This is a genomic window from Nocardia rhizosphaerae, from assembly GCF_042650365.1.
GTDB lineage: Bacteria > Actinomycetota > Actinomycetes > Mycobacteriales > Mycobacteriaceae > Nocardia > Nocardia rhizosphaerae.
Window position 1 is genome coordinate 173015 of sequence record NZ_JBHSBA010000003.1, and the last position, 912706, is coordinate 1085720.

General features: G+C 68.7%; 848 protein-coding genes, 17 tRNA genes, 1 other RNA gene, 10 pseudogenes and 1 riboswitch (2 of these 877 cut by a window edge). Of the genes and pseudogenes, 458 read left to right on the top strand and 418 right to left on the bottom strand.

The window, feature by feature from the left end:
• A protein-coding gene (locus ACFOW8_RS02325; RefSeq protein WP_378544687.1) for an AI-2E family transporter crosses the window boundary here: on the bottom strand, positions 1-1208 show its 5' portion. 37 nt of this gene lie to the left of the window's left edge; only the first 1208 of its 1245 coding nucleotides appear in the window; the start codon lies at positions 1206-1208; the stop codon falls past the left edge of the window.
• A 139-nt stretch (positions 1209-1347) separates the two neighbouring features.
• Here ACFOW8_RS02325 and ACFOW8_RS02330 point away from each other — a divergent pair, with 139 nt between their 5' ends.
• Together ACFOW8_RS02330 and ACFOW8_RS02335 are read left to right on the top strand one after the other, a co-directional pair.
• Positions 1348-2886: an adenylate/guanylate cyclase domain-containing protein gene (locus ACFOW8_RS02330; protein ID WP_378548395.1), complete on the top strand. Its 1539-nt coding sequence runs from the start codon at positions 1348-1350 to the stop codon at positions 2884-2886.
• A gap of 4 nt (positions 2887-2890) precedes the next feature.
• A complete protein-coding gene (locus tag ACFOW8_RS02335) occupies positions 2891-4111 on the top strand; it encodes a lysylphosphatidylglycerol synthase transmembrane domain-containing protein (RefSeq protein ID WP_378544690.1) in 1221 nt (406 codons plus the stop codon).
• On the opposite strand, the gene ACFOW8_RS02340 is transcribed toward ACFOW8_RS02335, so the two are convergent.
• Complete coding sequence (locus ACFOW8_RS02340; RefSeq protein ID WP_378544693.1) at positions 4041-4397, bottom strand: DUF3054 domain-containing protein; 357 nt, start codon at positions 4395-4397, stop codon at positions 4041-4043. The two genes, ACFOW8_RS02335 and ACFOW8_RS02340, sit on opposite strands and share 71 nt — an antisense overlap.
• Before the next feature lie 85 nt (positions 4398-4482).
• Positions 4483-6162: an NTF2-like N-terminal transpeptidase domain-containing protein gene (locus tag ACFOW8_RS02345; protein ID WP_378544696.1), complete on the bottom strand. Its 1680-nt coding sequence runs from the start codon at positions 6160-6162 to the stop codon at positions 4483-4485.
• Between the two features lie 398 nt (positions 6163-6560).
• On the opposite strand from ACFOW8_RS02345, the gene ACFOW8_RS02350 reads away from it, so the two are divergent.
• Together ACFOW8_RS02350 and aroQ are read left to right on the top strand one after the other, a co-directional pair.
• Positions 6561-7130 carry a hypothetical protein gene (locus tag ACFOW8_RS02350; protein ID WP_378544699.1) on the top strand — a complete coding sequence of 190 codons (570 nt, stop codon included), beginning with the start codon at positions 6561-6563 and terminating at the stop codon, positions 7128-7130.
• A 15-nt stretch (positions 7131-7145) separates the two neighbouring features.
• Complete coding sequence (aroQ, locus tag ACFOW8_RS02355) at positions 7146-7592, top strand: type II 3-dehydroquinate dehydratase (RefSeq protein ID WP_378544702.1); 447 nt, start codon at positions 7146-7148, stop codon at positions 7590-7592.
• 135 nt (positions 7593-7727) lie between these two features.
• Here aroQ and ACFOW8_RS02360 read toward each other — a convergent pair whose 3' ends face one another.
• On the bottom strand, positions 7728-8174 hold the full coding sequence (locus ACFOW8_RS02360; RefSeq protein ID WP_378544705.1) for a nitroreductase family deazaflavin-dependent oxidoreductase: 447 nt from the start codon (positions 8172-8174) through the stop codon (positions 7728-7730).
• 182 nt (positions 8175-8356) lie between these two features.
• Between ACFOW8_RS02360 and ACFOW8_RS02365 the strand changes: the two genes are divergently transcribed.
• From ACFOW8_RS02365 to ACFOW8_RS02375, 3 genes are read left to right on the top strand one after another with little or no spacing between them, the layout of a single operon-like run.
• Positions 8357-9277: an ABC transporter ATP-binding protein gene (locus ACFOW8_RS02365; RefSeq protein WP_378544708.1), complete on the top strand. Its 921-nt coding sequence runs from the start codon at positions 8357-8359 to the stop codon at positions 9275-9277.
• Positions 9274-10116, top strand: a complete 843-nt coding sequence (locus tag ACFOW8_RS02370; RefSeq protein ID WP_378544711.1) for an ABC transporter permease — start codon at positions 9274-9276, stop codon at positions 10114-10116. Before ACFOW8_RS02365 ends, ACFOW8_RS02370 begins: the two co-directional genes overlap by 4 nt.
• The gene (locus ACFOW8_RS02375; RefSeq protein ID WP_378544714.1) at positions 10106-10342 is read left to right on the top strand and encodes a helix-turn-helix transcriptional regulator; all 237 of its coding nucleotides are present in this window, start codon (positions 10106-10108) and stop codon (positions 10340-10342) included. The genes ACFOW8_RS02370 and ACFOW8_RS02375 overlap by 11 nt, the downstream gene beginning before the upstream one ends.
• A 57-nt stretch (positions 10343-10399) precedes the next feature.
• On the opposite strand, the gene ACFOW8_RS02380 is transcribed toward ACFOW8_RS02375, so the two are convergent.
• Complete coding sequence (locus ACFOW8_RS02380) at positions 10400-11278, bottom strand: NAD(P)-dependent oxidoreductase (protein WP_378544717.1); 879 nt, start codon at positions 11276-11278, stop codon at positions 10400-10402.
• Positions 11279-11420: 142 nt separating this feature from the next.
• Here ACFOW8_RS02380 and ACFOW8_RS02385 point away from each other — a divergent pair, with 142 nt between their 5' ends.
• The gene (locus ACFOW8_RS02385) at positions 11421-11801 is read left to right on the top strand and encodes a winged helix-turn-helix transcriptional regulator (RefSeq protein ID WP_378544720.1); all 381 of its coding nucleotides are present in this window, start codon (positions 11421-11423) and stop codon (positions 11799-11801) included.
• Positions 11802-11807: 6 nt separating this feature from the next.
• Here the strand turns inward: ACFOW8_RS02385 and ACFOW8_RS02390 are convergent, their stop codons facing one another.
• Entirely contained in the window at positions 11808-12935 is a 1128-nt protein-coding gene (locus ACFOW8_RS02390; protein ID WP_378544723.1) for a glycerate kinase, read from the bottom strand.
• Positions 12936-12968: 33 nt separating this feature from the next.
• Between ACFOW8_RS02390 and ACFOW8_RS02395 the strand changes: the two genes are divergently transcribed.
• Positions 12969-13280, top strand: coding sequence for a GNAT family N-acetyltransferase (locus tag ACFOW8_RS02395; protein ID WP_378544726.1), 312 nt, complete (start codon positions 12969-12971; stop codon positions 13278-13280).
• Here ACFOW8_RS02395 and ACFOW8_RS02400 read toward each other — a convergent pair.
• Positions 13274-14035, bottom strand: a complete 762-nt coding sequence (locus ACFOW8_RS02400; protein WP_378544729.1) for a lysophospholipid acyltransferase family protein — start codon at positions 14033-14035, stop codon at positions 13274-13276. The genes ACFOW8_RS02395 and ACFOW8_RS02400 overlap by 7 nt on opposite strands.
• 105 nt (positions 14036-14140) lie before the next feature.
• Between ACFOW8_RS02400 and ACFOW8_RS02405 the strand changes: the two genes are divergently transcribed.
• From ACFOW8_RS02405 to ACFOW8_RS02415, 3 genes are all read left to right on the top strand, one after another.
• On the top strand, positions 14141-14779 hold the full coding sequence (locus ACFOW8_RS02405; RefSeq protein ID WP_378544731.1) for a YqgE/AlgH family protein: 639 nt from the start codon (positions 14141-14143) through the stop codon (positions 14777-14779).
• A gap of 64 nt (positions 14780-14843) precedes the next feature.
• Complete coding sequence (locus tag ACFOW8_RS02410) at positions 14844-15353, top strand: sigma-70 family RNA polymerase sigma factor (RefSeq protein ID WP_378544734.1); 510 nt, start codon at positions 14844-14846, stop codon at positions 15351-15353.
• On the top strand, positions 15350-16048 hold the full coding sequence (locus tag ACFOW8_RS02415) for a zf-HC2 domain-containing protein (protein WP_378544736.1): 699 nt from the start codon (positions 15350-15352) through the stop codon (positions 16046-16048). Before ACFOW8_RS02410 ends, ACFOW8_RS02415 begins: the two co-directional genes overlap by 4 nt.
• Before the next feature lie 49 nt (positions 16049-16097).
• Here the strand turns inward: ACFOW8_RS02415 and ACFOW8_RS02420 are convergent, their stop codons facing one another.
• The 3 genes from ACFOW8_RS02420 to ACFOW8_RS02430 form a co-directional block, all read right to left on the bottom strand.
• Entirely contained in the window at positions 16098-16880 is a 783-nt protein-coding gene (locus ACFOW8_RS02420) for an ABC transporter permease (RefSeq protein ID WP_378544739.1), read from the bottom strand.
• Positions 16877-17839, bottom strand: a complete 963-nt coding sequence (locus ACFOW8_RS02425) for an ATP-binding cassette domain-containing protein (RefSeq protein WP_378544742.1) — start codon at positions 17837-17839, stop codon at positions 16877-16879. Before ACFOW8_RS02425 ends, ACFOW8_RS02420 begins: the two co-directional genes overlap by 4 nt.
• Before the next feature lie 116 nt (positions 17840-17955).
• A complete protein-coding gene (locus ACFOW8_RS02430; RefSeq protein ID WP_378544745.1) occupies positions 17956-18483 on the bottom strand; it encodes an EXLDI protein in 528 nt (175 codons plus the stop codon).
• Between the two features lie 150 nt (positions 18484-18633).
• Here ACFOW8_RS02430 and ACFOW8_RS02435 point away from each other — a divergent pair, with 150 nt between their 5' ends.
• Genes ACFOW8_RS02435 through ACFOW8_RS02450 form a run of 4 tightly spaced genes read left to right on the top strand, consistent with a single transcriptional unit; the run spans position 18634 to position 23124 of the window.
• Positions 18634-20409, top strand: a complete 1776-nt coding sequence (locus tag ACFOW8_RS02435) for a thiamine pyrophosphate-binding protein (RefSeq protein ID WP_378544748.1) — start codon at positions 18634-18636, stop codon at positions 20407-20409.
• Complete coding sequence (locus tag ACFOW8_RS02440) at positions 20406-21062, top strand: SRPBCC family protein (RefSeq protein WP_378544751.1); 657 nt, start codon at positions 20406-20408, stop codon at positions 21060-21062. The genes ACFOW8_RS02435 and ACFOW8_RS02440 overlap by 4 nt, the downstream gene beginning before the upstream one ends.
• 2 nt (positions 21063-21064) lie before the next feature.
• Complete coding sequence (locus ACFOW8_RS02445) at positions 21065-22078, top strand: 3-oxoacyl-ACP synthase III family protein (protein WP_378544754.1); 1014 nt, start codon at positions 21065-21067, stop codon at positions 22076-22078.
• Positions 22075-23124 carry a pyridoxal phosphate-dependent aminotransferase gene (locus ACFOW8_RS02450; protein ID WP_378544756.1) on the top strand — a complete coding sequence of 350 codons (1050 nt, stop codon included), beginning with the start codon at positions 22075-22077 and terminating at the stop codon, positions 23122-23124. Before ACFOW8_RS02445 ends, ACFOW8_RS02450 begins: the two co-directional genes overlap by 4 nt.
• A gap of 34 nt (positions 23125-23158) precedes the next feature.
• Here ACFOW8_RS02450 and ACFOW8_RS02455 read toward each other — a convergent pair whose 3' ends face one another.
• The 4 genes from ACFOW8_RS02455 to ACFOW8_RS02470 form a co-directional block, all read right to left on the bottom strand.
• Entirely contained in the window at positions 23159-23500 is a 342-nt protein-coding gene (locus tag ACFOW8_RS02455) for a hypothetical protein (protein WP_378544759.1), read from the bottom strand.
• 86 nt (positions 23501-23586) lie between these two features.
• Positions 23587-23742 (bottom strand): hypothetical protein, encoded by a 156-nt coding sequence (locus tag ACFOW8_RS02460; RefSeq protein WP_378544762.1) that lies wholly within the window; start codon positions 23740-23742, stop codon positions 23587-23589.
• 66 nt (positions 23743-23808) lie between these two features.
• On the bottom strand, positions 23809-24108 hold the full coding sequence (locus tag ACFOW8_RS02465; RefSeq protein ID WP_378544765.1) for a hypothetical protein: 300 nt from the start codon (positions 24106-24108) through the stop codon (positions 23809-23811).
• A gap of 100 nt (positions 24109-24208) precedes the next feature.
• Positions 24209-24616, bottom strand: coding sequence for an SdpI family protein (locus ACFOW8_RS02470; RefSeq protein ID WP_378544768.1), 408 nt, complete (start codon positions 24614-24616; stop codon positions 24209-24211).
• Between the two features lie 170 nt (positions 24617-24786).
• On the opposite strand from ACFOW8_RS02470, the gene leuS reads away from it, so the two are divergent.
• Together leuS and ACFOW8_RS02480 are read left to right on the top strand one after the other, a co-directional pair.
• Complete coding sequence (gene leuS / locus ACFOW8_RS02475; RefSeq protein WP_378544771.1) at positions 24787-27630, top strand: leucine--tRNA ligase; 2844 nt, start codon at positions 24787-24789, stop codon at positions 27628-27630.
• A 35-nt stretch (positions 27631-27665) separates the two neighbouring features.
• A complete protein-coding gene (locus ACFOW8_RS02480; RefSeq protein ID WP_378544774.1) occupies positions 27666-27863 on the top strand; it encodes a DUF5808 domain-containing protein in 198 nt (65 codons plus the stop codon).
• Positions 27864-27892: 29 nt separating this feature from the next.
• Here the strand turns inward: ACFOW8_RS02480 and ACFOW8_RS02485 are convergent, their stop codons facing one another.
• Positions 27893-28678, bottom strand: coding sequence for a polysaccharide deacetylase family protein (locus ACFOW8_RS02485; RefSeq protein WP_378548398.1), 786 nt, complete (start codon positions 28676-28678; stop codon positions 27893-27895).
• A gap of 280 nt (positions 28679-28958) precedes the next feature.
• On the bottom strand, positions 28959-29648 hold the full coding sequence (locus tag ACFOW8_RS02490; protein WP_378544777.1) for an SDR family oxidoreductase: 690 nt from the start codon (positions 29646-29648) through the stop codon (positions 28959-28961).
• A gap of 192 nt (positions 29649-29840) precedes the next feature.
• On the opposite strand from ACFOW8_RS02490, the gene ACFOW8_RS02495 reads away from it, so the two are divergent.
• The 3 genes and pseudogenes from ACFOW8_RS02495 to ACFOW8_RS02505 form a co-directional block, all read left to right on the top strand.
• Entirely contained in the window at positions 29841-30344 is a 504-nt protein-coding gene (locus ACFOW8_RS02495) for a DUF6069 family protein (protein ID WP_378544780.1), read from the top strand.
• Positions 30345-30398: 54 nt separating this feature from the next.
• Complete coding sequence (ggh, locus tag ACFOW8_RS02500; RefSeq protein ID WP_378544783.1) at positions 30399-31739, top strand: glucosylglycerate hydrolase; 1341 nt, start codon at positions 30399-30401, stop codon at positions 31737-31739.
• Positions 31740-31804: 65 nt separating this feature from the next.
• A pseudogene (locus ACFOW8_RS02505) lies at positions 31805-32002 on the top strand (type II toxin-antitoxin system Phd/YefM family antitoxin); the annotation flags it as partial.
• Positions 32003-32215: 213 nt separating this feature from the next.
• Here the strand turns inward: ACFOW8_RS02505 and ACFOW8_RS02510 are convergent.
• The 5 genes from ACFOW8_RS02510 to ACFOW8_RS02530 form a co-directional block, all read right to left on the bottom strand.
• Entirely contained in the window at positions 32216-34273 is a 2058-nt protein-coding gene (locus ACFOW8_RS02510) for a PhoX family protein (RefSeq protein ID WP_378544786.1), read from the bottom strand.
• Between the two features lie 439 nt (positions 34274-34712).
• Positions 34713-35009 (bottom strand): hypothetical protein, encoded by a 297-nt coding sequence (locus tag ACFOW8_RS02515; protein ID WP_378544789.1) that lies wholly within the window; start codon positions 35007-35009, stop codon positions 34713-34715.
• A gap of 103 nt (positions 35010-35112) precedes the next feature.
• The gene (locus tag ACFOW8_RS02520; protein ID WP_378544792.1) at positions 35113-35838 is read right to left on the bottom strand and encodes an amino acid ABC transporter ATP-binding protein; all 726 of its coding nucleotides are present in this window, start codon (positions 35836-35838) and stop codon (positions 35113-35115) included.
• On the bottom strand, positions 35835-37625 hold the full coding sequence (locus tag ACFOW8_RS02525; RefSeq protein WP_378544795.1) for an ABC transporter substrate-binding protein/permease: 1791 nt from the start codon (positions 37623-37625) through the stop codon (positions 35835-35837). The genes ACFOW8_RS02520 and ACFOW8_RS02525 overlap by 4 nt, the downstream gene beginning before the upstream one ends.
• 71 nt (positions 37626-37696) lie before the next feature.
• On the bottom strand, positions 37697-38491 hold the full coding sequence (locus tag ACFOW8_RS02530; RefSeq protein WP_378544798.1) for an LLM class F420-dependent oxidoreductase: 795 nt from the start codon (positions 38489-38491) through the stop codon (positions 37697-37699).
• Positions 38492-38636: 145 nt separating this feature from the next.
• On the opposite strand from ACFOW8_RS02530, the gene ACFOW8_RS02535 reads away from it, so the two are divergent.
• Complete coding sequence (locus ACFOW8_RS02535) at positions 38637-39719, top strand: ABC transporter ATP-binding protein (RefSeq protein ID WP_378544801.1); 1083 nt, start codon at positions 38637-38639, stop codon at positions 39717-39719.
• A gap of 40 nt (positions 39720-39759) precedes the next feature.
• Positions 39760-40407: an NADPH-dependent F420 reductase gene (locus ACFOW8_RS02540; protein WP_378544804.1), complete on the top strand. Its 648-nt coding sequence runs from the start codon at positions 39760-39762 to the stop codon at positions 40405-40407.
• Between the two features lie 4 nt (positions 40408-40411).
• Here ACFOW8_RS02540 and ACFOW8_RS02545 read toward each other — a convergent pair whose 3' ends face one another.
• Positions 40412-40924: a winged helix-turn-helix transcriptional regulator gene (locus ACFOW8_RS02545; RefSeq protein WP_378544807.1), complete on the bottom strand. Its 513-nt coding sequence runs from the start codon at positions 40922-40924 to the stop codon at positions 40412-40414.
• 95 nt (positions 40925-41019) lie between these two features.
• Between ACFOW8_RS02545 and ACFOW8_RS02550 the strand changes: the two genes are divergently transcribed.
• The 4 genes from ACFOW8_RS02550 to ACFOW8_RS02565 all read left to right on the top strand — a co-directional run bounded on the left by ACFOW8_RS02550 (position 41020) and on the right by ACFOW8_RS02565 (position 44198).
• The gene (locus tag ACFOW8_RS02550; RefSeq protein ID WP_378544810.1) at positions 41020-42189 is read left to right on the top strand and encodes a thiolase family protein; all 1170 of its coding nucleotides are present in this window, start codon (positions 41020-41022) and stop codon (positions 42187-42189) included.
• Positions 42190-42297: 108 nt separating this feature from the next.
• Positions 42298-43260 carry an o-succinylbenzoate synthase gene (locus tag ACFOW8_RS02555; protein ID WP_378544813.1) on the top strand — a complete coding sequence of 321 codons (963 nt, stop codon included), beginning with the start codon at positions 42298-42300 and terminating at the stop codon, positions 43258-43260.
• Between the two features lie 75 nt (positions 43261-43335).
• Positions 43336-43767, top strand: a complete 432-nt coding sequence (locus ACFOW8_RS02560; RefSeq protein ID WP_378544816.1) for a MarR family winged helix-turn-helix transcriptional regulator — start codon at positions 43336-43338, stop codon at positions 43765-43767.
• A gap of 8 nt (positions 43768-43775) precedes the next feature.
• Positions 43776-44198: an organic hydroperoxide resistance protein gene (locus tag ACFOW8_RS02565; RefSeq protein WP_378544819.1), complete on the top strand. Its 423-nt coding sequence runs from the start codon at positions 43776-43778 to the stop codon at positions 44196-44198.
• A gap of 71 nt (positions 44199-44269) precedes the next feature.
• Here ACFOW8_RS02565 and ACFOW8_RS02570 read toward each other — a convergent pair whose 3' ends face one another.
• Positions 44270-44806: a TIGR04338 family metallohydrolase gene (locus tag ACFOW8_RS02570; protein ID WP_378544822.1), complete on the bottom strand. Its 537-nt coding sequence runs from the start codon at positions 44804-44806 to the stop codon at positions 44270-44272.
• Between the two features lie 264 nt (positions 44807-45070).
• On the bottom strand, positions 45071-45871 hold the full coding sequence (locus ACFOW8_RS02575; protein ID WP_378548401.1) for a DUF2786 domain-containing protein: 801 nt from the start codon (positions 45869-45871) through the stop codon (positions 45071-45073).
• 227 nt (positions 45872-46098) lie between these two features.
• Between ACFOW8_RS02575 and ACFOW8_RS02580 the strand changes: the two genes are divergently transcribed.
• From ACFOW8_RS02580 to ACFOW8_RS02605, 6 genes are all read left to right on the top strand, one after another.
• Positions 46099-47346 (top strand): ABC transporter substrate-binding protein, encoded by a 1248-nt coding sequence (locus ACFOW8_RS02580; protein WP_378544825.1) that lies wholly within the window; start codon positions 46099-46101, stop codon positions 47344-47346.
• A gap of 45 nt (positions 47347-47391) precedes the next feature.
• On the top strand, positions 47392-48369 hold the full coding sequence (locus ACFOW8_RS02585; RefSeq protein WP_378544828.1) for a carbohydrate ABC transporter permease: 978 nt from the start codon (positions 47392-47394) through the stop codon (positions 48367-48369).
• Positions 48370-48380: 11 nt separating this feature from the next.
• Positions 48381-49268 carry a carbohydrate ABC transporter permease gene (locus ACFOW8_RS02590; RefSeq protein ID WP_378548404.1) on the top strand — a complete coding sequence of 296 codons (888 nt, stop codon included), beginning with the start codon at positions 48381-48383 and terminating at the stop codon, positions 49266-49268.
• Between the two features lie 84 nt (positions 49269-49352).
• Entirely contained in the window at positions 49353-51659 is a 2307-nt protein-coding gene (locus tag ACFOW8_RS02595; protein WP_378544831.1) for a transglycosylase domain-containing protein, read from the top strand.
• Between the two features lie 203 nt (positions 51660-51862).
• Positions 51863-52324, top strand: a complete 462-nt coding sequence (locus ACFOW8_RS02600; RefSeq protein WP_378544834.1) for a GyrI-like domain-containing protein — start codon at positions 51863-51865, stop codon at positions 52322-52324.
• 2 nt (positions 52325-52326) lie between these two features.
• A complete protein-coding gene (locus ACFOW8_RS02605) occupies positions 52327-52758 on the top strand; it encodes a GyrI-like domain-containing protein (protein WP_378544837.1) in 432 nt (143 codons plus the stop codon).
• Positions 52759-52816: 58 nt separating this feature from the next.
• Here ACFOW8_RS02605 and ACFOW8_RS02610 read toward each other — a convergent pair whose 3' ends face one another.
• Positions 52817-53926 (bottom strand): inositol-3-phosphate synthase, encoded by a 1110-nt coding sequence (locus ACFOW8_RS02610; RefSeq protein WP_378544840.1) that lies wholly within the window; start codon positions 53924-53926, stop codon positions 52817-52819.
• Positions 53919-54476, bottom strand: coding sequence for a PadR family transcriptional regulator (locus ACFOW8_RS02615; protein ID WP_110037815.1), 558 nt, complete (start codon positions 54474-54476; stop codon positions 53919-53921). The genes ACFOW8_RS02610 and ACFOW8_RS02615 overlap by 8 nt, the downstream gene beginning before the upstream one ends.
• Positions 54477-54900: 424 nt before the next feature.
• Between ACFOW8_RS02615 and ACFOW8_RS02620 the strand changes: the two genes are divergently transcribed.
• The 3 genes from ACFOW8_RS02620 to ACFOW8_RS02630 all read left to right on the top strand — a co-directional run bounded on the left by ACFOW8_RS02620 (position 54901) and on the right by ACFOW8_RS02630 (position 60088).
• Positions 54901-55320: a DUF5318 domain-containing protein gene (locus ACFOW8_RS02620; protein WP_378544844.1), complete on the top strand. Its 420-nt coding sequence runs from the start codon at positions 54901-54903 to the stop codon at positions 55318-55320.
• A gap of 400 nt (positions 55321-55720) precedes the next feature.
• A complete protein-coding gene (locus tag ACFOW8_RS02625; protein ID WP_378548407.1) occupies positions 55721-58327 on the top strand; it encodes a transglycosylase domain-containing protein in 2607 nt (868 codons plus the stop codon).
• An 81-nt stretch (positions 58328-58408) separates the two neighbouring features.
• Positions 58409-60088, top strand: coding sequence for a glycosyltransferase family 87 protein (locus ACFOW8_RS02630; RefSeq protein ID WP_378548410.1), 1680 nt, complete (start codon positions 58409-58411; stop codon positions 60086-60088).
• Here the strand turns inward: ACFOW8_RS02630 and ACFOW8_RS02635 are convergent, their stop codons facing one another.
• Positions 60089-61741, bottom strand: a complete 1653-nt coding sequence (locus ACFOW8_RS02635; protein WP_378544847.1) for a TerD family protein — start codon at positions 61739-61741, stop codon at positions 60089-60091. It lies immediately after the preceding gene.
• Between the two features lie 27 nt (positions 61742-61768).
• The gene (locus ACFOW8_RS02640; RefSeq protein WP_378544850.1) at positions 61769-63181 is read right to left on the bottom strand and encodes a TerD family protein; all 1413 of its coding nucleotides are present in this window, start codon (positions 63179-63181) and stop codon (positions 61769-61771) included.
• 167 nt (positions 63182-63348) lie between these two features.
• On the opposite strand from ACFOW8_RS02640, the gene ACFOW8_RS02645 reads away from it, so the two are divergent.
• The 4 genes from ACFOW8_RS02645 (at position 63349) to ACFOW8_RS02660 (ending at position 66617) form a co-directional block, all read left to right on the top strand.
• Positions 63349-63972: an AIM24 family protein gene (locus tag ACFOW8_RS02645; protein ID WP_378544853.1), complete on the top strand. Its 624-nt coding sequence runs from the start codon at positions 63349-63351 to the stop codon at positions 63970-63972.
• Between the two features lie 9 nt (positions 63973-63981).
• Positions 63982-64674 (top strand): AIM24 family protein, encoded by a 693-nt coding sequence (locus ACFOW8_RS02650; RefSeq protein ID WP_378544856.1) that lies wholly within the window; start codon positions 63982-63984, stop codon positions 64672-64674.
• A 4-nt stretch (positions 64675-64678) separates the two neighbouring features.
• Positions 64679-65443 carry an AIM24 family protein gene (locus ACFOW8_RS02655; protein WP_378544859.1) on the top strand — a complete coding sequence of 255 codons (765 nt, stop codon included), beginning with the start codon at positions 64679-64681 and terminating at the stop codon, positions 65441-65443.
• Between the two features lie 127 nt (positions 65444-65570).
• A complete protein-coding gene (locus tag ACFOW8_RS02660) occupies positions 65571-66617 on the top strand; it encodes an alpha/beta hydrolase (protein WP_378544862.1) in 1047 nt (348 codons plus the stop codon).
• A gap of 115 nt (positions 66618-66732) precedes the next feature.
• Here the strand turns inward: ACFOW8_RS02660 and ACFOW8_RS02665 are convergent, their stop codons facing one another.
• From ACFOW8_RS02665 to ACFOW8_RS02680, 4 genes are read right to left on the bottom strand one after another with little or no spacing between them, the layout of a single operon-like run.
• Positions 66733-67542 carry an HAD family hydrolase gene (locus ACFOW8_RS02665; protein WP_378548412.1) on the bottom strand — a complete coding sequence of 270 codons (810 nt, stop codon included), beginning with the start codon at positions 67540-67542 and terminating at the stop codon, positions 66733-66735.
• Positions 67543-67580: 38 nt separating this feature from the next.
• Positions 67581-70511 (bottom strand): phosphoribosyltransferase, encoded by a 2931-nt coding sequence (locus tag ACFOW8_RS02670; protein WP_378544865.1) that lies wholly within the window; start codon positions 70509-70511, stop codon positions 67581-67583.
• The gene (locus ACFOW8_RS02675) at positions 70508-71713 is read right to left on the bottom strand and encodes an HpcH/HpaI aldolase/citrate lyase family protein (RefSeq protein ID WP_378544868.1); all 1206 of its coding nucleotides are present in this window, start codon (positions 71711-71713) and stop codon (positions 70508-70510) included. Before ACFOW8_RS02675 ends, ACFOW8_RS02670 begins: the two co-directional genes overlap by 4 nt.
• A gap of 27 nt (positions 71714-71740) precedes the next feature.
• Positions 71741-72856, bottom strand: a complete 1116-nt coding sequence (locus ACFOW8_RS02680) for a hypothetical protein (RefSeq protein WP_378544870.1) — start codon at positions 72854-72856, stop codon at positions 71741-71743.
• A 288-nt stretch (positions 72857-73144) separates the two neighbouring features.
• On the opposite strand from ACFOW8_RS02680, the gene ACFOW8_RS02685 reads away from it, so the two are divergent.
• Both ACFOW8_RS02685 and ACFOW8_RS02690 read left to right on the top strand, forming a co-directional pair.
• A complete protein-coding gene (locus ACFOW8_RS02685) occupies positions 73145-73720 on the top strand; it encodes a TerD family protein (RefSeq protein WP_378544873.1) in 576 nt (191 codons plus the stop codon).
• Positions 73721-73788: 68 nt separating this feature from the next.
• Entirely contained in the window at positions 73789-74895 is a 1107-nt protein-coding gene (locus ACFOW8_RS02690) for a DUF475 domain-containing protein (RefSeq protein ID WP_378544876.1), read from the top strand.
• A 58-nt stretch (positions 74896-74953) separates the two neighbouring features.
• Here the strand turns inward: ACFOW8_RS02690 and ACFOW8_RS02695 are convergent, their stop codons facing one another.
• Positions 74954-76333: a glycosyltransferase family 87 protein gene (locus ACFOW8_RS02695; RefSeq protein WP_378544879.1), complete on the bottom strand. Its 1380-nt coding sequence runs from the start codon at positions 76331-76333 to the stop codon at positions 74954-74956.
• A 133-nt stretch (positions 76334-76466) separates the two neighbouring features.
• Here ACFOW8_RS02695 and rpsF point away from each other — a divergent pair, with 133 nt between their 5' ends.
• The 8 genes from rpsF (at position 76467) to ACFOW8_RS02735 (ending at position 83874) form a co-directional block, all read left to right on the top strand.
• Positions 76467-76754: a 30S ribosomal protein S6 gene (gene rpsF / locus ACFOW8_RS02700; RefSeq protein WP_378544882.1), complete on the top strand. Its 288-nt coding sequence runs from the start codon at positions 76467-76469 to the stop codon at positions 76752-76754.
• Between the two features lie 95 nt (positions 76755-76849).
• Entirely contained in the window at positions 76850-77407 is a 558-nt protein-coding gene (locus ACFOW8_RS02705) for a single-stranded DNA-binding protein (RefSeq protein ID WP_378544885.1), read from the top strand.
• A gap of 32 nt (positions 77408-77439) precedes the next feature.
• Complete coding sequence (rpsR, locus tag ACFOW8_RS02710; protein ID WP_019050001.1) at positions 77440-77691, top strand: 30S ribosomal protein S18; 252 nt, start codon at positions 77440-77442, stop codon at positions 77689-77691.
• 17 nt (positions 77692-77708) lie between these two features.
• Positions 77709-78161: a 50S ribosomal protein L9 gene (rplI, locus tag ACFOW8_RS02715; protein ID WP_378544889.1), complete on the top strand. Its 453-nt coding sequence runs from the start codon at positions 77709-77711 to the stop codon at positions 78159-78161.
• A gap of 641 nt (positions 78162-78802) precedes the next feature.
• Positions 78803-80185: a replicative DNA helicase gene (gene dnaB / locus ACFOW8_RS02720; protein WP_378544892.1), complete on the top strand. Its 1383-nt coding sequence runs from the start codon at positions 78803-78805 to the stop codon at positions 80183-80185.
• Between the two features lie 127 nt (positions 80186-80312).
• Positions 80313-80936 carry a hypothetical protein gene (locus tag ACFOW8_RS02725; RefSeq protein WP_378544895.1) on the top strand — a complete coding sequence of 208 codons (624 nt, stop codon included), beginning with the start codon at positions 80313-80315 and terminating at the stop codon, positions 80934-80936.
• 175 nt (positions 80937-81111) lie between these two features.
• Positions 81112-81927, top strand: coding sequence for an alpha/beta fold hydrolase (locus ACFOW8_RS02730; protein ID WP_378544898.1), 816 nt, complete (start codon positions 81112-81114; stop codon positions 81925-81927).
• A gap of 210 nt (positions 81928-82137) precedes the next feature.
• On the top strand, positions 82138-83874 hold the full coding sequence (locus ACFOW8_RS02735) for a cutinase family protein (RefSeq protein ID WP_378544901.1): 1737 nt from the start codon (positions 82138-82140) through the stop codon (positions 83872-83874).
• A gap of 59 nt (positions 83875-83933) precedes the next feature.
• On the opposite strand, the gene ACFOW8_RS02740 is transcribed toward ACFOW8_RS02735, so the two are convergent.
• Positions 83934-84086, bottom strand: coding sequence for a hypothetical protein (locus ACFOW8_RS02740; protein WP_378544904.1), 153 nt, complete (start codon positions 84084-84086; stop codon positions 83934-83936).
• 110 nt (positions 84087-84196) lie between these two features.
• On the opposite strand from ACFOW8_RS02740, the gene ACFOW8_RS02745 reads away from it, so the two are divergent.
• From ACFOW8_RS02745 to ACFOW8_RS02755, 3 genes are all read left to right on the top strand, one after another.
• Positions 84197-85033 (top strand): hypothetical protein, encoded by an 837-nt coding sequence (locus ACFOW8_RS02745; RefSeq protein WP_378544907.1) that lies wholly within the window; start codon positions 84197-84199, stop codon positions 85031-85033.
• A gap of 136 nt (positions 85034-85169) precedes the next feature.
• Entirely contained in the window at positions 85170-86519 is a 1350-nt protein-coding gene (locus ACFOW8_RS02750) for a WS/DGAT/MGAT family O-acyltransferase (RefSeq protein WP_378544910.1), read from the top strand.
• Positions 86520-86562: 43 nt separating this feature from the next.
• A complete protein-coding gene (locus ACFOW8_RS02755) occupies positions 86563-87681 on the top strand; it encodes an NAD(P)H-dependent flavin oxidoreductase (protein ID WP_378544913.1) in 1119 nt (372 codons plus the stop codon).
• A gap of 191 nt (positions 87682-87872) precedes the next feature.
• Here the strand turns inward: ACFOW8_RS02755 and ACFOW8_RS02760 are convergent, their stop codons facing one another.
• Positions 87873-88640, bottom strand: a complete 768-nt coding sequence (locus ACFOW8_RS02760) for a GntR family transcriptional regulator (RefSeq protein WP_378544916.1) — start codon at positions 88638-88640, stop codon at positions 87873-87875.
• 289 nt (positions 88641-88929) lie between these two features.
• On the opposite strand from ACFOW8_RS02760, the gene ACFOW8_RS02765 reads away from it, so the two are divergent.
• Complete coding sequence (locus ACFOW8_RS02765) at positions 88930-89760, top strand: hypothetical protein (protein ID WP_378544919.1); 831 nt, start codon at positions 88930-88932, stop codon at positions 89758-89760.
• 9 nt (positions 89761-89769) lie between these two features.
• Here the strand turns inward: ACFOW8_RS02765 and ACFOW8_RS02770 are convergent, their stop codons facing one another.
• Together ACFOW8_RS02770 and ACFOW8_RS02775 are read right to left on the bottom strand one after the other, a co-directional pair.
• The gene (locus tag ACFOW8_RS02770) at positions 89770-92142 is read right to left on the bottom strand and encodes a lysylphosphatidylglycerol synthase transmembrane domain-containing protein (protein WP_378544922.1); all 2373 of its coding nucleotides are present in this window, start codon (positions 92140-92142) and stop codon (positions 89770-89772) included.
• Positions 92143-92413: 271 nt separating this feature from the next.
• Complete coding sequence (locus ACFOW8_RS02775) at positions 92414-93355, bottom strand: MBL fold metallo-hydrolase (protein ID WP_378544925.1); 942 nt, start codon at positions 93353-93355, stop codon at positions 92414-92416.
• Positions 93356-93485: 130 nt separating this feature from the next.
• Here ACFOW8_RS02775 and ACFOW8_RS02780 point away from each other — a divergent pair, with 130 nt between their 5' ends.
• Positions 93486-93875, top strand: coding sequence for a hypothetical protein (locus ACFOW8_RS02780; RefSeq protein ID WP_378544928.1), 390 nt, complete (start codon positions 93486-93488; stop codon positions 93873-93875).
• Positions 93872-95011, top strand: a complete 1140-nt coding sequence (locus ACFOW8_RS02785) for a cation:proton antiporter (RefSeq protein ID WP_378544931.1) — start codon at positions 93872-93874, stop codon at positions 95009-95011. The genes ACFOW8_RS02780 and ACFOW8_RS02785 overlap by 4 nt, the downstream gene beginning before the upstream one ends.
• Here the strand turns inward: ACFOW8_RS02785 and ACFOW8_RS02790 are convergent.
• The 3 genes from ACFOW8_RS02790 to ACFOW8_RS02800 form a co-directional block, all read right to left on the bottom strand.
• Positions 95008-95400, bottom strand: coding sequence for an RNA-binding S4 domain-containing protein (locus ACFOW8_RS02790; protein WP_378544934.1), 393 nt, complete (start codon positions 95398-95400; stop codon positions 95008-95010). The two genes, ACFOW8_RS02785 and ACFOW8_RS02790, sit on opposite strands and share 4 nt — an antisense overlap.
• 3 nt (positions 95401-95403) lie before the next feature.
• Positions 95404-95934 carry a C40 family peptidase gene (locus ACFOW8_RS02795; RefSeq protein ID WP_378544937.1) on the bottom strand — a complete coding sequence of 177 codons (531 nt, stop codon included), beginning with the start codon at positions 95932-95934 and terminating at the stop codon, positions 95404-95406.
• Between the two features lie 360 nt (positions 95935-96294).
• The gene (locus ACFOW8_RS02800) at positions 96295-96576 is read right to left on the bottom strand and encodes a hypothetical protein (RefSeq protein WP_378544940.1); all 282 of its coding nucleotides are present in this window, start codon (positions 96574-96576) and stop codon (positions 96295-96297) included.
• A 106-nt stretch (positions 96577-96682) separates the two neighbouring features.
• Here ACFOW8_RS02800 and ACFOW8_RS02805 point away from each other — a divergent pair, with 106 nt between their 5' ends.
• From ACFOW8_RS02805 to ACFOW8_RS02815, 3 genes are all read left to right on the top strand, one after another.
• Entirely contained in the window at positions 96683-97864 is a 1182-nt protein-coding gene (locus ACFOW8_RS02805; RefSeq protein ID WP_378544942.1) for an AAA family ATPase, read from the top strand.
• A 238-nt stretch (positions 97865-98102) separates the two neighbouring features.
• The gene (locus tag ACFOW8_RS02810) at positions 98103-99035 is read left to right on the top strand and encodes an alpha/beta fold hydrolase (protein ID WP_378544945.1); all 933 of its coding nucleotides are present in this window, start codon (positions 98103-98105) and stop codon (positions 99033-99035) included.
• A 192-nt stretch (positions 99036-99227) separates the two neighbouring features.
• Positions 99228-99518: a hypothetical protein gene (locus ACFOW8_RS02815; protein ID WP_378544948.1), complete on the top strand. Its 291-nt coding sequence runs from the start codon at positions 99228-99230 to the stop codon at positions 99516-99518.
• Between the two features lie 55 nt (positions 99519-99573).
• Here ACFOW8_RS02815 and ACFOW8_RS02820 read toward each other — a convergent pair whose 3' ends face one another.
• Entirely contained in the window at positions 99574-100758 is a 1185-nt protein-coding gene (locus ACFOW8_RS02820) for a thiolase family protein (RefSeq protein ID WP_378544951.1), read from the bottom strand.
• A gap of 246 nt (positions 100759-101004) precedes the next feature.
• On the opposite strand from ACFOW8_RS02820, the gene ACFOW8_RS02825 reads away from it, so the two are divergent.
• Genes ACFOW8_RS02825 through ACFOW8_RS02835 form a run of 3 tightly spaced genes read left to right on the top strand, consistent with a single transcriptional unit; the run spans position 101005 to position 104549 of the window.
• Entirely contained in the window at positions 101005-101835 is an 831-nt protein-coding gene (locus ACFOW8_RS02825; protein ID WP_378544954.1) for a hypothetical protein, read from the top strand.
• 30 nt (positions 101836-101865) lie between these two features.
• On the top strand, positions 101866-103800 hold the full coding sequence (locus ACFOW8_RS02830; protein WP_378544957.1) for a fumarate reductase/succinate dehydrogenase flavoprotein subunit: 1935 nt from the start codon (positions 101866-101868) through the stop codon (positions 103798-103800).
• Positions 103801-103802: 2 nt separating this feature from the next.
• A complete protein-coding gene (locus ACFOW8_RS02835; RefSeq protein ID WP_378544959.1) occupies positions 103803-104549 on the top strand; it encodes a succinate dehydrogenase/fumarate reductase iron-sulfur subunit in 747 nt (248 codons plus the stop codon).
• Between the two features lie 50 nt (positions 104550-104599).
• Here ACFOW8_RS02835 and ACFOW8_RS02840 read toward each other — a convergent pair whose 3' ends face one another.
• From ACFOW8_RS02840 to ACFOW8_RS02855, 4 genes are read right to left on the bottom strand one after another with little or no spacing between them, the layout of a single operon-like run.
• Positions 104600-104797, bottom strand: a complete 198-nt coding sequence (locus tag ACFOW8_RS02840) for a hypothetical protein (RefSeq protein ID WP_378544962.1) — start codon at positions 104795-104797, stop codon at positions 104600-104602.
• A 39-nt stretch (positions 104798-104836) separates the two neighbouring features.
• Entirely contained in the window at positions 104837-105052 is a 216-nt protein-coding gene (locus ACFOW8_RS02845) for a DUF397 domain-containing protein (protein WP_378544965.1), read from the bottom strand.
• Positions 105049-105267 carry a DUF397 domain-containing protein gene (locus ACFOW8_RS02850; RefSeq protein WP_378544968.1) on the bottom strand — a complete coding sequence of 73 codons (219 nt, stop codon included), beginning with the start codon at positions 105265-105267 and terminating at the stop codon, positions 105049-105051. Before ACFOW8_RS02850 ends, ACFOW8_RS02845 begins: the two co-directional genes overlap by 4 nt.
• On the bottom strand, positions 105264-106178 hold the full coding sequence (locus ACFOW8_RS02855; RefSeq protein WP_378544971.1) for a helix-turn-helix domain-containing protein: 915 nt from the start codon (positions 106176-106178) through the stop codon (positions 105264-105266). The genes ACFOW8_RS02850 and ACFOW8_RS02855 overlap by 4 nt, the downstream gene beginning before the upstream one ends.
• A gap of 184 nt (positions 106179-106362) precedes the next feature.
• On the opposite strand from ACFOW8_RS02855, the gene ACFOW8_RS02860 reads away from it, so the two are divergent.
• Positions 106363-106569: a hypothetical protein gene (locus ACFOW8_RS02860; RefSeq protein ID WP_378544974.1), complete on the top strand. Its 207-nt coding sequence runs from the start codon at positions 106363-106365 to the stop codon at positions 106567-106569.
• 3 nt (positions 106570-106572) lie between these two features.
• Here ACFOW8_RS02860 and ACFOW8_RS02865 read toward each other — a convergent pair whose 3' ends face one another.
• Both ACFOW8_RS02865 and ACFOW8_RS02870 read right to left on the bottom strand, forming a co-directional pair.
• The gene (locus ACFOW8_RS02865) at positions 106573-107520 is read right to left on the bottom strand and encodes a DNA-3-methyladenine glycosylase family protein (RefSeq protein ID WP_378544977.1); all 948 of its coding nucleotides are present in this window, start codon (positions 107518-107520) and stop codon (positions 106573-106575) included.
• A gap of 576 nt (positions 107521-108096) precedes the next feature.
• Positions 108097-111126, bottom strand: coding sequence for an FAD-binding and (Fe-S)-binding domain-containing protein (locus ACFOW8_RS02870; protein WP_378544980.1), 3030 nt, complete (start codon positions 111124-111126; stop codon positions 108097-108099).
• A 120-nt stretch (positions 111127-111246) separates the two neighbouring features.
• On the opposite strand from ACFOW8_RS02870, the gene ACFOW8_RS02875 reads away from it, so the two are divergent.
• Complete coding sequence (locus tag ACFOW8_RS02875; RefSeq protein WP_378544983.1) at positions 111247-113127, top strand: ABC transporter ATP-binding protein; 1881 nt, start codon at positions 111247-111249, stop codon at positions 113125-113127.
• A 7-nt stretch (positions 113128-113134) separates the two neighbouring features.
• Here the strand turns inward: ACFOW8_RS02875 and ACFOW8_RS02880 are convergent, their stop codons facing one another.
• A complete protein-coding gene (locus ACFOW8_RS02880) occupies positions 113135-114130 on the bottom strand; it encodes an oxidoreductase (RefSeq protein ID WP_378544986.1) in 996 nt (331 codons plus the stop codon).
• 108 nt (positions 114131-114238) lie between these two features.
• Positions 114239-115321 (bottom strand): DNA polymerase IV, encoded by a 1083-nt coding sequence (locus ACFOW8_RS02885; protein ID WP_378544989.1) that lies wholly within the window; start codon positions 115319-115321, stop codon positions 114239-114241.
• A gap of 150 nt (positions 115322-115471) precedes the next feature.
• Between ACFOW8_RS02885 and ACFOW8_RS02890 the strand changes: the two are divergent.
• A pseudogene (locus ACFOW8_RS02890) lies at positions 115472-115879 on the top strand (PaaI family thioesterase); the annotation flags it as partial.
• Between the two features lie 321 nt (positions 115880-116200).
• Here the strand turns inward: ACFOW8_RS02890 and lon are convergent.
• The 4 genes from lon to ACFOW8_RS02910 all read right to left on the bottom strand — a co-directional run bounded on the left by lon (position 116201) and on the right by ACFOW8_RS02910 (position 120919).
• The gene (lon, locus tag ACFOW8_RS02895) at positions 116201-118726 is read right to left on the bottom strand and encodes an endopeptidase La (protein WP_378544992.1); all 2526 of its coding nucleotides are present in this window, start codon (positions 118724-118726) and stop codon (positions 116201-116203) included.
• Between the two features lie 155 nt (positions 118727-118881).
• Positions 118882-119949: a DUF3068 domain-containing protein gene (locus tag ACFOW8_RS02900; RefSeq protein WP_378544995.1), complete on the bottom strand. Its 1068-nt coding sequence runs from the start codon at positions 119947-119949 to the stop codon at positions 118882-118884.
• Positions 119946-120116: a DUF2613 family protein gene (locus ACFOW8_RS02905; protein ID WP_378544998.1), complete on the bottom strand. Its 171-nt coding sequence runs from the start codon at positions 120114-120116 to the stop codon at positions 119946-119948. The genes ACFOW8_RS02900 and ACFOW8_RS02905 overlap by 4 nt, the downstream gene beginning before the upstream one ends.
• Positions 120117-120145: 29 nt before the next feature.
• Positions 120146-120919 (bottom strand): Rv1157c family protein, encoded by a 774-nt coding sequence (locus tag ACFOW8_RS02910; RefSeq protein WP_378545001.1) that lies wholly within the window; start codon positions 120917-120919, stop codon positions 120146-120148.
• Positions 120920-121003: 84 nt separating this feature from the next.
• Here ACFOW8_RS02910 and ACFOW8_RS02915 point away from each other — a divergent pair, with 84 nt between their 5' ends.
• Entirely contained in the window at positions 121004-121615 is a 612-nt protein-coding gene (locus ACFOW8_RS02915; protein ID WP_378545004.1) for a TetR/AcrR family transcriptional regulator, read from the top strand.
• A gap of 292 nt (positions 121616-121907) precedes the next feature.
• Here ACFOW8_RS02915 and ACFOW8_RS02920 read toward each other — a convergent pair whose 3' ends face one another.
• Complete coding sequence (locus ACFOW8_RS02920) at positions 121908-123566, bottom strand: serine/threonine-protein kinase (RefSeq protein WP_378545007.1); 1659 nt, start codon at positions 123564-123566, stop codon at positions 121908-121910.
• A gap of 271 nt (positions 123567-123837) precedes the next feature.
• Between ACFOW8_RS02920 and ACFOW8_RS02925 the strand changes: the two genes are divergently transcribed.
• The 6 genes from ACFOW8_RS02925 to ACFOW8_RS02950 all read left to right on the top strand — a co-directional run bounded on the left by ACFOW8_RS02925 (position 123838) and on the right by ACFOW8_RS02950 (position 129578).
• Entirely contained in the window at positions 123838-125193 is a 1356-nt protein-coding gene (locus ACFOW8_RS02925; RefSeq protein ID WP_378545010.1) for a hypothetical protein, read from the top strand.
• 107 nt (positions 125194-125300) lie between these two features.
• Positions 125301-126092: a TIGR03084 family metal-binding protein gene (locus ACFOW8_RS02930; RefSeq protein WP_378545013.1), complete on the top strand. Its 792-nt coding sequence runs from the start codon at positions 125301-125303 to the stop codon at positions 126090-126092.
• Between the two features lie 557 nt (positions 126093-126649).
• Positions 126650-127303: a hypothetical protein gene (locus ACFOW8_RS02935; protein WP_378545016.1), complete on the top strand. Its 654-nt coding sequence runs from the start codon at positions 126650-126652 to the stop codon at positions 127301-127303.
• Positions 127300-128505: an L-2-hydroxyglutarate oxidase gene (lhgO, locus tag ACFOW8_RS02940; protein WP_378545019.1), complete on the top strand. Its 1206-nt coding sequence runs from the start codon at positions 127300-127302 to the stop codon at positions 128503-128505. The genes ACFOW8_RS02935 and lhgO overlap by 4 nt, the downstream gene beginning before the upstream one ends.
• 67 nt (positions 128506-128572) lie before the next feature.
• Positions 128573-129046 (top strand): SRPBCC family protein, encoded by a 474-nt coding sequence (locus tag ACFOW8_RS02945; protein ID WP_378545022.1) that lies wholly within the window; start codon positions 128573-128575, stop codon positions 129044-129046.
• A gap of 10 nt (positions 129047-129056) precedes the next feature.
• Positions 129057-129578: a ribonuclease H family protein gene (locus tag ACFOW8_RS02950; protein ID WP_378545025.1), complete on the top strand. Its 522-nt coding sequence runs from the start codon at positions 129057-129059 to the stop codon at positions 129576-129578.
• Between the two features lie 81 nt (positions 129579-129659).
• Here the strand turns inward: ACFOW8_RS02950 and ACFOW8_RS02955 are convergent, their stop codons facing one another.
• The 9 genes from ACFOW8_RS02955 to ACFOW8_RS02995 all read right to left on the bottom strand — a co-directional run bounded on the left by ACFOW8_RS02955 (position 129660) and on the right by ACFOW8_RS02995 (position 139191).
• Positions 129660-130427 carry a hypothetical protein gene (locus tag ACFOW8_RS02955; RefSeq protein ID WP_378545028.1) on the bottom strand — a complete coding sequence of 256 codons (768 nt, stop codon included), beginning with the start codon at positions 130425-130427 and terminating at the stop codon, positions 129660-129662.
• A 132-nt stretch (positions 130428-130559) separates the two neighbouring features.
• Positions 130560-131738, bottom strand: a complete 1179-nt coding sequence (locus tag ACFOW8_RS02960) for an MlaD family protein (RefSeq protein WP_378545031.1) — start codon at positions 131736-131738, stop codon at positions 130560-130562.
• Entirely contained in the window at positions 131735-132823 is a 1089-nt protein-coding gene (locus ACFOW8_RS02965) for an MCE family protein (protein WP_378545034.1), read from the bottom strand. Before ACFOW8_RS02965 ends, ACFOW8_RS02960 begins: the two co-directional genes overlap by 4 nt.
• Positions 132824-132831: 8 nt before the next feature.
• Positions 132832-133944 (bottom strand): MlaD family protein, encoded by a 1113-nt coding sequence (locus ACFOW8_RS02970; protein WP_378545037.1) that lies wholly within the window; start codon positions 133942-133944, stop codon positions 132832-132834.
• A complete protein-coding gene (locus ACFOW8_RS02975; RefSeq protein ID WP_378545040.1) occupies positions 133941-134936 on the bottom strand; it encodes an MCE family protein in 996 nt (331 codons plus the stop codon). Before ACFOW8_RS02975 ends, ACFOW8_RS02970 begins: the two co-directional genes overlap by 4 nt.
• On the bottom strand, positions 134933-135958 hold the full coding sequence (locus ACFOW8_RS02980) for an MCE family protein (protein ID WP_378545043.1): 1026 nt from the start codon (positions 135956-135958) through the stop codon (positions 134933-134935). The genes ACFOW8_RS02975 and ACFOW8_RS02980 overlap by 4 nt, the downstream gene beginning before the upstream one ends.
• A complete protein-coding gene (locus ACFOW8_RS02985; RefSeq protein ID WP_378545046.1) occupies positions 135955-137463 on the bottom strand; it encodes an MlaD family protein in 1509 nt (502 codons plus the stop codon). Before ACFOW8_RS02985 ends, ACFOW8_RS02980 begins: the two co-directional genes overlap by 4 nt.
• Positions 137464-137469: 6 nt before the next feature.
• Positions 137470-138333 carry an MlaE family ABC transporter permease gene (locus tag ACFOW8_RS02990; protein WP_378545049.1) on the bottom strand — a complete coding sequence of 288 codons (864 nt, stop codon included), beginning with the start codon at positions 138331-138333 and terminating at the stop codon, positions 137470-137472.
• Between the two features lie 3 nt (positions 138334-138336).
• Positions 138337-139191 (bottom strand): MlaE family ABC transporter permease, encoded by an 855-nt coding sequence (locus tag ACFOW8_RS02995; protein ID WP_378545052.1) that lies wholly within the window; start codon positions 139189-139191, stop codon positions 138337-138339.
• Positions 139192-139652: 461 nt separating this feature from the next.
• Between ACFOW8_RS02995 and ACFOW8_RS03000 the strand changes: the two genes are divergently transcribed.
• Positions 139653-140327 (top strand): serine protease, encoded by a 675-nt coding sequence (locus ACFOW8_RS03000; protein ID WP_378545055.1) that lies wholly within the window; start codon positions 139653-139655, stop codon positions 140325-140327.
• Between the two features lie 51 nt (positions 140328-140378).
• On the opposite strand, the gene ACFOW8_RS03005 is transcribed toward ACFOW8_RS03000, so the two are convergent.
• Both ACFOW8_RS03005 and lppU read right to left on the bottom strand, forming a co-directional pair.
• Complete coding sequence (locus ACFOW8_RS03005) at positions 140379-141830, bottom strand: MFS transporter (RefSeq protein WP_378545057.1); 1452 nt, start codon at positions 141828-141830, stop codon at positions 140379-140381.
• 25 nt (positions 141831-141855) lie between these two features.
• Positions 141856-142506, bottom strand: coding sequence for an LppU family putative lipoprotein (gene lppU / locus ACFOW8_RS03010; RefSeq protein ID WP_378545060.1), 651 nt, complete (start codon positions 142504-142506; stop codon positions 141856-141858).
• A gap of 74 nt (positions 142507-142580) precedes the next feature.
• Here lppU and ACFOW8_RS03015 point away from each other — a divergent pair, with 74 nt between their 5' ends.
• Positions 142581-143837 (top strand): serine hydrolase domain-containing protein, encoded by a 1257-nt coding sequence (locus ACFOW8_RS03015; protein ID WP_378545063.1) that lies wholly within the window; start codon positions 142581-142583, stop codon positions 143835-143837.
• 37 nt (positions 143838-143874) lie between these two features.
• Complete coding sequence (locus tag ACFOW8_RS03020; protein WP_378545066.1) at positions 143875-145245, top strand: cytochrome P450; 1371 nt, start codon at positions 143875-143877, stop codon at positions 145243-145245.
• A 135-nt stretch (positions 145246-145380) separates the two neighbouring features.
• Here the strand turns inward: ACFOW8_RS03020 and ACFOW8_RS03025 are convergent, their stop codons facing one another.
• On the bottom strand, positions 145381-146085 hold the full coding sequence (locus ACFOW8_RS03025) for a TetR family transcriptional regulator (RefSeq protein WP_378545069.1): 705 nt from the start codon (positions 146083-146085) through the stop codon (positions 145381-145383).
• Positions 146086-146162: 77 nt separating this feature from the next.
• Between ACFOW8_RS03025 and ACFOW8_RS03030 the strand changes: the two genes are divergently transcribed.
• The 5 genes from ACFOW8_RS03030 to ACFOW8_RS03050 all read left to right on the top strand — a co-directional run bounded on the left by ACFOW8_RS03030 (position 146163) and on the right by ACFOW8_RS03050 (position 150740).
• Positions 146163-147065 carry an alpha/beta hydrolase gene (locus tag ACFOW8_RS03030; RefSeq protein ID WP_378545072.1) on the top strand — a complete coding sequence of 301 codons (903 nt, stop codon included), beginning with the start codon at positions 146163-146165 and terminating at the stop codon, positions 147063-147065.
• Positions 147062-148207 (top strand): FAD-dependent oxidoreductase, encoded by a 1146-nt coding sequence (locus ACFOW8_RS03035; protein ID WP_378545075.1) that lies wholly within the window; start codon positions 147062-147064, stop codon positions 148205-148207. The genes ACFOW8_RS03030 and ACFOW8_RS03035 overlap by 4 nt, the downstream gene beginning before the upstream one ends.
• A gap of 380 nt (positions 148208-148587) precedes the next feature.
• Entirely contained in the window at positions 148588-149439 is an 852-nt protein-coding gene (locus tag ACFOW8_RS03040) for a L,D-transpeptidase (RefSeq protein WP_378545078.1), read from the top strand.
• Positions 149440-149562: 123 nt separating this feature from the next.
• Entirely contained in the window at positions 149563-150513 is a 951-nt protein-coding gene (locus ACFOW8_RS03045; protein ID WP_378545081.1) for a carbohydrate ABC transporter permease, read from the top strand.
• Complete coding sequence (locus ACFOW8_RS03050) at positions 150510-150740, top strand: hypothetical protein (protein ID WP_378545084.1); 231 nt, start codon at positions 150510-150512, stop codon at positions 150738-150740. Before ACFOW8_RS03045 ends, ACFOW8_RS03050 begins: the two co-directional genes overlap by 4 nt.
• A 177-nt stretch (positions 150741-150917) precedes the next feature.
• Here ACFOW8_RS03050 and ACFOW8_RS03055 read toward each other — a convergent pair whose 3' ends face one another.
• On the bottom strand, positions 150918-152402 hold the full coding sequence (locus tag ACFOW8_RS03055; protein ID WP_378545087.1) for an ATP-binding protein: 1485 nt from the start codon (positions 152400-152402) through the stop codon (positions 150918-150920).
• A gap of 87 nt (positions 152403-152489) precedes the next feature.
• On the opposite strand from ACFOW8_RS03055, the gene ACFOW8_RS03060 reads away from it, so the two are divergent.
• Positions 152490-152885: a HipA N-terminal domain-containing protein gene (locus ACFOW8_RS03060; RefSeq protein ID WP_378545090.1), complete on the top strand. Its 396-nt coding sequence runs from the start codon at positions 152490-152492 to the stop codon at positions 152883-152885.
• Here ACFOW8_RS03060 and ACFOW8_RS03065 read toward each other — a convergent pair.
• The 7 genes from ACFOW8_RS03065 to ACFOW8_RS03095 form a co-directional block, all read right to left on the bottom strand.
• A complete protein-coding gene (locus ACFOW8_RS03065; RefSeq protein WP_378545093.1) occupies positions 152848-153429 on the bottom strand; it encodes a Uma2 family endonuclease in 582 nt (193 codons plus the stop codon). The two genes, ACFOW8_RS03060 and ACFOW8_RS03065, sit on opposite strands and share 38 nt — an antisense overlap.
• Positions 153430-153567: 138 nt before the next feature.
• Positions 153568-154320, bottom strand: a complete 753-nt coding sequence (locus ACFOW8_RS03070) for an MBL fold metallo-hydrolase (protein WP_378545095.1) — start codon at positions 154318-154320, stop codon at positions 153568-153570.
• Between the two features lie 42 nt (positions 154321-154362).
• Positions 154363-154914, bottom strand: a complete 552-nt coding sequence (locus ACFOW8_RS03075) for a Uma2 family endonuclease (protein ID WP_378548415.1) — start codon at positions 154912-154914, stop codon at positions 154363-154365.
• A gap of 57 nt (positions 154915-154971) precedes the next feature.
• A complete protein-coding gene (locus ACFOW8_RS03080; RefSeq protein ID WP_378545098.1) occupies positions 154972-157017 on the bottom strand; it encodes a M13 family metallopeptidase in 2046 nt (681 codons plus the stop codon).
• A 19-nt stretch (positions 157018-157036) separates the two neighbouring features.
• Positions 157037-157237 carry a hypothetical protein gene (locus ACFOW8_RS03085; protein WP_378545101.1) on the bottom strand — a complete coding sequence of 67 codons (201 nt, stop codon included), beginning with the start codon at positions 157235-157237 and terminating at the stop codon, positions 157037-157039.
• A 256-nt stretch (positions 157238-157493) separates the two neighbouring features.
• Complete coding sequence (locus ACFOW8_RS03090) at positions 157494-157859, bottom strand: DUF397 domain-containing protein (protein ID WP_378545104.1); 366 nt, start codon at positions 157857-157859, stop codon at positions 157494-157496.
• A 10-nt stretch (positions 157860-157869) separates the two neighbouring features.
• Positions 157870-158721 carry a helix-turn-helix domain-containing protein gene (locus tag ACFOW8_RS03095; RefSeq protein ID WP_378545107.1) on the bottom strand — a complete coding sequence of 284 codons (852 nt, stop codon included), beginning with the start codon at positions 158719-158721 and terminating at the stop codon, positions 157870-157872.
• Positions 158722-158931: 210 nt separating this feature from the next.
• Between ACFOW8_RS03095 and ACFOW8_RS03100 the strand changes: the two genes are divergently transcribed.
• On the top strand, positions 158932-159459 hold the full coding sequence (locus ACFOW8_RS03100; RefSeq protein WP_378545110.1) for a hypothetical protein: 528 nt from the start codon (positions 158932-158934) through the stop codon (positions 159457-159459).
• A 16-nt stretch (positions 159460-159475) separates the two neighbouring features.
• On the opposite strand, the gene ACFOW8_RS03105 is transcribed toward ACFOW8_RS03100, so the two are convergent.
• Positions 159476-160237, bottom strand: a complete 762-nt coding sequence (locus ACFOW8_RS03105) for a pirin family protein (protein ID WP_378545113.1) — start codon at positions 160235-160237, stop codon at positions 159476-159478.
• Positions 160238-160352: 115 nt separating this feature from the next.
• Between ACFOW8_RS03105 and ACFOW8_RS03110 the strand changes: the two genes are divergently transcribed.
• The gene (locus ACFOW8_RS03110; protein WP_378548418.1) at positions 160353-161657 is read left to right on the top strand and encodes an MFS transporter; all 1305 of its coding nucleotides are present in this window, start codon (positions 160353-160355) and stop codon (positions 161655-161657) included.
• A 49-nt stretch (positions 161658-161706) separates the two neighbouring features.
• A complete protein-coding gene (locus ACFOW8_RS03115; RefSeq protein WP_378545115.1) occupies positions 161707-163224 on the top strand; it encodes a DUF4185 domain-containing protein in 1518 nt (505 codons plus the stop codon).
• Here the strand turns inward: ACFOW8_RS03115 and ACFOW8_RS03120 are convergent, their stop codons facing one another.
• The 7 genes and pseudogenes from ACFOW8_RS03120 to ACFOW8_RS03150 all read right to left on the bottom strand — a co-directional run bounded on the left by ACFOW8_RS03120 (position 163225) and on the right by ACFOW8_RS03150 (position 169383).
• Positions 163225-164082 (bottom strand): 5-oxoprolinase subunit C family protein, encoded by an 858-nt coding sequence (locus tag ACFOW8_RS03120; protein ID WP_378545118.1) that lies wholly within the window; start codon positions 164080-164082, stop codon positions 163225-163227.
• Positions 164083-164137: 55 nt separating this feature from the next.
• Positions 164138-164824 carry a 5-oxoprolinase subunit B family protein gene (locus tag ACFOW8_RS03125; RefSeq protein ID WP_378545121.1) on the bottom strand — a complete coding sequence of 229 codons (687 nt, stop codon included), beginning with the start codon at positions 164822-164824 and terminating at the stop codon, positions 164138-164140.
• Positions 164825-164838: 14 nt separating this feature from the next.
• Positions 164839-165594, bottom strand: a complete 756-nt coding sequence (locus ACFOW8_RS03130; RefSeq protein ID WP_378545124.1) for a LamB/YcsF family protein — start codon at positions 165592-165594, stop codon at positions 164839-164841.
• A gap of 94 nt (positions 165595-165688) precedes the next feature.
• Entirely contained in the window at positions 165689-166966 is a 1278-nt protein-coding gene (locus ACFOW8_RS03135; protein WP_378545127.1) for a sulfate/molybdate ABC transporter ATP-binding protein, read from the bottom strand.
• A 227-nt stretch (positions 166967-167193) separates the two neighbouring features.
• Positions 167194-167940, bottom strand: a pseudogene (locus ACFOW8_RS03140) (ABC transporter permease); the annotation flags it as partial.
• 253 nt (positions 167941-168193) lie between these two features.
• On the bottom strand, positions 168194-168934 hold the full coding sequence (gene modA, locus ACFOW8_RS03145; RefSeq protein ID WP_378545130.1) for a molybdate ABC transporter substrate-binding protein: 741 nt from the start codon (positions 168932-168934) through the stop codon (positions 168194-168196).
• Positions 168931-169383: a TOBE domain-containing protein gene (locus ACFOW8_RS03150; protein WP_378545133.1), complete on the bottom strand. Its 453-nt coding sequence runs from the start codon at positions 169381-169383 to the stop codon at positions 168931-168933. The genes modA and ACFOW8_RS03150 overlap by 4 nt, the downstream gene beginning before the upstream one ends.
• A gap of 44 nt (positions 169384-169427) precedes the next feature.
• Here ACFOW8_RS03150 and ACFOW8_RS03155 point away from each other — a divergent pair, with 44 nt between their 5' ends.
• Positions 169428-170282, top strand: coding sequence for a hypothetical protein (locus ACFOW8_RS03155; RefSeq protein ID WP_378545136.1), 855 nt, complete (start codon positions 169428-169430; stop codon positions 170280-170282).
• Here ACFOW8_RS03155 and ACFOW8_RS03160 read toward each other — a convergent pair.
• Entirely contained in the window at positions 170279-171712 is a 1434-nt protein-coding gene (locus ACFOW8_RS03160; RefSeq protein ID WP_378545139.1) for a CCA tRNA nucleotidyltransferase, read from the bottom strand. The two genes, ACFOW8_RS03155 and ACFOW8_RS03160, sit on opposite strands and share 4 nt — an antisense overlap.
• A 196-nt stretch (positions 171713-171908) precedes the next feature.
• Here ACFOW8_RS03160 and ACFOW8_RS03165 point away from each other — a divergent pair, with 196 nt between their 5' ends.
• Together ACFOW8_RS03165 and ACFOW8_RS03170 are read left to right on the top strand one after the other, a co-directional pair.
• The gene (locus tag ACFOW8_RS03165; protein WP_378548421.1) at positions 171909-172364 is read left to right on the top strand and encodes an NUDIX hydrolase; all 456 of its coding nucleotides are present in this window, start codon (positions 171909-171911) and stop codon (positions 172362-172364) included.
• Positions 172361-174778, top strand: a complete 2418-nt coding sequence (locus ACFOW8_RS03170; RefSeq protein ID WP_378545142.1) for a DUF6049 family protein — start codon at positions 172361-172363, stop codon at positions 174776-174778. Before ACFOW8_RS03165 ends, ACFOW8_RS03170 begins: the two co-directional genes overlap by 4 nt.
• Positions 174779-174850: 72 nt before the next feature.
• On the opposite strand, the gene ACFOW8_RS03175 is transcribed toward ACFOW8_RS03170, so the two are convergent.
• Together ACFOW8_RS03175 and ACFOW8_RS03180 are read right to left on the bottom strand one after the other, a co-directional pair.
• Positions 174851-175438, bottom strand: a complete 588-nt coding sequence (locus ACFOW8_RS03175) for a hypothetical protein (RefSeq protein ID WP_378545145.1) — start codon at positions 175436-175438, stop codon at positions 174851-174853.
• A gap of 213 nt (positions 175439-175651) precedes the next feature.
• The gene (locus ACFOW8_RS03180; protein ID WP_378545147.1) at positions 175652-176863 is read right to left on the bottom strand and encodes a hypothetical protein; all 1212 of its coding nucleotides are present in this window, start codon (positions 176861-176863) and stop codon (positions 175652-175654) included.
• 135 nt (positions 176864-176998) lie between these two features.
• On the opposite strand from ACFOW8_RS03180, the gene ACFOW8_RS03185 reads away from it, so the two are divergent.
• The 6 genes from ACFOW8_RS03185 (at position 176999) to ACFOW8_RS03210 (ending at position 185242) form a co-directional block, all read left to right on the top strand.
• Complete coding sequence (locus tag ACFOW8_RS03185; RefSeq protein WP_378548424.1) at positions 176999-180718, top strand: murein biosynthesis integral membrane protein MurJ; 3720 nt, start codon at positions 176999-177001, stop codon at positions 180716-180718.
• Between the two features lie 347 nt (positions 180719-181065).
• Positions 181066-181599: an RNA polymerase sigma factor SigM gene (gene sigM / locus ACFOW8_RS03190; RefSeq protein ID WP_449289760.1), complete on the top strand. Its 534-nt coding sequence runs from the start codon at positions 181066-181068 to the stop codon at positions 181597-181599.
• A 96-nt stretch (positions 181600-181695) separates the two neighbouring features.
• A complete protein-coding gene (locus ACFOW8_RS03195; RefSeq protein WP_378545153.1) occupies positions 181696-182463 on the top strand; it encodes a hypothetical protein in 768 nt (255 codons plus the stop codon).
• Between the two features lie 96 nt (positions 182464-182559).
• Positions 182560-183546: a thioredoxin-disulfide reductase gene (trxB, locus tag ACFOW8_RS03200; protein WP_378545156.1), complete on the top strand. Its 987-nt coding sequence runs from the start codon at positions 182560-182562 to the stop codon at positions 183544-183546.
• Positions 183547-183580: 34 nt separating this feature from the next.
• Entirely contained in the window at positions 183581-183913 is a 333-nt protein-coding gene (trxA, locus tag ACFOW8_RS03205) for a thioredoxin (RefSeq protein ID WP_378545159.1), read from the top strand.
• 135 nt (positions 183914-184048) lie between these two features.
• A complete protein-coding gene (locus ACFOW8_RS03210; protein ID WP_378545162.1) occupies positions 184049-185242 on the top strand; it encodes an N-acetylmuramoyl-L-alanine amidase in 1194 nt (397 codons plus the stop codon).
• 143 nt (positions 185243-185385) lie between these two features.
• Here ACFOW8_RS03210 and ACFOW8_RS03215 read toward each other — a convergent pair whose 3' ends face one another.
• From ACFOW8_RS03215 to rpmH, 9 genes are all read right to left on the bottom strand, one after another.
• Entirely contained in the window at positions 185386-186111 is a 726-nt protein-coding gene (locus ACFOW8_RS03215; RefSeq protein WP_378548427.1) for a GNAT family N-acetyltransferase, read from the bottom strand.
• A 186-nt stretch (positions 186112-186297) separates the two neighbouring features.
• Positions 186298-187338, bottom strand: a complete 1041-nt coding sequence (locus ACFOW8_RS03220; RefSeq protein WP_378545165.1) for a ParB/RepB/Spo0J family partition protein — start codon at positions 187336-187338, stop codon at positions 186298-186300.
• Between the two features lie 34 nt (positions 187339-187372).
• Positions 187373-188314: a ParA family protein gene (locus ACFOW8_RS03225; RefSeq protein ID WP_378545168.1), complete on the bottom strand. Its 942-nt coding sequence runs from the start codon at positions 188312-188314 to the stop codon at positions 187373-187375.
• Between the two features lie 496 nt (positions 188315-188810).
• Entirely contained in the window at positions 188811-189548 is a 738-nt protein-coding gene (rsmG, locus tag ACFOW8_RS03230) for a 16S rRNA (guanine(527)-N(7))-methyltransferase RsmG (protein WP_378545171.1), read from the bottom strand.
• 88 nt (positions 189549-189636) lie between these two features.
• On the bottom strand, positions 189637-190170 hold the full coding sequence (locus ACFOW8_RS03235; protein ID WP_378545174.1) for a Jag family protein: 534 nt from the start codon (positions 190168-190170) through the stop codon (positions 189637-189639).
• 24 nt (positions 190171-190194) lie between these two features.
• Positions 190195-191274: a membrane protein insertase YidC gene (yidC, locus tag ACFOW8_RS03240; RefSeq protein WP_378545177.1), complete on the bottom strand. Its 1080-nt coding sequence runs from the start codon at positions 191272-191274 to the stop codon at positions 190195-190197.
• Positions 191275-191278: 4 nt separating this feature from the next.
• Complete coding sequence (gene yidD / locus ACFOW8_RS03245; RefSeq protein ID WP_378545180.1) at positions 191279-191578, bottom strand: membrane protein insertion efficiency factor YidD; 300 nt, start codon at positions 191576-191578, stop codon at positions 191279-191281.
• Positions 191575-191994, bottom strand: coding sequence for a ribonuclease P protein component (rnpA, locus tag ACFOW8_RS03250; RefSeq protein ID WP_378545183.1), 420 nt, complete (start codon positions 191992-191994; stop codon positions 191575-191577). Before rnpA ends, yidD begins: the two co-directional genes overlap by 4 nt.
• 22 nt (positions 191995-192016) lie before the next feature.
• The gene (gene rpmH / locus ACFOW8_RS03255) at positions 192017-192160 is read right to left on the bottom strand and encodes a 50S ribosomal protein L34 (protein WP_005516618.1); all 144 of its coding nucleotides are present in this window, start codon (positions 192158-192160) and stop codon (positions 192017-192019) included.
• A 647-nt stretch (positions 192161-192807) separates the two neighbouring features.
• Here rpmH and dnaA point away from each other — a divergent pair.
• The 10 genes from dnaA to ACFOW8_RS03305 all read left to right on the top strand — a co-directional run bounded on the left by dnaA (position 192808) and on the right by ACFOW8_RS03305 (position 205363).
• Positions 192808-195042, top strand: a complete 2235-nt coding sequence (gene dnaA, locus ACFOW8_RS03260; protein WP_378545190.1) for a chromosomal replication initiator protein DnaA — start codon at positions 192808-192810, stop codon at positions 195040-195042.
• Positions 195043-195798: 756 nt separating this feature from the next.
• Positions 195799-196974 carry a DNA polymerase III subunit beta gene (gene dnaN / locus ACFOW8_RS03265; RefSeq protein WP_378545193.1) on the top strand — a complete coding sequence of 392 codons (1176 nt, stop codon included), beginning with the start codon at positions 195799-195801 and terminating at the stop codon, positions 196972-196974.
• A gap of 21 nt (positions 196975-196995) precedes the next feature.
• Complete coding sequence (gene recF / locus ACFOW8_RS03270; RefSeq protein ID WP_378545196.1) at positions 196996-198192, top strand: DNA replication/repair protein RecF; 1197 nt, start codon at positions 196996-196998, stop codon at positions 198190-198192.
• Positions 198193-198329: 137 nt separating this feature from the next.
• Positions 198330-198866 carry a DUF721 family protein gene (locus ACFOW8_RS03275; RefSeq protein WP_378545199.1) on the top strand — a complete coding sequence of 179 codons (537 nt, stop codon included), beginning with the start codon at positions 198330-198332 and terminating at the stop codon, positions 198864-198866.
• A gap of 374 nt (positions 198867-199240) precedes the next feature.
• Positions 199241-201268: a DNA topoisomerase (ATP-hydrolyzing) subunit B gene (gene gyrB, locus ACFOW8_RS03280; RefSeq protein ID WP_378545202.1), complete on the top strand. Its 2028-nt coding sequence runs from the start codon at positions 199241-199243 to the stop codon at positions 201266-201268.
• Positions 201269-201328: 60 nt separating this feature from the next.
• Positions 201329-203839, top strand: a complete 2511-nt coding sequence (gene gyrA, locus ACFOW8_RS03285) for a DNA gyrase subunit A (RefSeq protein WP_378545205.1) — start codon at positions 201329-201331, stop codon at positions 203837-203839.
• Between the two features lie 39 nt (positions 203840-203878).
• On the top strand, positions 203879-204913 hold the full coding sequence (locus tag ACFOW8_RS03290; protein WP_378545208.1) for a DUF3566 domain-containing protein: 1035 nt from the start codon (positions 203879-203881) through the stop codon (positions 204911-204913).
• Positions 204914-205046: 133 nt separating this feature from the next.
• Positions 205047-205120: transfer RNA gene (locus ACFOW8_RS03295), tRNA-Ile, on the top strand.
• 29 nt (positions 205121-205149) lie between these two features.
• Complete coding sequence (locus ACFOW8_RS03300) at positions 205150-205257, top strand: DLW-39 family protein (protein ID WP_378545211.1); 108 nt, start codon at positions 205150-205152, stop codon at positions 205255-205257.
• A gap of 33 nt (positions 205258-205290) precedes the next feature.
• A tRNA-Ala gene (locus ACFOW8_RS03305) sits at positions 205291-205363 on the top strand.
• A 77-nt stretch (positions 205364-205440) separates the two neighbouring features.
• Here ACFOW8_RS03305 and ACFOW8_RS03310 read toward each other — a convergent pair.
• On the bottom strand, positions 205441-206010 hold the full coding sequence (locus tag ACFOW8_RS03310) for an MmpS family transport accessory protein (RefSeq protein ID WP_378545214.1): 570 nt from the start codon (positions 206008-206010) through the stop codon (positions 205441-205443).
• 116 nt (positions 206011-206126) lie between these two features.
• Here ACFOW8_RS03310 and ACFOW8_RS03315 point away from each other — a divergent pair, with 116 nt between their 5' ends.
• Positions 206127-207023 carry an acyl-CoA dehydrogenase gene (locus ACFOW8_RS03315; RefSeq protein ID WP_378545217.1) on the top strand — a complete coding sequence of 299 codons (897 nt, stop codon included), beginning with the start codon at positions 206127-206129 and terminating at the stop codon, positions 207021-207023.
• Here ACFOW8_RS03315 and ACFOW8_RS03320 read toward each other — a convergent pair.
• Complete coding sequence (locus ACFOW8_RS03320) at positions 207013-208593, bottom strand: serine hydrolase (RefSeq protein ID WP_378545220.1); 1581 nt, start codon at positions 208591-208593, stop codon at positions 207013-207015. The two genes, ACFOW8_RS03315 and ACFOW8_RS03320, sit on opposite strands and share 11 nt — an antisense overlap.
• Before the next feature lie 574 nt (positions 208594-209167).
• Here ACFOW8_RS03320 and ACFOW8_RS03325 point away from each other — a divergent pair.
• Both ACFOW8_RS03325 and ACFOW8_RS03330 read left to right on the top strand, forming a co-directional pair.
• On the top strand, positions 209168-210160 hold the full coding sequence (locus ACFOW8_RS03325; protein WP_378545223.1) for an ATP-binding cassette domain-containing protein: 993 nt from the start codon (positions 209168-209170) through the stop codon (positions 210158-210160).
• Positions 210161-210216: 56 nt separating this feature from the next.
• Positions 210217-211011 carry an ABC transporter permease gene (locus tag ACFOW8_RS03330; RefSeq protein ID WP_378548430.1) on the top strand — a complete coding sequence of 265 codons (795 nt, stop codon included), beginning with the start codon at positions 210217-210219 and terminating at the stop codon, positions 211009-211011.
• A gap of 8 nt (positions 211012-211019) precedes the next feature.
• Here ACFOW8_RS03330 and ACFOW8_RS03335 read toward each other — a convergent pair whose 3' ends face one another.
• The gene (locus ACFOW8_RS03335) at positions 211020-211196 is read right to left on the bottom strand and encodes a hypothetical protein (RefSeq protein ID WP_378545226.1); all 177 of its coding nucleotides are present in this window, start codon (positions 211194-211196) and stop codon (positions 211020-211022) included.
• A gap of 26 nt (positions 211197-211222) precedes the next feature.
• On the opposite strand from ACFOW8_RS03335, the gene ACFOW8_RS03340 reads away from it, so the two are divergent.
• Positions 211223-211753, top strand: a complete 531-nt coding sequence (locus ACFOW8_RS03340) for a peptidylprolyl isomerase (protein ID WP_378545228.1) — start codon at positions 211223-211225, stop codon at positions 211751-211753.
• A gap of 73 nt (positions 211754-211826) precedes the next feature.
• Here ACFOW8_RS03340 and ACFOW8_RS03345 read toward each other — a convergent pair whose 3' ends face one another.
• Positions 211827-212273, bottom strand: coding sequence for a PH domain-containing protein (locus tag ACFOW8_RS03345; protein WP_378548433.1), 447 nt, complete (start codon positions 212271-212273; stop codon positions 211827-211829).
• A gap of 103 nt (positions 212274-212376) precedes the next feature.
• Complete coding sequence (gene crgA / locus ACFOW8_RS03350) at positions 212377-212640, bottom strand: cell division protein CrgA (protein ID WP_378545231.1); 264 nt, start codon at positions 212638-212640, stop codon at positions 212377-212379.
• Positions 212641-212734: 94 nt separating this feature from the next.
• On the opposite strand from crgA, the gene ACFOW8_RS03355 reads away from it, so the two are divergent.
• From ACFOW8_RS03355 to ACFOW8_RS03365, 3 genes are all read left to right on the top strand, one after another.
• On the top strand, positions 212735-213397 hold the full coding sequence (locus ACFOW8_RS03355; RefSeq protein WP_378545234.1) for an aminodeoxychorismate/anthranilate synthase component II: 663 nt from the start codon (positions 212735-212737) through the stop codon (positions 213395-213397).
• Between the two features lie 22 nt (positions 213398-213419).
• Positions 213420-214160: a RibD family protein gene (locus tag ACFOW8_RS03360; RefSeq protein ID WP_378545237.1), complete on the top strand. Its 741-nt coding sequence runs from the start codon at positions 213420-213422 to the stop codon at positions 214158-214160.
• 144 nt (positions 214161-214304) lie between these two features.
• Positions 214305-214772 carry a deaminase gene (locus tag ACFOW8_RS03365; protein WP_378545240.1) on the top strand — a complete coding sequence of 156 codons (468 nt, stop codon included), beginning with the start codon at positions 214305-214307 and terminating at the stop codon, positions 214770-214772.
• Between the two features lie 3 nt (positions 214773-214775).
• Here ACFOW8_RS03365 and ACFOW8_RS03370 read toward each other — a convergent pair whose 3' ends face one another.
• The 8 genes from ACFOW8_RS03370 to ACFOW8_RS03405 all read right to left on the bottom strand — a co-directional run bounded on the left by ACFOW8_RS03370 (position 214776) and on the right by ACFOW8_RS03405 (position 225226).
• Positions 214776-215195, bottom strand: a complete 420-nt coding sequence (locus tag ACFOW8_RS03370) for a CBS domain-containing protein (protein WP_378545243.1) — start codon at positions 215193-215195, stop codon at positions 214776-214778.
• 167 nt (positions 215196-215362) lie between these two features.
• Positions 215363-217264 (bottom strand): Stk1 family PASTA domain-containing Ser/Thr kinase, encoded by a 1902-nt coding sequence (gene pknB, locus ACFOW8_RS03375; RefSeq protein ID WP_378545246.1) that lies wholly within the window; start codon positions 217262-217264, stop codon positions 215363-215365.
• Positions 217261-218775, bottom strand: coding sequence for a serine/threonine-protein kinase (locus tag ACFOW8_RS03380; RefSeq protein ID WP_378545249.1), 1515 nt, complete (start codon positions 218773-218775; stop codon positions 217261-217263). The genes pknB and ACFOW8_RS03380 overlap by 4 nt, the downstream gene beginning before the upstream one ends.
• Before the next feature lie 37 nt (positions 218776-218812).
• On the bottom strand, positions 218813-220279 hold the full coding sequence (locus ACFOW8_RS03385; RefSeq protein WP_378545252.1) for a peptidoglycan D,D-transpeptidase FtsI family protein: 1467 nt from the start codon (positions 220277-220279) through the stop codon (positions 218813-218815).
• On the bottom strand, positions 220276-221748 hold the full coding sequence (locus ACFOW8_RS03390) for an FtsW/RodA/SpoVE family cell cycle protein (protein WP_378545255.1): 1473 nt from the start codon (positions 221746-221748) through the stop codon (positions 220276-220278). The genes ACFOW8_RS03385 and ACFOW8_RS03390 overlap by 4 nt, the downstream gene beginning before the upstream one ends.
• On the bottom strand, positions 221748-223196 hold the full coding sequence (locus ACFOW8_RS03395) for a PP2C family protein-serine/threonine phosphatase (RefSeq protein WP_378545258.1): 1449 nt from the start codon (positions 223194-223196) through the stop codon (positions 221748-221750). The genes ACFOW8_RS03390 and ACFOW8_RS03395 overlap by 1 nt, the downstream gene beginning before the upstream one ends.
• Entirely contained in the window at positions 223193-223669 is a 477-nt protein-coding gene (locus ACFOW8_RS03400) for an FHA domain-containing protein FhaB/FipA (RefSeq protein WP_378545261.1), read from the bottom strand. The genes ACFOW8_RS03395 and ACFOW8_RS03400 overlap by 4 nt, the downstream gene beginning before the upstream one ends.
• A 168-nt stretch (positions 223670-223837) precedes the next feature.
• On the bottom strand, positions 223838-225226 hold the full coding sequence (locus tag ACFOW8_RS03405; protein ID WP_378545264.1) for a DUF3662 and FHA domain-containing protein: 1389 nt from the start codon (positions 225224-225226) through the stop codon (positions 223838-223840).
• Positions 225227-225444: 218 nt separating this feature from the next.
• On the opposite strand from ACFOW8_RS03405, the gene ACFOW8_RS03410 reads away from it, so the two are divergent.
• Positions 225445-225527 (top strand) — tRNA-Leu (locus ACFOW8_RS03410).
• Positions 225528-225602: 75 nt separating this feature from the next.
• Here ACFOW8_RS03410 and ACFOW8_RS03415 read toward each other — a convergent pair.
• From ACFOW8_RS03415 to ACFOW8_RS03430, 4 genes are all read right to left on the bottom strand, one after another.
• Complete coding sequence (locus ACFOW8_RS03415; protein WP_378545267.1) at positions 225603-226163, bottom strand: TetR/AcrR family transcriptional regulator; 561 nt, start codon at positions 226161-226163, stop codon at positions 225603-225605.
• Entirely contained in the window at positions 226160-226999 is an 840-nt protein-coding gene (locus ACFOW8_RS03420; RefSeq protein WP_378545270.1) for an alpha/beta fold hydrolase, read from the bottom strand. Before ACFOW8_RS03420 ends, ACFOW8_RS03415 begins: the two co-directional genes overlap by 4 nt.
• A gap of 54 nt (positions 227000-227053) precedes the next feature.
• Positions 227054-227692: a methyltransferase domain-containing protein gene (locus ACFOW8_RS03425; RefSeq protein WP_378545273.1), complete on the bottom strand. Its 639-nt coding sequence runs from the start codon at positions 227690-227692 to the stop codon at positions 227054-227056.
• 797 nt (positions 227693-228489) lie between these two features.
• Entirely contained in the window at positions 228490-229524 is a 1035-nt protein-coding gene (locus tag ACFOW8_RS03430) for a stage II sporulation protein M (protein WP_378545276.1), read from the bottom strand.
• 18 nt (positions 229525-229542) lie between these two features.
• On the opposite strand from ACFOW8_RS03430, the gene ACFOW8_RS03435 reads away from it, so the two are divergent.
• The gene (locus ACFOW8_RS03435) at positions 229543-230289 is read left to right on the top strand and encodes an RDD family protein (RefSeq protein WP_378545279.1); all 747 of its coding nucleotides are present in this window, start codon (positions 229543-229545) and stop codon (positions 230287-230289) included.
• A gap of 77 nt (positions 230290-230366) precedes the next feature.
• On the opposite strand, the gene ACFOW8_RS03440 is transcribed toward ACFOW8_RS03435, so the two are convergent.
• The 6 genes from ACFOW8_RS03440 to ACFOW8_RS03465 all read right to left on the bottom strand — a co-directional run bounded on the left by ACFOW8_RS03440 (position 230367) and on the right by ACFOW8_RS03465 (position 237541).
• Positions 230367-231662, bottom strand: coding sequence for a DUF58 domain-containing protein (locus tag ACFOW8_RS03440; protein ID WP_378545282.1), 1296 nt, complete (start codon positions 231660-231662; stop codon positions 230367-230369).
• Positions 231663-231664: 2 nt separating this feature from the next.
• On the bottom strand, positions 231665-232651 hold the full coding sequence (locus tag ACFOW8_RS03445; protein WP_378545285.1) for an AAA family ATPase: 987 nt from the start codon (positions 232649-232651) through the stop codon (positions 231665-231667).
• Entirely contained in the window at positions 232648-233781 is a 1134-nt protein-coding gene (locus ACFOW8_RS03450) for a DUF4129 domain-containing protein (protein ID WP_378545288.1), read from the bottom strand. Before ACFOW8_RS03450 ends, ACFOW8_RS03445 begins: the two co-directional genes overlap by 4 nt.
• On the bottom strand, positions 233778-234659 hold the full coding sequence (locus ACFOW8_RS03455; protein WP_378545291.1) for a hypothetical protein: 882 nt from the start codon (positions 234657-234659) through the stop codon (positions 233778-233780). Before ACFOW8_RS03455 ends, ACFOW8_RS03450 begins: the two co-directional genes overlap by 4 nt.
• Positions 234660-235219: 560 nt before the next feature.
• On the bottom strand, positions 235220-236833 hold the full coding sequence (locus ACFOW8_RS03460) for an adenylate/guanylate cyclase domain-containing protein (protein WP_378545294.1): 1614 nt from the start codon (positions 236831-236833) through the stop codon (positions 235220-235222).
• A gap of 171 nt (positions 236834-237004) precedes the next feature.
• Positions 237005-237541, bottom strand: coding sequence for a TetR/AcrR family transcriptional regulator (locus ACFOW8_RS03465; RefSeq protein ID WP_378545296.1), 537 nt, complete (start codon positions 237539-237541; stop codon positions 237005-237007).
• Between the two features lie 87 nt (positions 237542-237628).
• Between ACFOW8_RS03465 and ACFOW8_RS03470 the strand changes: the two genes are divergently transcribed.
• Positions 237629-239146, top strand: coding sequence for an MFS transporter (locus tag ACFOW8_RS03470; RefSeq protein WP_378545298.1), 1518 nt, complete (start codon positions 237629-237631; stop codon positions 239144-239146).
• Between the two features lie 152 nt (positions 239147-239298).
• Here the strand turns inward: ACFOW8_RS03470 and ACFOW8_RS03475 are convergent, their stop codons facing one another.
• Positions 239299-241098: a DUF4407 domain-containing protein gene (locus ACFOW8_RS03475; RefSeq protein ID WP_378545300.1), complete on the bottom strand. Its 1800-nt coding sequence runs from the start codon at positions 241096-241098 to the stop codon at positions 239299-239301.
• Positions 241099-242053: 955 nt separating this feature from the next.
• Between ACFOW8_RS03475 and gltB the strand changes: the two genes are divergently transcribed.
• From gltB to ACFOW8_RS03490, 3 genes are all read left to right on the top strand, one after another.
• On the top strand, positions 242054-246706 hold the full coding sequence (gene gltB / locus ACFOW8_RS03480; RefSeq protein ID WP_378545302.1) for a glutamate synthase large subunit: 4653 nt from the start codon (positions 242054-242056) through the stop codon (positions 246704-246706).
• On the top strand, positions 246699-248168 hold the full coding sequence (locus ACFOW8_RS03485) for a glutamate synthase subunit beta (protein ID WP_378545304.1): 1470 nt from the start codon (positions 246699-246701) through the stop codon (positions 248166-248168). The genes gltB and ACFOW8_RS03485 overlap by 8 nt, the downstream gene beginning before the upstream one ends.
• Positions 248169-248300: 132 nt before the next feature.
• Positions 248301-250073, top strand: coding sequence for an ATP-binding protein (locus ACFOW8_RS03490; protein WP_378545306.1), 1773 nt, complete (start codon positions 248301-248303; stop codon positions 250071-250073).
• 45 nt (positions 250074-250118) lie between these two features.
• On the opposite strand, the gene ACFOW8_RS03495 is transcribed toward ACFOW8_RS03490, so the two are convergent.
• The 4 genes from ACFOW8_RS03495 to ACFOW8_RS03510 all read right to left on the bottom strand — a co-directional run bounded on the left by ACFOW8_RS03495 (position 250119) and on the right by ACFOW8_RS03510 (position 251805).
• Positions 250119-250478, bottom strand: a complete 360-nt coding sequence (locus ACFOW8_RS03495; RefSeq protein ID WP_378545308.1) for a hypothetical protein — start codon at positions 250476-250478, stop codon at positions 250119-250121.
• On the bottom strand, positions 250424-250816 hold the full coding sequence (locus tag ACFOW8_RS03500) for an ArsR/SmtB family transcription factor (protein WP_378545310.1): 393 nt from the start codon (positions 250814-250816) through the stop codon (positions 250424-250426). Before ACFOW8_RS03500 ends, ACFOW8_RS03495 begins: the two co-directional genes overlap by 55 nt.
• 70 nt (positions 250817-250886) lie before the next feature.
• Positions 250887-251318 carry a hypothetical protein gene (locus tag ACFOW8_RS03505; RefSeq protein WP_378545312.1) on the bottom strand — a complete coding sequence of 144 codons (432 nt, stop codon included), beginning with the start codon at positions 251316-251318 and terminating at the stop codon, positions 250887-250889.
• A gap of 262 nt (positions 251319-251580) precedes the next feature.
• Positions 251581-251805 carry a hypothetical protein gene (locus tag ACFOW8_RS03510; RefSeq protein WP_378545314.1) on the bottom strand — a complete coding sequence of 75 codons (225 nt, stop codon included), beginning with the start codon at positions 251803-251805 and terminating at the stop codon, positions 251581-251583.
• A gap of 358 nt (positions 251806-252163) precedes the next feature.
• Here ACFOW8_RS03510 and ACFOW8_RS03515 point away from each other — a divergent pair, with 358 nt between their 5' ends.
• The 6 genes from ACFOW8_RS03515 (at position 252164) to ACFOW8_RS03540 (ending at position 256252) form a co-directional block, all read left to right on the top strand.
• Positions 252164-252769, top strand: a complete 606-nt coding sequence (locus ACFOW8_RS03515) for a tetratricopeptide repeat protein (protein ID WP_378545317.1) — start codon at positions 252164-252166, stop codon at positions 252767-252769.
• A 262-nt stretch (positions 252770-253031) separates the two neighbouring features.
• Positions 253032-253415, top strand: a complete 384-nt coding sequence (locus ACFOW8_RS03520) for a hypothetical protein (protein WP_378545320.1) — start codon at positions 253032-253034, stop codon at positions 253413-253415.
• A complete protein-coding gene (locus tag ACFOW8_RS03525; RefSeq protein WP_378545323.1) occupies positions 253412-254341 on the top strand; it encodes a hypothetical protein in 930 nt (309 codons plus the stop codon). The genes ACFOW8_RS03520 and ACFOW8_RS03525 overlap by 4 nt, the downstream gene beginning before the upstream one ends.
• Positions 254338-254796, top strand: coding sequence for a roadblock/LC7 domain-containing protein (locus ACFOW8_RS03530; protein ID WP_378545326.1), 459 nt, complete (start codon positions 254338-254340; stop codon positions 254794-254796). The genes ACFOW8_RS03525 and ACFOW8_RS03530 overlap by 4 nt, the downstream gene beginning before the upstream one ends.
• 10 nt (positions 254797-254806) lie before the next feature.
• Positions 254807-255178, top strand: a complete 372-nt coding sequence (locus ACFOW8_RS03535; protein ID WP_378545329.1) for a hypothetical protein — start codon at positions 254807-254809, stop codon at positions 255176-255178.
• A gap of 174 nt (positions 255179-255352) precedes the next feature.
• Complete coding sequence (locus ACFOW8_RS03540) at positions 255353-256252, top strand: cutinase family protein (RefSeq protein ID WP_378545332.1); 900 nt, start codon at positions 255353-255355, stop codon at positions 256250-256252.
• A gap of 47 nt (positions 256253-256299) precedes the next feature.
• Here the strand turns inward: ACFOW8_RS03540 and ACFOW8_RS03545 are convergent, their stop codons facing one another.
• The 4 genes from ACFOW8_RS03545 to lysX all read right to left on the bottom strand — a co-directional run bounded on the left by ACFOW8_RS03545 (position 256300) and on the right by lysX (position 261509).
• Positions 256300-256920: a histidine phosphatase family protein gene (locus ACFOW8_RS03545; RefSeq protein WP_378545335.1), complete on the bottom strand. Its 621-nt coding sequence runs from the start codon at positions 256918-256920 to the stop codon at positions 256300-256302.
• Positions 256921-256993: 73 nt separating this feature from the next.
• Positions 256994-257686, bottom strand: coding sequence for a hypothetical protein (locus tag ACFOW8_RS03550; RefSeq protein ID WP_378545338.1), 693 nt, complete (start codon positions 257684-257686; stop codon positions 256994-256996).
• A gap of 55 nt (positions 257687-257741) precedes the next feature.
• Positions 257742-258125 carry a hypothetical protein gene (locus ACFOW8_RS03555; RefSeq protein WP_378545341.1) on the bottom strand — a complete coding sequence of 128 codons (384 nt, stop codon included), beginning with the start codon at positions 258123-258125 and terminating at the stop codon, positions 257742-257744.
• A gap of 66 nt (positions 258126-258191) precedes the next feature.
• On the bottom strand, positions 258192-261509 hold the full coding sequence (gene lysX, locus ACFOW8_RS03560) for a bifunctional lysylphosphatidylglycerol synthetase/lysine--tRNA ligase LysX (RefSeq protein WP_378545344.1): 3318 nt from the start codon (positions 261507-261509) through the stop codon (positions 258192-258194).
• A gap of 50 nt (positions 261510-261559) precedes the next feature.
• Here lysX and ACFOW8_RS03565 point away from each other — a divergent pair, with 50 nt between their 5' ends.
• Positions 261560-261781, top strand: a complete 222-nt coding sequence (locus ACFOW8_RS03565) for an RNA-binding S4 domain-containing protein (RefSeq protein ID WP_378545346.1) — start codon at positions 261560-261562, stop codon at positions 261779-261781.
• A gap of 23 nt (positions 261782-261804) precedes the next feature.
• Here ACFOW8_RS03565 and rraA read toward each other — a convergent pair whose 3' ends face one another.
• The 7 genes from rraA to ACFOW8_RS03600 are packed head-to-tail and all read right to left on the bottom strand — an operon-like array spanning position 261805 to position 266237.
• Positions 261805-262293, bottom strand: a complete 489-nt coding sequence (rraA, locus tag ACFOW8_RS03570) for a ribonuclease E activity regulator RraA (RefSeq protein ID WP_378545349.1) — start codon at positions 262291-262293, stop codon at positions 261805-261807.
• A 12-nt stretch (positions 262294-262305) separates the two neighbouring features.
• Positions 262306-262761, bottom strand: a complete 456-nt coding sequence (locus ACFOW8_RS03575; protein WP_378545351.1) for an SRPBCC family protein — start codon at positions 262759-262761, stop codon at positions 262306-262308.
• Between the two features lie 25 nt (positions 262762-262786).
• Positions 262787-263731, bottom strand: coding sequence for a CopD family protein (locus tag ACFOW8_RS03580; protein ID WP_378545354.1), 945 nt, complete (start codon positions 263729-263731; stop codon positions 262787-262789).
• Positions 263732-263737: 6 nt separating this feature from the next.
• Entirely contained in the window at positions 263738-264286 is a 549-nt protein-coding gene (locus ACFOW8_RS03585; RefSeq protein WP_378545356.1) for a copper resistance CopC family protein, read from the bottom strand.
• Entirely contained in the window at positions 264286-264936 is a 651-nt protein-coding gene (locus ACFOW8_RS03590) for a YcnI family copper-binding membrane protein (protein ID WP_378545359.1), read from the bottom strand. Before ACFOW8_RS03590 ends, ACFOW8_RS03585 begins: the two co-directional genes overlap by 1 nt.
• Before the next feature lie 36 nt (positions 264937-264972).
• Entirely contained in the window at positions 264973-265554 is a 582-nt protein-coding gene (locus ACFOW8_RS03595) for a hypothetical protein (protein ID WP_378545362.1), read from the bottom strand.
• 8 nt (positions 265555-265562) lie between these two features.
• Positions 265563-266237, bottom strand: coding sequence for a DUF6474 family protein (locus tag ACFOW8_RS03600; protein ID WP_378545365.1), 675 nt, complete (start codon positions 266235-266237; stop codon positions 265563-265565).
• A gap of 253 nt (positions 266238-266490) precedes the next feature.
• Between ACFOW8_RS03600 and ACFOW8_RS03605 the strand changes: the two genes are divergently transcribed.
• From ACFOW8_RS03605 to ACFOW8_RS03615, 3 genes are all read left to right on the top strand, one after another.
• Complete coding sequence (locus ACFOW8_RS03605) at positions 266491-268065, top strand: TM0106 family RecB-like putative nuclease (protein ID WP_378548436.1); 1575 nt, start codon at positions 266491-266493, stop codon at positions 268063-268065.
• Between the two features lie 10 nt (positions 268066-268075).
• Positions 268076-270034, top strand: coding sequence for a molecular chaperone HtpG (gene htpG / locus ACFOW8_RS03610; RefSeq protein WP_378545368.1), 1959 nt, complete (start codon positions 268076-268078; stop codon positions 270032-270034).
• 93 nt (positions 270035-270127) lie between these two features.
• Complete coding sequence (locus ACFOW8_RS03615; RefSeq protein ID WP_378545370.1) at positions 270128-270625, top strand: GNAT family N-acetyltransferase; 498 nt, start codon at positions 270128-270130, stop codon at positions 270623-270625.
• Here ACFOW8_RS03615 and ACFOW8_RS03620 read toward each other — a convergent pair.
• From ACFOW8_RS03620 to ACFOW8_RS03635, 4 genes are all read right to left on the bottom strand, one after another.
• Positions 270613-271641, bottom strand: coding sequence for an ABC transporter ATP-binding protein (locus tag ACFOW8_RS03620; RefSeq protein ID WP_378545372.1), 1029 nt, complete (start codon positions 271639-271641; stop codon positions 270613-270615). The genes ACFOW8_RS03615 and ACFOW8_RS03620 overlap by 13 nt on opposite strands.
• A complete protein-coding gene (locus tag ACFOW8_RS03625; RefSeq protein ID WP_378545374.1) occupies positions 271634-273310 on the bottom strand; it encodes an ABC transporter permease in 1677 nt (558 codons plus the stop codon). The genes ACFOW8_RS03620 and ACFOW8_RS03625 overlap by 8 nt, the downstream gene beginning before the upstream one ends.
• A gap of 4 nt (positions 273311-273314) precedes the next feature.
• The gene (locus ACFOW8_RS03630; RefSeq protein WP_378545376.1) at positions 273315-274391 is read right to left on the bottom strand and encodes an extracellular solute-binding protein; all 1077 of its coding nucleotides are present in this window, start codon (positions 274389-274391) and stop codon (positions 273315-273317) included.
• Positions 274392-274532: 141 nt separating this feature from the next.
• Positions 274533-275300: an SDR family NAD(P)-dependent oxidoreductase gene (locus ACFOW8_RS03635; protein ID WP_378545378.1), complete on the bottom strand. Its 768-nt coding sequence runs from the start codon at positions 275298-275300 to the stop codon at positions 274533-274535.
• Between the two features lie 174 nt (positions 275301-275474).
• On the opposite strand from ACFOW8_RS03635, the gene ACFOW8_RS03640 reads away from it, so the two are divergent.
• Complete coding sequence (locus ACFOW8_RS03640) at positions 275475-276155, top strand: TetR/AcrR family transcriptional regulator (RefSeq protein WP_378545380.1); 681 nt, start codon at positions 275475-275477, stop codon at positions 276153-276155.
• Here ACFOW8_RS03640 and ACFOW8_RS03645 read toward each other — a convergent pair.
• The 4 genes from ACFOW8_RS03645 to ACFOW8_RS03660 form a co-directional block, all read right to left on the bottom strand.
• Positions 276095-276928, bottom strand: a complete 834-nt coding sequence (locus tag ACFOW8_RS03645; protein WP_378545383.1) for a TMEM165/GDT1 family protein — start codon at positions 276926-276928, stop codon at positions 276095-276097. The genes ACFOW8_RS03640 and ACFOW8_RS03645 overlap by 61 nt on opposite strands.
• Positions 276929-277286: 358 nt before the next feature.
• Complete coding sequence (locus ACFOW8_RS03650) at positions 277287-277814, bottom strand: peptidase (protein ID WP_378545386.1); 528 nt, start codon at positions 277812-277814, stop codon at positions 277287-277289.
• Between the two features lie 155 nt (positions 277815-277969).
• A complete protein-coding gene (locus tag ACFOW8_RS03655; protein ID WP_378548439.1) occupies positions 277970-278593 on the bottom strand; it encodes a superoxide dismutase in 624 nt (207 codons plus the stop codon).
• Positions 278594-278731: 138 nt separating this feature from the next.
• Positions 278732-279343, bottom strand: a complete 612-nt coding sequence (locus ACFOW8_RS03660) for a hypothetical protein (RefSeq protein ID WP_378545389.1) — start codon at positions 279341-279343, stop codon at positions 278732-278734.
• 370 nt (positions 279344-279713) lie between these two features.
• Between ACFOW8_RS03660 and ACFOW8_RS03665 the strand changes: the two genes are divergently transcribed.
• The 4 genes from ACFOW8_RS03665 to ACFOW8_RS03680 all read left to right on the top strand — a co-directional run bounded on the left by ACFOW8_RS03665 (position 279714) and on the right by ACFOW8_RS03680 (position 282834).
• Positions 279714-280073 carry a rhodanese-like domain-containing protein gene (locus tag ACFOW8_RS03665; protein WP_378545392.1) on the top strand — a complete coding sequence of 120 codons (360 nt, stop codon included), beginning with the start codon at positions 279714-279716 and terminating at the stop codon, positions 280071-280073.
• An 82-nt stretch (positions 280074-280155) separates the two neighbouring features.
• Positions 280156-281094 (top strand): DUF4328 domain-containing protein, encoded by a 939-nt coding sequence (locus ACFOW8_RS03670; RefSeq protein ID WP_378545395.1) that lies wholly within the window; start codon positions 280156-280158, stop codon positions 281092-281094.
• The gene (locus ACFOW8_RS03675) at positions 281091-281858 is read left to right on the top strand and encodes a glycerophosphodiester phosphodiesterase (protein ID WP_378545398.1); all 768 of its coding nucleotides are present in this window, start codon (positions 281091-281093) and stop codon (positions 281856-281858) included. The genes ACFOW8_RS03670 and ACFOW8_RS03675 overlap by 4 nt, the downstream gene beginning before the upstream one ends.
• A 55-nt stretch (positions 281859-281913) precedes the next feature.
• Positions 281914-282834, top strand: a complete 921-nt coding sequence (locus ACFOW8_RS03680) for a DUF5926 family protein (RefSeq protein WP_378545401.1) — start codon at positions 281914-281916, stop codon at positions 282832-282834.
• Between the two features lie 83 nt (positions 282835-282917).
• Here ACFOW8_RS03680 and ACFOW8_RS03685 read toward each other — a convergent pair whose 3' ends face one another.
• The 5 genes from ACFOW8_RS03685 to ACFOW8_RS03705 all read right to left on the bottom strand — a co-directional run bounded on the left by ACFOW8_RS03685 (position 282918) and on the right by ACFOW8_RS03705 (position 287165).
• Entirely contained in the window at positions 282918-283469 is a 552-nt protein-coding gene (locus ACFOW8_RS03685; protein ID WP_378545404.1) for a ferritin, read from the bottom strand.
• Positions 283470-283552: 83 nt separating this feature from the next.
• Positions 283553-284092, bottom strand: a complete 540-nt coding sequence (locus ACFOW8_RS03690; protein ID WP_378545407.1) for a ferritin — start codon at positions 284090-284092, stop codon at positions 283553-283555.
• A gap of 10 nt (positions 284093-284102) precedes the next feature.
• The gene (locus tag ACFOW8_RS03695; protein ID WP_378548442.1) at positions 284103-285485 is read right to left on the bottom strand and encodes an LCP family protein; all 1383 of its coding nucleotides are present in this window, start codon (positions 285483-285485) and stop codon (positions 284103-284105) included.
• Positions 285486-285598: 113 nt separating this feature from the next.
• Entirely contained in the window at positions 285599-286375 is a 777-nt protein-coding gene (locus ACFOW8_RS03700; RefSeq protein WP_378545410.1) for a CPBP family intramembrane glutamic endopeptidase, read from the bottom strand.
• A 28-nt stretch (positions 286376-286403) separates the two neighbouring features.
• On the bottom strand, positions 286404-287165 hold the full coding sequence (locus ACFOW8_RS03705) for a DUF2470 domain-containing protein (RefSeq protein WP_378545413.1): 762 nt from the start codon (positions 287163-287165) through the stop codon (positions 286404-286406).
• A gap of 115 nt (positions 287166-287280) precedes the next feature.
• Between ACFOW8_RS03705 and ACFOW8_RS03710 the strand changes: the two genes are divergently transcribed.
• Genes ACFOW8_RS03710 through ACFOW8_RS03720 form a run of 3 tightly spaced genes read left to right on the top strand, consistent with a single transcriptional unit; the run spans position 287281 to position 289313 of the window.
• A complete protein-coding gene (locus ACFOW8_RS03710; protein WP_378545415.1) occupies positions 287281-287691 on the top strand; it encodes a hypothetical protein in 411 nt (136 codons plus the stop codon).
• Positions 287692-287733: 42 nt separating this feature from the next.
• On the top strand, positions 287734-288648 hold the full coding sequence (pheA, locus tag ACFOW8_RS03715) for a prephenate dehydratase (protein ID WP_378545417.1): 915 nt from the start codon (positions 287734-287736) through the stop codon (positions 288646-288648).
• Positions 288645-289313: a histidine phosphatase family protein gene (locus ACFOW8_RS03720; RefSeq protein WP_378545420.1), complete on the top strand. Its 669-nt coding sequence runs from the start codon at positions 288645-288647 to the stop codon at positions 289311-289313. Before pheA ends, ACFOW8_RS03720 begins: the two co-directional genes overlap by 4 nt.
• 21 nt (positions 289314-289334) lie before the next feature.
• On the opposite strand, the gene ACFOW8_RS03725 is transcribed toward ACFOW8_RS03720, so the two are convergent.
• The 6 genes from ACFOW8_RS03725 to ACFOW8_RS03750 form a co-directional block, all read right to left on the bottom strand.
• Positions 289335-290138 carry an ESX secretion-associated protein EspG gene (locus ACFOW8_RS03725; protein ID WP_378545423.1) on the bottom strand — a complete coding sequence of 268 codons (804 nt, stop codon included), beginning with the start codon at positions 290136-290138 and terminating at the stop codon, positions 289335-289337.
• 32 nt (positions 290139-290170) lie between these two features.
• Positions 290171-291292 carry a PPE family protein gene (locus ACFOW8_RS03730; RefSeq protein WP_378545426.1) on the bottom strand — a complete coding sequence of 374 codons (1122 nt, stop codon included), beginning with the start codon at positions 291290-291292 and terminating at the stop codon, positions 290171-290173.
• Between the two features lie 48 nt (positions 291293-291340).
• The gene (locus ACFOW8_RS03735) at positions 291341-291652 is read right to left on the bottom strand and encodes a PE family protein (RefSeq protein WP_378545429.1); all 312 of its coding nucleotides are present in this window, start codon (positions 291650-291652) and stop codon (positions 291341-291343) included.
• Between the two features lie 109 nt (positions 291653-291761).
• Positions 291762-292118: a metallopeptidase family protein gene (locus ACFOW8_RS03740; RefSeq protein WP_378545432.1), complete on the bottom strand. Its 357-nt coding sequence runs from the start codon at positions 292116-292118 to the stop codon at positions 291762-291764.
• Positions 292115-293272, bottom strand: a complete 1158-nt coding sequence (locus ACFOW8_RS03745) for a septum formation family protein (RefSeq protein WP_378545435.1) — start codon at positions 293270-293272, stop codon at positions 292115-292117. Before ACFOW8_RS03745 ends, ACFOW8_RS03740 begins: the two co-directional genes overlap by 4 nt.
• Positions 293273-293505: 233 nt before the next feature.
• On the bottom strand, positions 293506-295203 hold the full coding sequence (locus tag ACFOW8_RS03750; RefSeq protein WP_378545438.1) for an aldehyde dehydrogenase family protein: 1698 nt from the start codon (positions 295201-295203) through the stop codon (positions 293506-293508).
• A gap of 57 nt (positions 295204-295260) precedes the next feature.
• Between ACFOW8_RS03750 and serS the strand changes: the two genes are divergently transcribed.
• From serS to ACFOW8_RS03765, 3 genes are all read left to right on the top strand, one after another.
• A complete protein-coding gene (gene serS / locus ACFOW8_RS03755) occupies positions 295261-296517 on the top strand; it encodes a serine--tRNA ligase (RefSeq protein ID WP_378545441.1) in 1257 nt (418 codons plus the stop codon).
• A 77-nt stretch (positions 296518-296594) separates the two neighbouring features.
• Positions 296595-298418 (top strand): putative bifunctional diguanylate cyclase/phosphodiesterase, encoded by a 1824-nt coding sequence (locus tag ACFOW8_RS03760; protein ID WP_378545444.1) that lies wholly within the window; start codon positions 296595-296597, stop codon positions 298416-298418.
• Positions 298419-298510: 92 nt separating this feature from the next.
• Positions 298511-299875 carry an MFS transporter gene (locus ACFOW8_RS03765; RefSeq protein ID WP_378545447.1) on the top strand — a complete coding sequence of 455 codons (1365 nt, stop codon included), beginning with the start codon at positions 298511-298513 and terminating at the stop codon, positions 299873-299875.
• Positions 299876-299884: 9 nt separating this feature from the next.
• Here the strand turns inward: ACFOW8_RS03765 and ACFOW8_RS03770 are convergent, their stop codons facing one another.
• Positions 299885-300406 carry a hypothetical protein gene (locus tag ACFOW8_RS03770; protein WP_378548445.1) on the bottom strand — a complete coding sequence of 174 codons (522 nt, stop codon included), beginning with the start codon at positions 300404-300406 and terminating at the stop codon, positions 299885-299887.
• A gap of 173 nt (positions 300407-300579) precedes the next feature.
• Here ACFOW8_RS03770 and ACFOW8_RS03775 point away from each other — a divergent pair, with 173 nt between their 5' ends.
• From ACFOW8_RS03775 to ACFOW8_RS03820, 10 genes are all read left to right on the top strand, one after another.
• Entirely contained in the window at positions 300580-300918 is a 339-nt protein-coding gene (locus ACFOW8_RS03775) for a WXG100 family type VII secretion target (protein ID WP_378545450.1), read from the top strand.
• Positions 300918-301220, top strand: a complete 303-nt coding sequence (locus ACFOW8_RS03780) for a WXG100 family type VII secretion target (protein ID WP_378545453.1) — start codon at positions 300918-300920, stop codon at positions 301218-301220. Before ACFOW8_RS03775 ends, ACFOW8_RS03780 begins: the two co-directional genes overlap by 1 nt.
• Before the next feature lie 5 nt (positions 301221-301225).
• Positions 301226-301483 (top strand): hypothetical protein, encoded by a 258-nt coding sequence (locus ACFOW8_RS03785; RefSeq protein ID WP_378548613.1) that lies wholly within the window; start codon positions 301226-301228, stop codon positions 301481-301483.
• The gene (locus ACFOW8_RS03790; protein ID WP_378545456.1) at positions 301398-301772 is read left to right on the top strand and encodes a polymorphic toxin type 24 domain-containing protein; all 375 of its coding nucleotides are present in this window, start codon (positions 301398-301400) and stop codon (positions 301770-301772) included. Before ACFOW8_RS03785 ends, ACFOW8_RS03790 begins: the two co-directional genes overlap by 86 nt.
• A gap of 8 nt (positions 301773-301780) precedes the next feature.
• A complete protein-coding gene (locus ACFOW8_RS03795) occupies positions 301781-302194 on the top strand; it encodes a HEAT repeat domain-containing protein (RefSeq protein WP_378545458.1) in 414 nt (137 codons plus the stop codon).
• Between the two features lie 51 nt (positions 302195-302245).
• Positions 302246-303196 (top strand): DMT family transporter, encoded by a 951-nt coding sequence (locus tag ACFOW8_RS03800; protein WP_378545461.1) that lies wholly within the window; start codon positions 302246-302248, stop codon positions 303194-303196.
• 317 nt (positions 303197-303513) lie between these two features.
• Complete coding sequence (locus tag ACFOW8_RS03805; protein WP_378545464.1) at positions 303514-305391, top strand: serine/threonine-protein kinase; 1878 nt, start codon at positions 303514-303516, stop codon at positions 305389-305391.
• 79 nt (positions 305392-305470) lie between these two features.
• Positions 305471-306634, top strand: coding sequence for a DUF7373 family lipoprotein (locus ACFOW8_RS03810; RefSeq protein WP_378545467.1), 1164 nt, complete (start codon positions 305471-305473; stop codon positions 306632-306634).
• The gene (locus ACFOW8_RS03815; protein ID WP_378545470.1) at positions 306631-308505 is read left to right on the top strand and encodes a serine/threonine-protein kinase; all 1875 of its coding nucleotides are present in this window, start codon (positions 306631-306633) and stop codon (positions 308503-308505) included. Before ACFOW8_RS03810 ends, ACFOW8_RS03815 begins: the two co-directional genes overlap by 4 nt.
• The gene (locus ACFOW8_RS03820; RefSeq protein WP_378545473.1) at positions 308502-310421 is read left to right on the top strand and encodes a serine/threonine-protein kinase; all 1920 of its coding nucleotides are present in this window, start codon (positions 308502-308504) and stop codon (positions 310419-310421) included. The genes ACFOW8_RS03815 and ACFOW8_RS03820 overlap by 4 nt, the downstream gene beginning before the upstream one ends.
• Before the next feature lie 10 nt (positions 310422-310431).
• Here ACFOW8_RS03820 and ACFOW8_RS03825 read toward each other — a convergent pair whose 3' ends face one another.
• Positions 310432-311967, bottom strand: coding sequence for a Rieske 2Fe-2S domain-containing protein (locus ACFOW8_RS03825; protein ID WP_378545475.1), 1536 nt, complete (start codon positions 311965-311967; stop codon positions 310432-310434).
• 107 nt (positions 311968-312074) lie between these two features.
• The gene (locus tag ACFOW8_RS03830) at positions 312075-312983 is read right to left on the bottom strand and encodes a hypothetical protein (RefSeq protein WP_378545478.1); all 909 of its coding nucleotides are present in this window, start codon (positions 312981-312983) and stop codon (positions 312075-312077) included.
• 187 nt (positions 312984-313170) lie between these two features.
• Here ACFOW8_RS03830 and ACFOW8_RS03835 point away from each other — a divergent pair, with 187 nt between their 5' ends.
• A complete protein-coding gene (locus ACFOW8_RS03835; RefSeq protein ID WP_378545481.1) occupies positions 313171-313926 on the top strand; it encodes a lysophospholipid acyltransferase family protein in 756 nt (251 codons plus the stop codon).
• 93 nt (positions 313927-314019) lie between these two features.
• Here the strand turns inward: ACFOW8_RS03835 and ACFOW8_RS03840 are convergent, their stop codons facing one another.
• Entirely contained in the window at positions 314020-314442 is a 423-nt protein-coding gene (locus ACFOW8_RS03840) for a hypothetical protein (RefSeq protein ID WP_378545484.1), read from the bottom strand.
• Positions 314443-314636: 194 nt separating this feature from the next.
• On the opposite strand from ACFOW8_RS03840, the gene ACFOW8_RS03845 reads away from it, so the two are divergent.
• Positions 314637-314712: transfer RNA gene (locus ACFOW8_RS03845), tRNA-Gly, on the top strand.
• A gap of 36 nt (positions 314713-314748) precedes the next feature.
• Here the strand turns inward: ACFOW8_RS03845 and ACFOW8_RS03850 are convergent.
• Complete coding sequence (locus ACFOW8_RS03850; protein WP_378545487.1) at positions 314749-316179, bottom strand: lipase maturation factor family protein; 1431 nt, start codon at positions 316177-316179, stop codon at positions 314749-314751.
• 58 nt (positions 316180-316237) lie between these two features.
• Positions 316238-316891: a histone deacetylase gene (locus ACFOW8_RS03855; protein WP_378545490.1), complete on the bottom strand. Its 654-nt coding sequence runs from the start codon at positions 316889-316891 to the stop codon at positions 316238-316240.
• A gap of 154 nt (positions 316892-317045) precedes the next feature.
• Here ACFOW8_RS03855 and ACFOW8_RS03860 point away from each other — a divergent pair, with 154 nt between their 5' ends.
• Positions 317046-317750, top strand: a complete 705-nt coding sequence (locus ACFOW8_RS03860) for a DUF6636 domain-containing protein (protein WP_378545493.1) — start codon at positions 317046-317048, stop codon at positions 317748-317750.
• A gap of 56 nt (positions 317751-317806) precedes the next feature.
• On the opposite strand, the gene ACFOW8_RS03865 is transcribed toward ACFOW8_RS03860, so the two are convergent.
• From ACFOW8_RS03865 to ACFOW8_RS03890, 6 genes and pseudogenes are all read right to left on the bottom strand, one after another.
• Positions 317807-320059 (bottom strand): heavy metal translocating P-type ATPase, encoded by a 2253-nt coding sequence (locus ACFOW8_RS03865; protein WP_378545496.1) that lies wholly within the window; start codon positions 320057-320059, stop codon positions 317807-317809.
• 136 nt (positions 320060-320195) lie between these two features.
• On the bottom strand, positions 320196-321122 hold the full coding sequence (locus ACFOW8_RS03870) for a hypothetical protein (protein ID WP_378545499.1): 927 nt from the start codon (positions 321120-321122) through the stop codon (positions 320196-320198).
• Positions 321123-321141: 19 nt separating this feature from the next.
• Positions 321142-321345 carry a heavy-metal-associated domain-containing protein gene (locus tag ACFOW8_RS03875; protein ID WP_378545502.1) on the bottom strand — a complete coding sequence of 68 codons (204 nt, stop codon included), beginning with the start codon at positions 321343-321345 and terminating at the stop codon, positions 321142-321144.
• Positions 321346-321400: 55 nt separating this feature from the next.
• Positions 321401-321664: pseudogene (locus tag ACFOW8_RS03880) on the bottom strand (MFS transporter); the annotation flags it as partial.
• A 72-nt stretch (positions 321665-321736) separates the two neighbouring features.
• Positions 321737-322348 carry a sterol desaturase family protein gene (locus ACFOW8_RS03885; RefSeq protein ID WP_378545505.1) on the bottom strand — a complete coding sequence of 204 codons (612 nt, stop codon included), beginning with the start codon at positions 322346-322348 and terminating at the stop codon, positions 321737-321739.
• A 165-nt stretch (positions 322349-322513) separates the two neighbouring features.
• Complete coding sequence (locus tag ACFOW8_RS03890; RefSeq protein WP_378545508.1) at positions 322514-323296, bottom strand: FadR/GntR family transcriptional regulator; 783 nt, start codon at positions 323294-323296, stop codon at positions 322514-322516.
• 121 nt (positions 323297-323417) lie between these two features.
• On the opposite strand from ACFOW8_RS03890, the gene ACFOW8_RS03895 reads away from it, so the two are divergent.
• Both ACFOW8_RS03895 and ACFOW8_RS03900 read left to right on the top strand, forming a co-directional pair.
• Entirely contained in the window at positions 323418-323654 is a 237-nt protein-coding gene (locus ACFOW8_RS03895; RefSeq protein ID WP_378545511.1) for a type II toxin-antitoxin system VapB family antitoxin, read from the top strand.
• On the top strand, positions 323651-324061 hold the full coding sequence (locus tag ACFOW8_RS03900) for a PIN domain-containing protein (RefSeq protein ID WP_378545514.1): 411 nt from the start codon (positions 323651-323653) through the stop codon (positions 324059-324061). The genes ACFOW8_RS03895 and ACFOW8_RS03900 overlap by 4 nt, the downstream gene beginning before the upstream one ends.
• A 14-nt stretch (positions 324062-324075) precedes the next feature.
• On the opposite strand, the gene ACFOW8_RS03905 is transcribed toward ACFOW8_RS03900, so the two are convergent.
• From ACFOW8_RS03905 to ACFOW8_RS03930, 6 genes and pseudogenes are all read right to left on the bottom strand, one after another.
• A complete protein-coding gene (locus ACFOW8_RS03905) occupies positions 324076-324708 on the bottom strand; it encodes a hypothetical protein (protein ID WP_378545517.1) in 633 nt (210 codons plus the stop codon).
• A 2-nt stretch (positions 324709-324710) separates the two neighbouring features.
• Entirely contained in the window at positions 324711-326387 is a 1677-nt protein-coding gene (locus tag ACFOW8_RS03910) for an ABC transporter family substrate-binding protein (RefSeq protein WP_378545520.1), read from the bottom strand.
• Positions 326388-326430: 43 nt separating this feature from the next.
• Positions 326431-328120: pseudogene (locus tag ACFOW8_RS03915) on the bottom strand (ABC transporter family substrate-binding protein).
• A 13-nt stretch (positions 328121-328133) separates the two neighbouring features.
• Positions 328134-329978, bottom strand: coding sequence for an ABC transporter ATP-binding protein (locus tag ACFOW8_RS03920; protein WP_378545523.1), 1845 nt, complete (start codon positions 329976-329978; stop codon positions 328134-328136).
• On the bottom strand, positions 329975-330943 hold the full coding sequence (locus ACFOW8_RS03925) for an ABC transporter permease (RefSeq protein WP_378545526.1): 969 nt from the start codon (positions 330941-330943) through the stop codon (positions 329975-329977). Before ACFOW8_RS03925 ends, ACFOW8_RS03920 begins: the two co-directional genes overlap by 4 nt.
• Positions 330940-331917, bottom strand: a complete 978-nt coding sequence (locus ACFOW8_RS03930) for an ABC transporter permease (protein ID WP_378545529.1) — start codon at positions 331915-331917, stop codon at positions 330940-330942. Before ACFOW8_RS03930 ends, ACFOW8_RS03925 begins: the two co-directional genes overlap by 4 nt.
• A 77-nt stretch (positions 331918-331994) precedes the next feature.
• On the opposite strand from ACFOW8_RS03930, the gene ACFOW8_RS03935 reads away from it, so the two are divergent.
• Positions 331995-332831, top strand: a complete 837-nt coding sequence (locus ACFOW8_RS03935) for an HAD family hydrolase (protein ID WP_378545532.1) — start codon at positions 331995-331997, stop codon at positions 332829-332831.
• 64 nt (positions 332832-332895) lie between these two features.
• Here ACFOW8_RS03935 and ACFOW8_RS03940 read toward each other — a convergent pair whose 3' ends face one another.
• Positions 332896-335382, bottom strand: a complete 2487-nt coding sequence (locus ACFOW8_RS03940) for an N-acetylmuramoyl-L-alanine amidase (protein ID WP_378545535.1) — start codon at positions 335380-335382, stop codon at positions 332896-332898.
• Positions 335383-335619: 237 nt separating this feature from the next.
• On the opposite strand from ACFOW8_RS03940, the gene ACFOW8_RS03945 reads away from it, so the two are divergent.
• From ACFOW8_RS03945 to ACFOW8_RS04050, 22 genes are all read left to right on the top strand, one after another.
• Entirely contained in the window at positions 335620-337140 is a 1521-nt protein-coding gene (locus ACFOW8_RS03945) for a SpoIID/LytB domain-containing protein (RefSeq protein WP_378545538.1), read from the top strand.
• A gap of 380 nt (positions 337141-337520) precedes the next feature.
• Positions 337521-338279, top strand: a complete 759-nt coding sequence (locus ACFOW8_RS03950) for a MerR family transcriptional regulator (protein WP_378545541.1) — start codon at positions 337521-337523, stop codon at positions 338277-338279.
• Positions 338280-338422: 143 nt separating this feature from the next.
• Positions 338423-338935 (top strand): hypothetical protein, encoded by a 513-nt coding sequence (locus ACFOW8_RS03955; protein WP_378545544.1) that lies wholly within the window; start codon positions 338423-338425, stop codon positions 338933-338935.
• Positions 338936-338958: 23 nt separating this feature from the next.
• On the top strand, positions 338959-339372 hold the full coding sequence (locus tag ACFOW8_RS03960) for a hypothetical protein (protein WP_378545547.1): 414 nt from the start codon (positions 338959-338961) through the stop codon (positions 339370-339372).
• A 10-nt stretch (positions 339373-339382) separates the two neighbouring features.
• The gene (locus tag ACFOW8_RS03965; protein ID WP_378545550.1) at positions 339383-339916 is read left to right on the top strand and encodes a hypothetical protein; all 534 of its coding nucleotides are present in this window, start codon (positions 339383-339385) and stop codon (positions 339914-339916) included.
• Positions 339917-339967: 51 nt separating this feature from the next.
• Positions 339968-340600, top strand: coding sequence for a hypothetical protein (locus ACFOW8_RS03970; RefSeq protein ID WP_378545553.1), 633 nt, complete (start codon positions 339968-339970; stop codon positions 340598-340600).
• A 377-nt stretch (positions 340601-340977) separates the two neighbouring features.
• Positions 340978-341475, top strand: a complete 498-nt coding sequence (locus ACFOW8_RS03975; protein ID WP_378545556.1) for a hypothetical protein — start codon at positions 340978-340980, stop codon at positions 341473-341475.
• Positions 341476-341565: 90 nt separating this feature from the next.
• Positions 341566-342783: a UDP-galactopyranose mutase gene (gene glf / locus ACFOW8_RS03980; protein WP_378545559.1), complete on the top strand. Its 1218-nt coding sequence runs from the start codon at positions 341566-341568 to the stop codon at positions 342781-342783.
• Complete coding sequence (locus tag ACFOW8_RS03985) at positions 342780-344714, top strand: glycosyltransferase (RefSeq protein ID WP_378545562.1); 1935 nt, start codon at positions 342780-342782, stop codon at positions 344712-344714. The genes glf and ACFOW8_RS03985 overlap by 4 nt, the downstream gene beginning before the upstream one ends.
• A gap of 101 nt (positions 344715-344815) precedes the next feature.
• On the top strand, positions 344816-345316 hold the full coding sequence (locus tag ACFOW8_RS03990) for a phosphatase PAP2 family protein (protein WP_378548448.1): 501 nt from the start codon (positions 344816-344818) through the stop codon (positions 345314-345316).
• 26 nt (positions 345317-345342) lie between these two features.
• The gene (locus tag ACFOW8_RS03995; RefSeq protein WP_378545565.1) at positions 345343-346275 is read left to right on the top strand and encodes a decaprenyl-phosphate phosphoribosyltransferase; all 933 of its coding nucleotides are present in this window, start codon (positions 345343-345345) and stop codon (positions 346273-346275) included.
• Complete coding sequence (gene zomB, locus ACFOW8_RS04000; RefSeq protein ID WP_378545568.1) at positions 346253-348178, top strand: flagellar motor control protein ZomB; 1926 nt, start codon at positions 346253-346255, stop codon at positions 348176-348178. Before ACFOW8_RS03995 ends, zomB begins: the two co-directional genes overlap by 23 nt.
• Positions 348179-348419: 241 nt before the next feature.
• Complete coding sequence (locus ACFOW8_RS04005; protein WP_378545571.1) at positions 348420-349490, top strand: alpha/beta hydrolase; 1071 nt, start codon at positions 348420-348422, stop codon at positions 349488-349490.
• Positions 349491-349945: 455 nt separating this feature from the next.
• Complete coding sequence (locus ACFOW8_RS04010) at positions 349946-351001, top strand: alpha/beta hydrolase (RefSeq protein ID WP_378545574.1); 1056 nt, start codon at positions 349946-349948, stop codon at positions 350999-351001.
• Positions 351002-351227: 226 nt separating this feature from the next.
• Positions 351228-352262 (top strand): alpha/beta hydrolase, encoded by a 1035-nt coding sequence (locus ACFOW8_RS04015; RefSeq protein WP_378545577.1) that lies wholly within the window; start codon positions 351228-351230, stop codon positions 352260-352262.
• A gap of 185 nt (positions 352263-352447) precedes the next feature.
• Complete coding sequence (locus ACFOW8_RS04020; protein WP_378548451.1) at positions 352448-354247, top strand: alpha/beta hydrolase-fold protein; 1800 nt, start codon at positions 352448-352450, stop codon at positions 354245-354247.
• Positions 354248-354356: 109 nt separating this feature from the next.
• Complete coding sequence (locus ACFOW8_RS04025) at positions 354357-354854, top strand: DUF732 domain-containing protein (protein WP_378545580.1); 498 nt, start codon at positions 354357-354359, stop codon at positions 354852-354854.
• A gap of 1 nt (position 354855) precedes the next feature.
• Positions 354856-355845 (top strand): cutinase family protein, encoded by a 990-nt coding sequence (locus ACFOW8_RS04030; protein WP_378545583.1) that lies wholly within the window; start codon positions 354856-354858, stop codon positions 355843-355845.
• Between the two features lie 207 nt (positions 355846-356052).
• Positions 356053-357072, top strand: coding sequence for an LLM class F420-dependent oxidoreductase (locus tag ACFOW8_RS04035; protein WP_378545586.1), 1020 nt, complete (start codon positions 356053-356055; stop codon positions 357070-357072).
• Positions 357073-357281: 209 nt separating this feature from the next.
• Complete coding sequence (fadD32, locus tag ACFOW8_RS04040; RefSeq protein ID WP_378545589.1) at positions 357282-359195, top strand: long-chain-fatty-acid--AMP ligase FadD32; 1914 nt, start codon at positions 357282-357284, stop codon at positions 359193-359195.
• 97 nt (positions 359196-359292) lie between these two features.
• The gene (gene pks13, locus ACFOW8_RS04045; RefSeq protein ID WP_378545592.1) at positions 359293-364485 is read left to right on the top strand and encodes a polyketide synthase Pks13; all 5193 of its coding nucleotides are present in this window, start codon (positions 359293-359295) and stop codon (positions 364483-364485) included.
• Positions 364482-366026, top strand: a complete 1545-nt coding sequence (locus ACFOW8_RS04050) for an acyl-CoA carboxylase subunit beta (protein ID WP_378545595.1) — start codon at positions 364482-364484, stop codon at positions 366024-366026. The genes pks13 and ACFOW8_RS04050 overlap by 4 nt, the downstream gene beginning before the upstream one ends.
• 96 nt (positions 366027-366122) lie before the next feature.
• Here the strand turns inward: ACFOW8_RS04050 and ACFOW8_RS04055 are convergent, their stop codons facing one another.
• Positions 366123-366545, bottom strand: coding sequence for a winged helix-turn-helix transcriptional regulator (locus tag ACFOW8_RS04055; RefSeq protein WP_378545598.1), 423 nt, complete (start codon positions 366543-366545; stop codon positions 366123-366125).
• A 117-nt stretch (positions 366546-366662) separates the two neighbouring features.
• Between ACFOW8_RS04055 and ACFOW8_RS04060 the strand changes: the two genes are divergently transcribed.
• On the top strand, positions 366663-367055 hold the full coding sequence (locus ACFOW8_RS04060; protein WP_378545601.1) for a YybH family protein: 393 nt from the start codon (positions 366663-366665) through the stop codon (positions 367053-367055).
• A gap of 285 nt (positions 367056-367340) precedes the next feature.
• On the opposite strand, the gene ACFOW8_RS04065 is transcribed toward ACFOW8_RS04060, so the two are convergent.
• From ACFOW8_RS04065 to ACFOW8_RS04080, 4 genes are read right to left on the bottom strand one after another with little or no spacing between them, the layout of a single operon-like run.
• Positions 367341-368108 carry an ESX secretion-associated protein EspG gene (locus tag ACFOW8_RS04065; RefSeq protein WP_378545604.1) on the bottom strand — a complete coding sequence of 256 codons (768 nt, stop codon included), beginning with the start codon at positions 368106-368108 and terminating at the stop codon, positions 367341-367343.
• Positions 368105-369487 (bottom strand): hypothetical protein, encoded by a 1383-nt coding sequence (locus ACFOW8_RS04070; RefSeq protein ID WP_378545607.1) that lies wholly within the window; start codon positions 369485-369487, stop codon positions 368105-368107. Before ACFOW8_RS04070 ends, ACFOW8_RS04065 begins: the two co-directional genes overlap by 4 nt.
• On the bottom strand, positions 369487-369876 hold the full coding sequence (locus ACFOW8_RS04075; RefSeq protein ID WP_378545610.1) for a hypothetical protein: 390 nt from the start codon (positions 369874-369876) through the stop codon (positions 369487-369489). The genes ACFOW8_RS04070 and ACFOW8_RS04075 overlap by 1 nt, the downstream gene beginning before the upstream one ends.
• Positions 369877-369885: 9 nt before the next feature.
• On the bottom strand, positions 369886-370452 hold the full coding sequence (locus ACFOW8_RS04080) for a DUF3558 domain-containing protein (RefSeq protein WP_378545613.1): 567 nt from the start codon (positions 370450-370452) through the stop codon (positions 369886-369888).
• A gap of 234 nt (positions 370453-370686) precedes the next feature.
• Here ACFOW8_RS04080 and ACFOW8_RS04085 point away from each other — a divergent pair, with 234 nt between their 5' ends.
• The 5 genes from ACFOW8_RS04085 to ACFOW8_RS04105 all read left to right on the top strand — a co-directional run bounded on the left by ACFOW8_RS04085 (position 370687) and on the right by ACFOW8_RS04105 (position 373521).
• Positions 370687-371010 (top strand): type VII secretion target, encoded by a 324-nt coding sequence (locus ACFOW8_RS04085; RefSeq protein ID WP_378545616.1) that lies wholly within the window; start codon positions 370687-370689, stop codon positions 371008-371010.
• Positions 371007-371744, top strand: a complete 738-nt coding sequence (locus ACFOW8_RS04090; protein ID WP_378545619.1) for a WXG100 family type VII secretion target — start codon at positions 371007-371009, stop codon at positions 371742-371744. The genes ACFOW8_RS04085 and ACFOW8_RS04090 overlap by 4 nt, the downstream gene beginning before the upstream one ends.
• Positions 371741-372220: a hypothetical protein gene (locus ACFOW8_RS04095; protein ID WP_378545621.1), complete on the top strand. Its 480-nt coding sequence runs from the start codon at positions 371741-371743 to the stop codon at positions 372218-372220. The genes ACFOW8_RS04090 and ACFOW8_RS04095 overlap by 4 nt, the downstream gene beginning before the upstream one ends.
• Positions 372220-372831, top strand: coding sequence for a hypothetical protein (locus ACFOW8_RS04100; protein WP_378545624.1), 612 nt, complete (start codon positions 372220-372222; stop codon positions 372829-372831). The genes ACFOW8_RS04095 and ACFOW8_RS04100 overlap by 1 nt, the downstream gene beginning before the upstream one ends.
• A 108-nt stretch (positions 372832-372939) precedes the next feature.
• Positions 372940-373521 carry a Uma2 family endonuclease gene (locus ACFOW8_RS04105; protein ID WP_378545627.1) on the top strand — a complete coding sequence of 194 codons (582 nt, stop codon included), beginning with the start codon at positions 372940-372942 and terminating at the stop codon, positions 373519-373521.
• Positions 373522-373585: 64 nt separating this feature from the next.
• On the opposite strand, the gene ACFOW8_RS04110 is transcribed toward ACFOW8_RS04105, so the two are convergent.
• Together ACFOW8_RS04110 and ACFOW8_RS04115 are read right to left on the bottom strand one after the other, a co-directional pair.
• Positions 373586-374083, bottom strand: coding sequence for a peptidylprolyl isomerase (locus tag ACFOW8_RS04110; RefSeq protein ID WP_378545630.1), 498 nt, complete (start codon positions 374081-374083; stop codon positions 373586-373588).
• A 227-nt stretch (positions 374084-374310) separates the two neighbouring features.
• The gene (locus ACFOW8_RS04115) at positions 374311-374958 is read right to left on the bottom strand and encodes a hypothetical protein (protein WP_378545633.1); all 648 of its coding nucleotides are present in this window, start codon (positions 374956-374958) and stop codon (positions 374311-374313) included.
• Positions 374959-375412: 454 nt separating this feature from the next.
• Between ACFOW8_RS04115 and ACFOW8_RS04120 the strand changes: the two genes are divergently transcribed.
• Positions 375413-378745 (top strand): arabinosyltransferase domain-containing protein, encoded by a 3333-nt coding sequence (locus ACFOW8_RS04120; RefSeq protein ID WP_378545636.1) that lies wholly within the window; start codon positions 375413-375415, stop codon positions 378743-378745.
• Positions 378746-378818: 73 nt separating this feature from the next.
• On the opposite strand, the gene ACFOW8_RS04125 is transcribed toward ACFOW8_RS04120, so the two are convergent.
• The 9 genes from ACFOW8_RS04125 to ACFOW8_RS04165 form a co-directional block, all read right to left on the bottom strand.
• Positions 378819-378980: a hypothetical protein gene (locus ACFOW8_RS04125; RefSeq protein ID WP_189032574.1), complete on the bottom strand. Its 162-nt coding sequence runs from the start codon at positions 378978-378980 to the stop codon at positions 378819-378821.
• A gap of 197 nt (positions 378981-379177) precedes the next feature.
• Positions 379178-382498 (bottom strand): arabinosyltransferase domain-containing protein, encoded by a 3321-nt coding sequence (locus ACFOW8_RS04130; protein ID WP_378545640.1) that lies wholly within the window; start codon positions 382496-382498, stop codon positions 379178-379180.
• Positions 382499-382539: 41 nt separating this feature from the next.
• Positions 382540-383052 (bottom strand): hypothetical protein, encoded by a 513-nt coding sequence (locus tag ACFOW8_RS04135; protein WP_378545643.1) that lies wholly within the window; start codon positions 383050-383052, stop codon positions 382540-382542.
• Between the two features lie 203 nt (positions 383053-383255).
• Positions 383256-383798 carry a hypothetical protein gene (locus ACFOW8_RS04140; protein WP_378545646.1) on the bottom strand — a complete coding sequence of 181 codons (543 nt, stop codon included), beginning with the start codon at positions 383796-383798 and terminating at the stop codon, positions 383256-383258.
• A gap of 227 nt (positions 383799-384025) precedes the next feature.
• Positions 384026-385999 (bottom strand): galactan 5-O-arabinofuranosyltransferase, encoded by a 1974-nt coding sequence (locus ACFOW8_RS04145; protein WP_378545649.1) that lies wholly within the window; start codon positions 385997-385999, stop codon positions 384026-384028.
• A gap of 186 nt (positions 386000-386185) precedes the next feature.
• Positions 386186-386614: a VapC toxin family PIN domain ribonuclease gene (locus ACFOW8_RS04150; protein ID WP_378545652.1), complete on the bottom strand. Its 429-nt coding sequence runs from the start codon at positions 386612-386614 to the stop codon at positions 386186-386188.
• Complete coding sequence (locus ACFOW8_RS04155; protein ID WP_378545655.1) at positions 386611-386835, bottom strand: type II toxin-antitoxin system VapB family antitoxin; 225 nt, start codon at positions 386833-386835, stop codon at positions 386611-386613. Before ACFOW8_RS04155 ends, ACFOW8_RS04150 begins: the two co-directional genes overlap by 4 nt.
• A 128-nt stretch (positions 386836-386963) precedes the next feature.
• Positions 386964-387743 carry a decaprenylphospho-beta-D-erythro-pentofuranosid-2-ulose 2-reductase gene (locus tag ACFOW8_RS04160; protein WP_378545658.1) on the bottom strand — a complete coding sequence of 260 codons (780 nt, stop codon included), beginning with the start codon at positions 387741-387743 and terminating at the stop codon, positions 386964-386966.
• Positions 387740-389167, bottom strand: a complete 1428-nt coding sequence (locus tag ACFOW8_RS04165; protein ID WP_378545661.1) for an FAD-binding oxidoreductase — start codon at positions 389165-389167, stop codon at positions 387740-387742. Before ACFOW8_RS04165 ends, ACFOW8_RS04160 begins: the two co-directional genes overlap by 4 nt.
• Before the next feature lie 15 nt (positions 389168-389182).
• On the opposite strand from ACFOW8_RS04165, the gene ACFOW8_RS04170 reads away from it, so the two are divergent.
• A complete protein-coding gene (locus ACFOW8_RS04170; RefSeq protein WP_378545664.1) occupies positions 389183-389680 on the top strand; it encodes a GtrA family protein in 498 nt (165 codons plus the stop codon).
• Here ACFOW8_RS04170 and ACFOW8_RS04175 read toward each other — a convergent pair whose 3' ends face one another.
• Positions 389681-390307 carry a pyridoxamine 5'-phosphate oxidase family protein gene (locus ACFOW8_RS04175; protein ID WP_378545667.1) on the bottom strand — a complete coding sequence of 209 codons (627 nt, stop codon included), beginning with the start codon at positions 390305-390307 and terminating at the stop codon, positions 389681-389683.
• Between the two features lie 171 nt (positions 390308-390478).
• Positions 390479-392650 (bottom strand): molybdopterin-dependent oxidoreductase, encoded by a 2172-nt coding sequence (locus ACFOW8_RS04180; protein WP_378545670.1) that lies wholly within the window; start codon positions 392648-392650, stop codon positions 390479-390481.
• 126 nt (positions 392651-392776) lie between these two features.
• Between ACFOW8_RS04180 and ACFOW8_RS04185 the strand changes: the two genes are divergently transcribed.
• Complete coding sequence (locus tag ACFOW8_RS04185; RefSeq protein ID WP_378545673.1) at positions 392777-393187, top strand: hypothetical protein; 411 nt, start codon at positions 392777-392779, stop codon at positions 393185-393187.
• A gap of 129 nt (positions 393188-393316) precedes the next feature.
• On the opposite strand, the gene ACFOW8_RS04190 is transcribed toward ACFOW8_RS04185, so the two are convergent.
• Complete coding sequence (locus ACFOW8_RS04190; RefSeq protein ID WP_378545676.1) at positions 393317-393799, bottom strand: hypothetical protein; 483 nt, start codon at positions 393797-393799, stop codon at positions 393317-393319.
• A gap of 194 nt (positions 393800-393993) precedes the next feature.
• Between ACFOW8_RS04190 and ACFOW8_RS04195 the strand changes: the two genes are divergently transcribed.
• Positions 393994-394572 carry a DUF4282 domain-containing protein gene (locus tag ACFOW8_RS04195; protein WP_378545679.1) on the top strand — a complete coding sequence of 193 codons (579 nt, stop codon included), beginning with the start codon at positions 393994-393996 and terminating at the stop codon, positions 394570-394572.
• 156 nt (positions 394573-394728) lie between these two features.
• Complete coding sequence (locus ACFOW8_RS04200; protein ID WP_378545682.1) at positions 394729-395574, top strand: helix-turn-helix domain-containing protein; 846 nt, start codon at positions 394729-394731, stop codon at positions 395572-395574.
• Here ACFOW8_RS04200 and ACFOW8_RS04205 read toward each other — a convergent pair whose 3' ends face one another.
• On the bottom strand, positions 395575-395973 hold the full coding sequence (locus ACFOW8_RS04205; protein ID WP_378545685.1) for a MarR family winged helix-turn-helix transcriptional regulator: 399 nt from the start codon (positions 395971-395973) through the stop codon (positions 395575-395577).
• Between the two features lie 85 nt (positions 395974-396058).
• Between ACFOW8_RS04205 and ACFOW8_RS04210 the strand changes: the two genes are divergently transcribed.
• Positions 396059-397537: an MFS transporter gene (locus ACFOW8_RS04210; RefSeq protein ID WP_378545688.1), complete on the top strand. Its 1479-nt coding sequence runs from the start codon at positions 396059-396061 to the stop codon at positions 397535-397537.
• Positions 397538-397598: 61 nt separating this feature from the next.
• On the opposite strand, the gene ACFOW8_RS04215 is transcribed toward ACFOW8_RS04210, so the two are convergent.
• Positions 397599-398147, bottom strand: a complete 549-nt coding sequence (locus ACFOW8_RS04215) for a dTDP-4-dehydrorhamnose 3,5-epimerase family protein (RefSeq protein ID WP_378545691.1) — start codon at positions 398145-398147, stop codon at positions 397599-397601.
• Positions 398148-398149: 2 nt separating this feature from the next.
• Positions 398150-399022, bottom strand: a complete 873-nt coding sequence (rfbA, locus tag ACFOW8_RS04220; protein ID WP_378545694.1) for a glucose-1-phosphate thymidylyltransferase RfbA — start codon at positions 399020-399022, stop codon at positions 398150-398152.
• Between the two features lie 241 nt (positions 399023-399263).
• On the opposite strand from rfbA, the gene ACFOW8_RS04225 reads away from it, so the two are divergent.
• Positions 399264-400313 (top strand): alpha/beta hydrolase, encoded by a 1050-nt coding sequence (locus tag ACFOW8_RS04225; protein ID WP_378545696.1) that lies wholly within the window; start codon positions 399264-399266, stop codon positions 400311-400313.
• 65 nt (positions 400314-400378) lie between these two features.
• Here ACFOW8_RS04225 and ACFOW8_RS04230 read toward each other — a convergent pair whose 3' ends face one another.
• Positions 400379-401077, bottom strand: a complete 699-nt coding sequence (locus ACFOW8_RS04230) for a hypothetical protein (RefSeq protein ID WP_378545699.1) — start codon at positions 401075-401077, stop codon at positions 400379-400381.
• 279 nt (positions 401078-401356) lie between these two features.
• Here ACFOW8_RS04230 and rfbB point away from each other — a divergent pair, with 279 nt between their 5' ends.
• Positions 401357-402358, top strand: a complete 1002-nt coding sequence (gene rfbB / locus ACFOW8_RS04235) for a dTDP-glucose 4,6-dehydratase (protein ID WP_378545702.1) — start codon at positions 401357-401359, stop codon at positions 402356-402358.
• Here the strand turns inward: rfbB and ACFOW8_RS04240 are convergent, their stop codons facing one another.
• Positions 402359-403894 (bottom strand): DUF2142 domain-containing protein, encoded by a 1536-nt coding sequence (locus ACFOW8_RS04240; RefSeq protein WP_378545705.1) that lies wholly within the window; start codon positions 403892-403894, stop codon positions 402359-402361.
• A complete protein-coding gene (locus ACFOW8_RS04245) occupies positions 403891-404856 on the bottom strand; it encodes a glycosyltransferase (RefSeq protein ID WP_378545707.1) in 966 nt (321 codons plus the stop codon). The genes ACFOW8_RS04240 and ACFOW8_RS04245 overlap by 4 nt, the downstream gene beginning before the upstream one ends.
• Positions 404857-405010: 154 nt before the next feature.
• Here ACFOW8_RS04245 and ACFOW8_RS04250 point away from each other — a divergent pair, with 154 nt between their 5' ends.
• The gene (locus tag ACFOW8_RS04250) at positions 405011-405535 is read left to right on the top strand and encodes a GtrA family protein (protein ID WP_378545710.1); all 525 of its coding nucleotides are present in this window, start codon (positions 405011-405013) and stop codon (positions 405533-405535) included.
• Positions 405536-405613: 78 nt separating this feature from the next.
• Positions 405614-407512: a glycosyltransferase gene (locus tag ACFOW8_RS04255; protein WP_378545712.1), complete on the top strand. Its 1899-nt coding sequence runs from the start codon at positions 405614-405616 to the stop codon at positions 407510-407512.
• 47 nt (positions 407513-407559) lie between these two features.
• Here ACFOW8_RS04255 and ACFOW8_RS04260 read toward each other — a convergent pair whose 3' ends face one another.
• Positions 407560-407931 (bottom strand): hypothetical protein, encoded by a 372-nt coding sequence (locus ACFOW8_RS04260; RefSeq protein ID WP_378545714.1) that lies wholly within the window; start codon positions 407929-407931, stop codon positions 407560-407562.
• Between the two features lie 137 nt (positions 407932-408068).
• Positions 408069-408455, bottom strand: coding sequence for a hypothetical protein (locus ACFOW8_RS04265; protein WP_378545716.1), 387 nt, complete (start codon positions 408453-408455; stop codon positions 408069-408071).
• Positions 408456-409488: 1033 nt separating this feature from the next.
• Between ACFOW8_RS04265 and ACFOW8_RS04270 the strand changes: the two genes are divergently transcribed.
• Entirely contained in the window at positions 409489-409767 is a 279-nt protein-coding gene (locus ACFOW8_RS04270; RefSeq protein WP_378545719.1) for a hypothetical protein, read from the top strand.
• A gap of 129 nt (positions 409768-409896) precedes the next feature.
• Here ACFOW8_RS04270 and rsgA read toward each other — a convergent pair whose 3' ends face one another.
• The 5 genes from rsgA to ACFOW8_RS04295 all read right to left on the bottom strand — a co-directional run bounded on the left by rsgA (position 409897) and on the right by ACFOW8_RS04295 (position 414754).
• A complete protein-coding gene (gene rsgA / locus ACFOW8_RS04275; RefSeq protein ID WP_378545722.1) occupies positions 409897-410931 on the bottom strand; it encodes a ribosome small subunit-dependent GTPase A in 1035 nt (344 codons plus the stop codon).
• A gap of 238 nt (positions 410932-411169) precedes the next feature.
• The gene (gene glfT1, locus ACFOW8_RS04280; protein ID WP_378545725.1) at positions 411170-412201 is read right to left on the bottom strand and encodes a galactofuranosyltransferase GlfT1; all 1032 of its coding nucleotides are present in this window, start codon (positions 412199-412201) and stop codon (positions 411170-411172) included.
• Between the two features lie 71 nt (positions 412202-412272).
• Positions 412273-413115, bottom strand: coding sequence for a galactan export ABC transporter ATP-binding subunit Wzt/RfbE (gene wzt / locus ACFOW8_RS04285; RefSeq protein ID WP_378545728.1), 843 nt, complete (start codon positions 413113-413115; stop codon positions 412273-412275).
• 13 nt (positions 413116-413128) lie between these two features.
• A complete protein-coding gene (gene wzm / locus ACFOW8_RS04290; RefSeq protein WP_378548454.1) occupies positions 413129-413956 on the bottom strand; it encodes a galactan export ABC transporter permease subunit Wzm/RfbD in 828 nt (275 codons plus the stop codon).
• 210 nt (positions 413957-414166) lie between these two features.
• Positions 414167-414754, bottom strand: a complete 588-nt coding sequence (locus ACFOW8_RS04295) for a bacterial proteasome activator family protein (protein ID WP_378545731.1) — start codon at positions 414752-414754, stop codon at positions 414167-414169.
• A gap of 87 nt (positions 414755-414841) precedes the next feature.
• Here ACFOW8_RS04295 and ACFOW8_RS04300 point away from each other — a divergent pair, with 87 nt between their 5' ends.
• Complete coding sequence (locus ACFOW8_RS04300; RefSeq protein WP_378545734.1) at positions 414842-416044, top strand: cysteine desulfurase-like protein; 1203 nt, start codon at positions 414842-414844, stop codon at positions 416042-416044.
• A 68-nt stretch (positions 416045-416112) separates the two neighbouring features.
• Here ACFOW8_RS04300 and ACFOW8_RS04305 read toward each other — a convergent pair whose 3' ends face one another.
• Entirely contained in the window at positions 416113-417099 is a 987-nt protein-coding gene (locus ACFOW8_RS04305; RefSeq protein WP_378545736.1) for an NAD(P)H-quinone oxidoreductase, read from the bottom strand.
• 93 nt (positions 417100-417192) lie between these two features.
• Here ACFOW8_RS04305 and ACFOW8_RS04310 point away from each other — a divergent pair.
• Positions 417193-417280: transfer RNA gene (locus ACFOW8_RS04310), tRNA-Ser, on the top strand.
• 42 nt (positions 417281-417322) lie between these two features.
• Here the strand turns inward: ACFOW8_RS04310 and ACFOW8_RS04315 are convergent.
• The 3 genes from ACFOW8_RS04315 to hisC all read right to left on the bottom strand — a co-directional run bounded on the left by ACFOW8_RS04315 (position 417323) and on the right by hisC (position 420283).
• Positions 417323-417691, bottom strand: a complete 369-nt coding sequence (locus tag ACFOW8_RS04315) for a nuclear transport factor 2 family protein (protein ID WP_378545739.1) — start codon at positions 417689-417691, stop codon at positions 417323-417325.
• 98 nt (positions 417692-417789) lie between these two features.
• Positions 417790-418878: a nitric oxide synthase oxygenase gene (locus tag ACFOW8_RS04320; protein ID WP_378545742.1), complete on the bottom strand. Its 1089-nt coding sequence runs from the start codon at positions 418876-418878 to the stop codon at positions 417790-417792.
• A 328-nt stretch (positions 418879-419206) separates the two neighbouring features.
• Complete coding sequence (gene hisC, locus ACFOW8_RS04325; protein ID WP_378545745.1) at positions 419207-420283, bottom strand: histidinol-phosphate transaminase; 1077 nt, start codon at positions 420281-420283, stop codon at positions 419207-419209.
• A gap of 77 nt (positions 420284-420360) precedes the next feature.
• Between hisC and ACFOW8_RS04330 the strand changes: the two genes are divergently transcribed.
• The 3 genes from ACFOW8_RS04330 (at position 420361) to ACFOW8_RS04340 (ending at position 421385) form a co-directional block, all read left to right on the top strand.
• Positions 420361-421098 carry a dienelactone hydrolase family protein gene (locus ACFOW8_RS04330; RefSeq protein ID WP_378545748.1) on the top strand — a complete coding sequence of 246 codons (738 nt, stop codon included), beginning with the start codon at positions 420361-420363 and terminating at the stop codon, positions 421096-421098.
• A gap of 92 nt (positions 421099-421190) precedes the next feature.
• Positions 421191-421280 (top strand) — tRNA-Ser (locus tag ACFOW8_RS04335).
• Positions 421281-421312: 32 nt separating this feature from the next.
• Positions 421313-421385: transfer RNA gene (locus tag ACFOW8_RS04340), tRNA-Arg, on the top strand.
• A gap of 57 nt (positions 421386-421442) precedes the next feature.
• On the opposite strand, the gene ACFOW8_RS04345 is transcribed toward ACFOW8_RS04340, so the two are convergent.
• From ACFOW8_RS04345 to ACFOW8_RS04355, 3 genes are all read right to left on the bottom strand, one after another.
• Entirely contained in the window at positions 421443-422168 is a 726-nt protein-coding gene (locus ACFOW8_RS04345) for a maleylpyruvate isomerase family mycothiol-dependent enzyme (protein WP_378545751.1), read from the bottom strand.
• 145 nt (positions 422169-422313) lie between these two features.
• Positions 422314-422709: a RidA family protein gene (locus tag ACFOW8_RS04350; protein ID WP_378545754.1), complete on the bottom strand. Its 396-nt coding sequence runs from the start codon at positions 422707-422709 to the stop codon at positions 422314-422316.
• Positions 422710-422776: 67 nt separating this feature from the next.
• Entirely contained in the window at positions 422777-423451 is a 675-nt protein-coding gene (locus ACFOW8_RS04355; RefSeq protein WP_378545757.1) for a DUF998 domain-containing protein, read from the bottom strand.
• A gap of 151 nt (positions 423452-423602) precedes the next feature.
• On the opposite strand from ACFOW8_RS04355, the gene ACFOW8_RS04360 reads away from it, so the two are divergent.
• Positions 423603-423731 carry a hypothetical protein gene (locus ACFOW8_RS04360; protein WP_378545760.1) on the top strand — a complete coding sequence of 43 codons (129 nt, stop codon included), beginning with the start codon at positions 423603-423605 and terminating at the stop codon, positions 423729-423731.
• A gap of 24 nt (positions 423732-423755) precedes the next feature.
• Here the strand turns inward: ACFOW8_RS04360 and ACFOW8_RS04365 are convergent, their stop codons facing one another.
• Together ACFOW8_RS04365 and ACFOW8_RS04370 are read right to left on the bottom strand one after the other, a co-directional pair.
• Complete coding sequence (locus ACFOW8_RS04365) at positions 423756-424232, bottom strand: very short patch repair endonuclease (protein WP_378545763.1); 477 nt, start codon at positions 424230-424232, stop codon at positions 423756-423758.
• Positions 424229-425362: a DNA cytosine methyltransferase gene (locus tag ACFOW8_RS04370; RefSeq protein ID WP_378548457.1), complete on the bottom strand. Its 1134-nt coding sequence runs from the start codon at positions 425360-425362 to the stop codon at positions 424229-424231. The genes ACFOW8_RS04365 and ACFOW8_RS04370 overlap by 4 nt, the downstream gene beginning before the upstream one ends.
• Positions 425363-425593: 231 nt before the next feature.
• Here ACFOW8_RS04370 and ACFOW8_RS04375 point away from each other — a divergent pair, with 231 nt between their 5' ends.
• Genes ACFOW8_RS04375 through ACFOW8_RS04385 form a run of 3 tightly spaced genes read left to right on the top strand, consistent with a single transcriptional unit; the run spans position 425594 to position 429934 of the window.
• Positions 425594-427426, top strand: a complete 1833-nt coding sequence (locus ACFOW8_RS04375) for an ABC transporter ATP-binding protein (RefSeq protein WP_378545767.1) — start codon at positions 425594-425596, stop codon at positions 427424-427426.
• Positions 427423-429267 carry an ABC transporter ATP-binding protein gene (locus ACFOW8_RS04380; RefSeq protein WP_378545770.1) on the top strand — a complete coding sequence of 615 codons (1845 nt, stop codon included), beginning with the start codon at positions 427423-427425 and terminating at the stop codon, positions 429265-429267. The genes ACFOW8_RS04375 and ACFOW8_RS04380 overlap by 4 nt, the downstream gene beginning before the upstream one ends.
• Positions 429268-429316: 49 nt before the next feature.
• Positions 429317-429934, top strand: coding sequence for a putative glycolipid-binding domain-containing protein (locus tag ACFOW8_RS04385; RefSeq protein WP_378545773.1), 618 nt, complete (start codon positions 429317-429319; stop codon positions 429932-429934).
• Between the two features lie 96 nt (positions 429935-430030).
• Here the strand turns inward: ACFOW8_RS04385 and ACFOW8_RS04390 are convergent, their stop codons facing one another.
• Positions 430031-430978 (bottom strand): prephenate dehydrogenase, encoded by a 948-nt coding sequence (locus tag ACFOW8_RS04390; RefSeq protein WP_378545776.1) that lies wholly within the window; start codon positions 430976-430978, stop codon positions 430031-430033.
• A 58-nt stretch (positions 430979-431036) separates the two neighbouring features.
• On the opposite strand from ACFOW8_RS04390, the gene ACFOW8_RS04395 reads away from it, so the two are divergent.
• From ACFOW8_RS04395 to ACFOW8_RS04410, 4 genes are all read left to right on the top strand, one after another.
• Entirely contained in the window at positions 431037-431576 is a 540-nt protein-coding gene (locus ACFOW8_RS04395; RefSeq protein WP_378545779.1) for a tRNA adenosine deaminase-associated protein, read from the top strand.
• Positions 431577-431602: 26 nt separating this feature from the next.
• On the top strand, positions 431603-432037 hold the full coding sequence (locus ACFOW8_RS04400) for a nucleoside deaminase (protein WP_378548460.1): 435 nt from the start codon (positions 431603-431605) through the stop codon (positions 432035-432037).
• Positions 432038-432083: 46 nt separating this feature from the next.
• A tRNA-Ser gene (locus ACFOW8_RS04405) sits at positions 432084-432174 on the top strand.
• 129 nt (positions 432175-432303) lie between these two features.
• Positions 432304-432552 (top strand): hypothetical protein, encoded by a 249-nt coding sequence (locus ACFOW8_RS04410; RefSeq protein ID WP_378545782.1) that lies wholly within the window; start codon positions 432304-432306, stop codon positions 432550-432552.
• Here the strand turns inward: ACFOW8_RS04410 and ACFOW8_RS04415 are convergent, their stop codons facing one another.
• Positions 432553-434841, bottom strand: a complete 2289-nt coding sequence (locus tag ACFOW8_RS04415) for an MMPL family transporter (RefSeq protein ID WP_378545785.1) — start codon at positions 434839-434841, stop codon at positions 432553-432555.
• A 171-nt stretch (positions 434842-435012) separates the two neighbouring features.
• On the bottom strand, positions 435013-437310 hold the full coding sequence (locus ACFOW8_RS04420; protein WP_378545788.1) for an MMPL family transporter: 2298 nt from the start codon (positions 437308-437310) through the stop codon (positions 435013-435015).
• Between the two features lie 199 nt (positions 437311-437509).
• Here ACFOW8_RS04420 and ACFOW8_RS04425 point away from each other — a divergent pair, with 199 nt between their 5' ends.
• The 5 genes from ACFOW8_RS04425 to tgt all read left to right on the top strand — a co-directional run bounded on the left by ACFOW8_RS04425 (position 437510) and on the right by tgt (position 443729).
• Positions 437510-438106 (top strand): TetR/AcrR family transcriptional regulator, encoded by a 597-nt coding sequence (locus ACFOW8_RS04425; RefSeq protein ID WP_378545791.1) that lies wholly within the window; start codon positions 437510-437512, stop codon positions 438104-438106.
• Positions 438107-438155: 49 nt separating this feature from the next.
• Positions 438156-438632 (top strand): RrF2 family transcriptional regulator, encoded by a 477-nt coding sequence (locus ACFOW8_RS04430; protein WP_378545794.1) that lies wholly within the window; start codon positions 438156-438158, stop codon positions 438630-438632.
• A gap of 82 nt (positions 438633-438714) precedes the next feature.
• Positions 438715-440448 (top strand): ABC transporter ATP-binding protein, encoded by a 1734-nt coding sequence (locus tag ACFOW8_RS04435; RefSeq protein WP_378545797.1) that lies wholly within the window; start codon positions 438715-438717, stop codon positions 440446-440448.
• A complete protein-coding gene (locus ACFOW8_RS04440) occupies positions 440445-442352 on the top strand; it encodes an ABC transporter ATP-binding protein (RefSeq protein WP_378545800.1) in 1908 nt (635 codons plus the stop codon). The genes ACFOW8_RS04435 and ACFOW8_RS04440 overlap by 4 nt, the downstream gene beginning before the upstream one ends.
• Before the next feature lie 102 nt (positions 442353-442454).
• Positions 442455-443729, top strand: coding sequence for a tRNA guanosine(34) transglycosylase Tgt (gene tgt / locus ACFOW8_RS04445; RefSeq protein ID WP_378545803.1), 1275 nt, complete (start codon positions 442455-442457; stop codon positions 443727-443729).
• 93 nt (positions 443730-443822) lie between these two features.
• Here tgt and ACFOW8_RS04450 read toward each other — a convergent pair whose 3' ends face one another.
• Entirely contained in the window at positions 443823-444596 is a 774-nt protein-coding gene (locus ACFOW8_RS04450) for a queuosine precursor transporter (protein ID WP_378545806.1), read from the bottom strand.
• A 62-nt stretch (positions 444597-444658) separates the two neighbouring features.
• On the opposite strand from ACFOW8_RS04450, the gene ACFOW8_RS04455 reads away from it, so the two are divergent.
• Positions 444659-445201, top strand: a complete 543-nt coding sequence (locus ACFOW8_RS04455; protein ID WP_378545809.1) for a DUF4190 domain-containing protein — start codon at positions 444659-444661, stop codon at positions 445199-445201.
• A 66-nt stretch (positions 445202-445267) separates the two neighbouring features.
• Here the strand turns inward: ACFOW8_RS04455 and ACFOW8_RS04460 are convergent, their stop codons facing one another.
• The 3 genes from ACFOW8_RS04460 to ACFOW8_RS04470 are packed head-to-tail and all read right to left on the bottom strand — an operon-like array spanning position 445268 to position 447413.
• Entirely contained in the window at positions 445268-445948 is a 681-nt protein-coding gene (locus ACFOW8_RS04460; protein WP_378545812.1) for an RDD family protein, read from the bottom strand.
• Between the two features lie 42 nt (positions 445949-445990).
• Positions 445991-446926, bottom strand: a complete 936-nt coding sequence (gene gluQRS / locus ACFOW8_RS04465) for a tRNA glutamyl-Q(34) synthetase GluQRS (RefSeq protein ID WP_378545815.1) — start codon at positions 446924-446926, stop codon at positions 445991-445993.
• Position 446927: 1 nt separating this feature from the next.
• The gene (locus ACFOW8_RS04470) at positions 446928-447413 is read right to left on the bottom strand and encodes a DUF309 domain-containing protein (RefSeq protein ID WP_378545818.1); all 486 of its coding nucleotides are present in this window, start codon (positions 447411-447413) and stop codon (positions 446928-446930) included.
• Between the two features lie 420 nt (positions 447414-447833).
• Here ACFOW8_RS04470 and ACFOW8_RS04475 point away from each other — a divergent pair, with 420 nt between their 5' ends.
• Both ACFOW8_RS04475 and ACFOW8_RS04480 read left to right on the top strand, forming a co-directional pair.
• Positions 447834-448043 carry a DUF397 domain-containing protein gene (locus ACFOW8_RS04475; protein ID WP_378545821.1) on the top strand — a complete coding sequence of 70 codons (210 nt, stop codon included), beginning with the start codon at positions 447834-447836 and terminating at the stop codon, positions 448041-448043.
• An 86-nt stretch (positions 448044-448129) separates the two neighbouring features.
• The gene (locus tag ACFOW8_RS04480) at positions 448130-449548 is read left to right on the top strand and encodes a wax ester/triacylglycerol synthase domain-containing protein (protein ID WP_378545824.1); all 1419 of its coding nucleotides are present in this window, start codon (positions 448130-448132) and stop codon (positions 449546-449548) included.
• Here ACFOW8_RS04480 and ACFOW8_RS04485 read toward each other — a convergent pair.
• The gene (locus tag ACFOW8_RS04485) at positions 449545-450006 is read right to left on the bottom strand and encodes a helix-turn-helix domain-containing protein (RefSeq protein WP_378545827.1); all 462 of its coding nucleotides are present in this window, start codon (positions 450004-450006) and stop codon (positions 449545-449547) included. The genes ACFOW8_RS04480 and ACFOW8_RS04485 overlap by 4 nt on opposite strands.
• A 265-nt stretch (positions 450007-450271) precedes the next feature.
• Positions 450272-450916, bottom strand: coding sequence for a helix-turn-helix transcriptional regulator (locus ACFOW8_RS04490; RefSeq protein ID WP_378545830.1), 645 nt, complete (start codon positions 450914-450916; stop codon positions 450272-450274).
• Between the two features lie 336 nt (positions 450917-451252).
• Between ACFOW8_RS04490 and ACFOW8_RS04495 the strand changes: the two genes are divergently transcribed.
• Positions 451253-452686, top strand: coding sequence for a threonine/serine exporter family protein (locus ACFOW8_RS04495; RefSeq protein ID WP_378545833.1), 1434 nt, complete (start codon positions 451253-451255; stop codon positions 452684-452686).
• 177 nt (positions 452687-452863) lie between these two features.
• Here ACFOW8_RS04495 and ACFOW8_RS04500 read toward each other — a convergent pair whose 3' ends face one another.
• The 3 genes from ACFOW8_RS04500 to ACFOW8_RS04510 form a co-directional block, all read right to left on the bottom strand.
• Positions 452864-453283 (bottom strand): DUF5994 family protein, encoded by a 420-nt coding sequence (locus tag ACFOW8_RS04500; RefSeq protein ID WP_378545836.1) that lies wholly within the window; start codon positions 453281-453283, stop codon positions 452864-452866.
• A 253-nt stretch (positions 453284-453536) separates the two neighbouring features.
• Positions 453537-453624, bottom strand: a tRNA-Ser gene (locus tag ACFOW8_RS04505).
• Positions 453625-453690: 66 nt separating this feature from the next.
• Positions 453691-454671, bottom strand: a complete 981-nt coding sequence (locus ACFOW8_RS04510) for a hypothetical protein (RefSeq protein ID WP_378545839.1) — start codon at positions 454669-454671, stop codon at positions 453691-453693.
• A gap of 153 nt (positions 454672-454824) precedes the next feature.
• Between ACFOW8_RS04510 and ACFOW8_RS04515 the strand changes: the two genes are divergently transcribed.
• The 3 genes from ACFOW8_RS04515 to ACFOW8_RS04525 all read left to right on the top strand — a co-directional run bounded on the left by ACFOW8_RS04515 (position 454825) and on the right by ACFOW8_RS04525 (position 456942).
• Entirely contained in the window at positions 454825-455385 is a 561-nt protein-coding gene (locus tag ACFOW8_RS04515) for a TetR/AcrR family transcriptional regulator (RefSeq protein ID WP_378545842.1), read from the top strand.
• A 26-nt stretch (positions 455386-455411) separates the two neighbouring features.
• Positions 455412-455506, top strand: an RNA gene (gene ffs / locus ACFOW8_RS04520) — signal recognition particle sRNA small type.
• A 140-nt stretch (positions 455507-455646) separates the two neighbouring features.
• The gene (locus ACFOW8_RS04525) at positions 455647-456942 is read left to right on the top strand and encodes an aminotransferase class I/II-fold pyridoxal phosphate-dependent enzyme (protein ID WP_378545845.1); all 1296 of its coding nucleotides are present in this window, start codon (positions 455647-455649) and stop codon (positions 456940-456942) included.
• 216 nt (positions 456943-457158) lie between these two features.
• Here the strand turns inward: ACFOW8_RS04525 and ACFOW8_RS04530 are convergent, their stop codons facing one another.
• Entirely contained in the window at positions 457159-457962 is an 804-nt protein-coding gene (locus tag ACFOW8_RS04530) for a methyltransferase domain-containing protein (protein ID WP_378545847.1), read from the bottom strand.
• A gap of 76 nt (positions 457963-458038) precedes the next feature.
• On the opposite strand from ACFOW8_RS04530, the gene ACFOW8_RS04535 reads away from it, so the two are divergent.
• Positions 458039-458614, top strand: coding sequence for an HhH-GPD-type base excision DNA repair protein (locus ACFOW8_RS04535; RefSeq protein WP_378545850.1), 576 nt, complete (start codon positions 458039-458041; stop codon positions 458612-458614).
• Positions 458615-458844: 230 nt separating this feature from the next.
• Positions 458845-460113: an ROK family transcriptional regulator gene (locus ACFOW8_RS04540; protein ID WP_378545853.1), complete on the top strand. Its 1269-nt coding sequence runs from the start codon at positions 458845-458847 to the stop codon at positions 460111-460113.
• A 22-nt stretch (positions 460114-460135) separates the two neighbouring features.
• On the opposite strand, the gene ACFOW8_RS04545 is transcribed toward ACFOW8_RS04540, so the two are convergent.
• Positions 460136-461758: a DUF2207 family protein gene (locus tag ACFOW8_RS04545; RefSeq protein WP_378545856.1), complete on the bottom strand. Its 1623-nt coding sequence runs from the start codon at positions 461756-461758 to the stop codon at positions 460136-460138.
• A gap of 275 nt (positions 461759-462033) precedes the next feature.
• Here ACFOW8_RS04545 and ACFOW8_RS04550 point away from each other — a divergent pair, with 275 nt between their 5' ends.
• The gene (locus ACFOW8_RS04550; protein WP_378545859.1) at positions 462034-462942 is read left to right on the top strand and encodes a neutral zinc metallopeptidase; all 909 of its coding nucleotides are present in this window, start codon (positions 462034-462036) and stop codon (positions 462940-462942) included.
• A 60-nt stretch (positions 462943-463002) separates the two neighbouring features.
• A complete protein-coding gene (locus ACFOW8_RS04555; protein ID WP_378545862.1) occupies positions 463003-464097 on the top strand; it encodes a neutral zinc metallopeptidase in 1095 nt (364 codons plus the stop codon).
• Here ACFOW8_RS04555 and ACFOW8_RS04560 read toward each other — a convergent pair.
• Both ACFOW8_RS04560 and ACFOW8_RS04565 read right to left on the bottom strand, forming a co-directional pair.
• Entirely contained in the window at positions 464094-465308 is a 1215-nt protein-coding gene (locus tag ACFOW8_RS04560; protein WP_378548463.1) for an ammonium transporter, read from the bottom strand. The genes ACFOW8_RS04555 and ACFOW8_RS04560 overlap by 4 nt on opposite strands.
• A gap of 132 nt (positions 465309-465440) precedes the next feature.
• A complete protein-coding gene (locus ACFOW8_RS04565) occupies positions 465441-466262 on the bottom strand; it encodes a hypothetical protein (RefSeq protein WP_378545865.1) in 822 nt (273 codons plus the stop codon).
• A gap of 430 nt (positions 466263-466692) precedes the next feature.
• On the opposite strand from ACFOW8_RS04565, the pseudogene ACFOW8_RS04570 reads away from it, so the two are divergent.
• The 3 genes and pseudogenes from ACFOW8_RS04570 to ACFOW8_RS04580 all read left to right on the top strand — a co-directional run.
• Positions 466693-468354: pseudogene (locus ACFOW8_RS04570) on the top strand (DNA polymerase III subunit gamma and tau); the annotation flags it as partial.
• A 1683-nt stretch (positions 468355-470037) separates the two neighbouring features.
• Positions 470038-471252: an acetyl-CoA C-acetyltransferase gene (locus ACFOW8_RS04575; RefSeq protein ID WP_378545868.1), complete on the top strand. Its 1215-nt coding sequence runs from the start codon at positions 470038-470040 to the stop codon at positions 471250-471252.
• A 37-nt stretch (positions 471253-471289) separates the two neighbouring features.
• Positions 471290-473440, top strand: a complete 2151-nt coding sequence (locus ACFOW8_RS04580; RefSeq protein ID WP_378545871.1) for a 3-hydroxyacyl-CoA dehydrogenase NAD-binding domain-containing protein — start codon at positions 471290-471292, stop codon at positions 473438-473440.
• A 103-nt stretch (positions 473441-473543) separates the two neighbouring features.
• Here the strand turns inward: ACFOW8_RS04580 and ACFOW8_RS04585 are convergent, their stop codons facing one another.
• Entirely contained in the window at positions 473544-474284 is a 741-nt protein-coding gene (locus ACFOW8_RS04585) for a hypothetical protein (protein WP_378545874.1), read from the bottom strand.
• Positions 474285-474429: 145 nt separating this feature from the next.
• Between ACFOW8_RS04585 and ACFOW8_RS04590 the strand changes: the two genes are divergently transcribed.
• Together ACFOW8_RS04590 and ACFOW8_RS04595 are read left to right on the top strand one after the other, a co-directional pair.
• Positions 474430-474594, top strand: coding sequence for a hypothetical protein (locus tag ACFOW8_RS04590; protein WP_378545877.1), 165 nt, complete (start codon positions 474430-474432; stop codon positions 474592-474594).
• 152 nt (positions 474595-474746) lie between these two features.
• Entirely contained in the window at positions 474747-478286 is a 3540-nt protein-coding gene (locus ACFOW8_RS04595; protein ID WP_378545880.1) for a protein kinase domain-containing protein, read from the top strand.
• On the opposite strand, the gene ACFOW8_RS04600 is transcribed toward ACFOW8_RS04595, so the two are convergent.
• Together ACFOW8_RS04600 and ACFOW8_RS04605 are read right to left on the bottom strand one after the other, a co-directional pair.
• Positions 478283-479599, bottom strand: coding sequence for a class I SAM-dependent methyltransferase (locus ACFOW8_RS04600; RefSeq protein WP_378545883.1), 1317 nt, complete (start codon positions 479597-479599; stop codon positions 478283-478285). The genes ACFOW8_RS04595 and ACFOW8_RS04600 overlap by 4 nt on opposite strands.
• The gene (locus tag ACFOW8_RS04605; RefSeq protein WP_378548466.1) at positions 479596-481026 is read right to left on the bottom strand and encodes an FAD-binding oxidoreductase; all 1431 of its coding nucleotides are present in this window, start codon (positions 481024-481026) and stop codon (positions 479596-479598) included. Before ACFOW8_RS04605 ends, ACFOW8_RS04600 begins: the two co-directional genes overlap by 4 nt.
• 139 nt (positions 481027-481165) lie before the next feature.
• Here ACFOW8_RS04605 and ACFOW8_RS04610 point away from each other — a divergent pair, with 139 nt between their 5' ends.
• Positions 481166-481600: an SRPBCC family protein gene (locus tag ACFOW8_RS04610; protein ID WP_378545886.1), complete on the top strand. Its 435-nt coding sequence runs from the start codon at positions 481166-481168 to the stop codon at positions 481598-481600.
• A gap of 1 nt (position 481601) precedes the next feature.
• Here the strand turns inward: ACFOW8_RS04610 and ACFOW8_RS04615 are convergent, their stop codons facing one another.
• The 3 genes from ACFOW8_RS04615 to ACFOW8_RS04625 are packed head-to-tail and all read right to left on the bottom strand — an operon-like array spanning position 481602 to position 483378.
• Complete coding sequence (locus tag ACFOW8_RS04615) at positions 481602-481952, bottom strand: VOC family protein (RefSeq protein ID WP_378545889.1); 351 nt, start codon at positions 481950-481952, stop codon at positions 481602-481604.
• Complete coding sequence (locus ACFOW8_RS04620; RefSeq protein WP_378545892.1) at positions 481949-482779, bottom strand: MerR family transcriptional regulator; 831 nt, start codon at positions 482777-482779, stop codon at positions 481949-481951. Before ACFOW8_RS04620 ends, ACFOW8_RS04615 begins: the two co-directional genes overlap by 4 nt.
• Before the next feature lie 44 nt (positions 482780-482823).
• The gene (locus tag ACFOW8_RS04625; RefSeq protein ID WP_378545895.1) at positions 482824-483378 is read right to left on the bottom strand and encodes a hypothetical protein; all 555 of its coding nucleotides are present in this window, start codon (positions 483376-483378) and stop codon (positions 482824-482826) included.
• 251 nt (positions 483379-483629) lie between these two features.
• On the opposite strand from ACFOW8_RS04625, the gene ACFOW8_RS04630 reads away from it, so the two are divergent.
• Together ACFOW8_RS04630 and recR are read left to right on the top strand one after the other, a co-directional pair.
• On the top strand, positions 483630-483947 hold the full coding sequence (locus ACFOW8_RS04630; RefSeq protein ID WP_378548469.1) for a YbaB/EbfC family nucleoid-associated protein: 318 nt from the start codon (positions 483630-483632) through the stop codon (positions 483945-483947).
• Positions 483947-484555 carry a recombination mediator RecR gene (gene recR / locus ACFOW8_RS04635; RefSeq protein WP_378545898.1) on the top strand — a complete coding sequence of 203 codons (609 nt, stop codon included), beginning with the start codon at positions 483947-483949 and terminating at the stop codon, positions 484553-484555. Before ACFOW8_RS04630 ends, recR begins: the two co-directional genes overlap by 1 nt.
• On the opposite strand, the gene ACFOW8_RS04640 is transcribed toward recR, so the two are convergent.
• Positions 484552-485193 carry a hypothetical protein gene (locus ACFOW8_RS04640; protein ID WP_378545901.1) on the bottom strand — a complete coding sequence of 214 codons (642 nt, stop codon included), beginning with the start codon at positions 485191-485193 and terminating at the stop codon, positions 484552-484554. The two genes, recR and ACFOW8_RS04640, sit on opposite strands and share 4 nt — an antisense overlap.
• Positions 485194-485300: 107 nt before the next feature.
• On the opposite strand from ACFOW8_RS04640, the gene ACFOW8_RS04645 reads away from it, so the two are divergent.
• The 5 genes from ACFOW8_RS04645 (at position 485301) to ACFOW8_RS04665 (ending at position 494953) form a co-directional block, all read left to right on the top strand.
• Complete coding sequence (locus ACFOW8_RS04645; RefSeq protein ID WP_378545903.1) at positions 485301-488945, top strand: transglutaminase family protein; 3645 nt, start codon at positions 485301-485303, stop codon at positions 488943-488945.
• Between the two features lie 129 nt (positions 488946-489074).
• Positions 489075-492035, top strand: a complete 2961-nt coding sequence (locus tag ACFOW8_RS04650; protein ID WP_378545906.1) for a circularly permuted type 2 ATP-grasp protein — start codon at positions 489075-489077, stop codon at positions 492033-492035.
• On the top strand, positions 492032-492928 hold the full coding sequence (locus ACFOW8_RS04655; protein WP_378545909.1) for a transglutaminase family protein: 897 nt from the start codon (positions 492032-492034) through the stop codon (positions 492926-492928). Before ACFOW8_RS04650 ends, ACFOW8_RS04655 begins: the two co-directional genes overlap by 4 nt.
• Positions 492929-492932: 4 nt before the next feature.
• A complete protein-coding gene (locus ACFOW8_RS04660; RefSeq protein ID WP_378545912.1) occupies positions 492933-493982 on the top strand; it encodes a zinc-binding metallopeptidase family protein in 1050 nt (349 codons plus the stop codon).
• Positions 493983-494071: 89 nt separating this feature from the next.
• Positions 494072-494953 (top strand): bile acid:sodium symporter family protein, encoded by an 882-nt coding sequence (locus ACFOW8_RS04665; RefSeq protein ID WP_378545915.1) that lies wholly within the window; start codon positions 494072-494074, stop codon positions 494951-494953.
• Positions 494954-495079: 126 nt separating this feature from the next.
• Here the strand turns inward: ACFOW8_RS04665 and ACFOW8_RS04670 are convergent, their stop codons facing one another.
• The 4 genes from ACFOW8_RS04670 to ACFOW8_RS04685 all read right to left on the bottom strand — a co-directional run bounded on the left by ACFOW8_RS04670 (position 495080) and on the right by ACFOW8_RS04685 (position 499954).
• On the bottom strand, positions 495080-495781 hold the full coding sequence (locus ACFOW8_RS04670; protein ID WP_378548472.1) for a type 1 glutamine amidotransferase: 702 nt from the start codon (positions 495779-495781) through the stop codon (positions 495080-495082).
• Positions 495781-497016, bottom strand: a complete 1236-nt coding sequence (locus ACFOW8_RS04675) for a Mur ligase family protein (protein WP_378545922.1) — start codon at positions 497014-497016, stop codon at positions 495781-495783. Before ACFOW8_RS04675 ends, ACFOW8_RS04670 begins: the two co-directional genes overlap by 1 nt.
• A 67-nt stretch (positions 497017-497083) precedes the next feature.
• Complete coding sequence (locus ACFOW8_RS04680) at positions 497084-498835, bottom strand: hydroxysqualene dehydroxylase (protein WP_378545925.1); 1752 nt, start codon at positions 498833-498835, stop codon at positions 497084-497086.
• 189 nt (positions 498836-499024) lie between these two features.
• Positions 499025-499954, bottom strand: a complete 930-nt coding sequence (locus tag ACFOW8_RS04685) for an EamA family transporter (protein ID WP_378545928.1) — start codon at positions 499952-499954, stop codon at positions 499025-499027.
• A gap of 72 nt (positions 499955-500026) precedes the next feature.
• Here ACFOW8_RS04685 and ACFOW8_RS04690 point away from each other — a divergent pair, with 72 nt between their 5' ends.
• The gene (locus ACFOW8_RS04690) at positions 500027-500926 is read left to right on the top strand and encodes a LysR family transcriptional regulator (protein WP_378545931.1); all 900 of its coding nucleotides are present in this window, start codon (positions 500027-500029) and stop codon (positions 500924-500926) included.
• A 6-nt stretch (positions 500927-500932) separates the two neighbouring features.
• On the opposite strand, the gene ACFOW8_RS04695 is transcribed toward ACFOW8_RS04690, so the two are convergent.
• Positions 500933-502546 (bottom strand): nucleotide-binding protein, encoded by a 1614-nt coding sequence (locus ACFOW8_RS04695; RefSeq protein WP_378545934.1) that lies wholly within the window; start codon positions 502544-502546, stop codon positions 500933-500935.
• 438 nt (positions 502547-502984) lie between these two features.
• Entirely contained in the window at positions 502985-504787 is a 1803-nt protein-coding gene (gene leuA, locus ACFOW8_RS04700) for a 2-isopropylmalate synthase (RefSeq protein WP_378545937.1), read from the bottom strand.
• A gap of 272 nt (positions 504788-505059) precedes the next feature.
• Between leuA and ACFOW8_RS04705 the strand changes: the two genes are divergently transcribed.
• The 3 genes from ACFOW8_RS04705 (at position 505060) to ACFOW8_RS04715 (ending at position 508488) form a co-directional block, all read left to right on the top strand.
• Positions 505060-505830: a sulfite exporter TauE/SafE family protein gene (locus ACFOW8_RS04705; RefSeq protein WP_378545940.1), complete on the top strand. Its 771-nt coding sequence runs from the start codon at positions 505060-505062 to the stop codon at positions 505828-505830.
• A 116-nt stretch (positions 505831-505946) separates the two neighbouring features.
• A complete protein-coding gene (locus ACFOW8_RS04710; protein ID WP_449289753.1) occupies positions 505947-507563 on the top strand; it encodes a GMC oxidoreductase in 1617 nt (538 codons plus the stop codon).
• 91 nt (positions 507564-507654) lie between these two features.
• Complete coding sequence (locus ACFOW8_RS04715; protein WP_378545946.1) at positions 507655-508488, top strand: ion transporter; 834 nt, start codon at positions 507655-507657, stop codon at positions 508486-508488.
• Here the strand turns inward: ACFOW8_RS04715 and ACFOW8_RS04720 are convergent.
• The 3 genes from ACFOW8_RS04720 to ACFOW8_RS04730 all read right to left on the bottom strand — a co-directional run bounded on the left by ACFOW8_RS04720 (position 508475) and on the right by ACFOW8_RS04730 (position 510852).
• Positions 508475-509677: a low temperature requirement protein A gene (locus ACFOW8_RS04720; RefSeq protein ID WP_378545949.1), complete on the bottom strand. Its 1203-nt coding sequence runs from the start codon at positions 509675-509677 to the stop codon at positions 508475-508477. The genes ACFOW8_RS04715 and ACFOW8_RS04720 overlap by 14 nt on opposite strands.
• Positions 509678-509721: 44 nt before the next feature.
• Entirely contained in the window at positions 509722-510180 is a 459-nt protein-coding gene (locus tag ACFOW8_RS04725) for an SRPBCC family protein (RefSeq protein ID WP_378545952.1), read from the bottom strand.
• A gap of 99 nt (positions 510181-510279) precedes the next feature.
• On the bottom strand, positions 510280-510852 hold the full coding sequence (locus ACFOW8_RS04730) for a TetR/AcrR family transcriptional regulator (RefSeq protein ID WP_378545955.1): 573 nt from the start codon (positions 510850-510852) through the stop codon (positions 510280-510282).
• 71 nt (positions 510853-510923) lie between these two features.
• Here ACFOW8_RS04730 and ACFOW8_RS04735 point away from each other — a divergent pair, with 71 nt between their 5' ends.
• From ACFOW8_RS04735 to ACFOW8_RS04745, 3 genes are all read left to right on the top strand, one after another.
• Positions 510924-511496 carry a dihydrofolate reductase family protein gene (locus tag ACFOW8_RS04735; RefSeq protein WP_378545958.1) on the top strand — a complete coding sequence of 191 codons (573 nt, stop codon included), beginning with the start codon at positions 510924-510926 and terminating at the stop codon, positions 511494-511496.
• Between the two features lie 136 nt (positions 511497-511632).
• On the top strand, positions 511633-512898 hold the full coding sequence (locus ACFOW8_RS04740) for an aspartate kinase (protein WP_378545961.1): 1266 nt from the start codon (positions 511633-511635) through the stop codon (positions 512896-512898).
• Positions 512899-512901: 3 nt separating this feature from the next.
• Positions 512902-513936 carry an aspartate-semialdehyde dehydrogenase gene (locus ACFOW8_RS04745; RefSeq protein ID WP_378545964.1) on the top strand — a complete coding sequence of 345 codons (1035 nt, stop codon included), beginning with the start codon at positions 512902-512904 and terminating at the stop codon, positions 513934-513936.
• A 124-nt stretch (positions 513937-514060) separates the two neighbouring features.
• On the opposite strand, the gene ACFOW8_RS04750 is transcribed toward ACFOW8_RS04745, so the two are convergent.
• On the bottom strand, positions 514061-515299 hold the full coding sequence (locus ACFOW8_RS04750; RefSeq protein WP_449289754.1) for a serine hydrolase domain-containing protein: 1239 nt from the start codon (positions 515297-515299) through the stop codon (positions 514061-514063).
• 186 nt (positions 515300-515485) lie between these two features.
• Positions 515486-516724: an APC family permease gene (locus ACFOW8_RS04755; RefSeq protein WP_378545969.1), complete on the bottom strand. Its 1239-nt coding sequence runs from the start codon at positions 516722-516724 to the stop codon at positions 515486-515488.
• 339 nt (positions 516725-517063) lie between these two features.
• On the opposite strand from ACFOW8_RS04755, the gene ACFOW8_RS04760 reads away from it, so the two are divergent.
• From ACFOW8_RS04760 to ACFOW8_RS04770, 3 genes are all read left to right on the top strand, one after another.
• Positions 517064-517486: a Fur family transcriptional regulator gene (locus ACFOW8_RS04760; RefSeq protein WP_378548475.1), complete on the top strand. Its 423-nt coding sequence runs from the start codon at positions 517064-517066 to the stop codon at positions 517484-517486.
• On the top strand, positions 517483-518934 hold the full coding sequence (locus ACFOW8_RS04765; RefSeq protein WP_378545972.1) for a catalase: 1452 nt from the start codon (positions 517483-517485) through the stop codon (positions 518932-518934). The genes ACFOW8_RS04760 and ACFOW8_RS04765 overlap by 4 nt, the downstream gene beginning before the upstream one ends.
• Positions 518935-519394: 460 nt before the next feature.
• Positions 519395-520063, top strand: coding sequence for an arsenate reductase ArsC (locus tag ACFOW8_RS04770; protein ID WP_378545974.1), 669 nt, complete (start codon positions 519395-519397; stop codon positions 520061-520063).
• On the opposite strand, the gene atzF is transcribed toward ACFOW8_RS04770, so the two are convergent.
• The 5 genes from atzF to ACFOW8_RS04795 form a co-directional block, all read right to left on the bottom strand.
• Positions 519999-521714 (bottom strand): allophanate hydrolase, encoded by a 1716-nt coding sequence (gene atzF / locus ACFOW8_RS04775; RefSeq protein WP_378545977.1) that lies wholly within the window; start codon positions 521712-521714, stop codon positions 519999-520001. The two genes, ACFOW8_RS04770 and atzF, sit on opposite strands and share 65 nt — an antisense overlap.
• Positions 521715-521724: 10 nt before the next feature.
• The gene (locus ACFOW8_RS04780) at positions 521725-522429 is read right to left on the bottom strand and encodes a GntR family transcriptional regulator (protein ID WP_378545980.1); all 705 of its coding nucleotides are present in this window, start codon (positions 522427-522429) and stop codon (positions 521725-521727) included.
• A 390-nt stretch (positions 522430-522819) separates the two neighbouring features.
• A tRNA-Pro gene (locus ACFOW8_RS04785) sits at positions 522820-522893 on the bottom strand.
• 66 nt (positions 522894-522959) lie between these two features.
• Entirely contained in the window at positions 522960-523880 is a 921-nt protein-coding gene (locus ACFOW8_RS04790) for a hypothetical protein (RefSeq protein ID WP_378545983.1), read from the bottom strand.
• Positions 523881-524413: 533 nt separating this feature from the next.
• On the bottom strand, positions 524414-525376 hold the full coding sequence (locus tag ACFOW8_RS04795) for a metallophosphoesterase (RefSeq protein WP_378545986.1): 963 nt from the start codon (positions 525374-525376) through the stop codon (positions 524414-524416).
• Positions 525377-525497: 121 nt separating this feature from the next.
• On the opposite strand from ACFOW8_RS04795, the gene ACFOW8_RS04800 reads away from it, so the two are divergent.
• Entirely contained in the window at positions 525498-525962 is a 465-nt protein-coding gene (locus ACFOW8_RS04800) for a GatB/YqeY domain-containing protein (protein WP_378545988.1), read from the top strand.
• A 52-nt stretch (positions 525963-526014) separates the two neighbouring features.
• Here ACFOW8_RS04800 and ACFOW8_RS04805 read toward each other — a convergent pair whose 3' ends face one another.
• Positions 526015-528399 carry a penicillin-binding protein gene (locus tag ACFOW8_RS04805; protein WP_378545990.1) on the bottom strand — a complete coding sequence of 795 codons (2385 nt, stop codon included), beginning with the start codon at positions 528397-528399 and terminating at the stop codon, positions 526015-526017.
• Between the two features lie 372 nt (positions 528400-528771).
• Here ACFOW8_RS04805 and ACFOW8_RS04810 point away from each other — a divergent pair, with 372 nt between their 5' ends.
• Entirely contained in the window at positions 528772-529095 is a 324-nt protein-coding gene (locus ACFOW8_RS04810; RefSeq protein ID WP_019044565.1) for a WhiB family transcriptional regulator, read from the top strand.
• Between the two features lie 107 nt (positions 529096-529202).
• On the opposite strand, the gene ACFOW8_RS04815 is transcribed toward ACFOW8_RS04810, so the two are convergent.
• Positions 529203-530336 carry an ArsA family ATPase gene (locus tag ACFOW8_RS04815; protein WP_378545992.1) on the bottom strand — a complete coding sequence of 378 codons (1134 nt, stop codon included), beginning with the start codon at positions 530334-530336 and terminating at the stop codon, positions 529203-529205.
• The gene (locus tag ACFOW8_RS04820) at positions 530333-531370 is read right to left on the bottom strand and encodes an ArsA family ATPase (RefSeq protein WP_378545994.1); all 1038 of its coding nucleotides are present in this window, start codon (positions 531368-531370) and stop codon (positions 530333-530335) included. Before ACFOW8_RS04820 ends, ACFOW8_RS04815 begins: the two co-directional genes overlap by 4 nt.
• Positions 531371-531429: 59 nt before the next feature.
• Here ACFOW8_RS04820 and ACFOW8_RS04825 point away from each other — a divergent pair, with 59 nt between their 5' ends.
• From ACFOW8_RS04825 to ACFOW8_RS04835, 3 genes are read left to right on the top strand one after another with little or no spacing between them, the layout of a single operon-like run.
• Entirely contained in the window at positions 531430-531591 is a 162-nt protein-coding gene (locus tag ACFOW8_RS04825) for a DUF4177 domain-containing protein (protein ID WP_019044568.1), read from the top strand.
• Between the two features lie 2 nt (positions 531592-531593).
• The gene (locus ACFOW8_RS04830; RefSeq protein ID WP_378545996.1) at positions 531594-532055 is read left to right on the top strand and encodes a RidA family protein; all 462 of its coding nucleotides are present in this window, start codon (positions 531594-531596) and stop codon (positions 532053-532055) included.
• Between the two features lie 9 nt (positions 532056-532064).
• The gene (locus tag ACFOW8_RS04835; protein ID WP_378545999.1) at positions 532065-532862 is read left to right on the top strand and encodes an MBL fold metallo-hydrolase; all 798 of its coding nucleotides are present in this window, start codon (positions 532065-532067) and stop codon (positions 532860-532862) included.
• 153 nt (positions 532863-533015) lie between these two features.
• Here the strand turns inward: ACFOW8_RS04835 and ACFOW8_RS04840 are convergent, their stop codons facing one another.
• Positions 533016-533690 (bottom strand): Crp/Fnr family transcriptional regulator, encoded by a 675-nt coding sequence (locus ACFOW8_RS04840; RefSeq protein ID WP_378546002.1) that lies wholly within the window; start codon positions 533688-533690, stop codon positions 533016-533018.
• 145 nt (positions 533691-533835) lie between these two features.
• A complete protein-coding gene (locus tag ACFOW8_RS04845) occupies positions 533836-534063 on the bottom strand; it encodes a hypothetical protein (RefSeq protein WP_378546005.1) in 228 nt (75 codons plus the stop codon).
• 248 nt (positions 534064-534311) lie between these two features.
• On the opposite strand from ACFOW8_RS04845, the gene nth reads away from it, so the two are divergent.
• The 4 genes from nth (at position 534312) to ACFOW8_RS04865 (ending at position 537738) form a co-directional block, all read left to right on the top strand.
• The gene (gene nth / locus ACFOW8_RS04850; RefSeq protein ID WP_378548478.1) at positions 534312-534992 is read left to right on the top strand and encodes an endonuclease III; all 681 of its coding nucleotides are present in this window, start codon (positions 534312-534314) and stop codon (positions 534990-534992) included.
• A gap of 145 nt (positions 534993-535137) precedes the next feature.
• Positions 535138-535752 (top strand): TlpA family protein disulfide reductase, encoded by a 615-nt coding sequence (locus tag ACFOW8_RS04855; protein ID WP_378548481.1) that lies wholly within the window; start codon positions 535138-535140, stop codon positions 535750-535752.
• Positions 535749-536495: an NUDIX hydrolase gene (locus tag ACFOW8_RS04860; protein WP_378546008.1), complete on the top strand. Its 747-nt coding sequence runs from the start codon at positions 535749-535751 to the stop codon at positions 536493-536495. Before ACFOW8_RS04855 ends, ACFOW8_RS04860 begins: the two co-directional genes overlap by 4 nt.
• A gap of 49 nt (positions 536496-536544) precedes the next feature.
• Entirely contained in the window at positions 536545-537738 is a 1194-nt protein-coding gene (locus ACFOW8_RS04865; RefSeq protein ID WP_378546011.1) for a MarP family serine protease, read from the top strand.
• Between the two features lie 157 nt (positions 537739-537895).
• Here ACFOW8_RS04865 and ACFOW8_RS04870 read toward each other — a convergent pair whose 3' ends face one another.
• The 4 genes from ACFOW8_RS04870 to acs form a co-directional block, all read right to left on the bottom strand.
• On the bottom strand, positions 537896-538882 hold the full coding sequence (locus tag ACFOW8_RS04870) for an alpha/beta fold hydrolase (RefSeq protein ID WP_378546014.1): 987 nt from the start codon (positions 538880-538882) through the stop codon (positions 537896-537898).
• 55 nt (positions 538883-538937) lie between these two features.
• Complete coding sequence (locus ACFOW8_RS04875; protein WP_378546017.1) at positions 538938-539426, bottom strand: phage holin family protein; 489 nt, start codon at positions 539424-539426, stop codon at positions 538938-538940.
• 31 nt (positions 539427-539457) lie between these two features.
• Positions 539458-540726, bottom strand: coding sequence for a Na+/H+ antiporter NhaA (gene nhaA, locus ACFOW8_RS04880; RefSeq protein ID WP_378546020.1), 1269 nt, complete (start codon positions 540724-540726; stop codon positions 539458-539460).
• Between the two features lie 125 nt (positions 540727-540851).
• The gene (acs, locus tag ACFOW8_RS04885; protein ID WP_378546023.1) at positions 540852-542810 is read right to left on the bottom strand and encodes an acetate--CoA ligase; all 1959 of its coding nucleotides are present in this window, start codon (positions 542808-542810) and stop codon (positions 540852-540854) included.
• Positions 542811-543218: 408 nt separating this feature from the next.
• Here acs and ACFOW8_RS04890 point away from each other — a divergent pair, with 408 nt between their 5' ends.
• The 6 genes from ACFOW8_RS04890 (at position 543219) to ACFOW8_RS04915 (ending at position 549364) form a co-directional block, all read left to right on the top strand.
• Positions 543219-544775 (top strand): peptide ABC transporter substrate-binding protein, encoded by a 1557-nt coding sequence (locus ACFOW8_RS04890; RefSeq protein WP_378546026.1) that lies wholly within the window; start codon positions 543219-543221, stop codon positions 544773-544775.
• 59 nt (positions 544776-544834) lie between these two features.
• On the top strand, positions 544835-545761 hold the full coding sequence (locus ACFOW8_RS04895) for an ABC transporter permease (RefSeq protein ID WP_378546029.1): 927 nt from the start codon (positions 544835-544837) through the stop codon (positions 545759-545761).
• Entirely contained in the window at positions 545727-546683 is a 957-nt protein-coding gene (locus tag ACFOW8_RS04900; protein ID WP_378546032.1) for an ABC transporter permease, read from the top strand. Before ACFOW8_RS04895 ends, ACFOW8_RS04900 begins: the two co-directional genes overlap by 35 nt.
• Positions 546680-548338 (top strand): ABC transporter ATP-binding protein, encoded by a 1659-nt coding sequence (locus ACFOW8_RS04905; RefSeq protein WP_378546035.1) that lies wholly within the window; start codon positions 546680-546682, stop codon positions 548336-548338. Before ACFOW8_RS04900 ends, ACFOW8_RS04905 begins: the two co-directional genes overlap by 4 nt.
• Positions 548339-548438: 100 nt before the next feature.
• Positions 548439-548603, top strand: coding sequence for a hypothetical protein (locus ACFOW8_RS04910; RefSeq protein WP_378546038.1), 165 nt, complete (start codon positions 548439-548441; stop codon positions 548601-548603).
• Positions 548604-548614: 11 nt separating this feature from the next.
• Positions 548615-549364: an oxidoreductase gene (locus ACFOW8_RS04915; RefSeq protein ID WP_378546041.1), complete on the top strand. Its 750-nt coding sequence runs from the start codon at positions 548615-548617 to the stop codon at positions 549362-549364.
• 422 nt (positions 549365-549786) lie between these two features.
• On the opposite strand, the gene ACFOW8_RS04920 is transcribed toward ACFOW8_RS04915, so the two are convergent.
• A complete protein-coding gene (locus tag ACFOW8_RS04920; protein WP_378546044.1) occupies positions 549787-550647 on the bottom strand; it encodes an HAD family hydrolase in 861 nt (286 codons plus the stop codon).
• A gap of 347 nt (positions 550648-550994) precedes the next feature.
• On the opposite strand from ACFOW8_RS04920, the gene ssd reads away from it, so the two are divergent.
• The 7 genes from ssd to ACFOW8_RS04955 all read left to right on the top strand — a co-directional run bounded on the left by ssd (position 550995) and on the right by ACFOW8_RS04955 (position 556973).
• Positions 550995-552098, top strand: coding sequence for a septum site-determining protein Ssd (gene ssd, locus ACFOW8_RS04925; RefSeq protein WP_378546047.1), 1104 nt, complete (start codon positions 550995-550997; stop codon positions 552096-552098).
• Positions 552095-553276 (top strand): TadA family conjugal transfer-associated ATPase, encoded by a 1182-nt coding sequence (locus ACFOW8_RS04930; protein WP_378546050.1) that lies wholly within the window; start codon positions 552095-552097, stop codon positions 553274-553276. Before ssd ends, ACFOW8_RS04930 begins: the two co-directional genes overlap by 4 nt.
• Before the next feature lie 854 nt (positions 553277-554130).
• Complete coding sequence (locus ACFOW8_RS04935; RefSeq protein ID WP_378546053.1) at positions 554131-554703, top strand: type II secretion system F family protein; 573 nt, start codon at positions 554131-554133, stop codon at positions 554701-554703.
• 67 nt (positions 554704-554770) lie between these two features.
• Entirely contained in the window at positions 554771-555400 is a 630-nt protein-coding gene (locus ACFOW8_RS04940) for a type II secretion system F family protein (protein WP_378546056.1), read from the top strand.
• A gap of 72 nt (positions 555401-555472) precedes the next feature.
• Positions 555473-555682 (top strand): DUF4244 domain-containing protein, encoded by a 210-nt coding sequence (locus ACFOW8_RS04945; protein WP_378546059.1) that lies wholly within the window; start codon positions 555473-555475, stop codon positions 555680-555682.
• 41 nt (positions 555683-555723) lie between these two features.
• Complete coding sequence (locus tag ACFOW8_RS04950; RefSeq protein ID WP_378546062.1) at positions 555724-556038, top strand: TadE family type IV pilus minor pilin; 315 nt, start codon at positions 555724-555726, stop codon at positions 556036-556038.
• A gap of 563 nt (positions 556039-556601) precedes the next feature.
• A complete protein-coding gene (locus ACFOW8_RS04955; protein ID WP_378546065.1) occupies positions 556602-556973 on the top strand; it encodes an Rv3654c family TadE-like protein in 372 nt (123 codons plus the stop codon).
• A 313-nt stretch (positions 556974-557286) separates the two neighbouring features.
• Here the strand turns inward: ACFOW8_RS04955 and ACFOW8_RS04960 are convergent, their stop codons facing one another.
• On the bottom strand, positions 557287-559668 hold the full coding sequence (locus ACFOW8_RS04960) for a DEAD/DEAH box helicase (protein ID WP_378548484.1): 2382 nt from the start codon (positions 559666-559668) through the stop codon (positions 557287-557289).
• A 433-nt stretch (positions 559669-560101) separates the two neighbouring features.
• Here ACFOW8_RS04960 and ACFOW8_RS04965 point away from each other — a divergent pair, with 433 nt between their 5' ends.
• The 4 genes from ACFOW8_RS04965 (at position 560102) to ACFOW8_RS04980 (ending at position 565086) form a co-directional block, all read left to right on the top strand.
• The gene (locus ACFOW8_RS04965; RefSeq protein WP_019044597.1) at positions 560102-560308 is read left to right on the top strand and encodes a cold-shock protein; all 207 of its coding nucleotides are present in this window, start codon (positions 560102-560104) and stop codon (positions 560306-560308) included.
• Positions 560309-560618: 310 nt separating this feature from the next.
• The gene (topA, locus tag ACFOW8_RS04970) at positions 560619-563504 is read left to right on the top strand and encodes a type I DNA topoisomerase (RefSeq protein WP_378548487.1); all 2886 of its coding nucleotides are present in this window, start codon (positions 560619-560621) and stop codon (positions 563502-563504) included.
• A 249-nt stretch (positions 563505-563753) separates the two neighbouring features.
• Positions 563754-564953: a DNA polymerase III subunit delta' gene (locus ACFOW8_RS04975; protein WP_378546070.1), complete on the top strand. Its 1200-nt coding sequence runs from the start codon at positions 563754-563756 to the stop codon at positions 564951-564953.
• Between the two features lie 57 nt (positions 564954-565010).
• Positions 565011-565086 (top strand) — tRNA-Thr (locus ACFOW8_RS04980).
• Between the two features lie 91 nt (positions 565087-565177).
• Here the strand turns inward: ACFOW8_RS04980 and ACFOW8_RS04985 are convergent.
• The 4 genes from ACFOW8_RS04985 to ACFOW8_RS05000 form a co-directional block, all read right to left on the bottom strand.
• Complete coding sequence (locus ACFOW8_RS04985) at positions 565178-565408, bottom strand: hypothetical protein (protein WP_378546073.1); 231 nt, start codon at positions 565406-565408, stop codon at positions 565178-565180.
• Between the two features lie 126 nt (positions 565409-565534).
• Complete coding sequence (locus ACFOW8_RS04990) at positions 565535-566899, bottom strand: tyrosine-type recombinase/integrase (protein ID WP_378546076.1); 1365 nt, start codon at positions 566897-566899, stop codon at positions 565535-565537.
• A 74-nt stretch (positions 566900-566973) separates the two neighbouring features.
• Positions 566974-567402 (bottom strand): hypothetical protein, encoded by a 429-nt coding sequence (locus tag ACFOW8_RS04995; protein WP_378546079.1) that lies wholly within the window; start codon positions 567400-567402, stop codon positions 566974-566976.
• Between the two features lie 85 nt (positions 567403-567487).
• Positions 567488-567955, bottom strand: coding sequence for a helix-turn-helix transcriptional regulator (locus ACFOW8_RS05000; protein WP_378546082.1), 468 nt, complete (start codon positions 567953-567955; stop codon positions 567488-567490).
• Positions 567956-568110: 155 nt separating this feature from the next.
• Between ACFOW8_RS05000 and ACFOW8_RS05005 the strand changes: the two genes are divergently transcribed.
• The 3 genes from ACFOW8_RS05005 to ACFOW8_RS05015 all read left to right on the top strand — a co-directional run bounded on the left by ACFOW8_RS05005 (position 568111) and on the right by ACFOW8_RS05015 (position 571284).
• The gene (locus tag ACFOW8_RS05005) at positions 568111-568698 is read left to right on the top strand and encodes a hypothetical protein (protein ID WP_378546085.1); all 588 of its coding nucleotides are present in this window, start codon (positions 568111-568113) and stop codon (positions 568696-568698) included.
• 259 nt (positions 568699-568957) lie between these two features.
• A complete protein-coding gene (locus tag ACFOW8_RS05010) occupies positions 568958-569293 on the top strand; it encodes a hypothetical protein (RefSeq protein ID WP_378546088.1) in 336 nt (111 codons plus the stop codon).
• On the top strand, positions 569290-571284 hold the full coding sequence (locus tag ACFOW8_RS05015; RefSeq protein WP_378546091.1) for an AAA family ATPase: 1995 nt from the start codon (positions 569290-569292) through the stop codon (positions 571282-571284). The genes ACFOW8_RS05010 and ACFOW8_RS05015 overlap by 4 nt, the downstream gene beginning before the upstream one ends.
• A 591-nt stretch (positions 571285-571875) precedes the next feature.
• Here the strand turns inward: ACFOW8_RS05015 and ACFOW8_RS05020 are convergent.
• Positions 571876-572835, bottom strand: a complete 960-nt coding sequence (locus ACFOW8_RS05020) for a hypothetical protein (RefSeq protein WP_378546094.1) — start codon at positions 572833-572835, stop codon at positions 571876-571878.
• Between the two features lie 519 nt (positions 572836-573354).
• On the opposite strand from ACFOW8_RS05020, the gene ACFOW8_RS05025 reads away from it, so the two are divergent.
• From ACFOW8_RS05025 to ACFOW8_RS05040, 4 genes are all read left to right on the top strand, one after another.
• Positions 573355-573663 (top strand): hypothetical protein, encoded by a 309-nt coding sequence (locus ACFOW8_RS05025; protein ID WP_378546097.1) that lies wholly within the window; start codon positions 573355-573357, stop codon positions 573661-573663.
• A gap of 68 nt (positions 573664-573731) precedes the next feature.
• Positions 573732-573863, top strand: a complete 132-nt coding sequence (locus ACFOW8_RS05030; RefSeq protein WP_378546100.1) for a hypothetical protein — start codon at positions 573732-573734, stop codon at positions 573861-573863.
• Between the two features lie 162 nt (positions 573864-574025).
• Entirely contained in the window at positions 574026-574640 is a 615-nt protein-coding gene (locus tag ACFOW8_RS05035) for a hypothetical protein (RefSeq protein WP_378546103.1), read from the top strand.
• Positions 574641-574697: 57 nt separating this feature from the next.
• Complete coding sequence (locus ACFOW8_RS05040) at positions 574698-575201, top strand: hypothetical protein (protein ID WP_378546106.1); 504 nt, start codon at positions 574698-574700, stop codon at positions 575199-575201.
• Positions 575202-575287: 86 nt separating this feature from the next.
• Here ACFOW8_RS05040 and ACFOW8_RS05045 read toward each other — a convergent pair whose 3' ends face one another.
• The 5 genes from ACFOW8_RS05045 to ACFOW8_RS05065 form a co-directional block, all read right to left on the bottom strand.
• Positions 575288-575536, bottom strand: coding sequence for a hypothetical protein (locus tag ACFOW8_RS05045; protein ID WP_378546109.1), 249 nt, complete (start codon positions 575534-575536; stop codon positions 575288-575290).
• Between the two features lie 144 nt (positions 575537-575680).
• Positions 575681-576184, bottom strand: coding sequence for a hypothetical protein (locus ACFOW8_RS05050; protein ID WP_378546112.1), 504 nt, complete (start codon positions 576182-576184; stop codon positions 575681-575683).
• Positions 576185-576270: 86 nt separating this feature from the next.
• Positions 576271-577107 carry a helix-turn-helix domain-containing protein gene (locus ACFOW8_RS05055; RefSeq protein WP_378546115.1) on the bottom strand — a complete coding sequence of 279 codons (837 nt, stop codon included), beginning with the start codon at positions 577105-577107 and terminating at the stop codon, positions 576271-576273.
• On the bottom strand, positions 577104-577622 hold the full coding sequence (locus tag ACFOW8_RS05060) for a DUF6879 family protein (protein WP_378546118.1): 519 nt from the start codon (positions 577620-577622) through the stop codon (positions 577104-577106). Before ACFOW8_RS05060 ends, ACFOW8_RS05055 begins: the two co-directional genes overlap by 4 nt.
• Positions 577603-577974: a hypothetical protein gene (locus tag ACFOW8_RS05065; protein ID WP_378546121.1), complete on the bottom strand. Its 372-nt coding sequence runs from the start codon at positions 577972-577974 to the stop codon at positions 577603-577605. The genes ACFOW8_RS05060 and ACFOW8_RS05065 overlap by 20 nt, the downstream gene beginning before the upstream one ends.
• Positions 577975-578159: 185 nt before the next feature.
• On the opposite strand from ACFOW8_RS05065, the gene ACFOW8_RS05070 reads away from it, so the two are divergent.
• Positions 578160-578360: a hypothetical protein gene (locus tag ACFOW8_RS05070; protein WP_378546124.1), complete on the top strand. Its 201-nt coding sequence runs from the start codon at positions 578160-578162 to the stop codon at positions 578358-578360.
• Positions 578361-578731: 371 nt separating this feature from the next.
• Complete coding sequence (locus tag ACFOW8_RS05075; protein WP_378546127.1) at positions 578732-579040, top strand: hypothetical protein; 309 nt, start codon at positions 578732-578734, stop codon at positions 579038-579040.
• 69 nt (positions 579041-579109) lie between these two features.
• Here ACFOW8_RS05075 and ACFOW8_RS05080 read toward each other — a convergent pair whose 3' ends face one another.
• Positions 579110-579388 carry a hypothetical protein gene (locus ACFOW8_RS05080; RefSeq protein ID WP_378546130.1) on the bottom strand — a complete coding sequence of 93 codons (279 nt, stop codon included), beginning with the start codon at positions 579386-579388 and terminating at the stop codon, positions 579110-579112.
• 647 nt (positions 579389-580035) lie between these two features.
• On the opposite strand from ACFOW8_RS05080, the gene ACFOW8_RS05085 reads away from it, so the two are divergent.
• Positions 580036-580446 carry a DUF6463 family protein gene (locus ACFOW8_RS05085; protein WP_378546133.1) on the top strand — a complete coding sequence of 137 codons (411 nt, stop codon included), beginning with the start codon at positions 580036-580038 and terminating at the stop codon, positions 580444-580446.
• Between the two features lie 70 nt (positions 580447-580516).
• Here the strand turns inward: ACFOW8_RS05085 and putP are convergent, their stop codons facing one another.
• Positions 580517-582028, bottom strand: coding sequence for a sodium/proline symporter PutP (gene putP / locus ACFOW8_RS05090; RefSeq protein ID WP_378546136.1), 1512 nt, complete (start codon positions 582026-582028; stop codon positions 580517-580519).
• Between the two features lie 8 nt (positions 582029-582036).
• The gene (locus ACFOW8_RS05095) at positions 582037-585615 is read right to left on the bottom strand and encodes a proline dehydrogenase family protein (protein ID WP_378546139.1); all 3579 of its coding nucleotides are present in this window, start codon (positions 585613-585615) and stop codon (positions 582037-582039) included.
• A gap of 125 nt (positions 585616-585740) precedes the next feature.
• On the opposite strand from ACFOW8_RS05095, the gene ACFOW8_RS05100 reads away from it, so the two are divergent.
• Positions 585741-586634, top strand: coding sequence for a LysR family transcriptional regulator (locus ACFOW8_RS05100; RefSeq protein WP_378546142.1), 894 nt, complete (start codon positions 585741-585743; stop codon positions 586632-586634).
• 42 nt (positions 586635-586676) lie between these two features.
• On the opposite strand, the gene ACFOW8_RS05105 is transcribed toward ACFOW8_RS05100, so the two are convergent.
• Both ACFOW8_RS05105 and ACFOW8_RS05110 read right to left on the bottom strand, forming a co-directional pair.
• Positions 586677-587372 carry an LmeA family phospholipid-binding protein gene (locus ACFOW8_RS05105; RefSeq protein WP_378546145.1) on the bottom strand — a complete coding sequence of 232 codons (696 nt, stop codon included), beginning with the start codon at positions 587370-587372 and terminating at the stop codon, positions 586677-586679.
• Positions 587373-587558: 186 nt separating this feature from the next.
• The gene (locus ACFOW8_RS05110) at positions 587559-588611 is read right to left on the bottom strand and encodes an alpha/beta fold hydrolase (protein WP_378546148.1); all 1053 of its coding nucleotides are present in this window, start codon (positions 588609-588611) and stop codon (positions 587559-587561) included.
• A 194-nt stretch (positions 588612-588805) separates the two neighbouring features.
• On the opposite strand from ACFOW8_RS05110, the gene ACFOW8_RS05115 reads away from it, so the two are divergent.
• Both ACFOW8_RS05115 and ACFOW8_RS05120 read left to right on the top strand, forming a co-directional pair.
• Positions 588806-589258 (top strand): DUF2752 domain-containing protein, encoded by a 453-nt coding sequence (locus tag ACFOW8_RS05115; protein ID WP_378546151.1) that lies wholly within the window; start codon positions 588806-588808, stop codon positions 589256-589258.
• Positions 589259-589296: 38 nt separating this feature from the next.
• Complete coding sequence (locus tag ACFOW8_RS05120; RefSeq protein WP_378546154.1) at positions 589297-589482, top strand: hypothetical protein; 186 nt, start codon at positions 589297-589299, stop codon at positions 589480-589482.
• A gap of 4 nt (positions 589483-589486) precedes the next feature.
• On the opposite strand, the gene ACFOW8_RS05125 is transcribed toward ACFOW8_RS05120, so the two are convergent.
• From ACFOW8_RS05125 to ACFOW8_RS05135, 3 genes are all read right to left on the bottom strand, one after another.
• Complete coding sequence (locus ACFOW8_RS05125) at positions 589487-590821, bottom strand: M1 family metallopeptidase (RefSeq protein WP_378546157.1); 1335 nt, start codon at positions 590819-590821, stop codon at positions 589487-589489.
• Positions 590821-594744 carry a Pls/PosA family non-ribosomal peptide synthetase gene (locus ACFOW8_RS05130; RefSeq protein ID WP_378548490.1) on the bottom strand — a complete coding sequence of 1308 codons (3924 nt, stop codon included), beginning with the start codon at positions 594742-594744 and terminating at the stop codon, positions 590821-590823. The genes ACFOW8_RS05125 and ACFOW8_RS05130 overlap by 1 nt, the downstream gene beginning before the upstream one ends.
• Before the next feature lie 156 nt (positions 594745-594900).
• Positions 594901-595326 (bottom strand): MarR family winged helix-turn-helix transcriptional regulator, encoded by a 426-nt coding sequence (locus ACFOW8_RS05135; RefSeq protein WP_378546160.1) that lies wholly within the window; start codon positions 595324-595326, stop codon positions 594901-594903.
• Between the two features lie 253 nt (positions 595327-595579).
• Positions 595580-595694, top strand: a riboswitch (SAM riboswitch).
• Positions 595695-595738: 44 nt separating this feature from the next.
• Here ACFOW8_RS05135 and ACFOW8_RS05140 point away from each other — a divergent pair.
• Complete coding sequence (locus ACFOW8_RS05140; protein WP_378546163.1) at positions 595739-597055, top strand: aminotransferase class V-fold PLP-dependent enzyme; 1317 nt, start codon at positions 595739-595741, stop codon at positions 597053-597055.
• A gap of 113 nt (positions 597056-597168) precedes the next feature.
• Complete coding sequence (locus ACFOW8_RS05145; RefSeq protein ID WP_378546166.1) at positions 597169-597702, top strand: excalibur calcium-binding domain-containing protein; 534 nt, start codon at positions 597169-597171, stop codon at positions 597700-597702.
• A 197-nt stretch (positions 597703-597899) separates the two neighbouring features.
• Here the strand turns inward: ACFOW8_RS05145 and ACFOW8_RS05150 are convergent, their stop codons facing one another.
• Both ACFOW8_RS05150 and ACFOW8_RS05155 read right to left on the bottom strand, forming a co-directional pair.
• Positions 597900-598367, bottom strand: coding sequence for a flavin reductase family protein (locus ACFOW8_RS05150; protein ID WP_378548493.1), 468 nt, complete (start codon positions 598365-598367; stop codon positions 597900-597902).
• Positions 598368-598666: 299 nt separating this feature from the next.
• On the bottom strand, positions 598667-599143 hold the full coding sequence (locus tag ACFOW8_RS05155; RefSeq protein WP_378546169.1) for a YbaK/EbsC family protein: 477 nt from the start codon (positions 599141-599143) through the stop codon (positions 598667-598669).
• Between the two features lie 107 nt (positions 599144-599250).
• Between ACFOW8_RS05155 and ACFOW8_RS05160 the strand changes: the two genes are divergently transcribed.
• The 5 genes from ACFOW8_RS05160 to ACFOW8_RS05180 all read left to right on the top strand — a co-directional run bounded on the left by ACFOW8_RS05160 (position 599251) and on the right by ACFOW8_RS05180 (position 605917).
• On the top strand, positions 599251-600072 hold the full coding sequence (locus ACFOW8_RS05160) for a crotonase/enoyl-CoA hydratase family protein (protein WP_378546172.1): 822 nt from the start codon (positions 599251-599253) through the stop codon (positions 600070-600072).
• Positions 600073-600161: 89 nt separating this feature from the next.
• Positions 600162-600659, top strand: a complete 498-nt coding sequence (locus ACFOW8_RS05165; RefSeq protein ID WP_378546174.1) for a MarR family winged helix-turn-helix transcriptional regulator — start codon at positions 600162-600164, stop codon at positions 600657-600659.
• On the top strand, positions 600656-602422 hold the full coding sequence (locus tag ACFOW8_RS05170) for an MDR family MFS transporter (RefSeq protein ID WP_378546177.1): 1767 nt from the start codon (positions 600656-600658) through the stop codon (positions 602420-602422). The genes ACFOW8_RS05165 and ACFOW8_RS05170 overlap by 4 nt, the downstream gene beginning before the upstream one ends.
• 171 nt (positions 602423-602593) lie before the next feature.
• Entirely contained in the window at positions 602594-602821 is a 228-nt protein-coding gene (locus ACFOW8_RS05175) for a hypothetical protein (protein WP_378546180.1), read from the top strand.
• 123 nt (positions 602822-602944) lie between these two features.
• Entirely contained in the window at positions 602945-605917 is a 2973-nt protein-coding gene (locus ACFOW8_RS05180; protein ID WP_378546183.1) for an AfsR/SARP family transcriptional regulator, read from the top strand.
• Between the two features lie 205 nt (positions 605918-606122).
• Here the strand turns inward: ACFOW8_RS05180 and ACFOW8_RS05185 are convergent, their stop codons facing one another.
• Complete coding sequence (locus ACFOW8_RS05185) at positions 606123-606611, bottom strand: inorganic diphosphatase (protein WP_189029611.1); 489 nt, start codon at positions 606609-606611, stop codon at positions 606123-606125.
• Between the two features lie 163 nt (positions 606612-606774).
• Between ACFOW8_RS05185 and dacB the strand changes: the two genes are divergently transcribed.
• From dacB to hpt, 4 genes are all read left to right on the top strand, one after another.
• On the top strand, positions 606775-608223 hold the full coding sequence (dacB, locus tag ACFOW8_RS05190; protein ID WP_378546186.1) for a D-alanyl-D-alanine carboxypeptidase/D-alanyl-D-alanine endopeptidase: 1449 nt from the start codon (positions 606775-606777) through the stop codon (positions 608221-608223).
• Between the two features lie 12 nt (positions 608224-608235).
• The gene (locus tag ACFOW8_RS05195) at positions 608236-609294 is read left to right on the top strand and encodes a zinc-dependent metalloprotease (protein WP_378546189.1); all 1059 of its coding nucleotides are present in this window, start codon (positions 608236-608238) and stop codon (positions 609292-609294) included.
• 199 nt (positions 609295-609493) lie between these two features.
• Positions 609494-610606, top strand: a complete 1113-nt coding sequence (tilS, locus tag ACFOW8_RS05200; protein WP_378546192.1) for a tRNA lysidine(34) synthetase TilS — start codon at positions 609494-609496, stop codon at positions 610604-610606.
• A 49-nt stretch (positions 610607-610655) separates the two neighbouring features.
• Positions 610656-611207, top strand: a complete 552-nt coding sequence (gene hpt / locus ACFOW8_RS05205; protein ID WP_110041409.1) for a hypoxanthine phosphoribosyltransferase — start codon at positions 610656-610658, stop codon at positions 611205-611207.
• Between the two features lie 290 nt (positions 611208-611497).
• On the opposite strand, the gene ACFOW8_RS05210 is transcribed toward hpt, so the two are convergent.
• The gene (locus ACFOW8_RS05210; protein WP_378546197.1) at positions 611498-612088 is read right to left on the bottom strand and encodes a TetR/AcrR family transcriptional regulator; all 591 of its coding nucleotides are present in this window, start codon (positions 612086-612088) and stop codon (positions 611498-611500) included.
• A gap of 120 nt (positions 612089-612208) precedes the next feature.
• On the opposite strand from ACFOW8_RS05210, the gene ACFOW8_RS05215 reads away from it, so the two are divergent.
• Positions 612209-613039 (top strand): SDR family NAD(P)-dependent oxidoreductase, encoded by an 831-nt coding sequence (locus ACFOW8_RS05215; RefSeq protein WP_378546200.1) that lies wholly within the window; start codon positions 612209-612211, stop codon positions 613037-613039.
• Here the strand turns inward: ACFOW8_RS05215 and ACFOW8_RS05220 are convergent.
• Positions 613020-614924, bottom strand: coding sequence for a serine/threonine-protein kinase (locus ACFOW8_RS05220; protein WP_378546203.1), 1905 nt, complete (start codon positions 614922-614924; stop codon positions 613020-613022). The genes ACFOW8_RS05215 and ACFOW8_RS05220 overlap by 20 nt on opposite strands.
• Positions 614925-614966: 42 nt before the next feature.
• On the bottom strand, positions 614967-617345 hold the full coding sequence (locus tag ACFOW8_RS05225) for a serine/threonine-protein kinase (RefSeq protein ID WP_378546206.1): 2379 nt from the start codon (positions 617343-617345) through the stop codon (positions 614967-614969).
• Between the two features lie 231 nt (positions 617346-617576).
• Between ACFOW8_RS05225 and ACFOW8_RS05230 the strand changes: the two genes are divergently transcribed.
• Positions 617577-618911 carry an amidase gene (locus ACFOW8_RS05230; protein ID WP_378548496.1) on the top strand — a complete coding sequence of 445 codons (1335 nt, stop codon included), beginning with the start codon at positions 617577-617579 and terminating at the stop codon, positions 618909-618911.
• On the opposite strand, the gene ACFOW8_RS05235 is transcribed toward ACFOW8_RS05230, so the two are convergent.
• The 3 genes from ACFOW8_RS05235 to ACFOW8_RS05245 form a co-directional block, all read right to left on the bottom strand.
• Positions 618908-619807, bottom strand: a complete 900-nt coding sequence (locus tag ACFOW8_RS05235) for a LysR family transcriptional regulator (RefSeq protein WP_378546209.1) — start codon at positions 619805-619807, stop codon at positions 618908-618910. The genes ACFOW8_RS05230 and ACFOW8_RS05235 overlap by 4 nt on opposite strands.
• Positions 619808-620176: 369 nt before the next feature.
• Positions 620177-621727, bottom strand: a complete 1551-nt coding sequence (locus tag ACFOW8_RS05240; RefSeq protein ID WP_378546212.1) for an aldehyde dehydrogenase family protein — start codon at positions 621725-621727, stop codon at positions 620177-620179.
• Positions 621728-621820: 93 nt separating this feature from the next.
• On the bottom strand, positions 621821-622093 hold the full coding sequence (locus ACFOW8_RS05245) for a DUF2277 domain-containing protein (protein ID WP_378546215.1): 273 nt from the start codon (positions 622091-622093) through the stop codon (positions 621821-621823).
• A 62-nt stretch (positions 622094-622155) separates the two neighbouring features.
• Between ACFOW8_RS05245 and ACFOW8_RS05250 the strand changes: the two genes are divergently transcribed.
• Entirely contained in the window at positions 622156-623013 is an 858-nt protein-coding gene (locus ACFOW8_RS05250) for a DUF1266 domain-containing protein (protein WP_378546218.1), read from the top strand.
• 72 nt (positions 623014-623085) lie between these two features.
• Here ACFOW8_RS05250 and ACFOW8_RS05255 read toward each other — a convergent pair whose 3' ends face one another.
• Positions 623086-623916 (bottom strand): hypothetical protein, encoded by an 831-nt coding sequence (locus ACFOW8_RS05255; RefSeq protein WP_378546221.1) that lies wholly within the window; start codon positions 623914-623916, stop codon positions 623086-623088.
• Positions 623917-624294: 378 nt separating this feature from the next.
• On the opposite strand from ACFOW8_RS05255, the gene ftsH reads away from it, so the two are divergent.
• The 19 genes from ftsH (at position 624295) to ACFOW8_RS05350 (ending at position 643018) form a co-directional block, all read left to right on the top strand.
• Positions 624295-626667 carry an ATP-dependent zinc metalloprotease FtsH gene (gene ftsH, locus ACFOW8_RS05260; protein WP_378546224.1) on the top strand — a complete coding sequence of 791 codons (2373 nt, stop codon included), beginning with the start codon at positions 624295-624297 and terminating at the stop codon, positions 626665-626667.
• A gap of 172 nt (positions 626668-626839) precedes the next feature.
• Positions 626840-627436: a GTP cyclohydrolase I FolE gene (gene folE, locus ACFOW8_RS05265; RefSeq protein WP_378548499.1), complete on the top strand. Its 597-nt coding sequence runs from the start codon at positions 626840-626842 to the stop codon at positions 627434-627436.
• A complete protein-coding gene (gene folP, locus ACFOW8_RS05270) occupies positions 627433-628302 on the top strand; it encodes a dihydropteroate synthase (RefSeq protein WP_378546227.1) in 870 nt (289 codons plus the stop codon). The genes folE and folP overlap by 4 nt, the downstream gene beginning before the upstream one ends.
• Positions 628299-628721: a dihydroneopterin aldolase gene (gene folB, locus ACFOW8_RS05275; RefSeq protein WP_378546230.1), complete on the top strand. Its 423-nt coding sequence runs from the start codon at positions 628299-628301 to the stop codon at positions 628719-628721. Before folP ends, folB begins: the two co-directional genes overlap by 4 nt.
• Positions 628718-629260: a 2-amino-4-hydroxy-6-hydroxymethyldihydropteridine diphosphokinase gene (gene folK / locus ACFOW8_RS05280; RefSeq protein ID WP_378546233.1), complete on the top strand. Its 543-nt coding sequence runs from the start codon at positions 628718-628720 to the stop codon at positions 629258-629260. The genes folB and folK overlap by 4 nt, the downstream gene beginning before the upstream one ends.
• Positions 629254-629727, top strand: a complete 474-nt coding sequence (locus ACFOW8_RS05285; protein WP_378546236.1) for a DUF3180 domain-containing protein — start codon at positions 629254-629256, stop codon at positions 629725-629727. The genes folK and ACFOW8_RS05285 overlap by 7 nt, the downstream gene beginning before the upstream one ends.
• A 68-nt stretch (positions 629728-629795) precedes the next feature.
• Positions 629796-630836, top strand: coding sequence for a DUF6779 domain-containing protein (locus tag ACFOW8_RS05290; protein WP_378546239.1), 1041 nt, complete (start codon positions 629796-629798; stop codon positions 630834-630836).
• Positions 630837-630993: 157 nt separating this feature from the next.
• Entirely contained in the window at positions 630994-631908 is a 915-nt protein-coding gene (locus ACFOW8_RS05295) for a Rossmann-like and DUF2520 domain-containing protein (protein ID WP_378546242.1), read from the top strand.
• Complete coding sequence (gene panC / locus ACFOW8_RS05300) at positions 631908-632864, top strand: pantoate--beta-alanine ligase (protein ID WP_378546245.1); 957 nt, start codon at positions 631908-631910, stop codon at positions 632862-632864. The genes ACFOW8_RS05295 and panC overlap by 1 nt, the downstream gene beginning before the upstream one ends.
• A 14-nt stretch (positions 632865-632878) precedes the next feature.
• Positions 632879-633298 (top strand): aspartate 1-decarboxylase, encoded by a 420-nt coding sequence (panD, locus tag ACFOW8_RS05305; RefSeq protein WP_378546249.1) that lies wholly within the window; start codon positions 632879-632881, stop codon positions 633296-633298.
• A gap of 19 nt (positions 633299-633317) precedes the next feature.
• On the top strand, positions 633318-634100 hold the full coding sequence (locus ACFOW8_RS05310; protein WP_378546252.1) for a type III pantothenate kinase: 783 nt from the start codon (positions 633318-633320) through the stop codon (positions 634098-634100).
• A gap of 160 nt (positions 634101-634260) precedes the next feature.
• Complete coding sequence (locus ACFOW8_RS05315) at positions 634261-634857, top strand: cysteine dioxygenase (RefSeq protein WP_378546255.1); 597 nt, start codon at positions 634261-634263, stop codon at positions 634855-634857.
• A complete protein-coding gene (locus tag ACFOW8_RS05320) occupies positions 634857-635288 on the top strand; it encodes a rhodanese-like domain-containing protein (protein WP_378546258.1) in 432 nt (143 codons plus the stop codon). Before ACFOW8_RS05315 ends, ACFOW8_RS05320 begins: the two co-directional genes overlap by 1 nt.
• Positions 635289-635558: 270 nt before the next feature.
• A complete protein-coding gene (lysS, locus tag ACFOW8_RS05325) occupies positions 635559-637025 on the top strand; it encodes a lysine--tRNA ligase (protein WP_378548502.1) in 1467 nt (488 codons plus the stop codon).
• 115 nt (positions 637026-637140) lie between these two features.
• Positions 637141-637503 (top strand): histone-like nucleoid-structuring protein Lsr2, encoded by a 363-nt coding sequence (locus ACFOW8_RS05330; protein WP_019044650.1) that lies wholly within the window; start codon positions 637141-637143, stop codon positions 637501-637503.
• A 298-nt stretch (positions 637504-637801) separates the two neighbouring features.
• Positions 637802-638425 carry an FHA domain-containing protein gene (locus ACFOW8_RS05335; protein ID WP_378546262.1) on the top strand — a complete coding sequence of 208 codons (624 nt, stop codon included), beginning with the start codon at positions 637802-637804 and terminating at the stop codon, positions 638423-638425.
• A 125-nt stretch (positions 638426-638550) separates the two neighbouring features.
• Positions 638551-639153 (top strand): anthrone oxygenase family protein, encoded by a 603-nt coding sequence (locus ACFOW8_RS05340; protein WP_378546265.1) that lies wholly within the window; start codon positions 638551-638553, stop codon positions 639151-639153.
• Between the two features lie 80 nt (positions 639154-639233).
• The gene (locus ACFOW8_RS05345; protein ID WP_378546268.1) at positions 639234-640172 is read left to right on the top strand and encodes an esterase/lipase family protein; all 939 of its coding nucleotides are present in this window, start codon (positions 639234-639236) and stop codon (positions 640170-640172) included.
• Positions 640173-640450: 278 nt separating this feature from the next.
• Positions 640451-643018 (top strand): ATP-dependent Clp protease ATP-binding subunit, encoded by a 2568-nt coding sequence (locus ACFOW8_RS05350; protein ID WP_378546271.1) that lies wholly within the window; start codon positions 640451-640453, stop codon positions 643016-643018.
• A gap of 55 nt (positions 643019-643073) precedes the next feature.
• On the opposite strand, the gene ACFOW8_RS05355 is transcribed toward ACFOW8_RS05350, so the two are convergent.
• Positions 643074-643538, bottom strand: coding sequence for a YfbM family protein (locus ACFOW8_RS05355; protein WP_378546275.1), 465 nt, complete (start codon positions 643536-643538; stop codon positions 643074-643076).
• A 147-nt stretch (positions 643539-643685) separates the two neighbouring features.
• Between ACFOW8_RS05355 and ACFOW8_RS05360 the strand changes: the two genes are divergently transcribed.
• Positions 643686-644330, top strand: a complete 645-nt coding sequence (locus ACFOW8_RS05360) for a vWA domain-containing protein (protein WP_378546278.1) — start codon at positions 643686-643688, stop codon at positions 644328-644330.
• 32 nt (positions 644331-644362) lie between these two features.
• Here ACFOW8_RS05360 and ACFOW8_RS05365 read toward each other — a convergent pair whose 3' ends face one another.
• The 3 genes from ACFOW8_RS05365 to ACFOW8_RS05375 form a co-directional block, all read right to left on the bottom strand.
• Entirely contained in the window at positions 644363-644674 is a 312-nt protein-coding gene (locus ACFOW8_RS05365) for a helix-turn-helix domain-containing protein (protein ID WP_378546281.1), read from the bottom strand.
• 6 nt (positions 644675-644680) lie between these two features.
• Positions 644681-645073, bottom strand: coding sequence for a type II toxin-antitoxin system RelE/ParE family toxin (locus ACFOW8_RS05370; protein WP_378546284.1), 393 nt, complete (start codon positions 645071-645073; stop codon positions 644681-644683).
• Positions 645074-645158: 85 nt separating this feature from the next.
• Entirely contained in the window at positions 645159-646442 is a 1284-nt protein-coding gene (locus tag ACFOW8_RS05375; protein ID WP_378546287.1) for a sensor histidine kinase, read from the bottom strand.
• 135 nt (positions 646443-646577) lie between these two features.
• Here ACFOW8_RS05375 and ACFOW8_RS05380 point away from each other — a divergent pair, with 135 nt between their 5' ends.
• Positions 646578-647027: an SRPBCC family protein gene (locus ACFOW8_RS05380; RefSeq protein ID WP_378546290.1), complete on the top strand. Its 450-nt coding sequence runs from the start codon at positions 646578-646580 to the stop codon at positions 647025-647027.
• Between the two features lie 97 nt (positions 647028-647124).
• The gene (locus tag ACFOW8_RS05385; RefSeq protein WP_378546293.1) at positions 647125-647562 is read left to right on the top strand and encodes an OsmC family peroxiredoxin; all 438 of its coding nucleotides are present in this window, start codon (positions 647125-647127) and stop codon (positions 647560-647562) included.
• Positions 647563-647605: 43 nt separating this feature from the next.
• On the opposite strand, the gene ACFOW8_RS05390 is transcribed toward ACFOW8_RS05385, so the two are convergent.
• The 4 genes from ACFOW8_RS05390 to ACFOW8_RS05405 all read right to left on the bottom strand — a co-directional run bounded on the left by ACFOW8_RS05390 (position 647606) and on the right by ACFOW8_RS05405 (position 649641).
• Positions 647606-648076 carry a hypothetical protein gene (locus tag ACFOW8_RS05390; RefSeq protein ID WP_378546296.1) on the bottom strand — a complete coding sequence of 157 codons (471 nt, stop codon included), beginning with the start codon at positions 648074-648076 and terminating at the stop codon, positions 647606-647608.
• A gap of 36 nt (positions 648077-648112) precedes the next feature.
• On the bottom strand, positions 648113-648901 hold the full coding sequence (locus tag ACFOW8_RS05395) for a CbtA family protein (protein ID WP_378546299.1): 789 nt from the start codon (positions 648899-648901) through the stop codon (positions 648113-648115).
• Positions 648892-649092 (bottom strand): CbtB domain-containing protein, encoded by a 201-nt coding sequence (locus ACFOW8_RS05400; RefSeq protein ID WP_378546302.1) that lies wholly within the window; start codon positions 649090-649092, stop codon positions 648892-648894. Before ACFOW8_RS05400 ends, ACFOW8_RS05395 begins: the two co-directional genes overlap by 10 nt.
• A gap of 225 nt (positions 649093-649317) precedes the next feature.
• Entirely contained in the window at positions 649318-649641 is a 324-nt protein-coding gene (locus tag ACFOW8_RS05405) for an antibiotic biosynthesis monooxygenase family protein (protein ID WP_378546305.1), read from the bottom strand.
• A 94-nt stretch (positions 649642-649735) separates the two neighbouring features.
• Here ACFOW8_RS05405 and ACFOW8_RS05410 point away from each other — a divergent pair, with 94 nt between their 5' ends.
• The gene (locus ACFOW8_RS05410; RefSeq protein ID WP_378546308.1) at positions 649736-650479 is read left to right on the top strand and encodes an alpha/beta fold hydrolase; all 744 of its coding nucleotides are present in this window, start codon (positions 649736-649738) and stop codon (positions 650477-650479) included.
• Between the two features lie 110 nt (positions 650480-650589).
• Here ACFOW8_RS05410 and ACFOW8_RS05415 read toward each other — a convergent pair whose 3' ends face one another.
• Positions 650590-651468, bottom strand: a complete 879-nt coding sequence (locus ACFOW8_RS05415) for an A/G-specific adenine glycosylase (RefSeq protein WP_378546311.1) — start codon at positions 651466-651468, stop codon at positions 650590-650592.
• Positions 651469-651558: 90 nt separating this feature from the next.
• Here ACFOW8_RS05415 and ACFOW8_RS05420 point away from each other — a divergent pair, with 90 nt between their 5' ends.
• Both ACFOW8_RS05420 and ACFOW8_RS05425 read left to right on the top strand, forming a co-directional pair.
• Positions 651559-652182, top strand: a complete 624-nt coding sequence (locus ACFOW8_RS05420) for a carbonic anhydrase (protein WP_378546314.1) — start codon at positions 651559-651561, stop codon at positions 652180-652182.
• Positions 652183-652242: 60 nt separating this feature from the next.
• The gene (locus ACFOW8_RS05425) at positions 652243-652917 is read left to right on the top strand and encodes a hypothetical protein (protein WP_378546317.1); all 675 of its coding nucleotides are present in this window, start codon (positions 652243-652245) and stop codon (positions 652915-652917) included.
• A gap of 176 nt (positions 652918-653093) precedes the next feature.
• On the opposite strand, the gene radA is transcribed toward ACFOW8_RS05425, so the two are convergent.
• Entirely contained in the window at positions 653094-654494 is a 1401-nt protein-coding gene (gene radA / locus ACFOW8_RS05430; RefSeq protein ID WP_378546320.1) for a DNA repair protein RadA, read from the bottom strand.
• Between the two features lie 78 nt (positions 654495-654572).
• Positions 654573-655238 carry a hypothetical protein gene (locus ACFOW8_RS05435; protein WP_378546323.1) on the bottom strand — a complete coding sequence of 222 codons (666 nt, stop codon included), beginning with the start codon at positions 655236-655238 and terminating at the stop codon, positions 654573-654575.
• 353 nt (positions 655239-655591) lie between these two features.
• Here ACFOW8_RS05435 and carD point away from each other — a divergent pair, with 353 nt between their 5' ends.
• The 6 genes and pseudogenes from carD (at position 655592) to ACFOW8_RS05465 (ending at position 660501) form a co-directional block, all read left to right on the top strand.
• Entirely contained in the window at positions 655592-656080 is a 489-nt protein-coding gene (carD, locus tag ACFOW8_RS05440) for an RNA polymerase-binding transcription factor CarD (RefSeq protein WP_019044685.1), read from the top strand.
• 1 nt (position 656081) lies between these two features.
• Positions 656082-656759, top strand: a pseudogene (gene ispD / locus ACFOW8_RS05445) (2-C-methyl-D-erythritol 4-phosphate cytidylyltransferase); the annotation flags it as partial.
• Between the two features lie 329 nt (positions 656760-657088).
• Positions 657089-657562: a 2-C-methyl-D-erythritol 2,4-cyclodiphosphate synthase gene (gene ispF, locus ACFOW8_RS05450; RefSeq protein WP_378546328.1), complete on the top strand. Its 474-nt coding sequence runs from the start codon at positions 657089-657091 to the stop codon at positions 657560-657562.
• Between the two features lie 124 nt (positions 657563-657686).
• The gene (gene cysS / locus ACFOW8_RS05455; RefSeq protein WP_378546331.1) at positions 657687-659090 is read left to right on the top strand and encodes a cysteine--tRNA ligase; all 1404 of its coding nucleotides are present in this window, start codon (positions 657687-657689) and stop codon (positions 659088-659090) included.
• Positions 659090-660076 carry a 23S rRNA (guanosine(2251)-2'-O)-methyltransferase RlmB gene (gene rlmB, locus ACFOW8_RS05460; RefSeq protein ID WP_378546334.1) on the top strand — a complete coding sequence of 329 codons (987 nt, stop codon included), beginning with the start codon at positions 659090-659092 and terminating at the stop codon, positions 660074-660076. The genes cysS and rlmB overlap by 1 nt, the downstream gene beginning before the upstream one ends.
• Positions 660077-660222: 146 nt before the next feature.
• Positions 660223-660501: a DUF4190 domain-containing protein gene (locus ACFOW8_RS05465; RefSeq protein WP_378546337.1), complete on the top strand. Its 279-nt coding sequence runs from the start codon at positions 660223-660225 to the stop codon at positions 660499-660501.
• Positions 660502-660504: 3 nt separating this feature from the next.
• On the opposite strand, the gene ACFOW8_RS05470 is transcribed toward ACFOW8_RS05465, so the two are convergent.
• The 8 genes from ACFOW8_RS05470 to kstR all read right to left on the bottom strand — a co-directional run bounded on the left by ACFOW8_RS05470 (position 660505) and on the right by kstR (position 669541).
• A complete protein-coding gene (locus tag ACFOW8_RS05470) occupies positions 660505-661311 on the bottom strand; it encodes an enoyl-CoA hydratase/isomerase family protein (RefSeq protein ID WP_378546340.1) in 807 nt (268 codons plus the stop codon).
• A gap of 54 nt (positions 661312-661365) precedes the next feature.
• Complete coding sequence (locus ACFOW8_RS05475) at positions 661366-662538, bottom strand: acyl-CoA dehydrogenase family protein (protein WP_378546343.1); 1173 nt, start codon at positions 662536-662538, stop codon at positions 661366-661368.
• A 73-nt stretch (positions 662539-662611) separates the two neighbouring features.
• Positions 662612-663244, bottom strand: coding sequence for a Uma2 family endonuclease (locus ACFOW8_RS05480; protein WP_378546346.1), 633 nt, complete (start codon positions 663242-663244; stop codon positions 662612-662614).
• A 53-nt stretch (positions 663245-663297) separates the two neighbouring features.
• Positions 663298-664164: a metal ABC transporter permease gene (locus ACFOW8_RS05485; protein ID WP_378546349.1), complete on the bottom strand. Its 867-nt coding sequence runs from the start codon at positions 664162-664164 to the stop codon at positions 663298-663300.
• Positions 664164-665009, bottom strand: a complete 846-nt coding sequence (locus ACFOW8_RS05490) for a metal ABC transporter ATP-binding protein (RefSeq protein WP_378546352.1) — start codon at positions 665007-665009, stop codon at positions 664164-664166. Before ACFOW8_RS05490 ends, ACFOW8_RS05485 begins: the two co-directional genes overlap by 1 nt.
• Before the next feature lie 8 nt (positions 665010-665017).
• A complete protein-coding gene (locus tag ACFOW8_RS05495; RefSeq protein WP_378548505.1) occupies positions 665018-665881 on the bottom strand; it encodes a metal ABC transporter solute-binding protein, Zn/Mn family in 864 nt (287 codons plus the stop codon).
• A gap of 175 nt (positions 665882-666056) precedes the next feature.
• Positions 666057-668627, bottom strand: a complete 2571-nt coding sequence (otsB, locus tag ACFOW8_RS05500) for a trehalose-phosphatase (protein ID WP_378546355.1) — start codon at positions 668625-668627, stop codon at positions 666057-666059.
• Positions 668628-668926: 299 nt separating this feature from the next.
• Positions 668927-669541: a cholesterol catabolism transcriptional regulator KstR gene (kstR, locus tag ACFOW8_RS05505; RefSeq protein ID WP_019044699.1), complete on the bottom strand. Its 615-nt coding sequence runs from the start codon at positions 669539-669541 to the stop codon at positions 668927-668929.
• A gap of 122 nt (positions 669542-669663) precedes the next feature.
• On the opposite strand from kstR, the gene ACFOW8_RS05510 reads away from it, so the two are divergent.
• The 13 genes from ACFOW8_RS05510 to ACFOW8_RS05570 all read left to right on the top strand — a co-directional run bounded on the left by ACFOW8_RS05510 (position 669664) and on the right by ACFOW8_RS05570 (position 682514).
• The gene (locus ACFOW8_RS05510; protein ID WP_378546360.1) at positions 669664-671787 is read left to right on the top strand and encodes an acyl-CoA dehydrogenase family protein; all 2124 of its coding nucleotides are present in this window, start codon (positions 669664-669666) and stop codon (positions 671785-671787) included.
• Positions 671788-671806: 19 nt separating this feature from the next.
• Complete coding sequence (locus tag ACFOW8_RS05515; protein ID WP_378548508.1) at positions 671807-672874, top strand: acyl-CoA dehydrogenase family protein; 1068 nt, start codon at positions 671807-671809, stop codon at positions 672872-672874.
• Entirely contained in the window at positions 672859-674022 is a 1164-nt protein-coding gene (locus ACFOW8_RS05520) for an acyl-CoA dehydrogenase family protein (protein ID WP_378546363.1), read from the top strand. The genes ACFOW8_RS05515 and ACFOW8_RS05520 overlap by 16 nt, the downstream gene beginning before the upstream one ends.
• 14 nt (positions 674023-674036) lie before the next feature.
• On the top strand, positions 674037-674990 hold the full coding sequence (locus tag ACFOW8_RS05525) for a bifunctional MaoC family dehydratase N-terminal/OB-fold nucleic acid binding domain-containing protein (RefSeq protein WP_378546366.1): 954 nt from the start codon (positions 674037-674039) through the stop codon (positions 674988-674990).
• 94 nt (positions 674991-675084) lie between these two features.
• Positions 675085-675507, top strand: a complete 423-nt coding sequence (locus ACFOW8_RS05530; protein ID WP_378546369.1) for a MaoC family dehydratase — start codon at positions 675085-675087, stop codon at positions 675505-675507.
• Positions 675504-676673 carry a lipid-transfer protein gene (locus tag ACFOW8_RS05535; protein ID WP_378546372.1) on the top strand — a complete coding sequence of 390 codons (1170 nt, stop codon included), beginning with the start codon at positions 675504-675506 and terminating at the stop codon, positions 676671-676673. The genes ACFOW8_RS05530 and ACFOW8_RS05535 overlap by 4 nt, the downstream gene beginning before the upstream one ends.
• 9 nt (positions 676674-676682) lie before the next feature.
• Positions 676683-677123, top strand: a complete 441-nt coding sequence (locus ACFOW8_RS05540) for an NUDIX domain-containing protein (RefSeq protein WP_378546375.1) — start codon at positions 676683-676685, stop codon at positions 677121-677123.
• A gap of 66 nt (positions 677124-677189) precedes the next feature.
• Positions 677190-678158, top strand: coding sequence for a cell division protein ZapE (gene zapE / locus ACFOW8_RS05545; RefSeq protein WP_378546378.1), 969 nt, complete (start codon positions 677190-677192; stop codon positions 678156-678158).
• A gap of 131 nt (positions 678159-678289) precedes the next feature.
• On the top strand, positions 678290-679228 hold the full coding sequence (locus ACFOW8_RS05550; protein ID WP_378546381.1) for a DUF4129 domain-containing protein: 939 nt from the start codon (positions 678290-678292) through the stop codon (positions 679226-679228).
• Positions 679229-679301: 73 nt separating this feature from the next.
• A complete protein-coding gene (locus ACFOW8_RS05555; RefSeq protein ID WP_378546384.1) occupies positions 679302-679796 on the top strand; it encodes a hypothetical protein in 495 nt (164 codons plus the stop codon).
• A gap of 17 nt (positions 679797-679813) precedes the next feature.
• Positions 679814-680776, top strand: coding sequence for an AAA family ATPase (locus tag ACFOW8_RS05560; protein ID WP_378546386.1), 963 nt, complete (start codon positions 679814-679816; stop codon positions 680774-680776).
• A complete protein-coding gene (locus ACFOW8_RS05565; protein ID WP_378546389.1) occupies positions 680773-682047 on the top strand; it encodes a DUF58 domain-containing protein in 1275 nt (424 codons plus the stop codon). Before ACFOW8_RS05560 ends, ACFOW8_RS05565 begins: the two co-directional genes overlap by 4 nt.
• On the top strand, positions 682044-682514 hold the full coding sequence (locus tag ACFOW8_RS05570; protein ID WP_378546392.1) for a hypothetical protein: 471 nt from the start codon (positions 682044-682046) through the stop codon (positions 682512-682514). The genes ACFOW8_RS05565 and ACFOW8_RS05570 overlap by 4 nt, the downstream gene beginning before the upstream one ends.
• Positions 682515-682702: 188 nt before the next feature.
• On the opposite strand, the gene ACFOW8_RS05575 is transcribed toward ACFOW8_RS05570, so the two are convergent.
• Both ACFOW8_RS05575 and kstD read right to left on the bottom strand, forming a co-directional pair.
• Positions 682703-683563 carry a MaoC/PaaZ C-terminal domain-containing protein gene (locus ACFOW8_RS05575; protein ID WP_378546395.1) on the bottom strand — a complete coding sequence of 287 codons (861 nt, stop codon included), beginning with the start codon at positions 683561-683563 and terminating at the stop codon, positions 682703-682705.
• Between the two features lie 84 nt (positions 683564-683647).
• On the bottom strand, positions 683648-685342 hold the full coding sequence (gene kstD / locus ACFOW8_RS05580; protein WP_378546398.1) for a 3-oxosteroid 1-dehydrogenase: 1695 nt from the start codon (positions 685340-685342) through the stop codon (positions 683648-683650).
• 453 nt (positions 685343-685795) lie between these two features.
• Here kstD and ACFOW8_RS05585 point away from each other — a divergent pair, with 453 nt between their 5' ends.
• From ACFOW8_RS05585 to ACFOW8_RS05600, 4 genes are all read left to right on the top strand, one after another.
• Positions 685796-686581: a 2-keto-4-pentenoate hydratase gene (locus ACFOW8_RS05585; RefSeq protein WP_378548511.1), complete on the top strand. Its 786-nt coding sequence runs from the start codon at positions 685796-685798 to the stop codon at positions 686579-686581.
• Between the two features lie 24 nt (positions 686582-686605).
• Complete coding sequence (locus tag ACFOW8_RS05590; protein ID WP_378546401.1) at positions 686606-687511, top strand: acetaldehyde dehydrogenase (acetylating); 906 nt, start codon at positions 686606-686608, stop codon at positions 687509-687511.
• A 12-nt stretch (positions 687512-687523) separates the two neighbouring features.
• Positions 687524-688561 carry a 4-hydroxy-2-oxovalerate aldolase gene (gene dmpG, locus ACFOW8_RS05595; protein ID WP_378546404.1) on the top strand — a complete coding sequence of 346 codons (1038 nt, stop codon included), beginning with the start codon at positions 687524-687526 and terminating at the stop codon, positions 688559-688561.
• A 163-nt stretch (positions 688562-688724) separates the two neighbouring features.
• A complete protein-coding gene (locus tag ACFOW8_RS05600) occupies positions 688725-689546 on the top strand; it encodes a GNAT family N-acetyltransferase (RefSeq protein WP_378548514.1) in 822 nt (273 codons plus the stop codon).
• 524 nt (positions 689547-690070) lie between these two features.
• Here the strand turns inward: ACFOW8_RS05600 and hsaB are convergent.
• Genes hsaB through hsaA form a run of 4 tightly spaced genes read right to left on the bottom strand, consistent with a single transcriptional unit; the run spans position 690071 to position 693605 of the window.
• Positions 690071-690646 carry a 3-hydroxy-9,10-secoandrosta-1,3,5(10)-triene-9,17-dione monooxygenase reductase subunit gene (gene hsaB, locus ACFOW8_RS05605; RefSeq protein ID WP_378546407.1) on the bottom strand — a complete coding sequence of 192 codons (576 nt, stop codon included), beginning with the start codon at positions 690644-690646 and terminating at the stop codon, positions 690071-690073.
• Positions 690647-690663: 17 nt separating this feature from the next.
• Entirely contained in the window at positions 690664-691569 is a 906-nt protein-coding gene (hsaC, locus tag ACFOW8_RS05610; protein ID WP_378546410.1) for an iron-dependent extradiol dioxygenase HsaC, read from the bottom strand.
• Positions 691566-692438, bottom strand: coding sequence for a 4,5:9,10-diseco-3-hydroxy-5,9,17-trioxoandrosta-1(10),2-diene-4-oate hydrolase (hsaD, locus tag ACFOW8_RS05615; RefSeq protein WP_378546413.1), 873 nt, complete (start codon positions 692436-692438; stop codon positions 691566-691568). The genes hsaC and hsaD overlap by 4 nt, the downstream gene beginning before the upstream one ends.
• A 3-nt stretch (positions 692439-692441) precedes the next feature.
• Positions 692442-693605, bottom strand: coding sequence for a 3-hydroxy-9,10-secoandrosta-1,3,5(10)-triene-9,17-dione monooxygenase oxygenase subunit (hsaA, locus tag ACFOW8_RS05620; protein ID WP_378546417.1), 1164 nt, complete (start codon positions 693603-693605; stop codon positions 692442-692444).
• Between the two features lie 197 nt (positions 693606-693802).
• Here hsaA and ACFOW8_RS05625 point away from each other — a divergent pair, with 197 nt between their 5' ends.
• The 4 genes and pseudogenes from ACFOW8_RS05625 (at position 693803) to ACFOW8_RS05640 (ending at position 696187) form a co-directional block, all read left to right on the top strand.
• Entirely contained in the window at positions 693803-694978 is a 1176-nt protein-coding gene (locus ACFOW8_RS05625; RefSeq protein ID WP_378546420.1) for a Rieske 2Fe-2S domain-containing protein, read from the top strand.
• 32 nt (positions 694979-695010) lie between these two features.
• Positions 695011-695370 carry a hypothetical protein gene (locus ACFOW8_RS05630; RefSeq protein ID WP_378546423.1) on the top strand — a complete coding sequence of 120 codons (360 nt, stop codon included), beginning with the start codon at positions 695011-695013 and terminating at the stop codon, positions 695368-695370.
• A pseudogene (locus ACFOW8_RS05635) lies at positions 695331-695606 on the top strand (MBL fold metallo-hydrolase); the annotation flags it as partial. The gene ACFOW8_RS05630 and the pseudogene ACFOW8_RS05635, both read left to right, overlap by 40 nt.
• 56 nt (positions 695607-695662) lie before the next feature.
• On the top strand, positions 695663-696187 hold the full coding sequence (locus ACFOW8_RS05640; protein ID WP_378548615.1) for a hypothetical protein: 525 nt from the start codon (positions 695663-695665) through the stop codon (positions 696185-696187).
• Here the strand turns inward: ACFOW8_RS05640 and ACFOW8_RS05645 are convergent.
• The 8 genes from ACFOW8_RS05645 to ACFOW8_RS05680 form a co-directional block, all read right to left on the bottom strand.
• Positions 696180-696929, bottom strand: a complete 750-nt coding sequence (locus tag ACFOW8_RS05645) for a DUF427 domain-containing protein (protein WP_378546426.1) — start codon at positions 696927-696929, stop codon at positions 696180-696182. The genes ACFOW8_RS05640 and ACFOW8_RS05645 overlap by 8 nt on opposite strands.
• A gap of 178 nt (positions 696930-697107) precedes the next feature.
• A complete protein-coding gene (locus ACFOW8_RS05650; protein WP_378546429.1) occupies positions 697108-698346 on the bottom strand; it encodes an MFS transporter in 1239 nt (412 codons plus the stop codon).
• A gap of 75 nt (positions 698347-698421) precedes the next feature.
• Positions 698422-698874 carry a MarR family winged helix-turn-helix transcriptional regulator gene (locus tag ACFOW8_RS05655; RefSeq protein ID WP_378546432.1) on the bottom strand — a complete coding sequence of 151 codons (453 nt, stop codon included), beginning with the start codon at positions 698872-698874 and terminating at the stop codon, positions 698422-698424.
• A 179-nt stretch (positions 698875-699053) separates the two neighbouring features.
• Positions 699054-700103, bottom strand: a complete 1050-nt coding sequence (locus ACFOW8_RS05660) for an acyl-CoA dehydrogenase family protein (RefSeq protein WP_378546435.1) — start codon at positions 700101-700103, stop codon at positions 699054-699056.
• Between the two features lie 126 nt (positions 700104-700229).
• On the bottom strand, positions 700230-701255 hold the full coding sequence (locus tag ACFOW8_RS05665; protein ID WP_378546438.1) for an acyl-CoA dehydrogenase family protein: 1026 nt from the start codon (positions 701253-701255) through the stop codon (positions 700230-700232).
• Positions 701256-701361: 106 nt separating this feature from the next.
• The gene (locus ACFOW8_RS05670; RefSeq protein WP_378546441.1) at positions 701362-702504 is read right to left on the bottom strand and encodes an acyl-CoA dehydrogenase family protein; all 1143 of its coding nucleotides are present in this window, start codon (positions 702502-702504) and stop codon (positions 701362-701364) included.
• Complete coding sequence (locus tag ACFOW8_RS05675; protein ID WP_378546443.1) at positions 702501-703346, bottom strand: enoyl-CoA hydratase; 846 nt, start codon at positions 703344-703346, stop codon at positions 702501-702503. The genes ACFOW8_RS05670 and ACFOW8_RS05675 overlap by 4 nt, the downstream gene beginning before the upstream one ends.
• Entirely contained in the window at positions 703343-704920 is a 1578-nt protein-coding gene (locus ACFOW8_RS05680; RefSeq protein ID WP_378546446.1) for a FadD3 family acyl-CoA ligase, read from the bottom strand. The genes ACFOW8_RS05675 and ACFOW8_RS05680 overlap by 4 nt, the downstream gene beginning before the upstream one ends.
• Before the next feature lie 55 nt (positions 704921-704975).
• Here ACFOW8_RS05680 and ACFOW8_RS05685 point away from each other — a divergent pair, with 55 nt between their 5' ends.
• The 5 genes from ACFOW8_RS05685 (at position 704976) to ACFOW8_RS05705 (ending at position 709735) form a co-directional block, all read left to right on the top strand.
• The gene (locus ACFOW8_RS05685; protein WP_378546448.1) at positions 704976-706163 is read left to right on the top strand and encodes an acyl-CoA dehydrogenase family protein; all 1188 of its coding nucleotides are present in this window, start codon (positions 704976-704978) and stop codon (positions 706161-706163) included.
• On the top strand, positions 706160-706957 hold the full coding sequence (locus ACFOW8_RS05690) for an SDR family oxidoreductase (RefSeq protein ID WP_378546451.1): 798 nt from the start codon (positions 706160-706162) through the stop codon (positions 706955-706957). Before ACFOW8_RS05685 ends, ACFOW8_RS05690 begins: the two co-directional genes overlap by 4 nt.
• Before the next feature lie 37 nt (positions 706958-706994).
• Positions 706995-707612, top strand: a complete 618-nt coding sequence (locus ACFOW8_RS05695; protein ID WP_378546454.1) for a TetR/AcrR family transcriptional regulator — start codon at positions 706995-706997, stop codon at positions 707610-707612.
• 11 nt (positions 707613-707623) lie between these two features.
• On the top strand, positions 707624-708811 hold the full coding sequence (locus ACFOW8_RS05700) for an acetyl-CoA C-acetyltransferase (protein ID WP_378546457.1): 1188 nt from the start codon (positions 707624-707626) through the stop codon (positions 708809-708811).
• Between the two features lie 216 nt (positions 708812-709027).
• Positions 709028-709735, top strand: coding sequence for an Rv0361 family membrane protein (locus ACFOW8_RS05705; protein ID WP_378546460.1), 708 nt, complete (start codon positions 709028-709030; stop codon positions 709733-709735).
• Positions 709736-709818: 83 nt separating this feature from the next.
• Here ACFOW8_RS05705 and ACFOW8_RS05710 read toward each other — a convergent pair whose 3' ends face one another.
• Positions 709819-710154, bottom strand: a complete 336-nt coding sequence (locus ACFOW8_RS05710; RefSeq protein WP_378546463.1) for a hypothetical protein — start codon at positions 710152-710154, stop codon at positions 709819-709821.
• A 182-nt stretch (positions 710155-710336) separates the two neighbouring features.
• On the opposite strand from ACFOW8_RS05710, the gene ACFOW8_RS05715 reads away from it, so the two are divergent.
• Together ACFOW8_RS05715 and ACFOW8_RS05720 are read left to right on the top strand one after the other, a co-directional pair.
• A complete protein-coding gene (locus ACFOW8_RS05715) occupies positions 710337-712307 on the top strand; it encodes a molybdopterin-containing oxidoreductase family protein (protein WP_378548517.1) in 1971 nt (656 codons plus the stop codon).
• Between the two features lie 107 nt (positions 712308-712414).
• Complete coding sequence (locus ACFOW8_RS05720) at positions 712415-712879, top strand: hypothetical protein (RefSeq protein WP_378546466.1); 465 nt, start codon at positions 712415-712417, stop codon at positions 712877-712879.
• A 128-nt stretch (positions 712880-713007) separates the two neighbouring features.
• Here ACFOW8_RS05720 and ACFOW8_RS05725 read toward each other — a convergent pair whose 3' ends face one another.
• Genes ACFOW8_RS05725 through ACFOW8_RS05740 form a run of 4 tightly spaced genes read right to left on the bottom strand, consistent with a single transcriptional unit; the run spans position 713008 to position 716530 of the window.
• Positions 713008-714090: an NAD(P)H-dependent flavin oxidoreductase gene (locus tag ACFOW8_RS05725; protein ID WP_378546469.1), complete on the bottom strand. Its 1083-nt coding sequence runs from the start codon at positions 714088-714090 to the stop codon at positions 713008-713010.
• Positions 714087-714887, bottom strand: a complete 801-nt coding sequence (locus ACFOW8_RS05730) for a CoA-transferase subunit beta (protein WP_378546472.1) — start codon at positions 714885-714887, stop codon at positions 714087-714089. Before ACFOW8_RS05730 ends, ACFOW8_RS05725 begins: the two co-directional genes overlap by 4 nt.
• Positions 714884-715759 carry a CoA transferase subunit A gene (locus ACFOW8_RS05735; RefSeq protein WP_378546475.1) on the bottom strand — a complete coding sequence of 292 codons (876 nt, stop codon included), beginning with the start codon at positions 715757-715759 and terminating at the stop codon, positions 714884-714886. Before ACFOW8_RS05735 ends, ACFOW8_RS05730 begins: the two co-directional genes overlap by 4 nt.
• 6 nt (positions 715760-715765) lie before the next feature.
• Positions 715766-716530, bottom strand: coding sequence for an enoyl-CoA hydratase family protein (locus ACFOW8_RS05740; RefSeq protein ID WP_378546478.1), 765 nt, complete (start codon positions 716528-716530; stop codon positions 715766-715768).
• A 69-nt stretch (positions 716531-716599) separates the two neighbouring features.
• Between ACFOW8_RS05740 and ACFOW8_RS05745 the strand changes: the two genes are divergently transcribed.
• The 5 genes from ACFOW8_RS05745 (at position 716600) to ACFOW8_RS05765 (ending at position 721300) form a co-directional block, all read left to right on the top strand.
• Entirely contained in the window at positions 716600-717376 is a 777-nt protein-coding gene (locus tag ACFOW8_RS05745; protein WP_378546481.1) for an SDR family oxidoreductase, read from the top strand.
• Between the two features lie 25 nt (positions 717377-717401).
• The gene (locus ACFOW8_RS05750) at positions 717402-718313 is read left to right on the top strand and encodes an SDR family oxidoreductase (RefSeq protein WP_378546484.1); all 912 of its coding nucleotides are present in this window, start codon (positions 717402-717404) and stop codon (positions 718311-718313) included.
• A gap of 202 nt (positions 718314-718515) precedes the next feature.
• Entirely contained in the window at positions 718516-719751 is a 1236-nt protein-coding gene (locus tag ACFOW8_RS05755; RefSeq protein WP_378546487.1) for a hypothetical protein, read from the top strand.
• 11 nt (positions 719752-719762) lie between these two features.
• Complete coding sequence (locus ACFOW8_RS05760; RefSeq protein ID WP_019044757.1) at positions 719763-720278, top strand: ImmA/IrrE family metallo-endopeptidase; 516 nt, start codon at positions 719763-719765, stop codon at positions 720276-720278.
• Positions 720275-721300, top strand: coding sequence for a hypothetical protein (locus ACFOW8_RS05765; protein ID WP_378546491.1), 1026 nt, complete (start codon positions 720275-720277; stop codon positions 721298-721300). Before ACFOW8_RS05760 ends, ACFOW8_RS05765 begins: the two co-directional genes overlap by 4 nt.
• Positions 721301-721467: 167 nt before the next feature.
• On the opposite strand, the gene ACFOW8_RS05770 is transcribed toward ACFOW8_RS05765, so the two are convergent.
• Together ACFOW8_RS05770 and ACFOW8_RS05775 are read right to left on the bottom strand one after the other, a co-directional pair.
• Positions 721468-721884, bottom strand: coding sequence for a helix-turn-helix domain-containing protein (locus ACFOW8_RS05770; RefSeq protein WP_019044759.1), 417 nt, complete (start codon positions 721882-721884; stop codon positions 721468-721470).
• Between the two features lie 365 nt (positions 721885-722249).
• Positions 722250-723413: a steroid 3-ketoacyl-CoA thiolase gene (locus ACFOW8_RS05775; protein WP_378546495.1), complete on the bottom strand. Its 1164-nt coding sequence runs from the start codon at positions 723411-723413 to the stop codon at positions 722250-722252.
• 132 nt (positions 723414-723545) lie between these two features.
• Between ACFOW8_RS05775 and ACFOW8_RS05780 the strand changes: the two genes are divergently transcribed.
• Positions 723546-724844 (top strand): cytochrome P450, encoded by a 1299-nt coding sequence (locus ACFOW8_RS05780; protein ID WP_378546498.1) that lies wholly within the window; start codon positions 723546-723548, stop codon positions 724842-724844.
• 323 nt (positions 724845-725167) lie between these two features.
• Here the strand turns inward: ACFOW8_RS05780 and ACFOW8_RS05785 are convergent, their stop codons facing one another.
• From ACFOW8_RS05785 to ACFOW8_RS05805, 5 genes are read right to left on the bottom strand one after another with little or no spacing between them, the layout of a single operon-like run.
• A complete protein-coding gene (locus tag ACFOW8_RS05785; RefSeq protein WP_378546501.1) occupies positions 725168-725590 on the bottom strand; it encodes a nuclear transport factor 2 family protein in 423 nt (140 codons plus the stop codon).
• Entirely contained in the window at positions 725587-726477 is an 891-nt protein-coding gene (locus ACFOW8_RS05790; RefSeq protein ID WP_378546504.1) for a TIGR03619 family F420-dependent LLM class oxidoreductase, read from the bottom strand. The genes ACFOW8_RS05785 and ACFOW8_RS05790 overlap by 4 nt, the downstream gene beginning before the upstream one ends.
• Positions 726474-727643, bottom strand: coding sequence for a thiolase domain-containing protein (locus tag ACFOW8_RS05795; RefSeq protein WP_378546507.1), 1170 nt, complete (start codon positions 727641-727643; stop codon positions 726474-726476). Before ACFOW8_RS05795 ends, ACFOW8_RS05790 begins: the two co-directional genes overlap by 4 nt.
• Complete coding sequence (locus ACFOW8_RS05800) at positions 727640-728653, bottom strand: thiolase domain-containing protein (RefSeq protein ID WP_378548520.1); 1014 nt, start codon at positions 728651-728653, stop codon at positions 727640-727642. The genes ACFOW8_RS05795 and ACFOW8_RS05800 overlap by 4 nt, the downstream gene beginning before the upstream one ends.
• A 14-nt stretch (positions 728654-728667) precedes the next feature.
• Positions 728668-729639 carry a Zn-ribbon domain-containing OB-fold protein gene (locus tag ACFOW8_RS05805; RefSeq protein ID WP_378546510.1) on the bottom strand — a complete coding sequence of 324 codons (972 nt, stop codon included), beginning with the start codon at positions 729637-729639 and terminating at the stop codon, positions 728668-728670.
• A gap of 61 nt (positions 729640-729700) precedes the next feature.
• On the opposite strand from ACFOW8_RS05805, the gene ACFOW8_RS05810 reads away from it, so the two are divergent.
• Positions 729701-730738 carry an LLM class F420-dependent oxidoreductase gene (locus ACFOW8_RS05810; protein WP_378546513.1) on the top strand — a complete coding sequence of 346 codons (1038 nt, stop codon included), beginning with the start codon at positions 729701-729703 and terminating at the stop codon, positions 730736-730738.
• A gap of 22 nt (positions 730739-730760) precedes the next feature.
• Complete coding sequence (locus ACFOW8_RS05815) at positions 730761-732296, top strand: acyl-CoA synthetase (RefSeq protein WP_378546516.1); 1536 nt, start codon at positions 730761-730763, stop codon at positions 732294-732296.
• 13 nt (positions 732297-732309) lie between these two features.
• Here the strand turns inward: ACFOW8_RS05815 and ACFOW8_RS05820 are convergent, their stop codons facing one another.
• Positions 732310-733308 (bottom strand): sigma-70 family RNA polymerase sigma factor, encoded by a 999-nt coding sequence (locus tag ACFOW8_RS05820; protein WP_378546519.1) that lies wholly within the window; start codon positions 733306-733308, stop codon positions 732310-732312.
• 154 nt (positions 733309-733462) lie between these two features.
• Here ACFOW8_RS05820 and ACFOW8_RS05825 point away from each other — a divergent pair, with 154 nt between their 5' ends.
• On the top strand, positions 733463-733876 hold the full coding sequence (locus tag ACFOW8_RS05825) for a VOC family protein (protein ID WP_378546522.1): 414 nt from the start codon (positions 733463-733465) through the stop codon (positions 733874-733876).
• Positions 733877-734048: 172 nt separating this feature from the next.
• Here ACFOW8_RS05825 and ACFOW8_RS05830 read toward each other — a convergent pair whose 3' ends face one another.
• Positions 734049-734831 carry a crotonase/enoyl-CoA hydratase family protein gene (locus ACFOW8_RS05830; protein WP_378546525.1) on the bottom strand — a complete coding sequence of 261 codons (783 nt, stop codon included), beginning with the start codon at positions 734829-734831 and terminating at the stop codon, positions 734049-734051.
• Positions 734832-734923: 92 nt separating this feature from the next.
• Between ACFOW8_RS05830 and ACFOW8_RS05835 the strand changes: the two genes are divergently transcribed.
• Positions 734924-736567: an acyl-CoA synthetase gene (locus ACFOW8_RS05835; protein WP_378546528.1), complete on the top strand. Its 1644-nt coding sequence runs from the start codon at positions 734924-734926 to the stop codon at positions 736565-736567.
• Between the two features lie 108 nt (positions 736568-736675).
• On the opposite strand, the gene ACFOW8_RS05840 is transcribed toward ACFOW8_RS05835, so the two are convergent.
• From ACFOW8_RS05840 to ACFOW8_RS05855, 4 genes are all read right to left on the bottom strand, one after another.
• Positions 736676-737065, bottom strand: a complete 390-nt coding sequence (locus ACFOW8_RS05840; RefSeq protein ID WP_378546531.1) for a type II toxin-antitoxin system death-on-curing family toxin — start codon at positions 737063-737065, stop codon at positions 736676-736678.
• The gene (locus ACFOW8_RS05845; RefSeq protein ID WP_378546534.1) at positions 737062-737301 is read right to left on the bottom strand and encodes a type II toxin-antitoxin system Phd/YefM family antitoxin; all 240 of its coding nucleotides are present in this window, start codon (positions 737299-737301) and stop codon (positions 737062-737064) included. The genes ACFOW8_RS05840 and ACFOW8_RS05845 overlap by 4 nt, the downstream gene beginning before the upstream one ends.
• A gap of 94 nt (positions 737302-737395) precedes the next feature.
• A complete protein-coding gene (locus tag ACFOW8_RS05850) occupies positions 737396-738493 on the bottom strand; it encodes an acyl-CoA dehydrogenase family protein (RefSeq protein ID WP_378546537.1) in 1098 nt (365 codons plus the stop codon).
• 23 nt (positions 738494-738516) lie between these two features.
• A complete protein-coding gene (locus ACFOW8_RS05855) occupies positions 738517-739710 on the bottom strand; it encodes an acyl-CoA dehydrogenase family protein (protein WP_378546540.1) in 1194 nt (397 codons plus the stop codon).
• Positions 739711-739898: 188 nt separating this feature from the next.
• Between ACFOW8_RS05855 and ACFOW8_RS05860 the strand changes: the two genes are divergently transcribed.
• The 12 genes from ACFOW8_RS05860 to ACFOW8_RS05915 all read left to right on the top strand — a co-directional run bounded on the left by ACFOW8_RS05860 (position 739899) and on the right by ACFOW8_RS05915 (position 751547).
• Positions 739899-740087, top strand: coding sequence for a ferredoxin (locus ACFOW8_RS05860; RefSeq protein ID WP_378546543.1), 189 nt, complete (start codon positions 739899-739901; stop codon positions 740085-740087).
• A 43-nt stretch (positions 740088-740130) separates the two neighbouring features.
• Positions 740131-741033: a 3-oxoacyl-ACP reductase gene (locus ACFOW8_RS05865; RefSeq protein ID WP_378546546.1), complete on the top strand. Its 903-nt coding sequence runs from the start codon at positions 740131-740133 to the stop codon at positions 741031-741033.
• 326 nt (positions 741034-741359) lie between these two features.
• Entirely contained in the window at positions 741360-742124 is a 765-nt protein-coding gene (locus ACFOW8_RS05870; RefSeq protein WP_378546549.1) for an MlaE family ABC transporter permease, read from the top strand.
• A gap of 4 nt (positions 742125-742128) precedes the next feature.
• Positions 742129-742980 carry an MlaE family ABC transporter permease gene (locus tag ACFOW8_RS05875; RefSeq protein WP_378546552.1) on the top strand — a complete coding sequence of 284 codons (852 nt, stop codon included), beginning with the start codon at positions 742129-742131 and terminating at the stop codon, positions 742978-742980.
• A gap of 4 nt (positions 742981-742984) precedes the next feature.
• Entirely contained in the window at positions 742985-744187 is a 1203-nt protein-coding gene (locus ACFOW8_RS05880; RefSeq protein ID WP_378546554.1) for an MCE family protein, read from the top strand.
• A complete protein-coding gene (locus tag ACFOW8_RS05885; protein ID WP_378546557.1) occupies positions 744184-745212 on the top strand; it encodes an MCE family protein in 1029 nt (342 codons plus the stop codon). Before ACFOW8_RS05880 ends, ACFOW8_RS05885 begins: the two co-directional genes overlap by 4 nt.
• Entirely contained in the window at positions 745205-746272 is a 1068-nt protein-coding gene (locus ACFOW8_RS05890) for an MCE family protein (RefSeq protein WP_378546560.1), read from the top strand. Before ACFOW8_RS05885 ends, ACFOW8_RS05890 begins: the two co-directional genes overlap by 8 nt.
• Positions 746269-747528: an MCE family protein gene (locus ACFOW8_RS05895; RefSeq protein ID WP_378546563.1), complete on the top strand. Its 1260-nt coding sequence runs from the start codon at positions 746269-746271 to the stop codon at positions 747526-747528. Before ACFOW8_RS05890 ends, ACFOW8_RS05895 begins: the two co-directional genes overlap by 4 nt.
• A gap of 53 nt (positions 747529-747581) precedes the next feature.
• Positions 747582-748811 carry an MCE family protein gene (locus tag ACFOW8_RS05900; protein WP_378546566.1) on the top strand — a complete coding sequence of 410 codons (1230 nt, stop codon included), beginning with the start codon at positions 747582-747584 and terminating at the stop codon, positions 748809-748811.
• Entirely contained in the window at positions 748808-750211 is a 1404-nt protein-coding gene (locus ACFOW8_RS05905; RefSeq protein WP_378546568.1) for an MCE family protein, read from the top strand. Before ACFOW8_RS05900 ends, ACFOW8_RS05905 begins: the two co-directional genes overlap by 4 nt.
• On the top strand, positions 750208-751065 hold the full coding sequence (locus ACFOW8_RS05910) for a hypothetical protein (protein WP_378546571.1): 858 nt from the start codon (positions 750208-750210) through the stop codon (positions 751063-751065). Before ACFOW8_RS05905 ends, ACFOW8_RS05910 begins: the two co-directional genes overlap by 4 nt.
• On the top strand, positions 751062-751547 hold the full coding sequence (locus ACFOW8_RS05915) for a h domain protein (RefSeq protein ID WP_378546574.1): 486 nt from the start codon (positions 751062-751064) through the stop codon (positions 751545-751547). Before ACFOW8_RS05910 ends, ACFOW8_RS05915 begins: the two co-directional genes overlap by 4 nt.
• Before the next feature lie 115 nt (positions 751548-751662).
• Here ACFOW8_RS05915 and ACFOW8_RS05920 read toward each other — a convergent pair whose 3' ends face one another.
• The 4 genes from ACFOW8_RS05920 to ACFOW8_RS05935 all read right to left on the bottom strand — a co-directional run bounded on the left by ACFOW8_RS05920 (position 751663) and on the right by ACFOW8_RS05935 (position 755628).
• Positions 751663-753087, bottom strand: coding sequence for a sensor histidine kinase (locus tag ACFOW8_RS05920; protein ID WP_378546577.1), 1425 nt, complete (start codon positions 753085-753087; stop codon positions 751663-751665).
• Positions 753084-753800, bottom strand: coding sequence for a response regulator transcription factor (locus ACFOW8_RS05925; protein WP_378546580.1), 717 nt, complete (start codon positions 753798-753800; stop codon positions 753084-753086). The genes ACFOW8_RS05920 and ACFOW8_RS05925 overlap by 4 nt, the downstream gene beginning before the upstream one ends.
• A gap of 66 nt (positions 753801-753866) precedes the next feature.
• Positions 753867-755402: an alpha,alpha-trehalose-phosphate synthase (UDP-forming) gene (locus tag ACFOW8_RS05930; RefSeq protein ID WP_378548523.1), complete on the bottom strand. Its 1536-nt coding sequence runs from the start codon at positions 755400-755402 to the stop codon at positions 753867-753869.
• A 67-nt stretch (positions 755403-755469) separates the two neighbouring features.
• Positions 755470-755628 carry a hypothetical protein gene (locus ACFOW8_RS05935; RefSeq protein ID WP_019044795.1) on the bottom strand — a complete coding sequence of 53 codons (159 nt, stop codon included), beginning with the start codon at positions 755626-755628 and terminating at the stop codon, positions 755470-755472.
• Positions 755629-755802: 174 nt separating this feature from the next.
• Between ACFOW8_RS05935 and ACFOW8_RS05940 the strand changes: the two genes are divergently transcribed.
• From ACFOW8_RS05940 to ACFOW8_RS05955, 4 genes are all read left to right on the top strand, one after another.
• A complete protein-coding gene (locus ACFOW8_RS05940; protein ID WP_378546585.1) occupies positions 755803-756636 on the top strand; it encodes an alpha/beta fold hydrolase in 834 nt (277 codons plus the stop codon).
• Between the two features lie 117 nt (positions 756637-756753).
• Positions 756754-756990, top strand: coding sequence for an MbtH family protein (locus tag ACFOW8_RS05945; RefSeq protein WP_022565839.1), 237 nt, complete (start codon positions 756754-756756; stop codon positions 756988-756990).
• A 121-nt stretch (positions 756991-757111) separates the two neighbouring features.
• Positions 757112-757183: transfer RNA gene (locus ACFOW8_RS05950), tRNA-Thr, on the top strand.
• Between the two features lie 224 nt (positions 757184-757407).
• Entirely contained in the window at positions 757408-757809 is a 402-nt protein-coding gene (locus ACFOW8_RS05955; protein ID WP_378546588.1) for a contact-dependent growth inhibition system immunity protein, read from the top strand.
• 86 nt (positions 757810-757895) lie between these two features.
• On the opposite strand, the gene ACFOW8_RS05960 is transcribed toward ACFOW8_RS05955, so the two are convergent.
• From ACFOW8_RS05960 to ACFOW8_RS05985, 6 genes are all read right to left on the bottom strand, one after another.
• On the bottom strand, positions 757896-758645 hold the full coding sequence (locus ACFOW8_RS05960; protein ID WP_378546591.1) for an ESX secretion-associated protein EspG: 750 nt from the start codon (positions 758643-758645) through the stop codon (positions 757896-757898).
• A complete protein-coding gene (locus ACFOW8_RS05965) occupies positions 758642-760003 on the bottom strand; it encodes a hypothetical protein (RefSeq protein ID WP_378546594.1) in 1362 nt (453 codons plus the stop codon). Before ACFOW8_RS05965 ends, ACFOW8_RS05960 begins: the two co-directional genes overlap by 4 nt.
• Before the next feature lie 15 nt (positions 760004-760018).
• Positions 760019-760411 carry a hypothetical protein gene (locus tag ACFOW8_RS05970; protein WP_378546597.1) on the bottom strand — a complete coding sequence of 131 codons (393 nt, stop codon included), beginning with the start codon at positions 760409-760411 and terminating at the stop codon, positions 760019-760021.
• A gap of 28 nt (positions 760412-760439) precedes the next feature.
• Positions 760440-760961 carry a DUF3558 domain-containing protein gene (locus tag ACFOW8_RS05975; protein WP_378546600.1) on the bottom strand — a complete coding sequence of 174 codons (522 nt, stop codon included), beginning with the start codon at positions 760959-760961 and terminating at the stop codon, positions 760440-760442.
• Positions 760962-761036: 75 nt separating this feature from the next.
• Positions 761037-761462 (bottom strand): HIT family protein, encoded by a 426-nt coding sequence (locus ACFOW8_RS05980; RefSeq protein WP_378546603.1) that lies wholly within the window; start codon positions 761460-761462, stop codon positions 761037-761039.
• 14 nt (positions 761463-761476) lie between these two features.
• Complete coding sequence (locus ACFOW8_RS05985) at positions 761477-761854, bottom strand: PH domain-containing protein (protein WP_378546606.1); 378 nt, start codon at positions 761852-761854, stop codon at positions 761477-761479.
• 210 nt (positions 761855-762064) lie between these two features.
• On the opposite strand from ACFOW8_RS05985, the gene purD reads away from it, so the two are divergent.
• The gene (gene purD / locus ACFOW8_RS05990; RefSeq protein ID WP_378546609.1) at positions 762065-763333 is read left to right on the top strand and encodes a phosphoribosylamine--glycine ligase; all 1269 of its coding nucleotides are present in this window, start codon (positions 762065-762067) and stop codon (positions 763331-763333) included.
• A gap of 179 nt (positions 763334-763512) precedes the next feature.
• On the opposite strand, the gene ACFOW8_RS05995 is transcribed toward purD, so the two are convergent.
• Positions 763513-765021 carry a M23 family metallopeptidase gene (locus ACFOW8_RS05995; RefSeq protein WP_378546611.1) on the bottom strand — a complete coding sequence of 503 codons (1509 nt, stop codon included), beginning with the start codon at positions 765019-765021 and terminating at the stop codon, positions 763513-763515.
• A 181-nt stretch (positions 765022-765202) separates the two neighbouring features.
• On the opposite strand from ACFOW8_RS05995, the gene ACFOW8_RS06000 reads away from it, so the two are divergent.
• The 3 genes from ACFOW8_RS06000 to purB all read left to right on the top strand — a co-directional run bounded on the left by ACFOW8_RS06000 (position 765203) and on the right by purB (position 768555).
• Positions 765203-766318: a pyridoxal phosphate-dependent aminotransferase gene (locus ACFOW8_RS06000; RefSeq protein WP_378548526.1), complete on the top strand. Its 1116-nt coding sequence runs from the start codon at positions 765203-765205 to the stop codon at positions 766316-766318.
• Between the two features lie 155 nt (positions 766319-766473).
• A complete protein-coding gene (locus ACFOW8_RS06005; RefSeq protein WP_378546614.1) occupies positions 766474-767127 on the top strand; it encodes a TetR/AcrR family transcriptional regulator in 654 nt (217 codons plus the stop codon).
• 6 nt (positions 767128-767133) lie between these two features.
• A complete protein-coding gene (gene purB / locus ACFOW8_RS06010; RefSeq protein ID WP_378546617.1) occupies positions 767134-768555 on the top strand; it encodes an adenylosuccinate lyase in 1422 nt (473 codons plus the stop codon).
• Positions 768556-768579: 24 nt separating this feature from the next.
• On the opposite strand, the gene ACFOW8_RS06015 is transcribed toward purB, so the two are convergent.
• Positions 768580-769098: a cupin domain-containing protein gene (locus ACFOW8_RS06015; RefSeq protein ID WP_378546620.1), complete on the bottom strand. Its 519-nt coding sequence runs from the start codon at positions 769096-769098 to the stop codon at positions 768580-768582.
• A gap of 164 nt (positions 769099-769262) precedes the next feature.
• Between ACFOW8_RS06015 and ACFOW8_RS06020 the strand changes: the two genes are divergently transcribed.
• Positions 769263-769685, top strand: a complete 423-nt coding sequence (locus tag ACFOW8_RS06020) for an HIT family protein (protein ID WP_378546623.1) — start codon at positions 769263-769265, stop codon at positions 769683-769685.
• A 164-nt stretch (positions 769686-769849) separates the two neighbouring features.
• Complete coding sequence (locus ACFOW8_RS06025; RefSeq protein ID WP_378546626.1) at positions 769850-770782, top strand: alpha/beta hydrolase; 933 nt, start codon at positions 769850-769852, stop codon at positions 770780-770782.
• Between the two features lie 60 nt (positions 770783-770842).
• On the opposite strand, the gene ACFOW8_RS06030 is transcribed toward ACFOW8_RS06025, so the two are convergent.
• Complete coding sequence (locus tag ACFOW8_RS06030) at positions 770843-771862, bottom strand: DUF2330 domain-containing protein (protein ID WP_378546629.1); 1020 nt, start codon at positions 771860-771862, stop codon at positions 770843-770845.
• A gap of 88 nt (positions 771863-771950) precedes the next feature.
• Between ACFOW8_RS06030 and ACFOW8_RS06035 the strand changes: the two genes are divergently transcribed.
• A complete protein-coding gene (locus ACFOW8_RS06035) occupies positions 771951-774098 on the top strand; it encodes a S9 family peptidase (protein WP_378546632.1) in 2148 nt (715 codons plus the stop codon).
• Positions 774099-774211: 113 nt separating this feature from the next.
• The gene (locus ACFOW8_RS06040) at positions 774212-774913 is read left to right on the top strand and encodes a DUF2334 domain-containing protein (RefSeq protein WP_378546635.1); all 702 of its coding nucleotides are present in this window, start codon (positions 774212-774214) and stop codon (positions 774911-774913) included.
• A 50-nt stretch (positions 774914-774963) separates the two neighbouring features.
• Here ACFOW8_RS06040 and ACFOW8_RS06045 read toward each other — a convergent pair whose 3' ends face one another.
• Entirely contained in the window at positions 774964-776340 is a 1377-nt protein-coding gene (locus ACFOW8_RS06045) for a glutamate decarboxylase (protein ID WP_378546638.1), read from the bottom strand.
• Positions 776341-776521: 181 nt separating this feature from the next.
• On the opposite strand from ACFOW8_RS06045, the gene ACFOW8_RS06050 reads away from it, so the two are divergent.
• Genes ACFOW8_RS06050 through ACFOW8_RS06060 form a run of 3 tightly spaced genes read left to right on the top strand, consistent with a single transcriptional unit; the run spans position 776522 to position 779743 of the window.
• Complete coding sequence (locus ACFOW8_RS06050) at positions 776522-777946, top strand: APC family permease (RefSeq protein WP_378546640.1); 1425 nt, start codon at positions 776522-776524, stop codon at positions 777944-777946.
• Positions 777943-778380, top strand: coding sequence for a hypothetical protein (locus ACFOW8_RS06055; RefSeq protein ID WP_378546643.1), 438 nt, complete (start codon positions 777943-777945; stop codon positions 778378-778380). The genes ACFOW8_RS06050 and ACFOW8_RS06055 overlap by 4 nt, the downstream gene beginning before the upstream one ends.
• 10 nt (positions 778381-778390) lie before the next feature.
• A complete protein-coding gene (locus ACFOW8_RS06060) occupies positions 778391-779743 on the top strand; it encodes a dipeptidase (RefSeq protein WP_378546646.1) in 1353 nt (450 codons plus the stop codon).
• Here ACFOW8_RS06060 and ACFOW8_RS06065 read toward each other — a convergent pair whose 3' ends face one another.
• Positions 779744-780388, bottom strand: coding sequence for an MBL fold metallo-hydrolase (locus tag ACFOW8_RS06065; RefSeq protein ID WP_378546649.1), 645 nt, complete (start codon positions 780386-780388; stop codon positions 779744-779746).
• A gap of 97 nt (positions 780389-780485) precedes the next feature.
• Between ACFOW8_RS06065 and purS the strand changes: the two genes are divergently transcribed.
• Both purS and purQ read left to right on the top strand, forming a co-directional pair.
• Positions 780486-780722 carry a phosphoribosylformylglycinamidine synthase subunit PurS gene (purS, locus tag ACFOW8_RS06070; RefSeq protein WP_378546652.1) on the top strand — a complete coding sequence of 79 codons (237 nt, stop codon included), beginning with the start codon at positions 780486-780488 and terminating at the stop codon, positions 780720-780722.
• The gene (purQ, locus tag ACFOW8_RS06075) at positions 780719-781396 is read left to right on the top strand and encodes a phosphoribosylformylglycinamidine synthase subunit PurQ (RefSeq protein WP_378546655.1); all 678 of its coding nucleotides are present in this window, start codon (positions 780719-780721) and stop codon (positions 781394-781396) included. Before purS ends, purQ begins: the two co-directional genes overlap by 4 nt.
• Before the next feature lie 259 nt (positions 781397-781655).
• Here the strand turns inward: purQ and ACFOW8_RS06080 are convergent, their stop codons facing one another.
• On the bottom strand, positions 781656-782732 hold the full coding sequence (locus ACFOW8_RS06080; protein ID WP_378546657.1) for a substrate-binding domain-containing protein: 1077 nt from the start codon (positions 782730-782732) through the stop codon (positions 781656-781658).
• A 48-nt stretch (positions 782733-782780) separates the two neighbouring features.
• Here ACFOW8_RS06080 and ACFOW8_RS06085 point away from each other — a divergent pair, with 48 nt between their 5' ends.
• Both ACFOW8_RS06085 and ACFOW8_RS06090 read left to right on the top strand, forming a co-directional pair.
• Positions 782781-783206 (top strand): MarR family winged helix-turn-helix transcriptional regulator, encoded by a 426-nt coding sequence (locus ACFOW8_RS06085; protein ID WP_378546660.1) that lies wholly within the window; start codon positions 782781-782783, stop codon positions 783204-783206.
• Between the two features lie 47 nt (positions 783207-783253).
• Positions 783254-784546, top strand: a complete 1293-nt coding sequence (locus ACFOW8_RS06090; protein ID WP_378546663.1) for a M18 family aminopeptidase — start codon at positions 783254-783256, stop codon at positions 784544-784546.
• Between the two features lie 67 nt (positions 784547-784613).
• Here the strand turns inward: ACFOW8_RS06090 and ACFOW8_RS06095 are convergent, their stop codons facing one another.
• A complete protein-coding gene (locus ACFOW8_RS06095; RefSeq protein ID WP_378546666.1) occupies positions 784614-785909 on the bottom strand; it encodes a glycosyltransferase 87 family protein in 1296 nt (431 codons plus the stop codon).
• Positions 785910-786075: 166 nt separating this feature from the next.
• On the opposite strand from ACFOW8_RS06095, the gene purL reads away from it, so the two are divergent.
• Positions 786076-788370 carry a phosphoribosylformylglycinamidine synthase subunit PurL gene (gene purL, locus ACFOW8_RS06100; protein WP_378546669.1) on the top strand — a complete coding sequence of 765 codons (2295 nt, stop codon included), beginning with the start codon at positions 786076-786078 and terminating at the stop codon, positions 788368-788370.
• A gap of 82 nt (positions 788371-788452) precedes the next feature.
• Positions 788453-790228, top strand: a complete 1776-nt coding sequence (locus ACFOW8_RS06105; RefSeq protein WP_378546672.1) for an alpha/beta hydrolase — start codon at positions 788453-788455, stop codon at positions 790226-790228.
• 48 nt (positions 790229-790276) lie between these two features.
• Here the strand turns inward: ACFOW8_RS06105 and ACFOW8_RS06110 are convergent, their stop codons facing one another.
• Entirely contained in the window at positions 790277-790567 is a 291-nt protein-coding gene (locus ACFOW8_RS06110) for a YiaA/YiaB family inner membrane protein (RefSeq protein ID WP_378548529.1), read from the bottom strand.
• 139 nt (positions 790568-790706) lie between these two features.
• Here ACFOW8_RS06110 and ACFOW8_RS06115 point away from each other — a divergent pair, with 139 nt between their 5' ends.
• The gene (locus ACFOW8_RS06115) at positions 790707-792437 is read left to right on the top strand and encodes an alpha/beta hydrolase (RefSeq protein WP_378546675.1); all 1731 of its coding nucleotides are present in this window, start codon (positions 790707-790709) and stop codon (positions 792435-792437) included.
• Positions 792438-792633: 196 nt separating this feature from the next.
• Positions 792634-793296 carry a CPBP family intramembrane glutamic endopeptidase gene (locus ACFOW8_RS06120; RefSeq protein ID WP_378546678.1) on the top strand — a complete coding sequence of 221 codons (663 nt, stop codon included), beginning with the start codon at positions 792634-792636 and terminating at the stop codon, positions 793294-793296.
• On the opposite strand, the gene ACFOW8_RS06125 is transcribed toward ACFOW8_RS06120, so the two are convergent.
• Genes ACFOW8_RS06125 through ACFOW8_RS06135 form a run of 3 tightly spaced genes read right to left on the bottom strand, consistent with a single transcriptional unit; the run spans position 793293 to position 794798 of the window.
• A complete protein-coding gene (locus ACFOW8_RS06125) occupies positions 793293-793583 on the bottom strand; it encodes a HigA family addiction module antitoxin (protein ID WP_378546681.1) in 291 nt (96 codons plus the stop codon). The two genes, ACFOW8_RS06120 and ACFOW8_RS06125, sit on opposite strands and share 4 nt — an antisense overlap.
• A gap of 16 nt (positions 793584-793599) precedes the next feature.
• Entirely contained in the window at positions 793600-793875 is a 276-nt protein-coding gene (locus tag ACFOW8_RS06130; RefSeq protein WP_378548532.1) for a type II toxin-antitoxin system RelE/ParE family toxin, read from the bottom strand.
• Between the two features lie 53 nt (positions 793876-793928).
• Entirely contained in the window at positions 793929-794798 is an 870-nt protein-coding gene (locus tag ACFOW8_RS06135) for an alpha/beta fold hydrolase (protein WP_378546684.1), read from the bottom strand.
• Between the two features lie 82 nt (positions 794799-794880).
• On the opposite strand from ACFOW8_RS06135, the gene ACFOW8_RS06140 reads away from it, so the two are divergent.
• The gene (locus tag ACFOW8_RS06140) at positions 794881-795513 is read left to right on the top strand and encodes a TetR/AcrR family transcriptional regulator (protein ID WP_378546687.1); all 633 of its coding nucleotides are present in this window, start codon (positions 794881-794883) and stop codon (positions 795511-795513) included.
• A 241-nt stretch (positions 795514-795754) separates the two neighbouring features.
• Positions 795755-796159: a sterol carrier family protein gene (locus ACFOW8_RS06145; RefSeq protein ID WP_378546690.1), complete on the top strand. Its 405-nt coding sequence runs from the start codon at positions 795755-795757 to the stop codon at positions 796157-796159.
• A gap of 152 nt (positions 796160-796311) precedes the next feature.
• Here the strand turns inward: ACFOW8_RS06145 and ACFOW8_RS06150 are convergent, their stop codons facing one another.
• The gene (locus ACFOW8_RS06150; RefSeq protein ID WP_378546693.1) at positions 796312-797553 is read right to left on the bottom strand and encodes a YhgE/Pip domain-containing protein; all 1242 of its coding nucleotides are present in this window, start codon (positions 797551-797553) and stop codon (positions 796312-796314) included.
• A gap of 320 nt (positions 797554-797873) precedes the next feature.
• On the opposite strand from ACFOW8_RS06150, the gene purF reads away from it, so the two are divergent.
• The 3 genes and pseudogenes from purF to purM all read left to right on the top strand — a co-directional run bounded on the left by purF (position 797874) and on the right by purM (position 801057).
• Positions 797874-799436, top strand: a complete 1563-nt coding sequence (gene purF, locus ACFOW8_RS06155; RefSeq protein ID WP_378548535.1) for an amidophosphoribosyltransferase — start codon at positions 797874-797876, stop codon at positions 799434-799436.
• A gap of 277 nt (positions 799437-799713) precedes the next feature.
• A pseudogene (locus ACFOW8_RS29130) lies at positions 799714-799893 on the top strand (ATP-binding cassette domain-containing protein); the annotation flags it as partial.
• An 84-nt stretch (positions 799894-799977) separates the two neighbouring features.
• Positions 799978-801057, top strand: coding sequence for a phosphoribosylformylglycinamidine cyclo-ligase (gene purM / locus ACFOW8_RS06165; RefSeq protein WP_378546696.1), 1080 nt, complete (start codon positions 799978-799980; stop codon positions 801055-801057).
• 286 nt (positions 801058-801343) lie between these two features.
• Here the strand turns inward: purM and ACFOW8_RS06170 are convergent, their stop codons facing one another.
• The 4 genes from ACFOW8_RS06170 to ygfZ all read right to left on the bottom strand — a co-directional run bounded on the left by ACFOW8_RS06170 (position 801344) and on the right by ygfZ (position 804465).
• Positions 801344-801550 (bottom strand): DUF3073 domain-containing protein, encoded by a 207-nt coding sequence (locus ACFOW8_RS06170; protein ID WP_378546699.1) that lies wholly within the window; start codon positions 801548-801550, stop codon positions 801344-801346.
• A 175-nt stretch (positions 801551-801725) separates the two neighbouring features.
• Positions 801726-802676, bottom strand: coding sequence for an asparaginase (locus ACFOW8_RS06175; RefSeq protein ID WP_378546702.1), 951 nt, complete (start codon positions 802674-802676; stop codon positions 801726-801728).
• Complete coding sequence (locus tag ACFOW8_RS06180; RefSeq protein WP_378546705.1) at positions 802673-803356, bottom strand: MOSC domain-containing protein; 684 nt, start codon at positions 803354-803356, stop codon at positions 802673-802675. Before ACFOW8_RS06180 ends, ACFOW8_RS06175 begins: the two co-directional genes overlap by 4 nt.
• Entirely contained in the window at positions 803353-804465 is a 1113-nt protein-coding gene (gene ygfZ / locus ACFOW8_RS06185; protein WP_378546708.1) for a CAF17-like 4Fe-4S cluster assembly/insertion protein YgfZ, read from the bottom strand. Before ygfZ ends, ACFOW8_RS06180 begins: the two co-directional genes overlap by 4 nt.
• 158 nt (positions 804466-804623) lie before the next feature.
• On the opposite strand from ygfZ, the gene ACFOW8_RS06190 reads away from it, so the two are divergent.
• The 6 genes from ACFOW8_RS06190 to ACFOW8_RS06215 all read left to right on the top strand — a co-directional run bounded on the left by ACFOW8_RS06190 (position 804624) and on the right by ACFOW8_RS06215 (position 812881).
• Positions 804624-805523, top strand: a complete 900-nt coding sequence (locus ACFOW8_RS06190; protein WP_378546710.1) for an aminodeoxychorismate lyase — start codon at positions 804624-804626, stop codon at positions 805521-805523.
• A gap of 155 nt (positions 805524-805678) precedes the next feature.
• Entirely contained in the window at positions 805679-807175 is a 1497-nt protein-coding gene (locus tag ACFOW8_RS06195; RefSeq protein WP_378546712.1) for a cytochrome ubiquinol oxidase subunit I, read from the top strand.
• A gap of 9 nt (positions 807176-807184) precedes the next feature.
• A complete protein-coding gene (gene cydB / locus ACFOW8_RS06200; protein WP_378546714.1) occupies positions 807185-808213 on the top strand; it encodes a cytochrome d ubiquinol oxidase subunit II in 1029 nt (342 codons plus the stop codon).
• A gap of 188 nt (positions 808214-808401) precedes the next feature.
• Positions 808402-810279 carry a thiol reductant ABC exporter subunit CydD gene (gene cydD / locus ACFOW8_RS06205; RefSeq protein WP_378546716.1) on the top strand — a complete coding sequence of 626 codons (1878 nt, stop codon included), beginning with the start codon at positions 808402-808404 and terminating at the stop codon, positions 810277-810279.
• A 41-nt stretch (positions 810280-810320) separates the two neighbouring features.
• Positions 810321-812153, top strand: coding sequence for a thiol reductant ABC exporter subunit CydC (gene cydC, locus ACFOW8_RS06210; RefSeq protein ID WP_449289761.1), 1833 nt, complete (start codon positions 810321-810323; stop codon positions 812151-812153).
• Positions 812154-812749: 596 nt separating this feature from the next.
• Positions 812750-812881: a hypothetical protein gene (locus tag ACFOW8_RS06215; protein WP_378546721.1), complete on the top strand. Its 132-nt coding sequence runs from the start codon at positions 812750-812752 to the stop codon at positions 812879-812881.
• A gap of 45 nt (positions 812882-812926) precedes the next feature.
• Here the strand turns inward: ACFOW8_RS06215 and ACFOW8_RS06220 are convergent, their stop codons facing one another.
• The 6 genes from ACFOW8_RS06220 to ACFOW8_RS06245 all read right to left on the bottom strand — a co-directional run bounded on the left by ACFOW8_RS06220 (position 812927) and on the right by ACFOW8_RS06245 (position 817067).
• Positions 812927-813619, bottom strand: a complete 693-nt coding sequence (locus tag ACFOW8_RS06220; RefSeq protein WP_378546724.1) for an FABP family protein — start codon at positions 813617-813619, stop codon at positions 812927-812929.
• 254 nt (positions 813620-813873) lie between these two features.
• Entirely contained in the window at positions 813874-814179 is a 306-nt protein-coding gene (locus tag ACFOW8_RS06225) for a DUF1416 domain-containing protein (RefSeq protein WP_067492341.1), read from the bottom strand.
• 5 nt (positions 814180-814184) lie between these two features.
• The gene (locus ACFOW8_RS06230; RefSeq protein ID WP_378546728.1) at positions 814185-815018 is read right to left on the bottom strand and encodes a sulfurtransferase; all 834 of its coding nucleotides are present in this window, start codon (positions 815016-815018) and stop codon (positions 814185-814187) included.
• A gap of 29 nt (positions 815019-815047) precedes the next feature.
• Positions 815048-815515, bottom strand: a complete 468-nt coding sequence (locus ACFOW8_RS06235) for a DUF4395 domain-containing protein (RefSeq protein WP_378546731.1) — start codon at positions 815513-815515, stop codon at positions 815048-815050.
• A 275-nt stretch (positions 815516-815790) separates the two neighbouring features.
• Positions 815791-816225, bottom strand: coding sequence for a thioredoxin family protein (locus ACFOW8_RS06240; RefSeq protein WP_378546734.1), 435 nt, complete (start codon positions 816223-816225; stop codon positions 815791-815793).
• Entirely contained in the window at positions 816222-817067 is an 846-nt protein-coding gene (locus tag ACFOW8_RS06245) for an LmeA family phospholipid-binding protein (RefSeq protein WP_378546737.1), read from the bottom strand. The genes ACFOW8_RS06240 and ACFOW8_RS06245 overlap by 4 nt, the downstream gene beginning before the upstream one ends.
• A gap of 189 nt (positions 817068-817256) precedes the next feature.
• Here ACFOW8_RS06245 and ACFOW8_RS06250 point away from each other — a divergent pair, with 189 nt between their 5' ends.
• The 6 genes from ACFOW8_RS06250 (at position 817257) to pstB (ending at position 823100) form a co-directional block, all read left to right on the top strand.
• Positions 817257-818018, top strand: coding sequence for a winged helix-turn-helix transcriptional regulator (locus tag ACFOW8_RS06250; RefSeq protein WP_378546740.1), 762 nt, complete (start codon positions 817257-817259; stop codon positions 818016-818018).
• A gap of 9 nt (positions 818019-818027) precedes the next feature.
• Entirely contained in the window at positions 818028-818939 is a 912-nt protein-coding gene (mshD, locus tag ACFOW8_RS06255) for a mycothiol synthase (RefSeq protein WP_378546743.1), read from the top strand.
• 287 nt (positions 818940-819226) lie between these two features.
• Positions 819227-820336, top strand: coding sequence for a phosphate ABC transporter substrate-binding protein PstS (gene pstS / locus ACFOW8_RS06260; RefSeq protein ID WP_378546746.1), 1110 nt, complete (start codon positions 819227-819229; stop codon positions 820334-820336).
• A gap of 91 nt (positions 820337-820427) precedes the next feature.
• Positions 820428-821399, top strand: a complete 972-nt coding sequence (gene pstC / locus ACFOW8_RS06265; protein WP_378546748.1) for a phosphate ABC transporter permease subunit PstC — start codon at positions 820428-820430, stop codon at positions 821397-821399.
• Entirely contained in the window at positions 821399-822304 is a 906-nt protein-coding gene (gene pstA / locus ACFOW8_RS06270; protein WP_378546751.1) for a phosphate ABC transporter permease PstA, read from the top strand. Before pstC ends, pstA begins: the two co-directional genes overlap by 1 nt.
• Before the next feature lie 19 nt (positions 822305-822323).
• Positions 822324-823100, top strand: coding sequence for a phosphate ABC transporter ATP-binding protein PstB (pstB, locus tag ACFOW8_RS06275; protein WP_378546754.1), 777 nt, complete (start codon positions 822324-822326; stop codon positions 823098-823100).
• Between the two features lie 147 nt (positions 823101-823247).
• Here pstB and phoU read toward each other — a convergent pair whose 3' ends face one another.
• From phoU to dusB, 4 genes are all read right to left on the bottom strand, one after another.
• Positions 823248-823910, bottom strand: coding sequence for a phosphate signaling complex protein PhoU (gene phoU / locus ACFOW8_RS06280; protein WP_378546757.1), 663 nt, complete (start codon positions 823908-823910; stop codon positions 823248-823250).
• A 103-nt stretch (positions 823911-824013) separates the two neighbouring features.
• Positions 824014-824241 (bottom strand): hypothetical protein, encoded by a 228-nt coding sequence (locus ACFOW8_RS06285; protein WP_378546760.1) that lies wholly within the window; start codon positions 824239-824241, stop codon positions 824014-824016.
• 141 nt (positions 824242-824382) lie between these two features.
• The gene (locus tag ACFOW8_RS06290) at positions 824383-826293 is read right to left on the bottom strand and encodes an LCP family protein (protein WP_378546763.1); all 1911 of its coding nucleotides are present in this window, start codon (positions 826291-826293) and stop codon (positions 824383-824385) included.
• Positions 826294-826631: 338 nt separating this feature from the next.
• On the bottom strand, positions 826632-827795 hold the full coding sequence (gene dusB / locus ACFOW8_RS06295) for a tRNA dihydrouridine synthase DusB (protein WP_378546766.1): 1164 nt from the start codon (positions 827793-827795) through the stop codon (positions 826632-826634).
• Between the two features lie 274 nt (positions 827796-828069).
• On the opposite strand from dusB, the gene ACFOW8_RS06300 reads away from it, so the two are divergent.
• Positions 828070-828654: a hypothetical protein gene (locus ACFOW8_RS06300; RefSeq protein ID WP_378546769.1), complete on the top strand. Its 585-nt coding sequence runs from the start codon at positions 828070-828072 to the stop codon at positions 828652-828654.
• Between the two features lie 63 nt (positions 828655-828717).
• On the opposite strand, the gene ACFOW8_RS06305 is transcribed toward ACFOW8_RS06300, so the two are convergent.
• The 3 genes from ACFOW8_RS06305 to ACFOW8_RS06315 all read right to left on the bottom strand — a co-directional run bounded on the left by ACFOW8_RS06305 (position 828718) and on the right by ACFOW8_RS06315 (position 830705).
• The gene (locus ACFOW8_RS06305) at positions 828718-829674 is read right to left on the bottom strand and encodes an acyl-ACP desaturase (protein WP_378546772.1); all 957 of its coding nucleotides are present in this window, start codon (positions 829672-829674) and stop codon (positions 828718-828720) included.
• Positions 829675-829902: 228 nt separating this feature from the next.
• Positions 829903-830493 carry a DUF937 domain-containing protein gene (locus ACFOW8_RS06310; protein WP_378546775.1) on the bottom strand — a complete coding sequence of 197 codons (591 nt, stop codon included), beginning with the start codon at positions 830491-830493 and terminating at the stop codon, positions 829903-829905.
• A gap of 136 nt (positions 830494-830629) precedes the next feature.
• Positions 830630-830705: transfer RNA gene (locus ACFOW8_RS06315), tRNA-Lys, on the bottom strand.
• A 776-nt stretch (positions 830706-831481) separates the two neighbouring features.
• Here ACFOW8_RS06315 and ACFOW8_RS06320 point away from each other — a divergent pair.
• The 4 genes from ACFOW8_RS06320 (at position 831482) to ACFOW8_RS06335 (ending at position 832557) form a co-directional block, all read left to right on the top strand.
• Complete coding sequence (locus tag ACFOW8_RS06320) at positions 831482-832153, top strand: TetR family transcriptional regulator (protein WP_378546778.1); 672 nt, start codon at positions 831482-831484, stop codon at positions 832151-832153.
• Positions 832154-832245: 92 nt separating this feature from the next.
• Positions 832246-832318: transfer RNA gene (locus ACFOW8_RS06325), tRNA-Glu, on the top strand.
• A gap of 30 nt (positions 832319-832348) precedes the next feature.
• Positions 832349-832422 (top strand) — tRNA-Asp (locus ACFOW8_RS06330).
• 58 nt (positions 832423-832480) lie between these two features.
• Positions 832481-832557, top strand: a tRNA-Phe gene (locus tag ACFOW8_RS06335).
• 339 nt (positions 832558-832896) lie between these two features.
• On the opposite strand, the gene ACFOW8_RS06340 is transcribed toward ACFOW8_RS06335, so the two are convergent.
• Genes ACFOW8_RS06340 through ACFOW8_RS06350 form a run of 3 tightly spaced genes read right to left on the bottom strand, consistent with a single transcriptional unit; the run spans position 832897 to position 835669 of the window.
• Positions 832897-833583, bottom strand: coding sequence for a TetR/AcrR family transcriptional regulator (locus ACFOW8_RS06340; RefSeq protein ID WP_378546781.1), 687 nt, complete (start codon positions 833581-833583; stop codon positions 832897-832899).
• A gap of 49 nt (positions 833584-833632) precedes the next feature.
• Positions 833633-834838 (bottom strand): acyl-CoA dehydrogenase family protein, encoded by a 1206-nt coding sequence (locus ACFOW8_RS06345; protein ID WP_378546784.1) that lies wholly within the window; start codon positions 834836-834838, stop codon positions 833633-833635.
• 9 nt (positions 834839-834847) lie between these two features.
• Positions 834848-835669, bottom strand: coding sequence for an SDR family oxidoreductase (locus ACFOW8_RS06350; protein ID WP_378546787.1), 822 nt, complete (start codon positions 835667-835669; stop codon positions 834848-834850).
• A 388-nt stretch (positions 835670-836057) separates the two neighbouring features.
• On the opposite strand from ACFOW8_RS06350, the gene ACFOW8_RS06355 reads away from it, so the two are divergent.
• Positions 836058-836131: transfer RNA gene (locus ACFOW8_RS06355), tRNA-Asp, on the top strand.
• 42 nt (positions 836132-836173) lie between these two features.
• On the opposite strand, the gene ACFOW8_RS06360 is transcribed toward ACFOW8_RS06355, so the two are convergent.
• The 3 genes from ACFOW8_RS06360 to ACFOW8_RS06370 are packed head-to-tail and all read right to left on the bottom strand — an operon-like array spanning position 836174 to position 838777.
• Positions 836174-837193, bottom strand: a complete 1020-nt coding sequence (locus ACFOW8_RS06360; protein WP_378546790.1) for a hypothetical protein — start codon at positions 837191-837193, stop codon at positions 836174-836176.
• A 10-nt stretch (positions 837194-837203) separates the two neighbouring features.
• Positions 837204-838469 carry a hypothetical protein gene (locus ACFOW8_RS06365; protein ID WP_378546793.1) on the bottom strand — a complete coding sequence of 422 codons (1266 nt, stop codon included), beginning with the start codon at positions 838467-838469 and terminating at the stop codon, positions 837204-837206.
• Positions 838469-838777 (bottom strand): hypothetical protein, encoded by a 309-nt coding sequence (locus ACFOW8_RS06370; protein ID WP_378546795.1) that lies wholly within the window; start codon positions 838775-838777, stop codon positions 838469-838471. The genes ACFOW8_RS06365 and ACFOW8_RS06370 overlap by 1 nt, the downstream gene beginning before the upstream one ends.
• A gap of 141 nt (positions 838778-838918) precedes the next feature.
• On the opposite strand from ACFOW8_RS06370, the gene ACFOW8_RS06375 reads away from it, so the two are divergent.
• Both ACFOW8_RS06375 and ACFOW8_RS06380 read left to right on the top strand, forming a co-directional pair.
• Complete coding sequence (locus ACFOW8_RS06375) at positions 838919-839602, top strand: GAP family protein (RefSeq protein WP_378546798.1); 684 nt, start codon at positions 838919-838921, stop codon at positions 839600-839602.
• 224 nt (positions 839603-839826) lie between these two features.
• Positions 839827-840546: a polyprenol monophosphomannose synthase gene (locus ACFOW8_RS06380; protein ID WP_378546800.1), complete on the top strand. Its 720-nt coding sequence runs from the start codon at positions 839827-839829 to the stop codon at positions 840544-840546.
• A 56-nt stretch (positions 840547-840602) separates the two neighbouring features.
• Here ACFOW8_RS06380 and ACFOW8_RS06385 read toward each other — a convergent pair whose 3' ends face one another.
• Positions 840603-841043 carry a DUF6069 family protein gene (locus ACFOW8_RS06385; RefSeq protein ID WP_378546803.1) on the bottom strand — a complete coding sequence of 147 codons (441 nt, stop codon included), beginning with the start codon at positions 841041-841043 and terminating at the stop codon, positions 840603-840605.
• Positions 841044-841195: 152 nt separating this feature from the next.
• On the opposite strand from ACFOW8_RS06385, the gene ACFOW8_RS06390 reads away from it, so the two are divergent.
• The 3 genes from ACFOW8_RS06390 to ACFOW8_RS06400 all read left to right on the top strand — a co-directional run bounded on the left by ACFOW8_RS06390 (position 841196) and on the right by ACFOW8_RS06400 (position 843693).
• The gene (locus ACFOW8_RS06390) at positions 841196-841747 is read left to right on the top strand and encodes a hypothetical protein (protein WP_378546806.1); all 552 of its coding nucleotides are present in this window, start codon (positions 841196-841198) and stop codon (positions 841745-841747) included.
• Between the two features lie 202 nt (positions 841748-841949).
• The gene (locus tag ACFOW8_RS06395; protein WP_378546808.1) at positions 841950-842495 is read left to right on the top strand and encodes a copper chaperone PCu(A)C; all 546 of its coding nucleotides are present in this window, start codon (positions 841950-841952) and stop codon (positions 842493-842495) included.
• Positions 842488-843693, top strand: a complete 1206-nt coding sequence (locus tag ACFOW8_RS06400; protein ID WP_378546811.1) for a Dyp-type peroxidase — start codon at positions 842488-842490, stop codon at positions 843691-843693. Before ACFOW8_RS06395 ends, ACFOW8_RS06400 begins: the two co-directional genes overlap by 8 nt.
• Positions 843694-843725: 32 nt before the next feature.
• Here the strand turns inward: ACFOW8_RS06400 and ACFOW8_RS06405 are convergent, their stop codons facing one another.
• The gene (locus tag ACFOW8_RS06405; protein WP_378546814.1) at positions 843726-845141 is read right to left on the bottom strand and encodes an HAD-IB family hydrolase; all 1416 of its coding nucleotides are present in this window, start codon (positions 845139-845141) and stop codon (positions 843726-843728) included.
• A complete protein-coding gene (locus ACFOW8_RS06410; protein WP_378546817.1) occupies positions 845141-847570 on the bottom strand; it encodes a glycerol-3-phosphate 1-O-acyltransferase in 2430 nt (809 codons plus the stop codon). The genes ACFOW8_RS06405 and ACFOW8_RS06410 overlap by 1 nt, the downstream gene beginning before the upstream one ends.
• A gap of 192 nt (positions 847571-847762) precedes the next feature.
• On the opposite strand from ACFOW8_RS06410, the gene ACFOW8_RS06415 reads away from it, so the two are divergent.
• Positions 847763-849049: a salicylate synthase gene (locus ACFOW8_RS06415; RefSeq protein ID WP_378546820.1), complete on the top strand. Its 1287-nt coding sequence runs from the start codon at positions 847763-847765 to the stop codon at positions 849047-849049.
• 145 nt (positions 849050-849194) lie between these two features.
• Here the strand turns inward: ACFOW8_RS06415 and ACFOW8_RS06420 are convergent, their stop codons facing one another.
• Positions 849195-850808 (bottom strand): (2,3-dihydroxybenzoyl)adenylate synthase, encoded by a 1614-nt coding sequence (locus tag ACFOW8_RS06420; protein WP_378546823.1) that lies wholly within the window; start codon positions 850806-850808, stop codon positions 849195-849197.
• Between the two features lie 209 nt (positions 850809-851017).
• Between ACFOW8_RS06420 and ACFOW8_RS06425 the strand changes: the two genes are divergently transcribed.
• The 3 genes from ACFOW8_RS06425 (at position 851018) to ACFOW8_RS06435 (ending at position 856244) form a co-directional block, all read left to right on the top strand.
• The gene (locus ACFOW8_RS06425) at positions 851018-854776 is read left to right on the top strand and encodes a non-ribosomal peptide synthetase (protein WP_378546826.1); all 3759 of its coding nucleotides are present in this window, start codon (positions 851018-851020) and stop codon (positions 854774-854776) included.
• A 43-nt stretch (positions 854777-854819) separates the two neighbouring features.
• Positions 854820-855683 (top strand): oxidoreductase, encoded by an 864-nt coding sequence (locus tag ACFOW8_RS06430; protein WP_378546829.1) that lies wholly within the window; start codon positions 854820-854822, stop codon positions 855681-855683.
• A 90-nt stretch (positions 855684-855773) separates the two neighbouring features.
• Positions 855774-856244 (top strand): carboxymuconolactone decarboxylase family protein, encoded by a 471-nt coding sequence (locus ACFOW8_RS06435; RefSeq protein WP_378546832.1) that lies wholly within the window; start codon positions 855774-855776, stop codon positions 856242-856244.
• 84 nt (positions 856245-856328) lie between these two features.
• On the opposite strand, the gene ACFOW8_RS06440 is transcribed toward ACFOW8_RS06435, so the two are convergent.
• Entirely contained in the window at positions 856329-856952 is a 624-nt protein-coding gene (locus ACFOW8_RS06440; RefSeq protein ID WP_378546835.1) for an NAD(P)H-binding protein, read from the bottom strand.
• 305 nt (positions 856953-857257) lie between these two features.
• On the opposite strand from ACFOW8_RS06440, the gene ACFOW8_RS06445 reads away from it, so the two are divergent.
• Positions 857258-858346, top strand: coding sequence for a 3-deoxy-7-phosphoheptulonate synthase (locus tag ACFOW8_RS06445; RefSeq protein ID WP_378546838.1), 1089 nt, complete (start codon positions 857258-857260; stop codon positions 858344-858346).
• Between the two features lie 395 nt (positions 858347-858741).
• Entirely contained in the window at positions 858742-861531 is a 2790-nt protein-coding gene (locus ACFOW8_RS06450; protein ID WP_378546841.1) for an ATP-dependent RNA helicase, read from the top strand.
• Between the two features lie 299 nt (positions 861532-861830).
• Here ACFOW8_RS06450 and ACFOW8_RS06455 read toward each other — a convergent pair whose 3' ends face one another.
• Entirely contained in the window at positions 861831-862421 is a 591-nt protein-coding gene (locus tag ACFOW8_RS06455; RefSeq protein ID WP_378546844.1) for a GNAT family N-acetyltransferase, read from the bottom strand.
• A gap of 67 nt (positions 862422-862488) precedes the next feature.
• Here ACFOW8_RS06455 and sigJ point away from each other — a divergent pair, with 67 nt between their 5' ends.
• Positions 862489-863382 carry an RNA polymerase sigma factor SigJ gene (sigJ, locus tag ACFOW8_RS06460; RefSeq protein ID WP_378546847.1) on the top strand — a complete coding sequence of 298 codons (894 nt, stop codon included), beginning with the start codon at positions 862489-862491 and terminating at the stop codon, positions 863380-863382.
• Between the two features lie 51 nt (positions 863383-863433).
• Here the strand turns inward: sigJ and ACFOW8_RS06465 are convergent, their stop codons facing one another.
• On the bottom strand, positions 863434-863649 hold the full coding sequence (locus tag ACFOW8_RS06465) for a hypothetical protein (protein WP_378546850.1): 216 nt from the start codon (positions 863647-863649) through the stop codon (positions 863434-863436).
• A 174-nt stretch (positions 863650-863823) separates the two neighbouring features.
• On the opposite strand from ACFOW8_RS06465, the gene ACFOW8_RS06470 reads away from it, so the two are divergent.
• The gene (locus tag ACFOW8_RS06470; RefSeq protein WP_378546853.1) at positions 863824-865005 is read left to right on the top strand and encodes a pyridoxal phosphate-dependent aminotransferase; all 1182 of its coding nucleotides are present in this window, start codon (positions 863824-863826) and stop codon (positions 865003-865005) included.
• A 206-nt stretch (positions 865006-865211) separates the two neighbouring features.
• Here ACFOW8_RS06470 and ACFOW8_RS06475 read toward each other — a convergent pair whose 3' ends face one another.
• The 3 genes from ACFOW8_RS06475 to ACFOW8_RS06485 all read right to left on the bottom strand — a co-directional run bounded on the left by ACFOW8_RS06475 (position 865212) and on the right by ACFOW8_RS06485 (position 866845).
• Positions 865212-865889, bottom strand: coding sequence for a trimeric intracellular cation channel family protein (locus ACFOW8_RS06475; protein WP_378548538.1), 678 nt, complete (start codon positions 865887-865889; stop codon positions 865212-865214).
• Between the two features lie 78 nt (positions 865890-865967).
• Positions 865968-866150: a DUF1737 domain-containing protein gene (locus ACFOW8_RS06480; protein WP_378546856.1), complete on the bottom strand. Its 183-nt coding sequence runs from the start codon at positions 866148-866150 to the stop codon at positions 865968-865970.
• Between the two features lie 50 nt (positions 866151-866200).
• Positions 866201-866845, bottom strand: a complete 645-nt coding sequence (locus ACFOW8_RS06485) for a LysE family translocator (protein WP_378546858.1) — start codon at positions 866843-866845, stop codon at positions 866201-866203.
• 445 nt (positions 866846-867290) lie between these two features.
• Here ACFOW8_RS06485 and ACFOW8_RS06490 point away from each other — a divergent pair, with 445 nt between their 5' ends.
• From ACFOW8_RS06490 to ACFOW8_RS06500, 3 genes are all read left to right on the top strand, one after another.
• Positions 867291-868952 carry a DNA repair helicase XPB gene (locus tag ACFOW8_RS06490; protein WP_378546861.1) on the top strand — a complete coding sequence of 554 codons (1662 nt, stop codon included), beginning with the start codon at positions 867291-867293 and terminating at the stop codon, positions 868950-868952.
• 123 nt (positions 868953-869075) lie between these two features.
• Positions 869076-869741, top strand: coding sequence for a DUF3239 domain-containing protein (locus ACFOW8_RS06495; protein WP_378546864.1), 666 nt, complete (start codon positions 869076-869078; stop codon positions 869739-869741).
• A gap of 105 nt (positions 869742-869846) precedes the next feature.
• Positions 869847-871277, top strand: coding sequence for a M1 family metallopeptidase (locus ACFOW8_RS06500; protein ID WP_378546867.1), 1431 nt, complete (start codon positions 869847-869849; stop codon positions 871275-871277).
• A gap of 3 nt (positions 871278-871280) precedes the next feature.
• On the opposite strand, the gene ACFOW8_RS06505 is transcribed toward ACFOW8_RS06500, so the two are convergent.
• Positions 871281-872138, bottom strand: a complete 858-nt coding sequence (locus tag ACFOW8_RS06505; protein WP_378546870.1) for a hypothetical protein — start codon at positions 872136-872138, stop codon at positions 871281-871283.
• 97 nt (positions 872139-872235) lie between these two features.
• Here ACFOW8_RS06505 and ACFOW8_RS06510 point away from each other — a divergent pair, with 97 nt between their 5' ends.
• Positions 872236-872757, top strand: a complete 522-nt coding sequence (locus tag ACFOW8_RS06510; RefSeq protein ID WP_378546873.1) for an LppU/SCO3897 family protein — start codon at positions 872236-872238, stop codon at positions 872755-872757.
• A gap of 346 nt (positions 872758-873103) precedes the next feature.
• On the opposite strand, the gene ACFOW8_RS06515 is transcribed toward ACFOW8_RS06510, so the two are convergent.
• The gene (locus ACFOW8_RS06515; RefSeq protein WP_378546876.1) at positions 873104-875404 is read right to left on the bottom strand and encodes a helicase-associated domain-containing protein; all 2301 of its coding nucleotides are present in this window, start codon (positions 875402-875404) and stop codon (positions 873104-873106) included.
• Positions 875405-875468: 64 nt separating this feature from the next.
• Between ACFOW8_RS06515 and ACFOW8_RS06520 the strand changes: the two genes are divergently transcribed.
• Complete coding sequence (locus ACFOW8_RS06520) at positions 875469-875660, top strand: hypothetical protein (protein ID WP_378546879.1); 192 nt, start codon at positions 875469-875471, stop codon at positions 875658-875660.
• A 69-nt stretch (positions 875661-875729) separates the two neighbouring features.
• On the opposite strand, the gene ACFOW8_RS06525 is transcribed toward ACFOW8_RS06520, so the two are convergent.
• On the bottom strand, positions 875730-876338 hold the full coding sequence (locus ACFOW8_RS06525; protein WP_378546882.1) for a transglycosylase family protein: 609 nt from the start codon (positions 876336-876338) through the stop codon (positions 875730-875732).
• Positions 876339-876710: 372 nt separating this feature from the next.
• Positions 876711-876938, bottom strand: a complete 228-nt coding sequence (locus ACFOW8_RS06530) for a hypothetical protein (RefSeq protein ID WP_378546885.1) — start codon at positions 876936-876938, stop codon at positions 876711-876713.
• A 159-nt stretch (positions 876939-877097) separates the two neighbouring features.
• Here ACFOW8_RS06530 and ACFOW8_RS06535 point away from each other — a divergent pair, with 159 nt between their 5' ends.
• Positions 877098-877517, top strand: a complete 420-nt coding sequence (locus ACFOW8_RS06535) for a cold-shock protein (RefSeq protein ID WP_378548541.1) — start codon at positions 877098-877100, stop codon at positions 877515-877517.
• A gap of 212 nt (positions 877518-877729) precedes the next feature.
• On the opposite strand, the gene ACFOW8_RS06540 is transcribed toward ACFOW8_RS06535, so the two are convergent.
• The 3 genes from ACFOW8_RS06540 to ACFOW8_RS06550 form a co-directional block, all read right to left on the bottom strand.
• Positions 877730-878248 (bottom strand): DUF2771 family protein, encoded by a 519-nt coding sequence (locus tag ACFOW8_RS06540; RefSeq protein ID WP_378546888.1) that lies wholly within the window; start codon positions 878246-878248, stop codon positions 877730-877732.
• On the bottom strand, positions 878245-880059 hold the full coding sequence (locus ACFOW8_RS06545; protein WP_378546891.1) for an MFS transporter: 1815 nt from the start codon (positions 880057-880059) through the stop codon (positions 878245-878247). The genes ACFOW8_RS06540 and ACFOW8_RS06545 overlap by 4 nt, the downstream gene beginning before the upstream one ends.
• 69 nt (positions 880060-880128) lie before the next feature.
• A complete protein-coding gene (locus ACFOW8_RS06550; RefSeq protein ID WP_378546894.1) occupies positions 880129-880905 on the bottom strand; it encodes a glutaminyl-peptide cyclotransferase in 777 nt (258 codons plus the stop codon).
• 8 nt (positions 880906-880913) lie between these two features.
• Between ACFOW8_RS06550 and ACFOW8_RS06555 the strand changes: the two are divergent.
• Both ACFOW8_RS06555 and ACFOW8_RS06560 read left to right on the top strand, forming a co-directional pair.
• Positions 880914-881741 (top strand): annotated as a pseudogene (locus ACFOW8_RS06555) (DUF3027 domain-containing protein); the annotation flags it as partial.
• A gap of 467 nt (positions 881742-882208) precedes the next feature.
• Positions 882209-885187 carry a sacsin N-terminal ATP-binding-like domain-containing protein gene (locus tag ACFOW8_RS06560; protein WP_378546897.1) on the top strand — a complete coding sequence of 993 codons (2979 nt, stop codon included), beginning with the start codon at positions 882209-882211 and terminating at the stop codon, positions 885185-885187.
• Here the strand turns inward: ACFOW8_RS06560 and ACFOW8_RS06565 are convergent.
• Complete coding sequence (locus ACFOW8_RS06565) at positions 885184-885810, bottom strand: TetR/AcrR family transcriptional regulator (protein WP_378546900.1); 627 nt, start codon at positions 885808-885810, stop codon at positions 885184-885186. The genes ACFOW8_RS06560 and ACFOW8_RS06565 overlap by 4 nt on opposite strands.
• A 119-nt stretch (positions 885811-885929) precedes the next feature.
• Between ACFOW8_RS06565 and ACFOW8_RS06570 the strand changes: the two genes are divergently transcribed.
• Entirely contained in the window at positions 885930-887969 is a 2040-nt protein-coding gene (locus ACFOW8_RS06570) for a neutral/alkaline non-lysosomal ceramidase N-terminal domain-containing protein (protein ID WP_378546903.1), read from the top strand.
• Here the strand turns inward: ACFOW8_RS06570 and ACFOW8_RS06575 are convergent.
• Complete coding sequence (locus ACFOW8_RS06575; RefSeq protein ID WP_378546906.1) at positions 887966-888214, bottom strand: DUF2530 domain-containing protein; 249 nt, start codon at positions 888212-888214, stop codon at positions 887966-887968. The genes ACFOW8_RS06570 and ACFOW8_RS06575 overlap by 4 nt on opposite strands.
• 62 nt (positions 888215-888276) lie before the next feature.
• Between ACFOW8_RS06575 and ACFOW8_RS06580 the strand changes: the two genes are divergently transcribed.
• Positions 888277-888714 carry a MarR family winged helix-turn-helix transcriptional regulator gene (locus ACFOW8_RS06580; RefSeq protein WP_378546909.1) on the top strand — a complete coding sequence of 146 codons (438 nt, stop codon included), beginning with the start codon at positions 888277-888279 and terminating at the stop codon, positions 888712-888714.
• On the opposite strand, the gene ACFOW8_RS06585 is transcribed toward ACFOW8_RS06580, so the two are convergent.
• Complete coding sequence (locus ACFOW8_RS06585) at positions 888715-889110, bottom strand: YccF domain-containing protein (protein WP_378546912.1); 396 nt, start codon at positions 889108-889110, stop codon at positions 888715-888717.
• Between the two features lie 25 nt (positions 889111-889135).
• On the opposite strand from ACFOW8_RS06585, the gene ACFOW8_RS06590 reads away from it, so the two are divergent.
• Both ACFOW8_RS06590 and ACFOW8_RS06595 read left to right on the top strand, forming a co-directional pair.
• A complete protein-coding gene (locus ACFOW8_RS06590; RefSeq protein WP_378546915.1) occupies positions 889136-889939 on the top strand; it encodes a TrmH family RNA methyltransferase in 804 nt (267 codons plus the stop codon).
• A complete protein-coding gene (locus tag ACFOW8_RS06595) occupies positions 889936-890241 on the top strand; it encodes a DUF2537 domain-containing protein (RefSeq protein WP_378546918.1) in 306 nt (101 codons plus the stop codon). Before ACFOW8_RS06590 ends, ACFOW8_RS06595 begins: the two co-directional genes overlap by 4 nt.
• Before the next feature lie 3 nt (positions 890242-890244).
• Here the strand turns inward: ACFOW8_RS06595 and ACFOW8_RS06600 are convergent, their stop codons facing one another.
• The 3 genes from ACFOW8_RS06600 to serC form a co-directional block, all read right to left on the bottom strand.
• Positions 890245-890976: a DUF6928 family protein gene (locus ACFOW8_RS06600; RefSeq protein WP_378546921.1), complete on the bottom strand. Its 732-nt coding sequence runs from the start codon at positions 890974-890976 to the stop codon at positions 890245-890247.
• Between the two features lie 128 nt (positions 890977-891104).
• A complete protein-coding gene (gene sepH, locus ACFOW8_RS06605) occupies positions 891105-892085 on the bottom strand; it encodes a septation protein SepH (RefSeq protein ID WP_378546924.1) in 981 nt (326 codons plus the stop codon).
• 310 nt (positions 892086-892395) lie between these two features.
• Positions 892396-893517 (bottom strand): phosphoserine transaminase, encoded by a 1122-nt coding sequence (gene serC, locus ACFOW8_RS06610; RefSeq protein ID WP_378546927.1) that lies wholly within the window; start codon positions 893515-893517, stop codon positions 892396-892398.
• Between the two features lie 182 nt (positions 893518-893699).
• On the opposite strand from serC, the gene ACFOW8_RS06615 reads away from it, so the two are divergent.
• On the top strand, positions 893700-894335 hold the full coding sequence (locus ACFOW8_RS06615) for a hypothetical protein (RefSeq protein WP_378546930.1): 636 nt from the start codon (positions 893700-893702) through the stop codon (positions 894333-894335).
• A 183-nt stretch (positions 894336-894518) separates the two neighbouring features.
• Here the strand turns inward: ACFOW8_RS06615 and ACFOW8_RS06620 are convergent, their stop codons facing one another.
• The 3 genes from ACFOW8_RS06620 to ACFOW8_RS06630 form a co-directional block, all read right to left on the bottom strand.
• The gene (locus ACFOW8_RS06620) at positions 894519-894941 is read right to left on the bottom strand and encodes a type II toxin-antitoxin system VapC family toxin (protein WP_378546933.1); all 423 of its coding nucleotides are present in this window, start codon (positions 894939-894941) and stop codon (positions 894519-894521) included.
• Positions 894938-895258: a type II toxin-antitoxin system Phd/YefM family antitoxin gene (locus ACFOW8_RS06625; protein ID WP_378546936.1), complete on the bottom strand. Its 321-nt coding sequence runs from the start codon at positions 895256-895258 to the stop codon at positions 894938-894940. Before ACFOW8_RS06625 ends, ACFOW8_RS06620 begins: the two co-directional genes overlap by 4 nt.
• A 125-nt stretch (positions 895259-895383) precedes the next feature.
• Entirely contained in the window at positions 895384-896508 is a 1125-nt protein-coding gene (locus tag ACFOW8_RS06630; RefSeq protein WP_378546939.1) for a citrate synthase 2, read from the bottom strand.
• A gap of 125 nt (positions 896509-896633) precedes the next feature.
• Here ACFOW8_RS06630 and pdxH point away from each other — a divergent pair, with 125 nt between their 5' ends.
• The 4 genes from pdxH to ACFOW8_RS06650 all read left to right on the top strand — a co-directional run bounded on the left by pdxH (position 896634) and on the right by ACFOW8_RS06650 (position 900703).
• Positions 896634-897332, top strand: a complete 699-nt coding sequence (pdxH, locus tag ACFOW8_RS06635) for a pyridoxamine 5'-phosphate oxidase (RefSeq protein ID WP_378546942.1) — start codon at positions 896634-896636, stop codon at positions 897330-897332.
• 67 nt (positions 897333-897399) lie between these two features.
• Positions 897400-898683, top strand: coding sequence for an MFS transporter (locus ACFOW8_RS06640; RefSeq protein WP_378546945.1), 1284 nt, complete (start codon positions 897400-897402; stop codon positions 898681-898683).
• Positions 898684-898977: 294 nt separating this feature from the next.
• A complete protein-coding gene (locus ACFOW8_RS06645; protein WP_378546948.1) occupies positions 898978-900291 on the top strand; it encodes a citrate synthase in 1314 nt (437 codons plus the stop codon).
• Positions 900292-900343: 52 nt separating this feature from the next.
• Positions 900344-900703, top strand: a complete 360-nt coding sequence (locus ACFOW8_RS06650; protein WP_378546951.1) for an FKBP-type peptidyl-prolyl cis-trans isomerase — start codon at positions 900344-900346, stop codon at positions 900701-900703.
• Between the two features lie 64 nt (positions 900704-900767).
• On the opposite strand, the gene ACFOW8_RS06655 is transcribed toward ACFOW8_RS06650, so the two are convergent.
• The 3 genes from ACFOW8_RS06655 to ACFOW8_RS06665 are packed head-to-tail and all read right to left on the bottom strand — an operon-like array spanning position 900768 to position 902649.
• A complete protein-coding gene (locus ACFOW8_RS06655; protein ID WP_378546954.1) occupies positions 900768-901160 on the bottom strand; it encodes a type II toxin-antitoxin system VapC family toxin in 393 nt (130 codons plus the stop codon).
• Complete coding sequence (locus ACFOW8_RS06660) at positions 901157-901429, bottom strand: type II toxin-antitoxin system VapB family antitoxin (RefSeq protein ID WP_378546957.1); 273 nt, start codon at positions 901427-901429, stop codon at positions 901157-901159. Before ACFOW8_RS06660 ends, ACFOW8_RS06655 begins: the two co-directional genes overlap by 4 nt.
• A 59-nt stretch (positions 901430-901488) precedes the next feature.
• The gene (locus ACFOW8_RS06665) at positions 901489-902649 is read right to left on the bottom strand and encodes a hypothetical protein (protein ID WP_378546960.1); all 1161 of its coding nucleotides are present in this window, start codon (positions 902647-902649) and stop codon (positions 901489-901491) included.
• 274 nt (positions 902650-902923) lie between these two features.
• Between ACFOW8_RS06665 and ACFOW8_RS06670 the strand changes: the two genes are divergently transcribed.
• Positions 902924-903580: a hypothetical protein gene (locus ACFOW8_RS06670; RefSeq protein ID WP_378546963.1), complete on the top strand. Its 657-nt coding sequence runs from the start codon at positions 902924-902926 to the stop codon at positions 903578-903580.
• Between the two features lie 109 nt (positions 903581-903689).
• Here the strand turns inward: ACFOW8_RS06670 and ACFOW8_RS06675 are convergent, their stop codons facing one another.
• Genes ACFOW8_RS06675 through ACFOW8_RS06685 form a run of 3 tightly spaced genes read right to left on the bottom strand, consistent with a single transcriptional unit; the run spans position 903690 to position 907848 of the window.
• Positions 903690-905057 carry a sensor histidine kinase gene (locus ACFOW8_RS06675; protein WP_378546966.1) on the bottom strand — a complete coding sequence of 456 codons (1368 nt, stop codon included), beginning with the start codon at positions 905055-905057 and terminating at the stop codon, positions 903690-903692.
• The gene (locus ACFOW8_RS06680) at positions 905054-905758 is read right to left on the bottom strand and encodes a response regulator transcription factor (RefSeq protein ID WP_378546969.1); all 705 of its coding nucleotides are present in this window, start codon (positions 905756-905758) and stop codon (positions 905054-905056) included. The genes ACFOW8_RS06675 and ACFOW8_RS06680 overlap by 4 nt, the downstream gene beginning before the upstream one ends.
• 38 nt (positions 905759-905796) lie before the next feature.
• Positions 905797-907848: an AMP-binding protein gene (locus tag ACFOW8_RS06685; RefSeq protein WP_378546972.1), complete on the bottom strand. Its 2052-nt coding sequence runs from the start codon at positions 907846-907848 to the stop codon at positions 905797-905799.
• A gap of 319 nt (positions 907849-908167) precedes the next feature.
• On the opposite strand from ACFOW8_RS06685, the gene ACFOW8_RS06690 reads away from it, so the two are divergent.
• The 3 genes in view from ACFOW8_RS06690 to ACFOW8_RS06700 are tightly spaced (at most 7 nt apart) and all read left to right on the top strand, a layout consistent with a single transcriptional unit that may run on beyond the window.
• Positions 908168-912055, top strand: coding sequence for a HAMP domain-containing sensor histidine kinase (locus ACFOW8_RS06690; RefSeq protein WP_378546975.1), 3888 nt, complete (start codon positions 908168-908170; stop codon positions 912053-912055).
• Positions 912052-912465 (top strand): roadblock/LC7 domain-containing protein, encoded by a 414-nt coding sequence (locus tag ACFOW8_RS06695; protein ID WP_011207200.1) that lies wholly within the window; start codon positions 912052-912054, stop codon positions 912463-912465. The genes ACFOW8_RS06690 and ACFOW8_RS06695 overlap by 4 nt, the downstream gene beginning before the upstream one ends.
• 7 nt (positions 912466-912472) lie before the next feature.
• Positions 912473-912706: the 5' portion of a DUF742 domain-containing protein gene (locus ACFOW8_RS06700; RefSeq protein ID WP_019044950.1), read on the top strand. The gene runs 141 nt beyond the window's last position; only the first 234 of its 375 coding nucleotides appear in the window; the start codon lies at positions 912473-912475; the stop codon falls past the right edge of the window.

The following is a 912706-nucleotide window of genomic DNA, read 5'->3' on the forward strand; positions in this document are numbered from 1 at the left end:
CGTTCCTCCTTGCGCAGGGCACGGGTGAGATCGAAGCGCCCCGGCTCCGGCTGGTCGGGTTCGGCGGAGAAGAGTCTGCGGTCCTCGCCGCCGACCAGTTCCCCGTAGACCTCCTCCGGGCTGTCCGCGAGCAGATAGCGGATGGCGGTATTGCCCACCGCGATCAGCGGCACCGCGAGCAGCGCGCCCGCGATCCCGCCGACGACGAGACCCGCGGCGATCGCGAGCACCACGGCGAGTGGATGGATACTCACCGCGCGCCCGAGCAGCAGCGGCTGCAGCACATGCCCCTCCAGCTGCATCACCGCGATGATGATGCCGAGCACGATCAGCGCCGTCACGAAACCCTTGGTGACCAGCGCGATGAACACCGCGACGAACCCGGCGAAGAACGCGCCGATGATCGGGATGAACGCACTGATGAACACCAGTGAGGCCAGCGGAAGCGCCAGCGGCACGTGCAGGATCGCCAGGCCTGCCCCGATGCCGATCGCGTCGACGGCGGCCACGACGACGGTGGCGCGCACGAACCCGACCAGCGTGCCGAAGCCGAGTTCACCGGCGGTGCGGACCTTCTCCCGATGCGCGCTGGGGATGATCCTGGTGACGAAGTTCCAGATCTGGTCGCCGCCGTAGAGGAAGAAGATCAGGATGAACAGCACCAGGAAGGTGCCGGTGAGGATGTGCCCGATCGCGGTGGCGGTGGTGAGGGCACCGCTGGTCAGGCTCTCGCGGTTGTCCTGGATGGTGCGCACGATGGTGTCGCCCGCGTTTCGGATCTGCTGATCGCTCAGGTGAGCGGGCCCGTTGATCAGCCAGTCCTGCACCTTGTGCACGCTGTTGGTGACCTCGTTGGACAGACCGGGCACACCGTCGACGAACTGCTCGATAACGAAGGTCATGATCCCGGCGAGCAGCCCGATCGAGCCGATCAGGGCAACGAACACCCCGAGCGAACGCGGAATCCCCACCCGCTGCATCCAGTCGACCAGCGGTGCGAGCAGGGCGGCCGCGAGCAGTGCGATCGCCAGCGGGATCACCACGGTGGCGAACTTCTGCACCAGCATCCCCACCGCGAGCAGCGCGGCGAAGATGATGAGCAGCCGCCAGGACCACGCGGCTGCCTTGCGGACCAGCGGGTGCACCGCTTCCGCGTCCGAACGCCACGGCGCGGACGTCGGCGCGGCATCTACCTTCTGGTCGGTCACCCGAGAAAGCCTAACCGGCCGGATGCCGGGTAGAGCAGGGTCAGCCGGCCGACTCGCGTTCGCACCGGCGCGCCCCGGTCCGACTGGCGATGTCGTGACCCCACGCGGGGAAGCTAGATTGGTGGTCGTGTCGGCGCCCATGGAAGCGGTCAAACAGACCATGCGAACGCGCTGGCCGCTGTATCTGACGTCGATGCTGCTGGCCAACGCCTTCGGCGCGGTCCTCGTGTGGGCGTTCATCCAGTACGGGCTGCCGGTGCCGGAAGGCGAGGGCGGCGCCAGGCAGACCGGACTGCTCGCGCCCGCGGTGGTCTTCGGGTGCGCCGGGGTGCTCAGCATCGTCGCCTCAGCACTGATGTTGCGGCCGGTGATGCGCTGGCAGATGCGCGGTGGGCCGCCGAGCAGGCGTGAGCAGATGGCCGCGCTGCACGTGCCGCTGCGGCAGTCGATCGTGCACCTGGTGCTGTGGATCGTCGGCGGCGGGATCCTGGCAGCGCTGATCATCGTGGACTCGCCCGAGCTGGCGGGCGCGGTGATCGTCACCGAGTGCATGGCCGCCACTATCGTGTTCGGCTTCACCTACATGCTCGGCGAACGCATTCTGCGCCCGGTCGCCGCCGAAGCGCTGACCGAGGGCACCTTCGACCACACCCTTACCCCCGGCGTCGGCACCAGAATGGCCATGACGTGGGGCATGGGCACCTTCGCGCCGACCATTGCGATCGTGCTGCTGTGCGTCACCCAGATCTCCGCCGAGGTGAAGTTCTCGGCGCAGTCGCTCGCGGTCTCGATCCTGCTGCTGTGCGGCGTGGTGATCATGCAGGCGCTGGCGCTGTCGATGCTGACCGGCTCCTCCATCTCCGACCCGGTGCGCCAGCTGTCCCAGGCCATCGACCGGGTGCAGGCAGGCGCGCGCGATGTGCAGGTCGAGGTCTACGACGGCAGCGAGATCGGGCTGCTGCAGGTGGGCTTCAACCGGATGATGGAGGAGGCCGCCAAGCGGCGCAAGCTGCAGGAACTGTTCGGCCAGCACGTCGGCGAGGACGTGGCCCAGCGCGCACTCGACTACGGCACCGAGCTCGGCGGCGAGACCAGGTTCGTCGCGGTGCTGTTCGTCGACATGGTCGGTTCCACCGCCGCCGCGGCCGAACGCCCACCCACCGAGGTGGTGAGCCTGCTCAACGAGTTCTTCCGGGTGGTGGTCGACGTGATCGATCGGCACAACGGCTTCGTCAACAAATTCGTCGGTGACGCCGCCCTCGCCATCTTCGGCGCACCACTGGACCGCCCCGACGCGCCGAGTGCCGCGCTGGCCGCCGCCCGCGACCTGCGCGAGGCACTGCGCGAGGTGAGCAGCCTCGACGTCGGCATCGGCGTGTCGGCGGGCCTCGCGGTCGCCGGAAACATCGGCGCCGCAAATCGTTTCGAATACACGGTGATCGGTGACCCGGTGAACGAGGCGTCGCGACTCACCGAACTGGCCAAAGATCAACCCGGCCGCGTTCTCGCTTCGGGCAGCGCGCTGTACTTCGCCGACGAAAGCGAGCAAGACCATTGGGAGACCGGCGACGAGGTACAGCTGCGTGGCAGACGCAGGAAGACCCGACTGGCCTGGCCCAAGTCCGCGACCGCCGAAACCGGCGACGAGCAGTGGAAAGAGCTTCGTTCGTTAGGCTGAGACCGTGACGGCCGACGGCGACCTAGCAGGCGATCCCACTTCGCCCCCGGCCGGGCGCCGCCGCCGGTTCCGGTGGGTGAAATGGGTGCTCGGTGTGCTGCTGCTCGCCCTGCTCATCGGGGAGGGCGTCTATCTGTGGCCGCGGCTGCACGAGTCGTGGCGCACTCTCACCGAGATCCACTGGGGCTGGCTGGTGCTGTGCATCGTGCTGCAGGCGATGTCGATGAGCGGGTTCGGGCGGGTGCAGAAGCAGCTGCTGCACGCGGGCGGGGTGGACGTCAGCCAGCGCAAGTCGGTGTCGGTGGTGTACGGCGCGACCGCCATGTCGGTGACCCTGCCCGCCGGTCAGGTGTTCTCCACCGCCTTCACCTACCGGCAGACCCGGCGCTGGGGCGCGAGCCCGATCGTGGCGTCGTGGCAGCTGGTGTTCTCCGGCGTCGTCGCCGCGGCCGGGCTGGCCCTGCTCGGCATCGCGGGGGCGCTGCTTGTCGGCAATCAGATCGGCGGCAAGCTCATCGCGTCGCTGGTGGTGCTCGCGGTCGTGCTGTTCGCAGGCAACTATCTGGCTCGCCATCCCGGCACGCTGGAGGCGATCCTGCGCAAGGTGCTCGCGCTGGTGAACCGGATCCGGCGCAAGCCCGCCGATACCGGCATCGGCAAGCTCGCCGAGATCAGGAATCAGCTCGAGTCGGTCGACCTCGGCAAGAAGGACGGGGCACTGGTCGGCGTGTGGGCGCTGGTGCACCGGTTCGCCGACGTGGCGTGTCTCGGCGCGGCCTGCTACGCGATCGGTGCCGATCCGAAGCTGTCGGGGCTGCTCATCGCGTTCACCGCGGGCAAGGCCGTCGGTTCCATCCCGTTCGCGCCCGGCGGCATCGTCTACGTCGACGCGACCCTGATCTACGGTCTGACCGTCGGCGCGGGCCTGCCCGCGGCGCAGGCGGTGGCCGCGGCGTTCGTGTACCGGCTGGTGAGTTTCATCCTGGTCGCGATCGTCGGCTGGATCGTCTTCGCGTTCCTGTACCGCACCCCGCAGGCCGACGAAGCGGCCTACGAACAGGAGTACTTCTCCGCCTCGCCGCTGCAGGCCAGAATGCGGCGCGGCGAGACCGAAGCACCAGCAGGCGGATCGGCGGAACCGGACTGGCCCGATGTCACCGCAACGCGCGGATCGCGCCACGCCAGCCGAGCAGGAACAGCGCGAGCACGGTGGCGGCGACGATGACGAAGCTCACCGCCACGCCCTGATCGCTGACGGCCCGCAGCGTCATCCCGCCGACCAGCGTGCCAGCCCAGATGACGACTCCTGTCGGCCACAATGCGGTCGCGTCGAACCTCGTGCCGCGGGCGAGCACGGCCGCGATCGCCCAGCCGACGAGCAAGCCGATGCCGAAGGGCCACACGGTCTTCAGCAGACCGGCGAGCACGGCCTCGTCGTGACTGCGCCTGCCGATCGCACAGAAGATGATCACCAAGACGACATCGACGAACAGCGGCGCGAATCTCCTCACGTGAGCAGCCTAACGGCCGGCATCTGGCACCGAGAGCGGCGCCACCGCCCCTGCGCAGTGCCCGCTCTCCTACGAACACCCGCACTTACGGCTCGGGCGTCGCCAGCGACTTCAGCAGGACCGCGGCCAGCCGGGAGGTGGCGTTGCCCGCATCGATATCGGTGATGTGCACCGCGAAGACCAGGTCGCCCATGGCGGCCAGCAGCCAGCCGTCGGCGCCGCTGTCCGCGGTGAAGGCGGTGACATCGCGGAAGCCACGCAGCGCCGCGGTTTCCGGCTTGCCGATGCCCTCGTGCATCATGGCGCGCAACCGGTCGACCGCGGGCTGGGGCAGTGCCGGAATCGGGGTCTCGGTGGTGCTCGGGGTGCCGTTCTCGATCATCGGCGGGACCACCGAACCGCGGACGATGGCGGCCGCGGCGATCGCCATCCCGAACGGGCTGGCCAGCACCGCGTCGGCGCCGGGGCCCTGGCGCACCTGCTCGGTGCTGCGGCCAGGGGTGCTGATCCGGCCGGTCACCTCGTCGAGACCCGGCACCTTGAAGTCGACGCCGACGCCGAGCGCGGTGGCCGCCTCGGCGGCCTCCTGGTCCGAAACATCCTGCGGCGCCTTGTTCTTGGCGGCGGCGGCCACCGTGCGGAACAGCTCCATCGCGCCACCGGCCGGGTACAGCCCGGTGAAGGCGATCGGCCCCTTCTCCGAGGCGTAGCTGTTCTGCGCGACGGCGACGACCGCGCCGGTCGACGGCTGGATGGCCACCACCGAGGCCGGCGTACCCACGCTGACGACCGCGTCCTCGGCCGCGCGCTGGAGTCGCTGGTCCATCGTCGCGGAGATATCGGGCCCGGCCGGACCCTGATACCCGGCGACCTGGTCGACGAACCGGCCGTCGGGCTCGAAGATCTGCACGCCCCACCCCGAGGTTTCCTCCTGGCTGTCCACCCACACCTCGCGCAGCGCGTCGAGCATGGGCGACCAGGTGCGCCGGTCGGCCGAGATCAGCTTGGGCTGCTTCTCCATCACCACGCCGGGCACGGCCGCCATCCGCGGCTCCAGGATGGCGAAGTCGCCCTCGCGCAGGTTCACCGCCACGATCGGCTGTCCCTGCGATGCGGCGATTTCCTGCATCAGTGACGGCCCGGTGATCAGCGGCGCGACCGGCTCGATGGCAGCGGCCAGCGCGTTGGTGGTCCCGACGAGGTCGCCGGTGCGGCTCGGATCGATCTTGATGACATTGATGATCTGCTCGATCATCAGCGGATCACCGGCCAGATCGATCACCCGCGGCGGCGGTTTCGCGGTGGTGCGCACCAGTTTCACGGTGCGGTTGTTCGTCAGATGCGGCATGACCACCGAGGAGTCCCAGGTGATCCGCCAGCCGATGGCGAGCTTACGGACGGTGCCCTGCAGGGTGTAGGTCCAGTCCTTGCGCTCCCCGAAATTCCAGGCGACGTCCATGCTGAAGATCGCCGACTGCGCGTCGAGGTCGATGACCTGGGTCTTCTCGTAGTCGACCGTTCCAGTCGCCAGGCCCTCGAACATTTGCTTCAGGGTTGCCGAGGCGGCAGCGGGATAGGAGGTCAGCTCGGCGGCTTCGGCGTAGTCCTGTTCGTCGAGCAGGTCGGTGAACCGCTGGACAACTGTTTCGGACTCACTCGGTGTTTCCCCCACCCCACACGAGCACAGCGCCATGGCGAGGGTCGCAACCCCCGCGATCGCCACTGCGCCCCGGACGCGAAAGCGGCGGGATCCCCACACATCCATATCGCCCACTCTTCACTCTTGCCACTCCAGTAACAAATCCACCGTACCGGAAGTTGACCCGTCTCCGATGCCACGGCAACACGGGTAGCTACCCCGACCTCAGCACCTCGATTGTGCCCGATATCTCCCCCCGCTGAGGGGCCGATTCCGAACCTCGCCCAGCCAGTGGCAACAACTGGCGCGCCAACCGTACCGGCAGACCCGCCCGCTGGTGCGGATCTCGCATTGTCCGGCGATTCAACGCGAGGATACCCAGACCCGCCGACGCTCAACCCAGTGCGGACGAGGGGGCCGAACCGGAAAGAACGGCGTTCACGCAGAGCATAAACAGCAATACCAATAAGGGCGTAATCTTGTAATCATCGCAACGGAGACAACACGGACAGCAGGTGATTTCCATGCGGAACGCCCATCGCGAACGCGGATTCGGCCGCCCCGGCGGCTGGCAGCAAGCCGACCTCCCCGATCCCGCCGACGCCCCCGACTGGTTCGCCGGCCGATTGCCCGCCGACTGGTTCACCGGCCCGCCCCAGATCGAGATCGACCGCGACGAGATCGTGGTCGTCGGTGAGCTACCGACACCCGAATCCACCGACGACGCACCGGTTTCGTCAGCGACGAAAGAAGGCGCGCTCGCCCGCTTCCGCGAGTCCACCCGGCCCGCCAGGATGCAGATCGCCGACGAGGCACAGCGACGTTATCGCCGCAGCGTGGCCTGGGGCGTCGAGGTCGACGGTGAGCGAATCCTGTTCACCCACCTGGCCGTTCCGGTGATGACCCGGCTGCGCCAGCCCGAACGCCAGGTGCTCGACACCCTGATCGACGCGGGCGTGGCCCGGTCCCGCGCCGACGCACTGGCCTGGACCGTGAAGCTGGCGGGCAAGCACGCCGAGAGCTGGCTGGCCGAACTCCGCGAGGCCATGCGCAAGGTCGACGACCTGCGGTCGGAAGGGCCACAGGGGTTGTGAATTAAGGTGGCCTGCATGGAGAACGTGCAGGCCACCGGTCCGATTCTGGTACTCAACGGGCCGAACCTGAACATGCTCGGCACGCGGCAGCCGGAGATCTACGGTGCCGACACCCTCGACGACGTGGTAGCGCTGTGCGAACGCACCGCCGCCCGATTCGGCCGCGAGGTGGTGGCATTCCAGTCGAATCACGAGGGCGCCCTGATCGATCGGATCCAGCAGGCGCGCGGCGAGGTGTCGGCCATCGTGATCAATCCGGGCGGGCTCACCCACACCTCGGTGGCGCTACGCGATGCGCTGGTGATCCCCGAGGTGCCGATCGTCGAGGTGCACATCAGCAATGTGCACGCCCGCGAGGAGTTCCGCCATCACTCCTACGTCTCTCCGATCGCGACCGCGGTGATCGCGGGCCTGGGGATCCAGGGGTACGCGGCGGCCATCGAGTTTCTCGGCGCACGATAGGGCAACGACAGCGCTGGGCGCACACTCATCGCTGCACAGGTCCCGTGCGCGACGGATCGGCGGGAAAGTGGACGCTGAGCCCGGTCCCAACCAACCAATAGAACTCCCTAAGCGACATATACCCCAAGCAACCCCCTAAACCAGCCGAAACACCGGAAACCCAGACGCAATAGCCACGAGCTCGTCATCGGTAGCGTTCTTGTCGAGGCCTTCGAAGAACTTGCCGACCTCCCACCCCCACTTCTCCAGATACCGGCGCAGCACCGGGATCTTCGCATGGTCGGGAACCTCGGTGGCGGTGAAGGATTCGACCTTGCGCCCGAGGCGCAGTTCGCCACTGCCCGCGACACGCAGGTTACGAACCCACTGGGTGTGCCCGCGCGGAGCGACCAGGTAGCGGACACCGTCGTCGCCGGTGAGCACGTTGACCATGGCGGTGCGCCATTCGCCGCTCTTGCGGCCGCGCACCGCCAGCTGCCGCGACCCCATGATGCTGATCCCCAGCCTCGGCAGCAGGTTCGCGATCTTGTTGACGATCGGGTCGATGCCGGTGGGTCCGATGTAGCGGGCGGTGTCGCTCATTGCCTTACCTCCGAAACGTGAGCACTGCTCTCTGTTGATGAGGCAAGTGTGCGGCCCCGCATGTCGCATTGTCAAGAGCAGTGCTCTCTATTTGCTCGAACTCGCGCTCCGCCGAAGCATTGACGCGATGATATGTAGTACTTATGCTACATATCATCGAAGGTCGATGACTGGGAGGACTCATGACTTCGAGTAACGGCGTCGTTCTCGACGTCCAGCGATTGCGGATGCGGTACGACGAGTCGGACGTACTGCACGACGTGACGTTTCAAGCGAAGCGCGGGGAGGTGCTCGTCATGCTCGGGCCCAACGGCACGGGCAAAACCACCACGATCGAGATCCTCGAGGGGTTTCGCAGGAGGTCGGCCGGGCAGGTCGGCGTGCTGGGTACCGATCCCGAACACGGTGATGAACAGTGGCGCGCGCGGATCGGCGTCGTCTTGCAATCCTGGCGCGACCACGCGAAATGGCGGGTGCGCGAACTGCTCGCCCACCTCGGCGGATACTACCGGCCCTATGCCACCGCCGGTGTCCAACGGCCTTGGGACACCGATCAACTCATCGAGCTGGTCGGTCTCACCGACCACGCCGACGCAAAGATCGCCACGCTGTCCGGCGGGCAGCGACGCAGGCTCGATGTGGCCATCGGCGTCGTCGGCCGACCGGAACTGCTGTTCATGGACGAGCCGACCGCGGGCTTCGACCCGGCCGCCCGGCGCGATTTCCACGACCTCGTGCACCGGCTCGCCGATCTCGAGGACACCACGGTCCTGCTCACCACGCACGATCTGGACGAGGCCGAGAAGCTGGCCGACCGCATCCTGATCCTGGCGGGTGGCCGCGTGATCGCCGACGGCTCGCCCGACGAACTGGCCCGCTCGGTCGCAGGCGAATCACAGGTGAGCTGGACCGTCGACGGGCAGCGCTTCGTCCACACCACCACCGAGGCGACCAAATATGTACACGAGCTGTTCAAACAGCACGGCGAGGGCATCGGCGATCTGGACGTGCGCCGCGCCTCGCTGGAGGACACCTACATGACCCTGGTCCGGCGGGCCGACGCAGGCGAAGCCGTCCACACGCTCGCGGAGGTCACCCGATGAACACCTCGGCCATTCGCGCCGGTCTCGCCCGCGGCGGCATCGAGCTGCGCCAGCTCTACACCAACGCGCCGGATCTGATCGGCCAGTTCCTCACCCCCGCCATCACGCTCGGCGTGCTGTTCCTGCTGCGCGGCAAGATGTACGGCGAGAGCGGACTGTCGGTCGCCGAACTCGCCGTGCCAGGGCTGCTCGGCGGGATCATCGCGTTCAACGGCATGTACGCCCTGCTCAATGTGCTGGTCCTCGACCGGGAGGACGGCACCCTGCTGCGCGCGAAGGCGGTGCCGCGCGGCATGACCGGCTACTTCACCGGCAAGATCGTGGCCACCGCGAGTTCGGCGATCGGGCAGGTCGTTATCGTGCTCGGGGTGGGCATGGTGATCATCGGTGGATCCTCGCTGACCAGCGTCGGCGCGATCACGACCTTCGCGTGGGTCGTGGTCATCGGCCTGCTCGCGGTGCTGCCATGGGGCGCGATCCTCGGCAGCGTCCTCGACACCAGAACGGCCTTCCTGCTCACCATGCCGCTGATGGGTCTCATGGCCATTTCCGGCATCTTCTATCCGATCACCGCGCTGCCCGGCTGGCTGCAGGCGGTCGGCCAGGTGTTCCCGATGTACTGGCTCGGCCTAGGGATGCGCTCGGCGCTGCTGCCCGCCGATGCGGTCGCGATCGAACTCGGCCAGTCCTGGCGGCACCTGGAAACCGTTGCGGTACTCGGTGTCTGGGCGGTGATCGGACTGCTGATCGCACCGGTGGTGCTGCGGCGGATGGCCGGGCGCGAGTCCGGCGCGACCATGGCGACACGAAGGGAAAAGGCGATGCAGCGTGCCTTCTGAGGTCATCTACAACCGCATCGCGATGCTGCGGGCCGAACGCGGCATCTCCCGGCGGGACCTGGCCGAGGCGCTGGGCGTGCATTACCAGACCGTCGGCTACCTCGAACGCGGCGAGTACAGCCCCAGCCTGCACCTCGCGCTGCGCATCGCCGCCTACTTCGAGGTGGCGGTGGAGGTGGTGTTCTCGACCGAGCCGTTCCCACGCCTCGGCACCGAGACCGCATGAAACGAACCGCCCGGCTTCGAATGCCGGGCGGTTCGTCGGTGGTTCAGGCCGTGCCGATCAGAGGTCGAGCTCGCTGATCAGCTCGAAGGTGGAGACCGGCTTGCCCGCGGCCTCGCTGGCGGCGACGGCCTTGCGCCAGTAGGACTGAGCCAGGTGCGAGATCTTCGCGTCGACGCCCACCTCCTCGCTGGCGTCGATGATGTGCTGCGCACCGGCGTCCATCATCTTCAGGCTCGCCAGGTCGGCCCAGCCACCGGCCGCGTTGGCCTGCGAGAACTCCGTCATGAAGTAGGGGAAGGCCTCGCTGGAACGGATCGCGAACGGGAGGAAGGCGGCGATGTCGTGACCGGACTTCGCGATCATCGCGGTGGCCTGGTCGAAGGCGAGCAGCCAGGGGTGGAAGATGGTCAGCAAGGCCTGGTAGTAGATCTGTGCCAGACCGTCGTCCTCGCCGAGGTACTCCTGTGGGCTGAGCGGGCGCAGCAGCTCGGCGTGCGCGTCGAACACCGCCTTCGGGCCGCTGTAGAAGATGTAGGACGCGGGGTGGGAGATATTGTCGCCCGCCGACATCACGCCACCGGAGACGAACTCCGCACCGCGTTCACGGACCCAGGCCGCACCGGCCCGTGCCTTCTCCGGCGAGTCCGACGACAGGTTGGCGATCACCTTGCCCGCCAGCGCTTCCGGCGCCTGGCCGAGCACGTCGTACATGGCGGCGTAGTGGGTCAGGCTCAACACCGCCACCTCGTTCGCGGCGAGCGCCTCGGCCACCGATTCGGCCCGCTTGGCACCCAGCTCCACCATGGCGTCCACCTTGGCCGTACTGCGGTTCCACACGGTGACCTCGACGCCTGCCGCCAGGAAGGCCCGCACCATCGACTGCCCCATCGGGCCGAGGCCGAGCACGGAGACGGAGCGGTTGTTCTGCTCGGACATGTGTTCTCCTTCGATTCTCGTTGCTTGCTGGTTCGGCGCCGAGATCCATGGTGGCCGGGTCGGTATCGTCGGGGAAGACCGAACGTCGACGTGCGGTTGCTTACCCAGAGGTTCGAATTACGGTCAGAGAGGCAACCCGGAGATGAACAGTGACGCAGATCACGATGTGTGCGGCATGAGCCTGGCCATCGACGTCGTCGGCGGTAAGTGGCGCCTGCACCTGATGTGGGTGCTCGGCGAAGGGCCGCAGCGGTTCGGGCACATCCGGCGGCTGCTCGACGGGGTGAGCGAGAAGGTGCTCGCCGAGAACTTGCGTCACCTCGAGCAGTCCGGGGTGGTGCATCGGGAGGTCTATCCCGAGATTCCGCCGCGCGTCGAGTACTCGCTCACCCCGCTCGGTGAGACCCTGCGGCAGGCGCTGGAACCACTCGAACACTGGGGCAACGATCATCGCGCCGTCCTGTCACCCCCGGCGGGTGCCCGGCCGCTCGACCCGGCGCCGGCGACCGTCGCCGCCAGCTGACCGGTTTCACCAGCGCCGCGCCGCGATCCGCTCTCCGACCTGTTCGAGCAGTTCGGCCGCGTGCGCGATCGACAATGCCGGATCGGGTTCCAGGTCGCTGAGCGCGTAGCACCCGACGAATCCCGCGGCGCGAATCTCCCCCGGCGACAACAGGGTCCGCCCGACCGCGGCGACCACCGGCACCCCGGCGGCCTTGGCAACCGCCGCCACCCCGACCGGCGCCTTGCCGCGCATGCTCTGGTGATCCAGCGAGCCCTCCCCGGTCACCACCAGCGTGGCATCGGCCACCAGGCTGGGGAATTCCAGCAGCTCCATCAGCACCTCGATACCGCTGCGGACCTGCGCTCCGAGCACGGCGAGCACGCCGAAACCGGTGCCGCCCGCCGCACCGGCACCGCCGATCTCGGCATACCCGGTGCCGAGCACCGCGGCCCAGTTGGTGAGCGCGGCCTCCAGCTCGGTCATCTGGTCCGGGTCGGCGCCCTTCTGCGGTGCGAAGACAGCGACCGCGCCCGCCGGCCCGAGCAGCGGATTGTCCACATCGCAGGCCAGGGTGAAGCCGGTGCGCGCGATCGCCGGGTGCAGCCCGGCCCGGTCGACCGAGGACACCCGGCCGAGCAGGGTGGCGACATCGCTGTCGGCGCCGTCGAGCTCGCGATCGTCGGCGTCGAGCAGGCGCAGGCCGAGCGCGCGCAGCAGCCCCGACCCGCCGTCGGTCGACGCGCTGCCGCCGAGCCCGAGCACGATCTCCTCGGCGCCGTTGTCGAGCGCGTGCGCGACGACGACCCCGAGACCGTAGGTGTTGGACCCGAGCGGATCGAGTCTGCCGCCCGGCAGTTTGGCCACGCCGACGGCGGCGGCGAGCTCGACCACCGCGGTCGCGCCGTGCACCGCGTACACCGCGGTCGACGGCTCGCCGGTGGGTCCTGGCGCGGCCACCTCGACCCGTTTCCACCCCGCCGCGACGAAGGCGTCGACCATCCCGTCACCGCCGTCGGCCACCGGCACACAGCGCACGTCGGCGGTCGGGTCGGCCCGCCGGATCCCGGCCGCCAGCGCCGCGGCCACCTCGGGCGCGCTGAGCGAGCCCTTGAACTTGTCGGGGGCGAGCACCACACGGGGTCCGTTGGTCATCTCGACATTGTCCCCTTCCAGTAGTTTCGACGCATGGCGACCGAGGTCCGCAAAAACAGCGCGCTCGAGCGGTTCGAGCTGACGGCCGACGGGGTTCCCGCAGGCTATATCGAGTATCAGGACACCGGGGCCGAACGCGCCCTCGTGCACACCGAGGTCTTCCCAGGGTTCGAGGGCCGCGGACTGGCGAACGTGCTGGTCGCGGCGGCACTGGACGACAGCAGGGCCGAGGGATTCGAGGTGCTGCCGCTGTGCCCGGTGGTGCTGCACTTCGTCACGACCCACCCCGGCTACATCGCGCTGGTGCCGCAGCGCTCACGCGCGCTGTTCGGGCTGCCTCAGTAGTTCGCGACGGCACCGTCGACCGCGTGCTGCAGTTCGTCCTTGACGAAACGAGCGATATCGGCGGGCCGCTGCGGCAACTCGAGCACAGGTGCGCGGAAATAGAAGCTCGCCGAACGCACCTGCTCGACGGTCGGTTCCACCGCCGGATCGGGTTGCGGACCGTAGCTCATCGCGATCGCGACCAGGGCGGGTGGCGCGTCGAGTTTGGCGGCGCGGAACGCGATGTGCCCGATCCCGCTGCCGACCGCCTGCACCTGAGCCGGGTCGACGTCGTTGCAGGTGCCCTCGGGGAAGATCGCCAGGTGATCGCCTGCGGCCAGCCGCTGCGCGCACACGTCCATCATGCGCTGACCAGCCGCGTTGACAGCCCTGATGCCGTGGTCCTTGCCGCGGAAGACCGGAATCCCACCCATCATGTCGACCTTGCGCCGCTGCTCGGGTTCGAGGAACAGCTCGTCCTTGGCCAGCACTCTGACCCGGCCGATCTTGGACCGCAACGGAGACCGCCACGCCGTCGCCGCCACCGTGTACGGATCGCTGGTGGAGAGGTGGTTGATGGCGTAGATCACCGGCCGCCCACTCCGCACGAGGGCCCGCACCCGCGCCTTCGCGCCGGCGGCGAAGACGACGCGTGGCCGGAACCGGCGGGCGAGCACGGCATAGGAGGCCAGCGCTTTCCAGCGGTTCTGCTGATGCCGCAGGTAGTAGTCGTACACGGCGTCGCTGTCTTCGAGAAGGACCTCGGGCGAGTGCATGCCGCGACCCTACCGGTCGCGTCGGCGGCCCGACGGACGAGAAAATTTCCGGTGCGGATCGTCGCCGGGGAGCGCGCGACGCCGTACCAGTGCGATGATGGCCGGGTGGCACGCGGAGACGACCCGGACGAGCGCCGGACTCGCGACGAGCACGGTGATGACCGGCGGCGCGGGCATCCTCTCGCGGGCGTGCGCGCGGGCAACCTGCTGGTGTCGGCGATCGACCTGGTCGAGCCGACATTCCGGCGGACAGTGGTGTACGTCATCGAGCACAACGACGCGGGCAGTCTCGGTGTGGTGCTGAACCGGCCGAGCGAGACGCCGGTGGGTGAGGTGCTCCCCGCGTGGAGCGCGCTGGCCGCCGCGCCGGGCGATCTGTACATCGGTGGCCCGGTCAAACGCGACGCGGCGCTGTGTCTCGGCATGCTGCGGGCCGGCGCGGATATCACCGGGGTGCGTGGGTTGCGCCGGGTGGACGGCCGGGTGGTGCTGGTCGACCTGGACGCCGATCCGGCCGAGATCGGCCCGCTCATCGAGGGCATCCGGGTCTTCGCGGGCTACGCGGGCTGGTCGATGGGACAGCTCGACGGTGAGCTCGACAACGACGACTGGATCGTGGTCTCGGCGCTGCCGTCGGACCCACTCGCCACCGATCAGCACGACCTGTGGGCGGCCGTGCTGCGCCGCCAGCCGCTGCCACTCGCCCTGCTCGCCACCCATCCGATTGAACTCGAACGCAACTGACCCCGTTACTCCTTCGACGAGGGAGTAACTCATGCAATCCGACGAACAGTGATCAGGGCCGCCGATGGACGGAAGTCGCGACGAACTGATGCGCGCGCTGTACGCCGAGCACGCACCAGCGCTCTGGCGTTACACCCTCGGCTTGGTCCGCGACGCGGGCCGGGCCGAGGACATCGTGCAGGAAACGCTGCTGCGCGCCTGGCAGCGCCCCGCGGTGCTGGAACAGACCGACACCTCACCGCGCGCGTGGTTGTTCACCGTGGCTCGTAACCTCGCCGTCGACGAACACCGCAGCGCGCGCAGCCGCCGCGAATTCGGCACCGACGTGCCGCCGGAACAGGTGAGCCCCGACCAGTCCGACCGCGCTCTCGACGGCTGGCTGGTCGCCGACGCGCTCAGCAAACTGAGCCCGGATCACCGCGAGGTGATCGTGCGGGCCTACTATCGCGGACTCGGGATGCAGCAGATCGCCGACGAGCTCGGTATCCCGCCCGGCACCGTGAAGTCGCGCCTGCATTATGGAATGCGCGCGATGCGCCTGGCCTTACAGGAGATGGGGGTGACCAACAGATGACCGATCTCGCCGACGAGTACAGCACCTGGGACGCCGCCTACGTCCTCGGCTCGCTCGGTGCCGCCGAGCGTCGCGAATACGAAGCGCATCTGCGCGACTGCCCGCACTGTCAGGAGGCGATCGCCGAGTTGGCAGGCATGCCGGGCATGCTCGGGCTCGTCGATCGGGACACCGCGCTGTCGATGGTGGCCTCGCCGGAGCCGGAACCACCGCGGGTCCCCGATCTCCTGCCGAGCCTGGCCGCGGCGGCGCAGCGACGCCGCACCCGCAGGCGCATGTTCGGTATCGGTGGTGCCGTCTCGGCGGCCGCCGCCGCGGTGGTGATCGCCGTTCCGGTGGCGGTGAGCGTCGCCGGGTCGGGCACGCCGACCGAGCAGATCGTCGCGCAGCAGCAGATGCAGGCACTGGAGCAGACGCCGATCTCGGCCCAGGTGAAGCTGGTCCGCGACGGCGAACGCACCCGCCTGGTGATGACGTGCAGTTACGGCGGCACGAGCAACGGTTACGGCCCGAGCTGGAACTACAGGTTGGTGGTGACCATGGGTGACCAGCGGATTCCGCTCGACCAGTGGCCTGCCGGGCCTGGCACCGAACTGACGGTGGACCGCACGATCGATGCCCCACCCGAGGCCATCGATGCCGTCGAGATCACCTCGATGGAATCCGGCCGGACAGTTCTGGTCGCCGAGGTCTGACGCCGAACGGCCCCGGAGGGGATCCGGGGCTGTTCGCTGGACCCGATGTTCAGTTGGTCTGCTTGCGGAAGATCGACCGCGACCACAAGTACCCGCCACCGGCGATCACCGCGCACCAGGCCAGCGAGACCCAGCCGTTGGCGCCGATCTCGGTGCCCATCAGCAGCCCGCGCAGCGTCTCGGTGATCGGGGTGAAGGGCTGGTACTCGGCGAACTGGCGCAGGCCGACCGGCATGGTGTCGGTGGCGACCAGACCGCTGCCGAGGAACGGCAGCATCACGATCGGAAACGGTGCGTTGCTCGCGCTTTCCGGATTGGGCGAGAGCAGGCCGAGCGCGATGGCAAGCCAGGAGAAGGCGAAGGTCACCAGGACCAGCAGCCCGAAGGCGGCCAGCCATTCGGCGACGTTCGCGTTCGGCCGGAAGCCGATCAACAGGGCGACACCTGCCATCAGGGTCATCCCACCGATCGCCTGGATCAGGGTGCCCAGCACATGCCCGGTGAGCATCGACGACTGCGAGATCGCCATCACCCGGAAGCGATTCACGATGCCCTTGCTCTTGTCGGTGGCGATCGAGACGGCCACCGAAACGGTCAGGTACGCGGGGAGCAACAGCAGCATGCCCGGTGCGAGATAGTCGATGTACTCGCCGCCGGAGGACTTCTCCAGCGCGCCACCGAAGACGAAGTTGAACACGAGCAGCAGCACGGTCGGCATGATCAGGATGCCGAAGACCATGCTCGGATAGCGCTTGGCGTGGGTGATGTTGCGCCGCAGCATGGTCATGGTGTCGGCGAACGCGTGGCTCTTGGTGGCGGTCATGGTGGTCATACCAGTTGCTCCTGCTGCTCGGTGGTGGCCCGGCCGGTAAGGGTGAGGAAGACGTCGTCGAGGTTCGGGGTGTGCACGGAGATGCCGCCCGCTTCGACGTTCTCGGCGTCGAGGAGGTCGAGCACGGCGCGTACCGAACGCACGCCGCCGTCGCTCGGCACGGCGAGGGTGAGCCCATCGCCGCCGTCGAGCACCTTGGCGGCCGGTCCGAGCGCGTACTGCGCCGCCGAAAGTGCCTGCTGGTCGGCGAAATCGACGCGGATGTAGCCGCCGGGGACCAGCCGCTTCAGTTCCGCCGCCGTGCCCTCGGCGACGATGCGGCCGTGGTCGAGGACGGCGATCCGGTCGGCCAGCTGATCGGCTTCCTCGAGGTATTGGGTGGTGAGGAAGACGGTGACACCGCGATCGTCGACCAGACCGCGGATGATGTCCCAGATGGCGCGACGGCTGCGCGGGTCGAGCCCGGTGGTCGGCTCGTCGAGGAAGATCACCCGCGGGTCGCCGACCAGCGTCATCGCCAGGTCGAGCCTGCGGGTCATGCCGCCGGAGTAGGTGCTCGCCGGCTTGTCGGCGGCCTCGATCAGGTCGAAGCGATCCAGCAGTTCGGCGGCCAGCCCGCTGGTCTCGCGCCGGGAGAGGTGGTTCAGATCGCCCATCATGTGCAGGTTCTCGCGGCCGGTGAGAAGTTCGTCGACGGCGGCGAACTGCCCGGTGACGCCGATCAGTTCGCGCACGGCGTCCCGATCGGCGAGCACGTCGTTGCCGCCGACGGTGATCTCGCCGCCGTCGGCGCCGATCAGGGTGGTGAGGATCTGCACGGTGGTGGTCTTGCCCGCGCCGTTCGGCCCGAGCAGGGAGAAGATCGTGCCCGCCGCGACGGTGAGGTCGATGCCGTCGAGCACCGTGTGTTCGCCGTAGACCTTGCGCAGGCCGCGCGCGGTGATGGCCGAGTTGACCATGGTCGTCCCTTTCCAGTGGATTACATTCATTGCTGCGAATAAGCGCATGAGTGATCGACACGGCCCCCAGGGGCCGCGGTTGTCGGTGTGGGTATGTGGTTGTGGTGTGCGTGGAGCTAGATGTCGAGCTCCTCGATTCGCGGATGCGAGTAGACGTCGGAGACCTTGCGGTAGAGCTTGTCCGGGATCCGGCCCTTCAGCGCGGCGACGTCGTCGAAGATCTCGTATTCGTAGTCGCCCCAATCCCAGGGCCGGTCACCGATGCCGAACATCCGGCGCCAGTACTTCCAGTCCTTCATATCGCCTGCGGCGTCGCCGGTCGGGTAGTCCTGCCACAGCGCCGTGTGCGTGTGCAGCACGAGCTTGCCCTTGCGACTGCGGTACACCTGCTGATGCAAGACCCGATCGTCGCCGATGTCGCGCCAGTCGCCGAGTAGCGATCCCTGGAAGCGCACCTGCCGCACGCCGTCGCGACCGACCTGCAGGACGATCTCGTCGAACCCGGCCTGGCGCCCTTCCTCCAGGTCGATGAAGCGGCGCAACGCGGCGACGACCGCGCCGGACAGATTGCCGCCGACGATCTCCTGCGCCCGCTGGAACAGGGGCAGATCGTCATCGGCAACGTAGATCGTCTTGTTGGGCATGAACCAACTATATGTAGAAGTATACGTACACACAAGAGGGAATCCGCTCACTCGGTGAACCGGCCGGGCCGCGCCGCCGTATCACTCATGTACGCGACGATCCGTCCGTCGATGCCCGCTGGTCAACGCGGGTGCGCAAGAGGAGGGCCGATGCCGGGCCGAGTGGTCGACTATCTACTGAACGAGATCTCCGCACTGGGGGTCACTCATCTATTCGGCGTCGACGGCGCCAATATCGAGGACGTCTACGACGCGATCTTCGAGGCGGACGGGCACCCGGTCGGCGTGATCGCCAAGCACGAGTTCTCCGCGGCCACCATGGCCGACGGGTACGCGCGCAGCACCGGCGGGCTCGGCGTCGTCGCCGCCACCTCCGGCGGCGGCGCGATGAACCTCGTGGCCGGGCTCGCCGAGTCCTACGCCTCACGGGTGCCGGTGCTCGCGCTGATCGGCCAGCCCCCGACGGCACTGGAAGGCCATGGGGCATTTCAGGATTCGAGCGGGCGGGCCGAGTCGATCGACGCGGTGGCGTTGTTCACGACCATCAGCCGGTATTGCGCGCGGGTCGAGGATCCGGCGGAGTTGCCAGGGCAGTTCGCGGCAGCGGTCGCGGCGGCGCGGGCGGGTGGCCCCGCGGTACTACTGTTGCCCAAAGACGTTCAGCAGCAGGTGATGCCGGTCGAGGACTTGTCCCCCGCCGATGCCATCGCGCCGCCCGGTCTGGGCGACAGGATCTCCGGCAGCCCGCCGCGCCGAGATATCGCACCGTTCGCCGTCGAACCGACGGCTACCTACGGTGACGGCAGCATCGTCGACGCGCAGGCATACGCCGAACTCGCCGACACGCTGACGACCGCCCGCGGCACCGGCAAGGTCGTGATCATCGCCGGTGATCAGGTCGCCAGGAACGATGCCCGTACCGAACTCGCCGACCTGGTCGACGCGCTCGATGCCGCCATCGGCCTCGCCCCCGACGCCAAGGACGTCTACCGTAATTCCGGCCCCGGCTACTGCGGAGTGGCGGGCAGCATGGGCCATCCCGAACTGGCCGAGGCGCTCACCGCGGCGAGCGCCTGCCTGCTGGTCGGCACCAGGATGCCGGTGACCGCACTGGCAGGCCTCGACACCGCGCTCGCCGCCGTCCCGGTGCTCAGTATCGGTGCGCTGCCGCCCTTTCCAGCCGCGCGCCACGTCACCGCGACCGATCTGGCCGCGGCCATCGCCGAGCTGCTGTCCCGGATCGGCACCGCCCCGAGCCGGCCCGCGCAGGAACAGACCCACCTCACCCCGATGACGGTGCCCGCGGCCGACGGGCCGGGCCTGCGCTACCGCACCATCGTCGAATCGATCGAACGCCGGCTCCCCGCCGGTGCGGACATTTTCGCCGATGCCGGTAACACCGGCGCCTCCGTGGTGCATTACCTACGGGTGCCCGCGGGCGGACGTTTCGTGGTCGCCCTCGGGATGGGTGGCATGGGCTATGCCTTCGGGGCCGGCATCGGCTCCGCCTTCGCCCGGCACGACGCCGCCGACGGTCCGCATCGCACGATCGTGATCGCCGGCGACGGTTCGTTCTTCATGCACGGCATGGAGTTGCACACAGCCGTCGAATACCACCTGCCGATGACCTTCATCGTCCTGAACAACAACGCACACGCCATGTGCGTCACCCGAGAACAGCTCTACTACCGAGACCGCTACAGCTTCAACCGTTTCCGACCCACCGAACTCGGCGCGGGCGTCGCGGCCATGTTCCCCGGTCTGCCGGTGCGCACCGTCACCGAGCCCGGCGAACTGACCGGCGCTCTGGATGCCGCCTTCGCGGCCACCGGACCCGCACTGGTCGAAATCCTCTGCGACCCCGACGAAATACCGCCCTTCCAGCCCTTCCTGTCGACCATCGACGCTTCGAGGAGTACTCCGTGACCACCAGCCTCCCCGCACTCAGCGACATTCCCGACGAGGTGATCCCCGGCGTCCTGCGGATCGAGAACTCCGACAAGGAGGCCACCACACCGATCATCATGGACATGCTGCGTTCGGTGTATCCGCACGACCAGATCTACGGCGAATACTGCCCCGTGCAAACCTATATCGCGGCCCCACCGCGCGAGGTCTTCGAGTATCTGGCCGACACCCGTTCGCTGGAGGAGTGGACCTACAGCCTGCGCGGCTTCACCGAGACCGACGAACCGGGACTGTGGCTGTCGTACGACCGCCTCGGCGACACCACCAAATGTTTTACCAGGACCATCGCCCATCCCGACGCGATGACGGTGGACTATCACTGCGCCTGGGACCAATCCGCCCACCTGTGGATGATCTATCTGATGCGGGTGGTGGACGCGCAGGTGGTGTTCGACAAGCCGGGATCGGTGGTGCTGTGGGTCAACTGCAAGCACCCGTTCTACGACGAGAACGGCTACCCCGAGACCGCGCCGCCCAAGCGCCCGGTGTGGGTCGGTGATTTCTGGGAGATGTTCTCCGCCGGACACCAGCTCGAGCTGGACAACCTCAAAGCCATTTGTGAGTACCGTGCCGCCAACGGGCTGCCGATCAAGCCGGAGTGGATGCAGTGAACATGCCGACAGTGAGTCTGATCGACGTCGCGAGCTACCTGCCCGGCGACCCGGTCCCGACCGAATACTTCACCCAGTTCTCCCGGTCCGACCGGATGGCGAAGAACGTGATGTTCCGTTCGCCTTCGGGGCGGCATCACATCGACCGCGACGAGACGGCCGTCGACATGGCCGAACGTGCCTTCGCGCCGCTGCGGGAACGCCACGGCGAGAATCTCGCGGCGGAAATCGACATCATCATCACCCACACCCAGCTACCCGACAATCCGGTCATGGGCGCCGGCCCGGAACTGGCGCGGCGGCTCGGGGCGAAACCGGCGCATGTGCTCGACGTGCACAACGGCGGCTGCGCGGCCTTCGTGCACATGATGTCGCTGGCCCGGATGCTGATGGCAACCAGCGACGCGCGCACCGCCCTGATCGTGGCCACCCAGAATTGCGCGGGCCCGGTGTTCACCCAGCCCGATATCCGCAAACTGGCCCAGGCGCCGGTCCCTGGCGACGGCTGCGGTGTCGGTCTGTTGCGCAAGGACGATTCGGCCCCGATCCTCGACATCGTATGCCGCACGTACCCCGAATTCGCCGGTGATATGGAGTTCTCCACCAACGGCCAGCGCAAGTACTGGGAACCCGGCGAGGGACAGGGGTGTGTGAGTTTCACCGAATCGAAGATCACCAAGGTGTTCGCGCGCGGTAATCGGCTCGTGCCCGAGGTGGCGCTGACGGTGTGCGATCACATCGGGGTGAAGGGCCGCGATATCGACACCTTCGTCACCAATCAGCCGAATCGGCTTTTCCTGCGCAACTGGCACGACGCGCTGGAACTGCCCGCCGAACGTCATCCCGATACTTTCGATCGGTGCGGCAACCTGTTCGCGGCGGGCATTCCGGTGACCCTGGATGCGGAGAACCGGGCCGGACGGTTGCGCAACGGGTCGGTGGTGCTCATGTCGGCCTTCGCGCACGCGGGTGATTTCGCCGGCGCGGCGGCGGTGCGCTGGGGCGCGGCGCGATGAGCGTGGGGCTGGCCGAACCGTCGCTGCCCGCGCGGCTGGTGCGGGCACGAGATTCGCGGTTCGATTTGTCGCTCAGCGAGAATCCGTTCCCGCCACTGCCCTCGGTACTGGCGGCCGTGTCCGACACGCTCGCGTCGGCACACCGCTATCCAGAGTTCGTGCCGGAACTGCTGCCCCGCATCATCGGCACGCACTGCGGCGTTCCGGCCGAGAACGTGGTGGCCGGAGCCGGCGCCACCGGTGTCGCCATGCAGATCCTCCGCGCCCTCGGCTCCGGTGAAATCGTCAGCGCGACACCTACTTTCGATGGGTATCCGATCCTGGCGGAGATGGTGGGAATGCCGCTGGTTCCGGTCCCGCTCGATAGCGAAGGCCACCAGGACCTCACCGCCCTCCGGCGCGCGATGACCCGGCGCACCGCGCTGGTCGTGCTGTGCAGACCGCACAATCCGACCGGCACCGCCGTCGACGGCGCGGCCGTGCGCTCGTTCCTCACCGCGATCCCGCGCCGGGTCGTGGTCCTGCTCGACGAGGCATACGCCGAATTCCTCGACCCCATCGACCGCCTCGACCCCTGCGCGCTGCTGCACCGGCATCCGAATCTGCTGATCCTGCGGACGTTCTCGAAGGCGTACGGGCTGGCCGGGCTACGGATCGGCTACTGCATCGGCCGGGGCGAGCTGATCGCGCGCGTCCGCGCTCAGCAGGTGCCGTTCGCGGTTCCGGCCGCCGCGGTCGCCGCCGTCCGGGCCAGCTACGCCGCGCGCGCCGAACTCGACGCGCGCGTCGCAGGCATCGGCCGCGAACGGGAGGAACTGCGACTGTCGTTGCGCGCCATGGGAATCAACGCGCCACGAAGCCGTGCCAACTTCCTCTACCTACCCGGCCCCGGGGTGGCGACCGCCCTGCGCCGGGCCGGCATCAAGGCGAAGCCCTACCCCGACGGCAGCGCCCGCATCACCGTCGGCGACCCCGCCGCAGGCCACGCCGTCCGCACCGCCCTCGCAGGCCTGCGCCGCGATATCCGGCCGGTGCGGCGCCGCTGATCATCGCGCCGGCCGGGGCGCAGACGTGGGAAGTTCAGCAGCTGCTGCCGCCGCCACCGCAGCTGCTGGAACTTCCCCCACCGCAGCTGCTCGTCCAACCGGTGTCACAGCTGGTCGAACCGCCGCCGTCGCCCCCGCTGGACCAGCTACCCGATCCCGCACTCCAGCCGTTGTCGCCGGACGTCGACCAGCCCGAGCCGGATCCGCCGGGCGGGCGCCGACGCGCGGCCGGTCGTGGCCGCACCGGGGCGGGTGATGAGTCGATGGCCTTGGCGATCGCGGCGATGATCACGGTCGGCACCGCCACCAGCAGCACCACCCCGACGATCGTGACGACAACGGCAAGGACGAGGCCGACGAATTCGGTGAACGCCATGGATCCTCCTCGGCTGAACCGGCTTTCGTCGGTGACGGTAGAAGCCGCCGCTTACGAACCGCTTGTCACCCGCCGGGAGCGGTCGGTCACCGCCAGGGCAGCCGGTTTTCGCGGGCGAGGTCCCGGAAGGCGTCAGCGGTGACCAGGGCGGCGATGGTCAGCAAGGGTGCTGCCGCCATGACCGATCTATTGATGACGCTCGCGCCGATCACGGCGAGGAGTACGGCCGCGGCGAACGCCATGACCAGGTCTCCAGATCTCATGAACCAATTCATGTCGACCCCTGTCCGGGTGCTACCTCATGCCTGTCAGCTTCCCCCACCGCAGCCACCGCCACCGCCACCGCAGCCACTGCCGCCGCCGTCACTGTGCGAGTGCCCACCGCCGCCACCGTTGTCGAAATAGGTGTACCCGCCCGCGGCCGCACCACCGGAGGCCCACTTCCCGCGCCCGAGCTTGCGGGGGTCGCTCTCGGACCTGAGCCGGACGATCCCGGCCACTACCAGCACGAGCGCGACAACGATCAACACCAGCCCGGGAATCAGCCAGAAATCGGCAGCCACGATTCCCGCGAGCGCGACCAGAGCCGCCGAACCGAAATACCCCACGAAGCTCCCCCAATCAGGTTCTGCTTCCGTTGTACCCGCTCAGCGCGTGGTCATGCCACCAACACGAGATGACCGTTCGGTATCGGTGTGCGCTGTCGCGTCAGTTGGCCGGAGCGCAGGTGTCGCGCAGCGAGCAGCCGCCGCAGGAGGAACCGCAGCCACCGACCGGGGCGGGCGGCAGCAGCGGCTCGACGGCACGCGCCGCGGCATTCGCACCGGCACCGAGGGTGAAGATCGCGATCACCGCGGCGACGAGGGCGACACCGAAGCCCGCGAGACCACCGGCCATCAAGCCGACCAGACCACCGGCGAACAGCAGCGCGCCGGCGCCGACCGAGGTGGGCGCGGCGATGCGGTTGGCGATACGGAAGTTGTCGTCGCTGTGCATGGCGGCCTCGGTGGTGACACCGAGGAAGCGATTGCGGGGCAGTTTGCCGAGCAAGCCGAGCACGCCGGTCACGATGGCGACCGCGGCCAGCGCGAACAGCAGAGGAGCGACGACGACCATTCCTGCAGGCTAGCGCACCGGGGCGGTGGCCCAACCGCGCGCTCCCCGCGAAGGTGACCGCTCGCACAACGGCGGCATCGCAGGGCACGGCCCGTCAGAAATCGGCTGGCACCGACGTTCTACCCTGTTAGACGATGTTTACCGGGGATCGGCGACAAGAAGGCAGGACCGTGCAGGACACTCGTACCACCGAGAGTGACGTACCTCAGCACCGGTACAACGCCGAGCTGGCTGGGCGGATCGAGCGACGCTGGCAGCAGAACTGGCGCGCGCGCGGCACCTTCAACGCGCCCAACCCGGTCGGCCCGCTCGCCGGGGACACCCCCGCCGACAAGCTGTTCATCCAGGACATGTTCCCGTTCCCCTCCGGCGCGGGTCTGCACGTCGGCCATCCGCTCGGCTACATCGCCACCGACGTCTTCGGCCGCTACCACCGCATGCGCGGACGCAACGTGCTGCACGCGCTCGGCTACGACGCCTTCGGCCTGCCCGCCGAGCAGTACGCGGTGCAGACCGGCGCGCACCCGCGGGTGACCACCGAATCCAATATCGCCACCATGCAGCGGCAGCTGGACCGGCTCGGCCTCGGCCACGACCCGCGGCGGTCGTTCGCCACCACCGACCCCGAGTACTACCGCTGGACCCAGTGGATCTTCCTGCGCATCTACAACGCCTGGTACGACCAGGAGGCCGGGAAGGCCCGCCCGATCGCTGAGCTGGCGGAGCAGTTCGCCACCGGTGCGCGCCCGGTGCCCGACGGCGACTGGAACAGCATGAGCGCGGCCGAGCGCGGCGCGCTGATCGACTCGTATCGCCTGGTGTACCAGTCGGATTCGATCGTGAACTGGTGCCCCGGACTCGGCACGGTGCTGTCCAACGAAGAGGTGACCGCCGACGGGCGCAGCGAGCGCGGGAACTTCCCGGTGTTCCGTAAGCGCATGTGGCAGTGGATGATGCGGATCACCGCCTACGCCGACCGGTTGGTCGACGACCTGGACGAGCTGGACTGGCCGGACAATGTGAAGTCCATGCAGCGCAACTGGATCGGCCGCTCGCGCGGGGCGCAAGTCCGGTTCGCCGCCGATGGCGAGATGCTCGAGGTGTTCACCACCCGGCCCGACACGCTGTTCGGCGCCACCTATGTGGTGCTGGCCCCCGAGCACGAGCTGGTCGACAAGCTGACCGCGTCCGCCTGGCCCGACGGCACCGACCAGGGCTGGACCAACGGCGGCGCCGCGACTCCGGCTGAAGCCGTCGCGGCCTACCGCAAGTCGATCGCGGCCAAGTCGGATCTGGAGCGGCAGGAGAACAAGGAGAAGACCGGCGTCTTCCTCGGCTCCTACGCCACCAACCCGGCCAACGGCAAGCAGGTGCCGATCTTCATCGCCGACTACGTGCTCAGCGGTTATGGCACCGGCGCGATCATGGCGGTGCCCGGCCACGACGGCCGCGACTGGGACTTCGCCACCGCACTGAACCTGCCGATCGTCGAGGTGATCTCCGGCGGCGACGTCACCACCGGCGCCCATACCGGCGACGGCGAACTGGTGAACTCCGACTACCTGAACGGCCTGCCCGTCGACGAGGCCAAGGCCGTGATGATCGGCAGGCTGGAGGCCGACGGCCACGGCACCGGCAAGGTCCAGTACAAGCTGCGCGACTGGCTGTTCGCGCGCCAGCGCTACTGGGGCGAGCCGTTCCCGATCGTCTACGACGAGCAGGGTGTGGCGCACGCGCTGCCGGAATCCATGCTGCCGGTGGAACTTCCGGAGATGGAAGACTTCGCGCCGGTCACCTTCGATCCCGACGACGCGAACTCCGAGCCGTCCCCGCCGCTGGCCAAGGCCACCGACTGGGTGCACGTGGAACTCGACCTGGGCGACGGGCCGAAGAAGTACCGCCGCGACACCAATGTCATGCCCAACTGGGCAGGCAGCTCCTGGTATCAGCTGCGCTACGCCGACCCGACCAACACCGAGACGTTCTGCGCCGCCGAGAACGAGAAGTACTGGCTGGGCCCGCGCACGGCCGAGCACGGCGCGAACGATCCCGGCGGTGTCGACCTGTACGTCGGCGGTGTCGAGCACGCGGTGCTGCACCTGCTGTACGCGCGGTTCTGGCAGAAGGTCCTGTTCGACCTGGGTGACGTGTCCGGCAGCGAGCCCTACCGGCGGCTGTTCAACCAGGGCTACGTGCAGGGCTACGCCTACACCGACGCCCGTGGCACGTATGTGCCCGCCGCCGAGGTGGTCGAGCGCGACGCGAAGTTCTTCTGGACCGGGCCCGACGGCGTGGAGATCGAGGTCGCCCAGGAGTACGGCAAGATCGGCAAGTCGCTGAAGAACGCCATCTCACCCGACGAGATCTGCGATCTGTACGGCGCCGACACCTTCCGCTTCTACGAGATGTCGATGGGTCCGCTCGATACCTCGCGCCCGTGGGCGACCAAGGACGTCGTCGGCGCGCACCGCTTCCTGCAGCGGGTGTGGCGCCTGGCGATCGACGAGGAGACCGGTGCGGTGAAGGCCACCGACGCGGCACCGTCGGACGAGACGCTGCGCCTGGTGCATCGCACCATCGCAGGCGTCGACGAGGATCTGGCCGCGCTGCGCGACAACACCGCGGGCGCCAAGCTGATCGAGCTGACCAACCACCTCACCAAGAACTACCCCGACGGCGCGCCCCGCGCCGCCGTGGAACCGCTGGTACTCATGCTGGCGCCGCTGGCCCCACATATCGCCGAGGAACTGTGGGAGCGGCTCGGCCACACCACGGCGCTGGCGCACGGCCCCTTCCCGATCGCCGACCCGGCCCTGCTCGTCGCGGATTCGGTGGAGTACCCGATCCAGGTGAAAGGCAAGGTCCGCAGCCGCATCCAGGTGCCCGCCGACGCCGACCCGGCCGCGATCGAGGCCGCCGCGCTGGCCGACGAGAAGGTGCTCGCCCTGCTCGACGGCGCGGCTCCGCGCAAGGTGATCGTCGTTCCGGGCAAGATGGTGAATATCGTCCCCTGAGCGCAGGCCACCCGTTCGCCGAAGGAGAAGCAGCGATGACCGACACCGACGACGAACGGGTTCCCGCCCCCCAGGGCACCTTCGCGGGCATGCCCTACGACTGGCGCCGACCGACAGTCGCCAGGCTGAAGGCCCGCTACTGGAACCCCGACGATCCGCGCGTCTTCACCCCGAAGGCCTTCGGCTGGGGCTACGACCTGAACGTCTACCGCCTGCTCCACTGGCGAGAGTGATCAGGCGCGCAAGGCCGCCCGCCGCCTTATCAACCGACCCGCACCACGTCGTTCAAGGTGACCAGGGCCAAATTGCGTTCCCGGATGATGTCGACGAGCTGTCCGTAGCAGTGGGTGACCGGCGGGAAGTTGGCGTGGCCGATGATGATCTTCTGGGCGGCGAAATACCTTCGCGCGCACTCGATCAGGTATTCCTCGGTGATCAGGCCGGAGTCCGAGAGCGAGCCGTCCCACATCGTAGGGACGGTGTAGCCGAGGTCGGCGGCGACGCGATCGACGGCGGCATTGTGGTAGCCGAAGGGTGGGCGGTAGAAGGGGGTGCCGTCGACGCCGAATGTGTTGCGCAGGAAGGCTTTCGTGCGGCCGAGCTGGTCGGCGATGCCACTCGCGGCTAGCCCGGTGAGCGCCGGGTGATCCCAGGTGTGGTTGCCCAGCTGGATCTGGCCCGCGTCGACCAGTGGGCGCAGCGCGTCGCGATGGATCGTCCACGACTCGTAGTACCCGGTGACGAAGAAGGTGAAGCGGGCGCCGGTGTCCTTCGCCCACCGCACGTAGGCGCCGACAACCTCGGGGCTGGCGCCGTCGTCGACGGTCAGGGCCATGCTCGTTCCGGGGCCGGGGAGCTCGGTGATGGTCGCGGCCGGGATGGTCGACTTCGGCCCGCCCGGTGGTGGCGGGAGCAGCGGACGGGGCGGAGCCGGAGGCTGCGGTGGCGCGGGCAGCTCGCCGCCCGAGCCCGCCTCGACGGTCTCTCCGCCCGCGGTCGCGCAGCCGGTCAGCGCGACCGCGGCACCCGCGGTCAGCAGCGCGAGCATGCGACGTCGATCCACCGGCGTACCCTCCTCGAACACTCGCCCGGCCTAGCGACCGGAGCGCGGATCAGAACAGCGGGACCACACCCACCACCCGCGGGGGCAGCCGCATCGGCGGGCAGCGGGCGAACCTCACGGCGCGCCCGCCCGGAAAGCGAGGCTACCGAACCCGCCACGACGCCGGCGGACGCCATGCGGTGGCGTCCGGAGCCGGTTCAAGCGCCTCACCGCCCGGTTCACCAGCGTTCGCGACCGGCGCACGCATCCACCAGCGACGGCGTTCTCAGCGCGGGCGCAGGATGATCTCGGTCGGATGGCCGTCTCGCGGCGTGTCGACGGCGGCGCGCACGGCCCCGGCCACGGTTTCCGCGGTGAGGAACTCCTCGGGCCGGTATTCGCGCCCCTCCCCCGCGACGATCTCGCGCTGCATGTCGGTGTCGATGCGGCCGGGGAAGATCGAGGTGACCCGCAGGGTCGGTTCTTCGAGGCGCAGCGCGTCGGCGAGGGCGCGCAAGCCGAACTTGCTCGCCGCGTACGAGCTCCAGCCCGCGTTGGCGCGCAGCCCGGCACCCGAATTGATCAGCACCACATGGCCGTTCGCGGCACGCAAGGCTGGCAGCAGGATTCTGGTCAGCTCGGCAACGGCGATCAGGTTGACCTCGATGGTGGTTCGCCACTGGTCCACCGAGGACCCGGCGACCGTGCCGAGATCGGCCACCCCGGCGTTGTGGACCAGGACATCGAGCCGCTCGATCGACTGCGCCGCGGCGGCGACGGCCGGGTAGTCGGTGAGCGCGACGGGCCACCCGGTCGCGGCGGGCAGTTCGGCCAGGATCGGAGCGAGCGCGTCGGCGGAGCGCGCGCCGAGCAGCAGGTGGTGGGTCGGCGCGAGCTCGCGGGCGATCGCCGCGCCGAGTCCGCGGCTGGCACCGGTGATCAAGGCGGTCGGGTTGGGAGGACTGGTCACCGTCATGCGCCCACGCTAACGGCAGACACTGGTCGACCTGCACGCGTGGCCGCAGTGGGCTGCCGAAGCGACGAGGCGCGCCCCCGCCCCGCGACAAACCCGCCCCTAATTCCGGCAAATCCGGCGCATGGCCGGACCGGTTCCGACACCGCGCCCATTTCCACGCAGATCAGCGGCCCTCGCTTGTACCGTCGAGGAATGACCGATCCCCGGTACAACTACGATCCAGCGAACCCGCAGTATCCACCGAACCAGGGACAGCCACCGCAGCCCAAGATCAATGTGGGCAAGTTGTGGGCGGGCGGTGTCGGCACCGCGGTCGTCGCGGCCCTGCTCGTGGTGGTGGCGATCATGCTGATCCGCGGCGTACTCGGCATCGCGATCCTGGCCCCGGAAGGTGCGGGCGCCTACGGCTCGGTGTCGACAACGTCCTACGCGGTGGCCGCCGCAGGCGCCGCCCTGCTGGCGACGGCGCTGCTGATGGTGCTGCTGCTTGCCATGCCGAGCCCGATGACCTTCTTCACCTGGATCTGCCTGCTGTGCACTGCCGTCGCGGTGATCCTGCCGTTCACACTCATCGCCGACCTCGACGCCAAGATCGCCACCGCATCGCTCAACCTGGTGGTCGGCCTTGCCATCACCACCATGTTGAACTCGGTCGGTAGCGCCGCGCAGAACGACGTGCGTCAAGGCGGGTACTGATAGTCGTAGCCGTGCCGAGATGCCGTCGGGCCGGGGCAGCCGCAGAATAGACAGATGACCGACCCCGGGTTCACCCCAACGCAGCTCGCGGCCCGCGCCGCCTACCTGCTGCGCGGCAACGACCTGGGCACGATGACCAGCGCCGCGCCCCGCCTCTACCCCCACATGTGGAGCTGGGACGCGGCGTTCGTCGCGGTCGGGCTCGCCCCGTTGAGCGTGGAGCGCGCGGTAGTCGAACTCGACACGCTGCTGTCGGCGCAGTGGAAGAACGGGATGATCCCGCACATCGTGTTCGCCAACGGCGTCGACGGATACTTCCCGGGACCGGCCCGCTGGGAGTGCCGCAGGCTGGCGGCCAACGCCCCCGACGGGCCCGACACCTCCGGCATCACCCAGCCGCCGGTGCACGCCATCGCCGTGCAGCGCATCCTCGACCACTCCCGCAGGCACGGCCGCTCGACCAGGGCCGTCGCCGAGGAGTTCCTGAATCGCCGCTGGCCCGACCTGGTGCGCTGGCACCGCTGGCTCGCGCACGCCCGCGACCCCAAGGAGGCCGGGCGGGTCACGCTCTATCACGGCTGGGAATCCGGCATGGACAACTCGCCGCGCTGGGATCGCGCCTACGCCAATGTGGTGCCGGGCGCCGACCTGCCGCCCTACCGGCGCGCCGACACCGCGGTCATCTCCGACCCCACCCAGCGGCCGAGTGATCGCGAGTACGACCGCTACCTGTGGCTGGTCGAGCAGATGCGACGCGCGTCCTATGACGACTTCCAGCTCACCTCGGTGATGAGCTTCGCGGTGGAGGACGTGTTCGTCTCGGCGATCTTCGCGCTCGCCTGCGAGGTCCTCGCCGATATCGGCGAGGAGTACAAGCAGCCGCACGCTGATGTGCGCGAACTGCTCGGCTGGGCCGACCGCTTCCGCGCCGGGGTTGTCGCCACCACCGACGAACGCACCGGTGCCGCCCGAGATTTCGACGTGCGGCTGCAACGCTGGATCAGCACCGAGACACTGGCCATGTTCGCGCCGCTGCTGTCCGGCGGCCTGTCGCGCCAGGCCGAACGCGCCCTGCTCAACACCTTCGAAGGCCCGCGCTTCTGCGGCCACCCGGACCTGCGCTACGCCCTGCCGCCGTCGACCTCACCGGTGGCCAAGGATTTCCGCCCCCGCGAGTACTGGCGCGGCCCGGTCTGGCCGGTGATGAGCTGGCTGTTCTCCTGGGCCTTCGCCCGCCGCGGCTGGGCCGAACGCGCCAACATGCTGCGCACCGAGGGCCTCCGCCAGGCCGCCGACGGCAGCTTCGCCGAATACTACGAACCGTTCACCGGCGCGCCGTTGGGCAGCATGCAGCAGTCCTGGACCGCCGCCTCGGTCCTCGACTGGCTCGGCTGAGCCGACACCGCCTCAGTCGTACGCGGCACATCTTGCGCCGCGCCAATTTGGTCATACTTATGACTATGAAATCGGCGGAAGTGAAGGCGACCCACTCCGAGCTGGTCACCCGCGTGCGAAGCACGCATGAGCGAGTAACGATCACCGTGCACGGCGAGCCCGCAGCCGTGCTGGTGGCGGTCGACGATCTCGAATCCATGGAGGAGACGATCGCGATCCTGTCGGATCCGGAGACAGTCGGCCGTTTGATCGCCTCCGACGCCGAACTCGCCAGAGGAGAAGCCTTCACCACAGACGAGCTCGCGCAGGCGGTTCTCCGCACGTCGCGGCACCTACCGGGTGATCTACCGAATCGATGACAAACGCATGGTCGTCACCGTGGTCGATGTCAACCATCGCCGGGACGTCCACCGGACCTGCCCCGACACGACGGAACCGGTACTCGCCAAGTCGAGCACCGGTTCCGTCAGCGGGGATCACATGCCGATGCGGCCGCTTTCCTTCTTCCACACGACCGCCACCGAGGGACGCGGCTGGGCCGTGCCGCCGTCGGGCCAGTGCGAGCTCGCGTTCTCGGGCGTGGCGTCGTCGGCCTCGCCCGGGTGCTGCACGCAGACGAGCACGCGCTGCTCGGTGATGATCGGGCCGCAGGTCTCCCCGCCCTTGGGGACAGTGAGGAACTGCTTGGTCTCACCGCGGTTGTCGCCGTCGAGCACCACCGAGAACAGGCCGTCGTTGGACTTCAGCGCATTGCCGTCGGTGGAGATCCACAGGTTGCCGTACGGGTCGAAGGCCAGGTTGTCCGGGCAGGAGATCGGGCTGACCTTCGACTTGTCGAAACCGCTGAAGTAGGTGTCGGCGGCGGCCGGGTCACCACACACCAGCAGCAGCGACCACGTGAACTCGGTGCCGGTGTGGTCGTCGTCGATCTCGAGGACCTGGCCGTTCTTGTTCAGCTTGCGCGGGTTGGCCTCGTCGACGCCAGGGTTGTCGTCCTTGGCGCGGTTGGAGTTGTTGGTGAGCGCCACGTAGACCTTGCCCGACTTCGGGTTGGCCTCGAAGTCCTCGGGGCGGTCCATCTTGGTGGCGCCGACCTTGTCGCCCGCGAGACGGGTGAAGACCGCGACGTCCTCGGCCGACATACCGTCGACCAGCGACTTACCCTTGCCGTCGGCACCGGTCTCCAGCAGCGGAATCCACTGGCCCTTACCGGTGAAACCGCCTGCGGGGACCTTGCCTGACCCGTCGATCTCGTCGGCGTGGTCACCGGTGAGCTTGGCGACGTAGAGGGTGCCCTCGTCGAGAATGGTCATGTTGTGGCGCATGGCGGACGCGCCGGTGCCCGACTGCACCTTCTTGGCGGAGACGAACTTGTACATGTAGTCGAAGCGCTCGTCGTCACCGGAGTAGGCGATCACGCTCCCGTCACCGGCCACGTGGATGGTCGCGGCCTCGTGCTTGAAGCGGCCGAGCGCGGTGTGCTTGACCGGCGCCGACGACGCGTCCCACGGGTTGACCTCGACCACGTAGCCGAAGCGGTTGACCTCGTTGGGTTCCTGCGCGAGGTCGAAGCGCGGGTCGAAGGTCTCCCACTTGCGGTCGGACGCCGCGCCCTTGATGCCGTAGCGCTTCAGTTTCTTCGCGGCATCGGCGTCGGTGACGGTTTCGGCGTTGCCGAAGTACTGGTTGAAGTTCTCCTCGCCGGAGAGCACGGTGCCCCACGGCGTCACGCCGCCGGAACAGTTGTTCAGCGTGCCGAGGACCTTGGTGCCGGTGGGGTCGGCCTTGGTCTTGAGCAGGTCGCTGCCCGCGGCCGGACCGCGCACCTCGAACTCGGTGGTGGCGGTGATGCGGCGGTTGTACTTGCCGAAGGCCGGGGTGAGCTTGCCGGTGCCGGACTCGCCGTGCACCTCGACCACGCTGAGGCCGTGCGAGGCCAGGGCGATGTCGAACTGCTCACGGGTCGGCGCGTCGGCGTTGTAGCCACGGAACATCATCGGCTCGGTGCTGTACTCGTGGCTCACGACGAGCAGGAATTTGTCGGGCGAGCCCTCGATCGGCAGCAGGCCGGCGAAGTCGCAGTTGTATCCGAACTGCTGGGCCGCGGCGGCCGCGGTCTGGGCCTCGAAGTCGAACTGCGGCGCGCCCTCGATGACCGGGTCACCCCAGCGGATGATCACGCCCTGCTCGTAGCCCTCCGGCACGACAACGGCGTCCTCGGTGTTCGGCGCGACCGGGGTGAACCCGGTGCCGGTGCCGGGCGAACCGGACGGCGACGCGTCGGTGCCATCGGTGGTGTCGTCGCCGCAGGCTGCCAGCGCGCTCGCCGCGCCGACCGCGAGGACCGCCGCCGCACCGCCCTTGAGCAGGCCGCGCCGGTTGAGCCGGGCGACGATGTCACCGAAGTACTCGCCCGCCGAGGCGTTGGGAACCTCGTGGAAGCAGGCGTTACCGCACTTGTAGGTGCAGGTGGTGGCGGATCGGGACGATTGGCCGTCGTGGTTGACGAACAGGGCGAGCGGTTTGAGACTCACGATTGGCTCCCGGGTAGGTCGGATTCGCAGAACCGTAGGCAGCACAGACGAGCCGTCGGGAACGGGTAGGTGAACACACGACCAAAACTCGGCGAGTGGTGTACTCGCCGAGTACTCCGGCGAGAGCGAGAACGCCGAACTGGTCATCCCCCACCCGGTGGCCGCTCCCCACCGACCACGCCCCCACCCACTCACCCCGTCCACCGCGCATCCGCTCCGGGAAGCGATCTGCGCGGTGGACGCGGCGCACGAATCCCCCGATCCGATCCCCCGTGCTCCTCGACTGGCAGCGCGCCCGGCGCGCCGACCCGACCCCCGCGAACTCCCCGCAGCTCGGGCGGCGTTCGCCACTGTCTTCGGCTGACGACGCTCCCCAGGGATCAGTCAGCCGACCATGACAGTGCCGCCGCCGACGTCGGTCCGAGACGGCCGCCGCGGCTCAGTGTTCGTCGTAATGCCCGTCGTGGGCGGCGTGCCGGTGACCGTCGTGGATGTAGTCGACGTGGTCGCCGTGCGGCACCGCGACATGCCCACAGCCGGGGCCGTGCGCGTGCTCGTGGGTGGTGTGCTCGACGTGTGCCGCGGGCTCGCACTCGTCGAAATGGCCTTCGTGTTCGCGGTGCAGGTGGCCGTCGTGCACGTAGTCGACGTGGTCGCCGTGCGGCACCGCGACATGCCCGCAGGTGGGGCCGTGCACGTGGGTGTGTCCCTGATGCTCTACATGTGCTGTCGTCATGCCTATCTCCCTGTATCAGTACCGGTCGATTGCAGGTGGAACGCCCTCACATTAACAGTTGCGCATGCGTTGCTGAAACCCGTGGTCGCCGGAAAGTACCTGGTCAGAGGACCTGATCGAGGAACCGCCGGAGACGCGGGGTCTTCGCGTCGTCGAACACCGCATCGGGAGTGCCGGTCTCGACCACCACGCCCTGATCCATGAACACCACGCTGTCGGACACACTGCGCGCGAAGCTCATCTCGTGGGTCACCACGACCATCGACATGCCGCCCGCGGCGAGGTCGGCCATCAGCGCGAGCACCCCCTTGACCAGCTCCGGGTCCAGCGCCGATGTCGCCTCGTCGAAGAACATCAGCTCCGGTTTCATGGCCAGCGCGCGGGCGATGGCGACCCGCTGCTGCTGCCCACCCGACAGCGACGCCGGCCTGGCATCGGCCTTGTCCGCGAGGCCGACGATCTCGAGCTGTTCCAGCGCCAGCGTCCGCGCCCGCTCGGCCGAGAGCCCGCGTAGCTTGCGCGGGCCGAGCGCGATATTGTCCGCGACGCTCTTGTGCGGGAACAGGTTGAAGTGCTGGAACACCATGCCGATGCGCTGGCGCAGCTCGTCCGGGTCGTCGCGCAGCACCGACTTGCCGTCGAGCAGCACATCACCGGCATCGGGCTCGTGCAAGCGGTTGAGTACCCGAAGCAGGGTCGACTTGCCAGAGCCCGACGGGCCGATCACGGTGGTCGCGTGCCCGGCCTCGACGTGGATGTCGACTCCGCGCAGGATGTGATTGTTGCCCAGCGTGAGATGAAGACCGGTACCGGTGAGTGAAGCACTCATACCCCACGCCCTTCCGTGATCACAGCCTGCTCGATCGGGTCGGCGGGCGTCGGTTTGCCGGTGCGCATCCGGCCGTCGATGTAGTTCACCAGGTGGGTGAGCGGGATGGTCAGCACCAGATACATCAGGCCCGCCGCCACCAGCGGCGACAGGTTCCCGGTCTGGGCGTTGAGGTCGCGGCCGACCGCGAACAATTCACGCTGGGAGGCGAGCAGACCGAGGAAGTAGATCAGCGAGGAATCCTTGATCAGCGCGATGAACTGGTTCATCAGCGCGGGCAGCACCCGCCGCACACCCTGCGGGATCACTACCAGCGTCATCGCCTGGCGGTAGCCGAAACCGATGGCGCGCGCGGCCTCGAGCTGACCCGGTTCCACCGACTGGATCCCGGAACGGAAGATCTCGCCGATATAGGCGGCCGCGAGCAGCGCCAGCGCCACCGCGCCGAGCCAGTACGGATTACCGCCGGTGATGCCCCTGGTCACCGGGCCGATGCCGAGGCCGATCAGCAAAATGATCACCACCGCGGGCAGGCCGCGGAAGATGTCGGTGTACACCCGGGCGGGCCAGCGCAGCCAGCGCGTGCGGGAGATACCCATGACCGCGAGGAGCATGCCGAGCACGGTGCCGAGCACACCGGAGACCACGGCCAGGATCAGCGTATTCGGCAGACCGGTCGTGAGCAGGTCAGGAAAGGCTTGGCGGTACAGCGACCAGTCGAAGAAGGTGGCGCTGAGCTGTTCCAGCGTCGGCTTCTGCGCGACCTGCTCGGTCTCGCCGGGTGCCCGTTCGGCGGCGATCGCCGCGAAGTCCGGAAGTTGCGGTGCCGGTGCGGCTTTGGAGCCGGGCTTCCAGCCGGGCGGCAGTTCGCGCGGCACCCAGTCGGCGTACAGCCGGGCATAGGTACCGTCGGCGATCACCGCGTCGAGCCCGGCGTTGAGCGCGTCGACGAGCGGCTGATTGTCCTTGGCCACGGCGTAGCCGATGAAGTTGTCGAGACTGAAGGTGTTCTCCGACACCATGATTCCGTCACCCGGCGAGATCGCGCCCTCGGCCTGCGCCGACGGCGCCACCCAGGCGTCGACCTGGCCGGACTTCAGGTTCGCGTAGGCGGTGTTGTAGTCGGGGAACTTCACCGGGTCCAGCTTCAGCTGGTTCACCACGAATTCGTCCTGCACCGTGCCCTGCACGACCGCGATGCGCGTCCCGGAGTTCAGGTCGGCGAAGGTATCGATGCCGCTGCCCTGCGGCACGACCAGCGAGAAGTAGCCGAAGTCGTAGCCGTTGGTGAAGCCGACTAGTTCGCGCCGCGCGTCGGTGGTGGTGATGTTGGACGAGCCGACATCGAACCGCCGACCCGAGACCTGGGCCAGCAGCCCGGCGAACTCGGTGCCGGAGAACTCGACCCGCAGGCCGAGTTTCGCGCCGATCGCGCGCAGTAGCTCGTTGTCGAAGCCGGTGAACGAGCCCTGCCCGTTCACACAGATGCTCGGTGGGGCGTCCGACAGGGTGCCGACACTGAGCGTGCCCGGATCGAGCAGGCCGAGCCTGCTGGTGTCGATGGATTCCACCGGCACGGTGGACGCGGTGGTGTAGCGGTCGACCCCCGCGGTCTCGGCGGCGGCGAGATTCGACGGTGCCGCCGCGGCCGCGCCTTGCCCCGGCGGCGAACACAAATCACGCGCCTGCTCACCCTCGGACCCGCCGCACCCCGTCGCGGCGACACCGACGAGCAACAGCAGCGCGGCGATCCACGCGCGGGTTCGCACAGCACGCACTCCAGCCATGGCGATAGACCCTAGCCGCAACCTTGCACAGCGAGGGCTACGCGCGGCCAGCGCACACCGGGCTCACCCGCTCAGGCGAGACCCTCCAGCAGCTCCGGGTTCACCTCGTCACGCCAGTCGATCGCCTGTTTCAGGGTGGACAGGTCGTATTCGGGACCGGAGACGCCCACCGTGAACAGACTCACGCCCGCCGCGCGCAGCGCGTCGGCCCGCGCCAGCCCCTGCCACTGCACCGAGCGCTCGATCCGGCCCGCGTCGGTACCGACGGCCGCCGCGTGCTCGGCGAGGATCTCGTTCTTGCGGGCCAGGGTGTCCAGGTCGGCGAAGGAATGCCAGATGTCGGCGTATTCGGCGACCAACCGCAACGTCTTGCGCTCGCCGCCGCCACCGATCAGGATCGGGATCTGCCTGGTCGGCTGCGGATTCAGCCGCGCCAGCCTGGCTTTGATCCTGGCCATATTGTCTTTGAGCAGGTTCAGCCTGGTGCCCGGCGTGCCGAATTCGTAGCCGTACTCGTCGTAGTCGCGCTGGAACCAACCGCCGCCGATGCCGAGGATCAACCTGCCGCCGCTGATCTGGTCGACCGTACGGGCCATATCGGCGAGCAGGTCGGGATTACGGTAGCCGCCGCCGGTGACCAGGGCACCGATCTCGACCCGCTCGGTCTGCTCGGCCCACGCGCCGAGCATGGTCCAGCATTCGAAATGCGCGCCGGCCGGGTCACCGGTGAGCGGATAGAAGTGATCCCAGTTGAAGACGATGTCGACACCCGCCTCCTCGGCGCGTAGCACCGCATCACGGATGAGCGTGTACTCGGGCGCGTGCTGTGGCTGAAGCTGGACTCCGATACGAACTGGACGACTCACACCGTGCTCCTCTGCGCTCACCGGGCTCCGCCAGCGAGGCTACCCGGAATCCGGCGGCCCTTCCCCGCGGCCGCTACGATCTGGCCCGACCCTGTTCTCGGATCGTCCGGCACGTTCCTGCCGGGATGGGAAGAATGAGCTACGCATGGCTACCGTGACCTTCGATCGCGCCACCCGCCTGTACCCCGGTGCGACCAAACCCGCCGTCGACGCCCTCGACCTCGACATCGCCGACGGCGAATTCCTGGTCCTGGTCGGCCCGTCGGGCTGTGGCAAATCCACCTCGCTGCGGATGCTGGCGGGCCTGGAGGAGGTCGACGGTGGGCGCATCCTGATCGGCGCCGACGACATCACTCACGCCGAACCCAAGGATCGCGATATCGCGATGGTGTTCCAGAACTACGCGCTGTACCCGCACATGTCGGTGGCCGAGAACATGGGCTTCGCGCTGAAGCTGGCCAAGGTGTCCAAGGCCGAGCGCGACCAGCGGGTGCGCGAGGCGGCCAAGCTGCTCGATCTGGAGCAGTACCTCGACCGCAAGCCCAAGGCGCTTTCCGGCGGCCAGCGCCAGCGCGTGGCGATGGGCCGCGCGATCGTGCGGCAGCCGCAGGTGTTCCTGATGGACGAGCCGCTGTCGAACCTCGACGCCAAGCTGCGTGTGCAGACCCGCACCCAGATCGCCCAGCTGCAGCGCAGGCTCGGTACCACCACCGTCTACGTCACCCACGACCAGGTCGAGGCGATGACGATGGGCGACCGGGTGGCCGTGCTCAAGGACGGGCTGCTGCAGCAGTGCGCCTCCCCGCGCGACCTCTACCGCGATCCGGCCAACATGTTCGTCGCCGGGTTCATGGGTTCGCCTGCGATGAACCTGTTCACGCTGCCGGTCCTCGACGGTGCCGTCACCATCGGTGGCCACCCGATCCGGGTGCCGCGCTCGGTGGTCGAGGCAGGTGCGGGCTCGGTGGTCCTCGGCATCCGCCCCGAACATCTCGAGGTGGGCAACGGCGGCGTCAGGATGGAGGTCGATGTGGTCGAGGAGCTCGGCTCCGACGCCTATGTCTACGGTCGCGCGCTCTCCGACGGCGCCGGCGGACAGGCCGGGGAAAGCATGGTGGCGCGAGTGGATTGGCGCAGGCCGCCGGCCAAGGGCGAACGCCTCGAGCTCACCGCCGACCCCGAGCACGTCTACTTCTTCAGCGCGCAGGACGGAAGCCGCCTACGCTGAGTCGGGATCCGGCGGACAACTCGGCTACGGGGGTAATGACGTGCGTATCGCGGTACTCGGCACCGGACAGGTCGGCAGGCGGCTCGCCACGAAACTGGTCGAGCTCGGACATGCGGTGACCATGGGGTCACGTACCGCCGACAATGCCGATGCCACCGCGTGGGCCGCCGAAACCGGCGGCACGCACGGCACTTTCGCCGATGCGGCGGCCGGGGCCGAGCTGGTCGTCAACGCGACTTCGGGCACGGTCTCGCTGGCGGCGCTCACCGCGGCAGGCGCGGACAATCTGCGCGGCAAGGTGATCGTCGACGTGTCGAATCCGCTCGACTTCTCCCAGGGTTTTCCGCCGAAACTGGTTGTGCCCGAAGAGGGGAGCGTCGCGGAGTCGCTGCAGGCCGCGTTCCCCGACGCCAGGGTGGTGAAGACGCTCAACACCACGAACAATCAGGTGATGGTCGACCCTGGTCGCATCCCGGGTAAGCACAACATCTTCCTCAGCGGCGACGACGCCGACGCGAAGAAGCAGGTGACCGAACTGCTGACCGGCTTCGGCTGGGCCCAGGATCAGCTCATCGACCTCGGACCGCTGCACACCGCCCGCAGCACCGAGCCGGTGGTACTGCTCTGGGTGAGCCTGTTCCAGGCGCTGGGCACCGAGGATGTGAACATCGGCGTATTCACGCCGTGAGCGCTCAGTCGTGCTTCGCGCGCTCGGCGTCGCGATAGCGCACGTAGTCCTGATTCACCCGGACGGCGAGCTGCTCCAGCGGCACCTCGGCGCCGTCGGCGCTGCGTAGTTCGACGCGCACCGGTGCGCCGGTCTCGGCGTCGACGCGCAGCAGCGGCGGCGGGCCGGGCTGCAGGTAGGTGTCGCCCCACTGCCACAGGGCGACGACCGCGGGGAGCAGGTCGCTGCCCATCCGGGTGAGCACGTACTCGTGCCGGGTCCGCTTGCCTTCCTCCTGGTATGGGCGCTTTTCGAGCAGACCCGCCGCGGTCAGTTTGCGAAGCTGGCCCGCCACGGCCGCGTCGGTGATGCCGACGCGGCGGGCGAAGCCGTCGAACCTGGTGGTGCCGTAGTAGGCCTCGCGCAGGATGAGGATCGCCGAGCGGGTGCCGACCAGATCCATCGCCCTGGCGATCGAACACCCCGCGGTATCCCATTTGCTCAGATCGGCCAGGGTTCCTTCCATCACGGCTGCCATGACCGACATCATACCCATAGCTGACTTGAGTCAGTAATAGTTAGCACCTAGTCTGGCTATTGCCAAGTGTAGTCAGAGAGCAGAAGAGGACTCCCATGCGAGACGCGGTCATCGTCGAAGCGGTACGCACCCCCATCGGCAGGGGCAAGCCCAACGGCGCACTTCACGACGTCCATCCGGTCGATCTGCTCGCGCACAGCCTGCGCGCGGTGATCGAGCGCAGCGGCATCGATCCGGCCCTGGTCGACGATGTGATCGGCGGCATCGTCACCCAGGTCGGCGAGCAGGGCTCGAATATGACGCGACGGGCCGCGCTCGCGGCCGGATATCCCGAGTCGGTGCCCGCGACCACGGTCGACCGGCAGTGCGGCAGCAGCCAGCAGGCCATCCACTTCGCCGCGCAGGGCGTGATCGCGGGCGCCTACGACATCGTCGTCGCGGCAGGCGTGGAGTCCATGGGGCGAGTTCGGATGGGCGCCAACCTGATCGGTGCCACCGACCTGTCCGGTGCCGCCTTCGCCGAGCGCTACCCGGACGAACTCGTCCCCCAGGGCATCAGCGCCGAACTCATCGCCGCCAAGTGGGGACTCGGCCGCACCCAGCTCGACGAGTTCGCGCTCGCCAGCCACGAGAAGGCGGCCCGCGCGACCAAGGACGGCCTGTTCGCCGCCGAACTCGCGCCGCTGCACGGATTGGGCACCGACGAGGGCATCCGGGTCGGCTCCACCTTGGAAACCCTCGCCGCGCTGCGGCCCGCCTACTATGACCCGGCCATGGCCGCGCGGTTCCCGCAGATCGGCTGGGAGATCACCGCCGCCTCGGCCAGCCAGGTCAGCGACGGCAGCGCGGCCGTGCTGATCATGTCCGGCGAACGAGCCGCCGAGCTCGGCCTGCGCCCACTGGCCCGGCTGCACAGCTTCGCCGTGGCCGGGGACGACCCGCTGCTCATGCTCACCGCCGTGATCCCGGCGACCGAGAAGGTGCTGCAGCGAGCCGGTCTCGAACTGTCCGATATCGATCTGATCGAGATCAACGAGGCCTTCTCCCCCGTGGTCCTGGCCTGGGCGCAGGAGACCGGCGCGGACCTGAGCAAGGTGAACGTCAACGGCGGCGCCATCGCCCTCGGACACCCGCTCGGCGCCTCCGGCGCCCGCCTCACCACCACCCTCGTCCACGCCATGCGGCAGCGCGGCGCCCGCTACGGGCTGCAGACGATGTGCGAGGCGGGTGGGCTGGCCAACGCCACCATCATCGAACGACTGTGAGCCTGCCGGTGGCGTCCGCACCGGACGCCACCGCGGGCAGGTTGCGGCAGATCCGGGAACGATGGTCGAGGCGGGAACGGTCCGGGCCGAGCCGCCTACGATCGTGGCGTGGACTTCGACACCTTCGTCTATGCGATTCCGCTGCGTACGCGGTTCCGGGGGATCACCGTGCGCGAGGGGATGCTGATCCGGGGAGCGGTGGGGTGGGGAGAGTTCTGCCCGTTTCCCGAGTACGACGATCGGGAGGCGGCGGGGTGGCTTGCCACGGCGGTGGAGCAAGCCGAGGTGGGGTGGCCCGCCCCGGTGCGTGATCGAGTTCCGGTGAATTGCACGGTGCCCGCGGTGGATGCCTGGCGCGCGGAGCAGATCGTTCGTGAATCCGGTTGCGCTACGGCGAAAGTGAAGGTCGCCGATCATCCAGGGTCGCTGGCCGATGATCTGGCGCGGGTGGCCGCGGTGCGCGCGGCCATCGGAGACGGCGCCATTCGGGTGGATGCCAATGCGGTGTGGGATGTCGAGACCGCGGTGCGGCATATCGGTGAGATCGACCGGGCCGCAGGGGGATTGCAGTACGTGGAGCAGCCGTGCCGGACGGTCGAGGAGCTGGCGGAAGTGCGGCGGAGGGTCGGCGTCCCGATCGCGGCCGACGAGTCGATTCGGCGGGCGGAGGACCCCCTGCGGGTCGCGGTATCCGGGGCGGCGGACGTGGCGGTGCTCAAGTGCACACCCCTGGGTGGGGTACGCCGGGCTTTGTCGGTGGCCGCGGCGGCCGGGCTGCCGACGGTGGTGTCGTCCGCCCTGGAGACCAGCATCGGACTTGCGGCGCAGATCAGATTGGCGGCCACCCTGCCGGACCTCGAATTCGCCTGCGGACTCGGGACTCTCGCACTGTTCGAGGGCGACCTCGTCACCGATTCGCTGCTGCCTGTCGGTGGGTATCTTCCGGTCCCAACAGCACCGCCCGAACCGGATCCCGCGCGGCTCGCCGAATTCCGCCACCCCGATCCGGAACGGACGAAGTGGTGGTTGCGGCGGTACGAGCGGGTCAGCGCATTGCTCCCGTCCGGCTGACCGATCGGTCCGGGATCGACACCTCCGACCCACAATTAAGTTGTGTACAACTTAATTGTGGGCTACGGTTTAGTTATGACCGACGGGCTCACCCTCGACGAGCAGCTGTGTTTCCCGCTCTACGCGGCTTCGCGGGCGATGACGGCGGTCTATCGCCCGAAGCTGGAGCGGCTCGGGCTCACCTATCCGCAGTACCTGGTGATGCTGGCACTGTGGGAACACGACGAACGCACCGTCGGCGAACTCGGCAAGGCGCTCGAGCTGGATTCCGGCACGCTGTCACCGCTGCTCAAGCGACTGGAAGCGACCGGATATCTCGAGCGCCGACGGGCCGCCGACGACGAGCGCCGGGTCCACATCGCGCTCACCGAACGCGGCAGGGCGGTGCGGGCGCAAGCCTGCTCGATTCCGGCCGAAATGGCCGAGATCGCCGGACTGTCCGCCGAGGAAGTCACCGCGCTGCGCGCACTGCTACGCAAGCTCACCACCACCCTCGCAGAGAAATGAGAGCTCACATGCAGGTCCTCTACACCGCCGAAGCCCTGGCCAGCGGCGAAGGTCGCACCGGCACCGCCCGCACCACCGACGGCAAGCTCGACGTGGTGCTCGCGCCGCCGAAGGAGATGGGCGGCGACGGCGCAGGCACCAACCCCGAGCAGCTGTTCGCGGCCGGATACGCCGCGTGCTTCCACTCCGCGCTGCGGCTGGTCGGCAAGAAGGCGGGCGCCGACATCGCGGATTCGGCGGTGGGCGCTCAGGTCTCGATCGGACCGAATGACAACGGCGGGTTCGAACTGGCCGTCACCCTCGAGGTGACCCTGCCGCACCTGTCTCGCGAGGACGCGCAGGCACTGGCCGAGCAGGCGCATCAGGTGTGCCCGTACTCCAACGCCACGCGCGGCAATATCGCCGTCGACGTGCAGGTCGCCGAGGACTGATCGCCCGCGCTGAACGTGCACTCTTTCGCCCTACGGTCGAAAAGCCGACGCTTGGGCGCTTTTGTGCACGTTCAGCCCGGTTCAGCCATGGGATCCCGCCCGAAGCGGACACCACATCCGGCGAAGGTGGCCCGGATCAGCAGGGCGGCCTCCGGGCCGATCACACCGTCCACCAGTTCGGTATAGCGCGTGCAGAACTGGGGCCCGTGTGCCGCTTCGTCTGCCGCACCGAGGTGATGGGCGAGTTCGTGCAGGATCACCAGTTCGCGCAAGGCCCATGCGGTCGACCCGGTATGCAGGGGAACCGCGAGAACCGCGTCGACGGGTTCGTAGTGCGCTGCCGACGCACCCGCACGCGCCCGGACCCGAACCGGTACCGCGGCCCGCTCCCACTGCGCGCGAACCCAATTCAGTGCGAGCACTCTGTCCACATAGGACTGCACCGACTCGACCGCCGCGAACCGCCGCTCCACCGGCAAGGTCAGGTGCGATCCGTACACCTCGACCGTGCGATGCCCGAACTCTTCGGCCCGATCGAACGCCCCACGCACGAGTTGCTCGGCGTCGTACACCTTGGCCCGCTGCGCGTCCCGATCACGTGGCGCCATGACATCCGCCCACCTCATCCGGCCTGCCGAGGTCGCGGAAGTCCGTCTCGCACTCGCCACTCGGCCAGGCGGCACATCCGCCACCAGCCCACCCGGCACGTCCGCCACCGAGCCGACCAGCACGTCCACCATCCGCCCACGCGGCACAGTCGCCACCGGCTCGCTCCGGGCGCACGCCGACCAGTCCTACCTGCGCTACCGACCGCGGACGGAACCTCCGCTCAGTTGACGACCGCGCCTCGTCTTCGGCGGCGAGCAGCGGGCTCATCGACCGGTGAGTCTTCCTCGCGCTGCCGGTAATTCGGGCGACGTACCGAGGCGGGCCGAGCGGCCCGCGCGATCGCCTGCCCGCCGAGCCGCAGCGGAATGGCCGGTGGAGGTCTGCGGTCCGCGCCAGGTGCCGCGGGCTTGCGAGGTGGAAGTGTAGAAATCGGTGAGGGCTACCTCCTTGTCGCGCAGGGCCAGCGCGGCGCCGGTGGACTCGGCGGGGGTCTGTTCCGCGACGACTTCGGCCTTCACCTCGGCCAGGCGGGCACCAACTCGGGCGGCGAAGGCCATCTGGAAGTTCAGCCGGGCGGTGACCCCGGCGACCGGGACATCGACCCGGCGGCGCACGGTGCGCCCGAAACGCTTCTCGGTGACGATCTTGACCACGGTGGCACCCCGATAGGCACCGGATTTGATGTAGTGATCCGACGCGCGCACCATCTGGACGAGCAGGCTCGCGTACAGCGCCTCGCAGGTATCGATATCGGCGGCGAAACCGTAGGCGTACACCTGCGCGGAACTGCGAGCGACATCGCAGCGCACATCGTTGGCCGAGGCGATCGCGACGAACAGCTGGACATAGGTGCGCAGACCCTTGCGACCTGGCTCACCGATCGGGATGATCCGCTGCACCGGCGCCGACCTGCGCTCCCGGTCGGCTACATGCGAGCGCGCAACGGCGAGGTCGATCGAGGATTTGGTGGCCAGACGTTGCGCCGCGGCCAGGAAGGCCTCGGCCTCGTGCTCGTTGTCGGTGGCCTCGGCCTTGCGCAGCAAACCACCGATGCGGGTGAGCATCCGGTCGGGCGCGCGCGGCGGTGGGCTGGTCACCCGTCGAGGGTAGGACACGGCGCCGACACCGCGCGCAGGCGAACTGACCGCGAAGTAGCGGAAGTGACACCGGCAATCGGACGCGGCGAGCCCCCACCATGTATGTTGCCTGTTGCACCGCACGGTGTGCTGCTGCTCACTGTCTCGACCCTGGAGTGTCTGCGATGGCCTTGAAGTTTGTCCCGAGAGCGACGATGGCTGCTGCCACGATTGCGTTGCTCACCGCATCGTTCGCCAGCGCCTGCTCGAGCGACAACGGCGGCAACCCCCTCGACGAGAACCTCTCGGGCCGCGGCCCGATCACCTATGTGGAAGGCAAGGACGTCACCGAGACCGGTGTCGTCCGGCAGCTCATCGACCGCTGGAACGCCGCGCACCCGAACGAGCAGGTGACGTTCAAGGAGCAGTCGGCCGACGCCACCCAGCAGCACGACGACCTGGCCGAGCATTTCCGCGCCAAGCAGGACGGCTACGACGTGGTCGCCCTCGACGTGACCAACACCGCGGAGTTCGCTGCCAAGGGCTGGCTGCAGCCGCTGGAGGGCAACTTCTCGATCGACACCGCGTCGCTGCTCGCCCCGACCGTCGCCAGCGCCACCTACAACGGCACGCTCTACGCGGCACCCAAGAACACCAACGGCGGCCTGCTGTACTACCGCAAGGATCTGGTGCCCGAGCCGCCGCGCACCTGGACCGAGATGCTCGGCCAGTGCCAGGTCGCCCGCGACAACAACATCGGCTGCTACGCCGGTCAGCTCGCGCCCTACGAGGGCCTGACCGTGAACACCGCAGAGGTGATCAACGCCTTCGGCGGCAGCTTCGTCGGCGCCGACGGCAAGACCCCCACCGTGAACAGCCCCGAGTCGAAGGCAGGCCTGAAGGTCCTGGTCGACGCCTACCAGAACGGTGACATCCCCAAGGAAGCCATCACCTTCAAGGAGGGCGAGAGCGCCAACGCGTTCGAGTCGGGCAACCTGCTGTTCCTGCGCAACTGGCCGTACCTGTACGGCCAGGCCAACGCCGATTCCTCCGCCGTGAAGGACCGGTTCGGGGTGGCCCCGCTGCCGGGCAACACCGGTGTCGGCGCGTCGACCCTCGGCGGCTACAACACCGCGATCAGCGCCTTCTCCAAGAACAAGGCCACCGCTGCCGACTTCGTGCGTTTCCTGATCAGCGAAGAGGCCCAGCAGATCATCGCCGCGGGCGCCCTGCCGCCGGTGCGCGCCTCGCTCTACGACGACCCGGCGCTGATCGCGCAGATGCCGTACCTGCCCGCGCTGAAGGAATCCATCGCCAGCGCGGTGCCGCGTCCGGTCACCCCGTTCTATCCCGCGGTGTCGAAAGCCATCCAGGACAACGCATATGCTGCCCTGAACGGTACGAAGTCCGTCGACGACGCTGTCGCCGGCATGCAGAAGGGCATCGAGACCGCCGGTTCGTAGCGGAGCGCGCAGCGGACCCGACCAGACCGTAGGAGAGAAGAAACGGTGTCGGATCCTTCGGGAGCCAAGCAGCGCGGGCTAGCGCTGGAACTGCGACGATCCGGCAAGGCGTGGCTGTTCGTCACGCCCGTGCTCGTCGCGCTGGCCGTGGTCATCGGCTACCCGGTGGTCGAGGCGATCATCATGTCCTTCCAGAAGGACTCCGGGATCGACCCGGCCACCGGCATGTTCGTCGAGGGTGGCGGCGCGGGGCTGAGCAACTACACGCACTGGCTGCTCCAGCAGTGCAACTCGCTCGGCGGGACCATCTCGTGCCCCACCGGCACTCTCGGCTCCCAGTTCTGGTCGGCGGTCGGGATCACGCTGTTCTTCACCGTCGTCACCGTGTCGCTGGAGGCCGTGCTCGGCCTCGGCATGGCCATCGTGATGGGCAAGACCTTCCGTGGCCGGGCCCTGCTGCGCGCCGCCGTGCTGATCCCCTGGGCCATCCCGACCGCCGTCACCGCGCGGCTGTGGGAGTTCATGTTCCAGTACGACGGCGTGGTGAACCGGGTGCTCGGCACCCACATCCTGTGGACCTCCGACATCTGGGCGTCACGCTTCGCGGTGATCGCGGCCGATGTCTGGAAGACCACACCGTTCATGGCGCTGCTGATCCTGGCGGGCCTGCAGGTGATCCCGGCCGACGTGTACGAGGCCGCCAAGGTCGACGGCGCTTCGGCCTGGCAGCGGTTCGTGCACATCACGCTGCCGCTGCTCAAGCCCGCGCTGCTGGTCGCGGTGCTGTTCCGCACCATGGACGCGCTGCGCATGTACGACCTGCCCGCGATCATGACGCTGGGCAACCCGTCGACCACCACCATGTCGATCCTGGTGGTCGAACAGGTGCGTCAGGGCCCCAACAGCGCCGCCGCGCTCTCGACGATCACCTTCCTGCTCGTCTTCGCGATCGCGTTCGTGCTGGTGAAGGTGCTCGGCGCCAACGCCGTTCGCACGCAGGAAGAACAGCGGAAGGCGAACTGATGAGCATGTCGATGACCAAGGAGGCGCCCGTCGCCCGCGACGAGGCACCCATGCAGCCGATCTCCTGGCGCAAGCGGCTCGGCACGGTCCGGATGTATCTCGGCGTGCTGATCGTGCTGGTGTGGGGGCTCGGGCCGTTCTACTGGATGACGGTGGTCGCGTTCCGCGATCAGGCCTACACCTTCGACAGCACCCCGTGGCCGACCCACGTGACGCTGGACAACTTCCGCAACGCCTTCGACACCAGCCGTGGCAACAACTTCGGCCAAGCGCTGCTCAACAGTGTGATCATCGGCTCGGCGACCACGGCGATCGCACTGGTGCTCGGCGTGCTCGCCGCCTACGCGCTGGCGCGGATGACCTTCGCGGGCAAGTACCTGATCTCCGGGCTGATCCTGTCGGCCTCGATGTTCCCCGCGGTCGTGCTGGTGACCCCGCTGTTCCAGCTGTTCACCGACCTCGGCTGGATCGGCGAGTACCAGGCGATGATCATCCCCAACATCTCCTTCGTGCTGCCGATGACGGTGTACATCCTGGCGTCGTTCTTCGCCGAGCTGCCGTGGGAGCTCGAGGAGGCGGCCCGGATCGACGGCGCGACCAAGGCGCAGGCGTTCCGGCTGATCATGCTGCCGCTGGCCGCGCCCGCGGTGTTCACCACCGCGATCCTGGCGTTCATCGCCTCGATCAACGAGTACCTGCTCGCCCGGCTGCTCTCGGGCGAGGACACCAGGCCGGTCACGGTCGCCATCGCGCAGTTCTCCGGCAACGATCCGCTCGTCCAGCCGTACGCGGCGATCATGGCGGCCGGTGTGATCGTCACGGTGCCGCTGGTGATCATGGTGCTGATCTTCCAGCGCCGGATCATCTCCGGTCTGACCGCCGGTGGTGTGAAGAGCTGACGCGCCTGCGCGGTTCTGCCGCCCACTGCGGGTAGAGTCACCTGCATCGTTGTGCGTCGATGCAGGTGAGCTCTCCGGAAGGGGATGGTCGTGGCCGCCGAGGGTGGGCGCCGGCGTTCGGAGGCGGATGCCCCGTACACCTCGATCGCCGGATTCAAGGACCCGCTCGGCCGGGATCGGCCCGGCAAGGGCGCGGCCCGGCGAGCGCAGGCCGCCAAGCTGGGCACCGACGGCGAGGAACCGCGGCCGCCGCGGACGAGGGCGCAGAAGATCCGGCGGCTGCTGCTCGCCCTGTTCGTGATCTTCGTGTGTGTGCCCGCGCTGCTGTTCGTGGCGATCTATTGGAGCTCGGAGATCCCCGAGCCCGCCGAGGTGGCGGTCGAGCAGCCTGCCACCGTGCTGGCCGCCGACGGCACCACGGTGCTCACGAAGATCATTCCGCCGCAGGGCAATCGGATTCCCATTCCGCTGTCGGACGTGCCGATCCCGGTGCGCGAGGCGGTGCTGGCCGCCGAGGACCGCGACTTCTACACCAATCCGGGCTATTCGACGAGCGGGTTCCTGCGCGCCGCCCGCGACAATCTGTTCGGCAACGAGAACGCCGGTGGCGGTTCGACGATCACCCAGCAGTACGTGAAGAACGCCTTCCTCAGTTCCGAACGCACCGTCACCCGCAAGATGCGGGAACTGATCATCGCGGCGAAGATGGCGCGGCAGTGGAGCAAGGACGAGATCCTGGCCGCCTACCTCAACACGATCTACTACGGGCGCGGCGCCTACGGCATCGCCGCCGCGGCCAAGGCCTACTTCGACAAACCGGTGCCGGAGCTGACCCTCGCCGAGGGCGCGGTGCTCGCCGCGGTGATCCGCTCGCCCTCGGTACTCACTCCCGAAGAACACCTGGACCAGCTCCAGGCGCGCTGGCGGTATGTGCTCGACGGGATGATCGAGATGAACGTGCTCGCGCCAGGCGACCGGGACGCGACGGTGTTCCCACCGATCATCCCGCTGCCCGAGATCCCCGCCGAACCGGTCGCGCTCGGGCCGGAGGGACACATCCGCACCCAGGTGCTGCGGGAGCTGCGGGCCGCCGGACTCACCGACGCCGATATCGACACCGGTGCCTTGCAGATCACCACCACCATCGATCCGGTCGCGCAAGCCGGGGCCGTCGACACCGTGCGCGCGCGGCTCGAATGGCAGCCCGCGGAACTGCGCGCGGCGGTGGTGTCGATCGATCCGCGCAGCGGCGCGGTGCGCGCCTATTACGGCGGCGAGGACGGCACCGGTTTCGATTTCGCGCAGGCGCCGCTGCAGACGGGGTCGGCGTTCAAGGTGTTCGGGCTCGTCGCGGCGCAGCGCCAGGGCATTCCGCCGACCAGGTCGATCGACAGCTCCCCGGTGGTCGACCGCGGCACCACCATCACCAACGCCGACGGTGATTCCTGCGGGCGCTGCCCGCTCACCGAAGCGCTGAAGCGCTCGCTGAACACCAGCTTCTACCGGCTCACCATGACCATGGCCGACGGCCCGCGCTCGATCGCCGAAGCCGCGCACCTGGCAGGCATCCCCGAGCGCATTCCCGGTCTCGACGTCGAAACCCTCACCGAGGCAGGCGGTCCGCCGCTCAACGGGATCGTGCTCGGCCAGTATCTGGTGCGCCCGCTCGACATGGCCTCGGCCTACGCGACGCTGGCCGCGTCGGGGGTGTACCACCAGCCGTACTTCGTGCAGCGGGTCACCACCGGCGCCGGGCAGGTGCTGCTCGACCGCGGCGCTCCGGAGCACCGGGTCGGCCGCCAGCCGCCAGAGCCGGAGCAGCGGATCACCGCGTCGATCGCCGACGCGACCACCCAGGCGATGACGCCGATCGCCAACTACTCCAACGGGCACGGTCTCGCGGGGGGCAGGCCGTCGGCCGCCAAGACCGGAACCACCCAGCTCGGCGAGACCACGGAGAACAAGGACGCCTGGATGGTCGGCTACACGCCGTCGCTGTCGACGGCGGTGTGGGTGGGCACCGCGCAGCCGCAGCCGTTGCGAGGTGGCCGTGGTGGCGCGATCTGGGGCTCCGGCTTGCCCTCCGACATCTGGAAGCAGGTGATGGACACCGCGCTGGCCGGAACCCCGGTCGAGCAGTTCCCCACGCCCGCGACATCCGGCGGCGGCTTCATCGCGCCCGGTCCGGCCGCTCCCAGCGCACCGGGCAACAACCCCTACGACATCCTCAATCCGCCGGCGAACCCGCCGCGCAACCCGGTCCCCGATCTCATCGACCCACCGACCACCGCGCCGCGCGAATCGGCGCCGCCGTTGATCGTGATCCCGCCGCCCGCGCCGCGTCCGTCCACGTCACCGGTCGAATTGTTCCCTGGACTCGGCGGTCGATAGATCACGGATTGGCCACCGGGACCACTCGCCCCGGCCGACATGGCAACATCGTTGGCCAGAGCGCGAACCGGCCCGACCAGTCGGCACCGCCGGTTTGCCGCGACGCGACGGCGCGTCGAACGATCCCGGCGCGAAACCTGTCATATCGATGCGGGAAGATATGCGCTCGAGCGACGACGAGACTAGACATAGGGGCTACGCAGGTGGAATTCGATGTCGTTGACCGTCCCGAGACGCTGATCGCGGGCACTGTGCTCCGCAGTCCGGCGCTCGCCGTGGAGGGGCCACGCCGTGCCAAGGTGGTGGAGGCTTGGCAGCACCTGCTGGCGAGACCGTCGTTACCCGGACCGGTCGCGACGGGGTACGTCGATTTCGCGACGGAGATCAACTCCTACCTCACCCACATCGTCGGCTACGAATGCAAGACCATCGCCGATCTGCAGGTCGGGGATGTGCTCGCCCGAATCCCCGCCGGCCGCTACGCCCGGTTCACCGCCACCGGCGACAACCGTGGCGACACCATCGTCGGGCTGTGGCGCCAGATCTGGGACGCCGAGGCCGCCGGTGAATTCGATCGCGCCTACGCCGGTGATTACGAGCAGTACCCCGACGAACGCACCGTCGAGATCTTCGTCTCGCTGACCGGTGAGAAGGGCGGCGAATAGCCATGGCTGTCGACTTCGAGATCGTCACTCTCGACGACGGACTGATCGCGGGCCTCACCGTGCCGCTGGCTGGCCGCGAGGTGACCGCCCGCGATCTCGACCTGGTGAACTTCACCTGGGACCGGTACCTGTCCAGGGAGAAGGCCGTCCCAAGGGCCGCGGCCTACATCGGCCAGAACGACCACGCTGTCGCCGTGCTCGGCTACGAGGTGAGCGCGCTGGACGATGTCGACGACGGCGATGTGCTCACCCGCGTCCCCGCAGGCCGCTACGCCAAGTTCGTCGTCACCGACAAGCCGTACGACCTGCTGCGCACCGCCTGGGCCGAGGTGATCAAGGCCGAGAACGCGGGTACCATCACCCGCTCGCACACCGCCGAACTCGAGCGCTACACCGGACCGACGAGTGTCGAGGTGTACGTCTCGCTGGATTGATACGCGAAGAGCCGGTGGCCACGAGAATTCGTGTCCACCGGCCCTTTTCGTACGGAGACTACTCCGCGCCGATGATGAAGGCCTCGAGCTGGGTGCGCGCGACGTCGTCGGCGATCTGCTCCGGCGGGGACTTCATCAGGTAGGCCGAGGCCGGGATGACCGGGCCGCCGATGCCGCGGTCCTTGGCGATCTTGGCGGCGCGCACGGCGTCGATGATGATGCCCGCCGAGTTCGGCGAGTCCCACACCTCGAGCTTGTACTCCAGGTTCAGCGGGGCGTCACCGAAGGCGCGGCCCTCGAGCCGGACGTAGGCCCACTTGCGGTCGTCGAGCCACTCCACGTAGTCCGAGGGACCGATGTGGACGTTGCGGTCGTGCACCTTGCCCGCCAGCGAACCGGTCAGGTTCGAGGTGACGGCCTGGGTCTTGGAGACCTTCTTCGACTCCAGCCGCTCGCGCTCGAGCATGTTCTTGAAGTCCATGTTGCCGCCGACATTGAGCTGGTACGTGCGGTCGAGCACCACGCCGCGGTCCTCGAACAGCTTGGCCATCACGCGGTGGGTGATGGTCGCGCCGACCTGGGACTTGATGTCGTCACCGACGATCGGGACGCCCGCTTCGACGAACTTCTGCGCCCACTCCGGATCGGATGCGATGAACACCGGCAGTGCGTTGACGAAGGCGACGTTCGCGTCGATGGCGCACTGGGCGTAGAACTTGTCGGCCTCTTCGGAACCGACGGGCAGGTAGGAGACCAGGACGTCGACCTGCGCGTCCTTCAGCGCCTTGACCACGTCGACCGCGGGAGCCTCGGACTCCTCGATGGTCTGGGCGTAGTACTTGCCGATGCCGTCGAGAGTCGGGCCGCGCAGGACCGTCACGTCGCTGGGCGGCACGTCCGAGATCTTGATGGTGTTGTTCTCGCTGGCGAAGATCGCCTCGGCCAGGTCGAAGCCGACCTTCTTGGCGTCGACGTCGAACGCGGCTACGAACTTCACGTCCTTGACGTGGTAGGGACCGAACTTGACGTGCATGAGGCCGGGAACCGAGGAGTTCTCGTCGGCGTCCTTGTAGTACTGCACGCCCTGCACCAGCGACGATGCGCAGTTGCCGACACCGACGATCGCGACGCGAACCTCGCCCGACCCAACCTTGTTGACATCACTCATGGCCGCTCTTTCCCTCTTTCTGTGGTGCCGCCTTCGTCGATTGCTCCGCCGCAATCAACTCGTTGAGCCAGCGCACTTCGCGCTCGCTTGATTCCAATCCGAGCTGGTGGAGCTGGCGGGTGTAGCGATCCAGCGAGCCGCTGGCCTTCTTGATCGCTTCCCGCAGTCCCTCTCGGCGCTCCTCGACCTGACGCCGCCTGCCCTCCAGGATTCGCATCCTCGCCTCGGCGGGGGTGCGGCTGAAGAAGGCCAGGTGAACGCCGAAGCCGTCATCGGTGTAGTTCTGCGGACCGGTGTCGGCGAGGAGTTCGTTGAACCGTTCCCGCCCGACCGGCGTGAGCCGGTACACGCGGCGCGCTCGGCGCGCGGTCGCGCCCTCGGGGATCTCCTCGGCGATCAACCCGTCGGTCTGCATGCGACGCAGCGTCGGGTAGAGCGAACCGTAGGAGAAGGCCCGGAACGCGCCGAGCAGGCCCGTCAGCCGCTTGCGCAGCTCGTAACCGTGCATGGGCGCGTCAAGGAGCAGGCCGAGAATCGCCAACTCGAGCACGGCCGACCTCACTCCCTGTGACTATGTCGGCCCGACAGGCCGAACGGACCTAACCGATGAATGCGACTTCCAACTATATCGGAGCGATATAACAAGGCATAGTCGTATGCCACAAATCACGACGTCTCAGCTGGTCGGCAGGCGTGGACGCGGGACACCGCGACCGCGCTCCCGCCGCGCCCGGCCGCTTTCGGCCCGCTGCTCCGACGGCGTCAAGCACTGTCGACATCGGGGCGCGATCGAGATCACGCGCGCTCGTCACACCAACCGCCGCAACACGCACGTGACCGCGACCTCGGTCCGCGGTGGCCTCACCCACCTGCGCAAACCTCCGAGAAGCCGGTGATATCGGGCGGGTGGGACAAGAACAGCGAAGATGCCGTGCCACCGACGGCCGGTTTCGATCCCCGCTACTCTGGTGATCGTGCGAATTCAGCGGCAGGTGGTCGACTATGCGCTCCGGCGCAGGTCGTTGCTCGCCGACGTCTACGCGGGCCGGGTCGGGGTCGCCGAGGTGTGCGATGCGAATCCGTACCTGCTTCGGGCCGCCAAGTTCCACGGCAGGGGCAGCGAGGTAACCTGCCCGATCTGCCGGAAAGAGCAGCTGACGCTGGTCTCGTGGGTGTACGGCGACGGGCTCGGCCAGGCGGCCGGGTCGGCGCGCGCACCGGAGGAACTGGTCAGGATGGCGGAGTCGCACGAGGAGTTCTCGGTGCATGTGGTGGAGGTATGCCGCTCGTGCAGCTGGAACCACCTGGTGCAGTCGTATGTGCTCGGTTCGGCACCCGCACCGGCCCGCCGCCGGACGAACTCGCGCGCGGGGCGGCGCACCGCCGCCGAATGATGAGGCCGCCGAGTGACAGCCCGCCGCGAGCGGGTGGCGGCCACCTGATGCGCCGCTGTTCGAGAGCCAAGGGATCCGCGCCGGTCGTCCGGCGCGGATGTCGTGTGCCGAGTGAACCTTACGAGTTATGGAGATCTGGTCAGTGAGTTCGCCCTACGAGCCCTCCCCCTACGGTGACGATCCGCAAGGTCGTCCGGCCAGGGGCGCACAGCCAGGTCCGCCGCCCCGCTCCGGCGGCCAGCCGCCGCGCAGGCCGGGACCGCAGGACGGGCAACGGCAGCCCGGCGGTCAGCCGCCGCGTCCGCAGGGCGGCCCGCAGGGTCGCGGCCCGGTACCGAGCGGCCGTGGCCCGCAGGGCGGACCGCCACCGAATCGTCAGCAGGGTCCGCCGCCGGGTGGCATGCCACCGCGTCGGCCCGGCCCGCCGCCGCAGCGTCCGGGTGGACCGCAGGGCGGACCGGGTCATGGCAGGCCGCAGAGCGGGCCGATGCGGGCCGTGCCCGCCGCGGGCGCCACGCAGAAACTGCCGCGCCCCGGAGTCCCCGACGAACCGACGGTGCGCGCCGGACAGCCCGACTCCGGCCGGGCCGTGCGTGACGGGGCCAGGGCCGCCGCACCGGCGCGTCCCGGCGCACCCCGGCGTCCCGGTGGCCCTACCACAGGTGAGCGCCGCGCCACCGGAGCGGGCGGCACACCGCCGCCGACCGGACCGCGCAACCGCCGCGATGGTGGCGGCGGCGACGACGGCTCGGGTAAGGGTGGTTCGGTGCGGAAGATGCCGTGGCGAGCGATTCGCCGAACCATGTACGTGTTGATGGCGCTGGCCATCGTCGTGCCGAGCGCGGTATTCCTTGTCGCCTATTCGGCGGTCTCGGTGCCGAGGCCGGGCGACCTGGAGACCAATCAGGTCGCGACGATCTTCGCCATGGACGGCACCACCGAGATCAGCAGGGTGGTCCCGCCGCAGGGCAACCGCACCGAGGTTTCGATCGACCAGATCCCGCCGCATGTGCGCAATGCCGTGACCGCCGCCGAGGACCGGGACTTCTACACCAACCCCGGCTTCTCGGTCTCCGGCTTCGCCCGCGCGGCCCGCGACAACATCCTCGGCAAGGAAAGCGCCGGTGGTGGTTCCACGATCACCCAGCAGTATGTGAAGAATGCTCTGGTCGGTGACGAGCGCTCGCTGACCCGCAAGATGCACGAGCTGGTGATCTCGGCCAAGATGGCCCGCCAGTGGAGCAAGGAAGACATCCTCGCCGCCTACCTGAACACGATCTACTTCGGTCGCGGCGCGTACGGCATCGACGCCGCGGCCAAGGCCTACTTCGGCAAGCCGGTGCAGGAGCTGACCGTGGCCGAGGGCGCTGTCCTCGCCGCCACCATCCAGCTGCCCTCGCTGCTCGACCCGGAGAAGAACCCCGAGGGCGCCACGGCGCGCTGGAACTACGTGCTCGACGGCATGGTCAGCGCCAAAACCCTGCCCGCGGCCGAGCGCGCGTCGATGCAGTACCCGCAGGTGGTGCCGCTGGCCTCGCTCAACGAGAACAACCAGGACGAGGGACCGGGCGGCCTGGTGAAGACGCAGGTGCTCGAGGAACTGTCCGAGGCGGGCATCAGCGAGCAGCAGCTCAACACCGAGGGGCTGCAGATCACCACCACCATCGACCCGAAGGCGCAGGAGGCCGCGGTCAGCGCCGCGCAGTCCAACCTGGAGGGCGAGCCGGACAACCTGCGGACCGCGGTGGTCTCGATCGACCCGCGCTCCGGTGCCGTGCGCGCCTACTACGGCGGCGCCGACGGTCAGGGCTTCGACTTCGCCAACGCCGGCCTGCCGACGGGCTCGTCGTTCAAGGTGATCGGCCTCGCGGCCAACCTCGAACTCGGTATTCCGCTCTCGCAGCTGTACGACAGCTCGCCGATCACCGTGAACGGCATCGAGATCGGCAACGTCGAGGGTGAGTCCTGCGGCATGTGCACCATCGCCGAGGCGCTCAAGCGCTCGCTGAACACCAGCTTCTACCGGATGCAGCTGGACATGCAGAACGGCCCGCAGAAGATCAGGGAGATGGCCTACAAGCTCGGCATCCCCGAAGAGCTGCCCGGTATCGGCGAGACGCTGACCGAGCCGAACAGCGCGGGCCCGAACAACGGCATCGTGCTCGGCCAGTACCAGACCAGGCCGATCGATATGGCCTCGGCCTACGCCACCCTCGCGGCCTCGGGCACCTACTACAAGCCCCACTTCGTGCAGCGAGTCGTGACCGCCGACGGTCAGGTGCTGCTCGATCGCGGCGAGGTCGCGGGCGAGAAGCGGATCAGCGAGGCGGTGGCCGACAACGTCACCGACGCGATGAAGCCGATCGCCGCGTACTCGCGTGGCCACAACCTGGCCGGTGGCAGGCAGTCGGCGTCCAAGACCGGCACCCATCAGCTCGGCGACACCGGCAGCAACCGGGACGCCTGGATGGTCGGCTACACCCCGTCGCTGTCGACCGCGGTGTGGGTCGGTACCGAGCAAGGTGATCCGCTGCGCAACTACGGCGGCGCCAGCATCTACGGCTCCGGCCTGCCTTCCGACATCTGGAAGGACACCATGGACGGCGCGCTGTCGGGCACACCGAACGAGTCGTTCCCCAAGCCCGCCCCGATCAAGGGCCAGGCAGGCGTGCCGGAGTGGTCTGCGCCCTACACCCCGCCGTCCACCACGGCGCCGACGATCGCACCGCCGGTGATCGTGCCGTCGCAGGTGGAGATCCTGCCCGGAATCCGCATCCCGGTGCCCGGTGTGCAGCAGCCCGCGGGACAGCCGCAACAGCAACGCCAGACGCCGGAGCCGACCACCGGCCCGCTGCCGGGCCAGCCGACGGCGAACCCGGACGATTCGACGCCGTCCGGCGGTGGCAACAGCGAGAACTCGGGCGGGAACAACCGGCCGGGTGGCCGGCCAGGCAATACCGGCGGTGACGACGGCGACGACGGCACCGCGGCGACCGAACCCCGGTAGCCACCGGTAGCCTCGGATGTCGTGACCGACCAGCATCTCGCGGACTCGCCTGCGTCCAGTGCTACCGGACGGGGCCGCGCGGTGCAGTACGTCGCACCGGCCCAACCCGCGCCCGACCTGCGTTCGGTGGACGCGCGCGACCGGCCGAGCCGCAACGATTCGCTCACCGCGCAGCTGTCGACGGTGATCGGCGGCCCGGTCGGCGAGCACGCCCTGATCGGGCGGGTGCGGTTCTGGACGCCGCTGCGGGTGCTGTTCGCGTTCACCGTGGTGTTCCTCGCGCTCGGCTGGTTCGCCAAGGCGCCCTGCATCCAGCAGACCGGCGACGGCGCGGGCGGGTTGATGCTCGACTGGAGCGACGGCCGCCAGTACGTCGCCATGTGCTACTCGGACACCGTCCCGCTCTATGGTGCGGAACGGCTCAACGAGGGCGCGTTCCCGTACAAGAAGTCGTGGATCGAAGAGACACCCGACGGCGGGACCGAGACCAGATACATGGAGTATCCGGTGCTTTCGGGCCTGTACCAGTACGCGGCGATGCTGATCGGCAACGCCTACGACAACCTGCCGCTGCCCGGCGCGTTGTCGGTGGTGGTCTACTTCAATGTGGTCGCGCTCGGGCTCGCGGTTGGCTGGCTGATCACCGTGTGGGCCTCGTCGCTGCTGGCCGGGCGGCGAGTGTGGGACACGGCGCTGATCGCGATCTCACCACTGGTGATCGTGCACGCCTTCACCAATTTCGACGCGCTGGCAACGGCTTTCGCGGCCACCGGGCTGCTGGCCTGGGCACGGCGTAAGCCGGTACTCGCCGGTGTGCTGCTCGGGCTCGGCGGCGCGGCGAAACTGTATCCCCTACTGCTGCTCGGCCCGATCCTGGTGCTGTGCCTGCGGGCCGATCCGATGCAGCGACTACCCGCCGCCCGTGCGGGCCTGCGGCTTCGCGATGTCGACAGCATCGCCTCCGCGCGCACCTGGCTGCGTGAAACCCCCGCCAGGACACAGTTCTTCGCGCTACGTCCGCTCGGCGCCGCGACGCTGGCCATCCTCGCCGCCGCAGGCACCTGGATCGTGGTGAACCTGCCGATCGCCGTGCTGTACCCCGATGGCTGGCGGGAGTTCTTCCGGCTCAACACCACCCGGCACGCCGACCCGGATTCGATCTACAACGTGATCACCTCGTTCACCGGCTGGGGCGGTTTCGACGGACCACTCGCCCACGGCGAACCGCCGACCGTGCTCAACACCGTGTCGCTGCTGCTGTTCCTGCTCGCCTGTGCCGGGATCGCCTACCTGGCGCTCACCGCGCCATGTCGGCCCCGGTTGGCCCAGCTGTGCTTCCTCGTCGTCGCCGCCTTCCTGCTGACGAACAAGGTGTGGAGCCCGCAGTACTCGCTATGGCTGGTCCCGCTGGCCGTGCTCGCGCTGCCGCATCGGCGAATCCTGCTGGCCTGGATGACGATCGACGCGCTGGTATGGGTGCCGCGGATGTTCTACTACCTCGGCGAAGACGCCAAGGGCCTGCCCGAGCAGTGGTTCACCGGCACCGTGATCCTGCGCGACCTCGCCGTCATCGGATTGTGCGCGCTGATCGTGTACCAGATCCTGCGTCCGCAGGCCGACCTGGTGCGCCGCGACTACGTCGACGACCCGGCGGGTGGCATTCTCGACCGCGCGCCCGACCCGCTGCTGCCATGGCTGCCGCAGTTCCTGCGGCCGCGGCAAGCCCGGTCCGGCGCGTGTCCCACCGTGCCGGTTGGCTGATCACAGGCGCAGATAGCGGGCCTGGAGTTCGGGTTCGGCCGGGAGCATGTCGAGATCGAGTTCCCAGGCGTTGCCCGTCCACGGGTCGTAGAGCGGGGTACCCGGAATGGTGGGCAGGTGCCTGCACGACTGGGCGAGCAGCGACAGCGGGCCGTCCCCGAATTCGGCGGCACCGCTGCCGACGATCACCAGCGACAGACCGATGAGGTCGCCGCGCACCATCAGCTGACCGAGGCGCACCACATCGGCGGGCTGATATCCGTGCGGGAAGTCGGCGGCCACCAGGATCCGGTGTTCCGACGGCGGCACGGCCTGCCCACTGTGATAGGCGATTTCGGCGAGTTCGGCGGCATGCGCCAGTTCGCCGAGCCGGGCCGGGATCCCGGCGTGATCGGTGATGACCGGTCCGGCGAGCAGCGGTGTCAGGGGTGCGGCGAGTCCACGTAGCCCGCCGGTGAGGTCGATGAGGTCGACCCTGGTCTGTTTGTCCGGCATGGCCGCGACCAGCCGGGCCACCAGCGCGCCGACCACCAGCGAAGCCGCGGCACTCGATTCGGTGTCGACCCACAGCGGCCGGTTCAGCGGCACCGGAACGCAATACGGCACCCGCAGCGTGCCCCGGTCCAGCGAATACAGTTCGCCGAGCCGGATGCCGTCGCTTGGCACGGCTTCGGTGGTCCACGCGGGCGCGAGCCAGGAGGCGAGCGCTGCGGGCATCACCGCGTCGGCCTCGGCGATCTCGCGGCTGAGCTGGTCGCTGTCGCGCCGGTGGTCGGCGTCGGCGACCCCGACCAGCTCGTCGTGGCGGCGTTGCGCGGCGGCACGGGCGGCACCGGCGGCCGGGGTGTTGCGGGTGGCCGGGTCGGACACCGCCTCCGACATCTCCTGGTCGAGACGCTTGTCCGCGTACTCACGGGCCGAGATCATCGCCGCCGCCGAGCGGGCAGCGTCCTCGAAGATCATCCACATCCGCTGCAGGCCGTGGTCGACCTCGAGCGGGACTCCAGGGGCGCCCATCTGCTGCGACGGGCTCGACTGCGCCGCTGACGCGGTGCCCTGCCACGAGGTGCCGGTCTCGGTCGCGGCGGTCTGTCGAGGCAGGCCCGCCTCGGTCGGCGCTTCCGGCACGGCGGCGGGCACGTCTGGCCCTGCAGTGGGGATGCCGTGCGCGGTCGGCGCGTCCGCCCATGCCGCTGGAGCGGGCACGCCGTGCGCCGTGAGCAGCTGCGCCGCGCCGCCGTCATACCCCTGGCCGAGCGCGCGCAGCTTCCATCCGCCGCCGCGGCGATACACCTCGAAACAGATCAGCGCGCTCTCCCCCGCGGTGGGAGTGATCGCGAATTCGGCTGACGGCGTGCCGTTCTCGGCCACCGTCGCGGTGACTCCGCCGAGCACATGCCCCGCGGCGACGAACAGCAACACGGCCTGCGCGTCGGCCCTGACCCGCGACAGCGACAGTTCCACCGCACCGCCGACGACCTGGATGCCGGGGACGGCTGGCCGCGACGCGCACACGTGATCGTGCGCGTCGCGGACCCGCAGATCCTCGCCGACCACCAGCGCACCGAGGTCGGCGGTGCCGGTGGTGTGCGCGGCGAATCGCACGGTGTCGGCGGTCAGCGCGGTGTTCTGGCCCGCCTTCAGGTGAATCACGTCGTTTGCCTGCTCTGCTGGTGCTGTCTAACCCTGACCGAGGAAGCGGCCGAGCTGCGGCACAGCCTCACCGGGATGCTTGGCCTGGAAGCCCTCACCGAGCGCCTGCATCTTCCAATCACCACCGGCCCGGTACACCTTGGCCATCGCCATCGCGGTGAACGGCATGCCACCGGCCAGGGTGTAGCGGGCGAGCTCACCGTTGTTGCTGCCATCGATCAGGCGGCAGAACGCGTTCTGCACCTGTTCGAAGGTGTGCCCCTTGTAGGAGGTGACGATGAACAGCAGGGTGTTGATGTGCGCGGGGATCCGGGTCAGGTCGACCAGGATCATCTCGTCGTCGCCCTCACCCTCACCGGTGAGGTTGTCGCCCTGGTGCCGCACCGAGCCGTCCTTGGACGACAGCTGTCCGTAGTAAGCCACGTCGACCAGGTTGTGGTCGGCGAACAGGCAGACCGACGCGTCGAGGTCGATGTCGACGGTGCGGTTGCCGAACATGCCGCGCGTACGGACCGGATCCCAGCCGAGGCCCATCTTCACGAAGGTGAGCGCGGTGCCGCCCTCCTTGCGGAGCGTGACGCGCTGCCCCTTCTGCAGGCTGACCGGGCGATCCTTGCTCAGGCTGATCTCGCCGGTCGGCTGCTGCGGCGGCTGCTGAGTGGGCGGCGGGTAGCCGGGTCCCGGCGGCGGCGGATATCCGGCGGCGGGCGGCTGCTGCGGCGCACCACCGGGGGGCGGATACCCGGCCGCGGGCGGCTGCTGCGGCGCACCACCGGGCGGCGGATACCCGGCGCCAGGCGGCTGCTGCGGCGCACCGGGCGGCGGGTAGCCACCGCCGGGCGGTGCGTAGGCGGGCGCGGGCTGGGACGGGTAGCTCGGCGCCGACTGCGGCGGGGGCTGCGGCGCGTGCTGCGGCGCGGCCGCGGGCGCGGGCGAATCGTCCACCTGCACACCGTGATCGGTAACCAGCGCGGCGAAACCACCGGCGTACCCCTGGCCGACGGCCCGCACCTTCCAGGCGCCCTGGCGGCGGTACAGCTCGAGTGCGATCACGATCGACTCGGCGTCGAGTCCGTCGATCCGGTACTCGAACAGCTGATTTCCCGCGCCGTCGGAGACGATCGCGGTGGGCGGGGCGAAGCGGCCGAAATTGCTCGTCGCGTCGTCGAGGGTGATCACCGCGCGGATCTGGTCGATGTCGGCGGGCACCGCGGGCAGCGAAACCGCAAGGGAGGCCGCCTGACCCGCCGGTCCTGGACGCAGGTCGACCCCTGGTCCGCTCGGCTGGTTGTAGAAGACGAAGTCGGCATCCGTGCGGACCTTGCCCTGCTCGGTCACCAGTAGCGCGGACAGATCGGCCGGGGCGGTGAGCTGGAGTGAGATCACCACGTCACTGACGGTCAGCGGACCGTTCTGGCCCTTGGCGAGTGTTGCAGACAAGTTCGACCCTTCGCTTGTCGGTGCGGTCGCCTGCCACTCTACGAGAAAGCACCGACTCCCGTCCGCGCTCATGGCCACGGCGCGCGCCCGATCGATCCGCTAGGGTGACGCGCGGAAGGAAGGTGGGCATTTCGCCCGCCTGCGCAGAGGGGACACCAGGGCCGATCATGGCACAGCTGTTCGAACAGTCGAAGAAGGTGATCGCGGCTCACCTCGCGGGGACGAGCATCCGCGCGATCGCGGGCTCGATGGTCGCCTACGAAGGCAATGTGCAGTTCAAGTCCGCCGGTTTCGGCGGCGGCGAGGGCGTGCTCGCCGGACTCAAGCGCCGCGCCACCGGCGAGAAGCTCTCACTGATGGAGTGCACCGGCAACGGCAGGGTGTTCTTCGCGGTGAACGGCCAGAACGTCACGGTGGTGGATCTGAACAACGAGACCCTGCAGGTCGAGTCGCAGCAGCTACTCGCGTTCGCCGGTAATCTGCGCACCGACGTGCGCTTCGCCGGAGTCGGCGGCATGTCGTCGGGCAGCGGCCTTTTCACCACCACGGTCTCCGGCCAGGGGCAGGTGGCGTTGCTGTCGGCCGGTGGTCCGCTCATCCATCTCGAGGTCTCGCCGCAGTTCCCGCTGATCGTCGACCCGGACGCGTTCGTCGCGGCCCGCGGCAACCTCAATCAGTCCTTCGTCACCGATGTCTCCTGGCGGACCGTGGTCGGCCAGGACGCGGGCGAGGCGTTCTCACTGCGGTGGGACGGCCAGGGTGTCGTGCTGATCCAGCCGGCGGAACGGTAGGGGACGGCGATGTTCGAGAAGGTCAACAGCAAGGTCGTCAAGGTCGATGTCGGGCAGGCGGGTGGCGTGGTCGCCCGGACCGGCGCGATGCTGTTCTACAGCGGGCACGTCACGTTCGCGCCGCACCAGATCCCCGGTGCCGGGCCCGGCATGGGCGGCGGGCTGATGCGGATGGCCGGCGCGATGATGGCGGGCGAGCACGAGCGCACCATGCTTGCGCGCGGAAACGGTGTCGTCCATTACGGTTTCGCCGGGCTGGAGGTGCAGGTGGTGCAGATGCAGCCCGGCGCCGTACTGCGGGTTGAGGCCTCGCGGCTACTGGCCAACTCGGCGAGCCTGCAGGCCTCGGTCGTCTCGGTCGCCAGTTCCGGCGGCGGTGGTGGCGGCGGCCTGATGGGCGCGCTGCGCGGTGCGGCCGCCGGTGTCGCCACCGGACAGGGCATGTTCACCACGCAGCTCAGTGGGCAGGGCGCCGCGGCGCTGCTCGCCCACGGTGGCTTCCTGGAACTCCAGGTGGGCGGACCGAATCCGGTGGTCGTCGACCCGCAGGCGTTCGTCGCGGCCTACGGCAACGTGCAGACCGAACTCAAGTCGGCGATGGGCTGGCGCGACGCGGTCGGCCGCGGCGCGGGCGAGGCGATGCAATTGCATTGCCACGGGCAGGGTGTCGTGTACGTGCAGGCCTCAGAAGAGAAGTTGTGAACCGATGAGTCAGATCCTCTCGCCGATGAATCTCGGTGCCAGCGACAACATTCCTGGCAACAGCTACGCCTACTGCATCGACCTGACCGGGCCGTGGTTCATGCGCAAGGGCGCGATGATCGCCTACTACGGCCAGATCGAATTCCAGCTGCTCACCCACGGCCTGCAGGGCAATCTCATGCACATGGTGAGCAGCCAGTTCTCGGCGCCGCTGTTCGCGGGCGAGTACGTGGTGGCGCAGGGCCACGGCAAGCTGATCATCGGCGACCGCGGCTACGACATCAACTCCTACGACCTCGAAGACGGCAACCTCACCATCCGCGGTGCCAATCTGCTCGCCTTCGAGCCGGGCCTGGCGCTCAAGCAGTCGATCGTGCCCGGCTTCCTCACCCTCATCGGCACCGGGAAGTTCCTTGCCTCGTCCAACGGGCCGGTCATGTTCGCCGAACCGCCGCTGCGGGTCGATCCGGAGGCGCTGGTCGGCTGGGCCGACTGCCCCTCCCCCAGCCACCACTACGACGAAGGCTGGATCAGCGGTTTCCTCGCAGCCGGCGCGGCGCGGATGGGTGCCAACTCCGGTGAGGAACGCCAGTTCGACTTCACCGGCGCGGGCACGGTGCTCATCCAATCCTCGGAGAAGGTGATGAGCGACCACGCGCTGGTACGCACGATCGAGGGGCAGCTGCAGAGCGGCATCACCGTCGGCGGGTTGCAGCGTATCCACGGCGTGGTGACCCAGCAGCTGGCGGGACAGCAACAGCACTACTGATCCGCCGCACCTTTCGACTCTGAAACAAGAACGCGCCAAAGCTTCCCTGCGCCGGAGCGACGCCCGCTACCGTTGGCACCGCCGAGTGGAGTTCGTCGGCACGAGGTCGATCAGAGGAGTTGGCGCAGTGCAGCGTCGCAGTTTCCGGTGGATCGCGGCGGCATTCGGCGCCGTGGCCGCGACGATCATCACCGCCGCCCCCGCGTCGACGGCGCCGGAGACCGCACCCGGCGTAACGATCGACGAGGTCACCGCGCCGAACGGGTCCTTCATCGAGAAGATGGTGGTCACCGACGCCCGGCACCTGCGGCTGTATGTGCACTCGGCCGCCATGAACCAGACCTTCCCGGTCGATATCCAGCGTCCCGCCGACACCTCGACACCCAAACCCGCGCTGTACCTGCTCAACGGCGCAGGCGGCGGTATGGATCGGGCGTCGTGGCAGTTGCGCACCGACGCCCTGAGCTTCCTGTCCGACAAGGACATCAACGTCGTGCAGATCATCGGCGGCGCATGGACGTTCTACACCGACTGGGTGCACCCCGACCCGGTGCTCGGGGTGAACAAGTGGCAGACCTACATCGCCGAGGAACTACCGCCACTCATCGATGCCGCCCTCGGCACCAATGGTGTCAATGCCATTGCCGGACTGTCGATGTCGGGTATTCCGGTGCTCAATCTCGCCATCGCCAACCCCGGCCTGTTCCGCAGTGCGGCGGTGTACAGCGGACTGACCCAGGTGAGCGATCCGGCGGGACAGCAGGCGGTGAAGCTGACCGTAGAGCTGTACGGCGGTGGCGACGTGGAGAACATGTGGGGGCCGGTGGGTGGCCCGCAGTGGGTGGCCAACGATCCGCTGGTGAACGCCGAGAAACTGCGTGGCACTCATCTTTTCGTCTCCACCGGCACGGGCATCCCCGGCATCCACGATGAGCCGGGCGGCCCGTTCCGGATGGAGAAGCCCGCCGATACCCCGAAGACGGTGGCGCTCGGCGCACTGATCGAAGGCGCGATCTTCGTGTCCTCGCGAAATCTGCAATCTCGGCTCGACCAGCTCGGCATCCCGGCGACCTTCGTCTACCGTGACACCGGAACGCATTCGTGGGGCTACTGGCAGGACGATCTGAAGACGTCGTGGCCGGTGCTGGCGGAGGGGCTTTTCTCCCAGGCTTAGCCGAGAACTGAACCGCGCTGATCGATCACAAACGCGGCAATCGGTCCCGATGGCGACCACGCGAGCGATTTATGCATGCGCAACGCGGTTCGCCATACCACCCGCCCCGGCGCGATCAGGACATCGCGGCACCGACGGGCGATACGGGCCGGATCGCCGCCGCGTGGAACCAGTCGAGGATCTCCTCGCCCGCCAGGATTCCGGTCGCCGCGGTGACGGTGAGGTTGGGCGCGGTGAAACCCAGTTCATCCAGCTCACCGTGCCGTGGCCGAATGGCGGTGTCCGCGGCGCGCAGCATCTCCGCGTCGAGCGCACCGTCGCCCGCCGCGAAGGTACTGGCGCCCGTCGCCAATTCTCCCGTGTCGAGCAGGCGCCGCCGTACCTCGGCGACCGCGCGGCTCTTGCACACCGCGTCCGGCATCGCGTAGATCTTGCGGCCCTGCTGCGAGGCCGACCAGCCGTTGGCCCGGCACCAGGTGTCCCACTCGGCGAGGAAACCGGCGGGCATCGCCTCCGGGCGAACCACCAGGTAGCAGAACAGTTCGTCGGCCTCGCGGTACTTGAGCACCCAGGAATCGTCGACACGTGCGCGCAATTCGGCACCGACCTCGGCGAGGCCCGCCCCGCCCGCGCTGATCCCGGCATCGATGGCCGCGCGCCACCGCGAGTCGGCAACACCGTCGACCAAGATATTGCCGCCATTGCTGGTGATGGCGAAACGCCACGGCGCGCCGGGAAGGGCGATCCGCTGGAACTGCTCGATCGTGCGGGTGGTCGTCGGCACCACCGCCGCGACCCCGGTGAGCGCGCGCATCCGCTCGACCGCGGTGACGGTCATGTACGACAGCGGCTCGCCCTCGTAGTGCTCGACGCAGGTCTTCGGCACCGACTCCGCATCGCCGAACGCGTTGCGGGAGTAGATCATCGTGCGGTCGAGATCGGTCGCGATCAGCGCCGTCGGGGTCACTGGTCCAGCTCCTTGATCAGGCCCATGCAGGAGTACGCGAGATCGGGTACCACCTCCACCGGCACATTCCTGGCCGCGGCGAGCAGCCTGATGTGGGCGTGTTCGGGGGCATCTGCTTCACGCACCAGCACCCGCCACGGCACCCGGCGCAACAACACGCGGGTAGTCTCGCCGACCCCTGGCTTCACGAAATTGACTGTGGCGATGCCATATTCGGCACACACCCGCTCCACGGACGCCCAACCGGACCAGTTCGGGGTGCGGTCGGAAGCCTGGATGGCGGCGACCGCGGCCTGCACCTGATCCCGGATCGCACCGAACGCGTCGCTCACCGCGTCGAGCAGCCGATTGGAGACATCGTCGGCGGCGAGTTCGCGATAGAACTTCGCACCGTGGAAGTCGCCTGGTCCGATCAGGGTGTCGTTCAGCACCGTGCGCGAGACCAGGCCGGAAACTGTGGAATTCAGGCAGGCGGAGGCGATCAGGAAGTCGTCGCGGGTGCCGTAGGTACGCACGCAGTTGGCCGGGTCGGCGAGCACGACCAGCTCGTCGTCGAACCGCGCGCCGCCCGCCGCGTGATAAGCGTCGAGCGCCGCGGTGAGCTCATGGGTGATCGCGCCCTTGCCGGTCCAGCCGTCGACGAACACGATCGAGGCCGGATCATGGTGGTGGGCGAGGTAGTCCAGTGCCACCGCATCGATGCCGCGATCGCGCACGATCGACACCGCGTAGTGCGGGACCGTCAACCGCGGCCTGCCGACCCCGCTGTCCAGCCAGCGCCGCATCAGCACACCCACCGGCGTGCCCGCCCTGGCCAGCGACACCAGCACCACATCCTCGCCGCGCTCGGCGACCACCAGCTCCGCGACCGTCGCGACGGCAAGCGCCAATCGCTCCGCGCTCTCGGCGAGCACACGGTCGAACAACTCCCGATAGGCGGCGTCGGGCTGGTACTCCACCGGCAGCGATTCCGCGTAGTGCGCCACGCCCGCCTGAATCCGCCGCTCCCGCTCGGCGACATCGGCTTCCAGATCGACCTCGGAAAGATCCTTGAGCAGCCAGCAGACCTCGTCGGCGGCATAGGAGCCGAACTCGGGGCCGCGCAGCACCGGGGGAAACACCGGTCCAGCCCCGTCGGCCACCACCGGGTCGACGAGGGCGGCTACACCGGTACCGACGCCCTGCGTCGCCTGGCGATCGGCACCGACTGCCATGGCCCTTGCGGCCGCCGACTCGCTCCAGGGAGCTGCGGTGGCCGTGCCGATCTCGGCAGCGCCCCGGTCGGCGGCTTCGACGCCGTCCAGGTGATCGGCATCGGTCCGCACTCGCTCGATCGTTCCGGCACCGTTCGGGTGGCCGTCAGCAGCCGACACGGAGTCGACTACCGGTCCCGTGCCCACCACGGGTTCGGACCCGGCGGCCGGTTCCGGGGCAGCGACCGGATCGGGACCGGCGACCGATGCCGGAGGCGGCTCAACGGCGCTCGATTTCACCGCGCTGGAGCGGTTCTCGTGCAAGGCCCGTGGGTCGGCGCCGGGGACGACGGCGAGTACGACGTCGGCGCCGGACGCGGTGAGTACGTCGAGCAGGCCGCCCGGTGCGGCGAGTTCCGGGGTGTCGGCGGGTGGATCGATGACCACCAGCAGGACCGGGTCGGCACCGGGCCACTGCGCGTTGTACAGGTAGCGCGCGGCGGTCGGGTCCGGTTCGGGGGCGGTGAAGCGGAAGCCGCGGCGCAGCGGATAGCCGGGCTCGTCCAGCACGTAGGCCGGTGAGCGCGTTGTGGTCTGGAAACGGGTTGGGGTTCCGGCGGCGGCCAGCTCGGCGGCGAGGCGCAGCGGGAGATACATGAGTTCTTCGTGACCGAGCACGATGGCAGGGCGGTCGGCGAACTCGGCGTCCAGAACCGACTGCAATTCGCCTGCCGCCGTTTTCAGCGCGATATCGAACGCGGCGACATCGGCGTCGAGCATCCCGTGCCTGCCGCCCTCCGGGACCTCGGCGGGCCAGCTCAGCGTGATCCGGGTGACCGAACCACGCTCGGCCGCCACCGGATTGAGCGCAGCCTCGGGTAGCGCGGTGACAGTGTCGACCAGTCCGTGCGGCAGGTCGACCCGCCCGGAGGCCAGGCATACGGTGTCGATGCGCGCGCCGAGTTCGGCCGCGACAGCCTCGAACTTGGCGCGGTCGGCGACGGTGCGCAAGTCGACCAGCGAAGCCAGCACGTAGTGGGCACGCGGTGCGAAGGCGTGCAGCGCGCGGACCGCGTCGATCGCCGTATCGCCGGTGGAGATCTCGTCGTCGACGAGCACCAGCGGCAGGTCAGCGGCGAAGATCCCGGCGGGCATCGGCTGCAACAGGTGGGAGGTGGCGTGCGAATGCCCCTCCTCGAAACCGGTGAGTGTGGTGGCGCGCGGCTCGTCTCTGCGGGTGGAGTGCAGGTAGCAGGCGGCTTCGAGCCGCGCGGCCACACAGTGGCCCAGACCCGTTGCGGTCTCGGCGAATCCGAGTACCACTGCCTCGCGCTCGCCCAGCTTCGCCCGGACGAGGTCGCCGAGCCGGTCACCGGCGCCGATCACCACGCGCGGATCGGTGGGCAGGTGTTTGCCGAGCACGGTCGACACCAGCAGATGCGCGCGTCGCGGATTCCGGCGCAGACCCGGCTGCACCAGCTCGCCGATCGTGAATCCGCCGACCGCGGCGCCCTCGGTCACGGCCTCGATACGGCTCACACCCGCTGGGTCCACCGTGGCCCCGCCACCAGCCCGGTCCACCGCAGGCCCGACGCCAGCGCGGTCCGGCGCGGGTCCGGCACCACGTAGGCCGCCGGTCATCGCATCGGCCCGCGCAGCGGCCGCGAAGGACTCACCGTGGTGCAGCTCGATACCCAGATTGATGGTGGCCCATGGCTTTTCCACCGCCGTCATTCGGCGACCATCGCTGTCAGCAGATCCACGAAGGACACTCCCTTGTTCGCCACCCCGAACGCACGAGCCCGGACCAGCGTCTGCCTGGCCCAGCTGCGGTGCGGGCGCATCTCGTTCATCTTGTTGCGGTATTCCGAAGCCGCGACCCCGCCGACGTCGGCCTCCATGATGTGCAGCGCGTCCGCGTACTCCTCGTGCGTCACCACCGACAGCGCGTGCACCGCGGCGACGTGCGAGGGGTGGATCACCGTCTTGCCCTGGATGCCGTTGGCCCGGTCCAGGGTGATCTCGCGCAGCAGGCCGTCGAGATCGCGGCTCACCAGGTACTGCCGGAACGGCACCGCGTCGGATTCCTCGAACGGCGCGGTGCGCAACAGCGGCCGGAACATCCGCTCGTGGTCGGCGAAGTACTCCCAGACCGGCCCGGTGATGATGAAGCCGGTGCCGTCGGCGCGGCCGAGATAGTTGACGATGTCGGCGATCACGTCGGCGATCACCCGCACGTCGTAGATGGTGAGATCGCGGTCGCGGCGGATGCCGAAGGTGGCGCACATGTCGGTGGCGCCGATCCGCACCGCGAGCAACTGCTCGCGGTGTTCGCCGAGCAGCTCGGCGATGCGCGAGAGCTGTTCGTCGCGGGTCTGGCGATGCACCAGATTCGCCGACTCCAGCACCGGCATCCCGTAGATCGGGCGTTCCAGCCGCTGCCTCACCTCGGCGAGCGCGTCCAGGTACGCGGGCCCGCTGACGGCATCGAACTTGGGGAAGACGAAGCCGGTGAGCACCTCGGCGCCACGGCCGAGCCGCTCGACGACCTCGGTGACCGTCTGCGGATCACGCACCCGGACGAACAGCATCGGGTTCGGATCCTCGCTGTGCGCAAGCAGATCCAGGGTGTCGATCGCGTGCTGTTTGGCGGCCTCCACCTGATGATCGGCGACGGCGTCCTCGAGGTCGATGACCATCGAACACACCCCGCGTGCCGCGCGCCTGCGAATGGTCGCCGCCAGGTCGGGACGGGTCGCGGGCACATACAGGGTGGCACCGAGCGCGGTGGCCAGGAGCTCCCGATCGTCGACGATCGGCTCCGGCTCGACGAGGAACAGCTCACGCGCGCGCGGCCCGTGTAACTGCCGGAAGTGGCGCAGCGGGACCTGTTTGCGCAAGCAGATCTCCGTGGCAACGGCGTATCCCGCAGTCATTCCCCCCACCTCATCTGTCGGGCCATCTCACTTCTTCTCGTGCTTTCTCATGCGATCAACCACGCCGGCGATGAACGCCGCGACGGTATCCAGTTCGGAAACGTATGCCCAATAGTCTGGATGACGACCCGTCAGTCCAGATGATATGCGATCAAGGCGCTCGGCCTGCGCGTCGAGCACCGAGCCCCACTCGGCGACCAGGCCTCGGTCGACCGCGAGCATCTGCGCGTCGCGCAGCCGGAATCGTACGGTGCGCGCCTGCGCTTCGGGGTCGGTCCGCACCGCGCGCAACAGTTCGAGGCGCCGGGTGACGGCGTCGACCAACTGCTCGGCCTCGGCGAGGTGCTGGCGCGCGGTTGCGGTCAAGTCAAGTGCGGTCTCCGGGTCCTGCTCTGCGGCCGCGACACGCGCGCGGACCAGCGCGGCGTCGGCGGCGTCGATGTCGCGTCGGCTTTCTCGCTCATTGTTGGTCAAGTCCGCCGAACTCGCAGCGTTGAACTCACGCAGCAGCGCCGAGTATGCGGGACCGAGCGCCGCGGCGCGGTTGCGCACCGCGGCCAGCCTCGTGGTCACCGAGGAGATCGCGTTGCCCGCGGCCTGCGCGCGAGAAGGGGCCTGCGCCAACGCATCCGACAGTTCCGCGGTAGCGTGCTGCACCGCCGAGGCCGCGGTGCGCGCGGCAGCGACCGAGGTCGCCGGATCCACCGCCGAGGCTGTGATCAGATCGTCATTCAGCCGCCTTACACCCGCCGCCACCGAGGGGTACGACGCGTACCCGGACGACTCGGCCGCGGCCAGCATCCGCTCGGCATCGGTGCGCACCTGCGCCAGCAGCTGCGGCACCGCCGAGCGCACCCGCGCCGCCTCGGCCAGCGCCGCGCTGCGGGCGTGATAGAACTCGTCGACCCCGCGGGCCGCGTCGGCGAGCTGACGCACCAGCGCGTCCGCGCGCGCCGGACCGTTCGCTATCGGCGTACCGGCGGCCTCGGCGGCGTCGAGCTCGTCGGTGAAGCTCAGATACGCACCGGCCGCGGCGTAGCACCGCGCCCGCACCGGCTCCCAGATCGCGCCGATCCGGCGGTCGGGAAAGACCTGTTCGCTGGCGAGCACACCCGCCTCCGCCGCCGTCTGCCGCTGATCCATATCGAGGAAAGCGGCCGATGTCGCGGCCCGAGCCCCGTTGATCCAGTCATGATCCGCCCCCGACCTGAACCATCCGCGTCTGCGAGGTGTCACCGTCACGTCCCCTTTCCGAACCGCGCGGCGACCCCGACCACGCTCCGTCCCGATGGTAGGAGATTCACAGCCTTCACCAGGGTCGCAGCTCGTTCCTACGCAAGTTCCGCGAAACCTATTACTGTCGTAGCCGTACCCGGCGATTCGGACATGGCTGGGAAACGAACACAACGGACTAACCGAAGGGATTCCCGCATGGGTGTCAGTCTGTCCAAGGGCGGCAACGTTTCGCTGACCAAAGAGGCCCCGAACCTGACCGCGGTCGCGGTCGGCCTCGGCTGGGACGTGCGCACCACCACCGGTACCGACTTCGACCTCGACGCCAGCGCGATCGCGACCGGCGCCGACAAGAAGGTCGTTTCGGACAAGCACTTCGTGTTCTTCAACAACCTGAAGTCCCCCGAGGGTGCGATCGAGCACGCAGGCGACAACACCACCGGTGAGGGCGAGGGCGACGACGAGGTCATCAACGTCGACCTGGCCAATACCCCGCCCACCATCGAGAGCATCTTCTTCCCCGTCTCGATCTACGACGCGGAGACCCGCGCACAGTCGTTCGGCCAGGTGCGCAACGCCTACATCCGCGTCGTCGACCGGGCCAACGGTACCGAGCTCGCCCGCTACGACCTGTCCGAGGACGCCTCGACCGAGACCGCTATGGTCTTCGGCGAGCTGTACCGCAACGGTGCCGAATGGAAGTTCCGCGCCATCGGTCAGGGTTACGCCTCCGGTCTGGCCGGCATCGCCCGCGACTACGGCGTCAACGTCTAGTCACCCGCAGCGCGGGGAGTTCGCCGGTTCGGACTCCCCGCCTCGGTAACACAGAAAGGTCCCGCTGCGTGGTTACGCGCATTTTCGGCCTGTCCATCGTGGTCACCGTGATCTCGCTGGTCGTGGCCTACCTCTACGGCGGTGCCACCGCGCTCGTGCTGTGCGCGATCCTCGGCATCCTCGAGGTCTCCCTGTCGTTCGACAACGCCGTCATCAACGCCACCGTCCTGGAGCGGATGAGTGAGTTCTGGCAGCGGATCTTCCTGACCGTCGGCATCCTCATCGCCGTGTTCGGTATGCGGCTGGTATTCCCGCTCGCCATCGTCTGGATCACCGCGGGGCTCAACCCGGTTCAGGCCTTCGATCTGGCACTGAACCCGCCGGCGAACGATGCCGCGTTCTTCCCCGACGGCAGCCCGAGCTACGAAACGCTGCTCACCGACGCCCATCCGCAGATCGCGGCGTTCGGCGGCATGTTCCTGGCCCTGCTGTTCCTGAACTTCATCTTCGAAGAGCGCGAGATCACCTGGCTGAGCTGGCTGGAACGGCCGCTGGCCAGGGCGGGCAAGCTCGACATGCTCTCCGTGGTCGTCGCGGGCACCGGCCTGATCCTGGTGGCCGAGTTCCTCGCCGCCGATGACAAGCGCTCGACGGTGCTGGTCGCAGGCCTGCTCGGCATGATCGTCTACATCGCGGTCGACGGCCTCGGCTCGATGTTCCACACCGAGGAGCTGGAGGAGGGCCAGCACGGCCCGTCCGGGCTGGTGAAGGCGACCGGTAAGGCCGCGTTCTTCCTGTTCCTCTACCTCGAGGTGCTCGACGCGTCGTTCTCCTTCGACGGTGTCATCGGCGCGTTCGCGATCACCTCGGACCCGATCATCATCGCGCTCGGCCTCGGCCTGATCGGTGCGATGTTCGTCCGCTCGATCACGGTGTACCTGGTTCGCCAGGGCACGCTCTCGGAGTACGTGTACCTCGAGCACGGCGCGCACTGGGCGATCGGCGCGCTGGCCGCGATCCTGCTGGTCTCGATCGGTGTGCACGTCAACGAAGTCATCACCGGTCTGGTCGGTGTGGCGTTCATCGGTGCCGCGTTCCTCTCGTCGATCCTGCGCAACCGCAAGAACGAGCCGGACGAGATCGGCGAGTCCAAGGAAACCGCACCGGTCGGCTGATCGGCAGCAGTCGCCGCGGCGGCGAATCCCACAGCGGGATTCGCCGCCGCCGTCGTTTCTAGGCCACCGGCTGCAATTGCCTGCTCGGCGCCGCGGCAGCCGCCGATGTGCAGGCGCCGCGCCATCCGGCCCTGACGAACAGGAAGAACAACGCGACCAGCAGGGCGGTACGGGTCCACACGCCGAACTGGACGATCCCCGCCATCAGCTCGTAGCCCTCGCCCTGCCCCAGCGCGTAGAAATACCGGAACACCCCGACACCCACCGCGGCATCGGCCACCAGATAGGCCGCCACCAGCGACCACGGCACCTCGAGCAGCACGAGGAACGGAATTATCCACAGGGTGTACTGGGGTGAGTGGACCTTGTGGAAAAGCATGAACCCGCACAACATCGCCCCGCTCACCCCCACCCAGGGGAAGGCCGACGTCGGCGTCCAATGGCGCAGGCCCAGCCACATCGCCAGCCCGAACGAGGCCAGAATCAGGGTGGGCGAGGCGACGCCGACCATCTCCTGCCATGCGGTCGAGTCCGTCGCGGCGCTGCCGAACAGTGCCTGACGACCCCAGTACCAGATCGAGTTGGTGGTGATGTCGGCCTGCCGCAGCTGCTGGAAGACGATCGATGCCCGCCAGCCCTCCAGCCCCGCCACCACGAACGGCAGGTTCACCGCCACCACCGTGCCCATCGCGGCCAGCAGCGCCTGCGACGCGCCTGCCACGTCGAGATCGCGGATCCGGCGCGCGCCACGCGGTGCGCCCTCGGTGAGCACGAAGACCGCCAGCGGCAGCAGGAAGATCCCCGGATAGAGCTTGAGGCAGAAACCGATCGCGAGCAGGACGGCGGCGATGATCCCGCGGGTGCGCACGGTCAGGCCGGTGAGCATCGTCAGCACGTAGATCGCCGCCACCGCGGTGCACACCACCGGCAGTTCCCAGTTGTGGAACGCGTAGAGCACCAGCGGCGGTCCGGCCGCCCACAGCAGCGCGGCCTGACCCGCCATCCTGGCCAGCATCCAGGCCGTGAGCAGTGCGAACGGGGTGAGCAGCAGCGCCGAACGCCAGAGGAAATCGGCGTCGTTGTCGACGCCGATCGCGCCCGCCCACATCAGCAGGCCGCTGAGCACCGGGTACTCCACCGCGCCGCCGGTGAGCGCGCCGTCGTCGGTGATGGCACCGTCGACGTACGGGAACACGTGGTTGTCGATGTCCCGGCCGATCCACAGGAACTGGATGTCGGAGTAGCAGACGTCCCGGTCCTTGCGGATGTCGAAGACCTGGCTGCGGCCGTTCTCATCGATCGCGCCACCAGCGCATCTGGCCTTGTTGGCGTAGGCGAACGCGAGGGTGAGGCCGCACAGGAGCACGATGAGAAACGTCAGCGCCGAGGCCCGCGCCGCACCGTGGAGCACGCGCCGCGATGGACCTGCCGAGATCATGGCGACCACAGTAGGCGATCGATTTCGCCGGTCACGACCCGCTCATGTAGCCTTGTCGGGTTGCTGACGCAACGAACCCTCCTGCCACGGAAAGTCCGTGGCCGTTTCCTAGTCCACAGGAGGTGATTGGTCCGTGCGTCAATATGAAGTGATGGTCATCCTCGACCCCAGCCTGGACGAGCGCATCGTCGGGCAGTCCCTGGATAACCTGCTCAACGTCGTCAAGACCGAGGGCGGCAAGGTCGACAAGGTCGACATCTGGGGCCGTCGCCGGCTCGCCTACGAGATCAGCAAGCAGGCCGAAGGCATCTACGCGGTCGTCGAACTGACCGCGACCCCGGCCACCGTGAGCGAGCTCGACCGCCAGCTGGGCCTGAACGAGACGGTGCTGCGCACCAAGGTTCTGCGCAACGACAAGTAGTCCGCACCCTTCTCGGATTTCGTGTCAGAGCCTAGCTTTAGGCTCGAGCGCAAATCCGAAAGAAGCGGACTGCACCCCCGAGCAGGAGGAACCCCATGGCAGGCGACACGGTCATCACCGTCATCGGAAACTTGACGGCAGACCCGGAGCTTCGTTTCACGCCCGCGGGCGCAGCGGTGGCGAATTTCACCGTCGCTTCGACTCCCCGCATATTCGATCGCAACACGAACGAATGGAAAGACGGCGAGGCCCTGTTCCTGCGCTGCAACATCTGGCGTGAAGCAGCGGAGAACGTCGCCGAGAGCCTGACCCGAGGCGCTCGCGTCATCGTGAGCGGACGGCTCAAGCAGCGCTCCTACGAAACCCGCGAGGGTGAGAAGCGCACGGTCGTCGAACTCGAGGTCGACGAGGTCGGCCCCTCGCTGCGCTATGCGACGGCGAAGGTCTCCAAGGCCGGTCGCGGCGGCGGAGGCGGCGGCTTCGGTGGTGGTTCCGGCAACGCCGGTGGGGGTAGCGCAGGCGGCTACAACGCCAACAGTGGCGGCCCGGCGTCGAGCGGCGGCAACGCAGGCAACGACGATCCGTGGGGTAGCGCGCCCGCGGCCGGCTCCTTCGGGGGCGGCGGCCGCATGGATGACGAACCGCCGTTCTGACCGAACGGCACTCATAGTACGGAGAGAACACCATGCCTAAAGCGCCCGCGCGCGAAAAGGTGCTGAAGAAGAAGGCTTGCACTTTCTGCAAGGAGAGCAAGTCCGGCATCGTCAATATCGATTACAAGGACACCACGCTCCTGCGTAAGTACGTCAGCGATCGCGGCAAGATCCGCGCCCGCCGCGTCACCGGCAACTGCGTGCAGCACCAGCGCGATATCGCTGTGGCTGTCAAGAACTCGCGTGAGGTGGCGCTGCTGCCTTACGTGTCGACCGCTCGCTGAGAAGGGGAGTCAGACAGATGAAGCTCATCCTCACCGCTGATGTCGACAACCTCGGCGCGCCGGGCGACCTGGTCGAGGTCAAGGACGGCTACGGCCGCAACTTCCTGCTGCCCCGCGGCCTTGCCATCGTGGCCACCCGTGGCGCACAGAAGCAGGTCGATGGCATCCGCCGGGCGCAGGACGCCCGCAAGGTGCGCGACCTCGATCACGCCAACGAGCTGAAGCAGGCCATCGAGGGCCTGGCCTCGGTCTCGCTGGCCGTGAAGACCGCCGATAGCGGCAAGCTGTTCGGTTCGGTCACCACCGCCGATGTCGCCGCCGCCATCAAGGCCGCCGGTGGCCCCGTGGTGGACAAGCGCAGCATCGAGCTGCCGAAGGCGCACATCAAGGCGACCGGCAAGCACGGCATCGTGGTGCACCTGCACCCCGACGTGGCTGCCAAGTTCAACCTCGAGGTTGCCGCGAACTGAGTTCTCGGCCGTGGCGGGCCGAGAACTTCGGCGCCAGCCGCGATCGCCCCAGTTCGACGAAGACCACCCCCGTGTTCCGCACGGGGGTGGTTTCTCGTTGCCTTTTTCGTGTGGATACACAGGGTTGCTGCGCGGTAACCAAACCTCAGCCCCCTGCAGGTCGCGTTTGGCGGCCGACGGTCGGCAACTCACTGACCTCCCGTTATTCAGCCTGTGGATGGTTGCCGAAACCAACCGGCAGATTTGTGACTCCGGTCATAGCGTGCTCTATTGCCGTTTACCCAACACGCCCGACTGTTCACCATGACCGACACGCCGGAACTTCTTTCATCCACAGGTCGAAAGTCGGATAAAACAGGCCCTAGCAGGGCGTTCCACCGCACTGACCTGGGTTTTCCCCACGTTTTCCACAGGAGCTGCACAACAGCAGGTGAACTACCCCCAAGTTATCCCCAGTTGTGTGCACATATCGGGTTGGCGCCGCCCGAAAACGTCGCCTAGGTTCGTCGCATTGCCCTGCGCGCGACCCCGGGAAGCACGCAGGCAACCGATAGCTGACATCCGTGTCGGTGCCCGGGAGTACAACGAGTTCATCGATGTGAAACCCCGGTTCGGCGGGCGAGAGAGGACGGGCGATTCTGGTGACTACCACCGGTGACCGCGCGCAGACGGACTTCCCGCCGGAACCTCCAGGCGAGGACTTCGGCCGCCAGCCCCCGCACGATATGGCGGCCGAGCAGTCGGTCCTCGGTGGCATGCTGCTGAGCAAGGACGCCATCGCCGACGTGGTCGAGGTACTGCGCCCCGGCGACTTCTACCGCCCCGCCCACCAGGCCGTCTACGACACCATCCTCGACCTGTACGGCCGCGGCGAGCCCGCCGACCCCGTCACCGTCGCCGCCGGTCTCGACCGCCGCGGCGAACTCAAGCGCATCGGCGGCGCCCCCTATCTGGTGACCCTCACCCAGACCGTCCCCACCGCCGCCAACGCCGGCTACTACGCCGAGATCGTGGCCGAGAAGGCCATCCTGCGCCGCCTCGTCGAGGCGGGCACCCGCATCGTCCAGTTCGGCTACGCGGGCGCCGACGGCCAAGACATCGCCGAGGTCGTCGACCGCGCCCAGGCCGAGGTCTACGAGGTCACCGAACGCCGCACCACCGAAGACTTCATGCCGCTGGAAGAACTCCTCCAGCCGACCATGGACGAGATCGACTCCATCGCCTCCCGCGGCGGCATCTCCCTCGGCGTCCCCACCGGTTTCACCGAACTCGACGAACTCACCAACGGGTTGCACCCGGGCCAGATGATCATCGTCGCGGCCCGTCCGGGTGTGGGTAAATCGACCCTTGGTATGGATTTCATGCGCAGTTGCTCGATCAAGCACGGTTTGGCGAGCGTTATTTTCTCGCTCGAGATGAGCCGCACCGAAATCGTCATGCGTCTGCTCTCCGCCGAGGCCAAGATCAAGCTCGGTGACATGCGGTCAGGGCGGATGAGTGATGACGACTGGACCAAGCTGGCGCGCCGGATGAGCGAGATCAGTGAAGCGCCGCTGTTCGTCGACGATTCACCGAACCTCACCATGATGGAGATCAGGGCGAAGGCGCGGCGGCTCAAGCAGCGCCACGACCTGAAACTCGTTGTGGTGGACTACCTCCAGCTGATGACCTCCGGCAAGAAGGTCGAGTCGCGCCAGCAGGAAGTCTCGGACTTCTCCCGAAACCTGAAGCTGCTCGCCAAGGAACTCGAAGTCCCGGTAATCGCGATCTCGCAGCTGAACCGTGGTCCCGAACAGCGAACGGACAAGCGTCCGATGGTGTCGGATCTTCGCGAATCGGGCAGCCTGGAGCAGGATGCGGATATGGTCATCCTGCTGCATCGCCCAGATGCCTTCGAGCGCGATGATCCCCGTGGTGGCGAGGCCGACCTCATCGTCGGTAAGCACCGTAACGGTCCGACCGCCACCATCACCGTCGCCCACCAGCTGCATTTGAGCCGGTTCGTGGACATGGCCAGGGGCTGACACCAACCTGCCACGCGGCGCACAATCGGCCCTTCGGGCCTATTGTGCGCACGGTGGGCGGGGAGGACAGTGGGTATGTCCGGTGGTGTCCACCGGGGGCACCGCCCTTCGGAGAAGGAGGTGTTTTGTGTACGCACGTTCGAGCACGATCATGGCCGAGCCGTCGTCGATCGACAGCGGGATCGCGTACCTCCGCGACGAGGTGATGCCGCAGCTGTCCGAGTTCGACGGGTGGGTCGGTCTGTCGATGATGATGAACCGGGCGACGGGGCGCTGCATCGCCACGACCGCGTGGGACTCCGAGGACGCGTTGCGGGCGAGCAGACTGCGCGTCCACCCGCTGCGCGACGGTTTGTCCCTGACCTTGGGCGGGCAGGTCGAACAGATCGACGAGTGGGACGTCGCGGTCATGCACCGCGACCATCTGGCCGGTCCACGCGCCTGCACCCGCTGCACCTGGATACAGGTCGATCCGGGCGGGGTCGACAACGCGATCGAGACCTTCAAGACCACCCTGCTGCCGAGGTTCGAGGGCATGGACGGCTTCCGCAGTGCCAGCCTGTTCGTCGACCGATCGACCGGCCGGGCGGTGGGTTCGACGGTCTGGTCCAGTATCGAGGAATTGGAGGCCAGCCGCGAAGAGGCCGACCGCATGCGGATGGCGGCGGCTGAGAATCTGGGCGCCGAGATCCAGGATGTCGCCGAATTCAGGCTCGGCTTCGCCCACCTGCGGGTCCCTGAATTGGTGTGACATCGACGAGCCCAGCCAGGCCCTCGCTCACTCGGATCGGATGTCGTCGGCCCGACGGCAGCGCCGCTACCGATCGGGATAGCGATTGTCAGTGAGCGCATCAGGTCGGTGTCAGGGTGGTGTCAGGTCGGCTCGCGACAGTAGTCGCAACAACGAGCCGAAAGGGGTGGTCCGAATGACCGCGCAGCACACCGACAACACCGGATGGACCGGAATGGTCGCCGTCGACGACACCGAGCTGGCTGTCACCGACACCGGTGGCACCGGGATTCCGGTGATCTACCTGAACGGGCAGTTCGCGACACAGGGGTATTGGCGCAAGACGATCGCCGAACTCGGGCCCGGGTTCCGGCACATCACGTTCGACGAGCGGGCGCGTGGCAGGAAGTCGAAGGAGTCGGCGGACTACTCGTTCGAAGCCGCGGTTCGTGACGTGGACGCGGTGCTCGCGGCCAGGGGCGTGGAGCTGGCGGTGCTGGTCGGCTGGTCGTACGGGGCCGTGGTCGGGGCGCACTGGGCCGAACGGAATCCGGAGCGCGCCATCGGCGCTGTCCTCGTGGACGGCGCCTTCCCGTACGACTGGCTCGACGACGCGATGGAGCAGCGAATCCGCACCCTGTTCAAGCGGCTGAGCTGGATCATGCCGCTGGTCCGCCCAACCGGACTCGCCCCACGGATGACGGCGGCGCAGCAGGCCGAGAGCAATATCGAACTCGGCAAGCTGTCGCGGGAGCGAGAGCTGGGACCGGTGCTTGACGCGATCACCGTCCCGGTGCGCTACGTGGTGGCCTCGGGCACATCGTTCGGCAGCAAGGGCGATGAGCAGGAGAAGATCCGCGCTGGGCTCGACTCGGCGACCACCCGTAACCCGAACATCCGCATCGGCGCGAAGGTGGCGAGCAACCACGGCGCCATCCTGCGCAAGGATTTCCGCGCCATCGCCGATTCGGTGCGGGAGGTGGCCGGAATGCCTCCGGCAGCTAGGCGTTGACGGACGGCAGGCCCGCGGCAGGAGCCCGTGTACACCGCCAAGGCCATGGCCGCCGTCCGCGCGCTCGACCTCGGCGCCGCACCGTGACGGCATGACCAGGGGTTCCTGTTCGCGGCAGTAACGATCTCGTGGGGTGGCGCGACAAAGGTCGTGACAATGCGGCCCGTCGGGGGGCCTGCCCACCTGTGGTTTTGCGAACGGGATCAGGATATGAATCTGCGCGAGTTCCTTGCGAAACATCGCATCGCTTCGGCGGTCGCCGCGCCGGCGGCGCTTGGTGTCGCCGCGATCGTCGCCGCGTCGTTCGCGGTCACATCGCAGCCAGAATCGCCCACCTACCAGCTCACCACCTCGGTGACCGAGTGCCGCGAGATGGTGACCATCTCGGTGGCGGGCCGCAACGACACCCCGGTCGAGGGGACGACGGCGATGCTGCTGGACGCGAACGGCAATCCGCTGCCCGCCGCGCTGTCGGGTGACCACTCCAGTGTGTGGGTGGATCCGGTGGTGAACGCGCCGCGCGACGACCTCGCCGAGGGCGAGTACGCGGCGGTCTATATCGCCTATCCGGCGAACATGTCCTCCTACGAGGACGCGGTGAACGCCGGTGTCGCCAACACCCAGCAGGTGATGCGGGAGATCTCGGCGGCCTGCCCGGACACCAAGTTCTCCATCGTCGGCTACAGCGAGGGCGCCGACGTGGTGCGCCGCGTCGCGGAGGGCATCGGCAACGACGACCCGGCCGACGGCTACTCGACGGTGAATCCCGATGACGTGCTCGGCGTCGTGATGTTCGCCGATCCTGGCCGCGATGCCGGTGACGGTCCGTTCATCGGCGCCGATGACCCGTTCGCCAATCCGGACGGCTTCGACCAGAAATACCAGGACGGGACGACGCCGATCTCGGGCCGTGGCGCCACCACCGGCGGTGACTTCGGCGCGCTCAACGGCAAGATCGCCTCGTTCTGCTCCGAGGGCGACCTCACCTGCGCCGCCCCGGAGAACATCTCGCTGCTGCAGCTGGCCGCGAACGTGGGCAGGCAGATCAACGTCGACGATCTCGAGCGCGACGGTCTTACCCCGGCCACCGGTCAGGACATGGCCTTCACGCTCGGCCGGATCGCGATGGCGGCCTTCGCCGATATCGGCGCCAACCCGAACTGGATGGCCAGCGACGAGACGTTCCTGGACGTGCTGCTCAAGGTCTCCGACCCGGACTACACGCCGGGTGAGACCACCGCGCCCGCCGCGGCCGACACCATCGCCGCCGAGCAGATTTCGCCGCTGGCGTATCTGCCGCAGAAGGTGTTCAACGAGATCGTCGGGCTGATCGTGACCAACCAGAACACCATTCCGGTGGCGCTGAGCGATCCATATCAGCTCACTCTCGGCCCGAACGGCACCGGCCACCATTTCGACTACTGGCGTGATTCCGACGCCGCCAACGGCAAGCCGCTGACCTCGGCCGAGTACGCGGCGGCGTGGCTGACCCACCTGGCCAAGCAGGCGCAGGCGGGCGAGGAGGTGGACACCAAGTCCGCGCCGGAGGATGCCGATGTGGCCGCCGCGCTCGCCGCGCCGACCAAGCCGGCGACGACCACCACGTCGAAGGCGCCGAGCACCACGTCGAAGGCGTCGAAGCCCACGTCGACCACGGCGAAGACGAGCACCTCCACCACGACGACCGGAACGAGCACCACCACACCGCCCTCGTCGTCGACCACCACCTCGTCGACGCCGACCACAACGGTCGCCCCGTCGACCACCACGCCGTCGTCGACCACGCAGGAACCCGCGACCACAGAACCGACAACCACGGAACCGCCGACCAACCAGGCCGCCGCGCCTGCCGAGCCGACGACAACCGCCCCTGACCCCACCATCGTCGAGGTGACACCGACCACCACCGTCGCGCCGACGACGACCACGCCGGCACCGGCGAACTAGGCACCGGAAACACCACCCCGGTGGGCGACGTAACCCGTTGCCCACCGGGGTTTTCGGTGCTAAGCCTGGACCGGATCCGGTTCGGCGTCGTGTACCGGGGCGATGGCACGGCGGGTTCCGATGATCGAACCGATGATCACCAGCGGGAATCCGATCGCCATCCCGATCGTCAGCGGTTCGCCGAGGACGGCGACACCGAGGACGATCGCCATGCGCGGACATCCGCCGCCGACGGCGCCACACCGACGACACTCCGGGCGACATCTGGATGCAACGCGCCGATCATGGTGACTGTGCGCAGCCTCGATGCAATGATCGGCGGGTGACTCAGTGGCTCCCCCTCCTCGGCTCGCTCCCCGTCGCCGCCGCAGTTCTGGTCGGCGTCATCGCCAACAATCGCACCCACCGCGACGGCATCGCGGCCGCCGACGAGCGCGGCAGGCAGGCGCTCGACGCGGCGCAACGCCATGTCGAACTGTCGAACATGGTGGGTGACCAGCGCGATCACGAAGCGTGGCGGCGGGAGGCGGTACTGTCCGCGGTCGCCTCGATTCTGGAGACCTCGGCCTCGGTGCGCGCCGATCTGGCCAACTGCGGCGACTGGGATCTGGTCACCACCGAGGAGATCGACGGGGTGAGCGCGCAGATCCACAAGGTCATCTGGGATCGTCCGACGAGCATGCTCACCCGCCTGCGGGTGGTGGCGCACCGTCGGATCCCGAACAAGTGCGAAGACCTGCTGCGCACCCTGACCGCCGCCCAGCACATCACCATGCAGCGGCTGAAGCTGCACATCGATGTGGAAGCCACCGTCGAGGAGCTCGAGGAGATGGCGTCACTGTGGCAGAAGGCGATGCGCCACGCCGCCGAGCAGGAGCGCGCGCTGGTGGAGACGACAAGGGCCGAGCTCGGTGTCGAGATCCCGTCGAAAGGGACTGTGGTCCAGCCGGTTCCGGCCGTGCGCGAACCGGTCGGCGAACCCACGGCGGAGCCGGTCACCGAGCCGACCGCCGAGACCGGCACCGAACCCGCCACCGAGGCGGACATGCCGGAGCAGCCTGCCGCCGAGCAGACCGCACAATTGCGCCTCGCCGATATGGCGCCCGACGAAATAGCGCCGGACACCGACGCCAGGCAGGCCGAACCGGCCAAGGTCTGATGCCGGTTCACCTGACGAGACACCGATCGGGCAGGTAACTTGGAATCCGGCATGTGATGGGTCACTATGCCGGTCCCGACAGCGTGGTCGATCGCACGAATCCGCTCCGAACCACCTCGTCAGGGGGCGATCTGCCATGGAGTTCATCGCACCGTTGGATGCACTGTTCCTGCTGTTGGAATCCCGGGAACATCCGATGCATGTCGGGTCGCTGCAGCTGTTCGAACCGCCGGAGGACGCGGGTCAGGAGTACCTGCGCGAGTTCCGCGACACGCTGCTCGCCGACCGCACCTGCAGGCCGACCTTCCGCAAGCGTCCTGCCACCTGGCTGGGCGCGCCCCAGCTGGCCTGGACCCAGGACACCGAGGTCGACCTGGACTACCACGTGAAACGTAGCGCGCTACCGGCGCCGGGCCGGATCGGCCAGCTGCTCGATCACGCCTCCACCCTGCACAGCGCCCTGCTCGACCGGCACCGCCCGATGTGGGAGATGCATTTCGTCGAGGGCCTGGCCGACGGCCGGTTCGCGCTCTACTCGAAGATGCATCACTCGCTGATCGACGGGGTCTCCGCGCAACGGCTGCTGCGCCGCACGCTCACCACCGACCCGTTCGCGACCGAACCGAAGACGCCGTGGAATCTGCCGCGCAAGCCGCGACAGGAGACTCAGCACAAGGGCCGTTCCGGGTTGCTCGGCGGTCTCGCCGCGGCCGGGGAGTCCACGGCGGCGCTGATGAAGGCGACCCGCACCGGACTGCTGCAGCAGCAGTTGACGCTGCCGTTCGAGGCGCCGCGCACCATGCTGAACGTGCCGATCGGCGGCGCGCGCACCTGCGCGGTGCGCACCTGGTCGATGGACCGGATCAAGCAGGTGAAAAAGGCCACCGGGACCACCGTCAACGATGTGGTGCTGGCGATGTCGGCGGGCGCGCTGCGCGCCTACCTGCTCGAACGCGATGCGCTGCCGGACAAGCCGCTGATCGCGATGGTGCCGATGTCGCTGCGCGATGCCGACGACACCGACAGCCAGGGCGTGAAGATCGCCGCGCTGCTGTGCAATCTCGGGACCGATGTCGCCGACCCGATGCAGCGGCTACGGACGGTGAGCGAGTCGACGCGGCGCAACAAGGAGGTCTACCGCTCGCTGAACTCCACGCAGACCCTGGCGGTGGCCGCGTTGATGCTGAGCCCGATGGCGGCGATTCTGCTGCCCGGATTCGCCGCGATGGGGACGCCGCCGTTCAATATCGTCATCTCGAATGTGCCGGGCGCGCGGGAGCCGCTGTATTGGAACGGCTCGCGGCTCGACGCCAGCTATCCGTTGTCGATCCCCCTGGACGGTCAGGCCGTGAACATCACCCTCACCTCCAATGGCGACAACCTCGATTTCGGACTGGTCGGCTGCCGCCGCACGCTGCCGGACCTGCACCGACTCCTCGATCACCTGGAGGATTCGCTGACCGCGCTGGAGGACGCCTCGGCCTGAGAATTGCCCCTTTCGGGTAAAATAGAACGTGTTACAGTTCGGTATGCGTACCGAATTCTGCGAACAGCTCGGCATCGAGTTCCCCATCTTCGCCTTCACCCACTGCCGCGATGTGGTCGCAGCGGTGAGCAACGCGGGCGGACTCGGCGTACTCGGCGCCGTCGGCTTCACCGCCGAGCAGCTCGAGGTGGAGCTGGCCTGGCTCGATGAACACGTCAACGGCATCTACGGTGTGGATCTGGTGATCCCGTCGAAATACGAGGGCAAGGGTGTCGAGGGCCTGACTCCCGAACAGCTGGAAAAGCAGCTGGCGCAAATGGTTCCGCAGGGCCATCGCGACTTCGCCCAGCAGATCCTCACCGACCACAACGTGCCCGCGCTGCCCGACGGCGAGCACCACAACGAGCTGCTCGGCTGGACCGCGACCACCGCGGGCCCGCAGGTCGAGGTGATCCTGAACCACCCCAAGGCGAAGCTGGTCGCCAACGCGCTCGGCACCCCGCCCGAGGACGTGGTCAAGCGGATCCAGGATTCGGGCCGGGTGATCGGCGCGCTCTGTGGTTCGGTCAAGCACGCGATGAACCACAAGGCGGCCGGACTCGACTTCGTGGTCTGCCAGGGCACGGAGGGCGGCGGGCACTGTGGCGAGGTGTCCTCGCTGGTGCTGTGGCCGCAGGTGATCGAGGCGATCGGCGATACCCCGGTGCTCGCGGCGGGCGGCATCGGCAACGGCGCGCAGGTCGCCTCCGCGCTGGCGATGGGCGCGCAGGGCGCGTGGACCGGCTCGCTGTGGCTCACCGTCGAGGAGGCCAATGTCCCACCGGCGCAGATGGACACCTACCTCGACGCCACCAGTCACGACACCGTGCGCTCGCGCTCCTGGACCGGCAAGCCGTGCCGAATGCTGCGCAATGACTGGACCGATGCCTGGGAGTCGACCGACACCCCCGACCCGCTGCCGATGCCGCTACAGATGATGGTCGCCCTCGACGGCGTCAAGCGCGGCCACCGCTACCCAGAGGCCGCCAAGGACGTGAACTTCAATCCGGTCGGTCAGGTGGTCGGCATGATGAACAAGATCGAGCGCAGCGCCGAGGTGGTGAACCGGCTGGTCGAGGAGTACGTCACCGCCTGCGACCGGCTGAACAAGCTCAACAGCTGAGCCGGGTGCCCCGGCCCGCTCGTCCTGCCGGGCGGGCCGACACCCCAGGCCACGACCGGCGAGTTCGCCGACGGCGCAGGAGGAACGCACCGCGTTCTGGATGCTGGTGCCCGGTGGTAGCAGCCGCACGGACCGTGGCGGCACGGGCCGGACAGCGCGCGAAAGCCCGACCCAGACAGCTGAGACCGCGCTCAGGCGGTGGCGGCGGCGGGTCCGGTGGTGGTCGCGCCGACGAGTTCGTCGAAGCGGGCGATCACCTTCTCGTGATAGAGCGTGAACAGGTCCTCGAACAGGGCGAGCTGGGCTTCGGTCGGGCCCGACCCGGTATCCCACACCGCGAGCAGCGCGCGCCAGACCAGCACATGCAGATCGGCGGCGACGGCGAAATAGGCGGTGACCGCCTCCGGTACCTCGACGACCATATCCGCGACCGAGTTCAGCACGGCGCGTTGCATACTCATCCCGAGCACCCCGAGCAGTTTGCGCACGAGGGCGATCTCGGAGGTGATGATCCGTACCTGGTCGGGGACGCTCTGGCGGGCGAGGGTCTCCAGCTCGTCGACGGCGGCGGTGAGCTCGGCCGGATCGAGGACCTTGGCGGCGGCGGTGTAGCCGAGCAGCGCGTCGAGCACGATACCGCGTTCCACCTCGACGATGTCGGTGAACATCTCGGCGGCGAGGGTGGGCACGGTGATCGAGAACCGGAACAGGTGCCGGTAGACCTCCATGCCACCGTCCTCGCGGACATCGCGGATGGTGAATCCTTTGCCGCGGCGCGCCTCGACGAAGCCGTAGGACTCGAGCCTGCCGAGGGTGAGTTGCGCGGTGGCGCGGTTCATCCCGAACTCGTCGGCGACCTGGCGGACCGAGGGCATCAGCTCGCCGGGCCGGTACTCGCCGGTGGCGACCCGGCGCGCCAGTTCATCGGCGACGTCGGCGACCACCGTCCGGGATCCCATCGAAAAACACCTCTCGGTCATCATCCAGTCACGTCCCAGACAGTTTAGGCGCTGCAACGACGGGTCGCACGCGCCTGCGGGCGCTGTGGGACGGTTCACGCCGGACGGCCGCCGGGCGCACGGAACCGACCGTCCGGCCCATTCGGCAAGTGGGCAGCAATTCCGACCACTGCCACCGCAGCCCCCGGAATTACCCGGCCCGACGGGCCGCGTGGATCAGACAGCCTTGCGTGCCACCGTGTTTCAATACGCGGGCAACTGGACGGTTACTCGACTCTGGAGGATCGACGTGCAGACCATTCGGCTCGCGGCCGGTACCGCCGCGGCACTCGCCCTGCTCACCGGTGTGGCCGGGTGCGGCAACGACGACGAGGAAGACCACTCCGCGCACGCGACCAGCACCACGAAGGCGGCGACGACCGCGCCGACGACAACCAGGGCGAACCTCACCGGCACCACCACCCCCCTGCCGTCGCCGAGCCCGACCCACCCACCTGCCCCCGTACCGCCGCCGCTCGCGGATGTGAACTGCGGTCCGGTCACCGGCGCCAACGGTGCCACCGCCGATGTCATCGTGTTCGCCTCGGCGGCGGGCAGGCCGGGCTGCACCGAGGCGTTCAACGTGGTCGCCGACTACCTCGGGGTGCCGTCCGGCGGCGAGGCGGTGGAGGTCGACAGCTGGACCTGCGAGGCACAACCCGACACCACCGTCGGGCACATCTGCTTCAAGGACGGCCTGACCATCGGCCTGCGCGGTGACGCCGCACCGGAGACCCCACGGCCGCCGGTGACCTCGCCGACGCGCACCGTGGATCCGACCAAGCCGCCGGTCACCACCACCAGCGATGTGCCGCCCGCGCCGTCGCCGTACCCGGACGACGTCAACTGCGGGCCGGTGACCGACGCGGGCGGCGGTTCGCGCACGGTCATCGCGGTGGGCAATGCCGCGGGTCGGCCCGGCTGCACGGAGGCGATCGACGTGGCGACCACCTACGTCACCACCGTCAGCCCGTCGGCCGCGGTGGAGGTGGACGGCTGGCAATGCCATGCGCAGCAGTCGGCCGAGACGCCGTCGGTGTGCGAGAAGGACGGGCTGGTCATCGCCCTGCGCGAGGGCTGATCCGCCCGCTCAGATCATGTTCTTCTCGCCCATCCAGCGCATGACCGGCCAGCCGAGCAGCACCGGAATCCAGCAGGTGAGCACCCGGTAGAGCAGCACGGCCGGCACCGCGATCTCGGCGGGAACGCCGAAGGCGGCCAGACCACCGATCAGCGCGGCCTCGACCGCGCCGACGCCACCCGGTGTCGGCGCGGCCGAGGCCAGCGAACCGCCGATCATGGTGACGATCGTGACGGCGACGAAATCCGTTCCGCCGCCGAAGGCTTCGACACTCACCCACAGCGTCAGCGCCTGACCGAGCGTGATCGCTGCGCAACCGCCGACGATCATCGAGAAGCGGACCGGATCGCGGGCCAGGTCGGCCAGCTCCGACAGCACCTCGCGCAGCTGCGGTCGCACCGAGTACTGCACCCAGCTGCGCAGTTTCGGCACGAACATGAACGCGCCGATCAGCCCGACACCGACCCCGGCCACCAGATACAGCACGGTGGGGTCGGGCACGATGTGCGCGAGGTTCGCCGACGTTCCCGCCACCACGCTGAACACGACGAGCAGAGTCAGGTGGGTGATCACCTGAACCGACTGCTGCAGTGCCACCGCCGCGGTCGCCCGCATCGCCGTCATCCCCGCTTGGGTCAGGAACCGCACGCTCAGCGCGAGTCCGCCGACGCCTGCCGGGGTGGTGGTGGCGACGAAGGTATTGGCCAGTTGTTCCAGGAACAGGTCACGGAACCGCACCACCCAATCCGCGCAGGCACCGAGCGCGGCGGCCGCGCCCACATAGGTGATCGCCGAGATCACCAGGCCGAGCAGCGCCCACCACCAGTTCAGCGTGCGCAGCTGGCTGAAGAAGGTCGGGACCTGGCTGATGAACGGATAGGCCACGTACACCAGCGCGAACAGCAGGACCAGCTGGATGATCTGGTTGCGAGTGAAGCGGGTGAGCTGGGCGACCTGGATGCGGTCGTGCCCGGTCTGCTCGCGGACCTCGTCGCGCGCGGTGGCCAGCACCTTGGTCCACTGCGGCACCGCCTTGCGGATGCCGTTGGTCATCGCCGATTTCGTGAGCCGCCGCGCCGCCGTGACCACCGTGCTCTCGCCGAGCACCCCGATCGCGGCCGAGACGGCCTCGTGCTTGCCGAACACGGAGGTGGTCGTCACCAGCAGCTGGGCGATATCGGTCTGCTGCTGGGCGTCGGTGGCGCCGAACTCGGCGGCGGCGAAACCGCCGAAGAGGGTGTCGCCCCGACACACTCGCAGATAGCCGGGTTGCAGGTCACCGAGGCTGATCTGGTTCTCGTGCAACCGCAGCAGCGACCGCCACACGCCGGGAAGTACCTGCGCCGAGAGGGTTTCCAGCAGCGCGCCGCGCGGGACGGTGTGCGCGTACAGGGTCCAGCCGCGGTCCAGGCTGGCCACCGCGACCTGATGCGAATCGGCCATGCCGAGGTCGCCGATCGCGATGCCGAGCAACGCCCGGTGTTCCACAGCCCGGTGCATCGATCCGTGCAGTGGCGCGGTTTCGCTGGATCGGAAGGTGATCCAGCGCCAGAGCTGCCGGATCGCGCCGAAGCTGCGCTGATTCTTGCCGTACATCTCGACGATGATCTCGGTCTCCGGTCCGACGACCTCGGTGCGCAGCACCAGCGGTCCGCGGCCGGCGGGCCGGTCGACCTGGAAGGCCAGCACGGTATAGCCACGCCGGGCCAACACCCGGACCGCCGCCTCCAGCGGCACCTCCAGCGCCGGCGTGCCGACCAGCCAGACGATCACCGCGCCGACCAGCCAGCCGACCACCAGCCCGAGCATCGCCCGCGCCGGCACCACCGAGCTGACCACCAGGTGGATCGGCGCGAACATCAACAGCAGGAACCACATCCAGCGCCGTGGCCGCACCGGCAGCCACGGGCTGGAGACGGTGAGCATGGCCGCGAGCATGGCGATCCAGCGTGGATCGTCGAGGAATTGTGACAGGAAGGTGTCGAACCGGTCCGGCACCGGCAGATGCCATTTCGGGGTGGAGATGCCCGAACCGGTGATCGACAAAGCCAGTACGGCGAGCAGGCCCGCGGCCGCGTAGCCCGCCAGCAGCTTCCACTGTCTGCGCAGCACCAGCTCGATGAAGATGGCGAACGGCAGGGCCAGGATCAGCATGCCGTAGACCAGGTACACCAGGGTGGACTGCTCCGGGCTGAGGATGCCGACGATCCTGGACACCGAGTCTTCCAGCGCCAGCCATTCCGGCCTGGTGACGAACGAGCCCGCGATCACCACGCCGACACCGAGCGCCGCCAGCACAACCCGGACGATGTCGCTGGTCCGCCGGATCAGCGGCTGCAGCAGACTTCCCGTGACCGGAATGTCCCGCCCGTCGACTCGCATGAGCCGCACGATACACACCGACACGCCGTCGACCCGCCGTGACATCGGACAATATCGCGGTCGGTTTCGTGCTGGTGAAGCGGGTCACAAGCCGTCACATCGGCACGGCACGACTCGTCGAGGAGGTTGACCGACACCTTCGGCGAAAGGGCTTCCCAGGCCGGTTCTGCTCGCAGGCGCTACCGGTGCGATCGGCCGCGACGGGCTGCTGCGCACGCTGGCGGGCGCGTCGGCCGATGCCGTGATCCATGCGGCGACCACGCTGCGGCGGTCAGCGCGGTGCGCGGGCGGTGACGGCGGCGCGGTCGTGGCCGGGGATCAGTTCGATACCGGCGGGGAGGGCGTGCAGGCGGTGCACGGTCTCGAAGGCGGTGTCGCGGTCGGTGTCGACGAGCCGGCCCGGCAGCGGCGCCTTCTCGCGCAGCAGTTCCACCTGGAGCCCGCTCCATACCGCGTCGCCCGCCAGCAGCACGCGCGAACCGTCGTCGACGGCCAACAGCACCCCGACGCTGCCGGGCGTGTGCCCGGCCAGATCCACCAGCACGACCGAACCGTCACCGAAGAGGTCGTGGCTGCGGGTGAAGGTGAGCACCGGTGGCCCGTCGAGCTCGTAGAGGTCGAAGATCCGGCCGCGCAGCGGGCTGCGGGCGACACCGAGCGGCGGGTTCGGACCGCCCATCGCCCAGCGGTATTCGATACCGGGCACCCGGATCGGCACCCAGCCCGGCAGTTCGTACAGGCCGGAGACGTGGTCCCAGTGCAGGTGGGTGGGCAGCACGAAGTCGATATCGGCGCCGGAGAGCTCGTGCTCGGCGAGCACCTCGCTCAGCCCGTGCACTGGGTCGGCCGGTGCCACCAGTGCCGAGATGGGGAACGGCAGTTCTGGCAGCACCCGGTCGTTGACGCCGGTGCAGACAGCCGGATCGACAAGGAAAGTGGCGCTGGGATGGCGGACCAGGAACGCCGACATGGTCATCGGCGTCGAACCGAGGGTGCGCGCGCCTTCGACGACGATCGCGGTCGGCGCGGACAGGTCGGCCTGCATCAGCGCGGTGAGCCCGACCGTGGTGCCCGCCGGTGGCAGCGGCGCCGGTGTCAGACCGGCGAGGAATTCGCGGTCGGCCTGGCGCGGCCGGATGAGCCGCGGGACGGTAGCCGCCGCGGCGACACAGCAGGTGAGAAGCGTTGATAACTTCGTCGTGCACTCACCCATAGCATTCACCGTAGGCGATCGCCCACACCCCGACTACCTGGATCGGCGCCGCGAATACCGATCGGATAAACAACCGGCGACATCCAGCGACTGTCCGGCTAACGCCCATGGCGAAGCGGATGATGAGCCGATGGCAGACCAGATCATTCAGGTGCGGTGGAAGGACACCCCGGAGGAGCACGACTATCCGGCCGCCGCCGACTATTTGGACCTCCTCGCCGACGCCACCGTGGTCGAGTCGATCGTCGCCGACCTCCGCGGCGCACCGGTGGTCGTGAAGAAGGCGAAAGACATTCTGCGCGCCTCGCAGCTCACGGCACTCACGCCGGACAACCCGCATGTGCGCAAGGACCTGCTGAAGATCAACGAGGGCAAGGCGCTCTCGCCGATCCTGCTGGTACGCGGCGATTGCCGCCGCAATGTGCCGATGCTGATCGCCGACGGCTACCACCGGGTGTGCGCGCTGTACTTCGCCGACGAGAACGTGGAGATCCCCGCCAAGATCGCCGCCATGCCATGACCTTCACGACCCTGGCGCTTGTCGTCGCGCTCGGGGTCGCCGGGCCGTTGCTGGCACTGCCGAAACGTCTGCACCTGCCGGTGATTCTCGGCGAGCTGATCGCCGGGATCATCTTCGGCACCACCGGTTTGCGGATCCTCGACGCCGAGGACCCGATCTTCGTCTTCCTCGCCGATATGGGTTTCGCGCTGGTGATGTTCGCGGCGGGCACCCACGTACCGGTCCGCGATCCGGCGGTGCGCGGCGCGCTCGGCACCGGCGCGGTGCGGGCGGCGCTGGTCGGCGTGATCGCCGCCGTCGCGGGCTGGGCGGTGGCGCAAGCCTTCGATATCGGCGGGCACGCCGCGATCTACGCGGTGCTGATGGCGTCGTCCTCGGCGGCGATGGCGCTGCCGATCATCGACTCGATGCGGTTGGCCGGGCCGCCGGTCCTCGCGCTCACCGCGCAGGTCGCGATCGCCGATACCGCGTGCATCGTGGCCTTGCCGCTGGTGATCGATCCTGGGAACGCCGTGCGGGCCGCGATCGGCGCGGTGGTCGTCGCCGTCTGCGCCGGGGTGATGTTCCTGGTGCTGCGGTACCTGCAGAAGACCGGCGCCCAGCGGCAGGTGCACGAGCTGTCCGAGGAGCGGCAGTTCACTCTCGAGCTCCGGGTGAGCCTGATCCTGGTGTTCGCGCTGTGCGGGGTGGCGAGCGCGATGCATGTGTCGATCATGCTCGGCGGCTTCGCGGCCGGGCTGGCGGTGGCCGGGGTCGGCGAACCGCGGCGGGTGGCCAAGCAGGTGTTCGCCATCAGTGAGGGCCTGCTGGCACCGCTGTTCTTCGTCTGGCTCGGGGCCCGGCTCGATCTGCGGGAGCTGGGCGAGCATCCGCAGTTCATCCTGCTCGGGCTCACCCTCGGGCTCGGCGCGGTGGCGGTGCACTGGTCGGCGCGGCTGTTCGGTCAGCCGCTGACCTACGGCACGCTGGCCGCCGCCCAGATTGGAGTGCCAGTGGCGGCGGTGACGGTGGGAAGTCAGCTTGGGGTGCTCGTACCCGGCGAAGGCTCGGCGATCATGCTGGCGACGCTGTGCACCATCACGGCCGCGACCTTCGCGGCGAGCAGACTCGCGGCGAAGGCGAGCGCACCGGCCTAGTCACTACGGCCCATCAGCCGATCGGTCTCGCGGCGTTCGCGTTTCGTCGGTCTGCCCGCACCGCGATCGCGCCGCGGGATCGACGCGAGCACTTCCTTCGGCGGGGGTGGCGGGCTGCGATCGATCATGCACTGCGCGGCGATCGGCGGTCCGACGCGTTTGTGGATGATCCGCTCGACGACGACGATGCGTTCGAGCCCGGCATGCCGGACCCTGACCTCGTCACCGGGTTTCACCTGATGCGCGGGCTTGACTGTCACGCCGTTGACTCGCACGTGCCCACCTCGGCAGGCTTCCGCCGCGGCCGAGCGGGTTTTGAACAAGCGCACCGCCCAGATCCACGAATCGACACGGGCCTGGGTGGAGGAGCGTTGTTCGGCGGGGCTCACCCCTTAGACGATACGGCGAGCCGTGACCACGTCGTCGGCGCTGAGCTGAGTGTAGGACACCGGGGTGCCCGACTGCACAGCGTTGAGGAGCTGACCGTTGCCCGCGTAGATGCCGACGTGGCCGCCGCCGTTGGTGATGACGATGTCACCGGCCTGCAGGTTGTCGAACGACACCGGCGCGCCGACGTGGGACTGCTCGAAGCTGGTGCGCGGCAGCTCGATACCGGCCTGGCGGTATGCCCACTGCACGAGACCGGAGCAGTCGAAGCTCGACGGACCCGCGGCGCCCCAGCTGTAGACCGCGCCGAGCTTGGTCCGCGCCGCGTCGAGCGCGATATCGCCCGCGGACTGCTGCTCCTGGAAGGGGTTCTCGAATTCGACGCTCGGCAGCTGCGGCGCGGCCTGGCCCTGCGGGGCCACCATCGCTTGGAGCTGCTTCTCCATCTCCAGCGCCGGCTGCTCGAGCTCGGGCGGGACGTCGAAGGAACCGAGGCCGGGAATGTTGATCGTGGCAGCCTGCGAAATCGCGGGCATCGCACCGGTCGTGGCGGCCACCGCACCCATAACGAGTGCACCCTTGACGGAATTCGGCAGTCGAGAATCCCGCTGCAAGCTGTGTTTACCCACCGAGACGAGTCTCCGATCTTGCTGCTCCACCGCCGTGCGCGGAATCGCTTGGCGATCACGCTCGTTCGGCGGTAACTCACTGGCGCCGCTTCTCTGACGAAGCGACAGACTCCACTAAGTCACGAGAAGATTACGGCCTGTGATCCACGGTGTCCAGCCGCACACGCAAGTTCTTTGCGCACACCGGAGAAAGTCCTGAACACGAGGCTCCGGACCGGCGTGTCGCCGCGTATAACGGACATATATCCCGAAGCACCCGTGGCGTTATCAACCGTGACCGTCGCGGCGGCCGATGGCCCGCTCCAGCTCGGCGATCCGCGCGCGCGCGTCGGCGAGGTCCACCTCGAGCCTGCCGAGGGCGATGAGCATCGGCGCGAGCGCGTAGGCGGGCACGGCGCCGGGATCGTCGCCGCCGAACTCGGCGACGGTGGCGCGCAGGAAGACCAGGATCGACTCGGTCAGGTGTGCCTCGACCGGTATCGGTACCTCGTCGAGGAACGCCGCCGTCGATGTCACCATCGGTTCATCACGCTGGGGTTCCTCGGCCATGCCACTCCGTTCGCTCGGCGCGTTGTCTCGGGTTCGCTAGCAGTATCTAGGACACAGCCCAGAGTTACCGAGATTCCCCTGTCGATCCGCGCTACGGTTGTCCGGCATGGACCCCGTGCGCAATCCGTATGCACCCGGCGCCGGTCAGCGTCCGCCCGAATTGGCCGGGCGCGACAAGCAACTCGCCGCCTTCGACATCGTGCTCGAACGGATCGCGCGCGGCAGGCCGGAACGCAGTGTGATGCTCACGGGCCTGCGCGGGGTCGGCAAGACCGTCCTGCTCAACCAGCTGCGCTCGGCGGCCGTCACCCGTGGCTGGGGTACCGGCAAGATCGAGGCGCGGCCCGATCAGGATCTGCGCAGGCCGCTCTCCTCGGCGCTGCACATGGCGGTGCGCACGATCGCGATGGCGCACCGCAATCCCGAACGCGTCGACGACTTCCTCGGCATCCTCAAGGCCTTCGCGCTGCGCGCCACCGCTGACAAGGGCATGCGCGAACGCTGGCAGCCCGGCATCGACGTGCCCGCGGTGACCGGCCGCGCGGATTCCGGCGATATCGAGATCGACCTGATCGAGCTGCTCTCCGAGGCCGCGGCGCTCGCCGCCGACATCGGCGTCGGGATCGGCATCTTCATCGACGAGATGCAGGATCTGGGCCCGGCCGATGTGTCCGCGATCTGCGGCGCCTGCCACGAGCTGAGCCAGGACGGCGCCCCGCTGATCGTGGTCGGGGCGGGCCTGCCGCATCTGCCCGCCGTGCTCTCGGCCTCGAAGAGCTACTCGGAGCGGCTGTTCAGCTATCACCGCATCGATCGGCTGGACCGGGAGTCGGCCGACCTGGCGCTGATCGTGCCCGCGGAGCGCGAGGAGGTGAAGTTCACCTCCGACGCCCTCGATTCGCTCTATCTCAAGGCGGACGGCTACCCGTATTTCGTGCAGGCCTACGGCAAGGCGGCCTGGGACCAGGCGCCCGAAAGCCCGATCACCGCCGAGGACGTCGAGGTGGCCGCACCCGCCGCCGAGGAGGAATTGGCGGTCGGGTTCTTCGGCTCCCGGTACGAGCGCGCGACCCCGGCCGAGCGTGAGTACATGCGCGCCATGGCGGATCTGGCAGGCGACGACGGCCCGGTCGCCACCGCGGCGGTGGCCGCCGAACTCGGCCGCAAGCCCGCGTCGGTGTCCCCGGCCAGGGACGGACTGATCAAGAAGGGCCTCATCTACTCGGCCGAACGCGGCACGATCGGATTCACGGTCCCGCACTTCGGCCGCTATCTGCGCAGCGTATAGCTTTCTGCACCTCTCTACGCATCGATCTAGAAATCTGTAGAAACACTCGCGAGCACGTCTCGACATTGATCTACAACTTTCTAGCAAAGCAACTAGATAGTTGAATATCTTTCTCGGTAACGGCTGGACAGCGCCCGGATTCGGTTGCGCATCAGCTGGATAACGCCAGGATTGGCGGGCTAACGCCCCGGAAACCTGTCTCGACACACGGGTACACCAGCTGACCTCGGGAGGCGGGATGTCGAACACCGAAGGGCGCCGCGCCACCGTCACCGCCGATGACGGCACCCCCATCGCCGTCCGCGTATTCGGCGCCGACACCGCCGCACTGACCGTCGTCTTCGCACACGGCCACTGCCTGCACACCGAATCCTGGTCCTTCCTGCGCGAGCATCTGCTGCGGCAGTGGGAGACCGAGGTCAGGATGGTCTTCTACGATCACCGAGGCCACGGCGAATCCGGCCACGCGGACCCCGCCACTTACACCATCGACCAACTCGCCACCGATCTCGACGCGGTCCTGCGCGCGGTCGCGCCGACCGGGCCGGTGGTGCTGATCGGCCACTCGATGGGGGCGATGGCGCTGCTCGCCTACGCGCGACTGTTCCCCGCCGCTATCGGCGAGCGCATCGCGGGCATCGGGCTGATCGCGGGCGCAGCGGGCGGCCTCACCGAGGTGGGCCTCGGCAGGCTGCTCAATCGGCACGCGGTCGCCTCGCTGCAGCGAGCCGTCGTCCGGGCGCCGCGGATGATGCACGCGTCCAAGCGCCTCTCGCGCTGGGTCTTCGGGCCGCTGATCCGCGAGGCGAGCACCGGGACCCGGCGGGTGGACCCACGGGTCGCCGCCATCGCGATGGCGGTACTCGGCGAGACATCGTTGCTGACCATGGCCGGCTTCCTGAGCTCACTACTGACTTTCGACGAGGCAAGGACGCTGCCACGGCTGAGCACCCTGCCGACCCTGGTGCTGGCAGGCACAGCCGATCTGATGGTGCCGTTCACCCACTCGGTGGTGCTGGCCTCGCAGCTGCGCGCGGCCGAATTGGTGCGCATCGAGGGGGCCGGACACAGCGTGATCCTCGAGTCCGCGGAGGAGGTCGCCGCCTCGATCGCCGGCTTGGTCGAGCGGGCGACGGCCGGGCTGCGCGCGCACTACGCGGTAGCGGGTTGAGCCCGACGGTTACCGGATGGCAATCGTGGAATCCGAGCCAACTTCGGCACAAACCGAAAAGCTCGGTTATTGTGGTGGAGATCACGTTGTGTGGTGAGTCACACGACTCGGTGCAGTGCGGCCCGGGGTTTCACGGGCGTGCCAGGTGATCCGACGAGTCGGTCCGCCCGCCATAGACATCAGGAGGTAACGATGACACGCAGCGACATCGCGGAACTGCGCTACGCGGTCGGTCAACTCCGGCAATCGATCGGCGCGCTGCGCACCAACTACGGCGACGCGGCCACCGTGCGCAGGTTGGAGAACGACCTGGAGCGGCTCGTCATCGACGCCGAGGAGTTCGAGCAGGCGCCACCGCCGGAGCTCGCCACCCCACGGCGCGCCGAACCGATCTACGTCCCGGACAGCAAGTCCGACGAGGCGGCCTGGATGGGCGCACAGGACGAGGGCCTCGGCTTCCACTCGCGGCCGCGGACCAAGTAGTACCTGTTCACCGGCGCGACGGTCCTGCTCGCCAGGGCCGTCGCGCCGACCTTCGTCAGGCCCGGTGCCTGCCGAACCGCTTGTTCGGACGCACGCCGTGGAACCTGGCGCCGCGCGGGGCCTCGGTCGGCTCCGCGGACTCGGCGGACTCGAACAGCGCGGCGATGCCGTGATCGTGGCCGAGCGCGATGGCCTCGAGCCCGTAGCGTCCACCGGTCCGGTTCAGTTCGTGCAGCATCGTCGTCATGATCCGCAGGCCGGTGGCACCGACCGGATGTCCGAGGGCGATATCGGAGCCGTTCACATTGAGCCGCTCGTGCGGGTCCAGCTCCCACGCATGCGCCAGCGCGAGCACTTCGACGGCATAGCCCTCGTTGACCTCGAGCAGATCGATCTCGTCGAGCGTGCAGCCGGTGCGCCCGAGCAGTTTCGCCACCGCGGGCGCGGCGCCGAGCGCGGGTCCGTCCCCGTCGCAGCCCGCGGCGGCCCACCCGGTCAGGAACGCCATCGGGATCAGCCCGAGTTCGGTGAGCCGGTCCTCGGCGACGACCAGACAGGCCGACGCGCCGAGCCGATGCGAGCTCATATTGCCCACCGTGACGACACCGTTCTCGAGCAGTGGGCGCAATCCGCCGAGGGTGTGCGTCGACATGTCGTCACGCACGCCCTCGTCCCTGCGGATCTGATGTTCGACCACCCCGGCCGCGACCCCAACCGGAACCACCTCGGCGCCGAAGGTGCCCTGCCGCCAGGCGCGCGCCGCCTTGCGATGGCTGGCCACGGCGAATTCGTCGGCGGCGGTGCGGTCGATCCCGTAGTACTGCGCGAGCCATTCGGCATTGCGCAGGCCTTCGGTGCCGCCAGGCAGGCGCGTCGGGGTGGTGACGCATTCCACCCCGCCGGCGACCACCACGTCGGCGGCACCCGTCTGCACCATCATCGCGGCGGTGATCACGGCCTGCAGCCCGCTGCCGCCGTGCCGGTCGGTCAGGAATCCGGGGACCGCGAACGGGAGACCCGCACCCCGTGCCGCGAGCGCGCCGATCGCGGGGACCCCGGCGAGCCCACCGTCGACACACGCCATCGCGACGTCCTCGATGTGGAGCGGATCGATACCCGCGCGATCGATGACGGCCGATAGGACGGTGGTCGCCAGCCATTCGGCGGGCATCCCCGACAGCGCACCGCCCTCCACGCCGCTGGGCGTGCGGACGGGGGCCACGATGGCGGCTCTTCTCATTGCTCGTCACGCTCCTTTCCCCGTTGCGGGGAACTACGGACAAAGCGCACCACAGGTTTGTTGCACCCGCGTGACCAGTCGTCACGCCCGCCAAACCTGTGATAGAGATCACCGACAGCCGCAGCGGCCCGTTCCATGAGACCGGCCACGAGCGGCGATAACACAGGCGTATGGTGCTCCACATCACAGTCCAGCGCGGTGGAGAATGATCACCGCCGCCACCCGACGATCAGCGAGGCATCCGAAGTGAGTGCCGCACCCACCGCCACCCCGTCGTCCGGGACAGGCGTCTTCAGCAAGACGCGGGCCCGCATCACCACACGCACCCTGCGCACCGACCGGTGGTGGCTACCGCCACTGCTCACCGCGCTCGGTCTCGGCGCGTTCGTCGTGTACGCGACGATCAGATCGTTTGTGCGCACAGCCTATTGGGTGCCGCAGTACCACTATCTGACGCCGTTCTACTCGCCGTGCCTGAGCGATTCGTGCGTGCCTGGCTCGAGTCACTTCGGCACGCCGTTCCCCGAGCTGCCGATGTGGATCCCGCTCGGCTTCGTGGTGCTGCCGTTCCTGCTCGGCTTCCGGCTCACCTGCTACTACTACCGCAAGGCCTACTACCGGTCGGTGTGGTTCTCCCCGCCAGCCTGCGCGGTCGCCGAACCGCACGCGCGCTACACCGGGGAGTCCCGACTGCCGCTGATCATCCAGAACGCGCACCGCTACTTCTTCTATGTCGCGCTGGTCGTCACGCTGATCAACAGCTACGACGCGATCACCGCCTTCCACGGCGAGACCGGCGGTTTCGGGTTCGGCCTCGGCAACATCGTGCTGCTGGTGAATGTCATCCTGCTGTGGGGGTACACGCTGTCGTGTCATTCGTGCCGCCACATCGCGGGCGGCAGGCTCAAGCACTTCTCCGCGCATCCGGTGCGGTACTGGTTCTGGACCCAGGTGTCCAAGCTGAACACCCGGCACATGGCGCTGGCCTGGACCACCCTCGGCACCCTGGTGCTCACCGACTTCTACGTGATGCTCGTCGCCAGCCAGACCATTTCGGACCTGCGGTTCGTCAACTGAATCGCGTCGACTCGAGGAGCTTGTTTTCCCATGCCAGAAGTGGAACGGCACGACTACGACGTCGTGGTGATCGGTGCGGGCGGCGCCGGCCTGCGCGCGGTGATCGAGGCGCGTGAGCAGGGGCTTTCGGTCGCGGTGGTGTGTAAGTCCTTGTTCGGCAAGGCGCACACCGTGATGGCCGAGGGCGGCTGCGCGGCCTCGATGGGCAATGCCAACGAGAAAGACACCTGGCAAACCCATTTCAAGGACACCATGCGCGGCGGCAAGTTCCTCAACAACTGGCGGATGGCCGAACTGCACGCGCGGGAGGCCCCCGACCGGGTATGGGAGCTGGAAACCTATGGCGCGCTGTTCGATCGCACCCCGGACGGCCGGATCAGCCAGCGCAACTTCGGCGGGCACACCTACCCCCGCCTCGCCCACGTCGGCGACCGCACCGGGCTCGAACTCATCCGCACCATGCAGCAGAAGATCGTCTCGCTGCAGCAGGAGGACTACGCGGCCACCGGCGACTACGAGGCCAGGATCAAGGTCTTCGCCGAGTGCACCATCACCGAGCTGATCACCGAGAACGGCCGGATCGCGGGTGCTTTCGGGTACTGGCGGGAATCGGGCGAGCTGGTGCTGTTCACCGCACCGGCGATCGTGCTCGCCACCGGCGGCATCGGCAAGTCCTACAAGGTGACCTCCAACTCCTGGGAGTACACCGGCGACGGCCACGCGCTCGCCCTGCGCGCGGGCGCCACGCTGATCAACATGGAGTTCCTGCAGTTTCATCCGACCGGCATGGTCTGGCCGCCGAGCGTGAAGGGCATCCTCGTCACCGAGGGTGTGCGCGGTGACGGCGGCGTGCTGAAGAATTCCGACGGCAAGCGGTTCATGTTCGACTACATCCCGCCGGTGTTCAAAGGCCAGTACGCCGAAACCGAGGCCGAGGCCGATCAGTGGTTGCGCGACAACGATTCCGCGCGCCGCACGCCGGACCTGCTCCCCCGCGACGAGGTCGCACGCGCGATCAACGAGGAGGTGAAGGCGGGGCGCGGCACCGAACACGGCGGTGTGTATCTGGATATCGCGTCCAGGATGCCCGCCGAGGAGATCGTGCGCAGGCTGCCGTCGATGCACCACCAGTTCAAGGAACTGGCCGATGTCGACATCACCACCGAGCCGATGGAGGTCGGCCCGACCTGCCATTACGTCATGGGCGGTATCGAGGTCGATCCGGATACCGGCGCGGCCGTCGTGCCCGGATTGTTCGCCGCCGGTGAGTGTTCCGGCGGCATGCACGGCTCGAACCGGCTCGGCGGCAACTCGCTGTCGGACCTGCTGGTGTTCGGCAGGCGAGCCGGCCTCGGCGCGTCGGCCTACGTAGCGCAGCTCACCGGGCGACCGGTGCCGGCCGAGGCCGATGTCGAGGCAGCGGCGAAAACGGCTCTCGCGCCGTTCGATCCGCCCACGTCGGGTACCGGCGAGAACCCCTACACCCTGCACAGCGAGTTGCAGCAGACGATGAACGACCTGGTCGGCATCATCCGCAAGGAACACGAGGTACGCGAGGCGATCGAGAAGCTGGCGCAGCTGCGCGCCAGATACGCCGACGTCACCGTGGACGGAGCGCGGCAGTTCAATCCCGGCTGGCACCTGGCGCTCGACCTGGCCAACATGCTGCTTGTGAGCGAATGTGTCGCCGAGGCGGCGCTGCTACGCACCGAGAGCAGGGGCGGACACACTCGCGACGACCATCCCGGCATGGACCCGGACTGGCGCAACAAGCTGCTGGTCTGCGCCATCGACCCGGCCACGGCCAACCGGCCGATCCCGGCCGTCACCGTCACCCCGGCCGATCAGACGCCGATGCGGACCGACCTGCTCGCCCTGTTCGAACTCGGCGAACTCGAGAAGTACTACACCGAACAAGAATTGGCCGAGCATCCCGCGGCGGGCTCGACCGAGGGAAAGGCGTAGCGATGGGATACGACGCCCGGTTCCGGGTCTGGCGCGGCGACATCGACGGCGGTGGACTCGAGGACTTCACGGTGCTGGTGAACGAGGGCGAGGTGGTCCTCGACATCATCCACCGGCTCCAGGCCACCCAGGCGCCCGATCTCGCGGTGCGCTGGAATTGCAAGGCGGGCAAGTGCGGTTCGTGCTCGGCGGAGGTGAACGGCAGGCCGCGTTTGCTGTGCATGACGCGGATGTCGACCTTCACCCCCGACGAGGTGATCACGGTGACGCCGATGCGCACCTTCCCGATCATCAAGGACCTGGTCACCGACGTCTCGTTCAACTACGAAAAGGCCAGGGAGATACCCTCGTTCACGCCGCCTGCCGGTCTCGCTCCCGGCGAGTACCGGATGAAGCAGGTGGATGTGGAGCGCTCGCAGGAGTTTCGCAAGTGCATCGAGTGTTTCCTGTGCCAGAACACCTGTCACGTTGTCCGTGACCACGAGGACAACAAGGAGGCGTTCGCAGGCCCGCGCTACCTGATGCGGATCGCCGAACTCGAGATGCATCCGCTCGACACCGCCGACCGCCGTGAAATGGCTCAGGAAGACGCCGGACTCAGCTACTGCAACATCACCAAATGCTGCACGGAGGTGTGCCCGGAGCACATCAAGATCACCGACAACGCGCTCATTCCGCTGAAGGAACGGGTGGTCGATCGCAAATACGATCCGATTGTCTGGCTGGGAAACAAACTTTTCCGGCGGTAGGCGACGACGCTGCGGGGCCTCGCTAGGCGAAACCCCGCAGCGCACGCCGTCTACAGCACGGCTACCGTCCCCACCGCGACTAATCCGACCAGTAATCCGATGAACAGCGCCGCGAGAAACGAGCCGGTGAGCACGTAGATACCGACCGCCGACACCGCGAAAAGCAGTATCACGATCAGGCGTTCCACCGCGTCCTCAGGCGCCAGCCTCCGGTACCGGGGTGGCATCTTCTTCAACCCTCGGTCCATGTACCGGGGATACCCGACGCCATCTTGATCCAAACGTGATCAAGGGCGATCGAACTCGCCGTCGTGCACGCCCGCGGTGAACGCCGACCATTCGCTCGGGGTGAATATCAGCACCGGGCCGCCGGGGTTCTTGCCGTCGCGCAGGGCCACATATCCGTCTGCCAGCATGGCCACCTCGACGCTGCTGCCCTCCCCCGCGGTGCCTGCCCGCAGCCAGGTGGCGCCGGAGGTGTCGATCGCCCGCTTGCTGTTCATCGGGCGCCGAGCGCGCAGGCGAACGCGCCGCTGTCGATGCCTGCGGTGAAGGCATCCCAGCTCGGGCCGTCGAAGACCAGCGCCGGACCGGCCGGGTTCTTGCTGTCGCGTACTCCCACTCGTCCGCCGTAGAGGAACGCGACTTCGACGCAGTCCTTGCCCGCACCGCTGCGGGTGCTCTTGAACCAGTGTGCGTCGACGAGATCGAAACTCATGCCACATACTCCTTCGCGACCTGCCGCAGCAGGTTCCTACTCGGTTGAATATCCAGCGCATGACGCTGGAGGCACTCATGAGCCCGGTCGTACCTTCTGACATCCGCGCGTCGTTCCAGGTAGAGATCGCCGGTGAAGCCTTCGGCGTACACCACCGGTGGTTCGACCGGTTGCCCCTTGCTGTCGGTGCCGAACTCGAGAACCGTGAAAGGTCCGGTGGAGACTCCGAGTGGAACACCGGCGGCAAACGGCAGGATACGCAGTGTCACATTGCTTCGGGTACTCGTGTCGGCAAGGTGTCGCAACTGCGCAGCCATCACCTTCGCATTACCGACGAGCCGATGCAATACCGATTCGTGCAGAACCACATCGATCTCGGCCGGGAATTGCTTGCGGGTGATCAGCGCCTGCCGTTGCAGCCGTAGCGCCACCCGCCGGTCGATCTCGTCTGCCGAATCCTGTGGATAGCCCAGCTGATTGAGCGCGCGGGCGTATTCGGCGGTCTGCAACAGGCCGAGGACCAATTCGGACTGATAGGCCCGCAGATGCTGGGCCGAAGCCTCCAAACCCACATAGACATCGAAGTTTTCGGGAATCAGGTCGCCGTAGGCGTGCCACCAGCTCTTCACCGCCGCCTGCTGGGCGAGCCCGGTGAGCGCACCGGCGAGCTCGTCGGGAATGCCGTAGATCCGGCACAGTTCGTGAATATCGATGGTGCGGATCCGGTCGGCCTGGCCCTTCTCCAGCCGCTGCAGGGTACTGGCGCCCCACTCCATCAACTTGGCCGCCTCGGCGATGGTCAGGCCCGCTTGGGTCCGCCAATCGCGCAGATACCGACCCAATTGCCGCCGCGGCAGGGTCGAGGAGCCCCCCGTCTGCCCGCCGGTTCCGATCGATGCGTTCGCCGCCACAGCCCCACTCCTCCTGTGCTCACGACCGCCTGACCCCGTTGCTGCCCCGGTCCGGCCGCCGATTTCGTCCACTATGGGGAATCCTGCACCCCCCAGCGGATCCCGTGCTGGGAATTCACGGCTAAACCTCGGCGATCGGCGCGTACTCGCTGTTAGCCGGGCAGTTGCGTGCTGTCCTTGAACCATGCAATTGAGCGATGTGAACATGCATATTGCCGCTGCACTACTGGGTTGCGGCACCGACCCCGGCCCGATGGACGCCGAACAAGCCCACGCCGCAATGCAATTGCACCTCGACTGCACGGTCGACGAGTGCCGGGTGCGCAGACGGGCGCGCAACACCCTCGTCGATGCCGGGCACTGTGTGCTCGAGCAGCGGGCGATCCGGTAGTACTCAGTGATGGCGGTGGTCGGTGATCGGGGTACGCGGGCCGAACTTCGGTTTGTGCGCCTGGCCGCTGAGCGCGAGCAGCCGCACGGCCCGGTAGCGGTGCGGGCGTAGCGGTTCCAGGTAGTCGACCATCGCGTCGTCGTCGATCGGATGGCCGAGCAGGCTCCAGCCGACGGTCGCGGCCAGGTGGTAGTCGCCGACCGAGAGCGCGTCCGCGTCGCCGAATGCCCGCTGGGCGGTCTCGGCAACCGTCCAGACACCGATGCCGGGCAGGCTGCGCAACCGGCGCGCCGCCTCCTCCGGCGTGGCGCTCGCGGTGCGCTCGATGGCGTCGGCCACCTTAGCGGCGCGCACGATCGTCTGCGCGCGTTGCGGTCCGACATTGGCCCGGTGGAACTTCCAGGACGGGACGCGCCGCCAGGTCTCGGCGTCCGGGGCCACCATCAGGCCGACGGGTGCCGGGCCGGGCGCCTTGGTCCCGAATTCGCGGACCAGCGTCCGGTAGGCCGCGAAGGACGACTTCGTGTGCACCTTCTGCTCGAGGATGGCGGGCACAAGCGACTCGAAGACCAGTCCGGTGCGCAGCATCCGCAGGCCGGGCACCATACGATGGGCTTCGACCAGCTTCGGATGCTCGGGGACGAAGTCGCCGAGGTCTTCCTCCAGACAGAGCATCCGGTCGAGCCCGTCGAGGAATTCCGCGGCGCCCGGCCCCCACGCGGTGGCGCGTGCCCCGTCCCGGCCATCCTGCACCAACCGATAGGTGACCACGCCGCTCGGCATCCTGGAGCCGTGCCAGTGCGCACCGTCGCGATCGATGTGGTGGCACGGATCGCCGCCACCGCGCCGCAACGGGATGATGGTCAGCGCGACATCGAACGGCCGGCTCGACCGGACGGTCCTGGACAGCCCGGCTGAGGCCAGGACGGGAGCCGGGGTCGGTGCGCGCACCCGCCCATTGTGCGCCACCACCGCCACCTCGATGCCGATTCGTAATATTCGCCACCTCCGCGGCGATATCGCGGATGTCGGCAAACCGCCGGCATCCGGCTCGACGCAGGAGGTAACCGATGATCACCGACGCGCTCAACTGGCTGCTGGCGGCGTGGGGCAGTGGATCCGCGGGCAGCTCCGGCTACCAGATCGCGCCTGGCACGCTCCCGCACGGGAGCTGACCGGCCCGCCCGCGCCGGGACTCTGCCTTGGGATGGGTGCTCGGTCAGCGCACAGCTCTGCGGCACCGGCATCCGATGGAGCTGGGCAAGCCGGGATTCACCGGGCAGACCCGTGGCGTGAAGTCGCCGAGGGAGACGCTCGCGGAGCGATGCGCGGGCGCGGGTGTCGGCGCACGACGCGGTGACGTCGGCATCCGATAGAGCTCGGCAAGCCAGGGTTGACCGGGCAGGCACGTGGCGGGAAGTCGCCGGGGCGCGGCTCGCCGGGGCGGCACTGCGGAATGAGGGGCAGTGCCGGCCCTGGCTTGGCCGCGCGGAGTGGCGTCTTGCCGATTCGGGTGCGTGGCTGGGGTCAGCCGCCGAGGAGATAGGTGGCCAGCGGAATGCCATCGACGGCGGCCAACTGGTTGGCCTGTGTGCGGCAGGAGAAGCCGTCGGCGAGGAAGGTGGTGCCTTCCGATGCCGTGCGCAGGGCGGGGAGCAGAGCGTTCTCGGCGACCGCGACCGAGACTTCGTAGTGGCCGCGCTGCATGCCCCAGTTCCCGGCGAGCCCGCAGCACCCGGCCAACTCCTGGACGGTGACGCCCATCTCCGCCAGCAGCGCACGCTCCGCCGCGAAGCCGCCGACGGCGTGCTGATGACAGTGCGGCTGCACCACCACGGACGCACCGTCGCGGCGCGGCGGTCGCCATCGCTGGTCGACCAGGAACTCGGCGAGCGTACGCACCGCACCGGCGACCTCGGCGGCGCGCGGGTCGTCGGGCAGCAGCTCGGGCAGGTCGGCCCGCAGCGCCGCCGTGCACGACGGTTCGAGACCGATGATCGCTGCGCCCGCCGCCGCATGCTCGGCCACCGCGTCGAGCGTGGCACGCAGCCGCTTGCGCGCACCATCGAGCTGACCGGTGGTGATCCAGGTCAACCCGCAGCACACCCGCCGCTGCGGAATCCGCACGCGATATCCGAGCTGTTCGATCAGCAGCACCGCCGCGAGCGCGTTCGCCGGGTCGAAGGTGTCGGTGAAGGAGTCGACCCACAGCAGCACCTCGCGGGATCGCGCATCCGCCGGTGGTCCCCCACGAGAGCGACGCGCGTCAACCGGCGACCCCGAAATCGCCGACGGCGAATCGGTAGCCGGCGCCGGAGCGGGGGAGGGCGTTGCGGTGGGCCATCCCGCCGACGTGTCCGTAGGTGGGGCGGGTGGGCCGGATGTCGCGTTGGCGGCTTGTTCCGGTGGTGGCCAGAGCTTCGGTAGCAGGTGGCGGTGCGGGGAGGTGCGCAGGGCGGTCGCGGCGGGGACCGTGCGGTCGTTGCCGCCGAGGTCGGCCCAGACGCGGCCGAACGGGGTCGGCGCCAACCGCGGTGCTTCGCGGCCTGGGTCGATGCCGACGGCGCGCATGGCGGGGCGCCGGAGCGACGGCCGTGCGGCGAGAGCGTTGGCCAGGCGCGGAAACCGTTGGGCCACAGCCAGCCAACTCGGGAGCCTGCCGAGGACGTAGTGGTCGAGTGGGCGTGGTCGACCCTGGTAGCGGCGGTGCAGCGCCTCGGACTTGTAGGTCGCCATGTCGACGCCGGCCGGGCAGTCGGAGGCACAGGCCTTGCAGGACAGGCACAGATCGAGAGAGTCCTCGACAGCCGGTGCGCGCCAATCCAGTTCGCCGCGCACGACTTCCTGCAGGACGCGAGCGCGACCTCGGGTGGTGTCCTTCTCATCGGCGGTCGCCAGGTACGACGGACACATGAAGCCGCCGGAGCCGCGAGTATCGGCGCGGCACTTGCCGATTCCCACACATCTGTGCACAGCTGTGGACAGATCGCCCGCATCCTCGGCCAGCGCGAAACCACCCACCGTCGGCATACGCGGCAACCCGGCCACCCGCAGGTCGGCGTCGACCGGACTCGGCGCGACCAGGACTCCGGGGTTGAGGAGGTGATCGGGATCGAAAAGGGCCTTGAACCCGGCGAAGGCGGCGCGGGCGGCGGGGGAGTACATCACCTCGAGCAGTTCGGACCTGGCCCGCCCGTCGCCGTGTTCGCCCGACAGCGAGCCACCATGGCGCACAACGAGTTCGGCGGCATCGAAGAGGAACGAGCGAAACCGCTGTGGCGCGTCGATGATCGGCAGGTCGAGGCGGACGTGAATACAACCGTCGCCGATATGGCCGTAGAGCAACCCGCTGACTCCGTATTCGCCGGTGAGCGTGGCGAATTCACGCAGGTACGCGCCGAGTCGCGCGGGTGGAACGGCGGCGTCCTCCCAGCCGGGCCAGGCCGGTTCGCCCGACGGCGTCCGCCCGGCCAGCCCGGCGCCGTCGGCACGGATGCGCCAAAGTGCCGAGGTGGCACCGGGATCGGTGACGATCCGATGATCGACCGCGCCGGCCTCCCGGCACAGGCGCTCGGCGCGAGCCAGCGCCTCCGCGGCGGTGTCACCCGCCGTTTCGACGAACAGCCAGCCGCGACCGCGCGGCAGTTCCGGCACCGTGCCGCGGTGCGCGCGAACCCGGTCGACCAGTCCGGCATCTATACCCTCGACGGCGATCGGCGCGCAACGAATGACGGCGGCGATGTCGTCTGCCGCGGTGGCGATATCGGGGTATCCGAGCACGGTGAGCACGGTCGCGCCGGGCAGCGGGGTGAGCGCTACCTCGGCCTCCAGCAGCAGCCCGCAGGTACCCTCCGAGCCGACGAAGGCCTTCGCGAGCGCCGAACCCCGTTCCGGCAGGAGATGTTCCAGCCCGTAGCCGGACGCCTGCCGATCGAATCTGCCCAGTTCGGTGCGCATGACGGCGAGCTGGGCGGTGGTGAACTCGGCCAGTCCGGGCACAGCGGTGAGGTCGGTGGCGAGCACCCGTTCCACACCGGTCCCGTCGACGACGCGCAGTTTGCGCACCGTGTCGGAGGTGCGTCCCCAGGCCAGCGCGTGCGGTCCGCAGGCGTTGTTGCCGATCATCCCGCCCAGCGTGCACCGATCCTGGGTGGAAGGGTCGGGCCCGAATCGCAGGCCCGATGCCCGCAGCTGTCGTTGCAGGTCGGCGAGCACCACACCGGGCTGTACCACCGCGGTGCGGGCCTCGGGATCGACCGCGCGCACCACCCGCATATGCCTGCTGAAATCGAGCACGATGCCGGAGCCGACCGCATTGCCCGCCACGGAGGTGCCGCCGCCGCGCGCGGTCACCGGCAGGCCGCGTTCGCGGGCGAAGCTCACCGTCGCGGCGACGTCGGCGTCGTCGCGCGGGAAGACCACCACGGTGGGGCGAACCCGGTAGTTGGAGGCGTCGGCGGAGTACTCGGCGCGCCGCCGGACCGAGGCGTCGACGGTGCAGGCGACCCGGCCACGCAGGGCGGTGGCCAGCAGTTCTGCACTCCGGTTGTCGTCCACCTGTCCAGCGTAGGCACCGTTCGCCCGTCGCACCGGAAAGGATTTGCTCTCAACCTTTGTTGAGGTTCTAGTGTCGGTGGCCAGGAGTTCGATGGGCGGGGAGCGAAGAGGAGTCAGCCAGTGAGTATCGAATCGGTGGCCTACAGCCAGATGTACCGGCGGATGACCGCGCCGGAGGAGCAGCGGCCGTTCAGCGCGGCCACGGCGCGACGGATCCTGCGTTTCGCCGCGCCGCATCGGCGCCGGATCGCGGGGTTCCTGCTGCTCAGTGTGGTGGCCGCGGTCCTCGGCGTGGCGACACCGGTGCTCGCGGGCCGGGTCGTCAACGACATCGTCGGCGGCTCGGCGCCGCGCGTCGTCGTGCTGCTCGCGCTGGCCATCGCCGGGCTCGCGGTGCTCGACGCGGCGCTCGGCCTGGTGATCCGCTGGCTGTCGGCCAGGATCGGTGAGGGCCTGATCCTCGATCTGCGCACCGCCGTGTTCGATCACGTGCAGAAGATGCCGGTCGCCTTCTTCACCCGCACCAGAACCGGCGCCCTGGTGAGCAGGCTCAACAGCGATGTCATCGGCGCGCAGCGCGCGTTCAGCGACACCCTCTCCGGTGTGGTCACCAATCTGGTCACCCTCGTGCTCACCCTGGTCGTGATGCTCAGCATCTCCTGGCAGATCACCCTGCTCGCGCTGGTGCTGCTGCCGGTTTTCGTGATCCCGGCCCGGCGCGCGGGCAACCGGCTGGCCGCCATGCAGCGCGAGGCCGCCCAGCTCAACGCCGATATGAGCACCCAGATGACCGAGCGCTTCTCCGCGCCGGGCGCCACCCTGGTGAAGCTGTTCGGCAGGCCGCGCCAGGAATCGGCCGAGTTCGCGGTGCGGGCCACCCGGGTGCGCGATATCGGCGTACGCACCGCCATGCTGCAGACCACGTTCGTCACCTCGCTCACCCTGGTCTCGGCGCTGGCGCTGGCGCTGGTGTACGGCCTCGGCGGCTGGTACGCGCTGCGCGGCAGCCTCGACGCAGGCTCGGTGGTCGCCCTTTCGCTGCTGCTGACCAGGCTGTACACCCCGCTCACCGCGCTGGCCAGCGCGCGGCTGGAGATCATGGCCGCGCTGGTGAGCTTCGAGCGGGTGTTCGAGGTGCTCGACCTGAAGCCGCTGATCGAAGACGCGCCCGGTGCGGTGCACGTGCCCGACGGCCCGGTGGCGGTGGAGCTCGACGCGGTGAACTTCGGCTACCCGTCGGCCGACAAGGTGTCGCTGGCCTCGCTGGAAGATGTCGCCACCCTGGACACCCGCGGCGGCGTCGAGGTGCTGCACGAGGTTTCGCTGCGCGCCGAGCCGGGGCAGCTGGTGGCGCTGGTCGGCTCGTCCGGTGCGGGCAAATCGACCATCGCCCAGCTGGTTTCCCGGCTGTACGACGTGGACTCGGGCGCGATCCGGCTCAACGGCGCCGACGTGCGCGAGCTGACCACCGAGTCGATCCAGCGCACCGTCGGCCTCGTCACCCAGGACGGGCACCTGTTCCACGACACGATCCGGGCGAACCTGCTGCTCGCCCGCCCCGAGGCGACCGAGGACGAGCTCTGGGACGCGCTGCAACGCGCCCGCCTCGGCGAGCTGGTGTCCTCGCTCGCCGACGGCCTCGACACCGTGGTCGGCGAACGCGGCTACCGGCTTTCGGGCGGGGAACGCCAGCGTCTGACCATCGCCAGATTGCTGCTCAAGCAGCCGCGCGTGGTGATCCTCGACGAGGCCACCGCCTCGCTGGATTCCACGTCGGAGGCCGCCGTCCAGGAGGCACTCACCGAGGCGCTGCACGGCCGCACCGCCCTGGTGATCGCCCACCGCCTGTCCACGATTCGCGCCGCCGATCAGATCGTGGTGCTCGAGCAGGGCCGGATCGTGGAACGCGGTACCCACGCCGACCTGCTCGGCGCGGACGGACGCTACGCCGAGCTGTACCGCACCCAGTTCGCCGACGAACCGGTGCCGAGCGCGGCCTAGCGGCGGCTCAGAACTCGCCTGCGACGCTGATGACGGTGCGGCCGGAGTGGGTGCCGTTCTTGATCGACTGGAGGACGGCGTTCACCTCGGTGATGGGGGTGAGGGATTCGATGGTCGAGAGGTGTTGGGGGCGTAGGTCTTTGCCGAGGGCGGTCCAGAGTGCGCGGCGCTCGGCGATCGGGAGGAAGACCGAGTCGATGCCGAGCAGGCGGACGCCGCGCAGGATGAAGGGGAGCACGGTGGTCGGCAGGTCGGCGCCGCCGGTGAGGCCGCTCGCGGCGACCGCGCCGCCGTAGCCGATGCGGCTGAGGACGTGGGCGAGGGAGGCGCCGCCTACGCTGTCGACGGCCGATGCCCAGGTGGCTTTGTCGAGCGGGCGCGGTTTGGCGTCGGGGTCGAGTGGGAGGCGTCCGATGACCTCGTTGGCGCCGATCTCGGCGAGCAGGTCGCCCGCGTCGGTCTTGCCGGTGGAGGCGATCACCTCGAAGCCCAGGCCGGAGAGGATGTCGACGGCGACGGTGCCGACGCCGCCGGTGGCGCCGGTGACGAGGACGGCGCCGTCGTCGGGGGTGAGCCCGTTGTCGAGCAGCGCCTGCACGCTCATCGCGGCGGTGAAGCCCGCCGTGCCGATGGCGGCGGCGTCGCGGGTGCTCAGACCGTCGAGGCGGACCACCCATTCCGCGGGGACCCTGGCGTATTCGGCGAAGCCGCCGTTGCGGGAGACACCGAGTTCGTAGCCGTGCGCCACCACCTGGTCGCCCGTGGCGAAATCGTCGGATTCCGAGGCGATCACCTCGCCGGTCAGGTCGATGCCGGGCACGATCGGATAGTTGCGCACCACGCCGCCACGCGGCGTGATCGCGAGCAGATCCTTGTAGTTCGCGCTCGAATAGTGAACCTTGATCGTCACCTCACCCGTGCCGAGGAATTCCTCCCCGACCTGCTCGCGGGCGAGCGTGATCCCGCCGTCGGATTCCCGGGCCACCATCGCGAAGTAATCCATGGGTGCGAGCATACGAGCCGGATGGCCCGGAACCGAGCACTGGACATGTGATCACCAGGCTTTGGGGCAGTTGGCCTCTCGCGAAACGTTTGCGCCATGGCCTGGTGATCAGGCGTCCAGGTCGGGCGGGGGGAGCAGGTCGAGGCGGACGCCGAGGAGACGGACGGGGCGATCCAGGTCGAAGCGGTCGATGATGGTCATGGCGGTGTCGACGATGGTGGCGATGTCGTCGGTGGGGGTGGGGAGTTTGCGCTGTTTGCTGCGCGTGTAGAAGGTTTTGGTGCGGACGGTGACCGAGACCCTGGTGCTGATCCGCTGGTGCTCGCGCATCTCTTCGGCGACCTCGGTCGCTAGCCTGGCGACCTCACGGCGGATCTCGCCGGGGTCGGTCAGATCGTGCGGGAAGGTCTCGGACTTGCTGCGTCCCACCGGGATGCGCGGGGTGGTCGTCAGCTCGGTATCGCCCTTGCCGTGCCCGAGGACCCGCAGGTACGGGCCGGTGTTCGGACCGAACTCGGCCGCGAGACGCTGCCGATCGGCGGCCATCAGATCCGCGACGGTCACGATATCGAGTTCAGCGAGGCGCTTGGCGATCCGCGCGCCGACACCCCACAGCGCGTCGGTGGGCCGGTGGCCCATGAGCTCGGTCCAGTTGGCGGCGGTCAGCTCGAAGATCCCGGCCGCCGCGCCGGGGTCGTGCTCGGGTTCGGCGGAGGTCTTGCCCGTCGACTTGGCGAACCCGGTGGCCAGTTTCGCGGTGAGCTTGTTGTCTCCGATGCCCACCGAGCAGGTCAGCCCGAGCTCGGTGATCGCCTGCCGGATCGTGGTGGCCAGCGACCACGGGTCGGCGTCGGTGGCGACGAATGCCTCGTCCATGCCCCACACCTCGACGCCGCCGGCCACTCGGCCCAGCGTCGCCATGATCTCGTCGGAGGCCGTCTCGTATGCGGTCATGTCCACCGGCAGGAAGACCCCATCCGGGCATTTGCGCAGCGCGGACCGCAACGGCATACCTGCCCGCACCCCGAACGCCCTTGCCGGATAGGACGCGCAGGTAACGACCTTGCGCGGCTGCGCGGGGTCACCATCGCCCCCGACGATGACCGGCTGTCCACGCAGTTCAGGGCGGCGCCGGAATTCCACCGCCGCCTGGAACTGGTCGAGATCGACATGCAGCAGCCACTGGGGCATGTGTGCAGTATGACCCCATCGGCGGCGGCGATCAGCAGGCGCCGCGCCGGTGAGGGTGCGGCACTGGGGTATTGGCCGCAACCGGCGGATGGCAATATCCCTAGCGCGCCAACCGATGTCACTGCAGAGCTCGAAGAACGGATACGCCCGATGCCGACCGAAGCCACCACCCTGGACCTCGACCTGGCCCGCCAGGTGCTAGCCGCCCAGCCGTTCGCGCGCCTCGTCGGCACCGAACTCACCGAGTTCGGCGAGGGCGGGGCGACGCTGGTGATCGAGATCCAGCCCGAACACGGCCAGCAGTTCGGCTTCGTGCACGGTGGCGTGCTGGCCTACGCGGCCGACAACGCGCTCACCTTCGCCGCGGGCACCGTCCTCGGACCGAACGTCCTGACCGGCGGCTTCACCATCACCTACCTGCGCCCAGCCCAGGGCGAACGGCTGCGGATCCACGCCACCGTGCTCGGCGCCACCCGCCGCCAGGCGGTCACCCACTGCGACGTCTACGCCGAGATCGAGGGCGAGGAGCCGGTCCTGTGCGCGGTCGCCCAGGGCACGACCCGGCGAGTGGAGAAGGACCTCGAGAAGGCAGCCGACGACACCGATGCCGAATTCGACGACGAGGCCGACACCGACGAGACCGATACCGACGAGCTCACCGACGAGACCGCGCCGGACCCGATCGCCGACGACCCGGATACCACCGAACTGCCGGTCGCGACCGGACCACGCAACGGTTGAACGCACGGGCGGCGGGCCGGCGCCGTTGCGACGGCCACGGCGCCGTTGAGCGGCCCGAGCCAGGCACCGAGAGCTCACCGGCGACCGGACACGCGAACGGCCCACGCCGGTGGGCGCGGGCCGCTCGGATCGCTCGCCTCAGGCGCTGACGGCGAAGTCGTCCGCGGCTGGTTCGGCGACCGGCTCGATGGCGTAGGCCAGGATGTCGGCCACATCCGCGACCGGCCGCACGTCCAGGGCGGCCAGCACCTCGCCTGGGACCTCGTCGAGGTCCGGTTCGTTGCGGGCCGGGATGAACACGGTCTTCAATCCGGCACGCTGGGCTGCGAGTAGCTTCTGTTTCACACCGCCGATCGGCAGCACCCGGCCGTTGAGCGTGACCTCACCGGTCATTCCGACATCACCGCGCACCTGGCGGCCAAGGGCCAGTGACACCAGCGCGGTCACCATCGTGACACCCGCCGACGGGCCGTCCTTCGGCACCGCGCCCGCCGGGAAGTGGATGTGGATGTTGCGGTCGAGGACGCTCGGCTCGATGCCGATCTCCGCGAGGTGCGAACGCACGTAGGTGAGTGCGATCTGTGCGGACTCCTTCATCACATCGCCCAGCTGGCCGGTGAGCGTAAGCGAACGCTCACCCTCGGCCGCATTGGCCTCGATGTAGAGCACATCGCCGCCCGCGCCGGTCACCGCGAGGCCGGTGGCGACACCGGGAACGGCGGTGCGTTCCACCGAGTCCGGGGTGAAGCGGGGACGGCCGAGGTAGTCGGTGAGGTTGTCGACGTCGACGACGAGGCTCGTCACCCGGTCGGCAGGCTGTGGGCCGGACTCGATGTCGATGACATTGTCGTAGCCGAGTGCCGGGTCGTACCCGAGCCCCGAGCGCGCACTGCCCGAGTCCGGCACCGCGCCCGCACTATCGGTGTCGGCCGTGGTCGATTTCGCCGCCGCAGAAGCGGCCGAGTTCGGCGATGCCGCTGTGGCCCGCCTGTCGTCCCCGGTGACGAACCGGGTCGCTGCCTTGCGCATGGCCTTCGCCACCAGGCGCTCCATCTGGCGAACGCCCGCCTCACGGGTGTAGTTCGCCGCGACCTCGCGCAGTGCGGCGTCGGTGATCGTCACCTCCTCGTCGGTCAGCGCGTTGCGTTCCAGCTGCCGTGGCACCAGGAAGTCGCGCGCGATGGCGACCTTGTCGGCCTCGGTGTAGCCGTCGACGGTGATGAGTTCCATCCGGTCCAGCAGCGGGCCGGGAATGGTGTCCATGACGTTGGCGGTCGCGATGAACAGGACATTCGACAGGTCGAGGTCAAGATCCAGGTAGTGATCGCGGAAGGTGTGGTTCTGCGCGGGATCGAGCACTTCGAGCAGGGCCGCCGCTGGATCACCGCGGAAGTCGGAGCCGACCTTGTCGATCTCGTCGAGCAGGACGACGGGATTCATCGAGCCCGCCTCCTTCACCGCGCGCACGATCCGGCCCGGCAGCGCGCCGACGTAGGTGCGCCGGTGGCCACGGATCTCGGCCTCGTCGCGTACGCCGCCGAGCGCGACGCGAACGAACTTGCGGCCGAGTGCCTTCGCGACCGACTCGCCGAGCGAGGTCTTGCCGACACCGGGCGGGCCGACCAGCACGAGCACCGCGCCGGAGCCACGTCCGCCGACCACCTCGAGCCCTCGTTCGGCCCTGCGCGCCCGCACCGCCAGGTACTCGACCATGCGGTCCTTCACCTCGTCGAGGCCGTGGTGGTCGGCGTCGAGCACGGCACGCGCGGCCGATACGTCGGTGCTGTCCTCGGTTTTCACCGTCCACGGCAGGTCGAGCACGGTGTCGAGCCAGGTGCGGATCCAGCCCGACTCGGGGCTCTGATCGCTGGCGCGTTCCAGCCTGCCGACCTCGCGCAGCGCCTCGGCGCGCACGTGCTCGGGCAGGTCGGCGTTCTCGACACGGGTGCGGTAGTCGTCGGCACCGTCGGGTTCGTCCTCGCCGAGTTCCTTGCGAATCGCGTTGAGCTGCTGGCGCAGCAGGAATTCGCGCTGGCTCTTCTCCATGCCCTCGCGGACGTCCTCGGAGATCTTCTCGGTGACCTCGACCTCGGCGATATGGTCGGTGATCCACTCGATCTGCTTGGTCAGCCGCGCGGCGACATCGGGAGTCTCGAGCAGTTCGCGCTTCTGGTCGTTGGACAGGTACGGCGCGTACCCGGCCGTGTCGGCGATCGCCTCCGGCTTGTCGAGCTGGTTGACGATGTCGATGATCTGCCAGGCCTCGCGCCGCTGCAGCACCGCGACGACCAGCTTCTTGTACTCGGCGGCGAGTTCGGTGGTGCGCGCGTCGGGCGGCACGTCCTCGACCGGCTCCGCCTCCACCCACAGGGCGGCGCCCGGCCCGGTCACGCCGTGCCCGATCCGCGCCCTGCGCTCGGCCTTGAGCACCGCGGCGGGCGCACCACCGCGCATCCGCCCGACCTGCTCGATCGTGGCGACGACACCGTAGGAGGCGTACCCCTCGTCGAGTCGCGGCGCGACCAGCACCGAGCCGGTCTTACCCGCCTGCGCGGCGTCGATCGCGGCCTGCGCGGACTCGTCCAATTCGATGGGCACGACCATGCCCGGCAGCACGATCGGATCGGTGAGGAACAGCACCGGCAGGTTCTGAGCTGTAGTCATATCGACCCTTCCAAAGTTGAGCTTTGCTGACTCAACCCACCGGGGTGGTCGTTTGTTCCGGCCCCGCCGACCGTTCACTGACGGCGAACGTGACATCGCCGGGAAACGCGCTCGGCCTCCCCTGACGGATCAGGGGAGGCCGAGGTGGCTGGGGACTAGCTCTTGCGGAGGCGTTCGGTCGGCGGGTCGAAGGTGCGGCGGGCGGACGAACCGCCGCTGCTCATGACACCGAGGACGGCGCCGCCGATCAGCAGGACGGCGGCGAGAATGCCCAGGATGATCGGGACGGTCTTGCCGAAGAGATCGAGCTTGTCGAGGCTCTCCTGGGTGACCTCCATCTGCGCGGCGATGGTCTCCTCGTCGAACACCAGGTGCGACTTGAGCGCGGTGACGTCGACCTGCTCGGCGCTGCGGCCGTAGAACAGGTGGATCTGCTCGCCGCCCTTGAGGACAGCGCCGGTCCTCGGCTCCACCCACAGGTCGCGGGTGTTGGTGTAGAAGCGGGTCATGGTGACCGGCTCCTCACCCTCGAGGCCCCACTTGGCGGCCGGGAGGGTGAGCTTGTTGGTGGCGGCGGGGACGACGTCGTTCATGTTCGTCACCGGGATGGTCTGCCGGAAGTGGTACACCGGCACACCATTGATCTCGGTCTCCTCGACGAAATCGATGGGCCGGGTGGCGCGGGCGTTGCTGTCGAAGTACGGGTACGACTTCTTCTCGGTCCCGATCGGGAAGCGGTACTGCAGACCCTGACGCTGGAAGGCGTCGGCCACCGAGTCGCCCGAGGAGTCGACGGTGACCGCGAGCGAACCGTTGGGCGAGGCGTCGACCGGCTCGCCGGTGACGCGATCGATGGTCACCCGGTCGATCGAGGCGGTGAGGATGCCGGTGTCGCCGTCGCGGTCGTCGCGGCGCAGCGTCTGGCCGGCCTGGACGGTCATCTCGTCGGCGTCGGAAGGCTCCTCGACGGTGAGGAAGCGCTGCGAGACGACCGGCACGTTCGTGTCGACCTTGGCCGAACCCTCCGGCGAGACCAGCGACCTCGAGTCCAGCACCATGCTGTCCTCGCCTGGCACGTTCTTGGCGACGGTGGTGATCCGCAGGTCGAGCGGGGTCTTGGCGACCTTGCCGACGGTGTAGGTGGGAATCATGACAGTGGCGGCGAGCAGCAGCGCGCCGAGGCCGACGAGGATGCAGGCGATGGTCCTGCGCACGTTGCTCATCGGCTGCCGTAGGTGACGTTGCCCAGCACCGACGAACCGGGATCAGCCGGGGTCTCGGGTTCGGGGATCGAATTCTGTTGCGCGCCCGCGGTGATGCCGAGAACGGCAATCACCCCGATGATCGCGCCGGCCAGCCCGCTGATCAGGCCGGGTACGGCAAACTTCATAGCTCGAAACTCCAATACGTGGCGTCGGATCAACCGACGGTGAAGAACCCGATGGTCGGGGCGAAGGTGCAGGTGCGGACGTCACCGTCGGCGGTCTCGGTGGTGAGACCACCGGTGATCACCGCGGCGACGCGGCCGGTGCCGGTGTCGGCGATCGCGGACAGGGTGGCCGGGCCGTCGGGGTTGATCGCGGCCTCGGTGGTGAGCGGCTGGTTGCCGGAGCGCCGGTTGTCGAGGTTGACCCACTGCACGGTCATCGGCGGATTCTGCTCCGCGGTCGGCGTTTTGGTGCCGAGCGCGGTGAAGACGAAACCGGTCTGACCCGCGGCGGGACCCGGCGGCGGCAGCTCGGCGGGGCCGGGTACGGCCAGCGCGGTGCCGACGGAATCGGAGGTCGGGCCGATGCAGCCCTTGCCGATGGTCGGGTAGAGGAACTGCGCGATGCGCGGCCCGTCCGACGGCGGCAGTTCGGGGCCACCGCCGCCGCTGCCGTCGAGGAAGGTGATGACCCGCTCCAGCGTCGACTTGACCTGCGCCGGAATGCCTGGAGTCGCGAGCAGCACGCGCGCCTGGGCCAGGATCGCGGCCTGGGCGCTGTCGGCGATGGGGGCGGGCGCGGCGATGGCGCCTACGATCGACGGAGCCAGTGCGGCCAGGGTCTCGGAGGGCACGTCCTCCGCGATCGCCGGGACGTTCGGTGCGGTCGCGGTCTGCGGTGCAGCCATGGTCGTTGCGGGCGCGGCGAAACTCACCGCTATAACGAGAGCGGACAATGCGGTCCGCGAGCCTCGGGTGCGCAGCACTGGTCAGCCGTCCTTCTTTGTGGGGATGGGGTGGAGCAGCCCGGAACGGTTAGTGTGATCCGGGGTTTCAGATACATTGGAGAGGTGACTACAGCGGACAGGCGGTATGGGGGTCGTACAGTCGTCGCGCGTAAAGCCGAACGGCGCCAGCGGTTCCTGGAAGCAGCGACGCGAATCTTCGCCGAACGCGGGTACGCCACGTGCTCGCTCGCCGAAGTGTGCGCGGCGGCGGGGCTGTCCAAACGGCAGTTCTACGAGGAGTTCGAGACCCGCGAGGACGTGCTCATCGCGGCCTACGACCGCATTCAGGACGACGCCGCGATGGCGGTGGCGGCGGCGGTCGTCGACTACACCGACCCGGAGTCCGCGCTGAGGGCAGGCCTGGGCGCGTACCTGGAGTCGCTCGGCTCCGACCCGTATCGCGCGCAGGTGGCGCTGATCGAGGTGGTCGGGGTGAGCGACCGGATGGAGGACCATCGACGCGCGCGCAGGCACGCCTGGTCGGCACTGATCGAGGCCGCGCTGGCCGCCAAGGGCGTGCGGCTGCGCGGGGACGCCGAACTCACCACCGGGCTGATCACCGGCGCGGTCAACGGCGTCGCGCACGAATGGCTGCTGCGAGATTCGCGGCCGCCGGTCGGCGAACTCGTCGATCTGCTGACCGCCGCGGCGCTCGCGCTGGTCGATCGGGGCTGAATCGTGGTCGCCCGAAGGGAGGGTGGCAACTTCCCGCACTTGCCGCTTGCTCAACCCACTCCCTTTCCGGACATTGTGAGACCGGACGGCTTCACAGTGGGGAGGAGTCTGGCATAGCAGTGACCCAGATCGCAACGGCAGAACCGATGCGGTCGCCGTCACCTGGGGTGATGGGCTGGTCAGGAGTCCAGACGCCTCGTCGTCGTAGTGAACCACCAACCGGCCGGGCGGGTGGGCAGATCGCCGTTTCGGACAGCGACCACCAGTGTGGTTACCGGTCGGTTACCCCCGTTCAGGACAGGTGCAGCACACCGGCGATGCTGCCGCCGAGCACGCCGGGCGTGCTGTAGTCGAGCCCGCCGTCGGGCCGGAGGACCACCGTCGACGTCGCGCCCTCGTCCAGGCACAGCCCCGTGCCCGTGCCGGTGAGCCTGGCGCGGAAGACCAGACGATCGGCACCGACCTCGGTCAACGTCTCCGCCCGTGTGCAGCGCTCCCCGGACACCACCCCGATATTCGCCGAGGCAGCCACCTCCTGCCCGGCCTCGCCCGCGCCGATCGTCAGCTCGACGTCGAAGCTCGCCAGCCCGTCCCTGGCCCGACCGGTCCAGGTGCCGAGGAAGGCCGCCGGGACCGCGCCCGATGCGGTGTCGGCACGCGGAGTGGAAGCGGTCGCGCCCACCCCGGCGGTAGTCGTGGTCCTTGCGGCCATGGGGTTGTCCTTGTCGTCGCTACCCAGCCGCGTGCCGATCAGATAGGCACCGACCGCCACCGCGACCGCCGTGACCACCACCCCGGCGGTCAGGAGCAAGCGGGTGTGCCGGGCACTGCCGCGCGGCGACGAGGGCGCGACACCCACAGCCGGGGTGATTGCCGGTGCTGTCGAGTCGATGCGGTGCGCGGGCAGCCGGTCGGCGTGGTCGCTGATCGGCATCGACGGCGCCTCGGTATCGGTTGCGCGGGGCGACATGGGGTCGCGGTCGGTGCGGTACGGACCGGCGTAGTTCCGCGGATGCGTGTCGTTCGCAGTACGCGGCTGCGGTATGACGGGATGTTCGTCGGGGCCGGTGTCGAGGTCGAGCAGGCGCACCGCGCGGGTGCCGATCTCGGCGATGAGGGCGGGCGGCAACCATTCAGTGTGCGCGGGATCGGCGAGCCGTTCGAACTCGACGAGCAGCTCCAGCGGCGCGGGCCGGGCGTCAGGGTCCTTGACGAGACAGGAAGCGACGAGCGGGCGGATTCGCGCGGGCAGCGCGTCGAGGCGCGGCTGCTCGTAGATGATCCGCCACAACAGCTGCGCGAGCTCCGCGGCGCCGAACGGGCCGTGCCCAGTGGCCGCGAAGGTGAGGACGCCGCCGATGGCGAACACATCGCAAGCCGCCCCGAGCGGCGTACCCCGCACCTGCTCCGGACACATGAAACCCGGTGAGCCGATGACCTTTCCGGTGGTGGTGAGCGCGGTGTCCCCGACCGCCCTCGCGATCCCGAAATCGATCACCTTCGGTCCGTCGACCGCGAGCAACACATTCGACGGCTTGAGGTCACGGTGCACCACCCCGGCACCGTGGATCGCGGCGAGCGCGGCCGCCAGCCCGCGGCCCAACGCGAGCAGCGCCCGTTCATCGAGCGGCCCGAACCGGGCGACCGCGTCCGAGAGCGGGAGTCCGGCGACGAAACCGGTAGCCAGCCATGGTGGTACCGCGTCGACATCGGCGTCGAGTACCGGTGCGGTGAACGCGCCGTCGACCCGGCGCGCGGCGGCGACCTCACGCCGGAACCTGGCGCGGAACTCGGCATCGCCGTGTAGATCCGGCCGAATCACCTTCACCGCGACAGTGCGACCACCCGCGGTGCGGCCCAGATACACCTTGCCCATGCCGCCTGAGCCGAGCACTCCGAGTAACCGGTAGCTTCCGATGCGCCGCGGGTCGTCGGTGCCGAGCGGGTGCATGACCTGTCAATCCTTCACAACGACCGGGCCGGGCCGCCCGGTTCTGCCCACCGGTCGGAGGGCACCACCTGTCCGCGTCACTGTAGCCCCGATCGACGGTCGGGCACCGGCTCGCGTTCAGCTCGCGGCTGATCTCGGCGCGGGTAGTACGGCCGAGTTCGGCGAGGATATGGCGGCCGTATCACCGGACTCCCTCGCGGGCGGGCACAATATGGTTGCCTTATCCTCAGGTTCTTCTCGATCTCGCGCGTCAGCACTAGGGGGCTCCTCCATGACCACACTGGCCTCCGGACTCTTCATCGATTGGGAGGAGCTCACGGGTCAGTCGAAGTTCGTGGTGGAGTTGATCTCCTTTCCGATCTTCGCCGCGGTGGCGGGGTGGCTCACCAACTGGACCGGCGTGCTGATGCTGTTCTGGCCGGTGCAGTTCAAGGGCTTCCGGGTGCCGATGCTGCATGTGCTGTACCCATACCTGCCACGCCGCGTGCAGGTGCTGCCCACCTTCTCCGGTGACGGGCGCAGGCTCGGCTTCCAGGGCTTCATTCCCGCACGTTCGGAGAAGATGGCCAGCATCTGCGTGGACAAGGCGCTGCTGCGGATCGGCAGCCCGAAGGACTTCATCCACGAACTCGATCTCGACGGGATCGGCGACTACCTGGCCGAACGGGCCCGCGATCAGGTACGGCCCATCGTCGACGAGATCATGTACCGGGAGAATCCCGACCTGTGGCGCTCGCTGCCACGACCGGTGAAACAGGCCGTCTACCAGCGCGTCGACCGGCAGCTGCCCGCGCTCGGCAGGCGCGCGTTCGCCAGCCTCGGCGACAACATCGACCAGCTGCTCGACGTGAAGAGCTTCGTGATCCGGTATCTGGAGAAGAACCCGGAGATCCTCAAGGACCTGACCACCACCATCGCGGCACCGGAACTGAAGTTCATGGTGCGGATCGGGCTGCTCGGCGCGCCGTTCGGCCTGGCGCTCGCGCTGTATCTGCACGTGCACGCGCAGATCCCGTACTGGGGGCTGGTGCCCGCGTGGGCGATCGTGCTGCTGGCCTCGGCGGCCATCGGCGTGATCGTGAACTACATCGCGATCAAGATGGTGTTCGAGCCGGGCGATCCGCAGCCGCGCTACAAGTACCCGTGGCGCCAGGCGCTGCTGGCCAAGCGCCAGCCGCAGGCGGCCACCGATCTGGCCCACATCCTGGCCTATCAGGTGCTGACGGTGGAGAACCTGTCGACCGAGCTGCTCGAGGGGCCGAACGGGGACAAGACCAGACAGCTGATCGAGCGGGTCGTCGCCGAGGAGATCCGCGAACAGCTCGGCCCGACCGCGTTCATGGTGCGCGCGGCCATCGGCCGCAAGGGCTACGAGAACCTCGCGACGGCCGGTGCGGGCGCGGGCCTGAGTCTGGCGCCCGAGATGGTCGACGACGAGAAGTTCGTGCTGGAGCAGGCGAAGAAGATCGATGACTTCGCCGACCGCAAGCTGCAGAAACTGACCCCCGGCGAGTTCATGGAGATGTTCTACGCGGCGGTCGAACAGGATGCCTGGCTGCTGTATGTGCACGGGGGTGCGCTCGGATTCGTCGTCGGCGCGGTCCACCTGATCACGTTCGGCTGGTGATCGCCCGCGAATAACAAGCACGCATGCTTGCATTTTTCCCGGCCCGCTGCGAACCTGGGTGACGAGGCGCGCTGGACCCGGCCGCGCCATGATCGGCAAGGGAACAGATGGCTGACCTCGCACCGCTGCTGGACGATTTCGCCGCCGAATGCGCGGACCTGGAGAACATCGTCGCACCGCTGACACCCGCGCAATGGCAGACCGCAACCCCGGCGCCCGGCTGGGACATCGCCACCCAGATCGCCCACCTGGCCTGGACCGACGAGGTGTCGATCATCGCCGCCACCGACGGCGAGACCTTCGCGAAGCTACTGGCCGAGGCCGCGCCCAAAATGTTCACCTTCGTCGACGAGGCCGCCGATGAACTCGCGAAGACCCCGCCCGCCGAGCTGCTCGACCGCTGGCGGGCCGGGCGCGACGCGCTGATCGCCGCGCTGGCCGCCGTTCCCGCGGGCACCAAGCTGCCGTGGTTCGGGCCGCCGATGAGCCCCGCGTCGATGATCTCGGCGCGGATCATGGAGACCTGGGCGCACGGTCAGGATGTCGCCGACGCACTCGGTGTGACCAGAACCCCGACCGCCCGGCTGCGCACCGTCGCGCACATCAGCGTCCGCACCAGGAATTTCGCGTACACCGTGCACGGGGAGTCCGGCCCCGCCGAGGAGTTCCGGGTCGAGCTGACCGCCCCCGACGGCACCCTGTGGACCTGGGGACCGGAAACGGCGAACCAGCGCGTCACCGGCCCAGCCATCGATTTCTGCCTGGTCGCCACCCAGCGCCGCCACCGCGACGACACCGCCCTTGTCACCGAGGGCCCCGACGCCGAACACTGGCTCACCATCGCCCAGGCCTTCGCAGGCCCACCCGGCCCAGGCCGGGAAGCGGGCCAGTTCGCCTGAGCCCAGGCACCCCGAAGCACAACCGCTCGCCCCGCGCTCCAACACATCACGCAGCGCACCACCCAATCCAGCCCCACACGGCCCGACCGCGAAGAGCCCGCAGCAACGGTCGCGACCCGTCGGAGTCGATCAGGGTCGATCAGGCGCCGTTTCGCAAGCGACGAAGGGGCAAGAAACGGCGCCTGATCGACGGGGACCAAGGGGCCGCGACCCGAGCGCGCCAGCGCTCCAACCAACACAGGCGAGCGTCGGTCTTTGAGCGCCGTTCGTTGGTGACTGCCCCGGACTTCGTTGGCCGGGGGCGACCTCCGGGCAGTCGCGAACGACGCTCGCCTGCATTCCCGGGTTACCCGATGATGCGGTGTGAGAAACACCCGCGAGTGCCTGGCACCACACTGACCTGGCGGTATAGGTCGAGTGACCAGATGTGATCCTGCTCTCACCAACGAGGGGTGCTAACTCCAGCTAGCACCCCGTACCGTGGAAGTCAGCGCGTGGCTTTCAACGATGCGGGCCCCGGCTCCCGGGTAGACCCACAGGTACAGGAAGGACGCATCGTGACCGCACATAGACCTGCGCAGATCGCGCGCCTGTCCGCGACCGTCGTCGCCGGTGCCGCGAGCCTCAGCCTGACCGTCGCGGCCGGCGCATACATCGTCAACAACATGCCCGAGATCGCCCTGCCACCCACCGGCGGCTACGCGGCACCGGCCGTGCCGCCGGAACCGGGCGAGCACCGGCCCGCACTCGGCGACGGCCCGACCCCACGGTTCACCAGCGAGATCGTGCCGCTGGCCATGTCCACCGAGCAGATTCCAGCGCAGGAATCGGTGGCCACGTATCGGTCCACCGCCGCGGCGAGGGCCGACGACTCGACGCTCACCGGGCAGCTGCGCATCGGCACCACCTATGTCGGCGCGCAGGTCGCGCCGGCACAGACCGATACCGTCGCCTTCACCGTCGACACCAACCTGGTGACGATCGCGTCGAAGTACCTCGGTGGCGCCGCGGATCCCTCCGCCGTCACCGCCCTGCGCACCGAATTCGACACCCGCCGCGGCGAGTTGGTGTTCGTGCTCACCGACCCCGCCCTCGGCAGCCACACCTTGCGGATCGAGCGGGTGCAGAAGCCGGGCCAGGTGCCCGGCGAGCCCGCCACCGGTGAACCGGCCGGTGACGTCAAGCAGGTGCCGACTACCGTCGACGTGTGAGTTCTGGCGGCACCGCGGGCGGTGCGTACGACTTCTGCGTGCTCGGCGGCGGCATCGTCGGCGTGGCGACGGCCCACCGGCTGCTGACCAGATTCCCCGGCGCGACCCTGGTACTCGTCGAGAAGGAACCGGCCCTCGGCGCGCACCAGACCGGTCACAACAGCGGCGTCATCCACTCCGGGATCTACTATCCGCCGGACAGCCTGAAGGCGCGGCTGTGCCGGGCGGGCGCGAGCTGGACCAAGGAGTTCGCCGCCGCCAACGACATCCCGTTCCGGGAATGCGGAAAACTGCTGGTGGCCACCGATTCCGGCGAGCTGGAGCGAATGCGCGCGCTCTATGACCGATCCGTCACCAACGGGGTGGACGTCGAGGCGATCGATGCCGCCGAACTGCGCAGGCGGGAGCCGCGGATCGCCGGGGCGGGCGCGCTGTTCGTGCCCGCGACCGGCATCATCGACTACGCGCGGGTCGCGGCGGTGCTGGCCGATCAGGTCGTCGCCATGGGTGGCGAGGTCCGCCTCGCCACCCCGATCGAGGCGATCAGTGAAAGCGACACGGCCGTCACGATTTCCGGCCCGACGGGTACCATCGCCGCGCGCACGCTCGTGGTCTGCGCCGGTCTGCAAGCCGACCGGATGGCGCGAAAGGCCGGTATCCGCACCGATTTCCGGATCGTCCCGTTCCGCGGCGAGTACTACCGTTTGCCCGCCGAACGGGCCGATCTGGTTCGCACGCTGATCTATCCGGTGCCGGACCCGGCGCTGCCGTTTCTCGGCGTGCACCTGAGCCCGACCATCGACGGCGACCTCACCGTCGGCCCGAACGCGGTGCTCGGGCTGGCCAGGGAGGGCTATCCCAAGGGCAGTGTGAACGCACGTGACGCTGCCGATGTGCTGCGGTTCCGCGGTTTCCACCGACTCGCTCGCGCGCACGTGCGGACCGGGGCGAGGGAACTGCGCAACTCCCTGTTCAAGCGCGGCTACCTCGCCGAATGCCGCAGGTACTGCCCGGAGCTCACCGCCACCGACCTGCTGCCGCATCGCGCCGGTATCCGCGCGCAGGCGGTACTCGGGGACGGCAGCCTGGTGCACGACTTCCTGATCGAGCGCACCCCGCGGTCGATCCATGTGCTCAACGCGCCGTCACCGGCGGCGACCTCGGCGATGCCGATCGCGGAATACCTCGTCGACCAGCTCTGACCGGGAAACCGACAAATAAAGAGGAAATCTGTAGTACTTTTGGCCCATCCGTGATCAGGGAGGGCCGATGGGCCACATCAGGTACGCGTGTGACGTCGGCGCCCCCGTCGACGCCGCCTTCGCCTACGCCGAGAACTTCCGCTTCATTCCGGACTGGATGTCCGGCGTCACCGAGGCCAAACCGGTCGGCGAGCCGACGAGTGGCCTCGGTGCCGCCTACGCGCTGCGTGTCCGGCTGTTCGGGGTGATCCCGCTGCGGTCCACCTGCGAGATCACCGAGTACCGGCGCAACGCGGTGCTCGGGTATACCCTGCGTGGGCGGCTATCCGGCACCGTGACGCTGCGGTTCGACCCCCTCGGCTACGAACGGTCGGTGCTGACCTCCGAAGCCGACTATCCACCACCCCGCGGAGTGTTCGGCCGCCTGTGCCACGGCCTCGTCGACGCGGCCGCGAGGACGGCACTGCGCCGGACCGAATCGCGGTTGCGAAGGGAGATCGAGGCATTTCACGGTACCGATCTTGTCGGCCGCATCGCCTAGGGTGGCGGTCATGATCATCGTGAGCACCGACGGGTCCTGCCTGCGTAACCCGGGCGGTGCCATCGGCTGGGCATGGGTGAACCATCACGGCCCCGCCGACAGCGGGGGAGCCGCCACCGGAACGAACCAGATCGCCGAGCTACGCGCGGTGCTGGAAGCCATCCGCGCCCACCCCGGCGACGAGCCGATGCTCATCGAGAGCGATTCCCTCTACGCGATCAAGTGCGCGTCGGAATGGATCACCGGCTGGCGGCGCAACGGCTGGCGCACCTCCACCGGCGGCGCGGTGAAGAACGTCGAGATCATCAAGCAGATCGATAGAGCCATCGCCACCCGCGAAGGTCCGGTGCGGTTCCGCTGGGTACGCGGACACGTGGGCAACTACTTCAACGAAAAGGCCGACACTCTGGCGGGCGCCGCCGCCCGCGAAGCCGCGGCCCGGCCCGTCCCGGCACCGGAGACCACCAGACCGCGGACCACTGGGAAGCCGGTCGAGCCCGCAGCGCCGTCGGGGTCACTCACCCTGTTCTGACGCACGGCACGACCGGAGAGTCCGCACGAGAACGCCTCCGGCGGTAGCGCGCTGCTGCCGCCGGAGGCGTTCGCCGATCGATCAGTTGCCCGGCGTCGGCGCCGGTGCCTCCGGGTTCTCCGGTGCCGGTGCCTCCTGGGTGGGCACCTGGCCGGGCGCCGCCCCACCCGGCACCTGGCCGCCGCCCTTGAGCAGCGGCGAGTCCAGCTTGCTCACCAGCCACTTGTCGCCGGACTTCTCGAGCGTCATCTCGATGGCGAACATCATCCGGTCCGGTTCGGTCTGGGTGAAGTTGGTCCGGTACTGGGTCATGGTGACCATGGCCTTGACGTCCTCGGTGCTGCCCGAGATGTAGGCGCACTGCACGTCCTCACCACGCGACTTCACCTGCGCCTGCACCATCGCGCCCTTGAGCGCTTCGGCGGCGTCGGAGAACTCCTTCAGGTAGTCGCCCGTGGCGCCCGCCTTCATCGACTCGATGTAGCCGTCGAGGTCCTGCGAGTAGTCGTAGTTGGCGAGGATGCCGCCGTACTCGCAGGCCGCCTCGGTCGATTCGGCGATGGCGTCGAGCTTGTCGCCGCGGTCACTGCTCTGCAGGAAGAACACCACCGCGGCGGTGGCGGCGCCGAGCGCGACCACACCGGCGACACCAGCCGCGAGCCAGCCCGTCGAACCCGACTTCCCGGCCGGAGCCGGAGCAGGCGCGGGGGACACGGTCGCCGCCTTGACGGTCGCGGCGTCGTCCTCCGGCGTGGCCGCCGCACCCTTCACGGTCGGGGCCGACTTGGCCAGGTCGGGCTTGTCCGCCGCGGCGTCGTCCTTCTTGCTCTCGGCGTCGTCGCTGGTCATCGAATCAATCCTGCTCTTTCCCGGCACATGGCACCGATATGCTCCGTGAGCCCGTGATCCGGGCCACACGCTCTCCACAAGCGAGTATGCCTTCCGCCGGCGCCGGTGTGGCCGGGCGGGCAGCTACTCCACTCACTTCACCGGGATCGGGGTCCTCTCGTTGGGATCGACACCCGGCGGCATCTGCGCGCCGTTGTTGGGCACGTTCGGACGCGGCGCGTTCGCCGAGCCACGGATCTGCTGATCCGCGGGCGGGTTGACGCAGTAGTTCCACTTCGGGATGGACCCGTCCTGGACTTCCTCGTTACGACGGTACTCCGTCGCGTAGTAGCAGGTCGGACGCGGCCAGATATCGATGATGGTGTGGAACTCGCCGTCATGGGCCGGGATGGCGATCGACTCCAAGCCCATCGCCAGCGACGGGAACAGCAGCCGCAGCGCGGGCGTGCGCAGCTGCGCCGCCCTGGTGATGGCGACGAAGTTGGACGCGAGGGCGCTGATCGGATCGGCCGTCTTGTCCAGCACCGCACCGAGCGCCTCGAACTGGCCCGGCGCGTTGTCGAGCACACCCTGCAACTCGGCGTTGGCGTTGTTGAACTGAGTGAGCAGCGCGCCCGAATTGCTGGTCAGGGTCTGCAGATCCGGCTGCGCCTGCGAGGTGGTGTTGGCGATGACCCGCAGGTTGGCGATGAGATTCACCGTCTGCGGAAGCAGATTCTCCAGGCCTGCCACCACCAGGCTCACACCGTTGACCAGGCCACGCAGCTGATCGGGACCGCCACCGAGCGCGATGTCGAGCTCGGAAAGGATGGTCTTGAACTGCTGCGGATCCACCTGCGCGATCAGCGCGCTCGTATCGTCGAGCACCGCCCACACCGGCACCGGGGTCTGGATCTGCTCCGGGTCGAACTCGATCACCGCGCCGTCACCGAGGAACGGGCCGACATCGGTGTTCGGGCGGAAGTCGATGTACTGCTCACCGGCCGCCGACAACGCCGCGACCTGGATCTCGGTGTCCACCGGGATCTTGTAGCTCTTGTCGATCGCCGCCTTCGCCGCGATGGCCTGGCCCTCGTCGATCAGCTCGATCGAGGTGACCTTGCCGATCCGGTGCCCGCGCAGGGTCACGTCGTTGCCCGGCTGCAGACCACCGGAGCGGTCCAGGTTGACGGTCACGTCGTACTCGGCCCGCAGCGGGTTCACCCGCATCACGTTCACCAGCAGGTAGGTGGCACCGACGATCAGCACGAGCACCAGCGTGGCGTTGGCCAGCAGGATCTTGCTGCTGAAGAACTTCTTCACCTTGTTCATCGGTGGCCTCCCACCCGGCCCTGAACGATCTGCAGCACCTGGATGAAGCTGCCGACGAAATCATTCACATCTTTGAGGTCCGGGAACTTGCTGGCGTCCGGACTCGTCAGCAGCCCGATGTCGAGGTTGGTCAGCGTCGCGTACGGCGCGAGCGACTTGCCCTTGAAGGTCTGGTTCGCGCCGGGACGGATCGCGTGCAGCTGGTCGAGCACGTACCCGAAGTTGTCGCCGGTCGCGGCGAGCGCGTTCATCAGATTGTCGAGATTGGTGAGCAGTTCGGAGAGCTGGTCACCGGTGGTGTTGGAGTAGTCGCCGAGTGCGGCGCTCGCGATGGAGAGCTTGGTGAGCAGATCGCCGATGGCCTGGTTGTTCTCGGCGATCGCGCCGATGGCCTGGGGCAGCGTGTCGGCGACCTGACCGAGCTGAGCCTTGTTGTTCTCGATGGTGTTGGCCAGGGTGTTGAACTCGGTGAGCACCGTGTCGATCCGGGCGCTGTTGTTGTTCAATTCCCCGATTACACCGGTCATCTCGAAGATCAGGTGCCCCAGATTGCCGCCCTGGCCGTTGAGAATCGCGCCGAGTTCGGTGCCGAGCCTGCTCAGGCTCGCCACGCCACCACCGTTGAACAGCATCGACACCGAGATCAGCAGCTCCTCCACCGTGGCACCCGCCGAGGTGAATTCGCGGGTGAGGGTGTCGCCGTCTTCCAGGGTGGCGCCGCTCGTCTCGGTGGTCGGCCTGCTCAGTGCGATGAAGACGTCACCGAGCGGGGTGGCCTGGCGCAGCTCTGCCCTTGTGCCCTCGGGCAGCTCGATATCGGTGCTGATCTCCATATCGATCGTGGCCTGGAAGTTCTTGGTCGAGATGTCCGAGACCACCCCGACGTCGGAACCACCGATCTTCACCTTCGCCTGATCCGGCAGGTTCAGCGCATTGTCGAAGATCGCGTGCAGGGTGTAGGTCTCGCCCTCGGCACCCGGTTTCGGCAGGGGCAGATCCTCGACGGTGAATCCACAGCCGGAGGTGATCGTCACGGTGGCCACCGCTGCCGCGGCAACGAGCGCGCGGCGGGCTCTCTTCGTCATACGTCGCGTCATTTCGTGAGTCCAAGCAGTGCGGCGGTGAGACCGTAGTCGGGGCCGAAGTCTTGCATGTTCCCGGATCGGCAGCCGTCGGAACGCATCTGGATGCGTTCACAGAACACGCTGACGATCTCGCCGGACAGCGCGGTACCGATCAGGCCGTGCAGCCGGACGAACCGGCGTTCCTTGTCCATCGCGCCGTCGATGTTCTGCATCAGCAGCGGAACGATGTCGACGATCTCGACCATCGCGCCCGAATTGGCGCGCAGCTGGTTGGTGACATTGGTCAGGCCGGTCAGCGATTCCGACAGTTCGTCGGCATGCACACCGAAGGTGGTCGAAGTGTTGGCCAGGAACTGGTTGAGCTGGTCCAGGGTGGCCTGCAGGCCGGGCGCCTGCTCGGCGAGCAGACCCGACATGGCGGTCACCCGGTTGCTGAAATCGCGCACCGACTGGTCGTTCTCGGCCAGCATCGTCGTCAGCTCGTTGAGCTTGATGATGATGTTGGAGATCGCGTCCTTGTTGTCGACACCGACCTTCAACGCGCTCGACAGCGCGTCGAGGGTCTCGCGGATCTTCTGGCCGTTGCCGTTGAGCACCGGGTAGAGCACCCGGCCGGAGAGCGGGCCGAGTCCCTCCTGGCCCTCCTCGGGTTTGAGCGAGGCGGAGAACTGGTCGATGGTCTTGATCATCGTGTCCAACTCGACCGGGGTCCTGGTGCTGGCCTTGGTCAGGTGCTGGCCGGACTCCATCGCCTCACCGCCGGTGTAGGGCGGGGTGATCTCGATGTGCCGGTCGGTGACGATCGAGGGCGAGACGATCGCCGCGATGGCCTCTTTCGGGATCTTCACCCCGGGCTCGATGGTCATGTGGACCTCGACGAAGGTGCCCTTGGGCACGATCTTGTCGACCGTGCCCACCGCGAGGCCGAGGACCATCACCTCGTTGCCCTCGTACATGCCCGCGATGTTCTCGAAGTCCGCGGTGATCTTGGTCGTGCGGCCGAGCGCGTCGTTCACCGAGCCGGGCAGCAGCGAGCAGCTGCCGAGCGCCAGCGCGGTGGCGCCGATCATCAGGTATCGGCCCAGCGCCTTGCCGCTGCGGAATGTCGATGTCAATTTCATCCTTCGCACCCCTGGATCACCTGCACGAAGCACAGCCAGTTGTCGGGGAACAACCACGGCAGCGAGACGTCGCCGTAGTTGCCGTTGCCGAGCGCGTTGTTGAAGTAGCGCGCCGTCGGCTGACCGATCTGCAGCAGCTTGTCGAGGTTGTCCTTGTTCTTCTGCAGACCCTGCGCCATCGTGTTGAGCTGGCCGATGGTGCCGGCGAACTGGTCACCGTTCTGGGCACCGATCTCCTCCAGCTGACGGGTCAGCGTGGCGATGTTGTCGAGCAGCTGCCGCAGCAGGTTCTGCCGCTCCATCACCCGGTTGGCGATGGCCTCGCCCTGGGTGATCACCAGCAGGATGCTGTTGCGGTTGTCGGCGAGCAGCTGGGTGACCCGGTTGAGGTCCTTGAGCAGGCTGTCGACCTCGCCCTTGCGCCGATCGACCACCTTGGCCAGTGCGCCGACGCTGTCGAGCGCCTGCGCCACCAGTTCGGGGGAGTCGCCGAGCTCGGAGTCGATGGTGTTGAGCGAGGCGGCCAGCTTCTTGGTGTCGAGTTCCTCGAACTTCGGCGTGCCGATCTGCACGACATCGGCGATGTCGTAGGGCACGTCGGTGTTGGTGCGCGGAATCGTGTCGTCGGGCAGGCCCGATCCGTCGCCGGGATTCAGGTCCACGTAGCGAGCACCGAGCAGCGTGGCCATCTTGATCGCGGCGTGCGCGTCGGGGCCGAGCTTCAGCGAGCTGTCCACATCCAGGGTGACCACCACGTGGTCGCCCTCGATCCTGGCGCCGGTGACGGTGCCGACCTGCACACCCGAGACCGCCACCTTGTCGCCGGTCTTGATCCCGGCGGCCTGCACGAACTCGGCCTCGATCGACTGCCTGCCGAGCCCGATGAACTGGTAGATCGACGAACCGATCAGCAGCAGCACGATCACCAGCGAGCCGATGACACCGAGCCAGAAATTGCGGTTCCCGAGGAAGGAACTCTTCAGCTTGCTCATCGGCACACCGCCGAGTGCCCGGTGCCACCGATCTGGCTGAACAGACCGCGGGGGAACAGCACGCCGTAGAGCGAGACGTCGAGGCCGCACAGGTAGGCGTTGGCGTGGGTGCCCTCGGAGGTCATCCGGCCGAGGTCGGCCAGCATCGACGGCATGTCGATCGCGACCTGGTCGAGCTTGGCGCCGTTGGCAAGCAGCAGGTTCAGTGCCGCCGTCGTCGAGTTCTGGGTGGCGGCCAGCTGGGGCTGGATCTTGCTCATCATGCCGACCAGCGAGGTGGTGGCGTCGGCGAGCACGACGGTCGAGTTCTGCAGGGACTGTCCCTGTTCGTAGAGCCCGCCGATCAGGGCGCGGGTCTGGGTCACCAGGGTCTCCAATTCATCGCCTCGCTTGGCCAACCCGGCCATCACGCCGGACAGGTTGGTGATCACGTCGGACAGGATCGCGTCCCGGCGCTGGAAGTCGGTGGCCAGCTGCGCGGCCTGGATGATGAACGACGACAGCGAGACACCGTCGCCCTGCAGCGCCAGGATCAGCGTCTCCGACATGGCGTTGACCTCGGCGGGCTCGAGCGCCTGGAACAGCGGCTGGAAACCGTTGAGCAGCGCCGAGATGTCGAACGACGGTTCGGTGCGTTCGAGCGGGATCACCGAGCCGCTGTCGAGCGCCTGCGGATTCGCCGAGGCGCCCGGCGCCAGCGCCACGTACCGCTGGCCGATCAGGTTCTGGTACCTGACCAGCGCCTTGGTGTCGTCGAAGACGGTCTGGTCGCTCTGCACGATGAACGAGACCTTGGCGTCGTTCTTGCCGTCGAGCTCGATCTTCTCGACCTTGCCGACGCGCACGCCCGCCATGCGGACATCGTCGCCGGGCCGCAGGCCGAGGACATCGGTGAAGATCGCGGTGTACTTGCGGGTGTCACCGTCGACCGAGCGGGCGAGGGTATTCCACACGACCACGATGACCAGCATCGAGACGAGTGCGAAGATACTGAACCCGATCAGCGGTTTGCGGATGCTCATGCGCCACCCCCGTTTTCGGACACTTGCAGGGTTCCGCCCTTCAAAATCGGACCGAGCAGCAGGAATTCGGAGGCCGTCGGCTGACGACCGAGCAGCTGGGTCATCGCGTCCGTGCCCTGGTAGTAGGAGATCGGCGTGCCGGACGGCGCGGGCTCGGGCTCGGCGGGCGCCTCGGCCGGGGCCGCCGCCGGTGCGGGCTGGCCGCCGAGAATGCCGGGCAGGCCCGGAATCTGGATCGACGGGACCAGGCCCTCCAGCGGGGTGCCGGCGAACGGCTTGATCTCGGTGCCCTCCGCGGTCTGCATCGGCGCGATGCCCGGCGTGGTGAGGCCGGGGATCGCGGGCATGCCGGGGATGGCGACCAGCGGCGGCAGGCCCGCCGCCGAGTCGAGCGCGCGCGGACGCACACTCTCCGGCATCGGCGGCAGACTCACCTCGGCGGGCGCGGTGAAGCAGCTCGGGCCGAGCAGGTCACCGTAGCGCGGGCACTCGGCGACGGTGTTCGGTCGCCACGGGGTGAACGTCAGGCCCGCGTTCCACACCATCTGCTTGCCGCTCGGTCCGCCGTGGAAGGTGCTGTTGAGGGCGGCCAGCGAGGGGCCGAACACCTCGAACAGCCTGGTGATCGACGCCGGATCGGCGGCGAGCGCGCCGAGGGTGGCGTTCATGCCGGTGGTGACTTCCTTGCCGACATCGGGGTTGGCCGCGAACAGGTCGTTGACCCGGTCGGTGGTGGCACTGGCACCGGCGAGCAGCGCGATCAGCTGGTCGCGCTTGGAGGCGATGGTGTTCGCGGTCTGCACCGAGCTGCCGAGTACGTCGAGCAGTTCCGGCGCCGACTGGTTCAGCGCGCGCGCCGAGGCCGAGAAGTCGTCGAGCATGCCGCCGAGGTTGGGCCCGGCATCGGCCACGGTGGTGAGCCAGTGATCGAGGCGCTCGATGGTGGAGCCGGGAACCCGGCCGCTCGGGTCGAGCGCCTGGGTGAGGGTGCCGAGCACCCGGCCCAACTGCACCGGGTCGACCTCGTCGAGGATGTCGCGCACCGTGGTGAGGGTGTCCTGCAGGGCGATGGTGCCCTTGCTGCGGTCCTCCGGGATCTGCGAACCCTCGTGCAGGTATTCGCTGGACGGCCCGTTGAAGACCAGCTCCACCGAGGTGACGGCGAACAGGTTGCTCGGCACGACGCGGGCGGTGACATTGGCCGGGATGTCGCCTGCGAACTCCGGTTTGAGCTCGATGTTCACCTGCTGCATCGCGCCCTCGTCGACGATGTCGACGTCCTTGACGGAGCCGACGAGCACGCCGCGGAACTTCACGTCCGCGTCCGAGGGCAGGCCGTCACCGGTGGTCGACAGATTCGCCGCGACATTCACCTTGGGCACGAAGTAGCCCTGGTACCTCGCCATGAGGAAACCGAGGATCACCGCGAACACCACGAGTCCGCAGGCACCCGCGATGTACAGCTGTTTCATGGTGGGCCCGCGCCCACTGGGATCGATGATCATCCGCGCCTACCCCGAGATCCGGATTCCGGGGTCGACGCCCCAGATCGCCAAAGTCATGAACAGGTCGGCGAACACGACCAGGATGATGCACATCTTGATCGCGCGGCCGGCCGCGACACCGACGCCTTCGGGACCACCCGAGGCGAAGAAGCCGTAGTAGCACTGGATGAACGTCGTGATCATGACGAACACGATGGCCTTGAGCAGTGAGTACAGCACGTCGGTCGGTACCAGGAATTGGTAGAAGTAGTGCGAGTAGGTACCCGACGCGGTACCGCCGATCAGCTGCACCGTGACCGCGCAGGACACGTAGGCCATCACCAGGCCGATGCAGTACAGCGGAACGATCGCCATGACCGCGGCCATCATCCTGGTGCTCACCAGGTAGGGCAGCGGGCGGATCGCGATGGAATCGAGCGCGTCGATTTCCTCCGAGATGCGCATCGCGCCGAGCTGCGCGGTGAATCGACAGCCCGCCTGGGCCGCGAAGGCGAGCGCGGCCAGCAGTGGCCCGAGCTCACGAGTGGTGGCGAAGGCCGAGATGGCGCCCGTGATCGGGCTCAAGCCGAGCAGGTTCAGCGAGGTGTGACCCTGGATGGCCACCGTCATGCCGCCGAAGGCGCTGATGATCAGGATGACGCCGATCGTGCCGCCGCCGACGACGATATTGCCGTTGCCCCACGTGACGTCGGAGAGCAGGCGCCAGATCTCCTTCGGATACTGCTTGAACGCCAGTGGGATCGAGCCGACCGAGCGCAGGAAGAAGAAGACCTGATGCCCGAGTCGGGCAAGCATGTCGATCGGCGCCTTGCCGACGGCTTGGAGTTGCCGCAGCGGGCGCAGCAGGGGAGGTACGTATGTTGCTGACATGGCTCAGACCACCTGTGGGGGGAAGACGGCGGCGTAGATCTGGGTGATCGCCACGTTGACACCGAGCAGCATCACCATGGAGCTGACCACCGCCGAGTTCACCGCGTTGGCGACACCACCGGGGCCACCGCGCGCGTTCAGGCCGGAGTCGCAGGCGATGATGCCCGCGATGATCCCGAAGATCACCGACTTGAGCAGCGCCACCGCGAGATCGCGGGTGACGGCGAAGGACGCGAACGTGCTCATGTACGAGCCTGGGGTACCCGCCTGGGCGAAGATGTTGAACATGTAGCCGGTGATGAAGCCGACGAAGACGACGAACCCGCAGAGCAGGAAGCTGACGATCATCGCGGCGCCGAGCCGGGGGGCGACCAGCCTGCGCAACGGGTCGACGCCCATCACCTTCATCGCGTCGATCTCCTCGCGGATGGTGCGCGAGCCGAGATCGGCACAGACCGCCGAGCCGACCGCGCCCGCGATCATGATCGAGGTGACCAGTGGCGCGCCCTGCTGGATGATGCCGAGGCCGTTGGCCGCGCCGATGAACGAGGTGGCGCCGACCTGCCCGGCGACCGCGCCGACCTGGATCGACACGATCACCGCGATCGGGATCGCCACGAGCAGGGTCGGCGCCGCGGCCACGTTGGCCATGAAGGCGCATTGACGCACGAACTCGTCGAAGGGGAAGCGGCGGCGGAAGATCGCGACGATCAGCTCCGTGATCGCCTCGAAGCCCATCGTGATCTGTCGGCCGAAGGTCTCGAGCGACTTCTTCGGATGGTCTTCCCAAAGGCCCTTGGTCCAGTCCACCGCGTCGTCGACGCGGGATCGGGCGGGCGGACTCTTGGTCGACTGCACTGCTTGTACCCCTCTCGACGCCAGGTCATCAATACCCCGACGACTTGTTTGCTTGACGCACCTTACTACGGAGTAGCGCAGAACACACCACCGACATGTGAGCGCTGTCATAGATAGAGGTCACTGTCGCGAAACAGCAATGAGTCCCGCCAGGTCGGACCATACAGCCCGCAATTGTCCATGTATGCCGGATACGCGAGATGTCGTTTCAGGTACCGAATCCCGACGTCGTCGGTGGTGCCAAATTAATTTCGCGGAAAACTGTCATCCATAACGAAAGGCTCCGATCGAAAGCCCGGACGAATCACAGCCGGGCATAAAACTGGACAAACGATCACAAACGGTAATAGCTATTAGCTATCGTTTTGCGAGGCGGGGTGGCGGGGCGCGCCCGGGACGGAATACAGGCACGATAGGCAGACCGAATTGATATCGTGCGGGCTTCCGACGTCTGGAGGGACATGTTCACCACACTCGCCAAGGTGGCAGGCGCCGCCTTCGCCGTCGCCCTCGGTGCCGCGCTCCTCGGCACCGGCGCGGGCACTTCGCAGGCACAGCCAGGCCCCCCGGTGATCGGCGGCGGCTCCGGAATCGTCATCGACGACATGTTCGAATGCACCGTCACCACCGTCGGGCACGACGGTGCGGGCCGACTGGTCGGTCTCACCGCCGGGCACTGTGGCGACGCGGGCTCCACCGTCACCGCCGAGATCGACCGCGGATTCGGCCAGATCGGCCGGTTCGCCTACAGCAACTACGAACTCGACTACGCGGTCATCGAGTTCACCCCCGGCCGGATCATCCCGGTGAACCGGATCGGCAATGTCAGCATCACCGGGCTCGGCGGGCCTGCCCAGTTCCCGACAATCGTCTGCAAGGAAGGCCGCACCACCGGCAACACCTGCGGCATCACCTGGGGTGATGTCTTCCAGACCAATACCGAGACCTGGTCGCAGATGTGCGTGGTCGAAGGCGATTCCGGGGCACCGGTGGTGGTCGGCTCGACGCTGGTCGGCATGGTGAACGCCTACCTCGCGGTGGCCTGCCTCGGACCCGAGGTCGGAACGAACATGAACTCGATCATGGCCGATATCAACGCGCGCGGTGGTGTCGGCGCGGGCTACCACCCGATCTGATCCCGCCCGTCGCACCGAGGGCCGCGTGGACGTCGTCCACGCGGCCCGCTGTCATTTCGGGGTGCCCGGTGCCAGCGCCGGTCCGTCGGCGCCTGCGCAGTGCGGCAGGCAGTCGACCCGCTCCGGATCCGGCGCCCGGCGCGGCACCCGCAGCAACGCCCCGGCCAGCACCGCACCGATCAGCAACAGCACCGCGCACCAGCGCATGGCCGTGTCGAACCCGGCGCCGAAGGCGACCGGATCGCCGAACGCACCGGACAGACCAGCGATGCCGGGTAGCGCGGCGACCGCGAGCAGCTGCGCGGTCCTGGCGACGGCGTTGTTGACCCCGGAGGCGATACCGGCGTCGGCGGAGGGCACCGCGGCAAGCACCGCGCCGGTCAGCGGCGCCACCATGATCGCGAGGCCGAGACCGAAGACGACGACGCCGGGCAGTACATCGGTCAGGTAGTTCGCCTCGGCCCCGACCCGCTGCAACGCGAACACGCCCACCGCGGCGAGCAGCGGACCGACGGTCATCGGAAGCCGCGGACCGTGCCGCTGCGCCCAGCGCCCCGCAGGTGCCGAGAGCACCAGCATCAGCAGCGTCACCGGCAGACTCGCCGCGCCCGACGCCATCGGCGAGTACCCGGCGACCAGCTGCAATTGCAGCACCAGCAGGAAGAACACACCGCCGAGCGCGGCATAGACGAACAGCGTCACCAGATTCGCCACCGTGAACACCCGCGAGGCGAACAGCGACGGCGGGACAAGCGGATTCGGGCTGCGCAGCTCGACGAGCACGAAACAGGCCAGCCCGGCGACACCGACCCCGATCAGCGTCGGCCGTGTCTCGATCAGACCGAGCGTGAGCGCACCGAGCGCGACGGCGACGATCACCGCGCCCGGCACATCGATCCGTGTCGGCGCGGCGGGATCGCGACTCTCCGGCACCGAGCGGATCGCGACAACCGCGACGACCAACGCCAACGGCACGTTCAACAGGAAGATCGCACGCCAACCGACCAGGTCGATCAACCCGCCGCCGAGCAGCGGCCCCAACGCACCGGCCACCCCGCCGAGACCGGACCACAGTCCGATCGCGCTGCCCTGATCACGTTCGTCGATCGACGCCGAGATCAGGGCGAGGCTGCCGGGAGTGAGCAGCGCCCCCGCGACCCCCTGCAGCAACCTGGCAAGCACGAGCATCTCGATATTCACCGCGACCGCGCACAGCAGCGAGGTGAGCGCGAATCCGACGATCCCCCAGACGAACACGCGCCGCCGACCCAGCCGGTCGCCGAGCGAGCCGCCGAGCAGGATGAACGACGCGAGGGTGAGGGTGTAGCCGTTGACGGTCCACTGCAGGCCCGCCACGTCGGTGTGCAGCGATTCGCCGATGCGCGGCAGCGCGACCGAGACCACGGTGGCGTCGAGCGACGCCATCGAGGACCCGAGAATGGTGGCGAGCAGGATCCACCGTCCCGTGGCCGATTTCAGCCGAACCGTCGTGGTCGGGGGCACCCGACCACGGTAGCCGCTCGCGGCGCTACAGGCTCTGCACGCAGACGACGACCCGGCGTTCGGCGTACTTGAACCCGGAATCGGCGGCGTCGGGGCAGTTGTCCACGCTGTCGGAATCGGTGTCGATCGTGATGACCTTGACCGGCTCGGTCGCCGCCTCGCCACACTCGATGCGCGTCGGCTCGTCGCCGCCGACATCCATGCAGCCGCCGACCACCCAGTCGATGTCGAGACACAGCGCGCCGGTCTCGATGCCGTTGAGGGTCTCGGCGTAGAAGTTGTCGCGGTCGCTCACGCAGCCGCTGCTGGTCGGGGCCTTGCCGATGACCTTGTAGTTCGAGGCGCGGCTCCCGCAGGACGCCTTCTCGATCGTCGCGTCGTCGACGGTGCCGCCGAGCGCGACGCAATCGCCGATGCTCGCCTCGAAGTCGGTGGTGCCGCCCCTGCTTGTCGTGGTCGGCGCCGGCCTGGTGGTCGTCGGCTTGGTGGTGGTGGCGTCGCTGGTCGCCGGGACCACGTCGATCGCGGGTTGCGCGTGGCCGTCGATGGTGCCACCGCAGCCGGAGGCGAAGAACGCGGTCACCGCGAAGGCAGCGGCACCGGCGATCCGGCCGATGGGCAGGTCTGCAAACACCTTCTGTGAATACACCACCGGAGCCACCTGCGTCGACTCCATCAGCCGAACCCGGTTGCCGGGTTACCCTGGCCTTCCGGCCTCCCCGGCCGAACCCACATCAGGAGGTGAACCCGATGGTGGCAGCAACGGCGGGAGATTTCGGGCCGAAGACCCAGCGCGGCGGGGTGCCGCCGGCCGCGCCGCGGGAGATGCTGATCGATCCGCGGTTCATCCGGCTGGCCGACCACTTCTTCGGGCTGTTCCCGCAACCGAGCCGGGGTGGCGGCGCCTTGGCGATCTATCTGGACGGCAGGCCGGTCGTCGATGTCTGGGCGGGGTGGGCGGCCAAGGACCAGCGTTGGAACGGCGAGCACGTGGCGCTGGCGTTCTCCACCGGCAAGGGCGTCGCGGCGACGGTCGTGCACCGGCTGGCCGAGCGCGGTCTCATCGACTACGAAGCGCCGGTCGCCACGTACTGGCCGGAGTTCGCCGCGCACGGCAAGCACGACATCACCGTGCGCGATGTGCTCTCGCACCGTGCCGGGCTGCACCGGGTGCGCGGACTCGTGCCAGGCCGCGAGGGCATCCTCGACTACGCGGCGGTGGTCTCCGCGCTGGCCGAGAGCCCGGCCGATCCGCGCCGGATCCGCGCGTCGGGTTATCACGCGATCACCTTCGGCTGGCTGGTCGCCGAGATCGTGCAGCGGGTCACCGGTGAGCCGTTCACCGCGGTGCTGCGGCGAGAAGTGGCGCAGCCCTTGGCGGCCGAGGAGTTCTGGTTCCAGGTGCCGCCGGGCCAGCGGCACCGGATCGCCAAGATCTTCCCGCACCTCGCCCCGCCGGGAATCCGCTGGAACACCGCGTCGTCGGTGCTGTCGTGGGTCAGGCCCGCGCGTGGCCTCGCCGAGGCGGGGATGCCGGAGAGTTTCGACGAGCTGGTGCGCGATCCGCGCGTGCACGACGCGGTGATGCCCGGCTGGAACGGTGTGTTCTCGGCCCGCGCGCTCGCCAGGATGTACGGCGCGCTCGCCAATGACGGCGTCGTGTACATCGACGACACGGCGGTGCGATTCCTGCGGCCGGAGACCATCGAGACGGTCAACCGGACCCAGCAGACCGACAGCCGCGACTACGTGCTCGGGCTGCCGTTGCGGTTCACCCTCGGCTATCACCGCCCGGTGCTGATGACCAAACAGCAGCCACGACACGCGTTCGGGCACTACGGCATCGGCGGGTCGGGCGCCTATGCCGACCCGGATCTGCGGATGTCGATCGCGTTCGTCACCAACCGGCTCGGCAATGCCGTCACCGCGCTCGGTGACGCGCGGTTGGCGAAACTGTCGGCGATCGCGCAGGGCACGGTGCGCAAGGTCAGGGCCGCCGAAGCGTAGGTCGAACCGTTCGGGCCCGCGGATCGTAGTGATGGACATGACCGTGCCACGTCCACCGCGCTGGTCGCTGCCGCATGGGCTGGCGGCGGCGGTGGACTTCGACGGCTATCTGCGGCGCCGTGCCCGCCACGGTGATCCGTTCGCGGTGGGTTTCCCCGGCTTTCCGCCGGTGTTGTTCACCGGCACCGCCGACGGCGCGCGCGAGCTGTTCCGGCTCCCGGTCGAGCTGGTTCGCCCGCCCGCCCCGAATCCGATCGAGCCGATGGTCGGCGCTGCCTCGTTGATCCTCAGTTCCGGGTCGCGGCATCGCGCCGACCGCGCGCTGCTCGCGCCATCGATGCACGGACCACGGGTGCGGGCACTGGCGGGAGTGATTCGCGATGCCGCGCTCGGCGAGCTCGAATCCGGTTCCGGTCCAACGGGTCCATGGCGGCCGGGTACCCGGATCGACGCGCTCACCGTGGCGCGTTCGATCACCCTGCGTGTCATTCTGGCCGCGGTATTCGGAAGTGACACCGGCTCAGCGGAATACGTGCCGTCGGAACCAGGTGCAACGGGGCGCCGAATCGACGCATACTCCCGTGCGGTCGGCGATTTCCTCTCGGCGTTCACCACACCGCTGCTCGCGGCCCCGATCCTGCGGCGCGGGCCGACGGGTTTCGGTCCATGGGGTCGATTCGTCGCCGCCCGGCAGCGGGTGGACCGGCTGATCCTGGCCGATATCGACCGTCGCCGCCGCGACGGCCCCGGCGACGGCGACCTGCTCGATCTGCTGCTGGCCGCCCGCTACGACGACGGCGGCACCCTGATCGATTCCGAACTCTGCGAACAGCTGCGCACCCTGCTCGTCGCCGGGCACGAGACGACCGCGACCACACTGGCCTGGGCGCTGTACCACGTGCATCGCGAGCCAGGACTGCTCGCCCGGCTCACCGACGAACTGGCGGCGACCGCCGAGCCCACCGAGCAGGCGACACTACCGCTGCTCGGTGCGGTGTGCCAGGAGACGTTGCGCCTGCACCCACCGGTGCCCATGGTGCTGCGCACGCTCACCGCGCCCGCGCGGTGGTGTGGACTCGAGCTGCCGGCCGGGCAGACGATCGGCCTCGCGGTCGGGGTACTGCACAGCCGACCGTCGAGCTGGCCCGCGCCCCGCCTGTTCCACCCCGAGCGCTTTCTCGACCGCAAGGTCGGCCCGTTCGAGTACGCCCCGTTCGGCGGTGGTCATCGCCGCTGCATCGGCGCCACCCTGGCCGAGTTCGAGTTGCGGGTGGTGCTGGCCACGGTACTCACCGAAGTTCGGCTGCGACTCGACCCCGCGCTGGCGGCCGATCGGCCGCGCGCGGTACCGCGCAATCTCGCGACCGCGCCCGACCGGCCGATCCGGTTCACCCTGCTCGCGCGGTGATCCACGGCACAGGCCGTCACAGCTGCCCGGCTGCGGGCATGCCGTGCACGAGGACTGCGCCGACCGCGCGATACCCGCGCTCGGCGAGTTCCTGCGATGGCCGCTGTCTCGTATCAAAATCAAATCACGGCCGGATTAGTTTTTGAGACAGCGATAGATCGTCGCCCTGGACACCCCGAACCTGGCGGCGATCTCCGCCGCGGCGACCCCGTCGGCGTGCAACCGGACGACCTGCTCGACCAGATCGGCACCGAGCTTGGCCGGACGACCGCCCGCCCGGCCACGGGCTGGTCCGCGCGGCCTGGCCGCGACCGGTTCGCCGAGCAGGGCGCGAGCACCGTCGAGGATCAGCGCGCGCAGTTCGTCGGCAGGCTCGGCCCGGAACAGCACCACCGGATCGGCCAGCCCCGCCACCACCTGCGCGGCCCGTACCCGCTGCGCCAGATCAGCCGACGGGCCTGCGACCAGCTCGTTGGCCAGCGCGATCGCGGTGCGGAACCGGTCGGCGATCGGGGCCTGGACCAGCAGTGTCATGTCCTTCACCAGCATGGTCAGGGTGTGCCGGTGCCGCAGGTGCACGTCGACGTAGCCCTCGATCGCCCGCCACCGCACCCGCTCGGCCTCGCCTGCCTCCTCGGCCGCGCCTAGGACCGCCTCCAATTCGTCGAGCAGCGGCACGGTGAGCCGCTGCAGGATCGCCTCCTTGGAATCGAAGTGGTAGTAGAGGGCGGCCTTGGTGATGCCGACCTCGTCGGCGATGGCCTGCATGGACGCGGCGCGGTACCCGCGCCGGGAGAACAGCTCGCCTGCCGCGGCGAGAATCCGCTCGGATGTTGTCACGATGTCGACTTACCTATGGTCAGTAGATGGGGTAGATTGCCAACCAAGGGTCAGTCTATCGCCGCAGGGTGGTCACCATGAGAACCGAAGTGTCGTTCGATGTCGCCGGTACCCGCTGCGCGGGCCACCTCTGGCTACCCCATGGCCAGGACCCCGTCCCCTGCGTGGTGCTCTGCCACGGCTTCAGCGGGACCATGGACCGGCTGTTCGACTACGCCGAGCACTTCGCGGATGCCGGGTTCGCGGCGCTGGTGTTCGACTACCGGAGTTTCGGCGCCAGCGAGGGCGAACCACGTCAGGTCGCCACGATCGCGGGCCAGCTCGACGACCTGCGCGCCGCCGTCGCCTTCGCCCGCGGACATGCCGATATCGACCCGGAACGCATTGCCCTATGGGGCAATTCGCTCGGCGGCGCGCACGCGGTGACCATCGGTGCCGACGATCCGCGGATCGCGGCCGTGGTGGCACAGATCCCGTTCAACGGCTTCCCGAAGAAGGTGGAAGGCCGATCGACCACCGAGACCCTGCGGCTGCTCGGCGCGATCGGGTACGACGCGCTGCGCGGCGCACTGCGGCTGCGGCCGTTCTACATCCCCATGGTCGGTGCGCCCGGGACGCTCGCCGTCACCACCACAGACGAGGCCGAAGCGCACATCCACACGCTCACCGGTGGCGGAGAAACGCTGTGGCGCAACACCATCGCACCGCGCGCCCTGCTCACCATGATGACGCGCTACCACCCCGCCGACGCCGCGACCCGCCTGTCCTGCCCACTCTTGGTCTGCGCGGCCGCCGACGACCGGGAGACACCCGTGGAAACCAGCCGCGAACTGGCCGAGCGGGCACCCCGCGGCGAATTGCGCGTGTACCCCGGCACCCACTTCAGCTTCTACACCGACCCGGCGTTGCGCGCCCGGGTCGGCACCGAACAGATCGACTTCCTCCGTACCGCAACAGATCAACTCAGGGAGAAACTATGAGCAGCCCCCAGGCGGATGTGCTGATCGTCGGCGCCGGGCCGGTCGGCCTCACCGCCGCCGTCGTGCTCGAACAGCTCGGCCACGACGTCGTGGTCGTCGACAAACAGGCGGAGGGCGCGAACACCTCACGCGCCGCGGTCCTGCATCCACACACCCTCGAGATCCTCGAACCCTACGGTGTGACAGCCGAACTCGTCGCTCGCGGCGTGCACACCCCGACCTTCGCGATCCGGGACCGCGATCGACTGCTGATGGCCGTGCCGTTCACCGGGCTACCCACCCGCTACCCGTACACGCTGATGATCTCCCAGGCCGACACCGAGCGGTTCCTGCTCGAGCGGCTCACCCGACTCGGCGGAAAGGTCGACAGGCCGGTCACCGTCACCGCGATCAGCCAGGACGCCGACGGGGTGCGCGCCGAACTGGCCGAGGGCGAACCGATCCGCGCGCGCTATCTACTCGGCGCCGACGGGATGCACAGCATCGTCCGCGAGCAGGCCGGCATCGGCTTCACCGGCGGCAGCTATGCCGAATCGTTCGTGCTCGCCGATGTCCGGCTCTCCGGCGGGGTGCCGCGCGAGGAGGTGATCCTCTACTTCTCGCCCGCCGGTCTCGCGGTGGTCGCGCCGCTGCCCGACGACCGGTTCCGCATCGTCGCCACGGTCGATCAGGCGCCCGCCGAGCCCGACGCCGCGTTCGTGCAGGCCCTGCTCGACGAGCGCGGCCCCCTGGCCCGCCCGGCCAGGGTCGAGGAAGTGGTGTGGGGTTCGCGCTTCCGCGTGCACCACCGGATCGCCGACACCTTCCGGCGGGGTCGGGTCCTGCTGACAGGCGACGCCGCCCACGTCCACTCGCCCGCGGGTGGCCAGGGCATGAACCTGGGCATCGAGGACGCGATCACCGCCGCCAGCACACTCTCGCGGGTGCTCGGCGGCGCCGACGACGGCCTGCTCGACGAGCACGCCGCGCGGCGGCGCGAGACCGCGCAGGGCGTCGTCGCGATGGCGAGCAGGCTCACCGACCTCGCGACCGCTCCCGCGTGGGCCAGACCGGTGCGCAATACCGTCCTCGGTCTGGCCGGGCGCACCTCCCCGGCCAGGAACCGGCTCGCGCTTCGCCTGTCCGGGCTGGACCGCCGCTGAATCCGGGCGGTCCGGGCCACCCCGCCCGGACCGCCGTACCGGCAGCGAGCCAGTTCACATCGGCGTAGTGATTTCGGTCACTTGACGTTTGAAGCTCACACTCGTGTGTTTTCGGCTCGGCCTCGTTCACCGTCGCCGACTCGCCGCCGTGAGCGTGGCGTTTGCCGAAAGACGGTGCATCACAGCGTGTTATGTGATCCAGCGCACAGAGTTGCCGGACCGTTATCGGCAGGCGCCGGCACTGGCACGGTGTCACCGGTGCCGGGTAGGAATGGACGGTCAGGGCGGGGGAGTAGCAACGCGTCAATCACGAAGATCCCGCGCCGCCCAGCGGCACGGGAGATGGAATGGACGAGAAACCTATGCACCACGAGGCAAATATGCGGCAATCGCGTCGGCTTCGCCGTGGCCTGCTGCTGTCGGCGGCCGTCGCGACGACCGGCGCCCTGCTGGCCGCACCCGCGCAGGCCGAGCCGATCCTCCCCGGCTCCGGTTCCAGCCAGCCCGCGGTGAACGCGCCCGCTGCCGAAGCGCCGTTCGCGCCGCCGAACATCAACATCGCCGACGGTGAGACCGTCGGTGTCGCCCAGCCGATCATCATCACCTTCAAGGAACCGGTCGCCGACCGCGCGGCAGCGGAGAAGTTCATCGAGGTCACCTCGAGCAACCCCGCGCCCGGTCACTTCTATTGGACCAGCGACAAGCAGGTCCGCTGGAAGCCGAACGAGTTCTGGCCGGCGAACACCGACGTCGAGGTCGTCGCGGGCGGCACCACCAGCGCATTCCACATCGGCGACGCCGTCGTGTCCTACGTCGACGACAACACCAAGATGATCACGGTCACCGTCAACGGCGAGACCGTCAAGGAGATGCCGACCTCGCTGGGCAAGCCCGGCTACGAGACCCCCAACGGCACCTACATCGTCGGCGAGCGGCTCGAGAAGATGACCATGGACTCCTCCACCTACGGTGTGCCGGTCACCGACCCCGAGGGTTACAAGCTCGACGTCGAGTACGCCACCCGGCTGTCCAACAGCGGCATCTTCGTGCACGCCGCACCGTGGTCGGTCGGCCAGCAGGGCTACTCCAACGCCAGCCACGGCTGCCTGAACGTGAGCACCGAGAACGCCAAGTGGTTCCTGGAGAACAGCAAGCGCGGCGATGCCGTGATCGTCAGCAACACCCAGGGACCGACCCTGAGTGCCGGTGACGGACTCGGCGACTGGAACTGATCCACTGAACAAAAGCCGAACAATACGATCTTTCGCGGTCGTGTTGTTCGGCTTCTTGCTGTACTCGCACCTGTGCGCCCGATGTTCAGAAATTCGGCGGGCAGGGTTAACTAACAGTTCGCCGTGCGCCGTAAAACTGCCGCGGTGCGAAGCAGTCCGGAACGGGTACTCCCCACCCAACGTGGCCGAGGGCTGAAAAGCCGCCCGTGGCAGGACTACGCGCTGTTCCTGGTCCTGGTGCTGCCGAACCTCGCGCTGCTGACGCTGTTCGTTTACCGGCCGCTGGCCGACAACATCCGGCTGTCGTTCACCGACTGGAACATCGCCGAACCTGTCGCCACACCAATCGGTTTCGCCAACTACGTGGAGTGGTGGCAGCGCGCCGACTCGTGGAAGGTCGTCACCAACACGGTGATCTTCACCGTCTCCGCCGTCGTGGCGAGCATGGCGCTGGGCCTGGCGCTGGCACTGCTGCTCGATCGGAAATTGTTCGGACGCAATGTGGTTCGCTCCGCGATCTTCGCGCCGTTCGTGATCTCCGGTGCCGCGATCGGGGTGGCGTTCCAGTTCGTCTTCGATCCCAGTTTCGGTCTGGTACAGGACATCCTGCGCAAGCTCGGGGTGACCGCGATACCGGACTTCTACCAGGACCCGCGGTGGGCCCTTTTCATGGTGACGATCACTTACATCTGGAAGAATCTCGGCTACACCTTCGTCATCTATCTGGCCGCGCTGCAGGGCGTGCGCGCCGAGTTGATGGAAGCCGCCGAAATGGACGGCGCGAGCCGCTGGACGACTTTCACGAAAGTCCTTCTGCCGCAACTACGTCCGACCACGTACTTCCTGTCGATCACGGTGCTGCTCAACTCGCTGCAGGTCTTCGACATCATCAATGTGATGACGCGCGGCGGGCCACTCGGCAACGGCACGATGACGATGGTGTTCCAGGTGTACGAGGAATCGTTCCGCAACTTCCGGGCCGGCTACGGCGCCACCGTGGCCACGATCATGTTCCTGGTGCTGCTGGTGGTCACCCTGATCCAGGTGCGCGTGATGGATCGGGGCGAACGATGAAACACATCGGTCCGCGGACACCGGCCTACCGCCGCAGGGAACGCGCGGTCACCGTGCTCGGCTACGCAGATACTATGTTCAACTCCTACCAGTTGACCCTCTTCGTGAAAGAGTTGGCGGAGACTGCAGCACGAAATGAGCGCGAAGAAGAGGTTGTGACGGTGCTGCGTGAGGCTGCGCAAGACGCGATCAACCGCCACGGGTACCTGTGGTTCAGTGGCGATTGATTTCGGCTGTATCAGCGACGGGCCGGCGCGGATCGATTCGCGCGGATGTCCGCCGATCCGGCGTCGATGCCGGTGAGCGCCGAATCAGGGTTCGGCACTCGAGGCGTTACGCCGTGTGGGAGTCGAATGGCGGTTTCGCGCAGTCGGTGCAGGATAGCCTCGATCTCGTCTGAGTCGTCATTCCAGAGTGCCATACAGCTGGGCGAGGTCGATGAGTAGCACGTCCGACGTCTTCGCGGCGCGCTCGCGAAGTGCGTCACTGAATCCAGCACCGCTGAAGCACGCGAGACGACAGTTCGAGGTATCGAGGCTGTTGGTGGCCAGAACCTCGCGGGCACGAGCAAGCCGATCCAGATGGTTCAGTCCCATCGTTACTCCCCATTTCGCTTCGCCGAGCAGCGACACCGCGCCCCGGTTCCCACCATTGCCCGGCTGGGTGACCGCGACGTCGATCTGAATTTGCTTGCGTACTACCGAATCGGTGACGACTCCGCAGCCCACATCGCCGAAAGCGGCATCCGGGCCGAGCATCTCGATGCCGTCGCCCAGCATGAACTCCCGGCAAACCGCCTCGAAGTGCGGCCCGGCGACCTGTGCCGCGAATCTCTCCTTCGAACGGACCCACACCTGTTGTGCCTGGCCGCTTTCCAATCGCGCCCAGGACGGGCGCATGACGGCTTCGTAGAAGTTGATCAGTGGTTCGGCTATGCGGTACAGGGACTTTCCAGCTCGGAACACGTCTTGCTCACGGACCAGCAGCTGGCAGTCCTCGAGCACGGCGAGCGGGTGCGAGATGTCAACCGCTTTGCGGCCGATATAGCCGGCGATCCCGCCGCGGGTGTTGTTGCCGTTGGCGACCGCCGCCAACACCGAATGATAGAGACCGGTGTCACGGATCTCGGCCTCCTCGGCCAGCAGGTAGCGCGCCTCCCGGAACAGCGGACTCAGCGGTGACAGCACCGATCGCGCCAGCCACGAGTCGAAGTCGTCGAGGGACGCGGGGACGTCGTCGGCGAGGAATTGCCTTCGATAGGCGGGTGTTCCGCCGAGTACCGCGTGCAGGCGGGCGGCTAGCGCGGGATCGGTCGCCACTCCCCAGAATGCCGCCGCGTCACGGTATCCGAACGGGCGGACAACCACCTCCAGCTGTGCACGCCCTCGCAGTGGCGCGTTGGCGGCGAGCAGCCCGCCCATCACGGACATCGCCGAGCCGCACAGCAGCAGCCGAGTGCCACTCGGCTCGATCTGATATCGGTCGGTCTCCCGCTGTATCAACGACGGCAGTTCGGGCACCGCCTTCACCAGGTACGAGAACTCATCGATCACGATCAGCAGTGGCTTTGCAGCATGTCCGCGTGCGGCCAGTCCGAACAGGTAGGTGACCGCATGGTCCCAGTTGTCGAACGAGATCGGTACTTCCGCTCCGGTGAATTCGGCCAACGCGGCCCCGAACTGTCGCAGCGACTCGCCTGCGGTCGCCGTCGTCGCCACGAAGTAGAAACCTCCGACCTGGTCGACCAGCGCCCGTAGCAGGTAGGTCTTTCCCATTCGACGCCGGCCGCTGACAATGCCGAGCTGGGCCGTCGTCGCCTGCCGCGACGCGAACGTCATCAGGGCTTCCCACTCCGCGGCCCGGTTGAACAAGTGTTCCGGCTTCGTCATCAGACCCAGGCTCCTCAAGTATTAGGAGTACATCCCTTAGAAGGGTACTCCTAATGGATGACATGGGGCGCCACACCGCGGGGCGCTATGCGGTCCTGGCGTCGTTGGGGATGGCTGTGTCCTACGAAAGACCGGCTCACCACCTATATCGGCGGCCAACGGGTCGGATGGTTCACCCAGGTCAACGGTCCTGACATCGCCTTCGTTTTCGATGACGAGTGGCGGACGAACGCGGGCCGCGTGGAACTGTCACTGTCGATGCCGAAGTCACGCCGTGCGCATCGAGGACCGGCACCGGCGAACCGGGCCACACATCCGGATACTTCTCACTGGCGGGTGCACAATCTAAGTTCACGCTGGCCGGAAGTGACGCAAGATGGGCCGTTCCGGTCGGGCGCGCCGCGTCCACTCACGGCGACCGCCCCACTCCGGCGCGCACCAGGGATCAAGATCGGGGCAGCAGGGTGGCCGGAGAGATGGTGACCGGGAACGGGGTTCGGAGGTCGGCGGTGTCGTCGGCGGCCACCCGGTGGGTTTGTTCGTAACCGCCGTCGGGGCCGAGCCGGTACACGAACAGAACCGGCAACGTTTCCCCGGGAAACTGACCTGCGAACGGGTTGATCTCGAATCGCCAGTAGGAGGCGATACCGGCGCTGCTGTACATGATCGGCTTGACGACACGGTCGGTCATCGTCGTGGACCTGGAAACGACCTCCACTACCAAGTCGACCTGGTCGACCGGAACACCTCGGGCATCAAGGTCGACTGCGCCGGTGGCGAACATGGCGTCGGGGATCGGCTCGTCGTCCCCGATCACGACACCGACCCCGTCGAGCACGAGAGAGTCCGCGGGCGCCGCGTCCACCAGGACGCGAACCAGCCGCTGGATCAGCAGCTGGTGGCGCGGCTTCGGGGCGGCATTCACAACGAGCTGGCCATTCAGCACCTCGTATCGCAGACCGTCCTCGGGCATATCGTCAAGGTCCGCGGCGGTCCAGTAGTCGTTGTGCGGTACGGGCATCGCCATATGGGCCACCTCCTCCGCCGGTTCCGGACCCGAGCGATTGGAGTCAATACTAGCGGGGCAGTGTCACCGCCACTCAGCCGTACAGAGAATCCAGCCCGACGAGCGAGACATCACCCGACGCGGGCGGCCGATTCCGCATCAGGGCCGTTGGTACTGGGCGTTCGTCCTGGCTTGGGCTACGGCAGTGGCGACGCCATTGCGCCAGACGGGGCCATGGCCGGGGAGTAGGAGGTCGGCCGGGAGGGGCTCCAGGGTGGTGTAGCCGGCGATGGTTGCTGGGGTGTCGTGATTGAAGAAGTTCGGGAGGGGTTGGGGGCCTTGGATTTTCGAGGTGGGGTGGGCGGTGACCATGGCATCGCCGGTGGCGAGGGCGCCCACCTCGGGGAGATGGAAGGCTGAGTGGCCGGAGGTGTGGCCGGGGCAGGGGATCGGGACCGGGTGGCCGGGGAGGTCGAGGGGGCCTTCGGTGGGGAACGGCTGGATGTGGGGGACGGTGTTGTTGCGCAGGCCGCCCGCGGCGGTGATGCGGGCGGCCCAGGCGATGGTGCTTCGGTCGGTGAGGCGCTTGATCACGTCTAGTGGGGTGGCGGATTCGTGGTATTCGCCGCGGGCGTGGGCCACCTCGATCGCACTGGTGTAGGCCGGGGTGCCGTAGCGGCGGTGCAGGTGGTTCAGCGCGCCGACATGGTCGAGATGGGCGTGGGTCAGCAGGATCGCGGCGATGTCTTCGGGGCGGTGACCGATGTCGCGGACCGCCCGCTCGATCGTCGCCGCGTCGCCGTACCAACCGGCGTCGATGAGCGTGAGATCGCGGCCGTCCCGCAACAGATACAGGTTGACGTGGGTGCCGTGAATGACGAAGACGTCGTCGGCGACTTGTTCCCAGGACATCCTCAACCCCTCACGGTCCGGCTGTACCGGCAACCCTACCGATCAGGCCGTGCGAGCGCCGGTCAGCGCGTCCAGGTCGATGGTCAACGCGAAGGGCGCCGACAGCGTCACCGAACCCGTCGCCCGTGGTGAGATGCGGTATTCACCCTGGTCGAGAGTGTAGACGGTGAGACCCACCGAAGTCGGTTCGAGGACATCGATGACCCAGTAGTGGGCGATCGAATTCGGCGCGTACTCCCCAGCTTTGACCGCGTAGTCCCGCACCGCGGATTCGCCGGAGGTGGCGATCTCGACAGCGACTTCGATCTGGTCGGCGCGGACCCGCTGTTGCTCGCCCACCGCGCTGTCGGCGACCACGATGTCCGGTACTCGGCGAGGTGAGCGGCCCACAAGCTCCGCTTCCAGCTCGGCGAAGGCCTCGTAGCCGACCGGAAGCTGACTGTCCAGCTGGATGAGCAGGCGCTTGATCGCCCGGCTGTGCGGTGCCGCAGGTCGCGCGTCTACCAGCAGGAACCCATCCTCGATCTCGTATCGATGGGACGTGTCGATCGGCAAGGCGTCGAACTGTTCGCTGTGATCGAACGCCGACGCGATGCCGCTGCAACCATCCCTACCGCCTCTGTTCGCGTCGCCGGATGGCGGCCGTACCGGTTACCAGATCGTCACGCGCTCCTCGGGCGCCAGGTACAGCTTGTCCTCGGCGGACACCTCGAACGCCTCGTAGAAGCTGGCGATATTGCGGACGACGGCGTTGCACCGGAACTCCGGCGGGGAGTGCGGGTCGATGGCGAGGCGGCGGATCGCCTCCTCGGGGCGGGCCTTGGTGCGCCAGACCTGGGCCCAGCCGTAGAAGACGCGCTGCAGGCCGGTGAGTCCGTCGATGACCGGCGGTTCCGCGCCGTCGAGGGAGATCTTGTAAGCGGCCAGCGCGATCGACAAACCGCCGAGGTCGCCGATGTTCTCGCCGATGGTGAACTCGCCGTTGACCGTGTGCTCGTCGGCCAGGTCGGCGGGGGAGAGCACGTTGTACTGGTCGATCAGCGCCTTGGTGCGCTTGCCGAACTCGGCGCGGTCCTCGTCGGTCCACCAGTCCTTCATATTGCCGTCGCCGTCGTATTTGGCGCCCTGGTCGTCGAAGCCGTGGCCGATCTCGTGGCCGATCACCGCGCCGATCCCGCCGTAGTTGGCGGCGTCGTCGGCGTTCATGTCGAAGAACGGGGGCTGCAGGATGGCGGCGGGAAAGACGATCTCGTTCATGCCGGGGTTGTAGTAGGCGTTCACCGTCTGCGGGGTCATGAACCACTCGCCACGATCCACCTCGCCACCCAGTTTGCCCAGGTCGCGGTCGTGGTCGGCGGCGTAGCCGCGCCGATAGTTGCCGACCAGGTCGGCCCGGTCGATCTCGACGGCCGAGTAGTCGCGCCAGGTGTCGGGGTAGCCGATCTTGGGCGTGAACTTGGCCAGCTTGGTCAGCGCGGCCGCGCGGGTGTCGGGGCCCATCCACTCCAGCTCGGAGATGTTGCGGCGGTAGGCCTCCTGCAGATTGGCCACCAGCTCCACCATCCGCGCCTTGGCCTGCGGCGGGAAGTGTTCGGCCACATACAGTTTGCCGACGGCCTCGCCGAGCAGCTCCTGCACCAGCGACACGCCACGCTTCCAGCGCTCACGATTCTCCTGCGCGCCAGTGAGAGTGCGGCCGTAGAAGTCGAAATTCTCCTCGACGATCTCGTCGGTGAGGAACGCCGCCCTGGCGTGCAGCACCTGCCACAGTGCCCACAGCTGCCAATCCGCCTGCGGCACCGCGGCCCACGCCTGCGCGAACGCGCGCACATAGTCGGGCTGGCGCACCACCAGCTCGGCGAACAGGTCGGCACCGGCCCGGTCCAGGCCGGTGGCGATGCCGTCGACCCATGCGGTCCAGTCGAATTCGGGGTTCTCGGCGGCGAGGGCGGCGAAAGTGGTGAGGTTGTAACTCTTCTCCGCATCGCGGCGGCGCACCACATCCCAGTGCCCGGCGGCGAGCGTGCGCTCCAGCTCGACGATGCGGCTCGCGGCATCGGCCGGATCGGCGGGCAGCAGACCGGCAAGGGCCGGATCGGCGGCGGCGATGGTGAACATCTTCGCGATATGGGCCTGGTACTTCGCCCGGATCTCGGCGAACTCGTCGGACCGGTAGTACGACTCGTCCGGCAGCCCGATGCCCGACTGGGTGGCGTGCGCCAGATAGCGGGTGGAGTCCTTGTCGTCGGTGTCGACGTAGTAGCCGAGCGCGCCCTTCACACCGGTGCGCTGCAATCGCCCGAGCAGTGCGGCGAACGCGCTCGGATCGGCTACCTCGGTGATCTCGCGAAGTTCCGCGGCGATCGGCGCGAACCCGGCCGCGGCCACCGCGTCGGTGTCCATGAAGCTCGAGTACAGGTCGCCGATCTTGCGGGCATCCGCATCGTCGGATCCACCGTCGGCACTGGCGGTGATGATCGCCTGCACGTCGATCTCGGCCTGGTCGTACAGGGTGCGGAAGGCTCCGTCGACGGCGCGGTCGGCCGGGATCTCATACTCGGCCAGCCACTGCCCGTTGACGTGGGCGAACAGATCGTCCTGCACCCGCACATCCTGATCACGGAAGGACAGGTCGATACCGGAGGGAGCGCTCAGATCGGAAGTCACGCGCTCCAGTATGCCGACAACCGCCGACATGTGTGCTGACCACGTGCGATCAGGCGATACCGAGATCGTCGAGAGTTTTCGCCGAGAGCAGACGACCGGTCCACACGCTGAGCTGATCCTGGTTCGCCCCGCGCATCGCATCCACGACACGGGCGGGAAGCGGCCCGAACTTCTCGGCCATCAACTGCATGAGGACCTCGACCTGACCCTCAGCGCGGCCTTCTGTGCGGAGTCGATTTGCGGTGGTCATGAGGGCCTCCTTCGCCTCGAATCACGTCACTTTCATTGTGCGCCAGGTGTTTCGACACGAACGTAACCGTGCCGGTCGCCAAATGTCGATGTCCGGACCGCGGCATTCGATCGCGCGGTGGTACCGGGGGGTGCTGGGGACGCACGCGTCCTGTGCCGACGGTGGGGGATCTCGAAGTCGCGACCGGCCACGTCTATGGCCGAAATTCTCCAGATGTGGCCCCGACTTTCGAGACCTTACAGCTCGGCGGTCGAGATCAGGCGCAGACGAATTCGTCGTCGCGGACGCCGGCGACGAAGGCGTCCCATTCGGGGGCGGTGAAGCGGAGGAGGGTGTCGTCGTGGCGGAGGGTGGCCGAGCCGTCGGCGGCGATGTGGGCGACGAGGTCGGGGTGGCGGCGGGTGGAGAGCAGGCAGTGCAGGAATGCGGACCACAGCTCGGCGTCGACGGTGATGATCGGCTCCTCCGAGCCGATGTTCATCGGGTTACGACGGAATTTGCTGTCACGTATCTGAACGATGTCTCCGTCGAAACGGACCTCGACACATTGGTTGCCGTTGTTCGAACGCGACGAGGTGAACCAGCCGTGATCGGCCGGGCGGCGACGAGCGGTGGTGGACATACCCTGAATCCTACACTCCCGCATACTCCCTGATCAGAGCCAGCGATTCGGGACGGGAAAGCGCTCGTTCGCGGGCGCGAACATAGGCGAAGCCGAGATCGCGCACCATCTCGGCATCGTCGACCGGGCCACCGAACACCGCACTCTCGGCCCAGGCAAAGGTCGGTAGCTGATCGCTTGCGAAGTCGAGCAGATGGAAGCTCGAGCCGCCGAGAACCGCCCCCTCCGGGGCACTGAACGGAATCACCCTGACATCGACGGTGTCGAGATCGCGCATCAGTTCTACCAGGTGCCGCAGCTGCCGACGCAGGACTTCGGCGCCGCCGGTCTGCTGCCGCAGGGTCGCCTCGCCGAGCACGGCCGTCAGTTCGAGCGGATCGGCGTCGCGCAGGCGCTGCTGGCGGCGCAGCCTGATCGCCACCAGCTGATCGACCTGAACCGGCCGGATCATCACATCGGCGCTGATCAGAGCCCTCGCGTAGGCCTCGGTCTGGAGCAGGCCGGGAACGATGAGGCTGTCGTAGCTGCGGATGCTCGCCGCACCGGCCTCCATCCCGTAGAGCCGCTGCAACTCAGGCCCGATCAGCGCCGAGGCGGTCGACCACCAGCCGCGCTGCTTGCTCGATTCCAGCAGGGCGAGCAGTTCGGCGCGCTCCTCGGCGTTCACATCGAGCACGTCGAGGACCGGCTCGATCGTGGTACGGGTGAGCACCCGGCGGCCCTTCTCCACATGGGACCAGTTGGCCGGGGTGAATCCGACCTGGCGGGCGAAACCGGCCGAGTCGAACCCGCGCTGCTCACGCAGTTCACGCAGGCGCAGCACGAGTTCCCAGCGCGCCACGGTCGGCGATACGGGGGCCATGGGCGAACATCGTACGCCGATCGACACACCAGCTATTGACTATTGTCAGCGCGGTTGTGCGGCACTACGCTGTTGAGAACGGCAAATTTCCCACGCGGTCCGTCGTTATGAAAAAGTTTCCCGCGTCACCCGGTTCGTGATCCACCATCTCTCCCCGATCGAGCGAATTCACAGCTACATCGAGTCAGCGTCGACAGAGACGAGGTCGTGATGAGCACGTCGCGCACTGAAGACAAGGGCGGGTATACTGCGGCCGAGGAATACTCGGCCACCCAGGATGCGCTGTCGCGCTGCCGTCACTACCGCAAGCACAACGGGCTCTACGGTGTCGTCGATGCCGCGATGGGACGGATCATGCTCGAGATCGGCGCGGTCGGCGCGGTGGTGATGCCGTCGACGCTGGGCGAGCGGGTCCGTGGCCTGCTCATCGGGCGTGGGCTGCGCTGCGGGCCGATCATCGCCCACCCCCGCTCCGGCCGCTGGACCTTCCTCACCGGTCCCACCGACAACTCCTACCTCGACACCGTGCTGTTCGCCGACCTGTTCCGGGTGTGCGCCTCGGTGGCCTTACCCGGCAGCGAGATCGTGCTCCCCTCGCCCGCCGACGAACGCAGCGGTTACCGCACCTGGATGCAGGAACCCGACGGTGACTACCGCCCGGACTTCGCCCAGATCATCGCCGCCACCAGGACCAACGCGCGAACGCTGCTGCTGCAGCACGAACCGGGCTCGGCCTGACCGCACCGGGGCGGGCCTACGCACCGCCGAGGCGGGCGTGCATCTCCCACACCAGTACCTCCGCGCCACCGCCGCTCGGGCGAAGCACCTGACCGCCAGAGCGAGTCAGCCGCACGGCGTCGCCCTGGGACAGGGTGCCGACCCCCTCCATGTCGACCTCGCCACGGGCCACGAAGACATGCAGGTAGGGCGCGTCGGGCAGGGTGACGCCGGGACTGTCGGCGGGCATCCGCGCCACGTGCATGGCGGCGTGCGAGGAATTGATCGCGATGGCGGTGCGGTCGCGGTAGCGGGGTAGGCCGGAGGCCACCGTCACCAGGTCGCCACCGGCCAGTTCGGCATCGATCTCGAGCTGCTGATAGCCGGGGTCGACGCCGGGCTCGTCGGGCACCACCCACATCTGGACGAAATGCACCGGCTCCTCGTGCTCCGGCAGCGCGCCGTCGAGGCGCCAGGAATCGTTCTTCTCCGAATGCAGGATGCCGGTGCCCGCGCTCATACGCTGCGCCAGACCGGGATAGATGACGCCGCTGTGCCCGAGCGAATCCTGGTGCACCAGACTGCCGCCGAGCACCCAGGTGACGATCTCCATGTCCCGGTGCGGATGGGTGTCGAATCCCTCGCCCGGCAGCACCACATCCTCGTTGTTCACCAGCAGCAGACCGTGATGGGTGTTGTCGGGGTCGTAGTGCTCCCCGAACGAGAACGAATGCTTGGAATCGAGCCAGGAGACCCTGGTCTTCATCCGGTCACCGCCGCGATGGAGTTCGATGGACATGAGGTTCCTCCTGTTCGCACCCGTACCGCCGCCCCAATTCTGGCACCACTATTCTCACGAGGTGTCGACTCATCCCCATGACGGGGGCAATCCGGGTGATGAGTCGCCGGTCTCGATGCGGCATCTGCTGCGCGAGAGCCGAGGGGTGATCCGCCGGAATCCGCAGATGCCGCGCCTGGCGCTGCTGCGGCTGGCGGCCCAGTTCGGGGACGGGATGTTCCAGGCCGCGCTGTCGGGCGCGATTCTGTTCAACCCGGAACGCGAGACCGATCCGCTGGCCATCGCCGCCGGGTTCGCGGTCCTGCTGCTGCCCTATTCGGTGCTCGGGCCTTACGCGGGCGCGCTGCTCGATCGCTGGGACCGGCGCACCGTGCTGCTCACGGCGAGTCTGGCGCGCGCCGTGCTGATCGGCCTCGCCGCGACCGGCCTGTTCTCCGGTATCGGCGAGACGCCGCTGCTGCTGCTGGCGCTGGCGACGGTCGGGATCAGCCGGTTCGTGCTGGCCGGAGTGTCGGCGGCACTGCCGCGGGTGCTCGAACAGCGGTGGCTGGTGCCGATGAACTCGGTGCTGGCCACGGTGGCCTCGGTGTGTGCCGGGGTCGGTGCCGCGGCGGCGGTCACGGTGATCGCGCTGCTCGGCGCCGGTGACACGGCCGCCGCGGTGGCGGTGGCGCTCAGCGGCATCGGGTCGGTGGTCGGGGCGGTGCTCGCCGCGGGTTTCCGGCCGAGGGTGCTCGGACCGGAGAGCGGTTCGGCGGGTTCGGAGAGCACGGTGCACGCCATCGCGACCGGGCTACGCACCGGCGCGGGCGCGGTGTGGCGGGCGGTGCGGGTGACGACGGCGATGATCGGGATCGGCGCGCATCGGGTGGTCTTCGGGATGAACACGCTGATCATGGTGCTGGTGCTGCGGCAGCCGAGTACCGACACCAGCGGCGGACTCGTCGGTTTCGGGGTGGCGATCGGCTTCGCGGCGGCGGGCATGCTGCTCGCGGCGATCCTCACGCCGGTGCTGATCCCGCGCCTCGGCAGGCCGCGCACGGTCCTGGTCGGGCTGGTCACCGCGGTGCTCGTGCAGCTCACTCTGGTGACCCCGATCGCGCTGGCCACCGGTGACTACGTCGACGAAGCCCACCGTCTGCTGCTCGCAGGCGCGTTCGGGCTGGGCCTCGCGGGGCAGACCATCAAACTCACCGGCGACGCGAGCATGCAGATCGATATCGCCGACGACGAACGCGGCCAGGTCTTCGCGCTGCAGGACACCGTCTTCAACATCACCTTCGTGCTGGCGATCGCGGTCACCGCGCTGGTGATCCCCGCCGACGGGCGCTCGATCGGCGTTGTGCTGGCCGGCGCGGGTGTGTATCTGCTCGGTATTCTCGCCGTCGCTCTCAATTCCCGTCGCGCACGCGGCGTTTGACCGGTCGAATGCACAGCGGCGGCGCTCGGTTCCGGTATGTTCTCACAGCATGCGCAGGCCGGTTCCGCACGCGACCGCACTCGGTGCCGTCTTCGTGGTGCTGCTGACCGTCCCAGCACAGGCGGCGCCGTTCCCGTGGGCACCGCCGCCGGTGAACATGTGCGGCGAAACCGGATTCGACCCGCTGTACCGGGAGCCCGATCCAGCGGCCCCGCCGGCACCGGTTGCCGCGCCGACCATCGACATCCCGATCCCGGTGCCACAGCTGATCCCGGTGCCGATGCCCGACCCGCCACCGGACAACACGCGGGTCGCGCAGGCCCCGCTGCCGTCGGACCCGTGTCGCAACCCGTGCCCGGACGTCAGGGACTCGCCGGGGCCCGCCGCGGAGACCGTCGCGTCGGCGCAGGGCTCGACCGGTTCGGCGAGCGCCGTGCCGCGTATCCAGATCCGGCCGGAGTACGAGCCGATGCCGTTCCCGGTGCCGGGCGGGGAGGGCGAGCCGCCGCAGGCGGCACCGGTGCCTGTGAAGCCACCTGTCGATCCAGGTCCGCTAGGGGCCGCGGTCGCGCCACCGGGGCTCGAGTCGGTGCGGCTGGTCGAGCAGGTCACCGGGCACGGGTCGCGTAACCGGACCGACATGCGCTGGCAGGTGGACGGCACCGATCTCGGCCTGTTCTGGGAGACCGAACCGGGCCGAGTGGCCATGGTCTTCGGCGATACCTTCGGCGCGGGCTGGGTGTACGGCGGCGCGGGCGCCGACACCGCCGACTGGCGCTCCAACACACTCGCCTACAGCACCGACCGCGTCCTCGACGACGGCATCGACATCGAGGCGATGGTCCAGGACAGTCCCTGCCACGCCGCCGAACTGCTCGGCAGCCGCAAGATCAAGAACTGGGAGACAACCACGATCCCCACCTCGGGATTCGCGCTCGGCGACCGGCAGTTCCTGAGCTATATGTCGGTCAACCACTGGTCGAAGGTGCCGGGCATGTGGCTGACGAATTACGGCGGCCTCGCCTACTCCGACGACGGCGGGCAGACCTGGACCAAGGATCAGCACGCGCGCTGGGAGAACCTGTTCGGCGTCGGGCGGTTCCAGGTGGCGGCGATGGTGCCGCACGGCGAGTACGTGTACATGTTCGGCACGCCCAACGGCCGGATCGGGGTGATCGGCCTGGCCAGGGTGCGCGCCGACGACGTGCTGAACAAGACCGCCTACCAGTACTGGGTGGACGGCAACTGGGTACCCGCCGCCGAGTATTCGGCGACACCGCTGGTGCACGGGATTGCCAGCGAGCTGTCGGTGCGCTTCGACGCCGAGAGCGGTCGCTGGCAGATGGTCTATCTGGACCCGGCCGTCGGGCAGATCGTGTTGCGCACCGCGGCCGAACCGCAGGGCCGGTGGACCGAGACCGTCCCGCTGGTCTCCACGCAGGACTATCCGCGCGCCTACGGCGGATTCATCCACCCCTGGTCCACCGCGCGGGACCTGTACTTCACCGTGTCGGCGTGGGACAGCTACAACGTGTATCTCATGCACGCGCGGCTGGATCCGCGCTGATCAACGCGCCGCGACGAAACGAATCCGCTCGCCTGGCCTGGCCTGGGCCACCTGGTCGACATCGGCGTCGACGACAACGGCGATCACCGGGTACCCGCCGGTGATCGGATGGTCGGCGAGGAACACGACCGGCTGGCCGCTCGGCGGCACCTGCACCGAACCGAGCGCGACACCCTCGGCGGGCAGCTCGCGGGTGATCGACCGGACAAGCGGCGCGCCCTCGGCCCGGTCGAGGCGCGCGCCGATGCGGTCGGTATCGGGCGAGACCGCCCAGGAACCGCGGAACAGCTCGTCGGGATCGGTGAACCACTCGGCCCGTGGACCCGGCACCGCGCGGACCGTCAGCACCTCCGGCTGGACCGGGACCGGGGCGAACTCGACGGTCGGCAGGCTGCGCGGCGGCGCCCCGACGGGGAGGGTGGTCCCGGCGCGGAGCGGTTCCGGCCCGATGCCCGACATGGTGTCGTGGCTACGCGAACCGAGAACCTTCGGCACGTCGATGCCGCCGCGCACGGCCACATAGCTGCGCAATCCCGACGTCGCGAGACCGAGCCGCAGCACCTGGCCCTCCGCGAGTTCGAGGACGCTGGCGTGCCCGACTGGGGTGCCGTCGACAGTGGCCGGGGCGAGGGCACCGGTGACCGCGACGGTGAGATGACCGTCGGCACGCAGCGCCAGCCCACCGAGCAGCGCCTCGATGGCCGCGAACTCTTCCGGGTTGCCGACCAGACGATTCGCCAGCCGCAGCGAGGCCCGGTCGGCCGCCCCCGCCTGGCCGACGCCCGAGTCGAACCACCCCGGCCGCCCCAGGTCCTGGACCGTCGCGAGCGGCCCCACCCGCTCGATGAAGATCAGCATGCACTTCCCTCCCCGATTCGCTGTCGAGGCGGCGCATCGTTGAGCAGCCCTGATGTTATTCCGCTGTCGCCGTGTCGACGAACCGTACCGCCGTTCCGGCCCGGATCAGCGCGGGCGGATCGCGATCGACCGCCCACATCCGCAGATCCGTACTACCGATCAGCTGCCAGCCACCCGGCGTGCCACGCGGATACACCGCCGAGTAGCCGCCCGCGATGGCGACCGCGCCAGGCGGGATGGCGGTGCGGGCCCTGGCCCGGCGTGGGACGGTGAGTCTGCCGTCGGGCGAGGTCAGATAGCCGAAGCCGGGCGCGAAGCCGACGAACGCGCACCGCCAGTCGACGGCGGTGTGCTGCGCGATCACCTCGGGGACAGACAGGTCGAGCAGGCGAGCGACCTCGGGCAGATCGGCGCCGTCGTAGCGGACCGGTATCCGCACCACCTCATCGGGAATCACGCTGTCCGGCACTGTTCCACGGGAAACATCCGGCGAATCCGCCTGCGACTGTTCCTGATCCAGCCGGTCGAGCAGGGCGACGAGTTCGCGGCGAACCTGTACGCCGTAGCTCACCGAATGCATGGTCACCAGCACGGTTTCCGCGGCGGGCAGCACGTCCTGGACACCAGCGATGGCGTGCACGCGCAGTGCGGAGGCGAGCCGCTGCACCGGGTGCGGGTCGTCGAGGGTGATGAGCACGGCGCGGTCACCCGCAGGACGGATCCGCGTGTTCCAGTCGGTCATCTGGCCTCCCACCCTCAGCCGAACGGCTCCACCGGTACGCCGGCCTCGTCGAGCGCCTGCCGGATCCGGCGGGCCATCTCCACGGCGGCGGGGGAGTCGCCGTGGACGCACACGCTGGCCACGGACACGGCGACCGCACCGGGACCGTCTACGGTACGCGCGGACCCCGACACCGCAAGAGCGACCGCCTGGGCCACGGCGTCGTCCGGGGCGAGCACCGCACCGGCGATACCGCGCGGGGCGAGGGTTCCCGCCGCGGTGTAGGCACGATCGGCGAAACCCTCACCGACGAACGGCACCCCGACCCGGTTCGCCGCTCGCTCCAATTCGGTGCAGGCCGGGCCGAGCAGGGCGAGGCCGGGATCGGTCTCGGCCACCGCGGCGAGCACGGCGTCGGCGAGCAGCCGGTCACGGGCGGCCGCGTGGTAGAGCGCGCCATGGGGCTTGACGTAGCGCACCCGGTCGCCCGCGGTGCGCGCGAACGCCGCGAGCGCACCGATCTGGTACAGCACCTCGTCGCGCAGGTCGGCCGGGGCGATGGCGATATCGCGACGGCCGAAGCCGACCAGGTCGCGGTAGCCGACATGGGCGCCGATCCGCACGCCCTTGGCGACGGCGAGTTCGCAGGTCCGGCGCATGATCGACGGGTCACCGGCGTGGAAACCGCAGGCGATGTTGGCGCTGGTGACGATGTCGAGCATGGCGGCGTCATCGCCCATCCGCCACGGGCCGAAGCCCTCGCCCAGATCGCTGTTCAGATCCAGCGGCATCGCTATGCCCTCCGGTGTGTCGCGCCACGGGTGGATACCCCGGTGATTCGAGCATGAACGACTCCGTTCACGGCGTCAGCACCGGGGCGTTGTTTCAGCAGGCGTATACCCGAATCTCCGTCGCTTTGACCACGAAGTCCACCCGCGCGCCGAGGACGAGACCGAGCTGGGCGACGGCGGCGGGCGTGAGGTCGGCGGCGAGCCCGCCCATCGCCGATTCGCCGCGCACCCGGACCACCCCGCCATGATCTGCGATATCGGCGACCTCGACCGGGAACACATTGCGCGGACTGCCCGCGGGCGCTGTTGTGAACACCGCCACCGCCGCGGGGGAGAACACCGCCGCCGCGCTCGCACCGGGGACGAAATCGCCTACGACGCGGCCGTCTACGCGCTGCCGGCCGACCTGGATCGCGCCGAGAGCCGGGTCGTGGCCGGCCTTGTCGGCGAACTCTGGGCCGATGGGCGACACCTCATCGCGGTGGACCGGCTCGCCGAGCTCGGTACCGGCACCCGACGGGCGGCCGCTCATCGCCGACGCCGACTCGGTATTCGCGGAGCGCTCGCCGGTGATCGGCTCGGTAGGGCCGCGCTGTTGGGGCCGCGCAGGTGGGATGGCGGTGCCATGGACCAGGTTCAGGCCCGCGATACGGGCGGCGAACGGGCTGCGCGGACGCGACATGACATCGGTGACCGTGCCCGCTTCGACGATCCGGCCCCCCTCGACGACGACGATCCGGTCGGCGAGGGTGATGGCGTCGATGATGTCGTGGGTGACCAGGACGGCACAGCGCGGGTTGGCGCGGCCTGGCTCGTCACGCAGGACGCGGCGCAGCAGCGTGCGCATGGCGGGGGCGACGTCGACGTCGAGGGCCGACATGGGCTCGTCGAGCAGGAGCAGATCGGGGTCGACGGCGAGGGCGCGAGCCAACGCGACGCGCTGGGCCTGGCCACCGGACAGCGCGGCGGGGGCGCGGGCGGCCAGTTCGGTGGCGTCGACGGCCGCCAGCCAGTCGTCCGCGATCGCCTTGGCGGCACGGTGTCTCGCGCCCCGGCTGCGCGGACCGAAGGCCACATTCGCGTGGACGCTGAGGTGCGGGAACAGCAGCGGGTCCTGGGCGAGCAGGGCGACACCGCGCCGGTGCGGCGGCAGGGCGATGCCGCGCGCGGTGTCGGTGAGCGTGCGGCCACCGAGACGCACTCGTCCGTGGTCGGGTACCACGAGTCCGGCGATCACCTCCAGCAGACTCGACTTGCCGGCGCCATTGGGTCCGAGCACCGCGAGCACCTCGCCGGGGGCGACGTCGACTCGCAGGTCGAGATCGCGGCCTTCGATTCGGGCAACCACCGACAGCCCGTCACCCTCGACCATCACCGCACCCCCTCGCCGCCATCGGTGTCGACATCCGCACCGGTCGGCGGGCTCGAACGGCTCGTCGCCGCACGCGAACGACCGCTTTCCACGACCTCGCCGGACGGCTTCTTGCTCGCCGCACCGGGGCGAAGTCCGGCGGCAACCGCCGCCCGACCGGCCGCATCGGACCGACCGCCGCTGCGGAGCTGCGTGCCAGGGATCGGACTGGTGCGGCGGTAGGCGAGCAGCACGATCAGGACGGCGACAATGATCAGGACCACCGAGAGGGCAACGGCCGCATCGGGATCGGCCTCGCGCTGGAGGTAGATCTCCAGCGGCAGGGTGCGGGTGCGGCCCTGCAGGCTGCCCGCGAAGGTGAGGGTGGCGCCGAATTCACCGAGCGCACGGGCGAAGGCGAGGACGGCACCGGAGATCAGGGCGGGGCGCAGCAGGGGCAGGGTGATCCGCCACCAGACGGTGCTCGGATTCGCGCCCAAAGTGGCGGCGATCTGCTCGTACCGGTTGCCCGCCGTACGCAGCGCGCCTTCGAGCGTGAGCACCAGGAACGGCAGTGCCACAAAGGTTTGCGCGAGGACGACGGCGGTCGTGCTGAACGCGATCCGGATGCCGACCGCCTCGAGCTGCGCGCCGAGCAGTCCGTGCCTGCCGAAGGTGTAGAGCAGCGCGATACCGCCGACCACCGGCGGTAGCACCAGCGGCAGCAGGACGAGCGCGCGCAGCACGGGCAGCCAACGCCACCGCGCCCGTGCCAGCACCGCGGCCATCGGCACACCGAACACCAGGCACAGCGCGGTGCTCGCCGCGGCGGTCCGCAGGCTCAACCACAGTGCGTCCCTTGACTCCTCGGTGCTGATCAGCTCGACGAACCGCCCCCATTCCACCCCGGCGGCCAGTGCCGCGAGCGGCAGTACCACGAGCGCGAACCCCACCGCGGCCGGAGCCAGCACCCATCGGGGGACACCCGTACTCATCGAGTCTCCGCTCCGTGTGACCGAGCGCCTCGCGTGGTGGCCGAGAGCGACGGTGTCTCGAACCGTGCCCCGCTTCGGCCGGTCGGCGTCCGGCTGATCAGCGCTGGGCCAACACAATTCGATCCTTTTGCGCTGATTCCGCCCGAAACGCGCGATTGTGGACGCGCAGCGCGGCCCGTTCGCTGCCCGCGCGCCACCCCGCGGAGGTGAGGCGGTTCGCTCTCGTGGACGTCGGGGCGCAGACCCGCGGGATTCATGGGGTGCCGAAACCGGCGGCGGCGAGCGCGGCACGGCCCGCGGGTCCGGTGACGAACTCGGTGAACCTGCGCGCGGCCTCGGCCTGTCCCGAATCATCGACCACCGCGATCGGATACGTGTTCACAGCGGCCGAGGCCTGGGGGATCGGGACGGACTCGACCTTGTCGCCTGCTCCCGCCGCGTCGGTGACGTAGACGATCCCGGCGTCGGCCTGGCCGGAGGTCACCTTGGTGAGCACGTCGGTGACCGAGGACTCCTCGCTCACCGGAGCCAGGGTGACTCCGGCGGCAGCGGCTACCTTCCCGGTCGCCCTTCCACACGGCACCTGCGGGGCGCAGACCACCACCGCGGCGTCGGCGAGGTCATCGATTCCGTTGATGCCCTTGGGATTTCCAGGCGCGGTGACGAGCGTGAGGACATTGGTGGCGAAGGTCAGCGGCGCGGCGGTGATCCGGCCACTCGCCACCACCTTGTCCATGGTGGGCTGGTCGGCGGCGGCGAACACGTCGGCGGGCGCGCCCGCGATCAGCTGGGCCGCCAGATCCGACGAGCCCGCGAACGAGAACCGCACGTCGACACCGGGATCGGCGGCCTCGAACTCGCGCTCGAGCCCGGTGAAGACGTGCTTGAGCGACGCGGCGGCGAATACCGTGAGGCTCGGCCCGGACTCGCCGCTCCCGCAACCGGTGGCCGTGAGCAGGACCAGCGCCACACCGAGCGCGACCCGGCGCGTCACCGCGCCGGCCGCTCGACGACGACCGTGGTGGCCTTGACGCTGGCCAGCGCCACACTGCCCGGTTCGAGCCCGAGCTCGCGCACCGATTCGCTGCTCATCAGGGAGACCACCGTGAAGGGACCGCATTGCATCTCCACCTGCGCCATCACCGTGTCGGTCACCACCCTGGTGACCAGGCCGGGGAACCGATTGCGCGCCGAACTGGCGCTGCCGACCGAGGTGTGCGGCGGACGGGCCTGGTCAACGGCCAGCGCCGCGAGATCACGCCCCTCGATCACCAGCCGCCCGGCCGAATCCTTGTCCGCCGCCAGGGCGCCCGCGTCGATCCACCGGCGCACGGTGTCGTCGCTGACGCCGAGCAGGTCGGCCGCCTCCTTGATACGCAGTCTCGCCACCGACTCAGCGTAGTTCCGCAGATGCGGAGGAAACAAGCGAACTCCTCCGCACATACGGAACTCTCCGGCGGTGATGCGCGGGCAACACGCCGCAGCGCGTGGCCGCCCCACTCGCGGCCAAGTACGCTCGGACCATCATGGCCACGTATTTCGATCCGAAGTCCTGGTCACTGTCGGGCGCTGTCGACCTGGGCAGACGCCTGCTCGACCCGTCATGGATCGACCAGTGGCTCGGCTTCACCACCGCCTGGGCCGACCCCGTCGCCGACCTCGGCTCCGGCACCGTCACCGCGCTCATGCCCGATGTGCTGATGACCGTGCTCAGCGAGGGCATCCTCAGCCGATTCGGCGGCCAGGAGGTGAGCGCCACCCTGCTCGGCCACGACCTCACCGCCACCCTCGACGTGTTCAAGGTGCGCAGGCGCGGCGCCCACTTCCAGAGCAAGACCGTGCTCTCGGACCTGGTCTGGGACTCGCACCCGTTCGACGACGTCACCGTGATCGCGCACGGCGTCCGGCTCATCCCCGGCGTGCCGACCAAGATCCGGGTGCAGCAGCTCGACATCGAGGGCGTCATCGGGATCGGCGCCCTGATCGAATGGGTGGACGCGCAGAACCTGGACTGGCGGGTGGCCCTCGACGAACGCGGCCGCATCATCGCCTCGCACCGCACCCGCAAGATGCGCGCCGTCGTCGACGCGCAGGTCTACGACAATCTGCTCACCATCGATATCCGCAAGGCCAGCTGGCACGGCATCCGCCTGCCGCGCCGAGCGGTGCAGGCACCGGCGCTGCTGCTCGACGACCTACCGAACCGGGCGAGCATCACCTACGCGCACCGGCGCGGCGACAAGGTGCGCTTCCGCATCGAACTGCCGGAGACGACCGGCTCGTTCGACCTGGCCCAGATCCGCTCGGCGATCGTCGCCGGAACCACGTTGATCGTGTTCTAGGACTGCTCCGACCACCACGCGAGCAGGGCGGCCTCGGCTTCCTCGCGCGTCATCGGGCCGCGGTCGAGCCGCAGGTCCTTCAGGTACTTCCAGGCCTTACCCACCTGCGGGCCCGGCGGCAGGCCGAGCAGTTCCATGATCGCGTTGCCGTCCAGATCGGGACGGACCCGCGCCAGGTCCTCCTGCGCGCGCAGCGTGGCGATGCGCTCTTCCAGCTCGTCGTAGGTGGCGCGCAGGGCGGCGGCGCGGCGCTTGTTGCGGGTGGTGCAGTCGGCGCGGACCAGCTTGTGCAGGCGCTCCAGCAGGTCGTCGGCGTCGGTGACATAGCGGCGCACCGCCGAATCGGTCCACTGCCCCTTGCCGTAGCCGTGGAAGCGCAGGTGCAGGAACACCAGGCGCGCGACGTCCTCGGTGAAGGCCTTCGGGTACTTCAGCGCGCGCATGCGCTTGCGCACCATCTTGGCGCCGACCACCTCGTGGTGGTGGAAGCTCACCCCGCCGCCCGGTTCGTTGCGCTTGGTGTCGGGCTTGCCGATGTCGTGCAGCAGGGCCGCCCAGCGCAGTACCAGGTCGGGGTCGCCCTCCTCCTGGTCGATCGCCTGCGAGAGCACGGTCAGCGAATGCTGGTAGACGTCCTTGTGCTGGTGGTGTTCGTCGATCTCGAGCTTCATGGCAGGCACCTCGGGCAGCACCCGCTGCGCGAGACCGGTGTCGCACATGAGGTTGATGCCGTCGATCGGGTGCTCGGCGCCGATGAGTTTGTCGAGTTCGGTGCGTACCCGTTCGGCGGTGATCCGATCGATCTGCGCGGCCATCTCCACGATCGCGGCCCGCACCCGCGGCGCCACCTCGAAGCCGAGCTGAGCGACGAAGCGGGCGGCGCGCAGCATGCGCAGCGGATCATCGTCGAACGAATCCTGCGGTGCGGCAGGGGTATCGAGCACGCCGGCGAGCAGCGCGTCGAGACCGTTCAGCGGGTCGACGAACTCGAGTGAGCCGTCGGCGGCGATCCGCACCGCCATCGCGTTCACCGTGAAGTCACGCCGGACCAGGTCGCCCTCAAGCGAGTCGCCGAAGGTGACCTCGGGATTGCGGGAGACCCGGTCGTAGCTGTCGGCCCGGAAGGTGGTGAGCTCGAGCTGCTGGTCGCCCTTGGCCGCGCTGACGGTGCCGAAGGCCAGCCCGCCGGTGTCCCACAGGTGGTCGGCCCACCCGCGCATCAGCTCCTGCACCACCTCGGGCCTGGCGTCGGTGGTGAAGTCGAGATCGTTGCCGAGCCGCCCGAGCACCGCGTCGCGCACGCTGCCGCCGACCAGGTACAGCGCATGCCCGCGCTCGGCGAACATCTCGCCGAGTGGGGTCAGCACATCCGACAACTGCCCCAGCGTCACCGCCGCGCCTGCGAGCAGCCGCGCGCGCCGATCAGCCACAGCATCAGGGACAACGTTGGGGGATACCACGAAAAGCCAGCTTACTGTCCGCGTCCGCGAGCCCGGCCGTCGGCGGGTGCTCCCGTCGGAACAACACCTATAAGCTTGCTGGGTGTCTCCTCCCGCCGATCGCGCCAACAGCCGACGCCGCCAGCCGCGGCGCCGCGGCTCGGCGGGCAACGCAGGCAAGCCGCGGATGCGGACGGTGCGCGAGACCTCGGCGGGCGGCCTGGTGGTCGACGGTTTGGACGGGCCACGCGAGCAGCGCGCGGCAGCCCTGATCGGGCGTACCGACCGGCGGGGCAGGCTGCTGTGGTCGCTGCCGAAGGGGCATATCGAGGACGGGGAGACCTCCGAACAGACCGCGATCCGTGAGGTCGCCGAGGAGACGGGCATCAACGGCGAGGTGGTCGCCGAACTGGGCAGTATCGATTACTGGTTCGTCACCGAGGGCAGGCGGGTACACAAGACGGTGCACCATTTCCTGCTGCGCTCGCTCGGCGGCGAACTGTCCGACGCCGATGTGGAAGTCACCCAGGTTGCGTGGGTTCCGTTGAGCGAGTTGGATTCCCGGTTGGCCTACGCCGACGAGCGGCGGCTGGCCGAGGTGGCGAATCGGATGATCGACCGGATGGAGACCGGCAAGCGATGACGCGTGGACTGTTCCGGCTGATCACGGCGGTCCTGACCATCTTGGTTTCGGTGACGCTGCATCCGGCCTCCGGGCATGCGCAACCGAGCGGGTCGGGCCTGTCGACGCCACAGTTCCTCAAACTCACGCTCGACGCGGTGGCACCGGGCACGGTCACCACCAGCAGCGACCCGATACTCACGGTCACCGGCACCGTCACCAATATCGGCGACCGGGTCGTCGACGACGTGAGCGTGCGGATCCAGCGTGCTGCCCCGGTGTTCTCGCCGAGCGGACTGCGCAGCTCGCTGCGGCTCGACCAGGTGAACTACGAGCTCGCCGGGCCGTTCCAGGATGTCGCCGAACGGTTGAGTCCCGGTCAGCGCAAACAGTTCTCCGTGCGGATCGCGCTGCGAGCAGGCGGTGACGGCCCCTCGCTCGAACTCACCGACCCCGGGGTGTATCCGCTGCTGCTCAATGTGAACGGTGAACCCGCCTACGGCAGCCAGGCCCGGCTCGACGACGCCAGATTCCTGCTGCCGGTGCTCGGCCTGCCACCCGCGCCCGGCGATCCGGCGAGCGAATCGGTGCCATCGCCGGCGGCGACTCCGGTGGCGACCACCATGATCTGGCCGCTGGCCGACCGGCCGCGGATGGTCGCGGGCAGGCCGGGCGCGGCGGGTGGCCAGGTCGAGCTGCTCGACGACGAACTCGCCGTCTCGGTCGGCAAGGGCGGACGGCTCGAACAGCTGGTCGCCGCATTGGAGACGATCGCGCCCGCGCCGGGCCGGGACCGCGCACTCGCCGATTCGGTGTGCATCGCGATCGATCCCGACCTGGTGTCGACCGTGCAGTCGATGACCTTCGGCTATCGGGTGCTTGCCAGTCCGTCGGATCCCGACGGCGCGACCAGGGAGGGCACCGGCGCGGTGAGCGCGCGCGAATGGCTCGACCGGCTGCGCGCGCTGGCGAGCACCATGTGCACGGTGGCGTTGCCGTTCGCCCAGGTGGATCTGTCGGCGCTGGCCGCGGTGCACGATCCGGGGCTCTCGGCCAGAGCGTTGCTCGCGCCCGCCGACGTGGTCGACACCATCCTCGGCATCCGCACGCTGCGCGGGGTGAGCCTGCCCGATTCCGGCTCCATCGACGATCCCGCCGGTCAGCTGCTGCGCGCGCACGGCTATGGGACGGCGGTACTGGCGAGCACGGCGGTGACCGCCGACGGTGCGCTCAGCGACGCCGACAACGCGCTCAACTCGGCACCGACCACCCTGGAACCCGGCGTGGTGGTCGGCGGCGAGACGGCGGCGCCCGACGTCGTCCGGGTGCCGACGGTGAGCGTCGAACCGCCGCCGAACGCACAGCCGCCGGTCGATCCCGCGCTGCGGGTGGCGACCTACGACATCTGGCCGGCCACCGCACTGGCTGCGGTCGGCTCGAATCCGCCGACGCCGTCGTTCACGCCGTCGAAGGTGCGGTTCGACGTGTCCAAGGATTCGCGGGCGGCCCGGCTGCAGGACGCGCTCGGCGCCATCACCTGGACGGCGCTGAACCCGTCACCGGAACGGCCGCGCTCCCAGCTGCTCATGCCGCCGCAACAGTGGGGCGCCAACCGTGAGGAGGGCATCGCCCTCCTGAAACAGCTCGAGCTGTTGACCCGCAACAATCTGGCCGCACCGCGCAGCTTCGCCGAGCTCGTCGCCCAGGAGCCGGATCCGCTCCCGTTCGCCCTGGAGTACCTGCCGCGCGCGGCGCAGGACGCGACGCCGGAACGCTTCGTGCCGCCGATCCAGGCGCAGAGCGCCAGGATCACCGAGCTGATGCGCGCGATGGTCGAGGTGCCGGAGGCCGAGCTCACCCCGCACGCCTATATGACCCCGGTCCGGGAGGATCTGCTGCGGGCGCTGAGCCTGTCCGACCGTCGCGACGACGACCACACCAGGGCCGATCTGCACGCGCAACGCCGCATCGACCAGGCCACCGAGGAACTGGACACGATGTTCGGTTCGGTGTCGGTGCTCCCGCCGGGCGGGGTGTACACGCTGGCCTCGGAGCAGAGCCCGTTGCTGCTGGTGGCGCGCAACAATCTGCCGGTCGCCATCCGGGTGCAGTTCAAGATCGAGGCGCCCGCCGAGACGAACATCACCGATATCGGCGAACAGCTGCTTCCACCATCGGGCACCAGGTCGTTCCAGATTCCGACCGAGGTGAGCGACAGCCGTAAGCTGGTGATTCCGATCTCTCTTACCACGCCGGACGGTGTAGCGCTAGGGGAGGCGACATCGGTTTCGGTACGGTCGAACGCCTACGGACAGGCCTTGGCCATAATTACCGGATGTGCCGCGATACTGCTGTTGCTGTTGGCCGGGCGTCGGCTGCTGCGCCGGTTCCGCGGTCAGCCCGACCCCGCCGACGAGGGGTACGAACGGCAGTGAACGCCAACGCCTGACACGCGGGCGGGGGACGATGGCAGCGAAGGACGAGAGTGGCACGGGTGAGCGAAACGCTCACCGGACCGGCGGGCATCGCGGGTTACGCCGGGTACAGGAGGCATGATGGGCGACGATGATTCCGCTCATCGGCACGACCACGAAGATCGCGAGGGACCGGCACAGCGCCACACGCCCATCGCGCCGTGGGAACGTGGGATGACCGGCGGCGAGCACGGCTCCGCCGGTCAGCGGCCGCCACGTCAGGCGATGGATCCGGGGCCACGTGATCCCGGTGCCGAGCCGCCCGGCCGGTTCCGTCCCGGACAACCCGATGATCGTCGCGCGTCGGGCGTCGGACCCGGCGAGCTGCCGAGCGACCGTCCGCCTGCTCCCGGACGATCGGGCGAAATGCCACGCGTCCAGCTGCCAGGCCGGCAAGGGGAGTTTCCGCAGCGGTATCCGGCGCCCGGTCCCGCTGGTCAGCCACCACGGCCGCCTGCCGGGCTGCCCCACCGGCCCGCCGGCGCGTCCGGAGAGTTCCCGGCGCAGCGCCCGGTACCCGACGAGCGCCGCGAGCTGCCACCTCGATCCACGGGCTACGACGAGCAGTACCCCGGCCAGGATCAGCGCCGCCTGCCGCCGATGCCAAGTCCCGACGGTCATCCGCGCCCCGATCAGCCGACGCGGCGCGCCCCCGGCACGGCCGGCATGTCCGGCGAGTTCCCCGCGCAGCGCGCGGACCCAGGAGCGCCAGGTCGTCCTGGTGCGCCGCGACCGGACATGGCACCCCATGAGACACCAGGCGGCGCTCCGCGTCCGGCCCGTCCCGCCGCGGACTTTCGTCCCGACGAACTCCCGTATCCCGACCGGAGTCGATCACCCCACCCCGGCGAAATCCCCCAGCAGGCACGCCCCACGGCACCGCGCGGCCCGCTGGATGCGAGCGGTCGGCCCACCGAATTCCCGGATCAAGCGCCCGGACTCCCGCAGGCACCGGCACGACCGGGCCGAGCCCCGCGTCCCACCGGTCCCGACCACCGCTCCGGCGAATTCCCGCAGCAGCCACGCCCCGACGTAGCGCCACCCGCTCCGGCGAGCGCTGGGGATCGACGAGCCGGCGTCACCGAGCACACACCCGGCCCCCGACCCGGCGAGAACCCACAGATCCGGCCGAACCAGCCGCCACGGCCCACCGGCCCAGGCGACCGCTCCGGCGAATTCCCTCAGCAGGCACGCCCCGTGGCACCACGCGGTCCACTGGACGGCGATCGACCGACCGAGTTCCCGGATCAGGCATCCGGGTTCCCGCAGGCACCGGCGCGACCGGGCCGGGTGCCGCGTCCCGCTGGGCCAGGCGACCACTCCGGTGAGTTCCCCCAACCGGGGCAGCCCGGTGCGGCCGCGCGCGGCCCGGCGAGCCACGGGGATCATGCTTCGTTCGCCGATCCAGCGCCCGGCGAGCGCCAAGCGCCGCGGCCGAGCCGGGCACCACGACCCGCCGGGCCAGGCGACGGGTCCGGTGAGTTCCGGCAGCCCGGTGTCGTATCGCCGGGCCCGGCCGGCCACGGGGATCGTGGCCGGTTCGCTGAGCGTCCACCCGGCGAGCACCAGGCGGCCCGGTCCGGCCGAGCACCGCAGCCTGGCCGAGCACCACGGTCCGCTGGACCGGACGACGGGTCCGGCGAGTTCCGGCAACCCGGTGTCGCGCCTGGCCCGGCCGGCCATGGAGTTCGTGCCGAGTTCCCGGCTTCGGCGCCCGGCGAGCGCGCGCCTGCGCGACCCGGCCTGCCACCGCTGCCCGGCGACCGCTCCGGTGAGCTTCCGTCGCAGGCGCCACGTGGCGTACCACCGCACGGCCAAGCGGGTGCCGGGGATCGGGCAGCGTGGCCCGGTGATCACGTGGCAGGTCGACGTGAGCAGTTTCTTCCTGACCGGTCGGCACCGGATGCGGAATTCCAGCGACCGGCGCGTCCGCCGCACGCTGTGCCTGGTGCCGGAGCGTCCGGGGAGATCCCGCGACAGGCTCGTGGCGATGTCGCCGATGCGCAGCCGGGTGACCGGCAGCGTCCGGTGCTCGATCGTCCCCAAGGCGACCCCGCCCGGCGTGGTGGACCGGCCCGCGGTTCGTATCCGGGGATGCCCGGCACCCCGGCAGGCGACCCGGCCCGGCGCGCTGCCGTCGCCGAGGCGGGCCGCCGCGACCCGCAGGCAGACGAGCTGTCCATGGCGAAGACGCAGCGGATCGCCAGGCCACAGCGCGTGGAGACCGGGAAACCCGCGACACCGCAGAGCGCCAACGCGAAACTGCTGAAGGATTCCGGCTCGATCGCGTTCGCGACGCTGATCAGCCGCATCACCGGCTTCGCCAAACAGCTGCTGCTGCTGACCGTGCTCGGCCCCGCCATCGCCAGCGCGTTCATCTCGGCCAACCTGATCCCGAACATGATCGCCGAGCTCGTGCTCGGTGCCGTGCTGACGGCGATCGTCGTGCCGACCCTGGTTCGCGCCGAACAGGAGGACACCGACAACGGCGCCGCCTTCGTCCGGCGATTGGTGACGGCCGCGTTCACGGTGCTGTTCGCCGCGACGGTGCTCACCTTGGCGGCGACGCCGGTGCTCGCGGGGCACATCCTGGTCGACTCCGGCGGCAAGGTCGACACCAACCTGACGATCGCGCTGACCTATCTCCTCGCGCCCGCGATCCTGTTCTACGGCATGTCGGCGCTGTTCACCGCCATCCTCAACACCAGACAGGCGTTCCGGCCCGGCGCCTGGGCACCGGTGCTGAACAACCTGGTGGCGCTGACGGTGCTGGCCGCGTACGCGCTGACACCCGGCGAGATCACCCTCGATCCCGTGCGGATGAGCGATCCGAAACTGCTGGTCCTCGGCCTCGGGATCACCGCGGGTGTGGCCACCCAGGCGCTGAGCCTGCTGCCGGCGATCCGTCGCCACGGCATCGATCTGCGGCCGCTGTGGGGTGTCGACGCGCGCCTCAAGCAGTTCGGCAGGATGGGCGCCGCGATCATCCTGTACGTGCTGATCAGCCAGATCGGCCTGGTCGTCGCGAACAACATCGCCTCCTCCGCCGACGAGGCGGGCCCGGCGATCTTCGCCAACGCGTGGGCGCTGCTGCAGCTGCCGTACGGCGTGCTCGGCGTGACCCTGCTGACCGCGATCATGCCGAGGCTGAGCCGCAACGCCGCGGCCGACGACACGCCTGCGGTGGTCGACGACCTTTCCGTCGCCACCCGCCTCACGATGATCGCGCTGATTCCGGTCGTCACGTTCATGACGCTCGCCGGCCCCGAGATCGGCCAGGCGCTCTACGGTTACGCCCGGTTCTCCGGTGACGCCGAACGCCTCGGCAACGCGGTGAGCTGGTCGGCGTTCTCGCTCATCCCGTACTCGCTGGTGCTGATCCACCTGCGGGTGTTCTACGCCCGCGAACAGGCATGGACTCCCACCTGGATCATCCTCGGCATCACCACCATCAAGATCCTGTTCTCCGCGCTGGCACCGGTGCTCGCCCGCGACAGCGACGACGTGGTGATCATCCTCGGTGTCGCCACCGGGCTCGGTTTCACCGCGGGCGCGGTGATCGGCGGCGTCCTGCTGCACCGCAGCCTCGGCGATCTCCGGATGGCCAATGTGGGGCGCACGGTCACCAGGGTGCTGCTCGCGTCCGTGGCCGGTGGCGCGGTGATGCTCATCGTCGACACCGTCACCAGGATGGATCAGCTCTCCGGTGGACTCGCCTCACTCCTGCGTGTCGCCGTCGGCGCGATCGTGATGTTCTCGGTGGCGTTCGGCCTGATGCGGCTGGCCGGGATTCCCGAGGTCGTGGCGATCACGGTCGCGCTGTCGCGCAAGCTGGGCAGAACTCCGCCCGCACCGGACCTCGGCCTCGACGACACACCGGAAGACGACATCTACGCGACCACCGTGCTGCGTCGCCCCGATACCTTCGCCTTCCCCACGTACGGGCCGTCGATGGATACCCAGACCATGGTGCTCCCCGTGATCCGGCCCGGCGCTGTTGACATCACCGGTCAGGCGCAGTTCCCGTACGCTGTTCGGCAGGCCGATACGGTCGGCGAATTCGCCGGCACCAGGAAAGATCAGGTCGAAGGAGGACCGAGGGTGAGCGATGACGCGGTGGGCGGAGTCCCGGCCGCCGATTCTGCGGCGCGCGCAGCAGGAGGCATGTCCACCGACGTCCAGCCGACTGCGGCGGACAAGGCAGGATCCGCGCCGGACGACGTGCCCGAGGACTTCGACGATCAGCAGACCGACGGACCAGCGGAAGACAAAGCGGACGCGGTGCCGCCGCACGACCCGACGCACGACACCGGCATGTTGCCGATCCCGCCCCGGGTACCGGCTGCCGCGGCCCGGACCCCACGCGGCCCGAAGCTGATGCCTGGCGCGTCCGTCGCCGGTGGCCGCTACCGGCTGCTGGCGGGCCACGGCGGCGCCCGCGGACTGAAGTTCTGGCAGGCACTCGACATCAAGCTCGACCGCGAGGTGGCGCTGACCTTCGTCGACGCCGACCAGAAGTCGGGCGAGAACTCCGGGCACGACGGTCCACAGGCCATCCTGTCGCGCACCCTGCGACTCGGCCGGATCAACTCGCCCGGTCTGGCAAGGGTCCTGGACGTGGTGCGTGGCAGCTCCGGCGGCATCGTCGTCGCCGAGTGGACGCCGGGTCGTTCGCTGCGCGAGATGGCCGAGACCGTGCCGTCACCGATCGGCGCGGCGCGGGCGATCAGGGCGCTGGCCTCGGCGGCCGAGCTGGCCCACCGTGGCGGCGGCTCGCTCTCGATCGACCATCCGGACCGGATCAGGATCAGCGCCTCCGGTGACGCCGTGCTCGCCTTCCCCGGCACCCTCGGCGACGCCGACGCCCAGTCCGACGTGCGTGGTCTCGGCGCGATGCTCTACGCCCTGATCACCGCGCGCTGGCCGATCCGGGTCGGCGGTGTCACCGGCACCGCGGCCACCATCGGCGGCCTGCGCCTCGCCGATTTCGGGCCGGACGGCACGCCGGTGGAACCGAGGCAGATCCGGCCGGAGGTGCCGTTCGAGATCTCGGCCGTCGCGGTGCGCTCGCTCGAGTCGAACAAGGGTGTCCGCACGGCGGCGACCGTGCAGCATGTGCTGGAGCAGGCCTCGGTCGTCGACCAGAAGACCGATTTCATCCCGGTACTGCGTCTCGGCCAGCGCGCCGTCGCGGGCGGACCGGATTCGCTGGCCGATCCGGAACTGCTCGCCGCCGAGCGGGAACGCTCCCAACGGATGATGTGGATCATGGTCGGCCTCGGCGTGCTCGCCGCGCTTGTCGTCGGCATCCTGATCTGGTGGATGGTGAGCATCTTCGCGCCCGGCGCCTCGAACAAGCCGCTGGACGAGCAGATAAACATCGGGCTCACGTCGAGCGTCGCACCGCCGCCCGCGGCCTCGGCGCCCGCCGCGGGCGAGACCTCCCTCGCCCCGCCGACCAGCGTCCCGGTGCCCGTCACCGGGGCGGCGGTGTTCTCGCCGGAGGGCACCCCGGACGGTGCGGCGACGGCGGGGGCCGTGCTGGATCAGGACCCGGCCACCGTGTGGCGCACCGACCAGTACTTCCAGCAGTTCCCCGCGCTGAAGAAGGGGGTCGGCCTGCTGGCCACGCTGCCGACCCCGGCCAGGTTGACCAATGTGTCGATCACCTCGCCAAGCGATGGCAGCATGGTCGAGATCCGCACGTCACCCACCGAGGCGCCGACGCTCGACCAGACCCAGCTGATCGGTTCGGCCCGGCTCGGTGACGGGGTCACCGACATCGCCGTACAGACCGATCAGGCCGCGCGATTCGTGCTCGTGTGGATCACCGAGCTGGCGAATTCCGGCGGCCAGTTCCAAACCGCGATCGCCGACGTCCGCTTCGACGCCGCGCCGTAGCACCCATCTCCCACCGCTATCACCGCAGGTGGACGCGAAATTCCGCCCCCGGAGGCCGACCGTCATCGAACTGCGGTCCGGTTGGTGCGCAATTGTTATCGACGATATGATCAACCAGCGCTCTCGGTAGGGAGCTACCCAGGATCTGTCGTCGTCGGTCCTGGACGTCGCGTTGTAGTCAGGTGATGGATCGGCCTCGTTCGCCGACATGAAGTCGCCGCAATGAGCGCTGTCCAAGGGGTCTGGTTTTGCCGGAAGTCAACGAGCACGTCCGCGGGGGGAGAACGCGGCAGGTCGCCGCATACCGCGACCGCTCGTTCGTCTCGGCCGACGGCAGTGACGCCGAGTTGCTTGCGGCGCACGTGCGCGGTGCGCCGCACGCGTTCGGCGAACTGTTCCGCAGGCACAAGGACCACCTGTGGCAGACGGCGCTGCGCACGTCCTACAGTCGTGAGGACGCCGCTGATTCGTTGCAGGACGCCCTGCTGTCGGCGCATCGCACCGCCGGTTCGTTCCGGGCCGAGGCCGAGGTCCGCAGCTGGCTGCACGCCATCGTCGTCAACGCCTGCCTGGACCGGATCCGGCGGAACAAGACCCGTCGCGCGATCTCGATCACGCCGGACACCATGCCGGAGGCGGTGGAGCCGCGCGATGTCTTCGCCGAGTACGAGTTGAGCACTGTGGTCACCGAGGCCCTGTTCACGCTGCCGGAGGAGCAGCGGCTCGCCTTGGTGATGGTGGAGATGGAGGGCAGGAGTGTGGCCGAGACCGCGGTCGCGCTCGGCGTGGCGGAGGGCACGATCAAGAGCCGATGCGCCCGAGCGAGAGTACGTTTGCAAGAACGTTTGGAATTTTTCCGGGATCCAGGGAACCGGATCTAGCCGGGATGCGTCAATAACAGTGACGAACAAGTCAGCGATGTAAATCCTGCGATCCGATATCGACAGAACAGGGGAGGTGCGAGGGTGTCTCGATCCGTGCCGCAGCCTCCGTTCCCGTCGGAACTGCTGGCCGATCTCCATGGCGACAACCTCGCGCCCGAACTGCGCGAGCAACTCCTGCCCCAGGTCAGCACCGACCCAGACGCGCTGCACTACCTGAATCAGCTCGACGAGGTGAACGCCCACCTCCGCACGCTAGGCGCCGACGAACACGTCGTGCACCGCATGCCCGACGATGTGGCCGACCGTATGTTCCGCTTCATCGCCGAACTCGACGCGGGCGACGGTCCCACCGACCGCGTCACCCCACTCGCGGTGGCACCGCCTGTCCAGGAGCCCTCGGCCCCCATACCGCAAGTCCCCGAAGCACCGGTCTCGTTGGCGCGGTACCGCTCTCGCCGGGGGCTCGGCCTGCTGGCCGCCGCTGCCGCCGCCGTGGCGGTCATCGCGGGCGCAGGCGCGGTGGTGAGCACGTTCGGAACCACCGACGGCACTCCGAGCGCGGCGCCGAGCACCGCACCGGCCGCCGGGGGCGATGAGCTCACCGTCACCGCCGCGCTCAGCGCGCTCGGCAAACGTGATGTGCGCGGCCCGCTGGCCGATGAGGCAGCGCTGGAGCGGTGTGTACAGGCCAACGATGTCGACCGCGCCGTACTCGGTGCGTCGAGCATCACCTTCCGCGGTGCCGACGCCGTGCTCGTGCTCGTCGCGGGGCCACAACCCCCGACCATCACCGCACTGGTCGTCGGCCCTGGGTGCGCCACCGGCTCGCCCGAGCAGTTGGCACTGCGCGATATCGGCTGACCGTCCCGCTTCCCGGCAGACCCGCAACCCCGGGAACAACACCGTTTACGCTGTTGTTGACCGACACGTCCCCAGCTTGTCTTTCGGAAGGGCCCCATGAGCACGCCAGTTCACGACCTGATCATCGTCGGCTCAGGACCCGCCGGGTATACGGCAGCCGTCTACGCGGCCCGCGCCGAGCTGCAGCCGCTCGTCTTCGAGGGCACCCAGTTCGGCGGCGCCCTGATGACCACCACCGAGGTGGAGAACTTCCCCGGCTTCCGCGAGGGCATCATGGGCCCCGACCTGATGGAGCAGATGCGCGAGCAGGCCAAGCGTTTCGGCGCCGACCTGCGCACCGAGGACGTCGACGCGATCGACCTGTCCGGCCCGATCAAGAAGGTGACCGTCGGCGACGAGACCTTCGAGGCCTACGCCATCGTCCTGGCCATGGGCTCGGCTGCCCGCTACCTGAACGTGCCGGGGGAGCAGGAGCTGCTCGGGCGCGGCGTCAGCGCCTGCGCCACCTGCGACGGCTTCTTCTTCAAGGGCCAGGACATCGTGGTGGTCGGCGGCGGCGACTCGGCCATGGAGGAAGCGACCTTCCTCACCAAATTCGCGGCCAGCGTCACCATCGTGCACCGGCGCGAGGAGTTCCGTGCCTCACGGATCATGCTCGAGCGGGCCAAGGCGAACGAGAAGATCAAGTTCCGGCTCAACGCCGAAGTGGTGAAGGTCAACGGCGAGACGAGCGTCACCAGCCTCACCCTGCGCGACACCCGTACCGGCGAGGAATCCGAGCTCGCCGCCACCGGCCTGTTCGTCGCCATCGGCCACGACCCGCGCAGCGAACTGGTCAAGGGCCAGGTCGCGCTCGACGGGGAAGGCTATGTGCAGGTGAGCGAACCGGGCACCGCCACCGACGTGCCCGGCGTGTTCGCCGCGGGCGACCTGGTCGACCACACCTACCGGCAGGCGATCACCGCCGCGGGCACCGGCTGCCGCGCCGCGATCGATGCCGAGCGCTGGCTCGCCGAGCAGGGCGACATCACCGCCAACACCCTCGCCAACGCCGACGGCCCCGCCGCGGTGTCCACCAACTGATTTCGCGTATTCCCGGTTCCTCTAGGAGACACCAATGGCTGACAGCGCCAACACCATCACCGTGACCGACCAGTCCTTCGCCGACGACGTGCTGCTCAGCGAGAAGCCGGTGCTCGTCGACTTCTGGGCCGACTGGTGCGGCCCGTGCAAGATGGTCGCTCCCGTGCTGGAGGAGATCGCGGGCACCCACGCCGACAAGCTGACGATCGCCAAGCTCGACACCGAAGCCAATCCCGGCACCGCCCGCGACTACCAGATCCTGTCGTTGCCGACGATGATCCTGTTCCAAGGCGGCAAGCCGGTGAAGCAGATCGTCGGTGCCAAGGGCAAGGCCGCGTTGCTGCGCGAACTCGACGGGCTGATCTGACGACGATCCGATCCGGCAAACACCCCTCTTACCGGCCGACGCGCCGTAGGATGCCTGGACCCGGGATTCCCGCAATAGCGGCCGGGTCTGCGACAATCTAGGCGACGCTCCGGCCGAAGGAAAGGGCTATCACGCATGCACCGACTTCGTCACGGCGATTCAGGACCAGCCGTCGCAGAGGTTCGGAGCACCCTCGCAAGCCTCGGCTTCCTGCATCCGCCGCACGGTGACTACTGGAAGGACACCGACGCCGAGTTCGACCGTTCGCTGGATTCCGCCGTGCGCGCGTTCCAGCAGCAGCGCGGTCTGCTCGTCGACGGTGTCGTCGGTCCGGCGACCTACCGCGCGCTGAAGGAAGCCTCCTACCGCCTGGGTGCTCGCACGCTGATCTATCAACTGTCCGCACCGCTCTACGGTGACGACGTGGCAACCCTGCAACGCAAGCTGCAGGACCTCGGCTTCTACGTGCACCGCGTGGACGGCTATTTCGGACCGCACACCCACGACGCGCTCAGCGCGTTCCAGCGCGAGATCGGCTTGTCCGCCGACGGCATCTGCGGGCCCGACACGCTGCGCTCGCTCGATCTGCTCGGCGCCCGCGTGACCGGTGGCAACCCGCACCGGATCGCGGAGGAAGAAGTGGTGCACCGGGCGGGCCCGCAGCTCACCGGCAAGCGGATCGTCATCGACCCCGGATTCGGTGGCCCGGACAAGGGTTTCGTCGTACCGACCGAGTTCGGTGACGTCTACGAGTCGGAGATCCTGTGGGATCTGGCCTCCCGGCTGGAAGGCCGGATGGCGGCCACCGGCATGGAGACGTTCCTGTCCCGGCCGTGGGGTGCCAACCCCACGGATGTCGAGCGCGCCGAGACCTCCAACGCGTTCGACGCCGATCTGATGATCTCGCTGCGCTGCGCCACCAGTGACAACCCATCGGCCAATGGTGTCGCCGGGTTCTACTGGGGCAACTCGCACGGATCGGTGTCGATGATCGGCCAGGTGCTGGCCGGGTTCATCCAGCGCGAGGTGGTCGCGAGGGCGTCGGTCCAGGACTGCCGGACCCATCAGCGCACCTGGGATCTGCTGCGGCTGACCAAGATGCCGACCGTGCAGGTCGATCTCGGCTACCTCACCAACGAGTACGACGCCTCGATCCTCACCAACCCGCGCATGCGTGATGTCATCGCCGAGGCAATCCTGATCTCGGTGAAGCGGCTGTACCTGCTCGGCCAGGACGATCAGCCGACCGGCACCTACACCTTCGCCGAACTGCTGGCCGAGGAATTGGCCGCCGCCGACGCGGGCAACGCACCGGCACCACGCCTCTGAACTATCCGTCCCTAACCAGTACAGCGGTCCCCTGTGGAATCTTGGGACCGCTGTACTGGTTTCGCTAGTACATGGGCAACTCGTCGGGCACGGGCTGACGGAAGTACCGCCCGACCGCAGCCGCGTCGGGTCTCACCCCGCGCCTAGGTCTGGCCAGAAGTCGCGGGGAGGCGGACCAGCGCGGCGGCCAGCAACTGGTCCAGCGCGCGCTCCACGTCTTCCTTCCAGCCGTGGTCGGAATCCAGCTCCAGCCGCAGGCGGGGGAAACGGTGATGCGGGGCGATCACTTCGAAGCCGACGTCAGTGAGGAAGTCGGCGTCGATCATGCAGGTTTCCGGGGTGCAGTGGGTAGCCGCGGCCCGATCCCGCAGCGGGGCCGCGATCCGCTCCATCAACCGCATCGAGGAGCCGAGCCCCCGATCGGCGAGCGAGCTGGTCGCCGGACCGTTCCTGATGCCGAATGCCTCGATCGCGCGCACACCGCGACGCACCAGATCGGCCACCACGCCCTGGATCAGGCGGTCGGCTACGTCGGCCTCCTCGTAGGGGAATTCGGTCTGCAGCGTGGTCAGCAGGACCGCGTCCGGGCTCACCGGGGAGGTGGGGAACAGGCTCGAGCGTGGCACGGCGCTCGGCGGCGAGTACAGCGCGCAGCCGGCGATGTTGTTGTCCACATGGGCCAGCTGCCCGCACGATCCCCACTCGAGCATCACGGTCGAGAGCCAGGCTTCCTTCTCGAAGACCGGATCGCTGAAGGCGTGGGAGTCGGCAGCCACCGCCGGATCGAGCTCCCAGAACACACACCGCCTGGTGTGTGCCGGTAGCTGATCGAGCCGGTCGAGGGTCAAGGCTGTGACGCTGGTCGACACCGCTCTGCTCAGCCTCCAGCTGTCCGATTCATCCACGCTCACGACTCCACCTCGCCGGCGCTCGGTTCCGTCGTGCGCGACGGCGCGCTGTGCCTATGGTTCGCTCGCTGACGCTCACTCACGCCACATCACTATCCACAGTAATGCCGCCTCTTTCAATTGTGTAGAAGGGCTGGAATAGCCCTGTCACAGTGACGTTTCAGGGCCGGATTGCTCCATCAGCGCCACAATGCGCTCGAGATCTTCGACGGAACCGAATTCGACAACGATCTTGCCCTTACGCTTACCGAGACTGACCGTGACCCGGGTGTCGTAGGAACCCGACAGCCGCTCGGCCACTTCCTGCAGACCCGGCATGTGGATCGGCTTACGCTTCGGCGTCGGGGGAGCCACCTCCGACGGATTGCGGTTGGCCAGCGTCACCGCTTCCTCGGTAGCCCGGACCGACAATCCCTCGGCGACGATCCGCGCCGCCAACACTTCCTGTGCGTCGGCACCCGCATCCAGACCGAGCAGCGCCCTGGCATGTCCGGCCGAGAGCACCCCGGCCGCCACCCGACGCTGCACGGGAATCGGCAGCTTCAGCAGTCGGATCATATTCGTCACCACGGGGCGGGAGCGGCCGATTCGCGTGGCCAGTTCCTCGTGGGTGACATCGAATTCCTCGAGCAGCTGCTGATAGGCGGCCGCCTCTTCGAGCGGGTTCAGCTGCACGCGGTGGATGTTCTCCAGCAGCGCGTCGCGCAGCATCGAACCGTCGGCGGTGTCGCGGATGATCGCGGGGATCGTCGCCAGGCCGGCTTCCTGGCACGCGCGCCAGCGCCGTTCGCCCATAACCAACTGGAACTTGTCGACCCCCGGCTGCATCCGCCGCACCACGATCGGCTGCATGAGCCCGAACTCGCGGATGGAGTGCACCAGCTCCGCCAGCGCCTCCTCCTCGAAGACCTGCCGTGGCTGCTTGGGGTTCGGTTCGATCTGATCGGCCGGAACCTCGCGGTAGACCGCGTCGCCGGGGGAGACCAGTTCGTTGTCCGGCCGCGGCTCCGCCTCCGGCTCGGCGTCGGGGACGCGGTGCAGGAAGGCCTCGGCGGGCTGCGGACCGATCGGTGTGATCCCGATGACGCTCGCCGCGGCGCTACTCAAACCCGGCGCCGTCGCCGCCGGACCCGTCGGGATCAGTGCGGCCAACCCGCGCCCGAGACCGCCCTTTTTCGCCTGACTCATCGGCTACCGATCCCTTCCTCGTTCCAACACACCACTACGACGCGTCCTGCCGAACCTGGGCACGCGCGGCGAGCTCGCGCCCGGCGTCCAGGTAGCTCATCGCGCCGCGGGAGCCTGGATCATAATCGAGCACGGTCATCCCGTAGCCCGGCGCCTCCGAGACCTTCACACTGCGCGGGATCATCGACTTGAGCACGACGTCGCCGAAGTGGTTGCGCACTTCTTCGGCGACCTGATCGGCAAGCTTGGTGCGGCCGTCGTACATCGTCAGCAGGACGGTCGAGACATGGAGAGCGGGGTTCAGATGCGCCTGCACCAACCCGATATTGCGGAGCAACTGACCGACACCCTCCAGTGCGTAGTACTCGCACTGAATCGGGATCAGCACCTCCTTGGCCGCCACAAGCGCGTTGACCGTGAGCAGCCCGAGCGAGGGTGGGCAGTCGATGAGGACGTAGTCGATGTCGTAGCCGGCGAGGGCGGCCTCGTGGATGGCGGTCTTCAACCTGCCCTCGCGGGCAACCATCGAGACGAGTTCGATCTCGGCGCCGGCGAGGTCGATCGTCGCCGGAATGCACAGGAGTCGTTCGCCGTGCGGGCTCTGCTGGATCGCGTCTTTGACCGACACCTCACCGATCAGTAGTTCATAGCTCGACGGCACACCGGAGTGGTGCTCGACGCCGAGCGCCGTACTCGCATTGCCCTGTGGATCGAGGTCGACCACGAGGACCGTCATTCCCTGATGCGCTAGGGCAGCAGCGAGGTTGACCGTCGTCGTCGTCTTACCGACGCCGCCCTTCTGGTTGGCGATGGTGATGATCCGCTGCTCGCGAGGTTTCGGCACATTGACCTTTCCTGGATGGAGAATCTGGCTGGCGCGTTGCGCTTCCGCCGCGATCGGGGTCTCGACCGGGGAGATGCTCCCGAAAGGAGTGTTCCCGAACGTCTCCGCGTCGAAGTTGCTGGAGTCCAGCATCCCCGGAACCCGTGACCCTGTTTCCCGTGAAACATTCGCCGGACCGCTCGACATAGACAGCTCCTAACCGAGAAACTTCAGATCACGTTCTCCCGACCGAGCGTCGGCGCCGTGTCATCACAAACAAATGCGGCGGCGGCCGGCCACTATTCGATGGCTACTCGGCGCGCACGCCCGACCCTGAATAGCTTGCCAGCACTACGACGGATAGGAAAGCTGAATCGCGGCACGCCGAGGAGGACACACCCAAGTTCGCTCAAATCGGTTCGCGGATCAATGTTTCACGGGAAACAACTCGGGTCGCGAAGGTTCCCGCTGGACGCGACGACGGGCTCCTCGACAAGGAGTCGAGCGCGTCAGCGACTCCGGCGTTCCACGTGAAACAGTTCGGAGAGCCGGGTTGCGACACCCCATCACAACCAAAGAAATTCGGCCCAACCGGCATGCAAGCATTCCCCCGCGGAGCCTTTTGTCACGTTACGAAAAGTGACAAAACTCAGCGCTTGCGCGCCTTCTTGTCGATGGTCGACTTCCGCCCCCCGCGCCGTGCCGGACGCTCCGCACGGGGGAGGAGTTCCGCGCTGATGACGAGAGTCGGAACCTCGACCATTCCGGCGCCACAACCGACGACTCGAAGATCGGTGGCCCCGTCCCGGATCAGCTCTTCGCCGTCGCGCTCGAGTTCTTCGGCCGCGCTGGTTCCCTTGAGCGCGAGCATCCGCCCGCCATCACGGAGCAGGGGGAGCGACCAGTGCGCCAGCTTGGCGAGCGGTGCGACCGCACGCGAGGTGACCACGTCCGCTCCGCCGGCTTCCTTGATGACCCCCGATTGCTCGGCCCGGCCGCGCACGACCGTGACATTCTTCAACCCGGCATCGTCGATGAACTCACCGAGGAAGACAGTCCGCCGCAGCAGCGGTTCGACCAGGGTGATGCGGAGGTCGGGCCGCGCGATGGCCAGGGGGATACCGGGAAGACCCGCGCCGCTGCCGATGTCGACAACCGACGCGCCCTCCTCGATCAGCTCACCGACCACCGCGCAGTTGAGAATGTGGCGCTCCCACAAGCGCGGAACTTCACGTGGGCCGATCAGGCCGCGCTCGACCCCGGCGTGCGCCAGCGCCGCGCAGTAGCGGCGGGCGAGGTCCAGGCGGTCGCCGAACACCCGTGCTGCGGCGGCCGGCGGCTCCAGCTCGGCAGAGAGCGCACCCAGTTCTCGTTCCACGTGAAACATCCTCCGGTGGTGATCGGTCGCAGGTTGGGCATGAATAAGGCCCCCGGTCCGGGACCGGAGGCCTATTCGTGGTCGCGGCGGATTCAGCCTACTCGGGCACTACCACCACATGGCGATTCGGCTCGACACCTTCGCTCTCACTCACCACACCATCGATCTCGGCAACGGCGTCGTGCACGATCTTGCGCTCGAACGGCGTCATGGCCGACAGCGCTTCCGGCTTGCCGGACTCGAGTACTCGTTTGGCGGCCGCGGCGCCGAGCTCGCTCAGGTCGGTGCGCCGCTGCGCGCGCCAGCCGGCCACATCGAGCATCAGCCTGCTGCGGACGCCGGTCGCCTGCTGCACAGCCAGCCGGGTCAGCTCCTGCAGCGCGTCGAGGACTTCGCCATTGCGGCCGACGAGCTTGGTCAGATCCCGGCCGCCATCGATGCTCACGACGGCGCGGTCACCCTCGACATCGAGGTCGATATCGCCGTCGAAGTCGAGCACGTCCAGCAGCTGCTCGAGGTAGTCGCCCGCGATCTCGCCCTCTTCGATCAACGCCTCTTCGGCATCGTTCGCGACGTCAACAGTCGTCGACACGGTGGCGTCCCCTTCGTCGGTCTCGGTCTCAACAGTCATTGGATTCCTCTATCTGCTCGCCACTCAGCGCTTGCGCTTCTGGTTCGCCCTGCCACGGCTACCCGGCCGCTTCTGGCCACCCGGCCGCCGCTGACCGCCACCCTGCTTGGTGGTCTGCTTGGCCGTGCCGGTGCTCGCGGTGGTGCCGTTGGTCGACGACTTGTCTTCGGTCGACGCGTCCTGCGGCCGCTTGCGCACGTCGATCGGTTTGGCGCCTGGCTTCGGCGCGTTCTGCGCACGCTGCTCCAGCTTCTTCGCCTTCTTCTCGGCCTCTTCCTTCTCCATCCGGCCGAACACCAGGTGCTGCTGCCCGTAGGTCCAGATGTTGTTGGCCACCCAGTAGATCAAGATGCCGATCGCCAGGAACGGGCCACCGACCATCACGCCGAGCGGGAAGACCCACAGCGACAGCTTGTTCATGATCGCGGCCTGCGGGTTGGCGGCCGCCTCCGGCGTCTGCCGGGCCACCGACGCGCGGGCGTTGAAGTGGGTCGCCACGCCAGCGATGATCATCAGCGGGATGGCGACGGCGGCGATGGCCACTCGGGACGGAGCGCCACCGAAGTCCGCGAAGGCCTGGAGTTCATTGGTCGGCGCGGTGATGAAGGCGGCGATCGGCGCACCGAAGATACGGGCGCTCAGGAACGACTGGACGTCGGCCACCGAGAAGATGTAGTTGCCGATATTGGCGTTCTCCTCCGGCGACAGGCCGAGCTGGCCGAAGCCGTGGCCGGTGCGGTTGAACGAGCGAAGCACGTGGAACAGACCGAGGAACACCGGCACCTGCACCAGCACCGGGAGGCAACCCATCAGCGGGTTGAAGCCGTGTTCCTTCTGCAGCTTCTGCATCTCCCGCGCCATGGTCTCGCGGTCGTTCTTGTACTTCTTCTGCAGCTCCTTGATCTGGGGCTGCAGTTCCTGCATCTGCTTGGTGGTGCGCACCTGCTTCACGAACGGCTTGTACAGCACGAGCCGCAGAGTGAAGACCAGGAACACGATGGCGAGGCTCCAGGCGAGCCCGCTGTCGGCGCCGAACACAAAGCCGAAGGCCTTGTGCCAGAACCACAAAATCGCGGATACCGGCCAATAGATGATGTCGAGCACGGCTCTAGGTACTCCCGTCGTTCGTATCGCCGATCTGCGCGGGCGATGACTTTATGAAGGCATTCGACCCGCGCTCAGGCACGGGATCCCACCCTCCAGGGTGCCAGGGCGCGCATTTGGCGAGCCGCACCACCGTCAGTGCCGATCCGACGATCAGGCCGCGGGTGCGCAGGGCGGTCACCGCGTATTCACTGCAGGTGGGGGTGAACCGGCAGATCGGCATGCGGGTGGGGGAGACATAGGTCCGGTACAGCTCGATCAGGAAGATGAGCGTGTTCGCGGGTAACCGGGCGATGGACCTCATCGCCGTGCACCGGCCGGGGTGCGTCCGAGCGCGGGCTCCGGGGCATTCCGCAAGCCGAGCTTGCGAAGTCCGGTGCGCAGCTGGCGCAGCAACTCGGTGGAGTCGGCGGTCGCCGAGCCGGGCAGCGCCCGGATCACGACATCGGTCTCGGCGGGCAGTTCATCGACGAGCTGGGCGCACATATGACGCAGGCGGCGGGCCACCCGGTGGCGAACCACCGCGTTTCCCACCGCCTTGCTCACAATCAACCCGAACCGCGGCCCACCGGCCCGGGTCAGTGAATCGACATCAGCGACATCGTCGTACGTATGCGCGAGCGCATGCACGACGAGATCTCGCCTCCCGATTCGCTGACCGCGGCGCACCGTGCGGGAGAATTCGGCACGGTGGTGCAACCGATACGGCTCAGGCAACACCCGAGCGTCCGACGCGACGCGATCAGGCAGTCAGTTCGGCACGGCCCTTGCGGCGACGCGCCGAAACGATGGCGCGACCCGCACGGGTACGCATCCGGAGGCGGAAGCCGTGCACGCGCGCCCGACGACGGTTGTTCGGCTGGAACGTCCGCTTGCCCTTGGCCACGGTCAACACTCCTCGAGTTGGTGGGCACCGTTCGGTACCCGAAGTCTGTTCAATGATTCGGTGTCTGCGCAGCGACCGCGGTCTACACGCAGAAGCCTTGGCGATCGGTGTGCAGCACACAGCCGCCACCGCGCCAAGGGGTGACTGTACGAGGGTACTGATACCGCTACGCAGGGTCAAACTCGCCCCAAGGCAGGTGCGCCAGGCACGCGTTCAGGCTACCGGACCTCCATCGGAGGGCCGATGTCGGCCCGACCTGCGGCGACACGCCCGGGTTGCACTCACGCAGTGGGGAAGTTTTCGTGAGTTGCTCCACAGCTCTGGCCTTCTGCGGCATGGGCGGCTAGCCTCTGTAGCCGGGGGATTGCTGAAGAACCGCAGGTCCAGCCCCATTAGCTGCCACACGTTGGCAGATCGCCTCTATCCCCAGGTTTGTCCACATCTGTGGATAATTATGTGGAAAGACGGCCGGAGTGGCATATTCGTAGGGCCGACGGTGCCCGCGCCGCAGTCCGCGTTCTGGGACCGCACGGCGTTCGAACCGGCTTCGGTTGTGCGCAGGATCACTGGATACCACCTGGTCACAGGTGGTTCCCTGCGTGCACCCGGCCGTGGGCCCCAACTACCGGCTCCGGGGAGGACGCTGCATGGACGACGAGCAGAATGTGCTGGCCACTGTATGGCCAGAGGTGGTCGCCGAGCTCACCACAGGCTCGGCGGACGGCGCCATCCCGGCAGTGAGCCGCGCTCAGCAGGCCTGGCTGAAGCTGGTGAAGCCGCTCACCGTCGCCCAGGGATTCGCGTTGCTGTCGGTGCCGTCCTCGCTCGCGCAAGAGGCCATCGAGCGTGATCTGCGTGAGCCGATCCTGCGTTCGCTCGGCCGCAGGCTGGGTCCGCAGGTGGAGGGTCTCGGGGTGCGCATCGCCGCGCCGAGCCCGGCCGCGGGGGAGCGGACCGGCAGTTCGCCCCGGCACGCCAGGATGACGAGCCGTCCGGAGCGCCCGCGCGAACCGGTACGCCCGCCGAGTGGCTTCCCCGGTCCCGATTTCGGCGCCCCCGACTACGCCGCGCGCGGTGAGTACGGCCGCCCGCGCTACAACACGGGCGAGTATCAGGGCGGCGGTAGCGATTACCGCGACGACTACTCGGCCAACCCGGACTATCCGGCCTCCGGGGACTACAGCTTCGGCGGCCGCGAATACCCCGCACCGGCCGGTGAGTACGGCGAGCGACCCGATTTTCCAGGACACCGGGAGTACCAGTCCGAATCGGAGTACCGACCCGAACCCGAGTACCGGCCGGAGTCGGAGTACCGCCCCGATTCCGAGTACCGGCCGTCGGAAGGCGAGTACGCCCAGCAATCGGAGTACCCGGCTGCTTCCGACTACGCACAGGCACCTGACTACGCCAAGGCGCCGGAATACCAGCCCGACCGTGGCGAGTTCCCCGGCACCGACTTCGAGCCGACCGCCGTGTACCCGGTTCCCGATTTCAGCGGCGGCGAGTTCGGTGGTCGCGGGGAATTCCGTGGCGCTCGTCCGGAGCAGCGCCAGGCCGAGGCGGCACCGCCGCGCCGCGAGCAGCAGCCAACCAGGCGTGAGCACACTCCACCAGGGCAGGAATCGCTGTTCACCCCGGAGCCGTCGCGCCCGCCGAGCCGGGGCCGGGGTCCGCAGCAGGACGAGCAGATCGCAGCGCGCGCCGAGGATCCGGCCACCGACACCGCACCGGAACCGTTGCGGCCCGGCACGCCCGGCGCCGATTCCGTCGACGACGAGCCGGTGGTCGACGCCCGCAACAACTGGCCGACCTATTTCAACAAGTCGCCGGAGGCGCCACCGCAGGCCTCGTCCTCGGCGAGCCTGAACGCCAAGTACACCTTCGAGACGTTCGTGATCGGCGCGTCGAACCGGTTCGCGCACGCGGCGGCCGTTGCCATCGCGGAGGCGCCGGCCCGGGCCTACAACCCATTGTTCGTATGGGGCGCTTCCGGATTGGGCAAAACCCATCTGCTGCACGCTGCGGGGCACTATGCGCAGCGGCTGTTCCCCGGCATGCGGGTGAAGTACGTGTCCACCGAGGAGTTCACCAACGACTTCATCAACAGCCTGCGTGACGATCGCAAGGTCGCGTTCAAGCGGCGCTACCGCGAGACCGACATCCTGCTGGTCGACGACATCCAGTTCATCGAGGGCAAGGAAGGCATCCAGGAGGAGTTCTTCCACACCTTCAACACCCTGCACAACGCCAACAAGCAGATCGTGGTGTCCTCGGATCGGCCGCCCAAGCAGCTGGCCACCCTGGAGGAGCGGCTGCGGACGCGGTTCGAGTGGGGCCTGATCACCGATGTGCAGCCGCCCGAGCTGGAGACCCGCATCGCGATCCTGCGCAAGAAGGCCCGGATGGATCGGCTCGATGTGCCACACGACGTGCTCGAGCTGATCGCGAGCCGGGTGGAGCGCAATATCCGTGAGCTGGAGGGCGCGCTGATCCGGGTGACGGCCTTCGCCTCGCTCAACGGTCAGCCACTGGATCTGTCCCTGGCCGAGGTGGTGCTGCGCGATCTCATGCCCGACACCGCCGCACTCGAGATCAACGCGGCGACGATCATGGCCGTCACCGCTGAGTACTTCAACACCACGCTCGAGGAGCTCACCGGTCCCGGCAAGGCGCGCCCGCTCGCGCAGGCCCGCCAGATCGCCATGTATCTGTGCCGGGAGCTCACCGATCTGTCGCTGCCCAAGATCGGCCAGGCCTTCGGTCGTGACCACACGACGGTGATGTATGCGGAGAAGAAGGTCCGCAAGGAGATGACCGAGCGGCGTCGCGTCTACGACCAGGTCCAAGAACTCACAGCCCGAATCAAACAGCGCTCCCGCTGAATTCATCCCCAACCCGAGAACACCGCCCTGACCTGGGGCGGTGTTCTTTTTCGCCCTGTGGATTCCTCGAGGAGTCCCTGTGGAGTCCTCGAGGAATCCACTGGTTGTGCACCGGTTGACGCACAGGGGTTGGGGACCGAGCTGGGAGTGTTCGTACACAGGGAGTTGTCCACATCGTCCACAGGCCGATCCACTCACAGCTGTGCACTCGTCCCGACCTGCGGCGTCGCCGGATCACGCCTGTGGATTCCTCGAGGAATCCGTGTGGAGTCCTCGAGGAATCCACCTGGTTGCCACCACCCTGCCCCCGCGTGTGAACAACAGGGTGAATCCGGTGGAACAACTCGAGGACTACTCGAGGATGGAATCGGGACAACTTCGCGCGTCCACAGACGACTCCGGTTCATCCTCGAGACACCCCACGGCCATCCACATGCCGCCGTGCGCGCTGACCTGCGGATTCGGTCGAAGTCCACAGATTCCACAGTGCCTACTACTACTTCAGTTCTCTTTCTTGAAGAGATCTCTTCAAAACAGGGTGTGTGGAAAGTCGGGTCGGACAGGCTCGGCTCGGTCGGTGCTCCACTCACAAGAAGCAAGGAGGAGAAGGGACGGGCCGCGCACCCGATCGACAGGGGAGGGTCGTTGCGGACTCGGCGGGGTTACACGGGTACCGTTTGGTTGTCGGCTGGTTGTGCGAGACTCAGTGCACGGTCGGCACACACCTCAACTAACTCGGAGAGGACACATCGGGCGATGGAGCTTGCGAGCATGAAGTTTCGGGTCGCCCGAGAGGATTTCGCCGAGTCGGTGGCCTGGGTGGCCCGTAGCCTGCCGTCACGCCCGCCCGTGCCGGTGCTCGGTGGCGTCCTGCTCGTCGCCGACGAGAACGGTCTGACGGTCTCCGGCTTCGACTACGAGGTCTCCGCGCAGATGCGGGTGGCCGCCGAGGTCGCCGGGCCAGGGCAGGTGCTGGTCTCGGGCAGGCTGCTCGCCGATATCACCAAGGCGCTGTCGAACAAGCCGGTCGATGTCTCCGTCGACGGCACTCGCGTGCTCATCGCGTGCGGTAGCGCCAAGTTCTCGCTCCCCACCATGCCGGTCGAGGACTATCCCCAGCTGCCCGAGGTACCGCAGCAGACCGGTGAGCTCGGTGTCGATGTGTTCGCCGAGGCGGTCGGCCAGGTCGCCGTCGCCGCAGGCCGTGACGACACGCTCCCCATGCTCACCGGTATCAGGGTGGAGATCGAGGGCAACGACGTGGTGCTCGCCGCCACCGACCGGTTCCGCCTCGCCGTGCGGCACCTGCAGTGGCAGCCGACGCGGCCCGATATCGAGACCGCGGTGCTCATTCCGGCCCGCACGTTGTCCGAGGCCGCCAAGACGCTCGGCGCCACCGACGCGCCGGTACAGCTCTCGCTCGGCACCGGCGGCGGGGCCGACGGTCTGCTCGGCATCGTCAACGCGGGCCGGCGAACCACCACCCGCCTGCTCGACGCGGAATTCCCCAAGTTCCGTCAGCTGCTCCCCAAGGAACACACCTCCATCGCCACGCTGCCGGTCTCGGCGCTGTCCGAGGCGATCAAGCGTGTGGCCCTGGTAGCCGAGCGCGGTGCCCAGGTACGGCTCGAGTTCTCCACCGACGGCGTGCTGCTGTCCGCGGGTGGGGACGACGCTGGCCGCGCCGAGGAATGGCTGGAGGCCGACTTCCGCGGCGAGCCGCTGACCATCGCGTTCAACCCCGGCTACCTCACCGAGGGGCTTTCCGCGCTGCACGCTGATCGGGTTACCTTCGGCTTCACCACGCCGAGCCGTCCCGCCGTGCTGCTGCCCGCCTCCGACGAGGAGCCCAAGGTGCTGGAGTCCGGTGCGTTCGCCGCGCTGGAGAGCCAGTACATCTACCTGCTGATGCCGGTCCGGCTGCCCGGCTGAGCCGGCCCGGCGCAACCCGGCATGTTCATTCGTGCGCTGTCGGTCCGTGATTTCCGGTCGTGGGAGCACGCCGAGCTCGAATTGTCCCCAGGCCGCACGGTGCTGTTGGGAGCGAACGGCAACGGCAAGACCAACCTGATCGAGGCGGTCGGCTATCTGGCGACGCTCGGTTCGCACCGGGTCGCGGCCGACGCGCCGTTGATCCGGCTCGGCACCACGCAGGCCAGGATCGGCGCGACCGTGGTCAATCAGGGCCGGGAGCTGCGCGTCGATGTCGAGCTCAAACAGGGCAGCGCCAATCGGGCGCAGATCAACCGGTCGCCGGTGCGGCGCTCACGCGAAATCCTCGGCATTCTGCAGACCGTGCTGTTCGCGCCGGAGGATCTGGCGCTGGTGCGTGGTGATCCGGGGGAGCGCAGACGGTTCCTCGACGAGTTGTGCACAGCCCGGCTCCCCAGGTTGGCCGGGGTGCGCGCCGACTACGACAAGGTACTGCGGCAGCGGTCGGCCCTGTTGAAAACCGCGGGGCGCCAGGTGCGTTCGCGCACCGATCTGAGCACCCTCGACGTGTGGGACGGGCACCTCGCCGAGCACGCGTCGGTCCTGCTGGCGCAACGATTACGCCTGGTCAACGACCTGTATCCGTACTTGGCACAGGCCTATCAGTCGATCGCGCCCGAGTCACGTCCCGCGGCAATCGGTTACCGGTCCGGGTATCTGCCGCCCGAACTGCTCGACCCGGCGAGGGAACCCGCGGCCGACGATGTGGAGTACCTGCGCGAGATCATGTTGCGTGAGTTGTCCACAGCGCGGACGAGGGAGTTGGACCGCGGTGTGTGCCTGGTCGGCCCACACCGTGACGACCTCGAACTGCTGCTCGGCAGTGCCCCGGCCAAGGGTTTCGCCAGTCACGGCGAATCCTGGTCGTTCGCCCTCGCGCTGCGGCTGGCCTCGTTCGAGCTGCTGCGCAGCGGTGGGACCGAGCCGGTGCTGTTGCTCGACGATGTGTTCGCCGAGCTCGACCGGCGCAGGCGGACCGCGCTGGCCGAGGTGGCGGCGGGTGCGGAGCAGGTGTTGATCACCGCGGCGGTGCCCGAGGACGTACCTGCCGCACTGGCCGCAGAGCCACTGCGGGTGCAGACCACCGGGGAAGCCGACCAGCGGACTTCACACATTGGCGCCGATCCCGTCCCGCAGCCCGAAGATATGCACAGCTGACGACAGTTATCCACAGTCGTTGTGGATAACTGTCGGCATGCTGGAGATATGCCGGTCGACGGGCACGGGGGTGGTCGGTATCCCGGCGTAGACTCGGTCCGCACTCGGCCAGCATCGACACCGGAAGGGCGGTAAGCGTGACCGACGAGCCGGAACCGGAACTGCGCGGCATCGATCTGGCCCGTCGCGCGCTGGAGGAAGCGCGCGCCGCGGCCAAGGCCAGCGGGAAGTCGGTCGGCCAGGGCAGGGCGTCCCCGGTGCGCAAGCTGCGGGCGGGCGGGCGCAGGCGCAGCGGCTGGTCCGGCGCCGGTCCCGATGCCCGCGATCCGCAGCTGCTCTCGGCGCTGGCGGGCTCGATCGCGAAGAGTCGTGGCTGGTCGGGCAAGGTGGCCGAGGGCACGGTGTTCGGTCGCTGGGCCAGTGTGGTCGGCGAGGACATCGCCGCGCACGCCACCCCGGTAACGCTGGAGAACGGCGTACTCAAGATCGCCGCCGAGTCCACCGCCTGGGCGACGCAGTTGCGCATGCTGCAGGGCCAGCTGCTGGCCAAGATCAATGCCGCCGTGGGTCAGGGCGTGGTCACCCAGCTGCGGATCACCGGGCCCGCCGCGCCGAGTTGGCGCAAGGGCGAGCGCCACATCAAGGGCAGAGGCCCGCGCGATACCTACGGATAGCCGGGCGGTGACCAGCGTGAGTTGTGTTGCGAGGGCGCCGGTCTCACCACCCATGATTGTGGACATGTGGACAGAGCCTGTGGATAACTCGGCGCCGACCCCACCTCGCATCGGCGCCGTTTCACGTGGAACCTTCGAACGCGAGCCTCACGCGAGTTCTGCCGGGCGGAAATCGCCGCGAGGCCGACGCTTATCGCCATAGTTCGATTTCTCGCATTCACGGCGGCGTCAGGGGTGTCGTAGGTGCACTGTAAGTTGGGCTTACCAGTAGGATGGTGACGTAACCAGCGGCGAACCCTCGACGCGTGCTGTGCAGTCCGCGTGCTGCCCGACCGTTGTGCCAGGGATCAGCAAGTAAGGAGAGCTACCGAGAAGTGGCTGCCAACGACTCCAACGCATCGGGCAATGGCTACGGTGCCTCCTCCATCACGGTCCTCGAAGGCCTCGAAGCGGTGCGCAAGCGCCCCGGCATGTACATCGGTTCCACCGGTGAACGCGGTCTGCACCACCTCATCTGGGAGGTTGTGGACAACTCGGTCGACGAGGCGATGGCAGGCTACGCCACCCGAGTCGACGTGACGCTGCTCGCGGACGGTGGTGTGGAGGTCGTCGACGACGGCCGCGGTATCCCCACCGGTATGCACGCGCAGGGGATCCCCACCGTCGAGGTCGTCATGACGCAGCTGCACGCGGGTGGCAAGTTCGACTCGGACTCCTACGCGGTCTCCGGCGGTCTGCACGGTGTCGGTATCTCAGTGGTGAACGCGCTGTCGAGCAAGCTGGAAGCCGAGATCGACAACGACGGCTACCACTGGACGCAGATCTACAAAGACGCCAAGCCGGGCAAGCTGATCCAGGGCGAGCCCACCAAGCGCACCGGTACCACCATCCGGTTCTGGGCCGATCCCGAGATCTTCGAGACCACCACCTACAACTTCGAGACGGTCTCGCGCCGCCTGCAGGAGATGGCGTTCCTGAACAAGGGCCTAACCATCACCCTGACCGACGAGCGGGTCTCCGAGAACGACGTCATCGACGAGGTGGTGAGCGAGACCGCGGAGGCCCCCAAGCACGTCGAGGAAGGTGTCGCGGCGCCGGTCGAGCCCAAGGTCAAGACCCGCACCTACCACTACCCGGGCGGCCTGGTCGACTTCGTCCGCCACATCAACCGCACCAAGCAGGCCATCCACAACTCGGTGGTCGGCTTCACCGGCAAGGGCACCGGCCACGAGCTCGAGGTCGCGATGCAGTGGAACTCCGGCTACTCCGAGTCGGTCCACACCTTCGCCAACACCATCAACACCCATGAGGGCGGCACGCACGAAGAGGGCTTCCGCGCGGCGCTGACCACGGTGGTAAACAAGTACGCCAAGGAGAAGAAGCTCCTCAAGGAGAAGGACGGCAACCTCACCGGTGACGACATCCGCGAGGGCCTGGCCGCCATCGTGAGCGTCAAGGTCGGCGAGCCGCAGTTCGAGGGCCAGACCAAGACCAAGCTGGGCAATACCGAGGTCAAGTCGTTCGTGCAGCGTGCCTGCAACGAGCACCTGACGCACTGGTTCGAGGCCAACCCGGCCGACGCGAAGACCATCGTGCAGAAGGCGGTGTCCTCGGCGCAGGCCCGTGTGGCCGCCCGCAAGGCGCGTGAGCTGGTGCGCCGCAAGTCGGCCACCGACCTGGGTGGACTGCCGGGCAAGCTGGCCGACTGCCGGTCCAAGGATCCGGGCAAGTGCGAGATCTACATCGTCGAGGGCGACTCCGCAGGCGGCTCGGCCAAGTCCGGCCGCGACTCGATGTACCAGGCGATCCTGCCGCTGCGCGGCAAGATCATCAATGTCGAGAAGGCCCGCATCGACCGCGTCCTCAAGAACAACGAGGTCCAGTCGATCATCACCGCGTTCGGCACCGGCATCCACGACGAGTTCGATATCGCGAAGCTGCGCTACCACAAGATCATCCTGATGGCCGACGCCGACGTCGACGGTCAGCACATCGCGACGTTGCTGCTCACCCTGCTGTTCCGGTTCATGCGCCCGCTGGTCGAGCACGGTCACGTGTTCCTCGCCCAGCCGCCGCTGTACAAGCTCAAGTGGATGCGGGCCGATCCGGAGTTCGCCTACTCCGACCGTGAGCGCGACGCCCTGCTCGAGGCCGGTCTCGCCGCCGGCAAGAAGATCAACAAGGACGACGGCGTCCAGCGCTACAAGGGCCTCGGCGAAATGAACGCCAAGGAGCTGTGGGAGACCACGATGGATCCCGCGGTCCGGGTGCTTCGTCAGGTGACACTCGACGACGCCGCCGCGGCCGACGAGCTGTTCTCCGTGCTCATGGGCGAGGACGTGGAGGCACGTCGCAGCTTCATCACCCGCAATGCCAAGGACGTTCGCTTCCTCGACGTGTAACCGGCGCTGCGCTGTGCGAGCGCGCCCGAGAACGCATGTCACGCCCTCGAAGGAGATTTGATGACCGAGACCACGCTGCCGCCGTCGGGCGGTGCGGGCGACCGGATCGAACCGGTCGACATCCAGAACGAGATGCAGAGCAGCTACATCGATTACGCGATGAGCGTGATCGTGGGTCGCGCGCTGCCCGATGTACGCGACGGGCTCAAGCCGGTGCATCGGCGCGTGCTCTACGCGATGTACGACAACGGCTACCGTCCCGACCGCGGTTACGTGAAGTCGGCCCGTCCGGTCGCCGAGACCATGGGTAACTACCACCCGCACGGCGACTCCTCGATCTACGACACCCTCGTGCGTATGGCGCAGCCGTGGTCGCTGCGCTATCCGCTGGTCGACGGCCAGGGCAACTTCGGTTCGCGCGGCAACGACGGCGCGGCCGCCATGCGATACACCGAGTGCCGCCTCACGCCGCTGGCGATGGAGATGCTGCGCGATATCGACAGCGAGACCGTCGATTTCGTGCCCAACTACGACGGTCGCTCGCAGGAGCCGACCGTGCTGCCCGCGCGCGTGCCCGCCCTGCTGATGAACGGCAGCAACGGCATCGCCGTCGGCATGGCCACCAACATCCCGCCGCACAACTTGGGCGAGCTGGCCGAGGCCATCTACTGGGCGCTGGACAACTACGACGCCGACGAGGAAGCCACCCTCGCCGCGTGCATGGAGCGGGTGAAGGGGCCCGACTTCCCGACCTCCGGCCTGATCGTCGGCAGTCAGGGCATCCACGACGCCTACACCACCGGTCGCGGCTCGATCCGCATGCGTGGTGTGGTGGAGATCGAAGAGGGCAGCCGCGGGCAGACCCAGATCGTCATCACCGAGCTGCCGTACCAGGTCAATACCGACAACTTCATCAACTCGATCGCCGAGCAGGTCAAGGACGGCAAGATCGCGGGTATCTCCGATATCCACGACGAGTCCTCCGACCGGGTCGGCATGCGCATCGTGGTGACGGTCAAGCGCGACGCGGTCGCCAAGGTCGTGCTGAACAACCTGTACAAGCACACCCAGCTGCAGACCAGCTTCGGCGCCAACATGCTCTCGATCGTCGACGGTGTGCCGCGCACGCTGCGCCTGGATCAGATGATCCGGCTCTACGTCGACCATCAGTTGGAAGTCATCGTCCGGCGCACCCGCTACCTGCTGCGCAAGGCCGAGGAGCGGGCCCATATCCTGCGCGGCCTGGTCAAGGCACTGGACATGCTCGACGAGGTCATCGCGCTGATCCGCCGCTCGGCCAACACCGACACCGCGCGCACCGGCCTGATGCAGCTGCTCGACATCGACGAGATCCAGTCGACCGCGATCCTGGACATGCAGCTGCGCCGCCTCTCGGCCCTGGAGCGGCAGAAGATCGTCGACGATCTGGCCAAGATCGAGCTCGAGATCGCCGACTACAAGGACATCCTGGCCAAGCCGGAGCGTCAGCGCGCCATCGTGCGCGACGAGCTGGCCGAGATCGTCGAGAAGTACGGCGACGACCGCAGGACCAGGATCGTCGCCAACGACGGTGATGTGGCCGACGAGGATCTGATCGCCCGCGAGGACGTGGTGGTCACGATCACCGAGACCGGCTACGCCAAGCGCACCAAGACCGATCTCTACCGTTCGCAGAAGCGCGGCGGCAAGGGCGTGCAGGGCGCGGGCCTCAAGCAGGACGACATCGTCAAGCACTTCTTCGTCTCGTCCACCCACGACTGGCTGCTCTTCTTCACCAACAAGGGCCGGGTGTACCGGGCCAAGGCCTACGAGCTGCCCGAGGCCAACCGAACCGCGCGCGGTCAGCACGTGGCCAACCTGCTCGCGTTCCAGCCGGACGAGAAGATCGCCCAGATCATCCAGCTCAAGACCTACGAGGACGCGCCGTACCTGGTGCTGGCCACCCGCGCGGGCCTGGTGAAGAAGTCCAAGCTCACCGATTTCGACTCCAACCGGTCGGGCGGCATCGTCGCGGTGAACCTGCGTGACGACGACGAATTGGTCGGCGCCGTCCTGTGTTCCTCCGACGACGATCTGCTGCTGGTGTCGGCGCACGGCCAGTCGATCCGGTTCTCCGCGACCGACGAGGCGCTGCGGCCGATGGGCCGGGCGACCTCCGGTGTGCAGGGCATGCGGTTCAACACCGACGACGAGCTGCTCTCGCTCAATGTGGTCAGATCGGACACCTACCTTTTGGTTGCCACCTCGGGTGGGTATGCCAAGCGCACGGCGATCGAGGAGTACACCGCACAGGGCCGTGGCGGAAAAGGCGTATTGACAATTCAGTACGACCCGAAGCGTGGCAGCCTGGTCGGTGCGCTCATCGTCGACGACGAGGACGAGTTGTATGCGATCACTTCCAGTGGTGGTGTCATCCGCACCGCGGCCAAACAAGTCCGAAAAGCTGGACGGCAGACCAAGGGTGTGCGATTGATGAACCTCGCGGATGGCGATACCTTGCTAGCGATCGCGCGCAACGCCGACGAGCCCGATCCCGATCAGCTCACCGGCGACGCGGCTTCGGAGCAGTAACCCAACCAGCGGCGGCAACGAACGGATCTGAGGATTCCATTGACCACACCGAATCAGTCGAACGACGATCGGAACCAGACCAACGGCGTCACCGAGCGGATTGCCTCGTCTCCGATCCAGCCGCGCCCGATCCAGCGCGAGGGCGCGGCCGAGGGCGCCGCCGCGCCGGAATCCGGCACAGGCGGGGGTGAATCGTTCGACCAGTCGACCGTGCGGATGGGAACCGAACCCGCGCCGGCCGCCCCCCAGCAGGCCGGTGGCCCACCGGCGGGCAACGGCAAGGGCAAGTCGCCTTACCAGGACGGGTGGGCGCAGCTGCCGCAGCGTGAACCGCAGTCGAACCTGTACCGGCCCGGTGAGGCGCCTAGTCAGGGGCGTCCCGCGGCCGCGTCGGCGGGTGGCGGGCTGAAGGGCAGTGGCGCCTCCAATGCCCGCACCACCGCCGATCTGGCGGCCAAGGCGGCCCGCAAGGAAGCGGCGATGGTGAAGTCCGTCGGTATCGACGGCCCGACCAGGAGCATCGCCAGGCCCGAGCTGGTCAAGGACATGCCGGACCTGTCCGAGGTGCGTCATCCCACGCCGGACGCGCCGCCGGCGCCACCCGGTCTGCCGATGGCCCAGATTCCGCCGCAGCCCGGCCCGAGCGCAAGGGCCGCGGCCGCGGGCTCGGTCTCGCCCGCCGCGCCGGTGGCCATCGCGGCCGCCGCCTCGGGGGAACCGCTACGCGCGACGGTGCAGATCCGCCGGATCGATCCGTGGTCGACGCTGAAGATCACCCTGGTGATCAGTGTCGCGCTGTTCTTCGTGTGGATGGTGGCGGTCGGCCTGCTCTACATCGTGCTGGCCGGCATGGGCGTGTGGGACAACCTGGACAACTCGCTCGGCGAGATGCTGAACCAGGACGGCAGCTCGTCGAGCCTGATCGACGCGGGCACGGTGTTCGGCTACGCGGGCGTCATCGGGCTGATCAACGTGGTGCTGTTCACCGCGCTGGCGACGGTGGGTGTGTTCATCTACAACCAGTGCTGCGATCTGGTCGGCGGCATCCAGGTGACCCTGGCCGACCCCGACTAGAAACCGGGTCTCTCCCTGCGGCCGGTCAGACCATGAAAATGGCTCTGACCGGCCGTTTTGGTTATCTGCGATGAGGTAGGGTAACCTCGTTCCTCGTTGCGGTTCACTGCTCCGGCAGGGCCGAAACGAGTACGGGCCTATAGCTCAGGCGGTTAGAGCGCTTCGCTGATAACGAAGAGGTCGGAGGTTCAAGTCCTCCTAGGCCCACTCCCGAACATCACAGTAGGGTGGGAATCATGAAGATTGTCCTCACGGTCGGCATTGTGATCGCGGTTCTCATCGGTATCACCAAATTCCGCAAGCGCGACGATGCTGACCTCTGGCACGAGGTCACCACCCGCTGATTCGGGTCTTGCCAACTGGTTCACCACCGGTAAGGGGCCTTAGCTCAATTGGCAGAGCACTGCCTTTGCAAGGCAGGGGTTAGGGGTTCGATTCCCCTAGGCTCCACACTTCATCCGTGAATGACCGCGCCCCCGCCGGTTCCTGACATCAGGAACCGGCGGGGGCGCGGTCGTTTCCGCGGGTTAGAACACCGCGGCGGTGCAGTTGACGACGGCGTACTTGCCGGTCGCGGTCTGCTCGTCTTCGACCTTGCCGTCCACGGTGATCCGGCAGGTCACCGACGTTCCGTTGGTCTGGGCGCCGAGCCCGATCATCGCGATGGTCGAGGTGTTGGTGACCGACTTCGTCCACGGAGCGGTGGCGCCGGCCTCCTGCTGCAGTTCGGAGTTCCCGTCGAAGTAGGTCACCGAGGACAGCTCGGTGTCGTCGGAGATGATCTCGTAGACGATGTTCTTGCCCTCGCCGGTGGAGGTGCCAGGGGTCAGCGGCGGGACCTGCGCGCCGGGTGACTCCGGTGCGGCGGGCGCGGTCGGCGCGGCCGAGTTGATCGAGCTGGCGGCGGCGTCGATGGACTTGCTCACCTCCTCACCCGCTTTGCCCAGAATGGCGACGCAGCCGCCGATGCCGCACAGGAAGACCAGGCCGAGCACACCGAGCACGATCCAGATGGTGTTCGACTTCTTCTTGGGCGGCTGCGGCGGGTATCCGGGCTGCTGGCCGTAGGGCTGTTGCGGGTACTGCGGTGTGGTCAAAGTGATTCCCCCTCAGGTGAAGTCGAAGACATGTCCAGGTGTGATCGCCGTCGCGGCCGCCGCCGTTATCAGCGCGCGACAATCGGGCGGGCCGGATTCCCTTAGGCTGCACTGCTGTGAGTGCTTTCGACTTCCTTCTCACCGCGACTCCCGCCGAGTACGGGTCGCTCGACCTCGCCACCATGGCGGCCAGGCAGCGCGCCCGTGCGGCCTGCTTCGCGAATTCGGTGGATCGGGCCGCGGTCGCCGGATTCGACAGCGGCACAACGGGGACGGCGTTCCTCGGTGGCTATCAGGAGGCGCTGCACGCGCTGGTCCCCGCGCTGGCCGAGGACGACCTGACCTCCATGTGCGCCACCGAGGCGGGCGGAGCCAAGCCCGCCCAGCTCACCACCACCGTGACCGAGGACGGCGTGGTCACCGGGACGAAGTCGTTCGCGACACTCGGGGAACTCGCCACCCGGTTTCTGGTGATCGCCAGGGCGGGGACCTGGCCCGACGGGCGGGCGCGACTACGGGCCGTACTGGTTCCCGCGGGCGCGGGCACCGTCGTCACGCCGTTGCCGGAGCTGCCGTTCGCTCCCGAGATCCCGCACGCCACCGTCACTTTCGAGGGCGTGCGGGGCGAGTTGCTGCCCGGCGACGGCTACGCCGACTACCTGAAACCGTTCCGCACGGTGGAAGACGTGCACGTGGTGGCCGCTGTGCTCGGTTATCTGGTGCGGGTGGCCAGGCAGTCGCAATGGCCCGCCGGGGCCGTAGCACAGCTGCTCGGCCTGTTCGCGGCGGTGCGTGGGGTGGGTACCGAGGACCCCGGCGCGGCGGGCACCCACATCGCGCTCGGTGCGGTGTTCGACCGGCTGACCGCCCTGCGCGCCGAACTCGCGCCGCTGTGGGACCGCGCCGACCCCGCGGTCGCGCGGCGCTGGGCCAGGGACGAGCCGCTGCTCGAGGTGGCGGGCAAGGTCAGAGCGCTGCGGCTGGCGACCGCGTGGCGCACGGTCAACGGGTGAAGGTGCCAAGGCCGTTCTCATCGAAGTAGTCGAGCACCAGCCCGTCGTCGGTGAAGCGGGCCGAGGAGACGCTGCCCGGTGGGGCGTTCTCGCCGCTCGGTTCGAAGGCGAAGGTGTCGCCGTCCCAGTGCCGCAGCGGGTAGCGCTGTTGCGCGGGGCCGATGGTGAGGACCAGCTCGCCGCCGTCCTCGCTGATCACCGCCGGACCCCAGTACTCGTTGGCGTAGCTGCCCGGATAGGTCGACAGTGGCTGGGCCGGGGCGGGATTCGTCGGTGCGGGTTTGCCTGCCAGGTCGCCGACCGGATCGTTGAGGGGGGCGATCACCTGCTCGTAGAGCGCGCGCCAGTCCTCGCGGATCTCGCCGAACTGCACCAGGTCGGCGAACTCGGCAGTGAGTGTCTCCGGTATGCCGATCGGGGCCGCGTTGGTGAGCGCGACGATCGCCACGTCGGCCGATGGAATCACCACGAAGTTCGTCGCGGCGCCGAGTGCGAACGCGCCGGAGTGGCTGTAGTCGGTCCGGCCCGCCGGTGTGGTGGAGGCGTTGAAGCCGAAGCCGTAGTAGCCCGCCCGTGCCTGCGGTGCCCTGGCCGGGGCGGAGATCACCTGCGGGGTGATCGCGGGCAGCAGGGCCTGTGCGGGCGCGATGGTGGTGCCGTCGGCGGTGCCCGTACCGAGCAGCGCGGCCAGCCAGCGAGCCATGTCGTTGACCGAGGAGCTGGCGCCGCCCGCCGGTGATTGGGCGTCGGGATCGCGGACCGCCTCGGCCACCCAGGCACCGTCCACCCGCATGTGGCCGACGGCCCGGTTCGGGCGGGCCTGGAAGTCGTCGAAGCGGGAACTGGTCGACGACATGTCGAGCGGGCCGTAGAGGACATCGTCGCTGAGCTGCTCCCACGACGTACCTGCCGCGGTGGCGACCGCCTCCGCGGCCGCGGTGAGGCCGAAGTTGGTGTAGTGGTAGCTGATCCGGAACGGATCCAGCGGTTCCAGGCGGAGCTTGTCGAGGATCGCCGCGCGATCGAAGCCGATGTCCTCGAGCCGGTCGCCCGCGTGGTCGGGCAGGCCGCTGCGGTGCGCGAACAGATCGCCGACGGTGAGTTCGGCGGTGGTGGCCGGATCGGCGAGCGCGAACGAGGGCAGCAGCGAGACCATCGGCGTCGTCCACTCGATCGCGCCGGTGCCGACCTGGTGGGCGACCACTGTCGCGGCGAGTGATTTGGACACCGAGGCCAGCTGGAAGACGGTGTCGGCGTCGACCGCCTCCTGCGTGCCCGCCGCGCGCACGCCGAAGCCCTTGGCGTACACGGTTTCACCGCCGTGCACGACCGCGACGGCCATCCCGGGGATCCGGCTGCTTTCCATCAGGGCGGCGGCCAGCTCGTCCAGCTTCGCCACGGCCCGGTCGACCGCGTCGTCGGGCAGCGGGACGCCGGCGACCTGGTTCGGTGGGAGCTGGACGGTGGTCGGCGCCGGCGTGGGCGTGGGCGCGTCGTCGGCGGAACCACAACCGACCACGACAGCCATCGACACGACCAGCGCCGTGATCATGACCCTGCCGGGCACCATGGGCCGACGATAGTCCTGGTTGCCGGGCGATCGCGGGAACGTGGCTGGACTGTGATGCGCGATCGACCCGGCCCGGAAAATGGGGAGCGGGCCTCGGCGAAGGGGGGGAGTTAGCCGAGGCCCGCGTAGGGTCGGCCCGGGGGGGAGGGGCCGACGTGAACGATCCTACGCGATGTCAGCGGAATTCGTGTAAGCGCACAGCGAGAGTTTCCAAGATTTTTCGGCCGGGACGGCTGGGAACGGGGTCGTCGGCCGCCGTCGCGACGGTCCGGGTTCTCGGCGCGGTACCTGACGATCTGCTGACGCAATTCGAAAGGCGCTGGTACACAAGCTTTTACCCGGAAGTAACAATGAACGTGTGCTGGCATCGCGCTCGGCAGGCGTGCCCCGGAGATCAGGGGCTTGCGTCACGGGGGTGCCAAAAAATCGGTCCGATTCGTCGCGTGTCGCTGGATCTCGGCATGTCGAACAAATCCGTACATAGGGTTTTGGATGCCCAGCAAATGGGATGCGACTTGTCGGTGGGTGGGGCAATACTGGGGCAGCAGCGTTGACCAACGACATCAGGAGAATCATGCCCGACGCAATCGTCGCCGAGGGACTGGTCAAACGGTATGGGCAGCTCACCGCCCTCGACGGGCTCGATCTGAGTGTGCCCGAAGGTACTGTTACCGCACTTCTCGGCCCCAATGGCGCGGGAAAGACCACGACCGTTCGCGTACTCACCACCCTGCTCGTTCCTGACTCCGGCCGTGCCACGGTCGCCGGAATCGACGTACTGAACAACCCGCAGGCCCTGCGCTCCCACATCGGCGCGTCCGGGCAGTACTCCGCCGTCGACGAGTACCTCACCGGCTTCGAGAACCTGGAAATGGTCGGCAGGCTCTATCACCTCGGCGTGCAGCGCAGCAAGGAACGCGCGCGCGAACTGCTCGACCGCTTCCGGCTCACCGACGCGGCCGACCGGCCCGTGCGCGGATACTCCGGCGGCATGCGCAGGCGCCTCGACCTCGCCGGCGCGCTGGTCGCCAACCCGCCGGTGCTGTTCCTCGACGAGCCGACCACCGGTCTCGACCCGCGCGCCCGCCTCGACCTGTGGGACGTCATCGAAGAACTTGTCGCCGGCGGCACCACCCTGCTGCTCACCACCCAGTACATGGACGAGGCCGACCGGCTCGCCGACGCCATCGCGGTGATCGACCACGGCAAAGTCATCGCGCGCGGCACCGCCGACGAGCTCAAGGCCCTCGTCGGCGGCGACCGCATCGAGCTCACCGTCGCCAGCCCCGACCAGCTCGCCCCGGCGCAGCAGGTGCTCAGCCCGCTCGCCGACGGCGAGATCCATATCGAACCCGGTCTGCGCCGGATCGTGGTCCCGGTCGCCGACGGCTCCCAGGATCTGGTCGCCGCGATCGGCAGACTCACCGAGCACAAGGTCCAGATCAACGACGTCGGCCTGCGCAGACCCTCGCTCGACGACGTATTCCTCACCCTCACCGGGCACGAGGCAGAGGAACTCGTCAACGGTGACGGCGAGAAGGTCGGCGCGGAAGGACAGAACCGATGAGCCTCACCCTCGACAAGGCGGATACGCAGGTTCCCGGCCTCGGCGAACGGCTGTCGATGGTCCTCAGCGACAGCGTGACCATCGCCAAGCGCAATGTCATCAAGATCAAGCGCGTGCCCGACGTCCTGATCTTCACCACGATGTCACCGATCATGTTCGTGCTGCTGTTCGCCTACGTGTTCGGCTCGGCGATCAAGGTGCCCGGGATGGAAGGCGGCTACCGGGAGTTCCTGATCGCGGGCATCTTCGTGCAGACCGTGGTGTTCGGTGCCACCTTCACCGGCGCGGGCATGGCCGAGGACATGCAGAAGGGCATCATCGACCGCTTCCGATCACTGCCGATGGCGCCGTCGGCAGTGCTGGTCGGCCGCACGATCAGCGACGTGGTGATCAATATCGTCAGCCTGGTCGTCATGTCGCTGACCGGTCTCGTGGTCGGCTGGCGCATTCGGGGCTCGTTCCTCGACGCGGTACTCGCCTACATTCTGATGCTGCTGTTCGCCTACGCGCTGTCGTGGATGATGGCCGTTGTGGGCCTGCTGGTCCGGGCGCCGGAGGTGTTCAACAACGCCAGCTTCATGGTGATCTTCCCGCTGACGTTCCTGTCGAACGCGTTCGTCCCGATCGAGGATCTGCCGACACCGTTGCGGATCTTCGCCGAGTGGAATCCGATGTCGGCGCTCACCCAGGCGGTCCGGGAGCTCTTCGGCAATACCAGCGAGCTGGCGCCTACCTCGCAGGCGTGGCCGATGCAGCACCCGGTCCTCACCTCACTGCTGTGGATCGTGGTGATCCTGGTGGTGTTCGTGCCGCTGGCTCAGGCGCAGTACAAGAAGTCGGTGAGCCGCTGACGGCGGTTTCATGGCGCGCCGGTCTCCGTTCCGGGGGCCGGCGCGGCACCGTTGCGGGAGTAGCCGAGGCGGGGCGGTTCGGGGGCGGGCTCGGGGAGTTGTGGACGCTTGCTGCGGGCGAGCCAGGCCAGGGCACCTGCCCCGACCACGGCGGCGGACGCGATGAGCGGGTTACGAAGCTTCATGCGACCACTGTGGCATAACTATCTGCGTGACCTCACCCCACCAGACCGCCGTGGCCACTCTGCACACCAACCACGGTGACATCAAGATCGCGCTCTTCGGCAACCATGCCCCGAAGACTGTCCGCAACTTCGTCGGGCTCGCCGACGGCAGCGCGGCCTACACCACCACCAACGCCGGTGGTTCCGAGTCAGGGCCGTTCTACGACGGCGCCGTCTTCCACCGGGTGATGGCGGGGTTCATGATCCAGGGCGGCGATCCGACCGGCACCGGTCGCGGCGGTCCCGGCTTCGAATTCGGCGACGAGTTCCATCCCGAATTGCGCTTCGACCGCGGCTATCTGCTGGCAATGGCCAATGGGGGGCCTGCCACGAATGGTTCGCAGTTCTTCATCACCGTCTCCGCGCAGCCCCATCTGAATCGCAAGCACACGATCTTCGGCGAGGTGGTCGATCCGGATTCGCGCAAGGTCGTCGACGCCATCGCCGCGGTGCCGACCGACCGCAACGACCGGCCGACCGAGCCGGTGGTGATCTCCTCGATCACCCTCGACCGATAACAACACGCACAGCAGAACTCCCCGCCGCGTTCGCGCGACGGGGAGTTCATTGCTTCACGTGAAACGTTGCCGATCAGTCGGCCACCGAGGCGAAGCCGTTGACGACGAGCGCGTCGTACACATCGTGGGGATTGGTGCCGAGGTCCCAGCGGCCGAAGATCAGCAGCCGTTCCGAGTCCTCATGGCGGACGTCGATCTCGAGCATGGACGACTTCCGGCCGATGCGGCGGTAGGAGACCATCCGGATCCGGTCGATCCGGTCGAGCGGATACTCCTTCGGCCCGGTGAGCGTGCCGACGATCAGCCGCGGCGCGGCGCCGCCGATCATGGTGAGCCGGGGCCGCTGCCGGAACGCGAGCACCGCCATCGCCAGCACGGCGACCGCGGCGAGCCCGACCAGCAGCCGACTGGGGCCGTCGTTGGCCAGGATCGCCGCGACGACCAGGATCAACCCGCCGCCGGACACGGCGATCAACCCGGCTGTCGGCGTTGTCCACGAGGTGCCGCCGGGGGAGTCCACAGCATTCACGCGGCTCGATCCCCCGTTTCTCCTCGAGTTGTCCACAGATTCATCCACAGGTGTGCATGAATAACACCGGTGTAATCCGGTGCGACGCGGCCGGTCAGCGCCATCGCATGGTCATGATCAGGCCGATGACCATCAGGCCGAACCCGATCAGGAAGTTCCAGGCGTTGAGATCGTTCATCCAGCTGATCTGCTCGGCAGCCAGGTAGTACACCAGCAGCCACAGGAGGCCTGCCAGCATGAAGCCAAGCATGATCGCGACGTACCAGACCGGCGACGGGCCCGCCTTCACCTTCACCGGAGTGCGGCTGGCTGGGCTCGGGGTGTAGTCGGCCTTCTTACGGACCTTGGACTTGGGCATGACGTCCTCGAATTCGGAAATACAGGTAACTCCTAGGCTATCCCACCAGGTAATGGATGCGACGACCTACACGGTCGCCACGTACTCTCGACGCATGCGTGTATTGGTCGTCGACAACTACGACAGCTTCGTGTTCAACCTGGTGCAATACCTCGGCCAGCTCGGGACCGAGGCCGTGGTCTGGCGCAACGACGACCCGCGCCTCGACGACCTGGACACCCTGCTCACCCGCGGCGACGAGGGCGGCAGCTTCGACGGCGTGCTGGTGAGCCCCGGCCCCGGCAGCCCCGACCGGGCCGGCGCGAGTATCCCGCTGGTGTACGCGGCCGCGAAGTACCGCATGCCACTGCTCGGAGTATGTCTGGGACACCAGGCCATCGGTGAGGCGTTCGGGGGCACGGTGGACCGCGCCCCCGAGCTGCTGCACGGCAAGACCAGCCAGGTCTACCACCTGGGCTCAGGCGTCCTGGCCGGCCTGCCCGACCCCTTCACCGCCACCCGCTACCACTCGCTGACCGTGCTGCCGGAGACCATGCCCGAGGACCTGGAGGTGGTCGGCCACACCGAGAGCGGCATCGTGATGGCCATGCGGCATCGCAGCCTGCCGATCCACGGCGTGCAGTTCCACCCGGAGTCGGTGCGCACCCAGGGCGGGCACCGGATGCTGGCCAACTGGCTCGAGGTCTGCGGCGAGCGGCCCGCCGAGGCGCTGGTGTCGGCGCTGGAAGCCGAAGTCGCGGCACTGGCCATCTCGTAGCCGTCCGATATCCGGACGCGGAGTGAAGGAGCGAACCACGCAACGGCGCAGCGAGGGACCTCGGTCCGACGCCAAGGCCCGGCCGTACGTCTTGCTCTCGGTCGCGGCGAGCCTGGACGGCTATATCGATGACACCTCCGAGCGGCGGCTACTGCTGTCCAACAGCGCCGATTTCGATCGGGTCGACCGCGTACGGGCCGACTCCGACGCGATCCTCGTCGGTGCCAGCACCCTGCGCACCGACAATCCCCGGCTGTTGGTGAACAGCGCCGAGCGCAGGGCGACGCGGGTGGCGTCGGGCAGGCCGGAGTATCCGGTCAAGGTGACCGTCACCGCCTCGGGCGAGCTCGATCCCGGCCTGCGGTTCTGGCATACGGGTGGGGACAAACTCGTCTACACCACCGACGCGGGCGCGGCCCGGCTCGGCGAGCGGCTCGCCGACACGGCCGAGGTGATCGCCCTCGGAGCGCGGGTGGCGTTCCCGGCGCTGCTCGACGACCTCGGTACCCGCGGTGTCCACCGGCTGATGGTGGAGGGCGGAACCGGGATGCACACCGGATTCCTCGCCGCCGACCTGGTCGACGAGATCCACCTCGCGATCGCGCCGATCCTGGTCGGCGACCCCGCGGCGCCCAGGTTCGTCGGTCCCGCGCTGTTCCCTGGCGGTACACAGCGGCGGCTGCAGTTGGCGGGTGTGGAACAACTTGGGGATGTCGCTGTGCTGAAGTACCTGGTCGGACCGGTGGACAAGTCCGGGTACTAACCGGACCTGTGGCTGAAATCATCGAGCCGACCTGGGGAAATATCGCTCTCCACAGTTTGTCGAAGACATTTCTGCACACCTGAACATGATCGAATCCACATCATGCGATCGTTGTGGATAACTCCCGACCCGCAGGGGAATCCGATGAGCGTGGACAACGCCGAAAGCACCGACCACCTATTCATGCACAGGGCGATCGAACTCGCCAGGAACTCTCCGCCCAGCCCGACGGCCTACTCGGTGGGCGCGGTGATCGTCGCCGACGGCGTGGAGATCGCCACCGGCTGGTCGCGCGAGACCGACGAGAAGGTACACGCCGAGGAATCGGCGCTGAACAAGCTCGACCCCGACGATCCGCGCCTGACCAGGGCGACGATCTACAGCACGCTCGAACCGTGCTCGACCCGCGCCACGGCGAACCGGCCGCCGTGTGCCGACCGCATCCTGGCGGCCGGCATCCCGACCGTCGTGATCGCCTGGCGCGAGCCGAGCCTGTTCGTCGCCGCGTGCGAGGGTGTGGACAAACTGCGCCGCCACGGCGTGCGCGTCGTCGAACTGACCGACCTGGCCGAGGCGGCCATGTCGATGAACACCCATCTGGATCTGAGCTGAGGTTCAGGGCCGCCCGTAGATGGCGGTCACGAACTCGCCGAGCTGATTGTCGTCGAGATGCCTGGCCAGATCGGCTTCGCTGATCATGCCGACCAGCCGCTTGTTCTCGATCACCGGCATCCGCTTGACCCGATGACCTTCCATCTGGTCGAGCACGTCCTCCACATCGGCGTCGGCGTCGACCCAGCGCGGGGTCGACTCACACAGTTCGGCGGCCGTCGTTGTCTCCGGGGAGAGGCCGAGCGCGACGCACTTCACCACGATGTCGCGATCGGTGATGATGCCGCACATGCGCTCGTTGTCGTCGGCGACGACGAGCGAGCCCACGCCGAGATCGGCCATCGCGGTGGCCGCGGTCGCCACGCTGTCACCGCGGCTGATCCACTGCGCGCCCGGCTTCATGATGTCCCTGGCCGTTGTCATAGCTCCGACACCTCGTCTGCGCACTGAAAGGCCTTCGTCACTGGGCGGTGGCTCACTGGACTACCTCCTCGTTCAGCTATTGCTGGTTGGGATGAAGCAGCCTCATTCTGCGCGCACGCGAAGGCAACGGGTGAGTTCTCCACGCAATCGAGACCTCAGGCGCGGTCTCAACGCGGAATCGGCGAGGCACCGACCTGTAGCACGACATTGCTCGTGATCGTGACCGATGAACCGGGCGCCGGGCTCTGGCCGACGATCTTGCCGGCGACGGCGCCGTCCAGTGTGATCACCGTGGTCTGGCTGAGCTGACCGGTCCAGCCGAGCTCACGCAGCTGCTCCTGCGCCTGGGTCGGCGTCAGGCCGGTCAGCGTCGGCATCTGGATCCGGTCACCGGCGGAGACCTGCACGACGATCGTCGAACCCTTCTCGGCGTCGGTGCCACCGGCCGGGCTGGTCGACAGGACCTGCCCACGCGGCGCTGTCGACTTGATCTCCTGGATCTCCACCTGGAAACCGGCGCTGTCCACCAGGTTCGGCTGGGCGATGGCGATGTCCTGGCCGACCACGGTCGGCACCCGCACCTGTTCCGGCCCGGATCCGATGGTGATGGTGACGGCCTGGTCGATGTCGACGCGCGCGCCCGCGCTCGGCTCCTGGCCGGTCACCTTGTCGATCTCGGCGGTGCTCGACGCCTTGCGCTCCACATTCGGGTCGAGTTGCAGCCCGATCGAATTCAGTTTCTGCTCCGCCTCGGCCCTTGTGAGCCCGGACAGTCGCGGCACCTGCACCTGCGACGGGCCGGATGACACCTGCAGCGTGACGGTGCTGCCCTCGTCGATCCGTGACCCGCCGAGCGGCTGGGTGGCGACGACATTGCCCTGCGCCACCTTGCCGTCCGGCTTCTGCTGCACGACCACATAGAACCCGGCCGCCTGCAGCGCCGACTGGGCCTGCTGCGCCGACTGCCCCGACACGTCCGGCACGGCCACCTGGTCGGGCTTGCTGCCCGGCCCGATCAACACCCAGAACAACCCGAACGCCACCGCGAGCGCCGCGGCGACGCCGAGCGCGATCAGGCCGGTCCGGTTGCGGTCCTCGGCAGGCGGCGCGATCGCGTCCTGTTCGGAGGTGTCGTCGCCGCGCTCGTGGAACATCCGGGGCGCGGGGTCGTCGTAGTCCATGATGGTGGTGCGGTCTTCGTCGCTCATCACCATCGGCGCGCTCGGCTTCTGCCCGCCGAGCACCCGGATCAGATCGGCGCGCATCTCCGCGGCCGTCTGGTAGCGGTTGGCCGGGTTCTTGGCCATCGCCTTGAGGATCACCGAATCCAGCTCGCGCGGGACGCCGGGATTGATCGACGACGGCAGCGGCGGATCCTCTTTGACGTGCTGGTACGCGACCGCGACCGGCGAGTCGCCGGTGAACGGCGGCTGGCCGGTGAGGATCTCGAACAGCACACAGCCCACCGAGTACACGTCCGAGCGCGCGTCGACGGTCTCGCCGCGGGCCTGTTCGGGGGACAGGTACTGGGCGGTGCCGATGACCGCGGCGGTCTGGGTCATCGGGTTGGAGCTGTCGGCGATCGCGCGGGCGATGCCGAAGTCCATCACCTTCACCGCGCCTGCCCGGTTGATCATGATGTTGGCCGGCTTCATATCGCGGTGCACGATCCCGGCCTTATGGCTGAAATCGAGCGCGGCGCACACGTCGGCCACGACCTCCATCGCCTTGCGCGGCGCGAGCGGACCCTTGCCGCGCACGATGTCGCGCAGGGTGTCGCCGTCGACGTACTCCATCACGATGTAGGGCAGTGGGCCGCCGTCGACGGTGGCCTCCCCGGTGTCGTACACCGCGACGATGGCGGGGTGGTTCAGCGCGGCCGCGTTCTGCGCCTCGCGCTTGAAGCGCAGGTAGAACGTGGGGTCGCGAGCCAGGTCGGCGCGCAGCACCTTGATCGCGACATCACGCGAGAGGCGCACGTCGCGCGCCCGGTGCACCTCCGACATGCCACCGAAACCGATGATCTCGCCCAGCTCGTACCGCGAGGAGAGATTCTTCGGGGTCGTCATGGCTGTCCTTGTGACGGAGTGGTGTCGACGGTGCGGTCGGGGCGGGTGTCCGGGAACGGCAGGTCGAGCGTCGGCAGCCGGGGGCGACCGTTGACCGTCGTCGTGCCCTCCACCGGTTTGTCGGTGGTCGTTGTGGTCTTGGTCGTGGTCGTCGGCTTGGTCGTCGTGGTGGTGGTCGGCGGCGGGGTGGTCGTCGTCGGTTCCACGGTCGTCGTTGTCGGCGGCGGGGTGGTCGTCGTCGGCTGCGGCGGCTGGGTCGTCGGCTCCTCGGTCGGGACGACCGGGGGTGGAACGACGACGGTGGTTGTCGTCGTGGGCTGTGGCGGCGGGGTGGTGGTCTGGATCGTGGTCGTCACCGGTCCGGTGCTGCGGTTGGGTTCACCGCCGAACAGGAGCCAGAGCACGCCACCGCCGAGCAGCAGCGCGCCGATGCCGAGCGCGATCAGCCACTTCTGGTTGTTGTTGCCCGACTCGTTCGGGATCGACGCGGGCGCGGCGGCCTGGGTCGCCGGACCGGAGTAGCCGCCACCCGGCGTGACCGGCGGGGGTGTCTGGTTGCCGAAGCGCATGGTCGCGCCGTCGTAGTCGCCCGCGGCCGGGATCACCATGGTCGGACCTGGCGGGAGCACCCTGGTGGCGCCGGTCATCGGCGGTGCGGCACCGGCGGGCGGCGGCGGCATGTGCCCGGCGCGTACCGCGGCGACGGCGTCGGCGAACTCGCCACCGCTGCGGTAGCGCTGGCCCGGATCCTTCGCCATGGTGATGGCGATGAGTTCGTGCACGTTCGGCGGCAGGTCGGCGGGCATCGGCGGCGGGGTGTCGCGCACGTGCTTCATGGCGACGGTGATGGCGCCGTCACCGGTGAACGGGCGCGCGCCCGCCAGCGCTTCGTAACCGACCACACCGAGCGAGTACACGTCGCTGGCCGCGGTGGCGTCCTCGCCGACGGCTTGTTCCGGCGCGATGTACTGGGCGGTGCCCATCACCATGCCGGTCTTGGTCACCGGTGAGGCGTCGACCGCCTTGGCGATGCCGAAGTCGGTGATCTTCACCTGGCCGGTCGGGGTCACCAGGATGTTTCCGGGCTTCACGTCGCGGTGCACCACACCCGCGGCGTGCGCGACCTCGAGTGCCCGGCCGGTCTGCTCGAGCATGTCGAGGCCCTGGAGCACCGAGAGCCTGCCCATCCGGTTCAGCACCGCGTTCAGCGGCTCACCCTGAACGAGCTCCATCACCAGGTACGCGGTCTCCCCGCCCTGCGGGTCGGTGGTCTCGCCGTAGTCGTAGATACCGGCGATCCCTGGATGGTTGAGCTGCGCGGTGGTGCGCGCCTCGGTCCGGAATCGCTGCCGGAACGTCGGGTCGGCGGAGAACTCGGTCTTGAGGACCTTGACCGCCACCCGCCGGTCGAGCCGGGTGTCCATCGCTTCCCACACCTGACCCATACCGCCGGTGGCGATGAGCCGTTGCAGGCGATAGCGGTCGGCGATCATGGCGCCGTTGTTCAGCATCGGGGCCCCCGTGTTGTCACTCGCACACTCATTTCGTTCAGCCCCCTGCCAGGCCCGCGTCCAGCACCGACCTGGCGATCGGTGCCGCCACCGAGCCGCCGGTGGCGGACAGACTCCGGTCGCCGCCGTTCTCGACGATCACCGCGATGGCGATCTTCGGGTTCTGCGCGGGCGCGAAGGCCATATACCAGGCGTGCGGCGGGGTGTTACGGGGATTGCTGCCGTGTTCGGCCGTTCCGGTCTTCGACGCGATCTGGTACGGCGACCGGCCACCGCCCGCGGTATTGGCCTCCGAGGCGACCATCAGATTCGTCAGCGTCGACGCTACCTGGGGGCTGACCGCTTGTCCGACCGAGACCGCTGTGGTCTTGCTCAGCTCGGACAGATCCGGCGCCTGGGTCTGGTCGACCAGGTACGGCTGCATCCTGGTACCGCCGTTGGCGATGGTCGCCGCGACGACGGCGATGTCGAGCGGGGTCACCGCGACATCGCGCTGCCCGATGCTGGACTGCCCGAGCGCCGCCGCGTCAGGGATCGGGCCGACGGTCGACTCGGCCACCGGGATCGGGACGCCGGTATGCGGGCCGATGCCGAAGGCCGCCGCCTCGTCCTTGAGCGCGCTCGCGCCGACCTTCACCCCGAGCTCGACGAACGCGGTGTTGCACGAGCGCCGGAACGCGTCGTACAGGCTCGCGGTCGGTCCGTCACCGCAGGTGCTGCCGCCGTAGTTCTCCAGCGTGGTGCTGGTACCGGGCAGGGTGATGTTGGGCGCCGCGGTGAACTGGTCGTCGGGACCTGCCACCCCGTTCGACAGCGCGGCTGCGGTGACGATGGTCTTGAACGTGGACCCGGGCGGGTAAGTCTGGGAGACGGCGCGATTGAGCATCGGCTGGGTCTGGTCGGTGCTCAGCCGCTCCCACGCGGCCCGGCCCGCGGCGCCGTCGTGGCCGGACAGCTCGTTGGGGTCGTAGCTCGGCGTCGACACCATCGTCAGGATCTTGCCGGTGCTCGGCTCGATCGCGACCACCGCGCCGGTGTAGCCCTTCGAGGTCATCTGGTCGTAGGCGACCTGCTGCATGATCGGGTTGAGCGTGGTGATCACATTGCCGCCGCGCGGGTCACGCCCGGAGAACATGTCGATGAGGCGGGTACCGAACAGGCTCGAGTCGTTGCCCGAAAGCACCGGGTCCTCGGCAAGCTCCAGACCGGTCTTGCCGTACTGCATCGAGTAGAACCCGGTGACCGGGGCGTAGGCGGGCGGGGTGCTCGGGTACTGACGCAGGTACTTGTACCGGTCGTCGGTCGCGATCGAATTGGCCAGCACGGTGCCGCCGGCGGAGATCTGGCCGCGCTGGCGAGAGTACTCGTCGAGCAGCACGCGCGAGTTGCGCGGATCGCTGCGCAGATCGTCGGCCTTGACCACCTGCAGGTAGGTCGCGTTCACCAGGAGCGCGACCACCATCACCATCACGGCGACGGCGACGCGACGTAGCGGAGTGTTCATTCGCTCGCCCTGCCTTCCGACCTGCGGAACATCTCGGTCGGCGCCTCGGCGATCGGCGCCGGGCCGCGCTTGCGCGCCGGTGCGGGCGCGCGGGCGGCGTCGGAGATCTTGATCAACAGCCCGAGCAGGGCATAGTTCGCGAGCAGCGAGGAACCACCGTAGGAGATGAAGGGCGTGGTCAGGCCGGTCAGCGGGATCAGCTTGGTGACACCGCCGACGACGACGAAGATCTGGATCGCGATCGTGAACGACAGGCCGGCCGCGAGCAGCTTGCCGAAGCTGTCGCGCACGGCGAGCGCGGTCCGCAGCCCGCGCACGATGAAGATCAGGAACAGCATCAGCACCGCGGTGAACCCGATCAGGCCGAGTTCCTCACCGATCGTGGTGACGATGAAGTCGGTCTTGGCGAAGGGCACCTGGTTGGGCCGCCCACTGCCGAGGCCGGTGCCTGCCAGCCCACCGGTCGCGAAACCGAACAGCGACTGCGAGATCTGATACCCGGTGTTGTGGTAGTCGTCGAACGGGTGCAGCCAGGTGTCGACCCGCACCCGCACATGCCCGAACAGCTGGTAGGCGAAGACGAACCCGAGCAACAGCAGCCCGCTGCCGATGATCAGCCAGCCCACCCGTTCGGTGGCGATGTAGATCATCACCAGCACCGTGCCGAAGATGAGCAGTGAGGTGCCGAGGTCCTTCTCCAGGACGAGCACCCCGATGCAGACAACCCACACGATCAGCACCGGGCCCATATCGCGTGGGCGCGGGAACTCCATGCCGAGGAAGTGCTTGCCCGCCGCGGTGAACAGGTCGCGCTTGGCCACGAGCACACCCGCGAAGAACACGATCAGCAGGATCTTGGCGAACTCGCCGGGCTGCACACTGAAGCCGGGCAGCCTGATCCAGATCTTGGCACCGTTGACCTCGGAGAACCGGCTCGGCAACAGTGCCGGAATCGCCAGCGCGACCAGGCCGACCAGCCCTAGGGTGTAGGTGTAGCGCGCGAGCGTGCGGTAGTCCCGCAAGACGATGAGCAGGGTGATGAACACCACGATGCCGAGGCCGGTCCACATGATCTGCTGGTTGGCGTCGGGGGAGGGGATCGGGCTCGCCTCGTACGCGGCCTGTTGCGCGTCGGCGAGATCGAGCCGGTGGATCAGGACCAGGCCGAGGCCGTTGAGCAGCGCCACGATCGGCAGCAGCAGCGGGTCGGCGAACGGCGCGAACCGCCGCACCGCCAGGTGCGCGATGCCGAACAGCGCGAGGAACGCCAGCCCGTACTTGGCGATGTCCCAGGTGATGGACTGTTCCTGGCTCGCCTCCACGATGAACAGCGACACCGTCGTGATCCCCGCCGCCCCCGCCAGCAGCAGCAACTCCTGGTTGCGTCGCGTCGACGGGGGTGGTGCCGGCGCGAATCCGCCAGGGGGACTGGGGAATGCCCCAGCCGACGGCGGTGGCGGTGCGGACATCAGTCCGTCACCCGGCAGTTCTCCCCTGAGATCTGCGGAGTTGTCGTCGGGACGGGCGTGGTGGTCGGTGCGGCCGGGGTGGTGGTCGGTGCGGCGGGCTGGTCGGGTCCTGGCGTCGGCGCGCCATCCGGGGTGGCCTGGGGCTGCTCGGTGGGCAGCACGCCGGGCTGCGGCACGGATTCCTTCTTGGCGCAGGGCTCGAGCACCGAAGAACGCAGCCGGAGCATGGCGTCGCGCGCTTGCTCCAGCGAACCAGGGGGGAAGGTGCTCTCCACCGAATCCCGGCCGGATTGCTGCAGATCGTCGACCATCAGCGTTTTGCAGCCGCTCGGCGCGGTTGCGTCTGCCGCGAGGAGGGTGAGCTCGTTCTTGTTGTCGACGCAGGCGGTGAGCTCGACGTCATGGATCGAGTAACCGAGGATCGAGCCGGGCAGCCCGCGCATCACGACCACCCGGTCGTTGTCGGCGCCGACGTAGTAATTGCTGCGGATCATCTGGTAGCCGACTACGAGGCCGACGGCCACCGCGGCGATCAGGGCCACCGAAAGCAGCAGCCAGCGCAGCTTGTGCGACTTCGGTTCCGGCGGCGGTGGCGCGGCGGCGGCCCGGCGGGGCTGGGCCCTGGGTGGGCGCATCGCGGCGGCCCGGCCCGCGGCGGTGTTGGGCGGCGGGCTGTCTTCCTCCTCCTCGGTGGAGGCGGCGCCGGCGACGATCGGATGGCTCTGGCCGTAGTCGAGGTCGATCACGTCGGCGACCACGACGGTGACGTTGTCGGGCCCACCGCTGCGCAGCGCCAGCTCGATCAGCCGGTCGGCGCAGTCGTCGGTATTGCCCTCGCGCATGGTGTTGCCGATGGTCTCGTCGCTCACCACGTCGGAGAGGCCGTCGGAGCAGAGCAGATACCGGTCACCGGCGCGGGCTTCGCGCATGATCAGCGTCGGCTCGATCTCGTTGCCGGTGAGGGCACGCATGATCAGCGACCGCTGCGGATGGGTGTGCGCCTGCTCCGGGGTGATCCGGCCCTCGTCGACCAGCGACTGCACGAAGGTGTCGTCGCGGGTGATCTGGGCGAGCTCACCGTCGCGCAGCAGATAGGCGCGCGAGTCGCCGATGTGCACCATGCCGAGCTTGCGGCCCGCGAACAGGATGGCGGTGAGCGTGGTGCCCATGCCGTCGAGTTCGGGCTCGGCCTCGACATGGTCGGCGATGGCGGCATTGCCTGCGCGGGTGGCGCGGTCGAGCTTGGTGAGGATGTCCTCGCCCGGCTCGTCGTCGTCGAGATGCGCCAGGGCGGCGATCATCAGTTGGGAGGCCACTTCGCCGGCGGCATGGCCACCCATCCCGTCGGCGAGGGCAAGCAGGCGAGCGCCCGCGTAGACCGAATCCTCGTTGTTGCCTCGGACGAGGCCCCGGTCGCTTCGCGCGGTGTAGCGCAGAACAAGTGTCACGATCGCAGCTCGATCACAGTTTTGCCGACTCGGACCGGAGTGCCGAGCGGAACACGGACAGCGGTGGTGACTTTCGCGCGGTCGAGATAAGTGCCATTGGTGGAACCGAGGTCTTCCACGTACCAGTCGTCACCACGCTGAGACAGTCGCGCGTGCCTGGTCGAGGCGTAGTCGTCGGTGAGTACCAGCGTGGAATCGTCGGCGCGGCCGATGAGGACCGGTTGGGTGCCGAGGGTGATTCGCGTGCCGGCGAGTGAACCATGAGTCACCACTAGATACTTGGCGCCCTTCTGGCCTCGGCGCAGGGATGGCAGCCCCAAGGATCCGCGTGCACCGCGCGCGGCCCTCGGCTGTATCCGGATGCCGGATGCCGCGTAGATATCGCTGCGCAGGGTGCGCAGGACGGCCCAGACGAACAACCAGAGCAGCAGCAGGAACCCCGCGCGGGTCAATTGCAGGATCAATCCCTGCACGGCGTTCCACCTCCTGTTCGCCCGGGTACGTCGGTACGGCGGGTGCGGGACGGACCACCCCCACCAGCACGCTGGTTCGCCGGCCCCGAGGTCGGGGCCGTGCGTGTGATGGCAGCATCATAGAGCCGACAGCGTCGACTCGTGATGTGCACCGCGCAGCTTACGGGATCAGACGATCCGGATCAGGATCTCGGAATGTCCGGCCCGGATGACGTCGCCGTCGGCGAGCTGCCAGTCCTGCACCGGCGAGCCGTTGACCAGGGTGCCGTTGGTGGAACCGAGGTCGGAGAGCATTGCGGTCTGGCCGTCCCAGCGCACCTCGATATGGCGCCGCGACACACCCGTGTCCGGCAGCCGGAAGTGCGCGTCCTGGCCGCGGCCGATGATGTTGCTGCCCTCACGGAGCTGGTAGGTGCGGCCGCTGCCGTCGTCGAGCTGCAGGGTGGCCGAGTAGCTCGACTGCGCGGGCGCCGCGTAGCCACCACCCTGCTGGCCGTAACCCTGCTGGGCGCCGTAGCCGGCCTGCTGGCCGTAGGCCTGGTCGTCCTGGCCGTAGCCCTGCTGCGGTTCGGCGTAGCCCTGCTGGCCGTAGCCAACCTGCTGGCCGTAACCCTGCTGGGGATCGGCGTAGCCGTTCTGGCCGTAGCCCTGCTGGTCGTAGCCGGGTTCGGCGTAGCCCTGCTGGGCGCCGTAGCCGGCCTGCTGGCCGTAGGCCTGCTGGTCGTAGCCGCCCTGGCCGTAGCCGCCCTGCTGGTCGTAGCCGGGTTCGGCGTAGCCCTGCTGGGCGCCGTAGCCGGCCTGCTGGCTGTAGGCCTGCTGCCCGTAGCCGCCCTGCTGGTCGTACCCACCTTGCTGGTCGTAGCCGGGCTGCTGCCCGTAGGCCTGCTGCCCGTACCCGCCCTGCTGGTCGTACCCGTTCTGGTACCCGCCCTGCTGGTCGTAGCCACCCTGCTGGTCGTAGCCGGGCTGGGCGTACCCGCCCTGGCCGTACTCGTCGGGGTAGGCCCCGCCCGGAGCGGCGCCGCGCGCGGGCGGCGGAGCGTACCCGCGGTTGCGTGGATCGGACTCCGCGGGCTCTCGGCTTGGCTCGTAGCCTGAGTTGTGCGTCATGGGGCCAGCTCCTGGTTGCGGGTGTGCGGGTCGTTGTGGCGGTTCGGGGCGAGGTGGGGCGGTCCCGCGACCGGCGTCGGGGTCGACGCGGCCGCTCGCTCTGAACATTCCGGTGTGCAGCGTAGGTGATGCCTCGAACGCCACGTGCACTTCGCCGTAGGTCTGCCAGCCCTGCTCGCGGATGTAATCCTGCAGGTGTTTGGCGAACGCCTTGGTCGTGAGGTCGTGATCGGCGTCGAGCTTGCCGTGATCGGATGCGTTGATGGTGATCACGTAACTGTTCGGCGCGAGCTTGTGCCCGCTGCCCAGATCCTGCACCTGATCAGCGGCTTCGCGCTGAAGTGCGGCCTCGACCTCCTGGGGGACGACGCTGCCGCCGAACACCCTCGCGAACACGTCACCGACGGCGCCCTGCAGACGACGTTCGAATCTCGACACGATGCCCATCACAGCCCTCCCTTCGGTGCGCGTGCCCAGCCGGTGGACACGCTGGTTACGGCGTGTCCGGACCCGACCACGTTCCTTGCATGATATCCACGATCCTCCAACCCTGTAACTCCCGGCGGAGCGCCCCGGTTCCCGCGCCGAATCCGCGCGCATCACCGCAGGTCAGCGACGCGATTTTATTTTCGGCAGCGGAGCATGTTAGATTTTTCCAGTCGCTCGGGCGAGTGGCGGAATGGCAGACGCGCTGGCTTCAGGTGCCAGTGTCCGTAAGGACGTGGGGGTTCAAGTCCCCCTTCGCCCACTTACGACAAGAGGCTCGATCCCATCGGATCGGGCCTCTTGTCGTTTCCCGGTCGTCGCGCGGGTTTGTGGGTTCTCACCGAGTTTCCGGTCCGTCCTCCTTGCGGCGCGCCAAGCGGAGCAGGGCGGTGCGCAGGTCGGCGCGCGGAGCCGCGGCGTCCAGTTCGAGCAGGGCGGTCTCGGCGATCGCGGCGACCAGCAGCACCGCGACCGGTTCCGGGTCGGACCAGCCCATCGCCCGCAGATCCGCGACGAGCAGGGCGGCGGCCGCGGCATTGCGGGTCGCGACCTGTGGGCCAAGGCCCGCGTCGGTGCGGGCCTGGACGAGCAGTCCCTTGGTCGCCGGGTCGGCGAGGCAGCCGTCCAGGTAGGCCGCGATTCCGGCGGCGAGCCGCTCCGGCCCCGGTGCCAGGTCCGCGATCGCGGCGGCGACCTGGCTGTCGAGATCGTCGTGGAAGGCGCGGTGCAGGGCGACGAAGTAGGCCTCCCGGCTCGGCCAGTGCTGATAGAAACTGCCCTTCGCCATCTTCGCCTGCGCGGCGATGGCGTTGACCGACAGTTTGGTCAGGTCCTCGGTGGACAACAGCGTGCGGCCCGCCGCCAGCAGCGCGCGCCGTCCTGGTTCGGCGGATCTCATGGACGCATTCCAGCACAGGCGCCGAGGAATTCCCGCACGCTGTCGAGGAACAGCCCTGGTGCCTCGGCGAACGGTTCGTGCCGGGTCGGCAGCACGGTCACCGTGGCCTGCGGCAGTGCGCGGGCCACGGCCGCGCGGTTGGCGAACCACGGATTGGTCGGATCGTTGCGTCCCCACACCACCTGGACCGGGAGCCCCGGAACCAGCTGCCCGTCCGCGGTGAGATCGAAACGGGGACTGTCGAAGCTGCGCCACAGGCTCCGGTAGACGGCCAGGCGCACCGGATCACCCGGTACCGCGCCTGTCCTTTCGAAGATGGCCCGCAGCTCGCCGCGATCGAGCGGACCGAGATACATCCGAGCGTTCGGCACCACATACCGCCGCGCGACGAGGGCACTCGCGACGAATCGAAAGTAGGCCCTGGTAGCCAGGTTTCGCGGCGCGAAGCCGGCCGACTGCACCAGCACCAAGCCGTGGACCAGGTCCGGCTCCGCCTGGGCCAACCGCACCGCGGCATAGCCACCCGCACTGTTGCCGAGCACGGTCAGCGCGCCGAAGCCGTTGCGGGCCAACGCCTTGGCCACCCGCACCGCCACCTCGGCCAGCGCGTCGACGGTGATCAGCTCGGGATCGCTGACGGTCGATGCCCCGTATCCGGGCCAGTCGGCGGCGGCGATGGCCCAGTCGGCCGCGAGCGCGGGCACGATCGCGTCGTAATCGCGGTGGTCGCCCGGATTGGCGTGCAGCAGGAGCAATCCCGGTGCCTCCCGTGGCGCGCGGCCGCTGAGATGAACGGCGATCTCGCCGTAGCCGGTGGGAACGAGAAGGGGCGTCATGAATCGACGATAGTTATGACCGACTGGTCGGTCAAGGGTGGTGTCGGGTCGCGATCAGGGCATACGGGCGATCAGCAGATGAAACGGAACAGGTGGATTCGGTAGCGTCCGCTGCTCGACGGTCAGCCCGGCGGCCGTCAGCGCCGCGACCACGTCGGCGACCGGACGCAAGGTGAATCCATAAGGAGTGAAGGGCATCTTGGCCATCGCGTCCGGGTCGCCGATACCGACCACTGCGGTTCCGGCAGGCCGCAGCACACGGGTGAGCTCGGCACAGGCGGCGGGCAGATCGTCGAGGAAGTAGATGGTGTTGACCGTGATGACCGCGTCCAGGCTCGCGGCCTCGGCAGGCAGCGCGGTCAGTGACCCCTCGGCCAGGACGAGCCGTTCCGCCGCGACCTCACCGGAAAACGCAGAGCGCGCCCGCGCCAGCATGTCCGGCGACGGTTCGATGCCGTGCACGACACCGCCGGGCCCGACCCGGTCGAGCAGCAGTCGCAGTCCGACGCCGCCGCCGAACCCGATATCGGCGACCGCCGCGCCGGTCGACGCGCCGGTCGCGTCGACCGCGGCGGCGATGGCCCGCCGATTTCCCCGGTTGAGTACGAAGGCCACGCCCTTGCCGAGCGTGCCGTGCGGATTGCCGAGCTGAGCGGCGATGGTGGTGAGCAGGCGATCCTTGACCCCGGGCATGGTCGTCATCGTAGGGGTGTGGGATGACACCGGAATGAAATCCGCGGTTCGTAATCCGGGATCGTCGGGGCGGCCTGCGCGAATTCGCGCCATGCCCTCTGCGGCGCAAGACCGGCTGATCGGCGCTGGTGAGGCGAAGATCACACCCCTGCCTGATGGCTGGAATCGGACGCGTTTGCGTGCCGGTTTCGTCCCGTTCGGCGCCCGTCAAGCAACAGGTCGCTTGACCAATTAACGGTATCGAAACAGGTGATCTGGCCTGATAGCTAGGTGTCTATCTTGTTTGCAGCCCTGTAAACATACTTGAGGTCTTTTTTAGCTCCGCTCGGGTCCGGCAAACCTAAATCCCATTGCCGAAGTAGCAGGTTATCGGCTATGCGAGCGGCGCTGGTGGATTCCGGGCAACCGGGTGGAACATTCGCGCGCGTGCCATCGAGAGGACGAGTGGCTCGTTTTCGAAGGTTTGCCGAAGGTGAATTCTCGGTGTGACGGAACGCCGGTCGCCGATGCCGCCGGAAGTTAGCTGTGGCGCCGGGAACCGGTGCAGTGAGCGAGCTTCGCGGGTTCGCAAACGGTACGCCCGACCTGCGCGTTGGGGGTTGCATGGGCATAACGATTGTGTACAGTTAACGGCAACGCTGGCCGCAGCTCGAGCCCGACTCGCTGCGGCCAGCGGAACTCAAATGGGGGAGTTCTACACCTTCTCGTAACCTCGCGTAGCTACCGGTTGTCCGGCGCTGTCCCGGCTCGGTGTGCTCGGAGTTGCCTGCTTCACAAATGCACGTGCATCTGTGAGCTCAGACGCGGTCGAGCGGTTTTGCCGGGGAATCGAGCCAGCGAACGCCGGGGTCGGGCATCGCAGTCGGCAGGGCCGCGGCGGCATCCTGCTCGGCGGCGACCCGGCGACCCAACCGGAACACGTAGGTGAGGAAGGCGGCCTCGGCCGCGAACCCGATGGCGATCCGCACCGGCGCAGGCAGCGCGCTCGGCGTGACGAAGCCCTCGATCAGGCCGCATGCCAGCAGCACCGCCACCAGCCCGAGCGCGACAGTCGCGGTCACCCTGCCCTGCCGTGCCACAGCGGACGCCCGGCTGCGCGGACCGGGATCGACCAGCGTCCAGCCCAGTTTCAGGCCGACCCCGCCCGCGACGAACAGCGCGGTGAGCTCCAGCGTTCCGTGCGGGAGGATGAAGCCGAAGAACGAGTCAAGCCGCCCCGCGTCGGCCATCAATCCACCGGTTATCCCCAGATTCAGCGCGTTCATGAACAGGGCATACACAGCGGGCAGGATCAGGACACCGGTGAACAGCGCGATCGCGGCCACCCACGAGTTGTTCGTCCACACCTTGGCGGCGAAGGCGTCGTTGGGATGCTCGGAGTAGTACGTCTCGAACGAGCCGCCGGGTCCGGTGATGGTGGAGAGATCGCCATCAGGTATGCCGAGGGCGGCACGGGCCGACGCCGAGGTGTCGACCAGGACCGCGAGCACGGCGGAGACCGCGAGGAACGCCGCGGCCACCCCGACCCACCACGGCCACGCGCGATACACCGCGGCCGGAAAGTGCCTGGTGAAGAACCGGCCGACCTCGCGCCACGGCTGTGACCGCGCGGCGAGTACCCGGCCGCGCGCCCTGGCGAGCAGCGCGCTCAGGGTGGCCACCAGCTCCGGATCGGGGTGGTGGCCCTGCACCTTCGCCAGCTGCTGGGACGCGGCGCGATACAGCCGGACCAGCTCGTCGGCCTCGGCGCCGGTGAGCTTGCGTTGACGAACCAGCTCATCCAGCCGATGCCACGACCGTAGATGCGCCCAGCTGTAGGCATCGGTGTCCATATCGGGAATGCTAGCCACATGGCCGAATTCACCACCGGCGAAGCGGTGGCGCTAGAGCTGCCGATCGCGCGTATCCCCAGCAGAGCCGGGGCCTTCCTGCTCGACCTGCTCATCCAGCTCGGGCTCGCGGCCACCCTGATCTACGGCGCGACGATCCTGCTGATGGCCGCCGACGCCGACGATGCGTGGTGGAGTGTCACCGCCGTGGTCACGATGGTGACCGTACTGGTGGCGTATCCGGTGTGCAGCGAGACGTTCTCGCGCGGTCGTTCGGTCGGGAAGCTGGCCTTCGGGCTGCGCGTGGTGCGCGCCGACGCGGGCCCGATCGATTTCCGGCACGCGCTCACCCGTGGTCTGGCCGGCGCGATCGTGGACTTCTGGATGCTCGGCGGTTTCGGTGCCGTCGCGGTGATCAGCTCGCTGTGTTCGCGCGATGCCAGAAGGGTCGGTGACGTTCTCGCCGGGACGGTGGTTGTGCACACCAGGCAGAACCTGCCGATGGCGACGCTCGCCGCGGCGCCGCCGTGGCTGGCGGGCTGGGCCGCCCAGCTCGATCTCAGCGGCGTGTCCGACGAGCTCGCCGCCGCCGTCCGGCAGTATCTGACCAGATTGCGCACCCTGACCCCGGCGGCGCAGCACCACCTCGGCACCCAGCTGGTCGACGCGGTGTGTACCGCCCTGCGCAGTCCGGCACCGCAGGGTTATCCGCCGTACCACGTACTCGGCGCGGTACTGGCCAGGCGACAGCAGCTCGCCCGCGGGTGACCTGTGCACAGGTGCCCGTCCTGTGGATGAATCGCCCTGTGGACAACCTGTTGGCCGATCAGTGGATCGACTGTGCCTCAGAGCGAGCCGGACTGTTTGAGCTCCAGGTACTCGTCGGCCAGCGCCTCGGCCAGTCGATCCGGCGCGGCGGCGACCACCGCCACCCCGCGCCTGCGCAGGGATTCCCGCACCAGCGCTCGCTCGGCCAGCACCGTCTCGGCCGCCGCGGCGGCATAGACGGCATCGGCGGTGGAGCGGTCCCGCGCGGCCGCGGCGATCTCGGGATCGGTGACCGACACGATGAGCACCCGATGCCTGCGGGTGAGGGTCGGCAGTGCGGGGAGCACCTGCTCGGTAACCGTTGGGCCGTCGAGCGCGGTGAACCAGACGATCAGCGCGCGCCTGCGGACCCGCGCGAGCACCGTGCGGACGAGTCCGGTGGTATCGGTATCGACGAGGCGCGCAGTCACCCCGGCCATGGTGTGCATGAGCCGCAGCGGCAGCTGATTGCCGCTCACCCCGCTCACCTCGGCCCGCACCTGCCGGTCGTAGGCGAGCAGATCCACCGTGTCGCCCGCCGCCGCGGCCAGCCCGCCGAGCAGTAGCGCCGCCTCGATCGAGGAATCCAGGCGCGTGCCGTCGCCGACCCGGCCCGCGCTGGCCCGCCCGGTGTCGAGCACCATCAGCACATGCCGGTTGCGTTCGGGCCGCCAGGTGCGTACCAGCACATCGGCGGCCCTTGCGGTGGCCCGCCAATCGATGCTGCGCACGTCGTCGCCAGCCACGTACTCCCGGAACGAATCGAATTCGGTGCCCTGCCCACGGGTGTTGGCCACATTGCGGCCCTCGAGCTGATGCAGCCGCTTCACCTTGGACCGCAACAGCCGTTCACTGCGGAACGCGGGCAGCGCGCGCACCCTGGCAGGCACCACGACGCGGGACTGCCGGCCGGCCAGCCCCAGCGGTCCGAGCAGCCGCAACGTCACCGGACCGGCGACCCGATCACCGCGCGAGGTGGGAACGAGGCTGGTGCGCAGCCGCATCCGGGTGTGTGGCGCGAGGGCGAATTGATGCGCGCGGCCGTCGGCGCGCGCACTGCCCGGCCAGGAATCCCACAGCGTGCCGCGCGCGGTGGCGGTACCGGTGTTGGTCACCACCAGTTCGACCTCGGTGCCGCGGCCGAGCCGCACGACCGTCAGCGGATCGCGGGTCAGGGCCAGCGCATCGGCACGCGCGGTGCGGGCCACGTCGAATGTCGCGAGCGCGCACAGCAGCGCGGTCGCGCCGAGCACCCCGATAGCCGACGGCACGACGAACATCACCAGCGCCGCCGCCACCGTGGCGAGCAGCGCGAACCGGCCTGTGACAACCACCGCTACACCGGAACCGGCACCGAGATCAGCAGCGACGAGAGCACACCCTCGCTGCTCACGCCGTCCAGCTCGGCTTCCGGGCGCAAGCGCAGCCGGTGCCGCAGCACCGGCACCGCAACGGTTTTCACGTCGTCGGGGGTGACGAATCCACGCCCGTTCAACCAGGCGAACGCCCGCGCGGCCGCGAGCAGCGCCGTAGCGCCACGAGTGGAAGCGCCGTGCGCGACGGCAGGCGAACTGCGAGTGGCCCGGCACAGGTCGACGATGTAGGCCAGGACCTCGGGACTCACGGTCACCTGCGCGATCGCGGCGCGGGCCGCGGCGATGTGTTCCGGCCCTGCCACCGGTCGCAGTCCCGCCGCGCCCAGATCGCGCGGGTCGAATCCGCTCGCGTGCCGCTGCAGGATGCGGAACTCGTCGTCGCGGTCGGGCAGCCGGATGTCGACCTTGAACAGGAACCGGTCGAGCTGGGCCTCTGGCAGCGGGTAGGTCCCCTCCTGCTCGATCGGGTTCTGGGTGGCGACAACCACGAACGGGTCGGGCAGCGGCCGGGGCCGACCGTCCACCGAGACCTGCCGCTCCTCCATCGATTCCAGCAGCGAGGACTGAGTTTTCGGTGGGGTCCGGTTGATCTCGTCGGCCAGCAGCAGATTGGTGAACACCGGGCCCTGCCGGAAGGTGAACTCCGCCGAATGCGGATCGTAGATCTGCGAACCGGTGACATCGCCCGGCATCAGGTCAGGGGTGAACTGCACCCTGGTGTGCTCCAGCGCGAGCGAGGTGGCCAGCGCGCGCACCAGCAGCGTCTTCGCCACGCCGGGAACGCCTTCCAGCAACACGTGGCCACGGCACAGCAGGGCGAGCACCAGATACAGTACGGCCTGGTCGTTGCCGACCACCGCCTTGCCGATCTCGGTGCGCAGCGCGGCGAGCGCCGCACCCGCCTCCGCCGCGCTCGGCGTCTTCTGCAGGACTGTGTTGTCGGTCATCCGAGCTCCGTCTCGATCCATTCGAGTTGTGCGGCAACGTAATACAGCGTGTTCTCGTCCAGCACGGCACCGAACAGGACGGTGCCGACCTGCTGGGGTGATACGCCGAGGCGGGTCGCGGCCCGCGTGACGAGCTGGTCGTCGGTGAGCTCGCCCTGGCCGAGGCGGGGACGGATCCGGCGCAATGTCGCGGCGCGCAGCGTCGACGCGACATGGGCGTAGTCGCCGGAACGGCGGTACAGGCCCGCCTGGCCGGCGAGCAGTTCGTTGGCGGCCACCTCGACCGGGCGCGGTTCGCCGACCAGCGCGCCGCGCCTGCGGCCACGCCACCACATCAGCACAACGAAGGCGATCAGGAACTGCAGGCCGCCGAACGCCAGCCAGCCGGGCAAGCGGGTGAAGATCGAATCCTTGCCGGAGCCGAAGTCGGGATCGAAGCCGTCGGGCCGATCGGGGAGATCCGGTGGTGGCGGTGGTGGCGGATCGGGCGCGATCGGGGCTCCGCAGGACTGCAACGAGGCGTAGAGCAGCACCCCGATCGCGAGTATCGCGGCCAGCGCGGCCCAGAAACGAGGATTGCGCAGCAGCCCTGGCAGCGGAGGTAGCCGCCTGCGCCGCGTCGGCCCCTGCTCGGCGATCTCGATTTCCACCGGCTCGGCGACCGGCGGCGGGGCCGACCGCGAGTAGCGGTCGAGGTATTCGAGCCTGCGGTACTCGTCCTCGGTGGCGGTTCGGCCGCCGTACACGACCTCGTCGAAACTGCGTGCCGCCGGGTGTAATTCGGTGGACTCTTCCAGCGGCAACGCGGTGGTGGCGTCGTCGGCGGTTTCCTGCGCGGTGCGTGAACGCCGGACCGGGAGGGTGCCGCCCTGCTCGAGCGCGCGCAGCACCGCGCGGAACCGTTCGCGCAGCGCACTCGTGTAATCCCGGCGCGCCGCCGCGTTCTCGGCGGCCATCCGATGCTCCGCTGCCGCACCGAGGTTGGGCGGCGGTGGCGTCAGCTGTGCTGCACCGAGAGGAGCCGGCGTAGCAGCCGGTACCTGCGCCTCGGTGCCGGCCTGCCCAGCGATGGCGGGCGGCGGTGGCGGGCTGCCCGGCGGCTCGTTGCCCGGAAACTGGTTGTCGCTCATCGTGACCCGCCTGGGATTCGGATATCCATCCCCTCGCGCACGCAGCGCCGATCGACATAGCAGAGCACCCGGCTCGTCGCCTCGACGATCTCGGCCACGGTCACCGTCAGCAGCAGTCCCCCCACCACCAGGGTGAGGAACGCCCAGCGATGCGTGCCGGAGAAGTCCGACAGGAAGAACGGGATGCCGAAAACCGGCACCGCGAGCACCGCGAAGATCAGCCGCTGGGTGAGCCACAGCCCCGCCACGGTCCAGTCGGCGCCACGCACCAGTTCCTTCGACCTGGCGACAGCGACGCCGAACCCCGCCCGTTCCCCGAGGACCACCGGTTCGACGACGAACCGCCGGGCCCGCACGGACGACAGCCACAGCAGCGCCAGCGGATAGGTGATGATCAGCAGACTGCCGACCACCAGCACCCCGACTCCGGTGACAGTGAACATCAGCTGCGCTATGACGAGCGGCCCAGCCCGGCGCGCCGCGGCCCGTGCCGCCGCCACCGCACCGAATCGCACCCCACCGACATCGGCCAGCGCGATGGCCACCGTCGTCCCACGCAGAACCAGTCGCAGCAGCCACCCGAAGACCGCGGTCGCCAGCACCACCGCCCACGCAGTCCCGGTATCCGACCCGTCGGTGAGATGCGAGACCAGCCCGGTCACCCCGAGTACCCCGAGCACCGCGAGCACGAAAGCACCGCCGCCAAGCACTGCCAACGTTCGGGTATGGGCCTGGATCAGGGCGAACGGCTCGTCGAGCAGCTCGCGGTAACGCAGGGGCCGGACGGGAACCGTCGGCGGAGTTGGCTGCGGCGCGGACGCGCGTGCCGGATCGATACCCGCCCCGACGGCGCCGACCGTATCAACGGCGGGACGCACCCGGCAGAGTCTAGCTGTGTTTGTTGGAGCGCTGGCGCGCTCGAGGCTGTGTTTGTTGGAGCGCGGGCGCGCTCGAGTCGCGGCCCCCTTGGGTCCCGTCGATCAGGCACCGTTGCTTGCTCCTTCGTCGCTTGCGCAACGGCGCCTGATCGACGGGACGGGCCGCGACCGCCGCTGCGCGGCGGACCCTCCTCGGGGTCGGGTCGTGCGGGGTTGGGTTGGGTGGTGAGGCTGCGGCATTTGTTGGCGCGGTGTTGTTGGAGCGCTGGCGCGGACCCTCCTCGGGGTCGGGTCGTGCGGGGCTGGGTGGGTGTCGGGTGCGGTGGTGATTGGAGTGCTGGCCTGCTCGGGGTCGTGGGGCCGGGTGGGGTTAAGACACCGGGGGCGTTGGCGGAGCGCTAGTTCGCTCGGGTCGAAGCCTGCACGGGACGGATACGACGGCCGCGGGACCGGCGAGCCTTCCGGACGCCGGGGTGCGCACGCAGGTTCGGCGGGCTGGGGGCGCCTTGTGGGGCCGTTGCGTCGGCGGCGAGTGACACCGCGCCGGTGTCTGCCGCCAGTCAGGATCGGGGGTTGGACGCCGGGTGTGGTTCGGTGGCGGTGTTCGGGGCTGTCGACTGTTCGGACAGCTGGGGGAGGGCCAACTGGGTCGGGGCGAGGCGGCCGCGGAGGGTGACGGTGGTGCCGAGGGTCCAGTGCGCCGACTCGGCGGGTGCGGCGGCGTGCAGGGTGGTGGCGGAGGTGAGCAGGCGTTCGTCGTAGGACTTCGACAGTTCGCACAGGCGGGCGGCCTCGTTGACCGCGTCGCCGATGACGGTGAACTCGTAGCGATTGTGGGTGCCCACATTGCCCGCGACCACCCGGCCCGCCGCCACGCCGATGCCCGCGTCGAGGTCGGCGGCCTCGCGCAGCCTGCGCTGGATCGCCCGCCCGCAGGACAGGGCGGCGCCCGCGGCATCGGTCAGCGGCGCCGGGGTGCCGAACACCGCGAGCGCGGCGTCGCCCTCGAACTTGTTGAGCAGCCCGCCGTGCTGTTCCACCTCGTCGACGACGATGTCGAAGAACCGGTTGAGGATGCCGACGATCTCGGGCGCGGGCAGGGTGGCGGCCATGGTGGTCGATCCGATGATGTCGATGAACAGCGCCGCGGCCTCGGTCTCGGTGCCGCCGAGCACCGGCTGGGAGGCGATGGCCGCCATCGCCACATCGTGGCCGACGTGCTTGCCGAACAGGTCCTCGATCATGGCGCGTTCGCGCAGGCCGTGCACCATCGTGTTGAAACCGCTCTGCAGTTCGCCGAGTTCGGTGCCGTCGTAGAGCGGGATCTCGGCCGTGAGATCGCCCTTCTCCACTCTGCGCAGCGCCACGCGCACCCCCTTGATCGGCGCCACCGTCGCGGCGACGACCTGGGCCATCAGCAGCATCCCGAACAGCAGCGCGACGCCACCGAGGCTGAGCATGCACACCGCCAGCCTGGCCTTGCTCACGGACGGATCGGCCAGCGCCCACACCGCCACCGTCATCGCCAGCGCCACCGGGACGCCGACGCCGACCAGCCACGAGAGCATGGTGCGACCGAACACGCCGATACCGCGCCTGCGCTGCGGGTCTGCCCGCAGTACCCGCGCCGTCACCGGGCGCAGCGCGAACTCCACGATCAGATAGCTGTTGGCGCACACCACGATCGCCGCGGCGCCGATGGCGAGCATGACCTTCGGGATCAGCGCCGGATTCGCCACCCCGTAGGCGATGGTGATCATGACGAGCGCCAGCGTCCACAGCGCCGCTTGTTGCAGCACCATCCAGCGCGGCGCCGACACGGTGACACGCTGTTCGGCCGCGTCGGGCACGTGGTCGGGATCGGTGGCCCAGCGCATGGTGCGCAGACCGGCGACCGTGCCCCACACGGTGCCGACGGCCAGCGCGGCGATCGCGCACAGCGGCGTGAAGACGGCATTGAGCAGCAGCAGGTCTCTGGTGAACACGGTCGGGCCGGGTAGTACGAAGCCGCCGAGCACCGCGGTCATCGCGATGCCGATAAGGTTGGCGATCAGCAGCGGCACGGTGAGCAGTAGCTGCACCCGGACGCGCCGGATCGTCGACTTCTCGTCGACCGGTCCGAGCAGTGGCGAGCCCCAGGGCGCCGCGCCCGGCGATCCGTGACGGAGATTCACTCTCGCACTGTAAACCGGATCAGGGCGAAATTGCCGCACTATCGCCCAGGTCACAGACCGTGTGTTTTGCTATCCAACCAGGTAGTCGGTAATTTTGTGACCGGGTCCAGAGTGCTGAACGAGCGTGGTATCCAGCGTGGAATTCAGAGTACGAGTGTCCACTGAGTGTGGTCAGTCGGCGAGTAGCCGCGCGACCACCTTCCGGTAGCGCGCCGGATCGATCGGCGGCAGGCCGAGCAGGGCGCGCAGGTACACGCCGTCACCGACGAGGCGGATCATGTCGGCCCGGACCGGATCGTCGATCTCGGCGTCGAGATTGTCCGACCAGGAGGCGAGGGCCTCGTCGAGGGTCCGCTGGATCTCGTCGGGTGACGCGGCGTCGACGCTGCGCATGGTGGCCAGCAGCGAACGGTACAGCGCGAGTTCCATCGCATCGTCGTGCGCGGTGATGTCAGGGGTCTGCAGATACCAGGCGGCGACCGAGGTGCCTGCCGCGACCGCTTCGTCGCGCTGGGTCGTCGCTCGCTCGCCGAGGCGGCGGACCAGTCCGGCGAGCAGCGCGTCCTTGCTCTTGAAGTGGTAGAGCAGACCGCCCTTGGAGACCTGTGCCGCTGCGGCGACGTTCTCCAGTGTCACCTGGGCGACGCCGCGTTCGAGCAGCACGGTTTCGAGGGCGTCGAGGATGCGGTCGCGGGTATCGGATGCCACCACTCGACTGTACCGTCTGGACGGTATATCTGCTACTGTACCGTCTGGACGGTTTACCTACGAAGCCGACGGAAGTCGAGAAAGCCGATGAACACCACCCACGTCACCACCGGGCTCGCCCCGCGTGCCACCGCACGCGACTGGGCCGGCCTCGCCGTACTGGCCCTCGCCCTGCTGCTGCTCGCGGTCGACGCGACCGTGCTCGACCTCGCCGTGCCCGCCATCAGCGCCGACCTCGCGCCGAGCACGCCGCAGCTGCTGTGGATCATCGACGTCTACTCGTTCGTGCTCGCCGGCCTGCTGGTGGTGATGGGCAACCTCGGCGACCGGATCGGCCGCCGCAGGCTGCTGCTGATCGGCGCCGTCGGCTTCGGCCTCGCCTCCGCCCTCGCGGCCTGGTCGATGTCGGCCGAGATGCTGATCGCGGCGCGCGTGCTGCAGGGCGTCGCCGGTGCCACGCTGATGCCCGCCACGCTCGGGCTGATCCGCTCGATGTTCCAGGACGCGCGTCAGCGCACCCTCGCCATCGGCGTGTGGAGCGCGATGGCGGGCGGTGGCGCCGCGGCGGGTCCGCTCGTCGGCGGCTGGCTGCTCGAGCACTTCTGGTGGGGCTCGGTGTTCCTGGTGAACCTGCCGGTCATGCTGGTACTCGTGCTGCTGGCTCCGGTGCTCATCCCGGAATCGCGCGACCCGAATCCGGGCCGGTTCGACCTGGTCAGCGCGCTGCTGTCGATGCTCGCGCTGGTACCGGCGGTCTACGCGGTGAAGGAGATCGCGGCGCACGGTCCGACCGCGGGCGTGCTGCTGGTCGGCGTGCTCGGTGTGGTCTCCGGCGTGCTGTTCGTGCGCAGGCAGCGGAGCCTCGACGATCCGATGCTCGACCTGCGGCTGTTCGCGCTGCCCCGGTTCCGGGTCGCGGTGTTCACCAACCTGCTCGCGGTGTTCGCACTGGCGGGTGTGCTGTTCTTCGGCTCGCAGTATCTGCAGCTGGTGCTCGGCCGCTCGCCGCTCGAAGCCGGTGTCGTGATGCTGCCCGGACTGGTGGCCAGCGTGCTCGGGTCGCTCGCCGCGGCCTGGCTGGTCCGGGTCATGCGGCCCGGCGCGGTGCTGGCCGGTGCGCTGCTGGTGACCGCCGTCGGCGCCGCGGCGTTCCTGGCACTCGGCGCGACCAGCGGTGTCGAGGCGTTCGTGCTCGGCTTCGTCGGGATCGGCGCAGGCGCGGGCGTGGCGATGACGGTGTCGGCCGACCTGGTCGTCGGCTCCGCGCCGCAGGAACGAGCCGGTGCGGCCGCCGCCATCTCGGAGACGGCCTACGAGACCGGCCTGGCCCTCGGCGTCGCCCTGCTCGGCAGCACGGTGATGGCGGTGTTCCGCCGCGGCCTCGACCTGTCGCTGCTGCCGGACGACCTGGCCGCGTCGGCGTCGGGCTCGCTGAGCGGCGCGGTCGCCGCGGCGGCCGACCTGCCCGCCACCGTCGCCGACGAGTTCCTCACCTCGGTGTACGAGGCGTTCGTCAGCGGCATCCACCTGACGGTGCTCGGCATCGTCGCGGTTCTGCTGGCGGCCGCGTTCGCGGCCCTGCGGACCAAGTCGACCGCGAGCTGACACGCGGCGGGACGGTCGGCTTCCGTGGCTCGGCCGAGTGAACCGGCACCGCGCTACCCGCACACTCTTCGGTCCGCCGGTCGAGAACGAAACCACTCGAGCGGCTGGTGTGCGCTCAGCTTGTCAGCGGTACCCGCTCGCGCTGCGCTGTATCAGCGGCCGGGCGGCAACTCACGCGGATTTCCGCCGGTGAGCTCATTGCCGGTGCCTGCGCGAAGCTCACCGTGGTTCGCCGCGGGCAGGTCGTTGGCCGACCCCTCGGGCAACGCGGTGTAGCCGGGCGCGGCCTGGTACTGGCGCGGGTCCGGGTGATACCTGGTCTGCGGCGCATCGACGACGGTCGAGGCGATCTGCTGGGCGTAGGGGCTGTACTGGGCCTGCTGGGGTTGACCCGCGGGCAGGTAACCCGGCACCGGCTGACCGCCCGGCAGCTGGTAGCCCGCGGGCACCAGCTGCTGCGGTGCCGCGGAATCCTGGCCCTCCACGGTCACCTTCCGCGTGCGGCGCAGCGTGAAGGTGACCTCCTCGACCTCCTCGAAGGCCTGCCGCGCGGTGCGCAGCGGATGGGTGGCCGAGTCGATCGCATTGGCCACGAACGAGGGCACCAGCGGACGGATCCAGCGGGCGGCGGTGTCGGTGAACGGGACGGTGCCGATGATCGGCAGTTCGAGGCCGCCGCCGGTCGGCGCGGGTGCCGGCGCGGTGGGGGCCTGCTGTGCGGGGACGAGCGCCGCGCCCTGCGGCGCCCCGGCGGGCAGGGCGTTGGGCAGGTATCCGGCGGGCAGCTGTGGTGTGACGTTCGGCTCGATGGCCACGGCGTCGTCCTTTCGATGCGGCTCGGTGATCCCGAGCTCGAAACCGCCGATCGCGGCGATGATCCTGGTGCGCTGACGCTCGCGATCGATGACGGAGTCCGCCTCGATCGCCAAGCGGGTCGAGCTGAGTTCGTGTTCGGCGCGCAGCGCGGCGGCCTCGGCGCGCACCTCTGCCTGCTTCACCGCGATCGCGGCGTCGGCCTCGCGCTGGGCCCGGTCGGCGATCTCGGCGGCGTCGACCTTGCGGTCGAGCGAGGTCTCGCCGCGCCACCAGCGCAGCAGCAGCGGCAGCAGGGCGAGCAGCACGCAGGCGAGGAGGACGAGCAGGCGCAGCGCGGCCGCCCCGGCATGGTCGGTGGTGTAGCCGTTCAGCGCCAGCCAGCGGGCGCCGAGACCACGGTCGCCATCGGCGAACGCGGTCGCGCGTGCTGCGGCGAGTTCGGTGTGTTCGGCGCGCACCTGCTGGTCGAGCGGGGCTGTCCGAGCCTGCGCCGCGGTGAGCTGGGCGCGCGCGTCGTCGAGCATGTCGTTGGCGGTCCGGCTCTCCGGGCCACGGCCGGGCACCCCGGTGATCCTGGTCTGCGGGCATTCGGGCGTCGGGTTGTATTCGCAACGGGCGATCACCAGCGCGCTGTCGATATCGGCCTGGGCCTTGTCGATCGTCGCGTCGAGTGCGGCCCGCTCGGCGACCGCGCTGTCGTATTCGGTGCGCGCGGCGACGACGGCGGGCGCGTTCTCGGCGCTCGCCTGTGCCCGGACGTCCAGTTCCCGATCGACGGTCCCGCCGAGCAATACCGTCGAGGCCAGCTCGGCGACGAGTACCCCGGCCAGCACGCCGACCCCGATCCTGACCACGCTGCCGCGCCGATCGGCCGCACCGGGCCTGGTCGTGGCCAGCGCCCGCCCGAGCGCGCCCGCGGCGACCGCAGCGAGCAGCGCGAGCACGACCACGCCGAATACTCCGGCCCCGGCCGCCGCGAGCGCGGCACCGGTGCCGATCCCGGCGACCACGGCGAACAGCAGCACGGCGGCACCGGTGACGGCGTAACCGCTGTGTTCGTGGTCGAAGGCTGGATCGGTGTCCCGGCGCCACGGCGAGGCGAGACCTCCACCGAGCCAGGTGAGTGTGCCCGTCATCTGTTCTCCCCGGGTCTTGCGCTCCACTGGTCATGGCGAAACCGACATGGATTCGTTGTGTCAGCGTGACAGGCCCCCACCCGACACACCGAGCGGCACGGCTTCCCTTGTGGTCAGCTTCACAGTAGTGCGCACCCCACATCGGCGCGCGGTGAGCGGCCGGTCCCGATTACCGCCTCACCTCGGCGTGTCGTCCCCGGCGATCCGTACCTACTGGTACGTGGGTGCCATTTTGTGGCGAACGACACTGCTGGTGGATTAGCCAGCGGTGTGCTGTTACGCACATCCAGGGCGCAGACCGAACGGTCGGCTCGCTACCAAGGCACGTCGGGGCCGCTGTCGGAAATATCTCACCCGCCCGGCCCCGGTTAGCGGAGCCCGTAGGTTTGACCAGCGCATTGTTGGGGAAACCTGCTGCGGTGCAGGTGAGTTCAGCTTTCGGCACCGTGCCGATGGCTGATACAGGGCTGCTCGGTGACGGTGTTCACGCAGGTAGAAGCGGGTTGTCCGGGATCGATCCGGCGCTCGCTCTGCTTTACACTGGACGACGCGCGCGACGAAGCATGCCGCCGTAACAAATCCCAGCTAGACAGGTTTATTAGCACAACCTTAGTTGGTTGGGTCTGCGGTCTGACTTATCGTTTGCTCTTACGCCGAACGCACCCCTGTTCGGCACAACCACCTGTTCGGGGTCCGTGAAACCGGGCCAAGACTAGCGGGTGAAACCCCGCCCGGAGGTAAGGGACGTGTAAGCGTTCCGTTACCTCTGAGCACCCCACTACGGCAACGAAGCGGGTGGACAACTGGAGACGTGACTGCACGCCGCAAACCATCATCGCCGCTGGTTTCGGATCGTACGGACGCAGTCTTGACGGAGGCGAAACGACGAAGGGCCACATGCTCAGCGAGCTGAGCGGCCGAATCATCGAAAGCCGACTTTCTTGAAGGCAGAGGCATGACGCAACTTCCTGGCCACAGGTCACCCGGTGCCACCGGGCTCTACGATCCGGCATACGAGCACGACGCCTGCGGCGTCGCGTTCGTCGCCGACATGCACGGTCGACGCAGCCGAGACATCGTCGACAAGGCCATCACGGCCCTGTTGAACCTGGAGCACCGTGGTGCCGCCGGTGCCGAGCCGAACTCCGGCGACGGTGCGGGCATCCTCATCCAGCTGCCGGACAAGTTCTTCCGCGCGGTCGTCGACTTCGAGTTGCCGCCTGCCGGTTCCTACGCCTCAGGTATCGCTTTCCTGCCGCAGTCGCGCCGCGAGGCCTCGCGGGCCGCCTACGGCGTCGAGAAGATCGTCGTCGAAGAGGGCTTGGCCGTACTCGGCTGGCGCGAGGTGCCGATCGAGGAGTCCTCGCTCGGCGCGCTGGCTCGCGACGCCATGCCGACCTTCCGGCAGATCTTCATCGCCTCGCCCAAGAACTCCGCCGAGCAGCTGTCCGGCGTCGAGCTGGAGCGGCGCGCCTACGTGATCCGCAAGCGCATCGAGCACGAGCTCGGCAAGTCGGGCCCCGGTGAGGGCTCGGTCGGCAAGGAGTCGGTGTACTTCCCGAGCCTGTCCGGCGAGACCTTCATCTACAAGGGCATGTTCACCACGCCGCAGCTGCGCGCGTTCTACCTGGACCTGCAGGACGAGCGCGTCGAGTCGGCCATCGGCATCGTGCACTCGCGATTCTCCACCAACACCTTCCCCTCGTGGCCGCTGGCGCACCCGTTCCGCCGGGTCGCCCACAACGGTGAGATCAACACCGTCACCGGCAACGAGAACTGGATGCGCGCGCGAGAGGCGCTGCTGCGCTCGGACGTGTTCGGCAAGGACGAGGCGGGCCGCAACCGCCTGCAGAAGATCTTCCCGGTGTGTACCCCCGGCGCCAGCGACACCGCCCGCTTCGACGAGGTGCTCGAGCTGCTGCACTTGGGCGGCCGCGAGCTGCACCACGCGGTCATGATGATGATTCCCGAGGCCTGGGAACGCAACGAGAACATGGACCCGCAGCTGCGGGCGTTCTACGAGTACCACTCGATGCTGATGGAGCCGTGGGACGGCCCCGCCGCGGTCTGCTTCTCCGACGGCAAGAAGATCGGCGCCGTGCTCGACCGCAATGGTCTGCGCCCCGGCCGCATCTGGGTCACCGAGGACGGCCTGGTCGTGCTCGCCTCCGAGGTCGGCGTGCTCGACATCGACCCGTCCACGGTGGTCCGCAAGATCCGCCTGCAGCCGGGCAAGATGTTCCTCGTCGACACCGAACAGGGCCGCATCCTCACCGACAGCGAGGTCAAATCCGAGCTCGCCGCGGCGCAGCCGTACCAGCAGTGGCTCGACGAGGGTGTGAGCAGGCTGGCCGATCTGCCCGACCGCCCGCACGTGCACATGTCGCACGATCGCGTGCTGATCCGGCAGCAGATCTTCGGCTACACCACCGAGGATCTGAACCTGCTGATCACGCCGATGGCCAAGACCGGCGGCGAGGCACTCGGCTCGATGGGCACCGACACCCCGATCGCGGTGCTGTCGAACCGGTCGCGCCTGCTGTTCGACTACTTCTCCCAGCTGTTCGCGCAGGTCACCAACCCGCCGCTGGACGCGATCCGGGAGAAGGTCGTCACCAGCCTCAAGCGCAACATCGGTCCTGAGGCCGACCTGCTGCACCCCGGCCCGGAGTCGTGCAAGCAGATCGCGCTCGAGCAGCCGATCCTGGACAACGACGAGCTGGCCAAGCTGGTCCACATCAACGACGACGGCAGCCACCCCGGCCTGCGTTCGGTGGTCGTGCGTGGTCTGTACCCGGTCGCCGAGGGCGGCGAGGGGATGCGCAAGGCGCTCGCGGCAATCAACATCCAGGTCTCGGCGGCCATCGACGGCGGCGCGCGGACCATCGTGCTGTCCGACCGCGAGTCCAACGAGAAGCTGGCGCCGATCCCGTCGCTGCTGCTCACCTCGTCGGTGCACCACCACCTGGTGCGCGAGCGCACCCGCACCATGGTCGGCCTCGTGGTCGAGGCCGGTGACGCCCGCGAGGTGCACCACATGGCGATGCTGGTCGGTTTCGGCGCCGCCGCGATCAACCCGTACATGGCCTTCGAGACCATCGAGGACATGCTCGAGCGCGGCTCGCTGCAGATCCCCGGCTCCACCGGCGACCTGGCCGCCGACTTCCGCAAGGCGGTCGGCAACTACTGCACCGCGGCCAGCAACGGCGTGCTCAAGGTGATGTCGAAGATGGGCATCTCCACCCTCGCCTCCTACAACGGTGCCCAGCTGTACCAGGTCATCGGCCTGGCGCAGGACCTGGTCGACGAGTACTTCACCGGTCTGAAGTCCCCGCTGGGCGGCATCGGCCTGGACGAGATCGCCGAAGAGGTGGCGATCCGCCACCGCACCGCCTACCTGGAGAACCGCAACGAGCGCGCGCACCGCGAGCTCGAGGTCGGCGGCGAGTACCAGTGGCGGCGCGAGGGCGAGTACCACCTGTTCAACCCGGACACGGTGTTCAAGCTGCAGCACTCCACCCGCACCGGCCAGTACTCGATCTTCAAGGAGTACACCAAGGCGGTCGACGACCAGTCCGAGCGGCTGGCGGCGCTGCGCGGCCTGTTCAAGTTCAAGTCCGGTGCGCGCGCGTCGATCCCGATCGACGAGGTCGAGCCCGCGAGCGAGATCGTCAAGCGGTTCTCGACCGGCGCGATGAGCTACGGCTCCATCTCCGCCGAGTCGCACGAGACGCTCGCGATCGCGATGAACCGGCTCGGTGCCCGCTCGAACTCCGGTGAGGGCGGCGAGAGCCCGGCCCGCTTCGAGGTCGAGGAGAACGGTGACTGGCGCCGCTCGGCGATCAAGCAGGTTGCCTCGGGTCGCTTCGGTGTCACCGCGCACTACCTGACCAACGCCACCGATATCCAGATCAAGATGGCCCAGGGCGCCAAGCCGGGCGAGGGCGGTCAGCTGCCCGCGCACAAGGTGTATCCGTGGGTCGCCGAGGTTCGGCACTCCACGCCGGGTGTCGGCCTGATCTCGCCGCCGCCGCACCACGACATCTACTCGATCGAGGATCTGGCGCAGCTGATCCACGATCTGAAGAACGCGAACCCGCAGGCTCGGATTCACGTGAAACTTGTCGCTGAGCCGGGTGTGGGCACGGTCGCCACCGGTGTGTCCAAGGCGCACGCCGACGTCGTGCTCATCTCGGGCCACGACGGCGGTACCGGCGCCTCGCCGCTCACCTCGCTCAAGCACGCGGGTGGGCCATGGGAGCTCGGCCTGGCCGAGACCCAGCAGACCCTGCTGCTCAACGGCCTGCGCGACCGCATCGTCGTTCAGGTCGACGGTCAGATGAAGACCGGCCGCGACGTGATGATCGCCGCCCTGCTCGGCGCCGAGGAGTTCGGTTTCGCGACCGCTCCGCTGGTGGTCTCGGGCTGCATCATGATGCGCGTGTGCCACCTCGACACCTGCCCGGTCGGCATCGCCACCCAGAACCCGGTGCTGCGCGAGCGGTTCTCGGGCAAGCCGGAGTTCGTCGAGAACTTCATGCTGTTCATCGCCGAGGAGGTGCGTGAGCTGCTCGCCGAGCTCGGCTTCCGTACCCTCGACGAGGCCATCGGCCGGGTCGACCTGCTCGACACCAGCAAGGCCAAGCAGCACTTCAAGGCAGCCAAGCTGGATTTGTCGCCGATCCTGGACATGCCGGAGACGGCGTTCATGAACCAGGACACCCGTTGCACCGGCACCCAGGACCACGGTCTGGACAAGGCGCTGGACAACGAGCTGATCGCGCAGAGCGCCGACGCGCTCGAGCGTGGTCAGGCGGTGAAGATCGAAACCAAGATCACCAACGTGAACCGCACGGTCGGCACCATGCTCGGCCACGAGGTGACCAAGCTCTACGGTGGCGCGGGCCTGCCCGATGACACCATCGACATCACCTTCAACGGTTCGGCGGGCAACAGCTTCGGCGCGTTCGTTCCGGCCGGTATCACCCTGCGCGTGCAGGGTGACGCCAACGACTATGTCGGCAAGGGTCTGTCCGGCGGTCACATCGTGGTCCGTCCGTCGCTCACCGCGCCGGAGGGCTACGTCGCCGAGGACAACATCATCGCGGGCAACGTGATCATGTTCGGCGCCACCAGCGGCCGGATCCTGATCAACGGTGTCGCGGGCGAGCGGTTCGCCGTCCGTAACTCCGGCGCCACCGCGGTCGTGGAGGGTGTGGGCGACCACGCGCTCGAGTACATGACCGGTGGCCGGGTGGTCATCCTCGGTGGCACCGGCCGCAACCTCGGTGCCGGTATGTCCGGTGGTGTCGCGTTCGTCTACGACCCGGAGGGCACCCTCCCCGGCCGGGTCAACCCGGATCAGGCCGAGGCGATCGAGCAGCTCTCCGGTGACGACTTCACCTGGTTGCGCGACATCATCACCGTGCACCGCGACGAAACGGGTTCGGCGGTCGCCGAGCGCATCCTGAGCGATTGGTCCCAGCAGGTGAACCACTTCGTGAAGGTCATGCCCCGCGAATACAAGAAGGTTTTGCTCGCCATCTCCGAGGCTGAGAAGAGCGGCAAGGACGTGGACGAAGCGATTATGGAGGCCGCTCGTGGCTGATCCCCAGGGATTTCTGAAGCACACTTCTCGGGAACTGCCGACCCGCCGGCCGGTGCCGCTGCGTCTGCTCGACTGGAAAGAGGTGTACGAGGACAAGTTCTCGCACGACACCCTCCAGCGTCAGGCCAGCCGCTGCATGGACTGCGGTATCCCGTTCTGCCACAACGGCTGCCCGCTGGGGAACCTGATCCCCGAGTGGAACGACCTGGTGTACAAGGGCAACTGGCGCGAGGGTATCGACCGGCTGCACGCCACCAACAACTTCCCGGAGTTCACCGGCCGCCTGTGCCCGGCTCCGTGTGAGGCGTCCTGCGTGCTCGGGATCAACCAGGATCCGGTCACCATCAAGCAGGTCGAGGTCGAGCTCATCGAGAACGCCTTCGACGAGGGCTGGGTCACCCCGGTGTACCCGACCCGCCTCACCGGCAAGAAGGTCGCCGTCGTCGGTTCCGGTCCGGCCGGTCTGGCCGCCGCGCAGCAGCTCACGCGGGCCGGGCACACCGTCACGGTGTTCGAGCGCGACGACCGCATCGGCGGTCTGATGCGGTACGGCATCCCGGAATTCAAGATGGAGAAGCGCTTCATCGATCGCCGGCTGGCGCAGATGGAAGCCGAGGGCACCATCTTCAAGGCGGGCGTGAACGTCGGTGTCGACATCACCGCCGAGCAGCTGCGCGAGCAGTTCGACGCGATCGTGCTCGCCGGCGGGGCCACCATCGCCCGTGACCTGCCGATTCCGGGCCGCGAGCTCGACGGCATCCATCAGGCGATGGAGTTCCTGCCGCTGTCCAACCGGGTCCAGCTCGGTGACGACATCACCGACGAGAACGGCCTGCCGCCCATCCACGCGAAGGGCAAGAAGGTCGTCATCATCGGTGGTGGCGACACCGGCGCCGACTGCCTCGGCACCTCGCACCGCCACGGCGCCGAGAGCGTGCACCAGTTCGAGATCATGCCGCGTCCGCCGGAGGAGCGCGCTGGTTCCACCCCGTGGCCGACCTACCCGCTCATGTACCGGGTGTCCTCGGCGCACGAGGAGGGCGGCGAGCGGGTGTTCTCCGTGAACACCGAGCGTTTCGTCGGCAAGGACGGCAAGGTCACCGGTCTCGAGGCGCACGAGGTCAAGATGGCCAACGGCCGGTTCGAGAAGGTCGAAGGCACCGACTTCACCCTCGAGGCCGATCTGGTCCTGCTGGCCATGGGCTTCGTCGGCCCGCAGAAGCCGGGCCTGCTGACCGACCTCGGCGTCGGCTACGACGGCCGCGGCAACGTGCAGCGCGACAAGAACTGGGCCACCAACATCCCCGGCGTCTTCGTCGCCGGTGACATGGGCCGCGGCCAGTCCCTGATCGTCTGGGCCATCGCCGAAGGCCGCGCCGCGGCCGCCTCGGTCGACCGGTTCCTGGAGGGCGAGACCGCCCTCCCTGCTCCGATCCCCCCGACGGCCGTCGCCCAGCGCTGACCCGCTGAATCACCGAGGCGCCCGTGGACTCATCGAGTCCACGGGCGCCTTCGTGCTGTCAGCGGCCGCCATCTGTATGGTATACAGATGAATCTGTATACCATACAGAGCTGCTAGCCAACGGGGAGGCACATGGATCTCGCGGATTTGGAGTCACTGCTCGACCGCTGTCGGAGTCTTGGCGGTGACCACAGCACATGTGAGGTCAAGAAGTCCCGACGAGGTTTTCCCCATACGTTGTGGGAGAGCGTCAGTGCGTTGGCCAACGCGCAGGGCGGCTGGGTCATTCTCGGTGTCGATGAGAAGAACGATTTTGCCGTTGTCGGTGTAGAGGACCCAGCGCAGATCGAATCGCAGCTGGCGGCGATGTGCTCAGATCTGGAACCGCCTGTACGGTCCGAGATCTGCACAGTTCAGGTCGGTGGTGAATCTGTAGTCACCAGCTACATTCCGCCGACGCCGCGAGATCAGCGGCCCTGCTATCGACGTAGCCTCGGGCCGTACGCGGGGTCCAGAATCCGGGTTGCCGACGGTGACCGGAAGTTCACCGACTACGAGGTTTCTGTTCTGCTCGCGAACCGGACGGTGCCACGTCAAGACACCGCGATTGTTCCCGACGCAGTGCTAGCCGATCTGAACCAGGATCTACTGAATGCCTTTCTGGGTCGAGTGCGGGACACGAAAGGTGAGATATTCCGGCGCGTCGATGACGAGCGCGCGCTGATGATGCTGAACGTCGTCAAGCTCGGTGACGGGCAGGTGCGGCCGACGTTGGCGGGCCTGCTCGCGTTCGGTACGTACCCGCAGACCTTCGAGCCGCAGCTGGATCTCACCTTCGTCGCGTATCCGACCAGCGTGCCAGGAGTGCTGGGTGCGGTTGGCGAACGCTTCATCGAGAACCGGGCGATCGATGGCCCGATCCCCCTCATGGTCAGCGAGTGCATCCGGGTATTGAAGCGGAATATGAAGCGCCGCAGCATCATTACCGGAATCTATCGCGTCGACGAGTGGGAGTACCCGGAGGAGGTACTTCGCGAGGCCCTTGTGAATGCGTTGGTCCATCGTGACTATTCTGACCAAGCCAAGGGTATGCAGGTGCAGGTCGAGATGTATCCCGACAGGCTGGTGATCCGCAATCCGGGTGGTCTTTACGGCCCGGTTGGGGTGAATGACCTCGGGACGAGTACCGTTTCGTCGTCGCGGAACAGGGCGCTGCTGAAAATCCTCGAAGATACGCCCTACGTGGACGGGCACATGGTTTGTGAGAATCGCGGCAGCGGCATAGCCCGGATTCGCATTGCGCTCACCGAGGCAGGTATGGAGCCACCCCGGTTTCTCGACGAGATCGCTTCGTTCACCGCAGAGTTCCCCAACCACACGCTGCTCGATGCCGAGGCATTGGCATGGTTGCAGCGCCTCGACGATCGGCCGTTGACTCGATCGCAGATGACTGCCCTGATCTCGATGCGCAATGGCACGGCGATGACCAACAGTGCCTACCGGTTGGCCACTGGCATTCAGGACAGCCGTGTCGCGACAAAGGAACTGAAGGAGATGGTGGATCGAAACCTGATCGAGCTGAAAGGTACCCGCGGCGGCGCGGCCTACTACCTGACCGCAAGGAAACCGATACACGGGGAGCATCCGCTACAGGTAGAGCTGCCGACGACGGCAGCGGAACCACCGCTATCCGAGGCTCCTGCCGAGGCGGCCGCCGCAGCAACGCTGGGAGAGCGGGTACTTCGGGCAATGGGTGACAAGGAGCTGTCCCGTGCACAGCTTCAGGTGTTGACGGGATTGAATCAAGCACAGGTCGTACAGGCGCTACAGCGCCTCAAGGCCCAGGGGCGAGTCGAGATGGTCGGCCGACCAAGGTCGAGAAACGCCAGGTGGCGCCCTCTCTGATCGCCCGGCACCCCGTCTTCTCGCGCGGAGTTCTTGGCGGCTGGTCTAGCCGGTCGACCCGGCTGGTGCCAGCGCCCGGCGGTGGTCGAGGGTGAGCAGGAGGGCCGTAGCGAGGTAGGCCGCGGCGATGATCAGGTTGAGGATGCCCTGGGGCGCTTGGCCGTGATCGAATCTGTCGAGGGCGGCGATCGTTATCACCCCGGAGCCGAAGTAGAAGCCGGCGAGCAGGGACGGTGTGGCGAGGCGGCGGGGGAGGAAGGCCGCGATCAGCAGCAGTAGCGAGAAGGTGAAATCGGGTACGGCGAAGATGTTGTCGGCGCGGTAGTCGGCGTTGACGATGAGCGCGATGATCAGCCAGGCGCTGACCGGGACGGCGAGAATTCTCGCGATGGTGAGCGGTGACATGGGTTGTACTCCTCAGTTTCCGGTTCGGCGTGGTCGAGGATGGACTGGACCAGGCCGGGGAATCTGGTGTCGAGTTCGGTGAGCCGCAAAGTGTTCATACGTTGACGGCCGCTGTCGAACTGGCGGATCAGTCCAGCGTTGCGCAGGGTCTTGAAGTGATGGCTCAGGGTGGAGGGGGCGACGTCGAGACCGAAGGAACCACACGGGCGGTCGCCGTCGGCGGCGAGCATGCGGACGATCCGGCGCCGGGTGGGATCGGCGAGCGCCTGCAGCACGTCGTCGATCACCACGTCCGCGATGTCGGGATGGGTCACCGTCTTCCAGCGTCCGAGCGGCACGGAACTCCTTCTCTTCGATAACTCTCGAAAAGATCGTACCGAGCCGAACCGACCGGCGCGAGGCGTCGCTTCACCAGCGGCGAGGAGTGATCGGTGGTGTGGCAGTGGAGGTGTGCTCGCACGCATCCGGTGTGACGGCACGGAAGGCGATCCAGAGCTGACGGCCGGTCACGAGGCAGCCGAGGACTATCAGGGCGTAGGGCAGGGTGAAGACCAGGAGCTCCGCTGGGGACAGGATAGCGACGAACCGTGGCCCGTCCGCTGCGTCCAGGTGGAGGTTCTCCTCGACGCCATCGGCGATGGTCACGGCGGCGGCGGGGAGCAGGATCGATCCGAGTGCGGTGACAATCTTCGTATAGCGGTCGCCGAGCCGAATGCCGCCGAGAAGGGTCGCCACGATCCCTGGGGCGAATATCGGTAGGCCGCCCAGCATGCTGAACACCCAGTTCCAGGCGAGACCAGCGGTCTCCCGGCCGACGAGCAGACCGGCGACGGCGCTCACGCAGATCCGACGAGCGGTAGCCAGATCGGCGAAACGGCCATCGCTGTGGCCCACGTGCGGGCGACACGCATCGGGTTCGACGGGCGCACGCCGTCGGGGCGATCGCTCATCCGTCGACGTAGAACGTGCCGACGCTCGGCGTCTGGAACCCACCGACGCCGGGCAGGGTCGCGGTGACCACCACCTGGCCCGGTCCGGTGACTATGCCGGTGTGCGCCGCGTCGCGGCCGGTGATCGTGCCGGAGCGGCCGTTGGACAGGTTCTACCAGGTGTACACGTACCCGTAGCTGGGGGGAGTCGGGCGGATGGTGCCGTTGCCGTGCGCCACGGTCGGCTGGACCAGGGCGGCGCCGTTGGCCGGGTTGGCGGCGACGATCAGTCCGGGGAGCTGTAGCCGGGTTTCGGCAGGGTGCTCCGGTTGCGCTGCCGCCACACCGGCCGTGGCGACCGCCGCGCCGGCGAGCAAACCTGAGATCGTCGGTGCCATCAAGCTTTTGTGCAATCGCCGCACGTGCCCTACCTCTTCTTGGTCCGATGCTCGGGGGCTATATCTGTTCGTTGTCGCCAGGCGTTACCTGGCGAGCTATCACTCGGCTACTGGTGATGTTCGCCGAGTGGCAGCGCGGTGCGCTGGGACCGGCGCCTGCACCGGCCGAAGACTACCCGCGCGGGTCGGCGGCCGGGGACGTCCGAGACGCGCCTGGTGCACTGAACACCGTGGTGCCCAGGCGTTTTCAGTGGCTACGCAAACGACATGGCTGATCTACGGTGCAGCACATAGACTTTCCGTTATCGATGTGTAACCGGTGATCCGAGGGGGAGCTGTGCCGTTACCGCCGGGAACGATGGCGAGTCTCCATCGCGCCGCGGAGCGTGGAGACGGCACAGCCATGCACAACCTCGCCAACATCTACTACGACCACAGCGATTTCGAGGCGGCCGAGCACTGGTTTCGGCGGGCCGCGGCGGCGGGGCACACCAGGGCGATGAACAATCTCGCCGTCCTGCTGGACAAGCTGGGCGACTACGACGAGGCCGAGTCCTGGTACCGCAGGGCCGCGGCAGGCGGCAACGCCAACGCCATGTACAACCTGGCGACCCTGCTCTACCAGTGCGGTGACCGGCGCGACGCCGAGAACTGGTACCACCACGCGGCATTCGCGGGGAATGTGGACGCGATGTACAACCTGGCCCGGCTCTACGAGGACCAGAACCGGCTCGACGACGCCGAGTCCTGGTACCGCGATGCCGCCGACCACGGCGATATCGACGCCGTCAACAACCTCGGCATGCTGCTACGCCGCCGAGGCGCGCTCACCGAGGCGCGCCGGTGCTTCCGGCGGGCGGCCGACTACGGGCATCCGCGGGCGATGGCGAATCTGGCGGCACTGCTCGAAGCGCAGGGAGCGCATCGGGAGGCCGAGTCCTGGTATCGCCGCGCGGCTGGTTGATCGCCGATCGTCCTGTGGTGTGATCTTTTCGTTATGTTCGCGAAATGGTCGCCGGTGGGTAAAAGCATGGTTGAGCTTGCGGTTTCCGGTCTCGCCGGCGAACGCTGCTGAGGTTACTCAAAAGTAGTGATACCGAGCGGTTTTCCAGCAAACCTCAGCAAACATTTTCCTGGACAGCAATTTTCCGGCGTTCGGGATGCGGGAGTTTGCGGGTGGGTATAACGTCTCGGTTCGATAACCGAACGATGACAGGCCGGGGCGTGTGAATTCTCTCGATGACTGCCTGAAACGCATCATGGACATTCCGGGTGCGCGCAGCGTGACACTGGTGGATGGGGCCAGCGGATTGGCGATCGCCGCCGCTGGAGTGCACGACAGCATCGACGAACACGAGGACGCGGCGGGCACGACCGACGTGGTGCGCGCCGCACTGGCCTGCACCGCGCTGGCCACCAGCGACGGCGACGACCTCACCGAACTGATCGTGTGCCGCACCGGCGGATTCCACCTGCTGCACCTGATCAACGGCGACTTCGACGGCAGGCTGTTCATGCACGTCGTATTCGACGGCGACACCGGCAATCTCGGCCTGGCCCGGTACCAACTCGGCAGTGCGCTCGCCGAACTGACCGGCGGCCCCCGATGAGCGCCGCCCTCGCCGAAGAACTGCACCGGCACGAGGAACGAGGCTCGACCGGCGTGCTGCGCGTCGGCGACGGGGAATTCCACCTGGCCCGCGGCGCGATCGCCTCGGCGGGCTGCCGTCGCACCATCGGCCTCGGTCGTCTCGTCGTGGAGTCGGGCGTGGCCACCGCCGAGGACTGGCGCCGCGCCGGCGCCGGCGATCCCGGCCCGCTGCTGCACCGGCCGCGGCTGGAAACCCTTGCGCTGCTCGCCGTCTTCGACGCCGCCTACCTGCTGCTCGCCTCGGACGCCGCACCGGAGTTCCGGCCCGCGCCCGAACACTGGCTCGCGCCGGTCTGCCGGATCGCGCCCCACGCGCTCGTGCACGAGTTCGCTCGCCGCAGCGACCCAGAGCGTGGTCCCTGGCCCGCCGAACTGGTCGCGAACGTCCCGGTGGTGCCTGCGGGCCGGGTGCGTGGCAACCGGGTGGTGCTCACCGCGGGACAGGCCGAGATGCTCGCCGCCGCCGACGCGCACCGCAGCATCGCCGAGATCGCCGCCGACCTGGGCCGAACCACATACGGCTGCCTCGTCGACGTCCGGGCGCTGACCACGGCCGGGCTGATCCGCCCGCCGGTGGAGACGCGCTCGACCGGCAGACATCTCGCGCTCGCGCCGCCACCGTCCGACGACGCGGCGCACCATCGACTTTCGGTGCCGGATTCGCCGAACACCACCGTGCCCGTCCTCCCGAGACGTGTACCCACGTCCGGCGGATCCGGCGCGACCGAAAGATCCGGGCGGCACGCGGCCGACGAGGAAGCGGCCGCGCACGCCCGGTTACCAGGACATCTGGTCGGTGCGGCTCCCTACGAGCCGGAACGCTGGCAACAGGTGGACCGGGAAATTCTCATCCGGCTCAGGGCGGCGTTGGAGGAGCTTGCGTGACCGTGCGGAGAAAGCTGCTCGGTGATTGGAAAGGAAAATTGGCGAAGGAGGCGATGCCGGTGCCCGAACGCAATACCGCCGTGCTGACCGAATTGAAGGCGTTGCGCGAGAAGTTGCCGCGCCTCACCGGCACGGTGGTGGCCTCCAGCGACGGGATGCTCATCGAACATGATCTACCCGCGCATATCGAACCCACCGGAATCGCGGCGATGGCCGCTGCGCAATTGTCGCTGTCCTACCGGCTGGCGACGACCGCGCACGGTGGTGGGTTCAACGAGGTCGTTGTGCTCGGCACCGAGGGGCAGGTGGTCATCTACGCCGCCGGATACACCTCGCTGACCGTGCTCGCGGGCCCAGAAGTGAACGTCGGCCGACTCCACCTCGAGTCGCGTCCGGTAGCTCGCGCGATCGCCGAACATCTGGCGATGGCGCATCCAGAGAAACAACCCGAATGAAAGGTTCGACATGTCGAATATGGATCTGGCGCTGAAGGACATGATGGTGATCGACGGCGCGATCGGTGCCGCGGTCGTCGACTACAACAGCGGTATGGCGCTCGGAATGCTCAGCAGCAGTAAAGCATTGGATCTGCAGGTAGCCGCCGCGGGTAACACCGAGGTGGTCCGCGCGAAAATGCGCACCATCGATCAGCTCGGCCTCAACGAGGAGATCGAAGACCTGCTCATCACGCTGGGCAGCCAGTACCACGTGATCCGTCCGATGACCGGACGCAAGTCCAAGGGGCTGTTCCTGTACCTGGCGCTCGACAAGGGACGGTCGAACCTGGCGCTGGCCCGGCACCGTCTCCGGGGCATCGAAGAAGACCTCGAGGTGTAGACGCCCCGGACACGGCGCGGACGCTGAAGGCTTGTCGGCGACTGATTGTGGCCGCCGACATCCTCGACCATGCGATATCGGACATTTTCCAGCGGTCGTGTGGCACCGGCGCGTCGCTGGCCCTATTGTGTTTCGCGGCGAGGTCTGGCACGAGCAAGGTTGAACTGGAGCGGTATGCAGTTGAAGAAGGTTGTCGCGGCGCTGGGTGTTGCCGCGGCAATGACCACCGGCATGATGGCGGCCGGCACCAGCGCGAGCGCGGCGCCGGGTTGCCCGAGTCTGTATGTAGTGGCGATCCCGGGTACCTGGGAAACCGGCCACGACAAGGAACCTGGGCCAGGCATGCTCGCCGGCGTCACCGACGGCCTGCCCCGTAACACTCAGGTCGATTACGTCACCTACGCCGCGACCGCGTTCCCCTGGGAAGGCGACGTCTACGGCAACTCGAAGAAGGAAGCCGTCAGCGCCGCCCGCGGCCTGATCACCGCCAAGCTCGCCGCGTGCGGCGACACCGACATCGCCCTGGTCGGCTACAGCCAGGGCGCCGACGCGGCAGGCGACCTCGCCGCCGAAATCGGCACCGGCGTAAGCCGCATCCCGTCGAGCAAGGTCAAAGCGGTCGGTCTGATCTCCGACCCGCGCCGCTCACCCACCGACACCCAGGTCGGCCCGCACGCCCAAGGCGCGGGCGCCGGCGGTGCCAGGCCGGGCGGCTTCGGCTGGCTCAGCGATCGGGTGCGCACCATCTGCGCGGTCGACGACCTGTACTGCGCGACGGCCACCGACGACTTCGTCACCCGGTTCGCCGGTTTCCTCGCGCAGAGCTCGGATGCCAACCCGGCCAATCTGTGGCGCTACCAGATCGAGGCGGGTGCCATCATCAACGACCTGATGGCGCACGGCGGCGTGCCGACGCTGCAGGCCCAGCTCTCCGACGCGGCCAACCAGCAGCGGGCCAAGGATCTGGAGCGGTTCTACCGCTCGCAGGCGCACACGCTGTACGGCAGCTATTCCGTCGGCGGCGGGCACACGGCCATCAGCTGGATGCACAACTGGATCGCCTCGCAAGCGTGAGTCACTCCCGCGGGCCCGGCGTCGCCTGACGCCGGGCCCGCGGTGTGTCACCGGGTGGTCCGAGCCAGGTTGCGTGGCAGCAGGTCCCAGACGTGGCCGTTCTCGTTGATGGTGGCCGCGGTGCGGGTGCCGGTGCGGGAGTAGAGGATTCGCGTCACCGAGCAGTAGTCGACGGGGAAGGTCAGCGGACGGGCGAGGCCGAGGATGTCGGCGAGCAGCACGTTGATCACGCCGCCGTGGGCGAAGACGGCCACCGTGTCGGCCGGGTCGGTCGCGGTGACGATACCGTCGACGGCACGCAGCACGCGGGTGGTGAACGCGGCGCCGTCGATCTGCTCGGGCAGCAGGCCCGCCTTGATGCGCGCGTAGGTCTCGGCGAACTCGGTCTTCGCGTCTTCGATCGGGATGTAGGCGGGCAGATCCCGGTCGTACTCGGCGAGGTCGTCGATCACGTCGACGGTGAGGTCGCGCGCGGTGGCCGTCGGCACCGCGGTGTCGCGGGCGCGGCGCTGCGGGCTGCTGACGATGCGGCTGATCCGGTGCGCCGCCAGCGCAGCGGGCACCCGCTCGGCCTGCTGCCTGCCGATATCGGTCAGACCGGGATCGGCGACGTCGGTGGTCGCGACCACGCGGTCGGGCTGCGCATGACGCACGAGAATGAGCTGCACGCCCCCACTGTACGAGTGGCCCGTTCCGCGGGCCGACGCTACCGCCCGGCGCGCTGAGTCGTCGGGCGCTTGCTCACGGCTCCGGGTCGATCTCCTGCCGCCCGGTGACGTCGGCGATGTCGAGGATGACGATCTCGCGGCCGTCCTCCTTCAGCACCTTCAGGAATCCGGGCGGATTCTCCAGCACGTAGCCGTCGATGACGCCGTTGGTGGTGTGGACGTACTCGCGGGAGACCCATGGCACCTGCACGGTCGCGGCCAGAATCAGCGCCGCCATGGTGACGATCAGCGCCGAGCTGCCGACGAACCAGTGCGCGAACCGCGCGCCACGCCGGTCCTTATGGCCGACGCGCAGCGACAGATACAGCGCGACGCCGAGCACGCACGCGCTCACCGGAACCCACCACACCTGACCGCGGTAGGTCCACAGCAGCGCGGCCGTGAACAGCGCGACGGTGACGAGCCAGGCGAGATTGCCCGCGGTGGCCCAGGACGGCGCGCCGTACCGGATCTGGCGGACCACGGCTTCCGGCAGCAGTACCGACAGCGCGATGCCGGCGAGCAGCGGGCTGGCCATGAGCGTGCCGATCACCATGGGCACCACGTCGTCGATGCCGAGCGTGCTGACCACCGAGAAGGCGGCGTTCCAGTCGTAGTCGGTGATCGCGAACAGCCGCAGCAGGAGGAAGAGCCCGGCCACGCCGGTCGCGGAGAGTCCCTTGGCGAACAGATGGTCGTTCGAGGACTCGCGTGGGTGCCTCGCCATCGGGCGAGAGTACCGCCGCGAGTCCCGCGATCACGGCAGCGCTCGGCCGATGGCGCTACTTGCCGTATGGCGGCTGACCACCGTGCGGAGGCGGACCACCGTGCGGGCCACCGTGCGGCCGCTGGCCCTGCTGCCCGTATGGCGGCGGCCCACCCTGTGGCCCACCGTAGGGCGGCTGGGCGGGCGGCTGGCCCGCACCGTCGTTCTTCTTGTTCTTCAGCATCAGGACGACGCCGACGATGATCACCACGACCACCAGGCAGCAGATCCCGCCGACGATCAGAAAGCCGCCACGGCCACCGCCGCCGCCCCTGCGCTTCTTCTTCGCCAGCAGGTCGGTCGCCGTGTCGACCGCGCCCGCGCTCGCCAGCGTGTCGACGCTACTGGTGAACGTGAGTGGATCGACCAGGGCAGCCGTGGTCAGCAGGTCCAGATACATGAATTCCCATCCCGTTGTCTTCCCCGGCACCCTCCCGATACCGGAACCCTTACATCCGTACACAATTCAGCGCGGTTTCACCAGAGGGAAGGGCAGCGTCTCGCGGATGCTGCGGCCGGTGATCAACATGACCACCCGATCCACACCCATCCCGAGCCCGCCCGTGGGCGGCATGGCGTGCTCGAGCGCCTGCAGGAAGTCCTCGTCGAGTTCCATCGCCTCCGGGTCGCCGCCCGCGGCGAGCATCGACTGCTCGGTGAGCCTGCGGCGCTGCTCCACCGGATCGGTGAGTTCGCTGTAGGCCGTGCCCAATTCGACGCCCCAGGCCACCAGGTCCCAGCGTTCGGTGACGCCGTCGATGCTGCGATGCGAGCGGGTCAGCGGGGAGACGGATGTGGGGAAGTCCAGGTAGAAGGTGGGGTCGGTGGTCTGCGATTCCACCAGGTGCTCATACATTTCCAGCACGATCTGACCGGCGTCCCAGCCGTGCTGGTAGGTCACGCCCGCCGCGTCGCACAGCTCGCGCAGCCGGGAAACCTCGGTGCGCGCGGTGATTTCGGTGCCGATGGCCTCCGACACCGCGCCGTGCACGGTGCGGACCCGCCATTCGCCGGAGATGTCGACGGCGTCGAAACCACCGTCGCCGTTGGGGCGCAGCGCCACCTCGGCACCGTTGGCCGCCACCGCGGCATCCTGGATGAGGCGACGGCACAGCTGCATCATTCGCAGGTAGTCGCTGTGCGCCTCATAGGCTTCCAGGATCGTGAACTCGGGATTGTGGCTGAAGTCGACGCCTTCGTTGCGGAAGGTTCTGCCGATCTCGAACACCTTCTCCATGCCGCCGACGCACAGCCGCTTGAGGTACAGCTCGGGCGCGATGCGCAGGTACAGGTCGAGGTCGTAGGCGTTGATGTGAGTGCGGAACGGAGTGGCGTTGGCGCCGCCGTGCACCTGCTGCAGGATCGGTGTCTCCACCTCGAGGAAGCCCCAGTTGAACAGCGAGTCCCGGAGCGAGTGCACCACCGCGCTGCGCTTGGCCAGCACCTCGCGCGCCTCCGGTTCGATCGCCATGTCCACGTAGCGCTGGCGCACCTTGGCCTCGGCATCGGCGAGACCGCGCCACTTGTCGGGCAGCGGATGCAGGCACTTGCCGTTCATCCGCCAGTCCTGGGCCAGCAGCGAGAGCTCGCCGCCGCGGCTGAAGCCGAGCTGCCCGCTCACCTCGATCAGATCGCCCAGATCGAAGAACTCGGTGAACTCGGCGCTGCGTTCGGCGCCGACCCGGTCCCGGTCGATGAGCAGCTGGATCTCCTCGCTCCAATCCCGGACCAGCGCGAAGATCACGCCGCCGTAGTCACGGATGCGCAGGATGCGGCCTGCGACCCGCACGGTCGTGCCCCTCGGGCAGCGGCGGGCCGCTGCGATGGTGTGGGTGGGCGGGTAGGCGATCGGGTAGGCGTCGATGCCTGCGGCGGTGAGCCGGTCCAGTTTGGCCATCCGCACCCTGACCTGTTCGGGCCTGCGTGGACCCGGCTCGGCCTCGGCGCCCTCCGGTGTCTCGGGCGCGCTGCCGTCGGCGTGCAGGCCGGTGACGCTCGCGGGCACGGCCGGATGGATGCCGGTGTGCACGGCCGCGTCCGGCTCGGCGCCGAGCCGCGGCAGGAACCCTTCGGCCAGCCCGCTCGCCGCCGCCACCCGCGGCAGCTGCCTGCGCTCCTCGAACAGGAAGAACCGCGGCACCCAGCGCGGGTGGTACTTCACGTTCGACCGGTACAGCGCCTCGAGCTGCCACCAGCGCGAGAAGAACAGCAATACGCCGCGCCAGGCCCGCAGCACCGGGCCCGCGCCGATCCGGCCGCCCTCCTCGAACACCGAGCGGAACACGGCGAAGTTCAGCGAGATCTTGGTGATTCCGTACTGTTCGGAGTTCAGCGCGAGCTGCGAGATCATCAGCTCCATCACGCCGTTGGGACTGTGCGGGTCGCGGCGCATCAGCTCCAGCGAGACGCCGGTGCGGCCCCACGGGACGAACGAGAGCATGGCGAGCACCCGGTCGTCGTGGTCGACCGCCTCCACCAGCAGGCAGTCGCCGTCGAGCGGGTCGCCGAGGCGGCCGAGCGCCATCGAGAAGCCCCGCTCGGTCTCGGTATCGCGCCAGGCATCGGCACGGGCTCCGACGTCGGCCAGTTCGGCGGCGGGGATATCGCGGTGTCTGCGTACACGCAGCCCGATACCGTGCTTGCGCAAGCGGTTCGCGGCCTGGCGCACCTGTTTGCGCTCCGGCCCGGCGAGGGAGAAGTCGCGGGTGTCCAGGATCGCCTCGTCGCCGAGGCGCAGAGCCGAAAGGCCGGCCTGGCGATACGCGGTCGCGCCCTGTTCGCTCGCGCCCATCACCGCCGGCGCCCAGCCGAAGCGGTCGGCCTGTTCCAGCCAGGCCCGAATAGCCTGCGGCCAACCCTGTTTCGGCCCGATCGGATCCCCGCTGGCCAGGCAGACACCGAGCTCGACCCGATAGGTGATGGCCGACTTGCCGTTCGGTGCGAACACCACCGCCTTGTCGCGCCTTGTCGCGAAGTAGCCGAGCGAGTCCTCCACATCGCTCGCCGCGAGCAGTCCACGCAGCGCCGACTCGTCCAGGCCCGTCATCGCGTTCACCGCGCGCTGAGAGCGCAGCAGCACGATCACCGCGGCCAGCAGCGCGATCGCGCCGAACAGCCCGAGCAGGAAATTCACCCACGGCCGCGGATGCCCGTCGAAGTGCTCGTTGTCGACCAGCACCGCCGCGGTGACCCGGTACACCGCCCACAGCGGTCGCTGCGCACCGGCGGGCAGGGTGCCCGGCGCCAGCTCCACCAGGCCCCAGCCGAGCAGACAGCCGAGCGCGAGACCGGCGACCAGGACCCCGAGCGCCTGCCACAGCGCGCCCGGCCGGACCCTGGTGTAGAACTCGGCGCGGGCGGCGATCAGGATGCCGAGGACGACAATATGTACCACGGCCGCGATCAGGGCGGAGATGTTGTCGTCGCGGACGAAGTCCCCGATGTTGGTCACCGTGTAGAGCAGTAGGTAGAGCACAAGCAGCCACCACGCCACCCGTTTGCGGGCGGCCAGCGCCGCGGCGAGCAGCGCTACGACCAGCGCCCACACCAGGCTGGTGTCGGGCGCGTCGAAATAGTAGGTGTCCACATGTCGCCGGGGTGTCTGCGTGAGATGCCGCAGCGCGGGGGAGACGCTCCAGAACAGACACAGCACCGCGAACACACCGAGCACCAGCCCGGTGATGTGCGGCACCTCGGCCAGCCTGCCCCGCCCGCGATGGGGCACGGCGGCGGCGCGGTCGGGCGGAGCTTGGACGGTGGGTTGCTCGGCCTGCGTGCGGGTCACCGATCCAGTGTGCGTCCATTCGCACCCGATCGGTATGCAAGGATTGGCCCATGTCGGAACCAGTCGATGTGCCGATCGATGACGAGGTCATCAAGCTCGGGCAATTCCTGAAGCTGGCCAACCTGATCGAGTCGGGCTCCGAAGCCAAGACGGTGATCGCCCAGGGTCTGGTCCGGGTCAACGACGAGGTGGAGTTGCGTCGGGGCAGGCAACTGCAGATCGGCGACGTCGTCCTGCTGGCCGGGCACAAGGTGCGGGTGTCCGGGAACTAGCCCGAACACCCGCGGGGGATCTTTCAATCTTCGGCGCGAACCACGATGCCGTCGGGGTCGCTGTAGAGCATTTCGCCGGGAACGAAGGTGATGCCACCGAACTCCACGGTGACGTCCTTCTCCCCGCTGCCGGTCTGGGTGCTCTTGCGTGGGTTGGTGCCGAGGGCCTTCACCCCGATGTCGAGGGTGCGCAGGATCGCCGAGTCGCGCACCGCGCCGTTGACGATCACCCCGGACCAGCCGTTGTCGACCCCACGGCCCGCGATGATGTCGCCGACCAGGGCGGTGTGCACGCTCGCGCCGCCGTCGACGACGAGGACCTTGCCCTCGCCCGGCTCACTCAGGGTCTGCTTCACCAGCAGATTGTCCTGGAAGCACCGGATCGTGGTGATCCGTCCGGCGAACGCGGCCCGGCCACCGAACTGGATGAACTGGGTGTCACAGCTGCGGATCTCGGGGCCGATCTCGTCGGCCAGATCGGCGGTTGCCACTACATTCGCTGATTCGGTCATGGGGTGATTGTGTCAGGCCTGCTCGGCGTGAGCCTTGTTGATCTCGCGGACGAGGCTGTCTGTGGTGTGCTTCACGGCGACTTTGATGAACGGCTCGATGGTCTTGCCGAGCATCTTGCCCGCGATGCCACCCGGCACGAAGTACTCGATCACCGCGTCGACGGTGCAGACTTCCTCGCCCTTGGGCAGGAACTGGAATGTGGTGATGATCTCGAAGCCCTTGATCGCCTTGGTGGCGATCAGCCTGCCCTCTTCCCAGCGCACGACCTCGATCCGGGAGGTGAGCGAGGCGGGACCGAGCTTCATCTTCCCGTCGAACTTCGCGCCGACGCCGTCGGTCTGCTCGGTGACCGGGGTGAAGGACTCGATGCCGTACCAGAACTTCGGCAGGTTTCGGTAGTCGTTCATGAACGCGAACGCGGTCTTGGCCGGGGCGGCGCAGTCTTCGGCGATCCTTACTTCGGTCATAGCGGCAACTCTAGCGATGCGCCAGCTACGCGGTGATCGCGAGCGTCGCCGCCAGGCCGAAGCCGACGGCCATCAGCGCCACCTCGATCGCGGCGTTGCGCACCGAGACCTCCGCGGTCACCCGATGTTGCGCCGCTCGCCCGACCCAACTGCGCCGCCACCACCAGCCGAGTCCGACCAGTCCGAGCAGCAGTACGAGTTTGGCGAGCAGGATCCGGCCGTAGCCGGTCGACCACAGCGGTTCCAGCCCGCCGATCCGTACCAGCCCGTCGACGATTCCGGTCGCCGCGACCGCGAGCACGAGCGGTGCCGCCAGCGCCGAGTACCTCGGCAATGCGCTCGCCCAGTCACCTCGGGTGCGCAGCACCAGGACCATCGCGAGCAGTAGCCCGAGCCAGGCCGCCGCGGCCAGCGCGTGCACCGCGGCGAGCACCGAACCGAACGCCTGCTGGGACATGTGCCCGGTGATCGGCCGCAGCGCCAGCGCGACCGCGGCGAAGACCAGCACCAGATCCGCCGACGCCGACTCGGGCCTGCGGAACGCCACCGCCGCGTAGCAGGCGATCGCGCCGGTGCAGAACAGCAGGGCGATACCGATCTGCCCGCCGCTGAGCCTGCCGAGGAAGGTACCGAAATCGGCGGCGCGCAGCGCCGTCACCGGCACGCCGACCACCTCGGCCGCTTCCCCGAGCAGCACGGCGAACTCGGCCGCGAACCAGACCCCGGCCAGCGCGGCGAGCGGACGCCAGGCCACCCGCAGCCGCTCGTCGAGCCGGGGCAGGGCGGCCAGCCCGAACACGATCGCGCCCGCGCCGTCGGCGAGCACCCGCGCGCAGGCCGCGAACGGAAAACCCGCGCCGCCACGGAGCAGCCAGGCCAGCACCACCCCGAGCCCGGCGGCGACGACGACCGGCACCAGGATCCGCCACCGCCGCAGCGTGGCGCCGGGTGCCCGGCGTCCGGTCGTCATCGGTGCCTACTTGGCGCGCCCGGCACGGCCGCTGAGCAGCGCGACCCCGAGGCCGGCACCGAAGAGCGCCACACCACCGGCGATGAACACCCACAGTGGGATGCCACTGGACGCACCGGCACCGTCGGCCTGCGCGGCACCCGGCTTCTCGCCCGGCGTTCCGGTGCCCTCCTTGCTGAGCGTGAAATTCCTGGTCCCGCTCACCGGATGGCCGTCGGCCGAGGTGACCCGGAACGCCAGCGTGTACTCGCCGACCGGGCCGAGCTCACCGACTGCCACGCTCACCGACCTGCCATCGACGACGGCCTCGCCCTTGGACCACAGCCTGCCGTCGGGACCGACCACGGTCAGCGATGGGAAGTTCGGCTGCAGGTCCTCGTTGAAGGTGACGCTCGCGCGGGCAGGCCCGACCTCGACGGTCGATCCGTCCTCCGGCACGCTGCTCACCGCTGCCGAGTGGGCGCCGGCGGTGCCCGCCGCGGCGAACACGCCGGCGAACAGGACCGCGAGCAGCGCGACCAGTACGCGGGCCCGGCCGCGTTGTTCCGGGCGCATCACGACTGCCGCGAACGGAAGACGAGGCCGAGGCCGAGAGCCGCGGCGAACAGACCGAGCGCCAGCCCGATCCCGCCGAGCCAGCGCGCCACCGAATCCTGTTCGGAGGTGGTCGTTTCGCCACCGGCGACGTGGTGGTCACCGCCCGCGGCGCCGCCATCGGCGGCGAGGGTGAGCGTGGGGGCCGGGTGCTCGGGTTCGGCACCGTCGGCGCTCGGCTGATCCCAGGCGACCACCTTGCCGTCGCTGTAGGTCTGTTCGGCCGGGAACAGCACGGTGTCCCGGTCGGGCAGCGGACCGAGCGAGAGCACGAACCGCTGGAACTGGCCGGGCCCGACGCCAGGGTTGCCAGGGGCGGCGGTCCAGGTGACGGCGACCGTCTCGCCCTTGTCGTTGCGGTCGGTTGTGGTCGTCCAGCCCGCGAGCGGTTCGGTGCGAACGCCCTTCAGGTTCGGGATGGTGACGCGCAGCGCCGTGGTCGACGCGGTGTCGGATTCGGTCGGCACCTTGAAGGTGGCGACGGTGTACCCGCCCTGTGCGGCGCCGGGCGCGTCGACGGTGACGTGCGCGGCGGCCGAGCCGCAGGCGGCGAGCACCAGACCGGCCGCGAGCGCGGCCGTTGCGGTGCCGCGAGTGATGAGGTTGTGCATGGGATGCCTTCTGTCCGAAGTGGATCTGTGGTCGGGTCAGAAGGGCAGTGGTGGTGCGCGTGGGCCGTGTGCCAGGAATGGGTTGCTTCCGACGGCTGCGGCGAGCACCGGGGGACGGCGCCGCGCGCCGCCGATCGCCATGGCTCGCGGCGCGCCGAGTAGCGCCCTGATCGCGCCCGAGGCCAGCAGATAGAGCCGCTCGGCGACGAGAATCAGTGCGGCACAAGCGAACGCGGCGAGCAGATGGGCGGCGATCATCGGTATGTCCGGCAGATGCAGAATCGCGTCGAGCCCGCCATGATGATCCAGCGACCCGGCGAGGGCGAAGTGCCCGGCCCATTGACCGCCGATCAGCGCAAGCAACGGGCGTGTCGCGGGCCCGGCCACGGTCTCGGTGGTCCGAGCGCAGACCCCCAGGCTTGTCCGATGTGGTACCGCCGCATCGCCCGGCCCGACCGCGAACGCGCCCGCCGCCAGCGCGACCAGCAGCAACAGTGCGAACTCCGCCGATCCGGGCACCCCGCCGCCCGCGATCCCGTGGGCGGCGACCGCGAGCGCGCCGACGAGAACGCCACAGCCACCACCGCGCAGGCGGGCGGTGAGCTGTGGCGTCGTCACGGCCTTGGTCAGCGCACGCCGAGGCGGGCGAGCGCGTCGTTCTCCAGCACGGTCAGCTCGGCGGAGATGGAGGCGTGCACGGCCTTGCGGCGGGCGGCGGGCATCTGTTCGGCGGTGTTCACCGCGACGGTGAGATCGGCCAGCCGCGAGCGGGCGGCGGCGACGAACTTCGCGGTGTCGGTGTCGTCGGGGGCGTCGGCGGCGACTTTGTCGAGCGCGCCGCCGGTGTTGGTGATGCGGGCCTGCAGCCGGGCGCCGTGCCCGCTGAACTCGCCGAGCTGGTCGATCCCGATGCCGAGCTGCTGCGCCTTGCGCGCGTCGAGTTGACCACGCAGATAGGTGGCACCGCGGTAGGCCAGCGGGGTGAGCACGGGGACGAGCACCCTGGCCACTCCGATGTACTTGCGGATCTGGCTCGCGCTGAACAGCTCGCGATCGGCCTTGGCCGCCAGCTTCTGGGCGGCCTTCTCCTCCGCCTGCAGCGTCGCGATCTGGGCCTTGGCCACCTTGGCCTCGGTCCGCGCCTGTGCCTTGGCCGCCCGGCGCGAGGTGCGTTCGCCCGCCTTGGCCGCCTTGCGCTCGTTCTTGGCCCCGAGCTTCGCCTCGACCTCGGCTTTGTGCTTGAGCGCCTTCGCCTCCGCGCGTCGGCTCGGCCGCCGCTTGCGCTTGCTGAACAACCCCATGAGATCAGGCCCTCCGTCATGCTCGCCAAGTCACCGGGCAGCGCCGTCCTGGCCGGCCTGCCGTCCTTCGTAGCGTAGTGGGATCAGGGTAGCGATTGGGCATTGTGTCGGGGGGAGGGACCATACTGCTTGCGTGCGTGCAGCCGAGAACGACTTCGACGGCGGGCCGGTGCAACGCCGGGCCCCCGCTTCCGCTGCGCCCGATCGGGGCGCCGACAGCGAGCCGCGAGTCGCCTTCCTCGACGCGCGCTCGCTGATCGGCTGCCGGCATCGCCTGCGCCTCGACGCGGCGCATCCCGAGGTGATCGCCGAGGTCAGGGAGGATCCGGGGGTCCAGCAGCGCAGGGAGGCCGCGAGCACCCAGCGGGCCAGGGTGCGCGACGAGCTGATCGCGGCGGCGCCCGACGAGTGGGTCGTGATCGAGCCGCGGCTGCGCGCGGGTGAGAAGGCCGCGGCGACCATGGCCGCGATGGCAGCCGGTGCCCCGCGCATCTGGGGCGGGCTGCTGCCGCAGGAACGCGAGACCGGCCGCCGCGGTGGCGCCGAGTTCCTGCTGCGCGATGCCGACCGCGGCGGCTACATCCCGATCATCGTGGTGAACCACAAGGTCACCGACCCGCGCAGGCCCGACCCCGCCGATTTCCACCCGCTCACCTCCGACCTGCACCGCTGGGAGCCCCGCCGAGACAAGCATGTGAAGCTGCGCCCGCAGCCGCGCGATCAGCAGCGGCTCGCACACCTGTACCGGATGCTGCAGCGGCACGGGATGGCCAGCCCGGCGCTGGTCGGCGGGGCGATCGGGCTCGCCTTCGACCGCATCCTCGTGCACGACCTGACCACCGTGCTCGCCGACTACGACCAGCGCTACGCCGACCGCATCGCCGTGGTGCGCGGCGAGTTGCCGACCCAGCCGTCGAAGGTGCCAGAGTGCAGGCAGTGCCCGTGGTGGGTGCGCGGTGCCGACGGTGAGCCGAGTTGTGAGGGTCAGCTCGCGATCATGCGCGACGTCAGCCTGGTCGCTCCCGGCTCACGGGCCGACGTACTGCGCGTGCACGGCGTCCAGACGGTCGACGAGCTCGCCGCCTGGGAGGGCGACGACCCCGACGACTGGCAGCACGGCCCGTTCTCCGAGACCGTGGTCACCGCCCGCGCCTGGATCGCGGGCGCCGCACTGGTGCGCCGGTTCGACACGGTGAGCGTGCGCCGCGCCGACGTGGAGGTCGACGTCGACCTGGAGAGCTATCAGGAGGACGGCGCCTACCTGTGGGGCACCCTGCTCGACGACGTGTACCGCCCGTTCGTCACGTGGGACCCGCTGCCCACCGAGGACGAGGGCCGCTCCTTCGGCGAGTTCTGGACCTGGCTCATGCGGGTGCGCGCTGACGCGCACGCCGCGGGCAAGACCTTCGCCGCTTACTGCTACTCGCGCACCGCCGAGGACAAGTGGCTCTACGAATCGGCCCGCCGTTTCGCGGGCAGGCCAGGAGTACCGACGCACGAGGAGGTCCGCGCCTTCGTCGATTCGCCGGAATGGGTCGACATGTTCCAGGCCGTGACCGACGAGTTCATCTGCCCGAACGGCAAGGGCCTCAAGAAGATCGCCCCTGTCGCCGGTTTCGCCTGGCGCGATCCCGAAGCGAGCGGCGAGGCCTCGATGGGCTGGTACCGCCGCGCCGTCGGCTACGACGCCGACCCCGACCTGTCCCAGCGCACCCGCCTGTTCGAATACAACGAAGACGACGTCCGCGCCACCCAGGTCCTGCGCGACTGGATGACAACGCGGGCCGTCGCAGAGGTTCCCTCACTGTCCGACTTCGGGCGTCATTAATATTGTCGCCGTGACTGAGCACGTCGAAACCCTCGAGTTCCAGGCCGAGACCCATCAGCTGCTCGACCTGATGATCCATTCGGTCTACTCCAACAAAGACACGTTCCTGCGGGAGCTGATCTCGAACGCTTCCGACGCGCTGGACAAGCTCAAGCTGGCCACGTTCCAGGACAAGGATCTCGTCGCCGATACCGCCGATCTGCACATCGAGCTGGCGGTCGACAGCGACAAGCGGGTCCTCACCGTCCGCGACAACGGCATCGGCATGTCCCGCGCCGAGGTGGTCGACCTGATCGGCACCCTGGCCAAGTCGGGCACGGCCGAGCTGCGCCGCAAGCTCACCGAGGCCAAGTCCGATGCCGCGGCCGAGGAGCTGATCGGCCAATTCGGCATCGGCTTCTACTCCACCTTCATGGTCGCGGACAAGGTCACCCTCACCACCCGCAAGGCGGGCGAGACCGAGGGCACCCGCTGGAGCGCCGCCGCCGGTAGCTCCACCTACGAGATCGACACCGTCGCCGACGCGCCGCAGGGCACCGCGGTCACACTCGAGCTCAAGCCGGCCGACGAGGACGATCACCTCTTCGATTACACGCAGGAATGGAAGCTGCGCGAGATCGTCCGCAAGTACTCCGACTTCATCGCCTGGCCGATCCGCATGCAGGTCGAGCGCACCGTGATGGAGGGTGAGGGCGAGGACAAGGTCGAGAAGACCGTTGTCGAGGATCAGACCCTCAACTCGCAGAAGGCGCTGTGGACCCGGCCGCGCGGCGAGGTCTCCGACGAGGAGTACAAGGAGTTCTACCACCACGTCTCGCACGCCTGGGACGAGCCGCTCGAGATCATCCCGATGAAGGCCGAGGGCACCTTCGAGTACCAGGCCCTGCTGTTCCTCCCGTCGACCGCGCCGTTCGACCTGTTCACCCGTGAGCACAAGCGCGGTGTGCAGCTCTATGTGCGCCGGGTGTTCATCATGGACAACTGCGAAGAGCTGATGCCGGAGTACCTGCGCTTCGTCAAGGGTGTGGTGGACGCGCAGGACCTCTCGCTCAACGTGTCGCGCGAGATCCTGCAGCAGGATCGTCAGATCCAGATGATCCGCAAGCGCCTGGTGAAGAAGGTGCTCTCGACGGTCAAGGATATGCAGGGCGCGGAGGACCAGACGAAATACCAGACGTTCTGGACCCAGTTCGGCCGGGTGCTCAAGGAGGGCTTGCTCTCCGACACCGACAACCGCGAAACTCTGCTCACCGTCTCGTCGTTCGCTTCGACGGCGTCGGAATCCGAGCTCACCACGCTGAAGCAGTACGTGGAGCGGATGCCGGAGGGCCAGGACGCGATCTACTACATGACCGGTGAAAGCCGTGCGCAGGTGGAGAATTCGCCGCATCTGGAGGCCTTCAAGGCCAAGGGTCGCGAGGTGCTGATCCTCACCGATCCGGTCGACGAGATGTGGGTCGGTTCGGTGCCGGAGTTCGACGGCAAGAAGTTCCAGTCCATCGCCAAGGGCGAGGTCGACCTGGAGACCGAGGACGAGAAGAAGGAAACCGAGGCCCTGCGCGAGCAGCAGGACAAGGACTACGCCGAACTGCTCACCTGGCTCGGCAAGACCCTCGACGACGTGGCGAAGGAGGTGCGCCTGACCAACCGGCTCACCACTTCGCCCGCCTGCCTGGTCGGTGACGTCTTCGACTTCACGCCGATGCTGGAGCGCATGTACCGCGCCTCGGGCCAGGCGCTGCCGGAATCCAAGCGAATCCTCGAGCTCAACCCCACCCATCCGCTGGTCACCGGCCTGCGCGATGCCTACGACGCGCGCAAGTCCGATGCCGACGAGGGCAAGGTCCCCGAACTCACCGAGACCGCCGAACTGCTCTACGGCACCGCGGTTCTCGCCGAGGGCGGCGAGCTCAAGGATCCGGCGCGGTTCGCCCAGCTGCTGACCGAGCGGCTCACCCGCACGGTGTAATCGGGTCCGCCGCCTCCTCGCGACCAGGGGAGGCGGCGGAGCTCAGGCGTCGATTCCCGTGCTGACGCGCTGGATTCGGGTCACCATGGAGGCATGGCTGGGCACGAGATCCGGCGGGCACGACCCGGTGACTACGACGCGCTGATCGGTATGGTCGACGACTGGTGGGGCCGAACCGTGGTCCCCAACCTGCCGAGACTGTTTCTCGACCACTTCCATCGCACCAGCCTGGTTGCCACCGACGCGCACGGGATCTCCGGTTTCCTGGTGGGTTTCGGCTCGCCGTCCGAACCCGACTGCGCCTATATCCATTTCGTCGCGGTGCGACCGGACGCCCGCAAGTCCGGGCTCGGCCGGGCGCTCTACGAGCGATTCTTCGCCATCGCGATGGCGGACGGGCGCAGCGAGGTCACCGCGATCACCTCGCCTGCGAACTACACCTCGATCGACTTCCACCGCAGCCTCGGTTTCACGGTGGCCGGGCCGGTCCCCGACTACAACGGGCCGGGACGCGCGTCGGTGACGTTCCGGCGCAGGCTCGGGGCAGGCAACTCCACGCCGGAGGCCTGGATCACCCCTCAGGCCGGGTAGAAGATCCCCGCACCATGCACGTCGAGGATCACTTCGTCCCCGACGTGTACCGGGACCGGTGACGGTACCCGGGCGGTCACCTCCAGGCCGGAGCCGGTGCGCACGGTGAGCAGGGCGTCGTGGCCGTGAAAACTCACCCGTACCACGGTCATCGCACCCGGTCCCGCCGTGACCCGCAACTGTTCGGGCCGCAACATGACCGTGCCCGCGCCGTGGCCCGCCGTGGTGATGGACACCGTCCCGAGTTCGGTGGTCGCGGTGGTGCCCGCCGCGGTGGCGGGCAATTGCACCGCGTCGCCGAGGAAATGGGCCAGCGCCAGGTCGACCGGGGTGCGGTAGAGCTCCTCCGGCGACCCCACCTGCGCCACCTGTCCGTCGCGCAGCACCGCGACCTGGTCGGCCATCGACAGCGCCTCGTCCTGATCGTGGGTGACCAGCACGGCGGTGGTGCCGAGCTCGGTGAGGATCGCGCGCACCTGGTCGCGCACCTGACTGCGCAGCCCGGCGTCGAGCGCGGAGAACGGTTCGTCGAGTAGCACCGCCGCAGGCGCCGGCGCGAGCGCCCTGGCCAGCGCCACCCGCTGCTGCTGCCCGCCGGAGAGCTGCTGGGGGCGGTGCCGGTCGTAGCCGCCGAGCCCGACCACGTCGAGCAGTTCGGCCACCCGCTTCGCCCGCGCTCGCCGGGTGGCCGTGCGCCAGCCGGGCAGGCCGTAGCCGATATTCGCGGCCACCGTGAGGTGCGGGAACAGCGCCGCCTCCTGCGGGACGATCGTCACCCGCCTGCGTTCCGGCGCCACGATGTGGCCTGCGCCTGCGACGACCTCGCCGCCGACCGTGATCTGGCCCGCGGTCGGCCGCAGGAAGCCCGCGATGGTGCGCAGCAGCGTCGTCTTCCCGCCGCCGGAGGCCCCGAGCACCGCGGTGAGACTGCCCGTCGGAACCCGCAGGTCGACCCCGCGCAAAACGGTCTTGCCCGGATACTCGACGGCGAGTCCCGAGACCATCAGTTCACTCACTGCGCACCCTTCTCCCGGATACCGCCACCTCGAGCGGTCCGTCACTCGCCGGTCCGGCGACCGCCGCCGGACCGATCGGCACCGGCCCGGTGGACAGCGGCGGCACCGTCGGGATCGCGTCGTCCTCGCCCTGGCTCCGGCGTGCCGAGGTCCGGCCTGCCACGCGCTGCAACGCGATGGTCGGCAGCACGGCGACGACCACCAGGATCAACCCGTACCAGGCGGCCTGCGTGTAGTGCACGACCTCGGTGTGCTTCCACAGTTCCAGCGCGAGCGTGTTCTGCCCGGCCGGTTGCAGGATCAGGGTGGCCGGGAGCTCCTTGGCGCAGCTCAGGAAGACCAGCGCCGCACCGGCCGTGATGCCCGGCGCCGCCAGCGGCACCGTCACCCTGGCGGCCGCGGTGAAACCGGTGCTGCCGAGGGACCGGGCCACCTCCTCGAGCTGCGGTCCTGAGGCGGCGACCGCGGCCCTGGTCGCGCCGATGGAGATCGGCAGGAACAGGGCGATGTAGGCGAGCACCACGAGCTGGCCGTGCCCGTACCAGGCGGGCACCGTGTTGATGCCGAAGTACACCAGCGCCAGGCCGACCGAGATACCGGGCAGCGCGTATCCGGCGTAGGCGGTGAGTTCGATCGCCCGCGCGAACAGCCCGCGCGACCGGGCGGCCATGATGCCGACGGGCAGCGCGATGAGCACGGTCAGCAGCGCGGCCGTCCCGGAGAAGCCGACGGTATTGCGAAGCGCTGCCAGCACCTCGGTCATCTCGGGGGTGCCGGTGCCCGGTCCGGTCAGCCAGGGCAGCAGCCCGCCGAGCGGCATCAGCACCGACACCGCGACCAGCGCCGTCACGGCCAGCAGGGCGGGCAGCCGCGCGACACCGAGCGGTCGCACGCTCGCGGGCCGGGCGGTTCCGGCGCCGACCCTGGTGGCGACCTTGCCGCGCGCCACCAGCTCGCCGGCCGCGAACACGAGCGCGATCACGACCAGGACCAGGCTGATCACATTGGCGGCGGTGCGATCGAAGCTCGCGTTGTAGGCGTAATCGATGCCCTTGGTGAAGGTCTCGTAGCGCATCATCGCTACGGCGCCGTAGTCGTTGAGCACATACAGCGCGCCGAGCAGGGCACCCGCCAGCAACGGCAGGCGGATCTGCGCCACCGTGACGGTGCCGAACGTGCGGACCGCGCCCGCGCCGAGCGACCGCGCGACCTCCTCCGGGCCACCGTCGGCGGCCCGCAGCGCGGCGTACACCGGCAGCAGGACCAGGGGAGTGTTGCTCGCGGTGAGCACCAGCCAGGATCCGGTGAAGCCGGCCAGCTCCGGGAAGTGGCTGAGCCAGGAGAACGCGGCCACATAGGAGGGAATCGCCAGCGGCATCGCCAGCAGCGGTAGCAGCACCGGCACGCCGGGCAGGTCGGTGCGGGCGAGCAGGAACGCCGTCCCGGTGCCGAGCGCCACCGAGGCGGCCGTCACCGCCGCCAGCAGCAGAAACGTGTTGCCCGCGAGTTCGGCGGTGCGCGCGGAGGTGGCGTAGCGCCAGACCGCGGCCCAGCCCTGATCGGTGCCGCGCAGCACCGTGTACACCAGGGGCAGCACCGCCACCACGACCGCGGGCAGCGCGACGAGCAGTAGGCCCGCTCGTCGCGCCTGGTTCGGGATCCGGGTCATCGGGTCACTGCAGCAACCCGACCTCGCGCAGCATCGCCTCGGTGGCTTCGAGGGACTCGAGCTGGTTCAGGTCGATGGCGGGCGGGTCGAGTTCGGTCAGCGCGGGCAGCGCGTGCTCGGACTGCACACCCGCGATCACCGGGTACTCACCGGTCTCGTCGGCGAAATACTGCTGCGACTGCTCCGAGAGCAGGAACTGCACCAGTTTGCCCGCGGCCTCGGTGCTGTTGGAGCAGTTCAGGATTCCGGCGGCAGAGATATTGACCAGCGCGCCCGGTTCGTCCGCGCCACGGAAGTAGTGGATCTTCGCGTTGACGTTCTCGGCGCCGAGCGAGCCGACGCGCTGGAACCAGTAGTAGTGGTTGATCAGGCCGAAGCGCACCTGCCCCTGGTCCACGGCGTCGAGCACCGCACCGTTCTTGCTGAATTCCTCCGGCTGCGTCGCCTTGAACTTGGTCAGCCACTCGCGGGCGCCGTCCTCGCCGCGCAGCACGCGCAGGGCGGTGACGAAGCTCTTCCACGAGGCGTTGGTCGGCGCGTAGCCGATCGATCCGGGGGCGGCGTCGGCGACCAGCGCGTCGATGCCGTCGGGCAGTTCCGCCGCGGGCACCTGCTCGGGGTCGTAGGCGAGCACCCGCGAGCGCAGGGTGGTGGCGGTCCAGCGCTGGTCGGCGTCGACGTAGGTGGCCGGAACCAGCCCGGTCACGCTGTCGGGCAGCTGACCGAGGTAGCCGTGCTTGGCGAGCGCGCCGAGTTCGCCCGCGTCCTGGCCGAACCAGACGTCGGCGGGGCTGCGGGTGCCCTCCTCGAGGATCTTCACCGGCTTCTGATCGTAGAAGGCCTCCAGCCGGACGCCGGGGCCGAGCACGCTCTCGTCGACCTGGTCGAGCAGCGGCTTCACCAGCTTCTCGGAACGACCCGAGTAGACGGTGACGACATTCGGATCACCGATGGTGTCGCATTCGGCGGCGATCTTCGCGGCCGGATCTGCGGCGGTGTCCTCGGAATCGCTCGAGCAGGCGGCGCCGCCGAGCGCGACGACGGCGCCGATGGCGGCGAGACGGATAAGTGCACGGTTCATTGGGAGTACCTCGGCTCAGGAAGGCAGGTGAGGCTAACCTAGCACCTTTCCGGTTCGGCATGACCTCGGTTATGGAGAAGAAGACCACCCCGCGACCTCGGTCTTTCGGGGTGGTCTTCGAAAAGTGTTGCGGGACGGCGGTTAGCGCGGGGCCATCCGCAGCGCGCCGTCCATCCGGATGGTCTCGCCGTTGAGGTAGTCGTGGGCGGTGATGTACTCGACCAGCTGGGCGTACTCGTCCGGGCGGCCGAGGCGCGACGGGAACGGGACACCGGCCTCGAGGCCCTTGCGGTACTCCTCGGTGACACCGGCCAGCATCGGGGTGTCGATGATGCCGGGGGCGATGGTGTTCACCCGGATGCCGAACTGGGCCAGGTCGCGCGCGGCGGGCACGGTCATGCCGTGCACGCCACCCTTGGAGGCGGAGTAGGCGATCTGGCCGATCTGGCCCTCGAACGCGGCGACCGACGCGGTGTTGATCACCACGCCGCGCTGGCCGTACTCGTCGACCGGCTCGGTCTTGGCGATGGCGTCGGCGGCCAGGCGCATCACGTTGAACGTGCCGAGCAGGTTCACGGTGATGACGGTGCGGAACAGCTCCAGGTCGTGCGGGCCGTTCTTGGACAGGATGCGACCGGCCCAGCCGACGCCTGCGCAGTTGACCACGATGCGCAACGGCGCCGGGCCCTCGGTGATCTGGGCGATCGCGGCGGCGACCTCGTCGTTGCTGGTCACGTCGGCCGCGATCAGGGTGACACCGGCGGGCACGTTGTCGCCCGCGCGCTCGATGGACGCCGGGACGTCGAGCCCGAACACGGTGGCGCCCGCGTCGGCCAGACGCTTGGCAGTGGCGGCGCCGAGGCCGGACGCGCCTCCGGTGACGATGGCGGCGGAACCCGAAATCTCCACGATGGTCCTCTCGTTCAAACAGCCAGTTGGCACTACGTCAATTGCACCCTAGCCGTTCTCGGTGAGGCACACATCACCCAGCCCGGCCCCCGTGAAGATAACGTGCCACCCTACGCGCTCGCATTACCGCGCAGAATGGACAGGCAAGTCAGACCTCGAGCACGGAGTTCGACGATGAGCGATTCGGCATCCACCCTGCGCCAGCTCCCGCGCGGACGGCACCACCTCTCCCGCGAGGAAGTGGTCGCCTCCCAGCGGGAACGAATCCTTGTCGCACTCGGCGAGGCGATGACCGAGCGTGGCTATGTCGGCACGCCGGTGGCGGCGGTGCTCAAACGCGCGGGAGTCTCCCGCGAGACGTTCTACGAACTGTTCCGCTCCAAGGAGGACTGCTTCGCCGCCGCGTTCGACCGGGCCTCCGGCCTGCTCGCCGCCCGGCTGCAGGGCGTGATCGCCGAGACCGTCGACGCCGACGCCTTCACCAGGATGGACCGCATTCTCACCGCCTATTTCGATCACATGATCGACGATCCCGCGTCGGCGCGGCTGTTCCTGGTCGAGGTGTACGCGGTGGGCACCTCCGCGATCGCGGCGCGGATGGAGTTGCAGAGCCGCTTCGTCGCCGTGGTGGCCGCCATGCTCGGCGCCGAGACCGCCGAACAGCAGTTCGCCTGCGCGACCCTGGCCGCCGCGATCGGGGCCATGGTCACCGGCAAGATCGCGGGGGACGATCTGGCGGGGCTGCGCGCACTCAAGGAACCTCTGATCGATCTGGCCCGTCGTTCCGGCACGGTCTACGGCAACGCTTTCGGTGGTGTCGATCCGAGCTCCGGCGCGCTCGAGTCGCGGCCATGAGGGGCCGGCGACCCGGTCGCGACCGCCGCGGCGAGGCGGCCCCCCGTCGAGGCCGGGTCGTGCGCGGCCGGGTCGTGGGCTGAACCGCGGGCTCCGGGCGAGCGCAGGCGAGCTCGGGTTGCCCGCCACCCGCCGATCACGACGGTCACCAGGACTGGGGCGAGCAGCGCCAGACCGATCGTGGCCGGTCCGCTCAGCCGCGGTGCGAAGGCGGTCAGCGTCGTCTGCGCGGCGAAGAACAGGAACAGCAGGCCGGAGGTGAACGCGATGCCGCGCTCGGGCAGGTGTTTGCCCGCCAGCTTGCCGACGGCGATCGCGAGGCCACCGGCGGCGACCATGCCCGCGGTTGCGCCGATCCAGACCGCCAGCCAGCCGTTGTTCGAGGCGAGCGCCGCGGCGGCGAACATGGTGCGATCGCCGAGTTCGGCGAGCATGAAGGCGGAGATCACGACGAGGAACGCGTTGCGGGTGCTCGGCGCGGGCGTTTCGGTCGTTTCCTCGACCGGGCCGAGCGCATCGCGCAGCGTCCACAGGCCGACGGCGAGCAGGGTGAGCGCGGTGACGACGGCGATGGCATTCGCAGGCAGCGCCGTCCCGAGGAAATGGCCGACTCCGGCGGCGATGAGGTTCACGGCCACGCTCGCGGCGCTGATCCCGATCAGGACCACCCACCAGCGATATCGCAGTGCGAAGGTCAGCGCCATCAGCTGTGATTTGTCGCCGAGCTCGGCGAGGAAGATCACGCCGAAGCTCAGCAGAATCGTGGCGATCATATGGTCAGCTCCCAGGTGGACACTCCGGCCTGCGGCTGAGAACGGGTGCGCCCTCAGCCACACCGGTCTACGGATCGGTTTGTGGCCGAAGGTCTCGCCCACCGGTGATGACCGGTTCGCGCAGCCGGACCGCGCCGGATATGGCGGCGATCAGTATGTCGACTGGGCGATTTCGGGCTACTCCCCTTCGCTGTCATCCACCCTAGCGTGATTGCTCACCGGATGCCAACACCGGGTTGCCGAAAACACAATGGGCGCAATAAGTTTGGCGGTACGGCCGCTGATGTTGGGGTTCCCTGAATTTCCGGCGGCGGGCGCCCGTTAGCGGGGAATTCGCCTATCCTGGCCGGTGAATCCCTCAGGCTGCCAGCAACATCGCGAGTACCGCGGTATCCGGATCGCTGATCGGGTCCATGCCGACCCGGCTCACCAGTGAGGTGACGGTCCCGTCCAGCTCGGCCTCGGCCCATGCCGCGCGGTGTTCCAGCCCGAGGTGCGGCACACCGGGCAGCAGCACGCAGCCGGAGGCGGCGCCCGCGCACTCGGGTAGCGAGGGCCGGGTCTCCGACGGCGGATGCAGCATCAGGAGGGCGGGCGGCACATGATCGGCGAACCGGCCCGGCTCCACCGCCTCCGCGCCGAGCACCGGCCCCTCGGCCAGCACCAGTCCGACCGTGCCGGGTTCGGGATCGTCGGGCAGATCCTCGCGCACCCCGAACACGGTGGAGGTGGTCAGTAGACCGGGCATCGACGCCACCCGCACCGCGAGCACCAGCACCTGGGCCCATTCCTTGGTGGTATCCGGCCACCGGCCCGACACCACGAATCCCTGCAGATGTCCGCGCGCCTGGAACGGCGTGATCCCGATCGGACCGTGCGTCGTCATGATGGCCTCCCGATGCTTCCGGGGGCGGCAGTGCCCTGTACACCAGGAATAGCCCGAAACACATCTGGCACACAAGTACCACTGAGTGCCAGGAGCCCCGAAATGCGCAAAAGACCCCCCGGCGCGATGCCGGGAGGTCTCTCACGAGCGGGGTACTACCCGAAGATCAGGCCCTTGCCCTGCGACACGGCGCGGGCGAAGCGGTCCTGCACGTCGGCCCAGTTGACGACGTTCCAGAACGCGGTCACGTAGTCGGCCTTGACGTTCTTGTACTGCAGGTAGAAGGCGTGCTCCCACATGTCGACCTGCAGCAGCGGGATGATGCCGATCGGCACGTTGGCCTGCTGGTCGTACAGCTGGAAGGTGAGCAGCTTCTGGCCGAGGGTGTCGTAGCCGAGGACGGCCCAGCCGGAGCCCTGCAGGCCGTTGGCGGCCGCGGTGAACTGCGCGCGGAACTTGTCGAACGACCCGAACTGGTCGTCGATCGCGGCGGCCAGCTCGCCGACCGGCTTGTCGCCACCGTTGGGGGAGAGGTTCTTCCACCAGATGGAGTGGTTGGTGTGACCACCGAGGTGGAACGCCAGGTTCTTCTCGTTCAGGAAGATGGCGGCGTGATCGCCGGACTCACGAGCGGCTTCCAGCTTCTCCAGAGCGGCGTTCGCGCCCGCCACGTATGCGGCGTGATGCTTCGAGTGATGGATCTCGTTGATCTGCCCCGAGATGTGGGGCTCCAGTGCGCTGTAGTCGTAATCCAGATCCGGCAGCGTGTACTCGGCCACGTTGTCCCTTTCCTGTGTCGGGCTGTGTGCGCCCATTCGTTCGAGCACACCAACCATCATTCGTACACCCGCTCGCTGCAACCTCAGGCGTGCGGCCCCGCATTCCCGGGCGCGAGCGGATGTCGCCCTCGGCCGAAACTACAGCGGCGGGGCGATGTCGGCCTTCGACGCCCTGACGTCGCCTGCGTCGTGCGCGGCCCACCACCGGCGACCGCCCGCGATGAACTCGGCCATCGGGATGTCCCTGCCGCTCGGATCGGCGACGGTGATCCGGTCGAACCACACGCGGACGTCGAGTTCGCGCGGGTCGATGCCCTCTTCCTGGGAGAACTCGATGACATGCGCCGCGATGCGCTGATCGAGCAGCGTGTCGAAGCTGAGCAGCTCGCTCCACAACGACCAGCCGCTGTCGTCGAGATCGATGAACTCCCAGCCGTGCAGGCCGCCGCCGCCGAAGCTCTCGATGGCCTCGTCGAGCTGGTCGAGGGTCAGCGGCAGCACGCGGGCGTCGATGTCGTCCCAGCGCTGGATGCGCAGCGACGCGGCGACCCTGGTGACCCCGGTGAAGGTGAGCAGGACCTTGGCCTCGGTCGGTGCCGTGTCGTCGGCGGACTGGGTCAGCACCTCGAGCGCGAGTTGTAGCCGCCCCGCCGCGGCGTCCACCTCGACCCCGAGACAGGTCGATTCGGCCAGTGCCGTGTTCAGACCGTTGATGTCGAAACTGTCGAGTAGCCCCCTGCTCGTGTTCATGGCGCCAAGGCTACCGATCAGCCCGCCCAGATCCCAGGATTTAGGATTTTCTCTAGTGTTGTCGTTTTTTATGGAACCGAAACGGCTCCGGTCGCGTCCAAGTAGATGTCGGGACCGGTGCGCCCCTTGGATCTCGACGTCAGCGGCGGGCGGCCGCTCCGGGATGACATGGAGGGGAGTCCCGGATCGGCCGGCCCGCCCGCTGTTTTCCCCGATTCCACCTCGGTTCATAGCCGAAACCTCGAAGCAGTGTGCTGACCGATAGCTGAGACCTGTGGATCGGCTTGTGGATTCTGTGGATAACCGCGATCCATCCACAGACCGCCCCTACGACAGCCCGAGCGCGGTCGCGGCATGGCAGGATCGAGGCGTGACGAGCTCCGAGGTCCCCACGGTGCCGGTGGGCGCGGTACCCGCCGCGTTCGACGACGCCACGCCGGTGCCCGGCAGCCAGCTGCTCGACGTGCGTGAACCCGACGAGTGGGAGCTCGGCCGCGCGCCGGGCGCGATCCACATCCCGATGGTCGACGTTCCGGCCCGCCTCGACGAGATCGATATCGACGCCGAGCTGTACGTCGTGTGCAGGCAGGGCGGGCGCTCGATCGAGGTCGTCCGGTACCTGGCGCATATCGGGTACGACGCGGTGAACGTCGCCGGGGGAATGGTCGCCTGGCAGCAGACCGGCCGTCCGGTGGTCGCCGACGGTGAGCACGAAGCCAAGATCTACTAGTCCGGAACGGGGTGCGCGGGTGAGTTCGGTGGTGCAACCATGTGCACGCTGTGGCGCGCGGTGGGCCGTGCAGGGCGCGCCGATGCACTGGTGCCCGCGCTGCCGTGGCGTGCTGCTGTCACCGGGACGGGTCGATGCCCCCGCCGCGCAACGCAACTACCGCTGGGTCGCCCGCAGGCCCGATCACCGTATGCGCAAGGCCGCCGTCACCACGGTGGCCGCGCCGCCGGGACCGACCCCGCGCTATACCGAGATCCCGCGCTGGGGTCTGCTCGATCCGCCGCCGGCGCAGGCCCCGGCCCAGGAACGTCCGCTGCGCGGCCTGGCCGCGCAGCGTGATGTCCTGCTGGTCCTCACTGCACTGGCCTTCCTCGCCGCGGCCGCCGCCGAGTACGGCCGGTATCTGATCCTGCTGCGCAACCGCACCACCCTGATCCCCGGCTGGCTGCTGTGGACCTCCGACTTCGCGGTCTGGGTCTTCGGCATTCTTGCCCCCCTGTGCGCGCTCGCCACGGCGTTCGCGCTGGTGGCCTGGCTGATCGAGGCCCGCGTCGCCGCCTTCGCCACGCGCGGCAGGCGCGATCCGCGGCACCGCTTCGCCTTGCTGGCAGGCTGCCTGATTCCCGGCGTGAACCTCGTCTGGCCCGGTGTCTTCCTGTCCGAACTGGTCGCCGCGAGCTCCGATCCGCGTGCGGAACGGGCGGTGCGGATCTGGTGGACCGCCTGGGTGGCCAGCGGCGTGATCCTGGTCGCCGCCACCCTGTGGCGCGACGCGTCGAGCCTGCAGGCCGAGGCCGACGGCGTGTCCTTCACCGCGTTCAGCGATCTGTGCGCGGTGGCCTTCGCGGTGCTCACGCTGTGGCTGGTCCGCCTGCTCGACGGACGGGATCTGCGTGGCGCGCCGCGCTCGGCGCACCGCTGGGTGCTCGCGGCAGATCCGGCCGAGGTGGTCATCGCGCCGGTGCGGCCGGGCGGGCACGAGGAGATCGGGAAACCGCAAGAGGAGGTTGTGGCCAAGTGAGCCAGGGCAATCGCGCGCCGTTCGTGGTGGCACACCGTGGTGCGTCCGCGGCGCGCCCCGAGCACACTCTCTCCGCCTACGAACTTGCGCTGGAAGAGGGCGCCGACGGGGTCGAATGCGATGTGCGGCTGACCCGCGACGGGCATCTGGTCTGTGTGCACGACCGCACCGTCGACCGCACCTCCGACGCCACCGGCCTGGTCAGCGAACTGACCCTGGACGAGCTGCGCGACATGAACTTCGGCACCCCAGAGGCGCCGGAGGGCGTGCTCGCGCTCAGTGATCTGATCGGCCTCGTGCTCGACTGGCGCAGTCGACCCACCAAGCTGTTCATCGAGACCAAGCATCCGGTGCGCTACGGCGCCCTGGTGGAGAACAAGGTGCTCGCCGAACTCCAGCGTTTCGGCATCGCGACCCCGGCCTCGGCGGATCACTCCCGCGCGGTGGTGATGTCGTTCGCCGCGACCGCGGTCTGGCGGATCCGCCGCGCCGCGCCGCTGCTGCCGACCGTCCTGCTCGGCGAATCGTCGCGCTTCCTCGGTGGCGGCGCAGCGACCACCGTGGGTGCCACCGCGGTCGGCCCCGCGGTGAAGACCCTGCGCGAGCACCCCGAACTCGTCGACAAGGCCGCCGCGGCGGGCCGTGCCACCTACTGCTGGACCGTAGACGAACCAGAAGACGTGAAACTGTGCGCCGACCTGGGCGTCAGCTGGGTCGCCACCAATCACCCCGGCCGCACGAAGACCCTGCTGGCAGGCGTCTGAGCCGCGCGCCAGGGGCGCGCGTAGCCTGGCGGCCGCTCGCCCATAAACTCCGTGCGTGGGTAAAAGCAAGCGGAACAGTCCGAAGCCCGACAGTAATCGGGCTCAGCGTCTCGCCGAGCGGCGTGCGGCGCAGGAGCAGGCATCGGCGGCCCCGACGCGGCCGTTCGAAGGGCTTGCTGCCGAATGTGATCTGGTGGCGCTGCGGGAGTTCGTGCCGTCGGCGACCGCGACCTTGAAGCTGGCGCCCGGTGTCGGCGCCCAGCGCGAGGTGACCCTGGCGACCGTGCTGCCCGGCGCGGTGGCGGCGCTGGTGCGCGCCGGTGACGAGCCCGTCGGCTATGTGGGCACCCAGGTGCAGCATCAGGGCATCGACCCGTCGGCCGATATCGCCGCGGCCATCCTGTGGACGCAGTCCGCCGAGCCGGGCGAGTCGCTGGACGCGGCCGGTTCCGTCGACGGCGGTCCGCGCCTCGGTGACGTCATCGATCCCGGCGCCGATCTGGAGATCACCGTGCACCAGGACTTCGACTGGTGGGTGCCCGAGGGCGTGACCCCCGACCCGCAGGTGGCGGCCACGATCGAGCAGGCCAAGCAGGCGATCATGCCGTCGGCGCGGCTGGATCTCGGCGCCGACGGTGTCGGCGCGGCCTGGTGGGTCGACGCCGGTGACAAGGCGCATGTGCGCTGGGTGCGTCCCGAGGACGAGGACAAGCTGATGTTGGCCCTGGCGCGGGTGCACGCCGCCGGCGGTCTGCACATGGGCGAGGGGTCGCGCTTCGCCGGTTCGTTCCGCACGCACGGCGTGCTGGTCCCGGTGTTCGACCTCGATCCCGAGCTGCACCCCACCGAATGGGAGGCCTCCGCCAGGGAATTCGGCGCGCGCCTGGCCGAGGCGCTGGCCTCGGACGCCCCGATGACCGGCGAAGAACGGCGTTCGCGCGATGGTCTGCGCGGGCGTCAGGTCACCCTGCGCTGAACTAGACGGGTCCGGCTCCGGCTGGTGAACGCACAACGGCTTCGACTCGCGGCCTGCGAGTCGAAGCCGTTCGCGTAGTTGTCCTAGACGCTGCCGCCTGCGACGGTCGGGGCCCCCGAGGCTTCCTTCGGGTTGGAGCTGAGCTCGCGCCACATGAACGCCTCCAGGTCGAACATGTTCGACCCGGCGCGGTCGGCGATATTGAGCAGCGTGGTCATCGCGGCCACTTCCTCGACCTGTTCCTTCAGGAACCACTGCATGAACTGCTCGCCGAGGTAATCGCCCTCCTCGCGGGCGGTGCTCGCCAGCCGGACGATCTGGTCGGTGACCGTCTTCTCCTGGGCCAGTGCCAGCTCGATCGGCTCGCGCGCGTTCTCGAAGGTCGACTTCGCGGCGTCGATACCGGAGATGTCGACGCTGATATCGCGATCGAGGAAATACTGCACGATCATCATCGCGTGATTGCGCTCTTCGACCGACTGCGCGTAGAAGCGCTTGGCCAGCTGCGGCAGATCGTTGTTGTCGAACCACACCGCGATGGCGATGTACTGATGCTCGGCATTGAACTCATGCCGGATCTGGTCTTGAAGCAGGCTGTGAAATTTGCTGCGCGGGGGTTCCGGATGAATCGACATGTTGGCCAGATTAGACCTGGTCAAATGGGGTTGTCATCCAAGTGCAGCCTTATTGAGGGAAGTATTCCCTAAGGAAGTATTCCCTAACTGAGGTTGCCCTGACCGGCCATTCTCGGTGCCGTCTTGTCCACCATAACCGCACCGGCGAGTTCCCGGCGGATGAATTCCTCGACCTGGAACAAATTATGCTGCCGATCGAGCACCGCGAGCAAAGTAGACATTTCGGCGACATCGGTCACCTGGGCATGCAGAAACCATTGCACGAATTGTTCGCCTAAATAATCCCCGGCCTCGCGTGCCGCCGCGGCCAGCGAGCTGACCTGCGCGGTTGTCCTCCGCTCACGGTCGAGCAGGCAGGCGATCGCGGCCCGTGGCGACTCGAATTCCGCATCGATCTCGTCGAGCCCGCCGATCGACACCGCGATATCCCGGTCGAGCAGATACTGCACCATCCGCATCGCGTGACCACGGCTGCGCGCCGAGCGGGCGTAGGCCTGGCCCGCCAACTCCGGTAGCCGCTGACAGTCGAAATACACCGCGGCGGACAGGTACTGCTGCGCGGCGGTGAGCCCGTGCCGGATCTGCGCGCGGAGCAGATCGGCGAAGGAGACGTCCTCGGCCATGTGGTCGACGTTACCGCGTGAGCAGGTCCTCGGGAATCTGCTGATCCTTGGCCAGCGCGTCGAAGAAGCTGGACGCCTTCGCCTTGTCCCACAGCAGCACATTGCCCACATCGGTGTCGCCGAAGCCACCGATCGGCACCGTGGTGGTGACCGTCTCGCCGCGCAGCGCCCAGCCGAGCGAGGCCAGGTTCCAGATATGGTCACCGTCGTCGACCTTCAGCGAACCGGCCACCCCCGTAGCCATCGGCCACAGCGCGAACGGATTCGCCAGCGTGCCCACATCGGTCGCTTTCTTCAGCAGCGCTGACATGAACATCCGCTGATGGTTCATCCGGTCCACATCGGCGTTCGGGGTGGCCCTCGTCCGCACGAAACCCAGCGCCTGCGGGCCGGTCAGCTCCTGGCAGCCCGCCGGGAGATCGAGACCGGCCAGCGGGTCGACGATCGGTTCGTCCAGGCACATCTCGATGCCGCCGAGCGCGTCGACCACGGCGGCGAATCCACCGAAGCCGATCTGCGCGTAGTGGTCGATCCGCACTCCGGTCGCCACCTCCACCGTCTGGACCAGCAGCGGCGCGCCGCCGAGCGCGAACGCGGCGTTCAGCTTGTCCCTGCCGTGACCGGGCACGCTGACGTAGGAATCGCGCGGCAGGCTGACCATCGTGCTTGCGCCGGACCGCGGGATGTGCACCAGCATGATCGTGTCGGTGCGTTCGGGGCCGGTGTCACCACCGGTCGCGAGCTCCTGTTCCTGTTCGGTCGAGAGATCGCCGCGGCCGTCGGAGCCGACCAGCAGCCAGTTCGTGCCGGGGGTGTCGCCGATCCGGTCGCTGTAGGAGGTGAGCGCGGGGATCCTGGTCAGTGCGCCGTCCAGGTGCACGATCGCCGCGATCAGGCCGGCGATCAGCAGCACGACGATCAGCGTGAACCACCGGAACGGGTGCCTGCGGCGGCGGCGTCGCGGCGGCCGTTGCGGTCGGCCCGTGTCGGGCGGCGGTGGCGTGCGGCGCGGTGCGGCGGCGTCGTGATGCGGCACCGGACGCTGGGTCGGCGCGTGCCTGGCCGGTTCGCGACGCGGCACCGGACGCTGCGTCGGAGCGTATTGACGCGGTTTCGGCTGTTCGCGTGGCAGCTGCGAATAGGCGAGCGGTCGATCGTCGCGGCCGTCGCGGTGCAGCACCTGGGTCGGCTCGATATACGAGGCGGGGCGGCCCGGTCCCGGTTTGTGCCGGGCGGTCGGGTCGTGTGGCCCGCCGTGCCGGACCGTCGGTTCGTCGCCCGACGGCAGTGGCCTGCCGCTCGGCGGACCGCCGCGGCCGGGTGGCGGCAGCGGGGGACCACCGGGGCGGCCCGGTGGCGGCACCCGGCGCCTTCGTGGATCTTCGCCGTTCATCACTGTCGAACTCTACTGATCGTCGGGTGCGCGGGTCGGTCGTGCGCGCCGGTCACTGGGTGGATATCCCGGTCAGCCGCCGGTGTTAGCGCGAAACGCGGCGGACACGCCGTTCACGGCAGCCAGCCGACGCGCCCACGCAGCACGTGATAGCCGAGATAAGCCACCGCGTCGATCACCGCGTGCGCCAGGATCAGCGGCCACAGCCGGTTGGTGCGCTGCCAGTAGCGCCCGAGGATCAGGCCCATCACGATATTGCCGAGCCCGCCGCCGAGCCCCTGATACAGGTGATAGCTGCCGCGCAGCAGCGCCGAGGCGACCAGCGAACTGTTCTCCGACCAGCCGAGCTTGCGCAGCCTGCTGATCAGATACGCGACCACGATCACCTCCTCGGCGACCGAATTCGCGCAGGCGGCCAGAATCAGCACCGGCAGCCGCCACCACTGCTCCGACAGCGAACTCGGCACGATGGTCACACTCACCCCGAGCGCGTGCGCGACCAGATACAGCCCGAGCCCAGGCAGCCCGATCACCGCGGCGAGCACCAGACCGGCCAGCACATCGCGGCGCCCCATCCTGGCCAGCCCGACCAGCCGAGGCCCGATCCCGCTGCGCCACAACAGGTAGAGCCCGAGCGCAGCCCAGGCGAGCAACCGGGTGATCCCGACCAGCTGGAACAGCAGGTCGAGCAGCGAATTGTCCGACCGCGAGGCATTCAGCGCCACCGTGCGCCCGCCGACCCCGCCCGGCGACAACGCCGAATCCAGCAGGGACAAGCCCGCACTGATACCGCTCAACCCGAACGTCACCAACAGCACCACGACGATCTCGACCCGAAGACCGAACCGTTCCCGCTCGCTCAGCTCGGTATCTGGAGGATCAACCCGCATGCGGCGAAGTGTAAGCAGGCGTCGCGATTCAGATGCGGCGCAGGCCGTTCAGGAAGGGGCAGCCGGCCAGGATGCGGACGGCCTTGCTCAGGGACTCGACGTCGTCGGCGGGGGCGGCGAAGGGGAGTCGCACGTCGTGGTCGCCGTCGGGACCCTCCACGCGCAGGGTGAGGCCGTAGCGGTCGATGGCGAGCGGGTGCACCATGCCGCCGCGCAGGCGGGTCGGCAAGTGGCGGGAGAGCTGGGCAACGACGTCGGCGTGGTCGGCGGCCATGTGCTGCAGCCAGGCGCCCTCCAGTTCACAGAAGGGGTCTGCGGTGGCAGCGCGCAGGTCGGCATGGTCGACCGACTCGGCGCCGGAGGTATCGGCCAGCACGGCCGAGTTCACCACCAGGCGCAGCAGCGTGACGGTGTGGCCGACATCGAGCAGACCCGGATGCGGGTAGTCCTTCGCGATCTCGACGGCGAGCGCGCGCTGTGCCTGCGCGGGCACCCGCCGGACCCAGCCACGCAACCACACCAGCGCGCGCACCGGCTCGCGCAGCGGCAGCGGCGCGTGGTCGGTGAGTTCGAGTACCGCCGAGGTCTCGTTCGCCGTCGCCGCGAGTGCCGCCGCGATCGAATCGGCCTGCACCGCGATGACCGCGTCACCACAGCGCCGCAGATGATGCAGCGTGGTCGGCACCGGATCGATGCCGGGGAGCGCCAGCACCGCGGTCTCGGCGTGCGCGCACGCGCTGCGTACCCGCTCGGCGGTCGTCGGCGCGAGGATCGTGGTTGGGCTCGACATGAACAACCTCCGCGAACTGATGTTTAGGTAAACCTAAGCTAAGTTACTGATCGTGATCGCGCAAGCGGAACACCCCGGCGGATCCGCGCGGGAATCCGCTTCCTACGGTGGGCGGATGACGCACGACGAGCCCGCCGAACCCGTTCTGCTCAGCCTGTCGGCTCCCGCCCGCCGCAGTCTGGTGGCCGATCTGGTGCGCCGGGCCGACAGCGCGCCCACCGCCGCGGAGGTCGTCGACGCCGACATTCCCGATGCCGAACTGTCGGCCTTCCTGGCGCGTATCGCGCACGCCGGACACGGGTTCGTCGCCGTCACGACCAGCGGCCCGCGCGCGGTCGCCGTCGTCGCAGGCACTGTCGCCGCACTGTGTGGCGAGGACATTCCCACCGCGATCACCGCACCCGACCTCGCCTTCCTGCGCGGCCTGAAGCCACCTGCCATCGAGGCGACCAGATCCGTGCTCCTCGCCATCGAAACTACCGCTGAGCAGGCGATCGAAGCGGCGCTGGCGGTGCTGGAACCGTAACCGCGCCGCGGCGCCGTCAACGATCCAGCTAATCTTTGAGTTGTGCCGCGGATAGCGTATTTCGGGCCATCGGGAACCTTCACCGAGATGGCTCTGGCCAAGTTCGAGAACTCGGGGGCCTTCGAGGGCCCGGTCGAGCGAGTCGCCGCGCCGAGTCAGGGCGCCGCGCTGGAGCTGATCCGGTCCGACGACGTCGACGGCGCGGTGGTGCCGATCGAGAGTTCGGTCGAAGGTTCCATCCCGGCGACGCTGGATTCGCTCGCCATCGGACCCCGGCTGCAGATCATGGCCGAGACCGAGCTGGAAGTGGCGTTCACGATCGTCGCGCGCCCCGGCACCACCCTGGACCAGGTGCGTACGCTGGCCGCCTACCCCGTGGCCGCCGCGCAGGTTCGGGAGTGGGTGGCGCGGACGCTGCCGCAGGCGCGTCCCTATGTGTCCGCCTCGAACGCCGCCGCCGCCGAGGACGTGGCCGCCGGCACGGCCGACGCCGCGGTATCGACCGCGCTGGCAGGCGAGCGGCTCGGCCTCGCCACCCTGGCCGACGGGGTCGCCGACCACGACCAGGCCATCACCCGGTTCGTGCTGGTCACCCGGCCCGGTGCCGCACCGCACGCCACCGGCGCCGACCGCACCTCGGTGGTGCTCGAGCTGCCGAACGAGCCGGGTTCGCTCATGCGCGCCTTCGCCGAATTCGCCACGCGCGGCGTCGATCTCACTCGCATCGAGTCGCGACCGACCCGGACGGCGATGGGCACTTACCGCTTCTACCTCGACTGCGTCGGCCATATCGACGACCCGGCCGTCGCGGAGACCTTGAAGGCGCTGCACCGCACCGCCACCATCCGGTTCCTCGGCTCGTGGCCCGCGTACTCGGCAATCGGAACACCGCCCCCGTCGGACGAACCTGCCGCAGAATGGTTGACGCAATTGCGAAAGGGGGTCGCTGACCTATGAACACACCCGCGAAGCTGGTGCTGGTGCGGCACGGCGAGACCGAGGGCAACGTCGCCAAACTGCTCGATACCAGGGTGCCCGGTCTCCCGCTCACCGAACGCGGTGTGGCACAGGCGAAAGCGTTCGGTGCGGGGCTGGTGCGGCCGCCGCAGGTACTGGTGGCGTCGGAGGCGCTGCGCGCGCGGCAGACGGCAGGCTACATCGAGGCGGCCACCGGCTCACCCGCCCACATCCTGGACGGTCTGTTCGAGGTCCAGGTCGGCGAGCTGCACGGCCGCTCCGACCCGGAGGCGCACGAATTCTTCCAGCAGATCTACCGCGCCTGGCACTACGGGGAGCTCCACCTGCGGGCACCCGGCGGTGAATCGGGTCGAGACGTGCTCGACCGGATCGTGCCGGTGCTAGAGGGCTTGCGGACCGAGTTCCTCACCGACGACGCCGAGAGTGACGTGGTCGTCGTCAACCACGGTGCCGCCATGCGCCTGGTCGCGATGACGCTGGCCGGGGTCGCTCCGCCGTTCACCACGAACAACCACCTCGACAACACCGAGACCATCGAGCTGCTGCCGACCGCGAACGGCGGCTGGGAGTGCCTGCGCTGGGGCCGGTTCACGCCACCGTTCGCGCTCGACGCCGAGCCGACTCCCGACGACCCGATGGGCTGATCAGCCCATCGGGAGGCCGACTCAGCCCAGCGTCTCGGCGTTCGCGATCGGGAATTCCGCGCGCACCGGCAGCGACTCGATGAGATCGGCCACCGCGGTGCGCAGCCTGGCGTTGGTGCCGGTGGCGATGGACGACCACTTCACCCCGTCGTCGGCGACGCTGGCGGTGATGATGAATCTGCCCGCGCGGGTGTTGAAGACGGCGATGTGGTTGTCCTGTACGTCGCGGGTGCCGTCACCGTAGGCGACGCCGACGATCTCGGCGTAGGAGTGGATCTCCACCAGCGCCGACGCCAGCGTCGGCGCGTCGGTGGCGGGCTTGCCGATCTTGGCGAGGCGCTCGGTGGTGGCGGCGACATCGCCGGTGTCGCCGAAGATCGGCGCCAGTTCCTCGGTGGGGGCGTTCATGCCGTACAGCTCGAGCGCCTCGGACTGCCCGAGCGCCTGGAGTACCGCGGCGGGCAGATCGAGCCCGGCGTCGTCGATGACGTAGGACTCCGGCCCGCGCAGGGCGACGACCGCGCGGTCGTCGCCCTGCGCCAGACAGAACCGGTTCACGTGGCCCTGGACCACCCACCGCAGCGCGATGATCCACTGCGGCCGGTAGAGCACCCGCAGCCGTTCGGCGAGCTCGGGCTGCACCGTGTCACCGAACAGGAGTTCGCGTTCGGTGAGTGCCGCCTCGGCCGCCTTCATCGCGGCGTCGTGCGCCGTGACGTCGTCGTAGCGGCCGAGGGCGTCGAGCACCACGGGCATCTCGTCGAATTGCAGCTTCTCGAGGAGGTACTGCATGTCGTCGAGCGAGAGCACGACGGCATCCAGCAATGACCCCCCGTTGCCACCCCCGCCGAGCACCGTCACTTGGTCCCGGCGAGGTCGGCGCCGATCACGCCGTCGGCGGTGTAGCGGCCGTCGGTGAAGGCCTCGTCGGACTGGCCGTAGTCGATGGCGTCGTGCTCGTCGTCGTCCTCGCCCTTGGCGCGGTTGCCGAGCAGCGGGCTGCCGCTGCCGGTGGCGTTGCGCACCGGCGCGCTGTCGGTGCGAACCACCGACTCGACCGGAGCCGAAGCCGCCGCGTTCGCCGCTGGCGCGCCCCAGCCCTCCGGCAGCTTGAGCTGGCTCGCGTTGAGCGTGACACCGCCGAGCCCGGCCGCGGTGGTCGCCACCCCGGCGGCACCGGCGCCACCCATGGCCGCCATGGCAGGCACCGCGGCGGTGGTCGCGGGCACGGTGGACGCGGTGGCGGCCGACACGGCGGCGGCACCGATATTGCCCGCAGTGCTGACCCCGCTGGTGAGCACACCACCGGCCACATTGGCCGCCTGGGTGGCCGCGCTGATCACGCCGGGGTTGGAGACGAGTGCCTGCGCGGCGGCGACCGTGGCGGCGAGCGGGTCGCCACCGAAGTCGCTCTGCGCGGCATCGGCCGTGCCCGCGCCACTGGCGATCGTCGGCGGCATCGAGAACTCGCCGGGCGTGGTGACGGTGGCGGTGGTGGCCGCCTCGTAGGTCTCCATCACCAGCGCGGCGCGGATGTCCATCGCGTGCCTGGCGACCTCGGCCACCTCGAACGCGCCGGACACCACGCCGGGCGGGTTGGCCGACGCCGCCACCGCGGCGTTGGTGGCCGCGATCTCGGGCAGGCTCGGCATGGCGAGCGAGGCCACGGTGTAGGCGGTGGCGTTGGCGGTGGCCTTGGCGCCCATGATCCCCGCCATGACGCCCTGCTGGCCCGCCCACGCGCCGAACGGCGCCAGCTTGGCCAGCACCGCGAGCCCGTTGACACCCTGCAGACCGACGCCGACCTCGGCGATGACCCTGGTGATGGTGAAGGTGGCGTCGCCCCAGGCGGCCGCCAGCGTGCCCCACGAGGTGGCGGCGGCGCTGATCGGCACCGCGTGCGCGCCCGCGTTGAGCATGGTCGAGTTGACTTCGGCCATACGCGGCAGCCAGAAGACCCCGGTGATCCCTGCGGTCATGTCTTGTTACTCCCCTGAATGAATGATCGTCGACGGGTGCCGGTACGGCTAGATCTGGATGGCGGAGATGGCGGCGGCGCGCACCGACTCCTCAACGATGTTCGTGCCGAGCTGCGCCCGCAACGTCGCGGCCGCGTGGTGAAGCTCCAGGATGGCCTGGGCGACCGAGCTGTCGTGGGTGGCTGCGGCGTGGTTGAAATGCCCGGCCGCGAGCAGCGAGACCTCTTCGGCGCCGGAAGGCAGCACATGGGTGGTCGGGCCTGCCAGCGCGGCGGCGGCCGCGAGGCGTTCGGCGAGCAGATCCAGCTCCGCGGACGCGGCGAGGACGATTTCAGGCGAGATAAGAACGTGTCCGACCATGACCCGACTCCTTCTGGTGGCGACTATCGGGAACCACGAGAATTCCCCCTACGAGTGATAGGACGCGAGAGCGAGGCGTTCGGTTCCATCGATTCCCCACCCGGTTTCGCTAACCCCATCCCAACTCATGCAACCGGTCGTCGTCAATCCCGAAATAGTGTGCTATTTCATGGATCACGGTGATCGCTACCTCCTCGACCACCTCGTCGTCCGTGCTACAGATGTCGAGAATAGCCTCCCGGTAGATGGTTACGGTATCCGGCAGCGACCCCGCGTAGAAGCTGTCCCGCTCGGTGAGCGCGATCCCGTGGTAGAGCCCGAGCAGCGACGGTTCCTCGGCGTTTCTGGCCTCGACCAGCACGACGACGTTGTCGATGGCGTTGCTCAGCTCGGGCGGAATCAGGTCGAGTGCGTCGCCGACCAGCTCTTCGAACCGCTCCGGCGACACCCGCGGCGGCTCGGTCACCGCGGCTGGGGCTGCGGCGGCAGCGGCGCGGCACCCGGCAGCGGTGCCGGGGTGGAGCGGCCGGTATTGGGCGGCGGCACCGGGGCTTGACCGTCGATCAGGATCTCCCCGCGCGCCGAACCGACGATCGGCGCGAACCCCTCCCGGTCGGCGCCCTTGCCGAGCCAGCAGTCCAGTTTCTTGCTGCCCGCGAGCCAACTGGTCGGTTCCAGATAGTCGAAGAACAGCGTCAGGGTCTTGTTCCTGATGGCGTCCGGGCTGCCGAGGTACTCGGTGGAGAGCCGGGTGCACTCGGCCTCGACGTAGGAGTCCTGATCGGCCTCGGCGGGCGGGCCGCCGGTGAAGTTGGCCGCCAGGTCGACGGTGCCGACGATCTCCACCGCGTGCGGCTGCGCGCAGTCCACCGGATCGGTCGGCAGGTTCTGGTTGATCCCGAGGCAGGTGCCGACGGCGTGGATCTTGGACTGATCCTGCTCGACGACACTGCCCGACGACGGCGGACTCGCCGCCGTACCCGCGACCTGCAGGCCGCAGCGCAGCGTCCGGTCGCCGTGCTGCCAGCCTGCCGGGCTCGGCGACATCACATTCACCATGTACTTCCCGCGCGGATCGAACCGTCCACCCAGGTAGCGCTGCACTGCCGGGACGCAGTGCTCGTCCCTGAGCTCGGTCATCCGCAGCGAATCGGGGTGCCTGGTGCCGTCACTGAACTCGCGACCGGGGTAGGCGCTCAGGTCGATTACCGCGGCCACCTCGAACAGGTGCTCGTCGCCACAGTTCACCTTCACCAGGTCGCTGCGGTCGGACTCGGTCCAGTTCAGGCAGTCGCCGGAGTTCGCGCTACTGAACTCCTTGTCCCTGACCACCGGCTCGGTACCCGGCTGGTGCGCGGCGACCTTGTCGGACTCGAACCCGGTGACCGTCATCGTCACCAGGGCGGCGATCACCGCGCCGAGCGCGCCGATCAGCAGGCCCCACCGCAGCTTGTTCGCGGAGAGGTGGAGGCTTGTCGGAGCGCTGGCGCGCGACCGCCGCTGCGTGGCGGACCCTCCTCGAGGTCGGGTCGTCGGGGCTGGGCTGGGTGGTGTCGCCGCGGTGCCTGTCGGAGCGTCGGCGTGCTCGCGTCGCGGCTTCCTCGCGTTCTGATCGGGCACCGCTTTGCTCCTTCGTCGCTTGCACCACTGCGCCTGGTCGACGGGGACGGGCCGCGACCGCCGCTGACGCGACAGACCCTTCTCGAGGTCGGGTCGTACGGGGCCGAGAGCTACCAGCTGCGGTTGACGGCGGCACGTTCCAGGGCCGCAGGCTGGTAATCCCGTCGGTCAGGCACCGTGGCCTGCAGCCGCTCGTCGTGGCTGGGTACTGGTGTCTGCTGCCCTGAGCGTACCTATCCCCGCAGCGCCGAGACGAAGATGCCGGGCAGCCGGGTCGGCTTGCCGTCGCCGTAGAACGCGGTGAGCTTGCGGCCGGTGCCGGTGCCGGTCTTGTTGCTGACGAACCACGGCGGCTTCGGGCTCAGCACGAACTCGCCGTGCATGATCGCGCGCGGTGCGGGCCGGAACGGGCCGCGGACCACGGTTCGCTCGACGTCGTCGAGCAGGAAGGCGTTGTGCACGACGCCGATGCCGCTCTGGATGTCGTCGAGGGTGTGGCCGGGGTAGGCACCCCAGCTCGCGCGCGGGGTGAGGAAGGCCAGGCCGGTCCAGGAATTGATCGCGACGGTGCCGTAGCGCAGGTCCTCGATCGCCGTGTCGAGCCGCGCGCCGAGCTCGTCGATGGTGTCCGGGTGCACGATGACGTTGGCGCCGAGAGTGCCCATCAGCTCGTCGTTGGCGAAGTCGACCGCGGTGCGCAGGAAGTCGGCGCCGGTGCCCGGCAACTCGACGACGCCGAGCACGGGGGAGAAGTACTCGGTGCGCAGCAGCGGGGTATCGCTGGTCGGCAGCTTCTCCACGAGCACCCGGCCGTTGGCGCGGGTCGAACCGGGGTAGGTCTCGATGGCACTCGACACCCGGCCGTCGCTGCCGGGGTAGTAGGCGGGGCGAGCGGGCGCGCGGTCGATGGCGGCGCGCAACTCGGTGAGGAACTGGTCCTTGAGCGGCCAGTCCGCGCTGATCACCACGGCCTGCGCAGCGACGCAGTTGTAGCCGCCGTTGTGCAGGCGCTGGGTGGCCACGTGCTCGGCCTGGAACTTCAGATCAGCGGCCGACCAGTCGCCGGGCACCACGATGCACGGCGCGACCCCGCCCAGCTCGCTGGTGATCGGCTTGGCCAGCACCGGCTCGCCGGTCTTCTTGCGTTCGGCACCGGCCTCGCCAGGTCCCCAGACGATGGCGTCGTGGGTGGGCGCGCCGCCGGTCATGTGCACGTGCGCGACCTGAGGGTGATTGACCAGGTAGCCGCCCTCTGGCGCGCCGCCGGTGAGGATGCGCACCACGCCGAGCTCGATGAACGGCGCGAAGATGGCGCGGAACACCGGAAGCAGCGGATCGGTGATCGGGTTGAGCTTGAGCGCCACCACCCGGTTGTTGGCGTAGAGCTCGTAGAGCGTGTCCAGCGGCGCGATCGACATGATGTTGCCCGCGCCGAGCACCGCGCCGATCCCGCCGGTCGCGGCCGGGTCGCGCTGGGCGAGTCCGGCCTTGCGGCGCGCGGTCGCCGCGTCGACCCCGGGCCGCAGCCACACCTCGGCGCTGAAGCCGCTGAGCAGCAGCTTGTCGTAGACGCCGTGCGGCAGGGCGGGCACCGAGACCCGGCCGCCGGGTGCGGTGCCGAGGTCGACGCCGTCGAGCGGGCTCGCGCCCCGTTCGAGCGCGCCGACGGACTCGGCGAGCGCCTGCGCACCGGCGAGCATCGTCATCGGGCCCGACATCCACTCCTCACCGACCAGCGGACTGTCGGGATCGAGCTGCTTGACAGCGCGCGCCGCCGACACCCAGGCCTCGGCATCGCGGGCGGTGAGCGCGTGCAGTTCCTCGAGCAGTTCGCGACGTCGGCGCAGGTCCGTTGCGGCCCAGACCTTTTCCCCCTCGGCGAGTTCGGCGAGCGCGTTATCGATGACAGCGGTGTCGAATGTGGTACCCACACCCGCAACTATGCCCCTGTTCCCGGTTCGAAGCATCCCCTACTAGGCTGTTTTCTCATGATCGACCTCCGATTCCTGCGCGAGAACCCGGAAGCCGTCCGAGCCTCGCAGCGGGCCCGCGGTGAGGACCCGGCCCTCGTCGACGCGTTGCTCGAAGCCGACGCGGCGCGCCGGGCGGCCGTGGCCACCGCCGACAGCCTGCGGGCCGAGCACAAGGCGATGGGCAAGGTGATCGGCAAGGCGAGCAAGGAGGAGCGGCCCGCGCTGCTCGCGGCGGCGACCGACATGTCCGCCAAGGTCAAGGAGGCAGAGGCGGCGCAGCACGCGGCCGACGCCGATCTGGAGGCCGCGCACCGCGCCATCTCCAACGTGGTGCAGGACGGCGCGCCCGCCGGCGGCGAGGACGACTACATCGTGCTCGAAACGGTCGGCACCCCACCGGAATTCGATTTCGAGCCGAAGGATCATCTCGAGCTCGGCGAGGCGCTCGGCCTGATCGATATGGAGCGCGGCGCCAAGGTGTCGGGATCGCGGTTCTACTTCCTCACCGGCAACGGCGCCCTGCTGCAGCTCGGGCTGTTGCAGCTGGCCGCGCAGCGGGCGGTGGCCAACGGCTTCACGATGATGATCCCGCCGGTGCTGGTGCGCCCGGAGATCATGGCCGGTACCGGCTTCCTCGGTCAGCATTCGGCGGAGGTGTATCACCTCGCCGACGACGATCTGTACCTCGTCGGCACCTCGGAGGTGCCGCTGGCCGGCTACCACGCCGAGGAGATCCTCGACCTGAGCGCGGGCCCGAAGCGGTACGCGGGCTGGTCGTCGTGCTTCCGGCGCGAGGCGGGCAGCTACGGCAAGGACACCCGCGGCATCATCCGCGTGCACCAGTTCGACAAGGTGGAGATGTTCGTCTACACCACCCCGGAGCAGGCCGATGCCGAGCATCAGCGGCTGCTGGCCTGGGAGCGGGAGATGCTGGCCGCGATCGACGTGCCCTACCGGGTGATCGATGTGGCCGCGGGCGATCTGGGCAGCTCGGCGGCGCGCAAGTTCGACTGCGAGGCCTGGGTGCCGACCCAGCAGACCTACCGTGAACTCACCTCCACCTCCAACTGCACCACCTTCCAGGCGCGCAGGCTGGCGGTGCGCTACCGCGACGAGAACGGTAAGGCCCAGATCGCGGCCACGCTCAACGGCACACTGGCGACCACCCGCTGGATCGTGGCACTGCTGGAGAACCACCAGCAGGCCGACGGTTCGGTGCGGGTGCCCGCGGCGCTCGTCCCGTTCGTCGGCACCGAGGTGCTGAAACCATAATTCTCTTCACTGTTTGCCGGGATCGCATTTGTTGATGTGGCAAACAGCCTGACCGATCTACATCTAGGCTGGTGCTCGTGCGAGGAATCGGGGCGCGCGGCGATACCCGAACCCGGGTGCGGGCGGCATCGGCGTTGGCGACGGCGAAGGTCATGGCCAGGACAACGGGGGCGTTCTACGTCCTCGGCGGTGTCCTCGGCCTGATGATCACTGCCATCGCACCGGGTGACGACGGTAACCGGTTGCTGGTGGGGACGGCGGCGGCGGTCGCGCTCTTCCTCGGCCTGACCTTGCTGGCGTGGGGCCCGCGGATGCCGCACGCGCTGCACCACATCTACCTCGCTACCGCGACCGTGCTCGTGACGATCGCGGTGCACGACTTCCCGAACCTGGTCGGCGGTATCACGCTGGCCTCGTTCTATGTCTTCGTCGCCTGCGACGCCGCGCTGTTCTTCGCCTGGCCGCAGGCCGCGGCGCACATCGGTTTCGCCATGGCGCTGTGCCTGTGGGTGCTGCCCGCCCGCGAGCTGCCGTGGTGGTCGGGCATGATCCCGGCCGGTGTCACCTTCGGCGCAGGCGTTGTGGTCGGCATCCTCACCAGAATGGCGTCCGACGCCGATATCGACGTACTCACCGGCCTGCTGAACCGGCGCGGTTTCGAGAAGCAGCTCAACCCGGCGATCGATGCCGCGGGCCGCAGCGGGCAGGGGCTCGCGCTGGTGCTCGTCGACCTCGACCGCTTCCAGAAGATCAACGACCACCTCGGCCATCGGGCCGGTGACGCGGTGCTGCAGCGGGTCGCCGACTCCTGGCTCGACCTGCTCGCCCCCGACCAGGTGCTCGCCCGCTTCGGCGGCGACGTGTTCGCCCTGCTGCTGCCCGGCACCACCGAACAGTCCGCGATCCTGCTCACCGAGAAGCTGCGCGCGGCGGTGACCATGGGCTGCTCGGCCGGTGTCACCTCCTGGCAGCCGGGCGAGTCGGGTTCGCTGCTGATCAGCCGTGCCGATGTCGGCCTGTACCGGGCCAAGCAGGCAGGCCGCAATCGCACGGTGCTCGAGTCGTCGCGCCAGCTGCCGCTCGCGGTGGAACTGCGCGAGGCGATCGATCGCGGCGCCCTCGACGTGCACTACCAGCCGATCGTCAGCCTGACCGAGGACGGTGGCCAGGCGGTCGGGGTCGAGGCGCTGCTGCGCTGGTCGTCCAACGCCCAGCCCGAGGTCACCACCGAGGGCCTGATCCGGGTGGCCGAGGAGTACGACCTCATCTCCGACCTGGACGAGCTGGTATTGCGCCGCGCCTGCGCCGACGCTGCCCAGCTGCAGGAGAGTTTCGCCTCCCTCGACCTGTCACTGAACGTCAATGTCTCCGGCCTCGAACTGGCCGAACCCGACTACGCCGAGCGGGTGGCGACCATCCTGTCCGATACCGGCTGGCCCGCCGACCAGCTGGTGCTCGAGGTCACCGAGAGCGAACTCGCCGCCGAGTCGCAGACGGCCATCACCAACCTGCACACCTTGCGCGACCGGGGTGTGCGGATCGCGATCGACGATTTCGGCACCGGCTACTCCTCGCTGAGCCGCCTGGCCACCATCCCCAGCGATATCCTCAAAGTCGACCAGTCGTTCGTCGCCGCCATCACCTCCGATTCGCCCGCCCCGCCGCTGCTCGGCGTGATCGCGGCGCTGAGCAAGTCGTTGGATCTGCAGGTCATCGCCGAGGGTGTGGAAACCGAATACCAGGCGGCGGTGCTCACCGAGCTCGGTTTCGCACTGGCCCAGGGGTATCACTACAGCGATTCGCATCCGGTCTCGGAGCTGATCAACGACCTCAACGAGGGCAGGTCACGCCGTGCCGAGGACGACTCCCTCGCCGCCAACGGCTGGATCCCACTCGGATAAATCGCTTGACGACCACAGCGACGAGGCGAAATATGAGCAGCATGCGCATGCTCATCTATGGCTGTTGACCAGTACGGTTTCTCCGAACGGCGGTGACCCGGTTGACCCGTGAGCCCGCCGACGTGCGTGGCCTCGCGGCGCGCGCGGTGCTGTTCCGCGGCACCCGCGACCTGCTTCCCATCTACGCCCTCTATGGCGTGCTGTTCGCCGATCACGGCCTGAGCACCGCCGAGATCTCGCTGCTGCTCGCCCTGTGGTCGGTGACGGCGTTCGTACTCGAGGTGCCATCGGGCGCCTGGGCCGACACGGTGTCGCGCCGCGCGCTGCTGGTACTGAGCTGTACCCTGCAGGCGGCGTGTTTCGCGCTGTGGATGCTGGTGCCGTCGCTGCTCGGGTTCGCGCTCGGCTTCGTGGTGTGGGGCATCGCGTCGTCGCTGGAATCGGGCACCTTCGAGGCGCTGATCTACGACGACCTCGTCGCCCGTGGCGAGCCGTCGGCCTACGCCAGGATCATGGGCTGGACCAGGGGCGCACAGGAGACGACGGTCCTTGTGGCGATCGTGGCCGCCGCCCCGCTGTTCGCGCTGGGTGGTTATCCGCTGGTCGGCTGGGTCAGCGTCGGCATCGCCGTGTTGCACACGCTGACCGCTTTCGCGTTGCCGAGCGCGCCCGTGGCGATCTCGGCGACCGCCGTCGACGAGCTGGACGAAGAACCACCGGCCCCGGGGCCGCATCGCGTTCCGGCCGAGGTTCAGGGCCGCTCGGTCGGCGCCGCGGCCGAGCCGGGTACCCGATCCGCCCGCGCGGACCAGCACCTCGCCTCGGCTTCCACCCTGACGCGATACCTGACGATGCTGCGCACCGGCACCGGCGAAGCGTTCCGGGTCCGCCGGGTGCGGCGCGGAGTCCTGTTGGGCGCCTTGCTCTACGGGATCACCGCCTTCGACGAGTACTTCGGTCTGCTCGCGGTGTCGGGAGGCGCGTCGACCAGCACCTCCGCCCTGCTGGTCGGCGTGACGGTGGTCGGTTCGCTGGTCGGTGCCCTGCTGGCGGGCCGCACCGAATCGCTGTCGGCCAGGACCATCGCGATCGCCGTGTTCCTCGCAGGCATCCTGTTCATCGCCGGTGCGCTCGCGGTCGGTGCCGCCGTGGCGGCGGGGCCAGCCCTGCTCTGGATCGGTTTCGCCGGCATCGCGATCGCCTACGGTCTCGACTTCAATGCCGAGGTCATCGCGGGTGCGCGCCTCCAGGACGCGATCGCGGGCCCGGCCCGCGCGACGGTCACCTCGGTCTCCGGCCTGCTCTCGGAGATCGTCGCCCTCGCCGTCTTCGGTTTCGTCGCCGCGGCGACGCAGTGGCTGTCGATGTCCACCACGATCGCCCTGCTCGGCATTGTGTTGCTGGTCGCCGCCCTGCTCATCCCGACCTGGATGCCGCCGCGTGGGTCAACGGAATGAGCGGGTGGGTCACCACCGCAGCATGGGCAGCGGCCTGGTGGGTTCGCGTCGGAGCTGGCCGAGCGCGCTGCGCACCAGGAACCGGTGGAAGCCCAGGTACGGGAACCGGCCCACCACCGCGGCGACGAAGTCCCGGTCGATCCCACCACGCACCAGACCGTGGGTCACGTCGACGCGATCGGCCACCCGGAACGTCTCGATCAGCCGATCCCGCCGGGGACGCACGCCGTGGTGGTCGAGCACCATCGCCCGTACGAGAGCAGGCTCCGCGATGCCGAACTCGGCCGCGTACCTGTCACCGAGCGCCACCGACGGCGCCAGATAGTCGAAGGTGCCCGCAGTCCAGATCCCGAGGTCGTGCACCGCCCACGCCAGCGCCGCGGCATCGGGAAGCTCAGCGTCGAGCAGGGCGCGCTGGTAGTTCGCGCAGCGGTACACGTGGTTGCGGTAGATCGGTTCGTCCGGCCCGAGGTCATCAAGATGACGAGCCAGCACCGCGTCGATCACCTGGTGGGACAGGATCGGGTCCAGCACACACGCCCCCTGAGAGACCAGCCGTAGTTATCACCGAGAGTAGGCCTACTGTCGATGGCCAGGACAGCGTGTCGGGAAAGGACGCGGTGAGTCGCGCTGCGCGGCTGCGCCCCGTTGCCTTCGGATCTCGACGTCGGTACGTTTGGACTCGTGATCAGGAGGGGGCTCGTGTGGTAGCCGCGTCGGATTCGCCCGGAACAGATTTCGCAATGGTGCCGAGCGAGGTGGCCGATGCGGGCACGTATGTTCAACAAGTTGCCGATTCGTTGATCAACGGGCTCAGTTCGCTCGATCGCGATATATCAGGCGTCCTCGACAATTGGCGCGGTGCGGCAGCCGATGCGTTCAGTGAAGGTTGGGCCGAGACCAAGGAGGGCGCCGCCACTGTGTTGGACGCCCTCGCGGCCATGGCCGGACTCCTCGGTGCGGCAACTAAAGCCGTTGAAGGCCAGGATATCTCCAACGCTGTTACTCTCCGGTCGCTGGATGTACCGGAACTGAACCTGTGATGGCCGACGACTCCGGCGACTTCACGTTCGATATCGATGAGCTGGACCAGCTCGTCACTCGCGCAAACGGATTCGTCGGCTTCCTCACCGACAGTGTCGATGGGATCACCCACCGAATCGCTGAAATCCAGCAGAACTGGGAGGGAGCCGCTGCCGATGCCCAGGAGCGAGCCTTTCAGGAATGGGCAACCGGGGCAGCCGCGGTCATCGAAGGAATAACACAGATGTACGATGCCGCCGTCACCGCCCGCGACGCCTATATCGAAGCAGAGGAGATAAATCTCAGAATGAGCGGCGGCTGAACCCAGTGGGCACAATCTCCCCGAAGTCCTACGAGAGCGCCGCGACGGAATGCTACGACCTGTCTGAGAAATTCCAAACCGTCTTCAACGCGATGCAGCAACACATTCTATTGGAAACCAGCGCGATGGCCGGTGGTTATCAGGCGGTCAAGACGTGGTCGAAGGCCTACGACGACCGTGGCGCCGCGTTGGCGCTGGTGGCGACAAACTTCGCGCGGGCTGGACGGCAAGGGGGCGGGCCCGACTCCGAATGTTTCACTTAAAGCTGTTCTGGATGGTTCTCCGTCGATCACCAAGGGCAATATTACCATCGACAACGGGCCGCCGAACGGCTACATTGTCAAACGGGACTCCAGCGGGCAGATTACCAACTATGTGCAATTCGACGAGAATGGCCGAGGAATAAAACGTGTAGATCTAACTGGACGCGCGCATGCTGGCGTTCCGACTCCGCACGTCGTTGAAATGGTACACGACGTTGCACCGAACGGCAGGGTTTATGTGCGGGAGCGGAAGGATGTACGGCCCGCGAGAACTGATGAAATACCATAGGAGCACTGATGACTATGAACGAGTCCGATGAGAATGCGCCGTACGCCTCCGCGACTTCTCCAGATTGGGAGCATCGCCGGGATTCCTGCTCGGCACTCGGGAAACTGCTGCCGTCTTCCGACGCATTCGTGGCACTTACCAAACTGCTCGACGACCCGGATACCGCTGTCGAGCAAGAGGCTGCCGAGGTTCTCGTCAGATTCGGTGGAGTCGACGGAATATCGGCAGTGCTGGATACCCTTGGGCGTCGGGCGGAAGACGGCGATTCCGACTATATCGCGTACCGCCTGAGGGAACTTCAGATATTCGAGCAAGTTCCTGTATTGCGTTTGGCTAGGAAGGCGATGGGAATAAACTCGTCACCGTTCGCCCAACAGGGATTCGATCAGTTGGAGAGCCTGTTGTCTTCGCACAACGAATAGCGGGGTCGCAGCGGTCGGAGGCCGCAGCTCTCCAGCTGACGAAAGGACGCGGTGCACGGACGCAACGGTCTCGGGTTGGTCTTCGGGTTCTGTATCGGCGCCGGTGTGGCGGTGCAGGGCCGGATCAACGGGGCGCTCGGTGCCGAGCTGGGTGACGGTGTCGCGGCGGCCACGATCAGCTTCGGCACCGGTCTCGTCGTCTTGCTGTGCGCGCTCGCTGCGAGTCCCGCCATGCGTTCCGGCCTGCGGCGGGTCCGCAGCGCGGTGGTGGCGGGCCGGGTCCGCCCGTGGCAGCTGCTCGGCGGTCTGTGCGGCGCGTTCTTCGTCGCGAGCCAGGGACTCACGATCGCGGCCATCGGCGTCACCGCGTTCACGGTCGCCGTCGTGGCTGGTCAGCTGTTCAGCAGTCTGGCGGTGGATCGCCTCGGCATCGCACCGAACGGGCGCACCCGGATCACCCCGCTGCGGTTGGCTGGCGCTGTCCTCGGCATCGCCGGTGTCGTGCTCTCGGCCGGTGGCACGACCACCGCGGCGACCATCGACACCGGCGTGTCGGATTTCCTGCTCATCGCGCTGCCCGCGCTGGCAGGCATCGGCCTGGCCTGGCAACAGGCCGTGAACGGGCGGGTCGGCGCGGTCGGCGGCCCCTTTCCGGCAACCTTGATCAACTTCCTGGTCGGCTTGCTCGCCCTGTGCCTGTTCGATGTGTACACCATGGCGACGTCCGGGCTGCCGACCGAATTCCCCACGGACCCTTGGCTTTACCTCGGTGGGGTGATCGGGGTCGGCTCCATCGCCCTCGCCGCCCTCGCCGTCGGCATGATCGGCGTCCTCCTGCTCGGCCTCACCTCGGTGGCAGGCCAGCTGGTGGCCGCCATGCTGCTGGACGCCGCCGCGGGCAGGCTGTCGCCCACCGCGGTCGCTAGCTGCGCGATCGTCCTCGCCGCCGTGGTGGTCGCGAGCCGGACTGCCCGAACCGCCGACTACCCAAGGAAGACGTAGCGAAGCCAGGCCCACGCCGGTTCACCCGGGAGGCCGCCAGGCGCCCCCTCCCGCGCGGCGGTGCCGAGCGCCAGGGGGATGGCGCTACCGGCCGGTGCGCCACTCACGTCGCGCACGAGCCGTTGGCCGTCGACCCGCTTTCATAATTAACTTCGTCATAAATTATGACCGAGAGGTTGAGGTGCCGACTGGCATAATTTCATCGTGCTACCGGCCGCCGAGGTCACGCGCGGGTGTTGCGGTGCCGCGGGTGTTAGGTTGCTCGAGAACGAGCTCGCCGAGGATCGTGGCGGGTCCGAGTGTGGGGGAGTACCGCAGTGATCGAGCCGCTGCCACCGACCGAATCGCCGATGATCGGTCGCTATCGGGTGCGCGCCGTGCTCGGTGCGGGCGGGATGGGCCGGGTGCTGCTCGCCACCGGTCCGGATGGCCGCTTCGTCGCGATCAAGCAGATCCACGGTCACCTGCTCGACGATCGCGAGTTCCGGGCCAGGTTCGAGCGCGAAGTGGCGATCTCCGCCCGCGTCTCCGGCGCCTTCACCGCCGCGGTGGTCGATTTCGATACCACCGGCGAAACCCCATGGCTCGCCTCGGTATTCATCGCGGGTGTGCCGCTGGACCGGGCCGTTCGCGAACACGGCCCGCTGCCCGTCGCCGCGCTGCGCACGCTGGCCTCGGGGTTGGCCTCGGCACTGCATTCGATCCACAGCGCGGGTCTGGTGCACCGGGATCTCAAGCCCGCCAACGTGATTCTGGCCGCCGACGGACCACGCGTGATCGACTTCGGCATCGCTCAGGCCACCGGTATCGGTGCCGCGCTCACCGAGGTCGGCGCCGTGCTCGGCTCGCCCGCGTACATGTCGCCGGAGCAGGCGATGAGCGAACCGGTGACCCCGGCCTCGGACGTGTTCTCCCTCGGCTCCCTGCTCGTCATGGCCGCGACCGGCCAGAGCCCCTTCGCGGCGACCTCGGCGCCCTACACCCTGTTCAATATCGTGCACAGCGAACCCGATCTCGCGCAGGTGCCCGCGCCCCTGCGCGAACTGATCGCGGGCTGCCTGCGCAAGGACCCGCGCGCCAGGCCGACCCCGGCCCAGATCCTGGACTATCTGGGCGTACTGCCGGTGCAGGCGCAGCCGTGGCCTGCGCCGATCCATGCCGGGATCGCCGAGCAGAACAGGGATCTGGCCATCCTCACCGCGGATCCCGAAGCGACGCAGATCCTTTCCACGCGCATTCCGGTGCCGCGACCGGAGCCCGCTACCGCGCCGCCGCGCCGACGGCGGCGAACCGCGCTGCTCGCCGGGATCGGTGCGGTGGCGGTGGTGGTCGCGGCCTCGGTCACCGCCATGGCGCTGCGCGGCGACGATCCGGTGCCGCCTGCCACCCCGACCGCGAGCCTGCCCGCGCTCGACCGCTTCCGCGGCGTCGACACCTGCGACTGGCTGCGGCAGGCCCTCGGCACGGAGCTGCCCGCCGAGGTGGCGACCAGAGCGGCCACCGAGATCGCCGCCTGGCGCTGGCTGCCGACGTCGAGCTGGGGCTGCGACGCCACCTCGGGCGCCGCCCGGATCGGCGTCGAGATCGGCGCCGCCCTTGACCGATTCGAGCCCGCCGGCCGAGTCGTCAACGGCTATGCCGTGGCCCGCCGAGGTGACGACTGCGCGCTCGCGCTGTCCGATGGTGCCGACGGGCAGCGTTGGGGCATCACGGTCGACACCTTCACCAGCGCGGAATGCGGTCTGGCCGAGCATGTCGTGGAGCGGCTGAGTACCGCGCTCGGCGCGCTGCCCGGCTTGCCCGACGCGCGGCAATCGCTGGCGGCGGTCGACCCATGTGCGTTGGTCGACGATTCGGCCTTCCCCGCGCTCGGCGCGAGCGTCGCGACGACCGCGCATGTCTGCGAGTGGCCTGCCGATACCGCCGTGCGGATCACCTTGTCCCAGCAGCGGCGGGCACAGACCTCGGTCCCGGAGCGCACCATCGACATCGGTGACGGCGTGCAGGTCGACGAGGGCGGCATCAATATCGTGTCCACCGAATGCCGCCGGGTCTACCGCTTCCGCAACGTCGGTGAGTCCTTCGTCGAAGTGGTCGAGGTAGTCGTCAGTGACCAGGCCAAGCGCAGCGCCGAGCTGTGCGCGATCGCCGATCCGCTGGTGAAGCAGGCGGTGAGCAGGCTGCCGACGCGGTAGCAGCCCCGCTGCACGGGTGATAGTTTCACGGAAGAGTCGTGGGAGGCCGGTGCCACGGCGCCGGTCGGAGGGGATGTTCGTGCGTTACCGATCGCGCTGCCTGGTGGCATTGCTCGCGCTGAGCCTGGTCACCGCCGCGTGCGGTGGCCAGGCGCGGGTGCCCGACCACGGTGACTACGCCCTGGAACCGATACCGGGCGATTACGACGCCGAGCCCGACCGGGTGCGGGGTTCACTGGTGGAATCGGTGCGGATAGGGGAGCGGATCGTCGTCGCCGAGCGGATCGACCCCGACCTGAGCGAGGGCAATGGCGGCGGCGTGATCGTCGGCGTGCGCGGTGTGGACGACATGCTGTCGGGCGTCCAGCGCACCGCGCTGGCTCCGTTCGACGTGCTGGCCGGCTTCGGCGCGATCGGCAGCAACGGCCAGATCGACAACGAGCAGGCCTACAAGTTCCTCTCGGTCGTCGTCGTTTCGCTTCCCGACGGCGAGCAGGCGGCCGCCGCCGCGCAGGCGATGGCCGCGGCCGACTTCACCGCCAATATCGACAACGCGCCACTCGCGATCCCGGACTATCCAGCGGCACTGAGCCATTGGCGTCCCGGCGTGCCGACCGCCGGCAGCTGGCTGGTCTGGCGCAATCTCGTGATCCGGGTGTACGCGAAGGTGGTCGACCCGACACCCGAGGCCCTCGCCGAGGTTCTGACCAAGACCTACCGCGCGCAGCTGGCCGAGCTCGACTCCTTCGTGCCGACTCCGGCCGCACAGCTCGCCGACCTGCGGATCGACCGCGACCAGTTGCTGCCCCGGCTGGTGAAGACCGGCGAATACCGGCCCGACAAATGGGAATTCATGATCTACGGTCCACGGGCGTACGCCCTGCTGCTCGACAAGCCGTCGGTCCGGCTACGGGAGTTCGAGGCGAGTGCCGTCGATGCGGTCGCGGTGTCGTACAACAGGTTCCTGCTCAGGGCCGGTGACGCCGACGCCGCCGCGACCCTGATGGCCGCCGAGACCACGGTGCTCGAGGAAGGCGAGTACACACCGCTGCGCCCGGTGGCGGGACTGCCCGATATCTCCTGCCATCGTGCTGCCCGGCCGAACCCGGAGGTCATCGCGACCAGGCGCTTCGTCTGCCTCGTTCGGCACGGCGAGTTCGTCGCGCGGATCTACAGCAACCGGGAAACCGATGTGCGACAGCAGGCCGTCGCGCAGTACGCCCTGCTGAGCGGTGACCGGTGACCCCGGCGGACGGCATGCGGATGGCGCCGCTCGGCCCCGACGACCCGGTTCGGCTCGGGCGGCACCGGCTGCTCGCGGTGCTCGGCCGCGGCGGGATGGGCCAGGTGCTGCTCGGCCAGGCGCCCGACGGCAGGCTGGTCGCGGTCAAGCAGATCCACCGCAGGCTCACCGGTGACCCGGAGTTCCGGGCCAGGTTCCGCCGGGAGGTGATCGCCTCGCAGCAGGTGACCGGCGCCTACACCGCCGGTGTGCTCGACCACGACGCCGAGTCCGAAAGCCCATGGCTGGCTTCGGAGTACATCCCAGGTCCTTCGCTCCAGGACATGGTCGGCGAGTTCGGGCGCCTGACCGTGAGCGGATTGAAGCTGCTCGCCACCGGCCTGGCGATGGCACTGATCGAGATCCACCGCGCCGGTCTGGTCCACCGCGACCTGAAGCCGAGCAATGTCCTGCTCACCAACGACGGTCCACGGGTGATCGACTTCGGCATCGCCAGGGCGCTCGAGGACGACATCACCCTCACCGCCACCGGGGTGATGATCGGCTCACCCGCGTACATGTCTCCCGAACAAGCGCAGTGCGAGCCGTTGTCGGCGGCGTCGGATGTGTTCTCGGTGGGCGCGATGCTGGCGATGGCGGCGACCGGCGCGAGCCCGTTCGACGCCGCGTCGACACCGCAGGTGCTCTACAACGTTCTGTACACCACGCCCGACACCACCGGCCTGCCCGCGCCGATCCGGGCGTTGGTCGACGCCTGCCTGGCGAAGGACCCCGCGGCGCGGCCGACGCCGGAGCAGCTGCTCGACGCCGCGAGCGCGATCGATGCCGAACCGGTCTGGCCGGTGCGCATCCGCAGGCGCATCGCCGAGTGCCAGGCCGAGGCGATGCGCTGGGCATCGGGGTCGGCCGCAACCCCGGCACCGGCCGACCAGCCGTCGAGCCGCCGGCGCCAGCGCCTGGTTCCGGTCGTCGCGCTGGTGTCGGCGCTGGTGCTCGCCACCGTCGCGTTCCTCGGTACAGGCGTCGACGGCACCGCCGTCGCCATGACGGATCCGCCGCTGGCCTTGACCGACGACGAGATCCGCAGGCTCGATGCCTGTGAGCTGATGACCCCCGCGGTACTCGGTGAGATCGGCACGGCCGTCGGCGAACTCGTTCCGCTCGGGGTCACCGGGTGCAGCATCTACTACCGGGACCAGGCCGATCGCAAGGTCTACTTCACGCTGGAGACCGGCATCACCCCCGGCGAGATGCGCACCAAGCAGAAGCTGGGCAGCACGATCGCGTGGATGCCGGTGCTCGGACGGCACCGGGAGGCCAGAATCTGCGATCGTTCGGTGCTGTCGCAGAGCGGTCTGCCGATCGCGCTCACCATGACCGCGCAGGTCCCCGACGGTGACGGCTGCGCGATCGCCGAACGGGCGCTCGGCGCGGTGGTCGGCAGGCTCGCGGTGAACCCGCCGTTGCGTGACTACGCCGCGGATTCGGCCTTCCTGCGCGACGCCTGCGATCTGATCGACGCCGCCGCCACCCGCGCGCTGATCGGCGCTGTCGTGTGGACCGAGACCGCGCACACCTGCACGGTGACCGGCCGCGACAGCTCGTTCTGGATCGCGGTCGACGAACGGACCAGGCCGGACAGCAGCAACGGTGGCAAGGTCAGGCCACGGCGGACCATCGGCGAGCACGAGGTCTACCTCGACAGCGAGGGCGCGAGCTGCCGCCTCATCGCGCTGATCAGACCGACCCGCGCCGACAAAGCCGAGCAGGTGGAGGCCAATTTCTTCGCGGCGGGCCTGGACGGGCCGTCCGGCTGCGATGCCGCCACCGAGCTGTTCGCCCCCGTTCTCGCGAAGTTGCCCGCCTCATGACCCTGCATCCACGCGGTCCCGCCGAACCCGCGACGATCGGCCGCTACCGGGTGCTCGGCACTCTGGATTCGGCCGCCGGTTTCCACGAACTCCTCGCCGCCGCACCCGACGACACTCTCGTCGTTGTGCGGCGGGCGGCCGCCGAACTGCTCGGCGAGCCGGACTTCCGGGTGCGCATGCGGCACACCGCGGTCGCGGCGATGCGGGTCTCCGGTGCGAACAACACCACGGTGATCGATGTCGACGCCGACGCCGAGCGGCCCTGGATCGCCTCGGCGTTCGTGCCGGGCGTGCGCCTGGACCGTGCCGTCGCCGAGCACGGGCCGCTTCCGGTACCCGCGGTGCGCGCGCTGGCGTCCGCCATGGCCGCGGCGCTACGGACCATCCACGCGGCGGGTCTGGTGCATCAGCGCCTGCGCGCCGACGCGGTGCTGCTGGCCGCCGACGGCGGACGTCTCGGCGACCTCGGCATCACCCCGGCCACCGGGGCTTCATCGACCGGAACCCTGCTCGGCACACCCGACTTCCTTTCCCCGGAACAGGCCGTCGGCGTCGCGGTCACCCCGGCCTCTGACGTGTTCGCGCTCGGCTCGGTGCTCGCCTTCGCCGCCGGTGGTGTCGCGCCGTTCGCGGCCGCCTCGGTGCCCTACACCCTGTTCAATATCGCGCAGCGCGAACCGGATCTGAGCCGGGTGCCGGAACCGCTGACCGAGCTGATCGCCGCGTGCCTGCGCAAGGACCCGGCGGCCCGGCCGACGCCTGCTCAGATCCTGGACTACCTCGGCGGCCCGCCGAGCGCGCCCGCGCCATGGCCCGTACCGGTGCGTGACGACATCGGCCGTCTGCGCGACGCGGCGACGGTACTGCTCGCCGCCGCGCCACCGATCGAACCCCCGCCATCGCCGCCCGCTCGCCCGCTGCCGGAAGCGCTCGTCGGATTCGGGCGTGCCGCGCTCGAAAGAGGCGGGCGCGCAGCGAGATACGGCCGGTCCAGGTGGCACGCGGCGAGCGTTGTCGCGCGCGGTGTGCTGGCCGGTGGACTGGCCGTGCTGCTGCTCGTGCTCGGTGGGGTGGCCTACGCCGTCACCAGGCCCGCCGCCGAACCGGCGCCGGTGACCGGCCTTTCGCTGGACCAGCTGCGCCGGATCGATGCCTGCGCCTGGCTCACCTCGGCGCTCGGTGCCGAGGTGCCGGTGGGTCCGGCACCGCTCGCCGCGGCCGATCTGACGCTTCGGCCCACCTCGACATGGGGGTGCGTGGCCACCGGCAAGCAGTACATCTTCGGGCTGGCGCTCGGTGAGCGGGACGAATACCTCACGCCGAATGTGACTGTGGTCGACGGTGTTCCGGTGATCGATGGCAGCGAGGCAGCGTGCTCGCGGGCCATCGCGAGTCCCGGCGCCGACCCCCCGACGGGCATCGTCGTCACCATGTCCTCGCCGAGCGAGGTCGAGGGATGCGCGGGCATCGACTATCTCGCCGCGAATATCGCCCGCTCCATGACGACCGCGCCGCGCGCCGAGAACCGGGACTCCTCGCTGGCCCTCCTCGATCCGTGCGCGCTGCTCGATCACGACCTGGTCGCGGCGAAGATCGGCAGAACGGCCGAGCGGCCGACGATCGCCGACGCGCACACCTGTCAGTGGGACGCGCGGGTACGGCTGAGCGTGCAGCTGCTGCGCACCAGCTCGCTCACCTCGGACGACGACGCGCCGACGACGGTCACCGACGGACTGCGGATCTACCTGGACAAGGGCACCTCCAGCGCCATCTGCACCCGCGCCTACCGCGCGTCCGACGCCGAGGAGGAGAGCATCGAGGTCTCCGTCCACGGCGCGACGAGCATGCGCGAGGAGTCCTGCGCCATCGCCACCGAAGTCCTGCGCCAGGTGGTTTCCGAGCTACCCGCTCGGTGAATCCGCCGGATCAGAGCTTGCGGGAACGCAATTCGTGACCCTTGGAGGTTTTGCAGCGGCCCGATTCCAGGTCCCACTGCCAGCCGTGCAGGTTGCAGGTGAGGTTGTTGCCCTCCACCACACCGAATTTGGAGAGGTCGGCCTTGAGGTGCGGGCAGCGGCGCTGGACTTCCCAGCCGTCGAGCTCGGTGACAGCCGAGTCGTCGTGCGCCTCGGCGAACCAGCCGTCGGCGTAGGCGATGCGCTCGTCGGTGAGGCACTTGAAGAAGGTGTAGAGGAACTCGTTATAGCCACCGATCCGCCACGCCTGGAAGCGGGTGGACAGGAAGATGGTGTTCACCCAGTCGGGCTCGTTGTCGCGCAGCACCGTGCGCACCAGCTCGGGCGCGATGCGGAAGCCGTAGCGGTAGCGGCCCTCGCCCTCCAGCGGCGCGCGCACGGTGCGGTGCGGGAAGTCCAGCACCACCGTCTCCTCGCCGATCACCAGGCCGACCGGGTAGCCGATGCCATCACTGATCAGCGCCGACTGCTTCATGATCGGCTCGAACAGCTCACGCAGCGGTTCGAGCAGTGAATCGTCGCCGGTCGCCCAGGACGCCTTCTCGGCGGCAAGCACCGGGGCGAACCGCTCGGCCATGTCGGCGATGTAGGCGGCCTTGTCGCCGTAGATCCGGTCGGGATCGAACGGGTGGGTGAGGTCGAGGTCTTTGCCGCGCACGTCGGCGACCGAACCTGGGATCATCAGGATGCCGCCCGCGTTGCCGTGGATCTCCATCTGCTCGAGGAACACGATCTGGTCGGGGAAGATGTTGCCTTCCTCGCCGCGGTCGTCGTTGAGGTAGCGCAGCTCGTCGTCGAGGAACACCGGCGGACCGGCCGAGGGCACCACCCAGGTCGCGCCGACCTGCTCGATGTAGGAGCGGGCCCGGTCCATGCCGCGCTGGCGCTTCTGCTTGCCGAAATTGGCCTTGGTGCGGGCCGGGATGTCGTAGACCGCCGGGTACCAGATGGCGCCCGAGTACTGGAGCAGGTGGATGTCGATGTCGCCGAACGCCTCGTGGATCACGTCCATGTCGACCGGGCGGGCGTCGTTCATGTTGAAGCAGGTGGTCCGGCCGTCGGAGACGAGCAGGCCGGAGTCGCCGATCGGGCCGTCGGCGGGCGCGCGCAGCGCCACGATCATGATGTCGAGCGAACCTTCGGGCCCGGTGATCGTGTGCTTGACCGAGTCCTGGGTCTCGAAGAACTTCGTGAAGCCCAGCGCCTCGAGTTCGCGGCGAAGGTCCGGCACCGGGTAGTCCGGCAGCAGCACGGTGGCGTCCTTGCGGACGTATCGGCGCAGGTGCTCGGCGTCGAAGTGGTCGCGGTGCAGGTGCGAGACGTACAGGTAGTCGACATCGCCGAGCGAATCCCAATCGAGCTGGGAGTTGTCCGGGAACGGGAACCACGACGCGAAGTAGGCGGGGTTCACCCACGGATCGCAGAGGATCGTCCCGGCCTCGGTTCGGATGTGGAAGCCTGCGTGTCCGACGCTGGTGATCTGCACGAGCTGATTCCTCCTACCAGGATCTGATTCGCCGGATCAAGGGCGAGAGCTACCGCCGCCGCAGGTTCCCCTGACTACCTCGGCGTACCAGCCAACCAGGATAGTGGCTATATCGTTACGTCACCGATGCAATAGCCGTCAGCGGTAGCGACAACCGTGAAAGTGCGGTTCCGCGTGCCCCCCGGTGAGGTGGTCACGGGTACGTGTACTGCCAGGTAGTCGCCACGAATCTGCTCGGATCGTAGCTCCTCGGCGGTGAAGGAGGTGACATTGCCTACTTTGCCCGAGTCGCTCGCCAAGGGGGCTGCTGTCGGGTTGCCGGTGCCTTCGGGGTCCCAGGTCGCGGGGGAGGCCTTGCAGGTCAGTGGATGGTCTGGTTCGGTGTCGGCCGCGTCGAGCGGTTTGCCGGTGGCCCTGGCGAGGTAGCGGCGGACGGCGTGGCGGGCATCGGCGTCGTCGTAACCCGGCTCGACACCCGCGGCGAACACCCGGCCACAGGCATAGCCCGACGCGATCGACTCGCGGTCGACGGTGACGGTGGTGGTGCGCGTGCGCCAGCTGACGGTGTCGGCGGTCGCGGTCGCCGGCAGGCTCAGCGCGGTGAGGATCGACTCCGGGTCGGCGTACATGTCGGCGATCGTGCGCGGCGGGATGGTCCAGCACTTGTCCTGGAGCTCGGCGATGCTGTCGGTGCGCAGGTCGGCGGCCCAGCGGCGGACCGCGGTCACCGCGTCGGTGTCGCCGGGCACCGCGCCGACCTCCGGCGCGTCGGCGGGCAGTGGTTCCATGGTGGGGTTCGCGTCGGTCGGTGCCGGTTCGCCGGGAGCGATGGCCTCGGTGGCGGTTGGCGCGGCCGTCGTCGGGGTCGTGGTGTCCGCCGGGACCGGACCGTCGACCGGGATGCCCGAGACCGAATCGCAGCCGGTGATCAACGCCGCCGCGGTCAGGCCGATGACCAGCGCGGTGGTGCGGTACCGGCGGGTCGCGGCGATCGGGGTCGGCTTCGCGCGTTCCACTACGACTTCTCCTAGGTCTTGGCGCCGTCGCGGCCGCCGACTGTCGGGGCGAGCGGGCTCGCCGGGGATAGACCGGTGCGCGCGAAGCGAATTCGGCGCGCGGGTGATCGTCGTGGATCCGGCAGCACGGCGCACGGCGGCGCCGAGTCTGCCGGAAGCGGCGATCTGCGACTACGCTAGCTGAATTGTGGAACCCGTCTACCGGTCGATCATCGGCCTGGCCCGAACCGTCTTCTTCCTCGAAGGTCTGAAGTTCACCGTCAAGGGGGCCGAGAACATCCCGGCCACCGGCGGTGCCGTGGTGGCGATCAACCACACCGGCTACATGGACTTCACCTACGCCGGCCTGCCCGCGCGCACTCCGAAGCGCTACATCCGCTTCATGGCCAAGCACGAGGTCTTCGAGAGCAAGATCTCCGGCCCGATCATGCGCGCCCTCAAACACATCCCGGTGGACCGCACCGCCGGCGCCGACTCCTACAAGGCGGCGGTCGAGTACCTGCGCGCCGGTGAGCTCGTCGGCGTGTACCCCGAAGCCACCATCAGCCGCAGCTTCGAGATCAAGGAATTCAAGTCCGGCGCGGCGCGCATGGCGATCGAGGCCGACGTCCCGATCATCCCGATCGTCATCTGGGGCGCCCAGCGGGTCTGGACCAAGGGCTTCCCCAAGCGCCTCGGCCGCACCAACACCCCCATCTCGATCGCCGTCGGCACCCCCATCGAGCCCTACGAACCCGCCACCGAGCTCACCGCGCAGCTGCGCACCACCATGCAGGGCCTGCTCGCCGGACTCCAGGAGTCCTACGAGCACGAGCCGGGCGCCTACTGGGTCCCGCGTCGCCTCGGCGGCAGCGCCCCCACTCTCGAAGAGGCCACCGCCCTCGACGACGCCGAGGCCGCCGAACGCCTCGCCCGCAAGGCCGCCAACAACCCCGAATCCTGACTGGTCAGCTGATCACCAGGCTTCCGCGGTGACAAACGCCGAGTGGCGGAATCCCGGAGAGCCTGGTGATCGCGTGTCCAGTGACCCTGATGGTCAGTTCATGGTCAGGACCCAGGAGCCGTTGCAGCCCTTTCGGGTGTTCAGGTTGCCGTCGTAGATCCACGCCCACCTGATCGGTGGGTTCGTGCGGACGCTCCAGCGGCCCGATGGTGAGGTCACCACCTTGCCGTTGCGGGCGAGCACCCCGACGGAGTCGTGCCGCAATGTCCACTTGCCCCGGCTGGTCGGATAGTTCAAGCGCAGTGTCACCGTGCCGCCGGTGTGGTTCTGGACCACCAGGCACGATCCGGGCTGGTTGCGGGAGACGGCGTACTCGCCGAATCCGGCCTCCTGCTCGTTCTCGCCGCTGTCGGTGACCTCCACCTGGTCGGTGAAGTCGGCGTGCGCCGGACCGGCCCCCATGATGGTCGCCGAAGTCACAGCCAGACCGACGGCGAGCAACCCCAGTCTCTTCATCCCGTTCCTCCTCGTTGCGCCGACGCTACGTCGGACATGAAAGATCTTCCGGCGCAGTCACTTCCGAATCCTTGGCAGGTGCTTAACAGGCCGTTCGCCGTGGCCTGCCCGCGGTCTCGGCAAGGTTCCTACCAGCGGATTTCACCTTTCGTGCGGCGACAGGATAGAGTTCTGACTCGCACCTTCGAGTGCACGCGGATGTAGCGCAGCTGGTAGCGCATCACCTTGCCAAGGTGAGGGTCGCGAGTTCGAATCTCGTCATCCGCTCCACGAGAAGCCCGGCCGGATCTCCGCGCCGGGCTTTTCTCATCGGCGGTGCCGGTGCAGGTGTTCGCGCGTCAGCGGGGGCAGGAATTCCCCGATCAGGGTGCGGCGCCACCAGATTCGCTCCCGGAACAGCTGGGTCGGTGTGCTGAAGTGGTACTCGTACAGCAGGGCGCGCAGGTGCCGTGGCGGCGCGTCGGGGAAGGGGCAGTGCCGCAGCAGGCGCAGGGTGTCGGGGTCGTTGTCGAGCAGCCGCACGACCAGCGGTAGCGCCCAGGAGCGCGCGTACGCGGGGGACAGGGCGGCGAACCACATCAGCCAGTCCAGTCGCAGGTGGTACGGCGCCCACTGGCGTGGCCATCGGCGCGGGTCGCCCGGTTTGCCCTTGAACTCGTACTCGCGCCACACCGTGCCCGCGGTGAGGTGTTCGTCCGAGGTGCCCGCCAGCACGATCTCCCTGCGGGTCCTGGTGATGCTTCCGAACGCGCCATAGGTATTGACCAGGTGCAACGGCTCGAAGGAGGCGTTCATGGCCTGCCGAGGGGAGAGCAGATTGCGAACCGGCAGGTAGCTGAGCGCGAGCACCATGGCAGTGAAGGCGAGGACCGCGCCGACGAACCACAGCGGCGGTTCGGCCACCGGTGGCGCGTCGGGCAGGACCGGGTAGTAGCTGATCGCGGTGGTGGCCAGCAGCAGGGTCACCCAGTTCAGCCAGGCGAAATTGCCGGAGATCACCAGCCACAGCTGGGTGACGATGATGATGACCGCCGCCACGCTCGCCACCGGCTGCGGCGCGAACAACCCGAACGGCACGATCAGCTGCGCGACATGATTGGCGGCCACCTCGACTCGGTGCAGCGGCCGGGGCAGGTGATGGAAGAACCAGCTCAGCGGCCCAGGCATCGGCTGGGTCTCGTGGTGGTAGTACAGGCAGGTCAGGTCGCGCCAGCACTTGTCGCCACGCATCTTGATCAGCCCGGCCCCGAACTCCACCCGGAACAGCAGCCAGCGCGCCGCGAACAGCGCGAGCAAGGGCGGCGCGACCGTGTCGTTGCCGAGGAAGATCGCCAGAAAACCGGCTTCCAGCAGCAGTGATTCCCAGCCGAAGGCATACCAGGCCTGCCCGACGTTGACGATCGACAGATACAGCACCCACAGTCCGAACCACAGCGCCATCCCCGCCCACAGCGGCACCAGATCGGCGGCCCCGAACGCGACCGCCACCGCCAGCACCACGCCTGACCAGGCCACGACCGCGTAGCAGCGGTCGGAATAGTGCCAGTGGAACAGGCTTGGCGACCGGCGGAACGGGGTTCTCGCCAGGTAGCGCGGGATCGGCAGCATGCCGCGTTCGCCGAGCAGGGCGCGGAACTGGAGGGCGGCCGCGAGGAAAGCGAGCGCATAGATCACCGCCAGGCCACGCTGGAAGATCAGCCTGCCCTGCCAGTACTCCGGTGCCGTGAACCACTCCATGTGGTCGCTCCCGGTGGTCGACGTCGGCGCATCAGGGGAATACCCGTCTCGGCGGAAACTATCCGGGACGCTCGAGGCCGGTGCCCGCGCGCAGCACTGCGCGCAGATCGGCCTCGTTCCACCTGCCCGCGATCCCGGGAAGCACCCGCAGATACTCGACGATCCGCTCGTCGGCCCATCCGTGCGATTCCCGCAGTCCGGTGCCGATCATCGCCAGATAGCGGGCCGAGGGTCGCCGCAAGGCGACGGTTTCCGGGTGCCATGGGGAGGTGAAGGTGAGAACGGGGTATCCCGCGCTGGTGCCCGCGTGCACCACCGTCTCGTACCGGCCCGGACCGAGCCGGAGCGTGCCCGCGGCCAGCACCGGCGCCGGATCGAAGTCCGCCGCCGGGGCCAGGTACATCTCCTGGGCGAGCAGATCGCCGAATTGGCCGACGGTGAGCAGATACCCCCGCGCCGCCACCCCGATCGGCCAGCCGGCTCCCGGCCGCACGGCATAGAATCCGACCCCGCCCGTCCAGACCGGACTCTGCCAGGCGAAGTACAGGCTGCCGGGGAGCGTCAGTGGCTGGATCGCGGCCGGTGGGGTGCGGTCACGGAAACCCGGATAGGCATGGTCGGTGCCCGGCGGCGTCCCGCCGGCGCGGTAGTAGGCGAACCGCGCGCTGTGCAGGTTGGAGCCGTAGGCGGCGTACCAGACCCGATCGGTCATTTCGGAGCGGTCCTGTCGCGACGATCTGCCCGTCACCCTGTCAGCCGATCGCCGGGCAGAGTTATTCGGGCATTTAGATAGTTAGGCGTAACAACTAAATGGGGTGTCTGCGATTCCACTGTAGGTCGGGATGTCAACGAGCGGAGAAGGATTCATGCGAGCAGTGATCATGATGGCAGCGGTAGTGGCACTGACCGGAGGGCTCGCGGCTTGCGGCACCGATCAGGGTTCGAGCGCGCCGACCAGCGTTGCCCAGCCGTCCGGCGCGCCGGGCACCACACAGCCGTCCGGCGCGTCGGACACCACACGGCCGCCCGCGCCGGACGCCGGAACGTCCGATGCCGAGGAGCCGGAGCGTCAGGATCCGGCGGTCGTGCCGGAAGCCGGCTCGGCACCGCCCGCCGCCGCGGCTCCGGGCGACCGATCGGCGCCCTCCGCGCCGACGGATGATCGGTTCACCACCGTCGATGCGGGCAGGTTTCGACTCGACGGCGGCTACTACTTCCAGTCACCCACCGGGAACATCATGTGCGGCATCCTCGCCATGGCCCCGTACGGGGTCGGCTGCCAGCTGGGGCACGCGAACTACATCACACCGAAGCTGCCGAACTGCACCGATGCGCCCAACCGCAAGGTCGCCGTACACCTGTACGAGGGCAAGCCGGAGTTCCTGTGCACCAGCCAGGGCATCTTCGTCGGCATCCCACAGGACGGCTCGGCAGCCGGTGGGCCGGTGCTGAACTACGGTGAATCCCTGACGGTCGACGGCTACACCTGCAGCTCGTCCTCCCAGGGCGTCCGCTGCCTGGCCGACGGCCACGGATTCGCCATCTCCGCCGACGACCAGCACACCTTCTGACAGCGAAAAGGGCGGGGCGGCAGAGGAATCTGCCGCCCCGCCCTTTCGTCTGCGAACTACCGCGCCGTCGAGGAGAACCGGCGCAGGCGCAGGCTGTTGCTCACCACGAACACCGAGCTGAACGCCATGGCGGCGCCGGCAAGCATCGGATTGAGCAGACCCGCCATGGCCAGCGGGATCGCCGCCACGTTGTAGGCGAAGGCCCAGAACAGGTTGCCCTTGATCGTGGCCAGGGTGCGGCGGGACAGCCGGATCGCGTCGGCGGCGGCGCGCAGGTCACCGCGCACCAGGGTCAGGTCGCTGGCCTCGATGGCGACGTCGGTGCCGGTGCCCATCGACAGGCCGAGATCGGCCTGGGCGAGTGCGGCCGCATCGTTCACGCCGTCGCCGACCATGGCCACCACCTTGCCCTCGGCTTGCAGCCGTTTGACCGTGTCGACCTTGTCCTGCGGCAGCACCTCGGCGATCACCTCGTCGATGCCGACCTCGGTACCGATGGCGCGGGCCGCGCGGGCGTTGTCGCCGGTGAGCAGGATCGGAGTGAGGCCGAGCTCGCGGAACTGCGAGATAGCCTGGGCCGAGGTCGGTTTCACCGCATCGGCGACAACGAGCACGCCACGCGCCTTACCGTCCCAGCCAACCGCGACCGCGGTCTTCCCCGCCGATTCCGCTTCGGCCATCGCGCTTTCCAGCGCCGCGGGCAGCGGCTGTGACCAGTCGGCCAGCAGTCGCGCCCTGCCGACGATCACCGCGTGACCGTTGACAACACCCTGCACACCGAGTCCCTCGACATTGGCGAATCCCTCCACCGGCAGCAGCTCGCCGAACTCGTCCCGCGCGCCCTTGGCGATCGCCTGCGCGATCGGGTGCTCCGACGAATGCTCCAGCGCACCAGCGAGTTCCAGAACCCGCCCGCGCTCCTCGCCCGCGGCGGGCAGCACCTCGAGCAGTGTCATCTTGCCGGTGGTGACGGTGCCGGTCTTGTCCAGCACGATGGTGTCGACCTTGCGGGTCGACTCGAGCACCTCGGGCCCCTTGATCAGGATGCCGAGCTGGGCGCCGCGCCCGGTGCCGACCATCAGCGCGGTCGGCGTGGCCAGGCCGAGGGCGCACGGGCAGGCGATGATCAGCACCGCGACCCCCGCGGTGAACGCCGCGGCCACCGCGCCGCCGGTGCCGAGCCAGAAGCCGAGCGTGCCGACGGCCAGCGCGATCACGATCGGCACGAAGATGCCGGAGATCTTGTCGGCCAGCCGCTGGGCCTGTGCCTTACCGGTCTGCGCGTCCTCCACCAGCTGCGCCATCTGGGCGAGCTGGGTGTCGGCGCCGATCCTGGTGGCGCGCACCAGGAGACGCCCGCCCACGTTCACCGTCGCACCGGTCACGGCGTCGCCCGCGCCGACCTCCACCGGCACCGACTCGCCGGTCAGCATGGACGCGTCGACCGCGGAGGAGCCCTCGGTCACCACGCCGTCGGTGGCGATCTTCTCGCCGGGCCGCACCACGAACACGTCGCCGACGGCCAGCTGTTCCACCGGAATCCGGATTTCCACGCCGTCCCGCACCACCGCGACATCCTTGGCGCCGAGCTCGAGCAGCGCCTTCAGCGCCGCACCGGCTCGCCGCTTGGACCGCGCCTCGAAGTACCGTCCGGCCAGGATGAACGTGGTGACACCGGCGGCCGCCTCGAGGTAGATGCTGCCGGTGCCGTCCATCCGCGCGATGGTGAACTCGAACGGATGCGTCATGCCCGGCGTGCCCGCCGTGCCCCAGAACAGCGCGTAGATCGACCAGCCGAAGGCGGCGAGCGTGCCCATCGACACCAGCGTGTCCATGGTGGCGGTGCCGTGCCGCAGATTGGTCAAGGCCGCCCGATGGAACGGCAGCCCGGCCCACACCACGACCGGTGCGGCCAGGGTGAGTGAGAGCCACTGCCAGTTGGTGAACTGCAGCGCGGGGATCATCGCCATGGCGATCACCGGGACGGTGAGCACCAGCGACACCAGCAGCCGGGTGCGCAGAGCCGCGGTCGGATCGTCCGCGGCGGGTGCCTCGGTGGTCTCCGGCTGCTTCGGCGCCGGTACCGCCGCGGTGTAGCCCGCCTGCTCGACGGTGGCGATCAATTCCTCGGGGGAGACGTCACCGGTGAAGTCGACGCGCGCCTTCTCGGTCGCGTAGTTGACCGTGGCGGTGACCCCGTCGAGCTTGTTGAGCTTCTTCTCGATCCGGTTCGCGCAGGAAGCGCAGGTCATGCCACCGATCACCAGTTCTACCTGGCCGGTGCCCGGTGGGTGTGTCACGGCGGTCATGGGGTGCTCCGTTCGTTCCTGATATCGATTCTTGCTGAAATGTTGCGTGCGAGGGTGGGAGGGTCGTGTGCGGGGAGGCGGTGGCTGCGCCGGTACACCTTTTCCGCTGGTCACGCACATGGGATGGCCGGTGCGGTCAGTGGCCGTGGCCGGGTTCGCCGTGCTCCTCCGGTGTGCTCGCCGGTGCCGGGTCGGTCGCGGGCGCGGTGACCCGTACGGTGAACTCGGCGGTCCGGACAACGCCATCGTGCTTGAAGTCGAGAAACAGGCGGTAGTCGCCCGCACTCGGCGCGTTCACCACGAAGTCGATGCCTGGTCCGGGCTCGGTGACCCCGTCACCCGGCACGCCATCGGGGTGTACGTGCAGGTAGGCCAGATCGGCGGCACGCAGCGCGACCAGGTGGCCGTAGGCGCCGAGATATGGCTGCAGATCGGTGACCGGCGTGCCGTCGCGACTCACCGAAAGCGTCACCGCCGACGCGGCGCCCGGCGTGACGTCGCCGTCGAGCGTGACCGTGTACTCGCCGACCCGCGCGGTAGCCGCCGGGGTGGGCAGCGGCCGCACGTCGTAGTCGCCCGCGACCCGCAGATCGGCGCCGAGGGTCAGATTCGGCCCGCCCGCCGGGACGAAGTCGGCGAAGACCCGGTAGTCGCCCGCCTTGCTGAGGTTCAGCGGCACCGACCAGGTGCCGGTCTGGTCTAGCGCCGGGTGCACATGCTGGAAACCGGCCATGTCCCTGCGCACCACGATCAGGTGCAGGTCCTTGTCGTGGCTGGTCTCGTAGTTCGTGACCGGCGTGCCGTCGGCGCCGAGAATGCGGAAGCGCACCGGCGTCGGCGCCGCGGTCGTGGTGTCGGGCTGGTCGAGGGCCAGCGTGTAGCCCTGGTCGGTGACCAGCAGGCCACCGGGGAGATCGGCGGACGGCGCCGCCATGGTCTCGTGCTCGTCGTGCCCGGCCGGTTCGGCGGGTTCGGGACCGACCAGGGCGCCGACGCCGAGAGCGATCCCGAAGACCGCCGCGAGGCCGAGGGTGAATCCGGCGAATTTGGTCGTTGCGTTCATCGGGACGCTCCGTTCGGTGTCAGTCGGCGAGCTGGAAGCCGGCCGCGGTGACGGCCTCGGCGAGTGTGGTGCGGTCGGGTTCGGCGCCATCGATGGTCACCGTGCCGTCGGCCAGGTCGACCTCGACGCCGGTGACGCCGGGCAGTGCGCCGACCTTGTCGCGCACCTTGTTGGTGCAGCAGCCGCAGGTCATGCCGGTGACGGTGACAGTGGTGGTGCTCATGATGCTCTCCTCGTTCTCGATCCCACTGGTTACCATACCCCCCTAGGGTACTTTGTCAACCGTTCGTGTCTGCCGTCGCCGGGGCACGCATGACGGCCGCGGTGATGCCGGCGCCGGCGAGGGCGAGCAGGCCCGCGCCGAGGAAGGCGGCGGAGTAGCCGTCGGTCAGCGCGCCCGCGTCACCGAGTTCGCCCGCGCCGAACGCGGCCGCGACCGCGGTCATCGCGGCCAGGCCGAGTGCGGAACCCACCTGGTAGCTCACGTTGACGATGCCGGAGGCCAGTCCGCCCGCCTCCGGTCGCGCGGCCGAAATGGCGGAGAAACGCCCGGTCCGCGCGTGGATGGACCGGGCGTTTCGTGGTGGCCGGGTAGGACTACCTACCTGAGGTATCTAGCTCGCATGTAGGTGACGTGCGGTCGGTGAGGTCGGAACTTCCGCCGGATCAGGAGCGGTGCCGAGCAGGCGATCGGCGGTGCCGGAGGTGGTGACCGTGAACCAGTAGTGCTCGTTCTTGTAGTGGTGGTGGCGGTGGTTGCGCCAGATTGCGCGGTAGAGCGCGTGCTTGGGCTTGTAGTCGGTGTGGATGAGGTAGTGGGTCCACTCGTAGAGCAGGCCGAGAGTGGTGATCGTGAGCAGGAAGGTCAGGCCGAGGCCGAGGCGGGGGAAGGCGAGCAGGGCGATGGCGAGCAGGGCGGCGATCGTGAAGATCAACGATCTGGTGGGGATGAAGACCAGCGGGATGTCACGCGGATCCGTGTGGTGCGCGCGGTGTTTGACTGCCAGCTCGCTGTCCAGGGTGATCGGGCCGAGGTGCCGCGGGCGCCAGTGCAGCACGGTGACATGGATGACCCACTCCGTGAGGGGGAAGGTGGCGACCACGACCAGCGGAATCAGCGCGTCGGTCGCCTGCCAATCACCGACCGCGATTCGGGCGATCAGCGTGCCGGTGAAGACGGCGCCGATCATCCAGGGCGAGGGGTGCCGGGTGAATTCCCGCGCCACCTCGCGCAACGTGGTGTCGCGCCGGACTCGGCGGGCCCGGTCCGCCGTGCGCGGAGGCCGTGCGGAAGGCGCGGAATCCTGGGTTTCGACAGGTGCTTTCGGCCCCGGTGTGGTGTCGTGCGACGGCATTGTCGGACGGTCGTTCATGGCGATTCCTCGGGTGGATCACGCCCCGTCGAGGGCGTGGATGAGAGCGGCGGTCGCCGGTCCGAGCAGCGCGTGCGCGGAGTCGGCGGCCCGGTCCGGCGCGCCTGCGGCGATCGCGGCGGCCAGGTCTCGATACGCGTCACCATTGCCCACCTCGGCGGACATGATCGGCGCGAGCGCCGCCAGCGCGGGTTCGTAGGCGGCGCGCAGCATGGAATACATCAGCCGGAAGGCGATCGAATCGGCGAGTTCGAGGACGTGATCCCAGAATTCGAGGGCGATGCGCTGCCCGGCGACGGGATCGGTCGCTGCGGCGAGCGCTTCCGCGCGCCCGCGCAGCGCCGCCAGTTCGGCGACGACCTGGGCTCGCGCGCCGCTCGCCGAATCGGCGCCAGTCGTCGTCGCCGAACCGTGCTCGGCGTTGACGCGCCGCACCCGAGCGGCGGCCAACTCGGCGATCTTGGGGCCGTTGTGCGCGCGCGCCTCCAGAATGCTGCGCGCGACGGACGGATCGATGGTGTCGCCGCGCAGCAGCAGCCGCGGCAGCACCTCGAGCCCCGCACTGCGCCGATAGTCGAGCACGGTCGTCGCCTCCCCCTGCCGCACCGACACCAGCCCCGCCGCGGCCAGCCGCTGCAACGCTTCCCGCACCGCGGGCCGCGACACCCCCAGCGCCTCGGCCAACTGCCGCTCACTCGGCAACGCGCTCCCCACCGCAAGCTCCCCGCCGAGCACCTCCCCGGCGATCTGCTCGAACACATCACCGGAGACGGAGCGCTTCACCACGGGGGTCCATGCCATGCGTCAAGGATCCACCCGCTAGGTCAGGAGGTCAAGTGGTCATACCACTGATAGCGGCGCATGCCTCCGCGAATGTTGACAGTGTTGGCGAGCTGGATACATTGGATACAGGAGGTGTGCGATGACTGTCACGCAGATCGATCTGGATGACGAAGCCCTCGGTGAGGCCATGCGGCTGATGGGTGCGACGACCAAGAAGGACACCGTCAACGCGGCGCTGCGGGACTATGTCCAGCGCGTGCGGCGGGTCGAAGCGGCGCAGCGGTTGTTCGAGCGTGGGCAACGAGGCAGTTTCGATAGTGCGGCAACGGCATACGACGAGGCGAAGGCTGCCCGCAAGCGGGCTGCTGAAGCATGATCCGATACCTGCTGGACTCTTCGGGTCTGTGGCGGCTGTTTCGTGACAAAGAGGTGTTCGGCGCGTGGCAGCCGGAAATCGAGGCAGGCGCCTTCCGCATCTGTGAGGCGACGCGCGCGGAGTTTCTGTATTCGGCGACCAGCCCGGCCGATCGGGACGACCTGGCCGCTGACCTCGATGACTTGTGCGCGCCCGCGGCAGTTCCCAAGTCGGCCTGGGGATGGGTCGACACCACGCAGTACAAACTCACCCAGCGAGGTCAGCACCGGTCGGCGGGTGTGGTCGACTTGATCGTGTGCGCGACCGCGGTTCACCACGATCTGACCGTGCTCCATGCGGACACCGACTTCGCCACCGTGAGCCGGACATTGCCCGAGGTTCAGCAACGCGATATCCGGTCGGGGTAGCGATACCTTGCGAATCAGCTCGGGTCGGACCCGCGGATGGCGGAGAGCCAGGTGAAGGTGGTGGCGGCGACGGTGGTGCTGCCGACGAAACCGCCGAGGTCGTCGTTGGTGACGTAGACCCACAGCAGGCCCGCGAGTGGGGCGGCCACGGCAGGCTGGACGTCGAGGATCAGGCGGCGGGCGATGCCGAAGGTGGGGGGATCGGTGGGGCGCGACGGGTTGTCGACGAGTCTGCCCGCCGGTTCGGTGGTGCGGACCCGGCCCGCGGGGTAGAAGCGGGTGTCGCCCGCCAGGATGGCGCGGCCGGTGAGCTCCAGCTCGGTGGGGGTGAGCGCCGACAAGGCCGGGTCGTAGAACACCGGCTGCCACACCATCCGGTCGCCACGGGTGATCTCCAACCACGACCGGCTCACCAACCGATGCTGTTGACGCACCCGCCGCCCACCGACCGGCCCCGTCCCCACCAGCCCGCTCGGCAACACCCCCACCGCCAGCCCCAGCTGATACGCGGTGAACCCGAGCACCGCGAACGCCACCACGGCCAGCCCACTCACCTGGTCCAGATCGGCGAACGGCACGAACGCGACGATGACCGCGATGGTGGCGCAGGTGACCAGCAGCGGATAGGTGAGGGCCGACTTCAGCACCGCTACTTCACGAAGCCGATCTTGGTGTAGTCGAGCGAGGCCAGCCCGGCCGCACCGTAGTTGGCCAGCGTGTCCCGCACCGCGACATTGCCCGCCACCTGCATCAACGGAATCGAATGCCCCTCTTCGAAGATCATCCGATCCACCTGGTTGGCCAGCTCGACGGCCTTGTCCGGGTCGAGCTCGGACACGGCGCGCTCGATCAGGTCGTTGAGCTCGGGCGAACCGATCCGGCCGTAATTGCCCTGCACATCGTCGGGGTAGAGGCCGTAGACCTGGGAGAGACTGCCGAGCGGGAAGGGGTCGCCGACCCAGCTCCACTGGGCCACATCGAAATTGCCCGGAATGATGTTGTCGGTGAAGAATCCGGCGCCCGGCTTGGTCTCGATGTTCAGCTTCACCCCGATCCGCGCGAGATTCTGCTGGATGATCTGGGCGATGCTCACCCAGGTATCGGACTGGTACATCACATCGCGGAACTCGAGCCTGCGGCCGTCCTTCTCGCGGACATCACCGTTGAGTTTCCAGCCGAGCGCGTCGAGTTCGGCGGCCGCCGCGGTGGGATCGAAACCGAGACTGTTGTCCTGATAGCCCTGCTGGCCCGCCAGATAGACATGATTGTTCAGCGGTTTCGGGTCGGCGACCATACCGTTCTGGATGGCGTTCGCGATGCCCTGGCGGTCGATCGCCTTCGAAATGGCCACGCGCACACCCGCGTCCTCCAGGATGGATCCGGGAGCTCCGTTGAAGGTGAGATGCGACCACTGGTTGGCCGGTGCCCGCCGGATGGCGATCCCAGCGGTGGCGCTCGCGGTCTTGACCTCGTTGATATCGGCGAGGCCCACCGCGTCGATCTCGTTGTTCTGCAGTGCGGGCAGGCGCGCCGCGCTGTCGAGCGCGCTGAAGGTGAAGGTGTCGAGCTTGGGAGTGTCACCCCACCAGCGCGGATTCCGCTCCAGGACGATCCGGTTCTGTCCGCGGTCGATCGTTTGCACGATGAACGGCCCCGCCGACGGGCCCGGCCCGTCGACCAGGCTCTTGTTGAAGGCCTCTGGACTGCTGGTCACCGATTTCGGGTAGAGGAACGAGTTCCCGGCGAATTGGCCTCGCCATTCGGCGTAGTGCTGGTCGAAGGTGAGTACCGCCTGCCGGTCGTCGACACCGCGCTCGACCTTCGCCACCCGGTCGAAGCCGTTGGTGTTGCCGATCAGATAGGTCTTGTCCCTGCCGCTGAGGGCGTTGGCCTGTGCGGCGAGGTCTTCCCAGGTGATCGGGGTGCCGTCGGACCAGACCGCGTCCGGGTTGATCGTGTAGGTCACCTGCTGCGGGTCGGTCGAGGTCAGCGCGACCTCGGTGAAATAGTCGGTATTCACCGAGAGCTCGGCGGCGGCATCGGTCATGAAGGCGCGCGGCATGGTCGGCCGCAGCACACCCGCGACCTCGGCGTCGTGGCCGTCGGTGTGCAGCGCGTTCCAGTTCTGCGGCAGCGCGCTGATCGCCAGGCGCAGATTGCCGCCGTCGCGTAGCAGCTCGACATCCATCGGGTTGATGTCGTTGGTGGTACCGAGCGCGGCCGCACCCGCCGGTTCGGTGGTGGTGCCCGAACCGCATCCCGCGGCGAGCAGGCCGAGGACGACCAGCGGTATCGCCAGCCGGGTCGTCGTTGTGCGAATCCGCATGGTCCGCTCCTTATCCTTCAGTGCCGCTACGCGAGCGAGCGAGTTATTCGACGAATCCGACCTTGGTGTAGTCGTAGGACGCCAGGCCGGGCGCGCCGTAGTTCGCGAGGTTATCGCGCGCAGCGACCGTACCCGCGGATTGCACGATCGGCAGGGAGAATCCCAATTCGAAGATCATCCGGTCTGCCTCGTTGGCCAATTCGATCGCCCGCGCCGGATCGAGCTCGGTGATGGTCTCCTCGATCAGGGCGTTCAGTTCGGGCGAGCCGATCCGGCCCATATTGCTCAGCCGGTTCGCCGGATCGTAGGCGTAGATCTGCGGGAGCGCGCCGAGCGGGAAAATGCTCTTGGCCCACACGAACTGCGCGATGTCGAAATTGCCTGGATCGATCACGTCGGTGAAAAGGCCCGTTGCCCGGATATGTCTCGATCTGCAATCGCACGCCGATGGCCGCGAGGTTCTGCTGCGCGATCTGGGCCATCTGGGTCCAGGTGTCGGCCTGGTACATCACGTCGCGGATCACGAGCTGGCGCCCGTCCTTCTCCCTGATGTCACCGTTGAGTTTCCAGCCCAGTTCGTCGAGCATGCGGGCGGCCTCGGCCGGGTCGTAGGCGACCACCTCGGCATTGTCCTGATAGCCCTTCTGGCCGACCAGGAACAGGTGGTTGTTCAGTGGCTTCGGATCGGTGACGATGCCCTGCTGGGTCGCGGTGGCGATGGCCTGTCGATCGATGCCCTTGGAGATCGCGATCCGCATCCGCGGATCCTCCAGGATCGATCCGGGCGCGCCGTTGAAGGTGAAGTGCGAGTACCGGTTCGACGGTGCGCGCCGCACCGCGATGCCCGGCGTTCCCGTCGCGGTCGCGACCTCCTCGATCCCGCTCAGTGCGGTGACATCGAGTTCGTCGTTCTGCAAGGCGGCCAGCCGGGCCTCGTCGGCGAGGACGCTGTAGGTGACCGTGTCCAGCTTGGGGGTATCGCCCCACCATCGGGGGTTGCGGCTCAGCACGACCCGCTGTTCGGCCCGGTCGATCGAGCTGATCAGGAACGGGCCCGCCGACAGTGGCATCTCGTCGCGGTACAGGTCGTCGAACGCCTGTGGCGATTCGGTCAGCTGGCGGGGGTAGAGCGGATTGAACAGGCCCTTCCACTCCGCGTAGTGCTCGGCGAAGGTGACGATCGCCTGCCGGTCGTCGACCCCGCGTTCGACCTTCTCCACACTGCTGTAGCCGTGGCTGTACCTGATCTTGAAGGCGGTATCGCGTCCGCTCATCACTTCGGCCTGAGCGCGCAGGTCTTCCCAGGTGATCGGGGTACCGTCGGACCAGACCGCGTCCGGGTTGATCGTGTAGACGATTCGCTGCGGTTCGGTCTCGGTGAGTTCGACCGTGGTGAAGTAGTCGTGGTCGACGGTGAGGTTGCCCGCCGCGTCGGCGTTGATCGTGCTGGGCAGCGTCCAGCCGGTAACCTCGCCGACCTCGCCATCGGCGTCGACGTGCATGCTGTTGAACGTCGACGGGAACCCGGTCAGCGCGAGCCGGAGATTGCCGCCGTCGCGGATCTCGTCGCGCTCGCGGGGGTTGATGTCGTTGGTCGCCCCGATCGCACTCGAGCCTTCCTTCACCGTGGTGTCGCCCGCGCAACCGCCGAGGATCAGGGCAAGCGCGACGGCGGGCGCCGCGGCCCGGAACCTGCCCCTGCGTAGCCGCGAAGGATAACTCGTACAGCTCATAACGCCTCCTGGCTCAACCGCTGACCACGGGTTCGGGTACCGCCGCGATCAGCGAGCGGGTGTACTCGTGCTCGGGGGCGGCGAAGATCCGCTCCGCCGGGCCGGATTCGACGATCTTGCCGCGCAGCATCACGGCGACGTCGTGCGCCAGATTGCGGACCACCGACAGGTCGTGCGAGACGAACAGATAGGACAGCCCGCGCTCGGCCTGCAGATCGCGCAGGAGGTTGAGCACCCCCGCCTGGATCGACACGTCGAGCGACGACACCGGTTCGTCGAGAACGAGCAGCTCGGGGTCGAGAGCGAGGGCGCGGGCGATGCTGATGCGCTGCTTCTGGCCGCCGGAGAAATCGGCAGGGTAGCGGTCGGCGTGCTCGGGCCGCAGGCCGACCTGGTCGAGCAGCTCGGGCACCCTGCGGTCGACCTCTTCGCGCGAACGGCCATCGATGCGTAGCGGCTCGGCCAGCGCGTCGTAGATCGGCAGGCGCGGGTCGAGCGAGGCAGCGGGGTCCTGGAACACGATCTGCATCTTGCGGCGGATCTCGCGGATATCGGCCTTGCCGAGGGTGGTGACATCGCGGCCGAGTACCTCGATACTGCCCGCCTGCGGGCGCACCAGGTCCATGATCTGGGTCAGCGTGGTCGACTTGCCCGAACCGGATTCACCCACCAGGGCCAGGGTGCGGCCCGCGCGCACCTCGAAGCTGATGCCGTCGACCGCGCGAACCTCGCCGGTCTTGCGCCGCAGCACCACCCCGGAGGTGAGCGGGAACGTCTTCACCAGGTCGGTGACCCGAAGCACCACATCGGATTTCGTGAGTTCGGCGGCGGGCGGCGCGGTGACCTCGGCGCGGTAGGCGTCGAACAGCCGCGCCGAGCCGATCTCCGCGGTGCGGATACAGGCCACCGCGTGCCGGGGCGCGACCTTCTCCAACGGCGGCTCGGCGGCGGTGCAGTCACCGATGGCGACGGGGCAGCGCGGCGCGAACGAGCAGCCGGGTGGCAGCGCGTGCATGGCGGGCGGCGCGCCGGCGATGGGGATGAGCGGGCTGCGCGGCGGGCCGTCCATCCGCGGGATGGAACCGAGCAGGCCCACCGTGTACGGCATCTGCGGGGCCGTGAAAAGGTCGGCGACCGGCGCGGTTTCGACGATCTTTCCCGCGTACATCACCGCGACGCGGTCGGCGACGGTGGCGGCGATCCCCATGTCGTGGGTGATCATGATGACCCCGGCGCCGGTGATGTCACGTGCCTTGCGCAGCAGGTTCAGGATCTGGCGCTGCACCGTCACGTCCAGCGCGGTGGTCGGCTCGTCGCAGATGATCAGCGCCGGATCGTTGGCGATGGCCATGGCGATCACCACGCGCTGGCGCATACCGCCGGAGAACTCGTGCGGGAAGGCGCGCGCCCGCGTCCGCGCGTCCGGGATGCCGACGAGTTCGAGCAGCTCGATCGCGCGTTCGCCCGCCTGTTTGCGGCTCATCGTGCCGTGCGCGAGCAGCGCCTCGGCCACCTGGTCGCCGATCCGGTATACCGGAGTCAGCGCCGAGAGCGGGTCCTGGAAGACCATGCTGATCGAGGCGCCGCGCAGGGCCGACATCTGCTTGTCACCGAGGCCGAGCAGTTCCTTGCCGCGCAACCGGATCGAGCCCTGCACGCGGGCCTGCTCGGGGAGCAGGCCGATCACGGCCAGCGACGACACCGACTTGCCGGAGCCGGACTCGCCGACGATGGCGAGCACCTCGCCGTCGGCGACGGTGTAGTTCACCCCGCGCACCGCCTCGACGCGGCCCTCCTCGCCGGGGAAGGCCACTCGCAGGTCGGTGACTTCCAGCAGGGGCGTGGTCGAGGTGGTCATCGCTTTCCGGCCTTCTTCCGCTCCATCCGCGCCGCGTCCTTGTGCTCGGCATCCTCCTTGCGTGCCTTCCGGGCGCCGCGCGCCCCTGGATCGAAGGCGTCGCGCAGCCCGTCGCCGACGAGGTTGGCACACAACACGATGGTGATCAGCAGGCCACCGGCGAACAGGAACAGCCACGGGAAGGTCAGCGCCGACTTGGTGCCCGCCGCGATCAGCGAACCCAGCGACACATCCGGCGGCTGCACCCCGAACCCGAGGAAGCTCAGTCCGGTCTCGGCACTGATCGCCGCGCCGACCGCGAGCGTGGTGTCGATGATCAGGATCGAGGCGATATTGGGCAGGATGTGGCTGAGGATGATCTTGTGCGTAGGAGCGCCCATATACCGTGCGGCCCGGACGAATTCGCGATCACGCAGACTCATCGTGAGGCCCCGGATGATGCGGGCCGCGATCATCCAGCCGAACACACTGAGCAGCACGATCAGGATCGCGATCGACCCGGAACCCTTGGTGCGCGGCGCGAACAGCGCGATGATGATGAACGCGGGAACCACGAGCAGCAGGTCGACCAGCCACATGATCGCCCGGTCGGTCCACCCACCGAGCAACCCGGCCAGCGCGCCCGCGGTGGAGGCGATGACGCTGGCGAAGATCGCCACACAGAAGCCGATGACCAGCGACTTCTGCAGGCCACGCATGGTCTGCGCGAGCACGTCCTGCCCGATCTGGGTGGTGCCGAACGGGTGCTCGGGGCTCGGCGGCTGGAGCAGCGCGGTGGGGTCCATCTGCTGGTAGTCCCACGGCAGCAACGGTGGCACCGCGAAACTCGCTACGAACAACAGCACCAGGATCACCGCGCCGACCACGGCGGGCTTGTTACGCAGGAACCGCCGCCACACCAGGCGGCCGCGCCCGGCACCGGCGGCCTCCGGCGCGCCGACGGCGATCAGTTCGGTTTCGGTCATGCGACACGCACCCTCGGGTCGAGCAGCGCCAGAACGATGTCGGAGAGCAGACCCGAGAGCAGCACCACCAGGCCCGCGAAGGTCGCCACCGTGACGACGATGTAGATGTCCTGGGCGTTGATGGCGTCGACGAACCATTCGCCGACCCCGTGCCAGCCGAAGATCTTCTCCACGAAGGTCGCGCCGGTGATCAGGCCGCCGAGACTGTAGGCGAACATCGTCGCCATCGGGATCAGCGCGGTGCGCAGGCCGTGTTTGTAGAGCGCGTGCCGGTGCCGCAGACCCTTGGATCTGGCGGTGCGGATGAAGTCGCTCTGCAGCACGTCGAGCATGGCGTTGCGCTGGTAGCGGCTGTAGCCCGCCGCCGCGCCGAGCACGAGCACCAGCGTCGGCAGGACGAGATGCTGTGCGCGGTCGACGAGCTGGTTCCACAGGCCGACCACCTGATCCGCCGACGTCTCGCCGGTGTAGAGGAAGATCTGCGTGCCGGTGGCCATATTGATCTGCAGCGCACCGAACTTCAGCAACGTCGCCAGCAGGAACACCGGCGTGGAGATGATCAGCAACGACAGCACCGTCGTGAAATAGTCGCTGAACCGGTACTGCCGGATCGCGCCCGCCGCGCCGATCAGCACGCCGAGCACGGTGCCGAGCACCGATCCCAGGATCAGCAGCCGCAGGCTCACCGCCACCCGGCGGCCCAGCTCCTCGCTTACCGGCTGACCGGCCAGCGTCGTCCCGAAATCGCCGTGCGCCACCCCACCGAGCCAGGTGAGATAGCGCTGCGGGATCGGCTCGTCGAGATGCAGCTCCGCGGCCTTGGCGTCGATCACCGACTGCGGTGGCCGGGGATTGCGCTGCTCGAGGCTGTCGAGCGGGCGGAAGGTGAGCGAGGCCAGACTGAAGGTGAGGAACGACGCCAGCAGCAGAAGCACGACATAGTTCAGCGCGCGCCGCAACAGGAAGCCGGACATCAATCCCCTCTGGATCGGGTGAACAGGCCCTGATCATAAGGACACTCCGGCGTCGGCGTGTGGCGACGTGCGGCAGGATGGAACGGATGACGCCCCTGCACCCGAAACCGAAGCTGGTGGCCACCGACGTCGATGGCACCCTGATCGACGACGCGGAGAAGGTATCGGCCCGCACCAAGGCCGTTGTCACCGCGCTCGTCGCCGACGGAGCCACCTTCGTGCTCGCCACCGGCAGGCCACCGCGCTGGATCGATCCGGTCGTCAGCGAGCTCGGCTACGCGCCGCTCGCGGTGTGCGGTAACGGTGCGGTCGTCTACGACAGCGCGGGCGATCGGGTGCTGGCCAGCCACGCCCTCGACGTCGAGACACTGGCCTGGCTCGCCGAACTCGCCGAGCGCGCCCTACCCGGCTGCGGGCTGGCCGCCGAGCGGGTCGGCGCGAGCGCACACGACGCGGCCACCCCGCAGTTCGTGAGCTCGCCGACCTATGAGCACGCCTGGCTCAATCCCGACGACACCGTCGTCTCGCACGCCGAGGTGATCGACTCGCCCGCGATCAAGATGCTGATCCGGCTCAGCACGGCCCGCAGTTCGCAGATGCGCGCCGCGCTCGCCCCGCTGATCGGGGACCGCGCCGAGATCACCTACTCCACCGAGAACGGGCTGATCGAGCTAGCCGTACCCGGCGTGACCAAGGCATCCGGCCTGGCCGAGGTGGCCGAGCTGGTCGGCGTCGCCGAGTCGGGGATCGTCGCGTTCGGCGACATGCCCAACGATGTGCCCATGCTGACCATGGCGGGGCACGGGGTGGCTATGGGCAACGCGCATCCCGAGGCGCTGGCCGCGGCCGACGAGGTCACCGGTCGCAATGTCGACGACGGCGTCGCCATGGTGCTCGAGCGCTGGTGGGGCTGACGAATGAGTAACGGCCGGTGCCCGCGGATGGCGGGGCACCGGCCGTTCTTCGCCTGGCCGGGTGTCAGCCGGCCGGGGCGGGTTCGGCGGCCGCGGGCGGAGCCGGAGCCGGTTCGGTGGGGACCGCGCCGGGGTCTGCGGGTGCTGGTTGCACCGTCGAGGTCGGTGCCGTGGTGGCGGGCGCCTGCTCGGCCGGGGTGCCGTTCATGCCCTCCATCTCGGCCTTGTACGTCTCGTTGTAGGTCTTCCAGAAGGTGGTGACGATGCCGGTGAGCTCGTTGAGCACCAGCGAACCGTGCTGGAAGTCGGTGCGCACGCCGTCGGGAACCAGGTAGGCGCTTCCGGTCGGCAGGCCGAGCACGCCCGCGTCGCCACCGAGCGCGAGGTAGCGGTCGAGGATCGCGCCGACCAGCTCGAAGACCTGGCCGTTCTCCCCGGAGAACACGTACCCGTTGGCGAACTTCGCGTACTGACGGCCCTGCGCGCCCGACAGCAGATCCGACTGCGGCGCACCGAGCGGACCCTCGACGCCGCCGCGGCTCACCCAGTGCCTGGCGATGTCGTTCTCCTCGGACAGGCCGAGCAGCTTGTCGACCAGCGCGCCGAGCTCGGCCATATTGCCCTGCGGCGCGCGGGCCTGCTGGCTCGGCGGCCGGACCGGGGTCGCCGGTGAGGAGTAGGTGCCCGAACTGCCCGCGGCGATACTGCGGATGCGGTCCATCAGCGCGTAAGCCGCGTCGCCGGGGCAGTCGGTGTTGCCGACATCGCGGTGCGCGAACACCACCGGCAGATCCACCTCCTCGCCGAGTACGTACGGCGTGAACTCCGTGCCCTCGGAATACATGGTGGTCTCGCCGCGCGGGTTGAGCCCGGCGACCTTGGTGCGCCAGCCGACGAATCGGCCGATCGCGTTGATCGAGTCCTCGCTCGGGGTCTCGGTCTCGTAGTTGCCCATCAGGGCCACCCCGGCGGTGTTCTCGTTGAAGCCGCCGGAGTGGGCGCCCTGGACCGCCCGGTCCAGGCCGCCGTAGCGGCCCTCGAAGATCTGGCCGTACTTGTCGACCAGGGCGTTGTAGCCGATGTCGCACCAGTTGAGGGTCTGTGCGTGGTAGGCGTAGATCGCGCGCACGATGCCCGCGGACTCGGCCCGGCTGTAGTCGTTGCGACCGGCCGTGTGGTGCACGGTGACACCACCGAGGCCGTCGTCGTAGGTGGGCTCCTGGCAGCGGATCGACTCGTCGGCACCCCACTGCGCCCTGGTGATGACCTTCGGTCCGCCACCTGGCAGTGCGGCCGCGACGTCGGAGAGCGCGCCATCGATCGCGGCCCGGCCCGGATTGATCAGCACGGCTTTGAGTGCGGCCTCGGTGAGCTGGGCGGGATCGGCGTGATCCGGGGCGGCGGTCGGCTTGCGGGTCACCAGCATCTGCACGGCCGTGGTCTCGCCGACATAGATCGGTTCGGTGCCGGTCAGCGCGTCGGCCGGGGTCTGGTCGGTGGCCCTGGTGTCCAGTGGATCGGCGTTGTACCAGGGGCCCCACGCGCCGTCGGGCCGGCGCGCGCGCAGCTTGGTGGTGGTGTTCACCATGTCGCGCGCGGTGAGGGCGACCATGCTGAACGGAGTTTCCTGACTCAGCTCCTTGACCTGCGCGCCGACCTGGTCGATCAGATCGGGGCCGACGGCGCCGGGGGCGAGTGCGGGGGTGTCGGGGGTGGTGCCGGGTTCCAGATTGGCCGGGTCGGCAATGAATCTCGCGCCCGCGGGGCGGTTCTGGGCGACGGGGGCGCCGTTGGTGGTGGGGCTTGGCGCCGTCTCGGCCGGGGCTGGAGGTGCGTCGGGTGCCGGGGGTGCATCAGCGGCAGGTGCGGGTGCCGCGGCGGCTGGCGCTGGTGCGGGTGCCTGGGGTTCTGCGGGTGCGGGTGCGGCGGGCGCTGGGGGTGCCTCGGCGGCGGGTGCCTGGGGAGCAGGTGCGGGTGCAGCTGGCACCGGGGGTGCATCGGCCGCTGGTGCCGGAGGTGCCTCGGCGGCTGGCGCAGGTGGTTCCGGGGCGGGTGCGGGGGCCGCGGGCGCCGGGGCGGGAGGCTGGGTCGGCGGAGCGGTCTGCACCGCGGTGCTCGGGGCGGGCGGGCGACCCTGCGCGCCGTTCTGCTGCGCGGGCGCGCCGTTCGGCGCCGGCGGCGCGGTGGTCGACGTCGGTGCGGACCTCGTCGGCAGCTGCGGCAGCTGGATCTCCGTCGGCAGCGTGACGCCGGGTGGCGCGGGAATACCGGGTGGGACCGGGATGGCGGTCGGCAGCGGCAGCATCTGCAGGTCGGAGAGGTGCAGATCGGGCAGGTCGAGGCCGGTCAGCTCGCGCAGCGGGATGGTGATGTCGGGTACCGAGTTCAGTGCGACCTCGGCCAGCTGTGTCGGCACGGCCGCGAGCTGGGAATCGTTGGCGCTGCGGTAATCGGTGGAATCACTCAGCGCGAACGCGCCGACGGGCGCGGCGACCGCGAGCGTGGTGACCACCGGGAGCACGTAGGAACGTTTCGGCTTTCGGTATCGCACGTGCCTTCTCCAATCAGGGTCGAGCTCGTAGACCTTGGTGGCGTCGAAGCAATCACCGGCAAGTGATGCTTGCTTCCTATCGCCTCACACACCACACTAGTTAACATACGTCACACATCTAAACCTCAACTTGAGGATTATGTGATTGCTCGAATGTAGCCTTCGGATCCCGCTCGGCAGTGACGACATGCCGACGCGAGCTCCGCCGGTCGAACCCCGAAACCGTGGGAGCGCAGGATGAGAGCCGACATCAAGATCAACCGCAGCACCCGCCGTGGGACGAGACGCCGCACCGTGCCGCTGCTGAAGACCGTGCCGTTGCCGGTCCTCGTCGGTGGTTCCGCGCTGGCGCTGACCGGCGCGATCGGGCTGTGGCAGATCCTGCCCGGCCAGATCGTGCCCACTGTCGGCGCCGGTCACGGCCGCGGGATGAGCCAGGTCGGCGCCTTCGACAACGCGCGGGCAGGCTGGACCGCCGAGGAGATCCTCGGGCACTACTACCCCGGCGCCGAGTTCGGCCAGATCGGGCCGACCACCATCGGCGTCCGCCTGCAAGCCCAAGACGACGCCACCCTCGACACCTACGCGGCGGCGGGAGCGCAGGTCGCGGGCCGGATGATCGGGCCGAACGAAGCCGCGCACCTCACCCCGCTGCCCGACGGCGGCGCCAGTGTCGTTGTCACCGCGGGCTGCGACGGCGAGGTGCTGTGGCAGGCGGCGACCGACGACCCGTTCGTCTACCCCGTCAACGCGGGCGCGGGCAGGCCCGCCGACGAGCACCTCACCCTCTGCGGCGGCACGGCCTATCGTGGCGCACTCGGAGTCGCGCTGGAGGACGGCGCGTACCGGACCGTCAACCAGGTGGATCTCGACGACTACCTGGCCGGCCTGCTCCCCGCCGAGATGCAGGCCAACTGGGCCGACAAGGGCGCCTTCGAGGCATTGCGGGCCCAGGCCATCGCGGCGCGTTCCTACGCGCTGGCCGAGAGCCGCTACCACTACGCGCAGACCTGCGACACCACCGACTGCCAGGTGTATCCAGGCACGGTCAAGGAGGACGCGCGCACCACCGAGGCCGTAGCCGCGACCTCGGGTACCGTGCTGCTGCGCGACGGACTGATCCTGCGCTCGGAGTACTCGGCCGCGCCCGACGGCGGCCGCCCCGCCGACATCGAGACCTTCGCCGTCGGACCGGCACCGCACGAGGTCATCCAAACCGTCCCCGCACCAGCGGTTCCCACCGAACCGACCCAGCCCGACCCGACGATCGAAGCGCTCGCCGGCGAGACCGCCATCGACACCGAGTACCGCCGCATCGGCGGCCCCGACAGCTCGATCGGCGCCCCGATCGGCCCGGAAATGCTGCTGCCACAGCGCGCGGGGACCTACCGGCTCTACACCAACGGCGTGATCGTCGCGACGAAGACCCTCGGCGCCCAGGTCGTCGACTTCTCCACCCTGCTGCAACTGGTGCCGGACGTCGCCGATCAGCTACCCGCGTCGGCATCGGGCTCGCCAGGAACCGCTGCGCCGCAGGGCACTTCGCCCGGCACCGAGGGACTGGCCGCCGACGGACAGCCCCACCAGGTTCCCGCCGGTGAGTTCCCGGTCGCACAGGGACAACTCCCCATCCAGCCGGTTCCCGCCGCCGGGGTCCCGCCCGTGGACGAACAGTTCCCCGTCCACCCGACTCCGGTCGCTGCCGACCCGGCCGGGCAGATTCCAGTTGACCCGGGTCCCGCCGCGTCCGGCGGCTAGCTGCCCGACCTGTTCGTCCGTGCCTGTCGGATGGCTGTCCGAGCCGTTCCGTCCGTGCCTGTCCGATGCCCGGGTGAGTCGTTCCGCCTGTGCCGGTCGGAGGGCTGGACCGTCTGGGCTATGGGTGGCGCTCGGACCGGTTGGGTAGCCGCCGGGCCCACGCTGGGCGATCAATATCGTGCTGATCGGTGGCAATCGGCACTGGTCGGGGGATTCGTGTGCGCGCAGCGTGGGCAAATCTGATGCCCGGCAATGCTGGCGGATGGCTGCCCGGCTCGGCTTCAGCCGACTCGTCGGAGGCGAAGCGGCCCCGGCCTCCTGTTGACATTGACGTAGCGTCAACTTGCAGACTGGTCTCATCGACGAGAAAGGACCTGGTCATGGTAGGTGAATGGGCCATTCAGGACCTTGCGAAAGCCGCGGGCACCACCAGCCGTACGCTGCGCCACTACGGACAGCTCGGGCTCCTGGAGCCGAGCCGGATCGGCGCCAACGGCTACCGCTATTACGACCAGGACTCCCTGATTCGCCTGCAGCGCATTCTGCTGCTGCGCGAACTCGGCCTCGGCCTCCCGGTGATCGCCGAGGTTCTCGCCGGTGAACAAGACACCGCAAGCGCTTTGCGCACCCACCTGGAACTGCTTCGGCAGCAACAGGACCGGATCGCACGCCAGATCGAGTCGGTGTCGACCACGTTGCACAAGACCGAAAGAGGTGAACCACTCATGGCCGCAGAGGTTTTCGACGGCTTCGACCACACAAAGTACAAGGAGGAGGTGACCGAGCGTTGGGGCAAGGAGGCCTACGAGAGCGGCGACCGCTGGTGGCGCTCGCTGTCCACCGCGCAGAAGCAGGCCTTCAAGCAGACCCAGCTCGACATCTCCGCCGACTTCGGGAAGGCCTACGCCGCAGGACTTCCCGTCGACAGCGAGACCGTCCAGGCCATCGTCGAACGGCACCGCGCCTGGCTCGGCGACGGCACCCAGGGCAGGCCCGTCACCGACGAGTACCTGCTCGGCCTCGGCGAGATGTACGTCGCCGATCCCCGCTTCCGGCAGAACTACGACGTACACGGCGACGGAACAGCCGAGTACATCCTGGAGGCGTTCCGGGCGTATGTCGAGGGACGATCCGCCTGACGGATTCACCAGCGCGGGATGGGGTAAGGAGAAGTGACGACCGCGCTCGGGGCTCCGGCGTCCGGGCGCGGTGTCGTCGGCGGCAGTAGGCTGCCGTGGATCGGCACAGATGTCGCGACCACGAGGTCGCAAGGGGGAACTGGATGAGGAACCGGCAGGAGCCGCACGGGACGACGCGGCGAACGGTATGGAACCCGCCGATAGCCGCTGTCAACGCGGGGTTCGGGGGAGCGTTCCTCGGTCTGTTCGGTCTCGGCCAGGCGATCAGCGCTCTCTCGTCACTCCGCGCTGAGAAGTACCGGGTATTGGTCCGGGAGACGGACTTGCAGGTGAAGGTCTTGGAACTGCAAATCGAGCTCGCGGTCGGTGCCACCATCGCGGTCCTGCTCGGAGTGGGAGGGGTGCTGATCCTTATCCGGCGTGCCGCCGGACCGACGATGGTGGTCATCGGTAGCGGGCTGGCATTCTTCGCACTCCTTGGGGACGGCGCTAGCTCATGGAGCGGGATGACGGTGTTCGCGCTCTACGCACTGGCACCGGCAGCGATACTGGTCGCCGCGCTGTGGCCATCGTGTCAGCGCTGGGTTGCGACATCCGCGAGCGCCGCGCGCGGAACCTGGTCGACTCCATACCCAGCGGCCCCGTCGCGCGGCTGACATCGGCAGGGATGGAGACGCAGGTGGGGCAACCTCGGCCGAGCGCGGTGACCGCGCGGATCGCGGGCTGGCTCGGCGTGCTGGTCGGGGCGGCCGGTGTGGTGGTCGCGGTGGTGACCGTGGTGCTGCGGCTGTTCGGGCGGGCGATCGAGCTGGACTATGTGGGTGCGGCAATCGTCGGCGGGCTGGGGGCTGGGTACCTGCTCGGGGCCGTGCTGCTGTTGCGGCGGCGGATGCTGGGCAGGCGGATCCTGCTCATCGTGGCCGGGGTGATGGCGGGCGCGACGCTGATGGTCATCGGGCTCAACGCGGCAAGTCACGGGTGGCGGCTCGGACCGCTTGACGTCTGGATCGTCCTCAATACGGTGATCCTGACGCTGAGTCTGAGCGAACGGACGCGCTGCTGGGTCACCGCGCGCCCGGCGGGGACGGGATAGGTTGCTGACTATGGTCGTGCTGGAAACGAAGTCGACAATCGGTGAGGTGACGGCGATCGTCGCCGTGTGCTGCGCCGGGCTGGCCGCCGTGGCGAATCTGGTCGGTGCCGCGGTCCTGCTGCGCGCCTTCTTCGGCGACCCCGCCCGCCTCGACGACTCGCTCACCCTGTTCGCCACGCTCGGTGCCATGGTGGCGGCGTTCGCGTTCGGGTACGGCGCGCTGCTGCTGGCCCGCCGCGATCAGACGGGCCGCTGGGTCATCATCGTCGCCGCGCTCGCGCAACTCGGCCTCGGTGCGCTCGGCCTGCTGGCCACCCTCCTGAACTACGACCCCGAGTACGGCACTCACTGGTTCGCCGAGGAGCCGGTGCTCCGGTCGATCCTGGTCGGCCTCGGTGGGGTACCCGGCGCGGTGACGGCGATCGTGAACCACAGCTGGGCCGCGGCTCTCGCCTGCATCGGGCTCGGCGGTCTCGTACTGCTGCCCGCGGCCCTGCCGTGGACGGCGACGTACACCGCGACTGGTCGCACCGCGACCGTATAGTTGCCGTCACGTCGGGCGGAGACGATCGACACTGTCTACGAGGGGGATTCGATGGGGTACCCGTACGGCCCGTACCAGGGCAACGATCCATACGTCGGTGGTTACGCCGGTCCCTACGCCCAGCAGGGCGCGCCCGCCTATGCCGATCCCTACGCTCAGGCGGGCGCCGCCGCCCAGCCGTACCTCGATCCGTACGCCCAGCCGCACCCGGGCTACGGATACGGTTACGGCGCACCGGGTTACGCCCAGCAGAGAGTAAGCGGCGGGACCGCGCTGACCGCTGCCTCGTTGTCGCTGCTCCTCGCCGTCGTGGCGCTGGTCGGCATGGGTATCTCCGCCACGATGGAGCTGAACACCAGCCGCGCCGACCCGGCCGCCACCCTGCTCGGCGTTTCGATCGCGGCCATTCCGGTTCTGCTGTGGCTACTCGGCGCGATCCTGCTCTTCCGTCGCAAGACCGCCGGCCGCGTGATTCTCATCATCATGTCCACGTTCGGCCTGGTCACCACGGGCATCATCGCCGTCGCGGGAGTGGCGGGCGACGCCCCACTCGCTGTGCTGATCGGCGTCGCCATCGGCGCCCTCGTCCCGCTGATCATCCTCCTCTGCGCCGCCGCTCCTGCCACCGGCCGCTGGATCCGCGCGGGTCGCCAGCAGGCGTACGGCCAACGCCCGTATTACTGATCACCGCGAACGGGACGCACATGAGCCATCCGCCTGCCCGGCCCCAGAACAGCGACACTGCCCACCCGCCGATGCCGCCAACCGGATTCGCCTCCGCTGCTATCCAGCAGGGCCCCGATCTCACGCCGACCGTGGCCGCGCACCCTCACACCCCCGCAGACCAGCCCGCTCCGCCGACGGTTCGGTACGGCCCCGGTCATCCCGATCCGGCCCAGACGGGTGCCGATGGTGCGTGGTGGCAGACGCCCGGGACTGGGTCGGCCACGCCGCCGATGGGCGGTTTTGCACCATCAGCCGCCATGGTCGGACCGGGATACCCGGGTGGCCACCGACCGAGGGCTGGTCGATCGGCTACGTCAGTGATGTATGCCAGGTGGGTGACGATCGCGCTCGCGGTGCTCTTGGCGGTATTCGGTGTCTGCGCGACGATCGCGGGAGTTGAAGCGAACGCGTTGTTGAGGCCGGATGACGACTGGATGCGTCATCGAGTTCTAGCCATGACAGCGGCACACATTGTCATGGCTCTGCTGTGGGTGATCGCGGCAGTCCTGCTCGGGCGGTGGATGAGGACCGGCCTGGTACTGAGTGGGGCGCTCGCGGCTGGATACCTCGGAATGAATGCGGCAGGGATCGGCAGTCTTGCGGGGGAGGACTCGGTACCTGCGGTCTACGCCGGCATGGTGACCGAGTTCTGCTTCGTGCGGGACTGGGATGCCATCGCATTGGTCGGTATGAACGGCGGGGAGCGGTTCACGGGGATAGGGGCGGTGCTAGCGGCGCTCATGCTGATCCTCGTGCTGATCTCGGCGACGATGACCCGGATGCGACGCGTGAACTCTCCGTCCAGAAGAACCCAGCATGGGCACGCGGGGTAGTGGCGCAAGCTTAATCGCATCGGCGCAGCTCACGGCCTGGTCGGTGACTCCGCCGGGACAATCGACAGTCTTCCGATACGCTGGGCACCCGTGACCGTCGCATCGTCCCCGGGTAACTCCGAAAATTCTCCGTACGACCTGATCGTGGTCGGCTCCGGCTTCTTCGGCCTGACCGTCGCCGAGCGCGCCGCCAACCTGCTGGGTAAGCGGGTGCTGGTGCTGGATCGCCGCTATCACCTCGGCGGCAACGCCTACTCGGAGCCGGAACCGGAAACCGGCATCGAAATCCACAAGTACGGCGCGCACCTGTTCCACACCTCGAACAAGAAGGTGTGGGACTACGTCACCCAGTTCACCGAGTTCACCGGGTACCAGCATCGGGTGTTCGCCCTGCACAAGGGACAGGCGTACCAGTTCCCGATGGGCCTCGGCCTGATCTCGCAGTTCTTCGGCCGCTACTTCACTCCGGACGAGGCCAAGGCGCTCATCGCCGAGCAGGCGGCCGAGGTGCAGACCGCCGACGCGCAGAACCTCGAGGAGAAGGCGATCTCGCTGATCGGCCGACCGCTCTACGAGGCGTTCGTGCGCGACTACACCGCCAAGCAGTGGCAGACCGATCCGAAGGAACTGCCCGCGGGCAACATCACCCGCCTGCCGGTGCGCTACACCTTCGACAACCGCTACTTCAACGACACCTACGAGGGCCTGCCCAAGGAGGGGTACACGAAGTGGCTGGAGAACATGGCCGCCTCCGAGCTCATCGACGTGCGCCTGAACACCGACTGGTTCGAGGTGCGTGACGAAATCCGCGCCGCGAGCCCGGACGCGCCGGTCGTCTACACCGGCCCGCTGGATCGCTACTTCGACTACGCCGAGGGCGAGCTGGGCTGGCGCACCATCGACTTCGAGACCGAGGTGCTCGAGACCGGCGACTTCCAGGGCACCAGCGTGATGAACTACAACGACGCCGACGCGCCGTTCACCCGCATCATCGAGCCGCGCCACTTCCACCCGGAGCGCGACTACCCGACCGACAAGACCGTCATCATGCGCGAGTTCTCCCGCTTCGCCCAGACCGGCGACGAGCCGTACTACCCGATCAACACCCCGGAGGATCGCGCGAAGCTGCTGGCCTACCGCGAGCGCGCGAAGCGGGAGACCGCCGAGTCGAAGGTGCTCTTCGGCGGCCGTCTCGGTACCTACCAGTACCTGGACATGCACATGGCGATCGGTTCGGCGCTGAGCATGTTCGAGAACGTGCTGCGTCCGCATCTGGAGTCGGGTGCGGCTCTGGTGGACCAGGCATGAGCGTGCAGCCGGTGCTGGCGAACGTGCCGACCGAGACGCGCGCGGTCTCGCTGCTGCAGCGCGTCATCCTGCCGCGACCGGGCGAGCCGCTGGATGTGCGGACCCTCTACCTGGAGGAATCCACCACCAACGCCCGGCGCGCACACGCGACCAGCCGCACCGCGCTCTCGATCGGCGCGGAATCGGAGGTGTCGTTCTGCACCTACTTCAACGCGCTGCCCGCCAGCTACTGGCGACGCTGGAGCGTGCTGAACTCGGTGGTGCTCCGGCTGGAACTGGCCGGACACGGCCGGGTCGACGTGTACCGCTCCAAAGCCGACGGTTCGCGAATCCACGTGCAGGGCAAGGAATTCGCGGTGCAGTCCGGCGCGGAGTCGGTCACGGTGGAGTTCGAGACCGATCTCGGCCCGTTCGAGGACGGCGGCTGGATCTGGTTCGACATCACCACCGACACGGCGGTCACCTTGCTGGCCGGTGGCTGGTACGCGCCGCAGGAGGCGCCGGGTACCGGCAGCATCGCGGTCGGCATGCCGACGTTCAACCGGCCGACCGACCTGGTGAACACCCTGGCCGCGCTCGGTTCCGACCCGCTGGTGCTCGACAACATCGCCGCGGTGATCGTGGCCGATCAGGGCAACCGCAAGGTCGTCGACGAACCCGGTTTCACCGAGGCCGCCGCGGCGCTCGGTGACCGGCTCTCCGTCCACGACCAGCCCAACCTCGGCGGTTCCGGCGGTTACAGCCGGGTGATGTACGAGGGGCTGAAGACCGACGCCGAGTTCATCGTCTACATGGACGACGACATCGAGATCGAGCCCGACTCGATCCTGCGCGCGCTGGCTTTCTCCCGGTTCGCCAAGTCGCCGCTGCTGGTCGGCGGGCAGATGCTGAACCTGCAGGAACGTTCGCACCTGCACAGCATGGGCGAGGTCGTCGACCGGGGAATCTTCATGTGGTCCTCGGCGCCGAACGTCGAATACGACCACGATTTCTCGAAGTACCCGCTCAAGGATCGCGACAATTCCAAGCTGCTGCACCGGCGCATCGACGTCGACTTCAACGGCTGGTGGACCTGCGTGATCCCGCGCGCGGTGGCCGAGCGGATCGGCCAGCCGCTGCCGCTGTTCCTCAAGTGGGACGACGTCGAATACGGCCTGCGCGCCCGCGACGCGGGCTTCCCGACCGTCACCCTGCCTGGCGCGGCGGTCTGGCATATGGCCTGGTCCGACAAGGACGACGCGATCGACTGGCAGGCCTACTTCCACCTGCGCAACCGTCTGGTCGTGGCCTCGCTGCACCTGCCCGGTGATGGCAAGCCGATGATCGTGAACACCGTCAAGGCCACTCTCAAGCACCTGCTGTGCTTGGAGTACTCCACGGTCGCCATCCAGAACGAGGCGATCCGCGACTTCCTCGCCGGGCCGGAAGGCCTGTTCGACCTCTTGCCGAGCGCGCTCGGCAAGATCCACGCGATGCGCAAGGAGTACCCGGACGCCGTGGTGCTGCCGTCCTCCACGGAGCTGCCGCTGGCCAACCGGCACGGCGTCGGCGCGACCGGCGAGCCGGGCAACCCGGTCGCCAAGGTGGCGCGGCTGGCCAAGGGCGTGCTGCACAACTTCCGCAAGGCCGACCCGGCCGCGCACGAGACGCCGCAGCTCAACGTGCCGACGCTGGACGCGCGCTGGTTCCTGCTCTCCCAGGTAGACGGCGTCACCGTGACGACCGCCGACGGCCGTGGGGTGGTGTACCGCAAGCGTGACCCGCGCAAGGCGGCCACCCTGCTCGCCGAAGCCATGCGGCTGCGCAAGGAACTCACCACCCGCTTCCCGGAGATGCAGCAGCGTTACCGGGCCGCGCACGCCGAGCTGACCAGCACGGCGGCGTGGGAGAAAACCTTCGGCCTGCGCCAGAACGGAACCGAGAAGAAGTGAACGCGATCAACCCGGAACTGCCCGAGCTGGAGCTGGCCGAGGAAGGCTGCGGCGGCGAGTGCGCCTGCGCGTGCGGCGACGGTGACTACCTCGAGGTCCCGCTGGAAGTCGGCATCATCAACACCGTGCAGACGACCATCGGCACCAACCCGGCCGTCGTCGCCGCGGCGCGCGGCATGTCGCACTTCGGTGAGCACGCGCTGGGCTGGGTCGGCATCGCGGCCGCGGGCTGGCTGCTGGACAAGCCGCGCCGCAGGCAGTGGGCCGGTGTCGCGGTCGGCGCCGTCGGCGCGCACGCCGCATCGATCGTGATCAAGCGGATCGTGCGGCGCCCGCGCCCGGACAGTCCAGCGGTGCAGGTCAACGTGTCGACGCCGAGCAAGCTGAGTTTCCCTTCCTCGCACGCTACGTCGACAACGGCGGCGGCGGTGTTGCTCGGTAGATTGACCGGGCTACCCTTGCCTGCGGTGCTCGTGCCGCCGATGTTGCTGTCCCGGGTCGTGCTCGGGGTGCATTACCCATCCGACGTGCTCGCCGGTTCCGCATTGGGGGCGGCGTCGGCGGCCGCGGTGCTAGCCGCCGAGAAGAGACTCACCCCATGACCGCGACCGAAAGAACCCTTGGCCAGATGAGCGAAGAACCGTCCGCCGCCGTCCTCGACGAAGGTGTTGTGAAGGGCCCGCCGAAGACCCTGGTCGGCGGTGTCGTCAAGGCCATGCGCCCACGGCAGTGGGTGAAGAACGTCCTGGTGCTCGCCGCGCCGCTGGCCGCGGGCCCGGAAGCGATCGGCGACCTCGGGGTGCTCGCCAATGTCGCGATCGCCTTCGTGGTGTTCTGCATGGCGGCCTCCGGGATCTACCTGGTGAACGATTCGCTCGACGTCGAGGCCGACCGGGCGCACCCGACCAAGCGGTTCCGGCCGATCGCGGCCGGCGTCGTCCCTGTCAACCTGGCGTACGCGCTGTCCGGGCTGCTGCTGATCGGCTCGATCGGTGTTTCGTTCCTGGCGTCCTGGCATCTGGCCGTGGTGATGGCCATCTACATCGGTATCCAGCTGGCCTACTGCTTCGGCCTCAAGCATCAGGCCGTGCTCGACATCTGCATCGTGTCGTCGGGGTTCCTGCTGCGCGCCGTCGCCGGTGGCGCGGCGGCGAGCATCGCCCTGTCGCAGTGGTTCCTGCTGGTCATGGCGTTCGGCTCGCTGTTCATGGCGGCGGGCAAGCGGTACGCGGAATTGCAGATCGCGCTGGAGACCGGCGCCAAGATCCGCAAGTCGCTGCAGTACTACACGCCGACCTACCTGCGCTTCATCTGGACGCTCGCGGCCACCGCGGTCGTGATCTTCTACGGCCTGTGGGCGTTCCAGCAGGACGAGCTGCGTGACACCCAGTGGTATTCGATCTCGATGATCCCGTTTACCATCGCAATCCTGCGTTACGCGGTCGACGTCGACGGTGGCGAGGCCGGTGAACCCGAAGAGATCGCGCTGGGGGACCGCATCCTGCAGTTCCTCGCTATTGCCTGGATCGGAGCGGTAGGTGTCGCTGTCTATCTCACCTGACGAGATCGTGGTAGCGGAGCAGGAGACAACCGAAGACGAGCGGCTACGCGGACGGTCGACGCGTTCGTCCGCGCGTGTCGCCGCCCTGTCCCGGACCACCTTCGTCGGTGGGGTGGTACTCACCGTCGTGCTGTTCGCGGTCGGCGCGTGGCAGCGGCGCTGGATCGCCGACGACGGCCTCATCGTGCTGCGCACGGTGCGCAACCTGCTCGCTGGCAACGGCCCTGTCTTCAACATGGACGAGCGGGTCGAGACCAACACCAGCACCGCGTGGACGTATCTGGTCTGGTTCTTCAGCTGGCTCACTCAGGCCAGGCTCGAGTACGTGGTGCTCGGTGTCGCGCTCACGGTGTCGCTGCTGGCCATGGTGTTCGCCATGCTCGGCACCGCGCGATTGTGGGGCGGCACCACCGGCCAGCTGCTGATTCCGGCCGGCGTACTCGTCTACATCGCGCTGCCGCCAGCCCGTGACTACGCCACCTCCGGCCTGGAGAGCGGCCTGGTGATCTGCTGGGTCGGTCTGCTGTGGTGGCTGATGATCCGGTGGAGTCAGGCGGCCGTGGTGAAGGTGCCCGCGCTGCTCGGGCTGGTCTTCCTCGCCGGTCTCGCACCGCTGATCCGGCCCGAGGCGACGCTGATCGGCGTGCTCGCGCTCGGCATGATCTTCCTCGCGCCGATGCCGGAGTTCCGGTTCGGTCCGGTGGCGTTGCGGGCGCTGGTCGTGTTCGTCGCCGGGATCGTGCCGGTGGCCTACCAGATCTGGCGGATGGGCTACTACGGCCTGCCCTACCCGAACACCGCGGTCGCCAAGGACGCGGGCGGGGCCAAGTGGGGCCAGGGCATGAAGTACTTCTGGGACCTGGTCGGCCCGTACTACCTGTGGATTCCGCTGCTCGTGCTGTTGCTCGCCGGCGTGGTCACCGCGATCGCGCACGGCGTGCGGCTGCGGCCGGGGTGGTCGGTGGCCGGGATCAGGGCCTGGCTGCGCTCGCCGAGCGCGGTCGTGGTGATGGTGCTGGTGAGCGGGCTGCTGTTGACCGTGTACGCGATCCGCGTCGGCGGCGACTTCATGCACGGCCGGATGCTGCTGACCCAGCTGTTCCTGCTGCTGCTCCCGGTGGCGGTGCTGCCGATCAGGCTCGGCGCGTTCCGGCCGCGGGACCTCTCGACGGTACTGGTGCTCGCGGCGCTGCTCGGGACGGCGGGCTGGTCGCTCTACGCGGCGAGCACCACCGCGATCAAGACCGGAACCAAGATCAGTTCCTCCGGCATCGTCGACGAGCGTGTGTACTACGTCCTCAACACCGGCAAGGACCACCCGATTCTGGCCGAGGACTATCTCGACTACCCGCGCATGCGGGCGATGGTCCGCGATATCGCCGACAATCCCAACGGTGGGCTGCTGCTGAATTCGCCGTCGTTCACGATGTGGTACCTCGACCCGCCGCCGCAGCCGATCCCCGACGGCGGCGCCGGGCACACGGTGTACTTCCTGAACCTGGGCATGACCAGCATGAACGTCCCGCTCGACGTGCGCGTCATCGACCCGATGGGCCTGGCCTACCCGCTGGCCGCGCACTCGGACCGGCTCGCCGACGGGCGGATCGGACACGACAAGTCGCTCTACCCGGACTGGGTGGTCGTCGACTCGGGCATGGTCGACATCCATCCGTGGATGCCGCACTTCCTCGACGAGGAATGGGTCGCGCAGGCGCGCACGGCGATGTCGTGCCCGGAAACACAGGCCCTGATGATCTCGGTGCGTGACCCGCTCACGTTCGATCGGTTCAAGCACAACCTGCGCAATGCGCTGACGTTCGCGAAGTACCGGATCGACCGGGTGCCGAAGTACGAGATCCAGCGTTGTGGGCTCGTGGATCCGTATCCGGAGCCGCCGCGCTGAGCGTTTCCCTCGCGTCACACTGATCCCATGGAACTCCGTGGGATCAGTGGTTACACCCCTGGCCAGGGCATACGGAGTGGCGTTCGCCGCTTAATCACTTTTCGGTAACGCCAGGGCATCGATGTCACGATATGGTCTTCGAAGATACGGCCCGTCGGCGCACTGGTGTGCCGGTAGTAAGTCGGCGGTCATTTGCAACCGCGGTTCCGCGCGAACCGCATGAGGAAAGGCCCAAAACAGAATGCGTGGCGGACGTCTCAGAGCCCGGGGAGCCGGTTGGCTCAAGCGATCGGTGCTTCTCTCCCTGGCAGTGCTGCTGCCGATCGGCGGCGCGGTGGCTGGTCCCACCGGTACCGCGTCGGCGGCGTTCGACCCGAGCGGCTTCGACTTCTGGGTCGACTCGGAGATGGGCCCGATCAAGTCGCGGATCTTCCGCGCCGCCGACGGCAACACGGGCCGGGTCGTGTACGCGCTCGACGGCATGCGGGCCCGCGACGACCTCAGCGGCTGGGAGATCGACACCAATGTCGCCCGCGCGCTGACCGCGGCCAACATCAACGTCGTGATGCCGGTGGGCGGCCAGTCCAGCTTCTACGCCGACTGGAACGCCCCGAGCAACTTCTTCGGCCTCGACGCGGGCTCGGGCGGCAGCTCGACCGGATCGGCGGCCACCGGTTCGGCGATGACCGGTTCGTCGATCGCGCCCGCGCAGGTGGCAGGCAAGAAGAACACCTACAAGTGGGAAAGCTTCCTGACCAACAACCTGCGCAACGCGCTGGCGAGCAGGCTCGGCTTCAACCCCAACAACAACGGCGTGTTCGGTCTGTCGATGGGCGGTTCGGCCGCGCTGACGCTGGCCGCCTACCACCCCGACCAGTTCAGCTTCGCCGGCTCGTTCTCCGGCTACCTGAACATCTCCGCGCCCGGTATGCGTGAGGCGATGCGCGTCGCCATGATCTCCGCCGGTGGCTTCAACATCGACGCGATGGCGCCGCCGTGGGGTCCGCAGTGGCTGCGGATGGACCCGTTCGTCTTCGCCCCGCGTCTGGTGAACAACGGCACCCGCGTCTGGGTCTCGGCCGCCAGCGGCATCCCCGGTGCCGGTGACGTGTCCAACCCGATGGAGATCGTCCAGGGTGTGCCGCTCGAGCTGCTCGCCATGGTCAACAGCCGGGCCTTCCAGGTCCGCATGGCCACCCTCGGCGGCGGCAACGCCCACTTCGACTTCCCGATCACCGGTGTGCACAACTGGCGCAACTGGGAGGCCGAAGTACACCGCATGATCCCGGACCTGTCGGCCAACATCGGCTGAGTCATCGGCGGCTGGCGCCGCGGGGTTTCGGCCTCGTGACCCCGGCGCCGCGACGCGATACCGTGCCTTCGGCGTACGTCTCGCATCGCGGCGCCGGGGCGGCCGAAACCCGTGGGGGGTGCGAAATCGGGGGCGGTACCCGTGGGGGTGCGAAGCGTGGCGGTGAACCCCTGAGGGTTGCGAATCCGTGGTGGTAGTGATGACCGTCTGGTGCGTACTTGCGCACCGGGCGGTCATTTCTCGTTTCCGTCACGATCCGTGTGCGAGCCGGTGACGAATCACCGATGGCAGGTCACCGTGAGTTGTGCTCCGGGTCACTTTCCAGCAACATGTAGGCATTCGCCAAGATTGATACAGAGTGGGCATGCGTTGAGGTAATTGACGTCCGATGTGGGATCCGACCGTGTAGCTCGGGGTTTGCGCCGTCGGTCTGCCGAGAAAGGTGCTAGTCGAAGATGCGAACACTGCGCCGCAAGCGCGTGAAGGCCACCGTCTCTCGATCCTGGGCCCGCCGCCTGGTCGCCGGGATTTCCGCGGCCCTGCTGGTGCCGATCGGCGCGGTCGTCTCGGGTACCGCCGCTCCGGCGGCCGCCGGTTTCAATCCCGCCGCCTTCGACTTCTGGGTCGATTCGGGCATGGGGCCGATCAAGTCACGCATTCTGCGCGCGGCCGACGGCAACACCAACCGGGTCGCCTATGTGCTCGACGGTCAGCGCGCACCCGAACATCTCAACGGGTGGGAGATCGAAACGGATATCCCCAACGCGCTCGCCAGGGCGAATATCAACGTCGTGATGCCGGTCGGCGGGATGTCCAGCTTCTACGCGGATTGGAACTCGCCGAGCTCGTTCTTCGGAATTCCCGGTAACGGCGCGCCCAACTCCGGTTCCGGTGCGGCGAACGCGCTGTCGGGCGGGCCGGGCAAGAGCTACCGGTACCAGTGGGAAACCTTCCTCACCACCGACCTGCGCAACGCGCTGGCCGACCGCCTCGGGTTCAGCAGGCACCGCAACGGCGTCTTCGGGCTGTCGATGGGTGGCTCCGCCGCACTCACCCTGGCGGCCTACCACCCGGATCAGTTCTCCTTCGCCGGCGCGTTCTCCGGGTACCTGAACATCTCCGCGCCCGGCATGCGCGAGGCCATCCGTATCGCGATGCTCGACGCGGGCGGCTACAACGTCGACTCGATGGCGCCGCCGTGGGGCCCGCAATGGCTGCGGATGGATCCGTTCGTCTTCGCGCCGAATCTGGTCGCCAACAACACCAGGCTCTGGATCGCGGCCGCGTCCGGTCTGCCGAGCAACACCGACGGCCCGAACGTCAACACCCTCAACGGCATGGCGCTGGAGGCGCTGGCGCTGGCCAACACCAGGGCCTTCGAGGTGCGCATGGCCACCCTCGGCGCGCGCAACGTCACCTACTCCTACCCGCCCTTCGGCATCCACGCCTGGAACAACTGGAATGACGAGGCGCTGCGGATGATCCCGGATATGTCCAACCACATCGGCTAGCTCCTCCCGCACCCGAACGTCCGGCGCATTCGTGCGCCGGACGTTTGTTTTCCGGTGCCAGTTCCGTTGGCCTTGCGAGTAATTGGTGGGTCGAATATCCTCCAGCGAGCGTAAGTGTGACCAGATCGTTGTTTCACCCATGAAGATCGGCCGGAGTGTCGGGATCCAGCCGATGCCCGTGGACGGGTCTGGCATGCCACAACAGCAGAAAGAGAGCGGAATTCACATGCGTTTCGGCAAGGCCGCCACGCCGAAGGGTGACCAGCCGGGCACGTCCCGCGGCACCGGACCTCGTGGTTGGCGTCATCGAATTCTGGCTGTCGGCGCAGCGGCACTCGTGCTGCCGATCGCCGCAGGGGCGGCCCCGATGGCATTCGCCGCCCCCGTGTCGGCCCCCGCGCTGCGGGCGCCTGCCGGTGGCTACGAAGAGCTGATGGTGCCGTCGAAGATGGGTCCGGTGAAGGTCCAGGTGCAGTGGGCGCGCAACGGTGGCAACGCCGCGCTCTACCTGCTCGACGGCCTGCGCGCCCGCGACGACCGCAACGCCTGGTCCTTCGAGACCAACGCGATGCAGCAGTTCGCCAATGACAACGTCACCCTGGTCATGCCGGTCGGCGGCCAGTCCAGCTGGTACGCCGACTGGACCGCGGCCAGCAACACCAACGGTCAGAAGTTCACCTACAAGTGGGAGACCTTCCTGACCGAGGAGCTGCCCGCCTTCCTCGAGGGCTACGGCGTCTCCCGTACCAACAACGCGGTGCTCGGCCTTTCGATGAGCGGCCCGGCCGCCCTTCGCCTCGCCGCGCTGCACCGCGACCAGTTCAAGCACGCCTCCTCGCTCTCCGGCCCGCTGAACTGGGGTGCCCCCGGCATGCGTGAGGCCATCCGCGTGATGATGCTCGACGCGGGCCGCTTCAATGTCGACTCCATGGCCGCTCCGTGGAGCCCGGCGTGGCTGCGGATGGACCCGATGGTGTTCGCCCCCGAGCTGCGCGGCCTGCCGATGTTCATCGCCTCGGCCACCGGCCTGCCCGGCCAGCACGACAAGCCCGCCGGTCTCGGCGGCATCTACAACACCGCCAACGCGATGGGCATCGAGGCCATCTCGTTCGTGAGCACCCTCGCGTTCCGTAACCGCCTGAACTCGCTCGGCATCAGCGCCGTCTACGACTTCCCCGGCACCGGTACCCACTCCTGGAAGTACTGGGAAGACGAGCTGTGGAAGGCGCGTCCGCACATCCTGAACGCACTGGGCGCCTGACAGTTTCCGCCCAGCAACGCTGAGAAGACCGGCTCACCCCCAGGGTGAGCCGGTCTTTTTGCTATGCGTGGCTCTCGCGTGTCTCCCCGGTTATCGGCCGGTATTGCGGTACAACCGACGATGAGGCAGGCCATGGGTGGGGATGAGGAGGGTCGCGCGTGTTGAAACATCGTGTCCGAGCGCCCATGCGGCGGATCCTCGGAATCGCGGCCATGACCGCGGCGCTGCTCGCTCCCGCGGTCGCCGTGCCTGCCCAGGCACCAGCGCAGGCCGGTGTCGCCGGTGTGCAACGGGTGGAGTGGCTCTCCGACCGCCGGGTGGCGCTGTGGGTGTTCTCGCCTGCGATGAACATGCCGATCCAGGTGCAGATGCTGCTGGCGCGGGACTGGAACGCCGCGCCGGACGCGAAGTTCCCGATGCTGCTGATGCTCGACGGGCTGCGCGCCACCGAGGACGAGAGCGGCTGGACCAAGGACGCCGACGCCGAGGTCTTCTACGCCGACAAGAACGTCAACGTGGTGCTCCCGGTCGGCGGTGTCGCCAGCTTCTACACCGACTGGCTCGAACCGTCCAACGGCGTGCACTACCAGTGGGAGACCTTCCTCACCGAGGAGCTGCCCGCCGTGCTCGAACGGGACTGGCGGACCACGGATGTGCGTGGCGTCCAGGGCCTTTCGATGGGCGGAACGGCCGCGATGAATCTGGCTGCCCGCAATCCGGGCCTGATGAGGTACGCGGCGTCGTATTCGGGTCTGCTCACCACCACCACGCTCGGTATGCCGCAGGCGATCGATTTCGCCGTGCGCGACGGCGGCGGCTTCGACTCGGCCGCCATGTGGGGTCCGCCGGGTGGTCCCGAATGGGAGGCCCACGACCCGTATCTGCTCGCCGACAAGCTCAAAGGCGTGAGCATGTACGTCTCCAGCGGCAGCGGGCTGGCAGGCGCCGAGGACCCGACCAGCCCGGTGCCGCTGCTCAGCGGCAACTGGGCCGGTACCGGGCTGGAGATCCTGGCGCGGTTGTCGACCGAGAACTTCGTGACCAAGCTGGAGAAGCTGGCGATCCCGGTGACCGCGAATTACCGTCCGTCCGGCATTCATTCGTGGCCGTACTGGGATTTCGAGATGCGGCAGTCGTGGACGCAGGCGGCGTCGGCGTTGGGTACCGAGCCGGGAGCGCCGAACTGTGGGCTGGGCGGGGCGATCGCTTCGGTCGCGCAGGCGGTCGGCTGGCTCGGCACCTGTGTCACGGCCGAGTACCCCGCGGCGCACGGCGTGGTCCAGGACTTCCAGCACGGGAGGGTGTTCCATTCCGCCGCCACCGGAACGCACGCGGTGGGTGGGCGGATCGGCGGCACGTACACCGGTGTCGGTGCCGCGTATTCGCCGCTGGGGTTGCCGCTGGAGGGCGAGCGTGGTCTCCCCGACGGTCGCGGCCGGATGCAATCGTTCGAGGGCGGCGCGATCTACTGGACCCCGCAGACCGGCGCCCAGGTGGTGCGCGGCGCCATCTTCGAGGAATGGGCGAAGCAGGGCTACGAGGGCGGGCCGGCGGGGTATCCGGTGGCCGCCGAGGCGCGGACCCCGAGCCGGGACGGCGTGGTGCAGTCCTTCGAGCACGGTCCGATGTTCTACAGCGCGGCCACCGGCGCGCACCGCGTGCAGGGCTTCATCCTCGACAAGTACGCCGCGATGGGCTTCGAGAACAGCCCGCTCGGCTTCCCCGTCGCCGGTGAGGCGCCGCTGAAGGACCTCGGCCGGTACAGCCGGTTCGAGGGCGGCAACATCTATTGGAGTCCGCTCTCGGGCGCCTGGGCGGTGCGCAACGGCCAGATCGCCGACGCCTGGGGCGCGCAGGGCTTCGAGAACGGCAGGCTCGGCTATCCGGTCAGTGACGAGTTCACGGTGCCCGGCGGCATCCAGCAGAACTTTCAGACCGGGTTCATCGTGGTGAAAGACGGCAAATCCGAAGTGCACGGGGTGTGAGCCCGGGCTGAGAACTCTCTGAGCAACGTCCGCGCGGTACGCGATGGTGCCGAATGTCCGGCTAGCCTGGTCTGCGACCGCTTCCCTGACGAACGATCGAGGAAAGACATTGCATCGGATCCCTGGCACGATTGCCGGATCGGTCGCGGCCATTGCGGCCGTTGCCCTGTTGTCGGCATGTGGTGACAACGACTCCACCGCCTCGCAGACGCCAACGCTGTCGACGACCGCGAGCGCCGCGGCCACCTCATCGGCCGAGCCGAGTACCACCGTCATCACCCCGCCGTCGGAGGCCGACCCCACCACCACCGCCGAGCTGCCCGCGCCCGCGCCCGAGGTCACCGAGCCCGCCGCGCCCACCTCCGCCGCCGACGACGCGTTCCTGGCCGAGCTGTCGCGCAACGGCATCAACCCGGCTGATCCCTCGATCGCGCTGACCACGGCCCAGTACATCTGCTCGGCCAAGACCACCGGCGCCACCGACGCCGACATCGCTACCTTCGTCGGCGCGATGGCGGGCACCGACCCGGCCTTCGGCGAGGCCAACATGGACGTCACCAAGGCCGCGCAGATCTACATCGCGGCCGCGAACTCCACCTACTGCTGAGATGAACCGCCGACCGACGCGACGTTCCCGCAGGTTCTGGCCTGCGGGATGCCTGACCGTGCTGGCGCTGATCGTGCTCGCGATCATCGTCGTCGTCCTGCTCTGGTACCTGCTGGCAGGCCGGTTGAAGCAGCCGGGCCCCACCCCGCCCGGCCCGCCGCCACCGACGTCGCAGTCGGCGGATTGTCCCGATGTGATGCTGGTCTCGGTGCCGGGCACCTGGGAGTCGGCATCGGGCGACGACCCGTACAACCCGACGGCCAATCCGATCTCGCTGATGCTCAGCATCACCGGTCCGTTGCGGGCGCAGTTCCCCGACAACCGGCTCGAGGTCTACACGGTGCCCTATGTGGCCCAGTTCTCGAACCCGATCGCGATCCCGCCGGACGGTCAGGCCTCCTACAACAACAGCCGCACCGAGGGCACCGCGCGCACCACCGACATCCTGGCCCAGCGGCACAAGGAGTGCCCGCTGACCACCTATGTGCTCGCGGGGTTCTCCCAGGGCGCGGTGATCGCCGGTGACGTGGCCGCTCAGATCGGCGCGGGCAACGGCCCGGTTCCCGCCGACAAGGTGCTCGGCGTGGCGGTGCTCGCCGACGGCCGTCGCACCGCCGACACCGGCCCCGGCCAGCCGGTCGAGATCGGTGATCCGCCGCCGACCGGGCAGGGCGCCGAGGTGGCGCTGCGTGGGGTGAACGTGCCTGGCATCAGCATGACGGGCGAGCGTCCCGGTGGTTTCGGCACGCTCGCGCCGAAGGTGTATTCGATCTGCGCCCCCGGCGACATGATCTGCGATGCGCCGAGAGAGGCGCTCAACCCGGCCAATGCCCTCGGCAGTCTGGCCGCGCTGATCCGTTCCGCGGGCAATCCGGTGCACGCGCTCTACGCCACCAACACCGTCGACGGCCAGGGCACCACGGCCACTCAGTGGACGGTGAACTGGGCGGCCGGGCTCATCGAGAACGCACCGTATCCGCCGCACTCCTGACTTCCGGCGGGCGGAGTATTCACAGTCACAGCGGGTGCGTGATTGCCATGGTTCACGCCTCGCTGTGACATCCGCACTCCCATTCGCCCGCACGCTGTAAAGTGCGCTGATGATCGCGCCGTCTTCCTCCGCTACCGCGGAGTAGCCGGCGGACCCGAATACACCGCCAAGCACGCGCCGCGTGCAACAGCCAGGAGCGATGAGTTCATGACCGAAGCTGCCGCACCCGTCGGTGAGTCGACCGCGCTGGGTACGCCGCTGCGTCCGTTCCGCTTCGGAGCGGCGGGCGAGGGCAACAAGCAGGAGGGCGGCGCCCGCAAGTTCGTCCAGACGGCGCAGCAGGCCGAGGAATACGGGTACGACACCTTCTTCGTGCCCGACCATCTGGGCGACCAGATCGGCCCGATCGCCGCGCTCGGTGCGCTCACCCAGGCCACGTCCACTATCCGGCTCGGCACATCGGTGCTCGCCAACGGTTTCCGCCACCCGGTCGTGCTGGCCAAGGACCTGGCCACCATCGACGTGCTGTCCAAGGGCAGGCTCGAGGTGGGCGTCGGCGCGGGCTGGATCAAGGAGGAGTTCGACAACGCCGGAATCCCGTTCGAGCGGCCGGGTGTCCGGCTGGAGAAGCTCGACGAGACCCTGACCATTCTCGACACGCTGCTACGCGGCCAGGAGTGCACCTTCGAGGGCAAGCACTACCAGGTGAACGGCATCAAGGGCACGCCGCGCCCGCGGCAGGGTCCGCGTCCGCCGCTGTGCACCGGTGGCGGTGGGCCGAAGATGCTCGCGCTGGCGGCCAAGCACGCCGACATCGTCTCGATCGTCCCGCAGACCACCAAGAACGGGAAGGGTCTGCTGTCGGGCATCACGCTGGAGAAGACGATCGAGAAGGTGAACATCGTCAAGGAGGCTGCCGGTGACCGGTTCGCCGACATCGAGCTGAACTGGGCGATCACCGCCATCGTCATCACCGACGATCGGGAGAAGACCGCGGAGATGGCGCTGAACGCGATCGCCCGTGGTCTGCACCCGAATCTCGAGGTCGACGTGGAGCTTTCCGTCGAGGAGATCTTGAATTCGCCGTACGTCGCGATCGGCTCCTTCGAGGAGATCGCCGAACAGATCAAGCGTGTGCGCGAACTCACGTCGATGTCGTATGTCGGCATCTTCCCCACCCAGATGGACGCTTTCGCGCCTGTCATTCCGCTGCTGCGGGAGGACTGAGCGGGGCTTCTCTGTAACATGACTCTGGTTTGAGAACATCTAGCCGATAGCGGTCACCGCGCAGACCGCTCGAAAATCCGCAGGTTGTCGACGCCGCACGTAGCGCGTGCCCGGCGACCGGTGGCGATAGCGAGTCGGGGCCTCACAGGTGTCAACGCCGTAGCGTTGGCGGAATTCACCGGTGTCCGGGCCTCGGAGGAGAAGAAGGAATGGAAGAGACTTTCGACGACTACCTGGACGAGACCGGGAACATTGTGATTCCCGAGGGTCGGACCCTGGTCGATCACGTCGAGAAGCACACCCGTAACGACGCGAATACGCTCGCGTACCGCTACATCGACTACTCGCGCGAGCGTGACGGTGAGGTGCACGAGCTGACCTGGCAGGAGTTCGGAGTTCGGCTGCGCGCGGTAGCCGCTCGCCTGCAGCAGGTGACCAATCCGGGCGACCGGGTCGCGATCCTCGCCCCGCAGGGCCTGGACTACGTGATCTCCTTCTTCGCCGCGATCTACGCCGGCACCATCTCGGTGCCGCTGTTCGATCCCGACGAGCCGGGCCACACCGACCGGCTGCATGCCGTGCTCGGCGACTGCGAGCCGTCGGCGATCCTCACCGCTACCTCCTCGGCGGCGGGTGTCCGGCAGTTCTTCCGTTCGCTGCCCGCCGCCCAGCGCCCGCGCATCATCGCCGTCGACGCCATTCCCGACACCCTCGGTGACTCGTGGGTCCGCCCCGATACCGCGATCGACGACATCGCCTACCTGCAGTACACCTCCGGTTCCACCCGCACGCCGGCCGGTGTGGAGATCACCCACCGCGCGGTGGGGACCAACCTGCTGCAGATGATCGACTCGCTGAACATGAACGAGAACTCGCGCGGTGTCACCTGGCTGCCGTTGTTCCACGACATGGGCCTGCTGACGGTGATCCTGCCCGCGGTGGGTGGCAAGTTCATCACCATCATGTCGCCGAGCGCGTTCGTGCGCCGTCCGTCGCGCTGGATCAACGAGCTGGCCGCCGTCTCCGACGGCGCGGGCACGTTCGCGGCGGCGCCGAACTTCGCGTTCGAGCACGCCGCGGCGCGTGGTGTGCCGAAGGCGGGCGAGTCGCTCGACCTGTCGAACGTGATCGGCCTGATCAACGGCTCCGAGCCGGTGACGGTGTCGTCGATGAAGAAGTTCAACGAGGCGTTCGCGCCGTTCGGTCTGCCCAAGACCGCCATCAAGCCCTGCTACGGCATGGCTGAGGCGACGCTGTTCGTCTCGGCGACCAAGTCCGAGGACGAGGCCAAGTACATCTACGTCGACCGTGACGAGCTCAACGCGGGCCGCATGGTTCGCGTCGAGCCCACCGCGCCGAACGCGATCGCGCAGGTGTCCTGCGGTTACGTCGGCAAGTCGCAGTGGGCGGCCATCGTCGACCCGGAGTCGGTCGACGATCCCGCCGGTGGCCGTGAGCTGCCCGACGGCCGGGTCGGTGAGATCTGGCTGCACGGCAACAACATGGGTATCGGCTATTGGGGTCGCCCCGACGAGTCGACCAAGACGTTCCGCAACAAGATCGGCGATCGTCAGTCCGGTGGGCACACCGAGGGCACGACGCCCGAGGCCGACTGGATGCGCACCGGCGACTACGGCGTGTACTTCGACGGCGAGCTCTACATCACCGGCCGCGTCAAGGACCTGGTGATCGTCGACGGCCGCAACCACTACCCGCAGGACCTCGAGTTCTCCGCGCAGGAGGCGTCCAAGGCGCTGCGCCCCGGCTTCGTCGCCGCCTTCGCGGTGCCCGCCAACCAGCTGCCCGGCGAGGTGTTCGAGGCCGACAGCCATTCCGGCCTGAGGTTCGATGCCGACGACGCGTCCGAGCAACTGGTCATCGTGGCCGAGCGTGGCCCCGGTGCCGGTAAGGCCGATCCCGGCCCGATCGCCGACGCGGTGCGTGCCGCGGTCTCGCAGCGCCACGGTGTGACCGCACGTGACATCCTGCTGGTTCCCGCGGGTTCCATCCCGCGTACCTCCAGCGGCAAGATCGCCCGGCGGGCCTGCAAGGCCGCCTACCTCGAGGGAACGTTGCGCGGTGGTTACACCCAGCAGGCTTTCCCCGATGCACCGGAAGAGTAATCCGGCCGACCGGTAGCGAGCGACGCCCGGCGTGACACACACGTCGGGCGTCATTCCACGGCGCGCCCTGTACACAGACAGGTAGCTTGAGGAATTGATGGCTGAGAACGAGGGCACGCCCACCCCGAACCCTGATACCTCCACCCCGGACGGTGATCTTTCGGTCGCCGAGCTGCGCGAATGGCTGCGCAGATGGGTCGCCGACGCGACCGGCCAGTCGGTCGACGCGATCACCGTCGACCGGCCGATGGAGGAGTTCGGGCTGGCTTCGCGCGATGCCCTCGCTCTCGGTGGTGACATCGAGGACCTGACCGGGGTCATTCTCACCCCGACCGTGGTCTACCAGCACCCGACGATCGCTTCGCTGGCCGAGGTGATCGTCAACGGTGAGCCCGAGCTGCCCGCCGAGGCGATCGAGGACTACGCCGCCGCCTATCAGCCGGGTGAGGCGCACGATATCGCCGTGGTCGGCCTGTCGACCCGGCTGCCGGGCGCGGGGAACACCCCGGAGTCCACCTGGGAGTTCATCATCGGTCGCGGTGACGCGATCCGGGAGCTGCCGGCGGGCCGCTGGGACGAATTCCTCGGCGACCCCACCATCGCGGCCGCCGTCGCCGCGGGCAAGACCAGGGGCGGCTACCTCGATCAGGACGTCGTCAAGGGTTTCGACGCGGACTTCTTCGCGACCTCGCCGCTCGAGGCCGAGCGCATCGATCCGCAGCAGCGCCTGATGATGGAGCTCACCTGGGAGGCGCTCGAGCACGCGCGGATTCCGGCGAGCGATCTCAAGGGCACGCCGGTCGGCATGTTCATCGGTTCCTCGACCAGCGATTTCCAGATGCTCGCCGCCTTGGCGCTCGGCAACGCCGATCCGAACATCCCGGCCTCGGCCGAGGGCTACGCGATCATGGGCAGCTCCAACGGCATCATCGCCAACCGGGTGTCCTACTTCTACGACTTCCGTGGCCCTTCGGTCACCGTCGACACCGCGTGCTCGTCCACGCTGGTCGCGGTGCACCAGGCGGTGCGCGCGCTGCGTGACGGCGACGCGAATGTGGCGCTCGCCGGTGGCGTGAACATGCTGCTGATGCCGATGACTACGCTCGGTTTCGCGCCGGGCACCTCCGAGGACGGCCGCATCAAGGCGTTCTCGAAGGATGCCGACGGCATGGTCCGTTCCGAGGGCGCGGGCCTGGTCGTGCTCAAGCGGCTCGTCGACGCCGAGCGCGACGGCGACCACATCTACGGCGTGATCAAGGGCTCCGCGGTCAACAGCGACGGTCGTTCCAACGGTCTGCTCGCACCGAACCCGGAGGCCCAGGCCGACGTACTGCGCCGCGCCTACCGTGACGCCGGCATCAACCCGTCCTCGGTCGACTACATCGAGGCGCACGGTACCGGCACCCCGATCGGTGACCCGATCGAGGCCGAGGCGCTGGCCCGCGTCATCGGTCGCGGTCGCGATGCCGACAAGCCCGCCCTGCTCGGTTCGGTGAAGACCAACTTCGGCCACCTGGAATCCGGTGCGGGCGTTCCCGCCCTCGCCAAGGTGCTGATGTCGTTCCAGCACAACGTGATTCCGCCGAACATCAACTACGCGGGCCCGAGCCCGTACATCCCGTTCGAGCAGGCCCATCTCGCGGTCGTCGACGAGCCGACCGAGTTCCCGCGTTACAGCGGGGTGGCGACCGTCGGCATCTCCGGTTTCGGTTTCGGTGGCACCAACGCGCACGTGGTGCTGCAGGAGTACGTGCCGACCGCGCCGGTGGTCGAGGACGTGTCGGCGGCGCAGGTGGCCGCTGAGGAGATCGAGGGCGAGGAGACCACCGATGTGGTCGCCGAGGCCACCGCGATCACCGAGGCCGCGGCCGAGCCGGTGCTGGAGTGGGACGGCGAGCGCGCCGAGCCGCTGCCGGTGATCCTGGCCGTCTCCGCCTACCTGCCCTCGCGTCGCAAGCGCGCCGCCGCCGACCTGGCCGACTGGCTGGAGGGCGCGGGCAAGGACGTGCCGCTGGCCGACGTGGCCCGTGCGCTGGCCAAGCGCAGCCACCAGCGTTCGCGCGGTGTGGTGCTGGCCAAGACGCACGAGGAGGCCGTCGCCGGTCTGCGCGCGATCGCCGAGGGCAAGCCGGGCGCCGGTGTGTTCACCGCCGACTCTCCGGCGTCGAACGCCCCGGTCTGGGTGCTGTCCGGTTTCGGTTCCCAGCATCGCAAGATGGCCAAGCAGCTCTACGGCGAGAACCGCATCTTCCGCGAGACCGTCGACGCCGTCGACGAGCTGGTGCAGGACGAGGCGGGCTACTCGATCCGGGAGATGTTCCTCGACGACGAGCAGGACTACGACGTCGGCACCTGCCAGGTCGGCATCTTCACCATCCAGCTCGGCCTCGCGGCGCTGCTGCGCGCGCACGGCGCCGAACCCGCTGCCGTGGTCGGCCATTCGATGGGTGAGGTCGCGGGCGCCTACATCGCGGGCGGTCTCTCGATCGAGGACGCGGTGCGCGTGATCTGCGCCCGTTCCCGCCTGATGGGCGAGGGCGAGCAGATGATCACCGAGGACGATGTGCGCAATATGGCGCTCGTCGAACTCAGCGCCCACGACGTGGCGCAGCTGCTCGAACGCTTCCCCGACGTGGAGTGCGCGGTGTACGCCGCGCCGACCAACACCGTCATCGGCGGGCCGCGCGAGCAGGTGGAACAGATCGTCGCCGAGGTGGAGGGCATGGGCAAGTTCGCCCGCATTCTGCCCACCCGCGGCGCCGGCCACACCTCGCAGATGGATCCGCTGCTCGGCGAACTCGCCGCCGAACTGGCAGGTATCGAGCCGACCTCGCTCACCACCGGCCTGTACTCGACCGTGCACGAGGGTCTGTACTTCAAGCCGGGTTCGGATCCGATCCACGACGAGCCGTACTGGGTGAAGAACATGCGCGGCAGCGTGTACTTCACCAACGCGGTGAAGGCCGCCGTCGACACCGGGCACACCACCTTCCTCGAGCTGGCGCCCAATTCCGTCGCGCTGATGCAGGTGCTCGGCACCACCTTCGCCGCAGGCGTGCACGACGCGCAGCTCATCCCGACGCTCAAGCGCAAGGAGGACGAGTCGGCCGGTGTGATCGGCGCGCTCGCCCAGCTGTACGTGCACGGCCACGCCGTGAACCTGAGTTCGCTGCTGCCCGAGGGCGAGTACGCCGATGTGCCGCGTACCGCGTTCGTGCGCAAGGAGTACTGGCCCAAGGTGTCGATGTCGGCTGGCGGTGGCAACACTCGCGTGCCCGGCGCGCATGTGGCGATGCCCGACGGCCGCCACGCCTGGGAGGTGCAAGCCGGTTCGGTCACCGACCTGAACGAGCTGGTGAAAGCCGCTGCCGCGCAGGTGCTCTCGGACGTCGCCGTCTCGGTGTCGCACCCGCACGCCGCGCTGCCGACCTCCGGCACGCTCACCACGACCCTCACCCCGCATCTGGGCGGAGCCTCGGTGCAGGTCCACGCGAGAGAAGCGGGCGGCTTCACGCTGCTGTTCGACGCCGTCGTGACCTCCGGCGCTGCGCTGCCCGAACCCGTTGTGGCCGTGGCCGAACCGGCCGCCGACGAGCCCACCGCCGCCGAGGTGGCCGTGGCGACCGGCGACCGCTGGGACCCCAACGGCGGCGAGACCATCGAGCAGCGACTGTGCGTGATCGTCGCCGAATCCATGGGTTACGCCGTCGAGGATCTGCCGATGGAGATCCCGCTGATGGAACTCGGCCTCGATTCGCTGATGGCCATGCGCATCAAGAACCGCGTCGAGTACGAGTTCGACATCCCGCAGCTGCAGATCTCCGCCGTCCGCGACGCCAGCCTCAACGAGGTGTCGAAGGTGCTGCGCTACGCCATCGAGCACCGCGACGAGGTCGAGGCGATGGCCGCCAAGCAGGCCGCGGCCAAGGCGGCCGGGGAAGATGTCGAGATCGGCGTCGACGCCGACTTCGTCGAGGCGGCCCGTGCGGCGATCGCCGCGGGGGATGACCCGCTGGCCGCGGCGAAGGCCGCCGGGGCCGAGCTTGGTTCGGAAGGTGCTGCTGCCGAATCGGTTTCGGCGGATGCTGCGGCGCCGGCAACGGAAGCCGCTGTCGAGCCTGCCGTGGAGACCGCCGCCGTAGCCGCGCCGGCCGCCACCGAGGCCGCCCCGGATATCGACTACTCCGCACCGGCGGGCGATGAGGACAACGTTCCGCCACGTGACGCGGCCGAGCGTCTCGCCTACGCCACCTGGGCGGTCGTCACCGGCACCTCGCCGGGCGGCATCTTCAACACCCTGCCGATCCTGGAAGAGGAGGTCGCCGAGAAGATGGCGGCGCGCCTCACCGAGCGGGTCAAGGCCGAGGTCACTGTCGATGACGTGCTCGACTGCGAGACCATCGAACAGCTCTCCGAGGTGGTGCGCACCCTGCAGGACAGCGGCGCCGACGTGGACGGCTTCATCCGCCCGCTGCGCGCCCGCGCCGAAGGGTCTACCGCCACACCGGTGTTCGTCTTCCATCCGGCCGGCGGCAACACCCTCGTCTACGAGCCGCTGCTCAAGCGGCTGCCCGCCGACACCCCGATGTACGGCATCGAGCGGGTCGACGGTTCGATCGAGGAACGTGCCCGCCAATACCTGCCCGAGCTGCGCAAGATCCAGGGCGACGGCCCGTATGTGCTCTACGGCTGGTCGCTGGGCGCCGTGCTGGCCATGCAGGTCGGGCAGCTGCTGCGCGAGGAAGGCGCCGACGTGCGCCACGTCGGCCTGATCGACCTCGCGATGACCGTCGAGGACGAGGACAACAGCCCCGCCGAGCGCGTCCGCCGCCTCGAGCGCTACCAGGCCTTCGCCAAGAAGACCTACAACGTCCCCGCCGAACTCGACCGTGCGCAGATCGAGGAACTGGCCGCCGCATCCGACGCCGAGCAGTTCGCGATGATCAGCGACCTGATCAAGCTGTCCGGGGCCAAGATTCCCGGTGGTGTACTGGAACATCAGCGCACGTCGTGGATCGAGACCCGCGCACTGCAGCAGGTTCGGCCGCGTCAGTACGACGGTGACGTCGTGCTCTACCTGGCCGACCGCTACCACGACGGTGCGATCGAGCTCGAGCCGCGATTCGCCCACCGCAAACCGAACGGTGGGTGGGACGAGTACGTGAAGAACCTGGAGATCGTCCACATCCCGGGCGACCACCTGCAGATCGTCGACGAACCGCGGATCGGCCAGATCGGGGCCGACCTCGCCGCCAAACTGGCCGCGATTTCCGCAAAGGGAGAGAAGTGAGCACGACCGCCGAAAAGCTTGTCGATCTGAATCAGCGCCTGGAACTGGCCAAAGAACCGGCCGGCGCGAAAGGGATCGAGAAGCGGGCGCGTAAAGGCATTCCCAGTGCCCGCGACCGGATCTACATGCTGCTCGATCCGGGCAGCTTCGTCGAGATCGGCGCTCTGGTCCGTAAACCCGGTGACGCCAACGCCCTCTACGGAGATGGCGTCGTCGTCGGCCACGGTCTGGTGGACGGACGCCCGGTGGCGGTGTTCTCGCACGACCAGACCGTCTACGGCGGCTCGGTGGGTGAGGCGTTCGGCCGAAAGCTGTGCGGCATCATGCAGTACGCCGCCAAGGTCGGTATCCCGCTGGTCGGCATCAACGACTCCGGTGGCGCTCGCGTGCAGGAGGCGATCAGCTCGCTGGCCTGGTACGCCTGGATGGCGACCAACCTGGAGCCGCTGTCGGGCATGGTGCCGCTGGTGTCGCTGATCCTCGGCAACTGCGCGGGCGGCGCGGTGTACGAACCGATCTGCACCGACGTGGTGGTGGCCACCGAATCGGCGCATATGTTCGTCACCGGTCCGAAGATCATCAAAGAGGTCACCGGCGAGGACGTGAGCCTCGAGGAACTCGGTGGCGCTCGGACCCAGGCCGAGTACGGCAACATCCACCACGTCGCCAAGGACGAGGCGGCGGCGTTCCAGTGGGTGCGTGAATATCTGAGCTACATGCCGAGCAGCTGCCAGGAACTGCCGCCGGTGGTCAATCCCGGTCTGGAGCCGGAGATCACCGATTCCGATCGTGAGCTGAACACGATCATGCCGGATTCCGACAACGCCGGTTACGACATGCACGACATCCTGGTGCGCATCTTCGACGACGGTGAGTTCAAGGAGATCAGCGGCGACACCGGCCAGAACATCATCACCGGGTTCTCCAGGGTCGACGGTCGCACCGTCGGTGTGGTCGCCAACCAGCCGCTGGCCTCGGCCGGTGCCCTGGACGCGCGGGCCTCCGACAAGGCGTCCCATTTCGTTCGCCTGTGCGACGCCTTCGAGATCCCGCTGGTCTTCGTGGTCGACACGCCGGGCTTCCTGCCGGGTGTGGAGCAGGAGAAGGTCGGCGTGATCAAGCGTGGCGGCCGGTTCCTGTTCTCCTACGTGGAGGCTTCGGTCCCGAAGATCACCCTGGTGGTCCGCAAGTCCTACGGCGGCGGTTACGCGGTGATGGGTTCCAAGCAGCTCGGCGCCGACATCAACCTGGCCTGGCCGACCGCCCGCCTCGCGGTGATGGGTGCCGAGGGCGCGGTGAGCCTGCTCGGCGCCGCCCAGATCGCCGCGGCCCCCGAGGATCAGCGCGCCGCTATCCGCCAGAATCTGATCGACTTCTACAACGCCAACGTCGCCACCCCCTGGGTGGCGGCCGAACGCGGCTTCATCGACGCGGTCATCGAACCGGCGGCCACCCGCCTGGAGATCCGCCGCGCGTTGAAGTTGCTCCAGGACAAGAAGATCCAGCGCAACCCGCGCAAACACCACGTCCTGCCACTCTGAGCCCTGCCACTCTGAGCCCTGCCACTCTGACCCGAACGGGCCGCCGCACGAGGCGGCCCGTTTTCTACTGCTCGTCCGTCGAGCCAGCGAGTCCGTTCACCCCGCTTCCGCCAGTTCGCGGGTGAGGTCGGCGCGGATCTCGGCGATGTAGTCGTCGGGGTCCGCGCGGATGCGGCTGATCACGCGTTGCAGGGGGGCGGCCTGCGGTTCGTGTTCCATGCTCCACAAGGCCATCGCGAACAGCACGGGCAGGGCGTCGGCGGCTTTGCCGGTGGGGATGTAGTGCACCTGGTTGCGGGCCCCGGTGCCGACGCGGCGGACCAGGCCCGCGGCTTCGAGACGCTTGAGCCGGTCGAGTAGCACGTTGGTGGAGATGTGTTCGTCGGAGTCGAGGAACTCGCCGGTGCGCCGTTTGCCGACCAGCAGCATGTCGCGCAGGACCAGCAGGGTCCACGGGTCGCCGAAGATCTCCAGGAACATGTTCATCGGGCAGGTCGACTTGCCCGGCTTTCGCTTCATAACGCCAGCTTATCGTTAACATTTGCATGACACAAATATTGTGGTTGAATGCAGATGGCCCGATGGCATGCCGGTCGCCGGGCCAGTGCCGAGGACTCGAGAAGACGAGGATTCCTGATGGAACAGAACGTGATCGACACCGTGGCCGCGATGACCGCGGCACTGGAGCGCGGTGATGTCGACGCCGTGCTGTCGTACTACCTGCCCGAAGCGGTCGTTGCCTTCGCCCCCGGCGAGCTCGCCAACGGCGAGCAGCAGCTCCGCGCCGGATTCGCGGAGTTCGCCGCCCTGCGCCCCGCCTTCCACTACGAGAATGGGCACGAGGTCATGCTCGCCGATGACACCGCCCTGCACATCGCCCCGTGGACCATGAGCGGAACCGCCCCCGACGGCACCCAGGTGACCGAGAGCGGCCTGTCCGTCGCCACCTTGCGCAGGCAGCCGGATTCCACCTGGAAGATCTTGCTGGACAACCCCTTCGGCGCGCGCCTGATCCCGGACCAGGTGTAGTCCCGGTTTCCGGGGTGGGTTCCGCGCCCACCCCGGGAATCCAGTGCCCTTCGCTGCCTCTAAAGGGGGTCTCGATGGAACATCACTCGCCGGAACGAGTGTGAACCGGTGTGGAACCGCACGGCAGGTCGGCCGTGTCTGCCGCATATCGGAGGTAGCGGTCGAGTCGGTGTGGTGACGATCCACAGCGGCTCACGGTATTCCGGCGGTGCCGCCTCGATCGGTATGCGGCAGGCGGCCAGGTTGCGGAACCGGGCCGCGTATGTCCGGCGATGGGGATGTCGATCAGCGCACATGGGTGGCGCGCTGATCGACGCTGGTGATGCGGGTGTGCAGGCGGCGGGTGATTTCCGCTGCTGGGCCGGGGATCACGGTGAAGTTCTCGGCGTCGTGGTGTTGCATGAGGTAGCGGCCGTCGTTCGGGTAGTCCAGCCAGAGGAAGCCGGTGCCGTCGGTGGTGGGGCGGGCGTCGATTTCGAAGCCGGGGTAGACGGTGATGTCGCCGGTGCCGGTGCGGTGGCGCTTCAGGAAGCGTTGCAGGCGTTCGGTGTCGGAGAGTCTGGTGGGGTGGTGGGAGTAGACGGCTGTGTCGAGGTCGCTGCGCCTGCCCTCGAAGCGGGGTTCGGCGCCACCCTGGCAGTGCGGCAGCAGGGCGACGATCGCCTCCGCTACCTGACCGGTGGGGTGGCAGCTCAGCGCGATGTCGCCGCCGCAGCGTTGGGTCCGCTCCGAGAATTGCACGGCCAACACGGCTTCGGCGCCGATGACGCCGGCGTGGATGCCGACCATTTGGCGCTGGCCGGGACCGTGAAATCCCTGAACTTCCACGCGGGTATGTGGTTCGAGCAGAACTTCGAGTGCGCGATGGAAGGACTCGTCGTAGACCCGCTGTAGACGCTGGGCGCTGCGCGCGCGCCGGACCGCGAATTCCCCGGTGGTCTCGCGGAACTCGGGTTTGTAGCGCAGTGGGTAGGGCAGCCGGTCGCGACCGTTGGCCTCGAGCGCGATCGTGAACGCGAGTCCGTCCAGCTGCCAGCGTGTTCCGTTGCTCATGCGCCGATCACACCGCCCGGTGGCAGGGTCGGCGGCAGCTGACCGATGAGCTCGGATTCGCGATCCTGGATGAGGTAGTCGGGCGTCTTGTGCTCGTCGTCATCATTGTTGCCCGCGCCGCGTCCGCCGCCGCCCATCATGCCGGGAGCGCCCATCATGCCGCGACCGCCCGTGCTGCCACCACGTCCCGCCGCGGCCGCGGCGGCGGGTGTGCCCGTCGCCGGGGTGCCGGGCACGGCGCGCCCGGTGGTCGGGGACAGCGGGGTGCCCGAACCGGGCGAGGTCGTGCCGGGTGAGCCGGTGGATCCGGGCCCGCCGGTGCCCGGAGTCGTGCCACCCGGAGTCGTGCCCGGCGTTGTCGTGCCAGGATTCTGCTGGGTCCCGGCGGGTGTCGTCTGCTGGTCCTCTGGCGTGGTCGACGAGGTGGTGGTGTCGTCGTCGCTGTCGTCGCCCGTGTCGTCCCCGGGGTTCTCGGTGGACGGCGACGTCGTTTCCGGGGTGGTGGTCTGCGGTGTCGTCGTCCGCGGCGTGCCCTGGTCACCGTTGGGGGTCGTACCGTTGTTGCCGCCATTGCCGTTGTTCGTGCCCGCGCCACCGGTGCCGTCGTCCACCGGCTGTCCCTCGACCACCGGATTCTTCGGCACGGCCAGCACGGGAGTCTTCTCGTCGGTAGTCGCGGCTTGCGGCTTGTAGACCCGTTCCAGGATTTCCTGCGCGGCGCGTTCGGCCTCGTCGGCGCGGTAGCTCTCGGTCTTGAGCAGGCCGCCACCAGGAACCCAGCTGGTCAGTTTCCCGTCCCAGGACAGTTCTTTGGGCTCGTCGATGGCCATCTTCGCCTGTAGGAGTGCGCCTTCCATCAGGTCGATCCCATTGGCGACCATCTGGAACGTGGTCGGCAGTTTCTCCGCCTCCGTCGCATAGCCGCGGACGCCATCGATGGCGGCGTTCGCCGTGGTGCCCGACCAGCCGTCATTGATCGCGGTGTCGATCCTGGTACGGAAGGTGGTGACCGCCTCCGACATCCCGGTGACCAGCCGACGCCAGCCATCGGCCCCGGCGTTGATCTCACCCGCCGAGACTCCGGGCTGATCACCCGTCCCGTTCAACGCGTCCCAGATCTGCTGATGCGACAGCGTCGAGAAGTCATCGAGCTTACCGGTGAGCACCGGCGACGCGTAGGTGCCGTCGAAGCCGGATTCGAGCCGGGACCGTTCGCCTTGGATGATCGAACGGTCCTCGCTGACAGCATCATTCGCGGCGTCGCCGAGCTCGCCACGAGCTTTCGCCTCGTCGTGCGCGGTGCTGTAGTTGCCGTAGATCCGGTCGGCCTCGGCCACCGCCGCGACGGCCGCGATCGCGGCGATCAAGGGGAGTGCCATCAGATTCCCTGTCCGGTCGCGGTGATTCCGGCGGCGTTCTGGCCGTCGACGGTCTGGAGTTTGCCGATCGCGGCGGCGAAGGTATCGCGCATGAGTTCGGCGATCTCGATGTGCTGGGCGAGGCGGTTGGCGGCCGAATCGTTCGGGTCGTCGGCGGTTCCGGCTACGGCCTTGGCTTCGAACTTCTGGCGGAGGAGGACTGCGGTGTCGAGGCCGCCCCAGCCGGAGAGGTGGGCGAGTTCCTTGGCCTGGAACCCCAGGTCCTCGAGGTCGGTGACGTACTGCGCGCAGGCGGAACGTAGCGCCTCGCCCAAGCCTTCTTCCATCCGGAATTCGCCGGCGATCGCTTCTTGTTTCAGTGTGCGCCAGTACGCTGCCTGATCAGTCATGGGCCAGTCCTACTCAGGAAGATGGGGCTCGAGCTCGGATGCGTATCGGGCGGCCATATCGCAGAGCTCACCAGCCCGTGCGCCGCTGCTGCTCAGCCAGCCGACATGGACCTCGAACATGCCTTGCTCTGCTTCGAACGCCACGTAACAGCTGTCGGGGTCGCTGCTCTCGGAGAACACCAACCCTTCCCGGTCGGCAACCTTCGTGGATCGCACATTGCGCAGGCCTTCTTTGGCGCGTGTCTCCGCCAGTGTATGGCTGGTGGAGAAAACGCCGACTCGTCGATTTCCGCTTCCATAGCGGTCGTCGAGTGGTTTCCAGTTGCACACCCGCCAAGTCGACGGCCCGGTCGGTGGATCGGTCACCACCCGTTTCGTCGCCGGATCCAACCCCACCTCCCGCAACACCTCATCACTCAACTCACTACACACGTTGAACACCACGATCGAGTCGAGATCCCGGACGGTCGTCTGCGGAGCCGCCGTCTGCCCACCCCCATCGCACCCGGCCAGCACGGCCGACACCGCGACAGCGCCGACCGCCACCCGCATCTTCCAAGCGCTTTGCACAACCACTCCCTGTCCTCGGCGTCACCACGTGCTCACAAGTCTTGGACGCACCGACCCACGAATCGGTTCCCCGATCGCCGACCCTATCCGCATCGATCGCGGGGTGGAACCGGCGGTACGCGCCGGATGTCGCGGTCGGATACCGTGCCAGGTGTCGCGGTCGCGGCCGGGGAGGGAACCGAATCCCGCCGCGGCGCGTCCAAGCAGATGTAGGGCTGTTTGCACACTGACGGAGGAACGATGGCCGACGACTTGAAGGTCGAACCGGACAAGCTGGATAGCTTCGCCGGAGTCCTGGCCACGCTGGCCACCGAGAACGGCCAGGCCACCACGTACGCCAAGCAGTGGCTCGAGGTCGAGGACAACGCGGGTGGGCTGTTCTTCCCCACCGTCGCGAATACCCTGCACCAGCTGCTCAGCGCGCTGGAGACGAACCTGGCGACCCTCGGCACGATCACCCAGAACTCCTCGACCGAGCTCACGGGCGCGGCGCAGATGTATCGCACCACCGACTACGCCACCGCCGCCGCGCTGGACAAGACCTACTCGGGGGATGAGAAGTGACCACCACGACGGAACAGCCGGTGGCGGCGCTTGCCGAACCGCAGCCGAGCGATCCCATTCCCGATCTGGTGGAGCTGGTGATCAACGGCAACGCGATCTCGCCGACCTACTGGATCAACTACGTCCTCAAGACGACGATCGGCTACGACCCGCTCACCGACACGACCAACAAGATCGCAGGCGATTGGGAGGCGCTGCAGAAGGCGGGAACCGCGGTCGGCAATATGTCGGACTATCTGAGCGACTATTCGCAGGCGATCAAGACGGCGGCGCGCGAAGCGGATGCGAGCTGGGACGGAAATGCCGCCGAAGCCGCCAAGACCTATTTCGACTCGGTCACCAGCGCGCTCGCGACGCAGGTGAGCAAGCTGAAAGACATCAGCACCACGATCGACGAATTCGCCCTGTCCTCCTATTACAGCGCGCAGGTGGTTTGCGGACTGCTACAGGAGATCTTCGACAACGCGATCATCGCCGCGATCAAGTACGCGGCGGCGGCGACGATGGCGGCGACCGGTGTCGGGGCGGCAGGCTCGGCGGCGACGATCGCCTCCGCCGCGTTCGAATTGGTGACGATCATCGCCCGCTGGCAGGATGTCCTCGGCAAGTTCACCGACTGGGTGTTCAGCGCCGAAGGGGCGGCCGCGGTGGTCCTCGCCGGTGTCGCCGAGGTCAGTTCGACGGCGCTGCCTGCCATGTCGGGCGGGTCTTACGATCACCAGGGGGTGGCGTGAAAGAGCCGGAACCGATGTTCGATGTCGCGCGCGGTGACGCGGCGGTCTCCCGGCAGGTCGGTGACGCGCTGCGGGCCATCGCCCGCGGCTCGGGAGACCGGGCGCTGCAGGAGCAGATCGCGAATATTCTGGCCGGGCGCGGCAGTGTCCGCGAATTCGCGCGTGGCGAGGCGTTCAACCGGGTGCTCGATGGAGTGCTGCCGTCCGCGATGGCCGAGTACAGCGCGCTGTCGGACGAAGAGCGAGCGCGGTTGGCCGAGGAGGGCCGCCTCGAGCTGGAGCGTGTCCGGAACCAGCTCGAGGCCGAGCAGGCCGCCGCCGTTGCGTCGGAACCGACCACGCCCCCTGCCCCCACCGCGGGCAGGGTGATTCCCGGCTCTCGCAAACCGAATCGCGACCGGGTCGTTTCCCCCGACGAACCAGACGACGAGGACCTCTACTTCCGGGAACGAAACCAAAAGGGCTGGCTCAGTTGATGACCCGACCGGAACATGCTGCGTCCGAGGTGCTGATCCCCACCGTGTTGAGCGCGAACGGCGCCAATCCGGTGGATCGGCGCGGCCTCGCGCGGCTGGCACTTGCGGCGGACCTGCCCGACCTCTGTCTGCAACACGGATTGGCCGCGGAGACCGAGTACGAGGCTGCGATCACGTTCTGCGGCACCGAGGAGTATCAGTCGGGCAGCGTGTTCGGGCGCAGCACGGTGCGTCGCCTCGGCCGGCGGCGGTTCCTGCCGGGAATGGGCGGACCCGAACCGGAAGCCGATGCGATCCTCGACGTGCGGATGCGGATGTGCCGCCGCTGCAAACGCCGGGTCGATGTCATTCAGTTCCTCTGCCTGGCAACGGTGTTCGCGGGGGTCGTGGCGGTGGTCGGCGCCCTCGCCACCGTCCAGCAGGGGGCGACGGAACTCACCAGATACTTCGCTTACGCGATCTTCCCCGGCTGGATCCCCGGCGGCCTGCTCCTGGCCGCCTTCCTGTTCAGCCGCGCCCGCCCCCAATGGCGCGCCCGCCGCACCCCCGACCGCCGCTACATCGCCGTCCACGCCCACCCGCGCTTCCACGCGGCATTCGACGCAGCGTGATCCGCGCCATGAAATCCCGCAAACACCACGTCCTCCCGCTGTCGCCAGATCCTGTTCGGAGCAGCGACAGGCACCGCGTTCGGCAATGCTGCGGGGTATCGTTGTGCCATGACCGCAGCGCCTGAGCCGCTCATGACGACCGAGGAGTTCGAAGAACTCGCTCGAGTCGCCGGTCGGGTATCGGAAGGTGTTCGGCTGGAGTACATCGAGGGGAAGCTGGGGGCGAAAGCGGTGCCTGACGGGGACCATGTCTGCGTGCTCACATGGCTCATGCGTGTTCTTTTCGGGCTGCGACCCGACTTGTGGATGTGTCAGGAACAGGGCCTCAAGATCGACTCCTATCGCACCGGCCGGGCTCGACCCGACGCCACGATCACGCAGTCCGGTGGTTTCGCCGGTCAGCCGGAATGGGCAGACCCAGGGTCGGCACTGATGGTGGTCGAGGTGACTTCGCACGACCAGGACACCGACCGCCGCGATCGCCAGGAGAAGCCGCGTGCTTACGCGCGGACCGGCATTCCCATCTATCTACTGATCGATCGGGAGAAGGGGCGTGTGGTGGTGCGTAGCAATCCGGTCGACGGGGAATACGAGCGCATCCTGATCCAGCCGTTCGGAACCGAGGTGGGCATTCCGGAACCCGTGGGAATCACACTCGATACCGAGCCACTGAAAGCCTGGGTTTCCTGAACGCTGTTTCCTGAACGCGAAAGGGTCGCCGCTGGGTATGGCGACCCTTTCGCGTGTCGAAAGATTAAGCGATCGTGGCGGATTCGATGATGACGTCGTCGACCGGGACGTCCTGGTGGGGGCCCGCGTTGCCGGTGGAGACGGCGGCGATCTTGTCGACGACTTCGGTGCCTTCGGTGACCTTGCCGAAGACGGCGTAGCCCCAACCCTGGCCCTGGGGGGCGGTGTGGTTGAGGAAGGCGTTGTCGGAGACGTTGATGAAGAACTGGGCGGTGGCCGAGTGCGGGTCGTTGGTGCGAGCCATCGCGACGGTGTACTTGTCGTTCTTCAGGCCGTTGGCGGCCTCGTTCTGGATGGGGGCCTGGGTGGGCTTCTGCTTCAGGCCGGGCTCGAAGCCGCCGCCCTGGACCATGAAGCCGGGGATGACGCGGTGGAACACGGTCCCGTTGTAGTGGCCCGCGTTCACGTAGTTGACGAAGTTGGCGACCGTGTTCGGCGCGGCCTGGTCGTCCAACTCGAGCACGATCGGTCCGTAGTTGGTTTCGAGATTCACCTTGGTCATGTCATCGAGTCTAAGGAGGACGGGGTTTCGGAAGGGACCGGGGTCCACCGATGCCGGCGCCGGTGGGTGCGCGGCGCCCGCCGCGAAAATTGCCTACGATGGGTGGGGAACCCGCGTGCGAGTGCGAGACGCACGCGGGTTCCTTTTCACACACCGGGACAATTCACCGGAATCGAACCGGCCTCAGCGCGCGGCCGTGGCCATTTCGGATTCCGTCCCGGAATTTCTCACGGGCCGACGGTAATCGGCACCGACGGGGTGGTGGTGTTGGTCACCTGGTAGGTGCCGGTCACCGATCCGGTGGTGGCACTTGTCGGGCAACCCCAGCTGCCGGTCACCTTGATGGGCGCCGGCGAATTCGTCGCCTGGACCGTGGACGGGGTGCCGTTGGTCCAGGTGCCTGCCAGCGAGGCGGGCCCGGTGGGCGCCACGACGACCTTGCAGGAGGCGAAGCCGCTGGTCTGGATGACCATGCCGCCGGTCGGGATGTTGATCGTGCCAGTGACCGGAGAGCCGTTCTGGCCGGTGATCGACCAGCTACCACTGGTGGTCACCGTCGCGCTCACCCCCCACATGCTGGTGGAACAGCCGGTGAAGGTGGGCGCGTTGATCGGCACGGTGACCGGGCCGCTCGGGTTGGTGTTGCCCGGCGCGGCCGGCACGTTGCCGCTCGCGGTCGAGGTGTTGCAGGTGATGGTGACACCACCGGCCACAGCCTTGAACACGCCCTGGTTGGTGGCCTGCACCGCGGCGCCGGCGGGGCTGACCGTGGTCGAGGCCTGCGCCGCGGCGGGCCCGATCCCGACCGAGGCCGCGGCGACCGCACAGCCTGCGGTCACCAGTGCGGTGCGAGCGAAGAATTTGCTGTCGAACATGGGTACTCCTTGGGTGAAGACGACATCTTCACGGGATGAGGATGTCGCGTTCGAGAATACGAAAAGCCATTTTCGGCAGCGGGCTGTTCGCGACTATCATTTCATGAGGAAACTTTCGAACTTTCGCTATCGGAGTCGAAATCTTCATTTAGAATGCCGGTCTGTTACCCTGCGTAACGGTTACCGTGCTTTTTGGTAATTCGCATCGTGCGCGCTGGTAGGATCGGGGAACTTCTGTGTCGCGGCCCATCGGTGTGGATGCACTCGGGTGAGACCTGGATCGATAGCGGACTCGCATCGTCGCGTAGCGATGTTCCGTCCCGGTCGCCGGCGGCCGGAGCGGCTCAGCATCCTTAATGAAACGCTTGAACTTCACACAACGGATTCGTGGCGCGTCATATCGCAGGGCGTGCGACCCGTCACAACGCCATAGGTGCGGATACGATGGCGAACCGTGCCAGACGCCGCAACTGCTGTTCTCACCAAACCACCCGCCGAGCCGGTGGCCGCCGAAAAGGACTTCCGGATCGCGCGATGGATCGCGCTCGTGGCCGGAGTCCTCGGTGCCCTGTTCGCGGTGGCGACGCCGTTTCTGCCGGTCACCCAGACGACCGCGCAGCTGAACTGGCCGCAGAACGGCGAGCTCGGCAACCTCCAGGCACCGCTGATGTCGCAGGTGCCGATCGACCTCAACGCCACCATCCCCTGCTCCGCGGTCGCGTCGCTGCCGGAACAGGGCGGCATGCTGCTGGCCACCGCGCCGCCGCAGGGCGACCGGGCCGCGCTGGAGGCGATGTTCGTCCGGGTCTCCGACACCTCGGTCGACGTGGTCGACCGCAACGCGGTGGTGGCCTCGGCCGACCGCGCCGCGATGGATCAGTGCTCGACCATCGTGATCAGCTCCGATCGTGAGCGCACGACCGCCGTGTTCGAGGGCATGACCAGGGAGATCGAGCGGCCGATCCCCGGACAGCCGGGAGCGGTGGAGACCGTGCGGGTCCCGGTGCAGGGGCAGCTCAACGGCGACCTGCGCCCGCAGATCGTCGGCATCTTCTCCGGTCTGGAGGGCGAGGTTCCCGCTGGTCTCTCGCTGACCTCGACGATCGACTCGCGGTTCTCCTCCAGCCCGTCGATCGCCAAGCTGGTCGCGATCGTGGCCGCGGTGCTGTGCACGCTCATCGCGCTGGCCGCGCTGGCCAAGCTCGACGGCAGCGACGGGCGTGGGCACCGCCGGTTCCTGCCGAAGAACTGGCTGAAGCCGACCTGGGCCGACGGCGCGGTGATCGGCACCCTGTCGGTCTGGCATTTCGTCGGCGCCAACACCTCCGACGACGGCTACATCCTGTCGATGGTGCGGGTGGCCCCCGAAGCGGGCTATATGGCCAACTACTTCCGCTGGTACGGCGTGCCGGAGGCGCCGTTCGGCTGGTACTACCACGTGATCCAGGTCTTCGCCGAGATCTCCACGGCCAGCCCGTGGGTGCGGGTGCCCGCGCTGATCTGCGCGATCCTGTGCTGGATGGTCATCAGCCGCGAGGTGGTGCCCCGCCTCGGCAACGCGGTCAAGCGCAGTCAGGTGGCGCTGTGGACCGGCGGCCTGGTGTTCCTCGCGTTCTGGCTGCCGTTCGACAACGGCCTGCGCTCGGAGCCGATCGTCGCGCTCGGCGCGCTGCTCACCTGGGTCTCGATCGAGCGCGCCATCGCCACCGGCAGGCTGCTGCCCGCCGGGATAGCGGTGCTGATCGCGGCGTTCACCCTGGCCGCGGCGCCGACCGGGCTGATGTGTGTGGCCGCGCTGCTGGCAGGCATCCGGCCGCTGGTGCGGATCGTGGTGCGCAGGCACCGGCAGTTCGGCACGGCCGCGCTGCTCGCGCCCATCGCCTCGGCCGGGCTGCTCGTGCTCGTTGTCGTCTACGGCGACCAGACCTTCGCAGGCATCCAGGAAGCCAACCGGGTGCGTCAGGCCACCGGGCCGAACCTGGCCTGGTACGAGGACTACCTGCGCTACTACTACATGTTCGTCGAGACCGTCGACGGCTCGCTGGCGCGGCGCTTCGCCTTCCTGATGATGCTGCTGTGCCTGTTCACCACGCTGCTGGTGCTGCTGCGCCGCCGCCAGGTGCCCGGCGTCGCTTCCGGGCCGACCTGGCGGTTGATGGGGATCGTCTTCGGCACGATCTTCTTCATGATGTTCAACCCGACGAAGTGGACCCACCACTTCGGCGCGTACGCGGGTATCGCCGGTTCGCTGGCGGCGGTGACGGCCGTGGTCGTCTCGGCGAGTGCGCTGCGGTCGCGCAAGAACCGGGCCATCTTCCTCGCCGGACTGCTGTTCGTGCTGGCGCTGTCGTTCTCGGGTATCAACGGCTACTGGTATGTGTCCAGCTACGGCGTGCCGTGGTTCGACAAGACGATCACCCTCGGCGGCATCAACTCCAACACCGCGATGCTGGTCCTGTTCGGCCTGGCACTCGCGCTGGTCGGCTGGTACGCGCTGCGCGAGGACTACGTCAAGCCGGTGCCGTCGGCACAGACCAAGCGGGGCAGGCGGATCCGCAAGTTCGCCGCCATCCCGCTCACCGTCGTGGTCGGGCTGATGGTGCTGTTCGAAGTGCTCTCGCTGGTCAAGGGCGCCGTGCAGCAGTACCCGGCATACTCGCTGGCCCGCTCGAACATCAACGCCCTCGGTGGCAACTCCTGTGGGCTGGCCAGGGAAGTGCTGGTCGAGTCCGATCCGAACGGCGGCAGGCTCGAACCGATCGTCGACCCGGCGCGGCCGTTCGACAATCCGGCCGATCCGCTGGCGGGTATCGGCGCGGTCGGCTTCACACCCAACGGCGTGCCGGGTGACCTGTCGGCCGACGCGGTCGAGGTGAAGCCGGGTACCGGCAACACCAGCAACCAGTCGGTCGGCGCCGCCTTCGCCGAGGGTGAGAGCGCGGGCACCGGCGGTGGCGAGGGCGCGCGCGGTGTCAACGGGTCGACCGCGGCGCTGCCGTTCGGGCTCGATCCGGCGCTGACCCCGGTGCTCGGCTCCTACCAGGAGGGCGTGCAGCAGCCAGCCCACCTGGAGTCGGCCTGGTACGGCCTGCCCGACCGGTCCGACGACGCACCGCTGGTGGTGATCTCGGCCGCGGGCCGGATCGCCTCCAAGGACGACAGCGGCGTCGACCAGTACGGTCAGTCGCTGCTGGTGGAGTACGGCACCCGCAACCCGGACGGCAGCGTCACCGCGCTCGGCAGCTACCTGCCGCGCGATATCGGCCCGTTCCCGTCTTGGCGCAACCTGCGTGTCCCGCTGGCCGACCTGCCCGCCGAGGCGAACGCGGTCCGCATCCTGGCCAACGACCCGATCCTGATCGGCGACCAGTGGCTGGCGTTCACCCCGCCGCGGGTGCCGAGGCTTTCGACCCTCGACGACTACATCGGCCGCGACCAGCCGGTGCTGCTCGACTGGGCCGTCGGCCTGCAGTTCCCGTGCCAGCGCCCGTTCTCGCACGAGAACGGTGTCGCCGAGGTGCCGAACTACCGCATCCTGCCCGACCGGCCGCTGGCGATCTCCTCGACCGATACCTGGCAGGCCCAGGAGTTCGGTGGCCCGCTCGGCTTCGCGCAGATGCTGGCGCACCGGGTGACCATCCCGACCTACCTGAAGGACGACTGGGCCCGCGACTGGGGTTCGCTCGAGCGCTACGACCAGCACATGCGGGCCGAGCCCGCTCAGCTCGAGACCGGCACCGCCACACGCAACGGCCTGTGGTCGCCCGGTCCGCTGCGAGTGTTCTGACCCGCTGACAGTAATGAAGGCGCGGACCCACCCGGTGGGTCCGCGCCTTCGGCCGTTTTGTCGGTGCAGGAGCTCAGACGTTGAGCATGCGACGGTTGAGGTCGCGGCGTAATACCTCTTGCGAAGGCAGTCTGTCCAGCACCCGCATCACGGCCGGTCGTAGTTCCTTTTTCTCGTCATCGCTGAGCAGCTCGACGAGATCTCCCAGATCCATGTCATCGAAGGCTCCTGTCATACCCAACAGGGTACGTGCTCAAACCAGGCGGCGCAGTGGCATTCGCCGCCCTTTTACAGGTGATTCACGCACGCGAAACGGTATGGGGCGCTAGGATTTTCGCGCCGCACATGCGCAAGTGCCCGCCCGCTGCCCTTACGCCGCCAAACTCACACGCACAGTCGATTGTGACGTGGCTCTCGCACCCCGCGCACTCCCTACTGCGCCCGGATCGGCGGATCCTCGGCCCGCCCCGACCGGGTCACCACGTCCACCGAGATCTCGGCGGGCGGTGCGGGCTGATAGGGCGTGAACCGCTCGAGCGCGCCCCAGTCCCGGCCGAGATCCTGATCGAGATAGGTCGGCACGGTCTCCGCGCGCAGCAGCAGTTCGGTCCAGCCGAGCGGACCGCCGCCGATATCGTCCTGCCAGGCGTTGGCGGCGTCGGAGCCGACCCGATCGGGCAGGATCCGCCAGGCCGGTGCCTCGGCGACGCCGTCGTGGTGGTCGAACGGACGCTGGCACGGGAAGGCAAGGCCGACATGCCAGTCGAGCAGCACCGGATCGGTCCGCCCGACGACGGAGTCGAGGGTGGCCAGCCGCGGCAGGCGCGGCGGTGTGATCGCGAGCCACTGCCGCCCGGTGATGTCGTTGTCCACCGCGACCAGTCGCACCGCGTTCACCCCGGCAGGCAGCTGGTCCAGCGGCACCCGCAGGTTGCGCCACGAGGGCGAAGGGCCGATATCGAGCGGGACGAGCGACCCGGTGGTCGTCACCGCGCCGTCCACGTCGCGCACGCCGTACTCCAGGCGCAGCTCCTGGCCGTAGTGCGCCACCCCGTCGTTGTCGACATAGCGGATGCGGCCCGCCGCGGTGATCACCAGCGCCTGATAGGCCGGGTCCTCGCGCACGCCGTCGAGGTCGGCTCGGTACCACTGCGAGGTGAGCTTCGCCTGCTGCTGCACGCCGGTCTGGTACGAGCCGAGCACCGGGGTGCGGGCTGGGTCGAGGCCGAAGGGCAGCGCGACGGTGCTGCCGTTGACGCCCGGCTCCGCGGTGGTGCCGCCGCCGGTGCCCGCACCGGTGGTGTCGGTGGTCTTGTTGGCGGAATCGTTGTCCACCGAGTTGGCGCCGCCGACCACGGTCTCGTCGGCGTCGGCGGTGAGGTCGGTGGCGACACCATCGGGAGTGAAGCCGGTGGATTCGGCACTCAGCCCGTCGGCGGGGTCGCCGGTGTACGGGGTGAGCAGTGAGTCGGCGGTGTTCGTCTCGACCAGCACGTCGTTGGCGAGGCCACAGGTATCGCCTTGCAGCGACCGGATATTCGACGTGGCGATCGAATACGCCGGGTACTGGCTGATCGCGCCCTTGGCCATCGACGCCACCTCGAACAGCACGAGCAGCGCGGCCGCGATGGTCAGCGGCATGGTCGCGAACCGATCGAACCGCGAGGGTGCCGTCGCGCCGCGATAGGGCGCGCGCAGATGGAAATACAGCGCGACGAGCAGCGCGAGACCCGCCAGCCCGAGGAATATCGTCGAGACGCCCTTGCCCGCCACCATCGGCGCCTTGTCCCAGAACGGCACGCCGTAACTGGAGACGTACCACCAGCCGTTGGATCCGGTGAAGGTGAGCGCGAGCAGGAACAGCACCGCCGCGGCGAACAGCGCGCGATTGCGCGGCGCGCGAATCCCGTTGACGCCCACCGCGACCGCGGCCAGCGCCGCCAGCGAACCGGCGAGCCCGGCGTACACGCCGAAGTGGTGGGTCCACTTGGTCGGCGTCCACATCATCAGCAGCAGCGCACCGAAGACGATGCCGAGAATACGCACCGACGGCCCGCGCGAGGTGCCGGGGATACGGCCCTTGCGCAACACCTGCAGGATGCACACGAGCAGGCACAGCAGCAGCACGAGCACGCCGAAGCGCCGGGCCAGCGACCCGTCGGGGGAGAGCATGAACAGCGAATCCCAGCGGGTGCGCTCGTCGAACCAGGCGACATTGGGCCCGACCAGGGTGCGCACCCTGGTCGCCTCCATGACGGTGGCCAGCGTCTGATCGGCGAAGACCACGATCAGCACGATGGTGCCCGCGGCGATCCCCGGCGCGAGCAGGGCCGCGTAGCGCAAGACCTTGTTGCCCGGTGACAGCCGCTTGTCGGCGGCGTCGGCGACACTGGTCGACGCGTCGGCGGGTGCCGCCGACTCGCCGGCGGTGACCCGGCGCGGCAGCACGCCCTGGGCCCGCTTGACGATGAGCACGAGCACCGGCCGCGCGCCCGCGATGAGCGCGGCGATGCAGATCAGGCCGGTCGGACCCGCGGCGAGCGAGAACGCGGCGACCAGAATCGCCAGCGCGGCAGGCAGCAGCCGGGCGGTGGCGATGGCGCGTTCGATCAGGCACCAGGTGAGCAACGCGCCCGCCGCGATCAGCGGTTCGGGGCGAAGGCCGTTGTCGTAGGGCAGCCAGAAGGCGAGAAACACCAGGCCGCCGGTCCACAGCGCCACCTTGTCGCGGCGCACCCTGGCACCGAGTCGGGGCAGCACTTCGCGGCTGATCATCGCCCAGCAGGCCAGCCCGGCCAGCAGGGCGGGCAGCCGCATCCACGGGCTGGCGTCGGAAATCGTTGTCATCCAGGCCAGTACCTCGTAGGACCAGCCGAACGGCGCCTCCGGCACCCCGAACCAGCGGTAGTAGTTGGCCATGTAGCCGGACGGGCCGGACGCGCGGGCCATGTTCAGGATGTAGCCGTCGTCGGAGGTGTTGGCGCCGATCACATGCCAGACCAGCAGCGTGCCGACCACCACGCCGTCGGTCGGGGTGACCCGCCACCAGTGCCGCGGCAGGACGCGGCGGGCGCGACGGCCGTCGCTGGTGTCGAGCAGGTGCAGCGCGATCAGCGCGAGCACGGTGGCGACCGCGGCGACGATCATCGTCACCAGTTTCAGCGTCGTCGGAGTGGAGGTGAAGCGCGAGTCGATGTCGGCGTGCAGCCGCGCGCCCGCGATGGCGGCCTCGTCGAGGTCGGTGAAGACGCCGACGATCTGCGGCCGCTTGTCGACGGTGACGGTATTGCGGAACGGGCTGCCGTCCTCGCGCGTCACCCCAGCGAACTCGACGGTGGTCGCCTCGACGGTCGAGGTGATGGCGATCCGCTCGCAGCCGGCGATCTCGGTGACCGGCGCCGCCAGCATCGGCACATCACGGGCCTGCACGCCGAGCACGCCGTCGCGCACCGACACCGTCAGCCCCTTCGCGCCCTGGCCCGACGCGGCCGGGATCGTGCTCACCAGGGTGGTCGTCCCCGTCTCCGGCAGCCCCACCAGCATCGTGCACGGCAGTTCGGCGTCGAGCCGCTGCGGTACATACGACACCAGCGGCGCCTCGACACTGGTCGCGCCCGTCTGCGGCCAGTCCAGGCTCGCGTGATCCTGGCGCACCGGAAGCAGCGGGGTCAGCAGGGCGAGCACGAACCCGAGCAGCCCACAGACGAGGGCGATCAGGCGGTATCGGGTGAACGCTCGGTCGGATCGCAGCACGGGGGTTGATGCTAAAGCAGATCCCCCGATGGGGGCTGGATCTAGCCGGTCATCCTGGTGGTCCAGTCGAGCTGGGCCTTGGCCCAGTCGGGGATCTCGGCGGCGGGCCTGGGGTAGGCGACGAACTCGGCGCGCAGCTCGTCGACCGAGACCTCCGGCATCCAGTCCGCGACGCTGCTCGTGGAGAAGGTCGCCTTGTAGCGGGTCGGCCCGGCGATGAAGATCTCCGCGCTCAGCCAGGCGCCGACGGCCGGGTCGTAGGACAGCCGCTTGTGGTCGCTCAGATATTCGAGCACCTCGGTGGGCGGCACCAGATTGGTGACGGTCCCGTCGCGCTCCTTCACCTGCACACCGGCCACGGTGTTCCCACCGACCTGGAGTGACCACAGGAGCGCGAACTTCTGGCCGGGGGCCAGCATCGTGATGGCGGCGTCGACGACAGTCTGCTCGATCGCGCTGACGGAGTTCAGCTGCTCGCGCTTGGCTGGTTCCCGATCCTGACGATGCGGTCGTGTCAGCAGGAGATCGATTCGCTCCGGTCTGCTGAGCGTCATAGCTATACCTCTGCATCCGTACCGATCAGCACTTACCAAAACTGATTTCGGTCGGCCGAACTTGCAACATTTCGCAGCGTACTCGCCCCGCGACACGAACCGTGCGGTTTGTTGACACTGACCGGTCACATTGTTGTCCATCGCGCGCCCGCACACCAGTAGCTACCGGGTGTCGATCAACACAACACTCGATGGAATAGCGGTCAGGCCGCGGACGCGCGCAGCGCGAACCAGCCATCGACGGGGTCGGCGAAACCGTGGTAGACCAGCGGAATACCCTGGTCGATCCCGAAGTGCCGATAGACCGCGAGCATCGCCTGACGCACCGAGAACGCCTGGAAGTCGTCGATGCGGCGCGCGCCGATGCGATGTTCGGGCAGGGTGTCCAACCGGAGCAGCTCCGCCGGGTCGTCCACATCGAGGCCGAATGGCTCCGGTTCTTCGATCAAATGGTCGTGCAGGATCGTGCGGGCCGTCGGCGGATCGTGCCGCGGACCGGCGAACGGGACGCGTTCGAGGTGGGCGAGGCCGCGGGTGCTCAGCGGCGTGCGGACCGCTTCGATCAGCTCGATCAGCGCGTCGTCGGGCGTCGGTTCCGGTTTTCGCCCGCCCACCGGCGCCTGCTCGAGCAGGTGCAACACCTGCCCACCGCGGACCAGCGGTTCGGGGACGACGAAGAAACTGATACTCGGGCAGTGGCAGTGCAAACCGGTGAGACACACCCTGGTGTGCAACGGATCGGACATATGTCCTCCTGGCCAGGAGCGGGTCCGGCGAGGACCCATCACGTGCAGGATCGAGGATTCCAGCGCCATCCGCCGCGGTGCGAGACCGCAGGCGGCGACCGTGCCGCAGGAGTCAGTCTAGTGCGGTCGAGCGCGGCGGACAGACCGATCCAGCACGGAATGGACACGATCCACGCCGGTCCGGACACCGAACCGCCGTCGCACCGGCGGGTATTGCCCTCGGCCGCTCAGCGCCGAACCGTCACCAACGTGAACGGGCCGATGTCGGTGGTGGTGAAGGCCGGGTCGGTGAACAGCGACCGGGGGAACGCGACGGTGTAGCGCCTGACGTTGGGGTCGTTCGGGTAGACGTCCTCGGCCAGGCGCAGGGTGTAGGTGTCGGCGTCGCGGCGGAACAGGAAGGCGTCGGGGGCGCGCCACGGCGACTCGGCCATGGCGTCGAGAAGGGCGCCGGAGGATTCGGCCTCGCTCCACGCGGCGATGGTGTCGGCGCGGCCCTTGAAGTCGGCGAGCGGGTTCGCGTAGTGCGAGGTGAGCGCCTGGAAACCGAAGTAGGGGTAGAAGGACAGGAAGCTGGTGTCAGCGGTCAGCACCACGGTTTCGTCGCGCGGGCGGCCGGTCTCGGCCAGGATCGCCTCGTCGACGGGATGGTAGTAGGCCACCGCCGACGGCTTGCGCTTGTCGGCGCGTTCACCGTACGTGCCGTCGGCGTCGGGCTCGGTGGTCGGCACGGTATCGGTGTAGGCGGTGTCGATCTCGTGGGTCAGCACGGTCGGGATGTGCTGGGCGTAGGCCACCGCGCCGAGCACCGCGAGCACGGTGGACGCGGTGCGCACCGGCGCCGACTCGTTGAGAACGCGATACACCATGCCCGCGCCTTCGACGAAGCCGAACACTCCCGCGGCGGCGAGCAGGGCGAGCAGTACGGGCTCCAGCCGGAACGACAGCAGCGTGGTGCCGATCGCGGTCACCGCCATCGACAGCAGCGTCCACAGATAGACCGCGACAACGCCGATCCCCAGCGCCTGCGCCCGCCGCGACGAACCGGCGCGCACCACCAGCCACAGCACGCCGAGCAGGCACAGCGCGCCGCGCAGCGAGAACTCCAGCATCGGGAACGCCAGCTCCGCCCCCGATTCCGGCAGATAGTGGAAAGCGTTGCCGGACGGCAGCTTCGCGCCCGCGAGCATCTCCAGCAGATACGGCGCCCACACCACCAGCGCGAGCACCCCGGCGATCGCGCCGATCACGGCCAGCTTCACCAGCGGTGCGATCGCCGCCCGCCACGGCGCCGCACTCACTTCGTCGCCGCGTGGCCTGCCCACCCGCGGCTTGCGCTCGGCCCGTCGCCGCGCCACCGCGACACCGGCGGCCACCACCGCCATCAGCACCACCGTGAACGCCGCGATCGCCAGATACAGGGTGTAGAAGCAGGCGGCGACGCCGAGGAACAGGCCGGTGCCGAGCACCGCGCCCCAGCCGCCCGATGTCCGGTGCAGCGCGCCCCAGGCCAGGATCAGCACCGGCGGAATGAACACCACCAGCACCGCGCCGTAGGCCTCTGGTGAGGCGTAGGCCACCGTCATCGCGGTCACCGCCGCCGCCGCGCCCACCGCGAGATCGGCGCGCACCAGCTGGGTCCACAACACCAGCGCTATCGCCGCCGCGATCGCCAGCATCGCGATCGCGTACGGCTTGAACACCTCCCAGCCCGCCATGCCGAGCAGATCACCGACCCGGCCGCCGATCCAGAACCAGCCGGCCGGATAGAACGGCGGCAGATCCACGTAGGTCATATCGCGCAGCGCCGGGCTGTCGGTGAGTCGCGTCAGATACTCGGTGCGGAACTCCTGATCCACCGAGACCCCGAAGAGATACAGCTTGGTCGCCGCAAGCGGCATGCCGAGCGTGACGGTGACAAAGCTCGAAATGCCGATCCAGGAAGCAAGTTTGGCGACCAGCGGCCACTTGCCGAGCCGGATCAGCAGCACCGCCACCACAAGCAGCGCCACCGCGACGACCTGCCCCACCGTGGTGAGCGCACGGGTGACATTTGAGGAATTGAACGCGGGCCACTGCACCACCGAGAACGCGAACAGCCCGACCGCCGCCACGACCAGGGCGACCACCGCCGCAGCGGCGCCCTCGCCAACCCCCACCGCGATCCTGCGCCCCGGCCGCACGTCATCATTGGTCGTCATCGGCGCGCAATCCTCCGGCTCCACTGTGCTCCCACGGTCGGCGTCAGCCTAGTGGAGCGCGCGCTGCCAACCGGATTGGCAACCGGCCACTGGTCTCCGCTGGTTCGCGGTTCGCCGACGGCCTGCGAGGTGCCGTCGATGGCCTGGGTCGTGCGCATCGACGGCATCGGTACCTGCGGATCGCACTCAGACGCCGAGATTCAGCGGCCCGTCGTGAACGTTGATTTCCCGCAGCTCGGTAGCGAACCTCGTCGCGGTGACGAAGTCCTTGTCGTCGTGCACGATGATGAGGTCGTGGTAACCGGCTGTCGCGCAGATCAGCAGGTCGACGGCCGAGAACGCGCTCACGCAGCCGCCTTGCGCAGCGCGATGCTGGAAGGTCCCGATCCAGCTGCCAGCTGACTTCGGCACCGAGATTTCGCGGTACAGCTGCTCGAACCGCGATGCGAGGCGGGAGAACTCAGCCATGTTGCGTGACGAACTCAAGAACTCGGCCCGCTGGGGATAGCAGGAACGGATCATCTTGTACGTGGTCGGTTGGCGCCACGTCTCGCGGAGCTCGTCGGACCGGAGAATTCGCCACATTGCCGATGAGTCGATCAGGTAGCCCGTCATCGGCGGCGCGCCGCCTTTTCGGCCCGGCGGGCAGCCTCGGCGCCCTCCAGGTCCATGCTCTTGGCCAGCTCGAACAATTCGTCGTAGGCAACGTCCAGGGTAAGCCGTTCGTTGTACTCCTGGAGCGCGGCAGCGACCGCGGCTGTCTTGGTGCGGTGGCCACCCAAGCGCTTGGCGGTTTCCAGCGCCTCGTCATCGATGTCGATGTGTGTCAGGGACATGTCAGCGCTCCTGTACATAATCGGGCCAACATCTGTCTCCAAATTGTACATAGCAGACCACTCCCTCGGTAAACGAAACTGCCGCACCGTTAGTGACGGTGCGGCAGTGATTTGGAGCGGGGTGGTGCCTAGATGGGCAGCTTGCGGAAGATCGGGCGCGGCACGTGGCGCAGCGCCGACATCAGGAAGCGGGCCTCGCCGGGCGCCCACACGATCTCGGTGCCCTTCTGCGAGGCGGCGACGGCGAGCCGGGCCACATCCTCGGGATCGACGGTGAGCGGGGCCTCGCTGCTGCCGGTCGCCTCCCAGTGCGCCTTGGTCGCCGAGGTGCGCACCTGCATCGGCCGCACCACGGTGACGCGCGGGCCGTAGGGGCGCAGCGCCTCGCCGAGACCGAGGTAGAAACCGTCGAGCCCGGCCTTGGTCGAGCCGTAGACGAAGTTGGAGCGGCGCACCCGCTCACCGGCCACCGAGGACATCACGATGAACCGGCCGTGCCCCTGCGCCTTGAACTTCTCGCCGACCAGCACGCCGACCGAAACACCGGCGGTGTAGTTGATGCCGACCGTCGCGACGGCCTTGCGCTGGTTCTGCCACAACTCCTCGGCGTCACCGAGCACACCGAACGCCACGATCGCGACGTCGATGTCACCGGCGGCGAACGCGGCCTCGACCACCTTCGGGTGCGACTCGGTGTCGAGCGCGTCGAAGTCGATCACGTCGACCGCGGTCGCGCCCGCCGCCTTCAGCTTCGCGACAGCGCCCTCGAGCAGCGGATCGCCGGGCAGATTGGCCAGCACGATCCGGGCCGGGCTCTTGGCCAGGTACTCGGCGCAGATCGCCAGCCCGATCTCGGAGGTGCCGCCGAACAGCAGAACGGTCTGCGGGTTGCCAACTGCGTTGATCACTGGAGCTCCAGCCTCCTGGCCATATCGGACATGAAAACGCCGGTCGGGTCGACGCTGCGGCGGATCTTGATCCACTCGTCGATCCGGGGGTACATCTGGTGGAAGGTGGCCGCGCTGGTGCGCGAATCCTTGGCCGTGTAGAGCCTGCCGCCGAATTCCAGCACTCGCTTGTCGAGTTCGGTGACGAACTCGTTGAGCCCGGGTGCGATGGGGAAGTCGACGCAGATGTTCCAGCCCTCCATCGGGAAGCTCAACGGAGCCTGATTTCCCGGGCCGAACAGCTTGAACACATTCAGGAACGAGTAGAAGCCCGAGCCCTGGATGTCGACGATGATCCGCTTGAATTCCTCGACGGCCTCCGGCGGCACGACGAACTGATACTGCAGGAAGCCGTTGGAGCCGTAGCCGCGGTTCCATTCACCCATCATGTCGAGCGGGTGGTAGAAGGCGGTCAGGCTCTGCGCCTTGCCGCGGTAGGTGCCCGATTTGCGGTACCAGAGCTCACCGATCGGAGTGAAGGTGTACTTGTTGGCCAGCCCGTTCGGGAAGATGTCGGGCAGCGTGAAGAAGGTCTTGCCGTTGAACCGCAGCGGGTCCTTCTGCAGCTTCTTCGGCAGCTCGTCGAGCTTGGCCAGGTTGCCGCGCGAGATCGCGGCGCGGCCGAGCTTGGGCAGCGGGCTGATGGCGTCGAACCAGGCCGAGCTGTATTCGTAGCGGTCTTCGGAGCCGTCGCTGTGGAAGGCGATGGTCTCGTCGAGGGTGGCGGTGACGTCACCGTCGGCGATGAAGTACGCCGTCTCGGTTGGCGTCATCTCGATGGTGGCCCGCAGGATGATGCCGGTCAGACCGCAGCCGCCGATGGTCGCCCAGAACAGCTCGGGATCGGAGTCGGCGGTGATGGTGCGCACGACGCCGTCGGCGGTGAGCAGGTCCATCGACCGCACATGGTTGCCGAAGCTGCCGGCGCTGTGGTGGTTCTTGCCGTGGATATCGGAGCCGATGGCGCCACCGATGGTGACCTGCCGCGTACCGGGTAGCACCGGAACCCAGAGGCCGAACGGCAGCGCCGCCTTCATCAGCTGATCCAGATCGACACCGCCGTCGACGTCGACCATGCGGGTCGCCGCGTCGATGCGGTGGATCCGGTTGAGCGCTGGCATGTCGACGACGAGGCCGCCCGCGTTCTGCGAGTTGTCGCCGTAGGAACGGCCGAGGCCGCGCGCGATCACGCCGCGTCGCAGGTGCGCCGGCTTGGAGTCGTTGTCCTCGGCGACCATGCGCACGGCCTTGGCGATCGCTTCGGGATCGCTGGTCGAGAGCACTTCGGCGGAGGTGGGTGCGGTGCGACCCCAACCGGTGAGCTTGCGGGTGCGCGTAGGCAGCGCAAACGCCTCGCCGGTGGCGGTCGGAATGTTCTCGGACATCGCTCAGTAGGCTACATGCATGGCGGGACCCGCGATCGGTCTCGTAGTCTTCCTCACGTGCAAGCCCAACCGCATCTGCCGCTTCCCGCCGAGATTCCGCTGGTCGACGAGCCGGGTGGAACCGACGTAGATCTGAAGACGCAGATCGTGCGGTTCACGCTGACCGGCGGATTCTCCGCGATCGTCGACTTCGGCCTGCTCACGGTGCTCTCGAACCTGCTCGGGGTGCCGGAGATCCTGTCGAAGGTGATCAGCTTCGTCGCCGGCACCACCACCGCGTACCTGATCAACCGGCGCTGGACGTTCAAGGCCGAGCCGAGCAGGGCCAGATTCATCGCGGTGATCGCGCTGTACGCGGTGACCTTCGCCGTGCAGGTGGGGATCTACGCGCTGATGTTCTACGCGCTCGCCGACCAGTGGTGGCGGCAGCCGCTGGCGTTCGTCGTCGCGCAGGGCACCGCCACCGTGATCAACTTCGTCGTGCAGCGTGCGGTGATCTTCAAGATCAAGTAGTCAGCTCGCCGCCGCGGCAGGGGCAGGCTGTTTCCCCGCTTTGACGCCGAAGTAGTCGCCGCCCTTCGCCCGCACGTTGTCGGTGCCCCACTCGCGCCGATCCCGCTCGACCGGAACCATCTGCGGAATGTGCTTGCGGCAGTGGATGTAGGCCTCCTCGACATCGACGACGACCCACACCTGCGAGGTTCGCCCACGGCCCGCGGGCGGCAGATCCGCGACGACATCGCGCAGCTCACTGTCGGCGACCATCCGGGCTTTCCCGTTGATGTGCAGCCCGATCAGGTCGCGGACGAAGTCGATGAGCAGGATCCCGACATGCGGGTTCTCGAGGATGTTGCCGAGGCTGGCCATTACTCCGTTACCTCGGTACTCGGGGTACGCAATCGTGCGTTCGTCGATGACATGCAGGAACCCAGGGGTACCTGCGCGGAAGCTGGCATCGCATTCGCCGTGTGCGTCCGCGGTGGAGATGAACGCCATGTCCATCCTGGCGACGAATTCGGCCATCGTAGGGTTCAGATAGTCGATGACCTGGTCGTCGTAGAAGCGCTCGGCCCGTTCCGTGGTGCCCAACGTGTGCTGTAGCTCGTGCTCTCCGTCGCTGCCGACTTGTCCTGTGGGCATCGGGGCTCCCTCTGCTAGCCGAACCGGGTGATGCGGATCAGCGCCTTGAAACCCCCGCTTGTGACCGCAATCTCACTCAGTTTAGGGGACCGGGTGTGATCGTGGGGCGAGTCCATTCCTGCGAATGGTACGAAAGTGCGGTTTGCGCGGCGGTTCCCGGATGTGGACTGATCAGGCTGGAACTACCGTTACCGGAACTCCGTTGAACACGGCCGTTCCCGAGACCGCGTCGACCACCGAATCATCGGTGAGCACATTGGCGTTCACGCCCGCGTTCGCGCTGGCAACCGTCTGGGTGGTGCTCGAGCTGTGGCCCCAGCCGTGCGGCAGGCTCACCACGCCCGGCATGATCTCCGGCGTCTGTTCCACCCGCACCGTGAGCGATCCGGCCGCCGAACTGATCTCGGCCAGCTCGCCGAGCCCTAGCCTGCTCGCGTCGTCGGGATGGACCTGCAGGGTGCACCGATTGGAGCCGCCGACGAGGCCGGCGATGTTGTGCATCCAGCTGTTGTTGGAGCGCAACTGCCTGCGCCCGATCAGCACCAGCTCCGGTGCGTCGGCCGCGAGTCCGGCCCGCAGCCGCGGTAGGTCGGCGAGCAGTTGCGCCGGTGCCAGCTCGACGAGCCCGGACGCGGTGCGCAGCACTCCTGGCAGCCGGGGTCGCAGCGGGCCGAGGTCGATGCCGTGCGGATTGTTCAGCAGGGTACGCAGGCTCAGCTCGCCGCCGTTCCACGCGCCGTACGGGCCGAGCTTGAGCATCAGATCGATGCGCTGCTCGGTGGTGTCGGTGCCGTCGAGCTCCGCGCGCCGCTCGCTCATTCCGGCCTTGTGCAGCATGCCTGCGATGACCAGCTCGTCGACCATGGCGATCGGGCTCGCCGCGCCGGTGCCGTCGTGTGGCTGCCCGCTGACGGCGGCGGCCAGCCTGGCGATGACCGCCGACTCCGACGGCCGCCCGTCCAGCGGAACCAGCGGCGGTGAGTACCGCGCGTAGTTGCGCACGGCGAACTGCAGCAGCGCGAAGTCGTAGTGCGGTGACTGCACCGAGCGTGGTGGCGGCAGGATCACCGTCGCGTGGCGGGTGGTCTCGTTGACATACCGGTCGACACTGACCATGAAGTCCAGTCCGGCCAGCCCCTTGTCCAGCCTGGCACCGCTCGGCGCGGAGAGCACCGGATTGCCCGCCACCGTGACCAGTGCCCTGATCTGTCCCGCACCTGGCGTTTCGATCTCGTCGGCGAGGGTGGCCAGCGGGAGCTCACCCATCATTTCCGGCAGGCCGCGCACTCGGCTCGTCCACCGGCCGGGCCGGAACGGCCGGGTGCGCGCGATACCGCCTGCGGCCGCGGTGGCGAACATGGCGCCGCCTGGCCGGTCGAGATTGCCGGTGAGCGCGTTGATCGCGTCGACGAGCCACTGGGTGACGGTGCCGAACTCGGCGGTGCAGGTGCCGATGCGGGCGTAGACGGCGGCGGTCGGCGCCGCGGCCAGCTCGCGGGCCAGCGTGCGAATGGTCTCGGCCGCGATGCCGGTGCGTCCCGCCACCGCAGCCGGGGTGTACTCCGCGGCGGCGGCGCGGAGCTCGTCGAGCCCGGCGACATCGAGGCGCACCGCTGTCAGTCCCTCGGCGAAGAGGGTATGCACGATCGCGAACAGCAGGTAGGCGTCGGTGCCGGGGCGGATGAACAGGTGCTCGTCGGCGAGTGCCGCGGTGCGTGTCGCCCGCGGATCGACGACGACCAGCCTGCCGCCACGCGCGCGCAGCGCCTTCAGCCTGCCGGGGAAGTCGGGCGCCGTGCACAGCGATCCGTTGGATTCGAGCGGGTTGGCGCCGAGCATCAGCAGGAAATCGGTGCGATCAAGATCGGGGACCGGCACCGTCAGCGGGTCGCCGAACATCAGCCCCGCCGCGACCTGCTTCGGCATCTGGTCAGCGGTGCTGGCCGAGTAGATGTGCTTGGTGCTCAGCGCGCGGATCAGTGCGGGCAGGTAGAGCGCCCCCGCGACGGTGTGCGCGTTGGGATTGCCGAGGTAGATCGCGCGGGCTCCGCTGCCGTGCGCCGCGGTGACCTCGGCGAATCCGGTCGCGATCCGCGCGAACGCCTCGTCCCAGCTCGCGGGCCGGAATTCCGCGCCGTCGCGAATGAGCGGGGTGGTGACCAGGTCGGGGTCGTCGTCGAGCTTGCCGAAGCTGGCGCCCTTCGGGCACAGGAAGCCCTTGCTGAACGGGTCGTCGCGATCGCCGCGCACCGTGAGTACCCGATCGTTGTCGTCGAGGGTGAGGGTGAGGCCGCAGACGGCCTCACACAGCGGGCAGGTGCGTAGCAGCGTTCGCGGAGCCATGCCCCATCCTTACGCCGCACCCGTGTTCGCCGGGCGCGAAATGCGACAAAGCTACGCCGAAAGGGTGATGTAGCGGGCCGACAGGTCCACCTACGATCCACCGAGGGGGACTACGGGAAGGGAACAATGCGCACTTTCAAGCTCGCGACCGGGGTTACCGCACTCGCCACCGTCGCGCTCACGGCGTTCGCGGGTACCGCGTCCGCGGCGCGCACCGCCGACGCGGTGGCCGGGGCCGACTCCATCACCGTCTCGATCCAGAACACCGACGACGCCTGCTGGTCGGGCACGGTGATGCTGGACGAGATGCTGCAGGGAACCATCCTCACGCACGAGCAGCCCACCGCGGTGCTGGAGAACGTCGAGGCGGGTGAGCATCGGGTGCAGGTCCACCTCTACGTCGGCGAGGGCGACACCTGCAGCGTCCACACACCCGCGGTGGAACTGCTGGACAAGACGGTCACCGTCGGTGCCGCCGCGGACAACCCGCTCGGGGACCTGCTCGACGCCGGCAGTGCCGCGCTCGGCCTGAAGTAGCACGACGCGACTCGGCCCCGGTCGGAATCCGACCGGGGCCGAGTGCTGTCAAGCGAAACGCCGAAAACCCGCGAACACGACGTCGGGGAGGCGTCGTGTTCGCGGGTGCGACGGTTCTTGGGGTTTCCCCTAGCAGGCGACGGTGAGCGCGGTCCGCTTGCTGCGGCTCGCGGCGGCGCGCACGGCGGCACCGAGGGCGACGACCGGCGGGACCCAGCGGGCCTCGGTGGGCGCGACACCCCAGGCGGCGCTCCCGGCGGCGAGCTGGGTGGGGGGCAGCGGGATGCTGGCACCGTCGGTGTGGACGACGGCGCCAGCCTCGCGCATGGCCTCGATCGCCATGGCGGCCTTGCGGACGCCGGTGACCAGGTGGATATCGCGCCGCTGCGGGCCCGGGATCTCGATCACGGGGCCGGACAGGTTGTTGGCGCGCAGGAAGCGGCGGACGGCACCGGCCATCTCGCCGGTGACCTCGATCGCCGAGACGTTTTCGTCGGTGATCAGGCACAGGCCATTGGCCGTTTCGGCAACCGTCCAACCCTGCGCGGCGTACTCCTGCGCTGCGGCGCCCTTCTCGGCGGCCGTGGTTGTGGTCGGAAACGTCGTGCGCACTGTGTTCTCCATTCCCCGAAGAGCTTCGTTCCTGCGTTCATGGGTCGTATCGGCTCGGGGTGGCCGACTCGTTACGCCGTTCCCGAAAAATATTGGTGACTGTTCCCTAGGTCTCATTTCCGCAACCTTCGCTATCGCAGGCTGTGACCGGATCGGGCTTGGCGAGCGGCCGCAAACCCGGCAGGATTCGGGCCATGACCGAAGCACCGGGAGCCACCCCGCCACCGGACGGGGAACCCGAGGAGTTCGAAGCCGAATCGCGTTGGCTGTCTTGGAAAGAGGCCGACGCCAAGCGCGTCGCCCCGAACCTCGAGGACGATTCGGACATTCCGCGCGACGCGGGCTTCGACGACCCGTTCCGCAGCACCGGTTCGGCCAAGGAGTGGGCCGCCGAGGTCCTGCGCTCGCTGCTCGATGTGCAGTTCCGCAGGCCCGCGACCAGGACATTGCTGCCGCTCGCCTACATCCTCGGTGTCGTCTCCTTCGGCATCGGGGTGCCGGTCGCGCTGACGGTGCTGATGTGGAAGGCATCGGCGCTGCTCGGCGTGCTCGCCGCGCTGGTCGCGGTCCCGCTCGGGCTCACCATCGCCGCCTCGGTGCGGCTGATGCTCGAGTTCGCCGACAACGCCGCCAGGCTGGCCGGGCGGGTCGAGCACATCAGCGAGCTGGCCGACGGCCTGTTCCAGGCGCTGTCCGATGTTGCCGAGCCGGTGAACCAGCTTTCCGAAGATGTTCGCGCTGTGCAGTTCTGGCGGTTCAGGCGGAAGAAGTAGTGCTGTAGCCCACAGTGTGCCGGATGTCGGTATGTGGTGCGCAATGTCCGATTCATTGTGAAATGATCCGTACGCAGATCCGGCGAGAGGTCGGACCGTGTACGGCGGTCTCCGAATTGAGATGGGGGAGACCGGAGTTGGATACAGGGGGGAAGTATGGCTTCACCACAGAGCGTCACCGGATCGACCATGCCGCGCAGGCAGCTGGGCAGGCACTTACGTGATCTGCGCAATCAGGCGCGGATGACGACGCGGAACGCGGCGGCGCGACTGGAGTGGTCGGAAGCGAAGATCTGGCGGATCGAGACCGGGCAGACGTCGCTGCGCAGTCTCGACGTCGAAGCGATGTGCAAGGTGTACGGCGCGCCTGCCGAACTGGTCGAGCCGCTGGCCGCGCTGGCTCGCGAGACCAAGGCCAGGGGCTGGTGGACGAGCTATGGCGATGTGATCCCGGAGGGCTTCGAGGTCTACATCGGGTTGGAGGAGGCGGCCACCGGGCTGTCGATCTACGAGGACGGCGTCGTCCCGGCGCTGTTGCAGACCGAGGACTACGCCAGGGCGCTGCTCGAGCAGACCGTTCCCGAGCTCACCGAGGAGGAGCTGGAACGCAGGCTCGCGGTCCGCGCGACGAGGCAGGCGCTGCTCGCCCGCGCCGAATCACCGCTGCGGTTGCGGGTCGTGCTCGCCGAGGCGGTGCTGACCAGGCGCATCGGCGACGAGCGAGTGCTGGCCGGACAGCGCGCCAGGCTGCGCGAACTCGCCGAGCTCGACACCGTCGGCATCCAGGTGCTGCCGGGTGACACCAGCTATCACGCCGGCCTGGATTCTGGCCGGTTCGTGATCCTGGACTTCGGGATCGACGGGTCGGTCGACCGCCCCGAGCCGCCGGTGGTCTACGTCGAAGGCCTCACCGGCTCGGCGTACCTGGACAAGCCGGCCGAATTCGAGCGCTATCGCGGCGCGTTCACCGATATCTGCGCGGCGGCCTCGGGAACGCTGTAGCTACCAGGAGCTGGCGAGCACCGAACGGTGCGTGGGCAGGGCACGGTCGTAGACCACCCTGCCCTTTTCCGTTACCCGGACGAAGATGGCGCGACGGTCGTTGGTGCACATGGTGCGTTCGACGAGGCCGTCGCGTTCGAGCCTGGCCACCGCACGGGACAGCGCGCTCTGGCTCAGGTAGATATCGCCTGCCAGTTCGGTCATCCGGTACTTCTCGCAGTCCGCGTCGACCAGGCGATCGAGGGTCTCGAATTCGCTGAGCCCGATGCGGTGCTCGTGCTGAAGCGCCTTCTCCAGTGCGCAGCTCACGGCGGCGTGCCGGTCGAGCAGTTCGCGCCACTGGCCGACCAGCTCGGTGGGCGCTTCGTTGCGCCGAGCTGTGGTGGCCGGGTTCGACATGGCCCCATCCTAGTGGTCCACCGAGTTTCATGCAACGGAAATTTATGTGTTGGCATTTAATGCGTGCGCATGTAATGTCCCTCGCATGACTTCGCCAGCAACGCTCTCGGCCGCAGATCAGGCGACCGATCCGACCAGATGGTCAGCCCGGCTCTGGGGCATGCTGATCACCCTGTGCATCGTCCTGTTCCTCGACGGGCTCGACGTCTCGATGATCGGCGTCGCGCTGCCGTCCATCGGTGCCGAACTCGACATGTCCACCTCCACTCTGCAGTGGCTCGTCAGCGGCTACGTCCTCGGTTACGGCGGCCTGCTGCTGCTCGGCGGCCGCACCGCCGACCTGCTCGGGCGCCGCAAGGTCTTCCTCATCGCCCTCGCGGTCTTCGCGGTGGCCTCGCTGGTCGGCGGCCTGGTCAGCGACCCGGCGCTGCTCATCGTCACCCGCTTCGTCAAGGGCCTCGCCGCCGCGTTCACCGCGCCGACCGGCCTGTCGATCATCACCACGACCTTCGCCGAGGGGAAGGCGCGCAACAAGGCGCTGTCCATCTACACCGTGTTCGGCGCGGGCGGCTACTCCATGGGCCTGCTGTTCGGCGGCCTGATGACCGGCGTCGGCTGGCGCTGGACATTCCTGCTGCCTGTCCCGATCGCACTGGCCGCCCTGGTCGCCGCCTTCGTGCTGGTGCCGAAGGACGGCAAGGCAGAGGAGGGCGGACACGATCTGCTCGGCGCGGTGCTCTCCACCGCGGGCATGCTGCTGCTGGTCTACACCGTGGTCACCGCGCCGGAGGTGGGCTGGGCCTCGGCACGCACGATCGGCTCGTTCGTCGGCGTGCTCGCGCTGTTCGCCGCGTTCGTGCTCACCGAGCAGCGGGTCGCGCATCCGCTGGTCCGGCTCGGCATCCTGCGCAAGGTCTCGCTGGTGCGGGCCAGCCTGGCCATCATCGCGGTCGCGGGCTCCTACTTCAGCTGGCAGTTCATCGTCACCCTGTACATGCAGGATTCGCTCGGCTGGTCGCCGCTGAAGCTCGCCATGGCGCTGCTGCCGGTCGGCATCATGGTGGTGGGGTCGGCGTTCTTCTCCGACAAGCTGATCGATCGCTTCGGCACCGGTCCGGTCATCGCTGTCACCCTGTCCGTGATGGCGGTCGGCTACCTGCTGTTCCTGCGGCTCGACACCGCGCCCGACTACCTGACCATGCTGTTGCCCGCCATCCTGCTGATCGGCATCGGCTGGGTCGGCTTCCCCGCCATCAACGTACAGGCGACCAGCGGTATCGACGATGAGGAACAGGGTCTCGCCGCCGGCGTGCTGCAGACCTCGATGCAGGTCGGCGCGGCCATCGTGCTTGCGGTGACCACCGCCATCGTCACCTCCGGCGGGCACCTCGCAGGCGCGACGCCGCAGCAGATGCTCGACACCTACCGACCCGGCCTCGAGTTCGCGGCGGGCGTCACCATCGTCGGCGCGCTGGTCGCCCTGACGGTCTTCCTGCCGCGGCGCACCAAGCAGCGTGCGCAGGCTCCGGTGGCCGAGGAGAGGGTGCTCGAACCGGTCGGCTGAGCGGAAAGCGCTGGATGGCACCACCTTTCGCGGGTGGGTGCCATCCAGCGTTTCACGTGGATCAGGAAAATCCGGGCGCGGCCTCGTCTTTGGCGGAGCGGACGAAGGTGAGCGGACGGCCGTCGCGGCCGACGGTCGGCCATTCGATCCCGAGCCTGGCATCGAAAGCGTCCATGTCGTGGTCGAACTCGGGAGAGTACTCGAGTGAGCACAGGTAGGTGACGGTGGAGTGGTCGGCCAGCGAGAGAATGGCGTGGCCGAGCCCCTCGGAAAGGAACACCGAGCGGCGGTGCACGTCGTCGAGCAGCACGCTGTCCCAGCGGCCGTAGGTAGGCGAACCGGGGCGCAGGTCGACCACCACATCGAGGAAGGCGCCGCGCACACAGGTGACGTATTTGGCCTGGCCGGGCGGGTTGTCGGTGTAGTGGATACCGCGCAGCACGCCCGCCGCCGAGACCGAGGTGTTCACCTGGAGCAGGTCGAACGGGCGGCCGGTGGCCTTCTCGAACTCCGAGGCCTTGAACGATTCGCAGAACACGCCGCGGTCGTCGCCGAGTAGTCGCGGGGTCATCTCCCACGCGCCCGGAATGGCCAGTTCACGAAACCGCATCTCTACCAGTCTTTCCCGCGCGCGATCAGCTCGAGCAGGTAGCGGCCGTAACCGGAACGCACCATCGGCTCGGCCAGCTCGCACAGCTGGTCGTCGCTGATCAGCCCGCGCCGCCAGGCCACCTCCTCCGGCACACCGATCTTGAGACCCTGCCGCTCCTCGATCGTGCGCACGTAGTTGGCCGCGTCGAGCAGCGAATCGAAGGTGCCGGTGTCGAGCCAGGCGGTGCCGCGGGCGAGCACGTCGACGCTGAGCTTGCCCTGTTCGAGATAGGCCCGGTTGATGTCGGTGATCTCGTACTCGCCGCGCGCCGACGGCTTCAGCTCGCGGGCGATCGTCACCACGTCGTTGTCGTAGAAGTAGAGGCCGGGGATCGCGTAGTTCGAGCGCGCCACCTTCGGCTTCTCCTCGATGGAGACCGCGCGGCCCTGCTCGAATTCGACAACGCCGTAGGCGGTCGGGTCGCTGACCCAGTAGGCGAACACGGCGCCGCCGTCGACGTCGTGGAAGCGTTCCAGGCTCGACCCGAGCCCCGGCCCGTGGAAGATGTTGTCGCCGAGCACCAGCGCGGCGGGTTCGGTACCGATGTGGTCGGCGCCGAGTACGAAGGCGCGCGCGAGGCCGTCGGGTTCCGGTTGCACCACGTAGCTGATCGAGATGCCGAACTGGCTGCCGTCGCCGAGCAGCCTGCCGAACGCGGCGGCGTCCTCCGGCGTGGTGATCACGAGAATGTCGTCGATCCCTGCCAACATGAGGGTGGACAACGGGTAGTAGACCATGGGCTTGTCGTAAACCGGGACGAGCTGCTTGCTCACCCCGCGCGTGATGGGGTGCAGCCGCGAACCGGTGCCGCCCGCCAGGATGATTCCGCGCATGGGGGAAGTCTGCCAGCTTCCCCCGCCACGGAGTCGGGGAGGTTCCGACACGTCGACGAAATGATCACGGAGGTTTCGGGTTCTGGTGTGTCGGGCGATAACACCTACAGGCATGGTGTTTGTCTGATTAGGTGAACGCCGATGTGTGAAACATCACCGATTTAGATGTCAGCGCCGACATCGGAGCCGGGCGAGCTGTGCCGGTTTCGGGGTCGACGCACCAGTGTGAGGTAGGTGCGCGATGGGAGCATCGAAGATCCCCGGACCCGGCGTCGTGGGTGCGATCACCCCGGCCGTGGCGGTGAAGAAGGCTGTGGACCGGCCTGATCAGGGCATCATCGTCAACTCTGGGCGAACGAGCACCGCCTCGCGGGTGCTGATGGGCGCGTGTATCGGGGTGATCGGGCCGTTGCTGCGGACAGTGCCGATCAACCGGACCACCATTCCGGTCGGCGCCGTCGCCGTCGATCTGCTGTCCCGGCTGCGGCCGGAACCGCACGGTATCGAGCGCGAGCAGATCACCATGGACGGCTTCAAGATGGAGATGGTGCGGCCTGCAGGCGGATCGCGCGCGCTGCGCCACGGTGCCGTGCTGTACATGCACGGCGGTGGCTTCGCCGTCGGCGGGCTGCAGTCGCACCGCGCGATCGTCGCCGGGATCGCGCGCCGGACCGGGCTGGCCGTGCTCAATGTCGAATATCGGCAGCTGCCGGGCCGCTCGATCGGCGCGGCCATCGACGATTGCGTGCTCGCCTACCGCTGGTTGCTTCGCCACGGCGCCCACCCGGCCAGGATCACCTTCGCCGGCGATTCGGCGGGCGGCTACCTCACCTTCGCGAGCGCGCTGCGCGCGCGGGAGATCGGACTGCCGCTGCCCGCGGCGCTGGTTGGACTGAGCCCGCTGCTCGACCTCGACCATGAGGCCAAGCAGAACTACGTCAACGCGCGCCGCGACGCCTACATCCCGCTGTCGGGCTTGGCCGCCGTCGTGCGGCTCGGTTCGGACGGTCCGCTCGATCCGCCGATGTCGCCGGTCGACGCCGACCTGGCCGGACTGCCGCCGGTGCTGCTCATCGCCGCCGAGGACGAGGTGCTGCGTTACGACTGCGAGGTGATGGCCCACCGGCTCACCGCGGTGGGCGTGCCGGTGACGCTGGAACTCTGGCGCGGACAGGTGCACGCGTTCATGAGCATCCTGCCCGGCATGCCGGAGAGCAGGTCGGTGCTCGGCCGGGTGGCCAAGTTCGTGCGCGGCGCGCTCGGCGAGTCCCAGCACGCCCGCACCGCCTGAGCACACGAGACGCCCCCGCCCGGATCGCTCCGGGCGGGGGCGTCGGCCGTCGTGCGGCCCGCGGACTACTTGGCGGGCGGGGTGAAGGGGGCGTTGATGGTGGTGAAGTACTGGATGACAGCGCCGATCGCGACCGGGGCGGTCACGAAGATCTGACCCAGGATGACACCGAGGAAACCGACACCGGCGGCACCGACAGCGCAACCGGCGATCGGACCCGCGCCGAACAGCGCGAGCAGGACACCGGTGGCCACCAGGCCGGCCGCGGCACCGGCGATGCAGCCGATGGCAGCGCCGCTCAGGCCGCCGACGAGGGTGCCGATGGTCGCGCCCATCGAGATGGTGGAGGTCAGGCGCGACCAGGCGGCCTGCTCACGGGCGTATTCGGTCTTGAACTCGGCCTGGTCCTCGTAGGGCAGGGCGACCGGCTTGTAGACGGCCTTGGCCGGGTCGAGCTGCGGGGTCAGCACGGCCGTGTTGCCCGAGATCTCGGCCGCGATCGGGAGTTCGAACTCGTCGAGGCGGAACGACAGCGGGGTTCCCGCGACAGTCATGCCGTTGGCGGCCTTGATCTTGAAAGCGCCGTCTTCGACCACAAGGGAGCCGACGTCGGTGGTGATGACGGCCTTGGATTCGTCGACGATTTCGGCGGTGTAGTTGATCGGTGCGACCTCTTCGGGCGCCTGGGCGTGCACGGTGCCTGCGGTGACGCCGAGGGCGGCGATCAGCAGCGCCGAGGTGGCGGCGAATTTCCTCATCAGCATTTTTCGGTGAACCTCGATGTTGGACTTTCGGAGGGGGACGGGTAGATCAAAAGCCGCGGTAGCTAACGCGGGATGAACCGGCTGTGTCGGTTGCTTCAAAATCCGTTCACCGCCGATACCCCAATCGCGGTGCGGCGCTGGAAACCTGAGCATTGACCATGCGTTTCTCTGAAAACCCGACCCCAGGTCTTAAACCTCTTGTGTCATATAGTGGTAGAAATCACATTTGCTGCGTACTCGGGTCACTCGAGCGTTCGGTGAGCACGTATCGTTGGCCCGGTGCGAGTGCTCGTAACCGGCGGAGCCGGCTTCATCGGCGCGAATTTCGTCCAGCAGACCGTGGCCACGCGCCCGGATACCCAGGTGACCGTCCTGGACGCGCTCACCTACGCGGGAAACCGGGCATCGCTGGATGCGGTCGCCGAGCAGATCGAATTCGTGCACGGTGACATCGCCGATCTCGATCTGGTCGACAATCTGGTCAGCGGTGTCGACGCCGTGGTGCATTTCGCCGCCGAATCACACAACGACAACTCACTGGCCGAACCGTGGCCGTTCGTGCAGACCAATATCGTCGGCACCTACTCGCTGCTGCAAGCCGTGCGCCGCCACGACGTGCGCTACCACCACGTCTCCACCGACGAGGTCTACGGTGATCTCGCCCCGGCCGATCCGGCGTTCACCGAAAGCACCGCCTACAACCCGTCGAGCCCGTATTCGGCGACAAAGGCAGGCAGTGATCTGCTGGTTCGGGCTTGGGCCCGGTCGTTCGGGGTGCGCGCGACCTTGTCGAACTGCTCCAACAATTACGGCCCGTTCCAGCACGTGGAGAAATTCATCCCCCGCCAGATCACCAATCTGATCGACGGCGTGCGCCCCCGGCTCTACGGCGCCGGGCACCAGGTGCGCGACTGGATTCACGTCGACGACCACAATCGCGCGGTCTGGGACATTCTCGACCGCGGCCGGATCGGCCAGACCTACCTCATCGGCGCCGACGGTGAACTCGACAACCTCACCGTCGTGCAGATGATTCTGGAGGCCTTCGGCCGGGAGCCCACCGACTTCGATCACGTGACGGATCGACCCGGTCACGACCAGCGCTACGCCATCGACGCCGGTCTGCTGCGCGCGGAACTCGGCTGGGCGCCGCGCTACGCCGACTTCCGGGCCGGGCTCGCCGACACCATCGCCTGGTACCGCGAGCACGAGGACTGGTGGCGGCCCAAGAAGGCCGCCACCGAACGGGCCTACGCGGCAGCGGGCGAGCAGACCCTCTAGCTATCCCCAGACCACGGTGTAGTACGTCGCGGCCGCGGCGACCAGCGCGAACGACGACGCGCACACCACGGTGATCGCCGTCGCGCGGGTGGGCGTCACCCCGTCGGCATCGGTGAGCCGCAACGGAACCCAGCGTGCGAGCACCGCGAGCCCCATGATCGCCAGCGGCACGAAGTACCGGCCCTGCACGCCATCGATGATGTAGAAATCGACCGGCGTGAACGACATGTACAGCGTCACGTAGACCATGGCCACGCTCGCCAGCACCGTCAGCGCCACGATCATGGTCCGCTTGAACGTCGCGGTGGCGCTGTCGCACCGATCGGCGATGCCGAAGCTCACCGCGAACGCGATCAGGCAGGCCAGCATGGAGATCGCGGGCACGTCCACATAGGCGAAGCCGAGTTCACCGAAGAATTGGCTGAACCAGCGGTGATCGCGCAGCGCGATGCTCTCGCCGAAGGTGTGCACGAATTGCACCGGATCGCTCAGGATCCCCTTCAACTGCTCGCCCGGGCGCACCTCGTACCACTGGTGTTGCGGGCGCATCAGGCCCATGCCCTCACCGGTCGGTGCCGCGACCTTGGTCCAGGCCAGGAACAACGCGGCGCCGGTCGCGGCGAACGCCGCGGGCACCAGCTTCAGCTTTCCGGTGAAACCGAGCCGGTCGGCGGGCACGACCACCACGAGCATGGCGAGCAGCACATAGGTCGGCTTGCTCAGCGGCAGCGCGATGGTCGCGGCCAGCAGCGCGCCGGTTTCGAGCCTGCTCAACCGATCGCCGAGGAACAGCGCCTTCAACACCAGCGCCGACACCATGATCGCGAGCGCGTTGGTGAGCGTGTCCGCGGTGACCGTCCCGGCCTGGAACAGCGCGATCGGCAAGACCGCGACGGTGAACACCAGCCACTGACTGCGCCGCCCGCGCAGCGCGTACAGCGCGAAGCCCGCCACCGTGAGATAGGCGACCAGCCCGGCGAGCCGGGTCAGCAGATACATCCCACCGACACTGAGGCCGAGCGCCTCGCCGAGCCGGATCCCGGTCGCGGCGGGCACATACGGCACCGGCGAATAGGCGGCGGTATTGGTGAACCACATCTGCTTGGTGGCCGCGCTGATCTCCGCGGCACCGAGCCGGTCGTAGGCGCCGGGGTCGGCGACCATCGCGCCGGGCTCGTCGGGGTTGTCGTTGTAGTCGCGGAAGGCGTAGTCCATCAGCGCGTCGACGCTCACCGGGATGTCGCCGCCGTAGGCGACGCCGCGATCGTCGGTGATGCGCTGCGGGAACACTCCGCCGTGCGCGACCTGGTAGGCCCTGCCGAACTGGGTGAGCTCGTCATGTCCCCAGAACGGCGGGGTGAGTACCGCGAACAGCGCGCCGAACACCGTCGCGAGTACCGCGAAGGCGACGGTGGCCGCGCCGAGCCGTGCGGTCAGCGCGCGCACCGGAGCCAGGACCCGATCCTTGGCGCGCGGTGCGGGCGCGGTGGTCACGCTGTTCTCGACGGTGGTGTCCGGTTCGGTCGAGGTCGTCACCGACGCTCTCCGGTGGTGGCGGGATCGGCGGCGCCGACGGCGGAATAGCGCAGGTAGATCAGGCGCGCCGCCTCGTGGCGGGAGCGCCGGATGCCGTCGAGGATCAGGCCTGCGGTCCAGGCCAGGCTGCCGAGCAGCACCAGTGTGAACGCCAGGAACAGCGTCGGGAAGCGCGGCACCTCACCGGTGTTGTAGAACTCGATCACGATCGGCACCGAGAGCACGATCGAGACCAGCCAGGCCAGTGTGCCGAACAGGCCGTAGAACGCCACCGGGCGTTCGTGCCTGGCCAGACCGAGGATCAGCGCCAGGATCTTGGTGCCGTCGCGGTAGGTGCGCAGCTTGGACTCGCTGCCCGCCGGCCGGTCGCGGAAGCCCACCTGTACTGCGGTCTGCGGCACCCGCAGGTGCAGCGAGTGCACGGTCAGCTCGGTCTCGATCTCGAACTCGCGCGAGACCGCGGGGAAGCTCTTGACGAAGCGGCGGGAGAACACCCGGAACCCGCTCAGCATGTCCTCGACGTTCTCGCCGAACACCTTGCCGACCACGCCGTTGAGCACCTTGTTGCCGGTCTCGTGACCGGACCGGTAGGCGTTGGCTTGCTCGTCCTGCTTGCGCACGCCGAGCACGTGATCGTAGGGGCCGTCCAGGAGCGTCTTGATCATCAGCGGTGCCGCCGACGCCTCGTAGGTGTCGTCGCCGTCGATCATCACGTAGACGTCGGCTTCGATGTCGGCGAAGGCGCGGCGAACCACATTGCCCTTGCCCTTGGTGTTCTCGTAGCGCACGATCGCCCCGGCCGCACCAGCGCGTTCGGCGGTGCGGTCGGTGCTCAGGTTGTCGTAGACGTAGACGACGATCCCCGGCACGGCGGCCTTGAGGTCGGTGACGACCTTGGCGACCGCGGCCTCTTCGTTGTGGCAGGGGACCACGGCGGCAATGCGAAGCTCGGTGGAGTCCACCCGGGTCAATCCTCGATGTCGGCAGCAATGGAGTCATCCGGAGGTTACACAGCGCGATGGCGATTCGCTCACCCCGGTTCCTGGAGATTTTCGCCGATCGCCGAACGTCCGGTGGCGCATGATCCCGGCGGGCGAGGTCGGCTACCGTCGGGGCGTGTCACAACCAGAGGTCTCGCCGCCGGAATCGTTCGTGTCGAAGGTCCGCACGGCGCTGCGGCAGGGCGCCGCGTTCCTCGTCGTCGGGGCGATCGGATTCCTTGTCGACGCGGGTACCTACAACCTGCTGGTGTTCTGGGACGGCGGATTCTCCTTCACCGAAGGTGTCCTCTATCACGCTCCGCTGCCCGCCAAGATCATCGCGATCGGGGTGGCGACGGTCGTCACCTACTTCGGCAACAAGTGGTGGACCTTCGCGCACAAGAAGACCGAAAGCCCAGGGCGCGAATACCTGCTGTACGCCCTGTTCAACGTGATAGCGATCGGCCTGCAACTGGGCTGCCTCGGCTTTTCCCGCTATGTGCTCGACCTGTCCAGCCCCATGTCGGACAACATCTCGGGCACGCTCATCGGCCAGATCGTGGCCGTGGTGTTCCGCTACTGGGCCTACGACAAGTTCGTTTTCACCGGTTCGGCGGCCACCGCGGAGCAACACGCGCGGGGCGCGGCAACGCCTCACTGACGACGCGGCGGTGCTGGGCGATTGATAGTCTCACCACCGCCCGCAGCGGCGGCCAACACCGAGAATTTCGAGGACTTCATGGACCAGTCGGCTACCCGAGCCGTGACCGCATCGGACGATCGGCGCGAGGCCGCGCCAGCCTCCCTACGCGGTGAACATGCCGCGCCGGAGCGACTGGTGCTGGCCAGGGGAATTTTCACCGGCCCATCGGCCAGGGTGAGTGACGAACTGTATGCCGTCGTCAAGGGGGGTGCCGCCGTTCGCGAGCGGCTCTCGCTGCACCTGCCCAAGGGCGCCACCGCGCACACCAACACCTACTTCGGCCGGTTCGCCGCCAGCTACTGGCAGCGCTGGACCACCGTCACCGAGGTCACCGTGACCGCGAACCTCGGTGTCGGCAAGAAGGCGAACGTGCGCCTGGTCGCCTCCGACATCGCCGGGCACCGCCGCATCATCGCCTCGCTGGTGGCCACCTCCAGCGGCACCGTCAGCCTGAGCGCTCCGCTCGACCAGTACGTCGACGGCGGCGCGCTGTGGCTCGAGTTCGACGCGATCGGCGGCGACCTCGACATCACCGAGCTGGCCTGGACCGCGCAGGCGCCGGAGAAGGTGCGCCCGGTCGCCATCGCGATCTGTACCTTCAACCGGGCCGAGGACTGCGCGCACACGGTGGCCGCGCTGGCCTCCGACGCGACCGTGCTCGGTGCCATCGACGCGGTCTACGTCGTCGACCAGGGCACCGACCTGGTCGAGGACCGGCCGCTGTTCCAGCAGGTCCGCCCCGATTTCGGCGACAAGCTGCGCTACCTCCGGCAGCCCAATCTCGGTGGCGCGGGTGGGTTCACCCGCGGCCTGTACGAGGTGTCGGCGGCCAACGAGCACGCCGATGTGATCCTGATGGACGACGACATCCTCTGCGAGCCGGAAACCGTACTGCGGTTGCAGGCCTTCGCCAACCTCACCGTCGAGCCGACGCTGGTCGGCGCGCAGATGCTGTTCCTGCTCAATCCCGACTACCTCAATGTCGGGGCGGAGGACGTGCGGCTCGGCGAGCTCAAGCACGGCCAGAAGGTGCCGAAGGCACTGCGCAACACCTCGATGCTGAAGAAGAACCAGGAGCGCCGCGTCGACGCGGGCTACAACGCCTGGTGGACCTGCCTGATCCCGGCCGAGGTGGTCGCCAAGATCGGCCTGCCGGTGCCGATCTTCTTCCAGTGGGACGACGTGGAGTACGGCGTCCGCGCCCGTGAGCACGGTTTCGTCACCGTCACGCTCCCCAACGCCGCCGTCTGGCACGCCGACTTCTACTGGAAGGACTACGACGACTGGGCGCGTTACTTCTCCACCCGTAACTCGCTCATCGTCGCCGCGCTGCACACCGAGCTCGACGGCAAGGCGATCACCAAGGACTTCTTCCGCTACATCGCCGAGCACCTGGTCGGCATGCAGTACGGCCTCGTGCACACCACGCTGCAGGGCATCGAGGACTTCATGAAGGGGCCGAAGGTGCTGCGCGACGGCGGTATCGAGGCACTGGCCGCCGCCCGCGCCAGCCGCGCCGACTACCCGGAGACCGTCAAGCATCCGGCCGCGACGCCGCCGGTGAACTCCGCCGACATCCAGGTCCGCCGAGCCGGTGGCGAGCCGAGCCGGATCACGCTGGTGCTGATCAAGCGCGCGATCGCGCAGTGGACCGGGCGTACCCAGCACGGACTGATCGGCGTCACCCGCGAGGACGCGCACTGGTGGCATGTCGGCCTGTTCGACCACGTGGTCGTCACCGACGCCTCCCAGTCGGGCGTGCGGGTGCGCCGCCGCGACAAGGCCCGTGCCCGCGCCCTGCTGATTCGCGCCTACCGCACCCTGCGCAAGCTCCGCAAGGAACTGCCCGCGCTCCAGGCCGAGTACCGCGCCGCGGTCCCCGAACTCACCAGCCGCGAGAACTGGGCGCGGCTGTACGGCATCGACGCGAACTGATCGCGAACGCCGTGCCGGAACATCCTCCGGCACGGCGTTTTCCGTGGTCAGAACGCGATGTTCAGTGCTAGGCCACCGATGGACCAGACTGCGTAGGCCAGCGCGGCGATCGTGAGAACGATGGCCGGGATCGCGCGCGGCGATCGCTGCGGCTCGGCACCGATCGCGCCCTTGGCGAATCCGAGGGCTGAAGCGCTGTAGTAGACGGTGGTACCCGCACCGGGCCCGACGGGCACCTGAATCCCGACGACCGAACTCGAACCGGACGAGACCGCCACCTCGACGTGATAGCTGCCCGCACCGACCGGGATATGAGTCCGTCCCCAGCGCGCACCCGGCACCGGATGCCCGTTCACGAACACCCGTGGCTTGATGAACCAGCCAATCCCGACCGACGTCCAGTGGTATGACGAATCCACCGTGATCCCCGGCGGATTCGCCCACGGCTGGGGATTACCAGGTGGACCCACGACCGGCTGCGGACCCGCCGGACCGGCGAATTGCCCGTGCGGGAAGCCATTCGGGCCGGGCCGAGGCTGTGGCGGTTGGCGCATGTTCAGATCCCCGCCACGGCCAGCACCACAACAGCCGCCACCACCGCAACGAGCGCGGCCACCGGCAGCCAGACGAAGGCGAGACCGGGGGTGCGCTGTGGCACCGGCCCTATCGCGCCTGCGAGGAAGAAGGCGGCGGGCGGTTTGTAGTAGACCTTCGTGCCCGGCCCCGGATTCACCGGGACCTGGATCTCGGCCGGCCCCATATCGAACATCCACGGCGTGACCACCCGCACGTGGTACTGCCCCGGCCCGACCGGCACGTGCGTCTGGCCCCACCGCGCGGTCGGCACCGGCTGACCGTTCACGAAGATCTTCGGCGAGACGAGGGACAGCATGAACGCCGTCCACAGATACGACGAATCGATCGTGATCCCAGGAGGATTCACGCCATGCTGCCCGACTGATGGCTGCGCGGCGGGCCCGCCCGGTCGCGTGCCGGGTGTCGCGGGTGTGAAGCCGTTGCCAGGGCCTGCCGGTTGTGTGCCGGGTGCTGCGGCAGTGAAGCCGCTGCCGGGGCCGGTCGGCTGTGCGCCGGGTGCTGCCGTGAATCCGGTGGGGCCGAGCCCGGCCTGCGTCGGGCCGGTCGCCGTGGCCGCGAAGCCGTCGAATGATCCCGACCCAACCGGCGGTGCGCCCGTATGGCCGAATCGGTGCCCGCCCAAGGGTTGCCCGTACCCTGGCGGTGGCGTCGGCGCCTGCCCGACCAGCGGATTCTGCGGCGGCCCGAATCCGGGCTGCTGTCCAGGCGGCGGGACAGGCCCGAACCCGGTGGGCACAGGCGGTGGTACGAAGGCCCCCGCCGGGACCAGCCCCATGCCCGGGCTACTCGGCGGCGCGGAATGCGGTCCGAACCCCGGTGCGCCCGGTGGGACTCGCGGCACCGGCCCGGCCGGTGGCGGCGCAGGCCAGGGCGGGACGGAGCCGGACATGGCAAGACCCATCCCCGGAGCGCTCGGCCCTCCATGCGGACTGTCGTGCGGGACAAAGGGACTGCCCTGAGTGCCCGGCCCGACGCTATGCGTGCCGGGCTGTTGTCCGACGACGGGTGCCGCATCGTCGTGTCGGGGTGGCAGGCCGAGCTCTGGTGCGGCGGGATCGGAGTGCGCAGGCAGGCCGAAGTCGAGGGCCGGGCCTGGTGTGCCATGGATTCCCGGTGCCGGTGGTGGAACCTGTCCGGCGGGCGGATGCCCCGGCGGCGGGACGGGGCTCGGGTGGACATGTTCTATCGCCGGGCCACCGGCGTGTGGTGGCGGCATTCCAGGACCGGGTGGCAGCATGCCCTCGCCCGGTGGGGTCGGGTTGGGTAGCGGCAGGGGGCTTTCGCCTGGCGGCAGCAGTGCGCCGAGCACGCCGCGATCCAGCGGCTGTACACCCGCCCTGTCCGGGATTCCCCGGTCCTCGCTGGCAGGCACAGGCGAGGTGGCCGCGCCGCCTGTGTCGTTGATGGCCGCCGTGGCTGGCATGTCCGCACTGCCGTGGCTGTCGGGCGAAGGCGTGGTCGGCATGTCCGCACTGCTGTGGCTCGCGGTTGTCGGTGCGGCGGGGATGTCCGTGCTCCCGGAGCTGCTGGTCGCCGATGGAGTCGAGATGTCCGCGTCGCCGGTCGCGGGCCGGGGAGGGACGGCTGCGCTATCCGATTCGGCGGGGCCGGGATCGTGGGGAGAATCGCCGGGGTTACTCATCAATCCCTCCGAATAGCGAATCGTGCGCCCGAACCCTACCGCGAGGTCGCGGCCGGTCTGGTTCGGCTCCGTCCGAGATACCCTGCCGGCTGTCGTTCGAAACAAGATCGCCGGGCCGGGACGACCCGGCGATCTTGCGCACCGATCAGCGACGCCCGCGCTCGCGATAGTGGCGGCGTTGCTGCTTCGCGATGGTCCGCCAAACCTGTTCCCGTTCGGCGGCAAGCCGCCTGTCGGTGCGCGCGGCCATCCACTCGTTCTCCTTGGCCAGCTTGCGATAGCTCGCGAACCTGCGCTCGGGGAGCGTGCCATCGGCCAGCGCGGCGAGCACGGCGCAGCCGGGTTCGCTCTGGTGCGCGCAATCGGCGAAACGGCAATCAGCGGCGAGTGATTCGATATCGCTGAACGCCTTGCCGATCCCGTCTGCCGCGTCGTAGAGGCCGATGCCGCGCAGACCGGGGGTGTCGATGAGCGTGCCGCCGCCGGGCAGCGGCCGCAACTCCCGGTGCACCGTGGTATGCCTGCCCTTGCCGTCGACGGCGCGAACCGCGTTGGTGGCGAACACCTCGGCGCCGAGCAGCGCGTTGGCGAGCGTGGACTTGCCGGCGCCGGATGGCCCGATCAGCACGACGGTGCCGTCGAGCAGCGCGTTGAGCACGTCCAGCCCGGTCTCGGCCGCCGAACTCACCGCGAGCACCGTGGCTCCAGGGGCTACCGCACGCACCTCGTCGAGCGGGATATCCACGGCCGCATCCGCTTTGGTGAGCACCACGACCGGCATCGCGTTGCTTTCCCAGGCCAGCGCGAGCATCCGTTCGATCCGCCCGAGGTCGACATCACCATCGGCGGCGGTACAGATCAGCACGGTGTCGACATTGGCCGCCAGCACCTGGGCGACCGAACGCCCCGATACCGACGATCGCACGATCGCCGAGCGCCGCGGCAACAACTGCCGCACGGTGTGGTCGGCGTCGATGCCGACCCAGTCGCCGGTGCACAGCCCGGTGATCTCCCGTGGACAACCGGCGCGTGCCGGTCCGGTGGGCGTCACCACATCGCATTCGCTGCGGTCCATCCGGACGATGCGCGCCGGAGTCAGACCCTCGGTGAGCGCGGGGAGATATTCGGAAGCTACGGCTTCGGTCCAGCCGTAAGGGACGAGACGGTCGTAATCGACCATTGCTGAGATCCTTCGTCGGGCGCTGAACCCGACCAGGGTTCAGCGAGTAGGGGTGATGTCCGAAACAGCCAGGGCCGCCGCGTACTCGCGGGCCCCGGGCACAGCAACCCACACGTGTGTGCTCACGGACATCCACCTCCTCTCCAACGTCACCCTGAACTCTGCCCCACTTCCCCGATCCGGGCAACCGATTTTTCCCACGACCCCGGAAGGGCCTGCGATCGGCTGGACGCGGGTATCAGTCCGGCTTGCCGAACTGCTCGTTGCGGCCGAGCGAGCGCAACCGGAACCACTCCCGCAGACCGGCCGGATCGCGCCTGGTCACCAGGAAGAACCAGGAGAACCGGATCCACTCCTGCGGCAGCAGCTTACGCATGCCGGGCTGCGACATCAGGTACCCGCGATTGCGGTAGGTGAAGTAGCGCTTCACCGGATCGTCCGGGTATTGGGTGTGCATGCGCCCGCCGAGGATCGGCTTGAACTCCTCGGCACCGTTCGGGTGCAGGTAGGCCGTCTGCAGACAGGTACCGAACGGCAGGCCGGAACGGACAAGCCGTCGGTGCACCTCCACCTCGTCGCCGCGCACGAACAGCCGCAGATCGGGCACCCCGATCAGGTCGACGGCCTTGGCCGAGATCAGCGCGCCGTTGAAGAGTGAGGCGATACCGGGCAGGAAGTCCTCGTCGCCGAGCTCGGAGCGCAGCCGCCGCCACACCACGCCGCGGCGCAGCGGGAAGGCGAGCCGGTCGGGTTCGTCGATATCGCACACCACCGGCGACACCTCGACGAGCTGATGCCTGCGCGCGCAGTCGAGCAGCGTCGCCAGCACCTCGGGGCCGTCGGGACGGCCGTCGTCGTCGGCCAGCCACACCCAGTCCGCGCCCATCGTGAGCGCGTGCAGCATGCCGAGCGCGAAACCGCCCGCGCCGCCGAGATTGTGCCGCGAGCCGAGATAGGTCGCCTCGATCGGCTGCTGGGCGACCAGCTCGGCGACCTCGTCCTCATTGGCGTTGTCGACCACGATCAGATGGTCGAGCGGCCGCGACTGCGAGGCGAGCACCTTCAGCGACTCGGCGAGCAACTCGCGGCGCTTGTGCGTGACGACAACGCCGATGATCCGCGCCTGCGGGCCGGTCTCGGTCCGCAGATCGGCCGGCTCGGCGCCCGGCGGCAGCTCGGCGTCGTCGGGCAGCACGGCGGACTCGGCCTCCAGCCGATCGGTCATGCTGAACCCGCCGGGCACGGCCTGCTTGGCGTCGTCACCTGTCATGCTGCGCACTCCTGGCGTGCTCGGGCGGCCTGGCGTGGTTACGCGCGCTGCCGCCTCCGGCCGCTGACCTGTCATGCCTGGTTTTTCTCCAGTTCTCGCTCGCCGTCCGCGCCTGCCGCGTTCTCGGCCTCCAGCTCACGCAGCACCTGTGCGACGTGGTTACCCGCGTCCTGACCCTCATACGCCCGCACGACTTCTTCGATACCGCCGTGCTGACGGATCTGCCCGTGATCGACCCACATCGCGGTATCGCACAGCTGCGCCAGGAATTCGTTGGAGTGGCTGGCGAACACCAGGATGCCCGAGCGGGCCACCAGGGATTGCAGCCGGGTGCGCGCCTTCTTCATGAACTCGGCGTCGACCGCGCCGATGCCCTCGTCCAGCAGCAGGATCTCGGGGTCGATCGAGGTGACGACACCCATCGCCAGCCGCACCCGCATGCCGGTGGAGTAGGTGCGCAGCGGCATCGACAGGTATTCGCCGAGCTCGGTGAAGTCGGCGATCTCGTCGATCTTGGCCATCATCTGCTTGCGGGTCTGCCCGAGGAACAGCCCGCGGATGATGATGTTCTCGTAGCCGGAGATCTCCGGGTCCATGCCGACGCCGAGGTCGAAGACCGGCGCCACCCGGCCACGGATGCGGGCACTGCCACGCGAGGGCTCGTAGATGCCCGACAGCAGCCGCAGCAGCGTCGACTTGCCCGCGCCGTTGTGCCCGACCAGGCCGACCCGGTCGCCTTCCTTCAGCGACAGGTTGATGTCGCGCAGTGCCTCGACCACCACCACATCGGAACTGTTGCGGCCGATCGCGCCACCGGCCTTGCCGAGGAACGCCTTCTTCAGCGACCGCGACTTGGCGTCGAAGATGGGGAACTCGACCCAGGCCTGCTGGGTTTCGATACTCACACGGCTCATCGCCAGACTGCTCCTAAACCCAGTACGGGACGCGGGCACGGTACTGCTTGAGCGCCAGGATCGCGACGACCCAGCCCACCACCGTGATGGTGAGCACGATCGCCCAGTGATGCCATTGCGACGGCTCGCCGAGCAGCGGAGCGCGCACGATCTCCAGGTAGTGGAAGGTGGGCACGATCTCGATCAGTTTGGCCCGGTCGCTCATCCCGCCGACCGCGTTCTCCAGCGCCTTGGTCGACCACATGACCGGTGTGAGGACGAACAGCATCAGCGTCATCGAGCCGAGGATCGGGGCGATATCGCGGTAGCGGGTGGAGAAGATGCCGAACACGATCGACACCCACATCGCGTTGAGGAAAAGCAACCCGATCGCGGGGATCGCCAACAGCACCGACAGATCGAGGTTGCGCCAGAGCGCGAACACCACGAGCAGCAGCGCGTAGATCGCCGCGTTGTGGATGAAGAACAGGAACTGCCGCCACACCAACCGGTACACATGCACGCTCAACGCCGACGGCAACTGTTTGATCAGGCCCTCGTTGGCGATGAAGACATCGGCACCCTCGAGGATCGAGGCGTTGATCACGTTCCAGATGATCAGGCCGATGGTCACATACGGCAGGTACTCGCGCAGCGGCTGGTTCAGCAGCGTCGAATACAGCAGCCCCATCGCCAACGCCTGCAACCCGGTCGCGATGGTGATCCAGAACGGGCCGAGCACCGAGCGGCGGTAGCGCTGCTTGATGTCCTGCCAGCCAAGCGACAGCCAGAGTTCGCGCTGCCCGAAGCCGTCGCGCATGTCCTTGAACGCGCGCTTGAACGTCTGCGAATCCGACACGATCGGTGTCGCGGCCTGCGGCGGCGCGTCGGTGGTGTGCTCGGCTTCGGCTACCGTGGCCGGCTCGGTGTCGCCTGCGGGAGTGTCTTCGGAATGCACGGGGCTCTCTTCGGGACGCACGTCACTCTGGTCGGAGACCGATTCGGGGCGGGCGGCGGCTGCGGGCACGGTCCCCGACCTTACAGGGTTGGACCTGGGCGAGTACGCGGTGTGCTAGAGGTACTGTCCCCCACCCACATGACCGTGCTTCTGGTCGCCCGCCGCGTGCATACCCGGCGGCAAGGCGCCCTGACGCATCTGTTCCAGCTGGGCGCGCGCGGCCATCTGCTGGGCGAACAGCGCGGTCTGGATACCGTGGAACAGCCCTTCCAGCCAGCCGACCAGCTGGGCCTGCGCGATCCGCAACTCGGCGTCGGAGGGCACCGACTCGTCGGTGAACGGCAGCGTGAGACGTTCCAGCTCCTCGCGCAGCTCGGGCGCCAGGCCCTGCTCGAGTTCGCGGACCGAGGACTTGTGGATCTCCTTGAGGCGGCTGCGGCTCGCGTCGTCGAGGGGAGCGGCCCGCACCTCTTCCAGCAGCTGCTTGATCATGGTGCCGATGCGCATCACCTTGGCGGGCTGCTCGACCATGTCGGCCAGCGATTCGCCGTTCTCGGTGTCATCGGCGCCGGATTTCTCGTCGTCGGAGACGACCTGTCCGGTGAAGGCGGCACCGCCGTTCTGGTCGGCGGGCACGGTGAGCGGACGGCCGTCGGGACCGATCACGACGATGGTTTCCGGTTCATCCTCCGAGTGCGTCATACCCCCCATCATTGCGTGTGTGTCGGGTTCGCGCTAAAACCCCGACGCGGTTACCTCGGGACGGCTGCTGCCCTTAAAGTGGCGGGCATGACTTATGACGTCGCGAGGGTTCGGGGCCTGATACCGTCCCTGGGCGACGGCTGGATTCATCTGGATCCGCAGGCGGGGATGCTCGTTCCCGATTCGGTATCGCGTGCCGTGTCAACGGGTTTCCGCACCTCCTCGTTTTCCCACATCGGCCGCCACGGCGCGGCGACCCGCAGCGGCGCGATTCTCGACGCCGCCCGTGCGGCGGTCGCCGACCTGGTCGGTGGAGATCCGGCCGGCGTCGTGCTCGGACCCGATCGCGCGGTGCTGCTGGCCTGGCTGGCCGAATCGCTGAGCTCCCGGCTCGGTCTCGGCACCGGGATCGTGCTGTCCCGGCTCGACGACGAGGCCAATGTCGCGCCCTGGCTGCGCATCGCCAACCGCTACGGCGCTCATGTGCGCTGGGCCGAGGTCGAGATCGAGACCTGCGAGATGCCGTCGTGGCAGTTCGAGGAGCTCATCGGCCCAACTGCGCGCTTGGTCGCGCTCACCGCGGCGTCCCCGATCGTCGGCTCGGCGCCCGCGGTCCGGGTGGCCGCCGACCGGGTGCACGACGTGGGCGGACTGCTGGTCGCCGACGCGTTCGGCGCGGCACCGTACGCGCTGATCGATATCGACGAACTCAACGCCGACGTGGTCGCGCTGAGCGCGCCGTCGTGGGGCGGCCCGCAGGTGGGCGCGCTGGTATTCCGCGACCCGGCCTTCCTCGACCGCATCCCGTCGATGTCGCTCAACCCCTATGCCAAGGGCGCTGAACGGCTCGAGGTCGGTGGGCATCAGTACGCGCTGCTCGCCGGGCTCACCGAGTCGATCGATTTCCTCGCCGGGCTCGACGAGCGCGCGCGAGGCAGCCGCAGGGAACGGCTGGAGATGTCGATCACCTCGCTGCAGGACTATCACGATCAGCTGTTCGACCATCTGATGCAGGTACTCGAGAAGGTGGACAACCTCACCGTGATCGGCAGGGCTTCCACTCGCATCCCCACCGTCAGCTTCACGATGGCGGGGATGCAGGCGGAGAAGGTCGCCGCGAAGCTGGCCGACAACCGGATCGGCACGGTCAGCGGGGTGCACGGCGGGAGCAGGCTGCTCGACGCGCTCGGCGTCAACGACGAGGGCGGCGCCGTCACCATAGGTTTGGCGCCGTACACCACGCGCTATGAGATCGATCAGCTCGGCCGGGCGCTTGGGGCGCTCGAGTAGGCCACGGTAGTCACACACTTCTGTGCCGAACGGTCGCAATTTCGACCATCCGGTGCGTTTGTGCGCGCTCAGCGTTGGTCCACCCGCAGGACGATCTTGCCGAAGGTCTCCGGCGAATCCAGCAGCTCATGCGCCCGCCCCGCCTCGGTGATCGGCAGTTCCGCCGAGATCACCGGCACCACCTCGCCCGCAGCCACCAGCGGCCACAGCCGCTCGCGCACCGCGGCGATCACCTCCGCCTTGCTGCCAGTGCCGGTGCGCGGCCGGTTCCGCACGTTGGTCGCGTGCAGGGTGCCCCATTTGCGGAGCAGTGTCGCCAGATTCAGCGTGCCCGAGACCCCGCCCTGCATGCCGATCACCACCAGCCGTCCGCGCGATGCCAGCGCCTCCACATTGCGTTCGAGGTACAGCGCACCCATATTGTCCAGAATCACGTCGGCGCCACCCTGGTCGGCGATAGCCGTGACGAAGTCCTCGGTCTTGTAGTTGATCAGCAGCTCGGCGCCCAGCTCGGCGCACTTGGCCAGCTTCTCGTCCGAGCCCGCGGTAACCGCGACGCGGGCGCCGAGCTGCCTGGCCGCCTGGATCGCGTGCGTCCCGATCCCGCCACCACCACCGTGGATCAGCACCAGCTCGCCTGCGCGCAGTCCGGCCGTCGACACCAGGTTCGACCACACCGTCGCCGCCACCTCGGGCAGGCCGGCCGCCGCGACCGGATCGAGCCCGTCCGGGATCGGCAGCAGCTGGGTCGCAGGCACCGCGACCAGTTCGGCGTACCCGCCGCCGGACAACAGCGCGCACACCCGATCGCCCACCCGCCACTCGCGCACACCGTCCCCGAGCGCGACGATCGTCCCAGCACACTCCAGCCCCGGCACCGTGCTCGCGTCGGCAGGCGGCGGATAGAACCCGCGCCGCTGCAGCACGTCGGCCCGGTTCACCCCCGCCGCGACCACCTCGACCAGTACCTCACCGGGCCCCGGCTCCGGGTCGACCGTCACCGTCCACGCCATCACCTCTGGCCCACCGAACCCGTTCAATTCGATTGCACGCATGGGCCAATCCTCCACCGTGAACCACCGCCGCGGAGATCACCCCGAATACTCGCGAGAGTCGGAGCCCATGCGTCCGCTACCATCGCAGGCGAAGGAGACGTGGCAGAGCGGCCGAATGCACTCGCCTTGAAAGCGAGCATGGGTAACACCATCGGGGGTTCAAATCCCTCCGTCTCCGCCAGCGTCCGTTGGATCTAGCTGTCGGCTCGGTGCCCGACCGTGGCTAGGCTTCGTCCCAGGCCTGGATCGAGGTCTGGTCGACGATGCGGCCGTCGCGGATGTCGGCCATGGAGTGGACGAGAACGCGGGTGCCGTCGGGGTAGCGGCAGGACTCGACGAAGGCGATGTGGTCGCCGTCGGTCAAGATGCTCTCCAAGGTGTGGGTCATCTCGCGGGCGCACACGTCGGTGAACATCTCGCCGATCGCGGAACGCCCGTGCAGGACCTTGGGATGACTCGGCTGGTCGTTGTGGTCGACCATGCGGATCTCGGCGTCGTCGCCGTAGAGCGTAAGCAGGGTCTGCGCGTCGCGGCCCTCGATACCGCGGCGCAGCGCCTCGGCATCGAATCCCGAACTGGAAGCGGTGCTCATCGTGGGTCTCCTCGCTTGTCGTCAGCGAGCCGGACCAGGGCGATTCGGCCCGTACCCAGGGACTTTACGCCGGTCGATCGCCACGCGGAACTGTCGAATCAGTTGTCGGCGCGTTTGACGAAGTTCGGCCGGATGTCGAGGTCGGGCGCGTCGTAGTAGCGGTGGAAGGTGGGGGTCAGTCCCGAGGAGATCGGCGGATTGATCCAGCTCCAGTCGGTGGGGCAGCGGCGGCCCGCCGCCTCCTCGCGCTGGACGTGATCGCAGAACTGTTTGGCGACGGTGTGGTGGTCGACCATGTGCACGCCGGAGGTACGGAAGCTGTGCAATACGGCGTGATTGAGTTCGATCAGCGCCTTGTCGCGCCACAGGGTGCGAACCGAGGAGGTGTCGAGCCCCATCATATCGGCGATCAGCGGCAGCATGTTGTAGCGGTCGGTATCGCTGAGATTGCGCGCGCCGATCTCGGTGCCGACATACCAGCCGTTGAACGGGGCGAACGGATAGGTGATCCCGCCGATCTCCAGATCCATGTTCGAGACCGCCGGTAGCGCGTGCCATTTCAGGCCGAGGGTAGCGAACCACGGGTAGTCGGGATGGCTCAGGTCGACCTCGCGGACCAGCTCGCGCGGTACCTCGAAGTAGGTCAGGCCTTCGTCGGGCGTGCTGATCAGCACCGGCAGGATGTCGAACGGTGTGCGTGCGCCGCGCCAGCCGAGGGTCATCGCCTCCTCGGTCGCTGCGATATTGGCCGGATCGCCGGTGACGGTGCCGTCGCCGTTGGGGTAGCCCGCGTAGCGGATCAGCTGCGAGCTCACGATCCGGTATTCGCGGCCGGGCTCGTACTGCGGGCCGACGGTGATCATCGATTGGATCGCGCCGCCGTTCGTGGCCAGCCGCAGGTGCTGCCAGCAGGCCTCGGAAAGCTCTCGCGCGGAAGTAACCCGGCGGGCGTCGAGCAGCTTCAGCGATCGCCAATGCTTGCGGCCGACGCAGCGGGCATGGTTGCGCCAGGCCAGCTTCGCGCCGATCAGGATCTCCTCGGCGGTCTGCTGATAGCTGCCGGTGGCTCGCAGTTCGGCCAGCGCGTTCAGGCGCCGCTGGACGGGGAGATGACCCAATTCGGGTTGCCGGAAGAAGTCGTCGCAATCCTGTAACCGCTGATCCAGCGCGTTGCCCGGAACGGCCATGTCATCCGTTGAAGTGACTGTGGTGGAGGGCGTTTCGCAGACAGCGGGGCGAGAGCGTTGGTTCACGGGTACATCTCCGGTCGGGCGGCGGGTGCTTGGCCGTGCAGGCGGACCCGGGATGTGGGACGACCACCTGCCGACAACGCTTTGCTCGACCGGAGGCACGCGTCGACCGATACCCGGTCGACGCTCACCCCCTACCTGGTCGTCCTGTGAGAACTCCGAGATTCGCTGTACACCAGCCTACGACCGGTGTGCTGGCGGTGTGCTCGAAATCGCTGTAATGCCACCGTGACCCGACGTCAAGGCCCACTGACGAAGGGCTGACCTACCGGAACCGGGCCGCGTTCTCCGGGGCGGTGGCGAAGGCGAGGAATTGCTCGTTCTCGTGCGGATCGCCGATCGTCACCCGAACCCCGTCGCCGGCGAACGGTCGCACGAGCACGCCCGCCGCGGCACCTGCCTCGGCGAATGCCATGCTGTTCGCGCCGAGCGGCAGCCAGACGAAATTGGCCTCGCTCGGCGGCACCGCGTAGCCGGCGGCCAGCAGCGCGTCGCGCACCTGCGCCCGCTGGGCGACCAGGACGTCGGTGCGGTCGAGCAGTTCGCCGCGCGCCTCCAGCGAGGCGATCGCGGCCGCCTGCGCCACCCGGTTCACGCTGAACGGAATGTGCACCTTCAGTAGCGCGGTGATCACCTCCGGATCGCCGACGGCGTAGCCGACGCGCAGGCCCGCCAGCCCATAGGCCTTCGAGAACGTGCGCAGCACAACCACATTCGGGCGGTCACGGCCGATCTCGACGCCGTCGGGGCGGGTCTGCGGGGTGAGTCGCAGGTATTCGTAGTAAGCCTCGTCCAGCACCACGAGCACGTGGGCGGGCACCTGATCCAGAAAGCGCTCCAGTTCGGCGCGCCCGTGCGCGGTGCCGGTCGGGTTGTTCGGATTGCAGACGAAGACCAGTTTGGTGCGCGCGGTGACCGCGGCGGCCATCGCGTCCAGGTCGTGCAGGTGGCCGTCGGCCAGCGGCACCGGCACCGCGGTGGCATTGCCAACCTGGGTGACGATCGGGTACGCCTCGAACGAGCGCCAGGCGAACACCACCTCATCAGTAGGCGCGTCGCAGGTGATCTGCACGAGCTCCTGGCACAGCGCCACACTGCCGCAGCCGACGGCCACGTTGGCCACGGTCACACCGAGGAAGTCGGCCAGCGCGGCCCTCAGCTCGGTGACCTGGTTGTCCGGGTACCGGTTGGCCTGCTCGGCTGATTCCGCGATCGCCTTCGCCGCGCTCGGCAGTGGGCCGAAGGTCGTTTCGTTCGAGGCCAGCTTCACCGCGTCCGGGTGGTTGCGGCCGGGTACGTAGGCCGGGATGGTGGCGAGGTCGGGGCGGATGTGCGCGGTCACCCCTCCACCCTACGGCCGAGGCGCGGCGCGGCGGGAAAGACCTACCCATCCACAGTTCTGCCGCCTACGCTGGGTTTATGGCGGGCACTTACGACGACGTCGCCCCGCTTCGGCAGGTGGAACCCACCGTCGAGGCGCGCGATACCGAGATGGCAGCCACCGCGACGCGGACCACGGTGCCCATCACCGTGGTCGAACCGGAGCGGGTCGCCCGCGGCGGCATCGTCGTCTTGCACGAATCGCGCGAATTCTCGCCCCAGCTGATCGACCTGATGCGGGCACTGTCGGTGGAGGGCTGGATCGTCGTCGCGCCGCACCTGTTCGACCGGATCACCGACGACGAGACGCACCAGGTCTTCGGCGACGAACTCTTCGACGACTTCGACGCCGGGTTCGACTGGCTCACCCGGCGCGGTGTCTTCCCCGACACCATCGGCGTGCTCGGCTTCGACACCGCGGGCACCGCCGCGTTCCTCGTCGCCACCAACCGGCCGATCGGCGCCGCGGTGAGCGTCGCGGCTCCAGGGATCACCGAACCACTGCCGGACCAAGACGTCGCCCTGATCGAGGTGGCCGCCAGCCTGCAGGCGCCGTGGCTCGGCCTGTTCGGCGCCGACGACCCGGCCACCCCACCCGAGGCCGTCGACCGACTCCGCGACGCCACCGCGCGTGCCAATGTGGCCAGTCTCACCATCACCTATCCCGGCCTCACGCACCGCGCCGACCGACCCGATCCCGACGACGACGCCGCCAATGCCATCCGGATCGACTCGCAGACCCGCATCTACGACTGGTTCGACAGCAACCTACGCTAGCTGACCAGGCGTTTTGGACTACATGAACTGCTCGTGTAATCTTCATTCCCGGCGGTTCGACAAGGACCGGTGCCCTCGAAGAGAAGGCTCCAGGAGGCGTGCCAGAGCGGCCGAATGGGACTCACTGCTAATGAGTTGTCCCTTCACGGGGACCGGAGGTTCAAATCCTCTCGCCTCCGCCACACCCGGTTCGCCGGGTACAACTGAAGACCATGCGCCCGTAGCTCAACGGATAGAGCACTTGACTACGGATCAAGAGGTTAGGGGTTCGAATCCCTTCGGGCGCACAACAATCCGCCTCCTACCAGCGTCAGCCGGTAGGAGGCGGATTTCGTTTCGGTGTCCTACTTCCAGGCGGGGAGTGGGGGGAGGGGGCCGGTGAGGTCGGCGCCGGGGGAGCGGCCGAGGAGCCAGGCGAGTAGGGCGGGGGAAGGGCCGAGGACGGTGTGGTGGGGGCGGCCGGGGCCGATGGTGGCGATGAAGTCGGTGTCGGTGGCCTGGATGTCGAAGGCGGGGGTGGCGTCGGGGACGAGTTTCGCCGACAGGTCGGTGACGGCTTCGGGGAGCAGGCGGGCGACGAAGGGGGCGGGCCAGTCGGCAGGGGTGTAGCCGACGCCGAGGTCGACGTGATGAATCTCGGTCTCGCGCAGGCGCATCCACGGAATCTGGTCGGCGGTGAGCGCGCCGCCCTGGCGATTGCGGACCACCGCCTGCCAGGCCTCGGCGGGCATCGTGGCGGCCACCGCCTGCCAGCGGTGCGCGGCGGCGGTGAAGTCGGCGTGCTGGACGTCGAGCGGGCGGGGCGCGCCGGTCTCGATGTCGGCATCGCGCACCGCCGGGCTCGCGTACTGCGGGATCTCGATGCCGGTGCGCGCCCACAGGAGCAGATTCAGCAGGCTGTCGGCATTGCGGGACATATGCGCCACGACATGCCCGCGGGTCCAGCCGGGCAGCCGCGATGGTGCACGCAGGTCGGCCTCGGTGAGCGCGCCGATGGCGGCGTCGAAGCGGGCGGTCGAAGTGGCGACCTGGGCGAGCAGGTCGGTGGGAGTTGCCGTTGCGCTGGTCACGGGATCGAGCGTAGTTGCCTGCGCTGCCGGACACCGGCGATCACGTCGGTGTCCGTACTCGCCTGTGGATAACCGCGAACCTGTGGACAACTGGGGAGTTCTCGGCACCTGACGGCCCTGCCGAGGACCGCCCGTATGTGACGATTCAGCTCGCGGCGATCGCGTCGGCCTCGATCTCGATCAGCAGTTCGGGCGCGATCAGCGCGGTCACCTCGTACATCGAGGCGGCGGGGCGGATCTTGTCGAACACCTCGGAATGCGCGGCGGCGACCTCGGGCCAGCGGGCGATATCGGTGACGAAGATGCGGGTACGCACCACATCCCGCAGGCTCGCCCCGGCCTGGTCGAGCGCGGTGGCGATGCGGGCGAGCACCTCACGGGTCTGCGCGCCGATGTCGTCACCACCGACCGCCCCGCCACCGGGGGCGGCCGCCGTCGTACCGCTGACCACGACGTGATCACCCACCCGGACCGCACGCGAATACCCGACGACATCTTCGAAATCGGAGGCGGAGGAAATGTTCACCCGAGTTGTGCTCATGGCAGTCAGGATCATTCATCGCGCGATGCCGCACAATGCCGGTGCCGCGGGCCCGGCCAGGTCGCGGTCACTCGATCCACTCGCCGGCTTCGGCCAGCACGGCCGCCGCGAGCGTGAGCAGCCACAGCGACATCGCTCCCACCTGGATGCGCTGGGCGATGCCGAGCGCGTACGAGCCGGAAAGGTTGTCGGCCACCAGCATCCAGACGGTCGCCACCGCTCCGGTGACCAGCACGACGGCACCGAACACCCGCAGGATCCGCCAGCGGTGATAGCGATGGGCGGCGAGAGTGAACGCGAAGGCGGCCACCGCGATCGAGGTGACGGCCAGCGTGCTGGTGAGTGCGTGTGGTTGCCGCAACTGCGGGATCAGGCCGTCGCCACAGCCGCTGTCGGCGGCGGCGCAGTCACGCAGCGGGAACATGGCGTCGGCGATCGTGGCCGCGCCGAAACACCCCAGTGCGACCCAGCCGACGGTGGTGAGCCCGCGTCGGCGGAACACCAGCAACGCACCGACCGCCGCGGGGATCAACAGCAGCCCGACCAGCTTGTCCGCGGTGGCGAAGACCTGGTGGTAGGGCCGGTCGCCGGAGGTGAGCTCGCTGAGGAAGTCGTCGACCGGATCGGTATCGACCGGCAGCACGAACTCGAGCACCCAGGACGAATAGCACAGCCCAGCCAGCGCGATCGCCAACGCGATCACCACGGTGACGCCACGGGAACTCCGCGTGGATTCAGGCACGTCGACCATTGTCGCGCCGGTGCTCGCGCGGCGGGTTCATCGGCGGGATCGGGCGCGTCGCACGCCGCGCTCGTGGTTTCATCACAGCGCGCACAGGTTGCTGTCAGGTTCGCCGGGCAGGCTGGTTGTCGTCACCGAGCAGGAGGTCTAGATGAGCTACGTGATCGCACTGGCCGGATTCGCCGTTGTCCTGGCGATGGCGGTCTCCGGATTCGCCGCGGCCAACGCGCCACGGTCGCTGGTGCGAGTCCGGGTTCACAGCACCCCGCCCCGGCGCTGAACCGCGGGTCGATCACTCGGTTCGTCAGCCCGGTGACCCGCCGGACACGCGGCGGGCACGGACAAGGGCGGCGATCTGTTCGGCGGCCCGGTGCGGATCCTCGTGTTCCCACACCCGCACGACCCGCCAGCCCGCCGCCGCCAGCGTGGCGTCGGTGGCGCGATCCCGTGCCACATTGCCCGCCAGCTTCGCGGCCCACCACTCGGCATTGTTCTTCGGGTCCGTCGCGTGCTCCGGACAGCGGTGCCAGAAACATCCGTCGACGTAGACGGCGATGCGCAGCCGCGGGAACACCACATCGGCGCGGCGCCGCTGACCCAGGATCGGTGGCCGGTCGACGAAATAGCGCAGGCCCGCACGGTGCAGTTCCCGCCGCAAGGCGAGTTCGGGGCCGGTATTCGCCCGCCGCTGGCGCGACATCCGCGCGCTGGTGGCCGGGTCGGTGCGCGGAGCCTGGCCCGGCATCGCGGGTTGCCGAGGTGTGGTCCGCCGTGCGGTCATGCCGCCCAACCGCCCATGCGGTCGAGGTGATCGCGGACATCGTCGAGGAAGCCGGGCGGAAAACGCAGATTGCCCTTCTCCGTGCGGCGCAGGAAGCCCGCGGTGGCTCGCGGCGACAGCAGCCGCGGCTCGGTGAGAAAGTTCTTCAGGTCCTCGTAGGGCTCATGCACCGGCCAGGTCGACAGCGGAACCCGGTGCACCACACCGGCTCTGCCCCAGGCGGCGTTCGGCCACGGCGCACCGGTGCGCAGCGGCTCGCCCACCGTCAGCGGTGCCGACGGCGCGGCCAGCCGTGCCCCGACCCAGCTCGCCATGCGCACGCTCACCGCGTTGCCGACCAGCTTCCAGCGATGTCCCTGCCGGACACCCGGCACCTCGAGCGCCGGTGCGGTCCAGTCGGCGTCGAAGCCTTGCAGCCGCTCACCGTCGACGAGGCCGGGGGTCACGATCTCCCCGGCGGGCAGCCGGACCGCGGGTGGGCTCGCGATACCGAGGCCGGAGCCGCCCTTCAGGGTCGGCACGGCGTTGACGGCCCACCCGAGGCCCCGCACACCTTCGGTCCAGTAGAAGCCGCACGGATCGCGGTCGGGGTCGCCGTACTCGCGCGGGCCCGCGTCGTCGCCGAACAGCACGGCACGTGGGTCCTCGGTCCGGGAGGCCAGCATCAACACCCGCTGGCGGCGCTGCGGTAGCCCGAACGCGCGCCCGTCGACGACGCGATAGGCCCAGGTGTATCCGAGCTCGTCGAGCGCGCCGGTGATGTGGCGCATCGCCGCGCCTCGGCCGAGCTGGAGCATGAACGGGACGTTCTCGATGAGCAGCCAACGCGGGCCCGCTTTGCGGCGGACCAGCCGGAACACCTCGTCGACCAGGCCGGAGCGGCGGCCGGTGATGCCCGCGGTCCGGCCAGCCTGGGACAGGTCCTGACACGGGAAACCGGCGGCGACCAGCTCGGTGCCCGCAGGCAGGGAACGCAGCCGGGTGATGTCGCCGTGCAGCGGGGTATCGGGAAAACGCGCGGCGAGCACGCCCTTGGCGCCGGGGTCGATCTCGCACAGCAACTCCGTGGACCAGCCGTGCGCGCCGAGGCCGAGTTCGAGCCCGCCGATCCCGGCGAACAGCCCGACCATCCGAGTCAACGGCCCTCCTGTGTTGTTGGGCTCGCTGTCCGGCGACCCGCTGCGCACACCTGCGGCGAATTGTATCGGGCCGCTGGTCGGCGCCGCGGCGGCCGGAAAATCAGTGGCTCGCTCCGGTGGTCCGGTGAGACTCTGGACGAGCCGAACCTGTCGGACCCGATGCGAACATCATCTGGCGTCCGTTCCGGAAATCAACCATCCACCGGACACCGAGGGGGAGTCTTGTCTGTCACTTTGGAGCTGGCGGCCACCGAATCGGAGGCCGACAGATCGGGGCGGCCCGCGCCGCGGTCCAGCGCGGGATTGGGGTCGCTGCGCCGATTTCTGCCCCATCTCCGGCCCTATCGGGTGCCGTTGATCGCGGCCAACGTGCTCGCGATCGTCACCTCGGTCGCCGCGATCGCGGTCCCGCTGGTGATCGCCAGGGTGATCGACGGTCCGATCGCGCAACGGGATTTCGCGGGCTTGCTCGCCCCGGTGGCACTGGTCTTCGTCCTCGGGGCGATGGAATCGCTCGGCATGTGGGGGCGGCGATGGCTGGTGTCCAAACCATCGACGCTGTTCGAGATCACGATGCGGGCCAAGCTGTTCACCCAGCTGCAGGCGCTCGCGATCGGCAGGCACGACGCCTGGCAGTCGGGTCAGCTGCTCTCGCGCGCGATCGACGACCTGGCGGTGCTGCGGCGCTTCGTCGCGTTCGCCGGGCCCTTCCTCATCGTCAACGGCGTGTTCCTTCCGGTCGGTCTGCTCGCCCTGTTCGCGATGAATTGGCAAGTGGGGCTGGTCTTCACGGTGATCTCGCTGCCGCTCACGGTGGTCTGCACGCGCTTCGTGCGGCGTTTCGAAGTGGCCTCGCGGCGTTCTCAGGATCAGGCGGGCGATCTGGCGACCATCGCGCAGGAGTCGGCGCAGGGGGTGCGAGTGCTCAAGGCGCTCGGCCGCGGCAGCCACTTCGGTGCGCGATTCACCGCGCTGTCGCGGGAACTGCAGCAGACCGAATTGGTGAAGGTGCGCCTGGACGCCACCCTGTGGGCGGCGCTGGTCGCGGTGCCGACGATCGCGATCGCGGTATCGCTCGGCATCGGCGGCTATTCGGTGGTGCAGGGTTCGATGACGATGGGCACCCTGGTCGCGAGTATCACTCTGGCGACGTTCCTGCAGTGGCCGATCATCTGGATCGGCTTCCTGCTTTCGGAGCTGTTCGAGGCACGCACCGCGGCCGACCGGTTCTGGGAGATCATCGATACCCCGCTCGACATCACCGATCCGCCGCAACCGGTCGACCTGCCCGCAGCGGCACGCGGCGAGCTGGTGATCGACCAGGTGCGCTTCGCCCACCCGGTCGCTGACGGCGCAACCGGCAAACCGGTGCTGGAGAACGTCTCGCTGCGGATCCGGCCGGGTGAGACGCTCGCACTGGTCGGCGCGACCGGCAGCGGCAAGACCGCGCTGCTCGAACTGATTCCCCGGCTCTACGACGTCGACGCGGGCCGTATCAGCATCGATGGTGTCGACATCGCCACGTTGCGCCTGGCCGACCTGCGCCGGATCGTCACCGTGGCCTTCGAGGAGCCGGTGCTGTTCTCGGCCAGCGTCCGCGAGAACGTGGCACTCGGCGATCCCGGCGCCTCCGATACCGATGTGCGGCAGGCACTCGACATCGCCCAGGCGAGCGAGTTCGTCGACGCGCTGCCGTGGGGCCTCGACACCAGGATCGGTGAACAGGGCATGAGTCTGTCCGGCGGGCAGCGGCAGCGCCTTGCCCTGGCCAGGGCTGTGCTCGTCGGCGAGGCGGCCGCCGAGCACGGCCGGATCATGGTGCTCGACGACCCGCTCTCGGCACTGGACGTGGAAACCGAGGAGCGCGTACAGAACCGGCTGCGCACGGTGCTTTCCGGCGCGACCACCCTGCTGGTCGCGCACCGGCCGTCCACGGCGGCACTGGCCGACCGGGTGGCCGTGCTGGCCGACGGACGCATCGTCGCCGAGGGCGTCCACGAGAAGCTGCTGCGCACCAACAGCCACTACCGCGAACTGATGGGAGGTGAATCATGAGCACCGATACCGAGATTCGGGCCGCGCCCGAACAGGCCGCCGACTGGCGCGGCATCGCCAAGGAGGACGATGCCGTCACCGGGACCGGAAATCTGGTGCTGGCCGGGCGATCCCGGCGGCTACTGCTCGATCTGGTGCGGCCATACCGCAAGCAGGCGGTGCTCACCTTCGCGCTGATCCTGCTGGACAACGCGGCCAAGGTGTCGCTGCCGCTGTTCATCGCCTATGGTCTCGATCACGGCATCGGCCAAGGTAGACAGGGCAATTGGACGCCGCTGATCGCGACGGTGGCAGGCTTCGTCGGCGTCACCGCCCTGTCGGGCATCACCACCTATCTGTTCCTGCGGTGCGCGGGTTCGCTGAGTCAGCGGGTGCTGTTCGATCTGCGGGTGCGGGCGTTCGCGCACACCCAGCGGTTGAGCGTGTCCTTCCACGAGACGTACACCTCGGGCAAGATCGTCACCCGGCTCACCAGCGACATCGAGACCCTGCAGGAGCTGCTGGAGGGTGCGCTCAACCAGGCGTTCAGCGCGATCCTCTCGGTGGTTTCCATTGCCGTGCTGCTGGTTTGGCTCGACCCGATGCTCGCCACCATCGTGCTGGTCGGATTCGTGCCGCTGGTGCTGGTCACCCGCTGGGCGCAGCGCAGGCAGCGGGCCGGGTACCGGCGCACGCGCGGGGCGATCGCCCGTGTCGTCGTGCAGTTCGTCGAGTCGATGAGCGGGATGCGCGCGGTGCAGGCGTTCCGGCGGGAGGAGCGCAACAGGGAGGTGCTCGGCGCCGAGGACAGCGAGTACCAGCGGGCGACAACCACCGCGATCCGCGGGATGGGCGACTACGCGGGCCTGTCCAATTTCATCGGCAAGGTCACCACGGTGATCGTGCTGCTGGTCGGTGCCTGGCAGGTGATCGAGGGCAATCTGGCGATCGGTGTGCTCGCCGCCTACCTGCTCTACCTGGACCAGTTCTACGGCCCGCTCGACGAACTCGCCCAGGTGTTCAACTCCTACCAGTCCGCCGCGGCGGCCATGGAGAAGATCTCCGGTGTGCTGGAGGAGGAACCCGAGGTCGCCGAACCCGCCCAACCGGTGGCGCTGGACCGGGCGAGTGGGGCGGTGCGGATGGACAAGGTGTGGTTCGGCTATCACGCCGGCGCGGCTGTCCTGCCCGAGTTCGATCTGGACATCCCGGCCGGGCAGGTGGTCGCGCTTGTCGGCGCGACCGGTGCGGGCAAATCGACGCTGGCCAAGCTGCTCACCCGGTTCTACGACCCGAGCGGCGGCAGGATCACCCTCGACGGTGTCGATCTGCGTGAGCTGGCCGATGCCGAACTGCGCAGGCATATCGTGATGGTGACCCAGGAGGCGTACCTGTTCTCCGGCACCATCGCCGACAACATCCGCCTCGGCAGGCCGGACGCGAGTGACACCGAGGTCGCCGCGGCGGCCATGGCGGTGGGGCTGGACGTGTTCGTGCGCTCGCTGCCCGACGGGTACGCCACCGATGTGCGGACCAGGGGTGGCAGATTGTCGGCCGGGCAGCGTCAGCTGGTGGCCTTCGCCAGGGTGTTTCTCGCCGACCCGGCGGTGATCGTGCTCGACGAGGCCACTTCCAGCCTGGACATCCCCGGTGAACGGCTGGTCCAGCACGCGCTGGAGACGCTGCTGCGCGGGCGCACCGCGGTGATCATCGCGCATCGGCTCTCCACCGTCGCCATTGCCGACCGGGTGCTGGTGCTCGACGCGGGCCGGGTGGTCGAGGACGGCGCACCGGCCGAACTGATCAACGGGCAGGGCCGCTTCGCTGGGCTGCACGCCGCGTGGCGGGATTCGCTGGTCTGATGCCACCGTGTTGTACAGCAGCGGGGCTGGTGTCGCTTACCGTAGAGAGGTGACGACCCCAGCGCCGGGCCACGCCGATGGCCCCACCGAGAACAGACCGGCCTCCCGGTGGCCCGCGGTGCTCACCTGGCGGGCCCACGACAACACCCGGATGGAATCGGTCCGGGTGACGGTCAACGGCAACCGGATCAGGGCGGCGGGCCGGATGATCGGCAGCGCCTGCGACGAGCACCCGGCGTTCAGCGCGTCCTACGATCTGGTCACCGACGAGGCGGGCGCTACCCGGCGTTTGTCGCTGCGAACCACCACCGCCGCGGGCGAACGACACGCCTCCATCTCCCGCGACGAGGAGGACTACTGGCTCGTCGACGCGGGTGGCAGCCACGTGCGCTCCACCTTCGCGGGCGCGCTCGACGTCGACGTGGTGCTCAGCCCGTTCTTCAACACGCTGCCGATCCGCCGGTACGCCCTGCAGCACGCGGTCGGTGACATGCAGGTCCCGGTCGTGTACGTGCGGTTGCCCGATCTGCTGGTGCAGGAGGCCGAGCTCACCTACTCGAGCGCGGCCGACGGCATCAATGTGCTTTCCCCGGTCTCCAGCGCCACGCTGACGGTCGACGCGGAAGGTTTCGTACTCGACTACCCCGGCCTCGCCGAACGGGTCTGATCTCTGGGCGCTCGCGCCACGGCCGGCCAGCTCCCACCCTGCCGCTCGCCGTCGGGTCAGCCCACCGCGGGACAGGTCGGACCCGGTGGCCTGCGGTCACAGGGCCCGCAAGACCCCACCTCGCCGACCTGCCGTGGCCAGTTCGCCGAGCCAGTCGTCGGTGCCGGGCACGATCCCCCTGATCTCCCACCGCTCCCGCTGCTCGTAGGCGGTGCGCCCCCGGTAACCCGCCTCGACGACATCGCCGAGGCTGCCGTCCGCCCGCAGAGCTTCGCGAGTGGTGACCAAGGCGGCGATGGTCTCGTCCAGCACCTGCTCGAGCGCGGTGGCATTCGGCTCACAGATCGCGCGCACAAGATCCGGCGCGGTCCCGGCGACCCGCGTGCCGTCGCGGAACGAACCCGCCGCCAGGCCGATCGCAAGATCGCCACCGGCCGCCCCGGCCGCGGCGAGGGCTTCGGCGAGGACGTGCGGCAGGTGGGAGATCCGCGCGACCGCTTGATCGTGCTCGTCGGCGAGCACCGGAACCACCACCGAGCCGCAGTCCAGCGCCAGCCGCACCACCCGCAGCCACGGCTGGACCTGGGTGCCCTCGTCGACCCCCACCGCCCACACCGCATCTCGGAAGAGCTCGGGATCGGTTGCCGACCAGCCGGATTCGGCGGTCCCCGTCATCGGATGGCCGCCGACGAACTGTGCCGCGACGCCGTGCTCGCGCACCGCGTCCAGCACCGGTCGTTTGATGCTCACCACATCGGTCAGTGGGCACCGCGGCGCGAGCACGGCGATCTCGCCGAGCAGCTGCCGCACCGCGGGCATCGGCACCGCGAGCACCAGCAGCGCGTCGGCCTCGGCGGCCCTACGCAGGACCGCCGAAAGGTCGGTCGAGACGTCGAATCCGTCCCGGCGCGCCGCCAGCGCACCCGAGTCCGACCGGTTGTAACCGAACGCCGGATACCCCGCCGCGACCGCCGCCCGCAGCAGCGAACCGCCGATCAGGCCGGTTCCGAGAACGCAGACAGCGGGGCGCTGGTCGAAGGTCATCACAATAGATTGGCACACGAGTTCATCAATGCGGGCGGGACAGACTACCGTTTGGTCCATGGCAGCACAGCGCTCGGGCTCGAACAGGGCGACGTCGGACGACGACTACGACGTCGAGGGGTTCGCCGTCGCGGTGGTCCGCGAAGAAGGCACGTGGCGATGCACTCCGTTGAGCAACGATGCCCTCGTCGACCTGTCCGTCGCCGAGACCGAACTGAAGGCATTGCGCAGTTCCGGTGCGGTTTTCGGACTGCTCGACGTGGATGACGAGTTCTTCGTCGTGGTGCGCCCGGCGCCGAGCGGCACCCGCCTGCTCGTCTCCGACGCCACCGCCGCGATCGACTACGACATCGCCGCCGACGTCCTCGACGCGCTCAACGTCGAGATCCCCGACATCGACCCCGACGACCTCGACGACATCGAACCGTGGGAGGAGGGCGATCTCGGCGTGCTGTCCGACCTCGGCCTGCCCGAACCGGTGCTCAGCGTGATCCTGGCCGAGACCGACCTCTACCCTGACGAGCAGCTCGGCATGATCGCCCAGCGGCTCGGCTTCGCGTCCGAATTCGCGGCGGTCCTGGACAAACTGCCGCGGTGATCGACGCGGCCGTGACCGACGAGGACATGGTGCGCGTGGCGATCGCCGCCGCGGCCCGCGCCGACCCGCGCGATGTGCCGGTCGGCGCCGTCGTCTTCGCTGCCGACGGCCGAGAACTGGCCCGCGCGACCAATGCCAGGGAGGCGCTGGGCGACCCCACCGCACATGCCGAGATCCTCGCGCTGCGCGCCGCGGCCGCCGCGCACGGTGACGGCTGGCGGCTCGAGGGCGCGACGCTGGCGGTGACCTTGGAGCCGTGCACCATGTGCGCGGGCGCGCTGGTGCTCGCCAGGGTCGGCAAGGTGGTGTTCGGTGCGTGGGAACCCAAGACCGGGGCGGTCGGCTCGCTCTGGGATGTCGTGCGCGACCGCAGGCTCAACCACCGGCCGCAGGTGCGCGGCGGCATCCTCGAGCCGGAGTGCGCCGCGCTCCTCGACGATTTCTTCCGGAATCAGCGCTGACCAGCCGATTTAACGATCGGGCACCCGCTCCGGTATCGTAGGCGGCGGTGGCGTGTCCGAGCGGCCTAAGGAGCACGCCTCGAAAGCGTGTGACGGGTAACCCCCGTCCGAGGGTTCAAATCCCTCCGCCACCGCCACGGAGCCCCTCACCTGATATGCCAGGTGAGGGGCTCTTTTTCGTCGGCTGTTCACTCGGTACGGCTCCGTCGACGGGGCCGGGACGTAATAGACTGGTAGTACCGAAGTCCGGGAAGGAACGATGCCATATGCGCGGGCGACAGCCGCCACCCGCGAAGTCCGGGATCGGGCTCGGGGGGAAGTTCATGGTTCTCGTCGTGCTCGGCTGGGTGGCCGTCGGGCTGCTCGCCGCCGGGCAGCGACACTACTTCGCCTCGCTTCCCCGCGAATGCGCCGACTGGGCGACGATCGCGGTGACCGCTGCCGCGGGTCCGGCCAACTATGTCGGCCTGAACCCGCGGGTCAGCGAATGTCAGGTGCCGCAACCGAGCCAGTAGTCAGGCGCGCGCGGGTTCCGGGATCCGGTCCCGATCCTGGAGTTCGCGTAGCCGGGCGCCCTCGACGTCGATATCGGGCACGATCTTGTCCAGCCACCGCGGCATCCACCAGGCCCATTTCCCGAGCAGCACCAGCAGCGCCGGGATGAGCACCATGCGCACGACGAAGGCGTCGAGCGCGACGCCCGCGGCCAGCGCGAAGCCCATGGACTTGGCCGTGACGTCGGTTTCGAGCAGGAACGAGCCGAACACCGAGATCATGATGATCGCCGCCGAGGTCACCACGCGCGCACCGTGGTGATAGCCCTTGACAACGGCCTCGGTCGGGTTGGCGCCGTGCACGTACTCCTCGCGCATGCGGGTCACCAGGAACACCTGGTAGTCCATGGCGAGGCCGAACACAAGGCCGATCAGCATGATCGGCAGGAAGCTGACCAGCGGGTGCGGGTCCTGGATGAGGCCGAGCTTGCCCTCCTGGAAGATCAGCACCGTCGCGCCGAAGGTCGCCGCCATGGAGAGCAGGAAGCCGAGCGCGGCGGTGAGCGGCACGAGAATCGAGCGGAACACCAGGATCAGCAGCACGAAGGCCGCGCCGGCCACGATCGCCATGTACGGGACGATCTTGCTGAGCAGCACGTGGTCGATGTCGGCGTAGATAGCGGTGGTGCCGGTGATGCCGTACGACATGCGGTACCGGTCGTACAGCTCGGGTTCGGCGTCGCGGGCCGACTGCACCAGATCCTTGGTCGACTGCGCGTTGGGCCCGGCGTTGGGGATGCCGTTGATCAGCGCGCCCGCACCGTCTCCGCTGAGCTGTGGCTCGGTGACCAGCTCCATGTCCGGGTAGGAGTCGAGCTTCTGCCGCAGCGCGTCCAGGGCGTCTCGGCGCTGTTCGGGAGGGGTCTCGCTCAGGTCGACGGCGATCTGCAATACACCGTTGCTGCCCTCGCCGAAGCCCTCGGTGCGCAGGTCGTAAGCCTTGCGGACGGTGGTCGACTCGGGCAGTGAATCCTCGCCGGGCAGGCCCAGATTCAGGTTCAACGCCGGCGCGGCGAGCAGGCCGAGGACCACGATCGCCAGGATCATCGTCACCGCGGGGAACTTCGCGATCACCTTGGCGACGCGCATGCCGTTGGTGACCACGCTGTCGTCTTCCGGGTCGTGCTGGGCGATGCCGGGCAGCTTTGGTTTGAACAGCGCCTTGCCGAAGGCGCCGAGCAGCGCTGGCATCAGCGTGATCGCGGTGAGCACGGCGAAGGCCGCGGCGACCGCGCCGCCCAGACCCATGAAGGTCAAGAACCGCACGCCGACGATGGTCAGGCCGACCAGCGCGATGATGACGGTGAGCCCGGCGAACACCACCGCGGAGCCCGCGGTGCCGAGTGCGGTACCGGCCGCCTCCTCCGCGGAATCCTGCACGGCGAGTTCGTGCTTGTAGCGGGAGACGATGAACAGCGCGTAGTCGATGGAAAGCGCGATGCCGATCATCGAGGCGAGGAAGGTGGTGAAGCTGGGAATCGACAGCACCGTGGTGGACAGGAAGATCAGCGAGGTCGCCGCGCCGAGCCCGACGATGGCGGTGATGATCGGCACGAACGCGGCGACGATCGCGCCGAACGCGACGACCATGACCACCAGTGCCACCGCCATACCGATCATCTCGGATTTGCCGCTCGGCATCTGCTGTTCCATCGCGATCGTGCCGCTGATCTCGACGGTCAGGCCTTGCGCGCGGGCGGCGTCACCGACGGCGTACGCGGCGTCGCGATCCTCGGCGGTGATATCGGCGAAATCCTTGATCGTGAACGGAACGCTGAAATAGGCGACCGTGTCGGGCGCCGTCTCGTTCAGCACGTTCACCGGCGCGCCGCTGCAGGTGGACGGGTCACGTTCGGCGCCGAGGCAGCCCATCTCCTCGGCCTTGGCGATCGGATTCGGGATCGGCTCGCTGTGATCGACGATGCCGAGCTGTTCCAATCGGGCGATCAGGCCGTCGACGGCGGCGCGATTGGCCGGGTCGGTGAGCTTCTGCCCGGCCGGAGCGCCGACCACATAGGTGCCGGTGACGGCGTCGAAGGCGAAGGCCTCCGACATGCCGGGGAAGTGCTTGTCGAGGATCTCGGTGGCCCGCTCCGACGGCAGGTTGGGCATGCTGAAGTCGTCGGTCATCGGTTTCTGCAGCTGGGCGCCGAGGCCGCCGAGCACAAGGAAACACAACAACCAGACGGGCAGCACGAGCCATTTGCGGCGGAAGGCCAGCTTGCCCCACCGATACAGATAGACGGACACGGTTTTCTCCTCGCGGTGATCGATGCGGAACGCGGATCTGGAGGTACAGCCGGGTCGAACCAGCCCTGAGTCTGGTGCCAGGCCATCGCGAGAGCAAGCACCGTGCCGGTGGAAACGGGACGGCCCCGCAATCCTGGCGCGGATCGCGGGGCCGTACTCGGTCGGAGCGGGTCAGCCGACCGTTACCGGCTGCTTCACCGTCTCGGCGTGCTGGTTGCGCAGCTGCTCGAGCTTGGCACCCTCGACATCGATATCAGGCACGATGCGGTCGAGCCACTTCGGCATCCACCACGACCACTTGCCCATGATGACCAGCAGCGCGGGCACCACGATCATGCGGACGATGAAGGCGTCGATCGCCACACCGGCGGCCAGCGCGAAGCCCATGGACTTGGCGGTGACGTCGGTTTCCAGGATGAACGAGCCGAACACCGAGATCATGATGATCGCCGCCGAGGTCACCACGCGGGCGCCGTGGTGGTAGCCGGCGATCATCGCCTCCTTCGGCGACTTGCCGTGTACGTACTCCTCGCGCATGCGGGTCACCAGGAACACCTGGTAGTCCATGGCGAGGCCGAACACAAGACCGATCAGCATGATCGGCAGGAAGCTGACCAGCGGCTGCGGATCGGCGACGAGTCCGAGCCAGCCCTCCTGGAAGATCAGCACGGTCGCGCCGAAGGTGGCACCCATCGACAGCAGGAAGCCGAGCGCCGCGGTGAGCGGGACCAGGATCGAGCGGAACACCAGGATCAGCAGTACGAACGCCGCGCCCGCCACGATCGCCAGATAGGGCACGATCTTGCTGAGCAGCACATGGTCGACATCGGCGTAGATGGCGGTGGTGCCGGTGATGCCGTACTCCATGCCGTACTCGGCCTTCAGGTCCGCCTCGGCACCGCGGGCCTCGGCGACCAGGTCCTTGGTGTCCTGATCGTTCGGACCGGACTTCGGGACGCCGTTGAGCATCGCGCCCTGCTTGTCCTCGCCACTCCATCGTGGCTGGGTGACATAGTCCATGTCCGGGTAGGACTCGAGCCGGTCGCGCAGCGCGGCGACCGCGTCCTCGCGCCGGTCCGCGGGCACCGCGCTCAGGTCGGTGACGACCATGAGCACGCCGTTGCTGCCCTCGCCGAAGCCTTCGGTGCGCAGTTCGTATGCCTTGCGGACGGTGGAGTCCTTCGGCATCGAATCCTCGCCGGGCAGACCGAGGTTCAGGCCGGCCGCGGGTGCGGCGAGCGCGCCGAGCACGACCACCGACAGCACCAGCGCCACCCACGGCGCCTTGCCGATGAGCCGGCCGAACCGCTGGCCGAGCGTGACGACGCTGTCGTCCTCCGGGTCGTGCTTGGCGACCAGCGGCAGCTTCGGCTTGAACAGGGCATTGCCGAACGCGCCCATCAGGGCTGGCATCAGCGTGATCGCGGTGAGCACCGCGAACGCGGCCGCCACCGCGCCACCCAGACCCATGAAGGTCAGGAACTGCACGCCGACGATGCTCAGCGCGCCGAGCGCGATGATGACGGTGAGACCGGCGAACACCACCGCGGATCCGGCGGTGCCGAGCGCGGTACCCGCGGCCTCCTCGGCCGATTCCCGCACGGCGAGTTCGTGCTTGTAGCGGGAGACGATGAACAGCGCGTAGTCGATGGACAGCGCGATGCCGATCATCGAGGCGAGGAAGGTCGTGAAGCTCGGTACCTCGATCACGGACGTGCCGAGCAGGATCAGCGAGGTCGCCGCGCCGAGGCCGACGATGGCGGTGACGATCGGCACGACCGCGGCCACGATGGCGCCGAAGGCGACGACCATGACGATCAGTGCGACACCCATGCCGATGAGCTCGGACTTGCCGCTCGGCTGTTCCTGCTTCATCGCGACGGAACCGGAGATCTCGACGGTCAGACCCGCGTTGCGGGCGTCGGCCGCGACCTCGTAGGCGGCGTCGCGCTGCGCGTCGGTGACATCGGTGACACCGGGAATGGTGAACGGCACGTTCAGCGTCGCGACGGTGTTCGGTGCGGTCTCGCTCAGCACATTGAGCGGCGCGCTCGAGCACAGCTCCGGATCCGGGTCGGCCAGGCAGCCCATCTTCTCTGCCACGGCGACCGGGTTCGTCAGCTCGGCCTGGTGGTCGACGATGTCGAGGTCGCCGAGCTTGGTGATGAGGGCGTCGATCGCGGCGCGGTTGGCCGGGTCGGTGAGCTGCTGTCCCTCGGGCGCCGCGATCACATAGGTGCCGGAAACGGCGTCGAACTCGAACTGTTCGGACATGCCGGGGAAGTGCTTGTCGAGGATCTCGTTCGCTCGCGCGGACGGCAGTTCCGGCATGGAGAAGTCGTTGGTCATCGGCTTGCTGAGCGTGGCGCCGAGCCCGCCGAGCAGCACGAACAACAGCAACCAGACCGGTAGCACGATCCATTTACGGCGGAAAGCGAACTTTCCCCATCTGTACAGGTATACGGACACGAGGGTGCTCCTAGCGCGAAGACTCGGGTGGGATAAGGCTCGTAGACAGCACTCGCGGGTCTCCCCTGACGACCCGCCTCCACATCGTCGTTTTCTGCCTACCGTGCGGTAGGTAGACTACCGAGCGAGTAAGCGGAGAAGCAACCTCAGTTTTCGGGGCTGTGTGCGAGGCTACCCGCCGTCGTGGAAGGATCGCCGTATGGCAGCGCGAGATATCGCCGACACCGTCAGCGCAGGTGGAGGTACCAAAAAGGCGATTCGTGACGCCGCGGTGCAGCTCTTCACCGCCAAGGGATTCGAGCAGGCGAGCCTGCGCGAGGTCGCCGATATGGTGGGAATCACAAAGGCCTCGCTCTACTACCACTACCCGTCGAAGCTGGATCTGCTGCTCGCCATCATCGACCCGATCATCGATCACCTGCGCGGGGTCACCGAGGACATCGACGCGGTCCCGTACAACGAGGAGGGCATCCGCGCCGTGCTGCGCGGTTACCTGCGCGGCATGATCCGGTATCGCGACGCGGGCGCGCTGTGTATCCGCGACACCGCAGCCATCGTCAACGCCATCGCCGACCGCTACCCCGATCTGCTCGAACCGACCAGGGACATGCGGCTGTGGCTGGCAGGCCCGAACCCGACGCCGGAATCGCTGCTCCGGGCCGCGGCCGCCATCGAGGTGCTCGGGGTCGCGCTGCTGTCGGGCGAGTTCGCCCCGGACGCCTCCGACGAACTGGTCGAGAAGACCCTGCTCGACGCGGCGACCTGTGTGCTGACCGGTTGCCCGCACTCGGCCTGAACCCGGCCGCTGACCGCGCCCGCACCGGGCACCGCGTAAGTTCGAGCCCGTGCATATCACCGCCAGGGTCGATTTCGCGGTGCGAACGCTGCTGGAACTCGCCGCGGCCGACGGAGTCGTCAAGGCCGAGGCAATCGCCGCTATCGCGCAGATCCCACCGAAGGTGCTCGAGACCGTACTGGCCGAGCTGCGCCGGTCCGGGCTCGTACTCAGTAGACGTGGGCCCGACGGCGGTTACCGGCTCGGCAGGCCTGCGGCGGAGATCTCGGTGGCCGACGTGATCCGCGCGGTGGAGTCGCCGCTGGCCTCGGTGCGCGGCCAACGGCCCGAGGATGTGCGCTACCCGGGCGCGGCGGAACCATTGCAGCGCGTGTGGATCGCGCTCCGGGTCAATATCCGGGCGGTACTGGAGAACGTGTCGATCGCCGATATCGCGGCCGATCAGCTGCCCGGTTTCGTCGGCGAGCTGATCGCCGATCCCGGCGCGTGGGCGCGACGTGAGCCGCGAACGCCCGCGACACCGTGAGTTGTCCACAGCCGCGAAACCATCCACAACCGGCGAAAACACTGGGTCATCGGTCACCGGTGCGGGGTAGCCTTCGACCATCATGTTGATCACCCTGCTGCGGACCTATCTGGCCCCATACCGCGCCCAGCTGACCGGGGTCATCGTCCTCCAGCTGGTCTCGGTCATCGCCATGCTCTACCTGCCCAGCCTCAATGCCGACCTCATCGACAACGGTGTCACCAAGGGCGATATCGGCTACATCTGGACCACCGGCCTGTGGATGCTCGCGGTCAGCTGTGTGCAGATCGTCGCCTCGGCCGCCTCGGTGTACTTCGGTGCGCAGGCGGCCATGGGCGCGGGCAGGGACATGCGCGGCGGGGTGCTGCACCGGGTCGAGACGTTCTCGGCCAGGGAGGTCGGCATGTTCGGCGCGCCGTCGCTGATCACCCGCTCGACCAATGACATCCAGCAGGTCCAGCTGCTGATCGTGATGTCGGTGACGATTCTGGTGATGGCCCCGATCATGTGTATCGGCGGCATCGTCATGGCCGTCCGTGAGGACTTCGGGCTCTCCTGGCTGCTGCTCATCGCGGTCCCCGCGCTCGCGCTGGCGATGGGCACCATCGTGGCCCGCATGGTGCCGAGATTCCGGCAGATGCAGGCCCGCATCGACGACGTCAACCGGGTGCTGCGCGAGCAGATCACCGGTATCAGGGTGGTGCGGGCCTTCGTGCGGGAACGTCAGGAGACCTGGCGCTTCGGAATGGCCAATACCGCGCTCACCGACACCGCGCTCTCCGTCGGCAGACTGATGGCGCTGATGTTCCCGACCGTCATGCTGATCAGCAATGTCACCGCCGTCGCGGTGATCTGGTTCGGCGGCCACCACGTCGACAACGGCACCATGCAAATCGGCTCGCTCACCGCGATGCTGTCCTACATCATGCAGATCCTGATGGCCGTGATGATGGCGTCGTTCCTTGCCATGATGGCGCCGCGCGCCGCCGTCTCGGCCGACCGGATCGGGGCCGTGCTCGAGACCGAATCCTCGGTGCGCCCGCCGCGCCTGCCGCAGCCCTTCGCCGGTGACCAGGCCGCCGTCGACCTGCAGTTCGCCGAGTTCGCCTTCCCCGGTGCGGAGAAGCCGGTGCTGCGCGGCATTCGTTTCCAGGTCGCGCCGGGCACCACCACCGCCATCGTCGGCTCCACCGGTTCCGGCAAGACCACGCTGCTCAATCTGATCCCGCGGCTGATCGACGTCACCGACGGCGCGGTCTACGTGGGCGGCACCGACGTGCGCCACCTCGATCTCGAGAGCCTGCGCGGCGGTATCGGATTGGTGCCGCAGCAGGCGTACCTGTTCTCGGGGACCATCGCGAGCAACCTGCGCTACGGCAAGCCGGACGCCACCGACGAGGAACTGTGGCACGCGCTGGAGGTGGCCCAGGCCGCCGATTTCGTGCGCGAGATGCCGCAGGGGCTCGACACCCCGGTCGCTCAGGGCGGTACCACCGTCTCCGGCGGGCAGCGGCAGCGGCTGTGCATCGCCCGCGCCCTGGTCCGCAAGCCGCGGATCTACCTGTTCGACGATTCGTTCTCCGCGCTCGACGTCGCCACCGACGCCAGGCTGCGGGCGGCACTGCGGCCGGAGACCGCCGCCGCGTCGGTGCTCATCGTGGCCCAGCGGGTCGCGACAATTCGCGACGCCGATCAGATCGTCGTCCTCGAAGACGGCGTGATGGCCGGTCTCGGAACGCACGACGAACTGCTGCAGCGGTGCTCGGAGTACCGCGAGATCGTCGAGTCCCAGTTGAGTGCGGAGGAGGCTCGATGAGGCCGGGTGCCCCCGGTCCCGGTGCGCCGGGGACCAAGGCCAAATCGTTCGGGCCGTCGCTGAAGCGGTTGCTCGCCAGGCTCGCGCCGGAGCGGATCACCGTCGGTGTGATCGTCGCACTGGTGATCACCTCGGTTGTGCTCAATACGCTCGGTCCGTACCTGCTCGGCAAGGCTACCAACCTGGTCTTCGACGGATTCGTCGGCAAGCAGCTCGACCCGAGGTTCAGCAAAGAGGAGACCATCGAGGCGCTGCGCGCGGGGGGCGAGAACACCCGCGCCGACATGCTCTCGGCGATGAACGTGGTCCCTGGCACCGGCATCGACTTCGACGCCGTCGCCAGGGTGCTGCTGATCGTGCTCGCCCTCTACCTCGCCGCCTCGCTGTTCGGCTGGCTGCAGGGCTATCTGCTCAATGTCGTCATCAACCGGACGGTGAAGCGGCTGCGCGACGACGTGGAGAACAAGCTGCACCGGCTGCCGCTGCGCTACTTCGACACGGCACCGCGCGGCGATGTGCTCAGCCGGGTCACCAACGATGTCGACAATGTGTCGCAGAGCCTGCAGCAGACGATGAGCCAGCTGCTTGTCTCGGTGTTCACCGTGCTCGGCATTCTGATCATGATGTTCTGGATCTCGCCGCTGCTGGCGCTGATCGCGTTGCTCACCGTGCCCGCCGCGATTGTGGTCACCGCGCAGATCGCCAAGCGATCCAAGCCGCATTTCGTCGACCAGTGGAAGTACACCGGCAAGGTGAACGCCTCGGTGGAGGAGGCCTACACCGGCCACCAGATCATCACCGCCTTCGGCCGCGGCCGCGAGGTCGGCAAGGAGTTCGACGAGCGCAACCAGAAGCTCTACGACGCGAGCTTCCAGGCGCAGTTCATCTCCGGCCTGATCATGCCCGCGATCATGTTCCTCGGGAACGTGAACTTCGTGTTCATCGCCCTGGTCGGTGGCCTGCGGGTGGCGACGGGCAATCTGTCGCTCGGCGAGGTGCAGGCGTTCATCCAGTACTCGCGCCAGTTCAGCCAGCCGCTCACCCAGATCGGCTCGATGGTGAACCTGCTGCAGTCCGGTGTCGCCTCGGCCGAGCGCATCTTCGAGATCCTCGACGCCGACGAGCAGAGCCCCGATCCGGCGGTGGAGAACCCGCGACCGGTGGACCGAGGACGGGTGGAGTTCGAGGCGGTGTCCTTCGGGTACGAGCCTGATGTCCCGATCATCGAGCGGCTGTCGCTGGTCGCCGAACCGGGACATGTGATCGCCATCGTCGGCCCGACGGGTGCGGGCAAGACCACCCTGGTCAACCTGCTGATGCGTTTCTACGAGCTCGACGCGGGCACCATCTCCATCGACGACGTCGACATCACCACCATCACCCGCGACCACCTGCGCTCGCGGATCGGCATGGTGCTGCAGGACACCTGGCTGTTCAAGGGCACGATCAGGGAGAACATCGCTTACGGCAACCCGAACGCCTCCGAGCACGACATCTTGGCCGCCGCACGCGCCGCCTACGTCGACCGTTTCGTGCACGCGCTGCCCGACGGCTACGACACGGTGATCGACGAGGAAGGCGGCGGGGTGAGCGCGGGCGAGAAGCAGCTGATCACCATCGCCCGCGCGTTCCTGGCCAAGCCGTCCATCCTGGTGCTCGACGAGGCGACCAGCTCGGTCGACACTCGCACCGAACTGCTGGTCCAGCACGCGACCGCCGCCCTGCGCCGCGACCGCACCAGCTTCGTGATCGCCCACCGCCTGTCCACCATCCGTGATGCCGACCTGATCGTGGTGATGGAGAAGGGCCGCATCGTCGAACACGGCAACCACGAGCGCCTGCTCGCGGAACGCGGCGCCTACTACCGCCTCTACAGCGCCCAGTTCGCGGCTGTGTTGGATTGAGCGCTGCCGCGACCGCCGACTTCGTCGGCGTGCCCCTCCTCGAGGTCGGGTCGTGCGGGGCTGGGTTGGGGGCGACGGCGCCGCCCCTGGCACGATGGGCGGGTGGCCGATCCCAGCGCGTTCTCCTTCACCGTAGGTACCCGTCTCGATGGCGGGCGCCACGGCCGCACCGGCGTTATCGGTACTCCGCACGGGGAAATCGCCACGCCTGCCTTCATTCCGGTCGGGACCAAGGCCTCGGTGAAGGCGGTACTACCCGAGACGATGCGGGAGCTGGGTGCGCAAGCGCTGCTGGCCAACGCCTACCACCTGTACCTGCAGCCGGGTGCCGACATCGTCGACGAGGCGGGCGGGCTCGGCAGGTTCATGAACTGGCCGGGGCCGACCTTCACCGATAGCGGCGGCTTCCAGGTGATGTCGCTGGGCGTCGGCTTCAAGAAGGTGCTGGCCATGGAGGCCGTCGACGTCCGCTCCGACGACGTGATCGCCGAGGGCAAGGAACGGCTGGCCACGGTCGACGACGACGGCGTCACGTTCCGCTCGCACCTGGACGGCTCCAAGCACCGGTTCACCCCCGAGGTGTCGATGGGCATCCAGCATCAGCTCGGCGCCGACATCATGTTCGCCTTCGACGAGCTGACGACCCTGCTCAATACCCGTGGCTACCAGGAGAAATCGCTGCAGCGTACGCACGAGTGGGCGCAGCGCTGCATCGACGAGCACGAGAAGCTCACCGACGCTCGCGCCCATCGCCCGTATCAGGCGCTGTTCGCGGTGATCCAGGGCGCGCAGTACGAGGACCTGCGCCGCAAGGCTTGCCGCGAACTCGAATCGATTCGCGGCGCGGGTGGCACCGAATTCGACGGCTACGGCATCGGCGGCGCCCTGGAGAAGCACAATCTGGGCACCATCGTCGGCTGGTGCTGCGACGAGCTGCCCGAGCGCAAGCCGCGTCATATGCTCGGCATCAGTGAACCGGAGGACATGTTCGTCGCGATCGAGAACGGTGCCGACACCTTCGACTGTGTGAACCCGTCGCGGGTGGCGCGCAATGCCGCGATCTACGTCGACGAGGGCCGATTCAACATCAACACCAGCCGTTTCCGCCGCGATTTCACCCCGATCGACGAGAACTGCGACTGCTACACCTGCGCCCACTACACCAGGGCCTACCTGCATCACCTGTTCAAGGCCAAGGAGATGCTCGCGGCCACGCTCTGCACGATCCACAACGAGCGGTTCACGGTGCGGCTGGTCGACCGCATCCGCGCCAGTATCGAGGGTGGCCACTTCGACGAGTTCAAGTCGGAGTTCCTCGGCCGCTGGCAGGGCCGGATCAAGGCGCCGGGCGCCTGGCCGACTACCGGCGTTCCATAAGCCCGCAGCTCACCGCCGAACCCGGCCCCGCACGACCCGACCCCGAGGAGGGGCCGCCGACGAAGTCGGGCCGCGACTCGAGCGCGCCAGCGCTCAATCGAACACCGCGTCGACCTTCGCCGGGGCGTAGCTCGGTTCGGTCTTCTTGAGCAGGGCGATCACCCGGTAGGTCACGGGCATGACGATGATCTCGACCAGCGTCTTCCACACGAAGCCGACGATCACATAGTTGACGAACGACTGCCAGGTGTCGATCCCGATCGCGGTGGCGGCGATCGAGCAGAAGATCAGGGTGTCGGCGAACTCACCGACGACGGTCGAGCCGAGCAGGCGAGCCCACAGGTGCTTCTCCTTGGTGCGTTCCTTGATCAGCACCAGGGTGACCGAGTTCAGCATCTGGCCGACGAAGTAGCCGGCCAGCCCGGCGAGCACCAGCTGCGGCGTGGTGCCGAGCACGGTGCGGAACGCGTCTTGGTTCTCGTAGAAGCCGGCGGGCGGCAGCGCGATGGCGATGGCGAAGCAAGCGACGGTCAGCAGCAGTGCGCCGAACCCGGTGTAGATGGCGTGGCGGGTGGCTCGGAAGCCGTAGACCTCGCTGAGCACGTCGCCGAGGATGTAGGCCAGGGGGAAGAGGAAGAAGGCGCCGTCGGTGGCGATCGGCAGGATTTGCAGCGGGCCGAGCATCACCGATTGGTCGGCGAAGAACTCGACGCCCTTGGTGGCGCAGATGTTGGAGATGATCAGCGTCGCGGTGAAGACCGCGACGATGACCGGATAGAACCCCCGCGCGACCTGGGCGAATGCCGCGTGTTCGGGCGCGGGGTGCCCAGATCCAGCCGGTTTGTCGAGCGAATTCGTATCAGTCACGTCCTCTATCCAACCAAGGTTGGGGTGCGCCGCGGGGGCCGGATGTGGAATAGGCTGTACCAATGACGAATCCCGGCGATTCCGACGAGTGGTGGAAGCAGTACGGCGGCTCCGGCGTGTCGCCGGAGTCCGGCGCGCCGGGTTCGGTGCCGCAGTACCCGCAGCAGCAGCCGCCGTCGCAGCCATCTACACCGCAGTATCCGGCCCAGCCCGCGCCGCCGCCGTCGCAGCCGCAGTACCCGAACTATCAGCAGCCGTCCGCGCCGCAGTACCCGCAGCAGCCGCCGGTCTACGGTGCGACGCCGATGCCGGGTTATCAGCCGTACGGCGGGTATCCGCAGCCGCAGGGCACCAACGGCCTGGCGATCGGCTCGCTGGTGTCCTCGTTGGTCGGGCTGTGCACCTGCATCGGCTCGATCGTGGGCATCGTCCTCGGTGTGATGGCGCTGAACCAGATCAAGGAACGCGGTGGTGAAGGTCGCGGGATGGCGCTGGCCGGCATCTGGATCGGTGCGATCACCCTGGTGCTCGGCCTGCTCTACATCGTGTTCGTGATGGTGCTCGGGTTCGCGGGCGGATTCGATACGTCCACGTCCACGTACTGACCCGGACAACGAATCAGGGGCGCTTCCGGATCTGGAAGCGCCCCTGATGTTTTCGTCAGCTGATCATCAGCCCTTGACGACCTGCGTTCCGCCGGCGAACTTGTCGTGCCAGCCCTGCTTGTTCGGGTCCTGGGAGATGGTGATCATGATGTAGATCGCCAGGCCGAGGCTGATCAGCCCACCGACGCACGGGACGAGGCCGACGACCTGGAACAGGTTGCGCTTGGCCGACTGTTCGGGGGTCAGGTTCGGCGCGCCGCCGGGCGCGACCACGCGCAGGCCGAGCATCTTCTTGCCCAGCGAGGTGCCCTGGGTGACCTCCATGGCGATGAAGTAGCCGTAGATCGCCAGCGAGGTGATCGCACTGCTGACGATCTGGTACGTGTTGCCGGAGAGCACGAACATCATGACGATCGCGAGCGGGATGCCGACGATCAGGTTGTCGATGATGCGCGCACCGATGCGGACACCGAGATCGGCGGGCTGCACGCCCCCGTACCCCTGCTGGCCGTAGGGATCCTGCGGGAACGGCTGCTGGCCGTACTGATCCTGTCCGTAGGCCGGCTGCTGCTGGCCGTAGGGATCCTGGTTGTAGCCCGGCTGGGGCTGCCCGTACGGCTGCTGCTGTCCGTAACCCGGCTGCTGGCCGTATCCCGGCGGCTGCTGCTGGCCGTAGGGGTCCTGGCCGTAGCCGCCGGGCTGACCGCCCTGCGGGTACTGATTGGGGTCGTAACCACCGCTGGTCATATTTCGTCCTCGTCGTGATCAGGAGATCGGTCGATGCGTACGTTACGGACATCCCTCTGGTAGGAACAACCCGATAGGCTCGAGTATCCACGGTTCGGCCGGGATGTGTGCCCGCTCGAATACTTCGCGGAGCTCGGCGGTTGTCCGCGCGGTGTAGCCGAGCGAATTCGCGATCGCCGCAACCACATCGCCGGGCGTGTTGCCCAGTGCGCGCTGATCGGCGAGGGTGACGGCGCCGTCGCGTTTGGCCAGTCGCTTGCCTTCGGCATTGAGCACGAGCGGCACGTGCGCGTACTCGACGACGGGTAGACCGAGCAACTCGGCGAGATAGGCCTGCCGCGGCGTCGACGGCAGCAGGTCGTCGCCACGGACCACCTGGTCGACGCCCTGCGCCCCGTCGTCGACGACAACGGTCAGGTTGTAGGCGGGGACGCCGTCGCCGCGGCGCAGCACCAGATCGTCGACGGCGCCACGGTATTCGCCGTGCAGCAGATCGATGATCGAGTACTCGCCGACCTCGGCGCGCAGGCGCAGCGCGGCGGGCCTGCCCTCGGTGCGTCTGGCCGTGCGCTGTTCGTCGGTCAGGTTCCGGCAGGTGCCGGGGTAGGCGCCCATCGGGCCGTGTGGCGCCGTCGCCGCCTGCTGGATCTCGCGTCGGGTGCAGAAGCATTCGTAGGTGCGCCCGGCCGCGGTGAGCCGATCGATGGCCGCCCGGTAGTGCGGCAGCCGGGTGGACTGGTAGACCACATCGCCGTCCCAGTCGATCCCGATGGCGGCCAGGTCGTCGAGCTGGCGTTCGGCGGCGCCGGGGCGGACCCGGTCGAGGTCGTCGACCCGCATCAGGAAGTCGCGACCGGTGGTGCGGGCGAACAGCCAGGCCAGGATCGCGGTGCGCAGATTGCCGATGTGCAGATCGCCCGACGGACTCGGCGCGTACCGGCCGGCGCCGGTCGATGAGCTGCTTGGCACCCTGTCCATCCTAGGTGGGCTCGCGACGCAGCCGTGGGCGCAGCTGATCGTCGGTGATGGTGGCCCCTGCCTCGACGGCGGCGAGCAGTATCCGGGCGTGCGCGATCAGCCCGGCGCGGTCGACCTCATGCTGCTGGGCATTCGCCGGATAGTCGTCGAGCCTGCCGCTCGCGCGACGCAGCAGCGTGACCGCGCCCTTGCTGTTGCCGCGCTGTAGGTGGGTGATCCCGACCGCGTACTGCGCGAGACCCTGCCAGAGCATCCGCTCGGCAACCGGCCCGTTCTTCCACGCGGCCTCCAATACCTCATGGGCATTGAAGGCCAATCCGTCGTCCAGCAGTTGCTGAGCGAAGGCCAGGGTTTGCTGGGGGCCGAGCTCGAGGTCGTCCGGAATTCGGGCGACTCCGGCACTGCCGGGTGGCAGTGGTCGGCCGAGGCGGTCTCGTGGGCGGTCGTTGCGAGCCCGACCTGCGGCGTCACGGTCACGGGAGATCATTCCCCCATGATCCACGCTCGCGGCGGATGGTGCTCACGGGACGGCTGGGACGGCTGAGAATTTGACGTATCACGGACTAATCACATGGAAGTAATGGTTGATGTGTCAGCTGGATGTGGAATGGGTATAGCGCTCCGGCAATGTCTCCGCAATCGCCGAAACTTCGCAAGCTTGGCAAACCCGTATGAGAAAGCAAATTCTCATCCGCAAACTTGCGGAAGACCTGCTAGTGTTTCTTCCGCGGGGGCAGCCCCCGGAGGCGGAAACGCCTTGATGCGCTGGTTCGTGCCGGTCGGTTGCGCGCACCGTGTGGCAGTGCTGTGTGTGCCACGAAGTAACTCGTCGATCGCACCGGATTTCGGAATGTGGCAACGATTCGTGAAGTAATCCCGTTCTCGATCTTGCAAAGGAGTAAGTGCCGTGGAAGTTGATGTGACGGATGCCGTGTGGCGCAAGAGCAGCTACAGCGGACCCGATGGGAACTGCGTGGAAGTGGCCTTTCTCGCCGGTGGCGCTGTCGCGGTCCGCGACACCAAGGATCGTGGTCGCGGTCCCGTTCTCGCCTTCGGTTCGGGGGAGTGGCGAGCGTTCTTAGCCGATGTCGACGCGGGAGAGTTCGCGCGCGGCTGAGCCGCACCATGCGCCTGGCGAAGGCAGCACGGGCCCCGGGTCGATAGGACTCGGGGCCTTTCTTTGCGGTGCCCTATGGTGACCGGATGACCACGATGGCGCCGCGCGACGCGACGATGTTCTGGCTGTCGCGGCGCACCGCCAACGACATGTACCTGTGCTATTGCTTCGCCGAAACCCCCGCGAGCACAGCCGAACTCCGCGCATTCGTGGCCGCGCGAGCGGCGCGCATTCCGGACCTGCGGATCCGGGTGCGCGAGATTCCCGGCAACCTCGGCTATCCGCGCTGGGAGCCCGCCGAATTCACCGCACAGCAATTCGTCGTCCATCGGCCGGTTGGGCTTCGGTGGCCTACCTTGCTCGACCGGGTCGGCGCCCTTCTCGGTACCGGTGTCGACGCCACCGAATCTCCTTGGCGCATCCATGTTTTCCGTGGCGTGACAGCGGTACCGACGACGCAGGGCAGCGCACTGGTCGTGGTCCTGCAGCTCTCGCATGCCCTGGCCGACGGCAGTCGCGCCGCCGCCATCGCCCGCGCGCTCTTCGCGCGAACCGAGGGCGAGGCTATTCACAGCCATTCCGGTGGGGCTGTGGATAATTCGGGAGATCACCCGTTCGGGCCTGTGAAAACTCCCGCGCGGCCTGTGGATTCCTGTGGACAGGTCTGTGGAAGGATCGCCGGACCGGCCGTCCATGGCGCACTCGAGCTCCTGCGATTTCCGCAGCGAGTGCTCGCGACCGCCTGGCGCGGCCGCGCCGCCTACCTCGCCCAACGGGAACTCTCGGAGCGCACCGCCGCCGGTTCGGTGCCCGCGGCCACTCCAGGATTCGCGCCCGGCCCGCTGAATCCGGTACGCCGGGTCGGCGTGCTCGACCATCGCGTGCGGATGCTGGTCATCGATCGGCAAGCCGCGCTGGTGCCGGGCCGGACCGTCACCGTCGTCGCGCTCACCGCCATCTCCGATGCGTTGCCGAAATACCTCGGTGCCCCGCCGAGCCGGCTCGGCGCCGCGGTGCCGATGGCCGTCCCCGTCGACGGCGCCCGCAACAACTTCCACAGCCTGTCGATCGACCTGCACGTCGACGAGCCCGATCTCGCCGTCCGGGCGGGCCGCATCGCCGACGACCTCGCCACCCGCCGCATCCGCGCGCTGCATCCGCTGCGGTCCGCGCAGCATCGGGTCACCGCGGGTGTCCCCGCGCCGTTCGCCGCACGTGACGTCGCGCGGGCCGACCTCGACTCGGTGCCGGCCGCCATCGACGGCAACACCGTGGTCTCCAGCGTCTACCGCGGCTCGGCCGATCTGGCGTTCGCCGGCGCGCCGGTGCTGTTCACCGGCGGTTTCCCCGCGCTCGGCACCGTCATGCATCTGACCCACGGCGTGCACGGCATCGGCGAAACCCTCACGCTGTCGGTGCATTTCGACGCGGCGGTCCTGGTCGACCCCGACCGCTATCTCGCCCTGCTCACCGAATCGCTACGCGCCGTCGTCGCCGCGCACTAACCGCGGCCGAGTTCCCTGCCGATGGCGCGCAGGGCCGAGCGCAGCGCGGTCGCCGGATCGGTGCCCGCGGCCTCACCTTCGACCAGGCCATCGATCCGGAACGGGCAGGAGTAGCCGCTCCCGGAGTCGCCCCGTGGCCTGCCGATCTCGATGAGCGGGCGGGTGGTGCCGTGCCTGCCCGCGATCGCCGCGGCGAGGGCGGAGTCCGCGGCGCGTGGATCGCGCGGCCCGCGCGCTGGTAGCACCGGCGCGGAGCCGGCGTGGATCCGTTCGTACCAGGCGATCACCTCGGAAGGCGCTGTGCGCGCGCCCGTTTCGTAGTGCCCGAGCGCCGCCCTGCTGTAAGGGACACGGGTGGCCAACGCGGACAGCGACAACCCGGCCTCCTCACGGAGCCGCCGCAATCGTGCCCCCACGAGGGTGGTCTCACCGTTCCCCTGCTCGCCCCGACTGGACATGGCCCCATCGTAGAGAACTGTAGACGTTTGTAGACGCTTTTTGCTGTCCAAAAGGTCTCGACGGCGACCATACTTTGCTGCGGCGGCTTCGACACCACCATACGCGCCATCCATGCAGGCATCGACTGGTTCGGAGGGGAAAGATGATGGAGATCTACCTGTGGATTGCGGTGGGACTGTTCGTGTTCGGCGCACTCATCCGCTACCTGCTGTTGCCGGTGGTCGAGGACGCCCGCCCCACGGTGGGCGACATCCGCCGCAGGCTTCAGGCCGAACGGGGACTACCCGGCCACGACTCGACCGCGCCGTCGGTGCGGACCAGCTCCGAGAGCAAGTCCTCGGCGTCGGAACGCTCCCTGGCCAGGGCGCTCCAGCCGCGCACCACACCGTCGGTGCCGGACTTCGTCGTCCACGAGCCGACCGCATGAGCGCCCTGCGGGTGCAGCGAGTAGTAGATGGTGCCGATCGGCCAGGCGATGTCCATCCCGCGCACCCAGCCGGTGAGCGCGTCGCCGTCCCAGACCCGCATCTCGCCACGCATCTGGGCAGTCGGATCATCGGGCGCCGCAGCGGTTTCGGTATCGGAGTCGATGAGCAGATGGTCGCCCTCGTGCCGGGTGTGCACCGGCGCTACCTCGACCTCGTCGCCGTGGTTCGCCGCTTTCTGCCAGGCTGCCCACCACCGGCCCGCCAGATCTATCCGGTTGTCCACGATGCCGGCCAGTTCGGCGAGCGAGATCTCCAGCGCCTCGGCCAGCCGGATGGCGACCGGCAGCGTCGGCGACTGTTCCTCGGACTCGTACCTGGTGATCTGCCGCGAGCTCACCCCGATCGCGGTGGCGAGCGCGGGCTGCGACAGCCCGAGCAACCGCCGCCGCTCCTGGATCACCTTCCCCGTCCCGGTGTTCATACAGTTATCGCCTCCATCGCCGGCCCCTACCGTCACACCCTGCTCGACACGTCCCCACCGGCATCGCGCGCCGCGCTGCGTGCCCGCGAAGAGCACTGGCGCCGCGTACATGCCGACTGCGTCGCCGATTCTCCCATCTCTTCGCTCCAACAGGCCCGTTTCGTGCTGACTGAGCACCAACGGTGCGGTCCGCGCTGCCTCCAGCACCTCGCGGCGACTGCCTACAGCACCGGATTGATCGAAGAGATATGAGCCACACGGGTGTCGGCGAGCCGACACCGTGACGATGTCGTTGCGAGCGGCGGATCCGGCCCGCGCGCCATTACCGTCGTGTCTATGAGTGCGGATCAAGCGGTGGAAGCAGGCGAACGCCGTAGCCTGTGGCAGTGGCTGCGGCTGCGCAGGCCGTTCGTGCTGCCGGCGCAGCGCGCGACGGCCGACAACATCATCGCCGCACCGACGCCGCTGCGGCCGATCGACCTGACCGACGATGCCGAGGTCGCGCAGGTCCTGGATCTGGCCGTGCGGGTTGGTGAGGTGGTGCTCGCCGCAGGTACCGGCGTGACCGACACCGAGGCGCAGGTCCGCTTCATCGCCTCCACCTACGGCTTGGACAAATGCGATATCGACGTCACCTACGACGCGATCCGCATCACCGCCGACCGCGGGGCCTCACTGCCACCCGCCACCGATATGCGAATGGTCAAGTACCGCTCGCTCGACTTCACCCGGCTGGCCGCCGTCGACCGCCTCACCCGGCTGATCCGCGCCTTCGTTGTACCAGTCGAGCGAGCCCATGCCGCGCTCGACGAGATCGTCTCCACCCGGCACCCGTATCCACGGTGGGTGTCGACGCTCGGATGGTCGCTGCTCGCGGCCTCGATCGCGGTGCTGCTCGGCGGCGGGGTGGTGCTCGCCGCCATCAGTTTCGTGACGACCGCGCTGATCGATGTGGTCAACCGGGCCCTGCATCAGCTCGGCCTGCCGATCTTCTTCCAGAATCTTGTCGGCGGGGTGATCGCCGCGACACCCGCCATCGCGCTCGCGTCGATCAGCGAGCACTGGCGTGCCGACGCCGCGCTGATCGTCGCCGCGGGCATCACCGTGCTGCTCAGTGGGCAGCAGCTGGTCGGCTCGGTACAGGACGCCATCACCGGCGCGCCGATCACCGCGGCGGCGCGGATGCTCGAAGTGGTGATGATGACCGGCGGTATCGTCGCGGGCATCGCCATGGCGCTGCGGGTTTCGACGATGCTCGGCATCGCCGTTCCGGAGATCGCGGCGAGCGCGGGGCGCGACACCGAGTATCTCTGGATCAAGCTGATCGCCGGTGCGGTCGCGGCCATCGCCTTCGCGCTGGCCTGCTACGCCGAGCGCAGGGCGCTGTTCGCGGCCGGGCTCAGCGGCGCCGCGGGCACCATGGCCTACCTCGGCGCGCAGGACATCGGCTTCGGTCCCGTCGTCGCCTCCGGGATGGCGGCCACCCTGGTCGGCCTGGCCGGCGGTCTGATGGCGCGCCGCGCGCTGACCCCGCCGCTGGTCGTCGCGGTCGCCGGGATCACACCGCTGCTGCCAGGCCTGAAGGTGTACCGCGGCCTGTACGCCCTGCTCGAGGACGAGACGCTGCTCGGCTTCGGGCAGATCCTGTCCGCCTTCGGTGTCGGATGCGCGCTGGCCGCCGGTGTCGTCCTCGGGGAGTGGTTCGACCGCCTGCTCGCCCGCCGCGGGACTCCGCGCGATTTCGACCCGGCCTACACCAGCGACCGCTGAGCTGGGCCGCGCGTGCGCGCGACCGGACCGCGGCCGCGGGCCTGTGTCAGAGTCCGGTCCAGCACTCCGGCGTGAAGCCCGGCACCTGGTAAGTGCCCCGTCGTGTCGGTGGCGCCACCTAAGAGGTGGTCCGTCCCCGGCCGCGCCAACACCATGGTGCCGGAACGCGGCGCCGGGTCAGGTCTGGACGAGAGCGCGTGGCCCCTCGGCGGCGCTGTCGGCGGGCGCCGGATCCTGGATGCGCGGTTTGCCTGCCGCCCAGCGCATCTGGCTGCGGGCAGCGGGTGCATCGGTGGCTGCGGGAATCACCAGCAGCGCCAGCGCGGCGCCGTTGCTGCCGACCAGGTGCATGATCTTCGAGCCGGGGCCGGTGTCTTCGGCGGATTCGATGGCGTTCCAGTCGAATCCGAGCCGGGCGAGCTTGCCGATGCGCGGGGCCACCGCCTGCACCAGCTGGTGTAGTTCGGTCATCGGCTGGTTGGTTCGTGGCCACCAGGCGCCGTCGATCGGGCCCGTGGTGGTGTCTCGGTCACGCAGCATCAGCCGGATCGGCCCGGCCGCGTCGCGGCCGATGCTCGTGTCAGGTGATGTAGTCACGTAGGTGTTCTTTCTGAAGTCTCGAGCGCGGTTGACCAATCATCGACCGGCGCACGCCGTCCGTTTACGGACAGGCACTGAGGTGGGTTACCCACTCCACTGTGTCGGCACGCACACTGCCGGCGGCGATACTCGTGGGTGGTTCGGTGGGGCATGGTGCGCACCATCGTGGCTCACTCTACGGACGGCCACCGACAGATCCACCGATTAAACGAACAGGGCCCCGACCGGCGAACCGGTCAGGGCCCTGCTGTGGCGGAGGATAGGGGATTTGAACCCCTGAGGGCGTTAACCCAACCCGCGTTCCAGGCGAGCGCCATAGGCCACTAGGCGAATCCTCCGTGGAGCAGCATAGCGGGTGGCATGGGGCCGATGCCAAACCGGCCCCTCGGTAAGCGTCCTACCAGCTACTTCTTCAGCGCCGCCAGCACCTTGCGGACCTGTGCCTCGCAGATCGACTGCATGGTGGTCTTGTCGAAGCCGCCCATGGTCGACACGTCGAGCTTCACCTTCACCGAGATATTGCTGTCGTGCGCGGCGACGATGAAGTCGTAGTCGTTGGGCAGGGTGGTGTAGGTCACCTGTCTGCTCGCGTAGTAGGCCTCCGAACCGAGCCCGCTGACCGGGCCGTTGTCGTAGTCCTTACCGGTGGTCTTGGTGTCGTAGCCCTTCCAGCGCGCGTAGTCGGACTCGTCCTCGTAGCTGGACTTGAACTCGACCTCGAGCGACAGGCTCGCCTCGCTTCCGGTGCGGCCGGACTCCTTGTTCCTGACATCGCAGTCGTAGGAACCGCCGCCGCTGTACTCCGACGGCCCCCGCTCGGTGTGGGTGGTGGTCTCACGGGTGGTCGACCACTGGTTGAGCACCGTCAGATCGATCAGGTCGCAGGCGTTGGTGCCCTCTACGAACTGGTAGTCGCCCGCCCATTCCGACGAGTCGACGCCGAACGGATCGTTGTCGCCGTCGCCACTGTTGACCAGCACGACCAGGCCGACGATCAGCAGGAACACCACGCCGAACGAGCCGCCGAGAATCCACCACACGACCTTGTTGCTCGAGGACGGCGGTCGTGGGGGAGCGCCCCACTGCTGTTGCGGCATCGCGGCATAGGGCGCGGACTGAGGCGTGGGCTGGGGCTGGGCGTAGTAGCTCGGCGGTGGCGGTGCGGCCGCCGCGTACGGGTTGGCCTGCTGATACGGGTCACCGGTGGACGACGGGTACGGCGTCGCGGCGGGTGGCGGGGTGTAGCCGCCGAGATCGCCACGCAGGATGGTCGGGTCGGCCTGGCCTGGCCCAGCGGCGTCTGCGCTCGGTCGCTCCCACCAGTGGACCGTGGGATCGGACGGCGGAACGCCGTCACCTGGCGGTTTCTGGTTCGGACCGGTCACGCGCGGATCCCCCTACTTCCGAGTCGCGGGGGAGTCCCCCTCGTCGATGTCGCACCGATCGTAGCCAGCCGTCCGCGATCCCGGGCGCCGACCATCGCCCTGCCTACACTGGTCCCGGCCACCGTTGCCGGACTAGATGAGGTGGGATACCCCATGGGCACCGCGCGAACACCCAGGTCGAGATGGATCGAGGAGGGCTTGCAGGTGCTGGCCACCTCGGGCGTCGACGCGGTACGGGTGGAGGTGCTCGCCAAGCGGATCGGGGTCACCAAGGGCGGCTTCTACGGCTACTTCGCCGACCGGGACGCGCTGCTGGAGGCGCTGCTCGACGCGTGGGAGAGCGAGGCTGTCGACCAGGTGCTCGCGCGGGTCGAGCACGCGGGCGTCGACCCGAAGACCAAGGCGCGGCTCGCCGGTCTGCTCACCTTCTCCAGCAACCGACTGCTGCCCATCGACCTGGCGATCCGGGCCTGGGCCAGGGTCGACGACGCCGTCGCCGCCAGGTTGCGCCGGGTCGACAACAGCCGAATGGCCTTGCTGCGCGAGACGATCGGCGAATTCTGCGATGACCCTGACGAGGTGGAGGCGCGCGGCCTACTCGCCTTCTGCGCGGTGATCGGCAGTCACTTCCTCGCCGCCGATCACGAGGGACGCACCCGCGTCGAGGTGCTGTCGCGCGCGGCCGACCTGCTGTTCGCGCCCCCCGATCGCTAGCAGGCGCGGTACCCGCTACACTGGCCGACGGATCCCGCGCGGCGCGCATCCTGTGAACTCCCCCAGGGCCGGAAGGCAGCAAGGGTCAACGGGCTCTGCCGGGTGCGCGGGGTCCCCTTATCTTTGGGGGCCTCGCCCGATCATCCGCACCTTCGCAGCGTGCGAGCCGCATCCGGCTACGGATACCCCACCGATTCCGAGCAACCGCCGGGTAACGTTGCGGGTACCCCAACACCTTGCTGCTTCGAAAGGCTGCCCAGGATGCCCCGGCAAACGCAGATCGGTTTGATGAGCCACGCGGAACTCGTGTCCGAGCACGAGTCCCAGACCGCGAACTACGCGACGCTCAGGACCGAGAAGCTCACGCTGGACCTCACCCGAGGTAAGCCGTCACCGGAACAACTCGACCTGTCCGCGGCGCTGCTGTCGTTACCCGGCGACGGAGACTTCCGCGACGGGTCGGGCACCGACTGCCGCAACTACGGCGGCCTCAACGGCCTGCCCGAACTGCGCGCGATCTTCGGTGAGCTACTCGGGATCCCGGTCGAGAACCTGATCGCGGGCAACAACGCCAGCCTCGAGCTCATGCACGACAACATCGTGTTCGCGATGCTCTACGGCACCCCCGACTCGCCGCGCCGCTGGGCCGTCGAGGAGACGGTCAAATGGCTGTGCCCCGCGCCCGGCTACGACCGCCACTTCGCGATCACCGAGGCGCTCGGCATCGAGATGATCCCCGTTCCGATGCACAACGACGGTCCCGACACCAGAGCCATCGCCGCGCTGTTGGCGAACGACCCGCAGATCAAGGGCCTGTGGGCGGTGCCGAACTATGCCAACCCCACCGGCTCGGTGTTCTCCGAAGAGGTTGTCCGCGAACTGGTCTCGATGCCCGCCGCGGCACCGGACTTCCGGCTGTTCTGGGACAACGCCTACGCGGTGCACCCGCTCACCGACACCGCCGCACCAGTTCTCGACGTCCTCGGCATGGCCGCGGCAGCGGGCAATCCGAACCGGCCGCTGGTGTTCGCCTCCACCTCCAAGATCACCTTCGCCGGTGCGGGCGTCAGCTTCTTCGGCGCCTCGAAGGCGAACCTGGACTGGTACCTGTCGCACGCGTCGAAGAAGAGCATCGGCCCCGACAAGCTAAACCAGCTGCGGCACCTGCGCTTCTTCTCCGACGCCGAAGGCGTGCGCGAGCACATGCAGAAGCACCGCGAGCTGCTGGAGCCGAAGTTCGCGCTGGTGCGCCGCATTCTCGAGGACCGGCTCGGCGCCTCCAAGGTGGCGTCCTGGACCGAGCCCAAGGGCGGCTACTTCATCAGCCTCGATGTGCTGGAAGGCACGGCGGCCAGGGTGATCGCGCTGGCCAAGGACGCGGGCATCGCGCTGACCGCGGCCGGCTCTGCCTTCCCGTACCGCGACGACCCCGAGGACAAGAACATCCGCATCGCCCCTTCCTTCCCGCAGCTGCCCGAGCTGGAGAAGGCGATGGAGGGCCTCGCCACCTGCGTTCTGCTAGCCGCCACCGAAAAACTGCTGGCTGTGTCTGATTGAGCGCTGGCGCGCTCGAGTCGCGGCCCCTAGGGGCCGCCGGTCAGCGCTCGAGACTCGCGCCTGCGGCGCATGCGCTTCGAGCGCTGACCGGCGACCCGGCCGCGACCGGCCACTGCGTGGCCGCCGCTCCTCGGGGTCGCGGGTGCGGGGCTGGGTGTGGTGTGAGCTGCGGTTCGGTGGGTGCGGCGCGCTTACCTCAGCCCCGTCGCAGGAGCTCTACTTCTTGTGCGCCAGTACCGCGAACATGGTGACCGAGACGTGAATGTCGCCGCGTTCGGCGCCTGCCCGCAGGTCGGCGATGAGCCGATCGCGTTCGGCGGCGGTGATCACCCCGCGCAGCACGGCCAGGTCGGCGATCCGGCTGACCAGCGCACCAGCACCGACGCTCGAGTCCTGGACCAGGGCGTGCGAGCCGACCTCGTCGACGACCAGCCCGGCAGCGCTGAGCTGGCCCGCGATGGCGCGGCCCGCCAGCGGGTTGGTGGTCGAGGAGATGAGGGTGTCGATCACCGCGCCCGCCACCCTGCGGTCGCCGGGGTGCACGATCGAGGTGGCCCAGTCGCTGTCGACCACGACGGCACGGCCACCCGGCCGCAGTACCCTGGCGATCTCAGCCGCCGCGCGGGCCGGTGCGGTCAGATGCTGGAACACCCGCTCGCACAGCACCGCGTCGAAGGCGTCGTTGCCGAAGGGGAGGCCGTAGGCATCGCCGCTGGTGAAGCTCGCCGACGAGCCGCGTTCGGTGGCCCGGCGCTGCGCCGAGGCGAGCAGCTCGGGATCGGGTTCGACGCCGACGGCGGCGCCGGTCGGTCCGACGGCGTCGGCGAAGACGAACACCTCCGACCCGGTTCCCGAGCCCACATCGAGGGCGCGCTCGCCGGGCCGCAGCCCGAGCACTTCGTGGCTCCAGGCTCGTAGCCTGCGCATTCCCGGTTGCGTGACCTCCAGGTCGTGGGCGTCGATCAGCTGGTCCTTACCCGCTTGGTCGAAGCGGGCCGGGCGAGGGGTGTAGTCGGTCATACCTACCGCCATCGTGGGGGCCTCTGTGCTTGGCATGGTCTCAGAGGCTAGTGGTGAAATGTGTCACGATGAATGTATGACTCGTACGCTGTGTCTGGCACAGGACGCCGAGGCCGACGAACTCCTCAGCACCGACGACTTCGCGTTGCTGCTCGGCATGCTGCTCGATCAGCAGTATCCGATGGAGCACGCGTTCCGCGGTCCGCACAAGCTCGCTGAGCGCATGGACGGGTTCGATCTGCGCCGGATCGCCGAGGCCGACCCGGCCGAGTTCGAGGAACTGGCCGCCACCCCGCCCGCCATCCACCGTTATGGACGCTCGATGGCGCGGCGTGCCCAGGCGCTCGCCCAGTACGTGCTCGAGCACTACGACGGCGTGCCTGCCAAGATCTGGACCGACGACGACCCCGACGGCAAAGAGGTGCTGCGCAGATTGCAGGACCTGCCCGGTTTCGGCGCGCAGAAGGCGAAGATCTTCCTCGCGCTGCTCGGCAAGCAGCGCGGTGTGCAGCCTGCGGGCTGGCGCAAGGCGGCGGGATCGTACGGCGACGACGGGTCGCGGCGATCGGTCGCCGATGTCGTCGACGCCGACACGCTGGCCGAGGTCAGGGAATTCAAGAAGCAGGCCAAGGCGGCGGCCAAGTCCGGATGATCGGGCTTGTCGGCGAACCGGATTCGGTGTTAGCTTGATCGTTATGTCCGGCAAGCACCCCAGCGTTACGCGAGTCACCTACGTGACCGCTGCGCTCGGCCTGCGCCTGCCGTTGACACGCGAACTTTGTCGTTCCTGATCCGCAGCTGAGCCTTCCGGCTCGCGGAGCTGCCACGCCACACGTGTCGGCAATCCCGTGGTGACAACGGGATTTCAGCAAGGAACCGCCCATGTCCACTCCCATCGTCGACCGCGCGGGCGCCAGGGTGTCCACCGCCCGCCCTCGGGTCTCCCGCCCCGTCGTCGCCCCGGAACTGCGCCGCGGTGACACCCCGGCAGCGGCCGTTCTGCGCACCGCGGTCGCGGGCCCGATCTCGCGCGACGCCGCCGCGCGCGCGACCGGACTGAGTATCGCCACGGTGAATCGGCAAGTGGCCGCTCTGCTTTCGGCCGGGCTGCTGCGGGAACGGCCGGATCTGACCGCCGCGGGCGCGGTCGGACGGCCGCGCGTGCCGTTCGAACTCGACCATGACACCCATCTCACGCTCGGCGTCCACATCGGTGCCGCCACCACCAAGATCGTGGCCGCCGACCTGCGCGGCCGGATTCTCGGCGGCCTCGCCATCGCCACCCCGCGGACCGGCCAGGAATTCGCGGTCACCACCGTGGCCCGCAGTGCCAAGGCGTTCCTGCAGCGCTGGCACCGGCGCACCCCGCTGTGGGCGGGCGTCGCGGTGGGCGGGCGGGTCGATCCGCAGACCGGCGTCGTCGACCACCCCGCGCTCGGCTGGCAGGGCGCGCCGCTCGGTCAGGTCATCGGCGACGTACTCGAGCTGCCGGTGTCGGTCGCACCGCACGTCGAGGCGATGGCCGCGTCCGAACTCCTGCTGCCCACCTTCGACACGCGCCGACCCGAACCGCCCGCCGCGCCGGTGGGGAGCGGCCTGTACTTCTATGTCCGCGAGACCACTGGCATCGCGGTCACCCTCGACGGCCGGGTGCACACCCCGAGCAACGGACCGGGTTCCATCGCGCACCTGCCCACCGGCTCGGACGTGCGGTGCCATTGCGGCAGGCGCGGCTGCCTGGAAGCGACCGTCGGCGACCGGGCCCTGCACGCCCGCGCGGTCGGCCGCGGCATCATTCCGGCGCACAACGGCACCGGTGGCACCACCATCGCCGATCTGTACGTGGCCGCGGAGTCCGGGTCGACGGGTGCGCGTGAGCTGCTCGCCGAACGCGCGACCATGCTCGGCCAGACCGTCGCACTCGTCCGCGACATGCTCAATCCCGACCGCGTCGTGCTCGGCGGGCAAGCGTTCTCCGGTTACCGGCCCGCGCTGGCGCACGTGGCGAGGGCATTCAACCAGAGCACCCAGCTCCCGCCCACCGACATCCGGATCAGCGGATTCGGTGGCAAAGTACAGGAATTCGCCGCGGTCGTCACCTCGTTGAGCGCGCTTTACGCGGACCCGTTCACGGCGCTGCGCCGGGTCTGAGGATCGCCCGGCGGCACCGAGCTCAGCGGGGTCCGAACGCGCCTTCCAACGCGGTGATGAAGAACGGGAACTGAGCCGCGAAGCGGTGCAGGTTGCGGTCACGGTCGTACCCGGCGAACCAGTAGAGGCCGGGCTGGGAATCGGCCGAGGGGTCCATATCGCGGAACGTGCGGATCCAGTTGTCGGTGCGGCCGCTGATCACCAGATACGGCAGCGCGCGGGAGAAGACCGTCTCCTGGTCGATCGGCGGGACCTGCTCGCGGGCCACCGTGTCGAGCCCACGCTGCATCGCCTTGATCCGGCCGACGACCGTGTCACCGAGGGTGGTCCGGGTCGGCAGGTAATTGGGCAGCGCGGTCGCGGCGACACCGGCGAGCGCGATGGCGACACCGACCAGCGCGTGGCCCGAGGTCAGCGCGAGGGCGACGGTGGCGATCGCGCCGATGGCGATCAGCGCGACGCCGATCCAACGCGGAAGCGCCCGTTGCTTCGGGTCGGCGAAGGCGCCGGTGGCGACCGCGTCGGCCCGCATGGCGGCGCGGATCGGGTCGAGCTTCACCCGGCCGGGCGCGCGCAGTTCGCGCACGGCCACCGTATCGGTGCCCTCGGGGAGCAGCATGTCGTAGACGGTGCGTTCGTAGTCACGCAGCTGGTCGTCGGCGGCGTTGAGCCTGCTGATCCGCCAGTCGTCCTCGCCGCGCGCGTTCACCGGGGTGATCCACAGATAGCGCCGGACCGCGAGATCCACGACGGTCGAGGCGATATCGACCGGATCGACGTGCTCGTCGAGCAGCAGTCCCGCCTCGCCCGGAAGTACTCCGTCGGGCGAGGTGAACTCCACCCGGCCGCCCTGCTGGACAAGGGGGTCGAACCTGTCGCTACTCGCGATCGCCGCCGCCGCGCGCTTGCGGGCGAGCAGCACATAGGCGACCATCGCGGCCAGCGCGAGCAGCAGCGCGCCGAACGCGGCGAGCACCGGCGTGGTGACGGCGAACGGACTCGAATCGCCCCCGCGCACATCGGCATTGGCCTCGACGGTGCCGGGTGGTAGCTGCATGGTGAGGTCGATCGCGTCGCCCTTGCGCAGGTCGCGCTGGCTCAGATACAGCACGCCGTCGGGTTCGACATGCACGTCGGCACAGGGTTTGGTGTTGCCCGCCGGGCCGAGTTTGCAGTCGACGACGCCCATCTGGAAGCTCGGGCTGATCACCGACACGTCGAGCGCGGCGATATCGGCGCTCACCACGCCCAGCCAGTGGAAGACCTGGGTGCCCGGTGCGTCGGATACCGTGTTGTGCACCGAGTAGGTGAACGTGGATTCACCCGGTGCGGCCTCGACGACGAACTGATCGTCGACGGTGGTCGCGGTGCCTGCGCCGGTCGCGGTGACATCGGTGACCGCGAACCGGCGTTCGACATCGTCACCGACCTTCAGGCGTAGCGGCAGTGCCATCCGGAAGTTGCCGTCGGCGGGCACCCCGACGGTCTCGGTGACCTCGAGCACGCCCTCTTCGGTCAGGGTGAGGTCGGCGGTGATCGTGACACCGGTCGGCGCGGGCTCCGTGTGGGCTACCGGCGCGGCGGCGAGCAAACTCGCGGAAGCGAGCAGCAGCGCGCCTGCGGCGCCCCCCCGAAAAGTCAGCATGGCTGCTTACTCTAGACAGCTTGCTATTCTGCGTCAGCGGCTGTCGGCGACTCGAGGAGACGAGGGGGTACGGGGGCGTGACCCAACCACCGCACGGTTATGGACCGGTCGACCCAGGTCGACGACCGGTTCCGCCGCCTGGCTATGGGCCGCCGCCCGGATACCGGCCGCAGCCTGGATACGGTCCGCCTGGTTATCCACAGCCGCAAGGCTATCCACGGGGATACCCGCCGCGGCAGGGCTATGGCCCGCCGTCGGGATACCGGCCGCCGCCGATGCCCTACGGTCCGCCGGGCAGGCCGACTCCACCGCCGCGCAAGGGCCGCGGTGGGCTGACCGTGGTGCTGCTGATCATGGTGATCGTGGTGGTCGGTGGTCTGGTGCGGTTCGCCGTCAACACCGGGATCGACGTCGGCCTCGGGGCGATCGGCCCGAAGCCCAGCACCACCTACGGCCCGGACCAGGGCACCGCGCCAGCGGCGACCGGCGACAATCCGCTGCTCACCGATGCCGACGGCACGCTGGTCCCCGCCTCCTGCGACTACGCGCCGTGGAGCACCCAGGTGGAGCAGGCGCGCGCGTTCTTCGAGTCGGCGGCGACCTGCCTCGAGGCGGCGTGGCAGCCGCTGATGGCCGCCAACGGGCTGCCGTTCGAGGCGCCGACGCTGAGCATCACCGCGACCACCGCGGGCATCACCACCCCGTGCACCGGGTCGACGAGCAATTTCGCCGCTTTCTACTGCGCCGCGAACAAGACCATCTACATGCCCATCAGCCAGCTGCAGACCGAGCAGTTCCGGGACAACTGGGTGGTGTACCTGTCGGTGTTCGCGCACGAGTACGGTCACCACATCCAGGCACAGTCCGGGATCCTGCGCAAGGCCAACAGCGAGCGGGTGGACGCGGGCGTGCGCTCGGCCAAGGGGCTCGAGCTCTCCCGTCGGGTCGAGTTGCAGGCCAACTGTTTCGACGGCATGTTCATCGCCTCCTCGAAGGGTGGCGGCGCGCTGACCGCCTCGCAGGTGACGGTCGCGACCAGGGACTCCTACGGCCGCGGTGACCGGCCGGGTGACATGCGCGACCACGGCACCTCCGAGAACGGTGGCGCGTGGTTCGAGTCCGGTCTCGACAATCTCACCGCCGAGTGCAACACCTTCACCGCGTCGTCGGGGGAAGTGAGCTAGCGCCCGTATCCGGTCCACGGGCCGGTTGTCCTCGACTACTGATGTGATGGGGGAAGTGCCGTGTATCCGCCGCGGGATCCGTACGGGCGTCCGCTGCCGCCCGGGTACGGCAGGCCGCTGCCGCCGCCCTATGGTCGGCCGCTGCCACCACCGTACGGCTATGCGCCGCAGGGGTATCCGCCGCGGCGACCGCCAGGATCGGGCATCTTCGGCAAGCTGCTCACCGCGCTGACGGTGTGCGGCATCGTCGCGGCCCTGGTGATCGCGGGTGTCGCGATCTCGGCGGAGTCCGCTGACAACCGGGCCGCGACGACGACCCCGCCGAGCTTCACCTACACCCCGACCTCGGCGGCACCGGCCACTACTTCGGCGCGGCCCGCGACGACCATCCGCACCACGGCCCGCACCACCGTCGCCACCACGACGAAACCGGTTGGGCCACAACCGGTGATCGCACTCGGCCAGCACCCGCTGTTCCGCGACGACGACGCGGGTCTCGGCAATCTGGACTGCGACCTGCCGCGCTGGGCGACCGACGTCGCCACCGCGACGGCGTTCTTCGCCGCCGCGCAGGTGTGCCTCGACCAGATGTGGCGGCCCAATCTCGCCACCGCGAAGCTGCCGTTCCGCAGTCCGGGACTCGTTGTCGCGGTGAATCCTTCGGAGCTGTCCTCGCCGTGCGGTGGGTCGTCCAGCGATGCCTTCTACTGCAGCGCGTCGAGCACCATCTACATGTCGACCGCGGGCCTCGTCCTGCACAACACGCCGTTCCCGCCGATGGAGGCGCTGTCGGTGTACGCCCACGAATACGGCCATCACGTGCAGGGACTCACCGGCCTGCTGCAGGCGTCGTCCGATCAGCGCCGACGGCAGGGAACCATGTCGGCGGACGGGTTGGAGACCTCGCGCCGGATGGAGTTGCAGGCCAGCTGTTTCGGCGGCATGTACGTCGGCTCCGCGGAGGCGGGCGGGTCGTGGACCTCGCAGGAGGGATACGCCGCGGTGAAACACAACTACAACCGCGGTGACGGCAATGGCCGTCACCGCGATCACGGCACCCCGGAACACAACGGCAACTGGTACAACCACGGCTACCGCAAGAACCGCAATTTCGAATGCAATACCTGGCTGGCCCCGGCCGACGAGGTGAGTTAGCCGGCTGTGCCGAACTTGCGCGGCGAACTGCCGTGCACGCCTTCGGGATACGCGGTCTCGGCGTGCATGGCGAAGTCGATGCCCGAGGTCTCGTCCTCCTTGCTGATCCGGAAGCCGAGCACCTTGTCGACGCCCTTGCCGAGTGCGAACGACACCACGAACGCGTACGCGGCGACCACGAGCACCGCGACGAACTGCTTGCCGAGCTGCGCGAAGCCGCCGCCGTAGAACAGGCCGTTCACCCCGCCGGTCATCACCTCGGTCGCGAGCAGGCCGATCAGGATCGTGCCGACGATGCCGCCGACGAAGTGCACGCCGACCACGTCGAGCGAATCGTCATAGCCCGCCTTGTGCTTCCAGCCGACCGCGAACGAACACACCACACCGGCCGCGAGACCGACCACCACCGAGCCGAGCGTATTGATCACACCACACGACGGGGTGATCGCGACCAGGCCCGCGACCACGCCGGAGGCCGCACCGAAGGTGGTCGGCTTGCCATCGCGGATCTGCTCGACGGCCAGCCAGCCGAGCATGCCAAGGCTGCCCGCCACCAGCGTGTTCAGGAACACCGCCGCCGCGGTACCGTTCGCGCCGAGCGCCGAACCAGCGTTGAAGCCGAACCAGCCGAACCACAGCAGACCGGCGCCGAGCAGCACGAACGGCAGATTGTGCGGGCGCATCGCCTCGACGTTGAACCCGATCCGCGGACCGAGCACCAGGGCGAGCGCGAGAGCGGAGGCGCCGGAGGCGATCTCGACGACCAGGCCGCCCGCGTAGTCGAGCGCGCCGAATCCGGCCAGCCAGCCGTCCGGTCCCCACACCCAGTGCGCGATCGGCGCGTACACCGCCAGCGTCCACAGCGGAACGAAGGCCATCCAGCCCGCGAACTCGGCCCGGTCGGCGATGGCGCCGGAGACCAGGGCGGCGGTGAGGATCGCGAAGGTCAGCTGGAAGGTGACGAACAGCAGTTCCGGGATGCCGCCGCGCACCGAGCCGGGGTCGATGCCCGCGAGGCCGAGGTGGTCGAGATTGCCGATCAGGCCGCCGCCGGCGTCGGCGCCGAAGGCCAGGCTGTAACCGGCGACCAGCCACACCACGGTGACGAGCGGGATGGCGATGAAGCTCATCATCAGCATGTTCAGCACGCCGGTCGAGCGCACCATCCCGCCGTAGAACAGCGCCAGCGCCGGTGTCATCAGCAGGACCATGGCGGTGGCCGCCAATAGCCAGGCGGTGGCCGCAGGATCGATCGTCGCGGGCACGGTAACTCCTTCTTCCACGCGTGATTGCGTGCAAGGAAACTACCGAAGGCCGCCGGGGTGCCCCGGCAGCGGCTCGACCTAGCTGCGGTTTTCCTTCGCCAGCGCGCGCAGACCGCGTTTACCCGCGACGGGGAGGTCGCTCTCGGCGAGCCATTCCGCCGTGACCAGCCAGCGGCGCTGTGCGTGTGCGTCGGCGACGTCGAAGAAGACGCGGCGGCCGCGATCGTCGCGCGCGTCTCTTGCCAGCGCGGCCCAGCTCGGCGGCCTGCCCTTGGCCGCGGTGTGCTCGACGACGAAGCCGGCGACCAGCTTGCCGACCGCATTCACCGGCTTCTGGGAAACCCGGTTGCCGTACTTGGTGGTGTGCCAGCGCCGCGCCGGGCACAGCGAACCCGGATTGGCGTTGGAGGCGATCCAGCCCGCGCGCTGCGCGCGCTCGATCAGCCACAGGTGCTTGACGGCTGACGGTGCGATCTCGCCGACCCGCTCGGTGATGAGGTCGGTGACCTCGGCGTCTGCGAGGATGTCGCGCCTGGTCGGGCCGATGCCGTGTTCGGTCCAGTGCGCGGCGGCGAGCTTGGCCAGGATGCGCCCGAATTCGTCGATACTGCGCTGGGCGCGGCGGCCGAGGCGTTCGATCCGCTCGGCCTCGCGGCGCATCTCGTTCTGCGCGGTGAGGGTGCGGATGGCGGCCATGGTGGGGACCTGTCCGCGTTCCAGTAGTTGCAGAATCGCCGCCGAGGTCGCCGGATCCGCCGCGGCGGCTACCGGAAGCGAATCGCGCTTGATGTCGAAATCCTGGGGGCTGATCGCCCGGCTCAGCAATCCGACCGCGGCGTTGTCGCCTGCGAATTCGGTGTGCGCGAGCCAAGCGGCTGCGATGTCATCACACGACAGCACGGTGAAACGTTCCTCCGGTCGGCGGTGGGGGAGCGATACGGTGCGCGAAGGTTGTGCCCCGGTCGGGATGAGGGACCGGCCGGGGTCACCAACCTGATGAAGGTTTGGCCACCGAAGTTGCCGAGATCCACGGTAGCCAGGGGCTTGCGCCACTGTCACCACGATTGATTGTTTCGTTACATCCAGAATGTGGTCCATAAACCGGTAGTGAGTATGTATTCATGCGACAACCAGGTTGGATGAATGGCCTTTCCGGCATTTGCCCGGCCAGGAGCAATCGATAACTCGACCGTTGCGGCGCATCGTCCCCGCTTTTCCCGCATTCTGTCGACCGCAACTTGAAGTGTGATTCGCATCACAATAAAGGTGGGTCCTTCTGGGCGGTCGGCCGCGCACCCGCCTGTCGGTGGCCGCCGGTAGCCTGTGGGCCGTGGCTCTGTACCGGAAGTATCGACCGGCGACGTTCGCTGAGGTAGTGGGTCAGGAGCATGTCACCGACCCGCTGAGTACCGCGCTGGATACCGGGCGGATCAGCCATGCGTATCTGTTCTCCGGTCCGCGTGGATGCGGAAAGACCTCGTCGGCGCGCATTCTCGCGCGCTCACTCAACTGCGTGGACGGCCCCACCTCCACCCCGTGCGGTGTCTGCCCCTCGTGCGTGGCGCTCGGTCCCGGCGGCGCGGGCAATCTCGACGTCATCGAGCTCGACGCGGCCAGTCACGGTGGTGTCGACGACACTCGTGAGCTGCGGGATCGCGCCTTCTACGCGCCCGCCGAGTCGCGCTACCGGGTGTTCATCGTCGACGAGGCGCATATGGTCACCACGGCGGGCTTCAACGCGCTGCTCAAGATCGTCGAGGAGCCGCCGGCCCACCTGATCTTCATCTTCGCCACCACCGAGCCCGACAAGGTGCTGCCGACGATCCGCTCGCGCACCCACCACTACCCGTTCCGGCTGCTGCCACCGGCCACCATGCGCGGCCTGCTCGGCAAGATCTGCGAGCAGGAGCATGTGCCGGTGGAGGAGTCGGTGTATCCGCTGGTCATCCGGGCCGGTGGTGGTTCGCCGCGCGACAGCCTGAGCGTGCTCGACCAGTTGCTCGCCGGCGCGGGCGCCGACGGCGTCACCTATCCGCGCGCGGTCGCGTTGCTCGGCGTCACCGATGTGGCACTGATCGACGACGCCATCGACGCGCTGGCCACCGACAACGGCGCCGACCTGTTCGGCACGATCGACCGGGTGATGGAAGCGGGCCACGATCCGCGCCGTTTCGCTGTCGACCTGCTCGAGCGCCTGCGCGACCTGATCCTGCTCAGGGCTGTTCCCGATGCCGCCGAACGTGGCCTGGTCTCCGGCCCCGGCGATGTCATCGACCGGATGTGCGAGCAGGCCGAGCGCATCGGCCCGGCCACCCTCACCCGCTACGCCGAGCTCCTGCACGAGGGCCTCGGCGAGATGCGCGGTGCCACCGCCCCCCGCCTGCTGCTCGAGGTCGTCTGCGCTCGCATGCTGCTGCCCTCGGTCTCCGATGCCGAATCGGCCACCCTCCAGCGCCTCGAACGCCTGGAGCGCGGACTGGCCGGCGGTGCGGCGCCCGCGCGTCCGGCCCCGAGCGACGCCCCACCCGCGGCCCCCGCCGATCGCCCCGCTGCCCCACAGACGGGTACCGGCAACCGCCGCCGCGGCGCCGAACTACTCGCTGCCGCCCGTGCCGAAAAAGAAGCTGCCGCAGGAGGACCGGCCCGCACCGCCCCTCCCGCCGGAGACCGCCCGTCCGCGGGAACCACCGCCCCGCCACCACCCGATGCCACCGCCGTCCCCACCGCGACCGGTGGGCACACGGGATCGAACCTCACCGCGGGTGGTGTGCCCGGCGGAGGTGCTGGGTCCGCCGAGTCGCGCGGGACCGCGCCTGCAGACTCGAACGTCGTGGTGGGTGGTGTGCCCGGCGCAGGGGTTGGGTCTGCCCAGTCGCACGGGACCGCGCCTGCGGACTCGAACGTCGCCGCTGGTGACGCGCTCGGCGAGGCATCGGATTCCGCTGTACAGGGGCGTGCGCCTGCGGATTCGGACCTCGCCGCGAGTGGTGGGTCCGAATCGGCCGGGGCGGGTGTTGCTGTTCCTGAGTTCGCGCAGGGTGCCCCATCGACCGGCGGATACCCGGCCGACGCGGCGGGTGTGCCGCAGGGCGGGTCGGTCGGTCATGGCATCCCGCAGCAGGAACGGCGCTCGTCGGAGGGCGTCGATGGCGGCGGGTATCCGGCCGCCGCGGAACAATCCACGCCTGAACATGATTCCGGTCGGCAGGCCGTCGGCGATGCCGCGTCGCGGCTGTCCGGCGCGACCCAACCGGATGTCGGGCAGCGGGGCGATGCCGAACCGGCCGGGAGACAAGCATCCCCCGGAGCTGTCAGCGGGCCTGGTGCCGATGCCGCTGTCCAGCGAGTGGGCGCACAAGCCGAAGCGCCGCACGCCGCGCAGGCCGCGCCGACTCCCGCGCAGTCCTCCCCGGATGGTGCGGCGGCCTCCGAGGATGGCGCGCTGGCCTCGTCTGATCGCGCGCAGACCCCGTCGGTTGGCGCGCAGGGTGCGTCAGTTGGTGCGCAGAGTGTGGTGCAGGGCTCGCCTGCTGCTGCGCAGGTCGCGCCGGTTGCCGCGCAGACTTCGTCGGGCCGCGCATCGACTTCGCCGGATGGCGCGCAGACCTCCCCGGACGGCGCGCAGACTTCGCCGGATCGTGCGCAGGCTGGGTCGGGTGCGGTGGCGGGCTCGCCTGCTGGTTCGCAGGCCGAGTCGGTTGCCGCGCAGACTTCGGGTGCCGTGCCGGGATCGCCTGATGCGGCACCGGCTCCGTCGGCGGCTGCCCAGGCCGGGTCGGCGGACGTGTCGCCCACTGTTGCGGCCGCTCCTGCGGAAGACCTGGTCGCGCTCGTGGAGGGGGCGTGGGCCGAGATCAAGGGGAAGGTCAGGGAGTTCGGGCCTACCCTGCAGGCGCTGCTGTCGGGGGCCGCGGTGTCGCGAGCGGAGGGGGCGACGATCGTCTTCGCGCATCAGAGTCCGCCGTTGGCGCAGCGGTTGTCGGATCCGCGCAATATCGATGCGGTGCGGTCGGCGGTGCGGTCGGTGCTCGGGCGGGAGCTGGATGTGCGCTGGGAGACGGGCGCGCCTGCCCTGCGGCCCGCTCCGGCGGCGAAGGCGGCGGGAAATCCGGCGCGTGGCACGGCGCAGGGGGAGAACAAGCCGACCGGTCGGCCCAAGTTCTCGCGGCCGAGTCAGGCGAAGGGAAATCAGGGTCGCCCCGCGGGGCAGGCCAAGCCGGTCGCCGCCGACGACATCCCGCCGCCCGATTTCCCCGACCTCCCCGACGACCCTGGTCCCGATGAGGGGTACGGGCCCGATCCGGGCCGGTCGGGTGGGCAATCCCAGCGCGGGGACGCGGTGCTCGCGCCGCCGACGCCGGAAGAGGAGCAGGAGATGCTGGCCGCCGCCGCCGAGCCGGTGGCTCCCGGCGACCGGCAGGACCCCGACGAGGTCGCTCTGGCGTTGCTGCGCGAAGAGCTCGGAGCGAAGAGTCTGGATGGTTGACAGCCACCGGCTCGACAACGTTAAGTTAACCGGAGTTCGCACACCACGGTAGTATGAACTGGTGGCCGGTTGACCCGGAGGAGCATGGCTCTGTGCTCCGCTGGTGCCAGCCGGATTTGTACGGCGTCGAAGACGATCGGTCGTGGCGTTCGTGCGGCCACCGCACCCCAAGGAAGGAAACACTCCGATATGACCACAGAGGCCTACATCTACGAGGCCATCCGCACTCCGCGCGGCCGCGGCAAGAAGAACGGCTCGCTGCACTCGGTCAAGCCGATCGATCTGACTGTTGGTCTGATCCAGGAGCTGCGTGGCCGCTTCCCCAACCTCGACGAGGACCAGATCTCGGACGTGATCCTCGGCGTCGTTACCCCCGTCGGCGACCAGGGCATGGATATCGCCCGTGTCGCTGTCACCACCGCGGGTCTGCCCGACACCGTCGGTGGCTTCCAGCTCAACCGTTTCTGTGCCTCCGGCCTCGAGGCCGTGAACCTGGCCGCGCAGAAGGTTCGCTCCGGCTTCGACGACCTCGTCATCGCCGGTGGCGTCGAGTCCATGTCGCGCGTGCCGATGGGCTCCGACGGCGGCGCCTGGGCACTCGACCCGGCCACCAACTACGACGGCTACTTCGTGCCGCAGGGCATCTCGGCCGACCTGATCGCCACCATCGAGGGCTTCTCCCGCGATGACGTCGACGCCTACGCGGTGCGCTCGCAGGAGCTGGCCGCCAAGGCCACCACCGGCGGCTACTTCGCCAAGTCGATCGTCCCGGTCAAGGACCAGAACGGCCTCGTCGTGCTCGACAACGACGAGCACATGCGCCCCGGCACCACCGCCGCCGACCTGGGCAAGCTGAACCCCTCCTTCGCCGGCATCGGCGAGATGGGTGGCTTCGACGCCGTCGCGCTGCAGAAGTACACCTACATCGAGAAGATCAACCACGTCCACCACGGCGGTAACAGCTCGGGCATCGTCGACGGCGCCGCCCTGGTGCTGATCGGTTCCGAGGAAGCGGGCAAGAACTCGGGTCTGACCCCGAAGGCCCGCGTCGTCGCCACCGCCACCTCGGGTGCGGACTCCACCATCATGCTGACCGGCCCCACCCCGGCCGCGAAGAAGGCCCTGGCCAAGGCGGGCCTGACCATCGACGACATGGACCTCGTCGAGATCAACGAGGCGTTCGCCTCCGTGGTGCTGAAGTTCCAGAAGGACATGAACGTCCCGGACGAGAAGCTGAACGTCAACGGTGGCGCGATCGCCATGGGCCACCCGCTCGGTGCCACCGGCGCGATGATCACCGGCACCGTGGTCGACGAGCTGGAGCGCCGCAACGCGCGCTACGGCCTGGTCACCCTGTGCATCGGCGGCGGCATGGGTGTCGCCACCATCATCGAGCGCGTCTGATCCCGGCCACACTTCTCACAGGAGAGAACGAAAAACTATGACTGACAACATCATCGGCTGGGAGAAGGACGCCGACGGCGTGGTCGTCCTCACCATCGACGACCCCAGCCAGGGCGCCAACACCATGAACGACGCCTACCTGGACTCGATGGCCGCGACCGTCGATCGCCTGGAGGCGGAGAAGGACGACATCACCGGTGTCGTGCTCACCTCCGGCAAGAAGACCTTCTTCGCCGGCGGCGACCTGAAGAACATGATGAAGGTCGGCCCGGACAACGCGGCCGAGGTCATGGACATGGTCACCCGCGTGAAGGCCCCGCTGCGCCGCCTCGAGCAGCTCGGCAAGCCGGTCGTGGCCGCCATCAACGGCGCTGCCCTCGGCGGTGGCCTGGAGATCGCGCTGGCAACCCACTACCGCGTCGCGGCCGACGTCAAGGGTTCGGCCATCGGCCTGCCCGAGGTCTCGCTCGGCCTGCTGCCCGGTGGCGGCGGCGTGACCCGCACCGTGCGCATGCTCGGCCTGCAGAACGCGCTGATGCAGGTGCTGCTGCAGGGCCAGCGGCACCGCGTCACCAAGGCCAAGGAAATCGGCCTTGTCGACGAGGTCGTCTCCTCGGTCGAGGAGCTGCTGCCCGCCGCCAAGGCGTGGATCGCGGCCAACCCCGAGGCGGCCCAGCCGTGGGACAAGAAGGGCTACAAGATCCCCGGCGGCACCCCGTCCACCCCGGCCTTCGCGGCGAACCTGCCCGCGTTCCCGGCCAACCTGCGCAAGCAGATCAAGGGCACCAACATGCCCGCCCCGCGCGCCATCATGGCCGCGGCGGTCGAGGGCGCGCAGGTCGACATCGACAACGCGCTGACCATCGAGGGCCGGTACTTCACCAGCCTGCTGACCGGCCCGGTCGCGAAGAACATGATCCAGGCGTTCTTCTTCGACCTCAACCACATCAACGGTGGCGGCTCGCGTCCCAAGGACGTGCCCAAGCGTGAGATCAAGAAGATCGGCGTCGTCGGCGCGGGCATGATGGGCGCCGGTATCGCCTACGTCTCGGCCAAGGCAGGCTACGAGGTCGTCCTCAAGGACGTCGAGCTCGCCAACGCCGAGAAGGGCAAGGCGTACTCGGAGGCCATCGAGAAGAAGGCCCTCTCCCGTGGCAAGACCACCCAGGAGAAGTCCGACGCGCTGCTGGCTCGCATCACCCCGACCGCGGACGCCGCCGACTTCAAGGGCGTCGACTTCGTGATCGAGGCCGTCTTCGAGAACCCCGACCTGAAGAACAAGGTCTTCCAGGAGATCGAGGACATCGTCGACGCCGACGCGCTGCTCGGCTCGAACACCTCCACCCTGCCGATCACCCTGCTGGCCGACGGTGTGAAGCGCTCCGAAGACTTCATCGGCATCCACTTCTTCTCCCCCGTGGACAAGATGCCGCTGGTGGAGATCATCAAGGGCGAGAAGACCTCCGACGAAGCGCTGGCGCGGGTGTACGACTACACCCTCGCCATCAAGAAGACCCCGATCGTCGTCAACGACAGCCGTGGCTTCTACACCTCGCGCGTGATCGGTACCTTCATCAACGAGGCCATCTCCATGGTCGCCGAGGGTGTCGACCCGGCCACGGTCGAGCAGGCGGGTCTGCAGGCGGGCTACCCGGCCGCGCCGCTGAAGCTCAGCGACGAGCTGAACTTCACCACCATGCAGAAGATCTACAAGGAGACCGCCGAGGCCATCCTCGCGGCCGGTGGCGAGCTCAACGCCGCGTCCGCGAAGACCGCCGAGGTGCTCGACACCCTGGTCGGCAAGTACGACCGCAAGGGCAAGGCGGGCGGCGCCGGCTTCTACGACTACGTCGACGGCAAGGCCACCGGCCTGTGGGACGAGCTGCGCTCGCTCTACAACTCGCAGCGTGAGCTCCCGGAGGGCGTGACCTTCCAGGACCTCAAGGACCGGATGATGTTCGCCGAGGCGATCGAGACCCAGAAGTGCTTCGACGAAGGCGTGCTCACCAGCACCGCCGACGCGAACATCGGCTCGATCTTCGGCATCGGCTTCCCGGCGTGGTCGGGCGGCACCCACCAGTTCGTCGTCGGCTACCCCGGTGGCCAGGAGGCCTTCGTGGCCCGCGCCGACGAGCTGGCCGCGAAGTTCGGCCCGCGCTTCGAGGTCCCCGCCTCCCTGCGCAAGTAAGTCGCTGACAGCGCGTCCGGCGCGCTGAACCGCACCGACAGCCCCGTCTCGCTCCGGCGAGCCGGGGCTGTCGTCGTCTCCGCCCGATCCGGTGGGGGCGGGGTCAGCGGAAGAGCAGGGCCCCGAGGATATCGCTGTGGCGGTAGCCGAGGTACTTGGTGACGGTGGCCTCGTCGACGGCGGAGGTCGCGGTGGCGAGGGTGATGACGACGAATTGGTCCTGGGAGCCGGTCTTGAACTTGCCGGTGGCGAAGTCGTCGATGGTGGTACCGGCGCGGGGTTTGAGCGACTTCTGGTCGAAGTCGGCGGCCGCGGATTTCGCGGCGGCGGCGTCGGGCATGGCCAGGATGAACTGGGTCAGCCGCAGGCCGCCTGATTCGGCGGAGTGGACAAGTTCGGCGGCGTACTGGCAGCCCGCCGCGGTGAGAGCGCCGTCGCGTTCGATCGGGGCGCAGCTGTCGTTGTCGCGGCCTTCGACCCAGTCAGCGTGCAGTTCGACATCGCCGAGCTTGAAGTCCCACGGGCCTTCGTACTCGGTGTAGCTGAGCTTCGCACCCGCGGACACCGGTTTCTTCGCGGTGGTGGTGGTCGGGGCGGTGCGCTCGGTGGTGGTGGCGGGGACCAAGCCCGATGCCGCGACGGCCGTACCGGGGACGGCATCGCGAGTGCCGAGGACCAGCAGGCCCGCACCGCCGAGCAGGCCGACGACCAGAACCACCGCGACAACGATCCAGCCCGCGTTGGACTTCGGTGGCGGACCGAGCGGCGGAATCTCCTGCGGCTGCGGCGGCGTGTGCTGGATCGGCTGCCCCCACGGCATCTGGCCGCCCGGTGGATATGTCATTCCAGCCCCCTCATCGGCCCGGGGCCCCTTCCCCCGAGTTGTGCCATCGACCCTACTGGGTTCGGCGCTGGCGCGTACCCCCGAGGCCGCGCTGCGCGGACACGAATCCGGTTCATGGTCGCTATTCGCACGGAGTCGGCGAAAAGTGCGCGACAGGCGTGGTCCCGAGCCAGTGTTCGCCGACCCGTCGGTGCGGGTCACCGGGCCCGACGGGAGTTTCGTCGCCGAGTGGCCGATCCCGGAAAACGAACGGATGCGCGCGGATTCGGGCCCGCAGCGCACCCAGGTGATCGCACTCGCGCTGCGCTGACCGGCACATACCGCCGACTGTGGCCGCCACAGCACCGAATCTCCACCCGATGGAAGTCATATCGCGCTAGCTTGGGTATGTACGGATTGTTCGGGGGTCCGTATACCGACTGCCATGCCGGTGACGCCGATTCGAGTTCGAGGGGTGGTCACATGGATCCGGAACAGACCCGTCTGCACCGCGGGCCGTCCGAGTCGTCGCCGGTAGGGACGCGGACTCAGCGTGCGAAGGCGCCAGGCGAGATCGATGCGACAGTGGTCGCCGAGCTCGAGGCGATGGGCCTCACCGAGGCCAGGGAGATCGGACGCGGCGGGTTCGGTGTGGTGTACCGGTGCCTGCAGCCCGCGCTGGACCGGGTGGTCGCGGTGAAGGTGCTGTCCTCGGAGATCGATCAGGAGAGCCGCGAGCGGTTCCTGCGCGAGGAGCAGGCGATGGGCAGGCTCTCCGGCCACCCGAATATCGTCGATATCCTGCAGGTCGACGTCACCGCGACGGGTCTGCCGCTGATCGTGATGCCGTACTGTTCGCGCGGCTCGCTGGAACGGCTCATCCACGATCGTGGCCCGCTGACCTGGTCCGATACCCTGCGCGCCGGGGTGAAGCTGGCGGCGGCGATCGAATCGGCGCATCGCGCCGGCATCCTGCACCGCGATGTGAAGCCTGCCAATGTGCTGCTCAGCGGCTATGGCGAACCGCAGCTCACCGACTTCGGGATCGCCCGCATCCCCGGCGGCTTCCAGACCTCGAGCAGCCTGATCACCGGTTCGCCCGCGTTCACGGCGCCGGAGGTGCTCAAAGGGCATGAACCGACCGTGCAGTCCGATATCTATGGGCTCGGCGCGACCCTGTTCGCCCTGCTGACCGGCCATGCCGCGTTCGAACGGCAGGCGGGGGAGAAGGTGGTCGCGCAGTTCCTGCGGATCACCACCCAGGCCGTGCCCGACCTGCGCTCCCAGGACATTCCCGACGACGTGGCCGCGGTGATCGAGCAGGCAATGGCGCCCGATCCGGCCGACCGCCCCGCTTCGGCGTACGCGTTCGGTGAGCTGCTGCGCGCGGTCCAGCGCGCGCATGGGCAGATGCCCGACGAGATGGCCCTGCTCGCCGCCGAGGACGACGAGCCCGCCGACACGCCGGAAACGCTGAAGGCCGTCACCGCACGTCGCAGCTGGCCGCTGACCCTGCGACCAGCCACCGACACCGCCTCCGTAGCGCGAGGCAGCTGCACCCTGCCGCCCACCGCGGCCACCAAGTTCCGCCCGCCGACCCCCGCCCGCGAGCCGTTCCCCCGCCAGCGCCTGCTCGACGTGCTGCGCGCCGGTGGCCATCGCAGGCTCGCGCTGATCCACGCACCGGCGGGCTTCGGCAAGAGCACCGTCGCCGCCCAGTGGCGGGCAGACCTGGTAGCGCGCGGGATCGCGGTCGCCTGGCTCGGCATCGACCAGGACGACGACAGCGAGACCTGGTTCCTCGCGCATCTGATCCAGGCCATCCGCCGGGTCCGGCCCGAGGTGGGCGCAGGCCTCGAGCAGGTGCTGGAGGAGCGTCCCGCCGACGCCGCCGCCTTCGTGATCGCCACCCTGATCGATGAGATCCACGCCAGCGACCGCAGCGTGGCGGTGATCGTGGACGACTGGCATCGGGTGCGCGATCCCGGTGTGCACCGCGCCATGGCCGCGCTGCTCGACAACGGATGCCACCATGTGCGCTTCGTGGTGACCAGCCGCGATCAGTCCGGTTTACCGATCAGCAGGATGCGGGTGCGTGACGAGCTGGTGGAACTCGGTGCGGCGGAGCTGCGCCTCACCGAGGCCGAGACCAGGCAGATCCTGGTGGAGCGCAATGGTTTCGCACTCACCGACGAACAGGTCGAACAGATCCATACCGCCACCGAGGGCTGGCCGGCGGCGATTCAGCTGGTGAGTCTGACGCTGCGCGGCAAGGCCGATCCGGCCGCGCTGCTCGGTCAGCTCGCCGAGGGCGGACACGGGATGCGGGAGTACCTCGCCGAGAACGTGCTCGACAGCATCGACGGGGACCTGCTCGAGTTCCTGATGGCCATCTCGGTGGTCGAGCGGGTGAACGGCTCGCTGGCCGCGGTCCTCGCCGAGGTTCCCGACGGTGCCGCGTTGCTCGAGCAGGCCGAGCAACGCGAACTGTTCCTGCACCGGATCGAGCACGATCCCGAGTGGTATCGGATGCAGCCGCTGTTCGCCGAGCACCTGCGGGCCCGGCTGGAGCGGGTGTATCCCGGCCGCTCGAAGGTGCTGCACCGCAAGGCCGCACGCTGGTTCGCCGAGCATCAGCTGCTGCGCAAGTCGGTCGATCACGCGCTGGCCGCCACCGATCTCAAGCTCGCCGCCGACCTGCTCGAGAGCGGCGGCATGGACCTCATCGACGGTTCGCGCCTTGCCACCCTGCTCGGGAGCGTGTCGAAACTGCCGGTGCAGCAGGTGACCTCGCGGTCGAAGCTGCTGATGGCGGTGGCGCGGGCGAATATGAACCTGCAGCAGACCGGGACCGCGCGAATGGCGCTCGGCCGGCTGTCGAATCTGCTCGCACGCGGTGGTGGTGAACCGGATCTGGCCGAAGAGCGCTGTGCGGCCATCGTGCTCGATGCCGCCGACCGGGTGGCGCACGACGACACCGCCGAGGTGGTCGAACGGTTGACGCCGTGCCTCGAATCGCCCGACGAGCTGCCCGCATGGGTCGTGTCGACGGCGGCCAACCTGGTCTCTTTCGTGCGGCTCTGCGATTTCGACTTCGACGGTGTGACCACGATGCAGGACTGGGCCGTCGACTATCACGTGCGGTCCAAGGATCCGCTCGGCCCGGTCTTCGGGCTCTGCGCCCGCGGCGACGCCGCCTACGAGCAGCTCGATATCGCCACGGCCACCGAGTGTTTCGAGCTGGCCTACGAGACGGCACGGACCAGAGCGGGCCCGCGCTCGGACGCGGCGAGGGTGGCGGCGGCCCTGCTCGGTGAGCTCGCCTACCGCCGGGGTGATCTCACCCTCGCCGACCGGCTGCTCGACGAGAGCCACGAACTGCTCACCCGGGTCGGCCCGGTCGATTTCCTGGTCGCGACCTTCGTGATCGGCGCGCGGGTGAAGGCCGCGCTCGGCGACCAGTACACCGCGGCGGCGCGCCTTGACGAGGGCGCGCGGGTGGCGGGTGAGCACGGGCTGGCCCGGCTCGACGCGCATGTCCGCGCCGAACGGTCCCGGCTCGGTCTCGCCGATGGCGACGGCGCCGACCGGTTCGCCGAATTGTCCGGCAACGGCAAGCGCCGCAAGTCCGGCGCCGCGGTGCTGATCGCGGAGGCACGGGAGTTCGCCGAGATCAGGGCGTTGCTCGGCAAGCAGCGGCTGCGCGCCGACGACCGCGCGGCCAGGCACGCCAGGGCGCTCTACTCCCGCCTGCTCGACCAGCAGCGCCCACGCGCGGAACTGGACGCCACCCTGCTGCTCGCCGAATGCCTGGCCGCGGCGGGCTGGATCGGCGAGGCCACCGGTCTGGTCCTTCCGGTCTTGCGCACCTGCGCCGACCTCGGCTGGACCAGACCGCTACTCGACGCGGGCCCCGGCGTGGTGGGGTTGCTGCACGTCCTGCGCACCCAATCCCACGACGGACAGCAACATCCGATCCTGGCCGAGGTACCTGGCCACTTCCTCGACGACCTGCTCGGCTAGGGCTCCCACCACGGGCGCAGCGGGACCTGCCAGGCGCTGTCGGAACCCAGCTTCACCCCGAGCACGTGGTGCAGCTGCACCACATTGCGCTGGAAGCCGAGCCGGCAACCCGCCATGTACAGACCCCACACCTTGGCGGTGCCCTCGCCGACTTCGTCGACGCAGGCGTCCCAGTTCTCGACCAGGTTCTTGCACCATTCGTGCAGGGTCAGCGCGTAGTGCTCGCGCAGGTTCTCCTCGTGCAGGACCTCGAGCCCGATGTTCTGGATCTCGGAGATGATGCGCCCTGAGCCGATCAGCTCGCCGTCGGGGAAGACGTAGCGGTCGATGAAATCGCCCGCCTTGGTGGTGCGGGTGTTGTCCGGCCTGGTGATGCAGTGATTCAGGAACAGGCCGCCGTCGCGCAGTTTGTCCTTGATGAAGCCGAAGTAGAACGGGTAGTTGTGCACCCCGATGTGCTCGGTGAGCCCGATCGAGGACAGCGCGTCGAAATCGCCCTCGGCGATATCGCGGTAATCGCAGTGTCTGACCTCGGCAAGCTCACCGAGTCCGTCCTCGGCGATCTTCTGCTGTGCCCACGCGGCCTGCTCGGCGGATAGCGTCGCGCCGATCACCCGCACCCCGCGCCGGGCGGCGTAGCGGACCATGCCGCCCCAGCCGCAGCCGATATCGAGCAGCCGGTCGCCTTCTTTCAGCCGCAGCTTCTCGAAGATGAGCCGGTACTTGTTCTCCTGTGCCTGCTCCAGCGTCCAGTCCGGCTCGCCGTAGACCGCGCAGGTGTAGGTCATCGACGGGCCGAGGACGTACTCGTAGAACGTGTTGGAGACGTCGTAGTGATGGTGGATCGCCTCGGCATCGCGAGTCTTGGAGTGGCGCAGGCCCTCCAGTGCGATCCGGCGCCAGCGCGGCAGCGTCTCCTGCGGCGGCGGGGCGATCGGCTTGAGCCGTTCCCAGCCGAGCGAGCGCGCGATGGTCACCAGCGACAGCGCCGATGGACGGTGGAACTTCATGGCCTGCATGGCCTTCAAGATGTCGTACGGATCGCCGGGGTGGACGCCCTCCGCGGTCATGTCACCGGCGATGTACGCGCGGGCCATGCCGAGGTCGCCGGGTGCCGACGCCAGATAGTTGATGCCGCGCGGGTTCTTGATGTCGAGGGTGTAGGGCGAGTCCTCCGGTCCGGTCGCGCTGCCGTCATACGCCCGCAGGCGGATCGGGACCGGGCCGTCGATGAGGGTCTCGAACACCTCGGCAATGGTGAGCCGGGTGCCCAGCTCGGCCAGTAATTCGGATCGGTCCTTGAATGTCGTCACTTGCGTTGCACCGCCTTCGAATACAGATTCAGCAGTCGTTGGTCCGGGTCGTAACGTTTCTTCAGTTCGGTGTAGGTGTCGCCGCCGTAGAGCGCGGCGAACTCGGCTTCGTCGTAGAACGAATCGGAGTACAGCGATTTGTGGCCGTCGAGCTCGGAAACCGCCCGCTCGATCGCACGGTTGGCCTTGCCCTCCGGCTGACCGGCGACGGTCGGGACCGCGGACCAGAACCCGACATTGACGTAGGTCCGGTCCGGTTCCAGCGGATACAGCGGCCACGGACGTTCGCCCGCGACGCCGGTCTCGCGCAACCGCAACGGGCACAGCCAGATCGGCTCGATCGGGATCTCCCGCAGGAACCATTCGACGAAGTCGGCGGTGCGGTCGACCGGCACCTCGATGTCCTGGACCACGCGTTCCTGCGGTGGCCTGCCCTTGCGGGCCTCCAGCCGATCACCGATGTGGTACTTGCGGTCGAGCGCGACCAGCTTCCAGTAGAAACTGCTGCGCCGATAGGCTCTCGGCCAGAAGCGGCGGATCCGGGGGTTCTGGGTGCCGAAGGCGCGCGAACACCAGAACCAGTCGGTGTCCCAGCGCCACAGGTAGTCGTGGATGGTCAGCCGGTCGGGTTTCACCCCTTCGGGATGCTGGATCGAGCGGTAGTAGATGTCCATGCCGGTGTAGTCGCTGACCGGGCCCGGTTCGTCGGTCTGCCTGCCGAGGGTCAGGTAGCTCTCGGTGGCGCTGAATACGACGCCGTCGAGATAATCGACCTGTTCGCCGAGGTAGCTGCGTTCGGTGACGATGCGGTCCAGCTCGGCTTCCAGCTCGCGCAGCTCGTGGAAGCGCACGTGCCGCAGCGCGACATAGGGCTTGACGGGTTCGAGCTCGATCTTCAGCCGGACGGTGTAGCCGAGCGTGCCGTAGGAGTTGGGGAAGCCACGGAACAGATCCGCGTTCGCGCCGTCGGGACGCACGGTGACGATCTCGCCAGCCCCGGTGAGGACGTCCATCTCCAGCACCGACTCGTGGGGCAGGCCGTTGCGGAACGACGTCGACTCGATGCCGAGACCGGTCACCGCGCCGCCGAGGGTGATGGTCTTCAGCTGGGGCACGACCAGCGGCGCGAGGCCGTAGGGGAGCGTGGCCGCGACCAGGTCTTCGTAGGTGGTCATGCCCGCCACGTCGGCGGTGCGGGCCTCCGGGTCGACGGCGATCACCTGCCCGAGCCCGGACACGTCGAGTCCGGGCGCGGTGGTCGCCGCCCTGGCCCGGAACAAGTTCGAGGTCTTCTTCGCCAATCGGACGACGGCGCCGGGTGGAATGGCGCGATAGCTGGCAAGCAATCGCTCCACACCCGCTCGGTGCGCGGCATATCCGGACTCGCGTGCGGCCGGTTCGTGACCAGCCCTACCCAAAAGACTCAGTGCCACACTTCGACGCTAGTACGCCCGTGCCTGTCCGGCCACCGGATATGGCGACGTGTCCACCTGATCGGGCGACTCGATGGCGGACAGGGCAGGATGTAAGCCGGTCGATTTCGCACCCGGTGACAAGGAGTCAACAGTGGGACAGGTCAGCGCAAGCAGTTCGATCGTCGTCGCCGCGGATCCGCAGCGCGCGCTCGAGGCGATCGGGGACTACGAGACGATCCGTCCGCGCATCCTTTCCGCGCACTACCGCGACTACAAGGTCGTCGAGGGCGGTAAGGGCGCGGGCACGGTGGTGGAGTGGACCCTGCAGGCCACCGAGAAGCGCTCGCGCAATGTGCGCGCCGAGGTGACCGTGTCGGACTCGATCCTCACCGAGCGGGACGCGAACTCCTCGATGGTCAACACCTGGACCGTCACCCCCGACGGCGCGGGCGCGCAGGTCACCCTGCGTACCACTTGGCAGGGCGCAGGCGGCGTCGCCGGCATCTTCGAGGGCATCTTCGCCCCGCTGGGCCTGAAGAAGATCCAGGCCGAGGTGCTCGGCAACCTGCAGCGCGAACTGGCCTGAGTCAGTACTTGCCGATGTCGAACAGATTGCCTTCGGGATCGGCAAGGGTCACCCACTGCACTCCGTACTCGTCGAAGTCGCTGATGTGCTTGCCGCCGAGGGCGATCGCTCGCTCCAGATAGCCGGACCAGCGGGTCGAGTGGAAGTCCAGGTGCACGGCGTTCTTGCCCGGTGTCTTGTCGGGCACCTGGATGAACATCAGCACCGGCGACATGCCGGTCGACCGGCCGACCTCGGCGAAGAACGGTGAGGCCTCCGGTTCGACCGGCAGGTCGAGCAGGGCGCCGTAGAACCCTGCGAGCGCGGCCGCGTCGTGGCAATCGATGACGACATTGGCGATGGCGAGGGTCATCGGATTTCTCCTTCGGTGATGGGCCAGCACACTTCGGTGCGATATTCGGCCGGGTTGTCGGTGTGCTGCGGTCCGACGAGGTAACGCTCACGGATCGGCTCGTCGGGCAGGGCGGCGGCGTGTTCGGCGACGTGGCTGCCGAGCGCGCCGTAGGTGCGGTCGAAGTCGTCGAACGCACCGGTGTGCACGGCGACGGCATAGCGGCGGGCAGGCATCTCGGTGAGTTCGAGGTGAGGTGGCGGGTCGAGCGGGGTGCCTGCGGGCAGTGGGAGGTACGCCGTCACCTCACCGGCGTCGTCGGTGAAGAATTCGGTCGAGTAGGTCGCGCCCGCGATGCCGCCCTGGGTCACGCCTGCGGCGGCCACGACCTCGAAGAGCTGACCGAAGGCGAGGTCGCACCATGCGCCGATGGCCTCACGTGCTACCCGGTCGGTGCGGGTGAGCGCGGTGCACGAGGGTTCGATCCGGTATTCCACGCGCAGCATCGGCACCGGAACGGTGAGCAGCGCCCGCAACGAGGTGACCACGTCGCGCGTGCGCGCCAGTTCGGCCTCCATGGCGGCGAGGTGGTCGCGCAGTGTCGCGTCGCGGGCGGCCGGATCCGGGGCGGCGAGCACCGCGCGAATGCTGGGCAGCGGCATGTCGAGACCGCGCAGTCGGCGGATGAGATGCGCCTGCTCGACCTGGTCGACCGAATAGCGGCGGTAACCGGTCTCGGCGATTACCGCGACCGGTTCCAGTAGCTCGATCTCGTGGTAGTAGCGCAGCGTTTTGACGCTCAGATGCGTGAGGCGGGCGAACTCGCCGATCGCCACGGTGGCTGTCATACGGTCAGTCAACACCCTCCAGTGCGCGGAGGGTCAAGAGTCGCTCAGGCCGGGGCGAGGACGAAGGCGGCGATCAGGGGCCAGTCGCCCTCGCGCCACCAGGAGTAGCCGAACCAGACGCCGGGGGCGATCTCGCGGATCTCGTCGTAGACCTGCGGTGTCGGTGACGGCGCGTAGTTCAGGGCCCAGGTGGCGGCGCCGTCGAGGATCGAGGCCGCTCGGTACACGTCGGCGGGGAATGCCTCGATGCCTGCACCGGTGACCCGGTTGGTGAGGGTGCCGCCGTCCGGGCCGGTGCGGAACACCTTGCCGATCCACAGCGCCTGCGCGGTCGCGGCGAACTGCGGCGGGCGGGTCACCCAGCCGTTGGTCACCCCGGTCGGTACGGCGCCCGCCTGCGCGTCGCGGTAGATCTGGTCCTGCTGGGAGACGCTGCAGCGAAAGCGCAGCGAATCCAGTGTCGTGGCGGGGTTGCCCTGGTCGACCACGCAGCCGCCGCCGTAGTCGGCGATCGGCGCCGCGGTGGTGGCCGGGGCGAGTACGAGCAGGACAACGCTGGTCACCGCGCCGGTGACGAACGCGGAACGGAGGGTACGCATAGGGTCTCCCTTGCTTGGGTGAGCTCCTTCCCGACCGTGTTCGATCCTAGGCACGCCGCGAGCGGGACCACTGGGTCTGCGCGGACGGCAATCAACCTGTTACCCCGTCGATCACGGGTAACGACACGGTCGGTATGCGAGATCGCGGGCCAGGGTATGGCAGTATCCCGGCGGCGCGTGAGGACTACGCTTGACGCGGACGCAACTTCTGAGAGGACGTGCTGGTGCAACCCGATGGCGGTCAGTTCGATATGCAGGCCCTGCTGGCTCAGGCGCAGCAGATGCAGCAACAGGTGATGCAGGCCCAGGCCGAGCTCGCCGAGTCCGAAGTGCAGGGGCAGGCCGGTGGCGGTCTGGTCCAGGCCACCATCAAGGTGAGCGGCGAGGTCCAGTCGCTGACGATCGACCCGAAGGTTGTCGACCCGTCCGATGTCGACGGGTTGCAGGACCTGGTGATCGGCGCGATCAACGACGCCATGGCGAACGCGCAGCAGCTGGCCGCCGAGCGTCTCGGCCCGCTCTCGCAGGGCCTCGGCGGCGGTTCGATGCCCGGTCTGCCTGATTTCTGATGTATGAGGGGCCGGTTCAGGATCTGATCGACGAGCTGGGCAAGCTGCCCGGCGTCGGTCCGAAGAGCGCACAGCGCATCGCCTTCCACCTGCTACAGGTGGAGCCGCCGGAGATCGACCGGCTACAGGCCGCCCTGCAGAAGGTGCGCGACGGCGTGCAGTTCTGCGTCTCGTGCGGCACGGTGGCCGACGGCGAGCTGTGCCGGATCTGTGCCGACCCGCGCCGCGACCGCACCATGATCTGCGTGGTCGAGGAACCCAAGGACGTGCAGGCGATCGAGCGCACCCGCGAGTTCCGTGGTCGCTACCACGTACTCGGCGGTGCGCTCGATCCGCTCAGCGGCGTCGGGCCGGATCAGCTGCGGATCAGGGAGCTGCTCGCCCGCATCGGCAACCAGGACGACGGTGTGGACGTGAGCGAGGTGATCATCGCGACCGACCCGAACACAGAGGGCGAGGCCACGGCCACCTATCTGGTGCGCATGCTGCGCGATTTCCCCGGGCTCTCCGTGACCAGGCTGGCCTCCGGCCTGCCGATGGGCGGCGACCTGGAGTTCGCCGACGAGCTGACCCTCGGCCGCGCGCTCTCGGGTAGGCGGGCGCTCTAGAACTCCACCCTGGTCCAGCTGACCTCGGCGCCCGCGTCGGGCTGCTCGGTCGTCCAGTCCCAGATGATCCTGGCGACCTGTGCCGGGTCGTCGATGGTGGTCCCGAAATGCTTGTCGGCGGAGCCGTCACGGTATTCGAGGGTGTATCCGCCGTCGGGGTCGCGGTAGGTCTGGATATAGCGCTGATCGCCGCGTTCGACGATCAGATACGGGTTCGGCGCGGCGAGTCCGGCCACCCAGCTGTGTGCCAATGTCTCGGTGAGATAAGGGAATTCGCCCGCGCCGCCGTGGGTGACGGCGATCGGGACGTGTCCCTGCGGGTCGACCAGCCAGGTGAGCTGCGGATCGTAGACGGCGTAGCCGCGCGGGGTGGCGAGGTCGAAGAGCAGGTTGCGGACGAAGCCGATCGCGTCGTAGGGCGAGGGGACATAGAGGGTGGTCCCGTTCGCGCCGCCGACGGCTTCGACACTGAGGAACGAGTCGTCCACCGGCAGTTCGCCGTTGCGGGCGTTGAGCGCGGCCGCGATCTCGGCGATCTCGGCGGACTCGGGCCGACCCTCCTGGGTTGTCAGGTACGCGTCGACCTCGTCGGCGGAGGTGGCGACACCGGACGGCAGGAGGATGTGGTCGTAGCTCACTCGTCCAGCCTACGGTGTGTTGCCTGCGGGTTTCGACCTGATGCCCGTCGGGAAACGCCCGTTTCATCAGCGCACCCGGTGCCGGTGGGTTGTGGTCAACTTGAGGCATGGGCATCAAGGTGTCGCTCGAACACCGGACCACGTATTCCTTCGACCGGCTCGTCGAGGTGCATCCGCACGAGGTGCGGCTGCGGCCGGCACCGCATTCGCGGACCCCGATCGAGGCCTACTCGCTACAGGTGTCGCCCGCGGATCACTTCGTGAACTGGCAGCAGGACGCGTTCGGCAACTTCGTTGCGCGCCTGGTGTTCCCGGAGCCGACCAGGGAGTTGTCGATCACCGTCGGGTTGATCGCCGACCTCGAGGTGGTGAACCCCTTCGACTTCTTCGTCGAGGACTACGCCGAGTACTTCCCGTTCACCTACCCCGCGGAGCTGGCCACCGATCTGGAGCCGTACCTGCGGCCGGTCGACGAGGGCGAGCCGGGTTCCGGACCCGGCGACCTCCTGCGGGACTGGGCGCGGGTGCACGCGCCACACGGGCGGATCCGCACCATCGACTACCTGGTCGAACTCAACTACGCGCTGCGCGGCGCGGTGGACTACACGGTGCGCATGGAACCGGGCGTGCAGACGCCGGACCACACGCTGCGGACCAAGCTCGGGTCCTGCCGCGATTCGGCCTGGCTGCTCGTCGGCATCCTGCGCGAACTCGGGCTGGCCGCGCGGTTCGTCTCCGGGTATCTGGTGCAGCTCACCTCGGACGTGCCCGCGCTGGACGGACCGTCGGGGCCGAGCGCCGATTTCACCGATCTGCACGCCTGGACCGAGGTGTACGTGCCCGGCGCAGGCTGGATCGGCATGGACCCCACCTCGGGACTGTTCGCCGGCGAAGGGCATATCCCGCTCGCCGCGACCCCACACCCCGGTGCGGCCGCCCCGATCACCGGCGCGACCGGGATCACCGAAGCCACCCTCGAATTCAGCAATGTGGTACGCCGGGTACACGAGGACCCGCGCGTCACCCTGCCCTACACCGACACCCAGTGGGCGCGGATCACCGCCTCCGGCGCCGCCATCGACAAACGAATGGCCGGGGCCGACGTCGGCCTGACCATGGGCGGTGAACCGACCTTCGTCTCCATCGACGACCAGATGAGCGCCCAGTGGACCACCGACGCCGACGGCCCACACAAGCGCGAGCGCGCCGTCGACCTCGCCGATCGCCTGCGCGCCATCTACGCGCCGACCGGCCTGGTGCAGTACCGGCAGGGCAAGTGGTATCCGGGTGAACCGTTGCCGCGCTGGGAGATCGCCATCGCCTGGCGGGCCGACGGTGAGCCGGTGTGGCGTCGGCAGGATCTGCTCGCCGACCCGTGGACACCGGTCGTTTCGGCCCCGGTGCGGCCGACCGGGGCCGAGACACGGCCCGCGGGCTCACCCGAGCCCGGCGTCGCGACCGAGGCCACGGACGCCGAAGACCCACCGCCCGCGGCGACGGGACCGCAGAGCGCCGCGGCCCTGCCCCTGCGTGATGCGCCGGAGGTGGCGGCCGGGCGGAGCGAGCACGTGGCGGATGCGGACCGTCCTCCGGTGCCGGACGCGGCGACAGGTTCCCGCCCGGCCGAGACCCAACCGCTGAACGCGACCGCCGGGGTGCTGCCCCGACCCGCCGCGGACCCGGACGCATCCCGTGCGCTGATCGCCCATATCGCAACGGCCTTCGGACTTCCGCAGACCCAGGTTCGCCCGGCCTACGAAGACCCGCTGGCCCGCCTCACCGCGACGGTGAGCGCGCCGACGGGCACCCCGCCCGACGATCTCGATCCCGAGGACGACTCCCCGGCCGCCCGCCGTGCCCTGCTCGCCCGGTTGGACGAGTCGGTGAGCGCGCCGACCGCGTACGTGCTGCCGATCCATCGCCGGGCCGACGGCGCGGGCTGGGCCAGCGCCGACTGGCGCCTGCGTCGGGGTGGCGACGCCGCGGGACCTGGCCGGATCGTGCTGGCCGACGGCGATTCGCCCGCGGGTCTGCGGCTGCCGCTGAACTCGGTGTCGTGGCGCACGCCGCCGGTGCTGCCCGACGCCGATCCGCTGTTCCAGGGCCCGCTGCGGCTGCCACGCGAGGAACCGCCCGCCGTACTCGAACCGGCGGAGTTCACTCCGACCACCGCGCTCGTCGCCGAGGTGCGGGCGGGCCGGTTGCATGTCTTCCTCCCGCCGGTGAGCGAACTCGACGACTTCCTCGACCTGATCGGCAAGGTGGAGGCGGCCGCGGTCACGCTCGACCAGCCGGTGGTGCTCGAGGGCTACGCACCACCGAACGACGCACGGCTACAGACCTTCTCGGTGACACCGGACCCCGGCGTGATCGAGGTCAACATCATGCCGACCAGCTCGTTCGCCGAACAGTCCGAGGTGCTGAGCACGCTGTACGAGCAGGCGAGGCTGGCGCGGCTGAGCACCGAATCGTTCGATGTGGACGGCACGCACGGAGGTACCGGCGGCGGCAACCACATCACGCTGGGCGGGGTGAGCCCGGCCCGTTCGCCGCTGCTGCGGCGACCCGATCTACTGGTCTCGATGCTCACCTACTGGCAGCGTCATCCGGCGTTGTCGTATCTGTTCGCCGGACGTTTCGTCGGCCCTACCTCGCAGGCGCCGCGCGCCGACGAGGGCCGCGAGGGCGCCGTCTACGAGCTGGAGATCGCCTTCGCCGAGATCGCCCGGCTCACCGCGGAGCAGCGCGCCGGTGCCGGGACACCGGTGGAGATCCAGTCGGCCCCATGGCATATCGATCGGGCGCTGCGGCATCTACTCACCGACCTCACCGGCAACACCCATCGCGCGGAGTTCTGCATCGACAAGCTCTACAGCCCCGATTCCGCGCGGGGCAGGCTCGGTCTGCTGGAACTGCGCGGCTTCGAGATGCCGCCGCACTTCCAGATGGCGATGGTGCAGTCGCTGCTGGTGCGTGGACTGGTCGCGATGTTCTGGGACCGGCCCTATCGCGCGCCACTGCTGCGCCACGGCGCCAACCTGCACGGGCGCTATCTGCTTCCGCACTTCCTGATGCGCGATATCGCCGAGGTCGCCGCGGACCTGCGCGCACACGGCATCGACTTCGATACCAGCTGGCTCGACCCGTTCACCGAGTTCCGCTTCCCGCGCATCGGCACGGCGATGATCGGGGACGTGGAGCTGGAACTGCGTGGCGCGATCGAACCGTGGCTGACCCTGGGCGAGCAGACCACCGGGCAGGGCACCGCGCGCTATGTGGACTCCTCGGTGGAGCGGTTGCAGGTGCGCCTGGTCGGCGCCGACCGCGACCGGTATGTGCTCACCTGCAACGGCATGCCGGTGCCGCTGCTCGCCACCGACAAGACCGATGTGCAGGTGGCCGGGGTGCGGTATCGCGCCTGGCAGCCGCCGAACTCGCTGCACCCATCGATCACCGTCGACGCGCCGCTGGTGTTCGACCTGGTCGACCCGGCGACCGGCCTGTCCAAAGGCGGCTGCACATACCACGTGGTGCACCCCGGTGGCCGCGCCTACGACGACGCGCCCGTCAACGCGGTCGCGGCGCAATCGCGGCGCAATCGCCGGTTCGAGGCAGCGGGACATACGGTGAATCCGATCGACCCCGCCGAACTCCGTGCGAAGATCGCCGCACAGTCGACCGACACCGGCGCACCGGGCATCCTGGATCTACGCCGCGCTCGCACGGTGTGGAACTGGGTAGACAAGAGGTAGGAGACCGTACGACCGAGGCGGACCTGAGCCGGCACGTTCGAGCCCGAGTCGCGCACGCCCCCGCCGGGGCAGGCCGCACCCCGGCGACGTGTCGGTCCGGCGGCTCGGCGTACCCCGACGAAGGAGCGAGTGACGGTGCCTGACCGGCGGGGACACAGCGGCCGACGATCCGAACGGGTCGGCGCTCCGGCGAGCCTGCTCGCTGAGCAGTTCGCGCGGTACCGGGCCGAGAGCAAGGCGGGCGCCCGGTTCGACGAGTGCGGCAGGCCCACCCACGGCTACTACGACGAGCTGGTCGACAGCAGGGGCCGGGTGCGGTCGATGTGGTCGGAGTTGTCGACCGATTTCGTGGATCACGGGGTCGGCGGCCTCGGCCGGATCGACCTGCGGGTGCGCAGGCAGATCGAGGACGACGGCGTCACCTACACCGAGGTCGGTGCCGACGACACCGCGACAGCGGCGCCGTGGCGGCTCGACCCGATTCCGCTGCTGGTCTCCGCCGACGACTGGACCCGGCTGGAAACCGGACTTGTGCAGCGCTCGCTGGTACTCGACGAGGTGCTCACCGATGTGTACGGTCCGCGCCGCCTGCTGAGCTCCGGGCTGCTGCCGCCGGAGATCGTGTTCGGCAACACCGGGTACGTGCGGGCGGCGCACGGCATCACCATTCCCGGCACCCACCAGCTGTTCCTGCACGCCTGCGACATCAGCCGCTGGAGCGACGGGCGGTTCCGGGTGCTCGCCGACTGGGCGCAGGCGCCGTCGGGCGCCGGGTACGCGCTTGCCGATCGCCGGGTGGTCGCCGCCGCGATCCCCGAGGCCTTCGAGCACGCGGGGCCGCGCCCGCTCACCCCGTTCGCCAGGGCGATGCGGCTGATGCTGGAGGAGGCCGCACCCGAACTCGCCGACGGCGAGGAGCCGGTGGTCGTCGTGCTCAGCCCAGGGGCCTATTCCGAAACCGCGTTCGATCAGGCCTATCTCGCGCAGATGCTCGGTTTCCCGCTGGTCGAGAGCGCCGACCTCGTTGTGCGCGACGGCGCGCTGTGGATGCGCTCGCTCGGCAGTCTGGAACGGGTCGATGTGGTGCTGCGCCGGGTCGACGCGGAGTTCTCCGACCCGCTCGACCTGCGCCCTGATTCGCGGCTCGGGGTGGTCGGGCTGGTCGAGGTGTTGCGCCGTGGCGCGGTGACTGTGGTCAACACGCTCGGCAGCGGACTGCTGGAATCGCCGGCGCTGAGCGCCTTCCTGCCCCGGATCGCGCGCTCGGTACTCGGTACCGATCTGCTGCTCGACGGCACGCCCGCGTACTGGGGCGGTGACGATGCCGAACGCTCCCATCTGCGCGCCCATGTCGGCGATCTGGTGATCCGCTCCACCGTGGACGGGTCGACGATCTTCGGGCCGAGCCTGTCGGCGGCCGAACGGACCGACCTGGCCGCCAGGATCGAGGCGGAGCAGTGGAAGTGGATCGGGCTCGAGCCCGCCGAGTTCTCGGTCGCGCCCGCCGTCGAGGGGGAGTCGGGGCTGGCACCGGCACCGGTGGGGATGCGGTTGTTCTCGCTGGCCCGGCGCGGCGGCTACACGGCCATGTCGGGCGGGCTCGGTCAGCAGCGGATGCGGTTGGAGCCGACCCGCAGCGTCATCAAGGTGGCCGCGAAGGATGTGTGGGTGCGGGCCGCCCCGGCCACCGCGCCCGCCGCCGCCAGCGAGACGCCGCACGAGGAGCGCTTGCGCCGGGCGGTCCCGGTGGTCGAGGCGATCAGCTCACCGCGCGTCCTCAACGACTTGTTCTGGATGGGCCGCTACAGCGAGCGGGCCGAGTCGGTGGTCCGTCTGCTCGCCGCCACCCACGACGTCTACCAGGACTACCGCTACCGCCCCTGGCTCGACGGTGCCGAGGCGCTGCCGATCCTCATGCGCGCGCTCTCGGTGACCACCGGCACCAATGCCCCGGAATCGGTACTGCCCAACGGGATCGGTGTATCCGAAGCTGTCTCGGCCGACCCGGATCACGGAACAGCCTCGGCTGCATCGGGGTTCGGTGGCAGCGGCGAGCCGGGTGCGGCTGCGCCGAGTGGTTCGGCGGCAGGTGTCTCGGACGAGGCGGGGCGCGGCTGGGAGCGGGCGGGAACCAGCGCGTTGGCGCGTGCCCTGCGCACCACCGGGAGCGCGGGCGGTCGCGAGCCAGGGGACGTGGAGCCGCCGGATCTGGACGAACTCCCACAGCCACGGGGCAAAGCGGTCCAGCGTGGGAAACGGGAGGCGCGGTCCTCGGCGGTCGCCGGCGCTTCGGCCGAGGGCTTCCAGTACCTGGCCGCGCTGACCGGTGACCGGCACCTGCCCGGATCGCTGTCGCACGCGGTCGACCACTACGGCTCGGCGGCCAGGGCGGTGCGCGATCAGCTCTCCGGTGACACCTGGATGATCCTGGGCGCCGTCGATCGCGCGCTGGCCGAATTCCGTGGCGCCGACAGCGAACAGGAGAACGCGCTGTCCGCGGTGCACTCGGTGACGCTGGCGGCGCTGCTGTCGCTATCGGGCATCGGCGCGGAGTCGATGGTGCGCGACACCGGCTGGTATGTCATGGACATCGGCAAGCGGATCGAGCGCGGGCTGTCGGTGACCGCGCTGTTCAACGCCGCGCTCACCCAGGTGAGCCCGCCGGAGGTGGAGCGGGTGGTCGCCGAAAGTGTGCTCACCGCCACCGAGTCGGCGGTGAGCTACCGGCGCAGGCACCGCGGATCCGCCCATGTCGCCGCGCTGGCCGGACTGCTGCTGTTCGATCCGGGCAACCCACGCTCGCTGGTCTATCAGCTCGACCGGCTCGAGGCCGACTTCCAGGCGCTGCCGGGTGGCACCGGCGCGTCCCGCTCGCAACGCCTGCTCGCCGACGCCCAGCGGATGCTGCGCCGGGTCGATCCCGACGACCTGGAGCACACCGACGCCGACGGCCTTCGCACCGAACTGGCGGAACTGCTCGACGGCGTGCATCTGCGGCTGCGCAAGCTGTCGGAATCGTTCGAGACGACGAAGCTCGCGGTGCCGGTGAGTATCCAGCCGCTGTGGGGTAATACCAGGATGGTCGGATGAGCAGGCGCTACCGGGTCACCCATCGCACCACCTACAGCTACTCCGACGAGGTCACCAGTTCCTACGGCCGCGCGTACCTGACCCCGCGCGAGTTCCCTGGGCAGCGGTTGCTCGAACACGACATCCACATCGATCCGGTACCGTCGGACCGCTCCGTCGGCACCGATGTCTACGGCAATACGACCACGTATTTCCATGTGACAGCGGAACATCGGATCCTCGAGGTCACCGGCGAATCGCTGGTCGACGTCGACGGTGCGGCACCGTCGGAGCGCGCGGGCGCCGACGCCGCCTGGGAGTCGGCGCGACCGACCACGGCTACCGGCCCGCTCGCCGTCGAGTTCACCCTCGACCTGATGCCGCCGGAGATCACCGCCGAGGTCGCCGCGTACGCGGCCGAGAGCTTCCCGCCCGGCAGGCCGCTGCTCGACGCGGTGACCGAACTGAACAGCCGCATCTTCCGCGACTTCCGGTATCGCTCCGGTTCGACCACGGTGAGTACGAGCGTGGCCGACGTATTCGCCGCCAGAGAAGGTGTGTGTCAGGATTTCGCCCGGATCGGGGCAGCTTGCCTGCGTTCGCTCGGCCTGGCCGCCCGCTATGTGTCCGGCTATCTGGCCACCGACCCGCCGCCGGGCAAGGAGCGCATGGTCGGCATCGACGCCACCCATGCCTGGGCGGCGGTCTGGCTGCCGGGCACCGACGCGGGTGACCGCGCGGGCGGCTGGATCGCCTTCGACCCCACCAACGACCAGTTCGCCGATGAACGATACGTGACCGCGGCGTGGGGCCGCGACTACCAGGATGTTCCGCCGCTGCGTGGCATCATCTACACCGACGCCAAACAGTCGACGATCACGGTCTCGGTCGACGTTGCCCCGGTGGAGGTGTAGTCCCTTGCGTGATTTCGGTTGCCCGAATTGCGGCCAGCAGCTGGCTTTCGAGAACTCGGTGTGCCTGTCGTGCTCGAGCCCGCTCGGGTTCAGCCTGCGGGAACGCGCGCTGGTGGTGATCGGGGATCCGCCCGGTGACGCGGCGATCGATCACGCGGGCGGCGTCGTCGACGGCGACCGGTTCCGGCTGTGCGACAACCTGCATGTGGCGCAATGCAACTGGCTGGTGCCGAGCACCGGCGATACCGATGGCCCACTGCTGTGCGAGTCGTGCGCGCTCACCCGCACCAGGCCCAACGACGCCGATGCCGCGGGACTGGCCGCCTTCGCCGAGGCCGAGGCCGCCAAGCGCAGATTGATCTTCGAACTGGCCGAACTCGAGTTGCCGATCGTCGGCCGCGATGTCGATCCCGAGCACGGACTCGCCTTCGATCTGCTCTCCAGCGGTACCGACGGGGTGCTCACCGGACACCTGGACGGGGTGGTCACCCTCGATCTGGCCGAGGCGCACGATCCACATCGCGAGCAGTTGCGGATCGAGATGGCCGAACCGTACCGCACGCTGCTCGGGCACTTCCGGCACGAGATCGGGCACTACTACTTCACCGTGCTCGTCACCGGTGACGATGCGCTGCACCGGTTCAGGGAGCTGTTCGGCGACCCGTACGCCGACTACCAGGCCGCGCTGGACGCCCACTACTCCCATGGCGCCCCGCCCGGCTGGGAGGACGACTATGTCTCCTCCTACGCCACCATGCACGCGGCCGAGGACTGGGCCGAGACCTTCGCCCACTATCTGCACATCCGCGACACCCTCGACACCGCGGCCGCGTTCGGTCTCGCGCCCGCGGGCGCGACGCTGGACCGCCCGCAGGTCGGGCGGGCCGGGTTCGACAAGATCATCGAACTGTGGCTGCCGCTGGCCTGGTCGCTGAACATGGTGAACCGCTCGATGGGTCACGACGACCTCTACCCGTTCGTGCTGCCGGAGCGCGTGCTGGAGAAGATGCGTTTCGTGCACGAACTCTGCGAGCACAGCACTGTGAGCGTCTAGGAAAATCCACGTTCGACTGCGACCTGGGTCACAGTGCGGCTATTCTCTCGATTGAGACGAGCGCGTCTCAATGCATGCTGAGGATGGCTATGAACTCTCCCCTTGTTTCCGTCGGGCTGCCACTGGCGCTGGCCGTGATCATGTTCGGACTCGGACTCTCACTCACCGTCACCGATTTCACCCGTATCGCCAAGAGCCCGCGCACCGTCGCCATCGCGCTGCTGTGCCAGCTGATCGCGTTGCCCGCCGTCGCGTTCGGGCTGGTGCTGCTGTTCGACCTGCCCGCGCTCCTCGCCGTCGGCATGATGCTGCTCGCCGCGTCACCGGGTGGGACCACCGCGAATCTGTTCAGTCACCTGTTCCGTGGTGACGTTGCGCTGAATGTCTCGCTGACCGCGGTGAATTCGATCATCGCCGTGGTCACCCTGCCGCTGGTCACCAACTTCGCGATCGGCTACTTCGATCCGGCCGACGGCGGGGAATCGGTGGGTCTGCAATTCGGCAAGGTGGTGCAGGTGTTCGCCATCGTGCTCGTTCCGGTCGGACTCGGCATGCTGGTGCGCCGCCGGTCGGCGGCGTTCGCCGACCGGATGGACCGTCCGGTGCGGATCGGGTCCGCGCTGATCCTGCTGCTGGTGATCCTCGGCACCATCGCCGCCGAATCCGACACCCTCGCCGATTCGCTCGGCGAGGTCGGCGCTATCACCGTGCTGTTCTGCCTGACCAGCCTGACCATCGGCTACTTCGTCCCCCGCCTGCTCGGCGTGCCGGACCGCCAGGCCATCGCCTGCTCCATGGAGGTGGGCATCCACAACAGCACCATCGCCATCACCATCGCCATCAGCGTCCTCGACAGCACCGAACTGGCCATCCCCGCCGCGATCTACGGCGTACTGATGTTCCCGCTGGCCGCCGCCTTCGGCTTCCTCATCACCCGCCGACGCACCTCGGTTCCCGCCGTCGCGGAGTGAACAGTGAACGCGTCGAGGCGGTTCTCCGGGCGTCGGGAAAGCTCGTCGGCTCGGCTGACCTGCCCGAACGCGTAGTCGGTAGCACTGCCTCACCTACGACGTCGCGACCCCGCCCTGCTGACCCCGCTAGGCGCGGAGGCGTTCGCGGCGGAGGCGGTCTACGACGGGGAGGTCGAGGGGGGGTAGGTCGGTGGGGGGAATGCCGAGGGCGCGGGCGATGAGGAGGTCGGCTAGTTCGGGGTTGCGGGCCAGGGCCGGGCCGTGCAGGTAGGTGCCGATGACGGAGCCCTGGACGACGCCTTCGGTGCCGTCGCCGACGCCGTTGCCCACGCCGCGGGTCACCTTGGCAAGGGGGGTGGCGGCGGGGCCGAGGGTGGTGCCGCCGCGGTGGTTCTCGAAGCCGGTCAGCGGGGCGGACAGGCCGTCGAGGACCGGGGTGGTGGTGACCTCGCCGATGGCGCGAGTTTCCTGGGGGGAGGTGGTGACGTCGAAAAGTCCTACCCCGTCGACCTTTTCGCCGGAGGAGGTCTCGTACCAGTTGCCGAGGACCTGGATGGCGGCGCAGATGGCGAGCACGGGGGCGCCCTTGGCGGCGGCCTGTTGCAGGCCGGGGTACTTCTGCAGGTGCCGGGTGGCCAGGCGCTGGGCGGAGTCCTCGGCGCCGCCGAGGGTGTAGATGTCGAAGGAGTCGGGTACCGGGTCGGCGAGGGTGATCTCGACGATCTCGGCGTCGTAGCCGCGCATGCGCAGCCGCTGGCGCAGTACCAGGGCGTTGCCGCCGTCGCCGTAGGTGCCCATCACGTCGGGCAGCACGAGGCCGATACGGATCACGGGCGGGCCTCCAGATCGCGGTTGAGATCGCGGAACGCGGTGTAGTTGGCCAGCACCTCGACGTGCCCGGCCGGGCAGGATTCGATCGCGCGCAGCGGATCGGGGATCAGAGTGTGCTCGACGCCCGCGTAGGTGAGGCGCACGGCGAGGTCGGTGGCGCGTTCGCCCGCCGCCACCACCTGCACGCCCTCGAAGTGTTCGAAGCGCACATCCCACAGCCAGGACAGGTCCTCGCCGTCTGGCACCTGCCCGTTCACCGCGATCACCAGCCCCGCCGACGTGGGCTCGATCATCGACAGCGCCTCCTGCCAGCCCGCCGGGTTCTTGGCGAGCAGCAGTCGAGCGTCGTGCTCGCCGACGGTGACGGTGCGATAGCGGCCCGCGATCTCGCGCACGGTGCCGGTGGCGTCGGTGGCCTTGACCGGTTCGGCGCCCATGGCGACCGCCGCGGCGACCGCCTGCGCGGCATTGCCGCGGTTGGCTCGGCCGGGCAGGGCCAGATGCAGCGGCGCGCGGAAACCGTCGGGGCCGCAAAGGTCTTCGCCTTCGAGCCACCAATCCGGTTGCGGGCGATGGAAATCGGCGCCGGTGGAGTGCCAGTTCTCGCCTTCCCAGACGATCGGCTCACCACTGCGCGGGCAGCTGGTCGCGTCGACGGCCCAGCCGCTGCCCGCCGACACCCACACCACCTGGGGATGGTCGTAGGCGATGGAGGCGACCAGCACGTCGTCGCAGTTGGCGACGACGACGGTGTCGGGGTGGCGGGCCAGTCCCGCCCGCAGCTTGCGTTCGATCATATTGATCTCGCCGACCCGGTCCAGCTGGTCGCGGCTCAGATTGAGCAGCACCACGGCGGCCGGGTCGAGCGCGTCGCTGACGTGCGGCAGGTGCAGTTCGTCGACCTCGATCGCGGCCAGCGGCACCCCCTGGTGCACGCTCAGCGCGGCGACGATGCCGGCGTCCATATTGGCGCCGTCGGCCTGGGTGGCGACCCGGCCGAGCGTGCCGAGCGCCGCCGTGGTCATCCTGGTGGTCGTGGACTTGCCGTTGGTGCCGGTGATCAGCACCGTGCGCCTGCCCCGCCCGAGCTGGGTCATGATCGTCGGATCGATCTTCAGGGCGATCAGTCCGCCGATCATCGAACCCTTGCCGCGGCCCGCCTTCTGCGAAGCCCACGACGCTGCCGCCGCCGCTCGCAAGGCCAGGCGCCCACGCACCGAGATGTCTGCCACGCCGAGAGTCTATGTGTGGCGTGTTACGCGCCGGGTAGGGGAGCGGTGTGAGGTGCGTCGGCCCAGCTCAGACTGGCTCGTCGAACATGTTGGGCAGGCCGTCGGCGTAACGTTGGGCGTCGGCTACCCGCAGCGGTTCCAGCTCCGGGGTGCGGCGCAGCCGGAAGGTCTGGCACCGTTCGGCGTGCGATCCCGCCACGTCGAGCAGCGCGTTGACCGCGGCCCGTGCCGATTCGTTGGCGCCCTCCATCGTCGCGAGGTCGACGTCGGTGCGCACGTAGTCGCCTGCGAGGAACAGATTCTCGATCGAGCCGTGTGGTTCCGGCCGCGCATCCCACGAGCCGGCGGTGTTGATCAGCAGCGGGTCGGCGTTCGCGTTGCGGTCGCCCTGCCAGGTGATGCCGGGGTCGAGGAACCACGAATGCACCTCGGCGGGGCGAAGCAACTGCTCGCGATCGTTGAGGTGCGCGCTGAGCTGGGCCCATACCTCGCGGAAGATCTCCTCGTGCGTGCACGCGATCGCCGGCTTGCCGAACAGCATGCCGGGGGTGTGCCAATCGGAGATGTCGACCGAGAGGCAGTCGGCCACCGTGCCGTCGCCGAAACCGGGTAGCGTGCGCGTCCACAGCTGGTTCTGGCTGATCGAGGTGAGCGACCACGGCGAATCCACATAGGCGGTATGTCCGCGGGAAATGCGCAGTGGCGTGCGGAAATAGAGCTGGATGCCGTTCATCCAGTCGACGAACAGCCGTTCGGTGGCGGCCAGTTCCGGCGCCAGCTCGAGCACCCGCGGCGACCAGAGCTTGCGCGCCTGCTCGACCGGCAGCGCCAGCACGAAGTAGTCGGCCTCGACGGTCGTGCCCCCGCTGATCCTGGCGGCGCCGATCCGCCTGTCCCGCACCACGAGTTCGGTGACCCGCGCGCCGAGCTCGAACCGTACGCCGAGTCCGCGCAGATGGGCCACCCACGGGTCGATCCAGGCGATATTGGTGGGGTTGTTGAGCACCCGGTCCAGCCCGCCGTCGTTGCCGAGGCCGAGCGGATTGCCGAGGAACTGCTCACCCATGCCGCCGATGGTGCGGGTGCTGGCCAGGTTCTCCTTGGCCGCGACCATGATGCTGGTGAGCGAGCGCGAGACCAGCGCGCGGAACTCGTGCGAGCGCGCGTGGCCCTGCACGAACTCCTGCCAGGAGGTGTGCTCCCACTGGCCGAACCGGCGGGCGTCGCAACTGCTGTTGAACACCAGCAGCCGGTTCGCGAAGTAGGCGGCTTCTGTCGCCGGCATCTTCGACATCGTCGCGATGGTGCCCGCGAGGGTCTCCCTGATCGCGTTCGGATGGAGGTTCGCCGCGGCGAAGCTGCCGGGCAGGGCGAGGGAGATGTCGTCGCCGTCGCGACGGGAGAACCGGGCCTCCGGCACGCTGAGCAGGTTGTTCCAGACGCCCTCCGGATTGCCTGCGACCGGGATCCGGCGCATGGTGTCGGGCAGGTTCTGATAGAAGCCGGGGAAGAACCGGAACCCGTGCTCGCCGGGCAGATCGGGCCTGCCGTCGCGGCCGGTGCCGGGCACCGCGACGCTGCGGGCCTTGCCGCCGAGCGCCCTCGCCTCGTAGACGGTGACCTCGAAACCGCGTTCGGCCAGCTCATGAGCGGCGCTCAGCCCGGCGACGCCACCGCCGAGCACCGCGACCCGGCGACCGGGTGGCGCGCTCAGCGCGATTCCTGGCGATCCCGCCACTGCCCCCGCCGACACGACCCCCGCTGCGACCGTGCCGCGAAGAAAGGATCTTCGCGAAACGGGCACCCGCTGTTCCGCCATACGCTGTTCAGCTGCCTTGCTCGAGTTTTGCCTGCAATTTGCCAACACTCTAGAGCGCGTCGAAGACCTGGCCCGCACGGCCCGCACTGTCGTTCGTCCACGCCCGAAACCGACCGGTCGCGCGGAAACGCATCGCGCGACCGGTCACATGCTAGCCAGCGGGGGCGCGGGTGTCGGCGGAATTGGACGTCAGACCTGAACGAGGCTCCGGTCGGGTTTCGGCGCCCGCGTGCGCCGCAGCGGGCGGGCGCTCGTCGCGGCGAAGGCGCCCGCGATCACGATCACCCCGCCGAGCAGCGTGGCCACCGATGGCTGCTCGTCGAACACCGCCCACGCCGCGCCGATGCCGACGACCGGCACGAGCAGGGACAATGGCGCCACGGTGCCCGCCGGGTAGCGGCTCATCAGATACGTCCACAGGCCGGAACCGCACACCGTGGCCAGGATCGCGATGTAGGCGAGCGCGGCCAGGGCGGGCAGGCCGTCGGCCGTCGACACCGCGGTGCCGAGCGCACGGAAACCGGTGTCAGGCCCCTCGACAGCCAGCGACAGCGCCAGCAGCGGCAGCACCGGGACCACTGACATCCACAGCGTGAGGTGCAGCGGGTCGAAGCCGGGGGAATCGGCACCGGCCTGCCTGGCGCCGATATTGCCGAACGCCCATCCGAGGCCGCCCGCCAAGGTCAGCAGTACCGGTAGCAGGGTCGCGTTCGCCAGGCGGTCCGCGCCGATGACGACCATGCCGAGCATCGCGACCGCCAATCCGGCGACCTGTACCGGCCGCAGCCGCTCACGCAGCAGGACCGCGCCGAGCACCACCGTGAACGGCGCCGAGGATTGCAGGACCAGCGAGGCGAGCCCGGTCGGCATGCCCACCCGCATGGCGGTGAACAGGAACGCGAACTGCAGGATGCCGAAACCGACGCCGTACAGCAGCAGCCACCGGGTGCGCACTATGGGCCGTGGAACGAACATCAGCACCGGAATCGCGATGACCGCGAACCGCAGCGCGGCGAAGAAGAACGGCGGGAAGTGGTCGAGTCCGATCCGGATTGCCAGGAAGTTCAGGCCCCAGAGCACGACGACGGTCAGTCCGAGCAGGCGGTCACGGGTGGTCACGCAGTTATCGTGCGGTCTGCTAAAGGTTCAGGACAATCTAATAAAAGTGGATCGATGAAGTAGTTTTACTTCATGTTCTCTGTCGAGCGGCTGCGCATCCTGCGAGAGCTGGCCGATCGCGGCACCGTCGCAGCGGTGGCCGAAGCGCTGTCGATGACGCCGTCGGCGGTGTCACAGCAGTTGAAGGTGCTCGCCAGGGAAGCGGGCGTCGCGCTGCTCGAACCCGACGGACGCCGGGTACGGCTCACCGACGCGGGCCACGCGCTGGTGCTGCGCGCCGACGACGTCCTCGCCGCCATGGAGCGGGCCGCCGCCGAGATGGCGCACTACCGCGGCTCACCGCGCGGGCAGGTGCGGGTGGGGCTGTTCCCCTCCGGCGCCGCGCTGCTGCTGCCGCCGGTGCTCGGCGCGCTCGCGGGCAGCGGTGTGGAGATCGTCGCCGGGGACGAGGATCTGCCACCGACGACCGCGGGGAAACTGCTGGCCGACTACGACATCGTGCTCACCCACCGCGACGAGCGCGCGCCGTCGCCAGCGGGACCGCGGCTCGCGGCACGAGTGCTGATGCGCGAGCCGATCGATGTCGTCGTCGCGCCGACCCATCCGCTCGCAGGCAGGCCGTCGGTGCGGCCCGAGGAACTCGCCGAGGAGACATGGGTGAGCGTGCGCGGCGGATTCCCGGTCGACGACGTGCTGAACTCGATCGCCACCGTCACCGGGGTTCGTCCCCGGATCGCGCAGCGGCTCAACGACTTCCGCGTGATCGAGACGGTCGTGGCGTCCGGCTACGGCGTCGCGCTGATGCCGAGGTATGCCGTAGCCCACCCCGAGCTGTCGGTGCTGCGGCTGGCCGGGGTGCGCGCGGCGCGCGTGTACGAGATCCTCACCCGGCCGCAAGCGCACCGGCGGCCTGCGATCGCCGCGGTCCTCGACGCGTTCGAGGCCGCGGCGCACACAGTCGGCGCGGGCTGACCGGCCTCAGAACTGGCCGGGCTGCTGGTACGGCTGCTGACCCTGGTACGGCTGGCCCTGCGGCGTGAACTGCTGACCCTGCTGCATGCCGTGGTAGCCGAAGTCGTCGGCGACCATGGCGGCCAGTTCGAGCAGCGCGCGCCGGGTCGGCTTGCTGACCAGCTCGAGGTCGATCTCGGCGCCCTCGGCCAGGTGATCGTCGAACGGGACGATCTGCACGGCGCGGGTGCGGTCGAGGAACAGCTTGCGCAGCTGGTCCAGATCGACCGTCGATGCGCCGCGGCGCGAGGCGTTCACCACCACGACCGTGCGCTCGACCAGCTTGGAATAGCCGTGGTGATCGAGCCAGTCCAGCGTCGCCGAGGCGCTGCGCGCACCGTCGATCGCGGGCGAGGTGACCAGCACCAGCGAGCTCGCCATATCGAGCACACCCGACATCGCCGAGTGCATCAGGCCGGTGCCGCAGTCGGTGAGGATGATGTTGTAGAACGACTGCAGGATCCCGATGGCCTTGCGGTAGTCGGCCTCGCTGAAGGCCTCCGACACGGCCGGATCCTGCTCGGAGGCAAGCACTTCCAGCCGGCTCGGAGCCTGCGAGGTGTGTGCTCGCACGTCCGAGTACCTGGTGATGTTCTGGTCCTCGAGCAGATTGCGCACTGTCGAGCGGGTCTGCCTCGGCACCCGGTGCGCCAGCGTGCCGAGGTCGGGGTTGGCGTCGATGGCGATGACGCGATCACCGCGCTGCGAGGCGAAGGTGGAGCCCAGGCCGACTGTGGTTGTGGTCTTGCCGACACCGCCCTTGAGCGAGAGGATCGCGATCCGGTAATCACCGCGGACCGGCTGGTTGACCCGCTCCGCCAGATCGCGGTGGACGACGTCGGCCGCCGACTCACCGGGATTGATCATGCCGCCGGACGCCTTGTGGACCGCGCGCCGCCATCCGCTGCGCGGCGCCTTCCGCGCCCGCTTGAGCAGATTCAGGTCGTTGACCGAATGCCCTGGCTGGCCGGGCGCGGTGACATGCTGCGGCTGGAACGGCTGCTGAGCCGGCCCGCCCTGCCACTGCCCCGGCTGCGGCGGCATCGGCGGCTGGCCCTGCGGCAGCTGCTGGCCGGGCAGCTGACCGGGCATCCCGCCCGGCATCGGCTGCTGATACATCGGCGGCGGGGGCGGCGCCCAGCTGTAGATGGCGTCGGACTGTGGCGGCTGCTCCTGCGGGAACTGCGGTTGCTGCTCCGCGCCGGGGTACTGCGGTGTGCCGGGGTACGGCTGCTCGCCGGTCGGCTGCTGACCCGGATACGGCTGTTCGCCGGTCGGCTGCGGGCCGGGGTACGGCTGTTCGCCGGTCGGCTGCGCGCCCGGGTACGGCTGTTCGCCGGTGACGGGCTGCCCCTGGTACGGCTGCCCGTCCGGAATCGGTGCCACCGGATGCGCGCCCCCGCTCTGATACGGATCCGGCACCGCGCTGGGCGCCCACGGACCTGGCGCGAAGCCGCCGGGATGGAACACTGTCTGCTCGGCGAGCCCGGCTTGCGGCTCCGGCTCGGCCGCCTGCGGCGGCGCGGCAGCCGGTTCGACGGCGGAATCCGCGGACTCGATCTCGTCGGCCACCGTGCTCACACCGGCGGAACCGGACGCAGCGTCGGCCGTCTCAGCCGACGGACTCTGCAGCCAGGGCGGAGAGGTCGGATTTTGGTCGTTGTTGGTCACAGGTTCCCCCACTTGCTCGCTGGAACGAGCAGGAAGCTCGGCGCTGAATGTGCAGTAAAACGCTAGCACGGTGCTAGTTGGAGCGCTGGCGCGCTCGAGTCGCGGCCCCCTGGGGTCCCGTCGATCAGGCACCGTTGCTTGCTCCTTCGTCGCTTGCGCAACGGCGCCTGATCGACGGGACGGGCCGCGACCGCCGACTTCGTCGGCGGACCCTCCTCGAGGTCGGGTCGTACGGGGCTGGGTTGGGTGGTGCGGCTGCGGGGGTTGTTGGAGCGCGGTGTCGGTGGCGGGGGGTGATGGGTATGGCGAAGGGGCCGGTTCGGGTGAACCGGCCCCTTCGGAGGTGACTCAGCGGGTGGCGGCGGCCCGGTTGACCGCGGAGACGACGGCGCGCAGGGAAGCGGTGGTGATGGAGGTGGCGATGCCGACGCCCCACACGACCTTGTCACCGACGGCGACCTCGACGTAGGCGGCGGCCTGGGCGTCGTCACCGGCCGACATGGCGTGCTCGCTGTAGTCGAGCACCCGTACGTCGAACCCGACCGTGGCGATGGCGTCGACGAACGCGGCGAGCGGGCCGTTGCCCGAACCGGTGATCTCCTGCTCCACGCCGTCGACCTTCACGGTCGCGACGATCGAGTCGACGCCGCCGTCGGTCTCGGCCGCGGTGACGATCTGCCGCATCCGCTCCAGCGGCAGGATGGGGTTCAGGTACTCGGTGGCGAAGACGTCCCACATCTCCTTGGGCGTCACCTCGCCACCCTCACCGTCGGTGATCGCCTGGACGGCCTGGGAGAACTCGATCTGCAGGCGGCGCGGCAGCACCAGCCCGTGATCGGTCTTCATGATGTAGGCCACGCCGCCCTTGCCGGACTGCGAATTCACCCGGATCACGGCCTCATAGGTACGGCCGACATCCTTGGGATCGATCGGCAGGTACGGCACCTCCCAGACGATGTCGGCCACGTCGGCGTTCTGCGCGTCGGCGGCGGCCTTCATCGCGTCCAGGCCCTTGTTGATGGCGTCCTGGTGACTGCCGGAGAACGCGGTGTACACCAGGTCGCCGCCGTAGGGGTGCCGCTCGGCCACCGGCAGCTGGTTGCAGTACTCGACCGTGCGGCGGATCTCGTCGATATCGGCGAAGTTGATCTGCGGGTCGATGCCCCGCGAGAACATGTTCATACCCAGGGTCACCAGGCACACGTTGCCGGTGCGCTCGCCGTTACCGAACAGACAGCCCTCGATCCGGTCGGCGCCGGCCTGGTAGCCCAGCTCCGCGGCGGCCACAGCGGTGCCGCGGTCGTTGTGCGGGTGCAGCGACAGCACGATCGAGTCGCGGCGGGCCAGGTTGCGGTGCATCCACTCGATCGAGTCGGCGTACACGTTCGGGGTGGCCATCTCGACGGTGGCCGGCAGGTTGATGATCAGCGGCTTGTCCGGCGTCGGCGCGATGATCGCCGAGACCGCGTCGCAGACCTCACGGGCGTAGTCCAGTTCGGTGCCGGTGTAGGACTCCGGGCTGTACTCGTAGCGCCACTCGGTGTCCGGGTAGCGCTGCTCGATCTCCAGGCACAGCGTGGCCGCGTCGGTGGCGATCTTCTTCACCGCCTCGCGCTCGGCCCGGAACACCACCCGGCGCTGCAGGATGGAGGTGGAGTTGTAGAAGTGCACGATCACGTTCGGTGCGCCGTTGCACGCCTCGAAGGTGCGCTCGATCAGTTCGGGACGGCACTGGGTGAGCACCTGGATGGTGACGTCGGCCGGGATGGCGCCGTCCTCGATGATCTCGCGGACGAAATCGAAATCGGTCTGGCTCGCGGCCGGGAACCCGACCTCGATCTCCTTGTAGCCCATCCGCACCAGCAGGTCGAACATGCGGCGCTTACGGGCCGGGCTCATCGGGTCGATGAGCGCCTGGTTGCCGTCGCGCAGGTCGACGGCACACCACGCGGGCGCGCGGTCGATGACTTTGTCGGGCCAGGTGCGGTCGGGCAGCGTGATCGGCTCGACCTCTTCGGCGAAGGGGCGATACCGGAACGCGGGCATCGACGAGTTCTTCTGGTTGTTCCAGGCGGGCTGGTCGGCCGGTGCGGGTTTGCCGGGGGCCGTGATGGTGCGCGAAGCGGATACGAATGCGTCAGCCGAGGACATGCAAGATTCTCCGTGGGGTGTGGTGGATTCCCTGGTGGGAGCGGGTCGACCGGCGCGTTGGAACCCCGCGACGGGAGCCGGTCCGTATCAGAACCCGTCGCGGCGGCCGAGAAGAAGTGCCCGCTGCATGATTCCCCGAGCTTACCGTGTGTGATGCCCCGCTGGTAAGCGGCCTGGCGAATCCGCTGCCCCTACCAGCCGGTACGGTTCTCCGGGGGAAAGCGCGCTTGTACGGACCGCCGCGTCCGACGAGACGGCACAAAGGAATTCGGATGACCTGGTTTGAGCAATTGGCCGTGCTGGTCGCGGGAATCGCCGCGGGCGGGATCAACACGATCGTCGGTTCCGGGACCCTGATCACCTTCCCGGCGCTGCTCGCGTTCGGGCTGCCACCGGTGACGGCGAATGTCTCCAACACGATCGGCCTGGTGCCCGGATCGATCAGCGGGGTGATCGGCTACCGCCGCGAGCTGGCCGGACAGCGGTCCCGGCTGCTGCAACTCGGCACCGCCTCGCTGCTCGGCGGTATCACCGGCGCGATCCTGCTGCTCACCATGCCCGCCGAGGCGTTCAAGGCGATCGTGCCGGTGCTGATCATCGCGGCGCTGGTCCTGGTAGTGGTCCAGCCGCGGCTGGCGGCGTGGGTGAAGGCGCGCAGGGACGACGGCGACGCCCCTTCCCCCGCGCACGGCGGGCCCATCCTGCTCGTCGCGGTGTTCGGCACCGGCATCTACGGCGGCTACTTCGGCGCCGCCCAGGGCGTGCTGCTGCTCGGCCTGCTCGGGGTGTTCGTGCATGAGGACATCCAGCGGCTCAACGCGGTGAAGAACGTGCTCGCGCTGCTCGTCAACGCGGTATCGGCGGCGATCTTCATCGTGATCGCCGAGGTGAACTGGCAGGCCGTCGCGCTGATCGCGATCGGCTCGATCATCGGCGGCCAGCTCGGCGCGAAGGTCGGCCGCAGACTACCGCCCAACGTGCTTCGCGCGGTGATCGTCATCGTCGGCACCATCGCAGTAATCCGCTTGCTCACCTCGGGCTGAGATACGGGAGCGCCCGCGCCCTTCGTGACTTACGACAAATGCGGACGCGAGCGGGCGATTTGTCGGGTCGGCGCGGTATTCTGCGCTCGGCCATGCGTGATGAGGGAGGTGGCCTGGTGCACAGACGCGCCTTCTTCAAGGCGACGGGTCTGGCGGCGCTCGCCGGTGCCGTGGGGACGACGCTGACGATGCCGCCGGCCACGGCGGATCCGCGGGAGGTGATGTTCCGGTCCTGGGTGCCGGAGATCTTCGCCCCGATCCCGGACGCACCGGCGCATACCGAGGCCATCGTCGTCGGGTCCGGCTTCGGTGCCGCCGTCACCGCGCTGCGGTTGGCCGAGGCCGGGATCACCAACACCGTGCTCGAACGGGGTTCGCGCTGGCCGAACGACCCGTGGCGGGAGATCTTCACCGGCGACGACCTGCCCGACGGTCGCGGTTTCTGGCATCGCACCACCTTCACCGGTGTCACCAAGGTACCGATGCGCTTCGGTGCGTTCGGCGGCGTGCTCGACGTGACCGAATACCCCGGCATCGATGTGTGGCGCGCGGCCGCGGTCGGCGGCGGCTCGGTGATCTTCACCGGTGCCATGGTCGCGCCGGAGCGCAGGCTGTTCGACCAGGTCTTCGGCGGCGTCGTCGACTACGGCGAGCTCGAGCGGGTGTATTACCCGAAGGTGCGCCAGATGCTGCGCCTGGACACCATGCCCGCCGACATCTACCACTCGGATCCGTTCGCGCATTCGCGTGCCTGGGACGACCAGGTCCGCGCCGCCGGCTACCAGCCGGTGCCCAACGACTCGATCTTCACCTGGGACATCCTGCGCGGCGAGCTGGCGGGCACCTCCCGCGCCTCGGCCACCGCGGCCCGCTCCAACCTGGGCAATTCCAACGGCGCCAAGTTCGATCTGAACCAGAACTACCTGCGCTACGCCGCCGAGACCGGTAGATCTCAGGTGTACCCCGGTCACCGCGTCGACACCATCGCGCAGGACGCGGGCGGCAAATTCGTGGTCACCGTGACGAAACTGGACCCGACCGGCGCCGTCCTCGCCACCCGCACGCTCACCTGCGACAAGCTGTTCCTCGGCGCGGGGTCGATCGGCACCTCCGAGCTGCTGGTCCGGGCCAGGGCCACCGGTGCGCTGCCCGACCTCAACGAACACGTCGGCGCGGGCTGGGGCACCAACGGTGACGTGGTGCTCGCCCGCGGCGCGAGCTCGGTCGCCGGGCACGGCCAGGGTGTGCCGAGCGCGAGCCGCATCTTCGACGAGTCGAGCGTTGCGCTCACTCTGGAGAACTGGTACATCCCCGGCGTTCCGTTCGAGACCGGCGCGCTGGCCTCGCTCGGGATGGTGCTCGATCCGGCCAGGGCAGGCTTCGGTTACGACCCGGCCACCGATGGGGTCGGGCTGAGCTGGTCGACCGGTGTACAGCAGGCCGTCGTCGACGCGGCGCGGGCGATCGATCACCGGATCGCCGACCGGGCGGGCGCGCTCGCCGAATACGGCGCGCTCGGCTACGACGCGAACGCCCAGTTCACCGCGCATCCGCTCGGTGGCGCTGTGCTCGGCAAGGCCACCGACGCCTTCGGTCGCGTGCACGGTCATCCCGGTCTCTATGTGATGGACGGCGCGGCCATCCCCGGCAGCACCGCGACGGTAAACCCCTCGCTCACCATCACGGCACTGGCCGAGCGCAATATCGCGGCGATCGTCGCAGCCGGTCGCTGACACCGCGTCGACCGACATCGTGAACTGGCCGGTGCGCGCCGATCCGGCCGCTACCCTCGCAGGAACGACGGCGTTCGAAGGGAGCAGGCACGTGGCCGCACCGGGTATCGAGCAGGTCGAGACGGTGCCGGACGTGCGTTCGAAGACCCCGACACTGCGCGGCGACCTGTTCATGCTGGTCCTGGCGATCGTCTCGGTGGTATTGGTCGGCTGGATCACCTTCTTTCCGGTCTCCGGCCGGACCTATCAGACGATCGTGGTCGTCGACTGGACGATCTGCGGGATCTTCCTGCTCGAGTTCCTGTGGCGCTGGCGGCGGGCGGGATGGCCGTGGACGTACCCGTTCATCTACTGGTACGAGGTCCTCGGCATGATCCCGGTGACCAGCCCGATCTTCCGCGGCTTCCGGTTGCTGCGCATCGTGGTGATCCTGATCCGGCTCGGCCGCGTCGCCGACCGGGCGTTGGGCGAGCGGGTCACCGCGACGATCGTGAACCGGTTCGTCGGCACCATCGTCGACGTGATCAAGCGCCCGATGACCGTCGCGATCCTCGACGAGGTCTCCAAGGTGCTGCGCGCCGGCCACTACACCAAGAACATCGCCGCGGCGCTGGAGGAGAACCACGCCGAGGTCGACCAGATGATCGTGGATCTGATCAAGAACGATCCGGCCACCAGCAAACTGCGCTACGTGCCGTTCCACGACGAGATCGTCCGGCTGATCTCGGCCACCGTCTACCGGATGCTGCACGAGCTGCTCGCCGACCCGCGCACCGACGAGTTGGTGGCCGACATGCTCAGGGAGAACCTCGATCAGATCAACGACGCGGTGCGCGCCGGGATCAAGGTGCCGCCGGCGCAGAGAGGGGTGACGCCCGACGAGCACGGCGTGCGCCACCACCTCTCGCAGATCAAGCGTGCCTGAGCTGATCCCGCGGCTGCGCGTACCGCACGGTCTCGAAGATCACCAGCGCCGCGAGCAGCGCGCAGAGCAGGGCGAGCGAGACCAGCGCGGGCAGGTTCGCGGCCACCGGGATCAGCGCGAACAGCAGGGCCGCGACCACGATGCGCGGGATCGTCACCGACGTGGTCGCCGCGTATTTCGCCGCCACCAGGGCGAGCAGGAAGATCGCGGGCCCGCCGTAGAGCGCGCCGAGCGGGATGCCGTAGAGCGCATCGGTGAGCGTGTGGTGCGAGGAATCACCGACGTAGTAGAGGACCTTCTTCAGTCCGAGCGACAGCGCGATGATGCCGGCGATCATCGGGAAATGCCCGTAGGTGTAGCTGTTCTGCGCGATCTTGATCTGGTGTTTGCCCCTGGCATGGGCGAGTGCGTGCTCGATGGAGATGGCCGCGACGTCGAAGTACAGCCACCACAGCAGACCTGACACGGCCAGACCGAGCATCGACCCGACCACGATCGGCCAGGAGATCGGCAGCCCCGCCACCCCGATGCCGATCGAGACGATCGATTCACCGAGCGCGACGATGATGATCAGCCCGTGCCGCTCGGCGAAGTGCTTGGCCGAGTTGATCCGCCAGTCGGTGCCCGCCAGCCAGGTCCAGATCATGTCTCCGGCGATGGCCGCCATCCACAGCGCGATCTGGACGACGCCGTCGGTCATCGCCGCGACGACGAGCAGCGTGGTGCCGAGGGTGATCGAGCCGAGCGCCCAGCGCAGCAACTGTCCGCGCAGCTGCGGGTCCTCCGCGCTGACCACCCAGAAGATCGCGACGTGCACCAGCCGCACCACCAGGTAGGCGATGGCGAAGACCAGCGGCCCGAACCAGCCGCCAGGTAAATCGGTGAACGCCTCGGGAATGGTGAGCGCGGCGATGAACGCGCCACCCATGGCGACGAAGATCGCCACCCTGGTGATGCCCTCGTCGGCCTTGACCACATTGCCGAGCCAGGCGTAGGCGATCCACAACCACCACATCAGCGCGAGCACGAGCCCGGCACGCAGCAGATTCGCCGCGGTCGGGTCGTCGGCGGCGATCGCGGTGACCATGGTGAAGGCGAAGACGATGACGAGGTCGAAGAACAATTCGAGCTGGGTCACCAGGCCGCCTTCGGCGACCTGCTGGAACCGTATCCGTCGGGTACCGATCATGCGCTCATCGTCGCATCGCGCGGCCCCGCTCGCGCGGAAAGACGCTAGCCGACGGCGTAGTCCTCTACCTCTGGAAATCGCTCGGCGAAGTCGATGAAGTTCACCACGCCCTCCTCGTACTGCTTGCGGAGCGTGCGGTTGAACAGGATGCCGGGGACCGGCAGCGGGGTGCCGAGTTCGACGTGTAGGTCCACGTCGGTGCCGTCCGCGCTCTCGAACAGTTCGAAGACGCCGTGTCCCTTGGAGCCGCGGCTGCTGTCGACCACTTCCCACGACACCCGGTTGGGTTCCCAGAAGAACTCGAGGACCTGGGAATCGGAGTCGTTCATGAACTTGGCGGTGACGAAGACTCGGCGTGGTCTGCCGTCGGCGTCGCGAGGGCCGATCCTGACGTCGCTGTAGGTCGGGGACCAAGCGGCTAGGTGATCGACGGCCAGCAGCGCATCCATGACCTGATCGATGGGCGCATCAACGGTGAATCGGATGTCGATCTTCGAGCGCATCTTGTCTATCCTCCGAACCCCCGCAGTCTTTCGAGCCCCGATTGTGCACACCCGTACTAGTGATCGTCAACACGTCTATGGTCTGGACGATTGACCTGGTCAGCTGCGAATGGCCCGCTCAACGGCGGTCTCGATGAGAGCCATGCTCTGTTGCTCGGTGAACAATCCGGGCAGCGTGAGGTGTTCGACGATGAGCCAGTTCAGTGCCAGATACAGCAGCAGTACCGAGTCCTCGTCGCCCGGCTGGCCGGACGCCAGATGGTTGCGGACATTGAAATCCAGGTCGGCGCGCACCCGTTCGGTGAGCACCGCGCGCAGCTCAGGACGGCGGGTCGCTTCGAGCCGCAATTCCAGCAGCGCGAGGTAGGCGGTGCGATGCGATTCGAGCCTGCCGACGATCTCCTTCATCAGCGCGGTGATGTGCTCGACGGTCTTCGGGCCCTCGCTCACCGAGGCCAGCGTCTCCTCGGACGGCTGCACCACCTCGTAGAAGCGGGAGCCCGCCTGGGTGAGCAGGTCGTCGCGGCTGGCGAAGTAGTTGGAGGTGGTGCCCATCGGCACGGACGCCTGTTTGTCCACCGCGCGGAAGGTGAGTCCACGCGCCCCTTCGTTCGCCAGTACCTCGATGGCCGCGTCGAGCAGAGCCTGTCGCCGCTCGGGGTTGGTTCGCACTTGACACCACTCCGTCTGTAGTACTACGTTGAAACCACTTCACTTAGAGTACAACAGCTTAGGCGGTACCCATGCGAAAGCTTGTCTACTACATCGGTGTCTCCCTGGACGGCTACATCGCGGGTCCCGGCGGTGAGGTCGACTTCTATCCCACCCCGCCGGACTATGTGGAGTGGATGTCGGCCGAGTTCCCCGACGCCATTCCCACCCACGTGCGCAGGCATGTCGGCATGGACCCCGATCTGCCCGCCAAGAACTGGGACACCGTGCTGATGGGTCGTGGCACCTATGTGCTACCCGACGAGCACATCGAGAGCCCGTTCGGGCACATGAAGCAGTACGTGGTGTCGTCCTCGCTGGCGCAGGCCGACCATCCCGGCGTCGAGATCGTCGCGGGCGACCCGGCCGCGCTGGTGCGTGAGCTCAAGCGGGCGGACGGACTCGACATCTGGCTGTGTGGCGGCGGCACGCTGGCGAGCCAGCTCATCGACGAGATCGACGAGCTGATCGTCAAGAGCTATCCGATCATCGCCGGCGCCGGTGTCCCTGTCTTCGGCGGTGTCTTCAAACCGACACAATTCGCCGCGACCCGGCGCAAGGAATTCGGCAACGGCGCGCAGGTCACCTGGTTCGAACGGGCCTGATCGGCGCGATGGCGCTTAAGTGACGAGCCTGTGTCGATTCCGCTGGTAGGGGAGGTGGCAGCGAAACCGGTGGACTCGGGCCGGTACGCTTGGTCGCTGATAGCAAGCCTGATTGTCGATCGTGAAGGACCTCGCCGTGGCTCTCGTTGTTCAGAAGTACGGAGGATCCTCGGTGGCCACCGCCGAGCGGATCCGGCGCGTCGCTGAACGGATCGTGGAGACCAAGAAGCAGGGCCACGACGTGGTCGTGGTCTGCTCGGCCATGGGCGACACCACCGACGAACTCCTCGATCTCGCCGAGCAGGTGGCCCCGTCGCCGCCTGCCCGCGAGATGGACATGCTGCTCACCTCCGGTGAGCGCATCTCGAACGCGCTGGTGGCCATGGCGATTCATTCGCTCGGCGCCGAGGCGCGCTCGTTCACCGGGTCGCAGGCCGGGGTGATCACCACCGGCGCGCACGGCAAGGCGAAGATCATCGACGTCACCCCAGGCCGCTTGCAGGAGGCACTGGCCGATGGGCAGATCGTGCTCGTGGCCGGCTTCCAGGGCGTCAGCCAGGACAGCAAGGACGTCACCACGCTGGGGCGCGGTGGTTCCGACACCACCGCCGTCGCGCTGGCCGCGGCGCTCAAAGCCGATGTCTGCGAGATCTATACCGATGTCGACGGCATCTTCAGCGCCGACCCGCGCATCGTCGGTGACGCCCAGAAGCTCGACCAGATCTCCTACGAGGAGATGCTCGAGATGGCGGCGTGCGGCTCGAAGGTGCTGATGCTGCGCTGCGTGGAGTACGCGCGCCGCTACAACGTGCCCGTTCATGTCCGGTCGTCCTACACCGACAAGATCGGCACCACTGTTTTCGGATCGATGGAGGACATTCCCGTGGAGCAGGCAATCCTGACCGGCGTCGCGCACGACCGCAGCGAGGCCAAGGTGACCGTCGTCGCCCTGCCGGACGAGCCGGGCTACGCGGCCAAGGTGTTCCGCGCGGTCGCCGACGCCGAGATCAATATCGACATGGTGCTGCAGAACATCTCCAAGGTCGACACGGGCAAGACCGACATCACCTTCACCCTGCCCAAGACCGACGGCGCCCGCGCGGTCGAGATGCTCACCAAGCGGCAGGACGAGATCGGCTTCGCGCAGGTCCTCTACGACGACCACATCGGCAAGGTCTCGCTGGTCGGTGCGGGCATGAAGTCGCATCCCGGCGTCACCGCCACCTTCTGCGAGGCGCTGGCCAACGCGGGCGTCAACATCGACCTGATCTCCACCTCGGAGATCAGGATCTCGGTGCTGGTGCGCGATACCGAACTGGACGAGGCGGTGCAGGTGCTGCACAAGGCCTTCGATCTCGGCGGCGACGAGGCCGCCGTCGTGCACGGCGGAACGGGGCGATAAGCGATGGGTGTACGAGTAGGCGTCGTCGGCGCGACCGGTCAGGTCGGCGCCGTCATGCGAAAGTTGCTGGAAGAGCGCAACTTCCCGGCCGACGAGGTGCGTTTCTTCGCCTCGGCGCGCTCGGCGGGCAAGACCCTGCCCTGGCGCGGCGGTGAGATCGTGGTGGAGGACACCGAGACCGCCGATCCGTCGGGTCTCGACATCGCGCTGTTCTCCGCCGGTGCCACCATGTCGCGCGTGCAGGCGCCGCGGTTCGCGGCCGCCGGCGTCACCGTGATCGACAACTCCTCGGCCTGGCGCAAGGATCCCGAGGTGCCGTTGGTGGTGTCGGAGGTCAACCCGGAGGCCACCCGCAATCTGCCCAAGGGCATCATCGCCAACCCGAACTGCACCACCATGGCCGCGATGCCGGTGCTCAAGCCGCTGCACGACGTGGCGGGCCTGCAGCGCCTGATCGTGTCGTCGTACCAGGCGGTTTCGGGTTCGGGACTGGCCGGTGTCGAGGAGCTCGCCTCGCAGATCCGCGCGGTGGCCGACGATGCCGAGAAGCTGGTACACGACGGCAGCGCCGTCGAGTTCCCCGCGCCGAACAAGTACGTCGCCCCGATCGCCTTCGACGTGATCCCGCTCGCGGGCTCGCTGGTCGACGACGGCTCCGGTGAGACCGACGAGGATCAGAAGCTGCGCAACGAGAGCCGTAAGATCCTCGGCCTGCCCGATCTGCTGGTCAGCGGCACCTGCGTGCGCGTCCCGGTGTTCACCGGGCACTCGCTGTCGATCAATGCCGAGTTCGCCGAACCGCTTTCGGTGCTGCAAGCCACGGAACTGCTGGCCAAGGCGCCGGGCGTGCGGCTGGTCGACGTGCCGACCCCGCTGGCCGCCGCCGGTCAGGACGACTCGCTGGTCGGCCGCATCCGCCAGGATCCCGGTGTCCCGAACGGTCGCGGCCTCGCCCTGTTCATCTCGGGTGACAACCTGCGTAAGGGTGCCGCGCTCAACACGATTCAGATCGCGGAAGTCCTGCTGGACAACCGCTGATCGACGTTCCCGAACGGGCCGGACCGGGTGGTCCGGCCCGTTTCTCGTGCGCGCCACGACGGCGAAGTGGCGGGTGTTCCGCGACTTCGGCGCATCCGGCTCCGCCGCGCGGGCAGTCCACGGACTAGCGGATGCCCGGCGTGCGCGGGTCGTCGCCGAGGCAGACCAGGATCGCGCATCCGGGCGGGATGCCGGCGAACGGCGCCGCCAGCGGCTGGTTCAGGCAGTCGAAGACCGTGCAACCGGGGTAGGCGCCGGGGCCGATGCCGAAAACGGCGAGCAGGATATTGCTGTCGATCAGCGTGGCCGGATCGAACCGCAGCGGTGGCTCCACATACGGCTGCGCGGTCGGCACCGGAGTATCGGTGATCGCGGCGAACAGCCGTCGGAAGAACTCGTGCGGCAGCTCCTCGGCGTGGGCGAGCACCCCGCTCGGCCCGTGGTCGGTCTCGTTGCCGAAGGTGCCGGTCCACATCACCATCAGATCGAGGCTCGGCATGAAGAACACGTTCTGCAGCCCGAGCCCCGACATGAAATACGTGTCGGGCGGCAGGAAGTCGGGCGATTCGTTGCAGTTCGCGCCCACCCAGAACAGGTAGCCGTAGCAGCTGTTCTGCGGCGACGGGGTGCGGGCCTTGCGCAGGTAGTCGGCCGAGAGCACTTGCTCGGCACCCCACCGGCCCTCGTTCGCGACGAGCAGACCGATCTTGGCGAGATTGTCCGGCGGCAGCATCAGGTGGGCGTAGCCATAGGTGTGCCCGGAACGGTCACGCGCCCAGTAGTAGTCGCTGCTCGCGATGCCGAGCGGATCGAACAGCTCGCGCTGGGCGAACTGCTGCAGCGGCTCGCCGACCGCCAGTTCGATGACGTACGACAGCAGATCGACATTGCGCTGGCTGTAGCTGAACGCGGTGCCGGGCGGGTTGACCAGCTCCACCGCCAGCGCCTGCACCGCGCTGTGCGGGTCGACCGGGATCACCGCGGTGATGCCCTCGCTGAGCACCCCGGTCTTCATCCCGGAGGTCTCGGTGAGCAGGTTCTCCACCGTGATCGCGCGATGCGCCGCGTCACCGAGCCCGGCGGGCAGATAGCGGTCGATCGGCGCTTCGATCGTGAGTTTGCCCTGGTCGGATGCGATTCCGGCGAGCATGGACACCACCGATTTGGTGACGCTCCAGACGTTCCAGGCCACCTTGCCGGTCTCGTCGTTGCGCAGCCCCTCCCCGACGAGACAGTTGTGCCGGAACACCTGCACATTGTGCCGGTTGCGGGTGGCGGCGAACTGCAGTGCCAGTTCGAGCTTCGTCGGGTCGAGGCCGACCTGTTCGGGGCGGGCGCGTTCGAGTTCGCGGCCTGAGGTCACCGCGCAGGTCGTCGACGTGTTCGGCGCCGCGGTGGCTTGCGTGCCGAGAAGGCACCCCGAAACCAATACAGCCGCGCCTGTTCCCGCGAGAAGTCCCCTGATCAGCCCCATGCGGGCGAGCGTAGACCGCGATGTCGTCCGTAACGCGTAAAGCGGGGCCGGGCGACCCCCGATCCATCGGTTTGTTCATCCACCCGCAAAGCCCCGAATCCGGTACACCACCGCGCCACAGATCAGCACGACCGACCCGGCGAGCACCGAAGGCAGCGGCAACGAGAATCCCACCACCACGCAGCCGAGCGCACCGAGCACCGGCACCCAGCGTGGCGGCCTGCCCTCGGCCGCGCTGAGCGTGGCCGCCGACAGGTTGGCGACCAGGTAGTACCCGAGCACGGCGAACGAGGAGAAGCCGATCGCGGTCCGCAGGTCGACGGTGGCCGCGAGCACCGCGACGACGGCACCCACCGCGAGTTCGGCCCGATGCGGCACCGCGTACTTGGGATGTACCGCGGCCAGCGCACGCGGCAGATGCCCGTCCCGCGCCATGGCCAGCGTGGTCCGGGAGACGCCGAGGATCAGCGCGAGCAGTGCGCCTGCGGCGGCGAGCACCGCGCCCGCCCGCACCACCGGCGTCAGCCAGCTCGCGCCCGCCGCGGTGACCACCTGTGCCAGTGGATCGCGTGCCGCCGCCAGTCCGCCGGAGCCGATGGCCAGCAGCGCGGCCACGGCGACGAGGGTGTATACCGCCAGCGCGGTGGCCAGTGCCAGCATGATCGCGCGCGGGATGGTTCGCTGCGGATCGCGCACCTCCTCGCCGAGGGTGGCGATGCGCGCGTAGCCGGCGAACGCGAAGAACAGCAGTCCCGCCGCCTGCAGCACGCCGTACGGACCGATCTCCCCGTCGAGAACGGTGGCCGCCGAACGATCCCCGCCGATCCCGGCGACGACCACCGCGGTGAGCACCAGCAGCACCGTCGCGACGATCACTCGTGTTGCCAGCGCCGACTTCTGCACCCCCACGTAGTTGATCGCGGTCACCGCGACGACCGTCCCCACGGCCACCGCGTGCGCCTGGTCCGGCCACGCGTAGCTGCCGACGGTCAGCGCCATGGCCGCGCACGACGCGGTCTTGCCGATCACGAACCCCCATCCGGCCAGGTATCCCCAGGATTCCCCGAGCCGCTCCCGTCCATACACATACGTCCCACCCGACACCGGGTACAGAGCCGCGAGCCGCGCCGACGACATGGCGTTGCAGTAGGCCAGCACCGCCGCCACCGCGAGCGCGAGCAACAACCACGACCCGGCCACCCCTGCCGCGGGTCCGAGCGCCGCGAACACGCCCGCCCCCACCATCGCGCCGAGCCCGATCACCACCGAGTCCCGGAGCCCGAGTCCACGCCACAGCGGCGCGTCAGATGTCATGGGCTCATCGTCGGCTATCGCGCCGCGTTCGGCGAGCCGGGAACGGCAAACGCCGCCAGGTCGATGAGGGAGACCTGGCGGCGTTCGAGTCGAAGGGCCGCCGTATCGGCGGCCCGTTCCTGGTGTCGACGCCCCACAAGCGCCTCTCGGCGAGTGGTCGCTCGTAGCGACAAAGGGGTGAGGCCCGGGGCTGTTCGGACGCCGACAGTGGTGTTCAACCGGCGTACCCACCGACCTATTCCGCGTGCCGAGTGTGATCCACGCAACCTGTTGGATTTAATCGTTTTCTTGACTGATTCAAATCTGAGCGGCAAGGTGGAGTTCGTGCACACCGAGGAGATGGACGCTCGTCAACTGCTGCGGCGGGCCGGGATGCGGGTCACCGCGCCACGGCTCGCGGTGCTGAACGCGGTAGCCGCGCGACCACACGCCGACGCGGACACGATCGCGGGTGCTGCCAGGGCGGCGCTCGGGGCCGTGTCGACGCAGGCCGTGTACGACGTGCTCAACGCCTGCGTGCGGGCGGGCATCCTGCGCCGGATCGAACCGGCGGGCTCGCCTGCCAGATATGAGACCAGGATCGGGGACAATCATCATCACCTGGTGTGCCGAAGTTGTGGGGCGGTCGTCGACACCGAGTGTGCCGTCGGCGTAGCGCCCTGTCTGCAGCCCGCGGACGATCACGGTTTCGCGATCGATGAGGCCGAGGTCGTGTTCTGGGGGCTGTGTCCCGACTGCCGAAATCAGGAGGACGCGAAATGACCGAGCCGACTACCACGAACACCGGCAACGCCGTCGAGAGCGACGACGAATCACTCACCGCGGGAACCCAGGGTCCGGTGCTGCTGCACGACCACTACCTGATCGAGAAGCTCGCCCAGTTCAACCGCGAACGGGTCCCGGAGCGCATCGTCCACGCGAAGGGCTCCGGCGCCTACGGCGAACTGGTGGTGACCGGCGACGTCAGCCGCTACACCAAGGCCAAGCTGTTCCAGCCGGGCGCGCGCACCGAGTCCCTGGTCCGCTTCTCCACCGTCGCCGGTGAACAGGGCAGCCCCGACACCTGGCGTGACCCGCGCGGTTTCGCGGTGAAGTTCTACACCGAGGACGGCAACTACGACCTCGTCGGCAACAACACCCCGATCTTTTTCATCAAGGACGCGATGAAGTTCCCCGACTTCATCCGCTCGCAGAAGCGCCTGCCCGGCAGCGGCCTGCGCGATCACAACATGCAGTGGGACTTCTGGACGCTGCGGCCGGAATCGGCCCACCAGGTGACCTGGCTGATGGGTGACCGCGGCCTGCCGAAGACCTACCGCCACATGGACGGCTTCGGCTCACACACCTACCAGTGGATCAATGCCGACGGCGAGCGGTTCTGGGTGAAATACCATTTCAAGACCGATCAGGGCATCGAGTTCCTCACCCAGGCCGAGGCCGACACCCTCGCCGGTTCCGACCCCGACCACCACCGCAAGGACCTCTGGGACGCGATCGAGCGCGGCGATTTCCCGAGCTGGACGCTGAAGGTCCAGATCATGCCGGTCGCCGAGGCGCAGGGCTACCGCTTCAACCCGTTCGACCTCACCAAGGTCTGGTCGCAGCGCGACTACCCGCTGATCGAGGTCGGAAAGTGGACACTGAACCGCAATCCGGGCAACTTCTTCGTCGATATCGAGCAGGCCGCGTTCGAGCCGTCGAACATCGTCCCCGGCATCGGCTTCTCCCCGGACAAGATGCTGCTCGGCCGCGTCTTCGCCTACGCCGACGCGCACCGCTACCGGATCGGCACCAACTACGCCCAGCTGCCGCCGAACCAGGCCAGGGCCGCCGAGGTCAACTCCTACTCGAAGGAGGGCGCCATGCGGTACCACTACAACCCGGCGGACGTGCCGGTGTACGCGCCGAACTCGTTCGGTGGACCGCACGCCGACCCGACGCGGGCCGGTGACGGTGGGTTGTGGGAGTTCGACCCGTCGATGGTGCGGGCGGGCTATGTGGAGCACGCCGAGGACGGTGACTTCACCCAGGCGGGCACGCTGGTACGTGAGGTGCTCGATGACGCGGCCAGGCAGCGGCTGGTCGACAATATCGTCGGCCACGTCAGGGCCGGTGTCACCGAGCCGGTGCTGAGCCGGGTGTTCGAGTACTGGCGCAATGTCGATCCGGAAATCGGCAAGCGGGTGGAAGAGGGCGTCCGCGCGGACTAGCCCTCGACAAGTGAACGAGGCAGGTACGCCGGAGAGCGTGCCTGCCTCTTGTCGTATCTCAGAAGTTGCTGAACCAGTACAGCAGCGTGGCCAGCACCCAGACGATCACTGTCTCCATCGTCGTTCTCCATCTTGTCGGTACTTCCATCATCGCTGATATATCGCCCCGAGCCGACAAGTTGTTCTTAAGAAGCTCTAGAGACGCGCGTCGCATTCTTATGTCGGACACCGGAACAACCGGGTCCGACCGGTCTCGAGGGGTGATCAGTCGGACCCGGCGGTGCAGACCAGAAGGTGGCTCTTCCAGACGCTGAAGACGCACTGCCGACGGTAACCACACCGACGGACTGGGCCAGTTCGTTCCACACGTGTCGCGGGGTATGTCGACCGGGCCGGTCGAACCAGAGTTGGGCGGCCCGGTCGTTTTGCGTTTCGCCGAATCGCGGGTAAGGGTTGAGTAGTGGCCGAGATCGCCGAGCACCGGGACGCGCTGGATCGCGCGGAGGCCCGCCTACGCGCGGAGTTCGCGACCGTGTTCGAACTGGACACCATCCACCGCTTTCTGTACTCGTCCTACGACGACTTCGCCGCGCGGGCGAGCGTGACGCTCTATCTGCCGCTGCTGGCGGAGCGGTTCGGCAGGCAGCGGCTGCACGCGCTGGCCAAGGTGGAGGGGAAGGTTGCCAGGCCGCGCCCGACGGTCCTGTTCCTGTGCACCCACAACGCGGGCCGCTCGCAGATGGCGCTCGGATACTTCGAGGAGCTGGCGCTGGATCGCGCGGTGGCCTGGTCGGGCGGATCGGATCCAGGCGGTCGGCTCAATCCGGCCGCGGTGGCGGCGATGTCCGAACTCGGCATCGACATCTCGCGCGAGTACCCGAAACCGTGGACCGACGAGATCATCAGGGCCGCCGACGTGATCATCACGATGGGCTGCGGCGACACCTGTCCGGTCGTGCCCGGCGTGCGCTACCAGGAATGGATCATCGACGACCCGGCCGGGCTGGACCTGGCGCAGGTGCGGCCCATCCGCGACGATATCGGCCGCCGGGTGGCAGGCCTGCTCACCGAACTCGGCTTCCCGGTCGGCGATCCCGCAGATATGCCACCCAGCTGCGGTACTCCGTGATGTCGGTGCCGGCGACGGCGGCGTCGTAGCCGCAGGCGAAGCCGGTCACCGAGCGGCCGTCGGACAGGTCGACGCTGGTCAGCGCCATCGGTGGGGGAAGTTCGGCGAGGAAGCGGCCGAGTCCGCCGGGGGAGAGGAGGAACAGTTCGCCGCTGATCGGGGCGCCGCGGCCGTCGCCGTGGCGTACCAGGCCGGGTTTGGGCGGGGTGGTGTCGAGGGCGGTCAGCCGGTAGGCGTCGGTGGTGGTGATCTCCCCGGCGAAGCGGGCGCCGAGCCGCTCCAGCTGCCAGTGCAGCGGTTGGCCGCGCAGGTGGGCGCCGAAAACCGCGAGTGGCACACCGGTGTCGACGAGCAGCGGCGGGTCGGTGCGGGTCAGCAGGGCGGCCAGGTCGACGGCGAGCTGGTCGGCGAAGGCGGGGACCACCACCATCACACCGAACGGGCGGCCGTCGGTGGTCGGGCTGCCGGGGACGGCGACGGCGGCCAGGTCGAGCAGATTGCAGAAGTTGGTGTAGGTGCCGAGACGGCGGTTGATCCCGAGCGGGTCGGCGGTCACCTCGGCGATCGAAGGGTGTTCGGTGGTGGTCGGCAGCAGCAGTCCGTCGTAGCCGCCGAGCAGGGCGGTGGCGGCGGTGCGTGCGGTGGCCAGGGTGTCGAGATCGGCGGCGAACGCGTGGGCGTCGAGGTGCTGTGCCGCGCCGATGATCCCGGCGACGGTCGGATCGAGGCCGGGCGTCGCCTTGTCGACGAACTCGCCGACGGCCGCGTACCGCTCGGCGACGATGGCACCGTCGTAGAGCAGGCGGGCGGCCGCGAGCAGCGGGGAGATGTCCACCTCGGTGATGTCGATGCCCCGCGCGCGCAGCGTGGCGACGGTGTCGGTGAAGGCCTGGTGGTAGGGCGCGCTCAGGGCGATGAGGTCGGCGGCGCGTGGGATGGCGAGTTTCGGCTCGTTGGCCGCGGCAAGGCGCACGTCGCTCGGCCAGCCGCGGCTGCGCGGGTCGCGCTGGTCGGGGCCCGCCATCACCCGCGCCGCGGTGACGGCAGGCGCGAGGTCGGTGGCGAATACCGTCACCGCGTCGTAGTCGGCACACGCGGGGACGACACCGTGCGCGGGAATCACCCCGAGTGTCGCCTTGATACCGACGATGCCGTGCAGCGCCGCGGGCACCCGGCCCGAACCTGCGGTGTCGGTGCCGATCGCGAGGTCGGCGATGCCGAGCGCGACAGCTACCGCCGAGCCGGAACTCGAACCGCCGGAGATCAATTCGGGATGATGGGCGTTGCGTACCGCGCCGTACGGGCTGCGCGTGCCGACCAGGCCGGTGGCGAACTGGTCGAGGTTCGTCTTGCCGAGCACCAGCGCGCCCCGCTCGACCAGCCGGGCCACCGCGGCCGCGGTTTCAGTTGCCGGATAGGCGAATTCGGGGCAGGCCGCGGTGGTCGGCAGGCCCGCGACGTCGACATTGTCCTTCACCGCGACGAGCAGGCCAGCCAGCGGCAGATCGGCGCCGTCGGCCAGACGGCGCTCCAGTTCGACTGCCTCGCTGTGGAGTTCGTCGTGCGGACGCAGGGTGATCCAGACCTCGGGACGGTCTACCTCGGCGATCCGCGCGTAGGCGGCGGCGACTCTGGCGGTGGGGGTGAGCACGGCGTTCTCCTCAATCGCTCATCGACATGGCCGCGACAGCCCGCGCGATGCGTTCCAGCACCACATCGAGCGAATCTCCGATGTGGGCGTGCAGTAGCCGCCGCGCCGCGTCGAGATCGTCGGCGAGCACGGCGTCCAGGATCCCGAGATGCTCGCTGATCGTGGTCTCGATGCGGTTGTTGATCATGAAGTCGTACATGCGGACATGCCGGATCCGGGAGTTCACCGCGACCAGCGCGCGCACCATCTCGGCATTGCCCGCCGCGGTCAGCAGCGTGACGTGGAATTCCTCGTCGACCACCACGAACCCCGGTTCCTGCGCGGGTGGGTCGGCGCGCAGGGCCAGCCAGCGCTCCCGCTCGGTCCGTAACAGCCGCTCGTCGTGGCGCAGGCGCGGGTCGGCGGCCACCCGGCTCATGCCGCCGAGTTCGAGGGTGAGCCGGAGTTCGTACAGATCGCGCACCCTGGCCACGCTCGGCCGCACCGGACTGAAACCGTACTCCTCCCGGTGCAGCAGGCCGTCCGAGCACAGCATGGTGAGTGCCTCGCGCACCGGCGTGCGGGAGATGCCGAACCTGCTCGACAGTTTCGGTTCGGTGAGTCGTTCGCCGAACCGGATACCGCCGTTCATCAGCTCGTCCCGCAGTGTCTCGTACACGACGTCGCGCAGCGGCCGGACCGGCCCGTCCTCCGGTGCGTCCACCCTTGTCGACATGGGTGTATACGCTATCGATTCGGAATTTCTATCAAGTGACAGAAAGTAAGCGTCAGGTTATCGGGTGCTCACAGCGCCGGGTCTCACCGAAGCCGGATCGGCGTGGAGAGCGTTTATCAACGCCATCCGAACAGTGGGGAACCGCGGGCGACACAGTCCGCGCGCACGCTAGTCGATGAGCCATTCGCCGGGCTCCCGCTCCGCTCACCCGGAAGGGCATCCCATGTCCGACACCGCAGCCATCCTGGCCCTCATCCTCGGTCTGCTCTCGGTCATCGCCGTCACCGTCTGGTGGCCGAACCCCCTCGACCGCGAAGAAACCCCCGGAGAATACGAGGAGCCCCTGACCAGTGGACTGGTCAGGGGCTCTTCTGTGTCTCAACCAACACGTCGGGGTGACAGGATTTGAACCTGCGACCTCTTCGTCCCGAACGAAGCGCGCTACCAAGCTGCGCCACACCCCGTGAGGCGAACCTGAAGTAGCTTACAACGAGGTGGTGGGAATCGTTAAACCGGCTGGTCAGAGTGGTTCAGTCGAGGGCTCGGATGGAGCTGAAGATGCGTTTGGCCTCGGTCGCGTCGATGGCGTCGGGGACGCCGGTGTCGGCGATCATGACCATGACGAAGCTGCCTTCCTTCGCACCATCGAAGGCGTAGGCGTAGACGGAGTAGGTCGAGCCGCAGCCGGGTTCTGGATCGGCGATAGCGCCGGTGGTCTCGGTGAACATGCCGCTGGTCTTGCCGTCGATGGAGGTCAGCGGCTCGGCAGGGCCGGGCGTGCCGGTGGAGCCCCGGTAACCGAGGGCGGCCGCCTTCTTGCCGAGCTCCGCGCCCGCGACGGCGTGGTCGGCCTGCTTCGAGCCGGTGAGCAGGGACATCGTGCGGGTGGAGCCGGGGCAATAGTCTTCGCCGTGGGTGGCGAAGCCCTTGCCGACCACGGCGTCACCGCTGGTAAGTCCGCCGACGCCGCCGATCGTGGTCTCGGCCGCGACGTCCCAGCCGGGTGGCACGTCGTAGGCCGCGCCGCGGTCCGGCGAGGCCACCACCTGGTAGCCCTTGATGACGGGCGTGCGGCCTGCCGCGGCGCCGGTCGGGGCGGGCGTGGAGGTGCTCGGTTTCGCGGTCGCCGACGGTGGCGGCACGGTGGTGGTGAGCGCGCTGACCATCGAGGGAGTCGGTCCGCTCGCGGTGGACGCGCCGCCGCGAGTCAGGGCGAACGCGGTGATCCCGCCTGCCAGGACAACGGCCGCCGCGCCGACCGCGATCCAGACCACTGTCTTGTTCCCGGATTTCGGCGCCGGCCGGTATCCATACGACTGTCCACCGAACTGCTCCAGGGGTGGGACCTCGCCGTACTGCTGCCCGCCGAGCACCGTCGGATCTGACGGGCTCCAGTTCGGCCCCTGGTTCGCTTGTCCCGCAACGGGATTCCACGGATTCGGGCCGGGCATCGCGGCAGCCCTGCCATCCCATCGTGGCGCCCCCGCAGGTACACCCCACCCGGCCTGAGGGGTTTCCCAAGGCGACTGATTCCCGGCCCGCGTACCGGCCCATTCGGGTTGGCTTGCACTGAGTGAGGCAGGACTGGCCCACCCAGGGCCTGCCGACGAACTTCGGTGAGCACCGGCCTGGTAGGCGTTGGGCTTGGTGGGCGCACCGGCCGCGTTCGCTCCTGGCCGCGGAGCAGGGTCGTCGACCCGCGTCGCGGCACCTGGGTCGGTACCCCAGTCCTGTGGGCCCGCCGGTGCCCACGATGTCGGATCGGTAAGATCTGGCGGCGGGCCGGAACCGTCCCAGCTCGAGGTGGGTGAGAGGCCGGTGCCGCCGGGCATCCAGCCGGCAGATGGGTCCGGTTGTTGTTGTGCCGCAGTGGGATAACGCTGCTGATTCGGCGCACCGAACACGGCCGGATCGGTGCGCCGGTCGTCGGATCCACTGCCCACGGTCGTTCCCCTACTGACTGTTGTCGTTGCGGGGCGCAACCCTAGCGGGCGACGGCCTCCGACGCCGAGATGCCGTGACCGGTGTCGGCCGCGGGCCGCTTCGGCGGGGCGCCGACGAGGGTGAGCAGGGTGGCTTCCGGGCGGCAGCAGAAGCGGTAGGGCGCCCACGGGGAGGTGCCGATGCCCGCCGACACGTGCAACTGGGTGTGCTCGCCCCACTTGGACGCGCCCTTCACCCGCGACCTGTCGATGCCGCAGTTGGTCACCAGCGCGCCGTACCCGGGGACGACGAGCTGTCCGCCGTGCGTGTGGCCTGCCAGCACCAGGTCGTAGCCGTCCGCGGCGAACCGATCGAGGACCCGGGGCTCCGGCGAATGGGTCACGCCGATGCTGAGTTGGGCCAGCTGGTTCGGCGCGCCCGCCACCGTGTCGTAGCGATCACGCTGCAGGTGCGGGTCGTCGACGCCGGCGCTGGCGATGCGGATACCCGCCACCTCGAGGTCGCGGCGCGTGTGCGTCAGGTCGAGCCAGCCGCGCTCGGTGAACGCCGCGCGCAGATCCTGCCAGGGCAGCGGATCACCGTAAACGCGGCGATGATCCTTGTTGAAATACTTCAGCGGATTCTTCGGCACCGGCGCGAAATAGTCGTTGGAACCGAACACGAACAGGCCGGGGCGGGCCAGCAGCGCGCCGAGCGATTGCACGACGGCGGGCACGGCCTTCGGGTGGGAAAGATTGTCGCCGGTATTCACGACCAGGTCGGGTTCGAGCCGGTCGAGTTCGCGCAGCCACTGCTGTTTGAGCTGCTGACCCGGCATCATGTGCAGGTCGCTGACGTGCAGAATGCGCAGCGTGGGCGAGCCGGGCGCGAGCACCGGCATGGTCGCCTCACGCAGGACGAACGCGTTCCGTTCGATCAGCGTGGCGTATCCGATACCGGCGACAGCGGCCCCGGCGGCTCCCAACGCGGTTCGGCGGACAGCGGACGTCGAGATAACGGGCATTTGCCCAGCATAGGCGACCCCATCCCGGAACGTCGCGTGTGTTTCCGCACAAACGGTCCGAATTTCTTCCGGGATGAAAATGTGATGAGTCCCCGCAGGCCGAGCGGCTAGCGTGAACCGCATGTCGGAACTGAAATCGCAACTGCGCGCGGATATGACCGCCGCCATGAAAGCCAAGGACACCCTGCGCCTGTCGACCCTGCGGATGCTGCTCGCCGCGATCCAGAACGCCGAGGTGTCGGGAGCGCAGGCGAAGGAGCTCTCCGATGCCGAGGTCGTCGCCGTGCTGCAGAAGGAAGCCAAGAAGCGCAACGAGGCGGCCGTGGTCTACGAGCAGAACGGTCGTGGCGAGCTGGCCGCGAACGAGCGGGCCGAAGAGGACATCATCGAGCACTACCTCCCGACCCAGCTCACCGAGGCCGAGGTGGCGCAGGTCGCCGACACCGCGATCGCCCAGGTGGCGGAGGCGATCGGCGAGCGGCCGGGGATGAAGCAGATGGGCCAGGTGATGAAGGCCGCGACCGCGCTGGCCGAGGGCAAGGCCGACGGCGCGCGGCTGTCGGCGGCGGTCAAAGCCCGGCTCTGACCAGGAGATGGAGAAAAGGGCCTGTCGTCCGGGTGGACGACAGGCCCTTTCGCTATCTGGGGACCGGGATGGGGATCGGTGGCAGGCGCGGGATCTGGGGGAGACCGGGAAGCGCCGGCGTCGGAGCGGACGGCGCGGGCGGTGGTGTGGTCACCACCGGCACCCGGACCGAGCCGTCACTGATGTAGATCGTGACGACCGAACCGGGAATCGCCGAGCCGTTCGGCGAACTGCCCATCACCGTGCCCTTGGCCTGCGAGCCGGGACTCACCACCGCCGACACCTGGAACCCCGCGGTGGTCAGCATCGAGGTGGCCTCACCCTGCGACCTGCCCGCCACATCGGGGACCTGGGAGTTGTTCGCGCCCCGGACGTACTTGTCGTCCAGCGGCGGCAGACTGGGCGGCGGGAACCGGTCGAGCACCGGCTTGATGGCGTTGAACCAGGTGCGGGCCGGTTCGTTGCCGCCGAACAGGCCGGAGGCGTTGCTCGCGCCGCAGTTGCGCAGCGGGAACGAGCAGATCTCGCCCGGTGTCGGGCTGTCACCGTAGACGTAGACCGACGCGGCCAGCGAGTTGGTGAAGCCGATGAACGCCGAGGAACGGTGGCTCTCGGTGGTACCGGTCTTGCCCGACATCGGTGCCGCCCAGCCCGCCGACCGTGCGGCGCCAGCGGCGGTACCGCTGATGTCGTCCTTGCTCATCGCGTTGGCGAGAGTATTGGCCAGGCCCGGCTCGACGACCTGCTCGCACGCCTGCTGGGTGAGCGGGACGACCTTGCCGTTGCGGTCGACGACCTCCTGGATGGGGGAGGGCGGGCACCACTTGCCCGCGGAACTGAGCGTGGCTCCCACATTGGACAGCTCGAGCGGGTTGATCGCGAACGGGCCGAGCGTGAACGAACCCATGTTGTTGTCTTTGATGTGGTCGGCCAGGCTCGCGTTGCCGTGCCCGGAGGTGCCGGGCTTGGTGTAGGAGCGCATGCCGAGGCGAACCGCCATGTCCACGGCCGAGGCCACCCCGACGTCCTGGATCATCTTCACGAACGTGGTGTTGGGCGAGGTGGCGAGCGCGTCGGTCACCGACATCGATCCGGGGTAGTTGCCCGCGTTCTTGACGCACCACGCGTCGGCAGGGCAGCCAGGCGCGTTCGAGTAGCCCATGCCCCTGGCGGCGTAGGTGCCCGGCACCTCGACCTGGGCCGAGATGCCGAGGCCCTTCTCCATCGCCGCGGCGGTGGTGAACAGCTTGAAGATCGAGCCGGCTCCGTCGCCAACCATGGTGTAGGGCTGGCCGAGCAGGGTCTCGTTGGCGTCCCGGTCGAGGCCGTAGGTCCGGCTCGACGCCATCGCGAGTACGGGGTGTGTGTCCTGGCCTGGCGCGACCACCGACATGACCTCGGCGATGTTGTCGAGGTTCGGGTCGGCCTGCTCGACCACCGCGCGCTTCACCGAATCCTGGAGCACGGGATCGAGGGTGGTCCTGATCAGGTAGCCGCCCTTGTCGACCTGCTCGCGGCTGATCCCGGCCTCTTCGAGGTACTGCAGCGCGTAATCGCAGAAGAAGCCCTTGTCCTGGGCGGCGATGCAGCCGCGTGGCAAGCCCTTCGGCTCCGGCAGGACACCGAGCGGTTCGTTCTTGGCCTCGCGGAACTCCGCCGCGCGATGCGGGATGTTCTGGATCAGCGTGTCGAGCACGGTGTTGCGCCGGTCGGTGACGCCTTCGACATTGGTGTAGGGGTTCAGCTTGGAGCTGGACTGCACCATGCCGGCCAGCATCGCCGACTGGGTGATGTTCAGCTCGGCGGCGTCGATGCCGAAGTAGGTCTGTGCCGCGTCCTGGATGCCGTAGGAGCCGTTGCCGAACGGCACCAGGTTCAGGTAGCGGGTGAGGATCTCGTCCTTGCTGAGCTCGCGGTCGAGCGTGAGCGCCATCCTGATCTCGCGCAGCTTGCGCGCCGGGGTGGTCTCGATGGCGGCGCGGCGTTCGGCGTCGGTCTTCGCGACGACGAGCAGGTTGAAGTTCTTCACGTACTGCTGGTCGATCGTCGACGCGCCCTGCTGCACCTCGCCGGAGGAGGTGTTGGTGAGGAAGGCGCGCAGGGTGCCCTGCCAGTCGACGCCCTTGTGGTCGGCGAAGCGCTTGTCCTCGATGGAAACGATGGCCAGCTTCATGTTGTTGGAGATGCGATCGCTCGGCACCTCGAAGCGGCGCTGCTCGTACAGCCAGGCGATGGGGTTTCCGGCCGCGTCGACCATGGTGGAGACGGCAGGGACCGTGCCTTCCACCAGTTCGGCGGAGACATTGTCGACGGCGTCGGCGGCGCGGTTGGAGATGAACCCGAATCCACCGGCCAGGGGGAACAACAGCCCGGCGACTAGCACGGCGGCCAGCGCGCAGCTGCCGGCCAGCCTCGCGAGCGTTTGAGTGATCGGCACCGGTCCAGCCTAAAGGGTGGGGTGGCGGTGTTCACGGCTGTGCCGCCCACCGGGGATGTCCGGTCGGTGCCCGGCGGATGGTCCGGGCGTGTCAACAAAATGATCACATCGGCGTGTCGTGCCCTGGCACGCCGGTGATCAGCGCAGCTGCCCGGTCGGGCCACGATTTGAATGGACGGCCGTACCAAAAAATCCAGGGGTGGTCTTGCGCAAGCCCCATACCTTTACCTAGATTGAGAACCCAGTGTGATAGAGCTAACACTCAAAGTGGAATGTGGTGCGGACCGCAGCGGTAGTTGGGTTGCTGTGATCCGCGCTCGCGATTCTGGAGCGCCGTACAACGGTGTTCGGACTGCAAAGGGGCACATCGAAATGCACATCACAACCCCCATCGCTCGACTGGATGTAGAGCAGGCCGAGGCAAGGATCGCTTGGGTTGCCCAGGCGCGATGCAAGGAAGTGGACCCTGACCAGCTGTTCGTTCGTGGTGCGGCGCAGCGCAAGGCGGCGACGATCTGCCGTCATTGCCCGGTCTTGATGCAGTGTGGTGCCGACGCGCTGGACAACCGGGTGGAATTCGGAGTGTGGGGCGGGATGACCGAGCGGCAGCGGCGCGCGCTGCTCAAGCAGCATCCCGACGTGACATCGTGGGCCGACTTCTTCCAGGCCCAGCGCCAGCATCAGGTGGCCATCTAGGGCCGAGACCGGGCCGTTATCACACCGGCGCCGAATCCGTGGGGTTTGCGGATTCGGCGCCGTCGGCCGGTGTTGCGGGTTTGTTAGCTATAGCCGTTTTGTCTGAATCAGGCGACGGCGGTGGTCGTGCCGGTCAGCTGATCGCCCACCGCCCGCAGCGCGTCCAGGTCCGAGACCTCGAAGGGAAGCGCGGTGACCGAAACCATCGGAACCCGCGGATGAGCACCGGTGAAGCGATGCAGCAACCGCTGCTCCCGCTTCGCGGTCGCCACCCTTTCGGCGTGCACGCGCAGCACCGCCGCGGTGAGCGGATCCGACTCGCGCAGCTGATCGGCCGCGGTCAGCGCGTGATCACCGGACAGCGCCGACAGCGCGGGATGAGTGCGGTTGAGTACCAGCCCGGCCAGCGGCATCCGCTCGGTGGAGAGCCGGTCGACGAAGAACGAGGCCTCCCGCAGCGCATCGGGTTCCGGTGCCGCGACCACCAGGAAGTGCGTGCCCGGCTTGGACAGCATCGCGAAGGTGCGCTCGGCCCGGTCCTGGAAGCCGCCGAACAGCGATTCCAGCGACTGCAGGAACGCCGAGGCGTCCTTGAGCATCTGCCCACCGACGATGGTCGACACCCCGCGCATCGCCAGGCTCATCGCACCGGTGACGAACCGGCCGACGCCGCGACCCGGTGCCATGATCAGCCGGATCATCTTCCCGTTCAGGAACGTGCCGAGCCGCTTCGGCGCGTCGAGGAAGTCCAGCGCGTTGCGGGACGGCGGAGTGTCGACGACGATGAGGTCCCACTCCTTGTGCCCGGCCAGCTGACCGAGCTTCTCCATCGCCATGTACTCCTGCGTGCCACCGAACGACGAGGCGACCGTCTGATAGATCGGATTGGCGAAGATCTGCTCGGCCTTGTCCGCGCTGGTGTGCTCGAGCACCATGTCGTCGAAGGTGCGGCGCATGTTCAGCATCATCGCGTGCAGTTCACCCGGCACCTCGGCGCCGAGCTCGACCCGCTGCGGAGTGTTGTCCAGGTCGGCGACCCCGAGCGACTGCGCCAGCCTGCGCGCTGGATCGATGGTGAGCACGACGACCTTGCGGCCCGCCTCGGCGGCGCGCAGGGCGATCGCGGCCGCGGTCGTCGTCTTGCCGACACCGCCGGAGCCGCAGCAGACGATCACCCTGGCGGACGGATCGGCGATGATGCCGGCGACATCGAGGCGGGTCGGGGTGGTTTGCTCGCTCATCGCACTCCCTGCGCGGATAGCTGTTCGGCCAGTTCGTAGAGTCCGCCGAGGTCGACGCCCTCGTCGAGGGCAGACAGGTGCAGCTGGGGCACGTCGACCTCGGCGAGCTCGGCCGCGCTGGCGTCCTGTGCGGTCAGCATGACCGCGTGGTCAACGCTCTCGGTGAGCAGGCCGGCGAAATCCGGCTCGGGCAGGGTGATCCCGGCCTTGGCCAGACTCGCGGCGATCTCGGTGGTGTCCAGCTCGCCGCGCACGGCGAGCTCGCGCTGGGCGGGGTCGAACTGTGCCTTGGCGGCCCGGTTGACGATCACCGTGCCGATCCGCAGATCGTTGCCGGTGAGCTCGGCGACCGCGTCGGCGGTCTCCTGCACCGGCAGCGCCTCCAGCAGCGTCACCAGGTGGATCATCGTCTGATCGGAATGCAGCAGCTTGGACACGCCGTCGGCCTGCGCGGCGATCGGACCGCCCTTGGCGATCTCGGCCATGGCCTGGGTGACGTCGAGGAAGCCGGCGATCCGGCCGGTGGGCGGCGCGTCGACGACGATGTCGTCGTAGGCGGGCCCGCCGTCGGCGCCGGTGCGCACCACGCACTCCTTGATCTTGCCGGTGAGGATCACATCGCGCAGGCCGGGCGCGATGGTGGTGACGAACTCGATCGCGCCCATCCGGCGCATCGCCCGGCCCGCGAAGCCGAGGCTGTAGAACATGTCGAGGTATTCCAGGAACGCGTGCTCGATGTCGAGGGCGAGCGCGAACACCTCACCGCCGCCGTCGGCGCTGGCGATCTGGGTTTCGGTGGGCGGCAGCGGCGGCCGGTCGAACAGCTGCGCGATGGACTGCCTGCTCTCCACTTCGACCAGCAGCACCTTGCGTCCGCCGGCGGCGAGCGCCAGCGCGAGCGCCGCCGAGACGGTCGACTTGCCGGTGCCTCCCTTGCCGGTCACGTAGTGCAAGCGGGCCTTGGCCGCGCGCTGTGGCCATCCGGTAGACGGTCCGGGAACCGACGAAACCGGCTCTGCTGTTGGTGCTCCCACGTCGCCGAGCCTATAACCCGTTTCCCATCGGTGGTCCGGGTGCGCCCTAAACTCACACCATGAGTGAAGTCACCCTGTGGGAGTACGCGACCGTGCCGCTGTTGACGCACGCGACCAAGCAGATCCTCGATCAGTGGGGCGCCGACGGCTGGGAGCTGGTCACGGTGCTGCCAGGCCCGACCGGCGAACAGCACGTCGCCTACCTGAAGCGGCAGAAGTAGCCGTGGCTACCGCGTGGAAGGACGCGCTCGACCGGCTCGGGGTCACCCTGCCGCCGGTCGCGGCCCCCGTCGCGGCTTACATCCCGGCCGTGCGCACCGGATCGCTGGTGTACACCTCCGGTCAGCTGCCCTTCGTCGACGGTGAGCTGTCGGCGGTCGGCAAGGTCGGGGCCGAGGTCGATGTGGAGTCGGCGAAGGAGGCGGCGCGGCTGTGCGCGTTGAACGCGCTGGCCGCCGTGCACGATCTGGTCGGGCTCGACCAGGTGGTGCGGGTGGTGAAGGTGGTGGGGTTCGTCGCCTCGGCCCCCGGATTCAGCGATCAGCCGATCGTGATCAACGGCGCGTCGGAGTTCCTCGGCGAGGTCTTCGGCGACGCGGGCGTGCACGCGCGTTCCGCGGTCGGGGTCTCGGAACTGCCGAAGAACACACCCGTCGAGGTGGAATTGATCGTCGAGGTCGGATAGGCAGCCGTCATGGCACTGGAACACCCCGCGTACGGCCGGGTTCGGGCGATCACCCCGACGGCGTCGGTGCTGTTGGCCGACAATCCGTCGCAGATGACGCTCGACGGCACCAACACCTGGCTGCTACGCGGGCCCGGCAGCGACGAGTACGTCGTCGTCGATCCGGGCCCGAAGGACAAGAAGCACACGGCCGCGATCGTCGCGGCCACCGGTGGGCGGATCGCGCAGACCCTGATCACCCACCACCACCACGATCACACCGGCGGCATCGATCATCTGGTGCAGGCCACCGGGACGCCGGTGCGATCGGTGGACCCGAAGTATCTGCGCGGTACCGGGACCCCGCTTGCCGACGGCGAGGTCATCGAGGCCGCAAACATGCGCATCACCGTGCTCGCGACACCGGGACACACCGACGACTCGGTGAGTTTCCTGCTCGACGACGCGATCGTCACCGGTGACACGGTGCTCGGGCACGGCACCACGGTGCTCGCCTCGGCCTCCGGCGCGCTGGCCGATTTCCTGGCCTCGCTGGAACTACTGCTCGAGCACGGCACCGGCCGGGCACTGCTCCCCGCGCACGGTCCCGATCACGCCGACGCGGCGCCGGTGTTGCGGTACTACCTGAATCACCGGCGGGAGCGTCTCGACCAGGTCAGGGCGGCATTGGCCGAACTGGGCCAGGACGCGGGCGCGTTCGCGGTCGTGCGCAAGGTGTACGCGGATGTGGACAAACGGTTGTGGCCCGCCGCGCGCAGCTCGGTGCAGGCGCAGCTGGAGTATCTGCGGGCCGAACGCGGGGTCTGAGCCGGTCGTCGGCGTGCGCGTGCGTGCGTCGGCGACCGGTGCGCGCGTGTGACGACGACGGCACGCCGGAACCACCTCGGGTGCGGACGAGGCCCTCTCCCACGGACCCGCACCGGTGGTTCCGGCGTGCCGGAATGTCGTCGAGTCAGGCGATCAGCGCGCGCGCCGGGCGAGACGCTCGGAGTCCGAGATCAGCACGCTCTTGCCCTCGAGCCGCAGCCACCCGCGATGGGCGAAGTCGGCCAGCGCCTTGTTGACGGTTTCCCGGGAAGCGCCGACCAGCTGGGCGATCTCTTCCTGGGTGAGGTCGTGGGTCACGCGCAGCGCGCCCGCTTCCTGGGTGCCGAAGCGCTGAGCGAGCTGCAGCAGCGCCTTGGCGACGCGGCCCGGCACGTCGGTGAAGATGAGGTCGGCGAGGTTGTTGTTGGTGCGGCGAAGGCGACGGGCCAGCACGCGCAGCAGCTGCTCGGCGATCTCGGGACGCTGATCGATCCACTGCTTGAGTGCGTCCCGATCCATCGTCACCGCGCGGACCTCGGTGACCGTTGTCGCGGTCGAGGTACGCGGGCCGGGGTCGAAGATCGACAGTTCACCGAACATGTCGGACGGCCCCATGATGGTCAGCAGGTTTTCCCGGCCGTCGGGGGAACGGCGGCCGATCTTCACCTTGCCCGAGGTGATGATGTACAGCCGATCGCCGGGTTCGCCCTCGTTGAAGATGACGTGGCCGCGCGGAAAATCGACGGGCTGCAGCTGCTTGGCGAGCGCGGCCACCGCGGTGGGCTCGACGCCTTGGAAGATGCCTGCTCTGGCGAGGGCCTCGTCCACGAATGTGCTCCTTATGGGATATGGCTTGCGAACCTGGTCGAGCGAATCGACCAACAGCGCAGTCTACGCGGCATCACGGCAGCACAGTGACAGACACCACGTAAAGAGTGGATTGCGCACAGTTCGCGCACCGTGAACGGGAGGTTCAGCTGGCGCGGGCGACGTCCAGATCGGCGGCGCGGGAGCGGCGCTTGCGTACCCGCCCGACCGCGGCGGGCAGGCCGAGCTTCGTCAGCTCTTTCACCTCGGCGTTGCTGGCGCTGTCCAGGTACTGCTGAACCTCTTCGTCGGGTTCGAGAAGCTTACGGAGCCGGTTCTCGACCCGCTCCATCCCCAGTGCGAACAGCATCAACAGCACTGGGAAGAGCACCACAGCGAGTCCTTGCATGACAGGCAGTAAACACGGTCCAGGTCTCAGATGGAACACAGCGGGCCAACTCGGCACCCAATGTTGTCGTAGTGGTTCCGTATGGTGGACGAGTGTCCGTTCCCCCCTCCACCGCGGCCGTCGGCGATGCCGCACCGGCCGCGGCGCCCGCTGGTCTCACCGCGGCGCGAAAGCGCAAGAACCGCGCACTAGCGGCGGAAACGCGGACCGGGCTGGTCCGGCGCGCCCGCCGGATGAACCGCACACTCGCCGCCGCGTTCCCCGACGCGCACTGTGAGCTGGACTTCACCACTCCGCTGGAATTGGCGGTGGCGACGATCCTGTCGGCCCAGTGCACCGATGTCAGGGTGAACCTCACCACGCCCGCGCTGTTCGCGAAGTACCGCACCGCGCGCGACTACGCGGAGGCCAACCGGGCCGAGCTGGAGGAATACATCCGGCCCACCGGTTTCTACCGCAACAAGACCAGCTCCCTCATCGGGCTCGGACAGGCACTCGAATCCGATTTCGACGGTGAGTTGCCTCACACCCTGTCTGATTTGGTGAAATTGCCCGGAATTGGGCGTAAGACCGCGAACGTCATCCTCGGCAACGCCTTCGACGTCCCCGGCATCACGGTCGACACCCACTTCGGCAGGCTGGTGCGTCGCTGGAAGTGGACCGAGGAGGAAGACCCGGTCAAGGTCGAGCACGCGGTCGGCGCGCTGATCGAGCGCAAGGACTGGACGATGCTCTCGCACCGGGTGATCTTCCACGGCCGCCGGGTGTGTCACGCCCGCAAGCCCGCCTGCGGCGCCTGCGTGCTTGCCAACGACTGCCCGTCCTACGGGACCGGCCCGACCGATCCGGCCCTCGCGGCCGACCTGATCAAGGGTCCCGAACGCGAGCACCTGCTCGATCTGGTCGGGCTGTGAGCGAGCGCGGGCGGATGCACCGCCGATTCGGCGCGTCCGCGCGCACGGCGGCGTTGTGCGCGCCCGCGCGCGCCACGGCACCGAGCGCAGACGAGGTGCGGGCGTGAGCGAACCGGCCGACTCGCCGCAGACCCGGCGGCCCGCGATGCGCTTGGTACTGGCCGCGGCCATCCTCGTGCTCGCCGCCGCGGTCGCGCTGTGGCCGCGGGGTGGTTCCGACGACCCCGACCAGACCAGCCACCCGTCGGCACGACCGGCCACGGTCTCGGCCGAGCAGCGCGCGGCCGCCGGGCTGGCATCGTGTCCGGTGCCGACCACCGCCACCTCGGGGCCGCTGTCGGGCCTCTCGCTCACCTGCCTCGCCGACGGCGCGCCCGTCGACCTCGCCGCCGCGCTGGCGGGCAAGCCCGCCCTGCTCAACCTGTGGGCCTACTGGTGCGGGCCGTGCGCCGTCGAGCTGCCGCACCTGCAGGAGTTCGCCGAACTGGCAGGTTCGGAGGTCACCGTGCTGACCGTGCACAGCGATCCCGACGAAGCCAAAGCGCTGTCCAGACTGAGCGGGCTCGGCATAACCCTGCCCGGCGTCGAGGACCAGGACGCCAGCGTGCGGACCGCCGTCGGCGCGCCCGCGGTACTCCCGGTGTCGGTGCTGGTCCGGGCGGACGGCACGATTGCCGGTGTGGAGGTGCGCACGTTCGCCGATGTCGCCGACATCGCCGATACGGTGGCCGACAAGCTCGGTGTTCGGATCGCGGTATGACGAAGGACCTGATGATGAGCGGTGTGATGCGACCGGACGAATCCGGCCTCCCGTCCTGGCTGCACGCGGCCATCCGGCACGGCGGCGCCGACGCCGACGACACCCTCGCCGCCTCCCGCGCGCTGCGCAGGGCCATGTCGATCACCGGCAAGCCGCGGCAGGCCGCGGTCCTGGTCTTGTTCGGTGGTTCGGCCGACGCCGACCCGGCGGGCGCGGGCGGGCTGCCCGCCGACGCGGATGTGCTGCTCACCCAGCGTGCGTCGACCATGCGCCAGCACCGCGGCCAGGTCGCGTTTCCCGGCGGCGCGCAGGATCCCGGCGACGACGGCCCGATCGGCACCGCGCTGCGCGAGGCCGCCGAGGAGACCGGGCTCGACCCCGCGGGCGTGCAGCCGTTCGCGATGCTGCCGAAACTGTTCGTGCCGCCGTCGAAATTCGATGTCACCCCGGTGCTCGGCTACTGGCGGGCACCCACCCCGGTCGGCGTGGTCGATCCGGGCGAAACCGAGCGTGTGGTCCGGGTTCGGCTCACCGAATTGCTCGATCCGGCACACAGATTCATGGTCCGTGGCAGTCTCGGCTACCAGAGTCCCGCTTTCCAGGTCGACGGCATGCTGGTCTGGGGGCTCACCGGCGGTATCCTCGCCGGAATCATCAAAACAGCGGGCTGGGAACGAGACTGGGATCGGGGCGACGTGCGTGATTTGGAGAGCTCACTGGCTGCGGTCGGAATGACCCTGTGAGCGAGCGGATGGCGGTCGCGCCGGAGCCCGGCGTCGGTGAGGTGCCCGCATGAGCCCGTCGGTGTGGCTCGACATCGCGGTCGTGCTGATCGCGCTGGTCGCGGCATCGACGGGCTGGCGGCAGGGCGCGGTGGCGTCTGCGCTCGCGTTCTTCGGCGTCGCGCTCGGCGCGGTCGCGGGCATCCTGATCGCCCCGCACATCCTCAAACACCTCAGCGAGGGCCGCAGCCGGGTACTCGGTGGCATCCTGCTGATCGTGCTGCTGGTGATCGTCGGTGAGGTCGCGGGCATGGTGCTCGGCCGCGCGGCCCGCAGCGGGATCCGCAATCCGTTCGCGCGCAGCGTCGACAGCATCACCGGCGCGATCCTGCAGGCGTGCACCGTGCTGGTCGCCGCCTGGCTGCTCGCATTGCCGCTGGCCACGGCGTCGCAGCCCAATGTCGCGGCGGCGATCAACGGCTCGAAGGTGCTCGCCGACGTCAACGAGGTCGCGCCGTCATGGCTGCGCAAGCTGCCCAACGAATTCTCCAAGCTGCTCAACACGTCGGGGCTGCCGGACGTCATCGGGCCGTTCGGGCGGGCCCCGATCGCGGCGGTCGAGCCGCCGGACGCGAGCGTGCTCGCCAGTCCGGTCGCGGCCTCGCTGCAGCAGAGCGTGCTGCGCATCCGTGGTGTCGCGCCGAGCTGTCAGCGTGCGCTGGAGGGCTCGGGTTTCGTCATCGCGCCGGAACGGGTGATGACCAACGCGCACGTCGTCGCCGGCACCAACACGGTGTCGGTCGACACCGCGCGTGGCGCACTGGACGCCACCGTGGTGCTGTTCGACCCGTCCAAGGACATCGCCGTGCTCGCCGTGCCAGGTCTGATCGCCCCCGTCATCCCATTCGCACCGGAGGCGGCCGATTCCGGTGAGAGCGCGATCGTGCTCGGCTACCCCGGTGGTGGGCCGTACACGGCCAGCGCGGCCCGCGTCCGCGAGATCCTCGACCTCACCGGTCCGACGATCCACCGCAACGGTGAGGTCGAACGCGAGGTCTACACGGTCCGCGGCCAGGTTCGCGCAGGCAACTCGGGTGGACCACTCGTCGACGCCGACGGTCAGGTCCTCGGCGTGGTCTTCGGCGCCGCCGTCACCGACGACGACACCGGCTACGTGCTCACCCTGAACGAGGTCGGCCCCGAGTTGTCCGCCGCTCCGGCCAGCAGCACTCCGGTGCCGACCGGCGCGTGCGTGCTGAGCTGAGTTATTGGAGCGCTGGCGCGCTCGAGTCGCGGCCCCCTGGTGTCCCGCCGACTTCGTCGGCGGACCCTCCTCGAGGTCGGGTCGTGCGGGGCGGGTGGCCGCGCTCGGATGCCGCCGTGACACGGCCTATCAGAATGGATGACCGAAGGGGGTGCCCTCACGGCGAGACCAGACCACCCTGCGGCGAGCCGTTCACCCCGTTCTGTTCCCGCCAGCGGGTGGTCAGGACCTCGTTGACCCTGGCGGGGTTCTCCTGGTGCGCGTAGTGGCCCGCGTCGGGGATGGCGACCAGGGTGCGGTCGGGCGACAGGCGGGCGCCGCGATGGAAGGTGGTCGGCAGCAGGTAGGGGTCGTGCTCGCCACGCAGCCCGAGAACCGGGATGCCGACGGGGGTGCGCATGGTCGCCATGAAGCGCTTGCCGTCGGGCCGCCATTGGCTGCGGAAGGCCCAGCGCTGATACTCGAGGGCGCTGTGCGCGGCGCCGGGAATCCGGATGGCCGCGCGCATGCGGGCCGCGGTCTCGGTGAATTCGGCGGTCCGTGACCATGATTCGCTCACCCTGGCGCGCAGCAGGCGTTCCACCTCCGCGCCGTCGCGGCGGGTGAGCACATGCTCGGGATAGCGCGGCAGCTGGTAGCGCAGGAACTCGGGCAGCCAGGTCGCGCGCTGGGCCGAGTCACGCAGGACGGCGCTCTTCAGCGCCGCCGGATGCGGCGAACTCACCAGCGCGATCGAGCGGACCAGCCGCGGATGCAGCACGGCGGTGGCCCAGCAGACCAGCCCGCCCTCGGCATGTCCGACCAGCGTGGCCTCGGTGTGGCCGAGCGCCCGGATGAGCCCGGCGACATCACCGGCCAGGGTCCACCCGTCGTAGCCGCGCGGTGGCTTGTCGGTGTCGCCGTAGCCGCGCAGATCGACGGCGACGGTGCGATATCCCTGCGCGGCGAGGCCGGTCAGCTGATGCCGCCACGACCACCAGAAATCGGCGAATCCGTGCAGCAGCAGCACCAGTGGGGCATCGGCGTGCTCGGTGTCGTCGGCTTCGACGACGTGGAATCGAATCCCGTTGGCGTGCACGTCCCGGTGCGCCCACGGGCCGCCGAAGCGGACACTGGACGGATCCGGGAAAGAGTTGGACGACACGCCGATCGAGCCTAGTGGGCGGGCCCGGCCGTGGCGACCGGGCCTGCCCGGCGCGTCATCGGCTGGTCGACTTCTCCAGCGCGGGAACCTGCTCGCTGTGGGTGAGCGCGGCGGGCAGTACCTCGGCGGTCTGCTTGAGCGAGCTGATGGTCTTCTCCGGTGCCCGCAACTTGCGCACCTTGAGCCAGCCGAGGAAGGCGAGCAGCGCGGTGGTCGCCACCATCAGCACGAACACGATCAGGAACGCGGCCCAGCGGTACAGCCACACGTCGAGCAGTTCGGCCAGGAAGAAGAAAAAGAAGAAAGAGCTGAACAGCAGCACCGTCAGCGCGAGGATGAAGAACACGCTGCCGGTGAGGCCCTTGCGGACCTCGGCGGTGACCTCTGCCTTGGCCAGTGCCACCTCCGCACGGACCAGGGTCGACAGCTGCTCGGTCGCGTCGCGGACGAGACTGCCGATGCTCGCCGATCCGGGCGGGTTGGCGTCGGTCAACGGGATGGAAGTGACCGTGCGACCGTCATTTCCGCCTTGGGTGTAACTCACTTCGTCGACCCTTCTCCCTGTCCTGGCACTACTAGGCCTCACTGTCCGGTTGGAGCTCGTCCGCATCACGGCGCGCTTGGTGCGCACGCCCACGGCGCAACAGTAGCGCCGATCCGACCAGCGATGCTGCCATGGAGGTCACGAGGACCGCGGCCTTGGCCAGATCGATAACGGCCTCGCCTTCGTCGGCCAGCGCGAGTTCCGCCACGAGCAGGCTAACGGTGAAGCCGATCGCGCCGAGAACCGACAGGGCGAACATGTCTCGGTATTCCAGGCCTGCCGGGCGTTTCGCCCAGCCGAGCCGGATCGCCACCCAGCTGATGCCGAAGATGCCGACGGTCTTACCCACCAGCAGGCCGAGGATGATCGCCAACGAGAGCCGATCGGTGAACAGCTGCCCGAAGACATCGCCGTCGAGCGGGACACCCGAGGCGAACAGCGCGAACAGCGGTACACAGAACCCGGCCGAGATCGGCTGCACCACATGCTCGAGGTGGGTCGCGGGCGCCTCGTGCTCGCCCGGATCCTTGCGGACTCTGGTGAGCAGGCCGAGCGCGACACCGGCCAGTGTCGGATGGATCCCCGCCTCGTGCAGTGCGTACCAGCAGACCAGCGCGATCGGGATGTACAGCAGCGGCGTGTGCAGCCGCAGCTTCTGTCCAAGCGCCCACGCCGCGCAGCAGGCGAGCGCGGCGGCCAGCCACATCATCGACAGCGACGCGGTGAACAGCACCGCGATGAGCACGATCGCGAGCAGGTCGTCGACCACGGCGAGGCTGAGCAGGAACACCCTGGCACTGGCCGGGATCCTGGAGCCGGTCATCGCCAGTACGGCCAGCGCGAAGGCGATATCGGTGGCCACCGGGATCGCCCAGCCGCTGTCCATACCGGGCACACCCCAGCCGACGGTCAGCGCGATCAGCGCGGGCGTGACGACACCGCCGAGGGCGGCGATGATCGGCAGGGCCGCGCGTTTGGGATCGGCGAGCTCGCCGACGACGAGTTCGCGTTTGAGTTCGAGCCCGGCGACGAAGAAGAAGATCGCGAGCAGGCCGTCCTTGGTCCAGTCGGCCAGGCTCAGGTCGAGGTGCAAGGCGTCGATGCTGAGGTGGGTGTCGACCATCGTCTGATAGCTCGCGCCCCACGGCGAGTTCACCCAGATCAGGGCAACGGCGGCCGCGATGAGCAGCAGGGAGCCGCCGACGGTCTCGGTGCGTAAGTAGCGGGTTAGCTCGGAGCGAACGCGGGTGATCACAAGCAGTGGCCTTTCGGCAGGCAGCGGCGGACTGCGGGCGCTCATCCCACCCATCGGCGACACAGATTCACGACCGCATGCCGACCAGTCTTCCCGGCACACCTGAACGGAATCCTAACGGAACCGGCCGGTGACATTCGACTTCACCGGCCGTACCCTGCCCGCCTCGCTCAGTTGCCGCCTGCCCGAATCGCCTCGAAAACGCCCGGATCCACCAGGGTCGAGGTGTCGCCGAGTTCGCGTCCCTCGGCCACATCGCGCAGCAGCCTGCGCATGATCTTGCCGCTGCGGGTCTTGGGCAGTTCCGGCACGATGTGGATCTCGCGCGGCTTGGCGATCGGGCTGATCTCCTTGGCCACCTCGGCCTTCAGTTCGTCGACCAGGCCGTCGCCCGCGTGTGCCGCCGCTTCGGCGGTGAGGATGACGAAGGCGACGATGCCCTGCCCGGTGGTGGCGTCGGAGGCGCCGACCACCGCGGCCTCGGCCACGCCCTGGTGGCCGACGAGCGCGGACTCGACCTCGGCGGTGGAGATGCGGTGGCCGGAGACGTTCATGACATCGTCGACCCGGCCGAGTACCCACAGGTCGCCGTCGGTGTCGAGCTTGGCGCCGTCGCCCGCGAAGTACCAGCCCTGTTCGGCGTAGCGTTCCCAGTAGGTGGCCCGGTACCGCTGCATGTCGCCCCAGATGCCACGCAGCATCGACGGCCACGGCTGATCGAGCACCAGATAGCCGTTGGCCTCGGTCTCCCCGAGCTGTACCGGCTTGCCCTCCTCGTCGACGACTTTCGCCGAGATGCCGGGCAGCGGGCGCATGGCGGCGCCGGGCTTGGCTGCGGTGACGCCGGGCAGTGGGGAGATCATGATGGCGCCGGTTTCGGTTTGCCACCAGGTGTCCACGATCGGGGTCTTGTTCGCGCCGAACACCTCGCGGTACCAGCGCCAGGCTTCGGGGTTGATGGGTTCGCCGACGGAGCCGAGCAGGCGCAGGCTGGTGAGGTTGTGGGCGTCGGGGATCTCGCGGCCCCATTTCATGAAGGTGCGGATGAGGGTGGGGGCGGTGTAGTAGATGGTGACGCCGTATTTTTCGATGATCTGGAAGTGGCGGTGTTCGGTGGGGGAGTTGGGGGTGCCTTCGTAGACGACCTGGGTGGCGCGGTTGGCGAGGGGGCCGTAGACGATGTAGCTGTGTCCGGTGACCCAGCCGATGTCGGCGGTGCACCAGTAGATGTCGGTGCCTGGTTTGTGGTCGAAGACGTTGTGGTGGGTGTAGGCGGCTTGGGTGAGGTAGCCGCCGCTGGTGTGCAGGATGCCTTTGGGTTTTCCGGTGGTGCCGGAGGTGTAGAGGATGAAGAGTGGATGCTCGGCGGGGAACGGCCGCGCTTCGTGTTCCGGGTGAGCGGTGGCCACCGTCTCGTGCCACCACAGATCGCGGCCGTCGGTCCACGGCACCTCGGTCCCGACCCGGCGCACCACGAGCACGTGTTCGACCGAGGACGGTACATCGCCCTTGGCGGCCAGCGCCTCGTCGACGGCCTCCTTCAGTGGCGCCGGCTTGCCACGGCGCCACTGCCCGTCGGTGGTGATGATCAGCCTGGCCTCGGCGTCGTCGACCCGCTGCCGCAGCGCGCTGGGTGAGAACCCGGCGAACACCACCGAATGTGTGAGGCCGAGGCGGGCGCAGGCCAGCATCGACACGATCGCCTCCGGCACCATCGGCATATAGATCGCGACGCGATCGCCTGCCTGCAGGCCGAGTTCGGTCAGGTAGTTGGCCGCGCGCGAGACCTCGTCGAGCAGTTCGCGATAGGTGATGGCGCGCGAGTCGCCCGGCTCGCCCTCCCAGTGGATGGCGACCTGGTCGCCGTGTCCGTCGAGCACGTGCCGGTCGAGGCAGTTGTAGGCGACATTGAGCTCGCCGTCGGCGAACCAGCGCGCCACCGGCGCGTCGCTCCAGTCCAGTACTCGGGCGAAGGGCTTGTGCCAGTGCAGCCGGGCGGCCTGTTCGGCCCAGAAGCCGTCGCGGTCGGTCTCGCCGCGCTCGTAGAGGTCGGCGCCCGCGTTGGCGGCGGCGGCGAACTCCGCGCTGGGCGGATACGAATCAGGATGTCCTGCAGCGGTTTCGGTCATGTCGAATCAGCCTCACATGCCTGGTGCGGTCGGGTCGGTCGGCAGGGCCGACCCCTGTCTCCTCGACAGTAGTCAACCGGGCCGATCCCGCGTGGCCGCCTGCGCTACGCAGTAGTTCATCCGATGACTTCGCGGACAGCCCCGGCGGTCGCGGGCTATCGTTTTCCGCATCGACCGTTCAGCTGACAGTTCCGAGATTTGTTCATTTTTTTCTGCCGAGCAAGAGGGGATCGGCAAATCTTCCTGCGTTTCCCGTGGGTAACCGTACTGATACAGATGCAGCGAATTCCGCTCGGTTCACTGAAAAACCGAGCAGGAGTGGCTAACCTCCGAGCGTTACGCCACGGAATGAACCGGGAGAGAGCGTTGAGATTCAACAGAGCGATCGCGCTGATAGCAGCGGGCCTCATGGCCACAAGCCTGAGCCTGACCGCGTGCACGTCGGGTGACGGCGCCGACGACGGCATCGTCACCACCAACGCGGGCGAGCCGCAGAATCCGCTGGTGCCGACCAATACCAACGAGAACATGGGCGGCCGCGTGGTCGACCGCTTGTTCGCCGGGTTGAAGTACTACGACGCCACCGGTCAGGCACACGACGAGATGGCCGAGACGATCGAGACCACCGACCGCAAGTCCTACCGGATCACCATCAAGCCGGACTGGAAGTTCACCGACGGCACCACGGTCACCGCGAAGTCGTTCGTCGACGCGTGGAACTACGGCGCGCTCGCGAGCAACGCGCAGCTGCAGAGCTATGTGTTCACTCCCATCGTCGGATTCGACGACGTCAACGCCGAACAGCCGACGGCGCAGACGATGTCGGGTCTGAAGGTCGTCGACGACCGCACCTTCACCGTCGAACTGAAGTCGCCGTCGATCGATTTCGAGAGCGCGCTCGGCTACGCCCCGTTCTATCCGCTACCCGAATCCGCGTTCGCGGACATGAAGGCCTTCGGCGAGAACCCGGTCGGCAACGGGCCGTACAAGTTCAAGACGTGGGAGCACAACGTCAAGATCGAGCTCGAGCCCAACCCCGACTATCCGGGTGGCAGGCCTGCCAAGAACAAGGGCTTACGCTTCGTGATGTACCAGTCCTACGAGACGGCCTACGCCGATCTGCAGGCGGGTAATCTCGATGCGCTCGATACGATTCCCGACAGCGCGCTCACCACCTACAAGGCCGATCTCGGCGACCGCGCGATCACCAAGCCGACCGCGCAGAACCAGCACATCGGCATCCAGTCCAATGTGCCGCATTTCGCCGGTGAGGAAGGCCTGTTGCGCCGCAGGGCGATCTCGATGGCGATCAACCGGCCGCAGATCATCGAGAAGATCTTCAACGGATTGCGCGTTCCCGCCCGCGATTTCACCGCGTCGACGCTGCCCGGTTTCGACGGCGACCTGCCGGGTGCGGAGGTATTCGAATACAACCCGGAGGAGGCCAAGAAGCTCTGGGCTCAGGCCGACGCGATCTCGCCGTGGTCGGGCAAGTACACGATCACCTACAACTCCGACGGCGGCCACCAGGCCTGGATCGAAGCCGTGGCCAACAGCGTCAAGAACACCCTCGGCATCGACGCCACCGCCAATCCCGTCCCCACCTTCAAGAATGTCAGGGACGCGGTGAACGCCAAGACGATCGGCACCGCCTTCCGCTACGGCTGGCAGGGCGACTACCCGACGATGATGCAGTTCCTGTCCTCGCAGTACTACAGCTACTCCGAGACCAACAATGTCGACTACAACAATCCCGAGGTGGACCGCCTCTTCGACGCCGCGATGGCGGCGCCGACCCAGGAGGCGTCCTATGAGCTGATCGCGCAGGCGCAGACGATCATGATCAGGGACATGGCCGACATCCCGGTGTTCGACTATGTCGCCGCCGCGGGGCGGTCGGATCGGGTCACCAACGCCGAACTGGCCTGGAACGGTCTTTTCGACTTCGAGAACATCGAGAAGTAGGCACTCGGAGCTGGGCCGGGCCGCTTCGGTGGCTCGGCCCCGTCGTTTTCGGAGGAACAATGGCTTGGTACATACTTCGGCGCCTGCTCCAGATGATCCCGGTATTCCTCGGCGCCACCCTGCTGATCTACGCGATGGTCTTCCTGATTCCCGGTGACCCCATCAAGGCGCTCGCCGGCGAGAAACCACTGACCCCGGCGGCCGAGGCGGCGTTGCGCGCCCGGTATCACCTCGATCAGCCGTTCATCATGCAGTATCTGCATTATCTGAAGGGGATCGTCACCCTCGATTTCGGCACCTCGTTCTCGGGCAGGCCGGTTCGTGAGGAGCTGGCGCGGGCCTTCCCGATCACCATCAAACTGGCGTTTCTCGCGGTGCTGGTCGAGGGCTTCTTCGGCATCGTGTTCGGGCTGATCGCGGGTTTGCGCAAGGGCAAGCTGTTCGATTCGACGATGCTCGTCGCCAGCTTGGTGATCATCGCGCTGCCGGTATTCGTCGTCGGCTATCTCGCGCAGTTCCTGCTCGGCGTGAAATGGGGCATCGCCCCGGTCACCGTGACAGCCAAGGCGAGTGTGGCCGAACTGCTCGTGCCCGCGTTCGTGCTCGGTTCGCTGTCGTTCGCCTATGTGCTGCGGCTGACCAGGAACTCGGTGGCGGAGAACAAATCCGCGGACTACGTGCGCACAGCCACCGCCAAGGGACTCGGGCGGCGCCGGGTGGTGACCGTGCACATCCTGCGGAATTCGATGATCCCCGTGGTGACCTTCCTCGGCGCCGATTTCGGCGCGCTGATGGCGGGCGCGATCGTCACCGAGGGCATCTTCAATATCCCCGGCGTCGGCGGCACCGTGTATCAGGCGATCATCCGCGGCGAGCCACCGACCGTGGTCTCGTTCGTGACGGTGCTCGTCGTCGTGTTCCTGCTGACCAACCTGGCCATCGATCTGCTCTATGCCGCGCTCGACCCGAGGATCCGCTATGCATGACAGCCAGCAGCATTTCGTGGCCCCCGCCGACGAGGTGGAGGTGCTCGCGACCGACCGGGTGGTCGAGCAGGGCGCGCCGAAGAGCATCTGGGGCGAGGCATGGCGGCGGTTGCGCCGCAATCCGGTGTTCCTGGTGGCGATGGTGCTGATCGTGCTCGTGCTGCTGGTGGTGGTGGTGCCGTCGCTGTTCACCAGCCAGGATCCACGGCTGTGCCTCGGCGAGTTCGGGATGGACCAGCCGCGGCCGGGTCATCCGTTCGGCTTCGACAAGCAGGGCTGTGACATCTACGCGCGCACCATCTACGGCGCGCGCGCCTCGGTCAGCGTCGGCATCGGCGCCGCGCTGCTGTTCCTGCTGGTCGGTGGGGTGCTCGGCGCGCTGGCCGGCTTCTACGGCGGGGTGCTCGACACCGTGATCTCGCGGATCGCCGAGGTCTTCTTCGCCATCCCGATGGTGCTCGCGGCCATCGTGCTGCTGCAGCTGCTGCGGCCCGCGACGGTGACGACGGTGATCCTGATCCTGGTCGCCTTCACCTGGCCACAGGCGGCCAGGATCACCAGGGGCGCGGTGATCGAGGCCAAGAACAGCGAATACGTCACCGCAGCCAAGGCATTGGGAGTGTCGCGGCTCGGCACCCTGGTGCGGCACGTGCTGCCCAATGCGGCGGGGCCGCTGATCGTGGTGGCCACCCTGTGGCTCGGCGTCTTCATCGTCACCGAGGCCACGCTGTCGTTCCTCGGTGTCGGCCTGCCGCCCGACATCGTCTCCTGGGGCGCGGATATCGCCAGGGCCAAGACCGAGATCCGCACCTCGCCGATTCTGTTCTATCCGGCCGCCGCGCTGGCCGTCACAGTGCTGAGCTTCATCCTGCTCGGTGACGCGGTGCGCGACGCGCTCGACCCGAAGGAGCGCACTCGATGATCGACGACAAGCCGCTGCTCGAGATTCGCGACCTGGAGGTCGGTTTCACCGCCGACGGCAAGCCGGTACCCGCGGTGCGCGGGGTGAGCCTCACCGTCTTCCCCGGCCAGACCGTCGCGATCGTCGGCGAGTCGGGCTCCGGCAAGTCGACGACCGCGCACGCGATCATCGACCTGCTGCCGGGGACAGGCAGGGTCACCGGCGGGCAGATCCTGTTCGACGGGAAGGACCTCACCACGGCGACCGAACAGGAGATCGTCGCGATCCGCGGCAACGGCATCGGCCTTGTCCCGCAGGACCCGATGTCGAACCTGAATCCGGTATGGCGGATCGGGTTCCAGATCCGGGAGACGCTGGTCGCCAACGGCATCGCCGACGGCGCCGCCGCCCAGCGGCGCGCGGTCGACTTGCTCACCGAGGCGGGCATGGCCGATGCCGAGCGCCGAGTGAACCAGTACCCGCACGAGTTCTCCGGCGGTATGCGGCAGCGCGCGCTCATCGCGATCGGGCTGTCGTGCAGGCCGAAACTGCTCATCGCCGATGAGCCGACCTCGGCGCTCGACGTCACCGTGCAGCGGCAGATCCTCGGGCATCTGGAAAAGCTCACCAGCGAGCTGGGTACCGCCGTCCTGCTGATCACCCACGATCTCGGCCTCGCCGCCGAGCGGGCCGAGCACCTGGTGGTGATGTACCGCGGCCGGGTCGTGGAATCCGGCCCGGCACTGCAGATCCTGCGCGATCCGCAGCACGCCTACACCAAGAAGCTGGTGAACTCGGCGCCGTCGCTGGCCAGCCGGCGGAGGTCGCCGTCGCGGCAGCGCGTGCGTCAGGGGGCCGTCGAGTCAGGGCACGTGCCCGGTGACACCGCGCTCGAGGTGCGCAATCTGACCAAGGCGTTCAAGATCCGCGGCAAGCGGCCATGGCAGTCGACGGAGTTCGTTGCCGTCGACGACGTCAGCTTCACGGTGGAACGCGGGACCACCACCGCGATCGTCGGGGAGTCGGGGTCGGGGAAGTCGACCATCGCGCAGATGGTGCTCGGCCTCCTCACGCCGACCTCGGGGACCGTCACCTTCGACGGCAAGGACGTGGCGAAGCTGGACGCCAAGGCCGCTTTCGCCTTCCGGCGCCGGGTGCAACCGATCTTCCAGAACCCGTACGGCTCGCTCGACCCGATGTACTCGATCTTCCGCACGATCGAGGAGCCGCTGCGGGTGCACAAGGTGGGCACCGCCGCCGAGCGCGAGACTGTGGTGCGCGACCTGCTCGACAAGGTGTCGCTGCCGTCCTCGGTGCTGCGGCGCTACCCGAACGAGCTGTCCGGTGGACAGCGGCAGCGGGTGGCGATCGCGCGGGCGCTGGCACTGTCACCGGAAGTGGTGGTGTGCGACGAGGCGGTCTCGGCGCTCGACGTGCTGGTCCAGGCGCAGATCCTCACCCTGCTCAACGATCTGCAGGCCGAGCTGGGGCTGACGTACCTCTTCATCACCCACGACCTGGCCGTTGTCCGGCAGATCGCCGACAATGTGCTGGTCATGCGCTCGGGCAAGGTGGTGGAGTCGGCCACCACCGACGAGGTCTTCGCCGCACCGCGGCAGGAATACACGCGCGCGCTGCTCGAGGCGATTCCCGGGCGCGAGCTGCTCATCGGGTGAGCGGATCGTGGCGCGAAACCACGGACGGTCGCGATGCACCGCGGTAGCGTTGACCTGGTTCTGATCGCCCAGTGGTGGACCGCACGGGTAGGAGACGCCGATGGATCGGATCGATGCGGAACGGCAGGCCGAGCTCGAAGCGCGGCGACGTAGAGCGAAGACCCCGGCGGCGAAGCGGCTGGCGGAGGTTCCGTGGCCGGATCGCACCTGGGTGCGGGTGCGCGGGCTCGACGTGGCTGTCGGTGCGGCGGTGTTCGAACGGTAGCCTCGTATGCCGTGACTGATCCGCTACAGCCCCTTGTCGACCTGCCCGGCGTGCGCGAGGCCGCCGACAAGGCGCGCGACGCGCTCGCCGCGGTACATCGGCACCGGTCGAATCGGCGCGGCTGGGCGATCACCGCGGCCGAGGCGTCCGTGCGGGCCGCGCGGTCGTCGGCGGCCATCGAGGGCGCGAGTACCGAACTGCCCGCCGACGGACAGGTCAGCGATCCCGTGCTGGCCGGTGCGCTGCGTGTCGGCCAGGCTCTCGACGGTGACGCGCTGACCAATCTCGTCGGCACCTGGCGGCGCGCGCCGCTACAGGCACTGGCCCGGCTGCATCTGCTCGCGGCCGCCGACCTGGTCACCGACGACGGGGAACTCGGCAGGCCGCGCACTACGCCCGGGGTCTCCGAACGTCTCGACCTGCTCGCGCAGACCGTCCAGTCGAGTCAGGCGCCCGCGCCGGTGCTCGCTGCGGTGGTGCACGGCGAGTTGCTGTCGCTGCGGCCGTTCGGCACCGCCGACGGTATCGTCGCGCGGGCGGCATCGCGGTTGGTGGCGGTGGCCAGCGGGCTGGATCCGCGCAGCCTCGGGGTGCCTGAGGTGTTCTGGCTACGGCGCAGGCAGGCGTACCTGGACGCGGCGGCAGGCTTCGGTACCGGCACCCCGGAGGGGGTGGGCGGCTGGGTGCTGTTCTGCACCGCCGCGCTGGAAGATGGTGCCCGCGAGGCGAACTCGATCGCCGACGCCGCCGCCGCGGGCTGATTCCCTCCTGACATCGAAACGGGCGGCGCTGCCGATTCCTCGGCGTCACCGCCCGCTAGCACGGAACACCCGGTTACCAAGCGTGCTCGGTGGGTTGTGTTCGGTGGCCTCGGCGATCATCCGAACCCCGCCGGTTCATCCCCGCAACCTGTGCGAGGCCCTCGCCGACGACTGCCCGAATTTCGCAGGCCCACAACTCTGCTGCCCTTGTCGCGGCGCGCTCCGCGTGGGTGCCTGGCGTCCGTGCTGGGAAGGGTGGGATGGGAGGCGAAACCTTCTCTTCCGGCTCCGTCTTGGCCTTCCGTCCTTCCGTGACTCCATTCTTACACTGTGATGGCACTCACAGCAAGGCTTTCGAAAGCATGGCCGGATACGTCGATTCTCGGCGTGTCGACGGGCGATTCGTGCTTGTCCGTCGCAGGTCAGCGACGTTTCCGCAACAGCCGGTAGCTGATCGCGCCCGCGACGATCGCGCTCAATCCCACCGCCGCCGTGGCCGCGACGGTGGTGCTCGACGGGGTCTGAAATCGGGACCACAGCGAGACCGGATCGGAGAAGGTGAGCACCGGCCAGCCCCTGCCGACGGCCTCCTTGCGCAGTGCGCGGTCGGGGTTCACCGCCGTCGGGTGGCCCACCGCGCCGAGCATCGGCAGGTCGGTCGCCGAATCGGAGTAGGCGTAGCACCGGGACAGGTCGTAACCCTCTGCCGCCGCCAGCTTTTCGATCGCGGCGACCTTGCCCTCGCCGTAGCAGTAGAACTCGATGTCGCCGGTGTACTTGCCGTCCTCGACGACCATCCGGGTGGCCTCGGTGTGCGAGGCGCCGAGGGCCGCGGCGATCGGCGCGACGATCTCCTCGCCGGACGCCGAGACGATCACCACATCGTGCCCACGGATCTTGTGGTCGGCGATCAGATCGGCGGCCTCGGCGTAGATGAGCGGCTCGACGAGCTCGTGAAGCGTCTCGGCCACAATCGATTTCACTTGCTCGACATCCCAGCCCGCGCACATGTTGGCGAGGTTTGCCCGCATTCGTTCCATCTGGTCGTGATCGGCGCCGGCGAGCAGGAACAAAAAGTGGGCGTAGCTGCTCTCCAGTACGGCACGCCGGTTGAGCAGTCCCTGTGCGTAGAACGGTTTGCTGAACACGAACGCGCTCGACTTGGCGATCACCGTCTTGTCCAGATCGAAGAAGGCGGCGACGCGTCCACCCGGTGCCTGCGCTCGGCCACGGTCGGCGAGTCTTGGGTCCGGGGGCGGAGTCTGGTCGTCATCGGCCGTCACGACAACAGGATAGGCATCTCGGGCGCGACGCGCAGAAAGCAGCCACGCGACCAGTCGGTGTGGTTTGCCGTAGGGACGCCGGATGCCGCGAATCGCCGGAAGATGGTGGCGAACGCTACTTGCGCCCGCGGCGGGGGATGGGTGTAGTATTGCTGTCACCTGGACATGGTCCAGGCGCGTTCAGCCCGACCCCCCGGGGCTGAACCCGACGGCCCCAGCCTCCTCCCCCCCGGCTGGGGCCGTCCTCTATTTCCGGCACGGCGATAAAGTTCTCCACAGCCCCGAGTTATCCACAATCGCGTCTTGGCGGCTGTCCGCCTCGGTGCGTTTCGGCCAGGCTGAGCCGCATGAACCGTCTCGCCGCACCGCCGTCCACCGGCCTCGCACCCGCCCTGGTCCTCGTGCGTGATCAGCGCCTGCGCGCCGAGGTGCGCCGGGTCGCCGCCGCGGCCGAGCGGCGCACCGACGAGCGTGCCATGCCGGTCGGCAGGCACGCCTGGTCCGGCGCCGGGCTGGTGATCGTCGATACCGCCGCGGCTCGTGCGGCGGCGAGCGCGGGGTGTCCGCGCAGATCCGGGATCGTGCTCGTCACCGAAGGCGAGCCTGCGGTGCCCGACTGGCAGGCCGCGACGGCGGTCGGCGCCGAGCGGGTGGTCGCGCTCCCCGGTGGTGCCGTCGATCTGGTCGAACAATTCGCCGCGCACGCCGAAGTCGAGACCGGGTCGGGGGTGGTCGTCGCGGTCACCGGGGCTGGCGGCGGCGCCGGTGCGTCCACCTTGGCCGCCGCGATCGCCCTGCGTGGTGCCGCCCTGCGCATCCGAGCCGACACGGTACTGATCGACGGTGCGCCGCTCGACGGCGGCCTGGATCTGGTACTCGGGATGGAGAACGTCGCCGGACTGCGCTGGCCGGACTTGGTCATCGAGGACGGGCGGGTCTCGGCGGCCGCCCTGCACAGTGCGCTGCCCGCCGGAGCGCCGGGACTGGTCGTGTTGTCCTGTGGTCGCCACGGTCCAGGCCGGTCGCCCACCGAGCTCACCCCGGCAGCTGTCCGCGCCGTGATCGAATCCGGCCGGGCGGCAGGCGATCTCGTCGTGTGCGATGTGTCAGGCGAGCGTGGCCCCGCCGCCGACGCGATGGTCGACGCGGCCGATCTCGTCGTCCTCGTCGTTCCGGCCCGACTGCGCGCGGTCGCCGCCGCCGAGGTGCTGGCCGCCCACCTCGGCAGCCGGAACCCCAACCGGGGCTTGGTGGTTCGCGGCCCCGCACCGGGCGGATTGCGCGGTGCCGACGTGGCCGAGGTGCTCGGTCTGCCGCTGCTCGCCGCGGTACGTGGGCAGGCGGGGCTGGCCGCCCGTCTCGAACGCGGCGGGCTGAGCGTGCGCAGGCGCGGCCCGCTGCGCGACGCGGCCGACGCCGTACTCGCCATGGTCGGAGCCGACCGACGATGACCACTTTCGTCACGGCCGAGCTGCTGGAGCGGGTGCGGGAACGGCTGGCCGAGCACGCGGCGGCCCCCGACGCCGCCGAACTCGCCACCGCCATCAGAGCCGAAGCAGGCGGCGTGCTCGCCGATACCGATCTGCTGCGCGCCCTGCGCCTGCTGCAGACCGAGATGACCGGCGCCGGGCTGCTCGAGCCGCTGCTACACGATCCGCGGGTCGCCGACGTGCTCGTCACCGCACCCGACGCGGTGTGGATCGACCGCGGCCACGGGCTGGAGCGCACCGAGCTGCGCTTCGCCGACGACGCCGCGGTCCGCAGGCTCGCCCAGCGGCTCGCCCTCGCCGCCGGACGCAGACTCGACGACGCCCAGCCCTGGGTCGATGGCAAACTCGCCGGCATCGAGGCCGCCCTCGGCGACGCGTTCGGCGTCCGCCTGCACGCGGTCCTCGCCCCGGTCGCCCACGACGGCACCTGCCTGTCGCTGCGGGTGCTCCGCCCTGCGACCCAGGGCCTCGCCGCGCTCGCGGCCGCCGGTTCGGTACCACCCGACGCGCTACGTCTGCTCACCGATATCGTCCGCGCCCGGCTGGCCTTCCTTGTCGTCGGCGGAACGGGTGCGGGCAAGACCACCCTGCTGTCCGCGTTGCTCGCGGCGGTCGACCCGGCCGAGCGCATCATCTGCGTCGAGGACGCCGCCGAACTCGCGCCGGTGCATCCCCATGTGGTTCGGCTCGTGGCCCGCACGGCCAATGTGGAGGGCGTCGGCGCGGTCACCGTACGCGATCTGGTTCGCCAGGCGCTGCGCATGCGCCCGGACCGCATCGTGGTCGGCGAGGTCCGTGGCGCCGAGGTCGTCGACCTGCTCACCGCCCTCAACACCGGACACGACGGCGGCGCAGGCACGGTGCACGCCAACTCCCCCCAGGAGGTGCCGGCCCGCCTCGAGGCGCTGGCGGCACTCGGCGGCATGGACCGCGCGGCCCTGCACAGCCAGCTGGCCGCGGCCGTCCAGGTCGTACTGCACGTGCACCGCAGGGCCGACGGTTCGAGGGGGCTGCGCGAGATCGGTGTCCTCGAACGCGACCGCACCGGCATCCGGGTCGTTCCGGCCTGGCGCTCCGACTCGGCGACGGCTCCGGCCGCGACCGAACTCACCCACCTGATCGAAAGGCGACTCCGATGAGAACAACGCTTGCCGGCGCCTGGCCGATACGCGCGATCCCCGAACCGGAAAGCCGGCCCGGATATCCGAGTCGACTGCGGCAGTGGTCGATTCGTGCTCGTCGACTCGCCGCCCTCCCTGCCGCCCTGCGGATACTGGTGGCCGCTCGACATCGGCAATGTGCCGGTCGGCACCGCGCGGCCACCTTCGCCGCGCATGCCACCGGAGCTAGTCCGCGATACGACGTCGCCTTCGCTGTATTCCGTGGTGGCGGAATCCCGTCGCGGGCCGTTGGTCCACGCGTGCCGACTCGGGTGGAGCTATCGATCGGAGCAGCACGGCAGGACGCATCGATGCAGATCATGGTGGCTCGACCGATCGCCGCGCTGTCGTCACCGTCGAAGAGTGTCCGATTGACCAGTGCCGAGCTGATGAGCGCTGCGCTGCCGTCGAGGTGCGTGACGGTCCGCTCGCCCGGTCGCGAGTGGTGCACCGCACCGGAGGCACCGAGGCGGGTCGGATGACTCGGCGACGTCGCATGCCGCTGCCGTCGGGGCCGAGGTTCGGTTGCGTGGGCGACCTGGCCCAGCAGGACGGGGACATCCAGGGTGGCCGGCGCGCTGACGGACGGGTTGTCGCATTGACGAACGGGGGTTGCGGTGGAGATCGGGCTTGTGTGTTGTGCGGTGGCGGTGCTCGTGCTTCCGGCCGCGGGGGATCGGCGGCGATATCGGCGAGTGTTCGGCGTAGATGGCACGCCGACCCTGCCGCGGGTTCCGGTCGAGTGGTGTGTTGGGACCGGGGTCGGGGTCGCGGCGTTCGGACTGGGAATCGGGGCGGGGGTCGCGGCGCTCCTGGTCGGCGGCACTATCGCGGTGCGGAGTAGGCGTGGTCGCGGTGAACGGACGCGGCGTGCCGAGTGCGCGCATCTGCTGGCGGGGCTGGAGGCCGTCGTCGGCGAATTGCGTGTCGGCGCGCACCCGAGCGCCGCAGCGGAAGCGGCAGCCGCGGAGTCACGGGGCGAGGCGGCGCGGGTGCTGGCGATCAGCGCGGGCAGAAGCAGGCTCGGCGGTTCAGGAGCCGACGGCTGGACGCATCCGGATTCGGTTGTCGCCGAGGAACTGTCACGGATCGGTGTCGCCTGGCGCGTCGCCGAGGAACACGGCCTCGCCCTCGCCGATCTCCTCGCCGCCGCACGCACCGACCTGCTCGGCCGCACCCGTTTCCGCGACCGCACCGAGTCCGCCCTGGCCGGCGCCCGAGCCTCCGCCACCGTCCTCGCCGGACTCCCCGTCGTCGGCGTCACCCTCGGCCACCTCATGGGCGCCGCACCACTCGCGGTCCTCTTCGACGCCCCACCCGGCCGAGTACTCCTCCCGCTCGGTGCGGCACTCGCCTGCTGTGGACTGCTGTGGACAGATGTCATCACCCGCAGGGGATCGGCGTGAATACGCGCGTTGTCCCGGCCGATGGGCCGGGGCCGGACGAAATCGGTCACCGCGGGGAGGTATCGCGATGGGGGATCTGATCGGCGTGGTTTCGCCGGTATCGCTGCTGGTCGCGGCGGGTGCGTTGGTGGCGCTGCCAGCGCGAGTGGCGGTGCGCCGGCGGTTGCGGGTACTCGGGGCGTTCCGGGCCGTCACGCTCGGCGCGGAGAAGGGAAACGCGAAACCGGATCCGCTCGGCGCGGCCTCGGCGTTCGATCTACTGGCCGCCTGCTTGCGGGCGGGGCTGCCGATGGCGGCAGCCGCACGGGCCAGCGCGCCGACGGCACCGCCGACTCTGCGCTCGGTCCTACTGCGGGCGGCCGATCTGCTCGCGCTCGGTGCCGATCCGGCGACGGCTTGGGAGCGGGCCGCGGCCGACGCCGCCGGGTCGGCGGGGGCCGACGAGGTGGAGTCGCTGGCGCGGATGGCACGGCGCTCGGCCCGGTCCGGTGCCTCGCTGGCCGCCGCCGTCGGTGAACTCGCCACCAAGCAGCGCGAGGCGGTCGAGGACGCGGCGGTAGCTCGAGCCGAGCGCGCGGGTGTCCTGATCGGTGGGCCACTCGGTCTGTGCTTCCTGCCCGCCTTCGTCTGCCTCGGGATCGTCCCGGTCGTGATCGGCCTGGCCGACCGGGTGCTCGGAAGCGGAGGGCTGCTGTGACCGCCCCCGCCGAGGCCGCCGAAACGTCACCGCGCGGATGGCCCGCACGGTGTGGAAGGAGAGGGGATCACGATGACACTCGTACGCGCGCTATATATAGGAGCGAGGATGCGACTCACCCGCCTGCTCATCGACGACGACGGGATGTCCACCGCGGAATACGCGATCGGGACGATCGCCGCGGCCGCGTTCGGTGCGGTGCTCTATGGGGTGGTGACCGGCGACAGCATTGTCAACGCCTTGACTCAGATCATCGACAAGGCACTTTCCACCAGTGTGTAATTCGTTGCCGCACCGGCGTTATCGGTGACGACGCGGGTGCGGTGACGGTCGAGGCTGCCATCGCCCTCGCCGCACTGGTGTGCGCGGTGGTGCTGTGCATCGGCGCTCTGCTCGCCGCGTCGACACAGGTGCGCTGTGTCGACGCGGCTCGTGAAGCTGCCCGACTGACCGCGCGCGGTGATACCGCCCACGCCGTCACCGCGGCGCAGCAGGTCGCACCGCCGGGAGCGACGGTCGAGATCCGCAGTTCGAATGGTCTGGTGCTGGCCGTCGTCATCGCGGACACCCCGCTGCTGCCGGGGCTCCGGCTCCGCGGCGAGGCCGTCGCGGTCCCCGAACCGGGGACAACACGATGACGGCCACCTCCATCCGGCTGCGCCGCAGCCGGCCGCCACGCAGCCAAACCGGAACCCGGCCTACCGGGAGCCAGCAGCCCCGCAGCCGGTTGGCCGAGGGCTGCCTGATCAGTGGTCGGTTGATTGGGAGCTGGTCGTCCGGGGTCCGGTTGACCGGCGGTCGGCTGTCCGGGGACCAGGCGATCCGCAGTCGTTCGACCGGAGGGCAGTTGGCCGGGGGCGGGTTGATCAAGGGCCGGTTGTCCGGGAGTCGGTCGAGTGGGGGCGGGCTCGTCGGTAGCTGGCCGGCCGCGGACCGGTTAGCCGGAAACCGGTTGACCGGGTGCCGACTGCCCTCGAGTTGGTCGATCGAGTGCGTGTCGGCCCGGATCCTGGCGACGGCCCGGAGTTGGCGAACGTGGGGCCTGTTGGTCGGGAGTCGGGCGGCCCAGCGGTGGTGGGACCTGTTGGTCGGGAGCCGGGCGGCCCGAGGCTGGCGTCGGCGTACTTGGAGGCTGCCGGGGTGGGCGGAGAGTAGGGGGCGAACCTGGAATCGGCCATGGAGCAGGGCGGCCCGGTCCACGATGGCCGCCCCACCGGCCCTGGCGGCGGACGCGGGCGGAGCGACTGTGTTCGCGTGTGTGGCGCTGGCGGGGCTGCTCGGCTTGACGTTGGTGATCGGTCAGGTGGGTGCGGTGGTTGTCGCTCGGCATCGGGCGCAGGCGGCGGCCGACCTCGGCGCACTCGCGGCGGCGAGCGTGCTCACCGAAGGAGCCGATGTGGGCTGTGCCGAAGCCGGGGAGGTTGCTCGGCGGATGGCGGTGCGGGTGCGGCGGTGTGCGGTCGAGCAGTGGGATGTGGTCGTTGTGGTGGCGGCCGACACCTCATTCGGGGTGTTCGGTGTGCGCACTGTCTCAGCCGCAGCGCGAGCGGGTCCGGTGGAAGAGAGTGGGTGATACGGAAGTGTCATCACCGGACAGTGGTAGTACCGGACCGAACCAATGCGTAATTCCGCGCAGGCGCCATTCTGGGAATTTCATGCGTATTCCCTAATGCGGGCAGAAATAAATGAAATCAATGATCCGCGGCATAGTCCGGCGGGGTTCGGCAATGGGTCAGTTAACCGAAGGGTTTTCCTTTTTATTCGGAAGGGGGTTCGGCGGGTGCTGGTCGGCGCTGGTCAGCGCGCAATAGGTCGAGCGACCAGCATCCGAGTGGCGAGGTGTACCAACAGTCACGCGGCTGGCGCGACAGCATCACGCAACGACATCATCGCGCAATATCCGCCGTTCGCAACTCACCCAGCACGGCGCCGAGTAGCCGTGCGGCGGCCGCCTTGTCCAGCGGCGAGTTGCCATTGCCGCACTTCGGCGACTGCACGCACGAGGGGCAACCGTCCTGGCAGCCGCAGCTGTGGATCACGCTGAGGGTGGCCGTCAGCCACGCTGTGAGCTGGGCGAACCCACGTTCGGCGAAGCCGGCCCCGCCGGGCTGGCCGTCGTAGACGAACACCGTCGGCGCACCGGTGTCCGGGTGTTCGGCGATGGAGACGCCGCCGATATCCCAGCGGTCGCAGCCCGCTACCAGGGGCAACATGCCGATCGCGGCATGTTCGGCGGCATGCAACGCGCCCGGGAGCTGGTCGTCGCTGATGCCCGCGGCGCTGAGTAGGTGGGGCGTGACGGTGTAGAGAACGGCCTTGGTGTGCAGTGTCTGAGCAGGCAGATCGAGTTCGACCTGGTCGAGCACCTCGCCGGTGACCGAGGTGCGCAGGTAACCGACGACCTGATTTGTCACCGCGACCTGCGCGGATGCGGTGGTGACGGCTCCGTGGACCTGCTCGGAGATGATCGCTTCGATGGTGATGGAGGTGACCTGGCGAGCGCTGGTGGTGAAGCCGGGGTCCACTTCGGTGACGAAGGCGACGCCGCCGTCGAGGTCCAGCTCGTCGACCAGATACGTCTCGCCCTGGTGCAGGTGCACAGCGCCGTCGTGCAGGGTGGCGGGGGCCCGGCCCGCGTCGGCCGTGCCGAGCAGGCGGCCGGATTCGGCGTCGACGATGGCGACCGGCGTACCGAGTCCGCCGCGCACGTCGACGGCGTCGTGCGGCTGGGTGTGCGCGGTGACGTGCCAGCGTGCCGGTCCGCCCCTGGTGCCGGGCCTGCGTCGGATCAGCCCCTGTTCGGCCAGGTCTGCGAGCACCGCCTCGGCGTCGAGCTCGGTGACCTCGGCATCGGTGAGCGGTAGTTCCATGGCCGCGCACAGCAGTTGCGGGCCGAGCACGTACGGGTTGGCAGGGTCGGTGATGGTGGCCTCGATGGGGCGGTCGAGCAGCGCGGCCGGGTGGTGCACGAGATAGGTGTCGAGTGGATCGTCGGTGGCCACGAGCACCACCAGCGAGCCCTGTGAGCGCCTTCCCGCGCGCCCGGCCTGCTGCCAGAACGAGGCCACGGTGCCGGGAAAACCGGCGATGATCACCGCATCGAGGCCCGCGATGTCGACGCCGAGTTCGAGTGCGTTCGTGCTCGCGGCGCCGAGCAGCGTGCCCTCCGAGAGCGACCGTTCGAGCTCACGCCGGTCCTCGGCAAGGTACCCCGCCCGGTAGGCGGCGACCCGTTCCTGCAGCTCAGGCGCTCGTTCGGCGAGCACGCGGCGGGAATCGAGGGCGATCAGCTCGGCGCCGCGGCGCGAGCGGACGAAGGTGAGTGTCCGCGCGCCCTCGGCGACCAGGCTCGCCATGATCTTGGCCGCCTCCCCGGTCGCCGTGCGCCGCACCGGCGCGCCGTTCTCCCCACCGAGTGCGGTGCTCAGCGGCGGTTCCCACAGCGCGACGGTCCTGGCGCCGCGCGGCGAGGCGTCCTCGGTGACGGCGGTGACCGGCGCGCCGATCAGCCTGCTCGCCGAGGTAGCCGGGTCGGCGCTGGTGGCCGAGCAGAGGATGAACACCGGGTCGGCGCCGTACCAGGCGGCCAGCCGCCGCAACCTGCGCAGCACCAGCGCGACATGCGAGCCGAACACGCCCCGGTAGGAGTGGCATTCGTCGACCACGACGTAGCGCAGGTGCCGCAGCACCCGCGCCCAGCGCTGGTGCGAACGCAGCACCCCGACATGCAGCATGTCCGGGTTGGTGAAGATCCACCTGGCGTTGGCCCGCACCCACTGCCTGACCTCGGCCGGGGTGTCTCCGTCATAGCTGGCCGGATGGGCCTCACGCAGCGGGTTGTCGTGGATCAACCCGCCGACGGTCCGCAGCTGATCGGCCCCGAGTGCCTTGGTGGGGGACAGGTACAGCGCGGTCGCGCGCGGATCGGCGTGCAGGGCGGTGAGCACCGGCAGTTGGTATCCGAGCGACTTCCCCGAGGCCGTCCCGGTGCTCACGATCACGTGGTTCCCGGCTGCCGCGAGCTCGGCGGTGCGGGTCTGGTGCTCCCATGGGCGATCGATTCCGGCCGTCCGCAACGCTGTGACCAGCTCAGATGGCACCCACTCCGGCCAATCGGCGCAGCGTGCGCGCTGGGCGGGCAACTCCGTGATGTGGGTCAGCGGGTCATCGCCCGCACCCGCGTCGAGCAGGACACGATTCAGCAACGATCGCCCGTAGCTCTCGCTTCCTGCCCGTGCCAGGAGCCCCGTCTGGTCTGCCGGATTCATCCCCTCGCCCTCTCCCGACACGCCGGAAGTGTGAAACGTGTGTGTGTCTCGAGTGCCACCTGCGATTTCGTAACCCAATAGCGACCTGGGTCACACTGGGTTTGCTGGAAGCTCACCCGGTTATCGAGAAGCAAACAGACTGAAAGTACGGATTCACCCAATCGGTCCCGTACCTGCGCATTCGCAAGATCAAGAATTTTGCAAATTGTCGGTAACTCGACTGTTGAATTGCTCGGAGACATGGTTCACTGGGTCCTGGTCGCAAGCTTCTGTGTTCGAGGGACGGATCGAAAGTCCAACCATCAGCAGGATCGATGTTGCGAACGCCGTGCTCAGGCTTTCCTTGCAGGGGGACCAACAGTACAGCGGTCGGAACGGACCCGGTGGACGAACCCAGTTGTCCGCCGTTCCGGTAAGAAAGAGAAGGAACAGAATGGCACAGGGAACTGTGAAGTGGTTCAACGCGGAGAAGGGGTTCGGCTTCATCGCGCCCGAGGACGGCTCCGCTGACGTCTTCGTCCACTACTCGGAGATCCAGGGGACGGGCTTCCGTACCCTCGAGGAGAACCAGAAGGTCGAGTTCGAGGTCGGCCAGGGCACCAAGGGCCCGCAGGCCACCGGCGTTCGCGCGCTCTCCTGAGCTGCGAATCGAATCAGCGCCCGTCCCCCACCTCCACGCGGAGGTGGGGGACGAGCCATTTCAGGGGTAAGGTCGCCCAGAAGTTCCCAGGCCACGATGGTCGGGAAACCGCGGCGCAGGCCGCCGTGGACGCGGCTACCCAAGCGCGCAAGGTATAAACGTCACTGGTGGCGATGTCGGTACGTCGCGCCGTCTGCCCCAGCCGCGTACCGAGTTGACCTCCCGACGCGCGGATCTAGAAGGAAGGTGTTCGCCGGTGGCAACACGAGACCGCAGTTCAGCCGACCAGGGGCGTCCCCTGCGTCGTCTCGTGATCGTCGAGTCCCCGACGAAGGCCCGTAAGATCGCGCCCTACCTGGGTCGCAACTACACGGTCGAAGCCTCGGTGGGCCACATCCGCGACCTGCCGCGCGGCGCGGCCGACGTTCCCGCCAAATACAAGGGGCAGTCCTGGGCGCGCCTCGGCGTCGACGTCGACCACGACTTCGAGCCGATCTATGTGGTCAGCCCGGACAAGAAGGCCAAGGTCTCCGAGCTCAAGAGCCTGCTGGCCGACGCCGACGAGCTCTACCTCGCCACCGACCCCGACCGCGAGGGCGAGGCCATCGCGTGGCATCTGCTCGAGACGCTCAAGCCGAAGGTGCCGGTCCGCCGGATGGTCTTCCACGAGATCACCGAGCCCGCCATCCTCGCCGCCGCGGCCGACACGCGCGACCTCGACAACGACCTGGTCGATGCCCAGGAAACCCGCCGCATCCTGGACCGGCTCTACGGTTACGAAGTGAGCCCGGTGCTGTGGAAGAAGGTCATGCCGCGGCTCTCGGCAGGCCGCGTGCAGTCGGTCGCTACCCGCGTCATCGTGCAGCGGGAGCGCGAGCGGATGGCCTTCCGGTCGGCCGAGTACTGGGACATCGCCGCCAAGCTCGACGCGGGCGTCGACGAGAACTCCGATTCGGCCAACCCGCGTACCTTCGGTGCTCGCCTGGTGCAGGTCCAGGGCGACCGCGTCGCCTCCGGCCGTGACTTCGGCTCCGACGGTCAGCTCAAGACCGCCTCCGGAGTCGTTGTGCTCGACGAGGCGTACGCGCGCCGCCTCGCCGAGGCGCTCGACGGTGCCGACCTGGTGGTTTCCTCCGCCGAGGCCAAGCCGTACTCGCGCAAGCCGTATCCGCCGTTCATGACCTCCACGCTGCAGCAGGAGGCGGGCCGCAAGCTGCGCTTCTCCTCCGAGCGCACGATGCGGGTTGCGCAGCGGCTGTACGAGAACGGCTACATCACCTACATGCGTACCGACTCGACCACGCTGTCGGAGTCGGCCATCGCCGCCGCGCGTTCGCAGGCCACGCAGCTCTACGGCGCGGAGTACGTCTCGCCGACGCCACGGCAGTACACCCGCAAGGTCAAGAACGCGCAGGAAGCGCACGAGGCGATCCGCCCGTCGGGTGACACCTTCATGACGCCGGGCCAGCTGGCGTCCAAGGTCGACCAGGACGAGTTCCGGCTCTATGAGCTGATCTGGCAGCGCACCGTGGCCTCGCAGATGGCCGACGCCCGAGGCACCACACTGACCCTGCGGATCACCGGCACCGCGCGGACCGGCGAGGAATGTGTGTTCTCGTCTTCGGGCCGCACCATCACCTTCCCTGGCTTCCTCAAGGCCTATGTGGAGAGTGTCGACGAGGAGGCGGGCGGTCAGTCCGATGACGCCGAATCCCGTTTGCCCGCGCTGGAAGAGGGGCAGGGCGTCACGGCGGTCGAGCTCACGCCGGACGGGCACAGCACCAATCCACCAGCGCGCTATACCGAAGCGTCGCTGATCAAGACGCTCGAGGAGCTCGGCATCGGCCGTCCCTCGACGTATTCCTCGATCATCAAGACGATCCTCGACCGTGGCTACGTGTACAAGCGCGGCAGCGCGCTGGTGCCGTCGTGGGTGGCGTTCGCGGTGGTCGGTTTGCTGGAGGCGTACTTCGGCAGGTTGGTCGACTTCGACTTCACCGCGGCCATGGAAGACGATCTCGACGCCATCGCCGGTGGCCGTGAACAGCGCGGAAACTGGTTGTCCAGCTTCTACTTCGGTGGCGATCACGGCGCCGAGGGATCGGTTGCGCGGTCGGGTGGTCTGAAGAAGATGGTCGGCGAGCAACTCGACGACATCGACGCCCGCGAAGTGAACTCGATCAAGATGTTCGTCGACGACCAGGGCCGCGATGTGGTGGTCCGGGTCGGCCGGTTCGGTCCGTACCTGGAGCGTATGGTCGTCAATCCCGATGACCCGGACGGTGATCCGGTCTCCCAGCGCGCGAACCTGCCCGACGATCTGCCGCCGGACGAGCTGACCCCCGAGGTCGCCGAGAAGCTGTTCGCGACGCCGCAGGAGGGCCGTTCGCTCGGTGTCGATCCGGTGTCCGGCAACGAGATCGTCGCCAAGGAGGGACGTTTCGGCCCGTACGTCACCGAGGTGCTGCCCGATCCGCCCGCGCCCGATCCGGCCGCGGCACCGGCGAAGAAGACGGCCAAGAAGGCCGCCGAGGTCAAGCCGCGCACCGGGTCGTTGTTCAAGTCGATGGATCTGGCGACCATCACCCTCGACGACGCGCTCAAGCTGCTGTCGCTGCCGCGTGTGGTCGGCAACGATCCCACCTCCGGCGAAGAGATCACCGCGCAGAACGGGCGCTACGGCCCGTATCTGAAGAAGGGCACCGATTCGCGGTCGCTGGCGACCGAGGACCAGCTGTTCAGCGTCACCCTCGACGAGGCGCTGAAGCTCTATGCCGAGCCGAAGCGGCGCGGGCGGCAGGCGGCCAGCGCGGCGCCGCTGCGGGAACTCGGCAACGACTCGGCCACGGGAAAGCCGATGGTGATCAAGGACGGACGCTTCGGACCGTATGTCACCGACGGTGAGACCAATGCCAGCCTGCGCAAGGGTGACGAGGTCGAGTCGATCACCGACGAGCGTGCCTCCGAGCTGCTCGCCGATCGCCGGGCGCGCGGTCCGGTGAAGAAGGCGGCGAAGAAGACGCCCGCGAAGAAGACGGCCAAGAAGGCGCCGGCGAAGAAGACCGCGGCCAAGTCCACCGCGACGAAGACCGCCACCAAGACGGCGGCCAAGAAGACCGCGGCGAAGAAGACCGCGGCCAAGAAGGTGCCCGCCAAGAAGACGGCGGCGAAGTCCGCTGGTACCGAAGGGGATTGATCGAGTCGGTACGCAGCCTGCGCGTCGCCTGGCGGATTGCGATGAAGTCCGCTGGTGCCGAAGCGGACTCGCCGGTCGGCACGCTACGCAGTTCGAATCGGACTGGTCGGACTGGGCCACGCTGCGCAACCACTCGAGCTGCCGAGCGTCCCTATCACGACAGATCGACGGGTTTGTGAACGGTCAGCGCGGGCACCGCAGCGGTGGTATCCGGGATCGCTGTCGGACCTCGCGGCTAGGGTGTAGCGCGTGGCAGGAGTCTTCGATCGACTGGTCGGCCAGGACGTGGTCGAGGCCGAGCTGACCGCTGCCGCGACGGCGGCGCGGGCCGGGGTGGTCACCGGCGCGATGACGCATTCGTGGCTGTTCACCGGGCCGCCGGGGTCGGGCCGGTCGGTCGCCGCGCTGTGCTTCGCCGCCGCGCTGCAGTGCACCGACCCCGAGACCGTCGGCTGCGGGAAATGTCATGCGTGCACGACGACCATGGCCGGTACCCACGGCGACGTGCGCCGCGTCGTCCCCGAGGGCCTGAGTATCAGCACCAAGGAGATGCGCGAGATCGTGCAGGTGGCCTCGCGCCGCCCGAGCACGGGCCGCTGGCAGGTGGTGGTGGTCGAGGACGCCGACCGGCTCACCGAGGCAGCGGGCAATGTGCTGCTGAAGGTCGTGGAGGAGCCGCCGGACCGCACGGTGTTCCTGCTGTGTGCGCCGTCGGTAGATCCCGAGGACATTTCCGTCACCCTGCGCTCGCGCTGCCGGCATGTCCACCTGGTGACACCGTCGGTGCCCGCCATCGCGCAGGTGCTGCGCGAACGCGACCAGCTCGACGCCAAGACCGCCGAGTGGGCGGCCTCGGTGAGCGGCGGACACGTCGGCCGGGCCAGACGGCTGGCGACCGACGAGGACGCCCGCGGCCGCCGTCAGCGCGCGCTGGCCCTGGTCGGCGCGACGGAGCGGCCAGGCGCGGCCTACGCCGCCGCCGACGCGCTGGTCAAGTCGGCCGACGACGAAGCCAAGCAGATGAGCGCCGAACGCGACGACCGCGAACGCGACGAACTCGCCACCGCTCTCGGCGCCGGCGGCACCGGCAAAGGCGCGGCTTCGGCCACCCGCGGCTCGGCAGGCGTGCTGAAGGAACTGGAACGCCGCCAGAAGTCGCGCGCCACCCGCACCGGCCGCGATGCCCTGGACCGCGCCCTCATCGACGTAGCCGGCATGTACCGCGACGCCCTCGCGATGCGCTTCGCGGGCCGCGGCGTCCCCATCACCCTCACACACCCCGACATGGCCGACGAGATTACCGACCTCGCCACCAAGGTCCGCCCCGAGGGCCTGCTCCGCAGCATCGACGCCGTCCTCGAATGCCGCGAAGCCCTCGACCTGAACGTCAAACCCCGCTTCGCCGTCGCCGCCATGGTCGCCACCCTCATCGCCGCCCGCTCCACCTGACCACCCGTTTTCGCGTTCTGCCCCCACCCGCGATAGACTCTCGACGCCTGACGGCACGCCGCCTTAGCTCAGTCGGTAGAGCGCTTCACTCGTAATGAAAAGGTCGGGGGTTCGATTCCCCCAGGCGGCTCCACGAAAAGGGTCTCTGACATGCACAACGTGTGTCAGGGACCTTTTTGCTGGTCGAACGAAGATTCGATGTGCGTGCAGTATGCGTGTCGGCGTCACTGAACAGGCGTTCGAGGACTGCCCAGCGCCTGCACGCGCCGGGTGGCGGAAACTGCGAGCTTGAGCGCTCGGAGAGACTGCCGATCCTGCTTGGTTGGGGCGGCGAGACGACTGAAATCCACACCCGCCCGTATCGCGTCGGCGATGAGCTTTGACGGGTCCTCGATCTTGGCTCGATCCCGGAATGCCAGCATCGGGTTCGCTGCGGTCCACCATTGCGCGGTCATGGCGCGAATCATAAGAATGTGGGTTTGACCGGAGGAGATGCCGCGCTGAGCGTGTCTGTGAGCATCTGTGCATAACTCGCGCGACAGTGTGTGTCGGTACGAACGTGCGGGCGCGTACGGACGAACCTAGACGCTCTTGCGCGTCCTCGGGATGAACGCGGTCACGTTGTCGGCGGATGTCTGGGCCACGTCCTCGAACATGGAAACGTAGACCTCCATCGTCAGCTTCATGTCGGCGTGCCCCAAGGTCTCTTGAACGGTCTTCGGATCGGAGCCCGACGCGATCATGAGCGACCCGGCGGTGTGGCGAACATCGTGCAGCCGGATCGGTGGCAGGTCGGCGGCTGCGGCAAGGCGCTTGAACAGCTTGGTGAACTGGTTCGGGTCCAAGTCGCGCCCATCCTCGCGGGTGAAGATTCGGTCAGTCTTGGTGTACGCCTCGCCCCACTCCAGCCGTTCGCGTTTCTGCGCAGCGCGGTACGCCTTCAGGAGCGAATCGTTCGTGGTGCCGAGGGCTACGGTGCGGTCGCCAGCATCTGACTTGGGCGTGTCCTCGATGACGCCGGACGGGCTATGCACCAACTGACTTTCGATCGTCACGGCCTTGTTGTCCCAGTCGATATCCGGCCAGTCCAAGCCGAGCGATTCGCCACGACGAAGACCGCGCGTACCCAGGATGTGCCAGAGGGCGTAGAGGCGGTCACCTTCGACGGCATCGAGGAATGCGCCCAGGTGATCGGCACGCCAGACCATGACCGTGGAGGGTGTGGGCGCTTCACGTCGTGCCTGCCTCGGGGTCCGGCCTTCTTCGATGAGCTTGGCAATGGCGTCACGCCAAGCCTTTTCGCGTGCCTTGGTCCAGACGAGCGCCTTGGGTGGCTTGCCTGATGGGAGCTTGACGAGCTTGGCGACGTTCACTGTGACGAGACCCTCACGCAGGGCATCGCTGAGGCAGCTACGGAGCATCGCGCGCATTCGTTGCATGGCAGACGGTCCGGTGACGCGAGCCTTGATCTTGCCGCGCCGGATCTCTTCGTTGCGTTCCTCGATGTGCTCGAAAGCCGCGGTGAGGTGATGGACGCGAAGGTCGTCCAGCTTCACTCGACCGATGTACAGCCCCCATCGCACGGAGTACCGGGTGTAGTGGTCGTGGGTGTTGCCCTTCAGTTCGTGCGCCTTGCCCTTGAGCCAGGTCTCCATGTACTCCGCGACGGTCTGACGCTCGGTGACGACCACACCCCGATTCGCCTTGGCGCGCAGTTCATCGAGGGCGGCCTGTGCTTCGTCCTTGGTCGAGAATCCCGAGCGCGTGACGTTCTTCCGCTTGCCAGCCACGGTGACGCCGAGCGAGAACGCCCAGGTGCCATGATTCGCCCAGTTCCCGTTGGGACGCTTGAGCTTCGGGCACTTCTGCCCCAGCTGACGGCGCTTACCGTCCGGGCCTACTTCCGTACAGCCACACCGACGATGGACGTATCCGGTTCCTGCCATTTTCTTGCCCTTCTTGGTGGAGAAATGCGACGAGCCCCACGCATCGCGCAGGGCCCATCGGGGGGGGTGTGGAGTCAGGCGTCGATACCGCGCTGTGCGAGCCATTGCCTGAAATAGGAAGTCTCTTGTCGGCCTCCGCGTCGGGGGCGCCTCACGCAGAAAACGACGTAGTCGTCATCGTCTGTGCCATCCTTCGGGACTGCGCAGGTCCCGTAGCCGCATTCGATCGACCACGTGTCTCCGGCGTCGGTGATGGAGTCGAACGGCTGTACCGCGTATGCGTGCTCTTCTGTACGGCTGGGCTCATACCTGACGAGGGACCGCGCGGTCGGCAACTTCTCTTCGAGCCATGTACGGAAGAGCTTCGCCCGGAAGTCTGGCGGAAGTTCGTAGTAGTCAATGGAGGGTCGTTCCCGGCCCACGTGATGAATCAATACCGACTGAACGAGGCGGTTGACGATTCGGGTTTGAAGTTGGCGCGGAACCTGCGCGATGGATGTCACTGTCGTTGTCCTTCAGTCGATTTCGAGTGTCTAGGAGGCGCGTAGGCGTCTGTCGGGATTCGGTGCGTGTGCTCGTGTGGTGTCGTCACTCACTGCCCTCTGGAAGCGCGTTCTGTAGCTCGATGAGCTGGCTGTGGAGAGTGGTCAGCGTGCGGCGGTCACGGGCGACCTCGTCAGCCCGGCGCGAATTCGCTTCTGTCAGTTCATCGACCACACGCCCGATGTCGTACGCGACCTCCTTTGCTGGATTACCCGGGATGTGCAAGTCATCGAGGCTGCTCGCTGGATACTTTGTGCCGGAAGAGATTGCGATCTCATCCACACCGCTCGGCGGGGTGAAGAATGAGCCGACCGGCACGCGCAGGATCTGAGCGAATACGAACAGCTCGCTTGCGGTGAAGGCACGTTCGCCCCGCTCCGCTGCGGATATGGCTTGTCGTGGGTACGCCTTGTCGAGCGCTTCGCCGACACGTCGCCCCAACTCGGGCTGTGAGTAGCCCATGGCTTCACGAGCGATGCGGATTCGCTCACCCACTATGCGTTCGATCTTCAATCCATCCTCCTTGTGGCTGCCGTCGCGTCTTAGGGGGAACTGTACACCGTTCCTGTAACCGGACGCAAACGCTACATATTGACTTTCAATCGCGCCGTGTGCATTGTTGATGGCGACACAACATGAAAACAGCAGGTAGGAAGGTGTTTTTGAAGATGGGCATGAACGTCAGAGAAGGACAGAAACAGCTCACACAAGAGGAAGTAGACGATCAGCCGTTGATGCTGGGAGTTCCGGCGTTGGCGGCCTTGCTGGGACTGACGAAGCAGCGGGTTTACCTTCTACTCAGCGAAGGTCGGGTGGGTCTCAGGACGTACCGGATCAACAGCACCAGGCGCTTCTCCACCATCGAGGTTCTGCGATCAGTCGGGGACTACGACACGACCGAGCTCGAAGAACGGCTGATGGCAAAGCCGATGTACAGCGCGGCTGAGCTGTCCCGCATGTTCGGGCTGTCGTACAACCTCGTTAGGCCGATGCTCGAAGAGGCCGGTATCAAGGCCATCCCGATCGGTGCACACCCGCGCTATTCCACTGCGGCGATTGTGAAATGGCTGGGTGTGGAGCCCGATCGCCGTCCACACACACCGGCGTCTACGTCGAGTGAAGAACCGGGCATCTCATCGTGTGTGAAGACGAAGGGCGGCAAGCCAATTCACGCGGGTAAGCCCTATCGATACGCCGGGCGTGTCTACGACGGTGCCGACATCATCGCCATCGCTCAGTTGCTCGGTGTGGCCTGACATGCGCGCCGACAACGAATCACACGCGAACGACGGTGCCAGGCGCTCACGGCGTCTGCTGGGCGGTGGTACCGATGCTGGGTAACGCCGTGCTCGATTACGTGCTCGCGATTGTCGCTGTACCGGGCGACCAGGCGAACGAATGGCCTTACGCCGCAGCGCTCCCCATAGGTCTGGCGTTGTATCTGATCTATCCACACCGGCCCGGAGCGGGGCGAGGATGAGACGCCGCAGATACGAACCGCCTCCGCTGCAAGGAGTGACGGAACCGCCAGTGTCGGCGCTGGAATTCGCCGCGCTGTTCGTGTGTCCGGCGTGTGGAGGTAAGGCCGATCTGCTCGAGAGTCCGCGTAGCTGGGCCGTCGAGATCGACCACGCCGAGGACTGCGCGAACCCGATAGCCGCGCCGGAGTTCGACGAGCCGGACGTGGAGGACCCACGGGACCGGATCAGGTACCCGGAGCTGTTCGCCCCTCCACCCGTGGACCTCGATCACATCGACTGCCGACACGGGCCGTTAGGGCGGCTCTACTGCGAACGCAAGCGGCGATTGGCGGAGCGCGTCCGACGCGCAGAACAGGAAGCAACGAGATGACACAGGAAGAGAAGCCAATGTTCATGCGGTTCAGGTTCGACCGTGCCGCGATTGCCCACGGGACGCTATCCGCGATCTTCGGACGCACGGGCAAGGGAGCGATAGCCGCGATCGCTGGTTGCTCCACACCGGGCGACCAGTACAACAAGCCCGTTGGCAAGGCATCGTTCTTCTCGAACACGGTCAGAGGGCGACGGGAACTCGTCGCATGGTCGCAGCGAAACGAGAAGGCCGGACTCAACAGCTTCTTGAACTCTGCCCTTTGGCCGGCGTCGGCAGTGAAGGCAGAACCCAAGCCATTGGGCAGGGGCAATTACTCGCCTCTTAAGTTCTGGTGCCTCTGGTCGGACCTGGACGAGAAGCCCGGCAAGCCGATCAATCGGGAGCTGTTGCGGAAGCTCATGCGGAAGGGCTGCGTCGTCACGCACTCGGGCGGTGTGGGACCAGATGGCAGGCAGCGTATGCACATTCGGGTTCTGCTCGATGCGCCGATGGCTGACGCGGACGAGTTCCGACACCTGAATCAGTGGCTTGCCTCTGCGCTGAACGCAGACGCCAAGTTCAACGAATACAACTGGCTCACCATGCCGGAGTCTCAGCGCTTCAAGCCCGACTATCCCGCCGATGGGCGCCCCGTGTCGGTCGTCAGGGTAGAGGACGAGAAGCGTTGGTCTAGGGCCGAGTTGGAGGCGTTGTTCGCCGAGTATGCACCCGAGGTGGCAGCACCGACCGTATCTACAGATGTCGCGGCAAGTGCGCCGAAGCCCGCGCGTGGCCTGCTCAAGGGCGCGCTGTACCGAGACCTGCGCGACGCGGCCGACAACGCGAGCGACCGATCAGGGGCTGCGTTCGCCGTGATGAAGGTATGCGTCCGGGCCGAGTTGGACATCGACACAGCCGCGGGCATCCTCTGGCACGCAAGGAGCACCGAACGTGCGCGGGAGAAGTACGACGGCAGCGAAGCAAAGATGCTCGGCGACGTTACGCGCATGTGGCCGAGGGCAATTGCCGCTGTAGCTGCTGAGGCGGACGTACCTCAGAAGAAGCCCAAAGCTGACCGCGCCGAAGGCTGGACGCTCGATGAGCTGATGCGGGTTACGTTCCCGGCTCTCAGGTTCATTGCAGAGGGCTTGGTCACCGAGGGCCTTGCGCTGATCGTCGCGTCCCCGAAGACAGGTAAGTCGTTCTGGCTGCTGGAACTGGCGCTCTCCGTAGCCCAGGGCGTGCCTGCGTTCGGGAGCATCCACACCGCGCCCGGAGAGGTGTTGTATCTGAACCTCGAAGGCGGTGGCGGACGAAGCATCCAGTCACGGGTCAAGGTACTTACTGCGACTAACGCACCCAAGCCCATTCATCAGATCCACTTCAAGACCGAGTGGGACAGCATGAACGACGGTGGTATCGAGGCGCTGGATGACTGGCTGACGGAACACCCGGACTGCACGCTGGTCGTGGTCGATACCTTGGCAGCCTTCAAGGGTGAGCCCCGGTCGAAGTCAAGCGATCCGTTCGCCGCCGACTACGGACCGGCTAAGCAGTTGTCGGACCTCGCGCACAAGCACCGTTGCGCTATCGCTGTTGCCCACCACGACCGCAAGGCGGAGTCGGACGACTTCGTAGATTCCATCTCGGGTACCAAGGGCCTCACCGCTGCGGCTGACGTGCTGATCATCTTGCGCCGCGCCAGGAACAAGCCCGAGGGGCGAATGCTTCTCGTAGCTCGCGAGATGGAGGGCAACGACTGGAACGTCTTGTTCGAGGACGGGCGTTGGCGGATCGCCGACGAGATCGAACTGGAAGAGGCGAAGGGGACAGCGAAAGGAAAGGTCTTGAAGGCGTTGGGTTTCGATACCTTGACCGCGCACGAGGTCCACACCCGAATCATCGAGGCTGGCGATCAGATGTCGCCTGGCAACGTCTCAACCACACTGAGTCGACTTCGGGACGACGGGCTGGTCGTCAGGAAGGGCAACACCTACTCGCGTGCGTGATGCGCGCATGAGGCGTGCGGGCGCATTATGCGCGTGCGTCACGTCATGCGCGACGTATCGGTGTAAAAGTGTAAATAGAACCTTCTGTAATTTTGAAAGCAAGACAGGTCTGTCGTTTTACACATTTACAGTCATACACCGGGTTCGCGCGTGACACGTACGCAGTCTGCGCTCCCATGTGATGCGCATGACATGACGCGAGTAAGACGTTTCGCGCGAAAAAGTGAAGAAACCGATAACGCTCACAGATTAAAGAGGGTTACCTACGCGAGAAAGGGAAAAGGCAATGCCGACTATCGAGATCGACCTTACGAAGGTGTACAGCCGTCATAGGTGCGGGCGGGTACATCGCACAGCTAGGGCATTCATGAAGTGTGTAATTCCACGGGCGGTGTGGATACAGGGCGAGGGTCCGTATGCGCTCATCGCGTGGTGTGGAGTTCCAACGGTTAGTTTGCACAAGACCCGCAAACTCGCGGAGTTCTTTGAGGAACAGATCGACCGCTACGCCTGCGGGCATATGTGCAAAGGTGATCACACCATCGTTCGGGTGAAGCTCGATTGAACGGCAATAAAGTGCAGTCATGGTAATTATCTGACGTTACCGTCCGCCTCGGCATCATCTGTGATTTCAAGATCCGCCATCGATTTTTTCGGAGGGCTCCACGTCCCAGTTGCGTAGTCGATCAGCCGCTTTAGCCTGTCAACGGGCCATTGGTCGAATTTTTGCTCGGACTTCCACCCGCATGAGACACATTCATCGTGGAGTAGTGTACCGAAATGGCCTTCGCGCTCGACGGCACCACTGCTTTCTTCCACAACTTGGTATGAGTCGCAGGCCGGGCACCGTTGCATCTCAGCCTGATCGTGACGGATGCGCAACAGCGTAAAAAGTCTCATGAGTTGTTGAGTTGCGCCAAGAACTATCTCGGCATCCAATTCGGAAGCCTTAGCGTAGTGCTGTAACCACACGGTTAGATCCCACGTCTTATCTGCAAGTGCTTTGAGGTAGGCGCGAGGTTTGCTATTCGCCGTAAGGCTGTTCGCGAAGATTCCGAACCACGCCTTGGCGTTAGCCACTTGTGGTCGTTCTCCCTCAAAGTGAACCCAATCCGCATTCATGTTCTCGCGGACTAATGCCAACACAGCCTCACGGCAACGTATGCCTACGGCCTGAAAATCCTCGGACTCTTCCGCTTCTGCCATCGCATCAACCGCCCCCGCGTACCGACGCCACGACTTGGCAACGTGTTCCACCTGTTCATCGTTTGGCTCAACATTGAATTGCTCCTGAAGAACGAGGTTAAGGCCAAGGTGGTATGTGAAAACCTGATCAAGACTTTTGAAGTCTTCCTGTGCGTATAGATTGGTCATGTTCGTGATGACCCACCATCGCTGGCCACTCGACATCCAAACGTCGTAAAGGTCATGACTCTGACGCAGGACTCTACGTCGGCCAACCTTTTGAACTAACGAAACTTCATCCTCGGATTCCGGCGGTGTTTGGGAAGTCACATACTGGCGAATCTCGCGTTCTTCCATTTCAGTCATTGTGGGCATAGTCGCTAGTATTACATCTAGCCAACATTATGTCGAGTCTGCTTACGTCCAAACGGCATCGAAGTTCGGTCCTCAGTGCCGGCTGTGTCGTCTAACTAATCATTAGATGAGTGGGACTCATGCACAGGAAGGGCGCTGTGTGATGAGACTGTGCGTGGGTCCGATTCAACTGGTGTAGCGGGCGATATGACGTCTGTGAACGATGCGACCGTGTGATTTATCGCGCCACGGTATTACAGGCGCTGTACGGACCTGCTGGCGCTCACTATGTGCGCCTGCTCGGCGCGTGATGTCGGCGACGACGTGCGCGAGAGGCTATGTCAGCCGAATTGCGTAACGGGGGTGTGGGAAATGGTGGCTTTATGCGTGCGCCAATGTCAGATCTTGGCGGAAAGGCTTAAATTCCGAACCCATCAATTTCGGTGAACGATCGCCTGTCGTCGCGCCTGCCTGCGAGTTAGGAAAACTCAGGGGTTTGGATTCGATTATCTTTATGTAATCATCCTGTCAATGGCGCGTGCCGCCGCGCGTCATTCGGAGGAAACCCGGAAGGAAAGTCAAATGAAGGTTCGCGCCCATCGAGTATTCGATCTGGACCTGAGATTGCCGAAGTCGACGGATGTGGCCTATCGGGTCGAGGGGATGGATTGCCTGTTCCTCGGTCACGCTGACGACTTCTGTCCGGACTGCTCCAATCCGGCGCTGAGCCTGGACCTTTCGAAGCCGCCGAACGAAATGGTCTACATGCTGTGGCACGACGAGATGTGCCCGTTGAGTCCGGTTGCCAAGGCTCGAAATCGTGAGGTCGCCTTTCGCTGACACCGAGGGCGATCCATCGTCAGTGGTAAACGTCAGCGGGTAGGACCGCTGGGGAAGGGGAAAAGGAAATGGAAAAGAAGCAATTGACACGGGCTGATCTCGCGAAGATGACGCCCGAGGAAATCGTCAAGGCTCAGAAGGAAGGCCGCTTGGTCGACGTGCTGAGCGGCAAGAAGAAGTATCCCGCCAGTGCGGCGTAAGGCTCACGCATCGCGATAGCGGGTGTGGGTAAGGATCGACCGATGCTCGCGGATAGCGCTGTCGCCGCAATGGCAAGGTGCGCAAGCGATTCGGTGAGTCCCTGAACGACTGAACACATCAACTCAGCGGGTAGAGCCGCTGCCACCGAAAGGGGAAATCAAATGTCCGTTCTCGAAGAGTTGAAGGCCCGCGTCATTGCGGGAGATACCAAGGTGAAGCCTGCCGACCTCGCGAATGCTCGCGGGGCTGACGAACTGGCCGTACTCCAGGCGCAGGCCGCAGAACGCGAGGTCAAGGAGAAGGCCGCCGCTGAACACCGGGCCAAGGTGGCTGAATTCCTAAAGGAGTACGAGGAATTCATGACCACGGACGTCGATCCCCTGCGCGAGGCGTATGCCGCTCTGGTCGTTGCGGTTGCGGATCTCCACACGCTTGTGGAGGAACACCACAAGAAGCAGTCCGACATCAAGGCGAAGGCCGCTCGGCTGGGCCTGAACAACCATCCTCGGACAGGAGCGCCGATTCCCCACCACGCGCCCGTTCGTGAAGATGCGGAGCGGTGGAGGACTCAGTTCGTGAGCGGGGACTACATCAAACTCGCGGTGGAGGAAGGCAAGCGCGGATTTGTGCCAGGGCGCGGCAAGGCCGTCTCCCACGTGCTTCACACCCCCGAGCGCCGGGAAGAGCTTCGTTCGCTTCCGTCGGGGACCAACCTGAAGCAGGTCGGTATCGAGATGCGCGACCGGATGCTGAACGAAGCGCTGGAAAGCGAGTAAGACCGTGCTCCCGTGACGCCGCCCACGGGGCACACCCAACACGAAAGGGGAAAGACGATGGGAACCGGACGAGGCAACGTCGCGGGTGCGAAGGCACGCCGGGCCAAGGCCGTACGGATGAAGATCGAGGGCGCGAGTTACGCCGAAATCAGGGTGGCGTGTGGATACAACTCGCTCAAGTACACCCGTGAGGAAGTGCGCGACGGGCTCAAGGCGTATTGGGCTCAGGACTTCGAGGAGAAGCAACAGCTGTTGGCCCTGGCGATGGGTCGTCTCGACCGCGCGCAGCGAGTGGCTATGAAGCTGATTCTGAACCCCGACGTAGACGCACGCGATCGGGCGAAGGCGATGGATTCCCTGACAGCGCTGCTGAACCGCCAGGCGCGATTCCAGGCTCTCGACGCCAAGCCCACGGCTGATGATGACGGCAACGCTGTCGATCTGTGGCTTATCGAGGTTGGCGGACAGGCCGAGCGACCCACTGAGTTGTCCGACGCCGACGAGGACGAGCCGGAATATGAGGACGGCGACGAAGACCTGGACGACGAGGACGACGAATAGACCTGGGATGTCGAGCAGCCGACATTCCGCCCAGCCCCCTGACAGGGCTTGTTTCCCCATTCACCTGTCAGGGGGCTTTCTCGTTGCTACCAGATGAGGAGGAACAGATGGTCGAGCGTGCCGAGGTCAGGAAGCGCCGTGCGAAAGCCCTTGCGATGCGCGAACGCGGGGCGGGTGTGGACGAGATACGCGAAGCACTCGGGTACAGCACGAATCGCCTTGTCCGACATGACATCCGTAAGGCGCGCGAGGACGCTGCCGCTGTGCGCGTACGCGATCCGCTCGTGGGCGGGCTCCCAGTAGACGTTCTGGCGTCTCGTGATCGTCGCGTGCATGGATTCATCGCGCAACGTGCGCGGATGCGTGAGAATCGCCTTGAGGATCTGCTACGTGCATCTGGGATGAGCGTTGCGCAAATGTCGGTCGAGCGGTTGTGCGGACGGGCTACTTGGCTACTCGAAAAGTACGACGCCTGACGGTCAGATATCCAGAGAGCCCGGTGCCCACGCAGTTACCTGGCCAAGCTGTATCCGCAGGTAGTCATGCGTAATCGTTTGCTGCGTCCCGGCCATCAAGCACCGTGCATTCTTGAGGTGGATTTTGGTGGTGGTGCGGTGTCCTTGGTGAAGCTCGTCATCCATCGACTTGTTGACGTCGGCTGCGGCAAACGGGTCGAACATGGCCGATGCGTACAGTTCCGCGACCTTGGCCTGCATCTCGTCCCCGGAGGTGGCTGCAAAGTCCCGCGCACGTTGCGCCGCGTTCTCGAAGAATTCCTTACCTGAGATGACCAACCCTGTTGCGATACCCCAGGGCATGTACAGGGTCACCATCCCGGAAAGCGCCCCCTTGTCGCGGGCGTAGTCCGCCATCAGCTGAAGGCAGGTATCGGGCGCTGCGTGCCAATCCACAGTCGTGGTGAAGTCCGGCATCTCTGGGCGGTCGGGAGTTGGCTCGGCTGCGTCGGTCTGATCAGAAGTCATGGAGCACAGCGTATCGACAGCTACCGACACCTACGCACGATCTGCGCACACAGGCTCCGACGTGCGGTGTGGGACCGCTCATCTGATCAGTCATCAGAACGCAGGTCAGCCATAGCCGCTGCGATCATGGCGCGCGCATCCTGTCCGTGGATGGCTTGATCCTTGAGCCGGTGGAATGCCTTGTCGTACAACGCGATTTCGCTGGGCTGGGTGATCGTCAGCTCAGCGGAGATGGTCTCGACCTGCACCATGCGGGTGTCGAACATGATGAAGTTGTTGGTGGGCGCAGTGTAGGTGTGCGCCGACGGGACGATCCCCAGCACGACGCGAGGTAGAGACATCGCCGTGAGCAATCGGTCCATCTGTTCGAGCATCGTGTCTGCGGTGCCAACGCGGGTGTGGAGAACTTGTTCCGCCAGCATGAAGTAGAAGCGGTGATTGCCTCGGTACAGGACTTGCTGACGTTCGAGGCGCGCGGAAAGGCTCGCGTCGATCTCGGTCTCCGGTTCGTCGCAGAAGTCGAGCACGGTCCGCAACAGAGCCTCAGCGTAGGGCGGCGTCTGCAACAAGCCTGGCACAAGGACGGGCTCATACCAGCGCATGAGGCTCGTTTTGGCCTCGGAGGCGATCGACTGTTTCTGCCTGTGCGGCAAGCGCATCCGTCGCCATTCGAGGTAGGCGGTTTCGACGTTGCGCAGGTTGGCGATGAGGTCGGGCACTTGATCCGCGGTGCGGGTGTGGATGCACCAGACGCGCACGTCATCGTCTGTCGGCACCTGCCTGCCGTACTCGATCTTCGAGACCTTGGAAGGGGGCCAACCGGCAAGCTCGGAGAGTTGCCTACCGGTCAGCCCTGCATCCTTGCGGAGGTTGCGCAGGCGCTCACCGAACGCCTCGCGGGCCTCTTTCGCGGTAGTCGTCACGCCTTGACGTATTCAGCGTGGGGGACTGCCTTGTCCCACACCCGACTCCACACCGCCCGTGCGTGTTCGACTATCACCGGGTCGTGGCTTATGCCCCATCCGACGTAGCGCCCTGACGGCTCGAAGACGGTGAACGCGAGCGCTCGGTTATCGAGGAGCCAAAAGTCATCCGTAGTCAGGTCGGATGGGTCGATCAGGTGTCGGGGCAGGTACCGGATTTCCTCGCCTACAGCGATGTTCTGTTCTGAGACAACGAGGCCCCACCGGGTGTAGTCAGTGTGCGGCTCGGTGACGACGCGGGCACGTCGAACCTCTCGGCCCGTGCTCGTGACCTCACGAATCAGATTCCACCAGTCCGTGCCCCATGCGTAGTCGTCGGGCTCGCCGGCCAAAAACTTGCCGAACGGCTCGGCTTCCTCCGGCGTCTCGTACGTGTCGAGCACTTCGAGGTGGTAGGCGCTGTGCTCGCAGGATCGGAGAAGGTCGTTGATTTCCTCACCTTGGAGTAGCTGCATGAATCCAAATCTCCTGTCCTACGGGAACCTCGATGCTGGTCTCGTGGTCCGGGGTGTTCATCTGTGCCAACGCCTCAACGTCCGTCACCGGAGTACCCGTCAGGATGAACGTGCCACGTCCGGTGTCCTCCAACGGTGTGCCGACGCTGGTTCCTGGGCGGGTGTGGGCAAGTAGCCGATGCGGGATCTCCACGCGGTCATCGTGCCCCTTGACCTTCCAGCTCTGAACGACGTACGTACCTCGGTTCGTGGCGAAGAGCGTTGGGCTTCCACCGTTCTGGGTGTTCTTACCGAGGAACGTTAGGCGCAAGGGTTGATCTTCTGTTGTGGCGTTTCGTGTGATTTCTTCCATGCGTTAATCGTCAGATACCCGGAGAAACCAGTCAACAGAAATCGTACCAGCGAGAAATCTAGAGAAATATCGTTCAGATTTTCGCAGTCAGGTTCTTAGGTTCATCTGCAATGGGCCGGGTGAGCTTGACGTTTGGTCGTTCACCCGGCTCAGAGCCAATCTGCGCGACATGAGGAGTCCTGACCATGAAGGACGAACTGACCAGACGGGCTGAACGCCGGTCGATGCGCATTGGTCGCTCGGCTGACGGATACGTGCTGGCAAGCCCGTTCCGGGTGCTGGTCATCGGCTCGTTGGCTGACATCGACGCATGGCTGACTGCGGCGGAGAGCCATGATCGCAACCGCAAACCCATAGTGCCGCAAGGCCGTAGCTCTGACCTCTGAGTCATCATGGTCGTAGCCGCCTTCAGTGTCGCCGTAGTCGCGGCGTTCGCGCTCGGCTTTATGCTGGGCCGCCATCGCTCCACACCCCGCCAACCGGGACGGCACAGCTTCGCCTACTTCGAAATGGCCTCTGAGGCGACGATGGAGCTCCCGGTCGTCACCGATGCGCGACGCATGACGCGATGACCTACCGTATCCGTCCCTGATTCGTCTCCAGAGCGACTGTGACGTACGCGCTCGAGTGATCGTATGGTCGACGTTCGCCAGCGCTGCACGGACGCGCCGAGGGCGGATGCGCTGGTAGGGGCTAGCCCTATAGGCTGCACCGTTGTACCGCAATGCCCAGGTATCAGCCCCGTTAGGAGCTCCGTATGTCGAATCCGGTTCGGTATTTCGTCACCAACGGGCCGCTTGCCACCCAAGTGGATGAGGCGGATAAGCGCTACTTCCTGGAGGCCGCGAAGTTCGCGGGGACGGGCGTGATCCGGGTTGTCCTCCCCGACGGGGGTACTGAACTGGTGGCCGGTAGTCGCTACTTGGAAGCGGGCACCAGTATCCGCGCAGAGGTCGAGGATGGTCGTTTGAAGCTGATCTATCTGGGCGAAGTCCTCCGTGAGTATGACCGTTGGGTCGACTTCACCGATCCCCTACCTGAATCTGAGTTCCCCCCTAGGGGGTGACGTTGCGCGCGGTAGGGCATCCACCACAAAGCCCCGGCACATGGCCAGGGCTGAGAGGTCAAACGATCGTTACTCGGCGTCGGGTGTGGGTTCCTCGGTCGCCTGCTTCGCGGCTTCGGCTTTGGCGACCTTCGCGGCCTCGCGATCCTTGGCCCACTTGGAGAATCGCGTCTTCATCGGGCCGACGTCCTTCGTGATGAACGAGTAGCGCGACCCGGCGCCCACGGCTTCGTAGTCGGTCGATGCACGCAGGAACACGCGCAGTGTCTTCGGGTCGGTGCCCAGCGCTTCGGCGACCTGCTTGGTGGTGAGCTTCTCGGTGGTGGTCTTCTTCGCGGGGGCGGTCATCGTGATCTCCTTCGTCGGGGGCGTCCTGGGTGACGCGCAGCAGAACGTTAAGACGAACGAGCGCCGAGTCCATAAGAGTTGCCTATCACCGCACTTCAGCGCCCTGGCCTCGCGACTATGACGGCCGGTGTGGATGTGTGTCGTGTGCGTGCACTGTGTCGTCTGCGATGCGTGTCGACGTCACGGTGCGAACGTTGACGCCAGGGTGCGAAAAGGTGCGCTCACCTGCGCAGGAGCGATACAGCATCGCGTACCGCGTTGACACGAACGAGCGCTACTTGGATTTCTCGTAATGAAAAGGTCAGGGGTTCGATTCCCCTAGGCGGCTCCAAGGTCGACGGCCCTTTCTGGTGAATCCCGGGGAGGGCCGCTGTGGTTTCTGAAAACCGCAGCCCTGGTCGGCCCTGTTTGCCAGGATCCGGGCCGGGCTGACCGAGGTTCTGTCGTTGCGTTCGGTGCTGGCGATCGCTCGCCATCGCGGTGGCGGCGGTGCTCCGGCCGTTGATGCCTGGCAACCGCCGGGACCCGGTGAGCTGAGCGTGGTCGGCGCTGTGTCCCGAGTCATGTCCCCTTCGTCTATACGGCGCCGCATAAATGGCGATACGGTTGCTCTTGTACGCACGCGTATAGATTTGGAGGGGTCGGACATGGTGGTACCTGCGGGTAGTCGGATGATCGCGTGGGCAGGGGGCATTCTCGCCGTCGTCGGTGCCGGGCATCTGCTTCTCGGCCTGGTCTTCAGCGTCGACTATTTCGACGAGTGGCTGACCTTCCAGCTGTGGGGTCGCTGGTTGGAAGACACTCCTGAGGTCAATGGATTCTGGGGTGTGCCAGGAGGTTTCGGCCTGCCGCTGGCGATTGTCGGGGCGCTCGTGCTGTGGATGAATAGCAACGGCATCGTCCCGCCCGCCTTCTTGGCGTGGACGGTGCTCGCCTGGGGAGCTGTATGCGCGATCATCGTCGAGCCGACCCCGGCGCCACTGCTGGTGGTCGCCGCCCTGTTGCTGTTGCGCGGGATACGCAGTGCTGCAAGCGAGGCCGAGGTGGCGGTGTCCTGACAGGTGTGCCGCCGACGTGAGAGGGCCGCTGGCACATCGCGTGTCAGCGGCCCTCCGGTGCCGTCTCCTGTCAGGAGGTGCGGACCAAGGTGGCCTTGGACAGTTCGACGGCCGCGTCGAACTGCCGCTCGATCTCCTCGTTCGGCTGGTAGGTCAGCAGGCTGACGACCACCGCGACAAGCACATTCGCGAGGAAGCCCGGCACGATCTCGTACATGGTGACCCCGTAGATCTGCGGGCCGATCTCCGACCACAGCACGACCACCACCGCGCCGGTGACCATGCCCGCGAGCGCACCCCAGTTGGTGATCTTGCGCCAGAACAGGCACAGCAGCACGGCAGGGCCGAAGGACGCGCCGAATCCGGCCCAGGCGAAGGCGACCAGGTCCAGGATCGTTCCGCTCGGGTTGATCGCGAGCAGGCCCGCGATGAGCGCGACGGCCAGCACGCATCCGCGCCCGAGCAGCAGGAGGGTGCGGTCGGCGGTCGGGCGGCCCAGGATCTTGTACAGGTCCTCGACGAAAGCCGATGAGCTGACCAGCAATTGGCTCGACACGGTGCTCATGATGGCCGCGAGCACCGCCGCGAACACGAAGCCGACGATCAGCGGCGGCAGCAGCAGTTGTGACATGGCAAGGACGACGTTCTCCGGATTGTCGAGGGTGTTGTCGGTGCTCTGGAAGTACGCGATGCCGACAAGGCCGCAGCTCACGGCGCCGATCAGCGACAGCACCATCCAGGTCATGCCGACCCGGCGTGCCGATTTCGCCGAGGCGGCGCCGCGCATCGCCATGAAACGCACGATGATGTGTGGCTGCCCGAAGTAGCCGAGGCCCCAGGCGGCGGCCGAGATGATGCCGACGATCGTCGCGGCGGTGAGCGAACCACCCGCCAGCCAGGACAGCCGGTTCGGGTCGACCTCGCGGATCGCCGCGGCGGTGTCGTCGAGCCCGCCAACGGCGAAGATCGCGACGACGGGAACGGTGAGCAGCGCGAGCATCATCATCACGCCCTGCACGACGTCGGTCAGCGAGGCGCCGAGGAAGCCGCCGATCAGGGTGTAGGACAACGTCACCGCGCCGACGATCAGCAGTCCGGTGAGGTAGGAGGTGCCGAACGCCTGCTTGAAGAATTCGCCACCGGCGACCATCATCGCCGACACGTAGAACGTGAAGAAGACCAGCACGATAACGCCGGAGGCGACCCGTAGCATACGGGAATTGTCGTGCAGCCGGTTTTCGAAGAAACTCGGAATTGTGATCGAATTGTTCGCGACTTCGGTATAGGCGCGCAGTCGTGGTGCAACGAATTTCCAATTCAGGTAGGCGCCGACCGTCAGGCCGATGGCGATCCAGGCTTCGATGAGGCCCGCCGCGTAGATCGCGCCGGGCAGGCCCATGATCAGCCAGCCCGACATATCTGAAGCTCCGGCACTCAAAGCCGCTGCCCAGGAGGGCAACTGGCGGCCTGCCAGCATGTATCCCTCGTGGTCGGTCGTCTTGCGGTAGGCGTAGTAGCCGATGGCGATCATCACCACGAAATAAATGGCAAGCGCGCTGATCTGTAAGCTTCGGTCGGACATCGTGACCTCTATGTTCGATGGTGATCGGCCGATGTCGCGAAACTCGGACGAGCTCGCAAGATATCGGTGATTCGGTGTTTTATACCGTAACTCGAGTCGGCGGTGCGCGCGGGCTTGTTGCGCGCGATTTCGGTGGGTCGCGGGGCAGGTGGAATTTCGTACCTGTGCGGTGTTCCGAATCGGTGGGCGGTCACCGAAACCGCTTGTTCGCGGAGGAAGGTGAGCGCTTCGACGCGGGCGGCCGACACGACGGGTCCGGCGTACACCGCCAGGGTGGGCGCGCCGTTCGTCGCCTCGACGACCTCGCTGGCGGCAGCCCCGATCAGCCGGACCCGGCCGCCGTCGACGGCCAGTTCCGCGACCCGGTTGCGCCAGCTCGCCACCGCCTCCCGCGTGACCGTCACGTCGAGTTCGGCCAGGTAGTCACCGACCGCGGTAGGCAGCGGATCGGCCGTACTGACGAGCATCGGAGCTCCGGCTCGCGCACCGAGCGCGGCGACGCGTAGCAGCTCGGCCACGCGAGTCCCCTCGTACCGAATGGTCACCGGCACCGGGTGATAGCGCAGCACGTTGTGTTCGCAGCTCAGCCCGGTGGCGTCGCGGGCGGCGCCGAATTCCGCGCGCCAGGCGGTGATGTCGGTGCCGACGGCGCCGGCGATCCAGTCCAGGTCGGCGGCGGGCAGCTCCGCGTCGCGGGCCGCGCGCAGGACGCGCGCGCCGACGGCGTCGGTCGGGGTGGCGGGTTCGACGGGCACATCGCTCCAGCTGCCGAAGCCGAGCAGATAGTTCGGGCCGCCCGCCTTGGCGCCGTTGCCGACCGACGACTTCTTCCAGCCGCCGAACGGCTGCCGCTGCACGATGGCGCCGGTGATCCCGCGATTGACGTAGAGATTGCCCGCCTGCACCGTGCGCAGCCAGGTCTGGATCTCGGTCTCGTCGAGCGAGTGCAGCCCGGAGGTGAGGCCGTAGTCGATCTGGTTGACCAGCTCGACGGCATCGTCGAGCGACTTCGCGGTCATGATGCCGAGCACCGGGCCGAAGTATTCGGTCAGGTGATACTCCGAACCGGGACGGACGCCCGCCCGCACGCCAGGCCGCCACAGCGCGCCGGTGTCGTCGAGGGGACGCGGTGTCACGATCCAGCGTTCGCCGGGGCCGAGGGTGGTCAGGGCCGAACGCAGTTTGCCCTCCGCCGGACCGATCAGCGGCCCGACCTGGGCGCCGGGTTCCCATGGCGCCCCCACGTGCAGCGAGGTCACCGCGTCGACGAGCTGTCGGCGGAACCGTGGCGACTCGGCGACCGAGCCGACCAGGATCACCAGCGAGGCCGCCGAACACTTCTGGCCCGCGTGCCCGAACGCCGAGTTCACGACATCGCGGACCGCGAGGTCGAGATCGGCGCTCGGGGTCACGATGATCGCGTTCTTGCCGCTGGTCTCGGCGAGCAGCGGCAGATCGGGTCGCATGGAACGGAACAGCTGCGCGGTCTCGAACGCGCCGGTGAGCACGACTCGCTCCACCGCGGGGTGGGCGATGAGATCGGCGCCGAGCTTGTTCTCGTCGAGCTGCACGAACTGCAGTACCTCGCGGGGGACACCGGCTTCCCACAGCGCCTCCACCATCACCGCGGCGCTGCGGCGCGACGGGTCGGCGGGCTTGATCACCACGGGGGAGCCCGCGGCGAGGGCCGCCAGGGTGGAACCGGCCGGGATGGCGACGGGGAAGTTCCACGGCGGCGTCACCACGGTGAGCCGGACGGGGGTGAATCGCGCGCCGTCGACCGCGTGGAGCTCGCGGCCCGCTTCGGCGTAATAGTGCGCGAAGTCGATGGCCTCGCTCACCTCGGGATCGCCCTGTTCGGCGACCTTGCCGCATTCGGAGCCCATCACCTCGAGCAGGTCGGCCCGCCGCTGCTGCAGTACCTCGCCCGCGCGGTGCAGGATCTCGGCCCGCTGATCCGGTCCGAGCTCGCGCCAGCGCCCGCCGGCGTCGAGCGCGGTGGCCATGATGTCGTCGAGCTGCTCGGAGGTGGTGATCTCGGCGGCCGCGACGGTGTGCGCGCCGAGGGTGCTCTCGCGCATCCTGGATCGGATCTCGCTGCCCCACTGCCGGTTCGCCGGGGTGGACAGGTCGGTGTCGGGGGTGTTGACGAAGGTCGTGGTCGGCGCGACGGCGGGTGGTTCGATGCGGTTCTGCACGCGGTTCGGAGCGGGCGCCTCGGCCGGGATCGAGCGCACCGCGGCGAGGAAGCGCTGCCGTTCGCGTTCGAAAAGCTCATGGTCGCTGTCCAATTCGAAGACGGCCGACATGAAGTTCTCCTGGGAGGCGCCTTCCTCGAGCCGCCGGATCAGGTAGGCGATGGCGACGTCGAATTCGCGTGGATGCACCACCGGGGTGTAGAGCAGCAGCGAGCCGATGTCCTTGCGCACTGCGGCGGCCTGGGCGGTGGCCATGCCGAGCAGCATCTCGATATCGACGTGCTCGGTGCAGCCGCGGCGCTGGGCGAGCAGCCAGGCCAGCGCGATGTCGAACAGGTTGTGGCCCGCGACGCCGATCCGCACGGCGCGGGTGTGCTCGGGGCGAAGGGCGTAGTCGAGGACCGCCTTGTAGGAGGCGTCGGACTCCTGCTTGCTGCCCCAGACCGCGAGCGGCCAGCCGTGGACCTCGGCGTCGACCCGCTCCATCGGCAGGTTGGCGCCCTTCACCACGCGGACCTTGATCGGCGCACCACCCCGCTCCACCCGCGCGCTCGCCCACTCCTGCAGCCGGACCATCACCGCGAAGGCGTCGGGCAGGTAGGCCTGCAGCACGATGCCTGCCTCCAGATCGGTGAACTCGGGGCGTTCCAGCAGGGTCGTGAAGACCGCGATGGTCAGGTCGAGGTCCTTGTACTCCTCCATGTCGAGGTTGATGAACTTCGGTCCGTCCGGCGCCGTTTTGGCCTGCCGGTAGAGCGGGGCGAGCGCGTCGACCGCGTCGGCGACGGCCTGCTCGAAGGCCCACGGACTGTGCGGGGCGACAGTGGAGGAGACCTTGATCGAGACGTAGTCGACGTCGTCGCGGGCCAGCAGACGCCGGGTGCCCTCGACGCGGCGCGCGGCCTCTTCCCGACCGAGAATGGCCTCGCCGAGCAGGTTGAGGTTCAGCCGGGCGTTCGGCTGCGCCCGGCGGATCCGCCGCAGCGCGCGGCCGACCCTGCGGTCGGAGGCGTCGACGATCAGGTGCCGCACCATCTGGCGCAGGCAGGCGCGCGCGATCGGGACGACGATCCGCGGCGCGACGAGCCCCGCCACCGCGCCGAGCCAGATCGCCGCGCGCAGCGGCAACGGCAGGAACTTGGGAATGATCGGGACCAGGGTCCACAGGTGCCTGGCGGCGATGCGGGCGTCTTCGGGGCGGATCACCCCGTCGATGAACCCGACGGTGAACGCCAGTCCGTTCGGGTCACGCAGTACCCCCGCGAGCCGTTTCGCCGCCGGGTCGACCGGCTCGTCCCGGCTGGCGTCGAGCCACTGGCGCACGCGGGCGACGGCATCGCCGATCAGTGCGTCATCGATATCGGTCGCAGCGTTTCCCGATGCGTTCATGGCCGCGGTCCTTCCTGCTCACACGTCGTTTTCCGGTCGGCTGTCCCGATAGTGTTCCACCTCACATAGTTAATGAAAATCAACAAATACCGAACGATATGATTCGGTAGATCCGAAAGGTTGATATGTGGGACATTCATCGACTCCGCCTGCTGCACGAGCTCGACCTGCGCGGCACCATCACCGCCGTGGCCCAGACGCTCAACTTCAGTCCGTCGAGCGTTTCCCAGCAGCTCGCGAAGCTCTCCGACGAGATCGGCGTACCGCTGCTGGAACCCGACGGTCGTCGCCTGCGCCTGACCCCGCAGGGCAAGCGGATCGCGCGGTACGCGGCGCAGGTCATCGAGCTGGAGGAGGCGGTCCGCAGTGAGCTGTCCGCCGGCAAGCCGATCGCGGAGACCGTCCGCATCGCCACGCTGGAGACGGCGGGCCGGGCGCTGCTGCCACGGGCGCTGACCCGCCTCCAGGCCACGAATCCGAACCTGCGGATCGAGGCCGCCGTCGTCCCGCCGGAGACCGGCCTGTCCGAACTGGAAGCGCGCAGTTTCGATTTGGCGTTCGCCGAGCAGTACCCCGGCTATCCGCGCGCGCACCGTGACCAGCTCGACCGGGTCGTGCTCGGCACCGACACGATCCGCCTCGCGGTCGCCGAACACAGCGGCCTCACCGAGCTCGCCGCGACGAGCGACCGCGGCTGGGTGCTCGAGCCCGCGGGAACGGCGTCACGGCACTGGGCGATCCAGCAGTGCAGGGCCGCGGGATTCGAGCCCGATATCCGCTTCGACTCGGCCGATCTGGAGATTCACATCCACCTGATCCGCGCGGGCCACGCCGTTGGTCTGCTGCCGGACCTGGTGTGGTCGGGCAACACCGCGGGCATCCGGCTGATCGATCTACCAGGGCCCGCCTACCGGGAACTGTTCACCTCGGTACGCCGCGCGACGGTCGCCAGACCCGCCATCGTCGCCGTCCGCTCCGCTTTCGCCGCGGCGCTGGCCGACATCCGCCCGCCGGGCTAGCTTCCTGGCGCTCAACGGTGGAACTGGAGCTCGTCGGCGTGCTCAGGGGAGGTCGGAGAGGCGGACCTGGTTGGCGACGGCGGTGACGTGGAGGCCGTCGGTGGTGGGGGTGATGGCGGTGAGGCGGGCGCCGAGGGGGAGTTGGCGTAGGGGGACGACGAAGGTCAGGGTCTGGCGCAGGACGGCGAGGGGGATCGTCGGTCCGCCCGCCGCGGGCTGGACCGAGACCGGGGTGACTTCGATGCCGCCTTCCGTCGGCGCGACGGTGACGAACACCGTTGCGGGGACGGAGATTCCGGCGACCGGGAAGGTGCCGGTCGCGCGCAGGCCCTCGGGGCTGTGGGAGATCGATTCGACGCCGGCCGGCGCGAAACCGCGCACCACGTCGTAGGGGACGACGGCGGTCGCGGTCGCGGTGTCGGCGATCAGGTTCTCGCCGCGGCCACCGAGCGCGTCCGACACGGCCGCGGTGACGTCGGTCAATGCCACGTCGAGGTCGCGGACGGTGATGTCTTCGCTGTGCCAGTCGCCGACCGCGATGTCGATTTCGGGGTAGGTGCCCGCTACGGCCTTGGTCAGGAACGGGATGCCCATGATCGTGACCTCGGGTCGCTGTGGGAGGCCGTACTCGGCCGCGACCTGCCTGCCGATCTCGTTCTGTACCAGGGTGACCGCGACCCGGTCGCCGACGACCAGTGCGATCGCCCCGACGACGAGCAGTATCAGCGCGGTGCGCATGCGTTCCCTCCCTCGGCCATCCCACCATCATGCTCGGTATCGACCGCGAACGCCGGAGACCCACGGCGCCGCTCGCGCTGTACCGGGCATGAGAAAGGAGATGGCCCCGACTTCGAGTCGGGGCCATCTCCTCGTGTTGCTCCCCGGCCGATCGCCGTTGACCGGGTCGGGGAGAACCGGCTCGGGTCAGCGGGCGGCGACGTTGCGGCGGGTGGCCCGAGAGTAGGTGGCCGACCGCAGCACTCGACGCAGGATCGCGTCGAAGGCGTCGGTGTCCTCGATATTGCCGAGGTGGCCGTGCGGCAGGACATGCACGTCGGCCAGGTGGCCGGTGCGGCGCAGGATGTCGACGATCGGGCGGGACATGCGCTGCGGGAGCAGCCGGTCCTTGGCGCCGGCGACCACGGTGGTGGGGACGGTCAGATTGGCTGTGCCTTCCGACAGGTCCATATCGGCCATGGCGGCGGCGTGGCGGCCACGTGCCAGCGGACGGCAGGAGCGGATGATGCCGATCGCGAAGTCGATCTCCTCCGCGGTGGCGTCCGGGGTGAGGATGCGGTAGCGGAACATCTGCTCGGTGAACCAGCCGCCGGGGATCGGCAGCGGCGCGAACAGCAGCGATTCGCTGACCGGCTGGGGCATCCGCACCGGAGCGCCCATCAGGGTCACCGGGTGATCGGCGACGGTGAGCTGCTTGTTGAGTACCGGCAGCATGTCGGTTTCCCAGCGGATCTCGCCGTTGGCGGTGTTGGCGAGCAGCACCGCGGCAGCCCGCTCGGTGACCTGCTCGGGGTGGTGCTTGGCCCATGCCTGGATGGTGAGGCCGCCCATGCTGTGGCCGGCGAGCACGGCCCGCTCGCCCGGACGCAGCGTCGCGTCGAGGACGGCGGCGAGATCGCTCGCGAGGGTGTGCTCGCTGGGCGCGGCGGTGCCCAGGGTCGACTCGCCGTGGCCGCGCTGGTCGTAGGCGACCACACGGTACTCGTCGGTGAAGGCGTTGAGCTGCGGGTTCCAGTATTCGATGCTGCACGCCCAGCCGTGGATGAGAACGAGGGTGGGGGCGGTGTCGGGCCCGTAGACGTGGACCCGGAGGTCGGCACCGTCGGTGGTGGTCACCGGCACGACCGTGGGTGCGGTGGCGGGGGCGTTGAGTTTCGCGGTCTGGTATCCGCGGCTCCGCAATCCGGCCCGGAACTGGGCGGACAGGCCACCGAGCGTCATCATCGACTTCGCAAGCATGTCGGCACTCCTTTGTGTCGTAGGCCACCGTACAGTGCGAGCTGGGGTGCTTGCTAGTGTTAGCGGGTCACAGTGTCCCATTTGTTGTCATCTGGGTCACACGACGCGCCGACACCCGGAAATCGCCCGCGGGCGCCGGAAAATTACAGGCATCGCGCTGGTGTCACCGAACCGCCGCCGCTACCGTGGGGAACGTGGACAGCACGCCCGTCATGGCCGAGAACATCAGCACGGAACCCGCCCTTCCGGCCTGGCGCAGGCTGGCGCCGCCACTGCTCGTCGCCGGACTCGGGGTCGGCACCATGGCGCTGCTGCACTTCCGCGACCCGCACGTCGAGGGTTCCTACGGGCTGTGCCCGGTGTATGAGCTGTTCGGGGTGTACTGCCCCGGCTGCGGCGGCATGCGGGCGATGCACAACCTCACCGACGGTCGCGTCCTGGACTCGCTGCACAGCAACATCATGGTGGTGCCGCTCGTGCTGGCGTTCGCGGTGTTCATCGTCGACTGGGTGCTGCGCGCGCGGCGCGGGCAGAGCTGGCGGCTACCCGGCCTGAGCGCGGTGACGGTGTGGTCGATCCTCGGCGTGCTCGCCGTGTACTCGGTGTTGCGCAACACGCCGTGGGGAACCTGGCTCACCCCGGTCTGATACTGGTGCCCGCGCGAGTCAGCGGGCAACCTGGAGGTATGCGCGATTCACTGAAGGATCGAGTTCGCCAGAAGCTGTTGCGCCAGTTGGCCGAGGACGGCCCAGACCCCGAGCGCGACGACAGCCGCGGCATCTCGGTGGCCGACGACCTGGAGGCGCTGGAGATGGTGCCCTCCGACGATCCGCTGGTCGAGGAACTGGCCCAGCGCTACCTCGTGTTCTGAGGCGCTACCCGCCCAGCGGCGGGAGCGTCGGCAGCGGCTTGGTGCCGAGCCAGAGCGCGAACAGCGGGCGCAGCGGGCTCACGCTGTAATGGCCTGCCAGATCCACGAATTCCTCGGTGGTCACCGAGGCGTGCCGGTAGCGCGCGGTCCACTCCAGGATGAGCTCGAAGAACAGGTGGTCGCGCAGCTCCAGCCGCAACGCGTGCAGGGTGAGGGCGCCGCGTTTGTAGACGCGGTCGTCGAACATGTCCTTCGGGCCAGGGTCGCCGACGACGATGTCCTGGGGCTGGCGCGCCAGGTTGGTGCGCGCGGCTCTGGCCAGCTGATCGGCGGTCGGGCCGCCTGCGGCTTCCGACCAGATCCATTCGGCGTAGCAGGCGAAGCCCTCGTGCAGCCAGATATCGCGCCAGTGCTTCAGCGTCAGGCTGTTGCCGAACCACTGATGTGCCAGCTCATGCGCGACCAGCCGTTCCGAACCGCGTTTGCCGTCACAGTGATTGGCGCCGAACACCGAGATGCCCTGCGCCTCGATCGGGATGTCGAGCTCGTCGTCGGTGACGACCACGGTGTAGTTCTCGAACGGGTACGGCCCGAACTTCTCGGTGAACAACGCCATCATGGCGGGCTGTCGGGCGAAGTCGTGGTCGAAGTTCGCGCGCAGCCGCGGCGGGACGACGGCCTGCATGGGCACCGGCTCGCCTGGCGTGCCGATCCGGTACTTGCGGTAGTGGCCGATCTGGATGGTCGCCAGGTAGCTGGCCATCGGTTCGGGCTGCTCGTACACCCAGGTGGTCTGGCTGGCCTTGGCCTGTTTGCGCACCAGGGTGCCGTTGGCGACCGCGTAGAACGGGCTGTCGGTGGTGATCGAGATCCGATAGGACGCTTTGGAACTCGGGTGGTCGTCACACGGGAACCAGGACGCGGCGCCGTTGGGCTGACTCGCCACCAGTGCGCCCTCGGTGAGCTCCTCCCAGCCGACCTCACCCCACGGCCCGCGCACCGGCTTGGGCGTGCCCGCGTACTGGACGGTGATCTCCAGTACCCCGCCCGCGGGGATCTTCTGCTGCGGGGTCACCGACAGCTTGCCGTGCTGGTGGCTGAACTTGGCGGCCTTGGACCCGTTGACGAACACCTTCGACACCGTCAGCGCCTGCGACAGATCCAGCGAGAACCAGGTGCGCACGGCGGTGGTGACCGCGATGATCACCGCCCGGCCCGCCAGCCGGTTGCTGGCGGGCTTGTAGCCGAGTTCGAGTTCGTAGCGGGAGACGCGGTAGCCGCGGTTGCCGTTCTGGGGCAGGTAGTCGTCGATGGGCTCTTCGTAGAACTTGCGCCGCATCAGGCGGCTCCGCGCTGCCTCGACTCCGACGTCGAGACGGTGCCGGTCCACGGTGCGATGGGGTTGCCCCACCAGCGGGTCGACGGGGGAACCACGTCACCACGCATGACCAGCGACGCAGGGCCGATGGTCGCGCCGGCGCCGATGTGCGCGGCGGGCAGGGCCACACAGTGCGGGCCGAGGGTAGCGCCCGCGTCCAGGGTCACCGAGTCCATGGACATGATGCGGTCGTGGAACAGATGGGTCTGCACCACACAGCCGCGTTCCACGGTCGCGCCGTCACCGAGTGTCACCAGGTCTGCCTCCGGTAGCCAGTAGGACTCGCACCATACCCCACGGCCGATCTTGGCGCCGAGTCCGCGAAGCCACAGGTTCATCACCGGAGTACCCGTGGCGGCGCGGGCGAACCACGGCGCGGCGACGGTCTCGACGAACGCGTCGGAGACCTCGTTGCGCCACACGAACGAACTCCACAGCGGATGCTCCACGGCGCGAATCCGGCCGACCAGCAACCACTTCGCGGCCACCGCGACGGCACCGGCCACCGCGCCCGCCGCCATCAGCACCGGGCCCGACAGCAGCGCGGCGACCAGATAGTCACTGTGCTGGGCGATCAGCGCCAGCGTGAACAACACGCCGAGACCGATGGCGAAGGTCACCATCACCGGGATCAACCGGCAGGTCTCCACGAACGCCCGTGCCAGCTTGAGCCGCACCGGCGGATCGAAAGTGCGCGAAGTATCGGTGGTTTCGGTGGCGCGGCGCAGCCGCACCGGCGGGCTGCCCAGCCAGGACGAGCCTGCCTTGGCCTTGGTCGGCGCGGCCGAGAGCACCGCGACCAGGCCGTTCTTCGGTACCCGGCGGCCGGGCGCGGTCATCCCGGAATTGCCGAGGAAGGCGCGCTTGCCGACCTTGGCCTCGCCGATCCGCAGCCAGCCGCCGCCGAGTTCATAGCTGGCGATCATGGTGTCGTCGGCGAGGAAGGCGCCGTCGGCGACCACGGTGAACTTGGGCAGCAGCAGCACCGTCGAGGCCTCGACGTTCTTGCCGATCCTCGCGCCGAGCAGCCGCAGCCACAGCGGGGTCAGCAGGCTGGCGTAGAGCGGGAACAGGAAGGTGCGCGCGGAATCGAGCAGCCGTTCGGTGGCCCACACCTGCCAGCCGGTGCGGCTGCGCACCGGGTGGTAGCCCTCACGCAGGCCGATGCCGAGCAGCCGGACCGCGATCACCGTGGCGATGGCGTACACGCCGAGGCTGAGCAGGGTGGCCACCGGCAGGATGGCGAAGCCGCGCAACGCGGCGGCGCCGATGGAGGTCTGCTCGCGGACCCACCACGCGATGAAGGTGCCGCCGACGGCGAGCCCGAGCACCGGCATCGCGGCCAGCGCCATCGAGGAAAGGCCGAACACGATCAGCCAGTGCCTGGCGCGATCCGGGGTGTGGTCGGGCCAGCGGTGGCTGGCCTTGCCCGCCTTGGTCGCGGGCGACCCGGCCCATTCCTGTTCGGCCTTCACCTTGCCGGACACGGCAGAGCCGGGCGCGATCTCGGCTTTCTTGCCGATCTTGGTGCCGGGCAGCAGGATCGAGCGGGCGCCGATCACCGCGCCGTCGCCGATGGTGATACCGCCGATGTGCACGACATCGCCGTCGACCCAGTAGCCGGACAGGTCGACTTCGGGTTCGACGCTGGCACCGTCGCCGAGTTCGAGCATGCCGGTCACCGGTGGCAGGGTGTGCAGGTCGACCCCCTTGCCGATCTTGGCGCCGAGCGCGCGGGCGAACGGCACCATCAGCGGTGCGCCGGAAAGGCTTTCGGCGCCGCTGGCCTCCGAAAGGCGCACCGCCGCCCACAGCCGCAGGTGGACCAGCGAACCGCGCGGGTAGCTGCCGGGGCGCAGCCCGGCGAGCAGTACGCGCGAACCGGCGACGCACAGCGTCATCCGGCCCAGCGGCGAGATGAACAGTACGAAGGCCAGCGCGATCCACCACCAGGACAGCCGGGGCAGCCACGGCAGTGAGCCGGACCAGCCGGCGATGGCCGACACCACGGCCAGCCAGGTCACCCACTGCAGGCCGGTGAGGGTGGTGAGCGGAATGGTGGCCAATATCTGGATGAGCTGCGCGCGCAGCGGCGTCGGCGTGACGACACGCGCGTCGACGGCGGCCACCGGCGCGCTGCCGTCGAGCAGTTCCACCAGCGAACCGAGCCGCGGGTGGTCGTACAGATCGGCGACCGTGACGTGCGGATACCGCTCGCGCAGCGCGCCGACCAGCTGCGCCGCCGACAGCGAACCGCCACCGAGGTCGAAGAAGTCGGCGTTCAGGTCGGTCGCCTCGGCGCCGAGAATGGCGTCCCACAGCCCGGCCACCCAGGCCGCGGTGCCACCGAGCCCGGACTCGGCCTGCTCGTCGGTGCTCGGCAGCGGCCACGGCAGGGCATTGCGGTCGACCTTGCCCGAGGTGCGGGTGGGCAGATCGGGGACGACGGCCAGGCGCGGCACCAGCGGGGCGGGCAGCTGTTCGGCCAGGATCTGTCTCGCCTTCTTCACATCGAAGTCGGGTCCGGCGCCGGTCAGGTAGCCGACCAGGATCTTGTTGCCCGCCTTGGTCGTCCTGATCGCGGCGGCCGCGCCGCTCACTCCGGGCAGGTGCTGGAGGGCGTTGTCGATCTCGCCGAGTTCGATGCGCCTGCCGCCGATCTTGATCTGGTCGTCGGCGCGGCCGAGGAAGATCAGGCCGTCGCGATCGTTGCGCACCAGATCGCCGCTGCGGTAGGCGCGCTCCCAGCCGAGGGAGGGCAGCGGAGCGTACTTCTCGGAGTCCTTGGCCGGATCGAGGTAGCGGGCGAGGCCGACGCCACCGATGACGAGTTCGCCGGTCTCCCCTTCCGGTACCGGATTGCCCTGCGGGTCGACCACGGTCAGATCCCAGCCGTCCAGCGGCAGACCGATGCGGATCGGCATGGTGCCGTCGAGCAGCGCGGCACACGCCACCACGGTCGCCTCGGTGGGGCCGTAGGTGTTCCAGACCTCGCGGTCGCCACCGGCCAGCCGCTCGGCCAGTTCGGGTGGCACCGCCTCGCCGCCGAAGATCAGCAGCCGCACCGATTCCAGCGCCTCGGCGGGCCAGGTCGCGGCCAGCGTCGGCACGGTGGAGACGATGCTGATCTCGCGGCGCATCAGCCATGGGCCGAGGTCGGCGCCGGTGCGCACCAGGTCGCGCGGGGCGGGCACCAGACAGGCGCCGTGGCGCCAGGCCAGCCACATCTCCTCGCAGGAGGCGTCGAAGGCCACCGAGAGTCCGGCGAGCACGCGGTCGCCGGGGCCGATCGGGGCACCCTGCAGGAACAGCCCGGCTTCGGCGTCGACGAAGGCCGCCGCGTTGCGGTGGGTGACGGCGACACCCTTCGGGGTGCCGGTCGAGCCGGAGGTGAAGATGATCCAGGCGTCGTCGGCGGGGGTGGGCAGGGTGTTCCAGTCCGAGGCGGGCGAGCGGCCCGCGGCGGCGGTCGCCGACTCGATCCCGTCGGCGGTGGCCAGCGCGCTCACCCTGGCCTCGCCGAAGACCAATCGGGCGCGTTCGGCCGGGTCGTCGGCGTCGACGGGCACATAGGCGGCGCCGCAGTAGAGGACGGCCAGGATCGTCACGTACAGCGCGGCGCTGCCGGAGGGCATCCGCACGCCGACCCGGTCGCCGGGGCGAACGCCCGCTGCGGTCAGCTCGGTCATCCTGGCCTCGATCGCGGTGATCAGCTCCAGGTAGGTGAGCACGACCGTGCCGTCGTCGATGGCGGGCGCGTCGGGGTGGGCGAGGGCGGTGCTGGTCAGGATGTCGACCAGGGTGCGCGCAGGCGCGGCCAGGTCGGCGCGCAGCAGCGGGTTGCGTAACCGGCTCGCCGGGTCCTCAGTGCGTGGCTCGAGCATCGTGCTCAGTCCACCTCTCATCGGTCGACCCCCATCGGTCTCGTCAGTTTTTTCACGGTTGGGTTACCGGAGGGCAAACGGGATGGTCACCGGATGCCAACGGTACTCGGGAGTTGCGCGGCCGGACGGCAGCGCGGGCGTGCCGCCCGGCGGTGTTCACGCGGGTGGTTCACCGAGTGCGGTGAGGGTGAGCCGGTGCAGCTGGCGCTGTTCGTCGGCGTCGAGGCGGTCGAGCACCCGCGCGGTGGCCTCGCTGATCAAACGGTCGGTGCGCTTGCATTGTTTGCGCCCGGCATCGGTGATCCGCAGCCGGTATTTGCGGCGATCCTTGCCGTCGCGCGTGCGTTCGACCAGGCCGGCGCGTTCCAGCGCGTCGATCAGCCGAACCACTTCGCTGCGGTCGATACCGAGCGCGTCCCCGACCTTCTTCTGGGTGAGATCGGCGTTCTCGGCGATGAAGGTGAGCACCCAGTGATCGCGCAGTGGGGCGTCGATCTCGGCGTGCAGTGCCTTGGTGAGCCGTCCGAGCGCGTACACCGGGTAGCGCGGCAGGCCGCGCGCGGAGTTCGGGTTCGTGGACATGGCGGCCACTCTAACAAATAGTGGGGGAACTCAATCATTTGGGTCGTCCACGGTGGGGTAGCTCGATCGTTGAAACATATGCTGATCAGGGGCAACCTGCGGGCAAGCGACGTCTCGGATCGGCGCGCCGGGCTGATGGTGTTGCGCGCGCACGGATTTCGGCCGCTCGGCAGATATCGGTGCGTCGGCGCCGATCCGGCGCGCCGGTCGGGTGGTTGACAGCGTCGCCGCTCGTCTGCCACTCTCGTCGGCAGGTCACGAGTACCAGCGTCAAGCCCCGGCTAGCTGGTCGGCAACCCTCCTCCGCGGTGGGGTGCTCCGGGTGACGACCTGGCCGCCGTCCGCAGTGGGCGCGGCAAGCGCGGACTCGCTGTTTTTCGGAATCGAGTCCATGAGCCGACGGGATTTCGTGATGACCGCAGTAATCGACCCCACCTGCGCCCTGGCCACCGTGTCCGGCGCCGACCTGCTCGTTCCGCTCGTGCAGGGCGGTTCCAGTGGTTACGCCAACTTCGACCTCGCGGCGAGCGCACCCGCGTTGACGCAGGTCACCGACCGTATTTCGCAACTGCTGCCCTACTACGCGAGCGTGCATCGCGGCGCGGGCTATGCCTCGCGGATCTCCACCGAGTGCTATGAGGCCTCGCGCGGCGCCGTCGCCCGGTTCCTCGACGCGGGCGACGACCAGGTGGTCGTGTTCACCCGCAACACCACCGACGCGCTGAACCTGCTGGCCGGGTGCGTGCCGGGGGAGACGGTGGTGCTCGATATCGAGCACCACGCGAACTTCCTGCCGTGGACCGCGCGCGGGCGCAGGGTGGTGCGGGCCGCCGGCACCGTCGAGGAGACGATTCGCGCGGTGATCGGCGAACTATGCAGTAAGCCAACGGCTTTGCTCGCGGTGACCGGTGCGTCCAACGTCACCGGGGAGGTGCTGCCGCTGGCGCGGTTGGCCACCATCGCCCACCAGTGCGGTGCGCGGATCCTGGTCGACGCGGCCCAGCTGGCGCCGCATCGCCGGATCTCGCTGCGCGAGAGCGGCATCGACTACCTGGCGTTCTCCGGGCACAAGCTGTACGCGCCGTTCGGGGCCGGGGTGCTGGTCGGCAGGCGGGACTGGCTCGACGCGGCCGAGCCGTATCTGGCCGGCGGTGGCGCTGTGCGCGAAGTCGGGACCGCGCGGGTGGACTGGGCCGCGGCACCGCAGCGACACGAGGCGGGCTCGCCGAACGTGCTCGGCGCCGCCGCCATCGCCGCCGCCTGCGACGCGCTCGCCGCCATCGACGCCACCGAACTCGTCGCGCACGAACGTTTCCTGGCCGACCGGCTGCGCGACGGTCTCGCGGCCGTCCCCGGCGTCGACCTGGTCCGCATCTGGTCCGACAGCCCGGACACGGTCGGCATCGTCTGCTTCACCGTCGCCGGGTACGCCCCCGGCCAGGTGGCCGCCTACCTTTCCGCCGAACACGCCATCGGCGTCCGCGACGGCCGCTTCTGCGCCCACCCCCTGTTGTCGCGCCTCGGCCTCGACGCCGCCCTGCGCGCCAGCATCGGTCTCGGCACCACCGTCGCCGACGTGGATCGCCTCGTCACCGCCATCGCCACCCTCGTCGACCACGGCCCCACCTGGACCTACGCCGCCACCGACGGCCACTGGAACCCGGTCCCGGAAACCCGCCCCCTCACCCCCGACTCCCGCGCGGGCGCGGCCCCCTGCCTCCTCGGCTGAGCCGTTCGCCGACGCGGCCACCCACCGGCCGCGTCGGCCATGAGCAATGGGTAACAGCCCCTCGGCAGGTCCCGATGAACGGCCCAAGGAACGCTCGAACCCGAGGGGATTCAGTGACTCGACCGATTCAGCCGCCCGATCCGTGGGCCCGTCCGCCCAGGCCACAGGACAAGAAGCGTCGCTGGCCGTTGATCGCCGGAGTCGGCGTCGCCGGATTCCTAGGGCTGGCTGCGATCGGCAATCTCGCCGACGACGGATCGTCGCCCGCGGCCGCGGTCACATCGACCGCGCAGACCACCGAGTCGCCGACTCCTGTCAGCACTTCCGCGGCTACTTCGGCCGTGGCGCCCGGCATCGCGACGATCGTGCCGACCACAACCGTCGAGCCGCCGGTGACCACCGCCGCGCCGACAACCACCGCCCAGGTCACACCGCCGGTTATCGTTCCCGGTCCGGCCGCTTCGGTGCCGCCGCCTCGAGCGCCAGGCGTCGCGGCCGTCCCCGAACCGGAAGCGCCTGTCGCGCCGAGCGCCTACTACCGGAGCTGCGCGGCCGCACGAGCGGCTGGGGTCGCCCCGCTCTACCGGGGTGATCCCGGCTATCGGTCCGGGCTCGACCGCGACAACGACGGTGTCGCCTGCGAGTAGGTAGGCCTCAGGCGTCGGGATCGAGCAGCCCGTGCGCTTCGAACCGGCCCTCTCGCGCGTCTCGCACCGATTGGAGCAACCGTTCGCCGCCGTGGGTGGCGAGGACGAATTCGGTCGTGTCCATCGACCGCATCGAATCGGCGGGATCAACCTGCTGTGACGTCGTGTCCGGGCGCTCGCTCAGGCATTCGGTCCGTTCAGGTGTCGAGGGCGGTGGGGCGGTGGTATCTGCCGTTGTAGTAGAGCAGCGGGGCGGCCGACGGGGATTCCTGGGTTTCGTCGTGGACGCGGGTGACCAGGCCGACGGCGAGGGTGTGGTCGCCGATGTCGATGAGCTGGTGCAGGGTGGTGCGCAGCCAGATGGGGGTGCCGTGCAGGACGGGTTCGCCGGTGTCGAGGGTGGTCCACAAAGATCGGTCGGTGAACCGGTCGGCGGCGGTACGGGAGAAGCGGTGGGCCAGGTGGTGCTGGTGTTCGCCGAGGAAGTGGATCACCACCGAGCCCGCGGTGCGCAGGGCGTCGATGCTCGACGAGGTGTGGGCGATATTGAACGACACCAGCGGCGGTTCCAGCGAAAGCGAGGCGAACGAGGTGGCGGTGAAGCCGACGGGCCCGCTCTCGGCCCCGATGGTGACCACCGTGACCCCGGCCGGATAGTGCCGCATCGAGGCACGATACTGCTCGGCGGTGATCCCGCTCAGATCGTCGGGAATCACGAAGCCGGTCTCGGAAGGTTGAACATCGCCCACCCCGCCAACCTACGCTGTGGTGCTGAAGCGCTGCACCGCCTCACCGCCGCAGTTGATGCGTGATGCGTTACGCATGGAATCATGCGCACGACACTGGACATCGACCCGCGCGTGCTCGCCATGGCGCGGGCACGCGTCAATGCGGGGCAGAACAAGAGTCTTGGTGAAGCTGTATCGGCCCTGCCTTCGGGCGTGCGGTCGAGGGTGTCGGGCGATCAATCGACCTGGATCGGTAAACCCGCGGTGATGCGGACGAGTTCGCGGAAGTTGGTGCGGAACACCGTGTTCGGGTGGCCGCCCGCGGCCCAGACCTCGGGGTGTTCGGAGAGGGCGGTGTCGACCCAGGTGGGCAGGTTGGTCGGGTGGCCGACGGGGGCGGTGCCGTGGATGGGCTGGCCGGTGACCCGCTCGGCCAGGTCGGCGGGGGCGGGGCGCAGGGTGCCTTCCAGGCGTTTGCCGGTGCGCACCAGGTCGACGGTGTGATGGTCGGCGACCAGTAGCAGCACCGGATCGTCGTCGAGCAGGAAGACCTGGGAGGTGGTGATGGCCGTCGGGTGGGCGCCCATGGCTCGGGCGGCATCGGCCGCGGTGGACGCGGGTGTCTCGGGCGAGACGATGACGCCGTGATGCCCGCGGGCGATGAGCGTGTCGGCGACGCGGCATGCGACCGCCGGTAGAGACGACCTGCGCATGAAATCCAGGGTAGGTGGATTGCGGGAAAGATGCCGGGGGAGTGGAATTTTGGCCGCGCGGGTAGGGGGAACGTACGCAGCTGGCCCAGCGCCAATAGACTCGTCGCATGACTGATTGGCAGGCTTTTACCGTCGAGATCGCCGACCACGTCGCCCAGGTCACGCTGACCGGGCCGGGTAAGGGCAACGCGATGGGACCCGATTTCTGGCGCGAGCTGCCGGAGATCTTCCGCGAGCTCGACGCCGACGCGCAGGTGCGGGCGGTCGTACTCACCGGCGCGGGCAAGCATTTCTCCTTCGGGCTCGACCTGGCGGCCATGGGCGGCATGCTCGCGCCGGTGCTCGCCGACGACGCCAAGGCGGCGCCGCGCACCGAGTTCCTCAAGGTGGTTCGCGGTATGCAGGATTCGGTGACCGCGGTCGCCGAGTGCACCAAGCCGGTGATCGCGGCAGTCTCCGGCTGGTGCATCGGCGGCGGCCTCGACCTGATCGCGGCCGCCGATATCCGCCTGGCCAGCGCGGACGCCAAGTTCAGCCTGCGCGAGGCGAAGGTCGCGATCGTCGCCGACATCGGCTCGCTGCAGCGCCTGCCCGGCATCATCGGCGAGGGCAACCTGCGCGAGCTGGCCTTCACCGCCAAGGACATCGACGCGGCGCGCGCCGAGCGGATCGGCCTGGTCAACGAGGTGTTCGACGATCAGGACGCGGTGGTCGCCGCCGCGCACGCGATGGCTCGCGAGATCGCCGACAACCCGCCGCTGGTGGTGCAGGGCATCAAGGACGTGCTCGAGCACCGCACCGCGCCCGCGGTGGCCGACGGCCTGCGTTACGTCTCGACGTGGAACGCGGCGTTCCTGCCGTCGAAGGATCTCACCGAGGCCATCACGGCGGTGTTCCAGAAGCGTGCCCCGGAGTTCAAGGGCGAGTAAAGCCCGTTCAAACGGTTGCCCCGGCGACCGTTCCGCCTACATACTTGCATTACACAACTAATTGATTGATGCAAGTAAAGGTGAAGTGATTGATCGAGAACGAGCCCGCGATCGATGCGATCGCGGTACAGCTCGTCCGGCTGCACCGGCTGCGGGATCGGGCGATGGCCCAGGTCAAGGACCGCTCCGGCATTGATCCGGCGGGCTTCGTCGTACTGTTCCGGCTGGTCTGCGACGGGCCGATGCGCTCGGGCGCGCTCGCCGAGGCCGTGCACTCGGACGCCTCGACCGTGAGCAGGCAGGTCGCGCAACTGGTCGACCGCGAGCTGGTCCGGCGCGTGGCCGACCCCGACGACGGCCGCGCCACCGTGCTCGAGGTCACCGAGGCGGGCCGGGAAGCCGCCGACCGGATCAGGACCAAGCGCAGGGAATCGGTCGCCCTCATCACCGACGACTGGTCCAGTGCCGACCGCGCGACGTTCGCCACCCTGCTCACCCGCTTCGTCGACGACTACGACGCGGCCCGCCCCACTCTGCTCACCCGCGCGCCGGCACTGAGCTCGACCGCGACGGAGAACCATTCGTGACCACCACCGTGGCCCCGGTGACGGACTCGCCCGCAGGCTTCACCCACCGCCAGATCCTGACCATCCTGTCCGGCCTCATGCTCGGCATGCTGCTGGCCTCGCTCGATCAGACGATCGTGTCGACCTCTATCCGCACCATCGCCGATGACCTGCATGGCTATTCGATGCAGGCCTGGGCGACGACGGCCTATCTGATCACCGCGACGATCAGTACCCCGCTCTACGGCAAACTCTCGGACATGTTCGGCCGCAAGCCGTTCTTCCTCACCGCCATCGGGTTGTTCATCATCGGCTCGCTGCTGTGCACGCTGGCGACCTCGATGTATCAACTGGCCGCCTTCCGCGCGTTCCAGGGGCTCGGCGCGGGCGGCCTGATGTCATTGGCGCTCGCCATTTTGGGCGACATCGTCAGCCCTCGGGAACGGGCCCGCTATCAGGGCTATTTCCTTGCGGTCTTCGGTATTTCGAGCGTGCTCGGACCAGTGCTTGGCGGCCTGCTCGCCGGACAGGACACCATTCTCGGGATCACCGGCTGGCGCTGGGTGTTCCTGGTGAATGTGCCGCTCGGCCTGCTCGCGCTGGCCGTGGTGACCAAGGTGCTGAAGCTGCCGCGCCGACCGCGCGCCACCTATCGCATCGATGTCGTCGGCGCGGTCGTGCTCGCGATCGGACTGGTACCGCTGCTGGTCATCGCCGAACAGGGACGTGAATGGGGCTGGGGCAGTACCGGTTCTGTGCTCTGCTACGTGATCGGCGCGCTCGGGCTCGCCGGCTTCGTCGCCGTGGAGCGGTTCATGGGTGACGCGGCGCTGATCCCGTTGCGGATCTTCGCCAATCGCACGTTCGCGCTCGGTGTGGTGATCTCGTTCGTCGTCGGCGCTGCCATGTTCGGCGGCATGCTGCTGCTGCCGCAGTATCTGCAGGTCGTGCGTGGGGCAGGCCCCACACAGGCGGGGTTGCAGATGCTGCCGCTGGTGCTCGGGCTGATGCTCGGCTCGATCCTGTCCGGTCGGCTGATCTCCAAGACCGGGCGCTACCGGATCTTCCCGGTGATCGGCGCCGCCTCGCTGACCGTCGGACTGTTCCTGCTGCACCTGCTCGACGCCGACAGCCCGCTCTGGCTGGCCATGCTGTTCATGGCGCTCACCGGTTTCGGTCTCGGCAATCTGATGCAGCCGCTCACCCTGGCGTTGCAGAACGCGTTGCCGCCCAAGGACATGGGCGTGTCCACCGCGTCGGCCACCTTCTTCCGGCAGATCGGCGGCACCCTCGGCGCCGCGGTCTTCCTGTCGATCCTGTTCTCGCTGCTCACCCCGAACATCACCGAGCAGATGGAACGGGCCGCGACCGATCCGGCCTATCAGCAGGCCGTCGTCACCGGCGCACAGAGCACCAATCCGGCCGACGCCGCGCTGGCGAAGGGCTTGCTCGCGGGCGACACCTCGGCGGCGGGCACCGTCCTCGAGGACAGCTCGATCATCCAGCAGCTCGACCCGGAACTGGCCGAGCCGTTCCAGGTGGGCTTCGCCGAATCCATGTCGACGGTGTTCCTCGCCGCGACCGCGGTCGCTCTGCTCGCCCTGGTCCTCGTGCTGTTCTGGAAGGAAGTACCGCTGCGACAGCAGGGCGGTATCCAGGCGGCAGGGGACGCGAAGGCGGCAGAGGGTGTCGGTGCGCTGGTGGAGACGACCGCGCAGTCGAGCGCGCCCACCGAACCGGGCGCGGCGGGTCGCGCGAGCGGGCCGGGATCGCCGCCCGCGTGAGCCCCCGAGTGCGGTCGACGGTGGGTGGCGAGGTCCGCCGACCGCCGACCAGGGTGGGCAGGAGGCAACGCCGAGGTGGGGTGAAATTCCCCCTAGGGGTGGCTGTTTCGGCGATATCAAGTCCTTAGCGTTCACGGCACCGCGATAAACGAACGCAAAGGAGTACCCGAAATGCGCATCAAGAACACTATCGCCGCCGGACTGCTTGCCCTGGCGACCGTCGCCGGGGTGTCGACGGTCGCCGCAGGCACCGCGTCCGCAGCTCCGGCGGGCACGTACTACGGCACCTATGCGACGCTGGCGGCATGCCGCGCCGACGGCGAATCGCCCTACACCGGCGGCTATTACTGGGAGTGTGTGGAGAACTGGGACGGCTGGGATCTCTACATCTGGTATTAGCATCCGGCCGAAATGGGCACCCGACCTGGCGCCGGGTGCCCATTCCCGTAATCGGTGGCGCCGATGTCTGGTCAATTGGCTAGATTGTCGGTCTGAAGTCCCCCGCCAGAGAGATTTGTCCGCATGCTGAAATTCGCCGTGCTCGGTGAGGTCCGCGCCTGGCGCGAGGCGACCGAGCTCGACCTCGGCTCGCGGCAGCAACGCGCGCTCCTGGCCGCACTCCTGTTGCGGACCGGACGCTCGGCGACCGTGGACGAACTCGTCGCCGACGTCTGGGGCGAGAATCCGCCCGCCAGCGCCACGGGCGCGCTGCGCAACCACATCCTGCACCTGCGCCGCGTCCTCGAACCCGACCGCGCGGCGGGCACACCGCCCACGGTGCTCGTCTCCCTCGGGGGCGGCTACGCGCTGCGGGTGCCTGCCGGCTGCGTCGACATCGAACAGGTAGACGACCTGATGGTCGCCCTGCACACCGGCCATGACACCGGCGCGGACGTCGCGAGCGAGACCGTCGACGCGGCCCTGCGCTACTGGACCGGCACCCCGCTGGCCGGGCTGCCCGGTCCGTTCGCCGAACGCCAGCGCGCCCACCTCGCCGACCGGCGCCTCGTGCTGCTCGAACAGCGCGCCGAACTGGATCTGCGTCGTGGCCACTACAGCGAGGCCATCGCCCAGCTCGGCCCCCTGTGCGCGGAACAGCCGCTGCGGGAACGGCCGCGCGGGCTGCTGATGACCGCGCTGTATCAGTCCGGTCGGCAGGCCGAAGCTCTCGGCGTCTACGCCGAGACCCGCCGCGCCCTGGTCGAGGAACTCGGCCTCGAACCCGGCCCCGAGCTGGCCGACCTGCACCGCCGGATCCTGGCGGGCGAAGTGTCCGCACCGGACGCGGCGCCTGCTCCGCGTGCCACACCGCGGGTGGCGCAGCTGCCCGCCGACGTTGTGGATTTCACCGGCCGGGCCGAGGTGGTCGACCTGCTGGTCGACCGGCTCACCGCCGACGGGCCAGGTGTCGCGGTCTGCACCATCGGCGGCATGGGCGGGATCGGCAAGAGCGCGCTGGCCGTCCACGTCGCGCACCGGGTGCGCGAGCACTTCCCCGACGGACAGTTGCATGTGGACCTGCACGGCTTCGCCGCCGACGGCGCGTCAGGGGCGGACGCGGCCGACACCCTCGGCGACTTCCTGCGGGCACTCGGGGTACTCGAGGGCGAGCTGGCCGCGGGCGGCGCGGAACGGGCCGCCCAGTTCCGCAGCAGGCTCGACGGCAAACGCGTACTCGTCGTGCTGGACAACGCCCGCGCGGTGGACCAGATCGCCCCGCTGATTCCCGGCACACCGGGGTCGGCGGTGCTGGTCACCAGCCGGTCGGCGCTGCCCGAGCTGCCGGGCACCACCGCGGTCCGGCTCGACGTGCTCACCGACGCCGAGGCACATCGGCTGCTGGCCGGTATCGCGGGCCGCCGCCGCATCGCCGCCGAACCCGAAGCCGCCGCCGCGGTGCTGCGCGCCTGCGGTGGTCTGCCGCTGGCCGTGCGGATCGTCGGTGCCCGGCTGGCCGCGCGCCCGGCCTGGACGGTGCACGCCATCGCCGAGCGACTCCGCGATGCGCAACAGCGGCTCAGCGTGCTGCGCACCGGCGACCTCGCGGTGGAACTGGCCTTCCGGATCAGCTACGACCAGCTCGACGCCGGGCACGCGCGCGCCTTCCGCATGCTCGCCGTGCCCGAGGTGGCGGAATTGTGCACGCAGGGCGCGGCCGCCGTTCTCGGCATCGACGCGGCCGACGCCGAGCAGGTGTGCGAGGACCTGGTGGATCTGAACCTGCTCGAATCCACGGCACCCGGCCGCTACACCTATCACGACCTGCTGCGTTTGTTCGCCAGGGAACTGCCTTCCACCGGCCAGGCCGACCCGCCGCTCACCGCGCTGCGCCGGCTGCTCGACTTCTACCTGGCAACGCTGAAAAACACTGTCGCGGTGTGTAATCCGGGCACGAAGCTGCCCGAGAATCTGCGCGCGACCACCGCGCCGGGAATGCGGTTCGCCGACGAACCCCAGGCCCAGGCCTGGCTGGCCGGCCAGCGCTACAACCTGGTCTCGCTGTATCGCCAGTGCGCGCAGACCGGGGGACCGGTACTGGCACCGGCCGCCGATATCGCCTGGGCCACCGCGGAACTCGTCGACGGCGGTGCCAACTGCATCGAAGTGGCGCGAGCGCTGGAGGAACTGCTCGACGCCGCCCTGCGGGCCGGGGACCGTTCGGTGGAGTGCCGGGTGCGGGTGGCGCTCGGTGTCCTGCTCGCGTGCTCGCTCGGCGCGCTGCGCCAGGGGCGTGACCACCAGCGCATCGCGCTGTCGCTGGACCGCGGCACCATCAGCGACGCCAGGCTCACCGCCTTCGCGGCGCAACTGCTGGCGATCTCCACCCGCTGCGGAACCGAGACGGCGGCGCCGCTCGCGCATTCGGCCAGGGCGATCCGGCTCGCCCGCCGCATCGGCGACCGCGCGGTCGAATGCGCCTGTCTGGTGCACGAGGTGAAGACGCTCTCGGACGCGGGGGACTATCCGGCGGCCAGGGCACGCGCGGTCGCGGCCAGGGCGATGGCGGTCGAACTCGGGAACCGCTCGCTCGAGGTGATGGCGATGCACGAACTCGGCGTGACCCTGGTCTTCCAGGGCGAGACCGCCGAAGGGGTGCGCCTGTGCGCCGACGCGGTGGTCGCGGCCAGGGCTGGCGGGATCGAACTGCGGCTGGGCTGGGCACTGTCCCGGCTGACCCAGGTGCTGCTGATGGCGGGCCGGGCCGCGGAGGCCGAACCCGTGGTCGACGAGGCGATCGAGGTGCTCACCCGGGTGGTCGGGCCACTGAGCCGGGCCAGGGTGCTGGTGTTGCGCGGCATGGTGAAACAGGCCGTCGACAAACCGGGGGAGGCGCAGGAGTCCTTCGACACCGCGGCCGAGGCCTTCGCGTCGATGCCGGACCCGCACCTGGCCCGCGAGCGGTTCGCCGTCGACCTCGAGGCGCCGATCACCACGGTCCTGCACGCGCAACGGGCGGCGCTGCGGTCGCGGCTGCGCGTCATCGCCGCGTCATAGCGGCATCATCGCCCTGGTCGCCAGCGATGCGAGTAGCTCGCGAACAATGCTGTTCACGCGATAGATTACGGTACGTACCGCGGTAATCGCCCAGCGCGAGCGGTGTCGTCGCCGGGGGGTCGGCGGCCCGGACCGGGTACACGAGAACGGGAAGTCCGAAGCCCCGAAGGGCCACGGACTTCCCGTTCCTCGTCTGGCGATCGGCTCAGTGGCCGGATTCCTTCAGCCGCGCGAAGGACTCGTCGATGATCTTCTCGGCCTCGGCCCGGTCCAGCCACTCCGAACCCTGGACGAACTTGCCCGGCTCCAGATCCTTGTACCGCTCGAAGAAGTGCTTGATCGCCGACAGCTCGAACTCCGAGACATCGGCCAGGTCCTGGATGTGATCCCAGCGCGGATCGCCCGCGGGCACACACAGCACCTTGTCGTCGCCGCCCGCCTCGTCGGTCATCCGGTACACGCCGACCGGACGCGCCTCGACGATGACACCGGGGAACACCGACTCCGGCAGTAGCACCAGCGCGTCCAGCGGATCGCCGTCCTCGCCGAGGGTGTTCTCGATGAAGCCGTAGTCGGCCGGGTAGCCCATGGAGGTGTACAGGTACCGGTCGAGCTTGACCCGGCCGCTCTCGTGATCGACCTCGTACTTGTTCCGAGAGCCCTTGGGGATCTCGATGGTGACGTCGAACTCCACGCCATCTCCTTGCTTCGAGTGCTTGTCGTAGCCGAATCGCCAGATCGTTCTGGGGAACCGTTGCGCAACGAGGATAGTGTGGTGGGCTGGTACACCGGTGCGGCAGGCGGTGCGAGGCGCGCGGTCGAGCGGTGCCGGACGGTGTTGAGGGAGAGCGACGAGCGTGATCGGTCGAAACGAGCAGAATTCGGGACCACGCTCCGGCGGGGGCCGCTGGATCTGGCTGTCCGCGGTCGTGGTGGCATTGCTGCTGATCGCGGGCGGTTTCGCCGCGATCGCGCGGCCGTGGACCCCGGAGTTCCGGCACGGCGGACTCACCGTCGCGCCGCCGCCCGCCATCGATCGCGTGCCCGCCGCCGTGACACCGGCCGACTCGGCCGCGCCCGCGCCGACGGTCGCCGGGATCGCCGCCGCGCTCGCCCCGGTGGTCGGCAGCCCCGATCTCGGCGCGTTCGCCGGTCAGGTGACCGATCCCGTCAGCGGCACGGTGCTCTGGAGCCAGGATCCGGCCAAGGCGATGATCCCGTCGTCGACGGCCAAGGTCATGCTCACCGCCGCCGCCCTGCTCACCCTGCCCGATGATCAGCGCGTTACCACCAGGGTCATCGCAGGCGCACCGGGAGAACTGGTGCTCGTCGCCGCGGGCGACCCCACCCTGACCAACACCACCGACGGCGGCTACTACACCGACGGGCCACGCATCGCCGACCTCGCGGCCCAGATCGCGGCGTCCGGCCGGCAGGTGACCTCGATCGTCGTCGACACCACCGCCTACACCGGCCCCGCGCTCGCCGCAGGCTGGGACCCGATCGACATCCCGGAGGGTTCGATCACCCCGATCGAACCGATCATGCTCGACGGCGGTCGCTTCGACCCGTCGGCCGACTACTCGCCGCGTACGCACACCCCCGCTCTCGACACCGGACGGGCGCTGGCCGTGGCGCTCGGTGTCGACCCGAACGCGGTACGGGTCGGCGCGGCCGACCGCACCGGCGCCGAGATCGCGAAGGTGGAATCGGCACCGCTGCGAGTCCGCCTGCACGACATGATGATCCACTCCGACAATGTGCTCGCCGAGACCATCGGGCGGGAACTGGCCGCCGCCACCGGGCACGAGGCCTCCTTCGCCGGTGCCACCGCCGCCACCGCCGCCGCGCTGACCAGCGCCGGGTTCGATGTCACCGGCCTGCACCTTGCCGACAACAGCGGGCTCTCCGTCGACGACCGGGTGCCGCCGCGCCTGCTCGACGCGATCGTGGCGACCGCGGCCGAGCCCACCGGCGACGATGCCGTCGTCCCCGCGGGCACACAGGCGCGGCCGGAGCACGATCCGCGCGCCGCCGCGCTGGCACCACTGCTGGACGACCTGCCGGTCGCCGGTGGAACCGGCACGCTGGCGCCACGTTTCGTCACCCAGAACCGGGCGGGCGCGGGCTGGGTGCGGGCCAAGACCGGAACTCTGAGCGTCGCGAGCGCGTTGGTGGGATATGTGCTCGACCGTGACGGACGGGTACTGACCTTCGCGCTCATGTCCAACGACCGGCTGCCGGAGGTCAGCAGGCCCGCCCTCGACGCGGTGGCGGGCGCCCTGCGCGACTGCGGGTGCAACTGAGAGCGGGTAACGGTGAGCGACAACAACGGGAAGAGCTCGGGATTCAGCGGCGCGGTGGATTGGCGGCTCGCCGCACGCACCGGTGCGGTCCTCGCGCCCGCCGGGCCGCGTACCTCGCGGCAGACCGCCGAAGGCGTCGTCGCCGAGCTGGCCGAGGCCTCGGTGCGGGCCGAAGGGCCGGTCCGTGAGGTCAGCGGGCTGCTCGACGACCGGCCGGTGCCCGCGGCCAGGATCGTCGACCGGCCGGGCTGGATCGCCGCCGCCGCCGACTCTATGGCCGTGCTCACCGGCACCGAGACCACGCCGACCGGCAAGCTCGTCGGCAAACCCGCCGGTGTGCAGGCGGGCACCATGCTGGCGTTCCTGTCCACGGCGATCCTCGGCCAGTACGACCCGTTCACCGGCGACGACGGCACCCTGCTGCTGGTGGCCCCGAACATCCTGCACGTCGAACGGGCGCTCGGCGTAGACCCGTCGGACTTCCGGCTGTGGGTGTGCCTGCACGAGGTGACCCACCGGGTGCAGTTCTCCTCGGCGCCGTGGCTGGCCGACTACATGCGCACCAATGTCGACATCCTCAGCGAGGTCGGCGAGGAGCCGATGAGCGAGCTGCTCGGCAGGCTGGTCGGCGAGGTCAAGGCACGGCGCAACGGCGAAACCGCCGACGACCCCAACAGCCGTGGCGTCGTCGGCCTGCTGCGCGCGGCTCAGGCGCCGCCGCAGCGCGAGGCGCTGGACCGGCTGCTGATGCTCGGCACCCTGCTCGAGGGCCACGCCGACCACGTGATGGACGCCGTCGGCCCCGCGGTGGTGCCCACCGTCGCCGATATCCGCGCCGCCTTCGACAAGCGCAGGAAGAAGCCGACAAACCCCGTCCAGCGCCTGCTGCGCGCCCTGCTCGGCGTCGACGCGAAGGTGGCGCAGTACGTGCGCGGTAAGAAGTTCGTCGACGCGGTCGTCGACCGGGTGGGGGTCGCCGAGTTCAACACGGTGTGGACCGACGCGGACACCCTGCCGCGACTCGACGAGGTGGATCACCCGGACCGCTGGGTCGGACGAGTTCTCGGCTGAACGATCCGCGCTGCGCGTGCACAATCGCGCCGATCGGTCGAAATCAGGACAGGCGGCGCGATTTGTGGCGGCGCAGCGCGGAGCCCGGCGGACTTCGAGACGGACAGAGCGCCAACTACGATGACGAGATGCCTACTGTGCTAGACCCGGCGCTGTACGGCGCGTATCCCAGCCCGGTCAACGGCGATTCGGCCGGTCGATGACGCCACCGGTGCGGCTGCCGGAGACCGGGGCCGTGCTGGCCGTGCGGCGGGCCGTGCGGGACTGGGTCGATGCGCATGGTGGGCCGATGCCCGTCGTCGTCGGGCTTTCCGGTGGGGCGGATTCGCTGGCGCTGGTCGCCGCGGCCGTGGTCGAGGTGGGTGAGGTGTGGGTCGTTGTCGTCGATCACCAGTTGCAGGACGGGTCGGCGGAGGTGGCCGAGCGGGCGGCCGCGCAGGCTCGGGCGCTCGGGTGTGCGTCGGCGTTGGTGATGTCGGTCGAGGTCGGACGCGAGGGCGGGCCGGAGGCCGCGGCGCGGGCGGCGCGCTACGCGGCACTGGAGTCGGTGCGCGGTGACCGGCCAGTGCTGCTCGGGCACACCCTCGACGACCAGGCCGAAACCGTGCTACTCGGTTTGGCGCGCGGGTCGGGTGGCCGTTCGATTCAGGGAATGGCGGCGTGGAACGCGCCGTGGGGGCGGCCATTGCTCGGGGTGCGGCGGGCCGAGACCAGGCAGATGTGCGCCGACCTCGGGATCGAGCCATGGGACGACCCACACAATGTGGACCCCGCCTACACCAGGGTTCGGCTGCGGACCGAGGTGTTGCCGCTGCTCGAGGACGTGCTCGGGGGCGGGGTCGCCAAGGCGCTGGCGCGCACGGCCGAGCAGTTGCGCGATGACGGTGCGGTCCTCGACCGGCTCACCGCCGATTTGCTCCGCGCGGCGACGCTTCCGCAATCGGATGCGGGCCCAGCGCCGGAACCTGGACGCGCCACCGGCGATGCCGAACTGCCGGTCGGACCTCGGGCGGGGCAGCCGACCGAAGGCGATGGTGGCCGCCACAACAGCGATCGACCGGCACTCTCGATCGAGATCCTGGCCACTGCCGACCCGGCGCTACGCCGCCGCGCGATCCGCGCCTGGCTGACCGCCCAGGGCGTCGGCCGCCTGCTGAACGCGCATTTACAGGCGATCGACGAGTTGGTGAGCGAATGGCGCGGGCGGGGCGGAGTCGCGGTGGCGGGCGGAAGCAGGGACCACAGGTTGGTCGTCGCGCGCGAGCATGGCACGCTGACGGTACGCGCGCAGCCGCGAAACGATGCCACATAATGGATCGGGCCCGGTCGGGATCGAACACCACGAAGGGAAAACCACTTCCGTGTACGGAGACGACATCGCTTCGGTGCTGATCACCGAAGACCAGATCAAGGCCAAGATCGAGGAACTGGCCGAACTGGTCGCCAAGCGGTACCCGCCGGATGCGCCCGAGGGCGACCTCCTGCTGATCGGCGTCCTCAAGGGCGCGATCTTCTTCATGACCGACTTCGCCAGGGCCTTGCCGATCCCCACTCAGCTCGAGTTCATGGCGGTCTCGTCCTACGGCTCGTCCACCTCGTCCTCCGGTGTCGTGCGCATCATGAAGGACCTGGACAAGGACATCGCGGGCCGCAATGTGCTGATCGTCGAGGACATCATCGACTCCGGCCTCACCCTGTCGTGGCTGCTGCGCAACCTGGCCACCCGCAACCCGGCCTCACTGGAAGTGGTCACCCTGCTGCGCAAGCCCGACGCGCTGCGCACCCCGGTGGAGGTAGCGCACGTGGGCTTCGACATCCCCAACGAGTTCGTTGTCGGCTACGGCCTCGACTACGCCGAGCGCTACCGCGACCTGCCCTACATCGGCACCCTGGACCCCAAGGTCTACTCGTAACATCGGAGCGCTGGCGCGCTCGAGTCGCGGCCCCCTTGGTCCCGTCGATCAGGCGCCGTTTCTTGCTTCTTCGTCGCTTGCGCAACGGCGCCTGATCGACGGGACGGGCCGCGACCGCCGACTTCGTCGGCGCCCCTCCTCGGGGTCGGGTCGTCGGGGCTGGGTTGGGTGGTGAGCTTGCGGACTCGGGGTATACGTCGAGTGCTGGACGGGTGATCACCAGGAGATGGTGCAGGTGTTTGCCGGGTGGAGGTCTGCGGGATCGCCTGATGATCTTGGTCGGGCGGGGTTCAGGTGAAGGCGCGTAAGACCGTGTCGACGAGGGCGTCGGCGAACGCTTCGTCGAGCGGGCCGGCGCCGGGGAGCCAGCGCTGGGTGATGGGGCCGTAGAGCAGGTCGACCATCAGGTCGAGGTCGGCGTCGGCGCGCAGTTGGCCCGCGAGTTGTGCGCTCGCCAACCGGCGCACCTTGGCCGCGTGGATCGGGGCGTTCAGTTTCTCCCGGTAGAGCGCGGCGAGGTCGGGATCGTTGATGACCTCGGTGAGGACGGCGCGGATGGGCGCGCTGAAGGCGGGGTCGGCGAACTCGGCGACGGTCGCGCGCAGCACCGTTTTCAGGTCGGCGGCGATATCGCCGGTGTCGGGGAGTTCGATGAGGCCGTCCTCTGGGCTCGCGCTCGGGGCGAGCAGCGCGTCGAAGACCACCGCGCCTTTGGACGGCCACCACCGGTAGATGGTCTGTTTGCCGACGCCGGCGCGGGCCGCGATGGCCTCGATGGTCAGCTTCGCGTAGGCGGTCTCGCCGACGAGTTCCCTGGTCGCGGTCAGGATCGCGGATCGGGATCGCTCGCTGCGGCGGGTGCTGTCCGGTGTGCGTGCCATGCGCCCGAGTCTAACCCGAAAACAAGACGAGACGTTACGTCTTGACAGTCGAGCGAACCGGGCTCATAGTTGTGAGCGTCAACGAGACGAACCGTCTCGTCGCTACTGGAGGAGGCTCGTATGACCCGCGCAGAAACCCAGCCCCGCACCTGGTTCATCACCGGTGCCTCGCGTGGCCTCGGCCGGGCCTTCACCGAGGCCGCGCTCGCCGCGGGAGACCGCGTCGTCGGCGTCTCCCGTGACGTCAGCCCGCTAGCCGAACTCGTCGCGGGCTCCGGCGGCAGGCTGGTCACCTTCGCGCTCGACGTCGCCGACCGCGCGGCCGTCTTCGCCGGCGTCCAGCGGGCCTACGACGCCTTCGGCGGGCTCGACGTGGTCGTGAACAACGCGGGCGCCGTCGTCCTCGGCATGCTGGAGGAACTCACCGAGGAACAGGCCCGCGCCCACCTCGACACCAACTTCTTCGGCGCGCTCTGGGTGAGCCAGGCGGCGATTCCGCTGCTGCGTGCCCAGGGTTCCGGCCACATCATGCAGGTCTCCTCGATGGGCTCGGCGGGCGGCTTCGCTGCCACCGGCGTCTACAGCGCGGGCAAGGCCGCGCTCGACGCGATGACCGAGGCGCTGGCCATGGAGGTCGAGCGCTTCGGCATCGCGGTCACCATCCTGCAGCCGGGGGGCTACGAGACCGGCCTGTTCACCACCGGCCTGACCATGACCGAGCAGAACGAGGCCTACGCCCCGCTGCGCGCCTGGCTCGCCGACATGTGGAACGAGTCCACCGACGCCGACCCGGCCATGGCGGCCGCCGCCGTCCTGCGTATCGCAGACCTGGACACCCCGCCCAAGCGCGTCGTCCTCGGCGACGCGGCCTACGACATGGTCGGCGATCTCAGCAGGGCGCGTACCGCCGAACTCGCCAAGTGGGAGAAGCTCAGCCGCAAGGCGGGGTGAGGTGCGCGCCGACCACGCGCAGCAGCGCGCGAATATCGGACTCGATCACCCGGAACAGCGCGTAGGAGCCGATGAAACCGATCACCCCGCCCACGCAGATCGCGCGGAGCGGGGTGGTTGTCGTGAGCAGATCGGCGATCGGCAGGAAGGTCGCGCCGACGGTGACCACCAGCGGAATCGACGCCGTCACCACGAGATAGCGCTGGGAGCGGCCCGACAGCGTGGTCAGGGCGCGCCCGTCGCCACGGAAGTCCTGGCCGTGGTGCAGGAACAGTGGGTACACACAGCGAACCAGGTAGAGGGTGATCAGGAAGAACGGGTAGGCCATGGCGATCGCGGCGCAGATCACCGCGACCAGCAGTAGATGCAGTGCGGTCCTGGCAGGCAGTTCCTGGTCGACCAGCCCGATGGTCGTCGCGTACACCCCGGCCGCCGCGATCCACAGCCCCGATACCACCGCGACGGCCCTGCCCGCGAACCGCAGACAGTCCTGTCTGGCCCGGTCCAGGGTGCCGGGGTCGCATCGCTCGCCCCGGCGCAGGCGGGCGGGCACGGTCAGCAGTCTGCGCCCGAGGTAGATCAGCACGATGCCGCCCACCGAGAAGAACACCACGTTGGTCACAACCGAGGCGGTGGCCTGTGCGGCCTGGGTGCCCGGCGCGAGTCTGCTGTGCACCAACGCGACGTTGAGCTGCCTGTTGTAGTAGGCGGCGATCGCATTGGGGATCGTGATAGCGAGCAGGAGCAGCGGAAACAGATACGGGCGCAACCGAAGTCGCCAGCTCGCCTGCGGTGGATCGGTGAGGCCGCGAGCGTGCGGGTCGAGACAGAGGTCGAACTGCGCGGTCAGCGTGCCGCCATCGGGCCAGCGGTCGGCGCGATCCGGTTCGAGACAGGTCAGCAGGACCCGGCGCAGCGCGGCCGGACAGTCGTCGGGCACCTGGTCGAGCGCGGGTGCGGCGATGCCGTCGTAGCGCCGTTCCAGGGCGGCGTCCAGCGCGATCTCCGGGCGCAGGTCGTCGATCGGCACGGTGGTGTCGTCGAACGGCTTGCTCCCGGTGAGTAGTTCCCACAGCAGGACGCCGAGCGAGTAGATGTCGGCGCGGGTGTCCAGATCGGCGGCGGTGCGGGCGTGGCCGGGGTGGCAGGCTTCGAGCTGCTCGGGCGACATGTACGACAGCGAGCCGCCGAAATAGGACACCGGACTGGTATCGATGGATCGGCTGAAGCTGATGTTGAAGTCGGCCAGCTTCGGCACACCTTCGGCGGTGAGCAGCACATTGGCCGGTTTCACGTCACGGTGCAGCACGCCGTGGTCCGCCGCGTGCGCGAGGGCGGCGGCCAGCCTGCTGCCGAGCCAGGCCACGGTCTCCGGCCAGCTCAGCGCGGCGAGCTCGGCACGCACCGTCGAGTCCGTCGGGCGGATCTCGCCCTTCTCCTCCATCGCCGCGTCCACCGCGTCGAGCAGCAGCAGACCGGAGCGCTCGGCGGGTGGGGTCGCGCGGACCCAGCGCAGCACGCCGAGCAAGGTGCCGCCAGGTAGGAACTGCATGTACAGCAGGCGTAGCGGGGGCGACCCGTCGACGGGCAACTCGATGACCTGCTGATCGAAGACCCGCACGATGAAATCGTGATCGAGCTGGGCCAGTGTCTGCGGCTCCGACCCGCTGTCGGCCGAGATCTTCACCGCGACGAGCCGCTGCATCGACCGCTGCCTGGCCAGGAACACCCGGGCGAACGCGCCGGCCCCCAGCTCGGTCAGCAGCTCGAAATCGCCGATCCGGCAGCCGACCTCGATGCGGTCCAGATCGCGGCGGTCGGTCGGGTGCGCGGTAGCGGTGCGGTCGAGTGCGGGCCTGGTGGCTTCGGTGCTCGTCGGGCTCACACCCGGTGGTACGGGTGCGCCCGAGCCGCGGTTCAATCCGCCTCAGCAGACCACCCGGTCCAGCGCGGCGAGATCGGCCTCCAGCGCGCGGAACAGCAGATAGGAGCCGACGAACGCGACGATGCCGCCCACACACAGCACCCGCACGGCCACGATCACCTGCGGGATATCGCCGGGCGGCAGGAAGGTGACACCGGCGACCGCGAGCAGCGGCACCGAGGCCGCGATGGCCAGGTACCACGTGCAGCGGCGGGTCAGCGCGCGCAGCCAAGCGCTGTCGTCGGTGCTGATCTCGCCGTGCCGGAGGAAGATCGGGTAGATGCAGCGCACGAGGTAGAAGGTGACCAGGAAGAACGGGTAGGCCACGGCGATCGCGCCACACACCAGCAGCGAAGCGAGGAAGTGCACGATGGCACGGCCCGGCACATCACCAGCCGCCAGCTGCAGCGCGATCGGGAAGGTGACGCCGGAGATGGCCCACAGCGAGAACGCGACGATGACGAACTGGTCGCCTAGGCGCAGCGTGTCGTGTCTGGTGCGGCGCAGGGTCGCCGGGTCGTAGCGCCGTCCGTGCCGCATTCCCCGCGGCACCGACAGCACGAACCGGGCCAGATACAGCAGCACCACTGTGCCGAGCGGGAAGAACACCAGATTCACCCCGGCGGTGATCACCACGAACGACTGCTGCGCCGTGTCGCTGAGCCTGCTCACCACCAGTGACTGGTTGTGCACGATGTTGTACCAGGAGGCCAGCGCGTTCGGCACGCCGACGGCGAGCACCATGATCAGCAATGGCCAGCGGCGCAACCGCAGCTGCCAGCTGTGCGGCGGCGGGTCGACGAGATCGCGGGCGCGCGCGTCCAGGCACAGGTCGAATTGCTTGGCGAGCACCGCGCCGTCGGGCCAGCGGCGCGCCCGATCCGGCTCGAGGCAGGTGAGCAACACCCGGCGCAGGGCGGCGGGGCAGTCCTCGGGCACCCGGTCGATGGCGGCGCTGTCGACACCGCCGGTGCGGCGTTCCAGCATGGCCTCGAGCGTGGTCTCGTCGCCGCTGCCCGCGGCCGCCGCGGTGCTGTCGTCGAACGGCTTCGCCCCGGTCAGCAGTTCCCACAGGACGACGCCGAGGGAGTAGATGTCGGCGCGGGTGTCCAGGTCGGCGGCCGAACGGGCCAGGCCGGGATGGCAGGCTTCCAGCTGCTCGGGCGACATATATGACAGCGAGCCGCCGAAGTACGACACCGGGCTGGTGCCCTCGACCTCGCGACTGAAGCTGATGTTGAAGTCGGCGAGCTTGGGCACCCCCTCCGCGGTGAGCAGCACATTGGCCGGCTTCACATCGCGGTGCAATACGCCGTGCGCGGCGGCGTAGTCCAGCGCCTCGGCCAGCCGTCGGCCGAGCCAGGCGACGGTTTCCGGCCAGGTCAGCGCGGCCAGTTCGGCGCGCACGCTGGAATCGGTCGGCCGGATCTCGCCCTTCTCCTCCATCGCCGCGTCGACCGCGTCGAGCAGCAGCTTGCCGCTGCGTTCGGTGGGCGGGGTGGCCCGGAGCCAGCGCAGCAGTCCGAGCAGGGTGCCGCCGGGCAGGAACTGCATGTACAGCAACCGCAGCCTGCGCGCACCTGCCGGTGTCGCGTGGGCGTCGAGCAGCCGCTGGTCGAACACCCGCACGATGTAGTCGTGGTCGAGCTGGGCCAGGGTCTGCGGTTCGGTACCGCGATCGGCGGAGATCTTCACCGCGACCAGCCGCTGCATCGACCGCTGCCTGGCCAGGAACACCCGGGCGAACGCGCCGGAACCGAGCCCGGTGAGCAGTTCGAAATCGCCGATACGCTGACCGATTTCGATGCGGTCGAGCGGCTCGAACGCACCGGGCGACGCGTCGGCGGCCGTCGCGGCCGTCGCGGCCGAGGTCGCCGTCGCGGTCAGATCGAGCTCAGGGGTGGTCACCTCAGTAGTACGAGTCTGCTCGGTGGGTTGGTTCAGCGTCGCCTGGGTGCTCTGCTCCAGCTCGTCGCTGTTGAGCAGGCCGCGCAGGCTCGCCGCCTGGTGCGGATACTCCCGTAGACACTCGCGCGGGTCGACCCGCTCACCGCTGTGCCTGCGGATCACGAACTCCTCGAACACCAGCCCGACGGGCAGGCCCGCCAGATCGAGTTCGGGGAATTCGGCGCAGTACTCGGCGAGACGCTTGCGGGCGATGTCGGCGCGCGCGTGGTGCAGCCAGCGGTTGCGCAGATCGACCCGGATCAGCTCGTGCAGGGCCTGCCTGCGCAGGGTGCGCGCGTCGGGCAGGAACTCGGTGATCTCCGGCGGCGCCCCGGCCACCGAACCCCACGCAGCGACGAAGGCCTCCACCACATCGCCACGGAGATTCGTCGGCCGGCCGGTGGACGGGTCGCTGTTTCCGGTGTCTTCGCTCATGCCTCCGCCTCGCCGGCGCTCGGCTGCGGCATGCGCGGTGCGCTCAGGTTCGCGCCACACCGACAGCATCGGCCCCCGAGCCCTCTTCCGAATGATAACTTGCGCATTCACGGCAGATCACCCGAATCTCGAGACCATGCGACGGGGGCGATTCCGCAGATGCACGAGGACAGCACAGCGGTAGCATGGGAGTCCGTCGACGACGACGGCGTGACAGACGCTGAGGTGACGATGGGTGCCCAGGAATTCCCCATCGGCGGCCCGGCAGCGGCGCTGGCCGCCCGGGTGCGCGCGGGCACGATCGCGCCCGTCGACGTGGTCACCGAGGCACTCGCCCGCATCTCGTCGGAGAACCGGAAGATCCACGCGTTCAACGTGGTTCGCGCTCAACAGGCGCGAGCCGAAGCGGTGGAGCTGGCCGCCCGCGACGACCTGGACGCGCTGCCGCTGGCCGGGGTGCCGGTGGCGATCAAGCAGAACATCGCGGTGGCAGGCGTGCCGACGCGGACGGGTTCGGCGGCCGCCGCCACCGATCCGGCGCAGGTCGATCATCCGGTGGTGGCGCGGCTGCGGGCCGCTGGCGCGATCGTCGTCGGGGTGACGGCGATGCCGGAGCTCGGGCTGTGGGCGACCACCGACGAGGCGGAGATCGTCACCCGTAATCCGCGCGATGTCGGGCGGACCGCGGGCGGCTCCTCCGGCGGCGCCGCGGCGGCCGTCGCCGCGGGCTTGGTGCCGATCGCGCACGGCAACGACGGGCTCGGCTCGATCCGGGTGCCCGCCGCCGCGTGCGGGATCTTCGGGATCAAGCCGGGTCGACAGGTGGTGCCCGCGGAGATCGGCGCGAACTCCTGGGCCGGAATGGCCGAGAACGGCGTGCTCGCGACCACGGTTTCGGATGCGGCGCTAGCCCTTTCGGTGCTGGCGGGCCGACCGGACCTGGCCGAGCTGCTGCCCCCGCAGCGATTGCGTGTCGGGCTCGCGGTGGCTCCGCCGTCGCGGCTGGTCAGGATGGATCGGCACTGGACGGCGGCGGCGCGGACCGCGGGCGCGCGGGCGGCGGCGGCCGGGCACCTGGTGGAACCGGTGGACCTGCCCTACGGTGACGCCGCGCAGGCCATGCTGCTGCGCTGGCCCAGCCTCGCGCTGGCCGACGCCGATCGGCTACCGCATCCCGAGCTGCTGCAACGCCGGACCAGACGGCACCTGGCGGTCGGCAGGCTGATCCGGCGGCTGCGGCTGGTCAGGGCGAGCCAGGTCGATCGGATCGAAGCGCAGATGGGTGATTTCTTCGAGAATTTCGACGTGGTGATCACGCCGACGCTGGCGGCGCCACCGCCCAAGGCCAAGGTGTGGAGCGGGCGTGGCTGGGCGGCGAACGTGCTGAGCTCGGCCCGCTACGCGCCGTTCACCGGCGTCTGGAATCTGCTCGGCTGGCCGGCCGCGTCGGTACCGATGGGCACCCATCCCACGGCGCACACCCCGCTCGCGGCCCAGTTGGTCGGTCCGCCGGGCAGCGAGGCCACTTTGCTCGGCCTCGCCGCCCAGCTGGAGCTGACGAACTAGACCGCGACCGCGGTCGGCGTCGGCGACTGTGGCTCGGAGAACCCACCGTCGACGGCGCGGCCCGCGAACTCCAGGATGGTCGGGCGGGTGTCGTCGGCGCGCCAGGCCACCGCGAGCTCGCACGGGCTCAGACCGGTGACCGGGCGTGCGGTCAGACCGGGCCAGCGATACATCGGCACATTGTTCTCGGCCAGCAGGCACACGCCGAGGCCGAGGCTGACGGCCTCCAGCTTGTCCTCGGGGGTGGCGGCTTCGGCGCCGATCTTGGCGGCCCGGCCGCCGCGGGCGTCGTTGCCGAGCCAGAAGTCGCGGACGGCACCGGCTTCGGTGGGCAGGGCGACGAACGGTTCGTCGAGCAGGTCGGCGAAGTCGATGGTCTCCTGCTCGGCCAGCTGATGGTTCTCCGGGAGCAGGACCCAGCGCGGTTCGGTGCGCAGCACCTGCCAGCGGTAGCGGTGCGAGTCGGGCAGCGGCAGCCAGACCAAGGCCAGGTCGGCCTGGCGGCCCGCTAGGCCGCTGGACGGGTCGTTCCAGGAGGCGGCGTGCAGGGCCAGTCGGTGTCCGCTGGCGCTTTCCAGGTCGTTGAGCAGGCCGCGGCCGAGCGCGGACTGGATGCCGACGCGCAGCACCTCGCCCGCTTCCTGGAGGGAGACGTTGGTGACCTCCCACAGTTCCAGGATCTTGCGGGCGCCTTCGAGCAGTTCCTTACCGGCTACGGTGAGGGCGACACTGCGTTGGTTGCGGTCGAACAGGACCACGTCGAGCTGGCGTTCGAGCTGGCGGATCTGGCGGGAGAGCGTTGGCTGAGCGATGTGCAGCCGCTGGGCGGCGTTGGTGAAGTGCAGTTCCTCAGCGACGGCGACGAAATACCGCAGATCGCGCAAATGCGGGTCCATAGCACCTTGCTATCAGAATAGGTCGGGAAAATCCAGCCAAAACAGGCACGGAAGTTCGCGTAAGTGGATCAAAACAGTCGTGGAGTTGGTATCCGACAGCATATGGCCTCGGATGGTGAGGTGCATCATTGAGGTGTCATTGATGTGGTGGATTCGGTCTCCGGATCGCGGCGGGCGCGCCGAGAGCGAGGTGACCAGCGCAAATGCGGCGGGTTTCACATGACTCGGTGCGAAGTGTCGCACGCTGCACGATGGCAGAACGAACCGATGACCACGGTTTCGGTGCCTGACGATCAAATAAGGTGATCTTCATCACAAACAGGTTTCGGTCCGGCTGCGACGGATCGCCGTCGCAGCCGGACCCTGGGGCTACTGCCCCTTCTTCAGCCGCAGCACCGCGGGCAGGTCGATCCGGCGGATACCGCGCGCACCCGCCGCCCGCATCGCCGCCACCGCGACGACCAGCTTGTTCATGTCGTACGGGTACCAGAACAATTCCTTGCCCATGGTCGGCAGCTTCGGCTTCGTCATCGCCTGCGCCCGGCAGTACTTGCGCACCCCGGCCGCGCCGCCCCACCGAGCGCCGACGCCGGACATGCCCCAGCCGCCCATCGGCATCGCCGGGTTGAACAGGTTGGCGAACACGTCGTTGATATTCACCGCGCCCACGTTCAGCTGCCTGGCCACCCGCTCGCCACGGGCCTTGTCACCGGTCCACACCGAGGCAGAAAGGCCGTAGATCGAGTCGTTGGCCTGCCGGATCGCCGCGTCCTCGTCGGCCACCTTCATCACCGGCAGCGTCGGGCCGAAGGTCTCCTCGGCGATGCACGACATCGAATGATCCACGTCGACCAGCACGGTCGGCTCGAAAAAGGTTCCGACGCCGGTGCGCTTGCCGCCGGTGGTCACCCTGGCACCCGCCGCCACCGCCTCGTCGACGTGGCGCGCCACGATGCGCACCTGGTTCTCGTTGGCGAGCGCGCCGACATCGTGCTTCGAGGCCCTACCGTCGGCGCCCTGCCGCAGCGCCGCGACCGCCTCGGTCAGCTTGGCGACGAATTCGTCGTAGACCGGTGCCTCGACATACACCCGCTCGACCGAGATGCAGACCTGCCCGGCGTTGAACATCCCGCCGAAGGCGATGCCGTGCGCGGCGCGATCCAGATCGGCGTCGGCCAGCACGATGGCCGGGTCCTTGCCGCCGAGTTCGAGGCTGTAGGGCACCATCCGTTCCGCGCAGGCCGCGGCGATCTTGCGGCCGGTGGCGGTGGACCCGGTGAACTGGACGTAGTCGGCGTTCTCGACGACCGCCGCACCGGTCGCGCCCGCCCCCGTGACCACCTTGAACACCGGCGGCGCGCCGATCTCGGCCCAGCCGCGCGCCAGCTCGACCGCCGACAGCGGGGTCACCTCCGACGGCTTCAGGATCACCGCGGCGCCGGCCGCGAGCGCGGGAAAGACGTCGATCGCGGGCATGGCGAGCGGGAAGTTCCACGGTGTGATCACGCCGACCACCGGATACGGGCGGTAAGCCACCGTCAGCGACTTCACCCTGGCCAGCGGGCTGTGCGGCGACGGGTGCTCGTCGGCGAGGAACTTGCCCGCGCGACGCGCGTAGTACCCGAGCAGATCCACCGCGAAGGCCGGGTCGATGAGCGCGTCGACGCGCGGCTTGGCCGTCTCCGACTGCAGCACCCCGGCCAGGTGCTCGGTGTTGTCGATCAGCCAGTCCTGCATCTTCAGCAGCCAGCGCTTACGGCCCTCCGGTCCGATCGCCTCCCATTCGGGCTGGTAGAGGCGCAGTTCCCGAACCGCTGCCGCGACATCGTCCGGCGCGAGGACCGGTACGGTGCCGACGCGGTCGCCGGTCGCCGGATTGTGTACTTCGATCACGGCCGTGGACTGGTCGAGTTCGGTCACTGGTGTACTCCCCACTGCGTTGTGTGCTTTGAATCACCAACTGCAAGCGTGGCACAACCCGGCGCGACCGTACAGTGTCAGAACGGCCGTGCGCTATCCCGCTTCGCGGTCCGCGGCATCCCTGGCCGCGATCCGGCGCAGCGGCGGCTCGGTGGGCGGGGGCACCCGGCGATCCGGCAATTCGGCAAGCAGGGTGGTGGTGGCCTCGGCGATGGCGGCCACGGCCTTGTCGACGGCGGGCTTGGTGGTGCTGCTCAGTCCGGAGATGCCGCCGACTTTGCGCACGTATTGCAAGGCGGCAGCGTAGATCTCCTGCTCGGTGGCGGCAGGCTCCAGACCACGCAAGACGGTGATATTTCTACACATGTCAGAACCATAGACCTGTGTGACAGGTCACGCGAGGCATCCGCGGCACTAGACTCTGCTGCATGCCTGCCAGGGGAGTACCAGCGCTGACCACCTTTCCCTACCCCGAACTGGACGAGCGCGAGGAAGACCACTGGTCCGGCGCCGGGGTGAGCGACGACGAACTGCGCGCGCTCGCACTCGGCGCCTTCTATTCCACCCGCTGGGACGCCTTCCACGACGCGATGCTGCTCGGCCCCGAACGCGAGCACCCGCTCGGCGACCGCCGCGAACTCGCCATCGACACCCTCACCGGCGCCTGGGGCATCACCGACGGCACCGAGGCGCGCGCGTCGATGGAGCAGCTGCTCGAAGGCATGCACGCCCCCCTCTACGCGCTGGTGCATCCATTGGTGATGGCCTCGATCAACGCCAGCGAGCGCGACCGCTTCGGCGAGCGCGCCGACCGGCACCGCGCCTTCCTACGACAGGTCGGCTCGTTCCGCGGGATGGAGAACCCCGAGGCGCTCGTCCGCGACTACGACATCTGGGCCCAGGCCATCAAGATCGGCTTCACCGAGCACCTGGCCCGCCCGCTCCCCAACGACATCCAGGCCTGGGACCTGGCCCGGGTGGTCGCCGTCGCCAGGATGGCCTTCACGGCAGGTTACCTGGACGCCGACGTGGCCTGGGAATACGTCATGCGCGCGCTCCCGCCCGCACAGCGCCGCTACCGCAACTGGCGCCAGTTCGGCGACGCCTACCTGGCCGGCTGGACCTACTGGCAGGCCACCGAGGACCTGGCCGAACTCAAGAACGGCGGCGTCGATCGCCGGATGGAACTGCTGCGGCTGTGGACCCGCCCCACCAGCCCGTGGCGCCGCATCGAACTCAACGAGCCGGAGAAGCGGAACCAGCCCGAGGTCACCGAACCGAACTGATCGACAGCGCGCCGCGCGCACCCGAGTCGCCTCACCAGGCAGGTCGCGCGCCGGCGCGCCATCGAGCACATCTCACAGGCTGCGCAGGATCCCGCGGCCGTAGCGCTGGAACTGAGTGTCGTCGACCATGCCGAGCGAATGCCGTTCCACCAGCAGTTCCCACTCCGCGTACAGCTGAGAGACGCCGGGATCGGCGGGGCCCGCTGCGCCGTCGGCGGCCTGCCTGCGGACGGCGAAGTTGACCGCGCAGGTCACCCGCTCGGTGTCGGCGCGGTCGGCGCCGGCGAAGTGCAGAGTGCGATTGCCGTCGCTGACGTCCATGCCGGAGCCGCCGTGCCTGGTGTCGATCTCACCGGGGGCCGAGCGCGCGCCGTCGACGGTGCGGGCGCCGAGGATCGCGGGTACCGGCAACTCGTGCGCGTAGCGCTCACCGCCGATCCCGAGGAACAGCAGCCGGGTGGTTGTCGCGGCGAGCAGGCCGGTGCCGTGGCCGGCGGGTGGCGTGGCCGTGGCGATCGCGGTCTCGAGGACATACTCGTCGGGCGTGACGTAGCGGTGCAGCGCGTTGACCGCCGAGCGGGCCTCCTTGCGCGGCGCCATCCGGCGCACCGCGCGCTCGACATCGGCGCGTACCGGTCCCGATTTGCCCCATTCCGGGGCGGGCGGGGTGAGATCGGGTGCTGCCACGTCGATGCGCTTGCTCGCCAGGATCTGGTCGTTGATCCGGTCGACGATGCCGAGCGCGGCAGGCACGTCGTGTTCGGCGATGAGCACCGGCAGCGGAGTGCGGTCGGCAGGCACGCCGGTGAGCACCGGGGTGGGGTAGCGCTGGTAGATCTCGATCACCACCGCGTCGTCGGCGCGCCTGTTCAGGCGCACCTTGAGCAGGTCGGCGATGGGCACATCGAGTACCCGCTCGCCGTCGCTACCAGGGCGGAGAACGGTGAGCCGTCCCCGGCCGTGGCGCAGAATCGCTGTGGGTGTCCGTAGCTCGACGATGTCCGTACCCCCTGCGCTCTCGTTGTGTCCTCGCCCACGATATGGCGGGCATGACATGATTGTGGCCACTTGCAACAACACGCCCGGGGCGTTCGGGAACCTCCGTCGTGCCTCGAGCGTTGACCAGTGCAACTGCACCAGCAGCCGAACTGCGCGATGTATCGAACTAGACCGTACGCGGTAACGTGGCATGTCCGCATCCGAAACCCGCCGATCTCGACGCTTCGCTAGGCACACCCGGAGAAATAACCGGAAAGGACTGGGCCGTCCGGCCGACGCTCTATGAACCGCAAGACAGTGTTTCGCACCTTGGCGATCATCTCGGGCATCATGCTCATGATCTGGCTGTTCAGCTATCTCGGCGATGACACGCGCGGCTGGGAGAGTGTCGACACCTCCGTTGCGCTGAGTCAGCTCGAGAACAAGGACAACATCAAGAACATCCAGATCGACGACAAGGAGCAGCAGCTCCGCGTCGAGCTGAACAACGGCAACGAGGCGACGAACAACAACACCAAGATCGTCGCCAAGTACCCGGGCGGTGGCGAGAACTCGGCCAAGATCCTCGACGCGGTGCAGCAGTCCGGCGCGCCGTACGACACCGTGGTCAAGCAGGAGAGCTGGCTGTCGCAGCTGCTGCTGTTCATCGTGCCGATGGTGCTGCTGGTCGGCCTGTTCATCTTCGTGATGTCGCGGATGCAGGGCGGTGGCCGCGGCGGCATGATGGGCTTCGGCAAGTCCAAGGCCAAACAGCTGTCCAAGGACATGCCCAAGACCACCTTCGCCGATGTGGCCGGTGCCGACGAGGCCGTCGAAGAGCTGTACGAGATCAAGGACTTCCTGCAGAACCCGGCCCGCTACCAGGCGCTCGGCGCCAAGATCCCGAAGGGCGTGCTGCTTTACGGTCCCCCCGGCACCGGCAAGACGCTGCTCGCGCGTGCCGTCGCGGGTGAGGCCGGGGTGCCGTTCTTCACGATCTCCGGTTCGGACTTCGTCGAGATGTTCGTCGGTGTCGGTGCCTCCCGCGTGCGTGACCTGTTCGAGCAGGCCAAGCAGAACAGCCCGTGCATCATCTTCGTCGACGAGATCGACGCGGTCGGCCGTCAGCGTGGCGCGGGCCTCGGCGGCGGCCACGACGAGCGCGAGCAGACGCTGAACCAGCTGCTGGTGGAGATGGACGGGTTCGGCGACCGCACCGGCATCATCCTGATCGCGGCGACCAACCGCCCCGACATCCTCGACCCCGCACTGCTTCGCCCCGGTCGCTTCGACCGGCAGATCCCGGTCGGCAATCCCGACCTGGCCGGTCGCCGCGCGATTCTGCGGGTGCACTCGCAGGGCAAGCCGATCTCGCCCGACGCCGACCTCGAGGGCCTGGCCAAGCGCACCGTCGGCATGTCCGGCGCCGACCTGGCCAATGTCATCAACGAGGCCGCGCTGCTCACCGCGCGTGAGCACGGCGCCGTGATCACCGGCGAATCGCTGGAGGAGTCGGTCGACCGGGTGATCGGTGGTCCGCGCCGCAAGAGCCGCGTCATCAGCGAGCACGAGAAGAAGATCACCGCTTACCACGAGGGCGGCCACACTCTCGCCGCCTGGGCGATGCCCGATATCGAGCCGGTCTACAAGGTGACCATCCTGGCCCGCGGCCGCACCGGCGGTCACGCCATGACGGTGCCCGAGGACGACAAGGGCCTGATGACCCGCTCGGAGATGATCGCCCGCCTGGTGTTCGCGATGGGCGGTCGCGCGGCCGAGGAGTTGGTGTTCCACGAGCCGACGACCGGCGCGTCCTCCGATATCGACCAGGCGACCAAGATCGCTCGCGGCATGGTCACCGAGTACGGCATGAGCGCGCGTCTCGGCGCGGTGCGCTACGGCCAGGAGCAGGGCGACCCGTTCCTCGGCCGCTCGATGGGGCAGGGCTCGGACTACTCGCACGAGGTGGCCCGCGAGATCGACGAGGAGGTGCGCAACCTGATCGAGGCGGCGCACACCGAGGCCTGGTCGATCCTGAGCGAGTACCGCGAGCAGCTCGACGCGCTGGCCACCGCGCTGCTCGAGCGCGAGACGCTGAACCGCAAGGACCTGGAGACGCTGCTGGCCGGGGTCGAGAAGCGGCCGCGGATCACCGCGTTCAACGACTTCGGTGATCGGCTCCCGTCCGACAAGCCCCCGGTGAAGACGCCGGGCGAGCTGGCCGCCGAGCGCGGCGAGCCGTGGCCGCCGGTGCAGCCGCCCGCTCCGGTGCCCGCGGGCGCCCCGCCTGCCAACGGGCACCCGGCCCAGCCGCAGTACGGTCAGCCCGCGCCGCCCGCGAGCGGCTACCCGCTGCCTGCCGCGCCGACCCAGGCGTTCCCGCGCCAGGGCGGCACCCACGGCTCACGTCCCGACTACGGCGCACCGGCCGGTTGGTCGGCGCCGGGGTGGCCGCCGCGGGAGGAACAGCAGCAGCCGCAGCAGCAGGGCCAGGGCGGATGGGGCCGGCCGCAGCCGCAGCAAGGCCAGGGCGGATGGAGCCAGCCGGAGCAGCCGCGCGACGCGGGTGGTTTCCAGCCGTGGGGTGAACAGCCCGCCGCCGCGCCGCAGCAGCAACCCGCCCCCGGCACCGAGCCGGAGAACAACGACTGGGAAGGGCCGAACGGCCGCCGCTGACCGGCGGCCAACTACGCTCGACCGTCGGATGCCGGACAGGACCGGCGGGAAGCCGGAGCAGACCCGGTGATGTGGAGGTACGGAGAAGGTGTCGGCCGATGAGAAGGTCGCTGAGCCAACGCGCAACGGGTCGAGTGCCGATCCGGCGGGTGAGCTCGGCGCGAACAGCCCGGTGGAGCTGACGGCACTGGCGACGGGCCGTCGGTTCGACCAGGACCGGGCCGAGGCTGCGGTCAGGGAACTGCTGCTCGCCGTCGGCGAGGACCCGGACCGACCCGGCCTGATCGACACCCCGGCCAGGGTGGCCAGGGCCTACCGGGAGATGTTCGCCGGGCTCTACACCGAGCCCGACGAGGTGCTGGCGACCACCTTCGACGAGGGCCACCAGGAACTGGTGCTGGTCCGCGACATCCCGATGTTCTCCACCTGCGAGCACCACCTGGTCTCCTTCCACGGTGTGGCGCACGTCGGCTACATTCCCGGCCCGCACGGCCGGGTGACCGGGCTGTCCAAACTGGCCAGGGTGGTCGACCTCTACGCCAAGCGCCCGCAGGTGCAGGAACGGCTGACCAGCCAGATCGCCGACGCCGTCATGCGCAGGCTGGAACCACGCGGCGCGATCGTCGTGGTCGAGGCCGAACACCTGTGCATGGCGATGCGCGGTATCCGCAAGCCCGGTGCCAGCACCACCACCTCGGCGGTGCGCGGCCTACTGCAATCCAACGCCGCCTCGCGAGCCGAGGCGCTGGACCTGATTCTGCGCAAATGAGCGAGCACCTCGTGACCGCGCGGGACGGACGCTCGTGTGTGGTCATGGGCGTGCTGAACGTGACCGGGGATTCGTTCTCCGACGGCGGTCGCTACCTGGACGCCGGACTCGCGGTCGCGCACGGTCTCGCGCTGTTCGAGGCGGGCGCCGACATTGTCGATGTCGGTGGTGAGTCGACCAGGCCCGGCGCGCATCGGGTCGACCCGGCCACCGAAGCCGCCCGCGTCGTCCCGGTCATCCGCGAACTCGTCGCCGCCGGCGTGCCGACCAGCGTGGACACCATGCGCGCCGAGGTGGCCGCTGCCGCTCTGGACGCGGGTGTCTCGGTGGTCAACGATGTGTCCGGCGGGCGCGCCGATCCGAATATGGTGAAGGTCGTCGCCGAGTCCGGCGCCCCGTGGATCCTCATGCATTGGCGGGCGGGCGCCGACTACCGGCACACCGGCCCGGCCGACCACTACGACGACGTGGTCGCCGAGGTGCGCGCCGAGCTCGGCGCGCAGGTCGAGCTGGCCGTGGCCGCCGGTGTACCGCCGGAGCGGCTGATCCTCGACCCCGGCCTCGGTTTCGCCAAGAACGCCGAGCACAACTGGGAGCTGCTCGCCGCGCTGCCCGAACTGGTCGGCGGCGGTTTGCCCGTCCTGATCGGCGCATCCCGCAAACGGTTCCTCGGCGCCCTGCTCGCCGACGCGTCCGGCCCCCGGCCGCCCGCGGGCAGGGAGACCGCCACCGCGACAGTGTCCGCGCTGGCCGCCACGCACGGGGCGTGGGGCGTGCGGGTGCACGATGTGCGGGCCTCGCTGGACGCGATCGCCGTCGTCGAAGCGTGGCAGCGCGCCACCGCGGCCAGAGGAGGCACCCGATGAACTCGCCACTGCTTCCCCCGCCGGCGGGCAGGCCGGCGACCTCGCGCATCGAACTGCGTGGACTGCGCGTGTTCGGCAGGCACGGGGTGTTCGATTTCGAGCGTCGCGACGGCCAGGAGTTCGTCGTCGACCTGACGGTGTGGGTGGATTTCGCCGCGGCCGCCGCCTCCGACGATCTCGCCGACACCGTCGACTACGGCGCGCTGGCCGAGCGCGCCGTGCGGATCGTGGCCGGTCCGCCCCGCGACCTCATCGAGACGGTGGTCTCCGAGATCGCCGACGACGTGATGGCCGACCCGCGGATCGAGGCGGTCGAGGTGGTCGTGCACAAGCCGTCGGCCCCGATCCCGCACACCTTCACCGATGTCAGGGTGGTGGCCACCCGGTATCGCACGGTCGAGCCGGGGCCGCGACGATGACTCGCGCGGTCCTGTCGATCGGTTCCAACCTGGGCGACCGGCTCGCACACCTGCGCACCGTGGTCGCCGCGCTCGGCGAGCGGGTACTCGCCGTATCGCCGGTGTACACCACCGCCCCGTGGGGCGGCGTCGATCAGGACGATTTCCTCAATGCCGTTGTGCTCGCCGAGGATCCGGCCTTCGACGACTACGCCTGGCTGCGCTTCGGGCAGGAGCTCGAGCAGGCGGCGGGGCGGGTCCGCGAGGTGCGTTGGGGTGCTCGCACGCTCGATGTCGATGTCATCGCCTGCGCCGACGAGTCGGGCGCCGATATCGTCCGCGCAGGCGATCCCACGTTGATCCTGCCGCATCCGCAGGCGCGGCACCGTGCCTTCGTGTTGGTGCCGTGGCTGGCTGTCGAGCCGTCGGCGCGGTTGTGGGTCGACGGTGCCGAGGTCCCGATCGCCGAGCTGCTCGCCGGGCTGGAGCCCGCCGAACGCGCAGGCGTGGCGCGGACCGACCTGAGGCTGCTCGACGACGAGAGCGTGGACCGGTGCTGAAGCCGACGCGGATCCTCGACCTCGCGTTGAATGTGGTGGTGGCCGCCGCCGTCGCCTGGGTCGGCACCCGCTTCGCGTATTCGACGTTCCCGTCCATCTCGGTGGCGGCCGGTGCGTCGCTGCTTCCGGTCGCGGCGATCGAGGCGGCGCTCGGATTCGTCATCAAGGCCAAGATCGCCGACGAGAAGATCGGCGACGGCCCGAAGGAGCTGCATCCGATCAATGTGGCGCGGTCGGTCGCGTTGGCGAAGGCCTCGCTGCAGGTGGGTTCGCTGGCGGCCGGTGTGTGGCTCGGGTTCCTGCTGTGGGTCTTCCCACAGCGCGGCACGGTGACGGCGGCCGCCGCCGATGCCCCTGGTGCGGTAGTCGGCATGTTCGCCGGTTTCACCCTGGTTGCTGCGGCTTTGTGGCTGGAGTACTGCTGCCGGGCACCGGAGGAACCACCGGACGAACCCGCTACCACCTAGCAATTTGCGAATGGAATCACCGCGTTCTTTGGTAGGCCGACCAGCACTTTCCGGCTACCCTGGCCCACATGGTTTCACCCTCCCGTAGCACCTTGCCCCGTCGACGGCGGGACAACGCGGGAAAGCTCTTCATCGGCGTGCTCATCCTGCTCGGTCTGACAGCAAGCGTTTTCCTGATCTTCAGCGAGAACGTCCACTATGTTCGAATCGGCCTGGTAGCGGCGTTGTGGGCGGCCGTACTCGGCGCTCTCGCTGCCACCAGATACCGCAAGGAAGCCGCGGTCGACCAGGCCAAGGTGCGCGATCTGCAAACGGTGTACGAGTTGCAGCTGGAGCGCGAGATCAACGCACGTCGCGAGTACGAGATGGGCGTCGAGGCCAGGGTTCGTGCCGAGGTCGGCGCCGATGCTTCCGAGATCGCGGCCTTGCGAGCCGAGCTCGCTCTGCTCCGCCAGAATCTGCAGGCCCTCTTCGACGGCCCGCTACCCGACGAGCAGCCCGCGCTCCAGGCCGACGCGGTGCGGATCGACGCATTGCCCGCCGCCGAATTCGACGCCTTCGACGACTCCGATCAGGAATTTCCGGATAGCCCGGTGGATGCCAACGCCGCCTGGTTCGGACCGTGGCAGCAACCGCCCAGCGCATTGAAGCCGGTCTTCATGCAGCCGGGGGCGGCCAACTTCGCCGACCCGTATGACGACCCGGTCACCGCAGAGACCTCCGCGGTCCAGCTCGACGACTACGCCGAGGCCAAGCAGGCCGAGCAGCAGGCGGCGGAGCAGGCGGCCAACGGCAAGACCCCGCCACCGCGCCTGTCGGCACCGAATACCCGCCGGGTCGACAACGACGGCAACCCGATCGCCGACGCGGCGACCACCGGCGAGACACCGGCGGTCGACCGCTCTTCGGCTGAGGAGACCCCGGCCGAAGACGGCACCGAAACGACCTCCGGCGAGTCAGCTCCGGCTGAGACCGTCGGCGCTGAGGCCGCCCCGGCCGTCGGCACCAGCTCGCGTCGCCGCCGCCGCGCCGAGGAGGAGGGCGCCCCACGTCTGTCCGTGGCCGACATCATGGCCAACCTCCAGCAGGAGTCCGGCTCCCGGTCCTGACCAGCGGGGTGCGATAGATCACGTGGCGCCCCCGTGGCGTCGCGTCGGCACCCCCGGATACCCTCGATGCGTACGTCCGGTACCCGCTCGGCGGGACTGGAACGAAATCGAGAGGACAACGTTGACCTCGAGAAGTGTCAATTCCGATGGCGCGCACGTGGGTGTCGACCCTGCGCCCGCACGACTGACGGTGGGAATCGTCTCGGCGGGACGGGTGGGTTCGGCTCTTGGTGTCGCGCTGGAGCGAGCCGGTCATGTGGTGTTCGGTGCCGCCGCGATCTCCGATGCCTCGGTGCACCGGGCGCGCACGCGGCTGCCCGATTCGCAGATCCTGCCGGTGGAACAGATCGCCGCGCGCAGTGAACTGCTGCTGCTCGCCGTCCCCGATGCCGAGCTGGCCGGGCTGGTCAACGGCCTTGCCGCCGCGCGGGTGGTCCGGCCTGGCACGATCGTGGTGCACACCTCCGGCGCCAACGGCGTCGGTGTGCTCGCGCCGCTCACCGACCAGGGCGCACTCGGTCTGGCGATCCACCCGGTGATGACGTTCACCGGCCACGACGAGGACATCGCTCGGCTCGCCAACGCCTGCTTCGGCATCACCGCCGCCGACGAGGTGGGGTACGCGATCGGTCAGGCGCTGGTGATCGAGATGGGCGGCGAGCCGGTGCGGGTGCCAGAGGAGCAGCGCACCCTGTATCACGCCGCCCTCGCGCACGGGGCGAATCACCTGGTCACAGTCATTGTCGACGCGGTCGCCGCGCTGCGGACCGCACTGGCCGGGCCCGGTCTGCTCGGCCAGCCGGTGGTCGACGAGCAGCCAGGCGGCCTGTCCGAACGCCTGCTCGCCCCACTGGTCTCGGCCGCGCTCGACAACGCCCTGCGCCGGGGCGCCGGCGCGCTGACCGGTCCGGTGGCACGCGGCGATGTCGACGCCGTCGTCGCACATCTGTCCGCGCTCGAAGCGGTGGACGAGCGCCTGGCCGCGGCCTATCGCGCGATGTCGCTGCGCACCGCCGAACTCGCCAAGACCAATCCGGCACTGCTGGACCTGCTCGCCAAGGAGGGCCACTGATGGAACCGAGGGAAGTGCACCATCATCGGGGCGGCGCGCGGGCTTCCGGCGCGTACAAGCCCGGCGCGCTGACCGTGCATCACGACCCCGAGGTCATCGAAACGGTGACGCGGACCCTGCGCGGCGCGGGCCGCACGATCGGCTTCGTGCCGACGATGGGCGCGCTGCACGAGGGGCACCTGCAGTTGGTCCGGCAGGCCAAGCTGACCAATCAGGTCGTGCTCGTCTCGATCTTCGTCAACCCGCTGCAGTTCGGCGCCAACGAGGATCTCGACGCCTACCCGCGCACCCTCGACGCAGATCTGGAACTGCTCCGGCATGAGGGCGTCGACCTGGTCTTCGCGCCGACCGCCGCCGACATGTACCCCGACGGGCAGCGCACCACGATCATGCCGGGCCCGCTCGGCGCCGAACTGGAAGGCGAGACGAGGCCGACGCACTTCGCGGGCATGCTCACCGTCGTGGCGAAGCTGCTCAACCTCGCGCACCCTTCCGAGGCGTACTTCGGCGAGAAGGACTACCAGCAGCTCACTCTGATCCGGCAGATGGTGCGCGATCTGAACATGGACGCGAAGATCGTCGCCTACCCCACGGTCCGTGAGCCGGACGGGCTGGCGCTCTCCTCGCGCAACCGGTATCTCGACGCGACCCAGCGCGAGGCCGCGCTGGCGCTGTCGGCGGCCCTTGCCGCGGGCGGGCACGCCGCCGGGCTCGGTCCGGAGGCGGTCGTGCGGGCCGCGCGCGGGGTGCTCGACGCGGTCGACGGCCTCGACCTGCTCTACCTCGAACTCCGCGACTCGAATCTCGGCCCCGCGCCCACCGCGGGCAATGCCCGGCTCCTCGTCGCGGCCAAGGTGGGTACCACCCGGCTGATCGACAACGCCCCGATCGTCCTGGGCGCCCAGCTCGACGGGCACCCCGACGCGAACTCCCTGCCTGCCACCAAGGCGCACTGAGAAAGGCCACCACGATGCTGCGCACCATGATGAAGTCGAAGATCCACCGCGCCACGGTGACCCACGCCGACCTGCACTACGTCGGCTCGGTGACCGTCGACCAGGACCTGCTCGACGCCGCCGATCTGCTCGAGGGCGAACAGGTCTGCATCGTCGACATCGACAACGGCGCCCGCCTGGAGACCTATGTGATCGCCGGCGAGCGCGGCTCCGGCGTGATCGGGATCAACGGCGCCGCAGCCCATCTCGTCCACCCCGGCGACCTGGTCATCCTCATCGCCTATGGGCAGCTGGACGAGGCGGAGCTGCGCGAGTACGAACCCAGGGTGGTCTTCGTCGACGAGCGCAACCGGCAGGTGGAGCTCGGCTCCGACCCCGCGCACGCGCCTGTGGGCTCCGGCCTGACCTCCCCGCGCTCGCTGTCGTTCGCCTGAGCACGGCGGGGGGAACACGATGCTGCTGACCATCGACGTCCGCAATACCGGGATCGAACTCGGCCTGTTCACCGGAAGCGGTGACCATGCGAAGCTGGCGCGGCACTGGCGGATTCATACCGATCCGCTGCTCACCGCCGACGAGTTCGCCATGCAGGTGCGCGGCCTCGTCGGTGCCGAGCTCGACCAGGTGGTCGGCGTATCGGCCCTGTCGACGGTGCCGCCGGTGCTGCGCGAGCTGCGCACCATGCTCGCGCGGTACTGGGCGCATGTGCCGCACGTGCTGGTGGAACCCGGTGTGCGGACGGGGATTCCGCTGCTGGTGGACAACCCGAAGGAAGTGGGCGCCGACCGCATCGTCAACTGTCTCGCCGCGTTCCGCCGGTTCGGTGGCCCGGCGATCGTGGTGGATTTCGGCACCGCGATCTGCGTCGATCTGGTCTCGGCCAAGGGCGAGTTCCTCGGCGGGGTGATCGCGCCCGGCGTCGAGATCGCTACCGAGGCGCTGGTCGAGCGCAGCGCCCTGCGCCGGGTCGAGCTCACCCGGCCGCGCTCCGTGCTCGGTAAGAACAGCATGGAATGCATGCAGTCGGGCGCGGTCTTCGGCTTCGCCGGGCTGGTCGACGGCCTGATCGACCGCATTCGCGACGAGTTCGACGCCTTCGCGGGCGCCGAGGTGACGGTGGTGGCCACCGGTGCCGGTGCGCCGCTGATCGTGCCGGAATCGGAGACCATCGACCAGCACGAACCGCATCTGACCCTCACCGGCCTGCGGCACGTGTACGAACGCAACAAGAAGTAGGTGTGGCGCAGCTCATTTTCGCGGTCGCGGAGCTGAGCTGCTAAACTCACGCTCGTGTATTTCCGTGTGAGCACCCAGGAGTGTTGTCGAGGCTGACTGCCTCGACCGTTCGAGGCTGACGTTTCCCCTCGACCGATTCACACCTCCTGGAGATTCGCTCATGCGTTCCTCTGTCCTTTCCCTTTCCCCGGCGCGCGACGGCTACCCCGTGACGCCCCCGCTCGACCGGGCGGTGGCATCCGCGCTGCCCACCCGGCTGCGGCCCGCCGACCTGCTGCGACTCACCGACGAAGGCGCCGAGGACGTGCTCTCGGGCCGCTACGACCACCTGCTGCCCGGCGACGGAATCTGGCCTGCCGACCGGCGCTGGGCGACCCGCCTGATCGCCGACGACGAGGTCGATGTCTGGCTGATCAGCTGGACGCCGGGTAAATCCACCGAATTGCACGACCATGCCGGGTCGCTCGGCGCGCTCACCGTGCTCAGCGGCGCGCTCTCGGAATTCCGCTGGAATGGCACCGAGTTGCGCAGGCGCACCCTCGCCGCGGGCGATCAGGCCTCCTTCCCGATCGGCTGGGTGCACGATGTGGTGCGCGCGCCCGCGGCCGCCGAATCCGTCGGCCCGCTCGATCCCACGCTCAGCGTGCACGCCTATTCCCCGCCGTTGTCGGCGATGTCCTATTACGAGGTGACCGGCAACGGGACCCTGCGCCGCACCGAAACCGTCCTCACCGACCAGCCCGAAGGTGATCTGTGATGAGTCGTTTGACGATCGATCAGATGCTCGAGAACGCTCGTGCCGAACTGCGCAGGCTCTATGTCTACGATCTGCCCGCCGCGCTGGCCCGTGGCGCCATTCTGGTCGACATCCGGCCCGCCGCGCAGCGGGTGCGCGAGGGGTCGCTACCGGGTGCGCTGGTCATCGAGCGCAATGTGCTGGAATGGCGGCTCGATCCCACCTCGTCGGCGCGTTTGGCACTGGCCACCGACCACGACGTGGAATGGATCGTCTTCTGCTCGGAGGGTTACACCTCGTCGCTGGCCGCCGCCGCATTGCAGCAGCTGGGATTGCATCGGGCCACCGATCTCATCGGCGGCTACCAGGCGCTGAAGTCGGCGGGGATGACCTCGGTCGCGGTCGGCGCCCCGCATTTCGCGCGCGAACTGAATGCGCTCGCCGCGCTGTAGCGTGTTCGCCCGCACCGCGCGGTCGGTGAGTCGTGCTGTCCGCGTACGTGTTCGGGCGGCGCGGCGCCGGGATTTTGTTTCAATCGTGTGACGAGGATTGCATCCGGTCGAGGAATGGTCGGCGAGCTGTCCGGTGACCGCCGAGAACACCACGGGGCGGACGATATCCATTTCCGGGGCACGCTACTGTTATCGGATGTGAGCACCCCTGATCCCGCCGATACCGGCCGCGCCGTCAGTTCCGCCGTGGACAGTGATGTCCCCGAGCAGATGCGGATCCGCCGGGACAAGCGGGAACGGCTACTCGCCGCGGGCGGCGAGGCCTACCCGGTGGTGGTGCCGCGCACCCATACTCTCGCCGAAATCCGGGCCGCGTACCCGGATCTCGAGCCCGATACCCAGACCGGTCTGCGAGCAGGCATCGTCGGCCGGGTCATCTTCGTGCGCAATACCGGCAAGTTGTGCTTCGCGACCCTGCAGGAGGGCGACGGCACCAAACTGCAGGCGATGATCAGTCTGGGCGGTGTCGGCGCCGACGCGCTCGCCGCCTGGAAGTCCGATGTGGACCTCGGTGATTTCGTCTTCGTGCACGGCGAGGTCATCTCCTCGCGCACCGGCGAATTGAGCGTCATGGCCGACTCGTGGTCGATGGCGGCCAAGTCGCTGCGGCCGCTGCCGGTGGCACACAAGGAGATGAACGAGGAATCGCGGGTGCGGCAGCGCTATGTCGACCTCATCGTGCGTCCCGAGGCCAGGGAAATGGCCCGTACCAGGGTGAACGTGGTCCGCGCGCTGCGCAACGCGCTGGAGCGCCGCGGGTTTCTCGAGGTAGAGACCCCCATGCTGCAGACCATCCACGGTGGTGCCGCCGCGCGCCCGTTCGTCACCCATTCCAATGCGCTGGACATGGAGTTGTTCCTGCGTATCGCGCCGGAGCTGTTCCTGAAGCGCTGTGTGGTCGGCGGCCTGGAGAAGGTCTTCGAGATCAACCGCAACTTCCGCAACGAGGGCGCCGACTCGACGCACTCGCCCGAGTTCGCGATGCTGGAAACCTACGAGGCCTACGGCACCTACGACGACTCGGCGACGATGACCCGGGAATTGATCCAGGAAGTCGCGCGGGAAGCATTCGGCACCCTCGTGGTGACGCTCGCCGACGGCACGGAATACGATCTCGGCGGCGAGTGGACCACGGTCGAGATGTACCCGTCGCTGTCGGAGTCGATCGGTGTCGAGGTCACCCCGGAAACGACGGTCGAGGAATTGCTGACGCTGGCCGATCGGGTCGGCCTGGAAATTCCCGTCGGTAAGGGCTATGGCCACGGCAAACTTGTCGAAGAACTGTGGGAACACGTGTACGGCGACAAGCTGTACGCACCGACTTTCGTTCGTGACTTCCCGGTGGAGACCTCGCCGCTGACCCGGCAGCATCGCAGCAAGGCAGGTGTCACCGAGAAGTGGGACCTGTACGTTCGCGGCTTCGAGTTGGCAACGGGCTATTCGGAGTTGGTCGACCCGGTGATCCAGCGGGAACGGTTCGTCGACCAGGCGAGGCTGGCCGCCGCGGGCGACGACGAGGCCATGGTGCTCGACGAAGACTTCCTCGCGGCGATGGAACATGGTATGCCGCCGACCACCGGAACCGGTATGGGAATCGATCGCTTGTTGATGGCACTGACCGGTTTGGGAATCAGGGAAACGATCCTGTTCCCTATTGTGCGGCCGACTAGTCGCTGACCAGTCGATTTGCCAGGGGAAGCCCCCGTGTTGGAATTTTCGTAATTAGAGGTATTCTTGCCTCGGGTATTCGGCCTGGAGGCAGGCTTGACGATTTCGAGAGGACGTTCATCTCATGGCAAAGAAGGTCACCGTTAGCCTGATCGACGATGTCGACGGTGAGTCCATCGCGGACGAGACCATCGAGTTCGCTATCGATGGCGTGTCGTACGAGATCGACCTGTCCGAGGCAAACGCGGCGCGGCTTCGTGAAGGCTTGGACGAATGGGTCGCCAACGCCCGTCGGGTGAGTGGCCGTCGCCGGGTGAAGGCGGCCGGCGCGCCCGCGCCGCAGGGTAAGAGCCGCGTTTCCATGGACCGGGAACAGAGCGCAGCAATTCGTGAATGGGCCCGCCGCAAGGGCCACAAGGTCTCGGCTCGCGGCCGCATCTCGGCCGATATCACCGAGGCGTACAACAAGGAAGTCGGCAAGGCCTGAAGCTCGACGGCGGTCCGGAGGTCGCTCGGCACCAGCGGCTACCGGACCGCCTTCGCGCCTCCGGCGCACCTGGGCCGGGCCATGGGTCGACCGTCGTCCTGGCGATAGACTGATGTTCGTGCGCAAGGTTTTTCACATCGGCGGCCGAGTGGCAGCCACGATCGGGCGAGAACATGGGTAGCTCGCCGGGCACGGGCGAACATCCCGGCGTCCATCCCGCGACCCGCCGACGGAACCGTCGACGCGCACTAGTACGGCCCGAGTCGCGCACAGGCGGGAGAGGAGGCGGTGCAGCGCAATGACAAGCATGTCCAGTTCCTTTTTGCGGTACACCGACGACACCGGGCGTCAGCACGAACTGTCGCTCGATCCCGCACAGCAGCGTTTCACGATCGGCCGGAATGTGCAGGCCGATCTGGTCCTCGGCTGGGATGCAGAGGTCTCCCGGCTGCACGCCGCGGTGGAATATCTCGGCGCGCACTGGACCATCGTCGACGACGGACTGTCCCGAAACGGCACCTTCGTCAACGGTGAACGGTTGATCGGCAGGCGCAGGCTGAGTCCAGGCGACCGGATCCGGGTCGGTACCACGCTGGTGCATTTCTTCGATTTCGGCGGTGTCGTCGACGACGCGACGCACACCTCCTCCGGCTCCATTCCCACCATGCGCTCGCTCACCGACACCCAGCGCGCGGTGCTGATCGCGCTGTGCAGGCCATACAAGCACGGAACCGGTTTCGCCACGCCCGCCTCCAACCAGCAGATCGCCGAGGAATTGTTCCTCTCCATCGATGCGATCAAGACCCATCTGCGCGCGTTGTTCGCGAAGTTCGGGGTGGAGAATCTGCCGCAGAACCAGAAGCGCACCAGGCTGGCGGCGTTGGCGATGCAGAGCGGGATGATCTCCGACCACGACCTGTGAGGGTCGCGACGATCGCGTAGGCGCGTGAGCGTCTGAACCATGTCGGCCGGTGGCGCTGCGGCGTTGACTTGTCCACAACGCCGGAGCGCAGGATCGAGCTCCGGGTAGACGAGTCAGGAGACGTCATGTTCGCACCTCGGATGGCCGCGATCGTGCTGGCCGTGCTCAGCACCGGACTGATCGCCGGGGTGTTCTACGCCTACGCGATCTCGGTGATGCCCGCCCTGGCCAGGACCGGTGATCGCACACTGATCGAGGTCATGCAGAAGGTCAACGTGGTGATCATCAACCCGTGGTTCATGCTCGGGTTCCTCGGCACGGTCGGGTTCACCGCGCTGGCGACGGTGCTCAGCCTCGGCAGGGACCATCGCACGACGCTGGTCTGGCTGGCGATCGCCCTGGCGCTCAATGTGATCGCCTTCGCCGTGACGGGCGCGCTCAACGTGCCGCTCAACAACGCGCTGGACGCCGCGGGTGACCCGGCCGCGATTGTCGACACCGCCGTGGTACGGGCCGACTACGAGGCCGCCTGGGTGCGCTGGAACATCCTGCGCGCGGTGCTGCACACGGCCGCTTTCCTGGTGCTGTGCGGCGCGCTGGTCGCGGCGGGCGTGCAGCATGGCCGGTCGGCCGCGCCGACCGGTGACGCGCCTGTCTGGCAGCGTGTTTCGCAGCAGAGCGTGTCGCAGCCCACCGGCGGGGGTGTGGTGGTGCCGCCCGCGCGCTGACCGAGATCCGCCGATAGCCCACGCGATCACTGGAACGTGTTCCATCATGTCTGGAACACGTTCTAGTGAGGAGTCGTTTCATGCGACGTAGTTCGAGATCGTTGCTTGTCCTGGCCGCCGCGGCGCTACTGACCTGGGTGACCGCGGGCACCGCCACCGCCGAGTACCCGGTCGACTACAACTTCTTCGCCGGGATCGCGCCGGAGCTGACCAACCGGGGAGGTTCGCTGCCAGGCGCGAACGACCCCGGCTGTGTCCCGTCGGCCGCCCATCCGAATCCGGTGGTGCTGCTGCACGGCACCGGGGGCGGTGGGCAGACGAACTGGGGCGTGTACGCCCCGCTGCTGGCCAACGAGGGCTACTGCGTCTATTCGCTCACCTACGGCGCCTACCCGCTGCCATGGCCGGTCTCGGCCATCGGCGGCATGCGGCCGATCGAACAGAGCGCCGCGGAGGTCGCCGCGTTCGTCGATCGGGTGCTGGCCGACACCGGCGCCGCCAGGGTCGACTTCGTAGCCCACTCCCAGGGCAATATCGTCGGCAACTACTACATCAAGCGGCTCGGTGGCGCGGACAAGGTGGACAAGCTGGTGGGCATCGCCACGCCGTGGCTGGGCACCAACCTCCTCGCCGTCGGCGACATCGCCGCGTACAGCCGGGCGCTCGGCCCAGGCCCAGCCTTCGATGCCGTGTCCTCGTCGCTGTGCCAGGCGTGCGGGCAGATGTTCGCCGGGTCCGCCTTCCTGGCCGCCCTCAACGCCGACGGCGTGTACAGCCCGCAGGTCACCTACACCAATATCGTCACCACGCTCGACGAGATCGTCGTCCCGTACAGCTCCGGCGCCGTTCCCGGGCCGAACGCCACCTCGATCGTCGTCCAGGACGGCTGCGCCCAGGACTACTCCGAGCACATGGCCATCGCGGGCAGCCCGCGCGCCGCTGGTCACGTCCTCAACGCGCTCGATCCGGCCAGGCGGGCGCCGGTGCCGTGCGAGTTCGTCCCGCCCTTCACCGGTTGACGCCATCGCCCCGCGCTGTTTCGCTGTCGGCAAAACTCGAGGGGAAACGAATGCCGCGACGTGCGCGTTATGAGTGAATGACCATGTTGCCGCCGGTCATCAATAGGGAGGACCGGCGGCGGCGGCATCCCCTGCCAACTAGAGTGGAAGGCGGGGGCCGCAACCCCCGGGCTTCATGGCAGGCTGACGGCGACAGTTGTCGGTCCGACGCCCTAGGTTGTACCGAGCACACTGCGGCGTCTGTTGCCAGAATGTCGGAGCAGGAGAGTGAGGGAGCGATGTTCGAGAGGTTCACCGACCGCGCGAGGCGTGTCGTTGTCCTGGCCCAAGAAGAGGCCCGGATGCTCAACCACAACTACATCGGCACCGAGCACATCCTGCTTGGGTTGATCCACGAGGGCGAGGGCGTGGCGGCGAAGTCGCTGGAGTCCCTTGGCATCTCGCTGGAGGGTGTGCGCAGCCAGGTCGAGGAGATCATCGGTCAGGGGCAGCAGGCCCCGTCCGGTCACATCCCCTTCACCCCGCGCGCCAAGAAGGTGCTGGAGCTGAGCCTGCGCGAGGCGCTGCAGCTCGGCCACAACTACATCGGCACCGAGCACATCCTGCTCGGTCTCATCCGTGAGGGCGAGGGCGTGGCCGCCCAGGTGCTGGTCAAGCTCGGTGCCGACCTGAACCGGGTCCGTCAGCAGGTCATCCAGCTGCTGTCCGGGTACCAGGGCAAGGAGCCCGTCGAGGGCACCGGCTCGCGCGGCGAGGCGGGCACCCCGTCCACGTCGCTGGTGCTCGACCAGTTCGGCCGCAACCTCACCCAGGCCGCCCTCGAGGGCAAGCTCGACCCGGTCATCGGCCGCTCGAAGGAAATCGAGCGTGTCATGCAGGTGCTGAGCCGCCGCACCAAGAACAACCCGGTGCTGATCGGCGAGCCCGGTGTCGGTAAGACCGCCGTGGTCGAGGGCCTGGCCCAGGCCATCGTCAACGGTGAGGTCCCCGAGACCCTCAAGGACAAGCAGCTCTACACCCTCGACCTGGGCTCCCTGGTCGCGGGCAGCCGCTACCGCGGTGACTTCGAAGAGCGCCTGAAGAAGGTGCTCAAGGAGATCAACACCCGCGGCGACATCATCCTGTTCATCGACGAGCTGCACACGCTCGTCGGCGCTGGTGCCGCCGAGGGCGCCATCGACGCGGCCTCGATCCTGAAGCCGAAGCTGGCCCGTGGCGAGTTGCAGACCATCGGCGCGACCACCCTCGACGAGTACCGCAAGTACATCGAGAAGGACGCCGCCCTGGAACGCCGCTTCCAGCCGGTGCAGGTCGGCGAGCCGACCGTCGAGCACACCATCAACATCCTCAAGGGTCTGCGCGACCGCTACGAGGCGCACCACCGGGTGTCCATCACCGACGGTGCCCTGGTCGCCGCCGCGACGCTGGCCGACCGCTACATCAACGACCGGTTCCTGCCGGACAAGGCGATCGACCTCATCGACGAGGCGGGCGCGCGCATGCGCATCCGCCGGATGACCGCGCCGCCGGACCTGCGCGAGTTCGACGACAAGATCGCCGACGCCCGCCGCGAGAAGGAAAGCGCCATCGACGCGCAGGACTTCGAGAAGGCCGCGCGCCTGCGCGACAAGGAGAAGCAGCTCGTCGCCAAGCGTGCCGAGCGCGAGAAGCAGTGGCGTTCCGGTGATCTGGACGTCGTGGCCGAGGTCGACGACGAGCAGATCGCGGAGGTGCTGGCCAACTGGACCGGCATTCCCGTCTTCAAGCTCACCGAGGAGGAGACCACCCGTCTGCTCCGCATGGAGGACGAGCTGCACAAGCGGATCATCGGCCAGGAAGACGCCGTCAAGGCCGTCTCCAAGGCGATCCGCCGCACTCGCGCCGGCCTGAAGGATCCGAAGCGCCCGTCCGGCTCGTTCATCTTCGCCGGCCCGTCCGGTGTCGGTAAGACCGAGCTGTCCAAGGCGCTGGCGAACTTCCTGTTCGGCGACGACGACGCGCTCATCCAGATCGACATGGGCGAGTTCCACGACCGCTTCACCGCCTCGCGTCTGTTCGGTGCCCCTCCCGGGTACGTGGGCTACGAGGAGGGCGGCCAGCTCACCGAGAAGGTGCGGCGCAAGCCGTTCTCGGTGGTGCTGTTCGACGAGATCGAGAAGGCGCACCAGGAGATCTACAACACCCTCCTGCAGGTGCTCGAGGACGGCCGTCTCACCGACGGTCAGGGTCGTACGGTCGACTTCAAGAACACCGTGCTGATCTTCACCTCGAACCTGGGCACCTCCGATATCTCGAAGGCGGTCGGCCTGGGCTTCACCTCCTCGGACAACACCCAGTCGAACTACGAGCGGATGAAGCTCAAGGTCAACGACGAGCTGAAGAAGCACTTCCGCCCCGAGTTCCTCAACCGCATCGACGACGTGATCGTCTTCCACCAGCTCACCAACGAGCAGATCGTCGAGATGGTGGACCTGATGATCGGCCGCGTCGCCAAGCAGCTGAAGAACAAGGACATGGCGATCGAGCTCACCGATCAGGCCAAGTCGCTGCTGGCCAAGCGCGGCTTCGACCCGGTGCTCGGTGCCCGTCCGCTGCGTCGCACCATCCAGCGCGAGATCGAGGACCAGCTCTCGGAGAAGATCCTCTTCGGCGAGATCGGCCCCGGCCAGACCATCGAGGTCGACGTCGACGGCTGGAACGGCGAGGGCCTGGGCGAGGACGCCAAGTTCACCTTCGTCGGCAAGACGAAGCTCACCAAGGCGCCCGCGGGCGACGACAAGCCCGAGGTCGTGCTCACCGGAGCAGGCGAGGGCACCGCGCCCGAGTCGGCCGCCTCCGGCGAGTAGCGCTCGGCGCGACGACAAGCCCGCCCCTGGGTTTCCTGGGGCGGGCTTTCGTCTGTCAGCCGAAGTGCTGGATGAATCCTGACCCGCGTTCGGCCGCGTACCGGAACACTTCGACCAGTCCGTCGTAGTGATGTCGGAGGTATCGAGCCCCGTCGCCGCTGTCACGGACCCAGATACCCGGATAGATCCGCGCGGCGTCCATCGCCGCGGGATCGAAGAAGGGCACGAGCGCATCGAACGGATACTTGTTCAGCCGTTGCGATGCGTCGGCCACGTCATCGGGGCTCCACGCGAAATAGGTATCCCTAGCGAGCGGATTGCCGGTATAGAACAGGTCAACTCCGGTGCGAGCCTCCGCCAGCAGATACTCCAGGCCCGCCCAAGCCTTATCCAGATACCCACTCGGCTCGCCCTTTGGGGTTTCCAGCTCCGCGAGAAACTCGTCGAGCACCTCCGTCACCGCGCTCACCCGCTCCAGATCCGCAGCGCTCACCCTGGTGAACGACATGATCACCCCCATACTGAGTTCTCCTTCCCCATGAGATACCGCCGAAGGTAGGAACGGGGGCTTGGCGTTCGCTTTCGGGCTGCTTGCGGTGGGGTTCGGCGGTGGGTGGATCGGCGTACGGTGGGGTTGTCCATCGCAGACAGGCACGGGGGTGTTGATATGACGGATTCGCAGCGCACATTGATCGCGGTACTGCTCGACCGGTCCGGTTCCATGCAGTCGATCAAGGCCGATACCGAGGGCGGGCTCGCCGCGTTCTTCGAGCAGCAGCGGGAGGTGCCCAAACGCGTCGAGGTGACCTTGGCGCAGTTCGACACCACCTATGAGGTCGTCTACACGAACCGGCCGCTGGCCGAGGTGCCGCCGCCGAATCTGGTGCCGCGCGGGGGGACCGCGCTCTACGACGCGGTGGGCAAGCTGGTCACCGACGTGGGTGCCGAACTCGCCGCCCGTCCTGAGCACGAGCGCCCCGGTACCGTGATCGTCGTCGTGCTCACCGACGGCCATGAGAACTCCAGCCGCGAATGGACGAACGAGGCGGTGCGCTCGCTGATCGAACAGCAGGAAGACCAGTACGACTGGACCTTCCTGTTCCTCGGCGCGAACATGGACGCCGTGGCGATCGGCACGAGCCTGGGCATCGCTCCCGGCCAGGCCATCACCTACGCCGCGTCACCGGCCGGTGTGGCCGGTGCGTTCGGGGCTGCCGCCGGGTATGCCCGCCGTACCCAGGCTGCCGCACCGGGCGCCCCGCGCGGCACCTTCACCGACGAGGAACGCCGCCGCGCGAACCCCGGTACGTAACTCCGCCACAACTGCCGCCGCGGTAACACGGCTCAGGCCGCATCGTCCTTTTCGAACCTGGCGATGAAGCGGACTTCGAGTGCGAAGGCCAGCCTTTCCAGCATCCCGATTGTCGGGGTGCCGCCGCCGGATTCGAGTCGTGAGACCTCGGGCTGGCGCAGCCCTGCTCGTCCAGCCAGTTGTGTCTGTGTCAGTCCGAGCTCGAGCCGTCGTTCGCGAATCGCTTCCGCCAGTTCGATAGCCAAGATCGCCTCGGCCCGCCCTGCCTCGTATTCCACGGCGTCGAAGCTCGGACTGCTCATCCGTTCCCGCCGCAGGTCATCCATCGATGGGTGCTCGTTCATGATTGGCTATCTCCTGTCGAAATCTGTGTGGGCACAACCATGTTCTGATTCGCACACTTTGCGCAGTGCCATGGCCCGCGCAACCTCGCCCGTTTCCCGCATCCGAGTCTTGCGGAAGACTGTCAGCAGCACGATGCGACGCCCCGGGGCCAACCAGTACGTAATCCGAAGCTCCCGCGGATGGAGGTGGAAGCGCAGTTCCCGCACTCCATCGCCGAGGTTGCGCGACCAAGGTTCACCTAAGGTTGTCGCTCGCTCGGCGAGCATGCCCACATACACGTCTACCTGGGCGAACTCTCGGGTTGTCAGTGATCGCAGCCATCCGGCGACCTCGGGTTCGAGTTCCAACTGATAGAGGTGTATAGGATTGAGCCTATATAGGCTCAATCCTATTTGCAAGGTGGTGCTGCTGGCGGTTCGGGTGGACGAGCTGGATCCGTAGGCGATGGCAATGAGTGGCAGGCGATGCCGCGTCCTGGCTGCGCTACGGTCGCGTCGAGCTGGTAGCCGCGTCGTCGGTGTCCGGCGTGCGGACCTGCGCGGGCAAGCGGGCCGCCACCCGGAACCCGCCGGACGGTCGGGGGCCCGCGGTGAGCGCGCCGCCGAGCGCGTGCGCGCGCTCCCGCATCCCGATGATGCCGTTGCCGCCAGGCCCGCCGCGCGCCGCGACGCCGGTCGGGCGGGTGTTGTCGACGGTGATGTCCACCGAGGCGGGGGTGTAGCGCAGAGTGATCGTGGCGGTGGCGCCGGGAGCGTGCCGCACCACATTGCTCAGCGACTCCCCGACGATCCTGGCCGCGGCCACGTCGATGACATCCGGCAGCTTCTTGGGCGTGCCGATGATCTTGGTTTCGACGGCGAGCCCGGTCGCGCGGGCGGGCGCGAGCAGGCCGTCGAGGTCTTCGAGGGAGGCAGGCGGAGTGTGCCGGGCGGGACGCGGGGGCTGCGGCGCCGGCGCCGGAACGGGCGCGTCGGCCACCGCCGTCTCCGCCGCGGCGATGGGTGAGGCGGGTTCCCCGGCATGGATGGTGTGCAGCAACGTGCGCACCTCGGTGAGCGCCTCCTTGGAGGTGGTCTTGATGGTGGCCAGCGCGGCCGCCGCCTGCTGCGGTTTCCGGTCGAACAGTTCCAGCGCCACCGAGGACTGCGTGTTGATCAGCGAAAGACTATGGGCGAGTACGTCGTGCAGTTCGCCGGTGATGGCGAGCCGTTCCTCACAGGCGGCCCGTGCCTGCCGCGCCTGCTCGTCGCGGCGCACGGCCTCAGCCAGCTGTTCGCGCGCGAGCCGCACGGTCCGGCGTGACCGGATGCCCTCGGCCACACCGATGAGCACGCCCAGCCACGCGAGCAGTCCGAAGACCTGCCAGGAGCCGGTATCTCGGCCGAGCAGTGCGGGCAGCGGCCAGACCAGGAGCAGGAAGCCGACCGCGATGATCGGGTAGGTGCGCCTGCGCGGCCCACGGACGGCGGCGGTGAGGAAGGCGATGACCAGCGAGAGGAAGATCGGCCCGTACCCGTAGTCGCGCAGGACATAAACCAGCGCGGCGAACAGCGTCACCAGCAGCACCGGTACGGGCAGCAGCCGCCGGAATCCCAGCGCGATCGGTCCTGCGAGCAGCAGCAGGTAGGCGAACGCGTCGAGCGAACGCACCCCGGTTTGGTGCGTATCGGCACCGGAACTCGCGGCGAACTGGACTATCGCCACCACCGCCGCGAGGCTCCAGTCGCGGACGACCGAACCACGCTCCCACTTCGCAGACGCTCCCACCTCTGTCAGCCTATTGCGTGTCGGTCCACTGCGCGTCGGCCTGCGGTCCTGGCTCGAGATGACAGGTGCACAGGGCCGGATGCCTACGCACACCCGATGCGGCGAAAAGCGGGTCATGGCCGGTAAGGTCGGCTGATGGACCAGCCGACCGTTCGCCCTCCGGACCTGTCCGCGCGACCGCACGAGCTCACTGTCGAGCGCGTGATGCAGGCGCCGCCGAGCCTGCTCTACGCGGCCTGGACCAAGGGCCTCGACCTGTGGCTGGCCGTTCCCGGATCGGTCCTCGGGCGCCCCGGCGTGAACGAACCGCTGTATTTCGACACCGGCACCCCTGACAAGCGCAACCCGCACTACGGCCGCATCCTGGCACTCGAGCCGGATCGCCGTGTCGAGTTCACCTGGGTCACCGCGGCGACCGACGGCGTGGAGACCGTGGTCGCCGCGGAATTCCGCAAGCAGCCGCGCGGCATCCGGTTGCACCTGCGCCATTCCGGCTTCCCCACCGCCGCCATCCGCGACCTGCACCAACAGGTCTGGCCGGAGATGCTGGAACGGCTCGACGAGGTCACCGGCTCGGTCGGCTGAGCGCGGTTCACCAGTCGGCCCGAACCGACCGGCCCGGCGGTCGCGCCGAGTACGTTCGACATCGAACACACACGTTCCGTGAATCGAAAGGATGGTCATGCCGACTCGTAGCGCACGCACTCTCTGGGCAGGCGGTCTGCAGGACGGCACCGGGCAGGTCGAACTGGTCAGCTCCGGTACCGGCAAGTTCGATGTGAGCTTCCCGCGGCGGGTCGCCGAGACGGCCGAGGGGACGAGCCCGGAGGAGCTGATCGGCGCCGCGCACTCGTCGTGCTACTCGATGGCGCTCTCCGCCGAGATCGCCAACGCAGGCGGTACCCCGGAAAGCCTCGACGTCACAGCCGATGTCACCCTCGGACCCGATCCGGCAGGTGGTCTCCGGATCAGCAAGATCAAGCTCACCGTTCGCGCCGTTGCCCCTGGCCTCGACGCGGAGGGCTTCTACACCGCGGCGACGGCCGCCAAGAACGGGTGCCCGGTCAGCAAGGCACTCGCCGGAGTGGCCGAGGTCGAGCTGGACGCCGAACTGATCTGAGCCCTCGGGCGGCCTGGCGGGCGCGCTCGCCTGCCAGGCCCGTCTAGCGTCGGGTGAACCATCGGTGCGCCGCGGGCGTGTACATGGCGCCGATCGCGATGATCACGGCCAGGATGTGCACCGCCCGGCAGCCGACCAGCACCGCCGAGGTCGGTGCCAGCTCGGCGAACAGCACCGCGTAGTCGTCGGTGGACAACAGCACTGCCAGCGGTTCGATGATCAGCGAGAGCATCCCGACCACCCCGATGCCGACGGTCAGCAGCGCCCGCGCCACCCGGCTGCCGTTCACCATGTACAGCGCGACCGCCGCGACGAGGAGATAGATCGCCAGCCGGGGCAGCAGCCCCGCCGCGGTCGCACCGAACTCGTCACCGCCACGCATCGCGCGGATCAGTCCTTCGGCCGCGCCCGCGGCCAGTGCCGCCATGATGGCGCCGAACGCGACGGTGACCGTGCGCGGACGCGACGCGGAAACAACTCGGGCAGTGGAAACGGAAAGGGCAGTGTCGGTCATGATCCCGACACTGCCCGTCCGCGCCACCTGCGCGAATCACCCCGCGGTAGCGACCTCGCCTGCTACGGGAGTGCTACGCCGCGAAGCGAATTCGGTGAGTGCGGCGAACGCCAGCCCCAATGCCGCCCAGAGCGTGGTGGTCTCGGTCAGCGAGGCGATCCGGAAACGCCACAGCAGCATCGCGGGGAAATCGTCGGCCACCTCGTTCACTCCGGGCAGCAGCACATAGCCGACCGTGGTGACCAGCACGAACGCGAGCACACCCGCGATCAGCCGGACCGTGTCCAGCTGCCCGGCCAGTGCCCGGTACGCCGCGATCGACGCCGCGACGGCGAGCAGCCCGAGCACCACCGCGGCTACCCACAGCCAGGTGCGCTGGTTGATCGTCTCCGGGTCGCCCACCGCCGGTGGGTTCGCCGGGTACTTGAAGAACGGCACGGCCACGATGGCCGCCCACGCGAATCCCGCGGTGGCCAGCGCCAGGTGTGGCCCGGACAGGGTGGTGAAGCGGCGCGCGATATTCACCGCGGCGGCGAACATCGCGCCGAACGCCATGCCCGCCAGGCCGAGCGCGAGGAACTGGCCGGCCTTCTGCCCGGAACGGCTGACCAGCGGCTCCTCTTCGTCGCCGTGGGTGTGGCCCGCGGGCTCTTCGGCTTCGCCGTGGTGGTCGGCCGGAGCCGCCGCGGCCTCTTCGATGGCGATGGCGGCGTCGATCTGGGGCTCGCCGACGAAGTAGCCCACCGTCGCGGCCAGCAGGCCCGCGAGCAGACCGGCCAGCAGGCCGCGCAACAGCAGGGTTTTGAGTGTTCCGGTCAGTGGCACGGGACACCGAGCAGGTGACGTCCGTCGTGCATCAACTCATGCAGGAACATCCCGCTGCGCGAGATAGCTCCCTGGTCGAAACCGACCAGATACAGGGTGAGAAGTGCAGCCAGAACGACACCGACCGTGACGAGCACAGTCGCAAGGGTGTCCAGGCCGGTAGACCGGCTGGGTGAATGCGCGATGGCCATTCGGGTCCTCCTCGGGGATACGCGTCCCTCGGTCGAAGTGTGGTGCGCGAATGCCGGTGTCTGGCTCTCCGGCACCGGGGACCCGGTACGGGAATACAGTGGCGCGACCGCTCCGGACTCCCACCGGAATTACCGCGCACCCACGCGTGTTTCCCCCGAACTGTGACAGCCCTCGCCCGTATACGTCAATATGGGCGCCCGCATGTCCAGGGGAAACGCCGCGAATCAGCCCTTCGCCGGCACGTCGAGGACCACCTCGAACTCGAGCAGCGAAGCCCCGGTCGACACCGGCTTCGGCCGCTCGCCCTCGCCGCCGTGCCCCGCGTGCGCCGCCCTGGCCGGGCCGTCCCGCCACGCCGCGAAGGACTCCTCGGAATCCCACTGCGTCACCACGAAGTATCGGTTCTCGCCCGCCGTCGGGCGCAGCAACTGGAAGCCGAGGAAACCTGGGGAGTTCTCCACCGCGTGCGCACGGGCGGCGAACCGCTTCTCCAGCTCGGGGCCTGCGCCCTCGGGGATCTCGATCGCGTTGATCTTCACAACAGCCATGCCGCCGACAATACGACCGCGTGGTGAATGCCCCGGTCCCGGCCATGATCAGTGGTCGGTCCCGGCCGCTGCCCGCACTGGCACAATCGAGCGGGTGTTGTACGACGAAGGCGGGGCCGGTGTCCCGATCCTGCTGCTCCACGGCTTGATGGGCAGCGCGCGCACCTGGACCGATCAGCTGCCGTGGTTGCGCGAACTCGGCCACGTCTACACCGTCGACGCCGCGGGCCACGGCCGCACCCCGCCCGCCGAACTCACCACCGAGGCCTTCGTCGCCGACCTGGCCGAGCTCACCGCCCCGATCACCGAGCCGGTGGTCATCGTCGGGCATTCGATGGGCGCCATCCACGGCTGGGTCTTCGCCGCTTCCCACCCCGACCGGGTCCGCGCCCTCGTCGTCGAGGACATCGCCCCCGATTTCACCGGCCGCACCGCCGCGCACTGGGCCGAACTCATCCACTCCTGGCCGCAGCCGTTCCCCGACGAGCAGGCCGTGCTCGACTACTTCGGTCCCGTCGCAGGCACCTATTTTCTGCGGGCTTTCACCGGCACCGCCGACGGATATCGCCTGCACGGCGAGGTCGACACCTTCCGCGCCATCTCCGAGGAATGGGGTATTCGCGACTTCTGGGCCGAGTGGAAGTCGCTGCGGATTCCGGTGCTGCTCATCGAGGGCGAACACACCATCACCCCACCCGGCCAGATGCGCGCCATGGCCGAACTGCATCCGGACGCGGAGTACGCGCTGGTCGAGGGGGCGGGGCACCTGGTGCACGATGAGCGTCCAGCGGAGTATCGCGACCTGGTGAGCCGATTCCTGCGGCGAATCATCCGCTGACGGCAGCCCGTCGGCATCCGCGCTGAGCACGCACAAATCGCTCGAACGGGGGAATCGGCGACCGGATCGGCGGAAAATGCATGATCAGCGTGGTATCCGGCGATAGTGCGTCAAGCCCCTGCGCCCCCCTCGCCAGCGAGTGCGAACAGGCCGTCCTCGGTCTGCTCGATCAGCCCGTCGACCAGCAGTGAGTCCAGCGCCCTCGCGCGCTGACCCGGATCGCGGGTCCAGGCCAGATCGAGGCGCACCCGCTCGACCGGTCCCGAGGCGGCGCGCAGCACATCGAGCAGGCGGCCGCGGGCCTGCCGGTCGGTGCCCTCGTACTTCTGCACCTTGCGGGTCACCTCGCCGACCGGCTTGCCCGCCGCCACCCACGCGCAGCTCGGCAGCGGGCAGCGCGCGCAGTCGGGATTGCGGGCGGTGCACACCAGCGCGCCGAGTTCCATCAGCGCGGCCGAGAACTTCGCGGCGCGCGGCACCGACACCGGGAGCAGCGCGGCGGTCTCGGCGAGATCGCGGCTGGACGGGTTACCCGCCTCGCGGCCGTGCACCGCGCGGGCGACCACCCGCCGAACGTTGGTGTCCACCACCGGAACTCGCTGCCCGTAGGCGAAACAGGCCACCGCACGGGCGGTGTAGGCGCCGATTCCGGGCAGGCTGAGCAGCACGTCGACATCGTCGGGGACCACATCGCCGTGGTCGGTGGCGAGTACCCGCGCGCACTCGTGCAACCGCAGCGCCCGCCGCGGGTACCCGAGCTTGCCCCAGGCGCGCAACACCTCCGCCTGCGACGATGCCGCCATCGCCGACGGCACCGGCCAGCGGGCCACCCATTCGCGCCAGATCGGCTCCACCCGCACCACCGGGGTCTGCTGCAGCATGATCTCGCTCATCAGGATGTGCCACGCGGTGGCGTCCGGTCGGCGCCACGGCAGGTCACGCGCCGTGTCGCCGAACCAATCGAGCAGGGCTTGCGCGTCGATGCTCACTGTTCCCGTTCCGCCTCGGCCAGGCAGCCGTTGCCGACGCGTAACGCGCCGGACTCGCTGGTAACCATTGGTCTGTGCACAATGGTCGGTATGCCTGGTTCCAATCCGATAAGTGCCTGGAAGTCGCTGCGCGAGGGTAATGACCGCTTCGTCAACGGCAACCTGCAGCATCCTAGCCAGGGCGCTGCCGACCGAGCCAAGCTCGTCGGCGGCCAGCACCCGCACGCGATCCTGTTCGGCTGCGGCGACTCCCGCGTTGCCGCCGAACTGATCTTCGACCAGGGGCTCGGCGACATGTTCGTCGTCCGTACCGCCGGTCATGTGGTGGACAGCTCGGTGCTCGGTTCCATCGAGTACGGCGTCGATGTGCTGAAAGTGCCGCTGATCGTCGTCCTCGGGCACGACAGCTGCGGCGCGGTGAAGGCCACGGTCGACGCGCTCGATGGCGGTGAGGTGCCGGGCGGATTCATCCGCAGCGTTGTCGAGCGGGTCACTCCGTCGATCCTTGTCGGCAGGCGCGAAGGCCTGACCTCGATCGATGATCTCGAGGCCAGGCACGTGGTGGAGACGAGCAGGCTGCTCATGCAGCGGTCGATGATCATCTCCCAGCGGGTGGCCACCGGCCAGCTGGCGATCGCCAGCGTCACCTACAAGCTCGCCGACGGCCGCGCCCATCTGCGCCGGGTGGTCGGCAATATCGGCGAGACGGTCTGATACCCCCGACACGCCGAGGTCATCGAGCGCCCGCCCGGGCGGTGCGCTTACGGTTGAGGCGTGCTGGAACCGAATGGACCGCTGCCTCCTGAGATCTACTGGCGCCGCCGGGCACTCGCCATCGGCGTGGTCGTCGTCGTGCTGGCGATCGTGATCTGGCTGGTCACGATGGTCGCGCGCGGCGGCGACGACTCCGGGGATACCGCGTCGGCCACCACCACCTCGGCCGCGCCGAGCAGCAGTGCCGCCGCGTCGAGCAGCACCACCGCGAGCAGTGCCGCGGCCACGGCGAGCAGTACGACGCCGAGCCCCACCACCGGCCCGGTGGATCAGCCCGCCGCGGAGCCCTGCGGCGATCAGTCGCTCGCGCTGAAGGTGACCGTCGGGCAGCCGACCTACCGGGTCGGCGATCAGCCGACCTTCGGGACGGTCATCACCAACATCTCCTCGGCGCCGTGCTCGCGCGATCTCGGCCCCGGTCCGCAGTTCCTCGTCTATACCCTCGACGGCCAGCGCAGGCTCTGGGCGAGCAACGACTGCAACCCCGAGGGGCCCGCCGAGGTGAAGACGCTGAAGCCGGGCGAACAGCTGTCCTACAAGGGCACCTGGTTCGGGACGACCTCGCAGCCCGAATGCGCGGGGGAGCGGTTACAGGTGCCCGCAGGCGCGTACATGGTCGTTGCGGAACTCGGCGCCGTTCGCAGTGCCGCGGAGCCGTTCAATCTCGCGGATTGAGTGTCGGCGGGTCCGTCGCGGCCGGTCTCGCTCGCCCGGACCTGGCATTGTGCGGGTGCGCTATAAGTCACATGTTCGGATTCGGGTGATTTGCTGGATTCGCAAGATCGTTCCAGCCGTCAACCGGCGTTGGCGCACAATTGCCGAATTCGGGCGGAATCGGCGGTTTGCCGGGGTTATTCCGCGGTGGACGCTTCCCTGGCTGCGCGGGATTTGCGGAGCGCGGCCAGACGCAGTGCCGAGCGCAGGTCGCCGACCTCGTGGATGCGCATCGAACCGATCTCGGTTTTCCCCGAACCCGGCGGTACCAGGGCGGTGGTGAAGCCCAATCGCTCGGCTTCGGCCAGCCGTCTGGTCAGGCCGGTCACCTTGCGTACCTCGCCTGCCAGGCCGACCTCGCCGAGGATCACCCAGCCCGCGGGCAGCGCGATATCGGCCTCGGCGGAGGCGATGGCCAGGGCGATCGCGAGATCGGCGGTCGGTTCGACCAGCCGCATGCCGCCGACGGTCGCCGCGTACACATCGTGCTTGCCGAGAAACACCCTGCCACGGCTCTGCAGCACGGCGAGCACCATCGCGACCCGGTTGTAGTCCAGCCCGCTCACGGCCCTGCGTGGCTGCGGGATCTCGGTCTTCACGGTCAGGCCCTGCACCTCGGCGACCAGCGGCCGCTTGCCGTCCATGGCGACCGTGACCGCCGTGCCGGAGACGGTGTCGGTGCGGTGGTGCAAGAACAGACCGGACGGATCGTCGACACAGGCGATGCCGTCCTCGTGCAGCTCGAAACAGCCCACCTCGTCGGCGCTGCCGAACCGGTTCTTGATGCCGCGGATCATCCGCAGGGTGGAGTTCTTGTCGCCCTCGAACTGCAACACCACATCGACCAGATGCTCCAGCGTGCGCGGCCCCGCGACATTGCCGTCCTTGGTGACATGCCCGACCAGCAGTACCGCGATGCCGCTGGCTTTGGCCAACGAGGTGAGCGCCGCCGTGACCGCTCTGACCTGGGTGACACCGCCGATCACCCCGTCGACCTCTGGGGCGAGCATGGTCTGCACCGAGTCGACCACCAGCAGCGTCGGCCGCACCTGCTCGACATGGCCGAGCACGATCGACAGGTCCGATTCGGCGGCGAGGAACACCCGCTCGTGCACCGCGCCGGTGCGGTCGGCGCGCAGCCGCACCTGCCCGGCCGACTCCTCGGCCGTCACATACAGCGAGGTCTCGCTGCGCTGCGCGGCCCACCGGTGCGCGACCTCCAGCAGCAGCGTCGACTTACCGACCCCGGGTTCACCCGACAGCAACACCACCGAGCCGGGCACCACCCCGCCGCCGAGCACCCGGTCGAGCTCGCTGACCCCGGTCGACCGCGCCTGGGTGACCTTGGCGTCGATCTGGGTCAGCGGCGCGGCGGCGGTGCTCGGCAGCATCGCCCGCCTGCCCGGCGCAGCGGCGGCCGCGGACACGGCGACCTCGTTCACCGTGCCCCAGGCGCCGCACTCCGGGCATTTACCCACCCATTTGGACACCTCGTGCGAGCACTCGGTGCACCGGAACACCGCTTTGGTCTTGGCCACACGCGCACCCTACGGATCGGCTCCGACAAAAAGAAAAGCCGCCGCGAGACCTCGCGGCGGCTTTCTTCTCGTCGGGGGTCAGTGCCCGCCGCTACCCTCGGGAGCGGGGCCCGACAGCTCGTTCTCGACCCGGTCGACCGCGGCCGCGTCGACCGGAACGGCGATCTGCACGGTGCCTGCGTCCTTGAAGTTGAAGGTGACGTTGTAGGTCAGGCCGGGGTGGATCTGCGTGGTCAGCCCGGTGATCTCGATCGTGCCCGGCTGCGCCTCCGGATCCACCGACGGGGTGTCGCCCGCTGGGGCCGCGGTCGTGGTCGGCGCGGCAGTGGTGGTGCCGTGCTCGTCGCCCGCCTGCTCGCCCGCGACCACGGTCTGCTGCGGCTTCAGCACGAACTCGGGGTCGCCGCTCGGGCCGGTGATCTTCACCTGGCCCAGATCGGTGCTCACGCTGGTCAGCTCGTCGGTGACGGTCTCGCTGGTGTTGATGATCGACAGGGCGAGCACGGCCTTGCCGCCCTTGTCGTGTTCGGCGGCCGCCTCCGGGTACACGATGTGCACGTTGCGCAGGGCGATCGCGCCGACCTCGGCGTTGTTGCCGTTGATGGCGGCGGCCTGCGACGAGGTCTGGGTGATCTGGCCGGCACTGCAGCCGCTCAGGGCGATGCCCGCAGCGGCGGCGATGGCGGCAACCGTCGCCATGCGACGTCGCGCCGACGGGGCGGTCACAGCTTTCAGGGCAGTCACGGTTTGTCCTCCATGTCGACCGGGCTCACTCCGTTCCACACGGCGGATCGGAGGGTAGTAACTAGGCAGCGTAGTAGTTCCCCTCGCGCGCGTGGCGTCCGGGCTCGCGACGCGCGGGCGGACACGTAACAGTTCGGTGTCTCGGGCCCGATTGCCGGATCGATGCCGGGCGGACTCGACGCGACGTTGCCGCGCTGTGCTGGCGGTTAACCCGTTCTGGCACAACGTGATGCACAACAATTCTGCGTTGTCAACCCCTGCGATGCCCTCGTTGTGGCCCTGACCTGCACAGTTGATCGCGCCGTTATCGAGTCGCATGTTAAACTGTGAACATCGAAAGGGGCACGGGACACATGATTTTTAAGGTCGGAGACACCGTCGTTTACCCCCACCACGGAGCGGCGCTGATCGAAGCAATCGAGACTCGCACCATCAAGGGTGTGCAGAAAGAGTATCTGGTCCTGAAGGTCGCGCAAGGCGACCTGACCGTTCGGGTTCCCGCGGAGAACGCCGAATATGTCGGCGTCCGCGACGTCGTCGGCCAGGAAGGTCTCGACCGCGTCTTCCAGGTGCTGCGTGCGCCACACACGGAGGAGCCGACCAACTGGTCCCGCCGTTACAAGGCCAACCTCGAGAAACTCGCCTCCGGCGATGTGAACAAGGTGGCCGAGGTCGTGCGCGACCTGTGGCGTCGTGAGCAGGATCGCGGTCTGTCCGCCGGTGAGAAGCGGATGCTGGCCAAGGCTCGCCAGATCCTCGTCGGTGAGCTCGCGCTCGCCGAGGGCACCGACGACGGCAAGGCCGAATCGCTGCTCGACGAGGTCCTCGCCGCGGCCTCCTAGAGTGCGACCTGTCGTAGCACTGGTCCCTGCCGCCGGCCGGGGCGTGCGCCTGGGTGAATCAACCCCGAAGGCGTTCGTCCCGGTCGGCGGCACACCTATGGTCCGGTTGGCCGTCGACGGGCTGATCGCGTCCGGTGCCGTACACCGCGTCGTGGTCGTCGTCCCCGCCGAGCTGGTCGGCGCCGCGTCCGCACTGCTGTCCACCACCGCACTGACCGGCGGTTCGATGCCCCCTGTGCCGGTGCAGGTCGTCGTTGGCGGCGCCGAGCGCACCGATTCGGTGCGTGCCGGGATCGCGGCCGCCCCCGACGCCGCCTTCTTTCTCGTGCACGATGCAGCTCGCGCGCTCACCCCGCCCGAGCTGATCGCCAGGGTGGCCGGCGAACTGCAGGCGGGGCGCCGGGCCGTCGTACCGGCGCTGCCGGTCGTCGACACCGTGAAATCGGTCGACGCTGCGGGCATCGTCACCAGCACGCCCGATCGCGCCCAGCTGCGCGCGATCCAGACCCCCCAGGGTTTCGACGCCGACCTGCTCCGCCGCGCCTACGCGACCGAGGTCGGTGCCACCGATGACGCCGGGCTCGTCGAACGTCTCGGGGCCGACATCGCCACCGTCGTCGGCGATCCACTCGCCTTCAAGATCACCACCCCACTCGACCTCCGGCTCGCGGAAACCCTGTTCGCCGATGACACCGATGCGTCCGCGAACGTGACGCGCGCCGCTGACGCGGGGCCGGTCGTCGGCCCGGTGTCCGGTGCCGCCCAGGAGGCGGACGCAGGCCCGCCGTACACGGTCCACTCATCGTCCGGCGTCGACCCGGCTACCGGCGCCGACCCGGCTACCGGCGCCGACCCGGCTACCGGCCCGGCTTCTGATGCCGACCTGGTGACCGGCGCGAACAGGGCGGCACGAACTGCCGACGCGCCTGTGCACGGCAGCCCCGCGACATCGAGTGCAGGCCAGGCCGCGTCGGAGTCGTCGCACAGCGGGGCGCGGGCGGTGGCTCGATGAGAGTCGGGATCGGCAGCGATGTGCACCCCATCGAACCGGGCCGCCCCTGCTGGATGGCGGGTCTGCTGTTCGCCGACGCCGACGGCTGCTCGGGCCACTCCGACGGCGACGTGGCAGCGCACGCGCTCTGCGACGCCCTGCTCTCGGCCGCCGGTCTCGGCGATGTGGGCGCCGTCTTCGGTGTCGGTCGCCCGGAATGGGCCGGGGTCACCGGTGCCGCCATGCTCACCGAGGTCCGCAGGCTGCTCGCCGAAGAGGGCTTCACCATCGTCAATGCCGCCGTGCAGGTCATCGGCAATCGGCCGAAGATCGGGCCGCGCCGCGCCGAAGCGCAGAAGGTACTCGGCGAACTGCTCGACGCTCCGGTCTCGGTCTCCGGCACGACGACCGACGGATTGGGTCTGACCGGCCGTGGTGAGGGTGTCGCCGCCATCGCCACCTGTCTGCTGGCGGATTCCCCGAAGCCCTGAGTCCGGGGAATCCGCCGTGATACCCACGCCGCTCCGCCCGGCCGCGCCGTCGCCCGGTTTCCGCACCGAGCCACGAACCGGCCGGTCATCCGCACAGCCATCCCACCGACTAGGATCGAATGCCGTGACCTTGCGCCTTTTTGACACCGACACGCGGACCCTGCGGGAATTCACCCCGCTGGTCCCCGGCCGTGCCTCGGTGTATCTGTGTGGGGCCACCGTGCAGGGCCAGCCGCATATCGGGCATGTCCGCAGCGGCGTCGCCTTCGACGTGCTGCGCCGCTGGCTGCTCGCGCACGACTACGACGTGTGGTTCATCCGCAATGTCACCGATATCGACGACAAGATCCTGAACAAGGCCGCCGAGGCGGGCAGACCGTGGTGGGAGTGGGCCGCCACCCATGAGCGCGCCTTCGCCGCGGCCTACGACGTGCTCGGAGTGCTGCCGCCCTCGGCCGAGCCGCACGCCACCGGCCACATCACCCAGATGGTCGGGCTGATGGAGCGGCTGATCGAGCGCGGTCATGCCTACGCCGCCGAGGGTGACGTGTACTTCGACGTGCTGAGCTGGCCGAACTACGGCGAGCTGTCCGGCCACAAACTCGACGACGTGCACCAGGGCGAGACCCCCACCCGCTGCAAGCGCGATCCGCGCGACTTCACGCTGTGGAAATCGGCGAAGCCGGGCGAGCCGAGCTGGCCGTCGCCGTGGGGTCCCGGCAGGCCGGGCTGGCACCTGGAATGCTCGGCGATGGCCGAGTTCTATCTCGGCGCCGAATTCGATATCCACTGCGGTGGAATGGATTTGATTTTTCCGCACCACGAGAACGAGATCGCCCAGTCCAAAGCGGCAGGCGACGGATTCGCGCGGTACTGGCTGCACAACGGCTGGGTGACAATGTCGGGGGAGAAGATGTCGAAGTCCCTCGGCAATGTGCTCTCCGTGCCGAATGTGCTCACCCGGGTGCGTCCGGTGGAATTGCGTTTCTACCTCGGTAGCGCGCATTACCGCTCGATGCTCGAATACTCCGACAAGGCACTCGACGACGCGGCCGCCTCGTATCAGCGGATCGAGTCGTTCGTGCAGCGCGTGCTCGACCGGACCGGCGAGGTCCCGCTCGGCAAGTGGACCGACGCGTTCGCCGACGCGCTCGACGACGATCTCGCCGTGCCGAAGGCGCTGGCCGAGATCCATCACGTGGTGCACGAGGGCAACCGGGCGCTGGAGTCGGGCGCGGTGGAGACCGCGGTCGAACTCGCGGGGCAGGTGCGTGCGATGCTCGGCATCCTCGGCGTCGACCCGCTCGACGCGCACTGGCACGCCGCGGCCGACAACTCGGCCGCCATGGCCGCGCTCGACGTGCTGGTCCGCGCCGAACTCGACGCCAGGGCCACCGCGCGCGCGGAGAAGAACTGGGCAGCAGCCGATGCCGCACGGGATCGGCTGGTCGCGGCGGGTATCGAGGTCACCGATACCCCGCAGGGGCCGGAATGGTCGCTGGGCGCAGCTAGCGGAAAGGCGAACTGATGGCAGGCAATTCACAGCGACGCGGAGCGATCAGGAAGGGCGGCACCAAGAAGGGCGCCGTCGTGGGTTCCGGCGGCAAGCGGCGCCGCGGCCTCGAGGGCAGGGGCGCCACCCCACCCGCCGAGGCGCGGACCAAGCATCCCGCGCACAAGCGGGCCGCCGCGGCCGCCAAAGCGAAAGCGGCGCAGCAGAATCGGCCGACCGGCAAGGCTGGAGTGCCGCGCGTCGGACGCAAGGCCGACGACGGTCCCGAGCTGGTTCTCGGCCGCAACCCGGTGCTCGAATGCCTGCGCGCCGAAGTGCCTGCCACCGCGCTGTATGTCGCGGTCGGCACCGAGAACGACGACCGGCTCACCGAGAGCGTGCAGCGGGCCGCCGATCTCGGCATCTCGATCCTCGAGGTGCCGCGCACCGATCTGGACCGGCTCAGCGCCAACGGCATGCACCAGGGTCTCGCCCTGCAGGTGCCGCCCTACCGCTACGCCCACCCCGACGACCTGATGGACCGGGTGAAGACCTCCGGCGAGCCGGGTCTGCTCGTCGCGCTGGACAATATCTCCGATCCGCGCAACCTCGGTGCCGTCATCCGTTCGGTGGCCGCGTTCGGTGGGCACGGAGTGGTGATCCCGCAGCGTCGCAGTGCCAGCGTCACCGCGGTGGCGTGGCGCACCAGCGCCGGCGCGGCGGCCCGGCTGCCGGTGGCCAGGGCCACCAACCTCACCCGCACCCTGAAGGACTGGGCCAACCAGGGCTTCCAGATCGTCGGCCTCGACGCGGGCGGCGATACCGACCTCGACGATTTCGACGGCAGCACGCCGACCGTCGTGGTGGTCGGCTCCGAGGGCAAGGGTCTGTCGCGCCTGGTCCGGGAGAACTGTGACGCCATCCTGAGCATCCCGATGGCCGGCCCCGTCGAGTCCCTGAACGCCTCGGTTGCCGCGGGCGTGGTCCTCGCCGACATCGCCAGACGCCGCCGCCACGGCTAGCCCCACCCACGTCGCTCCTGGTCGACTGATCACCAGGCGATGGTGCGAGCGTTTTCCCGAGTGGGATCCTGCCCATCGCCTGATGATCTTGAACTGCCGCGCGTAGTGCCGCGTCAGTGGCCCTCCTGCACAGTAGAATTCGACGCGTGGCGATACCCAATCAGCCGATCGGCGAGACGGTCGAGCACCCGCAGGCGAACCTGATCCTCGTGCTCGGGCTGCTGAGCCCGTTCTGCTGCGGGCTCCTAGGGCCGATCGCGTGGGTGCTCGGTAAGCGGGCGCTCAACCAGATCGATGAGTCCTACGGTGCGCTCAGCGGCCGGTCGCAGGTGATGATCGGCTATATCGCCGGCATCATCGGCACCATCCTCATGGTGCTGTTCGCCATGCTGTATGTAGCCGGGTCCTGCAACGGGAACTTCTGAGTCTCAGTCGAGGCCGGGACGCTCGGTAGCTTCTTCCCAGGCAGGCCATTCGGCGTTGATGCTGCCGGTCCACTTGGGCTGGCGGCGTTCCTTGAAGGCGGCCATCGCCTCACCGCCGTCGACGCTCTTGGCGACGTGCGCGTTGAGCTCGGTCTCGAGCTGCCCGACCATGGCGGGCGTCGTCATCCCGAGGCTTTCCCAGATCAACCGCTTGGTCAGCGCGACCGGAAGCGGGGCAGGCCCGGTGGCGATGTCGTGGGCCACCGACATGGCGGTCGGCAACACCTCGCCCGCGGGCAGGCTGGCATTGGCCAGGCCCATCGACTTGGCCTCGTCGCCGTCGAAGGTGCGTCCGGTCAGCATGATGTCGGCGGCGTTGGCCAGTCCGGCCAGCCGCGGCACTGTCCAGTGCGCGTAACCGTCGGCGAGCACCCCGCGGCGGACCTGGCTGAGCCCATAGACGGCATCGGCGGCGAAGTAGCGCAGATCGCATTGCAGGGCGAGCGCGAGCCCGATACCGACTGCGTGCCCGTTGACGGCGGCGATCACCGGCTTGCGCACCTGCCACGGTGCCGGATCGAGGGTGGCGCTCGCCTCGCCCGCGCGTGCCGAGAGATCGGCACCGGCGCAGAAGGCGGGCGCCGTCCCGGTGATGACGACGGCCCTGATGGTGTCTTCGAGGTCGCAGCGGCGCAGCGCGGCGCTCAATTCGGCCGCCATCGTCGGGGTGACGGCATTCTGCTGGGCGGGACGGTTGAGCGTGAGCACGGCCACGCCTGCGGCGACATCGACGAGCAGTTCCGAACCCATGGGACCGAATGGTACTAGTGACGGAGCTCCCGCGGCGCGAGACCGCGGGCGGCGTCACTCCCGCAGCAAATGCCTGCCGATGGCGTACTTGTGTACCTCGGTCGGCCCGTCGTACAGCCGGAAGGCCCGCATGTCCCGGAACAGCATCTCCACCACCGTCTCGTCGCTGATCCCGATCCCGCCGAGCACCTGCACGCAGCGGTCGGCGACCTTGAACAGCTCCTCGGAGACGTAGGACTTGGCCATCGACGACTCATGTCTGGCCTGCTGTCCCCGGTCCATCAACCAGCAGCTGTGCCAGATCGTCAGCCTGCACTGGTGCAGCGCCACCTCGTTGTCGGCGAGCATGAACGACACGCCCTCGTGCTCGCCGATCGGTTTTCCGAAGGCGGTCCGGGTGCGCGCGTAGTCGAGCGCGATGTGCTGGGCGCGTTCGGCGGCGCCGAGCCAGCGCATGCAGTGGGTGAGCCGGGCCGGGGCCAGTCGCAGCTGGGCGTAGCGCAGGGCTTGCCCGGTCCGGCCGAGCACGGCGGTCGGTGGCAGGGTCAGGTTCTCGAACCGCACCACCGCGTGCCCGCCCACGTAGTTGCGGTCCATCGTGTTCATGATCCGCTCGATCACGATGCCCTCGGTGTCGCCGTCGGTGAGGAACAGCGTCGGCCCGGCGGGCAGGTGCGGATTCTCGGCGAGGCGGGCCATGATGATCCAGGTCTTGGCCCCGTCGGCACCGGTGATCAGCCATTTCCGCCCGTTGATCACGAAATTCTCGCCGTCGAACACGGCCTCGGTACTGAGCTGGCCGGGATCGGAACCCGCGCCATCGGGTTCGGTCATGGCGAATACCGACCGTTGCTCGCCCCGGATCATCGGCATCAGATACCGGTCGGCCTGTTCGGGGCCGGCGACCTTGCCGAGCAGGAACATGTTCCCCTCGTCAGGCGCCGCGCAGTTCATCGCGACCGGCCCGAGCGTCGACCACCCGGCCGCCTCGTACACCACCGCCTGCTCCACATGCGAGAGCCCGAGCCCACCGAACTCCACCGGCGCCTGCACGGTCAGCAATTTCTCGGACCGCGCCAGCTCCACCATCTCCGCCCGCAACTCGTCGGTCGGCCCGTGCGCGGTGAGCCGCGGATCCCGCTCGAACGGCACGATCCGCTCGGCGACGAACCCACGTACCCGATCGCGCAGGGCGGCCAGATCATCCGGGACACTGAAGTCGATCATGTCCCGTATTCTGCGCGCCCCACCGTGCCTCCGGGCCTGTTTGGGCGCCGTGCGCAGTCGGTCCGGCGCAGGCTCAGTATTCGAGTTCACGCGCGGGGATGGTGAACGGGAAGGGGAGGTGGTAGGTGAAGTCCCCGGTGCCGGTCCACCGAGCCACCGGCTCGTAGTGGAATTCGCGCAGCGGCTGCACACCCGCCGGACGGTGCTCGGGTGCGGGGAGCAGGGCATTGATCTGGATGACGAGGCCGGTCTCGGTTGCTTCGACTTCCCAGTACCAGGGGATGCCCGCTTCCGCGAATCGGGTCGTCTTGCGTTGCATGTCCTGGACCGAATTCGACGGTGAGAGTACTTCGCCGACAATCACAACAGCCGAGGCTGGAACATCCTGTTCATCCGCGGAAAGGCACTGATACAGCACGAAATCGGGTTTGAGGAAGTCGTTCTTCGCGGTGAAGAAGATCGGCTGTTCGGAGTCTGCCTCGAAGCAGCCGTCATGACCGGAACGGGCGGCGGACCACGCGGATTCGAGTGCGTTTCTCAGCCGGACCGCGGCCCGCTGGTTGCGGCGAGGACCCGTGCGTGCCCAGATGACCTTCCCCCGGTCGAGACCGTCGATGCACTGCGCGATCTCGGTGGGTAGCCCGAGGTACTCCTCCCAGGTCAGGAACTCTGGGAGGGATTCGGCGGTACGTGGGTCACCCGTCATGCGTCCCAGGCTATCCGGTGCGCCGAGTGGTCGGCGCGGCTCTTTCGCGGAGGTCAGTGCGCGCCGACGGGTTGGCGCGCACGACTGCCGACCGCCCGGCACACCAGATAGATCGTGAACGAGATCGCGGTGACGAAGGTCGACACCGGCACGCCGGGAGCCAGCGACAGCAGCAGTCCACCCACCGCGGCGATCTCGGCGAAGATCACCGAGAGCACCGCGGCGCGCAAGGGACTCGCGGTGATCTGGGCGGCGGCCGCGGCGGGGGTGATGAGGATGGCCAGCACCAGCAGCGCGCCGACGATCTGCACGCCGAACGCCGCGGTGATGCCGAGCAGGACCGCGAAGACGACCGACAGGGCCCGCACCGGCACCCCGCGTGCGATCGCGACTTCTGGGTCGGTGCTGGCGAACAGCAGTGGCCGGTAGATCACGCTGAGGGTGGCGAGGACGACGGCGGTGCAGGTGAGCAGCAGGGCGAGTCCGTCATACCCGACGCTGGCGACCTGCCCGGTGAGCAGCGAGAACTTCGAGCCCGCCCGGTCGGGCGCCAGCCACAGGAACAGCACCGAGAGCCCGAGGCCGAACGAGAGCACCACCGCGATCACCGAATCACGTTCGCGCGCACGCGAACCCAGCCAACCGAAGAGTACGGCCGCGACCACCGAGCCTGCGATGGCACCGAACCCGACGCCGACCCCGACGAGCAGTGCCGCCGACGCGCCGGTGAGCGACAGTTCGCTCGTGCCGTGTACCGCGAACGACATCTGCCTGCTCACGATGAGCGGCCCGATCAACCCGGCGAGCAGGCCGAGTAGCGCGCTGGCCAGCAGGGCCTGCTGAACGAAGTCGTAGGTGAGCAGGTCGGCGGTGGTCCCGAAGTCGAACAGCTGCTGCCAGACCTTGGTGAGTTTGTCCATCAGGTGGTACCGCCGAGGGCGTCCATGTCGTCGCCGGTGCCGACGACGACGAGTCGGTCACGCACTCGCAGCACCTCGACCTCGGTGCCGTAGAGCTCCGAGAGCGTCGCCGAGGTCATCACCTCGTCGGGCGTGCCGACCCGGAATTCGCCGTCGACCAGATACAGCACCCGGTCGACGAGCGGCAGGATCGGATTGATCTCGTGGGTCACGAACAGCACGGCCGTGTCGTGCTCGCGGCGGCGCCGGTCGACCAGTTCGGCGACCAGCCGCTGATTGGCCAGGTCGAGACTGAGCAGCGGTTCGTCGCACAGCAGCACCGAGGGATCACCGACCAGGGCCTGCGCGACCCGCAGGCGCTGCTGTTCACCGCCGGAGAGCCGCTCCAGCGGGGCATGGGCGAACCGCTGCGCCCCGACCGCGGCGACCGCGGCCTCGACTTTGCGTGCGCGCTCGCCGCGGCGCCGCCAGCCGAGTCCCCAGCGGTGCCCGTCCACTCCGAGCCCTACCAGGTCCACCCCGCGCAGCTGCACGCCCGCGTCGATGGTTTTCTGCTGCGGGATGTAGCCGATGCCCGCGTTGCCCACCCTGGCCTGGCTGCCCGCGATCTCAGCGCTGCCCGCCGAGAGTCCGAGCGTGCCGAGCAGCACCCGCAGCAACGAGGTCTTGCCCGAGCCGTTGGGGCCGAGGACGGCGATGAACTCGCCGGGTGCCACGTCGAGATCGAGGTTGTGCCACAGCGTGCGCTCGCCGAAGGACAGCGTGGCGCCGCGCAGCCGGATGGCCGACTCGGCCGTCCGCGTCGGCGCGGCGGCCGTCAGTTCGGCTTCCTCGATTCTCGACATGGCCTGTCTCATTTCAGTGCCGCGGCGAGCGCCTTGGCGTTCGCGGTCTGCCACTGCACGTAGTCCATGCCCACCGGCAGGGTTTCGGTCACCTCGACGACGGCGACACCAGAGCTGTCGGCGGCGGCGCGCAGGTCCTTGGTGATCTTGTCGGTGGTCTGGGTGTTGTAGATGAGCGCCTCGACCTGCTTACCGGTGATCAGATCGCGGGTGGCGGCGACCGCGGCCGGGGCGGGGTCGGTCTCCTGCTCGATCGCTTCTTGGAACTCGTGCGGGGTCTTGTCGTCGGCGGTCGCGGCCACCAGCAGGTAGTGTGCGAGCGGCTCGGACTGGGCGACCGGGGAGTTCGGGTGCTGTGTGGCGATGGTGCCGGTGATGGTGCTGATCCCGATCAGCTGGTTCTTGAAGGTGGTGGCGCGTTCGGTGTAGCCGGCCGCGTTGGCGGAATCGACCTCGCCGAGTTCGGCGGCGATCCGGTCGGCGACCGCGGCGACGGTGGTGACGTCGTACCAGACGTGCTCGTTGTCGTCGCCCTTGTCGGTGCGCTGTTCGAACGCCTCGACGGTCCGCTTGTCCTTGCCCGCGATGGCGTGCTCGACGAACTCGTCGTAGTGCCCGCCGTTGAACACGACCAGATCGGCGTCGCTGATCTTGGCCGTGTCGGCAGGCGAGATCTCGAACGAGTGCGGGTCGGCGGCCGGATCGCTGATGATCGAGGTCACCTCGACATCGGGCCCCGCGACCGCCGACGCGATGGATCCCCATACATTGGTGGAGGCCACGACCGACAGTCCGTCGGACTCGTCGGACCCACCCCCACACGCGGTGAGGACGACCGTGGCCACCACTCCCGCCGTCAGACCGGCACACATACGGGCGAATCGACTGTTCACGCGGTACTCCTGGCCCTGCCGACCAGGGCGCGACACGTGCCCCAGGTCATAATGGAAATCGTTACCGTTTTAGATTAGCAGGACCGAGTACCCAGCACGAACCGCATCCAAAAGCCGGACCCGAAGTTCGGGCCCGGCTTTTGGAGCAGGGTGATCAGACCAGCACGTCGGCCGGGTGGCTGAGCAGTTGGGCGCAGCGCAGGAGACCGAGGTGGCTGTAGGCCTGGGGGTGGTTGCCGAGAGAGCGTTCGGCGACCGGGTCGTACTCCTCGCTGAGCAGGCCGGTGGGGCCCGCGGCGGCGACGAGCTGGGCGAACAGGGCCTCGGCGTCGGAGCGGCGGCCGATGAGTAGGTAGGCCTCGACCAGCCAGGCGGCGCACAGGTGGAAACCGCCCTCGCCGCCGGGCAGGCCGTCGTCGTGGTGGTAGCGGTAGACGGTCGCGCCGCTGCGCAGCTCGGCCTCGGTGGCGACCACGGTCGCCTCGAAGCGCGGATCGGCCGGGTCGATCAGGCCGCTCAGGCCGATGTGCAGGGTGGCGGCGTCGAGATCGGTGCCGTCGTAGGCGGCGGTGTAGGACTGCACCTCCTCGTTCCAGCCCTTCGCCTTCACCTCCTCGGCGATGATCTCGCGCAGCGGTGCCCACTCGGGATCGGCGGGGCGGTCGAACCGCTCGGCCAGGGTGAGCGCGCGGTCGATCGTCAACCAGCCCATCACCTTCGAGTACACGTGATGCCGCGGGTTGCCGCGGATCTCCCAGATGCCGTGGTCGGGTTCGGTCCAGCGCCGCTGCACCGCCGACACCATGGCGTGCACGAGCGCCCAGTCGGCGTCGGGCAGCGCCCTGATCGGCTCGGTGATGCCCTGTCGTTCCCGCTCGTGCGCCATGGTGGTGATCAGGTCGACGATCGGGCCGAACACATCGAGCTGCACCTGCATATTGGCCGCGTTGCCGACCCGCACCGGCCGCGAGCCCGCGTATCCGGGCAGCAGGTCGATGACTGCTTCCGGCGGCAGCGTCTCGCCGTAGATCGTGTACAGCGGGTGCAGTCGCTCCGGGCCGGGAATGGTGTCGAGCACCCGGTGCACCCAGCCGAGGAATTCGTCGGCCTCGGTCAGCGAGCCGAGGTGTACCAGCGCCTGCGCGGTGAGCGAGGCGTCGCGCAGCCAGCAGTAGCGGTAGTCCCAGTTGCGCACGCCGCCGATGTCCTCAGGCAGCGAGGTGGTGGCGGCGGCGAGGATCGAGCCGGACGGACGGTGCACCAGCCCGCGCAGGGTCAGCGCCGAGCGCTTCATCAGATCGGGCTTGAGCGGCGGCAGCTGCAGTCCGGCCGCCCACTGCGACCAGTATTGCTCGGCCAGCTGGCGGCGCTGATGCTCCGGCGTCATGGAGGGTGCCAGATCGGCCGTGCCACACCGCAATTCGAGGATCACCGGAGCGCCGGACGGATCGACCACCGCGCGTGCCTGCTCGCTGATCCCGTCGGAGACGATCGCCCACTCCACGCCGGGCGAGCGCAGCACCATCGGATCATTGGTGCCGCTGACCCGCAGGCCGCCAGGCACCGCCTCGATGCGCACCGGCACCTGCCCGAACTCCGGCCGCGGCGCGAAGGTGACCACGGCCTTGGCGTCACCGGTGATCACGCGGGTCAGGTCGGTGCGGTCGGCGGGCACGTCGTGCGGCAGGTAGTCCATCACCTGCAGGCTGGCCCAGCGGGTCTGCACGGTCATCGTGCCGTCCACATAGCGCTGCGACAGCGGCAGTCCGGCGCGCTCCGGTTCCACCGAGAAGTGTCCGGCGGCCGCGCCGCCGAGCAGGTGCGCGAACACCGCCGCCGAGTCCGGTTCCGGGTGGCAGAACCAGGTGACGGTGGCGTCGGGGGTGAGCAGGGCCACCGACCGCGGGCTGGCCAGCATGGTCAGCCGTTCGATCCGCGGCGCGCTGGCACCGGCCAGCCAGGTGCGGCGTTCTTCCACCAGGAACGCCAGCGCCCGCGCCACGTCCTCGGTGGAGCCGACGCGCAGCTTGGCCAGGCTCTCGCCGTCGCCGACCTTGATGCCGACATCGGGACCCGACAGCACCCGGAAGGCCTTCTCGTCGGTGACGTCGTCGCCGAAGAACACTGCCGCCGAGGCGCTTTCCTGATGCCGGATGGTGTCGAGTGCGGTGCCCTTGTCGGTGGGGATCACGGCGAGTTCGATCACCGCCTTGCCCTCGGTCACCTGCACGCCGACCCAGCACGCCGGGCCCTGCCGCACGGAATTCAGTGCGCGCCTGCCGATCTCGGGACTGGCGTTGCGCACGTGCAGGGCGGCGCTGGCCGGCTTCGACTCCACCGTCACGCCGGGGTTCTCGGCCGCGATCTGGGCGAAGGCGTTCTGGATCTCGGTGAGCAGCTGCTTGGCGTCGTTGTCGATCGCGTGCACGAAGCCCACGTCGAATTCCGAACCGTGGCTGCCGATCAGCTGCACCTCGACCGGTAGGCGCGAGAGCGCCGCCAGGTCGCGCAGGGCCCGGCCGGAGATCACCGCCGCGGTGGTGTTCGGCAGGCCGGCCAGCGCCCGTAGCGCGCTCACCGATTCCCGCTGGGGGAAGGCTTTCGCCGGATCGGACACGATCGGGGCGATAGTCCCGTCGTAGTCCGAGGCGACCAACAGCCGTGGCACGCGCGCAACCGACGCCAGTGCACGGCGGACATCCAAGGGCAGATCCTGTGCGCTCACGCATCCAACCTAGTGATCGGAGGGTTTGATCAGGGGGCGCGCAAAACAATACTGCGTCAATTCTGGCGCACCTGCGGCGCGGCGGGTTGTGCGGTCGGTTTCTCGCAAATTCCGGGCCATTGCCAACCGCTATCGATCGGTGACGCCGGGGTTCGCCGAGCTCAGCGCGCGCGTGGACGCTTCGGGACGAGGTAGCGCCCCGGTAGATGCGCGCTTTCGCATATGCGATGTCGGCCATGCATCCTTCCACTGGAAGGCGCACGGCCGACGGGTGTCAACAGCTGTGTGGGATTTGTGGTCTATCCGCGATCGCCCAGCAACAGGTCGACGGTCAGTTCGAGCCGTTCGGTGACGTCGGTGGCCGAGGCGCGCCTGGTGAGCCAGGCGACCAGGTTCGACAGCCACACATCCGAGATGACCCTGGCGATGGCGAGCTGGCGCTCGTCGGGCTCGCCGTCGCTCATCGCGCGAGCGAAGACCCGGTCCATCACCTTGCCCACCCGGTCGACCTCGGCGGCGGCGGACGCGTCGGCGAACATGAACGCCCGTGTCATCGCCTCGGTGAGCAGCGGATCGCGCTGCATCATCCGGGTGATCTGGGTGAGCAGGCCGTGCATGCGCTCGGACGGGCCGTCGCCGGGTAGCGGCCTGCGCTTGCCCTCGAACTGCTCGAACTCCCTGGCCAGCGCGGAAACCAGTAGGTGGACCTTGGACGGGAAGTAGCGGTAGAGCGTGCCGACGGCGACATCGGCGCGTTCGGCGACCGCCCGCATCTGCACGGCGTCGTAGCCGCCCTTGGAGGCCAGCGCGAGGGTGGCGTCGAGGATGCGCTTGCGGCGTTCGCGCTGCGCGTTGGAGCTCAGCTCGTCCTCGGACAGCGTCGTCACGGTGGGCGTTGGGGCGGGACTGTCCATCGTGGAACCTTTCGCTGAGTGCACCTGAATCGTCAGCCGAGCAGGTCTCTTGACTTATACCCGGCCCGGATATTAGAACATGTTCTAGGAGTGCGATCCACGCCGGAAGGGCGGTTTTTCTTGTGACCATCGCCACCACTGACGAGCATAAAGCCGCCGCGGAGTCACTGCGGGGCTGGGCGAGTTCGGTCGCGCCGATTGCAACAATGCGGGCCCATGGCACCGGCGGCTGGCGCCGGTACTGGCCCGCGCTCGGCGAGTTCGGCCTGTTCGAGGTCGCGCTCGCCGAGGAGCACGGCGGACTCGGCGGCACCGTCGCCGACCTGGCCGTCATGCTGGAGCAGACCGCCGACGATCTGGTCGGCGGGCCGGTGCTCGCCACCGCGCTGGCCGGGCTGATCACCGAGGGCGCGGTGACCGGCGCGACACCGTGCGGCATCGCAGTGCCGACCGAGGAGATCGCGGCCAAGGCGGTCGACACCGACACCGGCTGGACTGTCACCGGCGCCTGGGAATTCGTCTACGGCGCCGATACCGAGACGCAGATCCTGGTCCCGGCCAACACCGTCGACGGGGTGCGCTGGTTGCTGCTCCCAGTCGCCGCGGTGTCGATCACGCCCCTGGTCAACGGCGACCATACCGTCGCGCTGGCCAGGGTCGTCGCCACCGAGGTCGCCGTGCCGTCGGCGCTCGGCTTCGCGCCCGCCGTCGAGGTGACCGATCTGTTCGCCGCCCTCGCGGTGGCCGAGCTGGCCGGGGTCGCGGGCTGGTGTCTGCGCACCGCCGTCGACTACGCCAAGGTCCGTGAGCAGTTCGGCAAGCCGATCGGCGGTTTCCAGTCGATCAAGCACATCTGCGCCTGGATGCTGTGCCGCACCGAGCTGATCCGCGCGGTCGCCGCCGACGCGGCCGCCGCGATCGACGCCGGTGGTTCCGAGCTGCCGATCGCCGCCGCCGTCGCCGCGGCCACCGCGCTCGACGCCGCGGTCGACACCGCCAAGGACGCCATTCAGGTGCTCGGCGGCATCGGCTTCACCTGGGAGCACGACGCGCACTTCTACCTGCGCCGGGCCAGCGCCCTGCGGCAGCTGCTCGGCGGTTCGGCCCGCTGGCGGGCCAGGGTCGCCGAGCTCACCAGGGCCGGACACCGGCGCACCACCGGTGCCGAGCGGGTGCTCGGCGACGCGACCGGTGACTCCGCGCTGACCGCCGAGATCGCCGCCATCGCCGCGCTGCCGCCGGACCAGCAGCAGCGGGCGCTGGTGGAGAGCGGCTTCGTGATGCCGCACTGGCCGAAGCCGTACGGGCGTGACGCCGATCCGATGACCGGCCTGCAGATCGCCGAGGAATTGCGCAGGGCCGAGCTGACCACGCCCGACCTCGCGGTCGCCGGCTGGGCGGTGCCGACCCTGCTGCGGTTCGGCACGGCGGAGCAGATCGAGCGCTTCGTCTGGCCGACGCTGCACGGCGAAGTGATCTGGTGTCAGCTGTTCAGCGAGCCGGGCGCCGGTTCCGATCTGGCGGCCCTGCGCACCAGTGCCGAGAAGGTCGACGGCGGCTGGGTGCTGCGCGGCCAGAAGGTGTGGACCTCGCTCGGGTCCACCGCGAACTGGGGCATCTGCCTGGCCCGGACCGATCCCGGCGCGGCCAAGCATCGCGGGATCAGCTACTTCCTCGTCGACATGTCGGCCGCCGGCGTGCAGGTGCGGCCGCTGGTGCAGATCACCGGCGAGGACCGGTTCAGCGAGGTCTTCCTCGACGACGTGTTCGTACCCGACGATTGCCTGGTCGGTGCGTTGAACAACGGCTGGAAGATCGCGCGGACCACCCTGTCCGCCGAGCGGGTCGCCATGGGTGGCGGCGGGATCGGCGGCGCGCTGGAGGCGCTGCTCGACCGTTTCCCGGTCGGCGGATGGGGGACGGAACTGCGAGAAGACCGGTTCGGTGCCCTGATCACCTCCTCGATTGCTGGATCATTGCTGGAACAGCGGATCGCGGAGGCGACCATGGCCGGAATCGACGCGGGTGCCCAGGCCAGCGTTCGCAAGCTCGTCGGTGTGCGCCACCGGCAGGACCTGGCCGAGTACGCGCTGGAACTCTCCGGTAGCGAGGGTGCCCTGGATAACGACGTCCTCAAGGAATTCCTGCTCACCCGCTGTCTCTCCATCGCGGGCGGTACCGAACAGATCCTGTTGACCGTCGCCGCCGAACGGATTCTCGGCCTTCCGCGCGATGCGGACAGTTAGCTGAATGAGGGAGGACGCCGTGGACTTCACCCGCGACGAAAGCGCCGACGCTGTTGCCGAGGTGGTCGTGAGCCTGCTCGAACGTGAGCAGGCCCGCGATATGGAATTGTGGCCGAGCCTGATCGACTCCGGTCTGCTCGCGGTCGCCGTGCCCGAGCGGTTCGGCGGCGACGGTATGGGCCTGCTCGAGGTGTCGGCCCTGCTCATGGAGCTGGCCACCGAGGCCGTCGCGGTGCCTGCGCTACCGACCTTCGGGTTCGGGGTGCTGCCGCTGGTGCCGGTGCTTTCCGACGAGCTGGCCGGTCGGGTGCTCGGCGAGGTGGGCAAGGGCACGGTGCTCACCGCGGCGCTGAGCGAGCCGGGCGCGCCGTTCACCACGTCGCCGACCACCAAGGCGGTTCGCGCCGGTGACACCGTGCGGATCACCGGCCGCAAGGTCGGCGTGCTCTACGCCGAGCAGGCACGCTGGATTCTGGTGCCCACCGATACCGGGGTGGCATTGGTGGAATCGGTCGCGCCGGGGTTGGAGACCATCCCCGTGGCCGGTTCGGCAGGCCTGCCGGAGGCGACACTGGTCCTCGACGAGGTGGAGATCCCGGCCGTACAGCTGCTACCCGCCGATCTGCTGCCGAGTCTGCACCGGTACGCCCTCGCTACGCTCGGAGCCGTCGCCGACGGCCTGCTGAAGGGCGCGCTCACGCTCACCGCCGAGCATGTCCGCACGCGCGAGCAGTTCGGCAGGCCGCTGGCCGAATTCCAAGCTGTCGCGCAGGAGATCGCCGACCTGTACGTGGTCTCGCGCACCCTGCACGTGGCCGCCGAATCGGCGTGCTGGGCGCTGGCGCACGACGATCCGTCGCCCGAACACCAGCAGCGCGTGGACGAAGACCTCGACGTGCTCGCCTACTGGGCCGCCGCCGAGGTCCCGCGCGCGATGCAGCAATGTCACCACCTGCACGGTGGACTCGGCGTGGATATCACCCACCCGATGCACCGCTACTACTCACAGGCCAAAGACCTCGCCCGGCTGCTCGGCGGCGTGGGGCTGCGCCTCGACCTCCTGGGGGCAAGATGTTCATCGATCTGACCGCCGAACAGCGGCGGCTGCGCGAAGAATTGCGTTCCTACTTCGCCGATCTCGTCACGCCGGCCGAACACGCCGAGATGGCGGTCAACCGGCACGGCCCCGCCTACCGGGCGGTGGTGCGCCGGATGGGTGCCGACGGCTGGCTCGGCGTCGGCTGGCCGAAGGAATTCGGCGGCCAGGGTTTCGGCCCGATGGAACAGCAGATCTTCTTCAACGAGGCGGTGCGCGCCGATGTGCCGCTGCCGCTGGTCACCCTGTTGACCGTCGGACCGACGCTGCAGAAGTACGGCACCGACGAACAGAAGAAGAAGTTCCTGCCCGGCATCCTCTCCGGTGATATTCATTTCGCCATCGGCTACTCCGAGCCGGAGGCGGGCACCGACCTCGCGGCGCTGCGCACCACCGCGGTGCGGGACGCGAACGGCGACTGGATCGTCAACGGTCAGAAGATCTTCACCACCGGCGCGCACGATGCCGACTACGTGTGGCTGGCCTGCCGCACCGGGTCGGTCGAGTCGCGCCATCGTGGCATCACGATCCTGATCGTCGACACCTCGGACCCCGGCTACTCCTGGACCCCGATCATCACCTGCGACGGCGCCCACCACACCAACGCCACCTACTTCGACGACGTGCGGGTGCCCGCGGAAATGCTGGTCGGCGAGGAGAACCGCGGCTGGCGGCTGATCACGACCCAGCTCAACCACGAGCGGGTGAGCCTCGGCCCGTCGGGCAAGATCGAGCAGCTCTACAACCGGCTGCGTGACTGGTCGGCCGAACACAAGGTGCTCGGCGAGCCGGAGGTCCGGCGCGCGCTCGGCCGGGTACGCGCCATGGTCCGGCTCAACGAACTGCTGAACTGGCAGGTCGCCGCCGCCGATCCGGCCGCCGCGCAGAACGCCGTCATCGCCGACGCCTCGGCCACCAAGATCTTCTCCACCGAGTCGCTGCAGGAAGCGGGCCGGATCGTGGAGGAGATCGTCGGACGCTACGGCGATCCGGCCGAGCCCGCCACCGCTGAACTGCTCGGCTGGCTGGACCGGCGGACCAAGCAGAACCTCGTCGTCACCTTCGGCGGCGGCGTCAACGAGATCATGCGCGAACTGGTGGCCTCGGCCGGCCTGGAACTGCCGCGCGTCCCCCGATGAACAAGGAGCCGGGCGTGCCGGAAAGCATTACCCCCGAAGATATTCCAGAGGCATTGGCGAAACTCGCCGCGGCGGGCGAGTCCGCGCCGCGGGCCGGTCGCGACCCGGTGAACCAGCCGATGATCAACAACTGGGTCGAGGCGATCGGCGACACCAACCCGATCTACGTCGACGAGGCCGCCGCCGAGGCCGCCGGGCATCCCGGCATCGTCGCACCGCCCGCCATGGCACAGGTGTGGACGATGAACGGCCTGCACGGCAGGCGCACCGCCGACGATCCGCTCGGCCTGGCCACGCAGCTGCTCGACGAGGCGGGCTACACCTCCGTGGTCGGCACCAACTGTGAGCAGACCTACCACCGCTACCTGCGGCCGGGGGAGGAGGTGACCGTCTCGAGCAAGCTCTCGGAATTCAAGGGCCCCAAGCGAACCGGGCTCGGCGACGGCTGGTTCCTCACCTTCACCACCACCTGGTCGGTCGGTGACGAGGTGGTCACCGAGATGCTGTTCCGCATCCTGAAGTTCGCGCCCGCCGCGAAGGAGACCGACGACGCGGACGGGTTCGCGCTCGCGCCGGCGGGCAGGGTCGGCCCGGTCATCTCCAAGGACACCGAATTCTTCTGGGCCGGTACCGAACTCGGCGAGCTGCGGATCCAGCGGCTGCCCGACGGTTCGCTGCGTCACCCGCCGGTTCCCGCGCTCTGGCAGGACAAGACCGAGACCACCGACTATGTCGTCGCCGCGGGCACCGGCACGGTGTTCAGCTTCGTCGTGCATCACGCGCCGAAGGTGCCCGGCCGTGAGCTGCCGTTCGTCGTCGCGCTGGTCGAACTCGACGAGGGCGTGCGCATGCTCGGCGAGCTGCGCGGCATCGAGCCTGCCGAGGTGGCGGTCGGGGCGCCTGTCCGCGTCGCGTTCGAACGGCTGCCCGACGGCACAGTTCTGCCCTACTGGCAGGCCGAGCGGTGAGTGCCGCGCCCCGCCGCGACGGCTCCCGCGCGCCGAGCCCCGCGCGGGGGAGCGCCGTGCCGACTCGACCTGCCCGTCCGGAAAGGACCAGCTTGTGACAACCACCATCGACCCCGCCGCGCTAGCGGTGGGCACCGTGCTACCGGAGCTGGTGATCCACGCCGATCCCACCTTCGTGATCAGCACCGCCCTGGCCACCAGGGATTTCCAGGACGTGCACCACGACCGCGACAAGGCGGTCGAGCGTGGATCGAGCGACATCTTCGTCAACATCCTCACCGACACCGGCCTGGTGCAGCGTTTCGCCACCGATTGGGCCGGTCCGGCCGCACGGGTGAAGTCCATCGCGCTGCGCCTTGGTGTGCCGCTGTATTCCGGTGACACCCTGACCCTTTCGGGCACGGTGACCGAGGTGTCCGGCGGGCTGGTCACCATCGATGTGCGTGGCCGCGACAGTCTCGGCGAGCACATCACCGCCACCGCGGTGATCGCCCTACCCACTCTGGAGAACTCATGACGGGCCTGTCCGGGCGCGCCGCCATCGTCGGCATCGGCGCCACCGATTTCTCGAAGGACTCCGGCCGCAGCGAGCTACGCCTGGCCGCCGAGGCCGTCTCCGCGGCACTGGCCGACGCGGGGCTCACCCCCGCCGACGTCGACGGCCTGACCACCTTCACCATGGACACCAACACCCAGGCCGCCGTGGCGAGGGCGGTCGGGATGCCGAGCCTGAAGTTCTTCAGCCACATCGGCTACGGCGGCGGCGCGGCCTGCGCGACCGTGCAGCAGGCCGCCATGGCAGTGGCCACCGGGGTCGCCGACGTGGTGGTCGCCTATCGCGCGTTCAACGAGCGCTCCGGCGCGCGGTTCGGGCAGTTCTCGCCCGCGCTGGCCGCCGCGCCGACCTCCTCCGGCATCGACGCGGGCTGGGCCTACCCGCAGGGTCTCGGCACCCCGGCCGCGCAGGTTGCCATGGTGGCGCGCAGATACATGCATGTCACCGGTGCCACCAGCGCCGATTTCGGTACTGTCGCGGTGGCCGATCGCAAGCACGCCGCGGTGAACCCGAACGCCTTCTTCTACGGCAAGCCGATCACCCTGGAACAGCACCAGGCCTCGCGCTGGATCGCCGAGCCGCTGCACCTGCTCGACTGCTGCCAGGAATCCGACGGCGGTGTCGCCATCGTGGTCACCAGCGCCGAACGGGCCCGCGATCTGCCGCAGAAGCCGGCGATCATCGCCGCCGCCGCCCAGGGCAGCGGTGCCGACCAGTACGTGATGACCAGCTATTACCGCGACGCCATGACCGGCCTGCCGGAGATGGGTCTGGTCGGTGACCAGCTGTGGGCGCAGAGCGGTCTGACCGCCGCCGACATGCAGGCCGCCATCCTCTACGACCACTTCACGCCCTTCGTACTGATGCAGCTGGAAGAACTGGGTTTCTGTGGCCGCGGCGAGGCCAAGGACTTCATCGCCGACGGCGCCATCGAGATCGGCGGCAAGCTCCCGCTCAACACGCACGGCGGCCAGCTCGGTGAGGCCTACATCCACGGCATGAACGGCATCGCCGAAGGCGTGCGGCAGATCCGGGGCACCTCGGTGAACCAGGTCGCGGACCTGGACCGCATCGTCGTCACCGCGGGCACCGGCGTCCCGACCTCGGGCCTGGTGCTGACTTCGTAGGCTCGTCGGGTGAGCCCACAGCACCTGGTCGATGTCCATGTCCTGCTGATCCGCGACGGCACGGTGCTGTTGAGTCTGCGCCGCAGCGCAGACGAGTACGACAACCGGTGGCATCTGCCGTCGGGAAAACTGGAGGTCGGCGAGTCCGCGGCCGCCGGCGCGGTCAGGGAGGCCGCCGAGGAGATCGGGGTGGGGATCGAGCCGGCCGACCTGCGGCTGATCCACGTCGCGCATGTCACCGCGCCGGGCCGTCCGGCGCGCCTCGGGCTGTTCTTCCGCGCCGAACGCTGGCGGGGCGAGCCTGTCAATCAGGAACCCGACAGATGCTATGCGGTGCGCTGGTTCCCGCTCGATGACCTGCCCGCCGAGGTGATCGAGTATTCGGCACTCGGAATCGACGCGCTGAATTCGCGGTCGCCGTACTCCGAATTCGGTTGGACCGGTCGCTGATCCGACCGGTGTGGGTGTGCTCACCTTCGCCGCCGCCGGGCCGTTCGGTGCTCTAGAACGGGAAGCGTGGAACCAGGGGCGGTGGTACTCGACTCGGCGCAGTCGGCCGCGGCGCGGCGCCTCGCGGCCGTGCTCGACCGGCACGGCAGGCCGCGCAAGCGGCATCGGGGCGTGTACCTGCACGGCAGGCCGGGGCGTGGCAAGACCATGGTGATGGATCGGTTCTTCGCGACCGCCGATCCGCGGCGCAGGCGCCGCTTCCACTTCCACGGCTTCTTCGCCGAGCTGCACGCCGCCACCCACGCGCTCGGCTCCGTCGAACGGGCCGTCGAGAGGCTGCTCGGCGACGCGGAGCTGGTGTGCTTCGACGAGTTCCACGTCAACGACATCGGCGACGCCATGCTGGTCGCGCGGCTGCTCGACACGCTGTTCGCGCAGCGCCGGGTCCTGGTGGTCACCTCGAACTATCCGCCGCGAGCGCTGCTGCCGAACCCGCTGTTCCATGACCGTTTCGTGCCGAGTATCGAACGCATTCTGGCGCATCTGGACGTGGTCGAACTCGACGGCCCGCTCGACTACCGCACGCGCGGCGCGCGGCGCGGCAGTGGGTTCGTGGCCGGTGGCTATCTGGTCGAGACGCCTGTCGAGGCGAGCGGGCCCGGTGTCGTCGCGGACCTGGGCGCGGGCCGGACGGTACGCGCCGAGGCCGTTGACGGCGAGGCGGTCGTCTTCGACTTCGCCCACCTGTGTGGCACGCCGACCGGGGCGGCCGACTACCTGCGGCTCACCCGCCGGTTCCGGCGCTGGACCCTGCGTGGAGTACCGATTCTGCGCGCGGTGCCGCCGGATCGGGCGATGCGGCTGGTCAACTTGATCGACGTGCTCTACGACGCCGATCTGCCCTGCACGATCGAGGCCGCCGCCCCGGTCGCCGAGCTCACGGCGGGTGTCGCGGCGATACCTGAGGTGGCCAGAACGGCGAGCAGGCTCAGTGAACTACCACAGATCGAAGCCCGCACGGTTCGTACCGTGTAACACGATTCGCGAGGACAATAAAAGGGGAGGTCATCCAAAGTATCGATTTCCTCGCGGGCGAAGCTACCGGCGTGTAACGATGTGGCTGTTTTGTGCAGGCTCTGGGGTTTGGTGGTACAGCAGTGATCGGGGTGAGTCAGCCCATTACGCGCGCGATCGCCGTGATCGCGCTGCTCGCCGTCGCGACGGTCGCGCTGCACGGATACCTCCCCGGCGCCGCGCCCGACGAGGCGGTCGTCAAGCCCCCTTCGCCGCTGTTGGTGGCCGTGATGCCGGTGCTGTTGCTGGTGTCCATCGTCATCCTGGTCGCCGGGGTGATCGCCAGTCAGCACCGACTACCGCTGGCCATGCCCCAGGCCGACCGGGACGTCGTCCCGCGCATCCAGTGGCGCAGGCTCGCGGTGCTCGGACCGATCTTGCTCGCCGCGCTTGCCCTGCTGTTCGCAGGCGGTATCACCGCGCTGTTCCTGCTCCCCGGTGCCAGGACGACGCGCGAAGTCGTCCCCACCGGGCCCGAGGGTTCGGGCCCGGTGCCGAGTCCCGACGGCGCGCCCGCCCCGGATCCCGGTACCGGGCCCGCCGAACTCACCGGCACCGCGCTGCTCGTCGCGGCCGGGCTCGCGATCGCGCTGATCGCGGTGGCCCTGCTCGGGCTCATCGTGGTAGCGGTGGCCACCCGTCGCGAGCCCGTGCCCGCCGCCCCCGCCCAGCCGGAGGCGCCGCCGAGCGCGGTCGACTCGCTCACCAGGGCCGCCGAGATGGGCCTGGCCGCCATGAACGCGCCCGGCCAGGATCCGCGCACCGCCATCATCGCCTGCTACGTCGCCATGGAGAGCGGCCTGTCCAGCGACCGCGCCGCCCGCCCGCTCGCCTCCGACACTCCGATGGAGGTGCTGGCCCGCGCGTTCGAAAGCGGTGTGCTGCACGATGCTTCGGCCCGTGAGCTGGTCGCGCTGTTCGAGGAGGCGCGGTTCAGTCCGCACTCGATGCTCGAATGGCAGCGCATGCGCGCCGAGCAGCTGCTGCGCATCGTGCTCTCGGACCTGCAGCGCGGACTGGTGCCGGCATGAGCGCGTGCGGTGCGCCGGGCACGGGCCGACGCGCGGCGTGGTCGCCGCGGCCGAGTGGGAGTGAGGCGCTGCGATGAGCCGGTCGGCGGTCGTGTGGAGCGCGGTGATCGTGGTGCTGCTGCTCGAGGTGGCGTTGGTGCGGATGGCCCGCGAGGCGGTCCTGCTCGCGGTCGCGCTGCCGGTCGCGGTCGCGCTGGCCACCCTGGTCTGGTCGATGCGGCATCGGGTGGTGCGCGAGGAACCGCTCACCGAGTACATCGACAACGGCCCGGCCGAGATGCTCGGCCGCTGGCACGCGCGCGCCGAGATGCTGACCGCCCGTGCCGACGGCACCCGCGCCGACTGGGATCGCCACCTGCGGCCGCTGCTCGCCAAGGAGTTCGAACTGTCCACCGGCCTTCGGGTCGCCAAGAACCGGCGCGCCACCGAGGCCGCCGGACAACTGCAGTTCGGTCCCGAATTGTGGCGCTGGGTCGACCCGGCGAACTCGGCACTGCGCGATCAGGTCGGCCGGGCGCCGGGTAGGGCAGCGCTGGATGAGATTCTGCGCCGATTGCAGACGATGTGAGGGGTTAGAGGCCACCGATGACCATGCCGTTGAACGTGACCGTCCAGCGCTCCGACGCCGTACTGCGGGAGCTGGGCCGGGTCGTGGTCGGCAAGCGAGATGAGTTGCAGCTCATCATGATCGCCGTGCTGTCCGGAGGACACATTCTCATCGAGGACCTGCCAGGGCTCGGCAAGACGCTGATCGCGCGTTCCTTCGCCGCCGCCCTCGGGCTCGACTTCACCCGCGTGCAGTTCACCCCCGACCTGCTGCCCGCCGACCTGCTCGGCTCGACGATCTACGACATGTCCTCGGGTCGGTTCAATTTCCGCCGCGGCCCGGTGTTCACCAATGTGCTGCTCGCCGACGAGATCAACCGCACCCCGCCCAAGACCCAGGCCGCGCTGCTCGAGGCCATGGCCGAGGGCCAGGTGAGCATCGACGGCGAAACCTTCCTGCTGCCACAGCCGTTCGTCGTGCTCGCCACCGACAACCCGATCGAATACGAGGGCACCTACCCGCTGCCGGAGGCGCAGCTCGACCGCTTCGCCATCCAGCTGCGCCTCGGTTACCTGTCCGAGCAGGACGAGACGCAGATGATCCGGCGCAGGCTCGAACGCGGGGCGACGCCGCCGCAGGTCGGCCAGGTGGTCGACGCGCAGGGACTGATGGAGATGCGGCAGTCGGTCGAATTCGTGACGGTGCATCCCGATGTCGTGAACTATGTGGTCGCGCTGGCCTCCGCCACCCGTAGCCACCCGCAGGTCGAGGTCGGGGCGAGCCCGCGCGCCGAGCTCGATCTGGTCCAGATGTCGCGGGCCCGTGCCCTGCTGCTCGGCCGCGACTACGTGATTCCCGAGGACGTGAAGGCGCTCGCGGTGCCCGCCATGGCCCACCGCATCACGCTGCGCCCGGAGATGTGGGTGCGCCGCATCAGGGGCGAGGACGTCATCGCCGAACTGCTGCGCAGGCTACCGGTGCCCCGCGCCACCAGCACATGAAGCACCGCGACGAATCGAGGACCGTCGAGGTCGAGCTGCGCTGGCGGCCCGCGCCGCTGGTGTTCATCCTGGCCGCCTGCGCCGCGGTCGCCCTCGTCGTCGCGGTGCTGCGCGGGCAGTGGCAGCTGGTGATCTTCGCCGCCCCGATGCTCGGGGTACTCGCGACCGCGCCGTGGCAGCGCAATCCCACCAGGATCCAGGTCGACGGCAGCGGCACGGTGCGTTGTTTCGAAGGCGAGGTGGTCGGGTGCACCGTCGCGGCGTTCGTCGAGAGCGGGCACGCCTTGCTGCGGATGACATCGGTGCCGCTGTCCGGGCTCGAGATCGAGGTCGAGCACGCGCACGACTCCGGTGGTGCGCCCGCGGGGATGCAGCTGGCGCTCTCGGCGGCGCGCTGGGGACGCTATCCGGTGCGGGTGGCGGTTTCCGCGCTGAGCCCGGCCGGGCTCGCGGTCGCCACCGCCGACCTACCGGCGGCCGAGCTGTACGTGTACCCGATCGCCGATCCGCAGCGAATGCGCCTGCCGCGCACCGAACTTCCCGACCGCATCGGCACCCACCTGACCCGCAAGCACGGACCCGGCGTCGAATACGCCGATATCCGCGCTTATCTGCCCGGCGATCAGCTGCGCACGGTGAACTGGCCGGTGAGCGCGCGGCGCGGCAGGCTCTATGTCACCCAGCGCTTCACCAATCGTTCCGCCGATGTGGTCGTGCTGGTCGACACCTCCCAGCAGGCGCCGGGCCCGGCAACCGCGTCGCTGGAACTGTCGGTGCGTGGTGCGGCTCAGGTGGTGCAGTCCACCCTGCAGGCAGGCGACCGCACCGCTGTCGTCTGCCTCGGCGATTCGCCGCGCTGGCTGCGGCCCGACATCGGGCGCAGGCAGTTCTACCGGATCGTCGACACCGTGCTCGGCGTCGGTGACGAACACCTCGCCACCACCGGCACCCTCGCCCCGCATGCCGCGGTGCCGATCGGGGCGATCGTCGTCGCCTTCTCCACGCTGCTCGACACCCAGTTCGCGCTGGCCCTGATCGACCTGCGCAAACGTGGTCACGTGGTAGTCGCCGTCGACGTGCTGCGCGGTACTCCGTTCGCCGAGAACCTCGACCCGACCATGGCGCGCATGTGGCAGCTGGAACGCGCCTCGATGTATCGCGACATGGGCTCGGTCGGTGTCGACATCATCGCCTGGCCCGCGGAAACCCGCCTCGACCAGGCCATGCGCTTGCTGCCCGACCATCGGCGCACGGTACGGGTGCGCCGATGACCAGATTCCTCGCTCTGCTCGCCGGCCTGCTGCTGGTCGCCGCGGTCGCGCTGATCCAGCCGGTGGCCGGGGTGGCCGCGCTGGCGCTGGTGGTCGCGAGCTGGTGGTGGCGGCCCGCCGCTGTCGGCGCGGTCCTCGTGGCGATCGGGGTGCTCGCCTTCGCCGAGATCGGCGTGCTCGCCGCCGCGGCCACCGGCCTGGTCGCGACCACCTACCTGCTCAACGCCGCGGTGCTGCACGCGCCGGAAGGCGTTGTGCCGACCACGATTCCCTCGGTCGGCGGGGCCGTGCTGTTCACCATCGCCGCGGCGACGGCGGCGCTGGTACCGGTGGAACTGGTGTGGGCCCCGCTGGCGGCGCCGGTGTTGATCGTGTTGATCTACGCGCTGCTGGTCGGTGGGCTGACCGGTCAACCGGTCCCGGAAGCGCCCGCACCGACGGGCGAGGACGCGAACGCCCGCGAATAGCCCGGCGCGCTGACGGTACCGCCGCACAGGGCGTGGGTAGACCGGGCGCGGGTGGACAAGCCGCGGGTGCACCCGGCGCGGCGGGTGGACCGGACGCGGGTGGACCGGGCGCAGGTGGATCGATGGTGGCGCGAAGCCTGGAAAGGCTCGCCGGTCGCGGGACCGGCGAGCCTTTCAGTGGGGTCGAATCAGTTGATGCGCAGGGCGATTTCGCCGAGCACCGGGGCGTCGTCACGCTCCACCACGGTGGCGGCGCCGATCAGCTCCGCGCCTTCGCGCCACACCTTGATCCGCAGCGTCTCGCCCGGGTACAGCACCCCGGCGAACTTGGCCCGGAATCCGCCGACCCGGCGCGCGTCACCGTCGAGCAGCGCGTCGGTGATCGCCTTGCACACCACGCCGTAGGTGCACAGGCCGTGCAGGATCGGCGCGGGAAACCCGGCGCCCTTGGCGAATTCGGGATCGGAGTGCAGCGGGTTGCGGTCACCGCAGAGGCGGTAGAGCAGGGCCTGCTGCGGCAGTGTCGGGGTCAGCAGTTCGGCGTCGGGTGCGCGCTCGGGCAGGGCCGGCTTGGCGCTCGGGCCGCGCTCGCCGCCGAAACCGCCCTCGCCCCTGGCGAAGATCGACGACCGCACCGTCCACAGCGGGTCGCCGTCGGAGCCCACCACGGTGTGCTCCTGCACGATCACCGCGTTGGCGCCCTTGTCCCAGATCTCGCTGATCCGGCCGGTGCTCGTCGCCTTCCCGTCGGCGGGAATGGGCCTGTGCACCAACACTTCCTGGTGGCCGTGCACCACCTTGGCCAGATCGATCTCGATACCGGGGAAGCTCACCTTGGGGGCTTCGGTCTCGCCGAGGGTCGGCGCCACCGTGGCGAAGGTGGGCAGCACCTGCGGCGCGCGGTCGTCGAGGTAGGTGAGTTCGGTCGGATCGGTCGGCCGCGCGCCTGCCCCGAGGCCGAGGTGATAGAGCTGCACATCGGTGGGGGTCCAGCTGAACTCCCGCGCGGGCAGCGTCGCGCCGAGTGCGGTCGCCAGATCAATGGGCACGGTGTTCTCCTGTCTCGTTCGCCGACTCGTTCGCGGAGACGTCGAGCACGGCGAGGTAGCCGATCGTGATCGTGGGGTTGACACTCATGCGCTCGCCTGCACCGAGCCGGTCTTCTTCTTGGCGGCGATGTCGAGGACGGCCAGATAGCCGAAGGTGATCGCGGGGCCGATGGTGGCGCCCGGGCCCGCGTAGGTGTGGCCCATCACCGGGGCGCTGGTATTGCCCGCGGCGTAGAGGCCATCGATCACCGAGTCGTCTTCGCGCAGGACGCGTCCGGCGGTGTCGGTGACCAGGCCGCCCTTGGTGCCGAGGTCGCCTGGCACCATCTTGGCCGCGTAGAACGGGCCCTGCGAGATCTCGGCCAGGCACGGGTTCGGCTTCACGGTCGGGTCGCCGTAGTAGCGGTCGTAGTGGCTGTTGCCGCGGCCGAAGTCCTCGTCGGAGCCCGCGGCGGCGAAGCCGTTGAACCGCTCGACCGTGGCGGTCAGCTTCTCGGCGGGCACGCCGATCGCGGCGGCCAGCTCCGCGATGCTGTCGGCCTTGACGATGTTGTCGTTCTCCAGCCAGCGCGAGGGGAACCGCTGGCCCGGCTGCAGGCCCGCGAAGATATAGCGGTTGCGGTAGCGCTGGTCGAATACCAGCCAGGCCGGGATGTTCTCGCCCGGTCCGGCGCCCTGCCCGTACTCGCCGCCATACATGGTGTGCACCGCCTCGACATAGGGCGCCGATTCGTTGCCGAACCGCTCGCCCCGGTCGTTGACCATGATGGTGCCGGGCAGATTGCGCTCGGCCAGCGCGAACCAGGGCTTGCCACCCTTGAAGATGGTCGGACCCCACCAGGCGTCCTCCATGAACCCGACCGTTGCACCCGCTGCCATGCCCGCCACGATGCCATCGCCGGTGTTGGCCGCGGCGCCGGTTGTCCACTCAGTGGTTATCGGCTGTCGCTGGTACTTGGCGCGCATGTCGGCGTTGTGCTCGAACCCGCCGGTGCCGAGGACGACGCCGTAGCGGGCGGTGAAGGTGACCGGTTCACCATCGACGGTGGCCTTTACGCCGGTGACCCGGCCGTCGGTGATGACGAGATCGGTGAGCGGGGTGTCGAGCAATACCGGAACGCCCGCGTCGAGCAGGCCCTTGCGCATGGCGGCGATAATCGCCTGCCCCATGCCGAGCAGGTGCTTGCCGGTGAACTTGGCCAGATAAGTGCGAGCGCCGACCCGCAGTGCCCGCATCATGCCCTTCGGGTGGCGGCGGATCAGGTTCAGGCGCACGAAGTCGGCCTGCATGACCACCACGTTCAGCGGTGCCTTCGCATACGGCGGTTCCAGCTTGGCCAGCTCGTCGCCGAGTACCTTGCCGTTGAACGGCGTCGGCTCGCAGGAGCGGCCCTGGCCTAGCCCGCCCGGCGCCTCGGGGTAGTAGTCGGAGTAGCCGGGCACCCACTTCATCTTCAGCGGGGTGTGGTCGAGGACGAAGTCGAAGGCCTCGGCGCCGCGGTCGAGGTAGGTGTCGATCTTCTCGGCGGGCACCACATCGCCGATGATGCTGTGCAGGTAGGTGCGCGCTTCCTCGCGGTCGTCGGGGCGGCCCGACGCCTTCAGGGCCTTGTTGCCCGGAATCCACACACCACCGCCGGATCGGGCGGTCGATCCGCCGTAGTGGGCGGCCTTCTCCAACAGCACAACGCTGAGTCCGTTGTGGGCCGCGGTGAGGGCGGCGGTCATCCCGGCGGCGCCGCTACCGACGACCACTACATCGTATTCCCGATCACTCATGTGGAACACGTTATAGAAGGGGTCCGATGCTTGGCTACTCAAAACTAGAACTTGTTACAGTCGAGATCCGATGTTCGGCGACCTGAAGCTAGAGCTTGTTTCGGGCGCGATCCGGCACTCGGCCGGTTTGCCTACCAAATAGTGGAACGTGTTATAGAAATCACCTCCGGTTGCGTTGTATGGTCAGGTGAACGGCTGACGCAATGCTGCGCAACCGGTTACAGTTCTGGCATCCAGGACTGCGGGCTTCGTCGCCCGGCTCGATGGGCCGGGCGGCCTGGCCGCACGGGCCGGCTCGCTGCTGATCGTGCGGCCTGGCCCGACCGGTCGCGGTTCCAGTTCCGCTGGAAGCGTGGCCCGGCTGCTCGGATGGTGTGGGTGGTCCGCCTGCTTCGGCGCACCGCACCGGCCGGGCTGCCCACACCCATTGACCGTGCTGCCAAGGAGGTCCGCGTGCTGCCCGACGCGGTACGAACTCAACTCGCCGATGAACTGGCCGATGCCGAGGAGAAGCGTGTCGCTGTGGCGCCGCTCGTCGACCGGTATCCCGAGATCGATGTGGTCGACGCCTACGAGATCCAATTGCTCAATATCCAGCGCCGGTTGAAGGCGGGCGCGAAGGTGGTCGGGCACAAGGTGGGGCTGTCGTCGAAGGCGATGCAGCAGATGATGGGCGTCGACGAGCCCGATTACGGTCATCTGCTGGCCGAGATGGAAGTGTTCGAGAACGTCCCGGTCGACACCTCGAAGTATCTCTTGCCGCGGGTCGAGGTCGAGGTCGGGTTCGTGCTCGGCGCCGATCTGCCCGGCGCGGACTGCACCGAGGCCGATGTGCTGGCCGCGACCGTGGCCTATGCGCCCTCGATCGAGCTGATCGATTCCAGGATCGAGGACTGGAAGATCGCACTGGCCGACACCATCTCCGACAACGCGTCCTCTGCCGGGTTCGTGCTCGGCGAAGGGCGGGTGGCGCCTGCCGATATCGATATCAAGGCCATCGATGCCGTGCTCACCCGCAACGGTGAGGTGATCGCGCAGGGCCGCAGTGACGCGGTGCTCGGTGATCCGGTGATCGCGGTGGCGTGGCTGGCGCGCAAGGTCGCCACCTTCGGGGTGCGGTTGCGTGCCGGCGACATCGTGCTGCCCGGTTCCTGCACCCGCGCCATCGACGCCCGCCCCGGTGACGACTTCCACGCCGAGTTCACCGGACTCGGCTCGGTCCGCCTGTCCTTCCGCTGACCCAGATTTCCCTAGGAGTACACCGTGACCAGCAAAGTCACCGCCGCGATCGTGGGGTCCGGCAATATCAGTACCGATCTGCTCTACAAGCTGCTGCGCTCGGACAAGATCGAGCCGCGCTGGATGATCGGCATCGACCCGGAATCGGAGGGGCTGAAGCGGGCGGCCGGGCTCGGGCTGGAAACCTCGGCCGAGGGCGCGGACTGGCTGCTCGCCCTCGACGAGAAGCCGGATCTGCTGTTCGAGGCCACCTCCGCCTACGTGCATCGCGCCTACGCGCCGAAATACGAGGCAGCGGGTATCCGGGCCGTGGATCTCACCCCCGCCGCGGTCGGGCCCGCGGTGATCCCGCCGGTGAACTTGGACTCTTTGCGCGACGCCCCGAACGTCAACATGATCACCTGCGGTGGCCAGGCCACCATCCCCATGGTCGCGGCAGTATCGCGTGTCGTGCCCGTGGCCTACGCCGAGATCGTGGCCTCGGTGTCCTCGGTCTCGGCCGGGCCAGGCACCCGCGCCAACATCGACGAGTTCACCAAGACCACCTCCAAAGGTGTCGAGACCATCGGCGGCGCCAAGCGCGGCAAAGCCATCATCATCCTGAACCCGGCCGAACCACCGATGATCATGCGCGACACCATTTTCTGCGCGATCCCAGAAGACGCCGACCGCGACGCCATCGCCGCGAGCATCTTCGCCATGGAGAAATCCATCCAGGAATACGTGCCCGGCTACCGGCTGCTCAACGACCCGCAATTCGACGACCCGTCGGTGATCTCCGGAGGCATGGCCAAAGTCTCGATCTTCGTCGAGGTCGAGGGCGCAGGCGACTTCCTGCCGCCCTACGCGGGCAACCTCGACATCATGACCGCCGCCGCGACCCGCGTCGGTGAGGTTGTCGCCGACCAGATCATCTCGGCTCGGGTGTAAGGAGTTCCATCAATGAGCAATATCCTGAAGCCCTTCTCGGGCCAACTCGACGTGCGCGTCACCGACACCTCGCTGCGGGACGGCTCGCATCACAAGCGCCACCAGTTCACCGTGGACGAGGTGCGCAGTATTGTTGCCGCTCTCGACAGTTCGGGCGTTCCGGTCATCGAAGTCACTCACGGTGACGGCCTCGGTGGCTCCTCGTTCAACTACGGTTTCTCCAAAACCCCCGAGCAGGACCTGATCAAGGTCGCCGCGGAAACCGCGAAGCAGGCCAAGATCGCCTTCCTCATGCTGCCCGGCGTAGGCGTCAAGGAAGACATCAAGATCTCCCAAGACAACGGCGGCAGCATCTGCCGCATCGCCACCCACTGCACCGAAGCCGATGTCTCGATTCAGCACTTCGGACTCGCCCGCGAACTCGGCCTGGAAACCGTCGGCTTCCTCATGATGGCCCACTCCACCACCCCGGAGAACCTGGCCAAGCAGGCCCGCATCATGGCCGACGCGGGCTGCCAATGTGTCTATGTCGTCGATTCGGCGGGCGCCCTTGTGCTCGAACAGGTTTCAGACCGCGTCTCGGCCCTGGTCGCCGAACTCGGCGACGACGCCCAGGTCGGCTTCCACGGCCACGAGAATCTGGGCCTCGCCGTGGCGAACTCGGTCTACGCGGTGCGCGCGGGCGCCACCCAGATCGACGGCTCCGCGCGCCGCTTCGGCGCCGGCGCGGGCAACCTCCCTGTCGAAGCCTTCATCGGCGTCTGCGACAAGCTCGGGATAAAGACCGGCGTCGACTTCTTCGCGGTGACCGACGCCGCCGAAGACGTGGTCCGCCCCGCCATGCCCGCCGAATGCCTCCTCGACCGCCAGGCTCTCATGATGGGCTACGCCGGCGTCTATTCCAGTTTCCTGCGCCACGCCGAACGCCAAGCCGAACGCTACGGCGTCTCCGCCGCCGAAATGCTCGTCCGCGCAGGCCAACGCAAACTCGTCGGCGGCCAAGAAGACCAACTCATCGACATCGCCCTCGAACTCCAGCGCGAACCCTAACCCCCCGCCATATCGGCAGGTGGACACTTGATCACCACGCTCTGGTGGCGGTATCGGCCCGAGAACGGCGCGCCACCAGAGCGTGGTGATCAACTGTCCGCCTGGGAAAATCGCTGGACGGGGGGGATATAAGTGGGGGATGAGTGGAAGCGGGATGGGCACCTTGTTCGGTGGCGGCGAGATCGGGGCTCGGATCGAGCGGGCGGAGGCCGATGCCATTGTCGGGGCGGTGCTGGCGGCGAAAGGGCGGGGCGTCAGTGGCTTCGTTCGGGAGTTCGGGGGCGGGGCCGCTTGTTTCGCGGAGCCGGGGTCGCCGTTGAACAAGGTCGTCGGGGTCGGGTTCGGTGGAATTCCGTCCACGGAGGAGTGGGACGACGTAGAGGCGGCGTATGCGGCGGTGGGGGTGCCGGTGCAGGTCGAATTGGCGCATGTGGCGGATCCGCGGATCGGGGCGGAGCTCACCGGGCGTGGATACCGGCTCATGTCGTTCGAGGACGTGCTCGAAACGGAACTCGCCGGGCGCGCCTGGGCGGCGCCGCTCGGCGTGGAAGTTCGGCGGGTCGACGAGGACGGTTTCGACACCTGGCTGGATGTCGCCGTTGACGGCTTCGCCCATCCCGACGAGGACGGGCTCCCCGCGCACGAGGAATTCCCTCGCGAGTCGCTCGCCGCGGTCATGCGAGACGTGGCTTCCGGCAACGACACCCGGATCTATGTCGCCTACCGCGACGGCGTACCGGTCGGCGCGGCGAACATGCGCGTCGCCGACGGCCTGGCGTCGCTCGGGGGCGCGTCGACGTTGGTCGCCCACCGCCGCCACGGTGTCCAGACCGCCCTGCTGTCCACCCGCCTGACCGAAGCCGTAGCGGAAGGCTGCGACCTCGCGATCGTCACCACCCAGCCCGGTTCCAAGTCCCAGCGAAACGCCAAGGGCCGCGGCTTCTCCCTCCTCTACACCCGCGCGGTCCTCGTCAAAGAGGTGTGACAATCGGCAGCCCACGCTCAGCCGCGGTACGCCATCGCACCCCGATTGTGGCGCGGCGATACGGCGGCGACCGGTTCCAGCGCCCGTCGCTCCACGCCGGCGAGTCGACGTTTCAGTTACCGAGCGGCTGAGCGGAGCTCTGGCAATCGGTTGCTGTGCGAGCCATGGCCCACCTGGCGATGCGCAGGCCAGGGCCGTAGACGGTTGTGCAGGCCTGCCACCGAGAGGCGCCCGATCGCCGGAACCGGGCTGTGGCGCACAACGGCTGGGCCGCGCGGTAGCCGAATCAGTCTGCCCCGCAGGTGGTCTCGAACGCTCCCCAACCGGCACCGGATCGCCGGCAACTCGGTAGTGTCCGCGAGCAGCGAGCCGAGCATCACGGGCGAGGTGGCTGTGTCGGGCGTATCCGCTGCCCATCGTGGGCCGTGGCGCCGCATCGTCAACAGCGAGTCGCCGCACAGCGTCCGATGGGCGCGCGGACACACGAAGGCCCCGTTCGCCGGGACGAACGGGGCTTTCGAAACTCACAACCAGGTGTCGAGGCTGGTCGTCGTGAGAAAATGGTCCAGATCAGCGCGCCAGGGCGCGGGCGTGGTCTTGTCCGGTTCGATGCCGGTGTACTGGCCGCGGTAGAAGAGCAGCGGGCGCCCGTTGGTGGTCGCCGATTCCGCGAGCGACCGCACGCGGCCGATGACGATGTAGTGGTCACCGCCGTCGACCACCGAGTCGACGGTGCATTCGATGGTGGCCAGTGAATCGGCGAGCACCGGAACCCCGAGGTCGGAGGTGTGCCAGGAGACTCCGGCGAACTTGTCCGGTTCGCGGGAGCCGAAACGCGCGCAGGTCGGCTGCTGTTCTTCGGCCAGCACATTCACACAGAACTTGCCCGCCGCCTCGATCGCCGCCCAGGAGCGCGAGCCCTTGGTCGGGCAGAACAGCACCAGCGGCGGGTCGAGGGAAAGGGCGGCGAAGGACTGACAGGCGAACCCGATCGGTTGTCCTTCGGGGTCGAGCGCGGTGATCACGGTGATGCCGGTGCAGAACTGCCCGAGCACGTTACGGAATTGCCGGCCGTCGATCGCCGGTGTCTGTTCGGTCATGTCCGTCGCCGCCGTTCCTAGTCCTGCTTGAATCCGACGGAGAAGTCGTGACCCCACAGGCTGACCGCGGTCGATTCGCGGGCCACCCAGTCGTCGTCATCGACTTCCAGTCCTTCGCAGCCGAATTCGATGTCGAATCCGCCCGGCGTCTTCATGTAGAACGACAGCATCTTGTCGTTGATATGCCTGCCGAGGGTGGCCGACATCTTCACCTTCTTGCGGTACGCCCGGTCCAGGCAGAGGCCGACGTCGTCGGAGTTCTCCACCTCGACCATCAGGTGCACGATACCGGTCGGGTTGGGCAGCGGCAGGAACGCCAGCGCGTGATGGCGCGGGTTGCAACCGTAGAAGCGCAGCCAGGCCGGGTCGCCGTCGGCGGGACGGCCGACCATCTGCGGGGGCAAACGCATGGAGTCGCGCAGCCGGAAGCCGAGCACGTCCTGGTAGAACGCTTGCGCGGCGGCGTCATCGGTGCAGGTGAGCACCACGTGGCCGAGACCCTGTTCGGCGGTGACGAACTTGTGCCCGTAGGGGCTCACGAAGCGGCGGCCCAGATACTGCGCGCCGTAGAACGCCTCCAGGGTGTTCCCGGACGGATCCTGGAACCGGATCATGCCCTCGACGCGGCGCTCGCCCAGTTCCTCCTTGGTGCCCTCGACGAAAGCGACTCCGGCCTTGTCCAGGGTCTCGCGCAACTGCTGCAGGCCGCGCGCGTCGGTGACCTCCCAGCCCGAGACCAGCAGCCGGTCCCGCTCGCCGGGGACGATCACCAGGCGCGCGGCGAAATCGTCCATCCGCAGGTAGAGCGCGTCGGGATCGTTCCCGCTGCCCTCCATCATGCCGAGCACCTTGAGGCCGTACTCGCGCCAGGCCGCCATGTCGGTGGCCTCGATGCGCATGTAGCCGAGGGCGCGAACGCTCATTGCTTCTCCCCGAGGAAATCGAGTGTGAGCCGGTTGAATTCGTCGAACTTCTCCAGCTGCGCCCAGTGCCCGCAGCCGCCGAACACATGCAGCTGCACCCGCGGGATGACCTTGGTGGCCACCAGCGCGCCGTCGAGCGGGTTGACCCGGTCCTCGCGACCCCAGATCAGCAGCACCGGCTGACGCAGCTTGTACGCGTCACGCCACAGCATGCCCTTCTCGAAGTCGGCGCCCGCGAACGACTTGCCCATCGCCCTTACCGCGGCAAGCGATTCCGGCGTGCTGGCCAAAGCGAACCGTTCGTCGATCAGTTCCTCGGTGATCAGCGACTGGTCGAAGACCATGATCCGCAGGAACTTCTCCAGGTTCTCCCTGGTCGGCGCGTAGCTGAACGCGGAGAGCAGCTTGACGCCCTCGGTCGGATCGGGCGCGAACAGGTTGGTGCTCAGCCCACCGGGGCCCATCAGCACGAGCTTGCCCGCGCGCTTGGGATTGTCCAGGGCGAAGCGCACCGAGGTGCCGCCGCCGAGCGAATTGCCGAGCAGGTGCACCCGGTCGGTGATCTGGAGGTGGTCCAGCAGGGCGAGCAGCGCGGTGGACGCGTGCACGAAGTACTGCGGGTGGTCGACCGGCTTGTCGGACTTGCCGAAACCGGGCTGGTCGAGCGCGATCACATGGAAGTTCTGCGCCAGCACCGGGATATTGCGCGCGAAGTTCGACCACGCCGAGGCGCCGGGCCCGCCGCCGTGCAGCAGCACGATGGTCGGGCCGTTGCCGACGCCCGCCTCGTGGTAGTGCAGCTTCAGCTCGGGGGTGACCTGCGCGTAGCGGGAGGTCGATGCGTAGGTGAGTTCAGCGGTCTGAGTCATCGGCTACACCATGGCGTCGGTGACGGGCAGACCGAACTCGTGCGTGCCGTACATGACGTAGGCGCGCTCGGGATCGTTGGCCGCGTGCACCCGGCCCGCGTGCGCGTCACGCCAGAAGCGCTGCAGCGGCGTGCCGTTGGCCAGGGCGGTCGCGCCGGAGGACTCGAAGAGCTTGTCGATCGAGGCGATCACCCTGCCGGTGGCGCGGACCTGGTCGCGGCGGGCGCGCACGCGCAGATCGAACGGGATCTCCTGACCAGCCCGCAGCAGCGCGTACTCCTCGGCGACGTTGCCGGAGAGCTGACGCCACGCGGCGTCGATATCGCTGGCGGCCTCGGCGACGCGCACCTTGGCGAACGGGTCGTCCTTGGCGTTCTCGCCCGCGTAGGCCGCGCGCACGCGCTTGCCCTGGTGCTCGACGTGGGCCTCGTAGGCGCCGTAGCCCATGCCGACGATCGGCGTGGAGATGGTGGTGGGGTGGATGGTGCCCCACGGCATCTTGTAGACGGGGTCGGTGTTCTGCGCGAGGCCGGGCGCGCGGCCCTCGCTCATCGCGCGGAAGCTCAGGAAGCGGTGCGAGGGGACGAAGACGTCCTCGACGACCACGGTGTTGGAGCCGGTGCCGCGCAGGCCGACCACGTTCCACACGTCGTCGATGCGGTAGTCCGAGCGCGGGATCAGGAAGGAGCCGAAGTCGACCGGCTTGCCGTTCTTGATCACCGGACCGCCGAGCACCGCCCAGGTGGCGTGATCGGAGCCGGAGGACCAGGCCCACGAGCCGCGCACGAGATAGCCACCGTCGACGACTTGGCCCGCGCCCATCGGCGCGTACGACGAGGAGATCCGCACATCGGTGTCCTCGCCCCAGACATCGTCCTGGGCCTGCTGGTCGAACAGTGCGAGGTGCCAGTTGTGCACGCCGATGATGCCGGCCACCCAGCCGGTGGAGCCACAGGCGCTGGCGATCTTGCGGACGGTGTCGTAGAAGACGACCGGGTCGGCGGCGTGGCCGCCCCACTGGGTGGGCTGGAGCAGCCGGAAGAAGCCGGTCTCCTGCAGTGCCTTCATGGATTCGTCGGGAATGCGGCGCAGGTCCTCGGCCTCCTGCGCGCGTTCACGCAGTGTCGGCAGCAGTGCCTCGACCCGTTCGGTCACTTCTTGCGTCATTTCGGAGCCCGCTCCTGCCTGTGTGTCGGATCGACAACCGGTTCTTGTTCGTCTCTGAGACTAGAACACGTTCTCATTTCTGTCGAGAAGATCGCTCTACCTCGGATATAACAAAGGCGGGGAGCGAAGTTCGCTGGACAGCTGGCGTGAAGCGGCCTCGTTTTGTAACGTGTTCTAGTGAACAAGGAGGGTTCGGGATGGCAGTCAACCCCAAGGTGAGGGAACTCGACGTCGGCACGGCGCCGACGAGGTTCGCGCGCGGCTGGCACTGCGTCGGCCTCGCGAAGACATTTCGCGACGGCAAGCCGCACGCGGTCGAGATCTTCGGGACCAAGCTGGTGGTCTGGACCGACACCAACGACGAGATCCGGGTGCTCGACGCCTACTGCAGGCATATGGGCGGCGACCTGAGCATGGGCACGGTGAAGGGCGACGATATCGCCTGCCCGTTCCACGACTGGCGGTGGGGTGCCAGCGGCAAATGCACCGCGATTCCGTACGGCCGCCGGGTGCCGCCGTTGGCGCGCACCAGGAGATGGACGACGCTCGAGCGCAACGGTCAGCTGTTCATCTGGCACGACCACGAGGGCAACGAACCGCCGCCGGAGGTCACGATCCCGCACATCGAGGACGTGTATACCGACGCCGACGGGAATCCGAGCGAGACCCACGACAGCGGCTGGACCGACTGGACCTGGAACTCGCTGCTGATCGAGGGCGCCAACTGCCGCGAGATCATCGACAACGTCGTGGACATGGCGCACTTCTTCTACATCCACTACGCCTTCCCGACGTACTTCAAGAACGTCTTCGAAGGCCATGTGGCCACGCAGTTCCTCGAGACCAAGGGCCGTCCCGACGTGGGCATGGCGGCCAAGCAGTCCGGCGAACTGCTGCTGAAGTCGGAGGCCTCGTACTTCGGCCCGTCCTACATGATCAACCCGCTGCTCAACATCTACAGCGGGTACGAGATGAAGGTCGTGCTGATCAACTGCCACTACCCGGTCAGCCAGGACTCGTTCGTGCTGCAGTGGGGCCTGACCGTCGAGAAGCCCAAGGGCATCGACGACGAGACCGCCACCAAACTGGCGCAGACGATGACCACCTTCTTCGGTGACGGCTTCCTGCAGGACGTGGAGATCTGGAAGCACAAGTCCAAGGTCGAGAACCCGCTGCTGTGCGAGGAGGACGGCCCGGTCTACCAGCTGCGCCGCTGGTACGAGCAGTTCTACGTCGACGTCGCCGACGTGACCGACAAGATGACCCAGCGCTTCGAGTTCGAGGTCGACACGACCAAGGCGAACGAGGCATGGGAGGCCGAGGTGGCGGAGAACCTGCGCCGCAAGGCCGAGGCCGAGGAAGCGGGCGTGTAGCCATGTCACCGGGGCCTGGCAGTCCACGTAGTGTGCCGGAGACGAAGCAGCGCGCGGCTATTTCACCCACCTGGGCCAAGGCACCGGACTTCGCCGATCAGCCCGCGCGGCAGGCCGCGGTGCGGGCCCAGACCACGGTCGACAAGCAGCACTATCTGGATTCAGGCCTGACACCGCTGCGGTGTCAGGCCTGCTCCGCCGAGGTGCTGGTGCGCAAGTCCAGCGCGCACCAGACTTCGGTGCAGTGGACCGAACCGCCCGCGACCCGGTGTCCGGTCTTCGCCGAACTCCAAGCGAAGAACCCACGCCCTGGACGGCCGGAATCGTGTCCTTCGCTGGAGAGATCGATCAAATGGGCGGTCGACGAGGGTGTGCTCGAGATTCCCGAATAGCGGGCCAAGACCTGTCCGGACCACGCCGGGCAGGTCTCAGGCCGGATCGGCGTCTGCCAGAGACCGCCGAGGGCGTGATCCTGATCGATGCGAATCTGCTGGTCTCCGACGCAGCCGCGCTCGCGGCCCGGCTGGCCGCGCCGCACAAACCGCTGCTCGCGGCGTTCGTCACCCATCCCCATCCCGACCATTTCACCGGGCTGCCGTACGTGGTACCCGAGGACGTCCCGGTGTACGCCACGGCCACGGTGGCGAAGGTGATCGAGGAGACCGCGGTCGCCAAGCGCGAACAGTGGGTCCGAACTACGGGGACGAGTGGCCGGACCGGTATCGGGTACCCGATCAGCTGGTCGACAGCGGCGCGACCGACGAGCTCGGCGGCCTGCGCATCACGGTGCGTGAGGTGGGCAGGGCCGAGAGCGACGCGGACTGCTACCTGCTGGTCGAGGCGGGCGAGCGCGCGGTCGCCTTCATCGGCGACCTCGCCTTCGGCGGCACGCATTCGTATCTGAGCGATGGGCACTCCGGTGACAGGCTGGCCGCGCTCGAGCTGCTCGGCACCGATCTGGCCGGGCTCGCGCTGTATCCGGGGCACGGACCGGTCGGCGATGCGGGCCCGCTGCTCGACCAGCGCAAGTATCTGCTGATGTACCGGGAAGTGGTCGAGCGGGTTGCCTCCGGTGCGTCCCAGCTCGACGAGGCGGGCAAAGCCGAACTGACCGAACGGATGTCGGCCTTCCTGCCCGGCGCTGCGCTCGACTGGCTGGTGGCGCTCGGCGCCGACCCGGTGGCCGCGGAGCTGGCCGAACTCAGCTGAACGGGGTGCGCGGGCGGTCCTGGCGGACGCCGTCGAGGTAGATGTCGACCTTTTCGTTGTAGAAGCACGCCAGGCCGGCGATCTTCTGGCTCTCGGGCAGCGGTGTGCGGTAGATCCACACGATGTCGCGGTGTTCCTTGCCGTCCAGCCGCACGTGCCAGTAGTCGGCGGTGCCCTTGTACGGGCAGCTGGTGTGCGTGTCGGACGGAGTGAGCAGGTCCGTTCGGACATCGGGTAGCGGCAGGTAATATCGTGCGGGCAAACCGGTTTCGAACAGGATGCGGGGGGAAGAGGAATCGGCGACGGTGACGCCGTCGATCTCCACGCGCACATTCCGCGAGGAGCCGAGGATGTCGACCCTGGAGTACGGATCGCGCGGATGGACGATGATCGGCTCGTCCTCCTCGAACCAATCGAAAGCCGCGAAGTCCAGGCGCACCGCGTCTTTCAGGTCGGGCAGCGGGGAGTCGAGATAGCGTAGCGCCGCGCCGTCGGCACGTGCCCCGTCGACGGCGACGTCGTAGCCGGTGCCCTCGCCCCGGCTGGGGGAGTGCTCGTCGGCGCCGTTGGGTTCCAGGTCCGCGAGGACATCGGTAAGTGGTACGTAGTAGGTGGGGTAGTAGGGAAGTTCCCACACCAGCAAGGGCCGCAGCGTATCGGCCACCAGCCGACCGCCGAGGTAGACGCGCACCCGCTTCTGGCCGCTTTCGGTCCTGACCCGGCCACGCTTGTCGTCGCTCATGATCTCGACGCTACGCCGGTGGGGTGACAAGCCGTCCTGCCCGACCCGGACTGTGCCGTGCCCGTAGTGCGGTGATGATATCGACGCCACCCGGTGATGCCAGGCGGTTCGGCGGGACGAGCCGGGCGCCGACGGTGCGGGCGCCGCCGTGGGTCGACGAGGCGGTGCGACGGAATGGTCAGTCGCCGACCGTGATCGCTTGTGCCTCGTCGACGCTGTGTGGCGCCGGGTTGTGGTCGTCGAGGTGAGCCAGTGCACGACGGCCGGCGAACAGCACCGCGACAGCCGCAGCGGTGCAGGCGGCGCCGAGCCAGAACGGCAGTGCGATGCTGTGCTCGCCGAGCTTGCCCGCGATCCAGGGCGCCGCGGCGCCACCGGAGAACCGGACGAAGCTGTAGGCGGCCGAGGCGGTGGACCGCTCGACCGGCGCGGAGATCATCACGGCTTCGGTGATCAGCGTGTTGTTCACACCGAGGAACAAGCCGGCGACGACGACGCCGACGATCAGCACGATCTTGTGCTCGGCGAACAGCCCCATCACCGCGAGGTCGGCGGCGAACAGGCCGAGCGAGAGCCCCATCATCGGCAGGCTCCCGAAGCGCCGCTGCAACTTCGGCGCGAAGAACACCGAGGCCACCGCGAGCAGGATGCCCCAGCCACAGAAGATGAAGCCGATCGCGTAGGTGCCCATGTCCAGCGGGAACGGGGTGTAGGCGAGCAGCGTGAAGAAGCCGAAGTTGTAGAGCAGCGCGGTGAGACTGACGGTGAGCAGACCGCGGTGCCGCAGGGCCTTGAAGGGCGCGGTGATCGAGGTGGGTTGGGAAGGCTTGGGCAGCTCGGGCAGTAAGACGACGACCGCGACGAAGGCGATGGTCATCAGCACCGAGACCCCGAAGAACGGTCCACGCCAGCTGATCCCACCGAGCAGGCCGCCGAGCAGCGGGCCGGTGGCGATACCGATGCCGAGTGCCGCCTCGTACAGGATGATCGCTTTGGCGACGCCGCCGCTGGCCGCGCCGACGATGGTGGCCAGCGCCGTCGCGATGAACAGCGCGTTGCCGAGACCCCAGCCCGCGCGGAAGCCGACGATCTCGCCGATCGTGTTCGACACCCCGGCCAGCCCGGCGAACACGATGATGATCGCCAGGCCGGCGAGCAGCGTCTTCTTCGCGCCGAACCGGCTGGAGATGACGCCGGTGACCAGCATGGCGATGCCGGTGACGGCCATGTAGCTGGTGAACAGCAGCGAGACCTGCGCCGGGCTGGCGTGCAGCTGCTCGCCGATCGGCTTGAGAATGGGGTCGACCAGGCCGATGCCCATGAACGCGATGACACTCGCGAAGGCGACGGCCCAGACCGCCTTGGGCTGGCCGGTGCGGGCGGTGGCGTCGGCGCGGGTCAGCGGCTGGACGCTCATGCCTGCGCCTCGACACTCGGCCGTGGCAGGTTCCGGCATCGGGTTCGTTCGCTGGTGTTGCTCATCTGCGCTCCTTCACTGCGGGCCGCCTGCGACCGCGCGCAGGGTTGTCAGCAGGTCGTTCATCTCTGTGTCGAGCCGGATCAGCCGTTCCAGGGGGAAGTCGCTGAGTCCGGGTGCCGCGGCGGCCGCGAAGGCGCGCCTGGCGGTGTCGAGCCGGGTCCGGCCGGCCGGGGTGAGCTCGACGAGTACCGCGCGGGAGTCCTCTGGATCCTTGGCTCGGGTCGCGAATCCGTCGGTGACGAGCCGTCCGAGCAGCGCCGTCGCCGCCGGTTGGGAACATCGATCGCGCCTGGCGAACTCGCTGACCCGCATGCCGCCGTGTTCGTCGAGCACGGCGAGGGCGCGCAGGACCGCGCGTGGCAGATCGTCGGTGCTCAGCGCACCGGCCAGCCGGGTGAGCCGACCGGCAGTGACCAACAGGTCGACCACGATGTCGTCCGGGGAAGGCTGCTCGGTCTGCTGCACGCCAGTATTATTGCATAAGCTAACTATATAAAACTAGGCAGGCTGAGGCGCCGGGCCCGTGAAACGGCGCACAGCTGGGCCGGTGTACCGCGCTGAGCGTTCACTTTCCCGCCGATCGGTCGCATACGGGACCGATCGAGCGGTAAGTGCATGCTCAGCGCGGTGTGAGCGGGCAGGCCTTATGCGGCGACCGGCCGCTTGCCGGTGCCGAAGAGCTCGGCCGTGGCATGGGCGCGCTTGAAATACAGGTGCGCGTCGTGTTCCCAGGTGATGGCGATGCCGCCGTGCAGCTGGATGGTCTCCGCGGCCACGTGGGAGAAGGCCTCGCTGCAGTGTTTGCGGGCCACGTAGACCTCCTCGGCCGCGGTCGGGCTGTGCTCGGCCAAGGCCTGGGCCGCGGCCAGCGCCGTCGATTCCGCCGACTCCACCAGCACATACATATCGGCCATCCGGTGCTTGAGCGCCTGGAAGCTGCCGATCGGCCTGCCGAACTGCACGCGTGACGCGGTGTACTCCACCGTCATGTCGAGGCAGCGCCGGGCCGCGCCGACCTGCTCGGCGGCCAACGCGGCCCATGCGATGTCGCGCAGGCGGGTACGCAGCGCGACCGGGTCGCCGGTGCCGATGCGGGTGGCCGGGGTATCGGTGAAGGTGATGGCCGCGAGGCTGCGAGTCGGATCGAGGCCGGGTGTCGGGGTGACGGTGACGCCCGCCGCGTCGGCCGCCGTCTCGAACAGCCCGTCGTCGGTGAGCACGAGTAGCAGGTCGGACTGGGCCCCGTGCAGCACGTAATGCGCCGCACCGTTGAGCATCCCGCCGGCCGCGGCGACGCCCGCGGAGTCCCAGCCGGTGGCATCGGCCCAGCACAGTGCGGCCGTGCGCGAGCCGTCGGCCAGATCGGGCAGCAGCCGGGCGCACGCCTCGTCGTCACCGGCGAGCAGGATCGCCTGCGTGCCGAGCACCGCCGACCCGAGCATCGGGACCCCGGCCAGCGTGGCACCCAATTCGCCGACCACCATCAGTGATTCGACCAGTCCGGCGCCCGCACCGCCCCATTCCTCCGGCACCGCCAGCGCCGCGACCCCGACCTGCTCGCACAGCATGGCCCACAGCTTCGGGTCGTACCCGAGCTCGGTGTTCATCGCGGCGCGGACGGCCGCCGCGGTGGCGTGCTTGCTCAACAGCGCGCGCACAGAGGTGCGGAACTCGAGCAGTTCATTCGATGTCATGGGGTTTCCTCGCTCTGGATGTGCGTGCCGGGCCTGCACTGGCGCGGCGGTAGTCGTCGGCGCCCGCCCGCAGCCTGCGCCTGGGAGACCGGGTGGGGGTGGGCCCGCCAGACCATCTCACCGACCTCAGGCCGTCGCGGGGGTGCGCAGGGCCGTCGCGATGCGGGCGCGGTGGAAGTCGGCGGTGCCCCAGGCGGTTCGGAGTGCCGCGACCCTGGTCAGCCACAGCGACAGGTCGCATTCGGCGGTGTAGCCGATGGCGCCGTGTACCTGCAGGCCGGCGCGCGCGGCACGGTGGGCGGCATCGCCGCAGGCCACCAGGGCCGCCGACACATCGCGCGCGCGGTCGGGCGTATCGAGCGTCAAGGCGGCCCGGTACACCAGCGGTTCGGCCAGATCCAGGGCGATCAGCACATCGGCGAGCTGCTGCTTCACGGCCTGGAATTCGCCGATCACCCGGCCGAACTGCTTGCGCTGCTTGGCATAGGTGGTGGTCTGGTCGAGGATCGCCCGGCCCGCGCCGAGCAACTGGGCGGCGCACGCGAGCACACCGACGTCGAAGGCATAGTCGATGGCGTCCTCGACGTCCTCGGCCACGGTTTCGCCGGCAACGACCCGGAAAAGCTTGCGTGCCGGGTCGATCGAAGCGATCGGCCCGGACCCTGCGCCGTCGGTGGGTTCGTGGCCGGGCCTGCCGACGGCGACCCGCCTACCTTCGGCGACGAGCACCAGCTCGGTGGTGCCGGCATCGAGCGCGATACCCGGCTGCGCCCGATCGAACCCGACGGTCCCGAGTAGCGCACCGGTTGCGAGTTCGGGAAGCCAGCGCTGTGCAGCCGCGGTATCGGGAAGACGTTGTAGCAGTGCCGGGATCACCGCGGCGGACTCGATCACCGGACCCGGCGCCGCGGCCCTGCCCAGCTCGATCATGGCGACCACGAGGTCGACGGCGGTGGCGTCGGCGCCGTCGTACCGCTCGTCGACGATCAGGCTGAAGACGCCCATCTCGGCCACCTGCCGCAGCAGCGCGGTGCCCTTGGCGGTGTCGCCGTCGGCCCAGGCACGGACCGCGGCGGGCACCTGCCCGGCGTCGAGGACCTTGCGCAGTTCGGTAGCGAAGTCCAGCTGTTCGGTGGCGAGTGCGAACCTCATCGCAGAACTCCTGTGATCGAACGGATGGCGGCCCGGCAGGTGGCCTGGCGGCTGGGGGTGGTCGGTGGGCCGACCGGGCGGATGCGCGCGCCCGGTCCGGTGCCGTTCATCGCTTGCTCTCCCGCGGCAGGCCGAGGATGCGCTCGGCGATGATGTTGCGCTGGATCTCGTTGGTGCCGGCGTAGATCGGGCCCGACAGCGAGAACAGGTAGCCGTCGGTCCACCGGCTCTGCTGTTCGGCGGCGGCGCCGAGCAGGTCGAGGCCGGTCTCGTGCATGGCGATGTCGAGCTCGGACCAGAACACCTTGGTGATCGAGGATTCCGCGCCGAGCTGGCCGCCTTCGGCCAGCCGGGTGACGGTGCCGAAGGTGTGCAGGCGATAGGACTCGGCCCCGAGCCAGGCGTCCACCACGGCATTGCGCGCGGCGGTGTCGGTGGGTTCGGCGGTCCGCGACCACAGGTCGATCAGGCGCTCGGCGGTGGCGCTGAACCGGCCGGGGCTGCGCAGCGACAGGCCACGCTCGTTGCTCGAGGTGGCCATGGCGACGCGCCAGCCCTCGTCGACCCCGCCGATCACGTCCTGATCGGGGACGAACACGTCGTCGAAGAAGATCTCGGCGAAGCCGGGCTCGCCGTCGAGCTGGGGAATCGGGCGCACGCTCACGCCGTCGGCGGTGAGCGGGAACATCAGGTAGGTGAGCCCGTGATGGCGCTGTGCTTCCGGATCGCTGCGGAACAGGCCGAAACCCCAATCCGCGAACGCCGCACGCGAACTCCATGTCTTCTGGCCGTTGAGTAGCCAGCCGCCCTCGGTGCGCCGGGCGGTGGAGCGCAGGCTCGCCAGGTCGCTGCCCGATTCGGGCTCCGACCAGGCCTGGGCCCAGATGTCGTCGGCCCGTGCCATCCGCGGCAGAATCCGGGCCAGTTGTTCGGCGGTGCCGTGCTCGAACAGGGTGGGCGCGAGCAGGAAGATGCCGTTCTGGCTCACCCGGCCAGGAGCGCCCGCCGCGTAGTACTCCTGCTCGAAGAGCACCCACTCCAGGATCGAGGCGTCGCGGCCGCCGAACTCCGCGGGCCACGACACCGCCGACAGCCTGGCATCGGCAAGCGTGGCCTCCCACTCGCGGTGCGCCTCGAATCCGGCCTTGGTGTCCATCGATGGCAGCGGTTCGCGCGGGACGTTTGCGGCGAGGAAGTCGCGCACCTCCAGCTGGAACTCCCGGACTGCGGGGTCGATATCGAGATTCATGAAATTTCCTTCATCGAGCGGGCGTTCATCCCGCCGAGCGAATCGGCGCCGACTTCGGCGTTGTGAGCGTGCGCGAAATGGTGCAGCCCGAAGACCGAGTCCATGCCGGAGCGCATCCCCATCAGGTCTTCGGCCTGGTTGACGGCCTTCTTGGTGAGCGCGAGGCCGAATTGCGGCATGGCGGAGATCTTCTCGGCCAGCGCCATCGTCTCGGTTTCCAGTTCCGCGCGCGGCACGACCCGGTTGACCATGCCCCACTCCTTGGCCTTGGCGGCGTCGAAGCGGTCGCCGGTGTAGAGGAATTCCTTGGCCGCGCGCGGACCCATCACCCACGGATGCGCGAAGTACTCCACGCCAGGAATGCCCATCCGGACGACCGGGTCGGAGAAGAAGGCGTCGTCGGAGCAGACGATGAGGTCGCACACCCAGGCCAGCATCAGACCGCCCGCGATGCAGGCGCCCTGCACCATCGCCACCATCGGCTTGGGGATCTCCCGCCAGCGGCGGCACATACCGAGGTACACCTCGGACTCGCGGGCGAAGCGCTGGTCGCCGCCCGCGCGGTCGAGGTGGTCCCACCACAGCGCGGCCTTGTTCTCGTAGTGCACATGGTGGTCACGGCCCGGCGTGCCGATGTCGTGGCCCGCGCTGAAGTGTTTCCCGTTGCCCGCCAGCACGATCACCTTGACCTCGGGGTCCTCGACAGCCCGCGCGAACGCCGCGTCGAGGGCGTAGGTCATCTTCGAGTTCTGCGCGTTACGGAACTCTGGCCGGTTCATGGTGACGACGGCGACCGATCCGCGCACCTCATAGGTGACGACCTCGTCGGTTTCGGAATTCACGACTTCTCCTCACGTAGCTCGCGCTTGAGCACCTTGCCCGCCGCGCTGTAGGGCAGCTGGTCGCGGAACTCCACGAACCGGGGCACCTTGAAATTGGCCAACTTGCTCGCGGCGAAGTCGAGTACCTCGTCCGCGGTCAGCGACGAGCCGGTCTTGCGGACGACGACGGCCTTGCCGACCTCGCCCATCCGCTCGTCCGGTACGCCGAACACGGCCGATTCGGCGACGCCGTCGAGCCGGGCGAGGGTCTGTTCGATCTCGGCGGGGTACACGTTGAACCCGCCCGTGATGTACATGTCCTTGAGCCGGTCGGTGATCTTGAGGTAGCCGCGCTCGTCGACGACCCCGATATCGCCGGTGTGCAGCCAGCCGTCGGCGTCGACGGCCTCGGCGGTGGCCGCGGGATCGTCGAGGTAGCCGATCATCACGTTCGGTCCGCGCAGCAGGACTTCGCCCGCGTCGGAGAGTCGCAGTTCGAAGTCCGCGATGGGCCCGCCGCAGGTGTTGGCGATGGTCACGGCGTCGTCGTCGGGGCGGCACATGGTGCCGAAGCCTGCCGATTCGGACAACCCGTAGGCGGTGATGACCACCTCGAAGTCGAGGTCGTCGCGCATCCGCTCGATCAGCACCACCGGCACGGTGGCCGCGCCGGTCACCGCCACCCGTAGTGAGCTCAGGTCGTGTTCGCCGCGCCGTGGGTGTTCGAGGATGGTCTGGTAGATCGTCGGCGGACCGGTCAGCACGGTGATCCGTTCCGACTCGATCATGGCGAGGGTGGCGGGCACATCGAAGGTGGCCTGCGGCACGATCGTGGCGCCGGTGACCACGCAGGCGAGAATGCCCGCCTTGTAACCGAAATTGTGGAAGAACGGCGGGATGATCAGGTAGCGGTCGCCCGCGCGCAGCGTCGAGCACTCGACCCACCCGCGCACCACGCCGAGCGCCTGCCGGTGCGCGACGAGCGTGCCCTTGCTGCGGCCGGTGGTGCCGGAGGTGAACAGGATGTCGGCGATGTCGTCGGGGGACACCTGCGCGGCGCGCTGCTCACCCGCCTCGGCGGAGACATCGGTCGCGCGGTCGAGCAGTTGCGACCACGTCAGCACCGCCGTGTCCGGCCCCGCGCTCGCGGGCAGCGCCGTCGACGGTGTGCCGTCCTCGACCGGGATCACCACCACGGTGCCGATGCCGAGGTGATCGGCGCTGTCGAGGAGCTCGGCGGCCCGGTCGCGCCCGAGGAACGGGCCTGCGACGAACAGCGCCTTCGCGTCGACGCGGGCGAGCACGTCGGCGGCCTCGGCCACGACATAGCGGGTGTTCAGCGGGACAAGGGCGGCGCCGACCGAATGCGCGGCCAGCGCAGCGACCACCCAGTGGTGGGTATTGGGTGCCCACATGGCGATCCGGTCGCCGGGCGCGATGCCACGCGCGATCAGCGCGCGCGCCGCGATCCTGACCTGATCGAGCAGTTCCGACCAGGTCAGCCGGGTCGCGCCGTCGAGCAGCGCCGGCTCGTCGGGATGCGCCGCGGCGACGTCACGCAGTGCCTGCGGGGTGGTCTGTGCAGGGGTTCTCACGAGGTCCTCACCAATCGGCTAACAAAGCAAGTGCTTGGTAGGTTATCCTACCGAGGTGGGCGTGATCCAGACCTCAGATTCCGATACCGCGACCTCCGACGCGGAGTTTTGCGCGGAAATACGCGACTGGCTGGCCGAAAACCTGTCCGGAGAGTTCCGTGACCTGCGTGGCACCGGTGGGCCGGGGCGCGAGCACGAGTTCTTCGAGGAGCGGCTGGCGTGGGACCGGCATCTCGCCGCGGCGGGCTGGACCTGCCTCGGCTGGCCGGTCGAACACGGCGGGCGCGGCGCGAGCGTGCGCCAGCAGGTGATCTTCCACGAGGAGTACGCCAAGGCCGACGCGCCGGCGCGGGTCTCGCACGTCGGCGAGGAACTGCTCGGCCCCACCCTGCTCGCCTTCGGCACCGAGGAGCAGAAGCGTCGCTTCCTGCCGGGCGTGCGCACGGTGAGCGAGCTGTGGTGCCAGGGCTACTCCGAGCCGGGCGCCGGTTCCGACCTGGCCGCGGTGAGCACCACCGCGCGCCTGGACGGCGACCGCTGGGTGATCAACGGCCAGAAGATCTGGACCTCGCTGGCGCACGTGGCCGACTGGTGCTTCGTCATCGCGCGCACCGAGAAGGGGTCGAGCAGGCACAAGGGCCTGTCCTACCTGCTGGTGCCGATGAACCAGCCGGGCATCGAGGTACGCCCGATCGAACAGCTCACCGGCACCTCCGAATTCAACGAGGTGTTCTTCGACGACGCCGTCACCGAGGCCGGCCTTGTCGTCGGCGAACCGGGCGACGGCTGGCGCATCGCGATGGGCACCCTGACTTTCGAGCGCGGCATCTCCACGCTCGGCCAGCAGATCCGCTTCGCCCGCGAGCTCGCCGATATCGAGGCACTGGCCCGCCGGACCGGCGCGGCCGAGGACCCGATCGTCGCCGACCGCATCGACCGCGCCTGGGTGGGCCTGCGGGTCCTGCGCGCGCACGCGCTGCGCACCATGAGCGAGGACACCCACGACGCGGGCGGCGCCTCGGTGTCGAAGTTGTTGTGGGGCAACTGGCATCGCGAGCTCGGCGAACTGGCCATGGCGGTGCAGGGCGCCGCCGGGCTCGTCCTCGGTCCCGACGACATGACCGCATGGCAGCGGCTGTACCTGTTCAGCCGCGCCGACACGATCTATGGAGGTTCGAACGAAGTGCAGCGCAACATCATCGCCGAGCGGGTGCTCGGTCTGCCGCGGGAGGCCCGCCCGTGACCGGTCCACTCTCCGCCGCGCCCCCGTCCATCCCCGGTCACGGTCTGCTGACCGGCCGTAAGGCCGTCATCACCGCCGCGGCGGGTACCGGCATCGGCTCGGCCACCGCCCGCAGGTTGCTCGAGGAGGGCGCCGATGTGGTCGTCTCCGATTGGCACGAGCGCAGGCTCACCGAGACCGCCGAACTGCTGGCCAAGGAATTTCCCGAGCGCAAGGTCGGCGCGGTCGTCTGCGACGTGCGCGACACCGCGCAGGTGAACCAGCTGCTCACCGATGCCGCCGCCGAGCTCGGCCGGATCGACGTCATGGTCAACAACGCGGGCCTCGGTGGCGAGACCCCGGTCGTCGACATGACCGACGAGCAGTGGGATCAGGTCCTCGACATCACCCTCACCGGCACCTTCCGCTGCACCAGGGCCGCGCTCGGCTATTTCCGGTCGGCAGGCCACGGCGGCGTGATCGTCAACAACGCCAGCGTGCTCGGCTGGCGCGCCCAGCACGGCCAGGCCCACTACGCCGCGGCCAAGGCCGGCGTGATGGCGCTGACCAGGTGCAGCGCGGTGGAGGCCGCCGAGTTCGGGGTGCGGATCAACGCCGTGGCGCCGAGCATCGCGCGGCATCCGTTCCTGGACAAGGTGAGCTCATCGGAGCTGCTCGATAAGCTCAGTGAGCGCGAGGCCTTCGGTCGCGCCGCGGAGCCGTGGGAGGTCGCGGCCACCATCGCGATGCTGGCCAGCGATTACACTTCGTACCTGACCGGCGAGGTCGTCTCGGTGAGCAGCCAGCGCGCATGACCGCGCACAGCTCGCCAAGCAAGTGCTTGGTTGTACGATGTCCAAGGTGACCGCACCCGACGCCAAACGTAACCGCCGCGCCGAACTCCTCGACCTGGCCGCGAACCTGTTCGCCGAACGTGGCCTGCGTGCCACCACCGTGCGCGATATCGCCGACTCGGCCGGGATCCTCTCTGGCAGTCTCTACCACCACTTCGACTCCAAGGAGTCGATGGTCGACGAGATCCTGCGCGGCTTCCTCGACGACCTGTTCGGCCGCTACCGCGAGATCGCGACCTCCGGCCTGAGCTCGCGCGAGACGTTGGAAGCGTTGGTGACCGCCTCCTACGAATCCTTCGACCGGCACCATGCCGCCGTCGCGATCTACCAGGCCGAGGCCAAGAACCTGCGCGACGTCGACCGTTTCGGCTACATCCGCGACTTCAACACCGAGTTCCGCGAGCTGTGGCACAAGGTGCTCACCGCCGGTGTGGCCGACGGCAGCTTCCGGCCCGAACTCGACGTGGAACTGGCGTTCCGCTTCCTGCGCGACACCGTGTGGGTGGCGGTGCGCTGGTACACCCCCGGCGGTCCCATCTCCGTGCAAAGCCTCGCCCAGCAATATCTGACCATCGTGCTCGACGGGCTCACCGTGCCCGCGAGCGCACCGAAGTAGGAGTACCCATCATGACCGAGCGCCGCCCGTACACCCCGCTTCGGGACGCCTATGTAGTCGATGCCGTCCGCACCGCGGTCGGCAAGCGCGGTGGCGCGCTGGCCGGAGCGCACCCGGCCGACCTCGGCGCCGCCGCGCTGCGCGGCCTGATCGAGCGCACCGGCGTCGACCCGGCCGCCGTCGACGACGTGATCGTCGGCTGTGTCGACAACATCGGCCCGCAGGCGGGCAATATCGGCCGCACCATGTGGCTGGCCGCGGGCTACCCCGAGTCGGTGCCCGGCGTCACCGTCGACCGGCAGTGTGGGTCAAGCCAGCAGGCGATCAACTTCGGCGCGCAGGCGATCATGAGCGGCACCGCCGAGGTGATCGTGGCCGCGGGCGTGCAGAACATGAGCGCCATCCCGATCTCGGCCGCCATGCTGGCGGGCAAGGAGTACGGCTTCGAGTCGCCGTTCGTCGGCGCCACCGGCTGGGACACCCGCTACGGCACCGGCGAGGTCTCGCAGTTCCGCGGCGCCGAACTGATCGCCGAGAAGTGGGGTATCAGCCGCGAGGACATGGAGCAGTGGGCGCTGCGCAGCCACGAGCGCGCCCGCGCCGCGATCGCCGAAGGCCGCTTCGAGTCCGAGATCGTGCCGGTCGGTGACTTCACCGTCGACCAGGGGCCGCGCGAGACCAGCCTGGAGAAGATGGCGTCGCTGCAGCCGCTGACCGAGGGCAGCCCGTTGACGGCCGCGGTGGCCAGCCAGATCTCCGACGGCGCCAGCGCGACGCTGCTCGCCTCGGAGTGGGCCGTCAAGGAGTACGGGCTCACCCCGCGCGCCCGCATCCATCACGTCAGCGCGCGCGGCGCCGACCCGATCTTCATGCTGAGCGCGCCGATCCCGGCCACCCAGTGGGCGCTGGAGCAGACCGGGCTGAGCATCGATGACATCGACGTCATCGAGATCAACGAGGCCTTCGCGCCGGTAGTGCTGGCCTGGATCAAGGAGATCGGCGCCGATCCGGCCAAGGTGAACGTCAACGGTGGCGCCATCGCGCTCGGCCACCCGCTCGGCGCGACCGGCGCCAAGCTGTTCGCCACCCTGCTCAACGAGCTCGAGCGGGTGAACGGGCGCTACGGTCTGCTCACGATCTGCGAAGGCGGCGGCACCGCCAATGTGACGATCATCGAACGGCTCGGCGCGAGCGAGTAACTCGAGGTAGGCCAGCTGACGGTCCGGTGCCCGCTTCCGGCACCGGGCCGTCGCGCGTGCGCGGCCTTGGTACGCGCGCTTGCGAGCGGACGATCTATCCCTGACACTGGGCGGTTGCTCATTTCGCCGCGGTAACACGTTGGCGCGGCGGGTAAGCCAGATGCTGAGGCGGCGCCGGAAAGGCGCCGTCCGAGAAACAGGGAACAGGAAATCTGAATGGGTTACCCACAACCGCCCAATCCATATCAGGGTCAGCCGTATCAGGGTCAGCCGATGCCAGGTCAGGCCTACCCGCAGGGTCAGCCGATGCCCGGCCAGCCGTACCCGCAGGGGCGCCCGATGCCGGGCGGGTCTTATCCGCAGGGGCCCATGCCCGGCTATCCGCAGGGGCAGCCCGGTCAGCCGTACCCCCAGGGTGGGCCGCAGTACGGTGCGCCGGGTGGCTACGGTCAGCCGCCGCGTCCGTCCGGCGGCAACGGCGGCAAGATCGCACTCATCGCCGGTGGTGCGGTCGTGTTGATCGCGGTCGCGGTCGGTGGGCTGTTCCTGTTCGGCGGGGGTGGTCCGTTCGGCGGTGGCGGTTACGACACTCCGCGAGAGGCCGCGCAGGCGTGGGTGGATAAGAAGGGTGATCTCGAGGATCTGGTGTGTGCGGCTGATCGGGAGGAGATCGCGAACTACCCGGGGCTGAGTCTGGCGACGCCGACCGAAACCCCTTCTGGTGGTAGCAATCTCCCGAAGTCGACAACGACATTGAAGAGCGTGGATGTCGCGTCCGGGAGCAGTTCCGGGACGTTCACCACGACTATGACCATGGACTTTCTCGGTACCGAAACCACATCGACCGCGACGTACAAGTTGGTCGACGAGGACGGCGGCTGGAAGGTGTGTGGAATCCTCAACCCGGTCATCGAGACAGAATGAGGTGGTAGCCGGCCCAGGCGCCGACCGGCGCGACGGTCGGCGGGTCGCAGGTACTCGATCCGGCCCGCCGACCGCTGTCTCGTTCACCACCAATACGTCACGACATCCCAGCGCTGCAGGGTGCCAGGGAAATCGCAGTGGGCCCAGGACTGCTGGCCGTCCCATGCGATGTGACCCCGGCGCTCGTAGGTGGCCCAGCTGCTACCGAACCATGCCCACCAGTGCCTGCATTCGATCCGCACCTGATGCCGTACCGGCCAGAAACACTGCGAGTACGCCGACGTGTTGTTGACCGCGTGTGCCGCGCATCCCGGCTGCCACGGCTGTGCCTGTACCGGCCCAGCCCCCATCACCGCCCCCGCGCCGAGCAGCACAGCCGCCGACGCGCTCACCATCACCTTCTTCGCAATCGACCTCATCTCGTCCTCCCACCAGCGTGGGGGCACGTCGCCCGACCCCGCGGCCGGGCCTGGCGCGCCTACTCGGAACCTGGTGCCACCGCGGAATCCGCGAAACCACCCTTACGTGATTTACATCACATATCAGACGGCTATCGTTACCGGTCGCAGCGGTCGGTGACCTGGTGCGGCCCCGGCATACGATGGACCGGGTGAAGGTTCTCGGTGCGTGCCCGCTCGACTGCCCCGACGCGTGCTCGTGGGTGGTCTCCGTCGAGGACGGGGTGGCGACCGGCCTGCGCGGCAACAAGGACCATCCGGTGACCCGCGGCGCGCTGTGCGTGAAGGTGAACCGCTATCTCGAGCAGGTCGGTGCCCCGGATCGGCTGCGCTACCCGCTGCGCCGGGTCGGGCCGAAGGGATCAGGCCGGTTCGAGCGGATCAGCTGGGACGACGCGCTCGACGAGATCGCCACCCGGCTCACCGGCATCATCGACGAGTTCGGCGGCGAGGCGATCTGGCCGTTCCACGGCACCGGCAGCCTCGGCTATCTGCAGGGGATGGAGGGGTTCCCCGGTCGGCGGCTGTTCAATGTGCTCGGCGCCTCGCACCACGTCCCGACGATCTGCTCGGTGGCCGGGAGCGCGGGCCTGGGTTACACGCTCGGCACCGCGGGCGGGATGGATCCGGAGGATCTCGCGCACGCGAAGCTGATCCTGCTCTGGGGCACCAACCCGCTCACCTCCGGGCATCACCTGTGGAAGTTCGTGCAGGACAGCGGCGCCTATCTGGTCTCGATCGATCCGGTGCGCACCAGAACGAGCGAGCGGTGCGACGAGCACATCGCACCGCTGCCAGGTACCGACGCCGCCCTCGCGCTCGGGCTGCTGCACGTGATCGTCGGGCTCGGCGCCCAGGACGACGAGTACATCGCCGAGCACACCGTCGGCTGGCCCGAATTCCGGGACCGCATCATGGAATTCACCCCGGAACGCACCGCGACCATCACCGGCGTGCCCCGTGAGCGGATCACCGCGCTCGGCGAGCGGATCGCCCGCACCAGACCCACCGCCATCCGCGCCTCACAGGGCATGCAACGGCACGCGGGCGGCGGGATGGCGTTGCGGGTGCTGGCCTGCCTGCCCGGAGTGACCGGCGACTGGGCGATTCGCGGTGGGGGACTGCACTACTCGACCAGCGGACACTTCCGGCTCGACGTCGCGGCGCTCACCCGCGACGACCTGCTCCCGCATCCGGTGCGCACGCTGACCATGACCCGGCTCGGCGAAACCCTGCTCGACACCGAGAACCCGCCGGTCAAGGCGCTGTTCGTGATCGCGGCCAACCCCGTCGGCTCCAATCCCGACCAGCGCAGGGTGATCGAGGGCCTGTCCCGCGACGACCTGTTCACGGTGGTGCTCGAGCATTTCGGCACCGACACCGTCGACTACGCCGATATCGTGCTGCCCGCGACGATGCAGCCCGAGCATCTCGATGTGATCGCCGGATACGGCCATCTCTACCTGGTCTGGAACGAGCCGGCGGTGCGACCGCAGGGCGAATGCCTGTCCACCACCGAGACCTTCCGCAGGCTCGCGCGGCGACTCGGCCTGACCGATCCCGCACTCTTCGACTCCGACGAGGACCTGGCCCGGCAACTGCTGCGCGGCTACGACCTCGACCGGCTCCGAGCCGAGGGCTTCCTGAAGATCCCGCCGGGCCGGGTGCCCGCGGACAAGCTCCACTTCGTCTCGGCACGAGCCGAACTCGACGGTCACGACCCGCTGCCGGGCTACACCCCACCGGCCGACCACGGCGACGGCCTGATCCTGATCTCGGCGGCCTCCCACTACTTCCTGAACACCACCTTCGGCGCCAACCCCGAACTGCGCCGCCGAGCGGGCGAATCCACCATCACCCTGCATCCCGCTGACGCCGCCGCCCGTGGCATCACCGACGGCGCGCCGGTCGAGGTCAGCAATGCCCGTGGCTCGTTCGAAGCCGTCGCCGAGGTGTCCGAACAGGTCAGACCCGGTGTCGCGGCGACAACCAAGGGCCGCTGGGCCAAGTTCACCGGTGGCGCCACCGTCAACGCGACGATCGCTGAACGCGACGCCGACTACGCGGGCGGCGCCGTGTTCCACGACAATCGCGTGCAGGTGCGAACCCGCTGACTCGGCCTGGCCGCGCCGCACCGATCACGTGTGGCGGGAGATGTCACGCTGATGGGAGATGGCCGCCCCACCGCGGCCACGATGATCGGCAACGAAGGGACGAAGTGATGTACCAGCTCATCGGTCGTGCGACCCTCGTCACCGCTGCGGCGACCGGCCTGATTCTCGGCACCACGACCACCGCGTCCGCCGCCACCTCGTTCGGGCCCACCTACACCCTGGCCACCGGCTGGACCTGCGCGGGCCAGGTCGACGGCACCGCCATCCCCGGACCGAGTGATTACAGCGGTCCCGGCGAGGCGGCGGTCTATCTGCGTGGCACCTTCTGGAGCGCGACACCCGGTTCGCACGAGAGCGGGTGCTCGGTCACCGCCACCGTCGAATGGCGCAATCTCGACACCGGCGCGAGCGGCTCGACCGCGACCGTCGTCGTCGGCGGCCCCGCCGGACAGACCGGGCCCGCGGTCGGCGTCCTCCTGCCCACCGGTCCCGGCCGGATCGAGGCCGCGGTGCGCACCACGCCGCTGGCGCACCTGCCTGGCACCACGCAGTTCACCGTGCTCGCGTCCTGAAAAGAGAGCACCGGACCCGGTGCGCACCTCGTGAGTGCGGCACCGGGCCCGGTGTTCGATCGCCCCATGGGGACCGACGGTTGGCTCTGGGCCGTCGATCGGGGGCGAGTTCTGGGGGCGGAGTCCGCTCAGCCGACCTCGGTGGCGGGCTCGGTGGTGAGGGCCGAGACGGCCTCGATCCGGGCGACGGCGTCGGTGACGATCCCGTCGATCAGTTCGGCGACCGTCGGCAGGCTGTCGATGATCCCGGTGACCTGTCCCGCGGGCAGCACGCCCGCGTCGGTGCGGCCCTCGACCAGCCCGGCCTTGGTGAGCATGGCCGAGTTGGCCGCCATCACGACCTGCGACCAGCTGAGATCCTTGGTCTTGCGCATGGCCAGGCCGTCGCGCATCAGCGTCGACCATTTCATGCCGGTCATCGACTTGAACCTGGCCGCGTTGGACACCGCCGCGGACAGGCCTCGCCAGCCGCCGGAGTGTTCCAGCTTGTCGACCAGTTCGGTGTTCAGCATCCGGTGCGGCATGCCGTCGACCTTCACCGAAACCACGGTGTCCTGCAGGCCACGTGCCAGGTACTCCTGCTTCACCGCGTCGGGCACGGTGCTCTCCTGGGTGAGCAGGAAGCGGGTGCCCATCGCGACACCGGCCGCGCCGTAGGACAGCGCGGCGGCCAGACCGCGGCCGTCGAAGAAGCCGCCGGCGGCGACGACCGGGATGTCGACGGCGTCGAGTACCGAGGGCAGCAGCAGGGTGGTGGCGACCGGACCGGTGTGCCCACCGCCCTCACCGCCCTGCACGATCACCGCGTCGGCGCCCCAGGAAGCCACCTTCACCGCGTGCTTGGCGGCACCGATCGAGGGAATCACCACCACGCCATGGTCTTTCAGCTTGGCGATGAGGTCCTGCTTGGGCGCGAGCGCGAACGAGGCTACCTTCACTCCCTCGCGGATGAGCAGGTCGATGCGCTCGGTGGCGTCGGTGGCGTCGGCGCGGATGTTCACGCCGAACGGATTGCCGGTGAGCGACTTGGTCTTGGCGACCGCCGCCTCGAGTTCCGCGAAGGTCATCGTGGCCGAAGCCAGGATGCCGAGGCCGCCCGCATTGGCGGTGGCCGCGACCAGCCGCGGCCCGGCGACCCAGCCCATCCCGGTCTGCACCACCGGATGCTCGATGCCGACCAGCTCGGTCAGCGGCGTCCGGAGCCTGGTCATGACGCCACTTCCTTCTCCCGGAAGCCCTTCGGGTCGAGCACGGTACGGATGATCCGCAGCTCCTCCCCGGTGGGCAGCCTGGTCTCGCCCGCGGTGCCGAGCTCGGCGACTTCGAAGGAGGTGTTCTCGGCGACCTCGTCGGCGGTCACGCCGGGATGCAACGACAGGGCGCGCAGGGTGTGGTCGGGCCCGCCGAAATCGAACACGCCCAGGTTGGTCACCACCCGGTGCAGGTGGTGGAACCGGTAGGCGGGGTTGTCCGGATCGATGCGGTCGTAGCCGATACCGGAGATGATGTCGACCTGGTCGACGAACACCCGCTTGCTGTGCCTCGGCACGAAGTAGCTGGTGGCGTGGTTGATGGTGTTGCCAGGCGCGCCGCGCACCCCGAACATCTGCCGGGTCGGCTGCTGCAGCGGGCCGAAGGCCGACAGGTTCTGGTTACCGAACCGGTCGAGCTGGTTGGCGCCCATCACCACGTGGCGGCGCCCGGAGGCGACCACGTCGAACACCTTGGAGAACGGGATCCAGCCCTCGACCGGCGCCTTCGCGCCGATGGCCGGAACCTCGGCGAAGAACAGCGCCTCGCCGTCGGACAGCAGCAGATCGGGTTCGAAAGTGAGCCGGGCCAGCCGGGCACCGATGGTGGTGACCGTCGACATCGGGCTCGCCATGATCTCGCCCGCCCCGCGGAAGATCTCCGCGGCGGCAACCACGCAGACCTCGGCGCGGGTCACCGGCGCCGCGGTCGCCCCGCCGTCACCCGGCACGGAATCGGCTAGCGATGCTGAACTCATTTCTGCTCCTCGGCGAAGGCGTGGACGGCGGCCTGGTAGTCGGCTTCGGAGACATCCAGATAGCGGGCCTTGAACTCGGCCCACGACTCCGGCGTCTGCGCGGCGGCCACATAGTGCTTCTGGAACTTCTCGTCGCGCCCGTAGCTGCCGGAGAAGGTGAAGTGCGCGCCACCCGGTGCCTCGACCACGCCGTCGACCATCATCCGGTTGAGGATGATCGACTGCTGCGGAACGGCTTTCACCAGTTCCTCGGTCTCGACCAGCCGGTCGGCGGTGACGTAGCGCCGCTCGGCGGCCAGGCAGTACAGGTCGTCGAAGTAGGGGTCGACGCCGGTGTAGGCGGCGTTGCCGTGCTTGTCGGCCAGGTCGAGGTGCACGAACGCGGCGTCGAGATCCAGCGCGGGCATGGCGACCAGGGTCTCGGTCCTGCCGTCGGTGGGGTACGGCGAGTCCACCGTCTTCAGCTCGCCCTCCCAGAAGTCGAGCACGGCGGAGCCGAGCCCGGCCCGGATCGGCAGGAACGGCAGGCGCGCGGCCGCGGCCTGCAGCCCGCACTTGACCATGCCCTCATCCATCTCCCGCACGGTGATGGCGCCCCCGGTGCGCGCCTTGGCGAACCATGGGTCGTAGAAGGGCGCGGAATCCAGGGACACGAAGCCGTAGTAGGCCTTACGCACTTTGCCCGCCGAGCACAGCAGGCCGAGGTCGGGGCCGCCGTAGGTGACCACGGTCAGATCGGTCACATCGGAGCGGAGCAGCGCGCGCACCAGCGCCATCGGCTTGCGCCGGGAGCCCCAGCCGCCGAGGCCGATCGTCATTCCGCTGCGCAGCTCGCCGACTACCTCGTCGAGCGTCATTCGCTTGTCGCGCATGGCTTTCTAGTTCTCCTTCTTCTGCGCGGCGAGGTCGTCGTCGAAGCGTGCCCTGATCTCGTCGGCGACGCCCGCGAGGTTGAGCTCCATGGTGAAACCCTGCTCGTAGCGGTAGGAGCGGTGCACGTCCTGCACGTCGATGCCGTTGAGCGCGCGCTTGGCGGCGCGGATCACGCGGCCGTCCTTGTTCGCGATGTTCTCGGCGACCTCCATGGCCGCGGCGTCGAGTTCGGCGCGCGGCACCACCTTGTAGACCGAGCCGTAGTGGTGCAACTGCTGGGCGGTGAGCTTGCCCGCGGTGTAGAACATGGTCCGCATCAGATGCTGCGGGACCAGCCGGGCCAGGTGGGTGGCCGCGCCGAGCGCACCGCGGTCCACCTCGGGCAGGCCGAAGGTGGCGTCGTCGGAGGCGACGATCACGTCGGAATTGCCGACCAGCCCGATGCCGCCGCCGAGGCAGAAGCCGTTGACGGCGGTGACCACCGGGACCTGGCAGTCGTAGACGGCCGCGAAGGCCTCGAAGCAGCCGTGGTTGGCGCGGATCAGCGCGGTGTGCCCGCTGTCGGCGTTCATCTCCTTGATGTCGACGCCGGCGTTGAAGCCGCGACCCTCGGCCCGCAGCACCACCACCCGGGTGGCCGGATCACGTCCGGCGTCCCTGACCGCGTCGGCCAGCGCGAACCAGCCGTCCGACGGCAAGGCGTTGACCGGCGGGTAGTCGACGGTGACGACTTCGACGCCCTCGGTTTCGGTGTGACGGATTATCCCCATCGCATGTCCCATCGTGCGCGCCCCGGCGAACCCGAGACAAAGCAAGCAATTGCTTGGTAGGTTAGCACGGTGGCTGTAGAAATCGACCTTTCCGCGCAGATCGTTCTGGTGACCGGTGGCGTCCGCGGCGTCGGCGCCGGTGTCAGCCGGGCCTTCCTCGCCGCCGGTGCGACCGTGCTGACCTGTGCCCGCCGCCCCGCCGACGAACCGATCGAGGTGGGTGGGCGCAGCACCGAGCACTTCACCTGCGATGTGCGCGACCCCGACGCGGTCGCGGCGATGTTCGAGCGGATCCTCGACCGGCACGGCCGGATCGATCACGTGGTGAACAACGCCGGTGGCGCCCCGTTCGCGCTCGCCGACGCGGCGAGCCCGAAGTTCCACCAGAAGATCGTCGAGCTGAACCTGCTCGCTCCGCTGCTCATCTCGCAGCGGGCAAACGCCGTGATGCAGCAGCAGGACACCGGCGGCTCGATCGTGATGATCACCAGCGTCAGCGGGCATCGGCCCTCGCCCGGCACCGCCGCCTACGGTGCGGCCAAGGCCGGTCTGGACAATCTGACCACCTCGCTGGCCGTCGAATGGGCGCCCAAGGTGCGGCTGAACTCCGTGGTCGTCGGCCCGGTGGAAACCGAACTCAGTCACCTGCACTACGGCGACGCCGACGGGGTGGCCGCCGTGGCCGCGACCGTACCGCTCGGCAGGCTCGCCAGCCCCGCCGACGTGGGCGGTGCCGCGCTGTTCCTCGCCTCACCCATGGCGGCGCACATCAGCGGCGCCGCCCTGCTCGTCCACGGTGGCGGCGAACGCCCCGCCTTCCTGGACGCAGCCAATACCAACCACTAGATCGATGGACACAGGAGCAACACACATGGACCAGCAGTTGATCTGCGCCGGGCGCACCGTCATCGTCACCGGCGCGGGCCGGGGGATCGGCCGCGCGCACGCGCTCGCCTTCGCCGCCGCGGGCGCGCGCGTGGTGGTCAACGACGTCGGCACCGCGCTCGACGGCGCCGCGACCACCGAGACGCCCGCGCAGCTGGTGGTCGACGAGATCGTCGCCGCCGGTGGCGAGGCCGCCGCCAACTACGACGACGTGGCCGACTGGGCGGGCGCACGCCGTCTGATCCACCAGGCCGTCGACACTTTCGGCGGCCTTGACGTGCTGGTGAACAATGCCGGCTTCGTGCGCGACCGCATGCTGGTGAACCTGGGCGAGGACGAGTGGGACGCGGTGGTCCGGGTGCACCTCAAGGGCCACTTCGCCACCATGCGGCACGCGGCCGAGTACTGGCGCGGCGAGTCGAAGGCGGGCAGGGCGGTCGATGCCCGCGTGATCAACACCAGCTCCGGCGCGGGTCTGCAGGGCAGTGTCGGGCAGGGCAACTACGGCGCTGCCAAGGCCGGCATCGCCGGGCTCACCCTCACCGCCGCCGCCGAGTTCGGCCGTTACGGCGTGACCGTCAACGCGATCGCCCCCGCGGCCCGCACCAGAATGACCGAGACGGTCTTCGCCGAGACCATGGCGGCCCCGGACTCGGGCTTCGACGCGATGGCACCGGAGAACATCTCCCCGCTGGTCGTGTGGCTCGGCAGCGCGGAGTCGGCCGGGGTGACCGGACGGATGTTCGAGGTCGAGGGCGGAAAGGTGGCGCTGGCGCAGGGCTGGCGGCACGGTGTCGCGGTGGATCGCGGTGCCCGCTGGAACCCGGCCGAGCTGGGTCCGGTGGTCGCCGAACTGATCGAGAAGGGCGTGCCGCCGGAGCCGGTGTACGGCGCATAGCAAACGCGCTAGGCGCAGGTCGGTGGAAAGTCCCCGGCCTGCGCCGATGGCATGTCACCCGTGTTCAGGGGGCTGAACGACTTTTGCTGGCTTCTGCGGTATCGGGGCCGTGGGTTTACTATGGGCTACTGTTCGTCGAATCCCGGAATGTGTCGCGACCGGGGGTAAATCTGCGCTGAGAAACTAAGGGGATGACAAGCGCATGGCCGTTGGTCGCATCTTGCGCGTACTTGCCGCCGCGAGTGTGCTGGCCGGATCCGCGCTACTCGGTCCGGCGATCGCTCTCGCCGCGCCCGAAAACCCGTCGACACCCGTCGCGCAGCCGCCGGGCAGCGGCAGTAGCGGCATCGGCGGCCAGGGGGGTGCGAACGGTCAAGGGGGTAATGGTCAGGATCTGGTGCAGCCCGGTGAGCTCCGCCTGCCGAGTGGCTCGTCCACGGGTCGGGCAGGCAACGCTCCGCAAACGCCCGCCGCGCCGCAGGCGCCAGAGGGTACCGAGGTCGCGGGCGAGGAATGGCAGCCGCTGACCATCCCCGGCCAGTCCCAGGTACCGAAGAAGGAGGTCGCCGGTTCCGGCTCGGCCGCGGGCTCGGCGGCGGTGGGTTCCGCCGCGGGTGCGGGCTCGGCGGCCGCGGGCGCGGTGCTCGGCACGGGTTCGGCGGGACTCGGCCTGCTGATCGGTTCCGGCTCCGCGGGCCTCGGTGCCATCCTCGGCACCGGTTCGGCCGGCGTCGCCGCCGTCCTCGGCACGGGTTCGGCCGGCGCGGCAGGCGTGCTCGCGACCGGTTCGGCCGGTGCCGCCGCGGTGCTCGGTACGGGTTCGGCCGCCGGTGCCGCCGTGCTCGGTACCGGTTCGGCCGCCGGTGCCGCGGTGCTCGGTACGGGTTCGGCGGCCGTCGGCTCCGCCGCCGTCGGAACCGGCTCGGCCGCGCTCGGGCTCGGCTCAGTGCTGGCCGGAACCGGTTCCGCCGCAGTGGGTTCCGCCGCCGTCGGGTCGGCTGCCGTTGGTTCGGCCGCGGTGGGTTCTGCCTCGCCGCTGCTGCTGTTGCTGCTGCTCCAGGTGCCGACCCCACCTGCGGCTCCGGCTCTGCCGTCGATCGCGATTCCCCCCGCGCCCGGCGCGCCATCGATGCCCGCCGTGCCGAATATCGCGGTGGCGGCACCGGTTCCGGCCGCTGTCCCGCCCGCACCGGAGGCGCCTGCCCCGCCCGCGCCTGCCGCCGCCCCGCCCGCTCCGCAGGCGGCGCCGAATCACGAGGTGAAGCCGACCAGCGACAACGGCGGGTTGCCCGAACCCGAGCTGCTCTCGGTGATCGGTGGCCTGATCGCGCTCACCCTGGCCGGAACCGGTTCGGGCGCAGTGAGTTTCCAAGGTGCCGCGGCAGCCCAGGCCAGGGTGAACGCGGCGCGTGCCGAATTCTTCGGACCGAGGTCGTGAGGGGATCTTCGATGAGTAAGAGCAAGACCCAGAGCACCTCCAGGTCCTACCGCCGCGTCGCCGCCGCGGTGGACGCGGTCTGCGCGGTCGCGGCGGACTCCGACGCGACCACCCTCGACGAGGTGGTCGCCGCCATCTCGCTCGAGCGGCAGCGCGAGATCGAGATCACCAGCGCGCAGCTCGGCCCCGGCGTGTGCGGTCAGCGCCGGTTCTATCCGGAACGCGACATCATCGTGCTCGCCGACGCGCTGCCGAGTCGCGACCACACCCTCGCGCACGAACTCGGCCACATCGTCTTCGACCACGAGGGCGCCCCGGCCGTCGAGACCACGCTCGAGGTCAGCGACGACCTGATCGCCTACATGCTCAGCCAGCGCGCGCACGCGCAGATCGTCGACGACGGCGCCGACGACCTCGCGGAATGGGAGGCCGAGACCTTCGCCGCCATGCTGATGACCCGGCTTCGCGTGTTCAACAACCGGGGCGCAGGCGTCTCGGTCCTTCGATTCGATGAGGCACTCGGATGACACTCTGGTTGACAGCCCTGCTGGTCTGGGTTGCCGCGGGTGCGCGAGTGGGTCGCGTGCTGGTGAAGCCGGCCACGACCGCCCGCGTGGCCATCGTCGTCGCGGTTTCCGCCGTCGCGCTCGCGTCGACCGTCGCCATTCCAGAGATGGCGGTCGCCATCGACAACCTGCTTCCCGGCGGGGTGCGTGGCGGGTGGTTGTCCACCGGCATCGTGGCTTCGGCCTGGATCCTGTTCACCGCGGCCACCTCGGTGGTGGCCTCGGCCGCGTGGCCGGTGGTCTCGCGCCGCAATCTGCGCCAGATCGCGATGGTCATCTACGGGATCGGTGCGCTGGCGATCGTCATCACGTTGGCGTGGTCGTTCACCTTCGGCTGGATGGTGGTGGCGCTCGGCGCCGTCTTCATCGTCACCACCGGTTTGCGCAATCTCGACTGGACCACGCTCGGTCGCGGCATCGCGATCTACACGGCGGGAACCGCGTTGGTGGCGGTGCTCGCGGTCGCCAACGCGGGCCGGGCACTGCAGGACGCCGAGCCGACGCCACCGGGGGAGCCGCTGTGGGGGTGGCAGGCCTGGGAGATCGCCAGTCTGCTCATCGCGCTCGGCGCCGTGTCGATCGTGATCGAGCTGTGGTGGCGGGCGCGGATACTGCTGCGCCGGATCCGTCCGCTGCACAAGCTGATGGTGGGGCGCTTCCCCGAGGTGGTCGCCCCCGAACAGAACGCCACCTCCACTCAGCTGAAGGCCTCCGATCACGTGGCGCAGGTGATGGACGCGCTGTATCTGCTCTCCGGCAGCGGCATCGTCATCCCGGCTGCGGGCGAGCCGCCTGCCTCGGTGCCGGAGCGGGCCGCGGTGGTGGCGGAGTGGGCGCGAAATCCGTTGGGGGACTTGTTCGTCGACGCGCGCTGGATCGCGCCGCCGCCCGGAGTGAGCCCGCGCGGCTGGGTACTGGCGATCGCGAACAAGTATCAGACCGCGGTGGAGGTCGAAGGCGCACCGCAGAACGCCACCGCCTGAGCGGAAGGGTGCGGAGGCGGCAGCGGAGCGTCACCACACAGCGCCCCGCTCAGGCGGCGTCGACTACAGCCTGAGGCTTACTCGCCGATAGCGAACGGGCCTGAGCTGGTGGAATCCACCGTCTCAGGCCCGCTCGCTGAAGCACGTATCCGGTCTTGCGTGATCCTTTATTCGGTTCCGTCCGGAGGAATTTCGGGCAAGCCTTCGCTGGCCCGCAACTTCTCCGCCATGGAGGTGAGCAGATTCTGTGATTCTTCGGAAAGGTCGAATGCCCTGCTGGACAGTCGGCGCAGCCCGTAGCCCTGCAGCTGCGCGAGCAGCTCCAGGTCGTGATCGATCTTGGCCGCGTAGATGTCGTTGAAGAAGTAGTCAGGCTTGACCTTGAAGAACTTCGCCAGGGCGGCCACCGTCTCGTCGGACGGGTTGGTTCGTTGTCCCGACCGCAGCTGCGAGAGATACGGCTTCGAGATCGGATGCCCGGAGGCAGTCAGCGCAGCCGCAACCTCTGCGTTGGTGTGCGGCTTGCGCCCCGGGGGATGCACGGTTTCGAACAGCTTGTTCAGCCGCGCCGCGAAATCAGCCATTGTGAGCCGCCCAATTCCCTTCACTGTACTAACAGTCGTTATCTCGGATACGTATCATTGATATTAGCGGCTCAGTAACTGAAAACCTACGCCTGAATCCGGATTTCTCTGCGGTTTCCGGCGTTCACCTGCGTACAGGGGCGCCGGCGGCCGCGTTTGCGGGTCACGCCAACGACTCTTGTGGAGCGGTGGGGTGTCCGAGTTCGTGCCCGTCGCGGGGTTCTTCAACCTTGGGTCGATAGTAGCCTGATGTTAGCTGATGCCTCATGTTCCCCCTCGGCCCCTGGATTGTGTGGCGTACGACACGTTCCGGGCGCCCGGGGATGAATGTTCAACCTGGGCGCCCGGTTTCGGTGCCGCCCAGTCTACAGGCGTTCGATGATCGTTCCGGTGGCGAGGGCGCCACCGGCGCACATGAGCACCATCGCGGTGCCCTTGCCGGTGCGTTCGAGCTCGTGCAATGCGGTGGTGATGAGCCGAGAACCGGTGGAGCCGACCGGGTGCCCGATTGCGATCGCACCGCCGTTGACATTTACCCGGTTCATGTCCGGCTGGTGTACAGCGGCCCAGGAAAGGGCAACCGACGCGAATGCCTCATTGATCTCGAAAAGGTCGATATCTGCAATCTTCATTCCGGAGCGCTCGAGCAGCCGGGTGCACGCCTGCACCGGCCCGTCGAGGTGGAACTCCGGCTCGGCGCCGACGAGCACCTGGGTGTGGATGCGCGCCCGCGGCCGCAAACCCCTACTGCGCGCGACAGTTTCGTCCATCAGCAGCACCGCGGCGGCTCCGTCGGAGATCTGTGACGAGGTGCCTGCGGTATGGATGCCGTCGGTCATCACCGGCTTCAGCGCGGCGAGGCCCTCCAGTGTGGTGGCGCGCAGTCCTTGGTCGCGGGTCACCTCCAGCTTTTCGCCGGTGGCATTGCCCTCGCTGTCGAGTACCGGCGCCGAGACCGGAAGAACTTCACGATCGAAACGGCCCTCGGCCCAGGCCTGTGCCGCCAATTCTTGTGAACGCAGACCGAATTGGTCGATATCGTTCCGGGTGATGCCGCGCCTGCGGGCAATTCGTTCGGCGGCGCCGAATTGGTCGGGCATATCGATCGACCACGAGGCAGGGCGTCGCGTCCCCGCCTCGGTGCCGACATTCGCGCCGAGCGGAACGCGGCTCATGGCCTCGACGCCACACGCCATGCCGACATCGATCCCGCCGGTCGCGATGAGCCCGGCGACGAGGTGGTTGGCCTGCTGGGCCGAGCCGCACTGCGCGTCGATGGTGGTCGCGCCGGTCTGCCAGGGCAGGCCCGCGTGCAGCCAGGCGACCCTGGTGACATTGTTGGACTGCTCACCCGCCTGGGTGACGCAGCCGCCGATCACCTGCTCGACCTCGGCCGGGTCGATGCCGGCCCGGTCGAGCAGACCGCGCTGGGCCAGGCCGAGCAGCTCGGCGGCGTGCAGTCCCGAAAGCTGCCCGCGCCGTTTACCGATCGGGGTGCGAACGGCCTCGACGATCACGGGTGTACCCATGAGATTCTCCCTCGTAACTGCAACAAGTTCTGTTCTGTAGCTCAGCGTAAAACCGCGTGGTTCTTCCGTCACGGCAACCCCTGTGCTTGAATGATTGTAGAACGTGTTTCAGTTTGTCGAAGGAGACATCTGGTGGTAGATCCGCGCACCGAACACGCCGGCCCCGCGACCGCTACGGGTACCCGGCCGAACCTGCCGGACGGGTTCGACGTCACCGACCCCGATATCTACGCCGAGCGTGTCCCGGTGGCAGAGTTCGCCGAGCTGCGGCGCGCCGCACCCATTTGGTGGAACGCGCAGTCGCCCGAGGTCGGCGGCTTCCACGACGACGGCTTCTGGGTGGTGAGCAAGCACGCCGATGTCAAGGAGGTCTCCCGGCGCAGCGACGTGTTCTCCACCTACGAGAACACCGCCATCCCGCGCTTCAACGACGATATCCAGCGTGAGCAGATCGAGCTGCAGCGCTTCGTCATCCTCAACAAGGACGCTCCCGAGCACACCAAGCTCCGCAAGCTGATCGCCAAGGGCTTCACCCCGCGCGCGGTCAACGGCCTGCGCGCCGAGTTGTCGGACCGGGCGGAGAAGATCGTGAAAGCCGCGGCCGAGGCCGGCTCGGGCGACTTCGTCACCCAGGTCGCCTGTGAGCTGCCGCTACAGGCGATCGCCGAGCTGATCGGGGTGCCGCAGGAGGACCGGATGAAGGTCTTCGAGTGGTCCAACGACATGACCGGCTACGACGATCCCGACAATGTCGACATCGACCCGGTCAAGGCGTCGATGGAGCTGCTCGGCTACTCCTACCAGATGGCCGAGGCCAGGAAGGCCTGCCCGGCCGACGACCTGGTCACCACGCTGATCGAGGCCGACGTCGACGGCGAGGCGCTCACCCCGGAGGAGTTCGGCTTCTTCGTCATCCTGCTCGCGGTCGCGGGCAACGAGACCACCCGCAACGCGATCAGCCACGGCATGATCGCCTTCATGGAGAACCCCGACCAGTGGGAACTCTTCAAGAAGGAACGCCCGGCCACCGCGGTCGACGAGATCATCCGCTGGGCCACCCCGGTGACCTCGTTCCAGCGCACCGCGCTCGAGGACACCGAACTCGGCGGCGTGCAGATCAAGAAGGGGCAGCGGCTGGTGATGCTGTACCGCTCGGCCAACTTCGACGAGGACGTCTTCGAGAACCCGGAGAAGTTCGACATCACGCGCGCGGACAACCAGCACCTTGCCTTCGGCGGCACCGGCGCGCACTTCTGCGTCGGTGCGAACCTGGCCCGGCTCGAGGTGGACCTGATCTTCAACGCGATCGCCGACCACCTGCCCGACATCACCAAGCTCGGTGACCCCAAGCGCCTGCGCTCGGGCTGGCTCAACGGCATCAAAGAGCTCCCGGTCGACTACCAGACCAAGGGCTGCCCGGTAGCCCACTGAGTTGTTGGAGCGCTGGCGCGCTCGAGTCGCGGCCCCCTTGGGTCCCGTCGATCAGGCACCGTTGCTTGCTCCTTCGTCGCTTGCGCAACGGCGCCTGATCGACGGGACGGGCCGCGACCGCCGACTTCGTCGGCGGACCCTCCTCGGGGTCGGGTCGTGCGGGGCTGGGTTGGGTGGTGTCGCTGCGGTGTTTTTCGGAGCGCTGCCGCGTCCGCCGACTTCGTCGGCGGACCCTCCTCAGGGTTGGGTCGTGTGGGGCCGGTAGTGCGCATAGTTCAGCCCCGGTACCGAGCGGTGCCGGGGCTGAACCCTTGTTGTGTTCGTCAGCTGACGGGTCGCGTGGTGGCCATGGCGCGGTCCACCTCCCAGAACGCGCGCAGCGCGGCGATCTTGCCCTCGCTGTCGACCTTGTAGGTGAACACGCCCTCGGCGTCGATCACATGGCCGGCCATGGTGGTGCGGATCCTGCCGGTGAAGGCGATCTCGTTGCCGCAGGCGAAGGAGTCGTCGAAGCGGAATTCGATCGACTCGGTGAGCGCGATCGCCTTGTCCCAGAACGCACCGATCGCCTCGTGGCCACGGTGGCCGACGCCGTCGGGGTCGAAACCCGAAGGGCCGACCGGGTCTTCGACGATGCCGTCCTCGGCGAACAGGGCGATCCAGGCGGCCCGGTCCCTGGCCCGCACGGCGGCCTGCGAGGCCAGGCCAGCCGCTCGCGCCGACCGGTCCACGGTGGTGTCGGTCATGCCTGCCCCTTCGCGACGATCGGATCGGCGATGTACTTCTCGGCGAACCTGCGCATCGAGTCCTGCTTGGCGGCCAGCTCGCCGTCGAAGCCGATCCCGTCTGCCAGCCACGGCACCACGATGGTGTCGGTGACACCGGCGTCGGCCAGATCCTGGTAGCCGTCGCGGCCGAACTTGTCGATGCAGACGGCCTGGATCTCGAACGGCACCTCGGTCCGGTCGTACTCGGCGCGCAGCTCGCGCAGGGTGCCGATGGTGGTGACCAGATCGTCGAACTTCATCATCGCCGAGGTCCAGCCGTCGCCGATACGGGCCGCCCGGCGCAGCGCCGGACCGGTGTGGCCGCCCACGTAGAACGGCACCCGCTCACTCGGTGCCGGGCTCATCTGCAGCTCGTCGAAATCGTAGAACTCGCCGTGGAACTCGACCATGCCGCCGTCGAGCACCAGCCGGATGATTTCGATCATCTCGTCCACCCGCGCGCCGCGCTTCTCGTACGGCACGCCGCACCATTCGAATTCCTCTGGCGCCCAGCCGATTCCGAGACCGAAGCCGAATCGGTTGCCCGACATGTTGGCGATCGAGCCGACCTGCCGGGCCAGCAGCAGCGGATTGCGGGAGCCGAGCTTGAGGACATTGGTGTAGAACCGCAGCGTGGCGGTCACCGCGGCCATCGAGGCGGCGGCGATCAGCGGGTCGACCCACGGGGTGTCCGGCCCCCAGAACCGGCTGCCGTCGGGGGTGTACGGGTAGTCGGCGGCCTGCGACTTCATGTAGAACAGCGAGTCGGGCAGACCGATGGAGGTGAATCCGCATTCCTCGGCGGTCTTGGCCAGCTCGGTCAGCTGGTCGAGCGGGCTCAGTGCGATGCCGACGGTGAACTTCATTCCGGACGCTCGCTTCCGACGACCCACATCGAGAAGTACTGCGAGCCGCCACCGTACGCGTGCCCCATCGCCTTGCGCGCGTCCGTCACCTGGTACGCGCCCGCCCGGCCCATCACCTGCTTGGCCGCCTCGGCGAAGCGGATCAGGCCGGAGGCGCCGATCGGGTTGGAGGACAGCACGCCGCCCGACGGGTTCACCGGGATGCGGCCACCGATCTCGGTCTCACCCTTGTCGGTGAGCTTCCATCCGTCGCCCTCGGCGGCGAAGCCGAGGTTCTCCAGCCACATCGGCTCGAACCAGGAGAACGGCACGTAGATCTCGGCGACGTCGATCTCCTCGAGCGGGTCGGTGATCCCGGACGCCTTCCACAGGGCGGCGGCGGCGTCTCGACCGGCCTGCGGATTCACCTGGTCGCGGCCCGCGAAGGTGGTCGGCTCGGTGCGCATCGCGGTTCCGTGCACCCACGCGACCTTCTTGCCCTCGGCCTCGACCGCCGCGGCCGCCTCGGCATTGCCGATCACCAGGGCGCAGGCGCCGTCGGAGGACGGACAGGTCTCGTCGAACCGGATCGGGTCCCACAGCATCTGCGAGGCGAGCACCGATTCCATGGTGATGTCGGGCTGATGCAGATGGGCGAGCGGATTCTTCGCACCGTTGCGCCGGTCCTTCACCGCGACCATGGCGCCGATATGGCCTGGCGCGTTGGAGCGGCGGATGTAGGAGCGCACGTGCGGGGCGAAGTAGCCGCCCGCCCCCGCGCCGACCGGCATGGTGAACGGCACCGGAATCGACAACGCCCACATGGCATTCGATTCCGACTGCTTCTCCCAGGCGATCGCGAGCACCTTGCCGTGCACACCCGCCTGCACCAGGTTGGCGGCGACGACACCGGTGGAACCGCCGACCGATCCGGCGGTGTGCACGCGCAGCAGAGGCTTGCCGATGGCGCCGAGCGCCTCGGCGAGATACAGCTCGGGCATCATGACGCCCTCGAAGTAGTCGGGCGCCTTGCCGACGACGACGGCGTCGATGTCGGCGATGGTCAGACCCGAATCCTCGAGTGCGCGATCGATCGCCTCGCGACACATGCCTGCCATGGACACGTCGGAACGTTTCGTCACGTGATGAGTTTGTCCGGTGCCGAGCACCGCGGCGGGGAAGGTCATTTCGCCTCCAGAACCGCGACCAGGTTCTGCTGCAGCGCGGGGCCGCTGGTCGCATGAGCGAGAGTCCGGTTCGCGTCACCGGAGATGATGGCGGTGGCGGCATTGCCGATCCGCTCCAGGCCCGCCGCGAACATCGGGTTGCCTGCGAGCGCGCCGCCGGACGGATTGATGGTTGTCCCGGCCGGCAGGCCGATGGCCTCGGCGAGGATCAGCTGCTGATGGCTGAACGGCGCGTGCAGCTCGGCCAGGTCGAAGCCGGAGGTGTCGCCACGGGTGGCCGCGGACGCGGCGGCGGTGGCCGACGGGGCACGGGTGAGGTCGCGCGCGCCGAGCGCTTGGGCGTCGATGTTGTGCGCGATTCCGGTGATCCACGCCGGGCGCTCGCACAGTTCGCGGGCCCGATCGCCGACCGCGAGCACGATCGCGGCGGCGCCGTCGGTGACCGGCGCGATGTCGTGGGCGCGCAAGGGATCGGCGACATACGGTGCGGCGAGCAGGGATTCGACGTCACTACCGGCGACCTCGGCCATCTCCCGCTCGGTCCAGCGGCCCGCGTCCAGGCCGGCCCGCGCCTGCAGGCCCGCGATCGATACGGCGTCCGGCCACAGCGGCGTCACCAGGTAGGGGTCGAGCTGCATGGTCAGCACCTGGTGGATGGACTCGGCGGCCGAGGATTTGCCGAAGCCGTACACGAGCGCGGTCTCGGCCTGACCGGACAGCAACTTCACCCATGCCTCGTACAGCGCCCAGGCGGCGTCCATCTCGACGTGCGACTCGTTGATCGGCGGCACGGCGCCGATCGCGTCGACCGCGGAGATGAACGAGAAGGCCCGGCCTGCAAGGAAATCCGACGACCCGGAGCACCAGAAGTCGATATCGGACTTCGTGATGCCGAGCTCGGCGTAGAGCTGCTGGAAGCACGGCACGAGCATCTCGACGCCGTTGGTGGTGCCGAAGGTTTCCGGCACGTGCGGTGCGTGGGCGAATCCCACCACCGCGATCTCAGGGATAGTCACGTCGCCTCTCAGAGGTGGTGCTGGTAGGACTCATACGGCGCGTCGGGCTCGCCGGAGGGCCGGAAGTGGTCGATATTGGCCAGCGCGTGGCCCCATTCCTCGCGGGGCTTCCATACGGCCTCGACCCGCATGCCCATCCGCACCTCCGTAGCCTCGCAGCCGAGAACCAGGTGCAGGAACGGGATGTCGGCGCCGTCGAGGAGTACGTAGGCGGCCACATACGGCGGCTTGATCCGCTGGCCGAGGAAGGGCACGTTGACGATGCAGAAGGTGGTGACCGTGCCCTTGTCGGGCAGTTCGACCAGGTCGTCGGTGGGCGTGCCGTCGGTCGGATTGGCGCCGCGCGGCGGGAAGTACACCTTGCCGCCCGCTTCGGACCGGCCGCCGATCAGTTTGCCTTCGGCGAGACCGCGCAGGTAGACGCTCTCCTGTGGGGACGCGGTGTGCTTGTAGCTCAGATCGACGGGGGTGGTCAGGATGGTCACCGGCTCGGCGGAGTCGTCCACGGATGCCGCCGCCGCCGCGGTCTCGCCCGGTTCGAAGCAGGCGATATCGGTGATGCTGCCGGTCGGCTCGTCGGCCCACCGGACGCGCACCCGCATGCCGGTATGCACCTGTTCCGGTTCGGTCACGTCCAGCGCGTGCAACAGTGCCGTGTCGGCACCGTCGAGCTGGATCAACGCCCAGGCGAACGGCCGGTCGAACGGCTGCCCTGGCAGCGGTCGCGCCACCCATGTCCATGACTGCACCGTGCCCGTCGGTGCGACCTCGACCAGCTCGGCCAGCGGGGCCGAGGTGATCGGGTCGTACTCCTGGGCGGGCACCAGCACCCTGCCGTCGCTGCCACGGACACCGAGTATCCGGCGTTCGCGCAGCCCGGTCAGGAAGGCGCCGATGATCGGTCCGACGGACCTGGTGTAGTCGAACTGCACCCGAAGGGGTGCACTCAATACTTCCACTGCGGTATTCCCCTGGGTCACGATATCGAGTAGAACAGGTTCTTATTCTGCTGGCAAGGATTCGCCGGAAAGGACGTCGGTCATGAAATTCGGACTGCAACTCGGATACTGGGGCGCACAGCCGCCCGCGAACGCGGGCGAGCTGGTCGTCGCGGCCGAGAACGCCGGGTTCGACGCGGTGTTCGCCGCCGAGTCCTGGGGCTCGGATGCCTTCACGCCGCTGGCCTGGTGGGGGTCGCGCACCGAGCGCGTGCGGCTCGGCACCTCGGTCGCGCAGCTGTCGGCGCGCACCCCGGCCGCGGCCGCGATGCACGCGCTGACCCTCGATCACCTCTGCGGCGGGCGCGCCATCCTCGGCCTCGGCGTCTCCGGTCCGCAGGTGGTGGAGGGCTGGTACGGCCAGCCGTTCGCGCAGCCGCTGCGCCGCACCCGCGAGTACGTCGAGATCGTGCGCAAGGTGCTGGCCCGCGAAGCCCCGGTGACCTCCGACGGCAAGCATTACGCGCTGCCCTACGCCGGGCCCGGCGCGACCGGGCTCGGCAAACCGCTCAAACCGATCGTGCATCCGCTGCGCGCCGACCTGCCGATCTGGCTGGGTGCGGAGGGTCCGAAGAACGTCGCTCAGACCGCCGAGATCGCCGACGGCTGGCTGGCGATCTACTACGCGCCGCGCCTGGCCGGCATGTACAACGAGTGGCTCGACGAGGGCTTCGCCCGGCCGGGTGCCCGCCGCGGCAGGGCCGATTTCGAGATCGCCGCGAGCGCGCAGGTGGTGCTCACCGACGAGCCGGAGGCCGAGATCGAGCGGATGCGCTGGGTTACCTCGCTCTACATCGGCGGTATGGGCGCGCCGGAGCTGAACTTCCACGCGCAGGTCTACCGGCGGATGGGGTACGCCGCGGAGGTCGACGAGATCTCGGCGCTGTTCCAGGCGGGGCGCAAGGCCGAGGCCGCCGCGGCGGTGCCGGACGAGCTGATCACCGACACCGCGATCTTCGGCGACGAGGCGCATGTGCGCACCCGGCTGAAGGAATGGGAGGACGCCGGCGTGACCATGATGCTGATCTCGGTTTCCGACGCCGATCAGATGCGTCGGCTCCAAACCCTTGTATCGACTTAGAACACGTTCTAAATTCGATGAGGTGAGCAGTCAGCAGACAACGGAAGTCCTCGGACTCTGGAATATCGCCGCGGCCGATCCGGAGCGGATCGCCGTCGTCGATCCGGACGGCCGCGAGATCACCTATCGAGAATTGGCCACCCTCGCCAATCGGTACGCCAACGGACTACGCGGCATCGGATTGCGCACCGGCGACGTGGTCGTCAGCATGCTGCACAACGGTGTGGAGGCGATCGCCGCGTACTTCGCCGCCTATCAGGCGGGCCTCTACATCGTCGCGGTGAACTGGCACCTCACCGCGCCCGAGATCGCCTACATCCTCGGCGACAGCGAGGCGGCGGCCTTCCTGGCCAGCGAGCGGTTCGCCGCCACCGCCGCCGAGGCCGCCGACCTCGCCGAACTGCCCGCCGACGCCCGATTCTCGGCGGGCACCATCGAGGGCTTCCGGCCGGTGTCCTGGCTCGGCGCCGCAGACACCGGACGCCCCGACGAGCGCTCGGTCGGCGCGCCGATGCTCTACACCTCAGGAACCACCGGCCGCCCCAAGGGCGTTCGCCGCCCGCTGACCGGCGCCGATCCCGACCAGGTCCCCGCGCCGAACAAGGCCTTCTTCGCCCTGTTCGAGCTCGCGCCCTACGACGACCACGTGCACATCTGCGGTTCACCGCTGTACCACACGGCCGTGCTGAACTTCTCGACCATCTCGATCCAGCTCGGCCACAAGCTGGTGCTGATGGACAAGTGGGATCCCGAGGACATGCTGGCGCTGATCGAGCGCCACAAGGTGACGCACAGCCACATGGTGCCCACCCAGTTCCACCGCCTGCTCGCCCTGCCCGAGGACGTCCGCGCCCGCTACGACGTGTCCTCGCTGCGCAGCATGGTGCACGGTGCGGCGCCGTGCCCGCAGGCCACCAAACGGCAGATGCTCGACTGGTGGGGCCCGGTCGTCACCGAGTACTACGCGGCCACCGAGGGCGGCGGCACGGTGATCAACGGAACCGAATGGCTCACCAAGCCCGGCTCGGTCGGCAAGGCCTGGCCGTGGTCGGTCATCAAGATCCTCGACGAGACCGATGGCTCCGAATTGCCGGCGGGCAAGGAGGGTCTGGTCTACATGAAGATGGGCGCCTCGAGCTTCGAGTACCACCACGCCAAGGAGAAGACCGAGGAGTCGCGCGTCGGCGACCTGTTCACCGTCGGCGACATCGGCTACCTGGACTCCGACGGCTACCTGTTCCTCTGCGACCGGCGTTCGGATCTGATCCTGTCCGGTGGCGTGAATATCTACCCGGCCGAGATCGAGGGCGTGCTGATGAGCCACCCGAAGGTGGCCGACGTGGCGGTACTCGGTGTGCCCGACCCGGATTGGGGCCAGCAGGTGAAGGCGTTCGTTCAGCCGGTGGCGGGCACCGAGGGCGATGACGCGCTCACCGCCGAGATCTTGGAGTTCGCGGCCGGTCAGCTCGCCAAGTACAAGCTGCCCCGCACGGTGGAGTACCGTGCGGAGCTGCCTCGCGACCCCAACGGCAAGCTGTACAAGCGCCGCCTGCTGTGAACGATGTTCCCGCTCAGACGGCTTCGCGCCACTCCGGCGCGAGCCCGAAGAGCGGGAACAACTTCTCGGTGTCGAGGAAGAAGTTCAGGCCAGAGATGGTGCCGCCCTGGAGTTCGAGCACCGTGATCGACCACGGCACCCACACGCCAGGCTCCTCGCTCGGCTTGTAGTGCCCGAAGGCCGGCAGGCCGTTGGCGCCCGCCAGTGGCACCATCCGGGAATCGCGGCACGCGCTGCCGGTGCTGAGCATGAACGCGGCCACGTTCTCCGGGCCGGAGATCCAGAGGTCGAACGGCGGCATCGACAGCGCCACATCGGCTTTCAGCAGGGTGGTGAGCGCGTTCATATCGTAGGCCTCGAAGGCCTTGACGAAATCGTCGATCAGTTTGCGCTGCTCGGGATCGGATTCGTCGAAACCGTCGGTGACGGTGGGCTGCACCTTGGACATGGTGGCCCGCGCACGCTGCAAGGCGCTGTTCACCGACGCGGGCGACATCATCAACGCCTCCGCCGTCTCGTTCGCGGAGAACCGCAGCACCTCACGCATGATCAGGATGGCGCGCTGGGTGGCTGGCAGATGCTGACAGGCCGCGACGAACGCCAGGCGCAGGGTGTCCTTGGTAGAGGCGTGCTCGGCCGGATCGGCGCCGAAGGCGAGCCCGTTCGGGATCGGCTCGATCCACACGTAGTCCGGTTGCGGGGCGGGCAGGGGTGAATCCGGTCTGCCAGGGCCGTTGAGATCCATGGGTCTGGCTCGGCTCTGCGGCCGGTCGAGCATGTCGAGACAGATATTCGTGGCGATCTTGTACAGCCACGAACGCAGACTCGCCCGCCCTTCGAACGAATCGTAGGAACGCCAAGCACGGGTGAAGGTTTCCTGCACGGCGTCCTCGGCCTCGAACGAGGAGCCGAGCATGCGGTAGGCGTACGCACACAACTCGCGCCGGTGCGTCTCGAATTCGGCGAGGACCTCGGGGTCTGGGCCGGTGGTGGCGGTTGTGGCGTCGCTCATATCGCTCACGATGCCACAGGGGTCCGACAGCCGACAGGGGACAAATGTGGGGGCAACCTCGGGTAGGAGTTTCGCCCGCGCCGATTAATCGGCGGTGGGGGCGGCGTCTACATGAACGAGACAGCACGCCACGCTTGCAGAAAGGCATCCGATCATGAGCAGCAAGATGATCTTCATCAACCTTCCCGTCGCCGACCTGGCCCGCTCGAAAAGCTTCTACGAGTCGCTGGGCTGGAAGGTCAACGAGGATTTCACCGACCAGAACGCGGCCTGCATCGTCGTCGACGACAACATCTGCCTGATGCTGCTGACCAAGGACTTCTTCACCACCTTCAGCAAGCGCCCGATCGCCGATACCGCCGGTGCGGTGGCCGCGGCGTACGCGCTGTCGCTGGCCAGTGCCGAGGAGGTCGACGCGCTCACCGAGGCCGCGCTGGCCGCGGGCGGCACCGAGGAGACCAACGACGACAAGCGTGCCCAGGAGGCCCAGGTCGGCATGCACGGCCGCACCTTCATCGACCCCGACGGCCACCAGTGGGAGCCGTTCTTCATGGCTGTGTCTGATTGAGCGCTGGCGCGCTCGAGTCGCGGCCCCGAGGGGCCGCCGGTCAGCGCTCGAGACTCGCGCCTGCGGCGCATGCGCTTCGAGCGCTGACCGGCGACCCGGCCGCGACCAGCCGCTTCGCGGCTGCCGCTCCTCTGGGTCGCGGGTGCGGGGCTGGGAGTGCGGTTGGTGAGCCCTATTGACCGGTGAAGTTCGGCTTGCGCTTCTCGGCGAAGGCTCGCGGACCTTCCTTGGCGTCGGCTGACTTGAACACCTCGATGCCGATCTTCGCCTCGATGGGGAACGCCTCGTTCTCCGGCATGGCCTCGGTTTCGCGCAGGGTGCGCAGCATCGCCTGGACGGCGAGGGGGCCGTTGTCGGCGATCTGACCGGCCAGCGCCAAGGCCTTGTCGAGAGCGGTTCCATCGGGGACCACGTGGCCGATCAGCCCGATGTCCTTGGCCTCGGCGGCGGTGATGTGGCGACCGGTCAGCAGCAGATCGGCGGCCACCGTGTACGGGATCTGCCTGGCCAGCCGCACCGCGGAACCGCCGAGCGGGAACAGGCCCCAGCGGGCCTCGGAGACGCCGAACTTGGCGCTTTCCCCGGCCACCCGCAGATCGGTGCCCTGCAGGATCTCGGTGCCACCGGCGATGGCCGGGCCCTCGACCGCCGCGATCAGGGGCTTGGACAGCCGCCGCCCCTTCAGCAGCGCGGGGAGATAAGCCGGGTCCCAGCCGCCGCCGGTCGCGGTGTCTCCCGGATGCTGCGAGCTCATCGCCTTCAGGTCCATGCCCGCGCAGAAGGCCCCGCCCGCGCCGGTGAGGATGGCGACGCGGATGTCGGGATCGCTGTCCACCTGGTCCCAGGCGTCGCGCATGATCGCCATCATCTCGCCCGACAGCGCGTTGCGCGCCTCGGGACGGTTCATGGTGACGATGAGAACGTGGTCTCTCTTCTCGACCAGACAGTGGGCCATTCGACTACTCCTTCGTGGCTGGTTCCGTTGCTGTCCAGATCGAGACGCCGGAAACCTTGTCAGAAACAGTAACACGTTCTATTTTTGTCTCTGTGAGCTACAACATAGCCGATCTCGTCGAACACGCCGTCGACCTGATGCCCGACCGGATCGTGCTGGTCGGCGAACATCGCGAGTCGACCTACGCCGAACTGGAGGAGCGGGCCAACAAACTGGCCCATTACCTGCAGGAACAGGGTGTGAAACCCGGCGACAAAGTCGGAATCTATTCCAGGAACACCGTCGAGGCCGTCGAAGCGATGGTCGCGATCTTCAAAGCGCGGGCGGTGATGATCAATGTCAACTACCGCTACGTCGAGAACGAGCTGCTGCACATCTTCGACAACTCGGACATGGTCGCGCTGATCCACGAGCGGCGCTACACCGACAAGGTCGAAGCGGTCCGCGCCAAGGTGCCCGGCCTGAAGACGGTCCTCGTCGTCGAAGACGGCACCGAGGGCGCGACCCCCGCGGGCACTGTCGAGTACGAGGCCGCGCTGGCCGAGTCCTCGGGTGAGCGCGACTTCGGCGAGCGCTCGCCCGACGACATCTACATGCTCTACACCGGCGGCACCACCGGCCTGCCCAAGGGCGTGATGTGGCGGCACGAGGACGTCTGGCGCGTGCTCGGTGCGGGCATCAACTTCATCACCGGCGAGTACGTCAAGGACGAGTGGGAGCTGGCCAAGGTCGGCGCGGCCAACCCGCAGATGGTGCGGTACCCGATTCCGCCGATGATCCACGGCGGCGCGCAGTGGGCCACCTTCCACAGCCTCTTCGGCGGTGGCAAGGCGGTGATGGTGCCCGAGTTCAGCGGCCACGGTGTCTGGCAGGCCGTGGACAAGCACAAGATCAATCTGATCTTCATCACCGGCGACGCGATGGCGCGGCCGATGCTCGACGCGCTGGAAGAGGGCAACCCCGAAACCGGTGAGCCCTATGACCTTTCGTCGCTGTACGTGCTCGCCAGCAGCGCGGCGCTGTTCTCGCCGCCGCTCAAGGACAAGTTCCTGGAGCTGCTGCCCAACCGGATGCTCACCGACTCGATCGGCTCCTCGGAGACCGGCTTCGGCGGGCTGGCGACGATCGCCAAGGGGCAGACACACACCGGTGGCCCGCGCGTGAAGATCGATGCGGCCACGCAGGTGCTCGACGACGAAGGCAATCCGGTCGAACCGGGTTCCGGTGTCGTCGGCCTGCTCGCCCGCAGCGGCCACATCCCACTCGGCTACTACAAGGACGAGGTCAAGTCGGCCGCGACGTTCAAGGAGTTCAACGGGATTCGCTACGCGATCCCCGGCGACTTCGCCCGCGTCGAGGAGGACGGCACCGTCACCATGCTCGGCCGCGGCTCGGTGAGCATCAACTCCGGTGGCGAGAAGATCTACCCCGAAGAGGTCGAAGGCGCCCTCAAGGCGCATCCCGACGTGTTCGACGCGCTGGTCGTCGGTGTCGAGGACGCGCGCTGGGGTCAGCGGGTGGTGGCCGTGGTGCAGTGCCGTGACAACAAGCGCCCGACCTTGGCCGACCTGAAGCCGGTTCTGGCGCAGGAGATCGCGTCGTACAAGCAGCCGCGCAGCCTGTGGTTCGTCGACGAGATCAAGCGCTCGCCCGCTGGCAAGCCGGACTACCGGTGGGCCAAGGCGCAGACCGACGAGCGCCCCGCCGACGAGCACGCGGACGCGGGTTCCAACTAGATCCACCCGACGATTCGGCCCGCACGACATCACGTGCGGGCCGAATCAGGGTGTATTGGAATTTCTTCGGCAGACCACCGAATTCGCCCCCGGCCAATCGATCGGGTGCTACTGCTTCAGGACGGCGATGAGGCGCGTGGCAATGGTCGCGACCTCGTCGACCTCGCCACTGGCGACATCGATCATGAGATCGTAGGCAAGGTCTTCGTCCAGCGCCGTCGTCTCGATCCCGTTGCGAGCCAGGAAAACGATCGCGGCCGCGATGGCGAGCCGCTTGTTGCCGTCGACGAGCGGATGGTTGGCTGCGATCGAATGGAGCAGGGCCGCCGACTTCTCCCAGAGTGTCGGATAGGCGTCGGCGCCGAAAACGGTGGCTTGTGGTCGTGCCGCCGCAGAAGCGAGTAGGCCGGCATCGCGGACTGTGTGCTGCCCGGCTACATCATCGGCGATGGCGCGGAGGTCGGTGTCGGTGAGGTAGTAGATCTCCGCGTCGGTCATTCGGCGAGCCTGTCGAGCAGGCTCCTATGACGTTCCGCGAACTGCTTCGATAGCGCCCGGACCTGGCTATCAGCCGTTTCGGCCATGGATTCGGGCACAACGGCGGCGACGCGGCGGCCATGCCGAGTCAGATGGACCACCTTGCCGGATTCTGCTGCCGCGATGACCTCTGCCAGGCGGTCTCGCGCTTCGCTGACGGGAATCTCCCAGTTCTCGGGCACGGGGGCGGCAGTCATAGATGAATCGTACAGGTTCCTCTCAAATTTGTACGGATACGCCGCAGCGTTGGTACCCGGGGCAGGTGCGGGCGCAGCGGCGTCCAGGTGCGGATCAGCTCGCCAGTTCCGCGCCCAACGCGAGGAGGTGGGCGGTGGCGCCACCGAGAGCGAATTCGTGGTGTTTGGCGGCGGTGAAGTAGTTGTGGGTGATGTGGTCGCGGTCGATACCGAGGCCGCCGTGCACGTGGACGACGGTGTGGGCGACTCTGTGGCCCGCGTCGGCCGCCCAGAACTTGGCGATGTGGACGGATTCGGCGGCGGGCAGGCCCTCGCTCAGGCGCCATGCGGCCTGGGTGACGGTCAGGCGCAGGCCGTTGATGTCGATGTAGGCGTCGGCGAGGCGCTGGGCGACCGACTGGAACGAGCCGATGGCCTTGCCGAACTGCTCGCGGGTGCGGGTGTGCTCGGAGGTGATGTCGAGCGCGCGCTCCAGGGTGCCCAGCTGCAGGGACGACAGCCCGAGCCAGGCGTGTTCGCGCAGCCAGGTGAGGATGTCGGCGCCGGATTCGACGGTGCCGAGCAGGGTGGCCGGGGTGGCCGCGAGATCGACGGCGAACTCGGGGCTCAGGTCGACGACCTGCTGCGCGGTCCGGGCCACCGAGGCGTGCTCCGGATCGACGACGAACACCGCGGGACGACCGGACACACTGGCGGGCACCAGGATTCGCTCGGCCCGGTCGGCGTAGGGGACGGTGGTCGCGGAACCGGTGAGCGTCCACGAGTCCCCGGCGGACTCGGCGACGATGGCGGGCGCGTCGGTGGTGGCGCGCAGTTCCTCGGCCAGCGCTGCCGTCAGCACGACCTCGCCGGTGCCTGCCCTGGCGGCCAGCTGCCGCTGCTCGGCATCGCCGAAACGGGCCAGCGCACCGGCGCCGAGCACGATCGACCACAGGTACGGCACGGCGGCCACGACGCGACCCAGCTCACGCAGAATCGCCGACTGCTCGAGCATGCCGAAGTCGCTGCCGCCCAGGTCATCCGGCAGGGCGGCGGCCAGCACACCGGTCTCGGCGAGCGACTTCCACAGCTGCTCGTCGTAGCGGCCCTGGACGTCGAGTTCGCGCAGGCGGTCGGCGGTGACGAGTTTGGCGCAGATCTCGCCGGTCAGCCGGGCGAGATCGGTCTGGGCTTCGGTGGGGGTGAAATCCATGAGGGGATACCGGCTTTCGAGATTCAGCGGGCGGCGGCGGGCTGGCGCAGGGCGGTCATGGCGATGATGTCGCGCTGCACCTCGTTGGTGCCGCCGCCGAAGGTGAGGATCAGCGCGGCGCGGTGCATCCGCTCCAGCCTGCCGAGCATCTGGGCGCCGGGGGAGTCCTGGCGCAGGTAGCCGTGCGCGCCGACGATTTCCATCAGCAGCCGGTAGGTCTCGGTGGCCAGCTCGGTGCCGTAGACCTTGCAGGCCGAGGCGTCCCACGGCTTCGGCGCCGCCTCGCCGCCCTGGTCGGCGCGGCTGGCGATCTCCCAGTTCAGCAGCTTCAGGTATTCGACCTTGGCGTGCACGCGGGCCAGATTCAGCCGCACCCATTCCTGGTCGATCACCCTCGTGCCGTCGGGCAGCAGGGTCTCGCGCGCCCAGTCGACGGTCTGGCGCACCGCGAGCGCGAGCGGGCCCGCCGAGGTGAGTGCGACGCGTTCGTGGTTGAGCTGGTTGGTGATCAGCGACCAGCCGCCGTTCTCCGGTCCGACCATCGACGACGCGGGCACGCGCACGTCCTGGTAGTAGGTGGCGCTGGTGTCGGGCCCGGCCATGGTGTGCACCGGCGTCCAGGAGAAACCCTCGGTATCGGTGGGCACGATGAACATCGTGATGCCCTTGTGCTTCTTGGCCGTCGGGTCGGTGCGCACCGCGAGCCAGATGTAGTCGGCGTAGGCGATCAGGCTGGTCCACATCTTCTGGCCGTTGATCACGAAGTCGTCGCCGTCTCGCACCGCGGCGGTGCGCAGCGAGGCCAGGTCGGTGCCCGCGCCCGGCTCGGAGTAGCCGATGGCGAAGTGCAGTTCACCCGAGGCGATCTTGGGCAGGAAGAACTTCTTCTGCTCCTCGGTGCCGTACTGCATGATCGTCGGCGCGACCGAGTTCAGGGTGAGGAACGGGACGGGCGCGCCCGCGATGGCCGCCTCCTCGACGAAGATCAGCTGATCCATCGTGGTGCGGTCCTGGCCGCCGTACTCCTTGGGCCAGCTCAGCGTGAGCCAGCCGTCCTTGCCCATCTGCCGGACGACCTCGCGGTAGACATCGCCCTCGCCGTATTCACCGGTCTGCAGGCTCAGCGCCTTGCGCCGCTGCGGCGTCATCAGGCCGGCGAAGTACTCGCGCAGCTCGGCGCGCAATTCTTCCTGCTGCGGCGTATACGCGACGCGCATGGGTTCTACCTCGGTATCTGCTGCGAAAACGGGCGGTGACGAGGCGCAGGGGATGGGCCCCGCCGGAACCGATCATTGCATATCGACTGAAACATGTTCCAGTATTGACAATCAAGCGGCACTCATTCCGCTCCGTGGACCGCACTGTCTGGGTTAGTGTCGCCGAGACCGCGTGGAAGGAAGTTCTCATGAAGATCATCGTCGATTTCGATCGGTGCGAAGCGAACGGCGTGTGCGTCGGAATCGCCCCTGACTTGTTTGAACTCGATGACGACGACAACCTGCACGTGCTCGACGGCGATGTCGCCGACGATCGCGTCGCCGATGTCGAGGAGGCGGTGGCGCAGTGCCCCAAGGCCGCGCTGAGGCTGGCGTGATCCCCTCTTGTCGTTCGGTGGAACACGTTCTAAAGTCGGCCCGATGAGTGTGATGCAGACTTCACTGGACGGCCGGGTCGCGATTGTCACCGGTGCCGGCGCCGGGCTCGGCCGCGCCGAAGCCCTCGCGCTGGCCGCGGCGGGCGCCGCGGTCGTGGTCAACGACCTCACCGAGGACGCGGCCGCCGAGACCATCGCCGCGATTCGCGAACTCGGTGGCAAGGCGGAATTCGTCGGTGGCAGCATCGCCGAGCGGGCCACCGCCGACGCACTCATCGCCACCGCCAACGATTCCCTCGGCGGGCTCGACATCGTCGTCAACAACGCGGGTATCACGCGCGACCGCATGCTGTTCAACATGTCCGACGAGGACTTCGACGCGGTGATCGCCGTGCACCTGCGCGGGCACTTCCTGCTCTCGCGCAATGCGGGCGCCTATTGGCGCGCAGCCTCGAAGGCGGCCGGTGAGCCGGTGTACGGCAGGCTGGTCAACACCTCCTCGGAGGCCGGACTGCTCGGGCCGGAGGGGCAGGCGAACTACGGCGCGGCGAAGGCGGGTATCACCGCGCTCACGCTGTCGGCCGCGCGTGGGCTGTCCCGCTTCGGCGTGCGGTCCAATGCGATCTGCCCGCGGGCACGGACCGCGATGACCGAGGCCGTGTTCTCCGAAGCGCCGGAAAACGTGGTCGACCCGCTGGCGCCCGAGCATGTGGCCAAGCTGGTCGCCTACCTCGCCTCGCCCGCCGCCGACGCGGTCAACGGGCAGGTCTTCGTCGTCTACGGTCCGATGGTGGCGCTGATGGCGGCGCCGGAAGTCGAGGCCAGATTCGATGCCGCAGGCGCCGAATGGGACTCCGGCGATCTGGCCGCCACCCTGCACGGATATTTTTCCGGGCGACCTGCCGATCACACCTTCTCGGCCCGCGCCCTGCGCGATCTAGGCTGACGCTGGATCCGGCGTCGTTTGCTGGAAGTTCTCCGGTGACGCGCCACCGCGCCGACCGCTCTCGTGTCCTGTTGATCACCGGTCCAGGTGTTGGTAGACATGAGCATCGGGGTGTGTGGTGTCTCACAGGAGGGCGTTTCGCGGCAAACAGGTGTCGTTCCAGTTTTTCGACCGAAATTAGCGAAAAAGTCCTGGTCCAAGTCCACTCAAATGGCGGACATTAGCAGGAACGTGTTCTAGTCTTTGATCAGTCTTCAGATCGGGGTGGCGGTGGAGTACGGGTACGCGGACAGTCAGGTCCGCCCGTCGGACAAGGAGGTTCGCCCATGAACGATCTCCTTGCTGTCCCGTTGCGGGCAGTCGGCGGATTCTTCGAACTCGGCGCGGATGTGGCCAAAGCCGCCGTCCGCCGCCCTTTCCAGTGGCGTGAGTTCATCGACCAGTCGTGGTTCGTCGCACGCGTGTCCATCGTGCCGACACTGCTCGTCGCCATCCCGTTCACGGTGCTGGTGGTGTTCACCCTCAACATCCTGTTGCGGGAGATCGGTGCCGCCGACCTCAGCGGTGCGGCCGCCGCGTTCGGCGCCGTCACCCAGGTCGGACCGATCGTCACAGTGCTGATCGTGGCGGGCGCGGGTGCGACGGCGATCTGCGCCGACCTCGGCGCCCGCACTATCCGCGAGGAGATCGACGCCATGAAGGTGCTCGGCATCGACCCGGTCAGTCGGCTGGTCGTGCCGCGTGTGCTCGCGTCGATGTTCGTCGCGCTCATGCTCAACAGCCTGGTGTGCACGGTCGGCATCGTCGGCGGCTTCGCGTTCTCGGTCTTCCTGCAGGGCGTGAACCCGGGTGCCTTCGTCAACGGCATTCCGCTGCTGACCAGCCTGCCCGAGCTGATCATCTCCGAAATCAAGGCGGGCCTGTTCGGGCTGATCGCCGGAATGGTGGCCTGTTATCTCGGGCTGCAGGTGAAGGGCGGACCGAAGAGTGTCGGTGACGCGGTGAACCAAACGGTCGTCTTCGCCTTCATGGCGCTGTTCGTGGTGAATGTGGTCGTCACCGCGATCGGCCTGAAATTCACGGTGCGGTGACACCATGGCCTTCGTAGTACGCAGCAAGTTCCCGCGCACGGTCCGCCGATTCGACCGCGCGTCGAAATCTCTGGATTCCCTGGGCGACAAGGCGATCTTCTTCGTCAAGGCGCTCGGTTCGGTGCCACGCGCGCTGGTGCACTACCGCACCGAGACCATCCGGCTCATCGCCGAGATCAGCATGGGCAGTGGCGCGCTGGCCGTGATCGGCGGCACCGTCGTGATCGTCGGATTCCTGACGCTCATGGCGGGCGGCACCATCGCGGTGCAGGGCTACAGCTCGCTCGGCAATATCGGCGTCGAGGCGCTGACCGGCTTCTTCGCCGCCTTCATCAACGTGCGCATCGCGGCGCCGGTGATCTCCGGCATCGGCCTGGCCGCCACCATCGGCGCGGGCGCGACCGCCCAGCTGGGCGCCATGCGGGTCGCCGAGGAAATCGACGCGCTGGAATCCATGGCGATCCGGCCGGTGCCGTTCCTGGTCGGCACCAGGGTGCTGGCGGGCCTGATCGCGATCATTCCGCTCTACGCGCTCGCGGTGATCGCCTCCTTCCTGGCCAGCCGCTTCGCGACGGTGGTGATCTACGGCCAGTCCGCGGGCGTCTACGACCACTACTTCTCCACCTTCCTGATACCGAGCGACATCCTGTGGTCGTTCGCGCAAGCGATCGTCATGGCGCTGGCCGTGATGCTGATCCACACCTACTTCGGCTTCACCGCCGCGGGCGGTCCGGTCGGCGTCGGTATCGCGGTGGGTAACGCGGTGCGGGCCTCGCTGGTCGCGGTGGTCACGGTGACCCTGCTGATCTCGCTGGCCATCTACGGCACCTCCGGCAACTTCCACCTCTCGGGATAACGCGATGGAAACCAATCGGTTTGTTGCCGCACTGCAGGGCGGGCTCGGGCGCAAGCTCGCGGCGCTCGCACTGGTCGGCCTACTGGTCGCGGGCGCCTCGCTCGCGATCGCCCTGTTCCAGGGCGCGTTCACCAACACCGCCGTCGTGCTGATCGACACCCCGCGCACCGGCCTGGTGCTCGACCCCGACGCCAAGGTGAAGGTGCGTGGCGTCGAGATCGGCCGCGTCACCGACATCGACCTGCGCGACGACGGCGCTCAGCTGCGGCTGGCGGTCGACCCCGACCAGCTGAAGCTGGTGCCTGCCAACGCCGGTGTCGATATCCGTTCGACCACGGTGTTCGGCGCCAAGTACGTGAACTTCATCGTCCCCGAGCAGCCGTCGGCCGCGTCGCTGGCCCCGGGCAGCACCGTGGCGGCAAGCTCGGTGACGGTCGAGTTCAACACCCTGTTCCAGCATCTGTCCGATGTGCTCGCGCAGGTGGAGCCGGAAAAGCTCAATGCCACGCTGACCGCGCTCGGCACCGCTCTGGAAGGCAGGGGCGACAAGATGGGCGATCTGCTGGTTCGTTCGGATCGCTATCTGCGGGAGATGAATCCTTATCTGCCAACGCTGGAATCGGATCTGGACAAGACCGCCGCGGTGACCGGTCTGTACGCCGAGGTCACCGACCCGCTGCTGCGCACCGTCGACAACGCGACCGAGACCTCGCGAACAATCACCGAGATGCAGGGACAGCTCGACAATGTCCTGGTGAATGTGATCGGGCTGTCCGACACCGTCGGCTCGGTCCTGCGCGAGAACGAATACGATCTGGTGACCGCGCTCGATCTGCTGCGGCCGACGACCGCGCTGCTGTTCGACTACGCGCCCGCACTCGGCTGCGTCATCAACGGCCTCGGCCCGCTGATGCCGACCGCGGAAGAGATGTTCGGTGGCAGGCTGCCCGGTGTCGGCATGAACACCAACTTCATGTTCGGCGCCACGCCGTACACCTACCCCAACGACCTGCCGAAGGTGAACGCCACCGGCGGACCACGCTGTGACGGTGTGGTCGATCGGGTTCCGAACAGCCACGCCGACTATCTCGTGACCGACACCAACGAGGGCGCGCCCTACGCGCCCCGGACCGGTTCGCCCGAATTCAACGGTGTACCAAAGGTTTTCCAGCTGCTGCTGGGCGGACTGCCGGGAGTGACGGAGTGAAGAATACGGCGACGACGATCAAACTGGGGATCTTCACCGTGGTGATGACCCTGGTGTTCGCCGGCCTGGCGATCGTGTTGAGTCAGGCCCGTTTCGCCAGCGAGAACGGTTATCGCGCGGTGTTCACCAGCTCGTCGGGCATGCTGCCCGGCGCCAAGGTGCGCATCGCGGGCGTGCCGGTCGGCTCGGTGACCTCGGTGAAGGTCGGCGACGACAACTTCGCGCATGTCGAATTCGATGTCGAGAGCAAGTACGCCGTGCTGGCCAGCACCAGGGCCGCGATCAAATACGAGAACCTGGTCGGCGACCGGTACCTGGAACTACTGGAGGGCCCTGGCTCGGCCCGGCGGCTCAACGACGGTGAGACCATCGGCCGCGACCAGACCGAGCCCGCGCTCGACCTGGACCTGCTGCTCGGCGGCTTCAAACCGCTGCTGCGCGGCCTCGACCCCGCCCAGGTGAACGACCTCACCGCGGCCCTGCTGCAGATCTTCCAAGGACAGGGCGGCACCCTGGTCTCGCTGCTGAACAGCGGCGGCAGCTTCACCAAGACGCTGGCCGACCGGGACGCGCTGATCGGCAGCGTGATCGACAACCTGAACACCGTGCTGGCCACCATCGACGAACGGGGCGACCAGTTCGCCACCACCATCGAGGACCTGCAGCGCCTGGTCAGCGACCTGTCCGCGCAGCGTGACCCGATCGGCGCCGCGCTGCCGCGGATCGCGGGCGCCACCCAGGAAGTCAACGACCTGCTCGTGCAGGCACGCCCCGACCTGCGCAACACCATCGAGCAGACCGGCAGGCTGGCCACGAACCTCGACAACGGTTCGGATCACATCGAGTGGGTCCTCGGCAAGCTGCCCGACACCTACAAGAAGCTCATCCGGATCGGCGCCTACGGATCGTTCCTGCAGTTGTACATCTGCGGGACTGTCCTCCTGGTCGACGGGCCGGACGGCACACCGATGGAAGTCGGCCTGCCGGGTGCGCACTCGACCGGAAGGTGCACGCCCAATGAATGAGAACAAATCGTCGGCCGCGACGATCGGAGTCGTCGGCGTCGTCCTCGCCGTGACGATCTCACTCGCGACCCTGCAGTTCACCGAGCTGCCCTTCATCCGCTCCGGTGCCACCTTCACCGCGAACTTCCTCGACGCGGGCGGCCTCGTACCGGGCGATCCGGTCCACGTGGCCGGTGTGCGCTCGGGTGAGGTGCGACAGGTCTCGCTCGACGGTGACAAGGTGCTGGTGCAGTTCGAACTCGACGAGTCGATCGTGCTCGGCGAGAAGACGACCGCCGCGATCAAGACCAACACGGTGCTCGGCCGCAAGTCGCTGGACGTGGTGCCCACCGGTCCCGGCGCGATCGATGCCGACGACACCATTCCCGTCGAGCGGACCACCTCGCCGTACTCGCTGAACGAGGCGCTGGGCGAGCTCGGCGCGACCGTGCGCGACCTGGACCTGGACCAGGTCGACCAGACCCTGGACACGCTCTCGGCCGCCTTCGCCGACACTCCGGGCCCGCTGCGCGACGCGCTCGACGGCGTCACCGCCCTGTCGCGCAGCATCAACGTGCGCGATCAGGCGCTGACCGATCTGCTGGCCAGAGCCCAGAACGTCACCAAGATCCTCGCCGACCGCAGCACCCAGCTCAACACGCTGCTCCTCGACGGCAACGAACTGCTCGGTGAGCTGGACCGGCGTCGCGCGGCGATCAACCAGCTCGTCGTCTATGTCGACGATGTGTCCAGGCAGCTTTCGGGTCTGGTCGCCGACAACGAACCGCAGATGCAGCCGGTGCTCGACCGGTTGAACTCGGTTCTCGCCCTGCTGCAGCGCAACAAACAGAACCTCAGCGACGCGCTCGACGGACTCGGCCCCTACGCCGCCGCGCTCGGCGAGCAGGTCGGCAACGGGCCGTGGTTCAACGCCTACGTGGTGAACGCGACCAGTACCCAGCTGCGCACCCTCGTCGACGCGCTGGTCTGGCCCGAACACCTGCCCCAGGACCTGATCGACGCCTTCACCCACCCGACGCCGCCCTACATCCGTCCCGCCGAACAGGATCCGCCGCGATGAACGTGACCGAGCAGGTGCGCGAACTGCCGCGCTGGACGATCGCCGGGGCGCTGGTGGTGATCGCCGCGCTGGTCGCCGTCGGCGTCTACCTGGTGACCGGCGCGGGTAAGAACACGGTGACCGCGTCGTTCACCTCGACGACCGGCCTCTACGCGGGCGACGAGGTGCGCGTACTCGGCGTCACCGTCGGCAGCATCGACTCGATCGAACCGGGCGAAGGCCAGGTGCGGGTGCGGATGAGCATCGACAGCGGCGTCGACCTGCCCGCCGACGCGCGCGCGGTGATCATCGCGCCGTCGCTGGTGTCGGCGCGGTTCGTGCAGCTCGCGCCTGCCTACACCGGCGGCCCGAAGTTGACCGACGGCGCCCTGATTCCGCTGGAACGCACCGCGGTGCCGGTGGAGTGGGACGAGATCAAGAGCGAGCTGACCAAGCTGTCGGCAGCGCTCGGCCCGGTGGGTGACGACGAGCAGGGCTCCTTCGGCCGGTTCGTCAACACGGCGGCCGACAACCTGGACGGCAACGGCCAGAAGTTCCGCGACACCCTGCGCGAGCTGTCCGCGACGCTGACGACCCTGTCCGACGGCCGGACCGACCTGTTCGGCACCATTCGCAACCTGCAGAAATTCGTGGAGGTGCTGTCGGCGAGCAATGAGCAGATCGTGCAGTTCAGTGGCCGGCTCGCCTCGGTGTCGTCGGTGCTCGCCGGTGCCTCGGAGGACCTCGGCAACGGCTTGGACAGCCTTGACATCGCACTGGCCGATGTGCAGCGCTTCCTGGACGGGACCGGCGGCGAGCTCACCGAGGGCGTCGAGCGGCTCGCCGACGTCACCCAGACCCTGGTCGACAAGCGACCCGAGATCGAACGGGTGCTGCACGGCGCGCCGACCGCGATGGTGAACTTCTACCAGATCTACAAACCCGCCCAGGGCACGCTCAGCGGCGCGGTGTCGCTGAACAACACCGCCAATCCGCTGTCGTTCCTGTGTGGTTCAATCCGGGCGCTCGAGATGAACGAATCCGACAAGTCCGCCGATCTGTGCGCGGAGTTCCTGGCCCCGGTGATCAGCTCGCTGGCGATGAACTACGCGCCGATCATGGTCAATCCGGCCAGCAGCGTGACCGCCTTCCCCGATCAGCTGGTCTACAGCGACCCGAGCCTGGCCGGGCGGGTCCAGCAGAACCCGCCGCCCGCGGTCCCGATCACCGTGCCCGAGGGCTTGGCCGGGCTCGCAGTTCCAGGAGGACAGCGGTGAATATCAACGGCAATCCGTCGTCGAGCTCCCGTCGGCCCAGAATCGAGGCGGTCATGAGCCGGCGTCGGCAACGCGTACTCGCCGGGATGGCCGTCGGCGTCGCCGTCGCGCTCGGCACCACCGGATGCCAGTGGGACGGGCTCAACTCCCTGCCGCTGCCTGGCTCGGAAGGCCGCATGGCCGGGTCCTACACGGTGCGGATCCAGATGCCCAATGTCACGACCCTGACCCGCAATTCGCCGGTGCGGGTGGACGACGTGGAGGTCGGCAACGTCACCGGGATCGAGGTCGAGGACTGGCACGCGCTGGTCACGGTCTCGCTCAACCCCGATGTGCGCCTGCCCGCCAACGCCGTCGCCAAGATCGGCCAGACCAGTCTGCTCGGCAGCAACCATCTCGAACTGTCGGCGCCGACCGATGTCGCGCCGACCGGCCAGTTGCGCGGCGGCGACGTCATCCCGCTCGACCGGGCCGGTGCCTATCCGACCACCGAGCAGGTGCTGTCGTCGTTGTCGGTGGTGCTCAACGGCGGCGGTATCGCGCAGCTCGAGACGATCACCACCGAACTGAACGCGATGGTCAGTGGTCGGGAGGCCGAGATCGCCGATCTGCTGCCCCAGCTCAACGAGCTGACCACCGGTCTGGCACGCCAGACCGGCAGCATCATCGCGGCGATGGAGGGCCTGGACCAGCTCGCAGGCAAACTCGCCGGACAGCGCGAGGTGATCGCCGAGGCGATCGAACAGATCCAGCCCGCGGTCACCGCGCTGGCCGACCGGTCGGCCGACATCACCGCGGCGATCATCGCGCTCGGCGAGCTCGGTGATGTCAGCGAGCGACTCATCCGGACCAGCGGCGACGACCTGGTGGCCAACATCCGCAGTCTCGGCCCGGTGCTGCAGACGCTGGCCGACACCGGCACCAACCTGATCGACGCGCTTGGCATCCTGCCGACCTTCCCGTTCCCGATCAGGAACATCGACAACGCCATCCTCGGCGACTACATGAACCTGTTCATCACCGTCGACATGACCGGCAAGCGCCTGGACAGCAACTGGCTAACCGGCACGCCGCTCGGCGGACGGTTCGGTGGTGTCGAGGGCGTCATCGGTACCTTCGCGCCGACCACCGCCACCGACGCGGGCAACCCGGCCACCGGGCCGCTGGAGCCACCGAGTACCGGGCCGACGCCCACCGTGCCCGGCTTGCCGCCGATCCCTGGCCTGCCCGCCATCCCCGGTCTCACGGTGCCGTTGCCCGGCCAGGAAGGGGCGGGTCGATGAAACTCACCCGGTTCGTACGCATTCAGCTCGGGATCTTCGCGGTGCTCACGGTGATCGGTCTGGCCGTGATGAGCAGCACCTATCTGCAGGTTCCCGCGATGTTCGGGATCGGCCGGTACGCGGTGACGGTGCAGCTGGCCGCCACCGGCGGGCTCTATCCCACCGCCAACGTGTCCTACCGCGGGCAGAACATCGGCAAGGTCGAGGCGGTCCGCCTCACGACCGCGGGTGTCGAAGCGGATCTCTCGATCGATAGTGACTACAAGGTGCCCTCGGACTCGAGCGCGTGGGTCCGCAGCGTTTCGGCGATCGGCGAACAATACGTCGACCTGGTGCCGACCGAACAGCCCGCCGACAGCTTTCTGCGCGACGGCTCGGTGATCCCGGAGCAGCGCACCCACCTGCCCCAGGATGTCGGCGCGATGCTCGATCAGGCCGACAAGCTGCTCGCCACCGTCGCCGATACCCGCCTCGCGCAGGTGATCGACGAGGCGTTCCAGGCGTTCAACGGTGCCGGACCCGACCTGCAGCGTTTCATCGACTCGGCGGCGCTGCTCGTGCAGCAGGCCGAAACCGATATCGAACCGACCAAGAAGCTGCTCGACCAGATCGGGCCGCTGCTGGACACCCAGACCCGCTCCGCGGACGACATCCGGTCCTGGACCGCGGATCTGGCCACGGTCACCGACCAGTTGCGTGAGCACGATCCGGCCCTGCGCAATCTGCTGAACAACAGCCCGTCGGCGATGGAGACCGTGAACAAGCAGTTCCAGGATCTGCGGCCCACCCTGCCGCTGCTGGCCGCCAACCTGGTGAGCCTCGGGCAGGTCGGCGTGACCTACCACGCGAGCCTGGAACAGCTGATGGTCGTGTTCCCGCCGCTGATCGCCGCCCTGCGGACAGCGATCCGCGGGCCGATCCAGTACGGCGTGATGGTGGACTTCATGACCGTGGTCCACGACCCGCCCGCCTGCACCACCGGGTTCCTGCCCGCGGACCAGTGGCGACAGCCGAGCGAACTCGAGCAGGTGGACACCCCGCCCGACCTGTACTGCAAGGTGCCGCAGGACTCGAACATCGCAGTACGCGGTATCCGCAACACTCCGTGCATGGAGTTCCCCGGCGTCCGGGCACCAACGCCCGAACTGTGCCGCACCGGGTTCGTGCCGGAAGGCAACAACCCGCCGTTCGGCCCGGTCCAACCGGTCGCTCCGGCCTCGGCACCGGCAGGCGCATCGACGGGCGGTGTGACCCCCGCCGCAGCGCGCCCTTATGATCCGTCCACCGGCAGCTATCTGGGCACCGACGGACGCACATACCGCCAAGGCGACATCGCCGCGGACGGGTCGGGCACCGTTCCGGCCAGCTGGCAGGCGATGTTGGAGGAGCAGCAACGATGAACGACAACGACAACCGCCGCCCGCGCAGGCGGGCCGCACGCTCGGCCGGGCCGCCGGTCGAGGAGAAGGCGGCCGAGACGATCAGCATCGGTAAGAGCGAAACAGCATCAGCGACCGGCGACACGGTGAAGCTCACCGAGGCGACGGTGAACCCCGCTGCCGAGACGGTGAAGTTCGCCGATAACGACGTGCCGTCCGGCGACGACACCGGGAAGCTGGTGAGCTCCACCGCCGAGACCGTGAAGCTCGCCGACGCGAAGGTGAAGCCCGCCGATGCCACGGTGACGCTCGCGGACGACACGGTGAAGCTCGGGGGCGCGATCTCGACCACCGAGCCCGACGCCCCGGATTCCGCGGGCGATGCCCGCCGCTCACCCGGTCCCGTCCTCGCTCTCGCCGCGGCCATCGTGCTCGTGTTGGCGCTGATCGTCGGCGCCGGGTTCGCCGCGTTCACCGCGCACTCGGCGAACCGAGACGAGGACCTGCGCGCCCAGTACACCGAGACCGCCCGCCAGGCGGTGCTGAACCTGACCACCATTCGCGCCGACACCGCCGAGGCGGACATCGACCGGATCCTGGCGGTGGCTTCCGGCGACTTCAAGACCGAGTTCGACGGTCGGGTCGATCCGTTCACCGAAGTCGTCAAGCAGGCGAACGTGGTGTCCACCGGTGAGATCGCCGAATCGGGCATCGTCACCGCCGATGACGAATCCGCGCAGGTCCTCGTCGCCGCGAAGCAGACGGTGAGCAACAACGGTTCACCCGAGCCGCAGGCGCGCCAGTACCGGTTCCGGATCACGGTGTCCAACGACGACACCGGGATGACAGTGTCGAAGGTGGAGTTCGTCGGATGAGCAAGTGGATGAAGTACGTGTTCGGCGGCCTCGCCGCGCTCGGCCTGATCGCCGCGATAGTGCTCGGCGTCAGCGGCTACCAGCTCTGGCAGCACGACCGCACCGAACAGGCCCGCACCGACGCGATGAGCACGGCCGGCCGCACCGTCAGCGCCATGTTCACCTATGAACCGGCGACCGTCGACACCGAGCTGGTCCGGGCGGCCGACGGGCTCACCGAGTCGTTCCGCAACGATTACCTGCAGCTGATCCGGGAGGCTATCGCCCCCGGCGCCAAGGAGAAGCAGCTCACCGTCAAGGCCACCACCCAGGCCGAAGCCGTCATCTCCGCCGACCCCGACCACGCCGTCGTGCTGCTCTACCTCAACCAGCTGACCACCAGCAAGGACACCCCCGACGGCACCACCTCGGGCAGCCGGGTCCGCGTCTCCCTCGACAAATCCGACGACCGCTGGCTGGTCTCCCAGGTCACCCCGGTCTGACGTGCGTCAGGCATCACGGCTGGTCGGTTGATCAGTAGGCTCTCAGGTAAGCATTCCCCGAGAAGGATTCTGCGCCAGAGCCTGGTGACCAGGTGCCGGATCGGGGAGGGCCCGATCAGCGGCCGTCGCGGGGGAGCCGGACCAGGAATGCGGCTCCGCCGCCGGGGGTCTCCTCGACCGATACCTCACCCCCGTGGGCCGCGACCAGTGCCGCCACAATGGACAGCCCAAGCCCCGTCCCGCCGCTGGAGCGGGTACGTGAGGTGTCGGTGCGGTAGAAGCGCTCGAAGACGCGGGCCGCCTCGTCGGGAGCGAGTCCGGGGCCGGTGTCGGCGACCGCTATGCGCACCTCGTTCTCGGCGGGGGTGAGCCGGACGGTGACGGCCGTCCCGTCGGGGGTGTGGGTGTGGGCGTTGGTGAGCAGATTGGTGAGGATCTGGCGCAGACGGTGTTCGTCGCCGAGCACTTCCAGGGTGCCGGCACCGTCGGCGATCTCCAGGGTGATCGGGCGGTGTTCGCCTGCGGCGGCCTCCGCCGCGCGGGCGCTGTGCACGGCATCGCCCGCGACGGCGAGCAGGTCCACCGGGCGCAGCTCGATGGGGCGTTGCGCGTCGAGCCTGGCCAGCATGAGCAGGTCCTCCACCAGCAGGCCCATGCGTTGGGCCTCGTGCTCGATGCGGTTCATGAACATGGCCGGGTCACCGGTGGCGCCCTGCCGGTAGAGCTCGGCGAAACCGCGGATGGTGGTGAGCGGGGTGCGCAGTTCGTGGCTGGCATCGGCGACGAAGCGCCGCATCCGCGCCTCGGACTCGCGCGCCGCGGTCTCGGAGGCTTCGGTGGCGGCGAAGGCCTGCTGGATCTGGGTGAGCATGGTGTTCAGCGACCGCGACAGCCGGTCGACCTCGGTGTCGTTGCCGCGCACCGGAATCCGGTGGTGCAGTTCACCGCCCGCGATGGCGGCCGCGGTGGCCTCGACCCGGCGCAACGGGCGCAGGCTGCCGCGCACCACGAAATAGGCCGCGACGGCAAGGGCGATCAGCACGATCGCGCCGACGATCAGCTGGAGCACGATGAGATCGCGGACCGTCTCGGTGTTCTCGGCCAGCGGCCAGGCCACCGTGGCCGTCGCGCGATGGCCGTTCACCGTCAGCACCCGCCACTGCTCCGACGCGTCGCCGACCGAACCGACCGTGACCGGCTGCAGCGCAGGCGGATCGGGCAGTGCGGGCTCGGCGTCGGTACCGAAGACATTGTCCAGGGTGATATTCCTGGTGCCGTCCGTGCTCTCGGCATGCACGTAGTACCGGCCGGGCGGCTGCGAATCCGGCGCGGGCGAGGGGAGCGGCGCCGGGATCCCCACCCGTCGCTCCCACTCCATCGCGGCATCGATGAGCTGCTGGTCGGTGCGGTTGCGCAGCGAGTTCTCCATGGCCTTGGTCACCACGAAACCCGAAGCGACCAAACCGAATCCGGCCAGCGCCACCAGCGTCAGTACCAGAGTTACCCGCAGCGGGATCGCCGAGAGCGGGCCGGTTCTCACCGAGTCGCCTGCTCCCGCATCACGTATCCAACGCCGCGCAGGGTATGGATCAGCCGCTGCTCGCCGGTGTCGACCTTCTTGCGCAGATACGACACATACGTCTCCACCACGCCGACCTCGCCACCGAAGTCGTAGCGCCACACGTGATCCAGAATGCGCGGCTTGCTGAGCACGCTGCCCGCGTTCACCATGAAGTAGCGAAGCAGGGTGAACTCGGTGGGCGAGAGCGCCACCGGCTCGCCCGCCTTCCACACCTCGTGCGTGTCGTCGTCGAGCTCGATGTCGGCGAAGCGCAGCCGAGTGCCCGCCTTCTTCGGCGCGGTCTGACCGGAGCGGCGCAGGATCACCCGCAGCCGGGCCACCACCTCCTCGAGGCTGAACGGCTTGGTGACGTAGTCGTCGGCGCCGAGGGTGAGGCCGGTGATCTTGTCCTCGATCTCGTCGCGGGCGGTCAGGAACAGCACCGGCGCGTCGATCCCGTCGGCGCGCAACCTGCGCAGCAGGCCGAATCCGTCCATGCCGGGCATCATCACGTCGACGATCAGCGCCTGCGGCCGGAACGAGCGCGCCTTGTCGAGGGCCTCGGCGCCGTCGGCGGCGGTAGCGACCTCGAAGCCCTGATAGCGCAGGCTCACCGCCAGCAGTTCCACGATCATCGGTTCGTCGTCGACGACGAGCACCCGCGCTTCGGGCGTCTCAGGCACACCGGTCATGGATCCCATGGTCCACCACCGCGCTGGGAGGTCGCTGGACCTCGGCTGTGAAGTCGCTGTGTGCGCTCAGCGCGAGCCGCGGAACACGTCCTGGTCCTCGCTGAGCAGCGCGGACCCGGCGATGCTGCCGTGCGAGAGCGAGTCGAGGAAGGCCCGCGCCCAGCGTTCGACATCGTGGGTGAGCACCTGGCGGCGCATCGAGCGCATCCGGCGGCGCCTGGTGTCGCGGTCGTCGTCGAGCGCGCCGACGATGGCGTCCTTGACGCTGTCCAGATCGTGCGGATTGCACAGGTAGGACTGGCGCAGCTCGGCCGCGGCGCCGGTGAACTCGCTCAGCACCAGGGCGCCGTTGAGATCGCTGTGGCAGGCCACGTACTCCTTGGCGACCAGGTTCATGCCGTCACGCAGCGGCGTCACCAGCATGGCGTCGGCGGCGACGAAGAAGGCGATCAGCTCGTCGCGGGGGATCGGGCGGTGCAGGTAGTGCACCACCGGGTACCCGACCCTGGCGAACTCGCCGTTGATCCGGCCCACCTGGCGTTCGATATCGCCGCGCATCTTGATGTAGCTCTGTACGCGCTCCCGGCTCGGCGTCGCCAGCTGCACCATCACGGTGTCGGCCGGGTCGACCCTGCCCTCCTCCAGCAGCTCCTGCAGCGCGTTGAGCCGGATGTCGATGCCCTTGGTGTAGTCGAGCCGGTCGACCCCGAGCAGGATGTTCTTCGGATTGCCGAGTTCGGCGCGGATCTTGGCGGCCCGTTCACGCACCGAACGGCGCCGCGAGTGCTCGTCGAGCTCGGCCGAGTCGATCGAGATGGGGAACGCGCCGACCCGCACCGTGCGGAACCCGACCTGCACCACACCTAGTTTGGAACGCACCCCGACGGTGCCGCGGGAGGTGGGCTGCCCGGCCAGCCTGCGCGCCAGATACAGGAAGTTCTGCGCGCCGCCGGGTAGGTGGAACCCGATCAGATCGGCGCCGAGCAGGCCCTCCACGATCTCGGTGCGCCACGGCATCTGCATGAACAGCTCGACCGGCGGGAACGGGATGTGCAGGAAGAAGCCGATGGTCAGGTCGGGCCGCAGCATCCGCAGCATCTTGGGCACCAGCTGCAACTGGTAGTCCTGCACCCACACGGTGGCGCCCTCGGCGGCCACCTTGGCGGTCTCCTCCGCGAACCTGCGGTTGACCTCGACATAGGCGGCCCACCAGGCCCGGTCGTAGACCGGGCGCACGATCACGTCGTGATACAGCGGCCACAGCGTGCCGTTGGAGAAGCCCTCGTAGTAGTCCTCGACCTCCTGCGCCGTCAGCGGCACCGGATGCAGTTCGAGACCGTCCTCGATGATCGGCTCGATCTCGACGTCGGGGACGCCTGCCCAGCCGACCCACGCCCCCTTGTTGCTGCGCAGCACCGGCTCCAGCGCGGTCACCAGGCCGCCGGGGCTGCGCTTCCAGCGGGTCGTCCCGTCGGGCAGGCGCTCGAGGTCGACCGGCAGCCGGTTCGCGACGACCACGAAACCGGAACCCGCCCCGCTCGGTGTGGGCGCGACGGATTCGCTGTTCTCGGACGGGCGGTCGTTGGACTGTTTATCGATCATCTGGTCCACTCACGCATCCTTTGCGCGTCGCAGGGTTCCGCTTTGTGATTGTGGTCGTCGGGGAGGGTCAGCTGGGGCCGATGCCGAGCATCGACAGCAGCATCCGGCACTCGTCGGCGTCTTCAGCGTATGCCGCGACGACGCGCTGTGCCTGGCGAGCGGTTTCGTCGGCCAGTGGCTCGAGCTCGTCGTCGGCGATGTCGTTGGCGCTGCTCTTGGCGGCCATAGTGGTACTTCCTCCCGAATTCCAAACGCTGCGGCGTGCGAGTAGTCAATAGTATCGGGCGTCGGTGCACAGTCGATGAACTCCCGGCCCGACCACCCCGCCCCGGTGCGGTGTCGGCGTGCTCCCGTTACCGTGGAGGGTCGGACAGCTCAACCCCGCAGAGAGGTTTGTTTCATGCCACTGGCCACGGTGAACGGCATCGCACTGAACTATCAAGTCAAGGGCGACCGTACCAAGGGCACCGACGTCAAGGGCGGCGGACCGCTGGTGGTATTGATCATGGGCACCGGTTCGCCGGGCCGGGTGTGGGAGCTGCACCAGGTTCCCGCGCTGGTCGCGGCCGGTTATCGCGTCTGCGTGTTCGACAACCGCGGCATCGCGCCGTCCTATGAGGGCGGCGGCAGCATCCGGATCGAGGAATTGGTGGCCGACACCGCCGCGCTGATCGAATTCCTCGACGAGGGCCCCGCCCTGGTGGCTGGTACCTCCATGGGCGCCCGCGTGGCTCAGGAACTGGCCCTGGCCAGGCCCGACCTGGTCAAGAAGGCTGTCTTCATGGCGGGCCACGGCAGGCTCGACCAGTTCCAGAAGACCCTCGGCGCAGGCGAGCAGGACCTCGACACCGCCGGGATCAAGCTGCCGCCCAAGTTCGAGGCCGCGCTGACCGCCGTGATGAATCTGTCACCGGCCACCATGGCCGACACCAACGCCGCCCGCGACTGGCTCGACCTGTTCGAGTTCACCGGCGGCACCCCCACCCCCGGAATCCGGGCCCAGCGGGCCATGGACCACGAGTTCGACCGGGTGGCCGCCTACCGCGCGATCACGGTGCCGTGCTTGGCAATCGGCTTCGCCGATGACAGAATGATCCCGCCTTACCTGTCGCGGGAGGTCGCCGACGCCATTCCGGGCGCCAGGTACCAGGAGATCCCCGACACCGGCCACTACGGCTACCTGGAACGTCCCGAGGCGGTCAACAAGATCCTCCTCGATTTCTTCGCTGCTTGACAGCCGAGGCCGAGGTAACCACCAACGCGTAACGTCAGCCTTGCTAGTGTCGACACAACGCCCGGGTGAGCGCCCGGCGCGATCCCGTACACAGCGCCAGTATCCAGTGAGGTGAAATTGAGCACCAACCCCTTCGACGACGAGGACGGCCGCTTCTTCGTTCTGGTCAACGACGAAGAGCAGCATTCCCTGTGGCCCGCGTTCGCGGAGGTCCCGGCGGGTTGGCGCGTCGTGTTCGGCGAAGAGAGCCGGGCCGCGTGCGTCGAGTACGTCGAGAAGAACTGGACCGATATGCGTCCCAAGAGCCTGCGCGACGCGATGGCCGCCGACGATGCGGCCCGCGCCCAGTCCTGAGCAGTAACACCGATACTGCGCCGGGACCCAGCTGAGCGTGCGGCCGCGTGGCTCCTACCGATGCCACGCGGCCGCAGCGCCCCGCTATGATGGTCGCTGCCCTCCGGGGCCGCACCAACCCGCCTCCTTAGCTCAGTGGTAGAGCACCGCTCTTGTAAAGCGAAGGTCGTCAGTTCAATCCTGACAGGGGGCTCACATCCCGAAGCCTCTCGAACTGTATTGCAGAGTTCGAGAGGCTTCGGTGTTTCACCAACGGCCCTCTTGCCGGAACCTCCAACTACGCCGTCAACAGAATCGGCTATCGAGTCGACAGCGTTTCGGCGGGCCAGATCACGACCTACGAGCTCGCCACACCGAGCGCCGACGGTCGGCCTGCCGAGCTCTGTTTCGTCGAGCGTCGACCGCTGTGAGGGATCGGTGAGTCGGGGTCAGCCGCGGCCGGTGACCATCGAGCGGGTCGAGGGTGCGTGGCCGGATCCGGGGCCCGGCGCTACCCGGTTGATCCGCAGGGTGCATGATCTCCGGCGCGCGCCGATCCGGGAACTGCGCGTGGAGGACCTGCGAATCCTTGTCTCGCAGCGGGTGTCGGTCACGGTGCTTCGGCGGCGAGTGATGGCAGAGCTCGACGAGGATCCCCTGGTATCGGGTGATCTCCATCCCGGCGATCTGCTGGTCGCGGTGCTGCGCGCTGCGGTTGCGCTCGAGCTCGCCGATCGTGGACGGCTGAGCGAGGTGGTCGAACGGATCGATCCGGGCGAGTCTGCGCGGGTTCCCGCCGAGGCGTGGCGTGAGATTCGGGAACTGGTGGGCAGGCTGTGAGGACGAGCGTATGTCTGCTGGAGGCTGAGCTGAGCTCATATCCGGAACTCGTAGGTGCGCTGCTGACGGCATCTGAAGAGTCTTGTCTACCAGGCTGATTGGCGAGAGCTGATGGTCTGTTCGATGAGGTCGTCGAGGGCTGTGGTGAGTTGGGGAGTGGTGACGGGGCGGGCTTCGATTCGGTCGCCTTCGCGGAACAGGTAGCGGCCGTCGTTGGTGTAGTCGACGATCTGGAGGCGGGTGCCGCCTTCCTTCCAGCCGTCGAGGGCTGGGCCGAGGTCGGCGCGGAACTCGGCGTAGGTGCGGAAGGGGCGTTGCAGGAAGCGGGTGGCCAGTTCGGCGGGGGTGCGGCGGGAGCCGGTGGGGTGGGGGCCGGAGAGTTCGTCGCGGTGGAGGTTGAAGCCGTCGTGCTTGCCTGCGGCGACCGTGGGGAGGACGGTGACCAGCCGCTGGGTGACGGCGGCCGCGGTGCGCAGGTAGATCAGGATATTGCCACCTTGGCCGTATTCGGGGCCGGGCAGCTGGGCGGCGACGACGCCGTTGCCGGATTCGGTGGCGGCGCAGGCCCGGATCATTCTGGTGCGGCCGTCGAAGCGGTGGCCGAACAGCTCCACCCGTAACTCAGGGTGGGCGAGTGCGTGCAGCGCGTGGTAGAGCGACTCGTCGGAGCCGATCTTGGCGATCAGCGAATCCGCTGCCCGGCGGCACTCCTGGTCGAACTCGTGCTGGGTCTCGACGCCCGAGGTGAAGGTGAGTGGCCACGGCATCCGGTCGCGGCCGAGGGTGTCCCAGGCGACCCAGAATTCGAACGGGGTCAACTCCCAGGCTTCGGTCATGCGTCGCCGCCGATCACCGGCGGAACCTGGGGGCGGTCCGGGCCGAGTAGTTCTTCGTGGACGCCGCGCAGGTAGTCGGGGGCCTTGTGCTCGTCCTCGTCGTCCTTGCCCGCGCGGGCGCCAGGCGCGCCCATCATGCCGGGCATGCCGGTGCGGCCCGCCGCCGTGCCTGCGGTCGTGGTGGTGCCGGCGCGCGGATTCTGGGTGCCGCCACCGGGCAGCGCCTGACCGGCGCCGGGCGCGCTCGGGCCGCTCGGGCCGCCACCGCCTGGGCCGCCGGTGCTGGTTCCGCCCGGACCGCTACCTGGAGTGGTGCCGCCGGGTGCGGTGCCGCCGGGTGCGGTGGTGCTCGCGGCGGTGGTGTCGTCTGTGCTGGGGGTGGTGGTCTCGGGGGTGGTGCTCGGGGTGGCCGAGGACGAGGTGGTGTCGCCATCGGTGCCGGTGTCGTCGCCGGGAGTGGTGGTCGCCTGCTCGGACGGCGTAGTGGCGTTCGGGTCGCCGGGGGTCGTCCCGTTGGTGGTGCCGTTGACCGAACCGTCGGTGGTCGACCCGTTGTCGGTGGATCGGCGCTGGGTGCCGTCGTCGGTAGGCTGGCCGCTAGGCGCCTTGGCCGGCGCGGGAACCTTCGGGACCTGGGTGTCGGATTGCACGGCGACCGGTTTGTAGACGGTGTTCATCACCTCGCGCGCGGCAGCCTGGGCCGCCTCGGCGCGCGCGGTGGCGGCGCTGTCCATCAGAACCGGTGTGCCCGGCATCAGATACGAGACGACCAGCCCCATCTTGCTGCCGGTCTGGCTTTCCGACTCGTGTGGAACCGAATACTTCACCTGCTGGAATCCGGAGCGCGCTTCGGCCATCTTGTTGGCGATGAGCCGGGCGGCCTGATCGACCCGGTGGATATCGGCCAGATACTGCCTGGTATTCGCCAGCGCTTGCGTCGCCGCGCTGCCCGCCCAGCCCCGCTCCATTTCCCGCTGGATACTGTCGTGAAAGGCGGTGGCCTTGGTGGTCGTGTCGTCGGCGAGCTGGTTCCAGCCGTCGATGCTCGTGCTCATCTGGCCGACATCGATCGAATCGACGAACTGCATGATCCGCGAGTGCGACATGTCATGAAAGCTCTCCATCACCGGACCGAGCACTTGCGGTGCGTACTCGCCGCGGAAACCCGCACTCAAGGTGCTGTTGGCGGCATAGAGGTCGGCGCGCTCGCGATTGCCGTCGGCCTGCGCGGTGAGCTCGGACTCGGTGGGGGCGATATCGCTGTCGAACAGCGAAGCGACGCGGTCGCCGATCCTGGACGGGCTCGACGCCGTATACGCGGCATTGCCCAGCGCGGTCATGAAGTCTGAGAACGTCATCGGATCCCCCCGGAATCAGTCGAGCTGAGTGGTCTGCTGCCTGATGGCGAGTTGGGTCGCTTCGTCGCAGTTCTTGTATGCGGCACCGGCTTTGCGGTACATGTCGGCCATTTGGGTGAGGATTTCGATGTGTTGCCGGGCTGCATCGAAGTACGATCCGGTACCTTCGCCGCCTTCCGCCAGGTCGGCGAACTTTTTGGCGAGTGTCTTGGCGGAGTTGAGGTCGCCGAACGAGTCGATGGTGACCATGCGCTGAGTTCTTCTGGCCAGGCCATTGAGGTCGTTGATGTAGTCGTCGCACAGCTTCGCGCAGCGCTCGGCGGCGTCGTACTCGATGATGAGCCGACCAGCTGCCGCTTCTCCTGCCAGCGTCTGGAACTGCTGGGCCAGTTCGTTCGGCGATGTCATCGAGTTTCTTCCTTCCGCTTCGTGGCCGCTACTGCGGCAGGAACGCTACGAAATGTGGCGCTGCCGCGTTTGCCCACTCGCAGGGGTCGGTTGTCGACTTGTTGCTCAGGAACCTCATCGCTGATACCGACACCCGGCCCTGGCTCGTGTCGAAGGTGATCTGGCACTCGTTCGGCGGTGTTTGTGAGCCAACGTAGTGCTGGACGGCGCGGCGATTCCCGATCGTGACGTCACGGAAACCGTGAAAGCGGTCGTTGGATCGGAACTCCTCCAGCGTGTGGGTCGTAGAAATTATGCCGATGTAGTAGCCATCTGCTGACCAGTCACAGCCTTTCCAGTCGTCGCGTCCGACGGTGAACGGATTGTCGTCCTTCGACGCAGGATCAACCCCCGCCGCGACCAACGCACTCTCCGGCACCCCACACGGATCGAACAACTGCTCCTTCGTCAGCGGAGCCCCACTGACCTCGGGCTGCCCGACCACATCATCGGAACATCCCGCGAGCACGAACACCGCGAACACTCCGCCAACCAGGCCGACCAGTCGCATCGTCTCTCCTCTTCCGCGCAACAGCTCTCGATAGTCTTTGACGCGGCCGGAGCCGATTCGGTTCCCGATCCCGGATCAGTCGGGAACGTTGGCGCCGTAGCCGAGGTCGCGGAGGGCGGCCTTGATCTTGGAGTGGGCCTCGTCGAGGGATTCGGGGGTGGGGTCGGTGTCGGCGCCGGAGATGTCGAAGTCGCCCATGGTGTAGGCGGGGAAGACGTGGGTGTGCAGGTGGGGGACCTCGAGACCGGCGATGAGCAGGCCGGCGCGTGGGGCGTCGAAGGCGGTGCGGACGGCCTTGCCGATGGTCTGGGCGAGACCGGTCATGCGGGCCATGACGGCGGGGTCGACGTCCTGCCACTGGTCGATCTCGGCGCGCGGCACGATCAGGGTGTGGCCCTGGGTGACGGGGGCGATGGTGAGGAAGGCGACGAACTCGTCGTCGGTCCAGACGAAGCGGCCGGGGAGCTGTCCTGCGATGATCGCGCTGAAGACGGATGCCATAGCCGCGAGCCTAACTAGATCGCGACGAAGTGCGACAGGATGCCCTGGACCTCGTAGATGTCGACCTGGCGGTTGAAGCGCTGCTTGATCGGTTCGGTGTCGCTGCCGATCCAGATGTAGAGCTCGGCGTCGAGGTCGAAGGTGCCCGCGGTCTCGACCGCGAAATGGCTGATCGACCGGTACGGGAGGCTGTGGTAGCTCACCTTGCGCCCGGTGACGCCCTGTTTGTCGATCATGATCAGGCGGCGGTTGGTGAACAGCATGGCGTCGCGGACCAGCAGGAACGCCGCGTACACCTGCTCGCCCTGGCCGAACAGTTTGGCGTATTCCTGCTGGGCGGCGGCGGGGTCGATGCGTCCCGCGTTGCCCATCATCCCGTCGAGCAGGCCCATGGTGTTCTCCCTTCGCCCGTGCTCCGGCGGACCGGATGTCGCGCCAGGTTCATTGTCCCCCAACCGAACCCGTTGCGGGCGGGGTGCGCGGGTGAATTCCTGGTGCCCGACGGCGGAGCGGGCGGGTGAGCTCGGGCTCGTGCTCGCGGGTCGGGCCGGTGAAATGGGGCGTGCGCGCTTCGCGCGAAGTGCGGGGCTAATCTCTTTTGCGTGCGCGTACTCGTCATCGGTTCCGGAGCCCGTGAACATGCCCTCGTCCTTGCGCTGCGCCGGGACCCGTCCGTGACCGCGGTCGTCGCCGCCCCGGGAAACCCGGGCATCGGCCAGTACGCCGAGCTACGCGCGGTCGATCCCTGCTCGGCCGAGGCCGTTGTCGCGCTCGCTACCGAGGTTGCCGCCGATCTCGTGGTGATCGGACCCGAGGTGCCGCTGGTGCTCGGCATCGCCGACGCCCTGCGCGCGGCGGACTTCCCGGTGTTCGGCCCGTCGGCGGACGCGGCGCGGATCGAGGGTTCCAAGGCGTTCGCCAAGGATGTGATGGCGGCGGCGGGTGTGCGGACCGCGCACAGCGAGGTCGTCGACAATCCGGCCGAGCTGGACGCGGCGCTCGACCGCTTCGGTCCCACCTGGGTGGTGAAGGACGACGGTCTCGCCGCCGGCAAGGGTGTGGTGGTCACCGCCGATCGGCGCGCGGCCCGCGATCACGGTGCCGAGCTGCTGGAGCAAGGGCATCCGGTGTTGCTGGAATCGTTCCTGGACGGGCCGGAGGTGTCGCTGTTCTGTCTGGTCGACGGTGAGACGGTGGTTCCACTGCTGCCCGCGCAGGACCACAAGCGCGTCGGTGACGGCGATTCCGGGCCCAATACCGGCGGCATGGGCGCCTACACGCCGCTGCCGTGGCTGCCCGCCGAGACGCTGACCGAGATCGTCGATGACGTGGTGAAGCCGGTGGCCGCCGAGCTGGTGCGCCGGGGGAGCGGGTTCTCAGGTCTGCTGTACGCGGGTCTCGCCATCGGTGCCAACGGTCCCGCCGTCGTCGAATTCAATTGCCGTTTCGGTGATCCCGAGACCCAGGCGGTGCTTGCTCTGCTCGACAGCCCGTTCGCCGAACTGCTGCACGCCACCGCCACCGGCCGCCTGGCCGAGGTCGAGCCGCCGCGCTGGAAGGACGGCGCGGCGATCACCGTAGTGCTGGCCGCCGAGAACTACCCGGCCCGCCCGCGCACCGGCGACGTGATCACCGGTGCCGAGGACGCCGGCGACGGCGACACCCTGGTCCTGCACGCGGGGACCGCCCAGCGCGCGGACAAGACCCTGGTCTCGGCGGGCGGGCGCGTGCTGAACGTGGTCGGCGTCGGTGCCGATCTGGCCGAGGCGCGCGAACGCGCCTACGCCCGCCTGGCCCAGATCAAGCTGCCCGGCAGCCACTTCCGCACCGATATCGGCGCGACGGAGGTTGTCGTCCCTGAGCGGGTGTAGTTCGAGGGTTCCGGTCGGTGACCTGGACGTGCCGGTCGCAGACTCCGCGCTGAGCCGTCACAAACCATGCTACTGGTCCCGATTTCGACCGTTTGGCACGACTATGGATACGCCAGCGCGGCGATAGGCCGCGTGTTGCTCGGGGTCGTTGGCGATGCGATGTCGCAGCCCGCGTCGGACTAAGTCAGGCGGAGGCCGTGCAGGGCCAGCCAGGCCGCGGGGTCGACGTGCTGACCGTTCTGGACGATCTCGAAATGCAGGTGTGGGCCGGTGGAGTCGCCGCGGTTGCCGATGCGGGCGATCTGCATGCCCGCGGGGACGCGTTCGCCCTGGGAGACGAAGAAGTCGTACATGTGGCCGTAGATGCTGATGGTGCCGTCGTCGTGGCGGATGCGGACCCACAGGCCGAAGCCCTGGGCGGGGCCCGCCTCGACGACGGTGCCGTCGGCGACCGCGTAGATGGGGCTGCCGATGGGGGCGGCGATGTCGATGCCGCGGTGCATGGTGCCCCAGCGCTGGCCGAAGCCGGAGGTGAACGCGCCCTTGGCAGGTAGGGCGAAGCCACCGCCGGACGGGGTCGAGCCGGGTACGAGGACGCCGGGAACCACCGGCGCCCGCGGGCCCATCCAGTCCTGCCACTCGCCGGACGCCGCGGCCGCGGCTTCGGCCTTGGCGCGTTCCAGGGTCGCACGGGCCGCCGCGGCGACGACCTTGGCCTCACGCCGCTTCTCCCCGGCGGCGATGGCGGCGAGCAGGCGCTTCGACGATTGCGGATTCGGCGGCAGCTGCGGAATGTAGGCGATCGCGACGTGCTGCGCCTCGCCGAGCGCCAGCGGGCGATCGGTCGGCGTGTCCCCGGTTTGCCCATCGGCGGCGACGAAGACCGCGACGGCGGCGACCCCGGCGATCAGCACCCGGCGTTCGATCAGCACCTGCCGCACTCGCTCGCGGCTCGGTCCGCGGCGCCAGAGTTCCTCGGCCGCCGTGCGGGGGCGCTGCCACAGCAACGTGCGGAACTGTCCGGCGCGCGCTTCGGCCGCGAGTTCACCGACCAGCGGGTGCTTGTCAGCCCAGGTGGTGGCCCAGGTGGCGATCCCGGCGCGCACCGGGACCTGGGTGCGCCAGTTCGAAGGCAGGACGCGACCGTTGATCACCCGCGCGGAGGCTGCTGTCGCGCGGTGAACGTCGTGCGGCTGCTCGCCCCTCGAGTCCGCGTTTGCCTGGGCCGCCGCGGGATCGGAGGTGGCACCGCCGGCGGTTCGTCCGGGATCCGCGGGTCCGATGCCCCGTTTTCTCCTTGCGGTCCAGAGCTGCCGGGCACGGCCCGCTTGACGCATGGGCACGAGGGCCGGGGCGGTAGCGCTTTCGGCAGGCAGATCGTCGCCAGCCCACTCCGCGGTGCCTGGGGTGGGTGTGTCGTGGGTGGCTGGTCCGGTGGTGTGCGGAGTGGGTGTGTCGTGGGTGGCAGGCCGGGTGGTGCCAGAGGTGTGCGTGCCGTGGGTGGTCGGCTCGGTGGTGTCTGGGGTGGGCGTGCCGTCGGTGGTCGGCTCGGTGGTGCCTGCGTTCGGTGTGTCGCGGTCGGTCCACTCATCGCCGGTGGCGCGATGCGCGGGCGGCGCGATGCGGGCGTGGTCCGGCGGCGCGTCGGCCGATCGCGCGCCGACCCGCCGTCGTACGGCCGTCCTCACCCACTCCATCTGGCCCCCGCGCCCGTGCCCCGACGCAGCCCCTCGGGGCAGGTCGGTGGCTGCGTCTTCGCTGTCGGAGCCATTCTGCCGACCATATCCGTGAACGACTACAACCGGGTGCTCTACCGTTTTCCTGGTGTCCAGACAATCGCGCCGGTCGACCATTCCCCCCTTCTACGTGATGGACGTGTGGAAGGCGGCCGCCGAACGGGCCAGATCGCACGGTGATGTGCTGGTGCTCGCGGCGGGGCAGCCGTCGACGCAGGCGCCTGCGCCGGTCCTGCGCGCCACCAGGACCGCGATCGACGATGAGCTGCTCGGCTACACCGAGACCTTCGGCATCCTGCCGCTGCGGGAGGCGATCGCGGGCCACCACAGCGAGACCTACGGCTGCGACGTACACCCGGACGAAGTGGTGGTGACCACCGGTTCCTCCGGCGCGTTCACGCTGATCTTCCTCGCCGCGTTCGACGCAGGCGACACGGTGGTGGTGGCCCGCCCCGGCTATCCGGCCTACCGCAATACCCTGACCGCGCTCGGCTGCGAGGTGGTCGAGCTCGACTGCGGCGCGCAGACCCGCTTCCAGCCGACCGTCGCCATGTTGGAGGCGCTACCCGAACCGCCTGCGGGCCTGGTGGTGGCGAGCCCGGCCAATCCGACCGGCACCATGATCGACCCGGCCGAGCTGGCCGCCCTGGCCCGCTGGTGCGAGGACAACGGCACGCTGCTGATCTCCGACGAGATCTACCACGGCATCACCTACGGTGCGAGCACGCCGACGGCCTCGGCCTGGGAGTTCTCCCGCCAGGCGGTGGTGGTCGGCTCGGTGTCGAAGTACTTCTCGATGACCGGCTGGCGGCTGGGCTGGATGCTCGCCCCCGCCGATCTGCGGCCCGCGCTGCAGCGGCTGGCGTCGAACATGACCGTGTGCCCGCCCGCGATCTCCCAGTACGCCGCGGTGCACGCGTTCGGGCCGGAAGCCAGAGATGAACTGGACGGGCACGTGCGCCGGTACGCGCGCAACCGGGCGCTGTTGCTGGAGGGGCTGCCGAGCATCGGCATCACCGAACTCGCGCCCGCCGACGGCGCCTTCTACGCCTACGCCGATATCGGTCATATGACCAATGACTCACTGGCGTGGTGCGCGCGGGTGCTCGCCGAGACCGGCGTCGCCATCGCGCCCGGACTCGACTTCGACACCGAGCGCGGTCTTCGCACGATTCGCTTCTCCTTCGCCGGCGCCACCGACGACATCGCCGCAGCACTCGACCGGTTGGGGCGCTTCCTGAAGGACTGACCAGTCCGCCGTCAACAGTGATGTGCGACAACAACTTTGCGTAGTACGAACACTTCTCTGCCGGGATGCGGTAAAACTCAGTTATCCCTGTTTCCCGCGTTTCCCCGATGACGATTGCGCACGGTTGAACTGATGATGACTGGCACGATGGTGCGGTGACCACCGCGACGACCCCGAAAGGCGAACGACGTCGCCAGGCTCTGGTGGCGGCGGCCGCTGAACTGTTGCTCGAAGGCGGCTTCGACGCCGTTCGGCATCGTTCGGTGGCCTCGCGGGCCGATCTTCCGCTCGCCTCGACCACCTACTACTTCGAGTCACTGGAAGATCTGATCGCCCGCGCCGTCGAATTCAGCGGGGCCATCGAACTCGACGCCATGCGCCGCCGGGTCGGTGAGGTGAGCCACCGCAGACGCGGCAGCGAGGCGACCGTCGACCTCGTCCTCGACCTGCTCGTCGGCCCCGACGACAGCGACCTCGACGCCCGCGGTCAGCTGATCGCGCGTTACGAGCGCTCGGTCGCTTCCGCCAGGCACCCCGAGTTACGCGAGGTGCAGCTGCGACTACGCACCCAGCTGGAGGACCTGCTCGCCGACGTGCTGCGCCGCTCCGATCGAGTCGTGCGCCCCGAACAGCTGCGCCGCCTGGTCGCCGTCGTCGACAGCACGGTGGTGGCCGCGCTGATCGAAGGCCACCCGGAACCTCGTCGCCCGGCCAGGGCGGGCCTGCTGGAGATGATCGATATCGTCGCCCCGCCCGTGGTGCCCAACCTGGTGCCCCAGCAGCTGGAGCGGGCGCGGCAACTAGACTGAGTGTTCGTGAGCCTTGTCCCGAACGTCCTCGCCACCCGTTACGCCAGTCCGGAGCTCGTCGCGCTCTGGTCGCCCGAGAACAAGATCGTGCTCGAGCGCAGGCTGTGGCTCGAGGTGCTGCGCGCGCAGGCCGCGCTCGGGATCGACGTGCCCGCCGGGGTGATCGAGGACTACGAGCGGGTGCTCGAACACGTCGACCTGGCCTCGATCGCCGAGCGGGAGCGGGTCACCCGCCACGACGTGAAGGCGCGGATCGAGGAGTTCAACGCGCTGGCCGGGCACGAGCACGTGCACAAGGGCATGACCAGCCGCGACCTCACCGAGAACGTCGAGCAGCTGCAGATCCGGCTATCGCTCGAGCACGTCTACGACCACGGGGTCGCCACCGCCGCGCGGCTGGCCGAGCGGGCCGCCGAGTACCAGGCGCTGGTGATGGCGGGCCGTTCGCACAATGTGGCCGCGCAGGCCACCACGCTCGGCAAGCGCTTCGCTTCCGCCGCCGACGAGGTGCTCGTGGCGCTGGCCAGGCTGCGCGACCTGATCGACCGCTACCCGCTGCGCGGGATCAAGGGCCCGATGGGCACCGCCCAGGACATGCTCGACCTGCTCGACGGTGACGCAGGCAAGCTGGCCGCGCTCGAGCAGCAGGTGGCAACGCACCTCGGTTTCGCGAATGTGTTCACCAGCGTCGGCCAGGTGTATCCGCGCTCGCTCGACCACGATGTGCTCTCCGCGCTGGTGCAGCTTGGTGCGGGTCCGTCGTCCTTCGCGCACACCATCCGGCTGATGGCGGGCCACGAGCTGGTCACCGAGGGCTTCCAGCCCGGCCAGGTCGGCTCGTCGGCGATGCCGCACAAGATGAACACCCGCTCCTGCGAGCGCGTGAACGGCCTGCAGGTGGTGCTGCGCGGGTACGGCTCGATGGCAGCCGAACTGGCGGGCGCGCAGTGGAACGAGGGCGATGTGTTCTGCTCGGTGGTGCGTCGCGTCGCGCTGCCCGACGCGTTCTTCGCCATCGACGGCCAGACCGAGACCTTCCTGACCGTGCTCGCCGAGTTCGGTGCCTACCCGGCGGTGGTGGCCCGCGAGCTCGACCGGTACCTGCCGTTCCTGGCCACCACCCGCATCCTGATGGCGGCGGTGCGGGCCGGGGTCGGCCGCGAGACCGCGCACGAGGTCATCAAGGAGCACGCGGTGGCGGTGGCGCTGGCCATGCGTGAGCAGGGCCGCGAACCCGACCTGCTGGACCGGCTCGCCGCCGACGACCGGATGCCGCTCGACCGCGCCGCCCTCGATGCCGCGCTGGCCGACAAGTCGGCGTTCATCGGCGCCGCCTCGGATCAGGTGTCCGAGGTGATCGCGCGGGTGCAGAAGCTGGTCGAGGCACACCCGGACGCCGCGCGCTACACCCCGTCGCCGATTCTCTAGCGCCGAGTCTCCGGAGCGATTCGTTCAGTTGCCGTCGGACCCCCGTGGGTCGTCGGCGGGGTTGACGTAGGTGATCGTCCAAGGGCCGCTGGCGTTGAGTTGGACGATCGTCTCGCCTTCGGCGGCGACGTAGTGCGCGGTGTCGGGTGCGATGCTCAGGTAGCTACCGGCCGGGTACGACGTGGTCTTGTCCCAGGCGGCTGCCTCTCCGTGGCCGAAGTTCGCGGTTCCTGACAGCACCGTCACCCGTTCGGTGCGGCTGTGCATGTGCGGCTGTACCTGGTAGCCGTCCGGGAATTTGAGTCGCATCGTGAAGAAGTCGTCGGCGCTGGGGTCACCTTCGAGCAGAACGTACTCGACGCCCGCGGGTAGCGAGGCGGGTCCGGGCTGCCAGTCGAGGTCATCCGGTGTTTGCAGGATCATCCCGTCCTGGTCTCCGGTTTGGGCGATGCTCGCGGGCAGGGCGACGCCGAATCCGGTGACCAGGGCCGCGGACACCGCCCCCACGGTGGCCAATGCCGACATTCTCGGGTGTGGTCTCATCAGGGTCTCCTCTCGATCCAGAGCGGAGTCGAGGTCGATGGGAAACCCGTCGGAGGTTTCCCTCCATCCAGGAATTGTCCCACTCGGCGACGCCGTCCGGCATCGTCCAACTGTGTGAGCGGGCGGAACCTCGGTGCTGATCGCGGGGCATCTTAGGATTGGGTGTGAACCCCTACACGATCTTCGCTGACATCATCGCCGGGCTCGCCCCCTCCTCCAAGGTCTACGAGGACAGCGATGTGCTGGCCTTCATGGATATCCGTCCCGTGACGCCGGGGCACGTGCTGGTGGTGCCCAAGGTGGCCGCGCCGAGTCTGGCGGATCTTGATCCGGTGCTCGGCGGCAAGCTCTTCCAGGTGGGGCAGCGGATCGCGGCCGCATTGCGCAGTAGCGAGGTGGCCGCCGACGGGGTGAACTTCTTCCTCGCCGACGGCGTGACGGCAGGTCAGGAAGTGTTCCATGTGCATCTGCATGTGATCCCGCGGACGCCGGGTGACGGCTTCGGGCTGCGCGCCAGGCCCACCTCTCCGGCGCGTGCCGACCTCGACTATCTGGCCGGGTCGATTCGCGGCGCGCTGTCCCGCTGACCTGCGTTTTCGGGCGAACCGGTCATCGCGTACCGGAAGGTTTGCTGATGAAACGCCCATAACGTCGAATGCTTTCTGATCGTTCACCGGTGAGTTACCTTGGGCTGTCATTGGCATGCGGTTATGGAGGGTGGGTCGTGCGTCGTACAGGTGTTGCTGCTGCAGTGCTGGCATTCGCCACAGCGTTGATCGGACCCGCGGTGGTGCACCCCACACCCGCGGCTGCCGCGCAGATCGTCGCGGCGCGTGAACTCAGCTCCACCAGGACGGCGATCACGGTGACCTCACCGGCGATGGGCCGCGATATCACGCTGCAGGTGCTGCATCCGGCCGGCGGCGGCGCACGTCCCACGTACTACCTGCTCGACGGTCTCGACCCCGGCGTCGAGCAGAGCACCTGGACCAACGCCACCGACGCGGAGGCCTTCTTCCGCGGCAAGAACGTCAATGTCGTACTGCCGCTCGGCGGGCAGGCCAGCTACTACACCGACTGGATCAGCGACGATCCGCGCTTCGGCCGGTACAAGTGGGAAACCTTCCTCACCCAGGAACTGCCCGGCCTGATCGACGCCAGGTTCTCGGGCAACGGGGTGAATGGCATCGGTGGGCTGTCGATGGGCGGGAATGCCGCCTACATCCTGGCCGCCCGGCATCCCGCGCTCTACCGCGCGGTCGCCGGCTACAGCGCGTGCCCCGACACCGCCATGGCGGCGGGCGCGATCATGTTCTCGGTGGCCAATCGCGGTGGCAATCCCGGCAATATGTGGGGCGCGCCTGGCGGTCCCGAGTGGGCGGCCCACGATCCGGCGCTGATGCTGGAGCGGCTGCGCGGCAAGGCACTGTACATGTCGACCGGCACCGGTATCCCCGGCCCGCACGAGGCCGAGCTGAAGCCTCAGCTCGCGGAGAACATCTTCCTCGGCGGCCCCATCGAACTCGGCGTCAACACCTGCATGGTCTCGTTCGAGCAGCGGCTGCGCGCGGCGGGCATCCCCGCCAAGATCGACTGGCACCCCGTCGGCACCCACTCCTGGTCCTACTGGGGCGAAGCGCTGCGCGCCTCCTGGCCGACCATCGGCCCAGCCCTCGGAGCCTGATTTCTCGAACCGGCGGCCCGGCTCGACGGCGTTCCTCGCCCGAGAGCCGGGCCGCCGTCGTCACCGTGGTGACCGCCCGCGCAGGACGGCACCCGCCACCACGGCGGCGACCGAGAATCCGGCCACGATCAGGACGTAACCGGCTGGGAAGCCGAGCAGTTCGACATTCTCGTGCCGAACGATGGTGTCGCGGAACGGTTCGTCGGAGGACGCGCGCACGAAGGTGGCGTCGGTGGCGATGGTCGACGGGTCGGGGACGGTGGTGGTGAGCACGGTCAGGTAGTCGTTGCCGAGCGCCATCGGTCGACTCAGTGCGGCGCGGCCGGATTCCGGCAGGGGACCGGCGAATTCGACGTCGACATTGTGCTGGGTCGCGTCGGCGTCGCCCCTGGTGACGCGGTGGTCGGCGAGGACATACATCCTGGTCAGCGTGGGTCCGGGGAGGCCTCGGTCGATACGCGTCGGGTAGATGAGGCGGTCGGTGTCGAACCGCAGCAGGAATTCGTCGGTGGACACGACACCGGATTCGGACGAGAAGGCGTCGCCGTCGTCGGCGAGCTGGACCGCGGTGAACGACCATCCCTCCCGCTGGTATTCCGCCAGCGCGCTCGCTGGTGAGGTGTCGACCGCGACCCCGCGGTTCGACAACCAGTCGGCGACCGCGGACAGCGACCCGGACAGGTGCGGTGGCCCCGGTGGTGGTTGATTGATGAGGACGCCGAACAGCTGCTCGGACTCCGGGATGTGCGCCTGTTGGAACCAGTGCCGCTGCGTCACAACGTCCGCTGCGGCGACCTCGTTCAGCTCGACGAAGAGCCCGGATTCGACCGGCCGAAGCGTCGCCGGTGCCGGCGTCGGAATCACCATCGCGGAATAGGGCGTCTCGGTGTCCATCGACGTGGTGTCGACGATCATCGTCTCCGTCCGCCCGTCCCAGGTCAGGAATACGTTGGTGAACTCGGCGCGTGGTTGCGGCTGCCCGGCGGGGCCGAGTGGCACCGCATCCGCCGAGGCGACGAACGGCACCCCGGTGCACAGTGCCGCGACGGCGAGGGCCAGGCGCAGCGCGGTGGTGGTCACCGGTCCAATGTAGTGACCGGCGGAGCGCTACGGCCGACAGCGGCCGAGTTGGCGGGACCGGGGGCATCGGTCCGGCTACGGTGGACGCATGGCTGGCGAGAATCTGACGGTGTCGGCGCCGATCGCGAAGAAGGTCCCCTTCGAGCGGGTGCATCACGGCGATACGTTCGTCGACGAGTACGAATGGCTACGGGACAAGGAAGATCCCGAGGTCATCGCGTATTTGGAGGCGGAGAACGCCTACACCGAGGCGCGGACAAGTCAGTTGCAGCCGCTGCGGGACAAGATCTTCGACGAGATCAAGGCGCGTACGCAGGAGACCGACCTGTCGGTGCCGACCCGGCTCGGTGAGTACTGGTACTACTCCCGCAGCTTCGAGGGCAAACAGTACGGCGTGCACTGCCGGTGTCCGATCGATGCGACGGCCGATGGCATCGACGCGTGGACCCCGCCGCAGCTCGAGGTGGATACCGAGATCGAGGGCGAGCAGGTGCTGCTCGACAGCAATGTGCTCGCCGAGGGGCTCGACTTCTTCGCGCTAGGCGCGTTCTCGCTGAGCCACGACGGCAATCTGCTCGCGTACTCGGTCGACAGCACCGGCGACGAGCGCTACACGCTGCGGATCAAGGATCTGCGCACCGGCGAGCTGCTGCCCGACGAGGTGGTCGGGGCCGCGCCCGGTGCCACCTGGTCGCTGGACGGCACGCACGTGTTCTATCAGACCGTCGACGAGTCGTGGCGGCCCGACACCGTGTGGCGCCATCGCGTCGGCAGCGGCGCCGATGCCGATGTGACGGTCTTCCACGAACCGGACGAGCGCTACTGGGTGAGCATCGGCGCGACCAGGTCCGAGAAGTACCTGATGATCTGGCTCGGTTCCAAGATCACCACCGAGGGCTGGGTGCTCGAATCCGACAACCCGGAAGGCGAGTTCCGGGTACTGCTGCCGCGCCGCGAGGGCGTGGAGTACTCGGCCGAGCATGCCGTGATCGGCGGCGAGGACCGCTTCCTGATCCTGCACAACGACGTGGTCGACGGGGTGAAGGCGGAGAACTTCGTGCTCGCGCAGGCGCCGGTCACCGATCCGTCGGACATGACGATTCTGATCGGGCACCGCGAGGACGTGCGGCTCGAGGACATCGACGCCTTCGCAGACCACCTGGTACTCGGTTACCGCCGCGACGCCCTGCCGCGAGTCTCGGTGTGGCCGCTCACCGAGCAGGGTTACGGCGAGCTCACCGAACTCGACTTCGGGCTCGAATTGTTCGCCGCCGGAACTGGTTCCAGCCCGGAGTGGGAACAGCCGACCTTGCGGGTCGGGGTCACCTCGTTCATCACCCCGATGCAGGTGTTCGACTATGTGCCCGCCACCGGTGAACTGCTGCTGCGCAAGGAACAGCCGGTTCTCGGTGGCTACGACGCGAACGACTATGTGCAGCATCGTGACTGGGCGGTGGCCGCCGACGGCACCCGGATCCCGATCTCGATCATCGCCCGCCGTGATCTGCCCGCCGACGGCCCGAAACCGGTGCTGCTCTACGGGTACGGCTCCTACGAGGCGAGCATCGACCCGTCGTTCTCGGTGTCGCGGCTGTCGCTGCTGGACCGGGGCATGGTGTTCGCGGTGGCGCATGTGCGCGGTGGCGGCGAGATGGGCAGGCTCTGGTACGAGCACGGCAAGACGCTGCAGAAGAAGAACACCTTCACCGACTTCGTCTCCTGCGCACAGCATCTCGTCGACACCGGAGTCACCGCGGCGGACCGGCTGATCGCCGACGGCGGCAGCGCGGGCGGCCTGCTGGTCGGCGCGGTCGCCAACCTGGCGCCGGACCTGTTCGCAGGCATCCTCGCCAATGTGCCGTTCGTCGACCCGCTCACCTCGATCCTCGATCCGTCGCTGCCGCTGACGGTCATCGAATGGGACGAGTGGGGAAACCCGCTGGCCGACGCCGACGTCTACCAATACATGAAGTCGTATTCGCCGTACGAGAACGTCGAGGCCAAGGACTATCCGGCGATCCTGGCGATCACCAGCCTCAACGACACCAGGGTGCTGTACGTGGAGCCGGCCAAGTGGGTCGCCAAGCTGCGCGACACCAAGACCGGTGACAGCGAACTGCTGCTGAAGACCGAGATGAGCGCGGGGCACGGCGGGGTCAGCGGCCGCTACGAGAAGTGGAAGGAAGTGGCCTTCGAGTACGCGTGGGTGCTCGACAAGGTCGGTCTGGCTGGATAACTGGCGGCTGGTGCCGCGGTTCTCTCCGCGAAGGCCTCGACCGTGCGGTGATGTTCGTCGGGGCGTCATCGCCGGAGCACGCGGGTGTCACCTGGGGCTGACACCGTAGGTACATGAACGCTGAGCTGATCGTTTCCGTGTCGGGGATCCGGGACACCACCCGCGACGCCGCGATCGAGTTCGCGGCGGAGATGGACCAGCGGAATGTGCGGCTGTCGCTGCTGGTGGCGCCCCGATTGAAGGGCAAGTACCGGCTGGTCGACGATCCGGCCACGCAGTCGTGGTTGCGCGGCAGGCGCCTGGAGGGCGACGCGATCGTGCTGCACGGGTACGACCAGGCCGCGACCAAGCGCAGGCGGGCCGAATTCGCCGGCCTGCCGCGGCACGAGGCGACCTTGCGGCTCAAGGCCGCCGACCGGGTGCTGGAGCAGGTGGAACTGCGCACCCGGTTGTTCGCCGCGCCGCGCTGGGACGCCTCGGCGGGCGCGCTGGCCGCGCTGCCGGATGTGGGCTTCCGGCTCGCGCTCGGTCTGACCAGCATCATCGACCTGGAGCGCGACACGGCCCAGCGGGCCAGGGTGTACGGCATCGGCGAAGGATTCCGCGCGGAGCCGTGGTGGTGCCGGGCCCTGGTGATGGGTGCGGAGCGCACCGCCCGGCGCGGTGGGCTGCTGCGGCTGGCGATCTCGGCCGCGCAGTTGCAGCGCTCCGGTCCCCGGCAGGCGATGCTCGACGCCGTCGACCTGGCGCTCTACCACGGCGCCCGCAGCGATGTGTACCGCTGGGAACCGCTCACCTCCGCCAAGGCGGCCTGACCGCCACCGCCGCGCGCGATCCGGCGATTACGCGCGCGGCGGTGGCCCTGCTATGGCACCTCGGGCGCGCCGTCGTGGGTGAAACCGCCCGCCTGAGCGCGGGTGAGCGGGCTGCGCCACGGATTGCCCACGAGCTGGTGCAGGCCGCGCCGGATGTCGGCCAGCAGCAGCTCGGCCATATCGAGGGTGAAGCCGTGCCGGAACACCGCCCGCATGATGGTCTCGTGCTGGCGATCGGCGGGCAGCGGGTAGGCGGCGATCAGCCAGCCACGGGTGCGCAACCGATCGGACAGGTCGTAGAGGTTGTAGGTCGCGTCGTCGGTGAGCCGCCACGACACCGCCGTGATGCCCTGCTCCGGGTGGCCCGCGTGGATCATCTCGAACGGGCCGAGCGCGCTCAGTCCCTTCGCGAAATGCCGGGCGACCAGGTAGATCGTGGACTGCACGCGGGTGTAGCCCGCACGGCCGAGGCGGATGAAATCGTAGTACTGGGTGATCACCTGGCCGCCGGGGCGCGAGAAGTTGAGATTGAACGTCGGCATGTGCCCGCCGAGATAGTCCACATCGAAGATCAATTCCCTCGGCAGGTCGGCCACCTCGCGCCAGATCGCCCAGCCGACCCCGAGCGGGGCGAGGCCGGTCTTGTGGCCGGATGCGTTGATCGACTTCACCCGCGGTAACCGGAAGTCCCACACCAGCTCCGGCGCGGTGAACGGGGCGAGGAAACCGCCGCTGGCCGCGTCGACATGGATCGGGATGTCCGGGCCGCCGTCGGCATGCAGGCGGTCCAGGCCCGCGCTGATCGCGGCGACATCCTCGAACAGGCCGGTGAAGGTCTGCCCGAAGGTGGGCACGACGGCGATGGTGTTCGCGTCGCAGTAGTGCGGCAGATCGTCGGGGTGCAGGGTGTAGCGGTCGCCGCGCAGCGGCACCTGGCGCAATTCGACATCGAAGTAGCGCGCGAACTTCTCCCAGCACACCTGGACCGGGCCGGTCACCAGATTCGGCGTCCCGGTCCCGCCGCCTGCCCGCCAGCGGAACTTCGCCGCCAGCCCGCCGAGGATCGCGGCCTCGCTGGAGCCGGTGGTCGAGGTGCCGAGGGTGGTCGCCGGATCCGGTGCGTGCCACAGGTCGGCGAGCATGCGCACGCAGCGGTGCTCCAGTTCGGCGGTCTGCGGGTATTCGTCCTTGTCGACGATGTTCTTGTCGATCGATTCGATCATGAGCCTGCGGGCCGGATCGTCGATCCAGGTGGTGCAGAAGGTGGCCAGATTCATCCGCGCGACGCCGTCGAGCAGGAGTTCGTCGTGCACCATCTCGTAGGCGACGTCGGGGAAGAGCTCATGTGCGGGGAAACCGCCGTGCGGGGCGGGTCGGGCGAAACCGGGGAGACTGAACAGATCGTGTGGATCGGAGTTCTCGGCCACTGGACTTCCTCCCGTCAGCGGGTGTACTGCCGAGTGTTTGCTCTGCCGTGATTCTGCAACAATTACGTTGCATAAGTGCTCGATCCGAGCCTACCGCGCGGATGCTCAGCGGTTACTATGCGTGAGCGGTTGATCAAGGGTTTCCGTTGGTTGTGGCACAGCACAGCAGGAGGCAGCGTTGATGACGGGCACCGCGACGAAAGCCGCGACCACAACGAAGTATCTGTCCTGGGTCACCTTGGCGCTGATGACCACGAGTTCGGTGGCGAGCCTGCGCTCCGCGCCGACGATGGCCGTCTACGGATTGGCCTGTGTCTTCCTCTACGTGATTCCCGCGATCCTGTTCCTGCTACCCACCTCGCTGGTCGCCGCGGAATTGGCCTCCGGCTGGGAGGGCGGGGTCTACAAATGGGTCGGGGACGGGCTGAACAAGCCGCTCGGCTTTCTCGCCGTCTGGTGCCAGTTCGCCATGACGATTTTCTACTATCCGAGTCTGCTCGCCTATGTGGCAAGCACTTTCGCCTACATCATTCATCCGTCGCTGGCCTCCAACGGGTTGTATGTGGCGATCGTGATCATCACCGTGTATTGGGCGGGTGTGTATGTGTCCTCGCAGGGCACCAAGACCGTGGCCGGATTGTCGAGCATGGGGCTGGTGATCGGCACGCTGATCCCCGGCACCGTGCTGGTGGTCCTCGGCCTCGTATTCCTCGCCCAGGGCAATCCCTCCGCGGCGCCGATGGATTCGAGTCATCTGCTGCCGGCCTGGACCGGCCTGGCCAGCCTGGTGCTGATCGTGAACAACTTCCTGTCCTACGCGGGTATGGAGATGAACGCGGTGCACGTGTCGTCGTTGCGTAACCCGGCCAGGGAATTCCCGAAGGCGATGTTCCTGGCTATGGGTCTGGTGCTGGTGATCTTCATCCTGCCCGCGCTCGCGATCAGCTGGGTCGTCCCGTCGGCCAGTCTCAGCCTCACCGCGGGCGTCATGCAGGCCTTCGACGGATTCTTCAGCCACTTCGGGATCGGCTTCCTCACCCCGATCGTGGGGATCGCCCTGGTGGCCGCCGCGCTGGGCGGCATGCTCACCTGGCTGGCCGGACCGTCGAAGGGGTTGCTGCTGATCGGGCGCAGCGAAGGCTATCTGCCGCCGATCCTGACCCGGCTCAACAAGCACGGTGTGCAGCAGAACATGCTGGTGGCGCAGGGCATCTTCACCACCCTCATCGCTCTGCTCTACGCCTTCATCCCGAATGTCTCCAGCGCGTACTGGATTCTGTCGGTGATCACCACCCAGGTGTATCTGATCATGTACGTGCTGATGTTCGCGGCCGCCGCCAAACTGCGCAGGGACGATCCCGATCATCCCCGCGGCTATCGCGCGCCCGCCCTGCTCGCGCTGTGCGCGCTCGGCGCGGCGTCCTCGATCGCCGCGTTCGCCATCGGTTTCGTGCCGCCCTCGCAGTTCGGCGCGGGCAGCCCGTGGATCTATGTGCTCATCGTCGGTGGCGGCATGGGCATCGTCGGCCTGCTCATTCCCTACCTGTTCTACCGAAATCGCAGGGACAGCTGGAAATTCACCGTCCCGGAAGGGGAGCGGGCATGACCACCGGAGACGCGCCCGACCGTACACGACACTGGATCTACCTCACCGCAGCCGGACTGCTCGTGGTGTTCGCGCTGATCGGGCTGTTCACCTTCTCCGCGATCAAGGAGAACACCGCGGCGAACAGCAAAGCCGAACAGTTGCGCAACGATCTGCTCGCCGCAGGCCTGCCGGCACCGGAGCCGGAGGTGATCGCGGCCGCGCTCGGCGACGACGGCGGCTCGGTCTGCCAGGATCCGAGCTCGCCACTGATCCGGGCGAGATATCAGGCCTCGCTGAGCAACGGCGCGTCGGGGCCGGGCCAGCGGCCGGTGATCGGCCCGCGCGCCGCCACGGAGGCGACGGCGCTCACCATCGCGGTCTACTGCCCGGATCGGTTGCCGGACTACCTTTCTCATCTGGACACCCTCCAGCTGGACGATACGACGAAGTGAGGCGGGCGTGATGACGGAGACTCCCGAGGTGGCCGCGCTGCGCGGCAAGATATCCGGTCTGATGGGTCAGGCGAAAACCGATCTGACCCAGCTGGTGTCGATGAAATCGGTGGCCGATCCGCGCCAGTTCCCGCCGGAGGGGTGCGTGGCGACGGCGCAGTGGGTGGCCGACGCGTTCGCCGCGGCCGGGCTCACCGATGTCGGGCTGCATGAGACACCCGACGGCAGCAATGCCGTGATCGCGTCGAAGCCGGCGCCACCCGGAGCACCGACGGTCCTGCTGTATTGCCACTACGACGTGCAGCCGCCGCTCGACGACGCCGCCTGGCACACGCCGGTCTGGACGCTCACCGACAAGGACGGCCGCTGGTACGGTCGCGGCGCCGCCGACTGCAAGGGCAATATCGTCACCCATCTGACCGCACTGCGGGCGATCGGTCCCGACTTCCCGATCGGCATCAAGGTGGTGTCGGAGGGGTCGGAGGAACAGGGGACCGGCGGGCTGGAGAAATTCGTCGTCGCCAACCCCGAGCTGCTCCGCGCCGATGTGATTCTGGTGGCGGACTGCGGCAATTTCGCGGTCGGCGTGCCGACGTTCACCCAGACCCTGCGCGGGAATGTGAATGTGGTCGTCACGGTGCGCACCATGGCGGGCCCGATGCATTCGGGCATGTTCGGCGGGCCCGCGCCGGACGCGCTGGCCGCGATGATCCAGCTGCTCGCCTCGCTGCGCGACGCCAAGGGCAACACCACCATCGACGGGCTCACCGCCGATCAGCAGTGGTCCGGCGAGCAGTACCCGGATGCGCAGTTCCGCGCCGATGCCGGGGTGCTCGACGGGGTCGACCTGGTCGGCAGCGGCACCGTCGCCGACATGGTGTGGGCCCGCCCCGCGCTGACCGTGCTCGGTATGGACGTGCCGGCCGTCGTCGGCTCGTCGGCGGCGATCCAGCCGAGCAGCAGGGCCAGGCTCAATCTGCGGATCCCGCCCGGCACCGAACCGCAGCATGCCTACGAGCTGCTGGAGAAGCATCTGCGGGCGCATCTGCCATGGAACGCGCAGCTCGAGATCGAGCTGGAGGCGCTGGGTGAACCGTTCACCGCGGCCGAACACGGGCCTGCACGCGCGGCGCTCGCCGCGGCCATGGCGACCGCGTACGGCCGTCCGGTGACCACCGAGGGGCAGGGCGGGTCGATCCCGCTGTGCAATGTCTTCGCCGACACCTACCCGGAGGCCGAGATCATGCTGATCGGTGTGGAGGAGCCGAAATGCCTGATCCACGCGCCCAACGAGAGTGTCGACCCGAGCGAGATCGAGCACATGGCGCTGGCCGAGGCGCTGTTTCTGAGCAGCTACCGCTGATCAGAACTGGCCCTGACTCTCCGGGTCGATCACCCGGAACTCGGTGCCCGCCGGGGCCATCTCGGTGAGCCTGCCGAAATAGATGCCGTGCGCGGCCGGGTCGATGATCCCGTAGTGGATGGGCACGGCTGTGCGCGGATTGACCGCGCGCAGGTAGTCGACCGCGTCCCAGATCCGCATCCACGGCGCCGCGGCCGGAATGGCCAGCACACCCACCGGGACCGGCGGCACCCACAGCGAGTCGCCGGGGTGCACCAGCTGCGCCGGGTCGGCCGCGGTGCCGAGCTGGAACACGGTGTTGTCGATCACGGGCAGCTCGGGATGGATCACCGCGTGCCTGCCACCACCGCCGGTGATCTGCAGCTCACCCAGCTCGAGTACCTGACCGGCCGAGACCGGCTCCCAGCCCTCGGCGCGCTGCTGCGCGGTTTGCGGATCCGACAGCAGGCGGGCGGACGGATTGGCCTCGATCAGCGCCTCGATCCGGTTCGGGTCGATGTGATCGGGGTGCTGATGGGTGACGGCGATGGCGTCGAGCCCGGTGATGCCCTCGAAGCCGTGCGCGAACGTGCCCGGATCGAACAGCACTTTCGCGCCGTGCAGTTCCACGAGGATGCAGGAGTGACCGAAGTGGGCGATGCGCATACCCGATGCTAAGCGCCGACGACCCCGGAAGGCGGGTACGACGGCCGGGTCAACTAGGATTTCCGATGTCACCCACACACCACATGAGGAGCAACGCGTGGCACGAGTCGTGGTCGAGGTCATGCCGAAGGCCGAGATCCTGGACCCACAGGGACAGGCCGTGGTCGGCGCGCTCCCGCGTCTGGGATTCGCCGGAATCTCGGATGTGCGGCAGGGCAAGCGGTTCGAGCTCGAGGTGGACGAGAGTGTCTCCGACGCCGAGCTCGAGCAGATCGCCGAGGCGCTGCTGGCCAACACGGTGATCGAGGACTGGAAGGTCGTGCGGGTCCAGTGACTGCTCGTATCGGCGTCATTACCTTCCCCGGCACGCTCGACGATGTCGACGCCGCCCGCGCGGTGCGGCTGGCAGGCGGCGAGGCCGTGAGCCTGTGGCACGCCGACGCCGACATCAAGGGTGTCGACGCGGTCATCGTGCCCGGCGGTTTCTCCTACGGCGACTACCTGCGCTGCGGTGCCATCGCCCGGTTCGCGCCGGTGATGGGCGAGGTCGTGCGCGCGGCCGGTCAGGGCCTGCCGGTGCTGGGCATCTGCAACGGCTTCCAGGTGCTGTGCGAGGCGGGGTTGCTGCCCGGCGCGCTCACCCGCAACGAGGGCCTGCACTTCATCTGCCGCGACGAGTGGTTGCAGGTCGAGGCGACCGACACCGCCTGGACCTCCCGCTACGAGCAGGGCGCGCAGATTCTCATCCCACTCAAGTCGGGTGAGGGCCGCTACCAGGCCTCCGCGCAGGTGCTCGACGAGCTCGAGGGCGAGGGCCGCGTGGTGTTCCGCTACGCGAGCGAGAACCCGAACGGCTCGCAGCGTGGCATCGCGGGTATCGCCTCGGCCAACGGCCGGGTCGTCGGCTTGATGCCGCACCCCGAGCACGCCACCGAGCCGCTCACCGGCCCGAGCGACGACGGCCTGGGCATGTTCTACTCGGTCATCGACAGCCTCGTGGGGGCCTGAGTTTTTGGAGCGCTGGCGCGCTCGAGGCTGTGTTGGTTGGAGCGCTGGCGCGCTCGAGTCGCGGCCCCCTTGGGTCCCGTCGATCAGGCGCCGTTGCTTGCTCCTTCGTCGCTTGCGCAACGGCGCCTGATCGACGGGACGGGCCGCGACCGCCGACTTCGTCGGCGGACCCTCCTCGAGGTCGGGTCGTGCGGGGCTGGGTTTGCTGGCGCGCTCGAGTCGCTGCGCGGCATGACCCTTCTCTGGTTCGCGTGGGTTGCTAGGGCAGTTGCTCGATGATGTCGAAGAACACTCCGTCGGCCTTCGCGAGATATGCGGGGCCGACGGCTTGGTTTCCGAGGAAGCCGCGGCGGGTCGACGGGCCGTCCAGGACGACGCCGCTGGACAGGTGCGCGGTGATGGTCGGCACGTCGAGGGTGCCCACCGTGTCGGCGAGGGTGCGTAGCAGGTGCATCGCCTCGTAGGTGGAGTTGCTGAACGTGGTCAGGGCAGGGGCGAATTCGCCCTGGTGCCTGCGGTAGCGGGCGCGGCGGGCGCGGCCGTCGGCGGTGTGCTCGTCGACGAAGAAGCTCGACGCCACATACAGGTCGGTATTGGCTCCCGGCCCCGCGCTCAACAGCACGTTCTCGTCGACCGCCGGGCTCAACCGGGCCATCGCGGTCGCCAGCCCGGCCGCGGTGAACTGCCGGTTGAAGCGGGCGGTGTCGGCGCCGACCAGCAGGATCAGCACCGCGTCGGCGCGGAGCAGGGCCGGGCTGTCGAGAAAGGCGCGGAAGTCGGTGGTACCGAGCGGGACATACTGCTCGGCCACGATGTCGGCGGGTGACGGCAGCGCGCGGCGCAGCGCGTGCACGGTCTGCCGTGGCCAGATGTAGTCGTTGCCGATCACCGCCCATCGGCGCACTCCGAGTTCGCGCCGCAACCAGGCGACGGCGGGCACGGTCTGATGATCGGGATGCTCGCCGACCAGCAGCACGCCGGGACGTTCGTCGGGCAGGCCCTCGTGATCGGTGGCGTAAAGATACGGAACTCGTCCGCCGACCGCGTCGGCGACCGCGCGGCGCACCGCCGAGGTGTGCCAGCCGGTGATCGCGCCGACCATTCCGGTGGCGAGGAACGCCTCGACCTCGGCGGCGACGGCGTACGGTGAACGGCCACCATCGATGGTGGTGAGCCGGATTTCCCGGCCGAGAATTCCGGTGCCACTGTTGATTTCGTCGACCGCGAGGGAAATGGCCGCGGTACACGACGGCGCGATGATGCCAGCAGGCCCCTGAGTCGGCACGATCGAGAGAATCTCGATCGTTTCCTCCCGGCTCTCGTCGCGCGTTGGCATTCTGTACTCTATCGCTTGAATTACTCGGCCAGGTGGGGAATACGATCGGTGACCATCATAAGTGGGTGTTCCACCCTGCACGGCGCGCTGCGTTCAGCCGAGCGTAACTGGGTCCGGCGCATCGAATCGGCGTTGTCGGCGGAGAATCTCACCGCCGACCATTGGGCCATTCTGTCGCAGCTGTCCAACGACGACGGGATGACCATGTCGGATTTGGCCGCCGCGGCGCGGCTCGCTCCGTCCTCGGCCACCCGGCACGCCGACTTTCTCGCCGAACGCGGCCTGATCTTCCGGGTCGCCGCCACCGACGACCGCAGGCGGATCCTGATCGGCCTGAGCAGCTTGGGCGCCAAGCTCGTCGGCCGGGTCAGGGCCTCGGAAAAACTCGCCGAAGACGAATTGCGCGCCCGCCTCGGCGCCCGCCGCTACGGTGACCTGCTGACCGCCCTATCGGTCATCGCCGAGCTGGATTGACACACCGTCCGCCTGCCCGGCCGCGGCGATCTGCCTAGGATCGCAGCATGCCCGTATCCCTGACTGCGGCCACGGCGAGTGGCCTGTGTGCCTTCATCGACGCATCGCCGTCGCCGTTCCACGTGTGCGCGACGGTCGCCGAGGAATTGGTGGCCAACGGATTCACGCCACTGCCGGAGGCGCGGGCGTGGGACAGCGCGGGTGGGAAACACTTTGTAGTGCGCGGTGGTTCGCTGATCGCCTGGGCCGATTACGACGCCGCGCCCACCGACCCGTTCCGGGTGGTCGGCGCGCATACCGACAGCCCGAACCTGCGGGTGAAACAGCATCCCGATCTGGCGGCGGCGGGCTGGCAGCTGGTCGGGCTCGAACCCTATGGCGGCGCCTGGCTGAACTCGTGGCTCGACCGCGAACTCGGGATCTCCGGCCGCCTCAGCGTGCGCGACGGCGCCAAGATGCGTGATGTGCTGGTGCGGATCGACGAGCCGATCCTGCGGGTGCCACAGCTGGCGATCCACCTGTCCGAGGACCGGCGCGGGGTGACGCTGGATCCGCAGCGGCACGTGAACGCCATCTGGGGGACCGGTGATTCACCCGCTTCGTTCCTGGATTTCGTGGCCGAGCGGGCCGGGGCCGACGGCGCCGATGTGCTCGGCTGGGAACTGATGACCCATGATCTGGCGGCGAGCACGCTGGTCGGTCGCGACAACGACCTGGTCAGCGCGCCCCGGCTGGACAATCAAGGCACTTGCTACGCGGGCCTGCAGGCGTTCCTCGCCGCCATCGATGACCCCGGCGCGGCGACCCCGGTGCTGGTGATGTTCGATCACGAGGAGGTGGGCAGCCAGTCCGATCGGGGCGCGCAGTCGGATCTGCTGCCCGCCGTGCTGGAGCGGATCGTGCTCGCCCGCGGCGGCGGCCGCGCGGACTACCTTGCCGCACTTGCCGGTTCGGTGGTCGCCTCCGGTGACATGGCGCATGCCACGCACCCCAACTACCCCGACCGGCACGAGCCGGCGCACCGGATCGAGGTCGGCGGTGGGCCGGTACTCAAGGTGAACCAGAACCTGCGCTACGCCACCGACGCCGCGGGCGCAGGCGCGTTCGCGCTGGCCTGCGCGCAGGCGGGAGTTCCGTTGCAGCGCTATGTGCATCGCGCCGATCTGCCCTGCGGTTCCACCATCGGCCCGATGACCGCGGCGCGCACCGGAATCACCACCGTCGATATCGGCGCACCACAACTCGCCATGCACTCGTGCCGGGAACTCATGGGCGCGGCCGATGTGCCCGCCTACGCCGCCGCGCTCGCCGCCTTCCTCACGCCTGCGATCGAGGAATGACCAGGCTGCGGCAACACAATCGCGTCGATCGGTCGGAATCGGGACCGGTTCATCGATTCGTGGCCGCTCAGCGCGGTCGATTCGCGGCCGCCGCCGCGCGATCGGGCCGATAGGTGACCACCGCATAGGCGATCACCGCGAACGTCGCCCACACGTAGCTGCTGCCGAGGATCTGCTGCCACCACGACCAGGCGAGTTCCTTGCCGTCCGCGTGTGGCAGCACCCACTGCGGGCCGACGACGAACAGCACCGTGAACAGCCCGACAATCACGCTGAACACGCGTGAGCGACGGCGCACGGCCTGATCCACGGCCACCACCAGCGCCGGGGCGACCCACACCCAGTGATGCGACCACGACACCGGCGAGACCAGCAGCACCGCGGCGGCGTTCACCAGCAGCGCCTGGACCCGATGCCCCGCGCCGAGCAGGCGGTACATCCACACCGCGGCCAGCGCGACGGTCAGCGCCGAGAGCGCCAGCCACAGCCCGGTCGCCACCGACTCGTCGAGGCCGAGCCGGAACAGGGTGCCCTTGATCGACTGGTTGCCCGCGAAGTACGGCGTGCCGATGCGGCCGGTGTCGACGATGGTGTGGAACCAGTACTCCACCGAATCGTTCGGGAAGAGCAGGAAGCCGATGCCGATCGCGCCCGCGGCCGACGCCACCATGGTGCCTGCGGCCTTCCAGTCCCTGCGTAGCAGGAAGTACAGCAGATAGGCCGCGGGGATCAGCTTGATCGAGACGGCGATGCCGATGAGCATGCCGCGCGGCCAGACCGGCTTGCGGACCAGCACGTCGAGGGCGATCACCGCCATCAGGATCAGGTTGATCTGACCGAAGTTGAACGTCTGGCGCACCGGTTCGAGGAACTGGGCGAGGCCGAGAGCGGCGATCACCAACGTGAGCACCGAGATCCGGTCCAGCTGGGGACGTACCCGCACCAGGACCAGCCACAGCACGATGCCCAGGCTGAGCAACGAGCTGAGCAGCACCACGATCTCGGCCACCGGCAGCGGCATCAGCGCCAGCGGCACGAAGAACGCCGCGGCCAGCGGGGGATAGGTGAACGGCAGGCCGAGTCCGTAGACCGGGGGCATCGGGCCGTAGAGGTCGCCGCCGTCGAGCCAGACCCTGGCACCGTTGCGGTAGACCTGCAGGTCGATGTAGCCGTGCCACCAGTGCGCGAGGATCGCGGCGGTCGCGGAGAACACGAACAGCCCGATCGCGGCGGCCAGCCAGCGGCGTCTGCGGTCGTCGGTGGCGGAATCCGCCGGAGATCCGGCAGGCGTGGAACTCGGCACCGCGTCCCGCACGGGAACAGGCGGCTCGGCCTGCTCGGCAATCCCCGGTCTCTCGTTCACGGCCGTCAGACTAACGGGTCGGCACCCGGTCCAAGCGCAGGTGTGACCAGGCTGCGTGCGAGGTCGCTCACGTCGGTCCCAACGTGCGGGCCGGGGCGGGCGGCCGCGACGCGGCCAATTAGACTCGGGACTCAAGTTCCCCCGGCCGAAAGGACCCTGGTCTCCCGTGACACTGCAGGTCGACACCGTCGCTACCGCCGCAGCCACCCCGGATGCTCCGCAGCCGTACAAGGAACTCGGTCTCAAAGACGACGAGTACGCCCGCATCAAGGAGATTCTCGGCCGTCGGCCCACCGACGCCGAGCTGGCGATGTACTCCGTGATGTGGAGCGAGCACTGCTCCTACAAGTCCTCCAAGGTGCATCTGCGCTACTTCGGCGAGACCACCACTCCCGAGATGAAGGCCTCGATGCTGGCGGGCATCGGCGAGAACGCCGGTGTGGTCGACATCGGTGACGGCTGGGCGGTCACCTTCAAGGTGGAGAGCCACAACCATCCGTCCTACGTGGAGCCGTACCAGGGCGCGGCCACCGGCGTCGGCGGCATCGTGCGCGACATCATGGCGATGGGCGCGCGCCCGATCGCGGTGATGGACCAGCTGCGCTTCGGCGCCGCGGATGCCCACGACACCCGCCGCGTCGTCGACGGCGTGGTCCGCGGCATCGGTGGTTACGGCAACTCCCTCGGCCTGCCCAATGTCGGCGGCGAGACCGTCTTCGACGCCTCCTACCAGGGCAACCCGCTGGTGAACGCGCTCTGCGCGGGCGCGATGCGGGTGGAGGACCTGCACCTGGCCTTCGCCTCCGGCGCGGGCAACAAGATCATCCTGTTCGGCGCGCGCACCGGCCTCGACGGCATCGGTGGCGTGTCCGTGCTCGCCTCGGACACCTTCTCCGGCGAAGAGACCGGCACCGGCCGCAAGAAGCTGCCCGCAGTGCAGGTCGGTGACCCGTTCACCGAGAAGGTGCTCATCGAATGCTGTCTGGACCTGTACCGGGCCGGGCTGGTCGTCGGCATCCAGGACCTCGGCGGCGCCGGGCTGTCCTGCGCCACCTCCGAGCTCGCCGCGGCGGGCGACGGCGGCATGCACATCGACCTGACCAAGGTCCCGCTGCGCGCCAAGCACATGACCCCCGCCGAGATCCTGTCGAGCGAATCGCAGGAGCGCATGTGCGCGGTGGTCACCCCGGAGAATGTGGACGCGTTCATGGCCGTCTGCAAGAAGTGGGACGTGCTCGCCACCGTCATCGGTGAGGTCACCGACGGCGACCACCTCGTCATCACCTGGCACGGCGAGACCGTGGTCGACGTGCCGCCGCGCACCGTCGCGCACGAGGGCCCGGTCTACGAGCGCCCGCTGCGGCGTCCCGACACCCAGGACGCCCTGATCGCCGACACCACCGCGAACCTGCCGCGGCCCAAGACGGCCGACGAACTGCGCGAGACGCTGCTGACGATGATCGCCAGCCCGCAGCTGTGCAGCCGCAAGTGGATCACCGAGCAGTACGACCGTTATGTGCGCGGCAACACCGTGCTCGCCGAGCACGCCGACGCGGGCGTGGTGCGCATCGACGAGGAGTCCGGCCGTGGCATCGCGCTGGCCACCGACGCCTCGGGCCGCTACACCAAGCTCGACCCGTACACCGGCGCGCAGCTGGCGCTGGCCGAGGCCTTCCGCAATGTCGCCACCACCGGCGCCACCCCGAAGGCCGTCACCAACTGCCTGAACTTCGGTTCGCCGGAGGATCCGGGCGTGATGTGGCAGTTCCAGCAGGCCGTGCGCGGTCTCGCGGACGGCTGCGCGGCCCTCGGCATTCCGGTGACCGGCGGCAACGTGAGCTTCTACAACCAGACCGGCAAGGACGCCATCCTGCCGACCCCGGTGGTCGGCGTGCTCGGCGTGATCGACGACGTGCACCGCCGCATCCCCACCGGGCTCGGGCTGGAGCCGGGGGAGTCGCTGATCCTGCTCGGCGAGACCCGCGACGAGCTGGACGGCTCGATCTGGTCGCAGGTGGTGCACGATCATCTCGGTGGTGTGCCGCCGAAGGTCGACTTCGCCCGCGAGCAGTTGCTGTCGGAGGTGCTCACCTCCGGATCGCGTGACGGCATGATCTCGGCCGCGCACGACCTGTCCGAGGGCGGCCTGGCACAGACCGTGGTCGAGGCCGCGCTGGCCGGGGAGACCGGGTGCCGCATCATCCTGCCCGAGGGTTCCGATCCGTTCGTCGAGCTGTTCTCCGAGTCGGCGGGCCGGGTGCTCGTCGCGGTGCCGCGTTCGGAGGAGACCAGGTTCACCAAGATGTGCGATGCGCGGCAGCTGCCGTGGGTCCGCATCGGCGTGGTCGACCAGGGTTCGGATTCGATCGAGGTGCAGGGGCAGTTCTCGGTGACACTCGCCGAATTGCGCGAGGCGTTCGAGGGCACGCTGCCTAAGCTGTTCGGAGCGCATACCGCCTGATCGGTAGGCGTCGGCGCGGCGGTAGCGCGGCATGACCAGGGCTCACGCCTGAGTGTTCCGGCTCGGAGCGGAGGGAACGACGATGACCGTGCAGGACACCGCCGAGCGGGCGGCCACCACACCGCAAGGCCCCGCGAATCCGCTCGTCCGGGCACTTCACCTGGCCGAGCGGTTCTTCCACCCGAACTACACCGGCCTCGTGGTGGCCACGATCCTGTTCTGCTGGTCGATGACGCCGTCGCTGCTGCCGCGCGACTGGTTCTTCCAGGGGCTGGTCAGCGGGATCAACGCCACCATCGGCTACGGCCTCGGCTGTCTGCTCGCCTGGGCCTGGCGTCGGTGGGTGACCCCGCGGCTCACCCTGCCCGCTCGTGCCGCCGAGCTGTGGGCGAGCAGGCCGAGCTGGACCGGGCTCGCGCTGAAGGCGGCCGTCGTGGTGGTCTGCCTGATCGCGTCGATCCTGATGACGATCCAGTCCGGGCACTGGCAGCGGGAGATCACCGATCTGATGGACATGGCGCCGATCGGCGATTCCGGCTATCTGCGCACCCTGCTGGTCGGCGCGGTGGTGGTGGGGCTGCTGATCTGGATCTCGCGCGCGATCGCCCGGCTCGCCCGCAGCGTCGCTCGTGGGTTGAACCGCTGGGTGCGGATACCCACCTCGGTGGCGAAACCGCTCGGTGCGCTGGTGGTCGGGGTCGTCGCGGTGCTGCTCTTCAACGGCGTGCTGGCGAAAGCCTTCTTCGCCGTGGCGAACTCGGCGTTCAGCGCACGCAACAGCCACACCTCCGCGCACGCGATCCAGCCGACGCTGCCGGAGCGATCCGGCAGCCCCGATTCGCTGGCGGCCTGGGACACCCTCGGCTCCGAGGGCCGCTGGTTCGTGTCCAATGCGCCGACCGCGCTGGCCATCTCGCAGGTCACCGGCAAGCCGGCGCGCGAACCCATCCGGGTCTACACCGGGCTGGAATCGGCCGACGGCTTCGAGGCACAGGCCGATCTCGCCATCGCCGAACTCGACCGGACCGGGGCGTTCGAGCGCGCGGTGCTGGTGGTGATCAGCACGACCGGCACCGGCTGGGTGGATTCGACCTCGGCGGAATCGGTCGAGCTGATGTTCGGCGGTGACACCGCGCTGGTGGCGACCCAGTATTCGTATCTGCCGAGCGCGCTGTCGTTCCTTTCCGATCGCGACAAGTCGATGACCATGGGCCGCTTGCTGTTCGACAAGGTCTACGAACGCTGGGCCGCGCTGCCCGAACAGACGCGGCCCAAGCTGCTCGTCTACGGCGAGAGCCTGGGTTCGCAAGGTTCGGAGGGCGCGTTCTCCGGGCTGGCCGATATCCGCAACCGCACCGACGGGGTGCTGTGGGTCGGCCCGCCCAACTCCAACCGGCTGTGGTCGGAGTTCGTGCGGCGTCGCGATCCCGGTACCGAGGAGATCACCCCGATCTTCGCCGACGGGCTCTCGGTGCGGTTCGCGTCCAGCGCGCAGCAGCTGACGCAGCCCTCGGACAAGTGGACCGACCCGCGCATCGTCTACCTGCAGCACGCCTCGGATCCGGTGGTGTGGTGGTCGCCGGATCTGCTGTTCGAGCGGCCGGACTGGCTCACCGAGCGGCGCGGACCCGATGTGGCATCGGCCATGTCGTGGTATCCGATCGTCACGTTCTGGCAGGTCGCGGCGGATCTGCCACGCGCGCAATCGGTCTCGAACGGGCATGGCCACAACTACGGCAACGTGGTGCCCGACGCTTGGGCGATGGTGGCCCAACCGCCGGACTACACACCGGAACTGGCGGCGCGGATCAAGGCGTTCCTGGTCGAGTCGGCGGCCATGGAACATCAGCTGAAGTAGCCTGGTGGGGCAGCGCCGAACCCCTCGATCACCGCTGCCCCGTCCCGGCTACGACCCCGACCGGAACGGATTGTGTTCGGCGATCAGCTGTTCGAGCCGAGGCTCGTCGATCCGTCCGATCAGCGACTGCGCCTCGTGCTGGTCGCGCACGACCTTGGCGAGGGTGAAACAGCTGGTCACCAGGAACAGGCCCGACATCGCGAGGAAGCCGCGCTGCCAGGTGTCCAGCGGCAGGTAGTAGACGCCTGCCGCGGTGCCGAACAGACTGACGGCGAAGGCGATTACCGCCTGGACCAGGTAGGCCGAGGTGTTCTTCGGCTTGGCGGAACTCATGCTGATCAGTGTGCGGATCGGGCGCCCGGCCCGGCTGCGGGAAACTACTCGAGTGCGATGGGTAGTTGTCTGCGCGGTGCGGACGTGACGACCCGCACGCGCCGACCTGGCGTGTGCTGTCGGTGCCGCCAGCCATACTGGACCGGTGTCGGCCCAAGGCTCCACCCTCGAGTCGCTGCGTACGCGCGGCGCCGCGGTGTTGCGCCGCGTCGAGGCGGTGGTCGACCTCAACTATCCCGGCCTCGCACTCGCCACGCTGTTCTTCGCGCTGTCGGTGACGCCGTCGCTGGTGCCACGGGATTGGCTGTTCCAGGGCCTGATCAGCGGGATCAACGCCGCCATCGGCTACGGGCTCGGGTGCGTGCTGGAGTGGCTCTTCCGGCGCTGGGTGCGGGCGCGTATCCCGATTCCCAGCCCGTCCGACCGGGTGCGGTACGGGATCAAGGCGACAGTGCTGGTGGTGTGCGCGCTGGTCGCGGCGCTGATGTTGGTGCAGTCGGCGCGCTGGCAGCGCGAGATCACCTCGCTGATGGGAATGACCGGCACCACCACCCCCGCGTACCTGCGCACCGGGCTGCTCAGCGTCGCGGTGGGGATCGCGGTGGTGGCCGCTTACCGGACGCTGCGGGTGCTCGTGCTGGTGCTGGCCCGCCAGCTCAATCGGTGGGTTCGGGTGCCACGGGAGCTGGCGCCCGCGGCAGGCGCGCTGGTGCTGGTGGTGTTCGCGGTGACGATCTTCAACGGGGTGGCCTCGCGGGCGTTCTTCGCGGTGGCCAACTCCGCCTTCAGCGTGCGCAACGACCGCATGTCGGAATTCGCGGTGCAGCCGGTGCAGCCGGAACGCTCGGGTAGCGCGGGCTCGCTGGCCCCGTGGCGGACCCTCGGCTTCGAGGGGCGGTGGTTCGTCGCCAACGGGCCGAGCGCCGCGGACATCACCGCCGTCACGGGACAGGCCGCGCTGGAACCGATTCGGGCGTACGTGGGCTTGGAGTCGGTCGAGGGCGAGCAGACTGCGGCCGAACTGGCCGTCGCGGAACTGGAGCGCACCAAGGCGTTCGAGCGTTCGGCCATGGTGGTGGTGACGACCACCGGCACCGGGTGGGTCAACGCGATGGCCGCGGGCGCGCTCGAGTATCTCTACGGCGGCGACACCGCGATCGTGGCCACGCAGTACTCGTATCTGCCCAGCGTGCTGTCGTTCCTGTCCGACCGGGAGAAAGCGGCCACGGCCAGCCGCGAGTTGTTCGACGCGGTGCATCGGCGCTGGTCACAGCAACCGGAGGGGCAGCGGCCCGAGCTGTTCGTCTACGGGGAGAGCTTGGGGTCGCAGGGCTCGGAGGAAGCCTTCGACGGGCTGGCCGATCTACGGGAACAGGTCGACGGCGCGCTGTGGGTCGGCCCGCCGAACTCGAATCGGTTGTGGCGGCAGTTCGTCGACCGGCGCGATCCCGGCTCACCGGAGGTGGCGCCGGTCTACGCCGACGGACTGGTCGTCCGATTCGCCGATGACGCAGGCGATCTCGGTCCGCCCGCCACATGGCTGGAGCCACGCATCGCCTACCTGCAGCATCCCTCCGATCCCATCGTCTGGTGGTCGGCCGATCTGATTCTCACCCAGCCGGACTGGCTGAGCGAGCCGCGCGGCCCCGATGTGTCCACCCAGATGCGCTGGGCGCCGTTCGTGACGTTCTGGCAGGTCACCGCCGATCTGACCAATGCGCAGGGGGTGTCCGACGGGCACGGGCACCGGTACGGGACGCTGGTGCTGGACGGGTGGCTGGCCGTGGCCGAGCCGCCGGGGGTGAGTGCCGAGGTGATCGAAAGGATCAGGGCAGCGCTGGAATCGGCCGAGGAGTTCGAGCGGGAGGTGAAGTGATGCGCGGCGCGACGCACTCGGCTCGGACGCGGCTCGCCGAATTCGGCAGGGGCCGGGCCGCGACGGTGTCCGGCTTCGGTGCGGGGCTCAGACGTGAGTGTCGTGGTCCGGCCGTGGCGCCGCGCTCCGGTGGGAACAACCTGGTTCGGCAGCGGCTCTATGCCGGTTCCGGGCCGGGCTTCGAGGTCGAGCGCGGGTGCGGGACCGTGCGGTGAAACGGCTCGGGCGCCGGGCACGGATCGCGGCCGCGCTGGGAATACCGGTGCTGTGGAGTAATCGGGCACTGCCGGCACTGGAGTTGCGGTTGCGTGGGCGGACCGTGGCGAATGTGGCATTCGCGTTCGGGTATCGCGCGGTATTCGGCGGCAGCCCCAACTGGTTGTCGGCCAGTGGATTTCGCTGGGGGCTCGGCAGCTCGGCGCTGGTCTTCGCGGGTTACATTGTCGCGCTGATGATTCCGGCGCTACGGCGGCTGCCGCTCGAGGTCGCCGAGCGGGTGCCGGAGACGTCGACACTGGAATGGATCGTGCTGCACATTCCGGTCGGCACCGTGCTGGCCGAGGAGGCGGTGTTCCGTGGCACCCTCGATCCGCTGCTCGACGAGGTGGCCGAGCCGCACCACGCCGCCGCACTCGGCGCACTCGACTTCGGCCTCTGCCATGTGCACCCGGCCCGCGCCACCGGCGAATCGGTGCCGGGCACCGTCGCACTCACCACCCTGGCCGGCCTGGTCTTCAGCGCCCTGCGCCGCCATACAGGCAGCGCGACGGCACCCGCCCTCCTGCACCTGGCGATCAATGCCGGTGGCGCGATGCTGCCGCTCGCGGCGGAGTGGATCGAGGTGCGATCGCGCGGCTAACCCGCCAGGGGGGTGATGCGCAGGAGATCGTCGGCGATCGTGGCACGCGCCAGATCGGCGTCGTAGCGGGCCTGCATGTTGATCCAGAACATGTCCGTCAGTCCGAGTCCGCGAGCGAGGCGGAGCCCGGTTTCCGCGCTGATGGAACGCCTGCCGTGAACGATGGCGTTGATGCGGGTCAGCGGGAGGCCCGTTGCCTTGGCCAGCGCGTACTGGCTGATGCCGAGGGGCTCGAGGAATTCGGTGAGGAGGATTTCGCCCGGATGAATGGGCATGAAGTCGGGCATCGTCGGCTCCTTTCTGCTAGTGGTAGTCGACCAGTTCAACGTCGTGAGCTTCGTCGTCCCAGCGGAAGCAGAGGCGCCACTGATCGTTGACCCGGATGCTGTACTTGCCCTGGCGATTGCCGCTGAGCTTCCCGAGTCGGTTTCCTGGTGGCAGACGAAGGTCGTTGATGTTTCCTGCCGCATCGATGAGCTGCAGTTCGACGCGCGCTGTCCTGGCCAGTTGGGGGCTGAACCGCTTAACGTGGGCGAGGTTCCAGATGGCCTCCGTATCGCCATCCTTGAATGAGCGGATCGCCTAGCGCTAGTACCGTACGGCGATACTATCGCGGAACGATACTATTCCGATCAGGCGGTGGCGACGAAGCCTGCGACGGCGTCGGTGAAGGCGTCGTTGTCGTCGCCCGCGGCGGTGTGGGCGGCGGCGGCGATCTGGGCGAGGCGGGCGTGCGGGGCGAGGGCGAGGAAGGCCTGGGTGCCCTCGTCGCTGACGACGTCGGATTTGGCGCCGCGGACCAGCAGTACCGGGATGGTCAATGCCGCTGCGGCGGCTTCCATTTCGGCGATGCGGGCGCCGGGGTCGCGGTCCAGGTTGCTGATCAGATCCGGGTCCCAGTGCCAGTACCAGCGGCCATCGCGCTGCCGGAGGTTGCGGAGCAGGCCGTCGGCGTTGTCCGGGCGGGGGCGGTGCGGGAGGTAGGCGGCGACTGCGTCGGCCACCTGGTCGAGGGTGTCGAAGCCGTCGCGGTGCTTGCCGAGGAAGTCCATCACCCGTTCCACCCCGGCCGCCTCCGAGCGCGGCACGATATCGACGAGCACCAGCGCGCGGATCGCCGCGCCGCCGGGCGCCGCGGTGGCGAGCAGGCCGGTGATGCCGCCCATGCTGGCACCGACCACCACCGCGCCGTTGTCCGGTGTCGCGCCGAGCTGGTCGAGCACGCCGAGCAGATCGCCCACCAGCGAATCGCGGGTGTAGTTGCCGTTCGGCGACCATTCGCTGTCGCCGTGCCCGCGTGCGTCCACCGCGACCACCCGCATTCCGGCCGCCGCGAGCGCCCGCCCGGTGCGCTTCCAGGAGTGCCGGTTCTGCCCGCCGCCGTGCAGCATCACCACCAGCGGCCCGTCCGTCGGCCCGAAACTGTCCGCGACCAGGGTGAGTCCGTCGCAGGCGCGCAAGCGCAGCGTCGTCGGTTCGAGCGCTTCGGCGGAGCTCGGCATGACACCTCCTGAACGTTGTTCACTGTGCTGAACGTTGTTCAGAATGTAGCCTGAGCCCCCGACCGAAGGGAAGTGGGGACCAGTGGCCGAAGCCAGCCGGGCCGGACGGCGGGACGAGATCGCCGAGGCGAAGCGGGCGATGATCCTGCGCGCGGCCAGGACGATCTTCGAGGAGGACGGCGTCGAGGCGGCCAATATCCGGGCCATCGCCACCGCCGCCGGCTATACCCCCGGCGCCCTCTACGCCTACTTTCCGAGCAAGGAGCACATCTACGCCGCGCTGCTCGGCGAATCGCTGGAACGGCTGTCGGACGCCGTCGCCGCGGCCATGACCGAGGACAGCCCCGCCCAGCGCTTCCGTGCCGCGGGCCTCGCCTTCTTCGACTTCTACGACACCAACCCGCGCGACCTGGACCTCGGCTTCTACCTGTTCCGCGGCGGCATCCGCCCGCACGGCCTCGGCGCCGAACTGAACGCGGGCCTCAACGCGGCGATGTTGCGCGGCCTCGCGCCGGTGGTCACCGCCCTGATCGAACTCGGCGCCACCGAGTCTCGCGCGCGCGAGATCACCGCCGACATGCTCGCCCACCTCTCCGGCCTGCTGCTGCTCGCCCACACCAAACGACTGGCCCTGCTAGGCGGCGCGGACGCCCGCCGGATGATGGGTGACTACCTCGATCTCCGCATCGACGCCCTGCCCGCCGGCAGCGACTGACCCGCGCGATCTGGAATTGGCGAGTTGCGCGGCGCGCTGGAACGAGACGCCGAGGACGGCGCCGCCATCGCGGACGGGCACACCGTCGGCGGCCAGCTTGCGCGCGGTCGCGGCCGCAATCGCGAGAGCACGCGCTTCCAGCCGCGCCGCCTCGGCTCGTGCCGCCGTCACCTCGGCGGCCGCCGCCGTCACATCGACCAGACGATTCGGGTGTCGCGCGGGGTCTCGGTAGCGTTGGGGAATGGCAGGACGGCGGGTGGATGCGGCGGCGGTGCGGGCTGCGGTGGCGGCGGTGGCCGACTGGTTGCGGGCGGCGGACGCTCCGGTGCCGGAGCGGTCGGTGCTGGCCGCCGCGGTGCGCAACACGGCGCGGGCGCTGGCGGCGGACGCGCCAGGGCATTCGGTGGAGGTGCGGGTGCCGCCGTTCGTGGCAGTGCAGTGCGTCGATGGACCGCGACATACCAGGGGGACACCGCCGAACGTGGTGGAGACCGACCCGCGCACCTGGCTCCTGCTGGCCACCGGCTTGCTCGATTTCGACGCCGCCGTGGATTCCGGCGCCCTGTCGGTCTCAGGCACCCGCGCCACCGAGATCGCGGCCCGGCTCCCGATCGTCCCGGTCCGACCGGTGGGCGGACCCGAGTGATCCCGGTCTATATCCGGATGTGAGCGCCGCGCGGCCCCAGCGGAGCGTGCTGAGCATGATGAAGACAGCGCGTGAGGGATCTTGCGGTAGGGGTGATGCGACTCCCTTATCGGGGTGCAGTTATGAGAACCGCACCCCGAGAGGGGTCATGCTCAGGCGTTCGTGCGGTGCAGGCCCTTGTAGTCGTAGTACTTCGTCACCGCGACGCCGACGACGACGGCGAGGAAGATGCCGAGCAGCGACATCCAGACGCCCCGGTCGAGACCCGCTTCGTAGCTGGAGTCGAAATAGAGGATGGAGCGGACGCCGAGGAAGACCTGGTGCATCGGTTCGAAATCGGCGAGCCAGACGAAGTGGGAGGGGATCGCCTCGATCGGGACCGTGCCACCGGAGGACGGCAGGCCGAGGATGACGAACAGGACCAGGTTCACCAGCAGGCCCGCGGTGCCGAGGGCGGCCAGCGAGGCCAGCGCGGTCCAGCCGACCGCCTCCATCGCCAGCACCGAGAACAGGAACAGCGCGAGCGGGTTGTCGACCGGCATGCCGACGATCCTGGCCGCGAGCAGGAACACGAGCGAGACCACCACCGAGACCACGCTCATCACCGCCCACTTGATGAGCAGGGTGTGGAAGCGGGAGATCGAGGCTGTCGGGTAGTGCACGTACCAGGGGCCGTACTCGGTGGGGACGAAGCCGAGGTGGGCGTCGACCATGGTGTGGATCACCATGCCACCGACCATGCCTGCCAGCAGCAGGAGCAGCGCGTAGAAGAACGCCGTCAAGCCCTCGCCGGTGCCGGACGGCAGCGGCCGGAACTCCTGCGATACCACCTCGACCGGGCTCTCCAAGGTGAGCATCGCCGCGCCGGACACCTCGGGGACCGGCGCGCCCTCCGGGGTCTGGGCGAGCGTGTCGCGCACCTGTCCGGTGAGCTGATCGCCGACCTGCTTGTTGACCTCGGCCAGCGCCTGATCGCCGACGCGGTGCACGATCTGGGTGCCGAACGCGCCCATGCCGGGGTTGGTCTGCAGGGTGATCACCGGCCGCTCCATCTCACCCGCGACCACACTGCCGACACCGAGATTGCCCAGCCGTTTGCTGAAATCACCGGAGATGATGACGGCGCCGTACACCTGGGCATTGCGCAGCAACTGCTCGGACTCGGCCTTGCCGACCACCCGCAGGTCGATCTTGTCGTCGGGCACATTGGCGATCAGTCCATCGGCCACCTGTTTGCCGTAGTCGACTCGCTCACCGGTGCTGGTCACATCGCCGACGTCGAGATTGACCAGCGCGATGGGGAAATCGTGCAGGTTCTCCTCAGGGTCGGCCACGTAGCCGAGGTACATCACCCCGAGCAGGGCGGTGAGCACCGTGAGGACCAGGGTCGGCATCACCACAATGTGGGACCAGTGCCGCCGAATCGGCCCAGATGTGGCCGAGGTCGCTCCGCCCGATTCGGGCTTACCGGAATCTTTTGGCTCCGACCTGGTGTTTTCAGGTTCAGAAGCGGTGCCATCGGCTGGTTCGCGCGCGCTGTCATCCGTCGTCACGATGCGCACGGTAACAGCTCGCGGTAACCGATCAGCGGGTTCGCGACCGGGATTGCTGCCCGGATGCGAGCGCGCGTACAACCCGGCGCCGTTCACCCGTAGAATGACGGGTGCCCCCAGCCCGCCCGAACAGGGAGCAAACGGTGAATGACGCCGATCCGATGATCGACAGCACTTCCGCGCCCGCAGACCAGCCCGAGAACGAACCCCGCGAGGAGTGTGGCGTCTTCGGCGTCTGGGCTCCCGACGAGGACGTCGCCAAGCTCACCTACTACGGCCTGTACGCCCTGCAGCATCGCGGGCAGGAGGCGGCCGGTATCGCCGTCTCCGATGGCTCCCAGATCCTGGTGTTCAAGGATCTCGGCCTGGTCAGTCAGGTCTTCGACGAGCAGACCCTCGGCGCGATGCCGGGCCACATCGCCGTCGGTCACTGCCGCTACTCCACCACCGGTGGGGTCACCTGGGAGAACGCGCAGCCGATCTTCCGCACCACCGCCGTCGGCTCCGGCCTCGCGCTCGGCCACAACGGCAACCTGGTCAACACCGCCGAGTTGGCAGGGCGCGCCCGTGAACTCGGGCTGATCGGGGCCGGCGTCGTCGACGGCCGCCCGCAGATGACCGGCGCCACCTCCGACTCCGACATCGTCACGGCGCTGCTCGCGTATTCCGCGGCCGACTCCAGTATCGAGCAGGCCGCGATGGAGCTGCTGCCGCAGCTGCGTGGCGCGTTCTGCCTCACCTTCATGGACGAGCACACGCTGTACGCGGCGCGTGATCCGTACGGGGTGCGTCCGCTGGTGCTCGGCAGGCTGGAGCGCGGCTGGGTGGTCGCCTCGGAGACGGCGGCGCTCGACATCGTCGGCGCGGCGTTCGTCCGCGAGATCGAGCCGGGCGAGCTGCTCGCGATCGACTCCGACGGCGTGCGCTCGATGCGGTTCGCCAATCCCGAACCCAAGGGCTGCGTCTTCGAGTACGTGTACCTGGCCCGCCCAGACACCACGATCGCCGGCCGCTCGGTGCACTCCACTCGGGTCGACATCGGCCGCAGGCTGGCCAAGGAGAACCCGGTCGAGGCAGATCTGGTGATCCCGGTGCCAGAGTCGGGCACGCCCGCCGCGGTCGGCTACGCGCAGGGCTCCGGTATCTCCTACGGCCAGGGCCTGATGAAGAACGCCTATGTGGGCCGCACCTTCATCCAGCCGAGCCAGACCATCCGCCAGCTCGGCATCCGGCTCAAGCTCAATCCGCTGCGCGAGGTGATCCGGGGCAAGCGGCTCATCGTCGTCGACGACTCGATCGTGCGCGGCAACACCCAGCGCGCCCTGATCCGCATGCTGCGCGAGGCGGGCGCGCTGGAGATCCACGTGCGGATCGCCTCGCCGCCGGTGAAGTGGCCCTGCTTCTACGGTATCGATTTCGCTTCGCGGGCGGAACTGATCGCCAACGGCACCGGGTCCGACGACAGCTATACCGACATGGTCGAGAACGTGCGCCGTTCGATCGGTGCCGACAGCCTCGGCTACATCTCCACCGAGGGCATGATCGCGGCCACCGAGCAGCCCGCCTCGCGGCTGTGCACCGCGTGCTTCACCGGTGACTACCCGATCCCGCTGCCCGAGGAGGCGGCCATCGGCAAGAACGTGCTCGAGGGGATGCTCTCGGGCAAGCCCGAGGCGAAGCTGCTCGCCGAGAACGTCAACGCGGACGCGCTGAGCAGGCCGTAGCGGAAAACCTTTCGCGTCGAGGGCCGGTGGACGAGCTGTTCGCGAGCTCGGTGGCCGACTACACCAGGAAACTGCTGGCCGCCGTCCCGCACCTCGGCGCGCCCACCGCCGCGCGGCCCGTCATCGACGCCGATGCCGAGCCGGTGCTCGAGGTGCGGGATCTGGTCGTGCGGTTCCCCGGACCGTTCGGGCGGCCCGCCTTCCGCGCCGTCGACGAGGTGAGCTTGCGGATCCGGCCGGGGGGAGACTCTCGGGCTGGTCGGGGAGTCGGGGGCGGGCAAGGGTCGCGACGCTGCTCGACGATGTGCAGCTGCCCGCGGGGGCGCAGAATCGCTACCCGCACGCACTGTCGGGTGGGCAGCGGCAGCGGGCCGGTCTGGCCAGGGCGCTGGTACTGGACCCGGACCTGCTCGTCGCCGACGAACCGTCCAGCGCGCTCGACGTGTCGGTACAGGCGGGAGCCGCACGACAGCTGAAGGCGCGGATCACTTAGAGTTACTAGGCATCTATCCGCCGATTCGGTTTGGAGCTTTCCCCCACAATGACTGAACAGACCCCAAGCGGTGCGGGCGCTTCGTACGCCGCGGCCGGCGTGGACATCGAAGCCGGTGACCGCGCCGTCGAGTTGTTCGGACCATTGGCGAAGAAGGCCAGCCGACCCGAGGTGCAGGGCGGGCTCGGCGGATTCGCGGGCATGTTCGCGCTCAAGGGCGGATACCGCGAGCCGCTGCTCGCCGCGTCCACCGACGGCGTCGGCACCAAGATCGCCGTCGCCCAGGCGCTGGACAAGCACGACACCGTCGGCCTCGACCTGGTCGCCATGGTCGTCGACGACCTGGTGGTCTGCGGTGCCGAGCCGCTGTTCCTGCAGGACTACATCGCCATCGGCAAGGTCGTCCCGGAGAAGGTCGCCGAGCTGGTCTCCGGCATCGCCGAAGGCTGCATCAAGGCCGGCTGCGCGCTGCTCGGCGGCGAGACCGCCGAGCACCCCGGCCTGATGGACCCGGACGACTACGATCTGTCGGCCACCGGCGTCGGTGTCGTCGAGGCCGATTCGGTGCTCGGTCCCGACCGGGTCCGCCCCGGGGACGTGGTGATCGCCATGGGCTCGTCCGGTCTGCACTCCAACGGCTACAGCCTGGCCCGCAAGGTGCTGCTCGACATCGACCGCATGTCGCTCACCGGCCATGTCGAGGAGTTCGGCCGCACCCTCGGTGAGGAACTGCTCGAGCCCACCCGCATCTACGCCAAGGACTGCCTCGCGCTGATCGCCGAGACGGAGGTGCGCACCTTCGCGCATGTCACCGGTGGCGGGCTGGCCGCCAATCTGGCGCGCGTGCTGCCCGCCGGGCTGGTGGCCGAGCTGGATCGCGGCACCTGGAATCCGGCGCCGGTGTTCAAGCTCATCGCGCAGCGGGGCCGGGTCGAGCGGGCCGAGATGGAGAAGACGTTCAACATGGGCGTCGGCATGGTCGCGATCGTGGCCCCCGAGGACGCCGACCGCGCCCTCGCGGTGCTCACCGCCCGGCACATCGACTGCTGGACCCTCGGTCAGGTCAAGAAGGCCGCCGATGCCGCGGCGCCGCGCGCCGTGCTGCTGGGAGATCACCCCCGGTTCTGAGTCAGCTTCATCACCCGAGCCGGGCAGCGCTGGATCGCGCCCGGCTCGCGTGGTTTGCTGGGGTTTGTCCCCTCAGCGAAGGGCTAATCCTTGATGGCGGGGTAGTGCCCGTCGGCTCGAGGAGGTCGGGGCCTCGAGGCGGCGAACACGGCGAGCGTCCTGTGTGTGCACAGGACGCTCGCCGTCTATTTTCGGATGTTCGCCGTACTTCTGCGAGCCAGGCGCCGATCACCGGACAACGGCTGAAGGGGGAGGCCCCGCGGCCTCCCCCTTCACCGGCGTTCGGTCAGCGGCGCCAGCTGTCGTAGTCGTCGTCCTCGTTCCAACGGGATGCCGACTCGTCTGCGTCGTGCTCATCGGACAGCAGTCCACCACTCCTGGGGGAACTCTCCGACAGCTCGCGCTGAAGGCTCGCGAAGTCGGTCGGCGCGGAGCTGTACTTGAGCTCACGTGCGACTTTGGTCTGCTTTGCCTTAGCCCGGCCACGGCCCATGGCTGACCCCCTCGCGTCACTGCGGGGCGGCCTGGGGTTTGTTGGCGGCCCCGTTCGAATTAATACTCTTCCTGACAGACACTTTAGCGTGTGTCAGGCGGTCGCGCTTCCAGGAGTGGGGGAAGACCTGCCGAAGCGGTGCCGTTTGCCCCCGCTTCGCCGAGACCACCCGGTCTCAGAGCACCCCCGGAATCGCGCGGATCACACCGACTCTGGCGTCGCCGCCGAGGACCGCGGTGGCCGCGAGGTCGGTGTGCGCGTCGGTCCAGTCGACCCCGAGCCTGCGCAGAATCGCCAGCGTCAGGGGCATCCTGGCGCGGTCGTGACCGTCGTCGATCTTGTACGCGAAGGCCCTGCCGTCGGGCAGCGCGCCCGCGTGTACGCCGTCGGCGCCGATCTTGCAGAACAGTCCCGGCGTCGTCGCCATGGCCAGCAGGTCCGGGCCGTTCGTGCCCGAAATCACTCGCGGATCGGCCCGCACCGCGTCGGCGATCCGGCGCGGCGCGGTACCTGGCTCGGCCGTGGTGAAACCGGCGAACGCGCGCGCGAGATTGATCAGCGAGACGGGCACGATCGGCAGGCCGCAGCCGTCGATCCCGAGGTCGGTCTCCGGTTCGCCGGTGACGTCGGCGACGGTGGCGAGCACGGCCTGCTGCAAGGGGTGCTCGACGTCGAGATATCCGGTGCGCGGCCAGCCGTTGATCGCGCAGGTCGCCAGCATCGCCGCGTGTTTGCCCGAGCAGTTCATGTACAGCGGGCTCGGGCCTGCGCCGGTGAGCGCGGCGGCGCGGGCGCGGTCGTCGAACGGCAGATCGGGCGGGCAGGCCAGCTCCGCCTGGGTGAGGCCGAACCGGTCGAGCAGGCGGCGGACCAGCGCGACGTGGTCGGGCTCACCGAAATGGGAGGCGGTGGTGATGGCCAGTTCGTGGTCGTCGACCGGGTCGAAGCCGTGCCGCAGCAGAGTCAGCGCCTGCAACGGCTTGTTGGTCGAGCGCGGGAAGATGGGACCGTGCACCTCGCCGAGCTCGAGCTCCGGGGTGCCGTCGGCGGCGAGCAGCACCACCGAGCCGCGGTGCACGCACTCGCGGAAACCGGACCGGACGACCTCGACCAGTTCCACACTCATGGGCGGGCCTCCAGCGTGATGTCGGTGCGGCTCCTGGTGTGCCGGTCGATCTGCATCCGCACGTCGTCGGAGATGGTCGGCTCCTCGGTGCGCAGGCGGGCGAGCAGGTCGGGGTCGGCGCCGGTGAACAGGTCGCGCACGGTGATGCCGTGCTGGGGGACGTGGACGACCGAGGCCACGTCGCCCGCGCCGACGGTGCCCTCGGTGCGCACCCGGAAGTAGGTGCCGGTATCGGCCTGCAGGGCGAACCGCTTCACCCACCGCGGCTCACCGGACCACTCCTGGAAGGTCGCGCACGGGACGCGGGGCGCGCTCACCTCGAGCAGGGTGTCGCCGATGGCCAGGTGCGCGCCGAGGACCGCGTCGCTGAGCGGAAGGCCGGTGATCCGCAGGTTCTCGCCGAACCAGCCCGCGGGCAGGTCGCGGCCGAGTTCGCCCGCCCAGCGTTCGGCGTCGGCCGTGGCATAGGCGTACACGGCCTGATGTACGCCGCCGTGGTGGACGGTGTTGCACACGTGGTCGCCGTCGAGGCCGAGCGCCCGCACGGCAACCCGGCCATCGACGGGGCGCTTGTCGATCGCGGTCCGGCCGACCCGGCCGCGCACCGCGAGCTCGGCGTGCACCACGCACACGGCCTCGACCCGGCCGGTATCGCCGACCCGCATCAGCGGGCGGCTCATCGACCACGCAGCCGGTCGACGGCGGCCCGACCCGGCTGCACGACATCCTCGGCCGGGATCGAGTCGGGGTCGATGGCGGCGGCCATGCTGCCCGCCACCAGCTCGGTGCCCGCGGGCACCGAGCGCTTCACCAGTGCCAGCGCGATCGGGCCGAGCTCGTAGTGGTCGATCACCGTGCCGAGCCTGCCGACGGTGCGGCCACCCGCGGTGACCTCGGCGCCGGTGGCCGGGCGTTCGTCGGCGGAACCGTCCAGATGCAGCAGCACCAGATTGCGCGGCGGCTTGCCCAGGTTGTGCACCCTGGCGACGGTTTCCTGGCCGCGGTAGCAGCCCTTGTCGAGATGGACGGCGCCGTGCTCGTCGACGCCGCCGATCCAGCGGGCCTCGTGCGGGATGGTGCGCTCGTCGGTGTCGATGCCGATGCGGGGACGCAGATCGGCCACCCGCAGCGCCTCGTAGGCCCACATGCCCGCCGGTGTGGCTCCGGCGGCGGTGAGCCTGGCCCACCAGTCGGTGAGCTCGGCGCGCGGGATGACCAGATCGAAGGAGTCGGCACCCGGCCACGGCATGCGCCGCAGGAAGCCACCCGGCACCGCGACGGCCTCGTAGACGCCCGGCAGCTCGGCGATGCCGAGCGTGTCGAGCAGGGTGTTCACCTGTGGCCCGAGCAGGCTCAGTACCGCCTGTTCGGGCGCGGCCGCCGGCTTGGCATCGGCCCAGAAGACCATCTTCTGCAGGAAGGCGAGCAACTCGGGGCCGCGGTCGGCCTCGGTGTCGAGCCAGACCGTGCCGTCCAGGTCGGTGAGCACGAAGTGGTGCTGCACGCGGCCGTTCAGATCGAGGTCGAGATTCTCGGCGCTGTGCCCGTTCGGCAGTGCGGCGATGTGCTGACTGGTGATGGTGTGCAGCCAGCTCAGCCGCTCGGCACCGGTGATCGTGGCGACACTGCGATGCGAGCGGTCGACCACCGCGACCCGCGCGACAGCGGCCTTCTGCTCGCCGAACGGATCGCCGTAATGCCAGGCGACCGCCGCATCGGGCGAGCCGGGAGCACCCGCGACGGCACCCGGAGTGTGGAGAACAGGACTGGGGGCGACGACCACCGACACACCACCACTGTAGGCGCGTCCTCCGATACGCGCCGCAGCCGGGCGTCCGATCGGTGGTCGGCGAGCGGGGAGGAGACGTGCGAGCCGGTGCGGCCGCCCGAGCATGCCGATCTGCGCAGCCGTAGGCATAACGGACCGATAACGCCTACGCTCGTCACATGGGAGAACGGGTTCTTGTGACACTCGACGGCGCGGTCGCTGATGCGGACGCGCCGTCGCTTTACGCCGACGACATCGGCGCCCTGCGCGGCGATGGCGTCTTCGAGACAGTTTTGGTGCGCGGCGGCACGGCCACCGCGCTGGAATTCCACCTGGCCAGGTTGCGCCGCTCGGCCCAGGCGCTCGACCTACCCGAGCCGGGGCTGTCGAAGTGGCGCTCCGCGGTGGAGGCGGCGTGTAAGGAGTGGGGCGAGGACGAGGAGGGCATGCTCCGGCTCATCTACACCCGCGGCCGCGACTCCGAATACGACACGCCGAGCCTGGCATCGCCGGACCCGAAGCCGACCGCGTACGTGCTCGTCTCCCCGGTTCCCGCTCGCGTCGCCACGGCCCGCGCCGAAGGCGTGAAGGTGATGTCGCTGGCGCGCGGCATCTCGGTCGATCTGGCGCAGGCGGCGCCGTGGCAGCTGCTCGGCGCGAAGACCCTGTCGTACGCGACCAATATGGCCGCGCTGCGGTTCGCGCGGCGGATGGGCGCCGAGGACGTGATCTTCCACAGCACCGAACACCGGGTGCTGGAGGGCCCGCGTTCGACGGTGGTGATCGCGCGCGACAAGCAGCTCATCACCCCGCCCGCGAAAATCGGTGTGCTGCCGGGGGTCACCCAGCGTTCGCTGTTCGCCGTCGCGGAGAAGAAGGGCTGGGAGTGCAAGTACCAGTCGCTGTTCACCGCCGACCTGTTCGACTGCGACAGCATCTGGCTACTGTCGAGCATCACGCTCGCCGCGCGGGTGAATCAGCTGGACGGGGTGCGGATGTCGGCGCCGGACAATGCCGACGAGATCAGGCAGATGGTCGACCTCGGCATCGACAATCCGGGGACCATCGGGGACTGGTGAGCCGGGTACGGGGCACGGGTGGGGTGCCCCCGCGGCGCACGGATATCCAATCGTGCGGCAACTTTTCGGCGTGTCGTGTCCGTTGTCACGTCGAGGGAGGGTGACCGAAGGCGTACGATCTACTACGACATGTCGTAGTAGTGGCTGGAGGTCGGATGGACACGCTGGACGTCTCCCGGTGGCAGTTCGGTATCACTACCGTCTACCACTTCATCTTCGTTCCGCTCACCATCGGTCTGGCGCCTCTGATCGCCATGATGCAGACCGCATGGGTGGTCACCGGCAAGGAACACTGGTACCGGCTCACCAAGTTCTTCGGCAAGCTGTTCCTGATCAACTTCGCGCTCGGTGTCGCCACCGGCATCGTGCAGGAATTCCAGTTCGGGATGAACTGGAGCGAGTACTCCCGCTTCATCGGCGACGTCTTCGGCGCCCCGCTCGCGCTGGAAGCGCTGATCGCCTTCTTCATGGAGTCGACGTTCATCGGCCTGTGGATCTTCGGCTGGACGCGGCTACCGAAACTGCTGCACCTGGCCACCATCTGGATCGTCGCGTTCGGCGTGAACGCCTCCGCCTACTTCATCGTCGCCGCCAACTCGTTCATGCAGCACCCCGTCGGCGCGCGCTACAACCCCGAGACCGGTCGCGCCGAGCTGGAGAGCATCTGGGCACTGCTCACCAACAACACGACGCTCGCCGCCTTCCCACACGTCATCGCTGGCGCCTTCCTCACGGCGGGCACCTTCGTCGCCGGTATCGCGGGCTGGTGGATGGTGCGCAACGCGCGCAGTGGTGATCCGGCGAAACTCGCGGAGGCGCGCACCATGTGGCGACCCGTCGGACGAGCCTCGCTGGTGGTGGTGGCCATCTCCGGTGTCGCGCTGATCTTCACCGGCGACATCCAGGGCAAGCTGATGTTCGAACAGCAGCCGATGAAGATGGCCTCGGCGGAATCGTTGTGCCACACCGAAACCGACCCGGACTTCTCCATCCTCACCGTCGGTACCCACAACAACTGCGACAGCGTCACGCACGTGCTCGAAGTGCCCTATGTGCTGCCGTACCTGGCCAAGGGTGAGTTCACCGGGGTGACCCTCGACGGCGTCGTCGACCTGCAGGAAACGTACAAGGTGAAATACGGTCCGGGCGACTACCGGCCGAACCTGTTCGTCACCTATTGGTCCTTCCGCGCCATGATCGGTCTCGCGGCGGGCTCGGTGGCGCTGCTGCTCGCCGGGTTCTGGGTGACGCGCGGCGGCCGGGTGCCCGATCAGCGCTGGTTCTCCTGGCTGAGCCTGCTCGCGATCCCCACCCCGTTCCTGGCCAACAGCGCGGGCTGGGTGTTCACCGAGATGGGACGCCAGCCGTGGGCGGTGGTCCCCAACCCGACCGGGGACCCGAACATCAGAATGACGGTGCAGCAGGCGGTCTCCGACCACGCCACCGCCACCGTGTGGTTCTCGCTGATCGTGTTCACCCTGGTCTACGGCTTGCTCGCGATCGTGTGGTTCTACCTGATCCGGCGCTACACGATCGCCGGTCCCGACGAACCGGCACCGACCCCACCGGAGGACGGCCCCGACGGTCCGCCGACCGGCAGGCACCACAAGCCGGAAGGGCCTGCCGTCGAACAACTTTCCTTCGCGTACTAGGAGCCAGCCATGGGTTTGCAGGAATTCTGGTTCGTCCTGATCGGCGTGCTGTTCACCGGTTACTTCGTGCTCGAGGGCTTCGACTTCGGCGTCGGCATGCTGATGCCGATCCTCGGCAAGGGCTCCGACACCCGCCGCCGCGTCGTGCTCAACACGATCGGACCAGTGTGGGACGGCAACGAGGTGTGGCTGATCACAGCCGGTGGCGCGATGTTCGCCGCCTTCCCAGAGTGGTACGCGAGCATGTTCTCCGGGTTCTACCTGGCGCTGCTGCTGTTGCTGGTGGCGCTGATCCTGCGCATCTGCGCGATCGAATACCGGGCCAAGATCAACGACCCCAAGTGGCGGGCCTGGTGTGACGTCGGCATCGGCATCGGGTCCTGGATTCCGGCGCTGGCCTGGGGCTGGGTGTTCGCGAACCTGGTGCGCGGGGTGCCGCTGAACGCCGACCGGCAGATCGTCGGCTCGGTGTGGGATCTGCTCAGCCCCTACGCACTGCTCGGCGGCCTGGCCACCGGCATCCTGTTCGCGCTGCACGGCGCGGTGTTCCTGGTGCTCAAGACCGGCGGCGAGGTGCGGGCCGACGCGCAGCGGGTCGCGCGGCTGCTGCTCGTGCCGACCGCGGTGGTGGTCGGCGCGTTCGGGCTGTGGACCCAGCTCGCCTACGGCACCGGCTGGACCTGGATCGCCCTGGTGGCAGCGGTACTCGGGCTGCTGCTGACCGGCGCGGCCAATGCGGCGGGTCGCGACGGCTGGGCGTTCGTCGGTACCGCGATCACCGTCATCGGGGCCACCGCGCTCATCGTCGGCTCGATGTTCCCGAACGTGCTGCCATCGACCATCGACCCGATGTTCGACCTCACCGTCTACAACGCGTCGTCTTCGCCGTACACGCTGAAGGTGATGAGCTGGGCCGCCGTGCTCGCCACCCCGGTGGTACTGGTGTACCAGGGGTGGACGTACTGGGTGTTCCGCAAGCGGCTGACCGTCGAGCAGATTCCCGCGCCGACCGGGTTGACGCTGACCAGCGGAGACTGAGCATGGGGTCGGCGAGATCGTCCGACGGCCCGGCCGGTGTCGGTGGGGCGATGTCGTCGGCGGAGTCGACTTCGGTAGGCGACGGGTCGGTGGCGGGTGAGCGCGGGCCGGTAGCAGGCGAGCGTGGGCCGGCGGCGGGGGACGACGTGCGCTCGCCTGGTACCCGGCCCAAGCCCCGGCGTGCACCGGTGGACCCCAGGCTGTTGCGCTATGCCCGCACGGCGCGGCCGCACCTCGTGGTGGCGGTGCTCCTCGCGCTGGTGATCACGGCGAGCATCGTGGTGCTCGCGGTGCTGCTCGGCCGGGTGCTCGCCGGTGTCATCACCGATCCGAGTTCGCGCGAATTCGGTGCGTGGACAGCGGAATTGCTCGGCATCGCGATCGCGGTGGCGGTGCGTGGGGCGGCCACCTGGTGGCAGGCGCGGCTCGCGCACCGAGCCGGGGCGTCGGTGGTCGCCGAGCTCGAGTCGGCGGTACTGCGGGCGGGCGCCGAACTCTCGCCACGCGAACTCGACACCCGGCGCACCGAACTCGCCGTGGTGGTCGGCAACGGCCTGAACGGGCTGCGCGGCTGGTTCACCGGCTATTTGCCAGCCCTGCTGCTCGCCTGTCTCGTCCCGCCGATCGTGCTGGTCGTCATCGCCGTGCACGACCCGACCTCGGCGCTGATCGCCGTCATCACGGTGCCGCTGATCCCGCTGTTCATGGTGCTCATCGGTCTGCTCACCCAAGGGCGAGCCGAGGCCACCCTGGCCGCGACCACCCGCCTGTCCGATCAGCTGCTCGACCTGTTCGCCGGAATGCCGACCCTGCGCGCCCTCGGCCGCGAGGGGCCGACGGGTCCGAGCATGGTGGATCAGGTCCGCGCCCTCGGTGATTCGCTGCGGCAGCGCACCATGCGCGCGTTGCGGATGGCCTTCCTGTCCTCGATGGTGCTGGAATCGCTGGCGACCCTGAGCGTCGCGTTGATCGCGGTGGCGATCGGGTTGCGGCTGGTCTACGGGGAGATGACGCTGTACGCCGGGCTGGTGGCACTGATCCTCGCGCCGGAGGTGTACTGGCCGCTGCGGCAGGTGGGGGAGAAGTTCCATGCCGCGCAGGACGGGATGGCGGCCGCGGACAAGGCGTTCGCGGTGCTGGATTCGCGCGGGGCGGCGGCGGTGTCGAACGAAGCGTCGGGCGGTGTCGCTGCGGCCGCGCCTTGCTCGGCATCGGCTCGTGCGGGAATCGTGCTGCGTGAGCTCACGGTCGGCGCGCGTGGCGGAAACGCGCCCGACCGGCTGAGCGCTGTGCTCGCTCCGGGCACCGTCACCGTGCTCACCGGGCCGAACGGATGCGGGAAATCGACCACCCTCCAGGCGATCCTGGGCCTCATCACGCCGGACGCGGGTGCCGTCGACGTCGACGGCGCCGATGTCCGCGAACTCGACCCCGACACCTGGTGGGGCCGCATCGCCTGGCTGCCGCAGCGGCCCGTGCTTGTCCCCGGCACGCTGCGCGAGAACGTCGAACTCCTCGGCGCGCGTACCGGTATCGATGCCGCACACCTCGACGAGATAAGTGCTACAACGGGATTCGATCGCGTCCTCGCGGCCCTCCCCGACCGCTGGGACACGGTGGTCGGCCAGGGCGGCGTCGGCCTGTCCCTCGGCGAACGCCAGCGCCTCGCCCTCACTCGGGTACTGGCCGCCCGCCGCCGGATCCTCCTGCTCGACGAACCCACCGCCCATCTCGATTCCGCAGCCGAACAACATGTCCTGGCCACCTTGCGCACTCTCGCCGCCGACGGCGCGACGGTCGTCGTCGTCGGCCACCGCCCGACCGTGCTCGCCGCAGGGGATGTCGTCATCCGGGTCGCCGGAAGCGCGGGGACGCCGGATTCGGACGTCGCCCTGCCCGATCGGCCCGGTGGCACCGAGCCGCCGAGTGCCGGAACGGGCAGTGCCGGTCGACCGGATCCTGATGCGGTTGGCGGAGCACACCCGATGCTCGACAGCCACCTCGGCGATCGAGAATCGGCAGCCGGTGCGGAGGCGGACGATCAGGCGGGGGTGTCGGTGCGGTGATGTCGGAGGATCGGGTTCGGCTCGGACGGGATCTGCGGGAGATGTGGCGCCTGCTCGACCTTTCGGTGTGGCGTGTCATCGTGGCGATCGCGTGGGGGGTGGCAGCGCTGGGCAGCGGGCTCGCGCTGGCGGCGCTCGCGGCCTGGTTGATCGCGCGGGCCTGGCAGATGCCGCCGGTGCTGTACCTGAGCGTCGCGGTGACTTCGGTACGGGCGCTCGGCATTTCACGCGGGCTCTGCCGCTACCTCGAACGCCTGGCCTCCCACGATGTGGCGCTGCGGGCCATGACCACGGCCCGCACCACGGTGTACCGGCAGCTCGCGCATTCGAATATCTGGTGGTGGCGTAGCACCTCCGCCGACCGTGCGCCCGCGGTGCTCGACGCCGTCGACAGTGGCACAACCTTCGCCCGCGGCGGCGGAACAACCGGTGACGAGTCCGCGGTGGCGCGCTGGCGCGCCGGCGCAGACACGAGTCGTGGTGCCGGCGCTGACGCCGCGGGCCGGGGCGGAGGTGAGCTGGCGGAGTTCCGGCGTGGCGATCTCCTGGTCCGGGTCGGCCGGGATATCGACGACCTCGGCGCGGTGGTGGTACGGGTGCTGGTGCCCGTCGCGGTGGCGGTGGTGCTCTCGCTCGCCGCGGTCGCGCTGATCGCGTTCATCTCGGTGCCCGCCGCGGTGATCCTGGCGCTCGCCCTCGCGGTATCGGGGATCCTCGCGCCGTGGCTGTCCGGGCTGGCGGCCAGGGAAGCCGACGAGGCGGTGCAGGCGGACCGGGCCGAATTCACCGCCGAGGCGCTCACCGTGCTCGACCACGCGCCCGAACTGCGCGTGGCGGGCAAGCTGGAGACAGCACTCGCCAAAGCCGACACGGCGACCCGCCGGGCCGTACTCGCCGAGGACACCGCCGCCGAGCACAGCGCCTGGGCCGCCGCCGCGAACCCCTTTGCGCTCGGCGTCAGCGCGCTCGGCGCTCTCCTGGTCGGCATCGCCGCCTACGGCCCAACCGGCGGGCTCCCCGGCGGCATGACCCCGATGGCCCTCACCATTCTCGTCCTCGTCCCCCTATCCGCCTTCGAAGCGGTCGGCGTCCTCCCTGCCGCCGCTACCGCCCTCACCACCTCCCGCGCGGCCCTACACCGCCTCGCCGCCACCCACGGTGGCGGAAGCGGTGGTGCGGTGGGTGAGAGCGGTGGTGCGGCGGGCGGAAGCGGCGGTGCGGCGGGCGAGAGCGGCGGTGCGGTGGGTGAGAGCGGCGGGCTGGCGGAGGCCGTCGGCGGTGGGGCCCGGCGAGAAAGCGACCGCCGTAACTACTTTGCCGAGGACGCCGTACCACTGCCCGACGGTCGCCGGATCGCTGTCGTCGGGCCGAGCGGGGCAGGTAAGACCACGCTGTTGATGCGCTGGGCCGGGCTGTTCGATACGCCGCGTGCCGGTGTCACCTTCTTCGCCGAGGACGCGCACCTGTTCAGCACCTCGATCCTGGAGAATTTGCGGGTCGCCAGGGGCGATCTCACGGTTGCCGACGCCGAGCGGGCCCTGCGGGCGGTCGGACTCGGACCATGGCTGGAGTCGCTGCGCGACGGCGTCCACACCACCCTCGCCGGTGGCGCCGCCGCCGTTTCCGGCGGGCAGCGGCGCCGTCTCCTGCTTGCCCGCGCCCTCGTTTCCCCGGCACAGACCCTGCTGCTGGACGAGCCGACCGAACACCTCGCCGCCGCCGAGGGCGAGCGGCTACTGCGTGATCTACTCGACGTCGACAGCGGACTCGTCGAACCGGAACGCACCGTTGTCGTCGTCACCCATCAGCTTCCCGATGGGCATTGTGCCGACGTGGTCGTTGCGGTGGAGGCTGCCCCTCGTCGTCGCGGTTGAGTTGCGGTTCGAGGTACACGCCAAGCGACCACAAAACGCTCCTCTGGTCCCGGATTCCACAGATCGACGCGATTGTGTGCGCGCAGCGCGGCCGTGGACGTCGGCTCGGCGATCGGCATCCGCCCAGCTCAGCACCGCGATTAATTCGATTGCCGAGAACCCGGCACGACGATAAATTCATCGGTACACAAGAGAGGAGGTGATCTGAGGAATGGTTATTCATCGGATGCGTGAGGTGGCTGCCCGCTAGCACCACCACTGCGGGTTTCCCCAGCGGTGCGCTGAGCGAATCCCAGGCAGTCACCCGACCCCCGAGTCCCCGGAGTATCCAACCGGGACCGTCGCGTTCCCCGGAACGCGGCGGTATGGCTCGGGGGTCGCTCCATGTCCGGAGGAAACTCCCTGAACAGCGGCGGTGTGCACCGCTACGATGGCGCCATGACCGTCGACCCGGTGCACGAGTGGCCGATCCCACGCGCCGGTGGGTTCACCGTTGACGACTTCCTGCAGATGCATGACCTGCCCAGCCGGGGAAGTATGCGAAGGCAGGCATCCCCCACTTCTGGCGGGTCGAACGCAGCTCGGAAGACCGTGTCGTGGTCTACGCCTATGAGCTCGACACCGTCTCTACCCGCTATGTCCCGGTCGGGATCTACCACGACCGGTTGAAGACGGTCTCCCCGTTCGATATCGACATCGACTTGACCACCGCCAAGGAGCGCGGCTGAACCGTCGGTGTCCCACCCGGTAGCGGGTGGGACACCGGGGAATTCTCAGCCGATGTAGCGCTGCAACCGCGCCGACAGACGAGGCTCGAGTGCGCCGTCGGCGTCCACCCGTTCCTCGACGTACGCCAGGTCCCCACCCTCGACGATGCCGTACAACCGCTTGGCGCCGCCGACGACCGCGCCGGACTGGCTGCGGATCACCACGTCGGTGGCCAGTTCCCAGGACGACTGGGTGCGGGCAGTGCCGTAGAACAGCTCGACGATGCCGGAGCTGTGGGTGAGCAGCAGTTCCAGCATCTCGTCGTCACCGTCGGTGCCGACCCGCCAGAAACCGCTCTCGCGCAGATCGGGGCGCTCGTAGTTGCCCTCGCCGTCGAGCTTCCAGGTCTGCGATTCCCAGACCAAGTAGTCGCCGCCGTCGTGGGAGACCACGATCTGCTGACCGAAGCGGTAGTCGCCATCGGTGGGATGGTTGCCCTCACCCTCGCCGCGCCACACGCCGACCATCGGCAGCAACGCCAGCATGGCGTGGTTCAGGTCGGGACCCTCACGCAGATTCGCGGTGTCCTCGGGCAGCGGAAGATCCGGCAGGACCGAAATATTTCGGACGCCGGTCTCTTTGGCGCGCTCGGCAGCGATGTTCACCGCCTCGTCGCCGCTTCGACGCTCGGCCGGAGCGCCTGCTGTGTCACTCGCTCGCTCGGCCGGATCGGAACCCTCGCTCGCGAGTCCGCTCATGACACCGACTCCATGACGTCATGACCGGCGGCCTGCGTGGTTACCCGTCGCTGCCGCCTCCGGCCGACCCTCATGACTCGGTGAACAGCCGGTAGAGGACGTAGAGGCCGAACCAGCCGATGAGAATCGACACGGCGATGAGGAGAAACTCGAAGAAGAGGACCACGAATCGGAGTCTAGCGACTGCCTCGCGCGGATACGACAACGGCCCTGGCGGTTCCCGCACGGGAACTACCAGGGCCGTGTGAGGCTTACTACTTCGCGACCGCGACGTCCACCGAGTGGATGCCCGCGCCCTCGGGGCGGACCTCGGCCGAGCCGTTGCCCGACGCCGACAGCGCGCGCAGGGTCCACGAACCCGGCGCGGCGAAGAATCGGAAGTCACCGGTGCCGGAGGCGACGACCTCGGCGGTGAAGTCACCGTTGCCGTCGAGCAGACGCACGAACGCGCCGCCGACCGGCTGACCGTCGGTGCTCAGGACGCGGCCGGTGATGACCGTCTCCTTCTCCACGTCGACGCCGGCGGGAATGGCCTGACCCTGGGTAGGTGCTGCACACATATTGATTACGCTCCCAACTCGATAGGTGCACCGACGAGCGAGCCGTATTCGGTCCAGCTGCCGTCGTAGTTCTTGACGTTCTGGTGGCCGAGCAGCTCCTGCAGCACGAACCAGGTGTGCGAGGAACGCTCGCCGATGCGGCAGTAGGCGATGGTCTCCTTCTCGCCGTCCAGGCCCGCATCCTGGTAGAGCTCGGCGAGCTCGGCATCGGAACGGAAGGTGCCGTCCTCGTTGGCCGCCTTGCTCCACGGCACGTTGATCGCGCCCGGGATGTGGCCGGGACGCTGGCTCTGCTCCTGCGGCAGGTGCGCGGGAGCCAGGATCTTGCCGGAGAACTCGTCGGGGCTGCGCACGTCGACCAGGTTCTTGGTGCCGATGGCCGCGATGACCTCGTCGCGGAACGCGCGGATCGAGTTGTCGGGCGCGGCGGCCTTGTACTGGGTGGCCGGGCGCGAGACCGCGTCACGCGAGAGCGGACGACCGTCGAGCTCCCACTTCTTGCGGCCGCCGTCGAGCAGCTTGACGTCGTTGTGGCCGTACAGCTTGAAGTACCAGTAGGCGTACGCGGCGAACCAGTTGTTGTTGCCGCCGTACAGCACGACGGTGTCGTCGTTGGCGATGCCACGCGCCGAGAGCAGGTCGGAGAACTGCTCCTGGTTCACGAAGTCACGACGAACCTGATCCTGCAGGTCGGTCTTCCAGTCCAGCCGGACGGCGCCCTCGATGTGGCCACCCTCGTAGGCGGAGGTGTCCTCGTCGACCTCGACGAAGACGACGCCGGGGGCGTTGAGGTTCTCTTCGGCCCAGTCAACGGAGACCAGGACATCGGAGCGAGCCATGTTGTTCCTTTCAGAGATGACTTGCAGGGTCAGTTCGGTGCCGGGGCATGCCGGCGGAGACGGGCTACCAACGGATAGATCTGGCAGCCGAGGCAGACCCCGAACGCCGCGTTCAACAACGCCGCGAACAGGGCGAAGCCGGCGAACACCGCGCCGACGATCGGGGAGCCGAGCACGAAGCCCAGCAGGGCGAGACCGGCGAACGCGAAGCCGAGCAGCTGCGCGAAACGCAGCGGCGGCACCGGTTCGGTCTCGGTGGGCCGACCGAGCCGCGGCGCGATGAGCGCCGCGTAGATCCGGCCGTAGGGGTGCTTGGCCGGGCCCGCCGACGCGCCGATCGCGAACACCACGGCCTGCAGGCCGATCAGGATCGCGGCGGCGACGGGAGCGAAGGCGGCGGCGACGAGCACCAGAACCAGCACGCCGGTGGTCACCCAGGCCACGAAACGGGGCCCGCGGACGTCGACACGCTGTGGGGAATCGAGAGAAGTGGTCATGGTGCGAACTCCTGCGCTGATGAGTCTGTTGACTTCGGATCTGCCAGTTCGCCGGGGGATCGAGACGATCACTCGCGCGGCGGACATAGGTCGGCGTCAGGAATCTCGAGGTGAGACAGCCGACCGTTCAGCGGCACAGGCAGCAACAACCACCGAGGCGACACAGATCAACTGTGCGGCGTCGGGTGAGCATCAGCTCGTGGTCGGATTGCACGAGAGGTAGTTTACCCGGTCTTCTCGGGAAATGTCCCGGCCCCCCTGTAGTGGGGGCTGGATCACACCGTCAGCGGCTCGAGCGCGGTGCGCAGATCGCCGGCCTTCGGTACGCCGGAGATGCGGAAACGCTCCTTGCCCTCGGCGTCGAAGACGAAGGTCGTAGGCAGGGAGAGCACGTTCAGTTCCCGGGCCAGCGCGGGATCGGCGTCGATATCGATCTCGATGTCGCGCGGGGCATTCGGTGAGTCCGACAGCTCGGCGGTGACCCCGGCGACGACCCGGCGGACCGCCTCGCACGGCCCGCACCACTCGGCCGAGAAGTGCAGCACCGCAGGGGCCGCCCCGGTGACGCCAGCCGCGTCGAGCAGCCTCGCGCGCTGCGCGGTGTCCGGGTCGAGGCCTGCGGGCCGCATCCGGCCCTGGTTGCGCCGCAACAGCAGGCCGACCGCGACGGCGGCGAGCACGATGACGGCGAGGATGGCGAGTTCGATCATGGTTGCTGCAACTGGTCCAGGTCGATGGTCATGGAGCGGCCGATCCCGTACACGATGATCTGGCCACCTTTGGCCTCCACTTCGGTGGGGGCGATGCCGAACGGCAGTTCCTTCGTATCGATCGTACGGCTGAACCGCTCGAGCACGGCCGGACGATCCTCGTCGAGGATCTCGGACTTGGTCGCCGACGCCGGGGTATCGGTGGTGGCGGTGCGGTCGGTGTAGAAGCGGGTGGCCTGGATGCGGATCTGGTCGCCGTCGAGCAGCAGATCGGCTTCGACCTGGACTTCGACCTTGGTGGCTGTGCTGCCGGGGGTGACGCCGACCGGCAGGATGCGCCCGTCCGCCGCCACCGGCAGGCTGCCCTTGAGCACGTGGGCGCCCGCGGTGGTCAGCCCGGAACCGCCGGAGCCACCGGTGCCGTCGGACTTGTCCGCCGGCGGGCCGAGTACCTGCAGGTCGGGGATGCCGAAGAGGCGGCCGAGTTCGATCGGCTCGATCGCCATCTGCGCCTCGACCCGGTCGACCGCCATCGTGCCCGCGGTGCCGTCGAGTAGCTGACCAACCGGAGCGTGCAGACCGTAGAGATTGGCCTCGAGCGCGATCTCGCCGGGGATGTCGGGGCGGTTGCTCCTGGCGCGGATCAGCACGTCGTCGTAGCGGCCCGACATGGCCTGGGCGACGAACGGGAAACCCTTGATGGTCACTTCGGGGTCGGCCGACAGTTCGGCTCCGGCTCGCAGCTGCCGCGACACGTGGTACTCCGTGTAGGCGGCGGCGCCGAAATCGATCACCACCGCCACACCGGCCAGGCACAGCAGCCCGATGATCAGCTTGCGCATGGTGCCCACCCTAGCCGCGCGCACCCGGCGCGATGGGGGCGGAGTGGCGCTGCGAAGGCGCGTCGAACGGACATGGTGCGAGGTCGTGGCGGTTCAGGGGCTAATGTTGCACACGACTTACCTGTGTTTCGGCGACGTAGCTACGCGGCTGCTGTCGTCCGCGGAGCCACGAGATAGGAGGAGAGCCCGGTGGAGCTGCTCCTACTGACCTCCGACCCCAACCCGGATTCGGTGCTGCCCTCGTTGTCGCTGCTGGCGCACAACGTGCGGCCCGCGCCGACCGAGGTGTCGTCTCTGCTCGAGGCGGGTAGCGCCGATGTGGCGCTGGTCGACGCCAGAACCGACCTGGCCGCCGCGCGCGGGTTGTGCAGGCTGCTCGGCAGCACCGGGTCGTCGGTGCCGGTCGTCGCGGTGCTCACCGAGGGTGGGCTGGTGGCCGTCAACGCGGACTGGGGCCTGGACGACATCCTGCTGCCCGGTACCGGTCCCGCCGAACTCGACGCGCGTCTACGGCTGCTGGTCGGCCGCAACGGCGGCGTGGCCAGCCCGGAGAACACGGGCAAGATCACCCTCGGCGAGCTGGTGATCGACGAGGGTACCTACACCGCCCGGCTGCGCGGCCGTCCGCTCGACCTCACCTACAAGGAATTCGAGCTGCTCAAGTACCTGGCCCAGCACGCGGGCCGGGTGTTCACCCGCGCCCAGCTGCTGCAGGAGGTGTGGGGCTACGACTTCTTCGGCGGCACCCGCACCGTCGACGTGCACGTGCGGCGCCTGCGCGCCAAGCTCGGCAGCGAATACGAGTCGCTGATCGGCACGGTCCGCAATGTCGGCTACAAGGCGGTGCGCCCGGCCCGGACGCCTGCCACGAAGGGTGAGTCGGTGAGTTTCCCCGACTCCGACGTCGACGGCGACGATTCGCTGACCCCGATCAACGGCACCGCGCAGTAGCGGCATCCGATGGCGCAGACGGCAACCATGACCTGGACCGATCGGGTCGAACCCGAGGTAGCGACCAGGATCCGTGCCCTGCTCGACCGCGCGAACACCGCCGACGGGGTGGCGCCGGTCTCGGAGCAGGTGGTCCTCTCGCTGGCAGACACCGACAGCGCGACCCGGCATCTGCTCGCCGAGCGTGACGGTGAGCTGGTCGGCTATGCCAATCTCGTCGCGGCCCATGGTGAGCACCCGGCGATGGTCGAGGTCGCGGTGGATCCGTCGGCTCGCCGGGCCGGGATCGGTACCGATCTGGTTCGGGTCGCGCTGGCCGAAGGCGGCACCGGCACCCGGGTCTGGGCCCATGGTGATCTGCCCGCCGCCAAGGCGCTGGCAACCCGCCTCGACTTGGTCACAGCACGTGAGCTCTGGCAGATGCGCCGATCGCTGGCAACTCCTGAGCTACCGGAATTGACGGTGCCGGACGACCTGCTCCTGCGGACCTACCAGGGACCCGTCGACGACGCCGAACTGCTGCGGGTGAACAACGCCGCGTTCGCCTGGCACCCCGAGCAGGGCGGCTGGACCGAACGCGATATCGCGGCCCGCCGCGCCGAATCGTGGTTCGACCCAGCGGGCCTGTTCCTCGCCTTCGACGTCGCCGATCCGGCCCGTCTGCTCGGCTTTCACTGGACCAAGGTGCATCAGGACGCGGCACCGGCGGGTGAAGTGTACGTAGTCGGCATCGATCCGCCCGCGCAGGGCCGTGGCCTGGGCCGATTGCTGACTTCGGCCGGTCTGCGGTACCTGCGGGACAGGGGATCGGCCGAGGTGCTGCTCTATACCGAGGCCGACAATGTGGCCGCTGTGCACACCTACACCAGGCTCGGTTTCGCGCCCGCGCATATTGATGTGGCCTATACGGCGCCACAGTGAGTGATATCTCATGCGACGGTCCGGCCCTGCCGCGCCGCTGAATATCCGGCGGCTGACCGGCGAACCATGAGTAAAACTGGGGCAAACGTCACATTCGTGGCCGAAACCGCGCTGGGCTGTTCATTCTCCGTTAACCCGCGTCCGGCCAACTGTCAACCACGCGAACCTACGTTACTTCTGGGCGGCACACGTCGTCGCCTGGTGCGCGCGTTACCCGCGATCTGCACCGCCCAGCTCGCCCGGGCCGGTGAGGGACCGAGCGAGTCGTCAGCAATGTCGGAGGAAATGTGAACTTCAAGCGCACCAGCGCCCTTGTCGGTATCTTCGCCGCGGGTGCCATGACCATGACCGCCTGTGGCAGCGATGACAACGCGACCGACAACGGCATGACTGCCAACACCAGTGTCGAGTGCGGTGGCAAGCAGGCTCTCGCGGCCAGCGGTTCCTCGGCGCAGAAGAACGCCATGGAGCGCTTCATCGCCGCCTACGAGGCCAACTGCGATGGCGCGACCCTGAACTACACCTCCAGTGGCTCGGGCGCGGGCGTCAAGGAGTTCATCGGCGGCCAGACCGACTTCGCAGGCTCCGATTCGCCGCTGAAGGAAAGCAAGGACGAGCCGGCCAAGGCGCAGGAGCGCTGCGGTTCCACCGCGTGGAACCTGCCCACCGTCTTCGGCCCGATCGCCATCACCTACAACATCGACGGTGTGACCGACCTGGTCCTCGACGGCCCGACCGCCGCCAAGGTGTTCAACGGTGCCGTCACCACCTGGGACGCCCCCGAGATCAAGGCGCTCAACCCGAACGCCGCGCTGCCCGCCGAGCCGATCGCCGTGATCTTCCGCTCCGACGAGTCGGGTACCACCGACAACTTCCAGCTCTACCTCGACGCCGCGTCCGACGGCGCCTGGGGCAAGGAGACCGGTAAGACCTTCAACGGTGGTGTCGGCGAGGGCGCCAAGGGCAACGAGGGCACCTCGGCCGCGGTGAAGAGCACCAAGAACGCGATCACCTACAACGAGTGGTCGTTCGCCAAGGCGCAGAACCTGTCGATCGCCCAGATCATCACCCCTGCCTCGGCGGAGCCGGTGACCCTGAGCACGGAGTCGGCCGGTAAGGCCATCGACGGCGCGAAGATCAAGGGCGAGGGCAACGACCTGGTCCTCGACGTCAGCTCGTTCTACAAGCCGACCGAGGCCGGCGCGTACCCGATCGTCATGCCGACCTACGAGATCGTCTGCTCGAAGTACGCCGACGCCGACACCGCGACCGCCGTCAAGGCGTTCCTGACCTCGGCCGTCACCAACGGCCAGAACGGGCTCGAGGACAACGGCTACATCTCCATCCCGGAGAAGTTCAAGACCAAGCTGACCACCGCGATCAACGCCATCTCCTGATCGCTTCCTGGCCATGACCACGCACCCTGAGGTGACCGCCGCGGGCTCGTCGAACTCGACGGGCCCGCGGGCGGCCGGAGATACTGCGACTATGCCGACCGATCCGAAAACCGACAAGGCCCCTGTCAAGGGACGTCTTGGGCTGCTCAACGCCGAGACGTTCTTCCGGTGGCTGGCCACCGCGGCGGGTGCGACGATCGTCGCGGCCATCGCGCTGATCGCGTTGTTCCTGTTGATCCGCGCGGTTCCTTCCCTCAGGGCTGACCAGGTCAACTTCTTCACCAGCACCGAGTTCGCCACCGGCAACGCGGACAATCTGCGATTCGGTATCCGTGACCTGTTCATGGTCACGGTGCTGAGCTCGATCTTCGCGCTCGTCATCGCGGTGCCGATCGGTGTCGGCATCGCGCTGTTCCTGACCCACTACGCGCCGTCGCGGCTGGGCAGGCCGTTCACCATGCTGATCGACCTGCTCGCCGCGGTGCCGTCCATCGTGTTCGGTCTGTGGGGCTTCCTGGTGCTCGCTCCGCAGATCTCGCCGGTCCAGGAGTTCCTCAACGACAACCTGGGCTGGTTCTTCCTCTTCGCCGACGGCAATGTCTCGATCGGTGGCGGCGGCACCATCTTCACCGCGGGCATCGTGCTCGCCGTGATGATCCTGCCGATCATCACCTCGGTCTCGCGCGAGGTGTTCGCGCTCACCCCCCGCGCGCATATCGAGGCCGCCCAGGCCCTCGGCGCCACCAAGTGGGAAGTCGTGCGGATGACCGTGCTGCCCTACGGCCGCAGCGGCGTGATCGCGGGCTCGATGCTCGGCCTCGGCCGCGCGCTCGGCGAGACCATCGCGGTCCTGGTTGTGCTGCGCACCGCGGCCGAGGCGGGTGGCTGGTCGCTGTTCGACGGTGGCTACACCTTCGCCTCCAAGATCGCCTCGGCAGCGGCGGAGTTCAGCGCACCACTGCCCACCGGCGCCTACATCGCCGCCGGCTTCGTCTTGTTCGCGCTGACCTTCGTCGTCAACGCGCTGGCCCGCCTCGCCTCCGGCGGAAAGGTGAACGGCTGATGACCACCACGACGACCCTCGACAAGCCGATCAAGGCACCGACTTTCCGCGAGGTCAGCACCGGTCGCCGGATCAAGAACAACTTCGCGACCGCGCTGGTCACCATCTGCTTCGTGATCGCGCTGATCCCGCTGGTGTGGGTGCTCGGCCTGGTGGTCACCAAGGGTGTCACCGCGATCGTCAGCGCCGACTGGTGGTTCAACTCGCAGAAGGGCATCCTGCCCGATCAGACCGGCGGCGGTGTCTACCACGCGATCTACGGCACCATCGTCCAGTCGCTGGTCGCCACGCTCATCGCGGTGCCGCTGGGCATCATGGCAGCGGTCTTCCTGGTGGAGTACGGGAGGGGCAGGCTGGCCAAGGTCACCACCTTCATGGTCGACATCCTCGCCGGTGTGCCATCGATCGTGGCCGCGCTGTTCATCTTCGCGCTCTGGATCTCGACCATGGGGATGCCGCGGAGTTCCTTCGCGGTCTCGCTGGCACTGGTGCTGCTGATGCTGCCAGTGGTCGTGCGCAGCACCGAGGAAATGCTCAAGCTGGTGCCTGACGAACTGCGCGAGGCGTCATACGCGCTCGGCGTGCCGAAGTGGAAGACCATCCTGCGGATCGTCATTCCCACCGCAGCGCCCGGCATGATCTCTGGCGTGCTGCTCTCGGTGGCCCGCGTCATGGGTGAGACCGCGCCGGTGCTGGTGCTGGTCGGCTACAGCAAGTCGATCAACCAGAACATCTTCGACGGCGAAATGGCCTCGCTGCCGCTGATGATCTACCAGGAACTGGCCAACCCTGAGGCGGCGGGCCGCGAGCGCGTGTGGGGTGCGGCACTCACTCTCATCCTGATGATCGCGCTGCTGTACCTGGCCGCCGCCGGCGTCAACAAGTGGCTCACCCGGAACCGATAGAAGCGAACGGATAACTCAGATGGCCAAGCGGATCGACGTCAAAGATCTGAATATCTACTACGGCTCCTTCCAGGCCGTGGCCGGTGTGGACCTGACCGTGCTGCCCCGCAGCGTCACCGCGTTCATCGGTCCCTCGGGTTGTGGCAAGTCCACCGTGCTGCGGTCGCTGAACCGCATGCACGAGGTGACCCCGAACGCCCGCGTCGAAGGCGCGGTGCTGCTCGACGGCGAGGACATCTACGGCGCCAACATCGACCCGGTCGGCGTGCGCCGCACCATCGGCATGGTGTTCCAGCGGCCCAACCCGTTCCCCACCATGTCGATCAAGGACAACGTGGTGGCGGGCCTGAAGCTGCAGGGTGTGCGCAACAAGAAGGAGCTCGACGAGGTCGCCGAGCGCTCGCTGCGCGGCGCCAACCTCTGGAACGAGGTCAAGGACCGGCTCGACAAGCCGGGCGGCGGCCTCTCCGGTGGTCAGCAGCAGCGTCTGTGCATCGCTCGCGCCATCGCGGTCTCGCCCGACGTGCTGCTGATGGACGAGCCGTGTTCGGCGCTCGACCCGATCTCCACCCTGGCGATCGAGGACCTGATCACCGAGCTCAAGAAGGAGTTCACGATCGTCATCGTCACCCACAACATGCAGCAGGCGGCGCGTGTGAGTGACCAGACCGGCTTCTTCAACCTCGAGGCCCAGGGCAAGCCGGGCAGGCTCATCGAGATCGACGACACCGAGAAGATCTTCTCCAACCCCACCCAGCGCGCCACCGAGGACTACATCTCCGGCCGCTTCGGGTAAGCGAACACGGTGAGAGCCCCCGCCTCCTTCCGGAGTGCGGGGGCTCTCGCGTGGATGTCGGGAAACAGCACTGTGCCTGCGGTGCGACCTGTGCCCCAGGCATGCGAAGGGCCCGTGCATCCGATGCACGGGCCCTTTCGGCGGTACTCAGCTCTCCAGGTCGGTATCGGCCGGGAGAACGCCGGTGACCAGGAAGATGACCCGGCGGCCGATTTCCACGGCGTGGTCGGCGAAGCGCTCGTAGTAGCGGCCGAGGAGGGTGACGTCGACCGCGGCGGCGACGCCGTACTTCCATTCCCGGTCCATCAGCAGGGTGAACAAGTGGCGGTGGAGGTCGTCCATCGCCTCGTCGTCCTGGTTGAGCTGGGCGGCGCGCTCGGGATCGCGGGTCTCGAGCACCTCTTTGGCGCCCGCGCCCATGTTCACCGCGATCCGGCCCATCTCGGCGAAGTAGCCGTTGACGGCCTCGGGAACGGCGTGGTTGGGGTGGCGGCGGCGCGTCACCTTGGCGACGTGCAGGGCCAGGGTGCCCATCCGATTGACGTCGTTGACGATCTGGATGGCGCTGACCACCTGGCGCAGATCGCCGGCGACGGGGGCCTGCAGCGCGAGCAGCGCGAAGGCCTTCTCCTCGGCCTCGGCGATCATGACCGCGATCCGGTCCTGCTCACCGATGACCTGTTCGGCCAGCGCGAGGTCGGCCTGCAGTAGCGACTGAGTGGCCTGCTCCATCGCCTGGCCAGCGAGACCGGCCATCTCGCCGAGGAGGTTGGCGAGATCGGCCATTTGCTCGTTGTAGATGACACGCATGTTTGCAGACAGTAGTAGGTGCGGGGGCCGCTGTCACCCAACGCCGGGTGAATGCCGGATGGCAGCGTCCTACCAGCTCAGCGGCCCCACGCCGCGAGCTGAATCAGCGGGTGATCACCCAGTAGCCACTCGGCGTCTGCTTGCAGTAGTAGGTGAAGGGCGGCGCGTCGTATGTTCCGTTTCGCGTCGCGGCCGCGATCGCGTCCCAGCAAGCTTGCGAGGTCGGGTAGAGCCCGTCCATATTGCCCGCGGCCGCGACCGCTGGAACCACCATGGTCATACCTGCCGCGGCTGCGCCCGCGACAAGAGCGGCCGAGATTGCCTTCTTCATCATGTCCTCCCGTAGAAAAGTGCAGATCAGCCGATCGGGTATGAATTACCCTCCCCAGCAACAATTTTCGGCTGATCTACCAACTAGGACGCGGTGGCTGCACGCCCGGTTCCATGATGTGATGTATGACACATCCAACAGTCAGTCGCAGCTGGTGTCGGCGGCGTTCATGTGCTCGAGGTCCGACGGCAGCGCCACCGGCGCGGCGGTGACCGGTTTGCCCTCGGTGATGGGGGGCAGCTCGGAACCCACATCGGTGGGGGTGCGGATCTGGCCGGAGAAGTCCGCCCCGATCACCACCTCCACGATGCCGTACAGATCGTCGTTGCGTTCCAGGGTGGCCCCCGGAATCGCGCTGGCGACAGTGGCCGCGGCCGCCTCGTTGCCCTCGGAGTAGCGCACCTTGGTGGTGTCGCTGCCTGCCGGGTCGTTGCCGACGCTGTAGATGCCGAAGCCCTGCGTACTCAGCTTGTTGGCGGTCTGGCGGGCGATGCCCGCGGTCATGCTGGCGTTGTTCACCTGCAGCGAGACCGTGCCGGGGCTCACCGCGTACATGGTGGGCGCCGGCGTCGCCGGGGTAGGGGTGCTGCTGGACGAACTCGTCACCGGCGGGGCGGTCTGCTCGCCGGGGAGCGGCTGGTTATCGATGATCGCGCGAAAGATCGACTTGATGTCGGACTCACGCGGGATCTCGTTGCCGTAATCCGTGGTTCCGGCGGTCGGCGCGGTGATGAAGGTGACCGCGCCCGCGTTCACCTTCTGTAACGAACGGCCGAGCAGGATCAGATCCTTGGCTTCTACCCCGTCGACGAAGGTGTGCTGACTGAACGCGTTGACGAAGCCCTGCAGCTTCGCGGGGTCGAGCAGGACCTGACTCGACAGTGCGCCCCGGAGCAGCGCGGCCAGGAAGGTCTGCTGCCGGTGGATGCGGTCGTAGTCGCTGCGTTCGTCACCGATCACGTGTCGGGCTCGCACATAGTTGAGGGCGGTCTCGCCGTTGATCCGCTGCTTGCCGGAGCTCTCGAGCACCGTTCCGAGGACACCATCGATGATCGGCTTGGTGGAGCACACCTCGACACCGTCGATGTGGTCGACCATGGCCTGGAAGCCCGCGAAGTCGATCCCGATGAAGTGGCCGATATTGAGGCCGGACATCTTGCGGATGACGTCGACCAGGCAGCGCGGGCCGCCGAACGCGTACACCGCGTTCAGCTTGTCGCCGACGGCGCCGGGCGATTTCTGTGACTCGTACTTGTTCGCCGCGTTGTCGAACTGCGCGCACTGCGGGCGCGTCACGTCGAGATCGCGGGGGAAGGACACGACGACGACCCTGGAGCGGTCCTGCGGAATGTGGACCAGCATCACCGTGTCGGCACGGGCACCCTCGGCGTCGTCGATTGTGCCGGCGCCCACGTCGGCGTTGGCTCCGGCTCTGGAATCGGTGCCGACGATGAGGTAGTTCTCGTCACCGAGCTGCATACTGCCGTCGAGCACGTCCTCGGTGCTGCCGTCGAGCGCAGAGACCTGGGTGAAGCTGTTGTTCGTCGCCTGCAGATAACTCCAGCCACCACCGGTGACGACCAGGGTGAGCACCGCGAAAACGGTGAGCGTGATCCGGCCCGCCATCCTGGCCTGCTTGCCGCGGCGCTCCCCAGCACCGGGACGGCGCGGTGGCGCGGTAGGCGCGGTCTTGACCGGCTTGGCGCGCTTCGCCGGTGCGGCGGTGTCGGTGACCGCAGGCAGGATGTCGGTGACCGGATCACCGGCGGGGTCGGCGGCGCGGCGCGGCGCGGCGGGCTTGCGGGCCCCGCGCGTCGTGCCGGTGGGTAGTGCGGTGGTCGCGATCCGATCAGCGGGGGACTCGGCCCGTTTGATCGGCGCGGAGTCGGCCCGCGGGGTTTCGGCGCGCGGCGGGAGCTCGGGACGCTGGGTAGGACGCGGCGCCTGCTCGCGGGCTCGCCTGCCCGCGCGCGAGCCGGTGGTCTGCGCGTCGGCGGAGCGCCGTCCGCGCCTGGTGCGCTCGCTGTCGACCCGGTCGACCAGATCCTGCACCGTCAGCGGCGGCGCGGTGGGGTCCTGCGCGGCGTCCGCGTGCCTGGATCTCCGAGAGCCGCTCTCCGGCTGCTCAGGAGGGCCCGGCGGGGGATAGCGCTCCCAGGGGGCGCGACCTCCGGACCGGGGTGTTCGCCCACGCCGATCGTCACCCACCAACGAACCTCACTTCTCTAACTGCCGCAGCTTGCGCGTCGTCGACGGCCCCGATTCGTACCGCAGCGCAACGATGTCCGCAATGATAACGATTCCGCCACGAGTAGCCACTCCAGTACGCATTCGAATCGACGGCGAACTCGTTGCACACCCCTTGACGAATGCGCGGTGACCTCGCGGGATCAGCCGCCGCTGTGCATCACATCGGCCGCGGCGGGGACCGTGTCGTCCTCTGGATCGTCGAGCCAGCCATCGGGCAGGGCGACCTTCGCCTGCGGCGAGCCTTGGCGGCCGCGCGGGCCGAGCGCGTCGGTGGGGAACGGGATCGCCGGGTCGAGCTGGGCGACCAGATCGTCGAGCTGGGCCAATCGGGAGACGGTGGCGAAGCTGCGCCGCAGCTGGGAGCCGACTGGGAAGCCCATCAGATACCAGGCCATGTGCTTGCGGATATCGCGCATGGCCTTGTCCTCGCCGTCGTGCTCGGTGAGCAGGGTGGCGTGCCGGATGAGGATCTCACCGACGCGGCCGAGGGTTGGCCCCTCGGGGATCGGCTCGCCGCGCAGGGCGGCGCTGAGCTCGGCGAACAGCCACGGCCTGCCGAGGCAGCCACGGCCGACCACCACGCCGTCGCAGCCGGTCTCGGCGATCATCCGCAGCGCGTCGTCGGCGGAGAAGATGTCGCCGTTACCGAGTACCGGGATGGTGGTGACGGTCTCCTTGAGCCGCGCGATGGCCGACCAGTCCGCCGCACCGGAGTACAGCTGGGCCGCGGTGCGCGCGTGCAGGGCGACGGCCGCCGCCCCTTCGGCCTCGGCGATGCGGCCGGTGTCGAGGTAGGTGAGGTGGTCGTCATCGATGCCGATGCGGAACTTGAAGGTCACCGGGACACCGGCGGGCTCGGCGGCCCGCACCATCTCCCGCACGATATTGGCGAACAGCCTGCGCTTGTACGGCAGCGCGGAACCACCGCCGAGCCTGGTCACCTTGCGCACCGGGCAGCCGAGATTGAGATCGATGTGGTCGGCCATGCCCTCGCCGACGATGATGCGCACGGCCTCGCCCAGGGTCTTCGGATCGACGCCGTAGAGCTGCATCGAGCGCGGGCTCTCGTCGTCGTCGAACGACATCATGTGCAGTGTCTTCTCGTTGCGCTCCACCACCGCGCGCGCGGTGATCATCTCGCACACGTAGATCGAGGTGTCGCTGCCGAACTCCCGGCACAGACTGCGGAAGGCGCGGTTGGTGATGCCGGCCATGGGGGCGAGCACGACCGGCGGATCGACCGGGTACGGTCCGATCCGCAGCGCCGTCGGGGCCGTTGGCATCGTCAGAGTCACATCGGCCATTGTCGCATCATCCGAGGTCGGGCCTGCCTCGGCCCAGGTGGGGGCGATCACATCGGCCCGGTGGAGCGGTCGGTTCCGTCGGCGGGTGTGATCGATATCGCGCAATACCTGTTTCGCGTGGTTACAGCATTGTTTTCGGCTGTGCCGCCACCGCGCACGCGGCGGTGGGCACGGTCGGTGGATCGATCCCTCCGCAACAGCTCAGTAACCTTGGCTGCGCTGGCACCGCCGCCTCGAGGTGGTGCGCTGTCCCCACTCATCGGAGAAGACACCCATGGCCGACGCCACCGATCTGACCAAGCCCGCCACCGAGCCGACCCCGCCGCAGCCGGGTAGGGGCACGGTCTCGGTCCAGCTCTCGTCGCTGATCGGCGGCGCGGTGATCGCCGTCCTCGCGATCGCCGCGATCGTGCTCGGCGTCCTGTACGGCTCCGCCCGCGCCGATCTGTCCGCGCTGCGGGCGCAGGAGACCGACGACGCGAAGGCAGAGCAGATCGCCCTCGACTACGCCGTCGGCTCGGCCACGCTGAACTTCGAGGACGTCGATGCCTGGGTGGGCAAGCTGAAGGCGGGCACCTCGCCGGAGTTGGCGAACAAGTTCGCCGCCACCGGTGACAAGCTCGAGCAGATCATCGTCCCGCTGCGGTGGACCTCTTCGGCGACTCCGATCACCGCCAAGGTGCTCTCGCACGAAGGCCAGGTCTACGAGGTGGCCGCGTTCGTGGATGTGAGCACCACCAACGCGCAGAACCCCGACGGCCTGCGCAATACGGTCACCTACAACGTCACCGTCGACGCGGGCAAGGACTGGCAGATCACCGACGTCGGCAGCACCGACGGCGCCCTGCCGACCAAGTAGGCAGCACCACGGCAAACGCGCCGCCTCCCGGCAGGGAGACGGCGCGTTTCGGTGTCGTGGTGGCTAGACGCCTGCCAGCTCGCGCTTCTTGGCCTCGCGGGCGAGCATCTTGTCGCGCTGCTCCTCGAACTTGAGGACATCGCCCTCCAGCTTCTCCAGGAACCCGGCGAGCCGCTCCCTGGTGGCCTCGCCGCGCGCGGTGAAATCGGTGCGCTCGAAGACGTCCCACTTCTTGAGCACCGGCTGGACCACCTCTTCGAGGTGCTGACGCAGGTCGTAGATGCCGTGCTTGGCCATCAGCACGCCGTTGCGCCGGAAGTTCGGCATCCCGGCGCCGGGCATCTGGAAGTTCTCCACGATCAGCGAGATGGCCTCGATCGCCTGGTCGGGGCACAGGTCGAGGGCCGCGCCACACATATTGCGGTAGAAGATCATGTGCAGGTTCTCGTCGGCGGCGACGCGCTGCAGCATCCGGTCGGCGATGGGGTCGTCGCACACCTTGCCGGTGTTGCGATGACTCACGCGGGTGGCCAGCTCCTGGAAGGTCACGTAAGCGACCGAGTGCAGGAAGCCGGCGTCCACCTCGGTGGGCGAGGCGAAACCGTTGGTCATGTGCACCATGCGGGCGTTCTCGAGCGCCACCGGATCGACGCCGCGGGTGACCACCAGGTAGTCCCGCATGACGATGCCGTGGCGGTTCTCCTCGGCGGTCCAGCGACCGACCCAGGTGCCCCAGGCGCCGTCCTGGGAGAAGTTCTCGGCGATCTCACGGTGGTAGGAGGGCAGATTGTCCTCGGTGAGCAGGTTGGTGATCATGGCGGCCTTGGCCACCTCGCTGAGCTTGGACTGCTCAGGATCCCAATCGATGCCGCCCATGGCCGCGAAGTTGCGGCCCTCATCCCACGGCACGTAGTCGTGCGGATGCCATTCCTTGGCCAGCGACAGGTGCCGGTTGACGTTTTCTTCGGCAACCGGCTCCAACTCCGTGAGTAGTTCGAGTTGAGTCAGATCCCTTGCCATGTAAAAAACCCTTCGCTGTCGTGCTTGCGGTCGAACGTCGCGATGCGGCCATACCTTACGGCACCGTAGGTGTGATGCGAAACGCAACTGGGCGGATTTCCGCCGAAGTTGAGCAACGCCACAACCTCGGCGGACGCCGTTGGGTGATGCGGACGAGTCTAGGCGTTCGGCCCGCAGCGTAGGGACTATCGCTGCGGGCCGTCCGGTGTTAGCCCACGTAACGAAATCTCACCGTTTCCCGCCGAGCAGACCACCGAGGATGCCGCCGAGCGCGCCGCCCGCGTTCTTCGACAACGCCTCGCCGATCGCGCCGCCGAGGCCGCCGCTGTTGGTGCTGCCGCCGAGCAGGCCGCCGAGCAGATCGCCGAGGCCGCCGCCGGAGGCCTGCGGCGCCGGTGCGGCCGTGCCGCCACCACCGCCGGTGAGCTGCTTGGCCACATAGGCGAGCACGATCGGGGCCAGGATCGGCATGAGCTTGCCGATCAGATCGTTGCCGCCGGTGCCAGCCGTGTCGCCGAGCGCGCTGATCACGGTGTTCTTCTCGTCGCCGAACACGTTGTTCACGATCTTCTCGCCGTCGGCGGTGTCGACCTGCTGCAGGTCGACCGCGCCCTCGCCCTCGACGAGTCCGCCGTGCTGGTCGAGCGCGCCGAGCAGGGAGGCCGCGCCCTGGGGTTGGGTCGCGTTGGCCTGTAGGCCGCCGAGCAGCGTCGGCAGCGCCGCTTGGACGGCGGTGGTCGCGGTCGCCTGGTCGACACCGAGCTGGTCGGCGATCTGGGCGATCGGAACTTGGGAGAGCAAATCATCGAAAGAGGTCATCAGCTCCGCCTGGTTGGGGTGTGCCCGGTAGTGCCGGGTCGCGCTCAGGGTAGAAGACCGAGGTGGCGGGATCGAGGGTTTCGGCGTCGCGGCCGAGATGTGGCGTCGCCACGTGACGATGGTCACGTGGCCCGCGTGGTGCCCCCTGTAGGACTCGAACCTACGACCTAGTGATTAAAAGTCACCAGCTCTACCAACTGAGCTAAAGGGGCGCGGTGGGGAGTCTAGCGGACACCGTGCCGCTGAGCCGAATACCGGTCGGTGCGCTCGGTCACCGCGAGGCGATCCGGGCTGGTCGGCGCAGGTAACGAAGTACGCGGTGCCGACGATGCGGTGGGAAACGGCTGGCCCTCATCGCTGTTCGCACTTCCGGTGGCGAGGTGGTATCGAATACTGTTGTATTGCAACAGCTTTCGGAGATCAGGGGTTTTGTGGCGGATCAGGTGGTGCGGTGGGGAGGCGCGTCTCGCGCACGTCGGGGGGTCGGCGCAGCGGCGGCGGTGTGGTCAACCGGGCTGCGCGCCTGCGGATTTCATAGCGAACGAAACAATTTCGGTTGCGCCCCGTTTGCTGGGCCGGATATCCGTGCCGGGTGTTCCATTTGCCGCGTGTCGGCGGATGAATCCGGGTACGGTGATCGCCTGGTGAATTTCGGGACTATCACCGGCGCCGTGCTTTCCGACGACCGGTGCCGGTCGAGGTGCCGAGGAATTCAACGAGGGTTCGCGAGTGCCGGGGTGATCACGAATGGCACCGGGGCCCTCGGGCGAAGGGGTCGGCGTTACCGCAAGAGGAGGCGGTTCTCACAGGTAGTTGGGCCCGAGTGTGCACCCCCTGCGGCGCACTCGGGCAGGCGAACTATAGCAGCCGGAGGGGTACCGGCTTTTCTGCGAGATTTCATACCGAAAGTTTGAATTAACACCACTATTTTGCGCTCACGGTCCGTTATGGATCGTGAGCGGTGAGAAGGTTCGGAGGCGTTTCGAGCATGGCACGGCAGCAAGAGCGGGCCCGCCGGACACGCGCGGCGATAATCAAGTCCGCGGCCGTCGAGTTCGGGAAGAGCGGGTATGCCGCGGCATCGCTCAACCGCATTCTGGAAGGTTCGCGCGCGACCAAAGGGGCGATGTACTTCCACTTCGACTCCAAGGAGGATCTGGCGCGCGCGGTGCTGGAGACCGCGGTGGAGCGCTACCGGATCTGTGCCGAGCGCTGGCTGGCGCGCTCGGACCTCGGGCCGCTCGATGTCCTGCACGGGCTGGTCGACGAGATCGCGCTCCGGCTCGAGCACGACACCGTCGTGCAGGCCGAGTACCGGCTGGTGATCGAGCCCGACTTCCATCGTGATGTCGGCAACGGCGGCGCCCGCATCGTCGGCCGCGCCACCAGGGTGCTCGCGGTCCGCGCGATCGATCGCGGGCAGCTGCGCGCCGACGCCGACCCGGACCGCTTCACCCGCACCCTCGCCGCGGCCCTCGCGGGTCAGCGGTATCTGGTCGACCCGATCGCCGGTGGCGCGGCCGCCGATCTGCGTGCCCGCTTCGCCGAGGTGCTGGAGGTTATCGTGGAGGCGATGGCGACCCCGGCGTGGCTCCAGCAGTTCCGAGTCGAGGGGTGGCGCGCCGACGCTCGCCTGGACGACCTCGGTTTGGGCGCCTGACCAGGCGATTTGGAAGACCGCACGCACCTGTCATAAGCTATGCGAGCTCCCAACGGAAACGTTGAAAGCCGGTCCGGAGAGATCCGGGACGAGCCCCCTTCGTCTAGCGGCCTAGGACGCCGCCCTTTCAAGGCGGTAGCGCGGGTTCGAATCCCGTAGGGGGTACAGTCTTCGGACTGTGTAGCAGTACAGCAAGGCCCTGTGGCGCAGTTGGTTAGCGCGCCGCCCTGTCACGGCGGAGGTCGCGGGTTCGAGTCCCGTCAGGGTCGCAAGTGAGCGCCGGAGCAATCCGGCGCTTCGCGTATGGCATTCAGTACGGGTGCCTGCGGCCAGGTAGCTCAGTTGGTACGAGCGTCCGCCTGAAAAGCGGAAGGTCGCCGGTTCGATCCCGGCCCTGGCCACCACAATCCCCTCACCAGAGTCCCTGGTAGAGGGGATTTTTCGTATCCGGCGTTGGTCAGTGCTCGCATTCGTTATGAATCGGTGGGCAGTACATCGTGGTGCCGCAGGCGAGGCAGGTGTGCGTGCGATGGTGGCCGCCGATCCGCAGGCAGGGCAACACGCCGACGCGTGAGCGCCCGGGCCCCAGTCGATGTCCATGGGGGCAGAAGTGCGGAGCTGTCTCGGTGTGCCGGTCGGCGCGCAGGTAGGGCTGACGGGAGTCGCACATACGTTCGATTATGCAACCCCGTCCGAAACGCGGCGAGCCGGGGCCGACCACCGGGACAGCGGACCGGGTGAGGTCAGGGCTTGGTTGGCAGGCGCAGGGCGTTCACCCAGAGGCGGGTGACGGTGTAGACGAGGTCGTCGACGGGCTTGGGTTCGCCGTCGACGTGGCCGTCGCCGATGACGAAATAGGCGAAGGCCAGCCGGCTGACCATCCCGGAGAGGGCGCGGGAGGCCAGCATGGGGTCGAGGTCGGGGTCGGCGAGGCCGCGGCGCTGCAGGCTCGCGATGCTGCGGGCGTTGCGGCGGATGAAGGCGTCGGAGCGGAGCTGGCGAAGCTTGCTGAACTCGGGGTCGATATTGGCGACCTGCTCGAGCAGGCCCATCAGTTTCGCATTGCGTTTGTAGGCCTCGAAGTAGGCCCGATTACTGGCCTCGATGATCGAGGCCGGGTCGTCCTCGCCGACGACATGTTCCATGCCGGGATGCATCATGTCTTCCTGGGCATGCTCCAGGATCGCCGCGAAGATCTCCTCCTTGCCGGCGAAGTAGGTGTAGAACGTGCCGGAGGAGCAGTTCGCCTCCTGGGTGATGTCGACCAGCCGGGTATCGAGATAACCCAGTCGCTCGAACACCTTCCGGCCCGCGTCGATCAATGCCGTTCTGGTGCGCAGGCCGCGCGGAGTGGCCGGGAGCTCGCGCAACAGCGAGGTCCGCGCCATCGATGGCGCGGCCTCGCTGTCGGCATTCGCGGGACGTTCCATGGGAACAGTTATATCCTGGGCGCGAAGATCACCCGGCCGACGGTGTGACTCATCTCTGCTGGTACCTGCGCAGTTCCTGGCGCGCGATGGCCCGCTTGTGCACCTCGTCGGGGCCGTCGGCGAGCCGCAGGGTGCGCAGATGCGCCCAGGCGGAGGCGAGCGGGAAGTCGTCGGTCACGCCGGCGCCGCCGTGCACCTGGATGGCCCGGTCGACGATCTTCAGCGCGATGCTCGGCGCGGCCACCTTGATCGCGGCGATCTCGGTGCGCGCGGCCTTGTTGCCGACGGTGTCCATCAGATGGGCGGCCTTCAGCGTGAGCAGCCGGATCATCTCGATCTCGATGCGCGCTTCGGCGATCCAGTCCTGGATGTTGGCGTTGTCGGCGATCGGCTTGCCGAATGTCACCCGCGAAAGGGCGCGCGTGCACATCAGTTCCAGTGCGCGCTCGGCCATGCCGATGGTGCGCATGCAGTGGTGGATGCGACCGGGGCCGAGCCGGGCCTGGCTGATGGCGAAACCCTCGCCCTCGCCCTTCAGCACGTCGGTGGCGGGCACCCGCACATCGGTGAAGTCGATCTCGGCGTGCCCGTCGCGGTCCTGATAGCCGAACACCGGAAGGCCGCGCATGATGGTGATGCCCGGCGCGTCGATGGGGACGACCATCATGGTCTGCTGCCGGTGTGGCGCCGCGGTCGGATCGGTCTTGCCCATCACGATGAGCACCCGGCAGTTCTTGTGCATGGCGTTGGTGGCGAACCACTTGCGGCCGTTGAGCACATAGGAGTCGCCGTCACGGACCATCGACAGTTCGATATTGGTGGCGTCGGAGCTCGCCACCCGCGGCTCTGTCATCGCGAAGGCCGAGGCCATGGTGCCATCGAGCAGCGGCTTCAGGTACTTCTCTTTGTGCTCCTCGGTGCCGAAGAGTTCGAGCACCTCCATGTTCCCAGTGTCGGGGGCGTTGCAGTTGCAGGCCTCCGGTGCGAGTTCGCTGCGACCCATGATCTCGGCCAGCGGCGCGTATTCCAGATTCGTCAAGCCGGGACCGCGGCCGGGATGCGGGTGGAAGAGATTCCACAGGCCGCGCCGCTTGGCCTCGGCCTTGAGTTCCTCGAGGACCGGTGGCTGGAAGTGCGGGTCGCCCGACTCCCGCATCTGCTCCTCGTACACAGGCTCGGCCGGATACACGTGGGTATCCATGAAGTCCAGCAGGTCCGCCCGGTACTTCTCGGCGCGGTCGGTCAGCTCGAACATCGTTCTCCTTCAGTTGATCTCGTCCAGCAGGGCCGACTGATAGCGGCGCATGCCGCGCAACCAGCGGTCGTAGTCGGCGCCCTTGTTGCGGTACATGTCGAGCACCTGTGGGTGCGGCAGGATCAGGAACTGCTCGGCGTCGACGGCGGCGAGCACGACCTCGGCCACCTCGGCGGGTTCGAGCACCGCGCCCGCCGAGACGACCGCCCTGGTGGCGGCGGCACCGAGCCGCTCGCCCGAATCCTGGCCCGCGTACAGCAGTTTCGTGTTCACGCCCATCGGGCACAGGCAGCTCACCCGCACACCCTTGTCGCCGTAGGTGACGTTCAGCCATTCGGCGAACCCGACGGCGGCGTGTTTGGTGACCGCGTAGGTGGCGGAGCCGATCTGGGTGAGCAGCCCCGCCGCCGACGCCGTGCTGACGAAATAGCCTTCGCCGCGTTCCACCCACTGGGGGACGAGCAGCCGAGCCGCCCTGATGTGCGCCCGCAGGTTCACCGTCAGGGAGAAGTCCCAGTCGTCCTCGGTGGCGTCGAGACCGGGAGCGCCACTCACGCCCGCATTGGCGAAATACAGGTCGACCGGACCGAATTCGCGTTCGGCGAGGGCGATCATGCCCTCGATGGCGGCGCTGTCGGCGGCATCGGCGCCGACCCCGACACTCGCGCCCGGATACTCGGCGGCGATCCGCTCCGACACGGCCAGCGCTGCCGCCGCGTCGATATCGGACACGACCACCTTGGCGCCCGACGCGGCGAGCGCGGCGGCCAGGGCCGCCCCGATTCCGGCGCCGCCGCCGGTGACGATGGCGACTTTCTCGGCAACTCTCACAGTGGGGTTCCTTCGTTCAGCGGTACGGCTGGGTATCGGGGATCGCGGCGGGATCGTCGCGCACCCCGGCCGGATTGTCTCCCGCAGCCGCCGAGCGCCGAACACGTTCTCGGTGCCATGCCGATGGAAAACTGAAACCCACGGTGTCGGCGATGATCGTGGTCGTCGGGAATGGTGGCGAGTGGTTCGCGGTGTGTGCTGGATCTGCGTCTGAATTTAATAGAAGTTGACGTCAACTTCAAGTTTGCGGGTCGCGGGAGATGTCGACCACGGGCGTCGATGGCCCCACGCTGCGCGAGAATGTCCGGCCGACGGCACTGATCTGCGGGATTACCCGCGAAGCCGCGCTCCGGGGTACAGTCCTACGCGCGATGCGGCGACGCATCACGGCCCTGTGGCGCAGTTGGTTAGCGCGCCGCCCTGTCACGGCGGAGGTCGCGGGTTCGAGTCCCGTCAGGGTCGCACCGAAATCCCCTCACCCGATCCGGGTCGAGGGGATTCTCGCTATTCGCGGTGATTGATGCTGGTGATGCGGAAGCGGCCCGGTGCCACCTCGGCGGTGCGCATGACCTGCTGGATCTTCTCGATCTCGGCGTCGCCCGGCCACTGTTGCTGCACGGTGACGTTCCAGAGGGTGGGGTCGCCCGCGTCGGCTCTGGTGATGTGGATGCAGTATTTGACGCCGGTGGGGAAGGTGGCGATGCCTGCGGCGATGGCGGCTTCGTCGCCGACGTGGGCGTCGGGAGTGACGTAGGTACGAGCCTTGGCGGCGTCGCGGTCCACGTAGTAGCTGTACTCGAAGCCGAGGATCGCGCCCTGCGGGGTGGCGGTGTCGCCGCGTTCGGCGCTGATCGTGATGGACTGGCTGCGGAACGATTCGCAGCCGGCCACGGCGTGCGCGGGCAGCGGCGGCACGGTGGTCGCGGCGGATTCGGTCGTCGGCGAACCGGATACGGCCGCCTGACCGGCCTGCGCCTGCTCGCCAGGGCCGAGGAAGATGGTGGCCGCCACGCCGACCAGCGCCACGAACAGCAGCGCGCCGACCACGCCCTTCACCGCCGCGGCGGCCTTCGCCCTGCCGTGCGGATCGTCGTAGCGCTCGTCGTCGTAGGACTTGCGTGGGCGCCGGGAGATCGTCCCGCCACCGCCGAAATCCTTGAGTCGCGGCAGTACCGGCATCTCCACCCGGTCGCTGCTCTGTTCGGTGGCGGTGGTGGTGGCCCAGTCGTTCCAGTCCACTTCCTCGCCGTGGCGCGGTTCCGGTGCGGCGGCGTCGCTGTGCCAGTCGTTCCAGTCGCCGGTGAAGCCGTCCTCCTCGTCCTGGTTCCGGTGGATCGGCTCGGTCGGCGCGTACGGATTGTCCTGGGCCGCTTCGACATACGGTTCCGGGTCCGGGGGCGGCCAGGTCTCCGGGTTGGTGCCGATGGTCTGCGGTTCCGCCTCGCGCCTGCGCCGCCGCCTGCCTTTGGGGCGGCGGCGGGCTGGCTCCGGCGATGGCAGATAGGCGCCGAACGGGTTGTCCATCCGCGGTGGCCTACGCGGTCGCCGGGACGACTCCCGGCTGGCCGTGCTTCGGCGCGGCCGACGGACGTTCGGTCTCCTGGTCCTGTTGCGGACGCGCGGCCGGCGGGATCACCCCGGTCTGCGTCGGTTGCTGCGGCGCCGCCGGCGCGGGGGCCGGTTTCGTACTCTGTTGCGGCTCTTCGGTCGCCGGTGTCTGCGGGGACTGGGCGAACGGCGCGGCCGGGGCCGGCCTCGTCGAGTTGTTGTTGCTGTTGTTCGACGGCTCCGGCTTGGTGGTGGTGTCGCCGTTGCCGAGTCCGGCGAACAGCCCACCGGAATTGCCGCCGTTGGTCGACGGCGTCGTCGGCGTGGTGGTGGCCGGGGTGGTCGCCGCGCTCTCGGCGCCGGTGCCGGTGAGGTTGGCGGCGAGGGTGTCGATGCCGGTGGTGCCGAGTTCGGCACCCTTGTCGATACCGTGCATGGCCACCTCGGCGATCTTGTCGATCAGGTGGGTGCCGAAGGTGACACCCGCATCGATCGCCGCGGTGCCGAGGGCGACGCCGCCGTCGATCAGGGCCTCCTGCAAGGCGAGCTGGGCGGCCAGCGCCGGATCGGTGGTGGTGGTGTCGGCGTCGAGGGTGTCGGTGGCGGTGCCGCCACGGCCGAGTACGTAGACGCCGGGCGCCACCTCGGTCGCGCCATCGGGGACCGTCACGCCGTTGGTGCCGCCGAGATCGGAGGTGAGCTCGTTGGTGTCGCGGGTGTACTGGTCCATTTCGGTACTCGCGGTGCCGACCACACCCACGGCCTCGGTGATCGCCTCCTCGGCGAGCTCGACGATGGCGTCGAGGTTGTTCTCGTTCACCGCGGGCGCGGCGGCCCTTGCCTTCCGCCGGAAATCGGCGATGATCGCGTCGACCTTGGCGGCCGCGCTCGCCTGGGTGGCGTGGGCCTGGCCGAGCAGGGTGCTCAGGCGCCGGCCGCGATCGGCGGCGGCCGAGACCTCGGTGGCCGTCCGGCGCAGTGCCGGGGTGGCCGGGGCCGCGGTCTCGGTGGATTCCAGTGCGTAGAGGCCGAGCCGGTGTGGATCCTCGGTGGCGGTGGTCGCGGCGGAGGCCGAGGTGAGCGCGGCGGCCACGTCGGCGTTCGGTGCGGCGGCGGTGTTGCTGCCGAGCGACTTCCGTAATTCCAGCAGCGGCACTTCGAGCAGGGCGATGACCGGTTCGATCTTGGCCTCCGCTTCGGCGGGCGAGACGGTGCTGAGCGTGGTCTCGGTGGCCAGCGACTTGGCACGCATCACGCCACCTCGCCTTCGATCGCACCGAGCTCGCCCGCGAGCCCGGTGTCGATCCCGGTGACATCGGCGCCGTAGCGACCGAGAATCCCCTGATACACCGTGACGAGGTTCCCCGCGGTGCTCAATGTCGACGCGTGCGCCGCCGCGGCGGCGGTCCAGGCCGCGGCGAACTCCCGCCCCAGCACCCCCAGCCCCGACAGGTCGGCCCCCGCCGCCGTCGTCGTCTGCGTCGCCGCTTCTCCGAGTAGATCTGCGACCCGAGCTGCGGCGCGCTGATACGCGTCGAGCGCTGACGGGTCGAATGACATTTCCGCCACGGTGACATCCCCTTCACGATCGCGGGTGCTCGTCGGGCACTCCCGGCACGAAAAGCGTAACCAGTAAGCGGCCCCGAGGTGCAAGGTTCGTTTTCGAGGCGCCGCTGACCGGCGAGTAGGGTCGCTGGGGTCATGGGTGTCCTGCTGATCACGTTGCTCGGGTTCGCGGTGCTCGACGCACTCGATGTGTTGCTGGTGGCGATCACCACCGCGGTGGTCGCTGACAGCCGGTTGACGCGGCGCTCACCGGTGGTGAGTGGGCTGAGTTTCCTCGGTGGCGTGTTCGTGGTGTCGGTGGCGTTCGGGGTGGTCACCGTGCTCGGGATCGATTTCCTGGTCCGGCTGTTCGATTTTCAGCTCACCCCGTTGCAGCGGTACTGGGGTGAGCTGCTGATCGGTGTGGTGCTGCTGGTGGTGGCCGCGTTGCCGATGGACACGACGATGCGCGGGAGTGGGCGGTGGGTCCAGCCGGTGCGCCGGTATCCATGGCTGCTCGGCGTGTTCGGATTCACCCTCGGGTTGGCGAAGGTGCCGACCTCGGTGCCGTATCTGGCAGCCCTGGCGCTGCTGTCGGCGCAGCGGCCGCTGCCGGTGGTGTGGCCGTTGATCGTGGCCGGGTACTGCGCGATCGCGCTGCTGGTCCCGCTGCTGGTACTGGCCTTGGCCACCCGCCGCACCCCACGCGCCCGCAAGGTGTACCGGGTGCTGGTGCGCGGCGTGATCAGGTTCGGCCCGCCGGTGGTGCGGGTGCTGTTCGTGGTGTTCGGCGTGATCTTGGTGGTCGACGCTCTGGTCCACGCGAGCCAGCTGTGGTAGACGGTCTCGGCCTGCCCTCGACTCCGGACTGACCGGAGGGCACGACGAAGGGGTGCCCGCAGAGAGGGAAGAGTCGAGGTTACCGGGCCGAGACCCGCGGCGCCAGCCGCCATACAACAGCCACTCAGGTTCGCGTCAGGTCGATCGAGTACGGTCATAACGAATCGATGACAGCTCCGGCCGTAGTGAGCGGGGCGTAACCAGGTGAGCAGGGAGGGCGACCCTTGAGGGTTACCGTTGTTGTGCCGACCTACAACGAGCGGGAGAATCTGCCGGTGGCGGTGGAGCGGCTGACGGCGCTGCCGGTCCCCGACCTGCACGTGCTGGTGGTGGACGACAACTCACCCGACGGCACGGGCGAGGTGGCCGACAAGCTGGCCGCCGAGCTGCCGAACGTGGTGAGTGTGCTGCATCGCACCGAGAAGGACGGCCTCGGCCGCGCCTATATCGCGGGCATCACCAAGGCGCTCGACGACGGCGCCGACGTGGTGATTCAGATGGACGCCGACCTCTCGCATCCGGCCGAGGTGATCCCGGCCATGCTGGAGCAGCTGAGCTCCGCCGATGTGGGCGTCGTTCTCGGTTCCCGCTATGTGCCGGGCGGCTCGACCGCCGAGGAGTGGAAGTGGTACCGCAAGGCCCTCTCGGCCTGGGCCAATTTCTACGTGAATCTGATCCTGCGCCTCGGTGTCAAGGACGCTACCGCCGGTTTCAAGGCGTGGCAGGCCGACACCTTGCGCGCGATCGACGTGGCCTCGATCCGCAGCAACGGCTACTCGTTCCAGGTCGAGATGAACTACCGCGCGATCAAGAAGGGCTACACGATCGCGGAGGTGCCGATCCGGTTCGAGGAGCGCACTGTGGGCGCGTCGAAGATGAGCCTGAAGGTGCAGCTGGAATCGGCGCTGATGCCGTGGAAGCTGCTGTTCGGCCGCTCGGTCTAGCGCACGACAGACGATGGACCCCACCGCCAGGTGGGGTCCATCGTTGTATACGGGGGTCAACGGGCACTGATGGAGCGCCGCACCCCTTCCAGCGCGATCACCAGCACCGGCACCAGCACCACGTGCATCAGCGACAGCGCGACGGTGGAGGCGGTGTCGAAGTCGGCGGACACGGTCATGGCGATGGTGCCCAGCGACAGCAGCGAGCCGACGACCGCGCCCACCCGCAACACCCCGGTCCACAGGTAGGACACCAGCACGGCGACGGTCATCCCGACCAGCAGCGGTACGGCCGACATCAGGATCACCCCGCCCGGCGCGACATCGCTGACGACGCCTGCGTTGGTCATGGTGAACGAGCCACCCGCGAGCTCGCCGATGCCCCAGACGATCAGATTCAGCACGACGGCCGCGACGACGGCGCCGATGACCGCGACCGGCCTGGTCAGCGCGGGCAGGGCGGGGACGGTGCGGGTTGTTGCGGTTGCGGTGGTCATGATGTGCTCCCTCATTCGGTGGTGAGACCATCATCAAACCTAAACAATTGTTTAGGTCAAGCCCTGCTGTCGAATTCGTCGCGCGCGGCGATGAGATGCCGGTCACAGGCCGCTCGCCGAGCCGGTACGACACCGGGTCGTAGGATGGTTCGGTGCGTTCACCGTCGGATCACACCGCGCGCCTACGCGGCGCGGCGGTGGGTGCCGCATCGGGTGCGGTCGCCGTGCTCGCGCACGGCCTCGGTGGCGCGACCGGCGCTCCGTCCGGTTCCTCGCTGACCCTGCTGCTCGCCGCCTGCGCCCTGATCGGCGTGGTGGCCGCCGCCCTGCCACGCGGGATCACCCCGCTGTCCACGATGGTGGTGCTCGCGGTCGGTCAGCTCGTCGGCCACAGCGCGCTCTCCCTCGGCCACGCCCAGCATCACCACGTGGCCTCGGTCGCCATGCTGCTCGCGCACCTGGTGGCGATCCCGGTCGGCGCGCTCGCCATCCGGGCCGCCGAGGTGGGGGTGCGGCGAGCGATCACCAGTGTGCGCGGGCTGGTATGGGTGCTCGGTGCCGCTCCGGCGCCCGAGGTCCGGCTCGGTTCGGCGCCACGCACCGACGAGCGCGCGATCCTGCGCGGGCTGTACCGGCGATCCGGGATCGTGGTGCGTGGTCCGCCCATCGCGGACCACACCGCACTTCATCCCGTACCGGCCTAGTTCCGGTCGGACGTACGCCGACGCAGGGCGAGTTCACGCCGGGTCGAGACGTCGCGCACGGTCTTGTCCGGCCGTTGCCGACACCCGCCCGGCATCCCGCCTCCGGGTACGCCGACCCGGCAACCAGATGCGGCCGCCGCACCGGTGGTCGGCACCGCGAACCGGTCCGGGCGTCACTCATCCCGATGATCGGAGCTCCACGATGTTCCCCCGTGCCAACGCGCCGTCCGCCCGTGCTGTCCGCCGTCTCGGCGGGGCGGTCGCCCTTTCCCTGCTCACCGTCTTCGCCTCCGCCTGCGCGGAGTCCGACCCGGCGCCCACCGCGTCCGCCGACCAGGTCACCATGAGCGACCAGTGGATCAAGGCCGCCGACTCCGGCATGTCGGCCGCCTTCGGCAACCTGAAGAACTCCGGGGACACCCCGGTGACCTTGATCTCGGCCACCAGCCCCGCCTCCGACCGGGTCGAGATCCACGAGGTCGTGCCAGACAGCGAAGGCGTGAAGTCCATGCGCCCCAAAGCCGGTGGTATCACGATTCCCGCCAAGGGCGAGGCCGTCCTGAAGCCGGGCGGCGAGCACCTGATGTTCATGGATCTGACCGAGCCGCTGCGCACCGGCGGGGAGACCACGCTCACGCTCACCTTCGCCGACGGCTCGAGCACCGTCGTCACCGCGCAGGTGCGTGACTTCGCCGGTGGCAAGGAGAACTACGTGCCGGGCACCGAGAACCCCTCGCACGGTGGCTGATTCGCGGTACCGGCTGTCCCGGCGCAGCTTGCTCGGCGGTGGCGCCGCGGTAGCGGGCGTCGCCGGCGCGGCCGGACTCGGCTGGGGCGCCGCCGGTCTCACCGACGATGCGCGGGACCGGGACGAGGCGCTCGACGTCGTCCCGTTCTACGGCGCGCACCAGGCCGGCATCGAACAGGACCCGCCGGGGCACGTGGCCTTCGCCGGGTTCGATCTGGTGCCCGGCGCCGACCGGGACGACGTGATCGGCCTGCTCCGGATCTGGACCGACGACGCGGTGCGGCTAACCCAGGGCGTGCCGGCGCTCGCCGACACCGAACCGGAGCTGGCCGCCCGTCCGGCCCGGCTCACGGTCACCGTCGGTTTCGGGCCGGAACTGTTCACCGTCGCCGGGCTCACGCAGCGGCGGCCGTCGTGGTTGCGCCAGCTCCCGCCGTTCGCCATCGACCGGCTCGAGCCCGCCTACACCGGCGCCGACCTGGTGCTCCAGGTGTGCGCGGACGAGGCGACGACGGTCGCGCACGCGGTGCGGGTGCTGTGCAAGCACGTGAAATCGCTGGTGACGGTGCGCTGGGTGCAACGCGGGTTCCGGGACGCGCCCAAGGGCCAGACCATGCGCAATCTCATGGGTCAGGTCGACGGCACGGTCAACATCGCCCCCGGCACGCTCGATTTCGATCGGCTGGTCTGGGACGACGGCGCGGCCGTGCCGTGGCTGGCCGGTGGCACCTCGCTGGTGCTGCGGCGCATCGCCATGGACCTCGACACCTGGGACGAGCTGGACGAGGACGGCAGGGAGCTGACCGTCGGCAGGCGGGTCGGCAACGGCGCCCCGCTCACCGGGACCGCCGAACACGACGAACCGGACCTGGCCGCGGTCGACCGCAACGGCATTCCGGTCATCCCGCCGTCGTCACATGTCGCGCGGGCCAGGCACACGCACGACGGGGAACGTTTCCTGCGCCGCGGCTTCAACTACGACGAGATGCCGGCGCCAGGGCAGGTGTCGAACTCGGGGTTGCTGTTCGTGGCGTATCAGCGCGACGTCGACACCCAGTTCCTGCCGGTGCAGCGGCGACTGGCGGAATTCGACGCGCTCAACGAGTGGACGACGCCGATCGGATCGGCCGTGTTCGCCATCCCGCCCGGCGTGCCGGGGCCGGGGCACTACCTCGGACAACAGCTGTTCGAGAGCTGAACGGTCCGGCCGGGCGCATGGCCCGGCCGGGCTCAGGCCGTCGGCCAGTTCAGCAGGGTGTCCTCGAACAGCCGCCGTACCTGTTCCACCCGGTCGTCCAGGTCGGCCGGGTCCCAGCCGGAGACGTCGATGGGCGCGAGCACCGCGACGTCGACTACGCCGGAGCGCGCGATCGGCGAGTCCCGCCAGGCGATCTCGCCCGCGTTGCGGATCACCACCGGGATCACCGGCACCCCGGCCTGGATGGCGATATGGAACGCGCCCTTCTTGAACGGGCCGACGCCAGGGGTGAACGAGCGGGTGCCCTCCGGGGCGACCGCGATCGACAGCCCACCGCGCAGCGTGGAAACCACCGGGGCCAGTGCGGCTTTGGCGCGCTCGGTGTCGGACCGGTCGATGAAGGTGACACCCGCGAAGCGCATGAGCGGCCCGAACAGCGGGTTCTTCGCGAGTTCCCGCTTGCCGATGCCGGTCACCGCGCCGCCGAGCACCTTGGGCACGATGATCACGTCGAACTGGCTCTGGTGATTGAACAGGAACACCGCGGGCCGAGGCGATCCGGCGTATTCGGCGCCGACGACCCGCAGGCGCACCCGGAGGGCCGCGAGGGTCGCGGTGGTGGCGTCGTGCATGAGCGCGTCGGCCATCGGCTGCCGCGCCCTGGTGTAGGACTTGCGCACGACACCGGTGCAGGCGCCGACCACCAGCGCGGCGAAACCGAGGACGGTGCGCAGGTAGTCGACGGGGCGCGGCGCGCGGCGCGGGCGGAAAGTGAGACTGGGCCAGCCGCGTTCGGTCGCGATCTCGGCCAGGTCCGGGTCGGGGTCGACGACGGTCGGGATCTCGGCCAGGTCGAGCAGCGCCAGGTCGGTCGAGCTGTCGGCGTAGACGTAGCCGACCTGTGCGTCGGCGGCCGCGGCGAATTCGGTGACAGCCTCGGCCTTTCCGGCCCGCCAGAGTGGATCGCCTTCGGTGCGGCCGGTGAGCACGCCGTCATCCTCGGCGAGCCGGGTGCACAGCACATGCTCGATCCCGAGCCGCGCTGCCGCCGGTGCCACCTGGAAGCGGGTGAGTTCGCTGACCAGTACCACCGTGTGCCCGGCGCGCTGATGTTCGCGCACCAGCTGCCATGCCTCGGGGAACAGGCGGCCGTAGATTTCGCCACGGAAGGCCTTGCGGCCCAGTTCTTCCAGCTCCGCGACGGTCGAACCGGCCCAGGTGCGTTCGACGGCTTGCAGGAAGCGCCCGTAATCGCCGTCGGTACCGCCGCGTCGGATGCCGCCGAGCAGAGTCGCCAGCGGTGCTTCGTGCCGACGGAACATCCTGTGCGCCAGGCTTCGTCGCGGCAGTCCGTCGACGATCGTGCCGCCGAAGTCGAAGACGGCGGCGACCTGGGCGCCCTGCGGGCCGGTGCGAATCGCGGCGACCGCGTCGGCGAGGCCGCCCATCAGAGCACGGTCCGGTTGGACGGATCGAGACTGGCCGCCCTGGCGATCCGCTCCCCGATATCGCGCAGCTGCTCGGCGAATTCCTGACGCCGCGCCGTGAGCTCGTCCTCCGCTCCGGCGGCGGCCGGGGCGACGAGCCCGTGGTTGTCGGCGAGTTTCCACGCGCTGGTGAACAATTCGGTCGAGACCGACTCGGCACTGTGTAGTCGCTGCTGCAACAGCATCTGTTTGCCGACGGCCACGCACTCGTCGATGAACTCCGTGCGATCTATCGCCGCGTCGGCTGGGCGGGCGGCCAGCCGCTCGGCGACAACGAGTTGCGCGTCGAAGAACGATCGCAGCACCCGATGCGCCATCACGAAGCCGGAATCGGTGAGGGCGCCGAGGAATTGGCGGTCGAGCCGGTCGTCGGGGGTGTTCTCGTCCCATTCGGGCACGATGACGCGCACCTCGTCGATGATCTGCTCGGCGAACTCCGTGCGCTCGGGGAAGAAGAATTCGAACTTGAGCATGTCACGCAGTGCGAAGGCGGCCTGCCAGGCCGAGCGCAGCGGGTCATCGCCGGGTGCCTCGACCGCGGTGAGCGCGGCCAGTTCCAGAATGGCGCGGTTGACGAACCAGTGCACCGCGCTGTTGCGGTAGAACGCCGCTTCCAGATGCGCCCCGGATTCGATCGCGTACACCGGTTCCAGGCCGCCGCGGTACACCGTCACCACCCCGGCCAGCGCGAGCTGCTCCAGCACCACCCGCAGGCCCTGATCGTCGCGCAGTGCCGACAGCTCACCGCTCGGCAGGCCGCGCTTGTCGATGTAGCCGAGCACCGGATCGACCACGGTGCGCACCTGACCGAGCGTCAGCGCTCGCTCGTGCACGCCGAGCAGAGCCAGGGTGACCAGCGCGTTCACCGTGATCGGGGTGACCGCGTTGATCCCGACGGCAACATCGAAGGCCAACCGCTGTACGGCCTTGCGCTCGGTCTCGGCGAGCGCGGATTCGTCGGGGACGCTGGCGGCGCCGGTGCCGGTGTCACGCAGCGGGATGGTGAGTGGGCGCGCGTCGAGCGGATCGCCGTGCGCGCTGAGCCGTTCGCGCGCCGAGAGCGGTTCGCCGAAGCGCACATACACCCGGCCCGCCGAATGCTGCTGGCTGCGCACGTATCTGGCCAGCCAGCCGATGCCCTCCGGCTTCTTGGTACCGCCGGACTGCTCGCTCGCGATCGCGCCGAGCTCGTTGAGCCGTTCGTAGGTGATCGAGACCGGCACCAGCATCACATCCTCGACCCGCCGCGATCGGACCGCGGCGGCGAGGTAGTTCAGCAAGCCGTAGCGAGGTGGGCGCAACTTGCCGGTGCGGGTGCGTCCGCCCTCGAAATACCACTCCATATTGAAGCGCTTGGCGAGCAGGTAGGCGAAGTACTCCTCGACGACGGCCTTGTAGATCTCGTCGTCACCGAAGCTGCGCCGGATGAACACCGTGCCGGTGCGCCGGGCGATCGGGCCCATCGGCCAGAAGTTGAGATTGGCTCCGCCGATCACGTGGTTGGGCGGGAAGTCGTTGCGCGCCAGCACGTCACCGAGTACGAACGCGTCCACATAGGAACGGTGCGATGGCAGGAACACCAGCGGGTACTTGCGATTGAGTTTGCGCAGCGCGTCGAGTCCGGGCAGATCGGTGTCGACCTTCCAGGTCGAGGCGTGCACCGGGCGCATGGCCTGGGTGAACAGGTCGGAGACCAGCCTGCTCTGCGCGGCGACCAGCTCGCGCAGTGCCTTCTCGGCATTGCGGTACACCTGCGCCGGTTCGCCGCCGGTCTCCTCGGCGATGTAGTCGAGCTTGCGCTGGAATTCGGGGGAGTCGAGGATCTCCTCGGCCACCAGCTGGGGCACCTTGTACCGATCCCCGATGACGGTGCGTTCGGCCCGCTCGAGCGCCACCACCGCCGCGCGCACCACCGCGCGCGCGAACGGTTCGCCCGAGCCGGCGCGCAGCAGGGCCGCCGCCTCGGGGTTGTTCGCGCGCAGCTCGCTGAGCCGGGCGGGCGCGCCGACCAGCACCCGGTGCCGGTCGGGTTCGGTGCGCAGCAGTCTGCGCTGGACCAGCCGGTTGGGTTTGCGCGGATTGGTGAGCATGGCCAGATCGGCGAAGGTGACCCGGCGCACGCCGTCGCGTTCCGGTGGCAGCCACAGCACCCGGACCGGGACCACCAGCGGATCGTCGTGCCTGCCGACCAGCCGTTTGCTGATCGCCTTGGCGTCCAGGTCGAGCTGGGTCACCGGGGCCTGCGAACCGATCTCGCCTGCGAGACCGCCGTCGGCGATCCAGGTGCCGATCAATTCCCGTTCGACGCCGGAAGCCGCGTCGACAAGGGCGACCACCGAGTCGGCCAGTGGCCCCTGTCGCGGGCCGCGCCGCCCACCGATGTCGATCATCCCTCCATTCAAGCGCCAGTTCCGTCTCGGCGCACCGAACTTCGGCTACGGCGCGTTCCCCTACGTGGACGGGTGGCGAAGAATACCCACTATGGAGGCGGATAGTCGCCGAGGTAATGCTAACCTAACCTGCGTTGGTTAGGTCTGCTTCACCTTGGAGGATCGTTGTCGTCGACGGAACAGCCCGTTCGGGTGGAGTTTGTGACCGACCCGGCGGCGGCGATGTCCCGCCTGGCGGCGGCCGATCGCTTCGGGGAATACGTGATGTACGAACGCCCAGGTGAATGGGTGTTCGCCGCCGATCCGCTCGGCACCGTCGAACTCGACGCGGGCGAGCTGCGGACCGTATGGAACGGCAAGACCACCGCGCGCGCGTGGACCGGCAGCCCCGCCGAGGTCGTCGACGCCGCGCTGGCCGAGCTGCCGCACGGCGGCCGCGACGCCTACGGTTGGATCGGGTTCGAATTCTGCGCCTACGCGCTGGCCGCGACCGGCTACCTGAACCAGCGGACCCCGCTCGCGCATCTGATGATCCCGCGGATCGAGGTCCGCATCGACGCCGCCGGTGTGCGGATCGAGGGCGCTACCCCGGCGGAGGCGCGCGATATCGCCGAGCTGATCGCCGCGTCACAGGGCAGTGACCTGCCTGTCGCGCACCCGGTCGACGTGCGGCCCGATCCCACCGGCTACCAGCAGCGGGTCGCCGCGGCGGTGGCCGAGATCCGCGCGGGCGAATATCAGAAGGTGATTCTGTCGCGCAAGGTCGAGCTGCCGTTCGCGGTCGACGTGCCAGCCACCTACCGGCTCGGCCGGGCGGCCAACACCCCGGCCCGCTCGTTCCTGCTCCGCCTCGGCGGGCTGGAAGCCGCCGGATTCAGCCCGGAACTGGTGGCCTCGGTCGACGACGCGCGCGTGGTCACCACCGAACCGCTCGCCGGAACGAGGGCCTTCGGGCTCGGTGCCGATCTCGACGACGCCGCCCGCGCGGAGCTGCTCGCCGACCCGAAGGAGATCGTCGAGCACGCCATCTCGGTGCAGACCTCCTTCGCCGAGATCGCCCAGGTGGCGCAGCCCGGCACGACCGCCGTCTCCGACTTCATGGCGGTGCGCGAGCGCGGCAGCGTGCAGCACCTGGCCTCCACCGTGCGCGGAGTGCTCGCCGCCGAGTACACCAGCTGGGACGCGCTCGAGGTGCTGTTCCCCTCGGTGACCGCCTCCGGTATCCCCAAGCAGGCGGGCGTCGACTCCATCTTCCGCAACGATCACGACCCGCGCGGACTGTATTCCGGTGCGGTCGTGTGTGTCTCGCCGACCAGCGCACTGGAAGCGACGCTCGTGCTGCGGGCGATCTACCAGACCGGTGCGGGCGCGTGGTTACGCGCCGGAGCCGGTGTCGTCGGGCAGTCGCGGCCGGAACGGGAGTTCGAGGAGACCTGCGAGAAACTCGGCAGCGTCGCCCCTTACGTCGTAAAGGCTTGACCGCCTCTCCGCGTACTTTGGCCGGACTCGGGAGCGGGGGGAGGACCGCGCTGGCGGCAAGACTCAGGTAGGTGGGCGGGTCAGCCCGTACCCGGTGAGTTACCCATGTGCCGGCGAGATCAGTGGGTCAGCGAAAATCGGCTAGTCAGCTGAAGGTTGCGCGGAGGGCCTTCTTGTCGATCTTGCCCACGGCGGTGATCGGGAGTGTATCCGCTCGGCGGACCAGGTCGGGCAGTTTGTAGGTGGCCAGGCCGCGGGCGGTGAGGAAGGTCTTCAGTTCGGCGAGGGTGGGGAGTTCGCCGGTGACGACCAGGACTACGCAGGCCTTCTCGCCGAGGGCGGCGTCGGGGAGGCCGACCGCGGCCGCGTGCCGGACCGCGGGGTGGGCCAGCAGGTGCTCCTCGAGTTCGTCGCAGGAGATGTTCTCGCCGCCGCGGTTGATCACGTCCTTGATCCGGCCGCTCACCACCAGATGCCCGCTTGGCAGCTGTCGCACCAGGTCACCGCTGCGGTAGAAGCCGTCGGGGGTGAAGGCGCGCGCGTTGTGTTCGGGCGCACGGTAATACCCGCGCAGCGTGTAGGGGCCGCGGGTGAGCAGTTCGCCCTCCTCGCCCTGCGCAACGGCGTTGCCGTCGGCGTCGACGATACGGAGTTCGTCGGCGGGGGACAGCGGCCTGCCCTGGGTGGTGCACACCAGTTCGGCGTCGTCGTCGAGGCGGGTGAAGTTGAGCAGGCCCTCGGCCATGCCGAACACCTGCTGGAGCCGGCAGCGCAGCGCGGGCTCGACCTCGCGGGCATTGACCTCGGCCAGGCGGGCGCCGCCCACCTGGAGCAGGCGCAGCGAGCTCAGGTCGGCGTCCTCCCATTCCACCGCGGCGCTCCACAGCTGGGCCAGCGGCGGGACCACGGCGGTGACGGTCACGCCGTACCGCTCGATCGCGGCGAAGGCCGACTCCGGGCTGGGGTCGAGGGTGAACGCGATCGCGCCGCCGGTGGCGACGGTGCCGAGGATGCCGGGGCAGGCGAGGGGGAAGTTGTGCGCGGCGGGCAGGGTCGCCAGGTAGACGTCGGCGGGGGAGAGCCCGCACACCTCGGCGCTGGCGGTGGCGTTGTAGGCGTAGTCGTCGTGTGTGCGGGCGATCAGCTTGGGCAGGCCGGTGGTGCCGCCGGAGACCAGCATGAGCGCGATGTCGGCCGGGTCGATCGCGGGCAGGGAATCGCCGTCGCGCGGCACCGAGGTCAGCGCGGTGAACTCGCCGGGGTCACCGGCGACCAGCACGTGGCGCAGGCTCGGGACCTTCGCCCGCACCGTCGCGGCCAGTTCGCGGTAGTCGAAATCGGCGAGCCGGTCGGGGATCAGGTAGGCCACGGCCCCGGCGAGCGTGGCGAGGTGCTCGATCTCGGCGCGGCGGTGCGCGGGCAGGGTGAGGACCGGGATGATCCCGGCGCGCAGCAGGCCGAACAAAGCGGTGGCGAATTCGGGGATGTTGGGTAGCTGCACGATCACCCGGTCGCCGGGCGCGATGCCGAGGGCGAGCAGGCCCGCGGCCATCCGGTCGGCCGCGGCGTCGAGTTCGGCATAGGTCTGAACGGTGTCGGCGAGAACCGCGGGGCGGTCGGGCTGGGCGCTCGCGGTGTCGCGGAGGAGATCGCCAAGGGTGCGCCCGGCCCAGTAGCCCGCGGTGCGGTACGCCGCGGCGGCGGTGTCGGGGAAGGGGACGTAACCCGCGCGGTGGTCTGCGGCCGATGTCGACGTCACGAACTGCCTCACTGTGCTCCGGCGGCTGCCGCCGCGTTCCCGGCCGCTGACGGCCGCCTTCCGCCCCTCCGGTCCCGGCGCGTTCCGCTGGAGGCCATGGGCGCCGACATGGAAAGGTTAGGCAACCCTATCTCAATGGAGTAGGCTGCCGCCGGGCAGTACCGAGAATCCGTCCGTTCCAGGGCGGCGAGCAAGGAGTTGATCGGCAGATGACAGCACCCGCAGGCGGCGCCGGGATCGATCGTGCCGAGATCCGGGCCGCGATCGCCCGCCAGCTCGACCTCGACGCCGACACGATCACCGACGCCACCGACCTCATCCAGCTCGGCCTCGACTCCATCCGCACCATGAAGCTCGCAGGCGCCTGGCGCAAACGCGGCATCGGCGTGAACTTCGCCCTGCTCGCCGCCCACCCCACCGTCGACGCCTGGCACGCCCTGCTCAACGGCGCCGACCCGGACGAGTTGAGCGCGGTTGCCGATGGCGATCAGGGTGCGAACGCGGGTGATCCGGCGACTGGCGCCCCTGCTGCCGGATCCGCGGCGGGCGCCTCGGTGGCGGGTGGCTCTGCTGCCGGCTTGCCAGGGACCGCCGCGTCCGCCGCACCGGGCACGGTCCCGACCGCCGGCGATTCGGTCGCTGACCACCTTGTAGCAGAAGGGGATTCGGGTTCCGTCCCCGACAACGGCACCCCGTTCGCGCTGGCGCCGATGCAGCACGCGTACTGGATCGGGCGGTCCGAATCGCAGGAGCTCGGTGGGGTGGCCGCGCACCTGTATGTCGAGTTCGACGGTGCCGGGGTGGACCCGGAGCGGCTGGAGCGGGCGGTCGAGCAGTTGCTGGCGCGCCATCCGATGCTGCGGACCAGGTTCCTGCCCGACGGCACCCAGCAGACCCTCGATCGGCCCGGCCGGGCGGTGTTCAGCGTGGTCGACCTGCGCGCGGAGACCCCGGCGGCCGCCGAGCGGCGGCTCACGGAGCTGCGGGACGCGCGCACCCACCAGAAGCTGGCCGTGCACGACGGCCAGGTGATCGATATCGTGCTCACCCGCCTGGCCGACGGCCGCACCCGCCTGCACCTCGATGTCGACATGCTCGCCGCCGACGCCATGAGCTACCGCATCCTCGTCACCGACCTGGCCCGGCTCTACCACGGTGAGCAGCTGCCGCCGCAGGACTACACCTTCCGGCAGTACCTCGCCGAGCACGGGTCCGGTGCCGAACCCGCGTCCGGTTCCGACGCCGTCGCCACGAAGGCGGCTGAACGCGCGCGGGACCGCGCCTGGTGGCAGGCCCGCCTGCCCGAACTACCTGGCGCGCCGGAACTGCCACAGTCACAGCACATCTCGGACCCGAGCCGGACCGTTCGGTTGCACCGCTGGCTGGCGCCGGAGGCCAAGGCGCAGGTGTTCGCGGCGGCACACGCCCGCGGCATCACCCCGGCCATGGCGCTGGCCTCGGTGTTCGCCGAGACCATCGGCGGCTGGTCGGCGCAGCGCCGGTTCCTGCTGAATCTGCCGCTGTTCCATCGCGAACCGGTGCACCCGCAGGTCGACGGTGTGGTCGGCGACTTCACCTCCTCGGTGCTGCTCGAGGTCGACGTCACCGAGCCCGCGACCGTCGCCGACCGGGCCCGCACCCTCCAGCAACGGCTGCACGAAGCGGGCGCGCACTCGTCCTATTCGGGCCTGGAGGTCCTCCGCGACCTCGGCCGCCACCGTGGCGAACCGGTGCTGGCCCCCATCGTCTACACCAGCGCGCTCAACCTGGGCGAACTGTTCGCCGACACCGTCACCGAGACCTTCGGGGATCCGGTCTGGATCATCTCGCAGGGCCCGCAGGTGCTGCTCGACGCGCAGCTCACCGAGGTGCGCGGTGGCCTGCTGCTGAACTGGGACATCCGCGAATCCGCCTTCCCCGCTGGCATGGTCGAGGCCATGTTCGCCCGCTACATCGAGGCGATCGAACGCCTCGGCGGGCACACCTCGAACCCGCCAGAAACCGGCGCCACGCCCACCGTCACCTCGTCGACGGGCGCGCACGGTGGTGCAGGCTGGCAGGCCGAGGCCGGGGTGCGTATCCCGGTGGAGCAGGCCGCGACCAGGGCACGGGTCAACGCCACCGACCGGCCGCGCAGCGGTGCTCTCCTGCATTCGGGGTTCTTCGTGAACGCGGCGACGAATCCCGCCGCGCCCGCGGTGCTCTGGGATTCGGCCGGTCAGCTGACCTACGGTGAGCTGGCGGCCGATGCCCTCGCCGTCGCCGGCGCGCTGCGCGAAGCCGGTGTGACGCCGGGTGATTCGGTGGCCGTGCAGCTGCCGAAGGGGCCGGACCAGGTGGTCGCCGTGCTCGGTGTGCTGGCGGCGGGCGCGGTGTACGTGCCGATCGGATTCGACCAGCCGGTGGCCAGGCGGGCCGAGATCCTGCGGACGGCGGACGCGGTCGCGGTGCTCACCGTCGGTGGTGCGCGGATCGACGAGGCGCGCGCGATCGACCTCGCCGAAGCGCGGGCGCACCGGGAACCCTTGGCACGGCCGGTCTTCGGCGATCAGGAGACCATCGCCTACGTGCTGTTCACCTCCGGTTCCACCGGCAAGCCCAAGGGCGTCGAGGTGCCGCACCGGGCCGCGATGAACACCATCGACGACCTCAACGAACGCTTCGCCCTCGGCCCCGACGACCGCGCACTCGCGCTGTCGGCGCTGGAATTCGACCTGTCGGTCTACGACATCTTCGGTCTGCTCACCGCGGGCGGCGCGGTGGTCGCCGTCGACGACACCGAGCGCGCCGACCCCGGCACCTGGGCCGACCTGATCCGCCGCCACCGGGTTTCGCTGCTCAACTGCGTGCCGAGCCTGCTCGACATGCTGTTGACCGCCGCGGCGGGCGAACCGCTGCCGTCGCTGCGCACCGTGATCCTCGGCGGTGACTGGGTCGACACCGGGCTGCCGGGCAGGCTGGCCGCGGTCGCGCCGCGGTGCCGGTTCGCCGGTCTCGGCGGTGCCACCGAGACCGCGATCCACTCCACCATCTGCGAGGTCGTCGGTGCCGAGGTGCCCGCGCAGTGGAGCGCGGTGCCCTACGGTACGCCGCTGCGCAATGTGCGCTGCCGCGTCGTCGGGCCCGCGGGCACCGACTGCCCCGACTGGGTCACCGGTGAGCTGTGGATCGGTGGGGACGGCGTCGCGGCAGGCTACCGCGGCGACCCGGAACGCACCGCCGACCGGTTCGTCACCCACGAAGGCCTGCGCTGGTACCGCACCGGCGACTTGGCCCGCTACCTGCCCGACGGTGGCCTGGAATTCCTCGGCCGCGCCGATCACCAGGTGAAGATCCGTGGTTATCGGGTGGAACTCGGCGAGGTGGAAAGTGCCTTGCGCGCGGTCCCCGGTATCCGGCACGCGGTGGCCGCCGTGGTCGGCTCGGCGGCGCCGAAGCTGGTGGCCGCGGTGGTGCCGGCTCCTGACACCACCATCGATGTCGATACCGTCCTGTCCGCGTCCGCCGAACTGGTACCCGGCTACATGGTCCCGGCCCGGCTGGAGGTGCTCGCCGAAATGCCGCTCACCTCGAATGCCAAGCCGGATCGCAAGGCCGTGCGCGCCGTGCTCGAAAAAGGTGAGACCGCAGCGGAATTCGTCGCGCCACGGACCGACCTGGAACGGGCGCTCGCCGCGGTGATCGGTGAGGTGCTCGCGGCCGAGCGGATCGGTGTCACCGACGACTTCTTCGCCCTAGGTGGGGATTCCGTGCTCGCTACCACGGCGGTCGCGCGCGTCCGAGAATGGCTCGACGCACCCGACACCGTGGTGGCCGATCTGTTCACCGCCCGCACCGTGGCCGGGCTGGCTGCCCGAATGCTGGAGCGGGAGAACGAATCCGGCGGCAGCGGCAGGCTCGACGCGGTCGCGACGATGTATCTCGAGGTGGCCGCGATGAGCGATGCGGAGATCCTGGCCCAGCCGTGATCGTCGATTCGCGCTTTTCGCAGGTCGAAGTAAGATTTCGCCAGTGAGTAAGTGGACTGCCGCGGATCTGCCCGACCAGACCGGCCGCACGATCGTCGTCACCGGAGCCAACAGCGGACTCGGCGCCGCCACCGCGCGGGCGCTGTCCGCGGCGGGCGCCAGGGTGATCCTGGCCTGCCGGGACACCGTCAAGGCGGAGCGGGTCGCGGCAGGCCTGCCCGGCCCCGCCGAGGTGCGCGAACTCGATCTGGCGAACCTGAACTCGGTCCACGCCTTCACCGACGCCGTCGAGCGCGTCGACGTGCTGATCAACAATGCCGGGGTGATGGCGCTGCCGCTGCGCCGCACCGCCGATGGCTTCGAAATGCAGTTCGGCACAAATCATCTCGGCCATTTCGCGCTGACAAACCTGCTGCTCGACCGGATCGCCGACCGGGTGGTGACAGTGGCCAGCCTGGCGCATCACATCGGCCGGATCGACCTGGACGATCCCAACTGGGAGCGCCGCCGCTACGACCGCTGGCTCGCCTACGGCCAGTCCAAGCTCGCCAACCTCATGTTCGCCTACGAGCTGCAGCGCAGGCTGGCCGGTGAGGGTTCGGCGGTGGTGTCGGTGGCCGCGCATCCCGGTTACGCCGCCACCGAACTCATGTCGCACACCGAATCGGTGCGCGACGCGGTCATGGCGCTCGGCAATCGGCTGTTCGCGCAGAGCGCCGAGCAGGGCGCGCTACCCACGCTGTACGCCGCCACCGCCGATATCGTGCCCGGCGCCTACTACGGCCCCGACGGGCCGCTCGGCCTGCGCGGATACCCGGTGCGCTGCGGGAGCAGCGGCGCGTCGAAGGATCGCGAGGTCGCCGCCGAGCTCTGGGAGTTCTCCGAGAAGATGTGCGGGCTGATCTGAACGGTGTGACCGGCGACACTCTCGCCTGACGTCACACCAGGGGGTGGCTGCTTCGTCGTCTCAGTGAACCCACCGACGAAGGAGCTCAGCATGGAACAGCGTTTCAACCTCTACGGCAACCCGGTCGCCGCCAGCTTCGTCAAGCGAATGACGATGGCGAGCAAGGTGATCGACGATTCCCCGCTCGACAAGGCCACCTACGAGCTGGTGAAGCTGCGTGCCTCGCAGATCAACGGCTGTGGTTTCTGCACCGATATGCACAGCAAGGACGCGGCCGCCGCAGGCGAATCCGCGGTGCGCCTGAACCTGGTCGCGGCCTGGCACGAGGCCACCGTCTTCACCGATGCCGAGCGGGCCGCGCTCGCCCTCACCGAGGAGGCGACCCGCGTCGCCGACGGCGGCAAGGTGTCCGACGACACCTGGGAGCAGGTCCGCAAGCACTACGACGACGACCAGATCGCGGCCCTGATCGCCGCCGTCGCGATGATCAACGCCTGGAACCGGCTCAATGCCATCGCCCGCACCCCCGCGGGCAGCTACGTGCCTGGCCAGTTCCATTGAGCACCGGCCTGGTCGGCTGATCACCAGGCGATGCCGCGAACATTCCGCGAGCGGGATTGCGCGCCATCGCCTGGTGATCTTGTATCAGGCGGTCGGGCGGGCGAAATGATGCGCGTGTTCGGCGGCCCACTGGGTGAAGGTGCGTGCTGGGCGGCCGAGGAGGGTCTCGACGGTCGGGTCAACGGTGTAGGACTCGGGGCTCGATTCGGCGTACCAGCCGATCACGTACTCCGCGTCGGCCTGGGACACCCCGGTCGCCAGCAGCCGGTCGACGGCCTGCTGGTGGGTGATCCTGGCGAATTCGATCGGCCTGCCCGCGGCCTCGGCCAGGATCGCGATGCGCTCCCGCGTGGTGAGTGCGGCGGGGCCGGTCAGGTTGTAGGCCCGCTCGACCGGGCCGACCCCGCCACCCCACACCACGGTGATGCGCCGCACGCCCGCGGCGACCGCCCGGTCGATCAGTTCCGGCCCGACCTCGGCGAGTCCGGCGGTCACCGTCACATGCAGCCGGTCTACCCCCGGCCAGGCGTCGTCGAGCGTCGACGGCGCGGTGTGGGTTCCGGTGACCAGGTCCACCTCGGGGCCGAGCAGCGCGCGCGCCGCTGCGGCATCGCGGGTGAGGGCCTCGACCTTCTCGCCGCGCCGGACGAGTTCGCGCACCACGTGGCGGCCGGTATTGCCGGTCGCGCCCGTAACCAGTGTTGTCACAGTCGATTTCCTTTCCTCGACTGCCGACGCTAAGACCTCGACTAAGGTAGAGGTCAAGCCGTCTGCCTCGTGCGCTCGAGTGTGACGGTGCGCACTCCCGGCGAACGTGGCTCGCCGGGCGCCGAACGGCCGGTGGTACAGTCCTCAGCATGCAGCGCGCGTATTTCTGGTTTAGCAAGCCGGCCCTGGGTGGGCCGGTCTGCGACGCTGCGCGCTGACCTCTTCCACCCCGAGCCGGACCTGACCGGCTCAACGGGGATCGTGATTCCGTGGGTCGGCCTCGAAGAATAGGAAACCCACACACAATGACCACCGCAGCCGATATCGACGCGCGGCATTCCGATCTCGACGACCAGCGCACCCTCAGCGTGAGCCCCCTGCGCTCGCCCGCCGAGGTCCGCATGGTCCATCCCATCACCGACGCGCTCGCCGACACCGTGCGCACCGGCCGCAAGGCCACCGTCGACGTACTCAACGGCGACGACGACCGCCTGATGGTGATCGTCGGCCCGTGCTCGGTGCACGACCCGGCCGCCGCCCTCGACTACGCCCGCAAGCTGGCAGCCAAAGCCGCCGAACTCGGCGACCGGCTGCACGTGGTGATGCGCGTGTACTTCGAGAAGCCGCGCACCACCCTCGGGTGGAAGGGCCTGATCAACGATCCGCACCTGGACGGCTCGTTCGACGTGAACACCGGCCTCGGCATCGGCCGCAAGGTGCTCGTCGACATCACCGCGCTCGGCCTGCCGGTCGCCTGTGAGTTCTTGGACCCGATCACCCCGCAGTACATCGCCGACCTGGTCTCCTACGGCGCGATCGGCGCCCGCACCGCGGCCAGCCAGGTGCACCGCCAGCTGTCCTCGGCGCTATCGATGCCGGTCGGCATCAAGAACGGCACCGACGGTGACGTGCAGGTCGCCGTCGACGGCGTGCGGGCCGCCGCGGCCAGCCACGTGTTCCCCGGCACCGACCTCGACGGCCGGTCCGCGCTGATCCGCACCACCGGCAACCCCGACTGCCACGTCATCCTGCGCGGCGGCAGCAACGGCACCAATTACGACGCCGCCTCCGTCGCCGAGGCCAAGCTGCGGCTGGAGAAGTCGTCGCTGCCGCAGCGCGTGGTTGTCGACGCCAGCCACGGCAACAGCAACAAGGACCACCGCCGTCAGGTCGACGTCGTCACCGATATCGCCGAGCGGCTCGCCGCCGGTGAGGAAGGTGTGGTCGGTGTGATGCTGGAGTCGTTCCTCGTCGCGGGCCGCCAGGACCTGACCCTCGGCAAAGCCGACGAGCTCACCTACGGCCAGTCCATCACCGACGCCTGCATCGACTGGGACGTCACCGCCGCCCAGCTCGACCGCCTCGCCGCCGCCGTCGAAACCCGGCGCGGCTGAGTTCGCCACGCACCCGTGGCCCCGGAGAAACCCGGGGCCACAGGGCGTTTCGGGACCGGACAACCCACGGTGTAGGCCCAGGTGCCCTGCGGTCGCCGCCCCAGTACTGCTCGGCGCTGTAGCGCCAGGTGCCGTTGTTCTCGATCACCAGCCACGCGCCCGGTGCCGAACCGGCCTGCGCGGCGCGGCCGACGCCACCGATGCCGCGGCGACGGTGAGACCGATCCCCTGCTGCGCATCCGCATCGCGGAGTGATGCAGTGTGGGCTGCGAAGGTTTCGGCTACGTGTCGGTTCTACCCGGCAGGCTTGGCGAGATCCTGGCCGATGGCTTGCGGCGGTCGGCGGGGGCGTACCTGTGTGGAGGTGAGTGGGATGACAGGCAGACTTGTCGGTGATGAAGCTGCCTGAACTGCCTGATCTGCCCGTGCGGTCCGCGCTGGGGGAGATCGTCGAGACGCTGGCCGGTCGTGGGGTCGCGGTGCTGGTCGCGCCGCCGGGGACCGGGAAGACGACGCTGGTGCCCTTGGCGCTCGCGGCGGGGTCCGATGGCCGGGTCGTCGTGGCCGAGCCGCGGCGGCTTGCGGCGCGGGCGGCCGCGGCCAGGATGGCCGACCTGCTCGGGGAGAAGGTGGGCGAGAGTGTCGGCTATTCGGTGCGTGGGGACCGGAAGGTGGGGTCGAGGACGCGGATCGAGGTGGTGACCTCGGGGCTGCTGGTCCGCCGCCTGCAGGGTGACCCGGAGCTGGCTGGGGTGGGCACCGTCGTCCTCGACGAGTGTCACGAACGCCACCTCGACGCCGACCTGCTGCTCGCCCTGCTGCTCGACGCCAGATCCGGCTTGCGCCCCGACCTGCGGGTGCTGGCCACCTCGGCGACGGTTGCGGCCGGTCGGCTGGCGCAGCTGCTCGGTGACGCCGTGGAACCGGCCGAGGTCACCGGGGCGAACGCTGCCGGGATCGCCGCCGAGACCGGTCGGGCCGCCGCCGACGTGAACTCCGAGCGGGCACCGGACACGCGGTGCGGTGCGGCATCGGACATGCGGTTCGGCGTGGCATCGGATCCGGGGACCGTGCGGTCGGAGTGTGCGGGACGCGCGCCGGTCCTCGAAGTGCGCGGGCGGACCTATCCGGTGCGGGTGCGGTATCTGCCCGCGCTGGCACGGGAACGGGTCGAAGCGCAGGTGGCGCGGGCCACCAGGGCGGCGCTGGCGGAGACCGAAGGCGATGTGCTCGTCTTCCTGCCCGGGGTCGGCGAGATCAACCGGACGGCCGGGCTGTTGCGTGACCTCGAGGTCGAGGTCGTGCCGCTGCACGGCAGGCTCGGGGCAGCCGCGCAGGACAGCGCGTTGCGGCCCGGTGCGCGGCGGCGCGTCGTCTTGTCGACGGCGGTGGCCGAATCCAGTCTCACGGTGCCCGGTGTGCGGGCGGTGGTGGACTCGGGGCTGGCTCGGGTGCCACGGATCGATCATCGGCGCGGACTGTCCGGCCTGGCGACCGTGCGGGTCTCGGCCGCGGTCGCCGAGCAGCGGGCGGGCCGAGCCGGGCGCGAAGCACCTGGCGCGGCTTGGCGATGCTGGCCGGAGTACGAACACCAGACCCTGCCCGCCTATCCGGAACCGGAGATCAGGACCGCCGAACTCACCCGGCTCGCCCTGGAATTGGCGTGCTGGGGTACGCCCGACGGCAGTGGCCTGTCCTGGTGGGACGCGCCACCGGAGGGTGGTCTCGCCGCCGCCCGCGCCGTTGTGCGTACCCTCGGCGCCCTCGACGACACCGACCGGGTCACCGACCGCGGCCGTGCCATGGCCGCCCTCGGCCTGCACCCTCGCCTCGCCCGCGCGCTCCTCGACGGCGCCTCTCACCTGGGCCGACGCGCCGCCGCCGAGATGGTCGTCCTCATGGACGACGATTCCCTGGCGTCCGGCACCGACGCCGCCGCCGCGCTGCGCGCCCTGCGCGCCGAACGCCCCGCCCGCTGGGCGAAGGAGGTCAACCGACTGGTCCGGTTGCTCGCGGCCGACCGCGTCGCGGGGGGAGCGGACACAGCGAGCGCCGGGCCTGGTGGACGGGCAGACCTCGTGGTCCCGAACACTGCGCAGTCATCGGATCCCGCCCCCGGAACGGCTGCGCAGCGGCATGCGGCTGCCGATACTTCTCGGGTGGCGGCGGTGGGCGATCGTGAGAAATCCGTTGGCGCAGGCGCTTCCGTCGGCGAGACCGCCGCGTTGATGATCGCGCTGGCACAACCGGAGCGGTTGGCGCGGCGGCGAGCGAACGGGACCTCCTATCTGATGGCAGGGGGTACGGCCCTCAGCCTGCCGCCGGGATCGGGACTGGCCGAGGCGGAATGGCTCGCGGTGGCGGTGGCCGATCGGGATCCTGGGCGGGCGGAGGGTCGAATCCGGTTGGCGGCCATCGCCGATGAGGAGCTGGCGCGGGTGGCAGCGCCCGCGCTGATGTCGCGTGCCGAGGAGGTCCGGTGGGAATCGGGCGATGTGGTGGCGCGGCGGGTGGAGCGGCTCGGGGCGATCGTGCTCTCGGAAAAGGTACTGCGCGAACCGGATCCGGGACTATTGGAACGGGCCGTGCGCGAAGGTCTCGCCACCGAGGGGCTCGAACTACTTCGCTGGGACGACGACGCCCGCACGCTGCGTCGGCGCCTCGATTTCCTGCACCGCACCCTCGGTGAACCATGGCCCGCCGTCGACGACGACACCCTGCTCGCCGACCTGTCCACCTGGCTCGGCCCCGAACTCGCCACCGCCCGCCGCCGCGCCGACCTCGCCCGCGTCGACGCCGGCACCGCCCTGCGCCGCCTCCTGCCCTGGCCCGAGGCTGCCCGGCTGGACGAACTCGCCCCCGAACGCATCGAGGTGCCCTCCGGCAGCCGGGTCCGGCTCGACTACAGCGCCGATCCACCGGTGCTCGCCGTGAAAGTCCAGGAGATCTTCGGCTGGACCACCCCACCCACCCTCGCCGACGGCCGCGCCACCTTCCTGCTCCACCTGCTCTCCCCGGCCCAGCGCCCGGTCGCCGTCACCGCCGACCTCCCCTCCTTCTGGCGCACCGGTTGGCCCCAGGTCCGCGCCGACCTGCGCGGCCGCTACCCCAAACACGCCTGGCCGGAGGACCCGACCACCGTCACCGCGCACCGTGGCACCGCCCGTCGTGCCCAGTCCCGTTGACCACTTCCCCTCGCGGCGCCGCGTGCCGGGCTGAGTCCTGTCGGCTGCTTCTCTTCGCGGGGCCGGTGGTCGGCTCTGGTCGGTGACGCTGACTTCGCTGGGGGGCGAGAACGACGGTGTCGGTCTGTCGTTGGAACTGTGGAGTGCGGGAACTCCAGCTCCGAGTGAGGTGGCCGGCGCCACTGCTGAGCCGACGGGCCAACCGCACCAAGGACGCCCCTTGGCCGGGTCCGAATTCGAGCACCCGATCCTCGGGGCGGACGTCGATGACGTCGGCGAACCGGTCGAACCGCGCGCCGTCAGGCATCGGCGCCTCCGCCGAACACCGCGGCGGGCCAGCCGTCGGCGGGGCCGGGTGGGTCGGTGGCGAGCCGGGCGGCGTGCCATTCGTCGACCCGCGCACCGCGCTGGAGGCCGCCGAGCCGGGCCAGCCCCTCGTATCGGAAGCCGTTGCGGCGCGCCACCGCAGCCGAGGCCTGGTTGCCGACCATGGCGCGCCAGGTCAGCCGCGCCACGGCGAGGCCGTCGGGCGCGAAGGCGAAGTCGCAGACCAGGGTCACCGCTCGCGACATCACGCCGAGGCCACGGCACCGCGGGCTGAGCCAGAAGCCGATCTCGCGGACGCCGGGACCACGATCGTGCAGCCCGAGCATGCCGTCGACCGGGCCGTCGGCGGCGGTGCGGACGGCCCAGACCGGGACCTCGCTCGCCCAGCCGGGGGCGACGACCCCATCGAGGAAGTACTCGGCGTCGGCGCGGCCGTAGGGCGACGGGATGGTCGTCCAGCGAGCGATGTCGGGGTCCTGACAGCACTCGACGATGCGGTCGATATCGGCGGCGGCCGGGCGGGTGAGCCAGACGGTGCCGTCGGTGAGCGTGTGCTCGAACATCGTGTCATCGTGCCAGGTCGGCGGCCGGTTTCTCAGCTGGTTTTCGGCGACCGTAGGATCAGCGGCGATGGTTTCCCCGTTACTCGCCGACCTGTTCGAATCGCATCGAACCCACTTGCTTTCGGTTGCCTATCGGCTCACCGGCAGCGTCGGCGACGCCGAGGACGCGGTGCAGGAGAGCTGGCTGCGGCTGGCCGGGGTACACCAGTCCGAGATCGATGACCTGCGCGCCTGGCTCACCACGGTGGTGAGCCGGATCTGCCTCGACCATCTGCGCAGTGCGGCGGTGCGCCGGGAAACCTATGTGGGGCAGTGGCTTCCGGAACCGATCGTGACCGCACCGAGCCGCACGCCCGACCCGCTCGACGTGGTGGTCCGCAATCAGGACAGCCGGATGGCGGCGATGGTGGTGCTCGACGCGCTGACCCCGCAGCAGCGGGTGGCCATGGTGCTGCACGACAGCCTCGACGTTCCGTTCGACGAGATCGCCGCGATCATCGGCGTATCCGCCGACGCCGCACGCCAATTGGCGGTGCGCGCCCGCAAGGCAACGGCCAAGGCGCCGGCACCGGTGGCCGACGACGTACACGATCAGGCGGTGCGGCGATTCCTCGCCGCGCTGGCCACCGGAGACGTCGCCGCGGTGGCGGCCGCCCTGCATCCCGACGCGACCTTCACCGGCGATTCGGGTGGTACAACCAGGACGGCGGTCAATGTCGTTGTGGGAGTGGAGAAGATGGCCCGGCTGGTGGTCGGGCTATGGCGGAAGTACCTGGAAGACACCGGCCTCGAACTGGAAACCGCGATGGTGAACGGGCAGACTGGGCTCGTGCTCACCGATCCGAACTCGCCGTTCGGGCGGCCCGCCCGGGTCATCGGGTTCGCGGTGCGGGATGAAAAAGTCTGGGCTGCCTACGATTTCGCCAATATCGCGAAACTCTCCGGGGCGCGGAAACGCTGAACCCGGTGCGCCGGACCGGACCCGCGCGATCCGGTCCGACGTGGCACGTGGTTACGGGTAGGTGGACCCCCACTGATGGTTTCCGGTGGACGAGCCGAGATTGTGGTCGCCCGTCGAGGATCCCATGTTGTTGTCGGGCGTCGCCGAACCGGTGAAGAAGTCGGCGATCGGGCTCGCCAGCAGTTGGTCGGCGATGAACCGCAGAGCCGAACCGGCAACCTCCGACGCAGCCGGGCCGACGATGAAGTCGAGCAGAGGTGAGGCCATAGAGAGCCCCTTTCGAGATGTCACCACGCTGTGGTGTGTGAGGTAGAACACGGCGAGGCTAGCTCAGCTTGGGTCACCGCACAATAGTGCAGGTCAACATAGAAAAACGTTTGTGAAACATGCATGTTCGCTATCGGTCGGCAACGGTGCGGAAAAGTGGGATACTCTGCGGGGATGTCGTCTGTGCCGCCCACCGTCGCCCGTCTGCGCCCGTTCGGATCGACCATCTTCGCCGAGATGACCGAGCTGGCCGTCCGCCATGACGCGGTGAATCTGGGCCAGGGCTTCCCGGACACCGACGGGCCTGCCGGCATGCTCGAGGTGGCCCGCGCCGCCATCGCCGACGGACTCAACCAGTACCCGCCCGGCCGGGGTATGCCCGTGCTGCGGCAGGCCGTCGCCGCCGATCGTGCCCGCCGCTACGGCACTGTCTACGACCCGGACACCGAGGTGCTGGTCACCGTCGGTGCCACCGAGGCGATCAGCGCGGCCGTGCTCGGGCTGGTCGAACCGGGACAGGAGGTGGTGCTGATCGAGCCGTACTACGACTCCTACGCCGCGTCGGTCGCGCTCGCCGGGGCGCGGCGGCGGACCGCGCGCCTGGTCGCCGACGGTGACCGGTTCGTCCTCGACCTCGACAGCCTGCGCGCCGCGATCACGCCGGAAACCCGGATGCTGGTGATCAATTCACCGCACAACCCGACCGGTGCCGTCCTCGATCGCACCGAGCTCGCCGCCATCGCCGCACTTGCCGTCGAGCACGACCTGCTCGTCCTGGCCGACGAGGTGTATGAGCATCTGGTCTACGACGGCGGCGAGCACATCAGCATCGCTACCCTGCCCGGCATGCGGGAGCGCACCGTCGTGGTGTCGAGCGCGGCGAAGACCTTCAATGTCACCGGCTGGAAGATCGGCTGGGTGTGCGCGCCGGTGCCGCTGCTCGACGGGGTACTCGCCGCCAAGCAGTTCCTCACCTTCGTCGGCGGTGGCCCGTTCCAGCCCGCCGTCGCGCACGCCATCACCGCGGAACAGCCGTGGGTGCGCGAGCTGCGCGACAGCCTGTCGGCCAAACGGCAGCGCCTGTCGGCGGCCCTGCGCGACACCGGTTTCGGCGTCTCGGCAAGCGCGGGCGGCTACTTCGTCTGCGCCGACATCCGGCCACTGGGCGCGACCGACGGCATGGCTTTCTGCCGCGAACTGCCCGCCCGCCTCGGCGTCGCGGCCGTCCCGGTGAGCGTGTTCGCCGATCATGGCGCCGACTGGCGGCACCTGATCCGCTTCACCTTCAGCAAGCGCGACGAGACCATCGACGAGGGCGTGCGCCGCCTGCGCGCGGGCATCGCCGTCACCGGGTGAGCGCGGCGGCCCGGCCGCGCGCGTAGTGCCGCCGCGTCCCGCGCGGTCCAGGCCGGGAGTCGGAGCCGACGGATCGCGGTCGGCGGGTGAGCACGGACCTCCGCTGCGTGTGCGGCGCACGCGGTTCAGGCGTCCACCGGTGCCGTCAGTCGTGGGCACGGCGATGTGCCGGCCCAGCTATCCGGTTGGCCGACCTCGGCGCCGGGTCAGTCGCGGGCGTGGCGGGCGGTCGGCGCGTGCCATCGGTAGTGGCGGGCAAGTAGGCGGAAGCCGATGGCGCCCGCGGCGGCGAGCAAGCCGGTCCAGGTGCGGTAGAGGTCGAAGTGCAGCAGGGTGGCCGTCGTCGCGGCCCCGAACAGGGCTGGAATCGCGTAGAGGTCCTGGTCGGGGCGCAGCACGAGGGGGACCTCGCCGCTGAGCACATCGCGCAGGACGCCGCCGCCGATCGCGGTCGTCATGCCGAGCAGGGCCGCGGTCGGCGCGCCGAGACCCGCGGAATCGGCGATCACCGTGCCGGTGACGCAGAACAGGCCGAGCCCGATGGCGTCGGCGATCTCCAGCGGACCCTTGGTGAGCCGCGGCGACGGTGCGATGAAGAACAGCACGAAGGCCGTCACCAGCGACGCGGTGAGATAGGTGAGGTCGGTGAACGCGGCGGGCGGGGTGCGCCCGATCAGCAGATCGCGCACGATCCCGCCGCCGAGCGCGGTCGCCGCCGCCAGCACCGCCATCCCGAACAGATCCAGCCGTTTGCGCGCGGCGACCAGCGCGCCCGAGGCCGCGAACGAGATGACCCCGAGCAGTTCACCGCTGCGATGGACCGCGGTGGCGGCCGAATCCAGCTCGGACACCGACGGCCCGGTCGCGACGGCCGCCACCAGCATCCCAACACTCACCGCTCACTCCTTCTCCCGTTGCCACGAGCAGCGTGACACGCAGGTGGGAGTGGACAGGCATCCGCCTCACCGTGTCGGCCAGAGCACCGCCTGCGCCACGATGACGCTCGCCCCGTCGAAAGTGACGGACGGGCCTTCGTGGAGCTGATAGCCGAGCGTGAGCAGCTCACTCACCCGTCGGCAGAACGTGGCGTCGTCGGGTCCGGTGACGACCCGGTAGATCGGTAGTCCCTCTGGTGGTGTGCTCATGCGGAGAGGATGCCAGATATCCACCGGGCCAATGCCTTTGCGCGACGGGGTCAGGCGGGGGTGGGGCGGGTGCGGTCGGTGGCGAGTAGCACCGCGATGGCGCCGAGCGCGGTACCCATCAGGTACCGCTGCGTCCGCAGCCAGAGTGGGCGGGCGGTGAGGAAGCTCGCCAGTCCGGCTGCGCCGAGCACGATCAGCCCGTTCACGGTGAGCGCGACCGCGATCTGCACGGCGCCGAGCGACAGGCTCTGCAACCACAGCGCGCCCCGCTCCGGATCGACGAACTGCGGGATCAGCGCCATGTACATGATCGCGATCTTCGGATTGAGCAGGTTGGTGACGAACCCCATGGTGAACAGCCGCCGCGCCGGATCGGTGGGCAGCTCGACCGGCGCGAACACCGAGATCCCGTCCGGCCGCACCGCCTGCCAGGCCAGCCACAGCAGATAGCACGCGCCCGCCAGCTTGAGCCCCAGGTACAGCCCCGGCACCACCGCGAACACCGCCGTGATCCCCACCGCCGCGGCCAGCAGGTACACCGCGAACCCCGCGGCCACCCCGGCCAGCGAGATCAGCCCGGCCCTTCGGCCCTGCGCCACCGTCCGTGACACCAGATACATCATGTTCGGCCCCGGCGTCAGCACCAGGCCGAGTGCCGCCGCCGCTACCCCGAGAACCGCCGTCGTCTGCAACACCCCATGAGTCTGGCCTGGTCAGGCCCGTCTTGTCGCGGTCCAGTCGGGAATCGCTGGACCGCCGGGGTAGCCGCACACAAACCCGCCGGATCGGTGGAAATCGGCTCGGATTCCGGCGTTGTGTGTGGTGCGCCCGGTGCCAACCACACAGCACAGATCGGTAGCCGCCCGATATCCTGGGGCGACCCCGCCGACGATCTATCAGTGCGTGGCCGCCCCGCTATCGCGCCCCGGTCGGTGTCGGACCGGGTCCGTACAATCGATCAGGCCGTCGGCGAACTACCACGGCAGACAATCCGCAGAACAATCCAGGCCGAACGCACCCCGCACAGGGCGAGTCCAACGAGCCCGTTCGGGGCCGCCCCTCGACGCGCATGCGCCGCAGGCGCGAGTCCCGAGGGGTCACCAGGCCCCGAACCCGCGGCCACGGCCGCCGAGGAGCACTGTGACCGACGGTCCGCTGATCGTGCAGAGCGACAAGACCCTGCTGCTCGAGGTCGACCACGAGCTGGCGGGCAACGCGCGGCAAGCCATCGCGCCGTTCGCCGAGCTCGAACGCGCACCCGAGCACGTGCACACCTACCGGATCACCCCGCTCGCCCTGTGGAACGCGCGCGCGGCCGGGCACGACGCCGAGCAGGTGGTCGACGCGCTGGTGAGTTTCTCGCGGTACGCGGTGCCGCAGCCGCTGCTGGTCGACATCGTCGACACGATGGGCCGCTACGGCAGATTGCAGCTGGTCAAGCACCCGGCGCACGGGTTGTGCCTGGTGAGCCTGGATCGCGCGGTGCTGGAGGAGGTGCTGCGGCACAAGAAGATCGCGCCGATGCTCGGTGCCCGCATCGACGACGACACGGTGGTGGTGCATCCGTCCGAACGCGGCCACATCAAGCAGATGCTGCTGAAGATCGGCTGGCCCGCCGAGGACCTGGCCGGATATGTCGACGGCGAGGCGCACGACATCGGCCTCGATTACACCGGCGGCAAATGGCACCTGCGCGACTACCAGGAGATGGCCGCCGACTCGTTCTGGGCCGGTGGCTCCGGCGTTGTGGTGCTGCCGTGCGGCGCGGGCAAGACGATGGTCGGCGCCGCCGCCATGGCCAAGGCGAAGGCGACCACGTTGATCCTGGTCACCAATACGGTGGCGGGCAGGCAGTGGCGCCGCGAGCTGCTGGCGCGCACCACGCTCACCGAGGACGAGATCGGCGAGTACTCGGGCGAGCGCAAGGAGATCCGCCCGGTCACCATCGCCACCTACCAGGTGATCACCCGCAAGACCAAGGGTGAGTACAAGCATCTCGAGCTGTTCGACAGCCGGGACTGGGGCCTGGTGATCTACGACGAGGTGCATCTGCTGCCGGCACCGGTCTTCCGGATGACCGCCGACCTGCAATCGCGCCGCCGCCTCGGCCTCACCGCGACCCTGGTCAGGGAGGACGGAAGGGAGGGCGATGTGTTCTCGCTGATCGGCCCCAAGCGGTATGACGCGCCCTGGAAGGACATCGAGGCGCAGGGCTGGATCGCCCCCGCCGAATGCGTCGAGGTGCGGGTGACGCTCACCGACGCCGAACGGATGGCCTACGCGACCGCGGAGCCCGAGGAACGCTACAAGCTGTGTTCCACCGCGCGCACCAAGATCCCGGTGGTGGAGTCGATCCTGGCCAGGCACGCCGACGCGCCGACCCTGGTGATCGGCGCGTACCTGGATCAGCTGGAGGAACTCGGCATCGACCTGAACGCGCCGGTGATCACCGGCGCGACGAAGAACAAGGAGCGCGAGGCGCTCTTCGACGCGTTCCGTTCCGGTGAGATCCCGGTGCTCGTGGTGAGCAAGGTCGCCAATTTCTCCATCGACCTGCCGGAAGCCTCGGTGGCGGTACAGGTTTCGGGTACGTTCGGCTCACGGCAGGAGGAGGCGCAGCGTCTCGGCAGGCTGCTTCGCCCGAAACAAGATGGGGGACAGGCGCACTTCTATTCGGTGGTCGCCCGCGACACCCTCGATGCCGAGTACGCCGCACACCGGCAGCGGTTCCTCGCCGAACAGGGCTACGCGTACCGGATCACCGACGCCGACGATCTGCTCGGGCCGCCGATCGGGGACTGACGCATCGGCGCCCGTCAGCGGCGCGTAGCGGCGTCGCGCCGGTCGGATCGCGGTACCGTGCGGTGACATCCCTCGGCAGATAAGCGGAGGCAATCCCTCCGCAACCTGTGCTAGGAAGGAAACGTGCGCCGCTTCGAATTCGTGGTCGACCGTGAGCACGCTCACGCGGTCAACGAGACGTTCACCGGGCTACGCCGGTTGCGCGTGGTCGCGCTGCTCGCGGCCGGGCTCGCCATCGCCGCCACGGCCGCCCTGCTGTGGAGTGGGCAGGCGTGGGGTTACCTGCTGGCCTTCGTCTTCGCGCTCGGCGCGGCGATCGCGCTGTGGGTGGCGCTGTGGACGCCACACCGCTCCAGCATCGAAAAGCTCTACCAGGACGGCGCTTTGGTGCCCGCGGTGGTCACCGGGGCGGACCAGGGCGGCATCGTGCTGCTCGCCCTCGTCGATATCGCCGAACCGGCCGCACCGACCCGCAGCTGGGCGCTGGTGACCCGCAAGGTGCGCACCCTGCCCGGCCACCCGCCGGAGCCGGGCGAGCGGGTACCCGCGGTCGCCGTCCGCACCGACCACGCTCCGCGCCAGGTCGGCGAGCGCTGGCAGCTGGTCACCGCCATGCCGATCGCGTGGGCCACCCGCGACAGCGCCGTGATCGAGCGGGCCCGCGGTGCCATCACCGAACTCGAATGGCGGCTGCTCGCGGAGAATCTGGAACTGGCCGACCGGGTGCGGCGCACGGCGACGAAGCGGGTCATGCTCGATCCGGAGCACCTGCCCGGTGAGTTGCGCTGAGCGGCCACTTTCGTGGCCGATGGTCGGGATCGGGACCATCCCAGCGGATTGTGTTGGTCCACCGCGGCTGGTTTCGGCCATCGGGAGCCGCGGGATGATGCGACGATGATCGCCGTGGAATCCACCGGCGAACGACGGTCGACGATGCGACTCTCGGCGGCCGCGTGCGCGGTGCTCACAGCGCTCGCACTCGGCACCAGCCCGGCAGGCGCGGATCCCGGCTTGATCGGGGAGCCCGGCCTCGACGACCCGTACTTCCCGATGGACGGCAACGGCGGCTACGACGTCACCCACTACGACCTGACCATCGACTACACACCCGAAACCTACGCCCTGCGCGGCACCGCGCGCATCGACGCCGCGGCCACCCAGCCGCTGGCCCAGTTCAACCTCGACTACCGGGGCCCCGAGGTGCTGATGGTGACGGTGAACGGGCATCCGGCCGGGTTCCGCCGCGACGGCGATCGCGAACTCGTCGTCACCCCGCTGCTGCCGCTGCCACCCGGACTGCCGATGCGGATCATCGTCGACTACGCCGGTCCCACCGCCGACACCGCGGGCGCGGGCTGGACCCACGCGCCGAGCGGCGGCGCCTTCGCACTCGGCCAGCCGCACAGCGCGAGCACCTGGTATCCACTCAACGACACCCCGCTGGACAAGGCGACCTTCACGCTGCGCGCCTCGGTCCCCGCTGGCTGGGAGGTGATGTCGACCGGCGACCGCACCGCGCACGAGGTGCGCGAGGACCACCTGCACACGGTCTGGGAAACCAGGCAACCCGTCATCGGGTACCTCACCACCATCGCTGTCGACCACTTCACCTTCCTCGAACAGCGCACGGCAGGCGGCCTACCGGTGCTCAGCGCCTTCGCGCCCGGATCGGCCGACAACCGCGAGGACGAACAGCGGCTGCCGGAGATCCTCGATTTCCTCGAGAACCTCTACGGTCCCTACCCGTTCGACGTCGCGGGCGGCATCTACGTGGACACCGAGATCCCGTTCTCGCTGGAAACCCAGACCAGACCCGTCTACGCGCCGTGGGCCGAGCTGAACACGGTGGTGCACGAGCTGGCCCACCAGTGGTGGGGCGACACCATGTCGGTGCGGCAGTGGTCCGATATCTGCCTCAACGAATGCTTCGCCAGCTACACCGCCGACTACCTGTGGCTGGAGCGGGTGCACGGCGCCGATGTCGACACCAAGTACCGCGACACCATCGAAAAGAACCGGGACGACCAGGATTTCTGGGACATTCCGCTGGCCGATCCCGGCGCGGAGAACATGTTCACCTCCGTCTACTACCGCGGCCCGCTGTTCCTGCACGCCCTGCGCAAACTGCTCGGCGAGAATGTCTTCTTCACCGCTGTCCGCGATTTCGTGAACGCGCACCGCAACGGCCACGCCTCCATGCCGGAGTTCCGCGAGTTCCTGCAGAGCCGAACCTCGCTGCCGCTCGGCGAGTTCCTCGCCGAATGGCTGGACGCCACGACCGCACCACGCGAGGACTTCCTGTACCCGGGGACCCTGCGCCGCTGAGCTTCAGTCCTGCGACATCCGCGCGCGGGCCCGCTCGGCCCAGCGCTGCATCCGCTCGAACTGGCTACGCGCCGAAGTGAACTCGCCGCGCGCGCGGTGTTCGGCGGTGCGGGCGAAATGGCGCTGCTGCTCGGCATGTTCGAGTTCGGTGCGCAAGCGGTCGATCCGCGTCTCGACCTCGTCGAGCTCGGTCTTGGCGCTCGCGGCCGCTGCCTCGGCGACGTCGCGGGCCGAACGCGCCTCGGCCAGCGCGGATTCGGCATCGTCGAGTTCCTGCTGTGCCTCCGCGCGGCGTTTCGCTGCCGCGTCCTCGGCAGACGGTTGGGCGCGCGGTGCGCTCGACCGCTTCGGCGCGGCCGCCTTGCCGCCGGTGATCGCGACCAGCCCGGCCGGACCGAAACCGTCGTAGGTGACGGTGGTCGGCAGCACCCCCGCCCGGACCAGATCGGCCACCTCGGGATCGGCCAGCGCCGCGGTCAACGTCTGGCCGACCTCGCGCAACACCTGATCGCTGGCCGGCCGATCGTGCTCGGCGGCCAGTTCCCCCGCCCGCTTGGTCATGGCGTTGACCACCTGCTGACGCTGGGTACCCAGCGCGCGCAGCTTCTCACCGGAGAGCTGACGCTGAGCCGCGCGCAACGCATCGCCGAGGTCGAGCAGTGCCGCGATATCGGCCGGTGCGTGCCGGGCCAGCAGGTTCACCGTCCAGGCCGCGACCGTGGGTTTACGCAGGGCCGTGATGGCCTTGGCCAGCTCACGGTCGCCGTCGGCACGCGCCTGCGATGCCCGCTCGGTACGGGTCGCCACGAAGTCGCCGGGGTCGAGACCGTACAGCTCGTCAACGACATCGTCGATCGTCACCTTTGTGATGGTAGCCAGGGTTCGACGCGGTCGAGCGCGACCGGCACCGGCTTGGGTATCGTCACCGGCGGTCAACCATGTCTGAACCGTTCGGTGAGTGAGGTTTTCAGTGTTCTTCCCAGGAAAGCGGCTGCTGGCGCGAATCGTGCTCGCCCCGGTGGCGACGGTCGCACTGGTCGGGGCGGTCGTCGCCTGTTCGTCGGACAGCGAATCCGACGCGGGCTCGCTGAGCAAGGGCTCGTGCGTCGAGGTCACCGACAACGCGGTCGACGCCATGCGGGCCACCATCGGTGACTGCGGCGCCGCGACCTCGAACTACCGCATCGTGCAGGCCGGATCGGCCCCGCTGGACTGCGCCGCCGAGGACACCACCTTCAACGGCACCGTCGGCGACACCGAGACGGCCCTGTGCCTGTCGCCGAACTTCGCCCAGGGCAACTGCTACGCCGACGCGGGCCAGCGCCCGGCCGAAACCGTGCCGTGCACCGCCCCCGAAGCCAGCTTCAAGGTCGTCAAGCGCATCGACGGCACGATCGACGAACTCCAGTGCGACTCCGGCGCCACCATGTACCGCACCGTCGCCGACCCGAAGACCACGTTCTGCATGGCGAGGCCGTGATATCGGAGCGCTGGCGCGCTCGTGTCGCGGCCCCTTGGTCCCCGTCGATCAGGCGCCGTTTCTTGCTCCTTCGTCGCTTGCGAAACGGCGCCTGATCGACGGGGACGGCCGCGACCGCCGCTGCGCGGCGTGACCCTCCTGGGGGTCGGGCCGTGCGGGGTCGGGTTGAGGGCGTTGGCTGCGGGATTTTAGTGGTGCGCTGAGGTCGCTGTTTGTTGGAGCGCTGGCGCTGTTCGTGTCGCGGTCCCTGGTGTCCCGTCGTTCGGGCGCCGGTGCTTGGCTCCTTTGGTCGCCTGTGCAGGGGTGTCTGCTCGACGGGACGGGCCGCGACCGTGGTGACGGGGGCTCAGTCCAGCAGGGCGACCGAAGCGATGCGGTGCAAGGTGAAGTGGCGGGTGGTGCCGGTGACGGGGTCGACGGCGTCGAGCTGGCCGTTGCCGACCCGGACCGGTTCCACTACGCGTTGGCTCGCCACGCCCTGGGCGTCCACGTAGCCGATGTTCACCGGGCGGCCCACCCTGGCGGCCAGCTGGAGCAGGGCCAGGGTGGCCGCGGTGCCGGTGCGGGTGCCGTCGGCGCGTACCTGCTTGCTCGCTCTGGCGCCCGCCGCGCGTTCACCCGCGCGTAGCTCGGTGACCAGCAGTTCGAGCTGCTCGTCGCTCGGCGGGGAAGGGCGGTAGGGCTTGCGGGCCAGCGGGCGGACCGCGATGCGGGCGCCGCGCGGGCGCAGGTCGACGATCGCGCCCGCGGAATCCTCCCCGGCAGGCGCGAACCCGGCCGCTCGCAGCTGGTCGAGCAGCTCGCTCAGCGGTGCCAGCGCGATGGCGACGGTCGGGGCGATCGCGCGCAGTGCCAGCGTATCGGCGACCGGGGCGGCGAGGACCTGGGCGAGCAGCGCCGGGTCGTCGCTGCGCAGGAACGACTGGGCCATGCCCGCCCGCAGCTGACCGTGCCTGCGAGCCACGTCGTCGATGAGATACGTCAGCGACTGCGGCACCGGCGTACGCGAGTGCGTGGCGAACAGGGCGTGCAGTTCGGCGGCGGTGAGACCGGCGTCGAGCGCCCGGCGCACCGAGGCGTCACCGACCCGGTACACCGTGGCCGCCCCTGCCGACTCCACATCGGCGACCAGCGCGATCCGCGCACCGAGCTCGGGGACCAGCGGACCCGGCGCGATCACCGTCAGATCCGCCTGTACCAGCACGTGATCGACCGGCTCCGGCAGCGCGGCGGCCATCTCCGCCTCGGCGTCGGCCACGCTGGTCGGCGCGCCGTGCAGCAGCGCGCGGGCGGCCGAAACGAGGGCGCCGCGGCCCAACAGACCCAGCGTCGCCGCCTCGGTCAAGGTCGCGGTCACCGCGTCGAGCCGGAAGTGTCTGCGCCGCCGCGGCATCCGCCAGGCCAGCAGTTTGCCGATATCCGGCGCGGTCAGCGCGGTGCCGGTGGGGTATTCGCCGAGCAGGCCGAGGATCGCGTGCCGGTCGCGCACCGCGTGCGGGATCCGCAGCTCGGCCGAGAGTGCGGCGATGGGCTTGTCGGCCGCGTCGCGCAGACCGATCATCCACGGCATCCGGTCCAGGTCGAGCCAGGCCTGAGCCAGTAGCACCCAGCGCGTCGCCGGTGGCGCGTCGAGCCAGGCGTCGGCGGCGGGAGTGGGGGCCCAGAAGTCGTCGGTGGTGTCGAGTTCCGGGGTCGGTTCCGGCAGCCCCTTCTCGACCAGCTTGGCCGCGGCGAGCAGTTCCAGCAGCAGGCCGGTGCGGGCTTCCTCGATCCCGGTCTGCTTGGCCAGCCTGCGCAGTTCGCGAACGCCGAGCCCGCCTGCGCGCAGGGCGGGCGCGGGTAGCCTGCCGAGCGCGTCGAGCAGATCGGCGCAATCGCGCAGCAGCTCGCCGACCTCGCCGGCGCCCACCGCGTTCACCTCGGCGGGCGTGTTCTTGGTGAGGGTGGGTTTGGGCGGGGCCAGCGCGTGTGGGTCGGTCACCGGTTCGCCGCGCAGGACCTGGCCGACGGTCACCGGCAGCTCCACCGTCTCGTCATCGATTCGGTGCAGCAGGCGGGCCGCGAGCAGGTGGGGCACCGGCCGATCGGCGGGCGCGTCCGGCGCGGCGTCCCTGGTGCGCCCGCGTGGGCCGGTGGTGGCCAGCTTGTCGAGCAGCGCGCGTTCGGCCTGGCCCGCGGCGGCAAGCGCGGCGGTCACCTCGGGTTCGGTGAGTGCGTCCGGCAGCATGGTCGTCGCGCCGACCGGCCACGGCAGTGCCTCGACGGCGCTGGGCGCCAGATGCAGATCGTCCCCGGTCTGCCAGACCAGCGCCCGGTCGAGCAGGCGGGTGAGCGCGGCCGTGAACGCGGTCTTGGTGACCCGGTCCTCGAGCGCTGCGTGCAGCGTCGCGCGGGTCAGCGGCGTGTGTGCGGTGCCGATCGTGCGGGCGTCGGAGTTGGCGGCGAGCGCCTCGATGATCGCGAACTCGAGCGTGTTCAGGTCGTCGGCGGCACGCAGGACCGACGCGCGCTGCTGGGCGCGCACCGCGAGCACCGACATCGAAGCGGGCAGCGGCACCGCCAGATCGGGCCGCAACCGCAGCAGTTTCACCAGCTGGGCATCGGTGCGCGCACCGAGCCAATCGGCGAGGGAATCCGTCGCGATCATCCGATCCAGCCTACTGCCGCGTCAGCCGCCGAACGACACCGATGGGGTATGCCAGAATGAGCCCGTGGTGAACAAATCGAAGAAACCCTACGTCGACAATGGCTGGCCGCAGGTGGCCGACGGCGAGCACGCCGTGACCGAACTGTCGGCGACCCGCGCCGGTAACCTCTCGCCGTTCGGCGAGGAGACCGAGTTTCCCGTCCCGGCCAGTGAGCTGCCGTACGTCCACCCGCAGACGGTCATCAACCGGGTGTAGTCCTTCGGACGGGAAAAGCAAGAGCCCGCATCCATGACGGATGCGGGCTCTTGTTGTCTGCGTGAGCGATCAGGAGGGCAGCAGGCCCTTGTTCGCCTCGAAGAAGTCGATCACGGCCGGGTCGAGCTGCGTGCCCTTGGCCGAGTTGAGGAAGTCGATGGCCTGCTGCGGCACGGCGACACCCTGCTGCTGCACGACGGTGATGGCGCGGTCGACGGCCGAGAACACTTCCGCGCTCGGGTCCTGGACCTGGGGGACGGTGACCTCGGGAACCCAGCTGGGGGTCGAGGGGACGGCGCGTTCGGTCGGGCCGCTGCTCAGGCCGAGCTTCGCCGAGCACGAAGGCCACGCGCCCCAGCCCTGCGAGGCGAGCACCTTCTCGGCGACCGCGATCTGCTGTTCGCGGGTGGCCTGGTTGGCCGTGGCGGCGTACTCGCCACCACCGTGAGCGGTCCAGGTCGACGGCGAGAACTGCAGCCCGCCGTGGTAACCGTTGCCGGTGTTGATGCCCCAGTTGCCGCCGGCTTCACACTGTGCGAGGCGATCCCAGTCGGAGTCGGGGGCCGCGCTGGCGTTTCCCGCGAAGGCTGCACTGGCGGTGCCGATGATCGCGCCGGTGACGGCGACCTTGGCGACCGTGCGGCCGGTGGAAGTCGGCTTGCGGTGGCGTCCACTCATATCGGGTTTCTTCCTCTCGTGCGCACCTGCATGTGGTCCGGACTGAGAGGTCTCCCGGTCCGCCCTCACCCCTGATTCCAATCGGGGTCCGGTACCCGCGGGGTGAGGTTCGGTGCGGCGGGCCGGTGGTTCCGGGGGTTGCCCCGGCTGAGAGAAACGGTACGACGGACAGCGGGGAAAGTCACTATTTGGTAACCGGCGTGTACAGGGTGGTCTCGGGGTGGTCTCAGGGTGATCCCCGAGTGTCCGCGCAGGTAGTCGGCTTGGTTTGTGTGCGCGACGGTTGCACACACACTTCGTGACCTCACTGTTATGTGATGAGGATCACATGCAAGTCTGGGTAACGATGGGTACGGGTAATCGGTTGACGCGTCAACGCGCGCGACGGCCCGACCAGAGCGCGAAAACCAGCCCGAGCAGGAAACCTACCGGCGCGAGCATCGCGAGGCAGTACAGCACCAGCCCGGGTTTCGCGTCCGAGACGATCGGCGTCACGAAGATCGCGACCACGGCCACGATCCCGATCCCGAACAGCGCGACAGCCAGCTGCAGCAGGCGATCACTCGCCCGGCGCGGTCCCTCAGGAGAAGAATTGCTCACCGACGCACAGTAAAACTGATGTGCTCGCGGTATCGCCACCGGGGTAGACTCTGGGCACATCGCGTCCTGCCTTGTTGTGGGGCGCGTTCTTTTACGTGACAAGCAGAACCAACCTGAGCCACAAGGGTTCGGGTGTCGAGCGATGAACGGGTGAGCGCAGTGCCGACCGGCCGGGTGAAGTGGTACGACGTCGAAAAGGGCTTCGGCTTCCTTTCCCAAGACGAGGGTGAGGACGTCTACGTCCGCTCCTCCGCGCTGCCCGAAGGCGTCGAAGGCCTCAAGCCGGGCCAGCGCGTCGAGTTCGGCATGGCCGCGGGCCGCCGCGGCCCGCAGGCGCTGAGCCTGAAGCTGCTCGAGGCCCCGCCTACCGTACGCGGCAACCAGGGCCAGCAGGCCGCCCGCAAGGACACCGGTCCGCGCAAATCGCCCGACGAGCTGCACGGCCTCGTCGAGGACATGATCACGCTGCTCGAGACCAAGGTCCAGCCCGACCTGCGCCGCGGCAAATACCCGGACCGCAAGCTGTCCCAGCGCATCTCCGAGGTCGTCCGCGCCGTGGCTCGCGAACTCGACCACTGAATCATTGGAGCGCTGGCGCGCTCGTGTCGCGGCCCCTTGGTCCCCGTCGATCAGGCGCCGTTTCTTGCTCCTTCGTCGCTTGCGAAACGGCGCCTGATCGACGGGGACGGCCGCGACCGCCGCTGCGCGGCGTGACCCTCCTCGAGGTCGGGTCGTGCGGGGCTGGGTTGAGTGCGTGGGCTGCGGTATTTGTGGAGCGCTGGCGTGGCCTTTCAGGGGGTCGGGGTGCCGATCGACCACACGCCGTATACCTCGCCGCGTTCCTGGCCGGTGGCCGGATCGGTGAACACGATCGGTAGCTGGAGTTCGATGCCGAGTAGCCGCAGGTCCGGGTCGGGCAGGGTGTCGACGCTGATCGCCATCGTGCCCTCGGGGTAGTCGAGCCAGCTCACGACGCGGTCCTCCCGCTCGCCGGTGGGCCGCACGTACTGCTGGAGCAGCAGCCACGGCGCGTCGGCGATGCTCTTCGGCAACGACACCTGCACCGGATCGCCCGACGGCACCACCAGGTAGTAGGTGTGTTCGGCGTTCTCGCAAGCGCCGGTGGCCAGATCGCAGTAGCCGAACGGCTCGGCCTGGACGGTCTCGCCGCCGCCGTAGACGGTGACTCGCGGTGAAGAGTCGGACGCCTTCGACACCGCGTACGCCACCACCGCGGCGGTCACCGCTACCACGGCCACCAGGCCCGCCGCCACCAGTGCGACGATCGTACGGACATTGAGCTTGCTCACCGGATGGGATCTCCTGTTCCTCGCGGATTGTCGGTCGGCACTTCCTGCTCGGCGTGCTGGGGACGATTGCCGCCGAGGCCGGGCAGCAGCGAATGCCCGGTATAGGTGACGAAGGTCTGGATCAGTCCGGCCACCAGGATCACGCTGATCACCGCGAAACCCTTCCAGAACTCGATCGGCAGCAGTACACCGGCCGCGCCGCCGATCACCCAGCTCAACTGCAATACCGTCTCCGACCTGCCGAAACCGGAAGCGATCGACTCCGGCGGCAGATCGTCCTGGATCGCGGCGTCCAGCGACACCTTCGCCAGCGCGCTGGCCGCGGCGGCCACCAGGGTCGCGAACGCGGCACCGAACAGATTGCCGGTGAACATGGCGAACAGCGCGACCGCCGCGCAGGCGGCCGTGCAGCCGAGCACCACCAGCGAAGGCCTGCCGAGTTGCAGCCTGGCGCCGGTGGCGTTGCCGCCGAAGTTGCCCACCGCGGCCGCCGCGCCCGCCACCCCGAGCATGGCCGCCTGTTCGGTGGGGCTGCCGCCGGAACCCTTGGCGACGAAGGCGATATAGAAGGTCAGGAAGCCGGTGAGCACCCGGATGGAACTGTTGCCCCACAGTCCGGTGACCACCGCGCGGCCGAGCGGCTGCCGGCGCTTCCTGGCAGGCACCGACGACTCCTGACCGGGGTGGATCACCTCGGTGTGCGCGTCGGGGCCGTGATAGCTCAGCGTCGCAGGCACCTCGCCCTCGGTGACCTCGACCCAGGACGGAATCCGCAGGCTCAGATACGCGCCGGCCAGCGCGATCCCGGTGGCGAGCACGAGCGCACCGGTCGACCCGGCGATCAACGCGGCGAGCGCGGCGAGCGCACCCGCGCCGATCGTGCCACCGACCAGGCCGAACACCGTCAGCCGGGAATTGGTGCGCACCAGGTCGATATCCGGCGGCAGCACCCGCGGCGTGACCGCGCTCTTGAGTACCGCGAACGATTTCGAGCCGACCATCATGCACAGGGCAAGCGGATACAGCCCCCAGGTGTCGATATTGACGATCAGCAGCACCGCGAAGACGGCCCGCAGCCCGAAGGTCGTGGCCAGCGCCATCCTGCGGCCGCGCTGCAACCGGTCGAGCAGCGGTCCGATCAACGGTGCGATCACCGCGAACGGCGCGATCGTGATGAGCAGATACAGCGCGACCTTCGTCTTGGACTCGGCGGTCGCGCTGGCGAAGAACAGGGTGTTGGCCAGCGCGACGGCGATCGCGGCGTCGAGCGCGAAATTGGCCATGGTGGCGTAGGTGAGCGCGGTCAACCCGGACTGGTCGGCGCCGTCGGCTTTGGCGGCGCGCTGGAAGGTCGCGAAGCCGCGCTCGGTGAGTTCGCGGCTGCGCATCGCCGCGACCCTGGTGACCGTGAGCTTGCGCGGAATCCGCTGCTTGACCTGGTCGGTTTCGTCCTCCGCGTGGGGGAGCGGGCGGGTGCTCTCCGGGCCGTGTGCCGTGTTGTCGATCGGGCGTGCTGTCCGCTCGCCCGGATGCTCGGCGCGGCCGGGAGGTGGACCAGCGGGTTTGCGGGTCGGGGTGGTCGGTGCGGCCTCGCCGGGCCGGTCGCGGTGGAACAGGCGACGGGTACGGCCCGGCGGTGGTTCCAGCGGATCGGGGCGGGGGAAGACCTTGCGTGGTGCCGCCGGACGACGCGGTTCGTCGCGCGGCGGCGGGTACTGCCCGAAGCCGGGGTGTCGGCCGGGTGGAGTGCCCGCGGCGGTACCGTCCCGGCGACCACGGTCGGGACCGGCGGGATCGCGGGGCGTAGTCACAGTCCAATTCTGTCGTACGCGGGCGTGCGGCGTTCACTCGCGGGCACGGCGGTGTCGGCCACACCGGGGTCAGTTCGGGACGAACCGCACCTCGAACATGCGCGGCCAGTACTTGCCGGTGATCAGGAAGTGGTCGGTGCCGGGCAGGTGGGCGATGCCGTTGAGGACATCGGCGCCGGCGCGCTCGGTGGGGCTGAGCAAGCCGCCCGCCTCGATCACGGCGAGCACCGCGCCGGTATCGGGATCGATGCGCAGGATCTCGTCGGACGGGTAGTTGTTGGCGTAGACGGTGCCGTCGGGGGCGCAGTCGAGTTCGTTCGGTTTCGGGGAGCGGTAGCCGGTGAGCGTCACCGAGCCGGTGCGTTCGAAGGTCACCGGGTCGCGGAAGGTGATGGTGCCGGTGCCGTCGCTCATGACCAGGCGGTCCGGTTGCGCGCACAGGCCCCAGCCCTCGCCCTCGTATTCGGCGCGGCCGGTCTCGGCCAGCGTGCGCGGATCGCGGGCGATGGCGATGCCGTCCTTCCAGGTCAGCTGCCAGACGATGTCGTTCGCCCTGGTCATGCCCTCGCCGAACATCTCGGCGGGTAGGTCGGCGCGGGCGGTCTCGATGCCGGTGGCGTGGTCGGCGGCCCGCGCCGTCGACACGCCCCACATGCCGGTGCTTTCGTAGCGGATGCCGTCGACCACTTCCAGGCCCTGGGTGAAGGCGCCCGGATCGTGCGGTGACGAGCCGATCACCTCGACCCGCCACCGCGGCGGACCACCCTGCTCGGGGGCGCCGCAGGCGGCCACGCCGAGCAGGCTGACCAGCGTCGCGACGGCCAACGAACTCCGATTGCGCTTCATACGGCAAAATGTATGTCGTGAGCGCTGTTTCTGTTTCGGAGTCCGGTGTGCGTCCGATCTTGGCCGATGCGGCCGAAGTCGCACGCCGCGCGCTCGTCGAGTTGGAACCCGACGGGGTCGGCGGTCATCTCGGAGTGACCGCCGAGGACGACACCGCGGCCACCCACCGGTTCGAGGCCACCCTGCCCGGCTATCGCGGCTGGCAGTGGGCCGTCGTGGTCGCCGCGCCGCCGTCGGCCGAATATGTCACGGTCAGCGAGTCGGCGCTGCTGCCAGGGCCCGACGCCCTCGTCGCCCCCGATTTCGTTCCGTGGGAGCAGCGCGTGCGCCCCGGCGACCTCGGCCCCGGCGATCTGCTCGCCCCGCCCGCCGACGATCCGCGCCTTGTCCCCGGGTACATCGCCACCGGTGATCCCGTCGTCGACGAGGTCGCCGAGGAGGTCGGTCTCGGCCGCACCCAGGTGCTGAGCCGGGAGGGCCGCCTCGACGCCGCCGAGCGCTGGTATGCAGAATTCGGCCCCGACACCGACATGGCCAAGGCCGCCCCCTCCACCTGCGGCCTCTGCGGTTTCTACCTACCGCTGGCCGGTGCCCTGCGCGAATCCTTCGGTGTCTGCGGTAACGCGATGGGCGCCGACGGCCACGTCGTCCACGTCGAATACGGCTGCGGCGCCCACTCCGACGTCGTCGCCCCCAGCGGCAACGGTTCACCCCGCTACGAAGCCTTCGACGACCACGCCGTGGAATACGTCGAGATCACCCGCCCCGAAGCGACCGCGGGCGAATCCGGCGACGCGCCGACGCCCGTCGCGGCGATGACGGAGACCGCCGTCGAGCCGGCGGTCGGGGCCGAGCTGGAATCCGCTGCCGAGGCAGGGGCCGCCATCGAGCCGGAAACCGCTGTCGAGTCGGTGCCTTCGGTCGGCGAGCCGGACACCGCGGTTGACGATCAGGAGACCGCCGAGGCCGAAGCCGTCGACGAGGCCGCCGCCGCCCGCGCGGCGCTCGCCGAGGACATGACGCCCGAGCCCGCCGCCGAGGTCGTCGCCGCGGATTCCGTCGCCGAGATCGGCGCGGCGACCCCGTCGACCACCGAGCCGGTCAGCGAGATCGCGAAGGTCGCCGAAGCCGAAGCCGAAGCCGAAGCCGGAGCGGACAGTGGCAGCGGCGTGGCCGACGCGCCCACCGTGGAGGCGGCCGAGCCCATCGCGTCGGACTCCGCTGACGCGGCCGAGCCCGGATCGTCGGTGACCCGCTGAACGGTTCGGCGGACCCCTTCGGCACCGCGGAGCTGCGTGCCGGAGTGCTCGCCGCCTGGCGGGACTCACCGACGCGGCTGCGCGAGGACAGTGCCGCCGAGGCGGATCTGGTAGCCGCGGGCTATCGGGATCGGGTGCTCACCGAGCTGGCACAGAACGCGGCCGACGCGGCAGCGCAGGCCGGGATCGCGGGCGAGCTGCGGGTGCGGGTGCTCGACGGGCGGCTTCATGTGGCCAATACCGGTGCGCCGCTCACCGTTTCCGGGGTGCACGCGCTCACCGCGCTGCGTGCCTCCGGCAAGTCCGAGCCGGAGTCCGTTGGCCGGTTCGGGGTCGGGTTCACCGCGGTGCGGACCCTCGGCGCCGAGATCGAGGTGCGCTCGACCACCGGCTCGCTGCGTTTCTCGCGGACCGCGACCTCGAACGCGCTGCACGACACCGGGATTCGGGTCCCCGAGGATCTGGCCGAGCTCGCGCCGCCGGTACTGCGGCTGGCCTGGCCGGTGCCGACCACTCCACCCGCAGACGCCGACACCGAGGTCGTCATCCACCTGCGCGACGAGATCGACGCCGACGCACTGCTCGACACGATGCGCGCCGAAGCGCCCGACCTGCTGCTGGAACTGCCCGCGCTACACCGCGTCCGCATCGGATCCGACGAATTCACCAGCACGACAACGGAACTCGGCGCCGATGGGTTGACCGAACTGACCATCACGCTGCCCACCGGCGACCGGCGTACCTGGTGGCAGTACCGCACCCGACGTGCCCGCTGGCTGCTCCCCGTCCGTAACGGGCGCCCGGTCGCCGCCGCCCCCGATGTGCTGCGCGCCCCCACCCGTTCGGACGAGGAACTCTCGCTTCCCGCGATCCTGGTCGCCGATATCGCCTTGCAGCCCGACCGCCGCCGCCTTCTTCCAGGCGCCAGGCTCGCCGATATCGCCACGGGCTACGCTGATTTCGCCTGCGCACTGCCACCCCGCGACCGCCTCGTCGTCGTTCCGTCGCCCGGTTTCGCGCGCAGCGAGGCCGATGCCCTGCTCCGCGAGGCCGTCACCACCGAACTCCGCGCGCATCCCTGGCTCCCCATCTGTCCCACCTCGGATACCGGGGCCACGCGCGGCAGGCACGCCACGCCGCCCACCGACATCCTCGGCCCCCTCGACGACCCCGAATCACCTGCCGGTGCCGTCGGGGGCACCCACGGTGAGGTCCCCACTGTCGCTGACCCGCTCGCCACCCACGATGCCGAGCCGGCTCGGCAGGAGCAGGGCCGTGGCACCGTGCCCGAACACCCCGTCCGCCAGGCCGAGCGCACCACCGCGGACCGCCTCGGTTCGCGCGAGGACGGGCGCATGCGCTCCGGCGCCGTATCCCCGGTGGCCCTACCTGCTCGGGCGAGTGTCTTCCCCGACCTCACCCCGGAACTGGCCACCTTCCTCGCCGAGTTCACCGGCCCGCTGGTGCTCCCCGAACTCGCCGACCGGGCCGCGCAGGAGAAGCTGGCGGTCCTCGACGTGCACCGCCTCGGCCCCGCCGCCGTCGCCGAGGCGTCGAGCGGACTCGACCGCGAACCCACCTGGTGGCGCCGGTTCTACGCCGCGCTCGAACCGTTCGTGGTCGACACCAGGACGGCCGAGGAGTTCGGCGCGCTCGCCGTGCCGCTGGCCGACGGCCGGGTGGTCACCGGGCCGCGCACCGTGGTCCTCGACGATCAGCTCACGGTCGCGGTGCCGGTGCACTGGGCCCGCCTGGTGCACCCCGATGCCACGCACGCGCTGCTGTCGCGGCTCGGCGCCCGCAGCGCCACCGCCGAGGATCTGCTCACCGACCCCGGTCTGCGCGACTTGCTCGACCATGATCCCGCCGATCCGGACACCGTCGAGGCCGTCCTGCGCCTTGCCCCGTTCGCCGCGCCGGAACAGCTGCCGAGCTGGCTCGGCAGGCTCGAATTGCCCGACGACACCGGCGAATCACGCCCTGCCGACGAACTCCTGCTGCCCGGTGCCCCACTCGCCGAGGTCCTGGAACCGGACTCGCCGTTCGGCACGATCGACGACGCGACCGTCACCGAGTACGGCGCGCAGGCCCTGCGCGCCATCGGGGTCGGCTGGGACTTCGCCGTGCTCACCGACCCGGACCCGGTCGGTCCCGATCACGATCTCGACGACGAACCCGCCTGGTGGGAGAGCCTGTCCGCCGATCCGCGTGAGCTCACCGCCGTGCGCGATCTCGACCTGGTCGACGAGCACCGCTGGCCCACCGCGCTGCGCCACCTGCTCGGCGATCCGCGCACCCGCGCCCTGCTCGCCGACCGCGACGGCTACACCGCGTGGTGGTTGCATCGCCACGCCCAGCTCGACGGCGTCGCGCTGGGACGCCTGCGCCATCCGGACGACACCGAATTCGCCGGTCTGCTTCCCGCGGTCACCGGCATCGACGGCCGCGATCTCGACGTCTTGCGTCCCATCCTGGTCCGCCCGGAGGTGATGTCGGCCGAACTGGCCGAGGAGCTGCTCGACGCGCTCGCCGACCCGTCGAAGTCCCCGGCGCCCGAGGTCGTCGCGAGGACGCACGCTCGCCTCGCCGCCGCGGTCGCCGCGGGCGTGCTCGACCCGCGTGAACTCGACCTGCCCGAACAGGTGCGCGCCCTGTCCGGTGCCGTTGTCGACGCGAGCACCGCGATGGTGCTCGACCAGCCCTGTTTCGGCCTGGTCGTGCCGCCGGAGCGGCTGGTCGCCGGCGATCCGGCGCACGCCGAGGCGCTGGCGACCCTGCTCGATCTGCCGCTGGTCACCGAGGAGATCAGCGCCGAGGTCCTCGGCGCCGGCACCAGGACCACCTGGGCCGCGAGCCCGATGGGCGTGGTGCTGCGGCAGCTCTGGTCACCGTCGGACACCGCGGGCGCGCTGGTGCTGCACGAGACCTTGGAGGTGCACCTGCGCGGCGCGCTCACCGGCACCGTCGCGGTGCCGTGGTGGCACACCGACGACGCCGTCCACGTGCAGGTGCCGCGCGGTTAACGCGCGTGCGCGACAATCATTTCCGCGAGCAGGTCCAGCTGGGGCTGCACGGCCTCGCTGTCGTTGTCGACCAGCCAGCGCAGCACGATGCCGTCGATCACGTTGAGGATGAACCGGCTCAGCTCGGCGATCGGGGTGGTCCACTGGGTGTCGGTCGCTTCCCGGCAGTGGTCCATCACGTCGGCGACGGTGCTGTCGTTGAACGCGTACTGCTCGCGGGCGATCGCGATCTTGGCCGGGGTCGACTCACCCTCGCGCAGGGCGTAGGTGGTGGTCTCGTAGGTGAGCAGCTGACGCTCCGGGGTGGCCTCGATGTTGCGCCACATCAGTTCGAGAGCGCCGCGCACCAATTTCTGAAGCGCTTCTTTTCCGGTTTCGGCTTGATTCCAGATCGCGTCGTCGGTGTCGACGGATTCGCGCAATTCGATGGACAGCGCTTTGACCAGCTCGGTCATCAGTGCGTCCTTGTTTTCGAAACAGTAGTGCACCACACCGAGCGAAACACCGGCCGCTTGCGCGACATCACGCGTGGTCACGCCTGCCACGCCTTTTTTCTCGGCGAGACCGATCGCAGCCTCGATCAGATGGGCTCGTCGTTCTTCGACGCTCAATCGGGAGGACACCTGTGCGAGTTAAGCGCTCGCGTGGCAAACAGTCAATTCGCCGGTCCGCCGTGAAATGCTGGACATCTGACCAGTTGATGTGGTTGTCTCCCAACCGGAACTTCGCGAAGGAGCCCCGAATGCCCGTTACCCGCCGAACCGTCCTTGCCGCCTCGGCGCTCGGTGCCGCCGTCGCGCCAGTCATCGCCGCGCTACCCGGTGGCGGCGCGAGCGCGCGTGCGAATCCGGATGGATTCGAATTCGGCCTCGGCATCGCCGATCTCACCGGGCCCGCCGCGGAATGCGGCATGATGGGCTACTCCCAACTCGAACAGACCACCGCCGGAATTCATCTGCGCCCGCGGGCACGCGCGTTCGTGATCGGCTCCGGCGGAAATCGGATCGTGTATGTGGCGGTGGAGAACGGCGCGGTGTTCGGTTCGGTCCATCGCGGTGTGCTGCTCGCGCTCGCCGCCCGATTCGGCGACCGCTATACCGAGCGCAATGTCGTGCTCACCTCTACACACACCCATGCCGGTTGCGGCGGTTCCGCCCACGATTACGCCTACACCCTGGCGACGCTCGGATTTCAGCGGCAGGTCTACGAGGCCGAGGTGCACGGCATCGTCGAGGCGATCGCCGACGCCGACGCCGATGTCGGGCCCGGCACCATCGCGCTCGGCCGGTCCACCCTGCGCGACGCGAGCGTGAATCGGTCCCGCGCGGCTTTCGACCGCAATCCCGCGGCCGAGCGCGCGGTGTTCCCGGACGCCATCGACCCGGCGGTGACCACCCTGGTCTTCGCCAGAGCCGGACGCGAGGTCGGCGCACTCACCTGGTTCGCCACCCACAACACCTCGATGACCAACGCGAACCGGCTGATCAGCGCGGACAACAAGGGCTACGCCAGCTTCGCCGCCGAGCACCTCGAGCACGGCGTCCGGCATCTGGACGGAAAGCCCTCGTATATCGCGGCATTCGCGCAGACCAACGCGGGTGACATGTCGCCCAACCTGAACCTCGCGCCCGGCGACGGCCCGACCACCGACGAGTTCGAGAACACCAGGATCATCGGCGAGCGCCAGTACGCGGCCTCGAAAGCGGCGGCGGCGCAGGCGGTGCCGATGACCGGCGCGATAGACGCGATGCTGTGCTACATCGACCTCGCCGACCTCACCGTCGACGGCCGGTTCACCCCGGACGGCGCGCCTCGGCGCACCGCACCGGCCGCCGCCGGGGTCTCCCTGGCCGCAGGCAGCGTCGAGGACGGGCCCGGCCTGCCCGGTGGGCCGGTTCCCGAGGGCGTGCGCAATCCGCTGGTCGAGTTCCTCGGTGGCATCGACCAGCCGCACCCGGCTTGGCTGGCCGATGCGCAGGCGCCCAAGGCGGTGGCGGTGCCGCTCGGCCTGCTGCCCCCGGTGCCGTGGGTGCCGAACGTGGTGCCCATCCAGCTGGTGCGGATCGGCGGGCTGTATCTGGCCGCGGCGGGCGCGGAGTTCACCATCGTCGCGGGCCTGCGGGTGCGGCGCGCGGTGGCCGAGGTGCTCGGTGTCGATCCCGAGCAGGTGCTGCTGCAGGGGTACGCGAACTCCTACCACGAGTACGTCACCACGCCGGAGGAGTACGACGCGCAGCACTACGAGGGCGCCTCGACGCTGTTCGGCCGCTACACCCTCGGCGCCTATCAGCAGGAGTTCACCCGGCTGGCAGCGGCTTTCGTGGCGGGTGCGGCGATCGGTCGCGGTCCGGCGCCCCGCGACGTCTCCGCGCTGCAACCCGATCTGGCCACGCCGCCGGGGCCCGATACCACGCCGCCCGGCCTTGCCTTCGGTGACGTGCTCACCCAGCCACCGGCACGGTGCGCGCCCGGCGAGCGGGTGGCTGTCGAATTCGTCTCCGCCCATCCGAAACACAATCCGCGCCGCGGCGGCACCTTCCTCGAGGTGCAGCGCCGCACCGGTGCCGGCACCTGGACCAGGGTGGCCAACGAGGGGCAGTGGGCGGTGCGGTTCCACTGGCGCAAGGAGGGACACGCCACGTCGATCGCGCACTTCACCTGGGATGTCCCGGCGGCCGCCGCGGGGACGCACCGATTCGTGCACTACGCCGACGCGCTCGGCGCTGACGGTGCGCTGCGCCCGGTCACCGGGACGAGCGCGGAGTTCGAGGTGAATCCCTAATCGGCGTCGAGTCCGACCTGGGCGCCCTTGTCACCGCGCCGCGCCGAGCGCAGTTGCCCCAGCCAGATCGCGACACCGAGCGCTCCGACCACCAGTCCCATCACGCACACCGGCCTGGCGTCCGACCACGCTGGGTTCACCCACACCAGCACCGTGGCTACGAGCCAGGCGAGGAAACCGGCGAGCACGACCGGTCGCGGATCGACCAGTCTGCGTGGCAGCTCGGGGACGCGGCCGGTATCCATACCCCAACAGTAGCCGCGTGAAACCCGTCAGGGGTCGCGGCCGTACCGTAGAGTGCTGCACTGTGACAACGCCATCCGACGTCCGGGCCCTGGCCGGTGACCTCTCACTGGCCGTGGTGCGGCTTACGCGACACCTGCGCGGCCGCCGTGCCGAAGCGCAGATCTCGCTGACCCAGCTGTCGGCACTCGCGACACTGGCGCGCGATGGCGCGATGACGCCCGGCGTGCTCGCGGGCAAGGAACGGGTGCAGCCCCCGTCGATGACCCGCGTCATCGCCTCGCTGTCGGACCTGGACCTGGTGCAGCGCCGCCCGCACCCGACCGACGGCAGGCAGATCATCGTCTCGCTCTCGCCCGCGGGTCGCGCGCTGATCGAGGACGAGGCCCATGCCCGCGAGGCTTGGATGACCGAGCGCCTTTCGCATCTGCGCCCCGACCAGATCGCGGTGCTCGATCAGGCCGTGGCCATCATGAACGAGATCGTGGCCGAGTCGGAGTGATCAGCTGGTCACGTCGTCGGCGTCGACCACTTCGTGGCCGAGCGGGAACAGCGACAGCGGCACCAGTTTGAGATTGGCCCAGGCGAACGGCAGGCCGATGATGGTCACCGCCAGCGCGATGCTGGTGGCGATGTGCCCGATCGCCAGCCACCAGCCCGCGAAGACGAACCAGATGATGTTGCCGATCAGCGAACCGGCGCCCGCGCCCGGCTTGTCGACCACCGTGCGGCCGAACGGCCACAGCACGTATCCGGCGAGCCGCAGCGAGGCGATGCCGAACGGGATGGTGATGATGAGGATGAAGCAGATCAGCGCGGCGAGAAGATAGCCCAATGCCATCCAGAACCCGCACAGCACCACCCACAGGATGTTCAGGATCAACTGTACGAGCTTCATGTCTCCATCATGCCAGGATTGTCCGGTGGCCGAAGTGATCGACATCGACGACCCCGCCGACCCCCGCGTCGACGACTTCCGTGACCTGTCCGCCGCCGATCGCAGACCCGACCTGCCCGGCCGCAAGGGCCTGGTCATCGCCGAGGGTGTGGTGGTCGTGCAGCGGATGCTGGACTCGCGGTTCACCCCGAGCGCCCTGCTCGGTGTCGCGAAACGGTACGAGGCGCTGGCCGCCGATCTGGCGGGCCGCGACATCCCGTACTACCGGGCCTCGGCGGACGTGATGGCCAGGGTGGTCGGGTTCCATCTCAATCGCGGGGTACTCGCGGTCGCGCCGCGCCCCGCCGAGCTGTCGCCGGCGGAAGTGCTCGACGGCGCCCGCGCGGTGGCGGTGCTCGAGGGCGTCAACGACCACGAGAACCTGGGGTCGATATTCCGCAACGCCGCGGGTCTCGGCGCCGACGCGGTGCTCTTCGGCGACCGTTGCGCCGACCCGCTGTACCGGCGTGCGGTGCGGGTATCGATGGGCCACGTGCTGCGGGTGCCGTTCGCGCAGCTACCCGATTGGCCGGGCGGTCTCGACGAGTTGCGTGCGCGCGGTCTCCGGATCATCGCGCTCACCCCGAACCCGGCGGCGGTCAACCTGGCCACCGCGATGACGGGGGAGCGGGTGGCGTTGCTGCTCGGCGCCGAGGGGCCGGGGCTCACCGAGGAGGCCATGCGCGCCGCCGACGTCAGGGCCAGGATCCCGATGTCGGCGGGCACGGACTCGCTCAATGTGGCGACGGCCGCGGCGATGGCGTTCTACGAGCGGGTGCGATTGTCGTGAACGAGGAGGAGCCGGACGGTCCCTATCGCGCACAGCCGGATTCGGTGCCGTACGCGGCGGGCGCCACGGTCGTCGCGCTGGTCGCCGTGCTCACCGCGGTCGGGGTCTACGCGTTCGCGACCGCGCTGGCCGCGGTCCATCCGCTGGTGGCGGTGGCGGTGAACGTGGTCGCCGCTGTCGGGGTGGCGCCGACGGCGTGGCGTTGGCGGTTCACGCCGGTGGTGCGGTGGGTGCTGGCAGGCGCCGCGCTCGGGGTGGTGCTCGGCTGGCTGGCCGCGGTCATCGACCAGCTCGCAAGCTGATCCTCACAGCACCCGGTCCGAGCCGCGCAGCCGGCCGAACAGGCCGCGCCGACGTCGGGTGGCCGCGCCGGGACTCGCGACCTGCACCGGCCGTGGCCGCGGGGCGGTGCCCTTCGGGTACAACGTGAATCCGCAGACCGCGATGTCACCTGGCGTGAGCTCGCCCGGTTCGGGCTGTCCGCGATAGCGGAAGCCGAGCCACGCGGCATCGGCGGCATCGGCGAAAGCGGGGGGATCGAACGGCAGCGTCTGCGGGCCCGGCTGCCCTTCGGTCCACGGCACCGGGTGCTCACCGGCCCAGAACGGTCGCTCCCACACCATCGGCAGGCCCTCGTTCTCCAGGATGTCGACCCTGGTCGAACTGAACGAGCGCCGGAATTCCCCGCGCTCCCAGTGGGCGAACGCACCCCAGTGGATCCGCGCGTCGAACGACACCAGATACGTGTGCTCGGAGGCGAGCGGCCGCACCAGCAGATCCGGCAGCCGCGTCGGCCGCACCAGCGAGGCCTCCGCGGTACACACGACCGTGAGCCCCGGATAGCACCCGATGTACACCTCGTCCCGGTCCGGCGCCGCGCACCCGTTCAACGTCCCGATCATGATCGGCAATACGTCGTGGTCGGCGTACAGCTGCCCGGCCAGCGCCGCCGCGGCCGCCGCGTCGGGCTCGGGTCGCTCCCGCAGCAATGCGGCGGGATCGTCCCCGTCGCAGTACCACAGTGTGGAAGCCGACATCACCGAAACCACCTCCCACGCACCGACTGATCACGCAAGAACATGGGCAACTCGCCGGGTACGGGCTACGTCGACCGCACGCCCGGCCGCCGATCCCGGCCGCGATACGCGGAACGGCGGAAGCCCTCCTAGCGGCCGGAGCTCCGTACGCCCAGGAGTACGTCTTCCCACGACGGCATCGGCGCCTTGCCCCGCTTGGTCTTGGCCTTCGCCGCCGGCTTCTCCGGTGCCTGCTCCTCGGCGGCCGGCTCGGTCTCCGGCTCGGCCTGCTTCTCCGGGGTCGCCGGTGCGGCCGGGATCGACGCGGCGGGAGCGGCGGGAGCCGGGATCGCCGCGGCACCGCCACCGGCCGCGACCGCACGCTGCTCGAAGAACTCGTCCAGCATCGGCTGAGCGGGCCGTGCCTGCGGACGCGCGGTCGGGGTGGCCTGCTCGCGTGGCCGCGGCTCCACCGGCTTCGGCGGCTCAACGGCGGGCGCCTGCTCCACCGGGGTCGGCGCCACGGTGGCCAGGCCGCGCAGCGCGCGCCCGAAGTCGGGGTCGATGAGGTCGCCTGCCGGATCGTCGAGCGGGGAGACCGAGCCGCCGTGCGCGTCGGGCTGGTAGCGCCAGTGCGCGGCGATCTCGGAGTGCCCGTGCCGCCACTGCAATTGCGCGACCCAGAAGCCCTTCTCGTCCTTCCAGGCGTCCCATTCGGCTTGTTCGATGGTGTGGCCGCGCTCGGCGAAGGCCGCGGTGACGATCTCGTGCAGCGTTTCCAGCGCGGGACCGTCGGGGCGCACCGGATGCGCCTTCTGCGCGAGTTCGGCGGCCCGCGCGCGTTCCAGCAACACGGGGTAGGCGAAGCGCTCGACCTTGCCGGCCGGCATTCCGGATTCCGCCGTGACCTGCTCGACGGACGCTCCGGCTCGAATACGGGCCTGGATATCGCGAGGACGCATCGACGCCTCCGTTTCGATCTCGATCTGGCCGAATCGTGCGAGGTCGCCACGCGCTGCCGCGCGGAGCTTGTCATCGGCGGGCAACCGGAACTTCGTGCCGGACTCGGTGTCACTGCACACGATGTGCGTGGAGTCGGGCGTCACCCCGATCACTCGAAGTTCACGCACCGCTACCTCCCTATCGCGTCGGCTACGACACCGCCCACTTTCCTAGACAGTAGTGCACATTACTTGGCCGCGGCAGCAGACACGCACGACCGAAATCGCGCACCGAGTGCCCCGGTACGGCTAATCTGATCGGCTCACCGCCTGAATCTCGCACGTGTGCAGGCGTTTTGGTGATGGATCATCAGCGAATTCCGGCTGTTGAACGCCTCGGGAATGCGAATATTGCGAACCCGTGGCGAACCGACACAAAGGGCCGGTGCGGGTGAATCCGAAAAACATTCACCCGCACCGGCCCGGTGACCGAGTTATCTCAGAGCTGGCCGACGACCCAGTCGATCGAACGGGTCAGCTGCGACACATCTTCCGGATCGATCGCCGGGAACATGCCGACGCGCAGCTGGTTACGTCCCAGCTTACGGTACGGCTCGGTGTCGACGATGCCGTTGGCCCGCAGGATCTTCGCCACCTGGGCGGCGTCGACCGCGTCATCGAAGTCGATGGTGCCGACGACCTGTGAGCGGTGTGCCGGATCGGTGACGTACGGGGTGGCGAACGAGCTCGACTCGGCCCACGAGTACAGGCGCGAGGACGAATCGAGGGTGCGCTTGACCGTCCAGTCCATGCCGCCGTTGGCGTTCATCCACTCGATCTGGTCGGCGAACAGCAGCAGGGTGGCCAGTGCCGGGGTGTTGTAGGTCTGGTCCTTGGTGGAGTTGTCGATGGCGATCGGCAGCGACAGGAAATCGGGAGTCCAGCGACCCGACTCCTTGATCTCGGCGACCCTGGCCAGCGCGGCCGGGCTCATGATCGCGATCCACAGACCACCGTCGGCGGCGAAGCACTTCTGCGGGGCGAAGTAGTACACGTCGGCGTCGGCGATGTTCACCGGCAGACCGCCTGCGCCGGAGGTGGCGTCGATGGCGATCAGGGCGTTCTCCGACCCGGCAGGCCGCGACACCGGGATGGACACGCCGGTGGAGGTCTCGTTGTGGGCCCAGCCGATGAGGTCGACGCTCGGGTCCGACACCGGCTCCGGCGCGCTGCCCGGCTCGGCCGAGACGACGATCGGGTCACCGATGAACGGGTTGCCCTTGGCCACCGAGGCGAACTTCGAGGAGAACTCGCCGTTGGTCAGGTGCAGCGAACGCTCGCGGATCAGGCCGAAGGCGGCGGCGTCCCAGAACGCGGTGGTGCCACCGTTGCCGAGCACGACCTCGTACCCGTCGGGCAGGGCGAACAGCTCACGCAGGCCGCCCCGCACCCGCGCCACCACGTCCTTGACCGGCTTCTGGCGATGCGAGGTGCCGAACACGGACGCGCCGACAGTCACCAGGGACTGCAGCTGCTCCGGGCGAACCTTGGACGGGCCGCAGCCGAACCGTCCGTCGGCGGGCAAGAGATCGGCGGGAATGGTCGGGAACGCACTGGTCATGCGGGGGAGTTTAGTGGTGGAGTGGCCGGGGCGGTTGCGGTGGGTAGCCGCTGTGAGTCGGGCCACTGGGGCGTGGCATCCGGGGCCGGCCGAACCGTCCAGCGCTGCGGCGCGGCTACCGTGGCACGGTGAGTGCGGGGAATTCGCCCTTGCCGGAAGCCGGTTCGCATTACAGTTTCGCTATGAGCCTAGCCTTGGCCGACCCTGGTCGGACCTTGCTCGACCGGTGTGCGTGGTTGTTCGGGCGTCGGCCACGGCTGCTTGCCGAGGCGGCACGGCGGGAACTGCTGATCAGAGGATTGCCCGCCACCGCGACGGTGCTGTCGGCGCGGTCACGGCGCGGGGAGGGCGGATACCGGTTCACGGTGCGGGTGCAGCTGCCCGGCGAACTGGCCTACGACGCGCGGGTGCGGCAGCGGGTGCGTAGCCAGGATCTCGAGTGGATGCAGCCCGGCGACGCCATCGGCTGCCGGGTCGACCCCGGCGACCGCGAACGCGTCGTACTGTTCGTCCCTGACCTGCCGCAGTCGGGCCGCAGCGCCGCCGCCAAGATCCTCGCCAACGGCCGCCGCGCCGAGGCGACCGTCCTGGCCGTCGCCCCGATCGCCGCCGACTACACCGGCCGCGACGACCCGGTCCTTCGCCTCGACCTCGAACTCCGCGCCTGGGACGAACCCACCCCGTGGCGCGTCCGCCTCATCCAGCCCGTCCCCCTGACCGCCGTCGGCCAGATCGAACTCGGCACCCGCCTCGACGCCGCCTTCTTCACCGTCGACCGGGGAAGTTCGGTTGCCATCGATTTCACCTCGCTGGGCTAGGGCCTAGCTGCCCGCGGAACCGCCCAGCGTCGGCAGCGGAATGAGCATCGGTTGACACGGCATCCCGACCACCGTCGGCATGCATGCTTCGTAGTGGCCGGACCCGCTGCCGTCGACGTCGGCGGCAGCCAACCTACCGCTGAGGTTCGGTGGCAGGCGGACCGAGCCGGGTGGCGAATGCCGTCAACGCTCGTCCGGATGGGTGACGGCCCTGAGCTCGACGAGTGCCTCCAGCCCGGCGAAATCCTTCGGGTTCACCGTGTACAGCGGCAGCCGGTGCACCGACGCGATCGAGGCGATCAGCAGATCGATGCGCCGTGGCTTGGGGTTTCGGTCTGCGGCGAGTACCGCGGCGATGAGGTGACCGTAGCGGCGGGCGGCGCGGGTATCGAACGGAAGTGGATCGAACAGCGCCTCGGCATTCTGCAGACGTTCGATGCGTACCGCGCGCTCTCCTGCGTCGGCGGCATAGTGCGGGCCGGATGCCAACTCTGCCATGGTGATCGAGCTGACGACGATCTCTTCGGGTAGCTCGGCCGCGTCCAGCTCGTCGAACAGGATGACGACGTTGGTGTCGACCAAACCGCGCGTCGGGTCCGTCGTCACCGGGAGTCCTCGGCGGCGAAGGTGCCTCGGCGATGCGCGCGATCGTAGGGGTCGTACAGCGAGTCGTCCACGGCGCTCTCGGCCGACGAGTGCGCTGTGTCGCGCGGCGAAGCCAGGTCGGCGAACGCGTTCAGTACCTCGTCGCGCGGCACTGCGATGCGGCGTCGGCGGTGCCGATGCGGAATCAAGTCGGCCACCGGCGAGCCATCGACCGTGATCGTGTAGGACTGTCCGCCACGAACGTCCCGCAGCACCCTGCTCGCCTCGTTTCGCAGCTCCCGTTGGGGGATCTCAGGCATCTCGGCTGGTGAGCTCATACCCAAGTTTAGCCTGCAGTGCTACAGATGAGCTACACCTTTGCTACGACGTCGGTTCACCCAACGAAAAGGGGCGCCGACGGCAAGGAATGCCGCCGACGCCCGGTCGGTGCGTACTCGCTGGGTCAGCTCCTGGCGATGGTGGACCAGCCGGCGACCTCTTCCGGCTTCCGCGGGCCGGGCCCGGTGTAGATGGCGGCGGGGCGGACGAGCTTGCCCAGCTGCTTCTGCTCCAGGATGTGGGCGCACCAGCCCGCGGTGCGGCCGCAGGTGAACATGGCGGGCATCATGTGGGCGGGGACCTCGGCGAAGTCGAGGATGACAGCCGCCCAGAACTCGACATTGGTCTCGATGGCGCGGTCGGGACGGCGTTCACGCAGTTCGGCGAGGGCGGCCTGCTCGAGCGCGGCGGCGACCTCGAAACGGGGGGCGTCCAGGCGCTTGGCGGTGGCGCGCAGCACGCGGGCGCGGGGGTCCTCGGCCCGGTAGACCCGGTGGCCGAAGCCCATCAGCTTCTCCTTGCGGTCCAGGATGCCCTTGACCAGTGCGCGGGCGTCACCGGACTGCTCGACGGCCTCGATCATCGGCAGCACCCTGGCGGGCGCGCCGCCGTGCAGCGGGCCGGACATGGCGCCGATCGCGCCGGACAGCGAGGCGGCCACGTCGGCGCCGGTGGAGGCGATGACGCGGGCGGTGAAGGTGGAGGCGTTCATGCCGTGTTCGGCGGCGGAGACCCAGTAGGCGTCGATGGCCTCGGTGTGGCGCGGGTCCGGGTCGCCCTTCCAGCGGGTCATGAACCGCTCGGTGACGGTGCCGCACTCGTCGATCTGCTTCTGCGGCACCGCGGGCTGGTAGATGCCGCGCGCCGACTGCGCCACATACGACAGCGCCATCACCGAGGCGCGGGCCAGGTTCTCGCGGGCGGTCTCGTCATCGATGTCGAGCAGCGGCTCGTAACCCCAGATCGGGGCGAGCATGGCCAGGCCGGCCTGCACGTCGACGCGCACGTCGCCGGTGTGCACCGGCAGCGGGAACGGCTCGGCGGGCGGCAGGCCGCGACCGAACTGGCCGTCGACCAGCAGGGCCCACACATCACCGAAGGTGACCCGGTTGGTGACCAGGTCCTCGATGTCGACGCCGCGATAGCGTAGGGCGCCACCGTCTTTGTCCGGCTCGGCGATGTCGGTGGTGAAGGCCACCACGCCTTCCAATCCGCTGACGAAATCCTGGGGTACCGAGCTGGTAGTCATGGGTGACTCTCCTTGCGGGGGCATGCCGATCTGTCTGAACCTTAGACCCGGCGATACCGGGTAGTAATGTCACCCCTGTCCGGGCTGATCCGGAATGGGTGCGCGCTGGAGTAGCGTCTGACCTCATGCGTGACCCGGAACCCGCGACAGCGGCCGACCTCGCCGCCATGCGTGTCGACTACGGCGACCCCCTCTTCGTCCCCGCCGACGAGCCCGATCTGGACGAGACCTGGGTGTCCGGTGGCTGGGAACCGTTGCTGCGCTGCTGGATCGAGCAGGCCACGAGCCTCGGTGTCGCCGAACCCAACGCGATGGTGCTCGCCACCGTCTCGCTGCACGGCCCCGCCCCGCGCCCGGTCGCCCGCACGGTGCTGTGCAAGGGTCTCTCGCCCGATGGGATCACCTTCTACACCAACTACGACTCGGCCAAGGGCGCGCAGCTCGCGGGCGACCCGTACGCCGCGGCGACCTTCCTGTGGCCAGCGCTGGCCAGGCAGGTGCACGTGCGCGGGGTGGCCGAGCGGGTGCCCGCCGAGGTGACCGCGGCGTACTGGGCGGCGCGGCCGCGCGACTCCAGGCTCGGTGCGTGGGCGTCGGCGCAGTCGCGGACGGTGGCATCGCGGGCCGAACTGGATCGCAGGCTGGCCGAGACCACGGCGCGCTTCGCCGATGTGGACGACATCCCGGTGCCGCCGTTCTGGGGCGGCTATCTGCTGCGCCCGGACGAGGTGGAGTTCTGGCAGGGCAGGCGGGGTCGGCTGCACAACCGGATCGTGGTGCGGATCGATGGGGCGAGCACCCGGGTCGAGCGACTGCAACCCTGAGCGTCGGTGGTCTATGTCACCGAAAAATTCGTGGGACCTTTCCTCGTCGATCGCTAGCGTTCCGTGAGTGAAGTTGCTCGCCGACACCGAACCGCTGCGGCACCCGGACTATCGCAGACTCTGGACGACCAACATCGTCACCGTCATCGGCGCGCAGCTCTCGGTCGTCGCGGTGCCGCAGCAGATCTTCCAGATCACCGGCAGCTCGGGCTATGTCGGCCTGGCCGGGCTGTTCGGCCTGGTGCCGCTGGTGGTGTTCGGGCTGTGGGGCGGCGCGCTCGCCGATGTGATGGACCGGCGCACACTGCTGATCATCACCACCGCGGGCACCGGAGCGACGGCCGCCGCGTTCTGGGTGCAGGCCGCGCTCGGGATGACGAACGTATGGCTGGTCCTCGGCCTCTTCGCCGTCCAGCAGGCCTTCTTCGCGGTCAACCAGCCGACCCGCAGCGCCGCCATCGCCCGGCTGCTGCCGCCGGAGCAGATCGCCGCGGCCAGCTCGCTGAGCATGACGGTGCAGAACGTCGGCATGATCGCCGGACCGGTGCTGGCCGGCGTGCTCATCCCGGTCATCGGGTTGCCGATGCTGTATCTGCTCGACTCGATCGCGCTGCTCGCCACGCTGTGGGCGGTGTGGCGGCTGCCCGCCTTCCCGCCCACCGGTGCGCATCGCAGGGCCGGGCTGCGCGCCGTGATCGACGGCTTCCGATATCTGACCGGGCAGCGCGTGCTGCTCGCGTCGTTCGTGGTCGACATCATCGCCATGGTGTTCGGCATGCCTCGCGCGCTGTTCCCGCAGATCGCGCACGAGACCTTCCGCGATCCGGCCCAGGGTGGTGTCGCGCTCGGCCTGCTGTTCGCGGCGATCTCGGCGGGCGCGGTGCTCGGTGGCGTCTTCTCCGGGTGGGTGCCGCGCATCCGCAGGCAGGGGCTGGCGGTGATCGTCTGCATCGTGGTCTGGGGGCTGGCGATGGTCGGATTCGGGGTGGCGGTCGGGATGGCCGGGCACCTGCTCGGGCTCGGTGTGTGGTTGTGGATCGCGGTGGGTTTCCTTGCGCTCGGCGGCGCGGCCGACATGATTTCGGCGGCCTTGCGCACCGCGATGTTGCTGAACGTGTCCACCGACGAGATGCGTGGACGGCTGCAGGGGGTGTTCATCGTGGTCGTGGCGGGTGGACCGCGCATCGGTGATGTTTCCCACGGTTTCGCCGCCGCCAGTCTGGGTACCGCTGTAGCTGCCGCGGGTGGCGGCGTCCTGGTCGTGATCGGGGTGCTGCTCGCCGCGCTGGCCTTCCCGGCGTTCGTCCGCTATCGGGTGACTCGTCCGCACGCCGGTGTCGTCATGAATTGACTTGTGCAAGAAGGGAATTGCCGGTGACAGCAGGCGCTTCGGATGGCCCCGCCCGCGGCGGTGCCCACGATGTTTCCTACACCTCGCAGTGGGCCGATCGCCGCAGGTCGGCGACCTCACGGCCGTCGCGTCGCATAGTGAGGACCGCGCAGGACAACCCTGATTGCTCATCGTCGTCCAGTAAGAGTTAGCGTTAGACCACGCGCGCCGATGCCGACCGCACCGGCGCCGCAGGTTCGGCGCCGGGTTTCAGGGCTCGGCGAGAATCTCAACTAGCCTGAGAGGGATCCTTCCGTGCCCGCTGAGAACATCACCAACGTCGCCGAAGACGCCAAGGCGGTACTGCAGTACCCCGGTGGCGAGTTCCCGATCTCGGTCACCAAGGCCGCGGAGGGCAACGACGGACTCGACCTCGGCAAGCTGCTGGCCAGCACCGGCTACGTCACCTACGACCCCGGTTTCATGAATACCGCGTCGACCAAGTCGGCCATCACCTACATCGACGGTGAAGCGGGCATTCTGCGCTACCGCGGCTACCCGATCGACCAGCTGGCAGGCCGTTCGACCTTCATCGAGGTCAGCTACCTGCTCATCTACGGTGAGCTGCCGACCCAGGCCCAGCTCGACGAGTTCACCGACCGCATCCGTCGCCACACCCTGCTGCACGAGGACCTGAAGCGGTTCTTCGACGGCTTCCCGCGCAACGCGCACCCGATGCCGGTGCTGTCCTCGGCGGTGAACGCGCTGTCGGCCTACTACCAGGACTCGCTGGACCCGCGCGACCCCGAACAGGTCGAGCTGTCGACCATCCGCCTGCTGGCCAAGCTGCCGACCATCGCGGCCTACTCGTACAAGAAGTCGGTCGGCCAGCCGTTCCTCTACCCGGACAACTCGCTGAGCCTGGTCGAGAACTTCCTGCGGATGACCTTCGGTTTCCCGGCCGAGCCCTACGAGGTCGACCCGGAGATCGCCGCGGCGCTGGACATGCTGCTGATCCTGCACGCCGACCACGAGCAGAATTGCTCCACCTCCACGGTGCGCCTGGTCGGTTCCTCCGACGCCAACCTGTTCACCTCGGTCTCCGGTGGCATCAACGCGCTGTGGGGCCCGCTGCACGGCGGCGCCAACCAGGCCGTGCTGGAGATGCTCGACGAGATCAAGGCCAACGGCGGCGACGTCAAGGAATTCATCCGCAAGGTCAAGAACAAGGAAGACGGCGTGAAGCTCATGGGCTTCGGGCACCGCGTCTACCGCAACTACGACCCGCGCGCGACCCTGGTCAAGCAGGCCGCCGACAAGATCCTGTCGAAGATCGGCGGCGACGACCAGCTGCTCGATATCGCCAAGCAGCTCGAAGAGGCCGCCCTGACCGACGACTACTTCGTCTCCCGGCGCCTGTACCCGAACGTCGACTTCTACACCGGCGTCATCTACCGGGCGATGGGCTTCCCGACCCGCATGTTCACCGTGCTGTTCGCCATGGGCAGGCTGCCGGGCTGGATCGCGCACTGGCGCGAGATGCACTCCGAGCCGCTCAAGATCGGCCGTCCGCGCCAGATCTACACCGGCTACGGCGAGCGGGACTACGTCGAGATCGGCACCCGCTGATCCGCCGGATCTGCATCGCGACAAATTCACACTATCGAAGGGGATAGCCCGAATGACCAAGCCGGAGATCGAATTCCAGGAGGGCCCCGCGCCCACCCAGCTCGTGATCAAGGACCTCGTCGAGGGCGAGGGCGCCGAAGCGGTGCCCGGTGGCACCGTGGAGGTGCACTACGTCGGCGTCGAGTTCGAGACCGGCGAGCAGTTCGACTCCTCGTGGGACCGTGGCGAGTCCATCACCTTCCCGCTGCGTGGCCTGATCCAGGGCTGGCAGGACGGCATCCCCGGCATGAAGGTCGGCGGCCGCCGCCAGCTCACCATCCCGCCGGAGCTCGCCTACGGGCCCGCGGGCGCGGGTCACGGACTGTCCGGCAAGACCCTGGTCTTCGTGATCGACCTGCTCGCCGCCCACTGAGCTGAGCGCATCGAAAGCCGGTGGCCGGATTCCGCTCGGAATCCGGCCACCGGCTTTTCGGCACCTACAGCTCGACCAGTTCGAGGTCGGTGCGGCAGAAATCATCTCCGACACACAGCAGTGGCTCGCCCGATGACCACGCCACGGCATAGGTCAGGCAATCGCCGAAGTTCAATGCGGCGGGGTGTCTACCCTCGCCGAATCGGAGAAACGCTGTTTGTGCCGCTCGCCAGTGCTCGGCGCCGAACGAGACGACGTCGAAATCTCGTTCCTGCAGGAAGGTCGCCAGGAGAGGTTTGCCCAGCGGGCCCGCCTTGTGCGCGAGGACCAGGCTCGTCTCGACGAGCGTGGGTGCGCCGATTCGGCATACCGCGGCCTCGCCGATCTTGCGTCCCAGCTGTTCGGCGGTGGGTTCGCCGAGGATACATGCGACGATCGCGGAGCTGTCGATGATCACACGCCACCTGGCCCGTATCCGAGTATCTCTTCTCGCTCTGCCTTGGTGACCGGCGCTCCGAACACTTCCCGCGGAACCTGCGGCCAGATTTCCGACCGTAGGAAGCGGACGAACTCATCGCCGCTGTCTCGATGGCCGGTGCTGCGGTCGAGTCGTTCCAGTTGGTCGTGCAGGGCGCTACGAACGGCTGCGGTCTTGCTCATGCCGGTGCGTGCGGCCAGCTCGGTTGCCAGCCGTTCTGCCTCGGGGTCCTTGATGTTCATCGCCATGGTTCCATGGTACCTACGATTGACGAATGGTACCAATGGTCGAGTCGCGGTCCGCGCCGCTACTCGCGCACGACCTCCACCGGGTCGGTCAGGGCGAGGGCAAGGGCCGACTGCTGGGCCTGGCCGAGCGGGGGGAGGGCCTCGAGTGCCTTGCCGGTCTGGGTGTTCAGATTGCCGACGATGTTCTGCAGGGCGTCGACGCCGGTGGTCATCTGCTCGATCGCCGAGGTGATCTGGGCACCGCCCTGTTCGGCGAGCGCGGGCAGACCGGCCGCGAGTTCGGCACCCTGGGTGAGCTGGACGCGGGCGCTGTCGAGCCGGGCGACGACCGTGCGCAACAGGGTGCCGAGGTCGGTGTTCGGGTCGACAGCGGCGCCGGTGAGTTCGGCGAGGCCGGTGAGCTGGCTGCCCGCCTGGTTGGAAAGGCCCTGCAGTGCTTCGAGTTTGGTGATGATATCGGCGAGCTGCGGGTCACCGGCGAACGGCAGGGCGCGCAGCAGTGGCAGGATCTGATCCAGGCCGGTGCTCAGCGTGTTGGCGCTCTGCTCGACGCCCGCGATGGTGAGGCCGGTCGCGTCGAGCGCGTCGGCGAGCTGGTCGGCCTGGGTGGTCGCGCCGGTGACGGTCCGGTTCAGCAGGTCGATGGCGGCGGTGAGCTCACCGGCGCCCTGCTGCGCGGAGTCGAGGAAGCCGAGCATCTCCTGTGCGCCGCCACCGAACTGGTCGGCGCCGTCGGCCGCCGCGTTCACGCCTGCGCGCAGCAGCTGGGCGGTGAACTGCACCGAGGTCATCTGGTTGCGCGCCTGCGCCACCGCGCTCAGCGCCGCGTCGACACCCGACGCGCCGATCCGGTGCGTCACGGCCGCCACCGCGCCGTTCACCTCGCCCTCGTCGGCACCGTCGTGCGCGGCGACGGTGACCTTGGCGCGCTGCGGCTGCGGCGATGCCAGCGTGGCCATCGAGGCTGTGAGATCCTCGGGCAGGGTGATCACCGCCGCGTAGTCGGCCGGATCGATCTGGCCGGGCGCGGCCACGGTCCACTCGTAGCCGCCCGCCTCTTCCACCGCCTTGGCGACGCGGGCTCCGGTCGGCCCGGAATCGGCGTTGACCAACGCGAAACCGGTCGGCACGTCGGCACCGCTCGAACACGCGGCGATGCCGCCCCCGGCCAGTGCTACTGCCGCGACGAGAAGAGCCAACCGGCCCCGTTTTCCGATCATGGCGCCGACCGTATCGGGGGAGTTCGCTGCGGGTCGTGGGAGAGGTCTGAGAGTTCGGTGAGAAGGCGCGTTTCGGTAGCTGACGGTGTGCTGTCCGGCTCGCGATCCCGGTCAGCGGGACTTCTCTTGGTGATTCGATATGTGCTGCGTCACATCACCTTTCATGGCCTTCTCGCATCCGGTACAAATCTCGAGTCAACCGACATCGAGATATTTTCGATTCGTCCGGGGGGTTGCGGGGATTCACCGGGGGCATCGGGAGGGAGACTTGAACATGGTCCACCACAAGATCGTTCGTTCTGCGCGCCGCGTGTTCGTCGCCGCGCTGCCGCTGGCCGTCGCCACCTCGCTGGTCACCACGGGTACCGCGGTCGCCGACGTCGACACCGAGCGGCAGGCGCAGATCGCAACCGGTCTGTCCAGCAACGTCAGCGCCGAAGGCGTCGACTTCCGCACCGAGGTGGCACCCGACCTGCGCACCATCTCCGCGACCGTCGACAACGGCCGTTTCGTGATCACCCCCGACGCGGTCACCGTGGTCTCCGACTCCGGCGCCACCGTCGGCCAGGTGCCGCTGAAGTTCACCACCGCCACCGGCAACGCCATCGCGATCGCCTCGGTGGTCTCCGAGGACGGCAAGAGCCTGGCCATGGCGCCGCAGCTGTCCACCGACACCGGCGCCGAACTGAAGAACATCGCCACCGACCCGGCGGCGGGCAACAGCGACCCGGTCCAGAACGGTGCCGCCGCTGGCGCGACCGTCGGCGCGATCGCCGCCGCGATCCTGTGCATCCCCGCGCTGGCCGCCTTCATCATCGGCTACGTGTTCTGCGCCATCCCCGGCGTGATCAACATGGCGATCGTCGGTGCCGTGATCGGTGCCGTCATCGGCCTGGTCATCCCGGAGGCCGTGCCGCAGGTGCTGCCCTGACGTCTGAGGTCACGGCACCGGGCTCGCGATCACCGGCCGGTGCCTGAGTATCGATCCACAGAGCCCCGCCGCCGTGCTGTCACGGCCGCGGGGCTCTGTGCTTTCACGTTCAGTGCGCAGGCCGGATCGGCAGGTCGAGGACCAGGCGCGCGCCGCCGAGCCCGCTCGCCTCGAAATAGGCACGGCCGCCGTGCAATTGGGCCTGCTGGGCCACCAGCGCCAACCCGAGCCCCGAGCCGCCCTTGCTCGCGGTGGAGCCGCGAGCGAAGCGGGCGAAGACCGTCTCGCGCTCGGCGACGGGGACGCCGGAGCCGTTGTCGTCGACCGCGATGACGATGCGCGCGTCGGGGGCGCGGTGCGCCGAGACCACCGCGTGGTTGGCACCACCGTGTTTCACCGAGTTGGTCAGCGCGTTGTCGACGGCGAGGCGCAACCCGGCGGGCAGCCCCCGGATCACCAGTTCGGCGTCGGTGTCGATCCGCACCGTCAGGCCGGGATAGTGCCGCATGGCGTCGTGCGCGGCCTTGTCGCACAGTTCGGCCACATCGGTGGGAACGTGGTCGGCCTCGGCGGTGAGGTCGCCCCTGGCCAGCCGTTCCAGCGCGCCGAGTGTGGTCTCGACCCTGGTCTCGTTGCGGGCGAGGTCGTCGAGGATCTCGCGGCGCTGCGCATCGGTGAGGTCGAGGGTGCGCAGCACCTCGAGATCGGTGCGCAGCGCGGTCAGCGGGGTGCGCAGCTCGTGTGCCGACACAGCCGCGAAGTCGCGGGCGGTCTCCAGCGCTGCCGCGGTCTCCGCTTGCGCCTCGTCGACGCGGGCGAGCATGGTGTTCACCGCCTCGGCCAGCTTCACCGCCTCGTCGACGCCGGAGCCGTCGACCGGCGTCGCCCGGTGGTCCGGGTCGCCGAACGCGCTGCGGGCCGACACCTGCTCGGTGAGCTTCACGATCGGGCGCACGGCGCGCCCCGCCAGCAGCCAGCCGAGTGCCGCCGCCGCTGCGACCGCGATCGCCGCGCCGAGCAGGACGAGCCGCTGCTGCTCCGCGGTGGCCTTCGCGGCCTCGGTGGTCGGTATGGCAAGTGAGACGGTTCTGCCTTCCGGCTGGTTCTCGGTCGAGGTCAGTACCCGGTACGGCTGGTCGTTCACCTCGACGGTCTGTGAGCCCGGCGCCAGGTCGGGCAGCTGGGTGGAACTCGAGGCGGTGACCTGGCCGTTGTCGCGCACGGTGAGCGCCATGGTGTTCTGCAGGCCGGTGAGGTTGACGAAACCGGTCGCCAGCACCGGTTCGATCAGCACGATCCGCGAGGCGATCTCGAGCTGCTGGTCGGTTTGGGTCACATTGTTGCGTTCGATGGCCTGGAAACTCACGAAGGTGGCGACCGTGACCACGATGACGGCACCGGCCGCAGCCGCGCCCGCCACCCTGGTTCGCAGCGAAAATGATTGTCTCCGAGGACCTTTCGCCGCGGCATCGATCATTTCGACTCCCGGAGCACGAACCCGACGCCGCGAATGGTGTGCAATATCCTTGGCGTGTCATCTATTTCGAGCTTGCGGCGCAGATATCCGACGAACACGTCGACGACATTCGTATCCGCTATGAAATCGTAGCCCCAGACCAATTCCAGCAGCCGCTCGCGCGTGAGTACCACCCCGGTATTCCTGGCCAAGGTCGAGAGCAATTCGAATTCCCGTTTGGTGAGCTCGATTTCGCGCCCGTGCAGCAGTGCGCGGTACCCGGCCACATCCACCCGAAGCGGTCCGACGGTGATCGTGCCGGGTGCCGTCTGCTCCGGCCCGTCGGTGCGGCGGCGCAGCAGCGCGCGGATCCTGGCCACCAGCTCGGCCAGTTCGAACGGCTTGACCAGATAGTCGTCGGCGCCCGACTCGAGGCCCGCGATCCGCTCGCCGACCGAGGAGCGGGCGCTGAGCACGCAGATCGGTACGTCGTTGCCCATCGCGCGCAGGGCTGTCACCACGCCGGCGCCGTCGAGCACCGGCATGTTCATGTCGAGCACCACCGCGTCGGGCGCGTGCTCGGACACCGAGCGCAGCGCGGCGGCACCGTCGGCGGCGACGAGCACCCGGAACCCGGACAGCCGCAGACCGCGCTCGACCGAGGCGAGGACATCGGCGTCGTCGTCGACGACAAGGACAGTGGCGGCAGCGCGATCGGTCACGGTGCCATGGTAGGCAGCTACCAGCGGCGACGCCGCCGTCAGCTAGTCGGTGCCACCGGGTCGCCGTCGAGATCGCCCGCCTGCTCGTCCTGTGCCGCCGGAGTCCCGAGCGGGGGATTGGCGAGGATGCGATCCGCGAGCGCGGTGAGCACAGCGGGATCCTCGATGGTCGCCGGGGGCTCCACGTGTTCGCCCGCGGTGAGCTGGCGGATCGTCTTGCGCAGGATTTTGCCGGAGCGGGTCTTGGGCAAACCGGAGACGATGATCGCGCTGTGCAGGGTCGCGATCGCGCCGATCTGGGTGCGCACCCGCTCGGTGAGCTCCTCGCGCAGCTGCTCGGGGTCCACCTCGACGCCCTGCTTGAGCACCACATACGCCAGCGGCAGATGGCCCTTGATCTCGTCGGGAACGCCGATCACGGCGCATTCGGCGATGGCGTCGTGGCCCGAGATCGCGGCCTCGATGCTGCCCGCAGAGAGCCGGTGCCCGGCCATATTGATCACATCGTCGCTGCGCCCGAGCACGTAGAGGTAGCCGTCCTCGTCGAAGTAGCCCGAGTCGCCGGTGAGGTAGTGACCGGGGAACGCCGACAGATAGGAGCGGAGGAACCGCTCGCGGTCGCGCCAGAGCCCGGTCAGCGCGCCGGGTGGGAGCGGCAGCCCGATGACGATATTGCCCTCCACTCCGGTGGCCACCGGATTGCCGTTGGCGTCGAGCACCCGCAGCCGGTAGCCGGGCACCGGCACGCACGAGGACCCCGGCTTGACCGGCAGCTCCTGGAGTCCGAGCGGATCGGCGCAGATCGGCCAGCCGGTCTCGGTCTGCCACCAGTGATCCACGACGGGGGTGTCGGGGTGGTCGGCGAGCAGGGTGTCGGTGGCCCACTCGAAGGTGGCCGGGTCGAGCCGCTCGCCCGCGCAGAACAGCGCGCGCAGCCGGGACAGATCGCAGCGCCGCGCCATGGTGGCCGCGGGGTCGGCGCGACGGATCGCGCGCAACGCGGTCGGCGCGGTGAACAGCACCCGCACCTCGTGTTCCTCGATGATCCGCCAGAACACGCCCGCGTCCGGGGTGCCGATCGGCTTGCCCTCGTAGAGCAGCGTGGTGGCGCCGACGAGCAGCGGAGCGTAGACGATATAGGAGTGGCCGACCACCCAGCCGACATCGGAGGCGGCCCAGAACACCTGACCGGGACCGACGTCATAGATGTTGCGCATCGACCAGGACAGTGCGACCGCGTGCCCGCCGTTGTCGCGGACGACGCCCTTCGGCTTCCCGGTGGTCCCCGAGGTGTAGAGGATGTAGAGCGGATCGGTAGCGGCGACCGACACCGGCTCGGCGGGCGCCACCCCGGCGACGGTGGCGTCCCAGTCGACCCAGCGGGCCGCGACGGTCTGCGCCGAGGACGGCAGCACATCGGTGGCGGGCTGCGGTGCGGCGAACTCGATGGTGGGGAACTCGGGCCGCTGCTTGACGATCACCGTGCGCACCGAGGTGGTCTCGGCCAGATCGAGTGCCTGCAGCACGATCGGCGGGTACTCGATGCGCCGGTTCGGTTCGAGGCCGCCGGACGCGGTGACGACGAGCACCGGTTCGGCATCGTCGATCCTGGCCGCCAGCTCGGGGGCGGCGAACCCGCCGAACACCACCGAGTGCACCGCGCCGATCCTGGCGCAGGCCAGCATCGCGATCACGGCCTCCGGGATCATCGGCAGATAGATCACCACCCGGTCGCCTGCGGTGACCCCGAGATCGCGCATCGTGCCCGCGAACCGGGCGACCTCGTCGAGCAGCTCGGCGTAGGTGTAGACCGTGGTGGTGTCGGTCATGGCGGAGACGTATATGAGGGCGGCCTGGTCGGCCCTACCGCCCTCGGCGACGGTGCCTGCCCGCACGTGCCGGTCGAGCGCGTTGACGCTGGTGTTGAGCCGGGCACCGGGGAACCAGCGGGCCGCGCGCTTGTCGGCGGCGTCGACGATCTGGTCCGGCTCCACATCCCACTCGAGGTCTTGGGCTGCGGCGGACCAGAAGTGGGCTGGATCGACCAGACTGGTCTGATAGACCGGCCGGTACTCGTGTTCGGTGTCCAAACCCGTGACTCCCTAGCCTCGCTTCGATGCCCGCTCGATAGATCCAGATGATTGTGGCAGACTTCACGCGACGCCCGTTGTGGTGCCGCGACCTTTGGTTTTGCCTGGAACGGGCAGGTCATCGCGCGGACTCGCACCGGGAGTCTGCCAAGAAGTTATTGATCCGTTAGAATCTGTTGTCACTTATTCGGGCAGTCGTAGACGCAATTTCTCGGCCAGCCGCAGTTCTCGGCCAGTCACTCCGGCGAGCCACCATTGCGCCTGTGGAGGTTCGCTGATGGCGCAAGGTACCGAGGCCAGTTTGGAAAGTGAGTGGGAGATGCGTGACGCCGCTAGGTCCGGCAGCAAGCGCTGGGCGCTCGGCAACTGGGACCTGCGTTGGAAGGTTACGGCGGTGCTCGCCGTGCCACTTGCGGTCGCGGTCGGGCTCGGCGTGTCGAGAATTACCTCGGAGTTCTCCGAAGCCAACCGGCTGTCGAGCATCAACGAGCAGGTCGACACCATCCCGTCGGTCACCGCGCTCAGTGCCAGCACCGCCAAGGTCGCCGGTAGTCAGATGGTGCCCGCCGGCGGCGGTGCCACCCTGGTCACCGACCAGGACCTGACCGAGCTCGACGCCGCCATCGGCGCGGCGCAGTCCTCGCTGGGCAGGCTGGTCGATCTGCCGACCGCGCACGGCGCGCTGGAGCGGATGATCACGCAGGCCCAGGCGGTGCGCGCGCAGGGCAAGGGGCTCACCTCCTCGGCCGAGCCGGCGCTGGCCGGGGTCGACCAGATGCGCCGCGACAGCGTCAGCGTCGTCGAGACCACCGTGGCGCAGGTCAGCGACCCGGTGATGGATACCGCCAAGCTCCGCCTCGTCGACACGCTCAACACCCGTTCGGTGCTGGTGACCGAGCTCGCCGGCATTTCCGAACTGTTGCGCGGGATCCCGACCGGTCCGCAGACCTACCTCACCGGTGTCAGCACCGAGCGCCACATGCTCGATGTGCTCGCCAACCGTCTGGCCGAAGGCGATCCGGTCATCGCCGAGCTGAACGCCCAGGCCGATGTACGACAGAACCTGATCAGCGGGCTGGACGTCCAAACGGGCAAGCTGCCCATCGGCGAGATGCGAACCTCGCTGTACACCAGCCTCGCGGCCTACCAGGGTCTGGTCGACGACTCGAGTAAGTCCATCGAAGTCCTGATGGACGACCTCACCAGTTCCGCGGCCACCGGCGCGTGGACCTACACCGGCGTCGTCATCGCGACCATCCTCGCCGCGCTGCTGCTCGCAGTGTTCGTCGCCCGCTCGATGATCGTTCCGCTGCACCGCCTTCGCCTCGCCGCGCTGCGCGTCGCCGAATCCGATCTGCCGCACGAGGTGGCCCAGCTCCGTAACGGTGCCTCGCCCGAGGACGTGCCGCTGGAGCCGATGCCGGTGCGCTCGGCCGAGGAGATCGGTCAGCTCGCCCGCGCGGTCGACGACATCCACGGCCAGGCGCTGCGCCTCGCCTCCGACCAGGCCCAGATGCGTTCCCAGGTCAACGACATGTTCGAGACCCTGGCCCGGCGCTCCAAGTCGCTCGTCGACCATCAGCTCACGCTCATCGAGGCGATGGAGTACGACGAGAAAGACCCGCGCCTGCTCGAGAACCTCTTCCGCCTCGACCACCTCGCGGCGCGTATGCGCCGTAACGGTGACAACCTGCTCATCCTCGCGGGCACCAAGCAGCGCAGGACCAAGTCGGCCCCGGTCGAGATCGCCGACGTGCTGCGCGCCGCGATCTCCGAGGTCGAGGACTACGAGCGGGTCAAGCTCGGCGCCACCCCGCGCGGCTCGCTGGTCGAACCGGCCGCCTCCGACCTGGCGCACCTGTTCGCCGAGTTGCTCGACAACGCGCTGCGGGCCTCCCCGCCGGAGACCGACGTCAAGTTCACCTTCGCCCAGGCACACGACCAGGGCCTGCTGATCGAGGTCGCCGACCGCGGTATCGGTATGCCGCCCGCGGAGATGTCGGAGATCAACCGCAGGCTCGAGCAGACCGCGGAACCCGGTCCTGACACCGCCCGCCACATGGGTCTGTTCGTGGTCGGCAGGCTCGCCGAGCGGCACGGCTTGACCGTGCGGCTGCGGCCGACCTTCGACACCGCGCGCGATCCCGGCGTCACCGTCACCGTGCACGTGCCGGTCGGGCTGATCGTCACCGGCGCGGCCGGTGGTCCGGTGATTCCGGGGCAGATCGCGCCGCAGCAGGTGCGGCCGAACCCGCAGAACCAGCCGGCACCGCAGAACCCGCAGAACCAGCCGAGCACCATGCAGACCAGGGCGATCACCCGCACTCCTGGCGGCAACATGATGGTCACCGTCGACCCCGGCGTGAACAGCGGACCCATCCCGAGCGGCCCCGGCGGGCTGCCGCAGCGTCAGCCGGGCAACGCGATGTCCCAGGGCATGCAGTCCGACGCCACCGAGCAGTCCTCGCCGACGCTGCGTCCGCCCGCACCCGGCCAGGGCAATGTGCCGCAGCGCGGCAAGCTCGCGGCGGCCAACCTGCCCAAGCGCAGTGTGCAAGGCGGTCCGAACGGGCCACAGCGTCCGCAGGGTGGCGCGCCGAGCCAGCCCGGTGACGGCAAGCCTGCCGGTGCGCCACAGTCGCAGGGCGGTGGTCTGCCGCAGCGTCAGCCGGGTGCCAATGGTGCGCCCGCCCGCGATCAAGCCTCGCCGCCGCGTGAGGCGATGCCGCCGCAGCGCGACACCACCGCGGGTGGCCTGCCGCAACGTTCGCCCGGCGCCAACGGCGCGCCGCCGCGCGATCCCGCCGCGGGTCTGCCGCAGCGCGATCAGGGCAACCGGATGCCGCCGCGGGACCAGACCGGTGGCCTGCCGCAGCGTGATCAGTCGCCGGGCCTGCCCAAGCGTGACCCGTCGAACGGTCTGCCGCAGCGTGATCAGACCGGTGGGTTGCCCCAGCGCGACCCGGCCACCGGCCTGCCGCAACGCGATGCCGCAGGCAGTGCTGCGCCGCAGCGTGATTCGGCGCCGATCCCGCGTGATCCGGCGACCGGCCTGCCGCAGCGCTCGCCGTCCAATGGTCTGCCGCCGCGCGAACCCGCGCCGCGACTACCGCACCGCGAGCAGTCCGGTGGGTTGCCGCAGCGTGATCCGCTGAACGGTCTGCCGCAGCGCGAGCAGTCCGGTGGGTTGCCGCAGCGTGACCCGTCGAACGGTCTGCCGCAGCGCGAGCAGTCCGGTGGGTTGCCGCAGCGTGACCCGTCGAACGGTCTGCCGCAGCGCGAGCAGTCCGGTGGGTTGCCGCAGCGTGACCCGTCGAACGGTCTGCCGCAGCGCGAGCCGACCGGCGGTCTGCCGCAGCGTGACCCGTCGAACGGTCTGCCGCAGCGCGAGCCGACCGGCGGTCTGCCGCAGCGCGATCCGGCCAACGGCCTCCCGCAGCGCGGGGCGACGCCGTCCGGTCTGCCGCAACGCGAGCCCGGTGCTCAGCAGCCGCCCGCCACCGGTCTCCCGCAGCGGGGCGACACGGGTGCCGCAGCGCCGCAGCGCGATCCCGGCGCGTCCGGCCTGCCGCAGCGCGCGCCCGCGGCCGGCCTGCCGGTGCGCGAGACGCCGAACGGCACGCCGCCGCGGCCTGCCGAGCCGATTGGGCTGCCGCAACGTGATCCCGGCGCTACTGTGGTACCGCAGGCGACCGCTGGGCCAGGAGTGGCTCTGCCGCAACGGGATCGGGATCCTGCGGAGCCGGAAAACGCTGCGTCGGCAGGGCGTGATCCGGGTCGGCACAGTCTCCGGTCCAACCCGGCCAAGGCTGCGTCGTTCTTCCAGACCAGGTTGCAGCCGGCAACGGAGGGCGATTCCGTGATGGGCGGAACGCCGATCTTCGCGGAGATGATGTCGGCATGGCTGTCGGACGAGAATTCCGACCGGTCCCAGATGGCCGCCGCCTTCGAATCACCCGGTGACGAAGGATGGCAGGCCGCACGCAGGGCCAGCGAGGCGCAAGCAGAGGTTCGTACCGCTGCCGGCTTGCCTCAGCGCAACCCGGGCGGCAGGCTCGTGCCCGGTGGTGTCAGCGGTAAGGCCGACACCACCCCGCACCGTGATCCCGAAACGATCAGGTCCAGCTTGAGTCGTCACCAGCAGGGCGTCCGGGATGGCCGCGCAATGAAGGCAATGAACCTAACCGGAGATAAAGGAGACCGATGAACCCCGATCTAGGTGGTACGAACCGTCAGCTGGATTGGCTGGTTTCGAACTTCGCCAACGAGGTTCCTGGCGTAGCCCATGCCGTCCTGGTCTCGGCTGACGGCCTGCTGATGGCCGCGAGTGCCCAGCTCCCGGTCGACCGCGCGGAACAGCTCTCCGCCGTCACCGCGGGTCTGGCCAGTCTTTCCGTCGGCGTGTCGAATCTGTTCGAGGGCGGTACGGTACTGCAGTCCGTCGTCGAGATGGAGCACGGCTACCTACTGCTCATGGCGGTCGGTGACGGGTCCTATCTGGCTGTCCTGACCAACACGTCGTGTGACATCGGTCAGGTCGGCTACGAAATGGCTCTGTTGGTCGAGCGTGTGGGCCAGACCGTCCAGGCCACGCCACGCGTCACGATGGGTTCCTGATGGTGGGATGGACATAGACGATCACCGCATGGGGAGCGCCGAGCCCAGTCTCGTTCGCCCGTACTCGCTGACTGCAGGCCGCACCAGGCCTGCGGTCGAGTTGGCGTTGGAGGCTCTCGTAGCATCGCATCCGGTCGCCATGGAGCGGCAGTTCGAACTGAACAACCTCGAAACGTCCATCGTGGAGTTGTGCAGGCAATCGCCGTCCGTTGCCGAGATAGCTGCCCAATTGGGTATCCCG

Bases quoted from the DNA above. Each gene is read 5' to 3' on its own strand.
- ACFOW8_RS02330 (WP_378548395.1), top strand. From the start codon at position 1,348: ATGGAAGCGGTCAAACAGACCATGCGAACGCGCTGGCCGCTGTATCTG.
- ACFOW8_RS02345 (WP_378544696.1), bottom strand. From the start codon at position 6,162: ATGGATGTGTGGGGATCCCGCCGCTTTCGCGTCCGGGGCGCAGTGGCG.
- ACFOW8_RS02350 (WP_378544699.1), top strand. From the start codon at position 6,561: ATGCGGAACGCCCATCGCGAACGCGGATTCGGCCGCCCCGGCGGCTGG.
- aroQ (WP_378544702.1), top strand. From the start codon at position 7,146: ATGGAGAACGTGCAGGCCACCGGTCCGATTCTGGTACTCAACGGGCCG.
- ACFOW8_RS02360 (WP_378544705.1), bottom strand. From the start codon at position 8,174: ATGAGCGACACCGCCCGCTACATCGGACCCACCGGCATCGACCCGATC.
- ACFOW8_RS02365 (WP_378544708.1), top strand. From the start codon at position 8,357: ATGACTTCGAGTAACGGCGTCGTTCTCGACGTCCAGCGATTGCGGATG.
- ACFOW8_RS02370 (WP_378544711.1), top strand. From the start codon at position 9,274: ATGAACACCTCGGCCATTCGCGCCGGTCTCGCCCGCGGCGGCATCGAG.
- ACFOW8_RS02380 (WP_378544717.1), bottom strand. From the start codon at position 11,278: ATGTCCGAGCAGAACAACCGCTCCGTCTCCGTGCTCGGCCTCGGCCCG.
- ACFOW8_RS02385 (WP_378544720.1), top strand. From the start codon at position 11,421: ATGAACAGTGACGCAGATCACGATGTGTGCGGCATGAGCCTGGCCATC.
- ACFOW8_RS02390 (WP_378544723.1), bottom strand. From the start codon at position 12,935: ATGACCAACGGACCCCGTGTGGTGCTCGCCCCCGACAAGTTCAAGGGC.
- ACFOW8_RS02395 (WP_378544726.1), top strand. From the start codon at position 12,969: ATGGCGACCGAGGTCCGCAAAAACAGCGCGCTCGAGCGGTTCGAGCTG.
- ACFOW8_RS02400 (WP_378544729.1), bottom strand. From the start codon at position 14,035: ATGCACTCGCCCGAGGTCCTTCTCGAAGACAGCGACGCCGTGTACGAC.
- ACFOW8_RS02410 (WP_378544734.1), top strand. From the start codon at position 14,844: ATGGACGGAAGTCGCGACGAACTGATGCGCGCGCTGTACGCCGAGCAC.
- ACFOW8_RS02415 (WP_378544736.1), top strand. From the start codon at position 15,350: ATGACCGATCTCGCCGACGAGTACAGCACCTGGGACGCCGCCTACGTC.
- ACFOW8_RS02420 (WP_378544739.1), bottom strand. From the start codon at position 16,880: ATGACCACCATGACCGCCACCAAGAGCCACGCGTTCGCCGACACCATG.
- ACFOW8_RS02425 (WP_378544742.1), bottom strand. From the start codon at position 17,839: ATGGTCAACTCGGCCATCACCGCGCGCGGCCTGCGCAAGGTCTACGGC.
- ACFOW8_RS02430 (WP_378544745.1), bottom strand. From the start codon at position 18,483: ATGCCCAACAAGACGATCTACGTTGCCGATGACGATCTGCCCCTGTTC.
- ACFOW8_RS02435 (WP_378544748.1), top strand. From the start codon at position 18,634: ATGCCGGGCCGAGTGGTCGACTATCTACTGAACGAGATCTCCGCACTG.
- ACFOW8_RS02445 (WP_378544754.1), top strand. From the start codon at position 21,065: ATGCCGACAGTGAGTCTGATCGACGTCGCGAGCTACCTGCCCGGCGAC.
- ACFOW8_RS02450 (WP_378544756.1), top strand. From the start codon at position 22,075: ATGAGCGTGGGGCTGGCCGAACCGTCGCTGCCCGCGCGGCTGGTGCGG.
- ACFOW8_RS02455 (WP_378544759.1), bottom strand. From the start codon at position 23,500: ATGGCGTTCACCGAATTCGTCGGCCTCGTCCTTGCCGTTGTCGTCACG.
- ACFOW8_RS02460 (WP_378544762.1), bottom strand. From the start codon at position 23,742: ATGGCGTTCGCCGCGGCCGTACTCCTCGCCGTGATCGGCGCGAGCGTC.
- ACFOW8_RS02470 (WP_378544768.1), bottom strand. From the start codon at position 24,616: ATGGTCGTCGTCGCTCCTCTGCTGTTCGCGCTGGCCGCGGTCGCCATC.
- ACFOW8_RS02480 (WP_378544774.1), top strand. From the start codon at position 27,666: ATGACCGACACCGACGACGAACGGGTTCCCGCCCCCCAGGGCACCTTC.
- ACFOW8_RS02485 (WP_378548398.1), bottom strand. From the start codon at position 28,678: ATGCTCGCGCTGCTGACCGCGGGTGCCGCGGTCGCGCTGACCGGCTGC.
- ACFOW8_RS02490 (WP_378544777.1), bottom strand. From the start codon at position 29,648: ATGACGGTGACCAGTCCTCCCAACCCGACCGCCTTGATCACCGGTGCC.
- ACFOW8_RS02495 (WP_378544780.1), top strand. From the start codon at position 29,841: ATGACCGATCCCCGGTACAACTACGATCCAGCGAACCCGCAGTATCCA.
- ggh (WP_378544783.1), top strand. From the start codon at position 30,399: ATGACCGACCCCGGGTTCACCCCAACGCAGCTCGCGGCCCGCGCCGCC.
- ACFOW8_RS02515 (WP_378544789.1), bottom strand. From the start codon at position 35,009: ATGACGACAGCACATGTAGAGCATCAGGGACACACCCACGTGCACGGC.
- ACFOW8_RS02520 (WP_378544792.1), bottom strand. From the start codon at position 35,838: ATGAGTGCTTCACTCACCGGTACCGGTCTTCATCTCACGCTGGGCAAC.
- ACFOW8_RS02525 (WP_378544795.1), bottom strand. From the start codon at position 37,625: ATGGCTGGAGTGCGTGCTGTGCGAACCCGCGCGTGGATCGCCGCGCTG.
- ACFOW8_RS02535 (WP_378544801.1), top strand. From the start codon at position 38,637: ATGGCTACCGTGACCTTCGATCGCGCCACCCGCCTGTACCCCGGTGCG.
- ACFOW8_RS02545 (WP_378544807.1), bottom strand. From the start codon at position 40,924: ATGGCAGCCGTGATGGAAGGAACCCTGGCCGATCTGAGCAAATGGGAT.
- ACFOW8_RS02550 (WP_378544810.1), top strand. From the start codon at position 41,020: ATGCGAGACGCGGTCATCGTCGAAGCGGTACGCACCCCCATCGGCAGG.
- ACFOW8_RS02560 (WP_378544816.1), top strand. From the start codon at position 43,336: ATGACCGACGGGCTCACCCTCGACGAGCAGCTGTGTTTCCCGCTCTAC.
- ACFOW8_RS02565 (WP_378544819.1), top strand. From the start codon at position 43,776: ATGCAGGTCCTCTACACCGCCGAAGCCCTGGCCAGCGGCGAAGGTCGC.
- ACFOW8_RS02570 (WP_378544822.1), bottom strand. From the start codon at position 44,806: ATGGCGCCACGTGATCGGGACGCGCAGCGGGCCAAGGTGTACGACGCC.
- ACFOW8_RS02575 (WP_378548401.1), bottom strand. From the start codon at position 45,871: ATGCTCACCCGCATCGGTGGTTTGCTGCGCAAGGCCGAGGCCACCGAC.
- ACFOW8_RS02580 (WP_378544825.1), top strand. From the start codon at position 46,099: ATGGCTGCTGCCACGATTGCGTTGCTCACCGCATCGTTCGCCAGCGCC.
- ACFOW8_RS02590 (WP_378548404.1), top strand. From the start codon at position 48,381: ATGACCAAGGAGGCGCCCGTCGCCCGCGACGAGGCACCCATGCAGCCG.
- ACFOW8_RS02595 (WP_378544831.1), top strand. From the start codon at position 49,353: ATGGTCGTGGCCGCCGAGGGTGGGCGCCGGCGTTCGGAGGCGGATGCC.
- ACFOW8_RS02605 (WP_378544837.1), top strand. From the start codon at position 52,327: ATGGCTGTCGACTTCGAGATCGTCACTCTCGACGACGGACTGATCGCG.
- ACFOW8_RS02610 (WP_378544840.1), bottom strand. From the start codon at position 53,926: ATGAGTGATGTCAACAAGGTTGGGTCGGGCGAGGTTCGCGTCGCGATC.
- ACFOW8_RS02625 (WP_378548407.1), top strand. From the start codon at position 55,721: ATGCCACCGCGTCGGCCCGGCCCGCCGCCGCAGCGTCCGGGTGGACCG.
- ACFOW8_RS02645 (WP_378544853.1), top strand. From the start codon at position 63,349: ATGGCACAGCTGTTCGAACAGTCGAAGAAGGTGATCGCGGCTCACCTC.
- ACFOW8_RS02650 (WP_378544856.1), top strand. From the start codon at position 63,982: ATGTTCGAGAAGGTCAACAGCAAGGTCGTCAAGGTCGATGTCGGGCAG.
- ACFOW8_RS02655 (WP_378544859.1), top strand. From the start codon at position 64,679: ATGAGTCAGATCCTCTCGCCGATGAATCTCGGTGCCAGCGACAACATT.
- ACFOW8_RS02665 (WP_378548412.1), bottom strand. From the start codon at position 67,542: ATGATCTACTCCCGCAACGCGTTCGGCGATGCGGAGTCGGTGCCGAAG.
- ACFOW8_RS02670 (WP_378544865.1), bottom strand. From the start codon at position 70,511: ATGACGGCGGTGGAAAAGCCATGGGCCACCATCAATCTGGGTATCGAG.
- ACFOW8_RS02675 (WP_378544868.1), bottom strand. From the start codon at position 71,713: ATGACTGCGGGATACGCCGTTGCCACGGAGATCTGCTTGCGCAAACAG.
- ACFOW8_RS02680 (WP_378544870.1), bottom strand. From the start codon at position 72,856: ATGGATCAGCGGCAGACGGCGGCGGAGGCGGGTGTGCTCGCCAGCGAA.
- ACFOW8_RS02685 (WP_378544873.1), top strand. From the start codon at position 73,145: ATGGGTGTCAGTCTGTCCAAGGGCGGCAACGTTTCGCTGACCAAAGAG.
- ACFOW8_RS02695 (WP_378544879.1), bottom strand. From the start codon at position 76,333: ATGATCTCGGCAGGTCCATCGCGGCGCGTGCTCCACGGTGCGGCGCGG.
- ACFOW8_RS02705 (WP_378544885.1), top strand. From the start codon at position 76,850: ATGGCAGGCGACACGGTCATCACCGTCATCGGAAACTTGACGGCAGAC.
- rpsR (WP_019050001.1), top strand. From the start codon at position 77,440: ATGCCTAAAGCGCCCGCGCGCGAAAAGGTGCTGAAGAAGAAGGCTTGC.
- rplI (WP_378544889.1), top strand. From the start codon at position 77,709: ATGAAGCTCATCCTCACCGCTGATGTCGACAACCTCGGCGCGCCGGGC.
- ACFOW8_RS02730 (WP_378544898.1), top strand. From the start codon at position 81,112: ATGACCGCGCAGCACACCGACAACACCGGATGGACCGGAATGGTCGCC.
- ACFOW8_RS02735 (WP_378544901.1), top strand. From the start codon at position 82,138: ATGAATCTGCGCGAGTTCCTTGCGAAACATCGCATCGCTTCGGCGGTC.
- ACFOW8_RS02740 (WP_378544904.1), bottom strand. From the start codon at position 84,086: ATGGCGATCGTCCTCGGTGTCGCCGTCCTCGGCGAACCGCTGACGATC.
- ACFOW8_RS02750 (WP_378544910.1), top strand. From the start codon at position 85,170: ATGGAGTTCATCGCACCGTTGGATGCACTGTTCCTGCTGTTGGAATCC.
- ACFOW8_RS02755 (WP_378544913.1), top strand. From the start codon at position 86,563: ATGCGTACCGAATTCTGCGAACAGCTCGGCATCGAGTTCCCCATCTTC.
- ACFOW8_RS02760 (WP_378544916.1), bottom strand. From the start codon at position 88,640: ATGGGATCCCGGACGGTGGTCGCCGACGTCGCCGATGAACTGGCGCGC.
- ACFOW8_RS02770 (WP_378544922.1), bottom strand. From the start codon at position 92,142: ATGCGAGTCGACGGGCGGGACATTCCGGTCACGGGAAGTCTGCTGCAG.
- ACFOW8_RS02775 (WP_378544925.1), bottom strand. From the start codon at position 93,355: ATGGGTGAGTGCACGACGAAGTTATCAACGCTTCTCACCTGCTGTGTC.
- ACFOW8_RS02780 (WP_378544928.1), top strand. From the start codon at position 93,486: ATGGCAGACCAGATCATTCAGGTGCGGTGGAAGGACACCCCGGAGGAG.
- ACFOW8_RS02785 (WP_378544931.1), top strand. From the start codon at position 93,872: ATGACCTTCACGACCCTGGCGCTTGTCGTCGCGCTCGGGGTCGCCGGG.
- ACFOW8_RS02795 (WP_378544937.1), bottom strand. From the start codon at position 95,934: ATGCCCGCGATTTCGCAGGCTGCCACGATCAACATTCCCGGCCTCGGT.
- ACFOW8_RS02800 (WP_378544940.1), bottom strand. From the start codon at position 96,576: ATGGCCGAGGAACCCCAGCGTGATGAACCGATGGTGACATCGACGGCG.
- ACFOW8_RS02805 (WP_378544942.1), top strand. From the start codon at position 96,683: ATGGACCCCGTGCGCAATCCGTATGCACCCGGCGCCGGTCAGCGTCCG.
- ACFOW8_RS02810 (WP_378544945.1), top strand. From the start codon at position 98,103: ATGTCGAACACCGAAGGGCGCCGCGCCACCGTCACCGCCGATGACGGC.
- ACFOW8_RS02815 (WP_378544948.1), top strand. From the start codon at position 99,228: ATGACACGCAGCGACATCGCGGAACTGCGCTACGCGGTCGGTCAACTC.
- ACFOW8_RS02820 (WP_378544951.1), bottom strand. From the start codon at position 100,758: ATGAGAAGAGCCGCCATCGTGGCCCCCGTCCGCACGCCCAGCGGCGTG.
- ACFOW8_RS02830 (WP_378544957.1), top strand. From the start codon at position 101,866: ATGCCAGAAGTGGAACGGCACGACTACGACGTCGTGGTGATCGGTGCG.
- ACFOW8_RS02835 (WP_378544959.1), top strand. From the start codon at position 103,803: ATGGGATACGACGCCCGGTTCCGGGTCTGGCGCGGCGACATCGACGGC.
- ACFOW8_RS02840 (WP_378544962.1), bottom strand. From the start codon at position 104,797: ATGGACCGAGGGTTGAAGAAGATGCCACCCCGGTACCGGAGGCTGGCG.
- ACFOW8_RS02845 (WP_378544965.1), bottom strand. From the start codon at position 105,052: ATGAACAGCAAGCGGGCGATCGACACCTCCGGCGCCACCTGGCTGCGG.
- ACFOW8_RS02850 (WP_378544968.1), bottom strand. From the start codon at position 105,267: ATGAGTTTCGATCTCGTCGACGCACACTGGTTCAAGAGCACCCGCAGC.
- ACFOW8_RS02860 (WP_378544974.1), top strand. From the start codon at position 106,363: ATGCAATTGAGCGATGTGAACATGCATATTGCCGCTGCACTACTGGGT.
- ACFOW8_RS02880 (WP_378544986.1), bottom strand. From the start codon at position 114,130: ATGGATTACTTCGCGATGGTGGCCCGGGAATCCGACGGCGGGATCACG.
- ACFOW8_RS02885 (WP_378544989.1), bottom strand. From the start codon at position 115,321: ATGCCCCAGTGGCTGCTGCATGTCGATCTCGACCAGTTCCAGGCGGCG.
- lon (WP_378544992.1), bottom strand. From the start codon at position 118,726: ATGACTACAGCTCAGAACCTGCCGGTGCTGTTCCTCACCGATCCGATC.
- ACFOW8_RS02900 (WP_378544995.1), bottom strand. From the start codon at position 119,949: ATGAGCAACGTGCGCAGGACCATCGCCTGCATCCTCGTCGGCCTCGGC.
- ACFOW8_RS02905 (WP_378544998.1), bottom strand. From the start codon at position 120,116: ATGAAGTTTGCCGTACCCGGCCTGATCAGCGGGCTGGCCGGCGCGATC.
- ACFOW8_RS02920 (WP_378545007.1), bottom strand. From the start codon at position 123,566: ATGCACCCGCTCGGCACCGACGACCCGCGGCGCATCGGAAGCTACCGG.
- ACFOW8_RS02925 (WP_378545010.1), top strand. From the start codon at position 123,838: ATGACCACACTGGCCTCCGGACTCTTCATCGATTGGGAGGAGCTCACG.
- ACFOW8_RS02930 (WP_378545013.1), top strand. From the start codon at position 125,301: ATGGCTGACCTCGCACCGCTGCTGGACGATTTCGCCGCCGAATGCGCG.
- ACFOW8_RS02945 (WP_378545022.1), top strand. From the start codon at position 128,573: ATGGGCCACATCAGGTACGCGTGTGACGTCGGCGCCCCCGTCGACGCC.
- ACFOW8_RS02950 (WP_378545025.1), top strand. From the start codon at position 129,057: ATGATCATCGTGAGCACCGACGGGTCCTGCCTGCGTAACCCGGGCGGT.
- ACFOW8_RS02955 (WP_378545028.1), bottom strand. From the start codon at position 130,427: ATGACCAGCGACGACGCCGAGAGCAAGAAGGACGACGCCGCGGCGGAC.
- ACFOW8_RS02960 (WP_378545031.1), bottom strand. From the start codon at position 131,738: ATGAACAAGGTGAAGAAGTTCTTCAGCAGCAAGATCCTGCTGGCCAAC.
- ACFOW8_RS02965 (WP_378545034.1), bottom strand. From the start codon at position 132,823: ATGACGAAGAGAGCCCGCCGCGCGCTCGTTGCCGCGGCAGCGGTGGCC.
- ACFOW8_RS02970 (WP_378545037.1), bottom strand. From the start codon at position 133,944: ATGAAATTGACATCGACATTCCGCAGCGGCAAGGCGCTGGGCCGATAC.
- ACFOW8_RS02975 (WP_378545040.1), bottom strand. From the start codon at position 134,936: ATGAGCAAGCTGAAGAGTTCCTTCCTCGGGAACCGCAATTTCTGGCTC.
- ACFOW8_RS02980 (WP_378545043.1), bottom strand. From the start codon at position 135,958: ATGAGCATCCGCAAACCGCTGATCGGGTTCAGTATCTTCGCACTCGTC.
- ACFOW8_RS02985 (WP_378545046.1), bottom strand. From the start codon at position 137,463: ATGATCATCGATCCCAGTGGGCGCGGGCCCACCATGAAACAGCTGTAC.
- ACFOW8_RS02990 (WP_378545049.1), bottom strand. From the start codon at position 138,333: ATGTCAGCAACATACGTACCTCCCCTGCTGCGCCCGCTGCGGCAACTC.
- ACFOW8_RS03000 (WP_378545055.1), top strand. From the start codon at position 139,653: ATGTTCACCACACTCGCCAAGGTGGCAGGCGCCGCCTTCGCCGTCGCC.
- lppU (WP_378545060.1), bottom strand. From the start codon at position 142,506: ATGGAGTCGACGCAGGTGGCTCCGGTGGTGTATTCACAGAAGGTGTTT.
- ACFOW8_RS03015 (WP_378545063.1), top strand. From the start codon at position 142,581: ATGGTGGCAGCAACGGCGGGAGATTTCGGGCCGAAGACCCAGCGCGGC.
- ACFOW8_RS03020 (WP_378545066.1), top strand. From the start codon at position 143,875: ATGACCGTGCCACGTCCACCGCGCTGGTCGCTGCCGCATGGGCTGGCG.
- ACFOW8_RS03030 (WP_378545072.1), top strand. From the start codon at position 146,163: ATGAGAACCGAAGTGTCGTTCGATGTCGCCGGTACCCGCTGCGCGGGC.
- ACFOW8_RS03035 (WP_378545075.1), top strand. From the start codon at position 147,062: ATGAGCAGCCCCCAGGCGGATGTGCTGATCGTCGGCGCCGGGCCGGTC.
- ACFOW8_RS03040 (WP_378545078.1), top strand. From the start codon at position 148,588: ATGCGGCAATCGCGTCGGCTTCGCCGTGGCCTGCTGCTGTCGGCGGCC.
- ACFOW8_RS03050 (WP_378545084.1), top strand. From the start codon at position 150,510: ATGAAACACATCGGTCCGCGGACACCGGCCTACCGCCGCAGGGAACGC.
- ACFOW8_RS03055 (WP_378545087.1), bottom strand. From the start codon at position 152,402: ATGACGAAGCCGGAACACTTGTTCAACCGGGCCGCGGAGTGGGAAGCC.
- ACFOW8_RS03060 (WP_378545090.1), top strand. From the start codon at position 152,490: ATGCGGTCCTGGCGTCGTTGGGGATGGCTGTGTCCTACGAAAGACCGG.
- ACFOW8_RS03065 (WP_378545093.1), bottom strand. From the start codon at position 153,429: ATGGCGATGCCCGTACCGCACAACGACTACTGGACCGCCGCGGACCTT.
- ACFOW8_RS03070 (WP_378545095.1), bottom strand. From the start codon at position 154,320: ATGTCCTGGGAACAAGTCGCCGACGACGTCTTCGTCATTCACGGCACC.
- ACFOW8_RS03080 (WP_378545098.1), bottom strand. From the start codon at position 157,017: ATGTCGGCGGTTGTCGGCATACTGGAGCGCGTGACTTCCGATCTGAGC.
- ACFOW8_RS03085 (WP_378545101.1), bottom strand. From the start codon at position 157,237: ATGACCACCGCAAATCGACTCCGCACAGAAGGCCGCGCTGAGGGTCAG.
- ACFOW8_RS03090 (WP_378545104.1), bottom strand. From the start codon at position 157,859: ATGTCCACCACCGCTCGTCGCCGCCCGGCCGATCACGGCTGGTTCACC.
- ACFOW8_RS03095 (WP_378545107.1), bottom strand. From the start codon at position 158,721: ATGGCCCCCGTATCGCCGACCGTGGCGCGCTGGGAACTCGTGCTGCGC.
- ACFOW8_RS03100 (WP_378545110.1), top strand. From the start codon at position 158,932: ATGAGCACGTCGCGCACTGAAGACAAGGGCGGGTATACTGCGGCCGAG.
- ACFOW8_RS03105 (WP_378545113.1), bottom strand. From the start codon at position 160,237: ATGTCCATCGAACTCCATCGCGGCGGTGACCGGATGAAGACCAGGGTC.
- ACFOW8_RS03110 (WP_378548418.1), top strand. From the start codon at position 160,353: ATGCGGCATCTGCTGCGCGAGAGCCGAGGGGTGATCCGCCGGAATCCG.
- ACFOW8_RS03115 (WP_378545115.1), top strand. From the start codon at position 161,707: ATGCGCAGGCCGGTTCCGCACGCGACCGCACTCGGTGCCGTCTTCGTG.
- ACFOW8_RS03120 (WP_378545118.1), bottom strand. From the start codon at position 164,082: ATGCTGATCTTCATCGAGCGGGTGGGGCCGCTCGCGACGGTCCAGGAC.
- ACFOW8_RS03125 (WP_378545121.1), bottom strand. From the start codon at position 164,824: ATGACCGACTGGAACACGCGGATCCGTCCTGCGGGTGACCGCGCCGTG.
- ACFOW8_RS03130 (WP_378545124.1), bottom strand. From the start codon at position 165,594: ATGCCGCTGGATCTGAACAGCGATCTGGGCGAGGGCTTCGGCCCGTGG.
- ACFOW8_RS03135 (WP_378545127.1), bottom strand. From the start codon at position 166,966: ATGGTCGAGGGTGACGGGCTGTCGGTGGTTGCCCGAATCGAAGGCCGC.
- ACFOW8_RS03150 (WP_378545133.1), bottom strand. From the start codon at position 169,383: ATGTGCGGAGGAGTTCGCTTGTTTCCTCCGCATCTGCGGAACTACGCT.
- ACFOW8_RS03165 (WP_378548421.1), top strand. From the start codon at position 171,909: ATGCGGACGGTGCGCGAGACCTCGGCGGGCGGCCTGGTGGTCGACGGT.
- ACFOW8_RS03170 (WP_378545142.1), top strand. From the start codon at position 172,361: ATGACGCGTGGACTGTTCCGGCTGATCACGGCGGTCCTGACCATCTTG.
- ACFOW8_RS03175 (WP_378545145.1), bottom strand. From the start codon at position 175,438: ATGACCGTCGGGACTTGGCATCGGCGGCAGGCGGCGCTGATCCTGGCC.
- ACFOW8_RS03185 (WP_378548424.1), top strand. From the start codon at position 176,999: ATGGCGAAGACGCAGCGGATCGCCAGGCCACAGCGCGTGGAGACCGGG.
- trxB (WP_378545156.1), top strand. From the start codon at position 182,560: ATGAGCACGCCAGTTCACGACCTGATCATCGTCGGCTCAGGACCCGCC.
- trxA (WP_378545159.1), top strand. From the start codon at position 183,581: ATGGCTGACAGCGCCAACACCATCACCGTGACCGACCAGTCCTTCGCC.
- ACFOW8_RS03210 (WP_378545162.1), top strand. From the start codon at position 184,049: ATGCACCGACTTCGTCACGGCGATTCAGGACCAGCCGTCGCAGAGGTT.
- ACFOW8_RS03220 (WP_378545165.1), bottom strand. From the start codon at position 187,338: ATGAGTCAGGCGAAAAAGGGCGGTCTCGGGCGCGGGTTGGCCGCACTG.
- ACFOW8_RS03225 (WP_378545168.1), bottom strand. From the start codon at position 188,314: ATGCTGGACTCCAGCAACTTCGACGCGGAGACGTTCGGGAACACTCCT.
- rsmG (WP_378545171.1), bottom strand. From the start codon at position 189,548: ATGTTTCACGTGGAACGAGAACTGGGTGCGCTCTCTGCCGAGCTGGAG.
- ACFOW8_RS03235 (WP_378545174.1), bottom strand. From the start codon at position 190,170: ATGACTGTTGAGACCGAGACCGACGAAGGGGACGCCACCGTGTCGACG.
- yidD (WP_378545180.1), bottom strand. From the start codon at position 191,578: ATGAGGTCCATCGCCCGGTTACCCGCGAACACGCTCATCTTCCTGATC.
- dnaA (WP_378545190.1), top strand. From the start codon at position 192,808: ATGGACGACGAGCAGAATGTGCTGGCCACTGTATGGCCAGAGGTGGTC.
- dnaN (WP_378545193.1), top strand. From the start codon at position 195,799: ATGGAGCTTGCGAGCATGAAGTTTCGGGTCGCCCGAGAGGATTTCGCC.
- recF (WP_378545196.1), top strand. From the start codon at position 196,996: ATGTTCATTCGTGCGCTGTCGGTCCGTGATTTCCGGTCGTGGGAGCAC.
- gyrA (WP_378545205.1), top strand. From the start codon at position 201,329: ATGACCGAGACCACGCTGCCGCCGTCGGGCGGTGCGGGCGACCGGATC.
- ACFOW8_RS03300 (WP_378545211.1), top strand. From the start codon at position 205,150: ATGAAGATTGTCCTCACGGTCGGCATTGTGATCGCGGTTCTCATCGGT.
- ACFOW8_RS03320 (WP_378545220.1), bottom strand. From the start codon at position 208,593: ATGGTGCCCGGCAGGGTCATGATCACGGCGCTGGTCGTGTCGATGGCT.
- ACFOW8_RS03325 (WP_378545223.1), top strand. From the start codon at position 209,168: ATGCCCGACGCAATCGTCGCCGAGGGACTGGTCAAACGGTATGGGCAG.
- ACFOW8_RS03330 (WP_378548430.1), top strand. From the start codon at position 210,217: ATGGTCCTCAGCGACAGCGTGACCATCGCCAAGCGCAATGTCATCAAG.
- ACFOW8_RS03335 (WP_378545226.1), bottom strand. From the start codon at position 211,196: ATGAAGCTTCGTAACCCGCTCATCGCGTCCGCCGCCGTGGTCGGGGCA.
- crgA (WP_378545231.1), bottom strand. From the start codon at position 212,640: ATGCCCAAGTCCAAGGTCCGTAAGAAGGCCGACTACACCCCGAGCCCA.
- ACFOW8_RS03355 (WP_378545234.1), top strand. From the start codon at position 212,735: ATGCGTGTATTGGTCGTCGACAACTACGACAGCTTCGTGTTCAACCTG.
- ACFOW8_RS03365 (WP_378545240.1), top strand. From the start codon at position 214,305: ATGAGCGTGGACAACGCCGAAAGCACCGACCACCTATTCATGCACAGG.
- ACFOW8_RS03370 (WP_378545243.1), bottom strand. From the start codon at position 215,195: ATGACAACGGCCAGGGACATCATGAAGCCGGGCGCGCAGTGGATCAGC.
- pknB (WP_378545246.1), bottom strand. From the start codon at position 217,264: ATGACGACCCCGAAGAATCTCTCCTCGCGGTACGAGCTGGGCGAGATC.
- ACFOW8_RS03380 (WP_378545249.1), bottom strand. From the start codon at position 218,775: ATGCTGAACAACGGCGCCATGATCGCCGACCGCTATCGCCTGCAACGG.
- ACFOW8_RS03385 (WP_378545252.1), bottom strand. From the start codon at position 220,279: ATGAACACTCCGCTACGTCGCGTCGCCGTCGCCGTGATGGTGATGGTG.
- ACFOW8_RS03390 (WP_378545255.1), bottom strand. From the start codon at position 221,748: ATGTCCGCACCGCCACCGCCGTCGGCTGGGGCATTCCCCAGTCCCCCT.
- ACFOW8_RS03405 (WP_378545264.1), bottom strand. From the start codon at position 225,226: ATGGGCATCGTGTCGAGATTCGAACGTCGTCTGCAGGGCGCCGTCGGT.
- ACFOW8_RS03415 (WP_378545267.1), bottom strand. From the start codon at position 226,163: ATGAGATCCGCCGAACCAGGACGGCGCGCGCTGCTGGCGGCGGGCCGC.
- ACFOW8_RS03420 (WP_378545270.1), bottom strand. From the start codon at position 226,999: ATGACGCCCCTTCTCGTTCCCACCGGCTACGGCGAGATCGCCGTTCAT.
- ACFOW8_RS03425 (WP_378545273.1), bottom strand. From the start codon at position 227,692: ATGCCCGGGGTCAAGGATCGCCTGCTCACCACCATCGCCGCTCAGCTC.
- ACFOW8_RS03430 (WP_378545276.1), bottom strand. From the start codon at position 229,524: ATGGACACCGATGCCTACAGCTGGGCGCATCTACGGTCGTGGCATCGG.
- ACFOW8_RS03435 (WP_378545279.1), top strand. From the start codon at position 229,543: ATGGCCGAATTCACCACCGGCGAAGCGGTGGCGCTAGAGCTGCCGATC.
- ACFOW8_RS03445 (WP_378545285.1), bottom strand. From the start codon at position 232,651: ATGACCGACAACACAGTCCTGCAGAAGACGCCGAGCGCGGCGGAGGCG.
- ACFOW8_RS03450 (WP_378545288.1), bottom strand. From the start codon at position 233,781: ATGAGCGACAACCAGTTTCCGGGCAACGAGCCGCCGGGCAGCCCGCCA.
- ACFOW8_RS03470 (WP_378545298.1), top strand. From the start codon at position 237,629: ATGAACACCACCCACGTCACCACCGGGCTCGCCCCGCGTGCCACCGCA.
- ACFOW8_RS03475 (WP_378545300.1), bottom strand. From the start codon at position 241,098: ATGACGGGCACACTCACCTGGCTCGGTGGAGGTCTCGCCTCGCCGTGG.
- gltB (WP_378545302.1), top strand. From the start codon at position 242,054: ATGACGCAACTTCCTGGCCACAGGTCACCCGGTGCCACCGGGCTCTAC.
- ACFOW8_RS03490 (WP_378545306.1), top strand. From the start codon at position 248,301: ATGGATCTCGCGGATTTGGAGTCACTGCTCGACCGCTGTCGGAGTCTT.
- ACFOW8_RS03495 (WP_378545308.1), bottom strand. From the start codon at position 250,478: ATGTCACCGCTCACCATCGCGAGAATTCTCGCCGTCCCGGTCAGCGCC.
- ACFOW8_RS03510 (WP_378545314.1), bottom strand. From the start codon at position 251,805: ATGGCACCGACGATCTCAGGTTTGCTCGCCGGCGCGGCGGTCGCCACG.
- ACFOW8_RS03515 (WP_378545317.1), top strand. From the start codon at position 252,164: ATGGCGAGTCTCCATCGCGCCGCGGAGCGTGGAGACGGCACAGCCATG.
- ACFOW8_RS03525 (WP_378545323.1), top strand. From the start codon at position 253,412: ATGAGCGCCGCCCTCGCCGAAGAACTGCACCGGCACGAGGAACGAGGC.
- ACFOW8_RS03535 (WP_378545329.1), top strand. From the start codon at position 254,807: ATGTCGAATATGGATCTGGCGCTGAAGGACATGATGGTGATCGACGGC.
- ACFOW8_RS03540 (WP_378545332.1), top strand. From the start codon at position 255,353: ATGCAGTTGAAGAAGGTTGTCGCGGCGCTGGGTGTTGCCGCGGCAATG.
- ACFOW8_RS03550 (WP_378545338.1), bottom strand. From the start codon at position 257,686: ATGGCGAGGCACCCACGCGAGTCCTCGAACGACCATCTGTTCGCCAAG.
- ACFOW8_RS03555 (WP_378545341.1), bottom strand. From the start codon at position 258,125: ATGTATCTGGACCTGCTGACCACGGCTGCCCTGGTCGATCCACTCACG.
- ACFOW8_RS03565 (WP_378545346.1), top strand. From the start codon at position 261,560: ATGTCGGAACCAGTCGATGTGCCGATCGATGACGAGGTCATCAAGCTC.
- rraA (WP_378545349.1), bottom strand. From the start codon at position 262,293: ATGACCGAATCAGCGAATGTAGTGGCAACCGCCGATCTGGCCGACGAG.
- ACFOW8_RS03575 (WP_378545351.1), bottom strand. From the start codon at position 262,761: ATGACCGAAGTAAGGATCGCCGAAGACTGCGCCGCCCCGGCCAAGACC.
- ACFOW8_RS03580 (WP_378545354.1), bottom strand. From the start codon at position 263,731: ATGACGACCGGACGCCGGGCACCCGGCGCCACGCTGCGGCGGTGGCGG.
- ACFOW8_RS03585 (WP_378545356.1), bottom strand. From the start codon at position 264,286: ATGCGCCCGGAACAACGCGGCCGGGCCCGCGTACTGGTCGCGCTGCTC.
- ACFOW8_RS03590 (WP_378545359.1), bottom strand. From the start codon at position 264,936: ATGCACAACCTCATCACTCGCGGCACCGCAACGGCCGCGCTCGCGGCC.
- ACFOW8_RS03600 (WP_378545365.1), bottom strand. From the start codon at position 266,237: ATGGGGTTGTTCAGCAAGCGCAAGCGGCGGCCGAGCCGACGCGCGGAG.
- ACFOW8_RS03615 (WP_378545370.1), top strand. From the start codon at position 270,128: ATGGCTGGGCACGAGATCCGGCGGGCACGACCCGGTGACTACGACGCG.
- ACFOW8_RS03625 (WP_378545374.1), bottom strand. From the start codon at position 273,310: ATGACCCGGATCCCGAACCAGGCGCGACGAGCGGGCCTACTGCTCGTC.
- ACFOW8_RS03630 (WP_378545376.1), bottom strand. From the start codon at position 274,391: ATGAACCGTGCACTTATCCGTCTCGCCGCCATCGGCGCCGTCGTCGCG.
- ACFOW8_RS03640 (WP_378545380.1), top strand. From the start codon at position 275,475: ATGAGCGATTCGGCATCCACCCTGCGCCAGCTCCCGCGCGGACGGCAC.
- ACFOW8_RS03645 (WP_378545383.1), bottom strand. From the start codon at position 276,928: ATGATCGCCACGATTCTGCTGAGCTTCGGCGTGATCTTCCTCGCCGAG.
- ACFOW8_RS03650 (WP_378545386.1), bottom strand. From the start codon at position 277,814: ATGACGACGCACGGTCCGATCGGGATCACGCCGTTCCAGGCGCGCGGA.
- ACFOW8_RS03660 (WP_378545389.1), bottom strand. From the start codon at position 279,343: ATGAACACGAGCAGGGGGCTACTCGACAGTTTCGACATCAACGGTCTG.
- ACFOW8_RS03670 (WP_378545395.1), top strand. From the start codon at position 280,156: ATGCACTGGTGCCCGCGCTGCCGTGGCGTGCTGCTGTCACCGGGACGG.
- ACFOW8_RS03685 (WP_378545404.1), bottom strand. From the start codon at position 283,469: ATGTCGATTCATCCGGAACCCCCGCGCAGCAAATTTCACAGCCTGCTT.
- ACFOW8_RS03690 (WP_378545407.1), bottom strand. From the start codon at position 284,092: ATGGCCGAGGACGTCTCCTTCGCCGATCTGCTCCGCGCGCAGATCCGG.
- ACFOW8_RS03695 (WP_378548442.1), bottom strand. From the start codon at position 285,485: ATGAACGGCGAAGATCCACGAAGGCGCCGGGTGCCGCCACCGGGCCGC.
- ACFOW8_RS03700 (WP_378545410.1), bottom strand. From the start codon at position 286,375: ATGCGGGTTGATCCTCCAGATACCGAGCTGAGCGAGCGGGAACGGTTC.
- ACFOW8_RS03705 (WP_378545413.1), bottom strand. From the start codon at position 287,165: ATGTCGAGCCCAACCACGATCCTCGCGCCGACGACCGCCGAGCGGGTA.
- ACFOW8_RS03710 (WP_378545415.1), top strand. From the start codon at position 287,281: ATGACGCACGACGAGCCCGCCGAACCCGTTCTGCTCAGCCTGTCGGCT.
- ACFOW8_RS03720 (WP_378545420.1), top strand. From the start codon at position 288,645: ATGAACACACCCGCGAAGCTGGTGCTGGTGCGGCACGGCGAGACCGAG.
- ACFOW8_RS03730 (WP_378545426.1), bottom strand. From the start codon at position 291,292: ATGACCGCAGGGATCACCGGGGTCTTCTGGCTGCCGCGTATGGCCGAA.
- ACFOW8_RS03735 (WP_378545429.1), bottom strand. From the start codon at position 291,652: ATGGTCGGACACGTTCTTATCTCGCCTGAAATCGTCCTCGCCGCGTCC.
- serS (WP_378545441.1), top strand. From the start codon at position 295,261: ATGATCGACCTCCGATTCCTGCGCGAGAACCCGGAAGCCGTCCGAGCC.
- ACFOW8_RS03780 (WP_378545453.1), top strand. From the start codon at position 300,918: ATGGCCGACGACTCCGGCGACTTCACGTTCGATATCGATGAGCTGGAC.
- ACFOW8_RS03795 (WP_378545458.1), top strand. From the start codon at position 301,781: ATGACTATGAACGAGTCCGATGAGAATGCGCCGTACGCCTCCGCGACT.
- ACFOW8_RS03820 (WP_378545473.1), top strand. From the start codon at position 308,502: ATGACCCTGCATCCACGCGGTCCCGCCGAACCCGCGACGATCGGCCGC.
- ACFOW8_RS03840 (WP_378545484.1), bottom strand. From the start codon at position 314,442: ATGAAGAGACTGGGGTTGCTCGCCGTCGGTCTGGCTGTGACTTCGGCG.
- ACFOW8_RS03850 (WP_378545487.1), bottom strand. From the start codon at position 316,179: ATGGAGTGGTTCACGGCACCGGAGTACTGGCAGGGCAGGCTGATCTTC.
- ACFOW8_RS03855 (WP_378545490.1), bottom strand. From the start codon at position 316,891: ATGACCGATCGGGTCTGGTACGCCGCCTACGGCTCCAACCTGCACAGC.
- ACFOW8_RS03860 (WP_378545493.1), top strand. From the start codon at position 317,046: ATGCGAGCAGTGATCATGATGGCAGCGGTAGTGGCACTGACCGGAGGG.
- ACFOW8_RS03865 (WP_378545496.1), bottom strand. From the start codon at position 320,059: ATGACCGCCGTGACACACCCACCGGGCACCGGCCAGGTAGAACTGGTG.
- ACFOW8_RS03870 (WP_378545499.1), bottom strand. From the start codon at position 321,122: ATGAACGCAACGACCAAATTCGCCGGATTCACCCTCGGCCTCGCGGCG.
- ACFOW8_RS03875 (WP_378545502.1), bottom strand. From the start codon at position 321,345: ATGAGCACCACCACTGTCACCGTCACCGGCATGACCTGCGGCTGCTGC.
- ACFOW8_RS03890 (WP_378545508.1), bottom strand. From the start codon at position 323,296: ATGGCATGGACCCCCGTGGTGAAGCGCTCCGTCTCCGGTGATGTGTTC.
- ACFOW8_RS03895 (WP_378545511.1), top strand. From the start codon at position 323,418: ATGACTGTCACGCAGATCGATCTGGATGACGAAGCCCTCGGTGAGGCC.
- ACFOW8_RS03900 (WP_378545514.1), top strand. From the start codon at position 323,651: ATGATCCGATACCTGCTGGACTCTTCGGGTCTGTGGCGGCTGTTTCGT.
- ACFOW8_RS03910 (WP_378545520.1), bottom strand. From the start codon at position 326,387: ATGCGGATTCGCACAACGACGACCCGGCTGGCGATACCGCTGGTCGTC.
- ACFOW8_RS03920 (WP_378545523.1), bottom strand. From the start codon at position 329,978: ATGACCACCTCGACCACGCCCCTGCTGGAAGTCACCGACCTGCGAGTG.
- ACFOW8_RS03925 (WP_378545526.1), bottom strand. From the start codon at position 330,943: ATGACCGAAACCGAACTGATCGCCGTCGGCGCGCCGGAGGCCGCCGGT.
- ACFOW8_RS03930 (WP_378545529.1), bottom strand. From the start codon at position 331,917: ATGTCCGGCTTCCTGTTGCGGCGCGCGCTGAACTATGTCGTGCTTCTG.
- ACFOW8_RS03935 (WP_378545532.1), top strand. From the start codon at position 331,995: ATGGAACGGATGACGCCCCTGCACCCGAAACCGAAGCTGGTGGCCACC.
- ACFOW8_RS03945 (WP_378545538.1), top strand. From the start codon at position 335,620: ATGAGAGCCGACATCAAGATCAACCGCAGCACCCGCCGTGGGACGAGA.
- ACFOW8_RS03950 (WP_378545541.1), top strand. From the start codon at position 337,521: ATGGTAGGTGAATGGGCCATTCAGGACCTTGCGAAAGCCGCGGGCACC.
- ACFOW8_RS03955 (WP_378545544.1), top strand. From the start codon at position 338,423: ATGAGGAACCGGCAGGAGCCGCACGGGACGACGCGGCGAACGGTATGG.
- ACFOW8_RS03965 (WP_378545550.1), top strand. From the start codon at position 339,383: ATGGTCGTGCTGGAAACGAAGTCGACAATCGGTGAGGTGACGGCGATC.
- ACFOW8_RS03970 (WP_378545553.1), top strand. From the start codon at position 339,968: ATGGGGTACCCGTACGGCCCGTACCAGGGCAACGATCCATACGTCGGT.
- ACFOW8_RS03985 (WP_378545562.1), top strand. From the start codon at position 342,780: ATGAGCGTGCAGCCGGTGCTGGCGAACGTGCCGACCGAGACGCGCGCG.
- ACFOW8_RS03995 (WP_378545565.1), top strand. From the start codon at position 345,343: ATGAGCGAAGAACCGTCCGCCGCCGTCCTCGACGAAGGTGTTGTGAAG.
- ACFOW8_RS04005 (WP_378545571.1), top strand. From the start codon at position 348,420: ATGCGTGGCGGACGTCTCAGAGCCCGGGGAGCCGGTTGGCTCAAGCGA.
- ACFOW8_RS04010 (WP_378545574.1), top strand. From the start codon at position 349,946: ATGCGAACACTGCGCCGCAAGCGCGTGAAGGCCACCGTCTCTCGATCC.
- ACFOW8_RS04015 (WP_378545577.1), top strand. From the start codon at position 351,228: ATGCGTTTCGGCAAGGCCGCCACGCCGAAGGGTGACCAGCCGGGCACG.
- ACFOW8_RS04020 (WP_378548451.1), top strand. From the start codon at position 352,448: ATGCGGCGGATCCTCGGAATCGCGGCCATGACCGCGGCGCTGCTCGCT.
- ACFOW8_RS04030 (WP_378545583.1), top strand. From the start codon at position 354,856: ATGAACCGCCGACCGACGCGACGTTCCCGCAGGTTCTGGCCTGCGGGA.
- ACFOW8_RS04035 (WP_378545586.1), top strand. From the start codon at position 356,053: ATGACCGAAGCTGCCGCACCCGTCGGTGAGTCGACCGCGCTGGGTACG.
- fadD32 (WP_378545589.1), top strand. From the start codon at position 357,282: ATGGAAGAGACTTTCGACGACTACCTGGACGAGACCGGGAACATTGTG.
- pks13 (WP_378545592.1), top strand. From the start codon at position 359,293: ATGGCTGAGAACGAGGGCACGCCCACCCCGAACCCTGATACCTCCACC.
- ACFOW8_RS04055 (WP_378545598.1), bottom strand. From the start codon at position 366,545: ATGAAGCGAAAGCCGGGCAAGTCGACCTGCCCGATGAACATGTTCCTG.
- ACFOW8_RS04060 (WP_378545601.1), top strand. From the start codon at position 366,663: ATGGAACAGAACGTGATCGACACCGTGGCCGCGATGACCGCGGCACTG.
- ACFOW8_RS04065 (WP_378545604.1), bottom strand. From the start codon at position 368,108: ATGAGCAACGGAACACGCTGGCAGCTGGACGGACTCGCGTTCACGATC.
- ACFOW8_RS04070 (WP_378545607.1), bottom strand. From the start codon at position 369,487: ATGGCACTCCCCTTGATCGCCGCGATCGCGGCCGTCGCGGCGGTGGCC.
- ACFOW8_RS04075 (WP_378545610.1), bottom strand. From the start codon at position 369,876: ATGACTGATCAGGCAGCGTACTGGCGCACACTGAAACAAGAAGCGATC.
- ACFOW8_RS04085 (WP_378545616.1), top strand. From the start codon at position 370,687: ATGGCCGACGACTTGAAGGTCGAACCGGACAAGCTGGATAGCTTCGCC.
- ACFOW8_RS04100 (WP_378545624.1), top strand. From the start codon at position 372,220: ATGACCCGACCGGAACATGCTGCGTCCGAGGTGCTGATCCCCACCGTG.
- ACFOW8_RS04105 (WP_378545627.1), top strand. From the start codon at position 372,940: ATGACCGCAGCGCCTGAGCCGCTCATGACGACCGAGGAGTTCGAAGAA.
- ACFOW8_RS04110 (WP_378545630.1), bottom strand. From the start codon at position 374,083: ATGACCAAGGTGAATCTCGAAACCAACTACGGACCGATCGTGCTCGAG.
- ACFOW8_RS04115 (WP_378545633.1), bottom strand. From the start codon at position 374,958: ATGTTCGACAGCAAATTCTTCGCTCGCACCGCACTGGTGACCGCAGGC.
- ACFOW8_RS04125 (WP_189032574.1), bottom strand. From the start codon at position 378,980: ATGACAGGAGCCTTCGATGACATGGATCTGGGAGATCTCGTCGAGCTG.
- ACFOW8_RS04135 (WP_378545643.1), bottom strand. From the start codon at position 383,052: ATGACGCTCAGCAGACCGGAGCGAATCGATCTCCTGCTGACACGACCG.
- ACFOW8_RS04140 (WP_378545646.1), bottom strand. From the start codon at position 383,798: ATGTCCGATCCGTTGCACACCAGGGTGTGTCTCACCGGTTTGCACTGC.
- ACFOW8_RS04145 (WP_378545649.1), bottom strand. From the start codon at position 385,999: ATGACGACCAATGATGACGTGCGGCCGGGGCGCAGGATCGCGGTGGGG.
- ACFOW8_RS04150 (WP_378545652.1), bottom strand. From the start codon at position 386,614: ATGACGGGCTACCTGATCGACTCATCGGCAATGTGGCGAATTCTCCGG.
- ACFOW8_RS04155 (WP_378545655.1), bottom strand. From the start codon at position 386,835: ATGTCCCTGACACACATCGACATCGATGACGAGGCGCTGGAAACCGCC.
- ACFOW8_RS04165 (WP_378545661.1), bottom strand. From the start codon at position 389,167: ATGTCCGAGAACATTCCGACCGCCACCGGCGAGGCGTTTGCGCTGCCT.
- ACFOW8_RS04170 (WP_378545664.1), top strand. From the start codon at position 389,183: ATGCATGGCGGGACCCGCGATCGGTCTCGTAGTCTTCCTCACGTGCAA.
- ACFOW8_RS04175 (WP_378545667.1), bottom strand. From the start codon at position 390,307: ATGCCCACAGGACAAGTCGGCAGCGACGGAGAGCACGAGCTACAGCAC.
- ACFOW8_RS04180 (WP_378545670.1), bottom strand. From the start codon at position 392,650: ATGGCTCCGCGAACGCTGCTACGCACCTGCCCGCTGTGTGAGGCCGTC.
- ACFOW8_RS04185 (WP_378545673.1), top strand. From the start codon at position 392,777: ATGCGCACTTTCAAGCTCGCGACCGGGGTTACCGCACTCGCCACCGTC.
- ACFOW8_RS04195 (WP_378545679.1), top strand. From the start codon at position 393,994: ATGACCGAAGCACCGGGAGCCACCCCGCCACCGGACGGGGAACCCGAG.
- ACFOW8_RS04200 (WP_378545682.1), top strand. From the start codon at position 394,729: ATGGCTTCACCACAGAGCGTCACCGGATCGACCATGCCGCGCAGGCAG.
- ACFOW8_RS04205 (WP_378545685.1), bottom strand. From the start codon at position 395,973: ATGTCGAACCCGGCCACCACAGCTCGGCGCAACGAAGCGCCCACCGAG.
- ACFOW8_RS04210 (WP_378545688.1), top strand. From the start codon at position 396,059: ATGACTTCGCCAGCAACGCTCTCGGCCGCAGATCAGGCGACCGATCCG.
- ACFOW8_RS04215 (WP_378545691.1), bottom strand. From the start codon at position 398,147: ATGCGGTTTCGTGAACTGGCCATTCCGGGCGCGTGGGAGATGACCCCG.
- rfbA (WP_378545694.1), bottom strand. From the start codon at position 399,022: ATGCGCGGAATCATCCTGGCGGGCGGCACCGGTTCGCGGCTGCACCCC.
- ACFOW8_RS04225 (WP_378545696.1), top strand. From the start codon at position 399,264: ATGGGAGCATCGAAGATCCCCGGACCCGGCGTCGTGGGTGCGATCACC.
- ACFOW8_RS04230 (WP_378545699.1), bottom strand. From the start codon at position 401,077: ATGCTGATGAGGAAATTCGCCGCCACCTCGGCGCTGCTGATCGCCGCC.
- ACFOW8_RS04255 (WP_378545712.1), top strand. From the start codon at position 405,614: ATGGACCAGTCGGCTACCCGAGCCGTGACCGCATCGGACGATCGGCGC.
- rsgA (WP_378545722.1), bottom strand. From the start codon at position 410,931: ATGGTCGATTACGACCGTCTCGTCCCTTACGGCTGGACCGAAGCCGTA.
- glfT1 (WP_378545725.1), bottom strand. From the start codon at position 412,201: ATGACAGGTGACGACGCCAAGCAGGCCGTGCCCGGCGGGTTCAGCATG.
- wzt (WP_378545728.1), bottom strand. From the start codon at position 413,115: ATGAGCCGTGTGAGTATCGAAACCCAGCAGGCCTGGGTCGAGTTCCCC.
- ACFOW8_RS04295 (WP_378545731.1), bottom strand. From the start codon at position 414,754: ATGACGCACTCGGAGGATGAACCGGAAACCATCGTCGTGATCGGTCCC.
- ACFOW8_RS04300 (WP_378545734.1), top strand. From the start codon at position 414,842: ATGACTTATGACGTCGCGAGGGTTCGGGGCCTGATACCGTCCCTGGGC.
- ACFOW8_RS04305 (WP_378545736.1), bottom strand. From the start codon at position 417,099: ATGCGTGCAATCGAATTGAACGGGTTCGGTGGGCCAGAGGTGATGGCG.
- ACFOW8_RS04315 (WP_378545739.1), bottom strand. From the start codon at position 417,691: ATGAGCACCGCTTCCAGTTCGGGATTCGATGCCGAGGCGCTGCGCCGC.
- ACFOW8_RS04320 (WP_378545742.1), bottom strand. From the start codon at position 418,878: ATGGCCGTTCCGGGCAACGCGCTGGATCAGCGGTTACAGGATTGCGAC.
- ACFOW8_RS04330 (WP_378545748.1), top strand. From the start codon at position 420,361: ATGGCGGGCACTTACGACGACGTCGCCCCGCTTCGGCAGGTGGAACCC.
- ACFOW8_RS04350 (WP_378545754.1), bottom strand. From the start codon at position 422,709: ATGAGCACAACTCGGGTGAACATTTCCTCCGCCTCCGATTTCGAAGAT.
- ACFOW8_RS04360 (WP_378545760.1), top strand. From the start codon at position 423,603: ATGAGCTACGTGATCGCACTGGCCGGATTCGCCGTTGTCCTGGCGATG.
- ACFOW8_RS04365 (WP_378545763.1), bottom strand. From the start codon at position 424,232: ATGACCGCACGGCGGACCACACCTCGGCAACCCGCGATGCCGGGCCAG.
- ACFOW8_RS04370 (WP_378548457.1), bottom strand. From the start codon at position 425,362: ATGGTCGGGCTGTTCGCCGGGATCGGCGGGCTCGAACTCGGCCTCGGC.
- ACFOW8_RS04380 (WP_378545770.1), top strand. From the start codon at position 427,423: ATGAGCACCGATACCGAGATTCGGGCCGCGCCCGAACAGGCCGCCGAC.
- ACFOW8_RS04390 (WP_378545776.1), bottom strand. From the start codon at position 430,978: ATGACCTTCGACCAGCGCCCCGCTGTCTGCGTTCTCGGAACCGGCCTG.
- ACFOW8_RS04395 (WP_378545779.1), top strand. From the start codon at position 431,037: ATGGCAGCACAGCGCTCGGGCTCGAACAGGGCGACGTCGGACGACGAC.
- ACFOW8_RS04400 (WP_378548460.1), top strand. From the start codon at position 431,603: ATGGTGCGCGTGGCGATCGCCGCCGCGGCCCGCGCCGACCCGCGCGAT.
- ACFOW8_RS04410 (WP_378545782.1), top strand. From the start codon at position 432,304: ATGCGCGGGCGACAGCCGCCACCCGCGAAGTCCGGGATCGGGCTCGGG.
- ACFOW8_RS04425 (WP_378545791.1), top strand. From the start codon at position 437,510: ATGGCAGCGCGAGATATCGCCGACACCGTCAGCGCAGGTGGAGGTACC.
- ACFOW8_RS04435 (WP_378545797.1), top strand. From the start codon at position 438,715: ATGTTGATCACCCTGCTGCGGACCTATCTGGCCCCATACCGCGCCCAG.
- ACFOW8_RS04440 (WP_378545800.1), top strand. From the start codon at position 440,445: ATGAGGCCGGGTGCCCCCGGTCCCGGTGCGCCGGGGACCAAGGCCAAA.
- ACFOW8_RS04455 (WP_378545809.1), top strand. From the start codon at position 444,659: ATGACGAATCCCGGCGATTCCGACGAGTGGTGGAAGCAGTACGGCGGC.
- ACFOW8_RS04460 (WP_378545812.1), bottom strand. From the start codon at position 445,948: ATGACCAGCGGTGGTTACGACCCCAATCAGTACCCGCAGGGCGGTCAG.
- gluQRS (WP_378545815.1), bottom strand. From the start codon at position 446,926: ATGGACAGGGTGCCAAGCAGCTCATCGACCGGCGCCGGCCGGTACGCG.
- ACFOW8_RS04470 (WP_378545818.1), bottom strand. From the start codon at position 447,413: ATGATCTCCCGTGACCGTGACGCCGCAGGTCGGGCTCGCAACGACCGC.
- ACFOW8_RS04480 (WP_378545824.1), top strand. From the start codon at position 448,130: ATGACCACGATGGCGCCGCGCGACGCGACGATGTTCTGGCTGTCGCGG.
- ACFOW8_RS04485 (WP_378545827.1), bottom strand. From the start codon at position 450,006: ATGTCCAGTCGGGGCGAGCAGGGGAACGGTGAGACCACCCTCGTGGGG.
- ACFOW8_RS04490 (WP_378545830.1), bottom strand. From the start codon at position 450,916: ATGAACACCGGGACGGGGAAGGTGATCCAGGAGCGGCGGCGGTTGCTC.
- ACFOW8_RS04495 (WP_378545833.1), top strand. From the start codon at position 451,253: ATGAGTGCGGATCAAGCGGTGGAAGCAGGCGAACGCCGTAGCCTGTGG.
- ACFOW8_RS04515 (WP_378545842.1), top strand. From the start codon at position 454,825: ATGGGCACCGCGCGAACACCCAGGTCGAGATGGATCGAGGAGGGCTTG.
- ACFOW8_RS04525 (WP_378545845.1), top strand. From the start codon at position 455,647: ATGCCCCGGCAAACGCAGATCGGTTTGATGAGCCACGCGGAACTCGTG.
- ACFOW8_RS04530 (WP_378545847.1), bottom strand. From the start codon at position 457,962: ATGACCGACTACACCCCTCGCCCGGCCCGCTTCGACCAAGCGGGTAAG.
- ACFOW8_RS04535 (WP_378545850.1), top strand. From the start codon at position 458,039: ATGACTCGTACGCTGTGTCTGGCACAGGACGCCGAGGCCGACGAACTC.
- ACFOW8_RS04540 (WP_378545853.1), top strand. From the start codon at position 458,845: ATGTCCACTCCCATCGTCGACCGCGCGGGCGCCAGGGTGTCCACCGCC.
- ACFOW8_RS04545 (WP_378545856.1), bottom strand. From the start codon at position 461,758: ATGCTGACTTTTCGGGGGGGCGCCGCAGGCGCGCTGCTGCTCGCTTCC.
- ACFOW8_RS04550 (WP_378545859.1), top strand. From the start codon at position 462,034: ATGCCCTACGGTCCGCCGGGCAGGCCGACTCCACCGCCGCGCAAGGGC.
- ACFOW8_RS04560 (WP_378548463.1), bottom strand. From the start codon at position 465,308: ATGGTCCTGCTGATGACACCGGCGCTGGCGCTGTTCTACGGCGGGATG.
- ACFOW8_RS04575 (WP_378545868.1), top strand. From the start codon at position 470,038: ATGACCACAGAGGCCTACATCTACGAGGCCATCCGCACTCCGCGCGGC.
- ACFOW8_RS04580 (WP_378545871.1), top strand. From the start codon at position 471,290: ATGACTGACAACATCATCGGCTGGGAGAAGGACGCCGACGGCGTGGTC.
- ACFOW8_RS04585 (WP_378545874.1), bottom strand. From the start codon at position 474,284: ATGACATATCCACCGGGCGGCCAGATGCCGTGGGGGCAGCCGATCCAG.
- ACFOW8_RS04595 (WP_378545880.1), top strand. From the start codon at position 474,747: ATGGATCCGGAACAGACCCGTCTGCACCGCGGGCCGTCCGAGTCGTCG.
- ACFOW8_RS04615 (WP_378545889.1), bottom strand. From the start codon at position 481,952: ATGACCCTCGCCATCGCCAATGTCGTCATCGATTGCCACGACGCGGCC.
- ACFOW8_RS04620 (WP_378545892.1), bottom strand. From the start codon at position 482,779: ATGACAGCCACCGTGGCGATCGGCGAGTTCGCCCGCCTCACGCATCTG.
- ACFOW8_RS04625 (WP_378545895.1), bottom strand. From the start codon at position 483,378: ATGCGTACCCTCCGTTCCGCGTTCGTCACCGGCGCGGTGACCAGCGTT.
- ACFOW8_RS04630 (WP_378548469.1), top strand. From the start codon at position 483,630: ATGCAGGCCCTGCTGGCTCAGGCGCAGCAGATGCAGCAACAGGTGATG.
- recR (WP_378545898.1), top strand. From the start codon at position 483,947: ATGTATGAGGGGCCGGTTCAGGATCTGATCGACGAGCTGGGCAAGCTG.
- ACFOW8_RS04645 (WP_378545903.1), top strand. From the start codon at position 485,301: ATGGGCATCAAGGTGTCGCTCGAACACCGGACCACGTATTCCTTCGAC.
- ACFOW8_RS04655 (WP_378545909.1), top strand. From the start codon at position 492,032: ATGAGCAGGCGCTACCGGGTCACCCATCGCACCACCTACAGCTACTCC.
- ACFOW8_RS04665 (WP_378545915.1), top strand. From the start codon at position 494,072: ATGAACTCTCCCCTTGTTTCCGTCGGGCTGCCACTGGCGCTGGCCGTG.
- ACFOW8_RS04680 (WP_378545925.1), bottom strand. From the start codon at position 498,835: ATGGCGGAACAGCGGGTGCCCGTTTCGCGAAGATCCTTTCTTCGCGGC.
- ACFOW8_RS04690 (WP_378545931.1), top strand. From the start codon at position 500,027: ATGTTCTCTGTCGAGCGGCTGCGCATCCTGCGAGAGCTGGCCGATCGC.
- leuA (WP_378545937.1), bottom strand. From the start codon at position 504,787: ATGTCCTCGGCTGACGCATTCGTATCCGCTTCGCGCACCATCACGGCC.
- ACFOW8_RS04705 (WP_378545940.1), top strand. From the start codon at position 505,060: ATGACCTGGTTTGAGCAATTGGCCGTGCTGGTCGCGGGAATCGCCGCG.
- ACFOW8_RS04720 (WP_378545949.1), bottom strand. From the start codon at position 509,677: ATGATCGGTACCCGACGGATACGGTTCCAGCAGGTCGCCGAAGGCGGC.
- ACFOW8_RS04725 (WP_378545952.1), bottom strand. From the start codon at position 510,180: ATGCGCTCGAAGATCGACATCCGATTCACCGTTGATGCGCCCATCGAT.
- ACFOW8_RS04735 (WP_378545958.1), top strand. From the start codon at position 510,924: ATGCGAAAGCTTGTCTACTACATCGGTGTCTCCCTGGACGGCTACATC.
- ACFOW8_RS04745 (WP_378545964.1), top strand. From the start codon at position 512,902: ATGGGTGTACGAGTAGGCGTCGTCGGCGCGACCGGTCAGGTCGGCGCC.
- ACFOW8_RS04755 (WP_378545969.1), bottom strand. From the start codon at position 516,724: ATGACATCTGACGCGCCGCTGTGGCGTGGACTCGGGCTCCGGGACTCG.
- ACFOW8_RS04760 (WP_378548475.1), top strand. From the start codon at position 517,064: ATGGACGCTCGTCAACTGCTGCGGCGGGCCGGGATGCGGGTCACCGCG.
- ACFOW8_RS04765 (WP_378545972.1), top strand. From the start codon at position 517,483: ATGACCGAGCCGACTACCACGAACACCGGCAACGCCGTCGAGAGCGAC.
- ACFOW8_RS04780 (WP_378545980.1), bottom strand. From the start codon at position 522,429: ATGTCGACAAGGGTGGACGCACCGGAGGACGGGCCGGTCCGGCCGCTG.
- ACFOW8_RS04790 (WP_378545983.1), bottom strand. From the start codon at position 523,880: ATGCCCGGCCCGAATCCGTGGAATCCCGTTGCGGGACAAGCGAACCAG.
- ACFOW8_RS04795 (WP_378545986.1), bottom strand. From the start codon at position 525,376: ATGCCCGTTATCTCGACGTCCGCTGTCCGCCGAACCGCGTTGGGAGCC.
- ACFOW8_RS04800 (WP_378545988.1), top strand. From the start codon at position 525,498: ATGTCGGAACTGAAATCGCAACTGCGCGCGGATATGACCGCCGCCATG.
- ACFOW8_RS04810 (WP_019044565.1), top strand. From the start codon at position 528,772: ATGCACATCACAACCCCCATCGCTCGACTGGATGTAGAGCAGGCCGAG.
- ACFOW8_RS04815 (WP_378545992.1), bottom strand. From the start codon at position 530,336: ATGAGCGAGCAAACCACCCCGACCCGCCTCGATGTCGCCGGCATCATC.
- ACFOW8_RS04825 (WP_019044568.1), top strand. From the start codon at position 531,430: ATGAGTGAAGTCACCCTGTGGGAGTACGCGACCGTGCCGCTGTTGACG.
- ACFOW8_RS04835 (WP_378545999.1), top strand. From the start codon at position 532,065: ATGGCACTGGAACACCCCGCGTACGGCCGGGTTCGGGCGATCACCCCG.
- nth (WP_378548478.1), top strand. From the start codon at position 534,312: ATGAACCGCACACTCGCCGCCGCGTTCCCCGACGCGCACTGTGAGCTG.
- ACFOW8_RS04855 (WP_378548481.1), top strand. From the start codon at position 535,138: ATGCGCTTGGTACTGGCCGCGGCCATCCTCGTGCTCGCCGCCGCGGTC.
- ACFOW8_RS04860 (WP_378546008.1), top strand. From the start codon at position 535,749: ATGACGAAGGACCTGATGATGAGCGGTGTGATGCGACCGGACGAATCC.
- ACFOW8_RS04865 (WP_378546011.1), top strand. From the start codon at position 536,545: ATGAGCCCGTCGGTGTGGCTCGACATCGCGGTCGTGCTGATCGCGCTG.
- nhaA (WP_378546020.1), bottom strand. From the start codon at position 540,726: ATGAGCGCCCGCAGTCCGCCGCTGCCTGCCGAAAGGCCACTGCTTGTG.
- acs (WP_378546023.1), bottom strand. From the start codon at position 542,810: ATGACCGAAACCGCTGCAGGACATCCTGATTCGTATCCGCCCAGCGCG.
- ACFOW8_RS04890 (WP_378546026.1), top strand. From the start codon at position 543,219: ATGGCCACAAGCCTGAGCCTGACCGCGTGCACGTCGGGTGACGGCGCC.
- ACFOW8_RS04895 (WP_378546029.1), top strand. From the start codon at position 544,835: ATGGCTTGGTACATACTTCGGCGCCTGCTCCAGATGATCCCGGTATTC.
- ACFOW8_RS04900 (WP_378546032.1), top strand. From the start codon at position 545,727: ATGCCGCGCTCGACCCGAGGATCCGCTATGCATGACAGCCAGCAGCAT.
- ACFOW8_RS04905 (WP_378546035.1), top strand. From the start codon at position 546,680: ATGATCGACGACAAGCCGCTGCTCGAGATTCGCGACCTGGAGGTCGGT.
- ACFOW8_RS04910 (WP_378546038.1), top strand. From the start codon at position 548,439: ATGGATCGGATCGATGCGGAACGGCAGGCCGAGCTCGAAGCGCGGCGA.
- ssd (WP_378546047.1), top strand. From the start codon at position 550,995: ATGAACCGTCTCGCCGCACCGCCGTCCACCGGCCTCGCACCCGCCCTG.
- ACFOW8_RS04930 (WP_378546050.1), top strand. From the start codon at position 552,095: ATGACCACTTTCGTCACGGCCGAGCTGCTGGAGCGGGTGCGGGAACGG.
- ACFOW8_RS04940 (WP_378546056.1), top strand. From the start codon at position 554,771: ATGGGGGATCTGATCGGCGTGGTTTCGCCGGTATCGCTGCTGGTCGCG.
- ACFOW8_RS04945 (WP_378546059.1), top strand. From the start codon at position 555,473: ATGACACTCGTACGCGCGCTATATATAGGAGCGAGGATGCGACTCACC.
- ACFOW8_RS04955 (WP_378546065.1), top strand. From the start codon at position 556,602: ATGGCCGCCCCACCGGCCCTGGCGGCGGACGCGGGCGGAGCGACTGTG.
- ACFOW8_RS04960 (WP_378548484.1), bottom strand. From the start codon at position 559,668: ATGAATCCGGCAGACCAGACGGGGCTCCTGGCACGGGCAGGAAGCGAG.
- ACFOW8_RS04965 (WP_019044597.1), top strand. From the start codon at position 560,102: ATGGCACAGGGAACTGTGAAGTGGTTCAACGCGGAGAAGGGGTTCGGC.
- ACFOW8_RS04985 (WP_378546073.1), bottom strand. From the start codon at position 565,408: ATGACCGCGCAATGGTGGACCGCAGCGAACCCGATGCTGGCATTCCGG.
- ACFOW8_RS04990 (WP_378546076.1), bottom strand. From the start codon at position 566,899: ATGGCAGGAACCGGATACGTCCATCGTCGGTGTGGCTGTACGGAAGTA.
- ACFOW8_RS05005 (WP_378546085.1), top strand. From the start codon at position 568,111: ATGGGCATGAACGTCAGAGAAGGACAGAAACAGCTCACACAAGAGGAA.
- ACFOW8_RS05015 (WP_378546091.1), top strand. From the start codon at position 569,290: ATGACACAGGAAGAGAAGCCAATGTTCATGCGGTTCAGGTTCGACCGT.
- ACFOW8_RS05020 (WP_378546094.1), bottom strand. From the start codon at position 572,835: ATGACTGAAATGGAAGAACGCGAGATTCGCCAGTATGTGACTTCCCAA.
- ACFOW8_RS05025 (WP_378546097.1), top strand. From the start codon at position 573,355: ATGGCGCGTGCCGCCGCGCGTCATTCGGAGGAAACCCGGAAGGAAAGT.
- ACFOW8_RS05030 (WP_378546100.1), top strand. From the start codon at position 573,732: ATGGAAAAGAAGCAATTGACACGGGCTGATCTCGCGAAGATGACGCCC.
- ACFOW8_RS05035 (WP_378546103.1), top strand. From the start codon at position 574,026: ATGTCCGTTCTCGAAGAGTTGAAGGCCCGCGTCATTGCGGGAGATACC.
- ACFOW8_RS05040 (WP_378546106.1), top strand. From the start codon at position 574,698: ATGGGAACCGGACGAGGCAACGTCGCGGGTGCGAAGGCACGCCGGGCC.
- ACFOW8_RS05045 (WP_378546109.1), bottom strand. From the start codon at position 575,536: ATGCACGCGACGATCACGAGACGCCAGAACGTCTACTGGGAGCCCGCC.
- ACFOW8_RS05050 (WP_378546112.1), bottom strand. From the start codon at position 576,184: ATGACTTCTGATCAGACCGACGCAGCCGAGCCAACTCCCGACCGCCCA.
- ACFOW8_RS05060 (WP_378546118.1), bottom strand. From the start codon at position 577,622: ATGCAGCTACTCCAAGGTGAGGAAATCAACGACCTTCTCCGATCCTGC.
- ACFOW8_RS05065 (WP_378546121.1), bottom strand. From the start codon at position 577,974: ATGGAAGAAATCACACGAAACGCCACAACAGAAGATCAACCCTTGCGC.
- ACFOW8_RS05070 (WP_378546124.1), top strand. From the start codon at position 578,160: ATGAAGGACGAACTGACCAGACGGGCTGAACGCCGGTCGATGCGCATT.
- ACFOW8_RS05075 (WP_378546127.1), top strand. From the start codon at position 578,732: ATGTCGAATCCGGTTCGGTATTTCGTCACCAACGGGCCGCTTGCCACC.
- ACFOW8_RS05080 (WP_378546130.1), bottom strand. From the start codon at position 579,388: ATGACCGCCCCCGCGAAGAAGACCACCACCGAGAAGCTCACCACCAAG.
- ACFOW8_RS05085 (WP_378546133.1), top strand. From the start codon at position 580,036: ATGGTGGTACCTGCGGGTAGTCGGATGATCGCGTGGGCAGGGGGCATT.
- putP (WP_378546136.1), bottom strand. From the start codon at position 582,028: ATGTCCGACCGAAGCTTACAGATCAGCGCGCTTGCCATTTATTTCGTG.
- ACFOW8_RS05095 (WP_378546139.1), bottom strand. From the start codon at position 585,615: ATGAACGCATCGGGAAACGCTGCGACCGATATCGATGACGCACTGATC.
- ACFOW8_RS05100 (WP_378546142.1), top strand. From the start codon at position 585,741: ATGTGGGACATTCATCGACTCCGCCTGCTGCACGAGCTCGACCTGCGC.
- ACFOW8_RS05105 (WP_378546145.1), bottom strand. From the start codon at position 587,372: ATGCGCACCGCGCTGATACTGCTCGTCGTCGGGGCGATCGCACTGGTC.
- ACFOW8_RS05110 (WP_378546148.1), bottom strand. From the start codon at position 588,611: ATGCTTGCGAAGTCGATGATGACGCTCGGTGGCCTGTCCGCCCAGTTC.
- ACFOW8_RS05120 (WP_378546154.1), top strand. From the start codon at position 589,297: ATGCGCGATTCACTGAAGGATCGAGTTCGCCAGAAGCTGTTGCGCCAG.
- ACFOW8_RS05125 (WP_378546157.1), bottom strand. From the start codon at position 590,821: ATGCGGCGCAAGTTCTACGAAGAGCCCATCGACGACTACCTGCCCCAG.
- ACFOW8_RS05130 (WP_378548490.1), bottom strand. From the start codon at position 594,744: ATGCTCGAGCCACGCACTGAGGACCCGGCGAGCCGGTTACGCAACCCG.
- ACFOW8_RS05135 (WP_378546160.1), bottom strand. From the start codon at position 595,326: ATGTCCACGAACCCGAACTCCGCGCGCGGCCTGCCGCGCTACCCGGTG.
- ACFOW8_RS05140 (WP_378546163.1), top strand. From the start codon at position 595,739: ATGACCGCAGTAATCGACCCCACCTGCGCCCTGGCCACCGTGTCCGGC.
- ACFOW8_RS05150 (WP_378548493.1), bottom strand. From the start codon at position 598,367: ATGCGGCACTATCCGGCCGGGGTCACGGTGGTCACCATCGGGGCCGAG.
- ACFOW8_RS05155 (WP_378546169.1), bottom strand. From the start codon at position 599,143: ATGCGCAGGTCGTCTCTACCGGCGGTCGCATGCCGCGTCGCCGACACG.
- ACFOW8_RS05160 (WP_378546172.1), top strand. From the start codon at position 599,251: ATGACTGATTGGCAGGCTTTTACCGTCGAGATCGCCGACCACGTCGCC.
- ACFOW8_RS05175 (WP_378546180.1), top strand. From the start codon at position 602,594: ATGCGCATCAAGAACACTATCGCCGCCGGACTGCTTGCCCTGGCGACC.
- ACFOW8_RS05180 (WP_378546183.1), top strand. From the start codon at position 602,945: ATGCTGAAATTCGCCGTGCTCGGTGAGGTCCGCGCCTGGCGCGAGGCG.
- tilS (WP_378546192.1), top strand. From the start codon at position 609,494: ATGACGCCACCGGTGCGGCTGCCGGAGACCGGGGCCGTGCTGGCCGTG.
- ACFOW8_RS05210 (WP_378546197.1), bottom strand. From the start codon at position 612,088: ATGGCACGCACACCGGACAGCACCCGCCGCAGCGAGCGATCCCGATCC.
- ACFOW8_RS05215 (WP_378546200.1), top strand. From the start codon at position 612,209: ATGACCCGCGCAGAAACCCAGCCCCGCACCTGGTTCATCACCGGTGCC.
- ACFOW8_RS05225 (WP_378546206.1), bottom strand. From the start codon at position 617,345: ATGAGCGAAGACACCGGAAACAGCGACCCGTCCACCGGCCGGCCGACG.
- ACFOW8_RS05230 (WP_378548496.1), top strand. From the start codon at position 617,577: ATGGGTGCCCAGGAATTCCCCATCGGCGGCCCGGCAGCGGCGCTGGCC.
- ACFOW8_RS05235 (WP_378546209.1), bottom strand. From the start codon at position 619,807: ATGGACCCGCATTTGCGCGATCTGCGGTATTTCGTCGCCGTCGCTGAG.
- ACFOW8_RS05245 (WP_378546215.1), bottom strand. From the start codon at position 622,093: ATGTGTAGAAATATCACCGTCTTGCGTGGTCTGGAGCCTGCCGCCACC.
- ACFOW8_RS05250 (WP_378546218.1), top strand. From the start codon at position 622,156: ATGCCTGCCAGGGGAGTACCAGCGCTGACCACCTTTCCCTACCCCGAA.
- ftsH (WP_378546224.1), top strand. From the start codon at position 624,295: ATGAACCGCAAGACAGTGTTTCGCACCTTGGCGATCATCTCGGGCATC.
- folP (WP_378546227.1), top strand. From the start codon at position 627,433: ATGAGCGAGCACCTCGTGACCGCGCGGGACGGACGCTCGTGTGTGGTC.
- folB (WP_378546230.1), top strand. From the start codon at position 628,299: ATGAACTCGCCACTGCTTCCCCCGCCGGCGGGCAGGCCGGCGACCTCG.
- folK (WP_378546233.1), top strand. From the start codon at position 628,718: ATGACTCGCGCGGTCCTGTCGATCGGTTCCAACCTGGGCGACCGGCTC.
- ACFOW8_RS05290 (WP_378546239.1), top strand. From the start codon at position 629,796: ATGGTTTCACCCTCCCGTAGCACCTTGCCCCGTCGACGGCGGGACAAC.
- panC (WP_378546245.1), top strand. From the start codon at position 631,908: ATGGAACCGAGGGAAGTGCACCATCATCGGGGCGGCGCGCGGGCTTCC.
- panD (WP_378546249.1), top strand. From the start codon at position 632,879: ATGCTGCGCACCATGATGAAGTCGAAGATCCACCGCGCCACGGTGACC.
- ACFOW8_RS05310 (WP_378546252.1), top strand. From the start codon at position 633,318: ATGCTGCTGACCATCGACGTCCGCAATACCGGGATCGAACTCGGCCTG.
- ACFOW8_RS05315 (WP_378546255.1), top strand. From the start codon at position 634,261: ATGCGTTCCTCTGTCCTTTCCCTTTCCCCGGCGCGCGACGGCTACCCC.
- ACFOW8_RS05320 (WP_378546258.1), top strand. From the start codon at position 634,857: ATGAGTCGTTTGACGATCGATCAGATGCTCGAGAACGCTCGTGCCGAA.
- lysS (WP_378548502.1), top strand. From the start codon at position 635,559: ATGCGGATCCGCCGGGACAAGCGGGAACGGCTACTCGCCGCGGGCGGC.
- ACFOW8_RS05330 (WP_019044650.1), top strand. From the start codon at position 637,141: ATGGCAAAGAAGGTCACCGTTAGCCTGATCGACGATGTCGACGGTGAG.
- ACFOW8_RS05335 (WP_378546262.1), top strand. From the start codon at position 637,802: ATGACAAGCATGTCCAGTTCCTTTTTGCGGTACACCGACGACACCGGG.
- ACFOW8_RS05340 (WP_378546265.1), top strand. From the start codon at position 638,551: ATGTTCGCACCTCGGATGGCCGCGATCGTGCTGGCCGTGCTCAGCACC.
- ACFOW8_RS05345 (WP_378546268.1), top strand. From the start codon at position 639,234: ATGCGACGTAGTTCGAGATCGTTGCTTGTCCTGGCCGCCGCGGCGCTA.
- ACFOW8_RS05350 (WP_378546271.1), top strand. From the start codon at position 640,451: ATGTTCGAGAGGTTCACCGACCGCGCGAGGCGTGTCGTTGTCCTGGCC.
- ACFOW8_RS05355 (WP_378546275.1), bottom strand. From the start codon at position 643,538: ATGGGGGTGATCATGTCGTTCACCAGGGTGAGCGCTGCGGATCTGGAG.
- ACFOW8_RS05360 (WP_378546278.1), top strand. From the start codon at position 643,686: ATGACGGATTCGCAGCGCACATTGATCGCGGTACTGCTCGACCGGTCC.
- ACFOW8_RS05365 (WP_378546281.1), bottom strand. From the start codon at position 644,674: ATGAACGAGCACCCATCGATGGATGACCTGCGGCGGGAACGGATGAGC.
- ACFOW8_RS05380 (WP_378546290.1), top strand. From the start codon at position 646,578: ATGGACCAGCCGACCGTTCGCCCTCCGGACCTGTCCGCGCGACCGCAC.
- ACFOW8_RS05385 (WP_378546293.1), top strand. From the start codon at position 647,125: ATGCCGACTCGTAGCGCACGCACTCTCTGGGCAGGCGGTCTGCAGGAC.
- ACFOW8_RS05390 (WP_378546296.1), bottom strand. From the start codon at position 648,076: ATGACCGACACTGCCCTTTCCGTTTCCACTGCCCGAGTTGTTTCCGCG.
- ACFOW8_RS05400 (WP_378546302.1), bottom strand. From the start codon at position 649,092: ATGGCCATCGCGCATTCACCCAGCCGGTCTACCGGCCTGGACACCCTT.
- ACFOW8_RS05405 (WP_378546305.1), bottom strand. From the start codon at position 649,641: ATGGCTGTTGTGAAGATCAACGCGATCGAGATCCCCGAGGGCGCAGGC.
- ACFOW8_RS05420 (WP_378546314.1), top strand. From the start codon at position 651,559: ATGCCTGGTTCCAATCCGATAAGTGCCTGGAAGTCGCTGCGCGAGGGT.
- carD (WP_019044685.1), top strand. From the start codon at position 655,592: ATGATTTTTAAGGTCGGAGACACCGTCGTTTACCCCCACCACGGAGCG.
- ispF (WP_378546328.1), top strand. From the start codon at position 657,089: ATGAGAGTCGGGATCGGCAGCGATGTGCACCCCATCGAACCGGGCCGC.
- rlmB (WP_378546334.1), top strand. From the start codon at position 659,090: ATGGCAGGCAATTCACAGCGACGCGGAGCGATCAGGAAGGGCGGCACC.
- ACFOW8_RS05470 (WP_378546340.1), bottom strand. From the start codon at position 661,311: ATGGGTTCGGAACTGCTCGTCGATGTCGCCGCAGGCGTGGCCGTGCTC.
- ACFOW8_RS05475 (WP_378546343.1), bottom strand. From the start codon at position 662,538: ATGATCGACTTCAGTGTCCCGGATGATCTGGCCGCCCTGCGCGATCGG.
- ACFOW8_RS05480 (WP_378546346.1), bottom strand. From the start codon at position 663,244: ATGACGGGTGACCCACGTACCGCCGAATCCCTCCCAGAGTTCCTGACC.
- ACFOW8_RS05485 (WP_378546349.1), bottom strand. From the start codon at position 664,164: ATGGACAAACTCACCAAGGTCTGGCAGCAGCTGTTCGACTTCGGGACC.
- ACFOW8_RS05490 (WP_378546352.1), bottom strand. From the start codon at position 665,009: ATGTCGAGAATCGAGGAAGCCGAACTGACGGCCGCCGCGCCGACGCGG.
- ACFOW8_RS05495 (WP_378548505.1), bottom strand. From the start codon at position 665,881: ATGTGTGCCGGTCTGACGGCGGGAGTGGTGGCCACGGTCGTCCTCACC.
- kstR (WP_019044699.1), bottom strand. From the start codon at position 669,541: ATGGACAGTCCCGCCCCAACGCCCACCGTGACGACGCTGTCCGAGGAC.
- ACFOW8_RS05520 (WP_378546363.1), top strand. From the start codon at position 672,859: ATGTTCATCGATCTGACCGCCGAACAGCGGCGGCTGCGCGAAGAATTG.
- ACFOW8_RS05535 (WP_378546372.1), top strand. From the start codon at position 675,504: ATGACGGGCCTGTCCGGGCGCGCCGCCATCGTCGGCATCGGCGCCACC.
- ACFOW8_RS05555 (WP_378546384.1), top strand. From the start codon at position 679,302: ATGAGCCGGTCGGCGGTCGTGTGGAGCGCGGTGATCGTGGTGCTGCTG.
- ACFOW8_RS05560 (WP_378546386.1), top strand. From the start codon at position 679,814: ATGACCATGCCGTTGAACGTGACCGTCCAGCGCTCCGACGCCGTACTG.
- ACFOW8_RS05565 (WP_378546389.1), top strand. From the start codon at position 680,773: ATGAAGCACCGCGACGAATCGAGGACCGTCGAGGTCGAGCTGCGCTGG.
- ACFOW8_RS05570 (WP_378546392.1), top strand. From the start codon at position 682,044: ATGACCAGATTCCTCGCTCTGCTCGCCGGCCTGCTGCTGGTCGCCGCG.
- kstD (WP_378546398.1), bottom strand. From the start codon at position 685,342: ATGAGTGATCGGGAATACGATGTAGTGGTCGTCGGTAGCGGCGCCGCC.
- dmpG (WP_378546404.1), top strand. From the start codon at position 687,524: ATGAGCAATATCCTGAAGCCCTTCTCGGGCCAACTCGACGTGCGCGTC.
- hsaB (WP_378546407.1), bottom strand. From the start codon at position 690,646: ATGACCGAACAGACACCGGCGATCGACGGCCGGCAATTCCGTAACGTG.
- hsaC (WP_378546410.1), bottom strand. From the start codon at position 691,569: ATGAGCGTTCGCGCCCTCGGCTACATGCGCATCGAGGCCACCGACATG.
- hsaD (WP_378546413.1), bottom strand. From the start codon at position 692,438: ATGACTCAGACCGCTGAACTCACCTACGCATCGACCTCCCGCTACGCG.
- hsaA (WP_378546417.1), bottom strand. From the start codon at position 693,605: ATGACGCAAGAAGTGACCGAACGGGTCGAGGCACTGCTGCCGACACTG.
- ACFOW8_RS05625 (WP_378546420.1), top strand. From the start codon at position 693,803: ATGGCAGTCAACCCCAAGGTGAGGGAACTCGACGTCGGCACGGCGCCG.
- ACFOW8_RS05645 (WP_378546426.1), bottom strand. From the start codon at position 696,929: ATGAGCGACGACAAGCGTGGCCGGGTCAGGACCGAAAGCGGCCAGAAG.
- ACFOW8_RS05650 (WP_378546429.1), bottom strand. From the start codon at position 698,346: ATGAGCGTCCAGCCGCTGACCCGCGCCGACGCCACCGCCCGCACCGGC.
- ACFOW8_RS05660 (WP_378546435.1), bottom strand. From the start codon at position 700,103: ATGACATCGAATGAACTGCTCGAGTTCCGCACCTCTGTGCGCGCGCTG.
- ACFOW8_RS05665 (WP_378546438.1), bottom strand. From the start codon at position 701,255: ATGAGGTTCGCACTCGCCACCGAACAGCTGGACTTCGCTACCGAACTG.
- ACFOW8_RS05670 (WP_378546441.1), bottom strand. From the start codon at position 702,504: ATGAATCTCGATATCGACCCCGCAGTCCGGGAGTTCCAGCTGGAGGTG.
- ACFOW8_RS05695 (WP_378546454.1), top strand. From the start codon at position 706,995: ATGTCCAAGGTGACCGCACCCGACGCCAAACGTAACCGCCGCGCCGAA.
- ACFOW8_RS05700 (WP_378546457.1), top strand. From the start codon at position 707,624: ATGACCGAGCGCCGCCCGTACACCCCGCTTCGGGACGCCTATGTAGTC.
- ACFOW8_RS05705 (WP_378546460.1), top strand. From the start codon at position 709,028: ATGGGTTACCCACAACCGCCCAATCCATATCAGGGTCAGCCGTATCAG.
- ACFOW8_RS05710 (WP_378546463.1), bottom strand. From the start codon at position 710,154: ATGAGGTCGATTGCGAAGAAGGTGATGGTGAGCGCGTCGGCGGCTGTG.
- ACFOW8_RS05715 (WP_378548517.1), top strand. From the start codon at position 710,337: ATGGACCGGGTGAAGGTTCTCGGTGCGTGCCCGCTCGACTGCCCCGAC.
- ACFOW8_RS05720 (WP_378546466.1), top strand. From the start codon at position 712,415: ATGTACCAGCTCATCGGTCGTGCGACCCTCGTCACCGCTGCGGCGACC.
- ACFOW8_RS05725 (WP_378546469.1), bottom strand. From the start codon at position 714,090: ATGACCAGGCTCCGGACGCCGCTGACCGAGCTGGTCGGCATCGAGCAT.
- ACFOW8_RS05730 (WP_378546472.1), bottom strand. From the start codon at position 714,887: ATGAGTTCAGCATCGCTAGCCGATTCCGTGCCGGGTGACGGCGGGGCG.
- ACFOW8_RS05735 (WP_378546475.1), bottom strand. From the start codon at position 715,759: ATGCGCGACAAGCGAATGACGCTCGACGAGGTAGTCGGCGAGCTGCGC.
- ACFOW8_RS05740 (WP_378546478.1), bottom strand. From the start codon at position 716,530: ATGGGGATAATCCGTCACACCGAAACCGAGGGCGTCGAAGTCGTCACC.
- ACFOW8_RS05750 (WP_378546484.1), top strand. From the start codon at position 717,402: ATGGACCAGCAGTTGATCTGCGCCGGGCGCACCGTCATCGTCACCGGC.
- ACFOW8_RS05755 (WP_378546487.1), top strand. From the start codon at position 718,516: ATGGCCGTTGGTCGCATCTTGCGCGTACTTGCCGCCGCGAGTGTGCTG.
- ACFOW8_RS05760 (WP_019044757.1), top strand. From the start codon at position 719,763: ATGAGTAAGAGCAAGACCCAGAGCACCTCCAGGTCCTACCGCCGCGTC.
- ACFOW8_RS05765 (WP_378546491.1), top strand. From the start codon at position 720,275: ATGACACTCTGGTTGACAGCCCTGCTGGTCTGGGTTGCCGCGGGTGCG.
- ACFOW8_RS05770 (WP_019044759.1), bottom strand. From the start codon at position 721,884: ATGGCTGATTTCGCGGCGCGGCTGAACAAGCTGTTCGAAACCGTGCAT.
- ACFOW8_RS05775 (WP_378546495.1), bottom strand. From the start codon at position 723,413: ATGGGTACACCCGTGATCGTCGAGGCCGTTCGCACCCCGATCGGTAAA.
- ACFOW8_RS05785 (WP_378546501.1), bottom strand. From the start codon at position 725,590: ATGACCGACACCACCGTGGACCGGTCGGCGCGAGCGGCTGGCCTGGCC.
- ACFOW8_RS05790 (WP_378546504.1), bottom strand. From the start codon at position 726,477: ATGAAGTTCACCGTCGGCATCGCACTGAGCCCGCTCGACCAGCTGACC.
- ACFOW8_RS05795 (WP_378546507.1), bottom strand. From the start codon at position 727,643: ATGACCTTCCCCGCCGCGGTGCTCGGCACCGGACAAACTCATCACGTG.
- ACFOW8_RS05810 (WP_378546513.1), top strand. From the start codon at position 729,701: ATGAAATTCGGACTGCAACTCGGATACTGGGGCGCACAGCCGCCCGCG.
- ACFOW8_RS05820 (WP_378546519.1), bottom strand. From the start codon at position 733,308: ATGAGCGACGCCACAACCGCCACCACCGGCCCAGACCCCGAGGTCCTC.
- ACFOW8_RS05825 (WP_378546522.1), top strand. From the start codon at position 733,463: ATGAGCAGCAAGATGATCTTCATCAACCTTCCCGTCGCCGACCTGGCC.
- ACFOW8_RS05830 (WP_378546525.1), bottom strand. From the start codon at position 734,831: ATGGCCCACTGTCTGGTCGAGAAGAGAGACCACGTTCTCATCGTCACC.
- ACFOW8_RS05840 (WP_378546531.1), bottom strand. From the start codon at position 737,065: ATGACCGACGCGGAGATCTACTACCTCACCGACACCGACCTCCGCGCC.
- ACFOW8_RS05845 (WP_378546534.1), bottom strand. From the start codon at position 737,301: ATGACTGCCGCCCCCGTGCCCGAGAACTGGGAGATTCCCGTCAGCGAA.
- ACFOW8_RS05850 (WP_378546537.1), bottom strand. From the start codon at position 738,493: ATGGATTTCACCCCCACCGAAGCCCAGACCGATCTCGCCCGGCTGACC.
- ACFOW8_RS05855 (WP_378546540.1), bottom strand. From the start codon at position 739,710: ATGCGCGTCGCGTATACGCCGCAGCAGGAAGAATTGCGCGCCGAGCTG.
- ACFOW8_RS05860 (WP_378546543.1), top strand. From the start codon at position 739,899: ATGAAGATCATCGTCGATTTCGATCGGTGCGAAGCGAACGGCGTGTGC.
- ACFOW8_RS05865 (WP_378546546.1), top strand. From the start codon at position 740,131: ATGAGTGTGATGCAGACTTCACTGGACGGCCGGGTCGCGATTGTCACC.
- ACFOW8_RS05870 (WP_378546549.1), top strand. From the start codon at position 741,360: ATGAACGATCTCCTTGCTGTCCCGTTGCGGGCAGTCGGCGGATTCTTC.
- ACFOW8_RS05875 (WP_378546552.1), top strand. From the start codon at position 742,129: ATGGCCTTCGTAGTACGCAGCAAGTTCCCGCGCACGGTCCGCCGATTC.
- ACFOW8_RS05880 (WP_378546554.1), top strand. From the start codon at position 742,985: ATGGAAACCAATCGGTTTGTTGCCGCACTGCAGGGCGGGCTCGGGCGC.
- ACFOW8_RS05890 (WP_378546560.1), top strand. From the start codon at position 745,205: ATGAATGAGAACAAATCGTCGGCCGCGACGATCGGAGTCGTCGGCGTC.
- ACFOW8_RS05895 (WP_378546563.1), top strand. From the start codon at position 746,269: ATGAACGTGACCGAGCAGGTGCGCGAACTGCCGCGCTGGACGATCGCC.
- ACFOW8_RS05900 (WP_378546566.1), top strand. From the start codon at position 747,582: ATGAGCCGGCGTCGGCAACGCGTACTCGCCGGGATGGCCGTCGGCGTC.
- ACFOW8_RS05905 (WP_378546568.1), top strand. From the start codon at position 748,808: ATGAAACTCACCCGGTTCGTACGCATTCAGCTCGGGATCTTCGCGGTG.
- ACFOW8_RS05910 (WP_378546571.1), top strand. From the start codon at position 750,208: ATGAACGACAACGACAACCGCCGCCCGCGCAGGCGGGCCGCACGCTCG.
- ACFOW8_RS05915 (WP_378546574.1), top strand. From the start codon at position 751,062: ATGAGCAAGTGGATGAAGTACGTGTTCGGCGGCCTCGCCGCGCTCGGC.
- ACFOW8_RS05925 (WP_378546580.1), bottom strand. From the start codon at position 753,800: ATGACCGGTGTGCCTGAGACGCCCGAAGCGCGGGTGCTCGTCGTCGAC.
- ACFOW8_RS05930 (WP_378548523.1), bottom strand. From the start codon at position 755,402: ATGATCGATAAACAGTCCAACGACCGCCCGTCCGAGAACAGCGAATCC.
- ACFOW8_RS05935 (WP_019044795.1), bottom strand. From the start codon at position 755,628: ATGGCCGCCAAGAGCAGCGCCAACGACATCGCCGACGACGAGCTCGAG.
- ACFOW8_RS05940 (WP_378546585.1), top strand. From the start codon at position 755,803: ATGCCACTGGCCACGGTGAACGGCATCGCACTGAACTATCAAGTCAAG.
- ACFOW8_RS05960 (WP_378546591.1), bottom strand. From the start codon at position 758,645: ATGACCGAAGCCTGGGAGTTGACCCCGTTCGAATTCTGGGTCGCCTGG.
- ACFOW8_RS05965 (WP_378546594.1), bottom strand. From the start codon at position 760,003: ATGACGTTCTCAGACTTCATGACCGCGCTGGGCAATGCCGCGTATACG.
- ACFOW8_RS05970 (WP_378546597.1), bottom strand. From the start codon at position 760,411: ATGACATCGCCGAACGAACTGGCCCAGCAGTTCCAGACGCTGGCAGGA.
- ACFOW8_RS05975 (WP_378546600.1), bottom strand. From the start codon at position 760,961: ATGCGACTGGTCGGCCTGGTTGGCGGAGTGTTCGCGGTGTTCGTGCTC.
- ACFOW8_RS05980 (WP_378546603.1), bottom strand. From the start codon at position 761,462: ATGGCATCCGTCTTCAGCGCGATCATCGCAGGACAGCTCCCCGGCCGC.
- ACFOW8_RS05985 (WP_378546606.1), bottom strand. From the start codon at position 761,854: ATGGGCCTGCTCGACGGGATGATGGGCAACGCGGGACGCATCGACCCC.
- ACFOW8_RS06000 (WP_378548526.1), top strand. From the start codon at position 765,203: ATGGACGTGTGGAAGGCGGCCGCCGAACGGGCCAGATCGCACGGTGAT.
- ACFOW8_RS06015 (WP_378546620.1), bottom strand. From the start codon at position 769,098: ATGAGACCACACCCGAGAATGTCGGCATTGGCCACCGTGGGGGCGGTG.
- ACFOW8_RS06035 (WP_378546632.1), top strand. From the start codon at position 771,951: ATGGCTGGCGAGAATCTGACGGTGTCGGCGCCGATCGCGAAGAAGGTC.
- ACFOW8_RS06040 (WP_378546635.1), top strand. From the start codon at position 774,212: ATGAACGCTGAGCTGATCGTTTCCGTGTCGGGGATCCGGGACACCACC.
- ACFOW8_RS06050 (WP_378546640.1), top strand. From the start codon at position 776,522: ATGACGGGCACCGCGACGAAAGCCGCGACCACAACGAAGTATCTGTCC.
- ACFOW8_RS06055 (WP_378546643.1), top strand. From the start codon at position 777,943: ATGACCACCGGAGACGCGCCCGACCGTACACGACACTGGATCTACCTC.
- ACFOW8_RS06060 (WP_378546646.1), top strand. From the start codon at position 778,391: ATGACGGAGACTCCCGAGGTGGCCGCGCTGCGCGGCAAGATATCCGGT.
- ACFOW8_RS06065 (WP_378546649.1), bottom strand. From the start codon at position 780,388: ATGCGCATCGCCCACTTCGGTCACTCCTGCATCCTCGTGGAACTGCAC.
- ACFOW8_RS06080 (WP_378546657.1), bottom strand. From the start codon at position 782,732: ATGCCAACGCGCGACGAGAGCCGGGAGGAAACGATCGAGATTCTCTCG.
- ACFOW8_RS06090 (WP_378546663.1), top strand. From the start codon at position 783,254: ATGCCCGTATCCCTGACTGCGGCCACGGCGAGTGGCCTGTGTGCCTTC.
- ACFOW8_RS06105 (WP_378546672.1), top strand. From the start codon at position 788,453: ATGACCGTGCAGGACACCGCCGAGCGGGCGGCCACCACACCGCAAGGC.
- ACFOW8_RS06125 (WP_378546681.1), bottom strand. From the start codon at position 793,583: ATGCCCGACTTCATGCCCATTCATCCGGGCGAAATCCTCCTCACCGAA.
- ACFOW8_RS06135 (WP_378546684.1), bottom strand. From the start codon at position 794,798: ATGCCGAGCTCCGCCGAAGCGCTCGAACCGACGACGCTGCGCTTGCGC.
- ACFOW8_RS06145 (WP_378546690.1), top strand. From the start codon at position 795,755: ATGGCAGGACGGCGGGTGGATGCGGCGGCGGTGCGGGCTGCGGTGGCG.
- ACFOW8_RS06150 (WP_378546693.1), bottom strand. From the start codon at position 797,553: ATGCCGACCCTGGTCCTCACGGTGCTCACCGCCCTGCTCGGGGTGATG.
- purF (WP_378548535.1), top strand. From the start codon at position 797,874: ATGATCGACAGCACTTCCGCGCCCGCAGACCAGCCCGAGAACGAACCC.
- purM (WP_378546696.1), top strand. From the start codon at position 799,978: ATGACTGAACAGACCCCAAGCGGTGCGGGCGCTTCGTACGCCGCGGCC.
- ACFOW8_RS06170 (WP_378546699.1), bottom strand. From the start codon at position 801,550: ATGGGCCGTGGCCGGGCTAAGGCAAAGCAGACCAAAGTCGCACGTGAG.
- ACFOW8_RS06175 (WP_378546702.1), bottom strand. From the start codon at position 802,676: ATGAGTGTGGAACTGGTCGAGGTCGTCCGGTCCGGTTTCCGCGAGTGC.
- ACFOW8_RS06180 (WP_378546705.1), bottom strand. From the start codon at position 803,356: ATGAGCCGCCCGCTGATGCGGGTCGGCGATACCGGCCGGGTCGAGGCC.
- ACFOW8_RS06190 (WP_378546710.1), top strand. From the start codon at position 804,624: ATGGGAGAACGGGTTCTTGTGACACTCGACGGCGCGGTCGCTGATGCG.
- ACFOW8_RS06195 (WP_378546712.1), top strand. From the start codon at position 805,679: ATGGACACGCTGGACGTCTCCCGGTGGCAGTTCGGTATCACTACCGTC.
- cydB (WP_378546714.1), top strand. From the start codon at position 807,185: ATGGGTTTGCAGGAATTCTGGTTCGTCCTGATCGGCGTGCTGTTCACC.
- cydC (WP_449289761.1), top strand. From the start codon at position 810,321: ATGTGGCGCCTGCTCGACCTTTCGGTGTGGCGTGTCATCGTGGCGATC.
- ACFOW8_RS06220 (WP_378546724.1), bottom strand. From the start codon at position 813,619: ATGAGCGGACTCGCGAGCGAGGGTTCCGATCCGGCCGAGCGAGCGAGT.
- ACFOW8_RS06225 (WP_067492341.1), bottom strand. From the start codon at position 814,179: ATGTGTGCAGCACCTACCCAGGGTCAGGCCATTCCCGCCGGCGTCGAC.
- ACFOW8_RS06230 (WP_378546728.1), bottom strand. From the start codon at position 815,018: ATGGCTCGCTCCGATGTCCTGGTCTCCGTTGACTGGGCCGAAGAGAAC.
- ACFOW8_RS06235 (WP_378546731.1), bottom strand. From the start codon at position 815,515: ATGACCACTTCTCTCGATTCCCCACAGCGTGTCGACGTCCGCGGGCCC.
- ACFOW8_RS06240 (WP_378546734.1), bottom strand. From the start codon at position 816,225: ATGATCGAACTCGCCATCCTCGCCGTCATCGTGCTCGCCGCCGTCGCG.
- ACFOW8_RS06245 (WP_378546737.1), bottom strand. From the start codon at position 817,067: ATGCGCAAGCTGATCATCGGGCTGCTGTGCCTGGCCGGTGTGGCGGTG.
- mshD (WP_378546743.1), top strand. From the start codon at position 818,028: ATGGCGCAGACGGCAACCATGACCTGGACCGATCGGGTCGAACCCGAG.
- pstC (WP_378546748.1), top strand. From the start codon at position 820,428: ATGCCGACCGATCCGAAAACCGACAAGGCCCCTGTCAAGGGACGTCTT.
- pstA (WP_378546751.1), top strand. From the start codon at position 821,399: ATGACCACCACGACGACCCTCGACAAGCCGATCAAGGCACCGACTTTC.
- pstB (WP_378546754.1), top strand. From the start codon at position 822,324: ATGGCCAAGCGGATCGACGTCAAAGATCTGAATATCTACTACGGCTCC.
- phoU (WP_378546757.1), bottom strand. From the start codon at position 823,910: ATGCGTGTCATCTACAACGAGCAAATGGCCGATCTCGCCAACCTCCTC.
- ACFOW8_RS06285 (WP_378546760.1), bottom strand. From the start codon at position 824,241: ATGAAGAAGGCAATCTCGGCCGCTCTTGTCGCGGGCGCAGCCGCGGCA.
- dusB (WP_378546766.1), bottom strand. From the start codon at position 827,795: ATGGCCGATGTGACTCTGACGATGCCAACGGCCCCGACGGCGCTGCGG.
- ACFOW8_RS06300 (WP_378546769.1), top strand. From the start codon at position 828,070: ATGGCCGACGCCACCGATCTGACCAAGCCCGCCACCGAGCCGACCCCG.
- ACFOW8_RS06305 (WP_378546772.1), bottom strand. From the start codon at position 829,674: ATGGCAAGGGATCTGACTCAACTCGAACTACTCACGGAGTTGGAGCCG.
- ACFOW8_RS06310 (WP_378546775.1), bottom strand. From the start codon at position 830,493: ATGACCTCTTTCGATGATTTGCTCTCCCAAGTTCCGATCGCCCAGATC.
- ACFOW8_RS06320 (WP_378546778.1), top strand. From the start codon at position 831,482: ATGGCACGGCAGCAAGAGCGGGCCCGCCGGACACGCGCGGCGATAATC.
- ACFOW8_RS06340 (WP_378546781.1), bottom strand. From the start codon at position 833,583: ATGGAACGTCCCGCGAATGCCGACAGCGAGGCCGCGCCATCGATGGCG.
- ACFOW8_RS06345 (WP_378546784.1), bottom strand. From the start codon at position 834,838: ATGTTCGAGCTGACCGACCGCGCCGAGAAGTACCGGGCGGACCTGCTG.
- ACFOW8_RS06360 (WP_378546790.1), bottom strand. From the start codon at position 837,193: ATGGACAACCCGTTCGGCGCCTATCTGCCATCGCCGGAGCCAGCCCGC.
- ACFOW8_RS06365 (WP_378546793.1), bottom strand. From the start codon at position 838,469: ATGCGTGCCAAGTCGCTGGCCACCGAGACCACGCTCAGCACCGTCTCG.
- ACFOW8_RS06370 (WP_378546795.1), bottom strand. From the start codon at position 838,777: ATGTCATTCGACCCGTCAGCGCTCGACGCGTATCAGCGCGCCGCAGCT.
- ACFOW8_RS06375 (WP_378546798.1), top strand. From the start codon at position 838,919: ATGGGTGTCCTGCTGATCACGTTGCTCGGGTTCGCGGTGCTCGACGCA.
- ACFOW8_RS06385 (WP_378546803.1), bottom strand. From the start codon at position 841,043: ATGACCACCGCAACCGCAACAACCCGCACCGTCCCCGCCCTGCCCGCG.
- ACFOW8_RS06395 (WP_378546808.1), top strand. From the start codon at position 841,950: ATGTTCCCCCGTGCCAACGCGCCGTCCGCCCGTGCTGTCCGCCGTCTC.
- ACFOW8_RS06405 (WP_378546814.1), bottom strand. From the start codon at position 845,141: ATGGGCGGCCTCGCCGACGCGGTCGCCGCGATTCGCACCGGCCCGCAG.
- ACFOW8_RS06410 (WP_378546817.1), bottom strand. From the start codon at position 847,570: ATGATCGACATCGGTGGGCGGCGCGGCCCGCGACAGGGGCCACTGGCC.
- ACFOW8_RS06425 (WP_378546826.1), top strand. From the start codon at position 851,018: ATGACAGCACCCGCAGGCGGCGCCGGGATCGATCGTGCCGAGATCCGG.
- ACFOW8_RS06435 (WP_378546832.1), top strand. From the start codon at position 855,774: ATGGAACAGCGTTTCAACCTCTACGGCAACCCGGTCGCCGCCAGCTTC.
- ACFOW8_RS06445 (WP_378546838.1), top strand. From the start codon at position 857,258: ATGACCACCGCAGCCGATATCGACGCGCGGCATTCCGATCTCGACGAC.
- ACFOW8_RS06450 (WP_378546841.1), top strand. From the start codon at position 858,742: ATGAAGCTGCCTGAACTGCCTGATCTGCCCGTGCGGTCCGCGCTGGGG.
- ACFOW8_RS06455 (WP_378546844.1), bottom strand. From the start codon at position 862,421: ATGTTCGAGCACACGCTCACCGACGGCACCGTCTGGCTCACCCGCCCG.
- sigJ (WP_378546847.1), top strand. From the start codon at position 862,489: ATGGTTTCCCCGTTACTCGCCGACCTGTTCGAATCGCATCGAACCCAC.
- ACFOW8_RS06465 (WP_378546850.1), bottom strand. From the start codon at position 863,649: ATGGCCTCACCTCTGCTCGACTTCATCGTCGGCCCGGCTGCGTCGGAG.
- ACFOW8_RS06470 (WP_378546853.1), top strand. From the start codon at position 863,824: ATGTCGTCTGTGCCGCCCACCGTCGCCCGTCTGCGCCCGTTCGGATCG.
- ACFOW8_RS06475 (WP_378548538.1), bottom strand. From the start codon at position 865,889: ATGCTGGTGGCGGCCGTCGCGACCGGGCCGTCGGTGTCCGAGCTGGAT.
- ACFOW8_RS06480 (WP_378546856.1), bottom strand. From the start codon at position 866,150: ATGAGCACACCACCAGAGGGACTACCGATCTACCGGGTCGTCACCGGA.
- ACFOW8_RS06500 (WP_378546867.1), top strand. From the start codon at position 869,847: ATGATCGCCGTGGAATCCACCGGCGAACGACGGTCGACGATGCGACTC.
- ACFOW8_RS06515 (WP_378546876.1), bottom strand. From the start codon at position 875,404: ATGATCGCGACGGATTCCCTCGCCGATTGGCTCGGTGCGCGCACCGAT.
- ACFOW8_RS06525 (WP_378546882.1), bottom strand. From the start codon at position 876,338: ATGAGTGGACGCCACCGCAAGCCGACTTCCACCGGCCGCACGGTCGCC.
- ACFOW8_RS06550 (WP_378546894.1), bottom strand. From the start codon at position 880,905: ATGAAGCGCAATCGGAGTTCGTTGGCCGTCGCGACGCTGGTCAGCCTG.
- ACFOW8_RS06570 (WP_378546903.1), top strand. From the start codon at position 885,930: ATGCCCGTTACCCGCCGAACCGTCCTTGCCGCCTCGGCGCTCGGTGCC.
- ACFOW8_RS06575 (WP_378546906.1), bottom strand. From the start codon at position 888,214: ATGGATACCGGCCGCGTCCCCGAGCTGCCACGCAGACTGGTCGATCCG.
- ACFOW8_RS06585 (WP_378546912.1), bottom strand. From the start codon at position 889,110: ATGAAGCTCGTACAGTTGATCCTGAACATCCTGTGGGTGGTGCTGTGC.
- ACFOW8_RS06600 (WP_378546921.1), bottom strand. From the start codon at position 890,976: ATGTCGGCTTCCACACTGTGGTACTGCGACGGGGACGATCCCGCCGCA.
- serC (WP_378546927.1), bottom strand. From the start codon at position 893,517: ATGACCAGTGCGTTCCCGACCATTCCCGCCGATCTCTTGCCCGCCGAC.
- ACFOW8_RS06615 (WP_378546930.1), top strand. From the start codon at position 893,700: ATGAGCCTAGCCTTGGCCGACCCTGGTCGGACCTTGCTCGACCGGTGT.
- ACFOW8_RS06625 (WP_378546936.1), bottom strand. From the start codon at position 895,258: ATGAGCTCACCAGCCGAGATGCCTGAGATCCCCCAACGGGAGCTGCGA.
- ACFOW8_RS06630 (WP_378546939.1), bottom strand. From the start codon at position 896,508: ATGACTACCAGCTCGGTACCCCAGGATTTCGTCAGCGGATTGGAAGGC.
- pdxH (WP_378546942.1), top strand. From the start codon at position 896,634: ATGCGTGACCCGGAACCCGCGACAGCGGCCGACCTCGCCGCCATGCGT.
- ACFOW8_RS06650 (WP_378546951.1), top strand. From the start codon at position 900,344: ATGACCAAGCCGGAGATCGAATTCCAGGAGGGCCCCGCGCCCACCCAG.
- ACFOW8_RS06660 (WP_378546957.1), bottom strand. From the start codon at position 901,429: ATGGCGATGAACATCAAGGACCCCGAGGCAGAACGGCTGGCAACCGAG.
- ACFOW8_RS06665 (WP_378546960.1), bottom strand. From the start codon at position 902,649: ATGATCGGAAAACGGGGCCGGTTGGCTCTTCTCGTCGCGGCAGTAGCA.
- ACFOW8_RS06670 (WP_378546963.1), top strand. From the start codon at position 902,924: ATGGTCCACCACAAGATCGTTCGTTCTGCGCGCCGCGTGTTCGTCGCC.
- ACFOW8_RS06675 (WP_378546966.1), bottom strand. From the start codon at position 905,057: ATGATCGATGCCGCGGCGAAAGGTCCTCGGAGACAATCATTTTCGCTG.
- ACFOW8_RS06690 (WP_378546975.1), top strand. From the start codon at position 908,168: ATGCGTGACGCCGCTAGGTCCGGCAGCAAGCGCTGGGCGCTCGGCAAC.
- ACFOW8_RS06695 (WP_011207200.1), top strand. From the start codon at position 912,052: ATGAACCCCGATCTAGGTGGTACGAACCGTCAGCTGGATTGGCTGGTT.